General features: G+C 70.3%; 798 protein-coding genes, 2 tRNA genes, 17 pseudogenes and 2 riboswitches (2 of these 819 only partly in view). Of the genes and pseudogenes, 463 read left to right on the forward strand and 354 right to left on the reverse strand.

Features of this window, described 5'->3' with window-relative positions; translation table 11 throughout:
• On the forward strand, positions 1–1,151 hold the 3' portion of the coding sequence (locus OG588_RS39390) for a protein phosphatase 2C domain-containing protein (protein WP_405951402.1). Its footprint begins 298 nt before the window's first position; 1,151 of the gene's 1,449 nt are visible here — the last part of the coding sequence; its start codon lies beyond the left edge, outside the window; it ends in the stop codon at positions 1,149–1,151.
• A 73-nt stretch (positions 1,152–1,224) separates the two neighbouring features.
• Positions 1,225–2,967 carry a pyruvate dehydrogenase gene (locus tag OG588_RS39395; protein WP_405951403.1) on the forward strand — a complete coding sequence of 581 codons (1,743 nt, stop codon included), beginning with the start codon at positions 1,225–1,227 and terminating at the stop codon, positions 2,965–2,967.
• Here OG588_RS39395 and OG588_RS39400 read toward each other — a convergent pair.
• Positions 2,964–4,094, reverse strand: coding sequence for a helix-turn-helix domain-containing protein (locus OG588_RS39400; protein ID WP_405951404.1), 1,131 nt, complete (start codon positions 4,092–4,094; stop codon positions 2,964–2,966). The genes OG588_RS39395 and OG588_RS39400 overlap by 4 nt on opposite strands.
• A gap of 146 nt (positions 4,095–4,240) precedes the next feature.
• Here OG588_RS39400 and OG588_RS39405 point away from each other — a divergent pair, with 146 nt between their 5' ends.
• Positions 4,241–4,711, forward strand: coding sequence for a hypothetical protein (locus tag OG588_RS39405; RefSeq protein WP_405951405.1), 471 nt, complete (start codon positions 4,241–4,243; stop codon positions 4,709–4,711).
• A 488-nt stretch (positions 4,712–5,199) separates the two neighbouring features.
• Positions 5,200–5,652: an ATP-binding protein gene (locus OG588_RS39410; protein WP_405951406.1), complete on the forward strand. Its 453-nt coding sequence runs from the start codon at positions 5,200–5,202 to the stop codon at positions 5,650–5,652.
• Positions 5,653–5,760: 108 nt separating this feature from the next.
• On the opposite strand, the gene OG588_RS39415 is transcribed toward OG588_RS39410, so the two are convergent.
• Positions 5,761–6,801, reverse strand: a complete 1,041-nt coding sequence (locus tag OG588_RS39415; protein ID WP_329260319.1) for a DUF2637 domain-containing protein — start codon at positions 6,799–6,801, stop codon at positions 5,761–5,763.
• Positions 6,802–7,104: 303 nt separating this feature from the next.
• Positions 7,105–7,953 carry a (2Fe-2S)-binding protein gene (locus OG588_RS39420; protein WP_405951407.1) on the reverse strand — a complete coding sequence of 283 codons (849 nt, stop codon included), beginning with the start codon at positions 7,951–7,953 and terminating at the stop codon, positions 7,105–7,107.
• 157 nt (positions 7,954–8,110) lie between these two features.
• On the opposite strand from OG588_RS39420, the gene OG588_RS39425 reads away from it, so the two are divergent.
• A complete protein-coding gene (locus OG588_RS39425; RefSeq protein ID WP_405951408.1) occupies positions 8,111–8,920 on the forward strand; it encodes a GntR family transcriptional regulator in 810 nt (269 codons plus the stop codon).
• Between the two features lie 130 nt (positions 8,921–9,050).
• On the opposite strand, the gene OG588_RS39430 is transcribed toward OG588_RS39425, so the two are convergent.
• The 3 genes from OG588_RS39430 to OG588_RS39440 form a co-directional block, all read right to left on the reverse strand.
• Positions 9,051–9,557: a DUF2231 domain-containing protein gene (locus tag OG588_RS39430; RefSeq protein WP_405951409.1), complete on the reverse strand. Its 507-nt coding sequence runs from the start codon at positions 9,555–9,557 to the stop codon at positions 9,051–9,053.
• Between the two features lie 72 nt (positions 9,558–9,629).
• Positions 9,630–10,406 carry a hypothetical protein gene (locus OG588_RS39435; RefSeq protein ID WP_405951410.1) on the reverse strand — a complete coding sequence of 259 codons (777 nt, stop codon included), beginning with the start codon at positions 10,404–10,406 and terminating at the stop codon, positions 9,630–9,632.
• A 117-nt stretch (positions 10,407–10,523) separates the two neighbouring features.
• Positions 10,524–12,197 (reverse strand): PucR family transcriptional regulator, encoded by a 1,674-nt coding sequence (locus tag OG588_RS39440; protein ID WP_405951411.1) that lies wholly within the window; start codon positions 12,195–12,197, stop codon positions 10,524–10,526.
• 302 nt (positions 12,198–12,499) lie between these two features.
• Between OG588_RS39440 and OG588_RS39445 the strand changes: the two genes are divergently transcribed.
• The 5 genes from OG588_RS39445 (at position 12,500) to OG588_RS39465 (ending at position 19,202) form a co-directional block, all read left to right on the forward strand.
• Positions 12,500–13,390 carry an FAD binding domain-containing protein gene (locus OG588_RS39445; RefSeq protein ID WP_405951412.1) on the forward strand — a complete coding sequence of 297 codons (891 nt, stop codon included), beginning with the start codon at positions 12,500–12,502 and terminating at the stop codon, positions 13,388–13,390.
• Positions 13,390–13,983 carry a (2Fe-2S)-binding protein gene (locus OG588_RS39450; RefSeq protein ID WP_405951413.1) on the forward strand — a complete coding sequence of 198 codons (594 nt, stop codon included), beginning with the start codon at positions 13,390–13,392 and terminating at the stop codon, positions 13,981–13,983. Before OG588_RS39445 ends, OG588_RS39450 begins: the two co-directional genes overlap by 1 nt.
• Before the next feature lies 1 nt (position 13,984).
• The gene (locus tag OG588_RS39455; RefSeq protein WP_405951414.1) at positions 13,985–16,390 is read left to right on the forward strand and encodes a xanthine dehydrogenase family protein molybdopterin-binding subunit; all 2,406 of its coding nucleotides are present in this window, start codon (positions 13,985–13,987) and stop codon (positions 16,388–16,390) included.
• Positions 16,391–16,545: 155 nt separating this feature from the next.
• Positions 16,546–18,006 carry an NCS2 family permease gene (locus OG588_RS39460; protein ID WP_405951415.1) on the forward strand — a complete coding sequence of 487 codons (1,461 nt, stop codon included), beginning with the start codon at positions 16,546–16,548 and terminating at the stop codon, positions 18,004–18,006.
• A 44-nt stretch (positions 18,007–18,050) separates the two neighbouring features.
• A complete protein-coding gene (locus OG588_RS39465; RefSeq protein WP_405951416.1) occupies positions 18,051–19,202 on the forward strand; it encodes an XdhC family protein in 1,152 nt (383 codons plus the stop codon).
• 10 nt (positions 19,203–19,212) lie between these two features.
• Here OG588_RS39465 and OG588_RS39470 read toward each other — a convergent pair whose 3' ends face one another.
• Positions 19,213–21,342 (reverse strand): protein kinase domain-containing protein, encoded by a 2,130-nt coding sequence (locus OG588_RS39470; protein ID WP_405951417.1) that lies wholly within the window; start codon positions 21,340–21,342, stop codon positions 19,213–19,215.
• A 146-nt stretch (positions 21,343–21,488) separates the two neighbouring features.
• Here OG588_RS39470 and OG588_RS39475 point away from each other — a divergent pair, with 146 nt between their 5' ends.
• On the forward strand, positions 21,489–22,130 hold the full coding sequence (locus tag OG588_RS39475; RefSeq protein ID WP_405951418.1) for a LysE family translocator: 642 nt from the start codon (positions 21,489–21,491) through the stop codon (positions 22,128–22,130).
• Positions 22,131–22,165: 35 nt separating this feature from the next.
• On the opposite strand, the gene OG588_RS39480 is transcribed toward OG588_RS39475, so the two are convergent.
• A complete protein-coding gene (locus tag OG588_RS39480; protein ID WP_405951419.1) occupies positions 22,166–22,606 on the reverse strand; it encodes an SRPBCC family protein in 441 nt (146 codons plus the stop codon).
• Positions 22,607–22,808: 202 nt separating this feature from the next.
• Here OG588_RS39480 and OG588_RS39485 point away from each other — a divergent pair, with 202 nt between their 5' ends.
• A complete protein-coding gene (locus tag OG588_RS39485; protein ID WP_405953314.1) occupies positions 22,809–23,819 on the forward strand; it encodes a DUF2278 family protein in 1,011 nt (336 codons plus the stop codon).
• 115 nt (positions 23,820–23,934) lie between these two features.
• Positions 23,935–25,158: a cytochrome P450 gene (locus OG588_RS39490; protein WP_405951420.1), complete on the forward strand. Its 1,224-nt coding sequence runs from the start codon at positions 23,935–23,937 to the stop codon at positions 25,156–25,158.
• A gap of 37 nt (positions 25,159–25,195) precedes the next feature.
• Here OG588_RS39490 and OG588_RS39495 read toward each other — a convergent pair whose 3' ends face one another.
• From OG588_RS39495 to OG588_RS39535, 9 genes are all read right to left on the reverse strand, one after another.
• On the reverse strand, positions 25,196–25,930 hold the full coding sequence (locus tag OG588_RS39495; protein ID WP_405953315.1) for a polysaccharide deacetylase family protein: 735 nt from the start codon (positions 25,928–25,930) through the stop codon (positions 25,196–25,198).
• 225 nt (positions 25,931–26,155) lie between these two features.
• On the reverse strand, positions 26,156–26,734 hold the full coding sequence (locus OG588_RS39500; RefSeq protein WP_405953316.1) for a histidine phosphatase family protein: 579 nt from the start codon (positions 26,732–26,734) through the stop codon (positions 26,156–26,158).
• A 118-nt stretch (positions 26,735–26,852) separates the two neighbouring features.
• A complete protein-coding gene (gene metE / locus OG588_RS39505; RefSeq protein WP_405951421.1) occupies positions 26,853–29,171 on the reverse strand; it encodes a 5-methyltetrahydropteroyltriglutamate--homocysteine S-methyltransferase in 2,319 nt (772 codons plus the stop codon).
• 137 nt (positions 29,172–29,308) lie between these two features.
• Positions 29,309–29,532, reverse strand: a riboswitch (cobalamin riboswitch).
• A gap of 72 nt (positions 29,533–29,604) precedes the next feature.
• Complete coding sequence (meaB, locus tag OG588_RS39510) at positions 29,605–30,597, reverse strand: methylmalonyl Co-A mutase-associated GTPase MeaB (RefSeq protein ID WP_405951422.1); 993 nt, start codon at positions 30,595–30,597, stop codon at positions 29,605–29,607.
• Complete coding sequence (gene scpA / locus OG588_RS39515; RefSeq protein ID WP_405951423.1) at positions 30,594–32,783, reverse strand: methylmalonyl-CoA mutase; 2,190 nt, start codon at positions 32,781–32,783, stop codon at positions 30,594–30,596. The genes meaB and scpA overlap by 4 nt, the downstream gene beginning before the upstream one ends.
• A complete protein-coding gene (locus OG588_RS39520; RefSeq protein ID WP_405951424.1) occupies positions 32,783–34,588 on the reverse strand; it encodes a methylmalonyl-CoA mutase family protein in 1,806 nt (601 codons plus the stop codon). Before OG588_RS39520 ends, scpA begins: the two co-directional genes overlap by 1 nt.
• Before the next feature lie 115 nt (positions 34,589–34,703).
• Complete coding sequence (lysA, locus tag OG588_RS39525; protein WP_405951425.1) at positions 34,704–36,041, reverse strand: diaminopimelate decarboxylase; 1,338 nt, start codon at positions 36,039–36,041, stop codon at positions 34,704–34,706.
• A gap of 12 nt (positions 36,042–36,053) precedes the next feature.
• Positions 36,054–36,509, reverse strand: a complete 456-nt coding sequence (locus tag OG588_RS39530; RefSeq protein WP_405951426.1) for an SAV_915 family protein — start codon at positions 36,507–36,509, stop codon at positions 36,054–36,056.
• A 163-nt stretch (positions 36,510–36,672) separates the two neighbouring features.
• Entirely contained in the window at positions 36,673–37,206 is a 534-nt protein-coding gene (locus tag OG588_RS39535) for a universal stress protein (RefSeq protein WP_405951427.1), read from the reverse strand.
• A gap of 346 nt (positions 37,207–37,552) precedes the next feature.
• Between OG588_RS39535 and OG588_RS39540 the strand changes: the two genes are divergently transcribed.
• Complete coding sequence (locus OG588_RS39540; RefSeq protein WP_405951428.1) at positions 37,553–39,160, forward strand: purple acid phosphatase family protein; 1,608 nt, start codon at positions 37,553–37,555, stop codon at positions 39,158–39,160.
• A gap of 42 nt (positions 39,161–39,202) precedes the next feature.
• Here the strand turns inward: OG588_RS39540 and OG588_RS39545 are convergent, their stop codons facing one another.
• Positions 39,203–39,733 carry a hypothetical protein gene (locus tag OG588_RS39545; protein WP_365985386.1) on the reverse strand — a complete coding sequence of 177 codons (531 nt, stop codon included), beginning with the start codon at positions 39,731–39,733 and terminating at the stop codon, positions 39,203–39,205.
• A gap of 228 nt (positions 39,734–39,961) precedes the next feature.
• Between OG588_RS39545 and OG588_RS39550 the strand changes: the two genes are divergently transcribed.
• The 4 genes from OG588_RS39550 to OG588_RS39565 all read left to right on the forward strand — a co-directional run bounded on the left by OG588_RS39550 (position 39,962) and on the right by OG588_RS39565 (position 43,631).
• Positions 39,962–40,468 carry a SigE family RNA polymerase sigma factor gene (locus tag OG588_RS39550; protein ID WP_405951429.1) on the forward strand — a complete coding sequence of 169 codons (507 nt, stop codon included), beginning with the start codon at positions 39,962–39,964 and terminating at the stop codon, positions 40,466–40,468.
• Between the two features lie 9 nt (positions 40,469–40,477).
• Positions 40,478–41,032: a hypothetical protein gene (locus OG588_RS39555; RefSeq protein ID WP_405951430.1), complete on the forward strand. Its 555-nt coding sequence runs from the start codon at positions 40,478–40,480 to the stop codon at positions 41,030–41,032.
• 107 nt (positions 41,033–41,139) lie between these two features.
• Complete coding sequence (locus OG588_RS39560) at positions 41,140–42,378, forward strand: glycosyltransferase (RefSeq protein ID WP_405951431.1); 1,239 nt, start codon at positions 41,140–41,142, stop codon at positions 42,376–42,378.
• Complete coding sequence (locus OG588_RS39565) at positions 42,375–43,631, forward strand: hypothetical protein (RefSeq protein WP_405951432.1); 1,257 nt, start codon at positions 42,375–42,377, stop codon at positions 43,629–43,631. Before OG588_RS39560 ends, OG588_RS39565 begins: the two co-directional genes overlap by 4 nt.
• A 29-nt stretch (positions 43,632–43,660) precedes the next feature.
• On the opposite strand, the pseudogene OG588_RS39570 reads toward OG588_RS39565, so the two are convergent.
• Positions 43,661–44,068 (reverse strand): annotated as a pseudogene (locus OG588_RS39570) (SDR family NAD(P)-dependent oxidoreductase); the annotation flags it as partial.
• 74 nt (positions 44,069–44,142) lie between these two features.
• On the opposite strand from OG588_RS39570, the gene OG588_RS39575 reads away from it, so the two are divergent.
• Positions 44,143–44,646 (forward strand): hypothetical protein, encoded by a 504-nt coding sequence (locus OG588_RS39575; protein WP_405951433.1) that lies wholly within the window; start codon positions 44,143–44,145, stop codon positions 44,644–44,646.
• A gap of 32 nt (positions 44,647–44,678) precedes the next feature.
• Here the strand turns inward: OG588_RS39575 and OG588_RS39580 are convergent, their stop codons facing one another.
• From OG588_RS39580 to OG588_RS39605, 6 genes are all read right to left on the reverse strand, one after another.
• Positions 44,679–46,655: an SMI1/KNR4 family protein gene (locus OG588_RS39580; RefSeq protein ID WP_405951434.1), complete on the reverse strand. Its 1,977-nt coding sequence runs from the start codon at positions 46,653–46,655 to the stop codon at positions 44,679–44,681.
• Between the two features lie 137 nt (positions 46,656–46,792).
• Positions 46,793–48,778, reverse strand: coding sequence for a hypothetical protein (locus tag OG588_RS39585; protein ID WP_405951435.1), 1,986 nt, complete (start codon positions 48,776–48,778; stop codon positions 46,793–46,795).
• 176 nt (positions 48,779–48,954) lie between these two features.
• Entirely contained in the window at positions 48,955–51,249 is a 2,295-nt protein-coding gene (locus OG588_RS39590) for a glycoside hydrolase family 3 N-terminal domain-containing protein (protein ID WP_405951436.1), read from the reverse strand.
• A gap of 44 nt (positions 51,250–51,293) precedes the next feature.
• Positions 51,294–52,691 carry a glycoside hydrolase family 32 protein gene (locus tag OG588_RS39595; RefSeq protein ID WP_405951437.1) on the reverse strand — a complete coding sequence of 466 codons (1,398 nt, stop codon included), beginning with the start codon at positions 52,689–52,691 and terminating at the stop codon, positions 51,294–51,296.
• A 128-nt stretch (positions 52,692–52,819) separates the two neighbouring features.
• Positions 52,820–54,022: a family 1 glycosylhydrolase gene (locus tag OG588_RS39600; RefSeq protein WP_405951438.1), complete on the reverse strand. Its 1,203-nt coding sequence runs from the start codon at positions 54,020–54,022 to the stop codon at positions 52,820–52,822.
• A gap of 84 nt (positions 54,023–54,106) precedes the next feature.
• A complete protein-coding gene (locus OG588_RS39605; protein WP_405951439.1) occupies positions 54,107–54,574 on the reverse strand; it encodes a carbohydrate ABC transporter permease in 468 nt (155 codons plus the stop codon).
• Here OG588_RS39605 and OG588_RS39610 point away from each other — a divergent pair.
• On the forward strand, positions 54,461–55,420 hold the full coding sequence (locus OG588_RS39610; protein ID WP_405953317.1) for a xanthine dehydrogenase family protein molybdopterin-binding subunit: 960 nt from the start codon (positions 54,461–54,463) through the stop codon (positions 55,418–55,420). The genes OG588_RS39605 and OG588_RS39610 overlap by 114 nt on opposite strands.
• 5 nt (positions 55,421–55,425) lie before the next feature.
• On the opposite strand, the gene OG588_RS39615 is transcribed toward OG588_RS39610, so the two are convergent.
• On the reverse strand, positions 55,426–55,587 hold the full coding sequence (locus tag OG588_RS39615) for a hypothetical protein (RefSeq protein ID WP_405951440.1): 162 nt from the start codon (positions 55,585–55,587) through the stop codon (positions 55,426–55,428).
• A 62-nt stretch (positions 55,588–55,649) separates the two neighbouring features.
• Positions 55,650–58,568, reverse strand: a complete 2,919-nt coding sequence (locus OG588_RS39620) for a CHAT domain-containing protein (RefSeq protein WP_405951441.1) — start codon at positions 58,566–58,568, stop codon at positions 55,650–55,652.
• A gap of 164 nt (positions 58,569–58,732) precedes the next feature.
• Between OG588_RS39620 and OG588_RS39625 the strand changes: the two genes are divergently transcribed.
• Positions 58,733–59,125, forward strand: coding sequence for a hypothetical protein (locus tag OG588_RS39625; protein WP_405951442.1), 393 nt, complete (start codon positions 58,733–58,735; stop codon positions 59,123–59,125).
• Positions 59,122–60,033 carry a hypothetical protein gene (locus OG588_RS39630; protein WP_405951443.1) on the forward strand — a complete coding sequence of 304 codons (912 nt, stop codon included), beginning with the start codon at positions 59,122–59,124 and terminating at the stop codon, positions 60,031–60,033. The genes OG588_RS39625 and OG588_RS39630 overlap by 4 nt, the downstream gene beginning before the upstream one ends.
• A gap of 257 nt (positions 60,034–60,290) precedes the next feature.
• Here OG588_RS39630 and OG588_RS39635 read toward each other — a convergent pair.
• The 5 genes and pseudogenes from OG588_RS39635 to OG588_RS39655 form a co-directional block, all read right to left on the reverse strand.
• A pseudogene (locus OG588_RS39635) lies at positions 60,291–60,482 on the reverse strand (CorA family divalent cation transporter); the annotation flags it as partial.
• A 264-nt stretch (positions 60,483–60,746) separates the two neighbouring features.
• Positions 60,747–61,682 (reverse strand): NADP-dependent oxidoreductase, encoded by a 936-nt coding sequence (locus OG588_RS39640; RefSeq protein WP_405951444.1) that lies wholly within the window; start codon positions 61,680–61,682, stop codon positions 60,747–60,749.
• A gap of 24 nt (positions 61,683–61,706) precedes the next feature.
• On the reverse strand, positions 61,707–63,293 hold the full coding sequence (locus OG588_RS39645) for a Na+/H+ antiporter (RefSeq protein WP_405951445.1): 1,587 nt from the start codon (positions 63,291–63,293) through the stop codon (positions 61,707–61,709).
• A gap of 34 nt (positions 63,294–63,327) precedes the next feature.
• On the reverse strand, positions 63,328–63,699 hold the full coding sequence (locus tag OG588_RS39650) for a DUF2255 family protein (RefSeq protein ID WP_405951446.1): 372 nt from the start codon (positions 63,697–63,699) through the stop codon (positions 63,328–63,330).
• An 89-nt stretch (positions 63,700–63,788) separates the two neighbouring features.
• Positions 63,789–64,805, reverse strand: a complete 1,017-nt coding sequence (locus OG588_RS39655) for a zinc-dependent alcohol dehydrogenase family protein (protein WP_405951447.1) — start codon at positions 64,803–64,805, stop codon at positions 63,789–63,791.
• A gap of 236 nt (positions 64,806–65,041) precedes the next feature.
• Here OG588_RS39655 and OG588_RS39660 point away from each other — a divergent pair, with 236 nt between their 5' ends.
• The 12 genes from OG588_RS39660 (at position 65,042) to moaA (ending at position 77,158) form a co-directional block, all read left to right on the forward strand.
• A complete protein-coding gene (locus OG588_RS39660) occupies positions 65,042–65,899 on the forward strand; it encodes a helix-turn-helix transcriptional regulator (RefSeq protein WP_405951448.1) in 858 nt (285 codons plus the stop codon).
• A gap of 121 nt (positions 65,900–66,020) precedes the next feature.
• Entirely contained in the window at positions 66,021–66,620 is a 600-nt protein-coding gene (locus tag OG588_RS39665) for a flavodoxin domain-containing protein (RefSeq protein ID WP_405951449.1), read from the forward strand.
• A 45-nt stretch (positions 66,621–66,665) separates the two neighbouring features.
• Positions 66,666–67,055, forward strand: coding sequence for a nuclear transport factor 2 family protein (locus OG588_RS39670; protein ID WP_405951450.1), 390 nt, complete (start codon positions 66,666–66,668; stop codon positions 67,053–67,055).
• A gap of 29 nt (positions 67,056–67,084) precedes the next feature.
• Positions 67,085–67,786 carry a type 1 glutamine amidotransferase domain-containing protein gene (locus OG588_RS39675; RefSeq protein ID WP_405951451.1) on the forward strand — a complete coding sequence of 234 codons (702 nt, stop codon included), beginning with the start codon at positions 67,085–67,087 and terminating at the stop codon, positions 67,784–67,786.
• 48 nt (positions 67,787–67,834) lie between these two features.
• Positions 67,835–68,173: a MoaF-related domain-containing protein gene (locus tag OG588_RS39680; protein ID WP_385738996.1), complete on the forward strand. Its 339-nt coding sequence runs from the start codon at positions 67,835–67,837 to the stop codon at positions 68,171–68,173.
• A gap of 93 nt (positions 68,174–68,266) precedes the next feature.
• The gene (locus tag OG588_RS39685) at positions 68,267–69,136 is read left to right on the forward strand and encodes a helix-turn-helix transcriptional regulator (RefSeq protein ID WP_405951452.1); all 870 of its coding nucleotides are present in this window, start codon (positions 68,267–68,269) and stop codon (positions 69,134–69,136) included.
• Positions 69,137–69,361: 225 nt separating this feature from the next.
• Positions 69,362–70,783 carry an MFS transporter gene (locus tag OG588_RS39690; RefSeq protein WP_405951453.1) on the forward strand — a complete coding sequence of 474 codons (1,422 nt, stop codon included), beginning with the start codon at positions 69,362–69,364 and terminating at the stop codon, positions 70,781–70,783.
• A gap of 262 nt (positions 70,784–71,045) precedes the next feature.
• The gene (locus OG588_RS39695) at positions 71,046–71,684 is read left to right on the forward strand and encodes a (2Fe-2S)-binding protein (protein WP_405951454.1); all 639 of its coding nucleotides are present in this window, start codon (positions 71,046–71,048) and stop codon (positions 71,682–71,684) included.
• 10 nt (positions 71,685–71,694) lie between these two features.
• Entirely contained in the window at positions 71,695–72,675 is a 981-nt protein-coding gene (locus OG588_RS39700; RefSeq protein ID WP_405951455.1) for an FAD binding domain-containing protein, read from the forward strand.
• Positions 72,672–74,864 carry a xanthine dehydrogenase family protein molybdopterin-binding subunit gene (locus OG588_RS39705; protein WP_405951456.1) on the forward strand — a complete coding sequence of 731 codons (2,193 nt, stop codon included), beginning with the start codon at positions 72,672–72,674 and terminating at the stop codon, positions 74,862–74,864. Before OG588_RS39700 ends, OG588_RS39705 begins: the two co-directional genes overlap by 4 nt.
• Before the next feature lie 150 nt (positions 74,865–75,014).
• Positions 75,015–76,175 (forward strand): XdhC family protein, encoded by a 1,161-nt coding sequence (locus OG588_RS39710; protein WP_405951457.1) that lies wholly within the window; start codon positions 75,015–75,017, stop codon positions 76,173–76,175.
• A complete protein-coding gene (gene moaA / locus OG588_RS39715; RefSeq protein WP_405951458.1) occupies positions 76,169–77,158 on the forward strand; it encodes a GTP 3',8-cyclase MoaA in 990 nt (329 codons plus the stop codon). The genes OG588_RS39710 and moaA overlap by 7 nt, the downstream gene beginning before the upstream one ends.
• An 82-nt stretch (positions 77,159–77,240) precedes the next feature.
• Here moaA and OG588_RS39720 read toward each other — a convergent pair whose 3' ends face one another.
• Positions 77,241–77,891, reverse strand: a complete 651-nt coding sequence (locus OG588_RS39720; protein ID WP_405951459.1) for an N-acetylmuramoyl-L-alanine amidase — start codon at positions 77,889–77,891, stop codon at positions 77,241–77,243.
• Positions 77,892–78,028: 137 nt separating this feature from the next.
• Positions 78,029–78,910, reverse strand: a complete 882-nt coding sequence (locus tag OG588_RS39725; protein ID WP_405951460.1) for a helix-turn-helix domain-containing protein — start codon at positions 78,908–78,910, stop codon at positions 78,029–78,031.
• 179 nt (positions 78,911–79,089) lie between these two features.
• On the opposite strand from OG588_RS39725, the gene OG588_RS39730 reads away from it, so the two are divergent.
• The 4 genes from OG588_RS39730 to OG588_RS39745 all read left to right on the forward strand — a co-directional run bounded on the left by OG588_RS39730 (position 79,090) and on the right by OG588_RS39745 (position 81,700).
• Complete coding sequence (locus OG588_RS39730; RefSeq protein ID WP_405951461.1) at positions 79,090–79,755, forward strand: SDR family NAD(P)-dependent oxidoreductase; 666 nt, start codon at positions 79,090–79,092, stop codon at positions 79,753–79,755.
• 191 nt (positions 79,756–79,946) lie between these two features.
• Positions 79,947–80,294 (forward strand): cyclophilin-like fold protein, encoded by a 348-nt coding sequence (locus OG588_RS39735; RefSeq protein ID WP_405951462.1) that lies wholly within the window; start codon positions 79,947–79,949, stop codon positions 80,292–80,294.
• A 29-nt stretch (positions 80,295–80,323) separates the two neighbouring features.
• A complete protein-coding gene (locus OG588_RS39740; protein ID WP_405951463.1) occupies positions 80,324–81,091 on the forward strand; it encodes a glucose 1-dehydrogenase in 768 nt (255 codons plus the stop codon).
• A gap of 270 nt (positions 81,092–81,361) precedes the next feature.
• Positions 81,362–81,700: a hypothetical protein gene (locus OG588_RS39745; RefSeq protein WP_405951464.1), complete on the forward strand. Its 339-nt coding sequence runs from the start codon at positions 81,362–81,364 to the stop codon at positions 81,698–81,700.
• A 277-nt stretch (positions 81,701–81,977) separates the two neighbouring features.
• Here the strand turns inward: OG588_RS39745 and OG588_RS39750 are convergent.
• A pseudogene (locus OG588_RS39750) lies at positions 81,978–82,175 on the reverse strand (CorA family divalent cation transporter); the annotation flags it as partial.
• A 526-nt stretch (positions 82,176–82,701) separates the two neighbouring features.
• Here OG588_RS39750 and OG588_RS39755 point away from each other — a divergent pair.
• Entirely contained in the window at positions 82,702–83,274 is a 573-nt protein-coding gene (locus OG588_RS39755) for a TerD family protein (protein ID WP_405951465.1), read from the forward strand.
• Positions 83,275–83,676: 402 nt separating this feature from the next.
• Here the strand turns inward: OG588_RS39755 and OG588_RS39760 are convergent, their stop codons facing one another.
• From OG588_RS39760 to OG588_RS39770, 3 genes are all read right to left on the reverse strand, one after another.
• The gene (locus tag OG588_RS39760) at positions 83,677–84,603 is read right to left on the reverse strand and encodes an alpha/beta fold hydrolase (RefSeq protein WP_405951466.1); all 927 of its coding nucleotides are present in this window, start codon (positions 84,601–84,603) and stop codon (positions 83,677–83,679) included.
• The gene (locus tag OG588_RS39765) at positions 84,600–84,788 is read right to left on the reverse strand and encodes a hypothetical protein (RefSeq protein WP_405951467.1); all 189 of its coding nucleotides are present in this window, start codon (positions 84,786–84,788) and stop codon (positions 84,600–84,602) included. The genes OG588_RS39760 and OG588_RS39765 overlap by 4 nt, the downstream gene beginning before the upstream one ends.
• A gap of 260 nt (positions 84,789–85,048) precedes the next feature.
• The gene (locus OG588_RS39770) at positions 85,049–85,630 is read right to left on the reverse strand and encodes a hypothetical protein (RefSeq protein ID WP_405951468.1); all 582 of its coding nucleotides are present in this window, start codon (positions 85,628–85,630) and stop codon (positions 85,049–85,051) included.
• 135 nt (positions 85,631–85,765) lie between these two features.
• Between OG588_RS39770 and OG588_RS39775 the strand changes: the two are divergent.
• Positions 85,766–86,631: pseudogene (locus OG588_RS39775) on the forward strand (galactose oxidase-like domain-containing protein); the annotation flags it as partial.
• Positions 86,632–86,664: 33 nt separating this feature from the next.
• Here the strand turns inward: OG588_RS39775 and OG588_RS39780 are convergent.
• Positions 86,665–87,723, reverse strand: coding sequence for a PucR family transcriptional regulator (locus tag OG588_RS39780; RefSeq protein WP_405951469.1), 1,059 nt, complete (start codon positions 87,721–87,723; stop codon positions 86,665–86,667).
• Positions 87,724–87,961: 238 nt separating this feature from the next.
• Between OG588_RS39780 and OG588_RS39785 the strand changes: the two genes are divergently transcribed.
• From OG588_RS39785 to OG588_RS39795, 3 genes are all read left to right on the forward strand, one after another.
• Positions 87,962–88,366: a hypothetical protein gene (locus OG588_RS39785; RefSeq protein ID WP_405951470.1), complete on the forward strand. Its 405-nt coding sequence runs from the start codon at positions 87,962–87,964 to the stop codon at positions 88,364–88,366.
• Between the two features lie 129 nt (positions 88,367–88,495).
• Complete coding sequence (locus OG588_RS39790; RefSeq protein ID WP_405951471.1) at positions 88,496–88,699, forward strand: hypothetical protein; 204 nt, start codon at positions 88,496–88,498, stop codon at positions 88,697–88,699.
• A 14-nt stretch (positions 88,700–88,713) separates the two neighbouring features.
• Positions 88,714–89,178: a CBS domain-containing protein gene (locus tag OG588_RS39795; protein WP_405951472.1), complete on the forward strand. Its 465-nt coding sequence runs from the start codon at positions 88,714–88,716 to the stop codon at positions 89,176–89,178.
• Between the two features lie 9 nt (positions 89,179–89,187).
• On the opposite strand, the gene OG588_RS39800 is transcribed toward OG588_RS39795, so the two are convergent.
• Complete coding sequence (locus tag OG588_RS39800; protein ID WP_405951473.1) at positions 89,188–89,601, reverse strand: STAS domain-containing protein; 414 nt, start codon at positions 89,599–89,601, stop codon at positions 89,188–89,190.
• 296 nt (positions 89,602–89,897) lie between these two features.
• Between OG588_RS39800 and OG588_RS39805 the strand changes: the two genes are divergently transcribed.
• From OG588_RS39805 to OG588_RS39830, 6 genes and pseudogenes are all read left to right on the forward strand, one after another.
• Entirely contained in the window at positions 89,898–91,151 is a 1,254-nt protein-coding gene (locus tag OG588_RS39805) for a cation:proton antiporter (protein ID WP_405951474.1), read from the forward strand.
• On the forward strand, positions 91,148–92,446 hold the full coding sequence (locus OG588_RS39810; RefSeq protein ID WP_405951475.1) for an SLC13 family permease: 1,299 nt from the start codon (positions 91,148–91,150) through the stop codon (positions 92,444–92,446). Before OG588_RS39805 ends, OG588_RS39810 begins: the two co-directional genes overlap by 4 nt.
• Before the next feature lie 58 nt (positions 92,447–92,504).
• Positions 92,505–92,990 (forward strand): TrkA C-terminal domain-containing protein, encoded by a 486-nt coding sequence (locus tag OG588_RS39815; RefSeq protein WP_366092637.1) that lies wholly within the window; start codon positions 92,505–92,507, stop codon positions 92,988–92,990.
• Between the two features lie 5 nt (positions 92,991–92,995).
• Positions 92,996–94,231: a cation:proton antiporter gene (locus tag OG588_RS39820; protein ID WP_405951476.1), complete on the forward strand. Its 1,236-nt coding sequence runs from the start codon at positions 92,996–92,998 to the stop codon at positions 94,229–94,231.
• Between the two features lie 253 nt (positions 94,232–94,484).
• Complete coding sequence (locus tag OG588_RS39825; protein WP_405951477.1) at positions 94,485–94,748, forward strand: hypothetical protein; 264 nt, start codon at positions 94,485–94,487, stop codon at positions 94,746–94,748.
• Between the two features lie 164 nt (positions 94,749–94,912).
• Positions 94,913–95,113, forward strand: a pseudogene (locus OG588_RS39830) (transposase family protein); the annotation flags it as partial.
• Between the two features lie 632 nt (positions 95,114–95,745).
• On the opposite strand, the pseudogene OG588_RS39835 reads toward OG588_RS39830, so the two are convergent.
• Positions 95,746–95,988: pseudogene (locus OG588_RS39835) on the reverse strand (nitroreductase family deazaflavin-dependent oxidoreductase); the annotation flags it as partial.
• A gap of 124 nt (positions 95,989–96,112) precedes the next feature.
• Here OG588_RS39835 and OG588_RS39840 point away from each other — a divergent pair.
• Positions 96,113–96,649 (forward strand): MarR family winged helix-turn-helix transcriptional regulator, encoded by a 537-nt coding sequence (locus tag OG588_RS39840; protein ID WP_405951478.1) that lies wholly within the window; start codon positions 96,113–96,115, stop codon positions 96,647–96,649.
• Positions 96,650–97,249: 600 nt separating this feature from the next.
• Entirely contained in the window at positions 97,250–97,594 is a 345-nt protein-coding gene (locus OG588_RS39845) for a hypothetical protein (RefSeq protein WP_405951479.1), read from the forward strand.
• On the opposite strand, the gene OG588_RS39850 is transcribed toward OG588_RS39845, so the two are convergent.
• The 3 genes from OG588_RS39850 to OG588_RS39860 form a co-directional block, all read right to left on the reverse strand.
• Positions 97,595–98,335, reverse strand: coding sequence for a DUF4142 domain-containing protein (locus OG588_RS39850; protein ID WP_019070517.1), 741 nt, complete (start codon positions 98,333–98,335; stop codon positions 97,595–97,597).
• Positions 98,336–98,452: 117 nt separating this feature from the next.
• A complete protein-coding gene (locus OG588_RS39855; protein WP_405951480.1) occupies positions 98,453–99,226 on the reverse strand; it encodes a DUF4142 domain-containing protein in 774 nt (257 codons plus the stop codon).
• Between the two features lie 195 nt (positions 99,227–99,421).
• Complete coding sequence (locus OG588_RS39860; RefSeq protein ID WP_405953318.1) at positions 99,422–101,113, reverse strand: chloride channel protein; 1,692 nt, start codon at positions 101,111–101,113, stop codon at positions 99,422–99,424.
• A 581-nt stretch (positions 101,114–101,694) separates the two neighbouring features.
• Here OG588_RS39860 and OG588_RS39865 point away from each other — a divergent pair.
• From OG588_RS39865 to OG588_RS39880, 4 genes are all read left to right on the forward strand, one after another.
• Complete coding sequence (locus tag OG588_RS39865) at positions 101,695–102,444, forward strand: DUF4118 domain-containing protein (RefSeq protein WP_405951481.1); 750 nt, start codon at positions 101,695–101,697, stop codon at positions 102,442–102,444.
• 895 nt (positions 102,445–103,339) lie between these two features.
• Positions 103,340–103,609: a hypothetical protein gene (locus OG588_RS39870; protein ID WP_405951482.1), complete on the forward strand. Its 270-nt coding sequence runs from the start codon at positions 103,340–103,342 to the stop codon at positions 103,607–103,609.
• Between the two features lie 197 nt (positions 103,610–103,806).
• Entirely contained in the window at positions 103,807–104,103 is a 297-nt protein-coding gene (locus OG588_RS39875; protein ID WP_405951483.1) for a hypothetical protein, read from the forward strand.
• Positions 104,100–104,333: a hypothetical protein gene (locus OG588_RS39880; RefSeq protein ID WP_019070523.1), complete on the forward strand. Its 234-nt coding sequence runs from the start codon at positions 104,100–104,102 to the stop codon at positions 104,331–104,333. The genes OG588_RS39875 and OG588_RS39880 overlap by 4 nt, the downstream gene beginning before the upstream one ends.
• Positions 104,334–104,504: 171 nt before the next feature.
• Here the strand turns inward: OG588_RS39880 and OG588_RS39885 are convergent, their stop codons facing one another.
• Positions 104,505–105,923 (reverse strand): hypothetical protein, encoded by a 1,419-nt coding sequence (locus OG588_RS39885; protein WP_405951484.1) that lies wholly within the window; start codon positions 105,921–105,923, stop codon positions 104,505–104,507.
• A gap of 113 nt (positions 105,924–106,036) precedes the next feature.
• Here OG588_RS39885 and OG588_RS39890 point away from each other — a divergent pair, with 113 nt between their 5' ends.
• Entirely contained in the window at positions 106,037–107,284 is a 1,248-nt protein-coding gene (locus tag OG588_RS39890) for a molybdopterin-dependent oxidoreductase (protein WP_405951485.1), read from the forward strand.
• Positions 107,285–107,606: 322 nt separating this feature from the next.
• Here OG588_RS39890 and OG588_RS39895 read toward each other — a convergent pair whose 3' ends face one another.
• Genes OG588_RS39895 through OG588_RS39905 form a run of 3 tightly spaced genes read right to left on the reverse strand, consistent with a single transcriptional unit; the run spans position 107,607 to position 109,872 of the window.
• On the reverse strand, positions 107,607–108,443 hold the full coding sequence (locus OG588_RS39895; RefSeq protein WP_405953319.1) for a class I SAM-dependent methyltransferase: 837 nt from the start codon (positions 108,441–108,443) through the stop codon (positions 107,607–107,609).
• A 56-nt stretch (positions 108,444–108,499) separates the two neighbouring features.
• Complete coding sequence (locus OG588_RS39900) at positions 108,500–109,117, reverse strand: DUF2064 domain-containing protein (RefSeq protein WP_405951486.1); 618 nt, start codon at positions 109,115–109,117, stop codon at positions 108,500–108,502.
• Positions 109,114–109,872, reverse strand: a complete 759-nt coding sequence (locus OG588_RS39905) for a glycosyltransferase family 2 protein (protein WP_405951487.1) — start codon at positions 109,870–109,872, stop codon at positions 109,114–109,116. The genes OG588_RS39900 and OG588_RS39905 overlap by 4 nt, the downstream gene beginning before the upstream one ends.
• Positions 109,873–109,976: 104 nt before the next feature.
• Here OG588_RS39905 and OG588_RS39910 point away from each other — a divergent pair, with 104 nt between their 5' ends.
• Both OG588_RS39910 and OG588_RS39915 read left to right on the forward strand, forming a co-directional pair.
• Positions 109,977–110,732, forward strand: a complete 756-nt coding sequence (locus OG588_RS39910; protein ID WP_405951488.1) for a response regulator transcription factor — start codon at positions 109,977–109,979, stop codon at positions 110,730–110,732.
• Positions 110,733–110,734: 2 nt separating this feature from the next.
• Positions 110,735–111,847 carry a sensor histidine kinase gene (locus OG588_RS39915; protein WP_405951489.1) on the forward strand — a complete coding sequence of 371 codons (1,113 nt, stop codon included), beginning with the start codon at positions 110,735–110,737 and terminating at the stop codon, positions 111,845–111,847.
• A 63-nt stretch (positions 111,848–111,910) separates the two neighbouring features.
• Here the strand turns inward: OG588_RS39915 and OG588_RS39920 are convergent, their stop codons facing one another.
• From OG588_RS39920 to OG588_RS39930, 3 genes are all read right to left on the reverse strand, one after another.
• Positions 111,911–112,909, reverse strand: coding sequence for an NAD-dependent epimerase/dehydratase family protein (locus OG588_RS39920; protein WP_405951490.1), 999 nt, complete (start codon positions 112,907–112,909; stop codon positions 111,911–111,913).
• A gap of 144 nt (positions 112,910–113,053) precedes the next feature.
• Positions 113,054–113,383, reverse strand: coding sequence for a TfoX/Sxy family protein (locus OG588_RS39925; RefSeq protein ID WP_405951491.1), 330 nt, complete (start codon positions 113,381–113,383; stop codon positions 113,054–113,056).
• A gap of 9 nt (positions 113,384–113,392) precedes the next feature.
• Positions 113,393–113,842, reverse strand: coding sequence for an SRPBCC family protein (locus OG588_RS39930; protein WP_405951492.1), 450 nt, complete (start codon positions 113,840–113,842; stop codon positions 113,393–113,395).
• A gap of 229 nt (positions 113,843–114,071) precedes the next feature.
• Between OG588_RS39930 and OG588_RS39935 the strand changes: the two genes are divergently transcribed.
• On the forward strand, positions 114,072–114,815 hold the full coding sequence (locus tag OG588_RS39935; RefSeq protein WP_405951493.1) for a flavodoxin family protein: 744 nt from the start codon (positions 114,072–114,074) through the stop codon (positions 114,813–114,815).
• 31 nt (positions 114,816–114,846) lie between these two features.
• Here OG588_RS39935 and OG588_RS39940 read toward each other — a convergent pair whose 3' ends face one another.
• Entirely contained in the window at positions 114,847–115,311 is a 465-nt protein-coding gene (locus tag OG588_RS39940; RefSeq protein ID WP_405951494.1) for a MaoC family dehydratase, read from the reverse strand.
• 316 nt (positions 115,312–115,627) lie between these two features.
• Between OG588_RS39940 and OG588_RS39945 the strand changes: the two genes are divergently transcribed.
• Together OG588_RS39945 and OG588_RS39950 are read left to right on the forward strand one after the other, a co-directional pair.
• Positions 115,628–116,848 carry a lactonase family protein gene (locus OG588_RS39945; protein WP_405951495.1) on the forward strand — a complete coding sequence of 407 codons (1,221 nt, stop codon included), beginning with the start codon at positions 115,628–115,630 and terminating at the stop codon, positions 116,846–116,848.
• A gap of 216 nt (positions 116,849–117,064) precedes the next feature.
• Positions 117,065–117,880 (forward strand): class I SAM-dependent methyltransferase, encoded by an 816-nt coding sequence (locus tag OG588_RS39950; RefSeq protein WP_405951496.1) that lies wholly within the window; start codon positions 117,065–117,067, stop codon positions 117,878–117,880.
• A 380-nt stretch (positions 117,881–118,260) separates the two neighbouring features.
• On the opposite strand, the gene OG588_RS39955 is transcribed toward OG588_RS39950, so the two are convergent.
• The 12 genes and pseudogenes from OG588_RS39955 to OG588_RS40010 all read right to left on the reverse strand — a co-directional run bounded on the left by OG588_RS39955 (position 118,261) and on the right by OG588_RS40010 (position 124,953).
• On the reverse strand, positions 118,261–118,623 hold the full coding sequence (locus tag OG588_RS39955; protein ID WP_405953320.1) for a glutamate ligase domain-containing protein: 363 nt from the start codon (positions 118,621–118,623) through the stop codon (positions 118,261–118,263).
• A gap of 168 nt (positions 118,624–118,791) precedes the next feature.
• Positions 118,792–119,148, reverse strand: a pseudogene (locus OG588_RS39960) (hypothetical protein); the annotation flags it as partial.
• Between the two features lie 37 nt (positions 119,149–119,185).
• Positions 119,186–120,277: an ATP-grasp domain-containing protein gene (locus OG588_RS39965; RefSeq protein WP_405951497.1), complete on the reverse strand. Its 1,092-nt coding sequence runs from the start codon at positions 120,275–120,277 to the stop codon at positions 119,186–119,188.
• On the reverse strand, positions 120,274–120,783 hold the full coding sequence (locus OG588_RS39970; protein WP_405951498.1) for a hypothetical protein: 510 nt from the start codon (positions 120,781–120,783) through the stop codon (positions 120,274–120,276). Before OG588_RS39970 ends, OG588_RS39965 begins: the two co-directional genes overlap by 4 nt.
• Before the next feature lie 42 nt (positions 120,784–120,825).
• Positions 120,826–121,074 (reverse strand): hypothetical protein, encoded by a 249-nt coding sequence (locus OG588_RS39975; RefSeq protein WP_405951499.1) that lies wholly within the window; start codon positions 121,072–121,074, stop codon positions 120,826–120,828.
• A gap of 60 nt (positions 121,075–121,134) precedes the next feature.
• On the reverse strand, positions 121,135–121,278 hold the full coding sequence (locus OG588_RS39980; RefSeq protein ID WP_405951500.1) for a hypothetical protein: 144 nt from the start codon (positions 121,276–121,278) through the stop codon (positions 121,135–121,137).
• Between the two features lie 182 nt (positions 121,279–121,460).
• A complete protein-coding gene (locus OG588_RS39985) occupies positions 121,461–122,003 on the reverse strand; it encodes an NUDIX hydrolase (RefSeq protein WP_405951501.1) in 543 nt (180 codons plus the stop codon).
• Positions 122,000–122,389 (reverse strand): hypothetical protein, encoded by a 390-nt coding sequence (locus OG588_RS39990; protein ID WP_405951502.1) that lies wholly within the window; start codon positions 122,387–122,389, stop codon positions 122,000–122,002. The genes OG588_RS39985 and OG588_RS39990 overlap by 4 nt, the downstream gene beginning before the upstream one ends.
• Before the next feature lie 96 nt (positions 122,390–122,485).
• Positions 122,486–123,331 (reverse strand): helix-turn-helix domain-containing protein, encoded by an 846-nt coding sequence (locus tag OG588_RS39995; protein WP_405953321.1) that lies wholly within the window; start codon positions 123,329–123,331, stop codon positions 122,486–122,488.
• A gap of 27 nt (positions 123,332–123,358) precedes the next feature.
• Entirely contained in the window at positions 123,359–123,880 is a 522-nt protein-coding gene (locus OG588_RS40000; protein ID WP_405951503.1) for a DUF6879 family protein, read from the reverse strand.
• Positions 123,858–124,088, reverse strand: coding sequence for a hypothetical protein (locus tag OG588_RS40005; RefSeq protein ID WP_067022411.1), 231 nt, complete (start codon positions 124,086–124,088; stop codon positions 123,858–123,860). The genes OG588_RS40000 and OG588_RS40005 overlap by 23 nt, the downstream gene beginning before the upstream one ends.
• Positions 124,089–124,410: 322 nt before the next feature.
• Positions 124,411–124,953 (reverse strand): ArsR/SmtB family transcription factor, encoded by a 543-nt coding sequence (locus OG588_RS40010; RefSeq protein WP_405951504.1) that lies wholly within the window; start codon positions 124,951–124,953, stop codon positions 124,411–124,413.
• A gap of 57 nt (positions 124,954–125,010) precedes the next feature.
• Between OG588_RS40010 and OG588_RS40015 the strand changes: the two genes are divergently transcribed.
• From OG588_RS40015 to OG588_RS40030, 4 genes are all read left to right on the forward strand, one after another.
• Positions 125,011–125,916, forward strand: a complete 906-nt coding sequence (locus OG588_RS40015; RefSeq protein ID WP_405951505.1) for a S41 family peptidase — start codon at positions 125,011–125,013, stop codon at positions 125,914–125,916.
• 248 nt (positions 125,917–126,164) lie between these two features.
• The gene (locus OG588_RS40020; protein ID WP_405953322.1) at positions 126,165–126,911 is read left to right on the forward strand and encodes a DUF317 domain-containing protein; all 747 of its coding nucleotides are present in this window, start codon (positions 126,165–126,167) and stop codon (positions 126,909–126,911) included.
• Positions 126,912–126,934: 23 nt separating this feature from the next.
• Positions 126,935–127,471, forward strand: coding sequence for a hypothetical protein (locus tag OG588_RS40025; RefSeq protein WP_405951506.1), 537 nt, complete (start codon positions 126,935–126,937; stop codon positions 127,469–127,471).
• Between the two features lie 184 nt (positions 127,472–127,655).
• Positions 127,656–128,057, forward strand: coding sequence for a hypothetical protein (locus OG588_RS40030; RefSeq protein ID WP_405951507.1), 402 nt, complete (start codon positions 127,656–127,658; stop codon positions 128,055–128,057).
• A 29-nt stretch (positions 128,058–128,086) separates the two neighbouring features.
• On the opposite strand, the gene OG588_RS40035 is transcribed toward OG588_RS40030, so the two are convergent.
• Positions 128,087–129,370, reverse strand: a complete 1,284-nt coding sequence (locus tag OG588_RS40035; protein WP_405951508.1) for a hypothetical protein — start codon at positions 129,368–129,370, stop codon at positions 128,087–128,089.
• A 125-nt stretch (positions 129,371–129,495) separates the two neighbouring features.
• On the opposite strand from OG588_RS40035, the pseudogene OG588_RS40040 reads away from it, so the two are divergent.
• Positions 129,496–129,759, forward strand: a pseudogene (locus tag OG588_RS40040) (hypothetical protein); the annotation flags it as partial.
• A 59-nt stretch (positions 129,760–129,818) separates the two neighbouring features.
• Here the strand turns inward: OG588_RS40040 and OG588_RS40045 are convergent.
• The 5 genes from OG588_RS40045 to OG588_RS40065 form a co-directional block, all read right to left on the reverse strand.
• Positions 129,819–131,519, reverse strand: coding sequence for a relaxase/mobilization nuclease domain-containing protein (locus OG588_RS40045; RefSeq protein WP_405951509.1), 1,701 nt, complete (start codon positions 131,517–131,519; stop codon positions 129,819–129,821).
• Positions 131,516–131,935, reverse strand: coding sequence for a mobilization protein (locus OG588_RS40050; protein WP_405951510.1), 420 nt, complete (start codon positions 131,933–131,935; stop codon positions 131,516–131,518). The genes OG588_RS40045 and OG588_RS40050 overlap by 4 nt, the downstream gene beginning before the upstream one ends.
• Positions 131,936–132,173: 238 nt before the next feature.
• On the reverse strand, positions 132,174–133,421 hold the full coding sequence (locus OG588_RS40055) for a hypothetical protein (protein WP_405951511.1): 1,248 nt from the start codon (positions 133,419–133,421) through the stop codon (positions 132,174–132,176).
• A 92-nt stretch (positions 133,422–133,513) separates the two neighbouring features.
• Positions 133,514–134,209: an ATP-binding protein gene (locus tag OG588_RS40060; RefSeq protein ID WP_405953323.1), complete on the reverse strand. Its 696-nt coding sequence runs from the start codon at positions 134,207–134,209 to the stop codon at positions 133,514–133,516.
• The gene (locus OG588_RS40065) at positions 134,206–135,135 is read right to left on the reverse strand and encodes a hypothetical protein (protein WP_405951512.1); all 930 of its coding nucleotides are present in this window, start codon (positions 135,133–135,135) and stop codon (positions 134,206–134,208) included. Before OG588_RS40065 ends, OG588_RS40060 begins: the two co-directional genes overlap by 4 nt.
• A gap of 511 nt (positions 135,136–135,646) precedes the next feature.
• Between OG588_RS40065 and OG588_RS40070 the strand changes: the two genes are divergently transcribed.
• Together OG588_RS40070 and OG588_RS40075 are read left to right on the forward strand one after the other, a co-directional pair.
• A complete protein-coding gene (locus OG588_RS40070; protein WP_405951513.1) occupies positions 135,647–135,904 on the forward strand; it encodes a helix-turn-helix domain-containing protein in 258 nt (85 codons plus the stop codon).
• A 233-nt stretch (positions 135,905–136,137) separates the two neighbouring features.
• Entirely contained in the window at positions 136,138–136,461 is a 324-nt protein-coding gene (locus tag OG588_RS40075; protein WP_405951514.1) for a helix-turn-helix transcriptional regulator, read from the forward strand.
• 425 nt (positions 136,462–136,886) lie between these two features.
• On the opposite strand, the gene OG588_RS40080 is transcribed toward OG588_RS40075, so the two are convergent.
• Positions 136,887–137,222 (reverse strand): hypothetical protein, encoded by a 336-nt coding sequence (locus OG588_RS40080; protein ID WP_405951515.1) that lies wholly within the window; start codon positions 137,220–137,222, stop codon positions 136,887–136,889.
• A 233-nt stretch (positions 137,223–137,455) separates the two neighbouring features.
• Between OG588_RS40080 and OG588_RS40085 the strand changes: the two genes are divergently transcribed.
• Positions 137,456–137,734, forward strand: coding sequence for a tyrosine-type recombinase/integrase (locus OG588_RS40085; protein WP_405951516.1), 279 nt, complete (start codon positions 137,456–137,458; stop codon positions 137,732–137,734).
• 231 nt (positions 137,735–137,965) lie between these two features.
• Here the strand turns inward: OG588_RS40085 and OG588_RS40090 are convergent, their stop codons facing one another.
• The gene (locus OG588_RS40090) at positions 137,966–139,162 is read right to left on the reverse strand and encodes a magnesium and cobalt transport protein CorA (protein WP_405951517.1); all 1,197 of its coding nucleotides are present in this window, start codon (positions 139,160–139,162) and stop codon (positions 137,966–137,968) included.
• A gap of 173 nt (positions 139,163–139,335) precedes the next feature.
• Here OG588_RS40090 and OG588_RS40095 point away from each other — a divergent pair, with 173 nt between their 5' ends.
• The gene (locus OG588_RS40095; RefSeq protein ID WP_405951518.1) at positions 139,336–140,460 is read left to right on the forward strand and encodes a winged helix DNA-binding domain-containing protein; all 1,125 of its coding nucleotides are present in this window, start codon (positions 139,336–139,338) and stop codon (positions 140,458–140,460) included.
• 126 nt (positions 140,461–140,586) lie between these two features.
• Here the strand turns inward: OG588_RS40095 and OG588_RS40100 are convergent, their stop codons facing one another.
• The 4 genes from OG588_RS40100 to OG588_RS40115 all read right to left on the reverse strand — a co-directional run bounded on the left by OG588_RS40100 (position 140,587) and on the right by OG588_RS40115 (position 146,190).
• Positions 140,587–141,234 carry a LysE family translocator gene (locus tag OG588_RS40100; protein WP_360079992.1) on the reverse strand — a complete coding sequence of 216 codons (648 nt, stop codon included), beginning with the start codon at positions 141,232–141,234 and terminating at the stop codon, positions 140,587–140,589.
• A gap of 161 nt (positions 141,235–141,395) precedes the next feature.
• Complete coding sequence (locus tag OG588_RS40105) at positions 141,396–142,187, reverse strand: trypsin-like serine protease (protein ID WP_019061909.1); 792 nt, start codon at positions 142,185–142,187, stop codon at positions 141,396–141,398.
• A gap of 201 nt (positions 142,188–142,388) precedes the next feature.
• Positions 142,389–145,205, reverse strand: coding sequence for an ATP-binding protein (locus OG588_RS40110; protein WP_405951519.1), 2,817 nt, complete (start codon positions 145,203–145,205; stop codon positions 142,389–142,391).
• Positions 145,206–145,356: 151 nt separating this feature from the next.
• On the reverse strand, positions 145,357–146,190 hold the full coding sequence (locus tag OG588_RS40115; protein ID WP_405951520.1) for a LuxR C-terminal-related transcriptional regulator: 834 nt from the start codon (positions 146,188–146,190) through the stop codon (positions 145,357–145,359).
• Between the two features lie 124 nt (positions 146,191–146,314).
• Here OG588_RS40115 and OG588_RS40120 point away from each other — a divergent pair, with 124 nt between their 5' ends.
• Together OG588_RS40120 and OG588_RS40125 are read left to right on the forward strand one after the other, a co-directional pair.
• The gene (locus tag OG588_RS40120; RefSeq protein ID WP_405951521.1) at positions 146,315–147,985 is read left to right on the forward strand and encodes an AMP-binding protein; all 1,671 of its coding nucleotides are present in this window, start codon (positions 146,315–146,317) and stop codon (positions 147,983–147,985) included.
• Positions 147,986–148,035: 50 nt separating this feature from the next.
• Positions 148,036–149,625 (forward strand): AMP-binding protein, encoded by a 1,590-nt coding sequence (locus tag OG588_RS40125; RefSeq protein ID WP_405953324.1) that lies wholly within the window; start codon positions 148,036–148,038, stop codon positions 149,623–149,625.
• Between the two features lie 341 nt (positions 149,626–149,966).
• On the opposite strand, the gene OG588_RS40130 is transcribed toward OG588_RS40125, so the two are convergent.
• Positions 149,967–150,686 (reverse strand): hypothetical protein, encoded by a 720-nt coding sequence (locus OG588_RS40130; protein WP_405951522.1) that lies wholly within the window; start codon positions 150,684–150,686, stop codon positions 149,967–149,969.
• A 172-nt stretch (positions 150,687–150,858) separates the two neighbouring features.
• On the opposite strand from OG588_RS40130, the gene gcl reads away from it, so the two are divergent.
• Entirely contained in the window at positions 150,859–152,643 is a 1,785-nt protein-coding gene (gcl, locus tag OG588_RS40135; RefSeq protein WP_405951523.1) for a glyoxylate carboligase, read from the forward strand.
• Positions 152,644–152,816: 173 nt separating this feature from the next.
• Here gcl and OG588_RS40140 read toward each other — a convergent pair whose 3' ends face one another.
• From OG588_RS40140 to OG588_RS40155, 4 genes are all read right to left on the reverse strand, one after another.
• Positions 152,817–153,053 carry a hypothetical protein gene (locus OG588_RS40140; protein WP_405951524.1) on the reverse strand — a complete coding sequence of 79 codons (237 nt, stop codon included), beginning with the start codon at positions 153,051–153,053 and terminating at the stop codon, positions 152,817–152,819.
• A gap of 351 nt (positions 153,054–153,404) precedes the next feature.
• Entirely contained in the window at positions 153,405–154,868 is a 1,464-nt protein-coding gene (locus OG588_RS40145) for a catalase (RefSeq protein WP_405951525.1), read from the reverse strand.
• Positions 154,869–155,028: 160 nt separating this feature from the next.
• Positions 155,029–155,943, reverse strand: a complete 915-nt coding sequence (locus OG588_RS40150; protein ID WP_405951526.1) for a 2-hydroxy-3-oxopropionate reductase — start codon at positions 155,941–155,943, stop codon at positions 155,029–155,031.
• 38 nt (positions 155,944–155,981) lie between these two features.
• Positions 155,982–156,812 carry a TIM barrel protein gene (locus OG588_RS40155; protein WP_405951527.1) on the reverse strand — a complete coding sequence of 277 codons (831 nt, stop codon included), beginning with the start codon at positions 156,810–156,812 and terminating at the stop codon, positions 155,982–155,984.
• 178 nt (positions 156,813–156,990) lie between these two features.
• On the opposite strand from OG588_RS40155, the gene OG588_RS40160 reads away from it, so the two are divergent.
• The 7 genes from OG588_RS40160 (at position 156,991) to OG588_RS40190 (ending at position 162,759) form a co-directional block, all read left to right on the forward strand.
• Positions 156,991–157,242 (forward strand): thiamine-binding protein, encoded by a 252-nt coding sequence (locus OG588_RS40160; protein WP_078623106.1) that lies wholly within the window; start codon positions 156,991–156,993, stop codon positions 157,240–157,242.
• Positions 157,239–157,607, forward strand: a complete 369-nt coding sequence (locus OG588_RS40165; protein WP_019061921.1) for a helix-turn-helix domain-containing protein — start codon at positions 157,239–157,241, stop codon at positions 157,605–157,607. The genes OG588_RS40160 and OG588_RS40165 overlap by 4 nt, the downstream gene beginning before the upstream one ends.
• A 182-nt stretch (positions 157,608–157,789) precedes the next feature.
• Entirely contained in the window at positions 157,790–158,305 is a 516-nt protein-coding gene (uraD, locus tag OG588_RS40170) for a 2-oxo-4-hydroxy-4-carboxy-5-ureidoimidazoline decarboxylase (protein WP_405951528.1), read from the forward strand.
• The gene (uraH, locus tag OG588_RS40175) at positions 158,302–158,712 is read left to right on the forward strand and encodes a hydroxyisourate hydrolase (protein WP_405951529.1); all 411 of its coding nucleotides are present in this window, start codon (positions 158,302–158,304) and stop codon (positions 158,710–158,712) included. Before uraD ends, uraH begins: the two co-directional genes overlap by 4 nt.
• A 5-nt stretch (positions 158,713–158,717) precedes the next feature.
• Entirely contained in the window at positions 158,718–159,650 is a 933-nt protein-coding gene (pucL, locus tag OG588_RS40180) for a factor-independent urate hydroxylase (RefSeq protein ID WP_405951530.1), read from the forward strand.
• A 135-nt stretch (positions 159,651–159,785) separates the two neighbouring features.
• The gene (locus OG588_RS40185; protein ID WP_405951531.1) at positions 159,786–161,165 is read left to right on the forward strand and encodes an 8-oxoguanine deaminase; all 1,380 of its coding nucleotides are present in this window, start codon (positions 159,786–159,788) and stop codon (positions 161,163–161,165) included.
• A gap of 229 nt (positions 161,166–161,394) precedes the next feature.
• Positions 161,395–162,759, forward strand: coding sequence for a nucleobase:cation symporter-2 family protein (locus OG588_RS40190; protein ID WP_405951532.1), 1,365 nt, complete (start codon positions 161,395–161,397; stop codon positions 162,757–162,759).
• Here the strand turns inward: OG588_RS40190 and OG588_RS40195 are convergent.
• Positions 162,744–163,562, reverse strand: a complete 819-nt coding sequence (locus OG588_RS40195) for a chitosanase (protein WP_405951533.1) — start codon at positions 163,560–163,562, stop codon at positions 162,744–162,746. The genes OG588_RS40190 and OG588_RS40195 overlap by 16 nt on opposite strands.
• 178 nt (positions 163,563–163,740) lie before the next feature.
• Complete coding sequence (locus OG588_RS40200) at positions 163,741–164,532, reverse strand: helix-turn-helix domain-containing protein (RefSeq protein WP_405953325.1); 792 nt, start codon at positions 164,530–164,532, stop codon at positions 163,741–163,743.
• A 93-nt stretch (positions 164,533–164,625) separates the two neighbouring features.
• Between OG588_RS40200 and OG588_RS40205 the strand changes: the two genes are divergently transcribed.
• Entirely contained in the window at positions 164,626–165,489 is an 864-nt protein-coding gene (locus OG588_RS40205) for an NAD(P)H-binding protein (protein WP_405951534.1), read from the forward strand.
• Between the two features lie 13 nt (positions 165,490–165,502).
• Here the strand turns inward: OG588_RS40205 and OG588_RS40210 are convergent.
• Positions 165,503–165,658: pseudogene (locus OG588_RS40210) on the reverse strand (MFS transporter); the annotation flags it as partial.
• Positions 165,659–165,760: 102 nt separating this feature from the next.
• Here OG588_RS40210 and OG588_RS40215 point away from each other — a divergent pair.
• Positions 165,761–166,153: a winged helix-turn-helix transcriptional regulator gene (locus OG588_RS40215; protein WP_405951535.1), complete on the forward strand. Its 393-nt coding sequence runs from the start codon at positions 165,761–165,763 to the stop codon at positions 166,151–166,153.
• Between the two features lie 14 nt (positions 166,154–166,167).
• Here OG588_RS40215 and OG588_RS40220 read toward each other — a convergent pair whose 3' ends face one another.
• From OG588_RS40220 to OG588_RS40235, 4 genes are read right to left on the reverse strand one after another with little or no spacing between them, the layout of a single operon-like run.
• Positions 166,168–167,442 (reverse strand): ABC transporter permease, encoded by a 1,275-nt coding sequence (locus OG588_RS40220; protein ID WP_405951536.1) that lies wholly within the window; start codon positions 167,440–167,442, stop codon positions 166,168–166,170.
• A complete protein-coding gene (locus OG588_RS40225; RefSeq protein ID WP_405951537.1) occupies positions 167,439–168,131 on the reverse strand; it encodes an ABC transporter ATP-binding protein in 693 nt (230 codons plus the stop codon). The genes OG588_RS40220 and OG588_RS40225 overlap by 4 nt, the downstream gene beginning before the upstream one ends.
• Positions 168,128–169,285, reverse strand: a complete 1,158-nt coding sequence (locus tag OG588_RS40230) for a peptidoglycan-binding protein (protein ID WP_405951538.1) — start codon at positions 169,283–169,285, stop codon at positions 168,128–168,130. Before OG588_RS40230 ends, OG588_RS40225 begins: the two co-directional genes overlap by 4 nt.
• Positions 169,278–169,805: a hypothetical protein gene (locus OG588_RS40235; protein ID WP_405951539.1), complete on the reverse strand. Its 528-nt coding sequence runs from the start codon at positions 169,803–169,805 to the stop codon at positions 169,278–169,280. Before OG588_RS40235 ends, OG588_RS40230 begins: the two co-directional genes overlap by 8 nt.
• 198 nt (positions 169,806–170,003) lie before the next feature.
• Between OG588_RS40235 and OG588_RS40240 the strand changes: the two genes are divergently transcribed.
• Complete coding sequence (locus tag OG588_RS40240) at positions 170,004–170,660, forward strand: response regulator transcription factor (RefSeq protein ID WP_405953326.1); 657 nt, start codon at positions 170,004–170,006, stop codon at positions 170,658–170,660.
• Positions 170,657–172,069: a sensor histidine kinase gene (locus OG588_RS40245; protein WP_405951540.1), complete on the forward strand. Its 1,413-nt coding sequence runs from the start codon at positions 170,657–170,659 to the stop codon at positions 172,067–172,069. Before OG588_RS40240 ends, OG588_RS40245 begins: the two co-directional genes overlap by 4 nt.
• Here OG588_RS40245 and OG588_RS40250 read toward each other — a convergent pair.
• From OG588_RS40250 to OG588_RS40270, 5 genes are all read right to left on the reverse strand, one after another.
• Positions 172,008–172,430, reverse strand: coding sequence for an acyl-CoA thioesterase (locus OG588_RS40250; protein WP_405951541.1), 423 nt, complete (start codon positions 172,428–172,430; stop codon positions 172,008–172,010). The two genes, OG588_RS40245 and OG588_RS40250, sit on opposite strands and share 62 nt — an antisense overlap.
• Before the next feature lie 75 nt (positions 172,431–172,505).
• Positions 172,506–173,180 (reverse strand): hypothetical protein, encoded by a 675-nt coding sequence (locus tag OG588_RS40255; protein ID WP_405951542.1) that lies wholly within the window; start codon positions 173,178–173,180, stop codon positions 172,506–172,508.
• Positions 173,181–173,240: 60 nt separating this feature from the next.
• Complete coding sequence (locus tag OG588_RS40260; RefSeq protein ID WP_405951543.1) at positions 173,241–173,840, reverse strand: histidine phosphatase family protein; 600 nt, start codon at positions 173,838–173,840, stop codon at positions 173,241–173,243.
• 3 nt (positions 173,841–173,843) lie between these two features.
• Positions 173,844–174,377, reverse strand: coding sequence for an HAD domain-containing protein (locus tag OG588_RS40265; protein WP_405951544.1), 534 nt, complete (start codon positions 174,375–174,377; stop codon positions 173,844–173,846).
• Between the two features lie 48 nt (positions 174,378–174,425).
• Positions 174,426–175,634 carry a pyridoxal phosphate-dependent aminotransferase gene (locus OG588_RS40270; protein WP_019061942.1) on the reverse strand — a complete coding sequence of 403 codons (1,209 nt, stop codon included), beginning with the start codon at positions 175,632–175,634 and terminating at the stop codon, positions 174,426–174,428.
• 88 nt (positions 175,635–175,722) lie between these two features.
• Between OG588_RS40270 and OG588_RS40275 the strand changes: the two genes are divergently transcribed.
• Positions 175,723–176,352, forward strand: a complete 630-nt coding sequence (locus OG588_RS40275) for a winged helix-turn-helix transcriptional regulator (protein WP_405951545.1) — start codon at positions 175,723–175,725, stop codon at positions 176,350–176,352.
• 61 nt (positions 176,353–176,413) lie between these two features.
• Here the strand turns inward: OG588_RS40275 and OG588_RS40280 are convergent, their stop codons facing one another.
• The 3 genes from OG588_RS40280 to OG588_RS40290 are packed head-to-tail and all read right to left on the reverse strand — an operon-like array spanning position 176,414 to position 180,012.
• A complete protein-coding gene (locus OG588_RS40280; protein ID WP_405951546.1) occupies positions 176,414–177,223 on the reverse strand; it encodes a hypothetical protein in 810 nt (269 codons plus the stop codon).
• Positions 177,223–178,488, reverse strand: a complete 1,266-nt coding sequence (locus OG588_RS40285) for a VWA domain-containing protein (protein ID WP_405951547.1) — start codon at positions 178,486–178,488, stop codon at positions 177,223–177,225. The genes OG588_RS40280 and OG588_RS40285 overlap by 1 nt, the downstream gene beginning before the upstream one ends.
• Before the next feature lie 9 nt (positions 178,489–178,497).
• Positions 178,498–180,012: an IucA/IucC family protein gene (locus OG588_RS40290; protein ID WP_405951548.1), complete on the reverse strand. Its 1,515-nt coding sequence runs from the start codon at positions 180,010–180,012 to the stop codon at positions 178,498–178,500.
• Between the two features lie 166 nt (positions 180,013–180,178).
• Between OG588_RS40290 and OG588_RS40295 the strand changes: the two genes are divergently transcribed.
• Positions 180,179–181,678, forward strand: coding sequence for an IucA/IucC family protein (locus OG588_RS40295; protein WP_405951549.1), 1,500 nt, complete (start codon positions 180,179–180,181; stop codon positions 181,676–181,678).
• A gap of 178 nt (positions 181,679–181,856) precedes the next feature.
• On the opposite strand, the gene hemB is transcribed toward OG588_RS40295, so the two are convergent.
• The 5 genes from hemB to hemE are packed head-to-tail and all read right to left on the reverse strand — an operon-like array spanning position 181,857 to position 187,183.
• A complete protein-coding gene (hemB, locus tag OG588_RS40300) occupies positions 181,857–182,864 on the reverse strand; it encodes a porphobilinogen synthase (RefSeq protein ID WP_405951550.1) in 1,008 nt (335 codons plus the stop codon).
• On the reverse strand, positions 182,861–183,901 hold the full coding sequence (gene hemC, locus OG588_RS40305) for a hydroxymethylbilane synthase (protein ID WP_405951551.1): 1,041 nt from the start codon (positions 183,899–183,901) through the stop codon (positions 182,861–182,863). Before hemC ends, hemB begins: the two co-directional genes overlap by 4 nt.
• Positions 183,898–185,196 (reverse strand): glutamyl-tRNA reductase, encoded by a 1,299-nt coding sequence (locus OG588_RS40310; RefSeq protein WP_405951552.1) that lies wholly within the window; start codon positions 185,194–185,196, stop codon positions 183,898–183,900. Before OG588_RS40310 ends, hemC begins: the two co-directional genes overlap by 4 nt.
• Entirely contained in the window at positions 185,193–186,125 is a 933-nt protein-coding gene (gene hemF / locus OG588_RS40315) for an oxygen-dependent coproporphyrinogen oxidase (protein ID WP_405951553.1), read from the reverse strand. Before hemF ends, OG588_RS40310 begins: the two co-directional genes overlap by 4 nt.
• A complete protein-coding gene (gene hemE / locus OG588_RS40320; RefSeq protein ID WP_405951554.1) occupies positions 186,122–187,183 on the reverse strand; it encodes a uroporphyrinogen decarboxylase in 1,062 nt (353 codons plus the stop codon). The genes hemF and hemE overlap by 4 nt, the downstream gene beginning before the upstream one ends.
• 124 nt (positions 187,184–187,307) lie before the next feature.
• On the opposite strand from hemE, the gene hemH reads away from it, so the two are divergent.
• Genes hemH through OG588_RS40335 form a run of 3 tightly spaced genes read left to right on the forward strand, consistent with a single transcriptional unit; the run spans position 187,308 to position 190,398 of the window.
• Positions 187,308–188,417, forward strand: coding sequence for a ferrochelatase (gene hemH / locus OG588_RS40325; protein WP_405951555.1), 1,110 nt, complete (start codon positions 187,308–187,310; stop codon positions 188,415–188,417).
• Positions 188,414–189,838, forward strand: coding sequence for a protoporphyrinogen oxidase (hemG, locus tag OG588_RS40330; protein ID WP_405951556.1), 1,425 nt, complete (start codon positions 188,414–188,416; stop codon positions 189,836–189,838). The genes hemH and hemG overlap by 4 nt, the downstream gene beginning before the upstream one ends.
• Positions 189,835–190,398 (forward strand): L-2-amino-thiazoline-4-carboxylic acid hydrolase, encoded by a 564-nt coding sequence (locus OG588_RS40335; protein WP_405951557.1) that lies wholly within the window; start codon positions 189,835–189,837, stop codon positions 190,396–190,398. Before hemG ends, OG588_RS40335 begins: the two co-directional genes overlap by 4 nt.
• Here the strand turns inward: OG588_RS40335 and OG588_RS40340 are convergent.
• On the reverse strand, positions 190,371–190,973 hold the full coding sequence (locus tag OG588_RS40340; protein WP_405951558.1) for a TetR/AcrR family transcriptional regulator: 603 nt from the start codon (positions 190,971–190,973) through the stop codon (positions 190,371–190,373). The two genes, OG588_RS40335 and OG588_RS40340, sit on opposite strands and share 28 nt — an antisense overlap.
• 155 nt (positions 190,974–191,128) lie before the next feature.
• On the opposite strand from OG588_RS40340, the gene OG588_RS40345 reads away from it, so the two are divergent.
• The 4 genes from OG588_RS40345 (at position 191,129) to OG588_RS40360 (ending at position 195,885) form a co-directional block, all read left to right on the forward strand.
• Positions 191,129–193,348, forward strand: coding sequence for an MMPL family transporter (locus OG588_RS40345; RefSeq protein ID WP_405951559.1), 2,220 nt, complete (start codon positions 191,129–191,131; stop codon positions 193,346–193,348).
• Positions 193,345–194,583: an MFS transporter gene (locus tag OG588_RS40350; protein WP_405951560.1), complete on the forward strand. Its 1,239-nt coding sequence runs from the start codon at positions 193,345–193,347 to the stop codon at positions 194,581–194,583. The genes OG588_RS40345 and OG588_RS40350 overlap by 4 nt, the downstream gene beginning before the upstream one ends.
• A 101-nt stretch (positions 194,584–194,684) precedes the next feature.
• Positions 194,685–195,599 (forward strand): HipA family kinase, encoded by a 915-nt coding sequence (locus tag OG588_RS40355; protein WP_405951561.1) that lies wholly within the window; start codon positions 194,685–194,687, stop codon positions 195,597–195,599.
• A 16-nt stretch (positions 195,600–195,615) separates the two neighbouring features.
• Complete coding sequence (locus OG588_RS40360) at positions 195,616–195,885, forward strand: SelT/SelW/SelH family protein (protein WP_393030494.1); 270 nt, start codon at positions 195,616–195,618, stop codon at positions 195,883–195,885.
• Between the two features lie 7 nt (positions 195,886–195,892).
• On the opposite strand, the gene aceB is transcribed toward OG588_RS40360, so the two are convergent.
• Together aceB and OG588_RS40370 are read right to left on the reverse strand one after the other, a co-directional pair.
• Entirely contained in the window at positions 195,893–197,515 is a 1,623-nt protein-coding gene (gene aceB, locus OG588_RS40365) for a malate synthase A (RefSeq protein ID WP_405951562.1), read from the reverse strand.
• 187 nt (positions 197,516–197,702) lie between these two features.
• Entirely contained in the window at positions 197,703–198,302 is a 600-nt protein-coding gene (locus OG588_RS40370; protein ID WP_405951563.1) for an NTP transferase domain-containing protein, read from the reverse strand.
• Between the two features lie 190 nt (positions 198,303–198,492).
• On the opposite strand from OG588_RS40370, the gene OG588_RS40375 reads away from it, so the two are divergent.
• On the forward strand, positions 198,493–198,813 hold the full coding sequence (locus OG588_RS40375) for a DUF5955 family protein (RefSeq protein ID WP_366094845.1): 321 nt from the start codon (positions 198,493–198,495) through the stop codon (positions 198,811–198,813).
• A 1-nt stretch (position 198,814) separates the two neighbouring features.
• Here the strand turns inward: OG588_RS40375 and OG588_RS40380 are convergent, their stop codons facing one another.
• Together OG588_RS40380 and OG588_RS40385 are read right to left on the reverse strand one after the other, a co-directional pair.
• On the reverse strand, positions 198,815–199,513 hold the full coding sequence (locus OG588_RS40380) for a DUF6304 family protein (protein ID WP_405951564.1): 699 nt from the start codon (positions 199,511–199,513) through the stop codon (positions 198,815–198,817).
• Entirely contained in the window at positions 199,510–200,304 is a 795-nt protein-coding gene (locus OG588_RS40385) for an IclR family transcriptional regulator (protein ID WP_405951565.1), read from the reverse strand. Before OG588_RS40385 ends, OG588_RS40380 begins: the two co-directional genes overlap by 4 nt.
• 283 nt (positions 200,305–200,587) lie before the next feature.
• Between OG588_RS40385 and allB the strand changes: the two genes are divergently transcribed.
• Together allB and alc are read left to right on the forward strand one after the other, a co-directional pair.
• On the forward strand, positions 200,588–201,925 hold the full coding sequence (allB, locus tag OG588_RS40390) for an allantoinase AllB (RefSeq protein WP_405951566.1): 1,338 nt from the start codon (positions 200,588–200,590) through the stop codon (positions 201,923–201,925).
• A 46-nt stretch (positions 201,926–201,971) separates the two neighbouring features.
• Positions 201,972–203,087, forward strand: coding sequence for an allantoicase (gene alc / locus OG588_RS40395; RefSeq protein WP_405951567.1), 1,116 nt, complete (start codon positions 201,972–201,974; stop codon positions 203,085–203,087).
• A gap of 180 nt (positions 203,088–203,267) precedes the next feature.
• On the opposite strand, the gene OG588_RS40400 is transcribed toward alc, so the two are convergent.
• Positions 203,268–204,014, reverse strand: a complete 747-nt coding sequence (locus tag OG588_RS40400) for an SDR family oxidoreductase (protein WP_405951568.1) — start codon at positions 204,012–204,014, stop codon at positions 203,268–203,270.
• Positions 204,015–204,115: 101 nt separating this feature from the next.
• Here OG588_RS40400 and OG588_RS40405 point away from each other — a divergent pair, with 101 nt between their 5' ends.
• The 4 genes from OG588_RS40405 to OG588_RS40420 all read left to right on the forward strand — a co-directional run bounded on the left by OG588_RS40405 (position 204,116) and on the right by OG588_RS40420 (position 209,258).
• A complete protein-coding gene (locus OG588_RS40405) occupies positions 204,116–204,931 on the forward strand; it encodes an AIM24 family protein (protein WP_405951569.1) in 816 nt (271 codons plus the stop codon).
• Between the two features lie 136 nt (positions 204,932–205,067).
• Positions 205,068–205,700, forward strand: coding sequence for a dihydrofolate reductase family protein (locus OG588_RS40410; RefSeq protein WP_405951570.1), 633 nt, complete (start codon positions 205,068–205,070; stop codon positions 205,698–205,700).
• A gap of 91 nt (positions 205,701–205,791) precedes the next feature.
• The gene (locus OG588_RS40415; protein ID WP_405953327.1) at positions 205,792–206,697 is read left to right on the forward strand and encodes a DMT family transporter; all 906 of its coding nucleotides are present in this window, start codon (positions 205,792–205,794) and stop codon (positions 206,695–206,697) included.
• Positions 206,698–206,891: 194 nt separating this feature from the next.
• Positions 206,892–209,258, forward strand: coding sequence for a glycosyl hydrolase family 95 catalytic domain-containing protein (locus tag OG588_RS40420; RefSeq protein ID WP_405951571.1), 2,367 nt, complete (start codon positions 206,892–206,894; stop codon positions 209,256–209,258).
• A gap of 91 nt (positions 209,259–209,349) precedes the next feature.
• Here OG588_RS40420 and OG588_RS40425 read toward each other — a convergent pair whose 3' ends face one another.
• The 6 genes from OG588_RS40425 to OG588_RS40450 form a co-directional block, all read right to left on the reverse strand.
• The gene (locus OG588_RS40425; protein ID WP_405951572.1) at positions 209,350–210,348 is read right to left on the reverse strand and encodes a CHRD domain-containing protein; all 999 of its coding nucleotides are present in this window, start codon (positions 210,346–210,348) and stop codon (positions 209,350–209,352) included.
• Between the two features lie 158 nt (positions 210,349–210,506).
• Positions 210,507–211,394: an STM4011 family radical SAM protein gene (locus tag OG588_RS40430; protein WP_405951573.1), complete on the reverse strand. Its 888-nt coding sequence runs from the start codon at positions 211,392–211,394 to the stop codon at positions 210,507–210,509.
• A 9-nt stretch (positions 211,395–211,403) separates the two neighbouring features.
• Positions 211,404–212,741, reverse strand: a complete 1,338-nt coding sequence (locus OG588_RS40435; RefSeq protein ID WP_405951574.1) for an STM4012 family radical SAM protein — start codon at positions 212,739–212,741, stop codon at positions 211,404–211,406.
• The gene (locus tag OG588_RS40440; protein ID WP_405953328.1) at positions 212,738–213,553 is read right to left on the reverse strand and encodes an STM4013/SEN3800 family hydrolase; all 816 of its coding nucleotides are present in this window, start codon (positions 213,551–213,553) and stop codon (positions 212,738–212,740) included. Before OG588_RS40440 ends, OG588_RS40435 begins: the two co-directional genes overlap by 4 nt.
• Positions 213,554–213,560: 7 nt before the next feature.
• A complete protein-coding gene (locus OG588_RS40445) occupies positions 213,561–214,742 on the reverse strand; it encodes an STM4014 family protein (protein ID WP_405951575.1) in 1,182 nt (393 codons plus the stop codon).
• Positions 214,739–215,698 carry an STM4015 family protein gene (locus OG588_RS40450; RefSeq protein WP_405951576.1) on the reverse strand — a complete coding sequence of 320 codons (960 nt, stop codon included), beginning with the start codon at positions 215,696–215,698 and terminating at the stop codon, positions 214,739–214,741. The genes OG588_RS40445 and OG588_RS40450 overlap by 4 nt, the downstream gene beginning before the upstream one ends.
• A gap of 169 nt (positions 215,699–215,867) precedes the next feature.
• On the opposite strand from OG588_RS40450, the gene OG588_RS40455 reads away from it, so the two are divergent.
• Both OG588_RS40455 and OG588_RS40460 read left to right on the forward strand, forming a co-directional pair.
• The gene (locus tag OG588_RS40455) at positions 215,868–216,194 is read left to right on the forward strand and encodes a hypothetical protein (protein ID WP_266867828.1); all 327 of its coding nucleotides are present in this window, start codon (positions 215,868–215,870) and stop codon (positions 216,192–216,194) included.
• 87 nt (positions 216,195–216,281) lie between these two features.
• Entirely contained in the window at positions 216,282–217,352 is a 1,071-nt protein-coding gene (locus tag OG588_RS40460) for a DUF6745 domain-containing protein (RefSeq protein ID WP_405951577.1), read from the forward strand.
• A 173-nt stretch (positions 217,353–217,525) separates the two neighbouring features.
• Here OG588_RS40460 and OG588_RS40465 read toward each other — a convergent pair whose 3' ends face one another.
• Entirely contained in the window at positions 217,526–217,915 is a 390-nt protein-coding gene (locus OG588_RS40465) for a ribonuclease (protein ID WP_405951578.1), read from the reverse strand.
• A 260-nt stretch (positions 217,916–218,175) separates the two neighbouring features.
• Between OG588_RS40465 and OG588_RS40470 the strand changes: the two genes are divergently transcribed.
• The 4 genes from OG588_RS40470 (at position 218,176) to OG588_RS40485 (ending at position 222,289) form a co-directional block, all read left to right on the forward strand.
• A complete protein-coding gene (locus tag OG588_RS40470; RefSeq protein WP_405951579.1) occupies positions 218,176–219,432 on the forward strand; it encodes a sensor histidine kinase in 1,257 nt (418 codons plus the stop codon).
• A 400-nt stretch (positions 219,433–219,832) separates the two neighbouring features.
• Positions 219,833–220,516, forward strand: coding sequence for a response regulator (locus OG588_RS40475; protein ID WP_405951580.1), 684 nt, complete (start codon positions 219,833–219,835; stop codon positions 220,514–220,516).
• Between the two features lie 63 nt (positions 220,517–220,579).
• Positions 220,580–221,764, forward strand: coding sequence for a cytochrome P450 (locus OG588_RS40480; protein ID WP_405951581.1), 1,185 nt, complete (start codon positions 220,580–220,582; stop codon positions 221,762–221,764).
• 126 nt (positions 221,765–221,890) lie between these two features.
• Positions 221,891–222,289 carry a PaaI family thioesterase gene (locus OG588_RS40485; protein ID WP_405953329.1) on the forward strand — a complete coding sequence of 133 codons (399 nt, stop codon included), beginning with the start codon at positions 221,891–221,893 and terminating at the stop codon, positions 222,287–222,289.
• 50 nt (positions 222,290–222,339) lie between these two features.
• On the opposite strand, the gene OG588_RS40490 is transcribed toward OG588_RS40485, so the two are convergent.
• The gene (locus tag OG588_RS40490) at positions 222,340–223,356 is read right to left on the reverse strand and encodes a Gfo/Idh/MocA family oxidoreductase (protein WP_405951582.1); all 1,017 of its coding nucleotides are present in this window, start codon (positions 223,354–223,356) and stop codon (positions 222,340–222,342) included.
• 130 nt (positions 223,357–223,486) lie between these two features.
• On the opposite strand from OG588_RS40490, the gene OG588_RS40495 reads away from it, so the two are divergent.
• The 13 genes from OG588_RS40495 to OG588_RS40555 all read left to right on the forward strand — a co-directional run bounded on the left by OG588_RS40495 (position 223,487) and on the right by OG588_RS40555 (position 239,249).
• On the forward strand, positions 223,487–224,224 hold the full coding sequence (locus OG588_RS40495) for a GntR family transcriptional regulator (RefSeq protein WP_366095077.1): 738 nt from the start codon (positions 223,487–223,489) through the stop codon (positions 224,222–224,224).
• 196 nt (positions 224,225–224,420) lie between these two features.
• On the forward strand, positions 224,421–225,569 hold the full coding sequence (locus OG588_RS40500; protein ID WP_026151184.1) for an ROK family glucokinase: 1,149 nt from the start codon (positions 224,421–224,423) through the stop codon (positions 225,567–225,569).
• On the forward strand, positions 225,566–226,147 hold the full coding sequence (locus OG588_RS40505; protein WP_405951583.1) for a sugar kinase: 582 nt from the start codon (positions 225,566–225,568) through the stop codon (positions 226,145–226,147). The genes OG588_RS40500 and OG588_RS40505 overlap by 4 nt, the downstream gene beginning before the upstream one ends.
• 97 nt (positions 226,148–226,244) lie before the next feature.
• Complete coding sequence (locus tag OG588_RS40510; protein WP_405951584.1) at positions 226,245–229,079, forward strand: DEAD/DEAH box helicase; 2,835 nt, start codon at positions 226,245–226,247, stop codon at positions 229,077–229,079.
• Positions 229,080–230,173: 1,094 nt separating this feature from the next.
• The gene (locus OG588_RS40515) at positions 230,174–232,252 is read left to right on the forward strand and encodes an SWIM zinc finger family protein (RefSeq protein ID WP_405953330.1); all 2,079 of its coding nucleotides are present in this window, start codon (positions 230,174–230,176) and stop codon (positions 232,250–232,252) included.
• A 201-nt stretch (positions 232,253–232,453) separates the two neighbouring features.
• Positions 232,454–233,743 carry a 4-carboxymuconolactone decarboxylase gene (gene pcaC, locus OG588_RS40520; RefSeq protein ID WP_405953331.1) on the forward strand — a complete coding sequence of 430 codons (1,290 nt, stop codon included), beginning with the start codon at positions 232,454–232,456 and terminating at the stop codon, positions 233,741–233,743.
• Positions 233,744–233,835: 92 nt separating this feature from the next.
• Positions 233,836–234,480 (forward strand): MBL fold metallo-hydrolase, encoded by a 645-nt coding sequence (locus OG588_RS40525; RefSeq protein ID WP_405951585.1) that lies wholly within the window; start codon positions 233,836–233,838, stop codon positions 234,478–234,480.
• Positions 234,481–234,510: 30 nt separating this feature from the next.
• Complete coding sequence (locus OG588_RS40530) at positions 234,511–235,290, forward strand: exodeoxyribonuclease III (RefSeq protein WP_405951586.1); 780 nt, start codon at positions 234,511–234,513, stop codon at positions 235,288–235,290.
• A gap of 256 nt (positions 235,291–235,546) precedes the next feature.
• Positions 235,547–235,954 carry a DUF6278 family protein gene (locus OG588_RS40535; RefSeq protein ID WP_405951587.1) on the forward strand — a complete coding sequence of 136 codons (408 nt, stop codon included), beginning with the start codon at positions 235,547–235,549 and terminating at the stop codon, positions 235,952–235,954.
• Between the two features lie 112 nt (positions 235,955–236,066).
• On the forward strand, positions 236,067–236,810 hold the full coding sequence (locus OG588_RS40540; RefSeq protein WP_405951588.1) for an amino acid ABC transporter ATP-binding protein: 744 nt from the start codon (positions 236,067–236,069) through the stop codon (positions 236,808–236,810).
• Between the two features lie 17 nt (positions 236,811–236,827).
• Entirely contained in the window at positions 236,828–237,739 is a 912-nt protein-coding gene (locus tag OG588_RS40545) for a glutamate ABC transporter substrate-binding protein (protein WP_405951589.1), read from the forward strand.
• 11 nt (positions 237,740–237,750) lie between these two features.
• Positions 237,751–238,395 carry an amino acid ABC transporter permease gene (locus tag OG588_RS40550; RefSeq protein ID WP_405951590.1) on the forward strand — a complete coding sequence of 215 codons (645 nt, stop codon included), beginning with the start codon at positions 237,751–237,753 and terminating at the stop codon, positions 238,393–238,395.
• Positions 238,392–239,249: an amino acid ABC transporter permease gene (locus tag OG588_RS40555; protein WP_369190832.1), complete on the forward strand. Its 858-nt coding sequence runs from the start codon at positions 238,392–238,394 to the stop codon at positions 239,247–239,249. Before OG588_RS40550 ends, OG588_RS40555 begins: the two co-directional genes overlap by 4 nt.
• A gap of 37 nt (positions 239,250–239,286) precedes the next feature.
• Here OG588_RS40555 and OG588_RS40560 read toward each other — a convergent pair whose 3' ends face one another.
• Together OG588_RS40560 and OG588_RS40565 are read right to left on the reverse strand one after the other, a co-directional pair.
• Entirely contained in the window at positions 239,287–240,855 is a 1,569-nt protein-coding gene (locus OG588_RS40560; protein WP_405951591.1) for an alpha/beta fold hydrolase, read from the reverse strand.
• A 116-nt stretch (positions 240,856–240,971) separates the two neighbouring features.
• A complete protein-coding gene (locus tag OG588_RS40565) occupies positions 240,972–241,727 on the reverse strand; it encodes a hypothetical protein (protein WP_405951592.1) in 756 nt (251 codons plus the stop codon).
• A gap of 142 nt (positions 241,728–241,869) precedes the next feature.
• Between OG588_RS40565 and ggt the strand changes: the two genes are divergently transcribed.
• Complete coding sequence (gene ggt, locus OG588_RS40570) at positions 241,870–243,669, forward strand: gamma-glutamyltransferase (RefSeq protein WP_405951593.1); 1,800 nt, start codon at positions 241,870–241,872, stop codon at positions 243,667–243,669.
• 88 nt (positions 243,670–243,757) lie between these two features.
• On the opposite strand, the gene OG588_RS40575 is transcribed toward ggt, so the two are convergent.
• Both OG588_RS40575 and map read right to left on the reverse strand, forming a co-directional pair.
• Positions 243,758–246,280: an ATP-dependent Clp protease ATP-binding subunit gene (locus OG588_RS40575; protein ID WP_405951594.1), complete on the reverse strand. Its 2,523-nt coding sequence runs from the start codon at positions 246,278–246,280 to the stop codon at positions 243,758–243,760.
• A gap of 151 nt (positions 246,281–246,431) precedes the next feature.
• Entirely contained in the window at positions 246,432–247,202 is a 771-nt protein-coding gene (gene map / locus OG588_RS40580) for a type I methionyl aminopeptidase (RefSeq protein ID WP_405951595.1), read from the reverse strand.
• Positions 247,203–247,234: 32 nt separating this feature from the next.
• Here map and OG588_RS40585 point away from each other — a divergent pair, with 32 nt between their 5' ends.
• From OG588_RS40585 to OG588_RS40625, 9 genes are all read left to right on the forward strand, one after another.
• Positions 247,235–247,486 carry a helix-turn-helix domain-containing protein gene (locus tag OG588_RS40585; RefSeq protein ID WP_405951596.1) on the forward strand — a complete coding sequence of 84 codons (252 nt, stop codon included), beginning with the start codon at positions 247,235–247,237 and terminating at the stop codon, positions 247,484–247,486.
• A gap of 189 nt (positions 247,487–247,675) precedes the next feature.
• Entirely contained in the window at positions 247,676–249,322 is a 1,647-nt protein-coding gene (locus tag OG588_RS40590) for a hypothetical protein (RefSeq protein ID WP_405951597.1), read from the forward strand.
• A 306-nt stretch (positions 249,323–249,628) separates the two neighbouring features.
• Positions 249,629–250,471 (forward strand): nitrilase-related carbon-nitrogen hydrolase, encoded by an 843-nt coding sequence (locus OG588_RS40595; protein ID WP_033279424.1) that lies wholly within the window; start codon positions 249,629–249,631, stop codon positions 250,469–250,471.
• The gene (locus OG588_RS40600) at positions 250,468–251,754 is read left to right on the forward strand and encodes an aspartate aminotransferase family protein (RefSeq protein ID WP_405951598.1); all 1,287 of its coding nucleotides are present in this window, start codon (positions 250,468–250,470) and stop codon (positions 251,752–251,754) included. Before OG588_RS40595 ends, OG588_RS40600 begins: the two co-directional genes overlap by 4 nt.
• Before the next feature lie 28 nt (positions 251,755–251,782).
• Positions 251,783–253,363 carry a PucR family transcriptional regulator gene (locus OG588_RS40605; RefSeq protein ID WP_405951599.1) on the forward strand — a complete coding sequence of 527 codons (1,581 nt, stop codon included), beginning with the start codon at positions 251,783–251,785 and terminating at the stop codon, positions 253,361–253,363.
• 155 nt (positions 253,364–253,518) lie between these two features.
• On the forward strand, positions 253,519–254,361 hold the full coding sequence (locus OG588_RS40610; protein ID WP_019071248.1) for a nitrilase-related carbon-nitrogen hydrolase: 843 nt from the start codon (positions 253,519–253,521) through the stop codon (positions 254,359–254,361).
• Between the two features lie 124 nt (positions 254,362–254,485).
• Positions 254,486–255,889 carry a dihydropyrimidinase gene (gene hydA / locus OG588_RS40615; protein WP_405951600.1) on the forward strand — a complete coding sequence of 468 codons (1,404 nt, stop codon included), beginning with the start codon at positions 254,486–254,488 and terminating at the stop codon, positions 255,887–255,889.
• Positions 255,890–255,900: 11 nt separating this feature from the next.
• Positions 255,901–256,920 carry a TIGR03842 family LLM class F420-dependent oxidoreductase gene (locus OG588_RS40620; protein WP_266863481.1) on the forward strand — a complete coding sequence of 340 codons (1,020 nt, stop codon included), beginning with the start codon at positions 255,901–255,903 and terminating at the stop codon, positions 256,918–256,920.
• Positions 256,921–257,099: 179 nt separating this feature from the next.
• Positions 257,100–258,656 carry an NCS1 family nucleobase:cation symporter-1 gene (locus OG588_RS40625; RefSeq protein ID WP_405951601.1) on the forward strand — a complete coding sequence of 519 codons (1,557 nt, stop codon included), beginning with the start codon at positions 257,100–257,102 and terminating at the stop codon, positions 258,654–258,656.
• A 29-nt stretch (positions 258,657–258,685) separates the two neighbouring features.
• Here the strand turns inward: OG588_RS40625 and OG588_RS40630 are convergent, their stop codons facing one another.
• Positions 258,686–259,357, reverse strand: coding sequence for a hypothetical protein (locus tag OG588_RS40630; RefSeq protein ID WP_405951602.1), 672 nt, complete (start codon positions 259,355–259,357; stop codon positions 258,686–258,688).
• Between the two features lie 173 nt (positions 259,358–259,530).
• Positions 259,531–260,526 (reverse strand): carboxymuconolactone decarboxylase family protein, encoded by a 996-nt coding sequence (locus tag OG588_RS40635; RefSeq protein ID WP_405951603.1) that lies wholly within the window; start codon positions 260,524–260,526, stop codon positions 259,531–259,533.
• A gap of 165 nt (positions 260,527–260,691) precedes the next feature.
• Between OG588_RS40635 and OG588_RS40640 the strand changes: the two genes are divergently transcribed.
• Genes OG588_RS40640 through OG588_RS40650 form a run of 3 tightly spaced genes read left to right on the forward strand, consistent with a single transcriptional unit; the run spans position 260,692 to position 263,335 of the window.
• Positions 260,692–261,807 (forward strand): sensor histidine kinase, encoded by a 1,116-nt coding sequence (locus tag OG588_RS40640; RefSeq protein ID WP_405951604.1) that lies wholly within the window; start codon positions 260,692–260,694, stop codon positions 261,805–261,807.
• On the forward strand, positions 261,804–262,511 hold the full coding sequence (locus OG588_RS40645) for a response regulator transcription factor (protein ID WP_019062022.1): 708 nt from the start codon (positions 261,804–261,806) through the stop codon (positions 262,509–262,511). Before OG588_RS40640 ends, OG588_RS40645 begins: the two co-directional genes overlap by 4 nt.
• On the forward strand, positions 262,508–263,335 hold the full coding sequence (locus tag OG588_RS40650) for a class I SAM-dependent methyltransferase (RefSeq protein ID WP_405951605.1): 828 nt from the start codon (positions 262,508–262,510) through the stop codon (positions 263,333–263,335). Before OG588_RS40645 ends, OG588_RS40650 begins: the two co-directional genes overlap by 4 nt.
• Positions 263,336–263,435: 100 nt before the next feature.
• On the opposite strand, the gene OG588_RS40655 is transcribed toward OG588_RS40650, so the two are convergent.
• Together OG588_RS40655 and OG588_RS40660 are read right to left on the reverse strand one after the other, a co-directional pair.
• Positions 263,436–264,122 (reverse strand): RES family NAD+ phosphorylase, encoded by a 687-nt coding sequence (locus tag OG588_RS40655; protein ID WP_405951606.1) that lies wholly within the window; start codon positions 264,120–264,122, stop codon positions 263,436–263,438.
• A 4-nt stretch (positions 264,123–264,126) separates the two neighbouring features.
• Positions 264,127–264,795: a hypothetical protein gene (locus OG588_RS40660; RefSeq protein ID WP_405951607.1), complete on the reverse strand. Its 669-nt coding sequence runs from the start codon at positions 264,793–264,795 to the stop codon at positions 264,127–264,129.
• A 136-nt stretch (positions 264,796–264,931) separates the two neighbouring features.
• Here OG588_RS40660 and OG588_RS40665 point away from each other — a divergent pair, with 136 nt between their 5' ends.
• The 11 genes from OG588_RS40665 to OG588_RS40715 all read left to right on the forward strand — a co-directional run bounded on the left by OG588_RS40665 (position 264,932) and on the right by OG588_RS40715 (position 282,564).
• The gene (locus tag OG588_RS40665) at positions 264,932–266,173 is read left to right on the forward strand and encodes a hypothetical protein (RefSeq protein ID WP_405951608.1); all 1,242 of its coding nucleotides are present in this window, start codon (positions 264,932–264,934) and stop codon (positions 266,171–266,173) included.
• Complete coding sequence (locus OG588_RS40670; RefSeq protein WP_405951609.1) at positions 266,163–268,271, forward strand: AAA family ATPase; 2,109 nt, start codon at positions 266,163–266,165, stop codon at positions 268,269–268,271. Before OG588_RS40665 ends, OG588_RS40670 begins: the two co-directional genes overlap by 11 nt.
• Positions 268,262–268,978, forward strand: a complete 717-nt coding sequence (locus OG588_RS40675; RefSeq protein ID WP_405951610.1) for a 4Fe-4S single cluster domain-containing protein — start codon at positions 268,262–268,264, stop codon at positions 268,976–268,978. The genes OG588_RS40670 and OG588_RS40675 overlap by 10 nt, the downstream gene beginning before the upstream one ends.
• A complete protein-coding gene (locus OG588_RS40680; protein ID WP_405951611.1) occupies positions 268,966–269,661 on the forward strand; it encodes an FHA domain-containing protein in 696 nt (231 codons plus the stop codon). The genes OG588_RS40675 and OG588_RS40680 overlap by 13 nt, the downstream gene beginning before the upstream one ends.
• A gap of 104 nt (positions 269,662–269,765) precedes the next feature.
• The gene (locus OG588_RS40685; RefSeq protein ID WP_405951612.1) at positions 269,766–273,026 is read left to right on the forward strand and encodes a protein kinase domain-containing protein; all 3,261 of its coding nucleotides are present in this window, start codon (positions 269,766–269,768) and stop codon (positions 273,024–273,026) included.
• Positions 273,023–277,069: a CHAT domain-containing protein gene (locus OG588_RS40690; protein ID WP_405951613.1), complete on the forward strand. Its 4,047-nt coding sequence runs from the start codon at positions 273,023–273,025 to the stop codon at positions 277,067–277,069. The genes OG588_RS40685 and OG588_RS40690 overlap by 4 nt, the downstream gene beginning before the upstream one ends.
• Before the next feature lie 32 nt (positions 277,070–277,101).
• The gene (locus OG588_RS40695) at positions 277,102–277,659 is read left to right on the forward strand and encodes a hypothetical protein (protein WP_405951614.1); all 558 of its coding nucleotides are present in this window, start codon (positions 277,102–277,104) and stop codon (positions 277,657–277,659) included.
• 102 nt (positions 277,660–277,761) lie between these two features.
• Positions 277,762–279,564 (forward strand): gamma-glutamyltransferase family protein, encoded by a 1,803-nt coding sequence (locus OG588_RS40700; RefSeq protein ID WP_405951615.1) that lies wholly within the window; start codon positions 277,762–277,764, stop codon positions 279,562–279,564.
• A gap of 85 nt (positions 279,565–279,649) precedes the next feature.
• Entirely contained in the window at positions 279,650–280,492 is an 843-nt protein-coding gene (locus OG588_RS40705; RefSeq protein ID WP_405951616.1) for an inositol monophosphatase family protein, read from the forward strand.
• A gap of 114 nt (positions 280,493–280,606) precedes the next feature.
• Positions 280,607–282,016: a phytoene desaturase family protein gene (locus OG588_RS40710; protein ID WP_405953332.1), complete on the forward strand. Its 1,410-nt coding sequence runs from the start codon at positions 280,607–280,609 to the stop codon at positions 282,014–282,016.
• A complete protein-coding gene (locus OG588_RS40715; RefSeq protein WP_405951617.1) occupies positions 282,013–282,564 on the forward strand; it encodes an O-acetyl-ADP-ribose deacetylase in 552 nt (183 codons plus the stop codon). The genes OG588_RS40710 and OG588_RS40715 overlap by 4 nt, the downstream gene beginning before the upstream one ends.
• 36 nt (positions 282,565–282,600) lie before the next feature.
• Here OG588_RS40715 and OG588_RS40720 read toward each other — a convergent pair whose 3' ends face one another.
• The 5 genes from OG588_RS40720 to OG588_RS40740 form a co-directional block, all read right to left on the reverse strand.
• Positions 282,601–283,635, reverse strand: coding sequence for a 2Fe-2S iron-sulfur cluster-binding protein (locus OG588_RS40720; RefSeq protein WP_405951618.1), 1,035 nt, complete (start codon positions 283,633–283,635; stop codon positions 282,601–282,603).
• Positions 283,632–284,885: an aromatic ring-hydroxylating dioxygenase subunit alpha gene (locus tag OG588_RS40725; RefSeq protein WP_405951619.1), complete on the reverse strand. Its 1,254-nt coding sequence runs from the start codon at positions 284,883–284,885 to the stop codon at positions 283,632–283,634. The genes OG588_RS40720 and OG588_RS40725 overlap by 4 nt, the downstream gene beginning before the upstream one ends.
• Before the next feature lie 50 nt (positions 284,886–284,935).
• The gene (locus OG588_RS40730; RefSeq protein WP_405951620.1) at positions 284,936–286,990 is read right to left on the reverse strand and encodes an FAD-dependent oxidoreductase; all 2,055 of its coding nucleotides are present in this window, start codon (positions 286,988–286,990) and stop codon (positions 284,936–284,938) included.
• 134 nt (positions 286,991–287,124) lie between these two features.
• Entirely contained in the window at positions 287,125–287,910 is a 786-nt protein-coding gene (locus OG588_RS40735; protein WP_405951621.1) for an IclR family transcriptional regulator, read from the reverse strand.
• Between the two features lie 90 nt (positions 287,911–288,000).
• The gene (locus OG588_RS40740) at positions 288,001–289,830 is read right to left on the reverse strand and encodes a protein kinase domain-containing protein (RefSeq protein ID WP_405951622.1); all 1,830 of its coding nucleotides are present in this window, start codon (positions 289,828–289,830) and stop codon (positions 288,001–288,003) included.
• Between the two features lie 202 nt (positions 289,831–290,032).
• Here OG588_RS40740 and OG588_RS40745 point away from each other — a divergent pair, with 202 nt between their 5' ends.
• Positions 290,033–291,178 carry an FHA domain-containing protein gene (locus OG588_RS40745; protein WP_405951623.1) on the forward strand — a complete coding sequence of 382 codons (1,146 nt, stop codon included), beginning with the start codon at positions 290,033–290,035 and terminating at the stop codon, positions 291,176–291,178.
• A gap of 54 nt (positions 291,179–291,232) precedes the next feature.
• On the opposite strand, the gene OG588_RS40750 is transcribed toward OG588_RS40745, so the two are convergent.
• Positions 291,233–293,092, reverse strand: a complete 1,860-nt coding sequence (locus tag OG588_RS40750) for a M1 family aminopeptidase (RefSeq protein ID WP_405951624.1) — start codon at positions 293,090–293,092, stop codon at positions 291,233–291,235.
• Between the two features lie 292 nt (positions 293,093–293,384).
• Here OG588_RS40750 and OG588_RS40755 point away from each other — a divergent pair, with 292 nt between their 5' ends.
• The 3 genes from OG588_RS40755 (at position 293,385) to ppk2 (ending at position 295,761) form a co-directional block, all read left to right on the forward strand.
• Entirely contained in the window at positions 293,385–294,539 is a 1,155-nt protein-coding gene (locus OG588_RS40755; protein ID WP_019062952.1) for an inorganic phosphate transporter, read from the forward strand.
• A 17-nt stretch (positions 294,540–294,556) separates the two neighbouring features.
• Positions 294,557–294,790, forward strand: coding sequence for a hypothetical protein (locus tag OG588_RS40760; protein ID WP_019062951.1), 234 nt, complete (start codon positions 294,557–294,559; stop codon positions 294,788–294,790).
• Between the two features lie 80 nt (positions 294,791–294,870).
• Positions 294,871–295,761 carry a polyphosphate kinase 2 gene (gene ppk2 / locus OG588_RS40765; protein ID WP_405951625.1) on the forward strand — a complete coding sequence of 297 codons (891 nt, stop codon included), beginning with the start codon at positions 294,871–294,873 and terminating at the stop codon, positions 295,759–295,761.
• 106 nt (positions 295,762–295,867) lie between these two features.
• On the opposite strand, the gene OG588_RS40770 is transcribed toward ppk2, so the two are convergent.
• Together OG588_RS40770 and OG588_RS40775 are read right to left on the reverse strand one after the other, a co-directional pair.
• Positions 295,868–296,254: a luciferase family protein gene (locus OG588_RS40770; RefSeq protein ID WP_405951626.1), complete on the reverse strand. Its 387-nt coding sequence runs from the start codon at positions 296,252–296,254 to the stop codon at positions 295,868–295,870.
• Positions 296,255–296,366: 112 nt separating this feature from the next.
• Positions 296,367–297,665, reverse strand: coding sequence for an aminotransferase class I/II-fold pyridoxal phosphate-dependent enzyme (locus tag OG588_RS40775; protein WP_405951627.1), 1,299 nt, complete (start codon positions 297,663–297,665; stop codon positions 296,367–296,369).
• Positions 297,666–297,841: 176 nt separating this feature from the next.
• Here OG588_RS40775 and OG588_RS40780 point away from each other — a divergent pair, with 176 nt between their 5' ends.
• Both OG588_RS40780 and OG588_RS40785 read left to right on the forward strand, forming a co-directional pair.
• Positions 297,842–299,320 (forward strand): AlkA N-terminal domain-containing protein, encoded by a 1,479-nt coding sequence (locus OG588_RS40780; protein WP_405951628.1) that lies wholly within the window; start codon positions 297,842–297,844, stop codon positions 299,318–299,320.
• 16 nt (positions 299,321–299,336) lie between these two features.
• Positions 299,337–299,822: a methylated-DNA--[protein]-cysteine S-methyltransferase gene (locus tag OG588_RS40785; RefSeq protein WP_405951629.1), complete on the forward strand. Its 486-nt coding sequence runs from the start codon at positions 299,337–299,339 to the stop codon at positions 299,820–299,822.
• A 46-nt stretch (positions 299,823–299,868) separates the two neighbouring features.
• Here the strand turns inward: OG588_RS40785 and OG588_RS40790 are convergent, their stop codons facing one another.
• Together OG588_RS40790 and OG588_RS40795 are read right to left on the reverse strand one after the other, a co-directional pair.
• Positions 299,869–300,501, reverse strand: coding sequence for a response regulator (locus tag OG588_RS40790; RefSeq protein ID WP_405951630.1), 633 nt, complete (start codon positions 300,499–300,501; stop codon positions 299,869–299,871).
• Positions 300,498–301,703 carry a sensor histidine kinase gene (locus OG588_RS40795; RefSeq protein WP_405953333.1) on the reverse strand — a complete coding sequence of 402 codons (1,206 nt, stop codon included), beginning with the start codon at positions 301,701–301,703 and terminating at the stop codon, positions 300,498–300,500. The genes OG588_RS40790 and OG588_RS40795 overlap by 4 nt, the downstream gene beginning before the upstream one ends.
• A gap of 257 nt (positions 301,704–301,960) precedes the next feature.
• On the opposite strand from OG588_RS40795, the gene OG588_RS40800 reads away from it, so the two are divergent.
• The gene (locus OG588_RS40800; protein ID WP_405951631.1) at positions 301,961–302,731 is read left to right on the forward strand and encodes a class I SAM-dependent DNA methyltransferase; all 771 of its coding nucleotides are present in this window, start codon (positions 301,961–301,963) and stop codon (positions 302,729–302,731) included.
• Here the strand turns inward: OG588_RS40800 and OG588_RS40805 are convergent.
• Positions 302,721–303,446 (reverse strand): SIR2 family NAD-dependent protein deacylase, encoded by a 726-nt coding sequence (locus OG588_RS40805; RefSeq protein ID WP_405951632.1) that lies wholly within the window; start codon positions 303,444–303,446, stop codon positions 302,721–302,723. The two genes, OG588_RS40800 and OG588_RS40805, sit on opposite strands and share 11 nt — an antisense overlap.
• 187 nt (positions 303,447–303,633) lie before the next feature.
• Here OG588_RS40805 and OG588_RS40810 point away from each other — a divergent pair, with 187 nt between their 5' ends.
• Both OG588_RS40810 and OG588_RS40815 read left to right on the forward strand, forming a co-directional pair.
• Positions 303,634–304,281 (forward strand): hypothetical protein, encoded by a 648-nt coding sequence (locus OG588_RS40810; protein ID WP_405951633.1) that lies wholly within the window; start codon positions 303,634–303,636, stop codon positions 304,279–304,281.
• 62 nt (positions 304,282–304,343) lie between these two features.
• Positions 304,344–304,706: a hypothetical protein gene (locus OG588_RS40815; protein WP_405951634.1), complete on the forward strand. Its 363-nt coding sequence runs from the start codon at positions 304,344–304,346 to the stop codon at positions 304,704–304,706.
• 438 nt (positions 304,707–305,144) lie between these two features.
• On the opposite strand, the gene OG588_RS40820 is transcribed toward OG588_RS40815, so the two are convergent.
• The 3 genes from OG588_RS40820 to OG588_RS40830 all read right to left on the reverse strand — a co-directional run bounded on the left by OG588_RS40820 (position 305,145) and on the right by OG588_RS40830 (position 308,184).
• Complete coding sequence (locus OG588_RS40820) at positions 305,145–306,539, reverse strand: HEAT repeat domain-containing protein (protein WP_405951635.1); 1,395 nt, start codon at positions 306,537–306,539, stop codon at positions 305,145–305,147.
• Between the two features lie 515 nt (positions 306,540–307,054).
• Positions 307,055–307,744 (reverse strand): hypothetical protein, encoded by a 690-nt coding sequence (locus OG588_RS40825; protein WP_405953334.1) that lies wholly within the window; start codon positions 307,742–307,744, stop codon positions 307,055–307,057.
• Between the two features lie 128 nt (positions 307,745–307,872).
• On the reverse strand, positions 307,873–308,184 hold the full coding sequence (locus tag OG588_RS40830; protein ID WP_405951636.1) for a hypothetical protein: 312 nt from the start codon (positions 308,182–308,184) through the stop codon (positions 307,873–307,875).
• A 67-nt stretch (positions 308,185–308,251) separates the two neighbouring features.
• On the opposite strand from OG588_RS40830, the gene OG588_RS40835 reads away from it, so the two are divergent.
• On the forward strand, positions 308,252–308,452 hold the full coding sequence (locus OG588_RS40835) for a type II toxin-antitoxin system VapB family antitoxin (RefSeq protein ID WP_019062937.1): 201 nt from the start codon (positions 308,252–308,254) through the stop codon (positions 308,450–308,452).
• Positions 308,453–308,507: 55 nt separating this feature from the next.
• Here the strand turns inward: OG588_RS40835 and OG588_RS40840 are convergent, their stop codons facing one another.
• Positions 308,508–309,005: an NUDIX domain-containing protein gene (locus OG588_RS40840; RefSeq protein ID WP_405951637.1), complete on the reverse strand. Its 498-nt coding sequence runs from the start codon at positions 309,003–309,005 to the stop codon at positions 308,508–308,510.
• A gap of 59 nt (positions 309,006–309,064) precedes the next feature.
• Here OG588_RS40840 and OG588_RS40845 point away from each other — a divergent pair, with 59 nt between their 5' ends.
• Entirely contained in the window at positions 309,065–309,448 is a 384-nt protein-coding gene (locus OG588_RS40845; RefSeq protein ID WP_405951638.1) for a hypothetical protein, read from the forward strand.
• Here the strand turns inward: OG588_RS40845 and OG588_RS40850 are convergent.
• Entirely contained in the window at positions 309,352–309,924 is a 573-nt protein-coding gene (locus OG588_RS40850) for a TetR/AcrR family transcriptional regulator (protein WP_405951639.1), read from the reverse strand. The two genes, OG588_RS40845 and OG588_RS40850, sit on opposite strands and share 97 nt — an antisense overlap.
• A gap of 134 nt (positions 309,925–310,058) precedes the next feature.
• Here OG588_RS40850 and OG588_RS40855 point away from each other — a divergent pair, with 134 nt between their 5' ends.
• Complete coding sequence (locus OG588_RS40855; protein WP_405951640.1) at positions 310,059–311,078, forward strand: NAD-dependent epimerase/dehydratase family protein; 1,020 nt, start codon at positions 310,059–310,061, stop codon at positions 311,076–311,078.
• On the opposite strand, the gene OG588_RS40860 is transcribed toward OG588_RS40855, so the two are convergent.
• Positions 311,075–312,151 (reverse strand): ADP-ribosylglycohydrolase family protein, encoded by a 1,077-nt coding sequence (locus tag OG588_RS40860; RefSeq protein ID WP_405951641.1) that lies wholly within the window; start codon positions 312,149–312,151, stop codon positions 311,075–311,077. The genes OG588_RS40855 and OG588_RS40860 overlap by 4 nt on opposite strands.
• A 215-nt stretch (positions 312,152–312,366) precedes the next feature.
• On the opposite strand from OG588_RS40860, the gene OG588_RS40865 reads away from it, so the two are divergent.
• Complete coding sequence (locus OG588_RS40865) at positions 312,367–313,485, forward strand: glycerate kinase (protein ID WP_405953335.1); 1,119 nt, start codon at positions 312,367–312,369, stop codon at positions 313,483–313,485.
• Positions 313,486–313,569: 84 nt separating this feature from the next.
• Here the strand turns inward: OG588_RS40865 and pssA are convergent, their stop codons facing one another.
• The 9 genes from pssA to OG588_RS40910 form a co-directional block, all read right to left on the reverse strand.
• Positions 313,570–314,391 carry a CDP-diacylglycerol--serine O-phosphatidyltransferase gene (pssA, locus tag OG588_RS40870; RefSeq protein WP_019062931.1) on the reverse strand — a complete coding sequence of 274 codons (822 nt, stop codon included), beginning with the start codon at positions 314,389–314,391 and terminating at the stop codon, positions 313,570–313,572.
• Between the two features lie 22 nt (positions 314,392–314,413).
• Positions 314,414–315,070: a phosphatidylserine decarboxylase gene (locus OG588_RS40875; RefSeq protein WP_019062930.1), complete on the reverse strand. Its 657-nt coding sequence runs from the start codon at positions 315,068–315,070 to the stop codon at positions 314,414–314,416.
• Between the two features lie 169 nt (positions 315,071–315,239).
• Complete coding sequence (locus OG588_RS40880) at positions 315,240–316,445, reverse strand: acyl-CoA dehydrogenase family protein (protein ID WP_405951642.1); 1,206 nt, start codon at positions 316,443–316,445, stop codon at positions 315,240–315,242.
• A gap of 2 nt (positions 316,446–316,447) precedes the next feature.
• Positions 316,448–316,960: a MaoC family dehydratase gene (locus OG588_RS40885; protein WP_363095604.1), complete on the reverse strand. Its 513-nt coding sequence runs from the start codon at positions 316,958–316,960 to the stop codon at positions 316,448–316,450.
• A gap of 3 nt (positions 316,961–316,963) precedes the next feature.
• Complete coding sequence (locus OG588_RS40890; RefSeq protein WP_019062927.1) at positions 316,964–317,935, reverse strand: CoA ester lyase; 972 nt, start codon at positions 317,933–317,935, stop codon at positions 316,964–316,966.
• On the reverse strand, positions 317,932–320,010 hold the full coding sequence (locus tag OG588_RS40895) for a protein meaA (protein ID WP_405953336.1): 2,079 nt from the start codon (positions 320,008–320,010) through the stop codon (positions 317,932–317,934). The genes OG588_RS40890 and OG588_RS40895 overlap by 4 nt, the downstream gene beginning before the upstream one ends.
• A 94-nt stretch (positions 320,011–320,104) precedes the next feature.
• Positions 320,105–321,448, reverse strand: a complete 1,344-nt coding sequence (gene ccrA / locus OG588_RS40900) for a crotonyl-CoA carboxylase/reductase (RefSeq protein WP_405951643.1) — start codon at positions 321,446–321,448, stop codon at positions 320,105–320,107.
• 428 nt (positions 321,449–321,876) lie between these two features.
• The gene (locus OG588_RS40905) at positions 321,877–322,704 is read right to left on the reverse strand and encodes a TetR family transcriptional regulator (RefSeq protein ID WP_366094925.1); all 828 of its coding nucleotides are present in this window, start codon (positions 322,702–322,704) and stop codon (positions 321,877–321,879) included.
• A gap of 118 nt (positions 322,705–322,822) precedes the next feature.
• Positions 322,823–324,628, reverse strand: coding sequence for a 3-hydroxyacyl-CoA dehydrogenase family protein (locus tag OG588_RS40910; protein ID WP_405951644.1), 1,806 nt, complete (start codon positions 324,626–324,628; stop codon positions 322,823–322,825).
• Positions 324,629–324,968: 340 nt separating this feature from the next.
• On the opposite strand from OG588_RS40910, the gene OG588_RS40915 reads away from it, so the two are divergent.
• Entirely contained in the window at positions 324,969–325,544 is a 576-nt protein-coding gene (locus OG588_RS40915) for an adenylosuccinate lyase (RefSeq protein ID WP_405951645.1), read from the forward strand.
• A gap of 17 nt (positions 325,545–325,561) precedes the next feature.
• Here the strand turns inward: OG588_RS40915 and OG588_RS40920 are convergent, their stop codons facing one another.
• From OG588_RS40920 to OG588_RS40930, 3 genes are all read right to left on the reverse strand, one after another.
• Entirely contained in the window at positions 325,562–325,969 is a 408-nt protein-coding gene (locus tag OG588_RS40920) for a RidA family protein (RefSeq protein WP_405951646.1), read from the reverse strand.
• 98 nt (positions 325,970–326,067) lie between these two features.
• The gene (locus OG588_RS40925) at positions 326,068–327,651 is read right to left on the reverse strand and encodes an alpha/beta hydrolase (RefSeq protein ID WP_405951647.1); all 1,584 of its coding nucleotides are present in this window, start codon (positions 327,649–327,651) and stop codon (positions 326,068–326,070) included.
• A 186-nt stretch (positions 327,652–327,837) separates the two neighbouring features.
• Entirely contained in the window at positions 327,838–328,884 is a 1,047-nt protein-coding gene (locus OG588_RS40930; protein ID WP_405951648.1) for an Rv2578c family radical SAM protein, read from the reverse strand.
• A 180-nt stretch (positions 328,885–329,064) separates the two neighbouring features.
• Between OG588_RS40930 and OG588_RS40935 the strand changes: the two genes are divergently transcribed.
• The 5 genes from OG588_RS40935 to OG588_RS40955 all read left to right on the forward strand — a co-directional run bounded on the left by OG588_RS40935 (position 329,065) and on the right by OG588_RS40955 (position 336,351).
• Positions 329,065–329,508: an SRPBCC family protein gene (locus OG588_RS40935; protein ID WP_266863571.1), complete on the forward strand. Its 444-nt coding sequence runs from the start codon at positions 329,065–329,067 to the stop codon at positions 329,506–329,508.
• Positions 329,509–329,674: 166 nt separating this feature from the next.
• Positions 329,675–332,059 (forward strand): MFS transporter, encoded by a 2,385-nt coding sequence (locus OG588_RS40940; protein ID WP_405951649.1) that lies wholly within the window; start codon positions 329,675–329,677, stop codon positions 332,057–332,059.
• A gap of 148 nt (positions 332,060–332,207) precedes the next feature.
• Positions 332,208–334,697 (forward strand): SpoIIE family protein phosphatase, encoded by a 2,490-nt coding sequence (locus tag OG588_RS40945; protein WP_405951650.1) that lies wholly within the window; start codon positions 332,208–332,210, stop codon positions 334,695–334,697.
• A gap of 162 nt (positions 334,698–334,859) precedes the next feature.
• Entirely contained in the window at positions 334,860–335,585 is a 726-nt protein-coding gene (locus OG588_RS40950) for a class I SAM-dependent methyltransferase (protein ID WP_405951651.1), read from the forward strand.
• 58 nt (positions 335,586–335,643) lie between these two features.
• On the forward strand, positions 335,644–336,351 hold the full coding sequence (locus tag OG588_RS40955; protein ID WP_405951652.1) for a TetR/AcrR family transcriptional regulator: 708 nt from the start codon (positions 335,644–335,646) through the stop codon (positions 336,349–336,351).
• 36 nt (positions 336,352–336,387) lie between these two features.
• Here OG588_RS40955 and OG588_RS40960 read toward each other — a convergent pair whose 3' ends face one another.
• Positions 336,388–337,197: a thioesterase family protein gene (locus OG588_RS40960; protein WP_405951653.1), complete on the reverse strand. Its 810-nt coding sequence runs from the start codon at positions 337,195–337,197 to the stop codon at positions 336,388–336,390.
• A gap of 268 nt (positions 337,198–337,465) precedes the next feature.
• Between OG588_RS40960 and OG588_RS40965 the strand changes: the two genes are divergently transcribed.
• A complete protein-coding gene (locus tag OG588_RS40965) occupies positions 337,466–338,818 on the forward strand; it encodes a beta-1,3-glucanase family protein (protein ID WP_405951654.1) in 1,353 nt (450 codons plus the stop codon).
• Between the two features lie 73 nt (positions 338,819–338,891).
• Here the strand turns inward: OG588_RS40965 and OG588_RS40970 are convergent, their stop codons facing one another.
• Complete coding sequence (locus OG588_RS40970; protein WP_405951655.1) at positions 338,892–343,172, reverse strand: discoidin domain-containing protein; 4,281 nt, start codon at positions 343,170–343,172, stop codon at positions 338,892–338,894.
• Positions 343,173–343,766: 594 nt separating this feature from the next.
• Here OG588_RS40970 and OG588_RS40975 point away from each other — a divergent pair.
• From OG588_RS40975 to OG588_RS41015, 9 genes are all read left to right on the forward strand, one after another.
• Positions 343,767–344,960: an NAD(P)/FAD-dependent oxidoreductase gene (locus OG588_RS40975; RefSeq protein ID WP_405951656.1), complete on the forward strand. Its 1,194-nt coding sequence runs from the start codon at positions 343,767–343,769 to the stop codon at positions 344,958–344,960.
• Positions 344,957–345,874, forward strand: coding sequence for an RNA polymerase sigma-70 factor (locus tag OG588_RS40980; protein WP_405951657.1), 918 nt, complete (start codon positions 344,957–344,959; stop codon positions 345,872–345,874). Before OG588_RS40975 ends, OG588_RS40980 begins: the two co-directional genes overlap by 4 nt.
• Before the next feature lie 188 nt (positions 345,875–346,062).
• Positions 346,063–346,896: a M55 family metallopeptidase gene (locus OG588_RS40985; protein ID WP_266864030.1), complete on the forward strand. Its 834-nt coding sequence runs from the start codon at positions 346,063–346,065 to the stop codon at positions 346,894–346,896.
• Positions 346,889–348,208 (forward strand): M20/M25/M40 family metallo-hydrolase, encoded by a 1,320-nt coding sequence (locus OG588_RS40990; protein WP_405951658.1) that lies wholly within the window; start codon positions 346,889–346,891, stop codon positions 348,206–348,208. The genes OG588_RS40985 and OG588_RS40990 overlap by 8 nt, the downstream gene beginning before the upstream one ends.
• A 15-nt stretch (positions 348,209–348,223) precedes the next feature.
• The gene (locus tag OG588_RS40995) at positions 348,224–350,176 is read left to right on the forward strand and encodes a prolyl oligopeptidase family serine peptidase (protein ID WP_405951659.1); all 1,953 of its coding nucleotides are present in this window, start codon (positions 348,224–348,226) and stop codon (positions 350,174–350,176) included.
• Positions 350,173–351,102: an LD-carboxypeptidase gene (locus OG588_RS41000; RefSeq protein ID WP_405951660.1), complete on the forward strand. Its 930-nt coding sequence runs from the start codon at positions 350,173–350,175 to the stop codon at positions 351,100–351,102. Before OG588_RS40995 ends, OG588_RS41000 begins: the two co-directional genes overlap by 4 nt.
• A 138-nt stretch (positions 351,103–351,240) precedes the next feature.
• On the forward strand, positions 351,241–353,034 hold the full coding sequence (locus tag OG588_RS41005; RefSeq protein WP_405951661.1) for a CocE/NonD family hydrolase: 1,794 nt from the start codon (positions 351,241–351,243) through the stop codon (positions 353,032–353,034).
• A 43-nt stretch (positions 353,035–353,077) separates the two neighbouring features.
• Positions 353,078–353,320 (forward strand): LapA family protein, encoded by a 243-nt coding sequence (locus OG588_RS41010; protein WP_266864038.1) that lies wholly within the window; start codon positions 353,078–353,080, stop codon positions 353,318–353,320.
• Positions 353,321–353,339: 19 nt separating this feature from the next.
• The gene (locus OG588_RS41015) at positions 353,340–353,891 is read left to right on the forward strand and encodes a GNAT family N-acetyltransferase (protein WP_405951662.1); all 552 of its coding nucleotides are present in this window, start codon (positions 353,340–353,342) and stop codon (positions 353,889–353,891) included.
• Here OG588_RS41015 and OG588_RS41020 read toward each other — a convergent pair.
• Entirely contained in the window at positions 353,863–354,210 is a 348-nt protein-coding gene (locus OG588_RS41020) for a DUF6204 family protein (protein WP_405951663.1), read from the reverse strand. The genes OG588_RS41015 and OG588_RS41020 overlap by 29 nt on opposite strands.
• A gap of 155 nt (positions 354,211–354,365) precedes the next feature.
• Between OG588_RS41020 and OG588_RS41025 the strand changes: the two genes are divergently transcribed.
• On the forward strand, positions 354,366–356,327 hold the full coding sequence (locus OG588_RS41025; RefSeq protein ID WP_405951664.1) for a DUF5107 domain-containing protein: 1,962 nt from the start codon (positions 354,366–354,368) through the stop codon (positions 356,325–356,327).
• 30 nt (positions 356,328–356,357) lie between these two features.
• On the opposite strand, the gene OG588_RS41030 is transcribed toward OG588_RS41025, so the two are convergent.
• A complete protein-coding gene (locus OG588_RS41030) occupies positions 356,358–356,705 on the reverse strand; it encodes a VOC family protein (RefSeq protein WP_405951665.1) in 348 nt (115 codons plus the stop codon).
• 134 nt (positions 356,706–356,839) lie between these two features.
• Between OG588_RS41030 and OG588_RS41035 the strand changes: the two genes are divergently transcribed.
• Positions 356,840–358,687, forward strand: coding sequence for a transketolase (locus OG588_RS41035; protein ID WP_405951666.1), 1,848 nt, complete (start codon positions 356,840–356,842; stop codon positions 358,685–358,687).
• Positions 358,688–358,770: 83 nt separating this feature from the next.
• On the opposite strand, the gene OG588_RS41040 is transcribed toward OG588_RS41035, so the two are convergent.
• From OG588_RS41040 to OG588_RS41050, 3 genes are all read right to left on the reverse strand, one after another.
• On the reverse strand, positions 358,771–358,941 hold the full coding sequence (locus OG588_RS41040; protein ID WP_266864046.1) for a hydrophobic protein: 171 nt from the start codon (positions 358,939–358,941) through the stop codon (positions 358,771–358,773).
• Between the two features lie 43 nt (positions 358,942–358,984).
• Positions 358,985–359,806, reverse strand: a complete 822-nt coding sequence (locus OG588_RS41045; RefSeq protein WP_405951667.1) for a class I SAM-dependent methyltransferase — start codon at positions 359,804–359,806, stop codon at positions 358,985–358,987.
• A gap of 78 nt (positions 359,807–359,884) precedes the next feature.
• Positions 359,885–361,402 carry a bifunctional phosphatase PAP2/diacylglycerol kinase family protein gene (locus OG588_RS41050; RefSeq protein ID WP_405951668.1) on the reverse strand — a complete coding sequence of 506 codons (1,518 nt, stop codon included), beginning with the start codon at positions 361,400–361,402 and terminating at the stop codon, positions 359,885–359,887.
• Positions 361,403–361,560: 158 nt separating this feature from the next.
• Between OG588_RS41050 and OG588_RS41055 the strand changes: the two genes are divergently transcribed.
• The 6 genes from OG588_RS41055 to OG588_RS41080 all read left to right on the forward strand — a co-directional run bounded on the left by OG588_RS41055 (position 361,561) and on the right by OG588_RS41080 (position 367,467).
• Positions 361,561–362,232, forward strand: a complete 672-nt coding sequence (locus OG588_RS41055) for a histidine phosphatase family protein (RefSeq protein ID WP_405951669.1) — start codon at positions 361,561–361,563, stop codon at positions 362,230–362,232.
• 76 nt (positions 362,233–362,308) lie between these two features.
• Positions 362,309–363,928, forward strand: a complete 1,620-nt coding sequence (locus OG588_RS41060) for an ABC-F family ATP-binding cassette domain-containing protein (protein WP_019062893.1) — start codon at positions 362,309–362,311, stop codon at positions 363,926–363,928.
• Positions 363,929–364,040: 112 nt separating this feature from the next.
• Positions 364,041–364,262 (forward strand): DUF6158 family protein, encoded by a 222-nt coding sequence (locus OG588_RS41065; protein WP_019062892.1) that lies wholly within the window; start codon positions 364,041–364,043, stop codon positions 364,260–364,262.
• A 264-nt stretch (positions 364,263–364,526) separates the two neighbouring features.
• Entirely contained in the window at positions 364,527–365,114 is a 588-nt protein-coding gene (locus OG588_RS41070; RefSeq protein ID WP_405951670.1) for a hypothetical protein, read from the forward strand.
• Positions 365,115–365,167: 53 nt separating this feature from the next.
• Positions 365,168–366,415, forward strand: a complete 1,248-nt coding sequence (locus OG588_RS41075; RefSeq protein ID WP_405951671.1) for an aminotransferase class I/II-fold pyridoxal phosphate-dependent enzyme — start codon at positions 365,168–365,170, stop codon at positions 366,413–366,415.
• Positions 366,412–367,467, forward strand: coding sequence for an MBL fold metallo-hydrolase (locus tag OG588_RS41080; protein ID WP_405951672.1), 1,056 nt, complete (start codon positions 366,412–366,414; stop codon positions 367,465–367,467). The genes OG588_RS41075 and OG588_RS41080 overlap by 4 nt, the downstream gene beginning before the upstream one ends.
• A 91-nt stretch (positions 367,468–367,558) precedes the next feature.
• On the opposite strand, the gene OG588_RS41085 is transcribed toward OG588_RS41080, so the two are convergent.
• Both OG588_RS41085 and OG588_RS41090 read right to left on the reverse strand, forming a co-directional pair.
• Positions 367,559–368,179: a DedA family protein gene (locus OG588_RS41085; RefSeq protein WP_405951673.1), complete on the reverse strand. Its 621-nt coding sequence runs from the start codon at positions 368,177–368,179 to the stop codon at positions 367,559–367,561.
• Positions 368,176–368,949: an MBL fold metallo-hydrolase gene (locus OG588_RS41090; RefSeq protein WP_405951674.1), complete on the reverse strand. Its 774-nt coding sequence runs from the start codon at positions 368,947–368,949 to the stop codon at positions 368,176–368,178. The genes OG588_RS41085 and OG588_RS41090 overlap by 4 nt, the downstream gene beginning before the upstream one ends.
• Before the next feature lie 85 nt (positions 368,950–369,034).
• On the opposite strand from OG588_RS41090, the gene OG588_RS41095 reads away from it, so the two are divergent.
• From OG588_RS41095 to dnaK, 6 genes are all read left to right on the forward strand, one after another.
• Positions 369,035–369,466, forward strand: coding sequence for a hypothetical protein (locus OG588_RS41095; protein ID WP_405951675.1), 432 nt, complete (start codon positions 369,035–369,037; stop codon positions 369,464–369,466).
• A 102-nt stretch (positions 369,467–369,568) separates the two neighbouring features.
• A complete protein-coding gene (locus OG588_RS41100; RefSeq protein ID WP_405951676.1) occupies positions 369,569–371,644 on the forward strand; it encodes a phage holin family protein in 2,076 nt (691 codons plus the stop codon).
• 79 nt (positions 371,645–371,723) lie between these two features.
• The gene (locus OG588_RS41105; protein WP_405951677.1) at positions 371,724–372,785 is read left to right on the forward strand and encodes an ATP-binding protein; all 1,062 of its coding nucleotides are present in this window, start codon (positions 371,724–371,726) and stop codon (positions 372,783–372,785) included.
• A gap of 19 nt (positions 372,786–372,804) precedes the next feature.
• Positions 372,805–374,610, forward strand: a complete 1,806-nt coding sequence (locus tag OG588_RS41110; protein WP_405951678.1) for a DUF2201 family putative metallopeptidase — start codon at positions 372,805–372,807, stop codon at positions 374,608–374,610.
• A 53-nt stretch (positions 374,611–374,663) separates the two neighbouring features.
• Complete coding sequence (locus OG588_RS41115; RefSeq protein WP_393030047.1) at positions 374,664–375,089, forward strand: OsmC family peroxiredoxin; 426 nt, start codon at positions 374,664–374,666, stop codon at positions 375,087–375,089.
• A gap of 116 nt (positions 375,090–375,205) precedes the next feature.
• Positions 375,206–377,092 carry a molecular chaperone DnaK gene (gene dnaK, locus OG588_RS41120; protein WP_405951679.1) on the forward strand — a complete coding sequence of 629 codons (1,887 nt, stop codon included), beginning with the start codon at positions 375,206–375,208 and terminating at the stop codon, positions 377,090–377,092.
• A 101-nt stretch (positions 377,093–377,193) separates the two neighbouring features.
• Here the strand turns inward: dnaK and OG588_RS41125 are convergent, their stop codons facing one another.
• From OG588_RS41125 to OG588_RS41135, 3 genes are all read right to left on the reverse strand, one after another.
• On the reverse strand, positions 377,194–378,009 hold the full coding sequence (locus OG588_RS41125; protein ID WP_405951680.1) for an SAM-dependent methyltransferase: 816 nt from the start codon (positions 378,007–378,009) through the stop codon (positions 377,194–377,196).
• Between the two features lie 66 nt (positions 378,010–378,075).
• On the reverse strand, positions 378,076–378,939 hold the full coding sequence (locus OG588_RS41130; RefSeq protein WP_405951681.1) for a helix-turn-helix domain-containing protein: 864 nt from the start codon (positions 378,937–378,939) through the stop codon (positions 378,076–378,078).
• An 83-nt stretch (positions 378,940–379,022) separates the two neighbouring features.
• Entirely contained in the window at positions 379,023–379,874 is an 852-nt protein-coding gene (locus OG588_RS41135) for a helix-turn-helix domain-containing protein (RefSeq protein ID WP_405951682.1), read from the reverse strand.
• A 75-nt stretch (positions 379,875–379,949) separates the two neighbouring features.
• Here OG588_RS41135 and OG588_RS41140 point away from each other — a divergent pair, with 75 nt between their 5' ends.
• The 3 genes from OG588_RS41140 (at position 379,950) to OG588_RS41150 (ending at position 382,297) form a co-directional block, all read left to right on the forward strand.
• A complete protein-coding gene (locus OG588_RS41140; RefSeq protein ID WP_405953337.1) occupies positions 379,950–380,993 on the forward strand; it encodes an ADP-ribosylglycohydrolase family protein in 1,044 nt (347 codons plus the stop codon).
• A 184-nt stretch (positions 380,994–381,177) separates the two neighbouring features.
• The gene (locus OG588_RS41145; protein WP_405951683.1) at positions 381,178–381,483 is read left to right on the forward strand and encodes a 4a-hydroxytetrahydrobiopterin dehydratase; all 306 of its coding nucleotides are present in this window, start codon (positions 381,178–381,180) and stop codon (positions 381,481–381,483) included.
• A 64-nt stretch (positions 381,484–381,547) separates the two neighbouring features.
• Entirely contained in the window at positions 381,548–382,297 is a 750-nt protein-coding gene (locus OG588_RS41150) for a class I SAM-dependent methyltransferase (protein WP_405951684.1), read from the forward strand.
• Here the strand turns inward: OG588_RS41150 and OG588_RS41155 are convergent.
• Both OG588_RS41155 and OG588_RS41160 read right to left on the reverse strand, forming a co-directional pair.
• On the reverse strand, positions 382,275–382,742 hold the full coding sequence (locus OG588_RS41155; RefSeq protein ID WP_405951685.1) for a hypothetical protein: 468 nt from the start codon (positions 382,740–382,742) through the stop codon (positions 382,275–382,277). The genes OG588_RS41150 and OG588_RS41155 overlap by 23 nt on opposite strands.
• On the reverse strand, positions 382,739–383,218 hold the full coding sequence (locus tag OG588_RS41160) for a hypothetical protein (protein WP_405951686.1): 480 nt from the start codon (positions 383,216–383,218) through the stop codon (positions 382,739–382,741). The genes OG588_RS41155 and OG588_RS41160 overlap by 4 nt, the downstream gene beginning before the upstream one ends.
• Before the next feature lie 39 nt (positions 383,219–383,257).
• Here OG588_RS41160 and OG588_RS41165 point away from each other — a divergent pair, with 39 nt between their 5' ends.
• Positions 383,258–384,220 (forward strand): helix-turn-helix transcriptional regulator, encoded by a 963-nt coding sequence (locus tag OG588_RS41165; protein WP_405951687.1) that lies wholly within the window; start codon positions 383,258–383,260, stop codon positions 384,218–384,220.
• A 39-nt stretch (positions 384,221–384,259) separates the two neighbouring features.
• Positions 384,260–386,161, forward strand: a complete 1,902-nt coding sequence (locus tag OG588_RS41170) for a rhamnogalacturonan lyase (protein ID WP_405951688.1) — start codon at positions 384,260–384,262, stop codon at positions 386,159–386,161.
• A gap of 42 nt (positions 386,162–386,203) precedes the next feature.
• On the opposite strand, the gene OG588_RS41175 is transcribed toward OG588_RS41170, so the two are convergent.
• The 3 genes from OG588_RS41175 to OG588_RS41185 all read right to left on the reverse strand — a co-directional run bounded on the left by OG588_RS41175 (position 386,204) and on the right by OG588_RS41185 (position 392,747).
• Positions 386,204–386,824 carry a hypothetical protein gene (locus tag OG588_RS41175; protein ID WP_405951689.1) on the reverse strand — a complete coding sequence of 207 codons (621 nt, stop codon included), beginning with the start codon at positions 386,822–386,824 and terminating at the stop codon, positions 386,204–386,206.
• 135 nt (positions 386,825–386,959) lie between these two features.
• A complete protein-coding gene (locus tag OG588_RS41180) occupies positions 386,960–389,623 on the reverse strand; it encodes a cellulose binding domain-containing protein (protein WP_405951690.1) in 2,664 nt (887 codons plus the stop codon).
• Positions 389,624–389,828: 205 nt separating this feature from the next.
• On the reverse strand, positions 389,829–392,747 hold the full coding sequence (locus OG588_RS41185) for a glycoside hydrolase family 48 protein (RefSeq protein WP_405951691.1): 2,919 nt from the start codon (positions 392,745–392,747) through the stop codon (positions 389,829–389,831).
• A 277-nt stretch (positions 392,748–393,024) separates the two neighbouring features.
• Here OG588_RS41185 and OG588_RS41190 point away from each other — a divergent pair, with 277 nt between their 5' ends.
• Positions 393,025–394,506, forward strand: a complete 1,482-nt coding sequence (locus tag OG588_RS41190) for a cellulase family glycosylhydrolase (RefSeq protein WP_405951692.1) — start codon at positions 393,025–393,027, stop codon at positions 394,504–394,506.
• A gap of 66 nt (positions 394,507–394,572) precedes the next feature.
• Positions 394,573–396,285, forward strand: coding sequence for a glycoside hydrolase family 6 protein (locus tag OG588_RS41195; RefSeq protein ID WP_405951693.1), 1,713 nt, complete (start codon positions 394,573–394,575; stop codon positions 396,283–396,285).
• Positions 396,286–396,373: 88 nt separating this feature from the next.
• Here OG588_RS41195 and OG588_RS41200 read toward each other — a convergent pair whose 3' ends face one another.
• Positions 396,374–397,159, reverse strand: a complete 786-nt coding sequence (locus OG588_RS41200; RefSeq protein ID WP_405951694.1) for a phytanoyl-CoA dioxygenase family protein — start codon at positions 397,157–397,159, stop codon at positions 396,374–396,376.
• Between the two features lie 124 nt (positions 397,160–397,283).
• On the opposite strand from OG588_RS41200, the gene OG588_RS41205 reads away from it, so the two are divergent.
• Together OG588_RS41205 and OG588_RS41210 are read left to right on the forward strand one after the other, a co-directional pair.
• The gene (locus OG588_RS41205; protein ID WP_405951695.1) at positions 397,284–398,222 is read left to right on the forward strand and encodes a class I SAM-dependent methyltransferase; all 939 of its coding nucleotides are present in this window, start codon (positions 397,284–397,286) and stop codon (positions 398,220–398,222) included.
• A 101-nt stretch (positions 398,223–398,323) separates the two neighbouring features.
• Positions 398,324–399,028 carry an SDR family oxidoreductase gene (locus tag OG588_RS41210; protein WP_366094980.1) on the forward strand — a complete coding sequence of 235 codons (705 nt, stop codon included), beginning with the start codon at positions 398,324–398,326 and terminating at the stop codon, positions 399,026–399,028.
• 92 nt (positions 399,029–399,120) lie between these two features.
• Here the strand turns inward: OG588_RS41210 and OG588_RS41215 are convergent, their stop codons facing one another.
• The 3 genes from OG588_RS41215 to OG588_RS41225 form a co-directional block, all read right to left on the reverse strand.
• Positions 399,121–399,813, reverse strand: a complete 693-nt coding sequence (locus tag OG588_RS41215; RefSeq protein WP_405951696.1) for a glycoside hydrolase family 75 protein — start codon at positions 399,811–399,813, stop codon at positions 399,121–399,123.
• Between the two features lie 222 nt (positions 399,814–400,035).
• On the reverse strand, positions 400,036–400,872 hold the full coding sequence (locus tag OG588_RS41220) for an aldo/keto reductase (RefSeq protein WP_405951697.1): 837 nt from the start codon (positions 400,870–400,872) through the stop codon (positions 400,036–400,038).
• A 113-nt stretch (positions 400,873–400,985) separates the two neighbouring features.
• Positions 400,986–402,812, reverse strand: coding sequence for an AMP-dependent synthetase/ligase (locus OG588_RS41225; protein WP_405951698.1), 1,827 nt, complete (start codon positions 402,810–402,812; stop codon positions 400,986–400,988).
• A 578-nt stretch (positions 402,813–403,390) separates the two neighbouring features.
• Between OG588_RS41225 and OG588_RS41230 the strand changes: the two genes are divergently transcribed.
• On the forward strand, positions 403,391–404,545 hold the full coding sequence (locus tag OG588_RS41230) for a DUF3500 domain-containing protein (protein ID WP_405951699.1): 1,155 nt from the start codon (positions 403,391–403,393) through the stop codon (positions 404,543–404,545).
• A gap of 189 nt (positions 404,546–404,734) precedes the next feature.
• Here the strand turns inward: OG588_RS41230 and OG588_RS41235 are convergent, their stop codons facing one another.
• Entirely contained in the window at positions 404,735–405,604 is an 870-nt protein-coding gene (locus OG588_RS41235; RefSeq protein WP_405953338.1) for a LysR substrate-binding domain-containing protein, read from the reverse strand.
• A 196-nt stretch (positions 405,605–405,800) separates the two neighbouring features.
• Between OG588_RS41235 and OG588_RS41240 the strand changes: the two genes are divergently transcribed.
• A complete protein-coding gene (locus OG588_RS41240) occupies positions 405,801–406,820 on the forward strand; it encodes a bile acid:sodium symporter family protein (protein WP_405951700.1) in 1,020 nt (339 codons plus the stop codon).
• On the opposite strand, the gene OG588_RS41245 is transcribed toward OG588_RS41240, so the two are convergent.
• From OG588_RS41245 to OG588_RS41255, 3 genes are all read right to left on the reverse strand, one after another.
• Positions 406,750–407,991: a DUF4185 domain-containing protein gene (locus tag OG588_RS41245; RefSeq protein ID WP_405951701.1), complete on the reverse strand. Its 1,242-nt coding sequence runs from the start codon at positions 407,989–407,991 to the stop codon at positions 406,750–406,752. The two genes, OG588_RS41240 and OG588_RS41245, sit on opposite strands and share 71 nt — an antisense overlap.
• Positions 407,992–408,001: 10 nt before the next feature.
• Entirely contained in the window at positions 408,002–409,876 is a 1,875-nt protein-coding gene (locus OG588_RS41250; RefSeq protein ID WP_405951702.1) for an exo-alpha-sialidase, read from the reverse strand.
• A 176-nt stretch (positions 409,877–410,052) separates the two neighbouring features.
• Entirely contained in the window at positions 410,053–410,979 is a 927-nt protein-coding gene (locus tag OG588_RS41255) for a zinc-binding alcohol dehydrogenase family protein (protein WP_405951703.1), read from the reverse strand.
• A 103-nt stretch (positions 410,980–411,082) separates the two neighbouring features.
• Between OG588_RS41255 and OG588_RS41260 the strand changes: the two genes are divergently transcribed.
• Positions 411,083–411,544, forward strand: a complete 462-nt coding sequence (locus tag OG588_RS41260; protein ID WP_405951704.1) for a MarR family winged helix-turn-helix transcriptional regulator — start codon at positions 411,083–411,085, stop codon at positions 411,542–411,544.
• A gap of 19 nt (positions 411,545–411,563) precedes the next feature.
• Positions 411,564–412,112: an isochorismatase family protein gene (locus OG588_RS41265; protein WP_405951705.1), complete on the forward strand. Its 549-nt coding sequence runs from the start codon at positions 411,564–411,566 to the stop codon at positions 412,110–412,112.
• A gap of 506 nt (positions 412,113–412,618) precedes the next feature.
• Here OG588_RS41265 and fdhD read toward each other — a convergent pair.
• The 3 genes and pseudogenes from fdhD to OG588_RS41280 form a co-directional block, all read right to left on the reverse strand.
• Entirely contained in the window at positions 412,619–413,467 is an 849-nt protein-coding gene (fdhD, locus tag OG588_RS41270; RefSeq protein WP_405951706.1) for a formate dehydrogenase accessory sulfurtransferase FdhD, read from the reverse strand.
• A gap of 7 nt (positions 413,468–413,474) precedes the next feature.
• Positions 413,475–413,615: pseudogene (locus OG588_RS41275) on the reverse strand (Fe-S-binding domain-containing protein); the annotation flags it as partial.
• 17 nt (positions 413,616–413,632) lie between these two features.
• A complete protein-coding gene (locus OG588_RS41280; RefSeq protein ID WP_405951707.1) occupies positions 413,633–414,604 on the reverse strand; it encodes a 2-dehydropantoate 2-reductase in 972 nt (323 codons plus the stop codon).
• Positions 414,605–414,783: 179 nt separating this feature from the next.
• Here OG588_RS41280 and OG588_RS41285 point away from each other — a divergent pair, with 179 nt between their 5' ends.
• From OG588_RS41285 to OG588_RS41310, 6 genes are all read left to right on the forward strand, one after another.
• Positions 414,784–416,406, forward strand: coding sequence for an alpha/beta fold hydrolase (locus tag OG588_RS41285; protein ID WP_405953339.1), 1,623 nt, complete (start codon positions 414,784–414,786; stop codon positions 416,404–416,406).
• 157 nt (positions 416,407–416,563) lie between these two features.
• Positions 416,564–417,085: an ATP-binding protein gene (locus OG588_RS41290; RefSeq protein WP_405951708.1), complete on the forward strand. Its 522-nt coding sequence runs from the start codon at positions 416,564–416,566 to the stop codon at positions 417,083–417,085.
• A 144-nt stretch (positions 417,086–417,229) separates the two neighbouring features.
• Positions 417,230–418,561, forward strand: a complete 1,332-nt coding sequence (locus tag OG588_RS41295; protein WP_405951709.1) for an OFA family MFS transporter — start codon at positions 417,230–417,232, stop codon at positions 418,559–418,561.
• A complete protein-coding gene (locus OG588_RS41300) occupies positions 418,530–418,664 on the forward strand; it encodes a hypothetical protein (protein WP_405951710.1) in 135 nt (44 codons plus the stop codon). The genes OG588_RS41295 and OG588_RS41300 overlap by 32 nt, the downstream gene beginning before the upstream one ends.
• Before the next feature lie 149 nt (positions 418,665–418,813).
• A complete protein-coding gene (locus tag OG588_RS41305; RefSeq protein WP_019065010.1) occupies positions 418,814–419,752 on the forward strand; it encodes a beta-ketoacyl-ACP synthase III in 939 nt (312 codons plus the stop codon).
• 178 nt (positions 419,753–419,930) lie between these two features.
• Entirely contained in the window at positions 419,931–420,608 is a 678-nt protein-coding gene (locus OG588_RS41310; protein WP_366095001.1) for a GntR family transcriptional regulator, read from the forward strand.
• A gap of 106 nt (positions 420,609–420,714) precedes the next feature.
• On the opposite strand, the gene OG588_RS41315 is transcribed toward OG588_RS41310, so the two are convergent.
• The 5 genes from OG588_RS41315 to OG588_RS41335 form a co-directional block, all read right to left on the reverse strand.
• Positions 420,715–422,112 carry an OFA family MFS transporter gene (locus OG588_RS41315; protein ID WP_405951711.1) on the reverse strand — a complete coding sequence of 466 codons (1,398 nt, stop codon included), beginning with the start codon at positions 422,110–422,112 and terminating at the stop codon, positions 420,715–420,717.
• A gap of 1 nt (position 422,113) precedes the next feature.
• Positions 422,114–423,502, reverse strand: a complete 1,389-nt coding sequence (locus OG588_RS41320) for an OFA family MFS transporter (RefSeq protein ID WP_405951712.1) — start codon at positions 423,500–423,502, stop codon at positions 422,114–422,116.
• Between the two features lie 119 nt (positions 423,503–423,621).
• Positions 423,622–425,766, reverse strand: coding sequence for an acetate--CoA ligase family protein (locus OG588_RS41325; protein WP_405951713.1), 2,145 nt, complete (start codon positions 425,764–425,766; stop codon positions 423,622–423,624).
• Positions 425,767–425,770: 4 nt separating this feature from the next.
• Complete coding sequence (frc, locus tag OG588_RS41330; RefSeq protein WP_405951714.1) at positions 425,771–427,003, reverse strand: formyl-CoA transferase; 1,233 nt, start codon at positions 427,001–427,003, stop codon at positions 425,771–425,773.
• An 11-nt stretch (positions 427,004–427,014) separates the two neighbouring features.
• Positions 427,015–428,697, reverse strand: coding sequence for a thiamine pyrophosphate-binding protein (locus tag OG588_RS41335; protein WP_405951715.1), 1,683 nt, complete (start codon positions 428,695–428,697; stop codon positions 427,015–427,017).
• A 177-nt stretch (positions 428,698–428,874) separates the two neighbouring features.
• On the opposite strand from OG588_RS41335, the gene sucC reads away from it, so the two are divergent.
• From sucC to OG588_RS41350, 3 genes are all read left to right on the forward strand, one after another.
• Positions 428,875–430,005 (forward strand): ADP-forming succinate--CoA ligase subunit beta, encoded by a 1,131-nt coding sequence (gene sucC, locus OG588_RS41340; protein WP_405951716.1) that lies wholly within the window; start codon positions 428,875–428,877, stop codon positions 430,003–430,005.
• An 11-nt stretch (positions 430,006–430,016) separates the two neighbouring features.
• The gene (gene sucD / locus OG588_RS41345; RefSeq protein ID WP_405951717.1) at positions 430,017–430,898 is read left to right on the forward strand and encodes a succinate--CoA ligase subunit alpha; all 882 of its coding nucleotides are present in this window, start codon (positions 430,017–430,019) and stop codon (positions 430,896–430,898) included.
• A gap of 166 nt (positions 430,899–431,064) precedes the next feature.
• The gene (locus OG588_RS41350; protein ID WP_405951718.1) at positions 431,065–432,657 is read left to right on the forward strand and encodes an aldehyde dehydrogenase family protein; all 1,593 of its coding nucleotides are present in this window, start codon (positions 431,065–431,067) and stop codon (positions 432,655–432,657) included.
• 65 nt (positions 432,658–432,722) lie between these two features.
• Here the strand turns inward: OG588_RS41350 and OG588_RS41355 are convergent, their stop codons facing one another.
• On the reverse strand, positions 432,723–433,679 hold the full coding sequence (locus tag OG588_RS41355) for an LLM class flavin-dependent oxidoreductase (RefSeq protein ID WP_405953340.1): 957 nt from the start codon (positions 433,677–433,679) through the stop codon (positions 432,723–432,725).
• 81 nt (positions 433,680–433,760) lie between these two features.
• Between OG588_RS41355 and OG588_RS41360 the strand changes: the two genes are divergently transcribed.
• Entirely contained in the window at positions 433,761–434,204 is a 444-nt protein-coding gene (locus OG588_RS41360; RefSeq protein WP_405951719.1) for a MarR family winged helix-turn-helix transcriptional regulator, read from the forward strand.
• Positions 434,205–434,427: 223 nt separating this feature from the next.
• Positions 434,428–434,515, forward strand: a tRNA-Leu gene (locus tag OG588_RS41365).
• Positions 434,516–434,615: 100 nt separating this feature from the next.
• On the opposite strand, the gene OG588_RS41370 is transcribed toward OG588_RS41365, so the two are convergent.
• Entirely contained in the window at positions 434,616–435,575 is a 960-nt protein-coding gene (locus OG588_RS41370; RefSeq protein ID WP_405951720.1) for a Ppx/GppA phosphatase family protein, read from the reverse strand.
• Positions 435,576–435,855: 280 nt separating this feature from the next.
• Here OG588_RS41370 and OG588_RS41375 point away from each other — a divergent pair, with 280 nt between their 5' ends.
• Both OG588_RS41375 and OG588_RS41380 read left to right on the forward strand, forming a co-directional pair.
• Complete coding sequence (locus tag OG588_RS41375) at positions 435,856–436,218, forward strand: PRC-barrel domain-containing protein (RefSeq protein WP_405951721.1); 363 nt, start codon at positions 435,856–435,858, stop codon at positions 436,216–436,218.
• 105 nt (positions 436,219–436,323) lie between these two features.
• A complete protein-coding gene (locus OG588_RS41380; RefSeq protein ID WP_019064996.1) occupies positions 436,324–436,494 on the forward strand; it encodes a hypothetical protein in 171 nt (56 codons plus the stop codon).
• A 106-nt stretch (positions 436,495–436,600) separates the two neighbouring features.
• Here OG588_RS41380 and OG588_RS41385 read toward each other — a convergent pair whose 3' ends face one another.
• On the reverse strand, positions 436,601–438,307 hold the full coding sequence (locus OG588_RS41385) for a carbohydrate binding domain-containing protein (protein ID WP_405951722.1): 1,707 nt from the start codon (positions 438,305–438,307) through the stop codon (positions 436,601–436,603).
• Positions 438,308–439,201: 894 nt separating this feature from the next.
• Between OG588_RS41385 and OG588_RS41390 the strand changes: the two genes are divergently transcribed.
• Entirely contained in the window at positions 439,202–442,627 is a 3,426-nt protein-coding gene (locus OG588_RS41390) for a GH92 family glycosyl hydrolase (RefSeq protein WP_405951723.1), read from the forward strand.
• A gap of 32 nt (positions 442,628–442,659) precedes the next feature.
• On the opposite strand, the gene OG588_RS41395 is transcribed toward OG588_RS41390, so the two are convergent.
• The gene (locus OG588_RS41395) at positions 442,660–442,911 is read right to left on the reverse strand and encodes a Smr/MutS family protein (RefSeq protein WP_019059093.1); all 252 of its coding nucleotides are present in this window, start codon (positions 442,909–442,911) and stop codon (positions 442,660–442,662) included.
• Between the two features lie 218 nt (positions 442,912–443,129).
• Between OG588_RS41395 and OG588_RS41400 the strand changes: the two genes are divergently transcribed.
• The 6 genes from OG588_RS41400 (at position 443,130) to OG588_RS41425 (ending at position 450,145) form a co-directional block, all read left to right on the forward strand.
• Positions 443,130–444,059 (forward strand): SGNH/GDSL hydrolase family protein, encoded by a 930-nt coding sequence (locus OG588_RS41400; RefSeq protein ID WP_405951724.1) that lies wholly within the window; start codon positions 443,130–443,132, stop codon positions 444,057–444,059.
• Positions 444,060–444,184: 125 nt separating this feature from the next.
• Positions 444,185–446,611 (forward strand): penicillin acylase family protein, encoded by a 2,427-nt coding sequence (locus tag OG588_RS41405; RefSeq protein WP_405951725.1) that lies wholly within the window; start codon positions 444,185–444,187, stop codon positions 446,609–446,611.
• A 228-nt stretch (positions 446,612–446,839) separates the two neighbouring features.
• Positions 446,840–447,727: a glycoside hydrolase family 19 protein gene (locus OG588_RS41410; RefSeq protein WP_317772270.1), complete on the forward strand. Its 888-nt coding sequence runs from the start codon at positions 446,840–446,842 to the stop codon at positions 447,725–447,727.
• A 239-nt stretch (positions 447,728–447,966) separates the two neighbouring features.
• A complete protein-coding gene (locus tag OG588_RS41415) occupies positions 447,967–448,668 on the forward strand; it encodes a DUF4232 domain-containing protein (protein ID WP_405951726.1) in 702 nt (233 codons plus the stop codon).
• A 46-nt stretch (positions 448,669–448,714) separates the two neighbouring features.
• Positions 448,715–449,128 carry a hypothetical protein gene (locus OG588_RS41420; protein ID WP_405951727.1) on the forward strand — a complete coding sequence of 138 codons (414 nt, stop codon included), beginning with the start codon at positions 448,715–448,717 and terminating at the stop codon, positions 449,126–449,128.
• Positions 449,129–449,218: 90 nt separating this feature from the next.
• Positions 449,219–450,145: a trypsin-like serine peptidase gene (locus OG588_RS41425; RefSeq protein WP_405951728.1), complete on the forward strand. Its 927-nt coding sequence runs from the start codon at positions 449,219–449,221 to the stop codon at positions 450,143–450,145.
• Positions 450,146–450,415: 270 nt separating this feature from the next.
• Here OG588_RS41425 and OG588_RS41430 read toward each other — a convergent pair whose 3' ends face one another.
• Both OG588_RS41430 and OG588_RS41435 read right to left on the reverse strand, forming a co-directional pair.
• Positions 450,416–452,737: a LuxR C-terminal-related transcriptional regulator gene (locus OG588_RS41430; protein WP_405951729.1), complete on the reverse strand. Its 2,322-nt coding sequence runs from the start codon at positions 452,735–452,737 to the stop codon at positions 450,416–450,418.
• Between the two features lie 142 nt (positions 452,738–452,879).
• A complete protein-coding gene (locus OG588_RS41435; protein ID WP_405951730.1) occupies positions 452,880–454,034 on the reverse strand; it encodes a Gfo/Idh/MocA family protein in 1,155 nt (384 codons plus the stop codon).
• Positions 454,035–454,171: 137 nt separating this feature from the next.
• Here OG588_RS41435 and OG588_RS41440 point away from each other — a divergent pair, with 137 nt between their 5' ends.
• From OG588_RS41440 to OG588_RS41465, 6 genes are all read left to right on the forward strand, one after another.
• Complete coding sequence (locus OG588_RS41440) at positions 454,172–455,176, forward strand: LacI family DNA-binding transcriptional regulator (protein WP_405951731.1); 1,005 nt, start codon at positions 454,172–454,174, stop codon at positions 455,174–455,176.
• A 25-nt stretch (positions 455,177–455,201) separates the two neighbouring features.
• On the forward strand, positions 455,202–456,224 hold the full coding sequence (locus OG588_RS41445; RefSeq protein ID WP_405951732.1) for a dipeptidase: 1,023 nt from the start codon (positions 455,202–455,204) through the stop codon (positions 456,222–456,224).
• Between the two features lie 99 nt (positions 456,225–456,323).
• On the forward strand, positions 456,324–457,301 hold the full coding sequence (locus OG588_RS41450) for an RNA polymerase sigma factor (protein WP_405951733.1): 978 nt from the start codon (positions 456,324–456,326) through the stop codon (positions 457,299–457,301).
• An 85-nt stretch (positions 457,302–457,386) separates the two neighbouring features.
• Positions 457,387–458,289 (forward strand): alpha/beta fold hydrolase, encoded by a 903-nt coding sequence (locus OG588_RS41455; RefSeq protein WP_405951734.1) that lies wholly within the window; start codon positions 457,387–457,389, stop codon positions 458,287–458,289.
• Between the two features lie 88 nt (positions 458,290–458,377).
• Positions 458,378–459,067, forward strand: coding sequence for an alpha/beta fold hydrolase (locus tag OG588_RS41460; RefSeq protein WP_019059079.1), 690 nt, complete (start codon positions 458,378–458,380; stop codon positions 459,065–459,067).
• A gap of 104 nt (positions 459,068–459,171) precedes the next feature.
• Positions 459,172–460,023 carry a GNAT family N-acetyltransferase gene (locus OG588_RS41465; protein ID WP_405951735.1) on the forward strand — a complete coding sequence of 284 codons (852 nt, stop codon included), beginning with the start codon at positions 459,172–459,174 and terminating at the stop codon, positions 460,021–460,023.
• Between the two features lie 10 nt (positions 460,024–460,033).
• On the opposite strand, the gene OG588_RS41470 is transcribed toward OG588_RS41465, so the two are convergent.
• Both OG588_RS41470 and OG588_RS41475 read right to left on the reverse strand, forming a co-directional pair.
• Positions 460,034–462,832 carry an ATP-binding protein gene (locus OG588_RS41470; protein WP_405951736.1) on the reverse strand — a complete coding sequence of 933 codons (2,799 nt, stop codon included), beginning with the start codon at positions 462,830–462,832 and terminating at the stop codon, positions 460,034–460,036.
• 57 nt (positions 462,833–462,889) lie between these two features.
• Complete coding sequence (locus OG588_RS41475) at positions 462,890–464,206, reverse strand: amidohydrolase family protein (protein ID WP_405951737.1); 1,317 nt, start codon at positions 464,204–464,206, stop codon at positions 462,890–462,892.
• A gap of 160 nt (positions 464,207–464,366) precedes the next feature.
• Between OG588_RS41475 and OG588_RS41480 the strand changes: the two genes are divergently transcribed.
• Positions 464,367–465,296, forward strand: coding sequence for an AraC family transcriptional regulator (locus OG588_RS41480; RefSeq protein WP_405951738.1), 930 nt, complete (start codon positions 464,367–464,369; stop codon positions 465,294–465,296).
• On the opposite strand, the gene OG588_RS41485 is transcribed toward OG588_RS41480, so the two are convergent.
• Positions 465,293–466,297 carry a phosphotriesterase gene (locus OG588_RS41485; protein WP_405951739.1) on the reverse strand — a complete coding sequence of 335 codons (1,005 nt, stop codon included), beginning with the start codon at positions 466,295–466,297 and terminating at the stop codon, positions 465,293–465,295. The genes OG588_RS41480 and OG588_RS41485 overlap by 4 nt on opposite strands.
• Positions 466,298–466,424: 127 nt before the next feature.
• Complete coding sequence (locus OG588_RS41490; RefSeq protein WP_405951740.1) at positions 466,425–467,117, reverse strand: alpha/beta fold hydrolase; 693 nt, start codon at positions 467,115–467,117, stop codon at positions 466,425–466,427.
• Positions 467,118–467,383: 266 nt separating this feature from the next.
• Between OG588_RS41490 and OG588_RS41495 the strand changes: the two genes are divergently transcribed.
• Positions 467,384–468,397 (forward strand): glycoside hydrolase family 26 protein, encoded by a 1,014-nt coding sequence (locus tag OG588_RS41495; protein ID WP_405951741.1) that lies wholly within the window; start codon positions 467,384–467,386, stop codon positions 468,395–468,397.
• A 65-nt stretch (positions 468,398–468,462) separates the two neighbouring features.
• Here the strand turns inward: OG588_RS41495 and OG588_RS41500 are convergent, their stop codons facing one another.
• Positions 468,463–469,575 (reverse strand): arabinogalactan endo-beta-1,4-galactanase, encoded by a 1,113-nt coding sequence (locus OG588_RS41500; protein WP_405951742.1) that lies wholly within the window; start codon positions 469,573–469,575, stop codon positions 468,463–468,465.
• 304 nt (positions 469,576–469,879) lie between these two features.
• Here OG588_RS41500 and OG588_RS41505 point away from each other — a divergent pair, with 304 nt between their 5' ends.
• From OG588_RS41505 to fusA, 23 genes are all read left to right on the forward strand, one after another.
• Positions 469,880–470,815 carry an ABC transporter ATP-binding protein gene (locus OG588_RS41505; protein WP_405953341.1) on the forward strand — a complete coding sequence of 312 codons (936 nt, stop codon included), beginning with the start codon at positions 469,880–469,882 and terminating at the stop codon, positions 470,813–470,815.
• On the forward strand, positions 470,812–471,657 hold the full coding sequence (locus tag OG588_RS41510; RefSeq protein ID WP_405951743.1) for an ABC transporter permease: 846 nt from the start codon (positions 470,812–470,814) through the stop codon (positions 471,655–471,657). The genes OG588_RS41505 and OG588_RS41510 overlap by 4 nt, the downstream gene beginning before the upstream one ends.
• 127 nt (positions 471,658–471,784) lie before the next feature.
• On the forward strand, positions 471,785–473,122 hold the full coding sequence (locus OG588_RS41515) for a sensor histidine kinase (protein WP_405951744.1): 1,338 nt from the start codon (positions 471,785–471,787) through the stop codon (positions 473,120–473,122).
• Positions 473,119–473,814 (forward strand): response regulator, encoded by a 696-nt coding sequence (locus OG588_RS41520; RefSeq protein ID WP_405951745.1) that lies wholly within the window; start codon positions 473,119–473,121, stop codon positions 473,812–473,814. The genes OG588_RS41515 and OG588_RS41520 overlap by 4 nt, the downstream gene beginning before the upstream one ends.
• A gap of 151 nt (positions 473,815–473,965) precedes the next feature.
• Positions 473,966–475,129, forward strand: a complete 1,164-nt coding sequence (locus tag OG588_RS41525; RefSeq protein WP_405951746.1) for a lactonase family protein — start codon at positions 473,966–473,968, stop codon at positions 475,127–475,129.
• 255 nt (positions 475,130–475,384) lie between these two features.
• Positions 475,385–476,191 (forward strand): ABC transporter ATP-binding protein, encoded by an 807-nt coding sequence (locus OG588_RS41530; protein WP_405951747.1) that lies wholly within the window; start codon positions 475,385–475,387, stop codon positions 476,189–476,191.
• A gap of 86 nt (positions 476,192–476,277) precedes the next feature.
• The gene (locus OG588_RS41535; RefSeq protein ID WP_405951748.1) at positions 476,278–476,889 is read left to right on the forward strand and encodes an SRPBCC domain-containing protein; all 612 of its coding nucleotides are present in this window, start codon (positions 476,278–476,280) and stop codon (positions 476,887–476,889) included.
• The gene (locus OG588_RS41540) at positions 476,867–477,748 is read left to right on the forward strand and encodes an HpcH/HpaI aldolase/citrate lyase family protein (protein ID WP_405951749.1); all 882 of its coding nucleotides are present in this window, start codon (positions 476,867–476,869) and stop codon (positions 477,746–477,748) included. The genes OG588_RS41535 and OG588_RS41540 overlap by 23 nt, the downstream gene beginning before the upstream one ends.
• Positions 477,745–478,830 carry an amidohydrolase family protein gene (locus OG588_RS41545; protein ID WP_405951750.1) on the forward strand — a complete coding sequence of 362 codons (1,086 nt, stop codon included), beginning with the start codon at positions 477,745–477,747 and terminating at the stop codon, positions 478,828–478,830. The genes OG588_RS41540 and OG588_RS41545 overlap by 4 nt, the downstream gene beginning before the upstream one ends.
• Positions 478,827–480,479, forward strand: coding sequence for a thiamine pyrophosphate-binding protein (locus tag OG588_RS41550; protein WP_405951751.1), 1,653 nt, complete (start codon positions 478,827–478,829; stop codon positions 480,477–480,479). The genes OG588_RS41545 and OG588_RS41550 overlap by 4 nt, the downstream gene beginning before the upstream one ends.
• Entirely contained in the window at positions 480,476–481,381 is a 906-nt protein-coding gene (locus OG588_RS41555; RefSeq protein WP_405951752.1) for a hypothetical protein, read from the forward strand. Before OG588_RS41550 ends, OG588_RS41555 begins: the two co-directional genes overlap by 4 nt.
• A 12-nt stretch (positions 481,382–481,393) precedes the next feature.
• Positions 481,394–482,554 carry a DUF3500 domain-containing protein gene (locus tag OG588_RS41560; protein ID WP_405951753.1) on the forward strand — a complete coding sequence of 387 codons (1,161 nt, stop codon included), beginning with the start codon at positions 481,394–481,396 and terminating at the stop codon, positions 482,552–482,554.
• Positions 482,551–483,441, forward strand: a complete 891-nt coding sequence (locus OG588_RS41565) for a hypothetical protein (RefSeq protein ID WP_405951754.1) — start codon at positions 482,551–482,553, stop codon at positions 483,439–483,441. Before OG588_RS41560 ends, OG588_RS41565 begins: the two co-directional genes overlap by 4 nt.
• Before the next feature lie 30 nt (positions 483,442–483,471).
• A complete protein-coding gene (locus OG588_RS41570; RefSeq protein ID WP_405951755.1) occupies positions 483,472–484,446 on the forward strand; it encodes an ABC transporter substrate-binding protein in 975 nt (324 codons plus the stop codon).
• Positions 484,447–484,479: 33 nt separating this feature from the next.
• A complete protein-coding gene (locus tag OG588_RS41575; RefSeq protein WP_405951756.1) occupies positions 484,480–485,340 on the forward strand; it encodes an amidohydrolase family protein in 861 nt (286 codons plus the stop codon).
• 62 nt (positions 485,341–485,402) lie between these two features.
• Entirely contained in the window at positions 485,403–486,146 is a 744-nt protein-coding gene (locus tag OG588_RS41580) for a GntR family transcriptional regulator (RefSeq protein WP_405951757.1), read from the forward strand.
• A gap of 45 nt (positions 486,147–486,191) precedes the next feature.
• Positions 486,192–487,769 (forward strand): carboxylesterase/lipase family protein, encoded by a 1,578-nt coding sequence (locus tag OG588_RS41585; RefSeq protein WP_405951758.1) that lies wholly within the window; start codon positions 486,192–486,194, stop codon positions 487,767–487,769.
• Positions 487,770–487,780: 11 nt separating this feature from the next.
• Positions 487,781–488,824, forward strand: coding sequence for an ABC transporter substrate-binding protein (locus OG588_RS41590; RefSeq protein ID WP_405951759.1), 1,044 nt, complete (start codon positions 487,781–487,783; stop codon positions 488,822–488,824).
• A gap of 32 nt (positions 488,825–488,856) precedes the next feature.
• Positions 488,857–489,726 carry an ABC transporter permease gene (locus OG588_RS41595; protein ID WP_366095059.1) on the forward strand — a complete coding sequence of 290 codons (870 nt, stop codon included), beginning with the start codon at positions 488,857–488,859 and terminating at the stop codon, positions 489,724–489,726.
• Positions 489,727–489,884: 158 nt separating this feature from the next.
• On the forward strand, positions 489,885–490,262 hold the full coding sequence (locus tag OG588_RS41600; protein WP_405951760.1) for a hypothetical protein: 378 nt from the start codon (positions 489,885–489,887) through the stop codon (positions 490,260–490,262).
• A gap of 166 nt (positions 490,263–490,428) precedes the next feature.
• Positions 490,429–494,292 carry a helix-turn-helix domain-containing protein gene (locus tag OG588_RS41605; protein WP_405951761.1) on the forward strand — a complete coding sequence of 1,288 codons (3,864 nt, stop codon included), beginning with the start codon at positions 490,429–490,431 and terminating at the stop codon, positions 494,290–494,292.
• A 155-nt stretch (positions 494,293–494,447) separates the two neighbouring features.
• Positions 494,448–495,299: an NlpC/P60 family protein gene (locus tag OG588_RS41610; protein ID WP_405951762.1), complete on the forward strand. Its 852-nt coding sequence runs from the start codon at positions 494,448–494,450 to the stop codon at positions 495,297–495,299.
• A gap of 314 nt (positions 495,300–495,613) precedes the next feature.
• A complete protein-coding gene (fusA, locus tag OG588_RS41615; protein ID WP_405951763.1) occupies positions 495,614–497,671 on the forward strand; it encodes an elongation factor G in 2,058 nt (685 codons plus the stop codon).
• A 115-nt stretch (positions 497,672–497,786) separates the two neighbouring features.
• On the opposite strand, the gene OG588_RS41620 is transcribed toward fusA, so the two are convergent.
• A complete protein-coding gene (locus OG588_RS41620; RefSeq protein ID WP_405951764.1) occupies positions 497,787–499,556 on the reverse strand; it encodes a coagulation factor 5/8 type domain-containing protein in 1,770 nt (589 codons plus the stop codon).
• A 210-nt stretch (positions 499,557–499,766) separates the two neighbouring features.
• On the opposite strand from OG588_RS41620, the gene OG588_RS41625 reads away from it, so the two are divergent.
• The 6 genes from OG588_RS41625 to OG588_RS41650 all read left to right on the forward strand — a co-directional run bounded on the left by OG588_RS41625 (position 499,767) and on the right by OG588_RS41650 (position 507,285).
• Positions 499,767–501,083: an ABC transporter substrate-binding protein gene (locus OG588_RS41625; RefSeq protein ID WP_405951765.1), complete on the forward strand. Its 1,317-nt coding sequence runs from the start codon at positions 499,767–499,769 to the stop codon at positions 501,081–501,083.
• A gap of 8 nt (positions 501,084–501,091) precedes the next feature.
• On the forward strand, positions 501,092–502,087 hold the full coding sequence (locus OG588_RS41630; RefSeq protein WP_405951766.1) for a carbohydrate ABC transporter permease: 996 nt from the start codon (positions 501,092–501,094) through the stop codon (positions 502,085–502,087).
• The gene (locus OG588_RS41635) at positions 502,080–502,940 is read left to right on the forward strand and encodes a carbohydrate ABC transporter permease (protein ID WP_405951767.1); all 861 of its coding nucleotides are present in this window, start codon (positions 502,080–502,082) and stop codon (positions 502,938–502,940) included. Before OG588_RS41630 ends, OG588_RS41635 begins: the two co-directional genes overlap by 8 nt.
• Before the next feature lie 38 nt (positions 502,941–502,978).
• Entirely contained in the window at positions 502,979–504,337 is a 1,359-nt protein-coding gene (locus tag OG588_RS41640) for a GH1 family beta-glucosidase (RefSeq protein ID WP_405951768.1), read from the forward strand.
• Between the two features lie 146 nt (positions 504,338–504,483).
• Entirely contained in the window at positions 504,484–506,349 is a 1,866-nt protein-coding gene (locus tag OG588_RS41645) for a discoidin domain-containing protein (RefSeq protein WP_405953342.1), read from the forward strand.
• A 96-nt stretch (positions 506,350–506,445) separates the two neighbouring features.
• On the forward strand, positions 506,446–507,285 hold the full coding sequence (locus tag OG588_RS41650; RefSeq protein ID WP_405951769.1) for an alpha/beta fold hydrolase: 840 nt from the start codon (positions 506,446–506,448) through the stop codon (positions 507,283–507,285).
• Between the two features lie 18 nt (positions 507,286–507,303).
• Here the strand turns inward: OG588_RS41650 and OG588_RS41655 are convergent, their stop codons facing one another.
• Positions 507,304–507,696 carry an SCO5389 family protein gene (locus OG588_RS41655; protein WP_405951770.1) on the reverse strand — a complete coding sequence of 131 codons (393 nt, stop codon included), beginning with the start codon at positions 507,694–507,696 and terminating at the stop codon, positions 507,304–507,306.
• A 69-nt stretch (positions 507,697–507,765) separates the two neighbouring features.
• Positions 507,766–508,725 carry an ATP-binding protein gene (locus tag OG588_RS41660; RefSeq protein WP_405951771.1) on the reverse strand — a complete coding sequence of 320 codons (960 nt, stop codon included), beginning with the start codon at positions 508,723–508,725 and terminating at the stop codon, positions 507,766–507,768.
• A 156-nt stretch (positions 508,726–508,881) separates the two neighbouring features.
• On the opposite strand from OG588_RS41660, the gene OG588_RS41665 reads away from it, so the two are divergent.
• The 6 genes from OG588_RS41665 (at position 508,882) to OG588_RS41690 (ending at position 515,668) form a co-directional block, all read left to right on the forward strand.
• Positions 508,882–509,421 carry a GNAT family N-acetyltransferase gene (locus OG588_RS41665; RefSeq protein ID WP_405951772.1) on the forward strand — a complete coding sequence of 180 codons (540 nt, stop codon included), beginning with the start codon at positions 508,882–508,884 and terminating at the stop codon, positions 509,419–509,421.
• A gap of 77 nt (positions 509,422–509,498) precedes the next feature.
• Entirely contained in the window at positions 509,499–510,989 is a 1,491-nt protein-coding gene (locus OG588_RS41670) for an ABC transporter substrate-binding protein (RefSeq protein WP_405951773.1), read from the forward strand.
• A 3-nt stretch (positions 510,990–510,992) separates the two neighbouring features.
• Positions 510,993–512,729 (forward strand): ABC transporter permease subunit, encoded by a 1,737-nt coding sequence (locus tag OG588_RS41675; RefSeq protein WP_405951774.1) that lies wholly within the window; start codon positions 510,993–510,995, stop codon positions 512,727–512,729.
• Positions 512,726–513,970, forward strand: coding sequence for an MDR family MFS transporter (locus tag OG588_RS41680; protein ID WP_405951775.1), 1,245 nt, complete (start codon positions 512,726–512,728; stop codon positions 513,968–513,970). Before OG588_RS41675 ends, OG588_RS41680 begins: the two co-directional genes overlap by 4 nt.
• 312 nt (positions 513,971–514,282) lie before the next feature.
• Positions 514,283–514,888 carry a hypothetical protein gene (locus tag OG588_RS41685; RefSeq protein ID WP_405951776.1) on the forward strand — a complete coding sequence of 202 codons (606 nt, stop codon included), beginning with the start codon at positions 514,283–514,285 and terminating at the stop codon, positions 514,886–514,888.
• Positions 514,889–514,927: 39 nt separating this feature from the next.
• Positions 514,928–515,668, forward strand: a complete 741-nt coding sequence (locus OG588_RS41690) for a YcnI family protein (RefSeq protein ID WP_405951777.1) — start codon at positions 514,928–514,930, stop codon at positions 515,666–515,668.
• A 94-nt stretch (positions 515,669–515,762) separates the two neighbouring features.
• On the opposite strand, the gene OG588_RS41695 is transcribed toward OG588_RS41690, so the two are convergent.
• Positions 515,763–516,533 (reverse strand): CDP-alcohol phosphatidyltransferase family protein, encoded by a 771-nt coding sequence (locus tag OG588_RS41695; protein WP_398854200.1) that lies wholly within the window; start codon positions 516,531–516,533, stop codon positions 515,763–515,765.
• 105 nt (positions 516,534–516,638) lie between these two features.
• Between OG588_RS41695 and OG588_RS41700 the strand changes: the two genes are divergently transcribed.
• The 5 genes and pseudogenes from OG588_RS41700 to OG588_RS41720 form a co-directional block, all read left to right on the forward strand.
• Positions 516,639–517,619: a zinc-binding alcohol dehydrogenase gene (locus tag OG588_RS41700; RefSeq protein ID WP_405951778.1), complete on the forward strand. Its 981-nt coding sequence runs from the start codon at positions 516,639–516,641 to the stop codon at positions 517,617–517,619.
• A 151-nt stretch (positions 517,620–517,770) separates the two neighbouring features.
• On the forward strand, positions 517,771–518,169 hold the full coding sequence (locus tag OG588_RS41705; protein WP_019059043.1) for a 6-carboxytetrahydropterin synthase: 399 nt from the start codon (positions 517,771–517,773) through the stop codon (positions 518,167–518,169).
• A complete protein-coding gene (locus tag OG588_RS41710; protein WP_019059042.1) occupies positions 518,166–519,350 on the forward strand; it encodes a glycosyltransferase family 4 protein in 1,185 nt (394 codons plus the stop codon). The genes OG588_RS41705 and OG588_RS41710 overlap by 4 nt, the downstream gene beginning before the upstream one ends.
• Positions 519,347–520,456: a trans-aconitate methyltransferase gene (locus OG588_RS41715; RefSeq protein ID WP_405951779.1), complete on the forward strand. Its 1,110-nt coding sequence runs from the start codon at positions 519,347–519,349 to the stop codon at positions 520,454–520,456. Before OG588_RS41710 ends, OG588_RS41715 begins: the two co-directional genes overlap by 4 nt.
• Positions 520,457–520,467: 11 nt before the next feature.
• Positions 520,468–521,547, forward strand: a pseudogene (locus OG588_RS41720) (YbhN family protein); the annotation flags it as partial.
• A gap of 140 nt (positions 521,548–521,687) precedes the next feature.
• Here the strand turns inward: OG588_RS41720 and OG588_RS41725 are convergent.
• The gene (locus OG588_RS41725; protein WP_405951780.1) at positions 521,688–522,452 is read right to left on the reverse strand and encodes a creatininase family protein; all 765 of its coding nucleotides are present in this window, start codon (positions 522,450–522,452) and stop codon (positions 521,688–521,690) included.
• 38 nt (positions 522,453–522,490) lie between these two features.
• Between OG588_RS41725 and ribA the strand changes: the two genes are divergently transcribed.
• Genes ribA through OG588_RS41750 form a run of 5 tightly spaced genes read left to right on the forward strand, consistent with a single transcriptional unit; the run spans position 522,491 to position 527,511 of the window.
• Positions 522,491–523,153 (forward strand): GTP cyclohydrolase II, encoded by a 663-nt coding sequence (gene ribA, locus OG588_RS41730; RefSeq protein ID WP_366097868.1) that lies wholly within the window; start codon positions 522,491–522,493, stop codon positions 523,151–523,153.
• A 33-nt stretch (positions 523,154–523,186) separates the two neighbouring features.
• Entirely contained in the window at positions 523,187–524,158 is a 972-nt protein-coding gene (locus tag OG588_RS41735) for an ornithine cyclodeaminase family protein (RefSeq protein ID WP_405951781.1), read from the forward strand.
• On the forward strand, positions 524,155–525,300 hold the full coding sequence (locus tag OG588_RS41740) for an NAD(P)/FAD-dependent oxidoreductase (RefSeq protein WP_405951782.1): 1,146 nt from the start codon (positions 524,155–524,157) through the stop codon (positions 525,298–525,300). The genes OG588_RS41735 and OG588_RS41740 overlap by 4 nt, the downstream gene beginning before the upstream one ends.
• Positions 525,297–526,364 (forward strand): saccharopine dehydrogenase, encoded by a 1,068-nt coding sequence (locus tag OG588_RS41745; RefSeq protein WP_405951783.1) that lies wholly within the window; start codon positions 525,297–525,299, stop codon positions 526,362–526,364. Before OG588_RS41740 ends, OG588_RS41745 begins: the two co-directional genes overlap by 4 nt.
• Positions 526,357–527,511 carry a saccharopine dehydrogenase family protein gene (locus tag OG588_RS41750; RefSeq protein WP_405951784.1) on the forward strand — a complete coding sequence of 385 codons (1,155 nt, stop codon included), beginning with the start codon at positions 526,357–526,359 and terminating at the stop codon, positions 527,509–527,511. Before OG588_RS41745 ends, OG588_RS41750 begins: the two co-directional genes overlap by 8 nt.
• Before the next feature lie 37 nt (positions 527,512–527,548).
• On the opposite strand, the gene OG588_RS41755 is transcribed toward OG588_RS41750, so the two are convergent.
• From OG588_RS41755 to OG588_RS41765, 3 genes and pseudogenes are all read right to left on the reverse strand, one after another.
• Positions 527,549–528,778 (reverse strand): serine hydrolase domain-containing protein, encoded by a 1,230-nt coding sequence (locus OG588_RS41755; protein WP_405951785.1) that lies wholly within the window; start codon positions 528,776–528,778, stop codon positions 527,549–527,551.
• 65 nt (positions 528,779–528,843) lie between these two features.
• Positions 528,844–529,948: pseudogene (locus OG588_RS41760) on the reverse strand (MFS transporter).
• Positions 529,945–530,525 (reverse strand): annotated as a pseudogene (locus OG588_RS41765) (TetR/AcrR family transcriptional regulator). The pseudogenes OG588_RS41760 and OG588_RS41765 overlap by 4 nt, the downstream one beginning before the upstream one ends.
• Before the next feature lie 99 nt (positions 530,526–530,624).
• On the opposite strand from OG588_RS41765, the gene OG588_RS41770 reads away from it, so the two are divergent.
• The gene (locus OG588_RS41770; RefSeq protein ID WP_405951786.1) at positions 530,625–531,074 is read left to right on the forward strand and encodes a PPOX class F420-dependent oxidoreductase; all 450 of its coding nucleotides are present in this window, start codon (positions 530,625–530,627) and stop codon (positions 531,072–531,074) included.
• A 326-nt stretch (positions 531,075–531,400) separates the two neighbouring features.
• Here the strand turns inward: OG588_RS41770 and OG588_RS41775 are convergent, their stop codons facing one another.
• Together OG588_RS41775 and OG588_RS41780 are read right to left on the reverse strand one after the other, a co-directional pair.
• The gene (locus OG588_RS41775) at positions 531,401–532,741 is read right to left on the reverse strand and encodes an MFS transporter (protein ID WP_405951787.1); all 1,341 of its coding nucleotides are present in this window, start codon (positions 532,739–532,741) and stop codon (positions 531,401–531,403) included.
• Positions 532,742–532,938: 197 nt separating this feature from the next.
• Positions 532,939–533,604: a TetR/AcrR family transcriptional regulator gene (locus OG588_RS41780; protein WP_405951788.1), complete on the reverse strand. Its 666-nt coding sequence runs from the start codon at positions 533,602–533,604 to the stop codon at positions 532,939–532,941.
• Positions 533,605–533,777: 173 nt separating this feature from the next.
• Here OG588_RS41780 and OG588_RS41785 point away from each other — a divergent pair, with 173 nt between their 5' ends.
• Entirely contained in the window at positions 533,778–534,695 is a 918-nt protein-coding gene (locus OG588_RS41785; protein ID WP_405951789.1) for a shikimate dehydrogenase, read from the forward strand.
• A 74-nt stretch (positions 534,696–534,769) separates the two neighbouring features.
• On the forward strand, positions 534,770–536,578 hold the full coding sequence (locus OG588_RS41790) for a bifunctional sugar phosphate isomerase/epimerase/4-hydroxyphenylpyruvate dioxygenase family protein (RefSeq protein ID WP_405951790.1): 1,809 nt from the start codon (positions 534,770–534,772) through the stop codon (positions 536,576–536,578).
• Here OG588_RS41790 and OG588_RS41795 read toward each other — a convergent pair.
• From OG588_RS41795 to tkt, 8 genes are all read right to left on the reverse strand, one after another.
• Positions 536,565–538,028: a membrane-associated oxidoreductase gene (locus OG588_RS41795; protein WP_405951791.1), complete on the reverse strand. Its 1,464-nt coding sequence runs from the start codon at positions 538,026–538,028 to the stop codon at positions 536,565–536,567. The genes OG588_RS41790 and OG588_RS41795 overlap by 14 nt on opposite strands.
• A 100-nt stretch (positions 538,029–538,128) precedes the next feature.
• Positions 538,129–538,716: a histidine phosphatase family protein gene (locus tag OG588_RS41800; protein ID WP_405951792.1), complete on the reverse strand. Its 588-nt coding sequence runs from the start codon at positions 538,714–538,716 to the stop codon at positions 538,129–538,131.
• Positions 538,717–538,723: 7 nt separating this feature from the next.
• Complete coding sequence (gnd, locus tag OG588_RS41805; RefSeq protein WP_405951793.1) at positions 538,724–539,599, reverse strand: phosphogluconate dehydrogenase (NAD(+)-dependent, decarboxylating); 876 nt, start codon at positions 539,597–539,599, stop codon at positions 538,724–538,726.
• Position 539,600: 1 nt separating this feature from the next.
• Entirely contained in the window at positions 539,601–541,304 is a 1,704-nt protein-coding gene (gene pgi, locus OG588_RS41810; protein WP_405951794.1) for a glucose-6-phosphate isomerase, read from the reverse strand.
• The gene (gene opcA, locus OG588_RS41815; RefSeq protein ID WP_405951795.1) at positions 541,297–542,232 is read right to left on the reverse strand and encodes a glucose-6-phosphate dehydrogenase assembly protein OpcA; all 936 of its coding nucleotides are present in this window, start codon (positions 542,230–542,232) and stop codon (positions 541,297–541,299) included. The genes pgi and opcA overlap by 8 nt, the downstream gene beginning before the upstream one ends.
• Positions 542,229–543,863: a glucose-6-phosphate dehydrogenase gene (gene zwf, locus OG588_RS41820; protein ID WP_405951796.1), complete on the reverse strand. Its 1,635-nt coding sequence runs from the start codon at positions 543,861–543,863 to the stop codon at positions 542,229–542,231. The genes opcA and zwf overlap by 4 nt, the downstream gene beginning before the upstream one ends.
• On the reverse strand, positions 543,860–545,005 hold the full coding sequence (gene tal, locus OG588_RS41825) for a transaldolase (RefSeq protein WP_405951797.1): 1,146 nt from the start codon (positions 545,003–545,005) through the stop codon (positions 543,860–543,862). The genes zwf and tal overlap by 4 nt, the downstream gene beginning before the upstream one ends.
• Before the next feature lie 19 nt (positions 545,006–545,024).
• Positions 545,025–547,100 carry a transketolase gene (gene tkt, locus OG588_RS41830; RefSeq protein WP_405951798.1) on the reverse strand — a complete coding sequence of 692 codons (2,076 nt, stop codon included), beginning with the start codon at positions 547,098–547,100 and terminating at the stop codon, positions 545,025–545,027.
• Positions 547,101–547,246: 146 nt separating this feature from the next.
• Here tkt and OG588_RS41835 point away from each other — a divergent pair, with 146 nt between their 5' ends.
• Together OG588_RS41835 and OG588_RS41840 are read left to right on the forward strand one after the other, a co-directional pair.
• Positions 547,247–548,146: a helix-turn-helix domain-containing protein gene (locus OG588_RS41835; protein ID WP_405951799.1), complete on the forward strand. Its 900-nt coding sequence runs from the start codon at positions 547,247–547,249 to the stop codon at positions 548,144–548,146.
• 379 nt (positions 548,147–548,525) lie between these two features.
• Complete coding sequence (locus tag OG588_RS41840) at positions 548,526–549,323, forward strand: hypothetical protein (protein WP_405951800.1); 798 nt, start codon at positions 548,526–548,528, stop codon at positions 549,321–549,323.
• A 27-nt stretch (positions 549,324–549,350) separates the two neighbouring features.
• On the opposite strand, the gene OG588_RS41845 is transcribed toward OG588_RS41840, so the two are convergent.
• Positions 549,351–550,754, reverse strand: coding sequence for a glycoside hydrolase family 16 protein (locus OG588_RS41845; protein ID WP_405951801.1), 1,404 nt, complete (start codon positions 550,752–550,754; stop codon positions 549,351–549,353).
• Between the two features lie 285 nt (positions 550,755–551,039).
• Between OG588_RS41845 and OG588_RS41850 the strand changes: the two genes are divergently transcribed.
• Positions 551,040–551,246, forward strand: a complete 207-nt coding sequence (locus tag OG588_RS41850) for a hypothetical protein (RefSeq protein WP_366097890.1) — start codon at positions 551,040–551,042, stop codon at positions 551,244–551,246.
• Positions 551,247–551,291: 45 nt separating this feature from the next.
• Here the strand turns inward: OG588_RS41850 and OG588_RS41855 are convergent, their stop codons facing one another.
• Complete coding sequence (locus tag OG588_RS41855; protein WP_405951802.1) at positions 551,292–552,539, reverse strand: Ig-like domain-containing protein; 1,248 nt, start codon at positions 552,537–552,539, stop codon at positions 551,292–551,294.
• Between the two features lie 340 nt (positions 552,540–552,879).
• Between OG588_RS41855 and OG588_RS41860 the strand changes: the two genes are divergently transcribed.
• On the forward strand, positions 552,880–555,705 hold the full coding sequence (locus OG588_RS41860) for an FAD/NAD(P)-binding protein (protein WP_405953343.1): 2,826 nt from the start codon (positions 552,880–552,882) through the stop codon (positions 555,703–555,705).
• Positions 555,706–555,859: 154 nt separating this feature from the next.
• On the opposite strand, the gene OG588_RS41865 is transcribed toward OG588_RS41860, so the two are convergent.
• Together OG588_RS41865 and OG588_RS41870 are read right to left on the reverse strand one after the other, a co-directional pair.
• Positions 555,860–557,254: an ATP-binding protein gene (locus OG588_RS41865; protein WP_405951803.1), complete on the reverse strand. Its 1,395-nt coding sequence runs from the start codon at positions 557,252–557,254 to the stop codon at positions 555,860–555,862.
• A 320-nt stretch (positions 557,255–557,574) separates the two neighbouring features.
• Positions 557,575–558,270 (reverse strand): response regulator transcription factor, encoded by a 696-nt coding sequence (locus OG588_RS41870; RefSeq protein ID WP_393029646.1) that lies wholly within the window; start codon positions 558,268–558,270, stop codon positions 557,575–557,577.
• 359 nt (positions 558,271–558,629) lie between these two features.
• Here OG588_RS41870 and OG588_RS41875 point away from each other — a divergent pair, with 359 nt between their 5' ends.
• Both OG588_RS41875 and OG588_RS41880 read left to right on the forward strand, forming a co-directional pair.
• Positions 558,630–560,117 carry a ferric reductase-like transmembrane domain-containing protein gene (locus OG588_RS41875; RefSeq protein ID WP_405951804.1) on the forward strand — a complete coding sequence of 496 codons (1,488 nt, stop codon included), beginning with the start codon at positions 558,630–558,632 and terminating at the stop codon, positions 560,115–560,117.
• 75 nt (positions 560,118–560,192) lie between these two features.
• Positions 560,193–560,408, forward strand: coding sequence for a hypothetical protein (locus OG588_RS41880; RefSeq protein ID WP_366097894.1), 216 nt, complete (start codon positions 560,193–560,195; stop codon positions 560,406–560,408).
• An 87-nt stretch (positions 560,409–560,495) separates the two neighbouring features.
• On the opposite strand, the gene OG588_RS41885 is transcribed toward OG588_RS41880, so the two are convergent.
• On the reverse strand, positions 560,496–561,266 hold the full coding sequence (locus OG588_RS41885) for an IclR family transcriptional regulator (RefSeq protein ID WP_405953344.1): 771 nt from the start codon (positions 561,264–561,266) through the stop codon (positions 560,496–560,498).
• Positions 561,267–561,402: 136 nt separating this feature from the next.
• A complete protein-coding gene (locus OG588_RS41890; protein ID WP_266864304.1) occupies positions 561,403–561,828 on the reverse strand; it encodes a MarR family winged helix-turn-helix transcriptional regulator in 426 nt (141 codons plus the stop codon).
• 305 nt (positions 561,829–562,133) lie between these two features.
• Between OG588_RS41890 and OG588_RS41895 the strand changes: the two genes are divergently transcribed.
• From OG588_RS41895 to OG588_RS41910, 4 genes are read left to right on the forward strand one after another with little or no spacing between them, the layout of a single operon-like run.
• Positions 562,134–563,051: an SDR family NAD(P)-dependent oxidoreductase gene (locus OG588_RS41895; RefSeq protein ID WP_405951805.1), complete on the forward strand. Its 918-nt coding sequence runs from the start codon at positions 562,134–562,136 to the stop codon at positions 563,049–563,051.
• A 59-nt stretch (positions 563,052–563,110) separates the two neighbouring features.
• A complete protein-coding gene (locus tag OG588_RS41900) occupies positions 563,111–563,980 on the forward strand; it encodes an amidohydrolase family protein (RefSeq protein ID WP_393031873.1) in 870 nt (289 codons plus the stop codon).
• Positions 563,981–563,990: 10 nt separating this feature from the next.
• Positions 563,991–565,754: an acyl-CoA synthetase gene (locus OG588_RS41905; protein ID WP_405951806.1), complete on the forward strand. Its 1,764-nt coding sequence runs from the start codon at positions 563,991–563,993 to the stop codon at positions 565,752–565,754.
• A 34-nt stretch (positions 565,755–565,788) separates the two neighbouring features.
• Complete coding sequence (locus tag OG588_RS41910) at positions 565,789–566,244, forward strand: MaoC family dehydratase (protein ID WP_405951807.1); 456 nt, start codon at positions 565,789–565,791, stop codon at positions 566,242–566,244.
• 177 nt (positions 566,245–566,421) lie between these two features.
• On the opposite strand, the gene OG588_RS41915 is transcribed toward OG588_RS41910, so the two are convergent.
• From OG588_RS41915 to OG588_RS41950, 8 genes are all read right to left on the reverse strand, one after another.
• Entirely contained in the window at positions 566,422–567,264 is an 843-nt protein-coding gene (locus tag OG588_RS41915; RefSeq protein ID WP_405951808.1) for a hypothetical protein, read from the reverse strand.
• Entirely contained in the window at positions 567,264–568,937 is a 1,674-nt protein-coding gene (locus OG588_RS41920) for a PHP domain-containing protein (protein ID WP_405951809.1), read from the reverse strand. Before OG588_RS41920 ends, OG588_RS41915 begins: the two co-directional genes overlap by 1 nt.
• Before the next feature lie 87 nt (positions 568,938–569,024).
• Positions 569,025–570,893: a LamG-like jellyroll fold domain-containing protein gene (locus tag OG588_RS41925; protein ID WP_405951810.1), complete on the reverse strand. Its 1,869-nt coding sequence runs from the start codon at positions 570,891–570,893 to the stop codon at positions 569,025–569,027.
• An 88-nt stretch (positions 570,894–570,981) separates the two neighbouring features.
• The gene (locus tag OG588_RS41930; protein ID WP_405951811.1) at positions 570,982–573,903 is read right to left on the reverse strand and encodes a glycoside hydrolase family 2 TIM barrel-domain containing protein; all 2,922 of its coding nucleotides are present in this window, start codon (positions 573,901–573,903) and stop codon (positions 570,982–570,984) included.
• The gene (locus tag OG588_RS41935) at positions 573,903–574,766 is read right to left on the reverse strand and encodes a carbohydrate ABC transporter permease (protein WP_405951812.1); all 864 of its coding nucleotides are present in this window, start codon (positions 574,764–574,766) and stop codon (positions 573,903–573,905) included. Before OG588_RS41935 ends, OG588_RS41930 begins: the two co-directional genes overlap by 1 nt.
• 13 nt (positions 574,767–574,779) lie before the next feature.
• Positions 574,780–575,739 carry a carbohydrate ABC transporter permease gene (locus tag OG588_RS41940; protein WP_266864319.1) on the reverse strand — a complete coding sequence of 320 codons (960 nt, stop codon included), beginning with the start codon at positions 575,737–575,739 and terminating at the stop codon, positions 574,780–574,782.
• Positions 575,739–577,025 carry an ABC transporter substrate-binding protein gene (locus OG588_RS41945; protein WP_405951813.1) on the reverse strand — a complete coding sequence of 429 codons (1,287 nt, stop codon included), beginning with the start codon at positions 577,023–577,025 and terminating at the stop codon, positions 575,739–575,741. The genes OG588_RS41940 and OG588_RS41945 overlap by 1 nt, the downstream gene beginning before the upstream one ends.
• A 108-nt stretch (positions 577,026–577,133) precedes the next feature.
• Complete coding sequence (locus OG588_RS41950; RefSeq protein ID WP_405951814.1) at positions 577,134–578,150, reverse strand: carbohydrate kinase family protein; 1,017 nt, start codon at positions 578,148–578,150, stop codon at positions 577,134–577,136.
• Positions 578,151–578,300: 150 nt separating this feature from the next.
• Between OG588_RS41950 and OG588_RS41955 the strand changes: the two genes are divergently transcribed.
• The 3 genes from OG588_RS41955 (at position 578,301) to OG588_RS41965 (ending at position 583,593) form a co-directional block, all read left to right on the forward strand.
• Positions 578,301–579,065, forward strand: coding sequence for a DeoR/GlpR family DNA-binding transcription regulator (locus OG588_RS41955; RefSeq protein ID WP_019058991.1), 765 nt, complete (start codon positions 578,301–578,303; stop codon positions 579,063–579,065).
• Positions 579,062–580,399, forward strand: a complete 1,338-nt coding sequence (locus OG588_RS41960; RefSeq protein ID WP_019058990.1) for a 6-phospho-beta-glucosidase — start codon at positions 579,062–579,064, stop codon at positions 580,397–580,399. The genes OG588_RS41955 and OG588_RS41960 overlap by 4 nt, the downstream gene beginning before the upstream one ends.
• A gap of 134 nt (positions 580,400–580,533) precedes the next feature.
• Positions 580,534–583,593: an alpha-mannosidase gene (locus tag OG588_RS41965; protein ID WP_405951815.1), complete on the forward strand. Its 3,060-nt coding sequence runs from the start codon at positions 580,534–580,536 to the stop codon at positions 583,591–583,593.
• A 54-nt stretch (positions 583,594–583,647) separates the two neighbouring features.
• On the opposite strand, the gene OG588_RS41970 is transcribed toward OG588_RS41965, so the two are convergent.
• A complete protein-coding gene (locus tag OG588_RS41970) occupies positions 583,648–585,333 on the reverse strand; it encodes a carbohydrate binding domain-containing protein (RefSeq protein WP_405951816.1) in 1,686 nt (561 codons plus the stop codon).
• A gap of 138 nt (positions 585,334–585,471) precedes the next feature.
• The gene (locus OG588_RS41975) at positions 585,472–586,626 is read right to left on the reverse strand and encodes an ATP-grasp domain-containing protein (RefSeq protein WP_266864331.1); all 1,155 of its coding nucleotides are present in this window, start codon (positions 586,624–586,626) and stop codon (positions 585,472–585,474) included.
• Positions 586,627–586,930: 304 nt separating this feature from the next.
• On the opposite strand from OG588_RS41975, the gene OG588_RS41980 reads away from it, so the two are divergent.
• Both OG588_RS41980 and OG588_RS41985 read left to right on the forward strand, forming a co-directional pair.
• Positions 586,931–587,839, forward strand: coding sequence for a metallophosphoesterase family protein (locus OG588_RS41980; protein ID WP_405951817.1), 909 nt, complete (start codon positions 586,931–586,933; stop codon positions 587,837–587,839).
• On the forward strand, positions 587,787–588,509 hold the full coding sequence (locus OG588_RS41985) for a 4'-phosphopantetheinyl transferase (protein WP_405951818.1): 723 nt from the start codon (positions 587,787–587,789) through the stop codon (positions 588,507–588,509). Before OG588_RS41980 ends, OG588_RS41985 begins: the two co-directional genes overlap by 53 nt.
• Here OG588_RS41985 and OG588_RS41990 read toward each other — a convergent pair.
• Positions 588,475–588,702: a hypothetical protein gene (locus tag OG588_RS41990; protein ID WP_033281635.1), complete on the reverse strand. Its 228-nt coding sequence runs from the start codon at positions 588,700–588,702 to the stop codon at positions 588,475–588,477. The genes OG588_RS41985 and OG588_RS41990 overlap by 35 nt on opposite strands.
• Positions 588,703–588,920: 218 nt before the next feature.
• Between OG588_RS41990 and OG588_RS41995 the strand changes: the two genes are divergently transcribed.
• Positions 588,921–589,946 carry an alpha/beta fold hydrolase gene (locus tag OG588_RS41995; RefSeq protein WP_405951819.1) on the forward strand — a complete coding sequence of 342 codons (1,026 nt, stop codon included), beginning with the start codon at positions 588,921–588,923 and terminating at the stop codon, positions 589,944–589,946.
• Positions 589,947–589,991: 45 nt separating this feature from the next.
• On the opposite strand, the gene OG588_RS42000 is transcribed toward OG588_RS41995, so the two are convergent.
• Together OG588_RS42000 and OG588_RS42005 are read right to left on the reverse strand one after the other, a co-directional pair.
• A complete protein-coding gene (locus tag OG588_RS42000) occupies positions 589,992–590,531 on the reverse strand; it encodes a toxin-antitoxin system, toxin component (protein ID WP_405953345.1) in 540 nt (179 codons plus the stop codon).
• Between the two features lie 32 nt (positions 590,532–590,563).
• Positions 590,564–591,220 carry a helix-turn-helix domain-containing protein gene (locus OG588_RS42005; protein WP_405951820.1) on the reverse strand — a complete coding sequence of 219 codons (657 nt, stop codon included), beginning with the start codon at positions 591,218–591,220 and terminating at the stop codon, positions 590,564–590,566.
• 231 nt (positions 591,221–591,451) lie between these two features.
• On the opposite strand from OG588_RS42005, the gene OG588_RS42010 reads away from it, so the two are divergent.
• The gene (locus OG588_RS42010; RefSeq protein ID WP_405951821.1) at positions 591,452–592,114 is read left to right on the forward strand and encodes a hypothetical protein; all 663 of its coding nucleotides are present in this window, start codon (positions 591,452–591,454) and stop codon (positions 592,112–592,114) included.
• Positions 592,115–592,176: 62 nt separating this feature from the next.
• Here the strand turns inward: OG588_RS42010 and OG588_RS42015 are convergent, their stop codons facing one another.
• A complete protein-coding gene (locus tag OG588_RS42015) occupies positions 592,177–592,938 on the reverse strand; it encodes a cache domain-containing protein (RefSeq protein WP_405951822.1) in 762 nt (253 codons plus the stop codon).
• Between the two features lie 39 nt (positions 592,939–592,977).
• Positions 592,978–593,703 carry a FadR/GntR family transcriptional regulator gene (locus OG588_RS42020; RefSeq protein WP_405953346.1) on the reverse strand — a complete coding sequence of 242 codons (726 nt, stop codon included), beginning with the start codon at positions 593,701–593,703 and terminating at the stop codon, positions 592,978–592,980.
• 131 nt (positions 593,704–593,834) lie between these two features.
• Here OG588_RS42020 and OG588_RS42025 point away from each other — a divergent pair, with 131 nt between their 5' ends.
• The 4 genes from OG588_RS42025 to OG588_RS42040 all read left to right on the forward strand — a co-directional run bounded on the left by OG588_RS42025 (position 593,835) and on the right by OG588_RS42040 (position 597,922).
• Positions 593,835–594,902: an ABC transporter ATP-binding protein gene (locus OG588_RS42025; RefSeq protein ID WP_405951823.1), complete on the forward strand. Its 1,068-nt coding sequence runs from the start codon at positions 593,835–593,837 to the stop codon at positions 594,900–594,902.
• Positions 594,903–594,970: 68 nt separating this feature from the next.
• On the forward strand, positions 594,971–596,182 hold the full coding sequence (locus OG588_RS42030) for an ABC transporter substrate-binding protein (RefSeq protein ID WP_405951824.1): 1,212 nt from the start codon (positions 594,971–594,973) through the stop codon (positions 596,180–596,182).
• Positions 596,183–596,185: 3 nt separating this feature from the next.
• Positions 596,186–597,049 carry an ABC transporter permease gene (locus tag OG588_RS42035; protein ID WP_019058974.1) on the forward strand — a complete coding sequence of 288 codons (864 nt, stop codon included), beginning with the start codon at positions 596,186–596,188 and terminating at the stop codon, positions 597,047–597,049.
• Between the two features lie 57 nt (positions 597,050–597,106).
• Positions 597,107–597,922 (forward strand): ABC transporter permease, encoded by an 816-nt coding sequence (locus tag OG588_RS42040; RefSeq protein WP_318020019.1) that lies wholly within the window; start codon positions 597,107–597,109, stop codon positions 597,920–597,922.
• A gap of 86 nt (positions 597,923–598,008) precedes the next feature.
• Here the strand turns inward: OG588_RS42040 and OG588_RS42045 are convergent, their stop codons facing one another.
• Positions 598,009–599,421 (reverse strand): aminopeptidase P family protein, encoded by a 1,413-nt coding sequence (locus OG588_RS42045; protein ID WP_405951825.1) that lies wholly within the window; start codon positions 599,419–599,421, stop codon positions 598,009–598,011.
• Positions 599,422–599,560: 139 nt separating this feature from the next.
• On the opposite strand from OG588_RS42045, the gene OG588_RS42050 reads away from it, so the two are divergent.
• The 11 genes from OG588_RS42050 (at position 599,561) to OG588_RS42100 (ending at position 611,296) form a co-directional block, all read left to right on the forward strand.
• Positions 599,561–600,724 (forward strand): NAD(P)/FAD-dependent oxidoreductase, encoded by a 1,164-nt coding sequence (locus OG588_RS42050; RefSeq protein WP_405951826.1) that lies wholly within the window; start codon positions 599,561–599,563, stop codon positions 600,722–600,724.
• Complete coding sequence (locus OG588_RS42055; RefSeq protein WP_405951827.1) at positions 600,721–601,023, forward strand: (2Fe-2S)-binding protein; 303 nt, start codon at positions 600,721–600,723, stop codon at positions 601,021–601,023. Before OG588_RS42050 ends, OG588_RS42055 begins: the two co-directional genes overlap by 4 nt.
• Positions 601,016–602,509 carry an FAD-dependent oxidoreductase gene (locus OG588_RS42060; RefSeq protein WP_405951828.1) on the forward strand — a complete coding sequence of 498 codons (1,494 nt, stop codon included), beginning with the start codon at positions 601,016–601,018 and terminating at the stop codon, positions 602,507–602,509. Before OG588_RS42055 ends, OG588_RS42060 begins: the two co-directional genes overlap by 8 nt.
• Before the next feature lie 60 nt (positions 602,510–602,569).
• Positions 602,570–603,466 (forward strand): dihydrodipicolinate synthase family protein, encoded by an 897-nt coding sequence (locus OG588_RS42065; RefSeq protein ID WP_405953347.1) that lies wholly within the window; start codon positions 602,570–602,572, stop codon positions 603,464–603,466.
• A gap of 40 nt (positions 603,467–603,506) precedes the next feature.
• Positions 603,507–604,508, forward strand: coding sequence for a proline racemase family protein (locus tag OG588_RS42070; RefSeq protein ID WP_405951829.1), 1,002 nt, complete (start codon positions 603,507–603,509; stop codon positions 604,506–604,508).
• A 69-nt stretch (positions 604,509–604,577) separates the two neighbouring features.
• On the forward strand, positions 604,578–605,273 hold the full coding sequence (locus tag OG588_RS42075; RefSeq protein WP_405951830.1) for a GntR family transcriptional regulator: 696 nt from the start codon (positions 604,578–604,580) through the stop codon (positions 605,271–605,273).
• 92 nt (positions 605,274–605,365) lie between these two features.
• The gene (locus tag OG588_RS42080; protein WP_405951831.1) at positions 605,366–606,364 is read left to right on the forward strand and encodes a LacI family DNA-binding transcriptional regulator; all 999 of its coding nucleotides are present in this window, start codon (positions 605,366–605,368) and stop codon (positions 606,362–606,364) included.
• 110 nt (positions 606,365–606,474) lie between these two features.
• Positions 606,475–607,821 (forward strand): ABC transporter substrate-binding protein, encoded by a 1,347-nt coding sequence (locus OG588_RS42085; RefSeq protein ID WP_405951832.1) that lies wholly within the window; start codon positions 606,475–606,477, stop codon positions 607,819–607,821.
• A gap of 4 nt (positions 607,822–607,825) precedes the next feature.
• Complete coding sequence (locus OG588_RS42090; protein WP_405951833.1) at positions 607,826–608,782, forward strand: carbohydrate ABC transporter permease; 957 nt, start codon at positions 607,826–607,828, stop codon at positions 608,780–608,782.
• Complete coding sequence (locus OG588_RS42095) at positions 608,779–609,654, forward strand: carbohydrate ABC transporter permease (RefSeq protein ID WP_405951834.1); 876 nt, start codon at positions 608,779–608,781, stop codon at positions 609,652–609,654. The genes OG588_RS42090 and OG588_RS42095 overlap by 4 nt, the downstream gene beginning before the upstream one ends.
• 40 nt (positions 609,655–609,694) lie before the next feature.
• A complete protein-coding gene (locus OG588_RS42100) occupies positions 609,695–611,296 on the forward strand; it encodes a glycoside hydrolase family 13 protein (protein ID WP_405951835.1) in 1,602 nt (533 codons plus the stop codon).
• A 57-nt stretch (positions 611,297–611,353) separates the two neighbouring features.
• Here OG588_RS42100 and OG588_RS42105 read toward each other — a convergent pair whose 3' ends face one another.
• The 15 genes from OG588_RS42105 to OG588_RS42175 all read right to left on the reverse strand — a co-directional run bounded on the left by OG588_RS42105 (position 611,354) and on the right by OG588_RS42175 (position 624,821).
• On the reverse strand, positions 611,354–612,172 hold the full coding sequence (locus OG588_RS42105) for an ABC transporter ATP-binding protein (protein ID WP_366097926.1): 819 nt from the start codon (positions 612,170–612,172) through the stop codon (positions 611,354–611,356).
• Positions 612,173–612,192: 20 nt separating this feature from the next.
• Positions 612,193–612,972, reverse strand: coding sequence for an ABC transporter permease (locus tag OG588_RS42110; RefSeq protein ID WP_405951836.1), 780 nt, complete (start codon positions 612,970–612,972; stop codon positions 612,193–612,195).
• Positions 612,969–613,742: an ABC transporter permease gene (locus OG588_RS42115; RefSeq protein WP_405951837.1), complete on the reverse strand. Its 774-nt coding sequence runs from the start codon at positions 613,740–613,742 to the stop codon at positions 612,969–612,971. The genes OG588_RS42110 and OG588_RS42115 overlap by 4 nt, the downstream gene beginning before the upstream one ends.
• Positions 613,739–614,707, reverse strand: coding sequence for an ABC transporter substrate-binding protein (locus OG588_RS42120; RefSeq protein ID WP_405951838.1), 969 nt, complete (start codon positions 614,705–614,707; stop codon positions 613,739–613,741). The genes OG588_RS42115 and OG588_RS42120 overlap by 4 nt, the downstream gene beginning before the upstream one ends.
• 194 nt (positions 614,708–614,901) lie before the next feature.
• Positions 614,902–615,837 carry a PDR/VanB family oxidoreductase gene (locus OG588_RS42125; protein ID WP_405951839.1) on the reverse strand — a complete coding sequence of 312 codons (936 nt, stop codon included), beginning with the start codon at positions 615,835–615,837 and terminating at the stop codon, positions 614,902–614,904.
• Positions 615,834–616,013 carry a hypothetical protein gene (locus OG588_RS42130; protein WP_019058955.1) on the reverse strand — a complete coding sequence of 60 codons (180 nt, stop codon included), beginning with the start codon at positions 616,011–616,013 and terminating at the stop codon, positions 615,834–615,836. The genes OG588_RS42125 and OG588_RS42130 overlap by 4 nt, the downstream gene beginning before the upstream one ends.
• On the reverse strand, positions 616,010–617,074 hold the full coding sequence (locus OG588_RS42135; protein ID WP_405951840.1) for a Rieske 2Fe-2S domain-containing protein: 1,065 nt from the start codon (positions 617,072–617,074) through the stop codon (positions 616,010–616,012). Before OG588_RS42135 ends, OG588_RS42130 begins: the two co-directional genes overlap by 4 nt.
• Positions 617,075–617,676: 602 nt before the next feature.
• On the reverse strand, positions 617,677–618,552 hold the full coding sequence (larE, locus tag OG588_RS42140; protein ID WP_405951841.1) for an ATP-dependent sacrificial sulfur transferase LarE: 876 nt from the start codon (positions 618,550–618,552) through the stop codon (positions 617,677–617,679).
• Complete coding sequence (gene larC, locus OG588_RS42145) at positions 618,549–619,751, reverse strand: nickel pincer cofactor biosynthesis protein LarC (protein ID WP_405951842.1); 1,203 nt, start codon at positions 619,749–619,751, stop codon at positions 618,549–618,551. Before larC ends, larE begins: the two co-directional genes overlap by 4 nt.
• On the reverse strand, positions 619,748–620,524 hold the full coding sequence (larB, locus tag OG588_RS42150) for a nickel pincer cofactor biosynthesis protein LarB (protein WP_405951843.1): 777 nt from the start codon (positions 620,522–620,524) through the stop codon (positions 619,748–619,750). The genes larC and larB overlap by 4 nt, the downstream gene beginning before the upstream one ends.
• Positions 620,521–621,801: a nickel-dependent lactate racemase gene (gene larA / locus OG588_RS42155; RefSeq protein ID WP_405951844.1), complete on the reverse strand. Its 1,281-nt coding sequence runs from the start codon at positions 621,799–621,801 to the stop codon at positions 620,521–620,523. Before larA ends, larB begins: the two co-directional genes overlap by 4 nt.
• Positions 621,802–621,818: 17 nt before the next feature.
• The gene (locus tag OG588_RS42160) at positions 621,819–621,938 is read right to left on the reverse strand and encodes a hypothetical protein (protein ID WP_405951845.1); all 120 of its coding nucleotides are present in this window, start codon (positions 621,936–621,938) and stop codon (positions 621,819–621,821) included.
• Between the two features lie 211 nt (positions 621,939–622,149).
• Complete coding sequence (locus OG588_RS42165) at positions 622,150–623,139, reverse strand: aldo/keto reductase (RefSeq protein WP_405951846.1); 990 nt, start codon at positions 623,137–623,139, stop codon at positions 622,150–622,152.
• On the reverse strand, positions 623,139–623,990 hold the full coding sequence (locus OG588_RS42170) for a fumarylacetoacetate hydrolase family protein (protein ID WP_405951847.1): 852 nt from the start codon (positions 623,988–623,990) through the stop codon (positions 623,139–623,141). Before OG588_RS42170 ends, OG588_RS42165 begins: the two co-directional genes overlap by 1 nt.
• Before the next feature lie 117 nt (positions 623,991–624,107).
• Positions 624,108–624,821 carry a FadR/GntR family transcriptional regulator gene (locus OG588_RS42175; protein ID WP_405951848.1) on the reverse strand — a complete coding sequence of 238 codons (714 nt, stop codon included), beginning with the start codon at positions 624,819–624,821 and terminating at the stop codon, positions 624,108–624,110.
• Between the two features lie 307 nt (positions 624,822–625,128).
• Between OG588_RS42175 and OG588_RS42180 the strand changes: the two genes are divergently transcribed.
• The 3 genes from OG588_RS42180 (at position 625,129) to OG588_RS42190 (ending at position 627,643) form a co-directional block, all read left to right on the forward strand.
• Positions 625,129–626,436 (forward strand): L-fuconate dehydratase, encoded by a 1,308-nt coding sequence (locus OG588_RS42180; RefSeq protein WP_405951849.1) that lies wholly within the window; start codon positions 625,129–625,131, stop codon positions 626,434–626,436.
• On the forward strand, positions 626,433–627,191 hold the full coding sequence (locus tag OG588_RS42185; protein WP_405951850.1) for an SDR family NAD(P)-dependent oxidoreductase: 759 nt from the start codon (positions 626,433–626,435) through the stop codon (positions 627,189–627,191). Before OG588_RS42180 ends, OG588_RS42185 begins: the two co-directional genes overlap by 4 nt.
• A gap of 179 nt (positions 627,192–627,370) precedes the next feature.
• On the forward strand, positions 627,371–627,643 hold the full coding sequence (locus OG588_RS42190) for a hypothetical protein (protein ID WP_405951851.1): 273 nt from the start codon (positions 627,371–627,373) through the stop codon (positions 627,641–627,643).
• Here OG588_RS42190 and OG588_RS42195 read toward each other — a convergent pair.
• From OG588_RS42195 to OG588_RS42230, 8 genes are all read right to left on the reverse strand, one after another.
• Positions 627,640–629,391 (reverse strand): RICIN domain-containing protein, encoded by a 1,752-nt coding sequence (locus OG588_RS42195; RefSeq protein WP_405951852.1) that lies wholly within the window; start codon positions 629,389–629,391, stop codon positions 627,640–627,642. The two genes, OG588_RS42190 and OG588_RS42195, sit on opposite strands and share 4 nt — an antisense overlap.
• A 955-nt stretch (positions 629,392–630,346) precedes the next feature.
• The gene (locus OG588_RS42200; RefSeq protein ID WP_405951853.1) at positions 630,347–631,090 is read right to left on the reverse strand and encodes a LuxR C-terminal-related transcriptional regulator; all 744 of its coding nucleotides are present in this window, start codon (positions 631,088–631,090) and stop codon (positions 630,347–630,349) included.
• Between the two features lie 273 nt (positions 631,091–631,363).
• Positions 631,364–632,299, reverse strand: a complete 936-nt coding sequence (locus OG588_RS42205; RefSeq protein ID WP_405951854.1) for an SGNH/GDSL hydrolase family protein — start codon at positions 632,297–632,299, stop codon at positions 631,364–631,366.
• Between the two features lie 115 nt (positions 632,300–632,414).
• Positions 632,415–633,071, reverse strand: coding sequence for a response regulator (locus OG588_RS42210; RefSeq protein WP_405951855.1), 657 nt, complete (start codon positions 633,069–633,071; stop codon positions 632,415–632,417).
• On the reverse strand, positions 633,068–634,372 hold the full coding sequence (locus tag OG588_RS42215) for a sensor histidine kinase (RefSeq protein WP_405951856.1): 1,305 nt from the start codon (positions 634,370–634,372) through the stop codon (positions 633,068–633,070). The genes OG588_RS42210 and OG588_RS42215 overlap by 4 nt, the downstream gene beginning before the upstream one ends.
• Before the next feature lie 163 nt (positions 634,373–634,535).
• Positions 634,536–637,001: an MMPL family transporter gene (locus OG588_RS42220; protein ID WP_405951857.1), complete on the reverse strand. Its 2,466-nt coding sequence runs from the start codon at positions 636,999–637,001 to the stop codon at positions 634,536–634,538.
• A 180-nt stretch (positions 637,002–637,181) separates the two neighbouring features.
• Positions 637,182–638,162: an NADPH:quinone reductase gene (locus OG588_RS42225; RefSeq protein WP_405951858.1), complete on the reverse strand. Its 981-nt coding sequence runs from the start codon at positions 638,160–638,162 to the stop codon at positions 637,182–637,184.
• Positions 638,163–638,182: 20 nt separating this feature from the next.
• Entirely contained in the window at positions 638,183–638,713 is a 531-nt protein-coding gene (locus OG588_RS42230; protein ID WP_405951859.1) for a PadR family transcriptional regulator, read from the reverse strand.
• Between the two features lie 292 nt (positions 638,714–639,005).
• Between OG588_RS42230 and OG588_RS42235 the strand changes: the two genes are divergently transcribed.
• Both OG588_RS42235 and OG588_RS42240 read left to right on the forward strand, forming a co-directional pair.
• A complete protein-coding gene (locus tag OG588_RS42235) occupies positions 639,006–640,568 on the forward strand; it encodes a carboxylesterase/lipase family protein (RefSeq protein WP_405951860.1) in 1,563 nt (520 codons plus the stop codon).
• Between the two features lie 321 nt (positions 640,569–640,889).
• Positions 640,890–641,888, forward strand: coding sequence for a LacI family DNA-binding transcriptional regulator (locus tag OG588_RS42240; protein ID WP_405951861.1), 999 nt, complete (start codon positions 640,890–640,892; stop codon positions 641,886–641,888).
• Between the two features lie 78 nt (positions 641,889–641,966).
• Here OG588_RS42240 and OG588_RS42245 read toward each other — a convergent pair whose 3' ends face one another.
• The gene (locus OG588_RS42245) at positions 641,967–644,234 is read right to left on the reverse strand and encodes a glycosyl hydrolase family 95 catalytic domain-containing protein (RefSeq protein ID WP_405951862.1); all 2,268 of its coding nucleotides are present in this window, start codon (positions 644,232–644,234) and stop codon (positions 641,967–641,969) included.
• Positions 644,235–644,471: 237 nt separating this feature from the next.
• On the opposite strand from OG588_RS42245, the gene OG588_RS42250 reads away from it, so the two are divergent.
• From OG588_RS42250 to OG588_RS42275, 6 genes are all read left to right on the forward strand, one after another.
• Complete coding sequence (locus OG588_RS42250) at positions 644,472–645,506, forward strand: LacI family DNA-binding transcriptional regulator (protein ID WP_405951863.1); 1,035 nt, start codon at positions 644,472–644,474, stop codon at positions 645,504–645,506.
• Between the two features lie 269 nt (positions 645,507–645,775).
• Positions 645,776–647,059 carry an ABC transporter substrate-binding protein gene (locus tag OG588_RS42255; RefSeq protein WP_405951864.1) on the forward strand — a complete coding sequence of 428 codons (1,284 nt, stop codon included), beginning with the start codon at positions 645,776–645,778 and terminating at the stop codon, positions 647,057–647,059.
• Positions 647,060–647,073: 14 nt separating this feature from the next.
• Positions 647,074–648,006 carry a carbohydrate ABC transporter permease gene (locus OG588_RS42260; RefSeq protein ID WP_405951865.1) on the forward strand — a complete coding sequence of 311 codons (933 nt, stop codon included), beginning with the start codon at positions 647,074–647,076 and terminating at the stop codon, positions 648,004–648,006.
• Positions 648,003–648,821, forward strand: a complete 819-nt coding sequence (locus OG588_RS42265) for a carbohydrate ABC transporter permease (protein ID WP_266879871.1) — start codon at positions 648,003–648,005, stop codon at positions 648,819–648,821. The genes OG588_RS42260 and OG588_RS42265 overlap by 4 nt, the downstream gene beginning before the upstream one ends.
• 233 nt (positions 648,822–649,054) lie before the next feature.
• Positions 649,055–651,370, forward strand: coding sequence for a beta-glucosidase (locus OG588_RS42270; RefSeq protein WP_405951866.1), 2,316 nt, complete (start codon positions 649,055–649,057; stop codon positions 651,368–651,370).
• Positions 651,371–652,125: 755 nt separating this feature from the next.
• Positions 652,126–652,383 (forward strand): hypothetical protein, encoded by a 258-nt coding sequence (locus tag OG588_RS42275; protein ID WP_405951867.1) that lies wholly within the window; start codon positions 652,126–652,128, stop codon positions 652,381–652,383.
• Between the two features lie 448 nt (positions 652,384–652,831).
• On the opposite strand, the gene OG588_RS42280 is transcribed toward OG588_RS42275, so the two are convergent.
• Positions 652,832–653,020, reverse strand: a complete 189-nt coding sequence (locus tag OG588_RS42280) for a hypothetical protein (RefSeq protein WP_405951868.1) — start codon at positions 653,018–653,020, stop codon at positions 652,832–652,834.
• Between the two features lie 294 nt (positions 653,021–653,314).
• On the opposite strand from OG588_RS42280, the gene OG588_RS42285 reads away from it, so the two are divergent.
• On the forward strand, positions 653,315–654,598 hold the full coding sequence (locus OG588_RS42285) for an ABC transporter substrate-binding protein (protein WP_405951869.1): 1,284 nt from the start codon (positions 653,315–653,317) through the stop codon (positions 654,596–654,598).
• A gap of 201 nt (positions 654,599–654,799) precedes the next feature.
• Here the strand turns inward: OG588_RS42285 and OG588_RS42290 are convergent.
• Positions 654,800–655,122, reverse strand: a pseudogene (locus OG588_RS42290) (transposase); the annotation flags it as partial.
• Between the two features lie 44 nt (positions 655,123–655,166).
• A complete protein-coding gene (locus OG588_RS42295) occupies positions 655,167–656,000 on the reverse strand; it encodes a hypothetical protein (protein ID WP_405951870.1) in 834 nt (277 codons plus the stop codon).
• A 1,079-nt stretch (positions 656,001–657,079) separates the two neighbouring features.
• Here OG588_RS42295 and OG588_RS42300 point away from each other — a divergent pair.
• The 3 genes from OG588_RS42300 to OG588_RS42310 are packed head-to-tail and all read left to right on the forward strand — an operon-like array spanning position 657,080 to position 660,059.
• The gene (locus OG588_RS42300; RefSeq protein WP_405951871.1) at positions 657,080–657,313 is read left to right on the forward strand and encodes a hypothetical protein; all 234 of its coding nucleotides are present in this window, start codon (positions 657,080–657,082) and stop codon (positions 657,311–657,313) included.
• Positions 657,310–658,017 (forward strand): RNA polymerase sigma factor, encoded by a 708-nt coding sequence (locus OG588_RS42305; RefSeq protein WP_405951872.1) that lies wholly within the window; start codon positions 657,310–657,312, stop codon positions 658,015–658,017. Before OG588_RS42300 ends, OG588_RS42305 begins: the two co-directional genes overlap by 4 nt.
• Positions 658,014–660,059, forward strand: a complete 2,046-nt coding sequence (locus OG588_RS42310) for a M48 family metalloprotease (protein WP_405951873.1) — start codon at positions 658,014–658,016, stop codon at positions 660,057–660,059. The genes OG588_RS42305 and OG588_RS42310 overlap by 4 nt, the downstream gene beginning before the upstream one ends.
• Before the next feature lie 31 nt (positions 660,060–660,090).
• On the opposite strand, the gene OG588_RS42315 is transcribed toward OG588_RS42310, so the two are convergent.
• From OG588_RS42315 to OG588_RS42335, 5 genes are all read right to left on the reverse strand, one after another.
• A complete protein-coding gene (locus OG588_RS42315) occupies positions 660,091–660,537 on the reverse strand; it encodes a J domain-containing protein (protein ID WP_405951874.1) in 447 nt (148 codons plus the stop codon).
• The gene (locus OG588_RS42320; protein WP_405951875.1) at positions 660,534–661,163 is read right to left on the reverse strand and encodes a hypothetical protein; all 630 of its coding nucleotides are present in this window, start codon (positions 661,161–661,163) and stop codon (positions 660,534–660,536) included. The genes OG588_RS42315 and OG588_RS42320 overlap by 4 nt, the downstream gene beginning before the upstream one ends.
• A gap of 190 nt (positions 661,164–661,353) precedes the next feature.
• A complete protein-coding gene (locus OG588_RS42325; protein WP_405951876.1) occupies positions 661,354–662,178 on the reverse strand; it encodes an MIP/aquaporin family protein in 825 nt (274 codons plus the stop codon).
• Complete coding sequence (locus OG588_RS42330; RefSeq protein ID WP_405951877.1) at positions 662,175–662,912, reverse strand: YoaK family protein; 738 nt, start codon at positions 662,910–662,912, stop codon at positions 662,175–662,177. Before OG588_RS42330 ends, OG588_RS42325 begins: the two co-directional genes overlap by 4 nt.
• A gap of 132 nt (positions 662,913–663,044) precedes the next feature.
• Positions 663,045–664,055, reverse strand: a complete 1,011-nt coding sequence (locus tag OG588_RS42335) for a LysR family transcriptional regulator (protein WP_405951878.1) — start codon at positions 664,053–664,055, stop codon at positions 663,045–663,047.
• Between the two features lie 172 nt (positions 664,056–664,227).
• Between OG588_RS42335 and OG588_RS42340 the strand changes: the two genes are divergently transcribed.
• The 5 genes from OG588_RS42340 (at position 664,228) to OG588_RS42360 (ending at position 671,486) form a co-directional block, all read left to right on the forward strand.
• Positions 664,228–666,192, forward strand: coding sequence for an amidohydrolase (locus OG588_RS42340; RefSeq protein ID WP_405951879.1), 1,965 nt, complete (start codon positions 664,228–664,230; stop codon positions 666,190–666,192).
• A gap of 212 nt (positions 666,193–666,404) precedes the next feature.
• On the forward strand, positions 666,405–668,048 hold the full coding sequence (locus tag OG588_RS42345; protein ID WP_405951880.1) for an MFS transporter: 1,644 nt from the start codon (positions 666,405–666,407) through the stop codon (positions 668,046–668,048).
• A gap of 81 nt (positions 668,049–668,129) precedes the next feature.
• A complete protein-coding gene (locus OG588_RS42350) occupies positions 668,130–668,378 on the forward strand; it encodes an Atu4866 domain-containing protein (RefSeq protein WP_405951881.1) in 249 nt (82 codons plus the stop codon).
• 12 nt (positions 668,379–668,390) lie between these two features.
• A complete protein-coding gene (locus tag OG588_RS42355; protein ID WP_405951882.1) occupies positions 668,391–669,938 on the forward strand; it encodes a Na+/H+ antiporter in 1,548 nt (515 codons plus the stop codon).
• A gap of 156 nt (positions 669,939–670,094) precedes the next feature.
• A complete protein-coding gene (locus OG588_RS42360) occupies positions 670,095–671,486 on the forward strand; it encodes an amidohydrolase family protein (protein WP_405951883.1) in 1,392 nt (463 codons plus the stop codon).
• A 54-nt stretch (positions 671,487–671,540) separates the two neighbouring features.
• Here the strand turns inward: OG588_RS42360 and OG588_RS42365 are convergent, their stop codons facing one another.
• Entirely contained in the window at positions 671,541–672,650 is a 1,110-nt protein-coding gene (locus OG588_RS42365) for a glycosyl hydrolase family 18 protein (RefSeq protein ID WP_405951884.1), read from the reverse strand.
• Positions 672,651–672,757: 107 nt separating this feature from the next.
• On the reverse strand, positions 672,758–673,588 hold the full coding sequence (locus OG588_RS42370) for a GntR family transcriptional regulator (RefSeq protein WP_360073055.1): 831 nt from the start codon (positions 673,586–673,588) through the stop codon (positions 672,758–672,760).
• Between the two features lie 168 nt (positions 673,589–673,756).
• Here OG588_RS42370 and OG588_RS42375 point away from each other — a divergent pair, with 168 nt between their 5' ends.
• The 5 genes from OG588_RS42375 to OG588_RS42395 all read left to right on the forward strand — a co-directional run bounded on the left by OG588_RS42375 (position 673,757) and on the right by OG588_RS42395 (position 679,319).
• Positions 673,757–675,142 (forward strand): ABC transporter substrate-binding protein, encoded by a 1,386-nt coding sequence (locus OG588_RS42375; protein WP_405951885.1) that lies wholly within the window; start codon positions 673,757–673,759, stop codon positions 675,140–675,142.
• 5 nt (positions 675,143–675,147) lie between these two features.
• Positions 675,148–676,110 (forward strand): carbohydrate ABC transporter permease, encoded by a 963-nt coding sequence (locus tag OG588_RS42380; RefSeq protein WP_405953348.1) that lies wholly within the window; start codon positions 675,148–675,150, stop codon positions 676,108–676,110.
• A gap of 67 nt (positions 676,111–676,177) precedes the next feature.
• On the forward strand, positions 676,178–677,080 hold the full coding sequence (locus OG588_RS42385; RefSeq protein WP_317772793.1) for a carbohydrate ABC transporter permease: 903 nt from the start codon (positions 676,178–676,180) through the stop codon (positions 677,078–677,080).
• Positions 677,077–678,324, forward strand: coding sequence for a 6-phospho-beta-glucosidase (locus OG588_RS42390; protein ID WP_405951886.1), 1,248 nt, complete (start codon positions 677,077–677,079; stop codon positions 678,322–678,324). Before OG588_RS42385 ends, OG588_RS42390 begins: the two co-directional genes overlap by 4 nt.
• Positions 678,324–679,319: an N-acetylglucosamine kinase gene (locus OG588_RS42395; protein ID WP_405951887.1), complete on the forward strand. Its 996-nt coding sequence runs from the start codon at positions 678,324–678,326 to the stop codon at positions 679,317–679,319. Before OG588_RS42390 ends, OG588_RS42395 begins: the two co-directional genes overlap by 1 nt.
• Before the next feature lie 24 nt (positions 679,320–679,343).
• Here OG588_RS42395 and OG588_RS42400 read toward each other — a convergent pair whose 3' ends face one another.
• Both OG588_RS42400 and OG588_RS42405 read right to left on the reverse strand, forming a co-directional pair.
• Positions 679,344–679,976, reverse strand: coding sequence for a response regulator (locus tag OG588_RS42400; RefSeq protein ID WP_405953349.1), 633 nt, complete (start codon positions 679,974–679,976; stop codon positions 679,344–679,346).
• Positions 679,976–681,247, reverse strand: coding sequence for a sensor histidine kinase (locus OG588_RS42405; protein WP_405953350.1), 1,272 nt, complete (start codon positions 681,245–681,247; stop codon positions 679,976–679,978). The genes OG588_RS42400 and OG588_RS42405 overlap by 1 nt, the downstream gene beginning before the upstream one ends.
• A gap of 199 nt (positions 681,248–681,446) precedes the next feature.
• On the opposite strand from OG588_RS42405, the gene OG588_RS42410 reads away from it, so the two are divergent.
• Both OG588_RS42410 and OG588_RS42415 read left to right on the forward strand, forming a co-directional pair.
• The gene (locus OG588_RS42410) at positions 681,447–682,184 is read left to right on the forward strand and encodes an ABC transporter ATP-binding protein (RefSeq protein ID WP_405951888.1); all 738 of its coding nucleotides are present in this window, start codon (positions 681,447–681,449) and stop codon (positions 682,182–682,184) included.
• Positions 682,178–684,652, forward strand: coding sequence for an FtsX-like permease family protein (locus tag OG588_RS42415; protein ID WP_405951889.1), 2,475 nt, complete (start codon positions 682,178–682,180; stop codon positions 684,650–684,652). The genes OG588_RS42410 and OG588_RS42415 overlap by 7 nt, the downstream gene beginning before the upstream one ends.
• Before the next feature lie 64 nt (positions 684,653–684,716).
• Here OG588_RS42415 and OG588_RS42420 read toward each other — a convergent pair whose 3' ends face one another.
• Together OG588_RS42420 and OG588_RS42425 are read right to left on the reverse strand one after the other, a co-directional pair.
• Positions 684,717–685,568, reverse strand: coding sequence for an Atu4866 domain-containing protein (locus OG588_RS42420; RefSeq protein WP_405951890.1), 852 nt, complete (start codon positions 685,566–685,568; stop codon positions 684,717–684,719).
• Between the two features lie 110 nt (positions 685,569–685,678).
• Positions 685,679–687,559: a glycoside hydrolase family 76 protein gene (locus tag OG588_RS42425; protein ID WP_405951891.1), complete on the reverse strand. Its 1,881-nt coding sequence runs from the start codon at positions 687,557–687,559 to the stop codon at positions 685,679–685,681.
• 401 nt (positions 687,560–687,960) lie between these two features.
• Here OG588_RS42425 and OG588_RS42430 point away from each other — a divergent pair, with 401 nt between their 5' ends.
• Entirely contained in the window at positions 687,961–690,780 is a 2,820-nt protein-coding gene (locus tag OG588_RS42430) for an MGH1-like glycoside hydrolase domain-containing protein (RefSeq protein ID WP_405951892.1), read from the forward strand.
• Between the two features lie 55 nt (positions 690,781–690,835).
• Here OG588_RS42430 and OG588_RS42435 read toward each other — a convergent pair whose 3' ends face one another.
• The 6 genes from OG588_RS42435 to OG588_RS42460 form a co-directional block, all read right to left on the reverse strand.
• The gene (locus tag OG588_RS42435; RefSeq protein WP_405951893.1) at positions 690,836–691,171 is read right to left on the reverse strand and encodes a hypothetical protein; all 336 of its coding nucleotides are present in this window, start codon (positions 691,169–691,171) and stop codon (positions 690,836–690,838) included.
• Positions 691,172–691,235: 64 nt separating this feature from the next.
• Positions 691,236–693,164: a glycoside hydrolase family 9 protein gene (locus OG588_RS42440; RefSeq protein ID WP_405951894.1), complete on the reverse strand. Its 1,929-nt coding sequence runs from the start codon at positions 693,162–693,164 to the stop codon at positions 691,236–691,238.
• Positions 693,161–694,459, reverse strand: coding sequence for a sensor histidine kinase (locus tag OG588_RS42445; RefSeq protein WP_405951895.1), 1,299 nt, complete (start codon positions 694,457–694,459; stop codon positions 693,161–693,163). The genes OG588_RS42440 and OG588_RS42445 overlap by 4 nt, the downstream gene beginning before the upstream one ends.
• Positions 694,456–695,121, reverse strand: a complete 666-nt coding sequence (locus OG588_RS42450) for a winged helix-turn-helix domain-containing protein (RefSeq protein WP_405951896.1) — start codon at positions 695,119–695,121, stop codon at positions 694,456–694,458. Before OG588_RS42450 ends, OG588_RS42445 begins: the two co-directional genes overlap by 4 nt.
• A 76-nt stretch (positions 695,122–695,197) precedes the next feature.
• Positions 695,198–696,661 (reverse strand): cellulose binding domain-containing protein, encoded by a 1,464-nt coding sequence (locus OG588_RS42455; protein ID WP_405951897.1) that lies wholly within the window; start codon positions 696,659–696,661, stop codon positions 695,198–695,200.
• A gap of 85 nt (positions 696,662–696,746) precedes the next feature.
• Positions 696,747–698,294, reverse strand: a complete 1,548-nt coding sequence (locus OG588_RS42460; protein ID WP_405951898.1) for a beta-N-acetylhexosaminidase — start codon at positions 698,292–698,294, stop codon at positions 696,747–696,749.
• A 299-nt stretch (positions 698,295–698,593) separates the two neighbouring features.
• On the opposite strand from OG588_RS42460, the gene OG588_RS42465 reads away from it, so the two are divergent.
• Positions 698,594–699,433: a GntR family transcriptional regulator gene (locus tag OG588_RS42465; RefSeq protein ID WP_405951899.1), complete on the forward strand. Its 840-nt coding sequence runs from the start codon at positions 698,594–698,596 to the stop codon at positions 699,431–699,433.
• Here the strand turns inward: OG588_RS42465 and OG588_RS42470 are convergent.
• The 5 genes from OG588_RS42470 to OG588_RS42490 all read right to left on the reverse strand — a co-directional run bounded on the left by OG588_RS42470 (position 699,418) and on the right by OG588_RS42490 (position 703,825).
• Complete coding sequence (locus tag OG588_RS42470) at positions 699,418–700,299, reverse strand: hypothetical protein (protein ID WP_405951900.1); 882 nt, start codon at positions 700,297–700,299, stop codon at positions 699,418–699,420. The two genes, OG588_RS42465 and OG588_RS42470, sit on opposite strands and share 16 nt — an antisense overlap.
• A complete protein-coding gene (locus tag OG588_RS42475; protein ID WP_405951901.1) occupies positions 700,296–701,102 on the reverse strand; it encodes a MerR family transcriptional regulator in 807 nt (268 codons plus the stop codon). Before OG588_RS42475 ends, OG588_RS42470 begins: the two co-directional genes overlap by 4 nt.
• Positions 701,103–701,280: 178 nt before the next feature.
• Entirely contained in the window at positions 701,281–701,832 is a 552-nt protein-coding gene (locus tag OG588_RS42480; RefSeq protein ID WP_405951902.1) for a dinucleotide-binding protein, read from the reverse strand.
• 171 nt (positions 701,833–702,003) lie between these two features.
• A complete protein-coding gene (locus OG588_RS42485; RefSeq protein WP_405951903.1) occupies positions 702,004–702,786 on the reverse strand; it encodes an SDR family oxidoreductase in 783 nt (260 codons plus the stop codon).
• A 196-nt stretch (positions 702,787–702,982) separates the two neighbouring features.
• Positions 702,983–703,825, reverse strand: a complete 843-nt coding sequence (locus OG588_RS42490) for an SDR family NAD(P)-dependent oxidoreductase (RefSeq protein WP_405951904.1) — start codon at positions 703,823–703,825, stop codon at positions 702,983–702,985.
• A gap of 174 nt (positions 703,826–703,999) precedes the next feature.
• Between OG588_RS42490 and OG588_RS42495 the strand changes: the two genes are divergently transcribed.
• Positions 704,000–704,464, forward strand: coding sequence for a MarR family winged helix-turn-helix transcriptional regulator (locus tag OG588_RS42495; protein WP_405951905.1), 465 nt, complete (start codon positions 704,000–704,002; stop codon positions 704,462–704,464).
• A gap of 26 nt (positions 704,465–704,490) precedes the next feature.
• Here the strand turns inward: OG588_RS42495 and OG588_RS42500 are convergent, their stop codons facing one another.
• Positions 704,491–705,348 (reverse strand): helix-turn-helix transcriptional regulator, encoded by an 858-nt coding sequence (locus tag OG588_RS42500; RefSeq protein WP_405951906.1) that lies wholly within the window; start codon positions 705,346–705,348, stop codon positions 704,491–704,493.
• 112 nt (positions 705,349–705,460) lie between these two features.
• Here OG588_RS42500 and OG588_RS42505 point away from each other — a divergent pair, with 112 nt between their 5' ends.
• The 4 genes from OG588_RS42505 (at position 705,461) to OG588_RS42520 (ending at position 709,155) form a co-directional block, all read left to right on the forward strand.
• Positions 705,461–706,309, forward strand: a complete 849-nt coding sequence (locus OG588_RS42505; protein ID WP_405951907.1) for a helix-turn-helix transcriptional regulator — start codon at positions 705,461–705,463, stop codon at positions 706,307–706,309.
• Between the two features lie 157 nt (positions 706,310–706,466).
• Entirely contained in the window at positions 706,467–707,033 is a 567-nt protein-coding gene (locus OG588_RS42510; RefSeq protein WP_405951908.1) for a flavin reductase family protein, read from the forward strand.
• 76 nt (positions 707,034–707,109) lie between these two features.
• Complete coding sequence (locus OG588_RS42515) at positions 707,110–708,069, forward strand: NADP-dependent oxidoreductase (RefSeq protein ID WP_405951909.1); 960 nt, start codon at positions 707,110–707,112, stop codon at positions 708,067–708,069.
• A 21-nt stretch (positions 708,070–708,090) separates the two neighbouring features.
• Positions 708,091–709,155, forward strand: coding sequence for an NAD(+)/NADH kinase (locus OG588_RS42520; protein WP_398850205.1), 1,065 nt, complete (start codon positions 708,091–708,093; stop codon positions 709,153–709,155).
• A 7-nt stretch (positions 709,156–709,162) separates the two neighbouring features.
• Here OG588_RS42520 and OG588_RS42525 read toward each other — a convergent pair whose 3' ends face one another.
• Entirely contained in the window at positions 709,163–710,989 is a 1,827-nt protein-coding gene (locus tag OG588_RS42525; protein WP_405951910.1) for a sensor histidine kinase, read from the reverse strand.
• Complete coding sequence (locus OG588_RS42530) at positions 710,979–711,677, reverse strand: response regulator transcription factor (RefSeq protein ID WP_405951911.1); 699 nt, start codon at positions 711,675–711,677, stop codon at positions 710,979–710,981. The genes OG588_RS42525 and OG588_RS42530 overlap by 11 nt, the downstream gene beginning before the upstream one ends.
• A gap of 215 nt (positions 711,678–711,892) precedes the next feature.
• Here OG588_RS42530 and OG588_RS42535 point away from each other — a divergent pair, with 215 nt between their 5' ends.
• The 4 genes and pseudogenes from OG588_RS42535 (at position 711,893) to OG588_RS42550 (ending at position 716,019) form a co-directional block, all read left to right on the forward strand.
• Positions 711,893–712,054, forward strand: a complete 162-nt coding sequence (locus tag OG588_RS42535) for a hypothetical protein (protein ID WP_405951912.1) — start codon at positions 711,893–711,895, stop codon at positions 712,052–712,054.
• 6 nt (positions 712,055–712,060) lie between these two features.
• A pseudogene (locus OG588_RS42540) lies at positions 712,061–712,908 on the forward strand (ABC transporter permease); the annotation flags it as partial.
• 158 nt (positions 712,909–713,066) lie between these two features.
• Positions 713,067–715,121 (forward strand): phosphocholine-specific phospholipase C, encoded by a 2,055-nt coding sequence (locus tag OG588_RS42545; RefSeq protein WP_405951913.1) that lies wholly within the window; start codon positions 713,067–713,069, stop codon positions 715,119–715,121.
• A 52-nt stretch (positions 715,122–715,173) separates the two neighbouring features.
• Positions 715,174–716,019, forward strand: a complete 846-nt coding sequence (locus OG588_RS42550; RefSeq protein ID WP_366096356.1) for a phospholipid scramblase-related protein — start codon at positions 715,174–715,176, stop codon at positions 716,017–716,019.
• A 9-nt stretch (positions 716,020–716,028) separates the two neighbouring features.
• Here the strand turns inward: OG588_RS42550 and OG588_RS42555 are convergent, their stop codons facing one another.
• Positions 716,029–716,994 (reverse strand): hypothetical protein, encoded by a 966-nt coding sequence (locus OG588_RS42555; RefSeq protein WP_405951914.1) that lies wholly within the window; start codon positions 716,992–716,994, stop codon positions 716,029–716,031.
• Positions 716,991–717,785 (reverse strand): phosphatase PAP2 family protein, encoded by a 795-nt coding sequence (locus OG588_RS42560; RefSeq protein ID WP_405951915.1) that lies wholly within the window; start codon positions 717,783–717,785, stop codon positions 716,991–716,993. The genes OG588_RS42555 and OG588_RS42560 overlap by 4 nt, the downstream gene beginning before the upstream one ends.
• A 224-nt stretch (positions 717,786–718,009) precedes the next feature.
• Here OG588_RS42560 and OG588_RS42565 point away from each other — a divergent pair, with 224 nt between their 5' ends.
• The gene (locus tag OG588_RS42565; RefSeq protein WP_329261715.1) at positions 718,010–718,624 is read left to right on the forward strand and encodes a TetR/AcrR family transcriptional regulator; all 615 of its coding nucleotides are present in this window, start codon (positions 718,010–718,012) and stop codon (positions 718,622–718,624) included.
• Positions 718,625–718,770: 146 nt separating this feature from the next.
• Here OG588_RS42565 and OG588_RS42570 read toward each other — a convergent pair whose 3' ends face one another.
• From OG588_RS42570 to OG588_RS42580, 3 genes are all read right to left on the reverse strand, one after another.
• A complete protein-coding gene (locus tag OG588_RS42570; RefSeq protein ID WP_405951916.1) occupies positions 718,771–719,799 on the reverse strand; it encodes a DUF2510 domain-containing protein in 1,029 nt (342 codons plus the stop codon).
• A 108-nt stretch (positions 719,800–719,907) separates the two neighbouring features.
• Positions 719,908–721,062, reverse strand: coding sequence for an anhydro-N-acetylmuramic acid kinase (locus OG588_RS42575; RefSeq protein WP_405951917.1), 1,155 nt, complete (start codon positions 721,060–721,062; stop codon positions 719,908–719,910).
• Positions 720,983–722,368, reverse strand: coding sequence for an MFS transporter (locus tag OG588_RS42580; protein ID WP_405951918.1), 1,386 nt, complete (start codon positions 722,366–722,368; stop codon positions 720,983–720,985). The genes OG588_RS42575 and OG588_RS42580 overlap by 80 nt, the downstream gene beginning before the upstream one ends.
• 157 nt (positions 722,369–722,525) lie before the next feature.
• Here OG588_RS42580 and OG588_RS42585 point away from each other — a divergent pair, with 157 nt between their 5' ends.
• On the forward strand, positions 722,526–725,210 hold the full coding sequence (locus OG588_RS42585; protein WP_405951919.1) for an ATP-binding protein: 2,685 nt from the start codon (positions 722,526–722,528) through the stop codon (positions 725,208–725,210).
• Positions 725,211–725,517: 307 nt separating this feature from the next.
• Here OG588_RS42585 and pcaD read toward each other — a convergent pair whose 3' ends face one another.
• Genes pcaD through OG588_RS42620 form a run of 7 tightly spaced genes read right to left on the reverse strand, consistent with a single transcriptional unit; the run spans position 725,518 to position 732,020 of the window.
• Positions 725,518–726,636, reverse strand: a complete 1,119-nt coding sequence (gene pcaD, locus OG588_RS42590) for a 3-oxoadipate enol-lactonase (protein WP_405951920.1) — start codon at positions 726,634–726,636, stop codon at positions 725,518–725,520.
• Positions 726,633–727,994, reverse strand: coding sequence for a 3-carboxy-cis,cis-muconate cycloisomerase (gene pcaB / locus OG588_RS42595; RefSeq protein WP_405951921.1), 1,362 nt, complete (start codon positions 727,992–727,994; stop codon positions 726,633–726,635). The genes pcaD and pcaB overlap by 4 nt, the downstream gene beginning before the upstream one ends.
• Positions 727,991–728,596, reverse strand: coding sequence for a protocatechuate 3,4-dioxygenase subunit alpha (gene pcaG, locus OG588_RS42600; protein WP_405951922.1), 606 nt, complete (start codon positions 728,594–728,596; stop codon positions 727,991–727,993). Before pcaG ends, pcaB begins: the two co-directional genes overlap by 4 nt.
• Before the next feature lie 6 nt (positions 728,597–728,602).
• Complete coding sequence (pcaH, locus tag OG588_RS42605; protein WP_405951923.1) at positions 728,603–729,376, reverse strand: protocatechuate 3,4-dioxygenase subunit beta; 774 nt, start codon at positions 729,374–729,376, stop codon at positions 728,603–728,605.
• A 39-nt stretch (positions 729,377–729,415) separates the two neighbouring features.
• A complete protein-coding gene (locus OG588_RS42610) occupies positions 729,416–730,618 on the reverse strand; it encodes a thiolase family protein (RefSeq protein WP_405951924.1) in 1,203 nt (400 codons plus the stop codon).
• Positions 730,615–731,259, reverse strand: coding sequence for a CoA transferase subunit B (locus OG588_RS42615; protein ID WP_405951925.1), 645 nt, complete (start codon positions 731,257–731,259; stop codon positions 730,615–730,617). The genes OG588_RS42610 and OG588_RS42615 overlap by 4 nt, the downstream gene beginning before the upstream one ends.
• Positions 731,259–732,020: a CoA transferase subunit A gene (locus OG588_RS42620; protein WP_019058890.1), complete on the reverse strand. Its 762-nt coding sequence runs from the start codon at positions 732,018–732,020 to the stop codon at positions 731,259–731,261. Before OG588_RS42620 ends, OG588_RS42615 begins: the two co-directional genes overlap by 1 nt.
• Before the next feature lie 232 nt (positions 732,021–732,252).
• Between OG588_RS42620 and OG588_RS42625 the strand changes: the two genes are divergently transcribed.
• Positions 732,253–732,717 (forward strand): MarR family winged helix-turn-helix transcriptional regulator, encoded by a 465-nt coding sequence (locus tag OG588_RS42625; RefSeq protein WP_405951926.1) that lies wholly within the window; start codon positions 732,253–732,255, stop codon positions 732,715–732,717.
• Between the two features lie 86 nt (positions 732,718–732,803).
• On the opposite strand, the gene OG588_RS42630 is transcribed toward OG588_RS42625, so the two are convergent.
• Together OG588_RS42630 and OG588_RS42635 are read right to left on the reverse strand one after the other, a co-directional pair.
• On the reverse strand, positions 732,804–733,808 hold the full coding sequence (locus tag OG588_RS42630; RefSeq protein ID WP_405951927.1) for a DUF3048 domain-containing protein: 1,005 nt from the start codon (positions 733,806–733,808) through the stop codon (positions 732,804–732,806).
• A 127-nt stretch (positions 733,809–733,935) separates the two neighbouring features.
• Positions 733,936–735,006 carry an ATP-dependent DNA ligase gene (locus OG588_RS42635; protein WP_405951928.1) on the reverse strand — a complete coding sequence of 357 codons (1,071 nt, stop codon included), beginning with the start codon at positions 735,004–735,006 and terminating at the stop codon, positions 733,936–733,938.
• 75 nt (positions 735,007–735,081) lie between these two features.
• Between OG588_RS42635 and ligD the strand changes: the two genes are divergently transcribed.
• From ligD to OG588_RS42650, 3 genes are all read left to right on the forward strand, one after another.
• On the forward strand, positions 735,082–736,152 hold the full coding sequence (gene ligD / locus OG588_RS42640) for a non-homologous end-joining DNA ligase (RefSeq protein ID WP_405951929.1): 1,071 nt from the start codon (positions 735,082–735,084) through the stop codon (positions 736,150–736,152).
• A gap of 4 nt (positions 736,153–736,156) precedes the next feature.
• Entirely contained in the window at positions 736,157–737,086 is a 930-nt protein-coding gene (locus OG588_RS42645; RefSeq protein ID WP_405951930.1) for an ornithine cyclodeaminase family protein, read from the forward strand.
• 146 nt (positions 737,087–737,232) lie between these two features.
• Positions 737,233–738,279 (forward strand): LacI family DNA-binding transcriptional regulator, encoded by a 1,047-nt coding sequence (locus OG588_RS42650; protein ID WP_405951931.1) that lies wholly within the window; start codon positions 737,233–737,235, stop codon positions 738,277–738,279.
• Positions 738,280–738,345: 66 nt separating this feature from the next.
• Here the strand turns inward: OG588_RS42650 and OG588_RS42655 are convergent, their stop codons facing one another.
• On the reverse strand, positions 738,346–739,137 hold the full coding sequence (locus OG588_RS42655; RefSeq protein ID WP_405953351.1) for a VOC family protein: 792 nt from the start codon (positions 739,135–739,137) through the stop codon (positions 738,346–738,348).
• Between the two features lie 273 nt (positions 739,138–739,410).
• Between OG588_RS42655 and OG588_RS42660 the strand changes: the two genes are divergently transcribed.
• The gene (locus tag OG588_RS42660) at positions 739,411–739,656 is read left to right on the forward strand and encodes a WhiB family transcriptional regulator (protein WP_169389431.1); all 246 of its coding nucleotides are present in this window, start codon (positions 739,411–739,413) and stop codon (positions 739,654–739,656) included.
• A gap of 125 nt (positions 739,657–739,781) precedes the next feature.
• Here the strand turns inward: OG588_RS42660 and OG588_RS42665 are convergent, their stop codons facing one another.
• The 3 genes from OG588_RS42665 to OG588_RS42675 all read right to left on the reverse strand — a co-directional run bounded on the left by OG588_RS42665 (position 739,782) and on the right by OG588_RS42675 (position 743,536).
• A complete protein-coding gene (locus tag OG588_RS42665) occupies positions 739,782–740,756 on the reverse strand; it encodes an acyl-ACP desaturase (protein WP_405951932.1) in 975 nt (324 codons plus the stop codon).
• A gap of 226 nt (positions 740,757–740,982) precedes the next feature.
• A complete protein-coding gene (ddaH, locus tag OG588_RS42670) occupies positions 740,983–741,759 on the reverse strand; it encodes a dimethylargininase (RefSeq protein ID WP_019058879.1) in 777 nt (258 codons plus the stop codon).
• Positions 741,760–741,916: 157 nt separating this feature from the next.
• The gene (locus OG588_RS42675) at positions 741,917–743,536 is read right to left on the reverse strand and encodes an ABC-F family ATP-binding cassette domain-containing protein (protein WP_405953352.1); all 1,620 of its coding nucleotides are present in this window, start codon (positions 743,534–743,536) and stop codon (positions 741,917–741,919) included.
• Positions 743,537–743,873: 337 nt separating this feature from the next.
• On the opposite strand from OG588_RS42675, the gene OG588_RS42680 reads away from it, so the two are divergent.
• Positions 743,874–744,707: an isocitrate lyase/phosphoenolpyruvate mutase family protein gene (locus OG588_RS42680; protein ID WP_405951933.1), complete on the forward strand. Its 834-nt coding sequence runs from the start codon at positions 743,874–743,876 to the stop codon at positions 744,705–744,707.
• Between the two features lies 1 nt (position 744,708).
• On the opposite strand, the gene OG588_RS42685 is transcribed toward OG588_RS42680, so the two are convergent.
• Entirely contained in the window at positions 744,709–745,125 is a 417-nt protein-coding gene (locus OG588_RS42685; protein WP_405951934.1) for an SsgA family sporulation/cell division regulator, read from the reverse strand.
• Between the two features lie 241 nt (positions 745,126–745,366).
• Here OG588_RS42685 and OG588_RS42690 point away from each other — a divergent pair, with 241 nt between their 5' ends.
• The 3 genes from OG588_RS42690 to mmpA all read left to right on the forward strand — a co-directional run bounded on the left by OG588_RS42690 (position 745,367) and on the right by mmpA (position 747,446).
• Positions 745,367–746,461 (forward strand): WD40/YVTN/BNR-like repeat-containing protein, encoded by a 1,095-nt coding sequence (locus tag OG588_RS42690; protein ID WP_405951935.1) that lies wholly within the window; start codon positions 745,367–745,369, stop codon positions 746,459–746,461.
• A 69-nt stretch (positions 746,462–746,530) separates the two neighbouring features.
• Positions 746,531–747,220: an endonuclease V gene (locus OG588_RS42695; RefSeq protein ID WP_405951936.1), complete on the forward strand. Its 690-nt coding sequence runs from the start codon at positions 746,531–746,533 to the stop codon at positions 747,218–747,220.
• 88 nt (positions 747,221–747,308) lie between these two features.
• Complete coding sequence (gene mmpA, locus OG588_RS42700) at positions 747,309–747,446, forward strand: morphogenic membrane protein MmpA (RefSeq protein ID WP_200709604.1); 138 nt, start codon at positions 747,309–747,311, stop codon at positions 747,444–747,446.
• 229 nt (positions 747,447–747,675) lie between these two features.
• Here the strand turns inward: mmpA and OG588_RS42705 are convergent, their stop codons facing one another.
• Positions 747,676–747,882, reverse strand: a complete 207-nt coding sequence (locus OG588_RS42705) for a hypothetical protein (protein WP_405951937.1) — start codon at positions 747,880–747,882, stop codon at positions 747,676–747,678.
• A 146-nt stretch (positions 747,883–748,028) separates the two neighbouring features.
• Positions 748,029–749,207: a saccharopine dehydrogenase family protein gene (locus tag OG588_RS42710; protein ID WP_405951938.1), complete on the reverse strand. Its 1,179-nt coding sequence runs from the start codon at positions 749,205–749,207 to the stop codon at positions 748,029–748,031.
• 91 nt (positions 749,208–749,298) lie between these two features.
• On the opposite strand from OG588_RS42710, the pseudogene OG588_RS42715 reads away from it, so the two are divergent.
• The 4 genes and pseudogenes from OG588_RS42715 to OG588_RS42730 form a co-directional block, all read left to right on the forward strand.
• A pseudogene (locus tag OG588_RS42715) lies at positions 749,299–749,579 on the forward strand (MmcQ/YjbR family DNA-binding protein); the annotation flags it as partial.
• A 155-nt stretch (positions 749,580–749,734) separates the two neighbouring features.
• Positions 749,735–750,916 carry a CaiB/BaiF CoA transferase family protein gene (locus OG588_RS42720; protein ID WP_405951939.1) on the forward strand — a complete coding sequence of 394 codons (1,182 nt, stop codon included), beginning with the start codon at positions 749,735–749,737 and terminating at the stop codon, positions 750,914–750,916.
• Between the two features lie 11 nt (positions 750,917–750,927).
• Positions 750,928–752,142: an acetyl-CoA C-acetyltransferase gene (locus tag OG588_RS42725; protein ID WP_405951940.1), complete on the forward strand. Its 1,215-nt coding sequence runs from the start codon at positions 750,928–750,930 to the stop codon at positions 752,140–752,142.
• Between the two features lie 118 nt (positions 752,143–752,260).
• Positions 752,261–754,468 carry a 3-hydroxyacyl-CoA dehydrogenase NAD-binding domain-containing protein gene (locus tag OG588_RS42730; RefSeq protein WP_405951941.1) on the forward strand — a complete coding sequence of 736 codons (2,208 nt, stop codon included), beginning with the start codon at positions 752,261–752,263 and terminating at the stop codon, positions 754,466–754,468.
• A gap of 19 nt (positions 754,469–754,487) precedes the next feature.
• Here OG588_RS42730 and OG588_RS42735 read toward each other — a convergent pair whose 3' ends face one another.
• The gene (locus OG588_RS42735; protein ID WP_405951942.1) at positions 754,488–755,213 is read right to left on the reverse strand and encodes a MerR family transcriptional regulator; all 726 of its coding nucleotides are present in this window, start codon (positions 755,211–755,213) and stop codon (positions 754,488–754,490) included.
• 80 nt (positions 755,214–755,293) lie between these two features.
• Here OG588_RS42735 and OG588_RS42740 point away from each other — a divergent pair, with 80 nt between their 5' ends.
• Positions 755,294–755,773: a macro domain-containing protein gene (locus tag OG588_RS42740; RefSeq protein WP_405951943.1), complete on the forward strand. Its 480-nt coding sequence runs from the start codon at positions 755,294–755,296 to the stop codon at positions 755,771–755,773.
• A 136-nt stretch (positions 755,774–755,909) separates the two neighbouring features.
• Complete coding sequence (locus OG588_RS42745) at positions 755,910–756,842, forward strand: PfkB family carbohydrate kinase (protein WP_405951944.1); 933 nt, start codon at positions 755,910–755,912, stop codon at positions 756,840–756,842.
• Here the strand turns inward: OG588_RS42745 and OG588_RS42750 are convergent.
• Positions 756,839–757,600, reverse strand: a complete 762-nt coding sequence (locus OG588_RS42750) for a TioE family transcriptional regulator (RefSeq protein WP_405951945.1) — start codon at positions 757,598–757,600, stop codon at positions 756,839–756,841. The genes OG588_RS42745 and OG588_RS42750 overlap by 4 nt on opposite strands.
• Positions 757,601–757,658: 58 nt before the next feature.
• On the opposite strand from OG588_RS42750, the gene OG588_RS42755 reads away from it, so the two are divergent.
• Positions 757,659–758,870: an erythromycin esterase family protein gene (locus OG588_RS42755; protein WP_405951946.1), complete on the forward strand. Its 1,212-nt coding sequence runs from the start codon at positions 757,659–757,661 to the stop codon at positions 758,868–758,870.
• 12 nt (positions 758,871–758,882) lie between these two features.
• On the opposite strand, the gene OG588_RS42760 is transcribed toward OG588_RS42755, so the two are convergent.
• Positions 758,883–760,370 carry a M1 family metallopeptidase gene (locus OG588_RS42760; RefSeq protein ID WP_405951947.1) on the reverse strand — a complete coding sequence of 496 codons (1,488 nt, stop codon included), beginning with the start codon at positions 760,368–760,370 and terminating at the stop codon, positions 758,883–758,885.
• A gap of 234 nt (positions 760,371–760,604) precedes the next feature.
• Here OG588_RS42760 and OG588_RS42765 point away from each other — a divergent pair, with 234 nt between their 5' ends.
• Positions 760,605–762,551: a Xaa-Pro dipeptidyl-peptidase gene (locus OG588_RS42765; RefSeq protein WP_405951948.1), complete on the forward strand. Its 1,947-nt coding sequence runs from the start codon at positions 760,605–760,607 to the stop codon at positions 762,549–762,551.
• Positions 762,552–762,689: 138 nt separating this feature from the next.
• Here OG588_RS42765 and OG588_RS42770 read toward each other — a convergent pair whose 3' ends face one another.
• Positions 762,690–763,649, reverse strand: a complete 960-nt coding sequence (locus tag OG588_RS42770; RefSeq protein WP_405951949.1) for an FAD-dependent oxidoreductase — start codon at positions 763,647–763,649, stop codon at positions 762,690–762,692.
• Between the two features lie 66 nt (positions 763,650–763,715).
• Between OG588_RS42770 and OG588_RS42775 the strand changes: the two genes are divergently transcribed.
• Both OG588_RS42775 and OG588_RS42780 read left to right on the forward strand, forming a co-directional pair.
• A complete protein-coding gene (locus OG588_RS42775; protein WP_405951950.1) occupies positions 763,716–764,741 on the forward strand; it encodes an oxidoreductase in 1,026 nt (341 codons plus the stop codon).
• 70 nt (positions 764,742–764,811) lie between these two features.
• Positions 764,812–766,455: an ABC-F family ATP-binding cassette domain-containing protein gene (locus OG588_RS42780; RefSeq protein WP_405951951.1), complete on the forward strand. Its 1,644-nt coding sequence runs from the start codon at positions 764,812–764,814 to the stop codon at positions 766,453–766,455.
• Between the two features lie 60 nt (positions 766,456–766,515).
• Here the strand turns inward: OG588_RS42780 and OG588_RS42785 are convergent, their stop codons facing one another.
• The 4 genes from OG588_RS42785 to OG588_RS42800 form a co-directional block, all read right to left on the reverse strand.
• Positions 766,516–767,055, reverse strand: a complete 540-nt coding sequence (locus OG588_RS42785) for a DinB family protein (protein WP_405951952.1) — start codon at positions 767,053–767,055, stop codon at positions 766,516–766,518.
• Between the two features lie 135 nt (positions 767,056–767,190).
• Positions 767,191–769,584, reverse strand: coding sequence for a Tex family protein (locus tag OG588_RS42790; protein ID WP_405951953.1), 2,394 nt, complete (start codon positions 769,582–769,584; stop codon positions 767,191–767,193).
• A gap of 93 nt (positions 769,585–769,677) precedes the next feature.
• Positions 769,678–770,547 carry an SCO6745 family protein gene (locus tag OG588_RS42795; protein WP_405951954.1) on the reverse strand — a complete coding sequence of 290 codons (870 nt, stop codon included), beginning with the start codon at positions 770,545–770,547 and terminating at the stop codon, positions 769,678–769,680.
• 135 nt (positions 770,548–770,682) lie between these two features.
• Positions 770,683–771,426 carry an enoyl-CoA hydratase/isomerase family protein gene (locus OG588_RS42800; protein WP_405951955.1) on the reverse strand — a complete coding sequence of 248 codons (744 nt, stop codon included), beginning with the start codon at positions 771,424–771,426 and terminating at the stop codon, positions 770,683–770,685.
• 204 nt (positions 771,427–771,630) lie between these two features.
• Here OG588_RS42800 and OG588_RS42805 point away from each other — a divergent pair, with 204 nt between their 5' ends.
• Positions 771,631–772,152, forward strand: a complete 522-nt coding sequence (locus OG588_RS42805) for an ATP-binding protein (RefSeq protein WP_405953353.1) — start codon at positions 771,631–771,633, stop codon at positions 772,150–772,152.
• A 9-nt stretch (positions 772,153–772,161) separates the two neighbouring features.
• On the opposite strand, the gene idi is transcribed toward OG588_RS42805, so the two are convergent.
• The 3 genes from idi to galE all read right to left on the reverse strand — a co-directional run bounded on the left by idi (position 772,162) and on the right by galE (position 775,040).
• On the reverse strand, positions 772,162–772,755 hold the full coding sequence (gene idi / locus OG588_RS42810) for an isopentenyl-diphosphate Delta-isomerase (protein WP_019058845.1): 594 nt from the start codon (positions 772,753–772,755) through the stop codon (positions 772,162–772,164).
• Positions 772,756–772,994: 239 nt separating this feature from the next.
• Positions 772,995–773,933, reverse strand: coding sequence for a cation diffusion facilitator family transporter (locus OG588_RS42815; RefSeq protein WP_405951956.1), 939 nt, complete (start codon positions 773,931–773,933; stop codon positions 772,995–772,997).
• A 135-nt stretch (positions 773,934–774,068) separates the two neighbouring features.
• Positions 774,069–775,040: a UDP-glucose 4-epimerase GalE gene (gene galE / locus OG588_RS42820; protein ID WP_405951957.1), complete on the reverse strand. Its 972-nt coding sequence runs from the start codon at positions 775,038–775,040 to the stop codon at positions 774,069–774,071.
• 276 nt (positions 775,041–775,316) lie between these two features.
• On the opposite strand from galE, the gene OG588_RS42825 reads away from it, so the two are divergent.
• From OG588_RS42825 to OG588_RS42920, 20 genes are all read left to right on the forward strand, one after another.
• On the forward strand, positions 775,317–777,104 hold the full coding sequence (locus OG588_RS42825) for a DUF5941 domain-containing protein (RefSeq protein ID WP_405951958.1): 1,788 nt from the start codon (positions 775,317–775,319) through the stop codon (positions 777,102–777,104).
• A complete protein-coding gene (locus OG588_RS42830) occupies positions 777,101–777,853 on the forward strand; it encodes a sugar phosphate nucleotidyltransferase (protein ID WP_405951959.1) in 753 nt (250 codons plus the stop codon). Before OG588_RS42825 ends, OG588_RS42830 begins: the two co-directional genes overlap by 4 nt.
• A complete protein-coding gene (locus OG588_RS42835; RefSeq protein WP_405951960.1) occupies positions 777,841–778,902 on the forward strand; it encodes an iron-containing alcohol dehydrogenase family protein in 1,062 nt (353 codons plus the stop codon). Before OG588_RS42830 ends, OG588_RS42835 begins: the two co-directional genes overlap by 13 nt.
• A complete protein-coding gene (locus OG588_RS42840) occupies positions 778,880–779,659 on the forward strand; it encodes a CDP-alcohol phosphatidyltransferase family protein (RefSeq protein ID WP_266864573.1) in 780 nt (259 codons plus the stop codon). Before OG588_RS42835 ends, OG588_RS42840 begins: the two co-directional genes overlap by 23 nt.
• Positions 779,660–779,664: 5 nt before the next feature.
• Positions 779,665–780,537 carry a glycosyltransferase family 2 protein gene (locus OG588_RS42845; RefSeq protein WP_043258397.1) on the forward strand — a complete coding sequence of 291 codons (873 nt, stop codon included), beginning with the start codon at positions 779,665–779,667 and terminating at the stop codon, positions 780,535–780,537.
• Positions 780,538–780,668: 131 nt separating this feature from the next.
• The gene (locus OG588_RS42850) at positions 780,669–781,598 is read left to right on the forward strand and encodes an ABC transporter permease (protein WP_405951961.1); all 930 of its coding nucleotides are present in this window, start codon (positions 780,669–780,671) and stop codon (positions 781,596–781,598) included.
• Positions 781,591–782,382 (forward strand): ABC transporter ATP-binding protein, encoded by a 792-nt coding sequence (locus OG588_RS42855; protein WP_393029228.1) that lies wholly within the window; start codon positions 781,591–781,593, stop codon positions 782,380–782,382. The genes OG588_RS42850 and OG588_RS42855 overlap by 8 nt, the downstream gene beginning before the upstream one ends.
• Before the next feature lie 398 nt (positions 782,383–782,780).
• A complete protein-coding gene (gene hpnC / locus OG588_RS42860; protein ID WP_405951962.1) occupies positions 782,781–783,683 on the forward strand; it encodes a squalene synthase HpnC in 903 nt (300 codons plus the stop codon).
• The gene (hpnD, locus tag OG588_RS42865) at positions 783,680–784,630 is read left to right on the forward strand and encodes a presqualene diphosphate synthase HpnD (protein ID WP_405951963.1); all 951 of its coding nucleotides are present in this window, start codon (positions 783,680–783,682) and stop codon (positions 784,628–784,630) included. Before hpnC ends, hpnD begins: the two co-directional genes overlap by 4 nt.
• 35 nt (positions 784,631–784,665) lie before the next feature.
• Positions 784,666–784,770 (forward strand): DUF6380 family protein, encoded by a 105-nt coding sequence (locus OG588_RS42870; protein WP_353963782.1) that lies wholly within the window; start codon positions 784,666–784,668, stop codon positions 784,768–784,770.
• Complete coding sequence (gene hpnE / locus OG588_RS42875; protein ID WP_405951964.1) at positions 784,767–786,197, forward strand: hydroxysqualene dehydroxylase HpnE; 1,431 nt, start codon at positions 784,767–784,769, stop codon at positions 786,195–786,197. The genes OG588_RS42870 and hpnE overlap by 4 nt, the downstream gene beginning before the upstream one ends.
• A complete protein-coding gene (locus OG588_RS42880) occupies positions 786,197–787,327 on the forward strand; it encodes a polyprenyl synthetase family protein (RefSeq protein ID WP_405951965.1) in 1,131 nt (376 codons plus the stop codon). Before hpnE ends, OG588_RS42880 begins: the two co-directional genes overlap by 1 nt.
• 112 nt (positions 787,328–787,439) lie before the next feature.
• Positions 787,440–789,446: a squalene--hopene cyclase gene (gene shc, locus OG588_RS42885; RefSeq protein ID WP_405951966.1), complete on the forward strand. Its 2,007-nt coding sequence runs from the start codon at positions 787,440–787,442 to the stop codon at positions 789,444–789,446.
• Complete coding sequence (locus OG588_RS42890; protein ID WP_405951967.1) at positions 789,446–790,087, forward strand: 1-hydroxy-2-methyl-2-butenyl 4-diphosphate reductase; 642 nt, start codon at positions 789,446–789,448, stop codon at positions 790,085–790,087. The genes shc and OG588_RS42890 overlap by 1 nt, the downstream gene beginning before the upstream one ends.
• Positions 790,088–790,092: 5 nt before the next feature.
• Positions 790,093–791,115, forward strand: a complete 1,023-nt coding sequence (hpnH, locus tag OG588_RS42895) for an adenosyl-hopene transferase HpnH (protein WP_033281750.1) — start codon at positions 790,093–790,095, stop codon at positions 791,113–791,115.
• A 4-nt stretch (positions 791,116–791,119) separates the two neighbouring features.
• Positions 791,120–792,277 carry a flavodoxin-dependent (E)-4-hydroxy-3-methylbut-2-enyl-diphosphate synthase gene (ispG, locus tag OG588_RS42900; RefSeq protein WP_405951968.1) on the forward strand — a complete coding sequence of 386 codons (1,158 nt, stop codon included), beginning with the start codon at positions 791,120–791,122 and terminating at the stop codon, positions 792,275–792,277.
• Positions 792,278–792,304: 27 nt separating this feature from the next.
• Positions 792,305–794,212, forward strand: coding sequence for a 1-deoxy-D-xylulose-5-phosphate synthase (gene dxs, locus OG588_RS42905; RefSeq protein WP_405951969.1), 1,908 nt, complete (start codon positions 792,305–792,307; stop codon positions 794,210–794,212).
• Entirely contained in the window at positions 794,209–795,594 is a 1,386-nt protein-coding gene (locus OG588_RS42910) for an aspartate aminotransferase family protein (RefSeq protein ID WP_405951970.1), read from the forward strand. Before dxs ends, OG588_RS42910 begins: the two co-directional genes overlap by 4 nt.
• Positions 795,595–795,690: 96 nt before the next feature.
• Complete coding sequence (locus OG588_RS42915; RefSeq protein ID WP_405951971.1) at positions 795,691–796,341, forward strand: helix-turn-helix domain-containing protein; 651 nt, start codon at positions 795,691–795,693, stop codon at positions 796,339–796,341.
• Positions 796,338–796,463 (forward strand): DUF6126 family protein, encoded by a 126-nt coding sequence (locus tag OG588_RS42920; protein WP_043671431.1) that lies wholly within the window; start codon positions 796,338–796,340, stop codon positions 796,461–796,463. The genes OG588_RS42915 and OG588_RS42920 overlap by 4 nt, the downstream gene beginning before the upstream one ends.
• 27 nt (positions 796,464–796,490) lie before the next feature.
• On the opposite strand, the gene OG588_RS42925 is transcribed toward OG588_RS42920, so the two are convergent.
• Positions 796,491–797,288 (reverse strand): tyrosine-protein phosphatase, encoded by a 798-nt coding sequence (locus tag OG588_RS42925; RefSeq protein WP_405951972.1) that lies wholly within the window; start codon positions 797,286–797,288, stop codon positions 796,491–796,493.
• Positions 797,289–797,457: 169 nt separating this feature from the next.
• Between OG588_RS42925 and OG588_RS42930 the strand changes: the two genes are divergently transcribed.
• The 3 genes from OG588_RS42930 to OG588_RS42940 all read left to right on the forward strand — a co-directional run bounded on the left by OG588_RS42930 (position 797,458) and on the right by OG588_RS42940 (position 801,922).
• The gene (locus tag OG588_RS42930) at positions 797,458–799,530 is read left to right on the forward strand and encodes an alpha-galactosidase (protein ID WP_405953354.1); all 2,073 of its coding nucleotides are present in this window, start codon (positions 797,458–797,460) and stop codon (positions 799,528–799,530) included.
• Positions 799,531–799,832: 302 nt separating this feature from the next.
• Positions 799,833–799,995: riboswitch (cyclic di-AMP (ydaO/yuaA leader) on the forward strand.
• 4 nt (positions 799,996–799,999) lie between these two features.
• A complete protein-coding gene (locus OG588_RS42935; RefSeq protein WP_405951973.1) occupies positions 800,000–800,941 on the forward strand; it encodes a peptidoglycan DD-metalloendopeptidase family protein in 942 nt (313 codons plus the stop codon).
• 195 nt (positions 800,942–801,136) lie between these two features.
• Positions 801,137–801,922, forward strand: coding sequence for an SGNH/GDSL hydrolase family protein (locus OG588_RS42940; RefSeq protein ID WP_405953355.1), 786 nt, complete (start codon positions 801,137–801,139; stop codon positions 801,920–801,922).
• A gap of 120 nt (positions 801,923–802,042) precedes the next feature.
• Here the strand turns inward: OG588_RS42940 and OG588_RS42945 are convergent, their stop codons facing one another.
• Positions 802,043–802,657 (reverse strand): TetR/AcrR family transcriptional regulator, encoded by a 615-nt coding sequence (locus tag OG588_RS42945; RefSeq protein ID WP_405951974.1) that lies wholly within the window; start codon positions 802,655–802,657, stop codon positions 802,043–802,045.
• Positions 802,658–802,701: 44 nt separating this feature from the next.
• Entirely contained in the window at positions 802,702–803,880 is a 1,179-nt protein-coding gene (locus tag OG588_RS42950; protein WP_405951975.1) for a Glu/Leu/Phe/Val dehydrogenase dimerization domain-containing protein, read from the reverse strand.
• Positions 803,881–804,129: 249 nt separating this feature from the next.
• Here OG588_RS42950 and OG588_RS42955 point away from each other — a divergent pair, with 249 nt between their 5' ends.
• Positions 804,130–805,332 carry an MBL fold metallo-hydrolase gene (locus OG588_RS42955; RefSeq protein ID WP_405951976.1) on the forward strand — a complete coding sequence of 401 codons (1,203 nt, stop codon included), beginning with the start codon at positions 804,130–804,132 and terminating at the stop codon, positions 805,330–805,332.
• 47 nt (positions 805,333–805,379) lie between these two features.
• Here the strand turns inward: OG588_RS42955 and OG588_RS42960 are convergent, their stop codons facing one another.
• Positions 805,380–805,787, reverse strand: coding sequence for a RidA family protein (locus tag OG588_RS42960; RefSeq protein ID WP_405951977.1), 408 nt, complete (start codon positions 805,785–805,787; stop codon positions 805,380–805,382).
• A 99-nt stretch (positions 805,788–805,886) separates the two neighbouring features.
• Here OG588_RS42960 and OG588_RS42965 point away from each other — a divergent pair, with 99 nt between their 5' ends.
• From OG588_RS42965 to OG588_RS42995, 7 genes are all read left to right on the forward strand, one after another.
• Positions 805,887–806,267, forward strand: coding sequence for a helix-turn-helix domain-containing protein (locus tag OG588_RS42965; protein ID WP_019062163.1), 381 nt, complete (start codon positions 805,887–805,889; stop codon positions 806,265–806,267).
• Positions 806,268–806,716: 449 nt separating this feature from the next.
• Complete coding sequence (locus OG588_RS42970; protein ID WP_405951978.1) at positions 806,717–809,023, forward strand: ATP-binding protein; 2,307 nt, start codon at positions 806,717–806,719, stop codon at positions 809,021–809,023.
• Positions 809,024–809,100: 77 nt separating this feature from the next.
• Positions 809,101–809,547, forward strand: a complete 447-nt coding sequence (locus tag OG588_RS42975) for a roadblock/LC7 domain-containing protein (protein WP_019062161.1) — start codon at positions 809,101–809,103, stop codon at positions 809,545–809,547.
• A gap of 2 nt (positions 809,548–809,549) precedes the next feature.
• Positions 809,550–809,921 (forward strand): DUF742 domain-containing protein, encoded by a 372-nt coding sequence (locus tag OG588_RS42980; RefSeq protein ID WP_405953356.1) that lies wholly within the window; start codon positions 809,550–809,552, stop codon positions 809,919–809,921.
• On the forward strand, positions 809,899–810,516 hold the full coding sequence (locus OG588_RS42985; RefSeq protein ID WP_019062159.1) for an ATP/GTP-binding protein: 618 nt from the start codon (positions 809,899–809,901) through the stop codon (positions 810,514–810,516). Before OG588_RS42980 ends, OG588_RS42985 begins: the two co-directional genes overlap by 23 nt.
• A 60-nt stretch (positions 810,517–810,576) precedes the next feature.
• A complete protein-coding gene (locus OG588_RS42990) occupies positions 810,577–811,152 on the forward strand; it encodes a GAF domain-containing protein (RefSeq protein WP_393029168.1) in 576 nt (191 codons plus the stop codon).
• A gap of 54 nt (positions 811,153–811,206) precedes the next feature.
• Entirely contained in the window at positions 811,207–811,833 is a 627-nt protein-coding gene (locus tag OG588_RS42995) for a TetR/AcrR family transcriptional regulator (RefSeq protein ID WP_405951979.1), read from the forward strand.
• Here the strand turns inward: OG588_RS42995 and OG588_RS43000 are convergent, their stop codons facing one another.
• On the reverse strand, positions 811,834–813,057 hold the full coding sequence (locus tag OG588_RS43000; protein WP_405951980.1) for a YbfB/YjiJ family MFS transporter: 1,224 nt from the start codon (positions 813,055–813,057) through the stop codon (positions 811,834–811,836).
• 30 nt (positions 813,058–813,087) lie between these two features.
• Positions 813,088–813,381, reverse strand: a complete 294-nt coding sequence (locus OG588_RS43005; RefSeq protein WP_405951981.1) for a muconolactone Delta-isomerase family protein — start codon at positions 813,379–813,381, stop codon at positions 813,088–813,090.
• 138 nt (positions 813,382–813,519) lie between these two features.
• Here OG588_RS43005 and OG588_RS43010 point away from each other — a divergent pair, with 138 nt between their 5' ends.
• The 8 genes from OG588_RS43010 (at position 813,520) to OG588_RS43045 (ending at position 820,427) form a co-directional block, all read left to right on the forward strand.
• A complete protein-coding gene (locus OG588_RS43010; protein ID WP_405951982.1) occupies positions 813,520–814,446 on the forward strand; it encodes a LysR family transcriptional regulator in 927 nt (308 codons plus the stop codon).
• Positions 814,447–814,618: 172 nt separating this feature from the next.
• Positions 814,619–815,332, forward strand: coding sequence for an SDR family NAD(P)-dependent oxidoreductase (locus OG588_RS43015; protein WP_405951983.1), 714 nt, complete (start codon positions 814,619–814,621; stop codon positions 815,330–815,332).
• A gap of 28 nt (positions 815,333–815,360) precedes the next feature.
• A complete protein-coding gene (locus OG588_RS43020) occupies positions 815,361–815,735 on the forward strand; it encodes a YybH family protein (protein WP_405951984.1) in 375 nt (124 codons plus the stop codon).
• Positions 815,736–815,915: 180 nt separating this feature from the next.
• Positions 815,916–816,944 carry an L-threonine 3-dehydrogenase gene (tdh, locus tag OG588_RS43025; protein WP_405951985.1) on the forward strand — a complete coding sequence of 343 codons (1,029 nt, stop codon included), beginning with the start codon at positions 815,916–815,918 and terminating at the stop codon, positions 816,942–816,944.
• 76 nt (positions 816,945–817,020) lie between these two features.
• A complete protein-coding gene (locus OG588_RS43030; RefSeq protein ID WP_405951986.1) occupies positions 817,021–818,214 on the forward strand; it encodes a glycine C-acetyltransferase in 1,194 nt (397 codons plus the stop codon).
• 112 nt (positions 818,215–818,326) lie between these two features.
• Positions 818,327–819,229, forward strand: a complete 903-nt coding sequence (locus OG588_RS43035) for a LysR family transcriptional regulator (RefSeq protein ID WP_393029141.1) — start codon at positions 818,327–818,329, stop codon at positions 819,227–819,229.
• Between the two features lie 35 nt (positions 819,230–819,264).
• Complete coding sequence (locus tag OG588_RS43040; protein WP_405951987.1) at positions 819,265–819,849, forward strand: helix-turn-helix domain-containing protein; 585 nt, start codon at positions 819,265–819,267, stop codon at positions 819,847–819,849.
• Between the two features lie 11 nt (positions 819,850–819,860).
• The gene (locus OG588_RS43045) at positions 819,861–820,427 is read left to right on the forward strand and encodes a GNAT family N-acetyltransferase (protein ID WP_405951988.1); all 567 of its coding nucleotides are present in this window, start codon (positions 819,861–819,863) and stop codon (positions 820,425–820,427) included.
• 14 nt (positions 820,428–820,441) lie between these two features.
• On the opposite strand, the gene OG588_RS43050 is transcribed toward OG588_RS43045, so the two are convergent.
• Positions 820,442–820,819, reverse strand: coding sequence for a hypothetical protein (locus OG588_RS43050; RefSeq protein WP_405951989.1), 378 nt, complete (start codon positions 820,817–820,819; stop codon positions 820,442–820,444).
• Positions 820,820–820,892: 73 nt separating this feature from the next.
• Between OG588_RS43050 and OG588_RS43055 the strand changes: the two genes are divergently transcribed.
• Both OG588_RS43055 and OG588_RS43060 read left to right on the forward strand, forming a co-directional pair.
• Positions 820,893–821,258 (forward strand): MmcQ/YjbR family DNA-binding protein, encoded by a 366-nt coding sequence (locus tag OG588_RS43055; protein WP_405951990.1) that lies wholly within the window; start codon positions 820,893–820,895, stop codon positions 821,256–821,258.
• 227 nt (positions 821,259–821,485) lie between these two features.
• Positions 821,486–822,793: an MFS transporter gene (locus tag OG588_RS43060; protein ID WP_405953357.1), complete on the forward strand. Its 1,308-nt coding sequence runs from the start codon at positions 821,486–821,488 to the stop codon at positions 822,791–822,793.
• Positions 822,794–822,856: 63 nt separating this feature from the next.
• On the opposite strand, the gene OG588_RS43065 is transcribed toward OG588_RS43060, so the two are convergent.
• Together OG588_RS43065 and OG588_RS43070 are read right to left on the reverse strand one after the other, a co-directional pair.
• Positions 822,857–823,786, reverse strand: a complete 930-nt coding sequence (locus OG588_RS43065) for a transketolase family protein (RefSeq protein ID WP_405951991.1) — start codon at positions 823,784–823,786, stop codon at positions 822,857–822,859.
• A 47-nt stretch (positions 823,787–823,833) separates the two neighbouring features.
• Positions 823,834–824,544, reverse strand: coding sequence for a transketolase (locus OG588_RS43070; RefSeq protein ID WP_405951992.1), 711 nt, complete (start codon positions 824,542–824,544; stop codon positions 823,834–823,836).
• Positions 824,545–824,703: 159 nt separating this feature from the next.
• Here OG588_RS43070 and OG588_RS43075 point away from each other — a divergent pair.
• The 23 genes from OG588_RS43075 (at position 824,704) to OG588_RS43185 (ending at position 853,370) form a co-directional block, all read left to right on the forward strand.
• Positions 824,704–824,777 (forward strand) — tRNA-Pro (locus OG588_RS43075).
• A 302-nt stretch (positions 824,778–825,079) separates the two neighbouring features.
• The gene (locus tag OG588_RS43080; RefSeq protein ID WP_405951993.1) at positions 825,080–825,328 is read left to right on the forward strand and encodes a hypothetical protein; all 249 of its coding nucleotides are present in this window, start codon (positions 825,080–825,082) and stop codon (positions 825,326–825,328) included.
• Positions 825,329–825,780: 452 nt separating this feature from the next.
• Positions 825,781–827,280, forward strand: coding sequence for a sugar transferase (locus OG588_RS43085; protein ID WP_405951994.1), 1,500 nt, complete (start codon positions 825,781–825,783; stop codon positions 827,278–827,280).
• A gap of 70 nt (positions 827,281–827,350) precedes the next feature.
• A complete protein-coding gene (locus tag OG588_RS43090; RefSeq protein WP_405951995.1) occupies positions 827,351–828,667 on the forward strand; it encodes a nucleotide sugar dehydrogenase in 1,317 nt (438 codons plus the stop codon).
• Complete coding sequence (locus OG588_RS43095) at positions 828,657–829,922, forward strand: glycosyltransferase family 4 protein (protein WP_405951996.1); 1,266 nt, start codon at positions 828,657–828,659, stop codon at positions 829,920–829,922. Before OG588_RS43090 ends, OG588_RS43095 begins: the two co-directional genes overlap by 11 nt.
• Positions 829,919–831,289, forward strand: coding sequence for a Wzz/FepE/Etk N-terminal domain-containing protein (locus OG588_RS43100; protein WP_405951997.1), 1,371 nt, complete (start codon positions 829,919–829,921; stop codon positions 831,287–831,289). The genes OG588_RS43095 and OG588_RS43100 overlap by 4 nt, the downstream gene beginning before the upstream one ends.
• Positions 831,286–832,839 (forward strand): Wzz/FepE/Etk N-terminal domain-containing protein, encoded by a 1,554-nt coding sequence (locus OG588_RS43105; RefSeq protein ID WP_405951998.1) that lies wholly within the window; start codon positions 831,286–831,288, stop codon positions 832,837–832,839. Before OG588_RS43100 ends, OG588_RS43105 begins: the two co-directional genes overlap by 4 nt.
• Positions 832,840–832,841: 2 nt before the next feature.
• A complete protein-coding gene (gene asnB / locus OG588_RS43110; protein WP_405951999.1) occupies positions 832,842–834,776 on the forward strand; it encodes an asparagine synthase (glutamine-hydrolyzing) in 1,935 nt (644 codons plus the stop codon).
• 15 nt (positions 834,777–834,791) lie between these two features.
• Complete coding sequence (locus OG588_RS43115) at positions 834,792–836,981, forward strand: bi-domain-containing oxidoreductase (protein WP_405952000.1); 2,190 nt, start codon at positions 834,792–834,794, stop codon at positions 836,979–836,981.
• Positions 836,978–838,945 (forward strand): alginate lyase family protein, encoded by a 1,968-nt coding sequence (locus OG588_RS43120; protein WP_405952001.1) that lies wholly within the window; start codon positions 836,978–836,980, stop codon positions 838,943–838,945. Before OG588_RS43115 ends, OG588_RS43120 begins: the two co-directional genes overlap by 4 nt.
• Complete coding sequence (locus OG588_RS43125) at positions 838,942–840,486, forward strand: right-handed parallel beta-helix repeat-containing protein (RefSeq protein ID WP_405952002.1); 1,545 nt, start codon at positions 838,942–838,944, stop codon at positions 840,484–840,486. The genes OG588_RS43120 and OG588_RS43125 overlap by 4 nt, the downstream gene beginning before the upstream one ends.
• A gap of 1 nt (position 840,487) precedes the next feature.
• Positions 840,488–841,777 (forward strand): O-antigen ligase domain-containing protein, encoded by a 1,290-nt coding sequence (locus OG588_RS43130; protein WP_405952003.1) that lies wholly within the window; start codon positions 840,488–840,490, stop codon positions 841,775–841,777.
• Between the two features lie 2 nt (positions 841,778–841,779).
• Positions 841,780–843,021 carry a glycosyltransferase gene (locus tag OG588_RS43135; protein ID WP_405953358.1) on the forward strand — a complete coding sequence of 414 codons (1,242 nt, stop codon included), beginning with the start codon at positions 841,780–841,782 and terminating at the stop codon, positions 843,019–843,021.
• Positions 843,018–844,268, forward strand: a complete 1,251-nt coding sequence (locus OG588_RS43140) for a methyltransferase domain-containing protein (RefSeq protein WP_405952004.1) — start codon at positions 843,018–843,020, stop codon at positions 844,266–844,268. The genes OG588_RS43135 and OG588_RS43140 overlap by 4 nt, the downstream gene beginning before the upstream one ends.
• Positions 844,265–845,059 carry a sugar phosphate nucleotidyltransferase gene (locus OG588_RS43145; protein ID WP_366096253.1) on the forward strand — a complete coding sequence of 265 codons (795 nt, stop codon included), beginning with the start codon at positions 844,265–844,267 and terminating at the stop codon, positions 845,057–845,059. The genes OG588_RS43140 and OG588_RS43145 overlap by 4 nt, the downstream gene beginning before the upstream one ends.
• Entirely contained in the window at positions 845,056–845,703 is a 648-nt protein-coding gene (locus OG588_RS43150; protein ID WP_405952005.1) for a PIG-L deacetylase family protein, read from the forward strand. Before OG588_RS43145 ends, OG588_RS43150 begins: the two co-directional genes overlap by 4 nt.
• A 6-nt stretch (positions 845,704–845,709) precedes the next feature.
• Entirely contained in the window at positions 845,710–846,735 is a 1,026-nt protein-coding gene (locus OG588_RS43155; protein WP_405952006.1) for an NAD-dependent epimerase/dehydratase family protein, read from the forward strand.
• Positions 846,723–848,006, forward strand: coding sequence for a DUF4910 domain-containing protein (locus OG588_RS43160; protein WP_405952007.1), 1,284 nt, complete (start codon positions 846,723–846,725; stop codon positions 848,004–848,006). The genes OG588_RS43155 and OG588_RS43160 overlap by 13 nt, the downstream gene beginning before the upstream one ends.
• Entirely contained in the window at positions 848,003–849,310 is a 1,308-nt protein-coding gene (locus OG588_RS43165) for a hypothetical protein (protein ID WP_405952008.1), read from the forward strand. The genes OG588_RS43160 and OG588_RS43165 overlap by 4 nt, the downstream gene beginning before the upstream one ends.
• Entirely contained in the window at positions 849,307–850,254 is a 948-nt protein-coding gene (locus tag OG588_RS43170; protein WP_405952009.1) for a glycosyltransferase family 2 protein, read from the forward strand. The genes OG588_RS43165 and OG588_RS43170 overlap by 4 nt, the downstream gene beginning before the upstream one ends.
• On the forward strand, positions 850,251–851,489 hold the full coding sequence (locus OG588_RS43175) for a polysaccharide pyruvyl transferase family protein (RefSeq protein ID WP_405952010.1): 1,239 nt from the start codon (positions 850,251–850,253) through the stop codon (positions 851,487–851,489). Before OG588_RS43170 ends, OG588_RS43175 begins: the two co-directional genes overlap by 4 nt.
• Positions 851,486–852,037 (forward strand): dTDP-4-dehydrorhamnose 3,5-epimerase, encoded by a 552-nt coding sequence (gene rfbC, locus OG588_RS43180; RefSeq protein WP_405952011.1) that lies wholly within the window; start codon positions 851,486–851,488, stop codon positions 852,035–852,037. The genes OG588_RS43175 and rfbC overlap by 4 nt, the downstream gene beginning before the upstream one ends.
• A 7-nt stretch (positions 852,038–852,044) precedes the next feature.
• Entirely contained in the window at positions 852,045–853,370 is a 1,326-nt protein-coding gene (locus OG588_RS43185) for a glutamate-1-semialdehyde 2,1-aminomutase (protein WP_405952012.1), read from the forward strand.
• Between the two features lie 12 nt (positions 853,371–853,382).
• Here OG588_RS43185 and OG588_RS43190 read toward each other — a convergent pair whose 3' ends face one another.
• Positions 853,383–854,057, reverse strand: a complete 675-nt coding sequence (locus tag OG588_RS43190) for a phosphatase PAP2 family protein (RefSeq protein WP_405952013.1) — start codon at positions 854,055–854,057, stop codon at positions 853,383–853,385.
• Positions 854,058–854,670: 613 nt separating this feature from the next.
• On the opposite strand from OG588_RS43190, the gene OG588_RS43195 reads away from it, so the two are divergent.
• The 13 genes from OG588_RS43195 to OG588_RS43255 all read left to right on the forward strand — a co-directional run bounded on the left by OG588_RS43195 (position 854,671) and on the right by OG588_RS43255 (position 866,781).
• Positions 854,671–855,162, forward strand: coding sequence for a hypothetical protein (locus OG588_RS43195; RefSeq protein WP_405952014.1), 492 nt, complete (start codon positions 854,671–854,673; stop codon positions 855,160–855,162).
• Between the two features lie 139 nt (positions 855,163–855,301).
• The gene (locus OG588_RS43200) at positions 855,302–855,796 is read left to right on the forward strand and encodes a hypothetical protein (protein ID WP_405952015.1); all 495 of its coding nucleotides are present in this window, start codon (positions 855,302–855,304) and stop codon (positions 855,794–855,796) included.
• Complete coding sequence (locus tag OG588_RS43205) at positions 855,780–856,751, forward strand: bifunctional lysylphosphatidylglycerol flippase/synthetase MprF (protein WP_405952016.1); 972 nt, start codon at positions 855,780–855,782, stop codon at positions 856,749–856,751. Before OG588_RS43200 ends, OG588_RS43205 begins: the two co-directional genes overlap by 17 nt.
• Positions 856,752–856,876: 125 nt before the next feature.
• Positions 856,877–858,007, forward strand: coding sequence for an acyl-CoA dehydrogenase (locus tag OG588_RS43210; protein ID WP_405952017.1), 1,131 nt, complete (start codon positions 856,877–856,879; stop codon positions 858,005–858,007).
• 148 nt (positions 858,008–858,155) lie between these two features.
• The gene (locus tag OG588_RS43215) at positions 858,156–859,283 is read left to right on the forward strand and encodes an SDR family oxidoreductase (protein ID WP_405952018.1); all 1,128 of its coding nucleotides are present in this window, start codon (positions 858,156–858,158) and stop codon (positions 859,281–859,283) included.
• Positions 859,280–860,623, forward strand: coding sequence for an aspartate aminotransferase family protein (locus OG588_RS43220; protein WP_405952019.1), 1,344 nt, complete (start codon positions 859,280–859,282; stop codon positions 860,621–860,623). The genes OG588_RS43215 and OG588_RS43220 overlap by 4 nt, the downstream gene beginning before the upstream one ends.
• 78 nt (positions 860,624–860,701) lie before the next feature.
• Entirely contained in the window at positions 860,702–861,169 is a 468-nt protein-coding gene (locus OG588_RS43225; protein WP_405952020.1) for a type II toxin-antitoxin system RatA family toxin, read from the forward strand.
• Positions 861,162–861,731: a flavin reductase family protein gene (locus tag OG588_RS43230; RefSeq protein WP_405952021.1), complete on the forward strand. Its 570-nt coding sequence runs from the start codon at positions 861,162–861,164 to the stop codon at positions 861,729–861,731. The genes OG588_RS43225 and OG588_RS43230 overlap by 8 nt, the downstream gene beginning before the upstream one ends.
• The gene (locus OG588_RS43235) at positions 861,728–863,074 is read left to right on the forward strand and encodes an NAD(P)/FAD-dependent oxidoreductase (RefSeq protein WP_405952022.1); all 1,347 of its coding nucleotides are present in this window, start codon (positions 861,728–861,730) and stop codon (positions 863,072–863,074) included. The genes OG588_RS43230 and OG588_RS43235 overlap by 4 nt, the downstream gene beginning before the upstream one ends.
• Positions 863,075–863,154: 80 nt before the next feature.
• A complete protein-coding gene (locus OG588_RS43240) occupies positions 863,155–863,835 on the forward strand; it encodes a class I SAM-dependent methyltransferase (protein WP_405952023.1) in 681 nt (226 codons plus the stop codon).
• Positions 863,836–863,852: 17 nt separating this feature from the next.
• Positions 863,853–865,274 carry a cytochrome P450 gene (locus OG588_RS43245; protein ID WP_405952024.1) on the forward strand — a complete coding sequence of 474 codons (1,422 nt, stop codon included), beginning with the start codon at positions 863,853–863,855 and terminating at the stop codon, positions 865,272–865,274.
• Positions 865,271–866,287: a hypothetical protein gene (locus tag OG588_RS43250; protein WP_405952025.1), complete on the forward strand. Its 1,017-nt coding sequence runs from the start codon at positions 865,271–865,273 to the stop codon at positions 866,285–866,287. The genes OG588_RS43245 and OG588_RS43250 overlap by 4 nt, the downstream gene beginning before the upstream one ends.
• Complete coding sequence (locus tag OG588_RS43255; protein WP_405952026.1) at positions 866,284–866,781, forward strand: SRPBCC family protein; 498 nt, start codon at positions 866,284–866,286, stop codon at positions 866,779–866,781. The genes OG588_RS43250 and OG588_RS43255 overlap by 4 nt, the downstream gene beginning before the upstream one ends.
• 47 nt (positions 866,782–866,828) lie before the next feature.
• Here OG588_RS43255 and OG588_RS43260 read toward each other — a convergent pair whose 3' ends face one another.
• The 11 genes from OG588_RS43260 to OG588_RS43310 all read right to left on the reverse strand — a co-directional run bounded on the left by OG588_RS43260 (position 866,829) and on the right by OG588_RS43310 (position 881,305).
• The gene (locus OG588_RS43260) at positions 866,829–868,382 is read right to left on the reverse strand and encodes an AarF/ABC1/UbiB kinase family protein (RefSeq protein WP_266864702.1); all 1,554 of its coding nucleotides are present in this window, start codon (positions 868,380–868,382) and stop codon (positions 866,829–866,831) included.
• A 93-nt stretch (positions 868,383–868,475) separates the two neighbouring features.
• Positions 868,476–869,093, reverse strand: a complete 618-nt coding sequence (locus OG588_RS43265; protein ID WP_405952027.1) for a hypothetical protein — start codon at positions 869,091–869,093, stop codon at positions 868,476–868,478.
• Positions 869,094–869,156: 63 nt separating this feature from the next.
• Positions 869,157–869,660, reverse strand: a complete 504-nt coding sequence (locus tag OG588_RS43270) for an RNA polymerase sigma factor (protein ID WP_405952028.1) — start codon at positions 869,658–869,660, stop codon at positions 869,157–869,159.
• A gap of 341 nt (positions 869,661–870,001) precedes the next feature.
• On the reverse strand, positions 870,002–870,892 hold the full coding sequence (locus OG588_RS43275; protein WP_405952029.1) for an ROK family protein: 891 nt from the start codon (positions 870,890–870,892) through the stop codon (positions 870,002–870,004).
• Complete coding sequence (locus OG588_RS43280; RefSeq protein WP_405952030.1) at positions 870,889–872,586, reverse strand: class I mannose-6-phosphate isomerase; 1,698 nt, start codon at positions 872,584–872,586, stop codon at positions 870,889–870,891. Before OG588_RS43280 ends, OG588_RS43275 begins: the two co-directional genes overlap by 4 nt.
• Positions 872,587–872,617: 31 nt before the next feature.
• Positions 872,618–873,532 (reverse strand): carbohydrate ABC transporter permease, encoded by a 915-nt coding sequence (locus tag OG588_RS43285; RefSeq protein ID WP_405952031.1) that lies wholly within the window; start codon positions 873,530–873,532, stop codon positions 872,618–872,620.
• Positions 873,529–874,461 carry a carbohydrate ABC transporter permease gene (locus tag OG588_RS43290; RefSeq protein WP_405952032.1) on the reverse strand — a complete coding sequence of 311 codons (933 nt, stop codon included), beginning with the start codon at positions 874,459–874,461 and terminating at the stop codon, positions 873,529–873,531. The genes OG588_RS43285 and OG588_RS43290 overlap by 4 nt, the downstream gene beginning before the upstream one ends.
• On the reverse strand, positions 874,458–875,843 hold the full coding sequence (locus tag OG588_RS43295; RefSeq protein WP_405952033.1) for an ABC transporter substrate-binding protein: 1,386 nt from the start codon (positions 875,841–875,843) through the stop codon (positions 874,458–874,460). Before OG588_RS43295 ends, OG588_RS43290 begins: the two co-directional genes overlap by 4 nt.
• 32 nt (positions 875,844–875,875) lie before the next feature.
• The gene (locus OG588_RS43300) at positions 875,876–876,973 is read right to left on the reverse strand and encodes an enolase C-terminal domain-like protein (RefSeq protein WP_405952034.1); all 1,098 of its coding nucleotides are present in this window, start codon (positions 876,971–876,973) and stop codon (positions 875,876–875,878) included.
• A 109-nt stretch (positions 876,974–877,082) separates the two neighbouring features.
• On the reverse strand, positions 877,083–880,337 hold the full coding sequence (locus OG588_RS43305; protein ID WP_405952035.1) for a discoidin domain-containing protein: 3,255 nt from the start codon (positions 880,335–880,337) through the stop codon (positions 877,083–877,085).
• 200 nt (positions 880,338–880,537) lie between these two features.
• Positions 880,538–881,305, reverse strand: a complete 768-nt coding sequence (locus OG588_RS43310; RefSeq protein ID WP_405952036.1) for a FadR/GntR family transcriptional regulator — start codon at positions 881,303–881,305, stop codon at positions 880,538–880,540.
• A 247-nt stretch (positions 881,306–881,552) separates the two neighbouring features.
• On the opposite strand from OG588_RS43310, the gene OG588_RS43315 reads away from it, so the two are divergent.
• Positions 881,553–882,539: an aldo/keto reductase gene (locus OG588_RS43315; protein ID WP_405952037.1), complete on the forward strand. Its 987-nt coding sequence runs from the start codon at positions 881,553–881,555 to the stop codon at positions 882,537–882,539.
• A gap of 145 nt (positions 882,540–882,684) precedes the next feature.
• On the opposite strand, the gene OG588_RS43320 is transcribed toward OG588_RS43315, so the two are convergent.
• A complete protein-coding gene (locus tag OG588_RS43320) occupies positions 882,685–884,127 on the reverse strand; it encodes an aldehyde dehydrogenase (protein WP_405952038.1) in 1,443 nt (480 codons plus the stop codon).
• Positions 884,128–884,296: 169 nt separating this feature from the next.
• Here OG588_RS43320 and OG588_RS43325 point away from each other — a divergent pair, with 169 nt between their 5' ends.
• The 6 genes from OG588_RS43325 (at position 884,297) to OG588_RS43350 (ending at position 889,563) form a co-directional block, all read left to right on the forward strand.
• The gene (locus OG588_RS43325; RefSeq protein ID WP_405953359.1) at positions 884,297–884,785 is read left to right on the forward strand and encodes a TetR/AcrR family transcriptional regulator; all 489 of its coding nucleotides are present in this window, start codon (positions 884,297–884,299) and stop codon (positions 884,783–884,785) included.
• A gap of 155 nt (positions 884,786–884,940) precedes the next feature.
• Entirely contained in the window at positions 884,941–886,026 is a 1,086-nt protein-coding gene (locus OG588_RS43330) for an S-(hydroxymethyl)mycothiol dehydrogenase (protein ID WP_405952039.1), read from the forward strand.
• Positions 886,026–886,655 carry an MBL fold metallo-hydrolase gene (locus OG588_RS43335; RefSeq protein ID WP_405952040.1) on the forward strand — a complete coding sequence of 210 codons (630 nt, stop codon included), beginning with the start codon at positions 886,026–886,028 and terminating at the stop codon, positions 886,653–886,655. The genes OG588_RS43330 and OG588_RS43335 overlap by 1 nt, the downstream gene beginning before the upstream one ends.
• A 159-nt stretch (positions 886,656–886,814) precedes the next feature.
• Positions 886,815–887,177: a bifunctional 3-phenylpropionate/cinnamic acid dioxygenase ferredoxin subunit gene (locus tag OG588_RS43340; protein ID WP_019062088.1), complete on the forward strand. Its 363-nt coding sequence runs from the start codon at positions 886,815–886,817 to the stop codon at positions 887,175–887,177.
• Positions 887,174–888,343 carry an NAD(P)/FAD-dependent oxidoreductase gene (locus tag OG588_RS43345; protein WP_405952041.1) on the forward strand — a complete coding sequence of 390 codons (1,170 nt, stop codon included), beginning with the start codon at positions 887,174–887,176 and terminating at the stop codon, positions 888,341–888,343. The genes OG588_RS43340 and OG588_RS43345 overlap by 4 nt, the downstream gene beginning before the upstream one ends.
• 89 nt (positions 888,344–888,432) lie before the next feature.
• Complete coding sequence (locus tag OG588_RS43350; RefSeq protein WP_405952042.1) at positions 888,433–889,563, forward strand: aromatic ring-hydroxylating dioxygenase subunit alpha; 1,131 nt, start codon at positions 888,433–888,435, stop codon at positions 889,561–889,563.
• A 12-nt stretch (positions 889,564–889,575) separates the two neighbouring features.
• Here OG588_RS43350 and OG588_RS43355 read toward each other — a convergent pair whose 3' ends face one another.
• From OG588_RS43355 to OG588_RS43390, 8 genes are all read right to left on the reverse strand, one after another.
• Positions 889,576–890,322: an IclR family transcriptional regulator gene (locus tag OG588_RS43355; RefSeq protein WP_365986298.1), complete on the reverse strand. Its 747-nt coding sequence runs from the start codon at positions 890,320–890,322 to the stop codon at positions 889,576–889,578.
• A 173-nt stretch (positions 890,323–890,495) separates the two neighbouring features.
• On the reverse strand, positions 890,496–892,037 hold the full coding sequence (locus OG588_RS43360) for a glycoside hydrolase family 32 protein (RefSeq protein WP_405952043.1): 1,542 nt from the start codon (positions 892,035–892,037) through the stop codon (positions 890,496–890,498).
• Complete coding sequence (locus OG588_RS43365) at positions 892,034–893,086, reverse strand: ABC transporter ATP-binding protein (protein ID WP_405952044.1); 1,053 nt, start codon at positions 893,084–893,086, stop codon at positions 892,034–892,036. Before OG588_RS43365 ends, OG588_RS43360 begins: the two co-directional genes overlap by 4 nt.
• On the reverse strand, positions 893,083–894,048 hold the full coding sequence (locus OG588_RS43370; protein ID WP_405952045.1) for an ABC transporter ATP-binding protein: 966 nt from the start codon (positions 894,046–894,048) through the stop codon (positions 893,083–893,085). The genes OG588_RS43365 and OG588_RS43370 overlap by 4 nt, the downstream gene beginning before the upstream one ends.
• Before the next feature lie 3 nt (positions 894,049–894,051).
• On the reverse strand, positions 894,052–894,972 hold the full coding sequence (locus tag OG588_RS43375; protein ID WP_405952046.1) for an ABC transporter permease: 921 nt from the start codon (positions 894,970–894,972) through the stop codon (positions 894,052–894,054).
• Between the two features lie 13 nt (positions 894,973–894,985).
• On the reverse strand, positions 894,986–895,963 hold the full coding sequence (locus OG588_RS43380; protein ID WP_405952047.1) for an ABC transporter permease: 978 nt from the start codon (positions 895,961–895,963) through the stop codon (positions 894,986–894,988).
• A gap of 95 nt (positions 895,964–896,058) precedes the next feature.
• Positions 896,059–897,741, reverse strand: a complete 1,683-nt coding sequence (locus tag OG588_RS43385) for an ABC transporter substrate-binding protein (RefSeq protein WP_405952048.1) — start codon at positions 897,739–897,741, stop codon at positions 896,059–896,061.
• A 74-nt stretch (positions 897,742–897,815) separates the two neighbouring features.
• Positions 897,816–898,808: a LacI family DNA-binding transcriptional regulator gene (locus OG588_RS43390; protein ID WP_405953360.1), complete on the reverse strand. Its 993-nt coding sequence runs from the start codon at positions 898,806–898,808 to the stop codon at positions 897,816–897,818.
• Positions 898,809–899,035: 227 nt separating this feature from the next.
• Between OG588_RS43390 and OG588_RS43395 the strand changes: the two are divergent.
• Positions 899,036–899,381: pseudogene (locus OG588_RS43395) on the forward strand (PfkB family carbohydrate kinase); the annotation flags it as partial.
• A 295-nt stretch (positions 899,382–899,676) separates the two neighbouring features.
• Here the strand turns inward: OG588_RS43395 and OG588_RS43400 are convergent.
• Positions 899,677–900,348 (reverse strand): lysophospholipid acyltransferase family protein, encoded by a 672-nt coding sequence (locus OG588_RS43400; RefSeq protein ID WP_405953361.1) that lies wholly within the window; start codon positions 900,346–900,348, stop codon positions 899,677–899,679.
• Between the two features lie 288 nt (positions 900,349–900,636).
• On the opposite strand from OG588_RS43400, the gene OG588_RS43405 reads away from it, so the two are divergent.
• Positions 900,637–901,737 (forward strand): LacI family DNA-binding transcriptional regulator, encoded by a 1,101-nt coding sequence (locus OG588_RS43405; RefSeq protein ID WP_405952049.1) that lies wholly within the window; start codon positions 900,637–900,639, stop codon positions 901,735–901,737.
• A gap of 75 nt (positions 901,738–901,812) precedes the next feature.
• Here the strand turns inward: OG588_RS43405 and OG588_RS43410 are convergent, their stop codons facing one another.
• Positions 901,813–903,852, reverse strand: a complete 2,040-nt coding sequence (locus tag OG588_RS43410; RefSeq protein ID WP_405952050.1) for a WD40 repeat domain-containing protein — start codon at positions 903,850–903,852, stop codon at positions 901,813–901,815.
• Between OG588_RS43410 and OG588_RS43415 the strand changes: the two genes are divergently transcribed.
• Positions 903,832–904,089, forward strand: coding sequence for a hypothetical protein (locus tag OG588_RS43415; RefSeq protein WP_405952051.1), 258 nt, complete (start codon positions 903,832–903,834; stop codon positions 904,087–904,089). The genes OG588_RS43410 and OG588_RS43415 overlap by 21 nt on opposite strands.
• A 9-nt stretch (positions 904,090–904,098) precedes the next feature.
• On the opposite strand, the gene OG588_RS43420 is transcribed toward OG588_RS43415, so the two are convergent.
• Positions 904,099–906,132, reverse strand: a complete 2,034-nt coding sequence (locus OG588_RS43420; RefSeq protein ID WP_405952052.1) for a hypothetical protein — start codon at positions 906,130–906,132, stop codon at positions 904,099–904,101.
• 420 nt (positions 906,133–906,552) lie between these two features.
• On the opposite strand from OG588_RS43420, the gene OG588_RS43425 reads away from it, so the two are divergent.
• From OG588_RS43425 to betA, 6 genes are all read left to right on the forward strand, one after another.
• Positions 906,553–907,797: a sugar ABC transporter substrate-binding protein gene (locus OG588_RS43425; RefSeq protein ID WP_405952053.1), complete on the forward strand. Its 1,245-nt coding sequence runs from the start codon at positions 906,553–906,555 to the stop codon at positions 907,795–907,797.
• Between the two features lie 5 nt (positions 907,798–907,802).
• Positions 907,803–908,786, forward strand: coding sequence for a carbohydrate ABC transporter permease (locus OG588_RS43430; RefSeq protein WP_405952054.1), 984 nt, complete (start codon positions 907,803–907,805; stop codon positions 908,784–908,786).
• Positions 908,783–909,649, forward strand: coding sequence for a carbohydrate ABC transporter permease (locus OG588_RS43435; RefSeq protein ID WP_405952055.1), 867 nt, complete (start codon positions 908,783–908,785; stop codon positions 909,647–909,649). Before OG588_RS43430 ends, OG588_RS43435 begins: the two co-directional genes overlap by 4 nt.
• Before the next feature lie 88 nt (positions 909,650–909,737).
• Entirely contained in the window at positions 909,738–910,949 is a 1,212-nt protein-coding gene (locus OG588_RS43440) for a glycoside hydrolase family 1 protein (protein WP_405952056.1), read from the forward strand.
• 141 nt (positions 910,950–911,090) lie between these two features.
• Positions 911,091–912,512: a glucoamylase family protein gene (locus tag OG588_RS43445; protein WP_405952057.1), complete on the forward strand. Its 1,422-nt coding sequence runs from the start codon at positions 911,091–911,093 to the stop codon at positions 912,510–912,512.
• Between the two features lie 197 nt (positions 912,513–912,709).
• On the forward strand, positions 912,710–914,380 hold the full coding sequence (gene betA, locus OG588_RS43450) for a choline dehydrogenase (protein WP_405952058.1): 1,671 nt from the start codon (positions 912,710–912,712) through the stop codon (positions 914,378–914,380).
• A gap of 1,036 nt (positions 914,381–915,416) precedes the next feature.
• Here the strand turns inward: betA and purU are convergent.
• Complete coding sequence (gene purU / locus OG588_RS43455; protein WP_405952059.1) at positions 915,417–916,289, reverse strand: formyltetrahydrofolate deformylase; 873 nt, start codon at positions 916,287–916,289, stop codon at positions 915,417–915,419.
• A gap of 220 nt (positions 916,290–916,509) precedes the next feature.
• Between purU and OG588_RS43460 the strand changes: the two genes are divergently transcribed.
• The 3 genes in view from OG588_RS43460 to OG588_RS43470 are tightly spaced (at most 20 nt apart) and all read left to right on the forward strand, a layout consistent with a single transcriptional unit that may run on beyond the window.
• A complete protein-coding gene (locus OG588_RS43460) occupies positions 916,510–917,979 on the forward strand; it encodes an aldehyde dehydrogenase family protein (protein ID WP_405952060.1) in 1,470 nt (489 codons plus the stop codon).
• A gap of 20 nt (positions 917,980–917,999) precedes the next feature.
• Complete coding sequence (locus tag OG588_RS43465) at positions 918,000–919,088, forward strand: glycine betaine/L-proline ABC transporter ATP-binding protein (RefSeq protein WP_405952061.1); 1,089 nt, start codon at positions 918,000–918,002, stop codon at positions 919,086–919,088.
• Positions 919,088–920,618 carry the 5' portion of an ABC transporter permease gene (locus tag OG588_RS43470; RefSeq protein ID WP_405952062.1) on the forward strand. It continues 476 nt past the right edge of the window, so only the first 1,531 of its 2,007 coding nucleotides appear in the window; its start codon is at positions 919,088–919,090; its stop codon lies beyond the right edge, outside the window. The genes OG588_RS43465 and OG588_RS43470 overlap by 1 nt, the downstream gene beginning before the upstream one ends.

Here is a 920,618-nt window from a genome sequence, read left to right on the forward strand (position 1 = left end):
ATCCGCCGCCCCCAACCGCGCCCGCACCCCCCACCTCCGCCCCTCAACCCCTCCGCCCGGACCGCCCGTTCGACCCGCGCCCCTACCCCCAGCCTCCAGCCGTCGCCCCACCCCAACCCCTCCCGATCGCCCCGTCCCCGAACCTCCCCGCCCTCGCACCACCACCCCCGCCTCCACCCGCACCCCTCACCCTCGACTACGTAGGCTCCGGACCCCCCACCTACGACGCCGAGCCCACCGCTCTCCCCCTCGCCGACCCGGACGAGCTCGACGATCTGGTCGCGGACACCGTGTTGGACGGGGCGCGGTACGGGACGAGCACGATCAGGGCCGCTTCCGTGCGGGGGGACTCCGCGAGGTTCCGGGGGGAGCCGCGGCGGGACTCGTTGCTGACCGCGCGGTTCGGGGTCGGGGAGCAGGCGTTGGTGCTGGTGGCGATGGCGACCGGGGCCCGGGCCACGCCGGGGGCGCATCGGGCCGCCGCCGAGGCCTGTGACTGGATCGCGCGGGCCGTGGGGCGGAGTCACGCGCGGCTCTCCGAGGACATAAGGGCTGCTCGGCGCGGGGACCTGAAGTCCGGGCTGCACCGGCTCACCGACCGCAGCCTCGGCAAGCTCCGCGCCAGCGCCGCCGAACAGGGCATCGATCCGGAGGAGTACTCGGCCGGGCTGCGGTGTCTCCTCCTTCCCGCGCATCCGGAGTGCCGTACCCGCGTCTTCTTCGGGGTCGGGCCCGGCGGGCTGTTCCGGCTGCGCGACGGGGAGTGGCAGGACATCGAGCCCGCCGTCGGCGACCTGAGCGGCGAGGCCGTCGTCGGGTTCGGGTCGCAGCCCGCCGAGACGCCCCAGGGCGACCGGCTCACCATGGACCTCGGCATCCCGACGCCCCCGAGCCCGTACGAACCCGCCCCCGAACCGCCCCGCGAACCCTTCCGCTTCCGTGCCTCCGTGGCCCGCCCGGGGGACACGCTTCTCATGTGCACCGGCGGACTGGCCGAGCCCCTGCGTGGCGAGCCCGAGCTGTCCGCCCATCTGGCGGGGCGGTGGTCCGGTACCACCCCGCCCGGCCTCGCCGCGTTCCTCGCCGACACCCAAGTGCGGGTCAAGGGTTATGCCGACGACCGCACGGCCGCCGCCGTTTGGGAGGCGTGAGCGCCCGGGCTGTGAATTCATGGAACCCAGAGGGATCCGCAGGACACCGGAAACCGAAGGGCACGCGAGAACCATGGCCAAGCAGAACGTTGCCGAACAGTTCGTCGACATCCTCGTCCGCGCCGGAGTAAAGCGCCTCTACGGCGTCGTCGGCGACAGCCTCAACCCGGTCGTCGACGCGATCCGCCGCAACTCCGCGATCGACTGGATCCACGTACGGCACGAGGAGACCGCCGCCTTCGCCGCCGGCGCCGAAGCGCAGATAACCGGGAAGCTCGCGGCCTGCGCCGGCTCCTGCGGCCCCGGCAACCTGCACCTCATCAACGGCCTCTACGACGCCCACCGCTCCATGGCCCCGGTCCTCGCCCTCGCCTCGCAGATCCCGTCCAGCGAGATCGGCCTCGGCTACTTCCAGGAGACCCACCCCGACCGGCTCTTCCAGGAGTGCAGTCACTACAGCGAACTCATCTCCAACCCGAAGCAGATGCCCCGGCTGCTCCAGACCGCCATTCAGCACGCGGTCGGGCAGTCCGGTGTCAGCGTCGTCTCCCTTCCCGGCGACATCGCCTCCGAGCCCGCCCCGGACAAGGCCGCCGAGACCGCCCTCGTCACCTCCCGGCCCTCCGTCCGGCCAGGCGACGCCGAGATCGACAAGCTCGTCGAGATGATCGACGCGGCCGAGAGGGTCACCCTGTTCTGCGGCAGCGGCACCGCCGGCGCGCACGCCGAGGTCATGGAGTTCGCCGAGAAGATCAAGTCCCCGATCGGCCACGCCCTGCGGGGCAAGGAGTGGATTCAGTACGACAACCCCTTCGATGTGGGGATGAGTGGGCTGCTCGGTTACGGCGCCGCCTACGAAGCCACCCACGAGTGCGACCTGCTGATCCTCATCGGCACCGACTTCCCGTACAACGCTTTTCTCCCCGACGACGTGAAGATCGCCCAGATCGACGTACGGCCCGAACACCTCGGCCGGCGCTCGAAGTTGGACCTCGCGGTGTGGGGCGACGCGAAGGAGACGCTGCGCTGTCTCACCCCGCGGGTGAAGCCGAAGGGCGACCGGAAGTTCCTCGACCGGATGCTCAAGAAGCACGCCGATGCGCTGGAAGGGGTCGTCAAGGCGTACACGCGGAAGGTCGAGAAGCACGTCCCGATCCATCCGGAGTATGTGGCCGCCGTCGTCGACGAACTGGCCGACGAGGATGCCGTGTTCACGGTTGATACGGGCATGTGCAATGTGTGGGCCGCGCGCTACATCACGCCCAACGGCCGTCGCCGCATCATCGGTTCGTTCTCGCACGGCTCGATGGCGAACGCGCTGCCGATGGCGATCGGCGCCCAGTTCACCGACACGGAGCGGCAGGTCGTGTCGATGTCGGGCGACGGCGGATTCTCCATGCTGATGGGCGACTTCCTCACCCTCGTCCAATACGACCTGCCGGTGAAGGTCGTCCTGTTCAACAACTCCTCCCTGGGCATGGTCGAGTTGGAGATGCTGGTCGCCGGACTCCCGTCGTACGGCACCACCAACAAGAACCCCGACTTCGCCGCCGTGGCGCGCGCGTGCGGTGCCTACGGCGTGCGGGTCGAGAAGCCCAAGGACCTCGAAGGTGCCCTGAAGGCAGCCTTCAAGCACAACGGGCCTGCTCTCGTGGACGTCGTCACCGACCCCAACGCCCTGTCCATCCCGCCGAAGATCAGTGCCGAGATGGTCACCGGGTTCGCGTTGTCGGCGTCAAAGATCGTGCTGGACGGGGGAGTTGGGCGGATGCTGCAGATGGCCCGGTCCAACATCCGCAACATGCCCCGGCCCTAACCGTCGTACGGTGCCCAGCCGTTCGACGAGTACCAGAGGTGCCGCAGGCCCTTGATGCCGCTCGTGCGGAACGGCTTGCCGTGGTCGTCGATGCGGAGCGTTCCGGTGCGGCCCTGGGAGGCCCAGTCGAGTTCGAGGTACCAGCGACAGTCGCAGGTCTGGGTCTGCGCCTTGACCAGGAGCACCTCGGGGTCCTGCGCGGAGACCCGGTACGGCAGGTGCACCGCTGGGACCGGCGTCCCCAGGGTGCTCCCGGCGACCGGGCGGGCCCGAGGGCGATCGGCGTCCAGATCCACGCCGAAGTAGCGGGGGCTGACCTCGCCGCCGCAACCCTGGTCCATGGCGTACGCGGTGCCGTGGGCCGGGGCTGCCCGGCCCACGACGTGTACGCGCAGCGCCTCCAGGACCACCGCCGTGGACGTCCGGCCCTGCACCGAGATCTCGACGTTCGTCTCCCGCCCGTGCACCGCGTGCTGTTGCGCCGCCCAGGTCCCGGCGTCCTCCTGGGCCGGGGGCCGCGGAACCTGGGCGGGTGACTTGTCGACGACGTAGTCATGGCTGCAATTGAGGTCCCACACCTGGGAGTTGGCGGTCCAGGCGAGGGGAGCGGGGAGGGCGGAAGGGGTGGCCTTCGCCGTGGCGGCGGTCCTCGACCTGGCCGTGTCGTGGGTGGACACCGCCGACAGGCTGCCCCACACCGCGAGCACTGTGCACACCACGGCGGCGGTGAGCGGGAGACGCCGTCGGTACCAGGGGCTGGGCGTCGGCTCAGGGACCTCGGCCGATTCCGGTACCGGACTCTCCGCCGGTGTCACGGCAATCCGCGGCCGCTGTCGCGCCGCCACCGCCAGGATCCAGTACCGGTGCAGCTCCAGCCGTTCCTCCGGTGTCGCCCCGCACAGCGTCGCGAAGCGTTCCACGGGCGCGAAGTCGAGGGGGACCGCCTCGCCCACGCAGTAGCGGTGCAGGGTCGACGCGTTCATGTTCAGGCGGCGGGCCAGCTGGCTGTAGCTGCGGTCCGTGCGTGCCTTCAGGCGCCGTAGCAGCGCCGCGAACTCCTCGACGTCCTTGTCGTTGGCCTCGCCCGACACCCTTGCTCCCGTGCGTGTCGCGTCCCAGGACGGCATCCCAGGGACTCCCTATATCAGGAGGTCAGACGGGGTGGGACGGTTCCACCGTTGCGGGGTCCGTGTCGGTCATTGCGGTCGCGGCGGCCGGGCGCCGAAGCTCGGTCCGACCACAGCACGGCATCGACCCGAACGGGGAAACACACGTGAACAGCAAGAAGGCCACGCGCCGCACCGCCCTCGCCGCCGGCCTCGCCCTCGCCCTCGGGCTGGGTCTGGCGGCCCAGGCCTCCGCCGGCGCCCCGCGCACCGTGAGCGGTTCGCCGGACGACAACATCACCCGCATCGCCGACTTCTACGGCGCCTACGTCGACGCCGAGAGCGACCTCGACAGCGGTGGCGGCAAGCTGGCCACGGAGCTGCGGAACTACTACCTCACCCCCGCCTACCTGAAGGAGCTGAAGGCCTGGGAGGCGAAGAACCACGCGGACGGCGTCCTCCAGGCGCAGAACATCCCCATGAGCTGGAAGGTCACCGACAACGGCACCGCCGACTACACCGAGGCGACCATCACCCTCACCTGGGGTGGCGGAGACACCACCAAGCTGGTCGTCGACATGACCCGCACGACCCACAAGATCTTCCACATCGGCACGAAGGGAATCGGCGGCAAGTAGGCCTCGGACAGGCCCTCTTGAAGGGCGCCGATCGCGGTTCCTGAGCGGCTGATTCCGGCCAGTTTCGCGGAGCGTGGGCCTCGCGGGAGGTCCGGGGGGACCAATCGCCCCACGCCTTCGCGGACTACGGCCGGATCGGCAGCCGCGCATCGGCAGTCGGTTCGATCGCCGGTGGTCAGGACGTCACGGGGTGTCTGGTCCCGACGCCGGGAGCCATGGCACCCCGGAGGGGAACGCCCCGACCGCCCCACCCGCGTCGCATGCTCCGTACCGTGGCCGTTCGACCGTACGGACGGCAGCGCCCCCGAAACCTCCGCCCCGCCGGACCCGGCGCAACTGTGGCCGAACACCCGGTCGTTGACGATTCGACATGACTGCGCCGTTCCCGACGAGGGCATGGATCCCCGTGAACATGTTCGAGCAGGAGGGAACCGGAAACCGGCGTGCAGGCGGGGGTCATGAAAAGGCAAGCACGAGGGGGCGGTCCCATGGCGATCGGGGCCTCCTCGGCGAAAGCGGCGGAGGACAAGGCCGACAGCGCCATGGAACCGGCGCAGCCGCCTCAACTGAGGCGCAGACTCGGACGCGCGGACCTGCGGGCGGTGCCCGAGGCGCGCAGAGCGTTGCGTGAACTGCTACGGCACTGGGGGAGGCCGGGACGATCGGAGATAGCGGAGCTGCTCACGAGTGAACTCGTCACCAACGCGCTGATCCACACCGACCACGACGCCGTGCTCACGGCGACCGTCGGACCCGGTGGACTGCGCGTGGAGGTACGGGACTTCGTGGCGCGCAGGCCCCGACTGCGCGTACCGGACGCCGACGACGGTACGCACGGGCGGGGCCTGTTCCTGGTGCAGTCCCTCGCGGACGCCTGGGGAGTGTCGGCCCACGGGGTGGGCAAGTCCGTCTGGTTCGAGCTGGATTCGGACGCGGCATGAGCTGCGGCACGGGCCCGGCATGAGCAACGGGACGGGGGCGGAGTCCAGTTGGACTTCGCCCCCGTCCCGATGTCGCCCGGTCCCGGATCCAGGTTCTCAGCCCTCGGCTCAGCCGAACTGCTGCTCCAGGTCCTTGAGCTTGCGCTCCAGGGAGTCGAGACGCGGCAGGGCCATCGTGTCGTCCTCGGCGGTGAGGTCGACGGTTATCGGGTCAGATGCCCCGCGGACTGGCTGGAGTGAGGGACGCGTGCGAACCGGCAGTTGTTCCGGCGTCGATAGAGCAGGCTCCGCGGATGCTTGACCGGAGCCGCGCTCCAGGGCCTGCGGTTCCGGCGACCGGCCGCCGCCCCGTCCCATGAGGCCGCGCTGGCCTCGGCTTATGGCCTTGAGCTGGGCCCGCTCGATCCGCTGCTGGTCGCGGCGGCGCAGTCGGGTCTCCTCCTTCTTCGCCTTGTCCTCGCGCACCTCGTCGACCGCCTCGTCCAGGCTGCGCACGTTCTCCAGGAGCATCAGCGACCAGGCGCTGTAGGTCTCACGGGGGGCGCGCAGCCAGCGGACGATACGGATCTGCGGCAGCGGACGCGGCACCAGACCCTGCTCGCGCAGCGCGGCCCGTCGGGTCTGCTTCAGCGCGCGGTCGAAGAGGACCGCGGCCGACAGCGACATGCCGGAGAAGAACTGCGGAGCGCCCGCGTGGTCGACGCCCCTGGGCGCGTGCACCCAGTTGAACCAGGCGGCCGCGGCCGCGAACGTCCACACGAGTATGCGCGAGCCGAGGGCCGCGTCACCGTGGCTGGCCTCACGCACGGCGAGGACGGAGCAGAACATGGCCGCGCCGTCGAGGCCGAACGGGACCAGGTACTCCCAGCCGTCGGTGAGGCCGAGGTTCTCCTGGCCGAAGCCGACCAGTCCGTGGAAGGAGAGTGCCGCGGCGACCGCCGCACAGCAGAACAGGAGGACGTAGGAGGCGATGCCGTATATGGCCTCCTTGCGCCTGCGGCGCTCCTCCGTGCGCTCCCACGAGTCGTCTTTCGCGTGCTCCCCGCCGGACCGCTTGCTCCGCGCGAGCACCGCAACCGCCGCCAGCATGCCCAGGAGCAGTACGGCGCCGGGAAGCAGCCAGTTAAGCGATATGTCGGTCAGTCTCATCTGGGGTCCCTTGCATTGGGATAGGGCGTAACGCCCGCCATAGTGGCCCAATCCCAACGGCCCTCAGGCGTTTTCGGGGCAAGAGGCCGCCAAGGAGGTGCAAGGGGATGCCCAGGGCGGCTTTCTGCTCGAACTGCCGCTTGAGGGGCGGGAGTTGAGTTCGAATAAGACTACCCGTACGGGTGGTTCCACGGAAAGTTCCTGCGGCAAGTGAGGAAGTTGTGAAGCACCTGTAACCGGACGGACGCCTTGTTCGCGGCTGATCCTAGCGGGCCCCGAGTGGAGGGTGTGACTGAGGGTCCCTCAACTCACGGCCGTGGCCAGCAGCTTGGTGACCCGCTCCGTCTCACAGGTGCGCGGACAGGTCGCGCACGCGTCCTCGGCGTCCAGCGTGTAGTACATACAGCAACTGGCCCGGTCCCGGGTGGACAGCGCCTCGCCGTTCGGCCCGGTCACCTCACGGAACGCGGCCGAACCGACGTACGGCTTGGTCGCACCCGGCAGCAGTCGCTCCAACTCCCGTACGGCTCGCGGCTGTTCGCCGAAGAGATCGGCGACGTACCAGATGCCCTCCACGACCTCGTCGGTCGCCATGCCCCACAGGGCCCGGCCCCGTCGACGCATCCGCGGGCCGAAGCCGGCCAGTACCGGTTCCATGTGCTCGGCCACCGCGGTCCGCACCTCCGCCCGCAGCGCGTCCTCGTCCGGGACCACCCGGGCGCCGGGCAGCGCTGCCGCCGGGTCGCCGGGCAGGCAGGCGAAGGAGTCGGTACGGACGGCCAGCCGGCCCATGTCGAAGCCCTCGGCCGTGCGGTCGTAGGAGACGTGGGTCACCGGGAGGCGGGGGACGCGGCGGTGCAGGAACCACGGGACGGTGAACAGGAGGACGACCGGCCAGGCGTAGCGGTGCAGGCCGAAGGTGGCTATCACGTCCGGGCGGCCCCGGCGGCCGTGGTCGCGCAGGACCTGGGCGTCGTCCCGGGCCAGGAACGCCTCAAGGCCCGTGCCGCCCTCCGCGAGCACGGCGGCCGAGACCCAGCCGCCGCCGGTCGGGATCGGTTGCTCCGGGGTGAGTTCGGTGATCCCGAGCCCGGGGATGACCTCGGTGAGGCGGGCGTACGCGTCCGCTACGGCCGAAGAAGGCAAGGGCATGCCGGGACCACCGATTCGCCGTTGGTTTAAAGGTAAGGCTTACCTTACCCATCACCCCGGTAATTTGAACTAGTCCGATCTGCGCCTAAGGTGCTTGACGGACGAGTAACAAGACGCCGTAATGACCCCAAGTACCGACACGTCCGGAGGAGGACCCGTGAAGCAGGGCACGCAGGCTTCCGCCGGGACGGGTGTTCCGGACCCGCGTACGACGCGAGGGGCCTGGGTGCCGCCGCAGCAGCGCGCCGCCGACGTGGACCGGGACCGGGATCTCGGGGACGGTGCCGGTGCCGTGCGCGGTGAGCACACGCACAGCGAGACTCCGATCCCGCGGCCCCGCGCGGTCGTCCAGCGTTCCTCCGTGCGCGGTCAGATACTCGACGCGCTGCGCACCGCGCTCGTCGGCGGCGAACTGACCCCCGGCGAGGTCTACTCCGCGCCCGCGCTCGGCGATCGGTTCGGCGTCTCCGCCACCCCCGTCCGCGAGGCCATGCAGCAACTCGCCGCCGAGGGTGCCGTCGAGGTCGTACCGAACCGGGGCTTCCGGGTGATCGAGCGGGGTGCCCGCGAACTCGCCGAACTGGCCGAGATCCGCGCCCTGATCGAGGTGCCGGTGATGCTCCGGCTCGCCCGTACCGTGCCCGCCGCCCGCTGGGCCGACCTGCGCCCGCTGGCCGAGGGGACCGTCCGCGCCGCGTCCTCCGGTTGCCGGGCGACGTACGCCGAGTCCGACCGGGCCTTCCACTGCGCCCTTCTCTCCCTCTCCGGGAACGAGCAGCTCGTCCACATCGCCGAGGACCTGCACCGGCGCGCCCAGTGGCCGCTGGTCGGCGGCCCCGTCACCCGCGGACGGGCCGACCTCGCGGCGGACGCGGCCGAACACCTCGCGCTCCTGGAAGCCTTGGTCGCGGGGGAGTGGGACGTGGCGCAGTCACTGGTGCGGGAGCACTTCGCGGGAGCCTCCTGAGGGGCTGAGGCCTGTCCGGCGGATCAGTTCTCAGGAGAGCCAGGAAGGCCAGGGAAGCGACGGCACGCCGTCAGCGCCGGAGACGGGCGTGCCGCGCCCCGCGTCCGCGACCTGATCCGCCGGACAGGTTCTAGCGGTCCTCGCCGCCGGTGGCGGTCTTCGAGAAACCGTTCTGCCAGGCGGCCTTCGCGCCGGAGTCACCGATGCGGTAGACGTCGACGACTGCGCCCGCGGCCACCACGACGGACAGCACGGCGGCCGCCACCCGGATCACCGGGCCGACCGGTGCGGACCGCGGACCGGCCTCCGGCGCGGGCCTGCGGCCCACGGTCCACCACACCGCCGCGGCCAGCAGGAACACGCCGCCGGCCCACGGCAGCAGCCCGTCGCCGAGCTCGGCGTGGCGGCGCACCAGGGAGCTGCTGCCGACGTGCCGCTCCAGCCACTCCCCGGCCTGGGTCGTCAGGGGCACGCTCACCAGGGCGACGAGCGCCATGAGCGGAAGCACCAGGCCGAGCCGCCGCGCCGCCTGTGGCCACACCGCGCAGACGACCAGTGCCAGCGCGCTGAGCGGCACGAGGACGACGACGAAATGGACGAGCAGGACATGTGCGGGCAGGCCGTTGATGAGGCTCATCGGGGGCGCTCCTCCTGTGATCGGGCGCGCCAGACTCGCACAGGAAGTTCTCAGGTTCCTCTGAATCGCCGCTCAGGCCGCACCCGGCGCCGGCACCGCCAACTGCCGTGCCAGCCACGTCGGTACGCCCCCGAGCAGCCGGAACAGCCGCCGCGCCTCCTCGCGCAACCGGGATGCCTCCGGCTCGGCCTCCGCGTCCGCGAGTGAGGCGAGAGCCGGTGCCGTGCCGACGAGGTAGCCCAACTCCTCCCGGATCCGCAGGGATTCGGCGAAGCCGTGCCGGGCCTCCGCCAACTCCCCGTCCCGCAGGGCCAGTCCGGCCAGGTGGCGATGGGTGAACGACAGCAGCAGCGGGTCGGCCTGGTCGGCGGCCCCCGCGTGCGCACGCCGGTACGCGGCCCGCGCGGCCTGCGGCGACCGCGCCAGGTTCTCCGCGACCAGCCCCCGCCGGAAGTCCAGCAGCGCCCGCCCCGCACCGTCCGGCGGGATCAGGGCCGCCGCCCGCCCGAGCGCGGCCCGCGCCTCGTCGGCCCGGTCGCGCACCGAGTGCAGGGTGGCCGCGTAGGCGAGGTACCCGCGCTCACAGGCCGCCGCGCCCCGCTCGTCGTCACTGTGGGCCAGCGCCTCCGCCGTACGCAGCGCGTCGTCGGCCTCCTCCCAGCCCTGCTCGGTGTAGAGACACCGCTCCACGAGCAGCGCGGTCCGCTGGAGGGCAGGTGCCGCGGTATCGGGCCGCAGCAGCGCCGCTGCGTCGACCCAGCAGGCCCGCGAGCGCAGCCGCCACACCGCGGTCTGGAGGGGATCGTCACCAGCGGTCGTTCCGTTCCCAGACATGGCGGAATGCGCCACGTTGCCCTCCCCGAGCACACCATTGAGCTGTTGAGTGGTGGCCGCATCTCAGCACGAATCCCGGCGCCCGGCCAAGGGGGTGGGTGAAGGAATTCACAAAGTCGTGGGATCTTCGGGTCAGCTCATCCGCAGTGCCAGGAAGAAATCCAGCTTGTCCTCAAGGCGCGAGAGGTCCCGACTCGTCAACTGCTCGATCCTGCCGACCCGGTAGCGCAACGTGTTGACGTGCAGGTGCAGCCGGCTCGCACAGCGCGTCCAGGATCCGTCGCACTCCAGGAACGCCTCCAGCGTCGGAATCAGCTCCGCGCGGTGCCGCCGGTCGTAGTCCCGCAGCGGGTCGAGCAGCCGCGCGGTGAACGCCCGCCGCACGTCGTCCGGCACGAAGGGGAGGAGGAGGACGTGCGAGGCCAGCTCCTGGTGCCCCGCCGCACACACCCGCCCGGGCCTGGCGGCGGCCACCCGTCTCGCGTGCCGCGCCTCCTCCAGCGCCCCGCGCAGCCCCTCCGCCGAGTGCACGGCAGCGCTCACCCCGAGCGTGACCCGCCCATCGTCGTCGAGCCCCGCCGACAGCGGATCCCGTACGGCTTCCAGCAGCACGTCCGCGTGGATCCCGGCCTCGGAGCCGTCGTGCTCCGCCGACACCGCGGGCAGCGGTACGAGCGCGATCGCCTCGTCGCCCGAGTGGGCCACGGCGATCCGGTCGGAGGGCTCGGGGCCGGTCGCCAGCGGGTCGACCAGGATCTCCTCCAGGAGTGATTGCGCGACCGGCCCGGCCTCGATGTCCGCGCCGTCCCACTCGACCCGGGCCACGATCACCTGCCAGTGCGGCGCCGCGCCGAGCCCGGGCAGCAGCACGGGAGCGGCGACCCGTAGGCGCGCGGCGATCTCGGACGGCGCGGCACCCGTCTGGACCAGCTCCAGGACCTCCTGCGCGAGCCGTCTGCGGACCGTGCGCGCCGCGTCCCGCCGGTCCCGCTCGACGGCGATCAGTTGCGTGACGCCCTGGAGCAGGTCCAGCCGCTCGTCCGGCCAGTCCCCGGCATCCGCCTCGACCGCGAGCAGCCAGTCCGACAGCACCGTCTCGCGCACGTCCCGCGAGCCCTGCGCGGACCGCCCGCCGCCGCGGATCGGGAAGAGGGAGTACGTCGAGCCGCCCAGCGCCAGCCGGTGCGGTCCCCGGCGACCCGTGCGGGCGGCGGCCAGCTGCTCGGCGGCCAGTTTCGCGCACACGTCGACGGGCAGCGCGGGCCCCGACACCTTCGAACCCGCGATGAGCCGCCCGGTCGGCGACAACACCCACGCCCGCAGATCCAGGTCCGAGCCGAGCAGATCCAGCACCACGTCCGGGCCGCCCCCTGCGGGGCCCGAGGTCATCATCCGGCGGTGCCGGTCCACCACGGCCGCGAGATCACCGGCCCGCTCACCGGACACCTGCCGTACGACATGCTCGGTGATCGTCGCGAACGCCACCGACTCGTTGACCGCGAACAGCGGCAGCCGGTGCCGGGCGCAGGCGGCTATCAGGTCGTCCGGGACGGCGCCCAGCTCGGCCTCGCCGGCGGCCAGCGCGGCCACTCCGGCGGACACCAGGAGCCGTACGAACGGCTCGGTGTCGGAGGCGTTGCGGCGCCAGGCCAGGCCGGTCAGGACCAGCTCGCCGCCCGAGAGGTAGCGGCTGGGGTCGCGCAGGTCGGTGGTCATCACCCCGCGGACCGTGCGATCCAGCTCGTCCTCGCCGCCGAGCAGCCGCAGCCCCAGCGCATCGGTGTCCAGAAGTGCGCGCAGCCGCATCGCCGTCGCCGCCGTTCTTTGTCTAGAAAACTACGATGAACCAAGAGGTGCTGTGGGTGCGGGGCTGTTTCCCACGTTTCCACAGGGAATCGGAGGGGTTACTGATGGCCTCTGTTCATATGAATCTACAAGATGCCCGCCCTGGCCAGCCAACTCCTTCATGGTTTCCGTGACTGACCCGCTCCGCGCACGGCGCTGTGTACTGACCTCACGCTGCATTAACAGCGCATGAACGAGCCGGACCCGCCGCACACGAACTGGCTTGATCCGTACGACCCACGAGACGAAGAAGAGAGCCGGTCATGGACTTCCTTCGCCCCGCCAGCTGGGAGGAGGCGCTCGCCGCGAAGGCCGAGCACCCCACCGCAGTACCGATCGCGGGCGGCACCGATGTGATGGTCGAGATCAACTTCGACCACCGTCGGCCCGAGTACCTGCTCGACCTGAACCGTATCGGCGATCTCTACGAATGGGAGGTCGGCGCGGACAGCGTGCGGCTCGGGGCCTCGGTCCCCTACACCCGGATCATGGAGAACCTGCGCGGCGAGCTGCCGGGCCTCTCGCTCGCCTCGCACACGGTCGCCTCCCCGCAGATCCGCAACCGCGGCGGCGTCGGCGGCAACCTCGGTACCGCCTCCCCGGCCGGCGACGCCCACCCCGCGCTCCTCGCGGCCGGCGCCGAGGTCGAGGCAGAGTCGGTGCGCGGCACCCGGCTCATCCCGATCGACGACTTCTACACCGGCGTGAAGCGCAACGCGCTCGCGCCCGACGAGCTGATCAGGGCCGTCCACATCAAGAAGGCGGACGGCCCGCAGCAGTACTCCAAGGTCGGCACCCGCAACGCCATGGTCATCGCGGTCTGCGCCTTCGGCCTCGCCCTGCACCCCGCCACCCGCACGGTCCGCACCGGCATCGGTTCGGCCGCGCCGACCCCCGTCCGGGCGAAGGCCGCCGAGGAGTTCCTGAACGCGGCGCTCGACGAGGGCGGCTTCTGGGAGAGCGGGAAGATCATCACGCCGTCGGTCGCCAAGCAGTTCGCGGATCTGTGTTCCGCCGCCTGCAACCCGATCGACGACGTCCGGGGCACGGCCAGCTACCGCCGGCACGCGGTCGGCATCATGGCCCGCCGCACCCTGACCTGGACCTGGGAGTCCTACCGCGGCACCGCCGCCCCCACGGAGGGAGTCGCCTGATGCGCGTCAATTTTACGGTCAACGGCCGCCCGCAGGAAGCGGACGACGTGTGGGAGGGCGAGAGCCTCTTGTACGTCCTGCGTGAGCGGATGGGGCTGCCCGGCTCCAAGAACGCCTGCGAGCAAGGGGAGTGCGGCTCCTGCACGGTCCGCCTCGACGGCATCCCCGTCTGTTCCTGTCTCGTCGCCGCCGGTCAGGTCGAGGGCCGCGAGGTCGTCACGGTCGAGGGGCTCGCGGACTACGCCCGGCAGAGGGCATGTGGTGCGGAAAAGTGTGACACTTCTGCGAAAAGTGACACACTTTCTCAGGGTGGGTCCCCGACCTGGCACCCCAAGCCGCTCGACTCGCAGACCGGCGAGGGCACCCAACTCGCCCCGATCCAGCAGGCGTTCATCGACGCCGGCGCCGTCCAGTGCGGCTTCTGCACCCCTGGTCTCCTCGTCGCCGCCGACGAGATGCTGGAGCACAACCCGACCCCGACCGACGCGGACATCCGCGAGGCGCTCTCGGGCAACCTGTGCCGCTGCACCGGCTACGAGAAGATCATGGACGCGGTACGCCTGGCGGCCGCCCGGCAGGGAGAGGCGGTCTGACATGTCTGACATCTCCGCAAAAGGCGCCCCCGTCGGCACTCCCACCAAGGTCACCCAGGGTTCGCAGACCAAGGGCGGCATCGGCGAGTCCACGCTCCGCCCGGACGGCACCCTCAAGGTCACCGGCGAGTTCGCGTACTCCTCCGACATGTGGCACGAGGACATGCTCTGGGGCCAGATCCTGCGCTCCACGGTCGCGCACGCCGAGATCGTCTCCATCGACACCGTCGAGGCGCTGAAGACCCCCGGTGTCTACGCCGTCATGACCTACGACGACCTGCCGACCGACGTGAAGAACTACGGCCTGGAGATCCAGGACACCCCGGTCCTCGCGCACGGCAAGGTCCGGCACCACGGCGAGCCGGTCGCGATCGTCGCCGCCGACCACCCGGAGACGGCCCGCCGCGCCGCCGCGAAGATCAAGGTCGAGTACCGCGAACTCCCGGTCATCACCGACGAGTTGTCCGCCACCGCGCCGGACGCGATCCTCATCCACGAGGGCCGCGACGACCACCACATCGGCCATGTCCCGCACCCGAACATCGTGCACCGCCAGCCGATCATTCGCGGCGACGTGGCGGCGGCCCGGGAGCGTGCCGACTTCATCGTCGAGGGCGAGTACACCTTCGGCATGCAGGACCAGGCGTTCCTCGGCCCCGAGTCCGGGCTCGCGGTACCGGCCGAGGACGGCGGAGTCGACCTCTACATCGCCACCCAGTGGCTGCACTCCGACCTGCGCCAGATCGCCCCCGTGCTCGGCCTGCCCGAGGACAAGGTCCGGATGACGCTGTCCGGCGTCGGCGGCGCGTTCGGCGGTCGCGAGGACCTGTCGATGCAGATCCACGCCTGCCTGCTGGCCCTGCGCACCGGCAAGCCCGTGAAGATCGTCTACAACCGCTTCGAGTCCTTCTTCGGCCACGTCCACCGCCACCCCGCCAAGCTCCACTACGAGCACGGCGCCACGAAGGACGGCAAGCTCACCCACCTCAAGGCCAGGATCGTCCTGGACGGCGGCGCCTACGCCTCCGCCTCTCCGGCGGTCGTAGGAAACGCCTCGTCGCTCGGTGCCGGACCGTACGTCATCGACGACGTCGAGATCGAGGCCATCGCGCTCTACACCAACAACCCGCCCTGCGGCGCGATGCGCGGTTTCGGCGCGGTCCAGGCGTGCTTCGCCTACGAGGCTCAGATGGACAAGCTCGCCGACAAGGTGGGCATGGACCGGGTCGCGTTCCGTCAGCTCAACGCGATGGAGCAGGGCACGATCATGCCGACCGGGCAGCCGGTCGACTCCCCGGCGCCGGTCGCCGAACTCCTGCGCCGCGTCAAGGCGATGCCCATGCCGCCCGAGCAGCAGTGGCTCGCGGCCGGAGAGGCCGCCGACGTACGGCAGTTGCCGGGAGGCCTGTCCAACACCACGCACGGCGAAGGCGTCGTACGAGGGGTCGGTTACGCGGTCGGCATCAAGAACGTCGGCTTCTCCGAGGGCTTCGACGACTACTCAACGGCCAAGGTCCGCCTGGAAGTTGTCGGCGGCGAGCCCGTCGCCGTCGTGCACACCGCGATGGCGGAGGTCGGCCAGGGCGGAGTCACCGTCCACGCGCAGATCGCCCGCACCGAGCTGGGCGTCACCCAGGTGACGATCCACCCGGCGGACACGCAGGTGGGCTCGGCGGGTTCGACCTCCGCGTCCCGGCAGACGTACGTCACCGGTGGCGCCGTCAAGAACTCCTGCGAGCTGGTCCGCGAGAAGGTCCTGGAGATGGGCCGCCGCAAGCTCGGCACCTACCACCCGGCCTGGGCCACCGCCGAACTCCTCCTGGAGGGCGGCAAGGTGGTCACCGACGGCGGCGAGGTGCTGGCCGATCTGGTCGACGTCCTCGAAGGTGAGGCCGTAGAGATCGAGGCCGAGTGGCGCCACCGCCCCACCGAGGCCTTCGACCTCCGTACCGGACAGGGCTTCGGGCACGTCCAGTACACGTTCGCCGCGCACCGCGCCGTCGTCGAGGTCGACACCGAACTCGGCCTGGTCAAGGTCATCGAACTGGCCTGCGCGCAGGACGTCGGCAAGGCGCTCAACCCGCTGTCCGTCATCGGCCAGATCCAGGGCGGTACGACCCAGGGTCTCGGCGTGGCGGTCATGGAGGAGATCATCGTCGACCCGAAGACCGCCAAGGTCAGGAACCCGTCCTTCACGGACTACCTGATCCCCACGATCCTCGACACTCCGACCATTCCGGTCGATGTGCTCGAACTCGCCGACGAGCACGCCCCGTACGGGCTGCGCGGCATCGGCGAGGCCCCCACCCTGTCGTCGACTCCGGCCGTGCTAGCGGCTATTCGGAACGCGACCGGACTGGAACTGAACAGGACACCGGTACGCCCGGAGCACCTCACGGGCACGTGACCTTTCGGGGTCCCAACCGGTGACGCCTTGGGGGGAGTTGGTCCCCCCAGGTCCCCTTTGTTCGTCTCGGGCCGTCCCCCGGGTCGTCCATCCCAAATCCCGCGCGCCGCCGAGGCGGCCGACGGGTGCCCCTGTGAACCTTGGGAGATGGCCCCATGACCCAGCAGTCAGTGGAACCCAGGACCGCCGCCGAGGACTCGGGTGAAGGAACCCGCGTCCCGGCCGGCCGGTCCTGGCTCGACCGGTACTTCCACATATCCCGGCGGGGATCGACCGTCGCGCGTGAGGTGCGCGGCGGAGTCACCACCTTCATGGCGATGGCGTACATCCTGCTGCTCAACCCCCTGATCCTGTCCGGCAAGGACGTCGCGGGGGACACGCTCGGCCAGAAAGGGCTGATCACCGCGACCGCGTTCGCGGCGGCCTTCACCACCCTCCTGATGGGCTTCGTCGGCAAGGCGCCGCTGGCCCTCGCCGCCGGTCTCTCCGTCTCCGGCGTGCTCTCCTCGCAGGTCGCCCCACAGATGACCTGGCCGCAGGCGATGGGCATGTGCGTCATGTACGGCGTGGTCATCATGCTGCTCGTCGTCACCGGCCTGCGCGAGATGATCATGAACGCGATTCCGCTCGCGCTGAAACACGGCATCACGATGGGCATCGGCCTGTTCATCGCGCTCATCGGCTTCTACAAGTCCGGCTTCGTGCACCAGGGCAAGGCGACCCCGCTCACCCTCGGCCCGGCGGGTGAACTCGCGGGCTGGCCCGTCCTGTTGTTCGCCGGCACCCTGCTGCTGATCTTCATGCTCCAGGCGCGCAACATGCCCGGAGCCATCCTCATCGGCATCATCACCGGCACGGTCGTCGCCGCGGTCCTGAACGCCGCCGGGGTCATCGACCCCCAGCAGTGGGCCAGCGGCGCCGCCCCCGAACTGCACGGCAGCGCGGTGTCCATGCCGGACTTCTCGCTCTTCGGCCATGTGGAGTTCGGTGGTTGGGGCAAGGTCGGCGCGATGACGGTCGGCATGATCGTGTTCACGCTCGTGCTGGCTGGCTTCTTCGACGCGATGGCCACCATCATCGGCGTCGGCACCGAGGCCCAACTCGCCGACGCCAAGGGCAGGATGCCGGGTCTGTCGAAGGCGCTGTTCATCGACGGCGCCGGCGGCGCGATCGGCGGCGTGGCGGGCGGCTCCGGCCAGACCGTCTTCATCGAGTCGGCGACGGGGGTAGGGGAGGGCGCACGAACGGGCCTCGCCTCGGTGGTCACCGGCCTGTTCTTCGCCGCCTGCCTCTTCTTCACTCCCCTCACCGCGATCGTCCCGCAGGAGGTCGCGTCCGCCGCCCTGGTCGTCATCGGCTCGATGATGCTGATGAACGCCCGGCACGTGGACTGGGCCGACCGCGCCACCGCAATCCCCGTGTTCCTGACGGTGGTCGTGATGCCATTCACGTACAGCATCACCGCGGGCGTCTCCGCCGGAGTCATCTCCTACGTCGCCATCAAGGCCGCCCAGGGCAAGGCGCGGGAGATCGGCGCCTTCATGTGGGGGCTCACTGTCATCTTCCTCGTCTACTTTGCTCTCAACCCTGTCGAGAGCTGGCTGGGCGTGCACTAGTCCGCCCCAACTGCCCTTCCCCGCAACCTCGTTAGGAGACCGAGATGCTGGACATCGCCGAAGAGCTGCACCGGTGGGTCGAGCAGGGCCGTGACTTCGCCGTCGCCACCGTGGTGGCCGTCGGCGGCAGCGCGCCCCGCCAGCCCGGCGCCGCCCTCGCGGTGGACACCGACGGTACGGCGATCGGCTCGGTCTCCGGGGGCTGTGTGGAGGGCGCGGTCTACGAACTGTGCCAACAGGCGCTGGCGGACGGCGAAACCGTCCTCGAACGCTTCGGCTACAGCGACGAGGACGCCTTCGCCGTCGGCCTGACCTGCGGCGGAGTCATCGACATCCTCGTCACACCGGTACGGGTCGGCGACCCCGCCCGCCCGGTGATCACCGCCGCCCTGTCGACCGCGACGAGCGGCGGCGCGGCGGCCCTGGCCCGGATCGTCTCGGGCCCAACTCCCTTGCGGGGCCGCGCGATCGTCGTCCACCCCGACGGCTCCTACGACGGTGGCTTCGGCGCCCACCCCGAACTGGACCGTACGGTCGCCGCCGAGGCCGGTGCCTATCTGGACGCGGGCCGCACCGGCACCGTCGAGATCGGCGAGCAGGGCTCCCGCTGCGGGGCCCCGCTCACGGTCCTGGTCGAGTCCTCGGTACCGCCGCCCCGGATGATCGTGTTCGGCGCGATCGACTTCGCCTCCGCGCTGGTCCGCGTCGGCAAGTTCCTGAACTACCACGTGACGGTGTGCGACGCCCGCCCCGTCTTCGCCACCCGGACCCGCTTCCCCGACGCCGACGAGATCGTCGTCGAGTGGCCCCACAAGTACCTGGGGCGCACGGACGTCGACGCCCGCACGGTCCTGTGCGTCCTGACCCACGACGCCAAGTTCGACGTACCCCTGCTCCAGCTCGCGCTGCGCCTCCCGGTGGCGTACGTCGGCGCGATGGGCTCCCGGCGCACCCACCTCGACCGCAACGATCGGCTGCGTGAAGTCGGCGTCACGGAGATGGAGTTGGCACGGCTGAGGTCCCCGATCGGGCTCGACCTCGGCGCCCGTACGCCCGAGGAGACGGCCCTGTCGATCGCCGCGGAGATCGTCGCCAACAGGCGTGGCGGCACCGGCATCTCACTCACCGGCGCGCATACGCCGATCCACCACGACGCGACATCGCTGCCCGCCGGACGGATCGGCTCGGTGGCCTGAGCGGCGCGGTTCAGCGCTTCGCGGGCGGCCGTACCGAGAACGCCGTGTCGCCCGCCACGGCCACGATCGCGTCCTTGACGAGTACGGCGTACGGCGCGGTGTCGTCCGTCGAGTCGCCGGCGTTCGCCAGTGCGGACGTACGCCACTCGACGGCTCCGGTGCTCCGGTCCAGGGCGAGCAGACGGCCGAACTGGTTCGAGAAATAGAGCCTGTTGAACTTCGCCGACAGCACCGGCGTCGACAGGTTCTCGGTGTCCGTCCCCCGCTGCCAGAGCCGCTTGCCGTCGGCCGCGCGGACGGCGGTGACCGTGCCGTTCGGGCGGACGAGGTAGATCACGTCCTTGACCAGGGTGGCCGTGCCGCGAGTGGCGGCGGGCAGGGCGATCCGCTGGATCGCGCCGGTGCTCGGGTTCACCCGGTCGAGGGCGGTGTACAGCTGGTCCGGGCCGCTGCCGAAGACCTCCGGCGCCAGCTTCGGCACGAGGAACAGCGCCCGGCCCTCGTCGATGCCCAATGGCAGTGCCCCCGTGGGAAGTTCGGCGATCTTTCGCTGCGCGCCGGTGGCGGGGTCGAGGCGTACCAGGATGAAATCGCCCTGGGAGGGATCGTCCTCGACCGTGCAGACGGCGTAGGGGGCGCCGCCCAGCGCCGTCGGAGTGCAGGAGTTCCCGAGGTTCGACCAGATGGGGGCGCTCCACAGCCGGCGGCCCGACGCGTCGTAGGCCACGAACTTCGTCGCGTCCGTGTCCATCGCCAGGATCCCGCCGTCGAACAGGACGGGGTCGGTGTCGTCCCTGATCGGGTGGATCCACAGCCGGGCCCCGGTCTTCGCGTCCAGGGCGACCAGGCGCCGGGTGATGAAGGTGTCGTTCGAGTCGGGCTTGACGTAGGTGTAGACGCGCCCGTCCCGGACGCCGATGGGGAGCGAGGTCTCGGGGCTGCTGCCCGACCGCCAGCGGACCCGGCCCGAGGCGGCGTCCAGCGCGGTGACCGTGGCGCCCGTACCGGCGCAGTACACGGTGGTGCCGCCCGCCAGGCAGCCGGATTGGGTGTAGTCCAGGGGATCGCCGGTCTGGGCGGTGAGCAGGCTCGCCCGCCATGGCTTCCAGCCGGTGGGCAGCGCCACGGCGGCGGGGGACGCGGAGGACGTGGACGCGGCGGGTGTGCCCGAGTCCGTGCCGCCGTCCGACAGCCAGTGCAGGGTCGTGAGGCCGAGAGTGGTGACGGCGAGCGCCGTGGCGAGGGTGATGACGAGTCGCCGGGGTCGGCGTGTTCGCGGGAAGCCCGCCACCGTGGCTGACCCGGACCCGGCCATGGACCCGGACTTGGTTTCGTCCTCAGGCAGGTTCAGCAACAGGCCGTGCAGTTCGGCGAGTTGGGGACGGGACGTCGCCTCCTTGTCGAGGCAGCGTTCGGCGATGCTCCGCAGCGGCTCCGGTGCGCCGTCCAACCGTGGCTGCTCGTGCAGGACTTGATAACCCGTCAGGTACGGGCTGGCGCCGTCGAAGGGCCGGTTGCCGGTGGCCGCGTACACCAGCAGGGAACCCAGCGAGAAGACGTCGGAGGAGGCGGTGACGTCTCGGGGCGCGGCGAACTGCTCGGGAGACATGAAGGGCGGCGTGCCGATCAGCCGGCCGGTCACGGTCAGGGCCTGGTTGTCGGCGGCGCGGGAGATGCCGAAGTCGATGACGCGAGGCCCGTCCTCGGCGAGCAGGACGTTGCTCGGCTTCAAGTCCCGGTGCACGACGCCCGCTTGATGGATGTCCCGCAGCGCCTCGACCAGCCCCAACGCCAGCGTGCGCAGCGCCCGCCCGGCCAACGGGCCGTCCTTCTCGACGGCTTCGGCCAGGGTGCGGCCGGGCACGTAGAGCGTGGCCATCCAGGGGGCTTCGGCGTCCGGATCGGCGTCCACGACGGGGGCGGTGAACGCTCCGCTCACCCGGCGGACGGCCGCGATCTCCTGCCGGAAGCGGGCCCGGAACTCCTCGTCCAGCGCGTACTGCGCGTGCACGACCTTGACCGCGACCTGCCGTCCCGAGGCCGACCGCCCGAGATACACGACGCCCATCCCGCCGCTGCCGAGCCGGTCGAGCAGCGTGTAGCCGCCTATGGTCTCCGCGTCCCCGGGGCGAAGCGACATCCGCCGGTCACCTTTCCTGATTCCGTTGCCCGGAAGGGCCGTTCAGGACCATCACACTAGAGCGTTCGCGACTGCCGCCGGACATCGAGATCGGGCCGCCCGGAAATGAGTTGCGGGCCCGGGGTGCCCCGATCTTCCATGGGCCCATGGTGTCCACCGACCGACTCGTCGCCTTCGCGGCCCTGTCCTTCCTGCTGATCATCGTCCCCGGCCCCAGCGTGCTGTTCGTGATCGGACGGGCGCTGGCCCATGGCCGCCGGGCCGCGCTGACCACCGTGCTCGGCAACACGCTCGGCGCCTATCTGCTCGTCGTGGCCGTGGCACTGGGCATCGGTTCGCTGGTGGAGCGCTCGGTGCTCGTCTTCACGGCGCTGAAGCTCGCCGGCGCCGCGTACCTGGTGTACCTCGGAGTGAAGGCGTGGCGTCAACGCGGTTCGCTGCGGGCCGCGTTCGCCGGGGAGGAGGTGGCCCCGCACAGCGGGCTGCGCACCCTGTGGGAGGGGTTCGCGGTCGGGGTGGCCAACCCCAAGACGATCGTGTTCTTCGCCGCCGTACTGCCCCAGTTCGTGGACCGCGAACAGGGCCATGTCACCAGCCAGATGCTGCTGCTCGGCCTGGTCTTCAACCTCATCGCCGTGGTCTCCGACAGCGTGTGGGGCCTGATCGCCGCCACCGCGCGCGACTGGTTCGCACGCTCACCGCGCCGACTGTCCGCGGTGGGCGGCATCGGCGGCCTCACGATGATCGGCCTGGGAGTGACGGTCGCGGCGACGGGCCGGAAAGACTGACGCCGTAGGGCTCACTCCGCAAAGACGGGACTGCGCTACGACCGCCGCAGCAGCCCGTTCACCGCCCGCCCGAACATCGACCGCGCCGCCCACTCCAGCGGCCGGTCGAAGAGGCGCGGCAGGAAGCTGACCGCCAACTCCTCCTCCCACACCACGCGGCTACGGCCCCCCGGTCCCGGCCGGACCTCGATCTCCGCCCAGCCGGTGACGACCCGCCCCCGCTTCTCCAGCCGTACCAGACCCGGCTCGTCCTGCGTCGGCGGTCGCCACACGGTGACCTCCATCCGGTCGTCGAAGGCGAACGGCCCGAGACCCGAGCGGGCCACGAAGACCGTGCCCTCGCCGGTCGGTGGCGGCGTGACCACGGTGACCCTGGTCAGCGGGACCACGTCGGCATGGCGTGGCCATTCCGTCAACCGGCGCCACGCCTCCTCAAGGGGAAGCGGGGCTGTGCGTTCGAGACGGAAGTTGACCATGTGTGGATCGTAGAGAACGCTTCTTGATCGACGGTACTTTCACCGGCGGCTCACACCCTTGGCCTAGCGGTTCACAGGTACGCCGACGTACACCGGACGGCCGCCCCGAGTTTCCCCGCGTCCCGGCCGGAGCGGGCGCCTCCCCCCTACGCTTTCCCTCATGGGCGGGCATCCCGCCTGCCCGCAGGGGGAGTTGGTCGTCATGCCACTGAAGGCCTACGGCGTATTGATCACGCGTGCGGTGGACACGAGGCGCGAGGGCGCCGCCGGGACACCGCACTACCAGATCCATCTCACGGACGACTCGGGCACACATTTCCGGGCCGCCGTGAACGTCCTGTCCGCCGAGCAGCCCTCCGAGCTGCTCTACCTCGTCAGTGAGGACTTCCACCACCCGGTCACCGCCCGCCTGGAGGGCCTCCCGAGCGGCTGGAACACCCTGCTGCCCGGACCCGGCGGCCCGAACCTCGACTTCGTGCGCGGCAACCTCTTCGACCCGGCGCAGCTGCGCACGCTCCCGCCGGACGCGAGCGGCCCCGACAACGACCTCGCCGACCTCCTCGACCACTACGTACGACGCGCGGTGGACGACCCGGAGGCCCGGCTGTACGTCTTCGGCGAGCGCTTCGGCCCCGAACCGACCGTCAAGGACAAGGTGTTCGGCTTCCTGCCGGGCAACGGCGTCCACGACATCCACATGAACCAGGGCAACAGCCGCCGCTTCAGCGGTGACGACGGGGTCTGGCAGGACGGCGGCCTCCTCATCCACTTCCCGGCGCAGTCGCGCTGGGTCGGCATCTTCCTCGCCTTCCAGAGCCAGTCCTGGCACACCGACGACACCACCGGCCACACCCTGGAGGACACCGACGGTTCGCGCCCCGACCCCGGCAGCCAGCCCGTGCGGATCGTGGCGGCCCTGGTCAACCCGCGCGGCCCGGCGCCCGAACCGGAGAGCGTCACCCTCCTCAACGCCTCGCCCGATCCGCTGGACCCGAGGGGCTGGCGCGTCCGAGACCGACTGGGCCACTCCTGCGCGGTACCGCCCGGCCCCCTCGCCCCGGGCGCCACCCTGCTCGTCCCGCTCACCGACGGCGTCCAACTCGGCAACCAGGGCGGCGAGATCACCCTCCTCGACGCGAACGGCCTGAAGGTACACGGCGTCTCGTACACCGCCGACCAGGCCGCGCGGGAGGGGTGGACAGTGGTGTTCTGACCAACTGGGCCGCCCTGCACGGAAGTTCCCTACCGCACCCGCACACCCCTACGGCACGATGGGCCCGACCCGCACTGCACCGCACCGCGTCAAGCAACCGGCCGGAGGGCGTCCCGTGGACCGCGAACTGCACGCCAGGCTCGACGACTTGCAGCGCGACCCGTACCCGCACTACACCCGGGCACGGCAGACCGAAGGCCTCACCCACCTCGCCGAACTCGACGCCTGGCTCGTGGCCCGGGACGCCGACGTGCGTGAAGTCCTGCGCCGCCCGGAGGACTTCTCCTCATCGCTGGCCCTACGGCCCGACGTACTGCCGGCGCCCGCCGCGCTCGCCGTCCTCGGCGGCGGGTTCGGCGGGCGGCCCGTCGTCGTCACCGCGGACGGCGCGCAGCACCAGCAGTTGCGCGCGCCCATCGTCCGCGGCCTCTCACCGGCCCGCGTCACCGCCGTCCTGCCCTACGCCGCCGAGCGCGCCGCCGCCCTCGTCGACACGTTCGCCAAGGACGGGCACGTCGAGTTGATGTCGGCGTACGCCAGGCGGCTCCCCGGCGAGGTCGTCGGGAGGATCGTGGGCCTCGACCCCGCCGACGTGCCCGGGGTCGTCCATGGCGGCCATCGCGCCGAGGAGTTGCTCTTCCGCCCGCTGGAGGAGGACGAGCAGATCGCCGCGGCCGAGGACGTCGTCGCGATGCAGCACACCCTCGACCGGTACGTGCGGGAGCGGTACGCACAGCCTCGCGAAGACCTCGGTACGGAACTGATCGCCTCGGTGACCGAGGAGGCGGACGGCGGCGGCCCGACCCTGGAGCACCGGCACCAACTCGTCGCCCACCTCCAGAACTTGTTCATCGCCGGTCACCTCACCACCACCGCGCTCATCGGCACGACCGTGCTGCATCTTCTCCGGCATCCGGACCAGTGGGAGCTGCTGTGCGCCGAGCCCGAACGCATCCCCGCCGCGATCGAGGAGGCGGCCCGCTACGACACCGCACTGCAAGGGTTCCGCAGGGTCACCACCCGGCCGCTCGTTCTCGCCGGCACCGAACTCCCCGCCGGAGCACCGCTGTTCGTCGCCTTCGGCGCGGCCAACCGTGACGAGAGGCGCCATGCGCGCCCCGAGACCTTCGACATCACCCGCACCCCGAACCGCCACCTCGCCTTCGGCTTCGGCGTGCACAGCTGCCCCGGTTCCCAACTCGCCCGCGAACAACTCCGCCTCACCCTCCAGGAGTTGACGACCCGCCTGCCCGGTCTACGGCTGGCGGAGGACCGTCCGGTCACCATGCGGCCGACGATGATCCACCGTTCCCCGTATGCCCTGCACCTGAACTGGTGAGCCATAAAAGCCCGATGAGCCTGGAGGACCCGGTGTCTCAGGGCCGGTACACCTTCCCCGGCTCCGCCGTCCCGGGCGCGAGGAGCTGCGGCACGGTCACGAACACGTACCCGCGCTCCTTCAGCGCGTCGATGATGCCGGGGACGGCGGGCACGGTGCCCTCGTACAGGTCGTGCAGCAGGATGATGCCGTCCCGGGTGGCCTGAGCGAGGACGCGTTTGGTGATGAGGGCGGAGTCGGTCGTCGCGTAGTCCTTGGCGGTGACGCTCCACAGCACCTCCGCGAGGCCCAACTCCCGGCAGATCTTGTGCACTTCGTCGTCGGTGCGACCCTGCGGCGGGCGCATCAGTGTGGGCCGCTTGCCGGTGATCCGCTCTATCGCGTCGTCCGTGCGCTCCAGTTCGTCACGTATCTGCGCGGGGGGTATTCGGGTCAGGATCTTGTGGTCCCAGGTGTGGCTGGCCACCTCGTGCCCCTCGGCGGCCATGCGCTCGACCAGCTCCGGGTACTTCTCGATGTGCCGCTTGCCGAGCAGGAAGAAGGTCGCCGGGACCTGCTTCTCCTTCAGGATGTCGAGCAACCGCGCCGAGTTCTCGCTGGGCCCGGCGTCGAAGGTCAGCGCGATGCACTTCACCTCCCGGCAGTCGGCCGTCCCGAAACCGGCCCGCGCGGTGGCCGACACGCCCTCGGCGCGAGCGGCGGCCGGCGCGGTCGTGTCGAGCTCGGTGCACCCGCTCGACGCCAGACCCAGCACGCCAACCGCCACAAACATGCCGACGGCACGCAACCCGGCCCGGGGTCTTTCCCTCTTCTTGCACAGAGCACTCAGTGATGGCATGCCGAGACTATACACAGCGAGTATATACGGTGCGTATAGTCAGGAGTGGGACAGCGCCCCTTTAGGGGCGCGGGGCTGTATCGATTTGCGGCTCCGCCGCGTGGGCGCGACCAGCCCCCACCGACCCGCGGCCAAAGAACCGCCGATCCAGCGGAGTGCTTATCGGCCCGAGCCTCCCAGCTCCCACCCAAGCCGCAGATTCCACCGCCCGGCCCGCCCACTGAGCTCGGTCGCAGTCAACGGCGGCACATCAAGCCGCCAGAACGCAGGCCCAGGCGCACCAAGGACCGTGACCGCAACGGCCCGCACGAACTCCTGCTCAACCACCGCAAGGGTCCTCCCCTCAAACCCGGCCGCGGCCTCCAGCCACCCCGACGCCCGCTCGCAGAGCCCCCGCACCGACTCCCCACCGTGAGGCACCGCATCCGGATCCGTCAGCCAGGCCATCACCGCATCCGGCTCCCGCGCCATCACCTCGTCGAGGGTCAGGCCATGCCAGCGCCCCATGTCCAGACCCGCCAACTCGGGCTCCACCACACCCGAGAGGCCCAGCGCGGACGCCGTCTCCCGGCACCGCACGCTGGGCGAGACCAGCACCCGGTCAGCCAAGCGGAGCGACCCCGCGACGGACGAGGCGCGAGCCGTACCGCTCGGGTCGAGCGGGCTGCCGTCGTCGAACCGGGTCTCCCGCAGGGAGCGGTTCATCGCCGGCGAGATCAAGGTGATGCGGCTGGTCACTTCGTCGCTCCAAGTGCTGTGGGCTGTGCGGATCATCGTCTCAGGGCGGGGGGTGGCCGGGAGGGTGTCCTCCCGGCCACCCCCACCACCATCGGGTCAGGAACCGGCCACCATAGGGTCAGGAACCGGCCAGCTCCTCGCGGACCGTGCGGGCCGCGGCCACCAGGTTCTCCAGGGACGCGCGGGTCTCGGGCCAGCCGCGGGTCTTCAGACCGCAGTCCGGGTTGACCCACAGCCGCTCCGCCGGGATGGCCTCAAGCCCCTTGCGCAGCAAGGCCGCCGCCTCGGCCGTGCTCGGCACGCGAGGCGAGTGGATGTCGTAGACACCCGGCCCCGCCTCGCGCGGATAGCCGTGCTCGGCCAGTTCCCCCGCGACCTGCATGTGTGAACGGGCGGCCTCCAGGCTGATGACGTCCGCGTCGAGGTCGTCGATGGCCTGCACGATGTCGCCGAACTCCGCGTAGCACATGTGGGTATGGACCTGCGTCTCCGGCCGCACCCCGGCGGTGGTCAACCGGAACGCCTCCGTGGCCCAGGCGAGATACGCCTCCCGGTCCGCCGCGCGCAGCGGGAGGGTCTCGCGCAGGGCGGGCTCATCGACCTGGATGACCGAAGTCCCGGCCGCCTCAAGGTCGTTGACCTCGTCGCGCAGGGCGAGGGCGACCTGTCGTGCGGTGTCGCCGAGCGGCTGGTCGTCGCGGACGAAGGACCAGGCGAGCATGGTGACCGGTCCGGTGAGCATGCCCTTGACCGGGCGCGAGGTGAGCGATTGCGCGTACGTCGTCCAGCGGACCGTCATCGGTTCCGGGCGGGAGAGGTCCCCGGCCAGGATCGGCGGGCGGACGTAACGGGTGCCGTAGGACTGGACCCAGCCGTGCTGCGTGGCGAGGTAGCCCGTCAGTTGCTCGGCGAAGTACTGGACCATGTCGTTGCGTTCGGGCTCGCCGTGCACGAGGACGTCCAGGCCGGTCTTCTCCTGGAAGGAGATGACCTCGCCGATCTCCGCCTTGATCCGCTCCTCGTAACCGGCCGTGTCGATCCGCCGCGCCCTCAAGTCGGCCCGCGCGGTGCGCAGTTCGGCGGTCTGCGGGAACGAGCCGATCGTGGTCGTCGGTAGCGGCGGCAGCCCGAGGTGCGCGCGCTGCGCCGCCGTCCGCTCTTCGTACGGCTGGGAGCGGCGGGCGTCGGCGTCCGTGACCGCGGCGGCCCTGGCCCGTACGGCGGGGTCGCGGGTGAGCGCAGAACCCGCTCGGGAGGCCAAGTCGGCGCGGTTGGCGGCGAGTTCGGCGGCGATCGTGTCGGTGCCCTGGGCCAGGCCCTTGGCGAGGGTGACGATCTCGGCCGTCTTCTGCCGCGCGAACGCGAGCCAGCGCAGGATCTGCGGCTCGATGTCCCGCTCGGCGGCGGCGTCGAGTGGCACATGGAGCAGCGAGCAGGAGGCGGCCACGTCGACCCGGTCGGCCAGACCGAGCAACGTACCCAGCGTGGCAAGGGACTTGGTGAGGTCGTTGACCCAGACGTTACGGCCGTTCACCACGCCTGCGATCAGCCGCTTGCCGGGCAGTCCGCCCACTGCGGCGAGGTCGTCCAGGTTGGCGGCGGCGGACTCGGTGAAGTCGAGCGCGAGGCCCTCCACGGGTGCCTTGGCGAGGACCGGGAGCGCCTCGCCGAGGCGGTCGAAGTAGGAGGCGACCAGGAGCTTCGGCCGGTCGGTGAGGGCGCCGAGGTCCCGGTAGGTGCGGGTGGTGGCGTTCAGTTCGGCCGGGGTGCGGTCCTGGGCCAGGGCGGGTTCGTCCAGCTGGACCCACTCCGCGCCCGCTGCCCGTAGATCGGCGAGGACCTCGGCGTACACGGGCAGCAGCCGGTCCAGCAGGGTCAGCGGGTCGAAGTCCGCGGACACGCCGGGGGCTGGCTTGGCGAGCAGGAGGTAGGTGACCGGGCCGACGAGCACCGGGCGGGCTGTCAGGCCCAGGGCGAGGGCCTCCTTCAACTCCGCCACCTGCTTGGTGGAGTCAGTGGTGAAGACGGTGTCCGGGCCCAACTCGGGCACGAGGTAGTGGTAGTTGGTGTCGAACCACTTCGTCATCTCCAGCGGCGCCACGTCCTGCGTGCCGCGTGCCATCGCGAAGTAGCCGTCCAGTGCGTCGAGTTCGACGGCGGTGCGGTGGCGTTCGGGGATCGCGCCGACCATCACGCTGGTGTCCAGGACGTGGTCGTAGTACGAGAAGTCGCCGGTCGGAACCTCGTGGATACCGGCGTCCGTCAGTTGCTGCCAGTTCGTGCGGCGCAGTTCGGTGGCGGTGGTGCGGAGGGCGTCGGCGTCGACGCGGCCCTTCCAGTAGCCCTCGATGGCCTTCTTCAGTTCACGGGCCTTGCCCTGGCGGGGGTAGCCGTAGACGGTTGCCCGTGCTGCCGCGGCTGCGGACTTCGGTGTCACGGAAATCTCCTTCGCGAGATATCTCCCTGGATCCCGGTGTCGGGACGTGAGCGCGAAGGTTCGTAGACCGGGGGATGGTGACCGCCCGTATGTACGCCGACCCGCCCACGAGGTCACCGGGATTCCGCGCGTGAATGCTTCGCGTGCGGGCAGTTGGCAGGTCTTCGGACTTGCGGGCACGGCCTCCGTTTGACCGGAGGTCACCTACTGGCCGTCGCTTCCCAGGTCCTGTGTGGGCCCAGTGCGTATGACGGCGGTCGTTCCTGCTTACCGCTGCGGGGCAGTCCCGGAGTTTCACCGGGTTCCCTCTTGCGACGCGTCCGTCTGGGTGACGGGGCGAACCAGCTGCGCCGCCAGCCTAAAGGGTTTGGGGTGGATGCGTCGATTTTTGTCTGCGGCTCGGTGGGGGCTGGTCGCGCAGTTCCCCGCGCCCCTAGGTGGGTTGGGGTCCCCGGGACTGGAAGGCTTGCAGGATTTGCTCAGCCGCCAGTGTTGCTGTCAACTCGCCCTCTCGTACCTGGCGTTCTAGGTCCGGAGTCAGCGCACGTACCGTCGGATCTGAGTGCAGGCGGCCCAGCAGTTCGTCTCGGACCATCGTCCACGTCCAGTCCACCTGTTGCTCGCTGCGCTTCGCGGCCAGGCGGCCCGTGGAGTCCAGCAGGGAGCGGTGTTGTTCCAGGCGTTCCCAGACCGTGTCCAGGCCTGTTCCCTCGCGGGCGCTACAGCTCAGAACCGGCGGGGTCCAGGCCGCGTCGGCCGGATGCATCAGGCGTAGCGCGCCCGCCAACTCCCGTGCCGCGCTCTTCGCGTCGCGCTCATGCGGGCCGTCCGCCTTGTTGACGGCGATGACATCGGCCAGTTCCAGGACGCCCTTCTTGATGCCCTGTAGCTGGTCGCCGGTGCGGGCCAGGGTCAGCAGCAGGAAGGAGTCGACCATGTTCGCGACCGCCGTTTCCGACTGGCCTACGCCTACCGTCTCGACCAGGACGACGTCGTAGCCCGCTGCCTCCATCACCACGATCGACTCGCGGGTCGCCTTCGCCACGCCGCCGAGCGTGCCGGCGGTGGGCGAGGGGCGGACGAAGGCCGCCGGGTCCACGGCCAGGCGTTCCATGCGGGTCTTGTCGCCGAGGATGGAGCCGCCCGTGCGGGTCGACGACGGGTCTACGGCGAGGACCGCGACCCGGAAGCCTTGTGAAGTCAGCAGCGTGCCGAACGCGTCGATGAACGTCGACTTGCCGACACCCGGTACGCCGCTGATGCCGATCCGGCGGGCCTGGCCGCTGTGCGGGAGGAGCGCGGTCAGCAACTCCTGGGCCATGAAGCGGTGTTGGGGCTTGGTCGACTCGACGAGGGTGATGGCGCGGGCCACCAGGGCCCGCTTGCCGTCGAGTACGCCCTTCACATAGGTGTCGACCTCGATCACGGGGTGTGCCCGAGGTCGGCGGCCAGGCGTTCTACGAGGTCGTAGGCCGCGTCCGGGATCACCGTCCCGGGCGGGAACACGGCCGCCGCGCCCATCTCCAGGAGGGTGGGGACGTCCTGGGGTGGGATGACTCCGCCGACCACGATCATGATGTCCTCGCGGCCCTCCTCTGCGAGGGACTCCTTCAACGCCGGTACGAGGGTGAGGTGTCCGGCGGCGAGGGACGACACTCCGACGATGTGTACGTCCGCCTCTACGGCCTGGCGGGCCACTTCGCCGGGGGTCTGGAACAGCGGGCCGACGTCGACGTCGAAGCCGAGGTCCGCGAAGGCGGTGGCGATCACCTTCTGGCCGCGGTCGTGGCCGTCCTGGCCCATCTTGGCGACCAGGATGCGGGGGCGGCGGCCCTCGGACTCCTCGAAGTCGGCCACGAGAGTGCGGGTGCGTTCTACGGACGGGGAGTCGCCGGCTTCGGTGCGGTACACACCGGTGATCGTACGGATCTGGCTCGCGTGCCGCCCGTAGACCTTCTCCAGCGCGTCGGAGATCTCGCCGACCGTCGCCTTCGCGCGGGCCGCGTTCACCGCCAGCTCCAGGAGGTTTCCGGTGCCTTCGCCGGCCGCGCGGGTCAGCGCGTGCAGCGCGTCCTGGGTGGCCTGTTCGTCGCGCTCCGCGCGCAACCGCCTTAGTTTCTCGATCTGTTGGGTGCGTACGGAGGAGTTGTCGACCTTGAGTACGTCGATCTGCTCGTCGGTCTCCACGCGGTACTTGTTGACGCCGATGACCGGCTGGCGGCCGGAGTCGATGCGGGCCTGGGTGCGGGCCGCGGCCTCCTCGATGCGCAGCTTGGGGATGCCCGCGTCGATGGCCTTGGCCATGCCGCCCGCCGCCTCGACCTCCTCGATGTGCTGCCAGGCGCGGCGGGCGAGGTCGTACGTCAGCTTCTCCACGTACGCGCTGCCTCCCCACGGGTCGATCACCCGTGTGGTGCCCGATTCCTGCTGGATGAGGAGTTGGGTGTTGCGGGCGATGCGTGCCGAGAAGTCGGTGGGCAACGCGAGGGCCTCGTCCAGGGCGTTGGTGTGGAGTGATTGGGTGTGGCCCTGGGTGGCCGCCATCGCCTCCACGCACGTGCGCGTGACGTTGTTGAAGACGTCCTGCGCTGTCAGCGACCAGCCCGAGGTCTGTGAATGAGTGCGCAGGGAGAGGGACTTGGCGTTCTGCGGGTCGAACTGCTTGACCAGCTTGGCCCAGAGGAGGCGGGCCGCGCGCAGCTTCGCGATCTCCATGAAGAAGTTCATGCCGATCGCCCAGAAGAAGGAGAGCCGGGGTGCGAACGCGTCCACGTCCATCCCCGCCGCCCGGCCCGCCCGGATGTACTCGACGCCGTCCGCGAGGGTGTACGCCAGCTCCAAGTCGGCCGTCGCGCCCGCCTCTTGGATGTGGTAGCCGGAGATCGAGATGGAGTTGTAGCGGGGCATCCGCTGCGAGGTGTACGCGAAGATGTCGGAGATGATCCGCATCGACGGCTTCGGCGGATAGATGTAGGTGTTGCGGACCATGAACTCTTTGAGGATGTCGTTCTGGATGGTCCCGGCCAACTTCTCGGGCGGTACGCCCTGTTCCTCCGCCGCCACGATGTAGAGCGCCAGCACCGGAAGTACCGCGCCGTTCATCGTCATCGACACCGTCATCCTGTCCAGCGGGATGCCGTCGAAGAGCTGGCGCATGTCGTAGATCGAGTCGATCGCCACGCCCGCCATGCCGACGTCACCGGTCACGCGCGGGTGGTCGCTGTCGTAACCCCGGTGCGTGGGCAGGTCGAAGGCGACGGAGAGGCCCTTCTGGCCGGCCGCCAGGTTGCGGCGGTAGAAGGCGTTGGACTCCTCGGCCGTGGAGAAACCCGCGTACTGGCGGATCGTCCAGGGCTGGTTGACGTACATCGTCGGGTACGGGCCGCGCAGATACGGCGCGATGCCCGGGTAGGTGGCCAGGAAGTCCAGGCCTTCCAAGTCCTGCCCCGTGTACAGGGGTTTGACCGCGATGCCCTCCGGGGTCTCCCAGAGGAGGTCGTCGCCGCCCGCCGCCTTCTTGACGGCGTCACGCCACTCGTCGGGGCCGACCTCGGTGGCCGGGGCTCCCAGCTCGATCCCGGAGAAGTCGGGGATGTGCCCCATCGCTGCCATCAGGACACTCCCATGCGGTCGAGGGTGGCGGAGAGTACGGCTACGGCGTCGCAGCCCGCGAAGACGTACGCGTCGACACCGGGGTACTGCCCGGGGCGGCCCGCGAGGAACACGTGCCCGGCACCGGCCGACCTCAACTCCCCGGCAACCGACGCCGCTTGCTCCTCGTACAGCGCGTCGCTGGAGCACAGGCAGGCCTCGGTGGCCCCGCTGTCCGCGAACGCGCCCCCGGTGACGGGCTCGATGCCGCCCGCCTGGAACAGGTTCGACGCGAAGGTGAGGCGGGCGGTGTGTGCGGCGGCCGGGCCGAGCGCGGCCAGGAAGATGCGGGGCCGGGAGCCGGTCGCCGCGAGGTGGGCGTCGGAGCGGGCGCGGAGTGCTTCGTAGGCCTCGTCGCGGCGTACGCGCGGAAGCCCGCCGGAGGGTTCCACGGGAGCGGGTGAGCGCTCCGGGAGGCGCTCGGCGAGGTTCGGGAACTCGCTGACGCCTGTGATGGGTTCGCGGCGCTTGGCGAGCTTCGCGCTGCGGGTCGCCCAGGTCGTGGCGAGGTCCTCGCGGAGGCTGCCGGAGCGCAACGCGGCTGCCTGGCCGCCCTGTTGCTCGATGTGCTGGAAGAACTCCCAGCCCGCGTGGGCGAGTTCGTCCGTGAGGCGCTCCACGTACCAGGAGCCGCCCGCCGGGTCGATCACCCGGGACAGATGCGACTCCTCGACCAGGATCGTCGAGGTGTTGCGGGCGATCCGGCGCGCGAACGCGTCCGGCAGGCCCAGCGCGTGGTCGAAGGGCAGCACGGTGACGGACTCGGCTCCGCCCACCCCGGCGGCCAGCGTGGCGACCGTCGTGCGCAGCATGTTCACCCACGGGTCACGGCGGGACATCATCACCGGCGAGGTCACCGCGTGCTGCGTCTGCCCGCCCGGCGCCCCGCACACCTCGGCCACCCGCGCCCAGAGCCTGCGCGCCGCGCGCAACTTGGCGATGGTGAGGAACTGGTCGGCGGTCGCCGTGTACCTGAACTCCAGCTGCCCCACGGCCTGTTCGACGCTCAGGCCCGCCTCGGTCAGCTCGCGCAGATACGCCACACCCGTTGCCAGCGAGGCGCCCAGCTCCTGCGCCGCCGAACCGCCGGCCTCGTGATACGGCAGCGAGTCCACGGTCAGTGCGCGCAGCCCCGGGTACCCCTCGGCGCAGCGCCGGGCGAGGGCGGCGACCGGCGCGAAGGGGAAGCCCTCGTTCCCGGTGCGGGCCGCGAAGCCCAGCGGGTCGGCGCCGAGGGTGCCGCGGGCGGCTTCGGGAGCGATGCCCCGCTCCTCGTACAGCCGTAGCAACTCGGCCGCCGCGGGCTCGACTTCGCTGCCCGCTTCGAGGGCGATGGGCGCCAGGTCGAGAAAGACGCCGTCGAGGGTGGCGCCGAGCGACGCGACCGGGATGCCGCGCCCGCCCGTGACCAGCCACAGCGAGGTGACGCCGTTCTCCAGGTCGCCGAGGACCGCGGCGTTGTCGCCGGTCGTGTGCTGCTGGCGTACGTCCCAGCCGCCGAGGGTGTTGCCCTCGGCGCGGCCACCCCGTACGAAGGGGGCGAATCCGGGGAGGCCGGGCTCGGGTGCGGAGTCGTCGGCGGTGTAGAGGGGACGGGCGCGGAGTCCGTCCTCCAGCGAGGTGGACAGGGCATCTTCCGCTGCGGCGCCCGAGACTTCCTTGCCCGACTTGCGCAGTACGCCTTCGACCAGGCGTTGCCACTGCTCATGCGTCGCGTCAGGGAACTCGGCGGCCAGCGAGAGCCCGTCGTCGGGCAGGACCGTCATGCTCGGATGCTAGGGCAAATGTGCAGGTGAGCAGCAGAGGACGTGGCTGTGACCTTAACCTCTCCGCGCGGTCTAGACCAGTCGCCCGGCGCCGTCCCGCCCGCCCTGCCAGGGGCTACAGCCCGATGTCCCTGCGGTTCATGTCGGCCAGCGACTCGCGGCGTACCAGCACCCGCGCGATGCCGTCGGCCACCGCGACGACCGGCGGGCGGCCGACGAGGTTGTAGCCGGACGCCATGGACAGGTGGTACGCGCCGGCCGCCGGTACGGCGAGGAGGTCGCCGGGGCGTACGTCGCCGGGGAGCGCCACCTCGTCCGCGAGGATGTCGCCCGCCTCGCAGTGCCGGCCCACGACGGTGACCAGGCGGGGCGGCGCGGTCGCGGGGCGGCCGATCAGCCGGGGTGCGTAGCGCACGCCGTAGAGCGCGGGCCTCGGGTTGTCGCTCATGCCGCCGTCGACCGCGACGAACGTGCGGTCGCCGGTGCGCTTCACCGCCAGGACCCGGTACACGGCGACCCCGGCGGGGCCGACGATCGCCCGGCCCGGTTCGAGGGTGAGCCGGGGTACGGGCAGCCCGGCGCGGGCGCAGCCGTCCGCCAGTTCGGCGCGGACCCGGCCGGCCAGGACGGAGATGTCGAGGCGTTCCTCGCCGGGGCGGTAGGCGATGGCGTGGCCGCCCCCGATGTCCAACTGCGGGAGCGTGACGCCGTGTTGGTCGCGGATGCGGGCCAACAGCCCGACCATGCGCCGGACCGCGGCGACGTACGGCTTCGTGGTGGCGATCTGGGAGCCGATGTGGCAGTGCAGGCCCACGAGTTGGAGGTGCGGCTGGTCGAGGATGCGGGTCACGGCGTGCTGCGCGGAGCCGTCGGTGATCGACAGGCCGAACTTCTGGTCGTCGGTGCCGGTGCGGATCTTGTCGTGGGCGCCGGCCGCGATGCCGGGCACAACCCGCACCATGACTTTCTGGCGGGTGTCGGCGGGCGTGATCGCGGCCAGCCGGGCGATCTCCGAGGTGCTGTCGACGACGATCCGGCCGACCCCGAGCCGGAGCGCGGTGCGCAGGTCCTCCGGGCTCTTGGCGTTGCCGTGCAGCACGATGCGCTCCGGTGGGAAGCCGGTGGTGACGGCGAGTTCGAGTTCGCCGGCCGAGCAGACGTCGAGGCCGAGCCCTTCCTCCTGCACCCAGTGGGCCATCGCCCGGCACAGGAACGCCTTGGCCGCGTCGACGACGTCGGCCTCCGGGAAGGCCGTGCGGTACGTGCGGCAGCGGTCGCGGATCTCCTGCTCGTCAAGGACGTAGACGGGGGTGCCGAAGCGGTCGGCGGCCTCGGTGAGCGAGACTCCGCCGACGGTCAGATCGCCGGTGGGGGAGGGGCGGGTGGAGCCGGGCCAGACGGACAGGTCGTGGGTGTCGGCGACCGGGACAACGGGGGCGTCCAGGATGGACATGGGTGGGTCTCCTCAGCCGATCAGCAGGTTCAGGCAGGCGACGACGGCCGCGGCGCCGGTCACGCGCAGGGCGCCGACGTGCTGGGGGTGCCAGCGGCGCCAGGAGTTCGCGCGCTCGCGGACCGTTGCCGCCGTGCGGTCGGCCGCCGGGGCGGACAGCGACGGGTCGACGGTGAGCGCGGTGACGCCGAGCGGTGCGGCGAGGGCGCGCAGCGCGGGTTCGGAGAGCCTGATGCCGGCCTGCTCGCTGCCGAGGGTCGCGGTGAGCTTCGCCGCCGCGGTGAAGCCGACCGCCGTACGGCCGCCGAGGGGTGTGCGGAAGAAACGGGCCGTGCAGCCCGCGGGACCCGACCGGACGGGGACGTACAGAAGTCCGGCCGGGACGGGTTCGGCGGGCTCGGGGTCCTCGGGGTTCTCAGCGGCAGCGGGCTCCGCGGGGTCCTTCTCGGCGTGTTCGACTGGAGACATCGTGCGGCTCCTTGTGCGAGGCGATGTGCGTGGCCCGGTCGGTCTGACCTGGCGCTTCCTCGAAGGTATGCCCGCCGGGCGGGGGTTCGGGTGCCTCGCTGACGGATGCTTGACGGGGAGCGCGGTACCCATAACGCGCTGCTGACGGGGGTGGGGAGGCTCGTCAGGCTCCGCCTTCCGTCAGCTCCCGTGCGTCCACCGCCCGCCCCAGTGAGATACGGCGGTGCAGGGCGGCCAGTTCGCCCTCCAGGGGAGAGGGCGGCACCGTCAGCACCGGGCACACGGCGTGGGTGACGCAGTAGCGGGTGACGGACGGGAACAGGGCGCGCAGCGGTCCTCGCGGGCCGGCGCCGATGACCAGGAGGTCGTCGGGGCGGTCGGCGGTCTCCACCAGGGCACGGCCCGCCGTACCCCGGACGACCAGGCCCCGGAACGGGATCCCGGGGCCCGCGTCGCCGAAGGCCGCGTCGAGCACGGCGAGGAGTCGGTCGGCGGCGGTGCGGCGGAGGTCGGCCACCGGGGGCGCCAACATCGAGCGCCCGTGGGCGAGTTCACCACCGGGCGGCTCCCATGCGAGTACGGCCAGCAGTTCGGCGCCGGTGCTACGGGCCTCGCGCACCGCCCGGTGCAGCGCCGCCAGGCTGCCCGGTGAACCGCTCACCCCGACCACGGCGCGTGCCCGTCCCTCACTGCTCATCGTCGCTCACTCCTCGGCGTACACAGATGTCTGCGTGTCCCATCGAAGGGCCGAAGAGAGCGGACGTATCGCGGTGTTGGCGCGCGCCTGATGCCGGAGGGCCGATTCCTGACGCGCCCGTGACGCGGTGCCGGCGGTGGCCGGAATTGAACCCCCGACTCCCGCCCGGCCGCCCGCGCGTGTCAACGAAGGGGCGGTCCCTGGCAAAGCGCGGGGCAAGAATCGGCCCCGGTGCCCGCCCCTCGGGCCGCGATGACCGTCTGGCCACGCACTGTTCACTCGGGGGCCGCCGGGAAGCGCCAATGTGCGGACGTTGTCAGCTCAACTGCTCGCCAGGGAGGGCACCATGACCACACAGACCGAGACATCGGACGGGTCCGCGCAGTCGTCCGAGGGGGTCAGCCGGCGCCACGCGCTGGGTCTCCTCGGTACGGCCGGCGCCGGCGCGGCCGTCACCCCCTTGCTGGGAGCAGGCACGGCGCAGGCCGCACCGCTCGCCGCCCCGGCCCTTCACCTCACCGCGGACTCCTCGGGAGCGTCCCCGGTGCAGGGCCTGCACCTCACCTTCGGCGCGGACCCGCGCAGCCAGATGAACGTCTCGTGGATCACCGACAAACCGGTGACCAGACCCGTCGTGCGCTACGGCACGCTGGAGCACGGCTTCGGCTCCAGTGCGAAAGCCCGCACCGTCACCTACGTCGACGGCACCTCCAGCCGCACCGTCTACGTCCACCACGCCGCGCTGAACCGGCTCACCCCGGACACCGACTACCTCTACCTCGCCACCCACGAGGGGGCGACGCCCGACAGCGGCACGTTCCGCACCGCGCCGCACGGACGCAAGCCGCTCACCTTCACCAGCTTCGGCGACCAGTCCGCCCCGCAGGTGACCTGGGCGGCCAACGGCACGGTCGGCCTCGACGCGAACTCCACCCCCGCGACGAAGGACATCGTCACCGGCATCGAGCAGGTCGCCCCGCTCTTCCACCTCCTCAACGGCGACCTCTGCTACGCCAACCTGGACGTCGACCGGGTGCGCACCTGGAACAACTTCTTCACCAACAACACCCGTTCGGCCCGCTTCCGCCCCTGGATGCCGGCGGCCGGCAACCACGAGATCGAGAAGGCCAACGGCCCGATCGGACTCGGCGCCTACCAGACCTACTTCGCCCTCCCGTCCACCGAGACCGACGCCGAACTCGCGGGCCTCTACTACGCGTTCACGGCCGGCTCGGTGCGGGTCATCGTGCTGCAGAACGACGACAACTGCCTCCAGGACGGCGGCGACGTCTACATCAGCGGCTACTCCGGCGGACGCCAACTCGCCTTCCTGGAGAAGGAGTTGAAGGCGGCCCGGGCCTCGCGCGACACCGACTGGATCGTCGTCGCCATGCACCAGGTCATGGTCAGCTCCACCGACGCGAACGGCGCCGACCTCGGCCTGCGCCAGAAGTACGGACCCCTCTTCGACCGCTACGGCGTCGACCTGGTCCTGTGCGGCCACGAGCACAACTACGAGCGCTCGCTGGCGGTTCGGGGAGTCGTCAGCGGCACCGAGACGCTGACCCCCAACCCGGTCTCCACGGCCACCGACAACATCGACACCGGCCTCGGCACCGTGCACATGATCCTCGGCGGCGGCGGAGTCTCGGGCACCACGAACCAGAGCTTCTTCAAGGACGGCACCGGCAAGGTGATCACGTCCGTCTCGGCGACGCCCGGCTCCAACGGCAAGCGCACCTCCACGTACACGCAGGAGGAGGCGGTCTGGATCGGCGTCCGCGACACCGAACACCCCTACGGCTTCGCGGCGTTCACCGTCGACCCCGGCCGGCACGCCGGTGACACCACCCGCATGCACGTGACCTACTACAACGTGAACAAGCCGAACGGCGACCTGTCGGTGTTCGAGAACTTCACGCTCCACCGCAAGCGCTCGGACGGCCACCGCTGAGACCCGCTCGTCGTCCCCGGCCCCGACTGTGAGGACCGAGGGTCAGCCCGTCGCGGCGGCCTTCTCTCCGGTCGGGGTCACGGCGTGCCACGCGCCGTCCTTGCCCTGGCCGTTCGCCTGGCCGGCCGCCGTGTCGCCGATGTAGCGGTACAACGGCCAGCCGGCGAGGGTGAGTTGCGGCTCGCCGTCGCGGTGGACCGTGCCGAGGAGGCTCCGCCCCACTCCCGACGTCTGTACGGACTCCGGCACGATCACCGGTATCCACGTCTTCACGCACGTACCGGAGCACGTCCACTTGGAGGGGTTCGACTCGTCCTTGTCGTAGCGGTAGAGGGTCATCCCGTTGGTGTCGGTGACCACGGTGCCCACCCCCTCGACCGTCTTGGCCGACACGGTGAACGCCGTGGCCGTGGCTGCCGGCGTCGAGGCGACCGGCGCGGGGCTCGTGGGCGCCGACGCGGTCACCGTGCCCGCGCTGCCGGAACCGGCGCTGTCCGAGGAGTTGCACGCCCCCAGCAGCAGCGTGGAGGCGAGGCCTGCGACGAGGCTCAGGACGATGCGTCGCGGGATCAAGGAAGTGCCCTTCGTCGGGAGTCGTACGTACTGCCTGTTCGCCCTCCCCATACGGCTGTCGACCTCGCCCCTCTCAGCCGGGCATCGCACATGACGCACTCTTGACCACCCACGCCCCGGAACGGGGTGTAACCCGGATCACAGCACTGAAGTGCAGCGCGGTGGGGGGTCCACGGCCTTTCTCTCTGTGTAAGGGGCTTGCCCGAACGGGGACGGTGGACGGTACGGATGGAACAGAGTCGGGCCGAGGGGTTCGACGGCTTCGTGGCAGCGCGCTGGTCGGCGTTGTTCCATCTGGCCTGTCTGCTCGTGGGAGGCGATCGGCACCGCGCCGAGGACCTGCTCCAGGAGGCCATGGTCAAGCTCTGGTTCGCCTGGCCGAGGATCGGCGAGGAGGCACCCGAGCCGTACGTGCGCAGGATCCTGGCGCGGGCGGCGGCCCGTTCGGCGCGGCGGCGCTGGTGGGGTGAGCGCCCGGTCGAGCAACTGCCCGACCGGGCGGAGGCCGGGGACGTGTCCGCCGTAGTGGCGGAGCGCTCGCGGCTGGAGGCGGCGCTGGCCCAACTGCCGTCCGCGCAGCGGGCCGCCGTGGTCCTGCGCTACTACCAGGACCTGCCCGACAGGCAGGTCGCCGAAGTGCTGGGGTGCCCGGTCGGCACCGCCAGGTCCCATGCGTCACGGGGCGTGGCGCGGCTGCGCCGGATCCTCGGCGATGTCATCGAGCCGGTGGGATAGGGGGAGTTGATGGACCACTTCGACCACGATCAGTTCGATCGCTTCGAGCGGGAGCTCGCGCGGATGATGCGCGACTCCCAGGAGACCACCCCCTTCGAAGCCAGGCACCAGACCCGTCTCCGGTCCGGTGTACGGGCCAGACGCCGGGTCCGCACGGCGCAGAAGGCGGTCGGCTCGGTCCTGGCCGTCGCCGGAATCGGCCTCGGTTTCTTCCTGCTGCCCCACGACCAGGTGGACAACAGGCCGCAGGCCCCCCTGCCCCGACCGGCCCTGAGCCCGACGCTCCCGGGCCCCACCCCGACCCTGACACCGGACACGACCCCGAGCGGGACCACCAGCCCGACGCCCACCGGCTCCACCGGGCCGTCCAGCACTCCGACCGGGACCCCGGCCGGGAGTTCGACCACCTCGTCCCCGGACCCGAGCACGACCGACACATCGGCGCCGCCGTCCGGCACGGAGACGACCGGCGCGCCCACCGGGCGGAGCACCTTGACGAGCCCGGCCACGTCACCGCCGGCGACGGAGTCGTCCGCGACCGTGGGCACGGCGGACTCCGGATAACCAGGCCCGCCGGAACACCCCCCACCCGCAATCCCTGAACGCGGCACTGCCCGCAGGCGATACCGGCATGCCCCGTGACGGCCCACAGACTTGGACAGAACGTGACAATGACGACGAGCAGGTCGAGTCAACTACCGTTCCGCACACCGGTGTCGGCACACCACCGCGAGCCCGTCCTCGACGTGGTCGTCCCCGTGTTCAACGAGGAGAAGGACCTCGAACCGAGCGTACGGCGACTGCACGCACACCTGCTGGAGACGTTCCCGTACCCGTTCCGCATCACCGTCGCGGACAACGCGAGTACGGACGGCACCCCGCACATAGCAGCCCAACTCGTCGCCGAACTGCCCGAGTTGGAGTGGCTGCGGCTCGCCGAGAAGGGTCGGGGCCGGGCGCTGCACGCGGCCTGGTCCGGGTCACCGGCGCCCGTGCTCGCCTACGTCGACGTGGACCTGTCGACCGACCTGACCGCACTCCTCCCGCTGGTCGCCCCGCTGATCTCCGGCCACTCCGACCTCGTGATCGGCACCCGCCTGGCCCACGGCTCCCAGGTGGTGCGCGGCCCCAAGCGGGAGGCCATCTCCCGTTGCTACAACGCCCTGTTGCGCTCCACCCTCGCCGTCGGCTTCTCCGACGCGCAGTGCGGTTTCAAGGCGGTACGGCGTGATGTCGCCGAGCGGCTGCTGCCCCTGGTGAAGGACACCGGCTGGTTCTTCGACACCGAGATGCTGGTGCTCGCCGAGCGGGCCGGACTGCGGATCCACGAGATACCGGTCGACTGGGTGGACGACCCCGACAGTCGGGTCGACCTCCTGTCCACGGCCCTGGCCGACCTGCGCGGAATCGCCCGCATAGGACGGCAGTTGGCGCGCGGCACACTCCCGACGGCGGGGCTGCGCCGGGCCGCCGGCGACGCGCGTGCGGCGGGCCTGGCCGGTCAACTGCTGCGCTTCGCCGCCGTGGGAGCGGTGAGCTCCGTCGGATACGTCCTGCTGTACGTCGCGTTGCGCCCGGCGACGGGCGGACAGGCCGCCAACGCGCTGGCGTTGCTGCTCTGCGCCCTCGCCAACACGGCCGCGAACCGCCGCCTGACCTTCGGGCTGCGCGGCCGGGTCGGCGCCCTGCGCCACCAGGCCCAGGGCCTCCTGGTCTTCACGATCGGCCTCGCCCTCACCAGCGGCGCACTGGCACTCCTGCACCGCACGACACCAACTCCCGTACGCACCACGGAAGTCGGGGTCCTGGTCGCCGCCAACCTGGCCGCAACTCTCGTACGCTTCCTGCTCTTCCGGGCCTGGGTGTTCCGCACCGGTCGCCGCCACGAGACGGAGGCGACGACGGCATGAGCGACACGACGACCTTGATACGGCCCGTCTCCGCGACCACAACTCCACTTCTCCGCAAGGACGTTGGGGCAAGCCTGCGCCGGATGACCCGGTACTACGGCCCGGTGCTCGCGCTGTACGGCCTACTGAAGCTCATCGGCTTCGCCGTCTTCATGTACCTGCTGGACTCCGACGGCGGCTTCCGGACGAGGAACCCGCGCTTCGGCGGCGGCGCCCACGCCTGGGACGTACTCGCCACCTGGGACGGCTGGTGGTACCAGCAGATCGCCGCACACGGTTACGACCCCGCACTCGTCCGGGTCCCCGGCGCCACCGGACTGATCACCCTCGAAGGCAACTCGGCGGCCTTCTTCCCGCTCTACCCGGCCACGATGCGACTCGTCTCGGACGGCACGGGCCTGGGTCTGTACGGCTCCGGGATGCTGGTCTCGGTCGTCGCGTCGTTCGCCGCCGCGCTCGGCATCTACGCCGTCGCCGCCCGCTTCGGAGGCAGGCGAGCCGGGTTGGCCGCCGCCGGACTGTGGGCGGTCTGGCCCGGCTCCGGCATGGAGTGGTCGGCCTACTCGGAGTCCCTCTACGTCGCCCTCGCCGTCTGGGCCTGCCACGCCGTCATGACCGACCGCTGGCTCACCGCGGGCGTCCTCACCTTCGCCGCCGGCCTCAACCGCCCCACCGCCGTGGCGCTCATCGCCGCCCTGATCGTCGCCGCGCTCCAGGCACTCCACCGCCGCCAGGAGCACATGGCGGCTCCCTGGGTCGCCATGCTGATCGCGCCGCTCGGCCTGACCGGCTACCTCCTCTGGGTCGGCAACCGCATGGGCAACCTGGTCGGCTACTTCGCGCTCCAGAAGGGCGCCTGGGGACACACCTTCGACTACGGCAAGCAGACCGCCGACGTCTTCAGCTCCATGGCGGTCGGTCGCTTCGACTACCTGTTCGCGTTCCCCTTCGAAGACACCATCGCCGTGCTCACCGTCCTGCTGGCCGCGCTCCTGATCCCCCTCCTGATCCGCCTGCGCCCTCCGGCCGTCCTGACCGTCTACACCCTGCTCACCCTCGCCCTGGTCCTGGGCAGCCAGCAGATCTTCGGCAACGTCTCCCGCTATCTGCTCCCGTGCTTCCCCCTCTTCATCCCGCTCGCCGTCAAACTCCGCACCCTCGGTCTGCCCACGCTGTGCCTGCTGCTGGGCATCGCGGCCGTCGCGTCGGGGTCGTACGCCGGGTATGTGCTGTTCGAGGCGGGGGTGCCGTAGGCGGGAGTTCTTGGGTGGGGGCCTGAGTGTCAGTGGGCGATGACCGCGGCGGTGGTGCAGCCGCCGTCGACGTCGAGCACGATGCCGTGCACGAACGAGGAGTCGTCACCGGCCAGGTACACGGCGGCGTTCGCGATCTCCTCGGGCGTGCCCATCCGGCCCGCGGGGGTGCCCTTCATCATGATCTCGGCGGTCCGGGTCTCCCGCGCCGCCGGCGCCGGCACCACCCCCGGGGAGATCGCGTTCACGCGGACGCCCTGCGGCCCGAACTCCGCGGCCCAGGCCCGGGTCAGCGTCTCCATGGCTCCCTTGGTGGAGCTGTAGAGGGGGCTCGCGATGCCCAGACGCGCGATCCAGGAGCCGAGGTTGATGATCGCCCTGCCGCCGGCCTCCACCATCGCGGGGGCCACGGCCGCGGTCAGGAAGTACGGGGCCTTGCTTCCGGGACCTCACGGGCGGTGCGCCGATCCCCGCGGAGGCCTCGCCCGAACTGCGCGCGGACATCGTCAAGTTGCATGCCGCGTACGCCTCCCACGTCGCCGTCCACATGCTCGACGCGCCGACGCTCACCCACGGTCTGAACGACTCTCCGATCGGGATGCTCGCCCGGTTGCTGCCACGGTGGAAGAAGCGGAGCGACAAGAACAACGACTTCGACGCCGTCTTCTCCCGCGACTTCATCCTCACCCGGGCCACCGTCTTCTGGGTCACCCAGTCCATCGGCACCTCCATCCGCATGTACCGCGACACGGTCCGCCACCCCTGGACCCCGCTGCACGACCGCCGGCCCGTGGTCGAACCCCCGGCCGGCTTCACCTTCCTCCTCGGCGACGTCCACCCGCCCGGCGTCAGCACTGTCGAAGACCGCATCGCCGCCTTCGAGAACGGCCCCACCCGCGCCGTGTTCAACGCGATCAACGTCAACGCCCACCACAAGGGCGGCCACTTCGGCCACTACGAGAACCCCGAGGCCTACGTCGGCGACGTCCGCGAGACGTTCCGCGGGGTGCGCTGACCGCGCGAGACCCACAGGCGGCTCCCCGCCCGCTAGCCCTCCGCCGGGCGCGTGGGCGTCGGATGCATCCGAATCACCAGGTACCCCTCGCCGTCCTTCGGCGGCCGGGTCCAGGAACGGGTGGTGAAGGTGTGCAGCCGGCCCTTCACGAGGGCGTGACGCGGCAGGGACACACCGAACTCCTCGGACACCGCTTCCAGCAGCGGCCGTTCGGCCTCGGCCGCGTCCTCCAGACCACCGAAGAACCGGCTCGGCGTCAGCGCCTGCGGTATCTCCCCGCTCTGCTGGATCTCTCCGTCCGTGTACGTGAACGCGTACTGCTCGGCACCGTCTCGTGCCACCGAGAGGTGGAAGAACGGCTTCCCGTGCTGTGACCTCAGGCCGCTCCACACCACCACCGCGCGGGTGCCCGCGCTGGCGGACGCGGCCGGGGAGACGAGGCGCAGCCGGTTGAACGGGGCGGGATCGCCGTCGAAGGCGAAACTCCAGCCGGTGCCGGCCCGGCCGACCGTCATGAGAGCTCTGTCGTCGTAGGACGAGAACTCCCTTCGGCTGTGCGCCTTTCTGCGGCGTGCTTCCCAGAAGGTCATGGGTTCGTTCAGCACGGTGCTGTGCGCGGTCTCGTCCGTGTTCGTGTCCGTGTTCGTGTCCGCCGCGTCCGCGTCCGCGTTCCCGTCCGTGAGACGTGAGGGCAACTCCTGCGGCTCCGCGCCTTCGACCAGGACGAACCGGTAGGACGTGCGGTTGTTGCCCGGGTCCGGGTCCGCGAGCCACGCGAGGTCGCCCGGGTCGAGTCCGGCCGTCGGCCTCGGAGTCTCGCCGGCCTGCCCGCCTCGCGGAGTGGACAGCAGCTCGCGGCCACGCTCCGGAGTCAGCAGCGGCCCGAGTGCCGGGTCGGCCACCCACCCCAGCGGCGCCAGCTGGTCCGGCCCCAGCGGTTCCCACAGGGGCAGGGCAGCCATCAGTGTCCGCCACGCCCCGTCGGTGTCTCCCCACCGCGTCAACTCCCGCGCCCGCTCGACCGCTTCCCCGAACGGTCCGGCCGCCGTGTACCGGTACGTGCCGTCCCGCACCTGACCCAGCGTCGCGTAAGCCAGTGACACCAGGTCGTCGTCGGCGCCCCGCAGCTGGAACACCAGCGTGGAGTCGTCCCGGTACGAGTGCGCCGCGTGCTCGGCGACCAGCGGTGGCAACAGCTCGGGCGCGTACCGCGGGTCCGTCACCAGGCCGTCGAAGTACACCATGGAGGTCCGTCCGAGCAGTCGGCGTATCTGGTCACCCAGCCCCGCCGCTCGCGCCCTGCCGTACCCCTTGGCCTCGTCCAGGCCCTTCGCGGCCCGCTCCCAGCCGCCGCGCAGCGCCTCCAGCCGGGCCTCTTCCATCAAGGCGTCGAGCCTTCGCGTCGTGTCGTTGGCGAACACCGGCTCCCCGTCGCTCCGGTGCGCCCGCAGTCTGTGGAACTCGCGGTGCATGTCCCGCATGAACTCACGGAAGTTCGCGTGCCGTTCGGGCGGCTCGGCCCGCCAGCTCGCCCATGTGTACACGGCCCACTCACCGTCCTCGTCCACGTCCTCGGGATCCATGAGGATGTAGGTGACGTCGGACTCGACGTCGAGCTGCAGCGCGCGCCGCCAGAGGCCGGCCACCCGCCGCTCCTCGGGCGAGGAGTCCTCGTCCAGGTACTCCTCGAACTCGTCCGCGAGTCCTGAACCGTCGTTGTGCCAACGCGCGTCCCCGGTCCCCGCCAGCAGCGACACGAACCCGCCCGCGTGCCGCCACCCGTCGCTGACCTCCAGGAACTCCCGGTACGACGGGGGCATCCGGCGGCCGAGACGCTCCTCCATGGCGGCTATCCGCTCCGCGGAGGCGGGCGGGAACCCCAGCCGGCGCGTCCGCCGCGCGGCCTCGTCGTCCTCGCCCCGCCCCTCGTCGTCGGGCAGGGAATCCGCCCACTCCTCGCTCCACCTGAGGAGAAAGGTCCGCCAGTCGAATGCCGTGGAATCCGTCATGCACCCGATGCTGCCACCCACCACTGACAACGCCCCGCTGCTTCACCCCGGCCGACGGGACTCTCCTGACCGCACGTCAGGAAGGGCTGAACGGGAGGCAATCGGTACACGACCGGGTGCCTCCCGTCCTACGGCCCTCAGTGCACGACGACCGCGTGCGTCGTCGCCGAACCGTTCGTCCAGCCGGACCGCTTGGCCGTCACCTTCACGGTGATCTTGTGCCCCTTGTCCGCCTTCACCAGGACGTACGTCGACTTGGTGGCTCCACTGATGGTCTTGCCGTCGCGCTTCCAGACGTACGTGTACGAGGTGGCCGTAGGCGACCAGGTGCCGTGGGCGGCGGTGAGCCTGTGGCCGACCTTGGCCGTGCCGGTGATCGCGACCGCCTTGGTGACCTTCAGGGCGGCGCCGGCCGCGACCGTGACGGCGGTGGAGGTGGAGGGCGTGGACCCGGCGCTGTTGGTGACCGTGGCCCGGCAGGACAGCTTGTGCTTGTAGTCGGAGACGGTCAGGGCGCGGGTCCTGCCGGTGGCACCGGAGATGACCTTGCCGTCGCGCAGCCAGGACCAGGCGACCTTGGCGCCGGTGCCGGTCCAGGCCGCGTTGCAGGTCACCGTGGAGCCGGTACGGACGGTCCCGCTCAGCTTGGCCTTCGAGGTGATCGCCGGCTTGGTCAGCAGGGTCTGCCACTGGGCCGAGACCTGGGACGTGAAGTCGCCGTCGCCCACGGCCTTGCGCGACAGGACGGTGGCCCGGCCGTCGGGACCGGCGGCGACCTCGCCGTACAGCGCATCCGTGCCGGAGACGGCGGGCGCGCTGCTGAGGGCGGTCGCCTTGCTCCAGGTGCCGTCGGCGCGGAACGCCCACTCGAGGGAGAAGACGTCGCTGTTGTCGATGCTCGGCACCTGCGGCCAGACGACCTGGACGGTGCCGTCGGCGCCGATGGAGGCGTCCACGTCGAAGGGGACGAAACCGGTCGACAGAGTCTGCGGGGCGGACCAGGCGCCGGTGCTCGCGGAGCGGGTGACCGATTTGACGACCGTCTCACGGTCGGCGTTGCTCCAGCCCGCCCATACATAGGTGAGGTCGCCATTGGGCGCGATGAGCGGGTCGCTGCCGTCGCTGTAGTTGAAGGTCGACGCGACCGCGGTCTGCACGTCGCCCCAGCTCGCGGAGGCGGACGTCCGGGTGACCGAGCTCAGGTCGTATCCGTCGTCGGCGGCGTCCGCGCCGTGCCACAGCACCGTGGTGACGCCCTGGGCGTCGGACGCCACCTGGACGTCACCGGTCGTGTAGCCCACGCCGGGCAGCACGGCCGCGTCGCTCCAACTCCCGCCCGCCGTAGGACGGGTGGCGGTGAAGTCGGTGAACCGGTTGCCGGTGGCGTCCTGGTCGTAGACGTCCCACACCGCCGTGGCCGAGCCGTCGGGAGCGACGGCGAGCGCGAAGTCGTAGACGGAACCGGTGGTGACCGAGGCGAGCGGCTGGGCCGTGGACCAGGCGGTGGCGCCCGGGGCGCGGGTGGCTGTCATGACCTTGTAGTCGTTGAACGAGCCCTGGACCCATACGGCGGTGAGGGTGCCGTCGGCCGCCGAGGCGAGCCGGGGCAGGCCGAGGTAGGTGTCGTCCGGGTCCGCGGCGATGATCGGCGTCGGATCCGACCAACCGCCCTGCGCCGGGGTCCAGGTGGCGGCGACGGCGGCAAGGTCGTCGTCCACGTACTTGCCCTCCACCCAGGTCACGACGGCCTGCCCGCCGGGCGTCACGGTCAGGACCGCCGGGGAGGTGCTCTCGCGGCCGGTGGCCAGGGTGTGGGCGGCGCCCCAGGTGCTGCTCGCGGCGGTCTTGACGGCGACGTCGAAGTTCCAGTTCGTGCTGTCGGCCGCCCGGTCGCGCCACAGCGCGAAGGTGGTGCCGTCGTCGGCGGTCTTGACGTCGATCAGGGTCTGCTGCCCGTCGGCACCGGTCAGCGCGGTGGCGGCGCTCCAGGGACCGGCCACCGTCGGGTATCCGGCGGCGGTCGCGGGGCTCGCGGGGACCAGAGCGGTGACGGTGGCCACCGCGGCGGTGAGCGCCAGGGCGGTGGCTCTCGGTCTGCGTATGCGAGATGTGCTCGATGCCACGACGGCTCCTGTGCGCGATGGGGTGGTGTGATGGAACTCGACGTGGGGGGAAAAGTCCGTCGCGAGAGTACCGGGCCTCGTGGAACGGCTGACTGTTGGAATGGTCTAGAGATGATCAAGGTTTCAGTGGGGCGTCGATCGGACCGGCGAGGCGTCTGCCTGATGCGTCGGCCGTGTCAGTCCTGTACCCGGAAGCGTGCCGTCAGGTGGTGCCGGTGTCGTGAGCTGGGACCGACCCGCAGTTCGAACTCGCCCGGTTCGACGACTCGTCGGTTGTCGGCGCCGACGAGGGAACAGCGGGCGGCGGGGATCTCGATGGCGATGTCGGCGCTTTCGCCCGGGGCGATCTCGGCCTGGACGAACGCCTTCAGTTCCTGCTCGGCCCAGGTGACGCTGGTGGTCAGGTCGCTGACGTACGCCTGCACGGTCTCCAGGGCGGGACGGTCGCCGGTGTTGGTGAGGCGTACGGTCGCGTGGACCGTGCCGTCGGCCGGCACGTCCTGCTCCCGCAGGGTGAGCGCGGAGTAGGTGACGGTGGTGTAGCTGAGCCCCTCGCCGAACGCGAACAGCGGATCCTGGGTGAGGTCGGCATAGCGGGTGCCGTGCTGGCCGCGCACCTGGTTGTAGTAGACGGGCTGCTGTCCGACGTGGCGGGCGAAGGAGATCGGCAGCCGGCCGCTGGGTTCGATGAGTCCGAGGAGGAGTTCGGCGATGGCGCGGCCACCGCGCATGCCCGGGTTGAACGCCTCGATGAGCGCTGCCGCGTTGAGCGCGGAGTCGGGGAGCGTGCTGGGCTTGGACTGGACGAGGACGACGGTCATGGGCGTGCCGGTGGCGGCGATCGCGTCGAGGAGCGCGATCTGGCCGCCGTACAGGTCCAGGGTCGCGGTCGAACAGCCCTCGCCGGTGAGGGCGATGGTGTCGCCGACCACGACCACCGCGTGGTCGGCGGCCCGGGCAGTGGCCACGGCTTCCCGCAGCTGTGCCTCGTCGACCGGTGCGGAGCTGAAGACGGGCGGTTTCGGCTGACCGTCGGGCCAGTAGGGGCCGGTGGGGTCGGGGACGAGGACCTCGATGTCGGCGCCCCGGGCATGGGTGACCGTCCAGTCGGCGGGGGCGACGGCACGCACCCCGTCGAGCACGGTCTCCACCAGCTCGCGGGGATGTCCGTCCGGCATCCAGTCGACCTGGCCGGAAGCCCCGGCCCAGTCGCCCAACATGGCATGCGGGTCATGGGAGTTGGGGCCGATGACCGCGATGGTGCGGGATGGGCCCGCACTGACGGCGCGGCCGTGTCCGTCGTCGGTCAGCCCGCCCGCGAAGGGAAGGGTTCCGTCGTTGCGCAGCAGGACCAGGGAGCGGCGCGCGGTCTCCAGGTTGAGGTCGGCGTGCTCGCGGCAGCCGATGACAGCGCTCTGCCGTTCGGCGTCGGGGGCGCGGGGGTTCTCAAAGAGGCCGAGCTCAAACTTGAGGCGCAGGACCCGTCGTACGGCCTCGTCGATCTGCTTCTCGTCGGTCAGGCCGCGGGCGACCGCCGTCTGGGCCGCATCGAAGAACTCCGGGGTGGTCATGACGAGGTCGTTGCCGGCGTCGACGGCACGGACGGCTGCCTCGACGTCGTCGGCGCAGACCTTCTGCTCCCAGACCATCCGGCCGACGTTGTCCCAGTCGGTCACCAGGGTTCCGGTGAAGCCCCATTCACCCTTGAGGACGTCCTTGAGCAGCCACTTGCTGGCCGTGATCGGCACACCGTCGATGGACTGGTAGCCGAGCATGAAGGTGCGGCAGCCGGCCCGGGCCGCCCGCTCGAACGGCGGCAGGAACCAGGAGCGGAGCTTGCGCGGGGTCAGGTCGGCCTCGCTCGCGTCCCGTCCGCCCTGGGTCTCGGAGTAACCGGCGAAGTGCTTGGCGCAGGCGAGGACCGCCGTGGGGTCGCTCAGGCCGTCGCCCTGGTAGCCGGCCACCATCGCGGCCCCCAACTCGCCGATGAGGTAAGGGTCTTCGCCGAAGGTCTCGTTCACCCTGCCCCAGCGCAGGTCGCGGGTGACGCACAGCACCGGCGAGAACGTCCAGTGGATGCCGGTCGCGGAGACCTCGGTCGCGGTGGCCCGGGCGGCTCGTCGGAGCAGCGCGGGGTCCCAGGTGCAGGCCATGGCGAGCTGGGTGGGGAAGATCGTGGCGCCGGGCCAGAAGGAGTGGCCGTGGATGCAGTCGTCGGCCGTGAGCAGCGGGATGCCGAGGCGGGTCCGCCGGGCCAGGTCGATGGCCTCGTACATCCGCTCGGGCGAGGCGTGCAGGATCGACCCGGCCAGCTTGGTCGAGACGATGTCCGACAGATCGCCGCGGGCGTCGAGTTGCAGCAACTGCCCGACCTTCTCCGGCAGGGTCATCCGGGCCAGCAGGTCATCGACCCTGACGTCCAGGGACTCCTTCGGATCCAGGTAGGCCGCCGTACGAACCGAGTGCTCCAAAACGAACTCCAAGGAAAGTCGATCGTGTGGGTGAGGTGGCCTGTTCAGACCGGGGTGCCGACCGGGGCGGAGTCGCATTCCACGGTGATCGGCGACAACTCCCATGCTTCTACGGTGTAGTCGAGGTCCCCGCCGACCTGGATACGCCAGGGGGTGTCGCCCGTGGGGTAGAAGCGCAGGGTCAGGGTCCGCCCGGTGGACAGGTACAGCTCGGCCGCGGAGTGGTCGACGATCAGGCGCAGTTCAACGGAATCGGAATCGGTCGCCGGGCAGGGCAGTGCGTACGATCCGCCGCGTGCCCGTGGGTCCAGCGAGGCGTGGTCGCGGTCGACGACGAGCTGACGGTTCGTCATGTCGAGCCGGATGTCGAGGTGTTCGGTGCCGTCGGCGGATGTGGCCAGCCTCAGGAACCCGGATCCGGACGACGTCAGGCGGGCCGTCAGGTCGAAGCAGCGGCCGACCTGTCCGAGGTCGACGGGGTCGTACGAGGTGCTGCAACCGGCGGACCTGAGCTGCTGCCGGCCGCGCAGGGCGAGGAGTTCGCGGGCGGGCCGCTGGTGGATCGTGCCGTCCTCGGCGAGGGTGACTTCGCGCGGGACGGTGAGCAGCCCCGCCCAGTCCGACTCCTCCACCCAGTCGTCGTCGCGGGCCTCCCAGGTCCAACCCCACAGCAGCAGACGGCCGTTGGGAGCGGACAGCAGGGCGGGGGCGTAGAAGTCGGGTCCGTGGTCCAGGAGGACGGGCCCGCCCCGGTCGGTGAGGACCAGGGTGCCTCGGGGGCCGTTCCGCGGGCTCCAGTCGCTGATGATCAGCGCACCGCCCCTGGCGCCGAAGTCGGCGTACTGCGGACACTCCCAACCGGTGTCCGGGCCGCCGCCGACGGCGAACGGGCCCCGGTACGTCCAGCGTTCCAGGTCGTCCGACTCGTACAGGAACGCGCCGCCCCGGCCGTCGTCCAGAGCGGCGCCGACGAGCATCCGCCACCCGCCCTCCTGCCGCCACACATAGGGGTCACGCCACATCGTCGTCCCGTACGGCGGCTCGGGGATCACCAGTTCCGGTCGTTTGGCCCAACTCAGGCCTCCGTCAAGGGACTCCGCGGCGGCGATGGGTTGCCACCAGCGGTCGGCGCGGTGCGCGGAGTAGAAGGCGACGAGCCGTTCGCCGTCGCTGACGGCGTTGCCGGAGAAGCAGCCGTCGGCGTCGTGGCCGCCGGGAGTGGGGGCGAGGGCGGGTGGGAGGAGCTGCCAGTGGACCAGGTCGGGACTGCGGTAGTGGCCCCAGTGGATGTTCCCGTGGCGGGGGCTGTGCGGGTTGTGCTGGAAGAACACGTGGTAGTGGCCGTCGTGGAAGGACAGGCCGTTGGGGTCGTTGATCCAGCCCGTCGGCGGGCGCAGGTGTACGGCGGGCCGGTGGGGGTCGGTGGCGGGGGATACGGACAACGCCGTGGCCTTTCTGGACGGGGGTTCGCCGTGCGGGGCGTGCGCGTGGGGTCGGCCCCGCACGGCGAGGACGGGAGCCGGCGGGTGTCAGGGCCCCACCGGCTCCCGCGCTGAGGAGCCACCAACTGCTAGGCGCCGCGCGGCAGTTCGCGGCTGCGGCCGAGGCCGCCGAGCCAGATCGCCGAAGGCTTGGCCGCGCGCGCGAAGGTGACCGGGTCGACGGCGATCAGGCCGAAGGTCGGCCGGTAGCTGCCCCACTCGTAGTTGTCCAGGGCGCTCCAGGCCAGATAGCCCTCGACGTTGATCCCGTCCTCCATCGCGGCGGCTACCGCCTCCAACGCCCCCGCGTAGTAGTCGACGCGGCGGGTGTCGTCGGCCGTGGCGATGCCGTTCTCGGTGACGATGAGCGCCGTGCCGTCGCCGATGACCTCGGCGGTGTGGCGCAGCGCGTACCCCACGGCGCCGGGGTAGTACTCCCACCCGGTCAGCGTCCGCTCGACGTCCTCGGGGGCCCGGACGGGCCCGTTGTTCCCGATCCTGGTGCGGGTGTACGACTGGACGCCGATGAAGTCGTCGCCGCGGGCGGCCTCGATGAATACGTCCTCACGGGGCCGGCTGTAGGCGGCCGTGGCCTCCTCCGCGCCGGGCAGTGCCTGGTAGACCTGGCTGGCGACGGTCCAGCCGACCCGGATGGCGGGGTTGATGCGCCGTACGGCCGCGACCGCCCCGTGGTGTGCGGCGACGAGGGCGTGGGTGGTCTTCTCGTCGGGGGTGATGGCGCCGCCCGTCGACGGCCACGCGGGCTCGCCCGTCCGGTCGGCGGCCGCGCTGATCGCGAGCACGTTCGGTTCGTTGATGGTGCACACATGGCCGACTCCGTCGGCGATGACCGGCGCGCAGGCCTCGACATACCGGATGAACGCCTCGACGGCTCCGTCGGCGGTCCACCCGCCGAGGTCCTCGAACCAGCGCGGGACGGTGAAGTGGTGCAGGGTCACCATCGGGCGCAGACCGCGGGCGCGGGCGCCTTCGACCATGCTCCGGTAGTGCGCGAGTTCGGCCCGGGAGAAGAAGCCGCGTTCCGGTTCGATGCGGGCCCACTCGATGCCGAACCGGTAGTCGGTGAAGCCGAGTTGGGCCAGCAGGTCCATGTCCTGCGCCCAGCGGTGGTAGCTGTCGCAGGCGTCGAGGCTCGGCTCGTGGATGTTCGCCGCCGGGTCGTGCTCCCTGCGCCACCAGTCGCTGTTGACGTTGTTCCCCTCGATCTGGTGGCCGGCGGTGGAGGCACCCCAGAGGAATCCGTCGGGGAAGGGGGTCGATGTCTGCGTCATCGGCTGGTCTGTCTCTCTCGTGTGTGGGGGAGGCCGAACCTGTCGCGGGCCGGCCGGTTTCGGTGAACTCCGGGAGACGCGGGGCTACTTGATGCCGGCGCTCGCAATGCCCTGGACGAAGTACCGCTGCAGGGCGATGAACAGCGCGACCATGGGCGTGATGACCAGGACGGAACCGGCCAGCAGCAGGCCGTACTGCGTGGAGTTCTGGCCCTGCGAGTAGAGCGCCAGGGCGACCGGGAGGGTGTACTTGTCCTCGGTCTGGGCGGCGACCAGCGGCCAGAGGAAGCTGTTCCACGAGCCGAGGAACGACATGATCGCCAGCGTGGCCAGCGGTGGTCCGCACAGCGGCAGCACGATCCGGGTGAACGTCCGGACCTGCCCGGCGCCGTCGATCCTGGCCGCCTCCAGCAGTTCGTCGGGGAGGTCCAGGATGAACTGCCGCATCAGGAACACCCCGAGCGGCGAGGCCACGAACGGCAGGATCAGCGCCGGGTAGGTGTTGATCATGCCGAGCTTGGCGACCATGACGAACAGCGGCACGAAGGTCACGACGCCGCCGAAGTCTTCGCGGCCTCCGCGGACATGGGCCCCGGCACCACCACCTCGGTCATGCAGGTCGCCGCGGACGCCCTGGGACTGCCCGCCTCGGCGGTCACCTTCCGGCTGGGCGACTCCAGCTACCCCACCGCGCCCCTGCACGCGGCGGCCTGCACCATGGCGAGCGTCGGCTCGGCCGCGCACACCACCTGCAACGCGCTGAGGGCGGAGTTCATCCGCAGGGCGGTGGCGGACCCCAACTCGCCTCTCCACGGCGCGAATCCGGCGGACGTGCGAGTGCGGGACGGCCGACTGGAGCCATCCGGCGCCCGGGACAGCTACCGGGACATCCTGCGCCGCGCCGGTCTGCCCAGCCTCGACATCACCGGCAACTGGGGCCCGGGCGACGCCGATTCGAGGATCTCCTCCTACGGCTACGGAGCCGTCTTCGCCGAGGTCGCCGTCGACCCCCTGCTGGGCCTCGTCCGGGTACGGCGGATCTTCGCGGCGTACGACGTGGGGCGGGTGATCAGCCCCAAACTCGCCCACAGCCAGGCCATCGGCGGCATGGTCGGCGGCATCGGCATGGCCCTCCTCGAAGGCACCGTCACCGACCACCGCGACGGCCGCATCGTCAACGCGAGCCTCGCCGACTATCTGGTGCCGGTGAACGCGGACGTCCCCGACCTCGACGCCGCCTTCGTCAACACCGAGGATCCGCAGGCGGATCCGATCGGGGTGAAGGGACTCGGTGAGATCACCATCGTCGGGGTGGCGCCCGCCATCGGCAACGCGGTGTTCAACGCGACGGGCAAACGCCTGACGGACCTGCCGATCCGTCCCGAGGCACTGCTCTGACCCGGTCACCGCAGGCCTGACACGAGCGTCTCGCGGGCCCCCTCCCGGGAGTCGGGCGGACCGTCACCGGTGTCCGACGACGGTTGTCGTACGCCGAATTCGGGCCGGTCGAGCTGGAGTTGGCCCTCGCCGCGGGCAAGGAGGGCGGGATCGGCGGCGCCTGACACGACCGGACGTCGCGCCTGCGGACCTGGACCGAAGAGACGGGACGCATCTTCGCCAAGGGCCTTCAGTGACCGACGTGGACATACCCGGCCCACAGTGAGGGGCTGGCCGGATACCGGTCACGCAGGGCGCGTACGGCCCGGTGCAGGGCCCGGGCCGACAGCTCGGTGCGGGGTGGGGTGCTGCCGCCGTGGGTGAGGTCGGCGTAGGTCGCGCGGGTGATCTCCACCGAGGTGGTGTCGTCGACCGGCCAGAGCGTGCCGATGACGCGTCGGTATCCGGCGAGTTGGAAGGCCCCGGTGATGTGCAGCGCCTCGTCGGCGCTGTACGGGTGCGTGTGGGAGGTGCTGCACGCGGACAGGTAGGCGAGGTCCGCGTGGGGCAGCTCCATGGCGGAGAGCTGTTCCACGGTCAGCGGCCGGGTGAGGTGGTCGTGGAGCAGCAGCATGCCCGCGGCGGGGTTCTCCCAGGACGTGAGGCCATGGCAGGAGAGATGGGCGACGGGGTGGGCGGGCAGCGCGCGGACGACGTTCTCGTACGTGGCCTGCGCGCCGGACAGGACCAGGGAGTTCGGCAGCAGTTCCGCGAGCGCCGCGGCCTCTGCCGCCGCGCCCGGCAGCGAGGGGGCGTTCTCGGCGTCCGGCACCGCCACGACCAGTGTGTGCGGGGTCGTACCGGCCGCCGGGGGACTGAACCGGTCGGCCAGGGCGCGCACGGTGGTGGTGTAGGAGGAGACGGCCCGGTCCATCACCGTCGCCTTCCCGGCCCGCGCGTCGCTGTCGTGACGGCCGGCGGCATGGAGCGGGAAGTACGCCATCAGGCCGACCGGGCACCACCAGATGCGGGGCGGGGGCTGCGTGTCGGAGGACGGGGCGGTGAGGCCCAGCGCGTCGAGCACGGGTGAGGTGACGCGGTCCCACAGCCAGCGCAGGATCGCGTCCAGGTCCCGCTGGGCGTCCCGCCGGGCGAGCAGCGACGGGTCGTTCGGGGCGGCGAAGACAGCACCGGTCAGACGCAGGAGCTGGGCGACGACGTCGGCCTGGGTCAGGCCGGTCAACGGGACCGTCTGGACGGGCTGTTCGGCGTCCGCCCGCAGAATGAGCGCGTCGCAGCGGCGCTCGGAAATGTTCACGACCACTACGGGACCCTGCTCGGCGTGGCGGCGCAGCGCCTGGACGGAGGGCGCCCGCAGGAAGCCCGCCATGCCGTCGAGGTTCCGGATCCGGCCCATCAGGTCGGCCCAGTTCTCGTCGTTCCCGTCGATCCCGCCGTTCCCGTTGCGCGCACCGGAGTTGAGGGCGCTGCGCAGCCGCAGGAACTCGGCGTGGAGCTCGGGTGACCGGTGCCGCAGCAGCCTGAGGTCACGGGCCTCCAGGGTCCGGCCGTGCAGGATTCCGCGCGACAACTCCAGGAGTTCCAGGGCCCGTTCCGGTCTGCCGAGCTCCAGTGCGGCGGCAGCGGCACCGTCCGGCAGTCCCTCGATCTGCCTGAGTTCGATGATGTTGCCCCGGTAGGACAGCCAGTCCGGGGTGAGCTGCGGCAGCAGGGCAACTGCGGCCTCGTAGGCGGCGAGTGAGGCGTGCGGGTCGCCGAGGGCGGCCTCCATGGCGCCCAGGTGCTGGTAGTTCTTGATCCGTACGTTGGGCGGTCCGGCGGCGGACGCGGCCTCGGCGAAGACATGCCGTGCCTGCCGTCGCCACGCGGCCGTGTCGCCGTCGCCGTGCCGGGCCAGGTCGCGCAGGGTGACACCCAGCTGCCACAGGCGATCGCCGCGCTCCCCGTGGTCTGGCGGCGTGGCGGCCGCCACGTGCTGGAACAGCCCCAGCGCCTCGTGCAGTGCTACGGCGTCCGCGCCGCGCGCGTCCACGCTGGAGCGGTACAACAGGGTCTCCGCCAGGGTGAGTTGAGCCTGCGTGCGCCAGGGGCCGGGGTCGGGCGCGGCGGCCAGGGCCGTGCGGGCGGTCAGTTCCGCGTCCCTGAGCGCGAGCGGGTCGTCGGTCATGGTGTGCAGGGAAGCCAGCGACTGAATGAGGTCGATGAGAGTGTCGGCGTGCTCGTCGGCGGCCGACGGCGTCTCGATCGTCGCCCGCATCAGGTCGATGGCCCGACGCATCAGGTCGGGGTCCCTGCGGTCCTGTGCGAGCAGCCTGACGGCGGAGGCGAGACGTGTCCGACGCGTGTCGAACTCGGGATCGCGCCGCGGTGTGGCCGCGAGGCACTGTTCGCTCAGGTCGACCGCCTCGACCAGCAGTCGCGCGTCGGTCGTCGCGTCGTACAGCGCCCGCAGAGCGCGCACGAGATCGAACTGCGCCCCGGCACGGTCGGAGGTGCTGTCCGCCTCGGACAGCGCCTCGCGCGCGAGGCCGACGGCTTCCTGGAGCGGTTCGACCTGTGCGGTGGCGCCCGCGAGATGCCGTAGCGAAGTGATCAGGGCCGTCCGGAACATGGGGCGGAGCTCGTCGCCGGGCGGGACGGTGGCGTAGCCCTCGCGTGCCACCTGGACGGCCTCGACGGGGGCGTCCCGGTCCCCGCTCCGTTCGAAGTGCTCACCGAGCTGGACCGCCAGAAAGAACTGGTTCACCTGGCGCATGCCGTCGCCGTGCGGCGTCGCCGCCACGGCCTCGCGGAAGGCGAGCACCGACTCGGCCACGGGCTCGGGGGAGTCGGTGCCCTGCGCGAGCATGAACAGCCGCTGCCCCAGGCTGTTGAAGACCCGGCCGCGGTTGTGGTGGCCCGGCGGCACCAGCGGAACACAGCGGTGCAACAGGGCGATCGAGGCCGCGAGGTCCGCTCCCCGCGCCGTGCCGGTTCCGCGGCCGGCGCGGTCGGCGAGCAACTCCGCGGCAGCGAGCAGCACTTCGAGATCGTACGGATCCTCGGCCGCCAGTTCGTGCAGCCCGGCCAGCACGTCGGACGGGTCGGTGCCCCGCCTCTCATGCACGTCCGCCATGAAGAGCAGTCTGCGGCGCTTCCATTTGCTCATTGCTCGGTTGCTTCCTTCTGGTCCCCCGCGGCGCCCCGGCATCACACCGGCGCCACACCGCCGACCACCGTAGCGGGATGCGCCGGATCCCGGGGCCCCGTAGAGTCCCCAACTCCGGGATCATGCAAAGAACATGGCGATCGCGAAGGCAGGGGGGCCTCTCGGTGGACGAACTCGCGGAACGGCTCAGTCGCGTGTGCACACTCATGGGTGCGGGCGAGCTGGAGGAGGCGGCGCGTGCGGCGGGCGCGGCGGAACTCGTCGCGGCTGTGCTCGCGGCGCTGCGCGGCGACGAACCCATGGCACGCTCCGTGCTGGAGCGCCGGCTGGACACCCTGGACGACCGGATGGCCGCGGCCGGCTTCGGCATCGTGACCAGGGCGACGAAGGGCGTGCCGACCCTCCCGGGGAACAGCCCCGGCCATCCGGTGGTGCACCGGTGGACCTGCCCGGCCGCCCACCCCTGCGAGCTGTTGGCGAGCGCGGAGTTGTACCCGGAGGCCCCCGTGTGCGCGATGACGGGCCGTCCCTTCGTCTATGACCGGGTCCGGCAGTGACCACCTTCCTGTCCGCCCTCGCCGGCAAGGCCGCCGAGAAGTGGCTCGCCCTGCTCGTCCTGCCCGGGGTGGGCTACCTCGCCGCTGTCGCCGCCGCCGTCGTACTGGGCCACACTCACGCCCTGGACCTGGCTGAACTCCGGTCCGCCGTCGACCGGTTGGCCGCCCACCCAGGAGCCTCCAACGCCGGTGCGATCCTCCTCGTGGCTGCCGGTGTACTGGCGGCGGCCACGCTGGCCGGACTGTGCGCGAGAGCGTCGGCCGTCGTCGTGGAGCGCCTGTGGACCAGCCGGGGCGACCGATGGCCCGGGCGCCTTCTCGTACGACGCCGGGTCCGCCGCTGGCGCCAGGCCGACGCGGCGTGCGAGGCGGCCGGCACCCGCGGCGAACTGGCCAGGGCCATCGAACGGCGCGACGCCATCGCCCTCGTCCGCCCCCGGCGGCCCACCTGGATCGGCGACCGCCTCCACGCGGTCGACCAGCGGGTGTACGACGCCTACGACCTGGACCTCGGCGCCGCCTGGCCCCGGCTCTGGCTGACGGTGCCCGACGCCGTCCGAGCCGAACTCCTCTCCGCCCGCGACGCCTACGGCGCCGCCTTCGGGCTCGCCGGATGGGCCGCGCTGTACCTGCTGTTGGGCGCCTGGTGGTGGCCGGCGCTGCCCGCCGCCGCGGTCGTCGCGGCCACGGCATGGATCCGGGGCCGCGCGGCGACAGCGGTGTTCGCCGATCTCGTCGAGGCCACCGTCGACCTGCACGCCATCACCCTGGCCCAGGAACTCGGCCTGACCGGCGAACGGCCCGCCCTCACCCGGGAGATCGGCGACGCCATCACCACCACCCTGCGCAAGGACCCGCCGCCCGATCCACCCCGCGATCCACCCCGCGATCCGCCGGTCGCCGTCTGATCGCGACGCCCAGCCTCCCGACAGGCCGGCGGCCGACAGATCAGCCCGGACCGCCCGACGCCACCGAACAGGGCCACCTGGTTGGACAACAGACCGGCGTCGAAACCGCCCAGGCCGACCTCCAGACGTTCACCGACGCGGAGGGCATGGTCGATGCCCTCGGCGAAGACGGAGCCGACCGGGCCCCAGGGGATGTCATCGGCCCGGTCCAGCGCCGAGCTTTGCCCCCTCATGGCGGCGCCTGCTGCAGCGATTGCTCAGAGCCAGTCTTTCCGCTTGAAGATGACGTACAAACTGGTGCACACCACCGCCATCAGGATGATGGCGAAGGGGTATCCAAGTACCCAGTGCAACTCCGGCATCCGATCGAAGTTCATCCCGTAGATCGTCCCGACCAACGTTGGCGCGAACAAAATAGCCGCCCAAGAAGAAATCTTCTTGAAGTTGTCTACGAGGCGGCTCTGACCTGCAGCGATGCCGCTGATCAAGTCTCTGGCCTGGGACGATCCTTCTTTCTGGGTCTTTCAGGCTGGCGCTCGGTTGCGCAGTCGATTCTCCCCACGCGCTCCCCAGAGCCGCTCCTACTCCCCAGATTCTCCCCAGAGAACGGCTCTGCACACGGTTGGTTGGGCGCGCTGCGGAAGCTCCTTCGATTCGTCTGGCGGTCACAAGCAGTTACTGGACGCAGGCCGCTGCTGTCCCCGATCGGATGCTCAGAAAGCGAGCACTACTCGCCCCCGGAGGCCGCCTGCCTCCAGCAGTCGGTGCGCTTCGGGGGCTTGCCCGGCCGGCAGGGTCCGAGCGACCCGAGGGGTGAGGCTGCCCTTCTCCGTCAGTTCGCGTAGGCGGTCGAGTTTGGAGTGCTCGCGTGCGTATTGCGGAATGAAGGTGTTCCGGGTCTCGATGCCGCGTTCGGCCGGTACCTGGATGCCGCCGACCGATGATGCCATCCGGCCGTCGTCGCGTACCGCGCGGATGGCGAGGGTGGCGATGCCCGCGGTGTCGAGGAGTCCGTCGACACCGGCGGGTATCTCCTTGCGCACCAGCTGCGGGAACGCGGTACCTCGCAGCAGGACCACGTCGGCGCCGAGTTCCTTCACCAGTAGCTCGTCCTTCGGTGCCGCGTCGGCGATCACCCGCAACCCGTCCGCCTTGGCCAGCTGGACGGCGTAGCCGCCGACCGCGCCGGCCGCTCCGGTGACAGCCACGGTGGCGCCCGCGGGAAGTTCCAGGAGGTCCAGAGCCATGTGGGCCGTCAGTCCGTTCATCGGGAGCGTGGCGGCCTCGATGGCGGTCGCACCCGCAGGGGCGCGGACCACTGATTCGGCGGGCACGACCACGTGTTCGGCGTACGCTCCGTGCGTTCCGGAGACGACCACGACGGCCATGACGTGGTCGCCGACGGCGAGATCGGTGTCGACTCCCTTGCCGATCTGCTCGACCACTCCCGCCGTGTCCATCTCGGGAACGTAGGGCGGTTCGGCGTCGGAGACGAAAGCGATTCCCCGGCGCACCAACGTGTCGACGGGGTTGACCGTCGCCGCGTGCACCCGTATCCGTATCTCGCCCGGCCCGGCCTTGGGGATCGGAAGGTCCACAACCCGCAGTACCTCAGGCCCGCCGAATGCAGTCAGTCCTATGGCCTTCATGGAAAGTCCTTCGTCAGGGATGAGTCATTCGACCGCCGCGCCTCCCGACAGACGCACCTCTTCGCTGTCGAGGGCGGCCTGCAGGCGGCGCAGTACGGTGTCGTCGATCCGGCGCTCGTCGCGGAGTCTGACGACGGTGGCGCGTTTGTTGGCGATGAGGGCCAGGCGTAGTGCGAGGCAGTCCTGGTGCTGAAGCACGGCGGGGTCGTCGTGGGCGCCCGCGCTCCTGGCGCGGACGGATGCCAGGTGGGCCTCGTACTCCTGGCGCAGCCACTCGGCGATCTTCGGATTGCTCTGCAGGTCGGCGACGAGCTGAGGCATCGCCTTGATCGCCTCTTCGATGGCGGTGGTCTCGGCGAGGTCGTGTTCTTCGTCGACGGACGTGTCGGGCGGCAGCTTCGCCCACCGCACCGCCACCGGCAGCAGCAGTCCCTGCACCACCAGCGTCACGAGGATGACGCCGGAGGTGACGAAGACGATGAAGCTGCGGTCGGGGAACGGCTCGCCCGAGTCGAGGGTCTGCGGCACCGAGAGCACCATGGCGAGCGAGACCGCACCCCGGAATCCGGCCAGCCCGTTGACCACCCGGGTCCGGTGACCGACGCGAAGCATGCGTTGCTGGGGACGGCGGTCGAACGCCCGGACCAGGTAGGTGGAGGCGTAGAGGAACGCGAAGCGCACGGCGACCAACACCACGCAGATGACACCGACCGCGATCAGCGCGTCCTGGAGATCGGCGCGTCCCAGGTCGCGGACGGCGTACTGAAGTTCCACCCCCACCAGGACGAACAGTGCCCCGTTGATGATGAAGGTGGCCAGCGGCCAGAACGCCAGTGCCTGCGTGCGGTGTTCGGCCTGGATGATGCGCGGGGCGACCTGGGACATGATCAGGCCGCTGACGACCACCGCGAGGACGCCGGACGCCTCGACGAGTTCGGCCAGCAGGTATGCGGTGAAGGGTGCCAGGATCATGACCAGGTTGCCCAGCAGGGGGTCCTTCAGCCGCCGCCGCAGGTTCATGTTGACCCACGCGACCACCACCCCGACCAGGGCTCCACCGCCGTACGCGAGCAGGAACAGCCCGCCGACGTGCGGCATGCTCAGGTGTTCCTCGCCGACCGTGATGCCGACGGCGAGGCCGTAGACGACCAGGGCCGTGCCGTCGTTGATCAGGCTCTCGGCCCGCAGGATGGTGACCTGGCGGCGCGGCAGGGCGCGGGCGAGGACGCCGACCGCCGTCGCGTCCGTGGGCGCCATGGCCGCACCGAGCACCCAGGCCGGCCCCCACGGCAGCCCGAGAGCGTGCCCCGTCGCGGCGACGGCCCAGGCGGTGAGGATGACGAGTACGGTGCTCAGCTGCAGGATCCCGCGCAGGTTGGTGCGGATCTCCCGCAGGGAGGTGGTCAGGCTCTCCCAGTACAGCAGCACCGGCAGGAAGAGCAACAGCACGACTTCCGGGGGCAGTTGTGCCTCCCGTACCGCTGGGATGAATCCCAGGAGCACGCCCGTCACGAGCAGGACGACGGGTGGGGCGATGCCCAGGCGCTGTCCCGCGACGTTGCCCACCAGCACGGCCACGCCCAGGACCACGACGAGTTCGAGACCGAGCAAGGTGCTTCTCCTGGAGAGGTGACAGAGCCGCTGTTCAGCGGGGAGCGAGCTTCAGGGTCGTGTCCCGCGCGTCCACCAGGGGATCGACGTAACTCGCGCCGTAGCGGCCGTACTTGGTGCGGTAAGCGGTGTCGATGCGGTCGTTGACGCCGGGGTCGGTGACCTCGACGAGGGCGACGTCCTTGTCGACGCCGCCGGAGCGGATACGGCCCTCGCCGCTGGCCCGGGCCGCCCGGTACCAGGCGCCGGCGCTGCCGCGGAAAGAGCGGACGTAGAGGTCGCCGCCGTCGCGGACGACCCAGATCGGCACGGGTGCGCGGGGCGTTCCGTCGCTGCGCGCGGGGGCCATCTGAAGTTCCTCGGCGTGTTCGATCCGAGTCAGCTCGTCGTTCGTCCAGGCCGTCATGGGCTTGCCTCCTTCACGACCGTGCGGCGGGGTGTGCCCTCGTGGGCGTGAGCGCGGCCGGCGCAACTCACGCCCACGAGGCGATCGGGTCACGGCTTGAGGAGGGCCTTGATGGCGCGGCGCTCGTCCATCGCCTTGTAGCCCTCGGCGACCTGCTCCAGAGGCAGGGTGAGGTCGAAGACCTTGCCGGGGTTGATGCGACCGGACAGCACGCGGTCGATCAGATCGGGCAGGTAGCGGCGGACGGGAGCCGGGCCGCCACGCAAACCGACCTGGGAGAAGAACAGCTCCTGGCCGTCGACGGCCACCTCGTGCGGAACGCCGACGAAGCCGACGTTGCCACCCGGACGCGCGGAGTGCAGGGCCTGGCTCATGGACTGGGAGGTGCCGACGCACTCCAGGACGGAGTCGGCGCCGATGCCGCCGGTGAGGTCCTTGATGCGGGCGATGCCTTCCTCGCCGCGCTCGCTGACGATGTCGGTGGCGCCGAACTCCAGGGCGAGCTTCTGTCGGGACTCGTGCCGGGACATCGCGATGATCCGCTCCGCGCCCAGTTCCTTCGCGGCGATGACACCGCACAGGCCGACGGCTCCGTCACCGACCACGACGGCCGTCGAGCCGGGCTTGACCTCGGCGGCGAGGGCCGCGTACCAGCCGGTGCCCATCACGTCGGACACGGCCAGCAGGCCCGGCACCAACTCGCCGGATGGGTGCTCGTCGGTGGCGACCAGGGTGCCGTGGGCGTTGGGAATGCGTACGTACTCGGCCTGGCAGGTGCCCATGAACTCGCGGTTCAGACAGGAGGACTGCCAGCCCTTCTGGCAGTTCGCGCAGGTGTTGTCGGAGGTGGCGAAGGAGCCGACCACGAACTGGCCCGGCTTGACGTTGCCGACCTCGCTGCCGACCTCCTCGACGATGCCGACGTACTCGTGGCCCATCGGGTGCGGGTCGCCGACCGGCTCCAGGCCGCGGTAGGGCCACAGGTCCGAGCCGCAGACGCAGGTGGCGACCGTGCGGATGATCGCGTCGGTCGGCTTGAGGATCTTGGGCTCGGGGGCGTCCTCCACCCGGATGTCACCGGGGGCGTGGATCACGGTTGCGCGCATAACTTTTCTCCTGATGCGTTTCTCGGGCAGCGGTGCAACCCGGACGTGCCGGATTTGTCGACGAGAGTTAAAAGGGTGTACAGAAGCGCCGACGGCCTGTGAAAAACAATTGCCGGCCTCTGACCCTGTCACCACCCGCAAGGCCCGTACAGAGGAGAATTTCACCCCCGGAGGGATGTATCCAGGGATAAAACCTTCCTACCCAGCCGAGTGGCGGACCGCGCAGACTGGACAGTATGAACAGCAGTCCGCACCGTAAGGAGCTGGGTCAATTCCTGAAGTCCCGCCGGGCCGAGCTCAGCCCCCGTACGGTCGGTCTGCCCGAAACCGACCGGCGTCGCCGCGTGGCCGGACTGCGCCGGGACGAGGTGGCCGTGCTGGCCGCCATCAGCACCGACTATTACACCCGTCTGGAGCAGGGCCGTATGGCCCCTTCCGCGTCCGTGCTGGCCGAGCTCGTCCGGGTTCTGCATCTCAGTGACGACCAGCGAGACCATCTGTTCGAGCTGGCCGGAAGGGAAGCCGGCCGGGCACGGCGGCGGGCCCCGCAGAAGGCGCATCCCCGGCTGCGCACCGTACTGAACGAGCTCAACGTGGCCCCCGGCGTGATCCTGGGCCGGCACCTGGACATCCTGGCGTGGAATCCGATGGCCGCCGCGCTGTTCGGCACCGATTTCGCGACGATCCCCCAGCCGCAGCGCAACTACGTCCGGCAGCTCTTCACCGCCCCGGCCATGAGAACGCTGTACGCCGACTGGGAGGACTCCGCCCGCAACACCGTGGCCGTGCTGCGGCAACAGGCCGGGGCCTGCCCCGACGACCGGAGACTGGCCGACCTCGTCGGTGAGCTGTCGGTCAAGGACGACCAGTTCCGCCAGTGGTGGGGAGGCCACCCTGTGGTGCCCCGGACCGGCGGCACCAAGGTGTTCCACCACCCGGTCGCCGGTGAGCTCTCCCTCGCCTGGGACGCCCTCACCTGCATGACCGACCCCGATCAGCAGCTGATCGTCTGGAGCGCCGAACCCGACTCGCGCACGTACGAGGGCCTGCGCTTCCTTTTCTCCTGGTCGGCGACCCCCGCCACGAATTCGTAAAATCGGCAGAAGATTCCCGGCGTAAAGCCAGGGACTAATCCTTCCTACCTTCGCTGTCGAATTCCGTGCCATGCTTCCAGAGAACGATTCAACGCAATCCTTTTCGAGGAGCAATACCCCCATGTCCTCCACCTCCCGCCCCAAGGTCGCCGTCGCTTTCCATTCCGGCTACGGCCACACCGCCGTCATAGCCGAGGCCGTGGCGCGCGGTGCCGCCGAAGCCGGTGCCGAGGTGATCTCCGTCCCCGTGGACACGATCACCGACGAGCAGTGGGCGCAGCTGGACGCCGCTGACGCCATCATCTTCGGTGCCCCCACCTACATGGGCACCGCCTCCGCCGCCTTCCACACCTTCGCCGAGGCGAGCAGCAAGCGCTGGTACACGCAGACCTGGGCCGACAAGATCGCCGCCGGTTTCACCAACTCCGGTGCCAAGAACGGCGACAAGTCCTCGACCCTGGGCTACTTCTTCACCATGGCCGCCCAGCACGGCATGCACTGGGTCAGCCTCGGCGTGCAGCCGGGCTGGGCCTCCACCGAGGGCAGTGAGGACGACGTCAACCGTCTGGGCTACTTCGTCGGCGCAGGTGCTCAGACCCCGGTCGATGCCGGCCCGGAGGCAGTCCACAAGTCCGACATCGCCACCGCCGAGGGCCTCGGCGCCCGCGTCGCGCAGCAGACCGCCTTCTTCCGCGCCGGCCGCGCCGCCCTCGCCGCCTGAACCCCAGAACCTCACCCGCAGCCTGACCCGCAAAGGAGCAGCACCATGTCCGACTCCCCGAACCTCGCTCTCGTCCGCCGCCTCTACGACTCCGGCATGGCCCCGGACGTGGCCGCAGAGGTCATCGACCCCGACATCGTCTGGGACATCACCCCCGGCTTCCCCTACGGCGGCGTCTACAAGACTTGGGCGAGCGCCGGCGGCGACTTCTTCGGCCGGCTCGCGCCCCGCTTCACCTCCTTCGGCGCGGTGGCCGAGGACTTCTACGACGCCGGTGAGCACGTCTTCGTCCGCGGCCATTACCACGCCGTGTCCAAGTCCGGCGCGGAGTCGGACGCCCGCTTCATCCACCTGTGGACGGTCGGCGACGGCAAGCTCACCCACCTCGTGCAGGCCGCCGACAGCCACGTCGTCCAGCAGGCCGCGAACAACTGACCGCCCGTACTCACCCCAGGAAGCACCCCATGGCGAAGATCCTCTTTCTCATCACCGCCGCCGACCACTGGACCCTGGCCGACGGGTTCGAGCAGCCGTCCGGCTTCTGGGCCGAGGAGGCCATCGGCCCGTACGGCGTCTTCAAGGAGGCCGGCTACGAGATCGCCGCGGCCACCCCGGGCGGCGTCCCGCCGACCGCCGACGCCCTCAGCCTCACACCGGACTTCAACGGCGGCGAGGAGGGCGCCGAGCAGATGAAGACCGCCCTGCGCGAGGCCACCGAACTGGCGAACCCGATCCGCATCGAGGACGTGAACATCGACGACTACGACGCCGTGTTCGTCCCCGGCGGCTGGGGCCCGATGGAGGATCTCTCCGACGACCCCGCGGCCGGCAAGCTGCTCAGCGACTGGCTGGCTTCCGGCAAGCTCGTGACGCTGGTGTGTCACGGACCGGCCGCGCTGCTGTCCACCGTGGACGCCGACGGCAAATCCCCGTTCTCCGGCTACCGCCTGACCGGCCTGTCCAACTCCGAGGAAATCCAGAACGGCCTCGCCGACCGGGCGAAGTGGCTGCTCCAGGACCGTCTCGTCTCTGACGTCGGCGCGGACTACCACAAGGGCGAGGAGAACTTCGCCCCCCACCTCGAGGTGGACCGCACCCTCATCACCGGCCAGAACCCCGCCTCGGCCGTCCCGCTCGCCCGGGAAGTCGTCAAGACCCTCGGCTAAGGACACCCCGCACCGCCGCTCAAAGGCTCAAAGAAAGAGGCAGTACCAATGGACGACAACGTGACGCTCCCCAGCGTGGGCCAGACCTGGCTGGCGGACCTCGGCCCGGACACTCCGCTCGGCCACTTCACGGTGGAGATCACCTTCGACTCGGCGACCCAGGTCAGCTTCGAGGTGACGGGTGGCGCCATCAAGGGGCGTAAGCAGACGATGGAGTACACCACCACCCAGCTCCGCGACGGCCTGTTCGTCGTCCGCTGGACCGAGCCCGACGCCGGTGACCACGTCACTCACATCGAGGATTACACCGAGGGCACGTGCATGGCCAGCTCGGTCATCGGTGGCGAGTTCGTCCAGCTCCACGGGAAGTGGAGCCGCGTCCGCTGATCCCGCAGGGCAGCACGCTTCTCGGGGGGTGAGGACTTCCAGGGACAAATCTCTCCCCCTGACAACACCGCGTTCTGATGCCAGGGTGATGGCATGAACCGCGATCCTCACCGCCACGATCTGGGGGAATTCCTCAAGGCGCGCCGCGCCGAGCTCGACCCGGCCGCCGTCGGTCTGCCCGACGGCGGCTCGCGTCGTGTCGCGGGTCTGCGCCGTGAGGAGGTCGCCGTACTGGCGGCCATCAGTACCGACTACTACGCCCGCCTCGAACAGGGCCGTATCCAGCCGTCGCCATCCGTGCTGGACTCCCTGGCCCGGGTGCTGCACCTGGACGACGACCAGCGCGCCTACATGTACGAGCTCGCGGCCAAGGACGACTTCCGCCCACCCCGCCGACAGCCGCGCCTCAAGGCACAGCCGCAGCTGCAGCGCATGCTCGACGACATGGCGCACACCCCCGCCTTCGTGATCGGCCCGCGCACCGAGATCGTCGCCTGGAACGCCATGGGCGCCGCCATGATCACCGACTTCGGGAAGATCCCCGAGAAGCAGCGCTACTACATAAGGCTGCTCATCACCGACCCCACGATGCGCGAGCTGTACGCGGACTGGGAGGGCGTCACCCGGCTGGCCATCGCCCAGATGCGGATGCACAACACGAACAACCCCGGGGACCCGCAGCTCGCCGCCCTGGTGGGCGAGCTCTCGGTCCGGGACGAGCAGTTCCGCCAGTGGTGGGGAGCCCACAAGGTCGCCGTCAGAGACACCGGGACCAAGCACCTGCGCCACCCCGTGGTCGGGGACCTGCATCTCGACTGGAACGCCGTCACCTGGGCCGCCGACCCCGACCTGCAGATCATCGTGTGGACCGCCGAATCCGGCACACCCACCCACGACAGCCTGCGCATGCTGGCGTCCTGGGCGGCGGACCCCAGCCACTCGACCAGCGACAGCTCTGCCTGACCGCAGCTCAGGTATTCCCTTCAAAGGGGGAGCCTTTTTCTCCTACGTGCCCCGGGCCTAGGAAAAGGCTCTCCCTTCTTCGTGTACGGCACTCCTGGCACGCTCGTCACGAGGCCGACCGCGCCGCGTGTCCCCGCCCCCGGTCCGGTCCCCTTCCTACTGGTTCCTCAGCGCCGAGGCGTCCGACCCGCCTGCTCATACGCCAGGAAAGAGATCCACCTCCCCATGTCCCTGACCCAGTCCCATCCCGTGACCTTGCCCTCGGCCGCCCCGGAACCGCGCTGGACCGCACGCCTCTGGGCCGTCCTCGCCGTGCTGTGCCTGGTGCTGTTCCTCGACGGCCTCGACGTCTCCATGGTCGGCGTCGCCCTGCCCTCCATCGGTCACGACCTCGGCATGGCCACCGGCTCACTGCAGTGGATCATCAACGGCTACGTCCTCGGCTACGGCGGCCTGATGCTGCTCGGCGGCCGCACCGCCGACCTGCTCGGACGCCGCCGCGTTTTCCTGATAGCGCTGGCCGTCTTCGCCGCCGCCTCGCTGCTCGGCGGCCTCGTCGACAGCGGTTCGCTGCTGATCGCCACCCGCTTCGTCAAGGGCGTGGCCGCCGCTTTCACCGCGCCCGCCGGCCTGTCCATCCTCACCACGACGTTTCCGGAGGGCCCGCAGCGCAACCGGGCGCTGTCGGTCTTCAGCCTCTTCGGCGCCCTGGGCTACTCCTCGGGCCTGATCCTGGGCGGTCTGCTCACCGGGATCGGATGGCGCTGGACCTTCCTCATGCCGGTCCCGCTCGCCCTGCTCGCACTGGTCGTCGGCCTGATCCTGATCCCGCGCGACCGCCGCGCCGAAACCGGCGGCCAGGACCCGGCCGGAGCGGTCACCCTCACCGCGGGCATGCTGCTCGCCGTCTACGCCGTGGTCACCGCCCCTCAGACGGGCTGGACCTCCGCGGCGACGCTCGCCGCCTTCGGTATCGCCGTCCTGCTGCTGCTCGCCTTCGTCCTGATCGAGAAGCGAGTCCGGCACCCGCTGGTCCGCTTCGGCATCCTGCGCAAGGCCACCACGGTCCGGGCCAACCTCAGCATCATCGCGCTGATGGGCTCCTACCTCAGCTTCCAGTTCATGATGACCCTGTACCTGCAGGACGGGCTCGGCTGGTCGCCCCTGCGCATGGCCTTCGCGCTGCTGCCGGTCGGCCTGATCGTCGCCGTCGGCTCGCCCCTCACCGGCCGACTCGTCAACCGCTTCGGCACCGCCCCGCTGATCATCACCTCGATGACCTCGCTGACCCTCGGCTACGTCTGGTTCCTGGCCACGGCCGGCTCCTCACCCGACTACGTCACCGCCATGCTCCCGTCCCTGCTGCTCCTCGGCGGCGGCTTCGCGTTCGGCTACAGCGCCATCATGGCCCAGGCCACCGAAGGCATCGACGACTCCGAACAGGGCCTCGCCTCCGGCTTGGTGCAGACCTCCGGCCAGGTCGGCGCCGCCCTAGTCCTCGCCGTACTCAGCGCCGTGATCGCCCAAGCCGGCGACAGTGGCGGTGACTTCACCGCCTACCGACCCGGCCTGAACCTGGTCACCGGCGTCGCGGCGATCGGGCTGCTCCTGAACCTGGTCCCCGTGCTGCGCCTCCGGCGACGCTGAGCCGCCCGAGTCGGGTTTCCGCGAACAGAGGTCACGCCAGGTCCCGAAGTGCCGCGCGCTTACCGCCTACTTGCGGACAGGGAAACCAAGGGGGGATAAAAGTCTCCCTGCCATGGGTGGTGTCGGTGGTGCAAGACTTCCGGCGTGATCAGCCGCCTTGCCGAGGCGAGGGGTCACCCTGATTCCCGCGGTGACGTCGATCCCGTGCCTTGTCTCCCGCTGGTGTACACGACTGATCCGTCCGTGATGCAAAGGCGTACGTATGTCCTCTGAACTCTCTGAATCTGCTGTTCCTCCCCCCACTGGAGCCAGTGAGTCCACCTCGGGGCCCAGCCGGCGCACCTTCATCGCCACCAGCGCCGCGGTGGGCGGTGTCGTGGTGGCTGGAGGAACGCTCCTGGCCGGCTCCGAGGAAGCGGCCGCCGCCGGGGCCGCACCCTCCAGCCGTGTCTCCCTGACGGTCAACGGAACCCGCCGGACGGTGACCGTGGACAACCGGACCTCGCTGCTGGACCTGCTGCGCGAGCACCTCGGCCTGACGGGCTCGAAGAAGGGCTGCAACGCCGGCGCCTGTGGAGCGTGCACGGTGCTGGTCGACGGGCAGCGGGTCAACTCCTGCCTGACACTGGCCGTTCGGCTGGAGGACGCCGAGGTCACCACGATCGAGGGCCTGGCCGAGGGCGACGAACTGCACCCGCTGCAGCAGGCGTTCATCGACGAGGACGCCTTCCAGTGCGGGTACTGCACCCCGGGCCAGATCATGTCCGGCGTCGGCTGCATCCAGGAGGGCCACACCAACTCGCCGGAGGAGATCCGGGAGTACATGAGCGGCAACGTCTGCCGCTGTGGCTGCTACGTCAAGATCGTGCGCGCGGTCGAGCAGACCGCTGCTCGGAAGTAAGGAGCGGCCCGTGCATCCCTTCGCCTACACCCGCGTGAACAGTGTCCGGGAAGCCCTGGACGCCGGTCGACGCGGCGGCCGTTACATCGCCGGCGGCACCACCCTGGTCGACCTGATGCGCGAGACCGTCGAGACCCCCGACACAGTGGTCGACATCAGCGCCCTGCCCCTGCGTGAGATCACCGCCACCAAGGGCGGGGGCATCCGCATCGGCGCCTTGGCCCCGATGGCCGTGGTGACCGCCGACGCCAAGCTGAACTCCCTCTACCCGGTAGCCGCCCAGGCCCTGCGGGGCGCCTCGGCCCAGCTGCGGAACATGGCGACCATCGGCGGCAACATCATGCAGCGCACCCGCTGCACCTACTTCCGTGACGTGACCGCCGACTGCAACAAGCGCGAGCCCGGCTCCGGCTGTGCCGCCCTGAACGGCTACAACCGGGGCCACGCGATCCTCGGCGGCTCCGATCACTGCGTCGCCGTTCACGCCTCCGACTTCGCCGTCGCCCTCACCGCCCTGGAGGCGACGGTCCGCCTGCAGGCCCCTGACGGCAAGGAGCGCAGCCTGCCCTTCGCCGACTTCCTGCTCCGCCCCGGCAGCACCCCGCAGCGCGAACAGAACATCCGGCAGGGCGAGTTGATCACAGCGGTCGAGATCCCGGCGTATCAGCGTCCGCTCAAGTCGGCCTACCTGAAGATCCGCGACCGGCAGTCCTACTCGTTCGGGCTCGCCTCGGCGGCCGTCGCGCTGCATGTACGCGGCGGAGTGATCCGCGAGGCGAAGGTCGCCGCCGGCGGTGTGGCCACCGTGCCGTGGAAGCTGTCCGCCGTCGAGCGTGCCCTGATCGGCGAGCGCCCCTCGGACCGGCTGTGGGCCGAGGCTGCCAGTCACTCGGCCGACGGCGCCCGCCCCCTCCAGTACAACCGGTTCAAGGTCGAGCTGCTGAAGCGAACCGTCGAACGCCAGCTGCGCACCGTAGGAGAAATGGAATGAGCCCCCAGCCGCAGGCAGCCGTAGGTGCGCCGCTGTCCCGCGTGGACGGCCGGCTCAAGGTCACCGGCAAGGCGGAGTACGCCGCCGAACACGACATCAAGGGCGCCGTGCACGCCGTCATCGTCGACGCGAGCATCGGACGTGGCCGCATCAGGTCCATCGACACACGCGCCGCCGAGAAACACGCGGGCGTGCTGCGGGTGATCCACCACGGCAACGCCCCGAAACTGCCCTACCGCGACAACACCGGCTCCAACAACCCGGCCGGACGCAGACTGCGCGTCTTCCAGGACGACCAGGTGCTCTTCCACGGCCAACCGATCGCCGTGGTGGTGGCCACCACCCTGGAGGCCGCCCAGCACGGCGCCAGCCTGGTCAAGGTCCGCTACGACGCCGAAAAGCCCTCGACCGACATGACCAAAGCCAAGCCAGGCGAGCCGACGCGTTACGCGCGCGGGGACGCGGAAGCAGGGCTGCGCTCCTCCGCCGTACGGCTGGACCTGACGTACGAACTGGCCCGCAACCACCACAACCCGATGGAGCCGCACGCCACCGTCGCCCGCTGGGACGGCAACCGGCTCACGGTCTGGGACAAGACACAGTGGGTGATGGGCACGCACGACGAGATCGCCGCGGTCTTCGACCTCCCGGCGGACGCGGTGCGGGTCATCAACCCGTTCGTCGGCGGCGGCTTCGGCAGCGGACTGCGCTGCTGGCCGCACACCATCGTCGCCGCGCTGGCCGCGCGCGTGACGCGGCGCCCGGTGAAGCTGGTGCTGTCGCGCAAGCAGATGTACTTCGGCACCGGATTCCGGCCGGCCTACGAATACCGTCTGCGCCTCGGCAGCGACCGGCGCGGCCGGCTGAACGCCGCGATCCACGACATCGACCACGAGACCTCGTCGTACGAGACGTTCTTCGAGGCCGTCCTGGGCACGGGCCAGATGATGTACAGCATGCCCAACGTCCGCCAGGCGTACCGCCAGGTGCCGTTGGACGTGAACACCCCGATCTGGATGCGCGGACCCGGCTTCGCCCCCGCGTCGTTCGTGATCGAGTCGGCCATGGACGAGCTCGCGCACGGACTCGGCATCGATCCGATCGAGCTGCGCCGGCGCAACGAACCGGCCCAGGACGAGTCGACCGACGAGCCGTTCTCCACCCGGCGACTGAGCGAGTGCTACACGGTCGGCGCCCGCGAGTTCGGCTGGGACCGCCGCAACCCCGAGCCGCGCTCCACACGGGACGGGAACCTGCTGATCGGCCTGGGCATGGCCGCCGGGGCCTACGACTGCGGGCGGTTCCCCGCGCAGGCCCGGGCGCGCCTGGATGCCGACGGCACGGCGGTCGTGGAGGCGGCCACCACCGACATGGGGCCGGGCACGTACACCTCCCAGACCCAGGTCGCGGCCGACGCCCTGGGTCTGACCATGCGCACGGTCACGTTCCGGCTGGGTGACTCGGAGTATCCGTTCACCTCGCCGCACGGCGGTTCGGCGACCATGGCCAGTGTCGGCTCGGCCGTCGTCGACGCCTGCAACAAGGTGCGGCAGCAGGCGATCAAGCTGGCCGTGGAGGACCGGGAGTCGCCGCTGTACGGGGTGAACGCGGACGACGTGGTCGTGCGCAACGGCCGACTCCACGTGCAGAACAACACGGCGCGCGGTGAGACGTACAAGAGCCTGCTGGCCCGCAACGACCGCTCCCAGCTGGAGGCGAACGGTTCTTATGAGGGACCTGGCTCCGAGCGCTCCGCCTACTTCGCCTACAGCGCGACCTTCGCCGAGGTCTCGGTGGACGCCGACCTGGGGCTGGTACGGGTGCGGAAGATGCTCGGCGTGTACGACGCGGGGCGGATCATCAGCCCCAAGCTCGCCGAGAGCCAGGCATTCGGCGGGATCGTGGGCGGCATCGGCCAGGCGCTGTTGGAACACACCGTCACCGACCACCGCGACGGGCGGATCGTCAACTCCAGCCTCGCCGACTACCTCGTGCCCGTGAACGCAGACGTCCCCGAGATCAGGTCGATCTACCTGGAGGGCGAGGACAACGCCGGCAACCTGCTGGGCGTCAAGGGACTCGGCGAGGTCGTCCAGGTCGGTGTGGCGGCCGCGATCGGCAACGCGGTCTTCAACGCCACCGGCCGACGGATCCGCCAACTGCCCATCACTGCCGAGGCATTGCTCTGACGACACCGCCTCCATAGACGGGTCCGGCAGCCGAACCCCCCGTACGGCTGCCGGACCTCCGCGGGCCGCCGCCGCGCATGCCCCCCCCCGTTGACGCGGCGGCGGCCCGACCCACCTTCTGCGACAGCGACCGTCTGTTCTGGAGCCCCCATGCTGAACATCGCGGACACACTGCACCGCTGGTGCCACGAGGAACGCCCCTTCGCCCTGGCCACGGTCGTCGACGTCACCGGCAGCGCACCCCTGCCCATCGGTACGTCGGTTGCGGTGGACGAGGACGGCAACGCCATCGGCAGCATCTCCGGAGGCTGTGTCGAAGGCGCGGTGTACGAGCTGTGCCGGCAGGTGCTGCAGGACCAAGGGCCGGCCCAGCGGGCCTGGTTCGGCTACTCCGACGACGACGCCTTCGCCGTCGGGCTGACCTGTGGCGGCGAACTCGACGTACTCGTGCAACGAGTCGACCCGGGCGCCCAGCCGTATCTCGGCGCCGCGTTCGCCGAGGCGGTCGAGGGGCGGCCCGCCGCCATCGCCCAGGTCGTGGACTGCTCCCTTGCCGGTGCCACGTTGAGTGTGCTCGGCGACAGCTGGATCGCCGACCGCGCGCTCGGCGACGGGCCGACCGGCCGGGCCGTGGGAGACCGGGCCACCGCCCAACTCCGCAGCGGACGCACCGGACTTGTCTCTCTCGGCGGAGACGCCGACACCTGCCCCGAGCAGCTCACCGTCCTCGTCCACGTGGCCGCCACCCGCCCCCGCATGCTGATCTTCGGCGCCATCGACTTCGCCGCCGCCCTCGCTCAGGCCGGCCGCTTCCTCGGCTATCACGTCACCGTGTGCGACGCCCGCTCCGTCTTCGCCACCGAAGCCCGCTTCCCGCACGCCGACGAGGTGGTCGTCGACTGGCCTCACCGACACCTGGCCCAGACAGCCGTGGACGCCCGGACCGCCGTCTGCGTCCTGACCCACGACGCCAAGTTCGACATCCCGCTGCTCCAGCTCGCCCTCGACCTGCCCGTCGGCTACGTGGGCGCCATGGGCTCCCGACGCACCCACGACGCACGTCTCGGCCGCCTGCGCGAAGTCGGCGTCACCGAGGAGCAGTTGGCACGGCTCCGCTCACCGATCGGCCTCGACCTCGGCGCCCGCACCCCCGAGGAGACGGCCATCTCCATCACCGCCGAGATCATCGCCCACGCCAACCAGAGCACCGGCCTACCCCTGACCCGGGTCGGCGGCCCGATCCACCGCGTTTCCGGGGCGGTGTCGGAGACGGTGCGGCACGGGAGAGGAACGGTCTCGGGAACGTGCTGATCGACACCTACAGCCGGGTGGCCACCGACTTGAGGGTCTCGCTGACCGACCGGTGCAACCTGCGGTGCACGTACTGCATGCCCGAGGAGGGCCTGCAGTGGCTGACCAAGACCGACCTGCTCACGGATGACGAGATCGTCCGCCTGATCGACATCGCCGTCACCTCCCTCGGCATCGAGGAGGTCCGCTTCACCGGCGGCGAGCCGTTGCTGCGCCCCGGCCTGGTGGGGATCGTCGAGCGGGTGGCGGCTCTGACGCCCCGCCCACGGATGTCGCTGACGACCAACGGCATCGGCCTCAGCCGCACCGCCACCGCGCTGAAGGCGGCGGGTCTGGACCGGGTCAACGTCTCCCTCGACACTCTCCGCCCGGACGTCTTCAAGACCCTCACCCGCCGAGACCGGCACAAGGACGTCATCGAGGGCCTGTACGCCGCCCGAGAAGCGGGTCTGACCCCGGTGAAGGTCAACTCGGTCCTGATGCCGGGCCTGAACGACGACGAGGCCCCCGACCTGCTGGCCTGGGCGGTCGAGCACGACTACGAGCTGCGTTTCATCGAGCAGATGCCCCTGGACGCCCAGCATGGCTGGAAGCGCGACGGCATGATCACCGCACGGGACATCCTGACCTCCCTGCGCACCCGCTTCGAGCTGACGGAGGAGGGCTCCCACGCCCGGGGTTCGGCGCCGGCCGAGCGCTGGATCGTGGACGGCGGCCTGTACCGCGTGGGCGTGATCGCCTCGGTGACCCGCCCGTTCTGCGCGGCCTGCGACCGCACCCGGCTCACCGCGGACGGCCAGATACGGACCTGCCTGTTCGCCCGAGAGGAGACCGACCTGCGCACGGCTCTGCGCTCCGGCGCCGGCGACGAGGTGATCGCGGGCATCTGGCGCGAGGCGATGCGGGGCAAGAAGGCCGGCGCGGGGCTGGACGCCCCGTCCTTCGTCCAGCCGGACCGACCCATGTCCGCGATCGGAGGCTAGGCAATTCTCCCTCTACGGGAAACAGGAGTCCCCTCTAAAGACCTGGAGCCGCCAGGCGTTTCCCGGAGGCGCGGAGGGCGTGTTACCTGGCGGCGCGCACCAGGCGCAGGTAGCGGTCCCAGTGCGGGCCGGGGTCGGTGTGCGTGGCGCCGGGGACTTCGTTGTGGCCGACGATGCGCTCGCGGTCGATGGGGATGCCGTAGCGGGCACTGATGTCGGCCGCCAACTCGGCGGAGGCGCGGTAGGCGGCATCGGTGAACCAGCGGTCCGGTGCGTCGACGAAGCCCTCGTGCTCGATGCCGATGCTGCGCTCGTTCCACTCACGGTTGCCCGCGTGGTAGACCATATCTGCCTCTCGGACCAGCTGGGCGATGTGTCCGTCGGAGGCGCGGACCAGGTAGTGGGCCGCGGCACGGTGGCGCGAGTCCTGGAAGGCCCGGGCGGTCGCGGTGAAGTGGGACTGGGTGACGTGGATGACGATGCGGTCGATGGTGTAGTCGTCGGGCCGGTCGGCGTAGCGGTAGTTGGCGGCAGACGCGGCGATCCACTGTGCGGAGGACTGGTCGACAGTTCCCTTCCGCAGTGCCGCACGCTGCCCGGGGAGCGCATTGCCGGCGCTGACCGCCGCCCCGCCCAGGCCGACGACGAGCACCGCCCCCGCACCCAGGAGGACGGCCCGTCGGGTGGGAGTGGGACGGGCCGGTGGCGGCTGGTCGGGGTGTCTGTCGTTCACGGTGTTGCTGTCTCCGAGGTGGGGGGCGCGTCACGCTCCTGCCCGGCCTGCGGCAGACGGCCGACCGCGACGGCTTCGTTTCCTGGCAGGACACATCGCGCCGTCCGGCTGCTGCTCGACAGGCGTGGTTCCCGTGGTCAGGCGAGAGGAGGAGAGGCCGGCAGATTCTGGTCGGCGGCCCAGGAGGCGAGGATGCGCAGCCGCTCGTGGGTGGGGGAGCCGGGTGCGGCCGTCCAGACGGTGAGGTGCTGGTCGGGGTCGGTGTTGGCGGTCAGGGTGTCCCAGTCCAGGACGAGTTCGCCGACCACCGGGTGGTTGAGGGTCTTCGTGCCCACCGTGCGGGCCGCGACGCGGTGGTCACCCCACCACTGGGCGAACTGCTTGTCGCACAGGGACAGTTCACCGACCAGCTCGATGAGGCGGGAGTTCTCGGGATACTGCGCGGCTTCCATCCGCAGTTGCGCCACAGCGAGCCGCGCGGAAGTCTCCCACTCGGCGTACAGGGTGCGCATGGCCGGATCCGTGAAGATGAGCCGCGGGTAGTTGCGGTGCTTCTCCGGGATCCGGGAGAAGTCGGTGACCAGCGCGGCCGCCAGCACGTTCCAGGCCAGGATGTCTCCGCGCCGACCCTGCACGATGGCGGGGGTGGCGGTCAGATCGTCCGGGACGCGTTGCAGCTGCGGCTGGACCTTCTGTCGGCCCCGGCTGCGGGCGCGGGTGGTGGTCTTGCCGGCGAGCTGGAAGAGATATCCGCGTTCGTCGTCGTCGAGATGGAGCACCCGGGCGAGCGTGTCCAGCACGGGCGCGGACGCCTGCATACGGCCCTGTTCGAGACGCGTGTAGTAGTCGGTGCTGATGCTGGCGAGCTGGGCGACTTCTTCGCGGCGCAGCCCGGCGACCCGGCGGGGGCCGCCGTTGTCGGGCAGGCCGACAGTGCGCGGGCTCAGCTCGGCGCGGCGCTTCTTGAGGAATTCTCCCAGCTCGTTGAGGGGGACATTGCCGGTCATGCCGCTCAGCATGACACCGAACGCACCTGAGGAAGGAGGGAGAGTTTCTGCCCAGGATGTGTCCCTCCCCGGATGTCTTTCTCCGCTTTTCCCTCCTGCACTGGCGTGTGAGGCTCGCCGCAGAGCAGAGGGCCACGCTGGCAAGGTCCTCCCCAACTCTGAGCGGAGCCCCCCACCCACAAGGACTCACGATGACCACCTTCGCCCTCGTCGGCACCGGCACCGGCCTCGGGATCGCCACCGCCCACCGCTTCGGTACCGTCGGCCACACCGTGGCCCTCATCTCCCGCAGCGCCGAGAAGCTGGCCCGACTGACCGCCGAACTGGCCCGCGACGGCATCCAGGCGCGGGGCTTCACCGCCGACGTCCTCGACATCGAGTCACTGGACGCGGCCCTGTACGCGGCCGCAGCCGCCCTGGGGCCCATCGAAATCCTGCAGTACAGCCCCGTCCCTCGCGCCGACTTCATGAAGCCGGTCCTCGGCACGACTGCCGACGACCTCGACGCACCCCTCGCCTTCTCGGTCAAGGGCCCGGTCACCGCGGTGAACGCCGTCCTGCCCGGTATGCGCCAACTCGGCCGCGGCACCCTGCTGTTCGTCAACGGTGGCAGCGCCGTACACCCCCACCTGGACCGGGCCGGCACCTCGATCGCCTTCGCCGCCGAGAGCGCCTACGCCCGCATGCTCCACGATGCCCTCGGCCCGGAGAACATCCACGTCGCCCAGCTGATCATCCCCGGCGCCATCCGCCCCGACGCCGAGCACCGCAGCCCCGACGCCCTGGCTCGGCGCCTGTACGACATCCACATCCGGCGCAACGGCTTCCGCCACTACGCCGAACCCCTGCCTGACTGACTCCACAGGACGATGCGGTGACCCCGACCACCTGTTCCAGCCTTGCCCGTGCCGTCCCGACCGCCTTACTGCTCGTAGTGACCGCCTGTACCGACGAGGCGCCCCCACCCCTGTCTTCCTCGGCCTCCGCGTCACAGCGAACGCCGACGGCCACGGCACCAGCCTCACCGTCTGATGACAAGGACACCGCCATGAACATCCGGCTCACCATCGACGGCAAACAGGTCGACGCCACCCTGAACGACGGCGCCACCGCCCGCGACTTCGCCGCCCTGCTCCCGCTCACGCTGAACCTGAACGACTTCCACGAGACGGAGAAGATCGCTGATCTACCCCGTCGGCTGTCCACCTCCGGCGCCCCGGACACCGCCGAAGCCAAGCCCGGAGACCTGGCGTACTACGCGCCCTGGGACAACCTGGCCCTCTACTACCGGGGCAGCGGCTCCAGCGATGCCGGCCTGATCATCCTCGGCCGCGTGAACGGCGACGCCGAACGCCTCGACACCGCCACCCAGGTCACCATCGAAGCCGCCTCCTGACCCGGCCCACTCTCAACAGGAGAGAAAACGTGAACCCCACCTACGACTTCACCGGCCAGGTCGCCTTCGTCACCGGCGCCGGTTCCGGCATGGGCCTGGCAACCGCCCGCGCCTTCGCCGAGGCAGGGGCTGCCGTCGCCCTCACCGACGTCGACGAAGCGGCCCTGAACGCCGCTGCCAAGGAACTCATCGACTCCGGCCGTCGAGCACTCGCCCTCACCTGTGACGTCAGCGACGAGGACCAGGTGGCGGCCGCGGTCGACCGGACCGTCGAGACCTTCGGTCGCCTGGACATGGCCTACAACAACGCCGGAATTCAGATCCCGCCCAGCGACGCCGCCGACGAACCCGCCGAGAGGTTCGACCACGTCAACGCCATCAACCTCCGCGGCGTGTGGGCTTGTATGAAACACGAGCTGCGGCACATGCGCGCCCAGGGCAGCGGCGCCATCGTCAACTGCTCCTCACTCGGCGGCCTGGTCGGCCTCCCCGGCCGTGCGTCCTACCACGCCTCCAAACACGGCGTGATCGGCTTGACCACCAGCGCCGCCCTCGAATACGCCCCACGCGGCATCCGTATCAACGCCGTCTGCCCCGGCACCATCGACACCCCGATGGTCAGCGACATGATCGCCAAGGGGGAACTGGACCGCGCCGACGCCGAGGCCAACCAGCCCGTCAATCGCCTCGGTACGGCTGAGGAGATCGCCCAGGCGGTCCTATGGCTGTGCAGCCCGGGAGCCAGTTTCGTCGTAGGCGTCGCCCTCCCCGTCGACGGTGGTTACGTCGCCCGATAGCGGCGTGGGAGCAGCCCGCATCGAAAACGCCATTCGCCATCGCTCACCTTGGCCTCTTCCGAGCGCCACAGGCTCAAGGAGATGGCCGACGGTCGCACGACCCTGCATCAGGCCCGACAGCGCGCAGCCAACGTGCTGGTGGCTGTCCGTGGGTGCTCCAATGCCTGAATATCCGCGCAGACGCGGGCTGCATGTGGACACGGTGCGCACCTCCCCGAAGGCCACCATCCTGCCTCTGGAGCAGCGCCTTCCCGTGCGCCCGGCCAGCCGATGCCAGCCGCCGCGCCGCGCACCGGAACGGTCGCCGAGGAGATCGCCGTGATGCGCGAGCGGTACCAGGCCCGCTGCGAGCGCCACTTGGAGAACCTCGCCGAACGCACCTGGCAACGCGGCGAGCGCTCTCTCCAGGAGTCCGAGGCCAACATCAAGCAGGCCGCGGCCGTCCGCTGGGGGGATCCCGGCGCTGACCGGACCGCCTACGGCCGCCGACGCCGTACGGGCACTGGTGAGGGATGCCCGGCAGCGGGCGGTGTGGGAACGGACGGACCTGCTGTGGCAGGAGGCGGCCGCCACCGTGCCCGGTTCTGCAAAAATGCGCACTGTCTGTGACGTGCCGCAGAGGCGGCGACGTCGCGCGGGGTGCCGGGCAGGAAGCCATGCGGGCTAGGCGCCGAAAGCCCAAGGCGCGTGCTGCCATTCGTTTCTCCCCGGATTCTCCCGAGCGACCGCCAACGCGCAAAAGACCTGGTCAGGGGCTCGTTGGAGGCAGGGTGAGGAGATCACCTGCATCACTTCTCCCCAGGGACTCCCCACGGCCGTTTTTGGGTCGATCCGTAGGAGATGCCAGAGCAAAGCGCGAAGGAGGGCTGAGCGCGGTGTGAGGTCTCTAGAGCCAGTCTCGACGCTTGAAAATCACGTACAAACTAACGCAAACCACCCCCATCAAGCCGACCGCGAAGGGGTATCCGAAGCTCCAGCCCAACTCGGGCATGTGGTCAAAGTTCATGCCGTAGATAGTTCCTACGAGTGTAGGAGCAAAGAGAATGGCCGCCCAAGAGGAAATCTTCTTGAAGTTGTCTACCTGGGGGTGCTGACCTGCTGTGATGCTCCCGTCCTCATCTCTGACCTGCGCAGATGGGCCTTTCGGAGTCTTTCAGAATGGTGCTGCGTGACGCAGTCGATTCTCCCCAAGCGCTCCCCAGCGCCGCTCATACTCCCCAGATTCTCCCCACAGGAAGCCCCATTTCGCCGCCCCGGGAGAAGTGGGTGGGCGTCTACCCGGACAGTTTCGGTGCGTACGCCGAGTGACCGTATGGACGGGTCTGTCGGAGGTCGTCGGGCGCATGCAGTGGCTACGTTGCACCGAGACTGTCCGGGAGATCGAAAACAGGAGAAGCGATGAGTCGGTTGTGCGCCGACCACCGTTTCACCGTCCCGCTTTCGTTCTATCTCTTGGGCATCCAGGACAGAGGTGGTCTCGCGTGCCGCCATTGCTGTCGGCTCGGCCCGGAGGTCATCAAGGAAGCATCAAGTGGCTGGTCACAGGCCATACTTGACGAGTAGGGGCCGACCCGTCGTGGGATGGTTCGATGAGGGAAAGGTGGCGTCCGGTGAGCAGCGCGGGCAAGGGGCTGGGGAAGGTCGAGGTGCGACTCAAGTGGGACCCGAGTCCCCTGGGGGAACCGCCTCGGCATCTCGACATCATCGCCACGACCTACTCCGCGGACGACCTCTACGGGCGGCCGGTCTATGTCGTCCACTACGACAGCCGGTCACCCGACGGCACCATCAACATGTCCCGGCATAGCCGGACCGGGCTGGGCTTGGGCTACGTCGAGGTCATGAGTCTGGAGTTCGACAGGTTGGCCTCCGCCTACGGCCGGGTCGTGGTGGGGGTGGCCATCCATCAGGACGGCGGGCGCCGGACGTTCGGCGACATGGCCAATGCCGGTGTGCTGGTTGTCGAGGGATACAGGGAACTACTGGCAGACAACTTCGCCCGGGTCGCCGACGCGACCGCCACGACGGTCGCGGAGTTCACGAGGGACGGCTCCGGTGCCTGGGAGTTCCACGACATGATCCGTGGTTTCGACAGCGACCCGTTGGTCTTCACCATGGAAATGGGTGCCGAGGAGTGCGGACCGGACGACACTCCGGGCACGCGTCCGGCAGGGACGATGTGAGCCCGTGCGCGAGACGCGCGACCTTGTCGCTCGGCATGTGGTGGGCGCTGCTCGCCTTGGTCCTCTGGCTCCTGGGCAAGGACTCGCACAGCCCGCCTCGCCGGCCCGATGAGCGGCTTCGGCGGTCGTTCTCGTCGCTCTCGGGGAAGCCCGCGACTGGCTTCTGGGGTTCGGCTTCCGGCAGAGCGGTACATGCGTCGAGGGCCGTGGGAGTGCTCGGTGGTGGACGCCGTTCACGCGCTGTACCCCACAGCCGAACATGTCGTAGACGATGGCGTGACCTTTGGGGAAGACGACGCTGAGGCGGTACTCCCCGGCGGTGTCCGAGCACAGGTCGTTGAGGATGGCGGAAGTGGATCCCCGCTGCCTTCCGGACGAGACCGGCTGCTGAACGATCCGGTCCTAACGGGCGTGTCGACCGGGCTCGGCAATCGCCTCCGGAGGTGTGAGGAAAGTGCGGATCCTCTCGGAGATCGAGGGCCAGTCCTGGCCGAACCACACAAGGTGTCCGTCGGCCTGGCTTTCCACCAGCTCCGCGCCGGGGATCGTCGATGTGAGGGCCTGGGCATGGGTGAACGGCACCGCCGCATCCTTGCGGGAGGCGATCACCAGCGTGGGCCTGCGGACCTGCGCAGCCAGGCGGGTCAGGGTGGCCGGGGTCCGCAGTGCCTTGAGGTCGTGCACGAAGCCGCGTCCCGATCGCATGCGGGAGAAGAGACCGACGAGTCTGGCCCGGTCCTCCGGTCGCAGAGCCGCCAGCATGTCCCGGACGGGAACGATCGTGAGGTCGCGCAGCAGCAGTCGTAGGCCCGCGTCGGGTGCGCGCCGTAGCAGGGTGTGGAGGGCTGCCCAGGTCACGGCCTCCGCTCCGGCCGCGAAGACGAGGCGGGCGCCGATGCGTGTTCGACGGTCTGGCCAGGGCAGCGGTCCGACCGCGCTCTGCAGGATCAACCGTTCCACCAGCGTCGGGTGACGCGCCGTCATGGCCACCGCAGTTGGGCCGCCGGCCGAGACACCGACCGCCGCGGCGACGGCGCTGATTCCGAGATGAGCGCACAACTCGGCTGTGACATCGGCGAATCCGGTCACCGAGTCCCCGGTGGTGAGCGGCGTGCGGCCGTATCCGGGCCGCGACACCACCAGCAACGAACAGCCGCCGTCGGTGAACACCTCTTCGCCCAGGGAGAGTCCGGCGCGCAGGTGACCGCCGTAGAAGATCACGACGGTGGCCGGGCCGCGGGGTTCGTAGCGGAACTCGACCGGTCCGCGGCTCAACTGCGCTATCCCAGTGGGGAGTTCGTCACGAAGGAGGTCGGCGGTCTTCCTCATGGCAGATCCTTGATTCGGCGCAACTCCTTGCGGATCGCTTCCAGTTCTGTAGCGCCGCGGTCCAGGACGGTGCAGAGGGCGAGTCCCTCGGGGGCTCGGCGGATCGGAGGGCGGATGAGGTGGTATGCCGGGTCCAGGGTGATCAGGTCGAGTCCCTTAGGATTGCCGAGGGCGCTGAGCGTCATACGACCGACCCCCGTTGAGCGGCACGATGTAAGTGGCCGGGCGGACACGTCCCGGTGTCCCGCCTTCGGTGCGCGTTTCTCGCTGGGGACGCGTTTTCCCGCCCACCTTCGCATCCTGCCACTATTCGGAGTCGTTGGTCCCGGCAGCGGTCGGCCAGTCGCATCGCACCGCACTCTCCGGCTCCGGGGGTGCGTTTCGCCCAACGGGCTCCACCCAAGTGGCGTTGAAGAGCTGAGGAGTTGAGGGGTTCTGCGTCGCGTCATCCGGTCCTCCCACCCCGGCGGGTGTCGACGCGCATCCACTCCTCCTCCCATTCCCTCAGACGTCGCCGCTCCAGCCCGGCGCAGGCGAGCTGAGCGCCGCCGAACACGACGCCGGCCGCGCCCGCCGCGGCAAGCGCGCCCGTCCAGTCCGCCTGGAACTCCGCGTCCCCGGGTGTGAGCGGCTTCGCCACGAGCTGCCCCTGCCGGTCGGTCCAGATCGCGACTCGGGTGCCCTTCGGCGTGTTGGGACGTGCCTCTGTACGGCCGGTGTGTGATGAACCGTCTGGAGCGGTCCAGCGCACGGCGGCCCATACGTGGCTGTCGTCCACGGCCTGTGCCGACGTGCTGTCGGCTGCCTTCTGGGTCAGGACCGCCATGATCGGGCGGCGTTCCGTCCGCTGCTGGTCGAGCCCTCGTTTCACAGCGTCCGCTGTCGTCAGCCCCGCGAGGAGGCTCCCGGCCAGCGCGATCAGCCACGCCGCGAGCACGATCCAGGCTTCGACGAGGTCACTGCGGCGCCTGAGCGGACTCCGGCGCCAGCGCCAGGTCCGGAGCCTGCGGACTCGGGTTCCTGCCATGGTCGACACCCCTCGTGCGTACCGCCGCGCCTGCCCCCGTTTCCCATCCCAGTGTCCTCCCGCGGACGTCCTGGAGCACTTCACGTCTGGGGTGGGCGGTGTGCCAATGCTCCGGCGATCGCATCTGTCACCTGCTTCCAGGGCATCCGTCAGGTGTACGAGTTCAACCCGTACACCGAGAAGTTCACCAAGGTCGCCCCGATGAACGAGGCGCGCTGGTACCCGACCCTGACCCGGCTCGCCGCCGGGCGGGTGCCGACCCTGTCCGGCAGGAGTAGTTCATGGTGGTCGGTGGAGGCGGCATCGGTGAGTCCACGAAGTCGTCGCACAAGACCCGGATCACCGACCTAACGGCGATCAGCCCGCACTTCGTGGACGGGCCCGAGCTGGAGAAGGGCATCCGCTACCCGGAGCTGTTGGTCCTTCCGGACGACACCGTCCTGATCACCGGCGGTTCCCAGGACTACGGGGACCCGTCCTCGCAGAACTTCCTCCAGGCCCGCATCTACGACGCGAAGACCGGCACGATGCGCCGGGTCGCCGACCCCGAGGTGGGCCGCAACTACCCATCCGGATCGATCCTGCCGTCCGAAGGACGGGTGATCACGTTCGGCGGCGACTCGCTCTTCGCCGACAAGGTCAAGACCAGGCCGGGGGTCTTCGAGCAGCGGCTGGAGATCTACACGCCGCCCTACCTCTACCGGGATGCGCGGCCGTCACTCACGAGCGGGCCGAGCACCGTCAAGCTCGGCGCAAACGCCACCTTCACCAAGTACGCGTCGGTGATCAAGACGGCGCGGCTAATCCACCCCAGCTCCACCACCCACGTCACCGGCGTCGAACAGCGCTCCATCGCCCTCGCCCTGAAGAAGACCAAGGACGGCACGGGAATCCAGGTCACCGTTCCCGACAACCGCAACCGCGTCCCGGCCAGCTGGTACATGCTCTTCGTGGCCGACGACCAGGCCACGCCGGCCAAGGCACTGGGGGTGCGGGTGCCGCGAGAACGCCGGTGCCGCCTACGCGAATCGCCCTCAGAGCTCCTGAGCGGGCCAGTCCAGCAGACGGGCGCCGATCACCGCGGTCTGGAGCATGTAGCGGTGGGCGGGGTCGGCCGGGTCGGCGCCGGTGAGCTTGTGGATGCGCTCCAGGCGGTACGTCAGGGCGCGCACGCTCAGCGTCAGGCGGCGGGCGGCCTCGGCGGCCACGCAACCGGAATCGAAATAGGTGGTGAGAGTGTCGAGGAGCGGTTCGGCGCCGCCGCGGGCCTTGGTGAGTGGTCCGAGGGTGTCGAGGACGAGGTCGGCCATCGCCTGCCGGTCGCGGGTCAGAACCGGGTAGACGAGAAGGTCGGCGGCGCGCAGCACCGGCCCTTCGAGGCCGAGACGCTCGGCCAGGTCGAGGGCGTTCAGTGCCTCCTCGTACGACTGCACGACCCCGCCGGCGCCTGGCTGTGGACGCCCAACGGCGACGCGACAGCCGTCGGTGGCGGCGTACACCTGCTTGGCGAAGTGGGCGAGGACCTCGTCCTGGTGGCCGGGGGCGACACACAGCAGGCGGCCGTCCTTGGTGGTGAGCAGGATGCTGCGGTCGCCGAAGCGGGCCATGAGCGCGCGCTCCACCTGCCGGGGCACCTGGTCGCCCTCGTCGTAGGCGGCCGGCCCCTGGGCGACGGCGACCGCATGGGCGTGGGACAGACGCAGGCCGAAGCGCTCGGCGCGTTCAGCGAGGCGGCCCAGGTCGCTGCGGCCGTAGAGGAGGTCGTCGATGAACTCCCGCCGGGCCGCCTCCTCCTGTCTTACGGCGAGTCGCTGGGCGCGTTCGTAGCCCTCGGCGAAGGCGTCTATCGCCTGCTCTACGGCGGCGAGTGCGATGTCGGTCGAGCCGGAGGCGCGGGGCCAGGCGAGGCGCGCGGCGGCCAGGTGTGCGCTGACGAGGTCGCGCAGCCCGTGGCCGGCGTCGGCGGCCTGTTCCCCCAGGGTGCGCCGGGACTCGATCTCCTCCCGGGTGAGGCGCCGGCCGGTGGCCGAGACCCCGGTGAGGATCTCGGCGTAGCCGTCCAGGTAGTGGTCGGGAATCCTTCGGTTCGTCATGTGGCCCCCGCGATCTTGATGCATCGGTGATGGTTTCTTAGCGGCTCACCGGCATGCAGACCCTAGTGAATGCTGCCGGGAACCGGCAATGCGAGGGCAGGGCTCGGCCGTGCAGCATGGCGTGTGGGGAGCACTGCGGATGGTTCCGGTGCCGGACACCGGCAGACGGTGCCGGGCCGGAACCCGGAGGGGAGCGGTGCCCCGTCGGAGTACGAGGCGAGCGGGGGAGGGGCCGGCGATGCGGATCTTCGTGGAAGCCGCCACGGGCCTGCCCATGATCCTGTTCACCGCCGCCCTGCTGGTGGCCGTGTGCTTCTGGCTGCTTCTCGCCGTCGGACTCGTGGCCCTGGACAGTTTCGACGCGGACGCCGATCTGGACGCCTCGGGCATGGGCGGAGTGCCGGTGGCGGTCGTGATCACTCTGCTCACGGTGCTCGCGTGGGTCCTCGGCGTCGGTGCGACCGCTCTGCTGGCCGTCCTCGCGCCGCCGGGGGCGATCGGCTGGGGGCTGCGTCTGGTGGTGGCCGTCGGTGCGCCGCTCATCGCCTGGCGGCTGACCCGCCGGTGCGTGCGGCGGCTGAGCCGTCACTTCCCTGACGAACGCGGGCCGTCCCGGCCGATTGCGCACCATGACGCCGCTTGAGCCAGAGCCCACCTGCACCGGGGCCACGTCCTCGTGCCTCGCACGTCAACTCTTCTCATGTCTAAGGACGTATGCCGTGAACGCCACTGACCTGGACGCCTGGGATGCAGCGGGATGGGAGGAGCGGTGATGGCCTACTACCTCGCGCCGCTTGCCGCCGCCCTGGTGATTGTGGCGTTCGGTACGGCCGTGCTGGTTCGCGGGGACCGACGGCGGATGCGGGCTAGTCCGCAGGACGTACGTCCTGAGCCGTCGGTTGTATCGTGCTCGTACGACCAGCCTGCCGTTGCGGTGGACGACCGGACAGGCCGGCTGTCGGTGCATCGAGCGTGAGACAGGAGCCGAGCGTGCGCGCGCGTGACCTGGCGGTGGAGTACGAAACGGTCGGCCTTGACAGCGACGCTCTGGACGCCGCGCGGCTGATGGCCGAACAGCGGCTCCCCGCGCTGCTGGTGGTCGACGAACGGGGAGCGCCGAAGGCGATCCTGCCCGCCTCCCAGATGGTCAAGATCCTGGTGCCGGCCTATGTCGTCGAGGACCCGACCCTCGCGGCGGTGGTCGATGAGCGCCATGCCGACCGGCTGTGCGAGGCACTGGCGGGCCGTAAGGTGCGCGACTGCCTGTCGAAGACCACGCCACCGCCCGCCGTCGCCGCGCCCGACGACACCGCCCTGGAAGTCGCCGCTCAGATGGCCCAGGTGCGCAGCCCGCTGGTGGCCGTCGTGGAGAAGAACGGAGCGGGCGTGCGTCTGCTCGGCGTGATCACCGCTTCCCATCTGCTGGAACGGCTGCTCGCCGCCGCTTCCTGCTGACTTCCGGGGTCAGAGCTCGTCCCGGTCCGAGTCGGTACGGATGTCGATGAGGCGAGCCAGGCCCAATTGGGTGAGCGTGGTCCGGGCGCGGGCATTCGCGTGCGTCACGGTCACCAGGGTGCCGTGTGGGCGTGGCGCCCGCAGTGCCCGGAAGAACGCCGCGCCCCCGTCGTTGCTGAGGTAGGTCACTTGGCCGAGATCGACTTCGAGGACACCGGGACGGGCGTCGAGGGACTCCCGCAGGCGTTCGCCGACTTTCTTCGCGTTGCGGGAGGTGATTTCCCCCGCGAGGCGTAGAACGACGTGGTCCCCGTCGGAGATCACGCTGACGGTCGGGTGCCGCAGGGCGTTCCGTAGGCGGTGTCCGACCTCCCGTAGGCGGTGGCGCTCGTGAGGTCCGTGACCTGCGGGGGAGTGCGGCATGCGGGGCTCCGAGGGCAGAGGAGGGCCGATCGCCGACCAGACTTCCCGGCACACCTGATCGTCAGCATAGGCGTACGTTCCGTGGGCAGCCACGCGGGTGGGGGTGTCCGACAAGAAGGGCGGCACCATCCGGCGCGCCTTGCTCCTTGCCGGAAACCGGCAAGACCGTGCATCCTGCGGTGCCTGGCAACGGCCTGTTAAAGACGCGTCAAGAACCGGTAAGGTTTCCAGCGGTGTGCCGGGAAGTCTGGTCGGCGAGCAGGGGATCGCTCTCTCTTCCGATCGGGGTACTCGGCATGGTACTGGTGGCGGTGTTCGGTGTCGCGTTGCTGGTGGCGGTGCTGTTGTCGGGCCTGGCGGCCCGCACGGTGCTGTCCACGTCCTTCCTCTTCCTGGCCGGAGGCGCGCTTGTCAGCGACGGTTTTCTCGGCCTGATCCACATCACCCCCGACAGCGAGATCGTCTCCGTGACGGCGGATCTCGCCCTGTTCGCGGTGCTGTTCACCGACGGCATGCACGTTTCGCTGCCGAAGCTGCGCGCCCACTGGAGGAACCCGGCGCGAGCCCTCGGACTGGGCATGCCCCTCGCCTTCGTCTTCATGGCCCTGGTCACGCACTTCCTGGTGGGCCTGGACTGGACGACATCGTTCCTGGTGGGCGCAGTGCTGGCGCCGACCGACCCGGTGTTCGCCTCGGCGATCGTCGGGCGCGCCGAAGTCCCTGCCAAGCTGCGGCAGTTGCTGAACGTGGAGAGCGGCGTCAATGACGGACTCGCTCTCCCGGTCGTCCTCGTCCTGATCGCCGCCGCCGGTCCCACCGCGGGCAGCGCCGAGGCGTCACCCGGGAAGATCGCGGTCGAGCTGCTGCTCGGCCTGACCTTCGGTGTCGTACTGCCCCTGCTGGTAAATGTGTTGGTGCGGTTCCGGCTGCTGGGCGCGGAGGCGAAACTCCAGCCGCTGCTGCCGCTGGCGAGCGGCATCACCCTGTACGCGGCCTGCCACCTCACCCACGCCAACCCCTACCTGGCGGCGTTCTCCGCGGGCGCGGTCCTCGCCCACGTCTCACCGGAGGCGAAGGCGTCCTTCGAACCGCTCGGCGAGGCCCTCGCGGAACTGGCGAAGTTCGCGGCGCTCCTCGTGTTCGGCGCGCTCCTGACCTCGAAGCTGTTCGGTGCCCTGTCGCTCGGCGGGTACGCGGCGGTGGTCCTGGCGATCTTCCTGATCCGCCCGGCCTCGCTGCTGCTGTCCCTGCTCGGCACGGGCATCTCCCGGCGGGAGAAGCTGGTGGCGGCCTGGTTCGGCCCGAAGGGCTTCGCCTCGGTCGTCTACGGCCTGCTGGTCCTGCAGTCCGGAATCCCGCAGGCGGAGCAGGCGTTCACGCTGGTCGCGGTGTGCATCGCCTTCTCGATCGTCGCCCACAGCTCCACGGACGTGCCCATCGCCCGAGCCTTCGACGTCGAGGACCTGGCAGGCATCCCGGACGGAAGTGGCGACACGGACGCCCCCACAAGCACCTCACCACAAGCACTCTCGGCAACCGGAGGACCGTGAACGACTGGCACAGCTGGGCGGCGATCGTCGTATTCGTCGGCGCGTACGCCCTGATCATCAGCGAGAAGATCCACCGCGTCGCTGTCGCCCTGGGCGGCGCGGGCCTGATGCTGGCGATCGGGGCGACCGACGACGTCTCGGCGTTCTACTCCGAGGACTCCGGCATCGACTGGAACGTCATCTTCCTGCTCATGGGCATGATGATGATCGTCGGCGTGCTGAAGAAGACCGGCATGTTCGAGTACCTGGCCATCTGGTCCGTGAAGAAGGCCCGCGCCCAACCGTTCCGGGTGATGGCCATGCTCGTCGTCATCACGGCGGTCGCTTCCGCCCTGCTCGACAACGTGACCACGGTGCTGCTGATCGCCCCGGTGACGCTGCTGGTCTGCGAACGCCTCGCCCTGCCCGCGGCCCCGTTCCTGATCGCCGAAGTGTTCGCCTCGAACATCGGCGGCACCGCGACCCTGGTCGGCGACCCGCCCAACATCATCATCGCCAGCCGGGCCGGGATCACCTTCAACGACTTCCTGGTCCACCTCGCCCCGCTGTCCGCGGTCCTGGTGGTGGTCCTCGTCCTGTTGTGCCGGGTGATGTTCCGCAAGACCTTCGTCTACGACGAGGACCGCGCCGCCGAGATCATGGCCCTGGAGGAGCGCGAGGCCATCAAGGACCCGCGCCTGCTGGTCCAGGGCCTGATCGTCCTGGCCCTGGTGGTCGCCGGCTTCGTGCTGCACCCAGTACTGCACTACGAGCCCAGCATCGTCGCGCTCCTCGGCGCCGGGCTGCTCGTCGCCGTCTCCACGGCCGAGACGAGCGAGGTCCTGTCCGAGGTCGAGTGGCCCACGCTCGCCTTCTTCGCGGGCCTGTTCATCATGATCGGCGGACTGATCGACACCGGCGTGATCGACGAGGTCTCCAACGCGCTCGCGAACGCGATCGGCACGAACGAACTCGGCGGGTCCTTGACGATGCTGGGTGCTTCCGCGGTCCTGTCCGGGGTTGTGGACAACATCCCGTACGTCGCCACCATGGCGCCCATCACCGGCGACCTGGTCCACAACATGGGCGGCGCCGGCGACCACGTCATGTGGTGGGCCCTCGCCCTCGGCGCCGACCTCGGCGGCAACGCCACCGCCATCGGCGCCTCCGCGAACGTCGTCGTCCTCGGCATCGCCGAACGCAACCGACAACCCATCACCTTCTGGCAGTTCACCAAGTACGGCCTGATCGTCACGGCTGTCACCGTGGCCATCTCGCTCGGCTATGTGTGGCTGCGCTACTTCGCACTGGCCTGAACAGGGCTACCACCTACATCGGACAGAGATGACAGAGACAGAGGACAGGGAGACACACATGGGTACTCCACGCGTGAGCAGTACGCCGTTGCCGGGGATCGGTGTCCGGTACGACCTGACGACACGTGAGCGGCGCAGGGTGTCGGTGGTCGCGCACCGGGACGGCGAGCGCACGCTGAACGCGTACCGCACGGACGATCCGGACGCCTGCGCCCTGTCGGTACGGCTGACCTCGGGGGAGACGACGGCGCTCATCGACGCCCTGCTGCCCTCGCACCACAGCCCGAACCTGCTGTCCACCACCGAACTCGGACTGGTCGCGGAGCGCGTCCAGTTGTCGGCGCTCTCGTACTGGAACGGCCGGGTGCTGGGCGAGACCCGGATGCGCACCGAGACCGGCGTCTCGATCGTGGCCGTACTGCGCCGGGCCGAGGCCGTCCCGTCTCCCACGCCGGACTTCCGGCTGGCCGGCGGGGACACCCTGATCGTGATCGGCACGCGCGAGGGCGTCGAGTCGGCCGCGGCGATACTCGGGCGGGAGTGACCCCGATGCATTCATCCGCACGGTTCCTGATCGAGTTCGGCGCGATCATCCTGGCCCTGGGACTGCTGGGCCGGTTCGCCGCGCGCTTCCAGTTCTCCCCGATACCGCTCTATCTGCTGGCCGGGCTGGCCTTCGGCGAGGGCGGGCTGCTGCCGCTGGGCACGAGCGAGGAGTTCGTCGCCATCGGCGCCGAGATCGGCGTCATCCTGCTGCTGTTGATGCTCGGCCTGGAGTACTCGGCCAGCGATCTCGTCTCCAACCTCAAGACCCAGTACAGCGCGGGACTCGTCGACGCCGCGCTCAACGCGCTCCCGGGCGCGGCCATGGCCCTCCTCCTCGGCTGGGGACCGGTCGCCGCGGTGGTGCTGGCCGGGGTCACCTGGATCTCCTCCTCCGGTGTCATCGCCAAGGTCCTCGGCGACCTGGGCCGCCTCGGCAACCGCGAGACCCCCGTCATCCTCAGCGTCCTGGTCCTGGAAGACCTCTCCATGGCCGTCTACCTCCCGATCATCACCGCCCTGCTGGCCGGCACGGGCCTCGCGGCCGGCAGCCTCACCCTGGCCGTCGCCCTCGGCGCCGCGGCACTCGTCCTGCTCGTCGCGGTCCGCTACGGCCGCCACATCTCCCGCTTCGTCTCCAGCGACGACCCGGAGAAGCTGCTGCTGGTCGTCCTGGGTCTGACCCTGCTGGTCGCCGGCCTCGCCCAGCAGCTCCAGGTCTCCGCCGCCGTGGGCGCGTTCTTGGTCGGCATCGCTCTGTCCGGAGAGGCCGCGGAGGGCGCGCACAACCTGCTCTCCCCGCTGCGGGACCTGTTCGCCGCCGTGTTCTTCGTCTTCTTCGGGCTGCACACCGACCCGGCGAGCATCCCGCCGGTCCTGCTGCCCGCGCTGGCCCTGGCGGTCGTCACCGCCGGCACGAAGATCGCCACGGGGTACTGGGCGGCCCGGCGAGCGGGGATCTCGGCGAAGGGCCGCTGGCGGGCGGGCGGCACGCTGGTCGCCCGGGGCGAGTTCTCCATCGTCATCGCCGGACTCGCCGTCACCGCCGGCATCGAACCCTCCCTCGGCCCCCTGGCCACGGCGTACGTACTGATCCTGGTCATCGTCGGCCCGCTCACCGCCCGCTACACCGAGCCCCTGGCCACCCGCCTGACCGGACGCAGGCGCGACAAGACCGCCGTTGCGGCGGACACGGGAGGCACCAGGGAGAGCACTGCCGAGGAGCCGTACGAGGTGGGCTAGGACGCAAGGAGGCCGGCGCCCTGGCCCGGTACGAGTGCGGTCCGGATCTCACTTGGGTCCGCGCGAGAGGGTGTGGCGGAGCCGCGTCTCGGACCGGGTCGGGGACTCGCCCCGGCTGTCCCGTGCGAAGGAGCCCCGGGTGCGGTCCACCAGCATGGACGTAGAAGGCCACAAGACGGAGACCGTCGAGGTCGAGCCATCCGTTCCGCCCGCGCACTGACCTGACGGAGACGCCGGAGAAGAAGGGCACCGTATGAGCAGGCTGCTGGAAGCGGTGTGTGCGCTGACCGTGGGTGTCCTCGTTGCGCTCCTTGTATGGGGTGCTGACCCTGGCGCCGTGCGGGTGGCGTGGCGGGACGGAGAGCTGAGCGGTGTGACGGTCGTGTTCGTGGCGGCGTGTGCGCTGTGGCTGGTGCTGCGGCGTAGGCGTACCGGGCGCTGCTGGCCGGCATGGCCGCTTGTGGTGCTGCTGTGCGGTGCGGCTGTTGCGCTGGTCGTGGCGGCCATGGCCGGTTGACCGGCGCAGCAGGCAGGTGGGGCTTCCCGTTCCTGTGGACGGGGAGCCCCGCTGGCGTTCTCGGGCTCGGGCTGCTGTCAAGGATCTTGGTACGAGGGGCAAGGTGTCCCTGCGGCACGGCTGTTGGTCGCCGACCCGGTCCGATTCCGGGGCGCTGTGATGACAAGGCCGTCCGGAACCGGTCCCTGACGCGAGGTCAGAAGCTGTCCAACACGGTACTGGCGGCCGTCCGGGCACCCGTGGAGCACGGCTTCGCCCATCTCAAGAACTGGTGCGTCCTCGGCAAGGTACGCACCGACCCCGCCTGGGCGACTGCCCTGGTCCGGGCCCTGCTGGTCCTCACGAACCGCGAAGTCGCCCGATGACCGACGATCTTCACCGAAGTCACCTGCCGGCGACCAGCGCGAGCATCCCGATGCCCACGTACACCAACCCTGTGACCAGCGACTTCAGGCTGCACGGCTCCTCATTGTCGCCCCCACCCTCTGAGATGCCGCTTCCCGGTCGTTCATCGGCCGCTGCCCCTCGTCTCCTTCTGGAGGCGGCTCACTGGCTCACCGAGGGACTGTCGAGGGTTCCGCGGAAGGCGATGTCCACGCCCTGCGCGGCTGCATGGCGGGGCCGCCGACGGCCGGTGTGCCACCCAAACCCCTGACAAATGCCGGTCACTCCTGGGCGCCGGGTGCTTGTCGGCCGTCGGCTCGGCCCCCGATATGAGTCTTGCGCAGTGCAAAATCTGTTCGCCAGCGCTTCGGGAAGGTCTCGGCCCGGCCGCGTTGCCGCCACTCTCCTGAAGGTGCCTGCGTCTTACGAGACTCTGACGTGGCGGGCGCATGCTGCCGCCCCGGCCGTGTCATGCGCGACTCTGGTCTTGTTCGGCACCCGAGAGGGTGCCGCCGCGGTATGGGAAGCGGCTGCCGTGGAACAGCGCCCCGGGCCGATCCCGGGGCGCTTGGCCGTGTCCGGTCTCCCGGCACGGCGATGAGCGCACCGTGGGTCAGGCCAGTCGGGGATCGGTGTCGGCGTCCAGGCGCACGAAGGGGATGCTCCCGCCGGCCTCTCGGAAGCCAGCCTCGCTGCCGTCGCTGGGCAACCCCATGAACGTGCACAGGCGTTGGGCGGTTCGGGGGTGCCGTTGCGCGTAGCCAGCCATGATCTCGGCGCCGTCGTCCGGCGTGAGGAAGTGTGCCGTGACGGCGCTGTGGCGGTTGCCGACCTGGATGACGGTCTTCGGCTCAGCGCAGCCGCCGGGCCACTGCACGACGACGACGCGATGCTCTTGCTGCGCTACCACGGTCATGGGGAAGGAAAATCTGTTCCCATCACGTGAGTGAGCAGCGACTTCGGCACGGTAGAAAGGACACATGCCGGAGCGAGAGACCCCAGCGGGGGCCATGGATGATGTCGACGAGGTCACCCGGGCGGTGCTGACCGCATCCCGGCTGCTGGTGGCGGTCTCCGCTCGCTCGCTCGCCGCCGTCGAGGAAGGGGTGACCCTGCCCCAGTTCCGGATGCTGGTCGTGCTCTCCACCCGGGGTGCCACCAAACTGGTCGCGCTCGCCGAACTGCTCCAGGTGGCACCCTCGACCGCCATGCGCATGGTCGACCGGCTGATCGCCGCAGGTCTCGCCGACCGGCAGACCAACCCCGGCAACCGTCGCGAAACGATGTTGCAGCTCACCGAGGAGGGTCGGCGCACGGTCGAGGACGTCACCGCCCGGCGCCGTACCGAGATCGCCGCCGTCGTCGCACGGCTCCGGCCAACAGAGCGGCTGGCGCTCGTCGAAGCCCTCAACGCCTTCAATGAGGCGGGCGGAGAGCCCCCTGCACCCGCCGCGGACGACCCGGAGCCGCACCCGCTCGGCTGGGTCGTGGACGGCGCGCTGGTGCACGAGGTGTGACGGTTTGCGGATGAGCCGCTCGTTTTCGAGCGGTCGGCCCTTCTCTGTGCCCGACATTTTTTGCATAACGCAAGGAAATGGCGAGCGAGGCGCTCGGCTGCCGGATTCCGGCAACGGGTGCCGGCCGGATGTGTCCGGTCAGAGGCAGGGCGGTTGCGCCACCGCGGCGGCACCATAGGCGGTCGCTGACGGACCGGGAACGACGCAGGTGGTGCACGGGTATGCGCGGATGGCGCCGGCTCAGGACTCCTGCCGAGTCGCACCTCACGGCGCACCTGCGTACGTCGGTGTGGGGCCCCGCGGAGTTTTTCGGGGCGCCGCCCCGCCGGCTGGTCGGCGAAGGGCTCCTTGCGGGAGTCCTCGGTGCCGCTGCGATCACCGGTACGACGCTCTCCGGAGCCTGGACGGGGAGGTCCACCCTTGTCGGCGGTGAGGCGGGCCTCGTATGTGCCCTCGCCCTCGCCCTGTCCGTGGTGGGGGCCGGACGCGCGCTGCTCGGCATCGTGGCGCTGCTCGGCATGTGCCTCGCCCTCCAGGCGCCGCAGGCTGCCGCGGGCGCAGTACTGGCGGAACGCGGACGGACGGGTGCAGCCCGCGGTGGTGACGTCGATCGAGAGCAGCCGGGCCGCGGTTGGTGGACGTGGCCGTTACCTCTGCGCGGTGGCTCGCCGGGACGGTTCGCCGCTCACGGTGCGCATCTGGCGCGGGTGCGGGCAGGCGACCCGTCCAGGAGACGCACTCACCGTCGTCTACGACCCCCAGGGGCACGTGGCCCCGCGCGGAATGGAAGCAGGCGCCGGGATGGCGGGAGCGCTGCGTGACCTGGCCCCGTGGGCCGTCTCCCTCGTGGCCGCGAGCGTGATCGCCGTCGTCCGTTCCTACCGGCTCTGCGTGCCTTCCATCGCCTTGGAGTCTCCCGGGCGGGGCGTTACCTCACATCGTTGATCATCCGGCTGTGGGGCTGGGTGTGGGCGAGGTGGTGTTGACGTTCAGGTCGGGGCGGGGGGTGAGGGCGACGAGGGGTGCGCCGGCCTGCGGTGGGGGCGGGGTGACCTGGTCCTTGGGGAGTTTGGGCGGGGTGCTCTGTTGGAAGTTGACCTGGTCGAAGTTGACCACGCCGGTCTTCTCCAGCACGGTGATGTGGTCCAGGACGGTGTCGTTGGCAAGGTCGGCGAGCGCGCGGACCATGGTGTTCGTGGTGGTGGCGCGGATCTTGGCGATGGCCGGGAAGATCTGGCCGTGGGTGACGCGCATGATGTTGGCGGCGGTGGAGTCGAACTGTGTGCCCGACTGGGCCGCCGAGGTTGCCACGAACTGCTGCTGCTGAGGGCTGGCCTGGTTGGGCAGGGTGATGTTCAACTCGGGCGCGATCTTGCGGCACAGCTCGTCGAGGCCGGCGTGCCCGACGATCAGGTGCCGGCCGGCTTCCCGCATCTCCTCCGTGGAACCCTTCTTCAGCGCCAGTTCGCCCAGGGGGTACTCCCACAGTCCGGCGGAGCGGACCTTGACGACGAAGTCGCGGTCGGCCTCGGTGAGCGGGCCGTAGCGGGTGTTGGCGATGATGCGTGAGGGGTTGCCGGAGGTGTTCTGCACGCCGAGCATCGCGGGGTAGGCGAGGGCGCTGAGGGTCACGCCCAGGGCGCCGACCACGAAGACGGTTCCTGCCATGTTGCGGGAGAGGGGCATGCGGCCTCCAGGTGTGAGCGGCTCGTATGCCAGGGGGTACGGACAGGCCGGAGCATCCGATCATTGCTCTAGGTAAATTTTGCATGCTGCCGAGTGGCGTGCGTCACATGCGTGGGGTCATCCGCTGGTGGGGGAGGCGGGCGGTGAGGGTGTCGCGGCAGGGTCCGCCGGGCCGGTCGGTACTCCGGCGGTCGGCAGTCCGGGAGGCACGGTGAGGGCGACCATGGGTGCCCCCGGTTGCGGCACCGGTGGTGTGACCTGGCTGGCGGGCAGCTTCGGCGGGGTCGTCTCCTGGAAGTTGACCTGGTCGAAGTTGACCAGCCCGGTCTTCTCCATCTGGGTGATGTGGTCCAGCACCACGTCGTTGGCCTGGTCGGCCAGTGCGCGCACGAGGGTGTTCTTGGTGGTGGAACGGATCTTGGCGATGGTGTTGAAGATCGAGCCGTGGGTGATGCGCAGGGTGTTGGCGAAGTCGGTGTCGAACTGCTTGCCCGTGTCCGACTGGAACGTCGCCAGGAAGCCCTGCTGCTGTGGGGTGGGCTGGTTGGGGATGGTGATGTTCAGCTCGGGGGCGATCTTCCGGCAGGAGGCGTCGAGTGCGGCGTGCCCGATGACCAGGTGTCGGCCTGCCTCGCGCACGGCCGCGGTCGTCCCCTTCTTCATGGCCAGGTCCCCGGAGGGGCCCTCCCACAGTCCGGCGGAGCGCACGAAGACCACGAAGTTGCGGTCGGCCTCGGTGAGCGGACCCCACTGGGTGTTGGCGATCACGCGCGCCGGGTTGGTCGACACGTTCTGGACGCCGAGCATGCTCGGGTAGGCCAGGGCGGCGAGCGTGACGCTCAGGGCGCCGCCCACGAAGACGGTTCCGAGCGTGCTGCGTGAGATGGGCATCGTGCCTCCTGGGGCGGACAGCGGGTACGTCGGCAGGTACGGGCCCGCAACGGAAAGAGAACCCTTGCTCCAGGTAAAGGTTGCACTATGCCAAGCTCTTGATGGGTCCGGAGTCATGAATGCCCGACGCCGTGACCGAAAGCGATCATCGGAGTGCTGGGGCGGGCCGGGGAAACGGCAGCCGCGAGCGGTCGGCTACGCGGTGGCCGGGGCTGTCGAGTGCAGGGCGCGCAGCGCGCTCTGGTGGCTGAGCCAGCCGACCGGTTCGCCCTTCTCCCCCTCCAGGACCGGCACGCCCGTGCCGCTCGCGGACACCAGGTGGTGCAGGGCCGTGGTCAACGGCTCGTCGGCCGTGACGGAGGCCGACGGTTCGGCGAGTTCGCCGACCCGCGTGGGCGCTCCGTCCGGCTGCTCGGCCAGCGCCTCGGCGACCGCCTGAGCGGTGACCATGCCGAGGTAGCGTCCCGAGGCGTCCCGTACCGGCAGTGCGCCATGGCCGGAGAAACTCAACAGGTCGGCCGCGTCGCCGAGTTCGATGGTGGCGGGCAGGGCCGAGGGCAGCGGTTCCATGACGTCGGCGACCCGCTGCCCACCGAGCCGGGCGCCGGACGCGGGGCCCTCCAGCTCGATGCCGCGACGGCGCAGCTTGAGCGTGTAGATCGTGTCGTGGGACAGCAGCCGGCTGGTGGCGGTGGCCAGCACGATCGCCAGCATCAGCGGCAGGATGATCGAATACTCGCCCGTCAGCTCGAAGAGGATCACCACGGCAGTGATCGGAGCCCGGGCCGCGCCGGCGAACACGGCACCCATGCCGACCAGTGCGTACGCGCCGACTGCGCCGGCGGAGTGGGGCAGCAGGTGGTGGACACCGATGCCGTACGCAGAGCCGAGCATCGCCCCGATGAACAGGCTGGGGGCGAAGACCCCGCCGGAGCCGCCGATCCCGATCGTGAGGCTGGTCGCGAGCATCTTGCCCGCCAGCAACAGGAACAGGAAGCCGACTGCGTAACCGCCCTCGGTCGCCTTCTGCAGCACGGGGTAGCCGACACCGTACATCTGCGGCAGGGCCAGCAGGAGCAGGCCGAGCGCGAGGCCGCCGACGGCCGGGCGCAGCCACTCCGGGCCGCGCCAGACCCAGTCGCAGGCGTCCTCGATCAGATACAGGAACCGTGAGAAGCCCACCCCCACCACGGCGGCGCCGACGCCGAGCGCGGCGAACAGGCCGTACTGGGCGAGGTGGTCGACGTGGAAGTCGGGGAGGCTCAGGAAGGCGGCGTTGCCGAACGCGGCCCGTCCGATGACGCTCGCGGTCACGCTGGCCAGCACGGTGGCACCGAACGCCTCCGCGGTGAAGGTGCCCAGGATCAGCTCCATGGCGAAGAACACGCCGGCCAGCGGCGCGTTGAAGGTGGCCGCGATGCCGCCCGCCGCACCACATGCGACCAGCAGCTTCATCCGGCCCTCGGTCACGTTCGTCACCCGGCCCAGGGTGGAGCCGAGCGCCGAGCCGATCTGCACGATCGGCCCCTCCCGGCCCACCGAACCACCCGAGCCGATGCACAGAGCGGAGGCGAGGGTCTTGACGACGGCGACCTTGGGGCTGATCCGCCCGCCACGCTGGGCGACCGCGAGCATCACCTCGGGCACCCCGTGCCCGCGGGCCTCCTTGGCGAACCGGTTCACCAGCGGCCCGTACAGCAGACCACCTACCACCGGCGCCAGGAGTACGAAGTACGGGCCCAGCCACGGCACGTGCGGATTGCTCGCGCCGGGGGCTGCCGCGTAGTCGCCATGGCCGGAGAACAGGCGGGTGAACGTCTTGATGCACCAGCGGAAGACCACCGAGCCCGCTCCGGCTCCGGCGCCCACCACGACGGCCAGGGCCATCAGACCCCAAGGGGCGGTACGCAGCCCCGCGATCCTCGGTGTTGGCGGGAGACCCCTCGGTGCGGTGCTGGGCACGTGCTGCTCGTCCCTTGCTGCCGGAATGGCACTCATCGCTTCCCCTTCCATACCTTTGCATTATGCAAAACGAGTCAAGGGTGCACGTCACAGGGGTGAGCCGGGTGGTGCTCTGCCGGGGAACGCCGAGCGTGTAGCGCCGTCCTCTCTGTGGGCGGTCAGCCCGCGTCGGCGCGGGTGGGTCGGACCGTCGACCCGCACCGGAACTGTCGGCGGCAGCTGCGTGAGGTCGCAGCGCAGGGCGCATGGCGCGGCCTCTTCCTGGCACGCCACTCGCGTTGTCACCTCAAAATGCCCGTCGTTCAAGGGGTAGGGGCGCGTCAGGATTCCCGGTCGCCTGATTGCCTCGGGCGAGCGGCGTCAGAAGTCCGTCAAGATCGTGCGCGGCGCTGGCCGGGAGAGTGCGGCAGAGGGATTCTTGCCTCGTCGGCGCAGTGACGCGTCGCGCCCGTATGGGCGGCCTCTTCGGGCATGGGCCGCCCCTCGCTTCCGTGAGGTGGTGGATCATGCGGATCACCCTGCGCGACCGGATCGCCCTGGCAGCCGCCCTACTGGCCCCGTTCGTTGTCGCCCTCGCTCTGGCTCCGGTCCGCTCCCACATGACGTCCGCGAACCTGGCGCTGATCCTCGTGGTGGTCGTCGTCGCGGTCGCCGCGCTGGGCAGCCGGACGGCCGGGGTGGTGACCGCGCTGTCGGCGGCTGTGTGGTTCGACTTCTTCCTCACCCGTCCCTACCAGCGGTTCACCATCGCCGACAGCGACGACATCATCACCACGCTCCTGCTGCTGGCGGTGGGCGTGGCCGTCTCCCAACTGGCCGCCCACGCCCGCACCTTGAAGCTGGTCACCATCACCGACGCGGGTCATCTGGCGCGGATCCACGAGACGGCGAACATGGTCCAGGCCGGAGCCTCGCCGTATGCCGTCGTGGACCAGGTACGGCTGCAACTCGTCGAGATCCTGGGACTGCGTGGCTGCCGCTTCGAACACGGGACACTGCTGGGCAGGCACCCCTGTCTGGAACAGGACGGCATGCTGACCGTCGCCCGGGCCCACTGGGACCTGGACAAGGACGGCTGGCCCGGTGAGGAGATCGAACTGCGCGCCTCGGTCGGAGGCCGTTACATCGGCCGGTTCATGATGCAGCCGGAGCCAGGCACGCCGCCGCCACCTCTGCAGGCACGTCTCGTGGCCGTGAGCCTGGCCGACCATGTCGGCGCCGCGCTGGACACCGCAGGACCGGTGCTCGACCGCTGACCACCTGCACGCCCCGGCCGCCAGCCGGGGACAGCCGATGCGAGCCCGCTGCCAGCACCTGGTGCTTCATCCTGGATCTCTCGGGCAGCCTTCGAGCCGTGCTGCGGCGTGACGATCACGACCCGTCAGGCCGTCCGACCGGCGCGAGGCACCTGCCTCATGGTCCCCGTGGGCCCCAGCCCCGGGCTCCCTGCTCCGATACCGCAGAGCGGACGGTGGCGGGCGCGGGCTGGGCACGAAGGGCTGTCGGCGATAGTGTGCAAAGAACGCGTCAAGTGATGCGAGGTGTGCCGGGAAGTCTGGTCGGCGTGAAGGGGCCGTGTGCCCGATGTCGCCGATGTCCCGGAGGCTTTGCTGCCATGGCCACTGCGCGTTCGTGCCCGCTGTTGCTGGGCGTTGTCGTCTCCCCGCGAGCGGCTGGCCGTCGCTCGCGCCTCGCGTACGGACAGAGCCGGCGGCCTGGTGCTGCCGGTCGCCGTAGCGCCGGCTCGGGTACGGGGGGAACAGGTCCTTGCGCAGTGCGGATGAGCCGATACGCGACGTCCGCTTCGGTGTATCGGGCTTCGGGCTCGGCCTGGCTGCGATCATCGGCCGGCGGGCGGGTTGCTGGCCGCGTTCTTTCCGGTCGCCGGAGTCGAGTTCAAACGAGAACTCGTCCTCGGGGAACCGGCCTGCCCCAGGCCGCGCGGGGTGAGCACGGCAAGGCCACTGTTCTGCTCGACCCTCTGGCCTCCGCCCTCCTCTCGGCGCCGCTCCTGCGCGGACAGGCCCGCCTCTACCAGCGCGGGCACGAGGAGGAGTACACCCACGCGGAAGCTGACGGCATCCCGGATGCATACGAGCAGGTACCTCCAACCTCCGCGCGGGCGGACCGGTGTGACGGGAGGTCCGGCTGATGGCCGCCGACACCTCCCTCCTGGCACCCGCGATCTTGGCTGCCGCACTGGTGATCAGAGCAGCGCTCGGCGAGCTGCGGCGCCCGGGCAGCGCCCGCGAACAGTGGGCCTTTGTCGCCAACCGCCAGGCTGTGGTCGCCGGAACGACGGTGTTGGGTGCCGTCATCCTGCTCGGTTGGAACCAGGCCGGCCTCGCTTCTCTCGCCTGGGGCCTGCTCATCGGGGCGCTCACCGCTCATCTGGTCCACGGCGGCGGGCGTCGCCTATGACCATGACCATGACCATGACTAGGACCCTGGGCCTGCGCCGTCGGTGCGCGGTGGTCTCGGGCAGTCCCGACGCGTCGTTCGGACGAGGCGTCGCGTGGCCTGTCCCGGCCACGCCACGTCGGCTGCGGACGCCCTTGTGGCCTGCACCGTACGCCTTGCCTGACCCTGTCCCGCCCACCACAGGAGCCCTCGCACCCATGAATTGGCACTGGACCGGTCTCGTCTTCTTCTCGCTCACGTTGCTCCCGGCCGGGCTGGCCCTGGTCACTGGCCGGATACCCCGTCATCTGCGGTACTGGCTGGCTCCCATGCGTCCGCGCGGCTGGGCCCTGCTCGCTCTCTACTCCGTCGCCCCCCTCAACGCGGTCCCGCGACTGGCCGACGCTCCGTCGTTGATCATCCTGGTCGCTACGGCAGCGGCAGGTGTCGTGGCTGCGGTGGGCTGCACGTACGCAGCCCTTGCCCCACGCCGAACCAGGAACGCCACCACGTGACCGGCCGGCAAAGCCTGCGGCGCCTCGCCGTCTCGCTCGTCGTCTGGTGGATGCTGATCGCCGTCATCCTCTGGTCCCTGGGTGCGATGCTCGACCAACCCGCCTCACTCGCCCAGTGCACGGCCTCGTCCGCATTTCTCGTCGCTATCGGGGAAGTCGGCGACTGGCTGCGGCGGCGTCGGCGGGCCGACTCAGCGGCATCGCCGCACGACACCAGCCGCCCGACGTGAGGACGCCGACCACGGATCCATGACGACTACCCACCACAGGCGTTGCTGCTCGACTCCCAGGGCCCGTACGCCTGCCAGGGGCGGTCGGCTGAGTCACCGGTGACGAGGGGCGGAGTGGTGAAGCGCGCGACGACCGCCCTGCACAGCCTGCCGAGCTTGCCCGGTTCACTGTCACCAGCCCGTCAGCAGCAGGTGATTGACGAGCAGGGCCAGCACGGCCTGTGCGGCGAGCCAGGCGCGGGGCCGGGGAAGGAACGCGCAGGCGGGGAGCAGCCACATCGCGAACGGCAGCCAGATGCGTTCCGTCTCCGCCTTGCTCATGCCGGAGAGATCGGCGACGAGGAGGGCGAGCAGAGCGGCGAACACGAGCAGGGCGAGGCGGTGTTCGGGCGCGGCGGTTCGGAAACCGCCCCGGAGGTCCCGGAGTTCGGGACGTGCGGAAGCGGTGCCCGCGCGTCGCAGACCTGCCGCTGTCGCCGGTCCCACGATCAGTGCGGTGCAGGCCAGGTTCGCCCACACCCAGTAGCTGTACGGCCGGGTCCCGCCGACGCCTTCGTAGTAGCGGGTGATCAACAGGTGGTACGCGTCCCACCAGTTGAAGCCGAGAAGCGTGAACACGACTGGTACGACGGTGAGGCCGGCGACGACGTAGGGGAAAGGGGTGAGCCGTCGGTGGCAGAGCAGCAGTGCGGCGCCCGCGATGACCGCGAACAGTGTCAGCCCGTAGGAGAGATACGCGGTGAGACCGAAGAGGAGACCGGCGGCGAGGCCGGCGGAGCGTGGCCGGTGTCCCGTGACCGCGAGGGCGAGGAACGCGACCGACCAGGCGGCGACCGCCGCGAAGTAGCCGTCGGCGGAGGTGCCCATCCACACGGCGGCCGGGGCCAGGACCAGGAACGGCGCGGCGCGGCGGGCGAGTTCCTCACCGGCGAGCACGCGCACGGTGACGAGGACCGCCGCGCCCGCCGTCGCCCCGACGGTGATGCACCAGACGCCCGCCCAGGCTCCGCCGCCCAGTCCGATCCGGTCGAGGAGGACGAAGGTGACGGTGGCCGCCGGGGGATGCCCGGCGATGTGCGCGGGCCAGGGGGCGGGGGAGTGGCTGAGGATGTGGTGGGTGAAGTCGCGCAGGGTGGCGGGGATGTCGTGGAAGCGGTCGATGACCGTGAGGTATTCGTTCGTGGTCGTCAGCCGACTGGCGATGCCGCGCTGCCAGCCGTCGACCAGGGACAGGGAGAACGTCCAGGCCATGGCGGTGCCCCAGGCGGTGAACAGCAGCGTCCGCCAGGGCAGTCGGGCGGCGAGGCCGGGACCGTAGGCGACGACGGCGACCGCGACGGCGAGTGCCGCCGGTGTGCCGGGGCCGACGTGCGGTGCCCACTGGGCGAAGACGGGTGGCCAGGCGACGAAGAGCGAATGGTCACGGTGCTGGATGGCGGTGCCGACCAGGACGGCCACCAGGACGAGCAGGGCGGCGGCGAGGGCGGCGGCCAGGTCGCGGACGAGGTCGCGTCGGCGGTCGCCCGGAACGTCACGGGGACGGTCGTCGGGACGGGTACGGGGACGGTCGCGGAGAAGATCGCGGTTCACACCGACACGCTAGGCCGGGGTGTGCCCGCTGGAGCCGCCGCCGGAGTGGACGTCAGGGTTTCGTCATGGTTTGCGAACCCGTTCGGAGGGTGTCTCCGGCCTACGGTCAGGTCATGCCACGCTCTCCCTCCTCACCCGCCTTCTGGCGCAGCCCGTTGCGCGGGCCCTGGTTCACCTCCGTACTGGGTGTCGTGCTGCTCGTCGGGATCACCGTGCTGTTCGTGACGGGTCTGGTGTCGTACGCCGCCTACAACCCGGACCTGTCGCCGGTGAACGACCAGACCCCGGACAAGGGCCTGCTCGGCTTCTACCTCTTCTCCTGGCCGACGCACCCGTCCTGGCTGTACCGCCTCACGCAGGGTGTGCACGTCACCCTCGGCATCGTGCTGATCCCGGTGCTGCTGGCGAAGCTGTGGTCGGTCGTGCCGAAGCTGTTCGCTCTGCCGCCGGCCCGCTCCCTCGCCCACGCGCTGGAACGGCTCTCGCTGCTGCTCCTTGTGGGCGGTGGCCTGTTCGAGTTCACCACCGGCGCGCTCAACGTCCAGCTCGACTACGTCTTTCCCGGCTCCTTCTATCCCCTGCACTTCTACGGCGCCTGGGTTTTCTTCGCCGCCTTCGTCGCGCACGCCGTGCTGAAGACACCCCTGGCCCTGCGCAACCTGCGCCACCTCCGAGACGAAACCCTTGTCGAGACCTCTGTCGAGGAAGGGGAGTTGGTGTCCCCGAACCCCGCCGAACCCACCGTCTCGCGGCGCGGTGCCCTGGGCGTGGTGGGCGGCGGATCGCTGCTCCTGCTCGCCACGACGGCGGGTCGCAGCTTCGACGGACCGCTGCGGGAGACGGCGGTCCTCGCCCCGCATGGCGGGCCCGAACCGGGCGGTGGTCCAGGCGGGTTCCAGATCAATAAGACGGCCGCCTACGCGGGCATCAGCCCGACGGAGACCGGAGAGGAAGCGTGGCGGCTGGTCGTGACCGGGCGCGAGGGCCGCAGCGTACGGCTCGCCCGCCCCCAGCTCCTCCAACTGGCGCTCCACAGCTCGGCGTTGCCCATCGCCTGCGTGGAGGGCTGGTCGACCTCGGACCAGTGGTGGCGGGGTGTACGACTGCGGGATCTGGCCGCCCTGGTCGGACACGACGATCCCGTAGACGTGCTCGTGGAGTCGCTGCAACGCCACGGGGCGTTCCGGCGCGCGGCCCTGCGCGCCAACCAGGTCGCCGACCCGCGTTCCCTCCTCGCCCTGTTCGTCAACGGCGAAGACCTCACCCCCGACCACGGCTACCCGGCGCGCGTCATCGTCCCCGCGGCGCCCGGCGTGCTCAACACCAAATGGGTGGCCCGGATGACGTTCGGAGACCTGTGATGCGCATTCCGTTCAGGCGGCCGCCCCTCGGCAGCCCGCTGCAGATCCTTCTCCTCGCCTGCTCGTTCGCGCTCGCCGGGTATGCGGGGGTGCGGCTGCTCGCGGACGACTGGTTCGGGGTGGCGCTGTGGTTCGTGGGCGCGGCGCTGGTGCACGACCTGGTGCTGGTGCCGTTGTACGCGGGGGCGGACCGGGCCCTGGCGGGAGCACTGGGCGCCGTCGGCCGCCGGACCTGGACGGTCTATGTCCGGGTCCCGGCGATGTTCTCCGGCCTCCTGCTGCTGGTGTGGTTCCCGTTGATCAGCGGGCAGGTGGCGGACCACTACAGGTCCGCCACCGGCCTCTCCGGCGACGGGTTCCTGTCCCGCTGGCTGCTGGTCACGGCGGTGCTGTTCGGGGGCTCGGCCGCGCTGCTCGTCCTGCGGTTGCGCAGGGCGAGGAAGGAGCGGCCGCCGGCCGTCCACTGACCGTCCGTGCGCCACCCCGCCCGGCGGGCGTGGCGCAGCAGGGCCGGGGTGCCCAGGCGGGCCCACGGGAAGTCCGTGCCGGAGGCGCCACGCCCGTCGGCGACGTGCACCTGCACGCGCTCGTCGACATCGACCGGCGCGGTCTCGGCAATCAACAGCCCCTCCCAGGTGAGGAGTTGGGACATCCGGAGCAGCAGGGCGTGGGGGTTGCCACCGATGCCGACGTTGCCGTCGATGAGAAGGGCGGTGTCCCAGCGGCCCTCGCCCGGGACGGGCTCGAAGACGGACCGGCGCAGCGCCTGCCCGCCCAGCCGTACGGTGTGCGCGACGGCGGCCTCGCTGACGTCGATACCCAGCGCTCGCCGCCCCTGTGCGGCGAGCGCCGCCACCAGCCGCCCAGGCCCGCAGCCCACGTCGAGCACGGCCCCCTCGCACCGCCCCAGCACCTCCCGGTCCGCCGCGTCGGCCTCGGAGCACCAGCGCTCGACCTCCAGGGGCAGCAGCCAGCCGTCGCTGCGGCGGAGGTAGAGGGGGCCGCGGCCGGTGCGCAGCGCATCGGTGTAGGGATCGGCGGACCAGGGGCGTGTCGTGACGTCGAGCGTTGCGGAGGGCAGCCGCCCGGCGGTGGGTGCGGATCGCTCGCCGAGATCCGCCTTCGGGTGACCAACGAGGCTAGGCGGGGGGTGGTTCATGAGGGCGGTTGCCGGACTCCCCTTCGCCGTCGGCTGCTCCGTCTCGTGTCCGGCGTTCACCGGGCAACTGCCGTTTGCAGCCTGGCCAGTTCGCTGGCGAACCGCCCCTCCGGTGCCACGGCGGCGACGAGTTCGGCGTCGTACGCCGTGTCGACGTCGCGCAGACTCGGCAGGTCACGGACGCGCAGTCCCCCGGCGGTCAGCCGGCCGCGTTGCACGGCGCCGGTGGTGGGCGTCGACATCGGTACGCCGCGCAGGAGTTCGGGATCGGGGGCGGCGAGGCCCAGAGCCCAGAAGCCGCCGTCCTCGGCCGGCCCGAAGTACGCGTCGCAGTCGGCGAAGTCGACGGTGAGGAGGTCGGGTGTCACCTGCGGGGTGTCCATGCCGATGAGCAGCGCGGGCCCGTCGCAGCCGGCGAAGGCGGCGGCCAGCCGCTCGTCTAGCCCGCCGCCGCACTGCGGTACGACATCGAAGCCCGGCGGCAGCCAGGGACCGGGTGTTCCGGCGAGCACCAGCACCCGTCGCCGCGCGGGCGTCGCCAGCACCACGTGCAGGGTGTCGACGAGCGACGCCTCGGCGAGCGCGGCGGCCTCCTCGGGCGTGAACGGCGGAGTCAGCCGGGTCTTCACCCGTCCCGGCAGCGGTTCCTTGGCGATGACGAGAAGGGTGGTCACAGGGAGTTCGCTCCTTGCGGTGCGGAGAAGGAGCCGGTGGCCGACCCGCCTGCGGGCGCCGGGGGTTCGGCAAGGACACGGCGCATGTCCCGCACCGCCTGCCAGGTGCCGCGCCAGGTACCGGTGACCTTGGAGGCGCCGGTGCGCGGCAGATACGGCACGTCGTGCTCGGCGACGCGCAGACCGGCGTCCGCGGCGCGGACGACCATCTGGAGCGGGTAGCCGCTGCGACGGTCCGTCAGGCCAAGGGCGAGCAGATCCGCGCGGCGGGCGGCACGGAGCGGGCCGAGGTCGTGCAGGCGCAGTCCGGTGCGGCGGCGCAGCATCCCGGCGAGCGCGAGATTGCCCACCCGGGCGTGCGCGGGCCAGGCGCCTCGCCCCTGCGGCCGGCGCCGCCCGAGCACCAGGTCGGCCTCACCGTCCCGTACCTCGCGCACGAAGGACACCAGCAGGGACGGGTCGAGCGAGGCGTCGCAGTCGCAGAAGCACACGATGTCCGCGGTGGCGGCCAGCAGCCCGGCGTGGCAGGCGGCACCGAAACCGCGCCGCTCCTCGCGCACGACGGTGGCGCCGAGGCTCCGGGCCAGTTCCGCCGAACCGTCCGTGGATCCGTTGTCCACGACGAGCGCACGCCAGCCGGCCGGGATGCGGGCCAGGACCCAGGGCAGGGCCTCGGCCTCGTTCAGACAGGGGAGGACCACGTCGACAGGCGCCGTGTCCGGTTCCGTTGCGGGGGAGGTCGTCACGGCTTTCACCCTACGGGCGAGAATCGGGCATATCGGGCTTCGGGTCCTTACGAAACGCGGACGTCGAGACACGAAACCGGGTGGCGAGCGCGGTCGGTGGGACGCTGGACGACATGCAGCAGCCGTACGAATCCCCAGCCGCCGTACCCGTCCTGAGCAGGCCCCGGGACACGATGCGCGTCCTCGTCGTGGACGACGATCCGACCGTCGCCGAGGTCGTCTCTGGGTATCTCGACCGTGCCGGATACGTCGTGGACCGCGCCGAGGACGGGCCGGAGGCTCTCGCCCGGGCCGCCGCACACTGGCCCGATCTGGTGGTGCTCGACCTCATGCTGCCGGGTATCGACGGCCTTGAAGTGTGCCGCCGGCTACGCGGGCACGGGCCCGTGCCGGTCATCATGCTCACCGCGCGCGGCGACGAGGACGACCGGATCCTGGGCCTGGAGGTCGGCGCCGACGACTACGTCACCAAGCCGTTCAGCCCCCGTGAACTGGTCCTGCGCGTCGAGTCGGTGCTACGGCGCACTCGGCCCGCGACCGCCGCACGCACCCTGCGGTCGGCCGGACTCACCGCCGACTCAGCCGGCCGCCGCGCCACCAAGAATGGAGCCGAACTCGCCCTCACCGTCAGGGAGTTCGACCTCCTCGCCTTCTTCTTGCGCCACCCCGGGCGGGTGTTCAGCCGGGAGGACCTCATGCGGGAGGTGTGGGGGTGGGACTTCGGTGATCTGTCGACCGTCACCGTGCATGTGCGGCGGCTGCGCGCCAAGGTCGAGGACGATCCCGGGCGGCCACGGCTCATCCAGACGGTGTGGGGCGTCGGGTACCGCTTCGAGGCCACCGGCACGGTCGGCACCGGGGAGGGCTGATCATGCGCGACATGCTGCTCATAGCCCTGTTCGCCCTCCTCGGGGCCGCCGCGGCCGGAGTGCTGGGTGTGGGTGCGCTGTGGTTGCTGCGCCGGCGTTCGCTCACCACCTCCGTCGCCGTGGTCGCGGCCGTTGCGGTGACCGCGATGCTCGCCGGGACGCTGGCCGTGGCGCAGGCGATGTTCCTCTCCTCGCACGACCTGACCGTGGTCACCACCGTCGTCGCCATGGCGGCCGTGGTCTCCCTGGCCACGGCCCTGCTGCTCGGCCGCTGGGTCGTCGCCCGCAGCCGTGAACTCGCCCTCGCCGCACGTGACTTCGGCGACGACGGCGACTTCTTCGCCCCGGACCGTCCGGGCACCGCCGAACTGGCCGACCTGAGCCGGGAGTTGGCCGCGACCAGCGCAAAGCTCGCCGAATCCCGCAACCGGGAACGCGCGTTGGAGTCGTCGCGCCGTGAACTCGTCGCCTGGATCTCGCACGATCTGCGCACCCCGCTGGCCGGTCTGCGCGCGATGTCCGAGGCCCTGGAGGACGGCGTCGCCGCCGACCCCGCCCGCTACCTGCGCCAGATCCGCACCGAGGTCGAACGCCTCAACGGCATGGTCGGCGACCTCTTCGAACTCTCCCGCATCCACGCCGGGACACTCACTCTCTCCCCATCGCGGATGTCCCTGTACGACCTGATCGGCGACGCCCTCGCGGGAGCCGACCCGCTCGCGCGGGAACACGGTGTACGGCTGGTCGGCGACTGGATCGAGCCGGTTCCGGTCGAGGTGGACGGCAAGGAGATGAGCAGGGTGCTGGGGAACCTGCTGGTCAACGCGATCCGGCGGACACCGGCCGACGGCACGGTCGCCGTCGCCGCCGAGCGGTCGGCCGAGGGTGTCGTGCTGTCGGTGACGGACGGCTGCGGCGGTATCCCGGAGGAGGATCTGCCGCGGGTCTTCGACACCGGGTGGCGCGGCACGCACGCGCGGACCCCGCCGGCCGGGGCCGGTCTTGGGCTCGCCATCGTGCGCGGGATCGTCGAGGCGCACCAGGGACGGGCCGCCGTACGGAACGTGTCCGGCGGCTGCCGGTTCGAGGTGACCCTGCCCATGGCCGAGGCGTGAACGCCGGAGACGTCCTCGGCCGGCTGGTGCTCGCCGGCCGACTGTCGACCGGTCCCTGGCCGCCTACTGCTCCCCGCGCAGCTTCGACGTCGCGAACTCGCGCATCCCTTCCGCGAATTCGACCTCGGCCTTCCAGCCCAGCTCGGCCCGTAGCCGGGACGAGTCCGCCGTGATGTGGCGGACGTCGCCGAGCCGGTACTCCCCGGTCACCACGGGCTGGGGCCCGCCGTACGCGGCGGCCAGCGCCCGCGCCATCTCGCCGACCGTGTGCGGGTCCCCGCTGCCGGTGTTGTACGCGGTCAGTGCCCCCTTCCGGGGCTCGGACTCCAGCGCCGCCACATTGGCCGCCGCCACATCCCGTACGTGCACGAAGTCCCGCCGCTGGCCGCCGTCCTCGAACACCCGAGGGGCCTCACCACGGGCGAGCGCGGAGCGGAAGAAGGAGGCGACCCCGGCGTACGGGGTGTCGCGCGGCATCCGCGGGCCGTACACGTTGTGGTAGCGCAGCGCCACCGCCGAACCACCCGTCGACCGCGCCCACGCCGCCGCCAGATGCTCCTGGGCCAGCTTGGTCGTCGCGTACACGTTCCGGGGGTCGACCGGAGCGTCCTCGCCCACCAGCCCCGGCGCCAATTCCTCACCGCAGTCAGGACACCGGGGCTCGAAACGCCCCGCGTCCAGATCGGCCACGGCCCGGGGGCCCGGCCGCACCGGGCCGTGTCGCTCGCAGGCGTAGGAGCCCTCGCCGTAGACGACCATCGACCCGGCGAGCACCAGCCGGCGCACCCCCGCGTCGGCCATGGCGGTCAGCAGCACCGCCGTACCGAGGTCGTTGTGCGACACGTAGTCGGCCGCGTCGCCGAACCCCGTCCCCAGCCCCACCATCGCCGCCTGATGACACACGGCGTCCACATCCGGCAGCACGGACGCGACCGCCTGGGGACTGCGCACGTCGTGGCCGTCGCGCAGATCGAACACGACCGCCTCGTGCCCCCGCGCGGTCAGCGCCTCGACGACATGGGACCCGATGAACCCGGCACCGCCGGTGACCAGTACTCGCATACGCCCGACGCTAGGACCGCGACCCCGCCGCTCGGCAGCACCACGCCCGTCATGTCACCGGCCCGTAAGACCTGCTCATAGCCTCGGCATCGCTGCCCGATGCGGGATGGTCGGTTGCCGGGCACGAGTGCGGTCCAGTTCAACTCACTTGGGCGGCAGGCTCGCGGCGAAAGCGTGCCCCTCGTCGATCCACCGGCCGAGCGCCTCCTCCTCGGCCAGGACGGAGGAGTCGACCAGGATCCAGCCGCGCATCGGGCGGCCGGTCATGTCGAAGACGCGGGTGCCGGGCTGAGCCAGGGCCGCGTCGGTGTGCTCGGGCCCGACGCGCACCATGAGGTCGCTGCCGCTGACGCCGACGGCCATGTTCCCTCGGTACAGGAAGGCCATCCCGCCGAACATCCGTTTCTCGGCGATGTCCGGGTCCACGCCGAGCCGTGCGCGGACGCGTTCGGCCAGCCCTTCGTCGTATGCCATGGGGGTTTCTCATTTCGTGCCGGTGAGCCTGAGTTCGAGGTCGCGCAGGTCCCTCCCGATGGAAGTGCGGACCTGGCGGGCCATCAGGGGTGCGGCCATCCGGTAGAAGCCGCCCCCGCCGCCTTGGACGCGGATACGGGCCGTCGTCCCGGAGGGATGCGGGTTGAAGGTGTAGGTGACGTGCATGGGCATCGGCCCGGCCACGGACACCATGTCCAGCAGTCGTGGCGGATCGTGCGCGGCCACGCGCAGGACGTAGTCGATGCGCCGGCCCAGGAAGTACGCCGTACGGGTGACCTCGGCCCCGACACCGAAACCACCGCCGTCGGCTTCCCTCGTCAGCTCCGCGCTACGGATGCCCTGCGTCCATTCGTCATCGTGACGCCAGTCCATCGCGTACGCCGCCACCTGCTCCGGCGGAACGGGAATCACACGTTGCGCGGACACGTCGATGGCCATCGCACCGCCGCCTTGTCGTCCTGCCCGGTGCCCGTCGCGCCCGGGGCTGAGCCCAGGATCCTCGTGATGGACGGTGGGCGCACGGTGTACGACCGGGCGCCGTGCGCAAGCGTCGGGTGCCGGTGCGTCGCAGAGGGACAGGCCGGGATCCACGCGAGACGCTGTCGCCGAGCCACGGCTCGGACCGGATGGGGGACTCGCCCCGGCGGTCTCGCGTGAAGGAGCCTCCATGACCCAGCCATCGCCCGCCCCCGACCAGCTCGACGACCCGTACCGCTTCGACGACCTGCGCGCCCTGTTCGTCAACTGCACACTCAAGCCGTCGCCGCAGCAGAGCCACACCGAGGGACTGATCGACAAGAGCCGGGCGATCATGGAAGCGCACGGCGTCACCACGGACGTCGTACGCGCCGTCGACCACGACATCGCGCCGGGCGTCTACCCGGACATGACCGAACACGGCTTCGCCACCGACGCGTGGCCGGCGTTGTACGAACAGGTGATGGCCGCCGACATCCTGGTGCTGGCCGGGCCGATCTGGCTGGGCGACAACAGCTCGGTCATGAAGAAAGTCATCGAGCGGCTCTACGGCGGCTCGGGACTGCTCAACTCCGCAGGCCAGTACGCCTATTACGGGCGCGTCGGCGGCTGCCTGATCACCGGCAACGAGGACGGCGTGAAGCACTGCGCGATGAACATCCTCTACAGCCTCCAGCACCTCGGCTACACCATCCCGCCGCAGGCCGACGCGGGCTGGATCGGCCCGGCGGGCCCCGAACCCTCCTACCTCGACCCCGGTTCGGGCGGTCCGGAGAACGACTTCACCAACCGCAACACCACTTTCATGGCCTGGAACCTGATGCACATGGCGGCGATGCTCAAGCGCACCGGGGGCATCCCGGCGCACGGCAACCAGCGCTCCGAATGGGACGCCGGCTGCCGCCTCGACGCGGCCAACCCCGACTATCGCTGAGGCGTGCGCCGCAGCAGGATGTTCATCGCCGTCATGGTGAGCACGGGCTCGCCCGCTGGTTGACCACCTCGATGGCGGTGTGCACGATGCCGCGGTCAGGCTTGGTCCGGGAGACGCGGGCCTCCTGGATCGTCGTACGGATCGAGAGGCTGTCGCCGGGCTTGACCGGGCGGACCCAGCGCAGTTCGTCGATGCCGGGAGAGGCGAGGCTCGCGACCTTGCTGACGTAGTGGTCGGCGTACAGGCGCATCATGACGGCGCAGGTGTGCCAGCCGCTGGCGATCAGCCCTTTGAAGGGACCCTGTTCGGCGGCCTCAGGGTCCGTGTGGATGCTCTGCGGGTCGAACTCCCCGGCGAACCGCAGGATGTCCTGCTCGGTCATGGTGATGCTGCCGTAGACGTACACCGAACCCGGGACGTAATCCTCGAAAAAGCGGTCCTGGATCGGAGCGCCGAAGTCCGCGTCGCTCAGCGTCATGGTGGCAGTGGTCGTCATTGGCGGCACGATAGCCGCGGGCGATGGCCCGCGGGTACGGACAACTGCCGCTCGGAGGCCCGGACCCCGAACCGGGCTCCACGAAATGAAGTAGGCGAAGCGGTCCTCCTGGAGCGGTCGTGAGACATACCCGCCGGTAGCCGGCACGGTCGGTGCGTGCCGCAGGATCTCCCTGCAACTCCTTCCCACGCGCACGGAGTTGTTACGGGAAACTGACGTGACGGCCGAATCCCTACGGCTCACTCACCCCAGGGGCAACTCTGGTCCCCGTTCTCCACCGACCCCGCGGTGGCGGCGAAGGCCCGAGGAGCGGCGTATGAGCAGGCACATCAGGCGAAGGTCACCGTTGCAGATCAAGCTGACGATCGTCGGAGCGGGCATTCTCGCCGCCGCGGCGGCTGTGACGGCGGTGACCGTCGCCTCGGCGGGAGAGGTGGCGCACGGGCACGACACCGTGAAGCAGGCCGAGGCCAGGGCCGAACACGCGGTCTTCGTGCAGGGCAACGAACTCAAGGGCAACACGATCCACGTCTTCAAGCGCGCCCAGGACGGCACGCTGAGCGCGGCGGGCAGCTACGCGACCGGCGGCAAGGGCGGCGACCAGGTCGACGCGCCCACCGACTCGCTCGCCTCCCAGGGCTCACTCGTCTACGACGACCGGTCCGGGCTGCTCCTCGCGGTCAACGCGGGCAGCAACACCGTGACGTCGTTCCGGGTCGAGGGACAAAAGCTGACGGATCGTCAAGTGGTGAGCTCCGGCGGTGACTTCCCCGCCTCGATCGCGGTCTCGGGACGCGTCGCCTACGTCATGAACGCGGGCGGCGCGGGCAGCGTCGAGGGGTTCCGCCTCACGGCCAAGGGCCTGGTACCGCTGAGTGACACGCATCGTTCGCTCGGGCTGGACAACGAGAAGGTGCCGCTGTTCAGCAGTTCACCCGGCCAGGTCGCGTTCACCCCGGGCGGCCGTGAGCTGGTCGTCACCACGAAGTCCGCCAACACCCTTGAGGTCTTTCCGATGACCCGCGCGGGACGGCCCGCGCGGCATGCGAAGGTCAACGAGTCAGCCGGTGCCGTGCCGTTCGCGATCAGCTTCGACCGGGCCGGCCGGATGCTGGTGGCCGAGGCCAAGGACTCGACGGTCAGTACGTACAAGGTGCGCGCCGACGGCACCCTCAAGACCGTCCAGAAGAGCCTGCCCAACGGCCAGGACACGCTGTGCTGGCTAGAACGCGCCGGCGACTTCTTCTACGGCGGCAACACCGGCAACTCGACTGTCACCGGCTACCGCACGGACCGCCACGGCAAGTTGGCGCTCACCAACGACGTCGGCGTCGCCACCCCGCCATCCGCCAAGTCCCAGGGCGTCATCGACCTGGCGGTGACGAAGGACCAGAAGTTCCTCTACGTGCAGAACGCGACATCGGGCACCGTCGACGGCTTCCGCATCGGCCGCGACGGTTCCCTGACCAAGGTCGGCACGACCACCGGACTGCCTCCCTTCGCCGAGTCCGGCATGGAGGGCATCGCCGCGGTGTAAAGAAGCGGCCACCGCGGCCAGGGCGCCCCGGACATCACTTGTCCGGGGCGCCGGGCTTTGTCGGTGGCAACTGGGCTCATACGGGACCTTCGCAGGCGTTGACACGGACCGCGGAGGTTGGTGTCTGGAGCAAGCGGGCGGCTCCTGAAGAGGTGGCTTGCGGCCGGTCAGGTCGGTAGGGTTCCCGCCTGCCGATCAAGAAGCCGAGGGACGCTCATGACCTCAGAGGGACACGTCAACGCAGCCCGTAGCAAGGTCTTCGGTGAGGTGGCCGAGCTCTACGATGCCGCCCGCCCCGGCTACTCAGACGCGATGGTCACCGAGGTGCTGGCGTACGCGGCTCTCGGGGACCGTGCGGCTGTGGAGATCGGCGCGGGTACCGGGAAGGCCACGGTGCCGTTCGCCGTGCTGGGGATTCCGCTGGTGTGCGTCGAGCCGGATGCGCGCATGGCCGAGGTGCTGCGACGCAACACCGCCGGATATCCGAACGTCCGGGTCGAGGTCGGCGACTTCGAGCAGTGGCAACCGGGCGGGCGGCAGTACGGGTTGCTGTTCGCCGCCTCCGCCTGGAATTTCCTGGACCATGGCCGGCGCTGGGACCTGGTCCGCGCCGCGCTCGCCCCCGGCGGTGCCATCGCGCTGGGCAGGAACCCGCACGGGATCCATGACGCTGGATTGCGCGCCGAACTCGCCGGTATCGCAGACCGCCACGGGATCACCGGGTCACCGCACCGCTTCCTGGCCTGCGACCTCTCCGGCGACGAGCCCGGGAACTGGGACCAGGTCTGGCCGGACACGGAGTGCCGTCGGGATGGCCGCTTCACTGATCTGCGGTCGGTCCGGTTCTCGCAGGATCTGCGATACGACACCGACCGCTACCTCGGCTATCTCACTTCGCTGTCTGCCTACCGCATCCTGTCCGACGACCGCCGTGAGCGGGCACTCGCCGAGGTCGGGCGCCTGCTCGACGCCCACGGCGGAGGAATCGACGTACTCCAGGTCACCGACGTCTTCCTCGCCCGCGCGCTCTGAGCGACCGATGCGGCACCTACGGGGAAAGAGTCCCCTGGGGTCGTCATCTGGCGACGGCCTGCTGTTCGGCGCCAACGCGACCGTGCGCCGACCTAGTGAATACTTCAGCGCCAGCGCGGGGCCGGTTCACTGGATCCGCTCGATGGCACTTGCCCACGATCCACCCGGCGAGTTCAACAGAGCCACGGCCAAGACCAACGGTTCCCTATTCCGGTTCCCTGTACCCCGGCTTACGGTCCGACTTCTCAGCCTTCTGGGGTTCTGGCCATGTCGAACGGCCACACTGGAAGACCCAGTCCTGCACACCTCGATAGACGTCCACCACGTCCGGCACCTCTAGCCGATGGAGGTAGCGGTCGACTCTCCGGGCGGATGGCTGTTCACAGGCCGGTGACGGGCTGCCCGATGAGGGCTTGGGCGATCTGCCAGAGCTGTCCGCCGCGGGACGCCTTCACGAGGACGACGTCGCCGGGGCGGAGGATGGACGCCAGGTAGGCGGCGGCAGTGCCGTTGTCGCCGACCATGGCGATGTCCGGCACGCCCGCCGCACCCGCCGCGAGGGCGAGTTGCTTGGCGAGTGCGGCGCCGACCGTCACGATGAGATCGACGCCGTTCTCCGCTGCCATGCGCCCGACCTCGCGGTGAGCTTCCACCGCTTCGTCGCCCAGCTCCAGCATCTCTCCGAGTACGGCGATCCTCCGGCCGCCTGGGGCCTCGGTCGTGTCGCCGTCTGCCTCGGTCATCAAGACTCTCCGTTGTGAATGGAGGGGCGCGAAGGTGATCGCGCGGCCGGTATAGGAAGCGGATACGCGGCTGAGGGGGACTCGATCGTGTGTCTGACCCCAGGCCGACGGGTCTCGGAACTCGATCGTTGGGTCGGAGCCGTCCTCGTAGCCACGAAGGATGACGAGGTGCCCGCCTGCCCGGCCGTCGTCGGGGAACTGCTCGGTCACAGAGACGATAAGCGGGGCGTCGTCGAGCCGCCTCGTCAGGTCTTCGGCCGGGACCGGTTCGGCGGTCGAGGGGACCCCGAGGTCGGTGGCCAGGCTCGCGATCCCCGCGTGGAGCGCCCCATGCGGGGTCAGGACCTCGTGCTTGACCGCGAGTCTCAGCAGTTCCGTGACCGTGGGTGCCGCGCGCCCGTAGGCGAGCAGGATCATTCTCAGCGACGCCAGGCCGCACGCCCGGTTGGACCATTCCACCCTGTCCCCGAGTGCCCAGCCTCCATGCAGATCCCATTCCGTGGGGGCGATGAGCTGTCGGCACATGGGGACATCGTGGACGCGCGACACAGCAGGCGGGCTCCTACGGTGAGACGGCAGCCTCCCGAGTCAGCGTGGTGCTGGAGAACGCGGGAGTGGGCAGAGGAACATCGTATGGCGGTCGGGTCAACGCCTCGTGCAGCATCGCCACTACGACATCCGTGTGCGTGAATCCGACCAACGCGGCGCCCACCACGAAGTTGCTGTCACGGGACATGCCCGGCGCGCTGTTGACCTCCAGCACGTACGGCTCGTCGTCCTCGGCGAGGATGAAGTCGACGCGCGCCGAACCACGCAACCCGAGCCCGTCCCACAGCGTCGTGGGGCACTCGGTGACCTTGGCCAGCACCTCCGGCGCCAACTCGGCAGCCCGCACGGCCACGGCGCCCCTGGAGTCCACGTCGAGCTTGGTGTCGGCGTCGTAGAACTCCGCGTCAGTCGCCTCGGTGGCCAGCGGAGGGAACACCACGACCGCGCCTTCAGGGAGTTCGAGGAGCCCCACGGTCAGCGGTACGCCGGTCAGGTAGTCCTCGACCAATACGGCATCGCCTTCTTCGCCGGCCGCGTCCGCCAACGCCTGGGGAAGATCTGCCTGTTCGCGGACCAGGCTCATGCCCACGCTGGAGCCGCCGAAGGGCGGTCTGACCATCGCCGCCCGCCCGTTCCAGTGCATCGGCCCGCCGGACCACACCCACCACCCGGGGGTGGGGACGCCGAGGCTCAGCATCACCCGCTTGCAGAGGATCTTGTCGGCGGCGACCGCGGACGCTGCGACTCCGCTGCCGCAGTACGGCACGCGCAGGTAGTCGAGCAGGCCCTGCAGCCTCCCGTCTTCTCCGTACGGACCGTGAAGGTTGGAGAGGGCGACGTCGTAGCCGGCCAACTCCGTGATGAAGTCCGGCTCGCAGGGGTTCAACACTTTCCAGCGGGCACCGATGTCGTCGAGAGCCTCGGACAGGGCGGTCACGGAGCGCTGGTCCACGGGGCACTTCGAGTGGTACAGCCGGTCCTCCGCTGATACCGGCCCGTAGACGAGGGCGACACCGAGCCCCTCGCGGTCGCGCTGCCAGTTGCGAAGGTTCTGGGCGGCCTCGCGCACCGCGAGGTCAGAGCTGGAAGTGAGGAACTGAGTCATGCGAGGACCCCTTCAAAGGTGTGGGTGACCGGTCCGCCGACCCAGTGCGTTCGCTTCGGTCGGTCGGGATGTGGCCGGACCGTGAGTGGTTCTCCGGCGCGGTTGTGGACGGTGACGGTTCGCGGCGACACGAGGCCCCGCAGGGTGGCGATGACGACGGCCGCGACGGCTCCGCTCCCGCACGACAGGGTTTCCGCCTCGACGCCGCGCTCGTAGGTGCGGATCTTCAGCGCCTGGCGGCCGGCGGCCTGTACGAAGTTGACGTTCGTCCCCAGCGGGGCCAGGTCGGCGTGGTGGCGGATGAGGCGTCCGACGAGTACCGCGTCGATGGCATCCACGTCGTCTACGACGGCGACGACGTGTTCGGTGCCGGTGTGGGCGCTGTCGAACCAGGTCGGCTTGCCGTTGAGGACGGTCTGAACCCGTCGGGGATGGACTGCGCCGACCTCGGCCGTGACCCACACGGAGTCGTCGCTCACGATCGCCTTGTGCATCACCCCCGCCATGCGCAGACTCATCTCGCGGAAGCCGTGGTCGTGGTGTGCGGCTCAGGCAGCGCACCGCAGAGCGTTGCCGCACATCGTGGCGATCGAGCCGTCGGCGTTGAAGCAGGTGACTTCGAGGGCGACCGGGCTGATGCTGATCAGGCTGCTGATGACAAGGCCGTCCGGGCCTACGCCGGTTCGCCTGGCACAGAGGCGCTCGGCCTCCTTCGGCCAGTCCTCCTCGCTGTCCGGAGCGGGGTCGGACAACAAGACGAAGTCGTTCCCCGCTCCGTGGATCCTGCGGAAGCGCATGGCGAAGCTTCTCGCTGGCGTGAGGTGACAGTTCTCGTAATGGCTGAATGGGACTTCGGGTCAGAGGAGTTCGACAGGCCGATACGTCGTCGCCGACTCGTACATGACCCACGGGGAGTGCCCGTCGAAGATCAGAACCCGGCGCCCCGCGGTGCCGGCGGACCTCATGTCGCGGACCCGCAGGTACAACCCGTCGAGGAACACGAAATCGCCAACGTGGACATCGCTTGGTTGCCTGTGACCGGGGATGGTACCGAGGGGAGGAGGCACAGGAGTTGGTTCGGTGGTGCGGCGCTCGTACATTCAGCCTCTCCAGATGGCCAGGAGGATCGAACCGCCGAGTGCCAAGAGGCTTGCCACGTAGCAGAGTTGTTGGTTCCGAGGGCTCAAGGGGTACCGACCAGGTGGCCGTGAAGGCGGTCGCGGACTGACGGGATACCGATCTCCCCAAAGGGCATCCAGGCCGCCGCGCCGGCTCCGAGCACCATCGGGGCGATGGCGCCGGAGTGGGCCCGGAACAGGTATCGGAAGCCGATCCGGAGGCGGGGGCCGTACCTGTGTTGCCCCGCTCTGGTCACGTCGATCAGGAAGGGGCCATCGCTGTCGGGTTCCGTCCACACGTCCCGGATGCCGACCGCCTCGGCCAGCAGACGCAGGGCCGCCCCTCCGAGCGAGTCGTCCTGCTCCTCCGGCTCCGCTTCCGCCAGGGCGAAGGTGCCTTCGTGCCGCAGGGACAGGACGCGATTGTGCTCATCGACGATGACTGCGCCCGTCGTTACGAGGGGGCAGTGCCGGCTGTGGGTGCAGGTCCCGCGCTGCGCGTGGTCGCGGGCGGCGTCGTACACCGGCATCAGCGCCATCTGCTCGTCAGGGTGCGCGTAGATGTAGTGGGACAGCTCCCGGACGATCTGGTCCTCCCGGATACTCACGGGGCACCGAGTCCGTGGCGCTGTGTGTAGATCCACAGGAGCCTTCGCGTGACGTCGGCGGCATCCCGGAGGTAGATGAAGGCGCCGAACGACGGGGTCTCCGCGGTCGGACGGTTCTGCAGGTCGAGGAGCCGATATCCCTTGCGGAACAGCTCCCGTACGTCGTCGTCCTCGTCCGCCCCCAGGTCCTCACCGAGCAGGAGGTTGAGGTGCCCGACGATCTCCGGCAGGGCGGTGTCCATGTCCTTGCGTGTGGAGGTGGCCATCTGCATGGAGAGGGCTGCCTCGGTGCTTTCTGAAATCGTCTCGACGTCGACGGGGAGAACTTCGGTTCCCGCGCTGTCGGTTGCTCTCGACGCCTTGCCGCTACCTGCCACAGTGATCACCGTCTCGCCCCTTCAGTACGCGTTTCCGGCCGTGTCAGTAACGCTAAGAAGGGCGACAGGAGGGGCTCTTCGAGTGTGCCGGAACTTGCCCGGCATTCACCCCAGGGATTCGATGGCCGCCGTGATGATTTCGCGCGCCGCCGAGCCGTAGACAGCAAGCTCGGCCAGATCCGTGGACGTCTGGGCATACATGGCAAGTTCGTGCTTCTGCGTGACGGCGAGATGGGCCGAGACGAGTTCGACGTGGACCGTGTGGTCGTCGTACAGGAAGAAGCCTTCGACCGGCCAGAGGCCGGAACGGTCGGCGTCCTCAGGAATGATGCCGATGCTCACCGACGGCAGCGCCATAACGCTGAGCAGATAGCCGAGTTGGCCGGCCATCACCTCCGTCCCGCCGATGCGCTTTCGGAGTGCTCCTTCTTCCAGGAGGATCGCGAACGTGTGGTTGCCGTAGACGATCTGCTGCTTCTCCACGCGCACCTTGACGGCGGCCGGAACGTCATCAATGAGGCCGCGACGGTTGCGAATTGAGGTGAGTAGCGCGGTGATGTACGAGGCCGTCTGCACTGGGCCAGGAATGAGCCACGGGGAGTAGAAGCGGAAGCGCTGGGTGCGTTCCCACAGGGGGAGGACGGACTCCTGGGCCTGCTTCAGGCCGGTGCGCTCCAACCTGCGCCACTCGACGTACATGCCCTCGATGCCACGGGCCGTCGAGATGAGATCCTCGGCTGTGCTCTCCGCACCGCAAGCAGCAGCCCACGCACGCAGGTCGCGCTCCGAGGGCGGACGTGTGCCGCTCTCGAAGCGCGAACACTTCGACTCGTGCCAGCCGAGACTGTTGGCCAACGCGCGTTTGGTGAGCCCGGCTTCGAGCCGGATTTCGCTCAGGCGTTTACCAAGAGCCCTGCGGGCTTCCTGAACGCTCGAAGATGGCGATGTCATGTCGCTGCGACGGTGCTGTTCGAGCAATCAGGCCGACTCGGCCGGCTGGAACTCCGCGTGCCGTGTTGCCCGCGCCCACACGGCCTCGAAGGCCGACTCGCAGAGCTTCGCCACCTCCGGGTCGTCCGTGAGTTCCACCTCCATGTTCTCGCCTTCGCCGTCGAAGTGGTTGACGAGGACAAGGCTGGAGTCGAAGAGCCAGAAGTCGTTGCCCGGGAGCGCGAGGGCTGTTGCGTTTCGCCGGGAGAGCCAGCGCACGTCTTCGCCGGCGGCGATGTTGAGTCCGTCCGTCACGTCGTACTCGAAGCGGATGTACTCGCTGACAGGAGTCGAGACGACTCGGGCCCGGCGGATCTCGACGCCTCGCGAGGTGGCCTCTGTGACGATGCCGTGCCAGTCGCCCCAGCGCGCGGCCGGGTCGAGTGTGATGCCGGTTTTCCAGTCGATGAAGGCCGGGTCCGACTTCATGTAGGCGTCGCGCATCTCCAGATGGAGGGCCGTCCGCTGGCAGTCGCGGAACAGTTCCTCAAACGTCGGGGTCCTCGTCAACCTTCTTCACCTCCAGGAAGAACTGCACCATGCGCCGGGGGATCTCCACCACCGACTCATGGCCGGGGATGTCCATCTGCCCGAGGCGCTCGATGTCCTCCACCTTCAGCCCCTGCACGAGGTAGCTGTCCTTCTCCTCGTCGAGGTAGATGGTGGGGGAGCCGCCACTGGGACTCTCCGGGTCCTTACCGAGCTTACGCAGGGCCATGATGTCCTCCTCGGATGCCGGTAACGAACTCTGTGCCAGAGCTTGCCCGTGGCTGTGCCGTGGAGCTAGGAACTTGCCGAAACTTGCCAGATACGCATGGAAGTTGACCTTACGCGGCCGGGGTTGGGGCGACGAGCAGTGGGCCCGCCGCAGCCCTCAGGGATGGCCGGATCCGATTGCTGTCGGCCCTGAGTCGCCAGTTCTCCTTCGACATCGAAGATAGTCGTGTGCAGCGTGCTGATCTGGGGCGACTGGGTTGGATGCCAATGGATCCGGCTCGTCGCGAGTGGTCTACGTGTGCTGTCTCGTGAGGGTGGTACGGCTAGGCGGAACTGGTGGTGCTGGTTGGCGGAGCCTGCTGATACAGCGCCACCAACACACCGTGCAGGGGCTGGTCCTCTGCATCTTCCTCCGCCTCGTCGACCAGTTTGGCGAGTGTCTCGCCGAGTTCTCTTGCCTTCGCGGGGCTGAGCCGCAGGTGGCGCAGTGTCAGGTGGTGTTCGGTGGGAGAGAGGTCCAGCTCCTGGGCGATGGCGGCGAACATCGCGGCGGTGCCTGCCGCCTGGGGTTCGGCGACGAGCATGCGGCGGGCCGTGCGCTGGTAGTACTGCTCGGTGCCGCCGCGGACCTGGCGGGTCTCGGCGACGTGGATCAGCCCGGCTTCGCGGAGCACCTTGACGTGATGGGCCACGTTGCCCTTCTTCGCGTCGAGTTGCCCTGCGAGCTGGCTGATGGTGGCAGGCCGGTGCCCCAGGGCGAAGAGCAGCCGCTGACGCAAGGGGTGCGCGAGCGCCGCGAATTGCTCGGGCGCACTGATCTCCAGAACGTCCTCAGGAGGCGGTGAGTGGGAAGGCTGATCACGCATACCGAAAGTGTCTAATCTCGTTGACGCTTTCGCAAGGGCGGTGCTCTACTCCCTCCCATGACAACTCTGACGAAGCTTCAGCCCGCCCCCATCATCGACGAGACGGCCCGACTCCTGACCGAGCACTACGTCTTCCCTGAGATAGCCGAGCAGCTAGCCGCCCTGCTGCACCGACGCCTCACCGAAGGCGACTACGACGTCGACGACGCCGAGGCACTCGCCCGCCTGGTCACCGCGGACCTGCAGTCCGTCAACAACGACCGCCACCTGAGACTGAAGCACCACGCCAACCCCGTACCCCTCAAGCAGGGAGCGGCCAACCTCGCTGCCATCCGCCGCGACTTCGACACATCCCTGGGCGGTGCGCCCCGAGTGGAGCTGCTCAACGGCGGAGTCGCGGTGCTGGAGCTGGCGCCGATGCTGTTTCCGCTGGAGTGGGCCGCCGAGCCACTGAGCGCCGCCCTCACCCTGGCCTCCCGCGCCCAGGCACTGATCGTGGACCTCCGCGCCAACCGGGGCGGCGACCCGGACACGGTCGCCTTCGTCTGCAGCTACCTACTCGACGAGCGCACCCACCTCAACACCATGTACTGGCGCGCCGGCGACCGCACCGAACAGTCCTGGAGCCTCCCGCACGTCCCCGGCGCGCGCTTCGGCGGCAGCAAGCCGCTGTACGTGCTGTCCAGCGACAGCACCTTCTCCGCCGCGGAGGAACTGGCCTACGACCTCCAACAGCTCGGCCGCGCGGTAGTCGTCGGCGAGCGCACCCGCGGCGGCGCCCACCCGTGCGAGGGCTGGACAGTCCACCCCCACCTGGAAGCCACCGTCCCGGTCGGCCGCGCCATCAATCCCGTCTCCGGCACGAACTGGGAGGGCACCGGCGTACAACCGGACGTCCTTTGCGTCGCAGCCGACTCCCTCACCCAGGCCCACACGCTGGCCCTCGCCCGACTGGCAGGCTGACCCCGTCCAGCTCATCGACAGCACTGCGCGCAGAGCCCTTGTACACATCGGTGGCCGGCCTCGGCGACGGAGGCCCCAACGTGCTCACCCCGAAACGGCCGGGTCCGCGGTCAACCGCCTTGATCGGATGGCAGAGGACACCAGTTCGCCAGAGGCAGACAGGGAAGATCCCGAAGGGACTGGTGTCCTGCAGCAGAGCACGTCAACGTACAACACCCTGCTTGGAGAGCCGTTCTGAGCCCATGGCCATGGAGGCGCCCCTGCTCCCGCACCATCCCAACGAACCATCCCATCGAGACTCGCCAGATCCGGTCTACTGGGTCACCCCGCGCCACTTGGCCGGTGACGACGGCGTGCTCGCCGAGCGGATCGGCGACACCCTTGCCGACCTTGGCTGGCGTATGTGGCCCACTGCCCGCGACACCCTGTTGTACGTGAGCCCGGACGGGCTGCGCGGTGCGGAGTGGGTCCTCGCCGCCTATCCGTTCAAGTTGGGCGGGCTTTCTGTTGCTTGGCAATTGAGTGTCCGTCCGCATGCCGACTCCGCGATGGCGGAGTGGAACGCGTACTTCACCGAGGGCGTTCCGTACGAGGCACTGGCTGATCTCCTCGTGGCGATCGACGCCCGTGAGGCGCCCGGCGTCGCGTTCGACGGGGCCAAGGTGGTGATCGACGCGCTCAGCGCCCAAGGCTGGGTCCGCGATGTGGATCGACCTCGCACCACCGCCACGGATCCCGGACTCTCCTCCAGCGTCTCCCTGGAACCAGTGCCGCCGTTCATCCAGGACGCCGACCCACGCCCTGATCTGCTTGGTTGGCAGGCGTGGGCAGAGCCCGTTCTTGGCGTCCCGTACCTGTGGTGCGCCAGTTTCAGTGCCAGCGTCCCGCATGACCTGGTTGCCGTTTTCGCCTCCTCGCTCGCCTCGTCGGTCCCGGTGCCGCGCCGGGTGTTGCCCAAGAGCGCCGAGGGTCGGCTGACCATCCGTCGTCGCTGACGCGCCAAGTGCTGGGCGTCTGCGTGGTGCTGCTCGTCACTCATTTCCGCAAGGTGCCGGTCGTACATGTGAGGCATGGCCTCTGTGCCCCCCAGCCGATAGGAAGGAAGAAGATCTTGTTTTTTCGACGCGCTCGCGAGGACCGGGCATTTCGTGAAGCTCAACGTGCGGGCCACGCGCTGTTGTTGCAGTTGCAGACCAAGCAGTCGCCAGATTTCCCCGATCCGACTGCACCCGCTCGGGCTGCGGAGGAATCGGTGGTGGGTGACTTCCTGCCGCCGGACCTGCGGGTTCCTTCGCGTCAGGAAGTGGCCGGGCTGATGATGCGTTGGGTGCAGCCGCTCGTCGTCGACGGCGAGGTCCGTACATGCCCGGGGTGCGGCTCGTACCGGGATTGGATCGTCTTGTGCCTTCGTGACGACTCGGTGTGGTTGCGCTGCCGGGCCGGCCACGAGATCAAGGAGTTGGGTCTGGACACGGCTTGGTACAACCGCAACTCCGGTCCGGTCGACCGGTTCCACCCCACGCTCGAAGAGGGTCTGCGTCACCTCGGCCACTGAAACTCCGAAACCCCTTTGCCCCTTGTCGCTGCCGGTGCCCGGAGGACCGGCCTGGTCAACCCGTCCTTTCCGTAGGCCACTTAGGGGTTCACATGCGCTTTCACGTCACGACCGTCCTCTTCCTGAGCGCCCTCGCTGTCTTCCCGTTGCGGGCTGCTCGACCAGTGGTGCCCCTTCCAACCACGTGGCGTCCTCTGCGACCGCGCTGTCCGGGAACGCCTCGTCATCAGTGCTGTTGTCCTCAGCCGCTCTGACCAAGCGGCTCCTGAACAAGGGTGACTTGGGCGAGGGCTACACCCGCACGCCGCCGCGCCGCGCAACGCAGGACGACGTAGCCGTGATCGGCTGCCCGGCGCTGGAGAGGCTCGGCGCCGCCGCGGCGACCGGTGCCGGCCTCGACTTCTTCCGAAAGACGAGGGCGTCCTTCGTCTACGCCGGTGGTGGCGGCTCCGAGGTGTCCGAGGAGCTGTACAGCGACAGCGCCGCGAAACTGTCGAAGGGCATCGTATTGGTAGCCCCGGCCATTGGATGTCGCGGAATGGTGGTTGGTCTTCCTCGACCTGGCGCGAGCTGTTCGTGTGTATGAGTCCTGATGCGGACGTCGGATGGCCCGCGTTAGTTGGCCTCCCCCAGGTAGCTCAGGGCTCGGCGGAAGTCATCGAGGGCGGACCCGTACTCGCGGGCGGCGGTGTGGAACGTCGATCGGTCTATCAGGATCTTGGCCAGTGTTGGGGTTCCGACTGCCGGGTTGTGCTGGGTCAGCTGGCAGGCCAGGCCCACTCCGTCATCGAACAGGGGGCGCACGCGCTCCGGGAACAGATGGGTGCGGTCCTCCCAGTAGACGGCGGAGCGGACGGTGAGGACCCGGTGCAGCCGGACCAGTTCGGCCAGGTGCTGGTCCGGATCTTCGGTGGCTCGCGGAGCAAGGGTGTCGACCTCCTCACGCAGAGCGATACGGCTGTCGAAGTAGCGCTGCTTGGCATCGGCGGACCACCGCATGGGCGTCGCCCCCGAAGGCGGACGTGGTCCACCGGACGTCGGCCGCTCGCTGTCGGCGCCGGAGAAGGAAAGCAGCACCGCCCAATAGGACGCCTGGTAGCCGCTCCCGGACCTGCGCTCACCGGTGGCGGCCAACTCCGTCAGCAAGGCGAGTGCCTCTTGGCGTACGGCGGCCGCCTGCTCGCCTCGGCCGCAGGCGTCGAGCATCTGTGCGTACCCGATCAGCGAGTAGAGATGGCAGGCGATCGAGCTGCGGTCGTTCGCGGCCTCGACCGCTTGCATGCTGACGAGTGTCTCGAACGCGGCGAGTGCTTCGCCGAACCGGCCGGCGTCATGGAGCGCGGCGATCCACTCCAGGAGTGACCAGGCGAGCGCCCCCTCACCGGGCCCGTTGGGCAGGATCGCCGCGACCCACTCGGTCAGGGCATCGGCAGCTTCGGCATATCGGCCTTCCTCGGAGAGACCGGCAGCCCAGTTACTCAGCCCCGTGACCGCAGGGTTTCCGGATAGTTCGGCCTGCGCTCGGCCGATGGCGAGCATCTCGGCGCGCATGGCGAGCCCTTCGGCGCGCCGGCCCAGGGTGTACAGCTCCCTCTGGCAGGTGTCGAGTGCCTCGTACAGAAGATCCGCACGGGCAGGTTCGCCCGGATCGATGGCCCGTGCCGCGGCCACCGCCTCCTCGCGCAGCGCGAGACAGGCTGGATGCCGTTTGCCGGAGCTGGTGTCGTAGCTCAGGCGTTGCAGGGCTCTGGACAGGCGGGGCAGGTAGGCGGCGGGGCTGACCTGGGCGAGTACCCGATAGGCGTCGACTTCCTCGCGTGGAGTGCGGCGTCCCGACGCGAGCAGTATGTTCCGTGCCCGCAAGATGTCGTCCTGATCGACTTTCCCCGAGTGATTCATAGCGGAGATTCTGGGTGTCTCGGCGAGGGCCGAACAAGCCTGGTGGCCTGTGCCGTTCGTCCTACGCAAACACCCTCTGACCTGTCATGATGGGTGTGTCATCGCTTCCCCGGGGTTGGCAGACCTTCGACGCGATGGTCTCCTGCCCCACGTACCAGGTGGTGTCGGGCAGCACCGTCATCGACATGAGTACGCAGAAGACGGCCGCGCCTGATCTGGGGGACGAGCAGTGGAGTCAACTGCTCGCCTACTCCCTCGGAGGGCAACGTGCCGTCGTCAAGCAGACGGCGATCCGTATAGGCAACGTGTTGGTGATCGTCTCCGGCTCGTCGGGACTTGTGGACGCCAACCTGGAGAAGGCGGTTGCCAAGGTCCAGGCCGCCTCCTGACTGCTCGGCTTTCCGGTGCCCTCTGCCTCCTGGCAGAGGGCACCGGCGTATGTGCTGAATCACCGTGTCTGGCGGGGCCGGTTGTCCCGACTCGGGGTGGGCGACGCCGGGCGCCCCCTTCGCTTGGCCGCACTGGCGGAGTGATTGGGCATTGTGGTGGCGTCGGCGGGCAGGTCGGCCATGCGGCGAAGCCGCCACACCAGCACGTCGCTGATTGAGTCAGCGGTGCCCAACTCCCGTCGTCCGGCAGCTTCCGCCAGCAGCCTGGCCGGGTTGTGGCCGGCGGTCTCGGCGTCGGCGAGGGTGGCTGCCAGGGCGTGCCAGCCCGGCTCCACCAGGATCTGCTCGGCTAGTTCGGGCACGGCCGCCCGTAGATGGGCGGCCTGCTTCTGGCGCAGGGGCTGGGGCAGGCGCAGACCTCGCTGGTACAGCACGCTCAACGGGGCGTCGGCGGCGGCCCGGTAGGCGTTGCGGAGGTGCTCGGCGGCCTCGCGGGCTGCGGCGGCTTGCTGGGCGTGTTCCTTCTTGGCGTGCCAGTGGGCGGTGGCGGTGACGAGGAAGAACAGCATGTCGATCGCCATCGCGGTGGTGGCACCGTCCTCCCCGCGACCGAGCGCTGGCCCGCTGTAGACGAGATCGCGGGCGGCCTGGCGCAGGACACGGTCGTGCTCGTGTTCGGCTTTTACGTGGGAGCGGGTGGCTCGCTCGAATACGGCGGCGGCCTGACGCAGTTCGGTGCGGGTGTGGGCGGCAGAGGTCTTGGCGAGCGCGTCCAGGACCTCCCCGGCTGCCGAGATGTGCGCGGCCACTTGTCCGTCTTCACCGTTGTCGATGACCAGCACCGCCTGCCACGCCGCGGTGGCTGCTCGGCGGCGCGCGGCGGCCGGACTGCTTAATGCCGGGCCCGTGTTCTGCCCATGGGCGGCGTCCCCGGCCCAGCGCTTGCGGATACGGGGCAGGGACAGGTCTGGGGCGAGCGTGGAGCCCGCGTAGTACACGGGTTCCTTGTCGCCGTTGCGGTTGTCCAGGAGGGCTACTTTGTACCCGAGCAGGTCGCCGGCGGGTGCGGCGCGCTTGCGGACCAGCAGGCCGGCGGCAGCGAGCCGGTCGAAGAACTCCTCCTCGCTCGTGGCTCCTGCCACTGCCCGCCGTACGGTCTCGCGCAGTTCGTCGCGTGCCGGTTGCTGCCTGCCCTCGCGTTCGGCCTTGTGGCGTTCGGCGCTGGTGGTCCGCTTGGCGGCGGTGCCGTCACCGGGCGCGACCTGGTGCAGGCCCAACTCCCTTTCGATGAGGCGGCATTCGGCCTGGGCGCGCTTGCCGGAGCGGTGGTGGTCGGGGCGGCGGCCGTCTTCGCGGACGAGGGTGGCGATGATGTGGATGTGGTCGTCAGCGTGGCGGACGGCGGCCCAGCGGCAGCCGGCGCCGTCGCCTGGGTCGATGCCGGTGGCGGCGACCACGCGGCGGGCGATGTCGCCCCACTGCTCGTCGCTGAGGATCGGGTCGTCGGGCGCGGCGCGCACCGAGCAGTGCCAGACGTGCTCGTCGGGACGTTGGTCCGCGTCGAGGAGAGCCAGGGGCTGGTCGAGGATGTGCTGGAGGTCCTCCCTCGTCACCGAGGGGGCGCGGCCGGGGTCGGGGGCCATGCCGTCGAAGGAAGCGACCAGGTGTGGGTCGATGTGTTCCTCGTGGGTGCCTTCGCCGTAGAGGTAGTTGAGGAGCCCGAGAGTCTTGCTGCCCTGCCGGTGGATACGGGGGATCAAGCCGCCTGTTCCTCCTGTCGGTTGGTGATCCTGTCGGCCGCCCGCTGGACGGCCTGTGCGGCGCGTTGGAGATCGGCGAGCGCGGAGGCGAAGTGGGGCGCGTCGGCACCGGAGTTGAGAACCTTGGCGGCCTGGTTGACGTTGCTGCCGGCCCAGCCGAGCTGTCGGCGTACGCCGAAGAGGGCGGTGAGGATGTCCCGTTCGGTGGCGATGGCTGCTGCGGTGCGGGACTGGTCGCGGGCGGCGGCCAGGGCGGAGTGGGCGAGGAATCCGGCCACGCTCATGCCGACGTGGTTGGCGCCGGACTGGATGATGGAGAGTTCCTGTTCGTTGAGGCGGACGCTGTGAGCGGGGCGCTGCTTCCTGTCGCGCGGGCGCGACTTCCCCCTCCTGGCCTTGCCCTTGCGGCTGGCCATGCTCGGCTGCGGTCCGCCCTCGGTCGCAGCCTTCCCGTCCGGCGCCCCCGGGCGCCGGACGGACCCCGCCACCCCTGGGGCGGGGGCGGGTTCGGACGCTCCCCCTGCGGGGGAGTGTCCGAACCTCCAACTTGCTCCCGATGGGGCTGAGGTGGTCATCTCCCTTTGACTGGTGGGCAGTTCGTGGTTCGAGTCGGGCATTGAGCGATCTTCCTTGGGTGCTGTGGTGGGAGCGGTTTCAGTGGGGATGGCCAGCACGAGCGGCCTTCAGCTCAGCCTTGATGGTCCGGACGACCTCTCCGGCCTTGTCGCTGGCGACGCTGTAGCCGTCCTCGCGCACGGTGTTCTCCAGCAGGTCGCGGGAGAGACGTCCGGTCTCGCCGAGCATGCGATGGGCGTATTCCGTGAGGACGTCCCGGGTCGCGCGTGGTCTGGGACCCGAGGGGGCTGGTTTCGCCCGCGCGGTCTTGCCCGGATCACCATCCGGTGACTTCTTGCCCGGAATCGACTCCGTGCTTGTAGTGGTGCGGGCGGGTTTCGGGCTTGGGGCGGGCGGCCGGGTCGGTGGCATCATCGCCCGGGTTGCTCTCGGGCGGGCGGCTACTGAGCCGCCCATCGAACCCACGGCCGGGCCGGGCCAACGGGCGGGCAGTGGGACGGAGGCCAGAGCGAGGGCCTGTTGGCGGGTGGCGAGTTTGCGCAGCAGCAGCTCGTCCTGGCGCTCGTCGCGGTCGACATCGGCCTGTTCCAGGGCCTGATGCAGGCGCCGGCCTCGCCGCTTGGCGCGCTGCTTGGGCGTCATCGTCTCTGCTCGGAGGATGAGGGTGACGGCTTGATCGAGGGCGCGTTCGCGGATGATCCGGGCGAAGTCCGCGTCCTGGTCGGCGATCCCGAGGCGGGCCAGCAGGCGTTCGCGTGCCTGTCGGGCGAGGACGGCGGTCAGGCTGCGGGAGTCGGCGTCCGGGGTGCAGTGGCGCAGCTCGATGCCCATGGCCAGGTGCCACAGTAGGGCCGCCAGGACCGGGCCGACGAAGGCCCGCACGGTTCCGCCGACCAGCCCGGACTCGGCGTAGGCGGGCACGATCTGCACGCCGGTGATCACCCAGGTGAGGGTGCCGGGCAGACCGGGTGCCTGCTTCGGGCCGTTGAGGTTCGCCCGGGCGAGCAGGGCGGTGGAGAACAGGGCGAGTTCGGCGGCGGCGAACATCGCCGCCCGTTCGATGGTGCTGCCCATGTCGAGGTAGTCGGCGGCGAAGCGCCAGCTGGTGTCCGCGCTGTATGCGGTGCAGCCGATCGCGGCGACGGCGGCGACCCGAACCGCGGCGGTGCTACGGCGCTGTCCAGCGCTCGGCTTCCGAAAGTGCCGCCGTAGCGGCCATGCGGCGGACAGGGCGACGGCGGCCAGGACCGCGATGGCCACAGGCGCAGGGATCCAGTGCGGCGGGGCGGGTATGGCGCTGGTGAGGGCGGTGGTGCCAGGGGGCATGCAGAGGCTCTCCAGGGGCCCACGCGAGCGAGGGCATGCCTCTGGCGTGGGTGGGGTGAGGTGGGGGCGAGGAGGGAGACGCGCGGCTGTCGTCAGGTGGCGGGCGCGGTACGGCGTCGGTCGGGCTCGGTGAGAATGACGCGTTCGGTCATCTCGGCGAGGCGGGAGGCGACGCGGTCGCCGAGCGCGGTGCGCAGCTCGGGGATCGGCAGGTTCGTGGTGATGAGGGTGGGGAGCATGTGCTCGTACCGGTGGTTGATGAGCCGGTAGGTCAACTCCTCGGTCCACTCGCTGGTTTTGGCCGCGCCGAGGTCGTCCAGGAGCAGCAGTGGGCAGCGGGCCAGCGTCTGCAGCTCCCGTTCGCCGTCGTGGCCGGCCCGGGGGCGGAGCCGTGCGTGCAGGTCGGCGCTGGTGGTGGCTTCCCAGCACAGGCGGACACCTCGGGTGAGGAGGGCGCGGACGGCGCCGTATCCCTGGTGGGTCTTGCCGGTTCCGGTGGGGCCGACGATCACCAGCGACGGACCCTCGGCGATGCCTGGTCCGCCAGGTCCGGGGCGTCCTGCCCCGGCGATCCGGTCGGCCCAGGCGGTGATCTGAGGGTGGTCGGCCAGGGCGCGGCGGTAGCGGGCGGGGATGCGGGCGTCCGCAAGCTCCAGGGCGGTGACCGGCTCGGCCGGTGGTTCCTGGGCCGTGACCGCAGGGTCGATGCCGCGAGTGGCCAGGATGCCGTTGAGCCGGTCGGCGATCGGGCCGACCCGGTGGGGCTCGCGGGTGAGAGTGGCGCTCAGAGGTCACCTCCGTAGGCGGCATTGATATCGGCGGGGTTCGTCCATGCCCTGTGGGTGGCGGGCATGGGCGCGGCGTTCATGACCTCGTGGACGAGACTCGGCAGGACGCTCGGGGACAGGCCCTTGACCCGGTGGCGTTCCAGTGCGGCCCGGAGGTGGCTGGGGGCGATGCCCTCGTCGAGCAGCTTCCGCACCTGCTGGCCGAGACGCTTCAGGACGTCGTCCGGCGGGCGGTGGTTGCACGCGGCCACGTACTCGCCAAGGAGATCCTTGGCCGAGACGGTGTCGGGCGCGGGGGCGCTTGCGACCCCCGAAGGGTTACTTCCTAGATCCACGGTCCTAGGTCCTAGATCCGGACGATGAGGTGTCACCGCCGATGCAGGGAGGGGTCCCGAATCCTTCACGGAGCGCTCCGTGAAATCCGTCTGACCTGCGGTTTCGTTATCAGGGGCCGAGTGCGGTGCAGGCTCGCGCGCTTTGCGGGAGAGCTCACGGAGGGTTCCGGGAGGAGAAGGTGCGGACTCCGTGACGCTTGCCTCCGTCACCGGTGCGGCGATGATCGGCCGGGTCCGAGAAGGGCCGTTATGGCGAGGGCAATCGGGCAGACGGCTCATGCTCGGCCGGTTGATCTTCTGGTTCCGGTGCCATGTGACGACGTGCAGATACCGCTTGTCGTCCGGGCCCGTGTAACGGCAGATCAGACCGGCGTCGGCGAGCTGCGCGAGGTCCGTCTCGACATCGGAGGGAGTGTGGTCGGGGCGCAGCACCCACAGCTGCCCGGCGATGATCGCGGCGTGGTCGCGATGGCGGCCCTGGTCGTCGGCCTGGGTGAGCAGGCCGAAGAAGGCGCGCTCGGCGGTCAGCGAGACGACGGCCAGGGACTCGGAGACGAAGGCTTCGGGCTTGATGGTGCGGATTCGTGCCAAGAGGGACGGGTCCTCACTCGGTTGCAGGTGGGCAGGTGCCCACGGCTCACCGTCGATGGGCGGTACGGGCGTACGGGGTGGGGGAGTTGGCCTGTCGGCGGCACGGGGCGCGTTGATGGCCGCTCGCGCTTTCCGGGGGTGTCGTCAACATAGCCACACCCAGGTCGCGCAAGTCCAGCCCCATCCCGCGCAATCTCTTACGGCAGAAAGGCAGCCGTAAAAGCAAGCGGTAGAGGGCGGTGGAAAAACGGTAAGGCACGATCGCCGGTTGACCAAATAGTTGTGCCGGTTTCCGAGCCAGAAGCATCACATCGGGAAGCCGTTGACGTGTCGGAGACGGGCAAGCTACAACACAACACCCCATGTCGCAGCAGTCACTGAGCGGCGATCAGCGCGGCGGCTCTCGGGTCATGTCAGCGCGGGGAACCGCTCCGCATGCGGACAACGCGGGGGAACATAGACCACGATCGCCGGTTAACCAAACCGGCGAATGGACGCTACAACTGGAGCCATGCCCGCACGCTCATTGGAAATCGGCCCCGCAGGAATACGGGCGGACCGCACCATCGAAATCCTCCGCACCGAAAGCGGCTTGTCGCAACGCCAACTTGCCCGCCACGTCACCGTACTTGGCCACCCCATGTCCAACACCATGCTGTCTCGCATCGAACGCGTTCAGCGCCGGTGCGACATCGACGACCTCGTGGCTCTCGCTGAGGCACTGCACGTCGCACCCCCAGTACTCCTCGGAGACCCCACACTCGTCTGACCTGCCCCCGGAGCTGGATTCACAGTCCGGGGACCGTCGGTGAGTGCTTGCCCCGGGCCGTACGGCTCGTACTCGCTGGGGCATATAGCACGAGATCCCCGGTTACCGAAACCGGGGAACCTCCGCACCATTGATGGTGTTCGCCGACCGCGCTCGGCAGGGAGCGTCCCTTTCTAATGTCGCGCCGCCTGGCAGAGCAACCCAACCCCCCGCCACCCCCACGGAGGCCAACCATGCCTGCACGTCTGCCTTCTGCTCCGAAGCCGCGTTCTATCCAAGTTCCGGATGCCACCCCCACAACGCGCCAGGCATTCCTGAGCGTGAAAGAAGCCGCCGAATACCTCGACCTGTCCCCGCACACCCTCTATGTCTGGCGGCATCGCCGAAGCGGCCCGCCCAGTTTGCGGATGGGGCCGCGTGGTCGCGTCATTTATCGGATAGAAGCGCTCGACGCCTGGATCCGCGAACAGGAGCAGGCCGACTCGCGTTCCAATACGACCCTGAGCCCATTGGGCGCCGTACCGCAGAGACGCTCGGACTATGCCACGGGCGCCTGACCCGGTTGACTCCCACCGCACGCAACCTGCCATCCAGGGAAATATTTGGCCGGCTACATAGAAGACCGTTGGATCAAGAAGAAGAAAGACCCCGACACCGGCAAGCGGGAACGCACCGCCCGCTACGGCAAGGGCTCCCGGTACCGAGTCGCCGGCATCCCCGGTGTCCGGGACAAGTCGTTCGACGTGCTCGAAGACGCCAAGGCATGGCTGCGCAGGGCCGGCACCGACAGCGAACGCGGCGAGTTCGTCGATCCCCGCGACGGCTCCATCACGCTGGACGACCACGTAACACGCTTCTGGCAGACGGGAGTTCGCGGTGCGCCCGGCACGGTCAAACGCATCGACGAACGCGTCCGCCTCCACATCCAGCCTCAACTGGGCATCGTCGCCCTGCGGGACATCAGCCCGGCGGTACTGCGTGGCTACATCGCCACGCTGGAAAGCGAACTGTCACCGCGATACGCCCGGCAGATCCTCGGCTCGCTCTCGAACATCTTCGAGACCGCATCGACGACAAGCGTCTGGTGCGCAATCCGATGCGGGCCAAGTCCGTTCGGTGGCCCAAGGCGCCGGAGGATCAGAGGGAAGCCTGGCCCCTGGAGACCGCGCAGCGCGTACGGGACGCGATCAACGCGCGCTACCGCATCGCAGTCGTGCTCGCGCTGGGCTGCGGGCTGCGGCAGGGTGAGGTCTTCGGGTTGTCGCCGGAGGATGTCGACTTCGCTCGTGGAGTTCTGCGTGTCCGCCGGCAGGTCCAACTCCTCGGCGGGCGGCTGTACTTCACCTTGCCGAAGGGTGGCAAGACCCGCGTCGTCGACATACCTCCGTCGGTCGCCGCGGCGCTGGCTCAGTACTTCATGGAGTACCCGGCGGTCGAGTTAGAGCTGCCATGGGGCGGCCCGGAGCCCGAACGGGAGACGAAGAAGTTCCCGCTCGTCATCACCACGACGTACGGCAACGCCCTTCGCGCGAACATCTTCAACGTCGAGGTGTGGAAGCCGGCCTGGCAGCCGCCGGCGTCATCCCCATGCGGCAGAAGAAGGGCGAGCGGTGGAAGGCGTCGCGCAAGGACGGTTTCCACGTGCTCCGGCACACATACGCCTCGGTCATCCTCGAAGCGGGCGAGTCCGTCGTCACCCTGGCCCGCTGGCTCGGCCATTCGAGCCCGACGATCACCCTGGACTACTACGCCCACTTCATGCCGGAGGCCGGCGGCAAGGGGCGAGGCGCCATCGACGCCCTGATCGGCCAGCCTGCACTGGCCGCGTAGTCGTACGCTCCACGCGTTTCGGCGTTCCGCAAGGGAAGTTCGCTGCTCTCCGTGCTGGTCAGTGCTCCCCCTGCGCCTCAGAGGTGAGGCTTCCGCAGGTCAACGCCCGCGATCGCAGGAATCGGAACGCGGCTCATTCTCCCCAGATTCTCCCCAGCGACCTCGAAGGCATCGTCGGAGCCTGCGATCAGGGCCGCACTGCCGCGCAGAAGCGCCTCCTCGGGCGATTGCTCAGAGCCAGTCCTTCCGCTTGAAGATGACGTACAAACTGGTACATACAACAGCCATCAGTAGGATCGCGAACGGATACCCAAGCACCCAGTGCAACTCCGGCATCCGATCGAAGTTCATCCCATAGATCGTCCCCACCAGCGTCGGCGCGAACAAAATAGCCGCCCAAGAAGAAATCTTCTTGATCTCCTCGTTCTGCTCGAACCCCGCCTCCGCCAACGCCCTCATCTCCGCGTTCTGTTGCTGCGTGACCAGCGTCGCGTTCACCGTGAGGATGTCCGTGAGGGCCTGGCGGAAGCCGTCGACTCGTTCGCTGGTGTGGGTGACGTGGTCGGCGACGTCGCGGAGGTAACGCTGGAGTTCCTCGTCGGTGCCGTACTTCGCGAAGCCGGCCATCAGGCTGTGCAGCATGCCCACCAGGGGCCGGGTGGCGCGCTGGAACTCGACCATTTCGCGGGAGAGTTCGTAGATACGGCGGGAGACCTGTGGTTCGTTGCGGAAGACCTCCGTCTCGATCTCGTCGATGTCGATCTGGACGCCGGCGACCACGGGCGCGTAGCCGTCGACGACCGCGTCGAGGATGGCGTACAGCACCGCCTCGGGGCCGAGCTTCAGCAACTCCGGTGATTCCTCCATGCGTTGGCGGACCGCGGAGAGGTCGGGGGCCGCGCCGTGGCGGACCGTGATCACGAAGTCCGGGCCGACGAACACGTGCAGCTCGCCGAAGTCGACCTCCTCCGTCGTGTCCAAGTAGCGGGCGGCGCTCAGGACCACGAACAGCGTCTCGCCGTAGCGCTCCAGTTTCGGGCGCTGGTGGGCCTCCATCGCGTCCTCGACCGCCAGCGGGTGGAGGTCGAACTCCTCGGCCAGGGAGAGGAGTTCACTTTCGGTGGGGCGGGCGAGGCCGATCCAGGCCATGCCGGAGGGCTGTTCGCGCAGCTCGCGGAAGGTGTCGGCGAGGGTGTCCGGTGCCGAGACCCGCACGCCGTCCCGGTACAGGGCGGCCTGGACGACGCTGCCCGCGTCGGAGGGTTCCGAAGGGGGCGCGTCGGTGGTGGACACCGAGGGCTCGGGAACGGGCGTCGGGGGTGGGGCCGGGGCGCGGCGCCAGCCGGAGGTCCTACCGTTCCCGCCCTTCCCGCCGATTCTGCCGGTTCCGTTGTTCTTCGAGGTGGGGCGGGCGCGTCGCTGGGGCATCGCGGTGCCTCTCGATCGAGCCTAGGTCTATGTCTATGTCTGTATGTCTATTTCTATGTCTATGTGATCACGGGGCATGAGCAGGATATACGGGGCAAACAGCCTGGGCGTGTGAACCCGCTCCCGGATCCGGTGAGAGTTGCGGACCGAAGGTGTCCGCAATCGCCCTTAGCGTGGGGAGCGTGACCAAGGCGAAGTCCCCGACCGCTCCCGTACTCGACATCCGCGCCCTCAACCGCGCCACCCTCGACCGGCAGCTCCTCCTGCGCCGCTCGCCCCTCTCCGCCCGCGTCGGCATCGAGCATCTCCTCGGCCTCCAGGCCCAGAACGTCAAGCCGCCGTACTACGCCCTCGCCGCCCGCCTCGACGGATTCGTACCCGAGGAGCTGTCCGGGCTGATGGCCGAGCGCGAGGTCGTCCGGATCGTCACCATGCGGTCCACCATCCACACCCACACAGCCGCCGACTGTCTCAGCCTCCGCCCGCTCGTGCAGGCCGCCCGTGACCGTGAGCTGGGCAATTTCCGCAAGGGGCTCGTCGGCGTCGACCTGGACCGGCTCGCCGTGCGAGCCCGTGAGCTCGTCGAAGTCGAGCCGCGCACCATGAAGGAGTTGCGTGAGGCGCTCCTCGTCGAGTGGCCCGATGCCGACCCGCAGGCCCTCGCGATCGCCGCCCGCTGCAAGCTCCCGCTCGTCCAGGTCACCCCGCGTGGGCTGTGGGGGCGCAGTGGTCAGGTCGCGCTCACCACCGCCGAGCACTGGCTGGGGCGCCCCGCCGAACCCGCGCCCGCCCCGGACGCGACCGTCCTGCGCTATCTCGCCGCCTTCGGGCCCGCCTCCGTGAAGGACATGCAGACCTGGGCCGGTCTGACGCGGTTGCGCGAGGCCTTCGAGCGGCTACGGCCCCAACTCGTCACCTTCTACGATCCGAACGGCGTCGAACTCTTCGACCTCCCGGACGCGCCCCGCCCCGCCGCCGACACCCCGGCTCCGCCGCGCTTCCTGCCCGAGTTCGACAACCTGCTCCTCGCCCACGCCGACCGCACCCGGGTCGTACCGCCTGAGTACTGGGGCCGCGCCTGGCAGGGCAACGTCGCCCACCGCACGTTCCTCGTCGACGGGTTCCTCGCCGGGGTCTGGAAACTCGACGACGGCGACGGCCACCTCGTCGTCGAGCCCTTCGGCAAGCTGACCAAGGCTCAGCAGAGCGACGTGGTCGCCGAGGGGGCGCGGATGCTCGGCACCATGCACACGGGGACGTCGTACGACATCCGGTTCGGGACGGTCGTACAGCCGTAGAACCCAAGGACCGGGAACCCAAGGACCGGGAACCCAAGGACCGGGAACCCAAGGACCGGGAACCCAAGGACCGAGAACCCGAGAACCGGGAACCGGGAACCCAAGGGCCGTAGAACCGCAGAACGCTCAGTCCGCGCGGCCCGTCACCGCGACCGTCACGCCCAGGCCGATCATCGTGAAGCCGCCCGCGCCGCCGATCAGGGACAGGCGGCGGTCGGAGCCGGCGAACCACGTGCGGGCCGCCGAGGCGGTCAGGCCCCAGAGGGTGTCCGTGACCAGGCCGATGGAGATGGGGATCAGGCCGAGCAGGAGCATCTGGAGCGGGACCTGGCCGGCCGAGTGGTTGACGAACTGGGGGAGTACGGCGGCGAAGAACACCACGCCCTTGGGGTTGGTGACGCCGACCAGGGCGCCGTCCAGGACCGTGCGCAAGTCGCCTCGGGGCTCCGTCCTGGAATCTGTTCGCATCGCAGACGCCTTCAGGTCCTTGCGGTGGCGGAATGCCTGGACGCCCAGGTAGACGAGGTAGGCCGCGCCCGCCAGCTTCACCGTCAGGTAGATCGTGACCGACCGTTCCACCAGCGCGCCGATGCCGAACGCCACCGCCGTCACCAGCAGATACGAGCCGAAGACGTTGCCGAGGGCGGTTGCCACCGCCGTACGGCGGCCGTGCGCGAGTGCGCGGCCGATGACGAACAGGACACTCGGGCCCGGGATCACGATCACCAGCAACGACATCGCGGCGAAGGCGAGGAAACGGTCCGTGGACACCATGCGATCACTCCCATCCGGCGCTCATTGAAACAGGCGGGAGGGGGTCCGCTCTAGGGCCCGGTCGGTGGCTTGCACATGGATAGGGTGCGTTGCGGGCTGCTCGTGGAAGCCCGCAACGCACCCTGGTATTTCCCTGAGGGATGCTCAGGAGTTCTTCCGGGTTACGAGTTGACCTGTGTGGTCACCAGGCTGGAGAACTTGGTCAGCCGGGAGTAGACCCCCGGGTAACCCGCCTCGGCACAGCCCTCGCCCCAAGAAGTGATCCCTGCCAGGACGCCCCCGATGAGCAGGGGACCGCCGCTGTCGCCCTGGCAGGTGTCTACGCCGCCGGATGTGTATCCGGCGCAAACCATGTCGGTCGCGATGAAGTCCGAACCGTAGGAGCTCTTGCAGCTGGTGTCGGACACGATCGGGACGGTCGCGGTCCGCAGCTGGTTGGAGGAGCTGCCGTTCTCCGAGGTGGTGCCCCAGCCGAGGATGCGGGCCGTGGCGCCGGTCGCGTACACGGAGGTGTCCGTGGAGGCGACGTACTTCGCCGTGGTGTACGGCATCGACGTCGACAGCGTCAGGACGGCCACGTCATTACCGTTGGTGGCGTCCGTGTAGCTGGGGTTGATCCAGATCTTGCTGACCTTGCTGACGGTGCCGTTCGTACCGTTGAGGTACGTGCGGCCGCCGACCACGCGGACGCTGCTGGTGGTCTCGCCGACCATGCAGTGGGCGGCGGTGACCACCTTGGTCGCGGAGACGAGCGTGCCGCCGCAGAACTGGTTCTGCGAGGCGTCCGTGATCTGCATGACGAACGGGTACGCCGTCGTCGTGGTCGTGGAACCGCCGACGATGGGCTGGGGGGCTGCCACAGCGGTGGGGGCGCTGAGCAGTGCGGTCGCTGCGGCAGCGGCGGCTGCTGCGACGACTGCGGTGGTTCTCTTGGCGCGGTTGAGCCCGAACATGAGTCTCCTCATTGGCTTGCCGGTGGGGGTCGCGCGGGTGTGGGGGGTGCAACGGGGGTCGCGGGACCGACCCCCGTATGCCCGGGCGAGCGGCACACCCATAAGCTAGAACCCGGAACACCCAGCTCCCAATGAGGGAACCCCCTAGGGGAGTTGGGCAGGGAAAACCCTCGGTCGCCGCACAGTAAACCCGTAGGGTCCTCAGTTCGGACGGCGCCCCGCCGCCAGTCGGACGATATCCACCCGCGAGCGGATCCCCAGCTTGCGGTAGACCCGGGTCAGGGTCGCCTCGACCGTCTTGACGCTGATGAACAGCCGGGCGGCGATCTCCCGGTTGGTGGCGCCCTCCATGACGAGCGCGGCGACCTGACGCTCCATCGAGGCCAGCCCGTCGAGCCCCTCCAGGGTGGGCGCGGGTGCGGGCACGGGCGTCGGCTCCGGCGCCCTGACGACGGTGGCCTCGTCCACCTGCCGCAGCCAGGGCAGCGCCCGGCACCGCCGGAACAGCCGGGTCGCCTCGTCGTACGACGTGGGTCCGGGCTGTCCGGTTCGCAGCGACGCCAGCGCGAAGGCGGCGCGGGCCTCCTCCAGGCCGTAGCCCAGTTTGGCGAGGCGGTCCTGCACGGACGTCAGTTGCGTTACGGCCTCGTCGTGTTCGCCGCGCGCCGCCCGCACCAGCGCCTCGGCGCGGTCGAGTACGGCGAGGACGCTCTCGCGGCCGAGGCGCAGCGCCCGTTCGCGGGTCACGTCGATGACGTCCTGGGCCTCGCTGATCTCGCCGATCCGGACGAGGGCCTCGGCGAGGTCGCCGTGCCAGCGGCCACGCGCCGGGTCGGTCACCCCGAGGGCCTGCTCCAGTTCCCGTACGCGGCGCAGCGAGCGGACGGTGCCGTGCGCGTCTCCGGCGACCAACTGGGCGTATCCCAGGGCGCCGAGGGCACGGGAGAGATACATCTGGTCGCCGTCCTCCTCGGCGTGCTCGACCGCCTCCCGGGCCAGCGCGAGGGCCTCCTCGACGTCACCGCCGGAGGCCTCGGCGAGCGCGGTGAGCATCGCGGACGCCGTCTGGCCGATCCCGGAGTCGCGGGCCAGCCGCAGGCCCTCCCGGGCCAGGTCGAGGGCGCGGCCGCAGTGCCCGGAACGCAGCTCGGTCTCGGCGAAGCCGCGCAGGAAGTGCACCTCGCTCTCCACCGACCCGCGCCGCCGCACCTCGCGCAGCAGCGCGGTGATGGTCGCGCGGGCCTCGGGCAGCTGATCGCTCATCACCAGCCAGCGGAACCGGGCCGAGCCCGCGCCGTTGTGATGGCACGCCACCCTCGGATCCTGGGGCTCCTTCAGCGCGCGCTTGATGGTGAGGGGCGCGTCAGGGTGGCCCATCAGGGTCTCGGTCTGCGCCTGGAAGGAGAGCGCGAGGAGTTCGGTGCGCCGGTCGCCGGCGCGCGCGGCGAGTTCCGCCGAGCGCGCTGTCTCCGCGCGGGCCTCGGCGAAGTCGCCCTCCACGAGCAGGGCGCGCCAGGCCAGTTGGTAGCGGACCAGGGCGAGCAGCCGGGGGTCGTCGCCCGCGTCGGCGAGGGCCTGCGGGAAGACGGCGTCCACGTCCGCCATCGAGTGGCCGGCCGTGTCGATCACGATGATCCAGGCCCGCACCCGCTCGGCGGGCACCGACGTCCGGGTCAGCACCTCACGCGCGATGTCCCGGGCGAGGTCCAGCTCGCCGGCGGTGATCGCGTCCTCGGACGCCTGCAACCGCCGCTCGTCCGGGCCCGGCACGCTGTCGGCCGGGGTGTGCCGGGCGGCGAGCAGTCCGAGCGAGGCGGCGACCGAGGGCGCCCCGCGGTCGCGGGCCAGGGTGGCGGCCTCGGCGAGCCGGGCGGCGACCTCCGGGTCGGTACCGGTGGTCGCGAGGGCGAGATGCCGGGCGCGCTCGATGGGGTCGGAGGCGGCGGTCGACAGCGCGGCGTGCGCGGCCCGCCGCTCCTGCGCGGGGGCCTCCGCGTACAGCGCGGCGGAGATGAGTGGGTGCGCGAACCGTACGGCGGGGCCCTCGGGTTCCGTTGCCAGCAGGCCGAGTTCGGCGGCCTGGGCGGTTTCGGCCTCGGCGTTCTCGCGGCCGGCGGTCTGGAGCAGGGCGACGGTGGGGCGGGCGCCCGCGCTCGCGACCAGCAGCGTGCGGCGCGCCTCGGCGGGCAGCATGTCGAGCCGGCTCAGCACCAACGCGCGTAGTGACGTGGGCACGGGCAGCGGCTCGCCCGGTCTCGGCGGGGTCGGGTTCTCGGCCAGGGCACGGCCCAACTCCAGCGCGAACAACGGGTTTCCGCCACTCGTACGGTGGATCTCGCGGACCGTGGAGCGCGGCAGCCCGGTGTACCCGCGGTGGTCGAGCAGCGCCGACACCTGCGCCCGGGACAGCGGGCTGAGCCGGAACGCCAGCGTGTCCGGCGGCGACGCGCTCAGATACCGGTCGTACTCCTGGCCCTCGGTGCGCACCGCGAACACCATCTGCACCTGGGTGTCCCCGAGCCGCCGCGCGGCGAACCCGAGCAGCTCCGCGCTGGCCGGGTCCAGCCACTGGAGATCGTCGGCCACGACGAGGACGGGACCGTCGGTGGCGAGGGCGCGCAGCGCGGACAGGACGGCGAGGCGCAGGGCGAGGCCGTCGCGCTGGAGGGAGGACTCGCCGCGGCCGGTGAGCGCGGATTCCAGTGCCGTGCGCTGGGCCACGGGCAGTCGCTCGGACACCTCGTCCAGGACCAGACCAAGGAGGTCCGCGAGGGCCAGGAAGGGGAGATGGGATTCGGACTCCGTGGCCGAGCAGCGCAACACGGTGCGCGCCGTCTCGCCGTATTCCGCGGCCAACGCCCGCAGGACGGTCGACTTTCCTATTCCGGCGGGGCCGTGGAGCAGCACACTGCCGCCCTCGGCGAGCTGGTCACGGGCGGCGTTGAACATCTCCTCCCGGCCGATGACCAGGTCGGGGCGCGTTCTGGCAGGCTCCTTGAAGTCCCGTCGCACGGTCACCGCTCCCCTCGTGTGTCGTGTCCGGGCCAATATTAGGCAATCAGTCCTTGAAATTCGGATGGACGGGGTCGTGAGGGAAATAACAACTGTGCAGCATCCGGAAATTCAAAGCTCCGATGAATGAATAGCCGGTCGCCAACGGGGGCTCTCCTCACGGCAGCACCCCCGCCCGCCGCGCCGCCACCACGGCCTCCCCGCGGGTGTGCGCGCCCAGCTTCCGCATCGCCGAGCGCAGATACCCCTTGACCGTCTCCGCCCGCAGCCCGAGCCGCTCCGCCGCCACCGCGTTCGTCGCCCCCGCCGCCACACACGCCAGCACGTCCAGCTCCCGCGGCGCGAGTTCTACCTCCCCGGTGGCCGCCTCCGCCGTCAACAGCCCGCAGGCGTCCAGGAGTTCGGCCCGCAGCGCCGGGTCCGGGATGCGCGGGGCCAGTGCCCGCAGGGCCGCGTGCGCCTCCCGCACCTGCTCCCACACCGCGCTCGCCGCCGGGTCGGGGGCCGGCGCCGGACGCGCCGCGCTCAGCAGTTCCCGCACCTCCTCCCGTACCACCAGCGCCTGCTCCACGTCCCGGGCGGCCGCCATCGCCGCGCTCAGCATCCGGTCGCCCAACGGCTGGGCGGTGCGCAGCGCGCCGTAGAGGACACCGCGCACCCGGCGGCGTACGACGACCGGGACGGCGAGGATCGCGCGCAGGCCCTCGGCGGCCACCGGGGCGTCGTACTCGTGGCTGATCTGGTGGGAGGCGGAGTAGTCCAGGACCGCGCACGGGCGGGCGAGGGCGACCGCCTTGCCGCCGAGACCGTTGCCCGAGGTCACCGCGAGGGCGCGCAGCGACGGGGTCAACGTGCCGCTCAGTTCGCTGATGCGCATCTGCTGCCGACCGGTCTCCACCAGGCCGCCGAAGGCGACCGGCAGCCCGGTGCCGCGTCGCAGCCGTACCAGCGCCGCCTGAATCTCCACCATCCCCGCCGCGTCCGTCGCCACCCGCTTGCCCCTTCATTGCGGCCACCCTGCTGCACACACCCCCGTACGGGGGTAGTGAGACCTGCATCACCGATTACACGATGTCAGAGAGCCGCCCGGAATGGTCCGGTACTTAGGAGGACAGATGACGACGGCGAGTGAGTCGTTCCGTAGTGCGCGGGACTTTCTGCTGGCGCACCGTACGGACTATGCCACGGCCTACGACGGTTTCTCCTGGCCCAGGCCCGAGCACTTCAACTGGGCGCTCGACTGGTTCGACGTCATCGCGGCCGGCAACGACCGCACCGCGCTGCGCATCGTCGAGGAGGACGGCACCGAGGCCGCACTGTCCTTCGCCGAGATGTCCGCGCGCTCCAACCGCGTCGCCAACTGGCTGCGCGCCCAGGGCGTCGGCCCCGAGGACCGGATCCTCGTCATGCTCGGCAACCAGACCGAGCTGTGGGAGACGGCCCTCGCGGCGATGAAACTGCGCGCCGTGGTCATCCCCGCCACCCCGCTGCTCGGCCCCGCCGACCTGCGCGACCGCGTCGCGCGTGGCCGGGTCCGGCAGGTGATCGTGCGCTCCGAGGACGTCGACAAGTTCGACGAGGTGCCCGGGGACTACACGCGGATCACGGTCGGCGGCGCGGTCGAGGGCTGGCGGACTTACGAGGACGCGTACGCCGCGTCGGCCGAGTTCACGGCCGACGCCCCGACCCTGTCCGACGACCCGCTGATGCTCTACTTCACCTCGGGCACGACCGCCCACCCCAAGCTGGTCGAGCACACCCACACGTCGTACCCGATCGGCCACCTCGCCACCATGTACTGGATCGGTCTCCGCCCCGGCGACGTGCACCTCAACATCTCCTCGCCCGGCTGGGCCAAGCACGCCTGGTCCAACCTCTTCGCGCCCTGGAACGCGGAGGCGACGGTCTTCATCCACAACTACACGCGCTTCGACGCGGCCCGGCTGATGGCCGAGATGGACCGCGCGGGGGTGACCACCTTCTGCGCCCCGCCGACGGTGTGGCGGATGCTGATCCAGGCCGACCTGAGCCAGCTGCGCACCCCGCCCCGCGAGGCCCTGGCGGCGGGGGAGCCCTTGAATCCCGAGGTGATCGAGCAGGTGCGGCGCGCCTGGGGCGTCACGATCCGGGACGGCTTCGGGCAGACGGAGACGGCCGTGCAGGTGTCGAACAGTCCCGGCCAGCCGTTGAAGACGGGTTCGATGGGGCGACCGAGTCCGGGGTACCGGGTCGAGTTGCTGGACCCGGTGTCGGGTGCGCCGGGCGCGGCCGAGGGCGAGATCGCGCTCGACCTGTCCGACCCGCCGGTGGGCCTGATGACCGGCTATCACGGAGACCCGGACCGTACGGCGGAGGCGATGGCCGGCGGCTACTACCGCACCGGCGACATCGGCGCCCGGGACGCGGACGGCTACATCACCTACGTCGGCCGGTCCGACGACGTCTTCAAGGCCTCCGACTACAAGATCTCCCCGTTCGAGCTGGAGAGCGCCCTGCTGGAGCACGAGGCGGTGGCCGAGGCCGCCGTGGTGCCCGCGCCGGACGAGCTGCGGCTCGCCGTGCCGAAGGCGTACGTCGTGCTCGCGGCGGGCTGGGAGCCGGGACCCGACACCGCGAAGGTGCTGTTCGAGCACTCGCGGGACGTCCTCGCCCCGTACAAGCGGATCCGCCGCCTGGAGTTCGCGGAGCTGCCCAAGACCGTCTCCGGCAAGATCCGCCGGATCGAACTGCGGGAGGCGACGGCCGCGGGGTCGGCCGCCGAGTACCGCGAGGAGGACTTCCGATGAGCTCGCCGATCAACTCTCCGACGAACTCGCCGATGGACTCGTACAGCCCGATGAACTCGTACAGCCATGGAACCAGCGGGACTTCACTACTCGGTGACACCATCGGCGCCGACCTCGACCGGGCGGTGGCCGCCTGGCCCGACCGCGAGGCGCTCGTCGACGTACCGTCCGGGCGGCGCTGGACGTACGCCGAATTCGCCGCCGACATCGAGGAGTTGGCGCAGGCGCTGCTCGCGAGCGGGGTGGTGAAGGGCGACCGGGTGGGGATCTGGGCGATCAACTGCCCGGAGTGGGTGCTGGTTCAGTACGCCACCGCGCGGATCGGTGCGGTCATGGTGAACATCAACCCGGCGTACCGCACCCACGAGGTGGAGTTCGTCCTCAACCAGGCGGGGATCTCGGTCCTGTTCGCCTCGGTCAGCCACAAGGCGAGTGACTACCGGGCGATGGTCGACCAAGTGCGGGGCGGGTGCCCGGAGTTGCGTGAGGTCGTGTACATCGGTGACCCGAGCTGGGGGGAGTTGCTGGGGCGCGGTACGGGTGACGCGCCGTACGCCGAGCTGTCCTGCGACGACGCGATCAACATTCAGTACACGTCCGGCACGACGGGCTTCCCCAAGGGCGCCACGCTCTCCCACCACAACATCCTCAACAACGGTTATTTCGTGGGGGAGTCGATCGCCTACACCGAGCAGGACCGGATCTGCATCCCGGTGCCCTTCTACCACTGCTTCGGCATGGTGATGGGCAACCTGGCGGCGACCTCGCACGGCGCGTGCATGGTGATTCCGGCGGCGTCCTTCGACCCGGCGGCAACCCTGAAGGCGGTCGAGCAGGAACGGTGCACGTCGCTCTACGGCGTACCGACCATGTTCATCGCGGAGTTGAACCTCCCCGACTTCGCGTCCTACGACCTCTCCTCGCTCCGCACCGGCATCATGGCGGGCTCGCCCTGCCCGGTCGAGGTGATGAAACGGGTGGTCGCCGAGATGCACATGGCGGAGGTGTCCATCTGTTACGGCATGACGGAGACGTCCCCGGTGTCCTTGCAGACGCGCCGGGACGACGACCTGGAACACCGCACCGGCACGGTCGGCCGCGTCCTTCCGCACCTGGAGGTCAAGGTCGTCGACCCGGCGACGGGTGTCACCCAACCCCGGGGCACGGCAGGGGAGTTGTGCACGCGCGGCTACAGCGTGATGCTCGGCTACTGGAACGAGCCCGAGAAGACCGCCGAGGCGATCGACGCGGGGCGCTGGATGCACACGGGTGACCTGGCGATGATGCGCGAGGACGGCTACGTCGAGATCGTCGGCCGCATCAAGGACATGATCATCCGGGGCGGCGAGAACATCTACCCGCGCGAGATCGAGGAGTTCCTCTACACCCACCCGAAGATCGCGGACGTCCAGGTGGTGGGGGTGCCGCATGAGCGCTACGGGGAGGAGGTGCTGGCCTGTGTCATCCCGCGTGACCCGGCGGATCCGTTGACGCTGGAGGAGCTGCGGGGGTTCTGCGAGGGCAGGTTGGCGCACTACAAGATTCCGAGTCTGCTTCAGATCATGGATGCCTTTCCCATGACGGTGTCGGGGAAGGCGCGGAAGATCGAGCTGCGGGAGCGGGCTGTTCGGGGGCGGTGAGGTGGGGGTGGCTGTCGGTGGGGGTTGGTGCGGTTCGGGGCGGGGTGCAGGGGTGCTTGGGAGTGGGTGCGGAGTTGACGGGGTTTTCGGCGGCGCCTGACGAGCCCGGTGGAGTGGAGTGGGGTGTGGTGCGTGCAGCTGTGAGGCGTCGGAGGCGTTGACGTCAGCGGTTGCTGTCGCGGGCGACGCGATGGGGCCGGCGACGACCGCGAGACCCTGAGTTCCGTCTGCCTGGGCCTCGGACCGGCCTCGGACCGCCTGTGGACCCCGGCCCGCCTCTGGGCCTCGGCCCGTCCACTGTCTGCCGCCACGAACCTGGTGCGATCGCGCCGGCCGCCCAACTAACCTCCCGTCGCGTCGAGTTGATCCGCAAGTTCGTTCATCGGCTGTGGTGTGCCCGTGAGGTCGAGGACGAACAGGGGGACGCGGAGGGCGTCCGCGCGGGCTCGGGCGTCGTCGGCGTATCCGGCGAGGGAGAAGTAGACGCAGTCGGTGGACTCCGTCATGGCCGTCAGCCACAGGCACTCCACGTCGCGCAGTGAGGCCGGCCGTACGGTCGGGTCGACCTGCGCCAGGATGCCGCGGGCGGCGAGGCCGATGCCGGACGGGGGCCGTTGGTCGGCGCGGCGGATGTCCCGGTAACCGAGCCAGCGCAGATACAGCGCGGCGGCGGTGACCGCGTCGCGCGCGGTGCGGATCGTGACGGGTTGGAACGCCGGGCGGCCCCGGACATCGGTGCCGGTCTTGGCGGCCCCCGCGGCCGGTGGCGCCGGCGGCTCGGTCGGCGCTTCCTCGCCCGCGACCGGAATCCGCAACAGCGTCCCGCACGGGCAGCCCAGTTCCGGGTACGGCCACTCGTCGAGCCGGCCGCAGGCCGCACAGCGCACCGCGATCCAGTCCTCGTCCCACACCCGGTGGTTCACGACCGTCGCCACGCCATGCCGATCCAGCGGCGGGGCCACAGGGGCTCCGCACACGCAGGGATACGACGGTGCGGCGTAGACGTGCTCACGTCGGCAGGCCGGACAGCGCACCGGCACGCTCTCGGACATGCGCCCCATCGTCCTCCTGAAAACCCCTGCTTGTCCCTCTCTTGACGGCCTTGCCCCCTCCACTTACATTACTTCCAGATAGTAGAAGTTGAATTCCGCAATGTGGAAGTTAAGTAATCGAGGAGTTTCACCGCGGGGCGCGACGGTGATGCGAATCCGACAGCCGAAGCAGGAGTACTCCATGGCTCGTATGACCGCTGCCCGCGCGGCAGTCGAGATCCTCAAGCGCGAGGGCGTCAGCGACGCGTTCGGCGTCCCGGGTGCGGCGATCAACCCCTTCTACGCCGCCCTCGAAGCAGCCGGGGGTATCCACCACACCCTCGCCCGCCATGTCGAGGGCGCCTCGCATATGGCCGAGGGCTACACCCGTACCCGCCCGGGCAACATCGGCGTCTGCATCGGCACCTCGGGCCCGGCCGGCACCGACATGATCACCGGCCTCTACTCCGCGATCGGTGACTCGATCCCGATCCTGTGCGTCACGGGCCAGGCCCCGACCGCCGTGATCCACAAAGAGGACTTCCAGGCCGTCGACATCGCCTCGATCGCCGGGCCGGTGACGAAGATGGCGGTGACCGTCCTGGAGGCGGCGCAGGTCCCCGGCGTCTTCCAACAGGCGTTCCACCTGATGCGCTCAGGCCGCCCCGGCCCGGTCCTCATCGACCTGCCGATCGACGTGCAGCTCACCGAGATCGAGTTCGACCCGGAGACGTACGCGCCGCTGTCGGTCTACAAGCCGACCGCGACCCGCGCCCAGATCGAGAAGGCGATCACGCTCCTCAACGCCTCCGAACGCCCGCTGATCGTCGCCGGCGGCGGTGTCATCAACGCCGACGCGGCCGAACTCCTTGTCGAGTTCGCCGAGTTGACCGGTACCCCGGTCGTCCCGACCCTGATGGGCTGGGGCGTCCTCCCCGACGACCACGAACTGAACGCCGGCATGGTCGGCCTCCAGACCTCGCACCGCTACGGCAACGCGACCTTCCTGGAGTCCGACTTCGTCCTCGGCATCGGCAACCGCTGGGCCAACCGCCACACCGGCAAACTGGACGTCTACACCGCCGGCCGCACCTTCGTCCACGTCGACATCGAGCCCACCCAGATCGGCAAGATCTTCGCCCCCGACTACGGCATCGCGTCCGACGCGAAGGCGGCGCTGGAGCTGTTCGTGGAAGTGGCAACGGAGTTGAAGGCGGCGGGCACCCTCCCCGACCGCTCGGCATGGGCGGCCTCGGCACAGGAGCGAAAGTCAACTCTCCAACGCCGTACGCACTTCGACGACATCCCGATCAAACCGCAGCGCGTCTACGAGGAGATGAACAAGGCCTTCGGCCCGGAGACCCGATACGTCTCCACGATCGGCCTCTCCCAGATCGCCGGCGCCCAGATGCTCCACGTCTACCGCCCCCGCCACTGGATCAACTGCGGCCAGGCGGGCCCCCTCGGCTGGACGATCCCGGCCGCGCTCGGCGTCGCCAAGGCCGACCCCGACGCGTCCGTCGTCGCCCTCTCCGGCGACTACGACTTCCAGTTCATGATCGAAGAGCTGGCGGTCGGCGCACAGCACCGGATCCCGTACGTCCATGTCCTCGTGAACAACGCCTACTTGGGCCTGATCCGCCAGGCCCAGCTCGGCCTCGACATCAACTTCCAGGTCAACCTGGAATTTGAGAACATCAACTCCCCCGAGCTGGGCGTCTACGGCGTCGACCACATCAAGGTCGTAGAAGGCCTCGGCTGCAAGGCCATCCGCGTCACCGACCCCACCGAACTGGCCACAGCCTTCGAACAGGCCAAGAAGCTCGCGGCGGAGTTCCGGGTCCCGGTCGTCGTAGAGGCCATCCTGGAACGCATCACCAACATCGCGATGAGCAAGACGAACGACATCAGCGCGGTGGTCGAGTTCGAGGACATCGCAACCGAGCCAAGCCATGCACCGACGTCGATCAGACCCCTGAAGGTCTGAGACGCGGCAATCGAAATAGGGGCGGCCCATCCAGGGAGGATGGGCCGCCCTATTTTTTGTAGGCGCGAAGCGCCACAAAAAGGGGCGCGGGGAACTGCGCGACCAGCCACGAACAACCCGCACTCCGCAACCGGCAGAACCTGGCAGATCCAACCCGGCCCCAAAACCCAGGTTCACTGATCGTGGGGCTCAGACAACCCGGGCCAGTCCTCCGGCCCACCCCCCTCCCACTCGATCAGATCACTCTCCTCAACCTCGACCCGATCCAGATCGGCCAGCCGCAGAATCTCGACGACATCATCGAGGTGAGAGGCGATACCAAGGGTCTCGTCGCCGCTGGTCACCCGGCGGGAGCCGTCCAGCGCAGGCGGGTGCACCACGACGCGCGGGAATTCCGGTGGATGTGCCATACCTCCAGGCTGCTGCGCGCACAGCGGTTCCGCACCCGGAAACACCGAAGAGCGCCGGATACGGAACCATCCGTATCCGGCGCTCGTCGTGGTGGCCGTCCGACGGCGCGAGGCTGGGCGCGACAGGACGTTCGCGCCGCCGGACGGAGTCTGTGGCTTGATCAAGCCGTCGGCTGGGACCGCGACGGTCGCGACGGAACCGGGGTACCCCTTCCCTCAGGTCGAGAAGGAGGCCTCGGAACCTTCACCACCGCACTGGCTCGCACACCGCCGCGGTCCTGGCCCCGCCCGCGCGGTGCCGACGATCACCCCTCATCCGGGTCGTCCGGCACACACGGGCCGTCGGTGAGGTCAGTCCTCGCGCAGGGCGTGGACCGCCTCCTCCACACGCCGGCCGTACTCGGGGTCGGCGGCGTGGAAGTGGGCGAGGTTCCTCTCGATCACGTCGTCGCGGGAGACCTGCGCGAGGCCGCCGGCGATGTTCGCGACGAGACGGGACCGCTCCTCGGACGACATCAGGCGGTACAACTCGCCCGCCTGGAAGAAGTCGTCGTCCTTCGTGTGCTGCGGAGCCTCGTGCGTGCCCGTGTAGCCGTTGACCGACACGGGGGCCGACAGGGCGCGGCCGGTCTCGGTCGGGCCGTCGTAGGAGTTCGGCTCGTAGTTCTTCGCCGCGCGGCCTCGGGAGGTGGCGTTGGACGCCATGAAGCCGTCGCGGCCGTAGTTCTGCGCGGTCGTCGCCTTCGGGGCGTTCACCGCGAGCAGGGTGTGGTTGACGCCCAGGCGGTAGCGGTGCGCGTCCGCGTACGCGAACAGGCGGCCCTGGAGCATCTTGTCGGGGGAGGGGCCGATGCCCGGCACGAAGTTGTTCGGGGAGAACGCGGCCTGCTCGACCTCGGCGAACACGTTGTCAGGGTTGCGGTCGAGGACGAGCCGACCGACACGCTGGAGCGGGTAATCGCCGTGCGGCCACACTTTGGTGACGTCGAACGGGTTGAAGCGGTACTCCGCCGCGTCCGCCGCCGGCATGACCTGGACGTGCAGCGTCCAGGACGGGTTCACGCCCCGCTCGATGGCCTGAAGCAGGTCCGTCTGATGGGAGTTGGGGTTCCTGCCCGCGAGCTCCGCCGCCTGCTCACCGCTCAGGCTGCGCACACCCTGGTTGGTCTTGAAGTGGTACTTGACGAAGAAGGCCTCGCCCTCCGCGTTCGTCCACTGATAGGTGTGCGAGCCGTAGCCGTTCATGTGCCGGTACGACGCCGGGATGCCGCGGTCGCCCATCAGCCAGGTCACCTGGTGCGTGGCCTCGGGGCTGTGCGCCCAGAAGTCCCATACGTTGTCCGGCTCTTGACGGCCCGTGAAGGGGTCGCGCTTCTGGGAGTGGATGAAGTCCGGGAATTTTATGGGGTCCTTGATGAAGAACACCGGGGTGTTGTTCCCGACGAGGTCGTAATTGCCCTGCTCCGTATAGAACTTGACCGCGAAGCCGCGCGGGTCGCGCACCGCGTCCGCGCCGCCGAGCGAGTCGGCGACCGTGGAGAAGCGCAGGAACAACTCGGTGCGCTTGCCGACCGTGCTGAGGAAGTCGGCGTGGGTGAAGTCGGTTACGTCGTCGGTGACTTCGAAGTAGCCGTACGCGCCGGAGCCCCGCGCGTGCACCACCCGCTCCGGGATGCGCTCGCGGTTGAACCGGGCGAGTTTTTCAAGGAGGTGCTGGTCCTGGAGGAGGAGCGGGCCGCCGATCCCGGCGGAGGCGGAGTTCTGGTTGTCGGCGACCGGGGCGCCGGACTCGGTCGTGAGTACGCGCTTCGACATGGAGAGCAATCCTCGATGATTCGTTGAACTCGTTGAACTCGTTGAAGTTGAGTTCGTTGAACTGGTGGGCGTGGTTCCGGGCGGCGCCAACGCCTGGGCGCGACAGGACAGTTGTCAGCGACGGCGCCGCCCGGGGTCTGGGGGGAGAGGGGGGGGAGGGCTAGAGCTGCGCGCCCGACAGGCGTTCCACGGAACGCAGCAGTGCCGAGTGGTCGAGTCCGCCGTCGCCCTGCGCACGCAGGCTCGCGACCAGCTGGGCCACCACCGCACCCACGGGCAGCGCGGCGCCGACATTGCGGGCCGCGTCCGTGACGATGCCCATGTCCTTGTGGTGCAGGTCGATCCGGAAGCCCGGCTTGAAGTCGCGGTTCAGGAAGTTGTCCTTCTTCCGCGTCAGCACCGTGGAGCCCGCGAGCCCGCCGTTGAGGACGTCGAGGGCCGCCGCGAGGTCCACGCCCGACTTCTCCAGGAAGACCACGGCCTCGGCGCACGCCTGGATGTTCACGGCGACGATCAGCTGGTTGGCGGCCTTCACGGTCTGGCCCGAGCCGTGCGGACCGCACAGCACGATGGTCCGGCCGAGCGCGTCGAAGATCGGCTCGGCCTCCTCGAAGTCGGACTGTCCGCCGCCGACCATGATGGACAGCACGGCCTCGATCGCACCGGCCTCACCGCCGGACACGGGGGCGTCCAGGACCCGAATTCCCTTTTCTGTGGCCGCCTTTGCGAGGTCGACCGAGGTCTGCGGGGTGATCGACGACATGTCGATCAGGAGGGCGCCGGCGCGGGCGTTCTCCAGGATGCCGTCCGGGCCGTAGGCGATGGCCTCGACCTGGGGGGACGCGGGGACCATCGTGATCACCACGTCGGCGTCCCGCACGGCCTCGGCGATGGAACCGGCCGCGGTGCCGCCGGCGGCGGTCAGGCGGTCCAACTTGTCCTGTTCCAGGGTGAATCCGGTGACGTCGTAACCCGCCTTGATCAGGTTCTCGGACATGGGGGAGCCCATGATGCCGAGGCCTATCCAGGCAACCGCCGGGCGGGTCGGGTGGGAAGAGTCTGCGTGCTTGCTCATGCGGGTGCCTCTCTAACTGCGGTGCTGCGTAGGGAAGTTCAGCGGGCTGCGCGCGGGAGCCAGTCGAAGGCCTCGGCGCTCGGGCGGTCGCCGGGCTTGTACTCCAGGCCCACCCAGCCGTCGTAACCGGCCTTCCTCAACTGGTCGAGCAGGTCTTCCAGTTGGAGCGTGCCGGTGCCGGGGGCGCCGCGGCCCGGGTTGTCGGCGATCTGCACATGGCCGGTCTTCGCGGCGAACCGCTCGATCACGGAAGGGAGTTCCTCGCCGTTCATGGACAGGTGGTAGAGGTCCATGAGGAAGCGCGCGTTGCCGAGGCCGGACGCGGTGTTGACCTTGTCGACGACCCCTACGGCGGCGGGCGCGCTGACGAGCGGGTACAGCGGCGACTCGGGCTTGTTCAGCGCCTCGATCAGCAGGACCGCGCCGATCCGGTCGGCGGCGCGGGCAGCCAGGACCAGGTTCTCCAGTGCGAGCGCGTCCTGCTCGGCCGGGTCGACGCCGGCGACGCGGTTGCCGTAGAGCGCGTTGAGCGCGGTGGCGCCGAGGGAGTGGGCGAAGTCGGCGGCCACGTCGATGTTCGCGCGGAACCTCTCCGACTCCTCGCCGGGGAGCGACAGGGCGCCGCGGTCGGGGCCCGGCAGCTGTCCCGCGTAGAAGTTCAGGCCGGTGAGCTGGACGCCCGCGTCCTCCAACGCCCGCTTCAGCGCGTTGAGTTGGGACTGCTCGGGGGTGGGGGAGTCGACCCAGGGCCACCACAGCTCGACCGCGGTGAAGCCGGCCGCGGCGGCGGCCGCGGGGCGCTCCAGGAGCGGGAGCTCGGTGAAGAGGATCGACAGGTTGACGTTGAAGCGCTGGTCTTCGAATCCCATGGGGGCTGCGCTCCCTTCCGTATCGAGGGCGTCGAGAGTGCCGAGGATGATGTCGCGAGCCAGTGTCGTAATTCCGTATTATGGAAGTTTGTTTCTGCTTAATGGAAGATTGCCGTCGGGTGTCGGAGCTTGTCAAGAGGGCTCGTGGGAAAACGGCGCCGCGCGTTAGGTTGTGCGCGTGCGATTGCGAGTGGAGTTCACGACAGAGCCCTTCGACCTCGACGAGGCGCCCGCGCATGCGGTGGTCGCCAGAGAGGTCATCGAGGCGGCGGAGCTGGACTCCGTGGATGTGGGGCCGTTCGGCAACACGGCCGAGGGCGGTACCGACGCGGTGCTCACCGCCGTCGACGCGCTGCTGCGCAGGACCCTGGAAGCCGGTGCCACCCGGGTCTCGCTCCAGCTCAACGTGATCGGCGAGGGCGACCGGTGACCGGCGTCGGGGACGAGCCGTTCATCACGGCGGTGAAACCGCTGGTCGACGCCATGGGCGGCGAGATGCTCCCGCCCGGCGAGGCCGGTCCCGACGACGTCGTGCTCGCCTGGGAGGGTGCCGACGTGATCGCCGTACGCCTGCCGCAGCTCGCGGACTCGCTGGATCACATCCTGGCCGCCATGGAGCGCAAGAAGGGCAAGCCCCTCGCGGACCTGGACCGCAAGGCCAAGCAGGAGGTCGTACGGATACTGGAGGCGCGCGGCGCCTTCTCCGTGCGGCACGGAGTGGAGACCGTGGCGAGCGCGCTCGGGGTCAGCCGGTTCACCGTGTACAACTACCTGAACCGCGAGAAGGACGCCTGAGCCGAACTGTCGGTGGGGTGCCTGAGCTGGGCCTCGGGGTGTGGTCGGGTGGGCCCCCGTATGGGTGGACGGGCATCGGGGCGGGCTTTGTTACCCGGAATTTTCAACAAAGTGTTGACGCGGTGTTTCGCAGGGCGTTAGCTACTGGGCAGCCCGTTCGACACAAGGCCACGGAGGCCCCCGTGACTTCGACTTCCACGCCGCCGGGGCTCATCCGGTTCAACGTCCTGGAGGAGCACGCGGCGCTCGCCGCCCTCCTTGAGGCGTGTGCCTCCACGGCGTGGGCGCGGCGGCTGCTCGCCGCCCGTCCGTACGCCGGCCCCGAGGACCTGTACGCCGCGAGCGACTCCGCGATGGCGGAGCTGACCGCCGGCGACCTGGCCGAGGCGATGGCCGGCCACCCGCCGATCGGCCGCCCCAAGCCGGGCGACCCGACCTCCAGCCGGGAGCAGCGCGGCATGGCGGGCGCCTCCGAGGAGCTCAGGGCGGAGATGCTGGAACTGAACCTGGCCTACCAGGTGCGGTTCGGCCATGTCTTCCTCATCTGCGCCACCGGCCGGACCGGCGAGCAGATGCGGGACGCGGTCAAGGAGCGGATCGGCAACTCGCCCGAGCAGGAGCGCGAGATCGTCCGCGCCGAACTCGGCAAGATCAACCGCATCCGGCTCGGCAACCTCGTACAGGAAGAGCAGGCATGAGCACGAGCACCACCGCCTCCGTGTCCACCCACATCCTGGACACCTCCGTCGGCCGCCCCGCCGAGGGCGTCGCCGTCCAACTCGCCGCCCGGAGCGGCCCGTTGGGGGAGTGGCAGCCGCTCGGTGGCTCCGCGACCGACGCGGACGGGCGGTGCAAGGACCTCCCCGCGCTGCCGGAGGGCACCACGCACGTACGGCTCGACTTCGAAGTGGAGCCGTATTTCTTGAAGTTCGAGAACCAGCAAGCCGATGCGCAGCAGGACGCCCCCGCGAATCGGGACAGCGGTGCGAGCACCGGAGTGTTCTTCCCGGAAGTGGCGATCACCTTCGCCGTGAAGCCCGGCGAGCACTACCACGTACCGCTGCTGCTCAACCCGTTCGGCTACTCCGTATACCGAGGGAGCTAGCAGACATGCCCACGATTCTTGGACAGAACCAGTACGGCAAGGCCGAGAACCGAGTCGTCAAGATCACGCGGGACGGCGCCACTCACCACATCAAGGACCTCAACGTCTCCGTGTCGCTGAGCGGCGACATGGACGAGGTCCACTACTCCGGTTCGAACGCCAACGTGCTGCCGACCGACACCACCAAGAACACGGTGTACGCGTTCGCCAAGGAGCACGGCATCGAGTCCGCCGAGCAGTTCGGCATCCATCTCGCCCGGCACTTCGTGACCTCGCAGGAACCGATCAGGACCGCGCGCATCCGCATCGAGGAGTACTCCTGGGAGCGGATCGACACCTCCGACGCCAACTCCCAGTTCATCGGCGCCGACGAGGTCAAGCACTCCTTCGTCCGCAAGGGCCAGGAGACCCGGGTCACCCAGATCACCTACGACGGTGAGAACTGGGAGGTCATATCCGGGCTCAAGGACCTCGTCGTGATGAACTCGACCAACTCCGAGTTCTGGGGCTACGTCAAGGACAAGTACACGACCCTCCCCGAGGCCTACGACCGCATCCTCGCCACCCAGGTCTCCGCGCGCTGGCGCTTCAACTGGTCCGACGACGAGCAGAAGATGCCGAGTTGGGAGAAGTCCTACGAGCAGGTGAGGAAGCACATGCTCCAGGCCTTCGCCGAGACGTACTCGCTGTCGCTGCAGCAGACCCTCTACCAAATGGGTTCGCGGATCATCAACAACCGCAGCGAGATAGACGAGGTGCGCTTCTCCCTCCCCAACAAGCACCATTTCCTTGTGGACTTGGAGCCGTTCGGTCTGAAGAACGCCACCGAAGACGGTGCTGTGTACTTCGCCGCCGACCGGCCCTACGGCCTGATCGAGGCGACGGTCCTGCGGGACGGCTGCGAGCCGAAGATCCCGGTGGATCTCACCAACCTCTGAACAACTCCCTTTGAACCGGCGCCTGTTGGACCGGTTCACTCTGCGGCACCCGTGGCCCGCCCGTCCCGTGCGGGCCACGGTACTCAAATCCCCGGGTCCTGCCGTGCCCATTCCATACAGTGAATAGGACGAACCATGGCAGCAGTTCAGCGCATCGTCATCGAGAACTGTTCGATCGCGACGGTGGACGCCCACGACACGGAGTACGCCACCGGTCACCTGGTCGTCGCCGGCAACCGCATCGAGTCGCTCGGCGCGGGCAGCGCGCCCGAGGGACTGGAGAACGTCGTACGCCGTATCGACGCGTCGGGCCACCTCGTGACCCCCGGTCTGGTCAACACCCACCACCACTTCTACCAGTGGATCACCCGGGGTCTGGCGACCGACCACAATCTGTTCAACTGGCTCGTCGCGCTGTACCCGACCTGGGCGCGCATCGACGAACCGATGGTCCGGGCCGCCGCGCAGGGTTCCCTCGCGATGATGGCCCGCGGTGGGGTGACCACCGCGATGGATCACCACTACGTCTTCCCGAAGGGCTCCGGCGACCTCTCCGGCGCGATCATCGGGGCCGCCCGCGAGATGGGCGTCCGCTTCACGCTGGCCCGGGGCTCCATGGATCGCAGCGAGAAGGACGGCGGCCTGCCCCCGGACTTCGCCGTCGAGACCCTGGAGGGCGCCCTCGCCGCGACCGAGGCGACGGTACGGGAGCACCACGACGCCGTCTTCGACGCGATGACCCAGGTGGCCGTGGCCCCCTGCTCGCCGTTCTCCGTGTCGACCGAACTCCTCAAGCAGGGCGCTGAGTTGGCGCGTCGGCTCGGCGTGCGGCTGCACACGCACGGCTCGGAGACGGTCGAGGAGGAGCAGTTCTGCAAGGAGCTGTTCGGCATGGGCCCGACCGACTACTTCGAGTCCACCGGCTGGCTCGGTGAGGACGTGTGGATGGCGCACTGCGTCCACATGAACGACTCCGACATCGCCGCCTTCGCCCGGACGAAGACCGGTGTCGCCCACTGCCCCTCGTCCAACGCGCGCCTCGCCGCCGGTATCGCCCGCGTCCCCGACATGCTCGCCGCCGGCGTACCGGTCGGCCTCGGCGTGGACGGCACCGCGTCCAACGAGTCCGGCGAACTCCACACCGAGCTGCGCAACGCGCTCCTGATCAACCGCCTCGGCGCCCACCGCGAAGCGGCCCTCAACGCCCGCCAGGCCCTCCGTCTCGGAACCTATGGCGGTGCCCAAGTACTGGGCCGCGCAAGGGAGATCGGCTCCCTGGAGCCGGGCAAGCTGGCCGACCTGGTGCTGTGGAACCTGGACACCCTCGCCCACGCCTCGATCGCCGACCCGGTGACCGCGCTGGTCTTCGGCGCGGCGGCCCCGGTCACCGCGTCGTTCGTGAACGGTCGTCAGATCGTCGAGAACAACCGCCTGTTGCACGTCGACGAGGACACGATCGCCCGCTCCACGCGGGAAGAGGCCCAGCGCCTGGCGCGGATCGCCGCGCAGGGCTGACCACGCTCAGCATGAATCGCCGTACGGCATCGCTGAGTTGAAGATCTCCGGTTGAGGGGGACGGCCCTCGACCGGTGGCCGTGGCCGGGGCGTGCATGGATGTGTGCGCCCCGGAACGGCCTTATATGCCCTTTTTGTTGGGTTCCGTCCCTCGGTCCCGCACGACCGCGCACCACCTCCATGAAACCCACGTCAGAGCCGACGTGTTAGCTGACCCGGAGGAACCGCCGTGACCGCCCACCCCGTCGACGAAAAACTCCCCGCACTCAAAATGGCCACCACGGGCCTGCAACACGTGGCCGCCATGTACGCGGGAGTCGTCGCCCCGCCGCTGATCGTCGGCGCGGCCGTCGGTCTGACCGGCACCGAACTCACCTTCCTCACCGGCGCCTGCCTCTTCACCGCGGGCCTCGCCACCTTCCTGCAGACCATCGGCATCTGGAAGATCGGCGCCCGGCTGCCCTTCGTCAACGGCGTCACCTTCGCCGGGGTCGCCCCGATGACCGCGATCGCCGCCTCCACCAAGGACAAGTCCGACGCGCTGCCCGTCATCTTCGGCGCGGTGATCGTCGCCGGCCTCCTCGGCTTCCTCGCGGCGCCCTTCTTCAGCAAGGCGGTGCGCTTCTTCCCGCCGGTCGTCACCGGCACCGTGATCACCCTGATAGGCGTGTCCCTGCTGCCCGTTGCCTTCGGCTGGGCGCAGGGACCCGACCCCTCGGCACACGACTACGGTTCGCGGACGTACCTGGGCCTCGCCGCCGCCACGCTCGTCATCGTCCTGGTCCTCCGCCGCTTCACCCGGGGCTTCGTCAAGCAAATAGCCGTGCTGCTCGGCCTGTTGCTCGGCACGCTCCTCGCGATCCCCTTCGGGGCAACGGACTTCAGCCCCGTCGCGGACGCCGACGTCATCGGCTTCCCGAGCCCGTTCCACTTCGGCGCACCGCAGTTCCAGCTCGCCGCGATCGTCTCGATGTGCGTGGTGATGGTGGTCTCGATGACCGAATCCACCGCGGACATGCTGGCGTTGGGCGAGATCGTCGAACGCCCCGCGGACGAACGGACCATCGCCGCCGGCCTGCGCGCCGACACCCTCGGCTCGGCGATCAGCCCGCTCTTCAACGGCTTCATGTGCAGCGCCTTCGCCCAGAACATCGGCCTGGTCGCCATGACCCGTATCCGCAGCCGGTACGTCGTCGCGACCGGCGGCGGCTTCCTGGTGCTGATGGGCCTGTGCCCGATGGCCGCGTCGCTCATCGCCGTCGTACCGCGCCCGGTGCTGGGCGGAGCGGGTGTCGTCCTGTTCGGCTCGGTCGCCGCGAGCGGTGTCCAGACCCTCGTCAAGGCGGGCCTGGACCGGGACGACAACATCCTGATCGTGGCGGTCTCGCTGGCCGTCGGGATCATCCCGATCACGGCGCCGGACTTCTACCACGCGTTCCCGCAGACGGTCCGGATCGTCCTCGACTCGGGCATCTCCACGGGCTGTGTGGCCGCGGTGGCGCTGAACCTGGTCTTCCACCACCTCGGACGGGCCAGCGAAGAGACGAGGGGTACGACCGGAGTCGTACCCCTAGCCCGTCAGCCGATCTCGTAACTGTCCCCGTACACCTGCCACTTGAGCGGCGTGTCCAGGTCGAGGTTGCCCTGTTTCAGGAACACCCGCTGGGCCGTCTCGACCCGGGTCACGTCGCTGTGCGCCGCCTCCTGCTGCATCGCCCAGACGCGGGCGTCGAGGAAGGCGCCCAGATACGTCGTCTCGGCGCCGCCGTCGGTGGGCGTGGCCGCGTGCTTGCGGGCCCGGGCGCGGATGCCGCCGAAGGCGAGGGGGTCCGTGCCGGGGCCGTGCATGACCATCGCGTCGTAGTAGGCGAACTGCCCGAGCGTGCCCACGCCGTCCTTCTTGGCGCGTGCCACGGCCGGGTCGAAGTAGCCGCGGTCCCGTTCGTCGCGCTGTGCCTTGCGGAACGCGGTGGACGTCCGTGCGGCCTTCCGCCACGCCGCCGGGAAGCCCGGGGTCAGCCCCTCGTGCGAGTCGGTCCCGTCGACGGCGCGCAGCGCGGGCAGATAGGCGGCGAGGACATTGCCCGGGGCCCGCTCCGTGTACAGCTCGACGAGCGCCAGCATGTCGCTGGTGCCGGAGCAGAAGCCGATGATCCCGCCGGTGTAGCCGCGGCCGTCGCCGATGTCCTCGATGTACGCGTACTGCTCCTCCCAGTCCAGGGAGGAGTTCTCCGCGCTCGACACCAGCCGCATCGCGATGTCCTTCTTGGCGGGCGCGTCGAGCCCCGCCCCACCCGACGTCGCGGCGTTCGCGGACGGCCACTGGCTCGCGATCGCCGCCGTACCGAACGCTGCGAGCAAGGTGCGGCGGGTGGCTTTTCTTCGGAAGAACGGCACGTCATCTCCAAGGAGGGCGCGATACACAACAATTCTGAAAGGCAGCTGAGACTCGCTCGTCAACTTGGGAGATCCGTGGGGTGGCGTTGGCAGGGAACTGTGAATTCCCGAGCCACACCACGAGGTTGGGGGAGCGCGTGCCGACGCCTGAGGCACGAACTCCTCGCCGCATCCGGATTCAGCCGCCCCGGACCGCCTGGCAGGGGCTGACCGCGGGCAGCCGGCCGGTCAGGAACGAGCGGGGCGGGACACCCATCAGGGCCCGGAAGTCGGTCGTCATGTGCGACTGGTCGAAGTAGCCGGTGGCGGCGGCCAGTTCGGACCAGCCGGCGCTGCCCGCCCGGGCGGCGAGGGCGCGGACCCGGTCGATACGGGCGTAGTGCTTCGGGGAGACACCGACACCGTCGGTGAACAGGTTCCGCAACTGGCGTTCACTGACGGCCAGTTCCCGGGCCACGTCCCGTACCTGTGCGGGCGCCCGGTCCATCCGTACTGACAACTCCTCGACGGCCGCCCGCAGCAGTGCTGTCCGGGCTGGATCCGGCGGCTCTGCCAGCAGCCCCGGAAGCACCTCGGCGATGCGTGGCAGAGCCTCCTGCGGTTCCAGCCACCGCACCTCACGTGCGAACCGGCGGGCCGCGCCGCCCGGCAGGTCGTCCAGCGGCACCACCCGGCCGACCAGTCCGGCGGCCGCGACGCCCAGCAGGGGCCGGGCCGTACCCGGTGCGAGGCGCAACTCCACGCACTCGATGTGGGCCTTCCCCTCGTGGTAGGCCGCCCGCACCCGTGGTCCGACGGCAAGGACGTCACGCCGCCCGTCCCCCGTCACCCGCAGGACCACCTTGACCACCGCGTCCGGCAGTTGGACGAACGTCCCCTCGGGCGGCTCGCTGAAGGACATGGTCCGCACCTCGGCGATCCACGGGCGCAGCGCCTCGGGCGTGGTCGGGAGCGGCTCGGCGATGGTCATCGGCACCTTTCCACCGTAAGCGACCGGGGCCGCCGTCCGAGCGGGCCGGCCGTGCCGGAATTTCCAAGAGCCGAGCGCCCCGGCGGGCCCACCGTGGACCACATGATTCTGGTGACGGGTGCCACGGGCACCATCGGAAGCGACGTCGTACGACAGCTGGCCGAGCGTGGTGCGAAGGTGCGCGCGCTGACCCGTGACCCGGCGCGGGCGCGGCTGCCCGCCGGGGTGGAGGTGGTGCGCGGGGACTACGGCGAACCGGCCTCCGTGGACGCCGCGTTGGCCGGTGCGACGGCCGCGTTCCTGCTCCGTCCGCCCGGCCCGGACGAGGGACAGGACGCGGCGCTGGTCGCCGCGGCGCGGGCCGCGGGTGTGGAACGGCTGGTGAAGCTCTCCGCCATCGCCTCCGGCGATCCCGCTTCCGGGCCCTCCGGGCAGTGGCACGTGGACGGTGAGCGGGCCGTGCGGGACAGCGGGCTCGACTGGACGGTGCTGCGGCCGTCGTCGTTCGCCTCCAACACACTGACCTGGCTCCCGGCCCTCCGGGCGGGCGAGCCGGTGCCCAACATGACCGGGGACGGCGCGTCGGGCGTGATCGATCCGCGGGACATCGCCGAGGTGGCGGTGCGGGCGCTGCTCGACGCCGGGCACAAGGGGCGGACGTACACCCTCACCGGTCCCGAGGCGATCACGGTCGCCGGTCAGGCCGCCGTGCTCGCCGAGGTTCTCGGCCGCCCGGTCCCGGTCCGGAACCTGTCCCCGGACGGGACCCGCGCGTTCCTCCGTACGGCCTGGGGCATGGACGAGATCCGGGCGGACGGAGTGCTGACCGGCCTGGCGTTCGTCCGTGCCGGCGGCAACGAGGTCGTCACCGATGACGTACGCGAGGTCCTGGGCCGCCCGGCGCGGACCTACCGGGAGTGGGCTCAGGACCACCGGGAGGCGTTCGGGGAGGGTTAATCGGTGACTTGAGCTGGATCGCGGGCATGGCGACCGTGACGATGTTGCCGTCCAGGATCGTCATCAAGGTCCCCGCGCACAGCACGACGAGGGACGCCCAGCGGGAGTACGTTCGGGCCGACGGGCGCGTCCGTGATGTCTTCGACTCGGATCCGGTGAGTGCCGTCATGGCGGTCTGACCTCCGTGGATATCCATAAGGACCATAGGTGCACGACTTGTAACGGGGTACATCGTCAGGAACCATGGAGGTCGTCGTAAGGAGGCACTTCAATGTCCCAGGGGAACATCGGTGTTACCGCCCAGGTCGTGAACGCGCATGCCTGTCCGGTCCGTGAGGTTCTTGACAGGGTCTCCGGCAAATGGAGCGTGCAGATCCTGGTCGCGGCGGCCCACGGACCCATCCGCTTCACCGAGTTGGAGCGCAGCATCGAGGGCATCAGCCGCCGCATGCTGACCCTCACCCTGCGCAACCTGGAGCGCGACGGACTCGTCACCCGCACCGTGCACCCCACGGTGCCGCCGAAGGTCGAGTACGAACTCACCCCGGTGGCCCGGGAGTTGCACGAGACCCTGCTCCGGCTGACGGACTGGGCGGAGCGCAACCGTGTCTACATCGCGGAGTCCCGGGCGGCCTACGACACCGAGCGCAGTCCGGTGTCGTAGGCCGCCCGGGCACGTCACGGGGTGGCGAGCGCCTCCGTGGGTGAGAGGCGTGCCGCGCGGATCGCCGGATACAGCCCCGCCATACCGCCGATCAGCAGGGTGGCCGCGATGCCGCCCGCCAGTGCCCAGGGCGGGACGATGGCGGGCCAGCCCTGGTAGACGGAGTAGCCGACCGTGACGGCGAGCCCCAGCAGTGCTCCGCCCGCCCCGCCGAGCGCCGACAACAGCAGTGACTCCGCGAGGAATTGGGACCGGATCTGGCCACGCGTCGCGCCCAGCGAGCGGCGCAGCCCGATCTCGGCCCGGCGCTCCAGCACCGAGATCACCATCGTGTTCGCCACCCCCACACCGCCGACGAGCAGTGCCACCGCGCCCAGCCCGAGCAGCAGCCCGGTGAACGCCCGGCCGGCCGCGCGCTGTGCGGCCAGCGCGTCCGAGGGGCGCGACACCTGGACCTCGCTCGGCGCCTCGGGGTCGGCGGTCGGGCCCAGCAGCTCCCGCACCGACTCCACCTTCGCCTCCGCCGAACGCGTGTACACCGCGGTCGCGTGCCCGTCGAAGCCGAGCCGGTCCTCGGCGGCCGACCAGCCGACAAGTGCCGCGGTGTCCAACTCCGGTGCCAGCGGCGCCGGTTCGAGGACACCCACCACGGTGAACCAGGTGCCGTCGACCAGTACCTGCGCGTTCCGGTCCGCCCGGCCGATGCCGAGCCGGTCGGCGGCCGTCGCGCCGAGCACCACGGCCGGATACCTGGCCGTCGCCGTGTTCAGCCACACACCGCTCGCCAGGCGGGCGCCGATCGCGCCGCGCAGCGAGGTGCGGACCGCGTAGGCGGCGAGCCCGTTCGTCTCCACCTTCGGGACGCGGTCGGTGCGGTACACCTTCGCGCCCGCCACCTTGCCGACCGCCGACACCGACCGCACCCCGTCGATCCTGGCTACCATCTGCTCGGCCGTGGACGGGAGTTGGGCCTGTCCGCCGGTGAGCGTGCTGCCCGGCGAGACGGTCAGCAGATTGGTGCCCAGCGCCGCCAGCGTGCGGTCCAGGTCGGCCCGCGAGGACGAGGAGATCCCGACGACGGCCACCATCGCGGCGATCCCGATCGCGATGCCCAACGCCGACAGGAACGCCCGCAGCGGGCGGGTGCGCAGCCCCACCGCGCCGACTCTGACGACATCGGCGGGGCCCAGGCGGGCCGGCCGCAGTGCCTCTCGAATCGTGGCCGGAGCGTCCCGAACATCCGCTGTCCGTGCATCCGCTGTCCGCGCATCCGTTGTCCGTACGGTCATCGGACCACTCCCGTCGTGATCCGGTCCGCCGTCGAGTCGTCGACCACCCGACCGTCCCGCATGCGCACCTGCCGGGGCAGTGACTCGGCGATCTCCTGGTCGTGCGTGATGATCACGACCGTGGTTCCGGCGGTGTTGAGTTCCCGCAGCAGCGCCATCACACCCGCCCCGGACGCCGAGTCCAGCGCACCGGTCGGCTCGTCGGCGAGCAGCAGCGCGGGTTCCCCGGCCACCGCGCGGGCCACCGCGACCCGTTGCCGCTCACCGCCGGACAGTTCGTGCGGCGCGTGCCGCATCCGGTGCCCGAGACCCACCCGGTGCAAGGCGTCGGCGGCCCGTTCGCGTCGCCGGGCCGGCCGCAGCCCGGAGTAGAGCAGCCCGTCGGCCACATTGGTCAACGCCGAGGCTCCGGCGGTCAGATGGAACTGCTGGAACACGAAACCGATCCGCCGCGCCCGCAACGCCGAGAGCCGCGCGTCCGACAGGGCCCCCGCGTCGTACCCGTCGATCCGTACCCGGCCCGCGGTGGGCCGGTCCAGGGTGCCGAGCATGTGGAGCATCGTCGACTTGCCGGAGCCCGACGGGCCGACGACGGCGACGAGCTCGCCGCGCGCCACGGACAGCGAGACCCCGGCCAGGGCGGTGACCCCGCCCGGGTAGACCTTGGTGACATCGGTGAGGGCGATCACGCGGGCATCCCCACCTTCGTGCCCGCGCTGATCCCGGTACCGCTGATCTCCACCCGCCCGTTCGCGAACAGGCCCGTCCCGACCGGGACATACGCGCTGCCCGTCTCCCTGACCACCTGCACCCCGAAGCCGCCGCCCGGCAGCGCCACCAGCGCGGCGACCGGAACCGTGAGCACGTCCTTGCGCTCACCCGCCGTGAACGACACGTGCACCGACGCCAGGACGTAGGACGCGGCGGCCCGCTGCGCCTTCGTCCCGTCGAGGGCGACGAGCACCTGCACCTTCGTCGTGGGGTCCTCGTCCGGGCCGCTGCCCGGGATGATCTCCGTCGAGACGTCCGAGACCCGGCCGTCCACCACCGTCCCGTCCGGCAGCTCCACGGTCACCTTCGAGCCCTGCCGCGCCAACCGCTGGTCGGCGGTGTCGAGTTCGACGGTGACCGCCTGCGCCGTGGCGGTGTACGACAGCACCTTCCGACCGGGGCCGATGGCCGCGCCCTTCTCCGCGTCCAGCGCGTCCACGCGCACGGCGGACGACGCGAACACCACCCGGCCGAGCTCCACCACACCCGTCTCGTCCAGACCCTGGTCGTCCTGCCACTCCTTCACCGCGTCGGCCGTGGCGTCGGTGAAGGAGTCGTCGACGGTGAAGCCGCCGTAACCGAGCGCCTTGAGATTGCGCTCCAACTCCTTGACGTCCGCGCCCTCTTCGCCCGTCCGTAGCGCTCGGTAGGCGGGCACCGCGCCGTACATCAGCACCACCGGATCGTCGTCCACGCGGTACAGGGCCGCACCGCGGGTGATCCGCTCGCCGGTCTCCGGGAGGTGGGTGACCGTGCCGGGAACGCGGCCGACCGCCGACGTCGAGGTGCCGTAGCCGAGCGAACCGTCCTCCGTGCGGCTGTCCTTGAGCGTCTGCCGGGTCACCGTGGCGGTGGCCGGGGGGAGTTGGGACTTCGCCCCCGCGTCGGAGGAGCGGTCGCCGAGACCCAGCCCGGCCGCCGCCGCGCCCGCGACGGCGGCCAGGGCGGCGAGGGCGACGAGCAGTCGGCGGGTGCGGCGTGGACGGCGTACGGCACGGGTGGTGACGACGGTGCTGTCGCCGTGCTCCCCCTCGGAGGTCTCCTCCTCGTGCGCGAGGGCCGGCTCAGCCATTGCCGTCACTGTCCGTGGACCGCCGGCCGCCCGTCGGCGCGTACTTCTGGCACTTCTTGTCGGCCGCCGCGAAGTCGGGGTCGTTCGCCACGCTGCCGTCGATCCGGATGCCCTTGCCCGGCTCGGGGTCGGGGAAGTTCTCGACGCCGTTGTCCCGCATGCACTGCGCCATCTTGCGCAGTTTCGCGTCGGCCTGCGGGTCCGCGCTCGCCCCGCTCTGCCGCATCGGGTCGTACTTGCGGCAGGCCTCCATCGCCGCGTCCACCGTCGACTTGGGTGTGCCCGCGCCGACCTGGATCCGGATGCCCTGACCCGGCTCCGGGTCCTCCACGTCCACGCCGTGCTCGCGCAGACACTGGGCGAACCTCACCCCCTGGGCGTCCTTCGCGTTCGCGCTCGCCGACGGGCTCGTCGTCGAGGCGCTGTCGTCGCCCGACCCACAGCCGCCCACGGTCAGGGCCAATGCCGTCAGCAGCGCCGCGAGGGCGCCGACGTTCCGTATCCGTTGCCGTATCAGCATGGTGCCGTCTCCTCGTACGGGGGACCGTCCAGGACCGGACGTCCGGCAACGAACAGAAACCGACGGGCCGTTTCCCCGGCGTTTCCACGGCGGCGGCCGGGCTCACTAACGGCGAGGAAACACCCGCCCCGGCACGCTGTCCCCGTGCGGTGCTCCGCCCTCGCCGGTCACTCCGGCGCCCACAGGAAGGTGTCCGGGATGCGGGTCCTGGTCGTCGAGGACGAACCGATGCTGGCCGACGCGATCGCCGAGTGGCTGCGCGGCCAGGCCCACGCCGTCGACCTCGCCTACGACGGGGCGGCGGCCCTCGAACGCGTCGGCGTCGTCGACTACGACGTGATCGTCCTCGACCGCGACCTGCCACGCGTGCACGGCGACGAGGTGTGCCGGGAGGTCGTCGCCGCCGAGACCTCCGTACGCGTCCTCATGCTGACGGCCGCCGCGGAGGTCACCGACCGTGTCGAAGGCCTCGGTCTCGGCGCCGACGACTACCTGGTCAAACCCTTCGCCTTCGCCGAACTCGCCGCCCGCGTCCTGGCGTTGGGGCGCCGCTCCCGGCCGGCCGCGCCACCGGTGCTGTGCCGCGCGGGCCTCACCCTCGACCAGGCGCGCGCCGAGGTGTTCCGGGGCAGCCGCTATGTGCCGCTGTCGAAGAAGGAGTTCGCCGTCCTGGCCGAACTGCTGCGCGCGGAGGGCGCCGCGGTCTCCGCCGAGCAGCTGCTGGAGAAGGCGTGGGACGAGAACGCCGACCCGTTCACCGGCGCCGTCCGTCTCGCCGTACTCAAACTCCGCCGCAAGCTGGGCGATCCACCCCTGGTGGAGACCGTGACGGGAGTGGGGTACCGCATCCCGTGAGCCCCACCGAGCTGACGACCCGTCACTTCCGGCTGCTGCCCGGCCGGATGACCCTCAGGGCCCGCCTCACCCTCACCTACGGCGGTCTCTTCCTCGTCGGCGGGATGCTGCTGCTCGGCGTCACCTACGCCCTGCTCGACCAGCAGTTGGGGCGCACCGGCACGAAGGTCCTCTCGCACACGTCGGTGTCCGGGCAACCGTCGTACGACCACGGGGCGCCGAGAACCGAGGGAGCCGAGGGAGCCGAGGGAGCCGAGGGGTCCGGCACCCCCGCACCGTCCGCCGTCCCGAGCGGCTCGCTCCAGGAGAGTCGCACCGTCGTCGGCGGATTCGGGGAGACCCCGCCGCCCGGCGCCGACCTGGAGAAGTGGATGGACGCCCAGCGGGACCACTGGCGGGCGGAGGCGGGTACCTCACTGCTCACCCAGGGCGGGATCGCCCTCGGTGTCGTCGGCTGTGCCGCGGCCGGGTTCGGCTGGCTGGTCGCGGGCCGGGTGCTGGCCCCGCTGCACCGGGTCACCGACACCGCCCGCCGGATCGCCGGCGCCCCGGCCGCCGACCGGGGCCTGCACGAACGCATCGCGCTGCGCGGCCCCGACGACGAGGTCAAGGATCTCGCCGACACCTTCGACACGATGGTCGAACGGCTCGACCGCTCCTTCGACGGCCAGCGCCGCTTCGTGGCCAACGCCTCGCACGAACTGCGCACCCCGTTGACCCTGGGTCGGGCCCTGGTCGAGGTCGCCATGCACCGGAAGTCCGCCTCGGACGACGTGAAACAGCTCGGTGAGAATCTGCTGGAGATCAACGCCCGGCACGAGCGGCTGATCACCGGGCTTCTGCTGCTGGCCCGTTCGGAGAACGAGCTCGCCGACCGGCTGCCCGTCGACCTGGCCGACGTGGTGGCCCATGTGGTCGGCCAGACCACGGCGGAGGCGGACCGTGCCGGAGTCGCCGTCGAGGACAAGTCCGCCGAGGCCACGACACTCGGCGACGCCCTCCTCCTGGAACGGCTCGTGCACAACCTCGTCGAGAACGGCATCCGGCACAACACCGGCGAGCGCGGCTGGGTCCGGGTGACCGGCCGGGCCCATGACACCGACCGGGTGGAACTGGAGGTCACCAACTCCGGTCCACCGGTGGCGGCGTACGAACTCCCGTTCCTCTTCGAGCCGTTCCGCCGACTCGGCGCCGACCGTGTGGTCACTGCCAAGGGCGCGGGACTCGGGCTGTCCATCGTCCGGGCGATCGTGCGCGCCCACGGCGGCGAGGTCACCGCCCGACCACGGCCGGACGGCGGCCTCCGGGTGACCGTCACGCTGCCGCGGGCGCCGGAGCAGCCCTGGCTCAGAGACCGAACAGACCCGGATCCGTCGTCAACTTCCGGAAGAACTCCTGCGGTTGGGTGACCAGCCGGCGCTCCTTGAGGTCCAGCAGTCCGCCGACCGACGCTGCCTCGGCCGAGACCGTGCCGTCCGCCTTGGCTATCGTCTGGAGGACCCGGAACGTCTTGCCCTCGCCCCACTCGAAGACGCAACTCACCTCGACGTCCTCGCCCGCGCGCAGCTCGCGGAGATAGCGGATGGTCGTCTCCAGGACGACCGGCGCGACCCCCTGGGCGAGCAACTCGGCCTGGCCCACGCCCGCGGCCTGCAACAGCGCCCAGCGGGCATGCTCCGCGTACTGGAGATACACGCTCTGATTGAGGTGCCCCAGGCTGTCGGTCTCGTATCCGCGGACGGTCACCGGGACGGAAAACGGCTCGCTCACTGCGTTCCCTTCTCGCACTGATGGACGAACTGCCGCACCGATCTTGGCATGTCCGTCAGGTCCGGTCGGGTCCGCTCACGTCCGTCGCGGCGAGGCAAGCAGATAACTCGCCTCCGTACGCGGCTCCTTGTGCTCGCTCACCTGCCAGCCCGCCCGCTCCAGCGTCCCCGCACAGGCGCGCAGCGCCTCCCCGTCCGGCTCGCGCACGGCGACCGCCTCGGGCTGCGGGGTCGCGCGCACCCGGTAGCCCTCCGCGTCCTGTCCCGTGGCGGGCCGGTGCCCGGCGGCCTCCAGGGCGAGCGCGGCGGCCTGCACCAGATGCGTCCGCTCCCAGCCGCACGGCCGCTCCACGGAACCGTCCGCGTTCGTCATCCGGCGCAGCTCCAGCAACCCCTGCCAGGCGCTGTGCACTTCACGGGTGCGGGCAGCGGGGGAGATATCCGTCCTCTCCTCGCCACCGATGCGCGCGGCGAACACCCCGGAAGTCGCGGTGGAGTTGGAGGCCGTGGTGAAGTTGGAGGTCGCGGTGGCCTCGGCAGCGGCGGCGGGCTCGGCGACCTCCGGTTCGGACTCCCGTATCCGATGCCCCGTCGGCGTCAGAAAGTGGTCGTGCGGCGGTCGTGGGTGCCGGAACGCCAGCCCCCGCTTCACCAGCGCGGCGAGCTGCGCCTCCGTACCCCGCAGCCGCCCGGTGACGGGATCGGCGGCGTCGATGACACGCCGTTGCGCGGCGGTCGGCGGTCGTGTCACGGCGTGCTCCTCCCCGTCCGGCGGTCCACCGGGACCCCGTATGTGCGCTTCATTCGAAGGCTACGACGGGGGTCTGACATTCCACGCGGCGATGACCGGCCGTCCATGCTCCGTGCTCAGCCGGCCCAGCGTCCCGGTCGCGAGCTGGAACAACGCGCCCTCCGCCGGCGGCAGCCCGAGCCACCGCGCGGTGAGCACGCGTAGAAAGTGGCCGTGTGCCACCAGGACGACCACGCCCTCGGAGTTGGCGAGGGCCGCGTCCACCTTGGCCAGCACGCGGTCGGCGCGCTCGCCCACCTGCTCCGGGGTCTCCCCGGGATGGTCCGGCGGCCCGGGCGCGACCCCGTCGGTGAACAGGAACCAGTCCGCCCGGGTGCGCTGGATCTCGACGGTCGTGATGCCCTCGTAGCCGCCGTAGTCCCACTCCCGTAGATCCACATCGATCCGGACGTCCCTCAGCCCGATCAGCTCGGCGGTCTCCCGCGCCCGCTGCAAGGGGCTGACGAACGCGGCGCCGACCCGGTGCGAACGGATCAGCGGCACCAGCCCGCGCGCCTCATCCCGCCCCTTCGCGGTGAGCGGGACATCGGTCGAGCCGGTGTGCCGCCCCGACCGGGACCATTCGGTCTCTCCGTGTCGTACGAGGAAAAGATCGCCCATAGTTCACAGGCTATGGGCCCACCGCTCCAACGTCGCGAAATCGCCCTCCCGTAGACCCCTGCGCGGATCCACCTTGAGGAGGAGCGCCGGCCCGTCGTGGTGTGCCTCGACATGCCGTACGTCCAGGTCGGTGACCAGGTCGTCGACCCAGACGAAGGGGCGGCCGGCCGCCCAGGCCACGATCTGGCGGGTCTTCCAGTAGAGGCCGTCCGGGTCCCTGGCGAACAGATTGGTGAACTCGATCACCGGCAGGTCGCCGGGGAGCCCGACCGCCGGCGCGATCATCTCGTTGGCCTGGTGCATCCAGGTGGTGGCCCAGGCCGGCTCGTAGGGCAGGGCCAGTATTCGCTCGCCGTGCCCGGGGTGCAGGCGTACCCGCAGCCCGCGCCGCAGTCGCCGGGAGCCCGGCTGCTGCCGGGCCGACCAGTTCGCCGGCCACAGCCGACGGGTGACATAGCCGCGGTGGCGCAGGAACCGGGCGCCGTACGGATTGAGGGGGCCGTCGACGTCGAGGAGCAGCAGGGGGCGGTCGGTCATGCGGAGGAGCTACCCAGGGCGGAGCGCCCGTAGCTGTCTGATGGGCTGCTACTGCCGATACCCGCCCAGGAACCGCCCGATCCGGCCGATCGCCGCCTCCAGATCGTCCGCGTACGGCAGCGTGAGGATGCGGAAGTGGTCGGGGGTCGGCCAGTTGAAGCCGGTGCCCTGGACGACCTGGATCTTCTCCCGGAGCAGGAGGTCCAGGACGAATTTCTCGTCGTCGTGGATCTTGTGCACCTTGGGGTCGAGGCGGGGGAACGCGTACAGGGCGCCCTTGGGCTTCACGCAGGAGACGCCCGGGATCTCGTTCAGCTTTTCCCACACCACGTTGCGCTGCTCGTGCAGTCGCCCGCCCGGGACGGTCAGGTCGCGGATGGACTGGCGGCCGCCGAGCGCGGCCTGGATGGCGTACTGCGCGGGCGCGTTCGGGCACAGCCGCATGGAGGCCAGCATCGTCAGGCCCTCCAGGTAGTTCTTGGCGTGCTGCTTCGGGCCCGTGACCACCAGCCAGCCCGAGCGGAAGCCGGCCACCCGGTACGTCTTCGACAGGCCGCAGAAGGTGAGGACGACCAGGTCGGGGGCGAGCGCGGCGGCCGAGTGGTGCACGGCGTCGTCGTAGAGGATCTGGTCGTAGATCTCGTCGGCGAAGACCATCAGGCCGTGGCGGCGGGCGAGGTCGAGGATGCCCTCGATGATTTCCTTGGGGTAGACGGCGCCGGTGGGGTTGTTCGGGTTGATGATGACGACGGCCTTGGTGCGGTCGGTGATCTTCGCCGCCATGTCGTCCAGGTCCGGGTACCAGTCGGCCTGTTCGTCGCAGAGGTAGTGGACCGCCTTGCCGCCGGAGAGTGTTGTCACCGCCGTCCAGAGCGGGAAGTCCGGGGCGGGGATGAGGATTTCGTCGCCGTCCTCCAGGAGTGCCTGTACGGCCATGGAGACCAGTTCGGAGACGCCGTTGCCGAGGAACACATCGTCTACGTCCACCTCCAGACCCAGGGTCTGGTAGCGCTGGGCGACCGCGCGGCGGGCCGAGAGGATGCCGCGTGAGTCCGTGTAGCCGTGTGCCTGGGGGAGCATCCGGATCATGTCCTGGATGATCTCCTCGGGCGCCTCGAAGCCGAAGAGCGCGGGGTTGCCGGTGTTCAGGCGCAGGACGCTGTGGCCCGCCTCCTCCAGTGCGTTGGCGTGCTCGATCACCGGACCGCGGATCTCGTAACAGACCTCGCTGAGCTTGCTCGACTGCCGGAACTCCATTGCGCCCTCGCCCCATCGGCTTCGTGTGTTGCTTGGTTTTACCAAGTGTGAGCTTGGAAAGTCCAACAACATGTCTAGACTGCGTCGCATGTCACCTCGCCGAAGCTACGACCAGTACTGTTCCGCGGCCCGGGCGCTCGACCTCGTCGGCGACCGCTGGACCCTGCTGATCGTCCGCGAACTCCTCGCCGGCCCGCGCCGCTACACGGACCTGCACGCCGATCTGCCGGGTGTCAGCACGGACGTACTCGCCTCACGGCTGAAGGACATGGAGCGGGACGGGCTGACGACGCGGCGGCGGCTGCCGCCTCCCGGTGCCGCTTTCGTCTACGAACTCACCGGTCGGGGGCGGGAGTTGCTGCCCGTCCTGCAAGCCCTCGGCACCTGGGGCGCGCCCGAGCTGGGGGAGCGGCGGCCTACCGACGCGGTGCGCGCGCACTGGTTCGCGCTGCCGTTGCTGCGGGCGCTGGAGGGTGAGGGACTGGTCGAAGTCCGCCTGGAGGAGGGGGAGTTCCACCTGTGGGTGGGGGTGGAGGGAGACGGGTCGGTCTACGGCGAAGGGTCCGCGCCCCGGGAGCCGGATGCTCGGCTCGTGCTCGATGTCGAGACCTGTACGGCCGTCGCCCAGGGGGAGTTGAGCCTTCCCGACGCGGTGCGTGCCGGACGCGTAGAGGTGACCGGCGACGGCACACTCGCGAAGGCGCTGCGGGAGGCGTGAGTCGGGCCTTAAATGGCAGAAGGCCCGCTGTGGGCGGGCCTTCTGACGAGACGTCACGGAGTTACATGCCGGGCGGTGGAACCCGCCTCGGCCGTCCCGAACCCCGGGTCAGCGCATACCCGCCGATCCCCGCGAGCGCGGCCAGCACGCCACCCAGGCCGGTCCACACCCAGCGGTCGGACCACCAGCCGGAGGACCAGCCGCCGTCGGGCTCGATGCTGGACAGCGCCGCCGAGGTCGACGACGAACTGTCCTCGTCGGACGCCGACTTGGCCGCGATCCCCGGCGTCAGCGGCTGTGCCAGCGAACCGTCCACCGCCGCCGAACCGCCGATGTCCTTGGAGTCCACCCGCACCTCGGTGCTCACCGGGAGACCCAGGTCCGAGGACGGGAGATCCACGACCGTGAGCCGGACGTAGTACGTGCCCGGCAGCGGGTCGTTGGCCCAGGTCTCCGACCAGGCACGGACGGTGCGCAGCGTGCACGCCAGGTCCAGGGAGGTCGCGTCCTGCGCGGCGGTGCGCGTCGACGCCCCGTACTGGCAGGCCTGACGGCGCCGCAGCCCGTCGTACACGTCGAGCTGCCAGGTCTCCCCGGCGTGCGTGTCCGGGAGCTTCACCGTCGCTTTGACGGTGGGGCGTTGGCCGGCGTCCGCGGCGAACGACCAGTACAGGTAGTCGCCGGTGGAGCCGCTCGCGGTGCCCGTCTGACCCTGGTCGAGCTCCGTCGCCGTACGGAACGAGGTACCCGCCTGGGTGGGCGCCGAGCTGTCGTCGGAGGGGCTCGCGGAGGGGGAGGAGTCCGCCGCCGCGGGCGTCGCTGCCAGGCCTGCCAGCAGCAGGGCCGTGCTCAACACACGTGTGATCCGCATCAGTTGGTCCTCCAGACCGCGAGACGCCAGCGGGACAGCCAGCCCCAGAGCAGACCCGCGACGAAGCCGGTCAGCACGAGTGCGGCGAGCAGCCACCAGCCGCGGCCGAGGCCGAAGGAGGCCACGTCGCTCGCCTTGCTGGGCGCGTCCACGACGTCCACGGTGAGTTCGAGGGGCAGACCGGGGGTGGTCTTCACTCCGGAGGCCGCCGAGAAGGAGTTGGTGACCTGGAGACACACGGTCTCGGCCGGGGCGTTGTCGTCATCGCTCTCGGCCTTCGGGTAGCGCAGGCCGGTGGAGACGACGTCCGTACGGCCGTTGCCCGTGCCCTCGCCGCGCACGATCTCGCGGCCGTGCAGGGTGACCGCGCGCAGCAACACCCCGTAGTCCGGGTTGACTTCACGGTCGGCGCCCACGCTCACCGAAGCGCGCAGCTCCTGGCCGGGGTCGACGTCCACGCGGTAGAAGCGCTGCTTGCCGAACTCCTCGCGGTCCGTGTACAGACCGGACTTGAGGGTCGGGGCGCTGGTGCACTGTGCGGTGCCCTCGGTGGCGACCGGGGTCACCACCGGGTCGGCGGCGCGGTCCACCAACTGGCCGACGCGGTCGGAGAGTTCCTCCTTGTGCTGCACGGAGGTGTACGTGCCGCCGGTCGCGTCCGCGATGCAGCTGAGCTGGTCGCGGGTCTTGGCGTCCGGCACCAGACCCAGCGTGTCGATGGTCAGGCCGATGCCCTTGGCCGCGATCTCGCGGGCCACCTCGCACGGGTCCAGCGGCTGGCAGGTGTCCTCGCCGTCGCTGATCAGGACGATACGGCGGGTGCCGTCACCGCCGTCGAGGTCGTCCGCCGCCTTCAGCAGCGCGGGACCGATCGGGGTCCAGCCGGTGGGCTGGAGCGTCGCGACCGCGGTCTTGGCCTCGGTGCGGTTCAGGGTGCCCACCGGGTAGAGCTGCGCGGTGTCCTTGCAGCCCGTCTTGCGGTCGTTGCCGTGATAGTTGGCGCCCAACGTGCGGATGCCGAGCTGCACTTCCTCGGGTGTCGCGTCGAGCACCTCGTTGAACGCCTGCTTCGCCGCTGCCATCCGTGAGCCGCCGTCCATGTCCTTGGCGCTCATGGATCCGCTGACGTCCAGCACGAGTTCGACCTTGGGGGAGGCCGTGGAGTCCGTCTCGTCGGCGACCGCTCCGGCAGGGAAGGCGACCCCGGCCGTGAGGGTGGCGAGCAGGGCACAGATCCCCGCCGCCAGCCGTTGTCTTGTGATCATCGCCGGATCCTATTGATCAGATGGACCGGGCTCCAAAACGAGCGGGTTCGGCAGCCCGGTCCACTGGTCCCCGGGCAGCTCCGGCGACAGCCGCATCAGCGTCAACGCCTTGGCCGGCAGCGGCTGTTCGAGCAGCGCCAGGAGGTCGGGCGTCCGCGGCAGATCCGGTACGACCGCGGCCAGCGCCGCCCTGAGCGCCGTACCGGAACCCGCCGTACCCGCGAGTGCTCCCGCCACGAGAGACCCGAACAGCTTGCGGCGCAGGGTGACTTCGTCGTCGGTGACGATGCGTCCGCTCAGTTCGGGGATCGGAATGCCTTGCTCCGCAAGGCGCTTGGGGCTGACGCGGATGTCGGCGAGATCGCGGTAGACCAGGCGCAGCGGGGCACCCGTGCGGGACAGCACCACCAGCAGGTTCTGACCGTGCGCCTCCAGGGCCACACCGGACTCCAGCAACCGCAGACAGACGACGAGGGCGAGACGCGTGAACTCGGCCAGCCAGAGGGGCGATCGGGGCAGGTCGGTGACCGCGAGGGCGGCCACCGGCAGGACCCGCTCGCCCGCTTCCGTGTCCGCGTACGTCTGCGGCGACTCACGCAACACGGCCGCGAGATCGGGGGAGCCGGCCGTCGCCGCGCCCAGCGTGCGGGTCACGTGCAACAAGCCGTCCGAGCGCGCCGCCAGTGTCTCCCCGAACGCCGACAACGTCGCCGACAGCCCGATCGAGTAGACGGAGATGTCCCGTACCGAGGAGGTCAACCGGGCGCTCAGCGCGGTCTTGATGTGCGGTCCGGACGGCAGGGCGAGGGTGCGCAGGGACATCAGCGGATGCGCGTCACCCGGAGCGTCTCCCGTCCGCTTCAGCACATGCGCGGCCTGCCACGGGTGCACCGGGATCAACAGCCGTCCGGCGTCCCGCAGTTCGTCCGGCCACACCCCGGTCAGCAGGCACTCCTCCGCCCGCACCGGCACCGACCCGAGCGCCACCACGGGCCGGTGCTCGGGGCCGTAGGCGAGCTGCTCGGCCACCGAGAACCCGGGCCGGGAGCGGCAGTTGGGGTGGAAGGGGTGCCCGTCGACGATCCGTTGCTCCCACTCCCAGTCTTGCGTCGGCCAATCCTCCGAGTGGGCGGGCTGGTTGGCCCGGGACAGTGCCAACGAGGCGACGCTGTGCCCGAGTTCGGCCGCGAAGGCGCCCCCGTGCGGCACGGCGAGGTCGGTCATCAGGCGCGCCGGATCGTCGTGGGCGACGTCGTCGAGGTGGACGACGGTGACGTAGGCGTCGGTCGCGTACGGGTCCGCGCGCGGCCCGCGCAGCCGCCGGCCGTCGGAGAGCCGTAGGACCGGGCCGGGCGCCCTGTCGACGATCCACGGCAGCGGTTCGAAGGCCAGCGCCCGCCACAGCCGGGTGAGCACCGCCGCACGGGCGCCGGGGAGTTCGGCCGCGTACCGTTGCACGAGGTCGGGCCGTACGGCGGCGAGTTCCTCGGCGACCTCGGCCTCGGGAAGCGGGGGACGGTCCACGGTCGACTCCTCGGGTGCGGACGGGGCGTCATGGTCGGTGACGACGAGAGACGGAGCGGGGAAAGACGGAGGGGCGAGAGACGGACGGGCGAGAGACGGGGCGGCGGGACACTGTGCGACGAGAGACATACTGATCGCGATCGCAGGACACGGACTTAAGGAACGAATGGATCGCGTCGACTTCACACCCCCGGGCGACGACGTGGCGGAGCGTGCCGACGCGTACGCGGCCGCGCCCCTGCTCAACTGTCTGCTCCGGGAAGTGGCCCAGCCGCTCCCGGACCCGGGGGAGCGACACGTGTACCGGCTGCCGGGCAGCGGCCGGCTGCTGCGGGTCCGCGGCGAGCGGCGGCCCGCCGAGCCCGAGGTGTACGCGGACGGCGACTGGCGGCGCGTCGACCACACCGAACTCGTGAAACTCGTGGCCGAGGAACTGACCCGGCACACCGGGGTGTCCAACCACGAGCTGCCCGCCGAGATGACCGACAGCCGTGACGCGGTCGCCGCGCTGCTCACCGCGCGCGAGGGGGCGACGGCGCCGGACGACCCGTATCTCCGCTCCGAACAGTCCTTGATCACCGGCCATCCCTACCATCCCGCGCCCAAGGCCCGCGGCGGCGGCCCCGTCGCGGGCTGGCTGCCCTACGCCCCGGAGGCGTACGCCCGTTTCCCGCTGGTGCTGCTCGGGCTGCGCGAGGACGCGGTGGTCGAGGAGGGGGACGTCTCGGCGCTGGACGCCTTCGGGGTGGCCCCGCCCGGTTATCGGCTGCTGCCCGCGCACCCCTGGCAGCTGGACCTCGTCGGCACCGGCCTCGCGGACGCGTTCGCCGACGGCCGGTTGATCCGGCTCGGCACGACCGGGACGGAGGTGTGGCCGACGGCCGCGATCCGCACGGTCTACGGCCCTGTCGAGGACCTGTTCCTCAAGTTCAGCCTCGATGTGCGCATCACCAACGACGTACGCCGACTCTGGCGCCACGACCTGCTGAAACTCCTGCGCACCGACACGGCCGTCCGGGACGCCTTCGCCGCGACGGCCGGCCCGGCGGCCTGGCTGAGCGACCGCGGCTACCGCACCGCCGACTTCGCCTTCGAGGAACTCGCCGTCCTGGTCCGCGACGGCCTGCGCGACCGCCTCCTGCCCGGCACGACCCCGCTGCTCGCCGCGGGCCTGGTCGAGGGCTTCGCGGGCGACCCGCTCGACGGTACGGCCGACCCCGCGGCCTGGTGGGAGGCGTATCTGCGCCAGGTCGTACCGCCCGCGCTCACGGCGTTCGCCGACCACGGCGTCGTACTCGAAGCGCATCTGCAGAACACGCTGGTCGCCGTCGACGCGGACGGGATGCCCGCGCAGGCGCTGTACCGGGACGCGGAGGGCGTGAAGCTGCTGACGGACGTGGACCGGGCCGCCGGATGGGAGCGGCTGGTGTACTGCCTGGTCGTCAACAACCTTGTCGAGATCGCCGGAGTCCTCGCCGAGCGCCACCCGGAGCTGGACCCGTGGCCCTTGGTTCGCGCCGAACTCGCCCGGCACGACCTCCCCGAGGCAGCCGAACTCCTCGCCTCACCCACTCTGCCCGGCAAGACGAACCTGCTGCTGCGCTGGACCGGCGCGGACGGCGCGGACGCCCGCTATCTGCCGTTGCCGAACCCGCTGGCGAGGTGAGCGGAACCGTCCACACCGCGCCCGTCGTGGACGCCGACCCGCAGGGCTAGCCGGCCCGGCCGAGGCGCCGGCGGCCGTCCACCAAGGCCGGGGTCATCCCCCGCGACCCTCGGACCAACCCCACCAGGAGGTTCGGGAACCGCACCGGGGCGCGGGCCCGAACCTCGGTGTCGCGCCGTCAGGTCCTCCAGCGGGCCGCCTCGACCGCCCAGTAGGTGAGGATGATGTCCGCGCCGGCCCGGTGGATGGACGTGAGGGTCTCGGCGATGGCACGTTCCCGGTCGATCCAGCCGTGTGCCGCGGCGGCCTCCAGCATCGCGTACTCGCCGGAGATCTGGTACGCGGCCACCGGCACGCGCGCGTGGGCGGCGACGGTGTGCAGGACGTCCAGGCAGGTCAGCGCGGGTTTCACCATGACGATGTCCGCGCCCTCGGCCTCGTCCAGGGCGAGTTCGCGCAGCGCCTCGGTGCTGTTGCGGGCGTCCATCTGGTACGCGTTGCGGTTGCCGCCGTGCAGGTCGCACTCGACGGCGTCACGGAACGGGCCGTAGAAGGCCGAGGCGTACTTCGCGGTGTACGCCACGATCGACACCTCCTGGTGCCCGGCCCCGTCCAGGGCCCTGCGGACCGCGCCCACCTGACCGTCCATCATGCCGCTCAGGCCGACACAGTGGACGCCGGCGTCGGCATGCAGCACCGCCATGGCGGCATAGCGTTCCAGCGTGGCGTCGTTGTCCACCCGGCCGTCCGGCGTGAGGACACCGCAGTGGCCGTGGTCGGTGAACTCGTCGAGGCACACATCGCTCATCAGCACCGTCGCGTCCCCGACCTCCGCCGCGGTCTCGCGCAGCGCCCGCTGGAGGATGCCGTCCGGGGCGAGCGCCTGGTAGCCCGTGGCGTCCTTGTGCTCCGGTACGGCGAACAGCATCAGCCCGCCCACCCCGGCGGCCACCGCCTCCCGCGCCGCCTTGCGCAGCGACGGCAGGCTGTGCTGCACCACGCCGGGCATCGAGGCGATCGGGGCGGGCTCGTCGATGCCCTCCTTGACGAACAGCGGAAGCACCAACTGGCCCGGGTGCCAACGGGTTTCGGCGACGAGGTCGCGCAGCGCCGGGGTGCGGCGCAGCCGCCGGGGCCGTTCGACGAGGTGGTGCGCGCCGTCGGCCGTCCCAGGTCGTCCGTTCATCGGTCCTCGCCCCCGTAGCGCCGTACCCGATCGGTTCCGTCCGCGAGCGCGCTCTCCGGTGTCGCTCGCGCGTCGTCGGACGCGTGGTCCTTGCGCAGTACGCGGGCCAGGTCTCGGCCCGCGGCGGCGGCCTCGTGCGGATCGAGGGACGCCGTGGTGCGGCGGAAGGTGCGCCGGGTGCCGTCCAAGGACGTGATGACGGCGCACAGGTCGAGCACCGGCCGCCGGGGAGTTCCGGCGTGCAGGGCGTGGGCGCCGATCGGCGCGCTGCACCCGGCCTCCAGTTCGGCCAGCACCGCCCGTTCGGCCGCCACCGCCGCCCGGCTGGGCCGGTCGTCCAACGCGCCGAGCAGCAGGGCGAGTTCGGTGTCGTCCGCGCGGCACTCAACCGCGAGCGCGCCCTGCGCGGGCGCCGGCACCAGCCGGTCGGTGGCGAACAGTTCGGCCGCCTCGCCGAGCCGGCCCAGCCGGGACAGGCCCGCCGCGGCGAGCACCACCGCGTCCAGGTCTCCGTCGCGCACCCGGCCCAGTCGGGTGTCCACGTTGCCACGCAGCGGCAGCACCACGATCCCGGGGTGCAGCGTGGCCAACTGCCCGGCCCGGCGCGGTGAGCCCGTGCCGACCCGGGCGCCGGAGGGCAGCCGGTGCAGCGGGCGTCCGTCGAAGGTGACCAGGGCGTCACGCGGATCCTCGCGAGCGGGTACGGCGGCCACCACGAGCCCCTCCGGCACGGCGGTGGGCAGGTCCTTGTACGAGTGGACGGCGAAGTCGATCTCACCGGCGAGCAGGGCGGCCCGCACCGCCTGCACGAAGACGCCGGTGCTGCCCATCGTCGTGATGGCCGCTCGGTTGGTGTCGCCCTCGGTGGTGATGCCGACCGTGTCCACCCGGGCGCCGGTGACCCCGCTGAGGTCGTCGGCGAAGGCGGCGGACTGGGCCAGGGCAAGGGCACTGTGCCGGGTGCCCATGCGCAGCGTGCGAGCGGGGCCGTCGCGCGTCACGGTCCGGCCGAAGGTGGCCGGGGTGCCGGCTGTCATGGCGTCTCCCTTCCCGTCGTGGACTCCGGCGGCGGCTGCTGCGCCCCGCCGAACAGGTCGTGCAGGACCGCGACGTAGGCGTGTCCGCCGGGTTGCGCGGCCATCTCGCGGACCCGGACCGTGGGCCGGTGGACGATCTTCTCGGCGATGCGGCGGGCGGTCTGCTCCACCTCACCGCGCTCGTGGTCGGCCAGTTCCGGTGTCCGGCCGAGCAGCCGGGCGACCTCGGCCTGCGCGATGGTCAGCGCGTTCTCGCGCATGGCGACGATGAGCGGAGTCACCTTGGCCAGGTGCGACCCGGAGAGGAAGGCGGCCGTCTCCTCGGCGACGATGCGCTGCGCCTCCCGTACCGGCACCTGGGCCGAGGCCTCCTTCAACCGGGGCTCCAGGGCGGCCAGGTCGACCAGTCGGACGCCGGGCTGCCGGGCCACGGCGGGGTCGACACTGCGCGGCAGCGACAGGTCCACGAAGACGACCGTGTCGCCGCTCCCGTCGGCCCGGGCGGCTCTGACCAGGTCCGCGGTGACGATCGGTTCCCGCGCTCCGGTGGCCGCGACGACGAGGCCGGCGCGGGCGAGCAGCCCCGGCAGGTCGCCCAGTCCGGCGGCGCGCGCCGCGTGGCGCTCGGCGAGCCGGTGGGCGGCCTCGCGGCCGCGGTTGACGACGACGACGTCCTCCGCCCCGGCGCGGCGCAGCGCGGCCACGCTCAGCGCGCCGAGCGCACCGGCGCCGACGACCACGGCAGGGCTGCCGGAGAGGGCGCCGAGGTGGTCGGTCGCCGCGTCCAGCGCGACACCGACCAGGTCGGCGGCGGCCCGGCCGACTCCCGTGGTGCTCTCCACCCGTTTTCCGGTGCGCAGCGCCTGCTGGAACAGGTCGTGCAGCACCGGGCCGGCGGTGTTGCGGCCGACGGCACGACCGTAGGCGGCGCGCGCCTGGCCGCGGATCTGGGACTCGCCCAGCGCCATCGAGTCCAGGCCGCACACGACCCGGAAGAGGTGCCCTACGGCGTCGGGGCCGCGGTGGGTGTAGATGAGGGTGCGGACGTCGTCGGCCAGGACACCGGTGACCTCGCTCAGCGCGCGGACGACCTCGCCGACGGCGCGTTCGGGCTGCTCGGACTCCAGGTAGACCTCGACGCGGTTGCAGGTGGCCAGTACGACGGTCTCGGCCTGGGCGGGGGAGTGGGCCAGCCGGTCGAGCAGCGTGTCGGCCTCGGGTGCCGTCAGTGCGAACCGTTCGAGTACCGACGGCCCGGCGGTGTGGTGGCTCACTCCGGTGACGACGACGGTCATCGCACGGGCCCGCCCGACCTGGCGGCGAGCCAGTCCCGTGGCCGCAGGAACTCGGCGAGACGTTCCTCCTCGCTGCCCGGCTGCGGAGTGACGTCGAAGCTCCAGGACGCCAGCGGCGGCAGCGACATCAGGATGGCCTCGGTGTTGCCCCGGCTCTGCAGCCCGAACTGGGTGCCGCGATCGTGGATGAGGTTGAACTCCACGTACCGTCCGCGGCGCAGCAGTTGCCACTGCCGCTCGCGTTCGCCGTAGGCGGTGTGCGCGCGCTGCCGGACGATCGGCAGGTAGGCGGGGACCAGGGAGTTCAGGCCGCGCTCGACCAACCGGTAGGCACGGTCCCAGCCGTCGGGTCCCTCGGGGTGCAGCCGGTCGAAGAAGATGCCGCCGACGCCTCGGGTCTCCCCCCGGTGGGGCAGGTAGAAGTACTCGTCGCAGCTCTTCTTCGCCTGCGGGTAGAAGTCCGGATCGAATGTGTCGCAGCAGTCCTTGAGGGTCTGGTGGAGGTGCGAGGCGTCCTCCGCGAAACCGTATGAGGGCGTCATGTCGGCGCCGCCGCCGAACCACCAGATCTCCTGACCCTCACCGACCTCGAAGTAGCGGAAGTTCGCGTGGAAGGCGGGCACCCAGGGGTTGCGCGGGTGCAGCACGGTGGACAGGCCGGTGGCGAAGAACCCGGCGTCGGGGTCGATGTCCTGCCGGTCGCTGATCGAGGACGGCACCCGGTCCCCGTGCACCGCCGAGACGTTGACCCCGGCGCGCTCGAACACCGGGCCGCCTTCCGATATCCGGGCCCAGCCGCCCCCGCCGCCGGGCCGTTCCCAGTCCCGCACGGTGAAGCGGGACTCGCCGTCGCACTCCTCGAAGGCCTGGATGAGCGCGGCCTGGGCGTCGAGCATCAGCGCCAGTACCTGGTCGCGATGGGTCGTCATGCGGACACCTTCTTGTCCTTGTCGACTTCCTTGTCCTTGTCGGCTTCCGCGTGCCGGTCGAACGCGTGCACCGTCTCGACGAGGCGCTGTACGTGGTCGACCGGCGTGTCCGGGCGGATGCCGTGGCCGAGGTTGAAGATGTGCGCTCCGCCGAGACCCTCCCGCAGCACGGCACGGGCCCGGTCGGCGAGGGCGTCGGGTCGGGAGACGAGAACGGCCGGGTCGAGGTTGCCCTGGAGCGTCCGGCCGGGCAGCGCCCGGCGGGCCACCGACAGCGGGGTCCGCCAGTCCACCCCGACGACCTCGGCGGGCAGGCCGGCGATCTGGTCGAGCAGGTGGTGCGCGCCCACCGCGAAGTAGATGCGCGGCACCGCGAGGTCGTCGAGGGCGGCCAGCACCCGTCGGGCGTGCGGCAGGCCGAACTCGGCGTAGACGGCGGGGTCGTGGATGCCGGCCCAGCTGTCGAAGAGCTGCACGGTCTGCACACCGGCGGCGATCTGCATCCGCAGATAGTCGATGGTCACGTCGGTGAGCCGGTCGAGCAGCAGACGGGCGGCCTCCGGCTGGGCGTGCAGCCAGACCCGGAAGCCGGCGTGGCCGTCGGCGGAGCCGCCCGCGTCGACCAGGTAGGTGGCCAGGGTCAGCGGTGCTCCGGCGAAGCCGATGAGCGGCACCGGGCACTGCTCGCGTACGGCGCGTACGGCGTCGGCGACGAAGGGCGCGGTGCCCTCGGGACCCGGGACCCGCAGGCGCCGGACGTCGGCGAGGGTGCGCACCGGGTGGGCGACGACCGGACCGGGCGCGAACTCGATCTCCGCTCCCATGTCGGCCAGCGGCGTCATGATGTCGCTGAAAAGTATGGCCGCGTCGAGCGGGAACCGCCGTACGGGCAGCAGCGTGATCTCGGCCGTGACCTCGGGATTTCGGCACATCTCCCAGAAGGTGTACCGCTCTTTGAATGCATTGTATTCGGACAGGTATCGGCCGGCCTGACGCATGATCCAAATAGGCGCCCGCTGGGTGTCCTTACCCGAAGCGGCGTCGAGGAAAATACTCATCCCGAATGCTCAGCCCCCGTTATTTGAGTGTCCTCGGATTTATACCGTAGACAGTCTGTAAGGGGTCTTGTTTGAGTGTCAAGGCCGAGTCTAGGATCACTCGGGATTGGGGGTGGACCGATAAATGGAACACAAGAATCCGAGTCCTACCGGCGTCGTCCTGATGAACCTCGGAGGTCCCCGCACACTGCCCGAAGTCGGCCCGTTTCTACGGGAGCTGTTCGCCGACCGCGAGATCATCCAGCTGCCTGTGCAGTCCGCTCTGGGCCCGCTGATCGCCCGCCTGCGCACCCCGCGTCTGGAGCGGACGTACGCCCGGATCGGCGGCGGCTCCCCGCTGTACGACTGGACGGTCCGGCAGGGTGAGGGGATGGTCAAGCGGCTCGACGTGCTGAGCCCGCAGACCGCTCCGCACCGCTTCTACCTGGCCTTTCGCTATACCGAGCCGAACAGTGAGCAGGCGCTGCGGCAGATGGAGCAGGACGGCGTGCGGCGGGCCGTGGCGTTCTCGCAGTACCCGCAGTACTCCTGCTCCACCACCGGCTCCAGCCTCCATGACCTGTGGGCGTCCGCCCGGCGGCTGGAGATGGCGCAGATGTTCCGCTGGAGCGTCATCGACCGCTGGTCGACGCATCCGGCATATGTGCAGGCCATGGCCGCGAAGGTGCGCGAAGGGCTCGCGGATTTCCCGGAATCGGAGCGGGACGACGTTGTGGTGTTGTTCAGTGCTCATTCTCTTCCGCAGCGGGTGATCAACAAAGGGGATCCCTATCTGCAGGAAGTGGCGGGAACGGTCCGGGATGTCATGCGCGAGCTGGGAGAAAGCTATGAACACGCCCTGTGTTTTCAGGCGGACGTAGGACCCGTGACATGGCAGGGGCCGAATACGGAATCCGTGATTCACGCTCTCGGAAAACAAGGGCGACGCAATGTCCTGATAGTGGGAATCATTTTCACCACGGATCATCTGGACACGCTGTCGGAGATAGACATCGAATTCGCCGAGGCCGCCGAGAAGGCGGGAGTCACCAGATTCCGGCGGGCGCCCGCGCCCAATGACGACCCGCTCTTCCTGGACGGCATGGCCCAGGTGGTGGCCGACCATCTCGCCTCCGAGGCGGTCTGCGGACCGCAGTTCGCGCTGCGCTGTGCGGGCTGCGTCGACCCCGCGTGCCGGGAGATCCTCAACCCGGCCGACGAGGACCGGCGGCCCTCGCCGGACCTGTCGCGGTGAGCGGCGCGCGGGAACACGTCGTCGTCATCGGTGGCGGTGTCACCGGGCTGACCGTCGCCTTCGAACTCCTCACCGGGCGGCCGGGGACGGACGTGACGGTGTTCGAGGCGGAGTCGGCCGCCGGCGGCAAGATCGCCGGCCACCGCGCCGACGGCTACACCGTCGACCTGGGGCCCAACGGCTTCCTGGACAACGGCACCGACACCCGCGCCCTGGCCGACGCCCTCGGCCTCGGCCCCCGGCTCCGGCCGGCCGCGGACGCCGCCCAGGAACGGTACGTGCTGCGCGGCGGGCGGCTGTTGCCCCTGCCGCTCGGCGCGGGCGCCTTCGTCAGGAGCCCGCTGCTCTCGCCGGCGGCCAAGGCCCGGGTCCTGGCCGAACCGCTGATCGGCCGGGCGACCGACGAGGAGACCGTGTACGGCTTCCTGGCGCGGCGGTTCGGGCACCGGACCGCCGAACTCCTCGCGGCGCCCCTGGTCCACGGTGTCACCGCCGGCGACCCGCGGGTCACCAGCCTGGATGCGGCCTTCCCCCGCATCCGGGAACTCGAACGAGGGCGGCGCAGCCTGCTGCTCGCGGCCCTGCGGACCCGGCTGCGCCGGGCCACCGGACGTTTCGGGCCGCCGCCCCGGCTCACCAGTTTCGCCGACGGCGGGATGCGGGTGCTGGTGGACGGCCTGGAACGCCGACTGGGCGACCGGCTGCGGACCGGGCGGCGCGTGACCGGTCTGCAGCGTGATCCCGGGCGGGACGGCGGATGGCTCGTCGGCACGGCGGCCGACGGCCCGGTCCGGGCCGACCACGTCGTGGTCGCCGTACCCGCACCCGCCGCCGCGCGACTGCTGGCGCCGCTGCTGCCGCGTGCCGCGGAGACGCTGGCCGCCGTGCGGTATGCGCCGGTACGGGTGGTGTCCGTCGGCTACCGGCGCCGCGACCTGGCGACCGTACCGCGCGGATTCGGCCATCTGACGGCGTCGACGGAGCCCACCCGGATCCTCGGCGCCGTCTACGGCTCTGTCGTCTTTCCCGACAGCGCACCACCGGACGGGGTCCTGCTGAGGGCCTTCGCGGGAGGTGCCGAGGATCCGGAGTTCACCGCGCTCGCCGCCGACGAGGCCGTCGCCGCGGTGCACCGTGATGTCACCGCGCTGTTCGGCCCGGCGGCCGACCCGGTGTTCCGGCACGACCATGTCTGGCACGAGGGGATCCCGCAGTACGCGCCCGGTCACGGCGACCGCGTGCGCACGGTGCTGACCGAGGCCGCCGGGCTGCCCGGTCTGCACCTGTGCGGCAGCGCCTACCACGGCGTCGCGGTCAACGACTGCGTCCGCGACGCCCGCCGCGCCGCGGGCGAGGTGCTCGCCGCCCTCCGCGCGGCGCCCGGCCCATCCGTATCCGCAGGACAAGGAGACGCACCATGACCGACACGACCCAGGCCCCCACGGCGTCGGAAAACCCGGCCGCCGGTGACGGCGACGCCAAGCGGGAGCAGACCCGGCGGATGCTCCGCGACCGGCTGCGGCGCTACCTGGAACTGGAGGCCGAGCTCGGCCCGAAGGAGGCGACGGAGGTCCTGCTCGACGGCTACCCGGAGCGCCAGGCGGCCCGGATGGGGCCGCTGATCACGGGGTGCTCGCTCGCCGAGGGGTTCGGCAAGGCCCTGCCCCTGTTCGCGGCCATGGGCTTCCTGGAAGAGGCGGTCGACATCTCCACGGACGAGGAGGACGTGGTCATGGAGGTCTGCCGCACCTGCATGTGCCTGACCGCCGCCGAGGAACTCGGGCTCGACGAGCCGCGTCCGATCCTGTGCGAACTCGACTTCGAGGCGACCCGCCGCGCCTTCCCGCACCTGTCGATCGCAGGTCTGCGACAGCAGACCGAGGGGCACCACGCGTGCGTCTTCCGGTACGCGCGCCCGCGCACGTCCGAGGAAGCGGGCCCGGCCGGCAACGGTCAGCCGGACGGCTCCGGGCGCGGCTGACACAGCCCGGACTCGACCAGCAGCAGCAGATCGGCGGCGATGGCGTCGACCGGCGCGTCACCTCTCAGCACCTGTTGCCGGGTGGCCGACAACAGGTGCATGACGAGTTCGGCGTGCCGGTCGGGGTGCACCCGCTCGCTGATCACACCCTCGCGGCGGCCACTGTCCAGCACGTCCGACAGCAGGGCGCGCAACCGGTCCGTGTGCGCCGTCATCCGCTCCCGGATGGCGGGGCTGATGCCGAGCGCCTGCAACTGGAGGGCCGCCGAGCGCCGCTCCGGCTGGGCGAAGTACTCCAGATGGGCCCCCAGGAACGCCTCAAGGCCGGCCCGGGCACCGGTCACCCCGTCCAGGCGCTCACGCAACTGCCCGTAGAACCGGTCGACCTCGTCGCTCACCACCGACAGCAGGGCGTGCTCGACGTCCTTGAAGTAGTTGTACGCCGTGGCCCTGGACACGCCCGCGCGTTCCGCGATCTTCGACATGGTGGTGCCGGCCAGCCCCTTCTCGACCGCGATCTCCACCGCTGCCTCTCCGATGGCCACGCGCAGCCGTTCCTTGTGTACGGCCACCATCCGGCTCCATTCGGAACCGGATCGGTCGGAATTCGCTCCATGTCGGTCGGTCTCCATCACAAACCCTTTGGTCACTGTGTCCAAGCCTTGACGCCTGGCCTAGTATCTGGCACTTCTGTTGGACCACAGAGTAGACCCGGAATGCGGTGGTGCCCGTGCGGAGCGAAGCGGATACAGGGCACACGCCCGGTCGGAAGGCCGAGCAACCGCCCGCGCCCTCCCCGGGCGGCGGCAGGCCCCGCCTGTTGCTGTGGCTCGTGGTCGTCGCCTGGCTCCTGGCGGCGGGTCTGCTGAGCCCCTTCCAGAGCAAGCTGCAGAACGTCACGAGCAACGACGCCGCCGCCTTCCTGCCCGCCTCCGCGCCGTCCGCGCAGGTGTCCCGCCTCCTCGCCCAGCGCTTCCCCGACGGCGACACACTGCCGGCACTCGTGGTCCAGCGGCGGGCCGGCGGACTGACCGCGGCGGACCGCAGGTCCTTGCTCGCCCAGACCGCGCGGCTCGACGCCGTCCCCGGCACCCGGACGCCCACCGCCCCCTTCACCGCCGACGGCCGGCCGGTACCCGGGCTGGTCTCGGCGGACGGCTCGGTCGCCGTGACCGTCGTCCCGGTCACCGCGACCGGCGGTCACCAGGTCCGCGACACCGTCGACGCCGTGCGCGCCGCGCTGAGTCCACCGTCCGGCGTGCGGACTTACGTCTCCGGTCCGGCCGGGATCAGCGCGGACGCCATCGCCGTCTTCAGCGATGTGGACTTCCGGCTGCTGGCGGCGACCGCCGCCCTCGTCCTGCTGCTGCTCCTGTTCGTCTACCGGTCGCCGCTGCTCGCGGTCGTCCCCCTCGTGGTGGTGGGCTTCGCCTACGTGTTGGCCGCCGGGATCGTCTACGCGCTGGCCGCGCACGCCGGGCTGCTGATCAACAGCCAGGCCACCTCCCTGATGCTGATCCTGATGTTCGGCGCGGGCACCGACTACTGCCTGCTGATGACGGCCCGCTACCAGGAGGAACTCGCCGCGGACCCGGCCGCCTGGCCGGCCCTGCGCCGAGCCGTGCGCCGCGTGTGGCCCACGATCTTCTTCAGCGGCCTCACGGTCATGGCCTCGCTGTCCGCGCTGTTCGCCGCCCGGCTCGGCTCCACCCGGGTGCTGGGCCCGGCCGGCCTCATCGGCACCGCCTGTGTCCTGCTGTCCACCTTCACCCTCATGCCCGCGCTGCTGGTGCTCCTCGGACACCGGGCCCTGCTGCGCCGGACCGCCGCATCGTCGCGGCCCGCGACCGGTCCGGTGCGCCGCGCCTGGGAACGCACGGCAGGGGCGGTGCTGCGCCGGCCGTGGTGGGCGACGGCCGCCACCCTGCTGTTCTTCGCCGTGGGCGCGACCGGAGTGAGCCGGGCCGTGGACGACATGAGCCTGCTGCACGCCTTCCGCGAGCCGACCTCGTCCGCCGCCGGGTACCGAGTCCTCACCGACGCCTTCCCGGCCGGCACCGCGGCCCCGCTCACGGTCGTCGTGGAGCGCGCCGACGGTCCGCTGCGTACCGCCGATCTGACCGGCGTGGCCGCCCGGGTGCGTACCGTGCCCGACATCGCCTCGGCCGCCCCACAGCCGGTGCGCTCCACCGACGGACGGGCCGGCCGGCTGCAGGTCGTGCTGGACACCGACCCGTACGACGCCACCGGCCTGGACCGGGTCGCGGGCATCCGCCACGCCCTGTCCTCCGGGCTGCCGTCCGGGGTGCGGGCCGTAGTGGGCGGCGACCCTGCCGTGCAACTGGACACCAAGCAGGCCGCCGACCGCGACCTGCGCGTCCTGGTGCCGCTGATCCTGGCGATCATCATGGTGGTGCTGGTGGCGCTCCTGCGCGCCGTGGTGGCGCCGCTGTACCTCATCGCCACGGTGATCGTGTCCTTCTTCGGCGCCTTCGGGATCTCGCTCTACGTCTTCCGTGACCTGCTGGGGCAGCACGGGGTCAACCCGGTGGAGCCCACCTTCGCGTTCCTCTTCCTGGTCGCCCTCGGCGTCGACTACAACATCTTCCTCATGGCGCGGGTCCGCGAGGACGCCCGCACCCACGACACCCGCACCGCCGTGCGCACCGCCCTGCTCAGCACCGGTTCGGTGATCACCAGCGCGGGCCTCGTCCTGGCTGGCACCTTCTCGATCCTGATGATCCTGCCCCTGGTGATGCTCTTCCAGCTCGGCTTCACCGTGGCGCTGGGCGTACTGCTCGACACGGTCCTGGTGCGGGTGGTCCTCGTACCGGCGATCACGTACCTGCTGGGCGAGAAGGCATGGTGGCCCGCGCGGCGGACGGCACCGACCGCGGCGCCGGCGCCTCCCTCCCCGCTCCGACCGCGAAGGAGCCGACCCCGGCCATGACCGAATCCGAAACCGTCGTCCCGGAGCGCCCCGCCGTTCCCCGCACCGCCTGGACCCGGCTCGCCGTGTGCACGGCGATCGCAGCCCTGCTCCAGGCCGACGGCACCATCGTCACCGTGGCCCTGCCGTCCGTCGGCTCCGCGTTCGGCATCTCCGCGCACACCGCGTCCTGGCTGCTGACCGCCTACTTCGCCGTGTACGCCCTCGGGCTCTTCCCCGGCGGCCGGCTCGTGGACCGGTTGGGTCCCGGCACCGTGGCCCTGGCCGGACTGACCCTGTTCTGCGCGGGCACCCTCGTGGGCGCGCTGGCCGGCTCCTTCGAGGTGCTCGTCGTCTCCCGGGTGCTCCAGGGAGCGGGCGCGGGCCTCGCCAGCCCGGCCGCGCTGGCCGGCGCGGTGGCCGGCTTCCCCGCCGAACGGCGCGGTACCGCACTGGGCATCTGGGGAGCGGCCTCGGGCCTGTCCAACCTGGTGGGCCCGCTCCTGGGCGGGATCCTCACCGAGGCCTGGGGGTGGCGCGCCAACTGGTGGGCGCTGCTGCCGCTGGGCCTGCTGACGGCCCTCTCCGTACTGCGCTGGGTACGACCCGCGGCGGGGCCCGAGCCGCGTGAGCGCGCCGGGGAGGGGCCGGGCGCGCGCCCCTCGACAGCCGCGGTACGGGGAGCCTCCGTGGTCGCCGCCCTCACCTTCGCGACGATGATCGGCACGTTCTTCCTGATCGAGCAGTACCTCCAGGACGCCGTGGGCTACGGCGTCCTGGAGGCCGCGCTCGCCCCCATGGTGCTGGCCCTGTGCATCGGTGCGATGGGTCCGGTCGCCGGGCGGCTCACCGACCGGTTCGGCGAGCGGATGCCCGCGGTCGCCGGGTTCCTCGCCTGTGCCATGGCCTTCGCGGGGTACGCCCTGCCCGGCACACCGCTGCACGGGCCCTGGCTGCTGCCCGGCGGCCTGCTGCTCGGCTCGGGGCTCGGGCTGCTGTTCCCCTCGACGTCCCGGCTGGCGCTGAACTCCGTACCCCAGCGGCTGCACGGCCGTGCGTCGTCGTACCTGTCCTTCGGCCGCCTGGCGGGCGCGGCCTGCGGCGCGGCCCTGGCCGGACTGGCGTTCCGCGACGGAGTGACGCCGGGCCACCTCCGTACGGCGCTCACCGGCGGGCTGCTGCTGGCCGTCCTGGGCGCCGCGCTGGTCCTGCTGTGGTTCCGCCGCCCGACACCGGCCGACGCCACGCCGAACTGACGGCGATCACCCTCGGTTAATATGCTCACTTCATGCCGGAGGCCGGAACCAAGGGGCCGACCCGTGGATTGCAAGGCTGAAGAGTGGGGTGGCCCGACCAGATGCTGAGAGAGGTCACCGCGACCCGCTACATCGAGCCCCTGCGGTCCGGCGGTTCCGTCCCCGGAGTCGTCGAGGCCGACGACCTCGGTACGTACGTCGTGAAGTTCACCGGCTCCGCGCAGGGCCGCAAGGCGCTGGTCGCCGAGGTGATCGTCGGGGAGCTGGCCCGTGCCCTGGGGCTGCGCTTCCCCGAGCTGGTGCTCGTGCACTTCGACCCGGAGATCGCCGACGAGGAGCCCCACCAGGAAGTACGGGACCTGCACGGCGCGAGCGCCGGCCTGAACCTCGGGATGGACTATCTGCCGGGCGCCCAGGACTTCACCCCGGAGGTCGCCGCGCGCTGCACGGTCGACCCGCTGGAGGCCGGGAAGATCGTCTGGCTCGACGCGCTGACCGTCAACGTCGACCGCACGGTGCACAGTTCGAACCTGATGATCTGGCCCACGCTCGGCATCGCACCCCCGCGCCTGTGGCTCATCGACCACGGCGCCGCTCTCGTCTTCCACCACCGCTGGGACGCCGCCGACCCCACGAGGGCCTACGACTTCCGCCACCACGCCCTCGGCCACTACAGCCCCGAAACCCGGGCCGCCGACGCAGAGTTGGCCTCCAAGGTGACCGAGGAACTGCTGCGCCGCATCGCGGCCGAGGTGCCGGACGCCTGGCTGGCCGAAGAACCGGGCTTCGCCACACCCGACGCCGTACGGGAGGCGTACGTCGCCTACCTCCACGCGCGCGTGAAGGCGTCCGCGGCCTGGCTCCCCACCGACTTCCCCAGCCGGGAGGAACGCGCCGCCGAGGATGCCCTCCGCGCGGCGAAGACACAGCAGGGCCGCCCGAGTTGGCTCAAGCGGGTCCCCGACCTGCACGGCAAACCGGCGGCGGAACAGGATTGGTCGGTACACCTCGGATGACGGGAAGACGACTCGGATGACCCAACGAGTTCAGATCGAATACTGCACCCAGTGCCGCTGGCTGCCCCGCGCCGCCTGGCTGGCGCAGGAGCTGTTGACCACCTTCGAGACCGAGTTGACGGAACTGTCCCTGAAGCCCGGCACCGGCGGTGTCTTCGTCGTCCGCGTCAACGACGAGGTCGTGTGGGACCGCCGCGAGCAGGGCTTCCCGGAACCCACGGCCGTGAAGCAGCTCGTACGCGACCGAGTGGCCCCGGACAAGTCCCTGGGCCACTCGGACAAATGACGGTGTGTCAGCCGTTGAGCTGCTCGTACGCCGGCAGGGTCAGGAAGTCCGCGTAGTCGTCGTCCAGCGCGACCTCCAGGAGCAGGTCGTGGGCCTGCTGCCAGTGCCCCGCGGCGAAGGCGTCCGCACCGATCTCGGCGCGGATGTTCTCCAGCTCCTCGGCGGCAACCTTCCTCGCCAGCTCGGGAGTCGCCTTCTCGCCGTTCTCGAACTCGACGCCCGCGTTGATCCACTGCCAGATCTGCGAGCGCGAGATCTCGGCGGTGGCCGCGTCCTCCATCAGGTTGAAGATGGCGACCGCACCGAGCCCGCGCAGCCACGCCTCGATGTAACGGATGCCCACCTGAACGGCGTTGACGAGCCCCGGGTACGTCGGCTTGGCGTGCAGCGAGTCGACGGCGATCAGGTCGGCGGCCTTGACGTCGACGTCCTCGCGCAGCCGGTCCTTCTGGTTCGGCTTCTCGCCGAGCACCGCGTCGAAGGAGGCCATGGCGATCGGCACCAGGTCCGGGTGGGCCACCCAGGAGCCGTCGAAACCGTCCCCGGCCTCACGGTCCTTGTCCGCTTTGACCTTCTCGAACGCGACCTTGTTGACCGCCTCGTCACGACGGGACGGGATGAACGCCGCCATGCCGCCGATCGCGTGCGCCCCGCGCTTGTGGCAGGTACGCACGAGGAGTTCGGTGTACGCCCGCATGAACGGGGCCGTCATCGTCACCGCGTTGCGGTCCGGGAGGACGAACCTGGGCCCGCCGTCACGGAAGTTCTTCACGATGGAGAACAGGTAGTCCCAGCGGCCCGCGTTCAACCCCGAGGCGTGGTCGCGGAGTTCGTAGAGGATCTCCTCCATCTCGTACGCGGCGGTGATCGTCTCGATCAGCACGGTCGCGCGGACGGTGCCCTGCGGGACGCCGACGTAGTCCTGCGCGAAGACGAACACGTCGTTCCACAGCCGGGCTTCGAGGTGCGACTCGGTCTTCGGGAGGTAGAAGTACGGACCCTTGCCGAGGTCCAGCAGCCGCTGCGCGTTGTGGAAGAAGTACAGCCCGAAGTCCACGAAGGCGCCCGGGACTTGCTCGCCGTCGACCAGGAGGTGCCGCTCGTTGAGGTGCCAGCCGCGCGGCCGCATCACCACGGTCGCCAGCTCGTCCTCGGCCTTCAGGGCGTACGACTTACCGGAGTTGGGGTCGGTGAAGTCGATCGCGCGGGTGTAGGCGTCGATCAGGTTGAGCTGGCCCGTGACGACGTTCTCCCAGGTCGGCGCGGAGGCGTCCTCGAAGTCCGCGAGCCAGATCTTCGCGCCCGAGTTGAGGGCGTTGATCGTCATCTTGCGGTCGGTGGGGCCGGTGATCTCGACCCGCCGGTCGTTCAGGGCGGCGGGGGAGGGGGCCACCTTCCAGGAGTCGTCGGCGCGGATCGCGGCGGTCTCCGGGAGGAAGTCGAGGGTGGAGGTGCGGGCGATCTCCGCGCGGCGCTCGGCCCGGCGGGCGAGGAGTCCGGCCCGGCGGGGCGTGAACCGGCGGTGCAGCTCGGCCACGAAGGCGAGGGCCTCGGGAGTGAGGACCTCGTCCTGCCGGGGCAGGGGTTCGGCGTCGACGACGACCGGCGAGGACGGCGCTGGTGCGGACATGAACTGTCACTTCCTTCAGCGAGCGAGGCACCGGGTGCCAGGTGACCCGGGTGGGACGGGGAGCACCCGAGGGGCCGTCGGGCGCTTCTGAACAGTGGATACTAGTTTCCTCATCGTGGAAGTTCAATGGTTTGTTGACGTCGAGATTCTCCGGATCAAGCCAAAGTGGCGCTCAGTGCCACTCCGCTCACTCAAGGTGGACGAGATCCGCCTCAGTGTCGATGTCGTACGGCTCCGCCGCATCCCCGCACTCGACGAGCGTGACCGCGTCCGCGTGCGCCTTGAGGTACGCCCGCGCCCCCCGGTCCCCGGTCGCGCTCTCGGCGATACCGGCCCAGTGCGCGGCCCCGAACAGCACCGGATGTCCGCGTACCCCGTCGTAGGCGGCCGAGACGAGCGAGTCCTCGTCCGTGAACCCGGCCAGCACCCGCGCCACCGCCTCCGCGCCGATCCCGGGCTGGTCGACGAGCGACACGAGCGCCGCCCGCGCCCCCGTACCCGCGAGCGAGTCGAGCCCCGCCCGCAGCGAGGACCCCATCCCCTGCTCCCACTCCGGGTTCTCCACGAGCACGCACCCGGCCAGCTCCGCCCGCTCCCGTACGGCGTCGGCCTGCGCCCCCAGGACCACGTGGACGCGGGTGAGGCCGGCCGCGCGCAGGACCCCGACCGCGTGCTCCACAAGGGGCCGCCCCCGGTGTCGTAGCAGTGCCTTGGGCCGCCCGCCGAGCCGCCGGCCGCCGCCCGCGGCGAGCAGCAGCCCGGCGACCTGGTCTTCGTTTCGCGTCATACGTCCTGCATACCTGACCGGGCGGCGACCGCAGGGAATCCTCAGACTTAATTTCGGTCCGTGGAGTGGCGCACCCCGCACCGGGTGGCGTTTACTGGCCCGCGTCCCTCGGCGCCCGACCAGTGTTGCGGGGTGCGCGTGGCGGGATCACAAAGTTCTTGCGCACGAAGACGTGCGAGGGGGGAGAGCTGTGTTGCGGAGCTTGGGGCAGAGGTCATTGACCGGCAGTGACGAGGATCCGAGGGTGGCGGAACTGCGGACCGCGGTGTCCCGGTTGCGCCGCGAACTGGCCGCGCATCCGGCCGAGTTCCCCGACCGTGTCATCGCCGAGGACGAACTCGCGGCGCTGGCCGCGATGACCATCGACGGCACCCCCGAAATCCCGCGCCTGCGCCGCTCGTTGCTGCTGATCGCCGGTGCGATCGGTTCGGTGAGCGCACTCACGAGGGGGCTGACGGACGTACGCAACGCGGTGGACCTGTTCGGTCAACCCCGGGGTGGGCAGGGCTAGTTCACGACAGCGGGCGCGACGGGAAGGGTCCCCGGTAGCCCGTGTCCCCGGCCCGGTCCTCGAACTCCTCGCACAGCCAGGTCTCCTGGACGGACTCGGTGTGTTCCTGCCAGGTCTTGAAGATGCCCCGTGGGCCGTGCTTGCCGTCGACCTGACGGTAGAGGTCCTTGGCGTCACGGAAGCACGCGAGCGCGGCCATCAGTCCGTGGCCGGCGGGGTGGTAGTCGGACCAGGCGCACGAGACGCACGCCTTGAGTCGTGAGCCTGGCGGCAGGCGGCGCTGGACCTCGTTCAGCGCGTCCTCGAAGTCGTCATGGCCTTCTGCGCTGCGGTACGCGTGCCCGTCCAGGCGCAGGGTGGTCGTCAGCGTCTCCGTGTCCAGGCCCCTGCCCGGTCCGGCGGGCGCCCCGAGCCGCAACGCACAGTCCAGCACCGCCGTACGCACGCCCTGTCCCTCGACCGTGACGGACATCGGCACCTCCCACTCCAGGAGGCAGGAGCACAACGCCCCGTCGAAGAAGGTGAACGGAGCCTCCGGTGGCTCGCCGCCGAGCGCGCCGAGGTCGTCCATGCTGTCGCCCTCGAAGCGAACGCCCCGGATCGTCGTGCGGATCGACTCCCGGCCGTCCGACTCGAAGACGACGGCCTCGTTGCCGTGCCGGTCGGTGTACCGGCCCGGCCAGAACTGCGGGGCGCTCACGCGGGGTTCTGGCTGGCCAGTGCCTCCGACAGTTCGCCGGCCACCTGCTGGAGCACCGGCACGATCTTGTCGGTCGCCGACTCGGTGACCCGGCCCGCCGGGCCGGAGATCGAAATCGCCGCCGCCGTGGGGGAGTTGGGCACGGACACGGCGAGGCAGCGGACGCCGATCTCCTGCTCGTTGTCGTCGAGCGCGTAGCCGAGGCGGCGTACGTCCTCCAGTGCCGCGAGGAAACCGTCGGGCGTCGTGATCGTCTTCTCGGTGGCCGCGGGCATGCCGGTCCGGGCGAGCAGCGCGCGGACCTCGTGGTCCGGGGTGTTGGCGAGCAGGGCCTTGCCGACGCCGGTGGAGTGCGGCAGGACGCGCCGGCCGACCTCGGTGAACATGCGCATCGAGTGCTTGGACGGCACCTGCGCGACGTACACGATCTCGTCGCCGTCGAGCAGCGCCATGTTCGCCGTCTCGCCGGTCTCCTCGACCAGCCGGGCGAGGTAGGGGCGGGCCCAGGTGCCGAGCAGCCGGGACGCGGACTCGCCGAGGCGGATCAGGCGCGGGCCGAGCGCGTACCGCCGGTTCGCCTGCTGACGGACGTAACCGCAGACCACGAGCGTGCGCATCAGGCGGTGGATGGTGGGGAGCGGCAGGCCGCTGCTCGCGGAGAGCTCGCTCAGGCCGACCTCACCGCCCGCGTCGGCCATCCGCTCCAGCAGGTCGAAGGCGCGCTCCAGGGACTGGACACCGCCCGTGGTGGACTTGGTGGAGTCGGTGCTGCTCACGCTGGACGGCGGCACGGCGCGTTCCTTTCGGCACGGGCGGGAAGGGCTGAAGCCTACCCGGGGGTCGGTTGACTCCCCGCCTGTGCGTAGCTACGTTCTGCTTGCCGGAAGTTTAATTCCGCTTTGTGGAAACGTCCAGAGTGTGCGCGTGAGGCGCATCGTGGAGATGTGTGCCCTTGACGGTACGGGAGCGGGAGTGAAGACTCCTTCAACAGAACGTTGAATTCCGTTACGTGGAAGTAAATCCCGTTTCCCGGAAGTAACGGAAGTGACGACGGCGGCAGAGAGAGGGGTCCGGGTGTCCGACGCTGAACTGGTGGTGCGCTCCACACGTGTCATCACTCCCGAGGGGACACGCGCGGCGGCGGTCGTGGTCGCCGGGGGAAAGATCACGGCCGTCCTCCCGTACGACGCCCAAGTCCCGTCCGGGGCACGGTTCGAGGACTTCGGTGACGACGTCCTGCTGCCCGGCCTGGTCGACACCCATGTGCATGTGAACGACCCCGGCCGCACCCACTGGGAGGGCTTCTGGACCGCCACGCGCGCGGCGGCGGCCGGCGGCATCACCACGCTCATCGACATGCCGCTCAACTCCCTCCCGCCGACGACGACGGTCGACAACCTCCGTACGAAGCAGCAAGTCGCCGCGGAGAAGGCCCACATGGACGTCGGCTTCTGGGGCGGCGCCCTGCCCGACAACGTCAAGGACCTGCGCCCGCTGCACGACGCCGGTGTCTTCGGCTTCAAGGCGTTCCTGTCCCCGTCCGGCGTGGACGAGTTCCCGCACCTGGACCAGGACCAACTCGCCCTGTCCCTGGCCGAGATCGCCGGTTTCGACGGCCTGCTCATCGTCCACGCGGAGGATCCGCACCACCTCGAAGCGGCCCCGCAGCAGGGCGGCCCCAAGTACGCCGACTTCCTCGCCAGCCGCCCGCGCGACGCCGAGGACACGGCCATCGCGGGGTTGATCGCGCAGGCGAAGCGCCTCAACGCACGCGTGCACGTGCTGCACCTGTCCTCGTCGGACGCGCTCCCCCTCATCGCCGCCGCGAAGGCCGAGGGTGTCCGCATAACCGTCGAGACATGTCCCCACTACCTCACCCTCACGGCGGAGGAAGTCCCGGACGGCGCAAGCGAGTTCAAGTGCTGTCCGCCCATCCGGGAGTCCGCCAACCAGGACCTGCTGTGGCAGGCGCTGGCCGACGGCACGATCGACTGCGTGGTGACGGACCACTCACCCTCCACCGCCGACCTGAAGACCGACGACTTCGCCACCGCGTGGGGCGGCATCTCCGGCCTTCAGCTGAGCCTGGCGGCGGTGTGGACGGAAGCGCGCAGGCGCGGCCACGACCTGGCGGACGTGGTCCGCTGGATGTCCTCAAGTACGGCCGAACTGGCGGGACTTGACCAGAAGGGGGCCATCGAGGCGGGCCGCGACGCGGACTTCGCGGTCCTGGCCCCCGACGAGACGTTCACCGTCGACCCGGCGGCCCTCCAGCACCGCAACCGCGTCACGGCGTACGCCGGAAAGACCCTCAGCGGCGTCGTGAAGTCGACCTGGCTGCGCGGCGAACGCATCGTGCTGGACGGCGAGTTCACCGACCCGAAGGGCCAACTCCTGACTCGTACCCCCTGATTCACCCCCCGCACCCGCAGCGGCCTACGTCTGAAAGGCAGACCTTGTGACGGCGATACCCAGTTTCACCGGCGACGCGAACCCCTACGGAGGCGGTGACCCGTACGCGGACTACCGCACGGCCGACTTCCCCTTCACCCAGTACGCCAACCTCGCCGACCGGCAGTTGGGCGCCGGTGTCATCGCCGCCAACGACGAGTTCTTCGCCCAGCGCGAGAACCTCCTCGTGCCCGGGCCCGCCGAGTTCGACCCCGAGCACTTCGGCCACAAGGGCAAGATCATGGACGGCTGGGAGACCCGCCGCCGCCGCGGAGCCTCGGCGGACCACCCCTGGCCGACGGCGGAGGACCACGACTGGGCACTGGTCCGCCTCGGGGCCCCCGGCGTCATCAGGGGCATCGTGGTGGACACGGCCCACTTCCGGGGCAACTACCCGCAGGCGGTGTCGGTGGAGGGCACGTCGGTACCGGGTTCTCCGTCCCCCGAGGACCTGGTAGCCGATGACGTGAAATGGACCCCCCTGGTCCCGCGCACGCCGGTGGGCGGCCACGCGGCGAATGGTTTCTCCATCTCGACCGAACAACGCTTCACCCACCTCCGCGTCAACCAGCACCCCGACGGCGGCATCGCCCGCCTCCGGGTCTACGGCGAGGTCGTACCCGACCCCAACTGGCTGGCGGCGCTGGGCACGTTCGACGTGGTCGCCCTGGAGAACGGCGGCGCCGCCGAGGACGCGTCCAACCTCTTCTACTCGCCCGCGAGCAACACCATCCAGCCCGGCCGCTCCCGCAAGATGGACGACGGCTGGGAAACCCGCCGCCGCCGCGACCAGGGCAACGACTGGATCCGCTACCGCCTGGCGGCCCAGTCACAGATCCGCGCCGTGGAGATCGACACGGCGTATCTGAAGGGCAACAGCGCGGGCTGGGCAGCCGTGTCGGTACGGGACGGAGAAGACGGTGAGTGGGCGGAGCTCCTCCCGCGGACCCGCCTCCAGCCCGACACGAACCACCGCTTCGTCCTCCCCGCCCCGGCGATCGGGACGCACGCGCGCGTGGACATCTATCCCGACGGGGGGATCTCACGGCTGCGGCTGTTCGGGACGCTGACGGAGCAGGGGGCGGCGGCGCTGGCGGCGCGGCACCAGGAGCTGGGCGGCTGAGCCACCCCGTCAACGCTGGAGGGGCTGATTTTCAGCCCGTCCGGCGTTTGAGGACGAGGCCCTTCAGGCCGAAGCGGGGTCTGGGGGCGCAGCCCCCAGGGACGCGAGCCACATCGCACCTGCACGTACAGGGACGCGAGCCACAACGCACCCGCACGTACCCGGCCAACCGCCGGAGGCCTACGCCGAATGTCCGCCGTCCACCGCGAACTCCGCCCCCGTGACGTAGTCCGCCCCCGCCAGATACGCGACCATCGACGCCACCTCGTCCGCCGTCCCGAACCGTCCCAACGCCGTCATGGCAGCCTGGCCCGCCGCGTACGGCCCGTCCGCCGGGTTCATGTCGGTGTCCGTGGGCCCCGGGTGCACGATGTTCGCCGTGATCCCGCGTTCGCCCAGCTCACGGGCGAGCGCCTTGGTCAGCCCGATCAGCGCGGACTTGCTCGTCGCGTAGAGGGTTCCGCCAGGACCCGGCACCCGCTGCGTCATGCAGGTGCCGACCGTGATGATCCGGCCGCCGGACGCCATCCGCGCGGCAGCCGCCTGCGAGGTGAGAAAAACCCCGCGGACGTTCACCGCCAGGACCCGGTCCACGTCGGCGAGGGACAGCCCGTCCAGCGGGCCTAGCGCAGCCACCCCCACGTTGTTCACCAGTACATCGAGCCCGCCCAGCGCTTCCGCCGTACGCTCCACCGCACCCGCCGCCTCGGCGGCATCCGCGGAGTCCGCGCGCAGCGCGACCGCCCGCCGCCCCAGCGCCTCGACCCGCCCTACGATGTCCTCGGCCGCCTCCTTGCCGTCCACGTAGGTGACGGCCACGTCCGCGCCGTCCCGTGCCAGCCGCAGTGCCGTCGCCGCGCCGATGCCGCGGCTGCCGCCGGTGACCAGGGCGACCTTGCCGTTCAGGGTTTCGTAAGTCGTTGTCATGGGCTCCATCCCAGCGGTCGGCGCACCCGTGTGCTGGCGGCGAACGGACGCCGACCTCGCGCGGCCGGAACTGATTCCGCCACCTCCCGCGTTCTCCCCTCGTGACCCTTCAGCAAGAGATCGTCGGCAACGCCATGCAGATGGCGGTCGTCAACCTGAACCCCGGCCAGACTGTGTACTGCGAGGCCGGAAAGTTCCTCTTCAAGACGACGAACGTGACCATGGAGACCCGCCTCGGCGGCCCGTCGAGCGGCGGCCGGCAGCAGGGCGCGGGCGGCAGCGGCGGCATGGGCGGCATCCTGCGCCAGGCCATGGGCACCGCCATGCAGGTCGGCCAGCGCGCGCTCGCCGGCGAGTCGCTGGCGTTCCAGTACTTCACCTCCCAGGGCGGCGAGGGCACCGTCGGCTTCGCGGGCGTGCTCCCCGGGGAGATGCGCGCACTGGAACTGAACGGCACGCGCGCGTGGTTCGCGGAGAAGGACGCCTTCGTGGCCGCCGAGTCCACCGTCCAGTTCGGCATCGCCTTCCAGGGCGGCCACACCGGCATGAGCGGCGGCGAGGGCTTCGTCCTGGAGAAGTTCACCGGCCACGGCACGGTGATCATCGCCGGCGCGGGCAACTTCATCGACCTGAACCCGGCCGACTTCGGCGGCCGCATCGAGGTCGACACCGGCTGCCTCGTCGCCTTCGAGGAGGGCGTCCAGTACGGCGTCCAGCGCATCGGCGGCCTCAACCGCCAAGGCCTGATGAACGCCGTGTTCGGCGGCGAGGGCCTGTCCCTGGCCACCCTGGAGGGCAACGGCAGGGTCATCCTCCAGTCCCTCACCATCGAGAGCCTCGCCAACGCCCTGAAGAAGGCCCAGGGCGGCGACAAGCAGGGCCCGACCGGCGGCATGTTCTCGACCCACGCGGGCTGAGCTGCCGTAGCGAGGACCGAGAGTTGCCGTGGCGAAGACCGAGAGATGGCGTAGCGAGGACCGATGAGTTGCGGGGCCCCACGGGGTCTGAGCTGATGACATCATCCGCTCCCGCATCAGGAAGCAGGTACCCGACATGGGCAAGCTCGTCTCCACCCTCTTCGTCACCCTCGACGGCGTCTACCAAGCCCCCGGCGGCCCCGAAGAGGACACCCGCGGCGGCTTCGAGCACGGCGGCTGGAGTTTCGTCTACGGCGACGACGACTTCGGCCGCTTCGTGGTCGAGGTCTTCGACCGCTCCGGCGCCTACCTGCTCGGCCGCCGTACCTACGACATCTTCGCCGGGTACTGGCCGGACAAGACCGACCCCGCCGACCCGATCGCGGCCAAGCTGAACGCCCTGCCGAAGTACGTCCCCTCCGCCACCCTCACCGACCCCTCCTGGGCCGGCACCACCGTGCTCAGCGGCGACCTCGCCAAGGAGGTCAGCGACCTCAAGGAGCGCACCGAGGGCGAACTCCAGGTGCACGGCAGCGGCGCCCTCGTCCGGTCCCTCCTCGCGCTCGGCCTCGTCGACACGCTCCACCTGGTGACCTTCCCGGTCGTGCTCGGCAGCGGCCTGCGCCTGTTCCCCGAGGGCACCGCCCCCATGGCCTTCCGGCACACCGGAGGGCGCGTCACCAGCACCGGCGTCTCCATCCAGTCGTACGACCTGGCGGGCCGCCCGACCTACGGCTCGTACGCCGACGAGGACGCGGGAAACGCCTAGTCAGCGGGGATCCGCGCCGGTACGGTGATCGTTCCGTGTGGCAGCCACCGTCGTCTCCACCCCTTCGCCGGAGACCGGGAGAGCCGCCCCCATGTCCTCGATCGCCGTACCGCGCACCGCCCCGCCCCGCCGCGCCTGGTTCACCGACCTGCCCGTCCTACTGGTCGCGGTGGTCTGGGGCGCCAGCTATCTCGCCGCCAAGGACATCACCACCGCCCGCACGGTCCTCGCCGTCCTGGTCCTGCGCTTCGCCCTCGTCCTGCCCGTCCTCGCGGTCGTGGGCCACCGCGCGTTGCGCGCCCTGACGGCCGCCCAGTGGCGCGGCGCGGCCCTGCTCGGGCTGATCCTCGCCGGGATCTTCCTCCTGGAGACCTACGGCGTCGTCCACACCTCGGCGACCAACGCGGGCCTGATCATCAGCCTCACCATGATCTTCACCCCGCTCGCCGAGGCCGCCGTGACCCGCACCCGGCCACCCCGGGCCTTCCTCGGCGCGGCAGCCCTCTCCGTGCTCGGCGTGCTGCTGCTGACCCAGGGCGCGGGCTTCTCCCGCCCGTCCCTCGGCGACCTCCTCATGCTGCTCGCCGCCCTCGCCCGCACCCTGCACGTCCTCGCCATGTCCCGCACCAAGTCGGTCCAGGACGCCGACGCGCTGCCCCTGACCACCGTCCAACTCGCCACCGCCGTCGCGGTGTTCGCGATCCTGTCGACCGGCGCCGACACCACACCGTGGGCGACGGGCGCCGACTTCGGACCACGGGAGTGGGCCGGGCTGCTGTTCCTGTCCGCGTTCTGCACCCTGTTCGCCTTCTTCGTGCAGATGTGGGCCGTACGCCGGACCTCGCCCTCCCGGGTCAGCCTGCTGCTCGGCACCGAGCCTCTGTGGGCAGCCGCGGCCGGTATCGCGCTCGGCGGGGAGCGGCTCGGCGCGCTCGGGCTGGCAGGCGGTGTGCTCGTACTGGTGGGGACGGCATGGGGGCGCGGGGCCGCACGGTGACTCCCGGAAACGGAAGACTCAACGGCATCGGCCAGTCATCCGATAAATAGCCCGGAATATTCTTGAATCACCCCTTAAGTGGTCGTGATTCGGCTTAGAGGTCGGATCTTTTTGGCTGCACGCCCATTGCTTGTTCCTCGGCGTCTCATTAATTTACGAATTAATCCCGACCCTCTCGCCCGAGGAGTTCCGCCGTGCCTCCTTCCTCCCGTCGTGACTTCCTTCGCCTGACCGGTGTCGCCGGTGGCGGCCTCGCTGCCTTCGGTGGCCTGCCCCCGTTCGTGGCGCACGCCGACCCCGAGCGTCCCGCGCACGCGAACATCGTTCCGGAGAGCGAGGCCACCACCCTCTGGTACCGGGAGCCGGCCGACGAGTCGCGCGTCATCCAGGAGGCGCTTCCCGTGGGCAACGGCAGGATGGGCGCGCTGGTCGGCTGCGACCCCGCGGACGACTTCCTGTACATCACGGACGGTTCGTTCTGGACGGGCGGACGCAACGACACCCCCACCAGCGACGGACAACTTCCCTACGGCGCCGACGACTTCGGCAGTTTCGGACTGCTGGCCAAACTCCGGGTCACGTTGCCGGGCCACACCGCACAGGAGATCAGCGACTACCGGCGCAGCCTCGACCTGAGCAACGGTGTGGTGTCGGCGACCTATCGGCACCGCGGAGCCGGTTTCCGCCGGGAGATCTACGCCAGCCACCCGGACGACGTGATCGTGATCCGGCTCACCGGAGGCGGCAGCCATACCGGTGAGATCTCTCTGGAGGGCACCCACGGTGAGACCACGTCGGCCGACGGGAAACAGCTCTCGTTCGCCGCGACCCTGAAGAACGGCCTGCGATACGCGGCTTCGGTGACCGCTGTGAGCAGTTCCGGAACCATCAAGGCGGAGGACGGAAAGCTGTCCTTCTCGGGGTGCCGCGAGGTGCTGCTCGCCGTCTGCGCGGGTACCGACTACTCACCCGATGCCACCAAGGAATTCCGGGACTCGTCCGTGGTCCCCCTCACGGTGGCCCGTACGAAGACGGCCGCCGCGGCGAAGATCTCCGGCACCGCCCTGCTCGCCACCCATGTGGTCGACTACCAACGCCTCTACGACCGCTTCTCGATCGATCTCGGTAGATCCTCGGCGGTGCAGCGGTCGTTGGACTCGTGGTCGCGCATCGCCGTCAGATACACCGACGCCTCCACCCCGGACCCGGAGCTGGAGGCCGCCTACGTGCAGTACGGCCGCTACCTGACCATCACCGGGTCCAGGGACTGGCTGCCCATGAACCTCCAGGGGTTGTGGATCCACAACAACACCCCTGACTGGTACGCCGATTACCACACCGACATCAACGTGCAGATGAACTACTGGCTGGCCGATCCCGCCGGACTGGGCGACAACGCGGACGCGCTCGCCCGCTACTGCCGCTCCCAGCTGCCGGTGTGGACCGATGTGACCAGACGGCTCTTCAACAGCCCTGACAACCGTTTCCGCAACAGCTCGGGTGAAGTGGCCGGCTGGGCCGTCGCGTTCTCCACCAACATCTACGGCGGCAGCGGCTGGGCCTGGCACCCCTCGGGCAATGCCTGGCTCTGCGCCACGCTGTGGCGCCACTACGAGTACACCCAGGACCGCGAGTATCTGGAGACGATCTATCCGGTGCTGAAGGGAGCGGCCGAGTTCTGGAAGGCGCGGCTGATCACCACCACGGTGACCGATGCGGACGGTTCGTCCCACGAAGTCCTGGTGGACGACACCTCCTGGTCGCCGGAGCACGGACCGGACGGCAAGGGGAACACCTACGGGCAGGAGCTCGCGTGGGAACTCTTCCGGGAGTTCGCCGTCGCGGCCCGCGTTCTGGACCGCGACACGGACCTCGCCGCCGAGCTGGAGTCGATGCGGGCCAGGCTCTACCTCCCACGGGTCAGCCCGAAGAGCGGCTGGTTGGAGGAGTGGATGAGCCCGGACAATCTCGGTGAGACGACGCACCGTCATCTGTCACCGCTCATCGGATTCTTTCCCGGCGACCGGATCTCCGTCGACACCAGCCCGCGCGAACTGGTGGACGGCGTACGCGCACTCCTCACCGCCAGGGGAATGGACAGCTTCGGCTGGGCCTGCGCCTGGCGATCGCTGTGCTGGTCGCGGCTCAAGGACGCCGAAAAGGCCTACCAGCTCTATCTCACCGTGCTGCGCCCTTCGATGAACAACGGCAACGGGACCTCCGCGAACTGGTTCGACATGTACAGCCAGGGCAGTTACACGATCTTCCAGATCGACGCCAACCTCGGCGGCCCCACCGCCGCGCTGGAGATGATCCTCTACTCGAGGCCGGGAGTCGTCGAACTGCTTCCGGCGCTGCCGAAGGCCTGGTCGGCGAAGGGTTCCGTCACCGGGATCGGCGCCCGCGGCGGATTCACGGTCGATTTCTCCTGGCGGGACGGCAGGGCGACCACGGTGACGGTCCGGAGCGTCGGGGGGACGGAGACCGAGCTCCGCGCCGGAAAGGTGCGCAGGAAGATCTCCCTCAAGCCCGGGGCGTCCGTGAAGATCGACCTCTCCTGAGCGGCAACACACGGCGATGCGAGTCCGCGCGGGACTCGCATCGCCTGGCTGCGTACGGCTCCGTCGGTTCGGTCGGTGCCGTACGGCGGTGCTACTTGGTGGCGAGGAACAGGTAGTCGGCCGTGTAGGGGACGCGGGCGGTGGGCTGCTTGGCCGGGTCGCAGGTGCCGGCCGGGGCGACACCGCCGACGGTGTTGAGGCGTAGGACCGAGGTGGTCCTGGACAGGAGCCCCTCGCTCTTGCCGGTCTGCCGCGCGCGGAGCAGGAGTTGAGGGACGTTGCCCTTGCCGTTGTCGAACTTGTTGAGGACGGTGCCGGTCACCGAGGAACCGTCGGGTGCGATCCACTGCGGGGGACCGGCGGGGCCGTGCTGGGCGAAGCTGTGCTGGATGCCGCCCTGGAGGGTGGCGTCGACGTTGTCCTGGGTGAACGCGTAGGAGCCGTCGTCCTGCTTGGTGCAGGCGTAGATCTGGGCCCCCTTGACGACGCCGGCCAGGGACGAGTGCTGGATGGCGGCGGGCAGTGAGACGGCGCCCGGCAGCGCGACGGCCTGTCCGCGGACCGCGCCGCCCGGGAACTCGGCGGTGTGCAGGTTGAAGTAGAACTGGTCGGGATGCGCCTTGATGCTCCGCAGCAGGTCGGCGTTCTTGACCTTCACGGTGCCGAACACGAACGGCGTGCCGCCCTTCAGCTTCTCCATGAAGAACGGGATCTTCACGTCACCGTTGGTGCCCCGCGCACCCTGGTGGAGATGGGCCATGGTCGGGGTACCGATACCGGTCCACGCGAACGCGAAGGACACCTCGTCGCCCTGGATGCGCATGAGGGCCACCGCACTGCCGTCCTTGTCACCCACCGCCAACTTGCCCTTGACGGGCACCTCGTTGTCACCGGTGAGGATCGTGGTGAAGTACCGCGCCCCCGGGGCGTTCTCGGAGTAGCGGCCGATGGCACCCGCCGCCTGGGTCGCCCCTGCCGCCGGATGCGACACGGTGGCGTCGGCCGCACCGTCCACGCCGTTGCAGGCGGTCAGGAGCAGGGTGCCGGTGAGCGCCGTCGCGGCGATGGTCCCGAATCGCTTGAACTTCATGTGTCTCGTTCTCCCCGTGATGGCCGATCCGCGGCTGACCCGCGGTCGTTCTCCCTCCATCACGGGGCCCCTGTGACGATCCCTCAGCCGATGACACTCCTGAGACACGCCTGAGAAGGGACGGCATCACTGAGGACACGATCTCGACATTACGACGCTCACCGACGCGCTGTGAGCGGCAGGGCGCGTGCGGTGCCCTGCCCGGGGAGGGCGGACGGGACCCGCTCCAGGACACCGCCCGCGAAGACGTCGTACAAGGGCAGGGACTCCAGGTGGACGTAGCCGATGTGGCAGTCGCAGACGGCCAGCGGACACGCGCGCGGTCGCAGCGCCGCCCGGTAGGAACCGTCGTACAGGTTCCCCAGCTCGTCGCGGACGAAGTGGCAGCGGCGGACCGTGCCCGCGCCGTCGACCGAGATCACGGACTCGCCGGTACGGCACGGGAGTCCGGCGCTGCGGTGCGGGTGGCGGCTGTAGGGGAAGAGGGGGTCGAGCGCGGTCCAGTCACCGGCCTCCGCGTCGTCGTAGGTGTGTCCCTCGGCCGCGTTGATCCAGAGGTAGACGTGCGGGGGCAGGTCCTCGCGGAGCCGGCGGGCCGCTGCCAGATGGCCGGGCAGTCCGACCACGCCGACGCTGAAGCGCACTCCGCGATCGGCCAGTTCACGGCACTTGGCGAGGAAACGGTCGTACGGGGTCTGGCCCGGGTGGTACGTGCACCACAGGGCGAGTGTGTCCAGGTCGGCCTCGGCGAGCCAGCCCGTCCGGCAGCTCAGGTTGGTCTGGATCGCGACCCGGCGCACATGCGGCAGCCGGGACAGCTCGGTGAGGGTGCGGCGGTACCAGGAGCGGACCAGACCCTCGCCCCACGGTGTGAACAGGAGCGACAGGTCGTCCTCGCTGTCCGTCGCCCACCGCGCGAAGCGCTCCAACTCCGCCCGATCCGCGCGGAGTTGGGCGGTCGAGTCGCGGCGCTTGGCGAACGGGCAGTAGGGGCAGTCGTAGTCGCAGGACGCGAGCGGCCCCCGGTACAGGACAGTGAGATCCATGACGGTCCGTCACTTCCGTTCGTAGGCGGCCATCGCGGACCGCACCTCGGGGGAGAACAACTCCGGCCCCACGGCGTCGGAATGGGCCAGACCCTCGGGGGTGAGTACGAGCGACTCGCCCGCCGTGTCCGTCAGCCAGCCGCGCCCGGCCAGCCGGTCGAGCTCCGTCCCGAAGTCGTCGTCGGGTGAACTCCCGAAGCGGGCACGGTAGTCGGCGACGGACAGCCCCTCGGCCTGGAGGAGGGACTGCAGGAGATGACGGCGACGCGCCTCGTGTCCGTCCACGCGGTAGCCGACCTCCGCGTGCGCGAAGTCGGTCGTCGTGACGTAGTCGTCGATGATGCCGCGGATCTCGTGCATGCCGACCGCGTAGTCGAAGGAGTAGTGCAGCGCCGACGTGTACGAGCGGGCCCCGCAGCCGAGCCCGATCATGCCGTCCGTCTGGCAGGCGTAGTCGTCGGTGCCCTGGGGCGGGGCGTCGGCCCGGCGGAACATCCGCATCGACTGCTGGACATAGCCCCGCGCCAGGAGGTGGTCACGCCCCGCCCGGTACAGCCGCAGCCGCAGTTCGTCCCACTCCGGGTCGGTTCCGGCGTCCTCCTGGTGCCGGCCGAGGCCGGTCAACGGGCGGACGTAGAGCGGGTACAGGTACAGCTCCTCGGGCCGCCAGGCCAGGGCCGCGTCCAGCGAGGCGCGCCAGGTCCGCTCGGTCTGGCCGTCGATGCCGTAGATGAGGTCGATGTTGAGCACCGGGATGGTGGTGTCCCGGATCCGGCCGAGCGCGGCCTCCACGTCGGCACGGCGCTGCGGGCGTACGGCGGCCCTGGCCTCGGAGTCGACGAAGCTCTGGACGCCCAGGCTGAGGCGGGTCGCGCCGCGCTCCGCGAGGACGGCGAGCCGGTCGGCGGTGGCCGTGGCGGGCGAGGCCTCCACGGAGAGCGGGACCGCGCGCAGGTCGGCGCCCATACGCCGCTCGGCGAGGTCGCACAGGCGCTCCAGCTCGGACGCGGTGAGGAAGGTCGGGGTGCCGCCGCCGAACGCCGCGGTGGCGAAACGCACCGGCTCCGCGTCGCCGAGTGCCGCCCGGACGGCGTCCGCCTGCCGTTCCAGGGCGTCCAGATAGGCGCCGGTCAGGCCGTCCGGGGCGCCGATGCGGGTGAAGAGGTTGCAGAAGCCGCAGCGGACCTCGCAGAACGGTATGTGCACATACAGCGAGAGAGCGCTTCGGTCCTGCGCCGCCCACAACTCCCGCAGCGCGGGCCGGTCTTGGAGGCGGCGGTAGGCCGTCTTGTGTGGATACGCGTACACGTAGTGCTGGTAGGGGCTGGTCTGTTGGGCGGTGGTCATCGGGCGGCCTCGGCGGGGTCGAGGAGGAACTGGGCGTACGGCACGGTCCACACGGACTCGTGGCCCAGGCGGTGGCCGGTGTAGCCGTCGTCGCCGTAGGCGGTGCCGTGGTCGGAACACACGATGACGAAGCAGGGGCGCCGGGAACCCGCCGCGGCGAACAGCCGCCCGATGTGCCGGTCGACGTACTCCAGCGCGGCGGCGTGCGTCTCCCGGGTGTCGCCCGCCTCGCGGGTCGCGCCCGGCAGGTGGAACCAGTTGGGCTGGTGCAGTGCCGACACGTTCACGAACAGGAACAGGCGCTGTTCTGCGGGTAGTTGGCCCACCACCTGTTCCACGCGGTCGATCTGGTTCTCGAAGGAGTGCGGCGAGGTGACGCCGAACTCCTCCTCCCAGTGCGCTTCTTGGAACAGGCCGGGCAGTACGGAGCCCAGCGGACCGCGCCGGTTGAAGAAGCCCACGCCCCCGACGCAGACGGTGCGGTAGCCGGCCGCCGCGAGCCCGGATACGAGATCCGGGGTGTCGTAGACGAAGGTGCCCTCGGCGGTGGTCTCGCTGCCGGCGAAGCTCGCCGCGAACAGCCGTGGATGCGGGCCGGGTTCGGCCGGAGTGGGCAGGAACCCGGCGAAGATCGCCTGGTGCGAGGCGTAGGTGAAACTGCCCGGAGCGTGCCTCTTCTCCCAGTGTCCGCCGGGCAGATGGCGGGCGAGCTGCGGGATGCGCCCCTCGGCCGCCAACTCGACGGCCACGTCGTGCCGCAGCGTGTCGAGGGTGACCAGCAGGATGTCGTGGTCGCCGACGATCGCGTTCATGTCGGGCTCAGGCATGGGCTGTTCCTGTTCTGTACGGGTGACGCGGGCCGCTTCCGGCCGGTGCGCGCAGGACGGCCGCCACCTGCGCGCCGTAGGTGTCCAGACCCTCGGCGCCACTGCCGGGCAATCCCGTGAGCCGGGGCAGCAGGTCGCCGAAGGCGTTGACCTCGCCGACGAAGCTGCGACGCCAGTCCACGGCCGGCAGCAGGTCGACCCCGACGCACAGCGTGCGCGGGAAGCAGGACGCGGCGCGCTCGCACACGTCCAGGACGTCGGACCACCGGGCGCCCGCGGCGGTGACGGCCCGTCGGACGCCGTCGAGGTCGCCGCGGCTGCCGCCCAGATGCAGGTTGGTCAGCGGCCCGCGACTGGTGCGCACCACCGCGTGGGTGGCCCGGCCGGCCACGACGACCACCCGGAGATCCGCGGCCCGGCCCGCCTGGGAGGCCTTCGGCACCCAGCGTTCGAGATGCAGCCCGTCCGGCGCCAGCGCGTCCACGATGCGGGCGACATCCCGCTCGTCGTGATAGCGCCGCACCCGGAGGGAGTTGTGCAGCGCGCCGTCCGGACCGGTCTCGACGGATGTGGTCGCCCTGATCCGGCCGCCGCCGGCCGTCTCGACGGCGAGGACACCCGAGGCCGACGAACCGTGCGCGGGCTTGACGAACAGCCGGGGCATCCGGTGCTCGCGCATCAGCGCCCTTACGTCGTCCCAGCCGTGCACGCGCGCGCCGTGCGGACCCGACGTGGGGGAGTCCGGGACGGGCACCCCGGCCGTGTCCAGCACGGCGTGACACGCCCGCTTGTCGAACAGCGTCGCCAGGTCGTCCGGGTCGGCGAGGGGGATGCCGCCGCGCAGCGTGCGCAGCGCGGCGGTGAACCGCGCGTACCAGCGGGCCGAGCCCTCCACCCGGGTGGGGTCCGAGGCACCCCGCAGCAGCCGGTCGACCTCGGGGTTCTCGCCGGGGGAGTCGACCCGGACGAACTCGTCGGCGCCGAAGTCCGCTCCCCGTGCGCGCAGGACGTCCGCCCAGGCGACGACGCGGGGTGCGGGCAGCCCGGCCGCGCGCACGGCGTCCGCGAAGAGGGACACCCTGCGGTTCTCGGGGTTGCCGACCACCGCGAACCGGGGCCCGGTGCGGGCGGACGACGCGGCGGCGATCGGCCCGGCCGCGGTGGACGCGGTCACTCCCCGACGGCGACGTAGCGCCAGACCGTGCCGTCGTCCTCTGTGTCCTCGTCGGCGTCGTCACGGTCCAGGTCGACCTCCACACCCGCCGGCACCAACGTCTGCCGTACCCGCTCCGCGACGGCCTCGCTGAGGTAGTTGTGGTGCAGGTCCAGCTTCTTGAGGTGCGTCAGCGGCTGCCCGCTCAGCAGCGCTACGGCGCCCTCGTCGGTCAGCACGCCCATCGACAGGTCCAGCACCTCCAGGCGCTCCACCACCGGGGCGGCGGCGACCGCGGCGGCCACCGCGTCCTGCATCTCGCTGTTGCGCAGGGCCAGATGACGCAGGCGCGGCAGCCGCGCACCGGACAGGATCGGCTCCAGGTCGGCGGCCTCGCTGTCACCGCCGTAGTCCGGCGTGCCCAGCCACAGGTCGAGGTGCTCCAGGGCGGGCAGGTCACTGGCGCCGACGCCGCGCACGACCCCGACGGGCAGTCCGCCCGTCTCCGCCACCAGCCGGCGCAGCGCACCGTGCCGCAGCGCGGTGAACTCCAGCCCGGTGCCGCCACGCACACCGAACTCCTCCAGCGCCGGGTAGGCGTTGAGCAGCGGTGCGACATCGGTCTGGTTGATCCAGGAGATCTCGCACTCCTCCATCACCAGGTCGCCGACGAACACTGCGCGCAGTGCGGGGAAGGCGTCCCGGGCCTCCACCAGCGCCTCGAAGATCTCGGTGGGCGCGCTGTCGTAGGGATCTCCCCAGCCGCCGATGATCACTGCCCGGACCCGGTTCGTGTCGACGGCGGCGCGGAAGCGGGCGAACATGTCGGCCCACGCCTCGGCGGCGTCGTACACGTCGCAGTTCAGGCGCCAGGCGACCGAGTCCGGCTCGGGCAGCCGGTCGGTCGGGGCGCCCGGCCCGGGAAAGGTGAACGAGGGCAGCCCGTGCAGCGCGTCGAGGTGCTCACCGATGGTCATGCGGCCGCTCCTGAGAAGGAAGTGTGCGTGGTCTGTGGTGCCGCATTTCTACCAACCGGCACTGACAGTGCCCGTCGGCGGGGCGGGCCAGGGGGCGTTGTCAGTGGTGGCCCCTAACGTCGTGGTCATGAAGCCGGTGCGCGGCGCACCCGGCGGTGAGGGGACAGCCATGTACCGACAGGGAGACGTGCTGATCGTGCCGGTCGCGCAGGACGCGGTGCCCGCTCACGCGGCACACGCTCCGAGGGAGCGGCGCGACGGACGCGGGCGGCTCGTGCTGGCGCTGGGCGAGGTGACCGGCCACGCCCACGCGGTCGTCGGGCCGGGGGAGTTGGTGCGCGAGCCGGGCCCCTACGGGCCGTTGCTGCTCCATCTGCCCCAGGGCGGGCGGGTGGTGCACGAGGAGCACGCGGTGATCGTGCTGCCCAAGGGGTGGTTCCGGGTCGTCAGACAGCGGGAGTACGTGCCCGGGTCCGTACGGATCGTGGCCGACTGAGCGACCGGGACGCACCGGCAGCACGACAGAACTGGGCGGGGCACGGAGGAAGTGCACGTGAGCGGGACGGACACAGGGGTGGACAGGATGACGGACCTGAAGCCGGGCGGCACACCGGACTTGGCGGCGGGGAGCGAGGTGACCGGGCCCTCCGGTGACCTCGCGGAGTGGCGGGCGTGGGCCTCGGCGACGGGTCCCGCGGACCGGGCGGGCGCCGAGGAGGGCGTCCGGCGGGCCTACCGGCTGGCGGGACTCGCGGAACCGGAGCGCGTGGTGTGGGTGGGCTCGCCCCGCGCGGCGGTCGCTCTCCTCCGGGAGCAGACGGACCGGGGCCCGAGCGTCCGGGACGCGGTGCGCAGCGCGCCGTGGGCGGCGGCGCGACGGCGGCTGCACGCCGAGTTGGGGCCCGTGGGGTGGTCGGCGCACTGGGCGGCGACCGGCGGACGGCTGTGGCCGTCGACGCAGGCCCTGGTGGACCGCATCCGTACCGGCGTGATCGAGGAACTGGCCGGAAGTGACACCGGAAAGGAGGCCGCCGAGATCCGGTTGATCCTCCTGGACGCCGTGCTCGGACAGCACGACGCGCCGTGGCTCGCGGCGTTCCCCGCCGACGGCGGCCCGATCGACGCGCTGTCCGCGGTGTGCCGCGGCGCCGGCTGGTGGTGGCCGTTCGCGCGGGTCGCCGTGCTGTCGGAGCGTCCCTCGGCCCTCCACCGCGACGAGGCGGGACGACTCGACCACGGGGACGGCCCGGCGCTCGCCTACCCGGACGGCTTCGCCCTGCACGCCTGGCGCGGCATGCCGGTTCCGGCCGCCTTCCTGGCCGAACTGCCCACGCTGACCCCGGAACGCATCCGCGCCGAGGAGAACGCCGAGCTGCGCCGCGTGATGCTGGAGTACTACGGCTACGACCGGTACCTCACCGATTCGGGCGCCCGCCCCCTGCACCGGGACGAGACGGGCACCCTGTGGCGGATCGACCTGGCCGACGACGAGCCCGTGGTCATGGTGGAGGTCCTCAACTCCACCCCGGAACCCGACGGCACCCACCGCACGTACTGGCTACGGGTCCCCCCGTCGACGCGCACGGCCCGAGCGGGGGTGGCCTGGACCTTCGGCCTGGATGCCGAGGCGTACGCACCCGAGCGGCAGACCTGAGAGTCCCCCGGCGGCAGGACGTGCCTCGCCCCGCGACCCATGAACGTGGGGGGAGCCGCGGGGCGAGGGGTGAGCGATGGTGCAGCCGGTGGGGGCCGGACGCCCGGGTGGATACGGGTCGGACCTACAGCCGGGAACGTCGTTCCTTCAGGCGCCGAACCTGAACGATCGGCTCAGCAGCCGAAGTTGATCAGGTTGAAGGTGACGTAGTGGTCCGAGGTGTAGTAGTCCTCCTGGGTCTTCTTTCCGGTGACGATGCGGCGCGCTCCTCGCGTGGACGAGCCAGGAGTCTTGACCGTGTACTCGTGGTAATAGCCGGACGTCTGGCTGGGGAGGACGCCTTCCTGGTTGCGGAAGACGACGCCGTCCTGCGAGTAGGGGAAGGGGCCGTTCGTCGCGATCAGGTCGAGCGTGTCGTACGCCTGGGAAGGCAGGGCGCTGTAACAGATGCTGCCGACCGCGGCGGCGGCCGGGGTCGCGGTGGCGACGGTGCCGCCGATGAGGAGAGTGGACAGGACGGCGGCTGCCGCGCCGATGCCGGTGATCCGTGGGGGGAATCTCATGTCTTCATGATGACGCGCGTAGATAGTGGCATGTCAATGACAACAGCGGAGATTTTCCCGCCAAGTCCGATGAGTTTTCAGGGAGTTAACCTGGCGCGCGCCGTCTCCACACGGTCTGCGCACGGGCAGGGAACCTTGGCCCTGAACCGCCCGCCCGAAGGGTGCGGGGCGAGGCGTGTCCGCCGAAAGTCTCTGGTCGCGCGACTTTGGTCGCCGATCCCCCGCACGGGGTGGGTGACCGGACTCGGTGCCGCATAGATTTGTCGACCGTGACAGGTGACAGGACCGCGAAGGTACCGCAGGCGTTCGCGGGGCGCCGATGGCTGCTGCCGTCGGCCGTGGCCGACGAACTCGACCCCGACGTCGAACGGCGCGGACGGCCCCGCCGTACCGCCCGCGACTGGGTCGTCGACACCTGCTGCTTCCTGCTGGCCGTGGGCATCGGACTCGCGGCCGCGCAGACCCTCGACAGCGACTCCGCGACCCCGCACTCCCTCGCCGTCGTGGACCAGTTCTTCGGGGTCCTCGCCTGCGGCGCGGTGTGGCTGCGCCGCCGCTGGCCGGTCGGTCTCGCGGTCGCGATGATCCCCGTCGGCTTCGTGTCGAACACCGCGGGCGGCGCCGCCATGGTCGCCGTGTTCACCCTCGCCGTGCACCGCCCCTTCCGCTACGTCGCCTGGGTCGGCGGCGTCCAACTCGCCCTGGCCCCGCTGTTCTTCTGGCTGCGCCCGGACCCCGACCTGCCGTACGCCGGCGCGGTCGTGTTCACCGAGCTGCTCACCCTCACCGTCATCGGCTGGGGCATGTTCGTCCGCTCCAAGCGGCAGCTCATGCTCAGCCTGCGTGACCGTGCCCGGCGCGCCGAGACGGAGGCGGAACTGCGGGCCGAACAGGCCCAGCGGCTCGCCCGCGAGGCCATCGCCCGTGAGATGCACGACGTGCTCGCGCACCGGCTGACCCTGCTGAGCGTGCACGCGGGCGCGCTGGAGTTCCGGCCCGACGCGCCCCGCGAGGAGGTCGCGCGGGCGGCCGGTGTCATCCGCGAGAGCGCCCACGAGGCCCTCCAGGACCTGCGGGAGATCATCGGCGTCCTGCGCGCGGGCGAGCCCGACGACACGGGCCGCCCGCAGCCCACGCTCGGCGCCCTGGACGCGCTGGTCACCGAGTCCCGCGAGGCCGGCATGAAGGTCACCCTCGCCAACCGCGTCACCGACCCCGCCACCGTCCCCGCCTCGGTCGGCCGCACCGCCTACCGCATCGCCCAGGAGGCCCTCACCAACGCCCGCAAACACGCCCCCGGTACGGAGGTCACGGTGACGGTCACCGGCACCCCGGGCGAGGGCCTGGTGATCGCCGTCCGCAACCCGCCCCCGGAGGGGGAGGTGCCCCATGTCCCCGGTTCCGGCCAGGGGTTGATCGGACTGACCGAGCGGGCGACGTTGGCGGGGGGACGGTTGGAGCACGGGCCGGAGGAGGGCGGTGGGTTCCGGGTGCGGGCCTGGCTGCCGTGGGGGTGAGTTCCGTTCGGCGCCACGGGTAACTCCCTTTCTGGGCAAGGGGGATGGAGGCAGCTCAGGGAGTGCGATGCGGGAGTGCGGTGAAGGAGTGCGCGCCGCGCGGCTCTGTCCGCTCCGGTGCCGCCCACGTGGACTCCGGCCAACTCGCTGACTCCGCTGAGGTGTTGGCGCGGGACAGCAGTCGGGTCCGGGTGGCCGGGGCGCTTTCGTGGAGCACCGATCGCACCGCTGCCCGGCCGCCCCGGAGCCGCTCCCCGAGGATCAACCCGCTCGCGGTGTCGACGGCACGGCCGCCCGCCTCGGCGTGGGCGGCGAGGATGCGCGCACGTCTCCTCGGGCGCCCCGCCCGGCACCGCGGACCACGCCACCACCCGCCGCGTCGCCATGGTTACGTAACCCCATGACTGCGATCAGACTGCTCCTCGTCGACGACGACCCGCTGGTGCGGGCCGGGCTGTCCTTCATGTTGGGCGGCGCCGCCGACATCGAGATCGTCGGCGAGGCCGCCGACGGCAGCGAGGTCGAGGAACTCGTCGACCGGGTCCACCCGGACGTCGTCCTGATGGACATCCGCATGCCGTCGGTCGACGGGCTGACGGCGACGGAGCGGTTGCGCGCCCGCGGCGATGCAGGGCCGCAGATCGTCGTCCTCACCACCTTCCACGCCGACGAACAGGTGCTACGGGCCCTCCGCGCGGGCGCCGCCGGCTTCGTCCTCAAGGACACCCCGCCCGCCGAGATCCTCGACGCCGTACGCAAGGTCGCGGCCGGTGACCCCGTCCTCTCGCCGGCGGTCACCCGCCAGTTGATGGAGCACGCGGCGGGCACCGCCACCGACACCCGTCGGGCACGCGCGCGTGAGCGCGTCGCCGCCCTGGGGGACCGTGAACGCGAGGTCGCCGTGGCCGTCGGCCAGGGGCTCGCCAACGCCGAGATCGCCACCGGCCTCTTCATGAGCGTCGCCACCGTCAAGACCCACGTCTCCCGCATCCTGGCCAAGCTGGACCTCAACAACCGTGTGCAGATCGCCTTGTTGGCGTACGACGCGGGTCTGCTCGAAGAGGACGGGGAGGGCGGGCACTAGCCGGCGGCGCCGCGCGTTCTCAGTGAGCTGGGAGACCTCGGGGATCGTCCGGGAGGGGCAGGCATGACCGAAGTGGTCGATCTGGGGGAGTTCGGCGAGGAGTTCCGGCGGGACCCGTACCCGGTGTACGCCATGCTGCGGGAGCGGGGCCCGGTGCACCGCGTGCGGATGCCGGCGTCGGACCAGGGCCACGAGACCTGGCTGATCGTGGGGTACGAGGAGGCACGCTCGGCGCTCACCGACCCGCGGCTGGCCAAGGACGGCAACAGGATCGGGGTGACGTTCCTCGACGAGGAGCTGATCGGCAAGCACCTGCTGTCCACCGACCCACCGCAGCACACCCGGCTACGTGGCCTGATCAGCCGCTCGTTCACCGCACGCCGGGTCGAGGAACTGCGGCCGCGCGTCCAGCGGATCACCGACGACCTGCTCGACGCGATGCTGCCGGCCGGCCGCGCCGACCTGGTCGAGTCGTTCTCCTACCCGTTGCCGATCACCGTGATCTGCGAGCTGCTCGGTGTGCCCGAGATGGACCGCACGGAATTCCGCGAGCTGTCCATGGAGACCGTCGCGCCCACCGGCGCGGACGGCGGATACGACGCGATCGTGCGGCTCGCCCAGTATCTCCGCGACCTGATCGAGGACAAGCGCTGCGCCGGGCACAGTGGTGATCTCCTCAGTGACCTGATCCGCACCACCGCCGAGGACGGCGACCGGCTCTCCCCGCAGGAACTGCGGGGCATGGCGTTCATCCTGCTCATCGCCGGCCACGAGACGACCGTCAACCTCCTCACCAGCGGCGTCCACGCTCTGCTCACCCACCCCGACCAACTCGCCGCCCTGCGCGCCGACATGACCCTGCTCGACGGCGCGATCGAGGAGATGCTGCGCTACGAGGGACCGGTGGAGAACGCGACGTTCCGGTTCGCCGCGGAGCCCCTGGACGTCGCCGGCACCTTCATCGAGAAGGGTGAGTCGGTCAGGGTCTGCCTGAACGCCACCGACCACGACGCGGGCCGCTTTCCCACCCCGGACCGCTTCGACATCCGCCGCGACACCCGCGGCCACCTCGCCTTCGGCCACGGCATCCACTACTGCCTCGGCGCCCCCTTGGCCCGCCTCGAAGCACGCACCGCGATACGCACCCTGCTGGAGCGCGCCCCCGCCCTCACCCTGGACGGCCCGCCCGGCGACTGGCTTCCGGGCATGCTGATGCGCGGGATGCGGGCCTTGCCGGTGCGCTGGTAGAACGGCGGCACCGGGCAGTCGCCGTAGCCGTAGCCGTAGAAGTCGTAGCAGCCGCAATGTCGTGGACCCCGTAGGAGGCCCGCCCTCGTGACCGCAAGCGCCGAGTTCGCCGAATTCGACCTGACCATGGCTCGGAAGGCGCTGGAGAGTCAGCCCTTCAGCAGGTTGATCGGGGCACGGCTGAGTGCCTTCGGGGACGGTATCGCCACGCTGGAGATCGACATCAGGGAGGACCTCCAGCAGCAGAACGGGTTCGTGCACGGCGGAGTCCTCGCCTACGCCGCCGACAACGCGCTCACCTTCGCGGGCGGGACGGTGCTGGGCCCCGCGGTCCTCACCGGGGGCCTCACCATCCAGTACGTCCGCCCGGCCACCGGCCGAGTCCTGCGCGCCCACGCGGAGGTCGTGCAGGCCGGCCGCCGCCAGGCCGTCGTCCGCTGCGATGTCCTCACGGTCGCCGAGGACGGCACGGAGGCGCTCTGCGCGGTCGCCCAGGGGACGGTGCTGCCGGTCCGTACGTCCTGAGCGCCCCCTGGAAGGGACTGAGGAGGGATCACCGTCTACGACAGGACTGTTCAGCTGTAGGGGAGGGCGCCCGCGATCTCCGCCAGGCGGACCGGTCTGTGTTCGCGTCTGGACACTTCGCAGGCCTCGGCGATGCGCAGCGCCTGGAGGGCCTCGCGGCCGTCGCACGGGTTGGTGCGCTGGCCGACGACGACCTCGACGAAGGCGATCAACTCGGCCTCGTAGGCGGGCCCGAAGCGTTCCAGGAAGCCGGTCCACGGCTTCGTCGCGGCCGGTGGACCGCTCGGTTCGGTGGACGCGATCGGCGTGCGGTCGTCCAGGCCGACGACGACCTGGTCCAGCTCCCCGGCGAGCTCCATCCGGACGTCGTAGCCCGCCCCGTTCAGCCGGGCGGCCGTAGTCGTGGCCAGCGTGCCGTCGTCCAGCGTGAGGACCGCCGCGGCCGTGTCGATGTCACCGGCTTCGCGGAACATCGCGGGCCCGGCGTCCGAACCGGTCGCGTACACGTCGACGACCTCGTGCCCGGTCACCCAGCGCAGCATGTCGAAGTCGTGGATCAGGGTGTCGCGGTACAGCCCGCCGGAGATCGGCAGGTAGGCGGCCGGTGGAGGCGTCTGGTCGGAGGTCATCGCGCGGACCGTGTGCAGCCGTCCCAGCCGCCCCGAACGCACCGCTTCCCGGGCGCCCGTGTAGCCCGCGTCGAACCGGCGCTGGAAGCCCATCTGAAGGATCGTTCCCGCCGTCTCGACCTCGGCGATCGCCTGCAACGAGCCCGGCAGATCAAGGGCGATGGGCTTCTCGCAGAACACCGGGAGCCCGGAGCGCGCCGCCCTGCCGATTAATTCGGCGTGCGCCGAGGTCGCCGTGGTGATCACGACGGCGTCCACGCCCCACTTGAAGATCTCCTCCGTGCTCGGTGCCGCCGTTTCCCCCAGCCGGTTCGCCAGCTCCTGGGCCCGAACCGGGTCCACGTCCGTGAGGATCAGCGAACCGACCTCGCGATGACGGCTGAGCGTCCTGGCATGGATGGTCCCGATGCGGCCCGTACCGATGACTCCGATGCGCATGGGAACAAACTGAGGGCCGACCAGGCACGCTGTCAATGCGTATGTCCGGACAATCGAACTACATCACTTCCCGTCAACCATTCACACAGCTACGCTCGGGCCCGTGCCGAAACCAGATGTGGACCCGACCGTGCCGCTCGAGCTCAGCGTGGACCGGAGCAGCCCGGTGCCGTTGTACTTCCAGCTGTCCCAACAGCTGGAGGCCGCGATCGAACACGGCTCGCTCACCCCCGGCAGCCTGCTGGGCAACGAGATCGAACTGGCGGCCCGGCTCGGCCTGTCCCGGCCCACCGTCCGCCAGGCCATCCAGTCACTGGTCGACAAGGGCCTCCTGGTGCGCCGCCGGGGCGTCGGCACCCAGGTCGTGCACAGCCAGGTCAAACGCCCGCTGGAACTCAGCAGCCTCTTCGACGACCTGGAGGCGGCCGGACAGCGCCCCGCCACGAAGGTCCTCGTCAACAGCATCGTCCCGGCGTCCGCCGAGGTGGCGGCGGCACTCGGCGTGGCCGAGGACAGCGACGTACACCGCATCGACCGGTTGCGCCTCGCGCACGGCGAGCCGATGGCGTACCTGAGCAACCACCTGCCGCTCGGCCTCCTCAACTTGGACAGCGCACAGCTGGAGGCCACCGGCCTGTACCGGATGATGCGCACCGCCGGAATCACCCTGCACAGCGCCCGCCAGTCCATCGGCGCTCGCGGAGCCACCGCCGAGGAGGCCGAACGCCTCGCCGAGCCCGAGGGCGCCCCACTGCTCACCATGCAGCGCACCACGTTCGACGACACGGGGCGAGCGGTGGAATTCGGCAGTCATACCTACCGGCCGACGCGTTACTCGTTCGAGTTCCAGCTCCTGGTACGTCCCTGAGTACACCGGTTCGCCCACGCTGTTCGTCATAATGTCCGGACAATGCGAATGGGTTGGCGCTCAGTATCACGCCCCTTCTTTAGGGGCGCGGGGAACTGCGCGACCAGCCACGATGCACCCGCACTAGACAACGATCCGAACCCCCTTCACGCCCCCGGACAGCACCTAGAGTCACGGTGAGGCAGAATCGGGCCTGATGAGCACCTACGGCAACTTCAGCGCCCCTATAGGCTCCCGGCGTGCCCCCGCACTGAGGACGGTCGGCACCCGCGAGCGGAGGTCGCACCTCACGGCCCCCCGCGTGCCCACCGTCGGCATCGACATCGGCGGCACCAAGGTCATGGCGGGCGTCGTGGACGCCGACGGCAACATCCTGGAGAAGCTCCGCACGGAGACCCCGGACAAGTCCAAGAGCCCCAAGGTCGTCGAGGACACCATCGTCGAACTGGTCCTGGACCTCTCCGACCGGCACGACGTGCACGCGGTCGGCATCGGCGCGGCCGGCTGGGTCGACGCGGAGCGCAACCGGGTTCTGTTCGCCCCCCACCTGTCGTGGCGGAACGAGCCCCTCAGGGACCGCATCACGAGCAGGCTCTCCGTGCCGGTCCTGGTGGACAACGACGCGAACACCGCCGCGTGGGCGGAGTGGCGCTTCGGCGCCGGCCGCGGTGAGGACCACCTCGTCATGATCACGCTCGGCACCGGCATCGGCGGCGCGATCCTGGAGGACGGCCAGGTCAAGCGCGGCAAGTGGGGCGTCGCCGGCGAGTTCGGCCATATGCAGGTCGTGCCCGGCGGCCACCGCTGCGCGTGCGGCAACCGCGGCTGCTGGGAGCAGTACAGCTCGGGCAACGCCCTGGTCAGGGAGGCGCGGGAGCTGGCCGCTGCGGACTCCCCGGTGGCGTACGGGATCATCGAGCACGTCAAGGGCAACATCGGCGAGATCACCGGGCCGATGATCACCGAGCTGGCCCGCGAGGGCGACGCGATGTGCATCGAGCTGCTCCAGGACATCGGCCAGTGGCTCGGCGTCGGCATCGCCAACCTCGCCGCCGCCCTCGACCCGTCCTGCTTCGTGATCGGCGGCGGTGTCTCGGCCGCCGACGACCTGTTGATCGGCCCCGCGCGGGACGCGTTCAAGCGGCAGCTCACCGGCCGCGGTTACCGCCCCGAGGCCCGCATAGTGCGCGCTCAGCTCGGCCCCGAGGCCGGCATGGTCGGCGCCGCCGACCTCGCGCGACTGGTCGCCCGCCGCTTCCGGCGCGCCAAGCGCCGCCGGGTCGAGCGGTACGAGCGCTACGAGCGGTTCGCGGAGTTCCGGCGCGGCAGCCAGGACACGGCATGACCGCATCGCTGCCCCGCCAGGCCGTACCCCGGGACGAGGCGCCCCGACCACCCGAGGACCCCCGCCACAAGGCCCGCCGCCGAGCGATCACCCTGCTCATCATCGTGCTGCTCATCGGCGTACCGGCCGTCTATCTGGCGATCTCCGCCAACCAGAGCCGCAACAGCGGTAAGGACAAAGAGGACAAGTACTCGGCGACCGGGCTCACCGTGGGCTGGCCCTCCAAGGTGCAGCGACGCCTCTACCAGGTACCGGTCCCGCACCCGGCCGAAGAGGTCGCCTTCTACGAGACCAACAACTGGAAGACCAGCCGCCTCTACGTCCAGTTCCAGACCAGCGACGCGGGCCTGGACACCTTCCTCGCCGGCATAGACGTCGACCGGAACACGCTGAAGAAGAACGACATCACCATCAGCGCCCGCGACCAGAAGATCACCGGCTGGAAGTTCACCCGCCCCGGCCCCTGGTGGGGCGTCGTCAACAAGCAGAAGGACCCGGCCCCCACCCAGGACATCGTGGTGAACCTGTCCGACCCCAAGCTCCCCATGGTCTACGTCGTCTCCCGCACGGTTCCCTAGCGGGTGGCCCCGGCCGGTCGCCGGGGCCGATTGTCAGACCCCGCCCGTAGAGTCGAAGACAGCTGACACGACTGACGGGCGGGAGGTGACAGGACGTATGACGGACACGGTGCCGACGGAGCAGATCTCCGTACGACTGGCCGCGGTCTTCCTGCCGTCCCCCGTCGTCCCGCGCGAGGGCCGCATCGCCTTCTGGGACCCCGACGGCGAGCGCGCACTCCCTGAAGCGGAAGTGGGCGTGGAACAGACCGAGTTGACCGTCGTACGACGACAGGGCACCGCAGTCCGCCGCAGGTCCGCCCCCGCACTGACCCTGCCGATCGAAGCGGCCCTGCCGCTGCTCGTGCGCGCCCGCCGTGACCCTGCCGCCCACCCCGCCACGGCCTGCTGGGGCGCCGCCGCCCTGCACGCGCTACGGCTCGCGGCCCGCGGCCGACTGCTCCCCGGCCTCACCGCGACAGGCCACGACGCGTGGCGTGCGGGCCCCCTGGAGCCGGAGGACATCGCGCACGTCCGCGCGGTGGCGGCCGCCCTTCCGTACGAGGGCCACGCCGTCCCGCTGCCCGGCCCGGGCCCGCTGCGGCTGCCCGAGCCGGAAGCGCTGATGCGGTCCTTCCTGGACGCGGTCGCGGACACCCTGCCTCGCACCCCGGCCGCGCCGTACACCTCCGGGCTGCCCTTCGCGGCCCGCAAGCCGCAGCGCCTGCGCGACGCCCAGGACTGGGCCGCGGAGGTCGCCGCGGGCATGGACGCGGGCGTGCGGATCTCGCTCCGCCTGGACCTGTCGGCGTACGACCTGTTCGACGACGGCGGACGGGTGCGCAGCGCGGGCGCGGCGATCGTCCAGGTGCACAGCCTCGCCGACCCGACCCTCGTGGTCGACGCGGCGGCCCTGTGGGCGGGCACGGCGGACACCGCCTTCGGCCCCCGCGCACGCGTGGACGCCGCGTTGGCGGTACGGCGGGCCGCACGCGTCTGGCCCCCGCTGGACCGTCTCTCCGAGTTGGACGTGCCCGACGTACTGGCCCTGTCCGAGGAGGAGCTGGGTGACCTGCTCGGCGTGGCGGCCACCCGGCTCGCGGCGGCCGGGGTCGCCGTCCACTGGCCCCGGGACCTGGCACAGGACCTGACGGTGTCCGCCGTGGTCCGGTCGGCGCCGGGCTCCGCGACCGACGGCACCGGCTTCTTCGAGAGCGAGGAACTGCTCCAGTTCCGCTGGCAGTTGGCGCTCGGCGGCGACCCGCTCACCGAGGCCGAGATGGACATGCTGGCCGAGGCCCACCGTCCGGTCGTACGCCTGCGGGACCAGTGGGTGCTGGTCGACCCGGCTCTCGTCCGCAAGGCCCGCAAACGCGAACTCGGCCTGCTCGACCCGGTCGACGCGTTGTCCGTCGCGCTCACCGGCACGGCGGACGTCGACGGCGAGCGCGTGGAGGCCGTCCCGGTGGGCGCGTTGGCGACCCTGCGCGACCGCCTCACCGCAGGCATCCAGCCCGCGGAGCCACCCCCGGGCCTGGACGCCACCCTCCGGGACTACCAACTCCGGGGCCTGGCCTGGCTCGACCTCATGACCTCCCTGGGCCTGGGCGGCTGCCTGGCCGACGACATGGGCCTGGGCAAGACGATCACCCTCATCGCCCTCCACCTGCGCCGGGCCCACCACGCCCCCACCCTCGTGGTCTGCCCCGCCTCACTCCTGGGCAACTGGCAGCGGGAGATCACCCGCTTCGCCCCCGGAGTCCCCGTCCGCCGCTTCCACGGCACGGACCGCACCCTGGAGGACCTGACCGGCGGCTTCGTCCTCACGACGTACGGCACGATGCGCTCGGCGGCACCGACCCTCGCCCAGCAGCCGTGGGGCATGGTCGTCGCGGACGAGGCACAGCACGTCAAGAACCCGTACTCGGCGACGGCGAAGGCCCTGCGCACGATCCCGACCCCCGCGCGCGTGGCGCTGACCGGCACCCCGGTGGAGAACAACCTCTCCGAACTGTGGGCCCTGCTGGACTGGACGACCCCCGGACTCCTCGGCCCCCTGAAGTCCTTCCGCGCCCGGCACGCGCGCGCGGTGGAGAACGGCGAGGACGAGGAGGCAGTGACCCGCCTGGCCCGCTTGGTCCGCCCGTTCCTCCTGCGCCGCAAGAAGTCGGACCCGGGCATCGTCCCCGAACTGCCGCCCAAGACGGAGACGGACCACCCGGTCCCCCTCACCCGCGAACAGGCCTCGCTGTACGAGGCGGTGGTGCGGGAGTCGATGCTCGCGATCGAGACGACGGAGGGAATCGCCCGCCGGGGCCTGGTCCTGAAGCTCCTCACCTCCCTCAAACAGATCTGCGACCACCCGGCGCTGTACCTGAAGGAGGAGCACGCGGCAGCACAGGCGACCGGAGACCGCCTCGCCGCCCGCTCCGGCAAACTCGCCCTGCTGGACGAGCTGTTGGACACGCTGCTGTCCGAGGACGGTTCCGCGATCGTCTTCACGCAGTACGTCGGCATGGCCCGCCTGATCACCGCCCACCTGTCCGCCCGCGCGGTCCCGGTGGAGCTGCTCCACGGCGGCACACCGGTCCCGGAGCGGGAGCGCATGGTGGACCGCTTCCAGGCGGGCGCGACCCCGGTCCTGGTCCTCTCCCTGAAGGCGGCGGGCACCGGCCTGAACCTCACCCGCGCGGGCCACGTCGTCCACTTCGACCGCTGGTGGAACCCGGCGGTCGAGGAACAGGCCACCGACCGTGCCTACCGCATCGGCCAGACCCAGCCCGTCCAGGTCCACCGCCTCATCACCGAGGGCACGGTCGAGGACCGCATCGCCGAAATGCTCGAATCCAAGCGGGCGTTGGCGGACGCGATCCTCGGCTCCGGCGAGTCGTCGTTGACCGAGCTGTCGGACCGGGACCTGTCCGACCTGGTGTCGTTGCGGAGGCCGTCGTGACGGGGGGTACGGGACGGGGTGCGGAGGCGGGGCGCGGCGCCAAGGGGGTTCGTCGTGTTGCTGCGGCCGCCGAGGGAGCTGAGATGGCGGCGCCGGTGGAGGACGAGCAGGGGGTGGACGTGGCGTCGGCCGGTGAAGGGGCGGAGGCGTTGCGGGGGTCGGCGGGTAGCGCGGCGGGGGTGAAGCGGCGCCCGGCGGGGGAGGCGTCGCAGACCTCGGCGGCAGAAGTGACGGAGGTGGAGCGGCGCTTCGGGGGCGAGGGGCTGCGGGGCTCGGCGGATGAATCGCCGGAGGTGCAGGGGCATTTGGTGGGGGAGATGCCGCGGGGGCTGGCGGAGGACATGGCTGAAGTGCTGCGGGAGCTGGCGGTGAAGGGGGCGCGGGGCCAGGGGGCCGAAGCGTCGGTGGCAGAAGTGGCGAAGGTGGAGCGGTACTTGGGGGTCGAGGGGCTGCCGGGCTCGGCGGACGAGACACCGGAGATGCAACGACACCCTGCGGTGACGGCGTCGCAGGACCCGGCGGGCGAAACGGCGGGCGTGCGGCGACCCTCAGCGGTGGAGGCGTCGCAGAGCCCAGTGGACGAGACGCCGGAGGCGCAGCCGCACCCTGCGGTGACGGCGTCGCAGGACCCGGCGGGCGAAACGGCGGGCGTGCGGCGACCCTCAGCGGTGGAGGCGTCGCAGAGCCCAGTGGACGAGACGCCGGAGGCGCAGCCGCACCCTGCGGTGACGGCGTCGCAGGACCCGGCGGGCGAAACGGCGGGCGTGCGGCGACCCCCAGCGGTGGAGGCGTCGCAGAGCCCAGTGGACGAGACGCCGGAGGCGCAACGCCCGCCGCTGGAGGAGCGCCCCGCAGACGCCGTGCGGCGGGCGTTGCAGGCGGTGCGAAAGCGTGGGAGTCAAGGTGCTGACGCGGAAGTCGCCGGGCCCTCGGAGTCTTCTCGCGCACCGGGGTCTTCTCGCCCACCGGGCGTGGACCGCGCGGCAGGTGACAAGGCCGCGGAGCCCCAGTCCCGGCCAGGTGACGCGGCACGGGCGGCGCTCCGCCGAGCCGTCGCCGAGCGGCGCGCCGCCGGCGCTTCCGGGGAAGACGCCCTGACACCGGGAGACGGCTCGGCCAAGGACGCGGCGGCAGCGACCAGCCCGGGAGGCGGCGCCGGAGCAGGAACAGCGGACCCGGTGCGGTCCGGGGCGGCCGTTCCGGACGCCGGAGTCGGTGAAGTCGGTGACGCGGTGCGGTCCGGGGATGCAACGGGGGACGGGTCGGCCACCCTTCAGGACTCGGCGTCCGTTCAGGAACCGGCGTCCCTTCAGGACTCGGCGTCCGTTCAGGAACCGGAGACTGCCCAGGAACCGGCGACCGTCGCCGACGGCGGTTCGGCACGGCCCGCCGATGCCGCGCGTGAGGCGTTGCGGGCGGCTCGTGGTGCGGCGCGGAAGGCTCGGGACGATGTCGGGGCCGGGGGAGCGGAGTCGGTACCTCGGGCGGGGTCTCGTGCGAGTGGCGGTTCCGGGGCCGGAGGGCGAAGCGGTGTGCGTGGGCGTACCGGTGAGGTCGGGGCCCGTGACCTACGGGACTTCCTCGCGGGAGCCTTTCGGCTGCCGGCCGATGTGATGCTGCCGGCCGATGAGACAGCGCCCGCAGAGGAGACCACACCGGACAACGACCGCTCCACACCGGGGAGTTCACAGGCCAAGGCGTTCACCCCGGCGCCCCCTCGCACACCCGCCCGCACACCCGACCCCACCGAACACCCGTCACAACCGTCGGCCACCCCACCCGAGCCGGCCCCCGTCGATCCGACCTTGCTCCCCTTCCTCGCCCCTGACCTCGACACCGTCCCCGCAACCCCCCGAACCTCCACCTCCATGGCCTCCCCCTCCCGCGACAGCGACCTCCGCCGCACCTTCCCCGCCTTCTCACCCCGCCCCTCGGACAGAGACGGCGACGGCGACGGCAATGGAGAGGGCGCCCCCCATTTCGCCGAGACCTGGTGGGGCAACGCCTGGGTCACCGCGTTGGAAGAAGGTGCCCTGGATCCCAAGCGGCTGCTGCGGGGCCGGAGTTACGCGGAGAAGGGGCACGTCGACGCGATCACCGTGACGCCGGGGCTCGTGCTCGGGTACGTGCAGGGCAGCCGCGCGCGCCCGTACCGCGTGCAGGTGCGGTTGCGGACGCTGGACGACGCCGACTGGGAGCGATTCCTGGACGCCGCCGCCGACCGCCCCGGGGACATCGCCGCGCTGCTCGACAAGGAGATGCCCAAGTCCCTTGCGGAGAGCGGAGTTCCGTTGCTGCCGGGGCCCGGCGACCTCGCCCCGCAGTGCAGTTGCCCCGACTCCGGTCACCCCTGCAAGCACGCCGCCGCCCTCTGCTACCAGACCGCCCGCCTCCTCGACGCCGACCCCTTCGTCCTGCTCCTGCTCCGCGGCCGGGGCGAACGCCCGCTGCTCGACGCCCTGTCCCGCCGTAACGCCACCCGCGCGGCCCGCGCCGCCCAGGAGCAGGAACCGGCGCCCCTCCCCGGCGTAAGGGCCACGGACGTCCTTGCGGAGCAGGGGGAGCGCCGACTCCCTCCGCTCCCACCGCCGTTGCCCATGCCCGCGCACCCCGAGCAGCCTCCCGCCTACCCGGCGGCGCCCGGCGGCCCGGACCCCTTCGCGCTCGACCAGTTGGCGACCGACGCCGCCACCCGCGCGCACGCGCTGCTCAGCACCGGCCGGGACCCGGTGGGGGGCCTGACGCTGTGGCAGGACGCGGTACGGCTCGCCGCGGCCCGCCCCGGTTCGGGGCTGACCGTCACCACCCGCTCCCTCTACGCCTCCCTCGCCAAGGCCACCGGACGCGGCACGCCCGAGCTGGCCCGCGCGGTCGCCGCCTGGCGGCAGGGTGGCATCGAGGGGCTCGCGGTGCTCGAAGAGCCCTGGGACCCGCCGGCCGGCCGCTTCGACCGGGCCCGCCCGCTCCTCCTCGCCGCCGACCTCCCCGCCTTCCGCCCCTGGCACAACCACCTCACCCACCCCCACGGCCACGTCCAACTCCGCCTGGGCCGCGACGGCTTGTGGTACGCCTACGAATCGGAACCGGGCGACGAGGACTGGTGGCCCAGAGGCACCCCCGACCTCGACCCGGTCGGCGCGCTCACGGGCCTGGGCGCGCCGAGCGAACTCTGAGCCGCCGAGCACCTCGGAGTGGCCTTCGACACAGCCCCACCGGGGTCACCTGTCGCACCCGTCCACGACTCCCCGGTCCCACCCCTGTCCCGTGAAGGCGATGTGAGGGTTCCCCACTGATGTGTGGGAGCCAGGTGGGGAGACCGGGGGCCCCACAGCCGGGTCGTAAGAAACGGCGGTTACGTTGGGGCGGTGAGCGACATGAAGACCCTTCCCCTCCAGTACCGCTTCGACGGCCCCGAAGACGCGCCCGTTCTCATCCTGGGCCCGTCCCTCGGGACGACCTGGCACATGTTCGATCGCCAGGTGCCCGAGCTGGCGAAGCAGTGGCGGGTCTTCCGGTACGACCTGCCGGGCCACGGCGGCTCGCCCGCGCACCCGACCGGCTCGGTCTCCGACCTGGCCGACCGGCTGCTGGCCACGCTCGACGCCCTCGGCGTGCAGCGCTTCGGCTACGCGGGCTGCGCGCTCGGCGGCGCGGTCGGTCTCGAACTGGTCCTGCGCCACCCGGAGCGCGTGGCCTCGCTGGCGCTGATCGCCGCCTCGCCCCGCTTCGGCACGGCGGACGAGTTCCGCCAGCGCGGGGTGATCGTGCGCACCAACGGGCTCGACCCCATCGCCCGCACCTCGCCCGACCGCTGGTTCACCAGCGGGTTCGCCGCCTCGCAGCCCGCGATCACCGAGTGGGCCGTCCAGATGGTGCGTACCACCGACCCCGGCTGCTACATCGCCGCGTGCGAGGCGCTGGCCGCGTTCGACGTACGGTCCGAACTCGCCCGGATCGGCGTGCCGACCCTCGTCCTCGTCGGCTCGGACGACCAGGTCACCGGCCCGGCCGAGGCCCGCACCCTGGTCGCCGGCATCCCCGACGCCCGCCTCGCGGTCGTACCCGGCGCCTCGCACCTGGTCCCGGTCGAGCAGCCCGCCGCCGTCACCGACCTCCTCGTCCGGCACTTCTCCACCGCCTGGCAGCCCGCCTACGAGCACTCCACCGGGCAGTTCGCCATCGCGGCGACCCCGGTCAAACCGGTCCTCGCCCCGCCGCCGCAGCTCGTGCCGATCGCCGAGATCGCGCCGCCGCCCGCCGCACCGCCGCAGGGCGCGGGCCGTCCGGATCCCTACGACGCCGGGATCAAGGTCCGCCGCGAGGTGCTCGGCGACGCGCATGTCGACCGGGCGCTGGCGCAGGCCGACGAGTTCTCCGGGGACTTCCAGGAGTTCATCACCCGGTACGCGTGGGGCGAGATCTGGGACCGCCCCGGCCTCGACCGGCGTTCGCGCAGCTGTGTCACCCTCACCGCGCTGGTCGCGGGCGGACACCTGGACGAGCTGGCCTTCCACACCCGCGCGGCGCTGCGCAACGGCCTCACCCCGGTCGAGATCAAGGAGGTCCTCCTCCAGACGGCCGTGTACTGCGGAGTACCGGCGGCGAACAGCGCCTTCAAGGTGGCCCAACAGGTCATCCGCGAGGAGACGACCCCCACGGAGTGATCTCCGGACCGGCACGGAGTGATCTTCAGGCCGGTACTGAAAGCACCAGTCTCAGCTGCCCGCCCAGAGCCGGGCAGCGGCAGGATGGACCCATGACGCTCACCAAGCTCACCAAGAAGTCGCACGCCTGCATCCGTCTGGAGAAGGACGGCCGGACCCTCGTCATCGACCCGGGCGCCTTCACCGAGGAGGACGCCACGGTGGGCGCGGACGCGATCCTGGTCACCCACGAGCACGCCGACCACTTCAACGAGGACCGCCTGCGGGCCGGCCTGGAGGCCAACCCGGCCGCCGAGATCTGGACGCTGAAGTCGGTCGCGGACCAGCTCTCCGCCGCCTTCCCGGGCCGCGTGCACACGGTCGGCCACGGCGACACCTTCACGGCGGCGGGCTTCGACGTCCAGGTGCACGGCGAACTGCACGCCGTGATCCACCCGGACATCCCGCGCATCACCAACATCGGCTTCCTCGTCGACGACGGCCGCGTCTTCCACCCGGGCGACGCCCTCACCGTCCCCGACCACACCGTAGAGACGCTGCTGCTCCCGGTCATGGCCCCCTGGAGCAAGATCTCCGAGGTCATCGACTACGTCCGCGAGGTCAAGCCGCAGCGCGCCTACGACATCCACGACGCCCTGCTCACCGACCTCGCCCGCCCGATCTACGACATGCAGATCGGCGCGCTCGGCGGCGCGGAGCACCTGCGGCTGGCACCCGGCGAGGCGGCGGACCTGTGAGTGTCAGACCCGCCCGGTAGGTTGTGAGGCATGCGCATCGCGACCTGGAACGTGAACTCGATCACCGCCCGTCTGCCGAGGCTCCTGGCCTGGCTGGAGAGCAGCGGCACCGACGTGTTGTGCCTCCAGGAGGCCAAGCTGGCCGAGGCGCAGTTCCCGTTCGACGAGCTGCGCGCGGCGGGCTACGAGGCGGCGGTCAACGCGACCGGGCGGTGGAACGGGGTGGCGGTGCTCTCCCGCGTAGGCCTCGACGAGGTGGTCAAGGGCTTCCCCGGAGACCCCGGTTACGACGGCGTCCAGGAGCCCCGCGCCGTCGCGGCGACCTGCGGCCCGGTCCGCGTCTGGTCGGTGTACGTGCCGAACGGCCGCGAGGTGGACCACCCCCACTACGCGTACAAGCTCCAGTGGTTCGAGGCGCTCAAGGCGGCCGTCGCGGACGATGCGCAGGGCAGCCGGCCGTTCGCGGTGCTCGGTGACTACAACGTGGCGCCGACGGACGACGATGTCTTCGACGTCGCCGCCTTCGAGGGCCTCACCCACGTCACCCCGGCCGAGCGCGCCGCTCTGGCCGCCCTGCGCGACGCGGGCCTGTCCGACGTGGTCCCGCGCCCCCTCAAGTACGACCACCCGTACACCTACTGGGACTATCGCCAGCTCGCCTTCCCGAAGAACCGCGGCATGCGCATCGACCTGGTCTACGGCAACGAGCCGTTCGCGAAGGCCGTCACCGACTCCTACGTCGACCGCGAGGAGCGCAAGGGCAAGGGCGCCTCGGACCACGCGCCGGTGGTCGTGGACCTGGACGTCTGACCCGCCCGCCGCTCAGCGCAGGGTCGCGAACCACCGCACCACGGCGGGTGGTTCCGGCCCGCTGGGAGCCGAGGTGGCGGGAGCCGCCGTAGTCCGGAGTGCCCAGGCGCCGTCCTCGTCGCCCCTCGACTCGGCGGCCACCATCCGGCCAACCCGCCCTCGGCAGAAGGGCGTTCCCCCTCCCGCGACCGGGTACTGACACGCCACCGGCGACGCCCTGTGGTGCGTACGGCGGTGCGAATGACACGCTGGACGGATGAACATCCCTTTCCTGGGCGACCGGGGCGAGAAGCACCGTAATCACGACCCCGAGGGCATCGCCGAGCTGCTGTCCGAGTGCCAACTGCTCCGCGCCCTCGCGGCCCGGGAAGGCATCCAACTCGACGACTCCGTAAGCTCGTTGGAGGCGCTCGATCAACTGGTGCCGCGCTGGCGGGACGACGAGGAGACCCTGTCCTGGCTCGGCAACGACGCCGGTCTGTATCTGGGGACCGTGATCGTGCGCAGCGTGCCGGGCGCCGCCTGGGAGATCTGGGAGAGCGGCCAGCCCGTCGTACGGCTCGACTCCGGGCGCGAGTTCGACGTCGTGGCCTCCGGTCATGAGTGGGCGGCCAGCGGTGTGCCCGAGCTCTCGCAGGTGTACGCCGAGGTCGCCGAAGAGTAAGAGCGGTGTAAATACGGCTAATGCCCGAAAAGTGCGTGTCGTGCGTTAACTCCACTCTTGTGTCGATAGTTTGCGGCGACCACGACACAGCTGAGAGTGAGTAGGGCTGGGCATGGCCGTCGATCCGTTGATCGAACTGCGTGACGTCAACAAGTACTACGGGGAGCTGCATGTCCTCCAGGACATCAACCTCACTGTCGGCAAGGGGGAGGTGGTCGTGGTCATCGGCCCTTCGGGGTCGGGAAAGTCGACGCTGTGCCGGGCGATCAACCGGCTGGAGACCATCGAGTCCGGGACGATCGAACTCGACGGGCAGCCGCTGCCCGAGGAGGGCAAGGCCCTCGCGAAGCTCCGCGCCGAAGTCGGCATGGTCTTCCAGTCCTTCAACCTGTTCGCCCACAAGACGGTCCTCCAGAACGTCTCGCTGGCCCAGGTGAGAGTCCGTAAGCGCAAGCGCGAGGACGCCGACAAGCGGTCGCTCGAACTCCTGGACCGCGTGGGACTCGCCGCCCAGGCGCCCAAGTTCCCCGCGCAGCTCTCCGGCGGCCAGCAGCAGCGCGTGGCCATCGCCCGCGCCCTCGCCATGGAACCCAAGGCGCTCCTCTTCGACGAGCCGACCTCGGCCCTCGACCCGGAGATGATCAACGAGGTCCTCGAGGTCATGCGCCAACTCGCCCACGACGGCATGACGATGGTCGTCGTCACCCACGAGATGGGCTTCGCCCGCTCCGCCGCCAACCGCGTCGTGTTCATGGCCGACGGCCGCATCATCGAGGACCGCACCCCCGAGGAGTTCTTCACCAACCCGCGCACCGACCGGGCCAAGGACTTCCTGTCCAAGATCCTCAAGCACTGAGCGGGGGAGTGCGATTCATGTCCCGTACGACCCGTGTGTCGTTCGCCGTCGTCATGCTCGCCGTGCTGCTCGCGAGCGCCTGCGGCAAGGAGGGCAGCCCGCCCGCCAAGGGACCGGCCGCCGAGAAACTCCCCAACTACCAAGTCGCGCAAGGCTTTCAGCTCCCCGACTCCAAGACCTGGGAACGGGCCAAGAAGCGCGGCCACTTCGCCGTCGGCGCCAAGGAGGACCAGCCCTACCTCGGCGAGAAGGACCCGGCGACGGGCACCTACTCCGGCTTCGACATCGAGATCGCCAAGATGATGTCGGCCTCCCTCGGCTTCGCCCCGAAGACCATCCGCTTCAGGACGATCGCCTCCGCCAACCGCGAAACCGCCCTGCAGAACGGTCAGATCGACTACTACGTCGGCACCTACACCATCAACGACATGCGCAAGAAGCTCGTCGGTTTCGCCGGCCCCTACTACATGGCCGGCCAGTCGCTCCTCGTCCGCACCGACGAGAACGACATCCACGGCCCGCAAGACCTCGCCGGCAAGCGCGTCTGCTCGGCGGCCGGCTCCACGCCGTACCAGCGCATCAAGGACGACTATCCGAAGGCCCAACTCGTCGCCTACGACACGTACTCGGTCTGTGTCGACAACCTGCTCACCTATCAGGTCGACGCCGTCACCACCGACGACGCGATCCTCATCGGCTACGCGGCGAAGGTCCCCGACCAACTCAAGGTCGTCGGCAAGCCCTTCTCGAAGGAGCCGTACGGCATCGGAGTCCCGCACGGCGACAACGCCCTGCGGTTCGCCCTCGACGACGCGTTGGAGGCCCGTGAGAAGAACGGCGACTGGAAGAAGGCGTACGAGGCGACGCTCGGCCTGTCCGGAGTGCCCGCGCCCACCCCGCCCGCGATCGACCGCTACCCGGCGAGCTGAGGGAGGCAGACGTGAACGTACTGACAGACAACTTCTCGACCTTCGCCGACGGCTTCCTCGGCACCGTCGAACTGACCGTCTACGCCTCGGTGTTGGCGCTCGTCCTCGGTTTCCTGATGGCCTCCTTCCGGGTCGCCCCGGTCGGCTCGCTGCGGGTCTTCGGGACGGCGTGGGTGACCGTGCTGCGCAACACCCCGCTGACCCTGCTGTTCTTCGCGGTGCTGCTCGGCCTGCCGCGCTTCGGACTCGTGCTGCCCTTCAAGGTGTTCGCGGTCCTCGCGCTCGGCTGCTACACCTCGGCGTTCATCTGCGAGGCGCTGCGCGCCGGCATCAACACCGTGCCCAAGGGGCAGGGGGAGGCGGCCCGCAGCCTCGGCATGTCCTTCGGGCAGAGCCTCGGCCTGGTCGTCCTGCCGCAGGCGTTCCGCTCGGTGATCCCGCCGGTCGGCTCCACCCTCATCGCCCTCGCCAAGAACTCGGCGATCGCCGGCGCGTTCAGCGTCACCGAACTCCTCGGCACCTACCGGACGTTGAGCGAACTCGGCTACAACATCGTCTGGACGTTCGTCTGGATCGCCGTCGGCTACCTGATCATCACCCTCGCCATCAGCGCGCTGTTCAACGCGCTGGAGAGGAAGTGGGGAGTCGCCCGATGACCACCGCCAACGCCCTCTACGACGTCCCCGGCCCCAAGACCCGCAAACGGCACCGCCTTTACGGCATCGCGTCCACGGTCGTCATCCTCGCGCTGCTCGGCTGGATCCTCTATCTCCTGTTCGACACCGACCAGTTCACCTACACGAAGTGGATGCCCTTCGAGTACAAGGGAATTCAGGAACTGCTGCTGCGCGGCCTCGGCAACACGCTCAAGGCCTTCGGGCTGGCGGCCGTACTGTCACTGGCACTTGGCACCCTGCTCGCCGTGGGACGCCTCTCGGACCACCGGCCCGTGCGCTGGCTGTCCACGGTCGTCGTGGAGTTCTTTCGCGCCATGCCCGTCCTGGTGATGATCTTCTTCATCTTCGTGGCGCTCAAGGTCCAGCCGCTGCCCGCACTCGTCGCGGGCCTGACGCTCTACAACGGCTCGGTGCTCGCCGAGGTCTTCCGCTCCGGCGTCAACAGCGTCGAACGCGGCCAGCGGGAAGCCGCGTTCGCGCTCGGCATGCGCAAGGTCCACGTCATGTCGTACGTCCTCGTGCCGCAGGCCGTACGGGCTATGCTGCCCGCGATCATCAGCCAGTTGGTGGTCGCGCTGAAGGACACCTCGCTGGGCTATCTGATCACCTATGAGGAGTTTCTCCATGCCGGGAAGCTGATCGCCTCGAACCTCGACTACGATTTGCCGTTCATCCCCGTGGTGATGGTGATCTCGCCGATCTACATCGGGATGTGCATGTTGCTCTCGTGGTTCGCCGGATGGGTGTCCCGTCGGGAGCAGCGCAGTCCCAAGACCGGGGCCGTGGATGTGGCCCCGGCGGAACCAGGGACGCTGCTGCCGCGGGTGCAGTAGTCGAGAGGGCACTTGCCCGGCCGGCAGCAGCCGGAGATCACTGCTCGCGGAGCGGGATCGACACGTACGACGGGTCGTTCGCCGGCGAGGAGAAGGTCAGCTGCGCGCCGGACGGGTTGTGCTCGATGTAGAGCGGGTCGACCGTGTCGACGACCAGGGCGAGATGATGCCCTGCCGGGACGTCGTAGGCCGTGGAGAACAACTCCAGGTCCACACCGAACGGCTGGCCGGGCTGCTGCCCGTGCCAGGTGTACGGCGCGTTGCTGACCAGCTTGCCGAGGCCGAGCGGGCCCACGTCGTAGAGGTACGCGACGAGGGTGCCGCTCTCCTTGGTGTCCGTGACCGTGGTGTGCAACTTCACCGTGCCGCGCACCTGTTGGGCGCTCGCGTACTGGCCCGACTGCCATACGGCGGCCCAACGGCGCGGGAGCAGCGGGACGTACGCGACCGGGGGCACCTGGGCGACCTGGTCGAGGATGCTGGACAGGAAGACGATCCCACCGTCCGCGCCCGAGTCGACGTTGGTGTGGATGGTGGTCGTGCCCGCGAGGTCGATCTTCTTCCGGGTCGCGCCGACCGACTTCCAGTCCGGATAGCCTTCGTAGCCGCCTGCGGATCGGGACTTGAGCTCCACGGGTTGCTCGCGGTCGATGCCGTTGTCCGCGCCCTTGAGGTAGTGGTCGAGCCAGCGCTCGGTGTCCGTCCACACGTCGTTGGGCAGCCCGAGCAGTCCGGTCAGCTCGGCGGTGGCGTGGTCGCCGGGGCGGAGTTCGAGCCGCTTGGGGCCGGTCAACTTCCCGTAGAAGTCGGCGATTTGGTTGGGCGGGAAGATCGTGTCGCCCCAGGCGTTGGCGAGCATGATCGCCGCGCCGTTCTTGTTGATCTGGTCGACGTAGGTCGAAGCCGAACGCACCTTCCCCCAGTTGATCATCTCCTGTTCCTTGGACAGGTCGGAGGCGAAGAAGTCCTTGAAGACCTGGCTCGTCTCCGCGCTCGGTCGGCCGGTCACGAGACCCACGCCGTCCAGCAGGGCGGTCGCCTGGGAGTGTTCGGTACGGCCCGAGTAGATCGAGTCGATCAGGTCCGCCCAGCCGCTCAGGGAGGCAACTGCCTTGATCCGCTTGTCGTGCGCGGCAGCGAGCAGACTGATTCCGGCGCCGTACGACACGCCCGCCATGCCGATGTGCCCCGCGTCGGACGGGGTGTTGGCGAGCGCCCAGTCGATCACCTTGGACGCGTCGGCCACGTCCTTCGGGCCCGCCACCTCTATCCCGCCGCCGGACTGCCAGAAGCCGCGGACGTTGTAACTCACCACGACGTAACCGGAGTTCGCGAGCTTCTCGGCCTGGGCCAGGTACTGGACCTGAGGGAAACCCCAGGCCGTGGGCATGACGAGCAGCGGGTAGCTGTGCGAGCCGTCCGCGCCCGCGGGCGTGACGACGTTCGCCGCGAGCTTCGTACCGCCGTCGCCGGTGATGTCGACGAAGCGGACGCCGTTCGTGGCGGCCTGGGCCGCGGGTGCGAGCCCGAGGACGCCTCCGGCGATCAGGGTCGCGGAGACGGCGCCCACGGCGGTCGTACGCAGGGCCTGGCGATGGGTTCGCACGGGTCACTCCTCACACGTGTCAATGCAAAGTGACCCGACGGTAACCGGGATTCCCTACCTTGGGTAACCCACCAGTAAGTTACGTGCCAGTAAAGATTGTTGACGTGTGGGCGAACTCAGGTGGCGCGGTGTGAACTGCGTGGAGCCGGTGCAGGCAGCGGGGTCTCCGCGGCCCGAGTCACGTCCGCGACCAGCTCCACCACATCCGGGCCGTACGCCTGCGAGTTGACCACCTTCAGCAGCAGGACGAAGGTGTTGCCGCCGTGTTTGCGGGCCAACTTCTCATGGTTGCGGGCGAGATAGCGGGACGCCGCCTGGTTGGTGATCGCGCGCTGGCCGCAGAAGAGGAACACCGGCCGCGCGCCACCCAGTTGGCCGGCGGTGAGGCGGGCGAGGAGGACGTACTCGCCCTTGCCGGGCTCAAGTCGGTAGCGCTCGCTGCCTATTTGGAACGCGCCCCGGTCCGGACCCGGTTCCGGGTCGACGTTGACGCGGATGCCGGGGAGCAGGGACGCCAGGTGCGCGGCCATGCGGCGGTTGGAGGACGGGCCGCCCACGCAGAACTCGGTGCGTTCGCCGAAGCTCTGCTGGGCCGCGTCGTGCGCGACGACCTGGGCGTGCGCGTTGCAGTCCTTGATCAGGGCGGCGAGTTCGAGGAGCGCGAACACGTCGTGCCGCATCACCGAGAGTTCGGCGCCGCCCGCCTCGCGGTTCACCACGAGCAGCGACTCGGAGTTGTCGGGCAGCCCGAAGAACGCCTGCTTGCGCCGGAGTTTGCGCCGCCACAGATAGGTGCGGGCGAGCCAGCCGAGCGCGGCGCTGATGCCGGCGGCGGCCACGCCCAGAACGATGTTGCGCACGTCGTCATTCATGGGCGCGCATGTTAGCGGCCCGACGTGGCTGGTACGTACCGGTGTTCGACGTATGGCACTCGTGTGACAGTGGCGTGAGGTGGTCTGTTGAGGTCATGGCAATGTGGCTACGCTGCGCGGACGGTCCCGACTGGAGGTACGGATGCGTCGCCCTGTGGCACGGAAACTGTCGGTCCTGGCGGTCTCGGCCGCCGTCGTGTCGGTCGGGGCAGCGGCCCCACCGGCGGCAACGAGCAGCACACCGACGAAGGTTCCGGTCGCCGTCGGCTACGGCGGTGCCGTGGCGAGCGTCGACGCGGACGCCACCGCCGCCGGTATCGAGGTCCTGAAGAAGGGCGGCAACGCGGTCGACGCGGCCGTCGCCACCGCCGCCGCGCTCGGCGTCACCGAGCCCTACTCCTCCGGCATCGGCGGAGGCGGCTACTTCGTCTACTACGACGCCAAGTCCCGTACCGTGCACACCATCGACGGCCGCGAGACCGCGCCGCTGACCGCCGACTCCAACCTCTTCGTGGAGAACGGCAAGGCCCTCGCCTTCGCCGACGCCGTCAGCAGCGGCCTCAGCGTCGGCACCCCGGGCTCACCCGCCACCTGGCAGTCCGCCCTCGACCAGTGGGGCAGCAGGAAGCTCGGCACGGTGCTCAAGCCCGCCGAGCGGATCGCGAGCGACGGCTTCACGGTCGACGACACCTTCCGCAGCCAGACGGCGTCCAACGAGACCCGCTTCCGCTACTTCCCGGACACCGCCAAGCTGTTCCTGCCGGGCGGTGCGCTGCCGGTCGTCGGCTCCACCTTCAAGAACCCCGAACTCGCCGCCACGTACAAGGAGTTGGGCAAGAAGGGGATCGGTGCGATCTACCACGGCGACCTCGGCAAGGACATCCTCGCCACGGTGAACAACCCCAAGGTGGACGCCAGTTCCGGCTGGAACGCCCGCCCCGGCAAGCTGTCCACCAAGGACCTCGCGGCCTACCGCGCAAAGCTCCAGGCGCCCACGAAGACCTCGTACCGCGGACTCGGCGTCTACTCCATCGCGCCCTCCTCCTCCGGCGGCACGACCGTCGGTGAGGCGCTCAACATCCTTGAGAAGACGGACCTTTCGAAGGCGAGCGAGGTCCAGTACCTGCACCACTACATCGAGGCCAGCCGGATCGCGTTCGCGGACCGGGGGCGCTGGGTCGGCGACCCCGCCTTCGAGGACGTACCGACGAAGGAACTCCTCTCGCAGAAGTTCGCCGACTCGCGCGCCTGCCTCATCAAGGACGACGCGGTGCTCACCAGCCCGCTGGCGCCCGCCGACCCGCGCAACCCGACGGCCTGCACCGCCGCCGGGACGGCCGCGCCGACGACCTACGAGGGCGAGAACACCACGCACCTCACGGTCGCCGACAAGTGGGGCAACGTCGTCTCCTACACGCTCACCATCGAGCAGACCGGCGGCAGCGCGATGACCGTGCCCGGCCGCGGGTTCCTGCTCAACAACGAGCTGACCGACTTCTCCTTCACCCCGGCCAACCCGGCCGTCCACGACCCGAACCTGCCCGGACCGGGCAAGCGCCCGCGCTCGTCGATCTCGCCGACGATCGTCCTCGACCAGCACAACAAGCCCGTCGTGGCGCTCGGTTCACCCGGTGGCGCGACCATCATCACGACCGTGTTGCAGACCCTCACCGAGTTCCTCGACCGGGGGCTGCCGCTGGTGGACGCTATCGCCGCGCCTCGCGCCAGCCAGCGCAACGCGGCGAACACGGAGCTCGAACCCGCCCTGTACAACAGCGACTTGAAGACCCAGTTGCAGGCCATCGGGCACTCCTTCACCTTGAATCCGGAGATCGGCGCGGCGACCGGCGTGCAACGGCTGCCGGGTGGGAAGTGGCTGGCGGCGGCGGAGACGGTGCGGCGGGGTGGCGGGTCCGCGCAGGTGGTGGATCCGGCTCCGTAGTTCGCGGTCTGCGGGGGCGTGGGGGCTGGTCGCGCCCACGCGGCGGAGCCGCACATCGATACAGCCCCCGCGCCCCTGAAGGGGCGCCTCAGGCAGGGGCGCTTGACAGGTTCTGTCTGTTGAACACCAAGTGATCGCCCTCTACGCCCACCGTCACCTGGCCGCCCTCCGCGACCGTGCCGTCCAGAAGCAGTCGCGACAGCCGGTTGTCGACCTCGCGCTGGATGGTGCGGCGCAACGGGCGGGCGCCGTACTCGGGTTGATAGCCGTGGCGGGAGAGCCAGTCGACGGCCGGGTCCGTGAACGTGACCGTGATGCCCTGCGCGTGCAGGAGTCGGCGGGTGTGTTCCAGCAACAGCTCGGTGATCAGGCGGAGTTGCTCGGCGGTGAGCCGGCGGAAGACGACGATCTCGTCGATGCGGTTGAGGAACTCGGGGCGGAAGTGCTCGCGCAGCGGGCGCAGGATCTGCTCGCGCCGGGCCTCCTCGTCCGCGTCGGCGCCGCCCGGGCCGAAGCCGATACCGGCACCGCGCCGGGTGATCGCCTCGGAGCCGAGGTTGCTGGTCATCACGATCACCGTGTTGGTGAAGTCGACCGTGCGGCCCTGCGCGTCGGTCAACCGGCCGTCGTCCAGGACCTGGAGCAGGATGTTGAAGACGTCCGGGTGTGCCTTCTCGACCTCGTCGAGGAGGAGCAGCGAGTACGGGTGTCGGCGTACGGCCTCGGTGAGTTGACCGGCCTCCTCGTGGCCGACGTAGCCGGGCGGAGCGCCGACGAGACGGCTGACCGTGTGCCGTTCCTGGTACTCGCTCATGTCCAGGCGGACCATGCGGTCCTCGCTGCCGAACAGGGCCTCGGCGAGCGCGCGGGCAAGTTCCGTCTTGCCGACGCCGGTTGGGCCCAGGAACAGGAAGCTGCCGATCGGCCGGTCCGGGCTCGCCAGCCCGGCGCGGGAGCGCAGCACCGCGTCCGACACGACCCGGACCGCCTCCTCCTGGCCGACGACCCGGCGGTGCAGATGCTCCTCCAGACCGAGCAACCGGTCCTTCTCCTCCGCCGTGAGACTGCTCACCGGGATACCGGTCTGCCGTGACACGACCTCGGCGATCGCTTCGCCGGTGACCTCCAGGTGCTGGCCCTCGTCGCCCCGGTCTTCTCCACCGGCCTCGGTCAGCCGTACCTTCAAGTCGGCGATACGGTCCCGGAGTTGGGTCGCCTTCTCATAGTCCTCGTCGGCCGCCGCCTGGTCCTTGTCCCGGGAGAGCTGCTCCACCTCGCTCTCCAGGGCCCGTACGTCCGCGCCCTTCGTGCGCGCCCGGAGCCGCACCCGCGCGCCCGCCTGGTCGATCAGGTCGATCGCCTTGTCGGGCAGCCTGCGGTCGGTGAGATAGCGGTCCGAGAGCTCTACGGCGGCCACCAACGCCTCGTCGGTGTAACGGACTTGGTGGTGCGCCTCGTAGCGGTCGCGCAGTCCGCGCAGGATCTCGATCGCGTCCGGGACGGTCGGTTCGGGCACGAGGATCGGCTGGAACCTGCGGGCCAGCGCCGCGTCCTTCTCGATCCGGCGGCACTCCTCAAGGGTCGTAGCGCCCACGATGTGCAACTCGCCGCGCGCGAGGGCCGGTTTGAGGATGTTGCCGGCGTCCATGGAGCCGCTCTCGCCGCCACCGCCCGCGCCGACCACGGTGTGCAACTCGTCGATGAACACGATCAGTTCGTCCGAGTGGGCGCGGATCTCGCCGACGATGTTCGTCAGCCGCTCCTCGAAGTCGCCCCGGAAACGGGTGCCCGCGACCACGCCGGTGAGGTCGAGTGCGACGACTCGCCGCCCCACCAGTACGTCCGGTACATCGCCGTCGATGATGCGCTGCGCGAGGCCCTCCACGATCGCGGTCTTGCCCACCCCCGCGTCGCCGATCAGCACCGGGTTGTTCTTGCCGCGCCGGGACAGCACCTCGATGGTCTGCTCGATCTCCTCGTCGCGGCCGATCACCGGGTCGATTCGGCCGTGGCGGGCCAGGTCGGTGAGATCGCGGCTGTACTTGTCGAGGGTGGGGGTGGCGGTGGGGCGGGGCTGGTCCGTGCGGGGCTGTGTGCCGTCCATGGGTTCGGGCGGCAGGCCCGTGGGGGCGTAGCGGGCCGCGTTCAGGATGTGACCGGCCGCCGAGTCCGGGTTCGCGGCGAGTGCGCCCAGGACGTGTTCGGGGCCGATGTATCCGGTGCCGCCCGCCCTGGCCAGGTCGTGGGCGTCCAGGAGGGCGCGTTTGACGGCCGGGGTGAGGGCGAGCGACGTGCCCTCCGGGGGTTGGGCGGGTCCTGAGCGCTCGTCGATCTCTGCGGCTAGGGAGTCGGGGTCTGCGCCTGCCCGGGTGAGGAGGTCACGGGTTGGCTCCACGGACAGGGCGGCGCGGAGTAGGTGCTGGGTGTCCAGGTCGTGGCTGCCGTGTTCTGCGGCGTACTGGGCGGCGCCGCGAACGAGGTCTCTGGCCGGCTGGCTGAGTAGGCGGCCTATGTCCACGTCCCGTGGGCCAGGGCGGGCGGCTCCGTCGAAGAAGCGGGCCAGGAACTCGCCGAACGGGTCGTTTTCCGGGTCTGTGTAGCCGCTGGTCATCAATCCACCATGGCACGGGCCACTGCGTGGGGCATGTGCAGGTTTGGGGGGATTGCAGATGGTTTTTGTCTGCGGGTGCGTTGTGGCTGGTCGCGCCTACGCGGCGGAGCCGCAAATCGACACAGCCCCGCGCCCTTGAGGGGCGCTTCCCTTACCGGCGCTCGGTCAGCACCCTTGGACCCGCCTCCGTGATCGCCACCGTGTGTTCCACGTGGGCCGCTCTTGAGCCGTCGTTTGTCTTGAGGGTCCAGCCGTCCTTCGCCGCGTGGTAGTCGTCGCGGCCGCTCGCGATCAGCATGGGCTCGATCGCGATGACCATGCCGTGGCGGAGGGGGAGGCCGCGGCCGGGGCGGCCCTCGTTCGGGACTCCGGGGTCCTCGTGCATCTGGCGGCCGATGCCGTGGCCGCCGAAGTCCTCCATGATGCCGTAGCCGGCCGTGCGGCACACCGTGCCGATCGCGTGGGCGATGTCGCCGATGCGGTTGCCGACGACGGCCGCGTCGATGCCCGCCGCCAGCGCGCGCTCGGCGGTGTCGATCAGGCGGACGTCGGCGGGGCGCGGCTCGCCGACGATGAAGCTGATCGCCGAGTCGCCGGCCCAGCCGCCCAGCTTGGCGCCGAAGTCGATCGAGACCAGGTCGCCGTCGCGCAGCAGGTAGCCGTCCGGGATGCCGTGCACGATCGCGTCGTTCACGGAGGCGCAGATGACCGCGGGGAACGCGGTGGGCGCGAAGGCGGGGCGGTAGCCGAGGAAGGGGGAACCCGCGCCGGCCGCACGCAGCACGTCGTGCGCCACCTCGTCCAGTTCCAGCAGGGATACGCCCACGTCGGCGGCCTCCCGCACGGCCGTGAGGGCGCGGGCCACGACCTGGCCCGCCTCGTACATCGCATCGATAGACGTGTCCGTCTTGAGTTCCACCATGCCAATTACTATACCGGTATTAGAATGACGGCATGGTACGCACCCCTCTCACCCCCGAAGAGCGCGAACGCGGCGAACGGCTCGGCCGGCTGCTCCGCGAGGCCCGTGGTGGCCGGAGCATGACGGACGTGGCGGCGCACGCGGGCGTCTCGGCGGAGACCCTCCGCAAGATCGAGACGGGCCGGGCACCGACGCCGGCCTTCTTCACCGTGTCCGCCCTCGCCGAAGCGCTCGGGCTGTCCATGGACGAACTCGTGGTCAGGTGCGCGCCGTTGGCGGCCTGAACCCGAGAGTGTTTACCCCACCTTGACGGGAGACGTGCGTCGGATCCGGCGTGAACCCGGCGGGCTCATAGTCGGGAGGCGTAGGCTCCCAGACCTCTGCGCCCGGCTCGAAAAGCTTCCGTAGCCGCGTCGTAACACAAATGGTGTTTTCTACGGATCGGAGCATTCCGGTCTGGCGGGAGTTGGGGCATGGCTGTGGATCAACTCCCCGGACAGGTGCGGGAGTTCGCGAACTACCTCGACGGACTTCTGGCGCGCCTTGACCAGGGCGGCGGCTGGTGCGGGGTGTTCTGGCAGCGCGATCCCGATGGCATGCAAGCCTGTCTGAGCGGGCGTGAAGTGCCGCCCTGGGACGTGGTGGAGGCGCTGCTCCAGGACCTCGCCGCGGAGTACGGCCACGCTGTCGCGACCCAGGAGAAGGAGCGGGCCAGCGCCCTGCACGCCGCCGCGCTCGCCGCGTTCGACGCCCGTCCCGGCAGCCGTGACGCCCTCAGCGACCGGCTCGATGTGATGCTCCGTGAGCAGAAGTACGCGGCCGAAACGCAGGCGAAGCTGGGGCGGTTGCTCAACGCCGCCACCACTCAGGAAGCGGCCGACGCCCTCCGCCTCGACCTCGCCTGGGCCCACGACGACCACGAGCGCGCCACCGCCCGCTGCGCCGAACTCCGCGCCCGCATCGAGCAGTTGGACAACTACGTCCACATCCAGGGCACTCGGGGCATCCACCGCGACCGGCACGGCAACGTGTTCCGGGTCGACGACACCTTCCAGGACCAGAACACCGCCGCGTACGACCAGAACTCCGCCCCGCACCGACTGCCCCGCCAGCGCGACGCCGAGCAGATACCCGTCACCGGACCGCAGGGCGGATACGACGATGCCGGACGCGCCGCGGACCCCGACTACTGGCAGCCGGACACCACGAGCCGCGAGCACGCCGGCTACGAGGGGACGTACGGGGACGGCCAGGCCCCGGACGCGCGCCGCGGCTACGAGGAGTTCGAGCGCGCGAACCCCGACTACGGCAACCCGGAACCGGACCTCACGACGGGTGCGACCGAGACCCCCGACCGGGCCGCCGTCGACCAGGCCCCCGCCCCCAAGCAACGCAAGCGCCGCCGAGGCAGCGCCCGCTTCGCCGGCCTCGCCGAGGACGACGCCGCCGCCCCGGCACCGAGCCCCGTAGCCGCCGTACCCGAAACCCCCGCACCCGCGCCTGCCACCCGCCGTACCCCGCGCGGGGCCCGTTTCGCCGGGGCCGCGCGGCCGGTCGAGCGGGCGCAGCCGAAGCGTGAGGCGTTGGACGACGAGGCGCGGCAGGCCACCCTGGAGGCCGTGCAGCGGCTCGTGGGGCTGCGGCGCGAGGGCCGTAGCGGCGAGGCGCACGCGCTGCTCGCCGAGGCCGCCTACTGGCCCGCCGCGCGGTTCCCGCTGCTCGCGGCCGAGCTCCAGCGCGCCGGGCTCGGCGCGGACTGGGCGACGCTCCTGTGGGAGGCCGCCTCGCTGCCCGCCGACCGGCTGGTCGGCGCGGCGGACGCGTTGGTCGCGGCGGGCCGCACGGCGGACGGCGAGCAGATCCTGCGGCAGGGCGTGGCCCGCCCCGCCGAGGAGATAGGCGAGGTCGTGCTCGCGCTGGTCGCGGAGGGGCGCCGCCGGGAGATCCGCGCGCTTCTCGACGCCTACGTCCGGGTCCGCACCCCTGAGGAGGCGGCCCGCAGCGTGGCCGCCGACCCGCAGCAGCTGGTTCCGCTGCTGCTGGAGGCCGCGCAGGGCGCCTCGGACGAGTGCCACTGGGATCTGGTGCACGCCTTGCGGGTGGCGGGCTTCAGCGCGTGAGCGCTCCGCTGGGTTAGCGGTCGGGTACGCGGTTTTTGGCTGCGCGTCGGTGGGGGCTGGTCGCGCTCACGCGGCGGAGCCGCATATCGATACAGCCTCGCGCCCCTTTCGGGGCGCTGCACTGCACGGAGTCCGTCGGAGCCGTCTAGGCGGCCCAGCGGCTCACCCACCGGAGGGTGAAACGCGATCGACTCCGCGGGTTAACGGCGATGGTCTTGGCAAGGCTCCTTCGGAGGCTTACGTTCATCCCTCTACGGCCTTGTCTACGGGCGTAGAGGCTCTGGCGTCCCGTCGAAGGAGCAGCTCATGGCCAACGTCGTACGCGCCGCTCTGGTCCAGGCCACCTGGACCGGCGACACCGAGTCCATGGTGGCGAAACACGAGGAACACGCCCGCGAGGCGGCCCGCCAGGGCGCCCAGATCATCGGGTTCCAGGAGGTGTTCAACGCCCCCTACTTCTGTCAGGTCCAGGAACCCGAGCACTACAGCTGGGCCGAGCCGGTGCCCGACGGGCCGACCGTGCGTCGTATGCAACAGCTCGCGCGCGAGACCGGCATGGTGATCGTCGTCCCGGTCTTCGAGATCGAGCAGGACGGCTTCTACTACAACACCGCGGCCGTGATCGACGCCGACGGCACCTTCCTCGGCAAGTACCGCAAGCACCACATCCCGCAGGTCAAGGGCTTCTGGGAGAAGTACTACTTCAGGCCGGGCAACGCGGGCTGGCCCGTCTTCGACACCGCGGTCGGCAAGGTCGGCGTCTACATCTGCTACGACCGCCACTTCCCGGAGGGCTGGCGCCAACTCGGGCTCAACGGAGCGCAGTTGGTCTACAACCCGTCCGCCACCTCGCGCGGCCTCTCCGCCTACCTCTGGCAGCTGGAGCAGCCGGCCGCCGCGGTCGCCAACGAGTACTTCATCGCAGCGATCAACCGTGTGGGACAGGAGGAGTACGGGGACAACGACTTTTACGGGACGTCGTACTTCGTCAACCCGCGAGGCCAGTTCGTCGGCGAGGCCGCCAGCGACAAGGACGAGGAACTCGTCGTGCGCGACCTGGACTTCGGGTTGATCGAGGAAGTCCGCCAGCAGTGGGCGTTCTACCGCGACCGGCGTCCCGACGCCTACGAAGGGTTGGTGCAGCCGTGACCAAGGACCTGTTGGGACGCCACCGGGACGTGCTCCCCGACTGGCTCGCCCTGTACTACCAAGACCCGTTGGAGATCACGCACGGCGAGGGCCGGCACGTCTGGGACGCCGAGGGCAACAAGTACCTCGACTTCTTCGGCGGCATCCTCACCACCATGACCGCGCACGCGCTCCCCGAGGTCACCAAGGCGGTGAGTGAGCAGGCCGGGCGGATCAACCACTCGTCCACGCTCTACCTCAACCGGCCGATGGTCGAACTCGCCGAGCGCGTCGCCCAGTTGTCCGGCATCCCGGACGCCCGCGTCTTCTTCACCACCTCGGGCACCGAGGCCAACGACACCGCCCTGATGCTGGCCACGACCTACCGGCGCAGCAACCAGATCCTGGCCATGCGCAACAGCTACCACGGCCGCTCCTTCAGCACGGTCGGCATCACCGGCAACCGCGGCTGGTCCCCGACCTCGCTCTCCCCGCTCCAGACGCTGTACGTCCACGGAGGCGTGCGGACGCGCGGACCCTACGCCGACCTGAACGACGCCGAGTTCATCGCGGCCTGCGTCGAGGACCTGAAGGATCTGCTCGGTCACGTCCGACCGCCCGCCGCGCTGATCGCCGAACCGGTGCAGGGCGTCGGCGGGTTCACCTCCCCGCCCGACGGTCTCTACGCCGCCTTCCGCGAAGTCCTCGCCGAGCGCGGGGTGTTGTGGATCGCGGATGAGGTGCAGACCGGCTGGGGCCGTACCGGCGACCACTTCTGGGGCTGGCAGGCGCACGCGGAGAACGGGCCGCCGGACATCCTCACCTTCGCCAAGGGTATCGGCAACGGCATGTCCATCGGCGGTGTCGTCGCCCGCGCCGAGATCATGAACTGCCTGGACTCCAACAGTATTTCGACCTTCGGCGGCACTCAGATCACCATGGCGGCCGGTCTCGCCAACCTCACCTATCTGCTGGAGCACGACCTCCAGGGCAACGCCCGCCGCGTCGGCGGCCTCCTCATCGAGCGGCTGCGGGCCGTCGCCGCACAGCATCCCGGCGTACGGGAAGTTCGCGGGCGCGGGCTGATGATCGGCGTCGAGCTGGTGAAGCCGGGCACCGACGAGGCCGACCCGGATGCCGCGTCCGCCGTACTCGAAGCGGCCCGCGAGGGAGGCCTGTTGATCGGCAAGGGCGGCGGACACAACACCAGCGCCCTGCGCATCGCCCCGCCCCTGTCCCTGACCGTCGCGGAGGCCGAGGAGGGCGCCGCGATCCTCGAACGGGCTCTGAGGAGCACGCAGTAGAGCACACGCTGAACAAGGGAAGACCGTCATGACCACCACCTTGGGAACCCTCGGAACCCTGGACGCCCTGGAGCCCGCGCTGTCGGTGCGCCAGGTCCTCGCCCTGGAACGGGTCCTCGCCGGGGAACCCGAGGTGGTGGCCGGCGCGAGCCAACTCGACCGGCCCGTGCGCTGGGTGCACGTCGCCGAGGCCGCCGACGTCGGCGTGATGCTCACCGGCGGCGAGATGGTCCTCACCACCGGCGTGCTCCTCGCCGGTGACGAGGCGGCGCAGGCCGAGTACATCCAGTCCCTGCACCGCGCGGAGGCCTCGGCCGTCGTACTCGGCCTGGGACGGGCCTTTCCCGCCCCGCCGGACGTGATGCGCCGGGCGGCCGAGCGGTGCGGGTTGCCCATGGTGGTGCTCCACCGGCCCTTCCCCTTCGCGGAGTTGACGGAAGAGGTCCAATCCCGGCTCGTGCGGCGGAAGTTCGCCGCCGTGAGTCTCTCCGAGGCCGTACGGACCGCGCTCACCGGACTCATCACCGGCGGCGCCCCGCTGCAGAGCCTGCTCGACGAGGTCGCCGCGCACAGCGCCTGCCCGGTCGTCGTCACCAACCTCGCGCACCGCGTCCTCGCCACGGCGGGGGAGCGGTCCGCCGTGGACGACGTGCTGCGCGACTGGGAGCGCATCTCCCGGCAGGCCGGTGGCAGTGAGGGCGACGGCTGGATCCGCGCCGAACTGGGCGGGCGCGGTGAGCGGTGGGGCCAGATCATGCTGTGCGGCTACCGCGGCGACACCGCCACCGGACGCCTCCTCGCCGACCGCGCCGCCGAGGCCCTCGTCCTGCACCGCATGCTCGGCGGCTCCGCCCACACCTGGGAGGAACAGTCCGCCCAGAGCCTGATGACCGACCTCGCGAGCGGTGTCGTACCGGCTCGCCAACTCCTGCCCCGCGCCCGCGCGGCCGGACTCCCCGTCAACCGGCGCACCTTCGTCCCGATGGTCGTACGCGACGGCGACACGGTCCAACTCGACCGCGTGCTACGGCTGTTGGGGCTCCCCGGACTCGTCGCCGAACTGGCCGACGGTGTCACCGCCGTCCTGCTCAGCCTGCCCCGCGACCAGGACGCGGACGCCCTCGCCGCGCACTTCGCGAGCCGACTGCGCACCGAGTCGGGGGCGTTGAAGGCGGTGGTGGCCGCCGCCGGTCAGCGCACCGTCTGGGACGACGTGCCCGCCGGTCTGCGCGAGGCACAGCACGTCGCCGACGCCGTGGCCGACTCCAGCGACGCCCTCGACCTCCCCGCCGTCGTACGCCTCAAGGACGTTCATCTGCGCGGCCTGATCAGGCTGTTGCGGGACGACCCGCAGGTGCAGTCCTTCGCCGAGCGGGAGTTGGACGGGCTGCTGTGCGCGGCCGACGAGGACCTGCTCGCCGTACTGCGCACCTATCTGGCCACCGGCCGCAACAAGTCGCGCACCGCGCAGCTCCACCACGTGTCGCGGCCCGCGCTGTACCGCCGGCTGGAGGCGATAGAGGGGCGGCTCGGGGTCGACCTCGACGACTTCGAGCAGGCCGCATCGGTGCACATCGCGCTCCTCGCGCACGACGCGCAACAGGGGTGAAACATGGGACTACCTGCGAAAACGGCGGTGAAACATGCGGCCACGACAGGGTGACACCGTGGAACGCCGCGCGCCCGCAGACGTGACACCGTGCAACTCAAACCCGACTTCAGGGCTTCCTAAGCTCCTCGCACACCTAGCGACCGGAGGTCCCGATGAGCACAGTGATTCGTGCCGCTCTCTTCCAGACAGCCTGGACGGGCGACAAGGAGTCCATGATCCAGGTACACGAGCAGGCGGTCCGCGACGCGGCCGCGCAGGGTGCTCAAGTCCTGTGCTTCCAGGAGCTGTTCTACGGACCGTACTTCTGCCAGGTCCAGGACAAGGCGTTCTACGAGTACGCCGAGGCGATCCCGGACGGCCCGATCGTCAAGCGCTTCCAGGCGCTCGCCAAGGAGCACGGCATCGTCCTGGTCCTGCCGATGTACGAGGAGGAGCAGCCGGGCGTCCTCTACAACACGGCCGCCGTGATCGACGCGGACGGCTCGTACCTGGGCAAGTACCGCAAGCACCACATTCCCCAAGTCCCCGGATTCTGGGAGAAGTTCTACTTCCGTCCGGGCAACAGCGGCTGGCCCATCTTCGACACCAAGGTCGGCAAGATCGGCGTCTACATCTGCTACGACCGGCACTTCCCGGAGGGCTGGCGTGCGCTGGGCCTCGCGGGTGCGGAGATCGTCTTCAACCCGTCGGCGACCTCGCGCGGCCTCTCCGCCTACCTCTGGCAGCTGGAGCAGCCCGCTGCCGCGGCGGCCAACGAGTACTTCGTCGGCGCCATCAACCGAGTGGGCGTAGAGGAGTTGGGCGACAACGACTTCTACGGCACGACGTACTTCGTCGACCCGGAGGCCCAGTTCGTCGGCGAGGTGGCCAGCGACAAGGAGCCCGAACTCGTCGTCCGGGACCTGGACTTGGCCAAGCTGCGCGAAGTCCGAGACCGCTGGCAGTTCTACCGCGACCGCCGCCCGGATGCGTACGGCCCGCTGACCGCCCCGTAAAACACGCATGGCACCCGCGCCCCGCTTTTAGGGGCGCGGGGCAGCGTCCATTGGCGGCTTGGCCGCGGGGCGCGCCCAGCCCCCACAGACCCGCACCAGACCACAATCCAGCGGAGTCAAAACAATGAGCACCCGTACCGTAATCCGCGGCGGCCTAGTCATCACCGCGTCCGACGAACTCCACGCCGACGTCCTGATCGAAGACGGCCGCATCGCAGCCCTGGCCACCTCCGGTACGCCGACGGCCGACGGCTGGACCGCCGAGAAGGTCATCGACGCCACCGGGAAGTACGTCATCCCGGGCGGTGTGGACGCCCACACCCACATGGAGATGCCGTTCGGCGGAACGAAGGCGGCCGACACCTTCGAGACCGGCACCCGGGCCGCCGCCTGGGGCGGTACGACGACCATCGTCGACTTCGCCATCCAGAGCGTCGGCGGAGCCCTCCGCGAGGGCCTCGACGCCTGGCACGCCAAGGCCGAGGGCAACTGCGCCATCGACTACGGCTTCCACATGATCGTCTCCGACGTCAACGAGGACACCCTCAAGGAGATGGACCTGCTGGTGCAGGAGGGCGTCACCTCCTTCAAGCAGTTCATGGCCTACCCGGGCGTCTTCTACAGCGACGACGGCCAGATCCTGCGCGCCATGCAACGCGCCGCCGACAACGGCGGGTTGATCATGATGCACGCCGAGAACGGCATCGCGATCGACGTCCTCGTGGAGCAGGCGCTGGCCCGCGGCGAGCGGGACCCCCGCTACCACGGCGAGGTCCGCAAGGCCCTCCTCGAAGCCGAGGCGACCCACCGCGCGATCAAGCTCGCGCAGGTCGCGGGCGCCCCGCTCTACGTCGTGCACGTCTCCGCGATGGAGGCGGTCGCCGAGCTGGCCAAGGCGCGCGACGAGGGCCTCCCCGTCTTCGGCGAGACCTGTCCGCAGTACCTGTTCCTGTCGACGGACAACCTCGCCGAGCCCGACTTCGAGGGCGCGAAGTACGTGTGCAGCACGCCCCTTCGGCCCAAGGAGCACCAGGCCAAGCTGTGGCAGGGCCTGCGCACCAATGACCTCCAGGTCGTCTCCACCGACCACTGCCCCTTCTGCTTCGTGGGCCAGAAGGAGCTGGGGCGCGGGGACTTCTCGAAGATCCCCAACGGCATGCCGGGCGTCGAGAACCGCATGGACCTGCTCCACCAGGGCGTCGTCGACGGCCACATCAGCCGCCGCCGCTGGATCGAGATCGCCTGCGCCTCCCCGGCGCGGATGTTCGGCCTCTACCCGAAGAAGGGCACCATCGCCCCGGGCGCCGACGCCGACGTCGTCATCTACGACCCGCACGCCGAGCAGATCGTCTCCGCCGAGACGCACCACATGAACGTCGACTACTCGGCGTACGAGGGCAAGCGCCTCACCGGCCGCGTCGAGACCGTCCTCTCGCGCGGCGAACTCGTCATCACCGAGCGGGAGTACACCGGGCACGCGGGCCACGGCGTCTACACCCCGCGTGCCACCAGTCAGTACCTCAACTAGGAGCGGCGCCAATGGACTTCGGACTCGTACTCCAAACCGACCCGCCGGCCTCGCGGGTCATCAGCCTGATGAAGCGCGCCGAGCGCAACGGCTTCACCTACGGCTGGACCTTCGACTCCGCCGTGCTGTGGCAGGAGCCGTTCGTGATCTACAGTCAGATCCTGGCCAACACCACGAAGTTGACGGTCGGCCCGATGGTCACCAACCCGGGCACCCGCACCTGGGAGGTCACCGCCTCCACCTTCGCCACCCTGAACGACATGTTCGGCAACCGCACGGTCTGCGGTATCGGCCGCGGCGACTCCGCGATGCGCGTCGCGGGCCGCGCCCCGAACACGCTCGCCCGGATCAGCGAGGCCATGAAGGTCATCAGGGCGCTCGGCTCCGGCCAGGAGGCGGACCTCGGCGGCACGGTCATCAAGTTCCCCTGGGCCAAGGAGGACGCCCAACTCCCGGTCTGGATGGCCGCGTACGGCCCCAAGGCGCTGAAGATGACCGGCGAGGAGGCCGACGGCTTCATCCTCCAGCTCTCGGACCTCTACCTCACCGAGTACATGGTGAAGGCGGTCAAGGACGCGGCCGTCGCCGCCGGACGCGACCCGTCCGAGGTCAAGATCTGCGTCGCCGCCCCGGCCTACGTCACCGAGGACGACTCGCCCGAGGCGCTCGCCCACGCGCGCGACCAGTGCCGCTGGTTCGGCGGCATGGTCGGCAACCACGTCGCCGACCTCGTCTCCAAGTACGGCGCGCACTCCGCCGCCGTACCCGAGGAACTCACGGACTACATCAAGGCCCGTGAGGGGTACGACTATTCGCATCACGGTCGCTCCGACAACCCCGACACGGCCTTCGTGCCCGACGAGATCGTCGACCGGTTCTGCATCATCGGATCGGCCGAGAAGCAGATCGAAAAGCTCAGCGCCCTGCGCGAGTTGGGCGTCGACCAGTTCGCCGTCTACGACATGCACGACGCGCAGGAAGCCACGATCGACGCGTACGGGTCGAAGGTGATCCCGGCCGTCAACGGCTGACGCACACCCGTACCACCGCTCAACTCCCCGTCCCCCCACTCCAGTTCTCCCCCTCCCCACCGTCCTGGGGAGGGGGTGGCGGGGCCGGGGAAGGGCAAGCACGCACCCGCCCTTCCCCGGCCCCGCCAAGCCCCCGCACGGCCTTTCCGGATCCGCCCCTCGTTTTGATTGGCCTGCCCATGACCGACACCGCTCCCACGGCCATAGAGCCGACCGCTCAAGTCACCCTCGCCGACGGGCGGGTGGAGCTCGCCCCGGGGTCTCCGCTGCCCAGCGGTCCGTACGCCAACGACGATCTGCTGCCGGTACCCGTCGAGAAGCGCACCTGGACCACGTACAACTTCTCCGCGCTGTGGGTCGGCATGGCCCACAACACGGCTTCCTGGACCCTGGCTTCCGGGCTCATCGCCGTCGGCATGGACTGGAAGCAGGCGGTGTTCACCATCGCCCTGGCCAACCTGATCGTGCTCGTGCCCATGCTGCTCACCGGGCACGCGGGACCGAAGTACGGCATCCCCTTCCCGGTCTTCGCGCGTGCCTCGTTCGGCGTGCGCGGCGCCAACCTCCCTGCCGTAGTGCGGGCGTTGGTGGCCTGCGGTTGGTTCGGCATCCAGACCTGGATCGGCGGTGAGGCGATCTTCTTCCTCGCCGGCAAGCTGATCGGGGACAGTTGGGCCAACGCCTCACACATCGGCGGGTACGCCTGGACGATGTGGCTGTCGTTCGCGCTGTTCTGGGTGCTCCAAGTGGCCATCATCTACCGGGGCATGGAGACGATCCGCCGCTTCGAGAACTGGGCCGCGCCCTTCGTGCTCGTCGGCGCGTTCGTGATGCTGTGGTGGATGAGCGACAAGGCCGGTGGCTTCGGCCCGCTCTTCGACCAGCCGTCCAAGCTCGGTTGGGGCGGCAGCTTCTGGAAGCTGTTCTGGCCCTCGCTCATGGGCATGATCGGCTTCTGGTCCACGCTGTCCCTGAACATCCCGGACTTCACCCGCTACGGCAAGAGCCAGAAGGCCCAGACGTGGGGCCAGGCGCTCGGTCTGCCGACCACGATGACCCTGTTCGCGTTTCTGTCCGTGATGGTCACCTCCGGCTCGCAGGCCGTCTACGGCACGGCGATCTGGGACCCGGTGCAGCTCGCGGCGAAGACGGACAACGTCGTAGGCCTGCTGTACGCGTTGGTGACCGTCCTGGTGGCGACCCTGTCCGTGAACATCGCGGCCAACCTGGTCTCGCCGGCCTTCGACTTCTCCAACATCGCGCCCCGGAAGATCAGCTTCCGCACAGGCGCCCTCGTGACCAGCGTCCTCGCGGTGCTGATCTTCCCGTGGAAGCTGTACTCCGACCCGCAGGGCTACATCTTCACCTGGCTCGGTCTGGTAGGCGGTCTGCTCGGCACGGTCGCCGGCATCCTCATCGCCGACTACTGGATCCTGCGCCGCGGCAAGCTCGACCTCGCCGACCTGTACCGCAAGGGCGGCCGCTACTGGTACGACGGCGGCTGGAACTGGCGGGCCGTGGTCGCGTTCGTGGTGGGTGGCGTACTCGCCGTCGGCGGCGCCGACTTCCACCCGCTGATCGACGGCCGGCCCATCCCGGCCCTGTCCTCGCTCGCCGACTACGGCTGGGCCGTGGGCCTGGGCACGTCGATGGTGCTCTACGTAGTGCTCACGTTGCTGACCGGGAAGGAGACGGAACCGGTGACGGAAACGGCACCGGAGACCGTCGAGGCGTAGCAGCTCTGCACCTGGGGGGCGGTCGAGGCCTAGCTGGCCTTGCCGCCCTCCAGTGCGGTCACCGCCTCCTTGGCGGCCTTGATCGCGCCCTTGTTGATGACGTCCGTACTCGGCGCCTTCTTGTTCTCGAAGTCGCTGCCGTTGTACGTGATGGTCACCAGCGCGTTGCCCGCGCGGACGACGACCGTGCCCTCACGCGTCTGCTGCTTGTCCTCTGTGGTGAGGTTCACGATGGAGTAGGCCTGGTCGCCGAGCCCGGGGACGGCACCGCCGCCGCTCTTCTCCGTAGTTGTCTCGGTGTACGACTTCTGTGCCGCCGCGTCCGAATCCGTGATCTCGTACGACACGTCGAGCCAGCGGTAGTCGTACCCCTTGAGCGCGTTCCACGAGCAGGTGCGGCGCACCTTCGTGTCCGTCGATGGGATCTCCTTGCCGGCCGTCTTCGCGCCCGGGACGAGCGACTTGATCGTCGCCACCGCCACACTTCCGCACGGGGCGGGGGAGGTGGCGTACGCCTTGGCCACGGGCGCCGTCGACGGGGCCGAGGTCCCGGACGAGGCGGCGGCGTCGGGGGTCGACTTGTGGTCGGCGGTCGTCGTCGCGGCGAACGGTCCGGACGTCAGGGCCCAGCCCATCGCGGCGAGCACGACGACCGGCGACAGACGCGCGGTGAGAGCGAGCGGCAGAGGAAGAGAACGCAAGTCGCACTTCTCGTGGGGGATGGTGCGGAGCGGGTCCGCACTGCGGACGGGGACGCCAGTGTCACATGACAGCCTGTGAGGCGAAAGCATGAACTCGCTCCGTGCCTGTGCGGTGACAGTGCCTCACTGTCGATGGGCTGTGTATCCCCAAATGTCAGTCTCTTGTCCGCGTCTCACGCCCGCGCGGCACGCACCCGCATCGTCGTCTCGATCCGTTCGACGGCCGCGAACGCCCCGTACGCGATCAGCCGCACCAGGCCCGCGTCGCCGCGCCCCGGCCGTCGCCAGGCGGCGACATCCTCCTCCGTGATCCGGTACGGCGCGAGCGCGGCCAGCACCGCGAGCCGCGCCGCGGGCCGCTCCCGCCGGTTCGGGAAACCGCGCAGCACGACCGGCGGATGCGACCCGTCCCAGGCCCACAGCGTCTCCCGTACGAGCGTCCGGTCGTCGGTGTCGAGAAGGTCTGCGCCCGCGAGCGCGGCCGTGCGCAGCGCGTCGTAGGCCGGGCCCACCGGCGTTCCGGCCGCCCACTCCGGGCCGGGTCCCGGGTCGTCGAGCAGGGGAAGTGCCGCTCCCGGTACGGCAGTTCGGCGCACGGTGCGGGCGACGCTGCGGCCCGCCAGGCTCCGTACGGCTCGGAACCGCTGGGCGTTGCCCGGCAGGAGCTGTTCGGTCAGCAGGGCCGACACGACGCGGTTGATGAAGTGGAAGGCGAGGGCGGTGCCCAGGTAGGCGGGCGCCTGCTCGCGCGGGAACGGGTACGGCGTGAGGTGCGCACCCGGGACACGCGTCCGGCGGCCCCAGTCGAGTACGCGCGCGTGCTTCTCGCTCTCCGGTGTGCCGCCCCGGGCCAGGTGCTCGGCGAGGGCGTGGTCGCCGGTGGCGTGCAGCAGGACGGTGTGCGCGTCCGCGCAGAACGGGCACTTGTTGGCGAGCGAGACACCGAGCGCGGCCAGCTCCTTGCCGGTGCGGCTGCCGGCGCCCGCGATCAGCGACTCCCGCATCAACGCCCAGACGGGCGCGAGGAGTTCGGGCGCGGAGGACAGGACCACGAAGGTCGGGGGCCGTTCGATCCCGAAGTCGACGGCGATCTGCTCGAAGACCTCGGCGGTGCGGCCGGTGGCGGACTTCGGCGACGGCGGCTGAGTGTGCCGGAAGGGTGTGGGCATGGCAGCAGCGTGCGCGGCCGGGGCGGGTCGGGTCGTCGTACGGGCGAAGGCAGTTGGGGCTACGACGGGGAGGTCCGGGGCGGCGCGGACTACTGCGTGGGGAGTAGTCCAGGAGTTGTCCACAGGGCTGACGCCCGTGTCGGCGCGGCGGTCTAGTGTGCGGACATGAGCGGGTATCCGGTCGATGCGACCCCACGCAGGCGGCTCGCCGACGCGTCCCTCGCGGTCGTGATCGGCGCCCTCGTCGTGACCGTCGCCGCCTTCGACGCGGACACGACCGCCGTCGACTTCGTGCTCGCCGCCCTCGCCTCGGCGGCCCTGGCGTTCTACCAGACGGCTCCGAGGGCGGTCCTCGCCGTGGCCGCGGTGGCGGAGGCGACCTACGTCCTGCACGCCCATCCGGGGCCGGTCGCCGCTCTGCCCGTCCTCGTCGCCATGCACACGGCGGCCCGCGTGGGGCACCGCGGTTGGGCGGCAGGGGCGGGCGCGTTGTTCCTGGCGGCGTACTTCGCAACAGGGCCGACGACCCAGCAGGTGCTGGAGCGGACCGCGCTCATCGCCGGATGGTTCCTGTGCGCGGTGGTCACCGGTCTCGCCGACCGCAACTGGCAGGCGTATCTCCGCCAGACCGAACAGCGCGCCCTGGAGGCCGAACGCACCCGCGAGGAGGTCGCGTTGCGCCGCGCGGGTGAGGAACGCCTGCGCATAGCGCGGGAGTTGCACGACTCCCTCACCCACAGCATCTCGATCGTCAAGCTCCAGGCGGGCGTTGCCGTCCATCTCGCCCGCAAGCGCGGCGAGGAGGTGCCGCCCGCGCTGCTCGCCATCCAGGAGGCGGGCGGCGAGGCGATGCGCGAACTCCGGGCCACCCTGGAGATCCTGCGCACCACCGAGGAGCCCACCGGCACCCCGGCGCTGCTCGTCGAGCGGGCCTGCGCAGCCGGTCTCGCCGTCGAGCTCGCGGTGACCGGCGAGGAACGCCCTCTCGCGGCGACGGTCGACCGCGCGGTGTACCGCATCGTCCAGGAGGCCCTCACCAACGCGGCCCGGCACGCGGGACCGGCGAAGGTGAACGTCCAACTCGACTACGGGGACGAGGACTTGACGATACGGGTCGAGGACGACGGAGCGGCCGACCCCGACTGCCCGCCGAAGCCGGGCATCGGTCTCACCGGCATGCGCGAGCGCGTCGCGGCCCTCGGCGGCACCCTGCACACCGCCCCGCGCGCGGAGGGCGGCTTCTCGGTCCGGGCCGAACTGCCGCTGGGGGAGGCGGGATGATCCGGGTCGCGGTCGTCGACGACCAGGCGCTGATGCGCGCGGGCTTCCGCGCCCTCCTGGATGCCGAGGAGGGCATCGAGGTCGTCGGCGAGGCGGCCAACGGGGAACAGGGCGTGGCCCTCGTCCGCGCGCAGCTCCCCGACATCGCGCTGATCGACGTGCAGATGCCGGTGATGACGGGCATCGAGGCGACCCGCCGGATCGCGGCGGACCCCGACCTCTCCGCCGTCCGCGTCGTCATCCTCACCAACTACGGCCTGGACGAATACGTCTTCGAGGCGCTGCGCGCGGGCGCCAGCGGCTTTCTCCTCAAGGACACCGACCCGGCGGACCTGCTCCAGGCGATCGAGATCGTCGCCGGCGGCGAGGCCCTCCTCTCCCCGGCGATCACCCGCACCCTCATCGGCGAGTTCGTCTCCCGCCCTCCGGACCGCTCCACCCCCTCCGGCCTGGAGCACCTCACCCGCCGCGAACGCGAGGTCACCGCGCTGGCCGCGCGCGGTCTCACCAACGAGGAGATCGCCGCCCACATGGTCATCAGCCCGTTCACGGCGAAGACCCACATCAGCCGGGCGATGACCAAACTCGGCGCACGGGACCGGGCCCAACTCGTCGTGTTCGCCTACGAGTCGGGGCTGGTGACGGCCCGCGCGCCGGAATCCCGTTGCGAGCCGGACCCGCCGGATCGCAACCTTGGGCGATGACCGAGACGACACGCGCGCAAGACCCCACCGTCGGTGTTCGCGAGGAGATCCTCGCCTACTACGCCCAGGGCAAGGAGGACGCCCGCCTCAGACAGGGTTCCGAACGGCTGGAGTTCTGGCGCACCCAGGACGTGCTGCGGCGCCTGCTGCCGACGGCTCCCGCGAAGCTGCTGGACGTCGGCGGAGGCAGCGGAATCCACGCCGAGTGGCTCGCGCGGGACGGCTACGAGGTCCAACTCATCGACCCCGTACCGCTGCACGTGGAACAGGCGGGCCGACTGCCCGGGGTCGACGCCCGCGCCGGGGACGCCAGGGCGCTGCCCGCCCAAGACGCCTCGTACGACGTGGTGTTGCTGCTCGGGCCGCTGTACCACCTGCCCGAACGGGCCGACCGGGTACGGGCGTTGAGCGAGGCGCGGCGGGTGGTGCGGCCGGGCGGTCTGGTGGTCGCGGCGACGATCAACCGGTTCGCGGGCCTGCACGACCTGCTCAAGCACGAGCTGTACTTCACCGCCCCGCACCGCGCGCGGGTCGACCGGGAGACGGAGGAGGGACGCCACGACTACCAGGACGGCGGCCTCTTCACGACCGCCTACTTCGCCCAACCCCACGAAGCCCCCGAGGAGTTCACGGACGCGGAACTCACCGTCGAGGGCCAGTACGGCCTCGAAGGCGCCGCCTGGCTGATGGGCGGCATCGAGGACTGGCTGGACGACCCCGACCGCCGCGAAGCCGTTCTGGCGGCCACCCGCCGGATCGAGTCGGAGCCCACGCTGCTCGGCACCAGTGGACATCTGCTGACAGCGGGCCGACGCGACTCCTAGTGGGGCGAGTGGTGCGGGACCGTCGGCGACGTCCGGATCGCCGACCGGGCGCCGCGGCCCGGCCAGTTCATGAACGGCGGGGCTCCGCGGATCCGTGGAGCTACGGCCACCTCCGGGGATGTTCGACACGAATGCGCAGCGGCGCGAGCAGATCGTTCACGTAGTCGCGGCCGGCCGGGGTGTCGAGCTCCAGCGGGGGCTCGGACGACGGCTTGAGCAGGGCGGGGCCGTTCTCCCGCTCGTACAGGGCGCACACCTCGCCGGACAGCAGGCCCGAGTCCTGGCGCGAGGGCCAGCGCAGGCCCACCGCCCAGTCGGCCTGGCCGCGGATCCAGGAGCCCCAGCGGCGGGTGCGGGGATAGGCCGGCGCCTCCGCCTGCACGAGCCAGATGTCCTGGCGGACCGCCGCGAGACGGGCGTTGTCCGTCAGGTCGGCCAGCGGCAGGTCGATCGCCGCGACGACCTTCGACAGCAGCATGCCCCGCACCCGCGGCCGGGTGATGCGCCGCCGCCCGTCGGGCCGCACCCGCAGATCGCGGGCCAGGGTCTCGCACAGCGCGGTCAGCGGGGACATTCCCGCGTACAGATAGGGCAGCCGCTCGGGACTCAGCTCGTCCCTGATGTGGCAGAACCGGCCGCCACCCCAGTGCAGATCGGCCGGTACGGCCTTGAACTCGGTGGCGTTGCGGCGTTCACTGTGCACCCGCCACAGCTCGGTACCGGCCGGCAGCACATGGCGGTGCGGGGTCGCACGGACGGCCGGGGCGGGGATCATCTGGTCGGGCACGTGCTCACCACTCCGGGATCTCGGCTCGCGCGGCGGACAGCAGGGCGTCGTCCGCTCCGGTGCCCAGGAGCCTCGCGGGCGCGGCGTCCAGCCACACGTTCGAACCCAGCCACCAGTCCGCGGCGCCCCAGGGGTCCTCGTCGGCCGACAGCAGCCTGTTGATCTCGACGACGATCGGGTACGGGGTTCCGGAGGCGGGGTCCAACTGGAAGGCGGGGACGCGCTCCGTGTTCTGCTCGTCGGTGAGCAGGATGAGGTCCTGGGTCTGGTCGGGGGACAGGACACCGACGAGGACGGCGGGTTCGGCCAGGAGCCAGGCGTCCTGGGGATCGGGGCGATACGAGGAGTCGAGCGGCCCGGTGAGGCTCGCGGCCGGCGAGACCTGTGCCTGCGTGCGCAACCGCTTGAGCAGCGGCAGGAGCGCCTTCGACTGCGGTTGCGTCGACTCGGCCTGGAATCGCACCCCTTGCGGAGTCAGCGCCGCGCGCAGCGGATGTCCGGTGGGCACGAACGGTTTGACGAGCGCGCGCAGTTCGTCCGCCGCCGCCTCGGGATCGGCCTCCGCCTCGGCCAGGATCTCCCGCAGCTCCTCGCGCGCAGGCTCGTCCAACAGCCCGTCCAACTCGACCCAGTTCGCCTGGATCGCCTCGATCGCGTCCGTCAGGAACGACACTCCACCACCCCCTCTCCGCCCGGCACCGTAACAGCGCGCGAAGAACCCTGAGTCGAGATCGTCGAACCGGAGTCATATGGACCGTCAGTGATGCATCATTGCCCCCTGTCACATCTCGGCCCTGGGGGAGGGTCATTTGAGCAACTCTGCGGCATACCAGTGGACCTACGTCGACGTCGAGGCGGAACGACGGCGGGAACTGCGCGCCCAACTCGCACAGGAGATCACCCGCTCACGCAATCTGCGCGGCCAGGCCAAGTCCCTGCGCCGTGCGTACGGTACGGCCAGGGTCGATGTCCACGTCGTCAGCGTGCCGGGCTCCGCGGACTCCGCCGATCTGGCTGCCGCCCTGGACTCGGCCCAGGCGGTCAACGAGCGCGCGGAGGCCGAACTCGGCCGCGCCGCCGCCGACATATGGTCCCTGCCACCGGCCAAGGACAAGAAGCGGACGGAGAGCGACACCCGGCCGGCGCCGGAGCCCGCCGCCCGGCCGAGAGCGGACCGTACGGAGCAGGTCAGGGCCGCCTCCCTCGTGGAGGCCGAGGCGCTCCTCACCCGTGACGGGCCCTCCTGCGAGCCCGACGACCTGCCCCTCTTCGCCCGCCGCCTGGACGCCCTGCGCCGGGCCCGCAGCACCGAGGAGGCCAGGACCCTGCTGCACGACCTCGGCGTCCTCGTGCACAAGTCGACCCAGCGGCAGCGCGACGCGGTCCGCACCGCCGCACTGCGGGCCCGGCTGCTCGACCGCCTGGAGGACGCCGAACCGGCGGACCGGGAGCAGCTGGCGGAGGCCGTTCGCGAGGCGCCCGACCCCTCCCACCTGGCGGACGAGGTCGACCTGGCCGTGGCCCACGCGGACACCGCCCGCCACCGGTCCACGGTCGCCGACACCCTGATGCAGGTGCTGCGCGAACGCGACTACGCCGTGGGCGACGACTTCGCCGACCTGCTGGAGGAGGACGGCAGCGTCGTCGTGCCCTTCGGTGAGGCCGTCGGCTACGGCCTGCGGGTGGCGCTCGCCCCCGACCGGCCCGACCTCACCACCGTGCTGGTCGCCGAGGCGGAGGCCGACCCCGAGACCGACCACGAGGTCCAACGCTGGTTCTGCGACGAGCAGTTGCCCGCCATCGAGGAGGCCGTGCGCGCACACGGCGTCGACCTGGCGCGTAAGTCCACGCTGCCGCCCGGGGTGCGGCCCACGGCCGTGGTGCCCGACGGTTCCTGGCCCGACACCGGCCTCGCCCACGACCGTACGGACGAGGACGCGGACCAGTCGGAACAGGCGGAGCGGGGCGAGCGGCCGCAGCGACGCCGGAAGAAGAAGACCGGGCCCGCGCGGTCCACCACGTACGGACAGGAGGGGCAGCGTGAGCGCTGACACCACGGGGGCCTTCCGCAAGGAGGAGGCGCCGGCCGGGCCACCCGCCCTCGCCCCGGCCTGGATCCGCGAGCTGGACATGGCGCTCACCGTGTACCCGCAGATCCTCTTCACCGGCAACGTACGCGACGTCTTCCTGCTGCCCGAGGACGCCGAGGACGCCGAGGGCGGCGTCACTGCGCCCCGACCGGGCACCCGGGCCACGCCGTTCCAGCTGGAGGAGGTCATCGAGTCGGTCTGCCGCACGCGGGGCTACGGCGCGCTGGCCCGGCAGAGCATGGTCAACGACCGGGTGATCGCCTGGCGGCTCACCAACGACCCGTTCTCCCTCCCGCCCGCCCTGCGCCGCATGGCCGAGGAGGACGCCCGCGCCGACCGAGAGCGCGCCGACCGTGAACGCGCGGAACAGGACCGCACCACCGCCGGCGCGGACCAGGACGACGACGCGGACGACACCGACATCGAGGCCGGCATCGCCCGCTTCCGGGAGATCATGATCGGTACGGTCCAGCACACGGGCCCCGCGATCGGCCTGATCATCCCCTATACCGCCCGACTCGGCTCCCCGCGCGGCCCGGTGGCCGGTGAGGCGGCCCGACTGCTCGCCGCCGCCGAGGAGTTGGGCCACACCGCGCGCCCGGTCCGCGGCACCGGGGGTGTGACGCCGTACAACACGATCTTCTGGGTGGTCGAGAAGCAGGAGGACCTGCCGCTCGAATTCGCCATCGGCAGCCGGGCGTTACGGGTGATCACGGTGCCCGAGCCGCCGCACGACCAGCGTCACGCGGCCGGCCGGTTCGTGGTCGAGCGCCTCGCGAGGCGCCGCACCGGCCAGGACGGCGAACCCGAGGACGCCGTACCGGCGACGGAGGCCGAGCAGCGGCAGGCGACCGAGGCGCTCGCCCGTTCCTCGTACGGCATGGGCGTCGGCGAGATCCTTTCGGTGGGCCGGATGGCCGCCGACCGGGGGCTGCCGCTGAGCCGGCTCGACGAGGCCGCCCGGCTGTACCGGGTCGGCGTCCTCGACAACCCCTGGGCCACACAGGCCGTCCGGGAGAACATCCTCAACGGCGAGGACTATCTGAACGCGGCGGTCATCGGCCAGCCGCACGCCGTCCGGCGGACCATCGAGATCTTCATGCGCTCGGCGGCCGGACTGACCGGCGCCCAGTCGTCCAGTTCGCCCAGCCGGCCGCGCGGCACGCTCTTCCTGTCCGGGCCGACCGGCGTCGGCAAGACCGAACTCGCCAAGGGCGTCGCCAAGATGATCCTCGGCGAGGACGCCCGCCCGATCCGCTTCGACATGAGCGAGTTCGCCGAGGAGCACGCCCGGGACCGGCTGATCGGGGCCCCGCCCGGGTTCGTCGGGCACAGCGCGGGGGGTGAACTGACCAACGCGGTACGGGCGTCGCCGATGAGCGTGCTGCTCTTCGACGAGATCGACAAGGCGCACCCCCGGCTCTTCGACCTGTTCCTGCAGATCCTGGAGGACGGCAGGCTCACCGACGGACAGGGCGCCACGGTCCACTTCACCGAGTGCGTGCTGATCTTCACCTCCAACCTGGGGGTGTCCGCCGAGGTGATGCGGCCCAGGAACCGGCGCGGGGAGAAGAGCGAGAAGACGGACGCCGACCCGGAGGAGGCCCGGCGGCAGTCCAAGCTCACCCGGCACGACAAGCCCGAGGACGTGCGCGAGGCGTTGCGCGCGGCCTTCGACACCTTCTTCAACGACCACATCGGACGGCCCGAACTGCGCAACCGGTTCGGCGACAGCTTCGTGCCCATGGACTTCATCCAGCCCGAATCGGTCCCGCTGATCCTCAACAAGGCGCTCGCCTCGGTGACCGGCCGGGTCAGGGAGGTGCACGGCGCCGAGCTCACGGTGGCCGACGACCCCTGGGAGGTCCTGCGCGTCGAGGCCAGCCGCCGCCTCGACCACGGCGGGCGCGGAGTGGTGACCGCCGTGGAGTCCGCGCTGGTCAACCCGCTCTCCCGGGAGCTGTTCCACGAACCCGCCCGGCCCGGCGAGCACATCGAGATCGAGACCGTGGACGGCCGCGACGAGGCGTACACGCTGAAGGTACGACGATGGATGTGAGGGACGACGGCCGTACAGGGGTACGGCCCGTGCCGGACCCGCCGGGCCCCGTGCTGCGCGTGTCCCAGGTGCTCGGGCCCGTCACCGCGCTCGGGCCGGGCAGGCGCCTCGGGGTGTGGGTGCAGGGCTGCCCGCTCGCCTGCGCCGGCTGCATGTCACGGCAGACCTGGGACCCGCGGGGCGGTCACGACGTGGCCGTGGAGCGGCTGGTACGGCTGTGGCGGCGCGGCCTGGCCGAGGGCTACGACGGGCTGACCGTCAGCGGCGGCGAACCGCTGGAACAGCCGACCGCCCTGGCCGCGTTGCTCGACGCGGCCGACCGGATGCGCCTCGCCGAAGGCCGGGCGGACGCCGACCTGCTCGTCTACACCGGCTGGGAGGACGCCGAGATCGCCGCCTCACCCGAGGCCACGGCCGTGCTCGGCCGCGCGGACGCCGTCATCACCGGGCGGTACCGCGTGGGCGAACCGACCGCACTGGTCTGGCGCGGTTCCGCCAACCAGCGGCTGATCCCGCGCACGCCGCTCGGCCGCCGCCGGTACGGCCCCCATCTGCGCCGCACGGCCGACCGGCCCGAACTCCAGGTACGGGTGACGGACGGTGCCGTGCACATCGTCGGTGTGCCAAGACCTGGTGAACTCAGCGCTCTGGAGCGGGATTTGGCCGCACGAGGGGTGACCTTCCGGGAGAACACATGGCGACCGTGACCACCCGCTACCGCTGCCCGCTGACCCCGGACGAGTGCCCGTCGTCGCCCCGGCGCGGCTTCTGCACGGTCCACGAGTGGGAGCAGCTCGTTCCCGAACGGGTCTATGTGACGGCGGAGTCGAAGGACGCGCCGCAGGCCGGTGATCCCGGTGGCTCCGACACGCGTCGTGAGGCGGGCGCCGGTGCTTCGGGTGGATCGGGCGTGCGTTCTGAGGCGCCCGCCGACCGGCCTCGGGACCGCACCGCCCGACCGACGGCCGACTCCCGCGCGCCCCGCGACCGGACCGCCGCACCCCCCACCCGGCTGCAGTCGTCACCCGGGTCCGGCCGAGGGGCCGCCTCCGCGCCCGCCACGCCCGGCCTCGCCCTCGTGCTCGGCGGCGTCCTCGTCCCCGTACGCGCCGAAGGCCGGGGCACCACCCGGCTGGGCCGGGACGCCCCCGACTGCGCTCATGTGCCGGGTCTGGCCGGGCTCGACCAACTCTCCCGGAACCACGCCGAGTTGGCCTGGCACGCGGGTCGGCTCTACATCACCGACCTGGGCTCGGCCAACGGCACGTACGTCGACGGGCAGCTCGTCACCCGCCCCGCCCAGCTCTGGCCGGGCAACCACCGACTCCGGCTGGCCGAGGACGTGGACGTGACCGTCGTGGAACTCGACGAGTACGGCGCGCCCCGCTGACCCGCCCACCGCCACCCCACCCGCTCCGAAAACTCCCCGCAGCACCGCCACCCATACGACGCCCGCCTTCGCGCCGGGCACCCAGGACCCTTCGAGGACCCCGCATGGCCGAGAACCCGACCGAGGAACCCGCGGACGCCACCAACCCGCCGCACAAACCCCCGAGCCCACCGACCCGCAGACAGCGGCGCCCCGAGGCCACCCCGCCGAGCCCGTCGACGCGGGTCCAGCGGCAGGGTCCGGCTCCGCAGGGTCCTCCACCGAGTCCGCCGACGCGGGTGCAGCGCCCGGACCCGGCCCACCAGGGCCCGCCGGACCCCGGACCGACACCCCCGACCCCGACTCCGCAGAGCCCGCCCACCCGAGTCCAGCGCCCCGACCCCGCACCTCCGACCGGCGCACGGCCAAGCCGGTCCGCGAAGACGCCACCGGAGGCCCGGACGCGCCCCGCCCGCCCCACCGAACCGCCCACCCGCCGCGACCCCACCACCGCCCACGCCGAGTTCCCCCAGGCCCTGCGCGACCGCTACGAGCCGCACGGGATCGCCGGCGCCGGCAGCGAGGGCACGGTCTGGCACGTGCGCAGGCTCGCCGACGGCACCGACGCGGCGGTGAAGATCGCCCACCCGGGCCAGGCCATGGACCTGGACACCCTCGAACACCTCGCGACCCCCGACTTCCGCCGACACGTCCCGGGCATCCACGAGTTCGGAGACATCGCGGTGGGCGGGACGGTGTGCGGATGGGTGGCGATGGAGTACCTGCCGACCACGTTCGAGGACCACCTCGGCCGCAGGCTGCGCGACGGAAAGCCGCGCGAGGAACGGGCGCGGACCGAGCGGACCGTACGCGAACTCGCCGATCTGCTCGACTTCTGGCAGACCCGCATCGACCGCAACCCGCTGGACCTGAAGCCCGCCAACATCCTCGTCCGACAGAGCCACGGCAGCACCAGGAAGGCCGACGACGGCCCGTTCCAGCTCGTCGTCGCGGACTTCGGCGGCGTCGCCAAGTTCACCGTCAGCCAGAGCTACCGCGACTTCCAGATCACCGCGCTCTACATGGCGCCCGAGCAGATCGTGAACCAGAACCTCAAGGCCACCCCGTGGTGGACCCTCGGCCTCGTCCTGTACCAGGTGTTCACCGGGCGCCCGCTGTACGTCCTCGGCGACGACGCCCGCATCACCGACGAGGCGTGGACCCGCGCCCTGATCGTCAACCACGAGGTCGACCTGTCCGCCGTCACGGACGCCCGGCAGAACCTGCTGCTCCAGGGCCTGCTCACCAAGGACCCCGACGACCGCTGGACCGCGGCCGAGGTGCGCCGCTGGCTCGAGGGCGACACGCCGGACGTCGTCCGCCCCGTGGCACCGGACGCCGCGCCCACCAGCGCCCGCCATGCCAACAGCCCCATCACCTTCCGCGGTACCGCCCACCACGAGGCCGAGAGCCTCGCCGCGGCGATGGCCCAGCACTCCCAGGAAGCCGCGGACTGGCTCGCCGCGGACGGCGGACAACGGCTGGCGACCTGGCTGCGCACGGAACTCGAGGACACCTCGTACGACAGTGGTCAGCTGCTCGAACTCAAGCGCGGCCAGGACCGGCCGGTCCGCGCCGCGGTGGCCGCGCTCGCCTTCGTCGCCGTGTTCGCGCCGACCGCGACTCCGCAGTACCGAGGCCGGCGCGTGGACGCGGACGGCATCGCGCGGATCGCCCAGGGGCAGGGCGCGGTCGCGTTCATCGACGAACTGCTGAAGGCCAACGTGCCGACGGTCGCCGCCGGTTTCCGCTGCGGGCATGCCGAGTGCGCCGACGGGCGCTGCGAGGTGCTGCTCGCGCTGGCCGAGGAACTCCCGCGCACGATCGAGGACGTGCGCTCCCGGGCACGCGCACTGGGCCGCCGCAGCGGAAACAACGGCGGCGGCGGTGGCGGCCTCGACCAGCGCGAGACGAACGCCGCCTACGGCCTGGCCGCCGCGCTCATCGTGCACCCGGGACAACGCGGGCAGGCCCTGCTCCCGCTCGCGGGACTGCCCGGCCCACTCGCCACGTTCCTCGCGAAAGCGCCCGCGGGTGTCCTCGCCGTGCTGGCCCAACTCGGCGCGCTGCGCCACCGGTTGGGCGCACTGGTGCGCGGCCGGGCGGCGGACGCCGGATTCCTGCGGCGCTGGGCGGAACTGCACAGGACGGCGGCCGGTGGAGATGTGCGGACGGTACCCGGGCGGGCGGCCCTGGTCGCCGCGGCCGTGCTGCTCCCGAGAGCGCTGCGCGCCGACGCGATCGGTCAGGACCACACGGTCACCCTCACCGAGTGGTGGTCCACGGCCTGGCGACCGCTGGCCCGGCGGCTGGTCGCCGGAGCCGCGCTGTTCACGGCGTTCTGGCTGCTGATCTGGTCCGGAGTGATGCTCCGGTACGTGAAGGACAGCGGGATCGGCGGCGAGGCCCTCGACCCCGCGGACCGGCTCGTCACCCCGCTCGCCCACGCCGCCGACCTCGCCTCCGCGACCCAGGCCGGGCTGTGCGCGGTGGCGCTGGCCGGTGCGGTGGCCTTCGCGGCGGCTCCGGCCCGGATCTCCGGGCGGCTGCTGGTGGCGGGCGCGGCCCTGGCGGCGTACGTCGGCTACGCGCGCCCCGATCTGCCCCCGCTGGACCCGATGCACGCCCCCGACTGGCTGACCGAGCGCCTGCGTTCGCTCCTCGGGGGCTGGAAGAGCTGGAACGGAGTCACGGCCCTGGTGCTCGTCCCGCTGCTCTGCGTGGTGCTCACGATCCTGGCCCACCGGCTGCTCGGCCAGGCCCGTGCCGCCGAGGAGGAGCAGGCCCGGCTGCGGCGCGAGCGGGCCGAGCAGCGCCGAGCCCGGGCCGGGCTGCCGCGACGCCCGTACGAGAACCCGACGCGCTGGCGAACCGGCCCGCTCGGCACCCGCGACCGCGCGCTCTTCGCCGTGTCCGCCCTGCTGACGCTGCTCGCCCTGCTGTGGGCGGCGGTCGAGACCCGGGTCGCGCTCCACGGCGACCACCCGACGCTCGCCTCGTGGGGGACCGGGCAGCAGGGCGCCGCGTACCAGTCGCAGTACGTCCTGGTCTGCGCGGCGGTCTGCGCGCTGGCCTCACTGGCCCCGCCCGCGACCGCCCGCCGGGTGCTGACCTGGACGGCGATCGTGGTGATCGGGCTCGGCCTGTGGCCACCGCCCGTGGAGCCCGCCCGCGCGCTGAGCGTGCCCGTGCTGCCCGACCTGTTCACCGGGTTCGCGGAGACCTGGGGGCACGCGGCCTTCTGGGCCGCACTGTTGCTCGCGCTGCCGCTGAGCCTGTACGCGGCCGGATTCGCCGTACGCCGGACCCGGCGCGCCGCGCGATGACGGCCCTCGCCGCCACGCCGGGCCCGCCGGAGGCCGCTCCCGGCGCCGGACCGCTCGAACTCCTCGACCACGCCGAGGACTTGCTCGAACACCACGACGAGCAGGACCGGCCGGAGGAGGCGGGCGGCTCCTGGCGGCGCTGCCGTGACGTCCTGTTGCGCGCCCGCGACCTCCTGGAGGAACAGGCGGCCGAGGCCGACCCGGCAGCACTGGCCCGCGCCCGGTTCCTGCTGGGCCTCACCCTGTCGGTGGGCTACTGGCAGGCCGTGGCGGGCCACGCCGAGGCCTACGGCGTGCAGGATCCGCGCGGTCTCCGCGCCCGGGCCGCGCCCCTGCTCGCCCTGGCCCGCGCGACCCTGCCCCAGAACTCGGAGGCGTACGCGACCTCGTGTGTCCGCCTGGGGCTGCTGCTGCACGCCCGGCACGAGGACGTGCAGGCGGAGGACGGAGAAGAAGGCGACGCAGGCGAGGCCCGCCCGGACGCCGCCCGTGCCGAGGCGGACCCGCAGGTCGCCCCGACCACCCTCGCCGACGCCCGCGCCGACGATCTCGACGAATCCCTCGCCGCCTTCGGCGACGGCCTGCCGCTGCTCGACGACGACGTCCACCCCGGCCTCTTCGTCAGCTACGGCTGCGCGCTCGCGGACCGCTACGACCGCGACCGGGCCCCCGATGACCTGCGCGAGGCCTCCACCGCACTGGAGGCGGTGCTCGACGCGCTGCGGCCGTCCGGGTGGGAGCCCGCCGAGGAGGGCGGCGCCTCCTGGGCGGACGAGGCCGACGAGATCGAGACCGAGGCCCGGGTCCGGCTGGCCCGGCTGTTCCTCGACTCCTCCGACACCCCCGAACTCGCCCACCCGCACCTGGAGTTGCTCGCCGCGACCCTGCCGGAAGAGCACGGCTCACGGATCTTCGCCGCCGGGCACCTCGTCGACGTCTACCGTGAGCGCGGTGACGGCCGGGTCGGGCCCGAGGACCGCCCCGCCTACCTGGCGCGGCTGCGCGACCTGCGCCGACTGCTGGATCCCGGTGACCCGTACCAGGCTCAGGCGACCGCGATGCTCGGCGCGGCGCTCGCGGAGCGGGACGAGTCCCTCGGACCCGTGACGGCACCGACCGCGGAGAACGAGGAGGCGGTCGGGCTGCTGCGCGAGGCGCTCGACACCCTCGCCGAGGACGACGACCGGCGCGCACCGACCCACGCCGTCCTCGGTTGTCTGCTGAGCTCCCTGCGCGAGCGCCATCCCGAGCGCTACGACAACGACGAGGCCCTGCGCCATCTGGAGCGGGCCGTCGAGCTGTACCCGCCCGACGACCCGATGCGCAGCGACCTGCTCACCCAGCTCGCCCACGCGGCGATCGTCCGGGACGACCGCAGCCGCGGCGACCTCGAAGGCGTCGACCGTACGATCGCGCTGCTCAACGAGTCGATGCGGGTGCCGTCGCACACGCCGGGCTTCGGCTCGCAGGCGCACGGCGCGTACGCCGCCGCGCTCAGCCAGCGCCACGCGCTGTCCAACTCCGCCGACGACCTGGACGCGGCGATCCGCCATCTCACGACGGCGTTCCGCCAGACCGCGCTCGACGACGTGAACCGGGTGGTGTACCTGCAGAACCTGGCCGTCAACCTCTATCAGCGCTACCAGACGGGCGGTGACCTCCAGGACCTGGACACCGCGGTCCGCTACATGAAGGAGGTCAGTGCCGTCCTGGACGGCGGCGACACCGGCGCGTCCATCGACCTGTACCTGATCGAGCGGGACCGGCCCTACCTCGAACACGGCCTGGCGCAGCTCCAGTTCATGCTCGCCATGAACTCCCGCTCCGAGCCCGGAGTGGCCGCGGCCGTCGAGTCGATGCGCCGGCTGCGCGACTCTCTCGACGAGGACGACCCCGAACGCCTGCCGCTCGACGCGGACTTCGGCCTGATGCTGCTCGTGCGGTCCTTCTACGGCGGCAGCGTGCGGGACCGCATGGAGGGCCTGGTCCTCATGTCGGAGACCGCGGAGGCATTGCCCGAGGGGCACCCCGAGCGACCGCGTCTGCTGCTGCGCACGGCGGGCGCGGTGCTGATGACGTCGTTCGCGCCGTACAACAGACGAGGCGTCGAGTCGGCCGAGAAGATGCTCCAGGACGTCCTCGACGTCGTGCCGCCGGAGAGCCAGGAGGGCCTCAGGGCAAGCGCGTTGACCGCGATACTGAGCCACAACCGCTTCCTCCACGGCCGCGCACCCGCCGACGCCGACCGGGCCGTCGAGGTGGCCCGGGCCGCGCGCGAGCACCTCGCCGACCGTCCCCCGTCCCCGGTGGGCGCCCTGCTCACCTACGTCCTCGCCGACTCCCTGCGCCTGCGCGCGGCCCCCGGCGACGACGCGGAAGGGCGGAGCACGGGCATCGCCGGGCTGCGCGAGGCGGCGACCGTCGTACTGCTCCAGGCCGCCGCGGAACCGGCCCTCCAGGTGGCCCGCACCGCCACCGACCGGGCGCTGCAGATCGCCCGCTGGTGTCTGGCGGACGGCGAACTGGCCGCCGCCGTCGAGGCGTTGGAACTGAGCCGCGGGCAGGTGCTGCACGCCTCCACGACCACCGCCGACGTACCCGCGCTGCTGCGCGAGGCCGACCGCGTGGACCTCGCGGAGGAGTGGGAGGGCATCGGCGGCCGCAGGGCACCGGCCCCGACCGACCTGGCGGCGCTGCTCGACGGCCCCGGCTCACTGCTCGGCACGCTCAGCGAGGGCGCCGAACTCCCGCTCCCCGACGATCTCCGCCGGCGCACGCTCACCGCGCTGGCGCGCTCCCGCGCGGGCACGGCCCTGATGACCCCGCCCACGGTCGACGAGATCGCCGCCACCCTTCGCGGGGCCGGGGCCCACGCGCTGGTCTACCTCCTGCCGCCGGGCGGCTCCGGCGCCGGCACGGCCGTGGTCGTGACGCACGAATCCCGGGTGGACACAGTCGAGTTCGGCCTGCTGCGGCGCGACGGCCTGGACGTGCTCGCGACCTACCGGGCGGCCCACCGCCACCGCCAGGAGGCACTGGACACCTCGACCGACCCGGACGTCCACGAGGCCGCGCACACCCGCTGGCGCTCCGCACTCACCGAACTCTGCGACTGGGCGGGCCCGGTGGTGATGAACCCGCTCGCCCGCTCACCCCTGATCCGTGCGGCGGCTCCCGAACCCCACCTGGTCCTGGTCCCGTTCGGTGACCTCGGGGGCATTCCCTGGCACGCGGCCCTGCTCAGCAGCGGCCTGCGCCACGGTGGGCGCCCGGTGCGCGCGCTGGAGCGCCTGACCCTCTCGTACGCGGCCTCGGCCCGCCAGTTCCACGAGGTACTGAACCGCCCGCGCCTGCCGTTCGACGCCCACCCGGTGATCGTCGGCAATCCCGACGGCACGCTACCGGGCGCGACCACGGAGGCCCGCCAGATCCACACCGCGCTCTACCCGACGGGTCAACTCCTCGGCAAAGTACGCCGAGCGGCCGGCCCCGGCACGCCCGCCGAGGTCCTGGCCGCGCTCCCGGGCGCCGGGGGAACGGGCGCCTCGGTCCTTCATCTCGCCTGCCACGCCCGTCCGTCGGGCAACTCCCCGCTGGACGCATGCCTGTTGCTGGCCACACCGTCGGACGGCGGTGCGGGACGGCTGTCGGTCCGCGAGATCCTCCACCAGGCCCGCGGTCGCCCGACCGGCGCCCCCGGCGGCCTGGTCGTTCTCGACGCCTGCGTCAGCGACCACACCACGGGAGACTTCGATGAGGCCCTCACGCTGTCCACAGCGTTCCTCGCCGCCGGGGCGACGGGGGTCGTCGGCTCACGCTGGGAGGTCCCGGACGGACTGACGGGCCTGATGATGTATGTCTTCCACGACCGCCTCCGCACCGGCGCGACACCTGTACGGGCCCTGCGCGAAGCCCAGTTGTGGCTCCTTGACCCGGACCGGGTGCTCCCCGACGGGATGCCCGACCCGATCGCCGACATCCTGCGCGACGGGGACCCCGCGGCCCTGGAACTGTGGGCGGCCTTCGCCTGTCAGGGACACTGACATCGCAACGGACCAGACGGGGGAGGCATGCGATGGACTCGGCCGTGACGGGCCTGCTGGCGGCGGTGGTCGGCGTGGGCGGCACACTCGGCTCCGCCTGGCTGACCCAACGCCGCGGGGACACGTTGCGGCGCGAGGAGTGGGAGCGGCTCGAGCGGGCCCGCCAGGCCGAACTCGCCGCCCAGCAACGGCAGTCGGGCCGCGAGGCGCGCAGGACGGCGTACACGGAGCTCAACGCGGCCGCCCGCCACTACCTGGCGACGCTCAACGACCACGCGCATGTGCTGCGCATCGAGGGCGATGCCGCGGAGTCACTGGCCGCGCTGGAGACGGCCCGGGTGGACTACCGCCGCCGGTACGCCGAGGCCCAGATGATCGTGCCGGACGCGGTGCTGGCGGAGGTGAGAAAGGTCGACAAGGAGGTGGGCTCGGTCTACGGCAGCCTGGCCCGTGTCACCCGTGACAGGCCCCGTGACGGCGACGATCTGGACACGGTCCGCACGGTGATCGGACAGGGCTGGCGGCACCTGTCCGAGATGCGCGCGGCCATGCGAACGGACCTGGACGTGACGGGCCCGACCCACGGCTGAGGCCGGCGGCCGAGGCCCGGGCCCCAAGTCGTCAGCGCATCCGATCGGTAGTCTGCTGCCTGATCAGGGACCGGCCCACGCGCGCGAACACCGAGGTGAGAGATGCACTTCAGCACCCGCCCCACGCTCCAGGGCACCTTCGGCATGGTGTCCTCCACCCACTGGCTGGCCTCGCAGTCGGCGATGGCCGTCCTGGAGGACGGCGGCAACGCGTACGACGCCGCCGTCGCCGGGGCGTTCGTGCTGCACGTCGTGGAACCGCACCTCAACGGACCCGCCGGTGAGGTGCCCATCCTGCTGGCCCCGGCGGGCGGGGAGGTGCGGGTGCTGTGCGGACAGGGCGTGGCACCCGCGGGCGCGACGATCGACCACTACAGGGGACTCGGTCTGGATCTCGTACCCGGTACGGGACCCCTCGCGGCGGCCGTCCCCGGCGCCTTCGACGCCTGGATGCTCCTCCTCCGGGACTACGGCACGAAGTCCCTGGCCGACGTCCTGAAGTACGCCATCGGGTACGCCGAGGACGGGCACGCGTGCGTGGAGAACGTCGGGGCGACCGTCGAGGCCGTACGGGAGCTGTTCGAGACGGAGTGGACCACGTCGGCGGACGTGTACCTGCCCGGCGGGAAGGCGCCCCGGCCCGGCGAGCTGTTCCGCAACCCCGCCCTCGCCGCCACCTGGAAGCGGCTGCTCACCGAGGTCGCCGGGGCGGGGGACCGGGAGGCCCAGATCGAGGCGGCGCGTGAGGTGTGGCGGTCCGGGTTCATCGCCGAGGCCCTCGTACGACAGGCGCAGCGGCCCACCATGGACACCAGCGGCGAGCGCCACACCGGCACGCTCACGGCCGCCGACCTGGCCTCCTGGTCCGCCTCCTACGAAGCCCCCGCGACGTACGACTGGAACGGCTGGACGCTCTGCAAGGCCGGCCCCTGGAGCCAGGGCCCCGCCTTCCTCCAGCAACTGGCGCTGCTCCCGGCCGAGTTGCCCGCCTACGGGTCCGCCGACTACGTCCATCTGCTGATCGAGGGCTGCAAGCTCGCGATGGCCGACCGGGAGGCCTGGTACGGGGACGCGGGCGAGGACGCCGTACCGCTGGGGGAGTTGCTGTCGGCCGACTACAACGCCGCGCGGCGGGAGCTGATCGGCGCGAAGGCGTCGTACGAGCTGCGGCCCGGCAGCCCTGGAGGGCGTGTCCCGCGACTGTGCGGGCACGCGCGCGTGGTGGCGCCCAAGGAGTCCGGCTTCGACCCGATGGGGGCGGGGGAGCCGACCGTCGCGCGGGTGAGCGCCGACGGCGGTACGCGGGGCGACACCTGCCATCTCGACGTCGTCGACCGGTGGGGTAACATGATCGCGGCCACGCCCAGCGGCGGCTGGCTGCAGTCCAACCCGGTGGTGCCCGAGCTGGGCTTCCCGCTCGGCACCCGGCTCCAGATGGCCTGGCTGGAGCCCGGACTGCCCAACTCCCTTGCCCCGGGCCGCCGTCCGCGCACCACGCTCACCCCGTCGATCGCCCTGCGCGACGGAGTGCCGGTCCTGGCGTTCGGGACGCCCGGCGGGGATCAGCAGGACCAGTGGCAGCTGCACTTCTTCCTGGCGGTCGCCACGCGCGCGAAGGCACGCGGCGGCCTCGACCTCCAGGGCGCGATCGACGCCCCGAACTGGCACAACGACAGCTTCCCCAGCTCCTTCTACCCGCGCGGCATGCGGCCCGGGAGCGTCACCGTCGAGGCCCGCATGGACGCGGCGGTGGTGGAGGAGCTGCGCCGACGCGGCCATGACGTGACCGTCGGCGACGCCTGGTCGGAGGGGCGGTTGTGCGCGGTCGCCCGGGATCCGGAGGCCGGGATCCTGTCGGCGGCGGCGAATCCCCGGGGCATGCAGGGATACGCCGTGGGACGGTGATCCCGAGCCCGGGTGTTCATGGTGATTCCACCCGGAGTGCACCGGGCGGGTGGGGATTGTCAGTGACGCGTGCTCTCATGGAGGAATGATCGAAGACACCGAAACCATCGACGAGTTTCTCGTACAGCACACGGCCGACGTCGAAGAAGCCATCCGCAGGGCGGCGGCCACCGAGATCATGCCCCGCTTCCGGCAGCTCGCCGCGCACGAGGTCGACCAGAAGAGCGGCCCGCACGACCTGGTCACGGACGCCGACCGCGACGCCGAGCGGTATTTGACCAAGGTGCTCGGCGCCCTCCTGCCCGGCTCCGTGGTCGTCGGTGAGGAAGCGGTGCACGCCGACCCGGAGACGTACGAGGCGATACAGGGCGACGCCCCGGTCTGGATCGTCGACCCGGTCGACGGGACACGGCAGTTCGTGCGCGGTGAGACCGGCTTCTGCACCCTGGTCGCCCTGGTCCGGCACGGGGAGCTGCTCGCCTCGTGGACCTACGCGGCGGCCCGTGACCAGATGGCCACGGCCGTCAAGGGCGGCGGCGCCTTCCTCGACGGCGTACGGCTGCGCTCCGGCGCCCCGGACCCCGCCCGGGACCTGGAAGTGGCCACCTCCCACCCGGACTACACGACGGACGCCCAGAAGCGCGCCCTGCTCGGCCTGTGGGCGGACGGTGTGCACACGCGCCCGTGCGGCTCGGCCGGCCTGGAGTATCTCGCCGTCGCCCGGGGCGAGTTGGACGCAACGGCGTTCTCCTGGGAGGCCGCCTGGGACCACGCGGCGGGCCTGCTCCTCGTCGAGGAGGCGGGCGGCGCCCACCTCACGCTCACGGGAGAGCCGTTCCGCGTCACGGGCGGCAACGCGCTGCCGTTCACGGCGGCCCGGGACGCGGCGACCGCGCAGCGCGTGATGGAGCTGCTGAGGGCGTCGTAGGGTCACGGGTTGCGCTCACCTGGCGGGCTGGCCCCGGGAGTGTCAGTCCCGCGGCATATCCTGACGACAGGCCCTGGTGGCCATCGCCTGACGAAGGGGTCCGAGGTGCCGTCGATGCTGGACGCGGTCGTGGTGGGTGCGGGGCCGAACGGACTGACGGCCGCCGTGGAGCTGGCCCGGCGCGGCTTTTCCGTGGCCGTGTTCGAGGCACGGGACACGGTGGGCGGGGGCGCCCGCACCGAGGAGCTCACCCTCCCCGGCTTCCGGCACGACCCCTGCTCGGCGGCACACCCGCTCGGTATCAACTCACCCGCGTTCCGCGCCCTGCCGCTGGAGCGCTACGGCCTGGAGTGGCTGCACCCCGAGCTGCCCATGGCGCATCCCTTCACCGACGGCAGCGCGGCCGTGCTGTCGCGGTCGGTCGCCGAGACGGCCGCCTCCTTCGGGCCGCGTGACGCGGGGACGTACCGCAGGCTGGTCGAACCCTTCCTCCCCAAGTGGGACACCCTGGTCCACGACTTCATGTCCCTGCCGCGCACCGCGCTGCCACGCGACCCGATCACCCTCGCCCGCTTCGGCCTGGCCGGGCTGCCCCCGTCGACCTGGCTGACCAGCCGCTTCCGGGACGAGCGCGCCAAGACCCTGTTCGCCGGACTGGTCGGCCATGTCATGGCCCCGCTCAGCGGCTTCGCCACCGGCGCGATCGGCCTGGTCTTCGCCCTCGCGGCACACGCGCGTGGCTGGCCGGTGGCCCGCGGCGGCTCCCAGTCCATCTCGGACGCGCTGGCCGCCTACCTGAAGGACCTCGGCGGCGAGATCCACACCGACTACGAGGTCAAGCGCCTCGACGACCTCCCCCCGGCCCGCGCCTACGTCTTCGACACCTCGCCCACCGCCCTGGCGAAGATCGCGGGGTTCGGCGACTACTACGCGAACTACCGTTACGGCGCAGGCGTGTTCAAGGTCGACTACGCGCTGGACGGCCCGGTGCCCTGGACCGCCAAGGAGGCCCGTACCGCCGGCACGGTCCAGATCGGCGCCGACAGCACGGAGATCGGCACCGCGCTGCGCGCCGCGTCCCGCGAGAACCGGGCCCCCGAGCGGCCGTTCATGATCACCGTGCAGCCCAGCGTCGTCGACCCCACCCGGGCCCCGGCCGGCAAGCAGGTCTTCTGGGCCTACGGCCATGTCCCCAGCGGCTGGACCGGCGACCTCACCGACGCCCTGGAACGCCAACTGGAGCGCTTCGCCCCGGGGTTCCGCGACCGCGTCCTGGCCCGGGCGACCGCGGGCCCACCCGAACTCGCCGCCCGCAACGCCAACTACGTGGGCGGCGACATCGGCACCGGCGCGGTCTCCGGACTCCAGATCCTGCTGCGCCCCAAACTCTCCCTCTCCCCGTACGGCACCCCGCACCCGGCCGTCTTCATCTGCTCCTCGGCCACCCCGCCGGGCCCCGGTGTGCACGGCATGTCGGGACACAACGCGGCGAAGGCCGTCTGGCGACGACTGAGGCAGTCATGACCACCGTCACCATCACCCTCGTCCGGGGCGACATCACCCGGCAGAGCGCCGACGCGATCGTCAACGCGGCCAACTCCTCCCTCCTGGGCGGCGGCGGAGTCGACGGCGCGATCCACCGCCGCGGCGGCCCCGCGATCCTGGCGGACTGCCGAAAGCTCCGCGCCTCCCTCCCCCACTCTCGGCTTCGCTCGAGCGGGGGAACCCCCATCGGCAAGGGACTCCGCACGGGCCAGGCCGTCGCCACGACGGCGGGCGAACTGGACGCCCAGTGGGTGATCCACACGGTCGGCCCCGTCTACTCCCGCGAGGAGGACCGCTCGGAGCAACTCGCCTCCTGCTACCGGGAGTCCCTGCGGGTCGCGGACGAACTGGGCGCCCGTACGGTCGCGTTCCCCGCCGTGTCCGCCGGTATCTACGGCTGGCCGATGGACGACGCCGCGCGCATCGCCGTAGAGACCGTGCGGGCCGCGGAGACCTCGGTCGACGAGGTCACGTTCGTGCTGTTCGACGAAGCGGCGTTCGAGGCGTTCGGTCGGCAGGCCCGCTGACCGGCGGTCGTGGCCGATCTGCTGGTGGGACGGTCCTCACGCGTCGATCACGACATCCTCCAGCGGCTTCGAGCAGCACAGCAGGATCTTGTTCTGGTTGATCTCGCGCGGCCGGATGCCCCCGTTGTGCTGCATGTCCACGGAGCCGGAGAGCAGGGTCGTCTTGCAGGTGCCGCACATGCCCTGCGCGCACGAGGCCGGCAGGCTGAGGCCGGCTCGGGACGCGGCGGCGAGGAGCGAGGTGTCGGTGTCGCACTCGATGGTGCGTCCACTGCGGGTGAACTCGACCTTGAAACCGGTGTCCGTAGGGGTGGCGGTTGAGGCGTCGGCCGGTGTGGTCGGTGTCTCGAAGGTGAAGCTCTCCTCGTGGTAGTGGTCCATGTCGAGGCCCGCGTCCGACAGCATCCGGCGTACGGCGGCCATGTAGGGGGCGGGGCCGCAGGTGAAGACCTCCCGTTCGAGGAAGTCCGGCGCGATCTGCCGGAGCGTCTCGATCGTCAGCCGGCCGCGGTGTCCGCCCCAGGGGGCGTACGGGCGGTCCTCCTCGCAGATGTGGACGATGCGGATGTTGGGCGCGGTCGCGGCGATGAGGTCGAGTTCGTGGCGGAAGACGATGTCCGCCGGGGTGCGCGCGCTGTGCACGAACACCACGTCGGCGGGGTCCGCGAGGTCGTACAGCGTCCTGGTCATGGACATGGACGGGGTCACTCCGACGCCCCCGGACAGGAAGAGGTACTTGGGCGCCGGATGCCGGGCCGTGGAGAACTCGCCGAGTGGTCCGTGGGCCCGCACGGTGTCGCCCGGCTCGAGGTGGTCGTGCAGCCAGTTGGAGACCAGCCCGCCCGGTACGCGCTTCACCGTGATCGAGAGCAGGAAGGGGCGGGTGGGCGACGAGGAGATGGTGTAGCAGCGCTGGACCGGCCGGCCGTCGATGTCGAGGGCCAGGGTCAGGAACTGGCCCGGGTCGTGCCGGAAGAGCCGGGGTTCGGCGTACTCGAACACGAACGTGGACACGTCGTGCGTGAGCGGGTGCACCTGACGGCAGACCAGCAGCTCTTCGGTCTCGCTCATGGCTGGAACTCCAGGTGTGCCTTGAGCCGGGTCACGTACCAGTTGACGAACGCCTCGACCTGTTCCTCCGTCGGGCCGTACGGTCCCGGCAGGTAGGCCGGGCTGCTGATGCCCCGGTGGGCGCGGGCGACCAGCACCGCGTCCTGGTCGTTCGTGGCCTTCCACACCTTCGTGAGGGTGTCGAGGTCGTAGTCGATCCCCTCGACGGCGTCGGCGTGCACGAGCCAGGTGGTGCGGACGAGGGTGCGGTCCGGGCCGAGCGGGATCACGGAGAACGTGATCGCGTGGTCGGCCATGAAGTGGAACCAGGAGTTGGGCTGGATGTGCATGGACAGCCGGCCCAGACGGGCCGTGGGGAAGTCCGCCAGCAGGCGGGTGCACGCGGCCGTGCCGTCCGGGGTGTAGGACTCCCCGGCCAGGTCGAGGGGCTCGCGCTGGATGCGGAAACCGGTGGGCCGGGTGTCCAGTTCCTCGATCTCGGTGTACGGCAGGCCCAGCGAGTCGTAGGTTTTTCGGGCCTCGGCGTCGGCCAGCAGGAAGCGCTCGTAGGCGGGGCGCAGCGCGGGCGGGATGTCCTTCTCCTGGTAGCCGTAGATGGGGAAGTAGCAGGCCTGGAGCTCGGGATGGCCCACGCAGTGGTAGCACTCCCGGTTGTTCTCCATGGTCAGCTTCCAGTTGCCGTTCTCGACCAGGTCGATCTGTGTGGCGACCTTGGCCTCGGCCAGGCGGTGCGGTGCGAGGTACGGCGCGATACGGGCGGCGACCTCGTCGAAGTCCTCCGGCGGCTCCTGGGCGAGGCAGATGAAGACCAGCCCGGCCACCGTGCGCGCGTGCACGGACCGCAGCCCGAAACAGGACGGGTCGAAACCGGGCGCCTGGGACTCGGCGTACAGCAGCTTGCCGTCCACGCCGTACGTCCAACGGTGGTATCCGCAGACGATGTTGCCCACCGAACCGCGCTCCTCGTTGAGGATGCGCGCCCCGCGGTGGCGGCAGACGTTGTGGAAGGCCCGGACGTCCTCGTCGTCGTCGCGCACGACGATGATCGAGTACGACCCGAGGTCGACCGTCACATAGTCGCCGGGCTCGGGAAGCTCCGCCTCGGCGGCCACGAACAGCCAACTCCGGGCGAAGACGGCCTCGATGTCGAGGTCGAAGAACTCCTCGCCGACGTAGAACGGTGCTTCGAGGCTCTGACCGGCGGGACGGCGGGCAACGAGGTCGCCGACGTCGGAGGTCGCTTGCTTCATCTCATCTCTCCGGTACGACGGGGGAGTTGACGTGCGGACGGGGGTGGCGCTCAGACCGGCAGGCACAACCGCAGCGCGTCGTGGATCGCGGCGTGGATGTTGCGGGAGGCGACGGCGTCACCGATCCGGAAGAGCTGGTAGCGGCCCGCCTCGTTGCGGACCACGCTCTGCTGCTCCTGCGCCAGCAGGGCGCGGTGGTCGACCTCGCCGAAGTTGGTCGAATCGGGCAGGAGTTCGACGTACAGCTCGTCCGTCGGCAGGGTCCCGTGCTCCACGACCACGTGGTCCACGATCCGCTCGGTCTCGGCCTCGGTGTACTCGCTGTAGAGGGTCGCGGCCAGCCGTCCGTCCCCGGTGCGGCGCACGGAACGCAGCCGCCGGGCGAGCGTGATGGTGACACCGTGCGCGGTGAACGCCCGTAGATAGGCAGGGGAGTTCATGCTGCCGACGTCGGGGGCGAGGGCGCGCTCCGGGGTGACGTACTCGATCCGGAGGTCGGGCGACGCGGTGAGGACCTCCACGGCGTCCATGGCCGGGTAGCCGCCGTGGTCGTCGTAGACCAGGATCTCGCCGCGCGGGCGGCGCAGCGAGCCCGTCATCACGTCCCAGGTGTCGGAGACCAGGCCCTCGCCGGTGGCGAGGAAGCTGCGGTTGGGCGTGCCTCCGGCGGCGACGATCACGAGGTCGGGGTGTTCGGCGAGGATGTCGTCGGGCTCGGCGTATGCGCCCAGGCGCAGGTCGACGCCGAGGATCTTGCACTCGGCGAGGCGCCAGTCGACGATCTGGATCAGGTCGGCCCGGCGCGGGTTCGACGCGGCGAGTCTGATCTGCCCGCCGGGCTGGTCGCTCGCCTCGAACAGGACGACGTCGTGGCCGCGTTCCCCCAGAACGCGTGCCGCCTCCAGCCCGGCCGGTCCCGCTCCGACGACAACCGCCTTCCTGCGGCGGCCTGTTGTGCGGGGGACGAGGTGGGGCAGGTGGAGTTCCCGGCCGACGGACGGGTTGTGGACGCACTTGGTGTCGCCGGAGTCGTAGATCGCGTCGAGGCAGTAACTCGCCCCGACGCAGGGCCGGATGCGGTCCTCCTGGCCTGCCTTCACCTTGGCGACCAGGTGCGGGTCGGCGATCTGCGCACGGGTCATGCCGACCAGGTCGAGCAGTCCTTCGCGCAGGGCGTGCCGTGCGGTGGCGACGTCGGCGATGCGGGCCGCGTGCATCACCGGGACGGTGAGGCGGCGCTTGATCTCGCCGGTGAAGTCCAGGTACGGGCCGAGCGGGGTGCCGATGGACGGGATGGCCTTCGCCAGGGACGCGTCCCGCTCGATGGAGCCGTGGATGGTGCTGATGAAGTCGATGCCGTCGGCGGCGTACCGCTGGGCGGCGGTGAGTGCCTCGTCGAAAGTGAGGCCGCCGGGTTGTGCCTCGTCCAGCGACATCCGGATACCCACGACGAAGTCCGGGCCGACGGCTTCGCGGACAGCCCGGATCACCCGGCGCGGAAAAGCCATGCGGTTCTCCGGGCCGCCGCCCCACTCGTCCTCGCGGTGGTTGGTCACGGGGGAGAGGAAGCTGTCCAACAGGTGGCCGTACGCCTCCAGTTCGATGCCGTCGAGGCCGCCCTCCTTGCAACGGACCGCCGCGGAAGCGTAGTCGGCGACGATCCGATCCAGGTCCCAGGACTCGGCGGCCTTCGGGAACGCGCGGTGCGCGGGTTCGCGCAGCGGTGAGGCGGACACCACCGGGAGCCAGTCGCCGGTGAAGTTGCTGGTGCGGCGGCCGAGATGGGTGACCTGGCACATGACGGCGGCCCCGGCCTCGTGGACGTCGTCGGCGAGCCGGCGCAGCCACGGCACGATGTCGTCGCGGTACAGGAGCAGGTTGCCGAACGCCGGCGGGCTGTCGGGCGAGACGACCGCCGAGCCGCCGATCATCGTGAGACCGACCCCGCCCCGCGCCTTCTCCACGTGGTAGGCGCGGTAGCGGTCCTTGGGCATGCCGTCCTCGCCGAACGCCGGTTCGTGGGAAGTGCTGACCACACGGTTGCGCAGGGTGAGGTGCTTGAGCCGGAAGGGCTGGAGCAGGGGGTCCAGGATGACTGAGGGCACGGCTGCTCCTCGGAGGATGCTGTGGCGCGTCTGTTTCGCGATGCAAAACAGCATCGCCATACGAAACAAATGGTGGAGCTGGGAATCCCCGGCCGTCAAGAGCCCGCCGTGTTAACTCGCCGTGCGCGCAGCGCTCATCCGCGTTTCACGTGGCCCCGGCGCCAGGAGATCTTCGCGGCGGCCGCCAGCAGCTGTGCCGCGAGACCGGGCACGGTGTCCTCGTCGATGCGGAAGGTCGGTCCGGACAGGGTCACGGCCGCGATGACCCTGCCGTCCAGGGCGCGGACCGGGGCGGCGATGGCGGCCAGCCCGATCTCGTGCTCCTCGCTGGTGATGGCGTAGCCCCGCTCGCGGATCGTCTCCAGCGCCGCCGCGAGGGTCGCCTGGTCGACGATCGTGTGCGGGGTGTACTTCTCCGCCCCCTCGGCGAAGACCTCCGCGACCTGGTCCGGGGTCATGTGCGCCATGAAGAGCTTGCCCGCCGCGGTGGCGTGCAGCGGGGCGCGCCGGCCGACCCAGTCGATGCTCGCGATCACCGCCGCGCCGATCGCCTGGTCGATGGTGATCACATCGTGCCCGTCCTGGATCGCCACGTTCACGGTGTCGCCCACGGCCGCGGCCAGTTCCTGGCAGACCGGACGGCTCAGCAGGGACAGGTCGTTCACCTTGCTCGCCCCGGCGGCGAGTTCGACCATCGTGTACCCGATGCGGTACCGCCCGCGCTCGGTGTCCTGCTCGACCAGGCCCCGTGACTCCAGGGTCGCCAGCAGCCGGAACACGGTCGACTTGTGGATGCCCAGTTCCTCGGCGATCTCGGTCACCCCGCTGGGCCCCCGCGTGGCCAGCACCTGGAGGATCGACACCGCACGGTCGACGGACTGCACCGAGTGATCACGTGGGCGGCTTCCGCTGCTGGTCATGGCCGAAGGGTAATCGAGCGGAAGGCACCGCCCGCGAGCCCGGTGAGCCGCTGCCCGAAGCGACGGTGAGGCCGTCTTCCAGCTCGCCGGTCAGGCCGTCTTCCAGAGCGTCAGCTCGGTGAGGTAGTCGCGTGCCGTGTAGCCGGACGCGTCCTTCTGGAGGACGACGTCCGTGATCTTGAGCATGGCCAGGTTCTGCTCATCGGTGACGGTGCACAGCAGCGTGCCCTTGGTCAGTTCCTTGCCCTGGTCGATGCCGGCGAGTTGAGAGGGCAGCGCGTTCGCCGCCGCGCCCTCGGCGCACTGCTCCGGGGTGGGGCCCGCGCTCTTTCCCGTGGTCGTCACGAAGTTCAGGGTGTGGGTGGTGCCCCACTCCGCGTACTGCAGCTCGGCCCCGGTCGTCGAGCTGGACGCGTGGGTGTCGATCTGGGGTGCGTCCAGGTCGACGTTGGTGTACGAGCTGCGGCCGGTCGTGAACTGGGCGCGCAGGGTGAGCGGCTTGTCCTTGAAGACCGCGGTGTAGCCGCCGGCCGTCGAACTCGTGGAGGGCGACGCGGTGGTGCCGGTGGGCGTTGCCGAGGCTGTCTGCCCGGTGTCGCCCTTCGCGCCGGTGTCCTTGTCGTCGTCACGGGTGAAGACCCAGGCCGCCCCTGCTACGACCACCACCGCCAGCGCGGCGGCGCCGACCGCCAGCGGGGTCCGACTGCGGGCCGGTGCCGTGGCGGCGGGCGGTGCGTTGGGCGGGAACGAGGGTGCCGGGCCGGAGACAGGCTGCGGCGGGCGCGTCGGGGCGTGCTGCGTCGGCTGGTCGGACCCTGGCGTGTGAGTGGGCGTATATCCGCCGGGAGATGGGGAGTTGAGCGGCACGGCACCGTGAGACTCACCGCCGGGCGGCACCGCACCGCGAGACCCGCCGCCGGGCGGCACCGCACCGCGAGACCCACCGCCGGGCGGCACGGTCGTCGCGCCCGCCGCTCCTGCGGAGTCGCCCGAACCCGTGGACGCGTCGGACTCCGCAGAGGAACCCGCGAGATCCCCTCCACTCGCCAACGCGCCCTGCTCGCCCGCGAGTTGCTCCTGCCGGGCGATGTCCGCCGCGACGGGTGCCGGCAGCCAGCCGGTGAAGTCCCGCAATGGCCGTTCGGCCAACTCCTCGCACAGGACGGCCAGTTCGGAAGGAGAGGGCCGGGCGGCGGGATCGGCCGCCAGCGTGCGTTCCAGGACCGCGCGCAGCGGCTCGGGGTACGACGTCAGGTCCGGCGGCCGGAACTCGGTGTTGGCGATCTTCGTGGCCAGCGTGATGGCCCCGGAGTCCCCGTACGGATGGCGGCCGGTCGCGGCCACGGCGGCGATCAGACCGAGGGAGAAGACATCGGCGGCCGGGGTCTGCTCCTGGCCGTTCGCGTGCTCCGGTGACATGAACTGCGGGGTGCCGATCAGCCCGCCGCTGCGCGTGAGTTGGGTGGCGTCGGCGGCCCGCGCGATGCCGAAGTCGATGATCCAGGGCCCGTCCGAGCCGATGAGGATGTTGCTCGGCTTCAGGTCCCGGTGGATCACACCGGCCTTGTGCACGGCGTGCAGCGCCTCTGCCGCGCAGCCCGTCAGCTGGAGCACCGTGGGCAGCGGGAGCGGCCCGTGCAGGGCGAGCACCCGGTCCAGGGCGGGGCCGGGGACGTAGACGGTGGCGAGCCAGGGCTGTGGGCCGCTGGTGTCGTGGTCGACGACCGGGACGATGTGGTAGCCCTGCACCCGGCGGGCGGAGGTCGCCTCCTGCTCGAAGCGGCGGCGGAACTCCTCGTCCTGGGCGTACTCCCGGCGGATCACCTTCAGGGCGACCGGCTGGTTGCCGCGCGTGCGCGAGAGGTAGACGGAACCCATGCCGCCCTCGCCGATCCGGGCGAGCAGCCGGTAACCTGCCACGTCCCGTGGGTCGTCGGGGCCCAGCGGTCTCAAGTGGCCACCGTTTTCAGCGTTGTTCAAGATGTTCGTCCCCCCTCGCCAGGCGAGTGATCGTACCGGCGCAACCCGGTCATCCGGAAGTATCCGAGGAGATCAAGGAAAAGCGGCGAAGGTCCAGGAGAATCAAGGCAGTTGACAGGTCTTGTCGGACTCGGAGGCGTGTGTGGAACAGCATCTGGTCCCCTCGGCGGAGGGCGCCGACTACCTGGTGGAACTCTCCAACGTCGTACGCCAGACCTCCATCGGCCCCAGGGGACCGCGCTCGCTGCACCGACTGGCGCTCGTCCTGCGGGCGTTGACGGAACTCACCGGGGACCCGGACGTCTCCGTCTACCTGGTCGCCGACACCAGTCTGCTGGGCGGGCACCGGGAGTTCGGCGATCCGGCCGAGGTCCGCAGGCTGCGCCGTTGGGTCGCCGACGGGCTGGTCGAGGAGGTCGACGACGCCGACGAGCGGATCCTGGACCTGGCGCGGATGACCGGCACCCGGGTCGTCACCGGCGACCAGTACGTCGACCATCGCGTCGAACACCCGTGGATCCAGGGGAACACCTGGCAGTTCCTCGGACCGGAACCCCGCCCCGACGGCTCGGTCGCCGTCGTCCCCATGGACATGGGCGTGCGCACGGAGGCCGAGATCTCCTACCGCATGGAACTCGCCGCCCTCAAGAAGCAGGGCCTGCTCGGCCCGGCCCGTACCCCGCTGACCGAGGTCATCATGCGCAACTGGCGCTGCCCGGAACCCCGTTGCACGCTCTACGACGTCCATCGGGGCGACCGCGTCCTGCTGCCCCGGATGCGACGGGGCGTCCCCACCTGCGAGTTGCACGGCACCCCGCTGACCGACGAGGGACCGAGGCCCGCCGCGGCCCAGCTCAAGGTGGTCATCGACCGTACCTGCGTGGCCCGTTACACCCTCGACGAGGGCTCCGAGGCGCATGTCGGACGGCTGCCGGGACCGGAGGGCATCGCCCTGCACAGCTTGCTGTCGCCGGAGGTCGCCGCGCAGGTCAGCCGTCGGCACGTAGCGGTCTCCGCGCGGGGCGGGACGGTGCTGGTCCGTGACGTCAGCACGTACGGGACGCGGATGCGCAGAGCCGGTCGTAGAGGCGCGCCCGGTCCCTGGGAGACGCTGCCGCCGGGGACCGACCGGTCTTTTCGTCCCGGTGACGAGGTCGAACTCGCCCCCGGTGTCGTCCTCACCCGCAGCGGCCGGCGTTTCCCCGCCGAACTCGCGGACGCCTGGCGGACCGAGGCCGGCGGGATCGCCGTACCGCCGACCGCGGCGGCGCCCACGCGACGGGTCTGACCGCAAAGGGAGTTGGCGGTGCGATCCCCGACCGCACCGCCAACTTTCCTTCCGTCAGCCGACGATGCGGTGCGTCGTCCAGAACGACGTCAGGTCCGTGGTCGTCGCGGCCTGGGCGGCTGCCTTGAACTCGGCCGTGGTCGAGACGCCGTACCAGTGCGAAGTGGCGTAGTCCTTCAGGAGTTTGGCCATCGCGGTGTCACCGAGGGTGCGGCGCAGGTCGTGCAGGGCGCACTTGCCGTAGCCGTAGACGACGGTGGAGTAGCGGGACGAGTGGGCGTCCCAGTAGGCCATCGAGTTGGTGATGTTCTCCGCCGAGGAGGCCCAGGAGACGTTGTTCCAGCAGTTGGTGCCGGTCAGGCCCTGGGCCAGGTCGGTGGCGTAGTCGGTGAAGGCCTCGTCCAGCCACGGGCTGTTGTACTCGTCGTCGCCGACGATGCCGTAGAACCACTGGTGGCCGATCTCATGGGTGAGGGCCGTGGTGCTGACGAGGTCGAGGACGAAGCCGGGGTACTCCATGCCGCCGAACCAGAAGTTGTTGTCGATGACGGCGTCCAACTCGCCGTACGGGTAGGCACCGAAGCGTCCCGCGTGGGCGTCGACTGCGGACTTGGCGGTGGTGAGCATCGACTGGGCGTTGGCCGAACTGATGCCGGTCACCGAGTAGATGTTGATCGGGGTGCCCGCCGTCGACGTACCCGAGATCTTGGTGAACGGGCCCGCCGCCCACGCGAAGTCGCGGACCTTGGACGCGGTGGCCGTGGTGACCGTGCGGCCGCTGGTGCCGGGGGTGTCGACCGAGGCGCCGGTGGCCGGGACCAGCAGGGTGGTCGGGTGGTCCAGGGTCACCTTGAAGTCGGCGGCCAGGGAGTAGAAGGACTCGCCGTTGTTCGTGTACGGGTCCAGGTGCCAGCCCGAGCCGTCCTTGATCGCGAGGACCGGCAGCGCGTTGCCGATCATGCTGAACGCGCCGTCGTAGCCGAACCGGTCCGCGCCGCTCGGGACGGTGATCCCCAAGTCGAAGCCGATCGTGGTCGATTGACCCTGCGCGAGGGGGGTCGGGAGCGCAATCTGGAGGGCGGTGCAGGCGACCGAGAGGGCGCCCGCCGTGCCGCCGGTGACGTTGGTGACCGTGATCGGCGGCGCGGAGCAGGTGCCGTGGTAGTTGTCCCACAGCCGCAGGTACACCTCGGTGAGCGGGGTGGCCGAGGCGTTGGTGAAGGTCGTGCTCTCGTGGCCGGTCCAGACCGTGCCCGCGGTGTTGCTGCTCAGACTCACGGTGTACGCCGGGGCGGCCGGCGTGCGCGTCGAGTCGGCCGGCGGGGCCGTGTCGCCCGAGGTGTTGAGGGCGATGTCGTCCACGACGAAGCTCGTCTGGAGACTGGAGTCCTCGACGCCGGAGAAGGCGAGGCTCACGGTCTGACCCGCGAACGACGACACGTCGAACGACTTCTGGACGTACCCGGTGGCCTTGTTCAGGTTCGAGTACGTCGCCAGCGTCGTGCTGCCGATCTTCGCCGTGAGCTTGTCGTACGCGGTGGACGAGGTCGTCTCGGCGGTGTCGATGTGCAGCCAGAAGGTGAGCGTGGCGCCGGCGCAGCCCGACGGGATCGTGACGCTCTGGCTCAGGCTGTCGGTGTGCGTGCCGCCGGTGCCGTCCAGCCAGGCGAAGCTGGTGCCGCCATGGGCGGACTGCCCGGTACGGCTGGTGATGACGGTCGTCGAGGACTGGGTCCAGGACGAAGTGCCGCTCTCGAAGCCGCCGTTGGTGACCACCTGCGCCGGGGTGCAGGCGGCGGCCACGGGAGCCGCGGACGGTGCCGCGGCGGCCGGGGTGACGGGGAGCGAGAGCGCGGCCACCGCCGCGACGGCGAAGATGCCGGCGGCGAGGGCCTTGTGGGGGGTCGATCTCACACGGAACTCCTTATACGGCGGCCGGGATTCCGGCCTGCTCGGTGGCCGCCTGGCCGGACTGGGTGTTCCGGTGGGCGGCCGTGGGAACGCGCGTAGCGCTTGCGTGATCGCGGGGGAAGCTTCGCAGATTTGACCGGGCCATGCCATAAGGAGGGGGAAGTGTGTGCGTGCGGTGGACGGAGGGATGCGCGAGGAGCGGAGAGGGGCGTGTGCACATCGGCGTTGCACGGGCCATGCCTCGATTTGGCCTGCGGTTGGCCGAATGTACGCCTTCGGTTGCTTCCATCGAATGATGGACCACATCACGTTCCTCGTGGCGGTCGTCATCGTCACGGCCTTGGCCTTCGACTTCACCAACGGATTCCACGACACCGCCAACGCGATGGCGACGTCCATCGCCACCGGGGCGCTGAAGCCCAAAACGGCGGTTCTGATCAGTGGGGCCCTCAACCTCGTCGGTGCCTTCCTGTCCACGGAGGTCGCCAAGACGATCTCCGGCGGCATCGTCGACGACACCCTGGTCACCCCGGGGATGATCTTCGCGGGGCTCGTCGGGGCGATCCTCTGGAATCTCCTGACCTGGCTGCTGGGACTGCCGTCCAGTTCCTCGCACGCCCTGTTCGGCGGCCTGATCGGCGCCGTCTGGGTCGGCGCGGGCTCCAACGGCGTCCACTTCGACAAGGTCGTGGAGAAGATCCTGATCCCCGCGGTCGCCTCCCCGCTCGTGGCCGGCATCGCCGCTCTCCTCGCCACCTACCTCGCCTACAAGATCACCGCCCGGGCCCGCAAGGACTCGGTCACCAAGGGCTTCCGGCTCGGCCAGATCGCCTCGGCCTCGCTGGTCTCCCTCGCGCACGGCACGAACGACGCCCAGAAGACGATGGGCGTCATCACCCTGACCCTGATCTCGGTGGGCGCGCTCGGCCACGACGCCGGTCCGCCGGTGTGGGTCATCACCGCGGCGGGACTCGCGATCGGCCTGGGCACCTACATCGGCGGCTGGCGCATCATCCGTACGATGGGCAAGGGCCTCACCGACATCCAGTCCCCGCAGGGCTTCGCGGCCGAGGCCGCCTCCACGACCGTCATCCTCACCTCAGCCCACCTGGGCTTCGCGCTGTCCACCACGCAGGTCTGCTCCGGCGGCATCCTGGGCGCGGGCCTCGGCCGACGCCTGGCCGAGGTGCGCTGGGGCACGGCCGGCCGTATGGTCATCGCCTGGCTGGTCACGCTCCCGGCCGCCGCCGCGGTCGGCGGCCTGTCCGCGACCGTCGTCAAGCACGGCGGCAACCTCGGTACGGCCCTCATCGCGCTGATCGCCGCCGCCGTGGCCCTGTTCATCGTGATCGCCTCGCGTCGCAACCCCGTGCACGCGGACAACGTGAACGAGACCCACGAGGTCACCATCCGCAGCGAGGCGTCCTCGGACGTCCGTACGGCCGCCTGAGCCAAGGGAGTTGAGCAATGAGTGTGGACTGGAACTCGCTCGGCGAGGTCTTCGCGGTGAGTGTCGGCGTGACCGTCGGCGTGGTCGTCGTCTTCGCGCTGGGCATCCTGGGCCTCGCCCGGGTCGAGGCCGCCCGCGAAGTGGACGGCGGCACACATGCCCTCGGGCTGACGCAGGCGGGGTTGTGCTTTCTCGCGTGTGCGGCTGTCGTGGCATACGGCATCTATCTGATCGTGCCGCAGTTCCACTGAGCACGACGGATCACCACGGATCACCACCGATCACCACCGATCACCTCTGAGCCACTGAACCCCCTTGAGAGGAGGCCGGGATGACCGAACTGCTGACCGGGCTGCGGGTCGACTACACCGACGCCGACGACCCGGTGCTGGTACGGCCCGACGGCAGCACGGTGGACACCTGGCGGGAGAACTACCCGTACGAACAGCGCATGGAGCGCAAGGAGTACGACTGGCACAAGCGGCTCCAGCAGATAGAACTGCTGAAGCTGCAACGCTGGGTCAAGGAGACCGGCCGTCGTCTCGTCATCGTCTGCGAGGGACGCGACGCGGCCGGCAAGGGCGGCACGATCAAACGGTTCACCGAGCACCTGAACCCGCGCGGCGCCCGCGTGGTGGCGTTGGAGAAGCCGAGCGAGCGCGAGAGCGGTCAGTGGTACTTCCAGCGCTACGTCCAGCACCTGCCGACCGCCGGCGAGATCGTGCTGTTCGACCGGTCCTGGTACAACCGGGCGGGCGTGGAGCGCGTGATGGGGTTCTGCACGGACGACGAGTACCGCCGTTTCATGCGCCAGGCCCCGCTGTTCGAGCGGATGCTGGCGGACGACGGCATCGACCTGATCAAGTTCTGGTTCTCCGTCTCACAGGGTGAACAGCGCACCCGTTTCACGATCCGCCAGGTGGATCCCGTACGGCAGTGGAAGCTCAGCGCGATGGACCTGGAGTCCCTGGACCGCTGGGACGACTACACGGCCGCCAAGGTCGCCATGTTCCGGGAGACCGACACGGAGCACGCGCCCTGGACCGTGGTGAAGAGCAACGACAAGAAGCGGGCCCGGGTCGAGGCCATGCGCAGCGTGCTGGCCCGCTTCGACTACGCGGACAAGGACGAGGAGGTCGTCGGCAGCCCCGATCCGCGCATCGTCGGCGCGGCGGCGAACCTGCTGGAGGAGGGCGAGGACGACACGGCGGCGGTGTTCTAGGGGCAGGACCTGAGCGCCCCAAAGGGGCGCGGGGAACTGCGCGACCAGCCACGACGGCGCGGCAGCAAAAAACGACGGCACATCGCGGGTACAGCCAGCGCAGCGCCTAGTCGCCGTCGCGTGGTACGAGCGTCACCCGGTGGAAGTTGCAGCCGGTCGCGGGCGGGCTCCCGGACGGGGGCCCGCCCGCGTGTGCCTTGAGGGCGACGCTGACCAGGCTGAGCAGCAGGTCGACGTCCGTCTCGCAGTCCAGGTGGACGGTCACCCAGCGGGAGCCCGGGATGATCCGGATCGCGGTCGACTCGCTGAGGTCGTGATGGAACCGGAGGATGGCCCCGACGGTGAGATGCAGGTCCACATCGTGGTCGGAGTGGAAGTGCACGATCTCGCTGTGGGTGGACCGCAGCGCCCACCCCGTGCCACAACTGGCCGGGACCGCGCTGAGGTCGCGCCAGCCTTCCAGTTGCTGCATGGCTCGCTCGGCCAGGGTCATGTCCCCATCGTGTACTGCGCACCGCTTCGCAACCAGAGGTTGAGCGATTTGTAACCGGGGCGTGAGGTACCGCACACCTGGAGCGCGTCCGGTGTGCGGTGCGCGAACCGGGTCAACTCCCCTCGGACACAAGCTTTTCGTAGGCCTTTTCGTAGCCCACCAGCCTTACGCAGGTGGCCACCCCCTCGATGATCTCCTCGATCTCCGAGGCGTCCGGGAAGGAGGGCGCGATCCTGATCGTCCGGTCCCTCGGGTCGTCGCCGTACGGATGCGTGGCGCCCGCCGGAGTCAGGGCGAGACCGGCGTCCGCCGCGCGGCGCACCACCTCGCGGGCGCACCCGTCGGGCACGTCGAGGGTGATGAAGTAACCGCCCCGAGGAGTGGACCAGGTGGCGAGACCGGTGTCGCCGAGCCGCTCGGTGAGGATGCGCAGCACGGTGTCGAACTTGGGCCGCAGCAGCTCGCGGTGCTTGCGCATGTGATCGCGCACCCCGTCGGCATCGCGCAGGAACATCGCGTGCCGCAGCTGGTTGACCTTGTCCGGGCCGATGGAACGCTTGGCGCTGCAGCCGCGCAGCCAGGCCACGTTGGCCGGGGACGAGCCGAAGAACGCCACGCCCGCACCGGCCAGCGTGATCTTCGAGGTGGACCCGAAGACGAAGACCCGATCGGGATGCCCGCTGTCGGCACAGGCCGCGAGCATGTCGGCGATCTCCACCTCCTCGTCGGTGAGGTGGTGCACGGCATAGGCGTTGTCCCAGAAGACCCGGAAGTCGGGCGCGGCCGTCGGCATGGCGGCGAGCCGCCGTACGGTCTCGTCGCTGTAGCAGGTCCCGTCCGGGTTGCTGTACTTGGGCACGCACCAGATGCCCTTGACGGCGGGGTCCTCGGCGACCAGCCGCTCCACCACATCCATGTCGGGACCCTCGGCGGTCATCGGCACCGGGATCATCTCGATGCCGAAGCGCTCGCACAGCGCGAAGTGCCGGTCGTACCCGGGCACCGGGCACAGGAACGCGATCCGCTCCTCGTCCGCCCAGCGGCGCGCGGCTCCGGGCAGCGTGCCGAGCAGCGCGTGCACCAGGCAGTCGTGCATCAGCTCCAGGCTGGAGTTGCCCACGGCGAGCAGCTGCCCGGCCGGTACCTGGAGGAACCCGGCGAAGATCTGCCGGAGCTCCAACAGCCCGTCCGCGCCACCGTAGTTGCGGCAGTCCGTGCCGTCGGCGGAGGTGTAACGGTCACCGGGGAGCGAGAGCAGTGCGGCGGACAGGTCGAGCTGGCGGGCGGAGGGCTTGCCGCGGGTCAGGTCGAGCGACAGCTTCTTCGCGAGGAGGGCTTCGTAGTCGCTCCGGGCCGTGTCGAGGCGGGCCGGGAGGGAGTCGGCGCTGTGCGCAGGTGCGGGAGGGGTCACGGAGGTCGACGCTACAAAGCCGGAGGTCGCACCACAAACCCATAACCGACCTCGCCCCTTACACGCCCCCGTCACCCCGTCCGCGGAAGTACGGTGATCCGTGCCTGACCAGGCCACACAAGGCTGATGTCGGATTCCCGCCAGCCCCGGCCCGCCCGGTGTCGGATGCTGGACGTATGCAGAACGGGATGCACACCGACACGGAGCGTTGCGTGCGCGCGGTCCAGTCCAAGGACGCGCGTTTCGACGGCTGGTTCTTCACGGCCGTCCTGACCACCCGCATCTACTGCCGGCCCAGCTGCCCGGTCGTCCCGCCCAAGCCGGAGAACATGACGTTCTACCCGAGCGCGGCGGCCTGCCAACAGGCGGGGTTCCGGGCCTGCAAGCGCTGCCGCCCGGACACCAGCCCCGGCTCCCCGGAGTGGAACCAGCGCGCCGACCTGGTGGCCCGCGCGATGCGCCTGATCGCCGACGGGACGGTGGACCGCGAGGGCGTCCCCGGCCTCGCCGCCCGCCTCGGCTACAGCACCCGGCAGATCGAACGCCAGCTCCTCGCCGAACTCGGCGCCGGCCCCCTGGCGTTGGCCCGCGCCCAACGCGCCCAGACGGCAAGGCTGTTGATCGAGACGACCGCGCTCCCGATGGCGGAGATCGCCTTCGCCGCCGGCTTCTCCTCGATCCGCACCTTCAACGACACCGTGCGCCACGTGTTCGCCCTCTCCCCGAGCGAGCTGCGCAACAGGCGCCCGAAGACAGCCGTGTTGACCCCCGGCACCCTCACCCTCCGCCTGCCGTTCCGCGCCCCGCTCAACCCCGACAACCTCTTCGGCCACCTGGCGGCGACCGCGGTACCGGGTGTGGAGGAGTGGCGAGCCGGCGCGTACCGCCGCACCCTCCGCCTCCCCTACGGCCACGGCATCGCGTCCCTCACCCCCAAGTCCGACCACATCGCCTGCCGCCTCACCCTCAGCGACCTGCGCGACCTCCCGGTGGCGATCAGCCGCTGCCGCCGCATGCTCGACCTGGACGCCGATCCGGTCGCGGTGGACGACCAGTTGAGGACCGACCCGGTCCTGGCACCGGTGGTGGACAAGGCGCCGGGCCGCCGCGTCCCGCGCACGGTCGACGAGGCGGAGTTCGCCGTACGGGCCGTCCTCGGCCAGCAGGTCTCCACGGCGGCGGCCCGCACCCACGCGGCCCGCCTGGTCACCGCGCACGGCGAACCGGTGGACGACCCCGAGGGCGGCCTGACCCACCTCTTCCCGTCTCCCGAGGCCCTGGCGGCGGTGGACCCGGAATCACTGGCGATGCCCCGCACCCGCCGCACGACGTTCACCACACTGGTGGGCCAACTGGCGGATGGGACATTGCACTTGGGAGTCGAGAGCGACTGGTCGGAAACCCGCGCCCAACTCCTCTCCCTCCCCGGCTTCGGCCCCTGGACGGCCGACGTCATCGCGATGCGCGCCCTCGGCGACCCCGACGCCTTCCTCCCCACCGACCTCGGAATCCGCCGCGCCGCCCAGGAGTTGGGCCTCCCGTCGACCCCGGCCGCCCTCACCGCACGCGCGGCGGCCTGGCGACCGTGGCGGGCGTACGCGGTCCAGTACCTGTGGGCGACGGACAGTCACCCGATCAACTTCCTGCCTGTATAAGGGGATTGCAGCCGCCATGAAGCACCACACGGTGATCGACAGCCCGTACGGCCCGCTGACCCTCGTCGCCGACGAGGACGGCGCCCTGTGCGGCCTCTACATGGTCGACCAACGCCACCGCCCCCCGGAGGAGAACTTCGGCACCCCCGACGACACCCCCTTCGCCGAGGCGACAGCCCAACTACAGGCGTACTTCGCGGGCGAGTTGAAGGAGTTCACCCTCCAACTCCGCCTGCACGGGACCTCGTTCCAGCAAACGGTCTGGGACCAGCTCCGCCGCATCCCCTACGGCGAGACCCGCTCCTACGGCGACCTCGCCGACGCCCTCGGCAACCCTGGCGCCTCCCGCGCGGTGGGCCTCGCCAACGGCAAGAACCCCATCGGGATCATCGTCCCCTGCCACCGGGTCGTAGGCGCGAACGGCAGCCTCACGGGGTACGGCGGCGGCCTGGACCGCAAGCAGCGGCTGCTGGACTTCGAGAGCGGGGCGGCGCTTTTCTAGCACCTCCAGTGCCTGAAGTACCTCTCCCGCCAATGGTGTTGGGGTGTCATGACAGCAACCGCCGCTCCTTGGCGGCGGCCACCGCCCCGGACCGCGTCTCGACCCCCAACTTGCCGTAGATCCGCCCGAGATGGGTCTTGACCGTCGCCTCGCTGATGAAGAGGGCCCGGGCGATCTCCCGGTTGCCCAGGCCGCGGGCCAGCTGGCCGAGGATCTCGCGCTCGCGCTCGGACAGGGCGGGGTGCGGGCTGCGCATCCGCGCCATGAGCCGGTCGGCGACCGGGGCCGAGAGCGCCGTACGGCCGGATGCGGCGCTGTGGATCGCGGTGAACAGTTCCTCGGGGCGTTCGGCCTTGAGGAGGTAGCCCGTGGCGCCCGCCTCGACGGCGCGGGTGATGTCGGCGTCGGTGTCGAACATGGTGAGGACGAGGACACGCGGGCCGTCACCGGCGGTCAGTTCCCTGGTGGCCGTCACTCCGTCCATGCCGTCGCCGAGTTGGAGGTCCATCAGCACCACGTCGGGACGGACCCGGGCGGCCAGGGCGAGGGCCTCCTCGCCGCTGCCCGCCTCACCGACCACCTCGATGCCGTCGGCGCTGGACAGCAGCGCGCGCAGTCCGGCCCGTACGACGGCATGGTCGTCGCACAGCAGCAGGCGTACGGGTACGGGTGCGCTCACGGGACGAGCTCCTCACGGGAATCACGGACGGCGGGGTCGACAGGGACGCCAGGTGCGGTAGGTACGGCGACCGTTACGACCGTGCCCTCGCCGGGGGTCGACTCCACGCTCAGCGTGCCACCCGACTGCTGTGCCCGGATCCGCATCGCGGCCAGCCCGTGGCCGCGCACCCGGCCGGGTGCGGACACCGGGGGAGAACTGGCGTCGAAACCACGGCCGTTGTCGGCGACGTCGAGGGAGATCTGGTCGTCGAGGCAGGTCAGGGTCAGCGCGGCCCGGGTCGCGGCAGCGTGCTCGCGTACGTTGGCCAACGCGCCCTGGGCGATGCGCAACAGCGCTGCCGCGGTCCGTTCGGGCAGCGGCCCCGGATCGCCGTCGAGCCGGAACTCCACCGTCAGGCCCGGACCGCTCTCCCGCTCGGCGAGCGCACCCAGCGCCACGGGCAGGGAGTGCTCGACGAGGTCGGCCGGTGCCAGGTCGTGGACGAACCTGCGTGCCTCGGCGAGGCCGCGCGAGGTGATCTCGGCGGCCTTGAGGACGTGCCCGTGGGCCGCGTCGGGGTCCGTCCGCCACACCCGCTCGGCGGCCTGCAACAGCATCTGCTGACTGGACAGGCCCTGCGCGACGGTGTCGTGGATCTCCGCGGCCAGCCGCTGCCGCTCCGCCAGGACACCGGCCCGCCGTTCGGTGGCCGCGAGGTCGCGCCGGGTGCGGACCAGGTCGTCGATCAGGACGCGCTGCCGGGCCGCCTGCCGCTGCAACTGCACCAGCACGGCGGTGGCGACCGCCGCGAGGGCCGGTGGGGCGACGACCATGTTCGGGTTGAGCGTGCCGTCCGCCACCCGTATCTCGGAGGCCACGACGAGCGCGGTGAGTACGGCGGCCAACGGCACCGCGAACCGTGGGGGCAGCGCGTACAGACCGGCGAACAGCAGGGGCATCGCGCACCAGGTGGCACTCGGCGCGAGGGCCAGCAGCACGGTCCAGACGGCGGACACCGAACCCAGCCAGGCCAGATGACGCACGGTGGGCGCGGAACCCGGGCGGGGTGCCGGAGCCACGAACTGCCCGAGGACGTACAGCAGACAGAAGACGGCGTACAGCGTGAGCACCCAGCCGGTGCGCGCCCCGCCCTGGTCGCGGGTCAGGAAGCGCACGAACGACGAGCCGAGCAGCAGAAAGAACGCGGCGTGCACCACCACGGGCAACAGGCGCTCCTCCGACCCGGGGTCTCCCGCCCCCTGTTGCGCCGCGTGCCCCGTCCTCGGTCGTCCCGTGTCTCCCATCCTCCGTGTCTAACGCGATCGACGGGACGGCGCATCAACCGATCGGCTGACATCCGGATCACCCGAACCGCCCCCGGATCAGCGCCCCTTGACCGAGCCGGACACCCGGCCACCGCACCGAGGCTGGCATCAACACCCGTCACCCACCTCGGAATTCGGAAGGCGACGACCCCGTGCCCACCAAGGACCTCACCGTCAACCGCGCCGCCCTCGGCCACCGCATCGCCTACGCCCTGCGCCACCCCGACCGCGTACCCCGCCACCTGGCCCGGGCCACCCGGGACGCCTGGCTGCGGCACCGACACCCGGACCATGTCTCCTACTACCGCGCCGTGATGCGCTCCGACACCCGGGCCGACCCGGACGCGGCGGTCGGCAGCGCGAGCCGCGAACGCTGGCTGGCGCTGGGCGCGATGCAGTTCGACTATCTCCTGGGCCACGGCCTGCGCCCCGAGCACCGGATGCTGGAGATCGGCTGCGGAAACCTGCGCGGCGGCTGGCGCTTCGTCCGCCACCTCGACCCCGGTCACTACTACGGCATCGACATCTCCCCGGACATCCTGGCCGCCGCGCAGGACACGGTCGTAGAAATGGGCCTCCAGAAACGGCTCCCCACCCTCACCCCCGTACACGACCTGACCCTGCGCTTCCTGCCCGACGCGCACTTCGACGTCGTCCATGCGCACAGCGTGTTCTCGCACTCCCCGCTCCCGGTCATCGAGGAGTGCCTCGCCAACGTCGGCCGCGTGCTGGCACCGGGCGGCTGGTTCGACTTCACCTTCGACCGCACGGAGGGCGAGGAACACCACGTCCTGCGCGAGGACTTCTACTACCGCACCGAGACGTTGGTCGCGCTGGCGGCCCAACACGGCCTGAACGCCCACTTCATGGACGACTGGGAACAACTCCCGCACGGCCAGTCGAAGCTCCGGGTCACTCGCTGAGCTGATGCAGCAGCCGGGGCAGCGCCGTCCCGATCGGCTCCCGTACGACCTCGTCGGCGCGGTCGTCGTACGGAGTCGCCTCGGCGTTGACGATGACCAGCCGTGCCCCGTGATCGGCGGCGACACCGGCGAGCCCGGCGGCGGGCTGGACCTGGAGGCTGCTGCCTACGGCGATGAACACCTGGCAGGCCTTGGTGATGGCGACGGCCTCGCCGAGGACGACGGGGTCGAGCCGCTCACCGAAGAAGACGGTCGCGGACTTCAGGATCCCGCCGCACTCCAGACAGGCGGGATCGTCCTCACCGGCCTCGACGCGGGCGAGCGCGTCCTGCATCGGCCCGCGCACATGGCACTGCGTGCACCTGAACTCCCGCGCGGTGCCGTGCAGTTCGAGCACCTTGCGGGCGGGCAGGCCGGCGAGTTGGTGCAGGCCGTCGACGTTCTGCGTGAGGACCCGCACGGGTATGCCGGACTTCTCCAGTTCGACGACGGCGCGGTGCGCGGCGTTCGGCTCGGCCTGGAGGGTGCGGTTCTTGCGCCGCATCTGCCAGGACTGCCGGCGGATCTCCGGGTCGCCCATGTAGTACTCGTACGTCACGAGCTTCTCGGCCTCGGGGTCACGCCGCCAGAGGCCGTTGGGGCCGCGGTAGTCGGGGATGCCGGAGTCGGTGGAGATGCCTGCGCCACTGAGGATCGCTACGAGGGGCCTGCTCATGCGCCGAGAGTAGGACGCCCGGCTATTCGGAGCGAACGGATATCGGGGAGGCTTCTCGCCTTCCGGTCGTGCCGGCCGGCTCGGGATGACGCGGGTCGTCAAGTCGCGTTCACAGTCCGGCGAAACCGAGATGCGCGGAGTCGTGCATGATCAGGCTGCTGGGGATGGGGCAGGGCGGGAGGCAGCGTTGAGTGTCACGGGTGTGTGGGTCGTCGGCACGGTGCCTGATGCGAAGGCACGGGACCTGTCGCGCGCCGCCGTTCAGAACACATCACCGGCACCGGTCTCCGTCCGCCGTGACCTGCCCGGGGAACTGGCTTGGTGGCGGGGCAGGGCGCGGAAGTCCTTGTTCAGCGCGTCGACGACCGTTCCCGGCACGTGGGTCGCCGGCGAGGACGCCTTCCGGCTGAGCGCGTTCTTCGATGCCTGCCGTGACGACTCCGAGCACGCGGAGGCCCTGCGCGACGCGGTCATGGACCAGTTCCCGGCCGATGCCGACGAAGGCCTGTTCGCGGCCGTGGCCCGCAAGGCCGGCCCGTTCTCGGCTCTGGCCTATGCGCTCGGTCCCGACGCGGTGCTTCGGCTGCCGGGCTGGTTCGGGGACTTCCTGCTCGACGCCGAGCAGGTCCGTGCCCAGTTGCCCGCGGCTGAGGAGGCCCTTGCCCCGGCCGCAGCCCGGCGACGGGACGCGGTCGAGCGGATCCACGCGTGGATGACCGGCTTGGGTGACGATCCTGACCACGACGCCGACCAGCTTCTTGACGGCCCACTGCGCGTTCTCCGCCACGCGGCTCGCACAGGCCAGGGCGCGGCCGGCCACATCCGCTGGTACTGACGGAACGAGACTTCCGTTGCTCGGCATGGCCGCGCCGATCCCCACCAAGTAGCTTCGTTCGCGTGGAGCTTCATCTCGATCGTGCGCCCGAGGGGCTGACGAAGCGGGCTCGATATTTCGTCGTCGCCCATGGCATCAAGCTCGACGTGCCGCCGGTGAGCCGATACAGGGAACAGTGGCTCGCGCTCGGGATTCCCTCGGTGGAGATCGACCAGGTGACGGCGTATCAGGAGCGGTGGAGTGGCCTCGTCCTGCCTCCCGCTCCGCACTACGACGGTGGACCCAGGTATCTGGACACCGACGTTCCGGAAAGGCCGTCGGCTGAAGGCCGGTGGTTCGAAGCGGGCATCCAACGGACCGCGGTTCCCTACTCGTTCATGATCGGACCCGGGGGCGAGGCAGATCACCAGGGTCACCGGCGATGATGTCGATGCCCTCGAACTCGACGCGTTCGAGCCGGTGAAGGAGGTCAAGGGGCTGGCGGACACCTGGTGGCGGGGAGACGACTCGTTGGTGGCCGTGTACAGAGGAGAGGCTGAGTGCCTCTCGGCTCCCCAGTGCCGCACCGCGTTGATCTACTCCGGTCTCGACGAATGGGGGCTGCACGGAGGAGTCGTGAGCAGCGACCGGAGAAAGTTTCTCTGAGTACGGCTTGACCTGGATCAAGCCGTCGTTCCTGCGGATGATGCACGGCTGGGGCTGGGGCTGGGGCTGGGGCTGGGGCTGGGGCACGAAGGCAGGTCAGTCGGTCCTGCGTGAAGGCGGCGGAACCCGCGGGCAAGGGCCCAGGTGCGGTGCGAGCCTTCGTGGTCGACAGGCACGCGCCGCGCGAGCAGTGTTCGTATGGCTCCTGCCGTCCCACGTCAGCGAGGGATGCCCGCCTCGTCGAGGTACCGGTGCATGGCTTCCGCGGGAAGGCTCGGGTTTCCGAGAGCGTTGTAGGAGGTCACCGGGTTCTCGCAGCATTCGAGGATGCGATCGACCGGCAGCGTGGGGTGCGCGGCCGCCGTGGCACGTACACGATCGTGGGGGTCGGCAAGCATCCGGACCAGGGTGTCGACGGGCACTTCGGGGTCCAGCCCCGCCAGCCGCCGCTTCTCCGGATCCGGGTCGTCGGCGAAGCGTTGCCCGCTGCCCGCGCGCGGGAAGTTCGGGTGGCCCAGCAGGGAGCCCTTGGTGACGACCCGGCAGTCCAGGTACGTCTGCAGCACCACCTCGCCGTCGACGGTGGGCTGGCTCTCGCACAACAGGAGTCGTACGGGGTGGTCGTCGTCCTTCGAGAGCAGGTCGATGGCGTCGGCGGGCAGGTGCGGGCTGTAGGTGGCGCTACGTCGTAGCAGTGTGTTGGCCGACTTGGCGCATTGGCGCAGGACCTCGGCATCTGCGCAGAGGCGAACCCATTCGACGGGAGCGAGCCGGTCGGAGGGGCGGATGGTGACGTCGAGGGCGGTGCGTTCCGGCTCTGTCAGTTCGGGGCGTACCGATACGGCCAGCCGTACGTCGTGCGCGTCGTCGTCCGCCAACGTTCGGACGATGTCGATGGGAACGTTGAGATTGGCCGCCAGCTCCCGCCGGTCCTGCGCGTCGGCGCTTGCTGCGAGCCGTTCGGCGGTCGCCGTGCTCATGGCGCCGGAGCGGATCACTTTCCATCTGTCGAGGCTGTCGATCTCCGCGTCGAGAAGAAGGTCCGTGCAGGCCGCGTCTTCGCGGCAGGCCTTGATCATGGCCGCCTGACGGACTCTGTCGTCGGCGTCGTGGAGCAGCCGGCTTCGGGTGTCCTCGGACAGCGAGGCCCACTCGCGGCAGGCCGCCTGGCGAAGGTCAGCGTCCTGATGGTCGGCGAGCTCGGCGATCAGGTTCGGAGCCGTGTCGGGGCAGAAGGCCGCGGCGCTACGGACCTTCGGGTCCGGATCGGCGAGCAGACGCCGCTGAGCGGAAAGGGGCAGTGGCGGCGTGGGGATGCGGAACCAGTTGGGTCCCATGGCCAGACCAAGGCGGACGTGTGGATCGGGATCGTCCACGAGCCTGGCGCGTTGTTCCGCCGGTACCGAGATGTTGTCGGTGAGCAGAGCGCGCATCCTGCGGTCGGGGTGCGTGACGATGGCGTCGACCACCTCGTCCGGCAGAGCGCGCCAGGCGATCGTGGCCCATGCCGCCTTGGCTTCCTCGCACAGCAGCCTGGTCAGGACGTCGACCGGCGCAGCGGGATTTCGCGCGATCGAAGAGACGGTCTCGCGGTGATCGCAATCTCCACACATGCTGGGCCTCCCTGTTCGCCAACGGTCGTCGCGGGCCCGCAGATTGTGCGCATGTCACGTGTACGGGGTCAACGTCGATGATCATGCCCTGCCGCCGGCCCGGGGACGGGCGAGCGGCTTTCAGCCGGGGCGGCCCGAGATCCGGATCGATGCGGTGTCCGACGGTGCTGCGCCGCCGGCTGTCGAAGCGTGGTGGAGCTGCCGAGCAGCTTGCTGAAGGCCGCCCGGTTGTCGCCGCCGGGCCCAACGCCAGTCAGCTCGACGCGGACGAACTGTCGGCCGACCTGCGTCCGCGACCGGAAGAGGTGACCGTCGAATGCCGACCGTCGTTGCCGAGTGCGTCACGTGGCAGCACAGACTCGCCGGAACGGGAGCCAGACCAAGGCTCATGGCATCGCGGCCAAGTCCGACGCGGTCTGGGCGATCCGGTCTTCTCATGGGCTGCCGTCAACCGACGTCATGGCGTGAGGCCAGTCATGTCCGGGGCGCCACACCGCAGTTTCGCGCGAGCACCGCTAGACGTACACGGGTGTGGCGTCAGCTTCGTCCGGGACCGGGCTGACGGACACGGCGACGTAGCGGAACTCGCCGCCCGCTCCGTCCAGTTCGGAGTACGGTTCCCATTCGAGGGGGTACGCACCTCGCAACGTGCACGTGTTCGGCTCGTAGGCGCCCTCGGCCCACAACAGCGTGCCGGCGAGCTCACGCCCCTGATGGATCCTGAAGTCCCGATCCCGGGTCTGCTTCCGGCCGGATCCGGGCGGTGTCCACAAGGACGCGTCGTTGGTCAACATGATGGCCAGACCGTTCTGGTCCGAGCGGCGGCAGAAGCGCTCAAGCCTGGCTATGTCCCGGACGAAGTGCAGACGCGCGAGGTCTGTGGCGGCATGCCCCTTCACCGCGTATTCCTCGGCCGGAGTGCCTGCCGTGCCCGTCCATCTCCGGGTGAAGTACTTGAACTCGATCGCGGTGCGGGCCGAGGGGCCGATGCACAGGAGGTCCAGGTATTCGCTCCTGCCCAACAACCTCTGCGGTACCTCGAGCCTGGAGTGCACGTCCGGCATCAACTCCCACAGCACCCGGGCGAAACTGTGCTGAAGGTCGGCCTCGGAGTGGAAGACCGGTCTGTGCCGGCGCAGTTGCTCGATGATGTCGCCGAGTGAGATCCGCCCCGCGACAGTCGTGTCGCCGTCCACCGGTGTCATGGTCACCGTCCCATTGAAGTGGTCCCTCGACGGAACTCTCAAGACACAGTGCCGCATCCACGCACACCGGTATCCACAGCGGCAACGGATCCACGGGATGCGGTGGACGACGAGCGGATATCGCGGCGTCAACCAACCCCCACATACCGGATCCCCGCGATCACCCCCGACACCACGGCCGGCCCCACCCACCACCACCCCATGACCCGCCGCACGGACGGCAGCAGCCACACCCCCACCACCGCGCCGGCGGCACCGATGGAGAGCACGCACGCGAGCACGATGCCGGCGTACGCGTCGTCGTCCCAGGAGCCGGAGGGGCGGATGGTCAGCGCCGCCCAACAGAAGCACAGGGCGACAAGGGTGAGCAGCACCAGGGGAACGGCGAGGACCAGGCGCAGGCAGCCGCGGTCGTCGTCCACGGGGGAAGGGCTCGTCATCGGTGGGGAGTTGCTCCTCGTTTCGTCCGGATGTTCGGGGAACGGAGGCGGGTGTTATCGTCCGCGCATGGCCAAGGTGACCGTCTCGCTCGACGCAGCGCTCGTCGTGGAAGTCATGGTGCTGGCGGGCGTGGGCAACCCGCAGGACGCCGTCGAACTCGTCGTCCGCGACTACATCGAGCGCGGCCACCGCACGGAGGCCAGGGCCGAGGCTCGCGACGACGCGCTGCGCGAGGTGGACGTGAAACCCCGGGACGTCGAGGGCTGAGCCCCACTTTGGGCGGCCGCCGTCAGCCGACCCGCCGCCCGGCCCCAACTCCGCCTCAGCCGACCCGCACCCCGTTCTCCAACTCCGCCGTCCCCACGTCCTCCCCGAGTACATCCAGCGCGACCAGCACCCGTAGCCCCAGCGAACCCGGCAGATACTCCGTGATGTCCTCGCGCGGGACGAGGCGCCAGGACAGCAGTTCCTCCTCCTGGAGTTGGATCGACTTGAGTTCGTTCGCCGTGAGGACTCCGCCGTCGTACAGGTAGGCCACCAACGGCGGGTAGCTCGGCCCGTGGTAGACCCAGTCGACGGCGAGCAGGCGGCCGAGTTCGACGTCGAGGCCGATCTCCTCCAGCGTCTCGCGACGCGCGCCCTGGCGGGGTGTCTCGCCGTCGTCCGACTCGATCGTGCCGCCCGGAAGGGCCCAGCCCTCACGGTAGTTGGGCTCGACGAGCAGGACCCGGCCCTCGGTGTCACGGAAGAGCGCGGCGGCCCCGGCGAGGATGCGGGGGAGGCCCGCGAGGTACGTGGCGAAGTCTTGCGTAGTGGTCATTCAGGAAGGGTAACCAGCCCGCGCAGCCGCCTCTCCGACTCACTGCCCGGCACCGGGAAGTGACAGACCAGGCTCAACCAGGGCGCCTCCTGCACCGCGAGCCCTACGAGCGACGCCTCGCTGTCACCCGCGAGAGGGGTGGCGGCCGGCTCGTCAACGTCGGCGCCGTCCCGGCCCGCGTCCCACCGCCGTTCTTCGGCCCGATCGCCGCCTCCAGGGCCGCCCTCGCCGCTCTCACCCACTCCCTGCGCGCGGAACTCGGTGCCATGGACACCCCCGTCTTCGCCACGGCGGAGAAGGCGGGCGCCGACCTCGGCCGGGCCGGATCGCCGGAGACCCAGCGGTACTACGCCCGCAACCCGTCCACGATGAGGTCCAGAATCCGCCCGGCCCGCGCCTCCCCGTCCCGCGCCGGATCGAGCCGCCACAGCACGCTCAGCTGAAGCAGCACATCCTCCGGATCGAGCCCGGACTTGAGCGACCCGTCGGCGGCACCCGCCTTCAGGAGCAGGGCAATTGCGGCCACGAAGGGCGCGAAGTACTCGTCGTCCGCGCCGCCGTCGGTCGCCGCGTGGATGACCTCGGCGACGCCGTACTTGAGCCTCCCGTAGTGGGCGACCTCGTCAAACCAGAGGCGTAGGGCCACGAGCGGGGGATGGTCCGCGAGCAGCACGGGTGCGCGGTCGATCAGGTGCTGTATGTCGTGGCGGTACAGCTCCAGGATCAGCGCCTCCCGGGTGGGGAAGTGCCGGTACAGCGTCCCGATGCCGACGCCCGCCTCCTTGGCGATCGCGGTGAGGGACACGCCAATTGACGCGCCGCTCGATGCACCGCTCGACGCGGCTATCGCCTCGCGGGCGACGGTCAGGATGCGTTCCCGGTTGTCGAGGGCGTCGCGGCGGGTCGGTTTCGGGTTCACGGGTGCGGGCCGTCCGTCGGGTGTCGGATTGCTAAGCGGAGGGCCCTCCGGTACGTTGGTGGATGTACCGGAGGGGCCTCCGTTTCGCTCTCCATTCTGGCACACCCCCACCCGACACCGCAGGGAGCACCGCCATGCCCGAACTCGTCCTGGTCACCGGAGGCAGCGGCTACATCGCCGGCTGGTGCATCGCCGAACTGCTCCGCCGCGGCTACGACGTCCGTACGACCGTCCGCGCCCCGGGCAAGGAGAGCGCGGTCACCGACGCTGTCGCGACCGTCGTCGACCCCGCCGGACGGCTGAGCTTCGCCGTCGTCGACCTCACCGCCGACGAGGGCTGGGACGCCGCGCTCAAGGGCGTCGACTTCGTCCTGCACGTCGCCTCTCCGCTCGGCGCCGCCTCGGACGACCCCGACGAGCTCATCACTGCGGCCCGCGGCGGAGCGTTGCGCGTCCTGCGCGCGGCCACCGGGGCAGGCGTACGACGCGTGGTGATGACCTCGGCGGCGAACGCCGCGAGCCCCTCGTCGTATGCCTCGGAGGGTGTCACCGACGAGTCGCTTTGGACCGATCCAGACGACCCGACCCTCATCCCCTACCGCCGCTCGAAGACCCTCGCCGAGCGCGCCGCCTGGGACTTCATGGACGGCTACGACGGTCCGACCGAGCTGACCACCGTGCTTCCCGGCGCCGTCTTTGGACCGGTCCTCACCACTGCGAACATGGGCTCCGTCGGCATCATCGCGCGCATGGTGAGCGGGAAGATGCCCGGCGTCCCCCGCATCGGCCTCGAAGTCGTCGACGTCCGGGACCTGGTCGACGTCCACATCCGGGCGATGGAATCACCGGAGGCTGCCGGTCAACGCTTCCTCGCCACCGGGGAGTTCGTGTGGATGGAGGACATCGCCCGCACCCTGCGCGAGGGCCTCGGCGAGCACGGCCGCACCGTCTCCACGCGCCGCCTCCCGGACTTCGCGGTCCGCCTCGCCGCCCGCTTCCGGGACCCGTCGCTGCGCGCGATCACCCCCGCGCTCGGCCGCCGCAACCGCCACAGCACCGAGAAGGCCCACCGCGTCCTCGGCTGGGAACCGCGCCCGGCCCGGGAAGCCGTCCTCGACTGCGCCCGGAGCCTGATCGCGCAGGGCGCCGTCTAGACGGCGGCGGCCTCCGCCAACTGCACTGTCCGCGCCGCCAGTTCACTGATCCGCACCCCGTCGAAACCGAACACCGCACTGCGCACGGTGTCCTCCAACGGGTCCTTCCACTGTGCCGGGATCGCGTCCGCGCCGGTCAGCACCCCGGCGACCGAACCCGCCGTCGCGCCGTTCGAGTCGGTGTCCAGGCCGCCGCGCACGGTGAGCGTGATGGTGCGGGTGAAGTCGCCGTCGCCGTACAGGAGTCCGGCGGTGAGGACGGCCGCGTTCGGGATCGTGTGGATCCAGCCGAGCCCGGCGGTCTCCTCGGACAGGGTGGTGAGGGTGTCCTCCCAGGTCATCCGGGTCTCGTGCAGCGTGAGCACCCGGCGTACGGTCCGCGCGAGGCGGCAGCCCGGCGGGATCACGGTCAGCGCCGTGTCCAGCGCGTGCCGCACGGTCGGCGCGGTGAACGCCGCCGAGATGAGCGCGGCGGCCCACATGGCGCCGTAGACACCGTTCCCCGAGTGGGACAACACCGCGTCCCTGCGCGCGAGTTGGGCCGCGCGGCGCGGGGCGCCTGGACCGGTCCAACCGTAGATGTCGGCGCGGATCAGGGCGCCGATCCACTCCTGGTACGGGTTGTCGTGCGTCGCCGTCAGCGGTGGCTTGAGGCCGTTGGCGAGGTTGCGGTAGGTGGCGCGCTCGGCCGTGAACGTCTGGAGGTACGGCAGTCTCCGCAGCCACAGTTCGCCGACCTGCTCGGTGCTGAAGCCGAAGCCGTGGGTCTCCAGCAGGTCGAGGCCGAGGATGGCGTAGTCGATGTCGTCGTCACGGCAGCTGCCGTGGATCCGGCCGCGCACGCACCGCTGCCACTCGGGGCGCAGCGCGACGCCGTCGTTCTCGCCGGCGGGCTCGGGCAGGTAGTCGGTGAGCGGCAGGGCGTCGGCCCGCCGGAGATAGCGGTCGATGCGGTCGCGCGTCCACAGGTCGCCCTGCTCGACCGGCTTGCCGAGCATGTTGCCCGCGATCCGGCCCAGCCAGCCCCCGAGGATGCGGTCCGCGAGCTCTGGCTCACTGCGCACAGGGGTCATAGGACCGGTCTACCCGATTCGGGGGGTGGCCGCGCGGGGTTGGACCGGTCCGCACAGGGCACTCGTAGGCCGGTCCCAGGGTTCGGTCGGAGCATGACGGCGTGGGCGTCCGCCGGTTAAGGTCGCAGCGGCGCGACTGGCCCCGGAATACGCGGGGGCCCGTAGAGCAAGGGGATCGCAAGGTGGCGAACGCTGCACAGAGGGGCACCCACAGGGTGCTCATCGCCGCGGACAAGTTCAAGGGGTCGCTGACGGCCGTGCAGGTCGCCGAGCGGGTGACCGCCGGGCTGCGCAGGGTCGTACCCGATCTGGAGGTCGCGGCGATGCCGGTGGCCGACGGCGGCGACGGCACGGTGGACGCGGCCGTCGCGGCGGGCTTCGAGCGACGCGAGATACGGGTCGCCGGGCCCCTCGGCGACGAGGTCACCGCGGCCTTCGCGGTACGCGGCGACACGGCCGTGGTCGAGATGGCCGAGGCGAGCGGGTTGCAACGCCTGCCCAAGGGCGTCTTCGCCCCGCTCACCTCCTCGACGTACGGCTCCGGCGAACTGCTGCGGGCCGCGCTCGACGCGGGCGCCCGGACCATCGTGTTCGGCGTCGGCGGCAGCGCCACGACGGACGGCGGCGCGGGCATGCTCTCCGCACTCGGCGCCCGCTTCCTGGACGCCGAGGGCGAACCGGTGCCCCCGGGCGGCGGCGGCCTGACCGACCTCGCCTCGGCCGACCTCACCGGCCTCGACCCACGCCTCACCACCGTCGACCTGATCCTTGCCAGCGACGTCGACAACCCGCTCACCGGCCCCAAGGGCGCCCCCGCGGTCTACGGCCCCCAGAAGGGCGCGGCGCCGGACGACGTGGACGCCCTCGACGCGGCCCTCGGGCACTACGCGAAGGTCCTGGAGGAGGCGATCGGCCCCAAGGCCGCCGAGTCCGCTTCCGCACCCGGCGCGGGCGCCGCCGGCGGCATCGGCTACGGCGCGCTCCTTCTTGGCGCCCGCTTCCGCCCCGGCATCGAGGTCATGCTCGACGTCCTCGGCTTCGCCGCCGCCCTGGAGGGCGCGACCCTGGTCATCACCGGCGAGGGCTCCCTCGACGAACAGACCCTCCACGGCAAGGCCCCGGCAGGTGTCGCCGCGGCGGCCCGCGCGGAGGGCAAGGAGGTCGTCGCGGTCTGTGGCCGCCTCGCCCTGCCCCCGCAGTCCCTGGGCCATGCCGGCATCCGCCGCGCCTACCCCCTCACGGCGATCGAACCGGACGTCGTGAAGTGCATCGCGGAGGCGGGCCCGATCCTGGAACGGGTGGCGGAGAACATCGCACGGGACTTCCTGGTCTGAGGCCCAGCTCTTCCTGGTCCCAAGGAACACCGAAGGGCCCCGAGCCAAGTGGCTCGGGGCCCTTCGGTATGTCTCCTACGACCGCTACGGCAGCTGTGCCGCCCGCGCCTCACGCCGGTTGCCGCGGAAGTTGTTCACTCGGCGAGCCGTCGCGAACAGCGGGATCACCGCGCCCATGACCAGCTGGAGCGCGCAGCCCGTCTGGAGGAGCAGCTGACCGCCCGGGGCGTCGAACGCCCAGGATGCCAACAGGCCCATCGACAGGACGATCCAGGCGAGCATCGCGACCGCGAGGCGACCGCGGGGCTTCGGGTACTCGACCCGGCTCACCATCAGCCAGGCGGTGCCCAGGATCGCGAGCAGCGTTGCCACGAAGGGCAGTTCGAGCAGCACGATCGAGACCACCGTCAGCGCACCGAACGGGGAGGGCATGCCCTGGAACATGCCGTTCGGTGGCGTCACGCACGAGAAGCGGGCCAGTCTCAGCACCACCGCCAGCAGCACCACGATCGCCCCGACCGCGGCCACTCTCTGGTGCGCGTCGTCGGCGACCATGCCGTAGACGAGGACGAAGTACGCCGGCGCGAGGCCGAAGCTGATCAGGTCCGACAGGTTGTCCAGCTCCGCGCCCATGGGCGAGGAGCGCAGCTTGCGGGCGACGAGGCCGTCGAAGAGGTCGAAGACCGCCGCGCACAGCATCAGGATGACCGCGGTGGCCGCGCTGTGGCGGGCCATGCCGGTCGACTCGTCGTTGCCCGTCAGGTGCGGGATCAGGATGCCGGTGGTGGTGAAGTACACCGCCATGAAGCCGCAGGTGGCGTTGCCGAGGGTGAGGGTGTCCGCTATTGAGAGGCGGAGAGAAAGAGGCATCTCCTCCTCGTCGTCCACCTCATCGGCCTCGGGCACCCAGCCCGCCTGTGTCTCCGGATCAACCACGGTCAATGCGAGTCACCCCAGCCATGGTCTTCTGGCCGACCTCCACGTCCACCTCGACACCCTCGGGGAGGTAGATGTCGACGCGTGAACCGAAGCGGATCAGTCCGATGCGCTCGCCCTGCTCGACCTTGGTGCCCTGCGGAACGTAGGGGACGATGCGGCGGGCGACGGCGCCGGCGATCTGGATCATCTCGATGTCACCGAGCTCGGTGTCGAAGTGCCAGACGACCCGCTCGTTGTTCTCGCTCTCCTTGTTGAACGCGGGAACGAAACCACCCGGGATGTGCTCGACCGACGTCACCGTGCCGGAGAGCGGCGCGCGGTTGACGTGGACGTTCAGCGGGCTCATGAAGATGGCGACGCGGGTGCGACCGTCCTTCCACGGCATGATGCTCTGCACCACACCGTCGGCGGGCGAGATGACCCGGCCCTGGGTGATCTCGCGCTCGGGGTCGCGGAAGAACCACAGCATGCCCGCCGCGAGCGCGGTGGCGGGTACGGCCACGACCTTGGCGGCGCCGGACTTGCGCGCACGTACCAGGCTGAGGGCTGCGGTGGCGACGGTCGGCAGGAGCCACGGCGATGCTCCGCGCGCGAGGCGTACGCCTGCCAGGCTGTCGCGTGGTGCAGAGGTTTGGCTGTGGGGCATGGATGACCTTCGTAGCGGATGATGCCGCGCTGTAACGGGGGACGGCGGCTTTCCCGGGATCGTACCGGTCGCGGGCCACAACTGGGCAAGCCAGGAAGCCGAGTCGGCGGCTGAGGAGCGTTCACGGGGTGTGATCTTCTTCTCGATGAAAACACCCCGAAACGGACAATCAGCCCTGGAATCGATACTCTTCGAGCAACCTGCGCCCGATGATCATTTTCTGGATTTCGGCGGTACCTTCGCCGATCAGCAGCATCGGCGCCTCGCGGTAAAGGCGTTCGATCTCGTACTCCTTGGAGAAGCCGTACCCGCCGTGGATCCGGAAGGCGTCCTCGACGACCTCCTTGCAGTACTCGGAGGCGAGGTACTTCGCCATCCCTGCCTCAAGGTCGTTTCGTTCGCCGGAGTCCTTTTTGCGTGCCGCATTTACCATCATCGCATGGGCGGCCTCGACCTTGGTGGCCATCTCCGCCAGCTTGAACTGGATCGCCTGGTGCTGGGCGATGGGCTTCCCGAAGGTGTGACGCTGCTGCGCGTACGAGACGCCCAGTTCGAAGGCACGCTGAGCGACACCGCAGCCACGCGCCGCCACATTCACGCGGCCGACCTCGACTCCGTCCATCATTTGGTAAAAACCTCGGCCGGTCTTGCCGCCGAGCACGCGATCGGCCGGAATCCGCAGGCCGTCCATGATCAACTCGGTGGTGTCGACGCCCTTGTAGCCCATCTTGTCGATCTTCCCGGGGATCGTGAGACCGGGCTGGACCTCTCCGAAGCCGGGCTCCTTCTCGATCAGGAAGGTCGTCATCGACTTGTGGGGCGCGGTGCCCTCCGGGTGTCCTTCGTCACTTCGCACGAGTACGGCGACGAGCGACGACGTTCCGCCGTTCGTCAGCCACATCTTCTGGCCGTTCAGGACGTATTCGTCGCCGTCCTTGACCGCCTTCGACGTGATCGCCGAGACGTCGGAGCCCAACGCCGGTTCCGACATGGAGAACGCGCCCCGGATGTCGCCGGCCGCCATGCGCGGCAGGAAGTGGTCCTTCTGCTCCTGCGTGCCGTGCTGCTTGAGCATGTAGGCCACGATGAAGTGGGTGTTGATGATGCCGGACACCGACATCCACCCGCGCGCGATCTCCTCCACGCACAGGGCGTACGTCAACAGGGACTCGCCCAGGCCGCCGTACTCCTCCGGGATCATCAGGCCGAAGAGGCCCAACTCCTTGAGCCCGTCGACGATTTGCTGCGGATACTCGTCGCGGTGCTCCAGCTCGGTGGCGACCGGGAGGATCTCCTTGTCCACGAAGTCGCGGACGGTGGACAGGATTTCCCGCTGGATGTCGGTGAGACCGGCGGTCTGGGCGAGTCGCGCCATGGCTACTTCTCCTGCTGCTTCAGGTCCGGGCGGCCGGGCTGCTCGCCGCCGCGCTCCTTGATGTACGTCTCGGTCGGCACCATCACCTTGCGGCGGAACACGCAGACCAGCGTGCCGTCCTGCTTGTAGCCCTTGGTCTCGACGTACACGATCCCGCGGTCGTTCTTCGACCTGGAGGGCGTCTTGTCGAGGACTGTCGTCTCGCCGTAGATCGTGTCCCCGTGGAAGGTCGGCGCCACGTGCTTGAGCGACTCCACCTCCAGGTTGGCGATCGCCTTGCCCGACACGTCCGGCACCGACATGCCCAGCAGCAGCGAGTAGATGTAGTTCCCGACCACCACGTTCTTGCCGAAGTCCGTTGTGTTCTCGGCGTAGTTGGCGTCCATGTGGAGCGGGTGGTGGTTCATCGTCAGGAGACAGAAGAGGTGGTCGTCGTACTCCGTGACCGTCTTCCCGGGCCAGTGCTTGTAGACCGCGCCGACCTCGAACTCCTCGTAGGTGCGTCCGAATTGCATGGCTCAGGCCTCCGGGGCTTCGAACTTGGAGGTGCGCTCCATGCCGGCGGCCCGGCCCTTGCCCGAGATGACGAGCGCCATCTTGCGGCTGGCCTCGTCGATCATCTCGTCGCCGAGCATCGCGGAGCCCTTCTTGCCGCCCGCCTCGGACGTGTAGTAGTCGTACGCGTCCAGGATCAACTCGGCGTGGTCGAAGTCCTCTTGGGACGGCGAGAAGATCTCGTTGGACGCCTCGACCTGGCCGGGGTGCAGCACCCACTTGCCGTCGAAGCCGAGCGCGGCGGCCCGCTGGGCGACCGCGCGGTAGCCGTCGAGGTTGCGGATCTGGAGGTAAGGGCCGTCGATCGCCTGGAGGTTGTTCGCGCGGGCGGCCATCAGGATCTTCATCAGGATGTAGTGGTAGGCGTCCGCCGGGTACCCGGGCGGCTGCTCGCCCACGACCAACGACTTCATGTTGATCGACGCCATGAAGTCGGCCGGGCCGAAGATGATCGTCTCGACGCGCTGGGAGGCCGTCGCGATCTCGTTGACGTTGTTGAGACCCTGCGCGTTCTCGATCTGTGCCTCGATGCCGATCTTGCCGACCTCGAAGCCCATCGTCTTCTCGATCTGCGTCAGCAGCAGATCCAGGGCGACGACCTGCTGGGCCGTCTGCACCTTCGGCAGCATGATGCAGTCGAGGTTCTGCCCGGCGCCCTCGACGACCGTGACGACATCGCGGTACGTCCACTCGGTCGTCCAGTCGTTGACGCGCACCACCCGCGTCTTGCCCGTCCAGTCGCCCTCGTTGAGGAACTTGACGATGGTGTGCCGCGCCTCGGGCTTGGCGAGCGGCGCGCACGCGTCCTCCAGGTCCAGGAACACCTGGTCGGCCGGGAGGCCCTGCGCCTTCTCCAGGAAGCGCGGGTTGCTCCCGGGGACCGCGAGACAGGAGCGCCGCGGGCGAAGCCGGTTGACGGGGGCGGGCGTGGTCATGCGGGGACCTCCAAGGGGTCGAGCAGGGGGTCGAGCTTGTTCGCTTTCCGGATCTCGTCGACGATACGGCCGATGATTCCCGTGATGTCGAAGTCCTTCGGGGTGAAGACCGCGGCCACTCCCGCGGCCCTGAGCAGCTCGGCGTCGGCGTTCGGGATGATCCCGCCCGCGATCACCGGGATGTCGGCCGCGCCGGCCTCGCGCAGCCGGTCCAGCACGTCCGGCACCAACTGGGCGTGCGAGCCGGACAGGATGGACAGGCCGACCGCGTGCACGTCCTCGGCGAGGGCCGCGTCCACGATCTGCTCCGGGGTCAGCCGGATGCCCTGGTAGACCACCTCGAAGCCGGCGTCACGCGCGCGTACGGCGATCTGCTCGGCGCCGTTGGAGTGCCCGTCCAGGCCCGGCTTGCCGACCAGGAAGCGCAGCTTCCCGGCACCCATCTCGCGTGCCGTCACATCCACCTTGCGGCGCACCTCGGCCATCGCCGAGCCCTCTTCCGCAGGTACCGCGACCGGCGCCGACGAGACGCCCGTGGGCGCCCGGAACTCGCCGAACACCTCGCGCAGGGCCCCGGCCCACTCGCCGGTCGTGACACCGGCGCGGGCGCACTCCAGGGTGGCCTCCATGAGGTTGCCGGTGCCCTTGGCGGCCTCCTTCAGCCGCTCCAGCGCCTTGCACGGGCGCGGGTGGTTGAACGGCGGCTGGTAGCGCGTGTCCCGCCAGCGCTGCAGTGACTCGATGACCCGGGCCTCGACGGCAGGGTCGACCGTCTGGATCGCTGTATCAAGGTCGGCGGTGAGTGGATTGGGCTCCGTCGTGTTGAAGATGTTGACGCCGACGATCTTCTCTTGACCGGACTCAATACGGGCCCGGCGTTCGGCGTGCGAGGACACGAGCTGCGACTTCAGGTAACCCGACTCGACGGCGGCCATCGCGCCGCCCATCTCCTCGATGCGGTCCATCTCGGCGAGGGACTCCTCGACCAGGGAGGCCACCTTCGCCTCGATGACGTGCGAGCCCTCGAAGATGTCCGCGTACTCCAACAGGTCGCTCTCGTGCGCCAGTACCTGCTGGATGCGCAGCGACCATTGCTGGTCCCAGGGCCGGGGGAGGCCCAACGCCTCGTTCCAGGCCGGGAGTTGCACGGCACGCGCGCGTGCGTCCTTCGACAGCGTCACGGCCAGCATCTCCAGCACGATCCGCTGGACGTTGTTCTCCGGCTGCGCCTCGGTCAGGCCCAGGGAGTTGACCTGGACGCCGTAGCGGAAGCGGCGCTGCTTCGGGTTCTCGATGCCGTAGCGCTCGCGGGTGACCTCGTCCCAGATGCGGCCGAAGGCGCGCATCTTGCACATCTCCTCGATGAAGCGGACGCCCGCGTTCACGAAGAAGGAGATGCGGGCGACGACATCGCCCTTGCGGTCCTCGGGGATCTGGCCGGACGCGAACACCGCGTCCAGGACGGCGATCGCGGTGGACATGGCGTACGCGATCTCCTGGACGGGGGTGGCCCCGGCCTCCTGGAGGTGGTAGCTGCAGATGTTGATCGGGTTCCACTTGGGGATGTGGTTGACCGTGTAGCAGATCATGTCGGTCGTCAGCCGGAGTGAGGGAACCGGCGGGAACACGTGCGTGCCCCGCGACAGGTACTCCTTGACGATGTCGTTCTGGGTCGTCCCCTGGAGCAGGGTGATGTCGACGCCCTGCTCCTCCGCGACGACCTGATAGAGCGCCAACATCCACATGGCGGTGGCGTTGATCGTCATCGAGGTGTTCATCTGGTCCAGGGGAATGTCCTGGAACAGCCGGCGCATGTCCCCGAGGTGCGCGATCGGCACGCCGACCCGGCCGACCTCGCCGCGGGCGAGGATGTGGTCGGAGTCGTAGCCGGTCTGCGTCGGCAGGTCGAACGCGACCGACAGACCGGTCTGGCCCTTGGCGAGGTTGCGCCGGTACAGCTCGTTGGACGCCTCTGCCGTGGAGTGACCGGCGTACGTGCGCATGAGCCACGGCCGGTCCCTTTCTTTTTGCGCCTTCGGCTGAGGGTGCTCTGTGCCGGTGTCGACGTTCCTCAGCCCGCGGTCGCTGCGCTCCCTTGTCTTCGTCTCTTTCGACACCGGCGCACCCTCAGCCGCAGGCGCTGTCTGACGCTCAGTCATCTACGTGACCTCAGATGTTCCGGAAGCGGTTGATGGCGTCGATGTGCTGGGCGCGCTTCTCCTCGTCGCGCACGCCGAGGCCCTCCTCGGGGGCGAGGCACAGGACGCCGACCTTGCCCTGGTGGAGGTTGCGGTGGACGTCGTAGGCGGCCTGTCCGGTCTCCTCCAGGGAGTACACCTTGGAGAGCGTGGGGTGGATCTTGCCCTTGGCGACCAGCCGGTTGGCCTCCCAGGCCTCGCGGTAGTTGGCGAAGTGCGAGCCGATGATCTTCTTCAGGGACATCCACAGGTAGCGGTTGTCGTACTCGTGGTTGTACCCGGAGGTCGACGCGCAGGTGACGATCGTGCCGCCCTTGCGGGTGACGTAAACGCTTGCGCCGAAGGTCTCGCGGCCGGGGTGCTCGAAGACGATGTCCACGTCCTCGCCGCCGGTGAGCTCACGGATCCGCTTGCCGAAGCGCTTCCACTCGCGCGGGTCCTGGTGGTGCTCGTCGGCCCAGAACTTGTAGTCCTCGGCGGTGCGGTCGATGATCGCCTCGGCGCCCATCGCCCGGCAGATGTCCGCCTTCTGCTCGCTGGAGACGACACAGATCGGGTTGGCGCCGCCCGCGAGCGCGAACTGCGTGGCGTACGAGCCGAGTCCGCCGCTCGCGCCCCAGATCAGGACGTTGTCGCCCTGCTTCATGCCGGCGCCGTTGCGGGAGACCAACTGCCGGTAGGCGGTGGAGTTCACCAGGCCCGGGGCGGCGGCCTCCTCCCACGACAAGTGGCCCGGCTTGGGCATCAGCTGGTTGGACTTGACGAGCGCGATCTCCGCGAGCCCGCCGAAGTTCGTCTCGAAGCCCCAGATCCGCTGCTCGGGGTCGAGCATTGTGTCGTTGTGCCCGTCGCTCGACTCCAGTTCCACGCTCAGGCAGTGCGCGACGACCTCGTCACCGGGCTTCCAGGCGTTCACGCCGGGGCCGGTACGCAGGACGACGCCCGCGAGGTCGGAGCCGATGATGTGGTACGGCAGGTCGTGCCGCTTGGTCAGCTCGCTGAGCTTGCCGTAGCGCTCCAGGAAGCCGAACGTCGACAGCGGCTCGAAGATCGAGGTCCACACGGAGTTGTAGTTGACCGAGGAGGCCATCACGGCCACCAAGGCCTCGCCCGGGCCGAGTTCGGGCACCGGGACGTCGTCCAGGTGGATCGACTTGCGGGGGTCCTTGTCGCGGGTGGTGAGGCCCGCGAACATGTCCGTCTCGTCCTTGTGCACGGTGATCGCGCGGTACGACTCGGGGAGCGGCAGGGCGGCGAAATCGGCCGGAGTCGAGTCCGGCGACTGGATCGCTTCGAGGATGTCCTTCACGGTCACGGTATTGCCTCCGGCGAAGTGCGCCCTGAGGGAGGGGCGCCGATGGTTACGTCGGTGCTGCTGCTGAGGGTGGGTGCTGAGGTGCCGTCGGTTCGGCGGGTGGTGCTTCGGCAGCGCTTTGTGGCGCGGGAGGGTGCCTGTGACGCAGGCGTCCGGGCGCGCAGCCCAGTGGTGGGTTGCGGGGACAGCCGACGTACGGGAGATCTCTGTACGCCGGCCGCCCGGACACCTTCAACGTATGACACTGCGTGTCACCCCGCAAGGCACCGAGTGCCATGAATCGCTCTCAGGTGAAATCTTTACGTAACAAATGAGCGATGATCGATCGAACGGGGTCGGAAAGGTGCGTGAAAAGGGGCTCTGACATGCCAAAACGGCCACCCCGTGGGGTGGCCGTCATCACAGGGCTCGTAGGGGCCCCAGGGTCTTCAGCGGTCCCTCAGCGCCTCTTCGATGGTCCGCATGACCTCGTCCAGCGGGGCGTCGGTGCGGGCGACCGTCACCAGGACCTCGCCGTTCTGGTGCACCGCCGCGGTGGCCGGCTTGGGGGTCGCGGTGCGGCCGGCGCCGATGCCGGTGCCGAACGTCTTCCGTACGATCCCGAAGGCGTGGTCGAGCTGTGCCTCGACGTCGCCCTGGCCGCCGGCCCGCAGCCAGCGCCGGAGCACGTGGTTGTGGGCGGTGACCACGGCCGAGGCGGCGACCTCGGCGAGCAGCGGGTCGTCGTTGGCGTCGTCGTCGTGCGCGTGCTCGTCGAAGTGGCCCAGCAGATAGCGCGTGAACAGCCGCTCGTAGCGGGCCACCGACGCGATCTCGGCCTCGCGCAGGGTGGGCACCTCGCGCGTCAGCTTGTAGCGGGCGACCGAGATCTCCGGCTGGGCCGCGTACATGCGCATGACTTCCTTGATGCCCCGGCACACCGTGTCGAGCGGGTGCTCGTGCGCGGGGGCGGCGTTCAGTACCGCCTCGGCCCGGATCAACGTGTCGTCATGGTCGGGAAAGATCGCCTCTTCCTTGGAGCGGAAGTGGCGGAAGAACGTCCGGCGCGCGACCCCGGCCGCCGCCGCGATCTCGTCGACGGTGGTCGCCTCGTACCCCTTGGTCGCGAACAGCTCCATCGCGGCCGCCGCCAACTCGCGCCGCATCTTGAGGCGCTGGGCGGCGGCGCGACTGCCCGCGGCACTCTCCGGTGCGTCGGGCGTGGCAGGTGTACGAGAGGGCTTGGCGGGCTGGGGCATGACCCGAACGTACTGCATGTGCGCAGCTTGGCGCGCACGTCCGGGGTTTCCCCCGCCCGCTGTGGGCAGGGGTTCTCCGGTGGGATCGAGCAGCCCGCCCCAGTCGCCGTCGGCCGCGAACGGCTCGCCGGGATCCTCAGCGGCGGGCATATTCGCGGAAGCCGCGGCCCGTCTTGCGGCCGAGGCAGCCCGCGGCCACCAGGTGCTCCAGAAGCGGCGCCGGAGCCAGGCCCGGGTCACGGAACTCGCGGTGCAGGACCTTCTCGATCGCCAGGGACACATCGAGCCCGACGACGTCCAACAGCTCGAAGGGGCCCATCGGGTAGCCGCCGCCCAGCTTCATCGCGGCATCAATGTCGTCAAGAGACGCATAGTGCTCCTGCACCATCTTGATCGCGTTGTTGAGGTACGGGAAAAGCAGTGCATTGACGATGAAGCCGGCTCGGTCACCACAGTCGACCGCATGCTTCTTGATCTTGACGCACACCTCGTGCACTGTTGATTGGACGTCAACATCCGTCAAGACTGTACGGACGACCTCGACCAACTTCATCGCCGGTGCGGGGTTGAAGAAGTGCATGCCGATCACGTCCTGCGGACGCGAGGTCGCGCGGGCGCACGCGACGACCGGCAGTGACGAGGTCGTGGTGGCCAGCACCGCGCCCGGCTTGCAGACCTTGTCCAGCGTCGCGAACAGCTGCTGCTTGATCTCCAGGTCCTCGGCGACCGCCTCGACGGCCAGGTCGACGTCCGCGAAGGAGTCGTAGGAGCCCGCCGCGGTGATCCGGTCCAGGGTCTCGGCGGCGGCGTCGGCGGTCATCCGGCCCTTGTCGACGGAGCGCGAAAGCGACTTGCCGATACGGGACTTGGCGACCTGCGCCTTCTCCTCACTACGGGCGGCGAGCACCACGTCGTACCCGGCCTTGGCGAACACCTCGGCGATACCGGACGCCATGGTCCCGGAACCGGCGACACCGACCGAGCGCACGGTACGGCCGGGGGTGAGCCGCGCGCCCTCCGGCGGGGTCAGCGCGTCCCGCACGACGGTCGCGCTGCCCGGAGTCTCGTAGGAGTAGAAGCCGCGACCCGTCTTACGGCCGGTCAGGCCCGCCTCGCTGAGCTGTTTCAGGATCGGTGCCGGGGCGTGCAGGCGGTCGTGGGACTCCGAGTACATGGCCTCCAGGACCGTGCGCGCGGTGTCGATGCCGATGAGGTCCAGGAGCGCGAGCGGGCCCATGGGCAGTCCGCAGCCGAGCCGCATCGCCGCGTCGATGTCCTCGCGGGAGGCGTACTTCGCCTCGTACATCGCGGCCGCCTGGTTGAGGTAGCCGAACAGCAGCCCGTCCGCGACGAACCCGGGCCGGTCGCCGACCGCGACGGGCTCCTTGCCCAGCTCGATCGCGAGGTCGGTGACGGCGGCGACGGCGGTGGGCGCGGTCAGCACCGAGGAGACGACCTCGACCAGCTTCATCGCGGGCGCCGGGTTGAAGAAGTGCAGCCCCAACACCCGCTCGGGGCGCGCCGAATCGGCCGCCAGCCGGGTCACGGAGAGGGCGTTCGTGCCGGTCGCGAGGATGGTGTCGGGGCGCACGATCCCGTCCAGCGCGCGGAAGATCTGGTGCTTGATCTCGTACGACTCCGGGGCCACCTCGATGACCAGGTCGGCGTCGGCCGCGGCGCCCAGGTCGGTGGAGGTGCGGACGCGGGCGAGGGCGTCGGTGCGCTCCTGCTCGGTGAGCCGGCCGCGCCGCACGGCGTGGGCGGTCGCGGTCTCCAGGGCGGCGACGGCGTGGGCGGTCGCGGCCTCGCTGACGTCGATGCCGACGACCTCGCGGCCGGCCCGGGCGAGGACCTCGGTGATACCGGTGCCCATCGTGCCGAGACCGACCACGGCAATGGTCTTGAACGGGGACAGGGGGGCGTCGGGCAGGGGAGTTGCCATCGCGGGACTCCTGGAATGAGGGTGACGACTGGGAGCGCACCCGTACGCCGAGGGGCGCACGGAGTGCGAGAAGGAGTGCGGGTGGTGCCGGGCAACGAGCGCACACGCCCGGCGAGAAGAGAGAGTTCCGACCGGCCCTGTCCCAGGCCTGGTCGTACCGCGGTACACGAGGCACCGAACCGACTGCACTCACGGCGGCTGCGTCACCAGGCCACCGTAAGGAGATCCGCGAGTGGGTAACTCGCTCACCTGAGCTTAACCGGTGGGTAACGAGCGCGCCAGCCCCCGGAGTTTGTGATGTACGTCCCGCCCCTCTCACGACCCGCCTAGGCTCGGCTTCATGGACGAAGAGTTGCGATCACTCACGGAGCGCTTACGGCAGGAGTCGGGAGGGACGGCGCCGTACGAGCATCTGGCGGCGACCGGCGGCCTCGACGAACTGGCTGACGTGCTCACCGCCCCCGGCCATCCGCTGTGGGCCAGGGAGCTGGCCGCGTTCCGCCTCGGCCTCGCGGGCGACCGGCGTGCCTTCGAGTCCCTCGTCCTGTTCCTCAACCACCGCGACCCACCCCGCTGCGCCTCCGCCGCGTACGCCCTGGCCCGCCTCGACGACCCCCGCACCGCCCGCGCGGCAGCCGCCCTCGCGACCAACGAACTCCGCGTCGCCTACGCCCTGCACCCCGTCCGACTCCTGGCCGACCTCCGGGCCCCAGAGTCGGTCCCCGCCCTCATCACCACCCTCCAGCGCCGCCTCCGCCCGCACGACCCGTACCGCCGCGTGGCCCTCGCCTGCGTGCAGGGCCTGGGTGAACTGGCCGACCCGCGCGCCAGACCGGTGTTGAACGACGCCCTCGCGCACCCGGCGCTGGCGGAGGCGGCGGTGCATGCGCTGGGGCGGATTCCCCGGCAGCGGTGAGCAGTTCGCCCCGTCCCCTATGCGTCTTGTCCGCCCACCACCGCGAACGCCTCGATCTCCATCAGGAACTCCGGTCGCACCAGCGCGGCGACCTGCACGGCCGAGGCGGCGGGCAGTCGGTCGTCGGGTATGTGCGCCGCGCGGGCCTCGCGGATCGTCGGTATGTGGGCCATGTCCGTGACGAAGTAGGTCAGTTTGACCACGTCGTCGAAGGTGGCGTCCGCTGAGGCGAGGCAGCGGCGGAGGTTCTCGAAGACTTGGCGGGCCTGTGCCGCCGGGTCGCCCTCGCCGACGAGCTTGCCGTCCTCGTCCAGGGCGAGTTGACCCGAGATCGCGACGAAGCGGCCGGTGCCCGTCACGACGTGCGTGTAGGCCGTCGCGGGGGCGACGCCGGCAGGGGCGGGGATCCTCGTCAGTTCACTCATGCGTCCATCGTGGACCATGGGTCTGACAACAAGGATGCCCACCGCCCCCGACGGACCGACGGGGACGGTGGGCAGTACTCAGCCCTGCTCAGCTGTGCTCAGCCGCGGAAGCCCAACAAGCCGTGCAGCGTCGAGCCATGTGCCGTGCTCGTCGCCGACTTCGCCGTGGTCAGTGGCTTCGGGTCCGGCGTCTTCTGGCACACCGCGTCGATCTCGCCGCCACTGCGCGGCACCTTGCCGTTGGTCAGATACGTCGCCAGGTACTTGTCCAGGCAGGCGTTCCCGCTCAGCGTGATGCCGTGGTTACCGCCGCCCTGCTCGACCACGAAGCTGGAGTCGGCCAGGAGCTGGTGGACCGTGGCGCCGCCCTCGTACGGAGTGGCCGCGTCGTTCGTCGCCTGGAAGAGCAGCACCGGCGGCAGCTTGCCGTTGGCGATGTTGAGCGGCTGCTTCGTCCGCGTCGGCCAGAACGCGCACGGCGCGTTGTACCAGGCGTTGTTCCAGGTCATGAACGGCGCCTTGTCGTAGGCCGCCCAGTTGTCCTTGCGCCACTGGTTCCAGTCGCGCGGCCAGGACGCGTCACGGCACTGCACCGAGGTGTAGACGCTGTACCCGTTGTCCCCGGAGGCGTCGATCGCGGCGAAGTTGTCGTACGCCTCGACCAGCGGATCGGCGTTCTTGTCGTTCACGTACGCCGCGAACGCCTCGGCGAGGTAGGGCCAGTAGCCGTTGTAGTAGCCGCCGGGCATGTAGGTGTCCTCCAGCTCGGAGGCGCCCACCTTCCCACCGGCCGGCTTCTTGGCCAGTGCCTTCCGCATCGCGTACCACTTGGCCTCGATCTTGGCCGGGTCGGTGCCGAGCTTGTACGTCGAGTCGTACTTCGCGATCCACGCCATGAGCGCCTGCTGGCGGTCGTTGAAGGCGTAGTCCTGGCCGAGGTTGTCGTCGTACCAGACGCCCGTGGGATCGACGATGGAGTCGAGGACCAGGCGACGTACGCGCTCCGGGAAGAGCTTCGCGTACACCGCGCCCAGGTAGGTGCCGTAGGAGTAACCGAAGTAGTTGATCTTCTTCGCGCCGAGCGCCGCCCGGATCGAGTCCATGTCCTGCACTGCACTGATGGTGTCGATGTACGGCAGCACGCTCGCGTACTTCTTGCCACAGGCCGCCGCGAACGCCTTCACGCGCGTGAGGTTGGCTTTTTCCAGCGCCGGGGTGCTCGGCACCGAGTCGGGGCGGACCGGGTTGAAGTAGCCGGGCTTGCAGTCGAGGGCGGGGGTGCTCTTGCCGACGCCGCGCGGGTCGAAGCCGATGACGTCGTACTGGGACGCCACCGCCTTGGGCAGCGAGGACGCGACGAAGCCCGCGAGGGTCAGCCCGCTGCCGCCGGGGCCGCCGGGGTTGACCAGCAGTGGGCCCTGGTAGGTCTTCGCGGTGTGCGGGACGCGGGACAGGGCGAGCGAGATCTGCCTGCCGTGCGGGTTCGCGTGGTCCAGGGGCACCTTGACGCTCGAGCACTGGAGCGTCGGGTAATCGGTGGTGGCGCAGCTCTTCCAGCTGAGCTTCGCCGTCTGGACGGTGGTGGTCGTCGGGTGCGCGGTGCTCGCGTCGGCGGGGAGCGCGGTGACCGTCCCGGCCATGACGACGGCGGCACCGCACAGTACGGCTGCGCGTTTTCTCATACGTCCTCCCAGGACGGAGAGGCGGCGGACAGCGGGTTTCGCGGTCCGTCCTCGCCGCATAGTCCCGAAATCTCGGGGCGGAAGAACCTGTTCAGCCGATACTTGACCCTATTGGGCCGCCGGATGCGCTCGAACGCCCTCGGTTCGGTGAGAAGCGCCCCCGGATCGGCTCAGGGACGAACACCCTCAGATCAGCGAGAGCTGCGTCGGCTCGGACACCGGCTCGTCCGCGGGGTCCGGCGGCTCGGGAATCCGGCGCGGCATCCCCGCGCGCGCGGGACCGATGCCGTACTCCTGCGCCAGGTCGTGGACCTGACGGGTGATCCGGCGCTGGTACCACTTCGGGGCGTACGCGCCCTCCGCGTACAGCCGCTCGTAACGGCGCACCAGATGCGGGTGGTGCTGCCCGAGCCACGCCATGAACCACTCCCGGGCGCCGGGCCGCAGATGCAGCACCAGGGGAGTCACGGAGGAGGCCCCGGAGGCCGCTATCGCCCTTACGGTGGCGCGCAGTTGGGCCGGGTGGTCGCTCAGGAAGGGGATCACCGGGGCCATCAGGACGCCGACGTCGATGCCGTGCTCGGTCAGGGTCCGTACGGCGTCCAGGCGCCGCTCCGGCGAGGGCGTGCCGGGCTCCACCGTGCGCCACAGCGCCGGGTCGGTGAAGCCGACGGAGACGGAGATGCCGACGTCGGTGACCTCGGAGGCCTGCACCAGGAGGTCCAGGTCGCGCAGGATCAGCGTGCCCTTCGTCAGGATCGAGAAGGGGTTCGCGTGGTCGCGCAGGGCGCCGAGGATGCCCGGCATCAGCCGGTAGCGGCCCTCCGCGCGCTGGTAGCAGTCGACGTTCGTGCCCATCGCTATGTGCTCGCCCAGCCAGCGCCGGGAGCCGAGCTGGCGGCGCAGCAGGTCCGGCGCGTTCACCTTGACCACGATCTGCGAGTCGAAGCCGAGGCCGGTGTCGAGGTCCAGGTAGCTGTGCGACTTGCGGGCGAAGCAGTACACGCACGCGTGGGAGCAGCCCCGGTACGGGTTGACCGTCCACTCGAAGGGCATCCGGGAGGCCCCCGGCACCCGGTTGATGATCGAGCGGGCCCGCACCTCGTGGAAGGTGATCCCGCGGAACTCGGGTGTGTCGAAGGTACGGCTGACCACGGCGTCCGCGCCGAACAGCGCGGCGTCGGCCGCCCGGCTGTGACTGCCGGACTCGACGGTGAGGTTCTCCCAGCGCATGACGCCTCCTAAGTAGGCCTGCCCTCCGAGTGAAACACTTGTTCGAATTACTGTGCAAGTGTCATTCCCGATCGCTTCGGACGCCTTGAGGCACCCCGATTTGGGTGGCCGTGGGCGGGGGTGGTTGGCTTGCCCCGACCCCGAGAACCGATGTCCTGACTCATGTCCTGGAGGAAACCGATGGCGCAGGTCGAGGCGACTACCGAGCGGGTCGTCGCAGCCGACGCGGAGGCTGTCTTCGACGCCCTCGCCGACTACAGCGGCACGCGCGCGAAGGTGCTGCCCGAGCAGTTCAGCGAGTACGAGGTGCGCGAGGGCGGCGACGGCGAGGGCACCCTCGTCCACTGGAAGCTCCAGGCCACCAGCAAGCGCGTCCGCGACTGCCTCCTGGAGGTCAGCGAGCCCACCGACGGCGAACTGGTCGAGAAGGACCGCAACTCCACCATGGTCACCACCTGGCGGGTCACCCCGGCCGGCGAGGGCAAGTCCCGCGTCGTCGTGACCAGCACCTGGAACGGTGCCACCGGCATCGGCGGCTTCTTCGAGCGCACCTTCGCCCCCAAGGGCCTCGCCCGCATCTACGACCTGGTCCTCGACCGGCTCGCCGCCGAGGTCGAGAAGTAGGCCCCAAGGGCCAAGCCGCCAGGGCGCGTTGACGCTCTGGCCGCGTCCCTCACCGGTTCGAGTGGATCTCCGTTCGAGCCGGGCGTACGCCGTAACTCGTCGCGCTTGCTCACAGTTGTCGCCTTAAGCGGGAATTGTGCGGCAGGCGCGACGAGGGGAGCGGTACGTGGGCGGGACGACTCTGGTGCAGGACGAACAGGCCCCGGCGCCCCCGGAGACACCCGTCCCCGCACCCGTCGACAAGGCCGAACTGAGCCCGCGCCGCGTGCGGTTGGTGTTCCTCGGCCTGATGCTCGCGCTGCTGCTCGCGGCCCTCGACCAGATGATCGTCGCCACCGCGCTCCCGAAGATCGTCGGCGAACTGCACGGCCTGGACAAGATGTCCTGGGCGATCACCGCCTACCTCCTCACCTCCACGGTCGGCCTCCCGGTCTACGGCAAACTCGGCGACCTCCTCGGCCGCAAGAGCGTGTTCCAGTTCGCGATCGGTGTCTTCGTCATCGGCTCCGCGCTCTCGGGCCGCGCCCAGTCCATGGACCAACTCATCGCGTTCCGCGCGGTGCAGGGCATCGGCGCGGGCGGACTCATGATCGGCGTGCAGGCGATCATCGCGGACATCGTGCCGCCCCGGGAACGCGGCCGGTTCATGGGCCTGATCGGCGCCACCTTCGGACTCGCCTCCGTGGCAGGTCCGTTGCTCGGCGGCTACTTCACCGACCACCTCTCCTGGCGCTGGTGCTTCTACATCAACGTGCCGTTCGGCGTCGTGACGTTCGCCGTCGTCACCGTCGTACTGAAACTGCCGAAGCCCACCGTCAAGGCACGCCTCGACCTCCTCGGCGCGCTGCTGCTCGCCGCCGCCTCAACGTGCCTGGTCCTGCTGACCAGTTGGGGCGGGACCGAGTACGCCTGGGGCTCGCACGTCATCCTCGGGCTCGGCGCCGGAGCCGTGGCCGCCGCGGTCCTCTTCCTCGTCGCCGAGCGCTTCGCGCCCGAACCCCTCATCCCGCTACGGCTGTTCAAGGACGCCGTCTTCAACGTCACCGCCCTCGTGGGCCTGGTGATCGGGGTCGCGCTGTTCGGGGCCGCCAGCTATCTGCCGACCTTCCTACAGATGGTCGACGGGGCGAGCGCCACCGAGTCGGGGCTGCTGATGCTGCCCATGATGGGCGGCATCGTCGGCGCGTCGATCATCTCCGGCCAACTCATCAGCCACACCGGCCGCTACAAGATCTACCCCCTCCTCGGCAGCGCCCTCGCGACCCTGGGTATGTGGCTGCTGTCCCGCCTCGAAGTCGACACCTCCCGGCTCCAGTACAGCCTCTGGATGGCCGTCCTCGGCGCCGGCATCGGCATGGTGATGCCCGTCCTCGTCCTCGCCGTGCAGAACTCCGTACGGCCCGCCGACCTCGGCACCGCCACCAGCGCCAACAACTACTTCCGGCAGATCGGCGGCAGCGTCGGCGCCGCCATCTTCGGCACCCTGTTCGCCGACCGGCTCACCGACGCGCTGCGCGACCGCATCCCCGCGGGTGCCGGTCTGCCCGACCCCGAGTCCATCACCCCGCAGCTCGTCCACACGCTGCCCCCGGCGCTGCGCGACGGCTACATCCAGGCGTACGCCGACGCCATGCCGCGGATCTTCCTCTACCTGGTGCCGGTGCTGGCCCTCGGCCTGCTCATCGCCTTCTTCCTCAAGGAGAAACCCCTGGTGTCCCACAACGCCCCCGCCGAGACGTCCGAGGCCGCGCCCTTCAACTCGCCGATCCCGCAGGCCCGTTCGTCGCACACCGCCGGAATTCCCGTCTGCGGCACAGTGCAGCACCCCGACGGGACCGTCGTACCCCGGGCCGCGCTCACCCTCATCGACGTCTCCGGGCAGCAGATCGGGCGCGGCGCCAGCGGCGCGGACGGGCGGTACGCGCTGTCGACGCCCGGCTCCGGGTCGTACGTCCTGATCGCGGCGGCCGGTGGGCACCAGCCGCAGGCGGTGTCCGTGACCGTCGGCGAGCGGCCGGTCGAGCTGGACGTCGTCCTCGGCGGCGCCGGACGCCTCGCCGGGAGCGTGCTGACCGCGGACGGCACCCCGGTGCGGGAGGCCGCCGTGACACTCACCAACGTGCACGGCGAGGTCGTCGCCAGCACCCGCAGTGGGCGCGAAGGCACCTATGTGATCAGCGAGTTGGTGGCTGGCGAGTACACCCTCGCGGCCAGCGCGCCCGCGTTCCGCCCGGCCGCGCTCCCGGTCAGCGTCCAGGCCTCCCGCGAGACCCGCCAGGACGTCGAACTCGCCGGCGGCGCCGTGCTGCGCGGCACCGTCAGGGCGAGTGGCGGGCGGCCCGTCGAGGACGCGCGCGTGACGCTGCTGGACGCGGCGGGCAACGTCGTGGACACCCTCACCACGGGACCCGACGGAACGTTCCGGTTCATCGACCTGTCCTCCGGCGAGTACACGGTGATCGCCGCCGGGTACCCGCCCGTGGCCACCGTGCTCCAAGTTGCGGGCGGGGGACGCACCGAGCGCGATCTCCAACTCGGCCACGAGGACTGACTCCTGCCCCACAGAGCGCGCAGGCGCACGCCGGTGCGATGGAGTGGAACCAATTCCAGGAATGCCACACATCGCCACCGGCCGCCCCCGTAGCGTGGTCAGTGGCGGCACAGATCTTGCGGAGCCGTGGGGAGAGAGGGCCTGGGTCATGGACCGTGGCACCGAGCGGGAGGCAGCTCCCGGCCGCGGGGCCGGGGACGACGTGGTGACGGAGCACACCGCCGCGGGCCGCGTCCCGCTGGCCGTGATCCTGATCGACCGCGACGGCCTCGTCTCCCACTGGAGCCGCGGCGCCCGACGCCTGTTCGGCGCCACCAAGGAAGAGGCCATCGGCCAGACCGCCCTCGACCTGCTCCCCGTCTCCGGCGCCCTGCCCGACGAAGACGAGACCAGTCCCTACAGCACGGACGAACAGACCGGTCCCTACGACGCGTTCGCCACCTACGACGGACTCGGCCCCGACCTGGAGTCCTCCCTCGACGGACGGCTCTCCTATCCCGCCGCGGGCCGTGCCCGGCTCACCGTCCCCGAGCGAGACCGCGTGGACGTCCTGTGGTGGGCGTACCCCCTGGTCGGCCCCGGACAGGAACGGCTGCTGGTGCTCGCCGCCGACGCGGGCGGGCTGCGCCAGGACCTCCCCGAAGGGGACGGCGCCTTCGAGCGTATAGCGCCCGGCTTCGCGCATCACACCGACTTCCCCGGCGCCGACGAACTGGCCCGCAGGCTCCCCGAGATCCTGCCCAGCATGAGCGTCGACGAGAGCGCCCGCATCGTCGCGCAGGTCCTCGAACTGGGCTATCCCGTCCTGGAGTTCAGCCAGAACGAGCGGGTGCCGGTAACCCCCGACTGGGGCGTCGCCCGCCGCGCCGAGCGCAAGGCACGCCGCGAGCGGGCCGCCCTCGCGGTCGCCGAAGGACTCCCGGTGCCGCAGGAGATCGCGGACGAGGGCGAGGACCTCGAATACGTCGCCGTACGCGAGCGGTTGGAGTTCCTGAACGAGGTCAGCGGACGCATCGGCACCTCGCTCGACCTCGCCCAGACCATCATCGAGGTCAGCAAGGCCGTCGTCCCCAAGTTCACGGACGTCGCCGGCACCTACCTCCGCGAACAGGTCGTCGCCGGTGAGGGGTTCCCGGACGGTGTGCCGGACACGACCACCATGTGGCACCGGGTCGCCCTGGAGCACACCGACGAACCGGGCCGCTGGGACGACGTCGTACCGGTCGGCGAGGCCATGCCGTTCCCCGCGCACACCCCGTTCTTCCAGTGCATGACCACCGGCGATCCCGTCCTCGTGCCGCGCATCAGCGAGCAGATGGGGCACATGATCGCCTCGCAGTTCGAGAAGCGCGACATCCGGCCGCTGATCACCGGCCGCTCCATGCTGGTTGTCCCGCTCAAGGCACGCAATGTCGTCCTCGGCTTCATGATCCTGCTGCGCCACCCGGAGCGCGTCGAGTTCAACGACATGGACCGCGTCACCGGCGCCGAACTCGCCGCCCGCGCGGGCCTCGTGCTCGACAACGCGCGCATGTACACCTACCAGGAGAGTGTCGCCGAGACCCTCCAGGACAGCATGCTGCCGCACATCCCGGCGCGCATGGCGGGCTGCGACATCGCCACCCGCTATCTGCCGGGCACGCTGCTCGGACGGGTCGGCGGCGACTGGTTCGACGCGGTGAAACTGCCCGGCGCCCGCACCGCGCTAGTCGTCGGCGACGTCATGGGCCACGGCCTCAACTCGGCCGCGATGATGGGCCAGTTGCGCACCGCCGTGCAGACCATGGCCGCCATGGACCTCCCGCCCGCCCAACTCCTGCGCAACCTCGACGACTTGGCCCAGCGCCTCGGCGACTCGTACCTCGCGACCTGCCTGTACGTGATCTACGACCCGATCGCGAGCGAACTCCACATCGCCAACGCGGGCCACATCCCGCCGGTGATCGTGCGCGCCGACGACGGCCGCAGCGAGCTGCTCGACCTGCCCACCGGTGCGCCCATCGGCGTCGGCGGGGTGCCCTTCGAGGCGGTACGCGTGCGCGTGGAGCCCGGCGACCGGCTCGTGATGTGCACCGACGGTCTCGTCGAGGTGCGCGGCGAGGACATCGGCGTAGGACTCGCGACGCTCAGCGAGTCGGCCGCGCATCCGGCCGCGTCCATGGACGACGCGTGCGACACGATCATCCGCACCCTGAACACCCGGGGTGGCCGCAAGGACGACGTCGCACTGCTGATGGCCCGCCTGAACGGCATCGAGCCGGACGACGTCGCCGAATGGCGGCTCACCCTCGACCCGGTCGAGGCCGGCCGGGCCCGCGCGGTGGTCCGCGAACAGCTCCACGAGTGGGGCCTGGCCAAACTCGCCGACAACGCCGCCCTGTTGGCGGGCGAGCTGGTCACCAACGCCGTACGGCACTCCCACGGCCGCCGCGTCGCACTGCGCCTGGTGCGCGGCGACACGCTGCTGTGCGAGGTGGACGACGACGACCCCACCCTGCCGTCCCTGCTCGGCCCGGGCCCCGACGACGAGTTCGGCCGCGGACTGCACCTGGTCGGCGTGCTCGCCCGCGAGTGGGGCGCCAGCCGTACGACCACGGGCAAGACCGTCTGGTTCGAACTCACCCTGCCCCGCCGCTGAAGCAGGCGCGACGGTCGGGGTACAAGGGGCGCACAACGGCGTACACCGGTCGAATGAGCGGTGAAGGAATGCGCCGTGTGCTTGTGAGCAGGACCGGGGCGCGATAGACCGTACTGGCCCGTCACTTATGGCGGAACGGCCTCGCATCCTGGGGAGTTGGGCATGAGCGTGACCAGTCGGTACCGGGAGGCCTGGGAAGGTTTCTGGCGCGAGGCGCCCGATGGACAAGGAGCCGTCTTCTGGGACGCGGCGGCGGCCCAGACGGTGGGGCTCCATCTCGCCCTGTTCGAGCCGAAGTTGCGTGACCCCGGCCTCCAGATGGTGGACCTCGGCTGCGGCAACGGCACGCAGACCCGGTTCCTCGCCGACCGGTTCACCCATGTCGTCGGCGTCGACCTGTCCGCCGCCGCCCTCGACCACGCCCGGCACGCGGACCCGGCGGGGCAGGCGACGTACCGGCTGCTGGACGTCGCCGACAAGACCGAGGTCGAGACCCTGCACGCCGAACTCGGCGACGCCAACGTCTACATGAGGGGCGTACTGCACCAGGTCGAGCCCGACGACCGGCAGGCGGTGGCCGACGGGATCGCCGCGCTGGTCGGGGAGCGCGGCCACGCCTTCCTCGTCGAACTCGCCGAAGCCGCCCGCCCGATCATCGGCGAACTGGCCCAGGACCCGGCAGGCCCGCCCGCGAAACTCGCCCCGGTCCTCCGCCACGGCATCGCCCCCGGCGAGGTGTCCGACGACGAGGTGCCGGAACTCCTGCGCGCGGCCGGCCTCACCGTCCTCGCGAGCGGCGAACTGCCGCTGATCACCACCGAGTTCACGGCGGACGGCGCGCGCATCGAGCTGCCGTCGAAGTGGCAGATCGTGGGGCGTACGGTCTGAGACGGCGGGAGCGGGCGCGGGCAGGGCGCCGGACGCGGCACAGCAAGGGGGAGCGGACATGCCAGGACCGCCGGGTCATGGGCCGGGTTTCGAAGTCAGACGCGAGAAGATCATCGACACCGCGGCGGCCCTGTTCGCGCGACAGGGCTACGCGGCGACCTCGATCAACGACCTGGGCCGCGCGGTCGGACTCGCCAAGGGCGCCCTGTACTACTACATCGGCTCCAAGGAGAACCTGCTGATCGAGATCCAGTCGCGGGTCCTCGACCCGCTGCTGGCCCGTGCCAAGGAGATCGCGGACCTCGACGAGCCTCCCCTGCTGCGACTGCGGCTGCTGTCCGAGTCGTTGCTGACGATCATCTTCCGCCGACTCGACCACATCTGGGTCTACGAGCACGACTACCGCAGCCTCGGCGACCGGGAGTTGGAGCGGGTGCTGCGGCAACGCGCCGACTTCGAGCGGCTGATCACCGGCCTGCTGGCGGAGGCCGTCGAGGAGGGGACCTTCCGTACGGTCGAACTGGACCTGGCCACCCTGCAGTTCGTCAATCTGCACCACCCCACCTACCAGTGGGTGTGGCCGGAGGACCGTTGGGACGCCACGCTCCTGTCCGCCGAGTACTGCGCGACCCTGTTCCGCGGATTCGCCGCGTCCGTCGACGGACTCCCGGACGTCGAGGCGCTGGTCGCCGAGTTCAAGCGGACCCGGCCCGCACTGCGCCTCGACCCCGAAGCGGCGTGGGAAGCGGTCTCCGCGGCGAGTTGAGACGCCTCCCGCTTCAGCACGACAACGGAACCACGCTCACTGCTCCGGCGCGGGCCGCACGGTGAGCATCTGCAGCGCATGCCCCACCGGGCCGTTGACGTCGTGCAGCACGGTGCTGGTCAGACCCTGACCGGTGGGACCGAAGGTGACCGTCGTGTCCAACCCGGTCCAGTCGCCCACGGGTTGGCGGTGCAGGTGGACGGTCAGGTCGACGTTCGGATAGATCCAGGCGGTCGGCGGCTGGCGTACGGCGATGCCGTTCGCGGTGTCGACGAGCGCGAGGTAGGACGCGAGCGGGCTGCTGGGCTCACCGGCGACGAGGGTGTGCCGGGTGGAGATCCAGGCGGTCGTACGGCCCGGCCGGGGTGGCGCGAGCGGCCGTACGTCCACGGAGGCGATGTATCCGCCGGGCCACAGTGCGCTCATCTCCCAGGGGACCAACTCCTCGGCAGGCGTGAGCCGTTCGTCGGGGCCGCCCGCCACGGCGGAGGTGTCGATCGCGGCGAGGAACCAGGCCCTGGCCCGCACCACCGGCCGGTCGGCGACCAGCACCACGGCCTCGACCAGCTCGATCGTGCGGCCGGGGCGGACGACCTCCACCCGGATCTCGCACTCGTCGAGGGCGAGCCGACCCAGGATGTCGTAGCTGATCCGCGCCATCACGAGCCCGTCGCCGCCCGGCCGCTGCGCCAACTGACGCTCGATGGCGTGGACGACGAGCCCGCCGAGCGGGCTGAAATGCAGCTCGTCGGGGTCCCAGGCGCCGCCCGCGTGGGCGGTGGGCTTGTAGCGGTGTTCGTCGATGCGCTCGTAGTAGCTGTCGGGGACCGGGGTTCCGGAGTTCAACGGACTTCTCTCCCAAGGCTGTTCTCGCCGTGCGTGCGATGTTCCGGTGACCACTCTGCCACCTGCGGAAAGGTCCGTACCGGACGCGTCAAGTGATGGAGGAAAGGGGGCGGTTGGAGTGAGGTGTGCGGTCGGATCCTGAACAGAAGTCCCGCTGTGAGCGCGCGCATCGATGAACTGCCGTTCATTCGGCTTCAGTTGTTGACGGCGGGCAAGGGCGGGACTACAACCCGGGGAGAGCGCTCCCAACCCGCTGAGGAGACCCCCCATGCAGACGTCCGCCGGCACCTCCGCCAGACCTCCGACCGGAGCCGTACGCTCCCGTGCCGCTCTCGGTCTGGCCGTCGTCCTGATCGTCGCCTTCTTCGCCGCCCTGAGCCCCTCGCCCGCCCGCGCCGCCGACCAGTTGCTCTCCCAAGGACGGCCCGCCACCGCGTCCTCGACCGAGAGCGGGTCCTTCCCCGCGAGCGCGGCCGTCGACGGCAACACCGGCACCCGTTGGTCCTCCGCCTTCGCCGACCCGCAGTGGCTTCAGGTGGACCTTGGAACGGTCCAGCAGATCACCCGCGTCTCGCTCAACTGGGAGGCCGCGTACGCCACCGGCTACCAGATCCAGACCTCCACCGACGCCACCACCTGGACCACGGTCTACTCCACCACGACCGCCACCGGCGGCACCCAGAACCTCACCGTCACCGGCAGCGGCCGCTACGTCCGCCTCTACGGCACCGCCCGGGCCACCCAATGGGGCTACTCCCTCTGGGAGTTCCAGGTCTACGGCCCCGGAAGCACCACCCCGCCCGACGACTTCTGGGGCAGCACCAGCGACATCCCCGCGGCCAACAACGCCGTGGAGGTGAAGATCCTCAACCGCACCAACGGCAAGTACCCCGACAGCCAGGTGTACTGGAGCTTCAACGGGCAGACGCACTCCATCGCCGAGCAGCCCTATCTGGACATGCCCGCCAACTCCGCGGGCCGCATGTACTTCTACCTGGGCTCGCCCACCAGCTCCTACTACGACTTCATCGAGTTCACGGTCGGCGGCAACGTCTTCAACGGCAACACCACCCGCGTCGACGCCTTCGGCCTCAAGCTCGCCATGCGCCTGCACAGCAAGGACGGTTACGACACCGAGGTCGGCGAGAACCGGGCGACCTTCGCCGAGGACCGCGCGACCACCTTCCAGCGCTTCACCGACGCGGTGCCGACCCAGTTCAAGGTGCTGGCCCAGACCCAGGCGCCGTACCGGATCATCGCGCCCGGCAGCGACCCGAGCTTCCGCGCGGGTGGCGCCAACGCCAACTACTTCACGTCGTACGCCCAGTCGGTCGGCGTGAACGCGGCGACCTCCGACATCTTCGGCTGCGCCGGCTCGCTGGCCGCCGACCCCAACATGTGCGCCGCCCTCAACCGCCATGTGGCGACCCTGCCGGCGTCGCAGCAGTCCGACCCGGCGCAGTTCTACAAGGCGGCGCCCGCCAACTACTACGCCAAGTTCTGGCACGACAACGCCATCAACCAGCTTGCCTACGGCTTCCCTTACGACGATGTCGCGGGCCAGTCCTCGTTCATCTCGCACGCCGACCCGCAGTGGCTGCTGGTCGCCGTCGGCTGGTAGGCACGGACGCACAGCGAAACGGGGCCGCCCCTGTCAGGTGGGGCGGCCCCGCTTCAGCTTCCAGCGGCGGGAGTTACTGGACGTTGATCGTGAAGGTGGACGTGGTGTTGCGGATGTCCTGCGCGTTGCCGCTCATCCGCAGGTTGACGAAGGTCGCCGAACCCACGGCGGGTCCCTGACCGGGTTCGGGCAGCTCGTTGGCCCAGATGCCCCACCCGGACTTGGCGTCGAACGCGTCTCCGCTCTTCTTGGAGTTGGTGATGGAGATGTCGGTGAAGATCGTGTCCTTCACCGGGAACTGGGGCTGTCCTCCTACGTAGTTGGTCTGGAACATCACTCCGCCGTACGTGGAGTCGTCGATGTCGACGTCGTTGACCCGGATGCCCTGGAAGACCTTCGAGGCCGAGAACGCCCAGATGGCCGGGAAGACTTGGGAGCCCCAGAAGTGGCCGCCCGTTCGGTCCAGGGAGACGTTCTCGATCGTCGTTGGATCGGTCCCGAAGCCGTTCATCGGGTAGCCGAAGTCCAGCGAGGAGATCGTGATGCCGGAGTAGACCAGGGTGTCGGCGACCCGGATGTTGCGGAAGGTGTTGTTGAAGCCGCCGTAGACGGCGATACCGGCCGCACGCCAGGTGAGCGTCGACGTCAGGTTCTCGTAGAGGTTGTTCTTCTCGTCGGCGCCGCCCGCGTCGATCGCCGAGAAGAGCGCGAAGCTGTCGTCGCCCGTGGCCCGGGCGTCGTTGTTGACGACGTGGTTGTCCGTGGAGCCGTTCGTCATGTTGATGCCGTCGGCGAACGTGTCACGGATGCGGGAGTTCTTGATGGTCATGTTGTCGGTGTTGGCGCCCCAGTACATGCACACCATGTGCTCGACCCAGATGTCGTCGATGGTGATGTTGGAGACGTTGGAGAAGTCAAATACCTTGCCTGGTCCGTCGATTCGGGACGTGTAGTTGCCGAAGTAGGCGAAGCCGGTGAACGACGAACCGTTCGCGGTGGCCTCGGCCCGGATGCCGACGTCGGTGTTCTCCTGCGAGGAGGGGGCGTGGAAGCGGGTGAACCACGATCCGGCTCCTACGACCTTGACCGCCTTGCCGTAGACCTGGAGCTTGCTGGAGGTCTCGTAGTCGCCGGCGGGCAAGTAGACGCCGACGAGCTTGCCCGTGGTGTCCATACGGACCGTGTCGAGCGCGTTCTGCACGTCCTGCTGCGCGAAGCCGGCCGGGACCACGTAGGCGGCCGGGTCCGGGTTCGGGACCGCCGTCGCCTGCTCGGTGTTGATGAAGTCGATGGCGTAGGTGGAGGTGTTGGCCGCGTCCTTCTGGAGGCGGATCTTGGAACCGGCCGGAACTGTCTTGCCCAGCAGGAGATTCGCCTCGTCGTAGATGTGGCGCTGGGTACCGGCGCTCGGCGAGTTGCCGGGCGCGGTCTCGGCGCCGTACAGCCAGGCGTACTTGGAGGTGAGGTCGATGGCCTTGAGGAACTGGCCGTCGACGTAGACGTCGAGCGTGGTGGTGGTGCCGTCGGGGATGGAGAAGCGGGTGACCAGGGTGTTGGTCGACGCGCGGGTGGTCCATTCGACGTACTGGCCGGTCGAGTTGAGGGTCACCGCCTTGCGGCCGCTCGCCTCGCCCGCGATGTCACCGACGGTGCGGTTCGGTCCGACGACCTGGGCGCCGCCGCCGACCGTGCCGTCCTCGGCTTCGTACATGTCGTACGGCATGTCGGCGCCGCGGCCGACGAACAGGTTCTGCGTGGTGGTGTTGTTGGTCCGCTTGACCGGGAGTTCGTTGGTGTCGTCGGCGATGACCGTCTTGACGGTGAACTTGCCGTTGACGGCCGTCCAGGAGCCGAGGCTGACGGGTGCGGTCGTCTGGCCGGCGGCGATGGTGCCACTGTAGGAGCCGGTGAGTGTCTTGACGGTGGCGCCGTTGGCGTCCAGGAGCGTCAGTGTGACGCCGTGGGCGCCGGCGGCCGAGCCGATCGAACCCTGGTTCTTGATCGCCACGGTGAACGTGACGTTGTCGCCCGCCGAGGGGCTGGACGGGGTCCAGGCGACCGGTGCGGCGACCAGGTCGGAGCTGGAGACCGGCTTGACGACGAGGGCGTCGGGGGCGGTGAAGACGTTGTTGCCCTCGTTCTGCTCGATGACCTTGTTGGACGGGTCCACCTCGGCGCCGAGCGGGTAACTCCCCGCGTCCCGCGTGCCGATGCTCGCCGTGACCGTCGTCGACGCGCCCGCCGCGAGGGCCGGGACGTCCGCCGTGGCGGCCTTCGTGCCGCCGAGCGTGAAGTTCAGGTCGGTGGCCTTGGACGCCTTGCTGCCGCTGTTGGTGACCGTCGCCGTCAGGCTGATCGCGTCCGACTCGACCGGGGCCGCGGGCGTGTGGGTGATGCCGGTGACCTTGAGGTCCGGGTTGGCGGCCGGGGTGCCGATCACCTGGAACTCGGCGACCTGCCCGCCCGGGGCACCGGTGTTGGAGGCGAACTTGAGCTGGATGTCGGCGGCGGCGCCGGACACCGGGATGGTCACCGTGTTGCCGCTCGCCGGGTTGAAGACGTAGTCCTTCGCCGCGACGAGACTCGTGAACGCGGTCGCGTCCTGGTCCCGGCCCAGCACCTGGATGTTCTGCGTGCGCGTCGACCACGCGGCGTCGGGGTTCAGCTTGACGACGACCTGACTGAGGTCGGCGTTGGCACCCAGCTTGGTGGTGAGGGTGGCCGGGTAGGCACCGCCCCCGCCCTCCCAATACGTCGCGATCTGGCCGTCGTTGGCGTTCGCGGCGACATAGGTGAAGGTGTACGAGGAGGCCTCGATGGGCTTGCCCTGCGCGAGGTCGGACCCGGCACCGTTACCGGCCCGGGTGACGCTGTTGCTCGCCACCGACACGTTCCCGGCGGCGTCCTTCGCCTTCACGTAGTAGGTGACCGTGGCCGTCGCCGAAGGGGTGTCGGTGTACGAAGTCACGTCACCGGCAAGGGACTTGAGGAGTTGGTCGTTGGCGTAGACGTCGTAACCGGTGACCTGGACGTTGTCGCTCGACGCCTGCCAGGTCAGCTTCACGTCGCTGCCCGACTGCGTGTAGGCGAGGTTGCCCGGCGCGGTCGGGGCCTGGGTGTCGCCGGTCGAGCCCTTGCGGGTGACGCTGTTGCTGTTGGCGGAGACGTTGCCCGCCGCGTCCTTGGCCCGCACGAAGTACGTGATGTCGCTGCCGGCCGGCTGCGTGTCGGTGTACGTCAGGACGTTCCCGGCGACGCTCGACCTCAACTGCCCGTTGGCGTAGATGTCGTAGCCGGTCACGGCCGTGTCGTCGGTGGCCGCGGTCCAGTTCAGCTCGATCTGCCCGGTGGCCGGTTCGGTGTAGCTCAGGTTGCCCGGCGCGGTGGGCGCCTGCGTGTCACCGGTCGCCGGGCCATAGACCTCCAGCTCGGAGACCTGACCGGCGGGCCAGCCGGTGTTGGCCGTGATCAGCACGCGCACGTACCGCGTGGTCGTCGCGTCGAAGGCGATGGTCGTCGACTGGTCGGTGGAACTGTCGAAGGTGTACGCCTTCGACGCCGTCAGGTCGGTGAAGTTCTGGTTGTCGGTCGACCCCTGGACCTTGAGCGTCTGGCTGCGGCTCGGCCAACTGCTCGGCAGCCGCAGCGTCACCTGGTTGACCCTGACCGACGAGCCGAGGTCGACCTGGAGCCACTGCGGGAAAGCGTTGTTCGTGCTCTCCCAGTAGGTGTTCCGGTTGCCGTCACCGGCGTTGGCCGCGCCGTAGACATCGGCGTGCCCGCTCTCGCTGAAGGGCTTGCCCTGGGCGAGGTTGGGGGTCTGGGCGGTGGCCGTGAGGACCTGCATCTCGGCCAACTGGGCCGTACCGGCAACCGAGTTGGCGCTGAAGTCGGCCCGCACGTACCGGGCGAGGGTCGAAGGCACCGAGATCTTCACGGTGTTGTCGTCACCCGGGCTGAAGACGTACTGCGCCGACGACTTGAGCGTCGCGAAGCTCTTGCCGTCGTCGCTGCCCTGGAGCGCCAGCGTCTGCTTGCGGGTCTGCCAGCCCTCGGGCAGCCGCAGCACGACCTGCCGGACGCGCTCGCTCTTCCCGAGGTCGGTCTGCACCCACTGCGCAGACTTCTTCCCGGCCTGCCAGTAGGTGTCGGTGTCGCCGTCGGTGATGTTGGTGGCCTTGTGCGCGCCGCGGGTGCTGCCCGCGGTGGTCTTCGCGTCCGCGGCGACGTTGGGACCGCCGGCCGCGTGCGCGCCGACGGCGGGCAGGCCCAGCACCATCACGGCGGAGGCGAGCGCGGCGATCGCAGCGCGCCGCCTGGGGGATCTCTGCTTGTGTCGAGTCGGTCGAGTCATACGGGTCACTTCCTGCGGAGGCTCGCGCGCCGGTGGGGCGGCGAGGGCGGCTCGTTCCTGGGGCGTGGTGCAGGAGCAGAAAGGTGCGGGTGATCGGTGACGAGTGATCAGCACAGAGTGTGAGGCAGGAATTTGCGTTGTTTCATCGAAATATTGCAGAGCTGGGTGGGCGGGTCTACAGCTTGAACAGCGCAATTTTCACCAGAAGCACTCATCACTCCGGAGCGGAGGAGGCTCGGGTGCCCCTTCCGGGCCGGTGGAGCGATCAACTGGCGGGTTCCAGGGCAGGCTTGAGGGGCTCACGAGGTTCGGTCTGCGACTCGGCGGGAGTCGCAGGCTTGCGTTCCGGGACCGCAAGTGGACGCAAGATGTGCAAGTTCTTGCGCGATCCGTGCGTTGTGAGAGGCGAGTCGAGGGCGGGGCGTAGGGGGCGCGACCGCTGCGTGTGTGCGGCGGAGTGCTGATGCCGCGCACGCTCTCTGCTCTTGATGTGACGCGGGTCATATCGGCCCCGTGTCACGAACCGAAGGGCAGCTTGCGTCTGGTGGTCGTCCGTACAGCGGGAACGACCGAGACGAAAGAGACAGCAGAGCGATGAACGCGACAGCAGCGCAGCAGCACGAGGTCCTGGTCCTGGGCGCCGGCTACGCCGGGCTCTCCGCCGCGATCCAGCTCGCGGCCCGCACCAGGAAACGCGGAGACCTGCGAGTGACGCTGGTCAACCCCTACGACACCTTCACCGAGCGGCTCCGACTGCACATGACCGCCACCGGTCAGGAGACGGCCGAGATGAACATCCCGGAGCTGCTGGACGGCACCGGCGCCGGCTTCGTCCGTGGCTGGGTCACCGCCGTGGACGCCGAGACGAAGACCGTCCGGATCGACGACGACCGGATCCTGCGCTACGACACCCTGGTCTACGGCCTGGGCGGCATCGCGAACACCGTTGCCGTCCCCGGCGTGGACGACCACGCCTACACCCTCAACGGCCCGCAGGACGCCGCCCTCCTCGCCGACCGGCTGACCCGGCTCGACGGTGGGACCGTCGTGGTCGGCGGCAGCGGCCTCACCGGCGTCGAGGCCGCCGCGGAGATCGCCGAGCGGTACCCGGAGCTCCAGGTGGTGCTGCTGGGCCGGCAGGAGCCGGGCGCGAGCATGCACCCGAAGGCCAAGGCCTACTTGGACGAGGCGCTCGCCCGGCTCGGCGTGCGGGTGCGCAGCGGCGTCGAGGTGGCCAAGGTGCTGCCGGAGAGCGTCGAGTTCGCGGACGGCTCCAACATCCCGGCGGGCGCGGTGCTGTGGACCAGCGGCACCCGTGTCTCGCCGCTGGCGGCCGCCGCGGGTCTGACCGTCGACGAGCGCGGCCGGGTGGTCACCGACAGCGCGCTGCGCTCGGTCTCCCACCCGGACGTCTACGCCGTTGGCGATGCGGCGGTGATCCGCCAGGGCTACGGCGTGATGCACGGGACCTGTCAGGGGGGTATGCCCACCGGCGTGCACGCGGCCCTCTCGATCCTGCGGGTGCTGGCCGGCAAGGAGCCGAAGCCCTTCCGTTTCGGCTACTACCACACACCTGTCAGTCTGGGGCGGAACGACGCCGTCGTGCAGTTCACCCACCCCGACGACAGCCCGCGCCGGATCGTGCTGACCGGCAAGCGAGCAGCGAAGTACAAGGAGACGGTCACCGCCGCGCCGTGGCCGACCTTCGCCCGCATGAAGAAGATGCCCGCCTCGGGCGCGTTCTGGCCGCACGGCGGCCGCTACACCCGGATTCGGAGCGCCAAGTGACCCAGCCGCAGCAGGCCGGCCCCGACCAGCTCGCTTTCCAGCAGTACCGCACCCTGCTCTTCTCCGTCGCCTACCGCGTCCTCGGCTCCGCCGCCGACGCCGAGGACGCGGTCCAGGACGCGTGGCTCAAGTGGTCGGCGGCCGACCGTTCCGAGGTCGCCGACCCCAAGGCCTACCTGACCCGGATCGTCTCCAACCTGGCGATGGAGCGGCTGCGTTCGACTCGCCACCAGCGCGAGACCTACGTCGGTCCATGGCTCCCCGAGCCGATCCTCACCGGCCCGGACACAGCTGACGACGTCGCCACGACGGACTCGGTCTCCATGGCCCTGCTGGTTGTGCTGGAGACGCTGAGTCCCTTGGAGCGCGCGGTCTTCGTACTGAAGGAGGTCTTCGCCTTCAGCTACGCGGAGATCGCGGAGGCGGTGGAACGCTCGGAGGCGGCGGTCCGGCAGGCAGCACACCGTGCCCGCGAGCACGTCCAGGCCCGTCGGCCCCGTTTCACCGCGGACCGCGCCCGCCAACGCGACGTCGCCGAGCGCTTCTTCGCGGCGACGGCGGGCGGCGACATCAACACCCTCATGGAGTTGCTCTCCCCGGACGTGACCCTGTGGACCGATGGCGGCGGCAAGGTCCGCCAGGCCCTCAAGCCGGTCATCGGCCTGGAGACCGTGGCCCGTTGGTTCGCCGCGCTCGGCACCGCGACCTACCAGGGCATCGAGCCCGGGCAGATGCGGGCAGAGCTCACCTGGATCAACGGCGGCCCGGGCGTGGTCTTCCGCGGCCCGGACCGCGTGATCGCCACGCTGACCTTCGACTTCGATCCGGAAGGCCGCATCTCGACCATCCACAACGTGGCCAATCCCGACAAGCTCCGCGCAGTCGCCGACGGAACTCGACACGAACTCTCCTGAGCCGCCTGATGTCGGCGTACACCTGATCGTTGTCGAGCCCCGCGGAGTCACAGTCGAGCGGCCGGGCCCGCTGCCTCAGCACAGCCCGGCGCCAGGTGGAAGCGGCGCGACCGGACCGCTCGGTGATCCACGGCGTGCCCGCGCCGCCCCGTAGGAAGTTGCCTCACGGACGCGTAACGTGACGCTTCATGAAGATCCTCATCAGCGCCGACATGGAGGGTGCCACCGGCGTCACCTGGCCGGCCGACGTGCTGCCGGGGACACCGCAGTGGGAGCGGTGCCGCTCGCTGTTCACCTCGGACGTGAACGCGGCCGTCCTCGGTTTCTACGACGGCGGCGCCGACGAGGTGCTCGTCAACGAGGCCCACTGGACGATGCGCAACCTGCTGCTGGAGCGGCTCGACGAGCGGACCGAGATGCTCACCGGCCGCCACAAGTCCCTCTCCATGGTGGAGGGCGTGCAGCACGGCGACGTCGACGGCATCGCGTTCGTCGGCTACCACGCGGGCGCCGGCATGGAGGGCGTCCTCGCCCACACCTACCTCGCGAACTCGATCACCGGCGTGTGGCTGAACGACGTCCGCGCGAGCGAGGGTCTGCTCAACGCGCATGTCGTCGCCGAGTACGGGGTACCGGTGGTCCTTGTCACGGGTGACGACGTGGCCTGCGAGGACGCCCTCGGGTACGCGCCCGAGGCGCTGAAGGTGGCCGTCAAGGACCATGTGTCGCGGTACGCGGCCGTGTGCCGGACACCGGCCAGGACGGCCGCCGACATCCGCGCGGCGGCGAAGGAGGCGGCGAAACTGGCGGTCCGTCAGGAACCGGTCCGGGGTGGGCCGTTCACCGTCGCCCTGGAGTTCGACGCCGAACACCTCGCGATGGCAGCGACCGTCGTGCCGGGCGTCGGGCGGGTCGGCGAGCGGAAGGTCGCCTACACCAGCGACACCATGTACGAGGGGATCCGAACCTTCAAGGCGGTCACCACGATCGTCTCGGCCGCGGTGGAGGAGCAGTATGGCTGACATCGACGAGCGGGCGCTGGACGAGGTCGTGACGTTCACTTCCGACCTCATCCGCATCGACACCACCAACCGGGGCGGCGGCGACTGCCAGGAGCGGCCCGCCGCCGAGTACGCCGCCGAGCGACTGGCCGGTGCGGGGCTCGAACCCACCCTCTTGGAACGCTCCAAGGGCCGCACCAACGTCGTCGCCCGCATCGAGGGCACCGACCCCTCGGCGGACGCCCTGCTCGTGCACGGTCACCTGGACGTCGTACCGGCGCAGGCCGACGAGTGGAGCGTGCACCCCTTCTCCGGGGAGATCCGCGACGGCGTCGTCTGGGGGCGCGGCGCGGTCGACATGAAGAACATGGACGCGATGATCCTCGCCGTCGTCCGCGCCTGGGCCAGGCTGGGCGTACGGCCCCGCCGCGACCTGGTGATCGCGTTCACCGCCGACGAGGAGGCGAGCGCCGAGGACGGCTCCGGATTCCTCGCCGACCAGCACGCCGCGCTCTTCGAGGGCTGCACCGAAGGCATCAGCGAATCAGGGGCGTTCACCTTCCACGACGGCGGCGGCCGGGAGATCTACCCCATCGCGGCCGGCGAACGCGGCACCGCCTGGCTGAAGTTGACCGCACGCGGCCGCGCGGGCCACGGCTCCAAGGTCAACCACGAGAACGCCGTCACCCGTCTCGCCGCCGCGATCACCCGCATCGGCGAACACGAATGGCCGCTACGGCTCACCCCGACCGTCCGCGCCTCTCTCACCGAACTCGCCGCCCTGTACGGCATCGACCCCGACCTCGACGACCCCGACGGCATCGACGGGCTCCTCACCAAGCTCGGCCCGGCGGGCAAGCTCGTCGAGCCCACCGTCCGCAACAGCGCCAACCCGACCATGCTGAACGCCGGTTACAAGGTCAACGTGATCCCGGGCGAGGCCGTGGCCTACGTCGACGGTCGCTATCTGCCGGGCGGCGAGGACGAGTTCCGCACCACCCTGGACCGGCTCACCGGACCGGACGTCGACTGGGAGTTCCAGCATCGCGAGGTGGCCCTCCAGGCGCCGGTCGATTCCCTGACGTACGCTCAGATGCGGGCCGCCGTCGAGGAGTTCGCACCCGAGGGGCATGTGGTCCCATACTGCATGTCCGGCGGCACGGACGCCAAACAGTTCTCGCGCCTCGGCATCACCGGCTACGGCTTCGCACCACTGAAGCTCCCCGAGGGCTTCGACTACCAGGCGCTGTTCCACGGAGTCGACGAGCGTGTCCCCGTCGAGGCACTGCACTTCGGCGTCCACGTCCTCGACCGCTTCCTGCGGAACGCCTAGCAAGTGGGGGAAAGCATGCGGACGTTGGCGTACGGCTCGTGGCCCTCGCCCATCGACGCGGCGCTCGCCGCCGCGCACGACGGACACCCCGAGTGGGTCGGTTTCGTCGGCGACGAGGTCTGGTGGACCGAACCACGGCCCACCGAGGCCGGCCGCCGCACCCTGGTACGCCGCCTCGCGGACGGCACCGAGGAGCCGGTGCTGCCCGCGCCGTGGAACGTCCGCAGCCGGGTCATGGAGTACGGCGGCCTGCCCTGGGCGGGAACGGTCCAAAACGGCCAACCTCTCGTGGTCTTCGTGAACTTCACCGACCAGCGGCTCTACCGTTACAAGCCGGGGAGCGAACCGGAACCTCTGACGCCGGTCTCTCCCGTGGGCGGCGGACTCCGCTGGGCGGAACCGCAGGTGCGCCCGGACCTGGGTGAAGTGTGGTGCGTGCTGGAGGAGTTCACCGGCGAGGGCTCCGGTGATGTGCGGCGCGTCCTGGCCGCCGTACCGTTGGACCGGTCCGCCGCCGAGGACCGGCACGCCGTACGCGAACTCACCGGCGAACGGCACCGGTTCGTGTCCGGGCCGCGGGTCTCGCCCGACGGGCGGAAGGCGGCCTGGCTCGGCTGGGACCATCCTCGGATGCCGTGGGACGGCACGGAGCTGGTGCTCGCAGAGGTGGCCGACGACGGCACGTTCGGGGAGCCGCGGATCGTCGCCGGTGGGCCCGAGGAGTCGATCGCGCAGGTCGACTGGGGCTTCGACGGTTCGCTGCTGTACGCGAGCGACCGCACCGGCTGGTGGAACCTCTACCGCGACCACCAGCCGCTGTGCTCCCGCGAGGAGGAGTTCGGCGGGCCGTTGTGGAAGCTCGGCCAGCGCTGGTTCGCACCCCTGGAGAGCGGTCCGATCGCCGTCGTGCACGGCCGGGGTGCCACCCTGCTCGGTGTCCTGGACCCGGAGACCGGCGAGGTCGTCGACGCGGCCGGACCCTGGACCGAGTTCGCCTCCACCCTCGCGGTGCACGGCGAGCGGATCGTCGGCGTCGGAGCCAGCCCGCGCAGCGCCTACGAGGTCGTCGAACTCGACACCCGCACCGGCAGAGCCAGGGTCATCGGCGCCGCCCACGACGACCCCGTCGATCCCGCCCACTACCCCGAACCGCAGATCCGCACTTTCACCGGCCCCGCCGGACGCGATATCCACGCCCACATCTACCCACCCCACAACCCGAGTTGGGCCGCGCCGGGCGACCAACTGCCGCCGTACGTCATCTGGGCGCACGGCGGACCCACCAGCCGGGCGCCGCTCGTCCTCGACCTGGAGATCGCCTACTTCACCTCACGCGGCATCGGCGTCGCCGAGGTCAACTACGGCGGCTCGACCGGGCACGGCCGGGAGTACCGCAACCGGCTGCGCGAGCAGTGGGGTGTCGTGGACGTGGAGGACTGCGCCGCCGTCGCGCTGGCCCTCGCCGAAGAGGGCACCGCCGACCGCGCCCGGCTCGCGGTCCGGGGCGGCAGTGCGGGCGGCTGGACCAGCGCCGCATCCCTCGTGACGACCGACGTCTACGCCTGCGGCACCATCATCTATCCCGTCCTTGACCTGGCCAACTGGGCCTCGGGGGAGACCCACGACTTCGAGTCCCAGTACCTGGAGACCCTGGTCGGCCCGCTCGCCGACGTACCCGCCCGGTACGCCGAACGCTCACCCGTCGAGCACGCCGACCGCGTCACCGCGCCCTTCCTGCTGATGCAGGGCCTGGCCGACGTGATCTGCCCGCCCGTCCAGTGCGAACGCTTCCTGGAGCGGATGCGCGGACGCCAAGTACCGCACGCCTACCTCGCGTTCGAGGGCGAGGGCCACGGCTTCCGTCGCGCCGACACCATGATCCGCGCTCTGGAGGCCGAACTCTCCCTGTACGCCCAGGTCTTCGGAATCGAACCGCCCGGCGTCCCGACCCTGGAGCTCACCAAGTGACCGCGCTCGTCCGGCCGTTCCGACTCGCCCCCGGCGCCCGCGTCGCCGTCGTCGCGCCCAGCGGGCCGGTGGCCGAGGAACGGCTGGAGGCGGGCCTCGACATCCTGCGCGGCTGGGACCTCGACCCGGTCGTGGCACCCCATGTGCGGGACCGGCACGGCGAGTTGGGCTACCTGGCGGGCGCCGACGCCGACCGCGCGGCCGATCTGCAGAACGCCTGGTGCGACCCGTCCGTGTCCGCCGTGCTGTGCGCCCGTGGCGGCTACGGCGTGCAGCGCATCGTCGATCTCCTCGACTGGGAGGCGATGCGGGCCGCCGGTCCGAAGGTGTTCGTCGGCTTCAGCGACCCCACCGTGCTGCACCAGGCGTTCGCCGCCAGGCTGGGCCTGGTCACCCTGTACGGGCCCGCCGCGGCCGGTGCCGACTTCATCAAGAACGCCCGCGCACAGGAGCACTTGAGGGCGACCCTGTTCGACCCGGAGTCCGTGCGGAGCATCCGGGCCGTACCGACCGGCGGCGCACTGGTGCCGGGGCGGGCCCGGGGTGTCACCCTCGGTGGCTGTCTGAGCCTGCTCACCTCCGACCTCGGCACCCCGCACGCGCCCGCCGGTGCGCGCGGCGGGCTGCTGATGATCGAGGACGTCGGCGAACTGGCGTACCGCGTCGACCGGATGCTGACCCAACTCCTGCGCAGCGGCTGGCTCGACGGTGTCGCCGGGATCGCGCTCGGCTCGTGGGTCGGGTGCGGACCGTACGAGAGACTGCGCCCGGTGTTCGTCGACCGGCTCGGTGGACTCGGTGTGCCCGTGGTGGAGGAGTTCGGGTTCGGGCACGGCGAGGGGGCGCTGACGATACCCCTCGGCGTGGCGGCCGAACTCGACGCGGACGCGGGCACGTTGACGCTGGACGAGCCCGCACTGCGGTAGCCGCCCGCTTCTCGAACGGCCACCAAGTCGCTTTGTCGTCAGTCGCCTTGCCTCCCATTCGGTTGCCCTCAGTCCTTCTCTGTCTGCCCTCAGTCCTTCTTCGTCCTCAGTCGGGTTGTCCTCAGTGTGGAGGTCCCTGTGTCCCGTCGTGTGCCTGGAATCCGCGCCGCGCTGGCTCTCACGCTCACCGCCCCGCTCACCCTCACCGCACCCCTCGCCCTCGGCGGCCCCGCCACCGCCGCGGACCAATACACCGTCACCGCGCTGAAGTTCACCGTCCCCGCGGGTGGCCGGGACTGCACGGTCGACGCCGATCTGTACCGGCCCGCGGGCGTGGACCGTTCCAACCCGGCGCCCGCCGTGCTGGCGACCAACGGCTTCGGGGGCAGCAAGTCCGACGGTTCGACGGACGCCATCGGCAAGGTCTTCGCGCGGCGCGGCTATGTCGGGCTCGTCTACTCCGGGCTGGGCTTCGGAAGGTCGGGGTGTCTCATCTCGCTCGACGACCCACGCCTCGACGGGGCGGCCGCCTCGGGGCTGATCGACTTCCTGGCGGGCACGCGGGCCGCCGACGACGGGACCAGGGCCGACTTCGTGACGCTTGACGCGAAGGGCGATCCGCGCGTCGGGATGATCGGCGGATCGTACGGGGGCGCGATCCAGCTGGCGACGGCGGCCGTGGACCACCGGGTCGACGCGCTCGTCCCGCTGATCACCTGGAACGACCTGGCGTACTCCCTCGACCCCAACAACACGGTCGGCGAAGGCGGTTGGACCGTTCCAGGCGCCTTCAAGTGGCAGTGGGCCAACAGCTTCTACCTCACCGGCGAGACCCAGCCCCTGACCGTACCGAGCCTCGACCCGACCCGGATCAACTCCCTCACCTGTCTGCACTTCGTCACCAGGGCCTGCGCCATGTTCCGCACCCTGAACTCCGGGAGCTACCCGGCCAGGGCGACGGCCGACCTGCTCGCCTACATGCACAGCGTCTCGCCGGTGTCGTATCTGAACCGGGTGAAGGCACCGACGCTGCTCGTCCAGGGGCAGGCCGACAGCCTGTTCAACCTCAACGAGGCGACGGCGACGTACAAGACGCTGAAGGCGCAGGGGACGACCGCGAAGATGATCTGGCAGTCGCTGGGGCACAGCAGCGGGACGGCCGCCCCGGCCGCCGGTGAACTCGACCTGAGCCAGGGCGACTTGGAGTCGAGCTATGTCGGCAGGCGCATCGCGGCCTGGTTCGACCGCTATCTGCTCCGGCGGACGGACACGGACACCGGACCGGCGTTCGCCTACTACCGCGACTGGATCACGGACCCGGCCGACACCTACGCCACCGCGAACCAACTCCCCGCGCTCGACGAGAAGTTGTACCTCTCCGGCGACGGCAAGCTGGTGGACGACCGGGCGAAGGTGGCGCGCGGCAGCGGTAAGTACGCCAACCGGCTTGTCCCCACGAGCCATTCGGAGAGCTCGTTGGCCGGGACGATCGGCCTGCCGGACCCGGCGCCGTACGACACGGCGGGCACGTACCTGGGCTGGACCGGCGAACCCCTGACCCACGCGACGGACGTCGTCGGCGCCCCGAAGGCGACGCTCAAGGTCGTCTCCCCGCAGGCGCGGCGCGTCCAGAACTCCGGCGACGCCGCCGACAACCTGGTCCTCTTCGCCAAGCTCTACGATCTCGCCCCCGACGGCACCCAGACCCTTGTCCACCGGTTGGTCGCCCCCGTCCGCGTGCCGGACGTCACGAAGAGCTTCACGGTCACCCTGCCGGGGATCGTGCACCGGTACGCGAAGGGGCACCGGCTGCGGTTCGTGATCGCGGCGAGCGACGACGCGTACACCGGGAACCGGGGGATCAAGCCGGTGACGGTGGTCAGCTCGCCGCAGGACACCGGGGTGCTGGAGCTGCCGGTCGTCGCGGACTGAGTCTCACCGTGCGTGATGGGCGATTCGGGCTCACCCTGGAGGCATGAGCCCGAAGACCACCGAGAGTGGCGGTAGGACCGGCCAGCGGGAACGCGTGCTGACGCCCGCCCGGATCACGGTTCTGCTGCTCGCCGTCCTGGCCCTGATCTTCATCTTCGAGAACACCCGTGCCACCAAGATCCGCCTGCTGATCCCCGAGGTCACCATGCCGCTGTGGATGGCGCTGCTGGGCACGGCGATCATCGGCGCCCTGTGCGGGTGGTATTTCATGCGCCGGCGCCGCTAGGTCGAACTAGGGTGACGGGATGCCGCACACCGCATCCCGTTATCTTGCCGAAGGCCCCCGCGTGGGTATACGTCACTTCACCTACGAGGACGGTGCCGAGTTCACCGCGCGTGCCCGGGAGAGCAAGGAGCTGCACCAGCCGTGGCTGTTCCCGCCGGCCAGCGGTGACGCGTACACCGCTTACGCGCAGCGGCTGATCGAGGACCGGTCCAAAGCCGGGTTTCTCGTGTGCGAGCTGGACGGCGGGGGCATCGCCGGGTTCATCAACATCAACAACATCGTCGAGGGCGGCTTCCAGTGCGGAGCGCTGGGCTACGGCGCCTTCGCGCACGCGGCCGGGCGCGGGCTGATGCGCGAGGGGATGAACCTCGTGGTGGGACACGCCTTCGGGCCGATGCGGCTGCACCGGCTGGAGATCAACGCGCAGCCCGGCAACGCCGGGTCGATCGGCCTCGCCCGCAGCTGCGGGTTCCGCCTCGAAGGCCTCTCGCCGAACATGATCTACATCGACGGCGCGTGGCGGGACCACGAGCGCTGGGCGATCACCGCCGAGATGCGGACTTCCGGTTGACCTTCATCGTGTCCAGGTCCGTCACCGTCGACTTCAGGTCACGGAAGCCGTAGCCGAGGCCCTTGAGCGCGGTCTCGGCACGGTCCTCCGCGAGCGCCGCCGCCATCTCGTCGCCGTCCGCCGCGTCCGACACCACCACATACCGCCACGAGAAGTGCTTGAGCGGCGCCGGTTCGTAACTGAGCGAGCCCTCCTCGGTGAACCGCATGCTCAGCATCCCGTGCTCCGCCGCCTCACCCAGCAGCCGCTCCCGCACCTCGTCCGTCAGCGCGTCCCAGGTGCCCCGGACGATCACCCGGTACGTGTGCTGCTCGCCCATCAGCCGTTCCATCCTTCGGTCCAAGTCGTCGAACGGCCCGACTGTACGTCGGCGAGGGCGCGGCGCACGCGGAATTTCGTGGCGCCCGGGTGCTCCCGCCTTTGCGGAATCCTGACCGGTAGCGCCCCTGGCCACCGCACCCGTTGCCGGGTTCCATGGTGATCGTGACGACGATCCGACGTGAGGTACTGACCCTGCCCACCGCCGAGTTGGGTCCGGACAACCCGCTGCCCCCACTGCGCCCCCTGGACGAAGCGCACCGTATCGACGACCGGGACCGCGAGGACCTGCCGCGCGACATGGCCCGCCAGGTCGGCTACGAACCCCTCCGCAGCCTGCTGCCGACCCGCGTCCGGGACGGCTACGACAGAGACCGCACACCGCGCGAGATCGACGCCCTCGTGATCGAGAACGACCGGCTGCGCGCCACCGTGCTGCCCGCCCTCGGCGGCCGGATCGCCTCCCTCGTCCACAAGCCCACCGACCGTGAACTCCTGTACCGCAACCCGGTGTTGCAGCCCGCCAACTTCGCCCTCAACGGCGCCTGGTTCTCCGGTGGCATCGAGTGGAACATCGGCGCCACCGGCCACACCACCCTCTCCTGCGCACCCCTGCACGCCGCCCGCGTCCCCGCCCCCGACGGTGGCGAGATGCTCCGCCTGTGGGAGTGGGAACGGCTCCGCGACCTCCCCTTCCAGGTGGACCTCTGGCTCCCCGAAGGCTCCGACTTCCTCTACGTCGGCGTCCGCATCCGCAACCCGCACGAGCGGCCCGCGCCCACCTACTGGTGGTCCAACATCGCCGTACCGGAGGAACGCCGGGTCCTCGCACCGGCGGAGGAGGCCTGGCACTTCGGATACGAGCGGCGGCTGCGCCGGGTGCCCGTGCCCTCGTACGACGGAGTGGACCGGTCCAATCCCCTCAACAGCCCTTACGCCGCCGACTACTTCTACGAACTGCCGGACGGGTGGCGGCGCTGGATCGCCGCGCTCGACGCGGACGGATACGGGCTCGTGCAGACGTCGACCGATGTACTGCGAGGGCGAAAGCTGTTCGTGTGGGGCACGGGCAGCGGTGGCCGGCGCTGGCAGGAGTGGCTCACCGAGCCCGGTACCGGTGGCTACTGCGAGATCCAAGCAGGCCTGGCCCGCACCCAGTTGGAGCATGTACGGCTCGACCCGGAGAGCGAGGTGTCCTGGCTGGAGGCATACGGGCCGCTCGACGCCGACGCGGCGGGGGAGTGGTCCACCGTCGTGGACGGTGCCGAGGCGCGGCTCGAAACCGCCCTGCCCCGCGCGGACTTGGACGCCGCCCACACCGCTTGGAAGCCGCACGCCGACACCGAACCCGGTGAGATCCTCGCCACCGGCTCCGGGTGGGGCGCGCTTGAAGTCCTGCGTACCGACTGGAAGTTGCCCGGCACGCCCTTCGAGGAGTCCACACTCGGCGACGCCCAGGCGCCCTGGGTGGAGCTGCTGCGGAGCGGGGTCCTGCCCGAGCCGCGTCGGGTCCGGCCGCCCGGTGAGACGCTGGTCGCCTCGCACTGGCGGGACATGCTGGAGACCGCGCACGCGACCCCGCTCACCGAGTACCACCTCGGCGTCGCGCAGTGGCACGCCGGCGATAGGGCGCAGGCGGTGCGCAGCTGGGAGCGGGCCCTCGAACTCGCCCCGTCCCTCTGGCCGTTGCTGCGCTGTCTGGCCGTAGCGGATCAGGAGGCGGGGAACCACGGGCGGGCCGCGGACCGGTACAACGAGGCCTTCGCCGATCTGTGTCACGAGCGGCGGGACGCGGGGGAGCGGTGGACCGCCGCGACGGCCGCGCTCGGGCGGGAGGCCGTCGAGGCGCTGCTGCGGGTACGGCGGACGGCCGATGCCCGCGCTGTGTGGGACATGCTGCACCCCGTCACCCGGGAACGCGGCCGATTCCTGCTGCTCCAGGCCGAGTTGCTGCTCGCGGAAGGGCGGCGCGACGACGCGTGGGCGGTCTTCGCCGAGGGCTTCGAGGTCGCCGACCTGCGTGAGGGTGCCGAGTCGATCGGTCGGCTCTGGGCCCGTCTCACCGACGAACCCCTGCCGACGCGCTACGACTTCAGGATGCGGCCGGACACCCCCTGAGACGACGGAACGAGGACCGGCGGTCGCGGATCAGGCCCGCCGGTCCACGTACTCGTAGACCATCCCGTCCGGATGCAGCGCGATCAGATTGCGGCCCGCCGGTGAGGCGATGGGGCCCGCGACGATGTGGGCGCCCAGTTCGGTCAGGACCGCGTGCGTCTCGTCGACGTCCTTGACGGCGATGGTGGCGGCGATCTTGCGCAGTACCTCCAACTCCGCCGGCGGCCCGCTCATCAGCAGGAAACAGCCGACCGCGGCCACCGACACGCCACCTCGCTCGAAGCGGAGCGCGGTGCCACCCGCGAGCCGTTCGTAGAAGGGGACGGCGGTCTCCAGGTCGTCGACGCAGACACGCAGCGTGGCTCCCAGAATCTCCATACGGGCGAGCCTAGTTGGGGCGGGCGGGCCGTGGTGATCCTTTCGGGCGATCCCGGTGAGCGTTCGGCACGTGTTTGGGCGGCCTTCTCAGGGGGACGCGGAATGCCTCGCACGGCCACCCCCTAAGGAGACCCATGGACACCGGTGAACTCGTCGAACTCGGACAGCAACTGCGCGTGGACAGCGTGCGGGCCGCCGACGCGGCGGGCTCCGGACACCCGACGTCCTCCATGTCGGCCGCCGACCTGATGGCCGTCCTGCTCGCCCACCACCTCCGCTACGACTTCGACCGCCCCGCCCACCCCGGCAACGACCGCTTCGTCCTCTCCAAGGGACACGCGTCACCCCTGCTCTACGCCGCCTACAAGGCCGTAGGAGCCGTCGACGACGCCGAACTGCTCACCTTCCGCATGCTGGACAGCCGTCTCGAAGGGCATCCCACCCCGCAGCGGCTCCCGTGGGTCGAGACCGCCACCGGTTCGCTCGGCCAGGGGCTGCCGGTCGGCGTCGGCATCGCCCTGTCCGGCAAGCGGCTTGAGCGCACCGGGTACCGCGTGTGGGTGCTGTGCGGGGACAGCGAGCTGGCCGAGGGCTCGGTGTGGGAGGCCGCCGAGCACGCGGCGTACGAACACCTCGACAACCTCACTCTGATCGTCGACGTCAACCGGCTCGGGCAGCGCGGCCCTACCCGGCACGGACACGACCTCGACGCGTACGCGCGCCGGTTCCGGGCCTTCGGCTGGCACACGGTCGAGGTCGACGGGCATGACGTGGACGCCGTGGACCGTTCCTACAGCGAGGCCGCGTCCACCAGCGGTCAGCCGACCGTGATCCTCGCCCGCACCCTCAAGGGCAAGGGCGTCGCCTCCGTCCAGGACCGCGAGGGCCTGCACGGCAAGCCGCTGCCCGACGCGGACGCGGCGATCGCCGAACTCGGCGGGCCGCGCGACCTGCGCGTCCAGGTGCGGGAACCCCTGGACGCCCGCGCGCTGCACTCCGTACGCGCCGACCACCTGGAACTCCCGCGCTACGACCGGGGCGACGACGTCCCCACCCGCGACGCCTTCGGGCAGGCCCTCGCCGCGCTCGGTTCCGCGCGCGGGGACGTCGTGGCGCTCGATGGCGAGGTCGGGGACTCCACGCGCGCCGAGTTCTTCGCCAAGGAGCACCCCGAGCGCTACTTCGAGTGCTACATCGCCGAGCAACAACTGGTCGGTACGGCCGTCGGGTTGGCGGCGCGCGGCTGGGTGCCGTACGCCTCGACGTTCGCGGCGTTCTTCACGCGCGCGTACGACTTCATCCGGATGGCTGCCGTCAGCGGTGCCGGAATCAACCTGGTCGGTTCGCACGCGGGCGTGTCCATCGGGCAGGACGGGCCCTCGCAGATGGGGCTCGAAGACCTGGCGATGATGCGCGCGGTGCACGGTTCGACCGTGCTGTACCCGTGCGACGCCAACCAGACCGCCCGGCTCGTCGCCACGATGGCCGGCCTGGACGGCGTGCGCTATCTGCGGACCTCGCGGGGCGCCGGGCCGGTCGTGTACGGCCCCGACGAGGAGTTCCCGGTCGGCGGCAGCAAGGTGCTGCGGTTCTCCAGCCGGGACCGGCTGACGGTCGTGGCCGCCGGGGTGACCGTCCACGAGGCACTGGCCGCCGCCGACGCGCTCGACCGCGAGGGCATCCAGGTGCGGGTGATCGACCTCTACTCGGTCAAGCCCGTCGACCGGGAGACCCTGCGCCAGGCCGCCGAGGACACCGGCTGTCTGCTCACCGTCGAGGACCACCACCCCGAGGGCGGTATCGGGGACGCGGTCCTCGACGCCTTCCTCGACGGGCGGCCGGTGCCGCGCCTGGTCCGGCTCGCCGTACGCACGATGCCCGGCGCGGCGAGCCCGGCCGAGCAGCTGCACGCGGCCGGTATCGACGCGGAGTCGATCGCGGCGGCCGGGCGGCTGCTGGTGGAGACGGCGATCGTGCGCTGAACGTGCGCAACGCCAGGGGCCCGTGCCCGCCGGTCTCCCGGCGGGCACGGGCCCGATGTCTGTGGGGTGGGGAAGGCGGCCCGCTACCAGCGGTACCAGCGTCCCCTGCCGCCGCTCGCCGAGGTGCCGCGCACCAGGAAGCCGAGCAGCCACACGGCGAGCACGATCAGCGCCACCCACCAGAGGATCTTCAGTGCGAAGCCGGCACCGAACAGGACCAGCGCCAGCAGTAGGACGATCAGGATCGGAACCATGTGTGTAACCTCCTGACCGCCCGAGTGCCCCCGAACCGGCGGATCAGGCGTCCTTACGGGCCAGGATCTCCCCGTGCAGCACGGCGAACCAGCCGTCCTCCTGCTTCCCCCACTCCCGCCACGCCTCCGACACTGCGGTCAGCTCGTCGGCGGTCGCATGGCCGCCCTCGGTCGCGACTCCCGCGTACGAGGACGCGACGGTACGGTCCGCCCACAGGCCGCTCCACCAGGCCCGCTCGTCCGGAGTGTGGAACGTCCAGGTGCTGGAGGTGGCCGTGACGTCGGTCAGCCCCGCCCGCAGCGCCCACGATTTGAGACGCCGTCCGGCATCCGGCTCGCCCCCGTTGGCGCGGGCCACCCGGCGGTACAGGTCCAGCCAGTCGTCCAGCCCCGACACCAGCGGATACCAGGTCATCACCGCGTAGTCCGCGTCGCGGACGGCGATGAACCCGGTCGGCTTGGTCACCCGCACCATCTCCCGCAGCGCCTGCACCGGATCGCCCACGTGCTGGAGCACCTGATGGGCGTGGACCACACAGAACGTGTTGTCCGGGTAGTCCAGCGCGTGCACGTCGGCGACCGCGAAGTCCACGTTCGTCAGGCCGCGTTGGGCGGCGGTGGCCCGGGCCTGGTCCAGGATGCCCGGCTCGCGGTCGACTCCGGTGACGTGCCCGTCGGGGACCATCGCCGCCAGGTCCGCGGTGATCGTGCCCGGGCCGCAGCCGATGTCCAGGATCTTCATGTGCGGCTTCAGCGAACCGAGCAGGTAGGCCGCGGAGTTGGCGGCGGTTCGCTGGGTGTGCGAACGCAGTACGGACTCGTGGTGCCCGTGCGTGTAGACGGCGGTCTCCTGCGGCTTCGGCATGGCTCTACCTACCCCTTCGCGTCTTCTTCGGCGTAGGCAGAACGGTACGCGCGCATGTCGCATGATGAGACCTGCGTTTTACGATGTGGACTGATGGGTGATCAGGGACTCCGTCAGTGGGCGGTACACGGTCAGTGCCTCGGGCTGCTCCTCCAACGTCAACTCGCCTGCCACGTCCGTGACTTCGCCGTCGTAGGCGAGGAGCGTGCCGGGGGCCAGGCCGCTCAGGCGCAATCGGTGCACCTGGACCGAGGCATGGACGGGGGAGCGGGAGAACGGGCCCGCGAGGGCCGCCGCGAGCAGGCGCAGCGCGGGCCTGCGGCCGCCGTGCACGATCCGGATGTCGAGACGCCCGTCCGCCAGGTCGACGCGGCGGCCGGAGGCGACCCCCATGCGGTGATAGGTGCCGTTGCCGGCGAACAGCAGCCACAACGGGCGGGTACGGCCGCCGAGTTCGGCCTCCAGCGGATGCCGGTCCGCGCGCAGCACGCGCAGCGCGGCGAGCACACCGGCCGGCCAGCCGCCGATCCGGGGCGCCCAATGCTCCCGCTCGCGCACCAGCTCCGGATAGACGCCCAGGCTCAGGGTGTTGAGGAAGATGCCCCGGGTGGCACCGGACCTGAACCGGCCCACGTCCACGCGTGCGGCGTCGCCCTGCTTGATCGCCTTGCTCAGATCGCGGGGACCCTCCACGCCGAGGTCGTAGGCGAAGTGGTTGAGGGTGCCACCCGGGAGGACCGCGAGGGGCAGGCCGTGGCGCAGGGCGACCTGTGCCGCCGCGTTCACCGTGCCGTCGCCGCCGCACACCCCGAGCACCCGGGCGCGGGCCGCCGCCTTCTCCAACTCGGCCTGTATGTCAGCTGGTTGACAGGCGATGACCTCCGCGCCGGGCAGGAAGTCCGTCAGCGCGTCGGCCCGGTCGGCGCTGCCCGACGCCGAGTTCACCACCATGACCAGCCCGTCGCCGTCCTCCAGCGCCGGTACCTCGGCGCGGGCGCGGGCCGGCGGCACGATCTGCCCGCGCGTCGGCACCATCCCGCGCACCGCGAACGCCGCGCACGCGCCCAGGGCGGCGCCCGCCAGCACGTCGCTCGGGAAGTGGACGCCGGTATAGACGCGGGAGGCGGCGACCGAGAACGCGATCGGCGCCACGACCGCGCCCCAGGCGGAGGACTCCAGGGCCACGCCGGTCGCGAAGGCCGCCGCCGACGCCGCGTGACCGGACGGGAACGACGTGGTGATCGGCTGCCGCTTCAGCTGCCGGCCCAGCGGGACCGGGTCCAGGACGGGGCGGGGGCGGCGCACGGTCCGCTTGCCGATCGTGTTGATCGCGAGGGAGGCCAGGGACAGGGAGGCGATGCCCCGGGCGGCGGCCCGGCGGGCCCGCGGAGTACGGCTCGCGGCCACCGCGGCGGCCGTCGCGAACCACAGCACGCCGTGATTGGCGCTCCGGCTCAGCCGCGGCAGCACGGGCTCGCCGGCGGGCCAGTGCCGGTCGGCGGCCACCTCGAAGAGGCGCGAGTCGAGGGAGAGCAGCCATTCACGCAGGGCGTGGCGGCCGGGGAGAGGGACCGTGAGGTCGACGTCAGGGCTCATGCCGTGCCGGGTACCCTGAAGTGGCCGTTTGCTGCCCGGCGGACCGTCGGCGGACCGATTCCACCGTCTTTCCACCGTCGGCGGACCGCTTCGTTCCGACCGTCGGCGGCCCGTTCCGTCCGGACCGTGGTTGGACCGTTCCATCGGAGGACCCCCGCATGCGCCTGCTCCTCATACGCCACGGCCAGACGACGGCCAACGTGGCCTACCTCCTCGACACGGCCGTCCCCGGCGCGGAGCTGACCGACCTGGGCCGCCGCCAGGCCGCCGCCCTCCCGGAGGCCCTCGCGGACGAGGACATCGAGGCCCTCTACGCCTCCACCCTGATCCGCACCCAGCACACCGCGGCCCCGCTGGCCGCCGCCCGCGGCCTCGACATACGTGTCCGCGACGGCATCCGGGAGCTGACCGCCGGTGACCTGGAGATGCTGCCCGGCGACACGGAGCCCGGCCACGAGTACATGCGGATCGTGTTCGCGTGGGCGGCCGGTGACACGGAGCTGCGGATGCCGGGCGGCGAGAGCGGCACCGAGGCCCTGGCCCGCTACGACGGCGTGATCGCGGAGGCGGCGGACAGCGGCGCCCGCACCGTCGCCATGATCAGCCACGGTGCCGCGATCCGGATGTGGACATCCGCCCGCGCCGACAACATCGACGTGGACTTCGCCGCCGCCCGCCCCCTCGACAACACCGGCATCGTGATCCTGGACGGCTCCCCGGCCGACGGCTGGAAGGCCCTGTCCTGGGAGGGCGCCGTCGTGGAGACGGCCGCACCGGACACGGACGGCGGCCCGACCGGACAGCCGCTCGACGAGGACCAGAAGCCCTAGCGAAACCTCGGTGCGGTTTCGGCGGGCACAATAAGGGTTTGCCGGTCCGCGAGGCCGCCCCACAGAATGCGTGGTCATGGGACATCTGGAAGCCGCACACCTCGAGTACTACCTCCCCGACGGGAGGCCGCTGCTCGGCGATGTGTCCTTCCGGGTCGGCGAAGGCGCCGTGGTCGCCCTGGTCGGGCCCAACGGCGCCGGCAAGACGACCCTGCTGCGGCTGATCTCCGGCGAACTGAAACCGCACGGCGGCACGGTCACCGTGAGTGGCGGCCTGGGCGTGATGCGCCAGTTCGTGGGCTCCGTACGCGACGAGACGACCGTACGAGATCTGCTCGTGTCGGTCGCACCGCCCCGCATCCGCGAGGTCGCCGCCGAGGTCGACAAGGCCGAGCACGGCATCATGACCGTCGACGACGAGGCGGCCCAACTCGCCTACGCGCAGGCCCTGTCGGACTGGGCCGAGGTGCACGGCTACGAGTTCGAGACCCTGTGGGACATGTGCACCATGGCCGCGCTCGGAGTGCCGTACGACAAGGCGCAGTTCCGGCAGGTCAGCACGCTCTCCGGTGGTGAGCAGAAGCGGCTCGTGCTGGAGGCGCTGCTGCGCGGCAGCGAAGAGGTGCTGCTCCTGGACGAGCCGGACAACTACCTCGACGTACCCGGCAAGCGCTGGTTGGAGGAGCGGCTCAAGGAGACCCGCAAGACGGTCCTGTTCGTCTCCCACGACCGTGAACTCCTCGCCCGCGCCGCCGAGAAGATCGTCTCCGTGGAACCCTCGCCCACCGGCGCCGACGCCTGGGTGCACGGCGCCGGCTTCGCCACCTACCACGAGGCCCGGCGCGAACGCTTCGCCCGCTTCGAGGAGTTGCGCCGCCGCTGGGACGAGAAGCACGCCCAGCTCAAGAAACTCGTCCTGAACCTCCGTCAGGCAGCCTCCATCAGCCACGAGTTGGCGTCCCGCTACGCCGCGGCCCAGACCCGCCTGCGCAAGTTCGAGGAGGCGGGCCCACCCCCCGAGCCCCCGCGCGAGCAGGACATCACCATGCGCATCAAGGGCGGCCGCACGGGCGTAAGAGCCGTCACCTGCAAGGGACTTGAACTGACCGGACTGATGAAGCCCTTCGACCTGGAGGTCTTCTACGGCGAACGGGTCGCCGTCCTCGGCTCGAACGGCTCGGGCAAGTCGCACTTCCTACGGCTCCTCGCCGGCGAGGAGGTGAAGCACACGGGGGAGTGGAAGCTCGGGGCACGTGTTGTGCCCGGGCACTTCGCTCAGACCCACGCCCACCCCGAACTCCAGGGCCGCACCCTCCTCGACATCCTGTGGAAGGAACACGCGCAGGCCCAGGGCCCCGCCATGTCCCGACTGCGGCGCTACGAGCTCACCGGCCAGGCCGAGCAGAGCTTCGACCGGCTCTCCGGGGGACAGCAGGCGCGTTTCCAGATCCTGCTGCTGGAACTCCAGGGTGTGACGGCTCTCCTCCTCGACGAACCGACCGACAACCTCGACCTGGAGTCCGCGGAAGCCCTTCAGGAGGGGCTTGAGGCGTTCGACGGGACGGTGCTCTCCGTCACGCACGACCGCTGGTTCGCCCGGTCCTTCGACCGGTATCTGGTCTTCGGCAGCGACGGCAAGGTGCGCGAGACGACCGAGCCGGTGTGGGACGAGCGGCGGGTGGAGCGGGCGCGGTAGCCCTTCCGCGCGGGGCGCGGCGGTCACCTTGGTACAGAGGCCGCGGGGCCGGAATGCCGGAATGTTCGTAGAGTGGACTCAGGACCCTGAGACTCGACGAGCGGGGCACACCATGACCGGAGTCGACCCTGCGCGCCTGGACGATGCTCAGCTCATGAAGGAGCTGGAGACCATCCACCGCACGCGCCACGACACCCTGCTGTACGGCTCGAACGACGCGCTGCGCGCCCACAACGACCGGATGGCCGGGCTGGAGGGCGAGTACCTGCGCCGCCACCCGCGTCGCCTCGTGGCCCCCGGCCGTACCCGGCAGGGGGCACGCGAGCGGGACTGAACGGTGGGCGTTCGTGCCTTGAGATGGTGTGCGTTTGTCCCTTGAGGTCGGGGACATGACGCAGGGTCGGATTGCTGAGCGGTTCGCGCCCACGCGGCGGAGCCGCGAATCGATACAGCCCCGCGCCCCTGAAAACCTGCCGTCATCCTGTGTTTCACCCGCTCGGCCGGTCTCCTTAACCCCAATGGGGTCCGCCGCGCGCGGCGCTCTCCCGGTCGGGCTTCGATGGTGGTGCCGTCGTCCTCGGTCTAAGGAGACCCGCTCATGCGTCGCACCGCCCTTGCTCTGTCCGTCGTCGCCCTTGTCGGCGCCGCCGGGCCCGCTGTGGCCGCCGATCCGGGTGCCGAGGTCAGTCCGAGCACCGTGCGGGCCGGTGGGAACGTCACCGTTTCCGTCACCTGCGAGGCGATCGGGGGGACCGTGGCCGAGACCATCGACGCCACGTCCCAGGGGTTCGACGACGGGACCGTTCAGTTGCAACGCGTGCCCGGCAACGACGACCGGGCTGCCGGAGCCGCCTATCGGGGGACCGCGCGGATCTCCGACGGCGAAGGGGGCGAGCGGGACTCCGCGTGGACCGTCGACGGGACCTGTCCCGCGCCGCCCGGGGGACAGGGCAGGCCCTGGAGCGCGACCTTCAGCGTCGAGCGCGGGGGTGGGCAGCCGCCGTGTCAGGAGCCTCGGGTAGATGCCTGTGGTGGTGTGCCCGCCGCGATTCAGCGCGGGGTGCAGGCCGGGGAGGGCGGTACCTTCACCGACTCCGTTCCGGCTCTGGTCGCCGGTGGTGTACTGATCGCGGGTGCCCTCGGTGGTGCCGTGTACCGGCTGCGCAGGCGGACGCCGGGACACTGAGCGGGCGAGCGGGGCACGGCACGGCACTGCACGAGGGACTGCGCGGAGGCACCATGCGGCAGGCGGACGCGGTAGGCCAGGGGCCTGTGCGTTATGGGCCGGTGTTTCCTGATGACGGCTTGCCCGTGCTGCCGGAACTGGCCTCAGTCCTTGCCGCCGCCGCGTCCCGGACTGAGGAGCAACCCGTCGGCGGCGCCCCCGTACTGCTCGACGCCGCGAGCGGTTACTTCGACCGTCGGGGACTGCCCGCCGACCCCGCCCGCGTGGCCGCCGCCCCGGGTGCCCCCGCGCTGCTGGTCGCGCTGACCGCCGCGCTCGGCGGTGACGTACTCGTCCCCAGACCCTGCGCCGCCTGGTGGGCGCCGTACGCGCGCCTGTTGGGCCGATCCGTGTTCCATGTGGGCACCCCGGCCGAGTGCGGCGGGGTGCCCGATCCGTACGCCCTGCTGGAGACCGTGCGCCGGGTCCGGGACGAGGGCGGGGACCCACGGCTCCTCGTCCTTTCGGTGGCCGACGATCCGACCGCGACCGTGGCACCGCCCGAGGTCATGCACGAGACCGTCGAGGCCGCCGCGGCCGAGGGGCTGTACCTGGTCAGCGACGAGACCTGGCGCGACACCCTGCACACACCGCGCGGCACCATGCTGCTCAGCCCCGCCGAGATGCTGCCCGACAAGGTCACCGTCGTCACCGACCTGGCCGGCGCTCTCCTCCCGTCCGGCTGGCCGGCCGCCGTCGCCCGCTTCCCCGAAGGCCGTGCCGGGCAGGCCCTACGCGCGCGCGTGCTCGACGTCCTCACCGCACTCGGCGCCCGCGTTGCCGCACCGGTCGCCGCCGCGGCAGGCCACGCCCTCGGCGAACCCCCGCCCGTCCTCGCCCGCCGCGACACCGCCGTACACCTGCACGCGCGCGTGGCCGCCGCCGCGCACGCCGCCGTCACCGGGGCGGGCGCGTTCTCCCGGCCGCCGCAGGCGGGACGTCATCTGTACGTCGATCTCGGGCCGTTGCGCCACGCGCTCACCCCGCAGGGAGTGGGCGACGCGCAGGACCTGGAGGAGTTCCTCACCGCCCGGCTCGGCATGCCCGCGCCGGGCGGCCACCGGTTCGGCGACGACCTGGGCGCGCTGCGGGTCCGGCTGTCCACCGGGCCGCTGTTGGGCCGAACCGATGCGGAACGCGCGGAATGTCTCACGTCACCCTTGCCGTTGGAACTGCCACACGTGCAACGCGCGTTGATGTCCTTGAGGTCGATCTTCGACGATCTCCGCGACGACGCTCAGCGATGGGAGCCTCCTCGATGACGCAGCAGTCCGAGTCGACCACCGACACCAGTACGGCCATGCGCGAAGCGGCCGCCCCGACGTCCCCGTTCACCCCCTCGTCCCCGCCGCTCGCCGAACCCCGCCCCCTCGGCGAGCGGCGCGTGTGGCCCCGCACCTTCCACGACCGGCTCACCGCCCCGCTCCCCGGCCTCAACGCCTACGCCCGCTTCGCCCGCGAGGGTTCCGTGCGACCCCGCCCCGAGGGCCTCGCCGACATCCCCCAACTCCCTTTCGCCCCCGAGCCGTTGCCCCAGGTGGACGCCCTGACCGTCGCCGTCACCTGGGCGGGGCACGCCAGTTGGGTGGTCCGCATCGGCGGCCTGACCATCCTCACCGACCCGGTCTGGTCCCGCCGCATCCTCGGCACCCCGGCCCGGATCACCCCCGTGGGCGTCGCCTGGGAAGCACTCCCACCCATCGACGCCGTAGTCATCAGCCACAACCACTACGACCACCTCGACGCCCCCACCCTGCGCCGACTCCCGCGCCACACTCCGGTGTTCGCACCGGCCGGCCTCGGCACCTGGTTCAGACGCCGCAGATTCACCCACGTCACCGAGCTGGACTGGTGGGAAGCGGCCCAACTGGACGGCGTCCGCCTCGACTTCGTACCGGCCCACCACTGGTCCAAGCGCAGCCTCACCGATACCTGCCACTCCCTGTGGGGCGGCTGGGTGATGACAGCACCGGACGGCCAACGCGTCTACTTCGCAGGCGACACGGGCTACGGCCACTGGTTCTCCCGAATCGGCCACCGCTACCCGGGAATTGACCTGGCCCTACTGCCCATCGGCGCCTACGACCCGCGGTGGTGGCTCAGCGACGTCCACTGCGATCCGGAAGAGGCGGTCCAGGCCGTACAGGACTTGGGCGCGAGACGGATGGCTCCGATGCACTGGGGCACGTTCGTCCTGTCGGCGGAACCGGTCCTGGAACCGCTCACAAGGGTGCGGGCGGCCTGGGAGAAGGCGGGGTTGGCGCGCGAAGACCTGTGGGACTTGCCGGTAGGAGCCTCAAGAGTGCTGGAGTAGATGCCCCAAGAGAGGCGCGGGGCTGTGTCGATTTGCGGCTCCGCCGCGGGGCGCGACCAGCCACAACGGACCCGCACCCCGCAACGACCCCTCAACTGGCAGTCCGAACCCGCCGCCACAAACTAGGCGCGACACTGATCACCACGGTCAACACAACCGCCGCCACCACACCTTCCCAAGGCTCGGGAAACAGCGACCCGCCAAGGATGCCGATCAGCTGGTACGTCACCGCCCACGCCAGACACGCGGGCGCATTCCCCCGGGCGAACCGGCGGATCGGCCACTCCGCCATGAGGCAAGCCAACATCACCGGAATACGCCCGGCCGGCACCAACCGGGACAGCACCAACACGGCGACCCCATGGTCGGCCAACTTCGCCTGCGCCTGCGCGAGCCGCTCCTCCGGGGCCCGCGCCCGAATCGCCTCCAACCACCGCGACCCGTTCTTGGACCCCATCCCCCGCCGCCCCAGCCAGTACAACGCGACGTCCCCGAGAAACGCGGCCAGCGAAGCCGTGACGAAGACCAACGCCATCGCGAACGGCGCCGTCTGGTGAAAGGCGACCACGGCCGCCGAACTCACCAGCGCCCCCGTCGGAATCACCGGCACCAGCGCCCCGAACAGCACCAGCAGGAACAACGACGGGTAACCGATGGCCTGTTGAGCGGATTCGGGCGATGTCGTGGCCGTAGCGGCCGCGATCCAGCTCACCGGGCGACCTCCGGCCGCACGCTCTCCCCGTGCCCCAGCCGGTGCACCGCAACCGAGGGCGCGAGTTGGGCGGCGATCCGCACGAACTCGTCGCCCGGCGTGTGGAATTCGTGCGGGCGCACCGCGTCCATCCCGATCGGCCAGTACGTGCCGTAGTGCACCGGCACCGCACTGCGCGGCGAGAGCCGGACGAGGGCCTGGGCCGCGCGCCCCGCGTCCAGATGCCCCTCGCCGAGATACGGCCCCCAGCCGCCCACCGGCAGCAGCGCCACGTCGACCGGCCCGACCTCCTTGGCCATGTCGTCGAAGAGCCCGGTGTCCCCGGCGAAGTAGGTGCGCGCCTCGCCCTCGACGACGTAACCCAGCGCGGGGGAGCGGTGCGGGCCGACCGGCAGCCGGCGTCCGTCGTGCCGTGCGGGGACGGCCCGTACGACCAGGTCACCGACCATCGTCTGGTCGCCGGGGGACACCTCGTCGATCCGCAGCTGCCGTAGCCGGCGCAGTCCGGGCACCGCGCGGAGTGCGCCCCGGGGCACGAGCAGGCGCGTGCCCGGGGCCAGGGCGCCGAGCGAGGGAAGGTGCAGGTGGTCGGCGTGGAGGTGGGAGACGAGCGCCAGGTCCGCGCGATGGGCCTCGGGCGGCGGCACCGCGCCCCGACGGCGTCGTAGATGTGCGAGTCGGCGCGCGAACAGGGGGTCGGTGAGGACGCGCGTGTCCGAGTCCTCGATCGTGCAGGTGGCGTGACCCCACCAGGTGATCTCCACCGGCACCTTCTTTGCCTCCTTCGCGCGACTCCCCCGAAGCCTACGGGCAGGAGTAGGGTCGGCGGCGAAACCCGGAGGTGAGGGGGACGCCATGGGACAGGTACGCGGTGCCTCGGGTATGCGCTCGCGGCTGCGGGTCACGGCGATCGCCAGCCTGACGCCGCTGGAGGAGCTGGACGACGACCCCTTCCTGGTCGACTCCCGCAGCCAGCACGCGATGTGCGCCCGCTGGGCCGCCGACCACGGCTATGTGATCGCCCGCGAGCTTCTGGTGCGCGGGCTGCGCCCCGACCACTCCGCCCTGTGGGACGGCGTCCGCCCCGGCCTCGACCTGTTCGTCGCCCCCAGCCGCCGGGTCCTGGAGAGCGCGCTGTCCTCCGTCGACGAGTTCACCGACGAGTGTGCGCGACGCGGGGTGCGGATCGAGACGGTCGGCCGCGCGGAACCCTGCTACGACGCCCAGATGAAGGCCAGCGTGCACCGACGGCTGTCCATGCCGACGGCGGGCTACGACGGCCGCTAGTTCCGGGGCCCCGCTGCTCGCTCCGGGGTCCCCGCGTCCCGTATGACAGGCTGGGGACAGGCCCGCCAGGTCGTCGGGCCAGGGACGTGAGGTGTACGGGGCGTGGGTGGAGCGCGTTGGCGGCGGCTCGCCAGTCAGATCGGGCGCAGTGTCGCGGTGTGGGCGGTCTCCACGGTCACCATGCTGGTGCTCGCCGGGATCCTGCCGGACTTCAAGCTCCAGTCGGCAGACGGTGACAGCGCGACCCGGATCGGTGTCACGGCCGCGTTCGGCGCCGGTGCTTTCGGTCTGCTGTCGGCCCTCGTGTGGCCGCTGCTGGTGCGGCTGTTGTTGCTCGTTCCCGCGCTCGTGCTCGGTCTTCTCGTGTTCGTGCTCAACGGGTCGCTGCTGCTGATCGCCCTGCGGATCAATCCGGACGGCGGGCTGCGCGGCCAGGTCGCCCCCGAGACCGCCGTGGTCGTGGCCGCCGTGATGTCCGCCGTCGCCTCCGCGACCGGCGGTGCCCTCGCCGTGCGCGACGACGACGCCTACCGCCGCCGCCTCTACCGCCTCGCCGACCGCCGCCGAAGAGCCATGCCGCCCGGCCCGTCCAGCCCCGGTACCGTCTTCCTCCAGCTCGACGGCGTCGGCCACGACGTGCTGCTCGGCGCGGTGGCCAAGGGCCTGATGCCGACGGTCGCGAAGCTCCTCGGCGGCGACCGCCCGACCCACCGCCTCACCCCGTGGCGCACCGACTGGTCCAGCCAGACCGGCGCCAGCCAGCTCGGCATCCTGCACGGCTCCAACCACGACATTCCCGCGTTCCGCTGGTACGAGAAGGACACCGGCGAGGTGATGGTCTGCAACCGCCCGACCAGCGCCGCCGAACTCCAGCGCCGCGCCGTCGAGTTCACCGGCGACGGCGGTCTCCTCACGCTCGACGGCGCCAGCCGCGGCAACCTGTTCAGCGGCGGCGCCGACGAACAGGCCCTCGTGCTGTCCATCGCCATTCGCCGCCGGGGCCGCGAGAACCGTTCCCGCGCGGGCTACTTCGCCTACTTCTCCGACCCGGCCAACGCCGTCCGCACCGCGATGTCCTTCGTCGCCGAGGTCGGCCGCGAGATCGGCCAGTCGACCCGCTCCCGCCTCACCAAGCAGCGCCCCCGGATCAAGCGCGGCGGCCTCTACCCCCTCATCCGTGCCTTCGCGACCGTCATCGAACGGGACGTCGTCGTCGCCGCCGTCATGGGCGACATGCTGGCCGGCCGCACCGCCGTCTACGCCGACCTCGTGGCCTACGACGAGGTCGCCCACCACTCCGGACCGCGCAGCCGCGACGCCGCCAAGGTGCTCCAGCGCTTGGACCGTTCCATCGCGTTGATCGAGAACGTCGCCGAGCACGCCCCGCGCCCGTACCGCATCGTCGTCCTCTCCGACCACGGCCAGAGCCCCGGCGAGACCTTCCAGGGCCGCTACGGCCTCACCCTCGGCGACCTGGTGCGCGCGGGCTGCGGGCTGCCCGTGCCGCGCCGGGCCCGCCGCACCCACAGCGGCGCCGAGGCCCGCGCCGCCGTCCGCGCCGCGCTGCGCCGGCCGGTCGAGGAGAAGGACGAGCCGCACCGCCACCCCGGCCGCCACTCGGAGCCGGTCGTGCTGGCCTCCGGCAACCTCGGCCTGGTCTCCTTCCCGGACGTCCCGCACCGCATGACCAAGGAGGAGATCGACGCCCGGCATCCGGCACTGCTGACGACCCTCGCCAACCACCCCGGCGTCGGCTTCGTCCTCGTACGAAGCGAGGAGCACGGAGGGGTCGTACTGGGGGCGCACGGTGCCGAACTCCCGGTGGCCGAACTCGACGACAAACAGGGCCCGTTGGCGGACTTCGGACCCGGTGTCGCGGACGCCGTCCGGCGCACCCACTCCTTCCCGCACACCGCCGACATCATGGTCAACTCCTGGTACGACCCCGCCGAGGGCGAAGTCCTCGCCTTCGAGGAGCAGATCGGCTCGCACGGCGGCCTCGGCGGTGCGCAGGGCAAGCCGTTCCTGCTGTCGCCGCACGTGTTCTCCGCACCGGTCGACGACGGTGAGGACCTCGTCGGCGCCGAGCACGTCCACCAGGTTCTGCGGCGGTGGCTGCGCGAGTGCAACGGGCCCCAAGTGCCGCTGACGGACGAGCAGTCGGAGCGGGCCGCCTGAAAATCGGCTGCGCCGGGTCGGCCGTAAGCACACACTGTTGGAGTCTCCCCACCTCGAACCTCCTTCAGGAGCTGCTGCTTTGCAGGCTGCCGTCACTGTCACGCCCGCCCGTATCCCCGAACTGCTGCTCGGCCTCGCGACCGTCCGGCCCGTCTTCATCTGGGGCGCGCCCGGCATCGGAAAGTCGTCCCTGGTGCGGGAGTTCGCCGAGTCGCTGGGTCTGGAGTGCGTGAGTCTGCTCGGTACGCAGCTCGCGCCCGAGGACCTGATCGGGGTGCCGCAGATCCGGGACGGCCGGTCGGTGTTCTGTCCGCCGGAGGCGATCGCGCGGGACGAGCCGTACTGCCTGTTCCTCGATGAACTCAACGCGGCCACACCGGATGTGCAGAAGGCGTTCTACTCGCTGATCCTGGACCGCCGTATCGGGAATTACGAACTGCCCAAGGGTTCCATCGTGATCGGTGCCGGGAACCGGGCGACCGACAACGCGCTGGCCCGGCCGATCGCGTCCGCGCTGATCAACCGGCTCACCCACGTCCACCTGGAGGCGTCGCCCAAGGACTGGCTCAACTGGGCCGCCGCCAACGGGATTCACCCGTGGATCCTGGACCACCTCACCGACCGGCCCGACCACCTGTGGTCCAAGCCGCCGAAGACCGAGGAACCCTTCTCCACGCCCCGTTCCTGGCACATGCTCTCCGACGCGCTGGGCTCCTTCGGGCCCGACCTCGACGAGGACACCCTGAAAGTGATCGCGCACGGCACGCTGACGCCCGCCCACGCGGTCGCGTTCTGCGGTTACGTCAAGATCGTGCGCAGCCGCTTCGGCATCGAGGCCGTCCTCAGGGGCGACGCTCGTTGGCCGGGCCGCACGGAGGACCGCGACCTGCTCTACTACCTCGCCGAGTCCTTCCGCGGGCGCCTCATCAAGGAACTCCCGGCCAGCAAGGAGCACTTGTCGGCGAACGGCCGCCAGACCGCGTACCGCGCCAAGTCGCTGCTCGTCCAACTTGCCGAGATCTCGGTCGAAGTGGCCCAGAGCGTCATCGCCTCGGACGACGACGGCAACCCGGTCCTCCCGGCCTGGTTCCTGGTGGAGGCGGCCCGGGACATGCCCCGGCTGGTGGAGGCGCGCCGATGAGTCCCACGCGGGAGCCGCGGTGAGCCGTACTCGCAAGAAGGACCCCGAGAAGAAGAAGCCCGACCCGGCGACCGAGGCGTTCACGGCGGGGCTGAAGCTCGTGTGGGCCAACCCCGCGCTCGCCGCGATCGACTTCGAGCTGTGCCGGGACGAGGAGTGCCCGGCCGCGCCCCACGACGGACTCGTGCTGGTCAACTCCAACGGGTATCTCCACGCGCACGCCACCCGGCTCGCCGAACCCGCCGAATGGGCCTGGGCGATCGCCCACGGGCTCATCCACCTCGGCTTCGGACACGTCCCCGGCGCACACGGCGAACGCGAACAGCCCGACCGCTTCGACCTCGCCGCCCGCTGCGTCGTCGTCAACCGCTTCCTGCTCACCTTCCCCGTCGGCCGCACCCCCGAGGACCTGCCCGCCTCCTACCCCTCGGGCGACGAGGAGCAGCTCGCGGCCCGCTGGCGCCGGGGCGGCATCCCGGCCGCCTACGAACACTGCGGCACGGCCGGCGGCGCCCCCGATCAGCGGCTCGTGCCCTGGCGCGGCTGGCCAGGGAAGCCCGTGGACTGGCAGATCGCCTTCGCGAGCGCGCTCACCCGGACCATGTCCGTCGCGATGGACATGGCGGGCGGACGCCGCGACTCGATGTACGGCGGCCCGACCCGACTCCAGCCCTGGGAACGGGCGTTGAGCTGGTTCGTCTCCTCCTACCCGCTCCTCGGCGGCATCGCGGCCGGCATCAAGGTCGTCGCCGACGCCGAACTCGCCCGCGCCCACGGCATCTCCGTCGCCGCCGTCGACACCGAGGCAGCCGAGATCTACATCAACCCGCTGCGTCAATTCGACGACGAGGAATGGCGGTTCGTCCTCGCCCACGAGATGCTGCACGCCGCCCTGCGCCACGGCGACCGCTGCGGCACCCGCGACCCCTTCCTCTTCAACATCGCCGCCGACTACGTCATCAACGGCTGGCTGTGCGAGATGGACGTCGGCACGATGCCCGAAGGCCTGCTGTACGACCCGGAGTTGAAGGACCTCTCCGCCGAGGAGGTCTACGACCGGATCGCCGGCGACCTGCGCCGGATGCGCCGCCTGGCCACCCTGCGCGGGAAGGGCGTGGGCGACATCCTCGGCGGCCCGCTCGGCAGCCCGCGCGACTACGTGGACCTCGACGAGTTCTACCGGCGCGGCCTCGCCCGCGGCCTCGACCTGCACCAGCAGCACGAACGGGGCTTCCTGCCCGGCGGGTTGGTCGAGGAGATCCGCGCGCTCAGCCATCCGCCGCTGCCGTGGGACGCCCAACTCGCCCGCTGGTTCGACGAGTTCGTGCCGCGACCGGAGCCCGTACGGTCGTACGCCCGCCCCTCGCGCCGCCAGTCCTCCACCCCCGACATCCCGCGCGCGGGCCACTATTTCCCGCCGGAGGAGATCGCCCGCTGCACCTTCGGGGTCGTCCTCGACACCTCCGGCTCCATGGACCGCACCCTCCTCGGCAAGGCACTGGGCGCGATCGCCTCGTACGCCGAGGCCCGTGACGTACCGGCCGCTCGGGTCGTGTTCTGCGACGCGGCCCCGCACGACGCGGGCTATGTGCCGGTCACGGACATCGCCGGCCGGGTGCGCGTGCACGGGCGCGGCGGCACCGTCCTGCAACCCGGGATCGACCTGCTGCACCGCGCGGACGACTTCCCGCCGGGCGCGCCGATCCTCGTCATCACGGACGGCATGTGCGACACCCTGCGGGTGCGGCGCGAACACGCCTATCTGATACCGCAGAGTGCTCGCCTGCCGTTCACCGCCCGTGGGCCGGTCTTCCGGGTGCGCTGAAGCGGAATGTGATCGGATGGGTTCGAACGACATCCGCGTCGAAAGGAAACATCGTGGCAACCACGCGCACCGCACACACCGTCTGGGAAGGCGAACTCATCAAGGGCAGCGGCGAGGTCACCTTCGACTCGTCAGGCATCGGTGTGCAGCCGGTGACGTGGGCCTCGCGCGCCGAGGACGCCAACGGCAAGACCAGCCCCGAGGAACTGATCGCCGCCGCCCACTCCAGCTGCTTCTCCATGGCGCTCTCCCACGGCCTGACCGGCGCGGGCACCCCGCCCACCCGCCTGGAGACCAAGGCCGACGTCACCTTCCAGCCCGGCGAGGGCATCACCGGCATCCACCTCACCGTCCGCGGCGAGGTCCCCGGCCTGGACGCGGCCGGCTTCGCCGCCGCCGCCGAGGACGCCAAGAAGAACTGCCCGGTCAGCCAGGCCCTCACGGGTACGACGATCACGCTGACGGTGGAATCCGCCTGACCCCCGCTTTCCCTCCCGTCTCGATGCCGCGCCCGGAAAAACGGGTGCGGCATTGACATTCCCGCACTCAAGTTCTCAGCTGGAGATCGGGCAGCGCCTGGCGGAAGGGGACGGCGATGGGACGTGCGGTCGGGATCGATCTGGGGACCACGAACTCGGTGGTCGCGGTGCTGGAGGGCGGCGAGGCCACGGTGGTGGCCAACGCCGAGGGGGCGAGGACCACACCCTCGGTCGTGGCCTTCGCCAAGAACGGCGAGGTGCTCGTCGGCGAGGTCGCCAAACGGCAGGCCGTGACGAACATCGAGCGCACCGCGCGCTCGGTCAAACGGCATATGGGCGACACGAGTTGGCGCTTCCCGGACACGGGCGCCATCGACGGGACGCGGTACCGCGCCCAGGAGTTGTCGGCGCGCGTGCTGCAGAAACTCAAGCGGGACGCGGAGGCCTATCTCGGCGAGGACGTCACCGACGCCGTGATCACCGTCCCCGCCTACTTCGACGACTCCCAGCGCCAGGCCACCAAGGAGGCCGGCGAGATCGCGGGCCTCAAGGTCCTGCGCATCATCAACGAACCGACCGCCGCCGCGCTCGCCTACGGCCTGGACCGGGGCGAGGAGCAGACCGTGCTGGTCTTCGACCTCGGCGGCGGCACCTTCGACGTGTCGTTGCTGGAGATCGGCGACGGCGTCATTGAGGTCAAGGCCACCAACGGCGACACCCATCTCGGCGGCGACGACTGGGACCAACGGGTCGTCGACTTGCTGGTCAAGAAGTTCCAGGGGCAGTACGGCATCGACCTCGGCAAGGACAAGATGGCGCTCCAACGCCTGCGCGAGGGCGCCGAGAAGGCGAAGATCGAGCTGTCCTCGTCCTCCGAGACGACGATCAACCTGCCCTACATCACCGCCTCCGCCGACGGCCCGCTGCACCTCGACGAGAAGCTGACCCGCGCCGGGTTCCAGGAACTCACCGCCGACCTCTTGGACCGTTGCAAGAACCCCTTCCACCAGGCGGTCAAGGACGCGGGCATCAAGCTCTCCGCGGTCGACCACGTCATCCTCGTCGGCGGCTCGACCCGGATGCCCGCCGTCACCGACCTCGTCAAGGAACTCACCGGCAAGGACCCGCACAAGGGCGTCAACCCCGACGAGGTCGTGGCCCTCGGCGCCGCCCTCCAGGCCGGGGTCATCCGCGGCGACGTGAAGGACGTCCTGCTCCTCGACGTCACCCCGCTGTCCCTGGGCATCGAGACCAAGGGCGGCATCATGACGAAGCTCATCGAACGCAACACGACCATCCCGACCCGGCGTTCGGAGATCTTCACCACCGCCACCGACAACCAGCCCTCGGTCGGCATCCAGGTCTACCAGGGCGAGCGTGAAATCGCCGCGTACAACAAGAAGTTGGGCGTCTTCGACCTCACAGGCCTGCCGCCCGCGCCGCGCGGGGTCCCGCAGATCGAGGTCGCCTTCGACATCGACGCCAACGGAATCATGCATGTCTCGGCGAAGGACCTGGCGACCGGCCGCGAACAGAAGATGACCGTCACCGGCGGCTCCGCCCTGGCCAAGGACGACATCGACCGCATGATGCGGGAGGCCGAACAGTACGCGGACGAGGACCGCAAGCGCCGCGAGGCCGCCGAGACCCGCAACCAGGCCGAGCAACTCGTCTACCAGACCGAGAAGTTCATCCACGAGAACGAGGAACGTGTCCAGGCCGACATCAGGACCGAGGTCGAGTCGGCGGCCACGGAACTGAAGTCCCTCCTTGAACACAACGCCGACACCGCCGAGTTGCGCACCGGCGTGGAGAAACTCGCGACAGTCAGCCAGCGGATGGGCCAGGCGATGTACGCGCAGGCCGCGCAGCAGTCACCCACGGAGCAGGCGGAGCACACCGAGGAGGAACCCGACTCCGCGCGGCAGCACGATGAGGAGGAAGGTGTCGTCGACGCGGAGATCGTCGACGACGAACGGGACACGAAGGGCGGCGCCGCGTAACCTGCGCTCCCTTGCCCGCCCACGGTGTCGAACCCGGGGCGGGGCGGGGGAGCGCACCCGTTCACCGCAGCCGTACGGGTCAGAGCCCGCGGGCGTAGGGGTCAGGCCTTGCGGGCGACCCCGCCGTACAGGGGCACGATGCCCTCCGCCTGGGCCGCCACGTCCTCCGGGTCCGGGCGCCAGCCGTAGACCGAGATGACGCCCGGGCCGAGCAGCTCCAGGCCGTCGAAGAACCGGGAGAACTCGGCCAGGGAGCGGGGATAGAACGGGGTGCCGCTGCGGCGGAAGTGCTCGGCCGCCTTCGCGATGGCCTCCGGGTTGAGGTCGGGGGTGACCTGCGACATCACCAGGTAGCTGCCCGGGGCGAGTACGTCGACGTAGCGCTTGATCAGGCCGTACACGTCGTCGCTGTCGGTGGCGTCGCCCAGGTAGTGGGTGAGCGCGACCAGCGACAGCGCGACCGGCTGGGTGAAGTCCAGGGTCTCGCCGGCCAGCCGCAGGATCGTGTCCGGGTCGCGGACGTCGGCGTGCACGTACTCGGTGCTGCCCTCGGCCGAGCCGTGGAGCAGGGCCTCCGCGTGCCGCAGCACGATCGGGTCGTTGTCCGCGTACACGACCTTGGCGTCCGGGGCGACACCCTGCGCCACCTGGTGCAGGTTCGGCTCGGTGGGGATGCCGGTGCCGATGTCCAGGAACTGGCGTATCCCGGCCTCGGCGGTGGTTCGCGTCGCCCGGTGCATGAACCGGCGGTTGGCCCGCGCGCCGCGCAGCGCGGTGGCGTCGACGGCGAGGATCCGGCGGGCCAGTTCCTCGTCCACCGGGTAGTTGTCCTTGCCGCCGAGCCACCAGTCGTACACCCGCGCCGGGTGCGGCCGGCTGGTGTCGATACGGGTGGGCGCGGCTTCGGATCCGGTCATGCGGTGTCGTCTCCTCGGGAGTTCCGAACTACGGGAGTCCAGGTCTTCTTGGTGCCGGGACCGTGCTCAGAAGGTCTCGCGGTAGTCCCGCAGGATCTTCTTGGTGCGCTGTGCGGACGCGGCGTGCGCCGTCATGTGGTCGAGGACCTCCAGATGCGCGGAGACCTCCGTACGGGAGTCCAGATACAGGGCGCCGGTCAGATACTCGGTGAACACCATGTCGGGCAGCTCCGGCTCGGTGAAACGGAACAGCGAGAAGGGCGCGTACGTCCCGGGGTGCGGGCCGTTCTCGAACTCGGCGACCTGGAGCGTGACCCGGTCGCGCTCGCCGAACTCCAGGAGTTTGTCGAGCTGTTCGCGCATCACCTCGCCGTGGATGCTCACCGGACGCCGCAGCACGGTCTCGTCCATGATCACCCACAGGTGCGGCGGATTGTCCCGTTCCAACAGCCCCTGCCGCGCCATCCGCAGCGACACATGCCGCTCGATGGTCTCCGGACCGGTCTGCCCGATCGTCCCGGCGTCCATCACGGCACGGGCGTAGGCCTCGGTCTGCAACAGGCCCGGCACGAAGTGCGGTTCGTAGGAGCGGATCAGCCCGGCGGCGCCCTCCAGGCTCACGTACAGGCTGAACCACTCCGGCAGCACATCGTGGAACCGCTGCCACCAACCCGGCTGGTTCGCCTCCTCGGTGAGCGCGATGAACGCGGCCGTCTCCTCCTCGGGCACCCCGTACGTCGTCAACAGCACCTGGACGTACGGTACTTTCAGCGCGACCTCGGCCATCTCCATCCGCCGTACGGTCGCCGGGGCCACTCGCAGGACCTGCGCGGCCTCCTCGCGCTTGATGCCGGCCGCCTCACGCAACTCCTGCAGCCTTCTGCCCAGCACCACTTGGCCCACCGTGGGCGCGGGCCGTCGTTCACTCACGCCACGCCTCCCCACGCGCCGAAGTCTGGGGGCAGTGTGCCATGTTCCGGCCACCGTCTCAGCGGTTCGGAGGTGATCATTCGTCAGTCTCCCAGCGCGTGCAGGTACTTGGCGGTCGCCGGGTCGGCCGGAAGGAACGTCTCGATCGCCAGCTCCGAGACCGTCACGTCCATCGGGGTGTTGAACGTGGAGATCGAGGAGACGAAGGACAGCACCCGGCCGTCGTGCTCGATCCGCATCGGGAGCGCGAAGTACGGGACGGACGAGGAGGGTTCGTCTCCGGAGTCTCCGTCGTCTCCGGCGGCAGTCCTCTCGGGCGCCGGGTACGCGGCGACCTCCTCGTACAGCGCCCGCAGCGGCTCGGAGCGGTGCAGGGCGATCTGCCGTTCCATCTGCGCGAGCAGGTGCCCGCGCCATTCACCCAGATTGCGGATGCGTGGTGCCATCCCCCGCGGGTGGAGCGTCAACCGCATCGCGTTGAGCGGGGGTTGGAGGAGGGACTCCGGTACGCCGTCCAGGAGCATGGTGATGCCCCGGTTCGCCGCGACCACGTCGTAGCCGGCGTCGACCACCAGCGCCGGATACGGCTCGTAGCCCTGGATCAACCGCTCCAGACCCTCGCGCAACGCGTCCAACGCCGGGTCGTCCAGCGGGGTTTCCGGATAGTGCGGGGCGTAACCGGCCGCCAGGAGAAGGGAGTTGCGCTCGCGTACGGGAACATCCAGGTGCTCGGCGAGCCGTAGGACCATCTCCTCGCTCGGCCGGGACCGCCCCGTCTCGACGAAGCTGATGTGCCGCGCCGAGGAGTCGGCCCGCAACGCCAGCTCCAGCTGACTGACCCGCCGCCGCTCCCGCCAGGCCCGCAACAAGGGGCCGACGCCCTTGCCGGCCGGGGCGGCGGCAGCGATGTCGGTGCCGGTAGGGACAATGGTCATACGCACGACCGTAGTCGAAGGAGAGCGCACGTGAACGAGTCGAGGAGCCCGTCCGGGCAGGCCGCCGGGAACTCCATGGGGGCCACGGCGATGTACCGGGCCAGAGTCCGCGGCTGCCTCCTGGGCGGCGCGGTCGGCGACGCCCTCGGTTACGCGATCGAGTTCACCTCCCTCGACCGCATCCGCGCGACCCACGGACGGCACGGGGTGACGGGATACGTGCCCGGCGCCCACGGCGCCCTGGGCCTGATCAGCGACGACACCCAGATGACCCTGTTCACCGTCGAAGCGCTCATCCAGGCCCACGCGCGGGAACGGAAGAAGGGCATCGGCGGCGCCTGGTCCCAACTGCTGCGCGAGGCGTACGAGCGCTGGCTGGAGACCCAGTCCAAGCCCGCACCGGGCGACAGCGCCACGTCCGGTCTGCTCGCCGAGCCCTGGCTGTACGCCCGCCGCGCCCCCGGCAACGCCTGCCTGTCCGGGGTCGCCCAGAGCTACGCGCCCGACCCGTGGCTCCCTCTCGACGGCAAGCCCGGCCGCGTCAACCCCGACTCCAAGGGCTGCGGCACGGTGATGCGCTCGGCCCCCTTCGGCCTGGTCAACACGGCCGACGGTGCCTTCGAGATGGCCGCCCGCGGCGCCCAGATCACCCACGGCCACCCCACCGGCTACTACGCGGCGGGCGCCCTCGCCGCGATCGTCGCGCACCTGGTCGCCGGGGACTCCCTGGAAGGTTCGGTCCTGCGCGCGCTACGACTCCTGGAGCGCCACCCCGCTCACGAGGAGACCTCGGCCGCCCTCCGCGCAGCCCTCGACCTGGCCGCCGAGGGCTCGCCCACCGAGGAGAAGGTCGAGTCGCTCGGCGCGGGCTGGGTCGCGGAGGAGGCCCTCGCGATCGGCGTCTACAGCGCGCTCGCGGCGAGAGACGTGAAAGCCGCGCTGCTGCTGGCCGTGAACCACTCCGGCGACAGTGACTCCACCGGCTCCATCTGCGGCAACATCCTGGGCGCCCGCTACGGCGACCACGGCCTGCCGCACAGCTGGGTCCAGCAGGTCGAGGGCCGCGCCGCGATCGCCGCCCTCGCCGACGATCTCGCGGCCGAGTGCGTACAGGGCTGACCGCCGGGCACCCTTCCGACCAGGGGCGCGGCCACCTGCCTGCGGTACGCGGCCGGTGACACGGTGCCTGTGGCACGCTGAAGAGAACGTCACCCGAACCTCGTTCGAAGTCCCACCCGAAGCCTGATGTGAAGCCCTACCCGAAGCCCTGTCCGAAGTCCAACCCCGAGGAAGGAGCGAGGCCATGCCCGTCGCCCCGTTGTCGCAGAAGGAGATCGAGGGCCACCTCGCGGAACTGCCGGGCTGGTCGGTGGACACCGACCACCTCACCCGCGCGTACCGCCTCGCCTCCCACTTCGCGGCCACCGCGATGGTCGTCCACATCGCTCAGGTCCAGGAGGAACTCGACCACCACTCCGACCTGACCCTCGGCTACAACACCGTCACCCTCACCGTGAACACCCACAGCGTGGGCGGCGCGATCACCGAGCTGGACTTCCAACTGGCGCGCAGGGTCGAGGATTTGGCCCCGGGCCACGGCGCGGGCTGACCGGAGCCGAAGAGGAGGGACGGGCAGCGGCGGGCAGCGACGGGGAGAGGCAGGGCAGAAGCGCGTGCTCGACTACGACAAGGAAGCCGACGCGTACGACGCGACGCGTGGCGGTGAGCCCCGCGCCGCAGCGGCCGCCGAGGCGGTACTGGGCTTCGTCCCGCGGAACGCCCAAAGCCTCCTGGACGTGGCCTGCGGCACCGGCATCGTCACCCGCCGCCTGGCCGCGGCCCGCCCCGGCCTCCGGGTGACGGGCCTCGACGCCGCACCGGCCATGGTCCGCAGAGCGGCAGCGAGGGTACCGGGCTCCGTACTCCTCGCGGACAGCCGTCAACTCCCTCTCCCCGACGGGGTGTTCGACGCGGTGACCACCGTATGGCTGCTGCATCTGGTGGACGGCCCACAGGACGCCAGGGCGATCATCGCGGAGTGCGCGCGGGTCCTGCGCCCTGGCGGCGTGTACATCACCACGGTCGACAAGGCCCTCGCCCACGACGTCGGCAGCGACATCGACGCCGTCCTCGCACCCCGCCCGCGCCGCCCCGCCCAGGACGACGCTGACCAAGTCCGGGCGTACGCCGCCGAGTTCGGCCTCCGCCCGGCCGGTACGGCCCGCTTCCTGGGCCACGGTCAGGGCCGCAGCCCCCGCAGTACGGCCGCGGACCTGCGACGCGGCTGGTTCACCCAGCTGCCGCCCGGCGAACCGCTGACCGAGGGGTTCGTCGCCGAGCTCGAGTCGCTCCCGGACCAGGAACGGCCGCGCGCGGACCCCGAGTTCACGATCCTGGCCTTCAGGAAGCCTTCGGCCGGGTGAAGTCCATCGTCCAGTTGGTCACCCAGCTCGCCCCGTCGTCCACCGAGAACGCCTGCTCCCAGCGCGCGCCGCTCGCGGAGACCCCCGACCACACGAACCGCACCCGCACATCCTTCCCGTCGTGCGTGTCGTCGCCGTAGAACTCGCCCCGGCCGTCCTCGAACCGCCCGGTCACCGGCGGGAACAGCTTCCCGGTGCCGCTCGACGACCAGTTCAGGGACCACTGTTCGGTCTCCCGGTCGAAGAGCCGCAGGGTCAGCCCCTTCGACCGCAGGTACGGCATGTCGATCTCGTCGACGTTCGCGGCGCCGTCGAAGAACGGCAGGCAGCGGCTCGCGCCCGCGAACTCCTCCCAGCCGCTGCCGGGTTGGAGGAAGTCGGTGAGCCGACGGTTCGCGACCTCCAACTCGCCGTGGAGGAAGTCGAAGTCATGCGGGCTGCTCATGTGCGGTCTCCAGTGGTTCCGGCGGGCAGGGAGTCGGCCAAGTAGGCGTCGAGGTCCGGGACTTCGGGCGCGAGCAAGTGCCGTACCCAGGCGTCCCGTTCGTGCAGGATCGGCGGCAGCTCCCAGACACAGCCGATCCACGGCAGGTCGGGGATGACGAAGTGGGTCGGGTCGAGGTCCGGGCAGCCCAGCACCGGCTGGCCGGCCGACGCGCACCGGAAGTGCAGGACGTTGTCCCACACCCAGCTGTAAGCGTTCAGATAGGCACCGTCGTCACCGCCTCGATGCAGCACGACGAACGTCGCCGGGGGAGTGCCGTCCGGCTCGGGCAGTAGCTCCGGCAGGATCGCGTACGCCGCCTTCTCCACCTCGGGTGCGATCCCTGCGGGGTCGGCGGTGACGTGGTAGCGCTTGATGTGCCGCCCGGCCACCTCGATCGGCGGTGGCACGGTCAGCAGTTTCTCCGTGAAGGGCATGGCAGGACGCTACGACGACTTCACTGACATCCTGTGTCAGTGAAGTCCAGCCGACTTGTCTCGATCCTCCTGCTGCTCCAGACCCGGGGCCGGATGACCGCCGCTCAGCTCGCCGAGGCCCTGGAGGTCTCGGTCCGCACGGTCTACCGGGACGTCGAGGCACTGAGCGCGGCGGGCGTCCCGTTGTACGGCGACGCGGGCCACGCCGGCGGCTACCGCCTCCTCGACGGCTACCGCACCCGCCTGACCGGCCTCACCACGGACGAGGCCGAAGCCCTGTTCCTCGCCGGAGCGCCGGGACCGGCCGCCGAACTGGGCCTCGGCCCGGTCCTGGCCGCCGCCCAGCTGAAGGTACGCGCGGCCCTCCCGGCCGAACTGCGCGAGCACGCCGACCGGATCAGCGGCCGGTTCCACCTGGACGCGCCGGGCTGGTACGCGGAGGCCGACGAGACACCGTTCCTGCATACAGTCGCCGACGCCGTATGGAACAACCGTGTCCTGTATGCCATGTACCGCCGCTGGCGCGAGCCCACCGACGTGGAGCGCCGCCTGGAGCCGTACGGCCTCGTACTGAAGGCGGGCCGCTGGTACGTCGTCGCCGGCCCCGGACCGCGTACCTTCCGCGTCGACCAGATCCTCGAACTCACCCCCTCCGCCTCCGGCGAAGAGTTCATCCGTCCGGAGGGCTTCGACCTGGCCGCCTACTGGACGGCCCACCAACGGGACTTCCACGACCGCCTGTACCGCAGTGAGGCGGTGGTCCGGCTGGCGCCGGGGGTGACCCTCGCCCGTGCGGTTCCGGTGAACGGGCGGACGGAGCGGGACGGTTGGACCCTGATGGCGGTCCCGATCGAGTCCGTCGAGCTCGCGCACGGCGAATTCCTGCGGCTGGGCACGAACATCGAGGTCCTCGCACCGCCCGAACTGCGCGACCGCATCGCCCACACGGTGGCTCAACTGGCCGAAAGGTACGGCAACTTGCTCACAGGCAGCGGCAACTGAGGGTACGCAACCCGTCCGTCCTCCCAGGAGGTACGCCACGTGAGCCACCCGCACCCGCACGTGCACCCACATGTCCGCCCACCCCACCACCCCCGCGGACGAAGGGCCGTACTCTCCGCCCTGACCGCCGCGGCGGCCCTGGTCCTCGCCGGACTCACCACCGGCGGGACCGCGGAGGCCGCCACCGCCCGCCAGGTCGAGGCCCTCGACCGGGGCGTCGTCAGCGTCCACACGGACAGCGGCAACCTGGTCAGCTGGCGCTGGCTCGGCACCGACCCCGACGACGTCTCCTTCAACGTCTACCGCGCCGGTACGAAGGTCAACTCCGCCCTGATCACCGGCTCCACGAACTACTTCCACGCCGGCGCGCCCGCCCAGGCCGACTACACGGTCCGAGCCATCGTCGGCGGCACGGAACAGGCCGACTCGGTCCACGCGATCCAGCTCCGCACCGGCTACAAGGACGTCCCGATCACCCCGCCCGCAGGCGGCACGACCCCCGACGGAGTCGCGTACACCTACGAGGCCAACGACGCCTCCGTGGGCGACCTCGACGGCGACGGCAGGCTCGACTTCGTCCTCAAGTGGCAGCCCACGAACGCCAAGGACAACTCCCAGTCCGGCTACACCGGGAACACCATCCTCGACGGGATCACCCTCGACGGCACCCGCCTGTGGCGCATCGACCTGGGCCGCAACATCCGCTCCGGCGCGCACTACACGCAGTTCCAGGTGTACGACTACGACGGCGACGGCAAGGCCGAGGTCGCCATGAAGACGGCCGACGCCACGGTCGACGGGGCAGGCACGGTCATCGGCAACTCGGCTGCGGACTACCGCAATGCGAGCGGCTATGTGCTGTCGGGCCCCGAGTACCTGACCATGTTCAACGGCCGGACCGGCAAGGCGATGAGCACCGTCGACTACGTCCCGGCGCGCGGCACGGTCTCCTCCTGGGGCGACTCGTACGGCAACCGGGTCGACCGATTCCTCGCCGGTACCGCCTACTTGGACGGTTCCCGTCCCTCCCTGATCATGGCGCGCGGCTACTACACGCGCACGGTGATCGCAGCCTGGGACTGGCGGAACGGCGCCTTCACCCGCCGCTGGACCTTCGACACCAACTCCTCGACCAACACCGGCAAGGGCTACGACGCCCAGGGCAACCACCAGTTGGCGATCGCGGACGTCGACGGGGACGGCAAGGACGAGATCGTCTACGGCTCGATGGCCGTCGACGACAACGGCTCCGGCCTGTGGACCACGAAGAACGGCCACGGAGACGCCCTGCACGTAGGGGACTTGGACCCCTCCCGCCCGGGCCTGGAGGAGTTCAAGGTCGACGAGGACTCCTCGAAACCGTCCTCGTGGATGGCCGACGCGAAGACCGGCGCGGTCATCTGGTCCACGCCGGCCAACGGCGACAACGGCCGCGGTGTCTCCGGGGACATCTGGGCGGGCAGCGCGGGCGCCGAGTCCTGGTCGGCGTCGGAGAGCGGCGTCCGCGATCCGAAGGGCACGGTGGTGGCGAGCCGCAAGCCCTCCAGCACCAACTTCCTGTCCTGGTGGGACGGTGACCCGGTGCGCGAACTCCTCGACGCCACCCACATCGACAAGTACGGCACCGTCGCCGACACCCGCCTGCTGACCGTCTCCGGTGTCCACTCCAACAACACCACCAAGGCGACCCCGTCGCTGTCCGGTGACCTCCTCGGCGACTGGCGCGAGGAGGTCGTCTGGCCCACCACGGACAACACGGCGCTACGGATCTACTCGACCCCGTACGAGACGAGCACCAGGATCACGACCCTGCTCCACGACACCCAGTACCGCACGGCCCTGGCCTGGCAGAACACCGCATACAACCAACCGCCCCACCCGAGCTTCTACATCGGCGACGGGATGACGACGGCGCCCCGGCCGACGGTGTACACGCCGTAGAAGCCGAACACACGCCGGAGAACCTGATCGGAACCGCTCGGCTCAGCTGAACCCGCCGCTGAAGTCGGAGTTCAGCTGGGCCGAGCAGATGTTGTAACCGCCTTGCGCCTGACCGGACTTGGTCTTGCCGTCGATGGTGATGGAGCAGTGGATGTTGCCGCCGCCCTGGAGCTGCGCGGTGACCTGGTAGTACAGGGCGTCACTGTTGACACTGATGGTCTTCGACAGGGGCAGGCCCTTGCCCTGGAGGTTGGTGCCGTCACTGCCGTAGGTGATGTCGACGCCGGAGGGCGCGCTGCCCCACACCTTGATGAGGGCCTTGCCGGACGGCGCGTCGTCACTGGTCGTCGCGGCCTTCGTCGCCTTGGCCTTCACGGTCTTGGTGACGGTGACCGTGGGCCCGGGCTCGGCCTTCTCGACCTTGGCCGCCTTGGGCGCGGCGGTGACTGTCCTGGTGGCGGTGACCGTTCTGGTCGCGGCGGGCTCGGCACTCGTCTTCTCGCTGCCGCCACTGCCGTTGCCCGCGACTCCGATCAGCGCGCCCAGCGTGAAGAGGGCGATCGCGCCGGGGACGGCCACATGCTTGCGGGCCCATTTGGGACCTGGCGGTGGCGGGGCGGGGACGTACGAGGGTGGCATGGGTGGTGGCGGCTGGTACGACATGGGGTCCCCCTGGCGATTAGTTGGGGGTTGAACTTAACGCCCGATATAAGGGTGGCGTGAGGTGCGTGAAGAATAGGTAACCGATTTGTGACGTCGGAGTGGAGGGTGCGCACCCTGAAGCGCGCACCCCCCTGGTCAGGCCACCGTGCAGCTCTGATCGCCCACCTTGAACGCGCTCGGTTTCGTATTCACCCCCGACCAACTCCCCGTGAACCCGAACCCCACCGACGACCCCGCGGCCACCGTCCCGTTCCAGCTCACGTTCTTCGTCGTCACCGTCGCGCCCGACTGGCTGTAGTCGGCGTTCCACAACTGGCCGATCTGCTGCCCGTCCGCAAAGGACCAGCCAAGTGCCCAACCACTCCAGGTAGTTGAGCCGGAGTTCGTCAGTTGCACATCGGCCTGGAAGCCGCCTGTCCACTGGTTCGTGATTTTGTACGTCACCACGCAGGCGCCGGTCGGCGTCGGATCGGTACCTCCACCACCCCCGCTCCCACCGTCACCGGCGTCGGAGGAGTCGCCGTAGACGACCCCGCGGCCGTTCGTCGACACATACACCCGGCCGTACACCCGCGGGTCACCGGTGATCGCCGCGCCGGTCCAACCCCATTGATGCGCATCGTCGTTGATCCGCGTCCAGGTCACGCCCTTGTCGGTCGAGCGGAAGATGCCGCGTACGCCGCCGATCTTCGCGCTCGCATAGAGCGTCTGGTACGAGGCACCGGTCGCCGCCTTGCCGAAGCCGATGGTGTCGGCCTGGTCGACGTTCGCGAGCTTGGCGAAGGTGGCGCCCCCGTCCGTGGAGTGCCACAGCCCGTACGCCCCGTCGCCGGCCCCACCCGCCAGCCAGACGTCCCCCTTCGCACCGGGCAGCGCCTTGAAGCGTACGCTGTCACCGCCGGGCAGACCGGTCCCCGCCGACGCGGTGAAGGTCGCCCCGCCGTCCGAACTGACGTAGAAACGGCCGGACTTGAAGCCGTAGAAGGCCTTGGCATCCACCCGGTCCGACTCGACGATCGCACCCGCAGGGATACCGCTGGACGCGGCCCAGGACGAGCCGAAACCCGTCGCGTACTGCACCCCCGCACCCGCCGGGCTCCATACGAACCGACTCCCGTCGGCCGCCGCGGCGACGGTCCCGCCCCCGCTGACACCCGAAGGATCGGTCCCCGCGAACCAATTGGCGCCGTTGTCCGTCGAGAACGCGATGTGCGCTCCCGAGTCCACATTGCCCACGCGTACAACGGTGTTGGGGTTGGCCTCTGCGAAGTCGAGACTCGTGGTCGTCGTGAAGGAAGGCGAAGTGAACATCATCGAGGGGACCTTGGTCAGATCCGTGTGCCGGAACCCGCCGATGTCGCCCAGCGCGCTGAGGAGTTGGGCCCCGCCGGACGGGGGAGCGGCGAGGTCGTTCACGGCCGTCTCCTCCAGCCCCTGCACCATCGGCTTCACGGTGAACTGGCCGCCGCTGTCCCAGTTCGTCAGATTCTCCGTGCCGTAGAGCGTCGCCCCCGTCCCGTACATCATCCGGTTCGAGTCGAACGGGTCGATCTCCAGCGACTCGGTCATCCACCCGAGTTTCGGGGCCTGTTCGGGCGGCGACGGGTTCGCGCCGAAGGTCAGCCAGGGCGAGGACGACACGTCCATGGTGTAGCGGTTCGCACGGTTGGGATACGACGTGTAGTCCCACGCCTTCGTCCAGGTGCCGCCGCTGTCCGTGGAGCGGAAGATCTGCGTGTCCGGCCACCAGGAGCTGTACGCCGTCGCCATCACGGTCCCGGGATGCTGCCGGTCCACGGTCAGTCCGCTGAACCCGTAGTAGGTGTCGGCCTCCGCGACCGGGCTGATGTTGGTCCACGTACCGGTAGCGGTCGCGTACCGCCACACCTGCCCCTTGCCGCCGTCGTACGGGCCGCCCTTGTCGCTGTATGCGATGTACAGATAACCGTTGACCGCATCCAGTACACCCTTGTGCGCCAGATACCCGGTGGGCTGCCCGGCCACCCGCGACCACGTAGCCCCCGCGTCCGTCGACCGGTACACGGCGTTGGCCTGGTCGGCGACCCCGACATAGATCGTCTTGGTCGCGTTGCCGGCCGTACCCGTCGACTCGTCGAAGGTGACCCACACGATGCCCTGGTTGTCGCTGGCGTAGCCGCTCGTGTCGGTCGGATCCTGCACGTAGTTCCCGACGTTGGGGAAGTTCGCCACCTGCGACCAGGTGACCCCGGAGTCGGTGGACCGCCACAACCCCTTACCGCTCGGTGCCCCCAGATACAGCACGCTGTCCTTGTGCGGATCGACGGCCAACCGCTCACCCATACCGCGCCCCGGCATGTTCCCACCGAGCTTGAACGGCAGATCGGTCTTCTGCCAACTCCCGCCCCGGTCCGCCGACCTGAGCACGGCCCCGTTCGTTGGATCCCAACTGTTCGTATACGTACCGACAGCCGCGTACACCTTGTCCGGATCGACGGAGTCGGACGCGAGACTCACCACCCCGGTGTGCCCCCACGCGTCCCACCCGACCGAGTCCAACAAGGGCGTCCAGGTCTTCGTCGTCTCCTGCCACCGATAGGCCCCGCCGATGTCGGTACGGGCGTAGGCGAGATTCTTCTCGCTCCGGTTGAAGACGATGCCGGGCACGAACCCGCCACCGTCGATCCGGGCGTTGTGCCATGTGTAGGTGTCGGCCGCGAGCGTCCCGCCTGGGGTGTCGGTGGCGAGGGCGGACGGGCCGCCCGCAAGCAGGCCGGCCGCGAGTGCCAGAACGGCCAGGAGAGTTCGGGTTCTTCGCACAGTGGGTTCCTCTCTGAGGGAGGAGCAGAGACACGAGCGCCGGGCGACCCCCAGTGCGGGTGGGGGCCGCCCGGCCGATGGGCCGGCTCCGTGGGAGCACGGGCGGCTGGAGCGCCCCTTCAGGGGCGCGGGGAACTGCGCGACCAGCCACAACGGACCGGCACTGTTCTGAACCGTTCAACCCACGGAGCATCCGCCAGGGGCACTATTCAAGAAGCTCCGCATACGACCCCATGGCCAAGGCGACATCCGCCTGAGCCCAGAACCGGTGATACGTGAAGACCGGCGCAGCCCCACCCGCCAGATAACTCTGGATCTTCGACCACGCCGGATCGTTCTTGTAGAAGGACCGCAACGAGGCGAACGTAGAAGCGGAGTTGACCGCGTCCCCGTTCGGCATCGTCCCGCTCCACCCACTCGGCACATACACACTGTCGTCGAACCGGTTGTAGTCCGCGCGAGTCTCCGGAACGGCGACACCCAGGCTGTCCTGGTAGTTGCCCCACATCCCGTCGAGCAGCGCCTTCGCGGTCGTCTTCGCCGCCGCGGAACCGGACTTCGCGGCGTAGTACGTCAGCGTCTTGGCATACGCGGCGGCCACACCCACGTCATTGGTGTAGTCGGCCACGGTGACATGAAGTCCCGTATTGGCACCGGGACTTGACGCGTTCCACGTATCCGGCTGGCCCGACCACTGCAACGTCGAGGGAATCAGATACGTCCCGTCCGGATTGATCGTGGTCTTGGACAACGCCCAGGCCACCCACTTGTCGAGAACCGCCTTCGCGCTCGCGTTCCCCGTCTGCTGGTAGTACTCGGCGACCCGCTCCATCGACCACGCCTGGAACCCGAACCACTGGTTGGACGGCGGGTCGTGATAGACGGGCTGCTGGTCGTAGTACATGCCGTAGAACGTTGACGTCCCGGCCGGCGGACTCGCATAGCGGCCCTGCCAACTGTTCGTCGCCCCACCGGCGATGGCGCCTTCGCTCGACTGGAGCCAACGGTAGAACTCCAGCTGCCGCGACAGCGAGGTACCCCAATCCGCCGCGCCCGTCGTCGACTTGGGCTTCAGATCGGCGTACGAACTCAACGCGTAGGCAGCCAGCGGGTTTTGATACCCCCCGTGCACATGGCTGGACCCGATGCGCCAGGCCCACCCCGCACTGGTGTCGTTGGCACCGCCCCACGCGTAGTACCAGGACAACAGATAGTCCGAGGCGTCCTTGCCGGTCCCGGCCGGGCACGTGGACGGTCCGACGCAGTTGCCGATTTTCTTGAAGTACTTGTCGTACATGGCGTAGCGCAGATAGTCGCCCATCTTCGCCGCCTTGCCGACGGTCGTGGAGACGTCGGGGCCCTTGCCCTGCTCCTTCGCCCACACGTCGGCCCAGTACGCGGCCTGCACGGCCCGCGCGTCGGCGTCCGGCGCGTCGGTGTACTTCCACTGCTTGGCGTACGAGGAGTCACCGGTGTAGAGGTCCAAGTACCCGTTCGTACCGCCGTACTTGAAGGCGTCGCAGGTCGGCTGCGGCACGGTCTCCCACACGGACTCCTGCGCGCCGCGCTGGAAGGTGTTGATGTACGACGGCCCGCTCGCCGTCGGCCCCGCCTCACACCCGCCGCCCGGCGTGTCGCCGTAGCCGTAGGTGTTGTCGACGTCCTCCAGCCAGTGCATACCGTAGACATCGTCGGTACCGTATGCAGTTTTCAGTTCACCGGCGATCGGATCCGATCCCACCGGCACCGAGGGGTCGAGCTTCGCCGGATACTCGTTCGGGGTGTCCAGCTCGGGCGCGTAGGTCGCCGGCTTCGAGGCGTTGTAGAAGGAGTTCGTCGGCTGGTCGGCGTGGGTCGGGATCATGTACTTCTCCATGAGAGCCCAGGCGCCGTTGAACTTCGACCAGTCGCCCGTCACCTTGCCGTACATCGCCTGTAGCCACAGCAGATAGCTGTACGCCTCCGACGTGGTCTCGTGCCCCTGGTCCGGCGCCTCGACGATCAGGGTCTCCACCGAGTGGTAGGGGATTCCCTGGGGCGAGAAGTAGCCGTTCGCCGGGTTGGTGATCTTGCCGTAGAGGTCCAGGAAGCGAGCGTCGTACGTGTTCGCCGCCGCCAGCTCCGTCACGGTGACCGTCGCCTTGGTGAACCCCGTCGCCGTCGACTCGAAGGACGCCGAACCGGTGCCCGACGCGTCGGCCGTGAGGGTCACCGTCTGCGCGGTGTTCCAGTTCGACGGCGTAAAGGTGAGCGTCCCGCCGCCGGTGACCGACAGACCGGTGTTTCCGCTCGCGCGGGCCGTCGTGACGGTCACGTTCGACGCCGGCTGCGTCGACAGCGACACCGCGTATGTGCCCGACTTCCCCTGCTGCACGCCGAGTTGGGTCGGCGACGCCACCACCGCGGGTCCCGAAGCGACCGTGATACCGACCGGCGTCGACTCCCCGGACGCGCCCAGACTGTCGTAGGCCTTCGCCACCAGCGAGTGACTGCCCACGGTCAATCCGGAGGCCGAAAGAGAGTACGGCGAGCTCGTGTCCGTGCCGAGCAACGTCGTGTCGTCGTAGAACTCGACCTTGCTGATCGTCGCGCTGTCGGCCGCCGCCGCGGTCGCCGCGAGCGGGATCGCCGCCCCCTGCGTGTAGATCGCGCCCGCGCTCGGGCTGGTCAGCACGGCGATCGGCGGCTGGTGCGCGCCGGCACAGGTGGTGCCGTTGACCGCGAACGAGGTGGGCGCGGTGTTGGTGCCGCTGTAGCTGAACTGCGCGCCGGTCGAGACGGCCGCGCCCGCGGCGATGGTCCCGTTGTACGACGCGTTCGTCACCGAGACCGCGCTGCCGGACTGCGACCAGGTGCCGTTCCAGCCGTTGCTGAGCTTCTGGTTGCCCGCGTAGCCGTACGTGAGAGTCCAGCCGTTGATCGCGTCCGTACCCCGGTTGGTGAGGGTCAGATCCGCGGTGAAGCCGGAGCCCCAGTCGTTGGTCTTGTAGTCCACGCTGCACTGAACTGTCGCCGCCTGCGCGGGAGTTGTACCGGTCGCCAGCATCGAGACCGGAAGTGCGAGGGCCGCCACGACAGCGGTCCAGAGTCTCCGCGTAACGCGGCGTCTCCTTCTGGGGTGCATGTGCTGGTTCCTCCTTGCGGCTCGGAGAAGTGGGGGCGGAGCAGCAACAAGCCTTGAACCAGTGGGAGCGCTCCCATCGTGAGGACGGGGGTGAGAGCCGTCAAGGTGCTTACGGAGTCGAAAAGATTCGACGGACGTGGGTTGAGGGAAAGTCAGCGAAAGTCTGTGACTCCCCTGTCCTTTACCGTCACTTGGCGCTACCTTCCTGGACACCAGTGGGAGCGAATCCGTCAGTCGACGCGTCCGTGCGACGCGTCCGAGCTGCAAGGACTCGCTCATGCGACACCCCCCGCGTTCAGTACTTTTAGCCGTCGCCGGCGCGACCGCCCTCCTCGGGGCCATGGTCGTTCCGGTGGTCACGGCGTCCGGCGCCACTCCCGCGTGCACGGTGGAGTACTCGGTCACCGGCCAGTGGGACACCGGCTTCCAAGGTGCAGTGCAGATCACCAACAACATGGCACCGGTGAGCAGTTGGAGCCTGAGCTTCGACTTCGCCGGCGGCCAGAAGGTCACCCAGGGCTGGAACGCCAAGTGGTCCCAGTCCGGCGCGACGGTCACCGCGGCCAACGAGAGCTGGAACGGCTCGCTCGGCACCGGCGCGAGCGTCAGCGCCGGGTTCCTCGCCAACTTGTCGGGGAGCAACGCCGTACCGTCCGCGTTCAAGCTCAACGGGACGACCTGCAACGTCGATTCGGAGCCGACGCCACCCACGTCGCCGCCTCCGACCTCACCACCGACCAACGGCACCGCACCCGCACTGCACGTCTCCGGGAACAAGCTCGTGGACGCCGACGGCACCAACCGCCGTCTGCTCGGCGTCAATCGGTCCGGCGGCGAGTTCATGTGCGTGCAGGGCTACGGCATCTGGGACGGACCGGCGGACGACGCGGCCGTCGCGGCGATCGCCGACTGGAAGGCGAACACGGTCCGCATTCCCCTCAACGAGGAGTGCTGGCTGGGCCTTTCGAACATCAAGCCCGAGTACGCGGGCGCCAACTACATCGCCGCCGTGAAGGATCTGGTGGCGAAGGTCGAGGCGCACGGCATGACGCCGATCGTCGAACTGCACTGGACCTACGGCCAGTACACCGGCAACTCGGCGGGCTGCTCCGACGTGCACGCCACCTGCCAGAAGCCGATGCCCGACGCGCAGTACACACCGTCGTTCTGGTCCTCGGTCGCCAGCACCTTCAAGGGCGACCAGGCCGTCGCGTTCGACCTGTTCAACGAGCCCTACCCGGACCGCGCGACCTCCACGACCACCCAGGCGTGGCAGTGCTGGCGGGACGGCGGGACCTGCCCCGGCATCGGGTATGAAGTCGCCGGTATGCAGGATCTCGTCGACTCCGTACGGTCCACCGGCGCCAAGAACGTGATCATGGCCGGTGGGCTCGCGTACTCGAACGACCTGAGCCAGTGGCTGACGTACAAGCCCACCGATCCGACCGGCAATCTCGTCGCCGCGTACCACGTGTACAACTTCAACACCTGCGCGACCGAGAGCTGCTGGAACTCCACACTCGCCCCCGTCGCGGCCCAAGTACCGCTGGTGGCAGGGGAGATCGGCGAGAACACCTGCTCGCACGCCTTCGTCGACCAGGTCATGAAGTGGTTCGACGACCGCGGGCTCTCGTATCTCGGTTGGACCTGGAACACCTGGGACTGTTCCGCGGGTCCGTCCCTGATCTCCGACTACGCCGGTACGCCCACCGCGTACGGCATCGGGCTGCGTGACCATCTGCGCGCCCTCAACGGATAGGCGCCCCCAGTCAAACCCGACAGCACCCGCAACCAACTTCCTTCACAGACAAGGAAACCCGCACTCATGAGCCGTACCAGAACAGCGTTGCTCGCTGCCTTGGTGCTCGTCGCCGGGGCCTCGGGGACGGCGGTCGCCGCCGCTCCCTCGGCGGACACCGGCATCGCCGCGATCCCGTGCAGCGTCGACTACAAGGTGCAGAACCAGTGGGACACCGGCTTCACCGCCGCCGTCACGATCACCAACAACGGGGCCGCGAAGTCGAGTTGGGCCGCGAAGTGGTCGTACGCCGGTAACCAGCAGATCACCAGCGGCTGGAACGCGAAGATCAGCCAGAGCGGGACCGCCGTCACGGCGGCCAACGAGACCTACAACGGGAGCCTGGGGACCGGGAGTTCGGTCAGCTTCGGCTTCAACGCCTCCTACAGCGGCACCAACGCGCTCCCGACCACCTTCACCCTCGACGGCGTGACCTGCAACGTCGACGACGGCAGCGGTGGGGGAGGCGGTGGCGGCACCGATCCCGGCACGCGGGTCGACAACCCGTACGCGGGCGCCAAGGTGTACGTGAACCCGGAGTGGTCCGCGAAGGCCGCGGCCGAGACCGGCGGCAGCCGGATCTCCAGCCAGCCCACCGGCGTCTGGCTCGACCGCATCGCCGCGATCAACGGTGTCAGCGGCGGGATGGGCCTGCGCGCCCACCTCGACGCGGCGCTCGCCCAGAAGGGCACCGGCGAAGAGGTCGTCCAGCTGGTCGTCTACGACCTGCCCGGGCGTGACTGCGCTGCCCTCGCCTCGAACGGTGAGCTCGGCCCGACCGAAATCGGCCGCTACGAGAGCGAGTTCATCGACCCGATCGCCGCGATCCTCGCCGACAGCAAGTACGCCTCGCTGCGGATCGTCACCACGATCGAGATCGACTCGCTGCCCAACCTGGTGACCAACACCGGCAGCAAGGCCACCGCGACCCCGCAGTGCGACACGATGCTCGCCAACGGCAACTACGTGAAGGGTGTCGGATACGCGCTGAACAAGCTCGGCGCGATCCCCAACGTCTACAACTACATCGACGCCGGACACCACGGCTGGCTCGGCTGGGACGACAACTTCGTTCCCTCCGCGAACCTCTTCTACCAGGCCGCGAACGCCGAGGGCGCGACCGTGAACGACGTGGCCGGCTTCATCACCAACACGGCCAACTACAGCGCCCTGAAGGAGAACAACTTCACCATCAACGACAGCGTGAACGGTGTCTCCGTGCGCCAGTCCAAGTGGGTCGACTGGAACCGCTACGTGGACGAGCAGTCGTACGCCCAGGCGTTCCGCAACCAGTTGGTGTCGGTGGGATTCAACTCCGGTATCGGCATGCTGATCGACACGTCGCGGAACGGGTGGGGTGGCTCTGCTCGGCCCACCGGTCCGGGAGCAACCACCAGTGTGGACACGTACGTTGACGGCGGGCGCTACGACCGGCGGATCCAGGTCGGGAACTGGTGCAACCAGTCCGGTGCGGGTCTGGGTGAGCGGCCGAAGGCTGCTCCTGCCGCCGGGATCGACGCGTATGTGTGGATGAAGCCGCCGGGGGAGTCGGACGGGTCCAGCACGGCCATCGCGAACGACGAGGGCAAGGGGTTTGACCGGATGTGCGATCCGACGTACACGGGGAACGCGCGTAACGGGAACAACATGTCGGGTGCGCTGGCGAATGCGCCGTTGTCCGGGCACTGGTTCTCTGCGCAGTTCCAGCAGCTGATGGCCAACGCGTACCCGCCCCTGTAGGTGCCGTTGGTTGCGTCGAGTTTTTAGCTGCGGGCCGTGTGTGGCTGGTCGCGCAGTTCCCCGCGCCCCTTAAAAAGGGGCGTGGGGGTCAGCCCTTGTTGGAGAGGCCCTGGCGAATTGCTGACTCCACCACCGAATAGGTGCCGTTGGACCGCTCCAACTCGTACGGGACCGCCGGCATCAGAGGTGGCTGGCCCATGAAGCGGGGGCGGTTGCCGTGGTGGGGCTGGGCCGCGTGGACCAGGAAGGGGTGGCAGAGGTACACGTCACCGGGGTGACCGGTGGCGTAGGTGAGGGGGCGTCCGGCGGATGCCTCGGCCACCTTCGGGCCGAGGGTCAGTGAGGAGGCGCCCTTCTCGCCGTACGGTTCGAGGACGCGCGGGACGTCGAGGTGGGAGCCGACCCGGATGCGGGTCGGTGCGTTCTCCTCGGTGACCTCGGTGTAGAGCATCAGCATCAGCAGGGCCCGGCTGCGCGAGCGCAGGTTCGTGTACGGCCACTCGTTCTCCGCGCCCTCCGCCGTATAGCTGCCCTCGATGTGCCAGCCGGCGTCGTCCGGCTCCGTCGCGTGCGGGAAGCGGAGGGGGAAGCTGCCGACCGAGTAACGGGACTGCCACCGGCCCGCGCCCACCAGGAGGTCGAACGCCTCATGCAGGACGGGGGAGTTGACCGAGGCGGCGAACGGTCCCTGGGGCATGTCGCTCACCCACACCACGGGGTCCTTCCAGGTGCCGGGGTCCTCCGCGTCGTAGCCCGTCTCCCGCCACAGCAGCCGAGCGCAGTGCTCGGCGACCCGTGGTGGGAAGGCCCCCTCGATCTTCACGAAGCCGTCTTCGAGGAAGCGTTCCACCATCACGTCGGCCGTATCGTCCATACGGGCATGCTCGGTGACGGATGACCTGTTCCGCACCTCATTTTTTGCCGCTTCGGCAACGGAACTGGCCGTCGAACGGTGCGTCGGCGCAGGCTGGCGGCACGCGGACGAGAGGGTGACCACCATGGCGCACGAGTACGATCACGAGCACAAGCACGACCACACGCCGGGGCAGGAAAACGACCACAAGCCCGGCAAGGATCGCCACCACCACGATCACACCGACCTCGACTGGGCCGTCATGGGCCCCCTGCTGGAGACCCAGGCGGAGCTGTTCGCGCCGTTGTACGAGCGGGCGATGGCGTGGCTCGCGAAGGAGCGGACCGATCCGGGGCTGATCGTCGACGTGGGCAGTGGCCCCGGTGTGGTCGCGTGTCTGTTCGCGGAGACGTTCCCGGGCGCCCGGGTCGTCGCGGTGGACGGTTCCGAACCGCTCCTGGAGCGGGCCCGCGCCCGTGCGGACCGGCAGGGCTTCGGTGATCGTTTCAGCACGCTGACCGGTGAACTGCCCGAGGTTCTGGGGCAGTTGGAATACCCGGCCGACCTGCTGTGGGCCAGCCGCAGTCTGCACCACCTCGGTGACCAGCGGGCCGGTCTCGCCGCGTTCGCGGAGCGGCTCGCGCCCGGCGGCACCCTCGCGATCATGGAGGGCGGCCTGCCCTCCCGGTTCCTGCCCCGCGACTTCGGCATCGGCCGCCCGGGTCTGGAGGCGCGGATCGACGCGATCGAGTCCGAGTGGTTCGCGCAGATGCGTGCCGACCTCCCCGGCTCGGTCACCGAGACCGAGGACTGGCCCGCCCTCCTGGAGTCGGTCGGCCTGAAGCACACCGGCAGCCGCAGCTTCCTCCTGGACCTGCCCGCCCCGGCCCCCGACCGCGTCCGCGCCTACGTCGCGACCTGGCTGACCCGCGTCCGTGACACCTACGGCGAGGCGATGGACGCCGACGACCGGGCCGCCCTCGACCGGCTCGTCGACCCCGAGGACCCGGCGGGTGTGCATCAGCGCGACGATGTGTTCGTGCTCGCCGCGCACACCGTGCACAGGGCGGTGCGGACGAGCTGACAGGGCCCGTGATCGCGGCGGCTTGACTTCGAGCCTGCTCAAGGTGATGAACTGCCCCTCCGACTGCGCGGAGTTCACCGACCCACGGGGGGACCAGCACCATGAACGACAACTCTCACGTCGCGCTCATAACCGGCGGCGGCAGCGGTATCGGGGCCGCCGTCGCCCGGCAACTCCTCAGCGCCGGGGGCCGGGTGGCCGTCACCGGCCGCAGCGAGCAGCGGCTGTTCGACTTTTCCGCTCAACTGGGGCACCCCGAGGGCCTGTTGACGATTCCCGGCAGTGCCGCCGAGTACGACGAGGTGCAGACCGCCGTCGAGACGACACTCAAACGGTTCGGGCGGCTCGACGCGGTCGTCGCCAACGCCGGGGTCGCCACGCACGACTCGGTCGCCGAGGGTGACCCGGCCGGGTGGACCGAGATGGTGCTGACCAACGTCCTCGGTCCCGCCCTGCTGATCCGGGCGTCCGTCGACGCGCTGAAGCAGACGCACGGCCGGATTGTGCTGATCGGCAGCGTCGCCGGGTTCGTGCACACCCCCGGCAACATCTACGGCGCCACCAAGTGGGCGATGACCGGCCTCGCCGAGAACACCCGGCGCGAGGTCACGGAGTTCGGCATCGGGGTGACGCTGGTCGCCCCGGGCCGGGTGGAGACCCCGTTCTGGGACGGCAACGGCAGCCTGCCGTCCGGCCATCTCCTGACCGCCGACCAGATCGCCGACTCGATCCTGTGGGCGATCCGCCAGCCGGCCGGCGTCGACATCAACACCGTCGTCGTACGGCCGATCGGGCAGCCCAACTGACGTAGCGGACCCAACTCGCCCACGGAAAAGGCCCGTTGCCGCGAACAGTCGAGAGCTGTCGCGACAACGGGCCAACTCATGCCCTGCTGGGCTCAGTTGTTTGCCAGGAACTGCTTCGCCAGCTGGTCGCCCAGCGAGACCGCCGCGCTGTGGCTCTCGATGGGGGAGACCGTCGAGTTCTTGAACAGGATGTACGTAACGCCGGATTCGGCGCCGCCGGTCGCCGGGTCGGGGTCGATACCGAGGGCGCTGGCCGTGGCATACGAGGCCTCGCCGATGATGTTGGTGGGGCCGGTGTCGCCGACGACCGCGTACTCGACCTTGTTGTTGTAGATCACGGCGACCACGCCGCCGCCCTTGATGCCGTAGCTGGAGTACTTCCAGATGCTGCTGGAGCTGGGCACCACGATGTACGGCAGCGAATCCGCCTTCAGGGGCTGGCCGTTGGACTGGTGGAACGCCGTGTCGTCCTGGTACCAGGGGTCGGCGTTCTCGTTGCAGTTCGAGGTGCGCTGGCCGTCGCAGTCGATGTCCATGTCGGCCTTCCAGAACACGGCGCCGTTCTTGCCGCAGACCGGGATGGTGGCCGAAGTCTCGTCGTCGGTGCGGTACTTGCCGTTCGATATCTGGGAGCAGGACGTCACCTTGGAGAGCAGGTCGGCCGCGCTGACCGAGCCCTCCTGAGCCGACTTGGGGGTGGCGCCGGAGGCGCTCGCGGGGAGCACTCCGGCGGCGAGCAGGGCGGCGCCTGAGGCCGCGGCGAGGGTCAGTGTTCGCATGCGCACTGTGGGGGACCCTTCTGTTAGGAAAGTTTCCTTACCGGGTGCGCAACAAGGTGCCCCGTCATCATGCCCGCGTCAAGACCCTGGTACGAACCAAGTGGGCCGACGGCGCGGAAAGCGGCACGGAAAGCAGCACAGAAAGCGGTACGGAAAAGCGATGCGCCCCGGAGTCAGAAGGCTCCGGGGCGCTCGCACTGCCTGAGGTTCAGGCCATGTGCCTTGATTTCAGGCTGCGTTGAACGTCGACGGGTCGGGACCGAGGCGCCGGTCCTCGTTCAGCGCACTGATCGCCGCGAGGTCCTCGGTGTCCAGGCTGAAGTCGAAGACCTCGATGTTCTCCTTGATCCGCGAAGGCGTCACGGACTTGGGGATCACCACGTTGCCGAGCTGGATGTGCCAGCGCAGTACGACCTGGGCCGGGGTGCGACCGTGCTTCTGGGCGATGGCGACGATCGCCGGGACCTCCAGGAGGCCCTTGCCCGAGCCGAGCGGCGACCAGGCCTCGGTCGCGATGCCCTGCTCCGCCTGGTACTCACGCCCGGCGCGCTGCTGGAACTGCGGGTGCAGCTCGATCTGGTCGACCGCCGGGATGACCGAGGTCTGCTCGATCAGCCGGGCCAGGTGGTCGGGCTCGAAGTTCGAGACGCCGATGGCACGCACGCGGCCGTCCGCGTACAGCTTCTCGAACGCCTTGTAGCTGTCGACGTACTTGTCCCGGGCCGGGGTGGGCCAGTGGATCAGATACAGATCCAGGTACTCCAGGCCGAGCTTCTCCAGCGACACGTCGAACGCGCGCAGGGTCTCGTCGTACCCCTGGTCGGCGTTCCAGAGCTTGGTGGTGACGAAGAGGTCCTCGCGCGGGACGTCGGACGCGGCGATGGCCTTTCCGGTGCCCTCTTCGTTGCCGTAGATCGCAGCGGTGTCGATGCTGCGGTACCCGGCCTCCAGCGCCGTGGCCACCGCCCGCTCCGCCTCGTCGTCCGGCACCTGCCAGACGCCGAAGCCCAGCTGGGGCATCTCGACACCGTTGTTGAGGATGATCGGGGGGACCTTGCTGCTCACGAGCTCTCGATCCTTCAGTCGTCGGTTGGTACTCATATCGTCAACGATCACGGGCCGTGATGCATTCCTGACGGCGAGATCCGACCTCGCCCACTCCCGGAGGGTCTACCCGCTCAGGCCCGGTACAGCGCCTCGACCTCGTTCGAGTACGTGTTCTCGATGGCCTTGCGCTTCAGCTTCAGGGACGGGGTCAGCAGACCGTGCTCCTCGGTGAAGGGCTGGGCCAGTATCCGGAAGGTGCGGATCGACTCGGCCTGCGAGACCAGGGTGTTCGCGGCGACCACCGCGCGCCGCACCTCGGTCTCCAGGTCGGCGTCCCGCACCAGCTGGGCCGGGGACAGCTGAGGTTTGCCGCGCATGGTGAGCCAGTGCTCGACGGCCTCGTGGTCGAGGGTGACCAGGGCTGCGATGTAGGGGCGGTCGTTGCCGACGACGATGCACTGCGAGACCAGGGGGTGGTCCCGTACCCGCTCCTCCAGCAGTCCCGGCGCGACGCTCTTGCCGCCGGAGGTGACCAGGATCTCCTTCTTGCGCCCGGTGATGGTGAGATAGCCGTCCTCGTCGAGGGAGCCCAGGTCACCGGTGGCGAGCCAGCCGTCGTGCAGGGTCTCGTCGGTGGCCTTCTGGTTGTTGAGGTAGCCCTGGAAGACGTTGGGGCCGTTCAGCCAGATCTCGCCGTCGTCCGCGATGTGGACGGTGACCCCGGGGATGGCCTGGCCGACCGTGCCGTAGCGGGTGCGGTCGGGCGGGTTGGCGGTCGCGGCGGCCGTCGACTCGGTGAGGCCGTAGCCCTCGTAGATCTGGACGCCCGCGCCCGCGAAGAACAGCCCGAGGCGACGGTCCATGGCCGACCCGCCGGACATGGCGTTGCGGATACGGCCGCCCATGGCGGCCCGCACCTTGGAGTAGACGAGTTTGTCGAAGAGCTGGTGCTGCATGCGCAGTCCGGCGGACGGGCCCGGGCCGATGCCCCAGGCCTTCTCCTCGATCGCGTCCGCGTACCGCACGGCGATGTCGACGGCCTTCTCGAACGGCCCGGCCTTGCCCTCCTTCTCGGCCTTGCGGCGGGCCGCGTTGAAGACCTTCTCGAAGATGTACGGCACGGCGAGGATGAACGTCGGTTTGAAGGCGACCAGGTCGGGCAGCAGGACGGCCGCGTTGAGCTGCGGCTGGTGGCCGAAGCGGACCCCGCCGCGGATCGCCGCGACCTCGACCATCCGCCCGAAGACATGCGCCAGCGGCAGGAACAGCAGGGTCGCCGCCTCGTCGCCCTTCTTCGAGTGGAAGACGGACTCCCAGGTGTCGATGACCGTGTCCGCCTCGTACATGAAGTTGCCGTGCGAGATGACACAGCCCTTGGGTCTGCCCGTGGTGCCCGAAGTGTAGATGATCGTCGCGGTCGAGTCCGGGGTGACGGCCTGGCGGTGCCGGTGGACCACCTCGTCCTCGATGTGCGCGCCGGCGTCGTACAGCTCCTGCACGGCGCCCGTGTCGAGCTGCCACAGCTGGTGCAGCGCGGGGAGGCGGTCGATGACGGTGGCGATGGTCATCGCGTGGTCCTCGTGCTCGACCATCGCCGCCGAGACCTGCGCGTCGTGCAGCATCCAGAAGCACTGCTCGGCCGACGACGTCGGGTAGATCGGCACCACCTGGGCGCCGATCGTCCACAGCGCGAAGTCGAAGAGTGTCCACTCGTAGCGGGTACGGGACATGATCGCGACCCGGTCGCCGAAGCGGACGCCCTGCGCGAGCAGGCCCTTGGCGAGGGCGAGGACCTCGTCGCGGAACTCGGCGGCGGTCACGTCCCGCCACCTGTCCTGCTCGTCCTTGCGGCCGAGGGAGACATGCAGGGGGTCGTCCTGGGCACGCTGGAAGACGACGTCGGCCAGACCGCCCACCGGCGGTGCCAACGCCAACGGAGGGTTGTTGTACTCGCGCAAACCCCGCTCCCCGCTCCTGTTGGCACTCCCCTACAGCGCCGTGAAAGCTACCCCACCGGGCGGAAGGGCGGGAGGGGGTCGGGAAACGAGCGGTCCGCACGTCCGCACTGGTCAGCGACGGAAAATGCCCGCACAAGGGGAAGGGTCGGACAGAAATCCTTACGGTTCCGTAGGTTTCGGGCCCGTAATCTCCACTGAATCTGTACGACCCGCTTACCCCTGGCGTCCCGATCGCTCCACGTCACCGGTGCGACGCCATCTCCTCCCCGGCCGGTTTCCGCTCGGCGGGCGCGCCGAAGCCGCCGACGTACCGGACGCTTCCGTGCAACTCGTCCTCAACTCCCCCTGCCTCAAAGTAAGTTCAAGATAAATCATGCACAAACCCAAGCACTCGGAGATGGGAATCACAGTGTTCGGCGATCGAATGTGGCTCGTCCAAACCGAAGCCGCAGGGATTTCCCAAAAGATCTTTTCGAAATAATCTTCGGAAGTCCTTCCGGCGAGCCCTCGAAGGGAATATCGAGTTGAAGGCCAAAAACACTCATCGCCGGTCACTGGGACGCCACAGGAAGGTGGTCGTGGCCTTAGCGGCAGCGACGACCCTTCTCGGTGGCGCGCTGTACGCCAACGCCAACGCCGCGTCCGTGGAGACCGACCCGTCCACCGGCGCGTCCGCCTCCGCGTCGGCCCCCGACTCCGCGTCCCCGACCAACCCCGGATCGACCTCCTCGTCCCACCCGTCCACCTCCGCGTCCGCCCCCGAGCCCACGGGCACGGCCGGCACGGGCTCGTCCGTCGCGGACGTGGTCGACGCTGCCGACGCGTTCCTGGACACCCTGGACGACGACCAACAGGCCGACGTACTCCTCGACTTCACCCAGGCAAACGCCACCGCCTGGTCGAACGAGGCATGCGGCGCGACCTGCCGGGTCGGCATCGAGCTGAGCACCCTCAGCGACAAGCAACTCACCGCCGCCAAGGCGGTACTTGAAGCGGCCACGGGCACCGGCACCGACAGCGGTTACGACCAGATCTCCCAGATCCTGGCGGCCGACGACGTCCTCGGCGAGACCGACAGCAGCTACGGCAGCGGCAACTACTACCTCGCCTTCTTGGGCACCCCGAGCACCTCCGGCACCTGGCAACTGCACTTCGGCGGCGACCAGTTGGCCCTGAACATCACCTACAAGGACGGCGAGGTCGTGGGCTCCACCCCGTACTTCGCCGGGGTCGAACCCACCAGCTGGACCGACGACGGCACCACCTACGCACCCCTGGCCGGGATGCACGACGGAGTGGAGGCGATGCTCGAAGGCCTCAGCGACGACGAGCTGTCGGAGGCGGAGCTCTCCGACTCCACCACCGATGTGGTGCTCGGCCCGGACGAGGACGGCGACTTCCCCGACACCAAGGAGGGCCTCGCGGTCAGCGAACTGACCGACGACCAGCAGCAGTTGGTGCTCGACGCCATCACCCCGTGGGTCGAGGCCGCGGACGACACGACCGCCGCGTCCACCCTGAGCACCTACAAGTCGGAGCTCGACGACACCTACATCTCCTACTCCGGCACCACCGCGCTGGACACCGCGGGCGACTACGTCCGCATCGACGGACCCGGCGTCTGGATCGAGTTCTCCGTCAAGGACGGCGTGGTCGACACCGGCCAGCTCAACTACAGCACCGTCTACCGCGATCACGACACCGACTACGGAGGAGAGTTCTCGTTCTCCTGAACCGCCCGCCGGCGACATAATGGGCGGCGCTGCTCATTGCAGCGCCGCCCGCACCCGGGAATTACCGCGCGGTCGGCCGAGGGGGGCAAATCCCTCGGTGCTTTTTGTCGACGCCGGGGTGCAGCCCGGCTTTTTCTCGCACCCTCGCTGAATTGAATTCCGGTATCGGCCAGCTATAAAAAACCGAAACTACGAGCCGCGCCGATGCAGCCGATCCCCGCCCGCCAGAATCGCCGCCGCCAACGCATCCGCCGCCCCCTGCGCCGAGACCCGCCGCCGCCCGTGCACCAGCACGAAATCGACCTCCCCCAACTCCGGCAGCCCCGCCCGCTCCGGCACCCGCACCAACCCCGGCGGCACCAGCCCCCGCGAATGGGCCATCACCCCGAGCCCCGCCCGGGCCGCCGCGATCAGCCCGTTCAGGCTCCCGCTCGTGCACGCGATCCGCCACGCCCGCCCCTGCCGCTCCAGCGCCTCCAGCGCGAGCGCCCGCGTGATGCCCGGCGGCGGATAGACGATCAGCGGCACCGGACGATCCGCGTCCAGGCGGAGCCGTTCCGCGCCGATCCACACCAATTTGTCGTGCCAGACCAGTTCGCCCCGCGGGTCCTCGGCGCGGCGCTTCGCCAGCACCAGGTCCAGCTTCCCGGCGGTGAGCTGCTCGTGCAGCGTGCCGGACAGCTCGACCGTCAGCTCCAGGTCGACCTCGGGATGGTCGGAGCGGAAGCTTTCCAGGATCTCGGGGAGCCGGGTGAGGACGAAGTCCTCGGACGCGCCGAAGCGGAGCCGGCCGCGCAGGCGCGTACCGGTGAAGAACGCCGATGCCTGCTCCTGCACCTCCAGGATCCGGCGCGCGAAGCCGAGCATCGCCTCCCCGTCCTCCGTCAGCTCCACGGAGTGGGTGTCCCGGGTGAACAGCTGCCGCCCCGTCGCGTCCTCCAGCCGCCGCACATGTTGGCTCACCGTGGACTGGCGCAGCCCGAGCCGCCGGGCAGCCTGCGTGAAACTCAGCGTCTGGGACACCGCGAGAAAAGTACGCAGGTGAGAGAGGTCGTACATGGCATACACCATGGCATACACGGTATCCGGCTATCGCGAAACGTGATGACAGTCAGAGCGGTATGACGGATTCCCGATCAAGAGTCCGGAGAGGAGGATGGGGAGGGCACGAGTCCGCGCCGGAAGACGGACCGGACGTACAGCGAGACACGCGAGACAGTGGAGCACAGTGAAACGCCTGCGATGGCCGAGTCGGATGCCGGTCGACCCCTACATCCTGCTGCTGCTCGGGACGGTGGGCCTCGCCGCACTCCTCCCCGCCAGAGGCACGGGCGCCGACGTCGCCTCGGGCGCCTCCACGGCCGCGATCGCCTTCCTCTTCTTCCTCTACGGCGCCCGCCTGTCGACCCATGAGGCACTCGACGGACTCAAGCACTGGCGCCTGCACACCACCGTCCTGGCCTGCACCTTCGTCATCTTCCCGCTGCTCGGCCTGGCCGCCCGCGGCCTCGTCCCGGTGATCCTGACCCACCCCCTCTACCAGGGGCTGCTCTTCCTCACCCTCGTCCCGTCGACCGTCCAGTCGTCGATCGCGTTCACCTCGATCGCGCGCGGCAACGTGCCCGCCGCGATCTGCGCGGGCTCCTTCTCCTCGCTCGCCGGCATCGTCATCACCCCGCTGCTCGCGGCGGCGCTGCTCGGCAACAGCGGCGGTGGCTTCTCCGCCGACTCGCTCGTCAAGATCATGCTGCAACTCCTGGTGCCGTTCCTGGCCGGGCAGGTGCTGCGGCGCTGGATCGGAGGGTTCATCACCCGGCACAAGAAGATCCTCGGCTACGTCGACCGCGCCTCGATCCTCCTCGTCGTCTACACCGCGTTCAGCGAGGGCATGGTCCAGGGCATCTGGCACCAGGTCAGCGCGATCCGCCTCGCCGGACTGCTCGCCGTCGAGGCTGTCGTGCTCGCCGTGATGCTCGCCCTGACCTGGTACGGCGGCAAGGCGCTGCGCTTCGACCGGGAGGACCGGATCGCCATCCAGTTCGCCGGCTCGAAGAAGTCCCTCGCCTCCGGACTCCCCATGGCCAGCGTCCTGTTCGGTGCCCACGCCTCCCTCGCGGTGCTGCCGCTGATGCTCTTCCACCAGATGCAGTTGATGGTGTGCGCGGTCATCGCCAAGCGCCGCGCCCGCGACCCGCTGCCCGAGGTCACCGGGACGGCGGCGGCCCCAACCGCAGCGTCACGAACCGCGGTCGGTACAGCGACACGTTCCGGCTGAGGTTCCAGGCGGCCGAAGTGGCCGTCGCGTCCAGCCAGTTGACGTCGTAGCTGAGGACGATCCGGTCGTCGTCGCCCAACTCTGCGTGTACCTGCGGGTTGTACGCGGCGACCTGTCCCTGCGGCAGCGGCGGGCTGAAACTCCTGGTCGGCCCGTGCCACGGCCCGGTCGGCGAACAGGCCCAGTACGAGGTGACGGTGGTGAGCCCCCGGCTCCCCGCGGCCATCGTGAACAGGATGTACGTCCCACCGTCCCGCACCACCGAGAACGCGCTGCCCACGCCTGTGTGTTGGCCATCGCCGAGCACCGGCCGAGGCCCCGCCCGGGCCGTCCACGCCGAGCCGTCCCAGTACTCCCAGGCACCGGGCTCCGCGAGCCGCCCCTCCGGCACCCGGGCCACATACGCCGAGGAGGTCGGCCGGGCCGCGGCCTGGGCGTCGTTCCCGCCGAAGACGTACGTCCAGCCGCCCGCCGTGACCAGCGTCGTCCCGAACTGCACACGCCGGGACGGGTCTTGGACGAGCTGCTGGTCGAAGACCTTCACGATCGACTCCACCCGCAGGTCCGGCAGCGACAGCGTGGCGACCTCGGTCGCGGTCGGTACACCGTAGATCCACGGGTACGCTCCGGCGGTTCGCGTCCACAGCAGCACCCGTACGACCGACTCGACCGAGCCGGGGGAGCGGGGCTCGACGCGGGCCGCGACCGGCCAACGCCACTCGTTCGGGGCGGGATCGGGGAACAGCGGTGCGGGGAGCGTGAGTTGGGGATGCCCGTCGCTCATCACCACGGCCGAGTTGCGCACCAGCGGCGCGGTGGTGTCCCGCCAGGCGTACGACTCGCCGACCGGGTTGGGCGGGCGGTGCACCTGGCCGAGATAGGTGTCGGAGAACAGCCACAGCACCCGGCCGTCCGGCAGCCGCACCGAGTGGGTGCCGTCGCCGCCGGTCCAGTCGTCGGCGCGGGACTCGTCGTCGCCGTACGCGGCAAAGGAGTTGGTCAGCTTCGCGTCCGCCGACCAGGAGCGCACCGTACGAGCCGTGCACGCGCCGCCGCCCTCCCCGTGGCGGTCCTTGGGGAGGGCGGTGAGCAGCACGGCCGCGAGAACCAGGGTCAGCAGCAGGCCGACCCCGGCTCCCCTCCGCTGTCGTGCTCGTCGGTCCTCGGGCACGCCCGGGACGTTAGTGGCTGGCGCTCACATGGTCCATGGGCAGCCACAGGACGGTCCCGGCGGTGGCGGGATGCGGCGCGGCCAGTTCGTCGTCCGGCAACAGCCGGTCCCAGACGTGGACTTCGTCGATCGACCCGGTCAAGTACTGCAAGCTGTCGACGCGTTGGCCGATGTGCACCCCGAACGGCGAGTTGCGGCTGACGGAGCCCACGACGTCCGCCGTGCTCACCGCCGCACCGTCGACGGCCAGCGTCAACTGCCCACCACCGCGCCGCAGTACGGCGTGATGCCACTGGCCGTCGTTGTAGGCGCCGGCGGTGACCACGGACGTGGTGTGGACGGCCGTCGCCCCGTCCCGGGTGGTGATCAGCGCCCGGACATGGTTGCCCGCGGGCTCACCGCGCAGCCAGACCTGCGGCTGGGTGGTGCCGACCCCGCCCATCCACAGGAACGGCTGATCGCCGGTCGTGGCGGTGTACCGGAACCAGAGGGACACCGTGAAGTCCCTTGTTCCCAGGGGTAGTCGGTCGCTGTACGGCAGGCGTACCGCGTCGTCGACGCCGTCGAAGGACAGGGCGCCGCCGGACACACCGTCGGTCTCCTGGGCGCCGCCGAGCACGGCCGCTCGTCCGGCGTGCGGGGCGAGGTCGGCGGTCGTCGGGTCAGGGCCTCTACGTGGTTGCAGCCAGGCCTCGTTGAAGCGGGCGAAGCGGATCTCGTCGGTGGCGCTGACGGCGCCGCCCTCGTACAGCAGGCCCACCGTGTCGCCGTCGACGCGCGCCATGTCTGAGTAGCCCGACCAGTCCCTCGTCACGACCGTGCCCCGGTCCACGCTGTCCCAGGTGCGGCCACCGTCGTAGGAGGAGCGGATCATCATGGTCCGGCGGCGGTCGGGGTCCGCGTCGCAGGACAGCAGGATGCGGGAACGGACGCCGAGCGTCGAGCACTGGACCTGCGGGGCGTACAGGTCGGGCAGGTCGCGGAAGGGCGCGGTGAAGCTGTCGCCGCCGTCACGGCTGACCGCCTGGGTGCGGTGCCCGAGGTCGGTGCCGTCCTGTTCGCGCCCGCTCACCAGGACCGAACCGTCGGTGCGTTCGGTCAGCGTCACCTCGGACGGCTTCTGCCGCCAGGTCCCGTCGGCCGCGATCGGATACGAGTCGGTGGCGCCGATCCTCCAGTGGTCGCCGCCGTCGTCGCTCACGATCAGCGCCGCGTTGTTCGCGGTGACCCGACTCCCGTCCCAGGTCTCGGTGTTGACGCCGAACACGAGCCGGCCCTTGTGCCGGCCGCGGGTGAGCTGGATGCCGTGCACGGGGCCGGTGGCGTACCAGGAGTTCCAGGTCGGCGGCAGGATCTCGTCGCTCAGGTCACGCGGCTGCGACCAGGTCAGTCCGTCGTCGTCGCTGTACTGCAGGTGCGGGGTGCGGTCGCAGGGGACCGAGCAACTGGCGCTGTCCGTACGGCCCGTGTTGTACGTCTCGGCGAGCAGGATGCGGCCCGTCTTCCGGTCCACGATGGGTGCCGGGTTGCCGTGCGTGTCGCCGCCGCCGTGGTTGACGACCTCCAGTGGGCTCCAGGTGCGGCCCTTGTCTGTGGAGCGCTTGACGACGATGTCGATGTCGGTGGCGTCACCGCAGTTGAGGATCCGGCCCTCGGCGAACGCGAGCAGTGTGCCGTCGTTCGTCTTCACGATCGCGGGGATGCGGAAGCAGGCGTAGCCCGTGTCCTGGGGAGCTTTGAAGAGGACCTGCTGGTCGAACTCGGGGGCGGGGGCGGTGGTTTGGGCGGCGGTGGCGTGCGCGGGGCTCGGGAGCACGAGCAGCGCGGCCAGGGTGAGTGCGGCGGTGAGGGTGGATCTCAGACGTGCGCGAAGACTCGACGGCATGGTGGTGCTACCTGCCCTTCCTTCGTCTGGACATCCGGACATCCCACGTCCAACGGGCGTGTCACAGACGTTAGTTGGGGCCTCCGGTGCCTCACAAGAAGCGTGCAGCGCTCGTCATCGCGCAACTCCGTTGTGTGCGACTGATGGTGAGTGATCGTCAGGTGGGGACGGGCGCCTCAGGGGCGCAGTACGACCTTGCCGAGGTTGCTCCGCGACTCGATCACCTCGTGCGCCTTCGCCGCCTCCGCCAGCCCGAACTCCCCGTGCACGGCCGGTTTCAGCTCGCCCTCGGCGAACCGCCGCCACAGCTCCTGCCGCCACCGCTCGTACAACTCCGGCCTCCCGCGCGCGATCCGCGCCATCTGGAACCCGATCACGGACTTGGCGCCCACGAGAAGGTCGTACGCCTGGATCGTCCCGCCACCCGAGCTGTACGCCACGAGCCGCCCGCCCGGGACGAGCGCTGCGACGGCCGCGGTGAGCAACTCACCGCCCACCGCGTCGAGTACGTAGTCGACGGGATCGCCCCACTCCGGCCGGTCCAGCCGGTCGTAGGTGATCACCTCGTCGGCGCCCAGCGCGCGTACGAAGTCGCCCTTCGCCGGATCGGACACCGCGCCCACGATCCGCCCGGCACCCCGCGCCTTCGCCAACTGCACTGCCAGATGGCCGACTCCGCTCGCCGCGGCCGTGATCAGCGCGGCCTCGCCCGGTTCGGGGCGGGCCGCGTCCAGCGCGCCCAGGGCCACCAGCCCGCTGCGGACGAGCGCGACCGCGTCGACGGCGGACGCGGTGTCGGGGACGGCGGAGGCCATGGCCTCGTCGAGGACGGCGAAGTCGGCGTACCCGTGCCCGAAGCACAGCCCGGTCACCCGCTCACCGGCCCGAAAACGCGTCACACCTTCCCCTACGGCGGCTACCTCGCCCGCAATCTCGCCGCCGAGCGGGATCGGCTCGGCGGCCTCGGTGACCTTGCGGACGACCGGCAGGGTGACCCCGATCGCCTCGGCGCGGACGAGGAGTTCACCCGGGCCCGGTGCGGGGTCGGGGGCCTCCTCCAGGAACAGCGGGCCGCCGGTGGACTCGTACCGGACGCGACGCATCGCACCTCCAGGGAGCGGTGGTGGTGGGTGGAAATCGTTGGGAGTCCCTATGGTATTCACGATTTCATTGGGAAGTCCAACGACTTTTCGCTAGGCTGCCCGCATGGCCGAAGCACCCCGTCCCGCACTCCGCACTGCTCCTCTCCCCGAGATCCGCTCGCTCCCCAGCTGGCTGCTGGGCCGAGCCGCCGCCCGTGGTCGGGCCCTTGTCGCCGACGCGCTGGCCGCCGAGGGGCTGAAGATGTGGCATCACGTGGTGCTCTCCGCCGTCCGCGACCTCGAGCCCGTCGCCCAGGCCGGCCTCGGTCGTGGTGTCGGGCTCGACCCCAAGGATCTGGTCGGCGTGCTGAACGACCTCCAGTCCGCCGGCCTGGTCGTACGCGAGCCGGACGCGAAGGACCGCCGTAAGAACGCGGTGTCGCTGACGACCGAGGGCGCGCGGCTGCTGAAGCGCTGCGAGAAGGCGGCCCGCGCGGCCAACGAGGAACTCCTCGCCCCACTGTCGGCGGCCGAACGCGACCAGTTCATGGGCCTGTTGATCCGGATTTCCGGTACGGACGGCTGACGGGGGCTAACGTTCCGTCATGACCCCACCCCAGACCCACGAACCCCGGCTCGCCCTCGACCCCGAGCGCACCGCCCTGGTCCTCGTCGACCTCATGGACCGCGTCGTCGCGTTGCCGCTCGAACCGTACAAGGGTCCCGAAGTCCGCGCGGTGGCCGAGGAGTTGGCTGGTGTCTTCCGGTCCGCCGGTGCGCTCGTCGTGCTGATCCGGGTCGAACGTCCCGGCATCGCCGAGCAGCCCGCCGGCAGTGGACTCGCCGACGGGCTTTTGCGGGAAGGGGACTTGGAGATCGTGAAGGGGACGATCGGGGGCTTCCAGGGCACGGGACTTGAGGAGCGGCTGCGTGAACGGGGCGTCGACACCTTGGTGTTCGGCGGGATCGCCACCAACCTCGGTGTGGAGTCCACCGCGCGTGCCGCCGGCGACCTCGGCCACGAGCTCGTCTTCGTCGAGGACGCCATGAGCGCGCTCACCGCGGCCGAGCATCAGGCGTCGGTCAGGCTTGACTTCCCGCGACTGGGGTCGGTGGTGGCGGCGGGGGAGGTGCGGTTCGGGGCGGGTGGGTGAGGTGGGTCGCTGAGGGGGGCTTCGTGCCGGGTGGCTCCCAGGTGTGCTTCATGCCGGGCTGCTGACCTGGGCGGGCGGAGTGGTCAGACGAGGACGGTGTCGCCGTACACGACCATGCTGCCGACTGCCGACTGCCGACTGCCGACTGCCGACTGCCGACTGCCGACTGCCGACTGCCGACTGCCGACTGCCGACTGCCGACTGCGGACTGCGGACTGCCGACTGTCGGCTCGTCGGCTCGTTGGCTCGTTGGCTCGTTGGCAAGCGGGACCTCGTGCCGGCCGGCCTCGACGGCGAGACCTGGCTGCGGTACGCCGATCCCGACCTCGTCCCCGACTCCGTCCCCGTCGCCAAGCAGTGCTCCCGCCCCGACAGCACCTACGTCCTCGTGACCGACGCCGAACTCGACGAGGTTGTTCGCGGAAGGCTGAGGCGGGGCCCCTGCGGCGCAGGGGGCGCTCCCCGCCGGTCGGGGCCCCGCCGCCGTGACGCGGGGCGGGGATTTTTCAGCCCTGGGCGGCCGGGGCCCGCAGGGCGATGCGGTCCTCGCCCGCGTACACGTTCATGTTGCTGCCCCGCAGGAAACCCACCAGGGTCAGGCCCGTCTCCGCCGCCAGGTCCACGGCGAGCGACGAGGGTGCCGACACCGCCGCCAGCACCGGGATCCCCGCCATCACCGCCTTCTGCGCCAGCTCGAAGGAGGCTCGGCCCGACACCAGCAGGATCACCCGGGACAGCGGCAGGTCCCCGTTCTGCAGGGCGCGGCCGACCAGCTTGTCGACCGCGTTGTGCCGGCCCACGTCCTCCCGGATGTCCAGCAGCTCGCCCTCTTCGCTGAACAGGGCCGCCGCGTGCAGACCCCCGGTCCGGTCGAAGACCCGCTGGGCCGCGCGCAGCCGGTCGGGGAGGCTCGCGAGGAGCGCGGGCTCGACACGGACCGGGGGGGTGTCGGCGATGGGCCAGCGAGCCGTCGTACGGACCGCGTCCAGACTCGCCTTGCCGCACAGACCGCACGAGGACGTCGTATACACGTTCCGCTCCAACGTGATGTCGGGCATCACGACGTCCGGCGCGGTCCGTACGTCCACCACGTTGTACGAGTTCGAGCCGTCTACGGTCGCCCCCGCGCAGTACACGATGTTCTGCAGATCGTATGCGTTGGCCAGTACGCCTTCGCTGACCAGGAACCCGGCCGCGAGTGCGAAGTCGTCCCCGGGGGTGCGCATGGTGATCGCGAGCGGCTTGCCGTTGAGCCGGATCTCCAGGGGTTCCTCGGCGACGAGGGTGTCCGGGCGGCTGGAGACCACGCCGTCCCGGATCCGGATCACCTTGCGTCGTTCCGTGACTCGTCCCATGTCCTGATCAGCCCCGGTTCTGTACGTGCTGGTGGCCGAAACGGCCCTTGCTGCGGAGGGTGCCGTGGGCCACCGGACCGTCGGGCGGCGAGGTGACCTCCACGCCCCCATTGTCCTGCACATACGGAGGGAGGCCGAGGCGCACTCCGCGGACACCCCGTCTCCTCATGCGGCGCTCCGCAGCGCGAGCAGGTCCGAGATGGCGTGCACGGTGCGCAGGGTGGGCACCTCCACGCCGGTGATCTCCGCCAACTCGACCACCGCCGCGAGGAGTACGTCGAGTTCGAGCGGCTTGCCGCGCTCCAGGTCCTGGAGCGTCGAGGTGCGGTGGTCACCGACGCGTTCCGCGCCCGCGAGCCGCCGTTCGATGGAGACACCGACCTCGCAGCCCAGGGCCTCGGCGACGGACAGCGTCTCGGTCATCATGATCTCGATGACCTTGCGGGTGCCGCCGTGCAGACACATCTGCCGCATGGTGGCGCGGGCGAGCGCGCTGATCGGGTTGAAGGAGATGTTGCCGAGCAGCTTGAGCCAGATGTCGTTGCGCAGATCCGGCTCCACCGGGCACTTCAGCCCGCCGGCCTGCATGGCCTCGCTCAGCGCCAGACAGCGTGTCGAGATGCTGCGATCGGGCTCGCCGATGGAGAACCGGGTGCCTTCGAGATGGCGCACAACTCCCGGTCCTGCCAGCTCGGTTGCCGCGTAGACGACACAACCGACGGCCCGTTCGGGCGCGAGCACCGCACTGACCGCGCCGTCCGGGTCCACGCTCTCGACGCGCTGCCCGTCGTAGGGGCCGCCGTGCGCGTGGAAGTACCACCAGGGGATGCCGTTCTGGGCGGCGACGACCGCCGTGGTGTCGTGCAACAGGGGCTCGATCAGCGGCCCGCACGCCGCGTACGAGTTGGCCTTCAGGCCGAGCAGGACGAAGTCGACCGGGCCGATCTCTGCCGGATCGTCGGTGGCATGCGCGCGGGCGGTGAAGTCGCCGCGCGGGCTGAGTACTTGGACGCCGTGCTGCCTCATGGCCGCGAGATGCGGTCCACGGGCGACGAGATGCACATCGGCGCCCGCACGGTGCAGCGCGGCGCCGACATAGGCACCGATCGCACCGGCGCCGAGGACTGCGACTTTCACTGGAGACTCTCCGTTCGGTCGAGGGAGTACCGCGGAGGTGGATGCCGAATAGTGTCGACGAAATATTGTCTACAGTATGGAAGGTGTGCCAGCAAGGGTACGGACAGAGGCTGTGCCCGTCTATTGGGGAACGGGCCCCTTCCCGAAAGACGGAGGCCACGGCGTGAGTGAATAGGAGAATGCTCTTCGACTTCACGCACGACCATGAAGGTGAACAGCTCAGCGGTGTGTACGGAGGTGATCCTTCCGGGGCCACCGCTGTGGTGCTGCACGGCGCGGGTACCAGCAGCACGGAGCGACTGCTGCCACTGGTACGGGAGTTCGTGGCCCGCGGCTGTCGCGGGATCGCCTTCGACTTCTCCGGGCACGGCGAAAGCACGGGAAAGCTCGCCGAGTTGAGCCTGCGGCGACGGTTCGAGCAGGCCGTGGCGGTGATCGACGCGTACGCGGGGGCGGACGGGCCGCTGGTCCTGGTCGGATTCAGCATGAGCGGGCAGACGGTGGCCGATCTCGTCCGGCACTACGGGGATCGCGTCGCGGCGCTGGGGCTGTGCGCGCCCGCCGTCTACACCGCCGAGGCCTGGGACGTGCCCTTCGAGGACGGGAACGGCCGGTTCAGCGAGCTCATCCGGCAACCGGACAGCTGGCGGGAGGCCCCCGCGCTCCAGGTGCTGCGCGCGTACGAGGGCCGGGCGGTGCTCGCCGTGCCGGGCACCGACGCGGTGATCCCGCCCGCGGTGACCGAGTCCGTCCAGGACGCGCTGGCCGCACGCGCCCAGTACACCCGCTTCGAACTTCCGGAAGCGCAGCACCAGTTGGGAATGTGGTTCCGCGAACACGGCGAGGACCGGCGGGAGTTCGTGGAGGCGGTGCTGACCGCCCTCGACGACCGTGGCTGGACGGCCACGCGCACCTGGGTGGCCAAGCAGCTCGGCGACGGCCGCGCGGTCGCCGACATGCGCCCTCTGTACGGTGGTTGGAGCTCCCAGATGCGCCGGCTGTCGCTCGACGACGGCACGGACCTCGTCCAACGGACCTTCGTGAAGCCGTTCTTCCGCCACCACGGGCCCGGGCTGCTGGCCCGCGAGGCGTCCGTCCTGACGCTGCTCGCCGGGCAGGAAGGCATCCCCGCTCCCGAATTGGTCGCCGTGGACGCCACGGCCGAACACTGCGACCACCCCACCCTGTTGATGTCCGCGCTGCCCGGCCGGGTCCGCGTGGACGGCGACGACCTCGACCGGCGCCTGGACCTGTTCGCGGCCCAACTCGTCCGCGTCCACGGCGTCGTACCGGACGAAAGACCGCGCACGTACCAGGCGTGGACCTCCGCGGAGCGCGTCCGCACCCCGGACGGCGCCCTGTGGGAGCGGGCCGTGGACGTGATCCGCCGCGACCCGCCGCCGTACGAAGGCCGCTTTCTGCACCGCGACTTCCACCCCGGGAACGTGCTCTTCACCGGAGCCGGGCGGGAGGTGCGGATCACCGGTGTCGTGGACTGGGTCGAGACCTCGTGGGGCCCCGCCGATCTCGACGTGGCACACTGCTCGACCGCGCTCGCCCTGCTGCACGGACCGGAGCACGGCCTGGACTTCCGCGAACGGTACGAGGCACACGGCGGCCGCCAACTCGCCGACGACTCCGACCACTTGTACTGGCGGCTGCTCGACGCCCTGCACTACTGCCCCGACGCGGCGAAACTGGCCGGACCATGGCGCGACCTGGGCCGGGACGATCTCACGTCCGAAGTGCTGGCGGAACGGCTGGAGGCCTACGTGGACGGACTGCTGCGGCGATACGACTGACCGGCCCTGGACCACTCGCCCGACACCGACCCGCTCCTACGGCGGGCCAGTGATCACTGGGGTCCCCGCAACTCCAGGACGCGATCAACCGTCAGCCCGACGGCTCGACCGGCCTGCACCCCAACACGATTGCGGGCGAAGGCGCTAGCGTCGAGCCATGATCGTATGGCTCAACGGTACCCACGGCGCGGGCAAGACGACCACCGGTCCGCTCGTGCAGCAACTGCTCCCGGGTTCACGGGTGTTCGACGCCGAGAAGGTCGGCGAGACGCTCATGGACATCACGCCGGGGCTGCCCGCGACGGACAACTTCCAGCACTGGCCGCCGTGGCGGCCACTCGTCGTCGAGACCGCCCGCCGCGTGCTCGACTACACCGGCGGCACCCTGGTGATGCCCATGACGGTCCTGGTCCAGGAGTACTGGCGCGAGATCAGCACGGGTCTCGCCCAACACGCCATCCCCGTACGGCACTTCGTCCTCCACGCCGACCAGGACACCCTCCGCGGGCGTATCGAGGGGGACAGCGTGATGGGCCCCTCCACCTTCCGACTCGCCTACCTGGAGCCCTACGCCGAGGCGGCCCGTACCTGGCTGCACCGTGAAGCCGAGGTCGTCGACACCACGCACCTCACCCCTGCCCAGGCCGCGCAGCGCATCGCGGAGTCCGTCCAAGGCTGAGGCCGGCCCGCCACACGAGAACCGGCGCGGGAACGGGAGTTGGAACTTTGCGCCGACCGTTCGGCGCACTCTGCATACCGCTCATCGCATACGGTCGACGCGCCGCCTTCTCAACTCCCTTGCCACTCCCTACCGTCCGGGATCATGAGTCCCCCAGTCGCACCCCCGGCGTGGAGCCGCTGGCTGGTTCCGCCCGCCGCTCTCTCGGTGCACCTCTCCATCGGCCAGGCCTACGCCTGGAGCGTCTTCAAGCCGCCGCTCGAATCCTCACTCAACCTCAGCGGCACGCAGAGCGCGCTGCCTTTCCAGCTCGCCATCGTCATGCTCGGCCTGTCGGCCGCGTTCGGCGGCACCCTCGTCGAACGCAACGGGCCGCGCTGGGCGATGACCGTCGCCCTCGTCTGCTTCTCCTCCGGCTTCCTGATCTCCGCGCTGGGCGCGGAGACGAAGCAGTTCTGGCTGATCGTCCTCGGCTACGGCTTCGTCGGCGGGATCGGCCTCGGCATCGGCTACATCTCACCGGTCTCGACCCTGATCAAGTGGTTCCCGGACCGCCCCGGCATGGCCACCGGCATCGCCATCATGGGCTTCGGCGGCGGCGCGCTCATCGCCTCCCCGTGGTCGGCCCAGATGCTGAAGTCTTTCGGCTCCGACAACACCGGCATCGCCGAGTCGTTCCTTGTACTCGGTCTTTCGTATGCAGTCTTCATGACCCTCGGCGTACTGCTCGTGCGGGTACCGCGCACCGAGAAGCCGGTGGAGAACGCACCCAGCGTCCTCTCCGGCGTGCAGGTCTCCGCCAACAGCGCCGTACGCACCCCCCAGTTCTGGTGCCTGTGGGTCGTCCTGTGCATGAACGTGACGGCGGGCATCGGCATCCTGGAGAAGGCCGCTCCGATGATCACGGACTTCTTCGCGGACACCTCCACCCCCGTCACGGTGTCGGCCGCCGCCGGCTTCGTCGCGCTGCTCTCCGCGGCCAACATGGCGGGCCGTATCGGCTGGTCCTCGACCTCCGACCTGATCGGACGCAAGAACATCTACCGCGTCTACCTCGGCGTCGGCGCGGTCATGTACGCGCTCATCGCACTGTTCGGCGATTCCTCGAAACCGCTGTTCATCCTGTGCGCGCTGGTCATCCTCTCCTTCTACGGCGGCGGCTTCGCGACCGTGCCCGCCTACCTGAAGGACCTCTTCGGCACCTACCAGGTCGGCGCGATCCACGGCCGGCTGCTCACCGCCTGGTCCCTGGCCGGTGTCCTCGGCCCGCTGATCGTGAACTGGATCGCCGACCACCAGAAGGACGCCGGAAAACACGGCGCCGCCCTCTACGACACCTCCTTCGTCATCATGATCGGGCTGCTCGTCATCGGCTTCGTCGCCAACGAACTCGTCCGCCCCGTCAACGCCCGCCACCACATCCCCGCCCCGAGGGAGGCCGCCGATGTCGAACGACAGCAGTCAGAATCCGCCTGACCGACGGCCGCTCATCGCCTTCGCCTGGCTCTGGGTGGGCGCACCACTCGTGTACGGCCTGTACGAACTCGTCCTCAAGGCGAAGCAGCTGTTCACCGGCTGAATGTTCGGGCGACACCGTCAATCACAGGATGGATGACAGAAGCCGACAACCTGGACGGTAGTTTCCTGTGGCATCACCTGCCGTCGTACCCGCGAGTCACTGGCAAGACTGGTGGATCCCGCTACCCAAGGCAACGAGGGGGACCCCCCATGAACGGCACGCGGATCGCCGCCGTCGGCCACTACCAGCCCGCCAAGGTACTCACCAATGAGGACCTGGCGGGCATGGTCGACACGAGTCACGAGTGGATCACCTCCCGGGTGGGCATCAAGACCCGCCACATCGCCGGGCCAGACGAACCCGTCGACGAGCTGGCCGCGCACGCCGCCGCCAAGGCCCTCGCGGCCGCGGGCCTGACGCCCGGGGACATCGACCTGGTCCTCGTCGCCACCTCTACGGCCATCGACCGCTCCCCGAACATGGCCGCGCGCGTCGCCGCCCGCCTCGGCATCCCGTCGCCCGCGGCCATGGACATCAACGTCGTGTGCGCCGGCTTCACCCACGCCCTGGCCACCGCCGACCACACCGTGCGCGCGGGAGCGGCCACCCGGGCCCTGGTCATCGGCGCCGACAAGATGTCCGAGGTCACCGACTGGACCGACCGTACGACCTGCGTCCTCGTCGGTGACGGAGCGGGGGCCGCCGTCGTCGAGGCCTCCGACGAACCCGGCATCGGACCGGTGCTGTGGGGTTCCGTGCCCGAGATGGGGCACGCGGTACGGATCGAGGGCACGCCCCCGCGGTTCGCGCAGGAGGGCCAGAGCGTCTACCGCTGGGCCACCACCCAGCTCCCGCCGATCGCCCGCAAGGCCTGCGAGAAGGCCGGCCTGACCCCCGCCGACCTCGCCGGTGTCGTCCTCCACCAGGCGAACCTGCGCATCATCGAGCCCCTCGCCGAGAAGATCGGCGCCGTCAACGCGGTCGTCGCCCGCGATGTCGTCCAATCGGGCAACACCTCGGCCGCCAGCATCCCGCTCGCGTTCTCGAAACTCGTCGAACAGGGTGCCGTCCGCACCGGCGACCCCGTCCTGCTGTTCGGCTTCGGCGGCAATCTGTCGTACGCCGGCCAGGTCGTCCGGTGCCCATGACCTGCGCACACGCATGAATATCGCTCCGGATGTGACGAGGTCGACTCCCACACCCCCTGGCTACTGTGCGCCGTAGACTGTAGACGAAAGACAATCGATACTTGGTCGTACGGCCACTGACTACTGTCTACTGTCCGCTGTGTACAAAATGCCGGTGATTCCCAGGAGGGGGACCGCGATGTTGTCGCAAGGACTGCCGCAGGGGGCGGTGCCCAAGCTCGAACGCCCGGGCCCGCTGCGTGACCGCGTCTACGAGGCGCTGCTGGAACTCATCACCACGCGCGCCCTGCGGCCCGGCCAGCATCTCGTCGAGAGCGAACTCGCCGGGCACCTGGGGGTGTCCCGGCAGCCGGTGCGGGAGGCGTTGCAACGGCTCAACACCGAGGGCTGGGTCGATCTACGGCCCGCCCAGGGCGCGTTCGTGCACGAGCCGACGGAGGAGGAGGCCGACCAACTCCTCACCGTACGAACGCTGTTGGAGGCCGAGGCCGCCCGGCTCGCCGCCGTCAACGCGGGCAAGGCGGGCATCGCCGTCCTGGAGGAGCTGTGCGCGGAGGGTGAGCGCGCCGTCGACGCCGACGACGTGGACGCCGCCGTCGCCATGAACGCCCGCTTCCACGCGAAGATCATGGAGCTGGCCGGCAACGCCGTCCTCGCCGAACTCGCCGCGCAGGTCGACCGCCGGGTCCGCTGGTACTACACGCCGGTGGCCCGGCAGCGCGGCCTGACGTCCTGGGTCGAGCACCGCCTTCTGATCGACGCGATCGCCGCCCGCGACGAACTGCGCGCCGGCCTGCTGATGCGCGAACACACCGAGCACACCCGGCGGTCGTATCACGAGCGCGACAAGTCCTGAGCCGCACGGGCCTCCTGACGCACCGACAGACACGAAGGCGATGGCCCTCCCGTCCCGGGGAGGGCCATCAGGCGTGTCCAGGTCTGCTACCGAGTCGTCCGAACTGTCAGGCCGCTGGCTGGGGTTGTGGAACCTGGGCCAACTTCCGGTCCCCGCGCCCCGGTTGACGTAGTAGCAACGCGATCGCCGCCGCCACCATCGAGACGCCGCCCGCCAGCGCGTACGCGCCGTTGTAGCCCCAGGCCGCCACGACCATCGAGCCGAGACCGCCGCCGAAGAGGCCGCTGACGAGCTTGCCGCTGTACACCAGGCCGTAGTTGGTGGCGTTGAAGTTCTCGCCGAAGTAGTCCGGGGTCAGCGCGGCGAACATCGGGTAGAACGCGCCGCCGCCGAAACCGGAGAGGAAGGCGAAGAACAGGAACAGCCACTCACTGCGCAGATGCCCGGCCCAGATCACCCCGAACTGGGCCAGGCCCAGGACCAGAATGACGAAGACCAGGGTGAGTTTGCGGCCCCATAGGTCGGACAGCCAGCCGACGACCGCACGGCCGATGCCGTTGATGACGGCCATGATGCCCATCGAGGAGGCCGCCACCAGCGGGCCGAAGCCCACGTCCTTGGCGAAGTCGACCTGGAAGGAGATCCCGAAGATCGACACCCCCGCGGTCAGCACGATGGACAGCCACATCAGCGGCAGCATGCCGGTACGGATGGCCTCCTTGGGCGTGAACTGCCGTACAGCAGGGGGGTTCTTGGCGAGGCTCGTCGCGCTCTTGCCGCTGCCGCCGTAGGTCAGCGGGTCGATGTCGGCGGGCCACCAGTTCTTCGGCGGGTCCTTGAAGAAGAACGCGCACCCGAACACCACGACCAGGATGTAACAGCCGATCAGATCCAGGACCCGGTGGTAATTCCCAGTGTCGAAGGCGTAGTTGAAGATGAAGATGAACGGCAGCGAACCGTACGCGAAGCCGCCGTTGACGAACCCGGTGCGGGCGCCCCGCCGTTCGGGGAACCACTTGCCGACCATGTTGATGCAGGTCGCGTAGACCAGCCCGGCACCGACACCGCCGATCACGCCGAAGCCGATGATCGCCAGCCACACGTTGTCCAGGTGGGACAGTGCGAGGAAACCGAGCACGCACAGCACCGAGCCGACGTACATCGCCTTGCGGGCCGTCAGGATGCCCTTCTCGCGCATCCAGCCTGCCGGGAAGGCGATGCCGGCCTGGAAGAAGACCCAAATGCTCAGGATCCAGAAGGTGTTGCTCTGCGTCCAGCCGTGCGCGCTGGACAGGGTGTCCTCCGCGGAGCCGTACGCGTACTCGAAGACACTGATCGCCATCATGGCGATCCATGGCAGATAGATCATGATCTTGCGGGAGTGGCCGAGGATGTCGCGGTCGGTCTCGCCGACGCGGTAGACGCGGCCGTGGGCGTCGGTCACTTCACGGTAGGGACGGTTCGCGGCGCCGGATTCGTTCGTGGTGATGGGATCTGCGGTCATGTCACGCCATCTCCTCGCCGAGCGGGTGCGGATTGGGCACGATGCGCCGGGCGTCGGGCCTGCCCGGAGCCTTGAGGAAGAGCGCCAGCACCGCGGAGGCCAGGCCCACCGAACCGGCCAGGACGAACGCGCCGTGGTAGTCCCACTCACCGACGACGACCGCGCCCAGACCGGAGCCGACGAGCCCCGAGATCAGCTTCGAGCTGTAGACCATCCCGTAGTTGCTGGCGTTGTTGTTCTCACCGAAGTAGTCGGCCGTCATGGCCGCGAACAGCGGGAAGATCGCCCCGCCGCCGAAACCCGAGACCATGGAGCAGAACAGGAAGAACGGCATGCTGCCCATCTGGCCCGAGACCAGCACCCCGAACTGGGCCGTGCCGAGCACGAGGCACACGATGATCAGTGTGTGGCGGCGGCCGAAGCGGTCGGAGATCCAGCCGATGACACCGCGCCCGGTGCCGTTCACGATCGCCTTCAGGGACATCGCCGTGGCCACGATGCCGCCCGCGAAGCCCATGTCCTTGCCGAACGGCACCTGGAAGGCGATGCCGAAGATGTTGATGCCGGCCGTGCACAGCAGACAGAACCACATCATCCAGAGCACGGGGGTACGGGCGGCCTCCTTGGGTGTGTACTGCTTGATCGCCGGTGGGTTCTTCTCCAACGCCCGCCGGATCCTGGGGTCTTGGGCCGCCTTGAGCGGATCGACGTGCGCGGGCCACCAGTTCTTCGGCGGATCACGGAAGAACCAGCCCGCCGACGCCACCACCAGACACAGGCCTACGCCGACCAGGCTCAGCAGCACCTCGTAGTTGCCGAGGTCGAGCACGGAGGTGAAGAGGAACACGAACGGCACCGACCCGTAGGCGAATCCGCCGTTCACGAAGCCCGTCTTGCCGCCCTTGCGCTCCGGATACCACTTGCCGACCATGTTCACGCACGTCGCATACACAAGACCGGCGCCGATACCGCTGCACATGCCGAAGCCGAAGTAGGCGACGAGCACGTTCGGCGCGAACGCGAGCGCCAGATAGCCCAGCAGAGTGCCGAGCGCGCCGATCAACATGGCCGTACGGGCGGGGAGTCGGCCGCTCTCCCGCAACCGCCCGGCCGGGAAGGCCACGGCCGCCTGGAAGAACACCCAGACGCCCATCAGCCAGAAGATGTGTCCACTGCTCCACAGATGCGCGTCGTGGAGCGTGTCCTCCGCCGACGTGAACGCGTACTCGGCGGAGCTGATGCCCATCATGCCCACCCAGGGCAGGACGACCATCCACTTGCGTGCCCGGCCCATGATGTCGACATCGGACTCACCGATGCGGTACACGCGGCCGTGACGGTCCGTCACCTCCCTGTAGGGGGCGGACGTTTGGTAGTCCGTTCTTGCCATCGCTCAGTGCCCCTTGCGTCGAAAGTCTGGCCAGCGCCCCCTGTCCAATGCCTTTCGCGTGCGCACGGGTCCCCGGGGTCGGCCGACCGCACTGTCGGCCGACCCCGCGTCGACTCACGTCATGAACCACCGCCCAACAGCCCTGCCGCACGCGCCCATTGGTACTTCGCGCCCAGCACCGCCACCGGCTTCTCCGTCGTGTACGGGTACGCCACGACCCCGCGCTCGTACAGGTACTGGCAGGCCTCCTCGACCTCCACGTCACCCGCGAGCGAGGCCACCACCGGCTTCTCGATGCCGCGTTCCTTGAACTCGGCGACCACGCGCGCGGTGAGCTCGGCGAAGACCATCGGGGGAGTGACGATGGTGTGCCAGTAACCGAGCACCAGCGCGTGGATGCGCGGGTCCTCCAAGCCGAGTCGAATCGTCGCCTCGTACGTCGACGGCGGCTCGCCCCCGGTGATGTCGACCGGGTTGCCCGCGGCCCCGAAGGGCGGGATGAACTCCCGGAAGGACGCGTCCAGATCGGGCGGAATCTCCATCAGGGAAAGGCCGTTGTCGGTCACCGCGTCGGAGAGCAGCACACCGCTGCCGCCGGCGCCGGTGATGATAACGACGTTGTCTCCCTGGGGAGTTGGCAGTACGGGCAGACCGCGCGCGTACTCCAGCATGTCGTTGAGCCCCGGGGCGCGGATGACACCGGCCTGCTTCAGGATGTCGCCGTACACGGCGTCGTCGCCGGCCAGCGCGCCCGTGTGAGAGCCGGCGGCCTTGGCGCCCGCCGCCGTACGACCAGCCTTCAGCACTACAACTGGCTTGAGGGGTACGGTCTTTCGGGCTGCCTCGACGAAGGCGCGGCCGTCCTTGAGGTCCTCCAGGTGCATCGCGATGCACTCGGTGTGCGGGTCCTCACCGAACCAGGTCAGCAGGTCGTCCTCGTCCAGGTCCGACTTGTTGCCGAGCCCGACGATCGCCGACACCCCGGTCTTCGTGGTCCGCGCGAACCCCAGGATGGCCATCCCGATGCCACCGGACTGCGAGGTCAGCGCCACCCCGCCCTTCACGTCGTACGGCGTGCAGAACGTGGCGCACAGGTCCTGCCAGGTCGAGTAGTAGCCGTAGATGTTCGGTCCGAGAAGGCGGACGCCGTAGCGCTCGGCGATCGCCACGATCTCGTCCTGGAGCGCGACTTCGCCGGTCTCGGCGAACCCGGAGGGGATGAGGACGGCGTTGGGGATGTTCTTGCGTCCCACCTCCTCCAGTGCCGCTGCCACGAACTTGGCGGGAATGGCGAAGACGGCCACATCCACCTCACCGGGAACGTCCGTGACACTCTTGTACGCCTTGCGGCCGAGGATGTCATCGGCCTTGGGGTTCACGGGATGGATCTCCCCGGCGAAGCCGCCGTCGACGAGGTTGCGCATCACCGAATTGCCGATCTTGCCCTGCTCGTTCGAGGCACCGATCACGGCGACCGAGTTCGGCTCCATGAGGCGGCGCATGGTCGTCAGGATTTCGTCGCGTGTATACCGTCGACGGGCTACCGGTTGCGATTCGGCGAGGATGACGCGGATGTCGGCCGCGACCGCACCCTCCGGTGTCGCGATCACCGGGTTGAGGTCCACCTCGGCGATCTCCGGGAAGTCCGCGACCAGTTGGGACACCCGGCGGATCTGCTCGGCGATCGCCCACCGGTCGACGGCCGGCGCGCCGCGCACCCCGCGCAGGATCTCCGCCGCGCGGATCGAGTCCAACATCGACAACGCCTCGTCGGGGGTGACGGGCGCGAGCCGGAACGTCACGTCCTTCAACACCTCGACGAGCACCCCGCCGAGCCCGAACGCGACCACCTTCCCGAACGTCGGGTCGGTCACCGCGCCGACGATGACCTCCTGCCCCTGCGGCAGCAACTCCTGTACCTGGACGCCCTCGATGCGGGCGTCGGCGTCGTACGCCCGCGCGTTGTCGACGATCCTGTGGAACGCGGCCCGTACGTCCGCCGCGCCCTCGACCCCGACGATCACGCCACCGGCGTCGGTCTTGTGCAGAATGTCGGGCGAGACGATCTTCATCACGACGGGCCCGCCGAACCGCGCCGCGTACGCCACGGCCTCGTCGACGTCCGTCGCCAACTCCTCACCCGGTACGGCGATCCCGTACGCGTCGGCGATCACCTTGCCCTCAGGTGCGGTCAGCGCGAACCGTCCCTCGGCCCGCACGGAGTCGAGCAGGGCGCGCACCTTCAGGACCCGGTCCTCTGCCATCACGTCAGATCACCCCGTTCGACTTGAGGAGGCGCAACTCTTCCTCGCCGAGACCGAGTTCGCCGATGTAGACCTCTTCGTTGTGCTCGCCGAGCAGCGGTGAACTGGTCACGTCCACGGGGGAGTCGGAGAGCTTGAGCGGGCTGCCGACGGTGACGAACTCGCCGCGCTCGGGGTGCGGGACCGTCACGACCATCTCGTTGGCGACCAGCGACTCGTCCTCGATGATCTCCCTGGTCGACAGGATCGGCCCGCACGGGATGTTGTGAGCGTTGAGCCGCTCCAGTACCTCCCACTTGGGCAGGGTGGAGGACCACTCCTCAATCAGCTGGAACATCTTGGAGAGCTGTGGCAACCGGGCCTCGGGCGTGGCCCATTCGGGGTCCTCGGCCAGCTCGGGCCGGCCGATCAGCTCGGTGAGCGGCTTCCAACCGACGGGCTGCACGATGACGTAGACGTAGTCGTTCGGGCCGCCCGGCGCGCACTTCACCGCCCAGCCGGGCTGGCCACCGCCGGACGCGTTGCCCGAGCGGGGCACCTCGTCGCCGAAGTCCTCGTTCGGGTACTCGGCGAGCGGCCCGTGCGCCAGGCGCTGCTGGTCGCGCAGCTTCACCCGGCACAGGTTCAGCACGGCGTGCTGCATGGCGACATTGACCCGCTGGCCGCGGCCGGTGCTCTCCCGCTGGAAGAGTGCCGCCAATATACCGGCTACTGTATGCACTCCTGTGCCGGAGTCACCGATCTGAGCGCCCGTGGCCAGCGGCGGCCCGTCCTCGAAGCCGGTGGTCGACATCGACCCGCCCATCGCCTGCGCGACGACCTCGTACGCCTTGAAGTTGGTGTACGGGCCGTCCCCGAAACCCTTGATGGACGCATACACAATGCGGGGATTGATCTCCTGTATGCGATCCCAGGTGAACCCCATACGGTCGACCGCGCCCGGCCCGAAGTTCTCGACCATGACGTCGGAGCGCCGGATCAGCTCGGTGAGGATCTCCTTGCCGCGCTCGGTCTTGGTGTTGAGGGTGATGCTCCGCTTGTTGCAGTTGAGCATCGTGAAGTAGAGCGAGTCGACATCCGGGAGATCGCGCAGCTGCTTGCGCGTGATGTCACCGGTCGGCGCCTCCAGCTTGACGACGTCGGCGCCGAGCCAGGCGAGGAGTTGGGTCGCGGAGGGGCCGGACTGGACGTGCGTCATGTCGAGGACGCGGATGCCCTCAAGTGCCCTTGCGGTCATGGCCGTTCACCTCACTTGTACATCGTCTGGTTCATGGTTCCGGGGGCGTACGCGTCCGGGTCGACCCAGACGTTGATCAGCGAGGGCTTGCCCGACTCCCGGGCGCGTTGCAGCGCAGGGCCGATGTCGGCGGGGTCGCGGACCTCCTCGCCGTAACCACCCAGCATCTGGGCGAACTTGTCGTAGTGGACATCGCCGAGGGTGTTGCCGACCCGCTCGCGTTCCAGCCCGTACTTGGCGGCCTGGCCGTAACGGATCTGGTTCATCGAGGAGTTGTTGCCGACGATGCCGACGAACGGGAGGTCGTAGCGGACGAGGGTCTCGAAGTCCCAGCCGGTGAGCGAGAACGCGCCGTCGCCGAACAGCGCGACGACCTCCTTGTCGGGCCGTGCCTGCTTCGCCGCGAGGACGAACGGGACGCCGACGCCGAGGGTGCCCAGCGGGCCCGGATCCATCCAGTGGCCGGGCGACTTGGGCTGCACGACCTGTCCGGAGAAGGTGACGATGTCACCGCCGTCGCCGATGTAGATGGAGTCCTCGGTGAGGAAGTCGTTGATCTCGCTGACCAGGCGGTACGGGTGGATCGGTGAGGCGTCCGACTTCAGGCTCGGCAACCGCTTCTCGATCGCGGCCTGTTCGGCGGCCCGCAGCTCGTCGAGCCACTCCTTGCGCCTCGACGCACCGCCGTTGATGCGTCCCGAGGCGGCCTCGGTGACCGACTTCAGCACGAGCCCCGCGTCGCCGACGATGCCGAGATCGATGTCGCGGTTCTTGCCGACGGTGCGGTAGTCGAGGTCGACCTGCACGACGGTCGCGTCCGGGGAGAGCCGCTTTCCGTAGCCCATGCGGAAGTCGAAGGGCGTGCCGACGATGACGATGACGTCGGCGTTGGAGAAGGCGTACCGGCGCGAGAGCTGGAAGTGGTGCGGGTCGCCGGGCGGGAGGGTGCCGCGCCCCGCGCCGTTCATGTACGCGGGGATGTTGAGGGTGCGGACGAGGTCAATGGCCGCCTCGGTGCCGCGAGTTGTCCACACCTGGCTGCCCAACAGGATCGCCGGCTTCTCGGCGTGGACCAGCAGGTCTGCGAGCTTCTCGATCGCCTCGGGGTCGCCGGCCGACCGGGTCGAGGCGCGATAGGCGCCGGGCTGCGGCACCCGCGCCTTGCCCACCGGAACCTTCGCGTCGAGGACATCGCGCGGGATCTCCAGGAAGGAGGGGCCAGGTGCGCCGTGGTAGCACTCGCGGAACGCCATCGACACCATGTCGGCGGCGCGCGCCGTGTCCGGCACGGTCGCCGCGAACTTGGTGATCGGCGTCATCATGTCGACGTGCGGCAGGTCCTGGAGGGACCCCATCTTGTGCTGGGTCAGGGCCCCTTGACCGCCGATCAGCAGCATCGGGGACTCGGCGCGGAACGCGTTGGCGACACCGGTCACGGCGTCGGTCGTACCGGGACCGGCGGTGACCACCGCGCATCCCGGCCTGCCGGTGATCCGCGCGTAGCCGTCCGCCGCGTGGGCTGCCACCTGTTCGTGGCGTACGTCGACGACTTCTATGCCCTCGTCGACGCAGCCGTCGTAGATGTCGATGATGTGGCCGCCGCACAGGGTGTAGATGCGGTCGACCCCCTCGGCTTTCAGGGCTTTGGCGACGAGATGACCACCGGAAATCACGTCCTGGGTGTCGTCGGGCATGGCGAAGTCCTGTCCCTTCGTAGGGGGTTGGAGCGCTCTCGCGGTACATTGCATACAGTCGACGAATACTGTATGAAACTTGTTATCCCGCATCCGGTGGGTGGTGTCCAGGGGGCGTGCGGCACTTTTCGGGGGACGGGGTCGCTCCCCGGACAGACACAGCAGCGAGGAGCTCGGATGGATCTGTACGAGCACCAGGCAAGGGAACTCTTCGAGGAACACGGCATCTTGGTGCCCCGGGCCGAGGTCACCGCCTCGTCCAAGGAGGCGCGGGAGATCGCCCGCAGGCTGGGTGGGCGAGTGGTGGTGAAAGCCCAGGTGAAGACCGGTGGACGGGGTAAGGCGGGCGGGGTCAAACTCGCCGCCGACCCGGCCGCCGCCGAACTCACGGCCCGGCAGATCCTGGGCATGGACATCAAGGGCCACACGGTCGGCAAGGTGATGCTGGCTCAACCGGTCGACATCGAGAGCGAGTTCTACGTCTCCTACGTCCTCGACCGCGCGGCGGGCCGTTTCCTCGCGATCGCGTCCGTCGAGGGCGGTACGGAGATCGAGGAGGTCGCCGCCCGTCGACCGGATGCGGTCGCCCGTATACACATCGACCCGGCCGAGGGCGTCACCTCGGCCAAGGCGGGAGAGATCGCCGAGGCGGCCGGTCTGCCGCCGCAGACCGTCGACGTCCTCGTGCGGTTGTGGGAGGTGCTGGTCCGTGAGGACGCCGTTCTCGTCGAGGTGAACCCGCTCGTGCGGACGAAACAGGGGCAGATTCTCGCCCTCGACGGCAAGGTGACCCTCGACGACAACGCCCGTTTCCGGCAGGCGCGTTGGGGTGCCGAGGGCGCGGCGCACGATGATCCGCTGGAAGCGGCGGCCGCCGCGAAGGGGCTCAACTACGTCAAGCTCGACGGCGAGGTCGGCATCATCGGCAACGGAGCGGGCCTGGTCATGTCGACGCTCGACGTGGTCGCCGGCTGTGGTGCCCGCCCCGCCAACTTCCTCGACATCGGCGGCGGGGCATCGGCCCAGATCATGGCTGACGGGCTGTCCGTCATCCTCTCCGACCCGGCCGTGAAGTCGGTGTTCGTCAACGTCTTCGGCGGGATCACCGCATGCGACGCGGTGGCCGACGGCATCGTACGGGCCCTGGAATCCGTGCAGTTGACCAAGCCGCTGGTCGTCCGCCTCGACGGCAACAACGCGGCCCGGGGCTGGGCGATCCTCGACGGCCACGCGCATCCGCTGGTCCAGCAGGCCACCACCATGGACGGCGCCGCCCGCCGCGCCGCCGACCTCGCCAACGCACGCTAAGGAGCCGGGACATGGCGATCTACCTCACCAAGGAGAGCAAGGTCCTCGTCCAGGGCATGACCGGCGGCGAGGGCATGAAGCACACCCGCCGGATGCTCGCCGCCGGCACGAACATCGTCGGCGGCGTCAACCCCCGCAAGGCGGGCCGTACCGTCGACTTCGACGACCGGGCCGTGCCGGTCTTCGGGTCGGTCGCCGACGGTATGCGGTCGACGGGAGCCGATGTCAGCGTCGTGTTCGTGCCGCCCGCCTTCGCGAAGGCGGCCGTGATCGAGGCCGCCGACGCGGGCATCGGCCTCGCCGTCGTCATCACCGAGGGCATCCCGGTCCACGACTCGGTCGCCTTCACCGCCTACGCGCGCTCGAATGGCACCCGGATCATCGGCCCCAACTGCCCCGGCCTGATCACCCCCGGCCAGGCGAACGCCGGCATCATTCCCGCCGACATCACCAAGCCGGGCCGTATTGGCCTGGTCTCCAAGTCGGGCACGCTCACCTATCAACTCATGTACGAACTACGGGACATCGGCTTCTCCACCTGCGTCGGCATCGGCGGAGACCCCGTCGTCGGTACGAGTCACATCGACTGCCTCGCCGCGTTCCAGGACGACCCCGACACCGAACTGATCGTCCTCATCGGGGAGATCGGCGGCGACGCCGAGGAACGCGCCGCCGCGTACATCCGCGACCACGTCACCAAAACCGTCGTCGGTTACATCGCCGGCTTCACCGCACCCGAGGGCAAGACGATGGGCCACGCGGGCGCCATCGTGTCGGGCTCCTCCGGTACGGCGGCAGCGAAGAAGGAGGCGCTGGAGGCCGTGGGAGTGAAGGTCGGAAGTACGCCGACGGAGACGGCCCGGCTGGTGTTGGACCGGTTGAATCTCCGGTGAGCGGCGCCGGCCCTCCCGTAAGCGGTACGTGACGTCACTCATAGTTGAGGTGGCGTGACTGATGTGCTCCTTCGAGCGCAACTAGCCTCATCTGTACGACAGTTCGTACGTTGGACCGTTCCTGCCTCACCCCGCCCCGACTGTGCACCGAGAGCGGAGCAGAAGCATGGCATCAACCCTCACGCCTGGTTCCACCCCGACACCCACCCCCACGCCCACCCTTCACCCCCCGGTCCTCAAGGCGGGCACGTCCTGGAGTGACGCCTGGCGGCGTTGCCTCGCCGTCGCGCCCGAGGCGTTCCAGGACGACCGCGTCCTCAACCTCTGGAACTCCGCCTGGCAGCGGGACGGCCGGGCGCTGCCCGCCACCAGCCCCGTCGACGGCAGCCCCATCGCGGGCCCGCCCCGCCTGGACCGGTCCACCGCCCACCAGGCCGTACGCGCCTCCCTCGACCAGCACCGCGCCTGGCGCCACGTCCCGCTCGACGAACGGCGTGCCCGAGTCGCCGCGACGCTGGACGCCCTGACCGAGCACCGCGAACTCCTCGCGCTGCTGCTGGTCTGGGAGATCGGCAAGCCCTGGCGGCTCGCGCAGGCAGATGTGGACCGGTCCATCGACGGCGTTCGTTGGTATGTCGACGGCATCGAGCCGATGCTCGCCGGCCGCACCCCGCTGGACGGCCCGGTGTCCAACATCGCGAGCTGGAACTACCCGATGAGCGTGCTCGTCCACGCCATGCTCGTGCAGGCACTGGCAGGCAATGCGGTCATCGCCAAGACCCCGACCGACGGCGGCGTCGCCTGCCTCACCCTGGCCGCAGCGCTCGCCGCGCGCGAGGGAATCCCCGTCACCCTCGTCAGCGGCAGCGGGGGCGAGCTGTCGGAGGCACTGGTCCGCGCGCCCGAGATCGGCTGCGTCTCCTTCGTCGGCGGGCGCGACACCGGAGCCGCGGTGGCCACCGCCGTAGCCGACCTCGGCAAACGGCACATCCTGGAACAGGAGGGACTCAACACCTGGGGCATTTGGAACCACACGGACTGGGCCACGCTCACCGCGGTCATCCCCAAGCTCTTCGACTACGGCAAGCAGCGTTGCACGGCGTATCCGCGCTTCGTCGTCCAGCGCGAGCTGTTCGACGAGTTCCTCGCCGCCTACCTCCCGGCGGTCCGAACTCTCCGCGTCGGCCACCCTCTTGCGGTTCAGCACCCTCAAGACCCGTATCCGGAACTGGACTTCGGACCCGTGATCAACGCGGCCAAGGCCAAGGAACTCCACGACCAGGTGGCCGAGGCGATCGACCGCGGCGCCGTACCGCTGCACCGCGGCCAGCTGTCCGAGGCCAACTTCCTTCCCGGGCAGGACACTTCGGCGTACGTCCGCCCCGTCACACTCCTCAACCCGCCCCCGTCGTCCCCGCTGCACCACGCGGAGCCGTTCGGCCCGGTCGACACCATCGTCCTGGTCGACACGGAGGCGGAACTGCTGGCCGCGATGAACGCGTCCAACGGCGCGCTCGTCGCCACCCTGTCCACAGACGACCGGGCGACCTACGACCGACTGGCCCCGCAGATCCGCGCGTTCAAGGTCGGCCACGGCACACCACGCTCGCGCGGCGACCGCGACGAACTGTTCGGCGGGTTCGGCGCGTCCTGGCGCGGCGCCTTCGTCGGCGGCGAACTCCTCATCCGCGCGGTGACACACGGGCCGGTGGGGGAGCGGTTGCCGGGCAACTTCCCGGAGTACCAGCTCATGCCCTGACCGGCGGGCGCGGGGTCACGCCCTGACCGGCAGGTTCGGCCTGCGCGCTGACCATCGGTACTGGCTCACGCCGTGATCGGCGGCCGGGCGGCACTCGCGTTCACCGAGTGCCGCCCGACGATGATCTCGTGGGCCAGCCAGCGGGCCACGCCCTGCGGATAGGGGCGCGGCAGACCGAGCACGATGTGGTTCATCCCGGCGTCGACGAGACGGCCGACCGTCTCCCTCGTGGTGGCCGGATCGTCGTACGACACCAGGACCTGGACCGAGCGCGTGATCGTGCCCGGGTCGCGGCCCAGTTCGGCGCAGTGCGCGTCCAGGACGCGGGCGCGTTCGGCGACGTAGCCGACGGTGTTGTGCGGCGGTCCTGGAACGTTCCAAACGTCGGCGTGCTCGGCGACCAGTCGCAGCAACCGGGTGCCCCAGCCGCCGATGAGCAGCGGGGGACCGGGCCGCTGCACAGGCTTGGGCTCGCACCGATTGCCCCGGAGACGGTAGTAGCGGCCGTCGAAGTCGAAGACGTCCCGGGTCCACATCCCCTTCAGGATCGTGACGGTCTCCGCGAGTCGGGCGAGGCCCTCGCCGGGTGGGACGAGCGAGAGGCCGTACGCCTCGTACTCCGCGATCGCCGGATTGACGCCCTCGATGCCTCCGGCCCCCGGCGGCTGATGCGTGCCGCCGACTCCCAGCCCGAGGGTGAGACGGCCGCCCGAGATCACATCGACCGTGGACGCCATCTTGCCGAGCACGGCTGGTGGGCGGACGCGGTTGCTGGTGACGAGGAGTCCGAGCCGGAGCCGTTCCGTCTGCGCGGCGAGCGCGCTGAGCAGGGTCCAGCCCTCGTGCACCTGCCCGTCCTCCGGCCCGGCGACCGGGAGCAGGTGGTCCCACAGCCAGGCGTCCGCGATCTCCGGCACGGTGTCGGCCTCCAGCCAGACCCGCCGGATGTCCTCGTACGACACATGCATGGGGGTGGTCTTGATCCCGAACCGCACAGCGGGTGCTTCTGCCTTGTTCGTCATAGCTGTCATGGCCGTCAGGGTAGCGAATCATCAGTCATGCTGACGATCAGAATGGGGATCCAGTCGGGATACAGTCGGCGAATGGCCAACGATCAGTACCCCACCCCCCTGGAGTCCCGGCTCGGTTACCTCCTCAAGCACGCCCAGGCCAGACTGGCCAGCGCGTCGGCCGAGGCGCTGGCGCCGCACGGTGTGGACGGCCATGAGCTGGCCCTACTGGTGGTGCTCTCGGCGGGGGAGCCGTTGTCGCAGGTCGAGGCCGCCGGGCGGCTCGGGGTCGACCGCACCACGATGGTGTCGCTGATCGACGGCCTGGAGGACCACGGTCTGGTGGAGCGGCGCCGCAGTCCGCAGGACCGCCGCAAGAACATCGTCGAACTGACACCGGAGGGCCAGGACTGCCTGCGCCGGGCGGAGAAGGCCCGCCGTGCGGCGGAGCGCCGTTTCCTCGCCCCGCTGGACGAGGAGGCGGCGGCGTCACTCGTGCGGGCGCTGCGGACGCTGGTGCTCACGGAGCGGGAGTGAGTGGGAGTGAATGAGTGAATGAGTGGGGAGGGTGGCGGGGTGCGGAATCCGGGCCTGGGTCCGTAGCTGATCACTCACCCGTGGTGGCGGGTTCGCGCAGGTGGGGGGCCATCTGCGGTCGGCTCCGGCAGGGGTGGATATGCAGGTGAAAGGTGCTCCGAAAGCTTGGTATTGTTGTCCATGTCGCCGCGGGGAACACCCCCGGTCAGGCGGCAGACACCTAGTCCGGGTGGCGGAATGGCAGACGCGCTAGCTTGAGGTGCTAGTGCCCTTTAACGGGCGTGGGGGTTCAAGTCCCCCCTCGGACACCAGCAGTCGGAGCAGCAGTAACAGTAACCCCAGTTGATCTGGGGTTTTTCTGTTTTCCGGGTTGTGCGTGCAGTCGACGGCCGGGGTGCGGCGCGTCGGGGTTCAACTGGCTTGGCGGGGGCGGGAGTCCGCGGTGTGGGGTTGGGGTGCGCCGAGGTGTTCCAGGAGGAGGCCCTCCCGGGTGGACCAGGGGCAGATCTCGACGGTTTTGGCCCCGCAGGCTTTCATGAGGGCTTGAGCGATCAGGGCGCCGGCCAGGGACTGTTCGGCACGGTGGTGGGAGATGCCCGGCAGTTTGCCGCGGCGGGACGGCTTCGAACCGGCCAACAGGTCGATCGAGACGCGCAGTTGGGGCAGGGCCAACTTCCGCCTGGCACGTGGCGCCTTGCCCCGGGCCGCGGCGAGGCGGGCGAGCTGTTCGAAGGTTTTGGAGCAGGCCAACACCCGTCCGCCCGGTTCGACCCGCGGCAGGTCGGGGACGGCTTCCAGGTACTGGTGCAGGTACTTCTGGAGCTCGGCCAGGCGGCGTGCGGACGGTACGGTGCCGCCGGGCAGCCAGTCCCGGGTGATCCTGCGCGCACCCAGCGGCAGTGAGAGGACGGAGTCGGGCTGGTCTCCGGTGCCGACGGCGATCTCCACGGTCCCGCCGCCGATGTCCAGGACCAGCAGGGGGCCGGCCGTCGGGCCCGCCCACTCACGGGCGGCCACGTAGGCAAGCCGCGCCTCCTCCTCGCCGGTCAGCACGCGCAGACGGGTACCCGTGGCGCGGGCCACACTCGCGATGATCGCGTCCCGGTTGGGGGCGTCCCGTATGACGGAGGTGGCGAACGCGAAGACTTCCGGTCCGCGCGTACGCGGGTTCGCGGCGACGGCCTCGGCCACCGCCCGCTCGACGCTTCGTACGCCGGCCTTCTCCAGCCGCCCCTTGTGATCGAGGGTCTCGTGCAGCCGCAGCCGCACCTTGCGGGAGAACACCGGCTCCAGCGCCGCCCCCGGACGCCGCCGTACCACTGTCAGCAGAGCACTGTGACACCCGACGTCGAGCACACCTGCCTGCCGCACTCCATCGCCTCCCCTGGTCCCGCGCTCGTCAGGACCGGCTGCTTCTCCCCGCCTCCGACCGTACGGGCGACGGTGTGACGGGGATTCCGGCCCAAGTGCATGATCCTACCTTCACCGTTCGCACACTCCCCGTTCCGTTCCGTCCGAGCGGAGGGACACTTCCGGCCAAATGCACGACCGCACAGGGGGAAAACCGGCGCCGTGACCTGCAGGGCTCGGCTGTGGTGTCAGGGGCGATCGCGGGGGAACCCGTTCTGTACCAGCGTTCAGGAGACCGGACATGAAAACGATCCACGCGGCCGACATCCGTGAGTGGCGCAACCGCAACGTCGTCGACTCCGAGGGACACAAGATCGGCGTCCTCGAAGCGGTCTACGTGGACACCGCCACCGACGAGTCGGCCATGGCCACGGTCCGCATCGGACTGCCCACGCGTCAACGGTTGGCCTTCGTCCCCCTCGGCGACGCGATCCTCGGACCCGACTACGTCAAGGTCAGCTACGCGAAGGCGCAGGTGAAGAAGGCGCCTTCGATCGGCACGGACGACATCCTGCCGGCCGAGGGGGAGGAAGCGATCTTCCAGCACTACGGCATGGAGTACCGGCCCGGGGCAGGCGGGGAGAGGCAGCTCGCGCGCCGCTGACCTGCTGTTGTTCCGGCTGGCGTCTGAAGTCTCGCGTCCGAAGTCTCGCGTCCGAAGTCTGGCGTCCGAAGTCTGGCGTCCGAAGTCTGAAGGTGGTGTTCTGCGGTGGTTCTCTTTCTGTTGCTCGTCCTGATCGCCCTCGTGCTGGGAATCGTCGGGGTGGCCGCGAACGGCTTGAGCTACCTGCTGGTGATCGGCGTCGCAGTTCTTGTGGCGGCTCTGGCCCTCGTCGCCGTGCGCTGGTCCCGGCGCTCCGGCAGTCGGCCTGTTCGGTAGCGGCGAGGTGTTGTAACGGGTGGACCGGACAAGGCTGTTGGCGCGTTGTCCGGTCCGGTCCGGTCCGTTGTCGTGTCGCTGGTTCTCCGTGCTCGCGCCGGTGTGCTCAGGTGAGGGTGAAGTCGTCGGCGGTGACGCTGGACTGGCCGTACCAGCCGTGGACGAAGACGCTGACCGTTCCGCTGCTGCCGGTGGTGAAGGTGACCTTGAGCTGGTTCCAGGTCGTGCTGTTCGACCAGGTGCTCGCGGAGGCTCCGCCGGTGACTCCGATATAGGCGTACGGTCCCTGCACCCAGGCGCTGAGCGTGTAGCTCGTGTTGGGGGACAGGGTGACGCTCTGGTCGCATTCGCCGGTTGCGCTGGAACTCGGGGTGACCTGGAGGCTGTGGCTGCCGCTGTGGACCGGGGTGGAGACCACCGCGCTGCCGCTCGCGCAGGTCCAGGGGCTGAGGCTGCCGGTCTCGAAGCCGGCGTTGGTCAGGGAGCCCCCGCCGCCCCCTCCGCCGCCGGTGGTGGTGACCGTGAGTGTGTAGGTCGCGCTGTGACTGCCGCTCGCGGCGGTGCCGGTGACGGTGATCGGGTAGGTGCCCGCGGCCACGGATGAGCCGACCGTTGCTGTGAGCATCGAACTGCCGCCGGAGGTGACGGAGTTGGGGCTGAACGAGACGCTGACGCCGGATGGTGCGCCGGAGGCGGCGAGGCCGACGGACTCGGCGCTGCCGGAGGTGACGGCCGTAGCGACGGTCGTTGTCGCCGAACTGCCCTGGGTCACCGAGGTGGAGCCCGGTGACAGGGACAGGGAGAAGTCGGTGGTGGTGCCTCCGCCGCCGCCCGAGCTGCCCTCGTAGGGCACGAACGCGTCGGTGAACGCGAGGCTGTTCTGGCTGATCTCACTGCATGTGGGCAGCGAGTTGGCGGTGCCGCTGCATGCCTGGTCGCGGGTGATCGCCCAGAACGCGAGGCGCCCGACGCTGTTCTGCGCGGCGAAGCTCTCCACCGTCTGGGCATCGGCGAGGGTGAAGGTGGAACCGTCGTCGTTCTTGCCGATCATCGGGGTGATGCCGAGGTTGGCGTAGGTGTAACCGGAGTCGACCGACTGCATCTGCGCCAGCGTGGCCTTCGCCGCGGAGATCGCGCCCTGGCCCATCTCGGTGCCGGTGCCGGCGTAGTAGTCCATGGCCATGATGTTGACCACGTCGATCTTGATGCCCGCGTTCTTGGCGGCCTTGAGGATGTTGACGCCGTCGCCGGTCAGCCCGCTCGTCAGCACCGGCAGGGTCATGGAGAACTGGAGGTTCGGGTTGGCCGCCTTCAGGTCCTTCATCGCCTGCATCTGGCGGGCCGCCGCCGCGGTGTCCGCGATGGCGGCGCCCTCGATGTCGAAGTCGAGCTGGGTGACGCCGTAGTCGTTGATGATGGCCTGGTATCCGGCGTCGATGCTGCTCTGGGTGGAGCACGTCCACGCCAGCGGCTCGCCGCTCGCTCCGCCGGAGGAGATGATGACCGACGCGCCTTCGGACTTGGCCTTGGCGATCAAGGGGTCGGTGTAGGAGTCGTTGCCGATGGGGAGCGTGTCGCCCCAGATCTGGTTGCAGCCGACGCCGAGTACGAAGGCCGCGGTGTAGGCCTTGAGCTTGTGTCCGGTGATGGCGGTGTCGAGCAGTCCTTCCTGACTGTTCGACATGTCGACGTAGGGAGCCACGGAGTAGACGCTGCTTCCCGCGGCACTGCTCGCGGGGGCCAGGGCGACGGTGACGCTGGTGACCGAGAGCGCGAGGGCGGCGACGGACGCCGCGAATCTTGCCAGGCGCATGACAGTTCCCCTTTCGGGGGTGCCCATCGGGGGCGGGGAGGGGTGGAGTAGTGGAGTGGTGGGGGTGGGGAGTGGTGAGGCGAGGGCGGGGCGCGCTGGATATTGGTACATACCAAACAGCTCGTGGGGTTCTTCGTCAAGAGGACTAGACCAACTCGATTCGTTCGGGGTGGGTCGCGTCAACTCCGGGTGGGGGGAGGGGAGTAGGGGGTGTGCGTCCCTGGTTGGCTGCCGCGTGAGGGCGTGAGGGCGTGAGGGCGTGAGGGCGTGAGGGCGTGAGGGCGTGAGGGCGTGAGGGTGCGCCTGCTTGCCCTGGCCGGGCGACCGGCGCCGGGACTTCGCCGGTCCGTGTCGGTCGAGGCGCCGGGTGGGGGAGGTGAGTAGGGGCATGCGCCTGTCTGCTTGGCTGTCGCCAGCCGGATGAGCGGGACCTGTCGACCCATCGACCCATCGACCCATCGACCTGCCGGACCCGCCAGGCCGCGAGATCGCGCGCCAGTCTCGTCCCCAGCCGCGAAACTTGGGCCGGCCGTTGCCCTACGTCCGTGTGCGTCCGCGGCGCTTGAACCCCGGGCCGCTGCTGCCGTACGTCCCCATCTACTCGGGGCACTTGAACTCCGGTACCCGGTGTCATACGCGCTCGCGCACCCACGGCGCTCACTCCAATCCCACCCACCCCTCAACTCCACCCCAAACTCCTGCCAACCTCGTTGACACACCATCAGCACGCGCGTTCACTCGACACTCGTGCATGGCAACGTTGTCAGGCCGTGGGAGCGACCAGGAACCGTTGCCTGTCGCCGGCGTGCCGGTGTTCTCCGGTGTGCCGTCACCTGATCTGCGAAGCACGAACCGCTGCGGAGGCGACCGATGGTGAGACCCCGACGTTCAGCCGTGCCACGTGACCGCAACAGATTCCGTCAACGCCTCGCCGTGGCCTGCGTGTTGGGCCTGACCGCCCTTCCGCTCACGGCGATCGGCAGCGCCGACATGGCCCATGCCGCGAGCGCCGCGACGCCCGCCCTCGTGACGGACCCCGCGTCCCTCGTCAACCCCCTCATCGGCACCTCCGGGGCGGTGGACACCTTCCCGGGCCCCGACATGCCGGCCGGGATGGTGCAGTGGGGTCCCGACACGACACCGAACCGTCCTGACGGCGGTGGCTACGAGTACAACGACACCAAGCTCGCCGGCTTCAGCCTCACCCATGTCTCGGGACCCGGCTGTCCCGTCGCGGGCGATCTGCCGATCCTGCCGGTGACCGGCTCGCTGTCGGGTGACCTCGGGAGTACGTCCGTCGGCTTCGGCCATGCCGACGAGCAGGCCGGTATCGGGCGTTACAAGGTCACCGACGCGAACGGGGTCAAGGCCGAGCTGACCGACACCACCCGTGCCGGGCTTGGCGCCTTCACCTTCCCCACGGGTCAACAGGCCAACCTGCTCTTCAAGTTGAGCGGCGGCGCCACGCAGGTGGACGGGACCCGCGTCCAGGTGGTGAACGACAAGGAGATCAGCGGCGCGATCGACAGCGGTCACTTCTGCGGCGCGAGCAACAGGTACACGCTGCACTTCGATGTGAAGTTCGACCAGCCGTTCACCGCGAGCGGTACGTGGGTCGGTAGCACCATCAACCCCGACACGCGGTCGCTGAAGGCCGGCAAGGTCCAACTCGCCCCGCACACAACCGGGTCGGCGCCGCTGAAGGAGAAGCACTTCACCGTCCCGGCGAAGCCCGCCCCCACGATCCACGGGACCGGTCCAAAAGCCAAAGCCAAAGCCAAAGCCAAAGCCAAAGCCAAAGCCAAAGCCAAAGCCAAAGCCAAAGCCAAAGCAACAGCCACAGCCACAGCCACAGCGAAAGCCGCCCAGCCCCCCACGACCGGCGCCAACGGCATGTACCTCACCTTCGACACCACCGCGAACCCCACGGTGAGCGCGAAGGTCGGCATCTCGTACACGAGTGACGCGGGCGCCGCGAACAACCTCAGCACCGAGATCAAGAACTGGAACCTCGGAACGGTCGAGAAGGCCAACCACGACGCCTGGAACACCGTACTGAACAAGATCCAGGTGGGCGGCGGATCCATCGACCAGCAGACGCAGTTCTACACCGCGCTCTCCCACGCGCTGCTGCACCCGAATGTCTTCTCCGACGACAACGGCCAGTACATGGGCATGGACAACCAGGTCCACACACTGGCCAAGGGGCAACAGGCCCAGTACGCCAACTACTCCGGCTGGGACACCTACCGCTCCCAGACCCAGCTGATGGCGATGGTCGAACCCAAGGTCACCGCCGACGTCGTCACCTCGATGCTCAACGGGTATGACCAGACAGGCCTGTTGCCCAAGTGGGCCTCGAACAACGGCGAGAGCTACGTCATGGTCGGCGACCCGGCCGCCGGCATCATCGCCGACGCGTACGCCTTCGGCGCGACCGGCTTCGACACCGACAAGGCCCTCGCGGCCCTGCAGCACGAGGCCACCGTCCCCAACAACGATCGCCCCGGCGAGTCGGTCCGGGACGCGAAGGGCTACCTCCCGCTCGACGAGAACGACTACAACTGCTGCAACTTCTACGGCCCCGTCTCCACCCAACTCGAGTACGACTCCGCCGACTACGCCCTCGCCTCCTTCGCGAAGTCGCTGGGTAAGACGTCCGTCTACGAGAAGTTCGCCACCCGCGCCCAGGACTGGATGAACGTCTTCAACCCGCAGACCGGCTACATGCAGGCCAAGAACAAGGACGGCCAGTTCGCGGGCGGTTTCACCCCCGGCACCTCGAACGGCTTCGTGGAGGGCACCTCCGCGCAGTACACGCCGATGGTCCCGTTCAACCTGAAACAGCTCATCCAGGCCCGCGGCGGAAACCAGGCGTACTCGTCCTACCTGGACAGCCTGCTCGACGACATCACCGCACCCGGCAACACCGACGCCGACCTGAGCAACGAGCCCAGCGTCGAGATCCCCTGGGAGTACGACTACACGGGCCAGCCCTGGAAGACCCAGGCGGCCGTTCGTGAGGCGCAGCAGAAGCTGTACTTCAACGCTCCGGTCGGCTCGTTCGGCAACGACGACCTCGGCGCCATGAGCTCCTGGTACGTCTGGTCCGAGCTCGGCATGTACCCGGAGACCCCGGGCACGGACACGCTGGCGCTCGGCAGCCCGGCGTTCCCGGCGGCCAAGGTGACCTTCGGCAGCGGAAAGACGGTGCGGATCAACGCACCGCAGGCCGCGCCCGACGCGCCGTACGTGCAGTCGCTCGACGTCAACGGCAAGGCGTGGAACACCTCGTGGCTGACGTATCAGCAGTTGCAGAGTGCGGGCACCGCCGACTTCACACTCGCCACGCAGGCCAACACGGCCTGGGCGTCCGGACCTTCGGCCGCGCCGCCGTCGGACACCACGGGCGGCGGCCGGGTGCTGGCCGCGACCGGTCCCGCCAACGGCCTTGTACTCGCGCCGGGTTCGGCCGGTGACGGCACGCTCGACCTGACCAATCTCGGCAGCACGGCCGTCACGGTCGACTGGAAGGCGACGGCTCCCTCAGGAGTCACCCTGGACACGGCGTCCGGCTCGCTGACGGTGCCCGCAGCGGGCAGCGCCGAGGCGAAGGTTCACGTCACGGCGGGCACGGACGAGGGGCTGTTCCCGGTCACGTTCGCGCTCACAGATCACAACTCCGGTGCGGCGCTGGCCGGTGCGACCCTCCGGGTGGCCGTGGCCAAGGCCGGTGCGCTGTGGCCGTACAACACCAACGAGGGCATCTATCCCGACGGCGCCACCTTCTCGGGCGGCTTCGACGGCGGTGGTTGGGCCTTCTCGCAGAACGCGTTGGCGGCTGCGGGCGTCACGAGCGGCTCGCCGCTCACGGTCGACGGCATCAACTACACTTGGCCGACGGTGACTTCGGGTCAGTTGGACAACCTGGAGATGGCCGGCCAGACCATCTCGATGCCGGCCGGTACATCGGGTGCGTCGCTGGGTCTGCTCGGCACGGCGACCAACGCGCCGACCGACGGCAGCGGCGTCTCGGGCGCGGTGACCGTCACCTACACCGACGGCACCACTTCACAGGGGACGGTCGCCTTCCCGGACTGGACCCTCAACGGCGGTTCCAGTACGCCGATTCCGGGTGACACGACCGCCGCGACAACGGCCTACCGGAACACCGGGAGCGGGGGCCGGGACAGCGTGAAGACCTACGTCTTCGCCACGAAGGTCCCGTTGGACCCGTCCAAGCAGGTCGCGTCGATCACCCTGCCGGTGACGGGCTCGACGGGCACGGATCACTTGTTCTCGTACGGCTTCGGCCAGTAGCCAGTAGCCAATTACCAATAGCCGACAGCTAGTTAGCGAAGGTGGACCAGGATCCGGCCGGCGTTGGTCGGATCCTGCTCCACGCGGGCGTAGAGCTTCTTGATGTGCTTCTGCGCCAGCACTGCCAGCACTCGCTTCTTCAGTTGGCCCGTTCCCTTGCCCGGGATGATCTGGACGGTGTCCACCCCGGTGGCGGCGGCCTTGAAGAGGGTCTGCCGCAGGGCTGTGTCGATGTCGCGATCGCTGCGGAAGTAGGGGTGCAGATCCAGGGTGATCAGGGCCATCGCCTCCGGGGGGCTCGTCGTAGGGACGCAGCGTATGCGAGAGCGCTCCTGAGGCGGAGAGTCCGTGGTGCTCTCTAACCCTGGTTCTACGCGGCAGTCGTCCCGTAGCCCGAGGACCCCGCCCCGCTCCGACCCTAGGCTCGATCACATCGAGAGGGCGTCAGCTCCTCGTGGCACCGGCCGGCGCCTGTCCAAGTCCCCTAGATTGAAGAGGCGTTGTGTCCCCTTTCGGATCGAACCGTTCCCCGGGCAGGCAGTCACACACCCGCCGCGCCGCCGCCGGAGTCCTGGCCGCCTCGGCCGTCGTCCTCACGCTGGGCGCGCCGACCGCAGCCGCTCGGAGTACGCCGGCCACCTCCGGTGTCGGCCCCGCCTATGTGGCGCTCGGCGACTCCTACGCCTCCGGGGCCGGACTGGCCGGAGTGAAGGACAAGGCGTGCGACCGTACGACCGGCAACTACCCCGGTCTGATATCCAAGTTCGCCTCGATGGTGGGGCTCAAGCACACGTTCGACGACGTCACCTGCAGCGGCGCCACCACGAACAACTTCTGGAACCCGCAGGGCACCAACGCCCCCCAGGTCGACGCGCTCACGCCCCGCACGAGACTCGTCACCCTGACCCTGGGCGGCAACGACGTCGGCTTCAGCAGCGTGCTCGCCACCTGCGCCCGTGTCGCCGCGACGGACCGGGACGGTACGCCCTGCAAGCAGTACTTCACGGCGGGCGGCAAGGACGTACTGGCCGAGCGCGTCGCCACCATGGAGGGGCGCGTCCACGATGTGCTCGCCGAGATCGAGCGACGCAGCCCCGCCGCCAAGGTGATCGTCGTCGGCTACCCCGCGCTCTTCCCCGACAACGGCGTCGGCTGTGCCGAAGTACCCTTCGCCAAGGGTGACTTCGCTTATCTGCGGGACACCACGAAGCAGGCCAACGCGGCGCTGCGACGCCAGGCGAATGCCGAGGGGGTCCACGCGTCCTATGCGGACACCTACACGCCGACGGTGGGCCACGACATGTGCCAACCGCGCGAGGAACGGTGGATCGAGTCGCTGACCCCCGCCGCGAACACCGCCGCCGCGCACCCCAACGTGTCCGGTCAGTTCGCCATGGCCGTGGCAACCCTGCGGCAGATCTACAAGCCGTAGCCGGCCGACAGTTCCTCAAGACCCTCAAGGAGCCTCGAGGCGTACATCTTGAGGCTGACAAGCCGCCCGTAAATCCGCCGCACGCCCGATGACGCTCCTTCGGTCCGGCCTGCAAGGTGGCGGCCATGGCTGAACCCAGAGAACTGACGAAGCGTCATAGATGTTCCTTAGCAGGCCGGTTGGCGGCTGTCGCGGCCGTCCTGTGTCTCACCTCGGCCACTGTCGCTCTGCTGCCCGCGTCCTCGTCCGCCGTGACGGGGTCGGCGTCGGACGGCAAGACGGTGGCCGAGGGCGGTCACACGGTCCGGATCAGCCGGACCGAGTACGGCGTCCCGCACATCCTGGCCCGGGACTTCGACGGACTCGGGTATGGATACGGGTACGCGTTCGCGCAGGACAACGTGTGTGAACTCGCCGACCACGTGGTGACGTTGAGGGGCGAGCGGTCCCGGTTCTTCGGGCCCGACGGAGAGCCCGGTGAAGACGAAGTCCAAGGCTCCAACCTCGCGAGCGACACCTACTACAGCGGGCAGCTGCGTGCGGGCACCGTCCGCCAACTGCTCGCGCGAAAAGCCCCGTTGGGGCCGACGATCGAACTGCGCCGCATGGTCGAGGGATACGCAGCCGGGTACAACCGCTACCTCCGCGACACCGGCGTCGACCACCTCCCGGACCCGACCTGCAAGGGCAAGCCCTGGGTGCGGCCGATCACCGCCCTCGACGTGTGGAGCGTCGTCTACGACGTCAACAGGGTGACCGCGACAGTGCCGTTGGTCCCGGACATCGGCGACGCGAATCCTCCGACGACGACTGCCGCCGACGGCAAGGAAACGGAGGCCTCCAGCGCAGCCGCGACCCTCGCCCTCGCCACCGCCACCGCCAACGACATCGGCAGCAACGGCTGGGCCCTCGGCCGCGACGCCACCCGCACCGGCAACGCGATGGTCCTGGCCAACCCCCACCTTCCCTGGGCCGTCGGCTACTTCCGTCTCTACCAAGTGCAGTTGACGATCCCCGGCACCCTCGACGTCTCCGGCGCCGGCCTCTACGGCACCCCGCTGGTCGAGATCGGCCACAACCGCACCCTCGCCTGGACGCACACTGCGAGCGACGCCGAACACGCGTCCCTCTACGCGCTCAAGCTCGCCCCCGGCGACCCGACCAGCTACGTGCTGGACGGCAAGACCGTACCGATGGAACGCCGCACGGTCCCGGTCACCGTGCGCGGCGCCGACGGCAAACTGAAGACCGTCGAACGAACCCTGTACTCCTCGCACTTCGGGCCCGTCCTGTCCTCCGGCTGGACCGCGACGACCGCCTACGCGATCCGGGACGCCAACGCCGACAACCTGCGCTCCATGAACACCTGGCTGGCGATGGGCAAGGCGCAGAACCTCGGCCAACTCCGCGCCGCACAGGACGAGTTCCAGGGCGTCCCCTGGACCTACACCCTCGCGGCCGACACCAGCGGCGGCACGTACTTCACCGACTCCTCGGCTGTCCCGCACCTCACCGACGCCCAACTCGCCCACTGCACCCTCCCGAACGACGAGGGGCCGACCGCGCTGGACGGTTCGACGTCGGCCTGTGCCTGGGGGAGTGACCCCGACGCGCTCGTGCCCGGCGTCTACGGACCCTCCCGTCAGCCGAAGTTGAGCCGTACCGACTATGTCGCCAACTCCAACAACGGCCCCCAGTACGTCAATCCGGAGGCGCCGATCACCGGCCTCCCGGGCGTGTACGACACCGATCCCCACCTCGACGGGCGGGCCCAGCTCGGCCTCGACATGATCGCCCAACGCCGGGACGGCACCGACGGGTTGGGCGCACCGGGCTTCACCGAAAGCACCCTGCGCGACTCGATGCTCGGCAACCGCGTCCGGTCGGCCGAGACGGGCCGCGACGACATCGTCGGCATGTGCCGCGCCCACCCGAGCCTGACGGCCACGGACGGCACGCTGGTCGACGTCACGCAGGCCTGCACGACCCTCGCCCGCTGGGACACCCGCGCCGACACCACCAGCCGGGGCATCGTGCTCTGGAGCACGTTCTACAACCGTCTCCTCGACGGCGGTCCGCCCGACACCTGGCGCCGCGTCCCGTACGACCCCGCTCAACCCCTCACCACCCCAAGGGGGTTCAACGGCGAGGACCCGCGTGTCCAACGCGCCCTGGCCGACGCCGTGCAGGAGTTCGCGGCCCGTGACCTCCCGGTCGACGTCGAACTCGGCGCCGTACAGAAGTGGGACGGCATCCCGCTGCCCGGCTGCGAGGCGGGCTGCTTCGACGTCGTGGAGGCGAGCCCGGACTCGGGCACCGGCACCCCGACCGCCGGTGCCTTCGGCACCACCTTCCTGATGAGCGTCGAACTGACCCCGGACGGCCCGCGCGCCCACACCCTGCTCACCTACGGCCAGTCCGCGAACCCGGCCTCGCCCCATTTCTCGGACCAGACCCGTCTCTTCTCGCGCAAGCAGTGGGTCATGGAACGGTCCACCCCGGCGGAGATTGCCGGCGACCCGGCTCTGGAGGTGACGACTCTGCGCAGGTGAGGCAGGCCGACGCAGCGCGGGCCGGTCGTAACTCGGCGGGCCGGGTGTGGGGTTGACTGGTCTATACCCTTGACTGGTACATACCAATGCGGTTCAGTGAGTCGCGTCATCCCCCACCACGGCCGCCCCCCACGCCGTGACCGGTCCAACCGGCCCGTGCGCACAAAGGCTCCGCTTCGCCCTGCCCTTGGCGGGGTACGGCCGTGCTCCACAGAGGAGTTGAACCCTGTGTCGAGACGCCGCATCGCCGCAGTACTGACCGCACTCGTCCTCGGTAGCCTTACGCCCGTGGTCCTTCCCGCCGCCGGCGCGTCCGCCGCCTCCTGTTCGAGCTATCCGAACTGGGTGGCCGGCAAGTCGTACGTCACCGGCAACATCGTCCGCTACACCGACGGCAAGGCGTACATCGCCGAGCACGACAACCCGGGCTACGACCCGGTCATCAGCACGTGGTTCTGGGAGCCGTACGCCTGCGACGGCTCCGGTACGCCCGTCGGGAACTTCGTCGTCAGCGAGGCGCAGTTCAACCAGATGTTCCCGAGCCGGAACTCCTTCTACTCGTACAGCGGTCTCACCGCCGCCCTCAGCGCCTACCCGGGGTTCGCGAACACCGGCAGCGACACCACGAAGAAGCAGGAGGCCGCAGCCTTCCTCGCCAACGTCAGCCATGAGACGGGCGGGTTGGTGTACATCGTCGAGCAGAACACCGCCAACTACCCGACGTACTGCGACTGGAGCCAGTCGTACGGCTGCCCGGCCGGCCAGGCCGCCTACTACGGGCGCGGGCCGATACAGCTCAGCTGGAACTTCAACTACAAGGCCGCCGGGGACGCGTTGGGCATCGACCTGCTCAACAATCCGTGGCTGGTGCAGAACGACTCGGCCGTGGCCTGGAAGACCGCGCTCTGGTACTGGAACACGCAGACCGGCCCCGGCAGCATGACCCCGCACAACGCGATGGTCAACGGCGCCGGTTTCGGACAGACCATCCGCAGCATCAACGGCTCGATCGAGTGCGACGGCAAGAACCCCGCCCAGGTGCAGAGCCGTGTGGACGCCTACACGCGGTTCACCTCGATCCTCGGGACCAGCACCGGGGCCAACCTCTACTGCTGATCGTGCGGGACGGGCACCGGTTGGACCGCTCCAACGGCCGGTGCCCGTTCCACCCCCGCGTTCCAGGGGCGGTACGTTCCCGCAGGTCAACCCCTACGTGAGCGTTCCAGCTTCCCGTTTCCCCCGACTCTTCTGGCGGCTGGGACGGATCGCCGCGCAAGCTGCGGTTGTTCGCAGCGAGGCCCACCACGAAACCCGGTGGCTCGCCTTCCAGCACCGCACCCAGGGGGAACCCGATCATGTCCAACACCGTCTTCCGCCGCCGTACGGCACTCCTCACCGCGACCTTCGCCGCAGCCGCGTCGCTCGCACTGACCGCCTGTGGAACGAGCCAGGACACGGGGACCAAGAGCCCCCCGACCGTCGCCGCCGACAACGGCATCTCCTCGACCGCGACGCCCAAGACGGACGCCGGAAACACCAAGGCCGAGGCCTCCGGTACGGACGCGGCCGTGACCTCGAAGTCGGGCGGCGGCAGCACCACCGCCAAGGGGTCCAGCGGGTCCAACTCGACGTCCAGCATCGTCACCTGCACCGGCGCCAACACCAAGGTCACCGCACAGACCGTGTCGCGTCCGCTGAACCACCTGCTGCTGACCGTCAAGAACACCGGCTCCAAGACCTGCTACCTGTACGGCTATCCGGCCCTGAACTTCCAGGACGCCCAGTCCGTGCCCCCGGTCGACGAGGACACGCAGCCGCAGGCGGTCACCACGCTCAGCCCCGGACAGTCGGGCTATGCGGGCGTGCTCCTCGCCGCCGCCGACGGCAGCGGCTCCGGCGGCTACACCGCGAAGACACTCTCGGTGATCTTCCAGAACCGCGCGCTCGACTTCGTGGGCTCGGGCGTCAAGGTCGCGCTGCCCAGCAAGGGCGTGTACGTCGACAGCTCCCTGACCACCAGCTACTGGCTGACCAACCCCTCGGACGCCCTCAACTAGGCAGCCGGTGCCGCGTAGTTCCCTGCCGCACAGAAAGGACGTAGGTGTGCCCAGTACATCGAACAACGTGAACCGGCGGCCCGATCCCGAGGCGCCCGCGCACGAGCACTTCGAGGTGGTGTGGCACACCTCGTCCGACGGCGCGTTCAAGAGAGCGGGCGTGCTGGTCTGGGAGATCATCGGCATCGCGGTGGGCCTGCACTCGGCGGACGAGGTACAGCCGAGCGGAATCGAGATCCGCGCGTACGAGGGCCCGCTCGTCGTCAGGTTCGTCTACGGCGACGATCACGAACTCGCCCGCCGGCACACGGCGTTGGTGGAACGTCGGATCTGGAGCTGCACGGTGGGGGAGTTCCTGGCCTTCCTCCGCGAGGCGTCCGCCGACCCGGCGACGCAACCGGGATCCGACTCGACGACGCAATCCGGATCGCCGGATTTACCTCTCTTGGATTGCGCGTAGCCGGGCCGAGCCGGGTCGCAACAGCTACTGGAACCACTGGAACCACTGGAACCACCAGAACCACTTGAACCAGTCGAGGAGACATCCCCCATGTTCGACAGCCCCCTTCCCGGGAGCCGAGTTCTCCGCCGCCGTGCCACGGCGCTCACCGTGGCCGGTACGGCCCTCGCGCTCGCCGTCCCCGTCTCGGCCACCGCCGTCTCCGGCGCCGACCGCGCCGCTGCTGCCGCCCCCGACCCGGTGTCCTCCTTCTCGTTCACCGCCCAGGAACGCAAGGACGCCCTCGCCTACTGGACCCCGGCCCGGATCAAGGCCGTAGGGAAGTCGGTGGATCTGGGGCCGACCGGGCCGAAGACCAAGACGTGGACCGGTCCACAGCTGAAGACCGTGGGGCGGATGTTCATGGTCAACGCCGCCGGGGCCGACACGTGGTGCACGGCCACCGCGGTGAAGAGCGCCAACCGGTCCGTGGTGATGACCGCGGGGCACTGCGTCCGGCGGTCCGCCTCGCCCGTCAACACCAACATGTCGATGGTGTTCGTCCCGGCCTACAGCAAGGGCAAGCAGCCGTACGGCGCCTTCGCGGTGCGCAGTTTCCTGACGCCGCGCGCCTTCGCGGAGGAGGGGACGAACGACGTGGCCGCGATGGTCGTCGACGCCGACAAGAGCGGTCGTAAGCTCACCGACGTCGTGGGCGGGACGCCGATCGCGTTCAACCGGGCCGTCGGCGGGAAGATCTCGTCCTTCGGCTACCCCGCCACCCACCCGCAGCTCGGCGAGGAACTCCTGCGCTGTGTGGGCACGGAGAAGAAGGAGGACGGCCAGCGGATGATCCCCTGCGACATGACCGGCGGCTCCAGCGGCGGCCCGTGGCTGGCCGACTTCAAGGAGACCACCGGGCAGGGCACCCTCGTCTCGGTCAACAGTTCGCTGGACGGCTTCACGCCGACCAAGATGTACGGCGAGATCTTCGGCGCCACCGCCAAGACGATGTACGAGCGGGCCGAACGCGGCTGATCTCAGGGCCCGTTGAGGAGGGCTGCCCCCGCCGACAGGGGCAGCCCTACGCGAATACCGCCAGGGGAGGTGCGGTGCCGGATGCCTTGCCATGACAGCCGTGGGGTTGACCAACACTGCCGGCCCCGACACGTCCCATTCCCCTGGCGGTAGGACCAGCTTGGGGCGTCGGGCGGGTGTGGGGGGCCCGAACTCCGGGATATCGGTGGGGAGATCGGTGCACGTAGTCGTCGGCGGGGGCTTCGGAGGGGGTACGTAGGTACCAGGTACTTATGCCGACTTGGTGCCCTCGGGCTGTGCCGCGGCCAGGATCTCGGTACGCGAGGTGATGCCCAACTTGGCCAGGATGTGCTCGACATGGGCGTCCACCGTGCGCTTGGAGATGACGAGCCGTTCGGCGATCTCCCGGTTGGACAGGCCCTGGGTGACGAGGGCGGCGACCTCGCGTTCGCGGCGGGTGAGGGGATCGGCGGGGCGGGTGTCGGCTGTGGCGTGGCGGGCCGTGGGGATGCCGGGCGGTTCGTCCGCGTCCGTGCGTACGGCGTCCAGGAGTTCGCGGCCCGACATCCGGGCGCCCGCCTCCCGCCACCGCTCGTACGGTTCGGCGCCCAACGCCGCCCGTACCGCCCGCTGTTGGGACTCCTGTTCCTCCAGCAGCCGGGGCAGCATGCCGACCGGGTCGCCGCCCAGCCGGCGCGCGTGCTCCGCGTAACCCAGCAGCCAGCAGGCCCTGACGTACCGCTTCTGCCCGGCCGCGTGCCAGGCCAGGCCCAGCGACGCGAGCGCCGCGGCCAGCACTTCGCCGATCTCACTCGCCGCCTCCAGCCCCCGGTGCAACGCCGTCGCGCTCTCCTCGGGCCGCCCGACCAGCCACAGGATGACGCCCTGGACCGTGAGCGTGGAACCGTACAACTGGCGCTCGCCCCGGCCCTCCAGATACGCCAGGCCCGTCTCGCACCACTCCAGCGCCCGGTCCGTGAAGCCCAACGCCGCGTACAGTAGGGCCCCTTCGTAGTGGACGACGCCGATGCCCAGCGCGTCGTCGGCCGCGATCATCCGCCCACGGACCGCTTCGAGGGCCGCCGACCCCTCCTCCACGGCCCCGCCGAGCAGCGTGAGGGCGCCCAAGTAGCCCTCGCTGAACAGCTCCACGCGGCTCTCGCCGACGCGGCGCGCCACCTCGTGCGCCTGCGGGAACCGGTCCAACGCCGTCTCCAGATCGGCCGTCCAGATCCCGAACACCCCGGTCATGAACAGCCCCCAGGCCCGCTCCGCGGAGTCCTGCGGGACGAGGCCGAGCCCCTTGTCGATCCAGTACCGGCCCTCGGACAGCGTCCCCGCCGCCCGCCAGTACGCCCCTAGTCGGGTCGCCAGCCACAGCGCGTCGCTCGCCCGTCCCTCGGTGGCGCAGCCGTACTCCAGGGCGGCCCGTACGTCGGCGATCTCCGCGCGTACGGCATGGTGCAGTTGGACCTGGGCCCGGCCCATCAGACCGTTCCAAAAACGGCCGACGAGTTCGTCGTAGTGGGCGAAGTGCCGTTGTCGTACGGCCTCCGTGTCCTCTGTGCCGGCCAGGCGCGCGGTGCCGTACTCGCGGATGGTGTCCAGCAGTCGGTAGCGGCCGCCGTCCTCGCCGATGCGCTGGACGACCGACTTGTCGACGAGTCCGATCAGTGCCTCGACGACCTGCTCGCCGTCCAGTTGGACCGCTCCAGCAGAGTCGCCGCCCGCGCACACCCGCTCGGCGGCGGACAGTTCGAAGGAACCGGCGAACACCGACAGCCGTGCCCACAGCAGTTGTTCCTGGGGTGTGCACAGGTCGTAGGACCAGTCGATGGCCGCGCGCAGGGTCTGGTGACGGGTGAGTGCCGTGCGGCGGCCGCCGGTGAGGACCTCGCAGTGGCGGTCCAGGCGGGCGACGAGCTCCGCGAGGGGGACGGCCCGCAGGCGTACGGCGGCGAGTTCGAGGGCGAGGGGGATGCCGTCGAGGCGGTCGACGAGGGCGAGGGTGCTCTCCCGGTCGGCGCCGTTCAGGGCGGTTCCGCCGGTGACGGCGGCGGCGCGCTGCACGAACAGGTCGACGGCGTCGGCCCGGGTCAGCGGGGCGATCGGCAGACAGCGCTCACCGGGCACGTCGAGCGGCTGCCTGCTGGTGGCGAGGACGCTCAGTCCCGGGGCCTCGCGCAGCAGGATGTCGCAGAGCATCGCGCACGCGTCGACCAGGTGCTCGCAGGTGTCGAGGACGATCAACATCCGCCGCCCGCGCAGGTGTTCCACGATGGCGTCCAACGGGGTCATGCCGGACTGCTCGGGCAGTTCGAGGACGCCCGCGAGCGTCGGTGGCACCAACTCCGGGTCGTGCAGGGCCGACAGCTCCACCAGCCGCACCCCGTCGGCGAACCGGTCGGTGACCGCGCGAGCCGCCCGCAGGGCCGTGCGGCTCTTGCCGACCCCGCCCGGGCCGACCAGCGTGACCAGCCGGGACCGTGCCAACTCGGTGTGCAGCATCCCGAGTTCCTCGGTGCGTCCGACGAAGCTGGTCAACTCCACAGGGAGTTGACCGCCCCGCCGCTGTCCGAAGCCGTATCCCATGCCGCCCCCATACCCGTCCGTCAACCGGTCACCACAGCGTAGGCGAGTGACTCCCGAGCGTGAACGGTAGTCGAGTCCGGCGGGTGGGCGCGAGATCGCGCGGGCGCCCGGCGGCGCGCCGTTCAGGCGACGCGCGCGCCGTTCACGCCGGGCTCACCCAGGTGCCGGTCTCGACGGAACGCACCATGGCGTCCAGAACCGCAGCGCTGTGTACGGCATCCGGGAGAGTGGCGCCGTACGGCACGCCCTCGGCGACGGAGCGCAGGAAGCGGTACGCCTCGATCACCTTGAGGTCGTCGTAGCCCATGGCATTCGCCGCGCCGGGCTGGAATGCGCCGAACTCGCCGTCGCCCGGGCCGACATACACGGTGGTGACGGGCTGGTCCTGGTACGTCGTACCGCGGCTGACGGCCAGCTCGTTCAGCCGGCGGAAGTCCCAGAACACCGCGCCCTTGGTGCCGTGCACCTCGAAGCCGTAGTTGTTCTGCTCGCCGACCGAGACCCGGCTGGCCTCCAGGACACCCCGGGCGCCGGAGGCGAACCGCAGCAGGCAGTTGACGTAGTCCTCGTTCTCCACCGGGCCCAACTCGCCGCCGGTGGCCAGGGCGTGGCCCGCGGTCGCGCCGGTGGGGCGGGCCCGCTGGGGCAGGAAGATCGCGGTGTCCGCGGCGAGGGAGGTGATGTCGCCGAGGAGGTAACGGGCCAGGTCCGCGCCGTGCGAGGCCAGGTCGCCCAGGACACCGTGGCCGCCGCGCTCCAACTCGTAGCGCCAGGTCAGCGCGCCGTCCGGGTGGGCCGCGTAGTCGCTGAAAAGGCGGACGCGGATGTGGGTCACCGTGCCCAGCTCGCCCGAGGCGATCAGGTGGCGGGCGGCCTCGACGGCGGGCGCGTTGCGGTAGTTGAAGCCGACCGCGCCCTGGACGCCGGCCTTGCTGACCGCGTCGGCCACGGCGGAGGAGTCCGCCGTCGACAGACCCACCGGCTTCTCGATCCAGATGTGCTTGCCGGCCTCCGCCATCGCGACACCGATCTCGCGGTGCAGGAAGTTCGGCGCGGTGATGCTCACCGCCTGCACCCGAGGGTCGTCGACCACTTCGCGCCAGTCGCGGGTGGTGGAGGCGAAGCCGAACTGCTCGGCCGCCTGCTCCGCCCGCCCGGGCACCTCCTCGGCGACCGTCACGAGCTGCGGTCGCAGGGTCAGCTGCGGAAAGTGGTGCGGGACACGGGCGTACGCCTGGGTGTGCACCCGCCCCATCCATCCGAAACCCACGACGGCAACACCGAGCGAGGTCACCATGACTGCCCTTCTTTGGACCGGTCCATAAACTGTCCCCGCCACACTGGAACCCATTCATCCTGATGTCAATACATGCACGTCAACACCGAGTGTCCGCGCCTTTGACAGGGGGCGCGACTGCATGGAACGGTCCAGCCATGAGCGCTCCGACCATCCGTGACGTCGCCGAGCGGGCCGGTGTGTCGAAATCCCTGGTCTCCCTGGTGCTGCGCGGCTCCGAGCAGGTACGGCCGGAGAAACGGCAGGCCGTGCTGGCCGCCGTGGAGGAACTCGGCTACCGCCCGAACGCCGCCGCCCGCAGCCTCAGCGAACGCCGCACCCGCTCGATCGGCGTCCTGCTGAACGACCTGCGCAACCCCTGGTTCGTGGAACTCCTCGACGGCCTGGGCTCCCGCCTGCACGAGCAGGGCCTGCACATGATGCTGGCCGACGGCCGCCTCAACCGTCACCTCGGCGAGGACCTCACCCGCATCTTCACGGAACTCCGCGTCGACGGGCTGGTCGTGGTGGGTACCCTCCCCGGCTCCGAGGACCTCCTCGCCGCCGCGACGCACATCCCCACAGTGATCGCGGGCGCCATTGAACCGGTCCTGCCCCACGTCGACGCCGTGGCCGGCGACGACTCGTACGGCGCCATCCTGGCCACCGAACACCTGATCGACCTGGGTCACCGCCGTATCGCCCATATCGCCGGCCCGGGCGTCGCCGGCGCACTCCGCTGCACCTCCTTCGAAATGATCATGGACGACCACGGCCTGACCGACCTCGCGACGGTCGAACAGGGCGACCACACGGAGGAGGGCGGCTACCGCGCGATGGTCCGCCTGCTCACCGCCCCGGAACGCCCCACGGCCGTCTTCGCCTTCAACGACATCGCGTGCGTCGGCGCGCTCTCGGCGGCCGAGGAACTGGGCCTCCAGGTGCCCCGGGACCTGTCCCTCGTCGGCTACGACAACACGTACCTCGCGCGCCTACGACACCTCTGGCTCACCACCGTCGACAACGGCAGCCACGACATCGGGCGCCGCGCCGCGCAGCTTCTCGTCCACCGGATGAAGGATCCGGGGCGGGCGTCGGAGACGGTGTTGTCGGAACCGAGGCTGGAGGTGCGGGGGAGCACGGGCCCGCCCTCGACGTCGTAGTCCCGGCGCGGGCATGATCCATACGGTGTCGAACGAAACCGTGGAAACGAGCCGCCCGCCCCTGCTCTGGGAACAACACTGCTGCCTGGCGCTGGAGCAGAACGCCGACGTCGGCGAACTCGCCCGCTACCGCAGGCCGGGCGGCAGCTTCGTCTCGGTGAACGTGGGCTACGCGCCCCACGGAACCGACGACGTCACCGGTCTCCTCGCGAGCTGGCGGCAGCGGATCGCCGCCGACGACCGGCTGCGGCTGGTCGCGAGCGTCGACGACATCGACGCCGCCGCGCGGGCGGGGGAAGTGGCGGTCGCCTTCGACCTGGAGGACTCCGGGCCCCTGGAAGGGGAGTTGGACCGGGTACGCCTCTTCCACGACCTCGGCGTCCGCACGATGCTGCCGAGCTACAACACCCGCAACGCGGCCGGCGGCGGCTGCCTCGACGAGGTCGACGAGGGACTCACCGCCTACGGCCGGGCGCTGGTACGGGAGTTGAACGCCGTCGGCATGGTCGCGGACGGCTCGCACTGCGGCACCCGTACCGGACTCGACCTGTGCGAGGTGTCCCAACTGCCCGTCGTCTACAGCCACTCCAGCATGCGCGCGGTCTGGGACCACCCCCGCAACATCACCGACGACCAGGCCAAGGAGTGCGCCGCCACGGGCGGGGTCGTCGGTATCACCGGGGTCGGCATCTTCCTCGGCCCCAACGACGCCTCCGTCGACGCCCTCGTGCGGCACATCGACCACGCCGTCGACCTGGTCGGGCCGGAGCATGTCGGCGTGTCCACCGACTACCCGTTCGACGAAGGGGACTTCAACGCGATGCTCGAACAGAGCCCGGAGCTGTACCCCGACTGCTACACCCGCTGGGGCCCGATCGACTTCATGCCCCCGGAGGGCCTGCTGACCGTCGAGGGCGCCCTGCGTAGCCGGGGATACCCCGAGGACGCCGTCGCCGCGATCCTGGGCGGCAACTTCCGGCGCGTGGCCGCGCAGGTGTGGCCACAGGCCGCGCCCGCAACGGCCGTAGGGACCGGTCCAAGTCGTTGAACAGTCGCCGAAGCCCCGCCGGGCGCCCGGGCGATGTGACGTCACGCCACGCGCCCATTACGGTCGTACGGACGACTCGGACGTCGGAAGAGGGGCAGCGTGAGCAGCCGGAACCTGGGTGAGATCACGCGTATCGAGGACGCGGCGCTCACCCTGGCCGCGCAGGCCGGGGACGTCGCCTCCCTGGGGCTGCTGCTGGAGCGGCACCGGGCCGGGATGCGGGCCGTCGCGGTGAGTGTGCTGGGGCCGGGGCCCGACGTCGACGACGTGGTCCAGGACGCGGCGCTGACCGCGCTGCGGCGCGTGGGGGACGTGCGGGACCCGGAGGCCGTGGGGCCCTGGTTGCGGATGATCGTGCGGAACCATGCCCGTTCGCTGCTGCGGGCGTCCGTCGACTTCCGGCCGCTCGATGATCTGCATGTGCCCGTCACGGACTCCGGTCCTGAGCGGTGGCTGGAGCAGCACGCCATGCGGGACTGGATCTGGGAGGCGGTCGAGGAGCTGTCTCCCGCGTTGCGGCTGCCGCTCGTGCTGCGGCATTTCAGCGTCGGGGTCACGTCGTACGAGCAGATCGCCGAGGCGTGCGGGGTGCCCGTTGGAACGGTCCGCAGCCGGCTCAGCCAGGGGCGGGCCAAGCTCGCGCTGGCCCTCGCCGCCACGGCCGACGCCCCGCACGGCGACGCGGCCCGCCGCACCCGCGCCAGCCGTATCGAGGCGCGCGAGACGCTGGACGCCGCCGCGAGCGGACACTTCGGCAAGCTGCTCACCGAGCGCTGGTCGCCCGAGGCCGCTCTGGTCCGGGGGAACCAACCGGTGGGCGGCAGAAGCCTGTTGGTGCGCGGGATGGAGTGCGATCTGGAGGCCGGCGTACGGCAGCATCTCGCGCACGCCGTGGCCGGGCGGTCGCTCGTCGTCTGGGAGATGGACATCAGCAACCCCGATGACGCCCCCGAGCACTGCCCGCCCGCCGTGGCCTGGCTGATGAGTCTGGACGGCGCCGGGCGGGTGCACCGGCTGCGTCTCGTCCATCCGAGGCCGGTGCCGGTGCCGCACTCCCTCCAGCCCCTTATGGTGTGACCGGCATCACATCACCTGTTTCGAACTTCGGCCTTTCTCCCGCGTCCTGTCCGTGTCATCGCCGTATGCCGAACAGGGAGATCCCATGAGCACCACCCCCTCGACCGACCCGCTCGCGACCGGAGCCCACACCGTCGAGATCGACGGGGTCACGCAGAGCTACCACGTGCACGGCAGTGGACCGGTCCTCGTCGCGCACTCCGGCGGGCCGGGCATCTTCTGGGAGTACCTGCGCATGCCCGCGCTGGAGGAGCACCTCACGGTCGTCTACCCGGAGCCCATCGGCACCGGCGCCTCCGGCCGCCTGCCCGCCCACCCGCACGGCTACACCCGGGCCCGTTACAGCCGCTTCCTCACCGCGCTGATCGAGCACCTCGGCGTCCCCGAGGTGCACCTCCTCGGGCACTCGCACGGCGGTTTCGTCGCCCAGTACCACGCCCTGCACCACCCCGACCGCATCGCCGGCGTGATCCTCTACGACAGCGCTCCGGTGACCGGTCCCGAGCACGGCGCCGAGGCCATGCGCCTGGTGCAGGAGTTCGCCGCCCGAAACGCCGACAACCCGGACCTCCCCGAAGTCATTGAAGCGTTCCAAAGCATCCCCACCATCTCCGACGACGCGCAGATGACCGCCGTCGCCCGGGGGATCTTCCCCGCCTACTTCGCCGACTTCTGGGGCCGGCAGGACGAGTTCGGTCCCGCGCGGGCCGGGGTGACGGCCACGTACATCTCCGGCCTTGACGACGACCTCACCCCGGACGTCATCGACGACCGCGCCGTCCTCGGCTCGCTCACCGTGCCCACGCTCGTCCTCGTCGGCCGCCACGACGTCATCTGCGGAGTGCGCTGGGCCGAGGAACTGCACGAACTCATCCCGGGCTCGGAGCTGGTGATCTTCGAGAACAGCGGGCACTTCGGGCACCTGGAGGAACCGGAGGCCTTCGCGAAGGCGGTGACGGCCTTCGTGGAAGCCCCGGCCGGCAACTAGGTCATTTGGTCGAAGCCCCGGCGGACGGGTCCGGCCTAGTTTGGACCCGTCCAGAGGGTTTCCGACAAGACAACCAAGGAGCTACGGCATGAGTGCCGTCAAGAACATCGTTCTCGTGCATGGCGGATTCGTCGACGGTTCCGGCTGGCAGTCGGTGCACCGCCTGCTCACCCAGGACGGCTTCAACGTCAGCGTCGTGCAGAACCCGACCGTGTCCCTCGCCGACGACGTGGCGGTCACCCGGCGGGCCCTCGACGCCCTGGACGGCCCGGCGGTCCTCGTCGGCCACTCCTACGGCGGCGCCGTGATCACCGAGGCCGGACGCCACGAGGGTGTCGCCGCGCTCGTCTACATCGCGGCCTTCGCGCCGGACAAGGACGAGTCGGTCGGCACGCTGGTCGCCGACCCGGCGCCCGGCGCGCCCGTGCCGCCGATCCTGCCGCCGGTCGACGGCTTCCTCTTCTTGGACCGTGACAAGTTCGCCGCGTCCTTCGCGGGCGACCTGCCGGCCGAGGACGCCGCGTTCCTGGCCGACTCGCAGGTTCCGTGGGGCCTGGAGGCGCTCGGCGGTCCGATCACCGAGCCGGCCTGGCGGACCAAGCCCAGTTGGTACCTCGTCGCGACCGACGACCACATGATCCCGCCGCCCGTTCAGCACCAGATGGCCGAGCGCGCCGGCGCGACTGTGGCCGAGGCCGCGGGCAGCCACGCCATCTACGTCTCCCAGCCCGCCGCGGTGGCGGACCTGATCAAGAAGGCCGCGGCCCACCAGGCCTGATGCCCCATCTCTGACCACATGTCAACTCCCCGCTTCAGCCCGCCTGTTCGCAGGCGGGCTGTCCGCGTCGCTTCCCGACGAACCCGAGAGGGAAACAGAACCCCATGACGACCGCCGTCCAGCCGTCCGTCGCCGAGCAGTCCGAGGCGGAGGCCCTCTACCGATTCCAGACCGAGACTCCCGAGCCCGTCCGTACCGCGCTGGGCATGACCGCCACGAGGCTCGGCGGCGGGGTGGTGCTGTCGATGCGCGACGACATCACCCGCTTCTGGAGCAAGGCCCTCGGCTTCGGTGTCACCGCCCCCGTCACCGCCCAACTCGTCGAAGAGGTCTGCGACTTCTACCGCGCGGCGCGCACCCCGCAGGCCGTCTTCCAGATCGCGCCCGCGTTCCTGCCCGAGGACTGGCCGGAGATCTGCGCACGGGAGGGCATCGTCCAGGGCGCCTCCTGGGTGAAACTCGTCGGCACGACCGAGGAGGCCGTCGCCCGCGCCGACGCCCTGGACGTACTCCCCGACGGCATCAGCGTCACCCCGCTGGAGGCCCAACACGCCCTGGAATGGGGCACGGTGATGATGCGGGCCTTCGGAACGCCGGTCGAGCACTACGCCGAGATGGGCGCCGCGACCGTGACCCGGCCCGGCTGGCATCCCTACGGGGCGTGGCTGGACGGGGAGTTGGTCGGCACCGGCACCATGCTCGTGCGCGGCGACACGGCGCAGATGTTCGCCGGCGCCGTACTGCCCCACGCCCGGGGTCGCGGCGGGCAGACCGCGCTGCTCGCCGCCCGGGCCCGCACGGCACGGGAGTTGGGGTGCCGGGTCCTCGTCGCCGAGACCGGAGCCGAGCAGCCCGGCACCCACAACAGTTCCCTGCACAACATGCTCCGCCTCGGCTTCGAGGTGGCCTACGAACGCCCCAACTGGATCTGGCACTTGGAACCCGAAGCGAGCTGAACGGGAGACGTCACGGCATCGGGGCGGTCAGCGCGTCGCGCAGGCCGCCCCGCGAGGTGACATTCAACTTCCGGAAGACACTGCGGAGATGGGCCGCCACCGTGCGCGGGGACAGGAAGAGCCGCGTCGCGATCTGCTTGTTCGTCAGCCCGGTGGCGGCCAGTTGGGCCGCCACCCGCTCCTGCGGGGTCAGCAGCGCGTACCGGTCCCGGCCGTCGGACTCGACCGGCTCCAGCGGCTTGACGGGGATGCCGCTCGCCCGCAGCTCGCCCGCCGCCCGCGCACTCCACGGGGCCGCGCCGAGACGCTCGAACGTGCTGAGCGCCGCGTCCAGATGCACCCGGGCCGCGCCACCCGCCTTGGCGCGGCGCAGCCGCTCGCCGTAGGCCAGACAGATCCGCGCCCAGTCGAACGGCCAGCGCTCGGCACCGGGCGTCGCGATGGCCGCCTCGAACAGGTCGTGGTCGATGAAGTCCGCGGTCGCCATCGCCTCGGCGGCATCCGTCAGCATGGCCAGCCGGGGTGAGATCGACGGGATGTCGGCCCGGCGGAACGCCGCCACCTGCGCGGCCGCCTCCTCGTGATGGTCGGTGCGGGCCGCGGCCTCGGTGAAGTCCAGCAGGAGCCACAGGGCGTGCGGCATGAACCGCGGCACCGCACCGGGCGTACCGAGGGCCCGCAGGAGGCGGTGGGCGGTGTCGAAGTCCGCGTCGCCGAGCGCGGAGAGGGCGCGGATGCGCGAGGCGTAGACCCGCAGCGCGCCCAGCCCGCGCGGATTGCCCCAGGAGACGAGCCGGTCCGCGATCTCCCGCGCGGCGGCACCGTCACCGCGCGCGGCGGCCACAAGTCCCCGCTGGAAGTGGCCTGTTGACGCGGGCAGGCGGTAGTCGTACGTCTCGCACCAGCCGAGGCCTTCCTCGGTCATCGCCAGCAGGTCGTCCCACTGGCCGCCGGAGTAGGCGTCGCCGGCCAGCAGGAACTGCGCCTGGATCGCCAGGGCCATGGCCCCGCCGTCGCGGCCGTCGTCGATGACCCGGCGCAGCGCGCTGCGGCAGCCCGGGAGGCGGTCGACGTGGGAGGCGGAGAGCGAGACGCCGAAGACCCGTACGGGATCGGTCTGTCGGTGCAGGCCGCGGACGAGGTGGTCGAGCCGGTCGAGGACGGGCAGCGCGCGGTGTGCCGGATCGCCGAAGGCGCCCAGGATCACCGGCAGCAGGCGGCCCGACGTGGGTGGACGCCGTCGCTTCACGACGTCCTCGAAGGAGTGCCACAGCTCCGGCCGGCCGCCGTAGAAGCACACCAGGAGAAGGGTGTTCAGGGCCTCGCGGAAGATGTCCTCGGCACTCTCGCCGTCCCCGGGCCACTCATGGGTCTCGATGGCGCCGATGAGCAGCCGGTGCGCGGTGTCCACATCGCCCTCGCCGTTGAGGAGTCGACTGGCCGCGGCGGTGGCGGCGGCGAGGGAGTCGACGCCGGACGGGTCGGCGTGGCCGGCGTTGTCCAACAGCGCGCGGACGTTGCGCAGATCGCCGGTGATGTTGGCGCCCAGGCAGGCCGCCTCCGCCAGCCGACGAGCCTTGTCCGTTCCGGTGGCGCTCAACTCCGAGGCACGCAGCAGGGTGGTGATGGCGCCGACGGCGTCCCCCCGGCGCAGGGTGCCGTACGCCGCCTCGTGCAGCAGGGCGGCCACCTGGTCGTCGGGGCCGACGGCAGCGTCGGCGAGATGCCGGGCCCGGTGCTCGGAGCCCTCGGGGAGTTCCGCGGCGAGCGCCCGATGCGCCCACCGGCGCTCCTCGCTGGTCGACAGGTCGATCACCGCGGAACGGGTCAGCGGATGCCGGAACTCCAGCCGCCCTGTCACGCCGTCGACCTGGACGACTCCGGCGCGCTCGGCGGGGGACAGCCCGACGAGACCGTCCGGTCCGTCCGACGCCCGCTGCAGGATGTGCAGTTCGCCCGAACCGTCCAGCACGGCGAGCAGCAGCAGCTTCCGCGTCGCCGCGGGGAGCGCCGCGACCCGGGTGGAGAAGATGTCCTTGAGCCGCTCGGTCAACGGCAGTACGGCGGGCAGGGTGCCCCGCTCCGTCTGCTGCAAGTCGTCGAGCGGGACCGGGAGTTCGAGCAGGGCCAGGGGATTGCCCCGGGCCTCCGCGACCAGTCGCCGGCGGACCCTGGCCGCCATCGCGGGGAACCGGTCCGCCACCAGCTCGTTCGCCGCCGCGTCGTCCAGCGGCCGGACCTCGTACTCGGGTATCCCGATGTTGCTCAGCAAGGACTCGTCCCCGGTGCGGGACGCACCCAGCAGGGCGATCGGCCCGGTGCGCGGGGAGCGGGCGAGGGTCCCCAGGACCGTGGCGCTGGACCGGTCCACCCACGCCGCGTCGTCGACGATCAGCGCGAGCGGACCGGTCTCGGCGGCGGCCTGCACCAGCAGGGCCTGTACGGCGTTCATGATGGCGAGCAGTTCGGCCGGCTGCTCCTCGGACAGTCCGCGGACCGCCTGGAGGGTCTCCGCCTGCCGCGCGGGCAGTGCGGGAATCCACTCGGCCAGCCGTTGCAGGAGCTGGTTCAACGCCGAGAAACCGATGCTCCTCCGGTACGGGCAGCCGGAGATCCGCAGCACCCGGAAGCCCGCTTGGGACGTGCGCGCCGCCGCGGCGTCCAGCAGCGCGGACTTGCCCACCCCGGCCTCCCCGGTCAGTATCAGCGCGGCTCCCCGCGCGAGGGCGGTGTCGAAGTGCCGGTCGAGGACGGCCAGTTCGGCCGACCGTCCGATGAGGGCCGGCGAGGTGAGGGATGCCGGTGCCATGACGCCTCCCGTAGGGGTCGAGCGGGAACAGGAACGGTCCAAACGCCTGAGGTCAGGTCACGCGATGCGGGTGGCCGCCTCCGTGGCCGCGTGCTGGACGGCGACACGGTCGGCCTTGACCGTCTCGCCGTCCACGACGACGGCCTCGCCCGCGACCCAGACGTCCTGGACCGCGCGCGAACCGGCCGCCCACATGAGGTTGGCGAGCAGCCGGCCGTCCTCGACGTCGAGGCCCGCGGCGAAGTGCGGCCCGTCCACCGAGAGATGGATCATGTCCGCCCAGTTTCCCGGGCGGAGCGCACCGATGTCGGTCCGGCCCAGGGCCGCCGCTCCGGCCGAGGTCGCCATGAGGAAGGCGTCCGCGGCGGTGAGGGCCATGGCGTCGGCGGTGGCGAGACGGGAGAACATCATCGCGAGGCGGGCCTCCTCCCACAGGTCGAGGTCGTCGTTGCTCGCGGGCCCGTCGGTGCCCAGGCCGACGGAGACGGACGCGGCGCGCAGGGCATGCAAGTGGGCGATGCCGGAAGCGAGTTTGGCGTTCGAGCCCGGGCAGTGCGCGACACCGGCACCCGATTCGGCGAGCAGCCGGATGTCGTCGTCGGAGAGATGCACCGCATGGGCCGCGAGCAGCCGACCGTCCAACAGCCCGGTCTCCTGGAGCAGTTGAGGAACCGAACCGTGCAACTCGCGCTGGGTGACGTCCTCGGCGAGGGTCTCCGCGACATGGATGTGCACCAGGGCGCCGCGCTGCGCCGCCTCCTCCGCCGTGGCGCGCAGTGCCTCGGGCGGCAGGGTGTAGGCGGAGTGCGGGCCGTAGCAGAGTTCGACGCGCTCACCCGGTCCGAAGCGCAGTCCGTCCGTGTCGATCCACTTGCCGATGGCCGCGAGAGCGGTGCGCCAGTCGTCGCCGGGCCGGTCGAAGTAGGCGGGCGCGATCAGCACCCGGCTCCCGGCCTCCAGCGCCGCGTCGGCCACCTGCTCGGCGTGCGCGTACATCTCGGCGCTGGTCGTCACGCCGTAGCGGAGCATCTCGACGCAGCCCAGCAGCATGCCCGCGCGGGCGTCCCGGGGGTTCATGCGGGACTCGGCGGGCCAGATGGCGTCCTGGAGCCAGGACAGCAGCGGGAGGTCGCCGCCGAGTCCCCGCAGGAGTGTCATCGGGGAGTGCGCGTGGGTGTTGACCAGGCCGGGAGCGAGGATGCCGGACAACGAGGTGACCGGGACGCCGGTCGGCAGCGGGGGAGCGGTGGCCGCCGTACCGCAGAAGGCGATGCGGCCGTCCGCGTCGACGTCGACCACGGCGTCGCGCAGGACGGAACAGGACGGGTCGGCCGGGAGGACCACGGGGGCGAGAAAGCGATGGGACACGGACATGGGGGAGAGCTCGCTTCCGGAGGCAGTGCTGTCAACGGGAACAAGATGCGGGACCGGTCCAAAAGTTCGATCCCGACGGCGTGAACTCGATCACAGGAGTGGGGAAACGGGGCGTTCCGCTGTCATGAGCATCGCCGGTTTCGGGTGGATAGGATGAGGTGTGTCTTCCTGGAGCCAAGCGCTGACCTTCTCCTCCGCGAGTGCCTGGGACGAGGTCTTCACCGACTTCCACGGCGCGAGCCGCATCAAGGTGCCGGACCGCGGCGCCCCCTGGACCGGGCGCCTGGAGTGGCAGCGGTCGAAGACCTACGGCCTCGCGCAGTGTTCGGGCGGAGAGGAGGTGGTCCAGCGGGACAACCGGCACATCCGCGCCGATCCCCGCGGCACACACGAACTCCTCGTCCCACTCGCCGGATCGGCCTGGGTGGAGCAGGCCGGGGCGTCCGGCGAGATCGGGCCCGGCGCCATGGCGCTGTGCGACATCGACCGGCCCCTGACGTTCGCGCACGGCACCGACCTCCGCAGCATCTCCCTGATCGTGAACGGCCACAACCTCTCCGCACGCAGCCGACTCGCCGCCGGAGGACCGCAGTTGCTCCACGGCGACCGCGGACTCGGCCGGGTCGTACGGCAGTTGATCACCACCCTGCACGAAGAGCGCGAGCACCTCTCCGAGAACACCTTCGACATCGCCTGCGACCGGCTCCTCGACCTGGTGTGCCTTGCCGTGGAGGGCGGCGTCGACTCGGCGCCCACCGGTCAGCGGGCGAGTGTCGAGGCCGCGATCCGGCGCTACGTCCGCGAGCACGCCTGCGACCGTGACCTGGACGTCGTCGCCATCGCGCGAGCGCTCGGCTGGTCCGCGCGCTACGTCCAGCAGGTGCTCCAGGCCGCGGGCACCACCGCACGCGACCTGGTCCGCCGCGAACGGCTGAACGTCGCCAGAACCCGTCTGGCGAGCGCCAGTTGGAGCACGTACTCGATCGCGGAGATCGCCCACGCCAGCGGCTTCGGCAGCCACGCCTCCTTCGCCACCGCGTTCCGCGCGGAGTTCGGGACGACTCCGCGCGAAGCCAGGGGCAGCCGCTAGGAGTTGACCGGCGGGGTGAAGTACCGGCGCGGGTTGTCGACCAGCATGGTGGTGAGCTGCGCCTCGGTGACACCGGCGGTGCGCAGGGCCGGCAGCACCTGGTCGTGCAGGTGGGTGTGGTGCCAGTTCGGCGCGATCTGCTCCCGTACGCCCGGCGGGAACCAGTCGATGTGGCAGGACGCGTCGTGCGACAGGACCATCCGCTCGGCGAACCCCTCGCGAGCGAGCGCCGCCACGGTCGCCACCCGCTGGTCCTCGGGCAGCAGGGCGTCGAGACCGAAGCGGTCCATGCCGACGTACGAACCGTTGTCGATGAGCTGGTGCAGATAGTCCAGGTCGGTGCTGTCGCCGCTGTGCCCGATGACCACCGCGCCCAGATCCACGCCCTCGCTGCGCAGCACGTCCTGCGCGACAAGTCCCGTACGGGCGACGGCACTTGTGTGCACCGTGATCGGAGCACCGGTACGCAGATGGGCCTGGGCCACCGCGCGCATCACCCGCTCGACACCCGGGGTGAGTTCGTTCTCGATCGCGCACTTCAGGAACGCGGCCCTGATGCCGGTGTCCGCGATGCCCTCGGTGAGTTCGCGGACGAACAGGTCGGTCATGCCCTCGGGGCCGCCGAGCAGGGTGCCCGGGCCGTGGTAGCGGAAGAAGTCGGGGATGTCGGCGAGGGTGTAAATGCCGGTCGCCGCAACGATGTTGAGGTCGACCTGCTCGTTCACCAGGGCGACGCGAGCGACATTGCGGCCGAGTCCGATGACGGTCGGATCGACGAGTGTGGAGACACCGGTCGCGGTGAGGGCCTTCAGCCGGGAGACGGCGTCGGCGATGCGTTCCTGCTCGTCCCAGGTCTCCGGGAGGCTCTGGCGGAGTTCCTCACTGACGACGAAGACGTGCTCGTGCATCAGGACGGAACCGAGGTCGTTCACGGCTACCGGGCCGCGCACGGTCTGGACTTGGGGGACAGGACGGGCGTCTGGGGCTTGAGGGGTCGTCATGCTGATCCTTCGGTGCGTGCCCGGTGCGAACACCTGTTGAACGGGCGCTCAGGGGCGGGGAGTTGAGGTGTGGGGAGGGGAAATCGTCAGGGGTGCAGCAGATGGGGGACACAGGAGGCGACAGGCGTCAGGCGTCGGCCGCGGCCTGCCTGACGAGGTCGGCCACGGCGTCCGGCCGGGACACGTACACGGCGTGGCCGGCGTCGGCGCCGGTGACCGTGCTGCCCGCCCGCCGGGCCATGGCCCGCTGCGCGGGCGGCGGGATCATCCGGTCGTCGGTCGCCACCAGGTACCAGCTCGGCTTGTGCCGCCAGGCCGGTTCACCGATCGCGCCGCTGAGTGCGTCGAGCCCCCACGGCACCTGCGAGTCGGCCATGAACTCGGCCTCGGCCACCGGGAGATCGGCCGCGAAGGACGCGTGGAACTTGTCCCGGTCCAAAAACAGGAACCCGTCGACCGGCGGCAGGATCGGCGGTACCGGTGCGCCCGGCGCGGGGTCGGCGATCAAGGTGTTGACGGACTCGCCCTTGTCGGGCGCGAACGCCGCGATGTATACGAGCCCGGCAACCCGTTCGTGGTTACCGGCCTCGGTGATGACGGCCCCGCCGTAGGAGTGCCCGACCAGGATCGCCGGCCCGTCCAGCGCGTCCAACACCCGCTCGGTCACCGCGACATCGCCCGCGAGGGACAGGGTCGGATGCTGCACGACGCTCACCCGGAACCCGTCGTCCGTCAGCAGCCGGTACACCTCCCGCCACCCGGACCCGTCCACGAACCCGCCGTGGACGAGTACGACGTTCTTGACCAGTTCCGTATCCATGGACCCGACTCTTCCAAGGTCACACGGGTGCCGTCTTTCGCGCCGGCGCGCAGTCCTTTCGCGGGAGCGTGATCCCGGCACGGGCGGAAGGCCGCCGGGAATCCCGGGGTCGGCCGACATGGTGCCTCACGTTCGGCGGTCATGTCGCCCATAGGGCGTTACGTCATCATCTTCCGCCCCGCGCTGATACGTTGCTCGGGCGTCGGAGCACCCCCACACCCGCCGCATCCGACGCCCCCACACATCCCCCGAAGAAGGAGAGCCGAGTGGCCCCGCACGGGACGCGCCGCAGCCTGCCGGCCCTGTTCACCGTCGCCCTCGCGCTCGTGCTGCTGACCGGGCCGGCCTGCGTACCCGGTGTCGAATCCCCGCCCGCGCCCGCGAGAACCGCCCCGGCGCAGGCGTCCGGCCCGCCCACGGCCTACGGCGCCTACGTCGGCTACGGTGCCGACGCCGTGCGCCGGGTCGCGGAGTTCGGGGCCTGGCTGGGGCGGCCCGAACCCCGGGTCGGGCACGCGTATCTGCCCGGGGAGAACTGGAGCGACATCGAGGGCGCCTCCAACGACCTTGCCCCGTGGGCCGATTGGCGTCGGAAGGAGCAGGACCGGTTGCTCGTGCTCAACGTGCCGATGCTGGACCGCAACGAGGCGCACCTTCCCGACGACGTGGTCCGCGCCGAGTTGGCGGACGGGGCGGCCGGGCGCTACGACGACCACTTCCGCGCACTCGCCCGACGGCTGGTCCAACTCGGCGTTCCGGACACCGAGATCGTCCTCGGCTGGGAGATGAACGGCACCACCTACACCCACCGTTGCGCGCCCGCCCCCGCCTCCTGGAAGGGCTACTGGACGCGCATCGTCACCGCGATGCGATCCGTCCCCGGGCAGCGCTTCCGCTTCGACTTCACGCCCACCCGCGGCCGCGACGCGATCCCCTGGACCGAGTGCTACCCCGGTGACGACTACGTCGACGTCATCGGCATGGATGCGTACGACGCCCCGCGCGGTCTGTCCTTCTCCCAGCAACTGACCGAACCGTATGGGCTGTTGGCGCAGGTCGACTTCGCCCGCGCCCACCACAAACCCGTCGCCTACCCCGAGTGGGGCCTGTTCGACAACGGCGACAACCCCACCTACATGCGCGGCATGCTCACCTGGATGGCCGGCCAACACCCGCTCTACCAGACCATCAGCGACTACTGCCCGCACGGCGTGTGGCGTTGCCGTGACAACCCCAAGTCCTCGGCCGTATACCGCTCCTTGACGGACGGTCAGTCATGAGGGGGGCGGAGAACGGCACCCGCCGTTCTCCGCCCCCCTCAGGCGTCGCGCACCGAACTACCGCTCTACGGCGTCCACTTCACGTTCGGATTCACCTGGCCGGTCCAGTTGAAGATCGCCATGTTGTCCCAACCGTCCCCGCTGCCCGAGATGTTGGCCGGGTCCCAGCCGTTGCCGGTGACCGCGTACCAGGTCGGCTCCCAGTAGAAGACGCCGATCGCTCCCGCGCTCCGGGCCGTGTTCTGCACCGCAGTGAACTCCGCACCTTGGCCCGCCCACGTGAGTGGATAGCCTGAGCAGCCCGTAGTCACCGAGTTGGCGGTGCCGTCAGCGTCGGACGTCGTGAACGGGTAGGCAGTCTCCGCGATGATGACGTCCTTGCCGTAGCGCGACTTCATGTCCGAGACGACGCTGCCCATGTTGGCCAGCGTGCCGTGCCACATGCAGTAGTAACTCAGCCCGGTGATGTCCCAGTTGACGCCCTGGGCCTTGATGCCGTCGTAGAACCAGCGGGCGTTGGAGTCGCTGTCCGCGTCGGCCGTGTGGATGATCACCTGGGTGGAACTGTTGCACGCCTTGGTCGCGTTGTAGCCCGACTTCAGCAGTAGCCCGAGGTTGGTGAAGCTGTTGTTGACGACCTTGCCGTCGTCCCACAGCATGCCGACGTTGATCTCGTTGCCGATCTGCACGCTGTCCGGGGTGGTGCCCTGGGACTTGAGACTGTTGCAGACGTCGTAAGTGTAGTTGTAGACGTCGGTCTGCAGCGCGCTGATGCCGTGGCTCGACCAGGCGGCGGGCTTGTACTGCTTGCCCGGGTCGGCCCAGGTGTCCGAGTAGTGGAAGTCGATCAGCAGCTTGAGGCCCTTGGCCTTGACCTGCTTCGCGTACGCCAGCACCTTCGCCTTGTTGTTGTAGCCGCTGGCGGGGTTGTTCCAGATCCGCAGGCGGACGTAGTTGACGCCTGCGCCCTTCAGGATGTCGAGCGGGTCCTTGGCAGTCCCGCTGGAGTCGTAGTACTTGGCGCCGAGGTCGATCGCGCGCTGCGCGGACGAGACGTCGGCGCCGAGCATGGTGAGCGAGTTCGCGGCAGCGGCGTTCGTGGGGGTGAGCATCGCCGCCGGCAGGGCGACTGCGGCCAGCAACAAGGCGGCCTTCACTATGCGGCCCGGGATTTTCACGGGGTACCCGACCTCCTTGGGTCGACTGACATGCGCATGCGGATGGGTCTGAGAACGTTCACAGTAGGAGAGGTAACAGGCGCTGTAAATATGTGTGTCGGTTGTATTTCCCGCAGTTGGTGGGCGTCTCGAACGAGCAAGTGGGATGGGAACGTACACAACCGTGTGGGCACAGTGGTACCGGGGTACTACGCCCGCGCCCTCAATGACCCCCCGGTACGACGGTTTTGAACCCCCCGCCCTCCTAGCGTTGCCGGTGGGAAGGCCCAGTGGGGGCGGTGGCACGTGAGCGTGAGGGATGTCGATGATCGAGGCGCAGCAGCTGACGAAGCGGTACGGGGAGAAGACGGCGGTCGACCGGCTGGACTTCGTCGTGAAACCCGGTACGGTCACCGGGTTCCTGGGCCCGAACGGCGCCGGGAAATCCACCACGATGCGCATGATCGTCGGCCTGGACGCACCCACCAGCGGCACCGTCACGGTCAACGGCAAGCCCTACGCCGAGCACAGCGCGCCGCTCCAGGAGGTCGGCGCGCTCCTTGAGGCCAAGTCGATCCACCCGGGCCGCTCCGCGTTCGACCACCTGATGGCACAGGCCCACACGCACGGCATCCCGCGCCGCCGGGTCGACGAGGTCATCGAGATGACCGGGCTGCAGTCCGTGGCGAAGAAGCGGGCCGGGGCCTTCTCCCTCGGCATGGGCCAACGGCTGGGCATCGCAGCCGCGTTGCTCGGCGACCCGGCGACCGTCATGCTCGACGAACCCGTCAACGGCCTTGATCCCGAAGGTGTGTTGTGGATCCGCAACCTGCTGACCGGGCTCGCGGCGGACGGCCGTACCGTCTTCGTCTCCTCGCACCTGATGAGTGAAATGGCGCTGGTCGCCGACCACTTGATCGTCGTCGGACGGGGGCGGCTGCTGGCCGACACCACCGTGCAGGACCTCGTCCGCCACGCGGGCGGCGACACCGTCACCGTGGCCTCCGAACAACCGGCCAGGCTGCGCGAGGTCCTCGCCGGTCCCGGCGTGGAGATCAGCGGCGAGATCGGCTCCGAGGAGCTGCACGTCACCGGGCTGACCGCGCGGGCCATCGGCATCAGGGCGGCCGAGCATCGAATCCCGCTCTTCGAACTCAGCGCGCGCACCGTCTCGTTGGAGCAGGCGTTCATGGACCTGACCCGGGACGCCGTCGAATACCACGGCTCCACCACCGTCGAGACCCCCGGGAGGGCCGCGTGAGCACCATCACCGCGACCGACAGCGCCGCACCCGTAGCGGCGAAACCGGCCCGTCCGCCTTACAAGGTCACCGTCCGCCGCGTGCTGCGCTCCGAGTGGGCCAAGTTGTGGTCCCTGCGCTCCACCTGGATCACCCTGGGCCTCGGCCTGTTGTTCCTGATCGCGTTCGGCCTGATCTCCGCCGCGCACTACAAGTCCGAGTACGGCTCGGGCCACCTGCGGCCGGACGACGCCAACGCCACCGCGCTCGGCATCTCCCTCTTCGGCACGAACTTTGCTCAGCTCGCCCTCGGGGTGCTGGGCGTCCTGGTCACCGCCGGCGAGTACTCCACCGGCATGATCCGCTCCACTCTGGCCGCCGTACCGCGTCGCCTGCCGGTGCTGTGGTCCAAGGCCCTGGTGTTCGGTGTGGTCGCCTTCGGGGTCGCCCTCGTCGGGGTGTTCGTCGCGTTCCCGATCGCGAGCGGCATCGTCTCCGGCACGCCCGCGGCCCTCACGTTCTCCCACTCCGGAGTCGTCCGCAGCCTGCTCGGTGCCGGTCTCTACCTCGGGCTCGTCGGCGTGATCGGCACCGCGCTGGGAGCATGGCTCCGCTCGGTGGCCGGCGGTATCTCGGTGCTGGTCGCCTCGCTGATGCTGGTGCCCGGGCTGATCTCGCTGCTGCCCAGCTCGTGGCAGGACAACATCAGCCCCTATCTGCCGAGCAACGCGGGCGAGGCGATGTTCTCGCTCACCCACGACTCGACGACCCTCTCGCCCGGCGCCGGACTCCTGGTCTTCCTCGCCTGGACGGCGCTCGCGCTGGGCGGAGCCGCCTACCGGCTGCTCAAGACCGACGCCTGAGCCGATTCCCCCCGCGGCCACGGCGCGGCATCCGGCCTGTTCACGGGGCGGGTGCCGCGCCGGTGGTTCGCGCGGGGCGGCCCCACAATGGACAGGTGACCTCCATGAACCCGGACCAGTGACATCGATGAGCCTCGACGACTCTGCCCACGCGCCCTTCGGCGAGGCGGACCTCCCGTGGAGCCACCCCCTGGCGGGTGGGCTGTCCCGGTTCGGCCGACGGATCAAGCAGGGCGACCGGAGACACCCGTGGGTGCTGGACACGGCCCTGATCGCCCTGGTCGTGATGATGTTCTGCCTGCCGGACCTGGTGGACGACGACGACGGCCGACGGCGTGGCTTCGACAACAGCTTCATCCATCTGCCGTGGCCGGCGACCGTCGTCCTACAGGCGGGTCTGGTGCTGCCGCTGCTGTGGCGGCGCCGCCGGCCGACCCTGGCCTTCGCCCTGATCGCCGCGGTGTTCTTCGTCCAGGCCGGGCTGGGTGTCTGGCTGCGAGCTGACGTCGCCCTGCTCATCTCCCTCTACAGCCTGGTCCTGCACGGGCAGCTGCGGCGGCTGCCCGTCGCCTGCGCTGTGACCCTCGCCGCCCTCGGGCTGTTCGCTCTCCGGCTGCCGTCCCAAGTGCCGGTCCTGGACGCGCTGTTCGTCCTGTTCAGCACGATCACCGCGGCCGTCGCGCTCGGCCTCGTCGTCCGCATCCGGCGCGCCCAGCTCGCCGTACTGCGCGACCGTGCGGCCCGCCTGGAGATCGAACGCGACCAGCGCAGCAAACTCGCCGCGGCCACCGAACGCACCCGCGTGGCACGGGAGATGCACGACATCATCGGCCACAACCTCTCCGTCATCATCACCCTCGCCGACGGCGGCGCCTACGCCACCGACCTCGCCCCCGAGCGAGGAAAGCAGGCCCTCCTCCTCATCGGCGACACCGGCCGCCAGGCACTCGGTGAACTCCGCCGCATGCTGGGCGTGTTGCGCGTCCAAACCGCCACACCGGACGCGCCCGAACTCAGCCCCCAGCCGGGCATCGCCGACCTCGACGCCCTGTGCGCCCGCATCCGCGCGGCCGGCCCCCAGGTCGTGTACCGCACCGGCGGCGACCCGGCCGCCCTCGACCGCGGGGTCCAACTCACCGTGTACCGCATCGTGCAGGAGGCCCTGACCAACGCCCTCAAGCACGCGGGCCACGACACCCGCGTCGACCTGACGGTGAACGTCGAGGACGCAGGGGTGCACATCGACTGCCACGACACCGGCCCGGCCGCGACCATCACCGGACCCGCACCCAGCCACGACGAAGGACACGGACTCGCCGGCATGAGAGAACGCGCCGCCCTCTACAACGGCACCGTCACCGCGGGCCCCGCCCCCGGCGGGGGCTGGACGGTACGGGCCACCCTCGACCCCACCCCGCTCACCGGGACGACCGGGACGACTGGGACGACCGGGGGAGCGGTATGACGACCGTGCTCATCGTGGACGATCAGCCCCTCCAACGCCTGGGATTCCGGATGCTGTTGGAGGCCAACCCCGACACCGAGGTGGTCGGCGAGGCCGCGCACGGCGGCGAGGCGGTACGCATGGCGGCCGAACTGCGTCCCGACGTGATCCTGATGGACGTACGCATGCCGGGTATGGACGGCATCGAGGCCACCCGTCGGGTCGTCGCGGCCGGCGACCGCTCCCGCGTCCTCATCCTGACCACCTTCGACCTCGACGAGTACGCCCACGAGGCACTGCGCGCGGGAGCCAGCGGCTTCCTCCTCAAGGACGCCCACCCCGAGGAACTCCTCGCCGGCATCCGCGCGGTGGCCTCCGGCGACGCGGTCATCGCCCCCGCACTCACCCGCCGCCTGCTGGACGCCTACGCCCAGCACCTGCCGAGGAGTTCACCGGCGGGGGGACCCGCGGCGGCACCCGCGACGGACGACCCCCGCATCCGCGCCCTCACCGAACGCGAGCGCGAAATCCTCGTCGCCATGGGCCGGGGCTGGACCAACGGCGAGATCGCCGAGCGCCTCTTCCTCTCCGAGTCCACGGTGAAGACCCACGTCGGCCGCGTCCTGGCGAAGGTCGGCGCCCGCGACCGCATCCAGGCAGTGATCCTCGCCTACGACCTCGGCCTCGCCCGCCCCAACGCTCCTGACCAGTAGGCCGAGTTGTCCCCAGGGCTGTCCCCTGGGCTGTCCTTAGGCATCGTGAAACCTTAGGTTGCACTGCCCGCACGCACAGCTTCGTAGCCGAGGTGGACGCTGCGGCGCATCGGGGCAACTGTTGTTTCCCATGGTCGAGATCAAAGGGGCTGTGTCCCGCAGAACGATGTTGAGCGCGATGGCGGCGACGGCGACCGCGGCGACCGTGCCGTTGACCGTCGCGGCACCGGGTGCCGAGGCCGCACCGCAGGTGAGACCCGATCTGCTCTACGTCGGCACGTGGAACGGCGGGCAGGTCTACGGGGTCCGTTTCGACCCCGTCCAAGGAACCCTGACCTCCAACGGGCCAGTGGCCCAGGTCAGTTCGGGCTGGGTGACAGCGCACCCCGACCGTCCGATCCTCTACGTCGGCAGCCAACTGGACGGCGGAATCGTCACCGTCTTCGACATCGACCGTGTGACCGGCGCGCTGACGCAGACCGGCCAGGTGAGCACGGACGCCGGCGGAACGGCCGGTGGCGGTCTGTCGTACCTCGGCGTGGACCGCCCCTCCGACACGCTGCTTGTCGCCAACTTCGAGGCGGGCCTTGCCGTTTCCCTCCCGATCCGCCGGAACGGCGGGCTCGGCGCGCCGGTCTCGGTCGTCGCCGACACCGGATCGGGGCCCAGCCCACGGCAGTTGGGCCCGCACCCGCACGAGGTCGTCGTGGCACCGGGCCGCCGCCACGCCCTGGTCCCGGACCTCGGCGCCGACCGCGTCTTCGTCTACGGCTTCGACGGTACGACGGGTGCGCTGTCGCCCGGCGAGGGCGGACCCGGCACCTACGCCACCGACGCCGGTGCGGGCCCGAGACGGGTCGTCTTCCACCCCGACAAACGCAAGGCGTATCTGCTGACCGAGCTGACGGCGGAGCTCCAACTCCTCGACTGGGACGGCAGATCGGGGGAGTTGACGCGGCGTCAGAGTCTCGCGATCGACTCACCGGACTTCACCGGCACCAAGAGCGGCGCCGAGCTGGCCATCAGCAGCGACGGGCGCTTCGTCTACGCCTCAAGTCGCGGTGAGAACACGCTCGTTGTGTACGCGGTCGAGCGGCGGACCGGGCTGCTCTCCCTCCTCCAGCGCATCCCCTGCGGGGGACTGAAGCCGTGGAGCTTCACCGTCCACCCGGGCGGGCGCTGGCTGTTCGTCGCCAACGAGGCGAGCAGCACCTTCGACGTGTTCGCCGTAGACCTCCGCTCCGGGCTGCTGACCGGCACCGGGAACTCCCTCGTGATACCGAACCCCGACTGCGTCGCCATCTGCGCGCGCTGAGGTCCAGCTGTACCTGGAGGCCCAGCCGTACTTGGACATCCAGCCGTACCTGGAGGTCCGGCCGTGCGTGATTGTCCAACAATCATGTGCGGCAAGGATCTTGAGCCCGAAGAGCCGACATGTTCTTGCTGCACACTTCTTGCCGCCATGGGTCGCCACTGTTACGTTCGCTGCATCGCTTGTCGGACAATCCGAAGCGAGCGCAGGTTCACCCTCCCCCCAACCCCTACGTGTAGGCCGGGCAAGGAGACCAAGTTGTCGAACAATCAGCGCCCACCCCACTCTGAAGCCCTCCGCTTCGACCACGTCACCCTCCAGTTCCCGGGAAGCCGACGGCCGGCCATCGAGGACGTGTCGTTCCAGGTCGAGCGAGGCAAGTTCGTCGCCGTCATCGGACCCAGCGGCTGCGGCAAGAGCACGATCCTCAACCTGGCCGCCGGACTGCTCTCCCCGACCCTGGGCCGCGTCCACTTCGACGGCGAACCGGTCGACGCCGTCAACTCCGAGGCCGCGTACGTCACTCAGCAGGCCAACCTGCTGCCCTGGCTGAGCGTCCGGGCCAACATCGGACTCGCCTTGAAGTTCCGCAAGGTCCCCAGGGACGAGCGGGAGCAGCGGATCGCCCACTGGGTGAAGGTCGTTGGCCTCACCGGATTCGAGGACCACTACCCGCGCGAGCTCTCCGGCGGCATGCAGAAACGCTGCGCGATCGCCCGCGCCCTCATCTACAACCCGTCCATCGTGCTGATGGACGAACCTTTCGGACCGCTGGACGCGATCACCCGGCTCAAGCTCCAGCAGGACCTGCTCAACCTCTGGGAGGGGGAGCGCGGCGGCACACTCGTCTTCGTGACGCACGACCTGAACGAGGCGATCTACCTCGCCGACGAGGTCATCGTGATGTCCGACGGCCCCGGCACCATCCGCCGGGTGCTGCCCGTCCCCTTCGAACGGCCCCGCAGCATCGGCTCCCTCGTCGAGTCACGTGAGTTCTCGGAGCTCTACAACGACCTGTGGAGCCTGTTCAAGTCCCAGTTGCAGACGTCGGACGCGGGCGCGTAGACGCGTTCCCACCTGCTGATTCATCGACCCGCCTGCTGATCCATCGATCCGCCCAGTCGCCATGCTGCCCTGCGAGGTGCCCAGCGTTGATATCGATCGCTGAAGAGATCGCCGTACCGAGTCCACCGAAACGAGTCTGGGAGGTCGTGTCGAACCCCTCCGAGGTCGTCGCCTGCATCAACGGCGCCGAACTCGGCGAGGCCCACGACGACGGCTCCTTCGACGGAACCCTCGTCGTCAAGTTCGGCGCGATGAAGGTGAGTTTCGCCGCCAGAGTCGCCCTGGATCTCACCGAGTCCGACCACGAGGGCCGCCTCTCCGCCCGCGGTAGGGACGGCCAGGGCGGAACCCGCTTCAATGCCCGCGCCAAGTTCCGGGTGACCGAGGGCGAGAGGCCGGGCGACTCCCGCGTGAGCGTACTGGGCGAGGTCCAACTCAACGGCAGACTCGCCCCGTTGGTCGAGTCCGGCGCCGGGGCGATGGTCTCGCGGATGACCCGGGAGTTCTCGGTGGAGCTGATCCAGCGGTGCGCCGGAGTCGAGGTGCGAGCACCGGCACACCCCGCCGGGCTGATCGGACGCCTGCGCGCCTGGTGGACAAGGATCCTGACGCGACGTCAGAAACCTTCCCCGTCCGGGGAGTCGACGACAGCGGCGGCGACCGAGGAGGCAGGCAATGACCCCGCCCAGGCTCAATAACGTGATCGGCGCACTGGCCTCGGGACGCCACGCCTTCGTCTCCTTCGCCGCCCCCGACCCCACGTCCGCCGTCGAGTTCAGCACCACCGACTACGACGGCCTGGTCTTCGAGACCGAACACAAACCCTGGGACGTCACCGCCCTGCGGGACAGCCTCCAGTACCTCCTGAACCGCCGTCAGATCCACACCGCCGACAGCCTCGCACCCGCCGTCACCCCGCTCGTCCGCATCCCGGCCAACGGCGGCGAGAAGGCGCAGTGGCACGCCAAACAGGTCCTCGACCTGGGCGCTTACGGCGTCGTCTGGCCGCACATCACCACCGTGGACGAGGCCCGCAACGCCGTCGCGGCCTGCCGCTACCCGAGCCTGCCCGGCAGCCCCCGCCACGAGCCCGCCGGCCTGCGCGGCGACAGCCCGGGCGCGGCGGCACGCTACTGGGGCATCACCAACGCCGAGTACTACACGCGAAGCGGCGTCTGGCCGCTCGACCCGGACGGCGAGATCCTCGTCGCCCTCATGATCGAGGACCAGCGCGGCATCGAGAACCTCCCCGACATCCTCGACCAGGTCCCCGGCATCGGCCTGATCCTGATCGGCGAGGGCGACCTGAGCCAGGAGTTGGGCGTACCGCGCCAGTACGAGCATCCGCGCGTCCTGGAGTGCAAGCGCCGCGTCCTCGACGTCTGCGGGGAGCGCGGTGTCGCCGTCGGCCATCCGCATGTCACCGCCGACAACGTCAAGCAGGTCCTCGACGACGGCTACCGCTTCCTCATGTCGGCGCCCGTGCGCTCCTACCCGGGCCTCGAACTGGGCCGCGCCCTGACCGCCCGCACCCCCGGAAGGGAGGGACTCCAGTGATCATCGACAGCCACGGCCACTTCACCACCGCCCCACCGGCGCTGGGCAGTTGGCGCGAACGGCAGATCCGCGCCTTCGAGGAATCCGGCGCCCGCGTGTCACCCGACGAACTCCACATCACCGACGACGAGATCAAGAACGCGGTGGAACAAGGCCAGTTGAAGCTCCAGCTGGAGCGCGGCACCGACCTGGGACTGTTCTCCCCGGGCGCCGGGAAGATGGCCCACCACTACGGTGACGAAAGCACCAGCCTCGACTGGTCCCGGGTCAGCAACGACCTGATCGGCCGGGTGTGCGGACTCTTCCCCGGCCGGTTCGTCGGCGTGTGCCAGCTGCCCCAGTCACCGGGCGACGCGCTGCCCGCCTCGATCCGTAACTCCGTCACCGAACTGGAGCGCTGCGTCGAGGAGTTGGGCTTCGTCGGCTGCCTCCTCAACCCCGACCCCTCGGACGGCTACTGGCAGGCACCGCCCCTCACCGACCCGGTGTACTACCCGCTCTACGAGAAGCTCGTCGAACTCGACGTCCCCGCGATGGTCCATGTCGCGATGTCCAGGAACCCCGCCCTGCAAGGGACTTGTGCGCACTACCTCAACGGCGACACCGCGGTGTTCATGCAGCTGTGCATGTCCGACCTGTTCACCGACTTCCCGACCCTGAAGCTGATCCTGCCGCACGGCGGCGGCGCCGTCCCCTACCACTGGGGCCGCTACCGGGGCGTCATGCAGGACCAGGGCCGACCGCCGCTGGAGGAAGCGGTGCTGCGCAACGTCTACTTCGACACCTGCGTGTACCACCAACGCGGCATGCAACTGCTGGTCGACGTGATCCCCGCCGAGAACATCCTCTTCGCCTCGGAGATGATCGGCGCCGTCCGCAGCGTGGACCCCGAGACCGGACACCGCTTCGACGACACCAAACACCTCCTCGACTCCCTCGACACGCTGAGCGACACGGACCGCGGCGCGATCTACGGCGGCAACGCCCTGCGCGTGTTCGGACGCCTGGAGGGCGTGCTCAAGTCCGTCCCGTCGCAACCCCTTTCCGTCCCGTCCAACACCCTTAAGGAGGCCGGGAATTGAAGGCCTATGAAGCCCTCGCCGAGGCGTTCGTCAAGGAGGGCACCAGCGACGTCTTCGGCATGATGGGCGACGCCAACATGCACTGGATGAACGCACTCGACCGGCGCGGCGTCCGGCTCTACGAGGTGCGCCACGAAGGCTCCGGCCTCGGCATGGCCGACGGCTGGGCGCGAACCACCGGCCGCCCAGGGGTCGTTACGACGACCAGCGGTCCCGGCACCTCGCAGCTGGCCACCTCGATGATCGTCGCGAACCGCGCCCGTACCCCGCTGGTCGCCTTCTGCGGCGAGACCAGTTGGGGCGACCAGGGCGCCGTGCAGTATCTCGATCAGCGCCGCTTCGCCGCCGCCGTCGAGTGCGGCTTCGTCCACCTCTCCCGCCCCGACCAGGCCCAGGACGCCGTACAACGCGCCTTCTACCAGGCCCGCACCGAGTCACGGCCGGTGATGCTGAGCGCCCCGATCGACATCCAGCAGGGGGAGTTGGAGGACGCCGACGAGTACGTTCCCTCCCTCGCCCTCCTCGACAGTCCCCGGCTGCTGCCCGACCCTGCCCGGATCGCCGCGGCCTGCGACATCGTCCGGGCCAGCAAGCGCGTGGTCATCGTCGCCGGACGCGGGGCGCGCCGCGCGGGCGCCGGCGGTGAGGTGCTCGCCCTCCAGCAGCGGACCGGTGCCCTCCTCGCCACCACCCTCCAGGCGAAGAACTGGCTGTGCGACAGCACCCGTTACCACGTCGGCCTCGCCGGGCTGTTCGGCAGCAAGACGGCCACGGAGCTCCTCCAGGAAGCCGACTGCGTGATCGCGGTGGGCGCCAGCCTCAACAGCTACACCATCGAGCACGGCTACCTCTTCCCCGACGCCCGGTACATCCAGATCGACGTCTCCCCGCACATCGTTATGGGCAACGGCAGGGCCGCCGACTGCTACATCCAGGCCGACGCGGTCACCGCAGTAGGGGAGTTGAGCCGCGCCTTGGAAGAACGCTCGGTCCAGCTCGACGGCTTCCACACCGACGACGTACTGCGCCGCCTCGCCGAACCGCTCCAACCCCCGGCGTCGTACGTCGGCGAACCGGGCCGCATCGACCCGCGCCAGGCGATCCGCATCCTGGACGACGAACTCCCCGGCGAGATGGGCCTGGTGCTCGGCAGCGGGCACCAGGTCGACTTCGGCACCATGCTGTTCCAGCGCTCCCGCGAAGTCCTCTCCAACTACGGCATGTTCGGCGCCATCGGCCAGGCCCCACTCCTCGCGATCGGGCGACTCGTCGCCGAGGGCAGGCGGCCCGGGTTCGTGGTCGAGGGCGACGCCAGCTTCCTGATGCACCTCTCCGAGTTCGAGACGGCCTGCCGGTACGGCATCCCGCTGCTCGTCGTCGTCATGAACGACGAGGGACTCGGCGCCGAATACCACAAGTCCCGTTCCAAGGGCCTCGATCCGAACCTCGCCCTCATCCCGACTCCGGAGCTCGGCCCCGTCGCGGTGGCCCTCGGCGGGGGAGGCGCCACGGTCCGCACCCCGGCCGAACTGACCGCCGCCGTCGCGGAATTCGTCCGCGCACCCCGGCCCACCGTGATCGACGTCCGCATCACCCGCGAGGTGCTGAGCGTCCCCTACCGCCGCCTCATGTACGGCGAGGACGTATGAGCCGGGCACCGATGACACCGCTGACCGTCCTGCTGGGCGACTACCCGCACACCCGCCACCTGAAGGAGACCCCCGTCCTGGGCGGCGACTGCCGCTTCGTCGAGGCCTCTCCGCTGTACCCGGCGTTCGCCCGCATGGTCCGCCAACTGGACTACGACGTCTGCGAGTTGGCTCTCGCCACTTACCTCCAGGCCCGCGAGGCCGGCGTCCCGGTCACCCTGCTCCCGGTCGTGATGATCGGTGGTACCCACCACCGCTCCCTGACCCGTCTCCCGGACGGTCCGGATCTCACTCCGGGCGGGCTCATCGGCCGCCGGGTGGGCGTGCGCTCGTACAGCCAGACCACCGGCCTGTGGGTGCGCGGCATCCTGCGCGAGGAGTACGGCGTCGAAGCCTCCGACGTCACCTGGGTCACCACCGAGGAACCCCACGTCGCCCAGTACCGCGAACCGCCCTACGTGGAACGGTCCAAGGCCGGGCGGGTCGCCGACCTGTTGCGCGGAGGGGAGGTCGAGGCGGCCGTGCTCGGCCCGCGCGCGATCGGCGGGCAGGGCGAGGGCCTGGTCCCGCTGATCCCCGACGCGGAGGCGGCGGGCCTCGCCTGGATCGACCGGCACGGGACTGTTCCCGCCAACCACGTGGTCGTCGTCCGCGACGATGTCCTGCGCTCCCAGCCGGAGGCGGTACTCGCGCTGTACCGCGCCCTCAGGGATGCCATCGCCGCCACCGCGCCGGAGCGCGACGACTCACCGGCCGGCCGCGCGGTGGCCGCCGGTTGGACCGTTCCATTCGCCAACTGCCTCGAGATCGCCGGGCGTTACGCCCTGGAACAGGAACTCGTGCGCACCCCCGTGGACGTGGGCGCGATCGAGAAGGAAACAGCGTTCGTCCGAGGAAGCTGAGAGGAGGCAGCGATGACAGGACTACGACACCGGCCGAGCGCCCCCACCCGGCGCCCCGACCAGTGGACACCGGACCTCCTCGCGAAGGTCGACTGGCGCCGCCGCGCGGCGGCCGAACCCTTCCGCGGAGTGGCCGCACCGGACGGCCTGCGCCCGGATCTCTTCCCTCTCCGTGACACCGGTGTGGTCATCGGCCCGGTACGACAGGCGGCGGAGGACTATCTCGCCGCGCTCTCGCCGACGCAACTGGCCGCCGGCAGGTTCCCCATCGACGACGTGACATGGCGTCACTGGGCGAACGGAGCACGGTACTTCCTCCGCCACGGCCTGTGCCTTGAGGACCTCGACGACGAGAGACGACACCGTGCCCTGGACCTCGTCCGCGCCAGTCTCAGCGCCTACGGCTACACCCAGGTCGTCGACCTGATGCATCTCAACCTCACCATCGGCGAACTCCGCGGTGAGGAGGACCTGTTGAACGAGTGGCTGTACTGGTTCAGCGTCTACGGCGAGCCCGAGAACGGCCGCCCCTGGGGTTGGCAGCTCGACGGCCACCACGTCAACGTCAACTGCGTCTTCGTCGGCGACCAGATGGTGCTGACGCCCACCTTCCTGGGCGCCGAACCGGTGACCGCCACGTCCGGGAAGTACGCAGGCACGACCGTCTTCCGGCGTGAAGAGGCCGTAGGGCAGGAGCTGTTCACCACGCTGACGCGCCGTCAGCGGGAACGGGCGGTGATCGCGGACGAGCTGCCGCCCGACCTGTTCGTCGGAGCCTTCCGCGACAACTTCGAACTCGCCCATCAGGGCCTGCCGTTGAGCGAACTGACCTCGGGCCAGCGAGCGATCGCGGCGGAGCTCATGGGCCTCTACGTCAACCGCGCCGCCGACGGTCACGCACGGGTCCGCATGGACGAGGTCACCGCCCACCTCGCGGACACCCGCTTCGCCTGGATCGGCGAGGGCGGACCGGACGACGCCTTCTACTACCGCCTCCACAGCCCGGTGATCCTCGTCGAGTTCGAGCACCAGGCCGGGGTCATGTTCGACAACGACGTGCCCTCGCGCAAGCACATCCACACAGTGGTCCGCACCCCGAACGGCAACGACTACGGGACCGATCTGCTGCGCCGGCACCACGAGCGGTTCCATCGGAAGAGGAGCACGGGATGAAGATGGTTCTGGGCCGTGACGACCTCGCGGCCGCCGCGGAGACCGCCGTCCGCGCCACCGGGACGGACCTCGAACGAATCGACGTACGGCCCGTGCACAAGGCCTCACGCGGTTTCGTCAACGACACGGACGTGGACCTCTGCGAGCTGGCGATCGTCACGCTGCTCCAGGCCGTCGCCCACGGGAAACCCGTCGTGCTGCTCCCGGTCACCACACTCGGCCGCCACCAGCACCAAACCCTTGTCACCTGCGGCGAGTTGACCGTCGCCGACATCGAGGGACGCACCGTCGGCGTCCGGTCCTGGAGCCAGACCACCGGCGTGTGGGTGCGCGGTTTCCTGAGCGAGCAGTACGGGGCGGACCTGCGGAACGTCGACTGGGTCGTGTACGAGGACGGCCATGTCGACGGGCACGAGGACCCGGCCTGGGTGAAGCGGGCCCCCGAAGGCGCCCGGCTCCAGGCGGACTTCCTCGAAGGGTGCCTCGACTTCGGGATCATGGGCAACGAACTCCCGGCCGACGACCGTATCCGCACCGCCATCCCGTACGCGTCCGACGTGGCCCAACAGTGGGCGCTGGCCAAGGAGTTCGCCCCCGTCAACCACGTCATCGGCGTCGCCGAGGCAGCCGCCCGCGAGCACTCCGCAGCCCTCTGCGCCGCCTACGACGCGATGCGCGCCGCGATCCCGCCGACCAGCCCCGTGGACTTCAGCCCCGTCGGCTTCGAGGCGCTGCGCGGCCCGGTCGCGCAGGTCGCCCAATACGCCTTGGAGCAGGGCGTGTTGTCACGTCCCGTCACCTTCGACGAGCTGGTGGCGGGGAGTTGCGCGGCCCTCGGAGTGGAGCCCGCGCGACTCGGCGGCCAGGGCTCTGGCGCACGGCCGTAGTCGGCACACCCAACGATCGGAAGGCAGGGAATGCAGAAGCTCTCGGTAGCCCTCGGGGAGTACCCGCACGGGCAGGCGCTCCTCGACGGCGAGGTCGAGGTGGACGGGTACCGGATCGAGCCGGTCGAGGTCCGGCCGGTCATCGGCGCCTACCGGCGGATGATCCGCGACCTGGAGTTCGACGTGTGCGAACTCGCCCCCGTCTCCTACCTGATGGCCAGACAAGAGGGTGTGCCGCTCACCGCGATCCCGGTGTTCCTCAACCGCCGTTTCCACCACGGGGACGTGCAGTGCGCCGAGGACTCGGGCATCCGGGTGCCCCGCGATCTGGAAGGCCGCCGGGTCGGGGTGCGCGCGTACACGGTGACCACCGGGGTGTGGGTGCGCGGCATCCTGAGTGAGCAGTACGGCGTGGACGTCGAGAAGATCACCTGGGTGGTGGACGACGACGACCACATCGAGGGCCGTACCCCGCCGAACGTCGAACGGGTCGCGGACGGACGGTCGTTGGGCGAGCTGCTGCGCGCGGGTGACATCGACGCCGCGTTCACCGGCAACGCGGGCACCGGCCGGGCGGGCGCACCCCGGGCGGGCTGGGCGGCGGCGGACGAGGGGGTCGGCGACGGCCCGTACCCACTCTTCCCCGACGCCGAAGTCCTTGCCGTGGACTGGTACTTGCGCACCGGCGTCTACCCGCTGCACTCCCTCATCGCGCTCCGCTCCGACCTCGTCGCCCGCGACCCCGCCCTCCCCGCCAAGCTCTACACGGCCTTCGTCGACAGCAAACGGAAGCAACTCGCCGCCGACCCCAACTGGTTGACGCAGTCCCGGTTCGCCCGACAGGCACGGCAGATCGGCGGCGACCCCGTCCCCTACGGCTTCGACGCCAACGAGCCGAGCCTCGCCGCGCTCGTGCGGTTCTCCCGGGACCAGGGCCTCCTCGACCCGGACTTCCCCACCGGCCCGCACACCCTGTTCGCCGCCGGCGATCACCCCGACGCCTGACCGAAACGACATACCGCACAAGGGAGTTGGACCATGGACGTGGTCGACGCACACTGCCACATCATCTCGGAGGACCAGGCCCGGTACCCGCGGGCGCCGATCGGCGGCAAGCAGTCGGCGTGGGCCGAGTCCCGGCCGGTGACCGCCGCCGGCATGGTGACCCGCATGGACGCTGCGGGCATCGGCCAGGCTGTCCTCGTCCAGGCCACCACGGCCTACGGCTACGACAACTCCTACGTCGTCGAGAGCTCCCGGAGTCGCCCCGGACGCTTCGTCGCCGTCGGCACCTTCGATCCGTTGCGGGCACACGCCGCCGACATCCTTGCGAACGCGGTCGGCGACGGTGGTCTCGCCGGGGTGCGGCTGTTCACGAGCGGCAGCACGGTGCCGACGCAGGGGGAGTGGTTCGCCGCTCCGGAGACGTACGAATTCTGGTGCCGGGCGGGGGAGTTGGGCATCACCGTCTGTCTCCAGATGCGGCTCGGGGCGGCGACCAAGCAACTTCGGCAGGTGCTGGAGCGGTTCCCGGACGTCCGGGTCCTCCTCGACCACATCGGCTACCCGGACATCGCCGCCTCGCCCGCCCGCGCCGGTGCCGACGTCGCCGAACTCGCCCAGCACCCGGGCCTGTTCCTGAAACTCACCCATCGCAATCTGGAGCGGCTGTACGACGCCGGAGACGCGGCGGCCGACTTCCTCGAACCCGTCGTAACCGCGTACGGCGCCGACCGGATCGCGTGGGGCTCCAACTGCCCTGCCGCAGAGCAGTCGTTGCCCGAACTGCTGCGACTCGCGGAGGACGTCCTCGCCGTACTCCCGGACGACGCCCGGCAGGCGATCTTCGCCGGCACGGCACGACGGCTGTACCCCGGGCTGACCGAAGAAGGCGCCTGAACGGGACATACTCCCGGAACGGCCGACATCAGCGGCCGGCAACCCCTTCCGAGAACACACAGGTGATCAAGGTGGACATCAGCGGCTACGACGACGTCGTGGATCCGGGCCGGACGTCGCCCACCCGGCACAGCCAGGCCTACGACGGACTGCGCTCACTGCTCCTGTCGGGCAGCGTCGAGCCGGGCACCCGGCTCACCGAGGCCGACCTGACCAGGATGTTCAACGTTTCGCGCAGCACCATGCGGGCGGTCCTGGTCCGGCTCACCCAGGAGGGCTACGTCACCAGCGAGGTCAACCGCGGTGTCCGCACCCGCAGTTTCTCCGTCGAGGAGGCCGCCGACATCCTGGAGGCCCGCGAGACGCTGGAGTCCGCCCTCGCCGGGAAGGCCGCCGAACGCGCCACCGACGAGGAGATCGCTCAACTCCGCGCCACCCTCCGGGAGATGGAGGACTGCAAGGCACGCGGCGACCAGGCCGCCTACTCGCGCGGCAACCGCCTCTTCCACCAGCAGGTCAAACAGGCCGCCCACCAGCAGACCCTCGCCAAGGCCTACGACACCCTGCTCTACCCGCTCGTCATGCGCCAGTACCGCAACCTCTCGGCCCCGCACCCCCGCGCAGGTTCGCTGGAGGAGCACCAGGCGATCCTCCTCGCCATCGTCACCCGCAACCCCGAGGCGGCCGTCGCCGCGATGCGCCACCACGTGGCCTCCGCCCGCCAGGCACTCCTGCTGCGGTCCACCCACGACAGCGCCACCCACGACAGCCCCACCCACCACAGCCCCGCCCACGCCACCGACTGACCGACCACTCGCCGCACACGAGAAAGGGTCTTCATGCGCCACCCAGTGGAAACCGAAGCAGGGCTGGTGGAGGGCATACCGGGCCGCGACCGCACGCTCACCGTGTTCCGGGGCATCCCCTACGCGGCGCCCCCGGTGGGGGAGTTGCGCTGGCGCCCGCCCCAACCCCCGCCGACCTGGCCGGGTGTGCGCACGGCCGACACGTTCGGCCCGATGTGCCCGCAGGCCCCGGGCGGCGAGATCGCCGGCATCGACCTCCCGATGAGCGAGGACTGCCTGAACCTCAACATTTGGACCGGTGCAACCTCCACCGAGGAGCGCCGCCCGGTCCTGGTCTGGATCTACGGCGGCGGCTTCCGCGTCGGCACCGGCGCGAGCCCCCGCTACGACGGCGAGGCCCTCGCCCGCAAAGGCCTGGTCGTCGTCACCTTCAACTACCGCCTGGGCGCCTTCGGTTTCCTCGCCACCCCCGAACTCAGCGCCGAGTCCGGACACCACGCCTCCGGCAACTACGGCCTCCTCGACTGCGTCGCTGTCCTGCGCTGGGTCCGGGACAACATCACCAACTTCGCTGGCGACCCCGACCGCGTCACCATCGCCGGACAGTCGGCCGGCGCCGGAGCCGTCAACTTCCTGGCCATGTCCCCGCTCGCCCAGGGCCTCTTCCACCGCGCCGTCGCCCAGAGTCACGCACGCCACTCACGTGACCCCGAACTCCGCTACCTGGCAACGTCGTACCGCACCCTGCCCGATGCCGAGAGCGCGGGCGCACGGTATGCCGAGGAACGCGGCGGGCCCTCGCTCGCGCGGCTGCGGTCGCTGTCGTGGCAGAAACTCGTCGAGGGGGACGCGGCCGTCGACTCCCTTGTGGAGACCGGCAGTTCAGCGAAGCCGCCGCTGTTCCGGCCCGTCGTCGACGGCCGGGTGCTTCCCGCCGGATACGACGAGACGTACGCCAAAGGGCTTCAGAACAAGGTGAGTTACCTCGCCGGCAACAACCGCGACGAGAGCGGAGCCGTCCCCGAGAGCACCTTCGCCGCCTACCGTACGGCCGGCAAGAAGGCCTGGCGGCCGGGTATGCCGCCCGTCCACGTCACCCTCGACGACTTCACGGCCGCGGCCCACCGCAAGTTCGGTGAGATGGCCGACGAGTTCCTGCGGCTGTACCCGGCGACCGACGACGACGCGGCGGGCCGGGCCCACAGCGCGGCCGTACGCGACAACGCCCGTATTTCCACGTTCCTTTGGGGCACGGACTGGACCCGGCACGCGGACCGCCCGGTCTACACGTACTTCTGGACCCACCGTTCCCCGGCGCGCGGGCAGGACCCGCGGCGCGCCTCACACAGCTCCGAGATCGACTTCGTCCTCGACAACCTCGACCAGGACGACGCCGAGTGGACCGCCGAGGACCGGGCCGTCGCGGCGACCATGTCCGGCTACTGGGCCAACTTCGTCGCCACCGGCGACCCCAACGGGCCCGGATTGCCCAACTGGCCGCCGTACAACCCGGATTCGGCGACGGTCATGCAGGTCGGCGAGGGCTTTGGACCGGTCCCGGTCGCGGAGCCCGCCCGGCTCGACTTCTGGAAGCGCTTCTTCCGTACGCAGCAGGCATGGTGACAGGAGACCTCATGAGACTACGCACCGCGGACCCCCGTACCGCCGTCGCGCTGGCGGCGACCATGGCGCTCGGCACGGCCCTGCTGACCGCGTGCGGCGGCGACTCCTCGGCGAGCGCCGACGGACTCACCACCGTGACGGTCGGCACCGGCGGCAACATCTTCGACCTGCCCCTCAAAGTGGCCGACGCCAACGGCTACTTCCGCAAGCAGGGCCTCAAGATCAAGTACGTGACGCTGACCGCCGCGACCGGACCCTCGGCCCTCCAGGCGGGCTCCGTGCAGTTCCTCCACGACAGCCCGACCGGGTTCGTGACCGCGCTCTCCAAGGGACTCCCGGAGACCGCGCTCGCCGCTGACGGGCTCGGCAACCCGCTCGGGCTCGTCGTCAGCAAGAAGTTCGCCCAGGACCACGGCCTGACCGCCGCCACCCCGGCCGCCGATGTCGCCACGGCCCTGGCCGACTCCACCGCGGGCGCCAGCTCGGCCAACACCAAGGCCGAGGCCGGGATCTTCCTCAAGTCCCACGGCGTCGACCCCACCAAGCTCAAGTGGGTGTCGCTGCCCAGCCCGGTCGCCGACAAGGCCGCGCTCAACAACCACGAGATCGACTGGTTCGTCACCTCGGAGCCGCTGCCCCTGCAGATCGCGGACTCCGGCGACGGCATCGTCGTAGCGACGCCTCTGACCGTGCCCGAGTGGGACGCCACGCACTCCGGATACAGCCAGTTCGTGGTGGCCCAGAAGAGCTACGCGAGCGGCCACGCCGACATCGCGAAGAAGTTCGTCACGGCCGTACAGCAGGGCACCGCCTACATGCGGACCCACCTCGCCGACAAGCAGGACAAGACCGTGCTGGCCGTCGCGCAGAAGGCGCTGCCGGGCGTACCGGCCAAGGTTCTCGAAGGCAGCCTCGAACAGGTCGACTGGCCGGCCAAGTCCTCGATGGACGCCGCCACTTGGAACACCACGACGGCCTTCATCGACGCGATAGGCGCGCTCCCCGACGGAGCCAAGGTCACCACGAGCGACTGGACCAACAAGTACCTGCCATGACACGGCCGGCGCGAGAGCGGAAGGAGCAGACGATGGCGACTGCCACCGACACCCCCGAGAGCACGACCGAGGTCGCGGTCGCGACCGAACGACGTCGCAGGAACAACGACCGCTGGCGCGACACCGCCACCGTGGTGGCCCTGCGCCTAGCGGTGATCGCGCTCTGTCTGGTCCTCTGGCAGGTGATGAGCGGACCGGTCGTCCCCGAGTACGCGGTCAGCAAGCCGACCGACGTGTCGCACGCCCTGTGGAAACTGCTCGGCTCCTCCTCCGGTTGGACCGATATAAAGGTGACGTCGATCGAGGTGGCCGCCGGATTCGCCATCGGCGTGGTCCTCGGCACGGTGATGGGCCTCCTCCTGGGCTCCTTCCCGCTCGCCGGCCGGGTCCTGGAACCCCTGGTCGCCGCCGTCAACGGCATCCCCAAGATCGCCCTCGCCCCGCTCTTCCTGCTGTTCTTCGGCATCGGCCCCTGGTCGAAGATCAACATCGCCGTCACGGGCGTGTCCTTCGTCGTCTTCTACAACGTCTACCTCGGCCTGCGCCTGCGCGAGCGGGAACTCGTCGAGATCGTCCAGGTGATGGGTGGCCGCCGCCACCACGTCCTCGGCTACGTCACGATCCCCACCCTCGCCGCCCCCTTCTTCGCCGCCCTCAAGACCGGCGGCCCGCTCGCGATCCTCGGCGTCATCGGTGGCGAGTTCATCGCCTCCTCCGAAGGCGTCGGCCACGAACTGTTCACCTCGGCCATGAACCTCGACGCGGCGACCGAGTTCGCCGGCCTGATCGTCCTGGTGGTGATGACCCTCATCCTGAACGGGGTGCTGAGCTGGCTCGACAAGTACGCGCTGAAGCGACTGGGACTCGGTCCACGGAGGCCGAACGAGCGACGCGCCGGTTGACCGTCGGCCCACAACATCCCTGCTCAACGCGGGTTTCCCACGCGTCCCCCCGACGGGCAACAGGAAACCCGTCGACCCCGCGACTCCCCCGGGACAGGCTGATCCCGTCAGCACGAAGCACCGCCTGCGACGACGCAGGAGACCCACTAGGGGGAAACATGCGCACGATGTTCCGCGCCGCCGCCACGTTCGCGACCGCCGCCACCGCTCTGGTCGCGATGAGCGGAGCGGCCCAGGCCAAGCCCGCCGACGAGACGCCCTGGGACGGGTGTCCGTCCGGGGCGGTCTGCATCTACGGCGAGGGAGTGGTCCCGGCGAACAACCCGCACCCGACCAACGTGTACTACAGCTACGGCGCCCACAACCTCAGCAACCAGTTCGGCCAGCACTGGATCCTCAACAACCAGACCGGCGGCGCGTCCGCGAGCCTGTGCAACGGGTCCAACGGCACGAACTGCACCACGACGATCGCCCAGGACAACGGCCTCCGCGTCGACTTCACGCCCGTCAACTCCATCACCCTCAACAGGCCGTAGCGGAACCTTCGCCACGGGGGAACACCGCCGGGACCGGTCCAAACCGGTCCCGGCGGTTCCGTTCTCGCCACTCCGGGTGAAACGCTTGGCTCGCTGTCCGACCCCCGCAGTAACCTGGGCATCCGCCGTCCCACGATCCGGGCAGGCCAGTGCCAGGGGGGATGCCTTGGGGGATCAGCAGTACGACGACGCGGGCGTGGACCGGTCCGACCAGCCGGGAAGCACCGCACAGGCCACGTCGTCCTTTCCCGCCCAGCTGAGACGGCTGCGCCGGGAGCGCGGCCTGTCGCTGGCCGATCTCGCACGTCAGACGCACTACAGCAAGGGCTATCTCAGCAAGATCGAGACCGGCGTCAAGCGGGCGACCGTCGACGTGGCCCGCCAGTGCGACCACATCCTGCGCGCCGAGGGCGAGTTGCTCCGGCTGGTGCGCGAGGCCGCCCCGGCCGAGCGCGGCGCCGGGGCGGTCACCGACACCGGTACGCCCGCGTGTCCGTATCGCGGACTGTCGGCGTTCACCCCGCAGGACGCGGCCTGGTTCTTCGGCCGGGAGCGGGCCACGGCCGCGCTCGTCGAACGGGTCTTCCAACGCGTCGGCGGCGGACCGCTGTTGCTGGTCGCCCCGTCCGGCGCCGGCAAGTCCTCGCTCCTGAACGCCGGTCTCGTCCCGGCACTGCGCCGCCCCGGCGGCTTCCCGATGCCGGGCGCCGAGCGCTGGCCGGTGGTCGCGCTCACGCCCACCGCCCATCCGCTGGCCGAACTCCTCGAACGTACGGCGAAGGTCCTCGGCAGCGATCTCGACCTCACCGCCCAGCAGGTGACCGACCGCCCCGAGGTGTTACTGGAAGCGGTCCGCGCCCGCTCGGAGGGCGCCCCGGCCGGACCCGACGGCCGCCGCCCGCCACCGGCCCTCCCGGTGCTGCTGGTCGACCAGTTCGAGGAGTTGTTCACCCTCTGCTCCGACGAGAGCGAGCGACGCGCCTTCGTCCGGGTCCTGTGGGCGCTGTCCACCGGCCCGGACCCCGCCGTCGTCGTGCTCGGCGTCCGCGCCGACTTCACCGGACGCTGCCTCGAACTCCCCGAACTGGCACCGGTGTTCACCGACGGACTGTTCGTCCTGCTCCCCATGTCCGTGGCGGAACTGCGCGCATCCATCACCCGCCCCGCCGAACTCGCGGGCGTCACCCTCGAACCCGGCCTGGTCCCCCTCCTCCTGCGCGACGCCGGACTGCGCGACGAACCGGGCACCGTGGACCGTTCCAACGCCCCCGACGACACCCCGTCCGGCGCCCTGCCCCTCGTCTCCCACGCCCTCCTCGCCACCTGGCAGCAGCGCGAGGACACCACCCTCACCGTCGCCGGGTACGAGCGCACCGGCGGCATCCAGGGCGCCATCGCCCGCACCGCCGAGACCGTGTTCGCCCAGCTGTACCCGGCCGAGCAGAAGACCATCCGGCGCGTCCTGTCCCGGCTCGTCCACGTCTCCGACGAGGGGACCGTCGCGACCCGGCGCCGCGCCAGCCGCAGCGCCCTGATGGAACAACTCGCCGACGCCGACGCCGCGTCGGCCGCCCTCGACGTCTTCGTGCGGGCCCGGCTGATCACCGTGGACCGGGACACCGTCGAGATCACCCACGAGGCCCTGCTGCACGCCTGGCCCCGGCTGCGCGACTGGATCCACGCCGACCGCGCCGGACTCCTCATCCACCAGCAACTCGCCCACGCCGCCGCCGAATGGGAGCGCGAGGACCGCGACCCGTCCGCCCTTTACCGCGGCACCCGCCTCGACACGGTCCGTTCCTGGGCCGACGAGCTCGACGGGCGCAGTCGCCTCGGCCCCCGCGAAGAGGCCTTCCTCGAAGCCAGCCAGGCGGAGGAGAACACCCGCCAGCATCTGGCGAAACGTCAGATCCGGTTCCGGCAGGCCCTGTTCGCGACTCTCGCCGTCCTCCTCGGTCTCGCCGTGACCGCAGGCGGCCTCGCCTACCAGCAGCGCGCGAGCGCCCTCGACCAGGAGCGCATCGCCCGCTCCCAGGCCCTCGCCGTGCAGTCCACCTCCCTGGCCGGCGGCCAACCCGAGGCCTCGATGCTGCTCGCCGAGGAGGCCTACCGCACCGACCGCACCCCCGAGGCCCGCGGCGCCCTCCTCAGCACCCAGGCCCAGGCCTTCTCCGCCCGCCTCGTCGGCCACCACGGCCCGGTCAACGCGGTCGCCTTCGCACCGAACGGCCGCCTCCTCGCGACGGCCGGCGCGCACGGCACCGTACAACTGCGCCGCACCGCCGACCACCGGACGACCGCCACACTCACCCTCCCCGGCCGGGTCCGCTCGGTCGGCTTCAGCCCCGACGGGGCCACCGTCGCGGCGACGTCGAGCGATGGACCGGTCCGCATCTGGGGCACCGCCGACCACCGGCTGCGGACCCTGCTGCCCGCGAGCAGCACCGGCGCCCGCGCCCTCGCCTTCGACCCGCGCGGCCGTAGCCTCGCGGTCGCCGGCGAGAGTGGAACGGTCCAACTGTGGGACATCGGCGGCGACAACCCGACCGAGGTACGGCTCGCCGGGCACACCGGCCGGGTCAACACGCTCGCCTACGCCCCCGACGGGCGCACCCTCGCCTCGGGCGGCTCCGACCGGACCGTACGGCTGTGGGACACCGACCGGGGACGGCCGATCGCCGTGCTCAAGGGGCACAGCGACGAAGTGCTCGGGGTGGCGTTCGCACCGGACGGGCGGAGCGTGGCCTCCGGGGGCGTCGACCGGACCGTACGCCTGTGGGACGTGGCCTTGCACCGGTCCACGGCGACCCTGACCGGACACAGCGACGACGTCAACGCCGTCGCCTACACCCCTGACGGCTCCACGGTCGTCAGCGCGGGCGGCGACGGCACGACCCGGCTGTGGGACGTGCGCACTGGCCGGCCGGCCGCGATCCTCTCCGGGCACACCGACTACGTGATGTCCGTCGCCGTCAACTCCACCGGGACGACCCTCGCCACCGGCGGCTTCGACCAGTCGGTGGCGCTGTGGGACCTGCGTGGACCGGTCCTGACGGCCCGCCCGTTCACCGAGGTTTCGCAGGCCGCGTACAGCCCGGACGGGAGACTCCTCGCGACCGCCGACGCGGACCACACCGTCCGGCTGTGGGACGTGGCCCGGCGCCGGGTCGTGACGACGTTCACGGGCCACCGCGAGAGCGTGTTCTCGGTGGCGTTCGCCCCGGACGGCCGCACCCTCGCGTCGGCGGGCTCGGACGGCACGATCCGGCTCTGGGACGTCCGCTCGCACCGCGCGCTCGCGACCCTCACCGGCCATACCGGGGACGTCTTCTCCGTCGCGTTCGCACCCGACGGCCGCACCCTCGCCTCCGCCGGCGCCGACCGCACGGTCCGCGTCTGGGACGTCCACGGCCACCATCAACTCGATGTCCTCAAGGGCCACTTGGACTCCGCCAACGATGTCACGTTCAGCCCTGACGGCCGCACCCTCGCCAGCGCGGGCGACGACCTGACCGTACGCCTCTGGGACACCGCGACCCACCGCCCGCTCGCCACCCTCGCCGGCCACACCGGCGCGGTGCGGGGCGTGGCCTTCAGCCCCGACGGACGGACCCTGGCGACCAGCGGCAACGACGGCACCGTCCGCCTGTGGGACGTCCGTCACCGCCGCTTCGAGGCCTCCCTCACCGGCCACACCGGATCCGTACGCGGCATCGCCTTCTCACCGGACGGCCGCCTCCTCGCGAGCAGCGGCAGCGACCGTACGGTACGGCTCTGGGACCTGGCCGGGCGGCGCCCGTGGGCCACGCTCACCGGGCACACGAACGCGGTGTGGGGCGTCGCGTTCGCGCCCGGCGGACGGACCCTCGCGAGCAGCAGCAACGACGGGACCGTACGACTGTGGGACCTGGACCTCGGCGTCCAACTGACCCGAATCTGCCGTCTGCGGAAGGCAATTGGCCCCCAGGAGCGCAAGACGCTGATGCCGGGGCTGCCCGTGTCCTTCACTCCCGGGTGTGCGAAGCCCTGAGCGCGGAGGGCCAAGTGCCCCTGGTGGAAGGGGGTTTCCCCAGGGTTTCCCGTTGCCCTTCCGGGTGGGGTGGCGCCGGGTTCTCGACCGGCCGTACTCCGGTCGGCAGGCTGGTGCACGACCACTCACCGACCACAGAAAACGGGGGTCCCGGCATGCTCCGGCGGACCGGAATCATCGGCACACTCATCGGGCTCTTCGCCCTCCTGCTCTGGGCACCCACGGCCGTCGCCGCGCCGACGGCATCAGCGGCCGGCGGCTGCGGTGTCCTCGCACCCGGCGGTTCGGCCGCCGCGCAGAGCGCGATCGCCGCGGCCTGCGCCCAGGTCGACGCGGGCACCTGGTACACATGGGGCGGCGGCCACGGCGCGCAACCCGGCGCCACCTACGGCCAGGTCGACCCCACCGACCCGGCCAGCGAACACGACCCCGAGCGGCTCGGCTTCGACTGCTCGGGCCTGGTGCGGTACGCCTACGCGCAGGCCGCCGGCTCCGACATCCTCAACGGCGACGCGAGCCAGCAGTACTACACCACCCGCGCCGCCGCCCGCTTCACCGCCGCCCAGGGCCTCGCCCCGCTGCTCCCCGGCGACCTGCTGGCCTACGGCGACTCGGCGGACCTGCACCACATCGCGATCTACCTCGGCGCGGGCAAGATGGTCGAGGCCAAGCAGTCCGGCACGCATCTGATGGTCAGTGATGTCCGCCTGAGCCCCGACTACTTCGGGGCCGTCCGCGTCAACACCGGTGCGGTGACAGGGCATGTCTTCCGGACCTGGGGCACCGGTGTCTGGACGAAGACCACACCCTCGGTCAGCGCCACGCGCGTCTACGCCTTCCCCGGTCCGACCAGCATTCGCGTCGAGTGCCAGAAGCACGCGGAGACCGTCACCTCGGACGGCTACACCAATGACGCCTGGGCCTATCTGCCCGACTACAAGGCATGGATGACCAACATCTACATCCAGGGCCCGGCCTGGCTGGACGGCGTCCCCACCTGCACCTGACCACCCGCACCTGTGACTGCCTGCACCTGACCACCCGCACCTGATAAATCCCGTGCTCCATCACCCCGGGCTTCTCTACACTCGCCACATCCGTTGACGAGTGAGGGGAGCCCGGCCGTGCGTGACAACACCGCTGTCGTCGTTCCCCGTTCGCGGTACGAGGTGATCCTCGTGTCTTCGGCCGTCCGGTGCCCGCTGCGCGGCCGACACCGGATGCCCGTGACGTGACAGCTTCTTGACGCTCCGTCAAAACACTTCACCTGCACGGGAATTGCGCTGCCCTGCACGGAATCACTTTCGAAAGGCCATGGGCCGTGCGCACCGAACGCCCTCTCGCCACCCCGCTCTCCGCCGTCCGCAACCTGGGCATCCTCGCCCACGTCGACGCCGGCAAGACCACCGTCACCGAGCGGTTCCTCTACCTCACCGGCACCACCCACAGGCGCGGTGAGGTCCACGACGGTACGACCGTCACCGACTTCGACCCCCAGGAGCGCGACCGTGGGATCACCATCTTCGCCGCGGCCGTCACCTGCGCCTGGGACGGTCACCGGATCAACCTGATCGACACCCCGGGCCATGTCGACTTCGCCGACGAGGTGGAACGGTCCCTGCGTGTCCTCGACGGCGCCATCGCGGTGTTCGACGCCGTCGCGGGCGTGGAGCCGCAGAGCGAGTCGGTGTGGCGCCAGGCCGACCGGTACGGCGTGCCGCGTATCGCCTTCGTCAACAAGCTCGACCGCGCGGGCGCCGACCTCGACACGGCCGTCGCCTCGATCCGGGAACGGCTCCATCCGGCGCCGCTGGTGGTGCAGTTGCCGATCGGCACGGAGGACGGCTTCACCGGCGTCGTCGACCTGCTGCGGCTACGAGCCCTGGTGTGGACCGACGGCAGCGACACGGCGGAGGAAGTCCCGGTCCCGGAAGGCCTGTTGGAGGAGGCGCGGCGACGCAGGCGACTGCTGGAGGAGGCGGTGGCGGAACTGCACGCGGGTGCGCTGGAGGAGTTCTACGACGGATCGGCCCTGTCCGCCGAGACGTTGAGCTCCGCCCTGCGCGACCTCACCCGCACCGGCGACGGTGTGGTCGTGCTGTGCGGCTCGGCCTACCGCAACCGTGGCATCGAACCGCTGCTGGACGCCGTAGTGGCGTATCTGCCGTCACCGTCGGACGTGCCGGCGGTACGGGGAACGGGCGATGGCGGCGTTGAGCAGGAGCGGGCGGCGGATCCCCAACTTCCCTTCTCGGCGCTGGCGTTCAAGGTGAGTGCGACCGCCACCGGGCGGCTGACGTATCTGCGGATCTATTCGGGCATGATCGAGAAGGGAGACACGGTGTGGGATCCGGGCGCGCGGCGCACCGAGCGGATCGGGCGCATCCTGCGGGTGCAGGCCGACCGGCACGAGCGGTTGGACCGGGCGGTCGCCGGGGACATCGTCGCGGTGGTCGGACTGAAGTCCGCCCGCGCCGGTTCGACCCTGTGCGCGCCGGACGCCCCGCTCGTCCTCGAACCGCCCACGGTCGCCGACCCGGTGGTGTCCGTGGCGGTGGAGGCCCGCAGGAGCACCGATACCGATCGACTGGCATCGGCATTGGCCCGACTGGCCGAGGAGGACCCCTCGTTGGTCGTCCGGACCGACGCCGAGACCGGCCAGACGGTCCTTTCCGGCATGGGCGAACTGCACCTGGAGGTCGCGGTGGAGAAGATCCGCCAGGCCACCGGCGTGGAGGTCAACGTCGGTCGCCCCAGGGTCGCTTACCGGGAGACGGTCGTACGCGGAGTGACCGGCCGGGTCTACCGGCACGTCAAACAGGACGGAGGATCAGGCCAGTTCGCGCATGTCGTGCTCGATGTCGAGCCGCTGGACGGCCTCGGCTTCGAGTTCCGTTCGGCGGTCGTCGGCGGGCGGGTGCCGCAGGAGTACGTCCGCTCGGTGGAGGCCGGGTGCCGTAACGCCCTCACCGAGGGGCCGATCGGCGGCTTCCCGGTGACCGGGCTGCGCGTCACGCTGACCGACGGGGCGACCCATGTGAAGGACTCCTCGGAGACGGCGTTCCGCACGGCCGGCCGCCTCGGCCTGCGGGAAGCCCTGCGCGCCTGTACGACGGTCCTCCTCGAACCGGTCGTCGAGGTCACCGTCACCGTGCCCGCGGACGCGGTCGGCGGAGTGCTCGGCGACCTGGCCGCCCGGCGCGGCCGCGTCACCGGCTCGACGACCCGCACGGGTTCGGCGATCGTCACGGCGACCGTGCCGCTGGCCGAACTCTTCGGCTACGCAACGCGGTTGCGCAGCCGGACACAGGGCCGGGGCACGTTCACCGCCCGGCCGACGGGGTATGCGCCCGCGCCGGGTGCGGTGACCGTCCGATGACGGTGGCGGGTGCGGACCGAAGGGGGAGCTTCGGCCCGCACCCGCCACGTACTGGGGGACTCCGGGGGTCTCAGACGGTCCCGGGTTCTCAGGGATTCCTGGGACCTCTGGGATCTCAGGGGTACGAGACCACCGTCGACGGCACGGTCGACGTGCCCGAAGTCGGCGAGCCCGTCTCGTTGATGACGTGCTCGTACTGGCCCTGCCCGCCGAGCGAGACGACCAGCAGGTCGTGGAACTTCACGCCCGAACGGTTCGGTGCGGCGAAGCCGTTGTGCTGCACGATCGTCGGGGCGACGTTGTAGTAGCAGTAACTGCCCAGGCCCCAGCCCTCGTGCACGGTCACGCTGTCGGCGACCTTGTACGCGGCGTACCCCTTGATCGAGCCGTTCTGGATGGCCGCCTGGTTCGGGGCGTCGTACGCCTTCTCGTTCTGGAAGAAGATCGTGCGGCCCCGCTCGCCGTTCCACTGCACGTCGTACTTGTTGAAGTGCTCGACGAACAGTCCGGTGGCCAGCACGTCGGCGCCGTTGACGACGAGACCGTAGTCGGCCCGGTTGGTGTCCCAGCCGATGCCCGTGCCGTGGTCGGCGCGCCAGAGCCAGGTGTGGTCGACGATGGTGTGGCGGTTGTTGATGACCATGCTGGTGGTGGCCTTGCCCGCGCCCGCGCCGCCGATCCGGACGAACACGTCCTGCACGGTGGTCGGGTTGGCGGAGTGGTCCGTCGTCGTGCCCGACGGGCCGACTTCCAGCAGGGTGTTCGAGTTGACGGTGCCCGCGTCGATCAGGAACCCGGCCAGGCGTACGCCGTCGACGTCGGCGGTCTTCAGGGCCGTAACTCCGTTGTCCGGGACCAGAGTTGCGTAACCCAGGCCCAGTACAACGGTGTTGGCGCGGTTCACCTGGATCGGCTGGTCCAGGTGGTAGATGCCCGGGGTCAGCAGGAGGTGAAGTCCCTGCGTGAGCGCCTGGTTGAGGGTGGCCGCCGTGACGCCCGGCTTCGCGACGTAGAACTGGGAGAGGGACAGTGAGGTGCCGCGCGGTGTGCCGTTGCCCCAGGTGACCCCGCTCGCGTTGGTGCGCTTCTCCGGGAGGAAGACGCGGTACTCGGTGCCGTTGAGATAGAGGAAGGGCTTCTCGCGGGAGACCGGGGTCGTGGCCAGCGTGGTGTACACCGGGTTCGGGAAGCCCTGTGCCGGTGCGCCCTGCACGCCTGAAAACACCATGTTCCAGACGCCGTTGAGCCAGCTGCCGATCGCGCTGTCCCGGGTGTACCACTGCTGCTGCGAGTACGGCTGGACCTGGCCGTCGATCCGGCTGTCGGCGATATAGCCGCCGCTGGCCCAACCGTAGCCGTTCGGGGAGAGGTTGAGGCTGCCGCGCACATGCATACGACGGAAGGGGGCCGCCTGAGCCACGGCCCACCTGTTCGTACCGCTGACGGGGACCAGCGCGAGGTTCTCCGCCGAACGCCAGAAGTTCTGGGTGGCGTTGCCGTTGAACCAGCCGGCGTCGACCGTGATGTCACCGTTGATCGTGGTGTCGTCGGGGGAGAGGCCGAGCCCGGAGATCGAGGTGTAGAAGCCGAGTTGGGCGTTGAGCCCGCTGTACGTGCCCGGCTTGAACAGCAGTTGATAGCGGCCGGTGCCGAACTGGGCCGTCTCCTGCTGGGCGAAGATCTGGTCCAGCCTGGCCTGGATGCCGGCGGTGGACGGGTCGAAGACGATGACGTTGGGGCCGAGATCGCCGCCGCCCGGCAGGGCGGCAAGTGGCTTGTTCGCGGCGGGAGTTGTGGGGGCGGCGGAGGCGGGGGTGGGCAGTCCGGCCAGCGCGGTCACGGCTGCGGCCGCACCGAGAACGGTTCTGCGTGGAACTGAGGACATGTCGCGGCTCTCCTTGTTCATGAAATGAACGCCGGTGGGGTTGGGAGCGCTCTCTCGCGGGGGAATGCTTCAGGTCCGTGAACGCGGCCGTCAAGAGGTACGACCGAGTTCGACGAGTGGCGTCCAAACTCTTGACGCCTTTGGCTTCCGAGGTTTAACTCACGTCCTAAATTAAGTCGTGAGTGCATTCCCTGAAGGGACACCCGGAGTATGCGCAGCATCCGAGCCGCGGCCGTAGGCGCCGTCACCATGTCACTCGCCCTAGCGGCCACGGCCTGCGGAGGCGGTTCGTCCACGGGTGGGGGATCCAACGACTCGCCCAAGACGCTCACCTACTGGGCCTCCAACCAGGGCGCCAGCATCGCGATCGACAAGAAGGTCCTCCAGCCCGAGCTCGAGAAGTTCAAGAAGCAGACCGGCATCACGGTGAAGCTGGAGGTCGTGCCCTGGTCCGACCTCCTCAACCGCATCCTCACGGCGACGACTTCCGGCCAGGGCCCCGACGTCCTGAACATCGGCAACACCTGGAGCGCCTCCCTCCAGGCCACCGGCGCCTTCCTCCCGTGGAGCACGGCCAACTTCGCGAAGATCGGCGGCAAGGACCGCTTCGTCGACTCCGCGCTCGGCTCCACCGGCGCCACCGGCAAGGACCCGGCCGCCGTCCCGCTGTACTCGATGGCGTACGCGCTCTACTACAACAAGCAGATCTTCGCCGACGCGGGCATCTCCCAACCGCCCGCCACCTGGGCCGAGTTGGTCGCCGACGGCAAGAAGATCGAGGCGAAGGGCAAGCAGGCGCTCGGTGCCGAGGGCGCCAACGTCTCCGAGAACATCCACCACACCTTCGTCTTCGCCAAGCAGCACGGCGCCGAGTTCTTCACCGCCGACGGCAAGGCCGACTTCACCAACGACGGTGTCGTGGCGGCCGTCAAGCAGTACGTCGACCTGATGGCCAAGGACAAGGTCATCCCGGTCGGCAACGCCGAGTACGCGCAGAACCAGTCGGTCAGCGACTTCGCCAAGGGCAAGACCGCGATGCTGATGTGGCAGTCGGCGTCCGCCAACCTCAAGTCCCAGGGGATGAGCGAGAGTTCGTACGGCATCGCCCCGATACCCGTGCAGTCCGGCACCCCGGGCACCGGCGTACAGACCAACTCGATGGTGGCCGGCATCAACCTGGCCGTCTTCAAGAACACGAACAACTTGGACGGTTCCACCAAGTTCGTGAAATTCATGACGAGCGACACCGAGCAGAAGATCCTCAACACCGCCTACAGCTCCATCCCGCCGGTGAAGACCGCGCAGGAGGACACCGCGTTCAACACCCCCGCGAACGCCGTCCTGAAGAACACCCTCGCCACCAGCGCCGCCGCGCTGCCGCAGGTCGCCGACGAGTCGCAGTTCGAGACGGCGGTCGGCACGGCCGTCAAGAACCTGTTCGCCGACGCCGCCGCCGGCCGCGCGGTCACGACGGCGTCGGTCAAGGCGGAGCTCGAAAAGGCTCAGCAGCAGATGCCGGCGAAGTGAGTGCGACTGTGACGAGCACTGTCACCCCGGAGGCCGCCGTGCGGAAGAACCCTTCCGACCCGGCGGCCCCCGGCCCGCGCCGGCGGCGCGGCGAACGGATCCGCCGTATCGGACTGCCCTACCTGCTGCTCCTGCCCGCCCTGATCCTCGAACTCCTGGTCCACCTGGTGCCGATGGTCATCGGCATCGTCATGAGCTTCAAGGAGCTCACCCAGTTCTACATCCGGGACTGGGGCACCGCGCCCTGGACCGGTTTCGGCAACTACAAAGTCTCGGTGGACTTCAGCGCCCCCGTCGGCAAGTCGCTGCTGCACTCCTTCTTCGTCACCGTCGCGTTCACCCTGCTGTCGGTCGCCTTCTGCTGGCTGCTCGGCACGGTCACCGCGATCTACATGCAGGACAACTTCCGCGGCCGGGGATTCCTGAGAGCGCTCTTTCTGATCCCCTACGCACTGCCGGTCTACGCGGCCGTCATCACCTGGGTCTTCATGTTCCAGCACGACAACGGCCTGGTGAACCACGTCCTGCACGACCAGCTGCACATCACCAGCAAGCCGTCGTTCTGGCTGATCGGCGACAACAGCTTCTACGCGCTGCTCATCGTGCACGTGTGGAAGGGCTGGCCGTTCGCCTTCCTCATCGTCATGGCCGGCCTGCAGAACATCCCCAAGGAGCTGTACGAGGCCGCGTCCATCGACGGCGCCGGCATGTTGCAGCAGATCCGCCGCATCACCCTGCCGTCGCTGCGCCCGGTCAACCAGGTGCTGGTCCTCGTCCTGTTCCTGTGGACGTTCAACGACTTCAACACGCCGTACGTGCTGTTCGGCAGGGCGGCCCCCGAGGCCGCGGACCTCATCTCGGTGCACATCTACCAAGCCTCGTTCGTCACCTGGAACTTCGGCACCGGCTCGGCCATGTCGGTCCTGCTGCTCCTGTTCCTGCTCGTCGTCACCGGCGTGTATCTCGTCATCACCTCACGCGGACGGAGGTCGGCCGATGTCTAGTGCCGGGTCCCCGATGGCCCCGCCCCGCTCCTTCATCTGGTCGCGGCGGATCTTCCTCACCCTGCTCGCCGGCTTCGTCCTGGTGCCGGTGTACGTCATGCTCTCCAGCTCCCTGAAACCGCTCTCGGACGTCACGGGCAAGTTCCGCTGGCTGCCGAGCGGCCTGACGATCCGCCCGTACATCGACATCTGGTCGACGGTCCCGCTCGCGAAGTACTTCATGAACTCGTTGATCGTGTCCGTCGCCGCGACCCTCTGCTCGGTGGTGATCGCGGTCTTCGCCGCGTACGCCGTCAGCCGCTACGAGTTCCGCGGCAAGCGCGTCTTCACGGTCACCGTCCTGTCGACCCAGATGTTCCCGGGCATCCTCTTCCTCCTCCCGCTGTTCCTCCTCTACGTCAACATCGGCAACGCCACGGGCATCGCCCTGTTCGGCTCGCGCGGCGGCCTGATCCTGACGTATCTCACCTTCTCCCTGCCGTTCTCCATCTGGATGCTGATCGGCTACTTCGACTCCGTGCCAAGGGACTTGGACGAGGCCGCCCTGGTCGACGGCTGTGGACCGCTCGGCGCACTGCTGCGCGTCGTCGTACCGGCAGCGATCCCCGGCATCGTCGCGGTCGCCGTCTACGCCTTCATGACCGCGTGGGGAGAAGTGCTCTTCGCCTCCGTCATGACCAACGACTCGACCCGCACGCTCGCCGTCGGACTCCAGGGCTACTCCACGCTCAACGACGTGTACTGGAACCAGATCATGGCCGCCTCACTGGTCGTCAGCGTGCCCGTGGTCGCCGGCTTCCTGCTGCTGCAGCGCTATCTCGTCGCCGGGCTGACGGCGGGCGCCGTCAAGTGACCGACCCGACCAACTCCGCTGACCGTAAAGGGACTTCAGTGACCATCGACTTCGCCGCACTCCCGCACGACTTCCTGTGGGGCACGGCCACCGCGGCGTACCAGATCGAGGGAGCCGTCGCCGAGGACGGACGCGCGCCGTCGATCTGGGACACCTTCTCGCACACTCCCGGAAAGATCGCGAACGACGACAACGGCGACGTCGCCTGCGACCACTACCACCGCTGGCGCGAGGACCTCGGCCTGATGCGCCAACTCGGCGCCAACGCCTACCGGTTGTCGATCGCCTGGCCCCGCGTCATCCCCGGCGGCGACGGCCCGACCAACCCCAAGGGCCTCGCGTTCTACGACGAGTTGGTGGACGGACTCCTGGAGGCGGGCATCACCCCCTCCGTCACCCTCTACCACTGGGACCTGCCCCAGGCGCTCCAGGACCGCGGCGGCTGGCCCGAGCGAGCCACCGCCGAGCACTTCGCGGCGTACGCCTCGGTCATGGCCGAACGCCTCGGCGACCGCGTCACCCACTGGACGACCCTCAACGAGCCCTCCTGCTCGGCCTGGATCGGCCACCTCGAAGGCAAGATGGCCCCGGGTTGGACCGATCTAACGGCCGCCGTCCGCGCCTCCTACCACCTGCTGCTGGGCCACGGCCTCGCCGCCCAGGCCATCCGCGCCGCCGCCCCGAACGCCCAGGTCGGCATCGTCAACAACCTCTCCACGGTGTACCCCGCGAGCGACCGTGACGAGGACGTACAGGCGGCCCGCCGCCAGGACGGCCACGTCAACCGCTGGTGGCTCGACCCGATCCACGGCCGCGGCTTCCCGGCCGACATGGTCGAGACGTACGGCGTCGAACTCCCGGAACAGCCCGGCGACTTGGCGACCATCGCCGCCCCGCTCGACTGGCTCGGCCTGAACTACTACTTCCCGGCGACCGTCGCAGACGACCCCACCGGCCCCGCCCCCTACACCCGCGCCGTGCGCCGCCTCGGCGTCCCGCGCACCGGCATGGACTGGGAGATCGACGCGTCCGGCATCGAGACCCTGCTGCTCCGCCTCACCGAGGAGTACGACCCCCGCAGGATCTACGTCACCGAGAACGGCTCCTCGTTCCCCGACGTCGTACGCCCCGACGGCACCGTCGACGACCCGGAACGCCAGGACTACCTGGTCCAGCACCTCGCCGCCTGCGCCTCGGCGGCCCGCAAGGGCGCCCCGCTGGCCGGCTACTTCGCCTGGTCGCTGCTCGACAACTTCGAGTGGGCGTACGGCTACGAGAAGCGTTTTGGACTGGTCCACGTGGACTACGAGACCCAGGTCCGCACGATCAAGGGCTCCGGCCACCGGTACGCGGACATCATCCGCGACCACCGCAGCCGGGCCCGGCGCGCGGCCTGAGCAAGGCCGCCCCGGTGGGCGCGGGCGGGGGAGCCCGCACCCACCGGGGCACCACCATCCCCATGTGTGTCATGCGCACGACAGTCAGCTGCACATCAGCACGATCGCCCCCAGAAGGAGATCCGCCCCTCAAGGAGACCCGCATGATGCCCGCACGCACCCTGCTCACCGCGCTCACCGCACTGGCCCTGTTCTCCGCAACCCCGGCCCTCGCGGCCCCCGCCCCGCAGGCCGCGGCCGCCGCGACCTGGGACACCGACCGCGCGGCCGCCGCCTACGCCGCGAACCCGGCCGCCGTCACCGCCTCCGGCAGCGAGAACGCCGGCACCACCCCCGGCCTCGCCTTCGACGGCGACGGCGCGACCCGCTGGTCCAGCAACTTCGCCGACGACGCCTGGATCCGCCTCGACCTCGGCACGACGATCCGCATCGACCGCGTCACCCTCGACTGGGAGACCGCCTACGGCAAGAGATACGTCCTGGAGGTCTCCAAGAACGGCACCGACTGGACACCGTTCTACACGGAGCCGGCGGGAACCGGAGGCTCGGTCACCACGAGCACATACCCCCAGGAGGTGACGGGCCGATACGTCCGTCTGCGCGGCTTGGAACGTGCCACGCCCTACGGCTACTCGCTCTACTCCTTCAAGGTCTACGGCGGCGAGCCGGCTCCTGCGTCCACGACCCGCACCAACCTCGCCCTGAACCACCCCGCGTACTCCAACTACTACCAGCACAACGGCAATTCACCGGCGTACGTCACCGACGGCGGCTGGCCCGCCAACCTCAAGGACGACGCGACCCGTTGGTCCAGCGACTGGAACGCCGACCGCTGGGTCTCGGTCGACCTCGGCGCGACCTCGACGATCGACACGGCCGACTTCTACTGGGAATCGGCGTACGCCGTCGACTACTTGCTCCAGGTCTCCGACGACAAGACCACCTGGCGCACGGTCTACGAACCCTCGGCCGCCGACATCGCCGCCCGCCGCGCGAACATCCAGGCCCCGGCCGACGCGGCGGGCCGCCACGACACGGTCACCCTGCCCCAGCCGGTCACCGGCCGCTACGTCCGCATGCTCGGCAAGGAACGCCGCTCCTTCTACAACCCGGCCCCGTACACGGCCCAATTCGGCTACTCCCTCTACGAGTTCCAGGTCTGGGGCACCGGCGGCAGCGCGGCGGCGGCCTACCCCGCACTCCCCGCCGACCAGACGGGCACCTACCAGACGGCGTTCTTCGACGACTTCACGTCGGCGGCCCTGGACCGCTCCAAATGGCGGGTCGTGCGGACCGGCACGGAGATGGGCTCGGTCAACGGCGAGTCCCAGGCGTACGTCGACTCGACGGACAACGTCCGTACCCAGAACGGTGAGTTGATCCTCGCGGCGAAGTACTGCAAGGGCTGCACCCAAGCGGGCGGCGGTACTTACGACTTCACGTCCGGCCGCATCGACACCAACACCAAGTTCGACTTCACGTACGGCAAGGTCAGCGCCCGCATGAAGCTCCCGGTCGGCGATGGATTCTGGCCCGCCTTCTGGCTGCTCGGCAGCAACGTCGACGACCCGTCGGTCTCCTGGCCCGCCTCCGGCGAGACCGACATCATGGAGAACATCGGCTACCCGACCTGGACGAGCACAGCCCTCCACGGCCCCGGCTACTCCGCCGACGGCAACATCGGCGCCCGCCAGACCTACCCGAACGGCGGCACGGCCGACCAGTGGCACACGTACGCGGTCGAATGGACCCCGACCGGGATGCGTTTCTACGTCGACGACAACCTCGTCCAGGAGACCACCCGCAACAAACTCGAATCGACCCGAGGCCAATGGGTCTACGACCACAACCAGTACGTCATCCTCAACCTCGCCCTGGGCGGCGCGTACCCGGCCGGCTGGAACCAGGTCACCACGCCGTACTGGGGGCTGCCGCAGTCGAGCGTGGACAAGGTCGCGGCCGGGGGAGTGCAGGCGGAGGTGGACTGGGTGCGGGTCGAACAGAAGAAGTGACAGCTGGACCGGTCCGGAGCGCGGCGCCGGACCGGTCCGTTCCACCGCCCGACAATCCGGTTGCCGCACGCGAGGCCCCCTGACACGCTCACGCCCATGCCGACCTTCACCGCACCCGACGGAACCCGCCTCGCCTATCACGCATCGGGCGACGGCCCGCCCCTGATCTGCCTCCCCGGCGGCCCGATGCGTGACTCGGCGTACCTGGGCACCCTCGGCGGCCTGACCGCCCACCGCCGTCTGATCCGGCTGGATCTACGGGGCACGGGCGAGTCGGAGGTCCCGAGGGACCCGGCGTCGTACCGCTGCGACCGCCTGGTGGACGATGTCGAGGCGCTGCGCGAGGAGTTGGGGCTCGACCGGGTGGACCTGCTCGCCCACTCGGCCGGTGCGAACCTGGCCGCGCTGTACACGGCCCGCCACCCGGAGCGCGTGGCCCGACTGACCCTGATCACCCCCAGCGTCTACGCGGTCGGCATCCCGATCTCCGCCGAGGACCGCCTGGAGGTCGCGCGACTGCGCGGGTCCGAACCGTGGTTCGGACCCGCGTTCGCCGCCCTGGAGGAGATCACCGCCGGTCGTGCGACCCCCGACTCCTGGCCGGCCATCGCGCCCTTCGCCCACGCCCGTTGGGACGAGACGGCACGCGCCTTCGACGAGGCCGACGCCAAGGAGAAGAACGCGGAGGCCGCGACCGCCTACGCCGCCGAAGGCGCCTTCGACCCGGGCGCCACCCGCGCGGCCCTGGCCGAATTCCGGTCCCCGGTGCTCGTCCTGGCCGGGGAGTTCGACATCTCCGCTCCGCCGCGCGCGATGGCGGAGTACACGGGACTGTTCCCCAACGCGGAGTTCGAGGTGCAGTCCGGGGCCGGGCACATGCCGTGGCTGGACGACGCCGAGCGGTTCGTCGCGACCGTGTCGGCGTTCACGGCCTGACCCACTGCTCCCTGGGACTCAGCAGTCCCTGAACTCCGGTGACTGGTTCAGCACTTGGGACCGCACCGACGTGAACCGGGCGTATGTCTCCCCGTCGACTGCCCCCGGCCGGAACGCCGCCACCCGATGGCAGTTCTGGAAAGCCAGGGCCACTCCGAAGTGGCGCTCCAGGCTGCCCCGGATCGCGTCGCTGGCCAGAGCCCGCAGCAGCTGGCCGCGTTGCTGCTCGGACGGGGGCGGGGTCTGGTTGTCGGTGAAGTCGGCTGTGCCGTCGCGGAGTTCGGTGGCGAGACCGGCGATCAGGTCGTAGGCGTACGGCAGGGACGTGCGGACCGTGTCCACGAAGTCCGCCTCGCGGATGTCACCGTTCTCGGCTTCGGCGAGGAGCTTCGGGGAGACGTCGAGAGACATGAAAAGGGGTGTCCTGTCTGGTAGTTGGCGAACAGTGTGTGAGTGAGCCAGCGAGCGAGCAGGTGGTGGTCAGGGGTGTGGTGTCGGGCCCGGTACGTACTCCGGGTCCACCTGGGCCGCGAGATCCAGGCCCGTTGCCTTGTCCGCCCAGGCGTGGGCGTTGCGGAGGTGGAACTCGACGGCGTGGCGGTGCAGGGTCGGCCAGTCCCTGGGGTGGGCGTCGACCGCCTCGCGGAGGAGATTCAGGGCGTGGACGTTGTGTGACTCCAACTCGCCCTGCACCCTGCCCTGTTCGGCGGCGCGGACGGCGGGGGAGTGGACCAGGTGGGTCAGGAGGTCGTCCCCCACCTCCTCCTTGAGGAAGAGCAGGTCGTCCTCGCCGGTGACCTTGTTGCCGATCACGGCCAGGCGGATGCCGAACTCCCGTGCGTGGTCGCGGTACTGGCGATAGACGGAGACACCCTTGCGGGTGGGTTCGGCCACCAGGAACGTCAGGTCGAAGCGGGTGAACAGGCCGGAGGCGAAGGCGTCGGCGCCCGCCGTCATGTCGACCACGACGTATTCGCCGGCGGTGTCGACCAGATGGTTCAAGTACAGCTCCACCGCGCCGAGTTTGGAGTGGTAGCAGGCCACCCCGAGGTCGCTCTCCTCGAACTCGCCCGTCGCCATCAGCGGAACGTCACCCGCACGGACCACATGACGGGCGTGCACCTCGTCGTCGCCGAGCAGACGCAGGAGACGTGAACCGCGTCCCGGTGGTGTGGTCTTGATCATGGCCTCCGGGGAGGCGATGCGCGGGTTGGTGCCGCGCAGGAAGTCCTTCAGTTCGGTCAAGTGGGCGGCCAGGGGTGGGGCGGTGACCGGTTCGGTGTCGGGAGACGTGTCGGGGGACAGTGCCTCGGCCAGGTGCTGGTTGATGTCTCCGTCGATGGCGAGCACGGGGGCGCCGGAGCGGGCCAGATGGCGGGCGAAGAGGGCCGACAGCGTGGTCTTTCCGCTGCCGCCCTTGCCGACGAACGCGACGCGCACTATCGGGCCGCCGCAATCGCGGTTTTGAAAATGAATGTCATGTGGCTAGGTTTTAGGGGGTGGCCGCGAGGCTGTCAAATCGAGTGGATCAAGGGCGATCCAGGAACGGTCCAAGTGTGATCAAGGCCTAGGGGTCTTAATGCATATGATGTGCAAGTGCTTGACTACTGCATCAGGGCGGCAGGCCCGGACGATATCGACGGTGCGCGTGCCGTGATGCTCGACACCGTCTACCGCGACTTCCGCACCGGGTACGTGCCCCGCTGGCACGGCGACATCATCGACCCGGCCGCCGCCTACCTCGCCCCGGCCCGCCACACCCTCCTCGTGGCGCTCGACCCCGCCGACGGCACGGTCGTGGCGACCGGCGCCCTCGACTCCCGTGGACCGGTCCACCCGCCGAACCCGCGCGACCTCGCCGAGCGCTACCCCTCCGGCGAGACCGCGCAACTGCGCCGCGTCTACGTCCGCCCCGCGCACCGCCGGCGCGGCCTCGCCCGGCACCTCGTCGCCGAACTCCTCGCGTTCGCCGCGGCCGACGGCGGCTACCGCGCCGTATATCTGCACACCGATCCCGCCGTGCCCGGCGCCGAGGCCTTCTGGCGGTCGCTCGGCAAGGTCGTGCACGACGAGCGTGACGATCCGGACGGCGGGAACGGCGGAATCGTGCACTTCGAACTGGGCATGGAGCGATAACCGCGATGCGATTCCGACGCACAAGTGCCCGTACAAGCATCCGTACCGGTGCCCGTATACGTACGCGTATTGGACCGATGCAACGGCCCCGACTGTTTCTCGCCCTTGCCCTCGCCCCGCTGCTCACCGGCTGTTTCGCCTCCGCCGGTGGCGAGAGCGGAGAGGCCACCGGTGAGTCCGGCTCGCGGCTGCGGGTGGCCCTCGCGTTCCCGCCCGCCGAGAACCTCTCCCCGTACGGTGCCGACGCCACCATCCTCAGCCGGCTCGGTGTCACCGAGGGCCTGACCTCGCTGGACGCCAACGGCTCCGCCGCCCCCGCGCTCGCGCGGTCCTGGCAGCGGGAGAGCGACCGCAGTTGGGTGTTCACCCTGCGCGAGGCCAGGTTCCAGGACGGCACCGAGGTCACCCCGGCCAGCGTGGCCGCCGCCCTCACCCACGCCACCGAGGCGAAGCCCGCCCCGGCCGCGCTCTCCGGCGTCACTCTCACCGGCGAGTCCGCGGGCGGCGACCGTATCCGTATCCGCACCAACTCCCCTGATCCGGTACTGCCGTTGAGGCTGGCCGGTCCTGCTCTCGCCGTCCTCTCGCCGAAGGCGTACGAGGAGAAGGGCCGCGTCGACCCGGTCGGCACCGCCACCGGTCCCTTCGAACTGACGAAGGTCACCGGCTCCACGACGGCCACGCTCGACCGCTTCGACGACTACTGGGGCGGCCTCGCCCAGGCCGCCGGGATCGACGCACGGTTCATCGCGGACGGCACCGCCCGCACCAACGCCCTGCGCACCGGGCAGGTCGACCTCGCCGAGGCGATACCCGTCGCACAGGCCGCCACCCTCGACCCGGCCACCCGCCGCGAGACCGCCACCACCCGCACCACGAGCCTCCAACTCAACACCAGGACAGGCCCGTTCAAGAACCCGAAGCTCCGGGCTGCCGCCCGCGAGGCCGTCGACACCTCCGCACTCGCCAAGGGCGTCTACGAGGACCACGCCGACGCCGGCGCGGGCATCTACGGCCCCGCCGTCACGTGGGCCGCGAGCAAGCGCGAGCAACCGGCCGGGCGGACGAGGGCCGTTAAGCCCGCCGGGACGACGATGACCCTCGCGACGTACGACAACCGGCCCGAACTCCCCGAAGTCGCCCAGGTGTTGAAGCAGCAGCTGGAACAGGCCGGATTCAAGGTCGAGTTGGAGGTCCGCGAGTACTCACGGATCGAGAGCGACGCGTTGGCCGGGAAGTTCGACGCGTTCGTCGTGGCCCGCAACACCCTGGTGGACACGGGTGATCCGGTGGCCGTGCTGGCGAGCGACTACACCTGCGACGGCGGCTACAACCTCGCCCTGCTCTGCGACAAGGGCGTCGACCGGGCCGTGGCGAAGGCCGAGGGCACCGCCGATACCTTCGCACGCCAGAGCGCGGCGATGGCGGCCGAGGCCGAGATCCTTGGCACGGACGCCGTCGTGCCTCTCGTACACCAACGGGTCGTCACCGGCGTCGGCGCTTCGGTAGAGGGCGTCCTCCTTGACCCGTACGAGCGCACCCTCGTCGGCCCCGGAACCCGGCGCTGAACCATGCCGCACCGTACGACCGCGCTCCTGTGGCGTGCCTTCCTCGCGGCCGCCCTGGTGTGCGCGGTGGGCCTGCTGCCCTGGCTCACCCGCACCGACCCGGCCCTCACCGTCCTCAAGGCACGCTCGGCCGAACGCGACCCCGACCCCGAGGTCCTCGCCGCCGTCCGCACCCAACTCGACCTCGAAGACGGCCCGTTGCGACTCCTGGGCCACTGGCTCGGCGGCCTCCCGCGCGGCGACGCCGGGCACTCGTGGATCTCCGGCGCCGAGGTCATGCCCGGAGTGCTCCAAGCCCTGGGCGCGTCCCTGCTGTTGATGGGCGCGGCAGCCGTAGTGGCCGTCGCCACCGCCGGGTTGGTGTGCACGCGGACGTTGCGACGGGGCGGGCGTACGGCTGGGCGTTCCGGCGGCACCGGCTCCGCCGTGCTCGCCGCGCTGCCCGAGTTCCTCACCGCCTCCGTGCTCGCCACCGTCGTCGGGGTGCAGCTCGGGTGGTTGCCCGCGCTCGGGTGGTACGGGCCACGGTGGATGGTGTTGCCCGCGCTCGCGCTCGGGTTGCCCGCCGGGGCCGTGCTCGGGCGGTTGCTCGATGATCTGTTGCCGGGGGCGTTCGCCGAGCCGTGGGTGCGGGCCGCTGCGGCGCGGGGGCTGCCCGGGCGGCGGATCGCGCGGCAGGCCGTGCGGCGGTGTCTGCCCGGGCTGCTGCCCAACATGGGGTTGTTCGTCGTCGGGTTGACCGGCGGGGCCGTCGCCGTCGAGCAGATCTTCGACATACCCGGACTCGGGCGCACCACCCTGCAGGCCGCCCTCGCCCAGGACTTGCCCGTCCTCCAGGCCGGCACCCTCGCCCTACTTCTGCTCGCCGCCGTCGCCGCCGGACTCTGCCACCTCGCGGCCCGTCTCCTTGTCGGCCCCGCACTGCGCGCCGACGCCCTCCCCTCCCTCCACCGGCCCAGCACCTCAACTGCCCGACGAACCGAGCCCCTTGTCTACGGCGCGTTCCTCCTCGCTGTCGTCGCGCTCGGCCTGCCCCGCGACCCCCTCGCCCTCGACACCGCGCTGCGTCTCCAACACCCCACCTGGGCCCACCCGTTCGGCACCGACGCGCTCGGCCGGGATCTCCTCGCCCGGGTCGCCCACGGTGCCGTCGACACCCTGCTGCTCGCCCTCGCGATCAGTGCCGTCGCGCTCGGCACCGGCGTACTGCTCGGACTGCTGCCCCGGCTGTCCGGGCCGCTGGCCGACACGGTGAACGCCCTACCGCCCGTCCTCGCCGCGCTGTTGGTCACCGCCGTGGCCGGCAACGGAAGCACGACGCCCGCCCTCGCGGTGGCTGCCCTCGCCTGGACGCCCCTTGCCGCGCACACCTCCGCACTGCTACGCCAGGAACGCGCCACCCTGCACGTGACCGCCACCCGGGGTCTGGGCGCGGGCCGTTGGCACCTCCTGCGCCACGCACTCCTGCCCGCCGTCTTGCCGCCCGTCGCCCGGCACGCCCTGCTCCGGCTGCCCGGGGTCGCCCTCGCCCTCGCCTCACTCGGCTTCCTCGGCCTCGGCGCGCAACCGCCCTCCCCGGAATGGGGCCTGCTCCTCGCCGAGAACCAGCCCTACGCCGAACGCGCCCCCTGGGCCGTCCTCGCCCCCGCCGCCGTCCTCGCCCTGCTCGGCGCACTGGCGGTCACGGCTGCCGGGAACATGCAAGGGACCAACGCGCGAAGGGAGTTGGCCGCCCGGTGACCTCCGTGGCCCTCGCGCGCACTCCGCTCTCACCGCTGCTCCGGCTGCTGATCCTCACCCAACTCGCCTTCAACATCGGCTTCTTCGCCGTGCTGCCGTTCCTCGCCGAGCACCTGGCGGAGGCGATCGGCATGGCGGGGTGGCTGGTTGGGCTCGTGCTGGGGCTGCGGACCTTCAGTCAGCAGGGGTTTTTCGTGGTCGGCGGGGCCCTCGCCGACCGGTACGGCGTACGGCCCGTGGTGCTCGCGGGATGTGTGCTGCGGATCGCCGGATTCGGTTGGCTCGGGTATGCGGAGGAGACCTGGAGCGTCGTCGGAGCCGTACTGCTCATCGGGTTCGCCGCCGCGCTGTTCTCACCGGCCGTGGAGTCGGAGGTGGCGCGGCAGGCGGTCGAGTGGGAGGAGACGGGCGGGGGATCCCGCACCCGCGTGCTCGCGTTGTTCACCGTCGCGGGTCAAGTCGGGGCGTTTGTGGGGCCGTTGCTCGGTGCGTTGCTGCTCGCGGTGGACTTCCGGGTGACGTGTCTCCTCGGGGCCGGGGTCTTCGTACTCGTTCTCGGCGGGCACGCGTGGTTGCTGCCGCAGCACATCTCCGGGCGGAACATCCCCGGGCGGACGCAGATCACCCAGAAGAGCGGCATGCGCACCCTGGTGCACAACAAGCCTTTCCTGGCGCTGTGTTGTGCCTACGGCGCCTATCTCCTCGCCTACAACCAGCTCTATCTGGCCCTCCCCGAGGAGGTGGAGCGCGCGGCGGGCACGCAGGCGCCGCTGGCCTGGCTGTTCGCGCTGTCCTCGCTGCTCGTGGTGAGCGCGCAGTTGCCCGTGACCCGCTGGGCGGGGGAGCGGCTCGACCCGCGCCGGTCCATGGCGGCCGGGCTGCTGCTGATCGCCGTAGGGTTCACTGCCGTGGCGCTGGCAGGCCCCGCCCAACTGACCGGCACCACCGGGCTGTTGCCCGCGACCGTCCTCGTCGTCCTGCTCACCCTCGGCCAGATGCTCATCGCCCCCGTCGCCCGCGCCTGGGTCCCCGACCTCGCCGAACCCGGCCGCCTCGGCCTCTACACGGGCGCGCTCTCGTCCGTCTCCGGCCTGATCGTCCTCCTCGGCAGCGCGGCCACCGGCACCCTCCTCGACACGGGGCTGCCCGTGGCCGTGCCGTGGCTGGTGCTGGCCGTCGTACCGGTCGCGGCGATCGGGTTGTTGCCGCGCGGAAAGTGGGCCGCGCCCGGGCGGCCGTAGCCAGGGATGTCCGGGCGACCGCGTATGAATCTCCAGACCGGCGGCCGGCGCCCGGAGTTACCGGTCTTGTGGGGGATGAGTCGCCAAGGGTCGTCCGTGTCCCCGCGATTGGACCGGTCCTCCGCTTCCTGCGCCCCTGGCTCTGCGGCTCCCCGTATCCCGGTAAATCGACGCATGCCGGCACGAGTCCGCCCACCCGAACTGAACGCCCCACCCGCCCCCGCCGTACCAAGCCATGAACCAGATATGAGCTGCCCCCTAAACCGCCATCGACGGCTTCGGCGGCCGTGGCGCGTGGGAGGATCCGTCACCATGAGCGCATCCCCGGCGGTACGTAGCCTGCGCGCCGCGGTGTTCGCCGCGGTGTGTGTGCTGCTGGCTGCCGCCGGGCACGGGCTCGCCACCGGGGCTACGCCTCCGTCGTGGGCGGACGGTGTCGGATTCCTCCTTGTGTTCGTCATGGGGTGGTTGCTCGGCGGGCGGGAACGGTCCATGCCCGGCATCGGCGCCGCCATGCTCGCCACCCAGGCCGGGCTCCACCTCGGGTTCGATGTCGCGCGGCCCCGTACTGGCATGGCGATGGCCGGCATGGCGCACATGTCGGGGCACACCATGGCCCCCATGCGGCAGACGCAGGCGATGACCCCGCACGCCGTCGCCGCCCACGTCGTCGCCGCGCTCGTCGCGGCCTGGTGGCTGCGGCGCGGCGAGGCCGCCCTGTGGTCGCTGCTGCGCTGGGCCGTCGCCTTCGTGCCGGGGCTGGCCGCCTGGTGGCGGGACGCCCCCGCGCCCCAGACCTTCCGCATCGCCCGTCGCCCCGGACGCGCCGCCGCCGACGCGGCCCCTCTGCGCCAACTCCTCCTGCGGCACGCGGTCAGCCGCAGAGGGCCACCGGACCTGATCCCGTACCCGGTGTGACCACTCAACTTCCTTTTCCCGTACGGAGATCACCTCACCATGTCCGCATACCGCACCACCCTGCGCCGCGCAGGCACCGTGGCCGCGCTCGCCACCGCCGGAGTCCTGGCCGCCGCGGGGGTCGCCTCCGCGCACGTCACCGTCCACCCCGAGAGTTACGCCAAGGGTGCGACGGACGGTGTCCTCACCTTCCGCGTCCCCAACGAGGAGGACAAGGCCAGCACCACCAAGGTCCAGGTCTATCTGCCCACCGACCACCCCGTCCTCGGCGTCCTGGTCACCCCGCAGAACGGCTGGACCGCGAAGGTCACCACCAGCAAGCTCAAGACGCCGGTGAAGACCGACGACGGCACCATCACCGACGCCGTCTCCGAGATCACCTGGACCGGCGGGAAGATCGGGGCCGGACAGTACGAGGACTTCAACGTCGCCTTCGGTCAACTGCCCGACGACACCGACCAGTTGGCGTTCAAGACGCTCCAGACCTACTCGGACGGCGATGTCGTCCGCTGGATCGAGCAGACCACGGCGGGCGACGACGAGCCGGAGAACCCGGCGCCCGTCCTCAAGCTCACCGCCAAGGAGAGCGAGGACGGCGACGAGACCCCGGCCGCGTCCGCAAGCACAGCGGCCACCTCCACGAAGTCCAGCACCACCGCCTCCTCGTCGAGCAGCGACTCGACCGCCCGCGGGCTCGGTATCGCCGGGCTGATCGTGGGCGTACTCGGCCTCGCGGCGGGCGCCTTCGCGATCGTGCGCAGCCGGACCCCGCGGTCGTAGCACCCAAGTCGTAGCACCCAAGTCCTAGCACCTGAGGGGTACGCGGAAGGGGCCCGGATCACTGGTGATCCGGGCCCCTTCCGCGCAACCGTCCCTACTGCGAGACCAGTTCCAGCAGCTTCTCCTCCGCCGGAACCTCCTCGATGAGAGAGGTGCGCGAGGTGCGCCACAGCCACAGGATGTCGCGGCCGAACGACCAGACCAGCGTGCCGAGCGCGAGGGCCACCACGCCGATGTTGGCCGCGTGGGGCAGCAGGTTCGCGCCCGCGAGGAGCAGCAGGATGCCCTGGGTGGCGGCGACCGTCTTGCGGGCGGTGCTCGGCGGCAGCGGGGCGTTCAGCCACAGCCAGACGCGGGCCGCGGCGACGAAGGCGTAGCGCATGCCGCCGATCAGCAGGACCCACGGGCCCATCTGCGTCGCGACGTACACGCTGAGCACCAGGATGAGGAACGCGTCGACCTCCATGTCGAAGCGCGCTCCGAGCGCGGTGGAGGTGTTCGTGCGCCGGGCGACCTTGCCGTCGACGCCGTCCAGGATCAGGGCCACCGCCGTCAGGCCGACCAGCAGCGTGACCGGCGGCGAGCTCTCGAAGGAGTCCGCTACCAGCGCGGTCACCCCGCCGACCAGGATGGCCCGGCCGAGGGTGACCCGGTTGGCCGGCCCGAAGGAACGGGTCCGGGTCCGGTGCAGCGCCTTGGAGAGCACGGCCCAGGTGGCGATCGCGAATGCCAGGCCGGTCAGCCAGCCGGCCGGCCCCATTCCGATCGCCGTGCCGAGCAACGCCAGCAACAGGATCTGAACGCCCGCTCCCACAGCGGTCTCCTGCTGGACCAGCCTTGCTTCGTATGTGTTGTTCAGGGCCACCGCACACCCTCCGGCCGTATGACAGAGTCGATCAACGCCGCGTACTGTGCGCGGCCTGTGGTTACCCGTACGTGAACAGCTTCCCGATCGTTCAGGAGGAATCCGATGAAGCGCACCGCGAGGGCGTTTTGGATCGGTCCACCGGGTCACGGCGAGATCCGCGACGTCGTCCTGCCCGACCCCGCCGAGGACGAGGTGCTGGTCCGCTCCCTGTGGTCGGGCGTGAGCCGCGGCACCGAGACCCTGGTCTTCCGCGGGGGCGTCCCCGAGAACCAGCACGCGACCATGCGGGCCCCCTTCCAGGAGGGCGACTTCCCAGGTCCGGTCAAGTACGGCTACCTCAACGTGGGGGTCGTGGAGGAGGGCCCGGCCGCGCTGCTCGGCCGTACCGTCTTCTGCCTCTATCCGCATCAGACGCGCTACGTCGTCCCCGTGAGCGCCGTGACACCGGTGCCGGAGTCCGTGCCCGCCGGGCGGGCCGTCCTCGCCGGGACCGTGGAGACCGCCGTCAACGCGCTGTGGGACGCGGCGCCGCTGGTCGGCGACCGGATCGCGGTGGTCGGGGGAGGGATGGTCGGCTGCTCGGTGGCCGCGCTGCTGGGCCGTTTCCCGGGTGTGCGGGTGCAGTTGGTGGACGCCGATCCCACGCGCGCGAAGATCGCCGAGGCGTTGGGAGTTGGCTTCGCGCTGCCTTCGGACGCGCTCGGCGACTGCGATCTCGTCGTCCACGCCAGCGCCACCGAACAGGGCCTCACCCGCGCGCTGGAACTCCTCACCGCCGAGGGAACGGTCCTCGAACTGAGCTGGTACGGCGACCGGAAAGTGAGCCTCCCGCTCGGCGAGGCGTTTCATTCGCGCCGCCTGGTGATCCGTAGCAGCCAGGTCGGCACTGTCTCCCCGGCGCGCGCCAACCGCAGCTATGCCGACCGGCTCGCCCTCGCCCTCGACCTGCTCGCGGACCCCGCGCTGGACGCGCTGGTCACCGGGGAGAGCGACTTCGAGGAGCTGCCTCAGCTGCTGCCCAGGCTCGCCTCGGGGGAGATCCCGGCGCTGTGCCATCGGGTCCGTTACACCGACATCGGCTGAGAATCGTTCAATTCCGTACGAGCAAGAGCGTCTGACCTGAGAAAAGAGTGAGAGCGGTCTGAACAGGGGGAGGCGTGCAGCCGTACTACACGGCATCCCCCGGCAGGGATCAGCCGCGGGACCAGACGCGCCGCACCTGGAGGGTCGTCCGTTGTTCAGCATCACCGTTCGCGATCACATCATGATCGCCCACAGCTTCCACGGCGAAGTGTTCGGGCCCGCCCAGCGGTTGCACGGAGCCACGTTCCTGGTGGACGCCACCTTCCGGCGCGAGCAGCTGGACGACGACAACATCGTCGTCGACATCGGACTGGCCACCCAGGAACTGGGCGCCGTCGTGAGCGAGTTGAACTACAGAAACCTCGACAACGAGCCCGACTTCGCCGGGGTCAACACCTCGACGGAGTTCCTCGCGAAGGTCATCGCCGACCGGCTCGCCGAGCGGATCGAGAAGGGCGCGCTCGGCGAGGGCGCCCGGGGCCTGACCGGCCTCCAGGTCACCCTGCACGAGTCGCACGTCGCCTGGGCGAGTTACGAGCGTGCCCTGTGAGCGACGTGACCATCGACCGCGCCCCCTCGCTGGGATTCCTGCCCGCACAGCGCGCCGCCTCCCGGAATGCCGAGATCATCCCCATGTCCCTGCGCACCGTGCACTTCGTGATGCCGGGCGGCGTCGACGACCCGGCCGCGCCGAGCGGCGGCAACGCCTACGACCGGCGGGTCAGCCTGGACCTGCCCGGCTTCGGCTGGCAGGTGCACAAGCACGCCGTGGACGGCGAGTGGCCCCGACCCGGTGCCGCCGCCCGTGCCGAACTGGCCCGAGTGCTGCGCGAGTTGCCGGACGGTGCCGCCGTACTGATGGACGGGATCGTGGCCTGCGGCGTCCCCGAGATCGTCGTCCCGGAGGCCGACCGGCTGAGCCTGGCCGTCCTGGTCCACCTCCCGCTCGGTGACGAGACCGGCCTGGAGGCCGCCGTGGCCGCCGAGTTGGACGAGAAGGAACGTACGGTCCTGCGCGCGGTGTCGGCGGTCATCGGCACCAGCGAGTGGGCGGTCCGCCGCCTCGTCTCCCACCACGGCCTCGCCCCCGAGCGCGTCCATGTCGCCACCCCCGGCGCCGACATCGCCCCCCTCGCCTCCGGCACCGACGGCGTCTCCCACCTCGTGTGCGTCGCCACGCTGACTCCGCGCAAGGGCCAGCACCGGCTGATCGAGGCACTGGCCGCCGCGGCCGACCTGCCGTGGACCTGCGAGTGCGTAGGCGGCTTCGGCAACGACCCGGAGTACGTCGACCACCTGCGCGACCTCATCAAGCGCCACGGCCTCCAGGACCGGCTGCACCTCGCCGGCCCGCGGGCCGGTGCCGCACTCGACGCCACCTACGCCTCCGCCGACCTCATGGTCCTCATGTCGTACGCCGAGACGTACGGCATGGCCGTCACCGAGGCCCTCGCCCGCGGTATCCCCGTGCTGGCCACGGACGTCGGTGGGCTGCCCGAGGCGGTCGGCCGCGCCCCCGACGGCGGGGTGCCCGGCATCCTCGTCCCGCCGGAGGCCCCTGCCGCCCTCGCCGCCGAACTGCGCGGCTGGTTCGGCGAGGCCGACGTACGCCGGCGTCTGAAGGCGGCGGCCCGGGGCCGGCGCGCGGCCCTCGACGGCTGGGCCACCACGGCCCGCAGCCTGGCCGGCGTACTCACCCGGCTCCCCAGCGAACCCCGGAGGGCGGCATGAGGAACACGCAGTCCACACGGGCCACGGCACAGGCTGGACGGATCCCGGCGCAGCCGGGGCCCAGGGGCGTACCGCTGGGCATGCTGGTCGCCCCGGTACAGCCCGACGCGAAGGACCTGACGGCTGGACAGCCGGGGCCGGAGGACATCATGGCGGGAACGGTCCAAGCGGACGCGGGCGAGCAGACAGGGCCCGGTTCCGTGATCCCCGGCGCCGGGCCCGCGGGCCGCCCCGGCGAGCGGGCCACCGTACGGCTGCGGGACGTCGGACCCGACGACCCGCCGCGGTACGCGCCCGAGTGGCTGGAGCTGCGGGAAGGTGCCGACGCCGTGGCGCGGGCGCCCGAACTGCTCGACCCGCTGCGCATCCGGCTGGCCAACCTGCCCGGCCGTTCCGGGGTCGTCATCCACGACCTGGGCTGCGGCACCGGCTCGATGGGACGGTGGCTGGCGCCCCGCCTCGACGGCGCCCAGCACTGGATCCTGCACGACCGCGACCCCTACCTCCTGCACTTCGCCGCCGTCGCCTCGCCTCGCGCCGCCGCCGACGGCAGCCGCGTCACGGTCGAGACCCGGCGCGGCGACGTGGCCCGGCTGACCCCGGACGCGCTGGTCGGCGCCTCGCTGGTGACGGCCTCGGCACTCCTGGACGTCCTCACCCGCGAGGAGGTCGACGCCCTCGTCGCCGCCTGTGTCGGCGCCGGCTGCCCGGCGCTGCTCACCCTGTCGGTGGCGGGCAAGGTCGAACTCACCCCGGCCGACCCGATGGACGCGGAGATCGCCGACGCGTTCAACGCGCACCAGCGGCGCGACGGCCTCCTCGGCCCGGACGCCGTGACCGTCACCTGCGAGGCCTTCGCCGCGCACGGCGCCACGGTCCGCGTCCACCCGAGCGCCTGGCGGCTCGGCCCCGACGAGGCCGCGCTCACCGCCGAGTGGCTGCGCGGCTGGATCGGCGCGGCCGTCGAGGAACGCCCCGAGCTGAAGGAACGCGCCGACCAGTATCTGGAACGGCGCCTCGCGGCTTGCGCGGCAGGCGAGTTGAGCGTGCTCGTCCACCACAGCGACCTGCTGGCGCTGGCCCGGCCGACAGGGGGCACGTCATGAGCGTCGAGACGATGCGGACGGTCGCACCGCGGCCGAGCACCAGGACACGCAGGGTACGTGTGGACCGGTCCACGCCGGTCGCCGTCGCCCTGCGTACCGAGACCGCGGTAGAAGCCGTAGAAGCGGTACGCCGTCCCAAGCACACCCCGCCGCTGCACAGTTCGGCGGTGTCCGGCGACCGCATCGGGGTGATCGTCTCCGCCCCGCGCCCCACCACCGACCGCGCCTCCGGCGCCCGCCGCGTGCTGCGCGCGATCCTGAACCGGGTGAACTCCCGCGCGGTACGCACCCACTTCGGCACGGTCGCCGGCGTCACCATCCTCGGCGTCCTCCTCTGGCGCCTCGGTACCGGCGTCTTCCTGGACGGACTGCGCCGCATCGACGCACCGACGCTGTTGATCGGGCTCGCGATCGGCGTGGTCACGACGGTGTTCAGCGCCTGGCGCTGGGCCCTGGTCGCACGCGGCCTGCGCATCAAGCTGCCGCTCGGCCCGGCCGTCGCCGACTACTACCGCGCCCTGTTCCTCAACGCGGCCCTGCCCGGCGGCATCCTCGGTGATGTGCACCGCGCGGTACGCCACGGACAGAGCGCCGGCGACATGGGCCGCGCCGTACGCGCCGTGGTCCTGGAGCGCGTCGCGGGTCAGATCGCCCTGGCCGTCGTGGGCGTGACGGTCCTGCTGGGCCTGGACTCGCCGGTGATGGCCGACGCCCGCAGCCTCGCCCCGCTCGTCCTGCTCGCAGCCGTCGGAGCGCTCGCGGTCGTCGCCGCCGTACGCATGAACCGTCCGGCCACCGCCACCCGCCGCGGTCGCGCCCTGCGCACGACCCTCGACGAGGTGCGCGCCGGACTGTTCTCCCGCGCCAACTGGCCCGGCGTCACCGCCTCTTCACTCATCATCCTCGCGGGCCACCTCGCGATGTTCGTGGTCGCCGCCCGGGCCGCAGGATCCGCCGCCACCGTCGCGCAGCTGCTGCCGATCGCGGTCCTCGCGCTGGTCGCCATGGGCCTGCCGCTGAACGTCGGCGGCTGGGGCCCCCGGGAGGGCGTCACCGCCTGGGCGTTCGGCGCCGCGGGCCTCGGCGCGAGCAGCGGCCTGTCCGTCTCCGTGGTCTACGGCGTGCTCAGCTTCGTCGCCGCCCTGCCCGGCCTGCTGGTCCTGGTCGCCCGCTGGTACACCGGCCTGCGCACCGCCGGGCCCGGCACCGCCGTACCGGACCCGGAACCCGCTCAGGACTCCGCGGCCTCGGCGGTCAGCATGGAGAAATACGCGCCGAAGGAATCGGCGAGGCTCGCCAGCAGTGCCTTCCCCTTTTCCGCCGAGCCGAGGGACGGGCGTCCGATGACGCCCGACTCGGTATAGCCGGACATACCGAGCGTCAGGAGATGGCGACGGTCGTCGGCGACGAAATCGGAGGTCTCATATCCGGGACGGATCAATTCGGGATGAGCGTGCAGAAGAATGGAGGTCTCGATTTCCCCCGCGTGCATATCGGTGAGCAGCGAGGTCACCACCCCGGCCCGCTCCAGCGCCGTCTCCCAGTCCTCCGCGGCCGGGAACAGTGCCATCCGCTCACCGCGGGCAGAAGATTCCTGAACGACGTTGCCCAGTACGTAGTTTCCGCCGTGACCGTTGACCACCACCAGGGTCTCGACCCCCGAGCGGCGGAGCGAGTCCGCGATGTCCCGCACCACCGCATGAAGGGTCACGGAAGAGATGCTGACGGTCCCCGGCCAGGCCGCGTGCTCGTGCGAGCAGGCGATCGTCACCGGCGGCAGGAGATGCACCGGGTACGCCGCGGCGATCTCCCGGGCCACGGCACAGGCGACCAACGTGTCGGTCGCCAGCGGAAGATACGGGCCGTGCTGCTCGAAACTGCCGACCGGAAGGACGGCGACCTGTGTTGATACTTCTGCCCCCCTAGACCTCACGTCCTCCGTGGTGTCCGCCGGCACCAGTCCGTATGCCGCCGTCCGTGAGTCCGAACCATTCATTTTTTCACGGCCTTTCGTCTCTGCTTAGGAACCAGATCATGACAGAAAACATTGGCGTACTCGGCAAGCAGAAGTCCGCGCAGTCCAGGGGCGCGGAACGCGTCGTGAATGCTCCCTTGCCCACCGTGTACGGCAAATTCCAGGCGATCGGCTACCTGGACCACGACCGCGGTGACGAGCAAGTGGCCCTGGTCTACGGTGACATCGGCACGGACGACGTACTCACCCGACTCCACTCGGAGTGCCTGACGGGCGATGCCTTCGGTTCCCAGCACTGCGAGTGCGGCGACCAGTTGGACGCCGCGATGCGGGCCGTCGTCGCCGAGGGCCGGGGCATCGTCGTCTACTTGAGAGGGCACGAGGGCCGTGGCATAGGCCTGCTCGCCAAGTTGCGCGCGATGGCCCTGCAGGCGGAGGGACTTGACACCGTCGAGGCGAACCTCGCCCTCGGCCTGCCGGTCGACTCCCGTGACTACGGCGTCGCCGCCGAGATCCTGCACGACCTCGGGGTGGCGAGCGTCCGCCTGCTCTCCAACAACCCGCGCAAACGCGAGGCGTTGCTGGAACACGGCATCAAAGTCTCCGAAGAGGTACCGCTGTTGATCCCGCCGTGCGAGAACAACATCACCTACCTCCGCACCAAGCGGGAGCGTCTCGACCACCACCTGCCCCATCTGGACGCGGTGGCGCACTGGTCCTGATTCGGGTGAGCGCGGTCCGGACAGGAAGAGGGAATGACCGACGACGTCCTCTTCCTCTCCGGCGACCGGGTCACGGACCTGCTCGACGCCGACGCGGCCATCGCCTCGCAGCGCGCGGCCTTCACCGCGCTCGGCGACGGCACCGCCGACCTGCCCGGCAAGATCATGCACTCGAGCCGCTTCGACGACAGCGTTGTCTTCGCCTACGTCTCCCGGCTGTCGGCGGACACCGGGGCGGTGGCGAAGTTCGGCAGCGTCAACCCCGCCAACGCCCGCGCCGGACTGCCCACGATCCACGCGGTGATCAGCGCCCTGGACCGGTCCACCGGACAGCTGGTCGCGGTCATGGACGGCACAGCGGTGACGACCCTGCGCACGGCCGCGGGCAGCGCCGTCGCGGTCGACGCCCTGGCCGCCCCCGACGCCGACTGCCTCGGCGTCCTCGGCTCCGGCACCCAGGCCCTCGCCCACGTCCGCGCGATCGCCCGGGTCCGGGACCTGACATCCGTACGCCTGTGGAGCCCGAACCCCGGGCGACGCGCCCAGGCCGCGCAGTCGCTGGCAGCCCAACTGCCCTTCCCCGTCGAGGCGGTGGACACCGCGAAGGAAGCCGTGACCGACGCGTCCGTGGTCGCCACCTGCACCCTCAGCACCACCCCCGTGGTGCACGGCGCCTGGCTCGCGCCCGGCTGCACGGTCGTCAGCGTGGGCTCCTTCGAACCCACCCGCAGCGAGGTCGACCCCGAGGTCCTACGGCGATCCGCGGCCGTCGTCGTCGACGACCCGGAGACCGCCGCCGCGCACGCCGGACCGATCGTGACCGCCCTGCGTGACGGCCTGCTCACCCCCGACGACCTGATCCCGCTCGGCGCCGTACTCACCGGCCGCCGCTCCGCCCGCAACCGACCCGACGACATCGTCCACTACAACAGCGTCGGACTCGGCATCCAGGACGCGGCAGCGGCCTGGGCCGTCATCGACGCGGCCAAGAAGGAGCGCCCATGAAGCGTCAGGCTGAGGTCGTCGTCATCGGCGGCGGGGTCATCGGTACGAGCATCGCCTACCACCTGGCCCGCGCCGGGGTCCGGGACGTCGTCCTGGTGGAGCGGGACGAACTCGCCGCCGGGTCCACCTCCAAGGCGGCCGGCGGAGTACGGGCGCAGTTCTCCGACGGGCTCAACGTGCAGCTCGGCGCCCGCAGCCTGGAGGCCTTCGACCGGTTCGAGGAGGACACCGGGTACGACATCGGGTTACATCGCGTCGGCTACCTGTTCCTGCTCTCCACACCCGAGGACGTGGCGTCCTTCGAGACAGGTGTCCGACTCCAGAACTCCCTCGACGTGCCCAGCCGCATGATCGACCCGGCCGAGGCCCAGCGGCTCTCTCCGCTGATCAGCACCGAAGGCCTGCTCGCCGCCGCCTACTCGCCCGACGACGGCCACTGCACCCCCGAGGCCGTCGTCCACGGCTACGCCTCCGCCGCCCGGGCCCACGGCGCGACGATCCTGCGCCACACCGACGTCACCGGCATCGAGACGCACGGCGAGCACATCACCGCCGTGGTCACGACCCTCGGCCGCATCGACACCAACGCCGTGATCTGCGCGGCCGGCGCCTGGTCCAAAGGGATCGGCGCGATGGCGGGCGTGGACCTCCCCGTGCAACCGCTGCGCCGCCAGATCGCGGTCACGGAACCGGTGCCGGGACTGCCGCCCAACCTCCCCATGACGATCGACTTCTCCACCAGCCTCTACTTCCACGCCGAGGGTCCCGGCCTCCTCGTCGGCATGTCCGACCCCGACGAGCGCCCCGGCTTCGCCGCCGACACCCACGACCGCTGGATCCCGCGCCTCGCCGAGGCCATGCGCCGCCGCGCCCCCGACCTCCTGGAGCTGCGCCGCACCGGCGGCTGGGCGGGCCTGTACGAGAACACGCCGGACCACAACGCCCTGATCGGCGAGGCGACTTCGGTCTCCCGCTTCCTCTACGCGACCGGCTTCTCCGGCCATGGTTTCCTCCAGGGACCGGCCGTCGGCGAGGTCGTCCGTGACCTGTACCTCGGCCGCGTACCCTTCGTGGACGTCAGCCCCCTGAGCGCCGGCCGGTTCGCGGCCGACGCCCCGCGCCCGGAGGTCAACCTGGTATGACCGAGCTCCATCTGTGGCTGCGCCACGAGCCCCGCACGACCGAACGCCGCACCCCGGTCGTCCCCTCCGACGCCCGCCGCCTCGTCGAGAACGGCGTGACCCTCACGGTCGAGGAGTCCCCCCAACGGATCTTCCCCATCGAGGAGTACGAGGCGGTCGGCGCCCGGGTGGTCCCCGCGGGCTCCTGGGTGTCGGCGCCGCGGGACACGGTGATCCTCGGCCTGAAGGAACTCCCGGACGAGCCGAAGGAGTTGACCCACCGTCACATCTTCTTCGGGCACGCCTACAAGGGCCAGCCGGGGGCGAGCGATCTGCTGAGGCGGTTCGGCGCCGGGGGAGGAGCGCTGCTCGACCTCGAATACCTGGTGGACGAGAACGGCCGCCGTCTCGCCGCGTTCGGCTTCTGGGCGGGCTACCTGGGCGCGGCCCTCGCCGTGCTCCAGCACCGCGGCCGACTGGTCGCACCGCTGACGCCCACCTCGAAGGAGGAGCTGGACAAGACGCTCCAACCCGCCGCCGGGGACGAGGAGTTCAGCGCGCTGGTGATCGGCGCGCTGGGCCGTAGCGGACGCGGCGCGCGGGTCGCGTTCTCGACGGCCGGGATCGAACCGACCTGTTGGGACCTGCCCGAGACCCAGAACCTGGACCGCCCGGCTCTGTTGGCCCACGACGTGCTGGTCAACTGCGTTCTGGCGACCACCCCCGTCCCGCCCTTCCTCCGCGAGCAGGACCTCGACGACCCGACCCGCCGCCTCCGCACCGTCTCCGACGTCACCTGCGACGTGGGCTCCCCCCTCAACGTCCTTCCGGTCTACGACCGCACGACCGAATGGGACGACCCGGTAAGGCAGTTGCACGACCGTCCCCCGCTAGACCTCATCGCCATCGACAACCTGCCGTCGCTCCTGCCGAGGGAGTCCAGCACCGACTTCTCGGCGGCGCTGCTGCCCCAACTCCTGGAGTTCGAGACGGGCGGGGCGTGGGGGCGCTGCCTGGACCTGTTCCGTACGAAGTCCCGTGAACTCGGAATCGCCGTCGCGGAAGGAGAGTTGGGCCATGTCTGACGTGGTGCGCGCGAGCGGTACCGTCCACTGGATCGGCGCCGGACTGTCCACGGGCAGCGGTCTCGCCCTGCTCTGCGACACGGCCGATCGGGTACGGCTGTGGCACCGCACCGAGGAGCGCGCGGCGCGGGCTCTGGATCACCTGGGCCTGACGGGACGCGCCGAACCGCGAGCGTTCAACCTCGCCGCGCTCACGGCCGAGTTGGCGCCAGGAGACGTCGTCGTCTCCATGCTGCCCGCGCCCGAACACGCGGCGCTGCTGGCCGCCTGCGTCGGGCGGCGGGCGCACTTCGCCTGCTCCAGCTATGTCTCGGACGCCGTCCTGGAACAGGTACCGGCCGCCGAGAAGGCGGGGATCGTCGTCCTCACCGAGGCCGGTCTCGACCCCGGCATCGACCACCTCTTCGCGCACAGCCTGGTCGCCCGCGCCAGGGAGGTGATCGGCGAGGGCACGGCGGCCTCGTACAGCCTCACCTCGTACTGCGGCGGTGTCCCGGCGGTGCCCAACGACTTCCGGTACCGGTTCAGTTGGGCGCCGGCCGGGGTGCTGGGCGCGCTGCGCTCACCGGCGCGGTATCTGGAGGACGGCGAGGAGACCACCGCTGCCCGGCCCTGGGAGGTCACCCGGCCGCATGTCGTGGACGGCGAGACCTTCGAGGTCTATCCGAACCGGGACAGCGTGCCGTTCATCGAGCAGTACGGGCTGCCTGCGGCCTGGGTACCACGGACCTTCGTGCGCGGCACCCTGCGTCTCGATGGCTGGCTGCGGGCCTGGGACGCGGTGTTCCAGGAGCTGAAGGCAGGTGACGACACCCGGATCGCCGCGCTGGCAAGGGAGTTGGCGGCCACCTACCCCACCACGGAGGCCGACCACGACCGGGTCGTCCTGGCCGTGTCCCTGGACGTCCGGGGTGACACGGGCGAGACCTGGTCCGGCAGCTACCTCCTCGACCTGGTCGGTGACGAGGAGGAGAGCGCGATGGCCCGCTGTGTCTCGCGTCCGCTCTCCCTCGCCGTCCGCCACATCCTGTCCGACGACCTGCCGTCCGGCTTGAGCCGGGCGGCGGAGACGGCGCAGCGGTCACGGGAGTGGCTGAGCGAACTGGCGGGGGAGGGGCTGGAGTTCACCTTGCGGGTGGATCAGTAGCGAACCAGTGGTGGACCAGTGAGCCGGCGGTCGCGGTTCAGGCCGTGACCGCCTCGTGCACCAACTGCTTCAGCTCCGGCATGATCTTCAGCGACGACTTCGGCCGGAGCTGCGTCATGAACTGGACGGTCAGGTCCCGGCCCGGGTCGACCCAGAACGTCGTGGTCGCCACCCCGCTCCACCCGAACGTGCCGAGCCCCGTGGGGGATTGGGTGCGTTCGGGGTCGATGACCACGGAGACGCTGAGGCCGAAGCCGATGCCGTCGTTGCCGGGTTCCTGGTGGGCGGGGCTGCCGAAGGCACGCATGTCGGCGCCGCCGGGGAGGTGGTTGCTGGCCATGAGGTCGACCGTCTCCGGGGACAGCAGCCGGGTGCCGTCGAGTTCGCCCCGGCGCCGCAGGAACTCCGCGAACCGGTGTACGTCGTACGGGCTCGCCGCCAACCCGCCGCTGCCCGACAGGAACCTCGGACGGCCGCCCCGCAGCGGCAGCCCGGCGATCGGCTCGATACCGCCGCCATCGGCGTCGCCGTACAACTCGGAGAGCCGGTCGGCCTTTTCGTCCGGTACCGAGAAGCCGGCGTCCGGCATCCCCAGCGGCCGGAAGATCCGCTCGGCGAAGAACTCGTCGAGCCGCTGCCCGGAGACCACCTCGACGATCCGGCCCAGGACGTTGGAGGCGACGGAGTAGTTCCACTGCGTGCCCGGCTCGAACTGGAGCGGCAGACTCGCGTAGATGTCGATCGTCTCGGCGAGGTTCGCGCCGGGCGGCACGGACGACTCCAGGTGCGCCTCCCGGTACAGGGCGTCGACCGGGTGCGAGTGGTAGAAGGCGAAGGTCAGGCCCGAGGTGTGGGTCATCAGGTGGCGGATCAGCATCGGCTGCTCCACCGGCCGCGTCTTCACGTCGGCGCCGGACCCGCTGTCGTAGACCCGCATGTCGGCGAAGGCCGGGAGATGCCGGCCGACCGGGTCGTCCAGGGAGAGCTTGCCCTCCTCCATCAGGATCAGCGCGGCGACCGCCGTGACCGGTTTGGTCATGGAGTAGATCCGGTACAACGTGTCCGGCGTGACGGGCAGTTGGGCCGCGACATCGCGGTGCCCGTGGGCGGTGAGGTGGGCGACGCGACCGCCGCGGGCCACGGAGACCAGGAAGCCCGGCAGGCGCTCCACGTCGACGTAGTGGGCGAAGTGCTGGTCCAGGCGGTCCAGCGCCTTGTGATCCAGTCCGACCTCGTCCGGGTCGACTTCTTGTCGCAGCTGTGCCATGGCTCTCCTCCGAATTGCGTTCACGAGGTGGGGTCCCGCATACCCGGCCCCGGACACCTCGGAACTCATCGTCCCGCAGGAACACCTGCGCGGTCTCCTGTAACGGGGGGATGTGTGAGCGACGCGACTGTCCGCCCGGGCGGCGCGAGGCAGGCGAGAGCGCCGGTCAGGGCCACCGCGGCGAGGATTGAGAGGGCCAATTCCCGGCCACCGGCGGCCATCAGCGCACTTCCCGCCGCGACCCCGAGCGTCGGACCCACGTTCACCGCGGTCTGCTTGAGCCCGCCCGCCACCCCGGCCGACTCGACGGCCGCTTCCCGCACGACCACTTGGGTCGCCGCCACCATGACCGTTCCGAACCCGGCCCCGAGCAGGGCGAAACCCCCGCATACCGCGACCGCGCCGGAGGCCCGGGACAACACGAGAACAGCCAGGGCCACGACCGTCATCGCCACGCCGGCCGTACGACGCGCCCCGACCCGGCGCAGCACCACGGCGGTCGCGGGTGCCGCGAGGACCATCGCGGCGGCCAGCGGCAGCCCTCGGAGGGCGCTTTGGAACGGGCCAAGTCCCAGCGTGTCCTGAAGGAAATAGGTGACGACGAACAGCGTCCCGGAGAACGCGGCCGACGCCGCGAGCAGCATCCCGAGCGCCCCGCGGATCGCCGCCGACCCGACGACGTCCGGCGGCAGCAACGGATGCGCCGTACGACGCTCATGCCGTACGAAGGCCACACCGGCCAGCACGGACACGGCCACCCCGGACACAGCTAGCCCGGACACAGCCAGACCGGCGGCCGAACCGGGCGCGCAGCATGCCGAGCGTGGCCGGTTGCAGCAGCGCCCCGAACACCCCTTGGACGACCCGGAGTCCGATCACCCAGCCGATCCCGGGCGCCGGCCCGATCCCGGCCGAGGCGAGACCGAAGCCGAGCATGCCGAGCCCCAACACCCGCTGATGCCCGTACCGGTCCCCGATCCGCCCGGCCGACACCAACAGGCTTGCCACGGCGACGAGATACGCGGTGCTCGTCCACTGGACCTGCGCGAGCGACGCCCCCAACTCCCGCTGCAGAGTCGGCTGTACGACGGTAAGTACGGTCCCGTCCAGCGCGACGATCGCCGCCCCCGCGACACTGCTCGCCAGCACGAGCCGCCGGTGAACCGTCATCGGGTCGCCTCCGGACCCAGGTGCGCGTCGAGCGCCGACCGCAAGAGGGGTACGAAGTCGTCTGCGCCGGTGGCGAGTTGGAGGCTGCCCCAGCGCCAGAGCTGGGCGACGCCGTGCAGGTTCGCCCACAACGCGCCCGCGACGAGCCGGGCGTTCACGTCGGACGGGCCCGGCCGACCAGGTCCACCAGGACGTCGAACAGCGGCAGGCTGGTGTCCCGAGGCCCCAAGTGACCTCTCTCCAGCAGATCGTGACGGAACATCAACTCGTACATGCCGGGGTTGTCGAGCGCGAACTCCAGATAGACGCGGCCCAGGGCTGTCAACTGCGCGCGCTGGCTTGCCGTACCGTCCGCGATCGCGCTTTTCGCTCGCTCACCCACCCCGGCGAAGCCGCGCCGCGCGATCGCCGACAGCGGCTCCAGGTGGGTGGGGAAGTAACGGCGCGGAGCGCCGTGCGAGACACCGGCCCGCCGGGCGATCTCGCGCAGGGTCAACGCCTGCGCACCCTCCTGGGCCACCAGCTCCACCCCTACGTCGACCAGGCGGCCCCGTAGTCCTGCTTCCGGTTCGCTCATGCTCGTAGACACTGTCTACCCGTCGCCCGTAGACAGTGTCTACGCGTCGGTTCCTGCCTGGAGGGAATGCGTGACCTGCTTCACACGGTTGAAGGACGCATGACTCACGACGCGACGCAGGACGCACTGCTCCAACTGCTCTCCGAGGGCCACGGCGGAGTACTGGTCACCCTCAAGAGCGACGGCCGGCCCCAGCTGTCGAACGTCAGCCACGCCTACTACCCCGACGAGCGCATCATCCGGGTGTCGATCACCGACGACCGTGCGAAGACCCGCAATATGCGTCGGGATTCCCGCGCTTCCTACCACGTGACCAGCGCCGACCGCTGGGCGTACACGGTCGCCGAGGGCACGGCCGACCTCACCCCGGTCGCCGCCGACCCGCACGACGACACGGTCGAGGAACTCATCCGGCTCTACCGCGATGTCCTGGGTGAACATCCGGACTGGGACGACTATCGGGCGGCGATGGTGCGGGACCGGCGGCTGGTCCTGCGGTTGCGGGTGGAGCGGGCCTACGGCATTCCGAAGCGTGCCGACCAGGGGTGACCGATCGTCACCATCGTTCACCGGCACCGAGGTCGAGCGGCCGCGCGGTGAGCGGACCGTGATCCGGCGGCGTCAGCCGGACCCGGGCCCGCGTGCACCGGCCGCCCCTGAAATCGGCCGGGGCACGCGGAGGCCCTTACTGGCGGCGCAGAGCGACGAGTACCGTGGCTGTTCTTTTCTGCTTGTTCCGGCCGATGTTCTTGCGTGAAACGTCATCTGTCAACGGGGTGTCCGTGTCCGGGGAGAGGTCACGTCGGTCTGGACCGCTCCAAAATGGAAACCCCCGGGCAATGAAGCCCGGGGGTGCGGTACTTGGGGAGCGACGGTCAGGCCGTCACCGTCTCCGGCGTCGACGCGTCCCGGAGCGGGCGCGTACCGAGCAGTTCCGTCGGGACCGTGTGGGTCTCGCGTGCCGTGAGCGCGGCGATGACCGGCGGGACGCACAGCGCCGCCGTGAACAGGGCCACCGAGGACCAGTCCGTGCCGTCCGGACCCGCGATCTGCGCGGCGAACGTGACCGCGAACCCGGCCACGGCGAAGCCGATCTGGGTGCCGATGGCCATGCCGGACAGTCGGACCCGGGTCGAGAACATCTCGCCGTAGAAGGAGGGCCACACGCCGTTCGCGGCGCTGTAGACGACGCCGAAGGCGACGATGCCGAGGATCAGGGTGAGGGCGTAGGAGCCCGTCGAGATGGCCCAGAGGTAGAGGAACATCGTGATCGCGCTGCCGACCGCGCCGATCAGGTAGACGGGGCGTCGCCCGATGCGGTCGGACAGGGTGGCCCACAGGGGGATCGCGGCGAGGGCGACGAGGTTGGCGAACGCGCCCACCCACAGCATCGACGAGCGGGACATGCCGACGGAGTCGCTGGTCGCGTAGGCCAGCGCCCACACCGTGAAGATCGTCGAGACGGAGGCGATGAGCGCGCCCGCGATCACCCGCAGGACGTCCGCCCAGTGCTCGCGCAGCAGGACCACCAGCGGCAGTTTCACGACGCCCTCGGTCGCCGCCTGTTCGGCGAAGGCCGGGGTCTCCTGGAGGTTGCGGCGGATGAAGTACCCGGCCACCGCGACCAGCACACTCGCCCAGAAGGGAACGCGCCACCCCCACGACAGCAGCTGCTTGTCCGGGAGTTGGGCCACGGCGAGGAACACGAGTGTCGCGATGAGCTGGCCGCCCTGGGTGCCGCCCAGCGTGAAACTGGTGAAGAAGCCACGCCGGTTGGCCGGCGCGTGTTCCAGCGTCATGGAACTGGCGCTGGCCTGTTCGCCCGCCGCCGAGATGCCCTGCAGGACCCGGCACAGCACGAGCAACACCGGGGCGAGCGTGCCGACTTGGCCCCGCGTGGGCAGACAGCCGATGAGGAACGTCGACAGGCCCATCAGCAGCAGTGTGAAGATCATGATCTTCTTGCGGCCGACCCGGTCCCCGAAGTGTCCGAGGAACAGCGCGCCGACCGGCCGGGCCGCGTAGGCGACACCGAAGGTCGCGAGGGAGAGCAGGGTCGCCGTGGCCGGGTCCGAGTCGTCGAAGAAGACCTTGGGGAAGATCAGGGCTGCGGCGCTGCCATAGATGAAGAAGTCGTAGTACTCCAGGGCGCTGCCGATCCAGGCCGCGGTGGCGGCCTTTTTCGGTTGCCCGACGGCTTTGGCGGGGACGGACACGGCTTGCTCCTTCGGGGGAACTCCGGTGTGGGCGGAGTGAGCGGCGGGGGAGAGGTGCCGGATCCCTGGGGTGACGGGACGGCCGCGCCGGGTGCTGCCCGGCTAATTAACCCACTGGGTAGTTAGTAGCGGTTGGCTACGGATGTTGCGCTCACGTTTCCCGGGTGTCAAGAGGCCGTACCGAAGGATCTCGCGGCTCAGTCCGTCGCCCGCTCCGCCGTCAGATAGGCGATCACCATGTCGCCCAGCATCGTCCGGTAGTGCTCGCGCTGCGCCGGCGCCACCAGGTCGCGGCCGAACAGGGCGCCGAAGGTGTGCCGGTTGGCGACCCGGAAGAAGCAGAAGGAACTGATCATCGCGTGCAGGTCGACGGCGTCCACGTCGGCCGTGAACAGGCCCGACTTCTGTCCCGACTCCAGGATCCGGCGGATCACGTCGAGGGCGGGCGAGCCGATCTTCCCGAGCTTCTCGGAGGCGGCGATGTGCTCGGCGCCGTGGATGTTCTCGATGGACACCAGGCGGATGAAGTCCGGGTGCTGCTCGTGGTGGTCGAAGGTCAGCTCCGCGAGCCGGCGGATGGCCGCGACCGGGTCCAGATGCTCGACGTCCAGGCCTCGTTCGGCCTCGCGGATCACTCCGTAGGACCGTTCCAGGACGGCGGTGAAGAGCTGCTCCTTGCCGCCGAAGTAGTAGTAGATCATCCGCTTGGTGGTGCGGGTGCGGGCGGCGATCTCGTCCACGCGGGCGCCGTCGTAGCCGGCCCGGGCGAACTCGTGCGTGGCCACGTCGAGGATCTCGGCCTTGGTGCGGGCCGCGTCACGGATGCGCCCGTTCGGTCGTGCCGGCTCTTCGACGCTGGTCATCGGGTTCCTTGGCTTCCTTCGGGCGTGCGCGTGGTGTGCGGCCGATTGTAGAAGGAGCGACCGGTCACGGGCGGTCGGGTTCCCGGCCGAGGGGTTCCCGTGGCTCGGTGATGCTGATATAGCTAACGTACTAGTTCGTACATTAGTGAGCCGCTCAGCTCGGGAGGACCACCGTGGCCGACGTCTTCAAGGACCCGTCTCTCGTCGACCCGTCTTTCGTCCACTCGTATCTCGTCGGGCTGATCGGTTCCGGTATCGGCCCCTCCCTCAGCCCCGCCCTGCACGAACGCGAGGCCGACCGGCAGGGCTTGCGCTATCTGTACCGGCTCATCGACATCGACGTGCTCGGCGTCGGCCCGGAGGCGGTGGGCGAACTGGTGCGCGCCGCCCGCGACTTGGGTTTCGACGGGCTCAACATCACCCACCCCTGCAAGCAGCTCGTCATCGAGCACCTCGACGGGCTCGCCCCGCAGGCCGAGGCGCTGGGCGCGGTCAACACCGTCGTCTTCGAGGCGGACGGCCGCGCGATCGGCCACAACACGGACGTCACCGGCTTCGCCGCCTCCTTCGCCCGCGGACTGCCCGACGCGCCCATGGAACGGGTCGTGCAGGTGGGCGCGGGCGGCGCGGGCGCGGCCGTGGCCCACGCCACGCTCACCCTCGGCGCCGAGCGCGTCACCGTCGTCGACGCGCTGCCCGAGCGTGCCACCGCCCTCGCCGACTCCCTGAACCACCACTTCGGCCCGGGCCGCGCGGCCGGCGCCACCCCCGACCGGCTGCCCGAACTGCTCACCGACGCCGACGGCATCGTCCACGCGACCCCCACCGGGATGGCCGCCCACCCCGGACTGCCCTTCCCCGCACGCCTGTTGCACACCGCGCTGTGGGTAGCCGAAGTGGTCTACCGCCCGCTGGAGACCCAACTGCTCAGCACTGCCCGCGCGTTGGGCTGCGCCACTCTCGACGGGGGCGGCATGGCGGTCTTCCAGGCGGCGGACGCGTTCCGCCTGTTCACCGGCCGGGAACCCGACAGCGCGCGGATGCTCGCGGACATCGCCGAGCTGGCCGGTGCCGTGCCCGCACCGAAATAGAGCCGCGCCCGCCCAGAAATAGCCGCGCTCGCACCGAACTAGCCGTGCCCGCAGCGAAATTGAGAGGTACCCCGATGCGTACGTCGATCGCCACCGTCTCCCTCAGCGGCTCCCTCACCGAGAAGCTCACCGCTGCCTCCCGGGCCGGCTTCGACGGCGTCGAGATCTTCGAGAACGACCTCCTCGCCAGCCCGTTGACGCCCGAGGAGATCCGCGCCCGCTGCGCCGACCTCGGCCTGACCATCGACCTCTACCAGCCGATGCGGGACATCGAGGCGGTGCCCGAGGCCGAGTTCGCCCGCAATCTGCGCCGCGCCCGGCACAAGTTCGAGCTGATGCGCAGGCTCGGCACCGACACCGTCCTCGTCTGCTCCAGCGTCTCCCCGCTCGCCGAGGACGACGACACCCTCGCCGCCGCACAGCTGAGCCAACTGGCCGACCTCGCCCAGGAGTTCGGCGTCCGCGTCGCGTACGAGGCGCTCGCCTGGGGACGGCACGTCAGTACGTACGACCACGCCTGGCGCATCGTCGAGACGGCCGACCACCCGGCACTCGGCACCTGCCTGGACAGCTTCCACATCCTGTCGCGGAGCTCCGACCCCGAGGACCTCAAGGGGATCGCGGACATCCCCGGCGAGAAGATCTTCTACCTCCAACTCGCCGACGCCCCGCTGCTCGCGATGGACGTCCTCCAGTGGAGCCGCCACTACCGCTGCTTCCCCGGCCAGGGCGGTTTCGACGTCGCAGGACTCGTACGGCACGTCCTGCACACGGGCTACGACGGCCCGCTGTCGCTGGAGGTCTTCAACGACGTGTTCCGGCAGGCGGAAGCGGGCACCACGGCGATCGACGCCCACCGCTCGCTGCTGGTCCTTCAGGAGGCGGTCGGCGTACTGGAGCCTCCTGCCCCCGTCGTCCCCACGGGTATCGCCTTCGCCGAACTCGTCACTCCCGACGCCGAACCCGTCTCGGTACTGCTCGGCGCCCTCGGCTTCGCCCGCACGGCCCGTCACCGCACCAAACCGGTGGACCTGTGGCAGCAGGGCGAGGCCCGCATCCTGGTCAACACCGGCCCCGCCCTACGACGGGACGGTACGGCCCTCGCGGCGATCGGCCTGGAGTCACCCGACCCCGAGGGCGCCGCCCGCCGCGCCGAGGCCCTCCTCGCGCCGGTCCTGCCCCGCCGCCGTACCCCCGAGGACGCCCCGCTCGACGCAGTGGCCGCACCGGACGGCACGGAACTCTTCTTCTGCGCCCGCACCACCCCCGAACTCCCCGGATGGCGTGCCGACTTCACCGGCACCACCGCTCAACTGCCCGCGGGGACAGGCGTCCAGCGCATCGACCATCTCGCGCTCACGCAGCCCTGGCACCACTTCGACGAGGCAACTCTCTTCCACCGCAGCGTCCTTGGCCTCCAGGCGCAGGAGAGCGTCGACGTCGCCGACCCCTACGGCCTGCTCCGCAGCCGCGCCGTCACCACCCCCGACGGCAGCGTCCGTATCGCGTTGAGCGTCGGCGCGGCCCCGAGCGAGGACGGCGCCCACGCCCAGCACATCGCCCTCGCCACCGAGGACGTGGTCACGGCCGCCCGCCGCTTCCGCGAGTCCGGCGGCCAACTGCTGCGCATGCCCGCGAACTACTACGACGACCTCGCCGCCCGATTCGCCTTCACCGAGGACGAGTTGGCGACGTACCAGGACCTCGGCATCCTCTACGACCGGGACGCGGGCGGCGAGTTCCGGCACTGCTACACGCGGACCGTCGGGCGGGTCTTCTTCGAACTCGTGCAGCGCGACGGCGACTACCGCGGTTACGGCGCCCAGAACGCGCCGGTGCGGCTTGCCGCCCAGCACGCGGCGAAGGGCCTCACTGGCGGCTGACGGACCGGGTCACGCCGGTGACGACCGTCGTGGCGAGGATCCAGCCGGTGATGATCAGGGCGTAGGAGAGGTACTGGTACCAGCCCTCCGGCGCGAACGCCTCCTCCTGGCCGAAGGAGATCACCGGCAGCAGCAGATCGAGCGTGTAGAACACCGGGTTGAAGTGCGGGGCCTCGGACGGCTTGAGGGCGGGGGGCTGGTGCAGGCCGTACGCGAGGGAGCCGATCGCCAGCAGCGACAGCAGCCAGGTGCAGGCCCGCAGCGGGCGGAAGCCGTAGCCGACGGTGGTGTCCTGGGCGTAGCCCCAGATCCGGTAGTACCACCGGAGGGTGCCGCGCAGGCGGCGCTGCTTGGCCAGTTGGACGTTGCGGGCGGCGTAGTCGTCGCCGACGCGGCGATACGCGGCGGCCAACTCCTCGTAGGCGTGCGGGACATAGCCGTCGCCGTCGCGTTCCAACATGGTCAGCCGGCGCTCGGCGGGCTCGTGCGGGATGAGCGAGGTGTAGCTGAGGCTGGTGAGGAAGACCTGCGCCGGCAGGGCCTCCGGCTCCAGCAGCAGCACGTCGATCTGGGCACTGCGCAGCACGAGTCCCCCCTGCATGGGCGGGCTCTGGCGCAGCCAGAGTTCTCCCATGGTGGTGCTGCTCGCCAGCAGCACGGGACCGCCCGGGTTCGACAGGATCGCGTACGACAGGTCCAGCCGGCCCGCGATCCGGGCGCCGCGCAGGCCCACCCAGCCGTCCACCCGGGCCTCCCGGACGAGGACGTTGCCCTCCACGGCGAGGATCTCGGCGTCGACCGCGGAGCCCCCGGGATTGCAGAGGTGCGCCGTGTTGAGGTTGACCGACCCGGCGACGCTCGCCCCGCTGAGCCGTATCTGACCCTGGGTGCGCAGGCCGGTGGCCCGGAGATCGTCGCCGACGGCCGCCTGGTTGAGCTGGAGCACCGGTTCCTCGGCGTCCGGGGCGATGATCTCCGCGCTCTCCATGAACAGGCTCCCGGAGACCTTCACCCCGGCCAGCCGTACCACTCCGCGGAACCGGGACCGGGTCATCCGCAGCACGCCGTCCACGCGCATCGCGTGGGCGGTGAGACCGGGCAGGACGGACTCGCTGAGGTTGAGCTCGCGCAGCCGGGAGGCGTAGAAGCGGGGCACTCCGTCGAAGTAGCAGTTCCGCAGCCGGACGGCGTGGTCGATCGTCGCGTACTGCAGATCGAGCCTCCCGCTGATCCGGGCGCCCGCCAGACTCAGCGACGCTATCTCCCCTGCTTCCTGCGGCCCGTTGAGCAGCAGCGCCCGCAACACCTCGGCCCGGACGGTCCGTTCGGGACCCCAGTCGCCGCCGAGGGCGACGTCCTCGTCGTCCGCCGTACGGAAGTCCACGGACTCACCCAACGGGAAGGCCCGCCACACCTGTTCCTCGGCCGGTGTCAGATCGTTGATCTCCATCAGGCGGGACTCTAGCCGCGCGGAGGTCGCGCGCACAGGGGACGAATCCGGCCCGGACCGCATGTCAACGTGCGGTCCGGGCCGGGGAGTTGTGCCGTTGTTACGGTCGGGTGTTCCACTCCGCGATGACCGGGCGGTCGTGCTCGGTGGAGAGGCGGCTGACCGTGCCGGTCGCCAGTTGGAACAGGCGGCCGTCCGCCGCCGTCAGGCCCAGGCGGCGGGCCGTGAGGACGCGCAGGAAGTGGGCGTGCGCCACGAGGACCACGTCACCGTCCCCGAGCGCCGAGTCCACCCGCTTCAGGACCCGGTCGGCCCGGGCGCCGACCTTGTCCGGGGACTCGCCCGGGTGTCCGGCCGGGCCCGGCGGCACTCCGTCGGTCCACAAGTACCAGTCGGGCCGGGTGCGGTGGATGTCGACGGTGGTGACGCCCTCGTAGGCGCCGTAGTCCCACTCGTGGAGGTCGGGGTCGGGAACGGCCCCGGTGATGCCCGCGAGTTCGGCGGTGCGTATCGCGCGGCCGAGCGGGCTGGTCAGTGCGAGAGCGAAGGTCCGGTCCGAGAGGAGCGGAGCGAGGGACTTGGCCTGTTCCTCGCCGTGCTGGGTGAGGGGCAGGTCGGTCCAGCTGGTGTGCTGGCCCGACACGCTCCACTCCGTCTCGCCGTGGCGGACCAGCAGAAGATCCCCCACGGCGCGCCTACTTGGATTCGACGGCGTGGCCGCCGAACTGGTTGCGCAGCGCCGCGATCATCTTCATCTGCGGCGAGTCGTCCTGGCGCGACGCGAACCGCGCGAAGAGGGAGGCCGTGATCGCGGGCAGCGGTACCGCGTTGTCGATGGCCGCCTCGACGGTCCACCGGCCCTCGCCGGAGTCCTCCGCGAAACCGCGCAGCTTGTCCAAGTGCTCATCGCTGTCAAGGGCGTTGACCGCGAGGTCGAGCAGCCACGAGCGGATGACCGTGCCCTCCTGCCAGGAGCGGAACACCTCCCGCACGTCCGTGACGGAGTGGACCTTCTCCAGCAGCTCCCAACCCTCGGCGTACGCCTGCATCATGGCGTACTCGATGCCGTTGTGAACCATCTTCGAGAAGTGCCCGGCACCCACCTTGCCGGCGTGCACGAAGCCGAACTCGCCCTCGGGCTTGAGCGCGTCGAAGATCGGCTGCACCTTCGCGATGTTCTCGGCGTCGCCGCCGACCATCAGCGCGTAGCCGTTCTTCAGGCCCCACACACCGCCGGAGACACCCGCGTCGACGAAGCCGATGCCCTTGGCACCCAGCTCCTCGGCGTGCTTCTCGTCGTCCGTCCAGCGGGAGTTGCCGCCGTCCACGATGACATCGTCGGGCTGGAGCAGCTCGCCCAGCTCGTCGACGACCGACTGGGTCGGGGCACCGGCCGGGACCATCACCCATACCGTGCGCGGCGCTTCGAGCTTCTCGACCAGTTCGGCGAGGCTCTCGACGTCGGTCACTTCGGGGTTGCGGTCGTAGCCGATGACGGTGTGGCCGGCGCGGCGGATGCGCTCGCGCATGTTGCCGCCCATCTTGCCGAGGCCGATCAGTCCGAGCTGCATGTCAGTTCACTTCCTGAGAATCCTGGGAATTACGGAGAGTCCGGTAGGTGGCCACGAGAGCGGCGGTGGAGGAGTCGAGCCCGGGTACGTCCGCGCCTTCGGTGAGGGCGGGTTCGACGCGCTTGGCGAGGACCTTGCCCAGCTCCACGCCCCACTGGTCGAAGGAGTCGATGTTCCAGACCGCGCCCTGCACGAACACCTTGTGCTCGTAGAGCGCGATCAACTGCCCGAGCACGGACGGGGTCAGCTCACGGGCAAGGATCGTCGTCGTGGGGTGGTTGCCCTTGAACGTCTTGTGCGGCACCAGTTCCTCGGGCACGCCCTCCGCGCGTACCTCGTCCGGCGTCTTGCCGAAGGCCAACGCCTGTGTCTGGGCGAAGAAGTTGGCCATCAGCAGGTCGTGCTGCTTCTTGAGCCCGTCGCTCAGCTCGGCGACCGGGTTGACGAAGCCGATGAAGTCCGCCGGGATCAACTTCGTGCCCTGGTGGATGAGTTGGTAGTAGGCGTGCTGGCCATTGGTCCCCGGGGTGCCCCAGACCACCGGGCCGGTCTGCCACTCCACCGGATTCCCGTCCCGGTCCACGGACTTGCCGTTGGACTCCATGTCCAGCTGCTGCAAGTAGGCGGTGAACTTGGAGAGATAGTGCGAGTACGGCAGCACCGCGTGCGACTGCGCGTCGAAGAAGTTGCCGTACCAGACGCCCAACAGGCCGAGCAGCAAAGGGGCGTTGGACTCGGCGGGCGCGGTGCGGAAGTGCTCGTCGACGAGGTGGAAACCGTCGAGCATCTCGCGGAAGCGGTCCGGGCCGATGGCGATCATCAGGGAGAGACCGATGGCCGAGTCGTAGGAGTAGCGTCCGCCGACCCAGTCCCAGAACTCGAACATGTTGTCCGTGTCGATGCCGAAGTCCGACACCTTCCCGGCGTTGGTCGACAGCGCCACGAAGTGCTTCGCGACCGCCTTGTCTCCCCCACTCTCGGCTTCGCTCGAGCGGGAGGGGCCCCCATCGCCGAGACCCTCAAGGAGCCACGTCCGGGCGGACGTTGCGTTGGTGATCGTCTCGATCGTGGTGAACGTCTTCGACGCGACGATGAACAGCGTCTCCGCCGGGTCGAGGTCGTGGGTGGCCTCGTGCAGGTCGGCGCCGTCCACGTTCGACACGAACCGGACCGTCAACGAGCGGTCGGTGAACGCGCGGAGCGCCTCGTACGCCATCGCCGGACCGAGGTCGGAGCCGCCGATGCCGATGTTGACGACGTTGCGGATACGACGGCCCGTGTGTCCGGTCCACTCGCCGGAGCGGACGCGGTTCGCGAAGCCGGCCATCTTGTCGAGCACGGCGTGGACCTGGGGCACGACGTTCTCGCCGTCGACCTCGATCACCGCGTCACGCGGGGCGCGCAGCGCGGTGTGCAGGACCGCGCGGTCCTCGGTGACGTTGATCTTCTCGCCGCGGAACATCGCGTCCCGGAGACCGAACACGCCAGTGGCGGTGGCGAGTTCCTGGAGGAGGGCGAGGGTCTCGTCCGTGATCAGGTGCTTGGAGTAGTCGATGCGCAGATCGCCGACGGTGACCACGTACCGCTCCGCGCGCCCCGGGTCCGCCGCGAACAACTCACGCAGCTGCGGCCGTAGTTGATCCGCGCGGTGGTCCTCCAGAGCGGCCCACTCGGGCCGCCGCACCAGCTTGGGGGAGTCAGACATGGGAAGGGGTCTCCTTGGTGCCCTCGGCCCGCAGGGCGATGGCGTACATCTCGTCGGCGTCGAGGCGCCGCAGCTCCTCGGCGATCAGTTCGGAGGTCGTGCGGACCTTCAGCGCGAGGGTGCGGGACGGCTGCCCGGGCAGGGACAGCGTGGCCAGCGGGCCCTCGGGACGGTCGATGACGACCTCGCCGGCCCCGGTGCCCAGGCGCACGGCCGTGATGACCGGTCCGTCGGTGACCACACGGTCGATCTTCACCTTGAGGCGGGCCTCCAGCCAGCGGGCCAGCAGCTCGGCGGCCGGGTTGTCGGCCTCGCTCTCCACCGCACCCGAGGTGATCTTCGACTTGGCCTGGTCGAGGGCCGCCGCGAGCATCGAGCGCCACGGGGTCAGCCGGGTCCAGGCGAGGTCGGTGTCGCCGGGCGCGTAGGAACGGGCCCGGGCGTCCAGCGCCTCAAGCGGGTTCGTCGCCGCGTACAGGTCGGTGATCCGGCGCTGCGCGAGGGCGCCCAGCGGGTCCTTCGCCGGGACCTCGGGCGCGTCGCCCGGCCACCACACGACGACCGGCGCGTCCGGCAGCAGCAGCGGCAGCACCACGGAGTCGGCGTGGTCGGACACCTCGCCGTAGGTCCGCAGCACGACCGTCTCGCCGGTACCGGCGTCGGCGCCCACCCGGACCTCGGCGTCGAGGTGCGAATTGGTACGGTCCCGCGGGGTGCGGGCGTGCCGCTTGATGACGACCAGGGTGCGCGAGGGGTGCTCGTGCGAGGCCTCCTCGGCCGCCTTGATCGAGTCGTAGGCGTTCTCCTCGTCCGTGACGATGACCATCGTCAGGACCATGCCCACGGCAGGGGTGCCGATGTCGCGGCGACCCTGCACCAGCGCCTTGTTGATCTTGCTTGCCGTGGTGTCGCTCAGGTCGATCTTCATGGCCTGCGCCAGCTCCGTCCGTCTCGTGCGAGCATCTCGTCCGCCTCCTGGGGACCCCAACTGCCCGAGGAGTACTGCGCGGGCTTGCCGTTCTGTGCCCAGTACTCCTCGATCGGGTCGAGGATCTTCCAGGACTCTTCCACTTCCTGGTGGCGCGGGAACAGGTTGGCGTCGCCGAGCAGTACATCCAGGATGAGCCGCTCGTACGCCTCCGGGCTCGACTCCGTGAACGACTCGCCGTAGGCGAAGTCCATGGACACGTCCCGGATCTCCATCGAGGTGCCCGGCACCTTGGAGCCGAACCGGACCGTCATGCCCTCGTCGGGCTGCACGCGGATGACGATCGCGTTCTGGCCCAACTCCTCGGTGGCGCTGGAGTCGAAGGGGGAGTGCGGGGCGCGCTTGAAGACGACCGCGATCTCCGTCACCCGGCGGCCCAGGCGCTTGCCGGTGCGCAGGTAGAAGGGGATGCCTGCCCAGCGGCGGTTGTCGACCTCCAGCTTGACGGCCGCGTAGGTGTCGGTCTTCGACTGCGGGTCGATGCCGTCCTCTTCGAGGTAGCCGACGACCTTCTCGCCGCCCTGCCAGCCCTCCGCGTACTGCCCGAACACCGTGTGCTCGCCCAGCTCCTGGGGCAGCCGCACCGATTTGAGTACCTTGAGCTTCTCGGTGAGCAGCGCCTCCTCGTCGAAGGCGATCGGCTCCTCCATGGCGGTCAGCGCCATCAGCTGCAGGAGGTGGTTCTGGATGACGTCACGGGCCGAACCGATGCCGTCGTAGTAGCCGGCGCGCCCGCCGATGCCGATGTCCTCGGCCATCGTGATCTGGATGTGGTCTACGTAGGACCGGTTCCAGATCGGTTCGTACATCTGGTTGGCGAAGCGCAGCGCCAGGATGTTCTGGACGGTCTCCTTGCCGAGGTAGTGGTCGATACGGAACACCTGGTCCGGGTCGAACACCTCGTGCACGATCTTGTTCAGCTCACGCGCGCTCTTCAGGTCGCGCCCGAACGGCTTCTCGATGACCGCGCGCCGCCAAGAGCCCTCGGCCGCCGTCGCGAGCCCGTGCTTCTTCAGCTGCTGGACGACCTTCGGGAAGAATTTCGGCGGTACGGAGAGGTAGAACGCGTAGTTGCCACTCGTGCCGCGCGAGGTGTCCAACTCGTCGACTGCGGCGCGGAGTTGCTTGAACGCGGTGTCGTCGTCGAAGTCGCCCGGGATGAACCGCATACCCTCGGCGAGCTGCTGCCAGACCTCCTCGCGGAACTCGGTCCGGGAGTGCTCGCGCACCGAGTCGTGCACCACCTGCGCGAAGTCCTGGTCCTCCCAGTCCCGCCGGGCGAACCCGACGAGCGAGAAGCCCGGCGGCAGCATGCCGCGGTTGGCCAGGTCGTAGACGGCCGGCATCAGCTTCTTGCGGGACAGGTCACCGGTGACCCCGAAGATGACCAGCCCGGACGGGCCCGCGATCCGGGGCAGCCGGCGGTCGCGCTCGTCACGCAGCGGGTTGTCCCAGTCGGCGGCCGGCGCGTCGGTGAGTTCCTCGCCGGTCAGGGCCTGCACAGCCGTTTGGACCGTTCCAGTCGCTTCGGCTGCATCGGCCGGTTTCGTTTCGGGAAGCTCCTCGCTCATTCCGCGTCGCCCCCCTTGCCGCTCAGAGACTTCGCGACGGCGTCCAGCAGGTCCTGCCAGGCCACCTCGAACTTGGCGACGCCCTCGTCCTCCAACTGCTTGACGACCACGTCGTACGAGATCCCCAGTCGCTCTGCGGCGTCCAGGTCGGCGCGGGCCTGCGCGTAGCCGCCGGTCACCGTGTCGCCGTGGATGTCACCGTGGTCGGCGGTGGCGTTCAGCGTCGCCTCCGGCATGGTGTTGACCGTGCCGGGCGCGACCAGCTCGTCGACGTACAGGGTGTCCTTGTACGACGGGTCCTTGACGCCGGTCGAGGCCCACAGGGGGCGCTGCTTGTTGGCCTTCGCACCCGCGAGAACGGTCCAACGGTCCGAGGAGAAGACGTCCTCGTACGCCTCGTAGGCGAGCCGCGCGTTGGCGAGCGCCGCCCTGCCCTTGAGAGCGAGGGCTTCGTCCGTGGCGAGCGCGGTGAGGCGCTTGTCGATCTCGGAGTCGACGCGGGAGACGAAGAAGGAGGCCACGGAGTGGATGGTCGCCAGGTCGATGCCCGCGGCGCGTGCCTTCTCCAGGCCGGCCAGGTAGGCGTCCATGACCTCGCGGTAGCGCTCCAGGGAGAAGATCAGCGTGACGTTGACGCTGATGCCCTCGCCGATGACCTCGGTGATGGCCGGGAGACCGGCCTTCGTCGCCGGGATCTTGATCATCACGTTGGAACGGTCCACCAGCCACGACAGCTGCTTGGCCTCGGCGATGGTGGCCGCCGTGTGGTGGGCGAGCCGCGGGTCGACCTCGATGGAGACCCGGCCGTCCTGCCCGCCGGTCGCGTCGTACACCGGGCGCAGGATGTCGGCGGCGGCGCGGACGTCGGCGGTGGTCATCATCCGCACGGCCTCTTCGACCGTCACCTTGCGTACGGCCAGGTCGGCGAGCTGCTCCTCGTAGCCCTCGCCGGAGCCGATGGCGGCCTGGAAGATCGAGGGGTTGGTGGTGACACCGACGACGTTCTTGGTGTCGACGAGTTCGGCGAGGTTGCCGGACTCGATCCGCTTGCGCGACAGGTCGTCCAGCCAGATGGAGACGCCCTCGTCGGACAGGCGCTTGAGTGCTCCCGCGGTGGCGGTCACTTCGGTCACTGTGATCATCTTCTTTCTGGCGATCGGATCAACCGCGCGCGGCGGCGAGGGATTCCTTGGCAGCTGCGGCGACGTTCTCGGCGGTGAAACCGAACTCGGCGAACAGGGTCTTGGCATCGGCGGAGGCGCCGAAGTGTTCGAGGGAGACGATGCGTCCTGCGTCACCCACGAACCGGTACCACGTGAGACCGATCCCGGCCTCGACCGCAACGCGGGCCTTCACGGACGGCGGAAGGACGCTGTCGCGGTACTCGCGCGACTGCTCCTCGAACCACTCCACGGACGGCATCGACACCACCCGCGTACCAACGCCCTCGGCCTCCAACTGCTCGCGCGCCTCGACGGTGAGGTGGACCTCGGAACCGGTCGCGATGAGCACCACGTCCGGGGTCTCGGTGGAGGAGTCCTTGAGGACGTAACCGCCGCGCGCCGCGTCGGAGTTGGGCTCGTAGACGGGGACGCCCTGACGGGTCAGCGCGAGGCCGTGCGGGGCCGGGTTGGTGGCGTGCCGCTTGAGGATCTCGGCCCAGGCGATCGCGGTCTCGTTGGCATCGGCCGGACGGACGATGTTCAGGCCCGGGATGGCGCGCAGCGAGGCGAGGTGCTCGACCGGCTGGTGCGTGGGACCGTCCTCGCCGAGACCGATGGAGTCGTGGGTCCAGACGTACGTCACCGGCAGCTGCATCAGCGCGGAGAGGCGGACGGCGTTGCGCATGTAGTCGGAGAACACCAGGAAGGTGCCGCCGTAGACACGGGTGTTGCCGTGCAGGGCGATGCCGTTCATCTCGGCCGCCATCGAGTGCTCGCGAATACCGAAGTGGATCGTACGGCCGTACGGGTCGGCCTCCGGCAGCGGGTTGCCCTTCGGGAGGAAGGACGACGTCTTGTCGATGGTGGTGTTGTTCGAGCCCGCGAGGTCGGCGGAGCCGCCCCACAGCTCGGGCAGGACCGGTCCAAGCGCCTGGAGGACCTTGCCGGAGGCGGCGCGGGTGGCGACGGAGGAGCCCGCCTCGAACACTGGCAGGGACTGCTCCCAGCCCTCGGGGAGCTGACCGGCGACGATCCGGTCGAAGAGCTGCGCGCGCTCGGGCTGGGCGCCGCGCCACTTGTCGAGCTGCTTGTCCCACGCCGAGTGCGCCTCGGCGCCCCGGTCCAGGGCCTGGCGGGAGTGGGCGATGACGTCGCCCGCGACCTCGAAGGACTGCTCCGGGTCGAAGCCGAGGACGCGCTTCGTGGCGGCGATCTCGTCGGCGCCGAGCGCGGAGCCGTGGGAGGCCTCGGTGTTCTGGGCGTTTGGAGCGGGCCAAGCGATGATCGTGCGCATCGCGATGATCGAGGGGCGCCCGGTCTCGGCCTGCGCCGTCCTCAGCGCCGTGTACAGCGCGTGGGGGTCGATGTCGCCGTCGGCGGAGGGCTCGATGCGCTGGGTGTGCCAGCCGTAGGCCTCGTACCGCTTCAGGACGTCCTCGGAGAAGGCGGTCGCGGTGTCGCCCTCGATGGAGATGTGGTTGTCGTCGTAGACGAAGACCAGGTTGCCGAGCTGCTGGTGGCCGGCGAGGGAGGATGCCTCGGCGGAGATGCCCTCCTCCAGGTCGCCGTCGGAGACGATCGCCCAGATGGTGTGGTCGAAGGGCGACTCGCCCTCGGGGGCCTCGGGGTCGAACAGGCCGCGCTCGTAGCGGGCGGCCGTGGCCATGCCCACCGCGTTGGCGACACCCTGTCCGAGCGGTCCTGTCGTGGTCTCCACACCGGCCGTGTGCCCGTACTCGGGGTGACCAGGCGTCTTGGAACCGTGCGTCCGGAACGCCTTCAGGTCGTCCAGCTCCAGCTCGTACCCGGCGAGGTACAGCTGCGTGTACAGCGTCAGCGAGGTGTGGCCGGGGGAGAGGACGAAGCGGTCACGACCGGTCCACTCGGGATCCGCGGGGTCGTGACGCATCACCTTCTGAAAGATCGTGTACGCGGCGGGAGCCAGGGCCATCGCGGTGCCCGGGTGGCCGTTGCCGACCTTCTGTACCGCGTCAGCAGCCAGAATGCGGGCGGTGTCGACGGCTCGACGGTCGAGATCGGTCCACTCGAAGCTGTCAGGTGTGTGCGCGTTCATCTTCAAGAAGTCCTCGGTAAGAGCGGAAGAACTGCTCGGACGTCTTCAAATCTAAAAGTCTGACTTTTACGAGGGAAGGTGCCGGTGTGCCAGCCTGTGGTGAAAGTGGGACACCGGCAGCAACGCTGAGGCGGCACGAGAAGGACATGACGGACAGAACTATCCAAGACGTCGGCGGTGACGGCGACGTGATCAGAACGTTTCCCTTCCCTGTCGATCTGAGTGTCTGCGGCGTCGGTATGCAGGTCGGCCCGATGGACACCGACCACGCCTGGCACGCCGACGCACCCCTCAACCGCGTCCACCGCATCGACTTCCATGTGGTGATGCTCTTCTCCGGCGGCCCGGTCCGCCACATGATCGACTTCGCCGAGTACGAGGCGAACGCCGGCGACGTCCTGTGGATCCGCCCCGGCCAGGTCCACCGCTTCTCCCGCCTCGACGAGTACCACGGCACCGTCCTGACCATGCAGCCCGGCTTCCTCCCGCGCGCCACGGTCGAGGCGACCGGCCTCTACCGCTACGACCTCCCGCCCCTCCTGCATCCCGACGAGCCCCGCCTCGCCGCCCTGCGCGCCTCGCTCGGCCAGCTCCAACGCGAGTACGAGGACTCGACCACCCTCCCGCTGAGCCTCCACACCTCGGTCCTACGACACTCCCTGACGGCCTTCCTGCTACGGCTCGCGCATCTCGCGGCCAGCTCGGCGGAGGCGGCCCGGCAACAGGCCGACACGACGTTCACGCTCTTCCGCGACGCCGTGGAGAAGGGCTTCGCCACCAACCACAGCGTCAGCGCCTACGCCGACGCCCTCGGCTACTCCCGCCGCACTCTCGTCCGCGCGGTCCGCGCCGCCACCGGCGAGACCCCCAAGGGCTTCATCGACAAGCGCGTCGTCCTGGAGGCGAAACGGCTGTTGGCCCACACGGAGCTGCCGATCGGCCGCGTGGGGGCGGCAGTTGGGTTCCCCGACGCGGCGAACTTCTCCAAGTTCTTCCAGCAGCACACGGATGTGACGCCTGCGGGGTTCCGGGCGGAGTTGCGCTGAGAGCTGGCGGACGGGTGGCGACGGGGGAGCCGTGGACCGACGCCGCTAGCCTTGGACACCTTCGGGGGAGAGGGACGTATGAACGACGTCTGGTCCGCGCTGTTCGAGGGCGTTCGGCCCAACGAGCGTGTCACCAACGGGTGGTTGACGGGTCTGGGGCGCCCCGGTAGAGGTGTTGGTCAGCCTCTTCGACGCGGGTGGAGACACGAGCTTTCTGTACCGCGCGGACATTCCGGCCGGTGTTCTGGACGCGGCCGTGGTCCATCCGTCGAAATTCGTCTGAGGTCCGGCCGCGGAGAGCGGGAGGCTCTCGCGTGATCAGTGGGACCGGCTTCTGGCCGCCTCCGCAGGGCTGCCCCGTCACCACTTCTTGGCCGAGATGGCGGAGGAGCAGGTCGACAGCCGGCCCGGCGTGGGCTTCGGCGTGAGCCGCGCGCCGTCCCCCGACTCCCGCCCGCCTGCCACCCCGGCCGAGATCACCGCCATGGCCGACACCGTTCCCGACATCACGGCGGACTCCCACGACAGCGCCCTGTGGTGGGTCGCGGCCCTTCACGACGACGCGGCCGCAATGCGGCAACTGGCCTCGTCCGCCAAGCTCTTGATCCGTCGCAGCGTGGCCCGCGCCGCGCACCTTCCGCCCGACGTCGTGGACCTGTTGGCCCGCGACGAGGACTGCGTCGTGGGTCTCTTCCTCGCCGAGTCCTGCGACGACGCCACCGCGGATGTGCTCGTGGACGTGTGGGCCTGGTGGTCCGGCAGCTTCTCGTTCCCCGGCCGTCCCCGCAACCATCCCAACTTCCCCCGCGACGACCTGCTGCGTTTCGCCGACGACCCGCGTCCGCGCGTGCGCCTTCTCGCGCTCGACGATCCCGCGTCGGACGACGACCTCGTCGAGCGGTTCAGCCGCGATCCCGATAGCGAGGTGCGGGGGCGAGCGGCGGAAGATCCACGACTGTCCCCCGACTCCGCGGTCCGGCTGACCCAGGAAACCGCCCATGAGGTGTACGAGCCGGCCCGCCGAAACCCGGCCCTGCCCCCGGCGCACCTGGTGTCACTGCTCCTCGACGAACGCAGCGCCCGGGACGCCGCTCAGAATCCCGCCCTCCCCGTGGCCGTCATGCACCGCATGATCGCGCTGGCGGGAAAGGGAAGGGGGCCCAACGCGCACGCGTGAAGCCCCCCTTCCCGTGGTGAGTCGGTATCAGTGACCGAAGTCGAACCAGTTCACGTTCACGAAGTCCGCCGACTGGCCGCTGCTGAAGGTGAGATAGACGTCATGGGTGCCGGTGACCGAGCTGATGTTCGCCGGCACCGTTCTCCATGACTGCCAGCCCCCGGTGTTGGCCAGCGAGAAGCTGCCGATCGGAGTCGCGGTCGGGCTGTCCAGCCGTACCTGCACCAGACCGCTGACCCCGCTCGCCGCACCGCTCGCGACCCGGCCGTAGAACTGGGTGGCCGCCGTGGAGCCGAAGGTGACGCCCTTGTAGAGCGCCCAGTCGCCGTTGGCTATCGAGCCGATGTCCTGGCCGCCGCCCGTGTCCGTGGTTGTCTCGGCGATGGTGCCGGACTGGCTGTCGTACGACTCGGCCTGGATGGCGCTGTAGGCGTCCCGGCTGCCGGTCGGCGGGGTCGTGGTACCGCTCCCACTGCCCGTGGACGAGAGCACCTGGACGTAGTCCACCGTCATCGGGTGGTTGGGGTCGGTGGCGCTGGTGGGGCCGCCGCCGAACGCGTCCGGGAAGCCGCCGCCCATCGCCACGTTCAGGATGATGAAGAAGCCGTGGTTGGTGGCGTTGGCCCAGGTCGTCGCGTCGACCTGACTGGCGTTCACCGTATGGAAGTTGACGCCGTCGAGGTAGAAGCGGATCTGCTCGGGGCTGGTGGAACGGTCCCACTCCATGGCGTAGGTGTGGAAGCCGGCCTGGCAAGTCGTCCCGGTGCAGGCGGTGTTGCCGCCGATGCCGGTGGTCTCGTTGCAGGGGCCTCCCGGGCTGGTGCCGCAGTGCACGGTCGCCCAGTCGGTGTTGAGACCCTGGACGTTCTCCATCACGTCCAACTCGCCCACGCTGGGCCAGTTCTGGTAGTTGCCCCGGTACGGCGCGCCCAGCATCCAGAACGCGGGCCAGTAGCCGAGCGCGGACGAGCCGGTGACGTTGGGGAGTTGGATACGGGCCTCGACCCGCAGCTTGCCGCCGGCCGGCGGCTGGAAGTCGGTGCGGTTGGTCTCGATACGGCCCGAGGTCCAGTTGCCGGAGGCGTCGCGGCGCGGGGTGATGAGCAGGTTGCCGTTGCCGTCGAGCGCCACGTTGTTGGTGGAGGAGGTCATCGTCTCGACCTCGCCGGTGCCCCAGTTGGCGGCGCCGCCCGGGTACGAAGTCCCGGTGTCGTACTGCCAGTTGGTGGTGGAGACACCGGTGCCCGCGGAGCCGTTGAAGTCGTCCAGGAAGACCTGCGTCCAGCCCGCCGGGGGTGTGGGCGCGGACGCGTTCGCGGGCAGGGTGAAGGCCGTGGCGGTGGCGGCCGCCAGGCCGAGGGTGCTGAGGACGGCGATCAGGACGCGCCGTAAGGGACGGGGTCTGCGCTGCGTGCCGGAGGTTTCACTCATGGGTGCCCCTCGGATACGGAGTGGGATGCGGGTGCCGTGCCTGCCTGAGAGCGCTCTCACGCAGTGGGTGCGCGGTCAATGTGCTCTCAGCCACTCCGGGCGTCAAGAGGTGAAGCCGGGAAAGTCCTTTCGCCGTACGGGAGTTCAGGTGATGAATGCGGTGAAAGAGGAGGTTTCCGATCCGCCTCGCGGCAGGCGGGTCGCGAGGGGCGCCGTGGGCGGCGAGACCACGGGATTTATCATTCGTCTCCGGGAATCGGACGGTCGCGGAGGGGGTCGGCAGGCATGGTGGCAGTACGCATGGTGGCCTCGGTGCTGGCCACGTGGGGTGTGCTGATCGTGCTCCTGCTCGCGCCGGCGGCCCTGCCCGAGCCGTGGCAGTACTACATCTACTCGCCGGCGAGCGTGGGTCTGTGGATGCTGACCGTGCTCGTGGCGCCTGTGGTGGTCTGCACCGTCAAGTGGCCGTGGATCAGCTCGCGCAGCAGGTGAACACCGTCCCGCTCTGAACCAGGGTGCCTCACGAACGGGCCGGTCTCAGACCGCGCTGCCCGCCTTCCACTCCGCCCAGGACAGGTTCCAGCCGTTGAGGCCGTTGTCCGCCGCCACGGTCTTGTCGCCGGAGTTCTTCACGATGACGACGTCGCCGAGCATCGAGCTGTCGTAGAACTTGTAACCCGCCACCGAGCTGTCGTTCGCGCCCTTCGCGTCGTGCAGGCCGACGCAGCCGTGGCTGGTGTTCTGGCTGCCGAACACCGAGGTCGACGCCCAGTAGTTGCCGTGCACGAACGTGCCGGAGGTGGTCAGGCGCTGGGCGTGCGGGACATCGGATATGTCGTACTCGTCGCCGAGCCCGACCGTCGAGGATTCCATGCGGGTCTGCTTGAACCGCTCGCTGATCACCATGATCCCGGCCCAGGTGGTGTGCTGGGCGTTGCCGCCGCTGACGGGATAGGTCGCGAGGGTCTTGCCGTCCCGCTTGACGACCATCTCCTTGCTGGACAGGTCGACTGTGCTGATCTGCTCACGCCCGATGTCGAACGTGACGTCCTTGGACTGGACGCCGTAGATGCCGTCCTGACCCTCGATGTCCTTCAGCCGGAGACTCAGCGTGATCTTCGTGCCGGCCGCCCAGTACGTCTCGGGCCGGAAGTCGAGCCGGGTGTCGCTGAACCAGTGTCCGACCACCTCGACGGCCGGCTCGGCGGTGACCGTGATCGCCTTCTGGACGGCGGCCCGGTCCTTGACCGCGTGGGTGAAGTTGATCGACACGGGCATGCCGACGCCGGAGGTGGAGTTCGCCTCGGGGGTGAAGTAGCCGACGAAGGTCTCGCCGGGCGACTTGGTGGTGAAGGTCGCCGTCTTCGCCGTGGCGCCCTGCGCCTGCGCCGCGACCGTGTACTTCGTGCCCGAGTACGGGTTCTTCGTCGACGTCCATTTCGTCTTGGCGTCGTTGAAGGTCCCGGCCAGCGTGGAGCCGTCGTTGCCGGTCACCTTCACCGTGGTGAACGTGCCGTCGGCCACGGTGACCGTGACGGGGGCCGTGAAGTCGGCCTTCTTGGTGCCGTCGGCGGGCGAGACCGTGACGGTCGGCGCCTTCGCGGCCTTCACGGACGCCGTCGCCGGGGAACCGCCGGAGGAGGAGCCCTCCGCGGCGCCGGCCGAACCGCTGCAGCCGGTCAGAACGGCGGCGGCCGGTACCACTCCGAGAACGGTGAGGACCCCACGACGGGACCACCTCTCCGACTGCTTCTCGGACCGGTTGGATATGTGCGACACGCCCACAGCACGCCTTCCTCCGCATGTCGCGCACACCGCCTGGCCGTACGCGACGAGATCACCAGTGCCGTTGCATCCTGCGCCACTTCCATGGGGTGAGTCTTTGAATCCCAGGGGCTCCACCTGAGATTCCTGTGAAGAGAGCCTGAAAGAAGTCCTGAAACCACGGTTGCCGGACGCTTCCCGAGTGTGAACAGAGTATGAAGGCGCCGACCGGTGCCCTGAGTATCCGGTGAGATCCCCGTCCCGCCATGGCTTCCCCACCTACCCGGTCGGAATAGTGAGAAAGGACCTGAGGGCGGAGTTCCGTTTCGGCGGCTCCGCGCAGACCACGCCGGAGGTATTCGTGACCGAAGTCCGCAAGCGGCCCACCGTGGCGATCGTCGGAGCGGGCGCGGCAGGCACCCTGACCGCCGTCCAGCTCTGCGAGACCGCCACCCGCCGCCGGACCCCCCTCGACCTGGTGCTGGTCGACCCGGCCCCGGAAGCAGGCCGCGGCACCGCCTACGCCACCCCTGATCCACGCCACCGGCTCAACGTCCCGGCGGGCGGCATGAGTTGCTACCCCGACGACCCCGGCCACTTCACCCGCTGGCTCTGCCGCCACGGCGAACCCACCGTCAGCGGCGCCGACTTCGCCACCCGCCATCGCTACGGCGCCTACCTCGCCGACACCCTCGCCCAGGCCGTCGTCCGCTCCCACGGCACGGTCGCCGTACGGCGGTTGCGCACCCGCGCGGAGCGGTGTACCGGCGCCGCTGAAGGCCAGGCAGGCCAGGCAGGCCAGGCGGGCCAGGCGGGCCAGGCGGGCCAGGCGGGCCAGGCAGGCCAGGCGGGCCAGGCAGGTCTGGCGGGTCGGGGAGGTCTGGCGGGTCCGGGAGGCTCGGCAGGTCTGGCAGGTCTGGCAGGTCTGGCAGGTTCGGCTGGCCCGGTGGAACTCCACCTCGCCGACGGGGGACTCCTCACGGTCGACAGTGCGGTCCTGGCCACCGGCCCAGCCGCTCCTACGGCCGCCTGGGCCCCGCCCGCCCTGCGCGCCTCGCCCCGCTTCATCAACTCGCCCTGGAATCCAGGTGCGTTGGACGCCGTAGGCGAGGACACCGCCGACGTCCTCCTCGTCGGTACGGGCCTCACCGCCGTGGACCTCGCCCTCACTTTGGCCCGTTCCGAGCGCACGGTCCACGCCGTTTCCCGCAACGGACTCCTGCCGCAGCCCCACGCGTTGGGCCCGGCCGGCGCGATGGAGGCGCCGAACTGGCCCCGCGACCTGACACTGAACGCACTGCGCCGAACCGTCTACCGGCACGTCAGCCGCTCCGTCCGCACCCACGGCGACTGGCGCCCCGCACTGGACAGCCTGCGCCCGCACACCGCGAGACTCTGGCGCAGCCTCACCCCCGAAGAACGCGGGGAGTTCCTCGCGGGTGAGGGCGCCGTCTGGAACACCCACCGCCACCGCATGGCACCCACCACCGCCGAGTCGGTGACCCGGGCCCGCACCGCGCGACGCCTCCAGGTGCACGCGGGAACGATCGCCGATGTGGTGGAGTGCGGTGGGCAGTTGGCTGTCACGCTCTCCAACGGCCGTACGGTGCGTGTGGGTTGGGTGATCGACTGCACGGGACCCGGGCAGCGGCTCGAAGACCCGTTGTGGCGTGGGCTGTTCGAGACGGGAATGGCGGTGCCCGGACCACTCGGCATGGGGGTCGCCACCCGCGACGGACGCCTCCTCGACGCCCAAGGCCGTTGCGTACGACCGCTGTTCACGCTCGGCGCTCCGAGGCGCGGCGAACTCTGGGAGACCACCGCGATCCCCGAGATCCGCGTCCAGGCGGCCACGCTGGCCCAGCAGTTGCTGGCGCCACCGGCTCGCCGCGCCGCCCGCCGCAGGCCCGTCGACGGACTCGGACTCCCGCTGTCGACCCATGCCGAGGCCGCCACCGCGTACCGCAACGGACTCGACCGGGTCCTCAAGGTCCGCGCCGGAGCCGAGGACGTCTTCGCCCGCGCGGTCGCCCTGGACCCCGGATTCGCCCTGGGACACGCGGCGTTGGCGCTCCTCGGTCACGAGTGCGGGGCCGCCGTCGACGTGCCCAGGGCGCTCGCCGACGCCCAGCGCTGCGCGCGCGAACGGGCCGACGAACGCGAGCGGTCCTTCGTGGACGTGATCACCCGCCGGGTCCAATCCACCGACGGGGACCGGGCGTTGCTACGCCACCTCGACACCCACCCCGCCGACGCGCTCGCCCTCGCCGCCGCCGTCCCCACCATCGCCTTCTCCGGCGTCACCGACCTCGACGACGACTACGCGCTGCGGCTGGTCGAGCGCACGTCCCCCGCCTACGACGGGCACTGGTTCCACACCTCGCTGCTCGCGTTCCTCCGCCAGGAGCAGGGCCGACTGCACGAGGCGGGTGAACTGGCCCACCGCGCCCTGGGAGTTGAGCCCGCATCCGGCCACGCCGTGCACGCGCTGGCCCACGTCCACTACGAGTCCGGCGCCCACGAGGCGGGCCGGGACTGGTTGGACCGCTGGGTCTCCGGGCAGGGCCGAGGTGCCGTCCACCGGGCCCACTTCTCCTGGCACATCGCCCTGCACGAACTGGCGTTGGACGACCCGGCCGCCGTACGCAGGCGCTGGTTCGCCCAGTTGGCGCCGGGGCGGGTGACCGGGGTACGCGCGCTGGTCGACTCGGGGTCACTGCTGTGGCGGGCCCGGCTCAGCGGCAACTGGCAGGGGGAGCTGCCGACTTCGGACGTTCTGGACTCGGTGGCCTGCGAGGTGCTGGAGCGGCCCGCGACCGCGTTCACCGCGCTGCACGCGGCGGTGGCCCTGACCGCCGCCGGTGACCTCGCCGCCCTGCGCCGACTGCGGGACCATGCGGCGGGCGCCGATCCGGTGCAGCGCGAGGTCGTCGCCCCGCTCTGCGACGCCTTCGCCGCCCTCGTCGAACACCGCTTCCACGAAGCCGCCGTCGGCCTCGACGCGTTGCTGCCGGTCCTGCGCAAGGTGGGCGGCAGCGCGGCCCAACGCGAGGTCGTCGAGGAGACGTTGCTGTACGCGCTGGTGTCGGCGGGGCGGTGCGACGCGGCACGACGGTTGCTGGACGCGCGATTGGACCGGAAGGCGGCGCCTCGGGACCGGCGGATGCTGGCGGGGTTGCCCGGGTGAGACGAGCGGGACCGGGCGGGACCGGGCGGGACCGGGCGGGACCGGGCTGGACCGGGCTGGACCGGGCTGGATCGGTCCAAAACAGGCGGCGGTGCCGGTCGTGCGTCCCGTCGTACGGACGGACCATTTCCAGATTCTGAATCCGCTGTGGTGATCAGTCGGGAGCGGTCCGTTCGCGGGGCTCGTCCTCGGGCGTCGAGGGGAGGCTGAGGGTGGCTTCCAGGCCTCCGGTGGGGGCGGTGCCGAGGTCGAGGGCGCCGTGGTGGAGGTGGGCCTGCTGGTCGACGAGGGCGAGGCCCAGGCCGGAGCCGGGGGAGCGGGTGCGGGCGCCGCGGGTGAACCGGGACTTCATGGACTGCTGTTGGTCGGCGGGGATGCCGGGGCCGTCGTCACCGACCGTGATCCGGACCGTGTCGAAGTCCTGGGTGAGTCGGACGTCCACGGTGCCTTCGGGGCGGCCGTGCAGGGCCGCGTTGTCGAGGAGGTTGTCGACGGCCAGGCGCAGGCCGACGGGCCAACCGTCCACGGTCGCGGGGGAGTTGGCCGTCAGCCGGTAGGTCGTCGTGGGGTGCCGGCGTGCCGCGTGGGCGACGGCCTCGCCGAGAAGTTCGCTCAGGACGACCGGGGTGCGTTCGGGCAGGGCGTGGGCGTCGCCGCGGGCCAGGGTCTGCAGGCCGGTGAGGAGCGCGGTGATACGGCGGTGCTCCGCGCTCATCGCCTCCAGGGCCCGGGCCCGTTGGGGTGTGGGGAGGTCGGGGTTGCGCTGGAGGGTCTCCAGGGTGACCCCGAGGCTGGTGAGCGGGGTGCGCAGTTCGTGGCCCGCGTCGGCGGTGAAACGGCGCGTGGAGTCCATGCTGACGCGCAACTGGTCCAGCATGCTGTTCAGCGCGTGGGAGAGGTCGGCGACCTCCTGCGGGCGTGTGACGGCGGGGAGTTGGGGCCCGGCCGTGTCCGCGCTGATCGCGAGGGCGCCGGTCCGCAACCGTTCCAGCGGCTGCAGGATGATCCGGGTGAGCAGCCAGACGCCGCCGGCCGTGGCGAGTGCGGCGAGGAGGGTGACGGCGGCGACGATCGCGGTGTTGTCCGCCAGCCGCCGTTCGATCGGGTCGATGTCCTGGAGGACTTCGAGCCGCTCCCCGGTGGTGCTCAGGGAACGGGTGAGTGAGCGCCAGGTCTGCCCGTCGGTGTCGATCGTGCGGTAGCCGTCGCGGGTGGGCACCGGGAGAGGGGCGGTCGGCGTCTCACCGTGCTGGGCGATCACCTTCCCGCCGGAGACCAGCCGCACCAGACTCTGACTGCCGGCGAGCAGACCGCCGTAGTCGTCACTGTCGTCGCCGTCACCGCTCGGATGGTCACCCTGGTCGCGCAACTTGTCGGCATCCTGGTCGCCCTTCTCGACCCGGGCGGCGAGCTGGCGGTCGACATCGGTACGGTCGCGGTGGTCGATCCGAGCGACGATGACCAGCCCGGCGAGCGCGACCACGACGGTCACCAACAGGACGACCGCGGCCGTGATCCGGGATCGCAGACTGCGCGGCAGCCAGGTCATGGACCGGTCCACGGGACGACTGCGGAGGTGATCCGGGGGCGGGGGCTGTGCGGCAGGCGTGTCATGGACTGGTCCGGGGAGTGGTTGCGGGTGTGTGGCGGGGGTGGGGGTTGGGTGGCTGCCATATCAGGGGCGGGTACGCAGGGCTGGCCGCGGTTGTGATCGAGGAGCGCAGGCTGCGCGGGAGCCAGCTCATGGACCGGTCCACGGGATGACTGCCGAGGTGATCCGGGAGCGCGGGCCGCGTGGCAGCCACATCTTGGACCGGTGCACGGGACGACCGCGGCCGTGATCGGAGCGTTGGCCCCGCGGTAGCCCCCTCACGGGCCGGTGCGCAGGACGAAACCGATGCCGCGGACGGTGCGGAGCACCCGAGGGCCGCCGTCGGCCTCCAGTTTCTTGCGGAGGTAGCCGATGAACACGTCCACCACGTTCGTGTCCACATCCCACGTGTAGCCCCAGACCTGCTCCAACAGCTGGGCCCGGGACAGGACTTGACCGGGCCGGTGGGCGAGCGCGAGCAGCAGGTCGAACTCGCGGGTGGTCAGGCGGAGTTCGCGTCCCGCCCGGGAGGCCACGCGGCGCGCGGGCTCGATCGCGACATCGCCGACGACCAGGGACCGCTCGGTCGTCGACTCGTGCAGCCGCACCATCGCGTGCAGCCGCGCCGACAACTCCCCGATGGAGAACGGTTTCACGACGTAGTCGTCCGCGCCCGCCGCGAGCCCCGCGACCCGGTCGTCTACCTCGTCGCGGGCCGACAGCATGCACACCGGCAACGTCCGGCCCTGAGCACGCAGCGCGCGCACCACCTCGACCCCGGACAGGCCCGGCATCGTCACGTCCAGGACGATCACCGACGGCGGCCGGCCGGCGACCTCGTCTAGTGCCGCCTCGCCGTCCTCCGCCAGCCGGACCGTGAAGCCCTCAAGACCGAGCCCCAGATCCAGAGCCGCGCGCACGCCGGGGTCGTCGTCGACCACCAGCACCTCCGGCTTACGGCCCACCGCCGCCATGCAGCACCTCGACTTCCTCACCGGCACCCGCGGAGCGGGCACCGTCGCCCACCTGAAGGATCAGCTGCCTCAAGGATCAGCGGTGAACGACAAGGAAGTCTAAGAACCACGCGGACCGGTCCTCCCACCGAGCCGGTATCGACACAGGTCAGCGGCGCACCCGCCCCTCCCGACCGCCGAGTTTCTTAGAGCGGCCACAAAGAGCGCCGCAAGGGTGGGAGCACGCCCCGCCAACGAGTCGCACTGTCAACGGGTCGCCCCGCCAACGAGTCGCCGTACCGGCGGGGAACGCCCTGCCTACGGGGACGGCCCCGCACGCATACGGGACACCTGGCCCCCGAGACGAAGGAAGCCCGCCGATGACCCTGTCCACCGAGCTTGCCCGAGGGCACCGCAGGCCGCCGCCCGCCCCGCCCCGCAGCGGGCGGTTCACGCTCGCCGACCCGCTCGGCGCGCTCGCGATCCTCTCCGTCGTCGCGGTCGTGGCCCTGTGGGTGATGAACCAGGGCGGTTCACTCAGCCTGACCGCCTCCGACCGGGCGACCGGCTCCCTCGGCCTGCTCGCCGGACTGCTGGCCTCCGACCTGATGATCCTCCAGGTCGTCCTGCTCGCCCGGATCCCCTGGGTGGAACGGTCCTGGGGCCACGACCTGCTCACCCGCCGCCACCGCCTGATCGGCTTCGCCTCGTTCTGGCTGATGATCGTCCACGTCACCCTGTTCGCTGTGGAACGGTCCAACCGCGAACCCACGGCGATACCGGACGCACTCCTGCGCCTGTTCATCACCGACTCATGGATGCTGTTCGCCACCGTCGGGACCGCCCTGCTGATCATGGTCGTGGTCACCTCGATCCGCGCGGCCCGCCGCCGACTGCGCTACGAGTCCTGGCACCTGCTGCACCTCTACTCCTACGCCGGCATCGCGGCCACCTTCCCGCACACCTTCACCGACGGCGCCGACTTCCACGAGACCTGGACCCGCGTCTACTGGTGGTGCCTGTACGGCTTCGCGTTCGCCGCCACCCTCCTCTACCGCGTCGCCCTGCCCGCCTGGCGCTCCCTCTACCACCGCCTGCGGGTCGAGTCCGTGGTCACCGAAGCGCCCGGCACGGTCTCGATCACGCTCAAGGGCCACCGCCTGGACCGGATGCGGACGGCCTCCGGCCAGTTCTTCGTCTGGCGCTTCCTCGACGGCCCCGGCTGGTCCCGCGGCAACCCGTATACCCTCTCCGCCGCCCCCACCCCCGACCGGCTGCGCATCACCATCAAGTCCGCGGGCGACGGCAGCGAACGCGCCGCCCGCCTCACCCCCGGCACCCGCGCCCTGATCGAGGGCCCCTACGGCACCCTCACCGCCCGCCACCGCACCCGGCCCGGCATGCTCTTCATGGCCGCCGGAATCGGCATCACGCCCATGCGCGCCCTGCTCGAAGACGCCCCCTGCACCCCGGGCGAGGCCACCCTCATCTATCGCTACGGCGAGGACGAGCACGCCGTGTTCGCCGACGAACTCCGCGCCATCGCCACCGACCGGGGCGTCGAACTGATCCTCCTCCCCGGCCCGCGCCGCGCCGACACGTCGTGGCAGGCGGCAGGCCCCGCGCACCGCGCCGACACCTCCTGGCCGGTCGCGGACCCCGCCCACCCCGACAAGACCCGCCGGCAGGGGGCGCGCCCCACCCACCTCGACGACGACGCCCAGGTCCTCAAGAACCTGGTCCCCGACATCGCCGACCGTGACGTCTACGTCTGCGGCCCGCCCACCTGGATCACCGCCGTCCGCAAGGCCGCACGAGGCGCCGGCGCGCACCGCGACAGCGTCCACACCGAAGAGTTCGCCTGGTAGCAGCACCCCCGCCCGACAACAGCAGCGCCCTCACCCGACAACAGCAGCACCCCCACCCGAGAACAGGAGCCCCCCATGCGACGCATCACCCTCTGGTTCACCGCCACCCTCTCCGTGGCCGTCCTCCTCTTCGCCTTCCAGCTCAACGCCTCCGGTGCGACCGGCAAGTCCGGAGACGGCGGCGACCACATGCCGCCGCCCTCCACATCGACCTCCACCGCCTCGGCCAAACCCGGGGACGACACCGCCGGCTACGGCGACCACGTCGGAAAGCCCGGCGAGAACAAGTAGTCGGGTCACCGGCTCGCCAACTCCCGCTCGGCGTAGGCCTGTTCACGCACCCGAATTTACGCACCCGGACCCGGTCGGGCGTCCCCGTCACGCCTCCGGCCGCCACCCCAACGCCCGGGATATCCCACGCGCGGCGAGCCGCACCGCCGGGATCAACGCCGGTACCTGCGCGTCCACTTGAGGCACGACCACCGACACCGCGGCGACCACCGAACCGCCCGGCCCGTGCACCGGAGCCGCCACCGACAGCGCGTCGTCCGTGATCTGACGGGTACTCACCGCGACGCCGGTGCGCCGGACTTCGGCCAGCACGCGGCGCAGTCGTACCGGATCGGTGATCGTGTACGGCGTGAAGGACGCCAACGGACCTGCGCAGTAGGCCTCTTGGAGATCGGGGTCGCCGTGGGCCAGCAGGGTGAGGCCCACGCCCGTGGCATGCAGTGGCCAGCGGGCGCCCACCCGGATGTGTACGCCGACCGCCGAACGGCCCGAGATCCACTCGGTGTAGACGACCTCCGTGCCGTCCCGCACCGCCAACTGCACGTTCTCGTGCGTCGATTCGTACAGGTCCTCCAGGTACGGGAGGGCGAGTTGGCGCAGGGCGAGGCCGCGCGGTGCGAGCGCCGCGATCTCCCACAGCCGTAGACCGACGTGGTATGTCCCTGACGCGTCCCGCTCCAGCGCGCCCCACTCGGTGAGGGCGCCCGCGAGGCGGTGGGCGGTGGTCAGGGTGAGGCCGGCGCGGCGGCTGATGTCGGACAGGGACAGGGCCGTGTGCGCGTGGTCGAAGGCGGCGAGCACGGAGAGCAGCCGGTCGGGCGCGGACCGCGTGGCGGGCGCCGCCGACCGGGGGATCATCGAGGATCGCGTGGCGGGCGCCGGTCCGGTGGGCGTGGCCGACCGTGTCGTGGCCGCGGACTCGGTGGGCGTCGCGGAGCCGGTGCTCGTCGTGGACCGGGTGGTGGTCATGGCCGGGCCTCCGTCCGGTGTCAGGTCAGGTCAGTCCGTCCTCGGCGATCCGTTGCAGCAGCGTGTGCAGGGTCTCGCGCTCGGTCGCGTCGAGCGGGCCCAGTAGTTCGTTCGTGACGCGTAGGCCCGCCTCGTCGGTGTCGCGCAGGAAGCCGCGGCCGTCCGCCGTCAGGACCACGATGCGGCTGCGCCGGTCGTCGGGGGAAGGGCGGCGCTCGGCGAATCCCAACTTCTCCAGGTCGTCGACCAGGCCGACGATCGCGCTCGGGTCGTAGCCGAGCCGGGTGCTCAGTTCGCGCTGGAGGGCGCCCTCGGACGTGGCCAGGAAGCGGAGCAGCGCGTAGTGCCGCAGGCGCAGGCCCGACTCCTGGAGAAACGTGTTGAAGAGCTGGCCGGAACGCAGGCCCAGCCGGTACATGAGGTAGCCCGTGTCCGCGTGCAGCCCGCGCATCCACGGCTCGTGCGCGTCGATCGGGGGGTTCGCGGCGTGCGGTTGACGGGCGATGGCGGGCTCCCTGGGTCGAGGCCCCGGGCGGGGCGTGCGGTGGTTCGGAGCCAGTGTGACGCACCTGGTCCATCGGCAACAACTATTGACGTCAACAATTATTGCTCTTAGCTTCGATCTCGAAGCCGCACCGGTGCCGCTCGCAGTCTTCGCAGTCTTCGCAGTCTTCGTGGACTTCGTGGACTTCGTGGACTTCGCGGTCACGGTCCCGGTGTGTCGTACCGCAGCCTCGTCTTGTGAAGGGACCGCTCGTGCCCAGCATCGATCTGACCGGCAAGGTCGCCGTAGTCACCGGCAGCGGCCGGGGCCTCGGCCTCGCCTACGCGCACGCCCTGGCCGCCCATGGCGTGTCCGTGGTCGTCAACGACATCGACGAGGCCGTGGCCGACCAGGCCGTGAAGTCGATCACCGCGGCGGGTGGCACCGCCGTCGCGGAGGTCGTCCCGGTCGGCACGACCGAGGCCGCCGAGCGGCTGGTGAACCGTGCCGTCGAGGAGTACGGCCGGATCGACATCCTGGTCACCAACGCGGGCATCCTGCGCGACAAGGTGCTGTGGAAGATGACCGACGAGGACTTCGACGCGGTGATCACCACCCACCTCAAGGGCACCTTCACCTGCGCCCGCGCCGCCGCCGTACGGATGCGCGAACAGGGCGAGGGCGGCAGCCTGATCCTGGTCGGCTCGCCGGCCGGCCAGCGCGGCAACTTCGGCCAGACCAACTACTCGGCCGCCAAGGCGGGCATCGCCGCCTTCGCCCGTACCTGGTCGATGGAGCTCGGCCGCGCGGGCATCACCGTCAACGCGATCGTGCCGGTCGCCGCGACCGCGATGACCGAGACGATCCCCGCGTTCGCCCCGTACATCGAGGCCATGAAGAACGGCGCCCCGTTGCCCGACTTCCTCCGCAAGGGCGAGGGCTTCGGTACGCCGGAGGACTGCGCGGCCCTCGTCCCGTTCCTCGCCTCCGAGGCCGCGCGCTCCATCACCGGCCAGGCCATCGGCATCGGCGGCGACAAGGTGGCACTCTGGTCCCACCCGCAGGAGATCAGCGCGGCCTACGCCGACGGCGGCTGGACCCCCGACACCCTGGCCGACGCCTTCCCCACCTCGGTCGGCGCCGAACTCCAGTCGGTCGGCATCCCCGCACCGAAGCTGCCGGAGGCGTGATGGACATCGGTACGGAGACAGATACGGGTACGGGTACGGGTACGGGTACGGGCACCGGCATGGACATCGGTGAACTCGTCGCGATCGACGTCCACACCCACGCGGAGGTGTCCTCCAAGGGCCACTCCTCCCTGGACGACGACCTGCACGACGCCTCCTCCGCCTACTTCAAGGTCGAGGGCAAGCGGAAACCGACCCTGGAGGAGACCGCCGCGTACTACCGCGAGCGGAAGATGGCCGCGGTGATCTTCACAGTCGACGCCGAGTCCGCGACCGGCACCGAGCCCGTCCCGAACGAGGAGGTGGCCGAGGCCGCCGCCGCCAACCCGGACGTCCTCATCCCCTTCGCGTCCATCGACCCCTTCCGCGGCAAGGCGGGCGTACGGCAGGCCCGCCGCCTGGTCGAGGAGTACGGGGTCAAGGGCTTCAAGTTCCACCCCAACATCCAGGGCTTCTTCCCCAACGACCGGTCGGTGGCCTACGACCTGTACGAGGTCATCGAGGAGACGGGCACCATCGCCCTCTTCCACACGGGTCAGACGGGCATCGGTGCGGGCGTGCCGGGGGGAGGGGGGATCCGCCTGAAGTACTCCAACCCCCTGCACGTGGACGACGTCGCCGCCGACTTCCCGCACCTCAAGATCATCCTGGCGCACCCGTCCTTCCCCTGGCAGGACGAGGCCCTCGCCGTCGCCACCCACAAGCCGGGCGTCCACATCGACCTCTCCGGCTGGTCCCCGAAGTACTTCCCGCCGCAACTGGTGCAGTACGCCAACACCCTGCTCAAGGACAAGGTCCTCTTCGGCTCCGACTACCCCGTCCTCACCCCGGACCGCTGGCTCGCCGACTTCGAGAAGCTGCCGATCAAGGACGAGGTCAAGCCGAAGATCCTCAAGGAGAACGCCGCCCGCCTGCTCGGCCTGACGTAAAGGACGCCGCATGCGCAACGAGGGACTGGGCTCCTGGCCCGCACGCCGGGCCCGCAAGACCCCACACCGCACGGCTTTGGTCTACGGCGACGGTGGATTGTCGACAATCGGCAGTGAGTCGTCGACAGTCGGCAGTGAGTCGTCGACGGTCGGCGGTGAGTCGTCGACGGTCGGCGGTGGGCCGTCGGCGGGTCACAGTAGTTCGACGATGGCCGGCGGTGGATCGTCGGCGGGACCTGGCGGTTCGTCGACAGCCGCCCGCGGTTCGTTGGCGGGACCTGGTAGTTCGTCCACGGTCGCCAGTGGATCGTCGACGGGTCACGGTAGTTCGTCGACAGTCGACACCGGCTCGTCGATGGACTACGGCACATTGCATACACGAACCACCCGCCTCGCCCACGTCCTGCGCGCCCACGGCGTCCGCCGCGGTGACCGCATCGCCTACCTCGGCCCCAACCACCCCTCCTACCTGGAGACCCTGTTCGCGGCCGGTACCCTCGGCGCGGTCTTCGTCCCCCTCAACACCCGCCTCACCGCCCCCGAGATCGCCTACCAACTCGCCGACTCCGGCGCGAAGATCCTCGTCTACGGCCCGACGCACGCCGGTCTCGTCGCCGGACTGCCAGGCAACACCGACGTACGGACGTACCTCGAAGTCGGCCCGGAATACGAGGAGTTGCTCGAAGCGGCCGCCACCGAGCCGATCGACGAACCCGTCACCGCCGACGACACCTGCATCATCATGTACACCTCGGGCACGACCGGCCGCCCCAAGGGCGCCATGCTCACCCACGGCAACCTGGCCTGGAACGCGATCAACGTCCTCGTCGACACGGACCTGATCGCCGACGAACGAGCCCTGGTCTCCGCCCCGTTGTTCCACACGGCGGGCCTGAACATGCTCACCCTGCCGGTGCTGCTCAAGGGTGGTACCTGTGTCCTGGTCGAGTCCTTCGACCCGGCGGCCACCTTCGACCTCATCGAACGGCACCGGATCACCTTCATGTTCGGGGTGCCGACGATGTTCGATCAGTTGGCCAGGCACCCGCGCTGGGCCGACGCCGACCTGACCTCATTGCGCATCCTGACCTGCGGCGGCTCCCCGGTCCCGTCCCCGCTGATCGCCGCCTACCAGGAACGCGGACTGACCTTCCTCCAGGGCTACGGCATGACCGAGGCCGCGCCCGGGACCCTGTTCCTGGACGCCGAACACGCCGTGAGCAAGGCGGGTTCGGCGGGTGTGCCGCACTTCTTCAGCGACGTACGGGTCGTACGGCCCGACCTCACCCCCGCCGATGTCGGCGAGGCCGGCGAGGTCGTGGTGCGCGGGCCCCATGTCATGCCTGGCTATTGGGGGTTGCCCGAGGAGACGGCCGCGGTCTTCGCCGACGGCTGGTTCCGCAGCGGCGACGCGGCACGGACCGACGAGGACGGGTACGTGTACATCGTCGACCGTATGAAGGACATGATCATCTCCGGTGGGGAGAACATCTACCCCGCCGAGATCGAGGACCTGCTCCTCGCCCACCCCGACATCGTCGAGTGCGCTGTCATCGGGGTCGCGGACGACAAGTGGGGCGAGGTGCCGCGCGCGGTCGTCGTGCCGCGCGGAGGTGCCTCGTTGGATCCGGACGAGGTGCTCGCGTCACTGGCCGGCCGGCTCGCCAAGTACAAGATCCCCAAGTCGATGGTGGTCGCGGACGAACTCCCGCGCACCGCCTCCGGAAAGCTCCTCAAGTCCCGGGTGCGCAAGCGCTTCGGCACCAACTCTTAAGTCTCGGCACCAACTCGTAAGTAGGGAAAGCGATATGGGCATCACCGTCAACGGCCTCGACGAACTCAAGAAGCTCGCGGGCAGCGACCTCGGCGCCAGCGAGTGGATCGAGGTCACCCAGGAACGCATCGACACCTTCGCCGACGCGACCGGCGACCACCAGTGGATCCACGTCGACCCGGAGAAGGCCGCGGCGGGCCCCTTCGGCGCGCCGATCGCGCACGGCTATCTGACCCTCTCCCTCTTCATCCCGCTCTTCACCGAGCTGCTGGACGTCGAGGGCGTGTCGACGAAGGTCAACTACGGCCTGAACAAGGTGCGTTTCCCGGCGCCGGTGAAGGTCGGCTCGCGCATCCGGCTCGTCGCCAAGCTCGCCTCGGTCGAGGACGTGCCGGGCGGGGTGCAGGTCGCCGTCGACGGGACGATAGAGATCGACGGCGGACCGAAGCCCGCCGCCGTCTTGCAGAGTCTCTCGCGGTTCTACGCCTGACCGCCTGACCGGCTGCAGCTGTCGTCTGTCTTCTTGCAGCCTGTCCACGGCCTACGGTTGCTTGTCTACTGCTGCCCGTCCACTGCCGCTTGTCTATGACCGACAGCCGACAGCCGACAGCCGACAGCCGACAGCCGACAGCCGACGGTCGGCAGTCAACTGTCGACCGGCGTTTGTCTACTGCTGTTTGTACGAGTAGACGCTGGTCGACACCACGCACACGCCCGGCTGTACGACCTCCGCGCGCAACGTCCCGCTGTTGACGTCGTAGTCGATGCCCTCGGCCTCGAACGTGCCCGTGCAGATGCTGCGCGCCGGCAGTGCGAACAGGCTGGTGACCGTGCCGGTGATCGGCTGGCCGTCCAGCTTGTGGGGCAGGTCGACCTGGAGGAGCGGGCGGATCTCGGGGAACTTGGTCCCCGACGCGTCGTCCGAGACGCACACCAGCCGGGTGTCCGTCACGAAGTCGCAGCCCTGAATGTCGTTCACCGTCTTGTCCAGGGTGATCTGCCCGGCCTGCGGCAGCGCCCCGCCCGTCGCCGGAGTGGACGTGTTGAGCAGGGGAGTGGGAAAGACCTGGAGTCTGGACTGGTCGCCCCACTCGCCCGACACCATCCACTGCGTGTCCGGCGAGATCGCGTCGAACGAGTTGTTGATCTTCTCGCCCGAGTCCAGCGTGTGCACGTACGTGTAGCGCGCCCCCGACGGCGTGGTGACCGCGAACATCTTGGACGTGCCCGTGTCGGCGCCCTGATAGGCGTCGAAGACGTAGCCGTTCGCGATGTCCGGGTCGCCGATGTGGTTCCAGCCCTGGATGCGCAGATCCAGCGGGATGGACGCCAGCCCGCGGTACAGCAGCGAGCCGTCCGCCTGACTGGCGACGCCCTCACCGCCGCCGAGGCTGTCGGTGTAGGCGGTACCGGTCTCCACCCAGGTGGTGGCGGCTGCGGCCGAGGAGGTGCTCACGCCTAGCGTGAGAGCACCCAATAAGCCAGCGAGGACAGCAAGTTGACGCTTCATCAGATACCTGCCAGGTCGACGAAGATGGGGTTGGAATAGAACCATGTGTCGGCCCACGGGTCACCGTTTCCGGGCTCGTGGGGGATCGGGCCGTGCGGGTCGACCGAGGCGCCGAGGTAGCCCGCGCCGTGTCGCTTGCCGTCGCTGCCGCGCAGCCGCAGGTAGAAGGACTCGTCCCCGGCGGTCACCGGGATGCGCAGCGTGTACGTCCCCTTGCGGCCGCTCACGTCCGCCGTACGCACGACCCTCGTGTCCGGCGCCCGCCACACGTCCCGGTCGGACACCGCGCCGCGCACCGCACCCCGGATCACGTCGACGTGCGCCAACTCGGGCAGGATTCCCTGGGCGTTGGGACGCGAGGCGGTCGTCACCGTGACGTTCAGCGTGAGCCGGTCGCCCTTGCGGACCCGCAACCGGCCGCCCAGGGTGACACCCTGACCGTGGTCACAGTCACGCTTCAGGCGGACGTCGAGCCCGTCCAGCAGATGCCCGTGGTCCACCCAGACCCGGCCCGCGCGCATCCCCGCCATCACCTCGCGGTAGCCGTAGCGCGTCACGCCGACGTGCGTTCGGCTGAACTCGCCGGGCCAGAAGTCGCTACCGGGCTGCGGGGAGTCGGTCTGCACCGGGTCGGGCAGCTTCCCGGTGTTGTCGAAGTTCTGCCCGTCGGGCCAGGCGCCGTTGGCCCAAGTGTCGTAGACCGTACGGTGGTTGTCGGAGTTGGTGGTGATCGAGAACAGTCGGCCCTCGGCCAGCATCGAGTCCCACAGCCCGCCGACGGTCGCCGTCGCCCAGTCGAAGCCGCCGTACGTCACATACGCGTCCGCCGGATACCCCGACCAGGACTGCGCCGACGGCTTGTTCTCGTACTCGCCCCGGATCGACGTGGCGCCGCGCCAGCCGGGGAGGGCCGCGCCCTGGGCGCCGGGTGCGCCCTCCATGCCGATCATGATCTCGGGGGCCGCGTCCCGCCAACCGCGCATCTCGTGCGGGGAGTCGATGCCCAGGCGCAGCGGGTGGTTGGCGAGGACGAGGACGTCGTCGACGTAGCCCGAACGGCGCTGCGCGGCAAGCCACTTGATGGCCTTCACTGCGTGGGCCTCGTTGCGAGCGGTGTCCGCGTCGGCGGCGCCGCCCTTGTCGTAGCCCAACAGTTTGCCGTCGTAGGCGAGTTCGAACTGCGTGAGCAGATCCACCTCGTGCCGGCCGGGCGCGGCGAACACCGTGCAGTGCTCGGCGGCCGGGATGTACCACTCCAGGCCCTGGAAGATCAGCTGACGGGGATTCTCGGCGCGCGCCTTGAGGATCTCGGCGTGCTCCAACTTCGCGCCGTAGGAGGCGTGTCCGAAGTTGGAGTGCTCGTTGAACACCATCCAGTCGAGGCCATACTTCGCGGCGGCCTGGGCCTGCTGGGAGAACGTGTACTTGGCGTCGTGGCTGTACACGGAGTGCACGTGATGGTCGCCGACGAGATAGGCGAGGCGTGGGTCGTTGCCGCCGTAGCCCCGGCCGGCCGCCGAGGCGGAGGTGGCGAGCGGTCCCGCACCGAGGGTGAACGCGGCGCCGAACAGGCCCGCACGGCGCAGGAGTTGGCGTCGGGAGACGCCCTGTGCGTCGAGGGCGGCGGGGGAGACGGACGGATCGGCCCAGGTGGGCAGCTGCTGCTCGGTCATGATGGTTCGGAAGTCCTCTGGAGGCTGGAGGGCTGTCAGTGGTTCATGAAGTCAGTGATCCATGAACCAAAGCCAGTGATCCATGAGTCAGTGGTTCATGAAGGAGGTGACGGGCAGCGCCCGTTCGACGATCCGGACGTCACCGAGCCGGCCGTGCAGGATCTGGTCGATCTTCCCGGCGTACTCGTAACCGCCGAGCAGCCAGGGCAGGCCGACCGAGGTGAGGCCCACGGCGGTCGCCGTCGGATTGCGCACGACCGGACAGCCCTCGACGTAGAGCGTGGTGTGCTTGCCGTCGTTGACGACGGCGAGGTGCCACCAGGTCTCCAGCGGGGTCTCCTGACCCCAGTTGCTGGCGATGCCCTCCTGGTTCAACGGGCGTACCGCCCACTGCGGTTCGCGGTCGTTGGAGAGGGAGAGCGTGGCGAGGGGCTCGTCCGGGTCGTCCCCGGTCTTGCCCGCGGCGCCGCCCGTGCCGGTCCGGCTCACCAGTCCCGACCAGGCGTTGTGGTCGGGGTCCCAGTCGGCCGGCAGTCGGTAGAACGCCTCGATCGTGTAACCCCGCTTGAACGTCGCCGAGTTGAGCGGCGCACCGTCGACCGTGCGCAGATACGCGCCCTTGAGTGGCGACTTGTAGCCCGTGAACTCCAGGCTGCCGTGGCCGGGTTGGTCGGGGTGGTGGTCCGAGGACCAGTTCAGGGTGGAGCCGCCGACCGCGACGAGGGTGAGGTCGTTGCCCCGCCCGGACTGGTCGCGGACTGTTCCGCTCACGGCCGTGGCGTCGGAGTGTCCGTCGAAGCGCCAGTACGCCACCGTGCCGGGGACGAGGAGCTTCGAAGCGGGACGCGACGGGCGGGCGGCGACCGGGGCGAAGCCGGAGAAGCGGTCCGCGAAGTCGATGTCGACGGTGAACCGGTCGGCGTCGCCGCTGAGTTCGATCTCCTGGCGCTCCAACTCGTTCAGGCCCTTTGCCGCCCGGCCCAGGATCCACGGGGAGACGGTCTCGACGTCGATGACCCCGCGGTCCAGGTCGAAGCGGTAGAGGCGGATCATCGCGGCGCCGCCGAAGTAGCGGTTCTGATAGTTCGTCAGGTGTAGATGGACATCATTGCCCGCCGCGTTCTTGCGCGTCGCCCGACCGGCCGGCCAGTAGTGCCCGTTGAGCGTGAGGAAGATCTGGTCGTGGTCCTCGATCAACTGGTCCCACAACTGCTGCCCGTAGTCCGACAGTTGGTCGTCCTCGACGACCAGCTCGTGCGTCGTCAGGACCACCGGCGTGTACGGATGCTGAGCCAGAACGCTCTTGGCCCACGCGTACCCCTTCGCCGACAGCCGCCAGTCCAGCGCCAGCACCATCCACTCGCGGCCCGCGGCCTCGAAGAGGTGGTACGTGTTGTAGCCGTCGGCGGAGGCACCGCCGAACGTGCGCGCGCCCTTGAAGCGCTGCGGCCCGAACGTGTCCAGGTACGGCGAGGTGCCGCGCTGGTCGTCGGTCGACGAGTTCACGTCGTGGTTGCCGGCCAGCACGCTGTACCCGACGCCCCGCCGGTCCAGCAGCCTGAACGCCTCCCCGATCGCGGCGAATTCAGGCTTCGCGCCGTTCTGCGTCAGGTCGCCCAGGTGGGACAGGAACACGATGTTCTCGTCCTTGCCGTGCTCCAGGAGGTAGCGCAGCGAGGCCTCGATCGGCGCCTTGTCGATGCTCGGCCCGTCGAAGAGGTACTGGGTGTCCGGCATCACCGCGAGGGTGAAGCGTCGGCTGTCGGTGTCGGGGCGCCAACTCGCCTTCGCAGAAGTCGAGTTGGGGGCCGCCTCGGCGGCGGTCGGCAGTGTGACGCCGGCCGTGGCGGCGGCGCCGAGCAGCGCCGTCGCCCGCAGGAAACTGCGCCGTCCGGCACCGGCCTGGGCTGTCTCGACCTGCTCGTGGTCGTGCTCGTGCTCATGCGAAGTACACACGTGTGCTTGCTCCGTGGATAAGTGCCCGCGAAAGCGGGGGAGTTCAAGGCTGGGGATTGGGAAGCCGCGGATTCGGAAGCCGCTGATTTCAGAGAACGCGCAGGGTCCAGCTCCAGCGATGGACGCCCGGTGGGACGAGATACTCCGGTGACGTGTCGGGGCCGCACGAGGCCGTGCCCAACCCCCGGTGCGCCGCGTCGAGTTGCACCACGCAGGATGCGCGCGGCACCAACTCGTCGTGATGCCGTACGGCGGTCAGGTCCTCCGCGCGATGGCGGGTCACCGAGACCTGGCGGGGCTCGTCGAGGTCGACCGCGAGACCGGTGGCGTCCGGTGCCGACAGCGTGAACCGCCGTACCCCGTGTCGGCCACCGCTCTCCTGCGGCCGCAGATACGGGGTGAACAACTCGTCGACGGGGACCGAGTGGTGGCCCACGGGCGCGCCGGTGCTGCGGTCGGGGTACGACTCCCAGGGACCCCGGCCGAACCACTCCAGCAGATCCAGCCCCGGCACCGTCTCGAACACGGTGCCCACCCGGGCCACGTCGACGAACTCCTCGGGCAGCTCAGCCGATTCCTCGACCAGCACCCCGCCCTCCACCGGAGTGAACACCTGACAGTGCCGGACGACACCGACCGCCCCGGCGTACTCCGCGACCGTCGTCACCCGCTCGCCGTCACGCCGCACCGAAACAACCTTGCGGACCAGCGAGTCGAGCCCCCAGGCCCGCCAGCGCGCCGCTATACCGCCCAGCTCATCGTTGTCGGTGGGCGCCCGCCACAGGGACAGGGTCGGGGCGAGAGTCAACAGCGGGTGACGCAGCAGGCCTTCGCCGTCGACCTCGATCCGGCCAACGCCAACCACCTTCGGTGTCACGGGAGTTGCCGCCCGCAGCCGGACCTGGGGTGCGCACACGTTCGTGCCGCGCGGTGCCCACGGCTGGTCCTCGGCCGTCGTCACCCGCAGCGTCAGCCAGGTCTCGCCGCCGTCCTCCGGCAACTCGAACGGCAGCGGTACGGCCGTCGTCTCGCCCGGGCACAGGGCGGGCAGTTCGGCCGGAGCGGTCAGCGTACGGCCGTCCGCGAGCGCCAACTCCCAAGTCCCGGACAGCCATTCGAGGCCCCGGAAGTGCTGGTGGTTGCCGAGGACGATGCCCTCGTGCCGGAAGCTCTCGATGCGCACCGGCGCCGCGATCTCCCGGTGCTCGAACATGACCGGCTTGGGCGTGCGGTCGGGAAACACCACGCCGTCCGCGATGAACGCGCCGTCGTGGATCGACTCGCCGAAGTCACCGCCGTACGCCCAGCGTTGACCGGGCGCGGCGACACCGTTGTCATAGAGTCCGGCGCCCGCGCGGCCGGTGGGTCTTCCGTCGCTCACACGTTGCAGGATTCCGTGGTCCCAGAACTCCCAGATGAAGCCGCCCTGAAGACCCGGGGTTGACTCGATGGCGGCCCAGTGGGCCGCGAGGGTTCCGTTGCTGTTGCCCATCGCGTGCGAGTACTCGCACTGGATCAACGGCTTGGTCTGCTCACCGGACAGCGCGTGCGCGACACAGTCCTCCAGCGGCGCGTACATCGGGCACGCGATGTCGGAGGCGAGGTCCGGGTCGGCCCAGCCTCGCTTGGCAGCGCCCTCGTATTGGACCGGTCTAGTCGGGTCGTGGCGCCGGACCCAGCCGGCCGCCGCGTCGTGATTGGCGCCGTAGTCGGACTCGTTGCCCAGAGACCAGATGATGACCGAGGGGTGGTTCTTGTCGCGCAGCACCATCCTCGACACCCGGTCCACGAACGCGTTCAGATAGCGCGGGTCGTCCGCGATCTCGTGCGCGTGGTCGTGCGACTCGATGTCCGCCTCGTCGACGACATAGAAGCCCAGCTCGTCGGCGAGGTCGTAGAGCGCCGGGTCGTTCGGATAGTGCGCGGTGCGGACCGCGTTGAAACCGAACCGCTTCAGCAGCACCAGATCCGCGCGCATGTCGTCGTACGACACCGTGCGGCCGGTCAGCGGATGGAAGTCGTGCCGGTTGACGCCCCGGATGTACACGCGCTCGCCGTTGACGAGCAGGTCCCGCCCGACGATCTGCACGTCCCGGAAACCGATGCGCCGGTACGACGAGTCGGCGACCGTTCCGTCGGCGCGGTGCAGCCGGACGGTGAGGCCGTACAACTCGGGCGTCTCGGCGTTCCAGGTGCGGACCTCGGGCACGGTGGCGCGCATGCGGGCCTCGCCGAGGAAGCCGGAGACCCGGTCGTCCTCGGCGTTGAACCGGTCGAACTCCTCGTCCTGGGCGAGGAGTTGACCGTCGAGGTCACCGCTGAGGTACCACCCGGCGGGCAGTGCGCCACCCGCGTCCCGCACCTGGCAGTCGACCCGCAGCTCGCCGTCGTAGGACGCCCGCACGGTCACGTCCGCGAGATACAGCGGATCGATCGCGTACAGCAGCACGGAGCGCGTGACGCCCCCGTGCCACCACTGGTCCTGGTCCTCGATGTGCGAGGAGTCCGACCACTTCACGACGGTCAGCCGTACGGTGGCCCGCGCGCCGGGACGTACGACGTCCGAGAGGTCGAACTCGGCGGCGAGGTGGGAGTCCTTGGAGATGCCGACGGACCGCCCGTCCACGTGCACGAGCAGCACGCTCTCGGCGGCTCCGACCTGGAGCACGATCCGCCGCCCGACCCAGTCGGCCGGGACGTCGATCTCACGCTCGTACACGCCCGTCGGATTGGCTGCGGGCGACAGTGGAGGGAATTCTGCATACGGCATACGGACGTTCGTGTACTGCGGAAGGTCGTCCGTATCCTGCATGGTCCATACGCCCGGCACGTATGCGGACGACCAGGCGTCCGCGAGCGGAGCGTCCGGCGCCGCCAGCAGCTGGAAGCGCCAGTCGCCGTCGAGGGACACGGCCTCGGCGCGGCGGTCGACGGCGGACATGGGCAACCGCCCCCAGGAGGTCACCTCGGGTGACTCCCAGGGGCGGAGCGCGATGAGCGGGTCGGTCATCAGCGGATGGCTCCCTTGCCGAGGTCGCCGATGATCTGCTTGGCGCCGACCGCGAACACGATCAGCAGGGGGACGAGGGCGAGGAGCGCGCCGGTCATGACCATTCCGTAGTCGGTGGTGCCGTGGGTGCCGTTGAGCTGGGACAGGGCCACCTGGAGGGTGACGTTGTTCGGGTTGGTGAGGGCGATCAGGGGCCAGGCGTAGTCGTTCCACTGGCCCATGAAGGTGAAGATGCCGAGGAAGGCGAGGCCCGGCCGGACCACGGGGAGCGCCACGTGCCAGTACTGGCGCAGGAAGTTCGCGCCGTCGATGCGGGAGGCGTCGAGGAGTTCGTCGTGGATCGCGCTCTTCATGTACTGGCGCATCCAGAAGATGCCGAACGCGTTGGCCGCCGCCGGCACGATCAGCGCGGTCATCGAGCCGATCCAGCCGAGCTTCGCCATGATCACGAACTGCGGGATGGCCGCGAGCTGCGCCGGCACCATGAAGATGACCATCAGCAGCGCGAACAGCACGTTCTTGCCGGGGAATTGGAACTTGGCGAAGACGAACGCGGCCAGCGAGTCGAAGAACAGGACCAGGAAGGTCACCGACCCCGCCACGAGTACCGAGTTGAACATCGAGCCGAAGAAGTCGATGTTGTCGAAGAGGCTGCGCACGTTCTCCAGGAAGTGGGTGCCCGGCAGCAGCTTCGGCGGGTAGGAGAAGATCTCCGACGAGGTGTGCGTCGACATGATCACGGCCCAGTAGAACGGGAAGGCCGAGAGCAACACGCCCAGGATCAGGGAGACATGGAGGGCGACGCCGCGGCTCCGGGTGCCCCGGATCGCCTTCGGTCGCCGTGTGCCTTGGAAGAATGCCATGGTGACCGGCTCCCTAGTCTTCGCCCCGGCGCTGCACCAGGCGCCAGTTGACGATGGAGAAGATGATGACGACGAGGAAGATGCCCCAGGCCACGGCGGCGCCGTAACCGAAGTCGTTGTTGTCGAAGGTCTGTTGGAAGAAGTACAGGACCATCGTCTGGCCGGAGTGGCCCGGACCGCCCGCGAACGTCGAGTCGTTGGAGGTGTTCTGGAGCAGTACCTGTGGTTCGGAGAAGCTCTGCAGACCGGTGACCGTCGAGATGATGAGCACGAACAGCAGCACCGGCCGCATCATCGGCAGCGTGATCCGGAAGAAGGTTTGGACCGGTCCAGCGCCGTCCATCCGCGCCGCCTCGTACACCTCGCTCGGGATGGTCTGCAGACCGGCGAGGAAGATGATCGCGTTGTAGCCGGTCCACTGCCAGGTCATCAGCGTCGCGATGGCGATCTTGATGCCCCACGGGGTGTTCAGCCAGGCGATCTGATCGATACCCACCGCCTGCAACAGGGCGTTCACCAGGCCGAAGTTGGTGGAGAACACCGAGCCGAAGACGATCGCGATGGCCACCACCGAGGTGACGTTCGGGAGGAAGTAGGCGAAGCGGTACACGTTCTTGAAGCGGACCGCCGAGTTGAGCATCACGGCCGTGATCATCGCGAGGAAGATCATGGGGAACGTCGCCAGCGCCCAGATGATGAGGGTGTTGCCGATCGAGTTCCAGAAGTCGGTGTCGCTCAGCAGGTACTTGTACTGCGACAGACCCGCCCACTCCATCGAGCCGAGGCCGTCCCAGCGGTGCAGGGAGAGGTAGAACGAGAAGCCGACGGGGATCAACCCGAAGCAGAGGAACAGCAGATAGAACGGGGAGATCGCGGCGTACAGATGCCAGTACTTGCGGAAGCCGTTCTTGGGCCGCGAGGAGGCGGACGAACTGTCCACGGCGGCAGGGGGCTTGTCCAGCGCGGTGGCCATCAGTAGCTCACCCCCAGGTGGTCCGCGATGCGCCGGCACTTGCTCATGGCGTCACTCCAGGCCTTCTTGGGGTCCTTGCCGAGGACACCGACGTTCTTGATCTCGTCCTTGAGGGGCTGCCCGAGCGCGCTGTCGAACGGGCTGTTGTAGGCGACCGTGATCCTCTGCGCGGCCGGCCCGAAGACGTCCATCGTGTCCTGGCCGCCGAAGAACGGGTCCGCCACCCGCACCGTCTTGAGGTCGTACGAGGCGGGAGTGGAGGGGAACAGGCCCGCGTCCACGAACCCCTGGGCCTGGTTGGCCGCGTTCAGGATCCAGGTGATGATCTCGAAGGCTCGCTCGGGCTCCCGGCACGCCTTCGTGATCGACAGGAACGAACCGCCGTTGTTGGCCGGCCGCACCGGCATCTGGGCAACTCGCCATCGCCCCTTGGTCTTTGGTACGCCGGTCTTGATGTCGCTGGTCGCCCAGGAGGCGTTGAGCTGGCTGGGCAGCTTGCCGTCCTGTTCGGCCGAGAGCGCGTCCGGTGTGCCGCTGACCAGATCCGAGACGATCTTGCGCTGCTTGGCCTCCACCGCCAACGCCCAGGCGTTGCGCACGTGTTGCTGGTCGCCGATGAAGTGACGGTCCTTGTCGACGTACCGCTTGGAGCCCTGGTTCACCACGTTCTCGAAGATGCTGTTGACGTCGGTGATCAGTGAGGTCCCGGGAATCCGCTTCCTCAGCTGCTCGCCCGCCGCGAAGAACTTCTCCCAGGTGTTCAACTCCCGTGACACGTCGGCCGGTTCGTACGGCAGACCGGCCTTGCGGAACACGGCGAACTGGTAGAAGTGCGCCACCGGACCGCAGTCGATGGGGAAGCCGACCATGGTGCCGTCGTCGGCGATGCCCTGCTCCCACTTCCACTTCAGGTACTGGCTCTTGTACTTGTCCGCGCCGAGTGTCCTGAGGTCCACGAACTGGTCGGCGTTGGGCAGATAGGACGCCATGTCCTCGCCCTTGAGGCCGGCGATGTCGGGGATGTGGGCCTTGCCCGCCATCGTGGTGATCAGCTTGGACCGGTAGTAGCCGCCGATCTTGATCGCCTGGAGGTCGACCGTACTGTCGTAACGCGCCTTGGCGTTCTTGACGACCGTGTCGCCGAGGCCGCCGTCCCAGTACCACAGGACCATGTTCCGGCCGGTGGAACCGGTCGGTACGGCGCAGCCGGACGTCAGGCCGCCGAGCGCCGTGGCGGCCGTACCGGCCAGGCCCGCACGGAGCAGGCCTCTTCGTGAGAGCCGCACAGCTCCCACCGCCTTTCGGATCTGTTCGATCTGTTCGGGTCGTGCATACGAGGGACTCAAGTGGGGGGACTTACAAGGAACTTGCGAGGGACTTGCGAGGTGGGGGAGCTACTCCCGTGCGGGGGGAGTGACGGGCGCGTACGTGACGGGCGGGCCGGGGTCCGCCGGGATCCTGTCGACGAGGAAGCCGTATGCACGCCGCAGTTCCGGATCGCGGACTGTATGCAGCCAACGGTCGACGCCGTACCAGCCGGGTGCCGCCAGCGCGCCGCCGTGGTGCTGGACGGACAGCCCGGCCGCGAGCACCGCGAACCGCAGCCGTTCCTCCAACGGCCAGCCGCCGAGCGAGGCCGCGACGAAACTCGCGCCGAACACGTCACCGGCGCCCGTCGCGTCCAGGACGTCGACGGCCAGCGCCGGGACCTCCGCGTACTCGCCGGTCGTCTGGTCGACGGCGATCGCCCCGTCCCCGCCCCGCGTGATCACCGCGACCGGCACCAGTTCGGTGAGGATGCCGAGCGCCGCGACCGCGCTGTCGGTGCGGGTGTAGGCCATCGCCTCGGCCTCGTTCGGGAGGAAGGCGTGGCACAGGGCGAGCTGGTCGAGCAGCTCGCGGGACCACTGCTCGGTGGGGTCCCAGCCGACGTCCGCGAAGATCTGCGTGCCGTTCGCCGAGGCCTTGCCGAGCCACGCGCGCGGCTCGGCCTCCAGGTGCACCAGCGCCGTCCGCGCCTCGGGCGGGTCGCCCATCAGCACATCCTGGGAGTACGGCGGTTCCTGGCCGTGGGTGACCAGCGCCCGGTCGTCGCCGTGGGCGAGCGAGACGGTGACGGGGGTGTGCCAGCCGTTCGCGGTGCGGGACAGGGAGAGGTCGACGCCCTCCTGGCCTGCGAGAACCTCATGGCAGTACGCGCCGTAGAAGTCGTCGCCGAAGACCGTGGCCAGCGAGGTCCGCAGGCCGAAGCGGGACGCGGCGACCGCGAGGTTCGCGATGCCGCCGGGGCCGCAGCCCATGCCGCCGGTCCAGATCTCCTCGCCCGGCATCGGCGGCTGCGGCAGACCCGTGAGCACGAGGTCGTAGAAGAGCAGCCCGGTCAGCAGCACATCGGGCCGGGGGTCGTCCACGCGCGCATCCTCTCGTCGGCACGTCGTCTGGAGAGTCGTCAAAACTCTTCATTTCGGTGACCGGAATCGTGCGCTGCTCGACGAGATTGGTCAATACCCAAGCAGAACTGAGCATAGAAATGATTGAAGATGACGAGTAGTGTTCGCGACGTGCTGGCAGAACGACGACATCAACTCATCCTGCGGGCCCTGCGCTCAGGGGGTCCCGCGGCCGTGACCGATCTCTCCGAGCAGCTGGGTGTGAGCCCCGCCACTATCAGGCGTGATCTGCTCAAACTGGAGGAGGACGGACTGCTCACGCGTGTCCACGGCGGTGCCGTGGCCGACGAGGGCGACCAGCCCTTCGCCGAGGTCGCCGAGGTGCGGGTGGCCGAGAAGGACGCGATAGCCGCGCGCGCCGCGGCGATGGTCGCGGACGGCCAGTCGGTCCTCCTCGACATCGGCACCACCGCCTACCGGCTGGCCCGCCAGCTGCACGGCCGCCGGCTCACCGTGATCACCAGCAACCTCGTGGTCTACGAGGAGCTGGCCGACGACGAGGGCATCGAACTGGTGCTGCTCGGCGGCATGGTCCGGCGCGAGTACCGCTCCCTGGTGGGCTTCCTCACCGAGGACAACCTGCGCCAGCTGCACGCCGACTGGCTCTTCCTCGGCACCAGCGGAGTGCGGCCCGGCGGCCAGGTGATGGACACGACGGTCGTCGAGGTGCCGGTGAAACGGGCCATGATCAAGGCCGCCGACAAGGTCGTGCTGCTCGCCGACGCGCAGAAGTTCCCGGGGACGGGGATGGCGAAGGTGTGCGGTCCCGAGGACCTGGACGCGGTGGTGACGAACGCCCCGGTCGACCCGGTGACCCGTTCCTCCCTGGAGGAAGCGGGCGTCGAGGTCGTCGTGGCAGGAAAGGTGAAAGCGTGAAGCTGACGATTCTGGGCGGCGGCGGGTTCCGGGTGCCGCTCGTGTACGGGGCACTCCTGACCGACCGCGGCGAGGGCCGGGTCACCGAGGTGGTGCTGCACGATCTCGACGACAGTCGACTGTATGCGGTCGCCCGTGTACTGGCCGAACAGGCCGCCACCGTGCCCGACGCCCCCACCGTCACCGCCACCACGGACCTCGACGAGGCCTTGCGCGGCGCCGACTTCATCTTCTCCGCGATCCGCGTCGGCGGCCTGGAGGGACGGGCGAACGACGAGCGGGTGGCCCTCGCGCAGGGCGTCCTCGGCCAGGAGACGGTCGGCGCCGGCGGTATTGCCTATGGTCTACGAACCGTGCCCGTCGCCGTCGACATCGCGCAACGCGTGGCCCGCCTCGCCCCCGACGCCTGGGTCATCAACTTCACCAACCCGGCGGGCCTGGTCACCGAGGCCATGTCCCGCCACCTCGGCGACCGCGTCATCGGCATCTGCGACTCCCCGGTCGGCCTCGGCCGCCGTATCGCCACGGTGCTCGGCGCGAACCCGCGCGAGGCGTTCATCGACTACGTCGGCCTCAACCACCTCGGCTGGGTCCGCGGTCTGCGCGTCGCCGGCCGCGACGAACTCCCGCGCCTGCTCGCCGACCCGGACCTGCTCGGCTCCTTCGAGGAGGGCAAGCTCTTCGGCACCGACTGGCTCCAGTCGCTCGGCGCGATCCCGAACGAGTACCTGCACTACTACTACTTCAACCGCGAGACCGTCCGCGCCTACAGCGAGGTCGAGAAGACCCGCGGCGCGTTCCTGCGCGACCAACAGGCCCAGTTCTACGACGAGATGAAGCGCCCCGACACGGCCGCGCTGACCGCCTGGGACCGCACCCGCGCCGAGCGCGAGGCGACCTACATGGCGGAGAACCGCGAGACCGCCGGCGCCGGCGAACGCGACGCCGACGACCTCTCCGGCGGCTACGAGAAGGTCGCCCTCGCCCTGATGCGGGCCATCGCCCGCGACGAACGCACCACCCTGATCCTCAACGTGCGCAACCAGGGCGCGCTGTCCGTCCTCGACACGGACGCCGTCATCGAGGTGCCGTGCCTGGTCGACGCCAACGGCGCCCACCCCGTCGCGGTCGCCCCGCTGCCCGATCACGCCACCGGCCTGGTCTGCGCGGTCAAGGGCGTCGAACGCGAGGTCCTCGCGGCGGCCGAGAACGGCTCCCGTACGACCGCGGTGAAGGCCTTCGCGCTGCACCCGCTGGTCGACTCGGTGAACGTCGCGCGCCGACTGGTCGAGGGCTACACCGAGGTCCACCCGGGTCTGGCGTACCTTAAGTAGGCACTCTTCAGTAAGCGCTTTCCCCAAGTTCATGACAGCAGCCCGAGTTCGCGACCGCACCCCGAGTCCTCCGCAGCGAGTTCTCGACAGCTCCCCAAGTTCTCAGCAGCTCCCTGGTTCCCTGGAGACCTCCCATGCACGACGAACGCAGCCGGATCGAGGAGCGCGTCCAGCGCGCCCATGACCAGCGCATCAAGCCGGCGATCTACGCGGCCACCGCGCCCTTCACGGTCGAGGCCTGGCAGGCCCCCGGTGAGCCGGTCCCCTTCGAGGAGGCCGCGGCGGCGCCGTACGCGCCGTTCGCGATGGACACACCGTGGGGTCCGCCCTGGGGCACCACCTGGTTCCGGATGCGCGGGCAGGTGCCGGAGGAGTGGGCCGGGAAGCGCGTCGAGGCCGTCATCGACCTCGGCTTCACGGGCGACTGGCCCGGCAACCAGGCCGAGGCCCTGGTCCACCTCGCGGACGGGACGCCGCTGAAGGCCGTCAACCCGCTCAACCAGTACGTGGCGATCGCCAACCCGGCGACCGGCGGCGAGGTGATCGACTACCTGGTCGAGGCGGCCTCCAACCCCGACATCCTCGCCAACAACTTCTCCGAGCCGACACCCCTCGGTGATGTACTGACGGCAGGCGACCGTCCACTGTATACATTCCGCCGCGCCGACCTCGCCGTCCTCGACGAGGAGGTCTTCCACCTCGACCTCGACGTCCAGGTGCTGCGCGAACTGATGCTGGAACTGGGCGAGCACGACCCCCGCCGGCACGAGATCATGCATGCGCTCGACCGAGCCCTGGACCTCCTCGACCTGGACGACGTCGCCGGTACGGCCGCCGACGTACGGGCCGCGCTCAAGCCGGTGCTCTCCAAGCCCGCCAACGCCAGCGCGCATGTCATCTCCGGTGTCGGGCACGCGCACATCGACTCGGCGTGGCTGTGGCCGATCCGCGAGACCAAGCGCAAGACGTCCCGCACCTTCTCGAACGTGACGTCCCTGGCCGACGAGTACGAGGACTTCATCTTCGCCTGCTCGCAGGCCCAGCAGTACGAGTGGGTGCGCGACAACTACCCGCAGGTGTGGGCCCGCATCCAGGAGTCCGTCAAGCGCGGTCAGTGGGCGCCGGTCGGCGGCATGTGGGTCGAGTCCGACGGCAATCTGCCCGGCGGCGAGGCCATCGCCCGCCAACTCGTGCACGGCAAGCGGTTCTTCATCGAGCACTTCGGCGTCGAGACCAAGGGCGTGTGGCTGCCCGACTCCTTCGGCTACAACGCGGCCTACCCGCAGCTCGCCAAGCTCGCCGGCAACGAGTGGTTCCTCACCCAGAAGATCTCCTGGAACCAGACCAACAAGTTCCCCCACCACACCTTCTGGTGGGAGGGCATCGACGGCACCCGCATCTTCACCCACTTCCCGCCGGTCGACACCTACAACGCCCGCTTCAGCGGCGAGGAGATGTCCCGCGCGGTCCGCAACTACCAGGAGAAGGGCAACGCCACCCGCTCCCTGGCCCCGTTCGGCTGGGGCGACGGCGGTGGCGGTCCGACCCGCGAGATCATGGAACGGGCGCGCAGGCTCGCCGACTTGGAGGGTTCACCGAAGGTCGTCGTCGAGCACCCCGACGAGTTCTTCGCCAAGGCCCGCGCGGAGTACCCGGACGCTCCCGTCTGGGTCGGCGAGCTCTATCTCGAACTCCACCGCGCCACGTACACCTCCCAGGCCCGCACCAAGCAGGGCAACCGGCGCAGCGAACACAAGCTGCGCGAGGCCGAGTTGTGGGCGACCACCGCCGCGCTGCACGCACCGGGCTACGTGTACCCGTACGAGAAGCTCGACAAGCTGTGGAAGACCGTGCTGCTGCACCAGTTCCACGACATCCTGCCGGGCTCCTCGATCGCCTGGGTGCACCGCGAGGCCGAGGCCGAATACGCCCGTGTGGCAACGGAGTTGGAGGAGCTGACGGCAACGGCCGTGGCCGCGCTGGGCGGCGGCGGTACCCGCGTCTTCAACACCAGCCCCTTCGACCGCGCCGAGGTCATCCGCACGGCGACCGGCGTCCCGATGTACGCGACGGTCCCCGCCAACGGCACCGCCCCGCTGGCCGCCGAGTACGTCCCGCAGGCGGTGACCGTCACCGACCGCGTCCTCGACAACGGCATCGTCCGCGTCGAACTCGCCGACGACGGCACCCTCGCCTCCGTGCGCGACCTGCGCCACGGCGGCCGTGAAGTCCTCGCGGACCAGGGCAACTTGCTGCGTCTGCACACCGACCTCCCGAACTACTGGGACGCCTGGGACGTCGACAAGCACTACAAGAACCGCTTCACCGACCTCCTCGACGCCGACTCGATCACCGTCGTCGAGCAGGACCCGTTGCTCGGCGCGATCCGCGTGGAACGGTCCTTCGGCAAGGGCTCGAAGATCGTCCAGACGATCACCGTCCGCGCGGGCAGCGCCCGGATCGACTTCGAGACCGACATCGACTGGCACGAGGCCGAGAAGTTCCTCAAGGCCGGTTTCCCGGTGGACATCCGGGCGGCGCACTCCTCCGCCGAGATCCAGTTCGGCCACATCCAGCGGCCCACGCACACCAACACCAGCTGGGAGGCGGCCCGTTTCGAGGTCTCCGGCCACCGCTGGGTGCACCTCGCCGAGCCCGGCTACGGCGTCGCCGTCATCAACGACTCGACGTACGGCCACGACGTCTCCCGCACGGTCCGCGAGGACGGCGGTACGACGACCACGGTCCGCCTGAGCCTGGTGCGCGCCCCGCGCATCCCGGACCCGGGCGCCGACCAGGGCAGGCACCGCTTCGTGTACTCGCTGCTGCCCGGCGCGAGCATCGAGGACGCCGTCGCCGAGGGCTACGCCCTCAACCTCCCGCTGCGGGTGGCCGATTCGGGCGGCGCCCCGGAGCCGGTCGTCTCCGTCGACGGCGACGGCATCACCATCGAGGCGGTCAAGCTCGCCGACGACGAGTCGGGCGACGTCGTGGTCCGCCTCTACGAATCGAGCGGTGGCCGTGCCCAGGGCTTCCTGCGCACGGGCTTCCCCCTCGCCGGCGCGCGGATCACCGACCTGCTGGAGCGCCCGTTGGCGGACGAGGTCTCTGTCGACGGCGATTCGGTCGCCGTCGCCCTGCGGCCCTTCCAGATCCTGACGCTCCGTCTGGAACGTGCCGGCGCGGGCGAGTAGACACACCGAGGCGGCCGGCCCCCACGGGGGACCGGCCGCCAGGGGTGGGGGTCGTCAGCCGGTGAAACCGGCTGTGATGGATGTGAACTGCCAGGTGTTCTGGCTGATGCCGGAGCAGTTGCTCACCACTCCGCCACCGGCGCACCCGCGGTCGCGGTTGACCGACCAGAAGGCGAGCCGGGCGATGTGGTGCGAGTTCGACCAGTCACGGATCTGCGTCCAGATGGCGGGAGTTGTGGTCTCCGACTGGTCCGACAGACCGTTCATGCCCGAGATGCCGATGTGCGAGTAGGCCGTCGCGTCGTCCCACCCGAAGGTGGACTTCAGCTTGGTCTTCAGGCCCTCGGCCGCGGCGACCGTGTTGCCGTACATGTCGGCGCCGCCCCCGAAGTCGAACGGCATGATGGTGAAGACGTCGATGCCGGCGTTGAGCGACTGCGCCTGCTCGATGAGCCGGTTGCCGTAGTACGTCGGGCCGGTCGTCGAGGTGCCGAAGGTGACGATCGTGCGCAGGCCCGGGTTGTTGGCCTTGACGGTCTTCAGCGCGGTCAGGATCTTCGCCTGGACGGCCTCGTTCTCGAACTCGTCCGAGTTCTCGATGTCCATGTCGATCGCCTTGAGGCCGTAGGCGGTGATCACCTTCTGCAGGGCCCCGGCGAGGGCGCTCGCGGAGGAGCAGTTGGCGCCGAGCTTGCTGCCCGACCAGCCGCCGAACGACGGCACGATGTCACCGCCGGCCGCACGGATCTGGTTGATGGCGGTCTGGTCGACGCCACCGGTCAGCGGCCGGCTGCCGTCCCAACTCGGGTTGCAGCCACCGGAGTCGAGCACGAACGCCATCGTGAACCACTTGATGCCGGTCGCGCTCATCACCGTGCTCGGGGCCGGCGGATCGCCCCAGCCCTCGTAGAGATACGGCGCGGCCTGGGTGAAGCCGGTGCCACCGCCGGTGCCGGCACTCGTCGTGACGCTCACCGCGCCCGAGGCCGCCGAACTGTTCCCGGCCGCGTCACGCGCCTTCACGGTGAACGTGTAGGCGGTACTGGCCGCGAGCCCGGTGACCGTGCCGCTCGTACCGGAGACGCTGAGGACCTGGTTCGAACCGCTGTAGATGTCGTACGCAGTGACGCCCACGTTGTCCGTCGAGGCGCCCCACGACAGGGACACGGTCGACGAGGTCTTGGCCGTGGAGGTCAGGCCGGTCGGCGCGGTCGGGGCCTGGGTGTCGCCACCGCCGCCACCGCCCGGGCCGTCGAGGCTGATGTCGTCCGCGTAGTAGGTGCCCTGCGCGTACCAGCCGTGGACGTAGATGGTGGCGCTGGTCTGCGAGGCGGTGGTGGTGAAGGACGTCGTCAGCTGGCTGTACGCCGACGGGGACGAAGTCCACGTCGAGGAACCGCCGTTGACACCGAGGTAGACATAACTGCCGCGCACCCAGCCGCTGAGCGAGTACGTCGTGCTCGGCTGCACGGCGACCGTCTGGGAGCACTGTGCGGTGTCGCTCGAACTCACCGCGCCCGCAAGGGCTTTGGAGCCGCCGTGCGCGGGCGTGGAGACGACCGAGCCGAGGTTTCCGGAGCAGGACCAGGGGGAGAGACTGCCCGACTCGAAGCCGGGGTTGGTCAGGACGTTGGCAGCCTCCGCCGTACCGGGCAGCGCGATCGCCCCGGCCATGGCCAGGGCGGCGGTACCGAGCAGGGCGAGGAGTCGATGTCTGGAGCGTCTGAGTGTGTCGCGCACGCGATCTCCCTGAAGTAATGGGGGTGTTCGGGAGTGCAAGAGGGTGCGCAACCAAGTTGGTATGGACCAATCGCGGTGTCAAGGTGCGACGCCATGATTGGTCCATACCGGTATGAAGTTGTGGTCCAGGCCCGCCAGTCAGGCGCGCGCGGCCGCCCGGCTGCCCGACTCGGAGGTCTCCGTCGCCGTCTCCACCGCGTCCTGAGCGGGTGCGGGCGCTGCCGCCGGGAGCAGGGGCTCCGACTCCTCCGCGCGCTGGTGCGGGAGCGACACCGGACGCAGCTGCCGCGGGCCGGACACCACCGCGTAGTCCGCGCCCAGGAACGGCGGCTCCATCGTGCCCGGGTCCTCGCCGAGCGCCAACTGCACTGCCGCCCAAGGGGCGTTGACCCCGCACAGCGACAGCTGGTGCAGTCCGCCCGCGGGGCGGGTGTTGACGTCCATGAGCACCGGCTGGTCGCCGAACATGCGGAACTGGATGTTGGACAGGTAGTGCAGTCCGAAGCCCTCGGCGATCCGGCGGGCCGGCTCCAGCCACTGCTCGTGCAGGGTGAAACCGCGACGGCGGCCGTTCTTCGTGCGGCCCACGGCGAGGCGAATCAGGTTGTCGGGACCGGTCAGGCAGTCCACCGACACCTCCGGCTCCTCCAGGCGCGGCATGACCAGCCAGTCGACCTGCTCGTCGGCCTGCTCCAGCGCCTCGACGACCGTGTCGAGCGGGACGTAGGGGCTCGGGAAGCCGTTGAGGTGCATGAGTGAGAAGGGGGCGCGCGTGATCACACGGAAGCCCACCCCGCCCGCGCCGGACGCCGGCTTGAAGCACGCCTTGTGTCCGGCGGCCTCCAACTCCTCGACGGCGGCGACGAGTTCGGGCGCCGTGCGCACCCGCCACCACGGCGGTACGGGCACGCCGATCGCCTGGACGGCCTCGTACGCGATCACCTTGTCGTGGAAGACGGCGACGGCCTCGGGGGTCGGCGCCAGCAGCGCCGTGCCCACCGCCGCGAAGTCCGCGCGGTGCGCCACGATCTCCGACTGGTGCAGCCGGGGCACGAACACGTCGATGCCGCGGCGGGCGCACTGGTCGAGGGCGTACTCGACGTAGGCGGCCGGGGACAGGCCCTCGGGTTCCATGTCGGCGGTGTCGGCGGCGGCCAGTACGGGGGAGTCGGCGTCGCCGTGCGTGGCATGGATCTCGACGGCCCGGTCGCTGGGATTTCTCCGCAGCTGATCCATGAAGAACACGTTCTCCGCGTACGTGCGGTTGAGCCAGACGCGTACGCGAGAGACCATGCAGGGCCGTCCTTTCGGGTTCACGGGCACGGCGGAGCGAGGCCGTGCCCGGCCAGGGTGGTTGGAGGTACACCAAACCGCCCTCGGCGAAGGGGCGTTCGTGACGGTGGTGTTGGGGCGATCATACGGCGTTCGAAGGGTGCCGCGTGCAACGCCCATGTTACGGATTCCCCGATGGTGCCCACCCGCCGTGTGAACTCCCCTCGCGGCCCCGCTCTGACCGCCTCGTATGCCCCGGCCGTCTTGTCGCGGAACGGCGGCGTGTGATCTCGTGGACTCATTCGCGGGTACGGAGGGGGCGAGGGTGGAGTCGACGGCCGGCGGTGCCGGACAGCTGCTGGCCATCAGCGACCTGCACATCGGGTACGCCGAGAACCGCGCCCTGGTGAAGAACATGCGGCCCGTCACGGACGACGACTGGCTGATCGTGGCCGGTGACATCGCCGAGACCGTGGCCGACATCAGCTGGGTCCTCGAACTCCTCGCCGGCCGCTTCCGCAAGGTCCTGTGGGCCCCCGGAAACCACGAACTGTGGACCCACCCCAAGGACCCCGTCACCCTGCGCGGCGTCGCCCGCTACGACCATCTCGTCGCCCTGTGCCGGGAGTTGGGCGTCGTCACGCCCGAGGACCCCTACCCCGTCTGGGAGGGCCCCGGCGGCCCCGTGGTCGTAGCGCCGCTCTTCCTGCTCTACGACTACTCGTTCCTCCCGGCCGGCTGCTCGACCAAGGACGAGGGACTGACGTACGCGCACGGCACCGGCATCGTCTGCAACGACGAGTTCCTGCTGCACCCCGATCCCTACCCCAGCCGCGAGGCGTGGTGCCGGGCCCGGGTCGCCGCGACCGAACGCCGGCTCACCGAGATCCCCGACACCCTCCCCACGGTCCTGATCAACCACTACCCCCTGGACCGGCACCCCACCGAGGTCCTCTGGTACCCCGAGTTCGCCATGTGGTGCGGCACCACCCTGACCGCCGACTGGCACCGCAGATTCCGCGTGGACACCATGGTCTACGGCCATCTCCACATCCCGCGGACCACCCACCACGAGGGCGTCCGCTTCGAAGAGGTGTCCGTGGGATACCCCCGCGAGTGGCAGAAGCGCCCGGAACCCCCGGGCCGACTGCGCCGCATCCTGCCGATGGAGGTCGGAACCGGTGATCGAGGAACTGCTTCCGGACTCCGTGGTGACCGTGGAGACACACGGTGACGAAGGGCTTCAGGACGCCCCGCTGTACCCCGAGGAAGAGGCCCGCGTGGCCCGCGCGGTGCCCAAGCGCCGCCGCGAGTTCACCGCCGTCCGGGCCTGCGCCCGGCGCGCGATGGAGAAGCTCGGCGTGCCCCCGCAGCCGATCCTGCCCGGCGCCCACGGCGCACCGGCCTGGCCCGCCGGAGTCATCGGCAGCATGACCCACTGCGACGGCTACTGCGCCGCCGTACTGGCCCGCGCCGGCGACCTCGCCTCGCTCGGCATCGACGCCGAACCCCACGCACCGCTCCCGGACGGCGTCCTCACCGCCGTCTCCCTGCCCGCCGAACAGGGACGCCTGGCACGCCTGACGGCGGAGCGGCCCACCGTGCACTGGGACCGGCTCCTGTTCAGCGCCAAGGAGTCCGTCTACAAGGCGTGGTTCCCCCTCACCGGCAAGTGGCTGGACTTCTCCGAGGCGGACATCGAGATCTTCACGGACCCGGGCGAGGAAGTGCGCGGCGGTCTCCGCGCCCGCCTCCTCGTCCCCGGCCCGGTCGTCGACGGCGAGCGCCTCGACGTCTTCGAGGGCCGCTGGACCGTCGGACGCGGACTGGTCGCCACGGCCATCACGGTCCCGCATCCCCTAACTCCCCTCACCCCTCCGGGCACCAGCTCTCCAGCAGCCTGAAGAACGCCTCCTCGTTGCCCGCGAGCCCGGCGTCCGTCAACGCCTGGTCCGCCTCGGCCAGTACCGAAGGCGGGACGAGGACGGGGCGAGGGGCGCCCGGTGGGCCGTCGAAGGCTGCTCGGACCGTGTGCAGCAGCCGGAGATAGGCCTGGACGGCGGCGCGCTCGCGGTCGGTCATCACTGCGGTCTGCATAGGACGGCTCTCCCCTGGTCGGCTTCATGCGCCTCCGCACGGCGGCGGCACGACTCCAGCTTGCCGGGTGCCACTGACAATGCCGTTGTGCCGGGCGTCGGTTCGCCCGCTTAGCGGAGGCGAAACGTCCTCGAAATCCCCGGTGGTACAGCGGCCCTACGCTGGAGGGAAGGGCTTTCGGCCGACTGCGGGCGGCCAGGTGAACGGGAGGCGAGTGCGTGGAGGACGTCCCGGCACGGCGCCCGGCGCGCGCCGCACGACTGCGCTCGGTGGGCGCCGGAGAACTGGAGCTGCAGTACCGCGTCGTGCACGGATACCGCCGCGCCTTCCGCATGGCGGGCCAGGGCCCGGCGCTGGTCCTCATCCACGGCATCGGCGACTCCTCCGCCACCTGGACCGACCTCATCCCCGACCTCGCCCGCACCCACACGGTGATCGCCCCCGACCTCCTCGGCCACGGCGCCTCCGACAAACCGCGGGCCGACTACTCGGTCGCCGCCTACGCGAACGGCGTCCGCGATCTGCTCACCACGCTCGGCATCGAGTCCGCGACCCTGCTCGGCCACTCGCTGGGCGGGGGAGTGGCGATGCAGTTCGCCTACCAGTTCCCCGAGCGCACCGAACGCCTCGTCCTGGTCAGCGCGGGCGGTGTGGGCCGCGAGGTCAATCCGGTGCTACGGCTCGTCTCGCTCCCAGGATCCCATCTCGCCCTGTCCGCACTGCGGTTGCCCGGCATGCGGCTACAAGTGGGCCTCACGGTGGGGCTGTTGCGGCTCCTCGACACCGACCTCGGCCGGGACGCGCCCGAACTGCTCACCCTCGTCGACGCGTTGCCCGACGAGACCGCACGCAACGCCTTCATCCGCACCCTGCGCGCGGTCGTCGACTGGCGCGGCCAGGTGGTCACCATGCTCGACCGCTGCTACCTGACCGAGGGCATGCCGACCATGCTGCTGTGGGGCGACCGGGACAGCGTGGTGCCGGTCCGGCACGCGTACGGCGCCCACGAGGCCATGCCGGGCAGCCGGTTGGAGATCTTCGAGGGCGCGGGACACTTCCCGTTCCACAGCGACCCGGCACGGTTCCTCACCCTGGTCGAGGAGTTCACCGGCACCACCACCCCCGCCCACTGGAGCCGCGAGCACTGGCGCGACCTCCTGTGCGAGGGCCGCCCCGGCGTCACGGCCCAGGGCGAAGCGACGGAACGGGACCTACGGGAGGCGAGCGAACGCAGCGCCACGTGACCGACCGGCCGCCCGGTGAACAGGAAGGTGACTGGTCGTCACTTACTAGCTGCGCGGCCCCGGATACCCCAGCGACGCCTCGATGCGCCCCGCCAGATGGTCGTGCTGGGCGGGCCCCCTGAGGGACGAACCGGCCAGCCACGTACGGCACTTGCTGGCCAGCAGCAGGCCGAAGCTCTCGGCCTCCCGCTCGTCGGCACGCTCGAACCCGCTGCGGGCGGCCACGTTGAGGACGGTCGCGCGCAGCGCCGCCTCGTCGACGGCGTCGGTCAGGAGCCGGGTGGCCACCGCGGCGCCCTCCAGGTGCGGGCCGCAGTGGCCGGCCTTCATGTGCCACAGCTCGTGGCCCAGGATCACCAACTGGTGGTCGGGGGCGGTGCGTTCCTCGATCACGACGAGGTCCTGGTCGGCCATGTCGAGCCACAGTCCGCTGGCGGTGCCGGCCGGGAAGGCGGCCGTACGGAACTGGACCGGGCGGCCCCGGCGGCGGCTCATCGCGTCGCACAGCGCGGCATACAGGTCGTGGGGGCGTGCGGGTGCGCCGAGGCTCAGTTCCGCGACCAACTCGCCGCACAGGCGGCGCATCTGCCGTCCGATGCCCACAGTTCTCCCCCGGATCACGACTCGGGCCGCTTCACGCTCTCCAGGAGCATGTCCAGCCACTCGGCGACCTTGTCGCGGTGCTGGTCGGTGGGCAACTGCGCGGCCCGCCAGGCGATTCCGCGTACTCCGTGGTCCTGGAGCAGCCGCTCCAGCGGGTCCTCCGCGGCCGAGGCCGCCGCCCGCTCACGGTCCGCGAGCTTCTGCAACAGCTCCTGCTCGGTGCGCTGGAGAGCGCCCGCGAGGGCCTCGGAGTCCTCGGCCGTGAGGAATCCGGCGTGCACGCGGAAGAAGCGCTGGAGGGCGTCGCAGTGCTCCATGGTGGGGCGCCGGTCGCCGTTGATGAGCGCGCCCGCCTGCTGGCGGGACATGCCCGCGCCGTCGGCGATCTCCTGCTGCGTGTACTTGCGCCCATTGGGCTTGAGTCTGGTGCGGCGCAACAGGTCGAGGCGTTGCAGGAACCGGGCCTGCACATCGGGCTCGCCCGCGGGACGGCCGCTCAGCAGCGCTCTGACCACGGGCTCCGGGACGCCGCAGGCGACGGACAGCCGGCCGATGTGGACGACCTCGGCCTGGGGCACGTCGAGCCGTCCGGCGAGCGCGGTGACGCGGTCGACGACGGCGGGCAGCAGAGCGGTCGCCGTCGTGCCCGGTACCTCGAAGCCATCCGACACCGACAGATCTCCTATACGTCTACGTCTCTCACAGGCTTCTCACAAACGGGGGCCGTGAACATCCCGGAGAGTAGCGGTTGGTTCGAACTCGCATCCAGGTCTCGCCACAACTGTGGCCAATTTCAGCCGTCAACAAGCATGAAATGCCACGATAGTTGACACGACTCGCGTCGGGGCACCAGGATCAAGGCGCCGCGAGAAGGCCGCATAGGCAAGAGGGGTGACCTCCCGATGGCGTATCAGGCAGGTGGGCAGCGGTCCGCGCCGCGGCCCGTCCCCGAGAGTCCCGAGGCCCAGGCGTATCTCCTGGACTACGCCGCGCTGTTGGAGGCCGTCACTTTTCCCTCCGTCGTCATGGACCACCGCTGGGACGTGGTGTTGACCAACGGCGCGTTCAAGTCACTTTTCCGGACGGTCGGCCCGCATCCGACGGCGATGCCGGGTGACAACTTCCTTCGCTTCGTGCTCTTCCACCCCGACGCGAGCACCGTTCTCGGTGAGCACGAGTCGAGTTGGTGCCTGCCGATGCTGGCCCACTTCGCCGCCGCCGTGGAGAGCCACGGACATGACCACGGCCTGCAGGCGATCCGCCGTGACATCGCCCAGGACCCGATCATGGAGGCCGCCTACCGCCAGGGCCTGCCGCACTGGATCCGCGCGGTCGGCGAGGAGGCCGTCGAGCACGACGGCGCGGTCCGCCCGGTGCTGCACCCCGACCCGCGCTGGGGTGCCACGGTCTGCCGAGTCGTCGGCGAGACCCCCAAGACCCTTGAGAACATGGGCTATACGCGTCTGACACTGGTCCTGCGCGAGGCCCGCCGCGTTCCACCGCCCAGGGCCCACCGGGCGGGCCGCGGCGCCGGACACCTGAGGGTGGTCCCCGCGGCCGAGTGAGTGCCGGCTGCTCCGCCTGTGCCGGGGATGCCTCAACTCGGCGCACGGATAAGCGAGTTCGGTCACCGCTCCGCCATGACCAGCACCAACGGCACCCCGTCGCACGGCACCAGCCGCGCCCCCCGCGCATACCCCGCCCGGCCCGCCGCCAGCGCCTCGGCGAAGTCCGGACCCTTGCTCAGCGAACCGACCAGGTGCCGGGGATCGGTGGACGCGGCCACCCGGCCCCGCGCGTTCACCAGCCGTGCCGGGCACGGCAGTTGGTGCAGCATCGGCATCACGGCCGCCTCGAAATGCCGTAGATACACGTCCGCCGCGGCCACCCCGGCGAACCGCCCCTCCACCTCGACCGGCGCGGACAGGGTGAGGCTGTACTCGTCCGAGCAGAGATAGTCGACGTACGGTCCGGCGACCGCCCGCTCCCCGGTGTCGCGGGGCAGCGCGAACCAGTCCCAGTGCGTGTAGTCGGCGTACGCCGAGTGCTCGGGATCGAGGTCGAGCAGCAGCGGTCGTATGCCGCCGTCGGAGGTGGACTGCCACCACTCCAGCCATGCCGGTACGTCGCTCAGCAGGCCCGGCGCGGCGACGAAACCGACGCCGGACACCAACTCGTGCCGGGCGAGCCGGAGATGGAGGCCCGGGCGCAGGGCGGCGAGGTCCACGGTCGCCGGGCGGCGGCCCTGTGCGGCCACCTTGGCGAGCAGCGCCGTCGTGTCGGCGCGGGTGGCGGCCACCGCGTCGAACACGGACTCCAGAGCCGAGCGGACCCCGGCCGCGACGGACTGCTCGGGTGCCGTGGCCGGTGTTGCCGTCGCGAGGCTCATGCGTGCCCTCCAGCAGACGGGGAGCGGACGCGGTGACAGTTACAGGGCCAGCCGCTCGGCGATGAGCCGCGCCGTCGATTCCTGCACGCACCGCTCGGCCAACTCCCTGGCCGAATCGTGGGCCCCATCTTGCACGGCCGAGATTACGGAGCGGTGACGGGCTGCGGCTTCTTCACGATATTCGTCATTCCCGAGCACGAGACACAGTAGAGCGCCGACCTCGGTCTGCAACGCGACCTGTTCGCGGGTGAGTCGGGCCGACTGCGCGGCGGCGGCCAGCTCGACATGGAACCGGCCGTACACCCGGCCGCGTGCCGCCGCGCCCTCGGCGTGCGTCAACTCCTCGGCCGTACGCCGGAGTTGGACCAGGTCCTCCGGCTCGGTGCGCTGGGCGGCGAGCCGGGCCGCGGTGCCCGACAGGGCCGCCCAGTGGTCGCCGAGGTCACGCAGCTCCTCGGTGCTCCAGCCGCGCAGCCTGACCTTCAGCCGCTCCTCGCCGGGCACTTCGGGCAGTGACACGAAGCTGCCGCCGCCGCGCCCTCGGCGGGTGGTGACCAGCCCCTGCTGGCGCAGCGCCATGAGCGCCTCCCGCAGGGTCACCGTGGACACCCCGAGCTGCCCGGCGAGCTCGCTCTCGCCCGGCAGCTGCTCGCCTTCGGCGAGCAGCCCGAGTTCGATGGCGTCCCCGAGCCTGCCGACGACGGCGTCGACCCGCGCCCGGTTGTCGACCGGGGCGAAGACGGCCTTTCGGGCGCCGCCGTTCATGTGCTGCTGCTGGTTCACGGTCACCACCTTGCACGTTGACTCAAGCTTTACCCTAAGGGGGTCTTGAGATTTGAACTATGAGTTCATATGTTTCCGTGCAACGTTACAGAGCACCAGAAAGGTTCCCGCCCATGGAGGGGATTGCGATCCGGCTGCGGGATCTGCGGAAATCGTTCGGGGACACGACCGCCGTGGCCGGGGTCGACCTGGAGATCAAGGACGGCGAGTTCTTCTCGATGCTGGGCCCCTCCGGCTCCGGCAAGACGACCGTGCTCCGCATGATCGCCGGCTTCGAGAGCCCCACCGGGGGCACCGTCGAACTCGCCGGCCAGGACGTCACCGGCCTCGCCCCCTTCGAACGGGACGTCCACACCGTCTTCCAGGACTACGCCCTCTTCCCGCACATGACGGTCGAAGCGAACGTCGCCTACGGCCTCAAGGTCCGGGGGGTCCCCAAGACCGAACGGCTCGCCCGCGCCCGAACAGCCCTCGCGGAAGTACGACTTGAGGGCTACGGCACCCGCCGCCCCGCCCAACTCTCCGGCGGCCAGCGGCAACGCGTCGCCCTCGCCCGCGCCCTCGTCGGCCGCCCCCGCGTGCTGTTGCTCGACGAACCGCTCGGCGCCCTCGACCTGAAACTGCGCGAGCAGATGCAGGTCGAACTCAAGGCGCTCCAGCGGGAGGTGGGCATCACCTTCGTCTTCGTCACCCACGACCAGGAGGAGGCCCTGACGATGAGCGACCGCATCGCCGTCTTCGACCAGGGCCGCATCCAACAGGTCGGCACTCCCGCCGAGGTCTACGAGCGCCCCGCGACCCCCTTCGTCGCGTCCTTCGTCGGCACGTCCAACCTGCTGGAGGGCGAGTCGGCGGAGCGGATCGTCGGCACCCCGGGCACCTACAGCATCCGGCCCGAGAAGATCCGCGTCCTCAAGGACTCTGCCGAATCCGACGACCCGGACCAGGAGAGCCCGGACCGCGGGAGCCGGGACCACGAGAGTGCCGTCGGTACCGTCGCCGAGGTCGTCTACCTCGGGGACTCCACCCGCTTCCTCGTCGACCTCGACGCCGGCGGCCGGCTCACCGCACTCCAGCAGAACCTGGAGACCTCCGCCGAGGACGTGGCCGCCTACCGCGGCAGCCGGGTGCGACTGCAATGGCACCGGCGCCACACGGTGCACGTTCCCGACCCCCGCTGACCCTGCCTCTCTCGCTGACCCCGCCCCTCCGCTTACCCCGACCCCGCTCCTCCCACGTCCTTTCACGTATGGAGAACGTCGTGCGCCTCACCCCAACCCTCAAGGCCGTCGCCGCCGTGGCCACGCTCGTGCTGGCCGCCACCGCCTGCGGCTCCTCCGGCTCGACAGGCAGTTCGTCCGGCGGCCTCAACCCCCCTGATCTCAAAGCCCAGTCGAAGCTCGGCAAGAGCGAGGGCGAGGTCAACCTGGTCGCCTGGGCCGGCTATGTCGAGGACGGCTCCAACGACCCCAAGGTGAACTGGGTCAGCGACTTCGAGAAGCAGACCGGCTGCCAGGTCAACTCCAAGGTCGCCGCCAGCTCCGACGAGATGGTCAAGCTGATGAAGACCGGCGAGTACGACGCCGTCTCCGCCTCCGGCGACGCCTCCCTGCGCCTCATAGCCTCCGGCGACGCCGCCCCCGTCAACACCAGCCTGGTCCCCAACTACAAAGACATTTTCCCCGACTTGAAGCTCCAGGCCTGGAACTCGGTCAAGGGCAAGGCCTACGGCATCCCGCACGGCCGCGGCGCCAACCTCCTGATGTACAACACCCAGAAGGTCACCCCCGCTCCGACCTCCTGGTCCGCGGTCTTCGACGACGCGGCCAAGTACAAGGGCCACGTCACCGCGTACGACTCGCCGATCTATATCGCCGACGCGGCCCTCTATCTCAAGGCCACCAAGCCCGAGTTGAAGATCAAGGACCCCTACGCGCTCGACCAGAAGCAGTTCGACGCCGCCGTCGCCCTGCTGAAGAAGCAGAACGCGGACATCGGCGAGTACTGGAGCGACTACCTCAAGGAGATCTCCGCCTTCAAGAGCGGCGACTCCGTCGTCGGCACCACCTGGCAGGTCATCGCCAACCTCACCGCCGACGAGGGCACCAAGATCAAGGCCTTCGTACCCAAGGAGGGTTCGACCGGCTGGTCCGACACCTGGATGATCTCCGCCAAGGCCAAGCACCCCAACTGCGCCTACCAATGGCTCAATTGGATCGTCTCGCCGAAGGCCAACGCCCAGGTCGCCGAGTACTTCGGCGAGGCACCCGCCAACGCCAAGGCCTGCGCCGAGACCAGCGACAAGAACTTCTGCACCACCTACCACGCCGCCGACACCGCGTACTGGAAGAACATCGCCTTCTGGAACACGCCCATCGAGCAGTGCCTCGACGGCCGTACGGACGTGAAGTGCGTGCCGTACGCCAAGTGGGTGCAGGCCTGGACCGAGATCAAGGGCTGAGCCATGTCCTTGCTGAACCGGACCGCGGGGGCGCTGTACCGGCGCCCCCGGCTACGGCTCTCCCTGCTGCTCACCGCACCGCTGCTGTGGCTCGCCGTGCTCTATCTCGGCTCCCTGAGCGTGCTGTTCGTCTCCGCGTTCTGGACGACCGACTCCTTCACTTCCGAGGTGGTGAAGGTCTGGTCGACCGACAACTTCCACGAGCTGTTCACGGTGCCCGTGTACCGGCAGGTCATCCTGCGCAGCATCGGCGTCGCGCTCGCCGTCACGGTCCTGTGCGCCGTGATCGCGTTCCCGCTCGCCTTCTACACGGCGCGAGTTGCGAAGCCGCGCCGGCGCCCGCTGCTCGTGGTCGCCATCCTCACCCCGCTGTGGGCCAGTTACCTGGTCAAGGTGTATGCGTGGCGGCTCATCCTGTCCCAAGGCGGCCTGGCCGACTGGATGTTGAAGCCGTTCGGGCTCAGCGGACCGGGGTTCGGACTGCCGGCCACCGTGCTCACCCTGACGTACCTCTGGCTGCCGTACATGGTCCTGCCGATCCACACCGCGCTGGAGCAGCTGCCCGCCAACCTCCTTGACGCGTCGGCGGACTTGGGCGCGCGGGCCGGGCGGACCTTCCGGTCGGTGGTGCTGCCGATGGTGCTGCCGTCCGTCGCCGCCGGCTCGATCTTCACCTTCTCGCTCAGCCTCGGCGACTACATCACCGTGCAGATCGTGGGCGGCAAGACCCAGCTGATCGGCAACCTCGTCTACTCCAACATCGAACTCAACCTGCCCATGGCCGCCGCCCTCGGCACCGTCCCCGTCGTCGTCATCGTGGTGTACCTGCTCGCGATGCGCCGCACAGGTGCGCTCAGCAGTCTGTAGAAGACTTTCGGAACCCTTTCAGAACTTCTCGACCGCCTCCGAAGGGGGTGACATGTCATGCAGCTCTCCCGTTCCGCGCGTATCGCGCTGCGCGTGGCCGCCGGGTTCGGCTTCGCGGTGATCTACGTCCCGCTCCTGCTCGTCCTCGTCAACTCCCTCAACCCGGACCGCAGCGCGAGCTGGCCGCCGTCCACCCTGACCCTGCACTGGTGGTCGGTCGCCTGGCAGAACTCCGGTGCCCGCGCGGCCCTCTGGGTCTCGGTGAAGGCCGGACTGGGTGCCACCGCCATCGCCCTCGTGCTCGGCACCCTGATCGCCTTCGCGGTCGCCCGGTACCGCTTCTTCGGCCGCGACGCCATCTCCTTCGTGGTCGTCCTGCCGATCGCGCTGCCCGGCATCGTCACGGGCATCGCCCTCAACTCGGCGTTCAGTACGGTACTTGAGCCACTGGGCGTGGGCCTCGGCCTGTTCACGGTGATCGTCGGACACGCCACCTTCTGCATCGTCGTCGTGTTCAACAACGTCGTCGCCCGGCTCCGGCGCACCTCCGGGTCGTACGAGGAAGCCGCGATGGACCTGGGCGCCGACACCTTCCGCGCCTTCGTCGACGTCACCTTTCCGCTGGTGCGCTCGGCGCTCCTCGCGGGCGGACTGCTCGCGTTCGCGCTGTCCTTCGACGAGATCGTGGTGACCACGTTCACCGCCGGGCCCGGCATCGAGACCCTGCCGATCTGGATCTTCAACAACATGACCCGCCCCCAACAGGCCCCGGTCGTCAACGTGGTGGCCGCGGTGCTCGTCCTGCTCTCCGTGCTCCCGATCTACGTCGCCCAGCGCCTGTCCGCCGACACGGCCACCGCGAGCCGCGTCTGACGGCGACCGGCCCACCCGGGCGCCCCAGGTGCGAGGCCTGCCTGACGACTGGTCACCCTGCCTGCCAGGGCGACCAGTCGACACTCTCAGCCCGCGAACTCCCGCATCCACGCCTCGACTTCGTCGGCCGAACGCGGCAACCCCGCCGACAGATTCTCGTAACCGTCCGCCGTCACCAGGAGATCGTCCTCGATCCGGACACCGATGCCCCGCCACTCCTCCGGCACCGTCAGATCGTCGGGCTGGAAGTACAGGCCGGGCTCGACGGTGAGCACCATGCCGGGTTCCAGGACCCCGTCCACGTACTCCTCGTTGCGCGCCTGGGCGCAGTCGTGGACGTCGAGCCCGAGCATGTGCCCGGTGCCCGCCATGGTGAACCGCCGCTGGAGCGACAGTTCGTACGCCCGCTCGGCGGGCCCGGCGATGAAGCCCCACTCCACCAGCCGCTCGGCCAGGGACCGTTGGGCCGCCTCGTGGAAGTCCCGGTAGTGCGCACCCGGCTTCACCGCCGCCATGCCGGCCTCCTGGGCCTCGAACACCGCGTCGTAGACCGTGCGTTGGACCGGGGTGAACGTACCGTTGATCGGGAGGGTGCGGGTGACGTCGGCGGTGTAGAGGCTGTGTGTCTCGACTCCCGCGTCGAGCAGGAGGAGTTCACCGGGGCGGACCGGGCCGTCGTTCTCGGTCCAGTGCATGATCGTGGCGTGCTCACCGGCGGCGCAGATCGAGCCGTAGCCGACATGGTTGCCCTCGACGCGGGCCCGGCGGAAGAACGTGCCCTCGATCCAGCGCTCCGAGGTGGCGATCGCCTGTGACAACTCCCTTACGACATCGGTGAATCCGCGCACTGTCGAGTCGACGGCCCGGCGCATCTCGCCGATCTCCCACGCGTCCTTCACCAGCCGCAGTCCGGAGACGGCCGACTCGAACTCGTCGTCCCGCTCCTCGTCGGTGTCGAGCGCCGCGTCCAGCGCCGGGTCCACGCCCCGGACGACGCGGGTGGGTGTCCCGGAGGTCTTCGCCAGATCCTCGGCGATCGTCCGAATGTCACGGCAGGGCAGCCCGAGTACCTGTGCCGACTCGGCGAGCGAGCGGCGGCGGCCCATCCACAGCTCGGCGGTGTAACCGGTCCAGAACTCGTCGCTGTCCCTGCTGTCACGGGGGAGTTGGTAGCAGTGCGCGTCGTGGCCGCCGTCGGGGCGGGGCTCCAGGACCAGGGCACCGTCGCGTGCCTGGTCGCCGGTGAGGTGCACATAGCCGGAGTACGGGCGGAACGGGTGGTGGCTGTCGTTCGAGCGGATCAGGAGGTTCCCGGACGGCACGACGAGGCGCTCGCCCGGGAAGAGCGCGGAGAGCGCGGCCCGACGGCGTGCCGCGTGCGGCGCCTGCTCGGTCGGCTCCAGATCCGTGCGCTCGGTGTCGGCCCAGCCGGTCCGCATCAGGGCGGACAGCTCGTCGGGGATTCCTCCGTACAGACCGTTCTTTCGGCCCTTGGCCACGTCGGGCACCTCTTCCGTGTGCGGTGATTCAGGGGGTGGTGAGTCAGAGTGTGGTGATTTCGGGTGTGGTGATTCGGGGGTGTGGTGACAGTCGCGTCGGGACATACCCAGCTAGAGAGGCATGTGACATAGTACTGCTGTGAGCAAGCGACTGACCTGCGATGTCGTGATCGTCGGGGCCGGAATGGTGGGCGCGGCCTGCGCCCTCTACGCGGCCCGGGCGGGACTCGACGTCGTCATCGTGGACCGCGGCCCGGTCTCCGGCGGCACGACCGGCGCCGGCGAGGGCAACCTGCTCGTCTCCGACAAGGAGCCGGGCCCGGAACTCGACCTCGCCCTCCTCTCTGGCCGCCTCTGGGCCCAACTCGCCGAGGAACTGGGGGAGTTCGTCGAGTACGAGGCGAAGGGCGGCCTCGTCGTGGCCTCCACGCCCGACGGGCTCGCCGCGCTGGAGCGCTTCGCCGACGAGCAGCGCACCGCCGGAGTCGTCGCTGGACCGGTCCAAGACGGTGCCCTGTACGACCTCGAACCCCATCTCGCCCCCGGCCTCCCCGGCGGCGTGTACTACCCCCAGGACTGCCAGGTGATGCCCGCCCTCGCCGCGGCCCACCTCGTGCGGGCCTCGGGCGCCCGCCTGCTCACCGGCTGCACGGTGACGGACGTACTCCTCAAGGCAGATGGAACGGTCCAAGGCATCCGCACCGACCGTGGCGACGTCCTCGCCCCCACGGTCGTCAACGCCGCCGGCACCTGGGGCGGGGAACTCGCCGCCCTCGCCGGAGTCACCCTCCCCGTCCTCCCGCGCCGTGGCTTCGTCCTCGTCACCGAACCGCTGCCCCGCCTGGTCCGCCACAAGGTGTACGCCGCCGATTACGTGGCCGACGTGGCCAGCGACTCGGCCGCGCTGCAGACCTCACCGGTCGTGGAGGGCACGGCCGCTGGACCGGTCCTGATCGGCGCGAGCCGCGAACGCGTCGGGTTCGACCGGGAGTTCTCGCTGCCGGTCGTACGGGCTCTGGCGGCGGGCGCGACGCAACTCTTCCCGTTCCTGTCCGACGTCCACGCGATGCGCTCCTACCTCGGCTTCCGCCCGTACATGCCGGACCACCTGCCCGCCATCGGCCCCGATCCCCGCGTCCCCGGCCTCGTCCACGCCTGCGGACACGAGGGCGCGGGCATCGGACTCGCCACCGGCACAGGGCACTTGATCGCCCAACTGCTGAGCGACAAGACCCCGGACCTCGACCCGGCCCCCTTTCGACCCGACCGCTTCCCCGAGCTACCCGAGGAGGAGGACGCGTGAACTCCCCACTGGACCTCGCCGACGCCCACCCGGGCCCGGCCTTCACCGTCACCCTCGACGGCCGCGCGATCGAGGCCCTCCCCGGCCAGACCGTCGCCGCCGCGCTGTGGACGGCGGGTGTGACGTCCTGGCGCACCACCCGTGGCGAGGGCCGGCCGCGCGGCATCTTCTGCGGGATCGGCGTCTGCTACGACTGCCTCGTCACCGTCAACGACCGCCCGAACCAACGGGCTTGCCTGGCGCCTTTGCACCCGGGAGACGCCATCCGTACGCAGGAGGGGACGGGCCACGATGACTGACGACCGACCGCACCTCGCCGTGATCGGAGCGGGCCCGGCGGGACTCGCCGCCACCGTCGCCGCCGCGGCCCACGGCGTCCGCGTGACCCTGATCGACTCGGCGACGCAGGCGGGCGGCCAGTTCTACCGACAGCCCGCCGCCGAACTGAACGCCGGACGCCCGCAAGCCCTGCACCACCAGTGGCGGACGTGGGAGCGGCTCAGCAACTCTCTCGCGGGACACGTAGAGGCGAGCCGCGTACGGCACTTGACGGATCATCATGTGTGGCTGGTGGAAAGGCGGTTGAGGCAGGAGGCCGGTACGTCCGACCGAGGTGGCCCGCGCGACGGAGGTGGCCCGCGCGACGCCTTCACCGTGCACGCCCTCCTCGGCCCCGAACAGCAGAACCCGGTCGAGGTACGCGCCGACGCCGTCCTCCTCGCCACCGGCGGCTACGAGAAGGTCCTCCCGTTCCCCGGTTGGACCGTTCCCGGAGTCCTCACCGCGGGCGGCGCCCAGGCCATGCTCAAGGGCGCCCTCGCCGTCCCCGGACGCACCGCCGTGGTCGCGGGCACCGGCCCGCTCCTCCTCCCCGTGGCAACCGGCCTCGCTGCGGCCGGTGTCGAGGTGGCCGCGCTCGTCGAGTCCGCCGACCCCAAGGCGTTCGCGCGACGATCCCGCGCGCTCGCCACACAGCCCGGCAAAGTCGCCGAGGGCGCCCGATACGCCGCTCAACTCCTGCGCCACCGGATCAAGTTGCTCACCCGGCACACAGTCATCCAGGCGCACGGTGATGACCGACTGGAGGCGGTGACCGTAGCCGCGCTCGACACCGACGGGCGGGTCCGGCCCGGCACCGAACGCCGTATCGCCTGCGACACCCTCGCCGTCGGTCACGGCATGCTTCCGCACACCGATCTCGCGGAGACCCTCGGCTGCCGTCTCGACGGACTCGACGTCCAGGTCGACGACGAGCAGCGCACCGACGTCCCCGGCGTCTGGGCGGCCGGCGAGACCACCGGCATCGGCGGCGCGGCCCTCTCCCTCGCCGAGGGCCACATCGCGGGCCGCTCCGCCGCCGCACGCCTGAACGGCACCGAACCCGACCCGCGCACCTGGGCGCCGGCCGCCAAGTCCCGTACCAAACTGCGGGAGTTCTTCGCCGTTCTCGACGCCGTGTACGCGCCGCCCGCCCGTTGGACCGATCTCGTCACCGACGACACCGTGGTCTGCCGCTGTGAGGAGGTCACCGGGGGAGCGATCCGCGAGGCCGTGGACGGGCTCGGCGCCGGTGACGTACGGACCGTGAAGCTGCTGACGCGGGCCGGGATGGGCTGGTGCCAGGGGCGGATGTGCGGGCTGGCTGCCGCGGGGTTGGCCGGGTGCGAACTCACCCCGTCCCGGCGGCCGTTCGCTCGTCCCGTACCGCTCGGGGTGCTGGCCCGGGCCGGAGAGGCCGAGGCCGACCGGCCGGTGGCCGCACCACCTGACGTCCTGCCCGACTGACCGTACGCCTTGTCCGCCAATGACATGTCACACCCTATTGAGATGGGATCCCAACCGCACATGACCACCACCCAGAACCGCCCCTGGCGCGGCGTCCTCGTCGCCACCGCCCTCCCGCTGACCGACGAACTCGCCGTCGACTACGACAAGTTCGCCGAGCACTGCGCCTGGCTGGTCGACAACGGCTGCGACGGTGTCGTACCGAACGGCTCGCTCGGCGAGTACCAGGTGCTCACCCCCGAGGAGCGCGCCAAGGTCGTCGAGACGGCCGTCGCCGCGATCGGCGGGGCGCGCGTGATGCCCGGCGTCGCCGCCTACGGTTCCGCCGAGTCCCGCCGCTGGGCCGAGCAGGCCCGTGACGCCGGCTGCGCCTCGGTGATGCTGCTGCCGCCCAACGCCTACCGCGCCGACGAGCGTTCGGTGCTCGCGCACTACGCGGAGGTCGCGAAGGCGGGCGTGCCGATCGTGGCGTACAACAACCCCATCGACACCAAGGTCGACCTGGTGCCGGAACTGCTCGCGAAGCTGCACGGCGAGGGGTACATCCACGCGGTCAAGGAGTTCTCCGGCGATGTCCGGCGTGCGTACCAGCTCGCCGAACTCGCCCCGGAACTCGACCTGTTGATCGGCGCCGACGACGTCCTGCTGGAGCTGGCGCTCGCGGGTGCGAAGGGTTGGGTGGCGGGTTATCCGAACGCGCTGCCCGCCGCGAGCGTCGAGCTGTACCACGCGGCCGTCGGCGGCGACCTGGCCACGGCGAAGAAGCTGTACGAGCAGCTGCACCCGCTGTTGCGCTGGGACTCGAAGGTGGAGTTCGTGCAGGCCATCAAGTTGTCGATGGACATTGTCGGCCGGCGTGGCGGTCCCGTGCGCCCGCCGCGCGTTCCGCTGCTGCCCGAGCAGGAGGCCGCTGTGCGTGCCGCTACTGAGAAGGCGGTCGCGGCCGGACTCGGGTAGACAACGGCATATCGGTTCACCGGCATTCACCAGGAGCGTCATGCGCAGCAAACTCGTCCTGCACGCCGTCGACTCGCACACCGAGGGCATGCCCACCCGCGTGATCACCGGCGGCATCGGCACGATCCCCGGCGCGACCATGAACGAGCGGCGGCTGTACTTCCGCGAACACCGCGACCACATCCGGCAGTTCCTGATGAACGAGCCGCGCGGGCACTCCGCGATGAGCGGCGCGATCCTGCAACCGCCCACCCGCCCCGACTGCGACTGGGGCGTCGTCTACATCGAGGTCTCCGGCTATCTGCCGATGTGCGGGCACGGCACGATCGGCGTGGCCACCGTGCTCGTCGAGACGGGCATGGTGGAGGTCGTCGAGCCGGTCACCACGATCCGGCTCGACACCCCGGCCGGACTGGTCGTCGCCGAGGTCGCCGTCGAGAACGGCGCGGCGAAGAACGTCACCCTCAGGAACGTCCCGTCGTTCTCCGTCGGCCTCGACCGGAAGATCACCCTCGCCGACGGGCGGACGGTGACATACGACATGGCGTACGGCGGCAATTTCTACGCCATCCTGCCGCTGGACCAGTTCGAGCTGCCCTTCGACCGGTCCCGCCAGGACGACATCATCAAGGCGGGCCTGTCCCTCATGGAGGCGATCAACGACCAGGAGGAGCCCGTCCACCCCGAGGACGCCTCCATCCGCGGCTGCCATCACGTCCACCTGTACGCGCCCGGCGCCACCGCCCGGCACTCCCGGCACGCGATGGCGATCCACCCGGGCTGGTTCGACCGCTCACCCTGCGGTACCGGCACCAGCGCACGCATGGCGCAGCTCCACGCGCGCGGTGAACTCCCGCTGCACACCGAGTTCGTGAACGAGTCCTTCATCGGCACCCGGTTCACCGGACGGCTCCTGGACACCACCGAGGTCGCCGGTGTCCCCGCCGTCCTGCCCAGCTTCACCGGCCGCGCCTGGATCACCGGCACCGCCCAGTACCTGCTCGATCCCACCGACCCGTTCCCGGCCGGATTCATCCTCTAGACCGGGGATAATGGCGGGTCACGCGTGACATTGCGCTCTGTGTGACATTGCACTACTAGGAGATTTCCGATGGCCGTCCAGCGCGCCAGCGCCTCGCCCACCACCGCTCCGGAGCTGCCCACGCTGGGCGGCAAGAAGAGCAGCTATCGCGAGCGGGTCGTCGATGCCCTGCGGGCCGCGATGATCGCGGGGGAGCTGCGGCCCGGCGAGGTGTACTCCGCGCCGACGCTCGCCGCCCGCTTCGGTGTCTCGGCGACCCCGGTGCGCGAGGCCATGCTGGACCTGGTCAAGGAGGGGCTGGTCGACACCGTTCCCAACAAGGGGTTCCGGGTCACCGCCGTCTCCGAGAAGCAGCTCGACGAGTACACCCACATCCGCGCGCTGATCGAGATTCCCACGGTGGTGGGGCTGGCCGGGACCGTCGACCCCGTCTCGCTGGAGGCGCTGCGCCCGGCCGCCCGGGAGATCGTCCACGCGGCCGTGGCCGGTGACCTCATCGCGTACGTGGAGGCCGACACCCGCTTCCACCTCGGGCTGCTCGCCCTGGCCGGCAATGCCCACCTCGTCGAGGTCGTCGGTGATCTGCGGGGGCGTTCGCGTCTCTACGGGCTGACCGCGCTGGTCGAGGCCGGACGCCTGCTGGCCTCCGCGCAGGAGCATCTGGAGCTGCTGGACGCGCTGTTGGACCGTGACAAGCGGGCCGTGCGTGAGATCATGACCCGGCACCTGGGGCATGTCCGCGGTCTGTGGGCCGCTCACGACTGACCGGCACCGGAAGCCGGGTGGATCTGTGGGCGACGTGATCCGACCACCCCATAACGCAAACCACTTGCGTATCTTGCGCTATTCTTGCGCACATGACGCGACGACTTGCTGAGGTGGCGAAGAAGGTCGGGGTCAGCGAGGCCACGGTCAGCCGGGTGCTCAACGGCAAACCCGGAGTCTCCGAGCCCACCCGGCAGGCGGTGCTCTCCGCCCTGGACGTTCTCGGCTACGAGCGACCCACACAACTGCGCGGTGAACGCGCGCGGTTGGTGGGGCTGGTGCTGCCCGAGCTGCAGAATCCCATCTTCCCCGCCTTCGCCGAGGTGATCGGCGGCGCGCTCGCCCAACTCGGCCTGACCCCGGTGCTGTGCACCCAGACCAAGGGTGGCGTCTCCGAGGCCGACTACGTGACGTTGCTGCTACAACAGCAGGTCTCCGGCGTCGTGTTCGCCGGCGGGCTCTACGCGCAGGCGGACGCGCCGCACGACCACTACCGACTGCTCGCCGAGCGCAACATCCCGGTCGTCCTGGTCAACGCGGCCATCGACCATCTCGGCTTCCCCGCCGTGTCCTGCGACGACGCGGTCGCCGTCGAGCAGGCCTGGCGGCACCTCGCCTCCCTCGGCCACGAGCGCATCGGGCTCGTCCTCGGCCCCGCCGACCACATGCCGTCCGCACGGAAGTTGGCCGCCGCGCGGGCCATCGCGGCGGACCTGCCCGACGAGTTCGTCGCCCGGGCCATCTTCTCCATCGAGGGCGGCCACGCCGCGGCCTCCCGGCTGATCGACCGGGGCGTCACCGGCATCATCTGCGCCAGCGACCCCCTCGCCCTGGGTGCGGTAAGGGCCGCCCGCCGCAAGGGACTTGGCGTCCCGTCACACATTTCCGTCGTGGGTTACGACGACTCCGCCTTCATGAACTGCACCGAGCCCCCGCTGACCACCGTCCGCCAGCCCATCGAGGCCATGGGCCGGGCCGCCGTGGAGCTGCTGAACTCACAGGTCGGCGGCACCGCCGTACCGGCCGAAGAGCTGCTCTTCGAACCGGAATTGGTAGTGCGCGGTTCCACCGCGCAAGCCCCGCGCGGCTGATAGTCACCGCGCTGTCGAATAATTACAGATTCTGCGCGACATCTTGCGGACAGGTGTCGGCGGTGCTTGAGTGTGCGGCGCCCACCGCTCCTGCCCAGAGGGGTCCACCGATGAGAAGCACCGGGTTCCGCCGCACCTTCGCCGCGATCGGCGTCTGTTCTCTCGCGCTCACTGCCGCCGCCTGCGGGTCCGGTGACGACTCGGCGAGCGGCAAGACGCGCATCACGGTCAACTGCGAGCCGCCCAAGAGCGCCAAGGTCGACCGCAAGTTCTTCGATTCCGACGTCGCGGCCTTCGAGAAGAAGAACACCGACATCGACGTCGTCACCCATGACGCGTTCCCCTGCCAGGACCCGAAGACCTTCGACGCCAAGCTCGCCGGCGGCCAGATGGAGGACGTGTTCTACACGTACTTCACCGACGCCAAGCATGTCGTCGACATCAACCAGGCGGCCGATCTCACGCCGTACATCAAGGAGTTGAAGAGTTACGACACGCTGCAGAAGCAGCTGCGTGATATCTACACCGTCGACGGGAAGATCTACGGCATCCCGCGCACCGGCTACTCGATGGGCCTGATCTACAACCGCAAGCTCTTCCAGCAGGCCGGCCTCGACCCCGACAAGGCACCGACGACCTGGGCCGAGGTCCGCGCCGACGCCAAGAAGATAGCCGCGCTCGGCAACGGCACCATCGGCTACGCCGACTACAGCGCCCAGAACCAAGGGGGTTGGCACTTCACCGCCGAGATGTACTCGCAGGGCGGCGACGTCGTCAGCGCCGACGGCAAGAAGGCCACCATCGACACGCCCCAGGGGCACGCCGTCCTGCAGAACCTGCTCGACATGCGCTGGACCGACAACTCGATGGGCAGCAAGCAGCTCCTCGTCATCAACGACGTGCAGCAGCTGATGGGTTCGGGCAAGCTCGGCATGTACCTCTCCGCGCCGGACAACATCCCGATCCTGGTCAAGGAGAAGGGCGGCAACTACGACGACCTCGCCCTCGGCCCGATGCCCGGCGGTCAGGGCACGCTCATCGGCGGCGACGGCTACATGTTCAACAAGCACGACACGCCCGCCCAGATCCGCGCCGGCCTCAAGTGGCTCGACAGCATGTTCCTCACCCCGGGCAGCGGCTTCCTCGGCGACTACGCCCGCGCCAAGAAGGCCAACGCGCCCGTCGGACTGCCCGAACCGCGCCTGTTCACCGGCGCCGCCGACGCCAAGGACCAGCAGGTCAAGAAGGCCAACTCCAATGTCCCGGTGGCCAATTACCAGGCCTTCCTCGACGGCAACCAGTCGCTCCAGATGAAGATCGAGCCGCCGGACGCCCAGCAGATCTACTCCGTCCTCGATTCGGCCGTCTCCGCCGTCCTCACCAAGAAGGACGCGAACATCGACCAACTCCTCAAGGACGCCTCCGGAAAGATCGACGGCATCCTGGCCCGGGGCTGACCCGATGACCCGGACGGCCACCCGGAGTCCCGTCGAGCCGACGGCGGTACGACAGGTCCAGGCGCCGCCCCCGGCAGGGGGCCGGGGGCGGCGCCGCCTCCTCGACCAGGCCCGTGCCTACGCCTTCCTCATCGGCGGCCTGATCTGCTTCGCCCTGTTCTCCTGGTACCCGGCGATCCGCGCGGTCGTGATCGCCTTCCAGAAGTACACGCCCGGCTCCTCGCCCGAGTGGGTCGGCACCGCCAACTTCACCCAGGTCTGGCACGACCCCGAGTTCGCCGCGGCCTGGCGCAACACCCTCGTCTTCACCCTGCTGGCCCTGCTCATCGGCTTCGCGATCCCGTTCGTACTCGCCCTGGTCCTCAACGAGTTGAGGCACTGGAAGGCCTTCTTCAGGGTCGTCGTCTACCTTCCGGTGATGATCCCGCCGGTGGTCACCGCCCTGCTGTGGAAGTGGTTCTACGACCCGGGAGCGGGCCTCGCCAACGAGACGCTGCGATTCCTGCACCTGCCCACCTCGAACTGGTCCAACGGCACCGACACCGCCCTCATCTCCCTGGTGATCGTGGCCACTTGGGCCAACCTGGGCGGCACCGTCCTGATCTACCTGGCCGCGCTCCAGTCCATCCCCGGCGAGCTGTACGAGGCCGCCGAACTGGACGGCGCGAGCCTGCTGCAACGCGTCCGGTATGTGACGATCCCTCAGACCCGTTTCGTCATCCTGATGCTGATGCTCCTTCAGATCATCGCCACGATGCAGGTGTTCACCGAACCGTTCGTCATCACCGGTGGCGGACCGGAGAGCGCCACCGTCACCGTCCTCTACCTGATCTACAAATACGCCTTCCTCTACAACGACTTCGGCGGCGCCTGCGCGCTCAGCGTGATGCTCCTCGTGCTGCTCGGCGTCTTCTCGGCCCTCTATCTGCGGCTGACCCGCTCCGGAGAGGACGACCTGTGACCACCCGCACGCTGCTCTCCCCGGCGACCCTCGCCAGGCCGCGCGGAAAGGCCGTCTACTGGACGGTGTTCACCGGCGTCGTCGTGCTCTTCGCGCTCGCCTTTCTCTTCCCCGTCTACTGGATGGTCACCGGCGCGATGAAGTCGCCGGACGAGATCGCGCAGACCCCGCCCACGATCGTGCCCCACCACTGGCACCTCAACGGCTACACCGACGCCTGGGACCTGATGCAGCTCCCGGAGCACCTGTGGAACACGGTCGTCCAGGCCGCCGGCGCCTGGGCGTTCCAACTGGTCCTCTGCACGGCCGCCGCCTACGCCCTGTCCAAACTGAAGCCCGCCTTCGGCAAGTTGATCCTCGGCGGCATCCTGGCGACGCTGATGGTTCCGGCCCAGGCACTCGTCGTACCCAAGTACCTGACCGTCGCCGATCTCCCGCTGATCCACACCAGCCTGCTCAACAGCCCCCTCGGCATCTGGCTTCCGGCCGTCGCCAACGCCTTCAACCTGTACCTCCTCAAGCGGTTCTTCGACCAACTCCCGCGTGACGTCATGGAGGCCGCCGAGATCGACGGCGCCGGGAAACTCCGCACCCTGTGGTCCATCGTCCTGCCCATGTCCCGGCCCGTGCTCGGCGTCGTGTCGATCTTCGCGCTCGTCGCCGTCTGGCAGGACTTCCTGTGGCCGCTGATGGTCTTCTCCGACACCGACAAACAGCCGATCAGCGTGGCACTCGTCCAGCTGTCCCAGAACATCCAACTGACCGTGCTCATCGCCGCGATGGTGATCGCGAGCATCCCCATGGTCGCGATGTTCCTGGTCTTCCAGCGGCACATCATCGCCGGGATCAGCGCGGGCAGCACGAAGGGCTGACACCGCCCCCTTCGACGCCCCCGACAGAAAGGCCAGCACCGTGGGACAGCCCCCCCATGCCCAGAGCCAGGACGACTGGTGGCGCTCCGCCGTCATCTACCAGGTCTACGTCCGCAGTTTCGCGGACGGCGACGGCGACGGCACCGGCGACCTCGCGGGCGTTCGCTCCCGACTGCCGTATCTCGCCGAACTCGGCGTGGACGCCCTGTGGTTCAACCCCTGGTACCTGTCACCGATGAAGGACGGCGGCTACGACGTCGCCGACTACCGCGCCATCGACCCGGCCTTCGGCTCGCTCGCCGAGGCGGAGAAACTCATCGCCGAGGCACGGGAGTTGGGCATCCGCACGATCGTCGACATCGTGCCGAACCACGTCTCCGACCAGCACCCGTGGTTCCGTGCCGCCCTCGCCGGGGGCCCGGAGCGCGAGCTGTTCCACTTCCGCCCGGGACGCGGCGAGCACGGTGAACTCCCGCCCAACGACTGGCCGTCGCAGTTCGCCGGCTCCACCGAACCGGTGTGGACCCGCCTCCCCGACGGCGACTGGTACCTCCACCTGTTCACCCCCGAACAGCCCGACCTCAACTGGGCCCACCCGGCGGTGCGTCAGGAGCACGAGGACATCCTGCGCTTCTGGTTCGAGCGCGGTGTCGAGGGCGTCCGCATCGACTCGGCGGCGCTGCTCGCCAAGGACCCCGCCCTGCCCGACTTCGTCGAGGGCCGCGACCCCAACCCCTTCGTCGACCGCGACGAACTCCACGACATCTACCGCTCCTGGCGGGCCGTCGCCGACGAGTACGGCGCCGTCTTCGTCGGCGAGGTCTGGCTGCCCGACACCGAACGCTTCGCCCGCTACCTGCGCCCCGACGAACTGCACACCGCCTTCAACTTCGCCTTCCTGTCCTGCCCTTGGGACCCGGAGCGACTGCGCGCCTCGATCGACGAGACCCTCGCCGAGCACGCCCCGATAGGCGCGCCCGCCACCTGGGTCCTGTGCAACCACGACGTGACCCGCACGGTCACCCGCTACGGCCGCGCCGACACCGGCTTCGACTTCGCCACCAAGGCCTTCGGCACCCCGACCGACCTCGCCCTCGGCACCCGGCGCGCGAGAGCGGCGGCGCTGCTGTCACTGGCCCTGCCGGGGGTCGTCTACCTCTACCAGGGGGAGGAGCTGGGGCTGCCCGAGGTCGAGCTGCCCGTCGACCGCATACAGGATCCGATGTACCTCAGGTCCGGCGGCACCGACCCCGGACGCGACGGCTGCCGGGTGCCGCTGCCCTGGGTCGAGGGCGCACCGTACGCGGGCTTCGGCTCGCGCGAGGAGCCGTGGCTGCCGCAGCCGGTCGGTTGGACATCGTATGCGGTCGACCGTCAGCAGCGGACCGTCGACTCCATGCTCAACCTCTACCGCGAGGCGATCCGCCTCCGACCGGTCTTCGGCGACGGCCCCCTCACCTGGCTGCCCGCCCCGGACGGCGCCCTGACCTTCAGTCGCCCGGGCGGCGCGATGTGCGTGGTCAACCTGTCGGACGAGCCCGTCGAACTCCCCCCGCGCACCCGGCTCCTCCTCGCCAGCGGCCCCTTGGACGACCGGGGCCGCCTCCCACAGGACACGGCTGTCTGGCTGCACACCGCATAGCCGTCGGCCATCGGCCGTCACCCCGCGTCGCGAACACCGGCCGGTCCATGGCGCAGTTCAGCGAAGGGGAGGCGTGTCCGACGGCGCGAGCCGGTCCTGAACCGGGAGAGTTCCGCGCTTCGCCGCCTGGATCTGCTCGTACACATGGGTCCGCAGTTCGGCGAAGCGCGGGGCGACCCGGGTGTGCAACTGGTCGCGCTCCACGGGCAGATCGACCTTCAGCTGCTCCTGCACGACGGTCGGGGACGCGGACAGCACGACCACGCGCTCGCCCAAGTACACGGCCTCGTCGATGTCGTGGGTCACGAACAGGATCGTGATCCCGCGCTCCCGCCACAACCCCCGTACCAGGTCCTCCAGATCGGCCCGGGTCTGTGCGTCGACCGCGGCGAACGGCTCGTCCATCAGCAGGACTTCGGGCTCGTACGCCAGCGCTCGCGCGATCGCGACCCGCTGCTGCATACCGCCGGACAGCTGCCACGGATACGCCCCCGCCGCCTCCGTCAGCCCCACCGACTCCAGCGCGTCCGCGACCAGCTCACGCCGTCGGGCCTTCGACAAGTCCTTCTGCTTCAGCGGCAGTTCGACGTTCTCGCCGACCCGCATCCAGGGGAAGAGGCTGCGGCCGTACTCCTGGAACACGAACGCCATACCGGGCGGCGGACCGCTCACCTTCCGTCCGCCGAGGAGGACTTCACCCGCGGTCGGGGTGAGCAGCCCGCCCATGCACTTCAACAGGGTTGTCTTGCCGCAGCCCGACGGGCCGACGAGACAGACGAGTTCGCCGGCGTCGACGGTGAAGGTCAGGTCCCGCACCGCCTCCACCCGTCGGCCGGAACCTTCGTAGACCTTGTTCAGGCCACGTACGTCGAGCATGGACCGCCCTTTCACGATGTTCACGGGGTTCGGCGGGCGGCGGCGCGCAGGCCGTGGTACCAGCCGAGCACCCGCCGCTCGACCACCTGGAAGACGACGGAGAGCAGGAACCCCAGCATCCCGAGGACGAGGATGCCCGTCCACATGTCCGGGACGGCGAAGCTGCGTTGGAACTGGACGACGGTGTAGCCCAGTCCGTCGGTGCCCGCGAACATCTCGCTGATGACCATGAGGATGATCCCGATGGACAGCGCCTGGCGCAGCCCCGTGAAGATCTGCGGGCTGGCCGAGCGCAGCACCAGCGTGCGCAACCGGGCGGCACCGGTGATGCCGTAGGAGAGGGCCGTCTCCTTCATGACCGGGTCGACCGCGCGGACGCCCTCGACCGTGTTGAGGAGGACGGGCCAGACACAGCCGCTCGCGATGACCACGATCTTCATCGTGTCGCCGATGCCCGCGAACAGCATGATGACCGGCACCAGCACCGGCGGCGGCACCGCGCGCAGGAACTCCAGGACCGGTTCGCACACCGCGCGCACCCGCCGGTACGAGCCGATCACCGTGCCGAGCGCGACACCGACCACGGCCGCCGTGGCGTAACCGGCCGTCAGCCGCAGGATGCTGGGCACCACGTCCGTCTTGAACCGGTCGGCGGTCCACACGTCCGGGAACGTCCTGAGGATCGTCCGCAGCGGTGGCCAGAACACGTTGGTGCTGCCGTCCGACGCCAGCCACCAGACGGAGAGCAGCACAGCCGGGAGCGCGACCACGAACAGCAGCCGGATCAGAGCCCGCCTCACACCGCCACCTCCCCGCGCACCGACTGGTGCCAGGCCAGCGCCCGCCGTTCCACCGTACGCGCGCCCACGTTGATGAGCAGCCCCAGCAGACCGGTCACCACGATCAGCGCGTACATCTCCGGTACGGCCTGCGAGGTCTGCGCGACCATGATGGTCGCGCCCAACCCCGGTGCCCCGATGACCAGTTCGGCCGTGATGGTCAGGATCAGCGCGACGGCCGCCGCCAGCCGTACCCCCGTCATGACGTACGGCAGCGCGCTCGGCCACAGCACGTGCCGCACCCGGGCCCAGGTGCCCAGGCCGTACGACCGCGCCGTCTCCTCGGCGACCGGGTCGACGTCCTGGACGCCGTAGAGGACCTGGATGAGGATCTGCCAGAACGAGGCGTAGACGACGAGCAATAGCACCGACTTCAGTTCGGTGCCGTACAACAGCACCGCGAGGGGGATGAGGGCGACCGACGGGATCGGGCGGAGGAATTCGATCGTCGACGCCGTGGCCTCGCGGAGGTGGGGGACGACGGAGAGCAGGACGCCGACGACGATGCCCGCGCCGACGGCGATCGCGAGGCCCAGGGCCCAGCCGGTGAGGGTGTCGCCGAGCGCCGACCAGAAGGCGCCGTCCTCGAGTTCGTCCCAGAACGCGGACGCGATGCGGCTGGTCGGCGGGAAGTAGGCCTCCTTGACGATGCCGACGCGCGGCACGACCTCGCCGAGGGCGAGGAAGGCCGTGAGTCCGGCCGCACCGAGTGCGGTGTTCAGTCCTTTCACGGGAGCAGCGTGTTCAGGTCGGGGGTCTTCTTGAAGAGGCCGTCGGTCTCGCTCAGCTTCTCCAGCGCCTCGATCGACGAACGGTTCGGATCGGCGGGCCACTTGGGCAGGATCACCTTGGCCAGCACGCTTGCCGGGACCTTGGTGTAGGTGGCCACGATCTGACGGACCTCGTCCGGGTGCGCGTCGGCGTAGGCCAGCGACTCGGCGGTGGCCTCCTGGAACTTCTTCACCACGTCCGGGTTCTTGGCCGCGTACGCCGTCGACGTGAAGTACATGGCGACGGTGAGGTTCGGCGCGACGTCGACCAGCGGCCAGGCGATCTGCTGGGCGCCCTGGTTCAGCATGGTGGTGAGCGCGGGTTCGACGGCCATCGCGGCGTCGATCTGGCCCTTGTCGAGCGCGGCCGGCATCTGGTCGAAGGCCAGCTCGACAAATTTGACCTTGTCCGGGTCGCCGCCGGCCTTGCGGACGGATTCGCGTACGGCCGTCTCGTTGATGTTCTTCAGCGTGTTGACCGCGACCTTCTTGCCCTCCAACTCCTTCGCCGACTTGAGGGTGCTGCCCTTCTTGACGACGAGGGCGCCAAAGTCCTTGCCGGACACGCCCGTTGAGGCGACGCCGTTGGCGATGGCCTTCACGGGGACGTCGTTGGACTGGGCGAGCATCAACGAGGTCATGTTGGAGAAGCCGAACTGGAACTGGCCGCTGACCACACCCGGCACGATGGCCGCGCCGCCCTGCGCGAGGGTCATGGTCAGTTTCAGTCCGTGCTTGCTGAAGAAGCCTTCTTTCTGGCCGAGGTAGAGCGGGGCGACATCGACGATGGGGATGACCCCCACCTTGACCGTGGTGGTACCGGTGGACGAGCTGTTCTGATCCGACGCTCCGTTGCCGGACGAACCGCAGGCCGACGCGGCGACCAGCACGGTTCCGGCCGCGAGGCCGACGAGCAGACGACGCATGGCAACTCCTGTGCAGACGACGGTGTTCCGACAGGCTGTGCGTATCGCGCACAGTGGTGCTCAACTGGTGTTGAGCGGGAACGTAGGGCCCCTGCACGGCCAGGTCAATGCCTAGTGCTCACAATATTGTTGACAGTTGCCGAAGTGTGCTCTTCGCGTGTTGTGCGGCGTCGTCACGGATTCAGCCCGCGTTGTCACAGATCCAGGACGAGCCGCTTCCCCAGACAGCGTGAGACACAGATGAGCATCGTCTCGCCGGCCGCTCGTTCCTCCTCGCTCAGCACCGAGTCCCGGTGGTCCGGGGTGCCTTCGAGGACATCGGTCTCGCAGGTGCCACACGTGCCCTCGGTGCAGGAGAACAGCACCTCGACCCCGGCGGCGCGCACGGTGTCGAGCACGGACACGCCCACCGGGACGGTGACCGTCTTCCCGCTCTGCTCCAGCACTACCTCGAACTCGCTGTCGGCGCCCGCGACTTGGGCCTTCGGTTGGAACCGCTCCACGTGCAGGATGCCTCCGGGGCACCGCGCCTCGACCGCGTCGAGCAGCGGCCCGGGACCGCAGCAGTAGACAAGAGTGCCTTCGGGTACGGCATCCAGCACCGACGGCAGGTCGAGCAGTCCGACCTCGTCCTGCGGAGCTACGGTGACGCGGTCGCCGTAGCGGCCCAACTCCTCTGTGAACGCTATCGAGTTGCGGGTGCGACCGCCGTAGAGCAGGGTCCACGCCGCGCCCGCCGCCTCGGCCGCGGCCAGCATCGGGAGGATGGGGGTGATGCCGATGCCGCCCGCGACGAAGCGGTAGCGAGGGGCGGGCTCCAGCCGGAAGTGGTTGCGCGGTCCGCGCACCCGCACCTTGTCGCCCTGCCCCAACTGCCCGTGCACGTACGCCGATCCGCCCCGCCCGTCCGGCTCCCGCAGCACCGCGATCCGCCACGCCGTACGGTCGGCCGGGTCGCCGCACAGCGAGTACTGGCGCTCCAGGTCGGGGCCGAGCACGACGTCGATGTGGGCGCCCGGTTCCCAGGTGGGGAGTTGCTCGCCCAGGGGGTGGCGCAGAGTGAGGGCGAGGACGCCGTCGGCCGCGAACTCGCGTTGTTCTACGACGAGTTCGGCCTCGTAGATGGTCATGCGTCGGCTCCCTGTGCTTCGTCGACGGCGTGGCCGCTGGGGTGGGCGAGCATCCACTCCCACATCTCGATCGGGTCCTGCGACGTGTGCTCGCGGCCGCAGTGGCAGGTGCCGTGCAGGACGTCGGTGCCCGGCAGCCAGTCGATGCGGTAGACCTCGCCGGTCGGAGCGGTCACTGGACCTGCTCCACGGGCTTGGCGCCCTCCTCGACCAGCCGGGCGAGGATACGGCGGGCGGCGAGGCCGCCGGTGTCGATGTTGATGCTCAGCTCCTGGTAGCCGCCGCGCTCCGAACCCAGCGTCTTCTGAAGGAGGTTGAGCGCGTCGACGTCCTGCATGACGACGGTGTGGTTGTTGCCGCGCAGGAACTCGGTGACCTCGGCGTCGTCCGTGGCCCAGTCGCGGGAGACCGCCCAGAAGTCGTACACCTTGCCGTCCGAGGAGGGCGTGATGGCGTAGGTGATCTCGGTGTGGAACCCGTTCGGGTCGCTGCCGTCCTCCTCGGGCAGGACACCGACCGGGGCGATACGGCTGTGCAGCAGATACAGGCACGGCGCGTGGTACTCGATGTCCTGCCAGCGGGTGATCCGCCCTTGTATTCCGGTGGACTTGGCGTAGAACGGCGGGCACTCGGCGTCGCCCATGTGCCGGCTCACCCGTACGACGCCCGCGCCCTCGTCGACCTCCGTGGTGATCGGCGTCTCGGCGACCTCGGGGGAGCCGATGTAACCGCCGTGCAGATACGTCTCGTGGGAGAGGTCGAGGAGGTTGTCGACGAGGAGGCCGTAGTCGGCGTCGATCGGTTCCATGCCGCTGACGGTGACCCAGTCGGGCGAGGCGAGGTGCGGGGCGCGGGGGAGGACCTGCGGGTCGGCGAGCGCCGGGTCGCCGATCCACACCCACACCAACGCGTCCTGCTCGACCACCGGGTAGGAGGCGACGCGGGCGGTGCGGGGGATGCGTTTCTGGCCCGGCACGTACACGCAGGTCCCGGTCGTGTCGTAGGTGAAGCCGTGGTAGCCGCACACGATCCGGTCCCCGTCGAGGCGGCTCTCGGAGAGCGGGAACCGCCGGTGCACACACCGGTCGTGGAGGGCTACGGCGGTGCCGTCGTCCTCGGTGCGGTAGAAGACGAGGGGCTCGCCGAGGATCGTCCGGCCGAGCAGGTCGCGGCCGACCTCGTGGCTGTAGGCGGCGACGTACCACTGGTTCCTGGCGAAGGCGGTGGTGTGCGGCATCGTTGCGGCTCCCGTCGTTGGGTGATGGCGACATCGTCCGGAAGGGGGGCGCGGGGGCGCAATACCTCTTCCGTCTCACGGAAGGGGCTGGTGAAACTGCCTGTTCAGGGCGGGTACTCGTCTGTGGGAGTGAAGTCAGGACTGCGCTGGGTCGGCGACTTCGCCGAGCGTTTCCGTCGGTGGGTTGCGTCAACCTTGGCGCTTCCGCTTTGCGGTCGTACCTGGCCGTGTTGCCAGGCCCAGGCGGCGAGAACGGAGCCGATTCGAGACGTCTCGGTGGTCCCCGAACGCGTCGCCGTAGCCACGCCGGGCCCGGGCCCGGGGGCCAACCAGGGTCGCCCGACATGCGAGATCTGCTCGGTTCGTTCGACCTGTTCGCCGATGGCTTCGCCGGGATCCATTCCCCTGGCTGGACCTCCTGCGGTCCGAGTCTCCCGCGTACCGCGACATCATGAGCGGTTTGTGGTTCGGCAGCCGCCACCGAGACGTGCACCGGGGCGGCCAGGACGGTGGCTTCGTGGTTCCCAGGGTTCAGATGGTCTGCTCGGCCGCGGGCAGGTTCTCCGTTTTTCGAATCGCGCCGTTCATTCGAATCGCGCTGTTCACCGGGGCGCCGCGCCACGGACCGAGGTCTCGGAGTTGAGCCGTCCCGATCGGAAGGGCTCCACCTGGTGGGGCAGTTCGGCGAAGCCCGCGTTCGCCAGCGCCTCGGCGAGCCCGGGGAGCGCGGAGATCCGGTCGACGAGCGAGGCGTCCACTTCCAGGCGTGCGGTGTCACCCAGGTCGCGGACCCGGAGGTCGGTCACTGCCAGTCCGGCGTCGGCCAGGAGCGCGCGCACCGCGGTCTCGGCCCGGTCGACGCGGGCCAGGCGGTGCGGGGTGACCTCGATGCCGTAGCGGATCCGGCTGGCCAGACAGGGTGTCGCGGGTTTGTTCCAGGTCGGCAGTGACCAGTGCCTGCTCAGTAGGCGTACCTCCGCCTTGGTCAGGCCGGTGTCGAGGAGCGGGGTGTGGATGCCGCGTTCCCGGCCGGCCCTGATGCCCGGGCGGTGGGGGTCCCGGGCGTCGTCCGCGTTGGTTCCGGTGGCCACCAGCTCGTATCCGTGGTCGTGGGCGAGCACGGTGATGGTGTCCAGGACCTCGGACTTGCAGAAGTAGCAGCGGTCGGGGCCGTTGGCGCGGTAGCCGGGACGGGTCAGTTCGCTGGTGCGCGGGGTGAGATGAGTGACGTTGAGGTCTGTGGCCAGGCGGCGGGCGTGCGGGAGTTCACCGGCGGCCAGGCTCTCCGACACGGCGGTGACGGCGAGAACCCGCTCCGGGCCGACGGCACGTACGGCGGCGGCGAGCACGAGGGCGGAGTCCGCGCCGCCCGAATAGGCCACGGCGACGGCGCCGATGGAGCGCATGCGCTCCAGAAGCCGGTCGGCGAGGACGTCGGCGGGTGCGAGTGCGGCCGCTCCTTCGTCTGTGACGGTCATGGTTGTCCTCCTGCGAGAAGCTCGGTGTGCTGAGGGGCGGCGGCCCGGTCGCTCTCCGCGAGTGCGCGTGCCGCGACGGTCCGGAGGGGTATGTCCAGGGCTGCGGCCACGGAGGCGAGGTCGTCGTGTTCGGGTTTGGCGCCGTGCGGACCGTGCTTGATCCGAACCGGGTGGCCGTCCACGTGCACGGTCTCGAAGTGTCGCGGCAGTGCGGTGCGGGTGGCGTCGACGCGGCGGATGCCGAGACTGCCGGTCTCCGACAGCACGAGGTCGCGCAGCCGGCGCTCGTCCTGGCGGGTGGTCAGGACGTGCAACACGTGCGCGGGGCGGTTCTTCTTCATCACGGCGGGCGTCACCCAGGCGTCGAGAGCACCGGACTCCATCGCCCGGGTGATGGTGTGTCCGAGGATCTCGCCGGTGACGTCGTCGAGGTTGGTCTCCAGAACGACGACGTCCTCCGCCGGAGGGTCCTGACACGCAGTTACCCGGGCGGGGACTCCCAGGGTCACCGCCGTGACGTTGGCCCGGTCCGGCAGGCGGCGGGTGCCTGCCCCGTACCCGGTGCGGCCCAGGGTCATGGGTGGTGGCGGTTCGTACCGCGCCCCGAGTGCGCGCAGCAGTGCGGCGCCGGTGGGTGTCACCGTCTCGCCGGGCAGATCGCTGCCCATGACGGCCGCTCCGGTGAGCAGCGCCAGCGTGGCGGGTGCCGGGCAGGGCAGTACTCCGTGCGCCGAGGTCACCCGCCCCCTGCCCAGCGGGAGCGGTGCGCTGAAGACGTCGGTGACGCCCAGCGCGTGCAGGGCGGCCGCGACGCCGACGATGTCGACCAGGGTGTCGTGGCCGCCGAGTTCGTGGAGGTGGACGGTGGCGGGGTCGGCGCCGTGCAGGCGGCCCTCCACCTCGGCAACGGCGGTCACGGTGGCGACCGCGAGGGCGGCGACAGGTTCTGGGGTGGCCCGGGAGGCGAGGTGGATGACTTCGGCGGCCTGCCGCTCGGTGCACGGGTCGGTGACGTCCACGTGGACCCGGGTGGCGGCCAGCCCGTGGTCGGTGACGCGCTCGGCGGTCAGTTCCCAACCGGTGAGACCCGTGGCGGCGATCGAGGCCCGGATCGCGTCCAGCGGTGCTCCGGCGTCGATGAGGGCGGCCAGGAGCATGTCTCCGGCCAGCCCGGTGAACGGGTTGATCCAGACGATCACCGGCGGCCTCCCGGTGTGTTCACACAGCTCTGGGCGATGCGGTGGACCGCCATCGCGGCCGAGAAGCCGGAGTCGATGTTGACCACGGTCACCCCGGCGGCACAGGAGGCGTGCATGGCGAGCAGTGCGGTGACGCCCTCCAGGGACGCGCCGTACCCGGTGGAGACCGGCACGGCGACGACCGGTGCGCGCACCAGACCGCCCACGACACTGGCGAGGGCGCCCTCCATCCCGGCCACGACGATCACCGCGTCGGCGGCCTGGAGCCGGTCACGCACCTGGAGGATCCGGTCGAGGCCGGCCACTCCCACGTCGTGGATGGCGGTGGTGTCCAGGCCGACGGTGGCGGCCACGGCGGCGGCTTCGGCGGCGACCGGCCGGTCCGAGGTGCCGGCGGCCACCACCGTCACGCGGAAGTCCCCGGCCGGAGAAGGCCGCCAGTACAGCAGCCGGGCCTCGGCGTCGTACGTTGCCGGGCCGTGTGGCTGACCGTCGTGCGTTCCAGGGTCGTGTGGCTGCTCGTCGTACGGCCCCGGGCCTCGCGTCTCCTCGTCGTGCATGCCCGGATCCAGCCGTGCCATGACGGCCTCGGCGGTCTCCGCCTCGATCCGGGTGACGAGGACAGGACCGGTGTTGTGTTCCAGCAGCCCGGTGACGATGCCGCTGATCTGGTCGACCGTCTTTCCGGGTCCGTAGACGACCTCGGGGAGTCCCTGCCGGGCCTCGCGGGCGAGGTCCAGCCGGGCGTAGCCCAGGTCCAGTACTCCACTCATGCCCCGCTCCTGTCGACGTACGGGATGGTCTGCGGCCCTTCGGGCAGGACGCAGAGACGGGCGCCGGGACCCGCCGCGGCCAGCGCCTCGGCGACGGTGGCCGAGATGTCATGCGTCTGTCGCAGGTGGGCGGTGGCCAGTTCGGCGTCGCTCAGGAAACCGGTGTGCATGACGACCCGGCTGCCGGACTGGATACGTGCCTGGATCTGCACCTGCCACTGGTCGGGCACGGTTTCGGTGCGGGCGCTGATGTCGTCGAACAGCGCCTGCGGGGACGGAGCGGAGGCCAGCACCTCCCGGTAGGAGCCGTGCTCGGGGAAGCCGTCGCGGCACTCGGCCGCGCAGACGATCATGCCGCCGGGTTTGACCACCTGGTAGGCGGCGGACATGCCCTTGACGGCCTGGTAGAGGTTCTGGTCCAGCGGGAAGCCGGAGTTGGTGGTGACGACGACGTCGAACGGCGCCTCGACCGGCCGCATCGCCATGCGCTTCGCCGTGGCCGTGGCCGCCGCGTGCATCGGCGCCAGATCGCCTCCGAAGGCGGCCACGATGTCCTTGTCCCGATTGAGCACCACGTCCAGCGAGAAGGTGACTCCGGTCGCTTCGGCGATGGCCCGTACGTCGTCATGGACGGGGTTGCCGTGGATGTTGCCCCAGGTGGCGCGCGGGTCACCGATGCGGGCCGCGTCGTGCAGGACGAGGACCGTCTCCAGCGCGGCCAGGCCGGGGGCCACGAGTTTCGGACCGCCTGAGAAGCCGGCGAAGAAGTGCGGTTCGACGAAGCCCGTGGTGATGCGGACGTCCGCCTCGGCCCACGCACGGTTCAGCCAGACCGGGACGCCGTTGCCGTACGTCCCCATCCAGGTCAGCTGTCCGGGGTCGCGGGCGTCGTGGTTGACGATGCGTACGGCGTCCACGACCTCGTCGCCGAACATCTCGCGCAGTTCCGCCTCGTCGTTGCCCCGGTGGGTGCCGGTGGCGACGAGGATCACCACGTCCTCCGGACGGACGATCCCTTCGAGTTCGGCGAGGACGGCGGGGATCATCAGATGGCGCGGCTGGGGGCGGGTGCCGTCGCAGGCCGAGATCGCCACCGTCTGCCCCGGTCGCACCCGTTCGCGCAGCGGGGGCCCGGCGACGGGGGCGCGCAACGCCTCGCGCAGTACGGCCATTTGGTCCGCGGCGGCCTCGTGGTGAACGGGTTCGACGACGGTGGCCGTCCGCGGATCCACCTCGATGTCGAGCCCCGACTGCCCGTAGGCCAGACGTATCTTCACAGGTTTTCCTTCCGCAGTCAGTAGGCGCGGGCCGCCGTGCCGCCGAAGACCTCGGCACGTTCGGCGGCGGTCAGCCGTTCGGTCACTTCCTCGGCCGCGCGGACGACCTCCGTGTAGGAGGCGGCCGGCAGGCACACCGGCCAGTCGGATCGATGCCCGCCGCCGCGGCCTCCGGCGCGAGGTCGTCGAGGGTGAAGTCACGGCGTAGGGCCGCCATGTCCGGGGCGTTCAGCCAGTCGTGCGGGCGACGGCTCGGGCCGGAAGCGGTCCTGGGCGCTCTCGGAGCCGTCTCTGCCGCAGGCGTCGCGGGCCGGGGCCGCCAGACGTGGTGGTGTGCGTCGATCCGTGTCATGGCCGGGCCCCCGCCAGGGCGTCGAGTTCCGCCCACAGCTCCGCGGGGATCTCCGCCGTGGCGTGCGCGAGGTTCTCCGTGACCTCCAACGGGCTGCGCGCGCCGAGGACCACACCGGTGACCGCCGGGTGGCGCAGCGGGAACTGCAGCGCGGCGGCGGCCGGCGGCACTCCGTGGGCCGTGCACCGCTCGGCCAGGGACCGGGCGCGGCGCAGCACGTCGTCGGGGGCCGGGGCGTAGTCGTAGGTGGCGCCCGGGGACGGGTCGGCAAGGATGCCGCTGTTGAAGACGCCGCCGACCAAGACGCCCACCTCGCGCTCGGCGCACAGCGGCAACAGCACGTCGGCCGCGCTGCGGTCCAGCAGGGAGTAGCGGCCGGCGACGAGTACGCAGTCGAGGTCGGTCTCGGTGACGAAGCGGGTGAGCATCGCCGTCTGGTTCATGCCCGCGCCGATCGCCCGGACCGCTCCCTGGTCGCGCAGCCGGGCCAGTGCCGGGTACGCCCCCGTGACCGCCTCCTCCCAGTGGTCGTCCGGGTCGTGGATCAGGACGGTGTCGAAGGCTTCGAGACCGGACCGCTCAAGGCTCTCGGCGAGCGAACGGTAGACGCCCTCGGCGCTGTAGTCGCGCACCCGGACCAGCCCCCGTTCGCCGTGGAACGCCTCGTCCCCGAGGGCGGCGTCGCCCGGCACGAGCAGCCGTCCCACTTTTGTGGACACGGTGAACCCGTCGCGCGGGCAGCCGGTGTCGGCGAGGAAGGATCCCAGCCGCCGTTCCGCGAGCCCGGCGCCGTAGTGCGGGGCGGTGTCGAAGTAGCGGACACCGGCCGCCCAGGCGGCGTCGAGCGTGGCGGTGGCCTGCTCGTCGCCGACCGCCGAGAACAGCCCGGCCAGCGGTGCGGTGCCCAGGCCGATACGGCTGACGGTGACCCCGGAGCGGCCGAGCGGGACGCGCTCGGTGAACCAGGGCGGGCTCGCGGAGGTCATCAGGCCTGTCCGAGGACGTGCCGCTGGCGGCCGAGCCGGTCGATCTCCACCTCGACCACGTCACCGGCGACCAGGTAGGGGAAGTCGTTGGCGCCGAAGGCCACGCCCGCCGGGGTGCCGGTGCTGATCACGTCTCCGGGGTCCAGCACCATGAACTGGCTCAGGTACCAGACGATGTGGCGCACCCCGAAGATCATGTTCTTGGTGTGGCCGTCCTGGCGCAGTTCGCCGTTGACCCACAGCCGCATGGCCAGCCCCTGCGGGTCGCCGGTCTCGTCGGGGGTGACCAGCCAGGGGCCGAGCGGATTGAACGTCTCGCAGGACTTGCCCTTGTCCCACTGCCCGCCCCGCTCGTGCTGGAAGGCCCGCTCGCTGACGTCGTCGGCGATCGCGTAGCCCGCAATGACGTCGTCGGCCGCCTCCGGCGAGTCCAGATAGCGCGCGGTGCGGCCGATGACCACGGCGAGTTCGATCTCGTAGTCCGTCTTCTCACTGGTGCGCGGTACGAGCACGGTGTCGTCGGGGCCGACGACCGTGTTGGCGGCCTTCATGAAGACGACCGGCTCGGCAGGGGGCGGTGTGTCCGTCTCCGCAGCGTGATCGACGTAGTTGAGCCCGATGCACACCACCTTGCCGGGGCGTGCGACCGGCGCGCCGACCCGTTGGCCGGCGATGTCCGTGCGCGGCAGCACGTTCTCGGCGAGGGCGGCACGGACGCGTTCCACGCCGCCCTCGGCCAGGAACACACCATCGATGTCGACGGTCAGCGGACTCAGGTCTCTCGCGGTGCCGTCGGAGTCCAGGACCACGGGCCGCTCGGAGCCCGCCGGGCCCACGCGCAGAAATCTCATCGGTACTCCTCGGTGAGGTCAACATGTCCGCCCGGTGACCGGCAACTCGGTACCCGGGTGCGGGACATGAGGAATGAAAACGGACAGAGGGTGCATCGGTAGTCGGAGAGGGAGCACCTACACGGCCGAGCCGTTCCCGGGGAGCCGACCGTCCCGGTCCAGGTGCTCGCGCAGCCACCGCTCGGTGGTGCTGACGTGCATCAGCGCCGCCGCCTGGGCGAGCACGGCGTCACCGTCGGCCAGCGCCTGGTAGATCGCCTCGTGTTCGGCGAGGGTGCGGCCGGCGGCGTTGTCGTCGACCAGTCCCCGCCAGACACGGGCGCCGAGCGTCCGGCCGGAGATGCCCTCCAGGAGGGTGGTCAGCGTGGCGTTGCCGGTGGCCGCGACCACGGCCCGGTGGAAGGCTGCGTCGTGCTCGTTGAGGCGCTCCACGTCGTCGCGGGCCGCACGCATCGCGTCCAGGTGCCGTTGTACCTCGCCGAGTTCGGTGGCCGAGATCCGGGTGGCGGCCAGCGCCGTGGCGACCGGCTCGAACAGTCGGCGCACCTCGGTGAGCTCCAGCAACGTGTCGCCGCGCAGCAACTCCACCGCGGACCCGATGCTGCTCAGCAGCAGCTCCGGTTCCAGGCTGGTCACGTAGGTGCCGTCCCCGCGCCGGATCTCCAGCACCCGCGCGACGACCAGCGCCTTCACCGCTTCCCGCATCAGGTTGCGGGACAGACCCAACTCCGCGGCGAGCTGTTGCTCGGGCGGAAGTTTGGCCCCGGGGAGCAGCTCGCCCGACTGGATGAGGTCCCTGATGCGGTCGATGGCCTTGTCGGTCAGTGACATGCGTGGCTGCCCCTCGTCGTTGCGTGCGCAGCGGCACCGTAGCAATACATCCCATGACGTAGGAAGACATGGGATGGCTGAATCCGTTACCGCAACCACGAGAATTGCGTCTACTTCGCAGGTCAAAGGCGAAAGCGTCCGACTCTTTTCGTTCCGGCTATGGACACAGCGGCGAACAGAGACTAAAAATCCATCCCATGTCTGGAGCTGCTGCTGCAGAACAGACATGCCATGTACACATGACGATGGGTGGTTGCCATGACCCCGAAACGACACCTCGGCCTCCCGGCCGCGAAGGCCGGGCACCATGAGTGAACTGATCAGCGCCGTCGACGCGGTCGACGTACGGTTCCCGACCTCTCTGGAACTCGACGGCTCCGACGCGATGAATCCCGAACCCGACTACTCGGCCGCCTATGTGACGATCCGTACGAGTGGCGGCGACGAGGGCCACGGGCTCGCCTTCACCGTGGGGCGCGGCAACGACGTGGAGGTCGCCGCCGTACGCGCGCTGGCCCCGCTGGTGGTCGGCCTGTCGGTGGAAGAGGTCCTGAACGACCTCGGCGGTTTCTCCCGGCGGCTGACCGGCGACAGCCAACTGCGCTGGCTGGGCCCGGAGAAGGGGGCCATCCACATGGCCGCCGCGGCGATCGTGAACGCCGTGTGGGACCTGTACGGCCGCCGTACGGGGAAGCCGGTCTGGCGACTGCTGGCCGAACTGTCCCCGGAGCAGCTGGTCGACCTGGTCGACTTCCGCTATCTGCAGGACGCGCTGACCCGTGACGAGGCCCTGGACATCCTGCGCCGGGCCGAACCGGGCCGCGCCGAACGCGCCGCGCACCTGCTGGAGCACGGATATCCGGCGTACACGACGACACCCGGCTGGCTCGGCTACGACGACGAGAAGCTGGTGCGGCTGTCGAAGGAGGCGGTCGCCGACGGGTTCTCCCAGATCAAGTTGAAGGTCGGCGCCGACCGCGCGGACGACGAGCGCCGGATGCGGCTGGCCCGCGAGGCGGTCGGCCCGGACATCAGGATCGCCGTCGACGCCAACCAGGCATGGGGCGTCCAGCAGGCCATCGACTGGATGCGGGCGCTCGTGCCCTACGACCCGTACTGGATCGAGGAACCCACCTCGCCCGACGACATCCTCGGCCACGCCGCCATCCGCAAGGCGCTGGCGCCGGTGAAGGTGGCCACCGGTGAACACACCCACAACCAGGTGATGTTCAAGCAGTTGCTCCAGGCCGGTTCGCTCGACATCCTCCAGATGGACGCGAGCCGCACCGCGGGCGTCACCGAGAACGTCGCCATCCTGCTGCTGGCCGCCAAGTTCGGCGTCCCGGTCTGCCCGCACGCCGGCGGGGTCGGCCTGTGCGAGATGGTGCAGCACCTGGCGATGTTCGACTACGTCGCCGTCAGCGGCACCACCGAGAACCGCGTGATCGAGTACGTCGACCATCTGCACGAGCACTTCACCGATCCCGTACGGATCCGGGAAGGCCACTACCTCGCGCCGACCGCCCCCGGTATCAGCGCCGAACTGCACCCGGACTCCGTGGCGGCCCACCGCTACCCCGAAGGCCCGGTGTGGGAAGCGAAGGCCGGGACATGAGCACGAACGAGTTCGCCGGGCTGACCGCGCTGGTCACCGGTGGCGCCTCCGGCATCGGCCTGGCCACCGCTCAGTTGCTCGCCGCACGTGGGGCGCGCGTGGCCTGCCTCGATCTCAAGCCGGACGACGTGCCCGAACCCCTCATAGGCATACAGGCCGACGTGTCGGACGACACCGGCGTACGAACGGCCGTCGGGGAGGCCGCCCGCAGGCTCGGGGGCATCGACATCCTCGTCAACAACGCGGGGATCGGCGCCCAGGGCACGATCGAGGACAACACCGACGACGAGTGGCGTCGCGTCTTCGAGGTCAACGTCTTCGGCATGGTGCGGGTGACCCGTGCCGCGCTGCCGCACCTGCGGCGCTCGCACAGCGCGGCCATCGTCAACACCTGCTCCATCGCGGCCACGGCGGGGCTGCCCGACCGGGCCCTCTACTCGGCCACGAAGGGCGCCGTCCTCTCCCTCACCCGGGCGACCGCCGCCGACCTCGTGCACTCCGGAATCCGCGTCAACTGCGTCAATCCCGGTACCGCCGACACCCCCTGGGTCGGGCGCCTGCTGGACAGCGCCGCCGACCCCGAGGCCGAACGCGCCGCCCTGAACGCCCGCCAGCCCATGGGCCGTCTGGTGAGCGCGGAAGAGGTCGCCGCGGCCATCGTCTACCTGGCGAGCCCGCTCTCCGGCTCCACCACCGGCACCGATCTCGCCGTCGACGGCGGCATGCACGGACTGCGGATCCGCCCGCGCGCCTGAACACGGCAGCGTGGAGGGGGTCGTCGCGAGGTTGACCGTGCAGAAGTACTCGTTCCAGGAGAACACGCAGCACAGCAGGGCTGTTGACCACAGGCCGGACCGGACCAGTGGAAGCGCGATGCTCGCCCGGCATCTCCCGGAGGACCAGGTGCGGGTGCTGGGCGACCACGGAGACCGGGATGATGCCTGCGGCGACAGGCATCATCTTCGTGCTGATGAAGAAGAACAGCACGTCGAGCGTTCTACGGACCGGCCGTACCGACAGGGCGTGCGCAGCAGGCGAGGCCGGCAGCAGTACCAGGACCGTCGTGGCCGCCGCGACGACGATCGAGTTGCCCGCGTACGCCCAGAAAGTCTGCCTGGAACGTGTTTCACGTACACCCTGGCGGGAGCCCGGCCGTTGGCCCGGCTCCCGCGCAGTGCGCTGCCCGTTGAGGCGTGCCGGTGTCTAGGAGGACACCAGCACCAGGGACCACAGCTGAGAGGTGGCGCCGGTGTACGCCTGCTGGACGATCTGTGCGCCGTCGGTGGTGGCTGCTCCGGAAACGGTGAGGGCGAGGCCCGAATTGCGGTTCACCAGCTTGTAGTTGGAGCCGACGGCGACCACCTGCCACTGCTGGTCGTTGCCGCTGTTCTGCACCCACTGCACGGCGTTCGCGCCGCTCGACGTGCTGGCGGCCAGGATGCCGAGGGCTCGACCGCTGTTCTTGTCGAGCAGCGTGCTGTATCCGCTGCCGACATCCGTGACGTGCCACAACTGGTCGGCCGACCCGTTGTCGGTCCACTGGACCACGTTCTGCCCGTCGAGGAGGTCCGCGCCCAACACGCCGAGGGCCTTACCGCTGTTGACGTTGACGAGTTTGTAGTACGCGCCGGTGGAGTTTCCGAAGTCGATGTCCGCGTAGGAGATCGTGGTTGTCCCGCCGACGATCTCGACTCGGCCCGTGTTGGGCATGTAGGTGAGGCTGCGGCTGTAGGAGGACGCCATCGTCGTGTGCTGCTGCGTCCACGCACCGGTGCTGCTTCCGCCGGCGTTCGTCCAGACGTCCCCGCTGCCCGCGGCGTTGAAGAGGATCCGCCCGTTCGGCATGCGCATGAGCACCGGGCTCCCCCCACGGGACAAGGCGCTGGAGCCCGATGTCACCGAGAGCGAGGTGACGCCGGTGCCCGCGGTGCCGCCCACCGAGTAGAAGTGCAGTGGATCGCCGGCGATCTTGTAGCGGACGTTGTCACCGCCACCCCAGTATTCGTAGGTCATCATCCACTTGCCGTCACTGGTCTGGACGACATTGGTCATGCCGGGGCGGCCACCGCCGATCTCGCTGTAACCGGACGAATTGGTGACCGTCGTTCCGGAGACATCGACAACCGCGCTGCTCCACGACGAGCTGACGCCGTCCCATGTCCGGTGCGCAAGGATCTGTGTGGCGGGATCCGGAGTTGTGCTGTTGTTCGGATCGAGCGTCGGAACGCCCGTCGACGAGTCGTAGCCGGTGTAGTCGTTCTCGTCGGAGTAGTAGGCGACGAGCTGGTTGTTGTAAACCATCAAGTACGGTTCCCACACGGGGTCGTTCTGGTGGGTTGTGTTCTCGGTGGCCGGGTAGTTCGCGCCGTTGGACCAGCTGCCCGTCGTGATGACGTTGACGACATTCCACGTCGCGCCGGAGTCGGTGCTCGAGTAGAGCGCGATCGCCGTGTTGCTGCGGTCGCCGTCGTGCGTCGGCGTGTAGCCGGAGTTGGTTGCCTTCTGGTCGAGGTAGTTGTAGTCGTCGCCCGACACGACGGTGGCCATCAGCAGTGTGCCGGATGCGAGATTTCCGACTGCCTGGGGAAGCACATACAGATACGGGTTGGTCCAGTTACTGACGTACGAGGAGTACGCGGGATTCGACGACGCGTACGCCGGCGCCTTGACGTCTGACAGGTGTTGCCAGGTCGTGCCGTTGTCGTCGCTCTTGTACAACGGCATTGTCTGGCCGTCCGCCGAACCCGAGGCGGCCACCGTCGACTTCTCGAATGCGGCGACGAGTCGTCCGCTCGGGAGCACGGCCGTTTTCGGGTACAGGGCGCAGTTGTTGGTGGCCTTCGTGCAGGATGAGTTGCTCGGGAGCTGGTAGAGGGTGGCGGGTGTCGGTGTGGACGCCTGCGCAGGCATCGCGAAGACCCACAGCGTCGCGGCTATGGCCAGAACGAGGGTCAAAGCTCTACGCGGATGTCTTGTGCCTTTCATCTTTCCTCCCGAAAAGATAGACAAGATCGGATCTTGGAGCCCGGAGCGGGCCGGGATCCGTATGCCGGCGGCCGGTGGTTTCTCTCCGACTTGGCGGCGCCGAAGCGGAGGAGGGTTTGTCTTCCCTCGGTGATATGGGGCGTCCTGTCCACGCTGCGGCAAGGGGGTGCCATCGTTCGAGTCGTGGACTGAGCCTGCGAATCGGTGCAGTCGAGTCGAGCCCTGGGGTTTGCCTGGTTGGCGAGTGGGCGCATTCACGGCTTATGGCGTACGAGCGCGTCCACTGCTCTGCTGTATTCGCTCGTCGCGCCCGATTTCGTCGAGGACACGCGATGCGTGAAAGCTGAAGGGAGTCGAACGGTCTGTCTGCGGCAGCTGTTCGCAGAGGGAGGCAGTGTTGCGGTTGCCTCAAGCAATGACGGTGACAGGGGAATCGCTGATGTCCTGTCGCTGTCGGTACTTCGCAGATGGCGTGGACCGGATGGGTGGAGGTCCTTTCAAAAGAGGCCGGCAGCGTGCCGTTCCGGCTGCGTTGGTAACGCAGTTCGGGTGCCTTCGTGCCATCGCGAACAAGGCAACCTTTTCACCTCCTCTGAACTCCCCGGCGGGGAGCGGGGATGGGCCAATTATTCGGGCGTGGGGCATCCGTGTCACCAGCGCGTTTCGAAAGTGTTTCGCAGAGGGGCCATTCGCTGTGTATTGACGTGTCGGCGCGCCCGTCGCCATCCAGGCGGTTTCAAAGTCCCGGTGATCACGTGATGTGCAGGTCGCGACGGTGGATCGATGGGTGGTCGGCCCGGTCCGTATGCAACGAAGCTCCGGTTGATGCCGGTGACCGATCAAGCCGCCTGTATCGCCCGGGGCTTTGATGTGCCGTCAGTCCGTCAGCGATTGTCTGGTCAAGTAAGCGCGCTGCCGATTGCCCTCATCCTGACCGATCCGAGAAGTCCGTGCCGTTCGGGTGGAGCCGCTGCCTCGGCGGCCTGACCAGACCGGCCTCGTAGGCGAACACGACGGCCTGGACGCGGGCTCGGGCGCCGATCTTGGTGAGGATGCTGCTGATGTGGCTCTTGACCGTGGTCGGGGCTATCGAGAGGCGTTCGGCGATCTCCCTGCTGCTCCAGCCGGAGGCGAGAGCGGCAAGCACCTCGCATTCGCGCTCGCTGAGATGGGACAGCCTGTGTCTGCGTTCGGTGAGGTCGGACCGGCTCTGCTCACGGACTGCGTCGACGAGTGTGCGAGTGAGGTGGGGAGACAGGACGGCACCTCCGAGCGCGACGGTGCGGAGGGCCGCTGTCAGTTCGTGGGGGAGGGCGTCTTTGAGGAGGAGTCCGCCGGCACCGGCGCGCAGGGCGGCGCACGCGGACTCGTCGGCGTCGAAGGGGGTGAGGATCAGCACCCGCGGGGGGATCCTGTCCGTCCCGCCAGTGTCAGGTGCCATCGGATCCTCGTCGGGCCGGGTGATGCGATGTATCGCCTGAATGTGCTTCTCGTCCGGCCGGCCCATATCCATGAGGACGACGTCAGGTCGGAGTGTGTCGGCGAGGCGGACTGCCTGGGCGTAGGCGGTCGCCTCGCCCACGATGGTGAGGTCGGGCTGGGTTTCCAGGAACATTCGCAGGCCGAGGCGTTGCAGAGCCTGGTCGTTGACGATGAGTACGGCGGTCATGCGGGAGCTCTCCCGGCGGACCGGGCCCTGGAGGCGTTCGGCCGGCGATGGTCGGGGCGGGGACGGTGCGTGGGGGCGCGGACCCGGCCACGATCCAGGGATGTTTCGGATCGTGGCCGGGCCCTTCACTCGCACCGGGCGCCTGTCCCCACGGACGGCCGATGCGGACCGGACGCGCGCTCCGCTTGAGTACGCGCGACCGGAGTTGCGGGTGCAGGAGAGAGGCCGGGGCGGCCTGCTTGATGGCCTCACTGCTCTCCGGCTGTGGTGTCCTCAGCTCTTCACGGTGCTCAGGACTGCCGTGGCCATGCCTTGTTCGCCCCGTTCGTTGGGGTGGACCATGGCGGCGGGGCTGCTGGGCTTGAGGGGTTCGATCCAGCGGGTGGCCGCCGGGGCGCAGGCGTCGTGGCCGGCGGACGGGGTGAAGGTGTCGACGTACGTTGCGCCCGCGGCTCGCGCGCGATCGCCGAGCATGGTGTTGAGTTCCTGTTGCTTCTCGCGCAGGAACGTGACGTCGCCGGGAGCGATGGGCAGGCCGCGACCGCAGCGTGTGCCCTTGGCGGGCAGGATCGACGGGTAGCCGACGATGTAGACCCGGGCCTCGGGCGCACGGCGTTGGATCTCGGTCAGTGCGCGGGTGAGGCGGTCACCCGTGGTACGGATCTTCTGGGCCACCTTGTCGATTCCGCCGGAGGTGTACTTCTCCTCGCAGGGTGCCGTGTCGGTGATGTCCGTGACGCGCTCGGCCAGTTTGAAGAGCGTTCCGGTGCCGACGCACTTGGTGATCATCGAGCTGAAGCCGATGTCGTTGCCGCCGATGCCGATTGTGACCAGCCGCGTGTCGGTGGTCAGCGCGGAGAGCTGTGCGGGGTTGGTGCCGTTGCCGGTGGACTGGGGGGTGGTGAGGTCGGAGATGGTGGCGCCACTGCAACTCACGTCACGGAAGTCGGCAGCCTTCAGGCCGAGTTCCTTGGCGACCAGGGCCGGGTAGTTGCGGCCGGAGCGGTCACAGCCGGCCGGAGTGCTGGTCTGAGGAGGGATCTTGGGGCCCGAGGTGTACGAGTCGCCGAGTGCGACGTACGGCCCCTTGGATATCTCCCTCACGTTGGTCTTGGCGCTGCTGTCGGAGCTCTGTCCGATGCTGACGGCGGTGACCAGTACCCCGCAGGCAAGGGCCACGCCCATGCCGGTTCGTGCCAACGGTCCCATTGCTGTGTCCTGTTCTTCGTTGCGGATGCTGGGTTGCGGGGACGTGGCGGTGCACAAGGAGCGGTGTCGGTGCGGCCCTTGGGGGCGGGCGGGCGGGCGAGCGGGGCGGGGCGGTCTACGACGGGCGGACGAGGCCGGTGTCGTAGGCGAAGATGACGGCCTGCACGCGGTCGCGGGCGTCGATCTTGGTGAGGATGCGGCCGATGTGGGATTTGATCGTGGATTCGGCGAGGTGGAGACGCTCGGCGATCTCCTGGTTCGTCCAGCCGGTGGCGATGGCGGTGAGGACCTCGCGCTCGCGTTGGGTCAGGTCGGCGAGTCGGCGCTGCTGCTGCGGACTGTGCCCGGGGAGGCGGTCGCTGAAGGCGTCGATCAGTTTGCGGGTGAGGCCCGGGGAGATGACGGCGTCGCCGGCGGCCACGGCCCTGACCCCGGCGACGAGTTCGTCGGGCTGGGCGTCCTTGAGCAGGAAGCCGCTTGCTCCGGCACGCAGGGCGTCGTAGGCGTACTCGTCGAGGTCGAAGGTCGTCAGCACCAGGATGCGTGAACGGCCGCCGGACTCCACGATGCGGCGGGTGGCCTCGATGCCGTCCATGCCGGGCATCCGGACGTCCATGAGGACGACGTCGGGCCGGAGTTCGGCGGTCATGCGGACCGCTTCACCGCCGTTGGTGGCTTCACCGACGACGTTCATGTCGGACTGGGCCTCCAGGAGCATGTTGAAGCCCATGCGTTGCAGGGCCTGGTCGTCGACGATGAGGACGGTGGTCATGAGGGGTGCTTCTCCGGGGAGTTGGGCTGCGGGCTGGGGACGAGGAGGGCGCGGACGGACCAGCCGCCGTGAGCGTTGGGGCCTGCGGTGACGGTGCCCTGGTAGAGGGCGGCGCGTTCGCGCATGCCGACCAGGCCACGGCCGCCGCCCGCGCGGGGACGGTTCGCCGAGGGTGTGCGGGACGGGCCGGTGTCCTCGACGGTGACGCGCACGGCGTCCGGGTCGGCGGTGAGGGACACCTGGACCGAGGTGTCGGGGGCGGCGTACTTGACGGTGTTGGTCAGGGCCTCCTGGATGATGCGGTAGACGGAGAGCTGGATCCCGGGAGGCAGGTCGGTGAGGCTGCCGCGGGCGTCCAGGGTGACGGTGGGACCGGCCGCGCGGACGCGGTCCAGCAGCGAGTCGAGGTCGGTCAGGCCGGGCTGCGGGGCGAGCGGCATGTCGCCCGGCCGGTCGTCCTCGTCGCCGATGACCGAGAGCAGGCGGCGCAGTTCGGCCAGTGCGTCGCGGCCGCTGGTGCTGATGATGCGGAGGGTCTGGGCCCCGCGTTCCGGCTTCTTCTCGGTGAGGGCGGCGGCGCCGTCGGCGAGGCCGACGATGACGGCGAGGGTGTGGCCGAGGATGTCGTGCATCTCCCGGGAGACCCGGGCACGTTCCTGCGCTATGGCCAGGCGGGCCTGCTGGTCGCGTTCCTTCCTCAGGGCGTCGATGTAAGCACTGGCCAGTCGGCTGAGCAGACCCAGCGCGGCGAACGCCGCCATCGCGGTCATCGCCAACAGGGTCACGACCTCGGGGCGTGTGGCGTGTTGCAGCTGGCCGCCCCGCCAGAAGACGGCGGCCCACACTCCGAGCTGCACGGTGGTGATGCCGACGGCGAGAGCGAGTTGCCGGGGGGCGCTGTAGCGGCCGACGTTGAACAGGGCCACGACCCGTGCGGACTCGGCCCCGGTCAGCACCCCCAGGGGGAGGGCCACCACGGAGGCGGCGGTGGTCAGGGCGAAGACCAGCATGGGCCGGCGTTCCCGCCAAAGGAGAGGGAGGGTGAACGCGACGATGAGCGCCAGCTGCGCCGCGACGTCGCCGGTGTTGTAGGGGTTGAGGTAGGAGCTGATGCCGAGCGCGGCGCAGAAGGCCGGTACCCCCCAGTGCCGGACCTTGGGATGGGCCCGGTCGGCCCGGCGCAGCGCGGCCAGCCGGAAGATGACCGAGGCGATCACGCGCTGTTCGGAATCGCTGGTCAGGGTCTCCAGGAGCCGGCGGTTGTCCGGGCTGGGGGCCACGGGGGCGCTCGGTGGGGTCACGGGGGTCCTTCACGGGTCGGGAGGCCGCCCGCCGATCCCGGGGGGATTGGACCGGCGGGCGGGGCTGGGGAATCGGCCGGTGGGAGGTGGCCGATCCGGTCAGTGGTCGAACAGCGGTCGGCGTTGGTCGCTGCTGCGACGCGTCTCCGTCAACTCTTAGCTCTTAGCTCTTGCGGAACAGTTTGTTCCGCAGCCCCCTCGGCGGCGTTGCTTTCGGCTCGGCCGTGTCGGCCGACGGGGCGGCGTCGCCTTCGTTCGCGCGGCGCTGTCCGAGGCCGGGCAGTCCCGGGATCCTTCCACGGTGGTGCCGGGGAAGCGGCGACGTGAAGCCCGTCGTGTCCGAGGCGTCGGTGCCGGAGCCATTGGTGAGGACTGACGGGGCGGCGTGGTGGTCCGAGCCCTGGTGGCCACCCGCGGGTACGCCGGCGAATACGGGTTCGGGCGCGGTGCTCGTCTCCTCGGCGGCCAGGGCCTGGCGGAGCTTCTCACCCTCGACGTCCACGTTGGGCATGACCCGGTCCAGCCACTTGGGCAGGGCCCAGGCGCGGCGCCCGAGGAGGGTCATGACCGCGGGGACGATGGTCATACGGACCACGAAGGCATCGAAGAACACGGCGGAGCCGAGGCCGAGGCCGATGGACTTGATGAGTGCCACGTCGTCGAGGAGGAAGCCGGAGAACACCGAGATCATGATGATCGCCGCCGCGGTGACCACGCGGGCACTGTGCTTGAAGCCCTGGACGATCGCCTGCGTGGGTTCGGCGCCGTGGACGTACTCCTCCCGCATCCGGGTGACGAGGAAGACCTCGTAGTCCATGGCGAGTCCGAAGACCACGCCGATCAGCAGGATGGGCAGGACGCTCACGATGGGCGCGGTTTCCTGGATGCCGAAGAGGCCCTTCAGCCAGCCCCACTGGAAGACGGCGACCACGACACCGAGCGTGGCGCCCACGCTGAGGAGGAAGCCGAGGGCGGCCTTGAGCGGGACCAGGATCGAGCGGAAGACCAGCAGGAGCAGGACCAGCGCCAGGCCGACCACGATCGCCAGGTAGGGGATGAGGGCCTGGCCGAGCTTGCTGGAGACGTCGATGTTGACGGCGGTGGTGCCGGTCACCATCAGGTCGGCACCCGTGTCCTTGTGCAAGGTGCCGCTCTGGGCGCGGATGTCCTTGACCAGGTCCTTGGTGGCCTGGCTGCTCGGCGCACTCTTCGGGATAGCCCCGATCAGGGCCACGTCTCCGGCCTCGTTGAACGCGGCGTCGCGCACCGTGGCCACGTCGGGCAGCTTCTTGATCCGCGCCACCGCGTCCGCGGCGGCTGCCTTCGGGTCCTTGCTGTCACGGGCGTCGACCACCACGGTCAGGGGACCGTTGAAGCCGGGCCCGAAGCCCTTGCTGAGGGTGTCGTAGGCGACGCGCTGGGTGCTGTCGGGGGACTTCATGGAGTCGTCGGGCAGGGCAAGGCGCAGGGACATGGCAGGGATGGTCAGCAGGCCCAGGCCGATCACCGCGACGGCGAGGACCTTGACCGGGTTACGGGTGACGAAGCGCGCCCAGCGCACGCCCGTGGCCTCGCCCTCGCCGCGTTCTTCCAGGGCGTGCATGCGGCGGCTGAGGAGCTTGGCCTTCATGATCCGCGTCCCGGTGAAGCCCAGCATCGCGGGCAGCAGGGTCAGCGCGATGAGCACGGCGACGGCGACCGCGAAGGCGGAGGCCAGGCCCATCGAGGTGAGCATCTTGATGCCGATGACACTCAGACCCGCCAGCGCGATGATCACGGTGAGGCCGGCGAAGACGACGGCGGATCCGGCGGTGCCCAGGGCCCGCCCGGCGGCTTCTTCCGGATCATGGCCGTCGCGGATCTCGTTGCGGTAGCGGGAGACGATGAACAGGGCGTAGTCGATGGCGACTGCCAGACCCAGCATCAGAGCCAGTGTCGAGGCGGCCGAGGCCATGTCCACGAACGAGGTGGCGATGGTGATGCACATGACGGCCACGCCCACGCCGAGGATCGCGGTCAGCAGCGGGAGTCCCGCCGCGATCAGCGAGCCGAAGGTGATCACCAGAACGACCGCGGCGACCGCGAGACCGATCAGTTCGGCAGCCTTGCTGGCCGCCTTGTCCTCGACCGCGTCACCACCCATGCTGACCGTCAGCCCGGCCTTCTCACCCTCCGCTGCGACCTTGTTCAGGACCTCGTGCGCGGCGCTGCCGACGTCGGACTTGGCGACCTTGTAGGACACCTGGGTGTAGGCGATGGAGCCCGACTTGCTGACCAGACCACTGGTGAACGGGTCGGAGACGCTCGCCACCTGCGGCGATGCCTTCAACTCGGCCACCAGCGAGGTGATTTCCGCCTTGTTGGCGGTGGAGGTGAGCTTCTGGCCGGAAGGGGCCTCGAAGACGACCCGGGCGGTGGCGCCGGAGGCGGAGGCCTGCGGGAACTCCTTCTGCAGCAGGTCGATGGCCTTCTGGGACTGCGTGCCGGGCAGCGTGAAGCTGTCCGAGGTGGAGCCGGTGGAACTCATGGCGCCGATGCCTACGGCGGCCAGGACGGCGATCCACAACATCAGGAACAGGCGTCGTCGCCGGAAGGCTAGCCGTCCCAGTCGATAGAGGAAGGTGGCCACGGGGTACTCCCACCAGGAGAAGAGATCATTACGTGAGCAGGGCCTGATCGACCCTTGATCTCAAGCTAGGTGCGGGTTTCCGCGCTTCCTGCCCCCTGTGGCATCGAATCGACAGGCCCCGATTAGTACCGCAGGACTAATGCCCTTCTCCTGACAACGCGGCGACCGGCCGTGCTCCCGTCATCCGGGGACGGTGACCACCACCCTGCCCCGCCCGTCCGCGTCGACCCGTTCGTGGGCCTTGGCGATGTCCTCCAGCGGGTAGCGGTCCGCGACGCCGACGGTGAGGGCGCCGACGGCGGCGGCTGCGGTCAGATCACGCGCGGCCTGTCGCTTCGCCGCGGCGGGGAAGTCGTCACTGCCGAGGAGCCGCAGGGTGACGTTGTTGAACAGCAGGGGCCAGAAGGGGAGTTCGGTACGGTCGGCGTGGGTGCCGTAGGCGGCGATGACGGCGTCGAGCGCGGTGACCGCGTTGTCGAGGTCGGCGTTGGCCGACAGGGACACCTCGACGACGCGGTGGACGCCGCCCGGCGCGTACGAGCGGATCGCTGCCGCCGGGTCGGCCGAATCCAGGGCGACGGCGTGGGAGATTGCGGTCGCGTCGACGTGGGCGAGGTCGTCGCCACGGCGGACGGTGCCGATGACGGTGGCACCGCCCCAGCGGGCGAGCTGGGCGGCCAGGGAGCCGACGCCGCCGAGCACACCGTGGACGAGGACGATCCGGCCGTCGACCGGGCCGTCCGCGAACACGGCGCGGTGAGCGGTGATGCCGGGGATGCCCAGACTCGCGCCGAGCTCGTCGGTGAGGTGGTCGGGGAGACGTACGGCCTGCTGATCCGGTACGACGGTGTACTGGGCGGCGGTGCCGAAGGGCCGGTAGGACTGCGCGCCGTACACCCACACCCGCTCTCCCACGCGGTGGGCGTCGATGCCGTCGCCCACCGCGTCGATGACGCCGGCGGCGTCGCTGTGCGGGACGACCCTCGGATACGGCATCGAGGAGCCCAGCCAGCCGCGCCGCTTCTTGGTGTCGCCGGGATTGACGCCCGAAACGGTCACGCGGACCCGCACCTCGCCGGGGCCGGGGTGGGGGTCGGGCAGTTCACCGACGTGCAGGACATCGGCGGCGGAGCCCTGCCGCTCGTACCAGGACGCGAGCATGGATGTGCCTCCGGTGTCTTTCAGGGGTTCTCAGGCGGTTGTTCGCCCAGGACCTCGCGGAGCCAGGCGCGTTCGGCGCGGCTGGTCGCGCGGGCGGTGAGAAGCAGGCCACGCCGGTAGGGGTCGGCGACCTCCTCGGCGCGCAGGGGCCGGTCACCGTCGTAGAAGAAGCTCACCGGCTCCTCCAGGAAGGCGAGGCGTTGACGCAGTACCGCGTGCTGTTCGGCGATGGCAGGGAGGTGCGAGAGGAAGGACAGCACCGTGTAGAAGCGGGTGAAGTCGGTGATCTCGTGGTCGGCCGGTTTGCGCAGGCGCTCCAGCATGTCGGCGCGGCCGGCCCCGGTCAGGCTGAGCATGTAGCGGCCCGCACCCGCGCGCGGATCGGCCCGCCGTTCCAGCAGGCCCGCCTTCGCGAGGCGGTTGATGGCCGGGTAGAGGGTGCCGTCACTGACCGGCCGGGTATAGCCGGTCAGGTCCGAAACGCGTCGGCGCAGCTCATGACCCGGTAGGGGGCCCTCGGCCAGGAAGCCCAGTATGGCGAGTTCCAGCATGCGGCCATTTTCTCACATGTGCCATCGAATCGATATCTACATCGAATCGATGTCTTGGTCGGCTTTGGCCGTCAGGCTTCGGAAGTCGGCCTGCCTGCGACAGTCTCCACGACGGGTTGGGTTTCGCCCTTGGAGGTGGGGGGCTTCGAGGTGTGAACTCGTCGACAAATGAGTTCGCCTAGTGAAATATGGTTCACCATAATCTGGGGTGGTCGCGTGTCCCGTTCGGTAACCCGTGTGAATCCCGTGCGCGGACCGTCTGCCCGGTGGCCGGTCCTTTGAGGAGTCGTCGATGAGCAGTAGCGAGTTTCCCGAGGCCAGGACGGTGGCGGGCGCGGTTCGCGGTCGTCGCGAGGGGGGCCTGGAGGTGTTCCGGGGTATCCTGTTCGCGCAGCCGCCGGTGGGCGCGGCGCGCTTCGCGGCGCCGCGCCCCGTGGACGGCTGGGACGGTGTGCGGGAGGCGTTCGCGTTCGGTCCGCCGCCTCCGCAGGAGCAGGCGGGTCCTGCGGTCGACGCTCCCGCCGGTCCTCCGGCCGGTGACGACTGGCTGACGGTCAACGTGTGGACGCCCGAGACCGACCCGGCCGCGCGGCGGCCGGTGATGGTGTGGATCTACGGTGGCGCGTACAAGTTCGGCTCCGCCGACGACCCGGCCTATGACGGCAGTCGCCTCGCGCGTGACGGCGAGCTGGTCGTGGTCACCCTCAACTACCGAGTCGGCATCGAGGGGTTCGCCCTGATCGAGGGCGCGCCCGCGAACCGTGGTCTGCTCGACCAGGTCGCCGCCCTGGAGTGGGTGCGCGAGAACATCACCGCCTTCGGGGGCGACCCCGAGCAGGTCACCGTCTTCGGCGAGTCCGCGGGTGCCGGGTCCATCGCCGCCCTGATGGCCATGCCGCGTGCGCGGGGTCTGTTCCGACGGGCCATCACTCAGAGCGTGCCGGGTACCTTCTTCTCCTCCGCGCTGGCCGGTGACATCGCCGAGGTGCTGGCAGGTGGGTTGGGGCTGCGCCCGACGGTCGCCGATCTGTCCGGTGTGGATCCGCGCAAGCTGCCCGAGGCGGGAGCCGAACTGACCGGCCGGATGCGCGGGTACGTGGAGCGCTGGGGGCCGGTCGCTCTGACCCCGACCCCGTTCTCGCCCGTCGTCGACGGCGATGTCCTGCCCACCACGCCGTGGCAGGCCCTCGCGAGCGGCGCCGCGCGGGACGTGGAGCTGATCGCCGGGCACAACAGGGACGAATACCGCCTCTTCCTGATGCTGGGCGGGCTGCTCGGCCAGGTGGACGAGGGGCTGGCCTCGATGGCGTTGGGCCTGTTCGGACCGGGGCCGGGGAGCGAGTCGGCCTACCGCGGCGCGTTTCCGGATGCCTCGGCGGAGTATCTGTTCGAACTGGTGCAGTCGGACTGGTTGTTCCGGATGCCGTCGCTCCACCTGGCGGAGGCGCAGGTGGCCGGCGGCGGCCGGGCCCACGTGTACGAACTCACCTGGGCCGCGCCCGCCAACGGCGGTGCCCTGGGCGCCTGTCACGGGCTCGACGTCCCGTTGACGTTCGGTGTCTACGGCGGTCTCGGCGCCATGCTGACCGGTTCCGTCCCCTCGCCGGAGACCGAGGCGCTCTCCGCCCGCTTCCGCTCCGCGTGGACCGCCTTCGCCGCCACGGGTGACCCGGGCTGGCCCGCGTACGATCCCGAGCGCCGCCTCGTCCAACTCCTCGACACCGAACCGACGGTGACCGCGTACCCGGAGGAGGCCGCGCGTCGCCTCTGGGAACAACACACCTTCGCCGCGCTGCCCCTGACGACGGCGCAACCCCGCCACCTCCGCACCTCAGCTCCATGGCCGGCCGGCTGATCACTGGCCGGCCGTCCCGGCCGTCGCTCACCGTTGCCACCCTCCCGTCGCCGAGCGAGAGGGGAGTGGCCGGCGCGGTACCGGTCCGGGCCTGTACTCAGGCTCACTCGCGGGGACGTGCCACCGGCGCACCGCGTGCTGCTCCCGGACGACGGCGCGTAGAGGTCGCGCGGACAGGTGCGGTCGGGGTCATCCGACGCAGCAGCCTTGTCACCGGGCCTTTCGTCCTGTTGGCTTGCGGCGGAGTTTCGAGTGGCAGCTCAAAGGCGAGGCGTACGAGTGACAGTTCGGGGCGGTGCGCGCGGGGATGCGCAGTACGGTTTGCTGACGAGCATCGCCGGCGAGGCGGGAGTGTCGCTCAGCACCGTGTCGAAGGTCGTGCACCGGCGTGCCGATGTCGGAGCGGCGACGCGAGCCCGGGTCGAGGACCTGCTGGCACGCCACGGGTATGTCCGCCCGGGAGAACCCGATCCCGCGGCGTCGCGTCAGATCATCGCGGTGTTCCGTGACCTGTCGGGGCCGTACACACTGGAAGTCGTCCGCGGGATCGTGGACGCGGCGGACGAACTGGGCCTGGACGTGGTGACCGGGACGACCGGTCACCGTTCGATCTCCCAGTGGCTCGAGGAGTGCGTGGCACTCGACGCGGCGGGCCTGATCATCGTGATCTCCATGCTGGCCGAGGAAGACCAGCGCCGGATCGTCGAGCGGCGGCTTCCCGTGGTGCTGATCGACCCGCTGAGCGCACCGACCCACGACATTCCGAGCATCGGGGTGACGAACTGGAGCGGGGCCAGAGAAGCGGTGCAACACCTGCTGGGCCTCGGGCACACCAGGATCGGCATGGTCGCGGGCCGTTCGCACTCGCTGGCCGGGGCGGCGCGGCTGCACGGCTACCGGGCCGCCCTGGAGGAGGCGGCGATCGCGTACGACCCGGCGATCGTGCGCTCGACCGACTTCGACTTCGAAGAAGGGCTGCTCGCCAGCCTGCAGATCCTGCGCTCCGCGAATCCGCCCACCGCCGTCTTCGCGGCAAGTGACGCCCAGGCGCTCGGCGTTCTGGAAGCGGCCCGTCAACACGGACTCAGCGTTCCCGAGGACCTCGCGGTCATGTCCTTCGACGACACCCTCGTGGCGGCCATGGCCTGTCCGCCACTGAGTGCCGTGCGCCAACCGTTCGAGGAGCTGGGCGCCGAGGCCACCAGGGTGCTCGTGCAACTGGCGGAGGGCCGACCGCCCGCGTCGTCCCGGATCGAGTTGGCGACGGAGCTCGTGCTGCGCACCTCGACGTCGGTGCGCAGGCGAGTCGACACGCAGTGAGCGATTGCCGGGCGCCCACCTCGCACCGTTTCGGTTGCCCCGAGGGCGGGCGTCCCGCGGCTGCCCGCCCCTGACGCCTCAGGCGAGCGGGACGGTCACCGTGGTGGGGACGTTCGGCAGCAGATGTACGGTCTGCCGCCGGTCCGAGCCGTCCCGGCACACGAGGACGATGTCCCGCTCGACTGGGGACGTGAGCACCACCTTCGCGAGGCCCTCGGACACATCCCATGTCAGCTCGTCGACGCCGACCCCGGCGCGCGTGGCGAGGCCGCGCAGGCTGCCGGACCGCCACTCCGGGGGCCGGGCCGGCAGGAGTTCCACGATCCCGGGCCGGGAGTCGAGCAGCATCTCCACGACCACGGCCGGCAGACAGTGGGCGGCGTCCGCGTTGTAGATCTCCAGATCGGGGTTGTGCGAGGTCATCAGCGACCGGAAGACCATGTTGTGGCCCACGATCTTGAGGACGTTCTCCTTCGCCGTCCCGCTGTCCTTCAGGCGTGCGGCGACCAGGGCGCGGTGCAGGCTGCCGTGCGCGGAGAGGTTCTCGTCACCCCGTCGCAGCAGGGCTTCGCGGGCGGCAGCGGCCAGGCCGGGAGTGTCGTCCGGGGTGATGTCGTGCAGCGGCCACACCGGGTAGAGGTGGCTGATGTGCCGGTGCGCGTCGGCGGTCTCCAGTCCCGGCCACGCCCACTCGGCGAGCGCCCCCTGCCCGTCGACGCGGTAGGGCGGCAGCCGCTCCGCCAGCGCGCGCCAGCGGCCGACCGCGGACTGCTCGATGCCGAGGCGGGTGCAGACGTCGGCGGCGGTGGTGAGGGCGTGCCGGGCCGCGGCCAGGTCCATGGTGGCGTTCACCCCGGACATGCCCCGCCCGTCGCGAGGGCCGACCTCGGGGGAGTAGGAGGGGACCAGGACGACGTGTCCTTCGTCATCCTCGCGGGTGAGGAAGTCCTCGAAGAAGACGGCGGCCTCGACGAGCCAGGGGGCGAGGGTGCGGGCGAGGAAGCCGTCGTCGCCGGTCGCCTGCCAGTACTCGTACAGCGGGAACAGCAGCCAGTCCGCGCCCGCCAGCCACATGGTCCAGGGCCAGTCGTCGTCCAAGTGGAAGAGCAGCCCGTGTTCGCCGTCCGTCCGGCTGGGGGCCAGGATCCCGCGGGTGCCGTAGATCGTGCGGGCGTTGGTGCGCCAGTCGTCGATCTGACCGTCGATCAAGTCGGCGTACGGCGCGATGAGTTCGGGCATGCCGGTGAGGACCGCCCCGGCCATCTGGAGGTTGATGTTGGCGTCGGTGGTGTAGTCGCCGGACCAGGCGGCGCCCCACTCGCCGAGCCACAGGCCGGTCAGCCGGGGCGGCAGGACCCCGCTGGAGCTGAGCAGCAGGTAGCGGCCGGAGTGGAACAGCGCCTCGATCAGCGCGCCGTCCAGCGTCTTCGTGTCGGCGCGGGCGATCAGCTCGCTCACGGGGAGGCCGCGGTCGCTGTCGGGCACACCCAGGTCGAGTTCGGCGCGGCCGTAGAGTTCGCCGTGGACGGGCGCATGCCGGGAGAGCAACTCGTCGTATTCGGAGGGCAGTTCGGCCAGGACCGCGCGGAGCGCGTCGATACGGGGGAGGGGCGCCGACCGGTCCATCCGGGTCAGCAGAACGACACGCGTCGCTCCTTCGACATGGACCGTGTCCCCGTCCGCCGCGACCCGGCCGCCCGTGACGACGGCCCGGGTCACGCCGGTGAAACCCGCCGCGCCGGGACCGGGCGGATACTCGCCCACGACGGAGAGTGACGCCTCGCCGTCCCCGGTGACTTCGGCGGACGTCGTGAAAGTGACCTCGGCGGGGCGGCCGGACAGCTCTCCGGACAGCCGTAGGGCCAGGTCGAGCCGCGGACCGGTGATCTCGACGACCGCGACGGCGTCGGTGCGCGACACGAACGCACGCCGGCTCCACTCCCGTTGCCCGTCGGACCAGGTGACCCGTACCTCGCCCGTGGCGAAGTCGGTGACCCGGCGGTAGTGCTCGACAGGGCTGTCCCCGGCGGTCGTGTCCACATGAAGGATGTGCCCGGGGTGGAAGGACTGTGTCCAGGCCATCGCCCTGCCGTCGGAGAACTCGCGCTGTGCCCGCTCCCGTTCCCCGGCGAGGGCCAGGTCGCGAACCTGTTCAAGACGGTCGGCGACGGCCGGCGGCCGCATCCCGAGGGACTCGTTGGGGAGCACGTAACGGTGGTGGTTGTGGACGATCCGCTCCCGGTGGGGATGCCCGAACACCATGATTCCGTACTCGCCGTTGCCGGAGAGGAAAGCGTCCTCCCAGCGGTCGGCGGGCTGTGTGTCGTGGATGCTGTGCACCGGCATTCCCGGCCTCCCGGACGTAACGTGCCTGCGCGGCTCGAACAGGCTGCGGGGGAGCCTACAAGAGGCGGCCGATCGGGTCGCGAAAGACTTTCGCAGTCCTTGAGTTCCCGCGTTTCCGCAGGTGTGCGCGGCTTTCGGCACTCTTTCCCGGCCTGCCGTGATCGAACCGGCGTGTACGTTCGCTCAGCACGCACTCAGATCAAGCCAACGGACGGGGTCGGGGAGGTCCACACCGCTGTGACGGGCCCGACCAGCTCCCGCCGGAACGCCCAGTACGGGCTTCTCGCCTCGATAGCCGACGAGGTCGGCGTCTCGCCGGCGACCGTGTCCAAGGTCGTCCACCGGCGGCGCGACGTGTCCCAGGCGACACGCGCACGCATCGAGGCGCTGCTGGCCGAACGTGGGTTTGTCCGCACGTGGGAGGCCGAAGCCCGTCGGCGACGGCAGATCCTCGCGGTGTTCCGCGACCTGGCGGGACCGTACACCCTGGAAGTGGTCCGCGGCATCGTGGAGTCGGCGGCCGAGATCGGTGTCCACACGACCGTCGGAACGACGAGTCGGCGCTCCATCGCACAGTGGTTGGAGGAGTCTCAGAGGCTGGACGCCCTCGGGGTCGTCATCGTCATCTCCACCCTCGTCGAGCGGGACGAGCGCCGGATCCTGGAGCAGCGGATTCCGGTGGTGCTCGTCGATCCCCTGAACGCGCCGTCCGCGGACATCCCCAGCGTCGGGGTGGCGAACTGGCACGGCGCGACGACCGCTGTCCAGCACCTGATCGACCTCGGGCACCGTCGCATCGGCATGCTGGCCGGCCGGTCGCACTCGCTGGCCGGGTCCGCGCGCCTGCACGGCTACCGGGCCGCCCTGACGGAGGCCGGGATCCCTTACGACGCCATGCTCGTGCGCTCGACGGACTTCGACTACGGCGAGGCGCTGCGCGCCGCCCGCAGTGTGCTGGAGCGGGGCGAGAGACCGACCGCGCTCTTCGCCGCCAGTGACGTCCAGGCGCTCGGCGCGATGGAAGCCGCCCGGCAACTGGGCATCGCCGTACCGCGCGGGCTGTCGGTGATGTCGTTCGACGACACCCTCGTGGCCGCCATGGCCTCGCCGCCGCTGAGTGCGGTGAGGCAGCCGTTCAGGGAACTGGGCCAGGAGGCCACGCGTGTCCTGCTGAACCTCGCCGACGGCAGACCGCCCGCGACGACGCGCAGGGAACTCGCGACGGAACTGGTCGTGCGCGTGTCCACGGCGCCGCCCGAAACCGGGAAATAGGGACGAACCCGAGCCGGTTCCGCAAGCCCTCGGGCAGCGAAAGTCTTTCGGAAGTGATTTCGCTCCGATATTGCCGCGGCCGAATTGCGCCGCTTAACGTGACCGACGCCAGCTCAACCGCAGGAGCAACGGAACCGCAACACTTGCGCAACAGCGCCTGACGGTCATGGCCATCGACCCAGATCCCTCAGTGCGGGCAGGCCCGGGACGGCCTGCCGGGTGCAGCGCACCCGCGAAGGGGATCCTGCCGACTCGAAAGGTGTTCAACGATGAACAGTGTGTCCCGGAGATGGTTCCTCACCGCTACGGCGGCGACCACGCTGAGCGTCACCGTGGCCGGCTGCGGTTCGTCCGGCAGCTCCACGTCCTCGCCCACGGGCAACGTCGACTTCTGGACGCTCCAGGACCCGACCAACTCGGTCCAGAAGGCGGCGGTGGACACCTTCAACTCCGCCGGCAAGGGCAAGGTCAGCATGACCGTCATCGCCACCGACGGGTACAAGGACAAGCTGCGGACCGCGATGGGCTCGGCGAAGATGCCCGGGGTGTTCTTCAGCTGGGGCGGCGGCAGCCTGAACGACTACGTCACGGCCGGGAAGCTGGTCACGCTGGACACGGCCCTGGAGTCGCACTTCCTGCCGTCCGCCCTGGCCGCGGGCAAGGTCGGCGGCAAGCTGGTCGCCATCCCCTGCCGGGGCACCCAGCCGGTGTTCCTCTTCTACAACAAGAAGCTCTTCGCCGACGCGGGCGTTCAGCCGCCGACGACCTACGCCGAGCTGCAGAACCTGGTCAAGGTCTTCAAGGGCAAGGGGATCACTCCCTTCGCGCTCGCCGGCAACGCCAGCTCCTCGTGGACCGAGCTGATGTGGATCGAGTACCTCGTCGACCGCCTCGCGGGGCCGAAGCTGTTCGACAAGATCCAGGGCGGCGACTGGTCGCAGTGGAAGGACCCCGCCATCCTCAAGACCGCGCAGATGATCAAGGAACTGGTGGACAGCGGCGCGTTCGGCAAGAAGTTCGGGTCGGTCAACTACGGCGCCGGCGGCACCTCCACGCTGCTCAACAAGGGCAAGACGGCGATGGTGCTGATGGGCTCGTGGGAGTACGCGACCCAGCTGGCCGAGGCCCCCGACTTCGCGAAGAACGGCCTGGGATACGTGGCCTTCCCCTCTGTGGAGGGGGGCAAGGGCGATGCCGCCAACGTGGTCGGCAACCCCACGAACTACCTTTCGGTGACCACCTCCGCCGCCAAGCAGACCGCGACGGACTTCCTGCAGACCACCTACAGCGACAGCTATGTGCAGGGGCTGGTCGAGAAGGGTGAGGTGCCGGTCACCTCCAACGCCGCGCAGTACCTCACCAAGGCGGCCGACCCGGCGTACGCCAAGTTCCAGTACGACCTGGTGCAGAAGGCACCCTCCTTCACCCAGTCATGGGACCAGGCGCTCGGCCTCACCCTCGGCACGCCGCTGCTGACCGAGATCCAGAAGCTGTTCAACGGGCAGAGTTCGCCGGAGCAGTTCGTCAGCGCGGTTCTGGCGATCAAGAAGTAGGAAGGCGCGTCCACGTGGTCTCCGCAACGACTTCGCGTCCCGTGCACCAGCAACGGGTTCGTGACCGGGCCGCTCCGCCCACCCTGGAGCGGCCCGGCGTGGCCTGGGCGGTTCCCGGGCTGCTGTTCTTCCTCGTCTTCGCCGTCGCGCCGATGGTGGGCGTGCTGTACCTCTCCTTCACACACTGGGACGGCCTGAACGCACCGCAGTTCACCGGCACGGAGAACTGGTCGCGGTTCTTCGGCGACAGCCAGGTCTGGCAGTCCACCTCGGTCACGGGGGTCCTGCTGATCGGGAACATCGTGGTGCAGGCGCCGGTCAGCATCCTGCTGGGCGTCTGGGCGGCCGGTCCCCAGCGCAACCGGGCGATCCTGTCGGCGCTGTTCTTCCTGCCGCTGCTGCTGTCCACGGCGGCAACGGCCGTCATGTGGCGCCAGCTGCTGGACCCGAACTTCGGTCTGCCGTCCAAGTTCGAATGGCTCTTCGGTTCCGATCCGATGGGCACCCAGCAGGGCGCGATCGCCTGCCTGGTCCTCGTGACCACCTGGCAGTTCGTCCCCTTCCACAGCCTGCTCTACCAGGGCGCCGCCCGGGCCATCCCGCACACGCTCTACCAGGCTGCCTCGATCGACGGCGCGGGACGGGTCCGGCAGTTCGTCCACATCACCCTGCCGCAACTGCGCAACACGATGATCACGTCGACCATCTTCATGGTCGTCGGCGGCCTCACGGCCTTCGACATCGTCCTGCTGCTGACCAACGGCGGCCCCGGCACCGACACGGCGATCCTGCCGTTCTCCATGTACCAGACGGCCTTCCGGACATACGACTACGGCTACGCGAGCGCCATCGCCAGCTTCCTGCTGCTGCTCGCCACCGCCGCCTCCGTCCTCCTCACGAAGCTCAGCGGGTACGACAAGATGACGAGCACGATGGAGGGCCTGTGAGGACGCGCCCGAACTACCTCGCCGGCGCCGCCGCCCTCGTCTGGCTGCTGATCATCGGCGTTCCGCTGTACGCGCTGGTGAACACGGCGGTACAGCCCCAGACGACGTACACCGACAAGGGTCCCGTCTCGATCCCCGACACCGTGACCCTGGACAACTTCCGCACGGTTTTGGACAGCGGCTTCCTGCAGTACATCTGGAACACCGTCGTCGTCGCGGTGGCCACGGTCGCCATCGTGCTGGCGCTCGCGGTCCCGATCAGCTACGCCGTGGTGCGCGGGCGGGGCTGGCTGACCAAGGGCGTGTTCCGCCTGTTCCTGCTGGGCCTGGCGATCCCCTCGCAGGCGGTGATCATCCCGCTCTTCCTGATCATCAACAACCTCGGCTTCTACGACACCCTGTGGGGCATCATCCTGCCCACCGCGGCGTTCGCGCTGCCGGTGAGCGTGCTGGTCCTCAGCGGCGGGATGCGGGACATCTCCAACGAGCTGTACGAGGCCATGGCACTGGACGGCGCGAGCCCGGCCCGGACCCTGCTGACGCTGGTCGTCCCGATGTCGAAGTCGGCCATCGCGACCACGTGCGTCTTCACGGCCCTCCAGGCGTGGAACGGCTTCCTGTTCCCGCTGATCATGACCCAGTCGAACGACAACAAGGTGGTGACGCTGGGCCTGTACAACTTCGTCTCCGAGTACGGGTCGAACGTGCCGGCCCTGCTGGCCGCGGTGTTGATGTCCGCGGTCCCCATCCTCGTCGTCTACCTCTTCGCCCGCCGCGCCCTCGTCGCGGGTCTGATGGGAGCCGGCGGCAAGTAACGGTGCCGCGTCCCGCCGGATTCGCCGAAGCGGGACGCCACCCCGTTTCGGGGCCCGGACGCCGAAAGGCGCCGACACCTCCGTGTGACGCGGTCCGGCGTGTCTGCCTCCCCATGACCGCCGGACCGGCGTCCGGGCCCCCTCCCTTCCCGGTCGGCGGTGCTTCCTCGACGACCTCTTGGACCACTCGCGCGCTCTCGCGCACCCCCCCCCGCAACAGAACGGATGAGACCTTGACGATCAGCGACGAGCGCCCGACGACCGGGCTGTGGAACGATCCCGCCCTGCCGGCGTCCGTTCGCGCGCGGGCCCTCCTCGACACCATGACCAGGGCCGAGAAGGTCGCACAGCTCGGCAGCACCTGGCCCGGCCACGACGAGTCCGGAGACGTGGCTCCGATGCAGGACACCTTCCGCGGCGCCGAGAGCTTCGACGAAGCGATCGTCGACGGTCTCGGTCATCTGACCCGGGTGTTCGGTACGGCGCCGGTCGATCCGGAGGCGGGCCGCAAGCGCCTCGCGGAGTTCCAGGAGCGGGTGACGGCGGCGAACCGCTTCGGCATCCCGGCCATCGCGCACGAGGAGTGCCTCACCGGTTTCACCGCCTGGCAGGCCACGGTCTATCCCACGCCGCTCGCCTGGGCGGCCACCTTCAACCCCGCCCTCGTCCACCGTATGGCCGCGGCCATCGGCTCGGACATGGCTGCCGTCGGCATCCACCAGGGACTGTCACCCGTCGTGGACGTCGTACGCGACTACCGCTGGGGCCGAGTGGAGGAGACCCTCGGCGAGGACCCCTACCTCGTTTCGGAACTCGGCCTGTCCTACGTGCAGGGGCTGCAGTCGGCCGGCGTCGTCGCCACGCTGAAGCACTTCGCCGGCTACTCCGCCTCCAGGGCCGCCCGCAACCACGCCCCCGCCGCCGTCGGTCCCCGCGAACTCGCCGACCTGATCCTCGTGCCGTTCGAGAAGGCCGTGGTGAAGGGCCGGGTCGGCTCGGTCATGAACGCCTACAACGACATAGACGGCGTGCCCTGTGGCGCCAGCGAGGAACTCCTGACCCGGCTGCTGCGCGAGAGCTGGGGATTCGAGGGCACGGTGGTGTCCGACTACTGGGCGATCGCGTTCCTCGCCTCCCTGCACCACGTGGCGGCCGACATCCCGGGCGCGGCACGTGCCGCGCTCCGGGCCGGGATCGACGTCGAACTGCCCCACACCACCGCATACGGGGAGCCGCTCCTGGACGACGGCATATCGGCGGAACTCGTCGACCGCGCCGTACTGCGGGTCCTGACGCAGAAGGCCGAACTCGGCCTGCTCGATCCCGACTGGAAGCCCGGGCAGTACACCGACCCCGCGGACTTCGACTCGGCCCGAAACCGCTCCGTCGCCCGCGAGTTGGCGGAGGAGTCCGTCGTCCTGCTCGACAACTCCTCGGACCTGCTGCCGCTCGCCGGCGCGCGCTCCGTCGCCGTCATCGGTCCCACGGCCGACGACGTCCGGTGCCTGTTCGGCTGCTACTCGTTCCCCAACCACGTACTGCCCCACCACCCCGACACCCCCCTGGGCGTCGGGGCGCCCACGGTGCTCGACGCCTTCCGGCGCGAGTTCCCCGACGCCGAGATCCGCCACGAGACCGGTTGCCAGGTCATCGGGGACGACCGCAGTGGCATCGCCGCCGCGGTGGCTGCCGCCGCCGCGGCCGACGTGACGGTCCTCGTCGTCGGTGACCGCTCCGGGATGTTCGGACACGGTTCCTCCGGCGAGGGCTGCGACGTCAGCGTGCTGACACTCCCCGGAGTCCAGGACGAACTGGTGAAGGCCGTCCTCGACGCCGCGAACCAAGCCGTCCTCGTCGTCCTCTCGGGCCGTCCGTACGCCATCGGCCGGCACGCCCGGCGGGCTGGCGCCACCGTCCAGGCGTTCTTCCCCGGCGAGGAAGGGGCGGCGGCCATCGCCGGCGTCCTCTCGGGCCGGATCAACCCCTCCGGGCGCCTTCCGGTCCAGATCCCGGGCGACGAGGCGGGCCAACCGGGCACCTACCTGGCACCTCCGCTCGCCCTCAAGAGCGACGGCGTGAGCAACATCGACCCCACACCCGCGTTCCCGTTCGGGCACGGCCTGTCGTACACGACCTTCGAGATCGAGAGCGCGTCCGTCGACGAAGCCGTCGTGTCCGTCGACGCGACGATCACGTTGCGGGCCAGCGTCTCCAACACCGGTGAGCGCGCGGGCACTTGCGTGCCCCAGCTCTACCTCACCGACCCGGTCGCCTCGGTCACCCGCCCGGTCCGCCAGCTCATCGCGTTCACCCGCGTCGACCTCGCCGCCGGTGAGACCCGTGTCGTCGAGTTCGAGGTCCACACGGACATGGCCGGCTTCACCGGGAGAGACCTTCGGCGACGCGTCGAACCCGGCGACCTCACGCTCACCGTCGCCCGGTCGGCGGGCGACCGCGGCATTCCCGTCCAGGTGACCCTGCAAGGAGACGAGCGCATTGTCGACAGCACCCGCACCATGACCACGCCCGTCAGGGTGCTCCCGGGCTGACCGCCGCGACCGAGGTCTAAGGGAAGCCGGATCCGGACGCCGCGCAGAGCCGGCTCGAAGCGGAATCCGGCGCGGCGCAGGACCTCGTCGGCGAACGCGTCGACGGGGCCGGTGACTTCGACCTCGCCGCCATGTCCGCGCAGGATCCGGATCGGCTCGGTGTCGGGTGTCACCGTGACCGCCCGACGCCGGGCAGGTGACCGGCGGGCGCGTCCGCAGGTGGGTTCGGCCGTACAACGGTGCAGAGGCGGCGGGAGTCGGGCCGCTCTGGGGTGAGGAGCGGGCGGCTGCTCGGGCGAGACGGCTACGCCGTTCGTACTTCCTCTGGTTCCGGAGCGGGTGGGGCGGAGCAGGGGGGCTCAAGGGCGGCGTCGGCGTGGATGCGGTAGCCGAGACGGCGCAGGTCGTGGACGGCTTGGCGGGTGCGGCACTGTCCGTCGCGTTCCGGCTCGGTGAGCCGGTACCGGCCCGAGGCGCCGGGGAGCGGCTCGAACTGCTCGCGGGTGAGGAACGAGTCGGCCAGGTGGGGGGGGAATCCGCGGGCCGGCTTCGGCGACGTAGCCGTGCTCCGGATGGGCAGTGAAGCGGAAGTGGTCGGACAGCGAGAGGGCCTTTCTGCTGGTCAGCGGCGCACGGACGGAGAGAGCGGCGGCAGGACGGGCCGCGCGGCGGGAGCAGGAGCAGGTGCCACGTCACCCGCCGCGGTGGGACCGCCGGGTCGGCGGGGCGGGCTGTCGGGATCACACAGGGCCCAGGTGGCCCGGCCAGCCGGCGTCAGCCGCTACTGGTACGGCGGTCTGGAGGCTGGGCGCCCCGGCAACTACAGCGACGCGGTTCTTCACGCCGTGCGGCGGGTCCTCGATCTGAGGGACGAGGAATGGGAGATCGTGTACCGCGTCGCCCGCGGTCATGCCCCCGCAGCCGCCCCCGCGAGTCAACTCGGCCCGCTGCTCCCCGACGCGTTCCGTGCGCTTCGTCGAGGAGAGCCGTACCTGGGCGGTCTACCTCAATGATCGCCGTTGGGATGTCCTGGCCTACAACGCCAAACCGTGGAGTACATCCCGTGGATGCGGTACGGCCTCAACGTCATGGAATGGGCTCTCACCTGGCCTGAGGCGCGCACGCAACTCGTTGATGGGGAAGAGGAGTGGGCCATGCCCATGCTGGCCCAGCTGCGCGTGCCCGCCGCACAGTGGTGCACCGACGAACGTCTGCGGGCCGTGTCTGACGAACTCCCCTCGTGCCGCCTCATGGTTGTCCCGCCCGCCGAGGCTGTAGCGAGTAACTGGAGATCTTCAAAGGCTGGGGTTACGGCGGTTGGAAGGCGAGCTAGGTCTTGGCCATGAGGCCCTAGATGAGACCAGGTCGGTACTGCATCCGTTTCAGCCGCGTCCTCACCAACGCGGTGAGCTGGTCCAGACCGTGTTTGGTGAGGCTGGCCAGCGACCGCTTCAGGTGCGATCACACGCCCTCGACGGGGTTGAGTTCGGATGCGTACGGCGGCAGCTGGTAGACGGTCAGCCACAACCGGGCGGCGATCAGGTCCTGCATGGCGCGGCTGACGTCCGTGTTCAAGGGGCCGCGTTCGAGGTGGATGCGGTAGGTCAGGCGTGGCCGGTGTCCGGCCCTGGACAGTGCGGCCCACACCAACCGTCACGACCTGACGTAACCCGCACCGTTAAAGATCTCTAGCCTGAATTCCGCAAATCGTCAAATTGCGAAAACCTTTCGCGATCGACACGCTCCGACTGTTGCCGCAGCTAAATACCGATGTTTAGCCTGGAGTTGGCCGCATTGGCCCCGGCTGCGATGACGTGGGCGGTTCGCGAGTCCCCCGGCAAGTCGAGTCGTCGCCCTCGCCTACAGCAATACCCGGCAGGTCCTGAAGGGCCTGCCGGGTGAAGAGCGTCCCCACACGGATGCTGTCGACTCGGAAGGTGTTCAATGAACAGAGGCTCCCGAAGATGGTTCCTCACCGCCGCTGCTGCCGCGACTGGCGGTCTCTCCGTGGCTGGTTGCGGTTCGTTCGCCAGCGATGTGTCCAACGGAATTGGATCCACGGATTTCTGGACGCTACAGGATCCTACGAACTCGGTCCAACAGACGGCAGTGGATGCATTCAACTCTGCTGGCCATGGCAAGATATCGATGTCCGTGATCGCCGCAAACAAGTACAAGGAAAAGCTGCGGAGGGCCATGGGATCTTCCAAGATGCCGGGATTGTTTTTCAGTTGGGGTGGCGGCGACCTTGCCTACTACGATAAGGCCGGGCAGCTGAAAGGGCTTGATAATTTTTTGGAAATCTACTTCCTGTCTTCTGCGCTCGAAGCTGGAAAGGTCGGTGACAAGCTCATTGGACTGCCTTGCCGCGGCGCTCAGCCAGTTTTTCTCTTCTACAACAAGAAGGTCTTCGCTGATGCGGATGTGGAACCGCCGAAGACCTACGCCAATCTGACGGACTTGGTGACGATATTCAAGGGAAAGGGAGTAACGCCCATTGCGCTCGCGGGTAGTTCCAGCTTCTTGTGGACCGAGCTGATGTGGGTGGAGTACCTCGTTGAACGCCTGGCGAGGCCCTGGTTCTTCCAAGATATCCAGGGCGGCCAGTGGTGGCTGTGGAGCGACCCCGCGGTTCTCAAGGCTGCGCAGATGATTCGGGACTTGGTGGACAGCGGAGCGTTCGGAAAAAATTTCAGCTCGATCAATTATGGCGCCGGCGGCACCTCCACCATGCTGTCGAAGGGTGAGGCGGCGATGGTCCTCATGGGTTCGTGGGAATACGCTGTCCAGCAGGGCCAGGATCCGGACTTCACCAAGAACGATCTCGGTTATGTTCCCTTCCCCACGGTCGAGGGCGGAAAAGGGGACCCGAACAATATCGTCGGAAACCCCACCAATTACATCTCCGTGACCATGAGTGCACCGGAGGAAACTGCCGCAGCGTTCCTCAAGACCACCTACAGCGACAGCTACGTCGAGGGACTGATAAAGAAAGGCGAAGTGCCAGTCACGACCAACGCCGAGAAAATGTTGGCCAAATCTCCTGACCCGGCGTACGCAAGATTCCAGTATGATCTTGTTCAGAACGCAACGACCTTCACGCAGTCCTGGGATCAAGCGCTCGACCTCAGGCTGGGGACCCCGATTCTCGCCGAAGTTCAGAAGTTGTTCAGCGGGCAGAGCACACCCAAGCAGTTTGTCCGTGGAGTTCTAAATCTAAAGAAATAGGCATGCGTTTCCCCTTGGTGTTACCGTCGAACTTCTGTATTTTTCATGGTCAACGGACTGGCGGTGAACCTCTTTCATCCTGTGCTGTGGAGGTGAAATGGGCTGGTCAGGGGGGTGGTATGGCGAATTCCCTCGTCGGTGGTGCAGTGATCGCACTGAGCCTCTTTCATCCTCTGTATCCGCGGATTACCGAGCTTGAACTCACGGAGTCGTTGGGGTGAGGGAGAGTCCGGTTCCGGCGAGGCATCCGTCGATGAGGTGCGGGCGGTACTGGATCTCCCTCATCCCCTGTCGGACGGTCTGGATGAGGTGCTCGGGGGTGGTGAAGGCGGTGTTGGACAGCCAGCCTCGCCGCCGCAGCGACCAGATGCCTTCTACCGGGTTGAGATCGGGTTGAGATCGAGTGCGTAGGAGGGCAGCTGGTAGACGGTCAGCCGGTCCTGACGAACGATGAACTGCCGTATGCCGTAGGCGAGATGGACGTTCAAGTTGTCCCGGACGAGCACGATCGGATCGCCGAGCTGGGTGGCGCTGCCGAGGCCGTGGTGGGCGAAGGCGTCGTGGCTCATCAGCCGGCCGAGAACGGTGGAGTCGAGGTCGGCCGTTGTGGCCGTCTCAGGGGTGGGCCAATCCTCAAGTGCCGGTCCGGGGGGTACTGAGTGGTCCGGAAACGAGACAGCGGCACGTTGAAGTACCAGGTGGAGCCCTCGCGGCCATGACCGACTCGCAACCGGCGCAGCCAGCCTTGTGGCTTGAGGACACTTTCGTGGACGGCTCGCAATGTCGTGCGGGAGATGCCGGCTTCTTCGGCGGTCTGCCGTTCGCTGGCGTGGTGCAGGAGGCCGCCCGCGGTCTCGGCGAAGTTCAGGTGCGCCCGCAGCACCCGCAGGGCAGTGCGTCCCCGCTCCCCGCGCCAGGGCGTCGTCTCGATACGGTCGCGCAGTGCGGCGAGAACCTCGTACGCGTCGTGCCGGGAGTCCAGCGCCCGGGTGGTGCTGACCGCTTCCGAGGCGCTGGCCCACACCCGGCGGATGTAGTCCAGAGCACGCGACTGCCCGGAGCGCAGAGCGATGTGCCGGGCGTGCCTGCCGCCCTCATGATCCGGGTGCAGCAGGAGCCGCGTCAGATGGTCGACGGTGCCGCCGAGACGGGCCACGTGGCAGGCGGCGATGGCCGCGGTGATCCGGTGCCCGTGCTCGGCAGCGCCCTGGCGATCGGTGCGCAGGACCAGGCTTCGGCCGTCTGAGGCGAGCCTGCTGTAACTGCCGGTGGCGTAGCGGCCGGTGAGGTCTCCGAGGAGGACGAGATCGGCTGCCGCCGAAGGCGGGTGAGAGAGGCCCGATGGGGCGGACGGGTGGGAGTGCCGCTGCTGGGGGTTCGTGTGGTGGGTGTTGTGGGGCACGGTGGGGTCGTCTCGCAAAGACGTGGGCTCCACCCAGGCCCGCTAAAACCACGGGTGGTGACCGGGACCGACCTCCAATCGGTGCCAGTGAATGCCTCCACGATTGCCGTCCTGGGGGGGGTATTGGTATGCCTGGCCACGAGCGGAGGCTGGCGTCCCCATCGCAGCTCGACCGAGGTCGAGTCAGAGCACCGCCAGAGCCGCACACCCGTGATCCGCATCGGCCAACTCAAGCTCCTCAGAGGCTAGTTGCAGAGGTCGCTGCCTCTGACTGCCTCTGAGGCCCGGGTCGAACCGGGGTCGAATCAGAGCGATTTCCTCTGACTGCCTCCGCTCGCCACTGCGACCCGTCCTGGCAGGTCACAGCCTCATCGCCCCCACACAGGCGCAGGTCAGAAAGATGCGCTAGCTGTACCACTGGTTCCTGGCGAAGGCGGTGGTGTGCGGGGCCGCAAGAGCTCTTCCGCGTCACGGAAGGGGCGGAGCGGTCCCGGGTCCGGCTGTAGGTTTTGGAACCAGTAACGTGCCGAACAACATCATCTCGGACAGTGGAAACTGGTATTGGCCATGACCTCCTGGACTGTTCTCATGGGCGCCGGCGCGTTCGCCGCATTTTCTGCCCGCTCCTGGGTGCGGGCCGTCAGGTATTGGCGCGACCCTATGGCGCCCACGTCGGCGACGCCCTTTTCGCGACTTCTTGGTGCGAAAGCGCGCCAAAGGGTCGAATCCGGTTTCATACTCCACGCCGTGTGCTTGAGCGGCTTGACGCTCCTTTTCCTCGGGGGTGCCTGGCTGCCGACCGCGGGGAGTTCGGCCGCCGCGAACCCGTTCGCAGGGGGAATCGCGTCGACAGGGCTGATTGTTTTTCTCCTCGGGCTCCTGGCTCAGATCTCTCTCATCTTCTCGGGCAGGCCCTCGTTCGTGATCCCGAAGCACGCCAAGGGAGAGTCCGGCGAGGACCCGCCTCATCGGGACGCCACCGGGTCCAGGACCGATAATTCCCGTCCGGGGTAAACCAGTTGGGCACTGGCGGCTGTATCAGGGTGTCGCTGCTGTGATCCTGTGGAAGGGACCCTGAGATGGTTGTCGAACCTGTGGTGGTGGTCGTGGTGCCGGCCTGTACACAGTTGGTGTACGCGCTGGCGGTGCTGTGGACGCAGCCGGTGCGGGAGCGTGCGCGGGCGCACGCGCTGGCCACGGTCGTGCGGGCGGCCGGGCCCGGCGGCACGGTCGAGGTCACGCGCGCCGACGGCGAGATACTGATCGCGCGTTCGGCGGCGGTCGTCGAGCCGGCCGGGGCGGAGCGCCGGTGAGCGCCGAACAGGCCCCGGGGCCAAGGGACTTCGAGACCTTCTTCGCGTGCGCGTACGGCCGGGTCCTGGCGCAGGTGATCATGCTCTGCGGCAGCCGAGAGGACGCCGAGGACGTCACCCAGGAGGCGTTCCTGGAGGCCTACCGGGCCTGGGACCGCATCGCCGGGTACGAGCTGCCCGAGGCGTGGGTGTACCGAGCCGCGGTCCAGCGGCTGTGGAAGGCCCAGCGCAGGCGCAGAACGGGCCAGGACCGGCTGCCGGATCTGCCGGTGCCGGTCCGGGCGAGCCCCCAACAGAGTGCGGAGGCGCGCGAGGCGCTGCGGCTGCTGGCCGCCCTGCCGCCGCGGCAGCGGGTCACGATGGTGCTGTTCTGTCTGCACGGCTGGTCCCAGAACGAGATCGCCAAGACGCTGCGGATGACGCGCGGCGGCGTCGCCGCGAACGTCTCCAAGGCACGCCGGACGCTCAAGGAGGCGCTGGACATGGCCGCGGACGACACGAGCAGGCACGACCCGTTCATGTCCGGCCCGCAGCCGGCCGGTCCGGGCCGCATGGACGCGAGCCGCGTCGGCCTCGGCCGGGACCCCGTCGTCCTGGCCCTGCGCACTGCGGAGGCATGGCTGCGGGCGGCTTTCGAGGCGGACCCGGAGGGGCTCGCCCGGGCGCGGGCGGCGCTGGACCGCAGACGGGGAGAGAGCCGGTGACGACTGTCCTGGGGTGGTTGCGCGGGCTGTTCGCCGTGGGGATGCTCGCCGGGTTCTACGTCGTGGCATTCACTCTCCTCGCGGCCGACACGGCACTCGTCGGTCTCACGTTGTGGGGGATGGTCGAGTTCCCCTCACGGGCCGGCAACTGGTCCCTCGCGCTGGGCGGCAGCATCCCCGCGGCCTCCGCCCTGCTGTACGGAATAGGCACCGTGAGCCGCACGGAGGAACCCCCACCCGACGCAGTCTTCCTGCGCCGCGCCCACGCCCCCGGCCTGTGGCGGCTGGTCGAGGAACTGTCCGGGCAACTGCACACCCGGCCGCCCACCCGGATCTACCTGACGTCGCAGGCCAACGCGTCGGTGTCGGAGGACGCCCGGCTGCTCGGTTTCGCGGTCGGGGAGCGGACCATGAACCTGGGCGTGCCGTTGCTCCTCTGGCTCAAGCCCATGGAGCTGCGGGCCGTGCTCTGCCACGAACTCGGCCACTACGCGGGCCGGCACACCCGGTTCGGCGCGATCACCTACAGAGGGGCCGCGTCGCTGCGCTCCACCCTGTTCCGGCTGCGCATGACCGCACAGTCGGACCAGGGCCGGGTCGGGTACGCCTGGCTGTACCAGGCGGCGATCGGCGCCTACGCCTGGATGTATCTGCGGCTGTCGCTGGCGGTGCGTCGACGCCAGGAACTGGAGGCGGATGCCGAGGCGGCAGCCCTGGTCGGCCCCGAGGTGACCGCCCGGGCGCTGCGCGCCGTCCACGCGCTCGGCATCACCTGGGCCGGGTTCGAGAGCCGGTATCTACGGCCCGTGCAGCGGCTCGGGTTCGTGCCCGAGGACGTGTTCGAGGCGTTCGCCGCCATGATGGGCGACCCGCCGGTGCGCGAACGGATGGCCGAACTGCGCGCACACCCGGTCGAGTTGGACCGTTCCCCGCTGGACTCCCACCCACCGCTGGCCCGACGGCTGGCCCTGATCGAGGCGCGGCCCGCCACGCCCCCGAGGACCGTCGTCGAGGACGGCCCGCTGATCGCGGACACGTCACCGGTGACCCGCGTGCAGCGCAAGATGCTCGGCGAAAGCGGGCACTCGGCGACGGCACTGCCCCGGGCGGTGTGGGCCGACCTGGCCGCCGAGGCGTTCGCCATCGAACTCGCGAGCCTCCTGCTCGACGCGGCGAGCGACACCCACGCGCTCGCGCGCCCCACGCTCGCCACTGTTCTCGGCCAGCTGGAACGAGGGGAGCAGACAGCGCTGATCCGCCGTCTCACCGACGCACCCGAGCCCGAGGAACAGCTCACCGAGGCCCTGTACGCGCTGACCGGGCAGGCGCTGGCCGGCGCGGGCCGCGCGCGCTGGGTGCTCAGCTGGACCCAGGGCTACCTCCTGGACTGTCCCCGCGACCCGCGCGGGCGCCTGGACGACCTCGTCGCGGCCGCCGCACGCGACCAGGCGGCGGTGCCGGCCCTGCGCGGCGAACTCGCGCGCCTCGGCCTGAACATCGAGGCACCGGTCCCTCTGGCCCTGCGTACCGTGGCCGCACCGGCCGGCCCGACAACGGCCCGGCGGAGTACCAGGAGCGCGCCGAACCTGGTCGTCCAGGAACTCGCGCGGCAACGCACGGTCGGCAAGGTGACCATGGGGGCCATGGCCGTAGCGGGCGCGGTGTGGGGGATCGCCCTGTTCGGCTCCGACTCCTCCGAGCCCTACACGCAGTCCTACCGACTGCCGACGGCGGCAGCCTCGCAGTACACGGCGTGGCCGAGCTACCCCGATCTCGGGCCGACGCCGAGCTACACCGCGCGGTTTCCTGTGCCGATCATGACCGACCCCATCCTGCGGCCGACGCCCTCCCTCTACGTCCACATCCATTTCGTCGCACGCGGTGACACGCTCTCCGCCATCGCCTGCGAGTACGGCACGACCGTCGAGGACCTGCAGGAACGCAACGACATGGGCAAGCGAACCGAACTCACCGTGGGACAGATGCTGTTGGTACCGGCGAAGGGGAAGGGCTCCGGGATCGTGGCAGCGGACTGCCGGTGACCGAAGCGGGTCGGCGTCGGCCCGAAGCGGGTCAGCGTCGGCGTCGCCTCGGCCGCGGTTCGTCGACGGGCCGCCACCAGGCGAACCGGTCGGCCCGCCGCCACGAGGACTCCGGATCGTGCGCCGGGAAGGAAACGGCGTACACCCCCTGGTCACGGGCGGGCCCCGAGCGGCCACCCGTGCGGGGGCCGGCACCGGAGGCCCACTCGAAGGGGTCGGCTGCCGGCGGCGGTTCGGCGGAGGCTCTGGGCGCGCTGCGCGGCGGGGCCGCGCGACGGCGGTCGTACACCTTGCGCCGCACCGGGTCGGAGAGCGTCTCGTAGGCTCGGCGCGCGTCCTGGAAGGCTTCCGTGTCGCCGCCACGGTCGGGGTGGTGGGTCAGGGCCCTGCGGCGGAACGCGCGCACGATCTCGGCCCTGGTGGCATCGGCCGGGATGCCGAGCACCGCGTAGAAATCCGGTTCGTCCGCCGCGGTCACCGCGCCGCGACCTCGGCCTGCCGGCAGATCAGCCGCCACGACGCGCGGTGCGCGGGACCGGACAGACCCGAGCCGTGCCCCGACACGAAGGTCACCCACCGGCGCCCGGCCAGGTAGCACCAGACGTCCAACTCGTCTTCGTTCCCGGAGTAGAAGTGGTTCCCCCGGGCGAACGTGTCGCCGTTGACGAACGGCCGCTGCAACCGTGCCTGTGCCTCCACGGGCAGATTGCCGAGAAATCCGCGTAAGCGCTCCGGCAGCGGCAGTTCCGCGTCGTAGCCCTGCGGCTCGTCGCCGCCCGGCAACGCGGGACGACCGGAGCGCGGCCGTCTCGGCTTCTGCACGACCATCGCGTGCCGCAACGACGACGGTACGAACGGCAGGACCGTGATCGACTGCGCGGGTCCGCCCTGGTCGTTGACGGTCGGCGTGGCCACCGCGAGACCCCGTTCACCGAACACCACCGCATACGGGCGTTCGTGGTCCGTGGGATGGCAGTACGCCCACCACTCGACGATTGGACCGGTCCTGGTCACCATCCGGTCGCGGGCCGCCGTGCTCAGCTGACGCCACCAGTACTCGCGGCCGGGCCGTTCGACCAACCGGAGCGTCCCGGCATCGTGCACCGGAGCATCCACCTCCGCGGCGCGTCCCGGAACAGGAAGCGGCCCGGACCCGCGATCCACCGAACCGGCCTTCCGCCGAGGCACGGGTTGCGACGCCATAAGGGACCTCCCGGGGCGCGGACGCACCGACATCGGGCGTCCATTGTGGCCGTGCCGCCGCCACCGAGGAAGAGCGCGGCAAGAGCTTCGGCTACGGCTGGGAGGTCGGCGCCGGTTCCTTCGCGGCCGGTGCCGGTACCGGTGCGGTCGTGCGACGGCGGGAGTTGATCCCGTTGACCACGACCGTCGCCGCGAGCGCGCCGAGCGGCGGGGCGAGCAGATAGACGGGCAGGAGCGAGGGTGCCCCGGCGAACACCGCCGGGCCGAACTCCCTTGCCGGGTTGGCGATTCCGCCGGACAGGGTGCCGAACGCGATGATCTGGGCGGCGATCATCGTGCCGACCGCCCAGGGGGTGAAGGGGCCAAGTCGGCGGCTGGAGACGCTGATTCCGGCGACGGCGACGATGACGAACATCGTGGCGGTCTCGATCATGGCGACTACGGCCCAACTCCAGCCGGGAGCAGGGCGGATGACGGCGAAGTCCACGGCCGGGGAGGCGAACACCGGGCCCCAGACCAGCCGTCCGGCCGCGATGCCGAGCAGCGATCCGACCAGTTGACCGGCGATGAACGGCACGACATCGCGGCCCGGGGTACGGCCGTAGCGCCACATCGCGAGGGTGATCGCCGGGTTGATGTGGCCGCCGGTCACCTTGCCCCAGGGGGAGAGCATGACGGCGGTGACCGTGCAGCCGGAGAGCGGGGCGACCGCGAGCAGTCTGCCCTCCGGGGTGTTCCACCAGCCGCCGTTCGCCGGGTCGAGGGTGCCCAGCAGCCAGCGGACCGTGGTGGCCACGACGAACAACATGGCCGCTGTGAGGGCGAGTTCGAGGAGCGCGGAGTGAAGTGTGCGCCGCCACGGGGGAGTTGCGGACGCGCCCTTCACGGCGCCTGCCTTCATGGATGCTCTGGTCACAGTGGCTTCGTCCATGAAGCGTCCGAGCGCGTCAGTACGAACGCGGTCATCGAGGCCGCCACCAGCAGCACCGCGGCGAACAGCAGGGGCAGCGCCCGGCCGCCGTGTTCGACCGCGACCGCACCGGCCAGACCGCCGGCGAACATCGCCGCGGCCGAGAGCACGCGACGGCCCACCTTGCTGCCCTTGCCGCCCGCGAGGCGGCTGTCCGCGGCGACCCCGGTGATGGTGAGCGTCAGCACGGTCGTGGTCAGGTCGGGCACGGCCAGGGCGCGGGCGGTGGCGTTCTGCACGCCCATCGCCAGGCCGAGGAGGGCGATCAAGGAGTACTGGACAGCCGTGGTCACGTGCGAGGTGTCCGTGACCTGGGCGACCACGTACGCCGCCAGGACCAGGGTCGTCTCCAGCAGCAGCGCCAGGTGCAGGACCCGTCCTCGGTGGGCGCCGGCCCCGTGCGCGAGCCGTCCGCCGAGCAGCGCGCCGAGGGCGAACGCGGCCAGTGCGGCGAGGGAGGCGACCAGGGAGAAGCCGGCCGCGCCGGCGATCGCGAAGCCCGAGAAGACGACGTTGCCGGTCATGTTGGCGACGAAGACATGGCCCAGGACGAGATAGCTGAAGGCGTCCACGAGCCCGGTCACCACGGTCAGCGCGAGCATCAGGGGAGGGAGCGGGCCGTGCCGGTCCTCCATGTCGGGGACGACCGTGGTCCACGCGTCGCGCAGTACGGCAGACATGGCATTGCTCCCATTCGCTGGACGTCACCCGGTCTCCCGGCTTCCCCTTCCGGTTCCGGTTCCGTTTTCTCTTCCGAGCGTCGCGCCATGGGAGCGGTACGTCCAACATATGGATGCGGGTGCAGCTATCTCCTAAACCGATCGATCAGCCTTCTGAACCGATCGATCGGCTTCCTGGACCGGTCCATCGGCCCGGTCCCTGATCGCGTGCCGCTCCACCACTTCGAGGAACGCCGCCGCGGCCGGTGCCAGCCGCTTGCTGTCGTGGACCGCGCAGATGGTGTGCACGGCCGCCTCGTCCGCGATACGCAGCGCGCGGGCGCCGTACGGCAGGGCGTCCTTGGTGTCAGGGGGGTTCTTGTCCGGGGGGTTCTGGTCCGGAACGGGGTCGAGGAACACCGACGAGCGCGGTACGACCGTCACGCCGATGCCCCGGGCCGCCAGCCGGATCATGTCCTGTATCTGGCCGACCTGGAAGTGCTGGCCGGGTTCCACTCCGGCGCGGGCGAACGCGGCCTCCACCTGGCGACGGAGGCCGCTGCCCCGGGTGAACTGGATGAGCTGGTGGCTCTCCGGCAGATCGGCCAGGTCCACGGCCTCGCGGTCGGCCAGCGCGTGGTCGGCCGGCACGATCAGGACGAGAGGGTCGGCCGCCAGGACCTGGTGGTCGAGCCCGTCCGGGATCTGGCGTGGGCCCAGGCCGACGATGGCGATGTCGAGGTCACCGGCCAGCACCGCGGCGGCCATCTCCACGCTGGGCGCGTTGGTCACATGGAAGTCGATGCCCGGGTAGCGGGCGTGGTAGTCGGCCATCACCTCGACCAGGTCGACCGAGGAGGCCCGCGTCTGCACGAGGCCGAGGCGCAGCCGCCCGCGCCGCAGTCCGGACAGGGCGTCGAGCGCGGCCTTGGCGGTGTCGACGTCGGCGAGGATGCGGCGGGCCAGCGGTTCGAGGAGTTCCCCGGCGGCCGTCAACCGTACGGAACGGCTGGTGCGGCTGAACAACTGGGCGCCCACGTCCTTCTCCAGCCGGGCGATCTGCTGGCTCAGGGCGGACTGGGCGACGTAGCAACTGGCCGCGGCCTGGGTGAAGTTACGGGTCTCGGCGACGGCGAGGAAGTACTTCAGGTGCCTCAGGTCCATCCCGCGCCCGTCCTTCCATCCAGCTGCTTCGGCGATCGATGCAAGCAGAACCATGTGTTGGACCGATCCATTGTCGCAGACCTAGCGTCGGGAGTGTCGCCGGACGACCGACGCCGAGGCCTCCTCCGGCCTCCCCTCCCTCCCCTCGCCTTTCCTGCTCCAAGGAGCTTCCATGTCCAGCAGCACCATGCCTGTGGGCACCATGCCCGTGGGTGGCATACGTCCCTACGACGGAGTCCAGCACCCCGCGCAGCTCGTCGTCCGCAACGCCCGTGTCCACACCGGTGACCCCGCACGCCCCGCCGCGTCCGCCGTGGCCATCACCGACGGTGTCTTCACCGCCGTAGGAGATGACGCGACCGTCGCCCCGCACATCGGCCCCGCCACTCGCGTCGTGGACGCGCTCGGCCGGCGGGTGATCCCCGGGCTCAACGACTCCCATCTGCACGTCATCCGGGGCGGGTTGAACTATCTGCTCGAACTGCGCTGGGACGGCGTACGGTCGCTGCGGACCGCCCTGCGGATGCTGCGGGAACAGGCCGAACGCACGCCAACTGGGCAGTGGGTGCGGGTGGTTGGAGGGTGGACCGGGGAACAGTTCGCGGAGAAGCGGCTGCCGACCGTGTCCGAGTTGAACGCCGCCGCCCCCGACACCCCTGTGTTCGTCCTGCACTTGTACCAGTCGGCGATCCTCAACCGGGCCGCGCTGGAGGCCGTCGGCTTCACGCGGGACTCGCCGAATCCGCCCGGCGGCGAGATCGTCCGTGACTTCGCGGGCAACCCCACCGGTGTGCTGCTGGCCGCGCCCGCCGCCGGACTGCTCTACTCCACCCTCGCCAAGGGCCCGATCCTCGCTCCTGAGGATCAACTCGGCTCCACCCGGCACTACTTGCGCGAACTGAACCGCTTCGGCATCACCAGCGCCATCGACGCGGCAGGCGGTTTCCAGAACTTCCCCGACAACTACGCGGCCGTCACCGAGCTCGCGGAGCGCGGCGAGTTGACCGTCCGTATCGCCTACCACCTCTTCCCGCAGACCGCCGGGCAGGAACTCGACGACCTGCGCCGCTGGATCGGCATGGTCAGCCCCGGCGACGGCGACGAATGGCTGCGCTGCAACGGCGCCGGCGAGAACCTCGCCTGGTCCCCGGCCGACTTCGAGAACTTCGCCGAGCCCCGCCCCCAACTCACCGTCCGCGCAAGGGAAGACCTCGACGCGGCCGCCCGGCTGCTGCTCGACAACGGCTGGGGTTTCCGGCTCCACGCCACCTACGACGAGACGATCCGCCAGGACCTCGACGTCTTCGAGAAGATCTCCGCGGACGGCGGATTCCCGGACGGGACACGGTGGTTGTTCGACCACGCCGAGACCGTCAGCCAGAGCAGTCTGGACCGGATCAAAGCCCTCGGCGGCGCGGTCTCCGTGCAGAACCGCATGATGTTCCAGGGCAAGGCCTTCATCGACCGCTACGGCGCCGAGCGCGCCGCGACCGCGCCCCCGATCCGCGCCATGCGCGACACCGGTCTGCTGGTCGCCGCCGGTACCGACGCCACCCGCGTCTCCAGCTACAACCCCTGGTTGTCCCTGTCCTGGCTGGTCACCGGCCGCACCGTCGGCGACACCCTCCTCTACCCGGCCGAGAACCGCGTGGACCGTTCCACCGCCCTGGAGATGTACACCAGCGCGGGCGCCCAACTCACCGGCGAGGCCGACCTGAAGGGCACCATCACCGAGGGCAAGTACGGCGACCTGGCCGTGCTGTCCGCCGACTACTTCTCCGTCGCCGACGAGGACATCGACCGTATCGAGGCCCTGGTGACCGTGGCCGGCGGCAAGGTCGTGTACGCGGCGGGCGACTACGAGAACATCGCCGCCCCGCTGCCGGAGATCAGCCCCGCCTGGAGCCCGGTGGCCCGCTTCGGCGGATTCCAGGCGAGGACAGAGAGGACAGAGGCAACAGGGGTGACCGGGGCGTCAGCGGCATCGGGCACCCGGCAGGCCCGCGCCTTCGTGGACGCCGCCGCCGACTCCGAGGAGCAGCGTGCCTGGCGCGAAGGGCGCGGCGACTTCGAGCGCGTACCGCAGGTGCCGCACCAGGTCGGCGGCGCGCTCGACCCGCTCGACGGCTGCTTCTGACCGGCCGCCGGACAGGCCGTTGGACCGGTCCCGCAGCGGGTCCCACGGTCGGTCCCGCGGCCGGTCCGGTTTTACGGCGGCTTGGTGGCCCGACCCGCACCGAGCTGCCGTACCTTCTTCTCGACCGACCGACCGACCGACCGACCGACCGACCGACCGACCGACCGACCGACCGACCGACCGACCGCACACCTCGCTCCGGGAGCACCAGCATGAGCGCGAGTACGACGACGGGGAACAGCGCGCGGTCCGCCTCGGCCTGGGCGCCCTTGGGACGGCCCGTGTTCCGGGCGCTGTGGATCGCCCAGTTCGTGTCGAACATCGGCACCTGGATGCAGACGGTCGGTGCACAGTGGCTGTTGCTCGGGCACGGGGCGACCATGGTGACGCTGGTCCAGACGGCGTCGAGTCTGCCGATCGTGCTGCTGGCTCTGCCCTCGGGTGTGCTCGCGGACCGGTTCGACCGGCGCGGGCTGCTGCTGGCGGCGCAGGTCGCGATGTTCGCCGTGTCGGCGGTGCTGACCGTGCTGGCCTTCGCGGACGCGCTGTCCGCCGTACCCCTGCTGGCGCTCACCTTCCTCCTCGGCTGCGGGACCGCCCTGATGGGGCCGTCGTGGCAGGCCATCCAGCCGGAGCTGGTGGAGCGGGAGCAGTTGGGGCAGGCGTCCGCGCTGGGCGCGGTGAACATGAACCTCGCGCGTGCGGTCGGCCCGGCGCTCGGCGGTGTCGTGGTCGCGGCGGCCGGTGCGGGGTGGGTGTTCGGCTTCAACGCGGTGTCGTTCCTCGGGATCGCCGCCGTACTGGTGCTGTGGCACCGCCCGAAGACCACCGTGCCCGCCGCCGAGCGGGAACGGCTGCTGACCGCTCTGTACGCGGGCCGCCGCTACGTTTGGAACGCTCCAGGCATCCGCCGCGTCCTGCTGCGCACCGCCCTGTTCATCCCCGGCGCGGCGGCGCTCTGGTCGCTGCTCCCGCTCATCGCCGCCGACTCCCTCGGACTGGGATCGGGCGGCTACGGCCTGCTGCTCGGCGCGGTCGGGGGCGGCGCGGTGGCGGGGGCGTTCACTCTGCCGTGGCTGCGCCAACACCTGGGTATCAACGGCATCTTGGCGGCGGGTGCCGTCATGTTCGCGCTCGTCCTCCTGGTCCTCGCCACCGTGCACGTCACCTGGGTCGTGGTCCTCGCGCTGCTGCCCGCCGGAGTGGCCTGGATCGGCGTCCTGTCCACCCTCAACGCGGCGATACAGACCCGGCTCCCGGGCTGGGTCCGAGCCCGCGGCCTCGCCGTCTACCTTCTCGTCTTCCAGGGCGGCCAGGCCGTCGCCGCTCCCGTCTGGGGCGCCCTGGTGCAATGGCTCGGCCTGACCACCGCCCTCCTCATCGGCGCCGCCGCCATGCTGCTCAGCGCGCTCAGCCTCTACCGATGGCGGCTCTACGGCATGGAGGGCATCGATCCGACGCTCTCCGACCACTGGCCGACCCCGCCGTTGGTCTTCGTGCCCGGCCCCTCCGACGGCCCGGTGCTGGTCTCCGTCGTGTACCGCGTCGCGCCGGACGACAGCGCGGCGTTCATCGACGCCATGGACCGTGTCGCCCAGTCCCGCCGCCGTACCGGCGCCATCACCTGGGGCCTCTTCCAGGACGGCAACGAACCCGGCCGGTTCATCGAGAACTACCTCCTCGGCTCCTGGTCCGAACACCTCGCCCAGCACCACAACCGGCTCACCACGACCGACCGGAGCTTCGAGGATCGCGCCCGCGCGCTGCTCCTGCCCGGCACCGCCCCCGAAGTGACCCACGCCTTCGACGCCGCCATTGGACCGGTCCTGCCCACCTCGGAGTGCCGCCCTACCTGAACGAAGACTTGAAGGTGGGTGCCGGACACCCAGGAGAGGTGTGGCCTGGTTACCCCCGCGCGGGAACGCGACGGTGGAGCCATGAACACGAACGCAGCACCGCACCCCTTTGTCGGCATGTGGGTGACCGCCGACGGGCACATCCGGCAGGAACTCCTCCCGAACGGCCGCTACGACGAGGCCCGCGGGAACCGGCCAAGCGCCTACACCGGCAACTACACCGTCACCGGCGACCACATCGACTACGTCGACGACACCGGCTTCACCGCCACCGGTGACGTCCGGGACGGCGTGCTCTTCCACGAGCACCTCGTCCTGTACCGCGCGTAACCCGGCACGGCCATGGACAGCCTCGAACTGATCGTCGTCGTCGCGGCCGCCGTCCTGCTGATGGGCTGGCTGTCACGGCGCACGGACCTGAGCGAACCCCTGCTGCTGCTCGCCGTGGGGTGTCTCGTGGGGCTCACCCCGTCCTTCTCGTCGTTCGCGCTGTCCCCGGACGTCGTCCTGTTCCTCTTCCTGCCCGCGCTGCTGTACTGGGAGGCGCTGACCTCCTCGGTGCGGGAGATCCGCGACAACTTCCGCAGCATCGCCCTCCAGTCCACCGGGCTGGTCCTCGCCACCGCCGTCGCGGTCGCCGTCGTGGCCCACGCGCTGGGCTACGGCTGGCCGATCGCCTTCGTCCTCGGTGCCGTCCTCGCTCCGACGGACGCGGCTGCCGTCGCCGCGGTCGCCAAGGCCATGCCGCGCCGCATCCTGACCGTGCTGCGCACCGAGAGCCTCCTCAACGACGGGACCGCGCTGGTCCTGCTCGCCGTGACCATCGACGTCGTCACCGACGAGCACTCCTTCTCCTGGTCCGGCACGGCCCTCGCCTTCGTCGCGTCCTACGGCGGCGGCATCCTGATCGGCGCGGCGGTCGCTCTGCTCCTCATCCCGGTCAGGCGTCGGCTGCCCGAGCCGCTGCTGCACAGCGTGCTGAGTGTCGCGACCCCGTTCCTCGCCTATCTGCCGGCCGAACTCCTGCACGTGTCCGGTGTGTTGGCGGTCGTCGTCTGCGGTCTCGTGTCCGCCTGGTTCGGGCCGCGGGTCATCGGGTCCGAGGCCCGTATCCAGGCCGTCGCCTTCTGGGAGGTGGCGAGTTATCTGCTGAATGGCGCCCTGTTCGTCCTCGTCGGCATCCAACTGCCCGCCGCCATCCGGGCGTTGACGTCCGTGTCCCTGGTGCAGGCAACGGCCGCCGCCCTCGCGGTGAGTGTCGCGGTGCTCGGGACCCGGCTGCTCTGGTTCTACTCGGTGCCCTATCTGGTCAGGCTCCTGGACCGGCGCCCCCAGCAGCGGGACCGCCGGATCACCGCCCCGCAACGGCTGCCGCTGGCCTGGGCGGGGATGCGCGGCGCCATCTCGCTGGCCGCCGCGCTGACCGTGCCCGCCACGACCGCCGAGGGGCGCATCGTCGGGCAGCGGGACGCCGTCGTGTTCATCACCGCGGTCGTCATCGTCGTCACCCTCACGTTCCTCGGGCCCACTCTGCCGGCCATGGTCCGCCGGGCCCGTTTCCCGGCCGACGAGGACAAGAGCGCCGAACTCACCCTCGCCCGCTGCCGGTTGAGCAGCGCCGCACTGGACGCGATGCCGGCGCTGGCCGAGCGGTTCGGGGTCGCCGAGGAGGACACCCTGCGCATGGTCCAGGACATCGAGGACCGCACGGCCCCCGCACCCGGCTCCGCGCACCGCCGCGAGAGCGTACGGCGCCTCCAACTCGCCCTGCTCCAGGTCAAACGCGACACCCTCACCGACCTGCGCGACAGCGGCCGTATCGACGACATCGTCCTGCGGGCGGTCCAGGAAGTGCTCGACGTGGAGGAGATCCGGCTCGGGAGGCCCTGAGCCCGGGCGGCCGTCCTGGGTGCGGCGCACCTAGGGAAGCGGCGGCCTGGTTGCCGTACGGACGCGGATCGAATCTTGGACCGCACACCACCCGAACTCACCTCACTTCACCTGACCTCATCCGACGTCACCGACGTCATCCGAAAAGGGGCTCTCATGAACGCCAACGACACCACCAGCGCCGGCCTTCTCGGCCAACTCCGCCGCCAGTCCGCCGATCCGCGTCGCCGCATCCTGTTCACCGGCGCGACCATCGTCACCATGGACCCCGAACTGGGCACCCTGAAGGGCGACTTGCTCATCGAGGGCAACACCATCGCCGCGATCGGGCCGGACCTGTCCGCGGAGGGCGCGGTGGTCGTAGACGCCTCCGGCACGATCCTCGCGCCCGGTCTCGTCGACACCCACCGGCACGCCTGGGAAGCCCAGTTGCGGCGGATCATGCCCGACGTCGACGACCTCGGCGGTTATGTGATGGCCACGCTCGCGGGTTACGCCACCGTCTACCGGCCCGAGGACATGTACATCGGCACCAGACTCGCGTCGCTCACCGCGCTCGACAGCGGCATCACCACCATGCTCGACTTCTCGCACAACTCCCGTACCCGCGAACACTCCGACGCGGCGATCGAGGCTCTCCGGGACACCGGCATCCGTGGCGTCCACGCCTCCATGGGCCCGCACTTCGGGGACTGGGACCGCCAGTGGCCGGCTGACCTGAACCGTCTCAAGGACCAGTACTTCAGCAGCGACGATCAGCTCCTCACCCTGCGCCTGGCGACCCTGGCCACCGACGAGATCGCCGGACCCGCCCTCGCCTACGGCCCCGAACTCGCCCGCACCGCAGCCGACTTGGGCATCGGTGTCAGCGTCGACGCGGTCTTCGGTGCCTCCGGGTCGCAGGCCGTACTGTCCTGGGCCGAGCAGGGCATCCTCGGGCCGGACGTCACCCTGATCCACTCCACGGGGCTGAGCACCGAGGCGTGGAAGGTGATGGGGGAGTCCGGTACGACGGTCGCCCTCGCGCCCACCTCGGACGCGCAGATCGGCCTGGAGACGGCGATCCCCGCGGTGGACGAGGCCCTTGCTGTCGGCATCCGCCCCGGGCTGAGCATCGATGTCGAAGTCGCCCTCGCCAGCGACCTGTTCACCCAGATGCGGGCCCTGCTCGCGATCCAGCGGATGCGTGCCGTCAACGCCGCCTACGGCACCGGTGGCGAGCCCTCCCGCATCACCGCGCACGACGTCCTCGACTTCGCCACCCTCCAGGGCGCCCGGACCAACGGCCTCGGCGACGTCACCGGTTCCCTGACCGTCGGCAAGAAGGCGGACCTGTTGGTCGTACAGGCCGAGGACCTCAACAACATGCCCCTCAACGACCCGATCGGGACACTGGTGTTGGGCTCCGACGCACGCAACATCACCGCCGTGTTCGTCGACGGGCAGCCCCGTAAGTGGGACGGTCAGGTGCTCGACGTGAACCTTCCCGAGCTGCGCGCCGAGGTCAGCGCCTCGCGCGATCACGTGCTCAACACGCCCACCAAGTAAGGCGAGTTGACGCGGCGGACACCTAGAGGTGCCCGCCGCGTCAGTACGGGTCGGTCAGTTGGAGAACCAGGGGTTCCCGCCACCCAGCGACCACACCGAGACCTTGGTGACGCCAAGTCCCTTGAGGACCGCCAGCTTGCGGTCCATGGCGACGCTGTCGACGTAGTCGTAGAGGACGCCGCCGGAGACCCAGCGGATCTCGCCGGAGGAGGCGTCGCGGCGGCTCTCTATGGTCGCCGGGTTGGAGGAGAAGCCGGGGCTCTTCTTCATGTTGCTGAACTGGATGTTGCCCGTAACGGAGTTGAGGTCGCACGGGTCGGGCGCGCTGTAGCCGTAGGAGGGCACGCCGATGATCAGGCGGCTGGGGTCGGGGATCTTGCTCTGCGCGTACTGGGTGACCTTCTTCAGCCAGTCGTAGGGGCTGATGGGCAGGCAGCGGGCGCCGGACGCGGTGTCGAACTCCTCGTCGTAGGCCATGATCACCACGTCGTCGGCGCCGGTGGCGGCCACGGCGGCGTAGTCGTAGAACGAGGCGTCCTCGGTCATGGCCGGTGCGTCGACCTGGAGGCGCTTGCCCTTGGCGTGCAGGGCGGTGGCCAACTGCTTGAGGAACGTTTTGTAGTTGGTGAAGTCGGCGGTGCTCCAGGACCAGTAGTCCTCCAGGTCGACGTCGACGCCGCTGAGCCCGGCGTCGCTGACGAGGGAGGTGACCTTGGTGACGGCGGCCGTACGGGTGCTGCTGGTGCTGACCAGGGCGTGCACGTCGGCGGTGGTCATGCCGGAGAGCGTCGGGTACTGGTACGCCGAGTGGGCCTTGAGGTCGGCGACGTTGGCCGCGCTGTAGGTGTTGCAGCTGCCGTCGGCGGTGGTCTCCAGCTTCACCGAGCCGTTGCTCTGGACCGACCAGTACTCGGGGTTGAGGGCGCCGTTCTTCACCCTGTTGTCGGCGTACTCGCTCTTGGCGGTGCAGGTGGAGTCGCCGGTCGACCCGGGGTAGAGCCAGGTCTGGAGCTGGACGCCCGAGGTCGCGGAGGCGGAGGCGGCGGTGGTGGTGGAACCGGAGGAGGAGGCGGTGGTGTCGGCCGGGACCGAGGCCGTACAGGCGAGCAGCGTGGTGACCGTGCAGGCCACGACGCCGGTCACGGTGAGTGCGTGACGGAACATGAGCGGTCCTTTCTGGTGGGGAGGGGCGTGCCTTTCGGCTGGAGACGGCGTGCGGGATCGCCGCGTCGGCCGGATGACCGGCGCGGTGAACTGGTGGGCGCAGGTGGCTAGTTGCTCCAGTAGGGGTCGAAGACCAGGGTGTCGGCGCCGGGGACGGTGGTGGCCGCCGACCAGGAGCCGTCGACGACGCGTCCGCCGTCGGGCTGGGCCGCCAGCGACAGCCTGGTGAAGATGCGGTAGCGGTCGCCCCGGTAGACGGAGCGGGTGAACTCCACGACCCGGCCCGCCGCGTCCCTGGCCGCCCGTTCGAAGAGCAGGGCGGGCGTGTGCACGGAGACGCCGAGGAGTTCGGCCTCCCACTCGTCGACCACGGTCGGTTCGATGCTCTGCGCGGCGTCGGTCAGCAGGATCTCGTAGCGCCGGCCCAGCAGCCGGTAGAAGGAGTCGGTCTCCAGGTCGCGGGCGGTCAGTCCGGGGACCAGCGCGTGCGGCACATGCAGGGTCTCCACACACATCGGGTCGCCGTCCACCGTGCGCAGCCGGATGATCCGCAGGATCTCCTCGCTGGGCGCGATGCCCAGCCTGCGGCCGATCCGGGGGCCCGCGGCGACGGTCTTGAAGTCCAGGGTGCGGCTGGCCCAAGTACCGTCCACGCCGCCGACACCCAGGCCCGGTGCCTGCCCGGGGGCGGCCCCGCTGAGGTGCTGGGCGACCTTGGCGCGGGCGACGAACACACCGCGCCCGTGCTCCCGCACCAGCAGACCGTCACGGACGAAGTCGTCGACCACCGCGCGCAGGGTGGGGCGGGAGACCCCGAGTTCCTCGCACAGCTGCCGTTCGCCCGGGAGGGGGCGGCCGGGCCCGGTCTCCTCGACCAGGTCGAGGAGGTGGGTGCGGATGCGTTCCCGCTTCTCCCAACGGCTCTCACCGCTGACCATTCCTACCAACTTTCCTTACCAGTGGTTCAACTTGAGCTGGGGCAATGTAACGCTTTGATGGCTTTCCTCCTGCGGTTTCTCGCTACGGACTCGCTTGACACTGACCAAATGGTGCCCCAACATGTGCCCACTGGTCAATAAGTGGTAAGCGAATTCGCCGGAGGTTCCATGTCCGAGTCCCGTGGCGGACCCGTCACCCGCACCACCCGTACCCCCCGTCGCGCCGCCCGCCGTACCGTCGCCGCGTCGCTGCTCGCGGTCACGGCGCTGCTGGCCGCAGCATGCACCACCGGCGGCGCCGCGTCGAAGGCGGACACCGGCGCCGACGACACCACCCCGGTCACCATCACCTTCTGGCACGGTCTCAGCTCCCCGCACGAGATCGCCTCGGTCAACGCCGTGCTGGCCAAGTTCCACAAGAAATACCCGTACATCACCGTCAAGGCCGTCGCCGCCCAGACCGACGACAAGGTCAACCAGGCCATCCGCGGCGGCACCGCCCCCGACGTGGCGTCCTCGTTCAACGCCGCGAACGTCGGCGGCTGGTGTTCCAGTGGAGCGTTCCAAGACCTCACCCCGGACATCAAGGCCGACCACGTGGACATGAGCCAGATCCCGAAGGCCGTCCAGTCGTACACCGCCTTCGACGGCAAGCGCTGCACCATGCCGTGGCTCGCCGACACCTTCGGCCTCTACTACAACAAGAAGCTGTTCGCGAAGGCCGGGATAACGTCCCCGCCCAAGACCATGTCCGAACTGGCCGCGGACGCCAAGAAGTTGACCACCTTCAACGCGGACGGCTCGATCAAGACCGCCGGCTTCATGCCCTACCTCGGCGCCTACGAGATGCTCACCGAGCACCTCGTCCCCAGCTGGGGCGGCAAGTGGCTCACGGCTGACGGCCAGTCCAACGTCGGCGGCGACCCCGCCTTCGCCCAGGCACTGACCTGGCAGAAGAGCCTCCTCGACTGGTTCGGCGCGAAGAAGCTCGTCACTTTCAAGGCGGGCATGGGTGACGAGTTCTCCGCCCAGAACGCCTTCGAGACCGGCAAGTTGGCCATGATGATCGACGGCGAGTGGCGCAACGCGTTCATCAAGAACGACAAGGCGAACATCGAGTACGGCACCGCCGCGGTGCCCGCCGCCGACGGCAAGTCCCAGCTCTACGGCGCCGGTTACGTCGGCGGCAACGTGATCGGCATGCCGCGCGGCGCCAAACACCCGGGCGCCGCTTGGAAGTTGATCAAATTCCTCACCACCGACACCGAGGCGCTGACCTCGCTCGCCGACGCGATCGGCAACGTCCCCACCACCACGGCCGCCCTCGACTCGCCCTCGCTCGGCCTCTCCAAGGACCCCAACTTCGCGCCGTTCCTTGAGGTCTACAAGAACCCGCTCACCACCACGACTCCGGCCAGCGGCGACGGCGGCGCCTATCTCACCAACTTCGGTCACTTCGTGGAGAAGTGGCAGAGCGGCGGCGTACCCGACCTGACAGCCGGTCTGACCGCCGTCGACAAGCAGAACAACGCCGCGCTCAAGCTGGGGCAGTGAGCAGCATGGCCACCCATCAGCTCACTCAACTCCCGCTCGTCACAGCCCCATTGAAAGCGCGCCTGCGCCGCAACCGGCTGCGCGTCCTGCTCTTCCTCGCCCCCGGCCTGGTCGGCTTCGCCGTCTTCCTCATCTACCCGCTGGTGATGACGGTCTGGCTGTCCTTCACCAACTCGAACATGATCTCCCAGGCCCAGTTCGTGGGGTTGCGCAACTACCGCTACCTGTTGGACGGCGACCCGCTGATCTGGCACGCGGTCCGCAACACCGCCTGGCTGGTGGCGATCATGGTCCCGGCGCAGGTGCTCTTCGCCCTCGGTGTGGCCATGGTCACCGCCCGGCTCAAGGCCGGGGCGAGCCTGTTCCGCACCCTGTTCTATCTGCCCGCGCTGGCCCCGCCGGTCGCCGCGACCGTCGCCTTCGTCTGCATGTTCAACCCCAACTCCGGGCCGGTGAACCGGATTCTGGGCCTGCTGGGCATCCATGGCCCGCTCTGGTTCAACTCGCCGGACTGGTCCAAACCGGCCCTCACCCTGCTCGCCCTGTGGGGCAGCGGCACCATGATGGTCATCTTCCTGGCGGCACTCCTCGAAGTTCCCGCCGAACTGTACGAGGCCGCCGAACTGGACGGCGCCGGCCCCTGGCACCGCTTCCGCTATGTCACCCTGCCGACGATCTCCCCGGTCGTGCTGTTCGCGACCGTCACCGGGGTCATCGCCGGACTCCAGTACTTCACCCAGGCGATGGTCGCCTCCCAGGTCGCCAACGGCAACATCCAGCCCGCGCCCGGCTACCCGGACGGCTCCACCCTCACCTTCCCCCAACAGCTCTACATCGCCGGCTTCAACCAGTTCCACGCGGGCTACGCCTGCGCCCTTGCCGTAGTGCTCTTCGTGGTGGCGATGGCCTTCACCGTCGTCCTGCTCCGCCGCGCCTCCGGCTTCGACATCGAGGAGTCACCGCGATGACCCACCACTTCCTTCACCGAGAAGTTGCCCTTACATCGCGGGACTTGGCCACCGAGGAGTCGCCACGATGACGACGACCTACGCCCCGGCACCGGCCCGGCAGACCCGTGCCGCCTCGCCCCACCGTGCCGCGCGCGGCCGGGCCGGCCGCCGCAGGACCTTGGTCTGGATCGCCGAACACGCCATCGCCGTCGGCCTGGCCTGCGCCTTCATCGGCCCGATCGTGTTCATCTTCCTGACCTCGGTCATGACCGACGGCCAGTCCCTCACCACCAGCCTCTGGCCCCACCACTGGCAGTGGTCCAACTACCGCACGGTCTTCTCCACCGCCCCGGTCGGCACCTGGCTCCTCAACACGGTGATCTACGCCGTCGCCGCGACCGCCACCACCCTGCTGTCCAGCGTCCCGATCGCGTACGCGCTGGCCCGGTTCCGCTTCAAGGGCCGCAACACGGCGTTCCTCTGTGTCATCACCATGATGATGCTGCCGCCCCAAGTCCTCGTCATCCCCATGTACTTGATGTGGGCCAGGCTCCATCTCACCGGCACCATCTGGCCGTTGGTGCTCCCGTCCCTCTTCGGGGACGCCTTCTCGGTGTTCCTGCTGCGCCAGTTCCTGCTCACCGTCCCCGAGGACTACCTCAACGCGGCCCGCATCGACGGCTGCGGCGAACTCCGCGTCCTCACCCGGGTGGTGCTGCCGATGATGCGCCCCGCGCTCGTCGCCGTCGGCCTCTTCGCCTTCTTCAACGCCTGGAACGACTACTACGGCCCGCTCATCTACACCGGCGAGACGCCCGCCCACTGGACCCTGGCCCTGGGCCTGGCGACCTTCAAGACCTCCCACGCGGTGCAGTGGAACCTCACCATGGCGGCAACTCTCATCGCGATGGCGCCGGTGATCATCGTCTTCTTCTTCGCGCAAAAGGCCTTCATCGAGGGCGTCACACTGACAGGAGTCAAAGGTTGAAGATCACCGTTGTCGGCGGCGGATCCACGTACACCCCTGAACTCATCGACGGATTCGCCCGGTTGGGCCTCCCCGTCACCGAGATCGCCCTGGTCGACCCCGACCCGGACCGGCTCGACGTCATCGCCCCGTTCGCGCGCCGCATCCTGGCCCGCCAGGGCAACCCCGCGAAAATCACCACCACCGCCGACCCGGACGCCGGCATCGACGGCACCGACGCCGTCCTCTTCCAGCTCCGCATCGGCGGCCAGGCCGCCCGGCACGTCGACGAGACCTTCCCGCACGAGTGCGGTTGCATCGGCCAAGAGACCACCGGAGCGGGCGGGTTGGCCAAGGCGCTGCGCACCGTCCCGGTCGTCCTCGACCTCGCCGAACGGGTCGCCAAGCGCGCCCCGAACGCCTGGATCGTCGACTTCACCAACCCCGTCGGCATCGTCACCCGCGCCCTGCTGGACGCCGGACACAAGGCAGTTGGGCTCTGCAACGTCGCCATCGGCTTCCAACGCACCTTCGCCGACTGGCTCGGCGTCGACCACGAGCGCGTCGCCCTCGACCACGTCGGCCTCAACCACCTCACCTGGGAACGGGCGGTGCGGCTCGACGGCGTGGACGTCCTCCCGCGCATCTTCGACGAACACGGCCAGGCCCTCGCGGACCGGCTGCGCATGCCGCTGGACGTGGTCCGCAGGCTGGGCGTCGTCCCCTCCTACTACCTGCGTTACTACTACGCCCACGACGAGGTCCTGCGCGAGCAGCTCAGCGAACCCTCCCGCGCCCAGCAAGTGGCGGAGATGGAGGGCGACTTGCTCAAGATGTACGCCGACCCGGCCCTGACGGAGAAGCCCGCCCTGCTGGACAAGCGCGGCGGCGCCTACTACTCCGAGGCCGCCGTCCAGCTGGTGCACGCCCTCACCGCCGACACCGGAGACGTCCGCGTCGCCAACGTCCGCAACAACGGCACCCTGCCCTTCCTCCCCGACGACGCCGTCATCGAGGTCCCGTCCCGCATCGACGCCCAGGGCGCAACTCCCTTGCCCGTCACGGCCGTAGAGCCGCTCTTCGCCGGACTCATCGCGCATGTGACGGCCTACGAGGAACTCGCCCTGGAAGCAGCCCTGCACGGCGGAGTCGACCGGGTCGCGACAGCACTGCTGGCGCATCCGCTCGTCGGACAGGTCAAGGTCGCCGAGGAGTTGGCGGCGAAGCTCGTCGCCGCCAACCGCGCACACCTGTGGTGGGCCTGATGACCACAGGTCTGCTCCTGGCCGTCGACGGCGGCAACTCCAAGACGGACGTTGCCGTGTTGAGGACCGACGGCGCGATCCTGGGCCGCGCGAGGGGCGGCGGTTTCCGCCCGCAGGCGGTGGGCGTAGACGCGGCGATGGACGTACTTGCTGCGTTGCGCGCCGAGGCGATGGCGTCGGCGGGCGTTGCGGCCGACGTCGAGGTGGACGGCATCACGGCCTTCCTTGCCGGGGCCGATCTGCCGTACGAGACCAAGGCGTTGCGCGAGGCCGTCGGCGCCCGTCGCTGGGCGGTCACCCAGCGCGTCGACAACGACTCCTACGCCGTCCTGCGCGCCGGCGCCAGCCGCCCCTGGGGTGTCGGCGTGGTCTGCGGCACTGGCATCAACTGCGTCGGCGTCGCCCCCGACGGCCGCACCACCGGCTTCGCCGCGCTGGGCCGGATCTCGGGGGACTGGGGCGGCGGCATCGACGTAGGGACGTCGGCACTGTGGCACGCGGCACGGGCGGAGGACGGCCGCGGACCGCGAACAGCCCTCCTCGCGGCGGTAATTGACCACTTCGGCCTGGCGACGGTCGCCGACGTCACCGCAGCTCTGCACAAGGGCGACCTCCCCGCCATCCGCCTCAGTGAACTCTGCCCGGCGGTGTTCGCGGCCCGCGACGAGGGCGACGAGATCGCGACCGAACTGGTCGAACGCCTCGCGGCGGAGATCGCGAGAATGGCGGTCACGGTCCTGTGCCGCCTCCAACTCGCCGTCACTCCGGACCCCGAAGTCGTCCTGGGCGGAAGCGTGTTGGCGGCCGGGCACAAGGACCTGCTGGACGACGTCGAACGCAGGATCACCGAGGCAGTGCCGGGAGTTCGGGCGGTGGTGTGCACGGATCCGCCGTTGCTCGGCGCTGCCCTGGCGGCCCTGGACCTGCATGCGCAAGCGGACTCCGGGGCGGAGGATCGGTTGCGCGCCGGGTTCCGGGAGAACGGCCGTTCGTGAGCCGGTACTTGTGCGCGCGGTCGGTCAGGCCCGCAGGTAGGTGAGGACGGCCAGGACCCTGCGGTGGGTACCGGCCGTCGGGGGCAGGTCCAGCTTGGTGAGGATGTTGCCGATGTGCTTGCCGATGGCGGCCTCGGAGACCACCAGCTCCGCGGCGATCGCGCTGTTGGACCTGCCCTCGGCGATCAGGGCCAGCACCTCACGCTCGCGCGGGGTGAGTTGCTCCAGCGGATCGCGGCGGCGGCGCAGCAACTGGCGTACCACCTCGGGGTCGACCACCGTGCCGCCGTCCGCCACCTGGTGCAACGCCTCGATGAACTCCTCGACCTGGCCGACCCGGTCCTTGAGCAGATAGCCGACGCCCGACCCGTCGCCGGAGTCCAACAGCTCGGCGGCGTACGTCCGTTGCACGTACTGACTGAGGACCAGGACCGGGAGTGCGGGGCGCTTCTCGCGCAGCCGCACTGCCGCCTGCAGGCCCTCGTCCTGGAAACCGGGCGGCATGCGGACGTCCGTCACCACGATGTCGGGGGCGTGCTCCTCGACTGCGGCGATCAGTGCCCGCGCGTCCCCGACGGCCGACACCACCTCGTGGCCGTAGCGGCCGAGGAGGCCGACGATTCCCTCCCGCAGCAGCACGCTGTCCTCGGCCAGCACTACGCGGAGCGGTCCGCCGCCTCGGTCAACTCGCAAGGGAACTCCACGTGCAACAGCGTTGGTCCACCCGGCGGACTGGTCAGGGCAAGTCTGCCATCCAGGACCGACACCCGGTCCGCGAGACCGGTGAGGCCGCTGCCCGCCGAGGCGTCCGCGCCGCCGCGGCCGTCGTCGCGCACGTCGAGGAACAGACGTCCGTCGCGATGACCGCCGCTCACCCGCGCACGGGTGGCCCCACTGTGTTTCGCGACGTTGGCCAGCGCCTCGCAGACCACGAAGTACGCGGCGGGCTCGACCGCCCGCGCCGGTCGGCCCGGCAGTTCGACATCGACGTCGACGGGGACCGCACAGCGGTCGGCGGCGTCGTCGACCGCGGCTTGGAGGCCGTAGTCCGTGAGGATCCTGGGGTGGATGCCGTGGATGAGCTCGCGCAGCTCCGCGAGTGCCTTGCCCGCTTCCTCGTGGGCCGCGGTCAGCCGGTCGGCGAGCGGGCCGGGCGGAGCGTCGAGACGGGCCAGCCCGACGGCCATCGTCAGGGCCACCAGGCGCTGTTGGGCGCCGTCGTGGAGATCGCGTTCGATACGGCGCCGTTCGGCCTCGAAGGCATCGACCAACCGGACGCGGGAGCGGGCCAGTTCGACCACCCTGGCGCCCAACTCGCCCTCGGGGGAGGCGATCAGCAGCCGGGCCAGCGCGGCGCGGGCGCCCGCCGTGACGCCCAGCGCGTAGGCGCACACGCCCAGCAGGAGCAGGCCCAGTACGGCGACACCGAAAGCGGTCGGCCAGGTGGTGACCGTCCACTGCTTGAGCACCTTCGCCTCATGGCCGTCGCCGACCGTGGCCAGCAGCAGCGGGGTGGCGACCAGGGACAGCGGGACGAGCAGGGCGACCGTGACCGCCAGCGCGTCGACCGGCCACAGCAATCCGGCGAACAGCAGCGCGTACCCGAGCTCCCGCCAGGTCGCCTGTTCCCGCAGCCGGGTGGTCAGCCAGGCCCACAGCCCCGGCGCGGTCGGTACCCGGTGCCGGCCGGACACCGGTTCGCGGTCGATCAGACGCAGCCTGGACCGTTCCACCACGGCCACCGGGATCCCGCCGAGAGCGACCAGCACGAGCAGGGGCAACCCCACCAGGACGACGGCGAGCGCACCGCCCACCGCTGCCGCCGTCACGATCCCCACCAGGGCGGCGGCGCCGGTCACCGCGCCGGTGAGGAGATACGCGGCGGACCGCCAGGGCCAGGCCGACAGCAGGAAACCCGGCCGGGACATGGCCTGCCACACATTCCGAGGGTGCATGTGCATGACCGTAAGCGGCCCGGTTGGCCGGGTGCCATCGGTCCAGGGTCCGTATCGGGGGTAGGCCTGGCCCTACCTCAGGTCTCGTCCGGGCCGTAGTGCGTCACGTGGGGTTTCCGCGGTTTCGTTACGGCACCGACGAACCGAGGAGCAGGTACTGGTGGGGGAACACATGAGCAGTGGAACGGTCCAATTGTGCGCGGTGACACGGCGGTTCAGCCTGGGTGCCACGTCCGTCACCGCCCTGGACCGGGTGTCGCTCACCTTCCCGAGGGCGACGTTCACCGCCGTGATGGGGCCGTCCGGCTCCGGCAAGTCGACCCTGCTGCAGTGCGCCGCGGGGTTGGACCGGTCCACGTCGGGTTCGGTCACCCTCGGCGGGACCGAGCTGACCGACCTGAGCGAGACCGAGCTGACCCTGTTGCGCCGCGAACGCATCGGCTTCGTGTTCCAGGCGTTCAACCTGCTGCCCTCGCTCACCGCCGAACAGAACGTGGCCCTGCCGCTGCGGCTGGCCGGCCGCCGCCCCTCGAAAGCCCGGGTCCGCGAGGTGCTGGAGCAGGTCGGACTCGGCGACCGGGCCCGGCACCGGCCGACGGAGCTGTCCGGCGGCCAGCAGCAGCGCGTCGCCCTGGCCCGCGCCCTGATCACCGGCCCCGAAGTGCTCTTCGGTGACGAACCGACCGGTGCGCTCGACTCGCGGACGAGCCGTGAGGTGCTCGACCTGCTGCGGGCCATGGTGGACCGCGAGGGCCGGACGGTCGTCATGGTCACGCACGACCCGGTCGCCGCCTCCTATGCCGACCGTGCCGTCTTCCTCGTCGACGGCCGCGTCAACGGGGAGCTGACCGGAGCCGGCGCCGAGGACATCGCCGCGCGTATGACCAGGCTGGAGACCGCGCCGTGCTGAGTACCGCTCTGCGCACCCTGCGCACCCGCTGGGTCACCTTCGTCGGCAGTTTTGTCGCGCTCTCCCTCGGCGTGGCACTGATCGCCGTCATGGGCCTGGCCCTGGCGTCGTCACTGGACGCACCCGACCGCAGGCCCGAGCGGTTCGCCGCGGCACCGGTCGTCGTCAAGGGCATGGACACCTTGCGGGTGCGTACCTCGACCGGTATCCGCAGCCGGCAGCTCGCGCGGCCACGCGCCGTACCCGCCGACGTGATCGCGAAGCTGAAACACCTCGGGACCGTAGTCGTGGACCGGTCCTTCGCCGTACGGGCCCGGGGCGCCCCCGGCGATCTCGTGGGCCACCCCTGGTCCGCCGCCGCCTTCGCGCCGTACCGGCTGGACGCGGGACGCGCGCCGAGGGCCGCGGACGAGGTCGTCGTCAGCGGTGACCGGTTCCGTCCGGGCACCAGGTTGCGGACCGACGCCGGCACGGTCCGGGTCGTCGGCACAGTGCGGATCGTCGGTACCGCGACCGGGCCGGGCTTCGAGAACGCCGTCTTCTACACCGACGCGCGCGCCGCGCAGTTGGCACCGCACAGTGTCCAACTCGTCGTCGACGCAGGTGCGGTGGCCGTACGCACGGCGGTGCGCGGCAGCGCCGGCGTCCAGGTCCTGACCGGCGACGCACGCCGGTACGCCGACGCCGATCCCGACCGGGACAGTGAGGAACTCACCGCGATGAACGCCATGTTCGGCACGGCCGGCGGTGTCGCAGGATTCGTGTCGGTGTTCGTGGTGGCGTCGACCTTCGCGTTCACGGTGGCCCAACGCCGCCGCGAGTTCGGGCTGTTGCGCACCGCCGGTGCGACGCCGGGGCAGATCCGCCGCACGGTCGTCTCCGAGGCCCTCCTGATCGGTGTGCTCGCCTCGGCGGCAGGCTGCGTGCTCGGCTCCCACGGCGCGCCGAAGCTCGCCGGGTGGACGGTCGACGAGGGCCTCGCGCCCCGCTGGTTCACCATCGGCGACTCCACCTGGCCCTACCAACTGGCCTTCTGGACAGGTCTGTTCGTCGCGCTGGCCGGAGTGCTGGCCGCGTCCTGGCGGGCGGGGCGCACCGGGCCCACCGAGGCGCTGCGCGAGGCGTCCGTGGACACCCGGACGATGACACCGGGCCGTCGGCTGGTCGGCTCGGCGCTGCTGCTGACCGCCGCGGTGACGCTGCTCTTGGCCCTGGTGAACGATCCGAGCGGCCTGCTGCACCGCAAGACCTACGTGAGCCGTCCGATGCTGTTGATCACCGCGGTGGCCCTCCTCGCGCCGGTGCTGGTGCGCCCGCTGACCCGGCTGATCGCCTGGCTACCGGCCCAACTGCCCGGTACCACAGGGATGTTGGTGCGGGAGAACGCCGCCGCCGGCATCCGGCGCACCGCCGCCGTAGCGGCGCCGGTCCTGGTCACGGTCGCGCTGGCGGGATCGCTGCTGGGCGCCACCGCCACCCTCAACGAGGCGAAGGCCACCGAGGTCCGCACACGGACCGCCGCAGATTTCGTGGTCACCGCCGCGGGCGACGCGGGCTTCGACGACGCGACGCTGAGGAAGCTGCGCGCCGTGCCCGACACCAAGGTCTCCGCGACCTCGGCGAGTGCCGTGTACGTCCTGGAGGACGATACGGCGCTCATCCGGTCCGAGGCCCGCGCCGCCGACCCCCGCCTGCTCGCCGACACCACCGAACTGCCGCTCGTCGCCGGGAAGATGAGCGACCTGGACGACGACTCGATCATCGTCAACGAGGAGTGGAAACAGCACACCGTGGGCGAGCAGGTCGACGTGTGGCTCGGCGACGGCAGGCAGAAGTCCCTCCGGATCGCCGCGGTCATGACCATCGGCACCGGCGACAACGGCGTCTACGTCACCCCGCGCAACGCCCCCGATGCGCCCGTCGACCGGGCCGACGTACGCCTCGCGCACGGCGCCGATGCGACCGCCGTAGCCGCGGAACTGCGCGACGCGGTACGGGAGTCGGGCGCGACGGTGTTCACCACCGGGCAGTGGGTGCGGTCCACGTACACCGAGACCGACCGGACGACCCGGACGGGCTTCCTGCTGGTCCTGGGCATCGCCCTGCTGTACACCGGCATCTCGCTGGCCAACACCATGGTCATGGCGACCTCCGACCGGGTCCGTGAACTGGCCGTGCTGCGTCTGGCCGGGGCCACCAGGTGGCAGGTGCTGCGGCTGGTGGCCGCCGAGGCGCTGACGGTCGTCGCGGTCGGCGGTGTGCTGGGAGTGCTGGTCGCCGGGCTCAACCTGGCAGGAATGTGGGGCGCGTTGGGCCTGCTCTCGGTGTGGACACCGATCGAGATCCCCTGGGCGGCACTCGGTTGGACCGTTGCCGCCTGCGCGGTACTCGCCGTGATCTCTGCGCTCGCCCCGGCCGCCCTCGCCCTGCGCCACAGGGCGGTGGAACTGGCGGGCACACCGGAGTGACCTTCCTGAACGATCACTAAGCGCGCGGTCCGACCTGACCGACTGCTACGCCCGGGGTCCGACCTCAACGAGCACTACGCCCGGGGGACCGACCTCCACAAGCACTACGCCCGCCCCCGAGCCGCATCGCATACCCTGCGTGATGCAACTCCTCGCCCCGGAACTCTCCGAACGCCCAGAACCCGAGGTCGTCCAGGTAGTCGATGCGGTCGCCGTCGATCCAGTAGCGGCCCTCGTATGCGTGTGGGCGGCCACCTCGCGTCTCGTCATAGCGGCCGTCGGGGGTCAACTCCTGGTGCAGGAAGTCGTTCCGGTCGATCCAGACGCCGACGCGCGGGCTGCCGGTCAGGTCCTGGGCGGCCGGGATGCCCGCCTCGGGGGCGGTCGCGCGCCGGGGGGCGTCCGTGCCGGACCAGAGCACCGGCTTGCCCGCCGCCACCAGGGCGCGGACCTCCTCCGGCCGGGTCAGCAGCGTGGCCACCGCACCCTGCACATCCGGGGCGAACTCGTCCGGCACGACCAGCAGGTCGCCCGTGTTCCCGGGTGTCAACGACCCTACGTAACTGACGCGTTGACCCCGTCCGCCGACGAGCGCGACGCTGTCCACCACGGCCGGGACGACGGTCATGCCCGTGCAGTCGACGACGATGGCGTTGTCGTCGCCCGCCGCCGTGATGATGCCCGGGCCGACGCCCACCAGCAACGCGCCGACGAGGAGGACGTCGGCGCCGCGCAAGGTTCCGATCAGGGGATCCATGGTCAGGACCCGGGCGTTGGTGAACAGGACAGGGCGGCCCGCGTCGTTCGAGACGATCTCGCCGAGGGCCTCGCTGTTCCAGGCCACGGTGCCAGTGTCGGCTTCCGTGGCGGCTTCCGTGTCGGCTTCAGTGCCGGTGTCCCTGTGGGTGACGCTCATCGTCCGCTCCTCGGGTGGGTCTCCAGGTGGTGTTGCACGGCAAGCCTGGCCGCGCCCGAGGAGCGCAACCAGGCTGCCGTTGACCCAGGTGTCGGACACCCACCCTGCGCTCAGCTCCCCGCGGCTGCGGTCAGTGCGCCGAGCGCGCTGGCCTGCGTACGCCAGTCGGTCTGGTTGGGGCTGGTGCCCGCCCAGCGTTCACCGAGGGCGTTGAGGGTGGACCGGTCCAACGCCCACAGGGTGTCGGCCTGCTTCTGGATGTAGGTCCGGTAGGTGGTGGAGCCGGTCGCCTTCGCCAGGTCGGCGAAGTTCCGCATGAAGATGCCCTTGAACTGCTTCTGGTTGTCGTCGCAGGACGCCGAGCCGACGTCACAGGACTCGGTGAGCACCCCGCCGACCGTCAACCGCGAACTGCTCATCGCGGCATCCGCCAGCGTCCGCGCCGTGGTCAGCATCGAGCTGTCGCCCGTCGTCTTCCACAGTTCCGTGAAGGCGCCGATGGCCAGGCCTTGGTTGTAACTCCACACGGTGGAACCGTTGTTGGTGCAGGACGAGGAGAGACCGTCGTTCACCAGACCCGATGAGTTGATCATCCCGCTGGCCTTGTACCAGGCCGCCGACGTCTTCGCCCGCTGGAGCCAGACCGTGTCACCGGCGATGCGCTGGTGCAGCGCGGTGGTCAGCCACAGGTACTGCCCGTTCGTCACCGCGTTCTTGTAGGTCTTCTCGCGGTCCCACCACACACCGCCGCCGCAGGTACTGGTGTCCCAGTACTGCTGGACGTAATTGGCAATGGTGACAGCCTCGTTGAGATAGCGGGTGTTGCCCGTGTAGTCGTACGCGTCGATCCACGCGATCGCCCACCACCCCGAGTCGTCGATCGACCGGCTGATGAAGTCGCCCTCGATCGCGTCCGAACTCCGCGTCCCGGCCGGGAAGACACCCTTGTTCTGGTCGAAGGTGCGGGCGATGATCCAGTCGTAGTCGTGCGTGCCGGTCGTCTTCGCGAAGTCGATGACGGAGGTGAGGGTCGCCGCCGAGTTCCACCAACTGCTGGGCCACCAGCCGTTGTAGGGGTCGTACGACGTCATCAGCGCGTCCGCCGCGGCGCGCGCCCGGGTCGGCACGGGCCGGTACCACGCGGTGCAGCTGCCCTCGTTGTGGCTCGCCTCCCGGCCGCACGCGCGGATCGCGCCGCCGTAGAGGAGACCGCGCGGGTCCCGGGTCGCGTACATCGCGGTACGGGTCGTGGTGGATCCGGACGGGGTGCTCGTACGGCCGAGGGAGGATCCGTCCGGCCAGGTCGAGCCACCGTCCCAGGAACGGTCCAACCAGATCTCGTCACCGGCGCCACCGGTGTCGATGCTCGCCCAGGCCATCGCGTTCTTCTGGTCGACGTGCAGCCGAATCGTGCGGCCGTAGAGGGTCGTTGAGGGGATCGGCTGGTCGTCGCCCGCCGCCTGGCCCGCGCTCGTGCCGTCGCAGAACGCGTCGCAGACGGTCGGGTAGACCCAGTTCGTGCAGCCCACGCCGGCCGCGTCGCCGCAGGCCCGGACCAGGCCGCGCTTGTGGTTGCGCGGGTCGGTGATGTTGTACATCAGCGTCCTGGTGCCGGTCCACGTGCTCGGGATGCTCGCCTTGCCGAGCAGGCCGTCCCAGGTGGCGCCGCCGTCCCAGGAACGGTCCAACCACACCGCGTCGCCGGTCGTGCCGTTGTCGATGCTGGCCCACGCCATGTCGTCCGCATCGGACACGTGGAGTTGCACGCGCCGGCCGTTCAGCGTCTTGTCGGGTACTGGAAACGTTTCCTGCTTGGCCTGCGAAGGGTCCAGCGTGTCGCAGGCCAGGACGCACACCTGGGTGGCGGCGGACGCCGGCGTCGCGACCGGGACCAGCGCCACGAACGCGAGGGCCGCCGTCAGGAGAAAACTGAGGAGCCACGGTCTGGCAACACGTGGCCTGACAACGATGTCGTAATCATGTAGGGACACCGGAACTCGCCTCGATTTCACGATGTGGGGACGCCGGATGTGAATGGATTCAGCTCTGGATCAATGGTCCATACCTCTACCGTCCTCGACGCAGTGAACCGGCTTGGTGCGACCCTGTCAATGTCGTAAGGTGTGCTTTTTTCGCGGGAGTTGAAGGCCGCCGCGATGGGTTGACACCCGCTCTCCCGGCGCCCATCATCGGTGCGAACTTCGGCGAGTCATCTCGCACACCTGCTGCCGCTTCGTTCCCGGGCCCCCACGGTCGATCGTTTTGAATCGATTCACATGCCTGGTTGTCCAGTTGAGCAGCTGGTTCCCCACCGATCCGGGAGGTACTCATGCGCCGCCGACGGCCACCGCTGAACCGAAAGCCCAGACCGGGGCGCCTAGTCGGGCTCACCATGGTGGTGACCGCCGCGCTGGCCATGACCCCCGCACTGTCCGCCGGGGCGGCACCGGCGGCGGCAACACCCGCACCCAAGGCGGCACTTGACGCCGCGAACTACTCGCCGACCTCGCGCACCCTCAAGCCGACCGCCGTCTACCGCACCTCCGGCAGCGTCGCAAACCCGACGAACGTCCTGAACGGGCAGGCGACCCGGATCTCCGGTTCGCAGTCGGCGCTCACGCTCGACTTCGGGAAAGAGGTCGGTGGATTGGTAACGTTGTCATTCGGCAGCACCAGCTCCAGCGGCCAACGCGTCGGCCTGGCCTTCAGCGAATCGTCCCTGTACGTGGGCAACAACAGCGACCGCAGCAGCGGCCGCGACGGCGAGGACGGCGCCCTCTACGCCACACCCGCCGCCAACGGCACCTACACCGTGCCCACCGCCCAACTCCGGGGAGGATTTCGCTACTTGACGGTCTTCCTCGACAGCTCGGGCTGGGTGGACCTCAACGGCGTCAGCCTCAACTTCACCGCGGCACCGGGGAAGTCCAACCCGGCCGACTACGCCAACTACTTCACCTCCAGCGACGAGTTGCTCAACCGCATCTGGTACGCCGGGGCGTACACCGTGCAGTTGAACACCATCGCCTCCAACCAGGGCCGCGCCTGGCCGCCGCCCTCCTCGGCCTGGGACAACAGCGCCACCGTCGGCGTGGGCGACTCCGTCCTGGTCGACGGTGCGAAGCGCGACCGTACGGTGTGGCCCGGCGACATGGGCATCGCCGTCCCCACGCAGTACGCGTACTCGAACGACCTCACCTCGACCCGCAACGCGCTCACCACGATGTACAACGCGCAGTCCTCGGCGGGTGAAATCCCTTGGTCCGGGCCGCCGTTCAACCTCACCGGCTCGGACACCTACCACACGTGGACGCTGCTGGGGACGTCCACGTACTACACGTACACCGGCGACCGGTCGTGGCTGGACTCCGAATGGTCCAACTACAAGCGCGGGATGACCTTCATCACGAACAAGATCGACGGCAACAACCTCCTCAACGTCACCCGCACCCAGGACTGGGCCCGCGTCGGCCAGGGCGGCGAGAACATCTCCGCCAACGCGCTGCTGTACGGCGCCCTCAAGGGCGGCGCCTCCCTCGCCACGGTCGAGGGTGACAGCGCCCTTGCAGCGAGCTGGAACAGCAAGGCCGCCGCGATCAAGTCCGCGGCCAACTCCCTGCTGTGGGACACCTCCAAGGGCATGTACAAGGACAACCCGAGCAGCGGGCTGTATCCGCAGGACGGCAACTCCCTCGCCGTCTGGTACGGGTTGAGCGACTCCACCGCCAAGTCGAAGAGCATCATCACGGGGCTCGGCAACAACTGGGGCATCTACGGCCCGACCACCCCGGAGTGGGGCGGCAACGTCTCGCCGTTCGCCGGCGGCATGGAGCTGAACGCCCGCTTCACCGCCAACGACGACTTCACGGCCCTGGACCAGATCCGCCGCACCTGGGGCCACATGCTCGACAGCGACATCGGCACCAAGAGCACGTTCTGGGAGGGCATCCAGTCCGACGGGGGCCTGGCGTACGGCGGTTCGTTCATGAGCCTCGCGCACGGCTGGTCCACGGCACCCACCTCCACGCTGACCTTCGACGTGCTCGGCACCGCGCCCGAGTCGGCGACCGGCGCCTACCGCTTCGTCCCGCACCCCGGCGACCTGACCAGCGCACAGGGCCGCATCACCATGCCCCAGGGCGCCATCAACGCGTCCTGGTCGCGCAACCCGTCGGCCGGCACCTACTCGGCCACCCTCTCCAGCCCGTCCGGCAGCAGCGGCCGTATCGGCGTCCCGAAGCTGGGCGGCGACATCACGGTGACCGTGAACGGCGCGACCGTCTGGAGCAACGGAGCGTTCACGCCCACCTCCGGCATCACCGGCGGCAGCCAGGACGACACCTACGTCTACCTCACCGGCGTCGCCCCCGGCAGCTACACCGTCTCCGCGACCGGCCTCGGCAACCCGTCGCCGCCCACCGAGCCCGGCACCGGCGCCCTGCGCGCGGGCTACACCCGGTGTGCGGGCGAGGGTGGCACCTGCTCCTTCAGCGGCACCCGCTCGGTGGCCTACGGCGCCGGAACGTACACGTACAAGACCGTGACCAGCAGCGCCACTTGTTCCAACGACTCCTTCGGCGGCGACCCGGCGGCCAACCTCGTCAAGTCCTGCTACGTCGCCGACGTGGGCGGCCCGCCCGGATACACCGCCTGCGCGGCCGAGAACGGCACCTGCGCCGTGCCCGGTTACAACCGTGACGTCGCCTACGGCGCCAACGGCAACTTCGTCCACCAGGTCACCAACGGCTCCGTCGCCTGCACCAACGCCCACTTCGGCGATCCCATCGACGGTGTGGCCAAGTCCTGCTATCTCCCGCCCGCGGGAGCCCCGGCCGGTGGCTGGACCAAGTGCGCGGACCAGAACGGCACTTGTGCCGCGGTAGCGGGACAGCCGGTGATGTACGGCGCCTACGGAGCGTTCACCACGGCCACCGCCACCGGTACCACCGCGTGCACCGACGCCACGTTCGGTGACCCCATCTCCGGTGAGTCGAAGGCCTGTTACACCGCCACCGGCGGCCCGGTCGGCTACGCCACCAACTGCTCGGCGGAAGGCGGCACTTGTGCCTTCAGCGGACAGCAGACCGTCGCCTACGGAGCCCGGGGCCGCTTCCTCTACAAGGCCTTCAGCGGCGGCGCGAGCTGCACGACGGCGGCCTTCGGCTCCGACCCGCTGCCCAACGTGAGCAAGTCCTGCTACCTCACGTCCTGAGCGGCGCCACACCTCCGGCAGCCCCCGCCTCCCCGCGTGATCGGGGGCTGCCGGATCACTCCGGGTGGGCCACTGCCTCCTTCTGGAGGTGCACCGCGGCCAGCAGACTCAGTCGCGGTTCCGCCTGGCGCAGCGCCCGCACCGCGGCGACCGAGTCGAGGTCCCCGGTGAACCCGGTCGCCGCCAGCCGGGAGCGGACCCAACGGGCGTGCAATTGGCCTTCGTTGGCGGCGGCGGTGGACTCGACGAGAGCGATGGCACGTTCCAGGCCGGGGCGCTCCTCGGGAGCCGCCCCGGCCTCTGCCCGGCGCAGGGCCGCCGCGACCACGTCGGCGTCCCGGATGGTCAGCACGAAGGTGTTCTTCTTGCCCAGTCCCGTGATTCCAGTCATGGGGCTCAGCCTGACCGCCATGTCCCCCGCGCGCCAAGCGACTTGAGGAGGCTCAGAGGCTCGGCTACGCGTCCTCGTCCCGCGCCGTCAGCGCGAAGGCCAGCAACGCCGTCGTGGTGAAGTCCAGTGACGGCTCCACCGTCTGCCAGGCGCCCACGTCGTCCACGTACCGCGAACCCTTGCCGTCGAAGTCGGTCCAGGCGCCCGACGGCGGGGCGGCGGTGCACTTCTTCATGGTCGGGAAGCCGTTCAACTCGGCCAGTTTGTCAGCCGCGTTGGGGCCGTTGACCACCGCGCCGCGCAGGATCGCGCCCTTCCCGTCGTGGCTGCCGCTGAGGTTGGCCAACTGGTGTTCCGGGCAGTGCGGGTAGACCTCACCCGCGCCGATCATGAAGCTTGTTCCCCACGGGTTGGCGCCGAGGGCCCAGCCCCGCTGCCGGCCGGCGAACGCGTCGTAGCGGGTGTCCCCGGTGGCCCTGGCGTAGAGGCGGGCGGTGGCCACCAGTCCGAACGTGTGCGGTACCGCGTCGAAGTCGTCGTAGACCGCACCGGCACCGAAGGGGTCGTACTCGGCGTGATCGACCCCGTCCTCCAACTGGCGCCGCAGGTCCTTGTTCAGGTCCGCAGCCCCGACTCCGTTGCTGCGGGCGCCGTCCAGGGCGGTGGCCAGGTCGACGTGGGCCAACGCGCTGACGTCGGCGACGTTGAGGGTGCCCTTGACGTCGGAGTCCAGGTAGGCCTTGGCCCAGTGGGCCGCCTCGCCGGTCCAGTCGGCCTCCCGGTCGTCACCCAAGTCCCTTGCTGCCAGGGCGAGTTCGGCACCGGCGAACTCCATGTCGTCCTGCCAGGAGTCCTCGGGATAGAAGGCGCTCGGGAAGGCCGTGACGAGCGGCTGGTCGGGGTCGTGGTCCGTGTCGGCCAGGTCGTAGACGGCGGCGGCCTTCTCCAGCCACTCCCGCGCCTCGTCCGGGTCGGAGTCGGCCGTGCGCTGGGCGGCGAGGGCGAACACCGCGGCCACCCGCCCCGCCAGACTCGGCGTGATCGGCTCGCCCGGCTTGTTCGCGCGGAACACCGGCCGGTGCTTGATCGTGTAGTCCGGGTCACCGGGCGACACATCGAGCCGGTCGTCGGCCTCCGGCAGTCGCCACACGTCGTGATCCGTCCTTACGGCGTCGTTGCCCGCGCCGATGCCGACCTGGGCGTAGAGCGTCCCGCTGTCCCCGTCCCACATCTTGTCCACCCACTCCAGCCCGTGCTCGGCCTCGGCGGACAACGCGTCCATGTCCGGCAAGTCCCGCTCGGCGAGCAGGAGTTCGGCGGTGGAGTAGGAGGTGGTGCCGGTGAACTTGAGGAAGTCGCCCGCGTCGAACCAGCCACCCGAGACGTCGGTCTTGACGCCGGTCGGGGTCAGGTTCTCGTCGAGCAGTTCCTCGCCCGCCTCGTCGTAGTGCGGGTCGGCGTAGACGGTCGCGTCCTCGTCGGCGAGATGGGACGGGCCGTGGGACAGGCCGACGCCGGACACCACGTCGGCTCCGTCGCGCTGTGCTTGGAGGAAGCGGACATTGTCCCGGACCAGCGGGGTCATCAGCTCGCTCGCGTCGGCGATCCGGAAGGCGGGGGAGCGGCCGGACGCGGTGCCGGACAGGATGATGCGGTAGGTGCCGGACCGGTCCAATTCGGAGAGGTCGACGGTCCGCACGGACGGGAACTTGGCGTTCCAATGGCCGGTGGCGGCACCGAGTCGCCCCGCCGTGACCACCTTGTTCTTCGCGTCGACGACCTTGAAGCGCGCTCCGGCGAGTGCCTTCGTGGGTCCCATGACGTACGCCTGTTTCGTCTCGCCTCGCACATAGCCGACCTGGTCGACCCGGACGGCCACATGGGCGGCGGAAGGGGTGGCGGCCTCGCCGTGGACATTCAGGCCGACGAGCACGGCGGCGATGCTCACGGCGGTGGTGGTGACCAGGACGACAGGGCTGCGCAATGCGTTCATGCGTCCACGGTGCCGGGACCTTCATGAGATGAGGATGAGGACGCCCGGGACCGGTCCAAGGGGAGCCGGAGTTCGGCGAGCAGACCGCCGCCGGGAGCGTCCGTGAGGCGGGCGGTGCCGTGGTGCAGTCCCGCGACCCAGCGGACGATGGCGAGGCCCGCGCCCGTGCCTGGACCGGTCCTGGTGACACCACGCGCGAACACGCGCTCCCGGTCCGCGAGCGGTACGCCGTCCCCGTGGTCGCGGACCGTGACCAGCCCCGGCGTGACGCTGACCTCCACCGGCGAACCGGCCGGGCCGCCGTGCCGCTGGGCGTTCTCCACCAGGTTCCGCACCGCCTGCGCCAGCAGATCCGGATCACCGCGCACCACCACCGGCTCGGCCGTCACCGTGACGCTCTCGTGGTCCGGCAACTCCTCGACCGTGGTCTCCACCAACTGGTCCAGCCGCAACGGCACCAGCTCGACCCGCTGCGCCCCCGACTCCAGCCGCGCCCGGGCGAGCAGCCCGGTGACCAGCCGACTGAGCCGGTCCACGAGCCGTAGCGCCTCGTCGGACGAACCGTTCCGCTCCACCACGAGCCGCAGCGTCGCCAGCGGCGTCCGCAGCTCGTGCGCGGCCTCGGCCAGGAACTGCTCCTGCTGGCCGAGCCCACGCAGCGCGGGCCGCATGGCCCGCCCGGACAGCAGATGTCCTACGGCCGCCGCGCAGCACACCAGGGCTGTGCAGCCGAGGGCCAGCCAGCGCACCAGGAGGTCGTGGTCGTGTTCGCTGCGCGCCAGTTCCGTGCCGACCAGCACGGCCGCCCCGATCCGGTCCCCGTCCCAGACCGGAGCCGCCGCCCACCGCAACCGCCCGCCCTTGGTGGCGGGGGCGCTGACTTGGACCGTTCCCTGCTCGTCCAGGACGCTGTGCCAGACCTCGTCCAACCGGTCCGTGTCGGGCAGCGACGAACGCCCGGGTACGACGTTCCGCACGGTCGGCGTCTTCCCGGGTGCCGCCTGGAGGACCGCCAACACCTGGGCGCCCTGGGCGAGTTCGTCCTCGCGCAGCGGCTCCAGGTGCAGGACACCCGCGTCGAACCAGACCGCCCGCGACAGGCCCGCCGCGCGGTTGCCGACCTCGTGGTCGAGGCCGGAGCGGCGGGACGCGGAGTCGATACGGATGGCTACCACGGCGAGTACGACGAGACAGGCCGCGGTCGTCGAGGCGAAGAGGAGGGTCATCAGCCGGCGGGTGCGGCGGAGCCGGGCCACGGCGGGCGACGGGGCCGGTGCCTGAGTGCGGCGCTTCACGCGTCGGCGCCCAGGCGATAGCCGACTCCGCGCACCGTCGCGATCGGATCGGGCGGGCCGAGCCGTCTGCGCAGTTGGCCGATCAGGACGTCGACCACGTTGGACATCGGCTCGCTCGCCTCGTCCCAGCAGCTCTCGATCAGCTCGCTGCGGGTCACCACTTCGCCCGCGCGCAGCATCAGCAGTTCGAGCACCGCGAACTCCTTGGCCGAGAGGCTGAGCAGCACCCCGGCCCGGGTCACCCGGCGTCGCGGGAGGTCGAGTTCCAGGTCGCCCGCCCGCAGGACGGAGGGCCGCGCGGGTTGCTCCCTGCGGCACAACGCCCTTACCCGTACGACCAGTTCGGCGAAGGCGAACGGCTTCACCAGGTAGTCGTCGGCCCCGTGCTCGAAGCCCGCCACCCGGTCGCTCACCGCGTCCAGCGCCGTCAGCAGCAGGAAGGGCAGCACCGAACCCGCCCGGCGATGTGCGGCGAGCAGCGTGAGGGAATCGCCGTCCGGGACCGAGCGGTCGGCCACGACACAGTCGTAGCGATTGACCGAGAGCTTGAGATCCGCCTCGGCCAGCGTGCGCGCGAGGTCCACCGCGAACCCCGCGTCCCGCAGTTGAGCAGCGACGACGGGGCCCAGCTCGGGGTCGTCCTCCAAGACCATTACGCGCATGGGCCGGAGCTTAGGCGACGGCGGGCCGCGCGCTCGGACGCCGTACGCCGAGTGCGCGGCCCGCCGCTCTGGGTGATCAACTGCTGGGCACGGTGTCCTCGAAGGTGGTGCCCGCGCCGCGGTACGCCGCGACCTTGGCGGCGACCTGCGCCGGGGTGAGGACCTGGTCCTTGACGTGCAGGACGTAGTCGACCTGTTCGTCGTAGGACCGCGCGGTGGAACTGGTCAGGCCGCCGAAGTCGATCAGCCACTGGTTGAAGTTGATCGACATCGGCCGCTCCGGGAGGTACGCGGCGTCATGGGTGCCGAAGAGCTGGCCGTCGATGTAGTACTTGATGCTGCTGTTGTCGATGGTCAGCGCCAGGTCGTGCCAGCCGTTGTAGCTCTGCCGGCCCTCGGTGTGCTGGTTGACCGCGATCCACGGGTCGGCCTGGTAGGTCTCCCAGGACGTCGTGTAGAGGATGTCGGAGGTCTCGCCCCAGCCGCCGTTGGGGAGGTACTCGAAGTCGTACTCGGAGTAGTCGTCCGCCAGCGGGGCCGTGAGGTCGTTGATGGTGAAGAACGTCTGGACGAGGTGGTCGCCGTCCGGTCCCGACCTGGGCGCGTCGTTGAACTTGACCCGGGCCGCGTAGGTGCCGTTCTTGAACTTCCGTGTGTTGGTGACGACTTCGGTCTGCTTGGTGCTCTCGCCGGTACCGGACGTCGAAGTCTCCAGGTTCATCACGGAGTTGCCGCTGGTGCTGGCGAACGTGACGTTCTGGGGCGCCCAGGTGGCACCGGAGACTCCGGGACCGCCGGAGGTGGAGCGCACGCTCCAGCCGTGCGAGGAGATCTTCGGGTCGTTGTAGGCGCTGTAGTTGAAGTCGTCGAACAGCGCGGCGCCGGTCGCCGGGGGATCGGTCGGCGGGTCGGTGGGCGGGTTCGTCGGGTCGTTGCCGGCGGGGGCGGTGCCCCACAGGGTGGTGCCGGACAGCTGTGCCGTGACCTTGGACCAGTCGGCGTACGAGGTCTGCGCGGCGCCGAAGGAGTAGTCGTCGCTCTGGTTCAGGGTCTGCCACGTCGACTGGTAGAAGCGCAGCTGCATGTCACCGGTGTCGGCGCCGGGCGCGAGGGTGCCGGCGCCGGAGGTGAAGCCGATCTCCAGGTAACGGTCCGCCGTGGCCGTCGGGTTGGCGAGCGTGCCGAAGGTGCCCGTGACGTTGGCGCAGCCCTTGACGGCCCAGGAACACGCGAAGCGGTAACTCGCGCTCGCCGAGTCCGCCTTGAAGTAGTAGCGGAGCTTGACACCCGCCAACTGCACTGTGCTGGAGCCGGTGTTCTTCACCTTGAACCAGGGCTCGGACTGGTCGGCGGTGGCACCCGTGGCGCTGGTGCGGTACTGGACGCTGAGTCCGTCGCCCGCCGCGCTCGCGGTGGACGGCATGGCGGTGAGCGCGGCGGCGCCCATGGCCACCGCGACGGCGGCGGACGCGGCGGCGCGGAGCCTGCCCTTCGCGAACCTCGTGTCGAACGTCGTGCCGAACCTCTTGTCGAGTCTCATGTCGTGCCTCTCCAGAAAGGTGGGGTGATTCCGGAACGGGACAGATCAGGGCGGTACGGGGGACCGGTCACGTGAGGGGGTCGGGTCACGTGAGGGGGTGGTACCGGACGCCGAGCGCGTCGAGGCGGGCCGTGTGCACGGCGAGCCGGGAGTGGAAGTCCGGCCAGTCGGTTGGACCGCTCCAAGCGCGATCGGCGAGGGCGCACAAGCGGGGATAGGCGAGGTACTCGATCCGCTCGGGTGTCCTGACGAACTCGGTCCACAACTGGGCCTGGGTGCCCAACACCCGCTCGGCAGCGCTCCGTTCGGCGTCCTCGGGGACGGGATCATGGGCGTGGACGGCGCGCAGATCGACGACGCCGCCGGGCTGGGCCGGGGGCTCGCCAGGGTCCTCGGACTGGGCGTAGTCGAGGTAGGTCGCCCGGTGGTACGCGCTCACGACGGAGTGGCCGCGACGGGTCGCCGCCAGGGTGTGCGCCGCGTCCCGCCAGGTCATCACCGTGAAGTCCAGGGGCAGTTCGGCACCGGTCTCGGCCCAGCCGACCGGGCGCCGCCCGTGCCGCACGAGGAAGTCGCCGATCCGCCCGAGGAACCAGCCGTGCAGCGCGGCGGGACTCGACAGGCCCTGCGCGACCGCCCGTTCGCGCGCGGCGACACTGCGCGTCCACTCGGCGGTGGGGCATTCCTCGCCACCCACGTGGATGTACGGCGAGGGGAAGACGTCCATGACCTCGTCGAGGACCGTGCGGCAGAAGTCGAGCACCTCGTCGTGGACCCCGAGGACGGTGTCGCACAGGCCCCAACGGGTCCAGACGTCGAGGGTGCGCTCCGGGTTGTTGCCCAGCTGGGGATAGGCGGCGAGGGCGGCCCGCACATGCCCGGGCATCTCTATCTCCGGCATGACGGTCACGCCGCGAGCGGCGGCGTAGCTCACCAGGTCGGTGAGTTCGGCCCGCGTGTACGAGCCGCTGTGCGGGACACCGTCGTACAAGTCGCTTCCTGCGGGGCCCTGTTGGGACTCGGCGCGGTGGCCGCCGATCTCGGTGAGCTTCGGGTAGGCGGACACCGGCATGCGCCAGCCCTGGTCGTCCGTGAGGTGGAGATGGAACACGCCGATCTTGTGCAGGGCCAGCAGGTCGACGTACCGGCGCAGATAGGAGACGGGCTGGAAGTGCCGGGCCACGTCCAGCATCGCGCCGCGCCAGGGGTGTCGGGGGAGGTCGGTGATCTCGACGCACGGCAGTACCCACCGCGTATCGGGCTGCGGGGTCTCCGACAGAGCTTGTGGGGGCAGGAGTTGACGGACCGTCTGGATTCCGCGCAGCAGGCCGGTGAGGTGCGCGGCGCGCAGCAGTACGGCGTGCGGGGCGACGGTGAGCCCGTATCCCTCCTTGCCGAGACCGGCGAGACCGGCCAGCCCGGGGTCGAGCGTGAGGGTCAACTGCCCGTCCGGGGAAGCTCGCAGAGGCAGTCCGGTGGCCGGCGCGAGCAGGGTCCGCAGCAGGTCCGCGGCCGGTTCGGCGCCCGTGCCGATGTGCAGGGTGGTGTCGGCGCCGAGGATGAACTGCCCCGGGCGCACTGCCGACTTGGTGGGGCGGGGGACCAGGGCGAGCACGGGACGCTGTGCGGGCATGGATCGTCTCCGGAGCGGGGGCGTGTGGGGGAGGTTCACCTGGGGAGGACATGCGCGAACATCTGACCACCTGACCAGTGAAGCCCACTGGACAGCTCACCTTTCGATGTGGGGATGAAGGTGGCATAGACCAATGTGGGCGTCAACCCCCTTCGACTTAGGGGGACTTGGCGTGCGGGTCGGCCCGGATGGGAAGGATCATCGCCCGGAGGTGGTTACACTGCCCGGGTCAACAGGGTCATTGCGGGCGACCGTTGGCCAACTGGTCAACCGGGGACTCCGCGTATGAGGAGTGCGACATGAAGGCCGACGCGCCAGGCGCGGTGCTCAAACGGGAGCGGGTCCGCGACTTCATCCTCGACCTCGTCGAGTCGCACCACCCGGGGGACGCGATCCCCTCCGAGCGTGTCCTCTGCGCCCAACTGGGCGTGTCCCGACCGACCTTGCGCGCGGCGGTGGACGAACTCGTCGCCGCCGGGCTGCTGGTGCGGGAGCATGGGCGCGGCATGTTCGTGGCGCCCGAGAAGATCACCCAGGAACTCGTCTCCGGCGAACAGGCCATGACGGTGCCTCAAGCATCCGGCGCCTGGTCGAGCCGGCTGCTGGAGTTCACCACCATCCCGGCCGGCGCCCGCGTGGGCCGCAGGCTGCGCCTCTCGCCCGCGGCCGAGATCGTGTACGTGGCCCGCCTGCGTCTGGTCGACGGCGCCCCGATGGCCATCGAGCACCTGCACATCCGGGCCGACCTCGTCCCGGCCCTGTCCGCCCGCGAGTTGGAGGCAGGCGACCTGTACGAACACCTCCGGGAACAGCACGGCGTGCATGTCCAGGAGGCCGTCCAGGCGATCGAGCCGACCGTCGTCACCCGCGCCGAGGCCGAACTCCTCGACGTCCCCGAACTCTCCCCGGCCCTGCTCTTCGAACGCCTCACCTCGGACACCACCGGCCGGCCCGTCGAATACGTCCACTCGATCTACCGAGGCGACCGCTACCGCATCGTCTCCCGCCTCACCCTCGGCCCCTCGGTCACGGTCCCTTCCGCCCCCCTCGGCCACCATCCCGGCATCCCCCCGGGCGACTTCGCCCACCGGGACACGATCGCGGCGTCCACGCGGGGGGACATTCAGTCGGCGACCTGAGGTACGGGTGCGGGGGCGGGTGCGTATGCGGTTCGTGCCTGTGCGACGGCGTCGTAGAGGGACTTCGGATCGTCGGCGTGCAGCCGGATCACCCGTACGAGGCGCGGGGCGCCGAGGAGCTTCGGGGCGTCGACCGGTTCGGTCAGTTCGAGGGTGAGGGAGGTCTGGGAGCCGATGGCCAGGTTCAGCTCGCCGTCCTTCTTCTCGTGGGTGAACCGTGTCTCACGCCGGAAGGCGGCGATCAGGTCGACGGGCACTCGGATGTCGACATGGGCCGCCTGCCGGACGCGCAGGACACCCCCCGCCAGGACGTGCGGCCGGGTGACGGCGGCGGCGTGCATACCGAGGACGAACAGCACGGTGTAGACGTCGACGACCAGGAGGACGCCGTGGACGACGGGCCACCTGGCGAGCAGGAACGACAGGGCGACCGTCTCGGCCACGCACACGAACGTCAGGCCATACATCATCGCGGCCTGGTCGCGGGCGTGCGGGAAGACCCCGTCGGCTTCGCCAACCCCGTGCGGACGGCGTACGACCCACCGGACCAGGCTCGCGAGGATCCGCGCCTCGTGCGCCACGTACCGCGCCACGCGCTCGGGCACGAGCCGCGCGAACGCCTGACGCCGGGACAGCCCGAGCCGCCGCAGCCGCAGCCAGACGTAGGCCTCGGCGGCGAGGAGTGCCAGCAGAAGCAGCCTGCCGCCGAGCACAACGCCGTCGGGCACCGGAACTCCGCTGAACAGGCAGACGGCCAGGGCGAGTTGGGCGAGTATCCCGAGGGTGCGCAGCGTGCGCAGGGCCGGGCCTCGCGTGGGGGCTTCGGGCTGGGGGAGGGGCGTCCGGATCTCCGACGTCGTCGTCATGACGGGTCCTCCTGTCGGTGCGACGGAGTTTCCTCTCGGTCCTTCGCGGGCTGCCGGGGCTCCGTGAGGTGTCGGTGCTTCGCGAGTTCCATCGCTCGGCGTACCGCCGTCGACTGGGCCGGTGCCAGGTCCGCGAAGACGGCGTCGGCCAGACCGTCGTCGGGCTGGTCGGGGAATTGTGCTGCCAGGTCGTCGGGCAGCAGGGCCGCGAGCGCGGCGGCGGCATGGGCCACCCCTGGGTCGTCCGGCTCCTTGTCGGCGAGGGCGTCCAGCAGGCCGTACATCTCGCCGGCGTGCTCCGCCATTCCCCGCAGCGTCTCCATCAGCAGGACCCGGTCCGCCTCGGGGGCCACGGTGTCGAGGAGGGCCAGCATCTCCCGGTCCTTCGCGGCCATGGGGCAGTCCGGCAGCTCGCCGAGGCCCGCCAGCAGCTCGGTGAGCTGCGGCGACAGAGGAGCTTCGGCGGTCAGTCGCCCGTCGCGAGCCTCGGCCAACAGCACGGCGAGCCGTTGCCGTCGCTCCCGTACGAGCGCTTCCTGCCGTGCGAGGTCCTTGTCCAACTCCTGGAGGACTTCTACCAGTTCGCGGCCCTCGTCGTCCGCGAGGACGTCACGCACCTCGTCGAGACCGAGGCCGAGCTCGGTCAGGCGCCGGACGCGGGCGAGCAGGACGGCGTCCCGGATGCCGTACTCGCGGTAGCCGTTGCTCCGCCGTACGGGTTCGGGCAGCAGCCCGAGATGGTGGTAGTGCCGCACGGCCCGCGGGGTGACCCCGACGAGGGCGGCGATCTCGCCGATTCGCATGAGTTCAGTAGAAACCCTGACGTTGCGACAAGGTCAAGGCGACTCGGGCGACGGGCGATGCGACTGAACGGCGAGACGCACCTTCCCTGTGGGGCACGTGCGTCTCGCCGTTCGTATCGGTGGGGGTGAGTGGGACCGGTGCGCTCGGCGCCCCCAACTTCCTTTGCCTGCCCCGCACTTACAGCTCCCCGGGCCGCCCGTACCGGTAGAAGAACGGGCCGCCGATCTGCCCGGCCAGCGCGCGGGTCAGGCCCGAGCTGTCCTCCAGGAGCCGCGCGCCCGGGTCGAGGTCACCGACGTGGAGCGGGTCGAAGCCCGCGTCGGTGATGAGCTGTGCGGTGATGTCCTTCGCGGTCGGCTCGGCGGCGTAGAGGTTGCTCGGGGTTACCCGCTGGGTGCCGATCTGGTCGTAGGCGGAGGCGAAGACCGTGTTGAAGGACTTCGCGGTCGGGCCGCCGACGATCGACTTCACCTGGTGGGCGAGGGAGGGGAAGGCGGGGTCGCGCTCCGAGTAGAGGTTGGTTGCGTCGATGGTGACCTGGCCGTTCAGCCCGGTCACGCCGCTCAGTGCCTCGGCGATCTGGTTGCCGGGGACGGCCACGACCACCACATCGGCGTCCGAGGCGTCACCTCCGTCCCGGCCCAGCGTCCTGACCTTGTGCCCGGCCTTCTCCCACAGGCGGGCCAGGCCGCCGCCGACGTGTCCTCGTCCGATCACCGTGATGTTCATGTCGGTCTCCGGTCTGCCTGGGGTTCCGCGTCCTCGTTGACGTGTCAACAAAACACCACGGATGTTGTCGTGTCAACCAATGTCGCCAGGGTGGGGGAGGAGCAGCGTCCGGCTGTTCCTCCCCCACCCTGAGGGGATGGGGATGAGGGCGGGACGGTGGCGGGAGGGATCTCAGACGGCCTGCGCGGTGGGCAGGATGGTGATCTCGGTGAGGTTGACGTGGCGCGGTACGGCGGCCATGAAGGCGACGGTCTCGGCGATGTCGGCGCTCTGGAGGACGTCGATGTCGCTGATGAGGTCGGCCATCAGCTTGGACGCGTCGGCATCGGTGACGTGGTCGGGCAGCTCGGTGTCGACCATGCCGGGCTCGATGGTGGCCACGCGGACCATCTTCGGGCCGAGCTCCACACGGAGGAGCCGCGTGAGGTGGCTGATGTACGCCTTGGTGCCGGAGTAGATCGAGAACTTCGTCAGGATGCGGGTGGCCGCGATGGACGAGGTGTTGATCAGGTCGGCCGGCTTGCCCGCGGCGGCGGACTCCGTCAGATGGGGGAGGAACGCGGCGATCACGTTCATCAGCCCGCTGATGTTGAGGTCGATCTGGCGCTGCCAGTCGTCGACCTTCAACTCCTCGATACCGGAGATGAGTTGGACACCAGCGTTGTTGAACACCAGGTCGGCCTTGCCGAAGCGCTCGGCGACCTGATCGGCGGCGGCCTGGACGGCGGCGCGGTCCGTGACGTCGACGGCCAGGGCGAACGCGGTGCCGCCCGCGGCCTCGATGTTCTTGACCACGCCCTCCAGGCGCTCCTTGCGACGGGCCAACACGACCACGGTGGCGCCGAGTTCGGCCAGCCGTTCGGCGGTGACGGCACCCATGCCGCTGGAGGCGCCGGAGACGACGGCGACACGGCCGGCGAGGGGGGTACCGGTGAGCAGGGCGGAAGCAGACATCACAGAACCTCAATCACTGAGATGGGAGGGTGTTTGACGGCACGTCAGGTACGGCAGGTGCGGCGGGGATGGCAGGTGTGTCGGGTGGTGGCCCCGGCGCGGGCGCCCGAACTCGCCGGCCCCAGGCGGGCGGACTCGGCCCGAACTCGTCGGGCCCAGGCGGGCGAACTCGTCCGGCCCGGGCTCCCGTTGTGTGTCAGGCTGCGGCGTCGTCGTGCCCGGTGGCCGCGGACTTCTCGCGCCACGGGGCCAGGTCGTCCTGCACCTGCCGGTACTTGACCTCCAGCCGCTCCAGGGTGTCGTGGCCGAGGTAGAGGTGCGTGGGCAGCTTCTCGGTGCCGGTGACCTCGACGATGAGCGCCGCGCCCAGGACGGGGTCACCGAGCTGCGCGTGGTTGGCCCGGTCGATCCAGTCGAGCGTCACGTGGGCCGGGGTGTCGTCGTAGTCGGCGATATGGTTCGCGGCGACCGAGAGGGAGCTGGAGTCGAGGAAGTCGGTGCGGAAGACGCCCGGTTCGACCACCATCGACTGGATACCGAACGGCGCCATCTCGGCGGAGAGCGCCTCGCTGATGCCGGCGACCGCGAACTTCGACGCGGAGTACAGGCTGACCCCGGGCTCGCCCTCGAAGCCCGAGCGGGACCCGATGTGCACGAGCTTGCCGGAGCCCTGCTTGCGCATGACGGGCAGGACGGCGCGGGTGACGTTGATCAGGCCGAAGACATTGAGGTCGAACAGTGACCGCGCCTCCGCGTCGGTGATCTCCTCCAGGGCGCCGAGCAGCCCGCGGCCGGCGTTGTTCACCAGGACGTCGATACCGCCGAAGCGCTCCACCGCGGCCTCGACCGCCTGCGGGATGCTGTCGTTGTCCGTCACGTCCAGGGCGACCGCGAACACGTTGTCGGACTTCTTCAGGTCGTCGGGCACCCGCTCCGGATTCCGTACGGCGACCACGACATTGTTGCCGCCTGCCAGCGCGGCCCGGGCGATTTCCGCGCCGATTCCACGGGAGGCGCCGGTGACAAACCACGTAGCCATGGGGAAAACCTCTTTCGTCGCTTCCCCTTGTGGGGGATTTCTTGTTGACGAGTACGAGTCTGTTCCTCCGGAACGGAGCTATGAAGGCAGCGGTTTTCCTGGGAGTCCCACACCCAGGAACGGGCCATGACCGGCGAAGTCGGTGACATGTCAACAAGCTGCTACGGTGAAGCCATGTCCGAACCCCGATGGCTCACCCCCGACCAGGCCGACGTCTGGGCGAAGTACCGGAGAGTGCGCCGTGAGTTGCAACGGGCCCAGGACCAGCAGTTGCAGCAGGATTCGGGCCTTTCGGCCGCCGACTACGCGCTCCTCGCGCCCCTGTCCGAGGCCGCCGGCGGCGTGCTGCGCGCACGGGAGCTGGGCGCCGAGGTCGACTGGGAGCGCAGCCGGCTGTCCCATCAGATCAGCCGCATGGAGAAGCGCGGGCTCGTCACGCGGGAGCCCTGCGCGGACGACGCCCGCGGCTCGATGGTGCGGCTCACGGAAAAGGGCCGGGAAATGATCGAGGCCGCCGCACCCACCCATGTGGAAACCGTACGGCGGCTTTTCTTCGACCCGCTGAACTCGGACGAGGTACGCCTTTTCGGCGACTTCCTGAACCGGATACTGGGAGCGGTCGAGCGAGATTCCCGGTAATCCCGGTAATTCGTAACCTCGGGATATTATCGTGCGTCCTGCACCTCGGGCGCACTCAGCGAACCCAGCAGGGCCAGGCCGTCCGCCGAGGGCGAGTCCGGCTCCGCCTGCAAGATGATCAGCTGCTGTCCGGGCGCGCTGCGGATGTTGAGCGCCTCGTGCCGCAACTCCAGGTCCCCCACCACGGAATGCCGCATCCGCTTGACCTCGCAGGGCGGGACCCGGGTGTACTCACGGGCCCACAGTGAGCGGAACTCGCCGCTGCGCACGGACAGTTCGCCGACGAGTTCCAGGACGCGGGGATCCTCGGGCGTGCTCGCCGCGGTCTGCTGGAGATCGGCGACCGCACGGTCCTTGGCCCGCTCCGGGCTCCGGTAGAACGTCTTCGCCGCCGGGTCCAGGAAGAGCATGCGCAGCACGTTGTCGTGCTGGGCGAAGTCGCGGTAGAGGGCGTCGGCCAGGACGTTGGTCGCCAGCAGGTCCTGGGCGTGGCCGACGATGAAGGCCGGCGTCCTGGTCCAGCTCTCGATCAGCTGCCGCAGATGCGGGCGCACCCGCTCGACTCGGGAGGGCGACTTCGTACGACGGTCCGTGGGCCGCGCCAGCCGGAACAGTTCGAGCCGGTCCTCCTCCGTCAGGCGCAGCACGCGGGCCATGGCCTCCAACACCCTTACGGACGGGCTGAGTTCACGGCCCTGCTCAAGCCTGCTGTAGTAGCTCGGGCTGACCCCGGCGAGCGCGGCGACCTCGTCACGGCGCAGCCCGGGCACTCGTCGCCGGCCGGAGCCGGACAGCCCCACGTCGGTGGGGCGGACCCGTTCCCGGCGGGAGCGGAGGAACTGACCCAGCCCTTCCACCGGGTCGGGGCGCGCGTCGTTGTACATACCGTCGAGGCTAGGCGGAAAACACCCGGAGAAGTTCTGCCGACGGTGGGTGCGTCGCACCCAGGATCACGGCTCCCCGGCTCACCGATCGAAAAGCATCTAGTCTTGCCGCATGAGCAATGGCACCCCTTTGGGAGATTTCCTCCGGGCTCGCCGCGAGGCCCTCAAGCCCCAGGACGTCGGTCTGCCGGAGTACGGCCGACGCCGGGTGCCGGGACTGCGCAGGGAAGAGGTCGCGCTGCTCGCCGGAGTCAGCTCCGACTACTACATCAGGCTGGAGCAGGGACGCGAGAACAGCCCGTCCCCGCAGGTCCTGGAGGCCGTGGCGCAGGCGTTGAAGCTGGACGCGGAGTCCGCCGACCATCTCAACCGCCTCTGCCTGACGCCCTCGCAACGCCCGCACGACTGGGGCGAGGCCGAAGTCAGCACGCAGTTGCTGCAGTTGATGGACGGGTGGGAGCACACCCCGGCGTTCGTTCTCGGCCCGGCCCTCGACATTCTCGCGGGCAACTCCCTTGCCACGGCGCTGCACAGCGGATTCGAGACGTTCGACAACCTCGCCCGCAATGTGTTCGTCGACCCGGCGGGGCGCGAGTTCTACCAGGAATGGGACCGGGCCGCGCATTCCTGCGTCGCCGAACTCCGGGCCGCCTACGGCCACGATCCCGAATCCGCCCGTATTGCCGAGGTAGTTGAGGAACTCTCCGCGGAGAGCGAGGAGTTCGCCGGTATCTGGCGGCTGCACGACGTCAAGAGCAAGTCCCAGGAAGGCAAACACCTCAAGCACCCGGACGTCGGCGACCTGCACATCGCCTTCGCCGCCTTCACGGTCAACGGCGCCCCGCATCAGCAACTCGTCGTCTACCAAGCCGAACCGGCCAGTCCGACCGCGGCCGCCTTCGAGACGCTGAGGGTGCTGGCCGCAGAGCCGAAGAAGGCCGGCGCGAACGCGAACACGTAGGCCAAGGCGAACACAGGCACGCAAGCCGAGACTGGTCCTCCCGCACCCAGGAAAACCACGGCCTTCATACCGGCGCGCCGTCTGCCGAGACTCGAACCGACAGACAGCGCGCCGGCCCCGCCGCCGGGACGCGCTCCGTGCGGCGTCGGGAGCGGACATGATCACCGTGCAGGACCTTCAGCCCCACCCCCTGGACCAGGTGCACCGGTTGATCGAACCCGGTCCCGTCATCCTGGTCACCACCCGGCACCGGGGCGTCCCGAACGTGATGACCAACGGGTTCAACATGATGGTGCGCCACGCCCCGCCGCTGATCGCGTGCACCGTCGGCCCCTGGGACCACAGTTACGAGGCGTTCGTCGAGACCGGCGAGTGCGTCGTCTCCGTCCCGACGGCGGACATGGCGGCCACCGTCGTCGACATCGGCAACTGTTCCGGCGTGGACGTCGACAAGTTCGAGGAGTTCGACCTGACCGCCGTGGACGGCGAGAAGGTCCGGGCACCGCTCGTCGCCGAGTGCTTCGCCAACATCGAGTGCAGGGTCGCCGACACCAGCCTCGTCGCCCCCTACAGCCTGTTCCTCCTGGAGCCGGTCCGGGCTTGGACCGATCCAACGCAGCCCGCCCCGCGCATGTTCCACCACCGAGGCGACGGCACCTTCACGCTCGACGGCCCGACCGTCGATCTCCAGGACCGCATGACCAAGTGGCAGTACCTTCTGTAAGCCCGCGGAACCTTCCTTCTGCAAGCCACCGGACTTCTGTAAGCCGCCGGATCCCCTGGACACTGGAGCATCGACCATGCCCCGAGCAGTGAAGTTCTCGCGCTACGGCGGCCCGGAGGTGCTGGAGGTCGTCGAGGTGCCGCGACCGAAGGCGGGTCCCGGAGAAGTGCTCGTCCGCGTCGTCGTCGCCGGGGTCAATCCCGGCGAGGCCGGCATCCGGCAGGGCGTCTTCGCGGACATGTGGCCGGCCGTTTTTCCCGAGGGACAGGGCAACGACTTTGCCGGCTGGGTCGCCGAACTAGGCGACGGCGTAAGCGAGTTCGCCGTCGGTGACGAGGTCATCGGCTATCTGCCCCGAAGGGCGCAGGCCGACTACGTCGTCTCGCCCGCCGATGTCCTCGCCCCCAAGCCCGCCGACATCAGCTGGGAAGCCGCGGCGCCCCTGTCCGCGGTCGGGGTGACGGCATGGGCCGCCGTCGACGCCGTGGAACCGACCGCCGGGGACACCCTCGTGGTGTCCGGCGCGGCCGGCGGAGTCGGCTCCCTCGCCGTGCAGCTCGCGCGGCTGCGGGGCGCGCGCGTCATCGGCACCGCAGGACCGCACAACGCCGAGTTCCTGCGCGTGCTCGGCGTCGTCCCCGTCGAGCACGGCCCCGGCCTCGCCGACCGGCTGAAGGCCGCCGCACCCGACGGGATCGACGCGTTCGTCGACACCTTCGGCCAGGGCAACGTCGACATCGCCATCGCGCTGGGCGTGCCCGCGCACCGGATCAACACCCTGGCGGACGGCCGGGCCGTAGCCCGCTACGGCGTACGCAGCAGGGCCCAGGAGGACGTCTTCACCCCTCAACTGGTCGCCGAACTGGCCGAACTGGTCTCCAAGGGACAACTCGCCGTCCCCATCAGCCAGGTCTACCCGCTGGAACAGGTCCAGGAGGCCTACCGGCAGGTGCAGCAGCGGCACACGCGCGGGAAGATCGTGCTCAGCCTGGTCCCGCCCGACGAACGCACCGGGCCTGACGCCCCACGTACATAACCGCTCTCCACGGAGGACCCCATGCCCGTACGCCGTATCGGTCTCGTCGTCCACCAGGGACGCGAGACCGCCCGGGACGCGGCTGCCGCCGTGCACGCCTGGAGCGAGGCGCACGACGTCCGCTGCACGGAGATCGACGTGTGGGGCAAGGACCAGCACCGCCGCACCGGACGCGAGGAGGCCGAGGCGGCGGGCAACCCCGACCTCGTCGTCACCCTCGGCGGCGACGGCACCTTCCTGCGCGGCGCCCGTATCGCCGTCAAGAGCGGGGCCGACGTCCTCGGCGTCGACCTCGGCAAGGTCGGCTTCCTCACCGAGGTCCCGGCCTGCGACATCGACGAGGCCCTCGACGCCGTGCACGAGGGGCGAGCCATCGTCGAGGAGCGCATGACGCTGACCATGCGCGCCTCCCGCCCGCTGGACATCCCGGAGGAGATGGAGGCCATGCTGCGCTACGGCCGCGGTCCCGCCCTGCCGCCGCCGCAGGTCCGGCCGGAGACCACGGAGGGCGGCGGTTGGGGCTGTGCGCTGGACGTCATCGCGCTCAACGACGTCGTACTGGAGAAACTCGCCCGCGACCGACAGGTCGGCGTCGGCGTCTACCTCGCCGGACGACTGCTGGCGACGTACTCCGCCGACGCGCTCGCCGTCGCCACCCCCACCGGGTCCACGGCCTACAGCTTCGCCGCCGGTGGACCGGTCCTGTCGCCCCACATGGACGCCGTCGTCTTCACCCCGATCGCCCCGCACATGACGTTCAACCGCAGCGTGATCGCCGCCCCCGACGAACCGGTCGGCCTGCGCGTCCTGCCCCACTCCGGCCAGGCCATCGTCAGCGTCGACGGCCAACTGCGCGGCGTCCTGGATCCCGGCGACTGGATCGGCGTCTTCCGCGCCCCTCAGCGCGTCCGCCTCGTCCGCCTGCGTCCGACCGATTTCTACGGCCGACTGCGCGACCGGTTCCGGCTCACGGACGCGCCCGCCAACGCCCAGGACGGGCCCTCGGAACCGTTCTTCCGCCCGGACACCCCGGTTCCGGCGGACCTTGCGGGGATGCGGCTGCCACCGCCTGACGCCATGAGCTGAGCGGGGCTCACACGGGAAGGCGGACGGTGAAGACCGTGCCGACGCCGACCGTGCTGACCACCGTCACCGTCCCGCCGTGCGCCTCGGTCAGCCGGCGCACGATGGCGAGGCCCAGACCGCTGCCGCCGGTGCGGCGGCTGCGTGACTTCTCGGCGCGCCAGAAACGGTCGAAGACCCGGGGCAGGTCCTCGGCGGGGATACCGGTGCCGGTGTCGGCGACCTCGATCGTGACGTGGTCCGCGGTTTGTCGGGCGTACAGGGTGACGCGGCCGCCGGGCGGGGTGTGCCGTAGCGCGTTGGAGACCAGGTTGCCGACGACCTGCCGCAGCCGTACGGGGTCGCCGGACAGTTCGGGGTCGCCGTCCGTGCGGGTGGTGAGGGTGATGCCCGCGGTGTCGGCGCGGCCGAGGTGGGCGGTGGTGACGTGGTCGAGGAGGTCGCCTACGAGGAGGGGCTCGGGGTGGATGCGCAGCTGGCCCGCGTCGGCCTCCGCGAGGTCCTGGAGGTCGTCGACGATGTGCTGGAGCAGCAGCGCCTCTTCGAGCAGGGAGTCGACGAGGGACTCGTCGGAGGTGGCGACGCCGTCCTGCACGGCTTCGAGCCAGCTGCGGATGGTGCTGAGCGGGGTGCGCAGTTCGTGCGCGACATCGCTGACCATCTCCTTGCGCCGGCCCTCCACGCGCTCGCGACGCTGGGCGAGGTCGTTGAAGGCGGCGGCGAGATGGCCGATCTCGTCGTTGGTGGTGACCGGCACCCGCTGGTGCTCCTCCACGGGACGGCGGGCCGCGTCGGCCAGCGCGCGCAGCGGCCTGACAAGGCGGGTGCCGACGACGACGGTGACGGCCACGGTGACCAGGAGCACGAGCCCCGCGACACCCGCGATCCGCGCGGTGTTGGCCGAGGAGAAGCGGAAGACGGGGGCGGTCGTGGTGCCGGCCGGGGTGGTGACGAACAGCAGCGCGGCCGGAGCGACGTAGGGCGTGAGCTGGTCGCGGCGGGCGGTGTCGAGGCAGGTCCGGGCGGTCTGGCTGTCGCCCCTCGTACGGATGACGAAGTCCATGGCCAACTTCACTTCGGGCTGCTTCTGGCGCTCCAGGCAGTCGTTGACCATGGCGGTGACCCGGCTGAGCGGCCCGATCTCGGTCCGGACGGGAGCGCCGAGCTGGTCGAGGCCGCAGCCCTCGTCGACGAAGGACCCCAGGGCACTGTCGGGGAGCTTGACGGAAGGGCGACCGCTCGGCTCCTCGACGAGGGTCGCGGCACCGGTCGTGACGCGCAGACAGGAGACGATCTTGCCCGCCCACTGACGCAGGGTCTTCCGTTCGGCGGTCGTCAGCCGGTACGGGCCGACAGCCCGCGGGTCGATCCGGTCGATGTCGCCGCCGGGCAGCAGGGCGGGGTCGGTGTGCAGGGGGTCGACGACCGCGGAGGCCCGGACGGGGAGGGCGGCGGTGGTGGCGGACGACGCGGCGATGGTACGACGGCTCTGGGTGGTCAGGGTGATACGGCGGCCGGTGCGTTCGGCGAGGCGGCGCAGGGTGGGGGCTACGCCGTTCCAGTCCGGGTGGACGGCGGCGTAGCCGACCACCGTGTCGTAGATCTCGGTGTCGGAGGACAGGAGTTGGCCCTGCTCCTGCTGGATGGCGCTGCTGGTGGTGCGGGCGGCCAGCCAGGCGGTGGCGGCGACCGAGCAGACGGCGATCATCACCGAGGTGGCCAGCAGTCGGACCAACAGGCTTCTGTGCAGCGGCACTTTGGCGCGGACGCGTGCCCCGGACTTCGTACCGCCGCCTCCCGCGTGCCCCCACTCAGGCAACTCCGGTTCAGCGCGCACGAGTTCCGTCCATGAGCTTGTAGCCGACCCCGTACACGGTCTGCAGATAGGCCGGTCGGCGGGGGACGGCCTCTATCTTCTTGCGCAGGTTGAGGACATGGACGTCGATGGTCCGCTCCGTGATGTAGAGGTCGAACCCCCGTGTCAGGGCGAGGAGTTGGCGGCGGGTGAAGACCCGTTCCGGTTCGGCGGCCATCGCCGCGAGGATCTCGAACTCGCCGGGCGTGCACACCACTTGGCGTCCGTCGAGCTCGACGGTACGGCGGACCGGGTCGACGGCGAGCGCGCCGATCCGCAGCACCGGGTCGTCCGGTGCCACCGTGGCGCGCGTCCGCCGCAGCAGGGTACGGATCCGGGCCATCAACTCCCGTGGGCTGTACGGCTTGGTCATGTAGTCGTCGGCGCCCAGGTCGAGGCCGAGCAGGAGATCCTCCTCCGTGCTGCGCGCGGTCAGCATCAGCACCGGCACCTCGCACTCCCGGCGCAGCACACGGCACACGTCCAGCCCGTCGACCAGGGGCATCATGACGTCGAGGACGAGCAGATCCGGCCGCCGGCGCCGTACCTCGTCGATGGCGGCGCGCCCGTCGTGGACGACCAGACAGGAGTGGCCCTCGCGTTCCAGATAGCGGCGGATCACCTCGGCCTGTTTGACGTCGTCCTCGGCCACCAGGACATATGCGTTCACGCGGTCACCCTAAGGTCGGTGCCGTGACAGCAGACAGGACTCTGACGGTGGTCTGACAGGATCTTCATATCCCCGGGCGACGGTTCCGCCATGTCGAACCTCACTCATCGAATCCGGGCCGCCGCCCTCACCGGTCTCGGTACGGCGGCGGCGCCTGTCTTCCGAAACTTCCGCGCCAGTGACCGGAGTTGGACCCCGCGAAGAACCCGCACTACATGGACGACTTCCGCAAAGAGATCAAGTGCCTGAACGACGGCGGCCTGAAGGTCAAGGGCCTCGCCGACGGCTCGGGATGGAACTACGACGGCGTCCCCGGCCTGACCCAGGCGCAGGAAGACACGCTCCGGCGCAGGTGTGAACTGGGGGCCTACCGGTGACACGGGCCGCCGCCCCGGACAACCCCGCCGGTGACGACCCCGACGCCACCCGTACGCGGCGCGGGAGACGGCGGCTGAAGATCGGGACCGTGGCGCTGGCCGCCGACTCGGCGCCGGGGTTCCGCAACGACCAGGTCGACGCCGACGACCACGTGGGCCTCACGGTTCTCGCCGGCAGGACCACTCTGCTCCACGCCATCAACGCCAAGGTGCAGTCCGGGAGTTACCTCACCGCGAGCGCCGAGAAGTTCCCCACCGTCGTCCTCGGCTCGTTCGCCGCCACCCGCATGGGCATCGCGAAGACAGTCCCGGGCCAACCGGCCCCGCAGATCTACACCAAGGCCCGCGAGGACGGCATCGACGCCGTCCGCAACGTCCTCGCCCCGACCATCTACCCGGAACTGCCCGGCATGGTGCAGGTCAGCCGCCCGTCCGACGCCCTCGCCGCGAAACGCGCCACCGAGACGACCTTCTCCGCGCTCTTCCTCGGCCTCGCCGCGGTCGCCCTGCTGGTGGGCGGGATCGGCGTGGCCAACACCATGGTCATCTCGGTCCTGGAACGCCGTAAGGAGATCGGTCTACGGCGGGCCCTGGGCGCCAACACGGGCCAGATCCGCGGCCAGTTCCTCACCGAGTCGGTGGCCCTGTCCTGCCTCGGCGGCCTGGCCGGCACCGCCCTCGGCGTCCTGGCGACCGTCGCCTACGCCGCCTATCAGGGCTGGCCCCCGGTGATCCCGCTCCCGGCGGTGGCAGGCGGCTTCGGCGGGGCCGTCCTGATCGGCATGGCGGCCGGCGTCCACCCCTCCATCAGGGCTTCCCGCCTGACCCCGACGGAGGCCCTGGCGACAGCCTGACCGTTCATCTCCGCTCGCCCGGCCCCGCACGTACGGGCGAGTTTCACATGGGCGCCACCAGACCCTTCCCTGACGTTTGTTGCTCTTGGAACACTCGCACCGCGCGCATTTCGCCATGTTCCGGCCGGCCGCGCGTCAGGATGAGAGGTGCCTCACCCATGTCCGAAGTCAATCGGCGTCGCTTTCTCCAACTCGCGGGTGCCACCACGGCCTTCACGGCACTGTCGAACAGCATCGAGCGGGCCGCCGCACTCCCGGCGAACCACCGCTCGGGGAGCATCGAGGACGTCGAGCACATCGTCGTGCTGATGCAGGAGAACCGGTCCTTCGACCACTACTTCGGCTCGCTCAGGGGCGTCCGGGGCTTCGGCGACCCGCATCCGGTCGTGACCCGGCAGGACGGAAAACCGGTCTGGTACCAGTCGGACGGCACGAAGGACATCCTCCCGTTCCGCCCCGAGGCCGACGACCTGGGCCTGCAGTTCATCCAGGACCTCCCGCACAGCTGGAACGACGGGCACGCCGCGTTCGACGGCGGCAAGTACGACAAGTGGGTGCCGTCCAAGGGCTCCACGACGATGGCGTACCTGACCCGCGAGGACATCCCGTTCCACTACGCGCTCGCCGACTCCTTCACCATCTGCGACGCCTACCACTGCTCGTTCATCGGCTCCACCGACCCCAACCGCTACTACATGTGGACGGGTTACACCGGCAACGACGGCGTCGGCGGCGGCCCCGTCCTCGGCAACGACGAGGCCGGCTACAGCTGGACGACCTACCCCGAGCGTCTCGAAAAGGCCGGCGTCTCCTGGAAGATCTACCAGGACGTCGGCGACGGCCTCGACGCGAGCGGCGGCTGGGGCTGGATCCAGGACGCCTACCGCGGCAACTACGGCGACAACTCGCTCCTCTACTTCAAGCAGTTCCAGAACGCCCAGCCCGGCGACCCGCTCTACGACAAGGCCCGCACCGGCACCGACGCCACCAAGGGCGAGGGCTTCTTCGACCAGCTGAAGGCCGACGTCCAGGGCGGCACGCTGCCGAAGATCTCCTGGGTCGTCGCCCCCGAGGCCTTCACCGAGCACCCCAACTGGCCCGCGAACTACGGCGCTTGGTACGTCTCCCAGGTCCTGGACGCGCTGACCTCCGACCCGAAGGTCTGGGCGAAGACGGCGCTGTTCATCACCTACGACGAGAACGACGGCTTCTTCGACCACCTCCTCCCGCCGTTCGCGCCGGGTTCGGCCGCGCAGGGCAAGTCCACCGTCGACGTCGGCCCCGACCTCTTCAAGGGCAACGCCACCAACCCGGCCGGCCCCTACGGCCTCGGCCAGCGCGTGCCGATGATCGTCGTCTCGCCCTGGAGCAAGGGCGGTTACGTCTGCTCGGAGACCTTCGACCACACCTCCGTCATCCGCTTCATGGAGACCCGCTTCGGCGTCCACGAGCCCAACATCTCGCCCTGGCGGCGCGCGATCTGCGGCGACCTGACCGGCGCCTTCGACTTCTCCCACAAGGACGTCAAGAAGGTCCCGCTCCCGGACACGGACGGCTACCAGCCGCCGGACAGGAACCGTCACCCCGACTACGTGCCGACCCCGCCCGCCAACCCGGCGCTGCCCAAACAGGAACGCGGACTGCGCCCGGCCCGGCCGCTCAAGTACGCGGCCACGGTGGACGGTTCGGCCGATATGGCGGCCGGGAAGTTCACGCTGACCTTCGCCTCCGGCCTGAAGGCGGGTGCCAACTTCCTGGTCACCTCCGCCAACCGCACGGACGGGCCCTGGAGTTACACCACCGAGGCCGGCAAGTCCGTCTCGGACGCCTGGAACTCGGCGTACTCGAACGGCTCCTACGACCTGACCGTGCACGGACCGAACGGCTTCCTGCGCGTCTTCAAGGGCCCCGGCAAGGTCGCCGGACCCGAGGTCACCGCCCGCAGCTGCGGCGACGACATCGAGCTGACCTTCACCAACAAGGGCACCGGGACCGTGCAGTTGAAGGTCGCGGGCGGCTACGGCGGCCGTTCCCAGAGCTTCAAGGTGCGGGCGGGCGCCACCGTGCGGCACACCTTCGACCTGGGCGCGAGCAAGCGGTGGTACGACCTGACGGTCACCTCGGACGGCGACGCGAGCTTCCTGCGGCGATTCGCCGGACATGTCGAGAACGGCCGGCCGGGGGTCAGTGACCCCGCGATCGCGACCGCTTGAGGGGCTTTGTGAGACCGGTTGTTTTCCGGGGCACTCGCGGTAGTGTGCCCCGGTGACCACGCATTCGAACACACCTGCAGGCTGGTACCCGGATCCGCACGGAGCGCCCCAGACCCTCCGGTACTGGGACGGCGCGAAGTGGACCGAGCACACCAACGCGGACCAGCAGGGCCAGGCGGCCCAGCAGCAGCCGCAGGCCGTGCCGCAGCAGCAGGCGGGGCCGGATCCGCGGGCCCAGCGCCAGGTCAAGCAGCAGGTGCAGCAGCAGGCCGGGGTCGCCGGGGGCGGCTCCGGCGGCGGCAGCCTGTTCACCGAGCCGGTGCTCGTGGTGAACCAGAAGGCCAAGCTGATCGAGCTGACCAACGAGTACAAGGTCATGGATCAGAACGGCAATCTGATCGGCTCGGTCAGCGAGATAGGCCAGAGCACGCTGAAGAAGGCGCTGCGCTTCGTCTCCAGTCTCGACCAGTTCATGACCCACCGGCTGGAGATCCGGGACGCCTACGGGCAGCCGCAGTTGGTGCTGACCCGGCCGGCGAAGATCATGAAGTCCCGGGTGATCGTGACCCGTCCGGACGGCTCGACCGTGGGCGAGATCGTGCAGAAGAACATGATCGGGAAGATCAACTTCGCGCTGAACGTGGACGGTCAGCAGATCGGCGCGATCAAGGCGGAGAACTGGCGGGCGTGGAACTTCGCCATCGTCGACCATGCGGAGAACGAGGTCGCCCGGATCACCAAGACCTGGGAAGGCCTCGCCAAGACGATGTTCACCACCGCGGACAACTACGTCCTGCAGATCCACTACCAGCTTCCCGAGCCGCTGTTGAGCCTGGTGGTGGCGACGGCCCTGACCGTCGACACCGCCCTCAAGCAGGACGACCGCGGACTCGGCTGACCGACCCGGTCACAGCGAGGTGAGATGCCCCGGCGTGGACTTCCGGTCCGGCTGCCGGGGCAGCAACGCCGGTTCGGCCGAGGCCGATCGGGGCTCCAGCGCCAGTACGGCGGCCACGGGGTGATCGTGGTCGTCGTAGGCGAGCGGCAGCGGTACGGCGGGTGTCACCCGGGTCAGCAGGACCACACCCCACGACGCGATGCCGGCGCCCGTCAGCGCGAGGAGGATGCCGGCCGCGCCGCCCTGGAGGCGTTCGCCGAGCAGGGCGAGGCCGATCGCGGCGGCGGCCAGCGGGTTCGCCAGGGTCACCACCGCGAGCGGGGCGCCGAGGCCGCCCCGGTAGGCGGTCTGCGAGAGCAGCAGCCCGCCCGCCGCGAACACCGCGACCAGCAGGGCGACTCCGACCACCTGCATGCTCAGCACCGGACCCGAACGGTCCGTCGCCGCGACCGTCACGGTCTGCGTGAGCGCGGAGGCCACACCCGAGGCGACACCGGACGCCGAGGCATGCCGTAGACCGGGCTTCGCGCCGCGTCGGGCGAGGAGTCCGATCAGCGCGGAGGTCGCGCCCGCGACCGCCAACGCCTGGGGAACGGTGAGGACTTGGTCGGGCTGGGGGCCCGACGCCGTGACCAGGAGGGCCGACAGACCGAGCAGGGTGAGCGCGGTGCCGCGCCACTCGACCGCGCTGACCCGCCGCCCGGCCACCCGCGCGCCCATCGGGACGGCGGCGACGAGGGTGAGCGCGCCCAGCGGCTGTACGACGGTCAGCGGGCCGTACTTGAGGGCCACGACGTGCAGCAGCGCGGCCGACGCGTTCAGGACGACCGTCCACCACCATGAACCCGTGGCGAGCAGCCGCAGTATGCCCGCGTCGGAGTTGCGGGACGCGAGTCGCTCCTGGGCCACGGCCGCTGCCGCGTAGGCGACGGCCGAGAACAGGGAGAGGACGACGGCGACGAGGGTGGGGTTCATCGGCCGGCTCCGACGAGAACCGGCTCTTCTGCGGCGAGTTGGGGCTGTACGCGGCCGGCCGTCGTCGCCGTGCGCTGCGGGGGATGGATGAAGGCGAGGGCGACGCCGAGCATGGCGGTGGCCACGATCGCGTCCAGCCAGTAGTGGTTCGCGGTGCCGACGATCACCATCAGCGTGACCAGCGGATGCAGCAGCCACAGCCACCGCCAGCGTGAGCGGGTCGCGACGATCAGGCCGATCGCGACCATCAGGGCCCAGCCGAAGTGCAGCGAGGGCATCGCCGCGAACTGGTTCGAGAGGTGGTCGCTGGTCGGCGGGCCGTAGACCGAGGGGCCGTAGACCTTGGCGGTGTCGACCAGGCCCGTGGCGGCCAGCATGCGCGGGGGTGCGAGGGGGAACACGAAGGGGAGTACCAGGGCGGCCGAGGTGACCGTGGCCAGGACCCGGCGGGCCCAGACGTAGTGCGCGGGGCGCCGTAGGTACAGCCAGACCAGGAAGGCGACGGTGGCCGGGAAGTGGACGGTCGCGTAGAAGGTGTTCGCGAGGTGCACGAGGGTGTCGCTGTGCAGCAGCACCAACTGCACCGAGCCCTCGTTCGGGAGATGCAGGGTCCGTTCCAGGTCCCACACGTGGCGGGCGTTGTGCAGGGCCTCACCGGTGTGGCCCGTCGCCAGCTGGCGGCCGAACTTGTAGACGAGGAAGAGCCCTGCGACGAGCAGGAGCTCACGGACGAGCGGGGGCCGCGCTATCGCGCGGGTCCCCTTCTCTGCAGGCTCGGTTCGGGCATTCATCCCCCGGCCCCTTCGCTGACGGTGGTGCGTGTGGTGGTGCTGGCTGGGTTTGTGACCCTTCCGGCGGACCGAACTCATCGGTACGAGTTCGTTCCGATACGACAGTGTACCGATACGCGCGTGTACCGATACGGCGGAGTACCGGTACACTGGCGTATCGATAGCGAAACGAGACACACTGGAGAGCGGGCCCCGAGTCCGCGGGCAGAGCGAGGAGAAGAGCCATGACGTCGCAGGCTGAGGACGGACCGGACACGGTCGCCGCCTCGCGCCGCTCCAAGATCACGCCTGAGCGTGAGCGGGAGTTCTTCGACGCCGTGCTCGAACAGATCCGGGAATGCGGCTACGACTCCGTCAGCATGGAGGGCGTCGCCAGCAGCACCCGGTGCAGCAAGTCCACGCTCTACCGGCAGTGGGGGACCAAGCCCCAGTTCGTCGCCGCCGCGCTGCGCGCCAACCGCCGGGTGCACTTCACCGGCATCGACACGGGATCGCTCGCGGAGGACCTGAGGCAGGCCGCGCGGGCGGCGGGCGCCTGGTCGGCGAAGGACACGAAACTCGTCTCGGCGCTCGGTCACGCCGTCATCCAGGACAGCGAACTGGCCCAGGCCGTCCGCGAGGCGCTCGTCCATCCCGAGATCGCCGCGCTGGAGGACATCCTGCGCCGAGGCGTCGAACGCGGCGAGATCCCGGCCGACCATCCGGCCCTGCCGTACGTACCGGCCCAGATCTTCGGCGTCCTGCGGGCCCGTCCGGTCCTGGAGGGCTGTTACGCCGACCCCGACTACCTCGTCAGATTCGTGGAGGCCGCGGTGCTACCGGCACTCGGGCTCACCTGAGAACCAGGCCGCCGTCCGTGGGATGACTGGACGGTGACCTGCTCGCGCCGCACCGTGGGGACGGGGGCGGCGCGCACCCCCCGGCCGGGTGGGGTTCCTCTTGAGCGGAGAGGCGCCCCACCCGGCCGACCGGTGTACGGGGTGGATCAGATGGTCTGGCCGTCGCCGCCGCCCGTGGACACCTTGATGCCCGCGGTGATCTCGTCGATGACGGACTGCTTCTGGCCCACGTCGACGCCGAAGCGGACCACGACGATCTGCTTGGCGCTGGCCGGCGACGGGAACGCGAGCGACTCGACATAGCCGTCGGCGCCCTTACTGGTGACCGCCTGCCAGCGGACCAGATAGCCCTTCTGCCCGGCCACGGTCACGGCCTTGGAGGCGAGCACCTTGTGCGAGGTGATGCTGCCGTAGCTCGTGCCGCCGTAGGACTCCTTGGCGTTGGCGGCGATGTCCGCCTTGGCCACCGCCTCGGCCGTGCTGCCGGCGGTGCCGAGGAGCACGGCGGGGGCCGAGTACGCCCCGCCGTTGGTGCAGTCCTGGGAGGTGTCGCCGGGGCACTTGTAGGACGTGTTCGACGTGACCGACGCACCGCCCTGGCCGGCCTGGCCGTACCAGTCGGACGGCACGGTGAAGCTGATGCCGTCGAGCGAGTCGATCACGGTGCCGCCGGCCTTCACCTTCGGTTCCGCCGACTGGCTCGGAGCGGGCGTCGCACCGCCCGTACCACCGGAACCACCCGTGCCACCGGACCCGCCGAAGGGATCGGTCTGCCCGCCGGTACCACCCGTGCCGCCCTGCCCTTCGGGACCGCCCTGGCCGCCGACGCCGCCCTGACCGTTCGGCGCCTGCTGGTTGCCGGCCTGGGTGCCGTTCCCGCTGCCGTTGTCGGACAGCGCGTAGGCACCGACACCGATGGCCGTGAGCACCGCCACGGCCACCGCCACGGCTATGCCCGTGCGCAGATTGCGGCGGGGCACGGCCGGGGGCGCGGCGGGATACGCCGGATACGCCCCGCCGTACGGCGGCTCCGTCGGGGGACCCCATTCGGCGCCCGACCCGGCGGGCCGAGTGCGGTCCGTCCATGCCTTGCCGTCCCACCAGCGCTCGGCGGCGGGACCGTCATTCGTCTGCCCGGGATCGGGGTACCACCCGGGGGGAGTCACCTGCGTCATGCCCCTACCGTATGAGGCGTCGGTGAAAGGGGGATGAGAGGACCCGGCCCGAATCGGCCCGATCCTGGCGAGCCACCTGGTTATCAGCGGCTGTCCCACCCCGCCCGCTCACCCCAACACCAGCCGCACCGGCCCCTGTTCAGCCGCCGGAGGCAACCGCGGACCCCGCCGCCCCGGTGTCAGTGAGCCGAGAATGCTCGGATGGTGGGCGCCGGTGCTTGTCGGGGCCGTGCCCGGGAGGCCGTGTGCTGTCAGGAAGCCGAGGAGGGCGAAGGCGTATGCCTCCTTCGCGGGGGACGGGAGGCCCAGTTCGTCGGAGGTGCGGAGCGGGACGCCGGGGAGTTCGGTGGCGAGCAGGGTCATCAGGACCGGGTTGCGGGTGCCGCCGCCCGACGCGATGACCTCCGTCGCGGCCACCGAACGGACCGCGTCCGCGACCGTACGGGCCGTGAGCAGGGTGAGCGTCGCGATGACGTCCTCGGCGGGCAGCGTGCCCAGGCCGGCCAGCGCGTCCTGGAGATAGCCGAGGTGGAACAACTCCTTGCCGGTCGTCTTCGGGGCGGGGAGTGTGTAGTACGGCTCGCTCGAAAGCCGTTCCAACAGCGGCTGGTGGACCGTTCCACGCGCCGCGAGGGCGCCCTCCGCGTCGTAGGTGAGACGCCCGCCGCTGAAGCCGCGCGCCGCCGCGTCGATCAGCGCGCACGCCGGTCCGGTGTCGAAGGCCGTGCCGTCGGGGGCGGTGAGGTTGGCGATCCCGCCGAGGTTGAGCGCGACCGGTGTGCCCGGCCGGCCGCGCAGCCACAGCAGGTCGAACAGGCTGACCAGCGGCGCGCCCTGGCCCCCGGCGGCGATGTCGCGCGGCCGGAAGTCGGCGACCACGGGCAGCCCGGTCGCCTCCGCGATCCAGGCCGGCTGCCCCAGTTGCAGCGTGCCGCGCACCGCGCCGCCTTCCACCCAGTGGTAGACCGTCTGCCCGTGCGAGGCCACCAACTCGGCCCGCCCGTCGCACAGTTCGACGTTCGCCCGGACGGCCGCCGCGGCGAAGGCCTGCCCGATCAGGGTGTCAAGACGGCACACCTCGGCCAGCGTGGTGGCGGCCGGTGGCAGCGCCGTCGCGAGCGCCTCCCGCAGTTCCTCGTCGTACGGCACGCTCACCATCCCGAGCGGCTCCAGTACGACGCTGTCACCGCCGAGGTCGAGGTCGGCCGCCGCCGCGTCGATCGCGTCGTACGACGTCCCGGACATCAGCCCGATCACCCGCATCCGCATCCGTCTCCTCCCAACTCGCCGTCCCCGGCGGGGTCTTGGTCACCGCGAGCGCCAGCACGCTCACCGCGCAGGCCGCCGCCGCGTAGTACGCGGGAATGTCCACGTTCCCGGTCCGCGCGACGCTCTCGGTGATGATGAGCCCGGCACACCCAGAGAAGACGGCATTGGACAGGGCGTAGGCGAGTCCCAGACCGGTGTACCGCACGCTCGTCGGGAACATCTCCGAGAGCATCGTCGGGCCCGGTCCCGCCATCAGCCCCACCACCGCACCCGCCCCGAACACCCACGCCCCCTTCGCGGAGTTCGAAGTCCCGTCATCCTGAAGGAGGTTGAGCAACGGCACGGACAGGGCCACCACCAGCACCGCCCCCGTCAGCATCACCGGCCGCCGCCCCACCCGGTCGCTCAGCAGCCCCGCCGGAAGGATGGTGACCGCGAACCCGACATTGGCCAACACCGTGGCCAGCAGCGCCTGTTGGAAGCTCGCGTCCAGCGTGCTCTGCAGATACGACGGCAGCACCACCAGGAAGGTGTAACCGGCCGCCGCCCACCCCATCACCCGCCCGGCGCCCAGCGCGATCGCCGCACACACCTCACGCGCGGGCACCACCACCCGCCCCACCCGCTCACTCCGGAACGACGGCGTCTCCTCCAGTCGCAGCCGGAGCCACAGCGCGCCGAGCCCCATCGGCAACGTCAGCAGGAACGCCAACCGCCAGCCCCAGTCGGCCAGTTGACCCGCGTCGAGCACCGTCGCCAGCAGCGCCGCGACCCCCGCCCCGCCCAACAGCCCCAGCGCCACGGTGAACGACTGCCACGCCCCGTACAGGCCTCGCCGCCCCGGCGGCGCGAACTCCGTCAGCAGTGCCACCGCACCCCCGAACTCCCCACCCGCGGACAGTCCCTGAAGGGCCCTCAGAAACGTGAGCAGCCAGGGCGCGAGGGCGCCGACCGTCGCGTACGTCGGCAGCGCACCGATCAATGTCGTCGCGCCGGTCATCAGCGCGAGCACCAGGATCAGCACCGGCCGCCGCCCCGCCCGGTCACCGAGCCGGCCGAACAGGGCGGCGCCGACCGGCCGGAAGAAGAACGCCAGCGCGAACGAGGCGTACGTCCGCACCAGCCCCTCGGCCGCGCCGGCGCCCTCCGGGGTGAAGAACCGCGCCGCGATCACCGTCGCGAAGTAGCCGTAGACACCGAACTCGTACCACTCGATGAAATTGCCCACCGACCCGGCGACCAGGGCCCGTACCGCAGGCCTGTTCGAGACAGGTCGGGAGTGATCGGAAAACACCTTCATTTCAGCGCCTCCTGACCGTTTGTCACCTACATCGGTCCTGCTGAAAAAGCCCCGTCACCCGTTGCGGCAACAGCTCCCCGGACCGGCCTCCACTTCGGCATCCGGACGGCTACGCTCAAGGGCTGTACGTCGTTCGGGCTACTGGGGAGGTATCGGGATGACGGAGGAACGGTCTCCAGGAGCCGCCTCGGCCTCCCTGTGGGAGCGGGAGGAGGAAGTCAAGGGTGTGGCGGAGGCGATCGCCGCCCTGCGCGCCGACGAGTCCTCCTCCGGCAGCCTGCTGATGGTCCGGGGCGAGGCCGGGTTCGGCAAGACCGCGCTGCTGACCGAGACCCGCCGCATCGCCAAGGCGCACAACTGCGCGGTCTGGCACGCCCGCGGCGGCGAGACCCTCAGGTCCGTCCCCTTCAACGTCGTACGGCAGTTGCTGCAACCCGCGCTCCTCACGCTGATGCCCGAGGAGATCCGCGAGTACCTCGGCGACTGGTACGACATCGCGGGCCCCGCCCTCGGCGTCACCGAACCCGGCGAGCGGCAGCCCGACCCGCAGGGCGTGTGCGACGGTCTGGTGGCCGCGGTGCGCCGTCTCGCCAAGCGCCACTGGCCGCTGGTCCTGCTGATCGACGACGCGCACTGGGCCGACCAGGAGACCCTGCGCTGGCTCGCCGCGTTCGCCGAACGCCTCGACGACCTCTCCGTGCTGCTCGTGGTCGCCCGCAGGCCCGGCGAGGTCAGCGGCGAGAGCGCCCGCTACCTGGACGCGATCGCCGAAGCCGCGGGATCGCCGCACACCGTCCTGGAGTCCCTCACCCCGCCGGCCACCGCGGGCCTCACCCGCGCGACCCTCGGCCCGCACGCCGACGGCGCGTTCTGCCGCGAGGTGTGGGCGGTCACCGACGGCAACCCGTACGAGACCGTCGAACTCCTCGCCAAGGTGAAGGACAGCGGCCTCGCCCCCGTCGAGGAGTCGGCCTCCGAACTGCGCGAGCTCAACCGCTCCGCGCGCGGCCGCGGACTCCTCGCCCGCCTGGACGACCTGGGCTTCGAGGCCACCCGGTTCGCCTGGGCCGCTGCCATCCTCGGCACCGGCATCTCCGTGGACCTGGTCGCCAAGCTCGCCACCATGAAACGCGACGAGGCGGTCCGCTGCGCCGAGTTGCTGCGCACCGACCGCATCCTCACCGCGCCCGACCCCGCCGCGTCCCAGGCCGGCGCCGGCGAGCTGGAGTTCGTCCACCCGCTGATCGCGAGCGACGTCTACGACTCCATCCCGGGCGGGGTGCGCACAGCCATGCACGGCATCGCCGCCCAGGTCGTCACCGACTCCGGGCACGGCGCGGCCGCCGCCTCACGGCACCTCCTCAAGGTGCACCCGGAGGACGACCAGGAACTCGTCGAGCAGCTGCGCGAGGCGGCCCGCGAACACCTCTCCATCGGCGCCCCCGACGCCGCCCGCCGCTGTCTGGAGCGCGCCCTCGTGGAGCCGCCGCTCGCCGAGACCCACGCGCACGTGCTCTACGAACTGGGCTGCGCCACCCTCCTCACCGCGCCCGCCACCACCATCGGCCACCTCCAGACCGCCCTCGGCATGCCCGGCCTCGACGGCCACGCACGCGTGGACGCCGTTTTCCGGCTGTCCCAGGCGCTGACCCACAACGACCAACTGGAGGAGGCCGTCCGCACCGTCGAGGAGGAGGCCGCCCGGTACGAACCGGGCGCCGCCCGGATGCGGCTCCAGGCCGTGCAGTTCATGTGGGAGGGCATCCACGCGGGCGAGGGCACCTCCCCGGGACGCTCCGAGCGGCTCGCCGCACTCGCCGGCACCTGCACCGGCCGCGACAACTCCGAGCGGGCCCTGCTGATCCTGCGGGGCTTCGACGCCATGACCCACGGCGAGAACGCCGAGGAGGTCGTCGAGGTCTGCGACCGCGCCCTCGTCAACGGACGGCTCGCCCCCGGACTCGGCTGGACCGACACCGAGTGGGGCCTGGAGATCCTCATGATGCTGGCCAGCGCGTACGCCTACACGGACCGCCTGGACCGCGCGGAGAGCCTCTACAACGAAGCACTGAGCGCCTATGTGACCGCCGGCTGGAGCGGCGGCCACCTCTCCCTGGCACACGCCTACGTAGGCCTCGGCCACCGCAGGCGCGGCCGTCTCCGCGAGGCCGAGCTCTCGTTGCGCGAGTCCCTGCGCCTCGCCGAGCGTGTCGGCCGCGGACTGCCCCTGTACTGGTCGGCGACCTGCAACCTGGTCGACACGCTGCTCGCCCGCGGCCATGTCGAGGAGGCCTGGGCGATCGCCGAACAGTACGGCTTCAGCCCGCCGTACCCGTCCACCATCGTGCTGCCCGACCCGCGCTGTGTGCGCGGCCGGCTCCTGCTCGCCGTCGGCAACACGAAGGACGGCATCAACGAACTGGAACAGGCCGCGAAGGCGGCGACCGTACGCGGCCACCACAACCCGGTGATGGTCCCCTGGGCCGTCGACCTCGCCCGGGCCCTCGCCGTCGAGGACCCGACCCGCGCGGCCCAACTCGCCACGGACGCCCGCCGGCAGGCCGAACACTTCGGTACGGACACGGCGATCGGCGAGGCCCTTCGCTGTGCCGCGGCCCTGGAGACGGGGCAGCGTGCGGTACGGCTCGCGGCGCAGGCTGTCGCTTACCTGGAGTCCTCGCCGTGCCAGTACGAGCATGCGGCGGCGCGGGTCGAGTACGGGATCGCTGCGCGGTCGGTGGCGGAGATCAACAGGGGCCTGACGCTGGCGCGTTCGTGCGGGGCGGACGGCTTGGTGAATCAGGCGCGGGAGGTGTTGGAGACGGGGAGGGGGTTGCGTTGAGTTGTCCTTCGGCTGCGGGCCGGCGGGGGCTGGTCGCGCAGTTCCCCGCGCCCCTAAAAGCATGGGCTGGCCTGCGTTTTAAGGTTCGCGCACTTTCTCGTGCCCCTAAAGACATGGGTCGGCTGCGTTTTTGAAGAGCGCGCAGTTCCCCTCGCCCTAAGAACTTGGGTCGGTCTGCGTTTTTAAGGCTCGCGCAGTTCCTCCCGCCCTAAAAACATGGGCTGGCCTGCGTCTTAAGGGGCGCGGGGAACTGCGCGGCCAGCCACGACGCAGCCGCAGTCGACATACAACAGGCACCCCCACCCCCTTAGTCGCCGTCTTCCCCCAACACCCGCTGCGCCACAGCGAACGCCGAGTTCGCCGCAGGCACCCCGCAATACACCGCACACTGCAACAACACGGCCCCGATCTCCTCCGCCGTAAGCCCATTACGCCGAGCCGCCCGAACATGCATGGCCAACTCGTCGGAATGCCCATGCGCAACCAACGCCGTCAGCGTGACCATGCTCCGCTCGCGCCGCGACAGCGTGGGATCGGTCCAGATCTCCCCCCACGCATACCGCGAGATGAAGTCCTGGAACCGCGCGGTGAACGGCGTCTGCCGAGCCTGCGCCCGGTCCACATGGGCATCACCGAGCACTTCTCGCCGCACCTCCATTCCCCGCTTCGCCCCGCCCCCGAGATGCGCCCGCAACGCCGTCAGAACAGCCACCGGGCACTGCGCGACCGCCAGATGGGAAGCGCCCGGAATCTCGACGAGGGCCGAGCCCGTCACCGCGTCCGCGATCTCCCGCAGATGCGCGGGCGGCGTCGCCGGGTCCTCGCGCCCCGCGATCACCAGCGTCCGCGCGCTGATCTCGGGCAGCCGCTCACGCAGGTCGTACGCGGCCAGCGCGTCACAGCACGCGGCGTACGCGCCCGGGTCGACGTCACCCTGGTCGGCGACCAGCTCCGGGACGGTGAACCCGGGTGTGAACCAACGGGAGTCGGCGTTCTCCACCAGCCACCCCACGCCCTCGCTCCGTACCCGCGCGGCCCGTTCCTCCCAGGCCTTCGCCCCGTTGAAGTGTGCCGAGGAACAGATGACGGCGAGCGACGCGACCCGCTCGGGGTGATGTACGGCGAGATGCAGCCCGACCGCACCGCCCAACGACACGCCCGCGTAGGCGAATTGCTCGATCCCGAGGGAGTCGGCGAGTGCCAGCACCAGGTTCGCGAGGTCCCCGACGGTCGCCCCGGGACCGATCAGCCCGGGCGCCGAGCCACCATGCCCAGGCAGGTCCCAGCGGATCACCCGGTGCGTGACGGACAGTTCGGGCGCGACCTTGTCCCACAGCGCGTACGACGTGCCCAGCGAGGGCCCGAGCAGCAACGGGGGAGCGGAATCGGGCCCCTCGGCAAGGAAGTTGAGGAGTTTCTCGGTCAACGTCGCTCCAACGCACGGTCGGTGAGGGCTCCGGCGGAACCCGTGTAACGGGCGGGATCGGTCAGCTCGGAGAGATCGAGGTCCTTCAACTCCGGCTCTCCGGCAAGCAGTTCGGCAAGCGGACGGCCCTCCGCGTATGTCCGCCGGGCGACCTCCGTGAGCAGCTCCTTCGCCCGGGCCCGGCCCAGCAGCGGTGCCAGCTCGGCCGACAGCCGCTCGGAGACGATCAACCCATGGGTGAGATCCAGGTGTTGACGCATCACGTCCGGGTGCACCCGCAGCCCCTCGGTCAGCTCGGCGGCATCGCGCGCCGCCCCGCCGACCAGCCGCAGCAGCTCCCGCAACGGCTCCCACTCGGCGTGCCAGGCCCCGGCCGGCCGCTCGTCCTCGGCGACCAACGAGCCGTAGAGAACGGCCGCGAGCTGCGGCGCCCGGCGCGCGGCGGCGGCGATCAGCGTGGACCGTACGGGATTCGCCTTGTGCGGCATGGCCGACGAACCCCCGCCGCTGCCCTCCGAGACCTCGGCGATCTCCGTACGGCACAGGACGAGCACATCGGCGGCGACCTTGCCCAGCGCCCCCGCCGCGAAGGCCAGGCACCCGGCGAGATCGGCGATCGGCGTCCGGAGGGTGTGCCACGGCAACAGCGGTGCCGCCAGACCGAGTTCACGGGCATAGGCGTCCGGCAGCGCGAGCGCGTCCTCGGCGTCGTACGCGGTGAAGGCGGCCAACGTGCCTGCTGCGCCCCCGAGTTGGACGGGCAGCGCACTCCGTACGACCCGTACGCGATTCCGCGCGTCGAGCACCAGCGACCGCCACCCGGCGGCCTTCAGCCCGAAAGTCGTCGGTACGGCGTGCTGGGTGAGCGTCCGGCCCGGCATCGCGGTGTCCCGGTGGGCGGTGGCCAGTGCCGACAGCGCACGCTCTGTGCGGGTGAGGTCGCCGAGGACCAGATCCAACGTGCGGGACGCGACCAGCATCGTCGCCGTGTCCATGATGTCCTGGCTGGTCGCACCCCGGTGGACGTACGGGCCGTACTCCTCGCCGACCGCCTTCGTCAGGTCCGCTACGAGCGGGATCACCGGGTTCCCGCCGGTCCTGGACCGTTCCACGAGGGACCGTACTTCGAAGCGGTCCGGGTCCGCCGCGGCCGTCACCGCCGTCGCCGCCTCGGCGGGGGCGAGCCCGAGCGCGGCCTGGGCGCGGGTGAGCGCGGCCTCCGCGTCGAGCAGGGCCCGTAGATACGCGGTGTCGCTCGTCGCGGACGCGGCGGGGGAGCCGGCCCACCCGGGGGCGAGCAGGCCGGTGTCCGACGGGTCGGCTGGGGGCACCTCCCGCCCGGAGGGTGGGGGAGTCACTGGAACTCCAGGAAGACCGTTTCGCCTTCGCCCTGAAGGCGGATGTCGAAACGGTATGTGCCCTTGCCGTCGTCCTGCGCGATCAGCGTGTCGCGCCGCGCCGCGTCCAGCCCGGACAGCAGTGGGTCGGTGGCGAGCGCGGCTTCGTCGCCCGGGAGGTAGATCCGGGTGAAGAGGTGCACCAGCAGCCCGCGCGCGAAGACACACGCGGAGAGGTACGGGGCGCTCCGGCCGCGCGCACCCGGTCGCAGTGTCCGTGCGTACCAGTGGCCGTTGGCATCGGTCTGGATGCGGCCCCAGCCGGTGAACTCCACGCCGTTGCGGCCGAGATAGCCGCCGCTGGCCGGGTCGCGCCGGATCGAGCCGTCGGTCGTGGAGACGTTGCCCTCGGGGTCGGGACCCCACAACTCGACGAAGGCGTCCGGCAGCGGCTTGCCCTCGCCGTCGTACACGTACCCCTGGACGGTGATCGTGTCCGGGTGCCCGACCGGCGCGATGTCACCGCCGCCGGGGAACGGCAGCGCGTAGCCGTAGAAGGGGCCGACCGTGTGCGACGGGGTCGGCAGCACGGACTCCGGGCGGCTCGTGTCGATCTTCGTCATGGCGGGTCAGCGTCCTTCTTCGATCCAGGTGGCGTGCGGGCCGTCCAGCACGATGTCCCAGTGGTAGCCCATCGAGAACTCGGGCACCGACAGGCTGTGGTCGTACGTCGCGACGAGGCGCTGCCGGGCCGCGTCGTCCGTCACCGACTGGATGATCGGGTCGTACGGGAACAGCGGATCGCTCGGGAAGTACATCTGCGTCACGAGCCGTTGGGTGAACGCCGTGCCGAACATCGAGAAGTGGATGTGCGCCGGGCGCCAGGCGTTGACGTGGTTGCGCCAGGGGTAGGGGCCCGGCTGGACGGTGGTGAAGCGGTAGTTGCCCTCGTCGTCGGTCAACGTGCGGCCTACGCCGGTGAAGTTGGGGTCCAGCGGGGCATCGTGCTGCTCGCGCTGGTGCGCGTAGCGGCCGGCCGAGTTGGCCTGCCAGATCTCCACCAACTGACCGCGGATCGGCCGCCCGTCCCGGTCCAACAGCCGCCCGGAGACTGTGATCCGCTCACCGATCGGCTCGCCGTTGTGCTGCCGGGTCAGGTCGTTGTCGATCTCCGTGATGTCCCGCTCGCCGAACGCGGGGGCGGACAGTTCCACCAGCTCCGGGTCCTTGGAGACGTCGATGGTGACCGGCGGCTGTTTCGGGTGGCGGAGCAGCGAGGAGCGGTACGGGGCGTAGTCGCGGCGCGGGTGGTGCTCGACCGGCGCGCCGTCGGCGACCCGCTTCCCGTACGTCGCGTGCTCGGCCGCTATTTCGAGGTCGATGTCGTGCTGGGTGAGAGCCATGGGGGGTTCCTGCCGTTCGAGTTCCTGCCGTTCGGGTTCCTAGCGTTCGAGGACCAGGGCCAGGCCCTGACCCACGCCGATGCAGAGCGTGGCGACGCCAACTCCCGTGCCCTTGCGGGCGAGTTGGTGGGCGACGGTACCGGCGAGCCGGGCACCGGAGGCGCCGAGCGGGTGGCCGAGGGCGATGGCACCGCCCTGGGGGTTGAGGATCGCGGGGTCGAACTCGGGCCACTCGGCGACACATCCGAGCACCTGCGCGGCGAAGGCCTCGTTCAGTTCGAGGACTGACAGGTCGTCAAATCCCTGGCCCGCCTTGGTGAGTGCGCGATTGACCGCCTCGACGGGGGCGAGTCCGAAGTACTGCGGGTCGATCGCCGAGACACCGGTGGCGGACACCCGGGCGAGGGGCTGGCGGCCGGTCGCCCTGAGCCCTTCCTCGTCCACCAACAACAGGGCGGCGGCACCGTCGTTGAGCGGCGACGCGTTGCCCGCGGTCACCGTCCCGTTCTCCGTACGGAACGACGGCTTCAGCTTGGCCATGGCGGCGAGGGACGCGTCCGCCCGTACGGATTCGTCGGCGCCGAAGACGACCGGGTCGCCCTTGCGCTGCGGGATGGAGACGGGCGCGATCTCCGCGTCGAAGAGCCCCGCGGCCTGTGCCTCCGCCGCCTTCCGGTGACTCGCGAGCGCGAACTCGTCCTGCTGCTCACGGCCGATCTTGTGCTTGTCGGCGATCAACTCCGCGCTCTCACCGAGCGGGATGGTCCACTCCGGGTTCATGGCCGGGTTGGTCATGCGCCAGCCGAGCGTGGTCGAGTACAACTCGGTGTGCCCGGCGGGGAAGGGCCGGTCCGACTTCGGCAGCACGTACGGCGCCCGGGTCATCGACTCCACACCACCGGCTACGGCGATGGAGGCGTCCCCGACCGCGATCGCGCGGGCCGCCTGGATGACCGCTTCGAGGCCGGAGGCGCAGAGCCGGTTGACCGTGACGCCCGGCACGGAGGTGGGGAGGCCCGCGAGGAGGCCTGCCATGCGGCCGACGTTGCGGTTCTCCTCGCCGGCGCCGTTGGCGTTGCCGAAGTAGACGTCCTCGATGCGGGACGGGTCCAAGTCGGGTGTGCGGGCGAGGAGCTCACGGATGGCGTGGGCGGCGAGGTCGTCGGGTCGGACGGAGGCGAGCCCTCCGCTGTACCTGCCGATGGGGGTGCGGACGGCGTCGACGATGTAAACCGTGTTCACAGCAGGCCTTCCGTGACGGTGAGTTTCGCGTCGGTCTTGGCGACGATTTCCTCGACGCCCACACCGGGCGCGGTCTCGATCAACATGAGACCTTCGGGTGACACGTCGATCACGCCGAGATCGGTGATGACTCGGTTCACACACGCTTTGCCTGTGAGCGGCAGCGCGCACTCCGTGAGGATCTTCGGGGAGCCGTCCTTGGCCACATGCGTCATGACGACGATGACGGTACGGGCGCCGTGCACGAGGTCCATCGCCCCGCCGATCCCGGTGATCATCTTCCCGGGAATCGCCCAGTTCGCCAGGTCACCGCCCGCCGACACCTGCATCGCGCCCAGCACGGCGACGTCGATGTGCCCGCCCCGGATCATCCCGAAGGAGAGCGCCGAGTCGAAGAAGGACGCCCCCGGCAGGACCGTCACGGTCTCCTTGCCGGCGTTGATCAGATCCGGGTCGACCTGGTCCTCGGTCGGATACGGGCCGGTGCCCAGGATGCCGTTTTCCGACTCCAGGATCACTTCGACGCCCGGCGGGAGGTAGTTGGGGATCAGGGTCGGCAACCCGATGCCGAGATTGACGTACTGCCCGTCCTGAAGTTCGCGCGCCGCGCGGGCGGCCATCTCCTCCCTTGTCCAGGCCATCAGCCGCTCACCGTCACCGTTCGCTGCTCGATCCGCTTGTCGGCGGCCTGCTCGGGGGTGAGGGCCACCACCCGCTGCACGAAGATCCCGGGCAGATGCACCGCGTCCGGGTCGATCTCGCCGGGCTCGACCAGCTCCTCCACCTCGGCGATCGTCACCTTGCCCGCCATCGCCGCGAGGGGGTTGAAGTTCCGGGTGGACTTGTTGAAGACGAGGTTGCCGTGCCGGTCGCCCTTGGCGGCGCGGACCAGCGCGAAGTCGGTGCGGATACCGCGCTCCAGGACGTACTCGGTGCCGTCGAACTCCCGCACCTCCTTCGGCGGCGAGGCGAGCGTGACGCCGCCCGAGCCGTCGTAGCGCCAGGGCAGTCCGCCCTCGGCGACCTGGGTGCCGACGCCGGCGGGGGTGTAGAAGGCGGGGATGCCCGCGCCACCGGCGCGCAGGCGTTCGGCCAGCGTGCCCTGGGGGATCATCTCGACCTCCAGTTCCCCGGCGAGGTACTGGCGGGCGAACTCCTTGTTGGCGCCGATGTAGGAGCCGGTCACCCGCGCGATGCGTCCGGCGGCCAGCAGCACTGCGAGGCCGGACTCCAGCGCCCCGCAATTGTTGGAGACCACGCCCAGGCCGGTCGTCCCGCGCTCGTACAGGGCCTGGATCAGCACGTTCGGCACACCGCTCAGCCCGAAGCCGCCGACCGCTAGCGTCGCTCCGTCCGGCACATCGGCCACGGCCTCGTCGGCTGTGGCGACCACCTTGTCCATCCGTGAAGCTCCGTCCCGTTCGAGCGCCCGGTGAGCAGTTCATCGCAGTTCATCAGGGCACTGAGCATTTCGGTGAAGTTTCCTTCACGCTGTCACTGTGGGGGCTCCCCGTCAAGACCTCGGAGAAGTGCGAGGTCAGGTACGGGGACAGGCCGGTACGCAAGGCTGGACTTGGCCGTAGGGCCTCCCGGTATCGTTCAGTGCACGGACGAATTCGACTTCGGGAGGGCACATGGCCGCGGTGGACCTCACCACCCACCCCGGGCACCTCGCCCGGCGACTCCAGCAGGCGCACTATCTGCTGTGGAACACCATGGTCTCCGAGGAGATCACCTCCCCGCAGTTCGCGGTGCTCAACGCGCTCGCCGAGGAGCCGGGGCTCGACCAGCGGACGGTGGGGGAGCGGGTGGGCCTGGACCGGTCGACCATCGCGGAGGTGATCAGCCGGCTGATCAGGCGCGGGTTGCTCGACAAGGTGCGTGATCCGCAGGACGGGCGGCGATTTCTGTTGCGGCTCACCGGCGACGGCACGCGTGTCCATCGCAAGCTGGTCGTGCGGACGGCTCGGATGAACCAGGTTTTTCTGGCTCCGCTCTCCGCCGATGAGCAGGGCGTTTTCTTCGAGCTCATTCAGCGGGTCTCGGACGCGGCGGAGGGGCTCCGCAATCCTGCGGAGCCCGTCGCCGTACAGCGCTAGGGGGCCGTTTTTTGCTGCGGGCCGGTGGGGGCTGGTCGCGCAGTTCCCCGCGCCCCTAAAAGAGGGCGCGCCTTGGCCGGCCCTGTTCAGGCCTTGGCGAAGATCACCCAGACCTGGCCCTTTGCGAAGTTCATGGGCGTGCCGTCCGCGGTGGTGAACTCCGTTCCGTCCGTGGCCTTCTGCCGCTTCCAGTCGACGCTGTACGTACGGCCGTCCCGCAGGACGTCCGCCTTCCCCGAGCCGACGGTCTCCGTGTAGGGCGTGTTGTTGCCGAGGACGTCGTGGTACTTGGACTTGCGGATCTTGACGTACTGCACGACGACCGTCGCCGGGGCGACCCGCTTGCCGTTGGTCAGCACGGTGGGTGCGCCGTCCTCGCTGACCTGCCAGCGGTGCTTGCTCCCGGACCAGGTGAAGGTGAAGCGGGCCGCCGGGTAGCGCACGGTGCGGGAGGTCGTGGCCTTGCCGCCCGTAGGGGCCGCGCCGTAGTGGAAGCCGGTGGTCAGGGCCGCCGCGCCGGGGGCGGAGGGGAGCAGCTTGTTCGGGTGGAGGTAGAGGTTGTGCGGGGCCGACTTGTCGACACCCCGGTAGTAGGCACTGGCCTCCTCGTCCGGAGACGCTGATCGCAGCGGTGCCTTGGCGATCAGCGGCAGCAGCTTGTGCTGGGCCCCGGAGAAGGCGAGCGTCGGCTCGTCGAACTGGCGTAGCAGCTCCAGGTCGGAGACGCGGGCGCTGCGCACCGGTCCGACGGACTTGGGCAGCTTGGTGGCGAACACCGCCATCAGCCGGCTCAGCCCGCCCTCGACCTGCTCCGCGTACACGATGTCCGCCGAGTCCAGTCCCGTCTGCGGGCGGGCCGCGGGCACGTTGTCGATCTTCACGGCGAGCAGCGGACCGGCGGCGGGGGCGACCGTGCCGTCGGCGCTCGGGCTCTGGGCCGGGGTCTGTGTAGGGGGCCGGCTCTGTCCGCGTCCGTCGTCGGCGGGGCTGCCGTGATGTGCCGTGCAGCCCACCGCCAGGGAGGCCGTCATCGTGGCGGCCAGCAGCGCCGCTCTTCTCGCGCCGCGCCGCTTGGGCGCCCTCTGTCCCATGCCCACCGTTGCCACCAAGTCTGTGTTTTCGATTGTGCGCTTATAAGTTCATTGATGGCCATACCCGCTCGGTTGTGTTTGTGCGCGCTGAATGGGCCGATCGGCCCACCGGAAGATCCGGAAGGGGTCAGTCCGGCGGACCGAGGATCTCCGCGAGGTCGTAGCGGACCGGCTCCTCCAGCTGCGCGTACGTGCAGCTCTCGGGCGTGCGGTCGGGGCGCCAGCGGCGGAAACGCGCCGTGTGCCGGAAGCGCGCGCCGTTCTCCATGTGGTCGTACGCCACCTCCGCCACCCGCTCCGGCCTCAGCGGCACCCAGGAGAGGTCCTTCTTGCCGGACCAGCGGCTCGGGGCGCCCGGCAACCGTGCCGTCTCGTGCGCGGCCTCCTCCGCCCAGGCCGCCCACGGATGCCCGGTCGGGTCGTCCATGCGCAGCGGCGCGAGTTCCTCGATGAGCTCGGCGCGCCGCTTCATCGTGAAGGCGGCGGACACTCCCACGTGTTGCAGGGCGCCCTGCCCGTCGTAGAGACCCAGAAGGAGGGAACCCACGACGGGGCCGCTCTTGTGGAGGCGGTAACCGGCCACGACGGCGTCCGCGGTCCGCTCGTGCTTGATCTTGAACATCGCGCGCTCGTCCTGGCGGTAACGCAGGTCCAGCGGCTTCGCCACGACACCGTCGAGCCCGGCGCCCTCGTACTGCTCGAACCACCGTTGCGCTAGGTCGATGTCGGTGGTCGCGGGGGCCAGATGCACGGGTGCGGTCGCGCCGGACAGTGCCCGTTCGAGGAGCGCCCGGCGGTCGCCGAGCGGCACGTCCAACAACGACTCGTCGGCCAGGGCCAGCAGGTCGAAGGCGACGAAGGAGGCCGGTGTCCGCTCGGCCAGCGTCCGCACCCGTGACTCGGCCGGGTGGATGCGCTCGGTCAGTGCGTCGAAGTCCAGCCGCCCGTCCCGCGCGATCACGATCTCGCCGTCCAGGACGCACCGCTCCGGCACGCGCTCGGTCAGCGCCTCGACCAGCTCGGGAAAGTACCTGGTCAGCGGCTTTCCGGTACGGCTGCCCAGTTCGACCTCTCCGCCGTCGCGGAACACGATCGCCCGGAAGCCGTCCCACTTCGCCTCGTAGTGCATGCCCGGCGGAATCCTCGCCACCGACTTGGCGAGCATGGGCTTCACGGGCGGCATCACCGGCAGATCCATGCTCCCGATTCTGCTCTCGTACGTCGCTTGTCGCCCGGTATGCGATGTTCGCGAGCCGGGCCTACGGTGGCTCGCATGGGCGAAGCGGTGGAACTGGAGGCGGGCGGCCGGACCGTACGGCTGTCCAGCCCAGGCAAGATCTTCTTCCCGGAGCGCGGCTTCACGAAGCTGGACCTCGCCCGGTACTACATCGCGGTCGGCCCCGGAATCCTCCGTGCCCTGCGCGACCGACCCACCACCCTGGAGCGCTATCCGGACGGGGTCGAGGGCGAGAACTTCTTCCAGAAGCGGGCGCCCAAGAACATGCCCGACTGGATCCCGACCGCCCACATCACCTTCCCCAGCGGACGCAGCGCCGACGAGATGTGCCCCACCGAACAGGCCGCCGTGCTGTGGGCCGCCCAGTACGGCACGCTCACCTTCCACCCCTGGCCGGTACGCCGCGACGACGTCGACAGCCCCGACGAACTCCGCATCGACCTCGACCCGCAGCCCGGCACCGACTACGACGACGCGGTCCGCGCCGCCCACGAACTGCGCGCCGTACTCGACGAGTTCGGCGGCCTGCGGGGCTTCCCCAAGACCTCCGGCGGACGCGGCCTGCATGTCTTCGTACCCATCGAACCGCGCTGGACCTTCACCCAGGTCCGCCGCGCGGCCATCGCGGTCGGCCGCGAACTGGAACGCCGGATGCCCGACCAGGTGACGATCAAGTGGTGGAAGGAGGAGCGCGGCGAGCGCATCTTCGTCGACTACAACCAGACGGCTCGCGACCGCACCATCGCCTCCGCCTATTCCGTACGACCCCGCCCGCACGCCCCCGTCTCGGCCCCCCTGCGCTGGGACGAGGTCGGTACCGCGCATCCCCGCGACTTCGACCTCGCGACCATGCCGGCCCGGTTCGCCCAACTCGGCGATGTGCACGCGGACATGGACGATCACCGCTACTCCCTGGACGCCCTCCTCGAACTGGCCCGGCGCGACGAACACGACCACGGGCTGGGCGATCTGCCGTATCCGCCGGAGTACCCGAAGATGCCGGGGGAACCGAAGAGGGTGCAGCCGAGCAGGGCGAAGAAGGACTCCGCTGCCGATCCTGCTCCGGCCCCCGATCCTGCTCCCGACTCTGCCTCTGACGGATCATGAACGCATGACCCGTCTGCTGACCCGGAGCGACCTCGGCGCCTTGCTGGAACCGTCGGCCTGCATCGCCGCGTTGCGGGCCGGCTTCCTCGCGGTGGGGGCCGCGTCGGCGATCCCGGGCCAACGGGTGCGCACCGACCTGCCGTTCCCCGGTACGGCCACCGCCCTGCTGCCCGGACTGCTGCCCGGCATCGAGGCCTACACGGTGAAGGTCAACGCCAAGTTCCCTGACGCGCGGCCCGCGTTGCGGGGTGTGCTCTGTCTGCACAGCGGTGCGAACGGGGAGTTGCTCGCCCTGCTGGACTCGGCGACGGTGACCGCGTGGCGGACGGGGCTGGCGGCAGCCCTGGGCACGCATGCCCTCGCGGGGGCGGCGGAGGGTGCGGTGGTGGGGGTCGTCGGAGCGGGAGCACAGGCCGAGTTGATGGTGCGGGGGTTGGGCGCGTTGCGGTCGTACGGCGAACTCCTCGTCCACGACACGGACTTGGACCGAGCGAACGAGTTCGCCACCCGACACGGCGGCCGGGTACTGGGCTCGCCGAAGGAGATCGCCTCGGCCGCCGACATCGTCCTGCTGGCGACCTGGTCCCGCACCCCGCTGCTGTCCCTCGCGGACACCCGGGAGGGACAGCACCTCACGAGCCTGGGCGCCGACGAGCCGGGCAAGCGGGAACTCGCCGCGGACCTGCTGGACGAGGCGCTCGTCGTCGTCGACGACCGTCAACTGGTCGAGGCCGTGGGCGCGTTGACCCCGACGGACATCGACACCACGCTCGGCGACGTACTGCGCGGAGACCATCCGGGACGGACCGACGCCACCGACCGCTCCGTCTACGCCCCGGTCGGGCTGCCGTGGCAGGACCTGGCGCTGGCGTGGCTGGCGTATGAGCGGGCGGAACGGGACGGGGTGGGGCGGCGGGTGAATCTGTTGGGGTGAGAGGTGGGTGGAACTGTCGGGGGGCGGCGGTGGAGGCGATCGAGGTCGAGGAGGGGGTGCCCGGGGTCACGAGGTACTGGGAGCGCTCTCACCGTCGGGTGCGGCCGCGGCTATCCTGATCCGCATCATCGAGGAGGGGTCCAGACGTGACCGAGACAGCACCGCGTCCCACGCTGGAGGCCGTGGCCGCGCGGGCGGGGGTGTCGCGGGCCACCGTTTCCCGGGTGGTCAACGGCGGGGACGGGGTGCGGGAATCGCTCGTCGAGCGGGTCCGGCAGGCCGTGGACGAACTCGGGTACGTCCCCAATCAGGCCGCCCGGAGCCTGGTGACGAAGCGGCACGACGCCATCGCCGTGGTCATCGCCGAACCGGAGACCCGGGTCTTCGCGGACCCCTTCTTCGCCATGCAACTCCGGGGTATCAGCAAGGAGTTGACGGCTCACGACTCCCAACTCGTGCTGCTCCTCACGGAAGGCCGCGCCGATCACGCCCGCGTCGGCCGCTATCTCGCCGGCGGGCATGTGGACGGCGCGCTCGTCTTCTCCCTGCACCTCGACGACCCGCTGCCCGGACTGATCCAACGGGCGGGCGTCCCCACGGTGTTCGGCGGTCGGCCCTGCTGGAGCGAGGGAACACGCGCGTCCGGGCCGACGGTGTACGTCGACTGCGACAACCGGGGCGGCGCCCGCGAGGCCGTACGGCATCTCGTCGGGCTCGGCCGCACCCGGATCGCGCACATCACCGGCGCGCTCGACCAGACCTCCGCGGTGGACCGGCTGGACGGGTTCCGGGACGTCATGGTCGACGTCGATCCGCGGCTGATCGTCGAGAGCGACTTCACCCCGGGTGGCGGTGAGCGTGCGATGCGGGAACTCCTCGACACCTGCCCCGACGTGGACGCCGTGTTCGCGGCCAACGACCTCACCGCCTACGGCGCCATGAAGGTGCTGCGCGAGGAGGGGCTGCGGGTGCCCGAGGACGTGGCCGTGATCGGCTTCGACGACATGCTTCCGGTCGCCGAACAGACCGAGCCACCGCTCACCACGGTCCGTCAGGACATAGAGGAGATGGGTCGGCTGATGGCCCGCCTGCTGCTGCGCGGCCTCGCCCGCCGGGGCGCACGGGACGGCATCGGAGGCGCACCGTCCAGCGTGATCCTCCCGACCACACTGATCCACCGCGCCTCCGCGTGAGCCGTGCCCGGGCCTCGGCGTAGGACTGACCCGTCGACCCGTCGACCCGTCGACGCGAGGGCGCCGTCAGCCCTGCGGCGGCGCGCTCGTGATGACCGCGAAGCGGGCGCCGTGGGGGTCGGTGAGCTGGGCCATGCGGCCGACGCCCTCCATGGTGGTGGCCGGCATGGTGATCTTGCCGCCCGACTCCACCGCCTTGGCCACCGTGGCGTCCGCGTCGGCGACCTCGAAGTACGCCAGCCAGTACGCGCCCGAGGCCGCGCCGGTCGGGTCGAAGTCGAGGGGGACGACGCCGCCGAACATCGCTTCCTCACCGGCGTCGGCCGGGTTGAGGCAGGTGTAGTCGCCGCCGGGCATGGGGGCTGCGGAGGTCTCCAGACCGAGCGAGGCATGGTAGAACGCGGCTGCCGCGGCCACGTCCGGTGTGTACAGCTCGACCCAGGTCAGCGATCCGGGGTCGCCCGCGACGTCGACACCCTTGGTCCGCCCCGGCTGCCAGATGCCGAAGGCCGCGCCCGCCGGGTCCCTGAGGACCGCCATGTGTCCCTCGCCCATCACGTCCATCGGCTGGAACAGGACCGCGCCGTGCGCCTGCTCCACCGCCTTGGCCGTGGCCTCCGCGTCCGGGCTCTGGAAGTACACGGTCCAGGCGGACGAGTCGTGCTCCGGCTGCAGTGGCATGCCGCCGGCGACCGTCCTGCCGTCGAGTTGGAAGAAGCCGTAGCCGCCGGCCTCGGGTCCCGCCGACTGGAACTGCCAGCCGAAGAGGCCGCCGTAGAAGGAGATGGCGCTGTCGATGTCGGGGGAGCCGACGTCCAGCCAGTTCGGAGCGCCGTTGACGAAACGGGTGGTGAGCATCATTGCCCTCCTCATTGAAGGGTCCCGTTCTCTGCAGTGCCGAGTCTCGCACCGCCCACTGACAATCGCTGCCGGAGTGCGGGAGCGATTCAGGGATACGGCGTTGATTACCCTCGGTGACCGCTGAAGTTCTCCGTGTTTTCATCCGGTTCCGCGCGCCGCCGTGCGCCGGTCGGGGGCACGGGGCCATCATCGGGGCGGCCGGAGGCCTCGGAGCGCGGCGTTGATCCCGCGTTGATCGAACGTTTTTCGCAGGACGGCACGATCCTGCCCATGCACATCGACACGATCACCTCGCCCGACCTGGACTGGCAGCAGGAGGCGTTGTGCGCGCAGACCGGGGCGGACTTCTTCTTTCCTGAGCCCGGCAGCTCCGTCAGGGAGGCCAAGCGGATCTGCGGCATGTGCCCGATCCGCTCGGCCTGCTTGGAGTGGGCCCTCGACCACGACGAACGCTTCGGGGTGTGGGGCGGTCTGTCGGAGAAGGAACGCCTGGAGATCCGGCGCACCTCACGCTGATCGGCGATCACTGACCGGTGAGCGCTGTCGGTGACGCGATCACCGGCAGCGAAACGGGGCCGTCGGCCTGGTACGGCCGACAGCCCCGAACTCGTCGCTCGGCACGCGTACGGACGCGAGGCCCGTCAGGCGCTCGCGCGCGCCTCCATGCGGGCCTTGCGGGCCGCCAGCTTCACGTCGAACTTGGCGGCCTCGGAGTCCAGGCCGCCCATGTAGAGGCCGATCTCCTCCTGCGCCTGCTGGCCCTCGGGGCCGAGACCGTCGATCTCCATGACCTTCAGGAAGCGCAGCACGGGCTGGATGACGTCGTCGTGGTGGATACGCAGGTTGTAGACCTCGCCGATCGCCATCTGCGCGGCGAAGCGCTCGAAGCCGGGCATGCCGTGACCGGGCATCCGGAAGTTGACGAGGACGTCGCGCACGGCCTGCATGGTGAGGTCGGGGGCGAGCTCGAACGCGGCCTTCAGGAGGTTGCGGTAGAAGACCATGTGGAGGTTCTCGTCGGTCGCGATGCGGGCCAGCATGCGGTCGCAGACCGGGTCGCCCGACTGGTGGCCGGTGTTGCGGTGCGAGACGCGCGTGGCCAGCTCCTGGAAGGCGACGTACGCCACGGAGTGCAGCATCGAGTGCCGGTTGTCCGACTCGAAGCCCTCGCTCATGTGCTGCATGCGGAACGCTTCGAGCTTCTCCGGGTCGACCGCGCGGGAGGCGAGCAGGTAGTCCCGCATGACGATGCCGTGCCGGCCCTCCTCCGCCGTCCAGCGGTGCACCCAGGTACCCCAGGCGCCGTCGCGGCCGAAGAGGGAGGCGATCTCGTGGTGGTAGCTGGGGAGGTTGTCCTCCGTAAGGAGGTTCACGACGAGGGCGATGCGGCCGATCTCGGTGACCTTGGACTGCTCCTTGCCCCAGGCCTCGCCGTCCTCGAAGAAGCCGGGGAAGTTCCGGGCGTCGCTCCACGGCACGTACTCGTGCGGCATCCAGTCCTTGGTGGCCTTGAGGTGCCGGTTGAGTTCCGTCTCGACGACTTCTTCCAACGCGTACAGCAGCTTGGCGTCGGTCCAGACTGCGGGGCTGCCGAGGTGCGGGGAAGTGATCGTCACGGGGACTCCAGGGGGACGTCGTACAAAACCGAACAAACCGGCGAGCGGTGCCGGGACCTGTGCAACTTACGGAATCGTAGGCTACGAAACCGTAGGTTACGAGACCGTAGGTTAAGGGTGCTGTAAAGATCGCTGTTCAGGCCGTGTTCAGGCCGTATCGCCGGGGAATCCGCAGGAGCCCCAGGACCGCAGGTCCCGGCGCCGAACGGGCGGTTCCGTCACCCGTTCAGGCGTACAGATCCCGGAGTCGGACCGAGAGGCACGTCACACAACCTTCGAGTTTCTCGAACTCGCTGATGTCCACGACGACCGGCTCGTGGCCGAGGTCGGCGAGCAGATCGGCCGTCTTGGGCGCGCTCGCCGCCATCAGCACCTTGTCGCCGCCGAGCAGCACCACATGCGCACCGGCCTCCTCGGGCACCGACAGGAAGCGCGGGAAGAGCGAGGGCCGGTCCACCTTCGGGATGTGCCCGAGCACCGTCCCGTCGGACAACGCGGTGACCGCCGACTTCAGATGCAGCACCTTGCTCACGGGCACGGTGACCACCCGCGCCCCGAGCGGCTCGAACACGGCCCGCAGCTGCTGGATGCCGGCCGCGTTCGTCCGGCCGCCCCGGCCGACATAAATCGTGTCGTCGACCTTGAGGACGTCACCGCCCTCCAGGGTGCCCGGCTCCCAGACCCAGTTCACCGAGCAGCCGAGCCGGGCCACCGCCTCCTCGACCCCACCGGTCTCCTCGCGCCGGGACTCGGCCCCGGGGCGGGTGATCAGCGCCACGTTCTTGTAGACGACCACGGCGTCCTCGACGAACACGGAGTCGGGGCAGTCGTCGGCCGGGTCGACCTCGATCGTCTCCCAGCCGTGCACCCGCAGCGTCTGTACGTAGGCCTCCCACTGCTCGACGGCTTGCTCGACGTCGACCTTCTCCCGCTCGATGTGCGTGACCAGCCCCTCGGCCAGGAGCGGGCTGGGGCGGCGGACGAGGGCCTTCTGGCTGGGCACGAGCGGGACTCCGTATCGGCGGGATCGTTTCGGCGCTGGTGTCACGGCACCGGTTGGCCATCATGCGTCACCCGTCCGCGCCGACAAAACCCCTCACGTGAGGCTGTGGCCCTCCTGAGATGCGCGCGGAGGGCCCGGACCGGGTACCGCACGGGCGCTATGCCGGGTGTTCCACCTCCTCCGGCGTGATCGTCCGCAGCTCCCCGTCCAGCAGCAGCCAGCGCATGATGCCGATCGATTCGAGGAACGGCAGGTCGTGACTGGCCACGATCAACGCCCCTTCGTACGACTCCAGCGCCGAGGTCAGCTGGCGCACACTCGCCATGTCGAGGTTGTTCGTCGGCTCGTCCAGCATCAGCAGCTGCGGGGCGGGCTCCGCGAGCATCAGCGCGGCCAGCGCCGCCCGGAAGCGTTCGCCGCCGGACAGGGTCGCCGCCTGCTGGTCGGCGCGGGCACCCCGGAACAGGAAGCGGGCCAGCCGCGCCCGGACCCGGTTGTTGGTGGCGCCCGGCGCGAACCGCGCCACGTTCTCGGCCACGGTCAGCTCACCGTCGAGGACGTCGAGCCGCTGCGGCAGGAAACGCAGCGGGACATGCGTCGCCGCCTCGCCCGACACCGGCTCCAACTCCCCGGCGATCGTGCGGAGCAGGGTCGTCTTGCCCGCGCCGTTGCGCCCGATCAGCGCGATCCGCTCCGGACCGCGCAGATCGAGGCTGCCCACCGACGTGCCGTACGCGAGTTCCAGGTCCAGGAGGGTCAGGACCTGACGGCCCGGCGGTACGGCCGTGTACGGCAGGTCGACGCGGATCTCGTCGTCGTCCCGTACGGCCTCCACCGCCTCGTCGAGCCGTTCCTTCGCCTCGGCCAGCCGCTCCTCGTGCAGGATGCGGTGCTTGCCGGCGGATTCCTGCGCGGACCGCCTGCGCGCGCCCATGACGATCTTCGGCTCGCGCCTCTGCTCGAACATCTTCTGTCCGTACTTCTTGCGGCGGGCCAACTTGACCTGGGCGTCGGACAGTTCGCGCTTCTGTTTGCGGAAGTCGGCCTCGGCGACGCGCACCATCCTTGTCGCGGCGTCCTGTTCGGTGGTCAGGGCCTCCTCGTAGGCGGAGTAGTTGCCGCCGTACCAGGTGATCTCGCCGGAGCGCAGATCGGCGATCTGGTCGACGAGGTCGAGGAGTTCACGGTCGTGGCTGACCACGATCATCACCCCGGACCAGGACGCGACGGCCGAGTACAGCCGCTTGCGTGCGTACAGGTCGAGGTTGTTGGTCGGCTCGTCGAGGAGCAGGACGTCCGGTCGGCCGAGCAACAGCGCGGCCAGGCGCAGCAGTACGGACTCGCCGCCCGACACCTCGCCGATGGTGCGGTCCAGGTCGAGGTGTCCCAGGCCGAGTTCGCCGAGTGTGGCCAGCGCCCTTTCCTCCACGTCCCAGTCGTCGCCGAGGGTTTCGAAGTGCTCCTCGGACGCGTCGCCGGCCTCGATGGCGTGCAGGGCGGCGCGTTGAGCGGCGATGCCGAGCGTCTCGTCGACGCGCAGGGCGGTGTCGAGCGTGACGTTCTGCGGGAGGTAGCCGACCTCGCCCGCGACCCGCACGGCGCCGTCGGCCGGGGCCAGTTGACCGGCGATCAGCTTCAACAGGGTTGATTTCCCTGATCCGTTGACACCGACGAGCCCAGTCCTTCCGGGTCCGAAGGCGGCGTCCAGGTCCTCGAAGACGGAGGTCCCGTCGGACCAGGCGAAGGAGAGGGACGTACAGGTGACGGAGATATGCATGCGGGCCTCACGGGTGCTTGATGCGGTCATGGGCAGACGCGTATCGAGACACCGCGGGGCGGGAGACTGGTCCCGGGGGCAGAGAGGAAAGCCCTGTTCCGGAGGACGGCTCGGACGCCGAGGTCGTACACGGCGGACACACCTCAGGGGTGTGTGACGCGGTGTCTCAGAACCTCAGACGAGCAACGTCCTACTCCGATCGACGGCAACAGAAGCGAGAGCAACGCTACGAACCGTGCCGGAGGCCTGTCAACGCATTAAACGGCGCCCGCGACCCGCACATCCGTGTCGGATTCCTGCCAGCCAGAGCGCGCCCGCGACTGCTTGAGTGGGGCGCATGACGAACCAGAACACCCTCCGTGACCGCGCTCTGGCCTTCCGCGCGCTGCATGTGCCCGGGCGTCCGCTCGTCCTCCCGAACGCCTGGGACGCCGCGAGCGCCCGCATCGTCGAGGACGCGGGGGCGGCCGCCGTGGCCACCACCAGCGCGGGCCTCGCCTGGGCCCTCGGCGTCCCGGACGGCGACCAGCTGGACCGGGAGCGGGCCCTGGAGGCGCTCGCCCGTATCACCGCGACCGTCGCCGTACCGGTGAGCGCCGACATCGAGAGCGGCTTCGCGAAGGACGCGGCGGGCGTCGCCGACACGGTCCGCGCGGTGCTCGCCGCGGGCGCGGTGGGGGTGAATATCGAGGACGCGCTCTACGGCGGTGCGGGCGTCCTGCGGCCGGTCGCCGAGCAGGCCGAGCGGATCGCTGCCGCCCGGGAGGCCGCCGACGCGGAGGGTGTGCCGCTGTTCGTCAACGCGCGTATCGACACGTTTCTGCGGGGCGCCGGGGGAGTGGACGCGACCCTGGAGCGGGCCGCCGCGTTCCGCGCCGCGGGCGCCGACGGGATCTTCGTCCCCGGGGCCGTCGAACCGGGAACGGTCAAGGAACTCGCCGACGGGATCGACGCACCGCTCAATGTGCTGGTCGGCCCCGGTGCGCCGCCGGTCGCCGAACTGGCCGTGCTGGGGGTCGCGCGCGTGAGCGCCGGATCCAGCGTCGCACTGGCCGCGTACGCCGTGGTCCGCCGTGCCGCGCGGGAGCTGCTGGACACGGGTACCTACGGCGCGCAGACCGGAGGGCTCGGCTACGGCGAGCTCAACTCACTGCTGGGGCAAGGGCGTTAGGTCAGCAGGCGTCCCGAATCAGCTCGGCGAGGTCGTGGTCCAGGTCGAGCTGGAGGTGTTCTAGACCGGCGGGCACCAGCTCGCCGGTGGCCTGCAGGAAGCGGCGTATCTCGGACGAGTGCACGTGGACGACGGCGGTGCCCTCGGGGGCGTGGAACTCCAGGACGGTGCGGTCGAAGCCGTAGGGCCGCACCCGGACGTCGCCGTGGCCCTCGGAGCCGTGCAGGCCGGCCGCGAGGAGTTCCCGGGCGAAGGTCCAGCAGACCTCGACGCCCTCCAGGGTGGCCGGTGCCGGGAAGGTCATCCGGACGGCGAAGGGGTCCCGCCGGTCGTAGTGCAAGACGGCGGGGATGTTCGGCATCCGCGGTGCGGCGGCGACGAGGCGGGCCTCTACGGGCTGCTCGATGACGATGGACAACGCCTTGCTCCCTTGTGTGACGGCGGTGCGGACTGCGGTGACGACCGGACGGACTCCCGTACGTATTCCGGAGCGGACCCCCGAGTGGATGGGTCCGCACTGGGAGAGACGTCGGAACGGGCCCATTCGTGCACACGATTTTCGAGTGACCTCCGTCACCGCCGCCCAAATGCGCCCAAGGTGGGCGGGGGCATCTGGACGGCCCCGGGGGAGTGGGCTAGCTTCGCCCGCCATGAGGCGCATGGGGAAGAAGCGACAGGTGGGACGTACGTACCGGAGCGTGGCCGTGGCGATCGCGTGCGGGGCGGCGCTGGCCGCGCTCACCGCCGTACCGGCACAGGCGCGGGACACGGCGCACCGGGCTCCGCACTGGGAGCTCAAGGACAGCGGGGCCGCCGATGTGCGCTTCCGGGGGCTGTCGGCGGTCAGCCGGAACACCGCGTGGGTGGCCGGGACCGCGGGCACGGTGCTGCGCACCACCGACGGCGGGGCGAGCTGGCGGAACGTGTCGCCGCCCGGCGCGGCGGATCTGCAGTTCCGGGACATCGAGGCGTTCGACGCGCGCCGCGCGGTGGTCCTGGCGATCGGCGAGGGGGAGGAGTCCCGCGTCTACCGCACCGACGACGCCGGGGCGACCTGGACGGAGTCCTTCCGCAACACCGACGCGAGCGCCTTCTACGACTGCATGACCTTCTTCGACAGCCGGCACGGCCTCGCGATGAGCGACCCGGTGGACGGCAAGTTCCGCATCCTGTCGACCGGTGACGGCGGCCGTTCCTGGAAGGTGCTGCCGAACACCGGGATGCCGGCCGCGCTCGACGGCGAGGCGGGCTTCGCGGCGAGCGGCCAGTGCCTGGTGAGTTCCGGGCCTCGTGACGTCTGGCTGGCCACGGGTGGGGGTGCACGCGCGCGTGTCCTGCACTCCGCGGACCGCGGCCTCACCTGGACGGCGGCCGACACACCGATCCCGGCCGGTGACCCCGCGCGCGGGGTCTTCGCCCTCGCCTTCCGCGACCGTACGCACGGCCTCGCGGTCGGCGGCAACTACACCGCGGACCAGCCCTCACCGCTCGCGGCGGCCGTCTCCGGCGACGGGGGCCGCACCTGGCGCCCCGCCACGACCCCGCCGCCCGCCTACCGCTCCGGCGTCACCTGGGTGCCCCGCAGCCGCAGCACAGCCCTCGCGGTCGGCCCCACGGGCACGGACCTCACGACCGACGCAGGCCGCACCTGGAAGACGGTGGACACCGGCTCGTACGACACGGTCGACTGTGCGGCGGACCTGGGCTGCTGGGCGGCGGGGGAGAAGGGGCGCGTGGCCCGGCTGGAGGACTGACGGGGCCGGCGGCGGGGGACCAGTGCGGCCCCCGCCACCGCCTGGGATCCCCGTACGCTCGGCACCACCATGACGACCGTAGACATTCCCGCGGGCTGGCCCGCGACCGAGGAGCAGGCCCGCGCCGTTCAGGACGAGTTGCGGGAGCGGGTGGTGACCGACGAACCGGGGCCGCCGCCAAGGACCGGGCACGTCACGGGAGTTGACGTCGCCTACGACGACGAGCGGGACGTGGTGGTGGCAGCGGCGGTCGTGCTGGACGCGGCGGACCTGACGGTCGTCGCCGAGGCTACAGCCGTCGGCACGGTCTCGTTCCCGTACGTGCCGGGCCTGCTCGCCTTCCGTGAAATCCCTACGGTGCTGGCCGCGTTGGAGGCGCTGCCCGTCCCGCCGGGCCTGGTCGTGTGCGACGGCTACGGCCTCGCCCACCCCCGCCGCTTCGGCCTCGCCAGCCACCTCGGGGTCCTCACCGGCCTGCCCACGATCGGCGTCGCCAAGAACCCCTTCACCTTCACCTACGACGACCCGGGCACCCCGCGCGGCTCCTCGTCGCCGCTCCGCGCGGACGCCGAGGAGGTCGGCCGCGCGCTGCGCACCCGGGACGCGGTGAAGCCGGTGTTCGTCTCCGTGGGCCACCGGGTGACCCTGGACAACGCCTGTGCCCACACCCTCGCGTTGACCCCGGAGTTCCGCCTCCCGGAGACGACGCGAAAGGCGGACGCGCTGTGCCGGCGGGCGCTGCGGGAGGCGACCGCGTAAGCAGTCGGGGGCGCGTCGCGTTCTGAGTACCTGATCTGAGTACCTGTACGGATGTGACCGCCCCCGCGTGATCGGCAGGCTGTCCCGCATGACAACGCACCGTTCCCCGAAGCCCGTTGCCCACCCGAGCCAGCCGATCGAGCGGGCCGTGACGATCGCGCTCGTCCTGTCCGTGGCAGCGGGCCTCGCCTGGATCGGCGGGATGATCTACACGCTGTGGCCGTGAGGCCGGGGGCGTTCCGGTGCGGGAAACACGCGAGCCCCACCCCGCAAGTAGCGGTGTGGGGCTCGGAGTTGAGCGCCGGGCAGGCCTTGCACCTGCATTTCCCCGCAGGAAGCGGGGCGTCTTTCCTTGGACCACCGACGCGCGACCAGACCCCGGATGTTCCGGCGACCGGCTCAAGATCCATCGTAGCCCATTCCGAGGGGTACTCCGAACTCCCCGATCAGCGCGGTCAGTTCATGGCCCGGCGTTCCGCGGCGGCATGCCACCAGCCGGGCGGAGACGGGCCGACGGCCTCGGCGGTGGGCTGATCCGGGTGCAGTCCCAGACGCCGTAGCGCGTCGGCGCGGACCTGGACGTCGAACCAGCCGTGCCAGTGGCCGTCCGGCCCGATGCCGCAGGCGAGACCCCAGCGCAACTCCTCCTGGGCGAAGGGCATCCAGTCGATGCCGTGCTCGCGCAGTCAAGCGCGCGTGGCCGCCCACGGCGAGAGGCAGCCCGGCAGGTTCTCGTAGGCCGCGACGGTGATCCAGTCGGCGTTCGGCGTTCCCATGACGTCCATCGTGACATGGGGGTCCGACACCGTCAGCGGGTCGCGGCCACCCGGAACGTGATGCCCGCGCTGCGGAGCCGTTCGATGAGCGCGTCGCCCATCGCCACCGCTGTGGTCACCTGCCCTGCTGTGGGCGGGAGTTGGTCGAGGGCGAGGGAGAGGGCCGACTCGGCGAACATCTTCGCGGTCTCGTCGTAGCCGGGGTCGCCGCCCGCGACCTCCGTGAAGACCCGGCGGCCGCCGCCCTCGCCCACGAACTTCACGGAGAACCAGCTCTTCGCGCGCTTCTCCGGGCTCGGTCCGTCGCCCGGCTTGAGGCGGTCGGACAACCAGCGGCGGGCGGGCGGGAGTTGGGCGACCGTGGCCAGTGCGCCGGCCGCCGTGACGCCGCCCAGCGCCACGGGGAGGTGCCGTACGGCCGCGTAGTGGCGGTAGCGGAAGTCGGGGCCGTAGAGCTCCAGGGCCCGTGCGGATCGTTCAACGACCTGCGGGTCGATGGTCGGCAGCGGCACCGCCCAGGAGCCGACCTCCCCGGCGAACCTCGGTGCCCCCATGGGAGCACCGGCCCGGCGTCCCACCAGTCGCGGTTCGTGGCGGCGCCGTTCCCGGGCGGCGGCCAACACCTGCCTGCCGCGCCCGAGTTGGGTCAGCGCCGTGGCGAACGTGCCGCCGGAGAACATCGCGTCGACGGTCACGAAGCCGTCCACCGTCATGGGCACCCCCTCCGGCAGTTGTCGCACCGTGAAGTACGCCCCCAGGTCGTGCGGGATCGAGTCGAAGCCGGCGGAGTGCACCAGCCGCGCGCCGGTCTCCCGCGCGCGTGCGTCGTGGCGGACGTACGTCAGGTCGACGAACTCCGGCTCGCCGCTGAGGTCGAGATAGTCGGTGCCGGTGTCCGCGCAGGCGGCGACGAGGTCCTCGCCGTAGCTGACGTAGGGGCCGACCGTCGTGGCCACCACGCGCGCGTGCTCCGCGAGTTCGCGCAGGGAGGCCGGGTCGGCGACGTCGGCCCGTAGAACGCCCACCGGCGTGGCGCCGGGCAGCCGTTCCCGCAGCCGCTTCAGTTTCAGCTCGTCCCGGCCCGCGATCGCCCAGCGCAGGCCCTCGGGCGCGTGCGCGGCGAGATACTCCGCGGTGAGCACGCCGACGAAGCCCGTGGCTCCGAAGAGCACGATGTCGTAGGGACGGTCCGTCCTGTTCAGCCTGCTCATGACACTCCTGGGTCCCGCAGTCCGCGCCGCTGTCGGTGGCTGAGGCTAGCGTGAAGAGTGCGGTGCCCGACGACGAGCCCGGAGGTATCAGGTGGCCGTGCCCAGGAACGCCCTGAAGAAGTGGGCGAAAGTACGCGAGTTCGCCCTCGGGCTGCCGGGTGCCGTCGAGGAGTTCCCGCCGATGAGGCGGCCCACGCCCACGCGCTCACCGCACCCGGCGCCGAGCCCGCCGGTTACGGCCTCGGCAAGGCCGGCTGGGTGCGTGTCCCGCTCGCCGAGCAGGGTGCCCCGGCCGCCGAGCTGCTGTGCGACTGGGTGGAGGAGAGCTACCGCGCGATCGCGCCGAAGCGGCTGACAGCCGAGCTGGACGCGGACGGTCTTCGCCAGCCGGTCGTGCACGGTCGTGGCTCGTCACGGTTGACGGCGGGTAACTTGGCTAAGCGCTTGCTCGCCCAGGTCTTGTGTCAAGTGGAACGTGTTCCTAACATCACTGGTGTTACATCAGTTGTGTCACAGCTGGGGGCTGGATGACAGCGGCAACGACGCCCGGGCACGGCCCGCTCTCCGGCGTGCGCGTCGTCGAGTTGGCCGGCATCGGTCCCGGCCCCTTCGCGGCCATGCTCCTCGCCGACCTGGGCGCCGACGTCGTCCGCGTCGACCGGCCCGGCGGCGTCGCACTCGGGGTCGACCCGGAGTACGACGTGACCAACCGCAACAAGCGCTCGGTCCTCGTCGACCTGAAGGCGCCGGACGGCCCCGCGCGCGTGCTCGACCTGGTCGAACGCGCCGACATCCTGATCGAGGGCAACCGCCCCGGCGTCACCGAGCGCCTCGGCGTGGGCCCCGGGCCCTGCCACGCCCGCAACCCCCGGCTCGTCTACGGCCGGATGACCGGCTGGGGCCAGGACGGCCCCCTCGCCCAGCGCGCCGGGCACGACATCGCGTACATCGCGCTCACCGGCACCCTCGGCATGATCGGGTCCCTTGGAGAGCCCCCGCCCGTCCCCGCCAACCTGCTCGGCGACTACGCGGGCGGCTCGCTCTACCTCGTCGTCGGCGTCCTCGCGGCCCTGCACCACGCGCGCGTGACCGGCACCGGTCAGGTGATCGACGCGGCCATCGTCGACGGCACCGCCCACCTCTCCGCGATGATCCACGGCATGCTCGCCGCCGGCGGTTGGCAGGACCGGCGCGCCGCCAACCTCCTCGACGGCGGCTGCCCGTACTACGGCACCTACGAGACCGCCGACGGCAAGCACATGGCGGTGGGCGCCCTGGAGCCGCGGTTCTACGAGGAGTTCACGCGCCTGCTCGGCCTCGCGGACTTCGCCGACGCCCGCCGGGACTGGGTCCGTTGGGGCGAGTTGCGCGAGGCGGTCGCGGCCCGCTTCCGGAGCCGTACGCGAGACGAGTGGACGGACGTCTTCGCGGGCACGGACGCGTGCGTGGCGCCCGTGCTGTCGCTGCGCGAGGCCCCGCACCATCCGCACCTCGCCGCGCGCGGCACGTTCACCGAGCACTGCGGGATCACCCAGCCCGCCCCCGCACCCCGGTTCTCCGCGACGCCCACCTCGGTGCGCGGCGGACCCGCACTGCCCGGCGCGGACACGTCCGACGTGGCCCGTGACTGGGACGTCCCCCGGCTGGTCGACGACGTCGAGGACGCTGACCGGGAAACCCCTCGACGAGTCCTCGAAAACCCTCAGTGAAAGGCTTGGCAGTGAGCACCGAAGCGTATGTCTACGACGCGATCCGCACCCCGCGCGGGCGCGGCAAGGCGAACGGATCCCTGCACGGGACGAAGCCCATCGACCTGGTCGTCGGACTCATCCACGAGCTCCGCGACCGCTTCCCGGACCTGGACCCGGCCGCGATCGACGACATCGTGCTCGGCGTCGTCGGCCCGGTCGGCGACCAGGGTTCCGACATCGCCCGGATCGCCGCTGTGGCCGCCGGACTGCCGGACACGGTGGCCGGAGTGCAGGAGAACCGCTTCTGTGCCTCGGGCCTCGAAGCCGTCAACATGGCCGCCGCCAAGGTGCGTTCGGGCTGGGAGGACCTCGTCCTCGCCGGTGGCGTCGAGTCCATGTCCCGGGTGCCGATGGCCTCGGACGGCGGCGCCTGGTTCAACGACCCGATGACGAACCTCGCCGTCAACTTCGTGCCCCAGGGCATCGGCGCCGACCTGATCGCCACGATCGAGGGATTCTCGCGGCGTGACGTGGACGAGTACGCGGCGCTCTCGCAGGAGCGGGCGGCCACCGCGTGGAAGGAGGGCCGCTTCGAGCGGTCCGTGGTCCCGGTGAGAGACCGCAGCGGCCTCGTCGTCCTCGACCACGACGAGCACCTGCGGCCCGGCACCACCGCCGACTCCCTCGCCAGGCTGAGGCCGTCCTTCGCTGACATCGGCGAACTCGGCGGCTTCGACGCCGTGGCCCTGCAGAAGTACCACTGGGTGGAGAAGATCGACCACGTCCACCACGCGGGCAACTCCTCCGGCATCGTCGACGGCGCCTCCCTCGTCGCGATCGGCTCGAAGGAGGTCGGCGAGCGCTACGGCCTCACCCCGCGCGCGCGGATCGTCTCCGCCGCCGTCTCCGGCTCCGAGCCCACCATCATGCTCACCGGGCCCGCGCCCGCCACCCGCAAGGCCCTCGCCAGGGCGGGCCTGACCATCGACGACATCGACCTCGTCGAGATCAACGAGGCCTTCGCCGCGGTCGTCCTGCGCTTCGTGCGCGACATGGGCCTGTCCCTGGACAAGGTCAACGTCAACGGCGGCGCCATCGCGCTCGGCCACCCGCTCGGCGCGACCGGCGCGATCATCCTCGGCACGCTCGTCGACGAACTGGAGCGCCAGGACAAGCGCTACGGCCTCGCCACGCTGTGCGTCGGCGGCGGCATGGGCATCGCGACGATCGTCGAGCGCGTCTGAAGACCCCGGCGGCCCACCGGAGATCGCCGCTGCGACCAGCGATCTCCACGGCCACCAGTGGCCTCCGCGGCCGGCCAGAGGCTTCCGCGGCACCAGAGACTTCTACGGAGAACCCCTCATGACCGAGAGCACCACCATCCGCTGGGAACAGGACGACACCGGCGTCGTCACCCTCGTCCTCGACGACCCCGACCAGTCCGCGAACACCATGAACGCGGCCTTCCGCGACTCCCTCGCCGCGATCACCGAGCGCCTGGAGGCCGAGCGGGACTCCGTCCGCGGCATCATCGTCACGTCCGCCAAGAAGACCTTCTTCGCGGGCGGCGACCTGCGTGACCTGATCCGTGTAACCCCGGACACCGCCCAGGAGTTGCTCGACGGCGGCCTCGCCATCAAGCGCAACCTGCGCCGCATCGAGACCCTCGGCAAGCCCGTCGTCGCCGCGCTCAACGGCGCGGCCCTGGGCGGCGGTTACGAGATCGCCCTCGCCTGCCACCACCGGGTCGCCCTCGACGCGCCCGGCTCGAAGATCGGTTGCCCCGAGGTCACCCTCGGCCTGCTCCCCGGGGGCGGCGGAGTCGTGCGCACGGTACGGCTGTTGGGCATCACCGACGCGCTGCTGAAGGTGCTGCTCCAGGGCACCCAGTACAGCCCGCGCCGCGCCCAGGAGAACGGCCTCGTCCACGAAGTGGCCACCACCCCGGACGAGTTGATCGCCAAGGCCCGCGCCTTCATCGACGCCAACCCGCAGTCGCAGCAGCCCTGGGACAAGCCCGGCTACCGCATCCCGGGCGGCACCCCGGCCAACCCCAAGTTCGCGGCCAACCTGCCCGCCTTCCCCGCCAGCCTGCGCAAGCAGACGGGCGGCGCGCCCTACCCGGCCCCGCGCAACATCCTCGCCGCCGCCGTCGAGGGCGCCCAGGTCGACTTCGAGACCGCGCAGGTCATCGAGGCCCGCTACTTCGTGGAGTTGGCGGCCGGCCAGACCTCGAAGAACATGATCCAGGCGTTCTTCTTCGACCTCCAGGCCGTCAACTCCGGCGCCAACCGCCCCAAGGGCATCGCGTCCCGACCGGTCCGCAGGGTCGCCGTCCTCGGCGCCGGGATGATGGGCGCGGGCATCGCCTACGCGTGCGCCCGCGCGGGCATCGACGTCGTCCTGAAGGACGTGACTCCGGAGGCGGCGGCCAAGGGCAAGGCCTACTCCGAGAAACTCTGCGCCAAGGCCGTCTCCCGCGGCCGTACGACGCAGGAGAAGGCGGACGCGCTGCTCGCCCGCATCACCCCCACCGCCGACCCGCAGCAACTCGCCGGCTGCGACGCGGTGATCGAGGCCGTCTTCGAGGACACCTCGCTCAAGCACAAGGTGTTCCAGGAGATCCAGCACATCGTCGAGCCCGACGCGCTTCTCTGCTCCAACACCTCAACCCTTCCCATCACGGCTCTTGCCGAGGGTGTCGAGCGCCAAGTCGACTTCATCGGGCTGCACTTCTTCTCGCCGGTCGACAAGATGCCGCTCGTCGAGATCATCAAGGGCGAGCGCACCGGCGACGAGGCCCTCGCGCGCGCCTTCGACCTGGTCCGGCAGATCAAGAAGACGCCGATCGTCGTCAACGACTCGCGCGGCTTCTTCACCTCACGGGTGATCGGGCAGTTCATCAACGAGGGCGTCGCGATGGTCGGCGAGGGCATCGAGCCCGCGTCCATCGAACAGGCCGCCGCACAGGCCGGCTACCCGGCCAAGGTCCTTTCCCTGATGGACGAGTTGACGCTCACCCTCCCGCGCAAGATCCGCAACGAGTCCAAGCGGGCCGTCGAGGAAGCGGGCGGCACCTGGCCCGGGCACCCCGCCGAGGCCGTCATCGACCGCATGGTCGACGAGTTCGGCCGCACCGGGCGCAGTGGCGGCGCTGGCTTCTACGACTACGACGAGAACGGCAAGCGCGCCGGGCTGTGGCCGGGCCTGCGCGAGCACTTCACGCGCACGGGTGCCGAGAGCCCCTCCGAGACCGTGCCCTTCGAGACCGTGCCTTTCGAAGACATGCAGGAACGCATGCTGTTCTCGGAGGCCCTCGACACCGTCAAGCTCCTTGAGGAGGGCGTGCTGACGTCCGTCGCCGACGCCAACATCGGGTCCATCTTCGGGATCGGCTTCCCCGGTTGGACCGGCGGTGTCCTCCAGTACATCAACGGCTACGAGGGCGGCCTGCCCGGCTTCGTAGCACGCGCGCGTGCGCTCGCCGAGCGCTACGGGGAGCGGTTCACGCCGCCCGCGCTGCTGGTGGAGAAGGCGGACAAGGGTGAGCCGTTCAGCGACGCGCGCTGAGGCACGTGCCGCGGGTGGCTCACCTGTCCCGGTCCTCCGGTGACTCCCTGAGCCACTCGCGGAGTTCCTCCCGCAGCGACCGCTGAAAGGTCGTCAGAAGGGCCTGCACGACCAGGGGTTGCATGTGTGCGGACAGCGACTTCACGTCCTGCGCGGCCCGTTGGGAGACCTCCCCGCGGAATACCTGCGACAACTCGTGGGCCGCCGCACGGGAATGCTCGATCAGCACGTTCCGGGACGCGAGGATCGCCTCCTGCGACACCGGTACGTCGAGCAGTCGTACGCCGAGCCGCAGCAGACCGGAGTCGACGCGGTACGAGGTCCCGTCGAGCCCGACCACGTCCATCGCGACGAGCCGCTCCACGTCCTCCTCGCTCAGCGCCCGGCCCGCCCGCCGCTCCAACTCGGCGCGGTCCAGGGTCTCCACCGTGTCCGGCGCCCACGACGCCACCACCGCACGATGGATCGCGAGATCGTGCGCGCTGAGGTCCGGCGGCAGTTGGGCCAGGTAGCGCTCGATCGCGGCCAGCGTCATGCCCTGGTGCTGCAACTCCTCGATCAACGCGAGCCGCGACAGGTGCTCCTGCCCGTAGTGCCCGACCCGCCGCGCCCCGATCACCGGCGGCGGGAGCAGCCCCTTGGTGCTGTAGAACCGGACGGTGCGGACCGTGGTACCGGCCCGCGCGGCCAACTCGTCGATCGTGAGCGTCGGCTCCTCGGTGTCGGTCTCGGTGTCGGTCGTCATATGCAGCAGTATCGCTGTCTCACCAGTGCTGTGAAACCACCGCAGGCCCGTTGTCAGTGGTGCCGTCTACGGTGAATGTCATGGGGGAGATCAACTATGTCCGGGGTGACGCGACCGTTCCGTCGGTCAAGGGCGTCAAGGTGATCGCGCATGTCTGCAACGACTTGGGGGGCTGGGGAAAGGGCTTCGTACTGGCGGTGTCGCGCCGCTGGCCGGAGCCGGAGAAGGCGTACCGGTCCTGGCACCGGGACCGCGCCGTCAACGACTTCGGGCTGGGCGCGATCCAGCTCGTCCAGGTCGAGCGCCATGTGTGGGTGGCCAACATGATCGGCCAGCGCGGTATACGCACGGGCAGCAAGGGCGTGCCCGTGCGCTACGAGGCGATCGACATGGCGCTGGGCCTGCTGGCCGACCGCGCGGCCGAGCTCGGCGCGTCCGTGCACCTGCCCCGCATCGGGTGCGGCCTCGCGGGCGGCAAGTGGTCGCGCGTCGAACCGCTGATCACCGAGCGGCTGGTGCGGCGGGGGATCGCGGTGACGGTGTACGACCACGGGGACTGAGCCGCCGCCCCAACTCCTGCCGGGCTGAAAGAGTTTGCGGAGTCTTGCGCAACTCCTTGCGGTGATCGCCGCCGCCTGTTTGACTCGCTGCTCGCATCCGACATGCAGAGCCATGAGGCTTTCGACGGGGAGAGCCATGAGCCGTGACATCGACGTCCTCGTCCTCGGCGGCGCAGGCGTCGACACCATCGTCCACGTCCCCGAACTGCCGCTTCCGTACGCCGACAGCTACATGATCGACCCCGGCATCCGCACCCGCGCCGGGCAGACCGGCGACTTCGTGGCCCTCGGCCTGACCACGCTGGGCCTGCGCACCCACCACCTCGACCTGCTTGGCGCCGACCCCGAGGGCGACTTGGTCCGCGCGCTGCACCGCGACCACGGCATCCCGCTCACCGAAGTCCCGCAGCCCGCCGGCACCAAGCGCGCGGTCAACCTCGTGGGCCCCGACGGCAGGCGCCTCTCCCTCTACGACGCGACCCGCGCCCATCCCGACGACCGCCTCCCGGAACCCACGGTCCGCGCCCTCGCCGAGGCGAGCCGCCACGCCCATGTCTCCATCACCCAGCCCTGCGCCCACGCCCTGCCGCTGCTCCGCGAGTCCGGCACGACGATCTCGACGGACCTGCACAACTGGGACGGCGAGAACCCGTACCAGGAGGAGTTCGCCCTCGCGGCGGACATCGTCTTCCTGTCCACCACCGCACTGACCGGCACCCCGGAACGCACGATGCGTGCGATCGCCGAGCGGGGCCGGGCCGAGCTGGTCGTCGCCACCGCCGGGGCGGAGGGCGCGTATCTGCTGGCCGACGACGAGGTGACCCACATCCCGACCACCACACCCCGCAGACCGGTCGTCGACTCCAACGGCGCGGGCGACGCCTTCGCCGCCGCCTTCCTCTTCGGCCGGTTGAACGGGGAGTCCCCGCAGCGGTGCGCCCGGTACGGCGCGGTCGCCGGGGCGTACGCGTGCACGGTGCCGTCGACGGAGGTCGATGCGATCGGCCGGGACGAACTCCTCCTGCAGGTCGGGGAGTTGGAGGCCTCGACGGTCGCCACCCCGCACTAGACCGTGGCCGACGAGCCGGTGGCGGATACGCTCGGCCCGGCTCCGTGCGCCGGTGGACGGCCGAGGTAGGCGTCCAGTGCGGCGGCGCCGGTGAGCAGGGCGCGCCCGCGGGCCGAGAGGCGGGCCTGCCAGTCGCGCAGCGTCGATGCGAGCGGCGCGACGCCTCCGGCGGAACGGACCTGGGCGATCAGCGGGGCGATCTGTTCGAGCAGGTGACCGCCCCGTCTGAGCTGGTGGACCAGGAGGGCGTCGCGTACGTCGACCGGGCCGTAGATCCGGTAGCCCGTGCGCGGGTCGCGGCGCGGCTGGACCAGACCGGCGCGCTCCCAGGCGCGCAGGGTGGCCGGGCGGATGCCGAGCCTTCGCGCCAGCGGGCCCACGAACGTGTCGCCGCGTTCCTCCGGTACGGGCCGGAGGTCGCGGAGCGCGGCCTCGACCGCCTGGAGGGTGCGGCGGTCGTCGAGAAGCTGTACGTGACTTTCGTCGATGAGCCGAAGCGCGTCCTCGACGGCGTCACGGTTGACCGCCTGCATGACCGCTGTCGCCGTCTGGTGGCCGTGTCCCGGCACGAGCGCGAGAAACGTGTGCAGGGCTTGAGCGTGCCGGGGCGTGTAGGTGCGGTAGCCGTGTGCGGAGCGTTCGGCGACCGGAAGGATCCCGGCCGCTTCGTAGTTGCGGACCGCCTGCGTCGACAGACCGTGCCCGCGCGCCAGGTCGACCGGCCTGAGCCGACCACTGCTTTGAAGGTTTCGCTTCACTGTCCTGCCGCTGTTCACCAAAAGTTTCAACCGTTGGTTCAACGATAGCGTTGAAGGTATGACTCCTGCTGTCACAGCTGCCGTCCACGCCGTCGACCCCGCTGCCGTCATGAGCTTGCTCCCGACCAGGCCACGGCTGCTCGCCCTGGGTGAGCCCACCCACGGCGAGGACGTTCTGCTCGACGTACGGAACGAGCTCTTCCGTCACCTCGTCGAGCAGGAGGGATACCGGACGATCGCCATCGAGAGCGACTGTCTGATGGGCCTGATCGTCGACGACCACGTCACCTCGGGCACCGGCACCCTCGACGAGGTCATGGAGCGCGGCTTCAGCCATGAGTGGGGCGCCTTCGCGGCCAACCGCGAACTGGTGCGCTGGATGCGCGCGTTCAACGAGGGCCGGCCCGAGTCCGAGCAGGTGCGGTTCGCCGGGTTCGACGGCCCGCTGGAGATCACCGCCGCCGCGAGCCCGCGGCAGGCCCTCACCGCACTCCACACCTACCTCACCGCAAGGGTCGACGACGCCCTCCTTCCCTGCACCGCGGAAACCCTCGGCGAACTGCTCGGCGCCGACGACCGGTGGACCGAACCCGCCGCTATGAGGGACCCGTCCCGGTCCGTGGGGCGGGCCCCCGAAGCCCGGCAACTCCGTCTGCTCGCCGATGACTTGGTGGCCCTGCTCGACACCCGGACACCACACCTGGTCGCCACGTCCACACCGGACGAGTGGCACCGGGCGCGCCTGTACGGACGTACCGCGGTCGGGCTGCTGCGCTACCACTCCGCGATGGCCGACCCATCACCGAGCCGCATGGCGCGACTGGTCGCCCTGCGGGACTCGATGATGGCCGCCAACCTGCTCGCCGCCGCCGAACGGAGCCCGACGCTGGTGAACGCCCACAACGGCCACCTTCAGCGGAACCGGAGCACGATGCGGATGGGCGGCCTGCCGCTGGAGTGGTGGAGCGCCGGTGCGATCGTCGCCGCCCGGATGGGCGAGGAGTACGCCTTCCTGGCCACGGCCCTCGGCACGATCCGCCACCAGGGGGTGGACACCCCGCCCCCGGACACCGTCGAGGGACTGCTGTACGCGCTCCCGCAGGAGCGCTGCCTGGTCGACGCCCGCCGACTGGCCACCGCGCTCGCCGACCCGACGCCCGTCCCTCGTGTGTCCCCTTGGTACGGCTACGCCCCGCTGGACCCCGCACACCTGGCCGGCATCGACGGGATCGTGTTCGTCAAGGACACGGCTTCCGGCAAGGGCGCCTGATGTCGACAGGTCTTAGTGCACGTCGTTCGTAGCCGCGATCTTCTTCCAGGACTTCGGCCGCACCGGGGCCACACCCGCCTTCGTGATCGACGCACTCCGCGCGGCCGGAGCCGCAGGCTTCGTCGGCTGGAACAACCACGTGTCGAAGAGTGCGGAAAGCGACTTCCCCGACACCTGCTCGGCGTAGGCCCGAAAGTCCGCGACAGACGCGTTGCCGTACGCGTGCTCCTTCGGCCACCCCTTCAGAACCGCGAAGAACGCGTCGTCACCGATCTCGTTCCGCAACGCCTGGATGGCCAGCGCACCCCGGTCGTAGACCGGCAGCTCGAACTGGTCCTCCGGACCGGGGTCACCCGGCGCGATCGTCCAGAACGCGTCGTCCGCCGGATGCGAGGCGTAGACGTAGTCGGCGAGTTGCTGCGCCGTGCCCTCGCCCTCGTGCTCGGACCACAGCCACTGCGCGTACCGCGCGAAGCCCTCGTTGATCCAGATGTCCTTCCAGCCCTTCAGCGACACGTCGTCGCCGTACCACTGGTGGGCCAACTCATGCACCACGACAGAGGTGTTGGCGCCGTTCGCGAACTGCTTCTGGCTGTAGTAGACGCGGGTCTGGGTCTCCAGCGCGTACCCGGTGGTCGTGTTCGGCACGTACCCGCCGGCCGTGCTGAAGGGATACGGACCGAAGTAGCCGCTCAGCCAGTCGACGATCTCCCCGGTGCGCTCGACGCTCGCCCGCGCCGCCCCGTCGTTGTCGCCGAGATCCTTGCTGTAGGCGTTGATGACGGGGACGCCGCCGTCCGAGGTGCTGGTCGTGATGTCGAACCTGCCGAGGGCGAGCGTGGCCAGATAGGTGGCCTGCGGCTTGTTCTGGCGCCAGTTGTAGCGGGTCCAGCCGAGTTGTGAACTCGTCGACTGGAGCGTGCCGTTGGAGATGGCCTGGGTGCCGTTCGGCACGGCCACCGACACGTCGTAGGTGGCCTTGTCGCTGGGGTGGTCGTTGCTCGGGAACCACCACCACGCCGACTCGGGCTCGTCCGCCGCGACCGCCCCGTCCGGCGTGCGGTGCCACGTGTTGAAGCCGTACGCGCTCTTCGTCGACGGCACCCCGCTGTAGCGGACCACGACCGTGATCGGCGTGCCCTTCGGCAGCGGGGTCTTCGGGGTGATCTCCAGCTCGTGCTGGCCCGAGGTCGCGAACGTCGCCGCAGCGCCGTTCACCCGCACCTCGCTCACATCCAGCAGGAAGTCGAGGTTGAAGCGGGACAGATCCTGCGTGGTCTTCGCCAGGATCGTCGCCGTGCCCGCCAACTCATCGGTGGTGGGCTGGTATTGAAGCCTGAGGTCGTAGTGCGAGACGTCGTATCCGCCATTGCCGTACGCCGGGTAGTAGGGGTCGCCGATGCCCGGAGCGCCGGGAGAGTAGCTTGCCGCCGACGCCGGGATCGCCAGCATGAGCGAGGCCGCCGCGAGTGCGCCCGGCGCGATGATTCTGCGGTGCACGAGAACTCCAAGTCGTAGGGCTCCACGAGAGGTTCGGAGAGCCGTGGGGGTCCACGAAGGTCGAAGAGCCGTAGGGGTCGGTTCACGAAGTCTGTACGGAGCCTATTCACCCCCTGTGGCCCCGCGCCTGTCCACGGCACCTCCTGTCACACGATCGCCATTCGGCCGTCATGACCCCCGTTGGGCCCCGAGTGCCTCTTCCAGCACGGGAGTTGACCGATGTACCGTCCGCGCATGCCGAAACGCACGCGCTTCACGATCTGGAGATCGCTCGCGACCGCGGGGATCACCGCCCTCCTGGCCGCCTTCCTCACCCCGACAGCGGCCCAGAGCGCCCCGCAGGAGAGCCAACCGGTCTACTCCTACGCGAAGGCCATCCGCGAGGCCGTCTGGGTGGACACCGGACTCGACGGCGACGGTGACGGAAAGACCGACCGGGTCGCCGTCGACATCGTCCGGCCGAGCGAACCCGCCCGCCAGGGCCGCAAAGTCCCCGTCATCATGGACGCCAGCCCCTACTACTCCTGCTGCGGCCGCGGCAACGAGAGCCAGCTGAAGACGTACGACGCGAGCGGCAACGTTGTCCAGATGCCGCTCTTCTACGACAACTACTTCGTGCCCCGCGGCTACGCCTTCGTCGGCGTCGACCTCGCCGGCACCAACCGCTCCGACGGCTGCGTCGACGTCGGCGGCCGCTCCGACGTCCAGTCCGCGAAGGCCGTCGTCGACTGGCTCAACGGACGCGCCAAGGCGTACACGACACGCACCGGAACCGCACGCACCCAAGCGAGTTGGACCAACGGCAAGACCGGAATGATCGGCAAGAGCTGGGACGGCACCATCGCCAACGGCGTCGCCGCCACCGGCGTGCAGGGCCTGAAGACGATCGTCCCGATCAGCGCCATCTCCTCCTGGTACGACTACTACTTCGCCAAGGGCGCCCCGCTCTACGACTCCGGCCCCGACTGGCTCTCCGGCTACGTCGACAGCCCGGACGCGCAGGCCAAGTGCGCCGCCGTCCAGCAGAAGATCGTCGACGGAGCCCCGCGCACCGGCGACTGGACGCCCTTCTGGACCGAACGCGACTACGTCAAGGACGCGAGCAAGGTCAAGGCCAGCGTCTTCCTCGTGCACGGCATGCAGGACCTCAACGTCCGCACGAAGAACTTCGGCCAGTGGTGGGACGCCCTCGCCAAGAACGGCGTCGAGCGCAAGATCTGGCTCTCCCAGACCGGCCACGTCGACCCCTTCGACTACCGTCGCGCCGACTTCGTGGACACCCTGCACCGCTGGTTCGACCACGAACTCCTCGGCTACGACAACGGAATCGACCGCCAGCCGATGGCCGACGTCGAACGCCACCCCGACCAGTGGGTCACGTCCGCGACCTGGCCGCCGAGCGGCGCCGCGACGACCACGCTCCACCCGGCGCAGGGCACCGAGGCGGGCGTTGGGACGCTCGGCCTCCGCACCGGCGCGGGCACCGAGACGTTCACGGACAACCCGCAGGAGAGCGAGACGGATTGGGCAGCCGCGATCGACGAGTCGACGGCGGACAAGGCAGGTTTCGTCACCGGGCCGCTCACGAAGGACCTGCGCCTGTCGGGCTCCTCGAAGGTGACGATCACTGCGACGCCCACGACCTCAACGGCCCATCTGTCGGCCGTACTTGTGGATGTCGGACCCGACATCATCCGGGACTACGCCGACTCCGCCGAGGGCATCACCACGCTCACGAACCGCACCTGCTGGGGCGAGAGCACGGCCGGTGACAGCGCCTGCTTCCTGGCAACCCAGGCCAAGACCAAGGCAGTCGACTACAACGTCGTCAGCCGCGGCTGGGCCGACCTCGGCAACTACGCCTCCGCCACGAAGGGCGTACCGCTCACCCCGGGCAAGGCCTACACCATCACCCTCGACCTGGCGGCGACCGACCACGTCGTCCCGGCCGGACACCGCCTCGCCCTGATCGTCGCGGGCACGGACAAGGACCTCATCGATCCGCCGTCCAGCACCCCGACCCTCACTCTGAACCTGTCGCGCACCTCGGCCCAACTCCCGCTCGTCGGGGGCGCGTCGGCGTTCGCGAAGGCCACGGCGGGCGCTACGACCACCAGCGCACCGGCGGCCACGACACTCGACGGCGTGCGCGCACCGAGCAGGGGCCAGCGGATGCCGTAAGGAGTACCCCGTCCCGGCCCCTCGTCGATGCCGACGTCGGCGGACCCGACACCCTCCCGGTGAAAGTGTGACACTTTAAGGGAAAGTGTCACACTTTCACCGGGCACCCTCCCCGCTCCCGACCAACAGCGCGACCCCTCACCTCGCGCCCGCCTCCACCAGCCCCGCAGCCTCCCGCGCACACCCCCACGCCACAGTGATCCCCGCCCCGCCGTGACCGTAGTTGTGCACCAACACCCGCCCGTCCCGCAGCACTTCACGCTCCAGCCGGACCGAGGGCCGCGCGGGCCGCAAGCCCACCCGGTGTTCCAGTACGCGCGCCATGGCGATCTCCGGCCGGATCGCCGCGCAGCGGGCAATGATCGCCTCGGCCACTGCCGGATCGGGCGTCATCGACCAGGCGTCCTCCTCGGCCGTGCCGCCCAGGATCAGCCCGCCCGGCTGCGGGAAGAAGTACGTGGACGTGTCCGCCGAGTGGCCGACGGACGTCAGCCAGGTCGTGATCCCCGGGTTCTCCACGACGACCAACTGCCCGCGCACCGGCCGCACCGAGCGATCGGGCACGAGGTCCAGGGAGTCCAGCCCCGTGCAGTTGACCACGACGGCCGCCGGCACCTCCGTCAGATCCACCACGGACTGCTCCTCGACGGTCCCGCCCAGCTCCAGGAACCGCCCCCGCAGCCACGGCAGATGGGTCGGCATGTCGATCAGCGGCAACCGCGCCCACAGCCCGCCGCCCGCGTACTCCTCGGCCAGCGCCGGCCGCAGACCCGGCACCCGGGCCGCCCACGGCCCCAGCTCGTCCAGCTGCGTCTCGCCCTGTACACCCTCGACCATGCGTACGCCCGTCTCCTCGGGCCGCGCCGCCAACTCCTCGTACACCGCGAGCGATTGGAGCGCCCACTCACCGACGAGCGCCTCCGGCTCGATCCGGTACGGCCACCACAGCGCGCCCGCGACCGCCGAGGTCGTCAGCTCGACAGGCTCCCGCGTCCACACCCGCACCCGGGCACCGCGCTCCGCCAGCACCACGGCCGTCGTCAACCCGATGACGCCCCCGCCGACCACGATCACATCGCCGTTCACACCGGTCTCCATGCGCGGACGGTAGCGGAATACGCCATGCCGTGCTCACATCGCCCTCGCGCTGGGGATACTCACAGCATGTCTGCCGAATACGCGGCCTTCGGCCTGGCACCGGCGATGCGTGCCGGTGAAGTCCTCGCGGACGGCGGCTACCAGGTGCACCGCGACTTCGTCGACTTCATCGTCGACGGCCGCCCGCTGCTGTTCCAGCTCACCGACCTGGACGCCGTCTCCCCGCTCGCCTCCGACGTCCCGCCCGCGATCTTCACCGCCCAGGTCCGCAGCCTCCTCCTGGAGACGGACGCCCCACTGGAGGGCGGTCGCTACGTCATCTACGGCTGCCCCGAGTGCGAGGACCTCGCCTGTGGTGCCGTCACCGCCGTCATCCAGCGGGACGGCACCGACTTCATCTGGCGCGACTTCGCCTGGCAGACCGACGAACACGCCGACCTGGAGCGCAACGGCTACCACGGCATAGGGCCCTTCCGCTTCGCCGGAGCCGAGTACCGCGCGGCCCTCGACTCCCTCATCGACGGCACCGAGCCCCCGGTCGCCAAACGCCGGGTCCTGCTGATCGGCGCCCGCGTCGCCGTCCTGAACAAGCTCGCCGCCGCGCTGCGCGCCATCGGCATCGGCGCCGACATCACCGGCGACGCGACCCACGTCCCCGCCGACGAACTGCGTGGCTACGGCGCCGTGGCCTTCGGCCGGGCCGTCACTCAGGCCGAACGGGCCGCCGTACAGGCCGCGTTCGACCGCGCGGGCGTCGATGTCGCGTACGTCGACGGCCTCGCCCCCATCGTCCCGCTCCTCGTCGCCCAGATCGAACACGCCCTGGACCGCCGCCCCGCCGAGCAGCACCGCCTGACTCGCCTGGTCGCCGCCGACGGCGAGGCGGGCATCGAGGTCACCTCGCCGTGCCGGGTGCGCGTCACGGCGTACCGTCTCGACCGCCTCTACCGCAGCCACACGCGGGACGTCTTCGACGGCGTCCTGGAACCCGGCAGCCACCGCATCGCGCTGGACGCGAAGGCGGTCAGGGGCGAGTCCTTCGTCGTGGCCCGCACCACGGGGAGTGTGCTGGTGGAGGCGATGGCCCGCTGAAAACCGTGGCGCGAGCGGGGGAAATCCGCGGCGCGGACGGCGAAGGGGACCGATTAGGATCGACGGTCTGATGACTGCCACTCTCGTCGCCAAGAATCTCGCCGCCGGACACGGCGACCGCGCCCTGTTCACCGGGCTCGACCTCGTCGTCGCCCCCGGCGATGTGATCGGCCTTGTCGGTGCCAACGGCGCGGGCAAGTCCACCCTGCTCCGCATGCTCGCCGGCCTGCTCGCACCGGAAGGGGGCGAGTTGCGCCTCTCCCCGCCGACAGCGACCGTAGGACATCTCCCGCAGGAGCCGGAGCGGCGCCCGGGCGAGAGCGTGCGCGAGTTCCTGGCCCGCCGCACGGGAGTCGCCGAGGCGCAACGCACGATGGACGAGGCCACCCAGGCTCTGGTGGACGGCGCACCCGGCGCCGACGACGCGTACTCGTCGAGCCTGGAACGCTGGCTCGACCTCGGCGGCGCGGACCTCGACGAACGGGCCGAGGAGATCGCCGACTCCCTGGGCCTGGCGATCGACCTCGACCAGCCGATGACGTCCCTGTCCGGCGGCCAGGCGGCGAGAGCGGGCCTGGCTTCTCTGTTGCTCTCCCGCTACGACGTCTTTCTCCTCGACGAGCCCACCAACGACCTGGACCTCGACGGCCTGGAGCGCCTCGAACGCTTCGTCTCCGGCCTGCGCGCCGGCACGGTCGTCGTGTCGCACGACCGCGAGTTCCTCACCCGCACGGTCACCAAGGTCCTCGAACTCGACCTGGCCCAGAACCAGATCAACCTCTACGGCGGCGGCTACGAGGCGTACCTGGAGGAGCGGGACGTGGCACGTCGGCACGCCCGCGACGACTTCGAGGAGTACGCCGACAAGCGCTCCGCGCTCCAGGACCGTGCGCAGATGCAGCGCGGCTGGATGGACAAGGGCGTCAAGAACGCCCGCCGCAAGGCGAACAACGACAACGACAAGATCGGCCGCAAGTTCCGCAGCGAGGCGAGCGAGAAGCAGGCGGCGAAGGCGCGGCAGACGCAGCGGATGATCGAACGTCTCGATGTCGTCGACGAGCCCCGCAAGGAGTGGGAGCTGCGGATGGAGATCGCGTCCGCGCCGCGCTCCGGCTCGGTCGTCGCGACACTGCGGGACGCGGAGGTACGGCGCGGCGACTTCAGCTTCGGACCGGTGTCCCTCCAGATCGACTGGGCGGACCGGGTCGCGGTGACCGGCGCGAACGGAGCGGGCAAGTCGACGCTGCTCGGCGCGCTGCTCGGCCGTATCCCGTTGGACGCGGGACATGCGGCGCTCGGCTCGGGTGTCCTGGTGGGCGAGGTCGATCAGGCCCGGCAGTTGTTCCACGGTACGGAGTCCCTGCTCGACGCGTTCTGCGCGGCCGTGCCGGACACGGAGCCGGCCGAAGTCCGCACACTGCTGGCCAAGTTCGGGCTCAAGGCACACCACGTGATGCGTCCGGCGGGGACGCTGTCACCGGGTGAGCGCACGCGCTCTGCGCTGGCGCTGCTTCAGGGGCGCGGGGTGAATCTCCTCGTCCTGGACGAGCCTACGAACCACCTCGACCTGCCTGCCATCGAGCAACTGGAGTCGGCACTGGACGCCTACGAGGGCACGCTGCTGTTGGTGACCCATGATCGGCGGATGCTGGATGCGGTTCAGGTGACTCGGCGGTTGGAGGTGGCGGACGGGAAGGTGACGGAACAGCGGTGACGTCCGGTTGTTCGTTCACTGCGGGTTCGTCGTGGCTGGTCGCGCAGTTCCCCGCGCCCCTTAAGGGGCGCGGTTCGCACCGGAGTTGAGGCGCTCGGCCTCCTTTGCGGCCTGCTCTACCCGGTCCCGATGTTGCGCCCACCAACTCGCGTCGCCCGGAGCCATATTCGTTCCCCCGGCCCGTTGCCCCACCGTCCCGTCGATGATTTCCCGTACGACGTCGGCGTGGCCGGCGTGCCGGGATGTCTCGTACGTCATGTGGACGAGGGTGCGGTGCAGGGTCAGTTGGGCGCCGCCTTCACCGGGCATGCGGCCGACCGCGTCCAGGGGGAGTGCCTCGATCGTCGCGTCCGAGTGCGCGCAGATCCGCCGATAGTCGCCGACGATCTGCTCGCGTGTCTCGTCCGGGGTCGCCCACAGATCCGCGTTCGGCTCGGCGTCCCCCGCGATCCACAACGCCGGCCCGTCGACCGGTCGCCCGAACACCGTCCCGAAGTAGAACGCCTCGACCCCGGCAAGATGCTTGACCAGCCCCAGCAGCGCGTCACGCGAGTCCTGCAGAAAGACGCGCAGGTCGGCTTTGTAGTCCGGTGAGATCATGCCCCCAGTCTGTCGGCGAGACGATCCACGTCCACCAATTTCCGCCGCCCAGCCTCCACACCCCAGGGGCGCGGGGAACTGCGCGACCAGCCACAACGGACCCGCAGCTTCCCCACAACCTGATCGGCGAAGCCGTCAGCGCTTGCCCTTCTTACCCGGGTCCAGCAACCCCGCCTTCCGCAGAGCATCAGCCATCGCACTGTTGCCCGGCGGCGGAGCCGCCTGCCGCGATCCACCACCCTGACCGCCCTGCCGCTGCTGCTGGCGCTGCTGCGGCGGACGCCCACCGCCCTGCTGCCGACGCTCGCCACCCCCACCCTGCTGTCGCCGCTCCCCGCCGGAGGCCACCGCCTCGTCGTCGAGCCGCAACGTCAGCGAGATCCGCTTCCGGGGGATGTCCACGTCGAGGACCTTCACCTTGACGATGTCACCCGGCTTCACCACGTCCCGCGGGTCCTTGACGAACGTCTTCGACAGGGCGGAGACATGCGCCAGACCGTCCTGGTGGACCCCGATGTCGATGAACGCCCCGAACGCGGCGACGTTGGTGACGACGCCCTCCAGAACCATCCCGGGGGCGAGGTCGGAGATCTTCTCGACGCCGTCCTTGAACGTGGCCGTCTTGAACGCGGGCCGCGGGTCGCGCCCCGGCTTCTCCAGCTCCTTGAGGATGTCGGTCACCGTCGGCAGACCGAACGTCTCGTCCACGAACTCCGTCGGCTTCAACGAGCGCAGCACGGACGTGTTGCCGATCAGCGAGGCCACCTCACTGCCCGCCGTCTTCACCATCCGCCGCACCACGGGATACGCCTCGGGGTGCACGCTGGACGAGTCGAGCGGGTCGTCGCCACCCCGGATGCGCAGGAAGCCCGCGCACTGCTCGTACGCCTTCGGGCCCAGCCGCGCCACGTTCTTGAGCTGCGTACGCGATTTGAAGGGACCGTTGGCGTCGCGGTGCGACACGATGTTCTCCGCGAGGCCGGAGGTGATGCCGGAGACGCGGGAAAGCAGCGGCGCGGAGGCCGTGTTGACGTCGACACCGACGCCGTTCACACAGTCCTCGACCACCGCGTCCAGCGAACGGGACAGCTTCACCTCGGACAGGTCGTGCTGGTACTGGCCGACACCGATCGACTTGGGGTCGATCTTCACCAACTCGGCAAGGGGGTCCTGGAGTCGGCGCGCGATGGAGACGGCGCCGCGCAACGACACGTCCATGTCGGGCAGTTCGGCAGAGGCGAACGCGGACGCCGAGTACACGGACGCGCCGGCCTCGGACACCATCACCTTGGTGAGGTTCAACTCCGGGTGCTTGGTGATGAGTTCACCGGCGAGCTTGTCGGTCTCGCGGGACGCCGTGCCGTTGCCGATCGCGATCAGTTCGACCGAGTGCTGCGCGGCGAGGCGGGCCAGCTTGGCGAGGGCGTCGTCCCACTTGTTGGCCGGGACGTGCGGGTAGATCACGTCCGTGGCGACGACCTTGCCGGTCGCGTCGACGACGGCGACCTTCACACCCGTACGGAAACCGGGGTCGAGGCCCAGCGTCGAGCGGGTGCCGGCCGGTGCGGCGAGCAGCAGGTCCCGCAGGTTCGAGGCGAAGACGTTGACGGCCTCGTCCTCGGCCGCCGTACGCAGCCGCAGCCGCAGGTCGATGCCGAGGTGCACGAGAATGCGGGTGCGCCAGGCCCAGCGGACCGTGTCCTGAAGCCACTTGTCGCCGGGACGGCCCCGGTCGAGGATCTGGAAGCGGTGGGCGACCATCCCCTCGTAGGAGGAAGGCCCCTCGGTGTCCTCCTCGGGCTCCAGGACGAGGTCGAGGACGTCCTCCTTCTCGCCGCGCAGCATCGCGAGGATGCGGTGTGAGGGCAGCGCGGTGAACGGCTCCGAGAAGTCGAAGTAGTCGGCGAACTTGGCGCCCGCCTCCTCCTTGCCGTCGCGCACCTTCGCGGCGAGGCGCCCGCGCCCCCACATCCGCTCGCGCAGCTCGCCGATCAGGTCGGCGTCCTCCGAGAACCGCTCGGTGAGGATCGCCCGGGCGCCGTCGAGCGCGGCCTGCGGATCGGCGACACCCTTGTCGGCGTCGACGAACGCGGCGGCCGCGGCCAGCGGTTCCACGGACGGGTCGCCCAACAGGCCCTCCGCGAGCGGCTCCAGGCCGGCCTCGCGCGCGATCTGGGCCTTCGTCCGCCGCTTGGGCTTGTAGGGCAGATAGATGTCCTCAAGGCGCGCCTTGGTCTCGGCGGCCCGGATCTGCGCCTCCAGCTCCTCGGTGAGCTTGCCCTGCTCGCGCACCGATTCGAGGATCGCGGTCCGCCGCTCCTCCAACTCCCGCAGATAGCGCAGCCGTTCCTCGAGCGTGCGCAGCTGCGCGTCGTCGAGCATCTCGGTCGCTTCCTTGCGGTAGCGGGCGATGAAGGGCACCGTCGAACCGCCGTCGAGCAGCTCGACGGCAGCCTTCACCTGCCGCTCCCGTACGCCGAGCTCCTCGGCGATCCTGCCTTCGATGGACCCTACGAGGGGTGTCGTCACGCCCGTACCGCCTTCTCCACTGAGGTTGCGCGGCAATTGTGGCAGGTGACACCGACAACCGGGGATCAGGGCGCTGTCCTGCGGGTCCGCCGGCTACCGCTTCCCGAGCAGATTCCGCGGAAACGCCCCGGCCGCGAGCGCGAGCCGCGCGAACCCGGTCCCCAGCTCGGTCAGACGTACGACCCCTTCGGCGCCCAGGTGCTCGTACGGTGCCCGGTCCAGCCGGTCCGTCTCCGCCTCGATCTCGGCGCGCAGCGCGACGCCCGCCTCCGTCAGCTCGCCGTCCCCGTCGAGCAGCCCGCGCTCCCGCAGTCGCCCCGAAGCGGCGTCCCACTCCTCCTGGTTCCACCCGCGCGTGCCGAACACCCACTTCGGGCTCATGCCCTTGCCGGTCGCGGTGTGGGTGACCACGGCCTCCAGGCCGTCGAGCCCGGCGGACATCAGGACGGCCAGGTGACCGTCACCCCGGTGCTCGCGCAGCAGCGTGGCCGCGTGGAAGTAGGCCAGGTGCGGCTCCTCGGGGACCGGCAGATCGGCGTGGGCGGCGTACAGCGGCCGGGCGGGGCGCGCACACGCCTCGGCGGCCCGCAGCGCCAGCCGCGCCGCCTCCGCCATCTCCTCCGACTCCACCACGGCATCGTCCAACAGGCGCCGCAGGGTCGCGTCGACGGCACGCGTGCGTGCGTGCAGGACCTGCTCCGGGGAGGCGATCTCCCACACGGCGGGCACATGCCGGGCCACGAGGTCGTACTTGTAGTTGTAGAAGGTCGCCGTCACCGTGCCGGGCCCGACCGGCCCCATCGCCGCCGCCCGCACGGCGAAGTTGATGGCCTGGGAGTCCTTGACCCCGAGGGCCGTCAGTTCCCTCCCCAGGTCGGGGGAGAAGTAGAGCGTGGAGTGCAGGGAGTTGAGCGCGTTGTAGCAGCGGCGTCCGGCACGGGGATCGACGGCGGCAGTAGTCATGACGGTCACGTTACCGACTGGTTGGTACGGGCTCCAGGGGTGGGCGTCGGATGGGCGGGAAAGGCGGGGTGCCGTCATTGCGGTGATCGTGCGCAGCGAACAGCCGCTTCATCCTGAACCAGCAGAAGAAGCCCCTTACGCAGTCCAGGTGAAGTGCGGCGCCCGGCGCTCCAGGAACGCGGTGACGCCCTCCGCGGTGTCACCGCTGCCGCGCATCTGCTCGGCCCAGTAACCGCCCCTGTCCGTACGGCCGTTGGCGAACTCCTTCGCCGCGGCCTGCGTCAACTGTGAGCGGGAGACCAGGACCCGGGTGAACTCCGCGACCCGCTTGGCGAGTTCGCCCTCGGGCAGCAGTTCGTCGAGGAAACCGGTGCGCAGCGCCCGCTCCGCGTCGATCAACTCACCGGAGAACAGCAGGTACTTGGCGGCACCCGGCCCCACCAGCGACACCAATCGCCTGGTCGCGGACGCCGGATACACGATCCCGAGCTTCGCCGGAGTCACCCCGAACAGCGCGCCCTCCTCCGCGAACCGCAGATCACAGGCCGCCGCCAACTGCGCCCCGCCGCCCACACAATGACCCCGGATCGCCGCCAGCGTCGGCTTTGGGAACGCGGCCAGCGCCTCCTCCGCGCGCACCGCGAGCCCCTGCGCCTCATCCGCCGACTCCCGCAGCGTGGAGATGTCGGCCCCGGCACAGAACGTCCCGCCCTCGCCGGTCAGCACGAGCGCCCGTACGCCCGGATCGGCGGCCAGGGTGTCGAGCAGTGGCGGCAGTGCGCGCCACATCTCGGCGGTCATCGCGTTGCGCTTGCCGGGGTGGTGGACGGTGACGGTGGCGACCGCGTCGGTGACGCCGTGCAGCAGGCGGGGCTCCATGCGCCGGATGCTACGGACAAGCCGAAGTGTTCGCGAAGTCGGCACCAGGGGAACAGGGGCGATCCCACTGTCGACCGGGCCGTGCGGCAACGATCGGAAAGCGTCCGATAACTGCTGACTTCTGTTCAGTCGTCCGGGGTGGCGCGGGTCGTTGCCAACACTCGTGGTGTGGTGACAATCGAGCGCAAGGGTGGCGACCGGACGATGGAGAACCACGGGCGTGGGTCAGGCCCACGCCCAGAAGGCGGCAGGGACGATCCCCCGGATCCCCTCCCGGCCCCTGCCCCGCCGGATCCGCTGCCGTACGAGGGAGTCTGGCGGTTCACCGCCTCCGCCGTCGACGCCTCCGTCCCGCAGGCGCGACACGCCGTACGGGACCTGCTCTTCCGGCAGGGCGTGCCCCTGTCGGACGACCTGCTGCAGGGGCTGTTGCTGATCGTCTCCGAGCTGGTCACCAACGTGGTCCGGCACGCGGTGCTGCTGTCGCCGACCCTCGCCGTGGAGATCGCCGTGGGTGCCGAGTGGGTGCGGGTGTCCGTCGAGGACAACCACCCCTACCGCCCGACCGCCCTGGTGGCCGACCACGACGAGACCGGCGGCCGGGGCCTGCTCCTGGTGCGCGAGGTGACCCGGGAGGCGGGCGGCGTCTGCGATGTCGAGCACACGGCGAGCGGCGGCAAGGTGATCTGGGCCGCCCTGCCGCTCAAGCCCGCGCAGGTGCCGTAGCGGAGGAGGTCACCAGCCTGCGGACGGGCCCGTCAGCTCCCTGACCGCCGGACGGGCCGCGTCCAGCACCGTCATGAACCAGGACGAGAAGGTGTCCTTCGCGTGCCGCTCCGTCAGCTCGGCGGGGGTCACGAACGCGGTCGTGCCCACCTCCTCCGGGTCCGGCCGCAGCGGGGACTGCACCATGCCGACGAAGAGGTGGTTGTACTCCTGCTCCACCAGGCCCGAGTCCGGGTCCGGGTGGTTGTAGCGCACCGTGCCCGCCTCGGCGAGCAGCGACGGGGAGACCCCCAGCTCCTCGTACGTCCGCCGGGCCGCCGCAGCGAAGGGCGCCTCGCCGGGGTAGGGGTGACCGCAGCAGGTGTTGGACCACACACCGGGGGAGTGGTACTTGCCGAGCGCCCGCTGCTGGAGCAGCAGTCGGCCCTGCTCGTCGAAGAGGAAGACGGAGAAGGCGCGGTGCAACTGCCCCGGCGGCTGATGGGCGGCGAGCTTCTCCGCGGTACCGATCGTCACGCCGTTCTCGTCGACCAGTTCGAGCAAGATCGCTTCAGCGGTGCCGTTCGACGAGCTGTGCGTCGCGGTGGCAGGTGTGATCGGCATACCCATCCTTCACTTCGGTCTACGGGCCAAGTCTGCCGTACGAATCCGGCACTCCCGGCAGTTCATCGTGCCCGGCGCGGCGACGGCGGAACCGCCCGGGGGTGGGGTCGCGCGAGTGTGGACATGAGTGTGCGCCGGACGGTTGCGTTCCGTCCGACCTGGTCGGTTTCCCTCAGATTCCGTCGGCTTCCGTCAGCCGTCCCGGCTTCCGGCAGTCGTCGGTCCTCAGTCCTCAGTCCTCAGTGACAGAGCTTCGCCTCGTGCTCCGCGTGACCGCGGGGCTCCAGCTGGAAGGTGCAGTGCTCGACGTCGAAGTGGTCGCCGAGGCAGCCCTGGAGTTCGTGGAGCATCTTCTCGTTGCCGATGGCGTTGAGCACGTCCGTGCGGACGACCACGTGCGCGGAGAGCACCGGCATGCCCGAGGTGATCGTCCAGGCGTGCAGATCGTGGACGTCCTCGACCCCGTCCAGGCCCAGGATGTGGGCGCGCACGTCCTGCATGTCGACGTCCTTGGGGGCCGACTCCAGCAGTACCTCCAGGGTCTCGCGCAGCAGCTTCAGGGTGCGCGGCACGATCATCAGGCCGATGGCGAGCGAGGCGATCGGGTCGGCCGCCTGCCAGCCCGTGGTCAGGATCACCACGGCCGCGATGATCACCGCCAGGGAGCCCAGCGCGTCCGCGGCCACCTCCAGGAACGCGCCCCGCACGTTCAGGCTCTCCTTCTGGCCGCGCACCAGCAGCGTGAGGGAGATCATGTTCGCGACCAGGCCGATCAGACCGAACACGATGGTCAGCCCGCCCTCGGTGTCGGCCGGCGTGACGAACCGCTGGATCGCCTCGTACAGGACGTAGCCGCCGACGCCGAGCAGCAGCAGACAGTTGGCGAGCGCGGCGAGGATCTCCGCGCGGGCGTAGCCGAAGGTGCGGTTGCCGGTCGCCGGGCGGTTCGCGAAGCTGATCGCGAGCAGTGCCATGCCGAGGCCCAGCGCGTCCGTCGCCATGTGGGCCGCGTCCGCGATGAGCGCGAGGGAGTCCGCGAGCAGTCCGCCGACGACCTCGACCACCATCACGGTGATCGTGATCCCCAGCGCGACCCGCAGCCTGCCCCGGTACGCGGCCGCAGCCGTGCCGGTGACGGGAGCGCCGTGCGAGTGCCCGTGGTCGTGCCCTGCCCCCATGAAACGCCGCCCTCCTGATGACTACCCGGAACCCCAGTGAACTACGGGTGGGGGGTATCGGGCAACGCGGCACTGAACACCGTTGTCATGTGCCCTGACCTGCGCAAACAAATCGCAGGTCAGGGCAGCCTAAGTTCACCGGATGTGGTGCAGTCGCCACCCCTGCCACGCCGACTCGACCATCTCCCGCACCCCGCGCCGAGCCGTCCACCCCAGCTCCACGGCGGCCCGCTCGGCGGAGGCCACCGCGCGCGGCGCGTCCCCGGGGCGCCGTGCCTCGACCACGGCCGGCCGCCGGTCCCCGGTGACCTCGCCGATCACCGTGACCAGCTCACGGACCGAAACCCCTTGCCCGCGGCCGATGTTGACCGTCAGATCGCCGCTCGCGTTACCGTCGGACAGCCGCCGGGCCGCCGACAGGTGCGCCTCGGCGAGGTCGGCGACATGAATGTAGTCGCGGATGCAGGTGCCGTCCGGGGTCGGATAGTCGTCGCCGAAGATCCGCGGGGCCTCGTCGCGGGTGAGCCGGTCGAAGACCATGGGGACGATGTTGAAGACCCCGGTGTCGGCCAGCTCCGGCGCCGCCGCGCCTGCCACGTTGAAGTAGCGCAGGCACACGGTGTCGATGCCGTGCGCCGCGCCCGCCGCCCGGACCAGCCACTCGCCGGTGAGCTTGGTCTCGCCGTACGGGTTCACCGGCGCGCACGGGGTGTCCTCCGTGATCAGGTCGACGCCCGGATCGCCGTAGACCGCAGCCGAGGACGAGAACACGAACCGTTCGATGCCCGCGCCGGCGACCGCGTCCAGGAGGGTCGCGAGGCCGCCCACGTTCTCCCGGTAGTAGTACGTCGGCTGCGCCACGGACTCGGCGACCTGCTTGCGCGCCGCGAGGTGCACGACCCCCGTCACCCCGTGCTCGGCGAACACCCGCTTCAGCAGGTCGCCGTCGAGTGCGGAGCCGTTGACGAGCGGGACGTCCGCCGGGAGGCGCGCGGGGTTTCCCGCCGAGAGGTCGTCGAGGGCGACGACACGCTCTCCGGCGTCCGCCATCGCCCGTGCCACATGGGCCCCGATGTATCCGGCTCCGCCGGTGATCAGCCAGGTCATGGGCATTCACCCTATGTCGATGCGGAGAGGGCCTCCGCAATGTCCCGCGATGCCCGGTCTGACGGGTGCGGTTTGTCGGGCGGGCCCCGAATCCCCGATGATGATCTCGGCGGAGGCGCCTGCAGACCGTGTTGATCAGCCCATGAACGGCCGGTGAACACGGGCTTGAGAGCATCCGATAGCCTCTGCCGACATGCCGCCCGGGTGCCACCCGAAGGGCGCCACCACCATGTACATGACCGGCGCCCGAGCGCCGGACCCAGGGAGTGAGTTCGGTTGCCGACCGCCATCCTCACCGGTCAGCCGGTCCCCGGATCGTCGATCGAGACCGATCTGCGGTCGCTCGGCTTCGATGTCCGGACCGCCGCCGACACCACCGAGGCGGAGACGCTCCTCGCGGCGGTCCCCGGTGACCAGCGGGTCGCCGTCGTGGACGCCCGCTTCGTGGGCCACCCGCACGCCCTGCGCCTGGGCCTCACCGACCCCCGCTTCCCGCTCGCCGCAGTACCGGGCGCGGTCACCGCGCAGCCGGCCGGCCGCCAGGCGCTGACCCGCGCGGTCGCCCGCGAACACTCGGCCGGCGGCGGCACGACCCTCCTCGACAACCTCGCCGACCGCGTCGTCACCGCCCTGGACACCGACGGCTGCGACGTGCACCGCCCCGAGCTGGGCAGCCTCGTCGCCACCGTCCCCACCGACCCGCAGGCCCGCAACGAGGCACGGCAGGCCGTCGTCGCCGTCGACGACGAGGCCGTACGGCTGAAGTCGGCCGTGAAGTCCCGCGACGGCTTCTTCACCACCCACTTCATCAGCCCGTACTCCCGCTACATCGCGCGCTGGTGCGCCCGCCGCGGCCTCACCCCGAACCAGGTCACCACCGCCTCGCTGCTCACCGCCCTGATCGCGGCGGGCTGCGCGGCCACCGGCACCCGCGCCGGATACGTCGCGGCCGGCGTCCTGCTCCTCTGCTCCTTCGTCCTCGACTGCGTCGACGGACAGATCGCCCGCTACGCCCTCCAGTACTCCACGCTCGGCGCCTGGCTGGACGCCACCTTCGACCGCGCCAAGGAGTACGCCTACTACGCCGGCCTCGCGCTGGGCGCGGCCCGCGGCGGCGACGACGTGTGGGCGCTCGCGCTCGGCGCGATGATCCTGCAGACCTGCCGGCACGTCGTGGACTTCTCCTTCAACGAGGCCAACCACGACGCCACCGCCAACACCAGCCCCACCGCCGCCCTCTCCGACAAGCTCGACAGCGTCGGCTGGACGGTCTGGCTGCGCCGGATGATAGTGCTGCCCATCGGCGAACGATGGGCGATGATCGCCGTCCTCACGGCCGCGACGACCCCCCGCATCACCTTCTACGCCCTCCTCGTCGGCTGCGCCTTCGCGGCGACGTACACCACGGCGGGCCGGGTGCTGCGCTCGCTGACGCGGAAGGCGACGCGGACGGACCGGGCGGCGCGGGCGCTGGCGGATCTGGCGGACAGCGGGCCGCTGACCGAACTGCTGGTGCGCCCGGGGAAGACGTACGCGCGCGTGGCGGTCGTCGCTGCCGCCCTCGGTGCCGTCCTGGTGACGGGTTCGGCGCTTCTCTGGGGTGCCGGTTGGCAGAACGTCGTGTGTGCCGTCGTCTACGTCCTCTTCTCCGCGGCGGCTGTCGGCCGCCCCCTCAAGGGCACCCTCGACTGGCTGGTCCCCCCGCTCTTCCGGGCGGCGGAATACTGCACCGTCCTCATCCTCGCGGCTAAAGCGGAGGTAAACGGAGCACTTCCGGCGGCTTTCGGCCTGGTGGCCGCCGTCGCCTACCATCACTACGACACGGTGTACCGCATCCGCGGCAACGCCGGGGCGTCCCCGGCCTGGCTGGTGCGCGCCATCGGGGGGCACGAGGGGCGGACGCTGCTCGTCACCGTTCTCGCCGCCGTACTCACCGCGTCGCAGTTCACGGTCGCGCTCACGGTCCTCGCCGTGGCCGTGGCCCTGCTGGTGCTCGTCGAGAGCATCCGGTTCTGGGTGTCCGCAGGGGCGCCCGCCGTACACGATGAAGGAGAACCCGCATGATCGGCCTCGTGCTGGCGGCCGGCGCCGGACGGCGTCTGCGCCCCTACACCGACAGCCTTCCCAAGGCTCTGGTGCCGGTGGGGCCCGCGGGCATAGAGGGCGAACCGACGGTCCTGGACCTCACCCTCGGCAACTTCGCCGAGATCGGTCTGACCGAGGTCGCGATCATCGTCGGCTACCGCAAGGAAGCCGTGTACGAGCGCAAGGCGGCCCTTGAGGCGAAGTACGGCCTCAAGCTCACCCTCATCGACAACGACAAGGCCGAGGAGTGGAACAACGCCTACTCCCTGTGGTGCGGACGTGACGCCCTCAAGGACGGCGTGATCCTCGCCAACGGCGACACCGTCCACCCGGTCTCCGTCGAGCACACGCTGCTCGCGGCCCGTGGCGAGGGCAAGAAGATCATCCTCGCGCTGGACACCGTCAAGTCCCTCGCGGACGAGGAGATGAAGGTCGTCGTCGACCCCGCCAAGGGCATGACGAAGATCACCAAGCTGATGGACCCCGCCGAGGCCACCGGCGAGTACATCGGCGTCACCCTCATCGAGGGCGACGCCATGGCCGAGCTGGCCGACGCGCTCAAGACCGTGTGGGAGACCGACCCGCAGCAGTTCTACGAGCACGGCTACCAGGAACTGGTGAACCGCGGCTTCCGGATCGACGTGGCCCCGATCGGCGACGTCAAGTGGGTCGAGATCGACAACCACGAAGATCTGGCCAAGGGACGTGAGATCGCGTGCCTGTACTGACCCGGCTGATCCCCTCGCCCGTCGTCGTGGACATCCGCCCGGGTGCCCTCGACGACCTGGCCGGCGTCCTCGCCGACGAACGCATCTCGCACTCGGGCAAGCTCGCGATCGCCGTCAGCGGCGGCTCCGGTGCCCGGCTGCGCGCCCGCCTGGAGCCGAGCCTGCCCGGCGCCACCTGGTACGAGGTCGGCGGCGGCACCCTCGACGACGCGATCCAGCTGGCCGGCGACATGAAGGCCGGTCACTACGACGCGGTCGTGGGCCTCGGCGGCGGCAAGATCATCGACTGCGCCAAGTTCGCCGCGGCACGCATCGGCCTGCCCCTGGTCGCCGTACCGACGAACCTCGCGCACGACGGCCTGTGTTCGCCGGTCGCCACCCTCGACAACGACGCGGGCCGCGGCTCCTACGGCGTGCCCAACCCGATCGCGGTCGTCATCGACCTGGACGTGATCCGCGAAGCGCCGGTCCGCTTCGTGCGGGCGGGCATCGGGGACGCGATCTCCAACATCTCCGCGATCGCGGACTGGGAGCTCGCCAACCGCGTCAAGGGCGAGAAGATCGACGGTCTCGCCGCGGCCATGGCCCGGCAGGCGGGCGAGGCCGTGCTGCGGCACCCGGGTGGGGTCGGCGACAACGCCTTCCTCCAGGTGCTCGCCGAGGCACTGGTCCTCACCGGTATCGCCATGTCGATCTCCGGTGACTCCCGCCCGGCCTCCGGCGCCTGCCACGAGATCAACCACGCCTTCGACCTGCTCTTCCCCAAACGCGCGGCCGCCCACGGCGAGCAGTGCGGACTGGGCGCGGCCTTCGCGATGTACCTGCGCGGAGCCCACGAGGAATCGGCGTACATGGCCGAGGTACTGCGTCGGCACGGACTGCCCGTGCTGCCGGAGGAGATCGGCTTCACCGTGGACGAGTTCGTCCGCGCCGTGGAGTTCGCTCCGGAGACCCGCCCCGGCCGCTACACCATCCTCGAACACCTCGACCTGAAAACCGACCAGATCAAGGACATCTACGCCGACTATGTCAAGGCCATCGGTAGCTGAACTCCGTCCCGTCGTCCACCCCGCAGGGGTGAAGGACCGGCGCAGCGGTGAGCACTGGATGGGACGCCTCTACATGCGTGAGGTGTCCCTGCGGGTGGACCGCTACCTGGTGAACACCAGGGTCTCGCCCAACCAGCTCACCTATCTGATGACCGTCTTCGGCGTGCTCGCCGCCCCGGCGCTGCTGGTGCCGGGGATCACGGGCGCCGTCCTCGGCGTGGTGTGCGTCCAGATGTATCTGCTGCTGGACTGCGTCGACGGCGAGATCGCCCGCTGGCGCAAGCAGTACTCCCTTGCCGGGGTCTACCTCGACCGGGTCGGCGCCTATCTCACCGACGCCGCCGTGCTCGTCGGCTTCGGGCTGCGCGCCGCCGACCTGTTCGGCAGCGGGCGTATCGACTGGCTGTGGGCCTTCCTCGGGACGCTGGCCGCGCTCGGCGCGATCCTCATCAAGGCCGAGACCGACCTGGTCGGGGTCGCCCGCCACCAGACCGGCAAGGCACCGGTCCAGGAGTCCGCCGCCGAGATGCGGTCCTCCGGGATGGCGCTGGCCCGCCGGGCCGCCGCCGCCTTCAAGTTCCACCGGCTCATCCTCGGCATCGAGGCGTCCCTGCTGATCCTGGTCCTGGCGATCGTGGACCAGATGCGCGGCGACCTGTTCTACTCACGGCTCGGCGTCGCCGTCCTCGCCGGCATCGCGCTGCTCCAGACCCTGCTGCACCTGGTGTCGATCCTCGCGTCGAGCAGGCTGAAGTGAACGGCATGAAGGTCGGCGCGGTGATCATCACCATGGGCAACCGCCCCGATGAACTACGGGCGTTGCTCGACTCGGTCGCCAAGCAGGACGGCGACCGGGTCGAGGCGGTCGTCGTCGGCAACGGCTCGCCCGTCCCGGACGTCCCCGCGGGCGTCCGGACCGTCGAACTGCCCGAGAACCTGGGCATCCCCGGCGGCCGCAACATCGGCCTGGACGCCTTCGGCCCGGGCGGTCGCGATGTCGACATAGTGATGTTCCTCGACGACGACGGGCTCCTCGCCCAGCACGACACCGCCGAGCTGTGCCGGCAGGCCTTCGCCGCCGACCCCGAACTCGGCATCATCAGCTTCCGCATCGCCGACCCGGAGACCGGTGTCACCCAGCGCCGCCACGTCCCGCGACTGCGGGCCTCCGACCCGATGCGCTCCTCCCGGGTCACCACCTTCCTCGGCGGCGCCAACGCCGTGCGCACGAAGGTCTTCGCCGAGGTCGGCGGACTCCCGGACGAGTTCTTCTACGCCCACGAGGAGACCGACCTCGCCTGGCGGGCCCTGGACGCGGGCTGGATGATCGACTACCGGTCGGACATGGTCCTGTACCACCCGACGACCGCCCCCTCGCGGCACGCGGTCTACCACCGCATGGTCGCCCGCAACCGGGTCTGGCTGGCCCGCCGCAACCTCCCCGCGCCCCTCGTCCCGGTCTACCTCGGGGTATGGCTGCTGCTCACCCTCCTGCGCCGGCCCTCGCGCCCGGCCCTGCAAGCCTGGTTCGGCGGCTTCAAGGAGGGCTGGACCACTCCGTGCGGACCGCGCCGGCCCATGCGGTGGCGTACGGTGTGGCGCCTGACGCGACTGGGCCGTCCTCCGGTCATCTGACAGGCTCGGGACGCGCGGCCGACCCCTCGAAACGTATCCGGCGGCGGATACGTGTCAGTTCCTGTAGCACAATTCCGTAAGACGAACGCAAGACAGTCGTAAGACGAATCCGAAAATGAAGGCATCCACCCTTGAGTGAGACAACGCATGACGGCGGAGTCGCGGTGAGCCCGCGTCCGTCGCCCGACGAAGGCCTCACGGCGGCGCAGCTGTCCGCCAAGTACGGGCTGACGGTGAGCGGTGCCCGTCCCGGACTCGCCGAGTACATCCGCCAGTTGTGGGGACGCCGGCACTTCATCCTGGCCTTCTCCCAGGCGAAGCTGACGGCCCAGTACAGCCAGGCGAAGCTCGGCCAGCTCTGGCAGGTGGCCACACCGCTGTTGAACGCGGCCGTGTACTTCTTCATCTTCGGCGTCATCCTGAAGGCCAGCAAGGGCATGTCCCGGGACGTGTACATCCCGTTCCTGGTCACGGGCGTGTTCGTGTTCACCTTCACGCAGAGCTCGATCATGGCGGGCGTCCGCGCGATCTCCGGCAACCTCGGCCTGGTGCGCGCTCTGCACTTCCCGCGCGCCTCGCTGCCGATCTCCTTTGCGCTCCAGCAGCTCCAGCAGCTGCTGTTCTCGATGATCGTGCTGTTCATCATCGTCGTGGGCTTCGGCAGCTACCCCAGCCTGTCCTGGCTGCTGATCCTCCCGGTCCTGGTGCTCCAGTTCCTCTTCAACACCGGGCTCGCGCTGATCGTGGCGCGGATGGGCGCCAAGACCCCGGACCTCGCCCAGCTGATGCCGTTCATGCTGCGCACCTGGATGTACGCGTCGGGCGTCATGTTCTCCATCAGCACGATGATGGAGGGCCGCTCCGAGGTGTTCGTCCGCTTCCTGCAGGTGAACCCGGCCGCCATCTACATGGACCTGATGCGCTTCGCGCTCATCGACGGCTACGGCGCGTCGAACCTGCCGCCGCACGTGTGGGCCATCGCCGCCTTCTGGGCCGTGGTCCTGTTCGTCGGCGGCTTCGTGTACTTCTGGCAGGCGGAGGAGAGGTACGGCCGTGGCTGAGCAGAACCCTGAGCAGACCCCGAGGGACCTGGTCCCCACCGTCATCGCGGACGAGCTGCACATCGTCTACCGCGTGCACGGCGCCAAGACCGGCAAGGGGAGCGCCACCTCCGCCCTCAGCCGCATAGTCAAGCGCGGCGAGGAGCGCGGGGTGCGCAAGGTGCACGCCGTCAAGGGCGTCTCCTTCGTCGCCTACCGCGGCGAGGCCGTCGGTCTGATCGGCTCGAACGGCTCCGGCAAGTCGACCCTGCTGCGTGCCATCGCGGGCCTCCTCCCGGCCGAGAAGGGCCGGGTCTACACCAACGGCCAGCCCTCGCTGCTGGGCGTGAACGCGGCCCTGATGAACGACCTCACCGGCGAGCGCAACGTCATCCTGGGCGGCCTCGCCATGGGCATGTCCCGCGAGCAGGTCAGGGAGCGCTACCAGGAGATCGTCGACTTCTCCGGCATCAACGAGAAGGGCGACTTCATCACCCTCCCGATGCGCACCTACTCCTCCGGCATGGCGGCCCGGCTGCGCTTCTCCATCGCCGCCGCCAAGGACCACGACGTCCTGATGATCGACGAGGCGCTCGCCACCGGCGACCGCAAGTTCCAGGTCCGCTCCGAGGAGCGCATCCGCGAACTGCGCAAGTCCGCGGGCACGGTGTTTCTCGTCAGTCACAACAACAAGTCGATCCGCGACACCTGCGACCGCGTGCTGTGGCTGGAACGCGGCGAACTGCGGATGGACGGCCCGACCGACGAGGTCCTCAAGGAGTACGAGAAGTTCACGGGCAAGTAGTCCACTCGCCTACGGGCGCAAAAGCCCAGAACGCTTCCCCGGGCCCCGCCGGAACTGCTCCGGCGGGGCTCCGCGTCTGCAAAGGAAACGTCAACTCGGCCCGGCCCAAGGAATCTTGAGGCCAATCGGTGTGTTGTTGTGATGTGCAGGACACCCCGAGGAACCGCGCTGCGTTGTACAACGTAAGCTGTACCGGTGCCGAATAGCGGCAAGTGGGGCGATAATGCGCGACACCCTTCTGCGGGTAGGCCTGCGTTTAACCGTGCGGACGACTGGGCGGCGTGTCCGAAATAGTGTGTATTGGGTCGGCAGTGTAGAACGGGAGATGTGACGGCAATGGCTACGGAAACTCCCCAGCTCACCGAAGCATGCGCCGTCCCCGCCCCTGGCAGTGAGCGGTGACGGGAACCGGCTCCGCCGCCACCGGTGATCCGGAGCGCGGCACACTGGACAAGGCCGCGGGTGAGAACTTCCCCGTGGCGCCTTTCTTCCTGCCCAAGGCCTGGCGCACCGATCTCATGGCGGTGTACGGATTCGCCCGCCTCGTCGACGACATCGGAGACGGCGATCTGGCCCCCGGCGGCGCCGACGCCCGCCTCCTCGGCGTGTCACCGGAGGACGCCGAGGACCGCCTGCTCCTCCTCGACGCCTTCGAGGCCGACCTGCACCGCGTCTTCGACGGCACCCCGAGCCACCCGCTGCTGCGCCGCCTCCAGCCCACCGTCCGCCGGTGCGCGCTGACCCCCGAGCCCTTCCTCGGCCTGATCGCCGCGAACCGCCAGGACCAGCTCGTCACGCGCTACGAGACCTACGACGATCTCGTCGCCTACTGCGAACTGTCCGCGAACCCGGTCGGCCGCCTGGTCCTCGGCGTCACCGGCACCGAGACCCCCGAGCGGGTCCGGCACTCCGACGCGATCTGTACCGCACTTCAGATCGTCGAACACCTGCAGGACGTCGCCGAGGACCTCGGCCGCGACCGCATCTACCTGCCCGCCCAGGACATGAAGCGCTTTCACGCCCAGGAAGCGGATCTCGCCACGCCCTCCGCGGGCGCATCGGTGCGCGCGCTGGTTGCATACGAAGCAGAACGCGCCCGCGATCTCCTGAATGAAGGCGCCCCCTTGGTGGGTAGCGTCCACGGCAGGTTGAGGCTGCTGCTCGCGGGGTTCGTGGCGGGGGGAAGAGCGGCGATCCGAGCGATCGTCGCCGCTGAATACGACGTACTTCCCGGCCCGCCCAAACCCGGCAAGATCCAGTTGCTGCGTGAGGTGGGCGTGACTCTGCGAGGAGAGGGGTGATCCGCAGCGTGGAGTCTGCACCGCACATGTCCGCACCGGTACTCGCCGCCTACAGCTACTGCGAGGCCGTCACCGGTCAGCAGGCACGTAACTTCGCGTACGGCATCAGACTGCTGCCTACGCCCAAGCGCCGCGCCATGTCGGCGCTGTACGCGTTCTCCCGACGCGTCGACGACATCGGCGACGGCACCCTGCCGACCGAGGTCAAGTCGTCGCGTCTGGAGGACACCCGGGCGCTGCTGACCCGGGTTCGCGAAGGCAAGGTCGAGGAGGACGACACCGACCCGGTCGCGGTCGCCCTCGCCCACACGGCCGAGGCCTTCCCGGTCCCGCTCGACGGCCTGGACGAGCTGATCGACGGCGTCCTGAAGGACGTACAGGGCGAGACCTACGAGACCTGGGACGACCTGAAGGTTTACTGCCGGTGTGTCGCGGGCGCGATCGGACGGCTCTCGCTCGGCGTGTTCGGCACCGAGCCGGGGGCGCGCGGAGTCGAGCGCGCCTCGGAGTACGCCGACACGCTGGGGCTCGCGCTCCAGCTCACCAACATCCTGCGGGACGTCCGCGAGGACGCCGAGGACGGCCGTACCTATCTGCCCGCCGACGACCTCGCGAAATTCGGATGCTCGGCCGGGTTCAACGGGCCGACGCCGCCGGAGGGTTCCGACTTCGCGGGTCTCGTGCACTTCGAGGTGCGCCGGGCCCGCACTCTTTTCGCCGAGGGCTACCGGCTCCTGCCCATGCTCGACCGCCGCAGCGGCGCCTGTGTCGCCGCCATGGCCGGCATCTACCGCCGTCTGCTGGACCGCATCGAGCGCGAGCCGGAGGCCGTCCTGCGCGGCCGCGTCTCCCTGCCCGGCCGCGAGAAGGCCTACGTCGCGGTGCGCGGCCTGTCCGGCCTGGACGCCCGGCACGTCGCGCGGAGCACCCTCAGGAGGCGCACCTGATGGACGAAGTGGGCCAAGGCGATGGCACCGGAGAAATGCGGCACGCAACCCTCCGGTGCGAAGCGGCGTCCCTGACTGCAACGGTCTGCCGTGGCTGGTTGGAGCGCCGCGGCGGGCGCGCAGGGGGGAGTGCACGATGAGCGACGGGACGCGGCCCGATGGGCTGCCCGCCGAGCCGGCGACAGGACCGGCCGGACGGCATGCCGTCGTGATCGGCGGCGGGCTTGCCGGCATCACCACCGCGCTCGCGCTCGCCGACGCCGGAGTCCGCGTGACGTTGCTCGAAGGCCGCCCGCGCCTTGGCGGGCTCGCCTTCTCCTTCCAGCGCGGCGACCTCACCGTCGACAACGGCCAGCACGTGTACCTGCGGTGCTGCACCGCCTACCGCTGGTTCCTCGACCGCATCGAGGGCGCGGCGCTGGCTCCGCTGCAGGATCGTCTCGACGTGCCCGTACTCGACGCGAACCGCCCCGAGGGGCGCAGGCTCGGCAGACTGCGGCGCGACCCGCTGCCGGTGCCCCTGCATCTGGGGCGCAGCCTTGCGACGTACCCGCACCTCTCGCTCGCCGAGCGCGCCAAAGTCGGACGTGCCGCGCTCGCGCTCAAAGCGCTCGACCTCGCCGACCCAGCGCTGGACGCCCAGAACTTCGGCAGCTGGCTGACCGCGCACGGTCAGTCGGCGCGTGCCGTCGAGGCACTGTGGGACCTGGTGGGGGTCGCCACCCTCAACGCGGTCGCGGGCGACTCCTCGCTCGCTCTCGCCGCGATGGTGTTCAAGACCGGTCTGCTCTCCGACCCGGGCGCGGCCGACATCGGCTGGGCACACGTCCCGCTGGGCGAACTGCACGACCGACTCGCCCGCAAGGCGCTCGACTCCGCGGGCGTGCGCACCGAAGTCCGTACACGCGTCACCTCCATCTCTACTGACGAAAACGGGCGTTGGACCGTTCAGGTTCCCGGCGAGACCATCGAGGCCGACACCGTCGTCCTCGCCGTACCGCAGCGCGAGGCTCACGATCTGCTGCCCGACGGCGCCCTCGACGACCCTGAGCGGCTGCTGGCGATCGACTACTCGCCGATCCTCAACGTCCATGTCGTCTACGACCGCAAGGTGCTCACCCGGCCGTTCTTCGCGGCGCTGGGCAGCCCGGTGCAGTGGGTGTTCGACCGGACCGACGCGTCCGGGCTGAAGGACGGCCAGTACCTGGCGCTGTCCCAGTCCGCCGTGCACGACGAGATCGACGCGCCCGTGGCCGAGCTGCGGGAGCGCTACCTGCCCGAGCTGGAGCGGCTGCTGCCCGGTGCGCGCGGCGCCGAGGTGAGGGACTTCTTCGTGACCAGGGAGCGCACGGCGACGTTCGCTCCCGCCCCCGGCGTCGGACGGCTGCGGCCCGGCGCCCGCACCAAAGCCCCCGGCCTGTACCTGGCCGGAGCGTGGACCGCCACAGGGTGGCCCGCGACCATGGAGAGTGCGGTCCGCAGTGGGGTGAGCGCGGCGGACGCCGCACTCGCCGCCCTGGGCCGGCCCCGCCCCCGTCATCTCTTCGGTTTCGAGGAGGCGGCGTGATGCTCGATCAGCAGGCGGCAGGCGACCCCCGCACCTTCGGTACCGCGACAAGAGGAGAGACTGTGCCCACTGTGCCCCCGGCCGAGACGGCTGCCGACGCGGTGGACGTGTCCGCGCTCCTGGAGCGCGGCCGGACCCTTGCCACACCGGTACTGCGGGCGGCCGTGGACCGGCTGGCTCCCCCCATGGACACCGTCTCCGCCTACCACTTCGGCTGGATCGACGCCGAGGGCAACCCGGCGGACGGCGACGGCGGCAAGGCCGTACGCCCCGCGCTCGCCGTGCTCTCCGCCGAGGTCACCGGCGCATCGCCCGAGACCGGCATCCCCGGCGCCGTCGCCGTCGAACTGGTCCACAATTTCTCGCTGCTGCACGACGACCTGATGGACGGCGACGAGCAGCGCCGGCACCGCGACACGGTGTGGAAGGTGCACGGCCCCTCCCAGGCCATCCTCGTCGGCGACGCCCTGTTCGCGCTGGCCAACGAGGTGCTGCTGGAGCTCGGCACCGTCGAGGCCGGCCGCGCCACCCGCCGCCTCACCACCGCGACCCGCGCCCTCATCGACGGCCAGGCGCAGGACATCTCCTACGAGCACCGCGACCGCGTCAGCGTCGAGGAGTGCCTGGAGATGGAGGGCAACAAGACCGGCGCCCTGCTCGCCTGCGCCTGCTCCATCGGGGCCGTGCTCGGCGGCGCGGACGACCGCACCGCCGACGTCCTGGAGAAGTACGGCTACCACCTCGGCCTGGCCTTCCAGGCCGTCGACGACCTCCTCGGCATCTGGGGCGACCCGGAGTCCACCGGGAAGCAGACCTGGAGCGATCTGCGCCAGCGCAAGAAGTCCCTGCCCGTGGTGGCGGCGCTCGCGGCGGGCGGACCCGCCTCCGAGCGGCTCGGTGAGATCCTCGCCGCCGACGCCAAGAGCAGCGACTTCGAGAACTTCTCCGAGGCGGAGTTCGCGGCCCGCGCCGCGCTCATCGAGGAGGCAGGCGGCCGCGAGTGGACCGCCGAAGAGGCACGCCGTCAGCACACCATCGCCATTGAGGTCCTCGACGCCATCGACATGCCCGACCGGGTTCGGGCGCAGTTCACGGCGCTCGCCGACTTCGTCGTCGTACGAAAGAGATGATCACTATCGGTCGAATAGCCCTCGCGTAGTCGCCGGCCGGTGCTGCGGAGATACGAGTACCGGCCGACGGCGGACCCACAGCAGAGACATGCCACTGCACGAAGGGGAAGCCATGACAGCGACGACCGACGGAAGCACCGGGGCCATGCAGCCCCGGGTTGCCGCGGCCAGCGAAACCGACATCAACACCCCCGTGGCGGCCGGGGTGCACGACGCCGCCGCACTCGCCGTACAACGCGCCACCGACTTCCTCCTCTCGCAGCAGGACGCCCAGGGCTGGTGGAAGGGCGACCTCGAGACGAACGTCACGATGGACGCCGAGGATCTGCTGCTCCGTCAGTTCCTGGGCATCCGCGAGGAGTCGACGACCCAGGCCGCCGCACTCTTCATCCGCGGCGAACAGCGCGAGGACGGCACCTGGGCCAGCTTCTACGGCGGCCCGGGCGAACTCTCCACCACCATCGAGGCGTACGTCGCCCTCCGGCTGGCCGGTGACGCGCCGGACGCCCCGCACATGGCGAAGGCGTCCGCGTGGGTCCGCGAGCGGGGCGGGATCGCCGCGGCCCGGGTCTTCACCCGGATCTGGCTCGCGCTGTTCGGCTGGTGGAAGTGGGACGACCTGCCCGAACTCCCGCCGGAACTCCTGTACTTCCCCACCTGGGTGCCGCTCAACATCTACGACTTCGGATGCTGGGCCCGGCAGACCATCGTGCCGCTGACGGTGGTCTCCGCGAAGCGGCCGGTACGGCCCGCGCCCTTCCCGCTCGACGAACTGCACACCGACGCGGACAACCCGAACCCGGTCAAGCCCCTTGCCCGGGTGGCGAGTTGGGACGGCGCCTTCCAGCGGCTCGACAAGGCGCTGCACCTCTACCGCAAGGTCGCCCCGCGCAAGTTGCGCAAGGCCGCGATGAAGGCGGCCGGCCGCTGGATCATCGAGCGGCAGGAGAACGACGGCTGCTGGGGCGGCATCCAGCCGCCGGCCGTGTACTCGGTGATCGCCCTGCACCTGCTCGGCTACGACCTCGAACACCCCGTGATGCGCGCGGGACTTGAGTCGCTGGACCGGTTCGCGGTCTGGCGCGAGGACGGGTCCCGGATGATCGAGGCCTGCCAGTCCCCGGTGTGGGACACGTGCCTCGCCACCATCGCGCTCGCCGACGCGGGTGTACCCGCCGACCATCCCCAACTGGTCAAGGCGGCCGACTGGATGCTCGGGGAGGAGATCGTCCGCCCCGGCGACTGGGCGGTCAAGCGGCCCCAACTGCCGCCCGGCGGCTGGGCGTTCGAGTTCCACAACGACAACTACCCCGACATCGACGACACCGCCGAGGTCGTGCTCGCGCTGCGCCGGGTCAGACATCACGACCCGGAGCGCCTCGACCGGGCCGCCGGACGCGCGGTCCGCTGGAACCTCGGAATGCAGTCCAAGAACGGCGGTTGGGGCGCCTTCGACGTCGACAACACCAGCCCGTTCCCCAACCGGCTGCCGTTCTGCGACTTCGGCGAGGTCATCGACCCGCCGTCGGCGGACGTCACCGCGCACGTCGTCGAGATGCTCGCCGTCGAGGGCCTCGCCCACGACCCGCGCACCCGGCGCGGCATCGAGTGGCTGCTCGCCGAACAGGAGCCGGACGGCTCGTGGTTCGGCCGCTGGGGCGTCAACTACGTCTACGGCACAGGGTCCGTGGTGCCCGCGCTCGCCGCGGCCGGGATCCCCGGCTCGCATCCGGCGATCCGGCGGGCGGTCACCTGGCTGGAGACCGTGCAGAACGACGACGGCGGCTGGGGCGAGGACCTGCGCTCCTACAAGTACGCCAAGGAATGGAGCGGCCGGGGCGCCTCCACCGCCTCGCAGACGGCCTGGGCGCTGATGGCCCTGCTCGCGGCGGGGGAGCGTGACTCCAAGGCCGTAGAACGCGGCGTCGAGTGGCTCGCGGAGACCCAACGGGAGGACGGGTCCTGGGACGAGCCGTATTTCACCGGCACGGGCTTCCCGTGGGACTTCTCCATCAACTACAACCTCTACCGGCAGGTCTTTCCGCTCACCGCGCTCGGACGCTTCGTGCACGGAGAACCGTTCTCCCAGACCTCGTTCTCCCCGGCCAAGGGGGGCTGATGGGCCCGCAGCCGGCCGGACCGCCGCTGCTGATCGCCTGCGCGCTCGGCATCGAGCACCTCGCCCTGCGCGCGGGCGACCGCTCCGGCGCCGGCGGGCCGGTCACCTTCCTCAGGACGGGGATGGGGCCCCAGGCGGCCGAGGAGGCCGTCACGCGGCGCCTCGCCGACCCGGCGCTGGACGGGGCCGCCGTACTGGCCACGGGCTTCTGCGCCGGACTCGCCCCCGGTATGCACCCCGGTGACCTCGTGGTCGCCGAGGAGACCAGACAGGCGCGCGGAACCGTTCCGTGCGTCGGTACCGAGCTGCTCGTCAAGGAACTGGTGCGGGCCCTGCCCGGACGCACCGTCCACACCGGCCCCCTGACCGGCTCCGATCACATCGTCCGCGGTCAGGAACGGTCGGATCTGCTCGCGACCGGCGCAATCGCGGTCGACATGGAGTCGGCGGCCACGCTGCTGAGCGCCGTGCGTACGGGCGCGCGCCCGGTTGCGGCCGTACGGGTGGTCGTGGACGCTCCTGAACATGAACTCGTCCGGATCGGCACGGTGCGCGGTGGAATATCGGCTTTCCGCGTTCTTCGTTCCGTTCTTCCCGCTTTTTTCGAATGGCACCGTTCTTTGCTGCTCCCTCGGAGGTGAGCCAGATGGCCATGCCGCTGCGCCAGACAATCAAGGTCGCTACATACTTGGCTGAACAGAAGCTCCGCAAGCGGGACAAGTTCCCCCTGATCGTGGAGCTGGAACCGCTCTTCGCGTGCAACCTGAAGTGCGAGGGCTGCGGCAAGATCCAGCACCCGGCGGGCGTGCTCAAGCAGCGCATGCCGGTGGCGCAGGCCGTCGGGGCGGTGCTCGAATCCGGTGCGCCGATGGTGTCCATCGCGGGCGGCGAGCCCCTGATGCACCCTCAGATCGACGAGATCGTGCGGCAGTTGGTGGCGAAGAAGAAGTACGTCTTCCTCTGCACCAACGCGATGCTGCTGCGCAAGAAGCTCGACAAGTTCACGCCCTCGCCGTACTTCGCCTTCGCGGTGCACATCGACGGGCTGCGCGAGCGGCACGACGAGTCCGTCGCGAAGGAGGGTGTGTTCGACGAGGCGGTGGAGGCGATGAAGGAGGCCAAGAAACGCGGCTTCCGGGTCACCACCAACTCGACGTTCTTCAACACGGACACCCCGCAGACCATCATCGAGGTCCTGAACTTCCTCAACGACGACATCAAGGTCGACGAGATGATGATCTCGCCCGCCTACGCCTACGAGAAGGCACCCGACCAGGAGCACTTCCTGGGTGTCGCGCAGACCCACGAGCTGTTCAAGAAGGCCTTCGCGGGCGGCAACCGGCGCAAGTGGCGGCTCAACCACTCCCCGCTCTTCCTGGACTTCCTGGAGGGCAAGGTCGACTTCCCGTGCACGGCCTGGGCGATCCCGAACTACTCGCTCTTCGGCTGGCAGCGCCCCTGCTACCTGATGAGCGACGGGTACGTGCCAACGTACCGGGAGCTGATCGAGGACACCGACTGGGACAAGTACGGCCGCGGCAAGGACCCGCGCTGCGCCAACTGCATGGCGCACTGCGGCTACGAGCCCACCGCCGTCCTCGCCACCATGGGCTCCCTCAAGGAGTCCCTGCGGGCCATGCGCGAGACCGTCGCCGGAAACCGCGACTGACGTCATGACCGCCGTAGCCCTGGGCGTCCCCGAGATGCCGGTCCGGCCGATCGCCGAGCGACGTGTGTCGCGACGCATCCAGGTCGGATCGGTGGCGGTCGGGGGCGGGGCCCCCGTCTCGGTCCAGTCGATGACCACGACCCGTACGTCGGACATCGGCGCCACCCTGCAACAGATCGCCGAACTCACCGCGTCCGGCTGCCAGATCGTCCGCGTCGCCTGCCCCACGCAGGACGACGCGGACGCGCTGGCGACCATCGCGCGCAAGTCACAGATCCCGGTGATCGCGGACATCCACTTCCAGCCCAAGTACGTCTTCGCCGCAATTGAGGCCGGCTGCGCGGCAGTTCGCGTCAATCCCGGCAACATCAAGCAGTTCGACGACAAGGTCAAGGAGATCGCGCGGGCCGCCAAGGACCACGGCACGCCGATCCGGATCGGGGTCAACGCCGGTTCCCTGGACCGCCGTCTGCTCCAGAAGTACGGCAAGGCGACGCCCGAGGCGCTCGTCGAGTCGGCCCTGTGGGAGGCGTCGCTCTTCGAGGAGCACGGCTTCCGCGACATCAAGATCTCGGTGAAGCACAACGACCCGGTCATCATGGTCAACGCCTACCGGCAGCTGGCCGCGCAGAGCGACTATCCGCTGCACCTCGGGGTCACCGAGGCCGGGCCCGCCTTCCAGGGCACGATCAAGTCGGCGGTCGCCTTCGGGGCGCTGCTCAGCGAGGGCATCGGTGACACGATCCGGGTGTCGCTGTCCGCCCCGCCGGTCGAGGAGGTCAAGGTCGGCCTCCAGATCCTGGAGTCGCTGAACCTCAAGCCCCGGCGGCTGGAGATCGTGTCGTGCCCGTCCTGCGGGCGCGCCCAGGTGGACGTCTACAAGCTCGCCGACGAGGTCACGGCGGGCCTGGAAGGCATGGAGGTCCCGTTGCGTGTCGCGGTCATGGGCTGCGTCGTCAACGGACCCGGTGAGGCGCGGGAGGCCGACCTGGGGGTCGCCTCCGGCAACGGGAAGGGGCAGATCTTCGTCAAGGGCGAGGTCGTCAAGACCGTGCCCGAGTCGAAGATCGTGGAGACCCTCATCGAGGAGGCGATGAAGATCGCCGAACAGATGGAGCAGGACGGCGTCGCGGCGGGGGAGCCGGCCGTCACCGTGAGCTGAAACAGCACGGACCGAAGGGGGCCCGACGTGACGATCCTGGAGAGCATCCGGCAACCACGCGACCTGAAGTCGCTGTCCGAGGCGGAACTCGGCGAACTGTCCGAAGAAATAAGGGAGTTCCTGGTCCATGCGGTGGCCAGGACCGGCGGACACCTCGGGCCCAACCTGGGCGTGGTGGAACTGACCATCGCGCTCCACCGGGTCTTCGAGTCCCCAACCGACCGCATCCTCTGGGACACCGGCCACCAGAGCTACGTACACAAGATCCTGACGGGCCGTCAGGACTTCTCGAAGCTGCGCAGCAAGGGCGGCCTCTCCGGCTACCCCTCGCGCGAGGAGTCCGAGCACGACGTCATCGAGAACAGCCACGCCTCCACCGCGCTCGGCTGGGCCGACGGCCTCGCCAAGGCCCGTCAGGTGCAGGGCGAGAAGGGCCATGTCGTCGCGGTCATCGGCGACGGCGCGCTCACCGGCGGCATGGCCTGGGAGGCGCTGAACAACATCGCCGCCGCGAAGGACCGGCCGCTGATCATCGTCGTCAACGACAACGAGCGCTCCTACTCGCCCACCATCGGCGGCCTCGCCAACCACCTCGCGACCCTGCGCACGACCGACAGTTACGAGAAGGTCCTCGCCTGGGGCAAGAACGTCCTGCTGCGCACCCCGGTCATCGGCAACACCGTCTACGAGTCGCTGCACGGCGCGAAGAAGGGCTTCAAGGACGCGTTCGCCCCGCAGGGCATGTTCGAGGACCTGGGCCTCAAGTACGTCGGCCCGATCGACGGACACGACATCGGCGCCGTCGAGTCCGCGCTGCGCCGCGCGAAACGCTTCCACGGCCCGGTCCTCGTCCACTGCCTCACGGAGAAGGGCCGCGGCTACGAACCCGCCCTGGCTCACGAGGAGGACCACTTCCACACCGTCGGCGTGATGGACCCGCTCACCTGCGCACCCCTCGTCCCCTCCAACGGCCCTTCCTGGACCAGCGTGTTCGGCGACGAGATCCTGCGCATCGGGGAGGAACGGGACGACGTCGTGGCCATCACGGCCGCCATGCTGCACCCGGTCGGCCTCGGCAAGTTCGCCGCGAGGTTCCCCGACCGGGTCTGGGACGTCGGCATCGCCGAGCAGCACGCGGCCGTCTCGGCGGCGGGCCTGGCGACCGGCGGACTGCATCCCGTCGTCGCCGTCTACGCCACCTTCCTCAACCGCGCCTTCGACCAACTCCTGATGGACGTGGCGTTGCACCGCTGCGGGGTGACCTTCGTCCTGGACCGCGCCGGGGTGACCGGAGTTGACGGAGCGTCACACAACGGCATGTGGGACATGTCCATCCTCCAGGTCGTGCCGGGCCTTCGTATCGCCGCGCCGCGTGACGCCGACCAACTCCGGGCCCAGCTGCGGGAAGCGGTCGCCGTCGACGACGCACCTACCCTGGTCCGCTTCCCGAAGGAGTCGGTCGGGCCGGAGATCCCGGCGATCGACCGCGTGGGCGGCCTCGACGTCCTGCACCGCGGGGCGGAGACCCCCGAGGTACTGCTCGTCGCGGTGGGCGTGATGGCGCCGGTCTGCCTCCAGGCCGCCGAGCTCCTCGAAGCCCGGGGCATCAACTGCACGGTCGTGGACCCCCGTTGGGTCAAACCCGTCGACCCGGCACTCCCGGGCCTCGCCGCCGAACATCGGTTGGTGGCTGTCGTAGAGGACAACAGCCGTGCGTCGGGTGTCGGCGCCGCCGTGGCGCTGGCCCTGGGCGACGCCGAAGTCGACGTCCCCGTACGGCGGTTCGGCATCCCGGAGCAGTTCCTCGCGCACGCCAAACGTGGCGAGGTGCTCGCCGACATCGGCCTCACACCCGTCGAGGTCGCCGGACGGATCAGCGCAAGCCTGGCGGTCAAGGACGCGAACGCCGGCACAGCCAAGGAGAAACCCGAATGACCAAGGAGTTCGACCTCACCGCGCTGCTGGCCGAGCGCGGAGCCGAGCGCTACGAGCTGCACGCCAAGTACCTGAACCACCAGCTCCCGCGCATGCTGCACACCATCGGCTTCGACAAGGTCTACGAGCGGGGCGAGGGCGCCTACTTCTGGGACGCGGACGGCAACGACTACCTGGACATGCTCGCCGGGTTCGGGGTGATGGGCCTGGGCCGCCACCACCCCGTCGTCCGCAAGGCGGTGCACGACGTCCTCGACGCTCAGCTCGCCGACCTCACCCGTTTCGACTGCCAGCCGCTGCCCGGCCTGCTCGCCGAGCAACTCCTCACCCACAGCCCGCACTTGGACCGGGTGTTCTTCGGCAACAGCGGTACGGAGGCGGTCGAGACCGCGCTCAAGTTCGCCCGGTACGCCACCGGGAAACCGCGCGTCCTCTACTGCGACCACGCCTTCCACGGTCTGACCACCGGCTCGCTGTCGGTCAACGGCGAGGACGGCTTCCGCGACGGCTTCGCCCCGCTGCTGCCGGACACGGCCGTACCGCTCGGTGATCTCGACGCGCTGGCACGGGAGTTGAAGAAGGGCGACGTCGCCGCCCTCGTCGTCGAACCGATCCAGGGCAAGGGCGTCCACGAGGCGCCGCCCGGCTATCTGCGCGCCGCGCAGGAACTCCTGCACCAGCACAAGGCGTTGCTCATCGCCGACGAGGTGCAGACGGGTTTGGGTCGTACCGGTGACTTCTACGCCTATCAGCACGAGGAGGGCGTGGAGCCGGACCTGGTGTGTGTGGCCAAGGCGTTGTCCGGTGGTTATGTGCCGGTCGGGGCGACCCTCGGCAAGGACTGGATCTTCAAGAAGGTCTACTCGTCCATGGACCGGGTGCTGGTCCACTCGGCGAGCTTCGGGTCCAACGCGCAAGCCATGGCCGCGGGTCTCGCCGTGCTGTCGGTCATGGAGAACGAGCAGATCGTCGCCAACGCCCGTGCCACCGGGGACCAGTTGAGGACCCGGCTTGCCGCGCTGGTCGACAAGTACGAGCTGCTCGCCGATGTGCGCGGCCGAGGCCTGATGATCGGCATCGAGTTCGGCAGGCCCAAGTCGCTGAAGCTGCGCAGCCGTTGGGCCATGCTCCAGGCCGCGCGCAAGGGACTGTTCGCGCAGATGGTGGTCGTACCGCTGCTCCAGCGGCACCGGATCCTCACCCAGGTCTCCGGCGACCACCTGGAGGTCATCAAACTGATCCCGCCGCTGATCATCGGCGAGCGCGAGGTGGACCGGTTCGTGGACGCCTTCACCGCCGTGATGGACGACGCGCACAGTGGGGGCGGGCTGATGTGGGACTTCAGCAAGACGCTCGTCAAGCAGGCGGTGGCCAACCGGTAGGGGGCTGCCGGTAGAGGGTTTCTGCCGGGCGACGTGGGCTTTTGCCTCTGGGGCAATAAATTTGCCGCAGAGGCAAGTCTGCGGCTCAATGGAGGTATGAGTTCTTCCGAGACCGAGCCGGAATCGCCGACCGGGCCAGAATCACAGATGGGACCGGCCGACGACCTGCCGGCCACCGTCGCACCCCAACTCCGCGCCCTGCGTCGCCGCGCCTCCCTCACCCTGGAGGTCGCCGCCCGCTCCGCCGGACTCTCGCCCGCTCATCTCTCCCGGCTGGAGACCGGGCTGCGCCAGCCCTCGCTGCCGATGCTGCTCGCGCTGGCCCGTATCTACGGTACGACAGTCTCGGATCTGCTCGGCGAGACGGTCACCGACCGGGAAGCCGTCGTACGCGCCGCCGACATGGAACCGACCTACGCCGGCGGCTGGACGTACTGGCAGGCCGGCGCCCACGGCCGCGGGATGCAGTCGTTGCGCGTGCGCATCCCGCACGGCTCCCAGGGCGACATCGTGCGCGTGCACCCCGGCGAGGAGTGGCTGTACGTCCTCAAGGGCCGGCTACGGCTACGCCTCGGGGACACCGCGCACGTCCTCGCGCCGGGCGACAGCGCGCACTTCGACTCGCTCACCCCGCACCGGCTGGCCGCCGCCGACGAGACCGGTGTCGAGGTCCTGTTCGTCCACACCCTGCTGCAGAGCCCCACGGCCACCCTGTGCCTGGGCCCGATCACCGGAGAGACGCCATGAGCGGCAACAACATCGAGGACAAGTTCCCCCGCGCCCTGTGGGTGCGGCTCATCATCTACATCGCTGTCGGCCACCTCTTCGCGGCCTTCATCTACCTGCTGTTCTCCGTGGGCGCCAAGTAGCCCGCCGCAGCGGCCAGTTCAGTCGTTTCAGCCGAGCAGGCGCTCGCGCAGCCGCTCCCGGGTCTCCGGGGTGATCCCCAACCCCTGCTCCAGATAGGCGTCCACGCCGCCCCAGGTCTCCTCGACGGTCTCGAAGGCCGCTGTCAGATACTCGGCGCGGGCGTCGAAGAGGGGGCTGAGGAGCTCCATCACCTCGGGGGAGTAGGCCGAGGCGGAGGAGCCGCTGCGACGCACCTTGTAGCGGCGGTGCTTCGCGTTCGACTCCAGGTAGTCGGCCACGATCGCCTCGCGCTCCACGCCCACGGCGAGCAGCGTCACGGCTATCGACAGGCCCGCGCGGTCCTTGCCCGCCGCGCAGTGCATCAGCGCGGGAACGCTGTCCTCCGCGAGCGAGTGCAGCACCTGGGAGTGCTCGGCGGTGCGCTCCGTGACGATCGTGCGGTACGAGGTGATCATCCGGTGGGCGCCCTTGCCGTCGCCGAGGATCCCGCGCAGCTGGTCTGTCTCGCCGTCGCGGACCATCTTCCAGAACTCGGAGCCGTCCGCCGGGTCGGACAGCGGCAGATTCACATTGCGCACGCCGGGCAGCTCGACGTCGGGACCCTCCAGCTTCTGGTCCGACGCGTTGCGGAAGTCGAAGATCGTGTGCAGCCCGAGGGAGGTGAGGAACGCCGCGTCCTCGTCGGTCGCGTGCGCCAGATGACCGCTGCGGAACAGCACCCCGTGCCGCACCCGCCGTCCGTCCACCGTCGGCAGCCCGCCCACATCCCGGAAATTGCGCACTCCGGACAACTCCGGCTCGGTCGACGGAATCTGCTGCGTCACGAGGACTCCTCCCACTCGGCCCGACGACGCGGCTCACCGGCGGGCACGCTTCCGACGATACGACATCGATTCCACAGGCTCTGAGTTGTCCACAGGCGTTGCCTCGCAGGCCTCGGCCATTGATGATGTTGCTGCTTGAGTGGACTTGTTCGAATCTGTGAGGGACCTGATGCTGGAGATCGCCGAGAACGGCCGTACGTGGGTGCTGTCGGGCCCCACAAGCAGCTACGCCGTCCATCTCACCGAGCACGACGAGCTGCTCCACCTGCACTGGGGCCCGGTGATCGCGCTCGCCGACGCCGAGGAACTCGCCGCCCGCCCGCTGCCCGTGGGCTCCTCCTTCGAGTCCCCGCTCGACGGACGCGAGGAGTACCCCGTCGAGGGCGGCCCCCGCTTCGCACGCCCAGCCCTGTCCGTGCGCACGCCCGAGCGTCGCGGCACGGAGTGGACCTTCGAGCGGTACGACACCGAGGGCGACGAACTGCGGCTCCGGTTCCGGGACACCGGCCTCGCGATCACGTTGCACTACCGGACGCGCGGCGACGTCGTAGAGCGCTGGACGACCCTCGACAACGAGGGGGACGAGGCGCTGGAGCTGCTGCGCGCCGACTCCGCCGTGTGGACGTTGCCCGAGCGGGAGGGGTGGCGGCTGTCGCAGTTGCACGGGCGGTGGGCCGCCGAGTCGCGGCTGGTGCGTTCCGACCTCACCTACGGTGAGAAGGTCATCGGCAGCCGGCGCGGACACACCGGGCACCAGCATCTGCCCTGGGTCGCGCTCGACCTCGACGCCACCGAGGAGCGCGGCGAGGTCTACGGCTGCGCCCTCGGCTGGTCGGGGTCCTGGCGGATCGCCGTGGCCCAACTCCCGGACGCGCGCGTGCAGATCGGCGGCGGCGCCGGGTACGACGACTCCGGGCTGCTCCTCCTGGCGCCGGGGGAGTCCTTCACGACCCCCGTCTTCGCCGGACTGTGGAGCGACGCCGGCTTCGGCGGCGCCAGCCGCACCTGGCACGACTACCAGCGGACGTATGTCATCCCGGACGCGGACCAGGACCGGCCGGTGCTCTACAACTCCTGGGAGGCCACGCAGTTCGACATCTCCGAGGAGCAGCAGGGCGTGCTCGCGCGGCGCGCGGCGGCGGCCGGGGTCGAGCTGTTCGTGGTCGACGACGGCTGGTTCGGGAAGCGCACCAGCGACCGCGCCGGACTGGGCGACTGGACCCCGAACCCGGACCGCTTCCCCGGCGGCCTCAAGCCGCTCGCCGACTACGTGCACGCGCTCGGCATGCAGTTCGGTATCTGGGTCGAGCCCGAAATGGTCAATCCGGACAGCGATCTGTACCGCGCGCATCCCGACTGGGTGCAGTTCCAACCCGGACGAAAGCGGACGGAGTTCCGCAATCAGCTCGTGCTGAACCTGGCTCGCGAGGATGTCCAGGAATACCTCTGGGAGCGGCTCGACACGCTCCTCACGAGCGCCCCCATCGACTACGTGAAGTGGGACTTCAACCGCTGCTTCACGGATGCCGGCTGGCCCGGTGACGCCTATCCGCAGCGCCTCTGGGTCGACCATGTGCGCGCCCTGTACGCCCTGTTCGACCGGTTGCGGGCGGCCCACCCGGGCGTCGCCTTCGAGTCCTGCTCCGGTGGTGGCGGCCGGATCGACCTCGGCATCATGAGCCGTACGGACCAGGTGTGGACCTCGGACAACACCGACCCGCTCGACCGGCTCGCCATCCAGCACGGCTTCAGCCAGATCCACCCCGCGCGCGTGATGGCCGCCTGGGTCACCGACAGCCCGAACACTCAGCTCAACGACCGGGTCAGCAGCCTGCGTTTCCGGTTCGTGAGCGCCATGGCCGGGGTGCTCGGGGTGGGCGGCGACCTCTCGGAGTGGACCGAGGAGGAGCTCGCCGAGGCCCGCCGTTGGGTGGACCTCTACAAGGAGATCAGGCCTCTCGTGCAGCACGGCGACCTCCACCGGCTGCGCCCGCCGAGCGGCGGACTCAGTGCCGTGCAGTACGTGCGCGGCGACGAGACCGTCGTCCTCGCCCTGCTCCAGGCGCAGCACTACGGTGAGCCGCTGCCGGCGCTGCGGCTGCGCGGGCTCGACCCGACAGCTTCGTACGAATGCCTCGAAACGGGTGAAGTACACCGGGGGGCCGTGCTGTTGCACCACGGGTTGCGCACCGGGCTGCGCGGTGACCTTGATGCGACGGTTCTCCGGCTGCGTCGCATCTGAGCGCTCTGTCCTAATTGCAGCCTTCGTTCCAACTCGCTCTGGAATAAGGGGACCTGAGGGGCGTGTACGTGAGCAGCGTCATATTCGTGACCGTGGGTCGTTGGTCATGTTCACGTAATTGACGTGCTTTTGCAGGGGAATTGAGGAGTCGAGGCCCGGGGAATTCACGGAGGGTGACTGTGAATTCCCACAGGCAATCACAAGAAACGCAAATCCGTGGAACCTCCTGCTTGTCCCTTTGCGTCTTCCTCGCTTACGTTCGCCACCAATCCGGACGGACGCCCAATCCTGCCGCCGACCGGACTCCGTACTCACCCACCCGTACGCGGCAGGAGCGGGGGACCCACAGGTAAGACGCCTGTTCCGGTCTCCGGAACGGGCTTGGGGTTAAGTCGCGACCAGCGCGCGGCCGGGCATCTCCAGCTCGCACCCGACAGCTCACCTCGCAGGCGCCGGAGAGGAATTCGTCATGCCCGCGAAGGGTAAGCACCGCCGCCCGAAGGCCCAGCGCCTCACCCGCTCGATAGCCGTAGCCGGAACCGGCGGTGCCGCGCTCGCCCTTCCGCTCGTGGGGGCTGCAGGCGCTCATGCCGCCCCTTCGACTTCCGCTCCGGAAAAGGCAGTTCAGTCCGTTCCGGCGGTTGAGAAGGCGGCGACGGAGAAGGCGGCGACCGCGAAAACCGCGGGCGTCAAGACGTATTCGGTGAAGGCGGGCGACTGGCTCGCGAAGATCGCCGAGGAGCAGGATGTCACCGGCGGTTGGAAGAAGATCTACCAGGACAACCGCGAGGTCATCGGTGGGGACCCGTCGCTGATCCACCCGGGCCTGAAGCTCTCCCTCGGCAAGAAGGCCTCGACGGGCGGGACGGACACCGGCACTTCGTCCAAGTCGTCCGGTACTTCGTCTTCTTCGTCCTCGTCGTCCTCTGCTTCTTCTTCTTCTTCTTCTTCGTCGAAGAGCAGCTCGGCCGCGCAGAGCGACAACAGCACCAGTACCTCCACCGGTTACACGCTCCCTGTGACCGGCGGCACCATCGGCACCGGCTATCACGTCGCGGGCAGCATGTGGTCCAGCGGCTATCACACCGGCGTCGACTTCGTCGTCCCGACCGGTACCACCGTCAAGGCGGTCGCCGCGGGCACGGTCGTCTCGGCGGCCTACGACGGCGCCTACGGCAACGAGGTCGTCATCCGGCACGCGGACGGCGAGTACTCGCAGTACGCCCACATGTCGCAGCTGTCGGTCTCGGCCGGCCAGACGGTGACCGAGGGCCAGCAGATCGGCCTCTCCGGCGCGACCGGCAACGTGACCGGCCCGCACCTGCACTTCGAGATCCGGACCACGCCGTACTACGGCTCGGACGTGGACCCGGTCGCCTACCTGCGCTCGCACGGCGTCACCGTCGGCTGACACCGGAGCCCGGAGCCTGGCGCCGGGCAGTTCCGGGGTCAACGCCCCTGATCAGAGGGTTATTCCGACTTTGGACAACCCTTTACAAGTGGCTTATATCACCGCCCGTCAACCCCTAAATACGATCGCGTAGGTCACAGCTCAGGGTGAATTATGGTTGCCGTGGCTAACGATTCGAAGAGTGACAACAGATCAGTGATCGGGTCGTACGTGGCGGTGGGGGACAGCTTCACCGAGGGCGTCGGCGATCCTGGGCCCGACGGGGCGATGGTCGGCTGGGCCGACCGGTTCGCGGTACTGCTCGCGGACCGGCGGCCCGAGGGCGACTTCGAGTACGCCAATCTCGCGGTGCGCGGGAAGCTGCTCGACCAGATCGTGGCCGACCAGCTCACCCGGGCCAAGGAGATCGGGCCCGACCTGGTCACCCTGGCCGCGGGCGGCAACGACATCATCCGTCCGGGCACCGACCCCGACGAGGTCGCCGAGCGCTTCGAACGCGCGGTCGCCGACCTCACCGCCGCCGTCGGCACCGTCATGGTGACGACCGGCTTCGACACCCGCGGCGTGCCCGTGCTCAAGCATCTGCGCGGCAAGATCGCCACCTACAACGGACATGTGCGGGCCATCGCCGACCGCTACGGCTGTCCGGTGCTCGACCTGTGGTCCCTCAAGACGGTCCAGGACCGGCGGGCCTGGGACGGCGACCGGCTCCACCTCTCTCCCGAGGGGCACACGCGCGTGGCACTCCGCGCCGGCCAGGTCCTCGGCGTCGAGGTCCCGGCCGACCCGGACCAGCCCTGGCCCCCGCTGCCGCCGCGCGGCACGCTCGACGTCCGGCGCGACGATGTGCACTGGGCGCGCGAGTACCTGGTGCCGTGGATCGGGCGCCGACTGCGGGGCGAGTCCTCGGGGGACCACGTGGAGGCGAAGGGCGCGCTGTCTCCGGACGACATCAAGATGCGGATCGAGCGGGTGGCCTGACGGGGCGACGCGCCGATAGGGCGACGCGGTAACGGGGTGACAGGTGCGGAGCTGCCCCCTCGGAGAGGCGGCATTTTTCGGAAGGCGTCTCCTCGAAGAGGCGGCTTTTGAAGGGACGGCTCAGGGAGCGGCCAACGCCGCCCGCTCCAGGCCCAGTTCCCGTGCCAGCGCCTCGTCGACCCACTCCAGGGCCCGCGTCCGCGACACCGTGCCCCCGTAGGCGGTCATCTGTACGGCGAGCCCGTCGAGGAGGGCTGTCAGGCGCAGGGCGGTGGTGGCCGGGTCCGGGCAGTGGAACTCGCCCACGGTCACTCCCTCGGCGATGACCTCGGAGAGGGCCTGCTTCCACTGGCGGTCGAGATCGCGGGTGACGTCCAGGAGGGCGGGTTCGCGCAGTGCCGCCGCCCAGCCCTCGATCCACAGCCGCCAGCCCTTGGCCTGCCCGGTCGGCGCGTACCAGCGCAGCGCGGCCCGCAGTCGGCGCAGCGCGGTCGTACGGCGGCCGAGCAGCTTGCGCAGATGGGCGAGGTCGTCCTCGGCGGCGAACGTGAACGCGGCGGCGACCAGTTTCTCCTTGGTCGAGAAGTGATAGAGCACCAGCGCGTTGCTCACCCCGAGCGCCGAGGCCACGTCGGCGATCCTGACCGCCGCGACCCCTCGCGCCTCGATCTGTTCGACGGCGGCCCGCAGCAACTCCGCCCGCCGCTCCGCCACGCCCAACCGCACTCTCGCCACGCGGTCACCCTAAGCCGTTGCCCATAGGGGCGTTGTCCCGTAGGTCACCGGTACCAGCCGAACCGTTCCGCGATGACCGGGAGCCGCTCCGCGACGATGGCGTGCGCGGCGGCGCGCGGTGTGGTGCCGTCTGCGTCCGCGCGGGCCAGCATCCGGTCGATCAGGGCACGCATCGAACGCCGGGTGTGGGCGAACGCCTCGTCCGCGTCCGCGCCGATGTCGCCGAACAGGGTCCACCACCACCAGGCGTTCGTCCCGGAGTTCACGACCACGTCCGGCAGCACGGTGACCCCACGCGCGGAGAGCAGCTCCTCAGCCTCAGGTAGTACGGGCATGTTGGCCGCCTCGACGATCCAGCGGGCGGTGATCCCCTGCTGGTTCGTGGTGTCGATCGCGTACGACACCGCCGCCGGAACCAGCACCTCCGCCGCTACGGACAGCCAGTCCTCGCCGGGGAGTTCGCGATCGCCGGCACGCAGCGCGGAACGGTTCACGGTGCCGTACCCGTCCCGGGCCGCGAGCAGCGCGTCCACGTCGAGGCCGGCCGGGTTCGCGATCGTGCCCTTGACGTCGGCGACGGCGACGATCGTCAACCCCGCGCGCGTGAGGAACCGTGCCGTGGCCCCGCCCATGGTTCCCAGCCCCTGCACGGCGACCCGCGTCCCCGCGTACGGCACGCCCGCCCGGTCCAGCGCCGCGAGCACCGACTCGGCGACCCCGCAGCCGCCGACCAGCTCGTCGAGACCGATGCCGTCCACCTCGACCGCGAAGGCGTCCGCGAGCCGCCGCCGCGCCTCCGTCTCGTCGTTGAGCAACGGATACACGGCCTGGATCGTCGACACGAGCCCGGCTTCCACGGCGGCCCTGTCGACCAGGTCCTGGCTGAGCCCGAGGTCCTCACCCGTCGTCCAGAAGCTCTCGATGTACGGCCGCATGGCGCGCAGGTAGCGCACGAGGAGGCCGTACGACACCGGGTCGCGGGGATCGCAGTCGATGCCGCCCTTGGCGCCGCCGAGGGGGAGGTAGCGGCCCTCCGGGTCGTAGTGCAGGGCCTCTTTCATGGTCATGCCCCGGGCCAGCCCCGCCACCTCGTCGAGCGTGCAGCCCGGCCGCATCCGCAGTCCGCCGCTGGACACCCCGCGCACCAGCCGGTCGACGACGAGGAAGCCCCGGCGGCCGGTGACGTGGTCGGTCCAGGTGAGCGACATCAAGGGGGCGGTCATGGGGACTCCTCGCGGCGTCGGCCGGAAGGCCGGGTACTGAACGGCGAGTCAGTATCGGAAGCGGTGTCGCGTCCTGTCAACGGAAGATCGAGTCCCGCCCCGTGGTGTGGACCTCCACCCCGTGGTGTCAACCTCAGGGGCGGAACTTTGGTCTTTCCTTGGAATGCGGGCTCCGGGATGCCGATCCACCGGCGTTGTCAGAGGGGTCGACCATAATGGAAAGCCTGACCGACTCCACCTGGAGGAATCGTGACCGGAATCCGTACCCTGAGCTCCGGGCTCCGCGAGCTGCGGCCCGCGGCCTTCGGCGCGGACCCGAGCGGCGAGCGCCTGGCGCGCATCCGCAGATCACCCCACTTCAAGGACGGGGTCTTCCAGAACCCCGGGGGCAATACGAACCTCCGCCCGTCCGGTGGCGCGATGCGCGGGATGGGCAAGTCCTACCTCGACAAGGAGCAGCGCGCCCTCCGCGCCCCCGACGGCGTGCTGCCCGTGCATGCCACCACCCTCGCCGACCTGGCCAGGCCCGCCGCCACCGGGCTGCGGCTGACCTGGATGGGGCACTCCAGCGTGCTGGCGGAGATCGACGGCCACCGGGTCCTCTTCGACCCGGTCTGGGGCGAGCGATGCTCCCCGTTCCCGTTCGCCGGACCCAAGCGGCTGCACCCGGTGCCCCTGCCGCTGGCCGCGCTCGGCCCGGTCGACGTCGTGGTCATCTCGCACGACCACTACGACCACCTGGACATGCCCACGATCAAGGCGCTGGCCGACACGGACACCCTGTTCGCCGTGCCGCTGGGCGTCGGCGCCCACCTGGAGCACTGGGGCGTGTCCGCCGACCGGCTGCGCGAGCTGGACTGGCACGAGGAGACCAAGGTCGGCGGCCTCACCCTGACCGCCACCCCGGCCCGCCACTTCTGCGGCCGTGGCCTGCGCAACACCCAGCACACCCTCTGGGCCTCCTGGGTGGTCGCCGGTGACGAGCACCGGATCTACCACAGCGGCGACACCGGCTACTTCGAGGGCTTCAAGGACATCGGTGCCGCGCACGGCCCGTTCGACGCCACGATGATCCAGATCGGTGCGTACAGCGAGTTCTGGCCCGACATCCACATGACACCCGAGGAGGGCATGCGCGCCCACCTCGACCTCCAGGGCGGGCAGCCGCACGGGGTGCTGCTGCCCATCCACTGGGGCACCTTCAATCTGGCGCTGCACCCGTGGGCCGAGCCCGGCGAGTGGACCGCGGACGAGGGAGAAGCGGTGGGTCAGACCGTGGCCGCACCGAGGCCGGGCGAGCCGTTCGAACCGGGCGGCGACCTGACGACGGCCCCATGGTGGCGGCCCTTCGGGGGTACGTTCGCCCACCACTGGCGGACCCCGAAGCCGGTGGCGACGGAACCGGGGCCGACGCCCGCTCCCGCGGAGCTGGACCTCGCGAACGAGCGCTGACCGAGCGGGTCCCGGAGGGTGAAGCGGGCCTGCCCGGTCGGCTCCGCTCAGTCGAGGACCGCAGTGGCCTCGACCTCGACGAGATGGTCGGGTACGTCCAGGGTCGCCACGCCGATCAGTGTGCCCGGCGCCATCGGCGTGGTGCCCAGCTTCGCGGCGGCCCGGGCGACCCCCTCCAGGAACAGGGGCATCTTGTCGGGGGTCCAGTCGACGACGTAGACGGTCAGTTTCACCACGTCGGCGAAGGACGCGCCGACCGCGGCCAGCGCGGTGCCGACGTTGAGGTAGCTCCGCTCGACCTGGGCGGCGAGGTCGCCTGCACCGACCGTGACCCCCTCGGCGTCCCAGGCGACCTGCCCGGCGACGAAGACCAGCTTCGACCCCGTCGCGATCGACACCTGCCGGTACACCGGGATCTGCGGCAATCCGCTGGGGTTCATCAGAGTGACGGCCATGCTGCCCACCTCGTTCTCGGTCACTTGTGGTTACTCGGAAACCGTAGGAGAGTTGCCGCTGACCTGGAAGAACGCACTTTTCAGTGACTGAGGAACCTTATGGTGACCAAGCAGTTCAGTGACTCGCCCGAGGATGCGGACCTGCGGCGCGCGGACTCGCTGGCGCGGGAGATCTTCTCCGACGTCGCCAACAAATGGGCGTTCCTGATCATCGAGGCCCTCGGCGAAGGCACCCTGCGCTTCAGCGAACTGCGGAACGCCATCGAGGGCATCAGCCACAAGATGCTCACCCAGAACCTGCGCATGCTGGAGCGCAACGGTCTGGTCGAGCGCGACGTGCACCCCACCGTGCCGCCGCGCGTCGAATACACCCTCACCGAGTCGGGCCAGGGACTCCGAGCGACGGTCGACGCCATGTGCGGCTGGACCCATCACTACCTCGGTCACATCGAGGCGGCCCGCCGCCGCTTCGACGCCTGACGCACTCGTACGTTCCCGCCGCGAACACGCTCTGTGATGCTCCGGGGTGTGATCGAGGGCGGCCGGGACCCCAGGAAACGCCTCTGCGGTTCGCCCTTGAGTGTGGGGCGAGTGCGTATCGGCGGGCGGGGCGGCATCGAACTCCTCGGCCTCCGACGCCCGTTCGCGACCGGTTCCGATCAGGGGTGATCGATTCTTTGTCCTTCTTCGGTCTGCGGTCGAGGAGGTTATCGGTCTGTCGTACGAGGCCTCATACCAGAGCGGGACGCTCACCGGGGGACTTTGTCAACTGCCCACCGCACCTGATGCGTTGGCGACTACTGTGAGTGTCCGTCGGGCGACGCGGGGCCGGATTTTTCGGTTCTCTCGACCGGCACCGCGATGGCGTATGCCCGAATCGCGCACCCTGCGCGAACCAACCGGCCCGACGCACCAGTACGAGGACGCCGATGTCTCAACTCCGTGCACCGGCCGCACGCGCAGACCGCCGTGAGGGCGGCCGGCACGGGCGACCGGCCGCCCGCCCCGTGCCCGCACTGCCCGATACGCACATACGCCCCCAACTCCTGCGCCTCGCCGTGCTGCCGCCCGTCGCGGTCGCGCTGAGCGCCAGCGCGGCAGTCCTGTTCACCGTCCGCTCCACCGGAGCGCGGACCAGCCTCACCCTCTGGGGTGTCCTCGCCGGAGCCACGTCGGTGACGTTCGCGGGCATCCTGATCGCCGCCGTGGCCGCGGGCCGCGCCGCCGGTTCCGTCAGCGACCGCATCGACGCCCTGCGTCGCAGCAGCGCGCGCGGCGAGGCCGATCTGCGCGACCTGGTCGAGGCGCTGCGCCGCGGCGAGGGCCCGCCCCAACGCAAGCCGCGCAGCAAACCCCCCGGGAACGCCGACGACTTCGACCTGCTCGCCGCCGACCTGGCACACGCGCACGACGGCGCCGTCACCGCCGTCGTGGCCGCCTCTCAACTCTCCAGCCAGGCGGGCAGCGAACAGAAGGTCGAGGTCTTCGTCAACCTCGCCCGGCGCCTGCAGTCCCTGGTGCACCGGGAGATCTCGATCCTCGACGAGTTGGAGAACGAGATCGAGGACCCCGACCTGCTCAAGGGCCTCTTCCACGTCGACCACCTCGCCACCCGCATCCGCCGCCACGCCGAGAACCTCGCCGTCCTCGGAGGTGCCGTCTCCCGCAGACAGTGGAGCAACCCGGTCTCCATGACCGAGGTACTGCGCTCCGCCATCGCCGAGGTCGAGCAGTACTCCCGCGTCAAGCTCGTGCCGCCGATCGACGGCACCCTGCGCGGCCACGCCGTCGCCGACGTGATCCACCTGCTGGCCGAACTCGTCGAGAACGCCACGGTGTTCTCCGCCCCGCACACCCAAGTACTGCTCCGCGTCAACCTCGTGACCTCGGGCCTCGCCGTCGAGGTCGAGGACCGCGGACTCGGCATGCCGGTCGGCGAACAGAGCCGCATGAACGCCCTGTTGACCGATCCCGACCAGGTCAACGTCGCCAGCCTGCTGGCCGACGGCCGCATCGGTCTGTTCGTGGTCTCCCAACTCGCTCGCCGCCACGGCATCCACGTCCGCCTGCAGACCAACATCTACGGCGGGGTGCAGGCCGTACTCGTAGTGCCACAGGCCTTGTTGGGTACGGCGCCGGGCGCCCCCGGGGCCGTAGGGCAGCCGCAGGACACCTTGGGCGGGGGGCAGCCGCTCGCGCCGCCGCAGCAGGCTCCGCGGATCGGGGCGGCGCAGGGTGGGAGTGAGGGGGGTCAACCGGCCCTCGGTCAGGGGCAATTGGCGTCGCCCGGCACGGCGGGGCGGCACCAGCGTGGGTCGGGGGCACCGGGGCGGCATCAACGACGGGACTCCGCACCGGGGCCGAACGGCAGCGGACCGCCGTTGCCCGTGCGAGGCGCCCACGCGGAACGGGCCAACCCCTCCGAAGCGGTGCCCGGCATCCGTCCCGACGACCGGGGGACCGTGGCGGAGAACGTGACCGCAGCGCCCGTCCCGCGCGGCGGAGCGGTACGCGGCACCATGGGCAAACCGCCCCAACTGCCCCGGCGCCGCGCCCAGGAACACATCGCACCCCAACTCCGCGACGGACCGGCACCACGCCAGGACTCCGAGGATCCCGCAGGCCACGACCCGGGCCTGATGGCCGCGTTCCAACGGGGGATCGGCCTCGCGGAGGCACGGCAGCACATGGAAGCGGCGGAGCTGGTGGAGGGGACCGAGGCGGCGTCACCGCACAAGGAGGCACCCCAGATCGTGGAGCCGCCGCATATGGAGGCTTCGCATCTGGATGCTTCGCACAGGGAGTTGGAGCATCCGGAGTCGGTGCGCCCGGAGTTCGTGCCCACAGGTGAGGTCTACACCGGTGAGGTCCACACGGGCGGTCTCTACATGAACGCGCTCCACGCGGAAACATCCGCCCCGGAACCCTCCACCCCGGAACCTCTCGCCGTAGAGCAACCGCACATGTCGCCAACCCACATGGGCTCCGGCTACATGGACACCGCGCTCCACCGCTACACCACTCAGCCCGCGACACCGGATGCGGGGGCGGACGTAGGCCCAGGCACGGATGCGGGCCCACGCACCTCCACCACCCCCGGCACCCACATTGGCCCGGACCGTTTCACCCTCGCCCCCCACATGGACGCGGCCCCCATAACCGAAGCGCACGCGCATGTGCGCGGTCACGACCACGACCTCACCGCCCGGCACGACGGGAGCGCATCAGCCGGATGACCACGCACGCCCCCACCCCCACAGCCACCCCCACCAGCGCTCCCGCAGACCTTCGTACCCCAAGGAGTCGATCCACCATGGCGAGCGATGCGCCGACCGGCCAGCCGACCGGCCATGTATCCGATCTCGACTGGCTGATGAGCGGCCTCGTGCAGCGCGTGCCGCACACCACCAGCGCGGTCCTGCTCTCCTGCGACGGGCTTGTGAAGTCGGTTCACGGGCTCGACCCCGACAGCGCCGACCACATGGCCGCCCTGGCCTCCGGGCTGTACTCCCTCGGCCGGAGTGCGGGCGTCCGCTTCGGTGACGGTGGAGACGTCCGACAGGTGGTCGTCGAGCTCGACTCGACGCTGCTCTTCGTCACCACGGCCGGCTCCGGCACCTGTCTCGCCGTGCTCGCGGGCCGGGAGGCCGACGCGGCCGTGCTCGGCTACGAGATGGCGATGTTGGTCAAGAGCGTCCGCCCCTACCTCGTGACCGCGCCCCGGCAGCACGCCGTCGAATCACCTGCGATGAGGCCTTGAGCGTGGCGACGGCCGGCGACGGGCCTTGGTTGGACGACGCGGCCGGACGTCTTGTGCGCCCCTTCACGGTCAGCAACGGCCGTACCCGGCCCTCCGTCGCGCTCGACCTCCTGTCGCAGGTGATGGCCACCGGCGCTGCCCCCCTCGGCTACCTCGGCCCGGAGCACGCGCAGGCGCTCGACCTGTGCCGCGCGCCCGTGTCCGTCGCCGAGGTCGCCGCGCACCTGAAGTTGCCGGCGGTGGTCACCAAGGTGCTGCTGTCGGACCTCGTCGACTGCGGGGCGCTGACCACCAAGCCACCCGAGTTCCACCACAACCCCACTGACCGGTCTCTTCTGGAGGCAGTGCTCGATGGACTACGACGACAGCTCTGACTACGAGAGCGGCCACGATCCCTTCCCCACCGCACTGAAGATCCTGGTGGCGGGCGGTTTCGGTGTCGGCAAGACGACCTTCGTCGGCGCGGTGAGCGAGATCGCGCCGCTCAGCACGGAGGAGCTGCTCACCACGGTCAGTGCCGCGACCGACGATCTCGAAGGCATCGAGAACAAGGTCGAGACGACCGTGGCGATGGACTTCGGCCGGATCACCCTCGACCCGGAACACGTGCTCTATCTGTTCGGTACGCCCGGACAGGAGCGGTTCTGGTTCATGTGGGACGAACTGTCCGAGGGCGCGCTCGGCGCGGTCATCCTCGCCGACACCCGACGACTGGAGGAGTGCTTCGCGGCCGTCGACTTCTTCGAACAGCGCGGCCTCGGCTTCATCGTCGCGATCAACGAGTTCGACGGCTCCTACCGCTACGACCCCGAGGAGGTGCGTGCCGCCATAGACCTCGACCCCGGGATCCCGGTCGTCCGCTGCGACGCGCGGATCTCCAGTTCCGGAGTCCAGACCCTGCTGACCCTCGTCCGCCATCTCATCGCCCACGCCCCGGCACACGTGCCGAGCCATGGTGCCCACATGTGATCCCCGCACACCGCCACGGAGTTCCTCTATGTCATACGTCCACAGGGACGGAGTACGCCCATGAGCTACGACCCGCCGCGTCCGGCCGGTCGTCTGCTGCTCACGCCCGAGGACAAGGAGGCCCCTCAACGGCGGCGCCGACTGCGCGGGTTGGGCCTCGGGTCACACCCGGACCCGGCGCTCGACGCCTTCGCCGACCATCTCGCCGACCTGACCGGTGCGCCGTACGCCATGGTCAACTTCATCGACGAGAACCGGCAGTTCTTCGCCGGTCTGCACACTCCGGGCGGGGTGGGACTGCCCAGACCCGTCACGGGAGGGGAGCACGCCAAGCCCGAGGTGGGCCGGCAGTTGGCGCGTGATTATGGGTTCTGCCCCCATGTGGTGGTCAGACGTAAGGCGCTGGTGTTGGAGGACGTCTGCGACTATCCGCGGTTCGCGGGCAATCCGGTCGTCGACGAGTTCGGGATCCGTTCCTATCTGGGGGCGCCGCTCATCGACTCCACGGGGATGGTGCTGGGCACCGTGTGTGTCGTCGACACGGAACCGCGGCCCTGGGGGAAGCAGGGTCTTGAGACGATCAAGTCGACGGCGGCGGAGCTGGTGTCCCGCCTGGAGCTGCTCGGCGGCGGATAGGCGGATGGGTGGGCGAACGGACAGTCGCTAGCCGACCGGTCGTATAGTTGTCGTATGGGTAGGACCAGTGATGCCGGAGAGAAGATCCTCGCCGCCGGGCGGTCGCTCTTCGAGGCACGCGGCTACTCGGCGCTGGGGGTGGCCGAGATCTGCAAGGCGGCCGGAGTGCCGAAGGGCAGCTTCTACTACTTCTACGCGTCGAAGGAGGCCCTCGCGCTGGCCGTCGTCGACGAACACTGGGCGGACCAGCGGCGGGAGTGGACGCGCATCCTCAGCGGTGTCGGCAAAGACCGCGGTGGCGCCGGTCGAGCCCAACCGCTGGACCGGCTGCGGAAGTTGTTCGAGGAGACCGAGGCCGGACAGCATGCCGTGCAGCAGGGCTGCGGCACCGTACTGGGCTGTCTGTTCGGCAACCTCAGCCTGGAGATGAGCAATCAGACCGAGGCCGTTCGCGCGCGGCTCCAGGAGATCTTCGACGCCCAGGTCGAGATGGTCGCCGCGGTCATCGGCGAGGCGCGCGAGCGCGGGGACGTCACCGTCAACGACTCCCAGGAGGCGGCGCGTTCCGTCGTCGCGCAGTTGGAGGGCCAGGTGATGTTCGCGAAGCTCTACAACAACACCGGGCGCCTGAGCCCCCTTTGGGGCAACTGCCTCGCGCTGCTCGGGGCCCGCACGGCCTGATCAGCGTTCGGCGGCCCGTACCTCCTGGGCCGGCACGGAGTGTCGTAGCGCCACCGTTCGACGGGGGAAGCCGGCCCGCAGGACGGCGGCTGCCGTGGCCGCGGTGAGGACCACCGCGGCGGCCAGGAGCAGGGCCGGGCGGTAGCCGTGGTGCAGCAGTGGGGCCACGGCCAGGGGGCCGAGGATCTGGCCGACGGAGTAGCCGGCGGTCAACAGGGCCACCGAGCGCGGGAATTGCAACTCCGCGCCGGCCGCGAGGGCGAGCGTGCTGACGCCGATGAAGGTCGCGCCGAACAGCACCGCGCCGACCAGGGCCGCCGCCACCCCGCCGACCAGCGCGGGCAGCGCGATGCCGACCGCCTGGATCACCAGCGCCACGCACAGCAGCCCGGGCCACGACCAACGGCGCCCGAGCCGCGCCCACAGCGCGGCGGACGGTACGGCGGCCAGCCCGACGAGCACCCACGCGCCGCTCCCGATCCAGCCGGGCGAGCTCTCTCCGATCGCGGCGACCAGGAAGGTCCCGGCGACGATGTAGCCGACGCCCTCCAGGGTGTAGCTGACGAACAAGGCGCCGAACCAGGGGGCAACCGCCCTTTCGGGGGCGTCAGTTGAGGGCATGACCGGCACTTCGGGTCGTAGATTCCACGCGACGGTCGCGAGCGCCGTGGCGAGCGCGGCCGAGGACCACCACGCGACCTGCCAGTCCGCGACGGAGCGCAGCGCGAGGACCAGCAGGCCGGAGAGCGCGATACCGGCGCCGACCCCGCCGAAGGCCCAGCCGGGGAGATGCGGCGGGTGGTTCCGCAGGTGGCCGAGGGCCGAGCTGACCGAGACCACGAAGATCAGCGCGCTCGCGACGCCGGCCAGCAGGCGCAGCGCGATCCACACCTCGGTGGTGCGGGTGGCGGGCATCGCGGCGAGCGTGCCGATCAGCAGGACGAGGGCGACGCGGAAGACCGCGCGTGAGCGGACCAGGGCGGGCAGCAGGGTGCCCGCGAGGGCGCCGAGGAAGTAGCCGACGTAGTTGGCGGTGGCCAGGTGCGCGCCGGCGTCGGTGCTCAGGCCCGCCTGCGCGTGCATCAGCGGGAGGATCGGGGTGTAGACGAAGCGGCCGACCCCCATGCCGGCCGCGAGCGCCGCGGCGACCCGGGCGACATGGGGCCAGGGCGACAGGAGGGTGCCGTCCGCCCGGGGCGCGGGGACCGGGGCGCAAGAGCTCATGAAGGTGAAATCCCTTGCAGGTGGGGGGAGTTACTCCGTATATCCGGGGTCGTTCGGGTGCGGTTCCAGCGGAGTGACGGCGAAGGTCATCCACGCGTGCAGGGGCAGGGTGCCGAGCACCTTCTCCTGGAGTTGCTCCTCGTCGTCGGCGCGCCAGACGCCCACGCTGCGCAACTCGCCGACGGGGCGCCACAGCCGCGCCAGATGGCCGGTCGAGGCCAGTTCGCGGGCCCGGACGGCCTCGGCGGCGCGCCGCTCGTCGACCTCCTCCTGAGGTGTGCCTTCGGGGACGGTCGTGGTGATCTCGACCAGGAACTCTCGCATGATCTCGCTCCGTTCGGGCCCGTCCGGCCCGGCGGCAGGGCGCCGGACTTCCATGCCCCCATCGTGGCCCCGGACCGGCGCGGGCGCCACGACAGGCTTGCTCCCTGTTGAGAGGGTCGGCCTCCCAGCCCGCGTAGCATGACGGGCGTGGAGCTGCGCCAACTCAGGTATTTCGTCGCCGTCGCCGAGGAACTGAACTTCGGCCGGGCCGCCGACCGCCTCCTGATCGCCGGCCCCTCCCTCTCCCAGCAGATCAAGGCCCTCGAACGCGATCTGGGCGTACGGCTCTTCGACCGCGACCGCCGCTCGGTCTCCCTCACCCCGGCCGGCGCCGCCCTGCTCCCGCACACCCGGGCGCTGCTGGAGCGGGCCGACGACCTCCGGCGCCGGGCCGGGCGGCTCGCGGGCTCGGAGGCGGTGCGGCTCGGTTACGTCAACTGGCTTCCCACCGAGCTGACTTCGCGCACCGCCGGAGTGGCCCAGGTGCATGTCGACGCGTGGGTCGCGCCCTCGCACACGCAGGCCGCCCGGGTCGCGGACGGCAGCCTGGATCTCGCGGTGTGCTGGGTACGGGACGAGGACCTGAAAAGGCACGGCCTCCGGGCCCGGCTGCTGGGTGCGGATCGCCTATATGCGGTGAGCACAGGCACCGACGCCGGTGATGTGTGGGCCCGGGACACATCCGTCCTCCTCGACGACGACACCAATTCCTGGTCGTCCTGGAACGTGTACGCCGAGCGGCTCGCCCACGACGCCGGGGCCCGCGCGGTGCCCATCGCCGACGGCGGGATCACCGGCCCCGCGTTCTTCGACCACGTCCGCCGCAGCCGCCGCCCGATCGTCAACTCGCCCAAGGGGCAGACCACTTCACTGCCTCCCGACCTGGTGCGCCGCGAGATCGTCGGACCCACCGTCCACTGGACCTGGTCGCTGGTGTGGCGCGAGGGCGAGACGCGTACCGCGGTCCTCGCCGCCGTGGACGCGCTCTGCGAAGGCGTCGACGCCGGCGACCTCGGACTGCGCGCCCCCGACGCCTGGCTGCCCGAGGGGGATCCGCACCGCTGACGTGTACTGGGAGGCCAGGCCTCCCAGCAGCGAGGAATCCGGTCCTGGGTAAACCCTCTCTGACCTTTGCTTTCACCTCCCTGGATCACCTACTTTCTCCAAAAGGCGACCGGTCGGCTAGTAGAAACGACCGACCGGGAGCACCTCGGCAACCACTTCGGAGAAGGTCGTCATGAGCACTCAGAACCAGAAGGTCGCGATCGTGACCGGTGCCTCGCAGGGCATCGGAGCCGGCGTCGTCGAGGCCTACCGCAAGCTCGGTTACGGCGTCGTCGCCACCTCGCGCACCATCGCCCCCGCCGATGACGCGGACGTCGTGACCGTCCAGGGCGACATCGCCGACCCGGCCACCGCCGAGCGGGTCGTGGCCGCCGCGATCGAGCGCTTCGGCCGTATCGACACGCTGGTCAACAACGCGGGCGTCTTCGTTGCGAAGCCCTTCACCGACTACACGGCCGACGACTACGCGGCCGTGCTCGGCATCAACATGACCGGGTTCTTCCGGATCACCCAGCTCGCCATCGGGCACATGCTCACCCAGGGCGGCGGCCACATCGTCAACGTCACCACCAGCCTGGTCGACAACGCGGACGCCCGTGTCCCCTCCGCGCTGGCCTCGCTGACCAAGGGCGGCCTGCAGTCGGCCACCAAGTCCCTCGCCATCGAGTACGCCACCCGCGGCATCCGCGCCAACGCTGTGTCGCCCGGCACCATCAAGACCCCGATGCACCCGGAGGAGACCCACATGGGCCTCGCCGCCCTGCATCCGGTCGGGAGGATGGGCGAGGTGAGCGACATCGTCGACGCCGTGGTGTTCTTGGAGAACGCTCCCTTCGTCACCGGCGAGATCCTGCATGTCGACGGCGGTATGAGCGCCGGTCACTGAGACCGGCCACGGAGAAAGGTCGACGGAGATGAACAGCACGAACGACGACGAAGTCATCCTGCGCGGTGTCCTGGACCCCTGGAAAGCTGCTGTGGACGCCCACGAACCGGAGGGGGTGGCCCGGCTCTTCACCGAGGACGCGATCTTCCAGGGGCTGCACCCCTACAGCGTCGGACGGCGGGGCGTCGCCGAGTACTACGACTCCCAACCTCTGGGCATGACCGCCGAGTTCGAGATCCTCGAAACCCGGCGATACGCCGACGACCTCGTACTCGGCTATCTGGACACGGAGTTCACGTTCACCGACCGGCCGCCGGTCGACGTCAAGCTCGCCGTGTTGGTGAAGCGGCTGGCGGACGGCTGGTACATCGCCCACTACCAGGTGTCGCGGCTCGACGGGTGACAGGCGTGACGGTGCCAGGTGTGAAGGAAAGCTGCGGCACGGCTTAAGAAAACCTCGATGGACCGGGGCGCTCAGGTGGGGCAGATTGCTAGCAGAATCCACCCCCACCCCTGGAACGGGCTCGTCCGGCATGCCCGGATCGTGCCCGGCCCCGGGACCTCACCCTCAGGAGCCGTAGCGTTGAAGGCGCTGGTCAAGGAGAAGGCGGAGCCCGGGCTGTGGCTCGCGGACGTCCCGGAGCCCGCCGTCGGACCCGGCGACGTACTGATCAGGGTCCTGCGGACCGGGATCTGCGGCACCGACCTGCACATCCGGAACTGGGACGGGTGGGCGCGGCAGACGATCCGTACGCCGTTGGTGCTCGGCCACGAGTTCGTGGGCGAGGTCGTCGGGACGGGCCGGGACGTCGCCGACATGGCTGTCGGTGAACTGGTCAGCGGCGAGGGTCACTTGGTGTGCGGCAAGTGCCGCAACTGCCTGGCCGGGCGACGCCACCTGTGCCGCGCCACGGTCGGGCTCGGCGTCGGACGGGACGGAGCCTTCGCGGAGTACGTCGCGCTGCCCGCCGCCAACGTGTGGGTGCACCGCGTCCCCGTCGACCTCGATGTGGCCGCGATCTTCGACCCGTTCGGCAACGCCGTGCACACCGCGCTGTCGTTCCCGCTCGTCGGCGAGGACGTGTTGATCACCGGTGCGGGCCCCATCGGTTTGATGGCGGCGGCAGTTGCCCGGCACGCCGGCGCGCGGAACGTCGTAGTGACGGATGTGAGCGAGGAGCGACTCGCCCTCGCCCGCAAGATCGGCGTCAGCCTCGCACTGAACGTGACGGATGCTCAGATCGCCGACGGCCAGCGGGAGTTGGGGCTCCGTGAGGGCTTCGACGTCGGCCTGGAGATGTCGGGCCGACCGGAGGCGATGCGCGACATGATCGCCAACATGACGCACGGCGGCCGTATCGCGATGCTCGGCCTGCCCTCCGAGGAGTTCCCGGTCGACTGGTCCCGCATCGTCACCTCGATGCTCACCATCAAGGGCATCTACGGCCGTGAGATGTTCGAGACGTGGTACGCCATGTCGGTGCTGCTGGAAGGCGGTCTGGACCTCGCGCCCGTGATCACCGGCCGCTACGGACACAGCGACTTCGAGGCGGCCTTCGCGGACGCGGCGAGCGGCCGCGGCGGCAAGGTCATCCTCGACTGGACCGCGTAACTCCCTTTGGGACCGAGCAACTCCCTGTCGGACCGAGTAACTCCCCCTCGGCGAAGGAACTTTAGGAGCTTCCCCCATGTTCGACTCCGTGCGCGACGACCTCCGCACCACCCTCGACGAGATCCGCGCCGCCGGACTCCACAAGCCCGAGCGCGTGATCGGCTCCCCGCAGTCCGCGACCGTCAACGTCACCGCGGGCGGCCGCCCCGGCGAGGTGCTCAACTTCTGCGCCAACAACTACCTGGGCCTCGCCGACCACCCCGAGGTCGTCGCCGCCGCCCACGAGGCCCTCGACCGCTGGGGCTACGGCATGGCCTCCGTGCGCTTCATCTGCGGAACCCAGGAGGTCCACAAGGAACTTGAGGCCCGCCTCTCCACGTTCCTCGGCCAGGAGGACACGATCCTCTACTCCTCCTGCTTCGACGCCAACGGCGGTGTCTTCGAAACCCTGTTGGGCCCGGAGGACGCGGTCATCTCCGACGCCCTCAACCACGCCTCGATCATCGACGGCATCCGGCTCTCCAAGGCCGGCCGTTTCCGCTACGCCAACCGCGACATGGCCGATCTGGAACGGCAGTTGAAGGAGGCGGCCGGCGCCCGGCGCAAGCTGATCGTCACCGATGGCGTCTTCTCCATGGACGGTTACGTCGCCCCGCTGCGCGAGATCTGCGACCTCGCCGACCGCTACGACGCGATGGTCATGGTCGACGACTCGCACGCCGTCGGCTTCGTCGGCCCCGGCGGCCGGGGCACCCCCGAACTGCACGGCGTCATGGACCGCGTCGACATCATCACCGGCACCCTCGGCAAGGCCCTCGGCGGCGCCTCCGGCGGTTACGTCGCCGCCCGCGCCGAGATCGTCGCGCTGCTGCGCCAGCGTTCACGGCCGTACCTCTTCTCGAACACCCTGGCCCCCGTGATCGCGGCGGCCTCGCTCAAGGTGCTCGACCTGCTGGAGTCCGCGGACGACCTGCGGGTCCAACTCGCCGAGAACACCGCCCTGTTCCGTCGCCGGATGAACGAGGAGGGCTTCGACATCCTCCCCGGCGACCACGCCATCGCACCCGTGATGATCGGCGACGCGACGGTCGCCGGCCGGATGGCGGAGCTGCTGCTGGAACGGGGTGTGTACGTGATCGGCTTCTCGTACCCGGTCGTCCCGCAGGGGAAGGCCCGCATCCGGGTCCAGCTGTCCGCCGCGCACTCGACGGAGGACGTGAACCGGGCGGTGGACGCGTTTGTGGCGGCCCGCGCTGAGCTGGACGCCTGAGCGGATCGGGAGGCCCGGGAGCGGCGGGAAACCTGAGGGAAACGGGAAGCCCGGGAGCGGCTGGAGACCTGAGGGGACCGAACAGCTTGGACATATTGCGATAATCGGTCCCATGATCGAAGCGCGGCGGCTCCACATCCTCCGTGCGGTGGCCGACCACCGCACCGTGACGGCGGCAGCCGCCGCGCTGTATCTGACCCCCTCGGCGGTCTCCCAGCAGCTCGCCGCCCTGGAGCAGGAGACCGGCCACCGCCTGGTCGAGCGCGGTGCAAAGGGCGTACGGCTGACCCCGGCCGGCGAGATCCTGCTCAGCCACACCAACGTGGTCCTGGCCCAGCTGGAGCGGGCCGAGGCGGAACTCGCCGCGTACAGCTCGGGCGCGGCCGGCACGGTCACCGTCGCCGCCTTCGCGACGGGTATCGCACAGGTCGTAGCCCCCGCGCTGTCCCGTCTGTCCCTCCTCGCACCCGGCATCCGCCTCCGCGTCCAGGACGCCGAGGGCGACGCCAGCCTGCCGATGGTGCTGGACCGGCAGGTGGACGTCGCGGTCGCCGTCGAGTACCGCGGGGCACCGCCCGCCGACGACCCGCGCCTGATCCATGTGCCGCTCTACGCCGAGCCGTTCGACGCGGTCGTCCCGCTCACCCACCGCCTCGCCGGCGCCGCCGAGGTCCCCCTCGCCGAACTGGCCAAGGACCCGTGGATCGGCCCGTACCCCGGCAACCCCTGCCACGAGGTCGTCGTCCTGGCCTGCGAGAACGCCGGATTCCAGCCCCGCCTAGAACACTCCTCCGACGACTTCCGCGCCGTCGTCGCCCTCGCCTCGGCCGACGCGGGCGTGGCCCTCGTCCCCCGCTCGGCGCTGCGCGGCATGGACCTGACGGGAGTCGTCGTCCGGCCCGTCGACGGGGTGGCGCCGACCCGCCGGGTCTTCGCCGCCGTACGACGCGGCACGGAGGAGCACCCGTTGATCCGCCCGGTACTGGACGCGCTGGAAGAAGTGGCCCGGACGTAACCTCGCCGTCTCATATCCGGGATACCGTCCCGGATATGAGATCCGAGGAAGCGGCTACGGCCCTCGACCCGGTGGACATCCGACTCGGCGCCCGACTCGCCGAGCTGCGCACCCAACACGGCTGGTCCCTGGGGGAGTTGGCGGAGCGCAGCGGGGTGAGCCGTTCGACCCTGTCCCGCGCCGAACGCGCCGAGATCAGCCCCACGGCCTCCCTCCTCAACCGCCTCTGCGGTGTCTACGGCCGCACCATGTCCCAACTCCTCAGCGAGGTAGAGGCCGCACCGGCGCTGCTGATCCGCGCCGCCGAGCAACCGGTGTGGGAGGACCGTGCCTCCGGTTTCGTACGGCGATCCGTGTCGCCCCCGCACACCGGGCTGCGCGGCGAACTCGTCGAGGGACGGCTCCGGGCGGGCGCCGACCTTGCCTACGACCGCCCGCCCGTGCCCGGCCTGGAGCAGCACATCTGGGTCCTGGAGGGTGCCCTCCAGGTGACGGCCCAGGACGTCGAGCACGATCTCGACGCCGGTGACTGTCTGCGGTTGCGGGTGTGGGGGCCGACGCGGTTCCGGTGCCCGGGTCCCGAGGACGTGCGCTATGTGCTGGCGGTGGTGCTGCCGTGAAGGTGACGGGTGTGACGCGTCTGGCGCGTCTGGAGGTCGCGCAACTGCTCGCCGCCGTCGATGAGTTGGCGGACCTGTTGACCGACACCGTGGACGACGGCGCCTCGATCGGCTTCCTCGCGCCGCTCGGCCGGGCGGCGGCCGTCGACTGGTGGCGGGAGCGTGCCGACGGTGTCGCCACCGGGCAGCTCGCGGTATGGGTGGCGTCGATGGGCGAGCGGGTGGTCGGCACGGTGAGCCTGGCCTTCCCGGACAAGCCCAACAGTCGCCACCGCGCCGAACTGGTCAAGCTGATGGTCCACCGGGACGCCAGGGGAGAGGGCCTCGGGCGCCGGCTGCTGACCCTCGCCGAGGACGCGGCCGTCGCCGCCGGCATCACCCTCCTCCACCTGGACACCGAGACCGACAGCCCCGCCGAGCACCTCTACCGCTCCACCGGCTGGACCCGGGCCGGTGTGATCCCGGACTACGCGGCGAGCCCGGACGGGGAGCTGCGTCCGACGACGCTCTACTACAAGCGCGTGGGGGCGGGAACGCCGGCGGACGCGGGTGCGGGGGCGACTGTCCGAGACCGGTGAGACCAGGTGGCCGGTCAGCGCGTGGAGATCCGTACCTCATCGACCGTCGGCAGGACGGTCGGCATGTCGTCGGTGACCCAGGCGTACTCCAGGGCCGCCAAGGTGGCGCCTTCGTCGGTCCACACCAACAACTCGCCGACGTACTCGCCCGACCGATCGAGGACGTGAGCGTCGACGGGTACGAGCTCGGACGCCATCGCCGCGCGCCGTACGGGTTCGCGAACCCGCAGGTCGACGCTCACGGATCCCGGTGCCCAGACGGCCACCACCTCCGTCCGCTCCAGCTGGCTCCGCAGCGCGGGGGCGTCGGCGAAGTCGGCCGAGAGGACGCACTCCAGCACGGCTCGCTCGGAGCTGTTCAGGGGACGGGGTTCGACGGGTACGGACGACATGCACCCATCATCCATGCTCTGTGCAGGGGCTCCCACCAGGTGGTTGTCAGTGGTGGCCGCTATGTTGCGTCTCATGCCGGATGCCGAAGACGTACGCCGTATCGCCCTCTCCCTCCCGGACACGACGGAGAAGATCGCCTGGAACATGCCCACTTTTCGGGTCGCCGGGAAGATGTTCGTCACGGTGCCCGAGGAGGAGACCTCCATCGCCGTGCGCTGCCCCAAGGAGGAGCGCGACGAACTGGTTCTCGCCGAACCGGAGAAGTTCTGGATCGCCGACCACGAGGCGGGCTTCGCCTGGGTCAGGGCCCGTCTCGCCGCACTGGACAGCGAGGAAGAACTCCGCGACATCCTCGCCGACTCCTGGCGTCAGGCGGCCCCACCCCGACTCCTGGACGCCCACCCGGAGTTGGGCCTCCCGTCCGGGTCCGGCGACTGAAATTCCCTCGGGCGTTGTCAGTGGTGCGTGGCATCATCCGGAAGCGGTAGTGGGAGCCGGGGCGGAGGGGGATGACGGGGAGGGCATCGGATCCGGTGCGCAAGGGGACAGGGCGTGAGTCGACGTCGGGCGGGGCGACCGGTGGGGGCGACGGCGATGACATCGTTGCCGGAGCCGTCGCGGGAGCCGGAGCCGGAGTTGCCGCGGGAGCGGCTGTCGCCGGGGCGGTGAAGAGTGCCGGTGCGGGCGACGAACGGCCCGTCTGGTCAAGGGACTTCGCGCTGTTCTTCGTGGCACGCGCCGTCGCCCGGCTCGGCGACACCATGCTGCCGGTCGCTCTCGCCGCCGGCCTGCTGGAACACGGGTACGGCGCGGGCGCGGTCGGCCTCGCCATGGCCTCCACGGCCGCCGCCTTCGCGGGACTTGTCGTCTTCGGCGGGGTGATCGCCGACCGGTTCAGCACCCGCAAGCTGATGATCGGCGCCGACCTGGTGCGCCTCGGCACCCAGTCCCTCGCCGCCGCGCTCTTCTTCACCGGCCATGTCGTGCTCTGGCAGATCTGCGCGATCGGCTTCGTCAACGGCGTGGCGGGCGCGGTGTTCCAGCCCGGCGTGGCGAGTACGGTGCCGCGACTCGCCTCCGACATCCAGGGCGCGAACGGCGCGATACGCATCGCCGAGTCCGCCGCCCAACTCGCGGGTCCGGCCGTCGCGGGCCTGCTCGTCGGATTCACCTCGCCCGGCGGCGTGTTCGCGGCCCACGCCGCCACCTACGCGGTCAGCGCCCTGTGCCTTCTGCTGCTCCGGCTGCCCCCGCTCGCGCCGGGCAGCCGCGAGCCGGGGCACGGGTCGGGCGCCTTCAAGGCCGATCTGGTCGAGGGATGGCGGGAGTTCAGATCACGCACGTGGCTGTGGGGAGTCATCGCCGTCTGGTGCCTCTACATGATCGCCGTATCGGGCCCGACCGTTCCGCTCGTCGCGACGGAGGTGGTGCAACAGCACGGCCCGCGCGTCTACGGCCTGATCAACTCGGCCCTCGGCGCGGGCACCGTCGTGGGCGGACTCCTCGCCCTCCGGCTGCGCCCCCGCCGTATGCTGCGCGCCGGGTCGATCGCCCTCTTCGCCTTCGCCGGTTTCCCGGCGACCGTCGGCGCGGGACTCGGCGTACCGGCCATGGCGGCCGGAGCCGCCGTCGCCGGGGTGGGAATGTCCTTCTGGGGCGTGATGTGGGCGACGAGCGTCCAGACCCAGGTCCCACCGGACGTCCTCAACCGCATCCACGCGTACGACGTGGCGGGCTCCCTCGCGATGATGCCCGTCGGCCAGGCCCTGGCGGGCCCGGCGGCCGCGGGCATCGGTGCCGACCATGTGCTGCTCGTCGCGGGGGCGATGAGCTTCGTGGTGCCGACGATTCTGCTCCTGGTGCCTGCCATACGCGGGCTGATACGGGCGGACGCGGTACCGGTGGGCCCGAGTGCTCCGGTCGCCCCGAGCGACGTGGCGATACGTGAACGGGCGTGCCCGCAGGACAGTTGACGGCGAGGGCCGGTGTCGGTGCGGCCTTCGGTGACGGCGAGGGCGTTGTCGTACGGCGAGGCCTCAGCCCCGTACCGCCACCCGCCCGCCGCCGCCTCCTCCCACAAAGCCGCCGATCCGCTCGCGCAGGGTCCGCGTGTCGAGGCCGTGCGCGGTGAGGTGGTCGGCGACGGTGCCGTAGCGCCGGAGTTCGGCGCGGCCGACGCCCAGGCCGAGCACACGGTGGGGCAGGTCGGCGAGCGCGTCGTTCGCGGCCGTGGTCGAGGTGCCCGCCAGATACGGTTCGACGAGGACGACGTCCGTCCCGGCGGCCCGCGTGGCGGCGCGCAACGCGTCCGCGTCGAAGGGCCGTACGGTCGTGGCGTACAGGACGGTGACGTCGAGGCCGTCCGTCGCGGCGAGGACGGCGTCGAGCATCGGTCCGACGGCGACGACCACGCCGGAGCGGCCTTCGCGGACGATGCGGAAGCGCGCGCCGTCGACCGGGAGGGCCTCCGCGTTCGACTGGACGGACAGCCGTACATACACCTTGTCGTCGCCCGCGGCGACCGCGTGCCGCAGCAGCGTCTCGGCCTCGTCCGGGTGGCCCGGCACGTGCACGGTCCAGCCGTCGAGTGTGTCGAGGAGGGCCACGTCGCCCGGAGCCATGTGGGTGAACCCGCCGGCAGGCCAGTCGAAGGAGGCCGCGGCGCTCACCAGTACCGCGCCGACGTCCTGGTGCCCGAGGTCCAGTTTCACCTGCTCGAAGGGTCGCTCGACGAGGAAACTCGCGAAGGTGTGCACGACCGGACGCATCCCGGTCAGGGCGAGGCCCGCGCCCGCCCCGACGAGGAGCTGCTCGCGGATGCCGACGTTGATCACCCGGTCGGGATGCCGGAGTTGGGCGTCCGCGAAGCCGTCCCTGCCGATCTCGGCGAGCACGACCGCGACCCGCGGGTCCTCGTCGAGCAGCCGGGAGACGACCGGGGCGAAACGGTCACGCATGGTGTCCATGGGGTGCCTTTCTCGATGTGCTGGTGAGGAGGTGGGGGGAGGGGCGATCAGGCGGACTTCGGCTCCACCCGGGCCACGACCACCTGCGGTCGGCCGGGATGCGGTGCGGTGAAGGCGGCGTACAGCGCCGCGTGGTCACGTCCGTCGACCGTCACCGCGGACCAGCCCGCCGCCTCGAAGCGGGCCGCGATGCCGCCGGGCCGGGCGTGGCTGGCGGAGGAGTTGTCGACGACGACGGTGTGCAGGCGGTCCAGTCCGGCGGGCCCGGCGAAGGCGATGGCCTCGTGGTTGCTGCCCTCGTCCAGCTCGGCGTCCCCTACCAGGACCCAGACCCGCGGTGCGGTGCGTCCCTGGGCGCGCAGCCCCAGTGCCGTCCCGACGGCGATCGGCAGCCCGTGCCCCAGCGACCCGCTGCCGATCTCGGCGCCCGGCACCAGCACCCGGTCGGGGTGGTGTCCGAGCGGCGAGTCGTAGGAACCGAAGCCCGGGAGCCACTCCACCGGTACGAATCCCTTGGCGGCCAGCACCGCGTAGTAGGCCATCGGACCGTGCCCCTTGGACAGCAGGAACCGGTCACGCTCGGGGTCGTCCATCCGCTCCGGGCCGACCCGCAGCACCCGGTCGTAGAGGACCCACAGCACGTCCAGCGTCGAGGTCGCCGCCGGACCGTGCTTCTCGTCGCCGGTCATCCGTCCCATGAGGTGGGGCAGGTCGCTGTGCGTGTACGGGCGGCTGTGTTCCGTGGTTGTCGTCGTCATATGGACGATCGTGCAACCTCAACCAAACTTCAGGTCAAGCACTGCCGGGGGACGGGACCGGAAGTCGGCCTCGAATAAAGGCGTGCGCGATCACCGACGCGAGTGCGGTATTGTTTCCATGCGTGTTCGGCCAGGGGAAACCCCAGGTCAGACGGGCAACGGGACGTGGCGCAGCTTGGTAGCGCACTTGACTGGGGGTCAAGGGGTCGCAGGTTCAAATCCTGTCGTCCCGACTTTTGAAGTCGCAGGTCAGAGGCCGTTTTCTCAGCGATGGGAAGACGGTCTTTGTCGTGTCTGCGGGGGGCGGTTCGCGGAGCCGTTGGAAGCCGTGGCGGCGAAGGCCGGCCACCGGCCGCCGGATCCGCCGCAGTGTTCGCGGGTGGCGACCTGATCGGCCTTTGCGGCACCACCACGCGCAAACTTTGCCTTCTGAGGTGGGGTCGGACGGCTCGCAAGAAATGCGCCACGCGGGCCTGTGGGTCGGCCCGTTGGGAACCCGGTACGGCCGGGGTCGGTTTGCGGGGGCTTCGGGGGCGTGCTGGTCGGTGCGCATGATCTCGGAGCCGACGGCGACGACCCGGTCGAGGTCGTCCTCGGCGCCTGCCTGCGCGAACGGAACGGTACGGACCTGTTTCCGGGTGTCGTCGATCAGTGCCGGGACGCCTCGGGTCGCCGGCACCGTCGGCTCGGCGAGCTCCCGCCGTCGCAGGGCGCAAGGGACGTTTTGCGTCACCAGGGCACCCGCAGGCGGTCGTCGATCTATGGCCCCGCCTTCAAATATTGAGCACAAAGTCCACACAGACCTCTCTCCAGGCGGCCCCAGATGGTCTAGATTGACCCTGCTTTCGCAATGGTGGGACACCAGGCGACAAATGGTGATCCATGGGTCCGGCGATGTGGACGGCCAGTAGCCGCGTCTCTCGCGCCTGACGTGGGGGTGATCGGTACTTGGACCCGTAGGGGGGCTTGGGGCGCGGGGAACATCCGGGGTTTCGACGGGTTTCCACGTACCTCGGGGGCTTGGCAGGACCTGCGAGTGCGCTGTCGCCAGGGGGTTGACCACGTAACTCTGAGACAGCCGGGATGCCATCCGCCGGGGGCGGCGGCGTTCCGAGGGGGAACGGTGCGGTGGGGGCCTCCCGAGGGGAGGCACAGTGCGGGGGGCGGGGACCCTCCGCAGGGGGCGAAACAGTGTGAGGCGGCGACGCCGTATCACTGGGGACCTTGGGGGGTTCTGTGCGGCAGGGGGGAATAGTCGGCCCTTTTCCGTCGGCGCGTGGGCGTCTGGTGGACGGGGCGATCAGTCAGCCCGCGACCGATTGGGAGCAGCGGTACCGCCGTACCGTGATCATCAGTGACACGGTGGCCACTGCCTGTGTGGTGGGGGCGATCGGCGACTTCTTCGGGGCCCGGGACGCGGCCAACTGGCATGAGAAATGGGGGATTCTCGCCTTCGGCACCCAGCTGCTGGTGCTGGGGGCGCTTGCGGTGAGCCGGGCGTGGGCTCCGGCCGTGCTCGGCCAGGGTGCCGAGGAATTCCGTCGGCTCGGACGCTCGCTGTTCACCGCGACCGTCGTGCTGGCGCTCGGCGGGATCGCCCTGACCTCGCGCAACATCAAGCTCTGGATCTTCGTCGCGATCCCCGCGATCGCGCTCGTCACCATGACCGAGCGGTATGTGCTCCGGCTCTGGCTGCACAGACAGCGCAACGAAGGACGGTGCCTGAGACCGGTGCTCGCCGCCGGGAGCCCGGACACCGTGCGCGACCTGATCAATCGCACCCGCAAGTTTCCGCACCTCGGCTGGCGGGTGGAGGCGGTGTGCACGACGGACGGCCGGGGGATCGACGGCGAGCAAGGCGGGCTCGACGGTGACCAGTTGGACGGAGTCCCGGTCATCGGCATGCTGGAGGACGTCGCCAAGCACGTCCGCCACGACGGCTACCGCGTCGTCGCCGTCACCCCGGACCCGCACTGGTCACCGGCCCGGCTGCAGCGGCTGGCCTGGAACCTCGAAGGCAGCGACGCCGAGATGATCGTGGCCCCCGTGCTGATGGAGGTGGCCGGCCCGCGCCTGCATGTCGACGCGGTGCTCGGAATCCCGCTGCTGCGGGTCAGCATGCCGACCTTCAGCGGGGGCCGCCGGGCGATCAAAGGAGTCGTCGACCGGATAGGCGCAACGATTCTCCTGGTGCTGTTGGCACCGCTGATGCTCCTCGTCGGTCTGCTCGTGCTGATGGACAGCCGGGGCGGGGCGATCTATCGCCAGCGCAGGGTCGGCAAGGACGGCCGCGAGTTCACCATCGTCAAGTTCCGCACCATGGTCAGCGGGGCCCACGGGGCACGTGCGGACCTGGCCGACCGGAACGAGGGCGCGGGTCTGCTGTTCAAGCTCCGCCAGGATCCGCGGGTGACCCGGGTGGGAGCAGTGCTGCGCCGGTACTCGCTCGACGAGCTCCCGCAGCTTTTCAACGTGCTCACCGGATCGATGTCGCTCGTCGGACCGCGGCCTCCGCTGCCGGAGGAGTCCGCCGCGTACGGCCCGGACATCCGGCGGCGGCTGCTGGTCAAGCCCGGCCTCACCGGCCTGTGGCAGATCAGCGGACGCAGCGATCTGTCGTGGGAGGAGGCGGTCCGCCTCGACCTGCGATACGTGGAGGACTGGTCCCTCGCCCTGGACACGGTGATCTTGTGGAAGACGCTGCGTGCGGTGCTCCACGGGCAAGGGGCCTACTGATGCGCGGGGGTCGACCGACCGACGCGCGGACCGCAGGCCGCAAGGGCCTGACTGGGGGGAGAGGCGGGGCATGAGAGTCAGCGTTTTCGGGCTCGGCTACGTGGGCTGTGTGTCGGCCGCGTGCCTGGCCAGCATGGGGCACGAGGTCATCGGGGTGGACGTGAACCAGGTGAAGGTCGACCTGGTCAACGACGGCAAGGCCCCGGTGGTCGAGGAGCGGATCGGCGAGCTCATCGCCGAGGTCGTGCGGACCGGAGCGCTCCGCGCCACCGGTGATGTCCGCGAGGCGATCATGGACAGCGAGATATCACTGGTCTGCGTGGGCACGCCGTCGGAGCCCAACGGCAGCCTGTGCACCACGTACTTGGAGCGGGTCACCGAACAGATCGGCGCCGCGCTCGCCGAGCGGGGCGGGCGCCAGACCGTCGTGTTCCGTAGCACCATGCTCCCGGGCACCTGCCTGAACCTGCTGGTGCCGATCCTGGAGAAGAACGTCGGCGGCACGGCCGGGGTCGACTTCGGGGTCGCGGTCAACCCGGAGTTCCTGCGCGAGGGCACGAGCGTGCAGGACTTCTTCGACCCGCCGAAGACCGTCATCGGCGAATTCGACCCGGCGAGCGGCGACGCGGTGGCGGCGCTCTACGACGGCCTGCCCAACGAGGTGTTCCGGGTGCCGATCCCGACCGCCGAGGCCATCAAGTACGCGGACAACGCGTTCCACGGCCTCAAGATCGGCTTCGCGAACGAGCTGGGCTCGGTGTGCCAGGCACTCGGGGTGGACTCGCACCAGGTGATGGACGTCTTCCTGGCCGACCGCAAGCTGAACATCAGCCCCGCCTACCTGCGGCCCGGCTTCGCCTTCGGCGGCTCCTGCCTGCCCAAGGACCTGCGCAGTCTGGTCCACGCGGCGCAGCGGGCCGACGTCTCGGTGCCCATCCTCTCCCACGTGCTGGCCTCCAACTCCGACCATCTGCAACGCGCGGTGGACCTGGTCGAGCGCACCGGCAAGCGCCGGGTGGGCCTGTTCGGGCTGTCCTTCAAACCCGGCACCGACGACCTCAGGGAGAGCCCGCTCGTCGAGCTGGCGGAGCGACTCTTCGGCAAGGGCTACGACCTCAAGATCTACGACGCCAACGTGAGCCTCTCCCGGCTGCTCGGCGCGAACCGCGAGTACATCGAGAGCCGCCTGCCGCATCTCGCGCAACTGCTCGCCGACTCCGTCGACGAGGTGCTGGAGCACGCCGAGGTGTGCCTGGTCGGGACCAAGGATCCGGCCGTGCTGTCGGCGCTGCCCCACACGGGCGGACCGGCGATCGTCGACCTCATCCACCTTCCCGACGCCGAGACGCGCCGGAACGAACCGGGGTACATGGGCCTTGCTTGGTGACGCAATCAGCCGCGACGGGACGAACCGGCGCGCGCTGATCCTGGTGGAGAACCTTTCGGTGCCGTTCGACCGGCGGGTGTGGCAGGAGTGCACCACCCTGCGCGACGCGGGCTGGGAAGTGCACGTCATCTGCCCCCAGGGGGAGAAACGGGACACGGAACCGGAAGCGGTGATCGACGGGGTGCGGATCCACCGCTACCCGTTGCGCGCGGCCACCGGAGGGCCGGCCGGCTACCTGCGGGAGTACGGAACGGCGCTCTGGCACACGCTCCGGCTGGCCCGCAAGGTCGGCCCCGTCGACGTGGTCCACGCCTGCAACCCGCCCGACCTGCTGTTCCTGCCCGCACTGTGGATGAAGCGGCGCGGCGCCCGGTTCGTCTTCGACCAGCACGACCTGGTACCCGAGCTGTACCTCTCCCGGTTCGACCGCGGCGAGGACCTGCTCTACCGCGCCGTGTGCGCGCTGGAGCGGCGGACCTACCGGGCCGCGGACATCGTGCTCGCCACGAACGAGAGCTACAAGGACGTCGCGCTGCGCCGCGGCGGCAAGCGGCCGGAGGACGTCTTCGTGGTGCGCAGCGCGCCCGCGACCGACCGGTTCCAACCGGTGCCGCCGGAGCCGGAGTTGAAGCGCGGCAAGCCCCATCTGCTGTGCTACCTCGGCGTCATGGGCCCGCAGGACGGCGTCGACTACGCCTTGCGGGCCCTCGCGAAGCTGCGCGACGAGCTCGGCCGGACCGACTGGCACGCGGTCTTCGTCGGAGCCGGCGACGCCTTCGACGCGATGGTCGAACTGTCCCGGCAACTCGGTCTCTCCGAACAGGTGCAGTTCACCGGACGCATCCCGGACGAGGACCTGGTGCGCTACCTGTGCACCGCGGACGTGTGCCTCTCCCCCGACCCGTGCAATCCGCTCAACGACGTGTCGACCATGAACAAGGTCCTGGAGTACATGGCGATGGGCCGGCCGATCGTCTCGTTCGACCTCCGGGAGGCGCGCGTCTCCGCCGGTGACGCCGCCGTCTACGCGCCCGACGACGACGAGGCCCAGTTCGCCAAGCTCATCGCGCTGCTCCTCGACGATCCGCAGAAGCGGGCCCGGATGGGCAGGACCGGCCAGGAGCGGATCAGCGGACCGCTGTCCTGGGAGAACTCGCAAGCGTCACTGCTCGCCGCCTATGCCGCCGCCTGCCGGGACCAAGCCCCGGTGTCCGCGGATGGGCCGGTCCGTACGGGGAAGAGGCCGCACCATTGAATGACGACACGATCCGCCTGGTCACGATCGGACGGATTCTCCGTCGGCGGTGGCGGCTCCTCGCCGTCCTCGCCGTAGCGGGCGCGCTCTTCGGCTACGGCACCTCGGTGCTGCTGCTTCCGCCGCGCTACACGGCAGAGGCATCGGTGCTGCTGCCGGGCCAGTGGGAAGAGCGCGAACTGCTGACCCAGGTGGACATCGCCACCAGTTCGGCAGTGGTCGACCGCGCGGCCGCCGCGCTGCACTGGACCGACGTCAATGGCACCGAGCTGCAGAAAGACGTGAGTGCCAAGGCGGACGACGGGAACATCATCAAGGTCTCCGGTACGGCCGACACCCCGGAGCGCGCGCAGCGGCTCTCCGACCAGCTGGCCCAGCAGTTCGTCACCTTCGCCACCCGTATCGCGGGCGGCAGCACCGACGCCGCGGCGGACACGGCGACAGAGGCGCTGCGCAAGCAGGTGGCCGAGACCAACCGCCGTATCACCGATCTGGCCGACTCGGCGGATCCGGGGCAGACCGTGGAGGGCGTGCAGGCCCGCACCGAGCTGGAGGGTCTGCGCACCGGGCTGCAGGACGCCATGAAGAAGCTGGAGGAGGCCAACCCGGCGAGCGCCAAGGCCAGCATGGTCGTCATGGGGCCGGCCCCCCGGCCGACCGGAGCGGCGGCGCCGACGAGGATGCAACTGACCGTCGGCGGGGCGCTGTTGTTCCTCCTGCTCGCGGTCATCGGCCATCTCGCCGCCGCACGGGTGAGCCGTCGGCTGCGCGCCGAACCGGAGATCGCCGCGGCGCTCGGCTCGCCGTTCCTCGGCACCGTCGACGTGCCCGGCGAACGGCACGGGCACCGACCCGAGAGCCACGGCTCGCGGGCCCGGCTCCGCCGCCTTCTCGGCATCGACACCCCGTGGGACACACCGGCCCCGCAGCGGTCCGGCGACGAGGCCGAGCGGCGGCTCCGCTACCGGCGGGTGTGCGCCCGCCTCCGGGACCAACTGCCCGCCCCCCGGCGGCTGCTGGTCGTCGTACCGGAAGGCGACGAGGTCGCCCGGCTGGCCGCCGGACAGCTCGTCGCCGAGTCCTCCGGTGACCCGCGGCTGCGGGTGGTGGAGGTCTCGGTGGACCGGCCGATCGTGCCGGACCGCGACACCGAGTCCGGTGCCCTCGCCGTCATCGGCGCCGGGAGCTGGACCGCCGGGGAACTCGCCGGCATCGCCGAGGCGTGCGCGGACGGCGGCCACGAGCTCGTCGGCGTCGTCGTCGCCGGCACGGTCCGCACCCGACCGACGGAAACCGCCGACCGACTGTCCGACGACGCCACTTTGACGTTCGCGGTACACGGCCACGCGACAGGAGATCCAGCGTGACGACGAGCACGACTTCGGAGTCGTCGGCCGCCACCCCGCTCCTCGACCTCCAGGCGCTGGTGGTCGCGGTGCGCAGACGCCGCCGGCTGTGGGGCGCCATGGCGCTCCTCGGGATGCTGGCCGGCGCGGCCGTGGCGGTCCTGCTGCCGCCCGCCCCGGCCGCCGTGACCAAGGTGCTGGTCGCGCACCAGGAGGACCAGCCGAACGACACCGGAACGCTGATCCGCACCGACGCCCAGCTGCTGGCGACCACACGGATCGCCGACCAGGCCCTGCGGATCCTCAAGTCCCCGGAAAAACCCGAGGACTTCATGAAGGACTACCGGGGCACCGGACTGACCAACAACGTCCTCCAGATCGATGTGACGGGCAAAACCGACACGGAAGCGGTGGCCCGGGCCAAGGCACTGGCCGAGGCGTTCGTCGCGGACCACGCCAAGCGCATCCAGGACATCGCCAACGCAAACGCCCAGGGCCTGCTCGACCAGCGGGACCGCATGGAGACGGAGCTCGCCGACGTCAACAAGTCGATCGGCGGCCGGTCGCCCGACTCCGACCCCACGGACGCGGCGAACCTGGAGTCGCTCTTCGCCCGGCGGGCCGAACTCACCTCACAGATCTCCGACTTCGGCCAGCGCGCCGAGGAGGCCCGCGTCGGCGCGCCCCAGCTCGTCGCCGGCACCCAGATCGTGGACGCCCCGCGCGCGGTGCGGAACTCGCTGCCCAAGGCCCTCGTCACCGACGGCGTGATCGGCCTTGTCCTCGGGCTCTTCCTCGGGCTCGCGCTGGCCGCGGTCGGCGTCGTGGTCGCGGACCGCCCGGTGCTGCGCCGAGACATCGCGGCGAACCTCGGCGCCTCGGTCATCGCCGAACTGCCGCGCCGCTCCGGCAGGTTGTGGCAGCGCCGGCGAACCCGGGTGGCACGCGAACGGCTCGCCACCACGCTGGCCCGCACCTCGCGCGGCTCGGCCGAGCCGCTGTCGCTGCTGGAACTCGGCTGCGCGCGCAGCACGGCCGTGATCGCCCTCGGTCTCGCCCGGGCCCTGGGGGAGGACGGGCCGGTGACCGTCGTCGACGGTCTCCCCGGCACGCACCTCTCCGGCCGCCGCCCGAAACCGGGGGACCCCACCGTGGTCGGCGCCGAGAAGGCCGCCACCGTGCCCCCGCAGGAGCAGTGGATCGGCGTCGGCTCGGTGGCGCCCGGCACGGCGTGGACCGACCTCCAGCACCTCGGCTCCCGGACCGTGCTGGTCGTGCGTGCCGGACACGGCAGCGCCGCTTGGCTGCACACCGTGGCCCGGCAGCTCGCGGACCAGCACATCCCGGTGATCGGTGTGGTGCTGATCGACCCCGATCCGCGCGACCGGACCGACGGCACGCTGTGGGACGGGCTGGCCAACGCGCTGCGCGGCCACAGCGAGCGGCCGACCTGGCAGAACGGTGGGGGTACCGCCCACACCGCTCAGGCAGTGGGGGAGGGCCGACGGCTCACGGAACGGCAGCCGATACGGGCCGCACGGGTCCCGGACAACGACCAGGAGGTGCGGTAGACGTGTGTGGCATCGCGGGCACGTACCGGTGGCCGGACGGAAAGGCCGTCACCGACCGGCTCACCGACACCCTCGCCCACCGCGGCCCGGACGGCTCGGGCCGCTACGGCCACCCCCTGGGTGACGGCGAAGTGCAGCTCGGGCACCGTCGGTTGTCCATCATCGACCTGTCCGAGACCGGCGCCCAGCCGATGGTCTCGGACGGCCTCGCCCTGACGTACAACGGCGAGCTGTACAACGCGCCCGAACTCCGCGCCGAGTTGGAGGCCAGCGGGGTGCGCTTTCGCGGTACCTCCGACACCGAGGTGCTCCTGGAGGCCTGGCGGCGCTGGGGCACGGACTGCCTGCCCCGGCTGCGCGGCATGTTCGCGTTCGGCGTCTTCGACGAGCGGACCGGTGAACTGGTGCTCGCCCGCGACCAGTTGGGCATCAAGCCGCTGTTCCTGCTCCGGCGCGGCCAGGGCCTGATGTTCGCCTCCGAGCTCAAGGCGCTCGCCGCCGCGACCGGCAAGTCCCTGGAGGTGGACCAGGCGGCGCTGGTGGCGTCCCTCCTCTACTACTGGGTGCCGGACTCGCGCTGCGCGTTCCGCGAGGCGGAGAAGCTCCCGCCGGGGAGCTGGCTGCGCTGCCGGCCCGACGGTCGGGTGGAGCGCGGCAGCTTCTGGAACCTGAAGGACGTCGCCGCCGAGGGCCGGGACCGCGCGCTGGCCGGTGAGCGGCCGGACCTCGACGCCGTCGTCGAGGAGTCGACCCGGCGCCACCTGCTCTCCGACGTACCCGTGGCGACCTTCCTCTCCGGCGGCCTCGACTCCAGCTATCTGACCGCGCTGGCGGCCCGCCACCAGCCCGGGATCTCCGCCTACACCATCGGATTCCGCGCCGAGGACGCCAAGTTCGAGGCGATGCCGGACGACCTGCGCTACGCCCGGCAGGTCGCCGAGCAGTTCGGTGTCGACCTGCACGAGATCGAGATCGCCCCGAACGTGCTCGACCTGCTGCCGCAGATGACGTACAGCCTGGACGAGCCGATCGGCGACCCCGCCGCGATCAACACGTACCTGATCTGCATGGCCGCCCGGGAGGCCGGGGTCAAGGTGATGCTCTCGGGGATGGGCGCGGACGAGCTGTTCGCGGGGTACCGCAAGCACTACGCCAACCTGCTCGCGCTGCGCTACCAGCGCGTCCCGCGACCCCTGCGGCGCGGGGTGTCCGGGGTCGTGGACCGGCTGCCGGTCGCCTCGGCCCGGCGCGGCTACCGGTCGGTGCGGTTCGCGAAGCGGTTCCTCTCCTTCGCCGAGCTGCCCGAGGAGACCGCGTTCCGGCGCAGCTACACCATGTACGACAAACCGGAGCTGCTCGCCCTGATCGATCCGGATCTGGCCGGGACGGTCGACGACGTGCTGACCGAACACGCCGACGTCTACCAGGACAACGACCTCGACGACTTCGTCAACCGCATGTGCCTGACCGATGCCCGGATGTTCCTGCCGGGCCTCAACCTCGCCTACACGGACCGCTCGAGCATGGCAGCGTCGACCGAGGTGCGGGTGCCGTACGTGGACGTCGAGGTGGTCAAGGCGGCGTTCGCCGTGCCCGGCGATCGCAAGATCGTCGGACGGCAGGGCAAGGCCGCCCTCAAGGAAGCGGCCACCTCGATCCTGCCCCGGGAGATCGTGTACCGGCCCAAGGGCCTGTTCAGCGCCCCGCTGCGCGCCTGGATGAGCCGGGACCTGGCACCGCTGGTGCGCGAGGTGGTCAACGACGGCGTGCTCGTCAACTCCGGGCTCCTGCGCCGCGACGCGCTGGCGCGCATGGTCGCCGAGGACGCCGCCGGACAGGCGGACTACTCCAAGCATCTGTGGCACGTACTGACCCTCGAGTACTGGTATCGCGACGCGACCTCTGGCTCCGCCCAGAGCGCTCGGACGACGGCTTAGAAAACAGGAGTTCTGGTGAAGCAGGTTGTACAGAACTACAAGAGCGGCGAGCTGGCGGTGCTCGACGTTCCGGTACCGGGGTGCAAGCCGGGCGGTGTGCTGGTGCGCAGCGCCTACTCGCTGATATCCACCGGCACCGAGCTCATGAAGGTCTCCGAGGCCGGCATGTCGATGCTGGGCAAGGCCCGCTCGCGGCCGGACCAGGTGGCCAAGGTCATGCAGAGCGTGGCCACCAACGGGGTGCCCGCCACCTACCGCAAGGTGATGGGCAAGCTGGACTCCTACACGCCGCTGGGCTACTCGCTGTGCGGGGTGGTCGAGCAGGTCGGCGCCGGGATCGACGACGTGAAGGTCGGCGATCTCGTGGCCTGCGCGGGCAACGAGCACGCGTTGCACGCCGAGTTGAACTGGGTGCCGAAGAACCTCTACGCCCCGGTCCCCGAAGGCCTCGCGCCGCAGCACGCGGCCTTCGGCACCGTCGGCTCGATCGCGATGCAGGGCGTCCGCCAGGGCGAGCCGCAGCTCGGCGAGGTGGCACTGGTCATCGGCCTCGGCCTCGTCGGGCAACTCGTGGTGCAGCTCCTCATCGCCGCCGGAGTCCGCGTGGTCGGCGCCGACCCGGACCCGACGCGCTGCGAACTCGCCGAGCGCCTCGGCGCCGCGGCCTGCGGCGACCCCGCGTCCCCGGCCGTGGAAGCAGCCGTCGCCGAACTCACCGACGGCCACGGCGTGGACCAGGTGTTCCTGGCCGCTGGCGGCGGCAGCAACCAGCCCGTCGAGCTGGCCGCCCGGCTCGCACGGGACCGCGGCCGGGTCGTCGACATCGGCAAGTGCCGCCTGGACCTGCCCTGGAACGCGTACTACGAGAAGGAACTCGACGTCCGCTTCTCGCGCTCCTACGGCCCCGGGCGCTACGACCCGTCGTACGAGCTGGAGGGCCGCGACTACCCGATCGGCTACGTGCGCTGGACCGAGCGCCGCAACCTGGCGTGCTTCCTCGATCTCCTCGCCCGCGGCAGGGTCGACGTGGAGCCCCTGGTCTCCCACATCGCCGACTTCGACGACGCGGTGGAGACCTACCAGAGCCTGAAGGACGGCGACCTCAAAGCCGTGGCCGTGCTGTTCCGCTACCCCGAACAGGCGGCGGAACAAGGGGAGTCGGCGGCCCCGGAGGTGTCCGTGCCCGAGGTGCGACGCACCGGCACGACCGTCGCCCCGGCCCGGTCCGTCAAGACGCCGGTGCGGCTCGCTTTCGTAGGCGCGGGAAACTACGCGACGTCGATGCTGCTGCCGCACCTGGCCCAGCGCGAGGGCGTCGAGCTGTCGACCGTCGTCACCACGACGGCGCTGTCCGCGGCCAACGCGCAGCGGAAGTTCGGCTTCGCCCAGGCGACCACCGACCTCGACGCCGTGCTCGGCGACAAGTCCATCGACGCGGTGTTCGTGGTCACCCGGCACAGCTCGCACGCCGAACTGACCCGGCAGGCACTGCTGGCCGGCAAGACGGTGTTCGTGGAGAAGCCCCTGGCCCTCACCGAGGACGAGCTGGCCGGAGTGCTCGCGGCGGTGGAGGAGTCCGGCAACGACCGCCTCCAGGTGGGCTTCAACCGCCGGTTCGCGCCGCTGCTCCAGGAGGCCAAGGAGCGGTTCGGCGCCCGGACCGGTCCGGCGAGCCTGCGCTACCTCGTCAACGCGGGCAAGCTCCAGCACGGCAGCTGGTACCTCCAACAGGGCGCCGAGGGCTCGCGGTTCGCCGGTGAGGGCGGCCACTTCATCGACACGGCGAGCTGGCTCCTCGACGCCGACCCGGTCTCGGTGTACGCGACAGCCGCGCCCGGCAACGAGGACCTCCAGGTCGTCCTGCGCTACCCGGACGGGTCCACCGCCACCATCAGCTACGTCACCACCGGTGCACCCGGCTTCCCCAAGGAGACGCTGGACCTGGTCGCGGACGGCAAGGTGCTGCGGCTCGACGACTTCGTCAAGGCCTCGGTGTACGGGAGTAAGAAGTGGGTCAGCTCGCGGCTGCCCAAGGCCCGGGACAAGGGCCAGAACGCCGAACTGGCCGCGTTCATCAAGGCGGTTCGGACCGGCGGACCGATGCCGGTGCCGCTGGAGTCGCTGGTCGCCACCACGGCGGCCACCCTCGCCGTACAGACCGGCCTGGCCGGCTACGCGCCGGTGACGCTGGCGAGGACGCCATGAGCATGAGCGCGGGCTGGTACCTGCGGCGGCTGTCCCGGATGGGACCGCGCGAGGTCGCGGGCCGGGCGGGCGACACCGTGCGCAGACGGCGTTGGCGGTCGGCGCCGCCCGTCTGTCCGGCCGTCACCGGCGCCCGGTTCACCGCCGTCCTGCCCGCGGGCACGGTCGCCGACGTGCCGCCGGACGCCGTGAAACGGCTCGTCGCCGAGGCGGACCAACTGATGGCCGGGCACGCCGAGTTCTTCGGGGTGGTCCGCGACGACCTCATCGACCCGGACTGGTCCTACGACCCGAAGACCGGGCGCCGGGCCCCGTCGGGCTACGCCTTCGACGTGCCGTACCGCGACGAGGACGTGGCCGGGGACATCAAGCAGATCTGGGAGCCGTCGCGGCACCAGCACCTCACCGTGCTCGCCGCCGCCTACGCGGTCACCGGCGACGAGCGGTACGCCGAGCGCGTCGCCGCCCATCTGCGGTCGTGGTGGGCGGCCAACCCGCCGCTGGAAGGCGTGCATTGGATCAGCGGCATCGAGCTGGGCATCCGGCTGCTGTCCTGGGTGTGGGTCCGTCGGCTGCTCGACGGCTGGCCGGGCGCGGCCGAGCTGTTCGAGGACAACCCGGTCGCGCTGAACCAGATCTGGCACCACCAGCGCTGGCTGGCCGCCTTCCCCAGCCGGGGCTCCTCGGCGAACAACCACGTCATCGCGGAGACCGCCGGGCAGTCCGCCGCGGCCTGCGCGTTCAACTGGTTCCCCTCGTCGGCGCGTTGGCGATCGGACGCGCTGCGCTCGCTGGAGCGGGAGCTGCGTGCCAACACCTTCGACTCCGGCCTCAACCGCGAGCTGGCCACCGAGTACCACGGTCTCGTGCTGGAACTCGGCCTGGCCGCGCTGGCCGAGGCCGATGCCGCCGATGTGCCGGTGCCCGAGTCGCTCCGGCTGGTGCTGCTGCGGATGACCGACGCCCTGGCGGCCGTAGTGGACAACCGGCTGCGACCGCCCCGCCAGGGGGACGCGGACGACGGATACGGCCTGATCCTGGACGGCGAGGGCACCGACCGCTGGGGCTCGCTCCTGGCAACGGGCGACGCCGTGTTCGGCCGCCTCGACTGGTGGCCGACGGTGACCGGTACCGACGTGCGCACCCCGCTGCTGGCCGCGCTCGTCCGGCCGTACCCGAAGGACGGAACCGCCCGCCCGGCGACCAGGCCCGCCCACTTCGCCGACGCGGGGCTCACCGTGCTGCGCGGTCCTGAGGAGATCTGGTGCCGCTGCGACGGCGGTCCGCACGGCTTCCTGTCCATCGCCGCGCACGCCCACGCCGACGCGCTGTCCGTGGAGGTCCGGCACGACGGGGTCGACGTGCTCGCCGACCCGGGGACGTACTGCTACCACGGGCAGCCCGCATGGCGGCAGTACTTCCGCTCGACCCTCGGCCACAACACCCTCCAGCTGGACGGCGGTGACCAGTCCGTCTCCGGCGGCCCGTTCCTGTGGACCCGGCACGCCCGCAGCCGCGTCCTGGTCGTGGACAACTCCGGTGCGGGGGTGGCCCGTTGGGCCGCCGAGCACGACGGCTATCAGGGCTCGGTGCACCGCCGCCGGGTGGAGCTGACGGCCGAGAGCCAGGAGCTGAGGATCGTCGACGAGGTCAGCGGCCGACACAGCCCGCGCCGGGACGTGCGGTTGGCGTTCCACCTCGGCCCGGCCATCACCGCGGACCTCGTGGGACACCGGGCCGTGCTCACCTGGACCCGCGACGGCGAGGACCGCTCCGCGGTGCTCGACCTGCCCGGGCAGCTGTCCTGGCAGGCGCATCGCGGCGAGACGGACCCGCCGCTGGGCTGGTACTCCGCCGGATTCGGGCGCAAGGAACCCACCACCACGCTGATCGGCAGCGGCTTCGCCGACGGCGCGGGCGCGTTCACCACCGTGCTCGGGTTCCGCGGCCAGGGGGGCGCGTGAGGATCAACAGGCGGCCCTGGGCGCTGGCGGTGGCACCGCTGGCGCTGGCCCTGCTGACGGCGACCGGCTGCGACAGCACGTCGAGCGCCCCGGCCACGACGAAGCCGACCGCCGCGCCGTCCACATCCACGTCCGCCGCCCGGTCCGTGGCCCGGGTGTGCGCCAACCCCGCCGCCGGACCGGCGAAGGCACCGGCGGGCGCGGTGACCGTGGACCCCAAGGTGGTCGGCGACCTGGCGGCGAAGACCAAGAAGAGCCCCCCGAACACCACGTTCTGGCTCAAGCCGGGCACGCACCGACTCGAGAAGGACCGCTACGCCCAGGTCATCCCGAAGAAGGGGGACCACTACATCGGCGCGCCGGGCGCGGTGCTCGACGGCCGGAAGGTCAACCAGTACGCCTTCACCGGCAACGCCGCCGATGTCACCATCCGCTATCTGACCGTGCAGGGATTCGTCGCGCCGCAGGACGAGGGCGTGGTCAACCACGACTCGGCCGACGGATGGGTGATCGAGGACGCGACGATCCAGAAGAACTCCGGCGCCGGACTGATGGCCGGTGCCCGCCAGCAGGTCCGTGCCGACTGCCTGCGCGACAACGGCCAGTACGGCATGAACGCCTACAAGGGCAACGGCCGTATCACCGGCCTGGTGGTCGAGGGCAACGAGATCACGGGCAACAACACCGGTGACTGGGAGCGGCGCAAGGAGGGGTGCGGCTGCACCGGAGGCATCAAGTTCTGGGAGGTCGACGGCGCCGACATCAGCGGGAACTGGGTGCACGACAACCGCGGCGCCGGGTTGTGGGCGGACACCAACAACAACGACTTCCGCATCGAGAACAACGTGATCGAGGCCAACGACGGTGCCGCGCTGATCTACGAGACCAGCTACAACGCGGTCATCCGGGACAACACGATCCGGCGGAACAACTGGGTCGAGGGCCGCAAGGCGGCCGACGGCGGCGACAACTTCCCGTACGCGACCGTCTACCTGTCCGAGTCCGGCGGCGAACCAAGGGTCAAGGCCCGCACCGACAAGATCGAGATCTACCGGAACGTGCTGGAGGACAACTGGTCCGGGATCACCCTGTGGGAGAACGCCGACCGGTTCTGCAACAGCCCGGCCAACACCTCGTCCGGTGACTGCACGCTGCTGGTGAAGAAGACGAGCAGTTGCGTGCGACCGGCGATCGCCAAGGCACCCCTCTACTCCGACTGCCGGTGGAAGACCCAGCGGGTGGACATCCACGACAACCGCTTCGTGCTCGACGAGTCCGTCGTCAAGTGCACGGAGATGTGCGACCGCATGGCCGTGCTGTCCAACTACGGCACCTATCCGGACTGGTCGCCGTACAAGGGCGAGCAGGTGGCCGACGCCATCACCGAGAAGCAGCACAACCGCTGGCACGACAACGTCTACGTCGGACCGTGGAAGTTCGACGCCGAGGACCAGAGCCGGGTGCTCGACTTCGGGCAGTGGCAGGCGGCGCCGTACCAGCAGGACAAGGGCAGCACCCTCGACCTTCAGGCCGGTGGTTGAGATGGGGGAGAACCTGACGCGCGGACCGGACACGGTCGGAACGGAGCCGGGCGCCGCACCGCGCCCGGCCGGCACACCGAAGACCGTCGGCATCGTGTGGGGACTGCTGGTCCTCAACACGCTCGGCTCCGCCGGGGCGAAGACCATCGTCCCGCTGCCCCGCTCCCTCATCCAGATGGTCACGATGGGCTCGCTGGTCGCCGCGTTCGCGCTGGCGCTCGTGGTCAACCAGCGGGTGCGCATCAGGGCCAGCGCCTATGTACTGCTGCTCTCCCTGCTGCTGGTGTCCAGCGTGATCTCCAGCGCGAGCCTGGAGTCCGGGATGGGCGCGCTGTTCCGCTGCTTCCGGCTGACCCTCTTCGTCGGCACCCTGTGGCTGCTCAGCCGCTGGTGGGACGGCAGCCTCACGTTCGTCCGCTACCACATCCGGGCCTACTTCGCGGTCCTCGGCTCGGTGGCCCTCGGCCTGCTCGTCTCCCCGGGCAAGGCCCTGCCCGGCCTCTACGGCGGACGCCTCGTCGGCGCGCTGTGGCCGCTCACCCCGCCGCAGATCGGGCAGTACGCGGCGGTGATCATCGGGCTCACCGCGCTGCTCGTCATCGGCAGGCGGACCGACCGGACCAGCGCCGTGCTGGTCATCGTGCCGTCGTTGGTGCTGCTCGCGCTGACCCACACCCGGACGGCCACGCTCGGCCTGCTTCTCGGGCTGGCGCTGGCGATCGGCTCGCTCATCCTGACCAGTGCCGCGGCCCGCCGCTTCTTCACCTGGGCGGTGCTGATCTCCACGGTGGCCGCGGTCGGCTTCGCCTCCGCGCTCCAGACCTGGTTCCTGCGCGGACAGAGCCAGGAGAACTTCTCCAGTCTCACCGGCCGGGCCAAGGTCTGGAACGCCCTGCTGGCCGAGCCCCGGTCCGCCGCGCAGCAGGCGTTCGGCGTGGGCCTGGGCGACAAGTCCTTCGGCGGGCTGCCGATCGACAACAGCTGGCTGGCCGTCTACAACGAGCAGGGTCTGATCGGCGTGACCCTCGTCGCGTTGATCATCGCCGTGCTGGGCGGCGTCGCGCTGCTGCGCCCGCCGTCATTGCAGCGGGCCTGCGCGATCTTCCTGATCAGCTACTGCGCGATCGCCTCCTACACCGAGGCCGGTCTGGGCGACGCCTCGCCGTATCTGCTCCATCTGGCCCTGGCCGCCTCGCTGTTGGCGGTCCCCGCCCGGGCCGTTCCGCTCGCGCTGCCCGAAGCTCCTCGACGGCACGTCCCGCGCTGGGCCCGTAGATCGGAGGCGAAGTGAGCATGCACGTTCTCGTGGTGCACAACCGCTACAACTCGGCGCAGCCGAGCGGGGAGAACAAGGTCGTCGACCAGGAGGTGGAGCTGCTGCGCGCGGCCGGCCACCGGGTCGAGATGTTCGAGCGGCGCAGCGACGACATCGGCGCCCGCTCTCTCCTCGGCAAGGTCGCGATACCGCTCCTGGTGCCGTGGAACCCGGCCGTACGTACGGAACTCGCCGCCAAGCTGCGCGCCGAGCGGCCTGACGTGGTGCACGTCCACAACGTCTTCCCGCTCCTGTCTCCCGCCGTGCTCGCCGCCTGCGCCGACGCCGATGTGCCCGCCGTCGCCACGCTGCACAACTACACCCAGGTCTGCCCGCCCGGCACGCTCCAGCGGGACGGCCGGCCGTGCACCGAGTGCGTCGGCTCGACGCCGCTGCCCGCCGTCCGGCACGGCTGCTACCGCGACTCCCGCCTGGCGACCGTGCCGCTCGCGGTCAGCCTGTCGGTCAACCGGCGGCGCTGGTGGTCCGGCGTGGAGCGGTTCCTCTGCATCTCCGCGGCGCAGCGTGACGTCCTGGTGCGGTCCGGCATGCCGGCCGAACGGCTGGCGGTGAAGCACAACTTCGTGCCGGAGCCGGGCAGTCGCCGCACGGGTGACGGCGAGCACGTGCTGTATCTCGGCCGGCTCGCGGAGGCCAAGGGTGTGCGGCTGCTCATGACCGCGTGGGACGAGATCGCGGCGGGCGGTGGTCTGGGCGTACCGCTCGTGATCGCCGGCACCGGGCCGCTGGAGCCGGAGGTGACCGCCTGGGCCGCGGGCCGCGACGACGTGCGCTACGTCGGCCTGCTGGACACGGCGGAGTGCCGGAAGGCCATCGCGCGGTCGGTCGCCGTGGTGGCGCCCTCGACGTGGCTGGAGGCGTTCGGCCTGGTGGTCGTGGAGGCGATGGCGGCCGGGGTGCCGACCGTCGCCGCGGGCCACGGCGCCTTCGTCGAACTCGTCGAGGACGGCGTCACCGGGCTGCTGCACCGGCCGGGCGAGCCCGCCTCGCTCGCGTCCCGCATACGCCGGATCGCGGCCGACCCGGCCCGCAACCGGGAGATGGGGCAGGCGGCCCGGCGCCGCTACGAGCAGGGATTCAGCCCGGCCGTCGGCCTGGAGCGCCTGCTGGAGGAGTACCGCACCGCGATCGCGGGTCGGTCAGCACTGGCTCGCGGTGGGGACACCCACGCGAGCAGGGGGGATGGGGACAGCAGATGACACGATGCCGACTCTGCGGCTCGGAAGCGACGACGAGCGTCGTCGATCTAGGGGCGACACCACCATGTGAGAGCTTTCTCGCCGCGGACCAACTGGACCGGCCGGAGCAGACGTACCCGCTGAACCTGCGGGTCTGCACCGACTGCTGGCTCGCGCAGATCCCGCCGCTGATCACGCCGGAGGAGACGTTCAAGGAGTACGCGTACTTCTCCTCGTTCTCGACCTCCTGGGTGGAGCACGCGCGCACGTACGTCGCCGATGCCGTACAGCGCCTCGCGCTCGGTCCCGACGCCTTCGTGGTCGAGGTCGCGAGCAACGACGGGTACCTGCTGAGACATGTGGTGGACCGGGGGATCCGCTGCCTCGGCGTCGAACCGTCGGTGAACGTCGGTGCCGCGGCGCGGGAGGCGGGGGTGCCCACGCACACGGCGTTCCTGAGCCCCGACACCGGCTCGGCCGTCCGCGCCGAGCACGGCCCGGCGGACCTGGTCGTGGCCAACAACGTGTACGCGCACATCCCCGACGTCGTCGGGTTCACCCAGGGGCTGCGCGCGCTGGTCGCCGACGACGGCTGGGTCTCCATCGAGGTGCAGCACCTGCTGACCCTGATCGAGGAGAACCAGTACGACACGATCTACCACGAGCACTTCCAGTACTACACGGTCGCCTCCGCGATCCGGGCCCTCGCGAGCGGCGGACTCGCCCTCGTGGACGTCGAGTTGCTGCCCACGCACGGCGGCTCCATCCGGCTGTGGGCCCGGCCGGCCGAGGTGGCGGGGGAGCCGTCGCAGCGGGTGGCCGACGTGCTGGCCCGGGAGAAGGCCGCCGGGTTGCAGGAGCTGTCGGGGTACACCGAGTTCTCCGCCCGGGTGGCCAAGGTGCGCCGGGATCTGCTGCGGTTCCTCATCGAGGCGGCCGAGCGCGGCGAGACGGTCGTCGGCTACGGCGCCCCGGGCAAGGGCAACACCCTGCTCAACCACTGCGGCATCCGGCCCGACCTGCTCGCGTACACGGTGGACCGCAATCCGTACAAGCACGGCAGGTTCACTCCGGGCACCCGTATCCCGATCCTGCCGCCCGAGCAGATAGCCGCCGACAAACCGGACTACGTCCTCGTCCTCCCGTGGAACCTGCGGGCCGAGCTGGTCGAGCAGTTGTCGTTCGTGCACGAGTGGGGCGGCCGACTGGTCTTCCCGATCCCGGAACTGAGCATTGTCGAGGGCGTCTTGAAGGAGGTAACAGCATGAAGGTCGTCCTGTTCTGCGGCGGTTACGGGATGCGCATGCGCAACGGAACCTCCGACGACGTGCCCAAGCCGATGGCGATGGTCGGGCCGCGCCCGCTGATCTGGCATGTCATGCGCTACTACGCGCACTTCGGGCACAAGGAGTTCATCCTGTGCCTCGGCTACGGGGCGCACCACATCAAGGACTTCTTCCTCAACTACGAGGAGACGGCGTCCAACGACTTCGTCCTGCGGGGCGGGCGCACCGAGTTGCTGTCCACCGACATCGCCGACTGGACGATCACGTTCGCGCAGACCGGCATCGAGTCACCGATCGGGGAGCGGCTGCGCAGGGTGCGGCACCACCTGGACGGCGACGAGATGTTCCTCGCCAACTACGCCGACGTGCTCACCGACGCCCCGCTGCCCGAGATGATCGACCGGTTCGCCCAGCGTGACGCCGGGGCGTCGATGATGGTCGTACCGCCGCAATCCTCGTTCCACTGCGTGGAGTTGGGCGAGGACGGTCTCGTGGGCGGCATCACCGCGGTGAGCGACATGCCGCTGTGGGAGAACGGCGGCTACTTCGTGCTCCGCCAGGAGGTCTTCGACCACATACCGGAGAACGGGGACCTGGTCGCCGACGGATGTGCCCAACTGGCCAAGCGCGGACGGCTGGTGGCGCACCAGCACCGCGGTTTCTGGAAGCCGACCGACACCGTGAAGGAGCGGGCCGCGCTCGACGAGGCCTATACGCGGGGCGACCGTCCGTGGGCCGTGTGGGAGCGGGACAGCGCGGGGGTGCGTGCGTGATCAGGCTCGGAGCCGGCCGGCTCGACCGGATCGTCGTCGTGGGCGCCCACTGCGACGACATCGCCATCGGCGCCGGTGGCACCCTGCTGACGCTGTGCCAGGCCCGACCGGGCATCCGGGTCGATGCGCTGGTGCTCTCCGGCGGCGGGAGCGAGCGCGAGCAGGAGGAGCAGGCCGCGCTCGCCGCCTTCTGCCCGGGCGCCGACCTGCGACTGACCGTGCACAAGCTGCCGGACGGCCGGCTGCCCACGCACTGGGACGAGGCCAAGGCCGCGGTCGAGGAACTGCGCGGGCGGACCGACCCGGATCTGATCCTGGCCCCGCGCACCGATGACGCGCACCAGGACCACCGCGGCCTGGCCCAGCTGATACCCACCGCGTTCCGCGACCACCTCGTGCTCGGCTACGAGATCGTCAAGTGGGACGGCGATCTCGGCCGCATGGCGGCGTACCAGCCGCTGTCGCCGGAGACCGCCGAACAGAAGGTGCGGCTGCTGCAGGAGCACTACCCCTCGCAGCGACACCGGCCCTGGTACGACCGGGAGGCCTTCCTGGGCCTGGCCCGGATCCGCGGTATCGAATGCCACGAGCGATACGCCGAGGCGTTCGCCGTCACCAAACTCACGCTCAACCTGGGGGGTTGAACAACCTTGCGCGTACTACTGACCGGACACCAGGGCTATCTGGGCACCGTCATGGCCCCGATCCTCACCGCCGCCGGACACGAGGTCGTCGGCCTCGACTCCGGCCTGTTCGCCGACTCCGTCCTCGGCCCGCAGCCCGCCGACCCGCCCGGGGTAAGGGTGGACCTGCGCGACATCACCGCCGAGCACGTGGCCGGAGTCGACGCCGTGATCCACCTGGCCGCCCTCTCCAACGACCCGCTGGGATCGCTGGCGCCGGAACTCACCTACGACATCAACCACCACGCGTCCGTACGGCTGGCCCGACTGGCCCGCGACGCCGGAGTGCGGCGCTTCCTGTACGCGTCGACCTGCTCCGTCTACGGCGCCTCCGGCGGCGACGGCCTGGTGACCGAGGACGCCCCGCTGCGCCCCGTGACGCCGTACGCGGAGTCGAAGGTGCGGGTCGAGGACGACGTGCACGCGCTGGCCGACGGCGACTTCACCCCGGTGTTCATGCGCAACGCCACCGCCTTCGGTTACTCGCCCCGGCTGCGCGCCGACATCGTGCTGAACAACCTGGTCGGCCACGCGCTGCTGTCCGGCGAGGTGTTGGTGCTCTCCGACGGCACCCCCTGGCGCCCGCTGGTGCACGCCGCCGACATCGCCCGCGCCTTCACGGCCGCGCTCACCGCGCCGCGCGAGGCGGTGCACGACCGGGCGTTCAACATCGGCAGCGAGATCAACAACGTCACGGTCGCCGAGATCGCCGACCAGGTCGCCGAGGCGGTGTCCGGCGCGAAGGTGGTGATCACCGGCGAGAACGGCGCCGACCCGCGCTCGTACCGGGTGGACTTCTCCCGCTTCCGCAATGCGATCCCCGGCTTCGACTGCGAGTGGACGGTGAAGCAGGGCGCGCTCGAACTCGCCGACGCCTACCGGAAGTTCGACCTGACCCGGGAGGCTTTCGAGCAGCGCTTCACCCGCCTCGCCGTGCTGCGCGCGGCGACCGAGGCCGGCACCGTCGACGACACCCTGCGGTGGCGCCGATGACCGACACGGGCGAGGAGATGTACGGGCTGGTGGAGCGGATGTACCCGCTCTGCCGGAGCATCACCGGCGACGGTGTGCGCGCAACCCTGGACATCGTCGGCGAGTACCTCCCGCTCCAGGTGCACGAGGTGCCGACCGGGACGCAGGTCCTCGACTGGACCGTTCCACAGGAGTGGAACATCCGGGACGCGTACATCGCCGACAGCACCGGCCGGCGGGTCGTCGACTTCGCCGCCTCCAGCCTGCACGTGCTCGGCTACAGCGTGCCGGTGGCGCGGACCATGCCCCTGTCCGAGCTGCGCGCGCACCTGCACACCCTGCCGGACCACCCGAACTGGGTTCCGTACCGCACCAGTTACTACAAGCCGGAGTGGGGATTCTGCCTGGCCCAGGAGACCCTGGACGCGCTGCCGGACGGCGACTACGAGGTGCGGATCGACTCCACACTCGCCGACGGCCACCTCACCTACGCCGAGCACGTGGTCCCCGGACAGGTCGCCGACGAGGTGATCGTCTCCTGCCACACCTGCCACCCGTCGCTGGCCAACGACAACCTGGCCGGCATCGCGGTGGCGACGTTCCTGGCCCGCGCGCTGGCGGAGCAAACGCCGTACTACACCTACCGGTTCATCTATGCGCCCGGCACCATCGGGGCGATCACCTGGCTTGCGCGCAACGCGGAGCGGGTGGACCGGGTCAAGCACGGGCTGGTGCTGGCCTGCGCAGGCGACTCGGGTCAACTGACGTACAAACAAAGCCGACGCGGTGACGCGGAGATCGACCGGGTGCTGCGGCACGTGCTGGCCGCGTCCGAACGCCCGCACCAGGTCAACGAGTTCACCCCGTACGGCTACGACGAGCGGCAGTACTGCTCGCCCGGCTTCAACCTGGGCGTGGGCTCGCTCACCCGGACCCCGTACGCGGGCTACCCCGAGTACCACACCTCGGCGGACAACCTGGACTACGTCTCCCCGACGGCGATGGCGGACACCCTCGCCGTCTGCCGCGAGGCGTTCGCCGTTCTCGACCGCAACCGGCGGTACCTCAACCTCAGCCCCTACGGCGAACCACAGCTGGGCCGACGCGGGTTGTACGACGCGCTCGGTGGCCGCAGCGACACCAAGCAGGCCCAGATGGCCATGCTCTGGGTGCTCAACCTCTCCGACGGCGACCACAGTCTGCTCGACGTCGCCGAGCGGTCCGGGCTGCCCTTCGACACCGTCGCCGACGCGGCCGGCGCGCTGCACGAGGCCGGACTGATCAAGACATGACGCCGATGACCACCGACGGGGAGAGTCCTCGGACGACGGCGAGACCGGCCCGGTCCGCCAAGCGGGCCCTCGTCGGCCGGCTCTCCTGGGGACTGGCCGACCAGGCGGCCTCCAGCATCAGCAACTTCGCGGTGGGCATCTACGTCGCCCGCTCGCTGGGCGTGACCGCGTTCGGCGTGTTCAGCCTCGCCTGGGTGACCTACGGCGTGGTGCTCAACGTCTCCCGCGGCCTGGCCACCGACCCGCTCGTGGTGCGCTTCAGCGGGGTGCCGGAGCCGTCCTGGCGCGGGGCGGTGGCCCGCTCGACGGGTACCGCGCTCTGCGTCGGCACGGCCCTCGGCGTGCTGTGTCTGGCGGCCGGGCTCGGCCTCGGCGGCCGGGTCGGGCCCGCGTTCGCCGCCCTCGGTCTGATGATGCCGGGGCTGCTGCTCCAGGACGCCTGGCGGTTCTCGTTCTTCGCCGCCGGCGACGGGCGGAAGGCCTTCGTCAACGACATCGTGTGGGGCATCGCGCTCATCCCCGCCATGGTGGTGGCGGCCCATGTCGGCACCGTGGCCGCCTTCGTACTCGCCTGGGGCGCGTCCGCCACGGTGGCGGCGGGCTACGGCTGCGTCCAGTCCGGCATCCGGCCCCGGACGGCACAGGCCCGCGCATGGCTGCGCGAACAGCGTGATCTCGGCTACCGGTACCTGGTCGAGAACGTCAGCCTCAGCGGCGCGAGCCAGCTCCGGGCGTACGGCCTCGGCGCGATCGTCGGAGTGAGCGCGGTGGGCGCGGTGCGCGGTGCCGAACTCCTCCTCGGCCCCTTCCTCGCCGTACTGATGGGGCTGTCCCTGGTCACCGTCCCCGAGGCGGCACGCGTGCTGCGGCAGGCCCCGCAACGACTGGGCAGGTTCTGCCTCCTCCTCGGCGGGGGACAGGCCACCGGAGCGTTGCTCTGGGGCTCGGCGCTGCTGCTGATGCCGGGCAGGCTCGGCGAGTTGGCGCTCGGCGACGTCTGGCACTCCTCCTCGCACCTCATCGTGCAGATCACCCTCAGCGTCGCGGGCGCCGGCCTCGGCACCGGCGCGGCGGCCGGACTGCGCGCACTCGGCGCGGCCCGGCGCAGCCTGAAATGCCAGCTGTTCGCCTCCGCCTGCTACGTCGGCGGCGGGCTCGGCGGCGCGGCCCTCGGCGGCACGGCCGGCTCGGCCTGGGGCGTCGCCGCCGCGACCATCAGCGGTTCGGCCGTGTGGTGGCTGCAACTGCGCTCCGCCCTGCGCGAGCGCCACCGCGATCCCATCCCCGAAGTGAGGACCTCATGACCGACCGACCGAGGCTGAGCATCGGCCTGCCCGTGTACAACGGCGAGGAGTACCTGGCCGAGTCGTTCGACGCCCTGCTCGGCCAGACCTACGAGGACTTCGAACTGGTCGTCTCCGACAACGCCTCGACCGACGGCACCGAGGACATCTGCCGCAAGTACGCGGCGCAGGACTCCCGCATCCGCTACCTCCGGCTGCCCCGCAACATCGGGGCCACCCCGAACCACAACCATGTCTTCGCCGAGTCCCGCGGCGAACTCTTCAAGTGGGCCTCGCACGACGACCTCTACGGCCGCGACCTGCTGACGCGCTGCATAGAAGCACTGGACGAGCGGCCGGACGTCATCCTCGCCCACACCGACCAGGCGGTCATCGACGGCGACGGCCAGGTGACGGTGCCCTACGACTACACGCTCGCCACCGACTCCCCGCACGCACCGGACCGCTTCCGCAGTCTGCTGTTCGAGCCGGGCGGCGACGACTTCTACGGAGTCATCCGGGCCGACGTACTGCGCCGGGTGAAGCCGATGGACAGCTACCACCACGCGGACCGCACCTTCGTCGCTGAGATCACCCTGCACGGACGCTTCCACCAGGTCCCGGAACTGCTGTACTTCCGCCGCGACCACCCCACCCGCGCCGAACGCGCGAACCCCTCCAAGCGCGCCCGCTGCGTCAACCTGGACCCGCGCCGGGCAGGCCTGCTCCACCCGACGCCCCGACTGCTCGCCGAGTACGTCTGGGGCTTCGCCTCGTCGATCCGGCGGGCGCCGCTCTCCCCGGCCGACCGGCGCGCCTGCTACCGCCACCTGGCTTCCTGGATGACCAGCCGGGTCCGGCCGGGCGCCGGCGAGCGCGTCGAGGACCGCGCCCCGGTCGACCCGGCCCAGCTCACGGTCTCCGTCGACGCCCTCGTCGCCGGCCGCGAGGGGAGGCGCGCATGACGTCAGCGCCCGAACGGCCGGTGCGCGTCGGGGTGTTCGGCCTGCTCGGCTCCGGCAACCTCGGCAACGACGGGTCGCTCGAAGCCGTCCTCGGATACCTCCGCGCCGACCACCCGGACGCGGTCGTGGACGCCCTGTGCGGCGGACCCGAGGCCGTGACGGCCCGGTTCGGCATCCCCGCCACCCGGATGCACTGGAACCGCGCCGAGTACCGGACCGCGTCCCGCCTGGGCTCGATCGCGTCCAAGGGCCTGGGCAAGTTCGTCGACATCTTCCGCACCGCCGCCTGGGTGCGGAAGCACGACGTGGTGATCGTGCCGGGCATGGGCGTCCTGGAGGCCACCCTGCCGCTACGGCCGTGGGGCTTCCCGTACTCCCTGTTCCTGCTCTGCGCGAGCGGCCGGCTGATGCGCACCCGGATCGCGCTGGTCAGCGTCGGCGCCGCCGAGATCCGCAACCGGCCCACCCGCGCCCTGGTCCGCTGGTCGGGGCGGCTGGCCGCCTACCGGTCCTACCGGGACGCCCAATCCAGGGACGCGATGCGGGCGATGGGCGTGGACACCGCGCGCGACGAGGTCTACCCGGACCTCGCGTTCTCCCTGCCGGCACCGCCCGCGAGCACACCCTCGGACGTGCCGGGCACGGTCTGCGTCGGCGTCATGGACTTCCACGGCGGCAACGACGACCGCGCCCGGGCCGACGAGATATACCGGCGCTACCTCGACGGGACGATCCGGTTCGTCCGCACGCTGGTCGAGGAGGGGAGGCCGGTCCGGCTGCTCACCGGCGACCGGTGCGACGCCACCGTGGTCGCCGCGATCCTCGACGCGGTCGGCTCACCCCTGGTCACCGCGGCCGAACCGACCTCCCTGGACGACCTGATGAACGAGATGGTCGCCGCCGACACCGTGGTCGCGGTCCGCTACCACAACCTGATCTGCGCGCTGAAGACCGGAACGCCGGTGCTCGCCCTCAGCTACGCGGCGAAGAGCGACGCGCTCATGGACCGGATGGGCCTCGGCGCGTACTGCCACCCGGCGCGCGAGGTCGACGCCGACCGGTTGCTGGAGCAATTCCGGGCGCTGGAGAAGCGATCGGCCGAGCTGCGGGGGACCCTCGCCGAGCGGAACCTGGCCGCCGCCCGCCAACTGCGGGACCAGTTCGACTCGTTGACCGCGGCCGTGTTCCCCGCGACCGACCACACCCATGCTCACGCCCGCCAGGAGTCTCCATGAAAGCGACCGAAGTCCCGGAGATCGCCGGTGCGTTCCTCTTCGAGCCGACGCCGTACGCCGACGAACGCGGCTTCTTCTGCCGCACCTTCGACGCCGACGTGGTCCGCTCGGTGGGCCTCGACCCGGACGCCTTCGTCCAGGACAGCCTGTCCCGCTCGGTCCGGGGCGTGGTGCGCGGCCTGCACCTGCGATCCGGCGCGGGCGAGGCCAAGTTGGTGCGGTGCTCGTACGGGCGGGTCTTCGACGTCGTCGTGGACCTGCGGCCGGATTCCCCGACCTACCGCCATTGGGTTTCCTTTGAACTCACAGGAGAATCACAGCCAACTCTTTACATTCCCGCGGGATGCGCGCACGGTTTTCAGGCATTGACCGACACCGCAGACACCTCGTACCGGATCGACCGCCCGCACGATCCGACCGAGGACGTCACCATCGCCTTCGACGACCCGGAGCTCGCCATTCCCTGGCCGCTGCCGGTTGCACTGATGTCCCAACGGGACCGAGAGGCGCCGAGCCTCGCCGAGGTCCTGAAGCACAGAGAAAGATGAGGTCCTCGTGGACACCGAAGTGCTTGACCTGCCCCTGTCGCGGACAGCCAACGAGCGGCTGCACGCCATGATCCCCGGGGGCGCTCACACCTACGCCAAGGGCGACGACCAGTACCCCGAGAACCTGGCCCCGGTCATCAGCCACGGCAGCGGTGCCCACGTATGGGACGTCGACGGCAACCGCTACATCGAGTACGGCTCCGGCCTGCGGTCGGTCAGCCTCGGTCACGCCCACCCCCGCGTCCTCGAGGCCGTGCGGCGGGAACTCGACCGCGGCAGCAACTTCGTCCGGCCGTCCATCGTGGAGGTCCAGGCCGCGGAGCGCTTCCTGGCCACGGTCCCGACCGCCGAGATGGTGAAGTTCGCGAAGAACGGCTCCGACGCCACCTCCGCCGCGGTACGCCTGGCCCGCGCCGCCACCGGCCGCACGCGAGTGGCCCTCTGCTCCGACCATCCGTTCTTCTCCGTCGACGACTGGTTCATCGGCACCACACCGATGTCCGCCGGCATCCCGTCGACGACCACCGACCTCATAGCGTCCTTCCCCTACGGCGACCTGGCCGCCACGGAGGAGATGCTCACCCGGTACCCGGACGAGATCGCCTGCCTGATCCTCGAACCCGCCACCCACACCGAACCGCCGCCCGGGTACCTCGCCGGCCTGCGCGAGCTGGCCGACCGGTACGGCTGCGTACTGATCTTCGACGAGATGATCACCGGCTTCCGCTGGTCCGAGGCGGGCGCTCAGGGCCTGTACGGCGTCGTCCCCGACCTCTCCACGTTCGGCAAGGCGCTGGGCAACGGATTCGCCGTCTCCGCGCTGGCCGGGCGCCGCGACCTGATGGAGCGGGGCGGACTGCGTCACTCCGGCGACCGGGTGTTCCTGCTGTCCACCACGCACGGTGCGGAGACGCACTCCCTGGCAGCGGCGATGGCCGTGCAGACCACGTACGTCGAAGAGGGGGTCACCGCGCGGCTGCACGCCCTGGGCGAGCGGTTGGCCGCCGGTGTCCGCGAGGCCGCGGACGGCATGGGCGTCGGCGACCACCTCGTCGTCCGGGGCCGGGCCAGCAACCTGGTCTTCGCCACCCTCGACGAGAACGGGCAACCGTCGCAGCAGTACCGCACCCTGTTCCTGCGCCGGCTCCTCGCGGGCGGAGTGCTGGCCCCCTCCTTCGTCGTGAGCAACGCACTCGACGACGAGGACATCGACCGTACCGTCGACGTGGTGGCCGAGGCCTGTGCGGTGTACCGGAAGGCGCTGGACGCCGCTGACCCCACCCCCTGGCTGGCGGGGCGACCCGTGAAGCCGGTGTTCCGCCGCTTGTCGTGAGGTGACGTGACGTCAGCGGCGCTCTTGCCGACCGGAGTCGGTCATCCGGTCGGCGATCCGGTCGAGCAGCCACGCGGTCGCCGGAATCACCGCCAGCGCGGTGCACCAGCCGCCGAGGACGTCGGTCGGATAGTGCGCGCCCAGTCCGACCTGCGCCCAGCCCATGGCGGCGCCGGCGACCAGCGCCGAGCCGAGCACGAAGGATGTGCCGGCCGTCCGGCCGAGGCCGAGTCGGCGGGTCGCGAGCAGTGCCGCCATGAGGGCGAGCGCGGTGGCGAAGGCGGTGTGCCCACTCGGGTAGGACAGGTTGCCGGGGCCGTGGATGGTGCGTCCCACCAGGTGTTTGAGCAGGGTCGCCGTCCCCACGGTCGTGCCGACGCCGGCGACGACGAACACCGCTGCGCGAGGACGCCGCAGCAGCAGGCAGCCCACCGCGGCGGCCACGATCAGCGCCGCCGCTCCCACGGGCTCCCCCAGGAAGTCCAGGGCCAGGGCGACGCGCCGCCACGGCGGCCCCAGACTGTCCGCCGTCGGCTGGATGATCCACCTGTCCACCGCGCCCGGCTCGCTGTGGCCGGAGTACAGGACCCCGAGCGCGCCGACCACCAGCGCGGCGAGGACCGCGATCAGCCCGAGCCGCGGGCGCAGCGACGGGGGCAGCACCGGCGGCGTCGGCCGGCCGGTCATCCGTTCACCGCGTCCGGTCGACCTGGGGTGGTGCCCTTGTGTCCGCTGCCGCCCGCCGTGATCCAACCCGAGCCCCCGTCGTGTCCGATGCACTCTCCAGCGACCGTGACCCCATGACCGCCCCGCGGATCCCCGCTCCCGGCCCGTGCGCCTCGGCGTGAGCCGTCAGCACCCTAGCCGCAATCCGGCCGCGGCAAACCGCCGTTGGACAGTCCGACCTGATCCGGGGGTTGAGATCAGCACGATCACCGCACCTGACGGTCTGCCTCCACGGGTGCTCGTGGAAGACGACCTCGCCGTGGCGGGTCCGGATCCGCGACGCCGACGAAGGCCGCGTCGAGGGACCTGCCTACTCTTCACCGAACGGGCGCTCCTACTGAACCGCCCACCGCTGTCCGACCTCGAGCTGTGATCCCCGGGACGCGGGCGGCCGCGTACGGCGATGGCGCGTCCGCCTCCTGTCCCTGCCCCCGAAAGGCACGTTTCTTGGCCTCGATGCTCTATCCAGTGCTCGAATCCTTTCTCGACGCCGCGAGTGCGCTGGCGCGGGCGCGGGCGATCATGCGCGACCTGGCCGACCGCGTACGCTCTTCGTTCCTTCGGCACCGCCCGCATGGTTGCGGACCGGGATCCGGTCGTCTTCCCCTTCCTGGACGAACTCGTGCGCCGTGATGCCATCGCGTTCGACGCGGAGCAGCCGAAGTCCTGGCTCACGGCGGACCTACGTCTTGGCCCCGACCTGGCCGACCTCTGGCCGCTGCCCGAGGGCGTGATGCTCTCGCTGGACACGACCCTGCCCTTCGGTACCGCCGACAGCGAGCCCGAGGACGACGTCACCGAGGAGGAACTGGACCGGATGGTCTCCGTGCTCGGGCCACTGAGCCTGGACGTCAGCTGGAACTGCGGCTGGCGTGGCCTGTCCGATTCCAAGAACTGCGGCCTGCGACTCTGCCTGAACAGCGTCTGGGTGCAGCAGCACGCTGAGCTGTCTCCCGGACAGTTCGGCGTCTGGATCACCCTCGGCACCCGCGTCACCTGGACCCCCGAGGGGGAAGCCTGGCGCCGCGACTCGGGGCTCCTGCTGGGTGAGAAGCAGCAGGGGTGACCCGGACATGAGGCCACCAACCCCTCGCAGCCGACTCCGGCATCGTGGGGTTATCGTAAAAGTGATTAATTCTGTATTTGTTTTCCTGTGAGGGTTTCCTTCGCCTCCCCCGTAAACAAGGGTGAAGGGTGGAGGGCACATGGACGCGGAAAACAGATTCGAGACGAGAACCACCTTCCTGCTGCTGCGCTTGGAATGGCTGGGCGGCCTGGCCGTATGTTCCGCGCTCGGCGTGCGGAATTTTTCGGAGATCCGGTGGGCAGTGTTCATCGCGCTCTTCTTCGTCATCGACGCCATCGGCTATCTCCCCGGCGCCCTGGCATTCCGGAGAAGCCGGGACGGGCGTATCTCGCGCTGGTACTTCGTGGCGTACAACACCATGCACAGCCTGGTGACCGCAGGCGTCGTCGCCGGTCTGTGGGCGCTGCTGGTGAAGCCGGAATGGGCACTGCTCGCTCTCCCTCTGCACCTACTGGGGGACCGCGCCCTGTTCGGGAATTCACTCAAGCCGTTCGGGGTGCTTTTTGAACCGCATCCGCATCCGGCGTATGTCGATTTCGAGCGGGCGTACTCGAATTCGACCGGAGAGAATTCCGGTGAATCCCGAAGGGGTGCGGATGCCGTCCGTCTTTGAGACCCTGGTTAGGCACAGTGACAATCCGAGCTCATTCCTCGCCCTCAATCAGGGCAATGAATACTTCCGAGATCCGCGCTTCGACGGCACCTGTGTCTATCGCCGGTCGGGGCGGCACCTGCTGCAGTTCGCGGGGCCCTTCGCGGCCGAGGAGCAGCGCGCCGGTCTGCTGGACGCCTTCGCGGCGCAGGCCCGGCCGCGGCGGCTGGTGGCCGTACAACTGCAGCGGGCCGACGCGGAGTTGTACGGGGCGCACGGGTTCACGGTGAACCAGCTGGGGGCGTCGTACGCGGTCGACCTGGCTCGGTTCACCCTGCGCGGATCGGCCTTCGTACGGCTGCGGAACAAGATATCCAGGGCCCGGCGTGCCGGCCTCGAGGTGGTCGAGGCCCCCTCCGTCGCCGACGACGGGGTGCAGAGCGAGCTGGATCTGATCGACCGGGCCTGGCTCCAGGGCAAGGGCGGTGCCAAGGAGCTGCAGTTCCTGGTGGGGGAGCGGACCGGGCTGGCCCAGCGGCACCGGCGGTTGTTCGTGGGGCGGATCGGCGGGGTGGCCCTCGGGTACATCAGTTACTCACCGGTCTTCGGCAGCCGGCCGGGCTGGCTCCACGACCTCAGCCGGCGTTCCCCCGACGCCCCGCCCGGGGTGATGGAGGCGCTGAACGCGACCGCGATGGAGCGGATGTCGGCCGACGGCGCGGGCTGGCTGCACTTCGGCTTCACGCCCTTCACCGGTCTCTCCGACGAGCACGAACTGCCGTGTGCGAGCCGTACCTTCACGCGCTGCGTGCGGCTGCTCGCCCAGCACGGCGAACGGATCTATCCGGCCGCCGCGCAGCTCGAGTACAAGCGGAAATGGGCGCCCCATGTGGTGCTGCCCGAGTACATCGCCTTCCAGGGGCGCCCCGGCCCTTCGGCTGTGTGGCAGCTGCTGCGCGCCACCCGGGCGCTGTAGGGCCTGGCCGACCAGTCCCGCCATTGCTGCTGGTCCCGCCAGTCCCGCCAGTCACGCCATTGCCGTCATTCCCGTCCGCCGGACGGGGTCCAGCGCGACCGGGTCGTCCCGGAGCAGGGGAGCACATGAGGTTTCTGGAGCGCGAACGCGCCGTACTGACGAAGTTGCTGCCGGGGCTCGACGAGAGTCTGCGGGCGGTGCCGCTCATGGAGTTGGAGAGCCAGCGCAGCCCCGGTATCGGACTCTTCCGCGACAGCGGCGGTCCGGGGCTCGTGGTGCCGGTCTCCTGCAAGGGGAAGGGCGCCGGCGCCCTGGACGCCCTGCGGGTGCAGCGTGCCCTGGGCAGCAGGTCGCCGTCCCTGGCGGTGGCCACCACGATGCACCACTTCTCCATGGCCACCCTGGTCGGCCTGGTCACCGACGGCGAGGGCCTGGAGTGGATGCTCGTCGAAGGAGTGGCCTCCGGCAACCGCCTGGTGGCCTCCGGCTTCGCCGAGGGGCGGCCGGGCGCCGGCATCCTCTCCCCGTCGATGACCGCCACGGTGGGACCCGACGGGGTGCGCATCAGCGGGGTGAAGCGCCCGTGCAGCCTCGCCCGGTCCATGGATCTGCTCACCGCCAGCGTCCTGGTACCCGGTGAGCGGGGGGCCCGCGACGAGCTGGCGGTGGCGTTGGTGCCCGCCGAGAGCGAGGGCGTGAGCGTCAGCGGTTTCTGGTCCAGCTCCTTCCTTTCGGGAGCGGAGAGCGACCAGGTCACCCTCACGGACGTGCTGGTACCGCCGGAGCTGCTGCTGCGTACCTCGGCCACGGAGGGGCACCTGGACGAACTGCAGACCGCGGGCCTGGTCTGGTTCGAGCTGCTGATGGCGGGGAGCTATCTCGGGGTCGCCAGTGCGCTGGTGGAGCGGGTCCTGCGCAACGAGCGGGTGCCCGAGTCCGAGCGGGTCCGGCTGTTGGTGGAGACCGAGGGCGCGATGGCCGCCGCGGAGGGCGTCGCCCGCCGGCTCGACGAGGGCCGCCCGGACGAGTCGACGCTCGCCGACTCGCTGTACGTGCGGTACTGCGTGCAGGACGCCCTCGCCCGCATCGTCCCGCGGGCGGTGGAGCTGCTCGGCGGCCTCAACTTCATGAGCTCGGACGAGGTCGGACACCTCGCGGCCTGCGCCAACGGGCTGTCCCTGCACCCGCCCGCACGGTCCAGGATGACCGGCCCGCTGGCGGCCCACCTGGCGGACGGCCCGCTCACCGTCGCCTGATCCGGTCCCCATCCCCGTCCCCATTCTGATCCCGATCCCGATCCCGATCCCGATCCCGATCCCGGTCCCGGGGCACGACTCCTCACGTCTCCACGACCGCCTCCCACCCCACTCCAACACCCCTCCACCCGATGGGAGTTCCCGAACCATGCCGCCAGAACCCACCGGTCCATCCCACCCGTCCCACCCGTCCCGCCCTCGAAGTCAACGCCCCACCCTGCTGCTCACCGGCGCCGCCGGAGTACTCGGCCAGGCCCTGATCGACGAGCTCTGCGACGACTACGACCTGATCTGCCTGCGCCACCGGGCACCGCTGGACGACCCCCGGGTACGGGAGGTGACGGCGGATCTGAGAGCCCCCGGTCTGGGGCTCTCGCCCGCTCAGCGGCTGGACCTCGCCGCCGAGGTGGACGTGGTGGTGCACTCCGCCGCGGCCACCAACTGGCGGCTGGCCCCGGCCGACATCTGGCGCACCAACCTGGACGGCACCCGGTCGATGCTCGACCTGGCGGCCCGCGCCGACGCGCCCTTCTTCTACATGAGCACCGCGTTCGTGGCGAACCCGCTCGCGCCCGAGGAACAGGAGCGCTTTCCCGGGGCGGCGGCCTACCTCGCCTCCAAGACGGCGGCCGAGGAGGCCGTACGGTCGGCCGAGGTCCCCGGGGTCATCCTGCGTCCGTCCCTGGTCATGGGTGACTCGTCCACCGGCCGGATCGCCCGGGTGCAGGGGCTGACCCGGGCGCTGGGAGGGATCGTCAAGGGCCAGGTCCCGGTGCTTCCGGGCTCGCCCGGGACACGGATCGACATGGTGCCGCAGGACGTGGTGGCCCGCGCGGTGGGCGACCTGGTCAGGTCCGGCGTCGCCCAGGGCGAGTACTGGCTGACCGCCGGGCGCGAGGCCATCCTGCAGCGGGAGGTCGTCGACATCTGTCTGGAGTTCGCCGAGCACCACGGTGAACGCCCGCACCCGCCGCGGCTGATCCCCGTCGAAGCGGTGCACCGGCTGCTGCTGCCGCTGCTGGAGGGACCGTCCTTCCCCGCGCTGGTGCGGCGCCGGCTCCAGGACTACGCGGAGCTGCTGCTGGTCTTCCAGCGGGAGCTGCCCTTCGCATCCGACCTGGGAACACCGCACTGCGGTACGGCCCCCACACGCGCCGCGATCCGCTCGGCGCTGGCACGCAACGTGGAGTGCTGGGCCACCGGGCGAGGCGGCCTGCTCCGGTCACGGACGGCGCAGAAACCGACGGCTCAGACGCCGACGGAGCTGGCGTCATGACCGCCGTGGAGGTGGCGGCTCCCGCGCCCGTAGGGGTGGCCTCTCCGGCCGGTGCAGAGACGGTCGCTCCCGCCACCGCTCCCACCCCCGCAGCGACCACCGCCCCACCACCCCCCGACACCGCCGAGCTCTACCGCCGCCACCTCGGCACCGGCCGCGCGGTCATGGGCACCGTGCTCGGGGGCATGGCCGAGGTCCATTCCGAGGGTGCCTGGGTGCACACCGACGACGGGCGCCGCTATCTGGACTTCGGGGGCTACGGCGTCTTCATCCTGGGGCATCGGCATCCGGCCGTACTCGACGCGGTGCGTCGGCAGTTGGACGCGCATCCGTTGGCCACCCGGGTGTTCCTGGAACCCGTCGCCGCGCAGGCCGCTGCCGCGCTGGCCGCGCGGACCCCGGCGGGGCTCGACCACGTGCACTTCGTCAACTCCGGTGCCGAGGCCACCGAAGCGGGTCTGAAGCTGGCCCGTGCCCATGGGCGCAACGCGCTGGTGACCACCGTGTCCGGGTACCACGGGAAGACCCTGGGGGCGCTGAGCGTCACCGCCAACTCCCTTTACCAGCAGCCCTTCGAGCCGTTGTTGCCGGACACCGCGCAGGTCGCGTACGGGGACCTGGACGAGCTGGACACGGCACTCCGTGCGCGCCGCGACCGGGCCTGCGTGATCCTCGAACCGGTGCAGGGCGAGGGCGGGGTGCGTATCCCGCCGCCCGGGTATCTCGCCGAGGCGGCCGGGCTGTGCCGTACGTACGGCGCCTTCCTGATCGTGGACGAGGTGCAGACCGGGCTTGGCCGGCTCGGCAGTTGGTGGGGTGTGGACGCCGAGGGTGTCGTGCCCGATGTCCTTCTCGTCGGGAAGGGGCTGAGCGGCGGTGTCGTACCGGTGGCCGCGATGGTCGCCACCAAGGACGCCTACCGTCCGTTCTCCCGTGACCCCTACCTCCACACCTCCACCTTCGGCGCCTCGCCGATCGCCTGTGCCGCGGCGCTGGCGGCGGTGGAGACGATCGACCGCGAGGACATCGTGGGCCGGGCCGCCGCGCTCGGCCGGCGACTGCTCGCGGGAGTCGAGGAGGCCTGCGCCCCCTACCGGGAACGCCTGGTGCACGAGGTCCGCGGCAGGGGACTGCTGATCGGTGTCGAGTTCACCCGGGCACAGGCCGTCGGCGAGACGCTGCTGGAGCTGGTGAGCCGCGGCGTCCTGGTCAACCACTCGCTCAACTCCACGCGCGTGCTCCGGCTGACGCCCCCGGCGATCGCCGACACCGACGAGACCCAGCTCTTCCTGGACGCCCTCGCCGAAGCCCTGCGGGCCGTGCACACCCGCCTCGGCTGACCGGTCACGACACATCAGCACGACAACACCACCACCCCGTCGGTCACGACAGCACCCACGTCAGTGAGGACGAACCCCATGCGCCATGTGACAGTCCGGATGACAGCCCAGGGCATCGACCCCGAGCACGCCTACCGGAGGATCAGCGACTTCAGCCGGTACCCCCAACTCACCACTACGGTCCGCGCGGTGGAGGTGCAGCCGCCGCGACCCGACGGTTCCGTGGTCTCCGAGTGGACGGTCGCCTTCCGCAACGGACTCATGCGCTGGACGGAACGCGACACCTTCGCGCCGGCCACCCTCTCCATCGCGTTCGAACAGCTCAGCGGCGACTTCGAGACCTTTGAAGGCAGTTGGGCCTGCGCGGCACACCCGGACGGCACCACCGTCACCTTCCGGGCCGCGTTCGACCTCGGGATCCCCACGCTGGCCGAGATCCTCGACCCGGTGGCCGAGTCGACGTTACGCACCAACATCGAGAAGATCCTCCAGGGTCTGCTCGGCACGGTGTCACCGGCCGGTCTCGCGGACGCCGCGCATGGCTGACCTCGCCCTGAACCTCGCCCTGGCCCGGCCGCCGGATCCGGGCGAACAGTTGCGGGACGAGCCCGGCCCGGACACCGAGCACTGCCTGCGCCTGTACGCGAAACTCGCCTCCGGCGTCACCGTGGTCACCACCCAGGGCGGGACCGGGCCCACCGGGATGACCGTCTCCTCCCTCACCTCCCTGTCGGCCCGGCCGCCCCTCCTGCTCGCCTGTCTGCGCAACGGCTCGCACACGCTGTCGGCGATCGGCGGCCAGGGCGTCTTCGCGGTGAACCTGCTCCGGGACAACCAGCGTTCGCGAGCCGCACGCTTCGCGGATCCGGCCGTCTCACCGAGCGAGCGGTTCCGCGAGATCCCGCTCCGCCGCGTCCTGGGCGCACCCGTCTTCGGCGACGCGCTCGGCTGGTCGGTCTGCCTGGTCGAGGACATCCGCCGCTACGGCGACCACAGCGCGGTGGTGGGAAGGGTGGCCGTGGTACAGGTGGTGTCGGGTCGGCCGCTGCTCTGGCACGACCGGAGGTTCGGGTCGCTGTCCGGGGCCGGAGAAGGGGTGCCCCGGTGACCCTGTTCGCGCCGGGCACGCCCTGCTGGGAGTCCGGGGACCCGGACGGCGCCGACCCGCCGGCCACCGTGTGCGGCCGGATCGGTGCCGATGTCGCGGTGGTGGGCGCGGGACTCGTAGGACTGTCCACCGCCTATCACCTGGCGGAACGTCAACCCTCCCTGGACATCGTGGTGGTGGACGCGTGGCGGCCGGCGGCAGGTGCCAGTGGGCGGGGTACCGGGCTGCTGGGTCCGCGGGTGGGGCCGCCGGTCGACCGGGCGGTGCGGCGGCACGGTCCCGCCGTCGCCCGCCGGATGCACCGGGCCAGCGTCGAGGCCGTACGACAGGTCGTGGAGCTGTGCGACCGGCTCGGTGTGCCCTGTGCGGACGGGGAGCAGATCGTCGCGGCGCGTTCCCGTGCCGGGCTTGCGTCCCTGGCACGGCAGGCCGCCGCCTATCGCGCTCTGGACCTGGAGGTGCCCGTCCTCTGCGCCGCCGACATCCGGCGCCGGGTCGACGTGCCGTACCACGCGGGTCTGCTCCATCGGCATACGGCCACCCTCGATCCGGCCGCGCTGACGGCGGCCCTGGCGAGGGCTTGTGTGGCCAAGGGCGTACGGCTCTACGGCGGCAGCCCGCTGCGGGAGGTGCGTGGCGGGGACGGACAGCAGCCCCAACTGCTGTTCCCGCACGGCACCGTGCGGGCGCCGAAGTCGGTGCTGGCGGTGAACGCCGGGGTGGCCGGGCTCGGGCTGCCGGTGGGCACGGTGCTCGGGCTCGAGGTGCACGCGGTGGCGACCGAGCCGCTGGGTCGCGAGGCGCGGGCGCTCCTCGGGCACGGTGGGCTCGCGGTGATCGACGCGGTGCCGCTGGCCCCGTACTTCTGTCTCACCGCGGACGGACGGTTGGTGGTCGGGGGCGGTACCGCCCTGTGTCCGGACGGGACCGGGCCCCGCCGTAGGGCCGTGCTGCGGGTGTTCGCGTTCCACCGGCTGGAGCAGTGGCTGCGGGCGCTGCACCCGGCGCTGGCCGGGGTGGAGGTCACGCACCGCTGGGCGGGCGGGATCGGGGTGACGGCCGACGGCCTGCCCGTGGTGGGGCCGGTCCGGGGGCGGCCCGGTGTCTGGTACGCGGGCGGCTGCAACGGGCACGGTCTCGCGATGTCCGTGGCGCACGGCTCCTACCTCGCCGCGGCCCTGCTGGGCGAAGCGGACACGGGTGAACCGCTGCCCTGGCACCGCTCCCGGGCGCCGCGACTGCCGGTGTCGGGACCGGCCCGGCCGCTCCTGCGGGCCCGGCTGGCCTCGATGGACCGCACCGTCCGCCGCGCGGCCTGGCCCGAACTCGGCCCCCGGGGGTGAGGAGCCGTGGACCACTCGACCGATTCACCCCGACCGCCTCACCACCACACGGACGCAGGGCTGACCGGAAAGGAACACCAATGATCGGCACACTGCTGGCAAGGCCGTTGGAGCTCATGGAGGAGAACTTCCGCAGGCCGACCGGGCGAGCCGGGCGGTTCTTCGGGAACCTGATGGCGGTGCAGCACCGGAGCCTCACCGCGTGGACGATCGAGCACATGGACGTGCGCGGCCGTCAGCGGGTGCTGGACGTGGGGTGCGGCGGGGGCATGGCGGTGAAGCTGTTGTCGCGGCGGGCCGCTCAGGGATTCGTCGCCGGGGTGGACTACTCGATGGAGATGGTCGAGCAGGCCGTACGGCGCAATCTGCCGGCCGTCGCGCGCGGCCGGGTCGAGATCCGGCACGGGGACTGCTCCCAACTGCCGTACGAGGACTCGTCGTTCGACCAGGTCTGCGCGATCGAGACCTTCTACTTCTGGCCGGATCCGCTGGGCGGCCTCGCTGAGGCGTACCGGGTGCTCAAACCGGGCGGTCAGGTGGCCGTCACGCTGGAGATGAGCCGGGAGGCCGCCGACGACCCGTCACTGACGCAGCGGTTCTTCGGCCGGCGCTTCACGGAGCGCTCGCAGCGGGCGGGGCTGCACATCCTCTCCGGGGACGACCTGGTGGAACGGCTCACCAAGGCCGGGTTCCAGGACGCCCGGTTCGTGTCGGAGCCGCGCCGCTCGCTCGGCTGGGTCTGCGCGCTGGCGCGGAAGTGAGGGCGATCGCGATGGCGATGACCGACGCACGCGATGGTGTGGCGGCAGGTGCCCCTAGGGCGGCCGGGCTGCCGTTGCTGGGCAGTGTGCTGGACTTCCGGCGGGACATCCTCCAGGCCATGCACCGGGGGCGCACCGCTCACGGCGACCTGGTCCAGTACCGGCTCGGGCCGGTGACGGTGCACGGCGTGACCAGCCCGGAGCTGGCCGCCGAGGTACTGACCGACAGCGACCGGTTCGGCAAGCTCGGGCCGGACAACCCGTTGCGGCTCGTCCTCGGTGAGGGCCTGCTGACCAGCGACGACCACAAGAGCTGGCTGCGCAACCGGCGGATGATGCAGCCGATCTACACCAAGCAGGCGCTCGCGGGCATGTTCGCGACGATGGGTGTCTCGGCGGCCGAGCAGATCGCGCACATGGGGGACCGCTACCGGACGGGCGCGGTCGTGGACCTGCACACGGAGATGATGCGGGTCACCCTCGACATCGTCAGCCGATGCATGTTCAGCACCGACGTGAGCCGCACCCTGGCCGGGCTCGGACCGGACGCGGTGGACGTCGCGATCAACTACGCCTTCGACCGGCTGCAGAACCCGCTGAGCCCGCCGACGTCCTGGCCGACCCCGCGCAACCGGCGCTTCCATGAGGTCATGCGGGGACTCGACGACCTCATCTACCGGATCATCGCGGAACGCCGACGGCCCGACGCCCCCACCGGCGGCGGAGACCTGCTGGACATGCTGCTGGCCGCCCGCGACGCCGACACCGGCCAGGGGATGACCGACCGGGAGCTGCGCGACGAGGTGATCACCACCTTCGCCGCCGGCCACGAGACCACCGCGATCACCCTCACCTGGGCCTTCTACCTGCTCTCCCGGCACCGCGAGGTGCTGGAGCGGGTCCAGCGCGAGGTGGACGGCGTCCTGGGCGACGACCTCCCCACCCCCGACGACCTCGCGGCGATGCCGTACACCCTGCGGGTCTTCGAGGAGGCCCTGCGGCTCTACCCGTCGGCGCCGATCCTGCCCCGGCTGGTGCGGCGGGACACCGAACTGGGCGGCTACCGGGTGCCGGCCGGGTCACGCGTCCTGGTGAATCTCTACGACATCCACCGGCACCCGCGGCACTGGCCCGACCCCGAGCGCTTCGACCCGGACCGCTTCCTCCCGGAGGCCGGCAAGGGGCGGCACCGCTTCGCCTATCTGCCGTTCGGCGCGGGGCCGCACCTGTGCATCGGGAAGCACTTCGCGCTCATGGAGGCCCATCTGCTGCTGTGCGCCCTGGTGCGCCGCTGGGAGTTCCGCCATGTTCCCTCTCACCGGGTGGTGAACCACGCCACCATCACGCTGCGGCCGCGGTACGGAATGCTGATGACGATGCATCAGCGGACGCCCTCGGCCGCACGCACCGCCCATGTCGCCGGAGAACGGACCTCATGAACGCCGACGCCTCGCTCCTCGACCCCGAGCACATCAACCGGACCCGCTACCGGCCGGGCCAGCGGGCCGGTCACTACGAGAGCTTCTACCAGCGGGGCAACCACCCCACGGAACCCCGCGCGTTCTGGATCCGCTACACCGTGTTCAGCCCCGCGGACATGCCGGAGGCGGCCATCGGCGAGCTGTGGGCGATCTGGTTCGACGGGGTGACCGGTCGGCATGTGGTGGCCAAGGAGGAACACCCCATCGCCGACTGCCACTTCAGCACCGACTCGTTCGGCGCCCGAGTCGGCGACCGCGTGCTGGAACCCGGCAGCCTCAAGGGCGAGGCGAGGGGACCGGACGGCCGGATCGGCTGGGACCTGACGTACACCGGGGACCGGCCGCCGCTGTTCCTGCTGCCGCCGAGGATGTACACGGGCGGGTTCCCCAAGGCGAAGAGCCTGGTCGGCACACCGCTCGCCCGGTACAGCGGCAGCCTGGACGTCAACGGCGAGAGCATCGACATCGACGGCTGGACGGGCAGCCAGAACCACAACTGGGGCAGCCGGCACACCGACCACTACGCCTTCGGGCAGGTCGCCGGCTTCGACGGGGAACCCGACAGCTTCCTGGAGGTCGTCACGGCCCGCGCCAAGCTCGGCCCCGTGCACATCCCGCAGGTCACCTTCCTCGTCCTGCGCCACGACGACCGCGAGTACTCGCTGGTGTCCCTGCGTCAGGCGCTCACCGCGAAGGCGGACTTCGGCTACTTCTACTGGGACTTCGCCACGTCCGACGGCACCGTCGACATCCGCGGCCGGATGACCGCCCCCAAGGAACGGTTCGTGGGCCTCAACTACTACAACCCGCCCGGCGGGATCAAACACTGCCTCAACACGAAGATCGGCTCCTGCACGGTCGAGATCGCCAACCGGGTCACCGGCAAGCGCACCGCGCTCAAGACCGACAGCCGTGCCCTGATGGAGATCCTCACGGACGACCGTGAGCACGGCATCACCATCCGCGCATGAACGGCCGTCCGCGCGTGAGCGGCCCGGTCCCGCTCAGCGAGCGCGTCACGGTCCGGGTGCCGCCGGACACGGCGTACGCCGCCGTCAGCGACGTCACGCGCATGGGGCAGTGGAGTCCGGAGGTCCGCGGCGCCCGTGTGCTGGGCGCCCGCGGGCCCGTGCGCGTGGGCACCCGCTTCGTGGGACTCAACCGCGCCGCGTGGCTGCCCTGGGCCACTCTGTGCACCGTGGTCTCCGCCCGGCCGGGAAGCTGCTTCTCCTTCAAGGTCAGCTTTCTGGGCGTCGCCCTGTCCCAATGGACGTACCGCTTCACGGAGGTGCCCGGGGGATGCGAGGTCACGGAGGAGTGGCTCGACCTGCGGTCGGCGGTCGCCGGACGACTGCTCACCGCCGTCAGCCCGGCGGTCACCGGTGTGGTCCGGCGCCGCGAGCGCAACCGCGCGACGATGCGGGCGACACTGGCCGCCCTCCGGACAGCTCTGGAGGGCGGCTGAGGGGGGAGCCTGGAGGGCGGCTGGGGCAGGGTGCGTGGGCGGACGCGTCAGCGGGACCTACGGCGGTGGTCCAGCAGCAGTGCCATGGCTCCCAGGGCGATCAACCCCGCGTAGGAGGAGCCGCGTTCGCCTCCCAGGGCGGCCGGTGTCCTCGGGTGGTGGACCTGGAGCGCGAACCGCCGGTTGGACGCGTCGGCCAGCAGTCCGCGCAGCTGCTCGGGGCTGGTGGTGGCCGTGACCATCAGGTCCATCGCCGTACGGCCCAGCTGCTCCAGCGAGATGAACTCGCCCAGCAGGGACATCACGATGCCCCGGACCTCGCCCTTGAAGATCTCCGCCAGCGACAGCTCGGGCGCCAGGCAGCGCACCGAGCCTTCGAGGTTGGCGAAGGACTTCCCCAGCAGCGAGATCGAGGGCGCGGAGCCGATGCCCCGCTTCGTGGCCTTCTCCAGCACCGTGGTGAGCGAGACGCCGAAGTTGAGCTCGCCCAGCGAGGCGCTGGAGATCTTGGGGACCAGCGCCGCCATGTCGGCGGCGAACGCCGGCAGGTTCGCCCAGGCGGTGAGTTTCCCCATGTCGGCCCAGGCGCGGGCCAGGCCGTGTCCGTCGTTTTGCGCCAACGCCATGAGCAGCGGCAGCAGTTGGAGGCTGGTCCGCTTGTCCAGGCGTCCGACCATGCCCCAGTCGATCAGGGTCGCGGGGCCCCCGGGCAGCGCGAAGACGTTGCCCGCGTGCGGATCCGCGTGGAACGTCCGCTGCACGAAGTAACCGCGGTACATGAACCGCAGCAGGTCCTTGCCGATGTCGGTGCGCTCGCTGTCGCTGAACGACCTGGGGTCCAGATGCCGTACGGACATGCCGGGAGCCATCGACTGCACCAGCACCCGGGGTGTGGCCGAGAGGACCTCGGGGACGGCCAGGGTGCGGAAGTCGCGGGCCGCCTCCCGGCCCTCCTCCATGTTGCGGGCCTCGCCGGTGAAGTCCAGTTCGGGTTCCATGGCGTCGAAGATCGAGCCCAGCATCGCCTCGACGTCGATGACCTCGTTGAACCGCGGTGCCGCCCGGGCCACGATGCGGGACGCCCGGCGCAGCAGGGCCATGTCCGCCCTTACCGCCTCGCGGATCTCCGGGCGCTGGATCTTCACCACGGCCTCCCGGCCCCCGGGCAGGGTCACCCGGTAGACCTGGGCCAGCGAGGCCGCGCCCAGGGGCTTGGTGGTGTCGATGTCGTCGAACCTGAGCTTCCAGTCGGGGCCGAGATCCTTCTCCAGGACCGGTTCGAACAGGGAGAACGGCTGCACGTCGACCTGGTCGTGCAGGTTCTGGAACTCGGCGATCATCGAGGGCGGCACCATGTCCGGCCGGGTGGAGAGGATCTGGCCGAGCTTCACATAGAACGGGCCCAGGCTCTCCAGGGCCTTCCGTACGGCCCGGGCACGCCGTTGGGCGTCCCCGGCGGCGGATTCCTCATCCTCCGCCGGGGACCGGCCGTTCCCCTTGGATCTGCCGCGTTCCCGCGCCGTGTGACCGACCTCGTCGGCGATCAGACTGCCCAGCACCTTCACGACCAGCCGGAGCCGGTCGCCGATCAAGGTCCTCACGACGCGGGTTCCCTCCTCAGGGTTCTGCGGAAGCCGGCCCGGCGCACCGGGCACGGACCGCGGGTCAACGGCCTTGTGTCAGGACGGCGTCGGTCATCCCTTCTTGGCCGGCGGACGGACTCCGGCACTCGCCGCGACATCACTGATCGCGTCGAGGGAGCTGACCAGCGTGGAGAGCAGGTCGGTCAGCCGGGCGATCTGCTGGGGCAGGGTCGCCAGGGATTCGGCCAGCCCGCCGAGACCGCCCACGGCACCGGGCAGACCCGCTGCCGCACCGGCGAGTTGCCCGAAGGCCGCGAGCGGATTGTTGGAGGAGTTGGACTGGCCGGACAGCCCGGCGAGGGCCGCCGCCGGATGGGTCGCGCCCGCCAGTGCGGCGAGCGGGTTGACGTTCGCGAGTGCGGCCAGGGGGTTCACCGGACCGGAGCCCCGGTCGGAGGAGGCGCCCGCCAGGAGGGCGAGCGGGTTGGCGCCGGCGAGTGCGGCCGCGGGGTTCATGCCGCCGCCGAACGCCACCATCGCCTGCAGTGCCCCGAGGGGCGTCCCGGCCAGGGCCGCCATCGGATTGCCGGAGCCGAACCAGTCCGGGTAGTCGGACTTCCTGGACTTGTTCGGCGGGTCGAGGAAATCGTTGAAGGCCTTGTTGGAACTGTCGGCGATGTCGCCGAGTAAGTTCTTGATGGTGTCCTGCGTGCTCGGTTTGTCAGCCACTTTTTCGGGTGTCCTTCCCTAGGGGCATCATGGAATTCACCAGGATGCCCAACCATTTTTCGGTCATCCGCAGGATTCGCCCAGGGATTGGGTGCACATGTGCCGGAGCCTCGCTCTGCCACGTGTGAAAGCACCCTCGGCGGCCTTTACGGAGATCTGGTTGATGCGGGCGAACTCGGCGATGGAGATCCCATTGGCTCGCGCGAGCATCACCTGCCGCTCCCTGCCGCGGAGCTGGTCGGCCTGCCGGAGCAGCCAGCGACCGAATTCCCGGTCGCAGACGGCTTCCTCCAGCATCTCCGGCTCCCCGTCGGTGATGCGCAGCAGCAGCCGCTGCCAGCGCTCCCGTTCCCGGTAGCTGTCGATGCACAGCCGCATGGCGACCGTGGTCAGGAACGCCCCGAGCCGGTCGCGGTCCAGGTCGCGGTGGGTCGCCGCCCGCAGCATGGCCTCCTGGACGCAGTCCTCGGCGTCATGCAGATTGGGCAGCCGGCGGCGCACCAGACGCAGGAGGCGCTCGCGATGCTGAAGGACTTCAGTCCAGAAAGAATCGCGGCATAAGTGCATGCGTATCACCAATGATCGAACGAAAGAATGCTCCCGGCGATTGGGTTCACGCATGCCCGCGTGCGACGAAAATCCCCTCCACTCTTTCCACCCCCTCGCCCTTCCTTTTCATTCTTTGTTGGAAGCAACGGCTTTCTGCCCTGGGGGGAGGTGGTTAACCCGCCCATCACACCCTTCCTTCGTTTGAATGAGAAAATGAGGAGAGATAACATTATCTTCGCGTTGGTCGGTCGACGTGGCCGGTACGTCCGGCAACCCGGGGGGACCCTTGTCTGGATACGACGACCCGAGGGGCGTTTACACAGATGAGAGCGGGGTCTTGCAACGTGGGCCAATCGGTCCTACGTCGCCGTCGCGCGGGCCGCGCCCACCAGTGCGGCGTCCCCTGCTGAGGCGGCGGGTTTCACCGTACGAGTACGCCGCGCGCCAGCAACAAGAGGGGCGTCCGGTGTCCAACCCCCGGCCGCGAGACCAACGGACAGGGCGGGGGCGACGAGGTCCCAGGAGCGGGCCATGGAGCCCCCGACCACCAGGGCGGTCGCGTCGAAGTCCGCCATGCGTGGGGCCAGCGCGATGCCCAGTCCGGTGAAGGCGTCGTCCAGTACCCGCCGGGCCCGCTCTTCGCCCGCTCTGGCTCGCCCGGCGATGTCGCGGACATCGGCGGCGGGGTCACCGTAGCGGGAGAGGATCGCCCGGCGGGAGACGGTGGCCTCCAGTGGCCGGCCGTCGATCTCGGTGAGGTCCATCCGGCCCTCGGGCGGTATGCCGGGACCGGTGTCGTGGATGAGGCCGTCGGCGAGAAACGCGGAGCCGACGCCGGTGCCGAGCGTGATGCCCACGGCGCGGCGGTGCCCGCGGACACTGCCCGCGGACCACTCGCCGGTCAGGAAGGCGTGGGCGTCGTTGAGGAACACGACGTCGCCGGGACGCTGCCGCAGTCCATGGAGGAGTGCTCGCCGCACGTCCATCCCGTACAGGGCCTCGAACTTGCCCACGCCCCTGAAGAGGGCGATCCCCCTCGCATAGTCGAAGGGTCCGGGCACCGCCACGCCCCACCGTGCACCAACAGGCACCGACAGCCCGTCGGCGCAGTGTCGTACGGCGGCGAGGATGGCGTCGGCAGCGCCGTCCGCGTCGAGCGGCTCGCGCGTACGGCTGGAGACGCGGCCGTCGCGCGGGTCGACGAGCGCCGCGGTGACGTGCGTGCCGCCGATCTCCAGGACAGGGATCAACGGACCAGCGCCTTCACGACCCGCACCGGGCCGCCACCGGTCGCCGCTCGCAGGGTGTACCCGCCGACCGCGGCCGGCACGGTGAGCGTCTCCGCGTAGGAGAGTTCGTGGCGGTCTCCGGCCGCCGTGTGCACCGTCACGCCGTCCCCCTCCACCACGTTCAGGATGTGGAACTGTCCCTCCGTGTCGTCGGTCGCCTCGGCCCCGGCGTCGAGCACGAACCTCCTGACCTCGTAGAACATCTCGGCCAGGTCGCCGATGACCTCCTCCCGCCAACCCGTGCCCTCGCGCAGGGTGCGCGGCCTCTGCACCAGGTCACGGGCGACGGCCGCGCCGCGTCGTCCGGTCTCCAGGTTGGCGAACCCGTGCTCGTAGGGGAGGGGGCGCGGGGTGCCGTCGGTGCCGGGACGCAGCCAGTCATAGAACCTCAGGCTGTACAGATAGGGGGTGGCGCTGATCTCCAGCACGAGGTTGCCCGCGCCGCTCGCGTGCGGGGTGCCCGCCGGGATCATGAACAACTGGCCCTGTTCGGCGGGGAAGGCGAGGACGTGATCCGCGGGGTTCATCGGTACTCCGTCGGTGATGGACCGTTCCACCTCCTTGCGGAAGACGTCCACGTCGGCGTCCTCGCGCAGACCGAGGAACACCTTGGTGTCGGTGCTGCCGAGGGTGAGGTAGTACGTCTCGTGCTGGGTGTACGCCCAGCCGAAACGCTCGCGCATGTACGACTCCTTCGGGTGGCAGTGCACGGAGAGGCTGCCGCCGCCGACGGTGTCCAGGTAGTCGAAGCGGATCGGGAAGGATGTGCCGAAGCGGGCGTGCTCCTGTGCCCCCAGCACGCTCAACGGCTCCAGCACGCACAGGAGTTGGAACGGCACTTCGGCCTGCGCCTCCGGTCCGGTGCCGATGAGGATGCCGGCCTCGGGTGCGATCAGTTCGTAACCGAGCGCGGTGTTGCGTGAGTCGGGGTTGAAGCCGAGCTCGCGTTGGGCCCAATGGCCGCCCCAGGGAGTGGAGTTGAAGTACGGGCGGGTGCGGACGGGCTTGCGGGCCAGGGCGCCGTACGTGGCGCGCAGGCCCGCTCCGTCGATCCATGCCGGGTGGTCGGAGTGTTGCAGGTCGAGCCAGGCGTCGAGGCGGTGGGCGAGCGCGTCGCGGTGCCGGTCGAGCATCGGCCAGTCGATGTAGAACAGCCTTCTGAAGTCGGGCTTCTCGTCCGGCAGTCCGAGGTTGGCGCCCTGCTCACCCGCGCCGACGGCGGCTTCCGCGTAGCGCTTGGGCACATCGGCGTACCAGAGCAGGTCGTGCTCCACGAGGGCGGCGCCGGGGCCGTAGACGAGGAGCAGTCCTGCCTCTGGGGGTGCGGGTGCAGGGAGGGTCTCGAAGAGGTCGTCGAGGGGGTTGTCGGCGAGTTTGCGGAAGTAGGGGTCGTCCGCGTCCGCCGGGTGCTCGGTACGGCTCCTGACGTGTGCCGGGGGTGCGTAGTGGCTCCGTATGTCGAGCAGGGTGACCGGGGTGCCGCGGTCGGTCAGCTCGCGTTCGAGGCGGTCGGCGAGGAGGGGCCAGTCGACGGACGGGGGGCCGTCGATGGCCAACACTGCTGGACTGTCCGGGAGTTGGGAGGTCACTGCCTGCCATCCCGTGTGGAGGACGGCTTGCGGGGCGGGGGCGTAGCGCGGATCTAGCCGGTACACACGGTCTCCTCTGCGGACAGGGCGGCAGTGCTCATTCCTTGCTCGATCCGGCGAGCATCCCGGACACCAGGGTGCGCTGCGAGAAGACGAAGAGCACCAGCACCGGAAGGATGGCGACGATGATGGCGAGGGCGAGTTCGGGGATGGTGACGTTCAGTCCGGCGCCGGCGACGGGGTTGAACGACGGTGTGGAGGTGAGGAGTTGGTTCAGGCCCACCTGGACGGGGAACTGCTCGCTGTTCGGCAGGACCAGGTAGGGCAGGAAGAAGTTGTTCCAGTTGCCCACGAAGCTGAAGAACGCGACCAGTCCGACCACCGGTTTGGCGAGCGGGAGCGCGATGCGCGCGAAGAGCTGCCACTCCGTGCAGCCGTCGATGCGCGCGGCGGACAGCAGGTCCCTGGGGAGGCTGCTCCCGAAGTAGATGTAGACCAGGTACACGCCGAACGGATAGAAGGAGAAGGGGAGTATCACCGACCAGATGGTGCCGATGAGATGGAAGCGGTTGAGTTCCAGGAAGATCGGCAGCACCAGGGTGGCCTGCGGCATGATCATGGTGACCAGGGTGATCACGAGGAGTGTCTTGCGCCCCCGGAACTTCGTCAGCGCCAGCGCGTAGCCGGCCGGAACACTGACGGCCAGCGTCAGGACGAGTGAACCGCCCGAGTAGATGGCCGAGTTGAGCAGCCACCTCGTCATGGCGCCGTCCTGGAAGGCGAACAAGTGCCGCCAGGCGGTGCCTATTTGGTGGAACGAGCCGAAGGAGAGCGGGTTGTCCCGCACCACCTCGCCGGCGGTCTTCGACGGGGCCAGCAGCAGCCAGATCACCGGCAGCACGAAGAACACCAGGAGGAAGGCCAGGAGGAGTCCAACGACCAGGAAGGGAAGGCTCCTTGACGGGCGGGCGCGTCGCCTCACGGCCGTCAGGAAGGGAGTCGTCTGTGTCATTTCTCGTCCAACTTGAACAGGTTCGAGCGAGCGACCAGGAGGCCGGCGGCGAGGAGGCCCACGGCGAGGAGGACGACGGAGATGGCCGCGGCGCCGTTGAAGTCGCCCTGCTGAAAGGCGTAGACGTAGGCCAGTTGGTTGGGTGACCAGGTGGGGCTCACCCTGCCGAGGCTGGCGGTCTGGAGAAGTTGGGGCTCCACGAACAACTGGGTGCCCGTCGCGAAGGCCATGATCGCCATGTAGACGATCCACTGCCGGATCATCGGGATCTGGATGTGCCAGGCGGTGCGCCACGGGCCCGCGCCGTCCACGCGGGCCGCTTCCAGCACCTCGTCGGGGATGTTGTTCAACGCCCCGTACATCACGACCATCCAGCCGCCGGCGCCGGTCCAGAAGGCGATCAGCATGAGGATCAGCGGCAGGTTGCCGGGCGCCAGGACGGCGGCGAACGTCTTGAACCCCAGGGCCGTGAGCAGCCAGGACACCGGGCTGACGTCGGGATCCAGCATGAACAGCCAGACCAGCACGCTCGCCACTCCGGCGAGGGCGCCCGGGATGTAGTAGAGGAAGCGGAAGAGCGCCGAGGTGCCCGGACGGACACGGCTGCGCAGGACCACGGCGGTCAGCACGACCAGGACGACGAGCGTCACCAGCCACAGGACCAGATAGAGCAGCATGTGGGTGAAGGCCGGGGCGAAGCGGTAGTCCTGGATGACCTTCGTGAACTGGTTGAGCCCGGTGAACTGGCCCCGGTCGTTGGTGAGCGACAGGTAGAACGCGTACCCGGTGGGGAAGACGCCGAACGCGAGCAGCAGCAGCGCGTAGCCCGCGACGAAGAAGTAGCCCGCGCGACCGCCGCCCGTGCGCCGCGGCGTGGTGCCGCGGCGCACGGGGGAGACGGCGACGCGCTCGGTCTCCAGCAAGGTCACTGATCGACCACCTTGTAGCCCTGGCTCTTGGCCTCGTTGGCGATCTCCTGCTGCCAGGCCGGTAGCGTCTCGGTGAGGCTCTTTCCGGCGGTCAGAGCCGGGAGGACGACGCTGGACCAGGCGGTGGAGTCCGAGAACCTGGTGTTCGACCAGCCCGTCCACACCTCGTTCGCGGCCTGCTCGAACGCCCCGCTCACATCATTGGCGAAGTAGTCCTTGTTGGCCGGGTTCGCGAGCCAGGCCTTCGCGGCCTGGGCGTAGGCCGGGTAGGTGGGCGCGGTGGCCTGGTTCGCGTCGGAGGTGGTCAGCCAAGTGACCAGATCCGAGGACGACTTGAGGTTGGCACTGTGCGAGGACACCATCCACGCACCGCCGCCGACGTTGCCCGTGGCGGCCGTGCTCTCGCCCTTCCAGGTCAGCGGCGCCGCCGCGGCGATCTGCTTGGCGGGGGTCTTGAAACCGGCCTTGAAGAGGTACTGGCCGTACCAGGACGGGCCGTACGCCATCAGCACCTTGCTGCCGCTGTTCTTGGCGAAGCCCTGGCTGAAGAAGCCCTGCGTGGCGATGGCCTTGGCGCTGATCAGGTTGTCCAGCAGCTTCGCCATCCGGGTGCACTTCGGGTCTTGCAGATCAGTGCGCAGGGTGTCCGGCTTCGTCAGGCTGAACGCCGGGCACTGGCCCGACCAGAAGTACGACTCATGGGAGTTGGTGTCGCCGACCGAGCCGACGAGGTAGCCCGGGTGTTCCTTGGCGACCTTCGTGCCGAGGGCCTCGTAGTCCTCCCATGTGGTGGGGACCTGGTAACCCCACTTGTCCATAAGGGACTTGTTGTACCAGAGGACGACCTGCGCGATGTCGTTGCGCATGCAGTAGGTGTGGCCGTTGAACTGACAGGGCGTCAGGGAGCCCTTGGCGAAGCCGTCGAGGGTGCTCTGCGGGACGAGTTTCTCGTCCAGGGGCGCGGCGAACGGCTGCGCACCGGGCTTGGTGGGCTCCGACGCCCAGGTCACGTCGGTCGGATTGCCGAACACCACGTCCGGCCAGCCGCTGCCGGTCCGGTCGAACAGCTGCACCTTCGACTGCAGATACGTCGATCCGTCGGCCCCGCCGTCGTACGTGACGACCTTCATCTTCACGTCCGGGTGCGCCTTCTGGTACGCCTGCACCGACGGCAGCCGGGTCGAGTCGGCCCACACCGTGATCTGTGAACTCGCCTTCTGCGCAACCGGCTTGAACGCCGACTGCTTGGCGGAGGAAGGGGTGGTGGTGTCGGCGCTGGCGCAGCCGGCCAGGGCGGCCGCGGTGGCCAGGGACAGCGTGACGGCGGCCGCGCGGAGCAGCGAGTGACGTCGGCCGGTTCTCCGAGATCGGGAAGACTCCATCGTCTTGCCTTGCCTTTCTGTTCTCGCGCCGCTCAGCGCGGTTGCTCGACGAACGGCAGGAGTTGGCTGCCGTAGCCGAAATCGAGGGGGAGGGCTATGCCGGGCCCCGTGGGGGCGTGCACCAGGCCCTGGTCGTCCACGTGGCGTTCTCGGACGACGTTCACCGAGGTCACCAGGGACTCGTAGTAGGTGGTGTTGGAGATGGCCATGCACAGGTGGTGGTTGGGAATGTCCGAACCGTGCACCTCGGCCCGCAGCCGGTAGGCGTCGGCGAGATGCGCGGTGCGCATGGCGCCGGTGACGCCGCCCCGGAGGGTGGTGCCGGTCCGGACACCGAAGGTGGCGGCACCGGCCCGGATGAAGTCCGCCGCGTTCATGTGCGCTCCGTCGGAGGTCTCGGCCACCAGAAGCGGTACGTCGACGGTTTCGGCGAGCCGCTGATAGGCCGAGATGCTGAACTCGCGCATCGGCTCCTCGTACCAGAGGTAGTCGGCCTCGGAGAGCGCCCGCCCCAGCCGGATCGCGTCGGGCAGGTCGAAACCCGCCGAACCGTCGTACATGAGAGGGACGTTGGGACCGACGTGGTCACGCAGGGCCAGGCACAGCTCGGCGTCGCGGCGGGCGTCGCCCCAGGCGTGCAGCTTGATGCCTCGGTAGCCCAACTCCAGGCACTGGTCCGCCACGTCGAGGAACTCCGCGATGCCGGCGAACGTCGAGGTGGAGGCGTAGGCGGGGATGGCGTCCCGGTAACCGCCGAGCAGGCGCCAGACCGGTTCGCCGTGGTAGCGGCCGGCCAGGTCCCACAGGGCGATGTCGATCAACCCCAGGGTGGGGAGCGGGAGTTCGTGGATACGGTCCAGCTCCCACACCCGGTGCCACAGCCACTCCCGCTGGAACGGGTCGGCTCCGAGCAGTTCCGCACGGAAGACCCGGTCCACCAGGTCCCGCAGGGTGGAGTAGGCGCCGGGGCGGGCGAACACCGCCACGCCCTCGGCACCCTCGTCCGTCCCGATGTGCAGGACGGCGCCGTCGCCCACCGGAGCGCTTCCGCTCAGCCCGTCGCGCCAGCGGAAGGGCGGACTGGCTGCCGGAACATCGATCCGGTGCACTTCGACATGGGTGATCTTCATCCTGGCTTTCGTCTTCTGTAGGGAGAAAGGTTTCGGCTCGGCGGCGGAGCACTCGGCAGCGCAGTACGAAGCGGAGCACTCGGCAGCGCGGTACTCGGGCGCGGAGTGCTCAGAAGCCGCCGTACGCCTGGAGCGCGTAGACGCTGCCGCCGTTCCCGCCGGAACCGGTGACGGTCAGGCGCAGGAAGCGTGCGGTGACGGGGGTGTCGGCGAAGGAGTAGACGGTCGACGACGAGGTGGCGTCGGCGGTGTGGTCCTCGAACACGGACCAGGTCGTGCCGTCGGTGGAGTACTCCAGTCGGTACTTGTAACCGCCGGACAACTCGAAGGTGGTCACCACGCTGGAGACGCTGGTGTCCTTGCCCAGGTCGACCTGGATCCAGGACGGGTCGGGCAGGCCCGCGCCCTGTGCCCAGCGGGTGGAGAGACTCCCGTCCACCGCCTTCTCGGGTGCGTAGTCGTTGGAGTACGACGACGAGGCGGTGACCGGCTTGTTCAGGGCCAGGTCGTGGTCGGCCGGTGTCGTGACGACAGCCGCCTTGCTGGGGTCGGAGGCGTTGAGCGCCTCGTCGCGTGCCACGACGGTGAAGGAGTACGAGGTGTCGGCGGTGAGGCCGGAGACACGCAGGGTCGTGGCGTCGGTGACAGCGATCCGCTTGCCGTCCTGGTAGACGACGTAGCTGGTCACGCCGGTGTCGTCGGTGGCCGCGGGCCAGCTGACGTCCAGCAGACCGGGCAGCAGCGGCTTGACCGTGGGCTGTCCGGGAGCGGTCGGGGCCGTGTGGTCCGTGCCGGTTCCGGGCGTGCCGTAGACCTGGACGTCGTAGATGCTGCCGCCGTTCCAGCTGGAGCCGGTGACGGTCAGTCGTACGAAGCGGCCCGCGACCGGGGTGTCCGTGTGGGCGTAGTCGGTCGCCGCCGTGGTGTTCGTGGCGGTGCGGTCCGCGAGGGTCTTCCAGTGGACCTCGTCGGGGGAGACCTCGATGCGGTACTTGTAGCCGCTTGCCTTCTCGAAGGTCGTGATCGCGCCGTTCACGTCGTACGACGCACCGAGGTCGACCTGGATCCAGGACGGGTCGGGGAGGCCGAGGCCCTGGGCCCAGCGGGTGGAGAGGTCTCCGTCCACCGCCTTCGCCGGGGTGTTGTCCTCCGAGTACGACGACGCGGTGATCGGCTTCTTGAGGGCGAGGTCGGTGCCCGAGGGCATGGTGACGCGCAGGGTCGGGCTGGGAGCGGACTCGTTGCCGGCGGCGTCACGGGCGGTGATCTGGAAGGTGTAGGACTTCCCGGCGGTCAGGCCCGGCAGGCGCACCGAGGTCTTGCCGGTCGCGCTGATCAGCTTGCCGTCGCGGTAGACGGAGTAGCCGGTGACGGCGGTGTCGTCGGTGGACGCGGGCCAGGTGAGGTCCGCGATGGTCGGGAAGTCGGTGACCGCGCTCGGAGCACCGGGGGTGCTGGGTGCCTGGTGGTCGGGGACGGCGGGGTTCGGGTCGAGGTGGCGGTAACTCGGCTGCAGGCCCGCGTTGTTGACGATGGAAGCGGGCAGTTGGGCGCAGGAGTCCACGGTGGTGTTGCCGGTGATGGTGCTGCCCGTGCTGTTGGCCTGGGCGGAGTAGGCGGGCTGGGTGGTGTAGTTGCCCGTGGCGTCGATGTCCATGCCGTGGTTGAGGAACAGCCACTGGTAGGCGATGTCGCACAGGGCGTTGCCGGTGTTCGTCCAGTACCGGCTGCCTTCGTCGTGGTAGATCGCGCCGTAGGCGGGCGGCGGTGTGCCGTGGATGTAGTTGCCGGACACCACACCGCCGGGGTTGGAGCTCAGCGTGTAGATGGCACCGCCGTCGGCCTGCGACTTCATGATGTCGTAGATCTCGTTGTCCGTGACCTCGGTGTCCCGGCTGGTTGTCGGGGTGTCCCAGATCGGAACGCCCAGATTTCCCGGGTAGTTGGTGTCGCCGCCCTGGTCGGTGAGGCCCCAGCCCCAGCCGACGGAGATGCCGGTGTAGGGCAGGTCGTAGACCTTGTTGTGGGTGATCGTGGTGTGGTCGGTGTAGCCGGCCAGGATGCCGATGGAGCCGTTGTACTGGTCGGCGACCTTGGTGACCACGTTGTTGGCGACCCTGGTGTCCTTGGTGATGTCCCGGGGGTCGTCGGGGTGGGCGTCGATCACCTCGACCCCGCCTATCTGGATGCCGGTGGCGGCGATCTGGCGGAAGACGTTGCCCGTGATGTCGGTGCCCTGGGTGCCGGTGTTCAAGTTCAGCCCGACTGCGCCGAGTTGGGTGAAGGTGTTGTCCTCGAAGTCGATCCCGTGGCCGTAGTCGACGTTGACGGCACCCGGCGTCTTCTGCCACTTCAGGCGGGTCGCGTCGAAGTCCGGGTCGTTGCCGACCATCCGGAAACCGGCCTGGCCCTCGATGAGGCCCTCGGACGAACTGGGCGCGAGCCAGGTGGAGTTGGAGAAGGTGATGCCCTCGAAGGACACGTCGCTGACCGGGGCGGTCCTGGTGCCGTTGAGATTCACCAGGTCCTGCACCAGCGGCACGGTGACGTTCGCGGTGGACAGGTTCTGGCCGGCCTTGGGCATGTAGTAGATCTCGCCCGCGCCCTTGTCCAGGTACCACTCACCGGGGGTGTCCAGCAGCTCGCGGGCGTTCTCCAGCCAGGTCGGGTTCTGGATCTCCTGGCCCTGCTGAAGATGCGCGTTGTGCCAACAGGGCTGCTGCATCGTCATCTTGTAGTCGGCGATCGACTGCACGGGGCAGCGCATCAGCTTCCAGCCCCAGGAGTTGACGACCTCCAGGTCCGACGGACGCTTGTAGGTGTTGAGGCTGGAGTCCGTGAAGGCGTAGCCGGTGGACGTCTGGCTGAAGCCGGCGGGGTTCTTGCCGCTGCGCGCCCGGGTCTCCAACTCGCCGTCCACATACAGCTGTCGGGTGTCGAAGTCGCCCACCTTGGCCTTGTAGACCTTCCCCGCCGAGTCGGCCGGGGTCCAGCCGGTGATCTGCTTGCCCCCGCTGATCACCGGGTGCGCGCCGGGGGCGGCCTCGTAGAAGATCCGGTGTCCGTCGCGGCCGGAGTCCCGGGCGGTCAGGGCGAACGTACGGCTGAGTTGGTAGGTGCCGGACAGGAGCCGGACATGGATGTCGCCCTCGGCCTTCTGCTTGACGTCGCGCACGTAGTCCCGCGCGTGGTCGAGGGTCTTGAAGGGGTGGGCGGCGGTACCTGATCCCACGTCCCGGCCGGTCGGGGAGACATAGACATTCAGGTCCGACGACCGGGGAGCCGCCTGGGCCGGCCCGGCATTCAGCAGGGCGGCCACAACGGCCACCGAGCAGGCGGCCGTGAAACTTCTTCGCAGCGGCACGAGGGCGCCCCTGCGCGCAGACGGATGAGACACACGTATCCAATCGCCTGAGGGAGGTTGATACCTGCAAGTCCCGGTCGTCCACCGGGACTTGCAGGGCGTCGGGCGGCCCGATCGCCGTGCGGCGGCACATGCGGGGTCGGCCGGTCTACGGGGCTGCCGAGCCGCCGTGGACGGCGGTGGAGCCCCGGCACTGCCACCTATCGAGAGCGCCCCGGAGGTCCTTCGGGGGCCTCCTGAGCGTCGGTGCTGAACAGTCGGTCGCGGATCTTCCGCTCGAACTGGCTCTGCGTGGTGCCGATGTGTTCCACCATCAGCCGCTCGGCGAGATCGGCCGCCCCCGCGGCGACCGCCTCCGCTATGGCCACATGCTGGTGCGCGGCGACTTCCAGCGATCCGGGCACGTCACCGTGGAAGAGCAGCACGTCGGACTGGGACGCCAGGCGCCGCACACCGGCGACGCTCGCCCTGAGGAACACGTTGTGCGAGGCGGCCCCCACCGAGTCGTGGAAGGCCGCGTCCGCCTTGGCGAAGGTGTCCACGTCGTTCATCGTGGCCGCCGTCAGGGAACTCTCCGCGCTCTCCCGGATGGCCCGGACCTCGATCGGGGTCGCGTGGGAGGCGGCACGGCGTGCTGTCTCCGACTCGATCACCTTGCGGTAGTCCAGAAGCATCCGGACGTCTTCCATGCCGGTCGGCCGGAAGTGCGAGAGCTCGTCGTCCAGCAGCCCGCCGACCGAGGCGGCGACGAAGATACCTGCGCCGCGCCGCACTTGGAGCCGGCCGATGGCGGCCAGCACCTTCACGGCCTCCCGGGTCACGTTGCGGGATGCTCCCAGGATCTCGGCCAGGCCCTGTTCGGTGGGGAGGCGGTCGCCGGGCCGCAGGTTCTGCTGGGCGATGTACTCCAGCAGCTGCTCCGCGACCAGTTCGTACCCCGGACGGTAGGCCGGTGTTGAGTCACCCAAGGCGAACCCCTCTTGCGTCACGAATGAATCAGGTTCATTTTCCGCGGCCAATATGGCACTGCCGTGGTGAGTTGGGAAGAGGTCGGACAGATCTCGGTGTGCAGCCCTGCGAGGATGCTGACAAAGACGAATGAACTACGCATGTCTGTCGGGGTGTTGCACGAAATGGATCCCATCCTTAGGGTCCTGCCTGCTGGATGAAGCAGATCCTTCTCTGTGCGGTGAGAGCCGTGGAAGCGGGAACCTCGTGAGAGCAGACCCACTCGGCCGTACCAGCGTCCAGGTCGGCACGCTGGGATTCGGCGCCGCCCCCATCGGCAACCTCTACGGCCCGATCGACGACCGCCAGGCACAGGCCACCCTCGACGCCGCCTGGGACATAGGGGTGCGCTACTACGACACCGCCCCGCACTACGGCCTCGGCCTGTCCGAACGGCGGCTCGGCGACGCCCTCGCCCACCGCCCACGAACGGAGTTCACCCTCTCCACGAAGGTCGGCCGACTGCTGGAACCCAACCCGGCACCCACCGGATCCGATCTGCCGGCAGGAGGCTTCGCCGTACCCGACACACTGATCCGCCGCCCCGACTACTCACGGGACGGCGTCCTGCGAAGTCTCGAAGGCAGCCTGAAACGCCTGCGGTTGGACCAGGTGGACATCGTCTACGTCCATGATCCCGACGACCACTTGGACGCTGCCCTAGGCCAGGCCCTGCCCACGCTGATCGCGCTGCGCGACCAAGGTGTCATCGGTGCCGTCGGCGTCGGTGCGAACACGGTCGCCCCGCTGCTGCGTGTCGTCGCGGAGGCGGACGTCGACGCCGTGATGGTGGCCGGGCGGTGGACCCTCCTCGACCGCACCGCTCGCCCGTTGCTGGACGCGTGTGCCGAACGCGGGGTCTCGGTGGTGGCCGCCGCGCCGTTCAACTCCGGTCTGCTGAGCCGTCCTTCCCCCTCGGCTGACGCCACCTTCGACTACGGCCCCGCGTCGGATTCGGCACTGCGTCGTGCTCGGCTTCTCGCCGAGGTGTCTGGTCGGCACGGCGCCGAACTCCCGCACGCCGCCCTGCGGTTCCCGCTGCGCGACCCCGGCGTGGCCTGCGTGGTCGCGGGTTTCCGTACCCCTGAGGAGGTTGTGTCCGCCGCCAGTTGGGCGGCCACGGATCTGGCCGAGGAAGCATGGCGGGACCTCGACACGGCAGCCGCACAGGCCGCGAACGTCCCGCCCTCGTAGCAGCGGCTGAAACAGCAACGATGTCGCCGAAGCCGAAGCCGAAGCCGAAGCCGAAGCCGAAGCCGAAGCCGAAGCCGAAGCCGAAGCCGAAGCCGAAGCCGAAGCCGAAGCCGAAGCCGAAGCCGGGTCGCAGTCCGACCCCGGGTCACAGGGTGACGGTCTTGTACTCCACATACTGCGCGAGCCCAACTGCCCCGTATTCACGGCCGATTCCGCTGGCCTTGTAACCGCCGAAGGGGCCGTCGAAGGCGATGGGCGCCCCGTTCACGGTGACCGTGCCGGTGCGCAGGCGGCGGGCTACGGCGAGCGCGCGGGCCTGGTCGGCTGACCACACCCCGCCGGAGAGGCCGTACTCCGAGTCGTTGGCGATCCGTACGGCGTCGTCCTCGCCGTCGTAGGGGATGACGACGAGGACCGGTCCAAAGATCTCCTCCTGGGCGATCCGCATCGAGTTGTCCACGTCGGCGAAGACGGTCGGGGTGACGTAGTTGCCGCCTTCGAGGCCGGGCGGGACCTGGGGGCCGCCGGTGACGAGGCGGGCGCCTTCCTTGATGCCGAGCTCGATGTAGTCGCGCACGCGCTGCTGCTGGTCGGGGCGGACCATCGGGCCGATGAAGGTGTCGGGGTCGCTCGGGTCGCCGACCTTGAGCGACTCGACAAGGTTCTTCAAGGCGGAGACGATCTCGTCGTAGCGGCTGCGCGGTGCGAGGACGCGGGTCTGTGCGATGCACGCCTCGCCGTTGTTGAGCAAGGACGCGAACTTCAGTCCCTGTACGGCCTGTTGGACGTCCGCGTCGTCGAGGATGACGGCGGCCGACTTGCCGCCCAGCTCCAGGCTGACCCGCTTCAGCTGCTCACCCGCGATGGACGCGATCCTGCGGCCGGCCCCGGTCGAGCCGGTGAACGCGATCTTGTCCACGCCGGGGTGCGACACCAGGTACTCGCTGGTCTCGCGGTCGGCGGGCAGGACGCTGATCACGCCCTCCGGCAGGTTGGACCGTTCCAGGAGTTCGGCGAGGAAGCCCATGCTGAGCGAGTTCTCGGGGGACACCTTGAGGACGACCGTGTTCCCGGCCAGCAACGCTGGGATGACCTTGGCCAGGGCCGCGGAGAACGGGGAGTTCCACGGGATGACGGCGGCCACGACACCGATGGGTTCGCGGCGCAGCACGCTTCGGGTGGGGGAGTCGGGGTCGGACGGGGTCAGGGTCTCTTCCCAGCCCAGCTCCTCGGCCGCCTTGAGGTAGGCGCCCGCCTGCCGCCCGAGTCCCGGTTGTCCGGCCAGCGTGAACCAGTTGGCCGAACCGTTTTCCGCCGAGATCAGCGCCGCGATCTTCTCGGCGTCGGCCTCGCGCAGGGCGTTGAGCCTCCGGATGACGGCGATGCGTTCCGCGGGTGCGGTGCGCGGCCAGGGCCCCTCGTCGAAGGCGGCGCGGGCTGCGGCCACGGCCCGGTCGATGTCGGAGGGGCGGGCCTGCGCGGCGCGGCCGATCACCGTGCGGTCGTGCGGCGACCGGATGTCGAGCAGTTCGGGGCTGCTTGGAACGGTCCACGAACCCGCGATGAAGAGTCGGTCGTAGGTGATCATGTGCTCTCTCCCGTGGAGTCCAAGGGTGACTATTTCCATTAACTGTCACTTCAATGTAGCACTTATCCGTGACACCGCCCCAGATGTGTGGTGGTAGCGGGCTATACTTCGCTGTGTGAGAGCCGACGCGGTACGCAACCTCGAAGCCGTCCTGACGACCGGAGCGCGCATGCTCGCCGCCGATCCGGGCGCGAGCATCGCCGCCATCGCCGCCGAGGCGGGAGTCGACCGGCGCACCGTCTACCGGCGGTTCGCCTCCCGCGAGGAACTGCTGGCGGCCATCTATGAGGCCCGCGTCGAGGCCATCGAGCGGGCCGTCGAGGACGCCAGGCTGCGCGAGGCGCCCGTCGCCGTCGCGCTGCACCGGTACGTCGAGGGCATCATCGGCGTCAATCGCAAGTGGCCCGTGGAACTCACCCGGATGAAGGCCGACGAGGCGATCCGCGATCGGCGTGACGCCTTGATCCGGGAGGTTGACGCCTTCTTGGAACGTTCCACCGGCGAGGGCCTCCTGCGCGCCGACATCCCGGCGGCGTGGGCGAGTTCACTGCTGCCGCAGCTCATGCACCTGGCCTCGCAGCAACTACCCGATCTCGGCGTGGCCCAGGCGGCCGACATGGTCGTGGACACCTTTCTGCGGGGGCTCGGCGGCCGGTGATGTCAGCGGTGCCCGCCTCTCCGAATCCTTGACCCCCGTACGACCCTCCGTGATGCTGTGTTGCGGCACGCGCGAAGCGTGCCGCAATGAGCAACGATCTGAGCGATGTTTCGAGTGACGTTCCGCTCAGCTCTCTTACCAGCGGAGGAGTGGCCATGACGCATCAGGTCCGTGCTGTCGTCGCGCGGGGGAAGGGTGCCCCCGTCAGCCTGGAGACGATCGTCGTCCCTGACCCCGGCCCGGGCGAGGCGCTGGTGAAGGTCGAGGCGTGCGGGGTCTGCCACACCGATCTGCACTATCGCGAGGGCGGTATCAACGACGACTTCCCGTTCCTGCTCGGGCATGAGGCCGCAGGCGTAGTGGAGTCGGTGGGGGAGGGCGTCACCGATGTCGCCCCCGGCGACTTCGTGATCCTCAACTGGCGTGCCGTGTGCGGGAATTGCCGGGCCTGTCGGCGCGGACGGCCGCAGTACTGCTTCAACACCCACAACGCGAAGCAGAAGATGACCCTGCTCGACGGCACCGAACTCTCGCCCGCCCTCGGCATCGGTGCCTTCGCCGAGAAGACCCTGGTCGCGGCCGGCCAGTGCACCAAGGTGGACCGGGCCGCGTCGGCTGCCGCCGCCGGGCTGCTCGGCTGCGGCGTGATGGCCGGCATCGGCGCGGCCATCAATACGGGCAACGTCGGGCGTGGTGACACGGTCGCGGTCATTGGGTGCGGTGGCGTCGGTGACGCGGCGATCGCCGGGTCCCGGCTCGCGGGTGCGGCGCGGATCATCGCCGTCGACATCGACGACCGGAAACTGGAGAAGGCCCGCTCGCTGGGCGCCACGCACACCGTGAACTCCAAGGAGTCCGACGCCGTCGAGGCCATCCGTGAACTGACCGGCGGCTTCGGCGCCGATGTCGTCATCGAGGCGGTCGGCCGCCCGGAGACGTACAAGCAGGCGTTCTACGGCCGTGATCTCGCCGGGACGGTCGTCCTCGTCGGCGTTCCCACCCCCGAGATGAAGCTCGAACTCCCGCTTCTCGACGTGTTCGGGCGCGGCGGCTCGCTCAAGTCGTCCTGGTACGGCGACTGCCTGCCCTCCCGCGACTTCCCCATGCTGATCGACCTCTATCTCCAGGGGCGGCTGGATCTGGACGCCTTCGTCACGGAGACCATCGCGCTGGAGGACGTCGAGAAGGCCTTCGAGCGGATGCACGGCGGCGATGTGCTGCGTTCGGTGGTGGTGTTCTGATGGCCGCGCGTATCGAACACCTCGTCACCGCAGGGCAGTTCACGCTCGACGGGGGTACCTGGGACGTCGACAACAACGTCTGGATCATCGGAGACGACACCGAGGCCGTCGTCATCGACGCCGCCCACGACGCCGACGCCATCGCGGATGCGGTCGGCGACCGCCGACTCCTCGCCGTCATCTGCACCCACGCCCACAACGACCACATCGACGCCGCGCCCGAACTCGCCGACCGCACCGGCGCGACGATCTGGCTGCACCCCGACGACCTGCCGCTGTGGAAACAGACCCACCCGGATCGGGCGCCCGGCGGTGAGCTGGCAGACGGGCAGGTCGTGGTGGTCGCCGGGGTCGAGCTGACCGTGCTGCACGCGCCCGGCCACGCACCCGGAGCCGTCTGCCTGTACGTGCCCGCGCTGAACGCCCTCTTCAGCGGCGACACCCTCTTCGCGGGCGGGCCGGGGGCCACGGGGCGGTCGTACTCCCACTTCCCGACCATCGTCGACTCCATCCGGGACCGGCTGCTCGGTCTGCCGGGGGACACCGTCGTATACACCGGGCATGGGGATACGACGACCGTCGGCGCCGAGGCTCCGCATCTTCAGGAGTGGATCGACCGCGGGTTCTGAGCCCTGCACGGTGTTGCTGATGGCGCGCGATGTTGCGTGAAAAGCAACACTGGGTAAGGGCTTCGCCCGGCCCCTGAATACCTTGACAACGGTTTGGGGCCGCCCTCAAACTGACGTTGCGCTTACCGCAATCCGTTTCGCTATACGCACCGAGGTGTCATGATGATTCCCGCGTGCCTTCTCGTGGATCTGCCGCGAGGCGAGGCCTACCGGCTCGACATCGATCCGCCGGTTTCGGTGTTCCACACCGACGACGGCGAGGTCTTCGCCATCGACGACACGTGCACCCACCAGGACGCCTCACTCGCGGACGGCTGGCTGGAGGGCTGCGAGGTGGAATGCCCGCTGCACGCTTCGAAGTTCGACCTGCGGACGGGAGCCGTCGACGCCCCGCCGGCCAAGCGCCCGGTGCGTACGCACGAGGTGCTCGTCCAGGACGGCATGATCTACGTCGTGCCGTCCACGGACGCCCCGAACCTGCCGCCCTGCGTCGCGGCCCGGCTCGCCTCGGGCCCCGCGTGAGGACCGTGGCCGTGGTGGGCGCTTCGCTGGCCGGGCTGTCGGCGGCTCGCTCACTGCGGAAACAGGGCTACGACGGACGGCTCGTCGTCATCGGCGACGAACCCCATCGCCCGTACGACAGGCCGCCGTTGTCCAAGGAGTTCCTCGCCGGGACGCTCACCGAAGCCGATCTCCTGCTGGAGATGGACGACGAGGACCTGCACGCGGAGTGGCTGCTCGGTGTCCGTGCCGTCGGGCTCCAAGTCGACGGCGTGGAGCGGGTGTTGCTCCTCGACGACGGGCGGGAGGTGCGGGCCGACGGCGTGGTCGTCGCGACCGGCGCGGCGGCGCGGAACCTGCCCGGCACGGACGGACTGGCCGGGGTGCACACCCTGCGCACTCTGGACGACGCCCGCGCCCTGCGCGACGAACTCGCCCTGGGCGGACGGCTGGTGGTGATCGGCGGCGGCTTCATCGGCGCCGAGGTCGCCTCCACGGCGTACGCCCTCGGACTCGACGTGACGGTGATCGAGGCCGCGCCGACCCCCCTCGCGGGACCGCTCGGCGAGACCATGGGCGGCGTCGTCTCCGCCCTCCACGAGGCCCACGGCGTACGGCTGTTGTGCGGTGTCGGGGTCAAAGGGCTGAGCGGGGAGGCCCGCGTCGACGCCGTGCTGCTGGAGGACGGGCGAACTGTCCCCGCGGACATGGTCGTTGTCGGTGTCGGCGCCCGGCCGTGCGTCGAGTGGCTGGAGGGTTCGGGGGTCGAGCTCGACAACGGCGTCAAGTGCGGTGCCGACGGCCGCACCAGCCTCGCCGGCGTGGTCGCCGTAGGAGATTGTGCCAACTGGTATGACCCGCAGGCGGGTTCGCACCGGCGGGTCGAGCACTGGACCGGGGCGCGGGAGCGGCCCGATGCTGCCGTGGCCGCGCTGTTGTCGTGGGGTGCGGTGGAGGCGGGGGCGCCGCGGCCGCCGTACTTCTGGTCGGACCAGTACGGCGTGAAGATCCAGTTCGCCGGTCACGCGGCCGGTGCCGACAGTGTGACCGTCGAGGAGGGCGATCCGGGCGACCGTAGTTTCCTCGCCGTCTACCGGTGTGCCGGGCAGCCGGTCGCCGTGCTCGCGATGAACCAGCCGCGGCTGTTCATGCGGTGGCGCAAGCAGCTTGCCGCCACGGCGAGTTGACCCGTACAACACCGTCCGACCACACCGTCCGGAGTCGCTCTGCCCGGCGCGTGCATGACCGACCCACGACGTTCCCGGAGGAGCGCACTGTGACCTCGACCAGCCTGCCGGACAGCCTGATCGCCACCCTGCCCGGCTCCTCCTACACGGACCCGGACCTCTTCGCCCAGGAACAGGAACGCATCTTCGAGACGATGTGGTTCTGCGCCGTGCGCTCCTCCGAGTTGGCCAAGCCCGGCGCCTTCCGGACCGTCGACGTGGGGCGCGAGAGCATCCTGATCACCCGCGCCCGCGACAACTCGATACGCGCCTACTTCAACGTCTGCCGGCACCGTGGCGCCAAGCTGTGCACCGAGGAGACCGGCGAGGTGAAACGGGCCTTCCAATGCCCGTACCACGCCTGGACGTACGACCTGAACGGCAAGCTCGTCGCGGCGCCCAACCTCACCAAGATGCCCGACGTCGGCCGTACCGAGTTCGGCCTGGTGAGCGTGGCCGTCCGTGAATGGCTCGGCTATGTGTGGGTCAACCTGGCGGAGAATCCACCGTCGTTCGACGAGGACGTCATCAGCGAGGTCGTCACCCGGCTCGGCGACGTGGAGTTGCTGGAGCACTACGACGTCGACCACCTCTCGGTGGGCAGGCGCATCGTCTACGACGTCAAGGCCAACTGGAAGCTCATCATCGAGAACTTCATGGAGTGCTACCACTGCGCCACGATCCACCCCGAACTCACCGAGGTGCTACCGGAGTTCGCCGACGGCTACGCCGCCCAGTACTACGTCGGCCACGGCGCCGAGTTCGGCGAGGAGGTACAGGGATTCACCGTCGACGGCTCGGAGGGCCTCGACCGCATCCCCGGGGTCAGCGACGACCAGGACCGCCGCTACTACGCGATCACCATCAAGCCGCAGGTGTTCATCAACCTCGTCCCCGACCATGTGATCTTCCACCGGATGTACCCGGTAGCCGTCGACCGCACGATCGTCGAGTGCGACTGGCTCTACCTCCCGCACGTCGTCGAGAGCGGCAAGGACGTCAGCCGGTCCGTGGAACTCTTCGACCGGGTCAACCGCCAGGACTTCGAGGCGTGCGAGCGCACACAGCCCGGGATGAGCTCCCGGATGTACGCCAAGGGCGGGGTGCTGGTGCCGAGCGAGCACCACATTGGAGCGTTCCACGACTGGGTCAACGAGCGCCTGGGGATCAACCAGGCGTGAGCCAAGGGGGGTTCAGCCCAGGTAGCCCATGCGGTGACTGATCTCCTCGGCGCCCTTGACCAGGACCGGGGCGAGTTCGTGCAGACGCTCCTCGGTGAACCGGTACGCCGGTCCCGAGGCGCTCACCGCCGCGATGACCTCGCCGTCCCGGTCGCGCACCGGCGCGGCCATGGCGTGCAGGCCGACCTCCAACTCCTCCAGCGTCCAGGCGTATCCGCGCTCCCGGGCCTCGGCGAGGTTCTTCTCCAGCTTCGACTTCGAGGTGATGGTGTGCGGGGTCACCTTCTTCAGGCCGGCCTCCGCCAGCAGCGTGGCGCGCTCCTTGGCGGGCAGGTGGGCCAGCAGGGCCTTGCCGCTGGAGGTGGCGTGCAACGGGGTGAGTTCGCCGACCCAGTTGTGCGCGGTGACGGCGCCGGGGCCGCGCACCTCGTACAGGTTGATCGCGTACTGCTCCTGCATGACGGCGATGTTGACGGTCTCGCCGATCTCCTCGGCGAGACGCTCGCAGACCGGGCGGCCCTGCTGGGTGATGTCGATGCGCCCGGTGACCGCGCCGGCCAGCCGCACGATCCCGAACCCGAGCCGGTACTTGCCGCGTTCGCCCGCCTGCTCCACCAACCCGCGCGCCTCCAGGGCGCCGAGCAGCCGGAACGCGGTCGACTTGTGAACCTCGATCTCGCCGGCCACCTCGCTGACACCGGCCTCGCCACGCTGGGCCAGGATCTCCAGCACGCTGATGGCACGGTCCACGGACTGCACTCCGCCGGACTGCGAACCTGTCGTTTCAGTATCGGGACTGTAGTTGCTCACAGCGAAACCATACGCGTAGTGCGGTACAACCTGTTTACGATGCGGACTCTCATCAGGTCTTTTCGCCTGGTAGCTGCTGATTCATGCGCCAGGGGACCGGGCCGTGGCAGTGCGTGAGGCCGTCACGGCCACAGCGGCCGGGGTCCGTCGGTGCAGGCCGACGCCAGCTGCCAGGCGTCGAACCGCTCCAGGGCCACGTCGCCGTCGGCACCGATACCGACGCCCATCGCCTCGTCCGGGCGGGTGGGGTAGACGCGGGCGGTCAGGGCACGCCCGTTGGCGAAGATCTCCAGCGCGGAGTGGTCGACGAGGACGCGCAGGTCCACCCGTCCGTCCTCGCCCAACGGGAGCTCGCCGTACCGGGGTTCGAAGTCGACCGTCGGATCGAGGCTGCTCGTCTCACGGTGCAGCAGGAGAGTGCCGCCTCCGTCGTGCGTCCGGCTCACCTCCACGACCGTGCGCTCCGCGCCGTCCGGTGTCTCGCGGACCACGAGCCGGGCGGAAGATCCGGGGGCGAGACGCAGCGTGGTCTCGATGTCCAGCTGGTCCCCGCGCACGGCGCCGAGTCGGGTGTACGGCTCGGTCAGCGCGCCCGGCGCCACCTCCTCGTGCTCCCTCCGCAACGCGGTCAGCTCCGGCACCGGCGCCTGGTCCAGGCGGCCGTCCGCACCGAGCGTGACGACCCGCGGCAGGGACATCACTCCGCTCCAGCCGGCCTCCGCGGCCGCCTCGTCGGTGCGGCTCTCCTGGAGCCAGCCGAACATGATGCGGCGGCCGTGCTCGTCGCGGGTGGACTGGGGGGCGTAGAAGTAGCGGCCGCCGTAGTCGAGGCGGTGGAGGGCGGTCGGGGTGAACGTGTCGCCCTTGTAGTGGCCGGTCCAGTACAGGGGGTGGTGGGTGGTGCCCTCGTCCCAGGCGGAGAAGACCAGTATGTCGGTGCTGTCGGCCTCGTTGTCGGCCTCCTCGTCCTTGCCGAGCCTGAAGAGGTCGACGCACTCCCACATCGTGCCGGTCCAGTCGAGCTCACCCTGGTTCCGCGACGCGTCGCCGGTCAGCAGGGGGCCGACGTAGCGCCAGCTGCGCAGGTCGTCGGATTCGTACAGGAAGGCTGTTCCGCCGGCGCTCCGGATGCCCGAGCCCACCAGCTGCCGCCACACCTGGCCCTCCCGCCACACGCAGTGGTCGCGGAAGGCCGTGATGTCGATGCCCTCGGGCGGGGCGGTGATGACCGGGTTGGTGGGGTCCTTGGTCCAGTACCGCAGGTCGGCCGATCCCCTTGCCACGCACGGGAGTTCATGCTCGCCGTGCCTGCCCGAGTAGACGAGCGTGGGTACTCCGCCGTCGTCGACGAGGACGCCGGACCAGCAGCCGTCGCGGTCGGGGCCGTCGATGCCGGGGACAAGGGCGACCGGCTCATCGGCCCAGTGCACGAGGTCGGTGCTGGTGGCGTGGCCCCAGTGGATGCGGTCGTGGGCGGCGGCGAGCGGGTTGTACTGGTAGAAGAGGTGGTAGACGCCGTTCCACTGGGTCAGGCCGTTGGGGTCGTTGAGCCAGCCGCCGGGCGAGGTGAAGTGGAAGCGCGGGCGGTGGGGGTCGCGCAGGGCGCGTTCGGCCAGCCCCTCGGCGGTGTGGCTGCCGGAGGGGAGGGTGAGGTCGTGGGTCATGCGGCGGTGGTCTCCGCTTTCTCAGTGGCGTCGGGGGTGTCCGGGGCCTCGTCGTCCGGCCGGTCCGTGGCCTTGAGGACGCGGCGGGCGATGTCGGAGGCGGGTGCGCGCAGCAGGCAGCGCACCCAGTGGGGCTGGCCGTCGTCTTCGCCGACGATGTGGCGGACCGGTTCGGTGCGGCTGCACGTGCCGTCGTCGCCGTAGGGGCAGGACGTGGGGTTGAGGATCGCCTCGCGGTGCTCGGCGCGCTCGACGGGGTCGTAGCCGCCGGCCCGTTCGGGGTCGGGTACGGCGGACAGCAGCAGGCGGGTGTAGGGGTGGGCGGGGGCGTCCATCACCGCCAACGCGTCGCCGCCCTCGACGAGTTCACCGGCGAACATGACCATCGTGGTGTCCGCGAGGTAGCGGGCGGAGCCCAGGTCGTGCGTGATGTAGAGCATGGCGATGTTCCGCTCGTCGCGCAGGCGCCGCATCAGGTTGAGCACGCCGACGCGTACGGAGACGTCCAGCATCGACGTCGGTTCGTCGGCCAGGATGAGGCGCGGTTCCACCGCCAGCGCGCGGGCGATGGAGACGCGTTGACGCTGGCCGCCGGAGAGTTCGTGCGGGTAGGACTGGAGCATGTCCTCGGTCAGGCCGACCGTTTTCATCAGCTCGCGCAGCGCCTCCGGTGCGGCGGAGTGGCCGTGCAGGACGAGGGCCCGGGTGAGGAAGTGCTCGATACGGTGGACGGGGTTGAGCGAGCCGAAGGGGTCCTGGAAGACCATCTGGACCTTGCGGCGGTACGCCCGTGACACCCGGCGCCGCTCGGTGCGCAGGATGTCCTCGCCGTCGAGCAGCACCTGTCCGGCGGAGGGCTGTTCGAGGCGGGCGAGGCAGCGGGCGATGGTGGACTTGCCGCTCCCGGACTCGCCGACCAGGGCGGTGATCCGGCCGGCGGGGAGATCGAAGGAGACGTCGTTGACAGCACGGACGCGGCGTCGGGAGAAGACGGTGCCGACCTGGAAGTCCTTGGTCAGACCGCGTACGGACAGCAGGGGTTCGGTCATCGGGAGGCTCCTTCCGAGCTGCGGGCCTTGCTGCGGGCCACCCAGCGGCCGGGGGTGATCTCGCGCAGGTCGGGGATGTTCGTGGAGCAGTCCGAGCGGTCCTCGGGACAGCGGACGTGGAAGCCGCAGCTGTCGGCGGTGCGCGGGGCGTCGAAGAGGCCGGTGAGCTCCTGGCGCGGGCCGGTCAGCGGCGGGAAGGCGTTCATCAGCGCCTCGGTGTAGGGGTGCAGCGGTCCCGCGAACAGGTCCTTGGCGTCGGCGAGTTCGACGATCCGTCCGCCGTACATCACGCCCATGCGGTCCGACAGCTCGATCATCAGGGACATGTCGTGGGTGATGAAGAGGATGGAGAAGCCCAGCTCCCGCTGGAGGTCGCGGATCTGCGCCATGATCTCCTGCTGCACGACCACGTCGAGCGCGGTGGTCGGCTCGTCCATGATCAGCAGCCGTGGCTTCAGGGCCACGGCCATGGCGATGACCACGCGCTGGCGCATACCGCCGGAGAGCTGGTGCGGGTACGCCTTCAGCCGTCCCGGGTCGATGCCGACCAGCTGGAGCAGCTCGCCGGCCCGCTCCCGTGCGGCCCGCTTCCGCATCCGCTCGTGGGTGGTGAAGATGTCGACGATCTGCTCGCCGATGGTCAGGACGGGGTTGAGCGAGTTCATCGCCGACTGGAAGACCATGGCGATCTCCCGCCATCGGAAGGCGCGCAACTCCCGTGCGTCCAGGGCGAGAACGTCACGGCCCTGGAAACGGATGCTGCCCGCGGTGATCCCCGCCGGGGGCTTCAGCAGGCGCATCACCGCGTTGGCGATGGTCGACTTGCCGCAGCCGGACTCTCCGGCGAGGCCGAAGATCTCTCCGGCGCCGATGGAGAAGGAGACGTCGTCGGCGCCCACGACGGTGCGTCCGTCGCCGCGGTATTCGACGCGCAGGCCGTTCACCTCAAGTACGGGTTCCATGGCTCAGCCCCTCCTCTCACGGCGGGCACGGCGGTTGCGCAGCCTGGGGTTGGTGATCTCGTCGACCGCGTAGTTGACCAGCGCGAGCGCGAAGGCGACCAGCGCGATGCACAGTCCGGAGGGAACGAAGGCCCACCACGCGCCGGTCATCAGCGCGCCGTCATTGCTGGCCCAGTACAGGTTGGTGCCCCAGCTGACGACGCTGCTGTCGCCGAGGCCGAGGAACTCCAGGCCGGCCTGGGCGCCGATGCCGAAGATCACGCAGCCGAGCAGCGTGGTCATCACCACGGACGCCATGTTGGGCAGGATCTCGCGGAACATGATCCACAGGGGGCGTTCCCCCGTGACGACGGCCGCGGCCACGAAGTCCTTGCCGCGGATCGACTTGGCCTGCGCGCGCAGGACCCGGGCCGAGCCCGCCCAGCCGGTGACGACGAGGACCAGGATCACGGTGGAGGTCCCGGGCGGCAGGAACGCGGCCAGGATGATGAGCAGCGGCAGGCCGGGCAGCAGCAGGAAGATGTTGGTGACCAGGGTCAGCGCGTCGTCGACGACGCGGCCGAAGTACGCGGCCGCGAGTCCGACGACGATGGCGACCGCGGTCGCCACGATCCCCACGGTGAACCCGACGAAGAGGGAACTGCGCGCACCCCAGAGGGTGAGGGCGAGCACGTCCTGTCCCTTGGCGGTCGTACCGAGCCAGTGCGCGGCCGAAGGGGCCTGGCTGCCCGTGGAGTTGATGAACGATGGGTCGCCGGGTGCCAGGACGGGTGCGAACAGGGCGAGCAGCGCGAAGAGAGCGAGCAGGATCAGCCCGGTCAACGCCTTCTTGCTGTCGATGAGCTGGCGCAGCAGTCCGCGCCGGCGGGAAGGGCTCACGGGGGCCGTCGGCGCGGTGGCCGTGGCGATGTCGATGGCGGTCATGTCGGCAGCCTCCTCAGCGGACGCGGACGCGCGGGTCGAGGCGGACGTAGACGAGGTCGACGAGGAAGTTCGCGATCAGCACCGCCGCCGTGATCGTCAGGAAGATGCCCTGCATCAGCGGGTAGTCCAGCCCCTGGACGGCGATCAACAGCTGGTAGCCGATGCCCGGGTAGGCGAACACGACCTCGGTGAGCAGGGCGCCGCCGACGACGAAACCGAGGGCCATGCCGAAGTTGGTGACGGAGGGCAGCAGCGCGTTGCGGGCGGCGTAGCGGAACATGATCCGCGAGGGGCTGAGCCCCTTGGCCTCGGCCATGGTGATGTAGTCCTCGGCCGCCGTGGCGATCATGGTGTTGCGCATGCCGAGCATCCAGCCGCCGACGGAGACCAGCACGATGGTCAGCGCGGGCAGCACCAGGTGGGTGGCGACGTTGGAGAGGAACTCGCCGTTGAAGCCGGGGGTCAGTCCGACGTCGTAGGCGTGCCGCATGGGGAACCAGCCCAGGCTCACCCCGAACAGGTACAGCGCGCCCATCGCCAGCCAGAAGTACGGGAACGAGCCGACGAAGATCAGCAGGGGCGGGAAGGCGGAGTCGAGGACACCGCCGCGCCGCCAGGCGGCGACGATGCCGAGCAGGTTGCCGAGCACGGCCGCGATGACGAGCGCGACGCCACCGAGCAGCAGGGTCCAGCCGATCTGCGAGCCGATCACGTCGGAGACCGGGGTCGGGAAGCGGGAGATGGAGATGCCGAGGTCGCCGGTGAAGACGCTCTTGACGTAGGAGACGTACTGCTCCCAGAGAGGGCGGTCGTCGAGGCCGAAGAGTTTCCGCAACTGGGCTATCTGGTCGGGCTGCATGGTGCCCTGGGCCTGCGCGAACATCCGGGAGACCGGGTCGCCCGGCATGAAGCGCGGGAGAACGAAGTTCAGGGTGATGGAGGCCCAGAAGGCGAGCAGATAGAACCCCAGGTTGCGCAGGATCAGACGCACGGGTCGTGCTCCCTGTCGATGGGGGGTGAACGTGTGGCTCGGTGCGCGGGGGCGGCCGTCCGGGGAGGAGGGCGGCCGCCGGTCCGCGGGCGGCGTCAGCTCGTGACGGGCTTCAGCGAGGTGAGTACGAGGATCGTGCTGCCGTTGCGGTTGCCGAGGGTGGCGTACGGGTTCTTCGCGGTGGGCCAGCCGGTGAAGCGGGCGTCCGTGTACGCGCCCCACTCGGGGCCGGTGAACAGCGGGACGACGGGCGCGTCCTCGTTGTACAGCTCTTGAAGACCGTTCATCTGCTCGGCCTGCGTCTTCTCGTCCGTGGCGGCGGCGAAGGCGTCGATGAGCTTGTCGGCCTTCTTGTCGCCGAAGCGGTGGTAGTTCTCCGTGGCCTGCTTGCCGACCGGCTGCACCATCTTGGTCGACATCACGCCGCGGAAGTACTCGTACGGGGTCGCGCCGTTGTTGCTCCACACGACGCCGGTGTCGAAGGTGCCGGTGTTGTACGACGACTGCACCGCCGACCAGTCGGGCGTCTTCACGGTGGCGGTGATGCCGACCTTCGCCAGGTCCTGCTTGATGATGTTGGCGACCGAGATCCAGTCGGAGGAGGCGGAGCCGACGGAGATGTCGAGCGTGAAGTTCTTGCCGTTCTTCAGCTTCCGCTTGCCGCCGCTCTCCTTGTAGCCGGCCGCGTCGAGGGCCTTGGCCGCCGCGGCGCTGTCGTACTTCGTCCAGGTGCAGGAGGCGGCCAGCGACGTGTCGCGCCACGTGTCGTACGTGCGGGCCAGGCCCGTGCAGTCGGCGGGTTCGGCGTAGCCGTTCATCGCGACCTCGGTGATCTGGTCGCGGTCGACGGCCATGCTGAGCGCCTTGCGGACGGCCGGGTCGTTGAACGGCGCCGTGGTGGTGTTCAACTGCCAGTTGATCATGGCGCCGGTGGCCGGGAACCAGTAGTGGTTGTGCTTCTTGTCCTTGGCGACGAAGGACTTCTCGATGTCCGGAATGAACGACTGGGTCCAGTCCACCTCGCCGCTGGTGAAGGCGAGGTTGGCGCTGTCGTTGCCGGAGAAGGCCAGCATCTGGATGCCGGCGATCCGCTGCTTCGCGGGCTGCCAGTAGTCGGGGTTCTTGCGCAGCTCGTACGACTGGCTCTGGAACTTCTCGATCTTGGTGTACGGGCCGGTGCCGACCGGGTTCGGGTTGGTGAACTTCGCCGGGTCCTTCACCTTGGACCAGATGTGCTTCGGCAGGATGTAGTGGTTGCTGATCTCGTAGAAGGCGGTCGAGAACGCCTTGTCGAAGGAGAACTTCACCGTGTGGGCGTCGACCGCGGTGACCTTGTCCAGGTAGTCGAAGCCGCCCAGCACCTTCTTCTGGAGCTCGAAGGTGTAGACGACGTCGGCGGCGGTGAGCGCCTGGCCGTCCGACCACTTCACGCCGTCGCGCAGCGTGAAGGTGAGGGACTTGCCGTCCTTGGCCCGCTCCCACTTGGTGGCCAGCCACGGCGTGTCCTTGGCGTCCGCCATGCTGTGCACGACCAGCGGCTCGTAGACCGCCTGCAGAGTCATGGGGGCGGCCTGCGGGGAGAGCGGGTTGAAGTTGCGCGTGAACGTCGCCAGATCCTCGCGCGGGATGGTGAGCAGCTGGTTGCCGGAGGTGTCACCGGCGCCGGCGGCGCCCGAGCCACCCGTACAGGCGGACAGGACCAGGGCCGCGGCGGCGGTCGCGGTGACCGCTCTCAGGACGGCTCGGGGCCGCCGTGAAGGTATGCGGGAGGGTGCCATAATGGAGACTCTTTTCCTCTCTTCAACACACAGGGCGAAGACGGGACGGGATTACTCGGCGGACTGATTCGCAGTCAGACCGACGAGCGTTCGAGCAGCGGGCAGTCGATCGTCACCCGATGGGTGTCGAGCGGCTGCCCCGCTGCGAGAGCGGCGAGCATGTCGATGCCCTTGGTGCCCATGGCCTCGAAGGGCAGGGCGAGCGTCGTCAGCTTCGGCCGCAGATAGGCGGCGATGAGTTCCTGGTTGTCGAACCCCACCACGGCCACGTCGTGCGGGATGCGCAGCCCACGTTCCTTGATCGCGTCGTACGCGCCCATCGCCATCCGGTCGTTTCCGCAGAACAGCGCGGTCGGCCGGTCGCCGGCCGGGCGGTCAAGGAGTTCGCAGGCGGCGGTGTAGGCGCTGTCGGCGGTCGCCCAGCCGGGGACGACGAGGGAGGGGTCGGGGGTGATCCCGGCCTCGCGCAGGGCACGTTCGTATCCTTCGCGCCTGCCGATGGCGGCCGGGATCGCCGGGTCGAGGTTGATGAACCCGATGCGGGTGTGACCGGCGTCCAGGAGCCGGCGGGTCGCCTTGTATCCGCCCGACACCTCGTCGGGCAGGATGCACGGCAACTCCCCTGCCGCGTCGTAGCAGTTGACGAGCACCGTCGGCACCTCCCGGGCGGCCTCGGGGAGCGTGACGGCGCGGTGCCAGGTCGTGGCGTACAGCAGCCCCTCCACCCGGTGCTCCAGCATCTGGTCGAGCGCGGCGGCCTCCTGGGCGGGGTCGCCCTCGCTCGCGGCGATCAGCAGGAACCTCCGGTCACCCCAGGCGCGGCTCTGCGCGCCCGTGATCACCTCACCCGCGAACGGGCCGGTCACGATCTCGGTGATCAGCCCGAACCACCCGCTGCGGTTCGCGGCCAGCGCCCGCGCCCCGGCGTTGGGCCGGTAGCCGAGCTCGTCGATCGCCGCCAGGATCCGCCGACGGGTCTCCTCGGGGATGGCGGCGCCGGGCTTGTCGTTGAGGACGAAGGAGACGGTGGTCCGCGAGACACCCGCGTGGAGCGCCACATCGCTCATGGTCACGCGATGCGTCCTGTTCGTGGCCACTTCCAGTCCCCTTCGACCAGCCGGAGGCGAGACACCGTCTCCGGTTACGCGCTTTAATAACGCGCGTTACTTCCTTGTGGCAGGGAAGTTACGTCCGTCTTGAGCGGCATGTCAATACCTGCGCAGGGGCTGCATCAGGCCACCCATTCCGGTGCCCTCCCCACCCGCGCTCTTCCTGGGGGAGGCAGACAGTCACCATGGCCCGACCCCGGGCCCCCGTCCGTGTCACCGTCCTCGGGGAGCGCGTCGCCGACGCCTTCACCGACCCCGCCCGGTCCAGCTCCGACGAGCTCGCGCTACGGGCCCTGCCCGGGTGGCGGCCCAGCCAACACTGCCGTCGCCCTCGCCAGGCTCGGCACCCGCACCCGCTTCCTCGGGCGCCTCTCCACGGATGTCTTCGGCACCCTCTTCCGTGCCCGCCTCAGCGCCTCCGGCGTCGACCCGACCGGCAGCGTGACCGCCCCCGAGCCCAGCACCTTCGTCGTCGCCGACCTCGACGAGACCGGCCGGGCCACGTACACCTTCTACGCCGACGGCGCGTCGGCGGTGCTGCCGCCGTCCGAGGCCGACACCGTATCGACCCGCCTGCGCGCGGTCGCCCACTCCTGCGACTCCTGCCATTGCTGCGCGGCCGCGGCGGGCTCACCCCTGGATGCGGTCGGCCAACTCGCGCAGGAGGAGACCGTGTTGACGCGACCAAGGCCTCGGAGTCTTGGTCGACTCCGCCAAGGCCTCGGGGTCTTGGTTGACTCCGCCAAGGCCTCGGAGTCGAGTGCTGACAGCCCGCGGCCATGCCGATGCGGACGCGATGCGCACTGCCTCTGCTCACCGGGAGCCCTTATGGCTGTCGGGGCAACTCGGTTCGGCTGGACGGCAGTTGACCGACCGCCCGCTGCCAGGCCGCCTCCACGGCTGTGCGGGCGTGGGCGGTGGCCTCGGGGATGTCTCCGGTGAGCTGGACGGGGTCGCCGACGTGGACGTGGAGGTCCGGGCGGCGCAGCGGCGCGGTGATGACACCGGCGATCTGCTTGACCCGGCCACCGGAGACGATCCGGCGGGCACCGGCATGTCCGAGCGGGACAACGGGTGCGCCAGTGGTGAGCGCGAGGCGGGCCAGACCGGTGCGGAAGGCGCCGGGTTCGCGGTCCGTGGAGTCCCGGCGGCGGGGGAGTCCGCCCTCGGGGTAGATCACCACGACCCGGCCGGCGGCGAGTGCGTCGGCCGCCAGCTCCAGCGCCGCCGCCGCGCTACGGCTGCCCCGGTGCACCGGTATGTGGCCCTCGCGGGTGAGAGAACGACCGAGGAAGGGGACCTTCCACAGCCCGGCGGTGGCGAGGACGACCGGCTCGACGCCCAGCCGGTGCAGCGCGGCCAGGACGAGTCCGGGATCCGCCAGGGCGGTGTGGTTCGGCGCGACGATGCTGCCGGGCGCGATGGTGCCGGCCGCCCCGGTGGTCACCGTCAGGCGGCCGAGGAGGGGGACGACGGTACGGGCGAAGGCGCTGAGCACGTGCTGCTGACTCTCTGATCTGCCGGTGATGCGCGGAGTGCGGACGATCTGTATCGTCACGCGGCCGGGTGGCAGGGGGCATGAGTACGCGTACTCACCACACCGGCAGTCCGTCGCCCCCGACCAGGCGCCTTGCTCCTGACCTGGTGAACCCCTAGGGTGAATGCGCTTACATCAGGTGCTTGCATCACGTGCTCGCATCACCTGCTTGCACAACGTGCTCGCATCCCGTGCAGACATCACGCGCCTACGCCGCTACGCGCACCGACCACATGAGGGTTCCGTCCCATGAGTACCGTCCCCACGGTGTACGACGTGGCCAACCGGTCCGGCGTCTCCATCGCCACGGTGTCCCGCGTCTACCGCAACCCCGACTCGGTGCGGGCCCAGACCCGGGAGCGGGTTCTTGAGGCCGCCCGGGAACTCGGCTACGTACCCAGCGGCAACGCGCGAGGGCTCGCCAGCCGTTCCACCGGTGTCCTGGGCCTGTGCTTCCCCGACTACTCCGATCCGGACGCGGAGGACATCGACGCCGAGGACGACGACGCGGCGATGCTCTACTCCGACCAGATCATCCGCGGTATGGAACGCACCGCCCGTCGGCACGGATACGCGCTGTTGATCGCCGCGTCGCTGAAGGGCGGGCCGGAGAGCCTGGTGGCCAAGGTGGCGGGGCGCGTCGACGGGTTCGCCGTGATGGCGCGCACCGTGCCGACCGAGGAGCTGGAGGTGATCTCCAGGCGGCAGCCCGTGGTGATGCTCGCCGGACCGCGCGAAGGGGGCGACCAGCTCGACCACTTGGATCATGTGGAGGTCGCCAACGCCGACGGGCAGCGGGAGTTGACCCGACACCTCATCGAGGACCACGGGCTGCGGCGCCTGGCGTACATCGGCTCCGCCGAGGAGTCGCCGGACGTGGCGGCCCGCTTCCGGGGCTTCCGGGAAGCCTGCGCCGCGGCGGACGTGGCGACGGATCATGAACCGGTCCTGCGGATGCCGATGATGACGCAGGCCGACGGGGCCAGCGCGGTGGACGTCCTGGCCGACCGGAACGGCCCACTGCCCGAGGCCCTCGTCCTCGCCAACGACCAGATGGCCGTCGGCGCCCTGCACGCCTTGCAGCGCCGGGGACTTCGGGTTCCCGAGGATGTGGTGGTGACCGGCTTCGACGGGATCCCGCTCGGCCGGCTGGTGCGGCCGGCGCTGACGACGGTGCGTCAGCCCATGCTGAAACTGGGGGAGCGGGCCGCCGAGTTGCTCGTACAGCGACTCGGCGGAGGGCCCGACAGGGAGCCGGTGTCGCTGATGCTCCCGGTCACCGTCGTGCGCCGCGCCAGCTGTGGATGTGGCGAGGGTGAGAGCGAGGAGAGCGGAACTCAACTGGCGTAGATTCCCGGCGGGTTGGCGAGATCTCCTGACGGACCCTCAGGTCGCGGGCGCGATCGGCGGGCCGGGACGGGAGGTTCACCGCCTCGCCAGTGGGACTCCGAGAACTCCGTGGTCGTGTCCGACGATCACCTCGGGACCTGCGGCGGCCAAGCAGGTGATGGTCACGTCCAGGAGTATCTGCCGTACGGCACCGGTCGCCGGTTCCCACACGCGCAGGCTGTGCCCGTGTCGGGTGCCGGTGACCAGGACGGTGCGGCCGTCGTGCAGCGTGGTGGCGGCCATGACCTGAAGGCCGGCGGTGCCCGTCGCGGGCGGCAGCCCCTCGCCGACCGGCGCGCCGGTAGCGGGGTCCCAGACCATGACCGCGCCGCGATCGTCGCCGGTGGCGAGGAGGGCTCCGTCGGCCGTGGGCACAGCCGCTACGGCTGCCACCCGGTGTCCGGCATCGCTGAGCGCACGATCCTTCAACTGCACTGCCGCGCCCGGCTCCCAGGGGTCGTCGACGGCCGGATCCCACATGTGGACGCCGCCCTGGGTGTCCACGGCCGCGATCAGCGTGTGGCCGCCGGAGACCGGGACGGCGGTGACCGAACGGATCGGACGGCCGGAGGGGTTGAGGCGCCCGAGGGACTCGCCCGTGGCCGGGTCCCGCAACCGGACCGCGCCTCGGGAGGTGGCGGTGACGAGGAGAGTCCGCCCGTCTGGGAGGGGCGCGCCACACATCCCGGTCACCTCACCGAGCCAGTTGGCGGCGGGTTCGAGAACCGGCCGCCCGGTGACGGCATCCCACAGGGCGATTGTTCCGGTATCGCCTCCGCTCGCCAGAAGCACACGGCCGTCGGGAAGGGGCAGGGCCGCCATCGAGAGGACGCGATCGGGATGCCCCGGCAACGGCCCATGGACGAGTCGCCCGTCGGTCACATCCCAGAGGCGCAGCTCGCCCCTGCCGCCGGTTCCGGTTCCGGTTCCGTTTCCGGCTCCGGCTCCGGCCACGAGAGTCGCCCCACCGGGGATGGACGCCACCGTCAGTGAGTCGACGCCGCCGGACGAGCCCGGCGCGGAGTCGGAGAACACGGTGATACGGCCCCAGGGCGTGCCGTCGGCGGTGAGCAGTGCGTCTCCGTCCTGCCGGAGACGGGGCGTTGGTTCCCCTGTCGGTTCGACCGTCGCCGTCGCCGGTGTTGCCAGTGTTGCTGGTGTCGCATTCGTCGCGGAGCTGTCGGTGGGCGTCGATGACTGTGGGGGAGGACTCTGCGGGCGGGCGCCGTCCGGACCCTCCACCAGGCCGTCCGCGATCGTCCATGTCTGTTCGCAGTTCCAGCAGCGGAAGTGCCCGGTGAGCAGGGCCAGTTGGCGGGCCCACTCGTCGCCGGCCCACTGCGGGGTGCCCTTGGCCGCGACCATGCCGGCGACCAGACACAGGGCGGCCTGCCCCGGTGTCTCGGGAGGCACTCCCGCCGCCGCGACCTCACGAGCCACCCGCAGGAAGGGCTCCCATTCCTGGCCCAGCACTTCCCCCTCCAACGCGTCGGCGACCTCGCCCCAGGGGTGCTGCCCCGCACGGGCGGGGGCACGGTCCGGATCAGGCAGTTGGGGAGCCGCGAACGGTGGTCGCACCGGGTCCACGAAGAACTTGAGGATCTCGGTGTCGCTGTCGCATCCGGGGCACAGCAACGCAAGGTAACTCTCCCCGAGTTGGAGATCCCACAGCGCCGCGCCGATGTGGTGACCGGCGAAGGCGACGCAGCTCAGGGCGAGTTGGACGCTGACCTTCGCGGGAGCGCCGGCGGTGAGGAAGCTCCGTATGGCCGCCTGCTCGGCCAGCCGGAGCGCGGCGCTGAACCCCGGCTCCAGATCGGCCGGAACAGGGGGCCTGTCCTCGGCGGTCACGATGACCCCCAGGTCCACCCAGAAATCCACGGACCGTCCCGGCGGCAACTCCGCTGCGACCTCGACGAGATGGGGCAGAACCGCGTAGGCGCTGTCGTAGACGGTCCCGTCGTCCAGCAGGTCGTCGGTCATGTACGTCCAGGCCTGCCTCCACTCATCGTCGGCACCGGTAACGGCCGTTGAGGTCATGAGGTCCAGCAGCGCTTGCACCTCCTCGGCTGTCACACCGGCCAGGTCACGCCAACGAGGGCTCTGCAGAGGCAGTTTCGGAATCATGGAGCGAGTCTCGCAATCAGCACTGACAAGGAGAGGAAGGAAACAGCAAAGGCGAAGAGGAGGGAGATGAAGAGAGAGATGAAGAGGGAGATGAGAACGGCGAGGAGGAGGGAGATGAGAACGGCGAGGAGGAGGGAGATGAGGACGGCGAGGAAGAGGGTCGGAGGGCGGGGTGGTGTGCGGTAGGGCAGCCCATCACGACCTGTCGCCCAGCACCGGCTGCGGCAGCTGCTGCTCGGCGAGGTCGGCGATCGTCGCCGGCGCGCGGGGCGCGAGCCGCTCCAGCAGGGGCAGGGCAGTTGCCCAGTCGTCGAGGATGATGACCTGTCCGGCCAGTCTGCGGGCGCGGGGCGGATCGGACAGCTCCGCGAGTACGGCCAGTGCGCGGGCCCGGGTCGCGCGGTAGGCGATCGAGTGGGCGAGGACCTCGGCGCGGTCCGGATCGCCGCGCCGGGCGAGTTCCTGGACGACCGCGATCAGCGCCTCGCCTTGCGCCCAGCGGTCGGTGATGGAGTGGGCCACGGTCTCGGCGCGGTCCGGATCACCGCGTCGGGCCAACTCCCGGACCACGTCGATCAATGCCCTGGCCTGTACCCGGTGGTCGGTGATCCCGCGCGCGAGAGCCTCGGCCCGGTCCACGTCGCCGAAGCGCGCCAACTGGCCGACGATCTCCGCCTGTTGCCCCGCGCGCGCTGCGGGAGAGTCGATCCGGTCGGCGAGCACCACGGCCCGCTCGACCTCCCCGCGCCGGGCCAGCAGAAGGATCAGGGAGTGCAGCAGATCATGGCGATCAAGGCCGACGACGGTGTCGAGCAGCGCCTCCGCCCGGTCCGCCAGGGCAAGGGCCACGTCCTGGGCGGCGGTCTCGGCGACCGCGTCCAGCACGCAGGCCATGTCCGAGGCGCCGAGCGGGGAGCTGGGCGGCGGCAGGTAGGTGACAAACGTGTCCGGGTCTCCTTGCCTGGCTGTGTCCTGGTCGACGGGTTCGGCGCCGTCCAATGGAGACTGACCGGCGCAGGCGCAGGCGCAGGCGCAGGCGCAGGCGCAGGCGTCGGCGTCGGCTCCGGCTCCGGCTCCGGCCTCAGGTTCGGCTCCGGCCTCGGCTCCGGCTCCGGCTCCGGCTCCGGCCTCGGCTTCGGCCCCGGCTTCGGCCCCGGTTTCGGCTCCGGCCTTGGCGTCCGCTCCGGCCTCAGGTTCAGCCCCGGTTTCGGCCCTGGCCCCGGCTCCGGCCCTAGCTCCGGCCTCGGCTCCGGATCCGGCTCCGGCCTTGGCGTCCGCTCCGGTTCCGGCCCCGGCTCCGGTTCCGGCCCCGGCTCCGGCTCCGGCCCTGGCTCCGGCCTCGGCTCCGGATCCGGCTCCGGCCTTGGCGTCCGCTCCGGTTCCGGCCCCGGCTCCGGCCCTAGCTCCGGCCTCGGCCTCAGCTCCGGCCCCGGCCTCAGCTCCGGCCCCGGCCCCGGCTCTGGCTTCGGCCCCGGCCCCGGCGTAGACCCCGGCCCCGGCGTAGGCCCCGGCCCCGGCGTAGGCCCCGGCCCCGGCGTCAAGCGAGCGGGCCAGAAGCGCATCGACCCGGTCCAGCTCTCCCCTCAGCACCTCCCGGATCAACACCACGGCCAGCGGCCCGGGTTGGCCCCACGGGCTCGGACTGTGGGACCGCGCGAAGTCCTCGACGCGGTCGGCGAGCAAGGCTGCCCGGACCTCGTCGCCGGTGGCGTCGGCCACGTCCACGAGGAGGGCGAGCACCCCTCCCGCCCCGTCGAAACCGGCGGAACTCGCCTCCGCGTCGGCACGATCGGCGAACTTGAGCGCGTCGAGGGTGTCGCCGTTGTCCGCCGCCGCCTTCGCCAACAGAGCCCAAGCCTTACCCCAGTTGTGCGGATAGCGGATGCTCTCCGCCACGGCGACAGCCCTCTCACGCTCACCGGCCCGGGCCCACGCCGGTACGAGGGCGACCAGCGCCTGGTCCCGTAGCTGGCGTACGGGGATCGACTCGGCCAACTCCTGGGCGCCGCACAGGTCTTCGGCGCCGGCCGCGGCCTTCACCAGGGCCAGGAGTTCCTCGCTTCGCGTGGTCTCGTCATCGGTCGTGTACGCCAGTTCGGCCGCGCGGGCGAGGTGGCTCGTGCGGGCGAGCGACTCCCGGAACCACCCGGTGGAGACACGGGTGTCCGGGTCCGTTCCCAGCGACAGCCGGAGTACGGCCAGCAGGCAGGGCTCGAACCCCCTTGGCACGAAGCCGATTTCGGCATGGTTCTCAGGCGTGGGACCGCGACGCCGTTCCCGTTCCCGACTCCGGAAAAGCTCTTCCCCCCACAGGGCCAACCTCTTCGACATGCCCGCATCCCTCCCGTGAACGCCGGCTCAAGTCCCCCGGGAAGGAGCGGAGCGCCAGGAGCAACCATCGTCGCGGATCACCGGCCGCGAAGGCATCGGGGAAACCTCTGAACTATGCCCGCGCGATGGCACCTAAAGAGTCCTAAAGCGCCCTAAATACCAAATCAACCGACCCCGATCCCACGTCATCGCCCGATGTCCCAGTCGTTACGGGAGCGTGACCGAGAGCCCCTTGCCTGCCCCGGAATTCTTGCACGAGAGTGATGTATGCGCTTACAGGAAGCGCATACATCCGGAACGCTCAAGGAGGAGCAGTCCATGCGCCGTCCTGCTACCACCGCTTCGATCGCCCTCACCGTGGCCTCCGCGCTCACCCTCACCGCCTGCGGTGGTTCCGGTGGCGCGGAGGTGGCGGCCGACGCCAAGCAGACCCTGACGGTCTGGGCGATGGGCGCCGAGGGCGAGAAGCTCGCCGACGTCGCCAAGGCGTACCAGAAGACGCACCCCAACATCACCGTGAAGGTGACACCCGTCGGCTGGGACGTGGCACACCAGAAGCTGGTCGCCGCCGCTGCCGCCGACAAACTCCCCGACGTCGTCCAGATGGGCGGGACCTACCTCGGCGAGTTCGCGGACATGGGCGTCCTCGAACCGGTCGACACCAAGACGATCAAGGAGGGCGACTTCTTCCCCGCCGCCTGGGACCAGGTGTCTTACGACGGCAAGGCCTACGGCGTCCCGTGGTACGTCGACACCCGCGTCCTCTACTACCGCACCGACCTCGCGGCCAAGGCCGGCCTCAAGACCGCCCCGGCGACCATGGCCGACCTGCGGACGGCGGCCGAGGCGTACCAGAAGAAGGCCGGCACCAAGTGGGGGCTGTCCATCCAGCCGGGTGGTCTGGACACCGTCCAGAGCTTCTACCCGTTCCTGTACTCGGCGGGCGGTGAGCTGCTGACGAAGGACGACAAGCCCGTCATCGACAGCGCGGCGGCCGTCAAGGCGCTGGAGAACTACGGGAGTTACTTCCCCAAGGGGCTCAGCGCGAAGTCGGTGCGGCCCGGCTACGACGTGACCAAGGACTTCAACACCGGTTCCGTGCCCATGTTCTTCGGCGGCCCGTGGATCATGTCCCTGCTCGACGACAACTACCCGGACCTGAAGGGCAAGTGGGCGATCGCGCCCGTACCGACCGACGTGTCCTCGGTGTCGATGGCAGGCGGGTCCAGTCTCGCGATCTCGGCGGACAGCGAACACAAGGCCGCCGCCGAGCAGTTCATCGCCTCCCTCACCAACGCCCAGGGCCAGGCCGACTGGTACGAGCGCACCCGCGACCTGCCCGCCAACAAGGCGGCCTGGGAGACCGGTGAACTCGCCACCGACGCAAACCTGAAGATCTGGCGGCAGCAACTCGAAACGGCCAAGACTCCGCCGTCCGACCCGAAGCTCACCGAGATCACCTCCAAGGTCGACACCGCCATCGAGCAGGTCACACAGGGCCGTTCGTCCGCGAAGGGCGCGCTGGGCAAGGCGCAGTCCCAGATCGAAGGGCTCGTGAGGTAACAGCGATGTCCCTGGTGACCGGATCGACCGCCGACAGCGCGGCCACGGGCCCAACCAAGCTTTCCAAGAGCCCTGTTGGGCCGAAGCGAGGGGCGGGTCGCGAACGCCGACTGGGCCGGCACAACCTGCACGGCTGGCTGTTCTCGGCGCCCTTCCTCGTGCTGTTCGGCGTCTTCATGCTCCTCCCGATCGTCGCGACACTCCTGATGAGCTTCACCGACTTCGGGGCCCGCGACGTGACCCGCCCCTTCGAGGCGGAGTTCGTCGGCTTCGACAACTACACACGGCTCTTCGACGACGACGTGTTCCGTACGGCGCTCTTCAACACCGGCTACTTCGTGGTCGTCGGCGTCCCGCTGACCGTCGTGCTGGGACTGCTGATCGCCGTCCTGCTCAACAACGGCATCGACCGCGCCCGCACCTTCTTCCGCGTCGGCTTCTACGCCCCGGTCGTCACCACCATCGTCGCGGTCGCCGTGGTCTGGCGGTTCGTGCTCGACCCCTCGGACGGTCTCGTCGCCGGTCTCGCCTCCGAACTCGGCCTGACCGCACCGGACTTCCTCGGCTCCGAGACCTGGGCCATGCCCTCGCTGATCGCGATGGCGGTGTGGCGCAACCTCGGCACCGTGATGGTCCTGTTCATCGCCGGACTCCAGGCCGTCCCCACCGAGGTCCGGGAGGCCGCGCGGCTGGACGGCGCCGGCGCCTGGCAGGAACTGCGGCGCGTCACCGTGCCGTTGCTGCGGCCGACGATGCTCTACGCCAGCGTCATCACCTCCATCGGCTACCTCAACGTGTTCGAGGAACCCTTCGTGATGACCCAGGGCGGCCCCTCCAACGCCACCATGACCGTCTCCCTGGACATGTACCAGGAGGGCTTCAACTTCTTCCACATGGGCTACGCGAGCGCCATGGCGTACGTCCTGTTCGTGGTGATCATGGGCATCACGGTGCTCCAGCTCCGACTGCTGAAGGACAACACGTCATGACCGCGCCGACGGTGAACGCACCGACCCGCCGTCGCCCGGGCCGGGTCCGAGGACCCCTGCTGTACACGGTCGCGTCGCTGGGGCTGCTGGTCATGTCCGCACCGTTCCTGTGGATGGCGCTGTCGGCCTTCAAGACGAAGAAGGACCTCACCGCCAGCCCGCCGGTGTGGATCCCCAGCCACTGGACGCTCGCCAACTTCCGTGCGCTGCTGGACCAGTTGGACATGGCGCGGTACTTCATGAACTCGCTGATCGTGGCGGTGCTCGTGACCGTCTGCAATCTGCTGTTCTGCTCGATGCTCGGCTATGCGCTGGCCAAGCTCCAATTCACCGGCCGCTCCAAGGTGTTCGGCATCGTCCTCGCGGCCCTGATGGTGCCGGGCAACCTGCTCGTGCTGCCGCTGTACGTGCTGATGACCAAGCTGAACCTCATCGACAGCTATGCCGGACTGGTCCTGCCGTTCGCCGCCGGGGCCTTCGGGGTCTTCCTCATGCGGCAGTTCATGCAGTCGATCCCCGACGAACTCCTCGAAGCGGCCCGCATCGACGGCGCCGGCGAGTGGTACATCTTCTGGCGCATCGTGCTGCCCCTGGTCAAGCCCGCCCTGGCGACCCTGACGATCTTCACCTTCCTCGGTTCCTGGAACAACTTCGTCTGGCCGCTGATCGCGACCAACGACCCCGGCAAGTACACGCTCCCCGTGGCGTTGGCGACGTTCGCCAACGATCCCAACCGCACGGTCGGCGGCGGCAACGGCATGTTGATGGCCGGCTCCCTGCTCGTCGTGCTGCCGGTGCTGCTCGTCTTCGCCGTGCTGCAACGCCACTTCACCCAGGGCATCGCGACCGCCGGGCTCAAGTAGCGCGCCCCGCACGCCAGTTGGACCCATCCGATCCGCCGTCGGCCCCACACGCCCGTTGGCCCCACCCAGCAGAAGGACACGTCGAACCATGAGTCGCACTCCCACCCCGTTCCCCGACGGCTTCCTGTGGGGCGCCTCCACGGCCGCCCACCAGATCGAGGGGAACAACGTCAACAGTGACTGGTGGCGCAAGGAACACGACCCGGCCGCCGGGATCGAGGAGCCCAGCCTGGACGCCTGCGACAGCTACCACCGCTGGGATCAGGACTTGGACCTGCTCGCCCAACTCGGCTTCACCGACTACCGGTTCAGCGTCGAATGGGCTCGCATAGAACCGGTTCCCGGCACCTTCTCCCGCGCCGAGATCGCCCACTACCGCCGCATGGTCGAAGGCGCCCTCGCCCGCGGCCTGCGCCCCATGGTGACCCTGCACCACTTCACGGTGCCGCGGTGGTTCGAGGACCTCGGCGGCTGGACCGCCGACGGCGCCGCCGACCTCTTCGCCCGCTACGTCGAGCACTGCGCGCCGATCATCGCGGACGGCGTCCGCCATGTGTGCACCATCAACGAACCCAACATGATCGCCGTGATGGCGGGCGCCGCCAAGGCCGGCGACCAGGGCTTCCCGCCCGCCGGGCTGCCCACCCCGGACGAGGAGACCACCCACGCGGTGATCGCCGCCCACCTGGCCGCCGTCAAGGCGGTGCGCGCGATCGACCCCGCCATCCAGGTCGGCTGGACCATCGCCAACCAGGTCTACCAGGCGCTGCCCGGCGCCGAGGACGTCACCGCCGCCTACCGCCACCCCCGCGAGGACATCTTCATCGAGGCCGCGCGCGACGACGACTGGATCGGCGTCCAGTCCTACACCCGCACCAAGATCGGCCCCGACGGCCCGATCCCCGCGCCCCAGGACGCCGAACGCACCCTCACCCAATGGGAGTTCTACCCGGAGGCCGTCGGCCACGCCCTGCGCCACACCGTCGACGTCATCGGCCCCGACGTCCCGCTGATCGTCACCGAGAACGGCATCGCCACCGCCGACGACACCCGCCGTATCGACTACTACGCCGGTGCCCTGGACGCGGTCGCCGCCGCCCTCGACGACGGCCTGAACATCGGCGGCTACCTGGCCTGGAGCGCCCTCGACAACTACGAATGGGGCTCCTACCGGCCGACGTTCGGCCTGATCGCCGTGGACCCGGTCAGCTTCGCCCGCACCGCCAAGCCGTCCGCCGCCTGGCTCGGCGCCCTCGGCCGCACCCGCGAACTGCCGCGCGCGGCAGGCGGGAACGCGTAGCCACGCCCCAAGTCCCGGGAGCCGACGGGCCCCTGACAACCCGTCGGCTCCCGCCCCACCGCTGTCCCGCCCGGGACACGACGACGCGCACACCCCTTCCCTTGCCCGTCCCGCCCGCATTCCCCTGGGAGTTGGACCCGCATGAACCGTCGTACGTTCCTCACCACCGCCACGGCGGGAGCCGCCGCCCTCACCGCCGCGCTGCCCCTCGCCTCCGCGTCCGCGTCGACCCGTGGCCGCCCCGCCCCCGACGGCCCGCCACTGCGGACCTGGTTCGAGGCCACCTACCGCTCGATGACCGCGATGACCACCGAACTCGGCCTGACCGCCGACACGATGGACGTCTCCGGCACCGGCACCCCCGTGCCCTCGCCCCAGACCTCGCCGACCAACATCGGCTGCGGCCTGTGGTCGACCGTCGCCGCGGCAGGCCTCGGCGTGATCTCCGGGTCCGTCATGCACCGACGCCTGGCCTGTACCCTCTCAGCGGTCGAGAAACTGGAGCGCGCGCACGGCTTCTGGTTCAACTGGTATGACGCGTACGACGGTTCGGTCCTCACGAGCTGGCCCGGGACGGGCGACCCGGTGCGCCCCTTCCTCTCCACCGTCGACAACGCGTGGCTTGTCACAGGGCTGAAGATCGCCGCCGACGCCGACCCGGAACTGCGTCCGCGCATCGCCCGACTCCTCGCCGACGCCGACTGGTCGTACTACTACACCCCCTACGACCCGGCCGACCCGGTGGCCGGCCCCGGCCAACTGCGCGGCGGCTTCTGGCCGGACAAGCCCGGCAAGGGCGAACCCACCGGCCACCACTACGGCGCCCTCAACACCGAACCCCGGATGGCGAGTTACCTCGGCATAGCCGACAACTCCCTGCCGACCGAGCACTATTGGCACCTGTTCCGCACCCTGCTCCCCGGTATGGGACAGGAACAGGAACCCGAGGGCTCCTATGTCACGATCGACGGCGTACGGGTGTGGGAGGGGCACTACACCTACCGTGGCCGCAAACTCGTCCCCACCTGGGGCGGTTCGATGTTCGAGGCGCTGATGGTCCCGCTGTTCGTGCCCGAGGCCGCCTGGTCGCCGTACTCCTGGGGCACCACCCACCAGCGCTACGTACGCAGCCAGATCGAACACGGCCTGGACGAGGCGAAGTACGGCTACTGGGGCTTCTCACCCGCCAACATCCCCGAGGGCGGCTACCGCGAGTACGGCGTGGACCCGATCGGCATGCAGGAGGACGGCTACAACTCCCTCGGCGTCGTCACCCCGCACGCCTCCTTCCTCGCCCTGCCGTACGCCGCGCCCGAGGCCCTCGCCAACCTCACGGCTCTCGCACGGGACCTCGGCGCCTACGACGACCGCTACGGCTTCCGCGACTCCGTCGACACCGCGAACGGCCGCGTCAGCGACTACGTCCTCGCCCTCGACCAGGGCATGATCGCCGCCGCACTCGCCCAGCACCTGCGCCCCGGTCTGCTCCAGCACCCCTTCCGCACAGGCGGCTTCCGCTCCCGGGTCCGGCCTCTCCTCGGCAAGGAGCGCTTCAGCATCTGAGAAACGCGCGGGGATCCGATCGGGTCGGGACTGGGGTCGGAACGCGGGTCGGGACTCGGGTCGGGAAATCGGGACTCAGGCTGGGAAACAGTGCGGAAACCTGCGCCATCAGGTTGCGTGGCGCGCAACCTGGTGCGTATAGCGGTACTCGTATTAGCATGCCTCGCGTATCTACGGCGCGAGCGAGACGAGAGATCATGGCTCCCCTGCAATACGACTTCGTCATCGTCGGCGGTGGATCCGCCGGCAGCGCGCTGGCGAACCGGCTCTCCGCGGACCCGGCCAACCAGGTGCTGGTCCTGGAGGCCGGCCGGCCCGACTACCCCTGGGACGTCTTCATTCACATGCCGGCCGCGCTGACCTATCCGATCGGCAGCCGGTTCTACGACTGGAAGTACGAGTCGGAACCCGAGCCGCACATGGGCGACCGGCGCGTCTACCACGCCCGCGGCAAGGTGCTGGGCGGCTCCAGCAGCATCAACGGCATGATCTTCCAGCGCGGCAACCCCATGGACTACGAGCGCTGGGCCGCCGACGCGGGCATGGCGAGCTGGGACTACGCGCACTGTCTGCCGTACTTCAAGCGGATGGAGAACTGTCTCGCGGCCGATCCCGACGACGAGTTCCGCGGCCACGACGGTCCGCTCGTCCTCGAACGCGGGCCTGCCTCCAACCCGTTGTTCGGCGCGTTCCTCAACGCCGTTCAGGAAGCGGGGTATCCGCGCACCGACGACGTCAACGGCTATCAGCAGGAGGGGTTCGCGCCCTTCGACCGGAACGTCAGCCGGGGGCGACGGCTGTCGGCTTCGAAGGCGTATCTGAAGCCCGTGCGGAAGCGGCCCAACCTCACCGTCACCACCCGCGCGATGGTCACCCGAGTCCTCTTCGAGGGCAAGAAGGCCGTCGGCGTCGAGTACCGGCACCGCGGCAAGGTCCGCGAGGTGCGCGCCCGCGAGGTCATCCTGTGCGGCGGCGCGATCAACTCGCCCCAGCTGCTTCAGCTTTCGGGTGTCGGCAACGCGGAGGAGCTGACCGCGCTCGGCATCGATGTCGTCCACGATCTGCCGGGCGTCGGCGAGAACATGCAGGACCACTTGGAGGTGTACATCCAGTACGCCTGCAAGCAACCCGTCTCCATGCAGCCGTACATGGCGAAGTGGCGCGCCCCCTTCATCGGCCTGCAATGGCTCTTCCGCAAGGGTCCCGCCGCCACCAACCACTTCGAGGCCGGCGGCTTCGCCCGCAGCAACGAGGACGTCGACTACCCCAACCTGATGTTCCACTTCCTGCCCATCGCGGTCCGCTACGACGGCTCGTCGCCGGCCGGCGGTCACGGGTACCAGGTGCATGTCGGACCGATGTACTCCGACGCGATCGGCTCGGTGAAGATCAAGAGCAAGGATCCGCTGGAGCACCCGGCGTTGCGCTTCAACTACCTGTCCACGGAGCAGGACCGGCGTGAGTGGGTCGAATCGATCCGGGTCGCCCGCAAGCTCCTCAACCAGCCCGCGCTCGCCCCCTACAACGACGGGGAGATCTCGCCCGGGCCGTCTGTGGAGAGCGACGAGGAGATCCTCGCGTGGGTGGCCAAGGAGGGCGAGACCGCTCTGCATCCGTCCTGCACCTGCAAGATGGGCACGGATGAGATGTCCGTCGTCGACCCTGACAGCATGCGGGTGCACGGTGTGGAGGGGCTGCGGGTCGTGGACGCGTCGGTGATGCCGTACGTGACCAACGGCAACATCTACGCGCCGGTGATGATGATCGCGGAGAAGGCGGCGGACCTGATCCTGGGCAAGGAGCCGCTTGATCCTTCCTCGGCTGTGTATTACAGGCACGGGGGTGCACAGCAGAAGCAGGCGGGGTAAGCGCGGGGCGTTGAGAGGCTGAGGGCGTCGGGGGTTCTGGGGGCTGCCGCCCCCAGGCCCCCGCTTCGGCCTGAACGGCCTCGTCCTCAAACGCCGGACGGGCTGGACATGGCCGGCCTGTGTTTCGACGTGCCGGTGACGGCTGGGTGTTGTTGGCCCGTGTTTCAGGCTGCCGGGGACGGGCTGGATGGTGTCGGCCTGCGTTTCGAGTTGGCGGCGACGGCTGGATACGGCCGGCCTGCGTGTCGAGAGGCCGGAGACGGCTGAATCGCCGGGCTGCGCTCCAATGCGCCGAGGGCGGGCTGATGTGTGCCCGCGTTGGAGGGCGCCGAGGACGGGCCGGCGTATGCGTGTCCGCGTTGCAGGGTGCCGAGGACGGGCTGATGTGGGCGTACCCGCGTTCCAAGTCGTCTTGGACGGGCTGATTGGTGTGTGCGCCAGCGTTCCAAGCCGCCGCGGACCGGCTGGTGTGCGCCCGCGCTCCAAGTCGCCGGGGGACACGCTGATCCGCGCGTGCCTGTGTCGCAAGTTGCCGCCGACAGGCTGGTGTGTGCGCCAGCGTTCCAAGCCGCCGCGGACCGGCTGGTGTGTGCCCGCGGTCCAAGCCGCCGAGGGACACGCTGATCGGCGCGTGCCTGTGTCGCGAGTTGCCGCCGACAGGCTGGTGCGTGCGCCCGCGTTTCGAGTCGCCGCGGAGTGACTGATGTGTGCGCCGGCGTTCCACGTCGTCGTGGGACACACTGGTGTGTGCGCCAGCGTGGCAAGCCGCCGCAGACAGGCTCGTGGGTGCCGAGCACCCAGCTGCCGCGGACTGACTGTTGTGTGTGCGCCTGCGTTCCAATCCGCCGGTGGGCATGCTGATTGGCGCGCGTCCGCGTTCCAAGTCGCCGCCGGCAGACCGCCTTCAGCGCGCCCGCGCCCCGAGTGCCGCCGCCGGAAGCCGTATACGGCCCACACCCGTACCCGAACCCACACCCGAACCCGCGCCCGGACTCACCCGCCCCCCCCCGCGCCCGGATTCACCCCACCCCCACCCTCACCGAAACACCACCGTCCGATTCCCATACACCATCACCCTGTTCTCGCTGTGCCACTTCACCGCGTGCGCCAGCACCTGCGCCTCCACGTCCCGCCCCACCGTCACCAGCTCATCCGGGTCGAGTGAGTGGTCCACCCGGACCACGTCCTGGTCGATGATCTGGCCCTCGTCCAGTTCCGGTGTCACGTAGTGCGCCGTGGCGCCCACGAGCTTGACCCCGCGGTCGTATGCCTGCTGGTAGGGGCGGGCGCCCTTGAAGCTGGGGAGGAAGGAGTGGTGGATGTTGATGGCGTGGCCCTCCAACTGCTTGCAGAGGTCGTCGGAGAGGATCTGCATGTAGCGGGCCAGGACCACCAGGTCGATGTTCAAATCCCTTACCAGGTTCAGGAGTTGGGCCTCCGCTTCGGCCTTCGTGTCCCTGGTTACCGGGATGTGGTGGAAGGGGATGCCGTAGGTGTCCGCCAGTCCCTCGAAGTCGCGGTGGTTGGAGACGATCGCCGGGATCTCGATGTTGAGGGCGCCGGTGCGTTGGCGGAACAGCAGGTCGTTCAGGCAGTGGCCGAACTTGGACACCATGAGAAGGGTCCTGGTGGGGGTGGAGGCGTCCCGGAGGGTCCAGGAGATGCGGTACGCCTCGGCGACCGGGCCGAATCGGTAACGCAGAGTTTTCAGGTCGGCGTTTGGATCGGAAACGTCGAAGTGGACCCTCATGAAGAAGCGGGCCCCCAGCCGATCATCGAATTGCTGGCTCTCCAGGATGTTGCCGGAGTTCCGGACGAGAAAGCCGCTCACGGCATGGACCAGTCCGGCGCTGTCCGGACAGGAGAGGGTGAGGACGAATTCGCGGCCAGGGTGCGGTCGAGGGGACATGGGCGGCCTCCGTCGGTGCGTGTTGCGCAACAAGGTGAGCGATACGCAACATGGTTGGGCCGGGCGCCACTCGCGGTCAAGAGGCGGCCGGGCGATGGGCCGCATGGCGAAATCGTCATCCGCCAACCCCTTGACGTATGTCTGCACATTCGCCAGGGTGTTCCACCACAAGCAATACGGTGCACAATGCGCAACGAAATTCGCTCGAAGGGCTCCACACGTGGCAGACCTGTATGTGGACGGAGAATGGCGCGACGCGGTGGCCGGCGGTCACCGTGACATCCGCTGTCCCGCCGACGGCACGCTCACCGCGACCGTGTCCGAGGCAACGCGTCCCGACACCGAGGCCGCGATCGCCGCGGCCCGCCGCGCCTTCGACGAAGGGCCCTGGCCGCGCACCCCCGAGCGGGAGCGCGGGGCGCTGTTGCTACGGACCGCCGACCTCATCGAGCGCGATGCCAAGGAGTTCGCCCGCGCCGAGTCGTTGGACACCGGCAAGCGGCTGGTGGAGAGCGAGTACGACATCGCCGATGTCGTCTCCTGTTTCCGTTACTACGGCGGGATCGGCGGCACCGACGCCGGGCGGGTCATCGACACCGGACGCGACGATGCCGTAAGCCGGGTCGTCTACGAGCCCGTTGGCGTGTGCGGGCTGATCACGCCCTGGAACTACCCGCTGCTGCAAGCCAGTTGGAAGGTGGCTCCGGCGCTCCTCGCGGGAAACACGATCGTCCTCAAGCCGAGTGAACTCACGCCCTCCACCTCCATCCTGCTGATGAAGGCGCTGGAGGAGGCCGGACTGCCCGCCGGTGCCGCCAACCTCGTTCTCGGTGCCGGGCCCGAGGCGGGCGCGCCGCTCTCCGAGGACCCCGCCGTCGACATGGTCTCCTTCACCGGGGGACTGGAGACCGGCAAACACATCATGGCCACCGCCGCCGTGACCGTGAAGAAGGTCGCGCTGGAGCTGGGCGGCAAGAACCCCAACGTCATCTTCGCCGACGCCGACTTCGAGACGGCCGTGGACTTCGCGCTCACGGCCGTCTTCCTGCACTCGGGCCAAGTCTGCTCCGCCGGCGCCCGGTTGATCGTCGAGGACTCGCTGCACGACCGGTTCGTGGACGAAGTCGTGCGGCGTGCGCGGCAGATCAGGCTCGGCGGGCCCTTCGATCCCGAGGCCGAGACCGGGGCACTGATCTCCGCGCAGCACCTGGAGAAGGTCGAGGCGTACGTCGCGGCGGGCATCGCCGAGGGCGCCGTGCTGCGGTGCGGTGGTGAGCGGCCGTCCGAACTCGCCCTCGCCGACGGGCACTTCTACCCGCCGACCGTCCTCGACGCGTGCACGCAGGACATGCGGGTGGTGCACGAGGAGTCCTTCGGACCGGTCCTGACCGTGGAGCGGTTCACCGACGAGGACGACGCCGTACGCATCGCCAACGACACCGAGTACGGACTCGCCGGAGCCGTCTGGACCCAGGACGCGGGGAAGGCCCAGCGGGTCGCCCGGCGGCTGCGGCACGGCACGGTGTGGATCAATGACTACCACCCCTATGTGCCGCAAGCGGAATGGGGTGGCTTCGGACACTCGGGCGTGGGCCGGGAGTTGGGACCGACCGGCCTGGACGAGTACCGAGAGCCCAAGCACATCTGGCAGAACATCCAACCCCGGCCGCAGCACTGGTTCCGCGGCTGAACGCCGAAAAGAGGTCGATCGTGACCCCAGCACAGACCGAGGTGCCGCAGCGGCGCGGCACTCCCCAGGACTCGGCCCCCACCCCGGTCATATCCGTGCGCAAGCTGTGGAAGGTGTTCGGGCCGAAGGCAGAGCAAGTACCCGAATCCGAGGAACTGTGCGGGCTCACGCGCCGTGAGCTGATGGACCGCACCGGCTGCACCGCCGCCGTACGCGATGTGAACTTCGAGGTCTCGCCCGGCGAGGTCTTCGTAGTCATGGGGCTGTCCGGCTCCGGGAAGTCCACCCTGGTGCGATGTCTGACCCGGCTGATCGAACCCACCGCCGGCGAGATCGTCTTCGAGGGCGAGGACATCCGGGACGCGGACGCCAAGCGGCTGCGCGAGCTGCGGCGCCGTAAGTTCTCCATGGTCTTCCAGCACTTCGGGCTGCTGCCGCACCGCCGGGTCGTCGACAACGTGTCGTTCGGCCTGGAGATCCGCGGCATGAGCAAGGCCGAGCGCACCAAACGAGCCCTGGAAGTCGTCGAGTTGGTCGGGCTCTCCGGGTACGAGAACTCCTACCCCGACCAGCTCTCCGGCGGAATGCAGCAACGCGTCGGCCTGGCAAGGGCGTTGGCCGGTGACCCGGACGTCCTCCTCTTCGACGAACCGTTCTCCGCGCTCGACCCGCTGATCCGCCGTGACATGCAGAACGAGGTCATCCGGCTGCACCACGAGGTCGGCAAGACCATGGTGTTCATCACCCACGACCTGTCCGAGGCTCTCAAGTTGGGCGACCGCATCCTCATCATGCGCGACGGCAAGATGGTGCAGTGCGGGACGGGGGACGAGCTGGTCGGCGCCCCCGCCGACGACTACGTTCGCGAGTTCGTGAAGGATGTGCCGCGCGGCGACGTCCTCACTCTGCGCTGGATCATGCGGCCCGCCGTGGACGAAGACCCCCTGGACGGACCCGAGTTGGGCCCGGACGTCGTCGTACGCGAGGCGACGCGCGCCGTACTCGCGGCCGACAAGCCCGTCAAGGTCGTCGAGAACGGCAAGCTGCTCGGCATCGTCGGCGACGAGGAGATCCTCGCGGTCGTCGCCGGGCGGGAAGGCGACGCGTGATGACCGTCGCCGTGGAGAAACCGGAGCCCGCACAGCAAGTCGCGGACGCCGCACCGGAGTTGAAGAACCCGCGACGCAAGGTGACCCGGCCCATGATGGTGGGCGCGATCCTCGTCGTGTGGCTGGTGCTGTTCGCCGTGCTGCGCGGCAAGCAGACGCTGACACTCGCCGCGGCCGATCTCACCGGTCTGCACCGGTGGTTCAACGACCTCAACGACTCGATCGGCGCCGACCGCAACTCCAACCCGCTCTTCCTGTACTTCTTCAACGAGATCCGCCTGGTCATCGACAACCTGGTGACCTTCGTCCAGGACCTGATCTCGCAGCCGAGCGGCGACCGCCCGCTGCCGCAGATCGGCTGGCTCGGTGTCGTCGGCATCGTCGGCTTCCTCTCCTGGGCCGTGGGCAACTGGCGGGTCGCGCTCCTCGCCATGGCCGGCTTCGCCTTCTTCGGGCTGCAGGGGCTGTGGCAGGAGAGCATGGACACCCTGGCGCTGACCCTCTCCGCGGTCCTCGTGGCGCTGGTGTTCGCGATCCCGCTGGGGGTGTGGGCGGGGCTGTCCGACCGGTTCAACCGGATCATGACGCCCTTCCTGGACTTCATGCAGACGATGCCGACCTTCGTCTACCTGGCACCGCTGACCCTGTTCTTCCTCATCGGTCCGGCCTCCGCCGTCATCGCCACCGTGATCTACGCGGCCCCGCCCGCGATCCGCATCACTGCGCACGGCATCCGCTCCGTACCGGAGACCACCGTGGAAGCGGCGGATTCCATGGGGTCGACGCGCTGGCAGTCGCTGATCAAGGTGCTGCTGCCGATGGCCAAGCGGACCGTGGTCATGGGCGTCAACCAGACCATCATGGCCGCCCTCGCCATGGTCACCATCGCGGCCCTGATCGACGCGCCCGGCCTCGGCAAGACCGTCATGCAGGCGCTGCAATCCCTTGACGTCGGTACGGCCTTCAACGCGGGCCTCGCCATCGTCGTCATGGCGATCGTCCTCGACCGGGTCACGACCGCGTCCAGCACCCGTGCGGAAAAGGCCCGCAACTCCGACGGCCGCTTCCTCAAGTGGCGCCGCCCGCTGCTGGGTTCGGGCGCGGTGGGCGTCGTAGTGCTGATCTACCTGTCGCACACCTACCTCTGGGCGGCGCAGTTCCCCGGCGACGGCACCACCGGCAGTCATATCGCCAACGCGGCGGACAGCGTGACGACTTGGGTGCAGGACAACCTCTCGGGCCTCACCAACGCCTTCCGCAACGCGATCACCAACGGACTGCTCAACCCGTTCCAGTCGCTGCTCACCGACTCCCCGTGGTGGCTCGTCGGCGCGGTGCTGATCGGGATCGGCGTGGTCGTGGGCGGCTGGCGCTCCGGCGTCACAACTGCCGTCTGCGTAGGCCTTCTTGTCGGAACGGGCGTGTGGTCGGATGCCATGACGACCCTGGCCTCGACGATCGTGGCGACCGTGCTGGTGATGGTGTTCGGCATCGCCTTCGGCGTGTGGATGGGTCGCAGCATGCTGGTCG

It is taken from the genome of Streptomyces prunicolor, assembly GCF_045162825.1.
In the GTDB taxonomy this organism is placed as follows: Bacteria; Actinomycetota; Actinomycetes; order Streptomycetales; family Streptomycetaceae; genus Streptomyces; species Streptomyces prunicolor.

What these genes read in the sequence shown, in the direction of transcription:
- OG588_RS39395 (WP_405951403.1), top strand. Translation starts at nt 1,225, where the DNA reads ATGGCCAAGCAGAACGTTGCCGAACAGTTCGTCGACATCCTCGTCCGC.
- OG588_RS39400 (WP_405951404.1), bottom strand. Translation starts at nt 4,094, where the DNA reads ATGCCGTCCTGGGACGCGACACGCACGGGAGCAAGGGTGTCGGGCGAG.
- OG588_RS39410 (WP_405951406.1), top strand. Translation starts at nt 5,200, where the DNA reads ATGGCGATCGGGGCCTCCTCGGCGAAAGCGGCGGAGGACAAGGCCGAC.
- OG588_RS39415 (WP_329260319.1), bottom strand. Translation starts at nt 6,801, where the DNA reads ATGAGACTGACCGACATATCGCTTAACTGGCTGCTTCCCGGCGCCGTA.
- OG588_RS39420 (WP_405951407.1), bottom strand. Translation starts at nt 7,953, where the DNA reads ATGCCCTTGCCTTCTTCGGCCGTAGCGGACGCGTACGCCCGCCTCACC.
- OG588_RS39430 (WP_405951409.1), bottom strand. Translation starts at nt 9,557, where the DNA reads ATGAGCCTCATCAACGGCCTGCCCGCACATGTCCTGCTCGTCCATTTC.
- OG588_RS39440 (WP_405951411.1), bottom strand. Translation starts at nt 12,197, where the DNA reads ATGCGGCTGCGCGCACTTCTGGACACCGATGCGCTGGGGCTGCGGCTG.
- OG588_RS39445 (WP_405951412.1), top strand. Translation starts at nt 12,500, where the DNA reads ATGGACTTCCTTCGCCCCGCCAGCTGGGAGGAGGCGCTCGCCGCGAAG.
- OG588_RS39450 (WP_405951413.1), top strand. Translation starts at nt 13,390, where the DNA reads ATGCGCGTCAATTTTACGGTCAACGGCCGCCCGCAGGAAGCGGACGAC.
- OG588_RS39455 (WP_405951414.1), top strand. Translation starts at nt 13,985, where the DNA reads ATGTCTGACATCTCCGCAAAAGGCGCCCCCGTCGGCACTCCCACCAAG.
- OG588_RS39460 (WP_405951415.1), top strand. Translation starts at nt 16,546, where the DNA reads ATGACCCAGCAGTCAGTGGAACCCAGGACCGCCGCCGAGGACTCGGGT.
- OG588_RS39465 (WP_405951416.1), top strand. Translation starts at nt 18,051, where the DNA reads ATGCTGGACATCGCCGAAGAGCTGCACCGGTGGGTCGAGCAGGGCCGT.
- OG588_RS39470 (WP_405951417.1), bottom strand. Translation starts at nt 21,342, where the DNA reads ATGTCGCTTCGCCCCGGGGACGCGGAGACCATAGGCGGCTACACGCTG.
- OG588_RS39475 (WP_405951418.1), top strand. Translation starts at nt 21,489, where the DNA reads ATGGTGTCCACCGACCGACTCGTCGCCTTCGCGGCCCTGTCCTTCCTG.
- OG588_RS39480 (WP_405951419.1), bottom strand. Translation starts at nt 22,606, where the DNA reads ATGGTCAACTTCCGTCTCGAACGCACAGCCCCGCTTCCCCTTGAGGAG.
- OG588_RS39485 (WP_405953314.1), top strand. Translation starts at nt 22,809, where the DNA reads ATGCCACTGAAGGCCTACGGCGTATTGATCACGCGTGCGGTGGACACG.
- OG588_RS39495 (WP_405953315.1), bottom strand. Translation starts at nt 25,930, where the DNA reads ATGTTTGTGGCGGTTGGCGTGCTGGGTCTGGCGTCGAGCGGGTGCACC.
- scpA (WP_405951423.1), bottom strand. Translation starts at nt 32,783, where the DNA reads ATGGCAGCGATGGGGCACATCCCCGACTTCTCCGGGATCGAGCTGGGA.
- OG588_RS39520 (WP_405951424.1), bottom strand. Translation starts at nt 34,588, where the DNA reads ATGACGGTCCTGCCCGACGACGGGCTCTCGCTGGCCGCCGAGTTCCCT.
- lysA (WP_405951425.1), bottom strand. Translation starts at nt 36,041, where the DNA reads ATGTCCATCCTGGACGCCCCCGTTGTCCCGGTCGCCGACACCCACGAC.
- OG588_RS39530 (WP_405951426.1), bottom strand. Translation starts at nt 36,509, where the DNA reads ATGTCTCCAGTCGAACACGCCGAGAAGGACCCCGCGGAGCCCGCTGCC.
- OG588_RS39535 (WP_405951427.1), bottom strand. Translation starts at nt 37,206, where the DNA reads ATGAGCAGTGAGGGACGGGCACGCGCCGTGGTCGGGGTGAGCGGTTCA.
- OG588_RS39540 (WP_405951428.1), top strand. Translation starts at nt 37,553, where the DNA reads ATGACCACACAGACCGAGACATCGGACGGGTCCGCGCAGTCGTCCGAG.
- OG588_RS39550 (WP_405951429.1), top strand. Translation starts at nt 39,962, where the DNA reads ATGGAACAGAGTCGGGCCGAGGGGTTCGACGGCTTCGTGGCAGCGCGC.
- OG588_RS39555 (WP_405951430.1), top strand. Translation starts at nt 40,478, where the DNA reads ATGGACCACTTCGACCACGATCAGTTCGATCGCTTCGAGCGGGAGCTC.
- OG588_RS39560 (WP_405951431.1), top strand. Translation starts at nt 41,140, where the DNA reads ATGACGACGAGCAGGTCGAGTCAACTACCGTTCCGCACACCGGTGTCG.
- OG588_RS39565 (WP_405951432.1), top strand. Translation starts at nt 42,375, where the DNA reads ATGAGCGACACGACGACCTTGATACGGCCCGTCTCCGCGACCACAACT.
- OG588_RS39580 (WP_405951434.1), bottom strand. Translation starts at nt 46,655, where the DNA reads ATGACGGATTCCACGGCATTCGACTGGCGGACCTTTCTCCTCAGGTGG.
- OG588_RS39600 (WP_405951438.1), bottom strand. Translation starts at nt 54,022, where the DNA reads ATGACGCAGACATCGACCCCCTTCCCCGACGGATTCCTCTGGGGTGCC.
- OG588_RS39620 (WP_405951441.1), bottom strand. Translation starts at nt 58,568, where the DNA reads ATGAGCAAATGGAAGCGCCGCAGACTGCTCTTCATGGCGGACGTGCAT.
- OG588_RS39640 (WP_405951444.1), bottom strand. Translation starts at nt 61,682, where the DNA reads ATGAAGGCCATAGGACTGACTGCATTCGGCGGGCCTGAGGTACTGCGG.
- OG588_RS39650 (WP_405951446.1), bottom strand. Translation starts at nt 63,699, where the DNA reads ATGACGGCCTGGACGAACGACGAGCTGACTCGGATCGAACACGCCGAG.
- OG588_RS39655 (WP_405951447.1), bottom strand. Translation starts at nt 64,805, where the DNA reads ATGCGCGCAACCGTGATCCACGCCCCCGGTGACATCCGGGTGGAGGAC.
- OG588_RS39660 (WP_405951448.1), top strand. Translation starts at nt 65,042, where the DNA reads ATGAACAGCAGTCCGCACCGTAAGGAGCTGGGTCAATTCCTGAAGTCC.
- OG588_RS39665 (WP_405951449.1), top strand. Translation starts at nt 66,021, where the DNA reads ATGTCCTCCACCTCCCGCCCCAAGGTCGCCGTCGCTTTCCATTCCGGC.
- OG588_RS39670 (WP_405951450.1), top strand. Translation starts at nt 66,666, where the DNA reads ATGTCCGACTCCCCGAACCTCGCTCTCGTCCGCCGCCTCTACGACTCC.
- OG588_RS39675 (WP_405951451.1), top strand. Translation starts at nt 67,085, where the DNA reads ATGGCGAAGATCCTCTTTCTCATCACCGCCGCCGACCACTGGACCCTG.
- OG588_RS39680 (WP_385738996.1), top strand. Translation starts at nt 67,835, where the DNA reads ATGGACGACAACGTGACGCTCCCCAGCGTGGGCCAGACCTGGCTGGCG.
- OG588_RS39685 (WP_405951452.1), top strand. Translation starts at nt 68,267, where the DNA reads ATGAACCGCGATCCTCACCGCCACGATCTGGGGGAATTCCTCAAGGCG.
- OG588_RS39690 (WP_405951453.1), top strand. Translation starts at nt 69,362, where the DNA reads ATGTCCCTGACCCAGTCCCATCCCGTGACCTTGCCCTCGGCCGCCCCG.
- OG588_RS39695 (WP_405951454.1), top strand. Translation starts at nt 71,046, where the DNA reads ATGTCCTCTGAACTCTCTGAATCTGCTGTTCCTCCCCCCACTGGAGCC.
- OG588_RS39705 (WP_405951456.1), top strand. Translation starts at nt 72,672, where the DNA reads ATGAGCCCCCAGCCGCAGGCAGCCGTAGGTGCGCCGCTGTCCCGCGTG.
- OG588_RS39710 (WP_405951457.1), top strand. Translation starts at nt 75,015, where the DNA reads ATGCTGAACATCGCGGACACACTGCACCGCTGGTGCCACGAGGAACGC.
- OG588_RS39725 (WP_405951460.1), bottom strand. Translation starts at nt 78,910, where the DNA reads ATGCTGAGCGGCATGACCGGCAATGTCCCCCTCAACGAGCTGGGAGAA.
- OG588_RS39730 (WP_405951461.1), top strand. Translation starts at nt 79,090, where the DNA reads ATGACCACCTTCGCCCTCGTCGGCACCGGCACCGGCCTCGGGATCGCC.
- OG588_RS39735 (WP_405951462.1), top strand. Translation starts at nt 79,947, where the DNA reads ATGAACATCCGGCTCACCATCGACGGCAAACAGGTCGACGCCACCCTG.
- OG588_RS39745 (WP_405951464.1), top strand. Translation starts at nt 81,362, where the DNA reads ATGCCAGCCGCCGCGCCGCGCACCGGAACGGTCGCCGAGGAGATCGCC.
- OG588_RS39760 (WP_405951466.1), bottom strand. Translation starts at nt 84,603, where the DNA reads ATGAGGAAGACCGCCGACCTCCTTCGTGACGAACTCCCCACTGGGATA.
- OG588_RS39765 (WP_405951467.1), bottom strand. Translation starts at nt 84,788, where the DNA reads ATGACGCTCAGCGCCCTCGGCAATCCTAAGGGACTCGACCTGATCACC.
- OG588_RS39770 (WP_405951468.1), bottom strand. Translation starts at nt 85,630, where the DNA reads ATGGCAGGAACCCGAGTCCGCAGGCTCCGGACCTGGCGCTGGCGCCGG.
- OG588_RS39780 (WP_405951469.1), bottom strand. Translation starts at nt 87,723, where the DNA reads ATGACGAACCGAAGGATTCCCGACCACTACCTGGACGGCTACGCCGAG.
- OG588_RS39785 (WP_405951470.1), top strand. Translation starts at nt 87,962, where the DNA reads ATGCGGATCTTCGTGGAAGCCGCCACGGGCCTGCCCATGATCCTGTTC.
- OG588_RS39790 (WP_405951471.1), top strand. Translation starts at nt 88,496, where the DNA reads ATGGCCTACTACCTCGCGCCGCTTGCCGCCGCCCTGGTGATTGTGGCG.
- OG588_RS39800 (WP_405951473.1), bottom strand. Translation starts at nt 89,601, where the DNA reads ATGCCGCACTCCCCCGCAGGTCACGGACCTCACGAGCGCCACCGCCTA.
- OG588_RS39805 (WP_405951474.1), top strand. Translation starts at nt 89,898, where the DNA reads ATGGTACTGGTGGCGGTGTTCGGTGTCGCGTTGCTGGTGGCGGTGCTG.
- OG588_RS39815 (WP_366092637.1), top strand. Translation starts at nt 92,505, where the DNA reads ATGGGTACTCCACGCGTGAGCAGTACGCCGTTGCCGGGGATCGGTGTC.
- OG588_RS39820 (WP_405951476.1), top strand. Translation starts at nt 92,996, where the DNA reads ATGCATTCATCCGCACGGTTCCTGATCGAGTTCGGCGCGATCATCCTG.
- OG588_RS39825 (WP_405951477.1), top strand. Translation starts at nt 94,485, where the DNA reads ATGAGCAGGCTGCTGGAAGCGGTGTGTGCGCTGACCGTGGGTGTCCTC.
- OG588_RS39840 (WP_405951478.1), top strand. Translation starts at nt 96,113, where the DNA reads ATGCCGGAGCGAGAGACCCCAGCGGGGGCCATGGATGATGTCGACGAG.
- OG588_RS39850 (WP_019070517.1), bottom strand. Translation starts at nt 98,335, where the DNA reads ATGCCCCTCTCCCGCAACATGGCAGGAACCGTCTTCGTGGTCGGCGCC.
- OG588_RS39855 (WP_405951480.1), bottom strand. Translation starts at nt 99,226, where the DNA reads ATGCCCATCTCACGCAGCACGCTCGGAACCGTCTTCGTGGGCGGCGCC.
- OG588_RS39860 (WP_405953318.1), bottom strand. Translation starts at nt 101,113, where the DNA reads ATGGCCCTGGCCGTCGTGGTGGGCGCCGGAGCCGGAGCGGGCTCGGTG.
- OG588_RS39865 (WP_405951481.1), top strand. Translation starts at nt 101,695, where the DNA reads ATGCGGATCACCCTGCGCGACCGGATCGCCCTGGCAGCCGCCCTACTG.
- OG588_RS39870 (WP_405951482.1), top strand. Translation starts at nt 103,340, where the DNA reads ATGGCCGCCGACACCTCCCTCCTGGCACCCGCGATCTTGGCTGCCGCA.
- OG588_RS39875 (WP_405951483.1), top strand. Translation starts at nt 103,807, where the DNA reads ATGAATTGGCACTGGACCGGTCTCGTCTTCTTCTCGCTCACGTTGCTC.
- OG588_RS39890 (WP_405951485.1), top strand. Translation starts at nt 106,037, where the DNA reads ATGCCACGCTCTCCCTCCTCACCCGCCTTCTGGCGCAGCCCGTTGCGC.
- OG588_RS39895 (WP_405953319.1), bottom strand. Translation starts at nt 108,443, where the DNA reads ATGAACCACCCCCCGCCTAGCCTCGTTGGTCACCCGAAGGCGGATCTC.
- OG588_RS39910 (WP_405951488.1), top strand. Translation starts at nt 109,977, where the DNA reads ATGCAGCAGCCGTACGAATCCCCAGCCGCCGTACCCGTCCTGAGCAGG.
- OG588_RS39915 (WP_405951489.1), top strand. Translation starts at nt 110,735, where the DNA reads ATGCGCGACATGCTGCTCATAGCCCTGTTCGCCCTCCTCGGGGCCGCC.
- OG588_RS39920 (WP_405951490.1), bottom strand. Translation starts at nt 112,909, where the DNA reads ATGCGAGTACTGGTCACCGGCGGTGCCGGGTTCATCGGGTCCCATGTC.
- OG588_RS39925 (WP_405951491.1), bottom strand. Translation starts at nt 113,383, where the DNA reads ATGGCATACGACGAAGGGCTGGCCGAACGCGTCCGCGCACGGCTCGGC.
- OG588_RS39930 (WP_405951492.1), bottom strand. Translation starts at nt 113,842, where the DNA reads ATGGCCATCGACGTGTCCGCGCAACGTGTGATTCCCGTTCCGCCGGAG.
- OG588_RS39935 (WP_405951493.1), top strand. Translation starts at nt 114,072, where the DNA reads ATGACCCAGCCATCGCCCGCCCCCGACCAGCTCGACGACCCGTACCGC.
- OG588_RS39940 (WP_405951494.1), bottom strand. Translation starts at nt 115,311, where the DNA reads ATGACGACCACTGCCACCATGACGCTGAGCGACGCGGACTTCGGCGCT.
- OG588_RS39945 (WP_405951495.1), top strand. Translation starts at nt 115,628, where the DNA reads ATGAGCAGGCACATCAGGCGAAGGTCACCGTTGCAGATCAAGCTGACG.
- OG588_RS39950 (WP_405951496.1), top strand. Translation starts at nt 117,065, where the DNA reads ATGACCTCAGAGGGACACGTCAACGCAGCCCGTAGCAAGGTCTTCGGT.
- OG588_RS39955 (WP_405953320.1), bottom strand. Translation starts at nt 118,623, where the DNA reads ATGACCGAGGCAGACGGCGACACGACCGAGGCCCCAGGCGGCCGGAGG.
- OG588_RS39965 (WP_405951497.1), bottom strand. Translation starts at nt 120,277, where the DNA reads ATGACTCAGTTCCTCACTTCCAGCTCTGACCTCGCGGTGCGCGAGGCC.
- OG588_RS39970 (WP_405951498.1), bottom strand. Translation starts at nt 120,783, where the DNA reads ATGGCGGGGGTGATGCACAAGGCGATCGTGAGCGACGACTCCGTGTGG.
- OG588_RS39975 (WP_405951499.1), bottom strand. Translation starts at nt 121,074, where the DNA reads ATGCGCTTCCGCAGGATCCACGGAGCGGGGAACGACTTCGTCTTGTTG.
- OG588_RS39995 (WP_405953321.1), bottom strand. Translation starts at nt 123,331, where the DNA reads ATGACATCGCCATCTTCGAGCGTTCAGGAAGCCCGCAGGGCTCTTGGT.
- OG588_RS40005 (WP_067022411.1), bottom strand. Translation starts at nt 124,088, where the DNA reads ATGGCCCTGCGTAAGCTCGGTAAGGACCCGGAGAGTCCCAGTGGCGGC.
- OG588_RS40010 (WP_405951504.1), bottom strand. Translation starts at nt 124,953, where the DNA reads ATGCGTGATCAGCCTTCCCACTCACCGCCTCCTGAGGACGTTCTGGAG.
- OG588_RS40015 (WP_405951505.1), top strand. Translation starts at nt 125,011, where the DNA reads ATGACAACTCTGACGAAGCTTCAGCCCGCCCCCATCATCGACGAGACG.
- OG588_RS40020 (WP_405953322.1), top strand. Translation starts at nt 126,165, where the DNA reads ATGGAGGCGCCCCTGCTCCCGCACCATCCCAACGAACCATCCCATCGA.
- OG588_RS40035 (WP_405951508.1), bottom strand. Translation starts at nt 129,370, where the DNA reads ATGAATCACTCGGGGAAAGTCGATCAGGACGACATCTTGCGGGCACGG.
- OG588_RS40050 (WP_405951510.1), bottom strand. Translation starts at nt 131,935, where the DNA reads ATGGCCAGCCGCAAGGGCAAGGCCAGGAGGGGGAAGTCGCGCCCGCGC.
- OG588_RS40055 (WP_405951511.1), bottom strand. Translation starts at nt 133,421, where the DNA reads ATGCCCCCTGGCACCACCGCCCTCACCAGCGCCATACCCGCCCCGCCG.
- OG588_RS40070 (WP_405951513.1), top strand. Translation starts at nt 135,647, where the DNA reads ATGCCCGCACGCTCATTGGAAATCGGCCCCGCAGGAATACGGGCGGAC.
- OG588_RS40075 (WP_405951514.1), top strand. Translation starts at nt 136,138, where the DNA reads ATGCCTGCACGTCTGCCTTCTGCTCCGAAGCCGCGTTCTATCCAAGTT.
- OG588_RS40090 (WP_405951517.1), bottom strand. Translation starts at nt 139,162, where the DNA reads ATGCCCCAGCGACGCGCCCGCCCCACCTCGAAGAACAACGGAACCGGC.
- OG588_RS40100 (WP_360079992.1), bottom strand. Translation starts at nt 141,234, where the DNA reads ATGGTGTCCACGGACCGTTTCCTCGCCTTCGCCGCGATGTCGTTGCTG.
- OG588_RS40105 (WP_019061909.1), bottom strand. Translation starts at nt 142,187, where the DNA reads ATGTTCGGGCTCAACCGCGCCAAGAGAACCACCGCAGTCGTCGCAGCA.
- OG588_RS40120 (WP_405951521.1), top strand. Translation starts at nt 146,315, where the DNA reads ATGACGACGGCGAGTGAGTCGTTCCGTAGTGCGCGGGACTTTCTGCTG.
- OG588_RS40125 (WP_405953324.1), top strand. Translation starts at nt 148,036, where the DNA reads ATGAACTCGTACAGCCATGGAACCAGCGGGACTTCACTACTCGGTGAC.
- OG588_RS40130 (WP_405951522.1), bottom strand. Translation starts at nt 150,686, where the DNA reads ATGGGGCGCATGTCCGAGAGCGTGCCGGTGCGCTGTCCGGCCTGCCGA.
- gcl (WP_405951523.1), top strand. Translation starts at nt 150,859, where the DNA reads ATGGCTCGTATGACCGCTGCCCGCGCGGCAGTCGAGATCCTCAAGCGC.
- OG588_RS40140 (WP_405951524.1), bottom strand. Translation starts at nt 153,053, where the DNA reads ATGGCACATCCACCGGAATTCCCGCGCGTCGTGGTGCACCCGCCTGCG.
- OG588_RS40145 (WP_405951525.1), bottom strand. Translation starts at nt 154,868, where the DNA reads ATGTCGAAGCGCGTACTCACGACCGAGTCCGGCGCCCCGGTCGCCGAC.
- OG588_RS40150 (WP_405951526.1), bottom strand. Translation starts at nt 155,943, where the DNA reads ATGAGCAAGCACGCAGACTCTTCCCACCCGACCCGCCCGGCGGTTGCC.
- OG588_RS40155 (WP_405951527.1), bottom strand. Translation starts at nt 156,812, where the DNA reads ATGGGATTCGAAGACCAGCGCTTCAACGTCAACCTGTCGATCCTCTTC.
- uraH (WP_405951529.1), top strand. Translation starts at nt 158,302, where the DNA reads ATGAGCACGAGCACCACCGCCTCCGTGTCCACCCACATCCTGGACACC.
- pucL (WP_405951530.1), top strand. Translation starts at nt 158,718, where the DNA reads ATGCCCACGATTCTTGGACAGAACCAGTACGGCAAGGCCGAGAACCGA.
- OG588_RS40185 (WP_405951531.1), top strand. Translation starts at nt 159,786, where the DNA reads ATGGCAGCAGTTCAGCGCATCGTCATCGAGAACTGTTCGATCGCGACG.
- OG588_RS40200 (WP_405953325.1), bottom strand. Translation starts at nt 164,532, where the DNA reads ATGACCATCGCCGAGCCGCTCCCGACCACGCCCGAGGCGCTGCGCCCG.
- OG588_RS40215 (WP_405951535.1), top strand. Translation starts at nt 165,761, where the DNA reads ATGTCCCAGGGGAACATCGGTGTTACCGCCCAGGTCGTGAACGCGCAT.
- OG588_RS40220 (WP_405951536.1), bottom strand. Translation starts at nt 167,442, where the DNA reads ATGACCGTACGGACAACGGATGCGCGGACAGCGGATGCACGGACAGCG.
- OG588_RS40230 (WP_405951538.1), bottom strand. Translation starts at nt 169,285, where the DNA reads ATGGCTGAGCCGGCCCTCGCGCACGAGGAGGAGACCTCCGAGGGGGAG.
- OG588_RS40235 (WP_405951539.1), bottom strand. Translation starts at nt 169,805, where the DNA reads ATGCTGATACGGCAACGGATACGGAACGTCGGCGCCCTCGCGGCGCTG.
- OG588_RS40240 (WP_405953326.1), top strand. Translation starts at nt 170,004, where the DNA reads ATGCGGGTCCTGGTCGTCGAGGACGAACCGATGCTGGCCGACGCGATC.
- OG588_RS40260 (WP_405951543.1), bottom strand. Translation starts at nt 173,840, where the DNA reads ATGGGCGATCTTTTCCTCGTACGACACGGAGAGACCGAATGGTCCCGG.
- OG588_RS40265 (WP_405951544.1), bottom strand. Translation starts at nt 174,377, where the DNA reads ATGACCGACCGCCCCCTGCTGCTCCTCGACGTCGACGGCCCCCTCAAT.
- OG588_RS40270 (WP_019061942.1), bottom strand. Translation starts at nt 175,634, where the DNA reads ATGGAGTTCCGGCAGTCGAGCAAGCTCAGCGAGGTCTGTTACGAGATC.
- OG588_RS40275 (WP_405951545.1), top strand. Translation starts at nt 175,723, where the DNA reads ATGTCACCTCGCCGAAGCTACGACCAGTACTGTTCCGCGGCCCGGGCG.
- OG588_RS40280 (WP_405951546.1), bottom strand. Translation starts at nt 177,223, where the DNA reads ATGCGGATCACACGTGTGTTGAGCACGGCCCTGCTGCTGGCAGGCCTG.
- OG588_RS40285 (WP_405951547.1), bottom strand. Translation starts at nt 178,488, where the DNA reads ATGATCACAAGACAACGGCTGGCGGCGGGGATCTGTGCCCTGCTCGCC.
- OG588_RS40295 (WP_405951549.1), top strand. Translation starts at nt 180,179, where the DNA reads ATGGATCGCGTCGACTTCACACCCCCGGGCGACGACGTGGCGGAGCGT.
- hemB (WP_405951550.1), bottom strand. Translation starts at nt 182,864, where the DNA reads ATGAACGGACGACCTGGGACGGCCGACGGCGCGCACCACCTCGTCGAA.
- hemC (WP_405951551.1), bottom strand. Translation starts at nt 183,901, where the DNA reads ATGACAGCCGGCACCCCGGCCACCTTCGGCCGGACCGTGACGCGCGAC.
- OG588_RS40310 (WP_405951552.1), bottom strand. Translation starts at nt 185,196, where the DNA reads ATGACCGTCGTCGTCACCGGAGTGAGCCACCACACCGCCGGGCCGTCG.
- hemF (WP_405951553.1), bottom strand. Translation starts at nt 186,125, where the DNA reads ATGACGACCCATCGCGACCAGGTACTGGCGCTGATGCTCGACGCCCAG.
- hemE (WP_405951554.1), bottom strand. Translation starts at nt 187,183, where the DNA reads ATGAGTATTTTCCTCGACGCCGCTTCGGGTAAGGACACCCAGCGGGCG.
- hemH (WP_405951555.1), top strand. Translation starts at nt 187,308, where the DNA reads ATGGAACACAAGAATCCGAGTCCTACCGGCGTCGTCCTGATGAACCTC.
- OG588_RS40335 (WP_405951557.1), top strand. Translation starts at nt 189,835, where the DNA reads ATGACCGACACGACCCAGGCCCCCACGGCGTCGGAAAACCCGGCCGCC.
- OG588_RS40340 (WP_405951558.1), bottom strand. Translation starts at nt 190,973, where the DNA reads ATGGTGGCCGTACACAAGGAACGGCTGCGCGTGGCCATCGGAGAGGCA.
- OG588_RS40350 (WP_405951560.1), top strand. Translation starts at nt 193,345, where the DNA reads ATGACCGAATCCGAAACCGTCGTCCCGGAGCGCCCCGCCGTTCCCCGC.
- OG588_RS40355 (WP_405951561.1), top strand. Translation starts at nt 194,685, where the DNA reads ATGCTGAGAGAGGTCACCGCGACCCGCTACATCGAGCCCCTGCGGTCC.
- OG588_RS40360 (WP_393030494.1), top strand. Translation starts at nt 195,616, where the DNA reads ATGACCCAACGAGTTCAGATCGAATACTGCACCCAGTGCCGCTGGCTG.
- aceB (WP_405951562.1), bottom strand. Translation starts at nt 197,515, where the DNA reads ATGTCCGCACCAGCGCCGTCCTCGCCGGTCGTCGTCGACGCCGAACCC.
- OG588_RS40370 (WP_405951563.1), bottom strand. Translation starts at nt 198,302, where the DNA reads ATGACGCGAAACGAAGACCAGGTCGCCGGGCTGCTGCTCGCCGCGGGC.
- OG588_RS40400 (WP_405951568.1), bottom strand. Translation starts at nt 204,014, where the DNA reads ATGACAACGACTTACGAAACCCTGAACGGCAAGGTCGCCCTGGTCACC.
- OG588_RS40410 (WP_405951570.1), top strand. Translation starts at nt 205,068, where the DNA reads ATGGGCAAGCTCGTCTCCACCCTCTTCGTCACCCTCGACGGCGTCTAC.
- OG588_RS40415 (WP_405953327.1), top strand. Translation starts at nt 205,792, where the DNA reads ATGTCCTCGATCGCCGTACCGCGCACCGCCCCGCCCCGCCGCGCCTGG.
- OG588_RS40425 (WP_405951572.1), bottom strand. Translation starts at nt 210,348, where the DNA reads ATGAAGTTCAAGCGATTCGGGACCATCGCCGCGACGGCGCTCACCGGC.
- OG588_RS40430 (WP_405951573.1), bottom strand. Translation starts at nt 211,394, where the DNA reads ATGGATCTCACTGTCCTGTACCGGGGGCCGCTCGCGTCCTGCGACTAC.
- OG588_RS40435 (WP_405951574.1), bottom strand. Translation starts at nt 212,741, where the DNA reads ATGACCACCGCCCAACAGACCAGCCCCTACCAGCACTACGTGTACGCG.
- OG588_RS40440 (WP_405953328.1), bottom strand. Translation starts at nt 213,553, where the DNA reads ATGAACGCGATCGTCGGCGACCACGACATCCTGCTGGTCACCCTCGAC.
- OG588_RS40450 (WP_405951576.1), bottom strand. Translation starts at nt 215,698, where the DNA reads ATGACCATCGGTGAGCACCTCGACGCGCTGCACGGGCTGCCCTCGTTC.
- OG588_RS40455 (WP_266867828.1), top strand. Translation starts at nt 215,868, where the DNA reads ATGTACCGACAGGGAGACGTGCTGATCGTGCCGGTCGCGCAGGACGCG.
- OG588_RS40460 (WP_405951577.1), top strand. Translation starts at nt 216,282, where the DNA reads ATGACGGACCTGAAGCCGGGCGGCACACCGGACTTGGCGGCGGGGAGC.
- OG588_RS40465 (WP_405951578.1), bottom strand. Translation starts at nt 217,915, where the DNA reads ATGAGATTCCCCCCACGGATCACCGGCATCGGCGCGGCAGCCGCCGTC.
- OG588_RS40475 (WP_405951580.1), top strand. Translation starts at nt 219,833, where the DNA reads ATGACTGCGATCAGACTGCTCCTCGTCGACGACGACCCGCTGGTGCGG.
- OG588_RS40480 (WP_405951581.1), top strand. Translation starts at nt 220,580, where the DNA reads ATGACCGAAGTGGTCGATCTGGGGGAGTTCGGCGAGGAGTTCCGGCGG.
- OG588_RS40485 (WP_405953329.1), top strand. Translation starts at nt 221,891, where the DNA reads ATGGCTCGGAAGGCGCTGGAGAGTCAGCCCTTCAGCAGGTTGATCGGG.
- OG588_RS40490 (WP_405951582.1), bottom strand. Translation starts at nt 223,356, where the DNA reads ATGCGCATCGGAGTCATCGGTACGGGCCGCATCGGGACCATCCATGCC.
- OG588_RS40500 (WP_026151184.1), top strand. Translation starts at nt 224,421, where the DNA reads ATGAGCACCTACGGCAACTTCAGCGCCCCTATAGGCTCCCGGCGTGCC.
- OG588_RS40505 (WP_405951583.1), top strand. Translation starts at nt 225,566, where the DNA reads ATGACCGCATCGCTGCCCCGCCAGGCCGTACCCCGGGACGAGGCGCCC.
- OG588_RS40510 (WP_405951584.1), top strand. Translation starts at nt 226,245, where the DNA reads ATGACGGACACGGTGCCGACGGAGCAGATCTCCGTACGACTGGCCGCG.
- pcaC (WP_405953331.1), top strand. Translation starts at nt 232,454, where the DNA reads ATGAAGACCCTTCCCCTCCAGTACCGCTTCGACGGCCCCGAAGACGCG.
- OG588_RS40525 (WP_405951585.1), top strand. Translation starts at nt 233,836, where the DNA reads ATGACGCTCACCAAGCTCACCAAGAAGTCGCACGCCTGCATCCGTCTG.
- OG588_RS40530 (WP_405951586.1), top strand. Translation starts at nt 234,511, where the DNA reads ATGCGCATCGCGACCTGGAACGTGAACTCGATCACCGCCCGTCTGCCG.
- OG588_RS40535 (WP_405951587.1), top strand. Translation starts at nt 235,547, where the DNA reads ATGAACATCCCTTTCCTGGGCGACCGGGGCGAGAAGCACCGTAATCAC.
- OG588_RS40540 (WP_405951588.1), top strand. Translation starts at nt 236,067, where the DNA reads ATGGCCGTCGATCCGTTGATCGAACTGCGTGACGTCAACAAGTACTAC.
- OG588_RS40545 (WP_405951589.1), top strand. Translation starts at nt 236,828, where the DNA reads ATGTCCCGTACGACCCGTGTGTCGTTCGCCGTCGTCATGCTCGCCGTG.
- OG588_RS40555 (WP_369190832.1), top strand. Translation starts at nt 238,392, where the DNA reads ATGACCACCGCCAACGCCCTCTACGACGTCCCCGGCCCCAAGACCCGC.
- OG588_RS40565 (WP_405951592.1), bottom strand. Translation starts at nt 241,727, where the DNA reads ATGAATGACGACGTGCGCAACATCGTTCTGGGCGTGGCCGCCGCCGGC.
- ggt (WP_405951593.1), top strand. Translation starts at nt 241,870, where the DNA reads ATGCGTCGCCCTGTGGCACGGAAACTGTCGGTCCTGGCGGTCTCGGCC.
- OG588_RS40575 (WP_405951594.1), bottom strand. Translation starts at nt 246,280, where the DNA reads ATGACCAGCGGCTACACAGACCCGGAAAACGACCCGTTCGGCGAGTTC.
- map (WP_405951595.1), bottom strand. Translation starts at nt 247,202, where the DNA reads ATGGTGGAACTCAAGACGGACACGTCTATCGATGCGATGTACGAGGCG.
- OG588_RS40585 (WP_405951596.1), top strand. Translation starts at nt 247,235, where the DNA reads ATGGTACGCACCCCTCTCACCCCCGAAGAGCGCGAACGCGGCGAACGG.
- OG588_RS40590 (WP_405951597.1), top strand. Translation starts at nt 247,676, where the DNA reads ATGGCTGTGGATCAACTCCCCGGACAGGTGCGGGAGTTCGCGAACTAC.
- OG588_RS40595 (WP_033279424.1), top strand. Translation starts at nt 249,629, where the DNA reads ATGGCCAACGTCGTACGCGCCGCTCTGGTCCAGGCCACCTGGACCGGC.
- OG588_RS40605 (WP_405951599.1), top strand. Translation starts at nt 251,783, where the DNA reads ATGACCACCACCTTGGGAACCCTCGGAACCCTGGACGCCCTGGAGCCC.
- OG588_RS40610 (WP_019071248.1), top strand. Translation starts at nt 253,519, where the DNA reads ATGAGCACAGTGATTCGTGCCGCTCTCTTCCAGACAGCCTGGACGGGC.
- hydA (WP_405951600.1), top strand. Translation starts at nt 254,486, where the DNA reads ATGAGCACCCGTACCGTAATCCGCGGCGGCCTAGTCATCACCGCGTCC.
- OG588_RS40620 (WP_266863481.1), top strand. Translation starts at nt 255,901, where the DNA reads ATGGACTTCGGACTCGTACTCCAAACCGACCCGCCGGCCTCGCGGGTC.
- OG588_RS40625 (WP_405951601.1), top strand. Translation starts at nt 257,100, where the DNA reads ATGACCGACACCGCTCCCACGGCCATAGAGCCGACCGCTCAAGTCACC.
- OG588_RS40635 (WP_405951603.1), bottom strand. Translation starts at nt 260,526, where the DNA reads ATGCCCACACCCTTCCGGCACACTCAGCCGCCGTCGCCGAAGTCCGCC.
- OG588_RS40640 (WP_405951604.1), top strand. Translation starts at nt 260,692, where the DNA reads ATGAGCGGGTATCCGGTCGATGCGACCCCACGCAGGCGGCTCGCCGAC.
- OG588_RS40645 (WP_019062022.1), top strand. Translation starts at nt 261,804, where the DNA reads ATGATCCGGGTCGCGGTCGTCGACGACCAGGCGCTGATGCGCGCGGGC.
- OG588_RS40650 (WP_405951605.1), top strand. Translation starts at nt 262,508, where the DNA reads ATGACCGAGACGACACGCGCGCAAGACCCCACCGTCGGTGTTCGCGAG.
- OG588_RS40675 (WP_405951610.1), top strand. Translation starts at nt 268,262, where the DNA reads ATGGATGTGAGGGACGACGGCCGTACAGGGGTACGGCCCGTGCCGGAC.
- OG588_RS40680 (WP_405951611.1), top strand. Translation starts at nt 268,966, where the DNA reads ATGGCGACCGTGACCACCCGCTACCGCTGCCCGCTGACCCCGGACGAG.
- OG588_RS40685 (WP_405951612.1), top strand. Translation starts at nt 269,766, where the DNA reads ATGGCCGAGAACCCGACCGAGGAACCCGCGGACGCCACCAACCCGCCG.
- OG588_RS40690 (WP_405951613.1), top strand. Translation starts at nt 273,023, where the DNA reads ATGACGGCCCTCGCCGCCACGCCGGGCCCGCCGGAGGCCGCTCCCGGC.
- OG588_RS40695 (WP_405951614.1), top strand. Translation starts at nt 277,102, where the DNA reads ATGGACTCGGCCGTGACGGGCCTGCTGGCGGCGGTGGTCGGCGTGGGC.
- OG588_RS40700 (WP_405951615.1), top strand. Translation starts at nt 277,762, where the DNA reads ATGCACTTCAGCACCCGCCCCACGCTCCAGGGCACCTTCGGCATGGTG.
- OG588_RS40705 (WP_405951616.1), top strand. Translation starts at nt 279,650, where the DNA reads ATGATCGAAGACACCGAAACCATCGACGAGTTTCTCGTACAGCACACG.
- OG588_RS40710 (WP_405953332.1), top strand. Translation starts at nt 280,607, where the DNA reads ATGCTGGACGCGGTCGTGGTGGGTGCGGGGCCGAACGGACTGACGGCC.
- OG588_RS40715 (WP_405951617.1), top strand. Translation starts at nt 282,013, where the DNA reads ATGACCACCGTCACCATCACCCTCGTCCGGGGCGACATCACCCGGCAG.
- OG588_RS40720 (WP_405951618.1), bottom strand. Translation starts at nt 283,635, where the DNA reads ATGAGCGAGACCGAAGAGCTGCTGGTCTGCCGTCAGGTGCACCCGCTC.
- OG588_RS40725 (WP_405951619.1), bottom strand. Translation starts at nt 284,885, where the DNA reads ATGAAGCAAGCGACCTCCGACGTCGGCGACCTCGTTGCCCGCCGTCCC.
- OG588_RS40735 (WP_405951621.1), bottom strand. Translation starts at nt 287,910, where the DNA reads ATGACCAGCAGCGGAAGCCGCCCACGTGATCACTCGGTGCAGTCCGTC.
- OG588_RS40755 (WP_019062952.1), top strand. Translation starts at nt 293,385, where the DNA reads ATGGACCACATCACGTTCCTCGTGGCGGTCGTCATCGTCACGGCCTTG.
- OG588_RS40760 (WP_019062951.1), top strand. Translation starts at nt 294,557, where the DNA reads ATGAGTGTGGACTGGAACTCGCTCGGCGAGGTCTTCGCGGTGAGTGTC.
- ppk2 (WP_405951625.1), top strand. Translation starts at nt 294,871, where the DNA reads ATGACCGAACTGCTGACCGGGCTGCGGGTCGACTACACCGACGCCGAC.
- OG588_RS40770 (WP_405951626.1), bottom strand. Translation starts at nt 296,254, where the DNA reads ATGACCCTGGCCGAGCGAGCCATGCAGCAACTGGAAGGCTGGCGCGAC.
- OG588_RS40780 (WP_405951628.1), top strand. Translation starts at nt 297,842, where the DNA reads ATGCAGAACGGGATGCACACCGACACGGAGCGTTGCGTGCGCGCGGTC.
- OG588_RS40785 (WP_405951629.1), top strand. Translation starts at nt 299,337, where the DNA reads ATGAAGCACCACACGGTGATCGACAGCCCGTACGGCCCGCTGACCCTC.
- OG588_RS40805 (WP_405951632.1), bottom strand. Translation starts at nt 303,446, where the DNA reads ATGAGCAGGCCCCTCGTAGCGATCCTCAGTGGCGCAGGCATCTCCACC.
- OG588_RS40820 (WP_405951635.1), bottom strand. Translation starts at nt 306,539, where the DNA reads ATGTGTGGAGATTGCGATCACCGCGAGACCGTCTCTTCGATCGCGCGA.
- OG588_RS40825 (WP_405953334.1), bottom strand. Translation starts at nt 307,744, where the DNA reads ATGACACCGGTGGACGGCGACACGACTGTCGCGGGGCGGATCTCACTC.
- OG588_RS40830 (WP_405951636.1), bottom strand. Translation starts at nt 308,184, where the DNA reads ATGACGAGCCCTTCCCCCGTGGACGACGACCGCGGCTGCCTGCGCCTG.
- OG588_RS40835 (WP_019062937.1), top strand. Translation starts at nt 308,252, where the DNA reads ATGGCCAAGGTGACCGTCTCGCTCGACGCAGCGCTCGTCGTGGAAGTC.
- OG588_RS40840 (WP_405951637.1), bottom strand. Translation starts at nt 309,005, where the DNA reads ATGACCACTACGCAAGACTTCGCCACGTACCTCGCGGGCCTCCCCCGC.
- OG588_RS40855 (WP_405951640.1), top strand. Translation starts at nt 310,059, where the DNA reads ATGCCCGAACTCGTCCTGGTCACCGGAGGCAGCGGCTACATCGCCGGC.
- OG588_RS40860 (WP_405951641.1), bottom strand. Translation starts at nt 312,151, where the DNA reads ATGACCCCTGTGCGCAGTGAGCCAGAGCTCGCGGACCGCATCCTCGGG.
- OG588_RS40875 (WP_019062930.1), bottom strand. Translation starts at nt 315,070, where the DNA reads ATGCCCCACAGCCAAACCTCTGCACCACGCGACAGCCTGGCAGGCGTA.
- OG588_RS40880 (WP_405951642.1), bottom strand. Translation starts at nt 316,445, where the DNA reads ATGGCGCGACTCGCCCAGACCGCCGGTCTCACCGACATCCAGCGGGAA.
- OG588_RS40885 (WP_363095604.1), bottom strand. Translation starts at nt 316,960, where the DNA reads ATGCAATTCGGACGCACCTACGAGGAGTTCGAGGTCGGCGCGGTCTAC.
- OG588_RS40890 (WP_019062927.1), bottom strand. Translation starts at nt 317,935, where the DNA reads ATGACCACGCCCGCCCCCGTCAACCGGCTTCGCCCGCGGCGCTCCTGT.
- OG588_RS40905 (WP_366094925.1), bottom strand. Translation starts at nt 322,704, where the DNA reads ATGCAGTACGTTCGGGTCATGCCCCAGCCCGCCAAGCCCTCTCGTACA.
- OG588_RS40910 (WP_405951644.1), bottom strand. Translation starts at nt 324,628, where the DNA reads ATGGCAACTCCCCTGCCCGACGCCCCCCTGTCCCCGTTCAAGACCATT.
- OG588_RS40915 (WP_405951645.1), top strand. Translation starts at nt 324,969, where the DNA reads ATGGACGAAGAGTTGCGATCACTCACGGAGCGCTTACGGCAGGAGTCG.
- OG588_RS40920 (WP_405951646.1), bottom strand. Translation starts at nt 325,969, where the DNA reads ATGAGTGAACTGACGAGGATCCCCGCCCCTGCCGGCGTCGCCCCCGCG.
- OG588_RS40925 (WP_405951647.1), bottom strand. Translation starts at nt 327,651, where the DNA reads ATGAGAAAACGCGCAGCCGTACTGTGCGGTGCCGCCGTCGTCATGGCC.
- OG588_RS40930 (WP_405951648.1), bottom strand. Translation starts at nt 328,884, where the DNA reads ATGCGCTGGGAGAACCTCACCGTCGAGTCCGGCAGTCACAGCCGGGCG.
- OG588_RS40935 (WP_266863571.1), top strand. Translation starts at nt 329,065, where the DNA reads ATGGCGCAGGTCGAGGCGACTACCGAGCGGGTCGTCGCAGCCGACGCG.
- OG588_RS40945 (WP_405951650.1), top strand. Translation starts at nt 332,208, where the DNA reads ATGGACCGTGGCACCGAGCGGGAGGCAGCTCCCGGCCGCGGGGCCGGG.
- OG588_RS40950 (WP_405951651.1), top strand. Translation starts at nt 334,860, where the DNA reads ATGAGCGTGACCAGTCGGTACCGGGAGGCCTGGGAAGGTTTCTGGCGC.
- OG588_RS40955 (WP_405951652.1), top strand. Translation starts at nt 335,644, where the DNA reads ATGCCAGGACCGCCGGGTCATGGGCCGGGTTTCGAAGTCAGACGCGAG.
- OG588_RS40965 (WP_405951654.1), top strand. Translation starts at nt 337,466, where the DNA reads ATGCAGACGTCCGCCGGCACCTCCGCCAGACCTCCGACCGGAGCCGTA.
- OG588_RS40970 (WP_405951655.1), bottom strand. Translation starts at nt 343,172, where the DNA reads ATGACTCGACCGACTCGACACAAGCAGAGATCCCCCAGGCGGCGCGCT.
- OG588_RS40975 (WP_405951656.1), top strand. Translation starts at nt 343,767, where the DNA reads ATGAACGCGACAGCAGCGCAGCAGCACGAGGTCCTGGTCCTGGGCGCC.
- OG588_RS40985 (WP_266864030.1), top strand. Translation starts at nt 346,063, where the DNA reads ATGAAGATCCTCATCAGCGCCGACATGGAGGGTGCCACCGGCGTCACC.
- OG588_RS40990 (WP_405951658.1), top strand. Translation starts at nt 346,889, where the DNA reads ATGGCTGACATCGACGAGCGGGCGCTGGACGAGGTCGTGACGTTCACT.
- OG588_RS40995 (WP_405951659.1), top strand. Translation starts at nt 348,224, where the DNA reads ATGCGGACGTTGGCGTACGGCTCGTGGCCCTCGCCCATCGACGCGGCG.
- OG588_RS41010 (WP_266864038.1), top strand. Translation starts at nt 353,078, where the DNA reads ATGAGCCCGAAGACCACCGAGAGTGGCGGTAGGACCGGCCAGCGGGAA.
- OG588_RS41015 (WP_405951662.1), top strand. Translation starts at nt 353,340, where the DNA reads ATGCCGCACACCGCATCCCGTTATCTTGCCGAAGGCCCCCGCGTGGGT.
- OG588_RS41020 (WP_405951663.1), bottom strand. Translation starts at nt 354,210, where the DNA reads ATGGGCGAGCAGCACACGTACCGGGTGATCGTCCGGGGCACCTGGGAC.
- OG588_RS41025 (WP_405951664.1), top strand. Translation starts at nt 354,366, where the DNA reads ATGGTGATCGTGACGACGATCCGACGTGAGGTACTGACCCTGCCCACC.
- OG588_RS41030 (WP_405951665.1), bottom strand. Translation starts at nt 356,705, where the DNA reads ATGGAGATTCTGGGAGCCACGCTGCGTGTCTGCGTCGACGACCTGGAG.
- OG588_RS41035 (WP_405951666.1), top strand. Translation starts at nt 356,840, where the DNA reads ATGGACACCGGTGAACTCGTCGAACTCGGACAGCAACTGCGCGTGGAC.
- OG588_RS41040 (WP_266864046.1), bottom strand. Translation starts at nt 358,941, where the DNA reads ATGGTTCCGATCCTGATCGTCCTACTGCTGGCGCTGGTCCTGTTCGGT.
- OG588_RS41045 (WP_405951667.1), bottom strand. Translation starts at nt 359,806, where the DNA reads ATGCCGAAGCCGCAGGAGACCGCCGTCTACACGCACGGGCACCACGAG.
- OG588_RS41050 (WP_405951668.1), bottom strand. Translation starts at nt 361,402, where the DNA reads ATGAGCCCTGACGTCGACCTCACGGTCCCTCTCCCCGGCCGCCACGCC.
- OG588_RS41055 (WP_405951669.1), top strand. Translation starts at nt 361,561, where the DNA reads ATGCGCCTGCTCCTCATACGCCACGGCCAGACGACGGCCAACGTGGCC.
- OG588_RS41060 (WP_019062893.1), top strand. Translation starts at nt 362,309, where the DNA reads ATGGGACATCTGGAAGCCGCACACCTCGAGTACTACCTCCCCGACGGG.
- OG588_RS41065 (WP_019062892.1), top strand. Translation starts at nt 364,041, where the DNA reads ATGACCGGAGTCGACCCTGCGCGCCTGGACGATGCTCAGCTCATGAAG.
- OG588_RS41070 (WP_405951670.1), top strand. Translation starts at nt 364,527, where the DNA reads ATGCGTCGCACCGCCCTTGCTCTGTCCGTCGTCGCCCTTGTCGGCGCC.
- OG588_RS41075 (WP_405951671.1), top strand. Translation starts at nt 365,168, where the DNA reads ATGCGGCAGGCGGACGCGGTAGGCCAGGGGCCTGTGCGTTATGGGCCG.
- OG588_RS41080 (WP_405951672.1), top strand. Translation starts at nt 366,412, where the DNA reads ATGACGCAGCAGTCCGAGTCGACCACCGACACCAGTACGGCCATGCGC.
- OG588_RS41095 (WP_405951675.1), top strand. Translation starts at nt 369,035, where the DNA reads ATGGGACAGGTACGCGGTGCCTCGGGTATGCGCTCGCGGCTGCGGGTC.
- dnaK (WP_405951679.1), top strand. Translation starts at nt 375,206, where the DNA reads ATGGGACGTGCGGTCGGGATCGATCTGGGGACCACGAACTCGGTGGTC.
- OG588_RS41125 (WP_405951680.1), bottom strand. Translation starts at nt 378,009, where the DNA reads ATGACCGGATCCGAAGCCGCGCCCACCCGTATCGACACCAGCCGGCCG.
- OG588_RS41135 (WP_405951682.1), bottom strand. Translation starts at nt 379,874, where the DNA reads ATGACCATTGTCCCTACCGGCACCGACATCGCTGCCGCCGCCCCGGCC.
- OG588_RS41140 (WP_405953337.1), top strand. Translation starts at nt 379,950, where the DNA reads ATGGGGGCCACGGCGATGTACCGGGCCAGAGTCCGCGGCTGCCTCCTG.
- OG588_RS41145 (WP_405951683.1), top strand. Translation starts at nt 381,178, where the DNA reads ATGCCCGTCGCCCCGTTGTCGCAGAAGGAGATCGAGGGCCACCTCGCG.
- OG588_RS41155 (WP_405951685.1), bottom strand. Translation starts at nt 382,742, where the DNA reads ATGAGCAGCCCGCATGACTTCGACTTCCTCCACGGCGAGTTGGAGGTC.
- OG588_RS41160 (WP_405951686.1), bottom strand. Translation starts at nt 383,218, where the DNA reads ATGCCCTTCACGGAGAAACTGCTGACCGTGCCACCGCCGATCGAGGTG.
- OG588_RS41175 (WP_405951689.1), bottom strand. Translation starts at nt 386,824, where the DNA reads ATGTCGTACCAGCCGCCACCACCCATGCCACCCTCGTACGTCCCCGCC.
- OG588_RS41185 (WP_405951691.1), bottom strand. Translation starts at nt 392,747, where the DNA reads ATGCACCCCAGAAGGAGACGCCGCGTTACGCGGAGACTCTGGACCGCT.
- OG588_RS41190 (WP_405951692.1), top strand. Translation starts at nt 393,025, where the DNA reads ATGCGACACCCCCCGCGTTCAGTACTTTTAGCCGTCGCCGGCGCGACC.
- OG588_RS41195 (WP_405951693.1), top strand. Translation starts at nt 394,573, where the DNA reads ATGAGCCGTACCAGAACAGCGTTGCTCGCTGCCTTGGTGCTCGTCGCC.
- OG588_RS41200 (WP_405951694.1), bottom strand. Translation starts at nt 397,159, where the DNA reads ATGGACGATACGGCCGACGTGATGGTGGAACGCTTCCTCGAAGACGGC.
- OG588_RS41205 (WP_405951695.1), top strand. Translation starts at nt 397,284, where the DNA reads ATGGCGCACGAGTACGATCACGAGCACAAGCACGACCACACGCCGGGG.
- OG588_RS41210 (WP_366094980.1), top strand. Translation starts at nt 398,324, where the DNA reads ATGAACGACAACTCTCACGTCGCGCTCATAACCGGCGGCGGCAGCGGT.
- OG588_RS41235 (WP_405953338.1), bottom strand. Translation starts at nt 405,604, where the DNA reads ATGTACGACCTCTCTCACCTGCGTACTTTTCTCGCGGTGTCCCAGACG.
- OG588_RS41240 (WP_405951700.1), top strand. Translation starts at nt 405,801, where the DNA reads ATGCCGGTCGACCCCTACATCCTGCTGCTGCTCGGGACGGTGGGCCTC.
- OG588_RS41250 (WP_405951702.1), bottom strand. Translation starts at nt 409,876, where the DNA reads ATGCCGTCGAGTCTTCGCGCACGTCTGAGATCCACCCTCACCGCCGCA.
- OG588_RS41255 (WP_405951703.1), bottom strand. Translation starts at nt 410,979, where the DNA reads ATGCGTCGCGTCCGGTACGAGTCCACCGGCGGCCCGCTGTTCCTGGAG.
- OG588_RS41260 (WP_405951704.1), top strand. Translation starts at nt 411,083, where the DNA reads ATGGCCGAAGCACCCCGTCCCGCACTCCGCACTGCTCCTCTCCCCGAG.
- OG588_RS41265 (WP_405951705.1), top strand. Translation starts at nt 411,564, where the DNA reads ATGACCCCACCCCAGACCCACGAACCCCGGCTCGCCCTCGACCCCGAG.
- fdhD (WP_405951706.1), bottom strand. Translation starts at nt 413,467, where the DNA reads ATGGGACGAGTCACGGAACGACGCAAGGTGATCCGGATCCGGGACGGC.
- OG588_RS41285 (WP_405953339.1), top strand. Translation starts at nt 414,784, where the DNA reads ATGCTCTTCGACTTCACGCACGACCATGAAGGTGAACAGCTCAGCGGT.
- OG588_RS41290 (WP_405951708.1), top strand. Translation starts at nt 416,564, where the DNA reads ATGATCGTATGGCTCAACGGTACCCACGGCGCGGGCAAGACGACCACC.
- OG588_RS41295 (WP_405951709.1), top strand. Translation starts at nt 417,230, where the DNA reads ATGAGTCCCCCAGTCGCACCCCCGGCGTGGAGCCGCTGGCTGGTTCCG.
- OG588_RS41300 (WP_405951710.1), top strand. Translation starts at nt 418,530, where the DNA reads ATGTCGAACGACAGCAGTCAGAATCCGCCTGACCGACGGCCGCTCATC.
- OG588_RS41305 (WP_019065010.1), top strand. Translation starts at nt 418,814, where the DNA reads ATGAACGGCACGCGGATCGCCGCCGTCGGCCACTACCAGCCCGCCAAG.
- OG588_RS41310 (WP_366095001.1), top strand. Translation starts at nt 419,931, where the DNA reads ATGTTGTCGCAAGGACTGCCGCAGGGGGCGGTGCCCAAGCTCGAACGC.
- OG588_RS41315 (WP_405951711.1), bottom strand. Translation starts at nt 422,112, where the DNA reads ATGACCGCAGATCCCATCACCACGAACGAATCCGGCGCCGCGAACCGT.
- OG588_RS41320 (WP_405951712.1), bottom strand. Translation starts at nt 423,502, where the DNA reads ATGGCAAGAACGGACTACCAAACGTCCGCCCCCTACAGGGAGGTGACG.
- OG588_RS41325 (WP_405951713.1), bottom strand. Translation starts at nt 425,766, where the DNA reads ATGGCAGAGGACCGGGTCCTGAAGGTGCGCGCCCTGCTCGACTCCGTG.
- frc (WP_405951714.1), bottom strand. Translation starts at nt 427,003, where the DNA reads ATGACCGCAAGGGCACTTGAGGGCATCCGCGTCCTCGACATGACGCAC.
- OG588_RS41335 (WP_405951715.1), bottom strand. Translation starts at nt 428,697, where the DNA reads ATGCCCGACGACACCCAGGACGTGATTTCCGGTGGTCATCTCGTCGCC.
- sucC (WP_405951716.1), top strand. Translation starts at nt 428,875, where the DNA reads ATGGATCTGTACGAGCACCAGGCAAGGGAACTCTTCGAGGAACACGGC.
- sucD (WP_405951717.1), top strand. Translation starts at nt 430,017, where the DNA reads ATGGCGATCTACCTCACCAAGGAGAGCAAGGTCCTCGTCCAGGGCATG.
- OG588_RS41350 (WP_405951718.1), top strand. Translation starts at nt 431,065, where the DNA reads ATGGCATCAACCCTCACGCCTGGTTCCACCCCGACACCCACCCCCACG.
- OG588_RS41355 (WP_405953340.1), bottom strand. Translation starts at nt 433,679, where the DNA reads ATGACGAACAAGGCAGAAGCACCCGCTGTGCGGTTCGGGATCAAGACC.
- OG588_RS41360 (WP_405951719.1), top strand. Translation starts at nt 433,761, where the DNA reads ATGGCCAACGATCAGTACCCCACCCCCCTGGAGTCCCGGCTCGGTTAC.
- OG588_RS41375 (WP_405951721.1), top strand. Translation starts at nt 435,856, where the DNA reads ATGAAAACGATCCACGCGGCCGACATCCGTGAGTGGCGCAACCGCAAC.
- OG588_RS41385 (WP_405951722.1), bottom strand. Translation starts at nt 438,307, where the DNA reads ATGCGCCTGGCAAGATTCGCGGCGTCCGTCGCCGCCCTCGCGCTCTCG.
- OG588_RS41395 (WP_019059093.1), bottom strand. Translation starts at nt 442,911, where the DNA reads ATGGCCCTGATCACCCTGGATCTGCACCCCTACTTCCGCAGCGATCGC.
- OG588_RS41405 (WP_405951725.1), top strand. Translation starts at nt 444,185, where the DNA reads ATGGCTGAACCCAGAGAACTGACGAAGCGTCATAGATGTTCCTTAGCA.
- OG588_RS41415 (WP_405951726.1), top strand. Translation starts at nt 447,967, where the DNA reads ATGTCCAACACCGTCTTCCGCCGCCGTACGGCACTCCTCACCGCGACC.
- OG588_RS41425 (WP_405951728.1), top strand. Translation starts at nt 449,219, where the DNA reads ATGTTCGACAGCCCCCTTCCCGGGAGCCGAGTTCTCCGCCGCCGTGCC.
- OG588_RS41430 (WP_405951729.1), bottom strand. Translation starts at nt 452,737, where the DNA reads ATGGGATACGGCTTCGGACAGCGGCGGGGCGGTCAACTCCCTGTGGAG.
- OG588_RS41435 (WP_405951730.1), bottom strand. Translation starts at nt 454,034, where the DNA reads ATGGTGACCTCGCTCGGTGTTGCCGTCGTGGGTTTCGGATGGATGGGG.
- OG588_RS41440 (WP_405951731.1), top strand. Translation starts at nt 454,172, where the DNA reads ATGAGCGCTCCGACCATCCGTGACGTCGCCGAGCGGGCCGGTGTGTCG.
- OG588_RS41455 (WP_405951734.1), top strand. Translation starts at nt 457,387, where the DNA reads ATGAGCACCACCCCCTCGACCGACCCGCTCGCGACCGGAGCCCACACC.
- OG588_RS41460 (WP_019059079.1), top strand. Translation starts at nt 458,378, where the DNA reads ATGAGTGCCGTCAAGAACATCGTTCTCGTGCATGGCGGATTCGTCGAC.
- OG588_RS41465 (WP_405951735.1), top strand. Translation starts at nt 459,172, where the DNA reads ATGACGACCGCCGTCCAGCCGTCCGTCGCCGAGCAGTCCGAGGCGGAG.
- OG588_RS41470 (WP_405951736.1), bottom strand. Translation starts at nt 462,832, where the DNA reads ATGGCACCGGCATCCCTCACCTCGCCGGCCCTCATCGGACGGTCGGCC.
- OG588_RS41475 (WP_405951737.1), bottom strand. Translation starts at nt 464,206, where the DNA reads ATGTCCGTGTCCCATCGCTTTCTCGCCCCCGTGGTCCTCCCGGCCGAC.
- OG588_RS41485 (WP_405951739.1), bottom strand. Translation starts at nt 466,297, where the DNA reads ATGACGACCCCTCAAGCCCCAGACGCCCGTCCTGTCCCCCAAGTCCAG.
- OG588_RS41490 (WP_405951740.1), bottom strand. Translation starts at nt 467,117, where the DNA reads ATGGATACGGAACTGGTCAAGAACGTCGTACTCGTCCACGGCGGGTTC.
- OG588_RS41505 (WP_405953341.1), top strand. Translation starts at nt 469,880, where the DNA reads ATGATCGAGGCGCAGCAGCTGACGAAGCGGTACGGGGAGAAGACGGCG.
- OG588_RS41515 (WP_405951744.1), top strand. Translation starts at nt 471,785, where the DNA reads ATGAGCCTCGACGACTCTGCCCACGCGCCCTTCGGCGAGGCGGACCTC.
- OG588_RS41520 (WP_405951745.1), top strand. Translation starts at nt 473,119, where the DNA reads ATGACGACCGTGCTCATCGTGGACGATCAGCCCCTCCAACGCCTGGGA.
- OG588_RS41540 (WP_405951749.1), top strand. Translation starts at nt 476,867, where the DNA reads ATGACCCCGCCCAGGCTCAATAACGTGATCGGCGCACTGGCCTCGGGA.
- OG588_RS41555 (WP_405951752.1), top strand. Translation starts at nt 480,476, where the DNA reads ATGAGCCGGGCACCGATGACACCGCTGACCGTCCTGCTGGGCGACTAC.
- OG588_RS41560 (WP_405951753.1), top strand. Translation starts at nt 481,394, where the DNA reads ATGACAGGACTACGACACCGGCCGAGCGCCCCCACCCGGCGCCCCGAC.
- OG588_RS41565 (WP_405951754.1), top strand. Translation starts at nt 482,551, where the DNA reads ATGAAGATGGTTCTGGGCCGTGACGACCTCGCGGCCGCCGCGGAGACC.
- OG588_RS41570 (WP_405951755.1), top strand. Translation starts at nt 483,472, where the DNA reads ATGCAGAAGCTCTCGGTAGCCCTCGGGGAGTACCCGCACGGGCAGGCG.
- OG588_RS41575 (WP_405951756.1), top strand. Translation starts at nt 484,480, where the DNA reads ATGGACGTGGTCGACGCACACTGCCACATCATCTCGGAGGACCAGGCC.
- OG588_RS41590 (WP_405951759.1), top strand. Translation starts at nt 487,781, where the DNA reads ATGAGACTACGCACCGCGGACCCCCGTACCGCCGTCGCGCTGGCGGCG.
- OG588_RS41595 (WP_366095059.1), top strand. Translation starts at nt 488,857, where the DNA reads ATGGCGACTGCCACCGACACCCCCGAGAGCACGACCGAGGTCGCGGTC.
- OG588_RS41600 (WP_405951760.1), top strand. Translation starts at nt 489,885, where the DNA reads ATGCGCACGATGTTCCGCGCCGCCGCCACGTTCGCGACCGCCGCCACC.
- OG588_RS41610 (WP_405951762.1), top strand. Translation starts at nt 494,448, where the DNA reads ATGCTCCGGCGGACCGGAATCATCGGCACACTCATCGGGCTCTTCGCC.
- OG588_RS41620 (WP_405951764.1), bottom strand. Translation starts at nt 499,556, where the DNA reads ATGTCCTCAGTTCCACGCAGAACCGTTCTCGGTGCGGCCGCAGCCGTG.
- OG588_RS41625 (WP_405951765.1), top strand. Translation starts at nt 499,767, where the DNA reads ATGCGCAGCATCCGAGCCGCGGCCGTAGGCGCCGTCACCATGTCACTC.
- OG588_RS41635 (WP_405951767.1), top strand. Translation starts at nt 502,080, where the DNA reads ATGTCTAGTGCCGGGTCCCCGATGGCCCCGCCCCGCTCCTTCATCTGG.
- OG588_RS41645 (WP_405953342.1), top strand. Translation starts at nt 504,484, where the DNA reads ATGCCCGCACGCACCCTGCTCACCGCGCTCACCGCACTGGCCCTGTTC.
- OG588_RS41650 (WP_405951769.1), top strand. Translation starts at nt 506,446, where the DNA reads ATGCCGACCTTCACCGCACCCGACGGAACCCGCCTCGCCTATCACGCA.
- OG588_RS41655 (WP_405951770.1), bottom strand. Translation starts at nt 507,696, where the DNA reads ATGTCTCTCGACGTCTCCCCGAAGCTCCTCGCCGAAGCCGAGAACGGT.
- OG588_RS41670 (WP_405951773.1), top strand. Translation starts at nt 509,499, where the DNA reads ATGCAACGGCCCCGACTGTTTCTCGCCCTTGCCCTCGCCCCGCTGCTC.
- OG588_RS41675 (WP_405951774.1), top strand. Translation starts at nt 510,993, where the DNA reads ATGCCGCACCGTACGACCGCGCTCCTGTGGCGTGCCTTCCTCGCGGCC.
- OG588_RS41685 (WP_405951776.1), top strand. Translation starts at nt 514,283, where the DNA reads ATGAGCGCATCCCCGGCGGTACGTAGCCTGCGCGCCGCGGTGTTCGCC.
- OG588_RS41690 (WP_405951777.1), top strand. Translation starts at nt 514,928, where the DNA reads ATGTCCGCATACCGCACCACCCTGCGCCGCGCAGGCACCGTGGCCGCG.
- OG588_RS41700 (WP_405951778.1), top strand. Translation starts at nt 516,639, where the DNA reads ATGAAGCGCACCGCGAGGGCGTTTTGGATCGGTCCACCGGGTCACGGC.
- OG588_RS41715 (WP_405951779.1), top strand. Translation starts at nt 519,347, where the DNA reads ATGAGGAACACGCAGTCCACACGGGCCACGGCACAGGCTGGACGGATC.
- OG588_RS41725 (WP_405951780.1), bottom strand. Translation starts at nt 522,452, where the DNA reads ATGAATGGTTCGGACTCACGGACGGCGGCATACGGACTGGTGCCGGCG.
- ribA (WP_366097868.1), top strand. Translation starts at nt 522,491, where the DNA reads ATGACAGAAAACATTGGCGTACTCGGCAAGCAGAAGTCCGCGCAGTCC.
- OG588_RS41735 (WP_405951781.1), top strand. Translation starts at nt 523,187, where the DNA reads ATGACCGACGACGTCCTCTTCCTCTCCGGCGACCGGGTCACGGACCTG.
- OG588_RS41740 (WP_405951782.1), top strand. Translation starts at nt 524,155, where the DNA reads ATGAAGCGTCAGGCTGAGGTCGTCGTCATCGGCGGCGGGGTCATCGGT.
- OG588_RS41745 (WP_405951783.1), top strand. Translation starts at nt 525,297, where the DNA reads ATGACCGAGCTCCATCTGTGGCTGCGCCACGAGCCCCGCACGACCGAA.
- OG588_RS41750 (WP_405951784.1), top strand. Translation starts at nt 526,357, where the DNA reads ATGTCTGACGTGGTGCGCGCGAGCGGTACCGTCCACTGGATCGGCGCC.
- OG588_RS41755 (WP_405951785.1), bottom strand. Translation starts at nt 528,778, where the DNA reads ATGGCACAGCTGCGACAAGAAGTCGACCCGGACGAGGTCGGACTGGAT.
- OG588_RS41770 (WP_405951786.1), top strand. Translation starts at nt 530,625, where the DNA reads ATGACTCACGACGCGACGCAGGACGCACTGCTCCAACTGCTCTCCGAG.
- OG588_RS41780 (WP_405951788.1), bottom strand. Translation starts at nt 533,604, where the DNA reads ATGACCAGCGTCGAAGAGCCGGCACGACCGAACGGGCGCATCCGTGAC.
- OG588_RS41790 (WP_405951790.1), top strand. Translation starts at nt 534,770, where the DNA reads ATGCGTACGTCGATCGCCACCGTCTCCCTCAGCGGCTCCCTCACCGAG.
- OG588_RS41795 (WP_405951791.1), bottom strand. Translation starts at nt 538,028, where the DNA reads ATGGAGATCAACGATCTGACACCGGCCGAGGAACAGGTGTGGCGGGCC.
- gnd (WP_405951793.1), bottom strand. Translation starts at nt 539,599, where the DNA reads ATGCAGCTCGGACTGATCGGCCTCGGCAAGATGGGCGGCAACATGCGC.
- pgi (WP_405951794.1), bottom strand. Translation starts at nt 541,304, where the DNA reads ATGTCTGACTCCCCCAAGCTGGTGCGGCGGCCCGAGTGGGCCGCTCTG.
- opcA (WP_405951795.1), bottom strand. Translation starts at nt 542,232, where the DNA reads ATGAAGATCGACCTGAGCGACACCACGGCAAGCAAGATCAACAAGGCG.
- zwf (WP_405951796.1), bottom strand. Translation starts at nt 543,863, where the DNA reads ATGAGCGAGGAGCTTCCCGAAACGAAACCGGCCGATGCAGCCGAAGCG.
- tal (WP_405951797.1), bottom strand. Translation starts at nt 545,005, where the DNA reads ATGATCACAGTGACCGAAGTGACCGCCACCGCGGGAGCACTCAAGCGC.
- tkt (WP_405951798.1), bottom strand. Translation starts at nt 547,100, where the DNA reads ATGAACGCGCACACACCTGACAGCTTCGAGTGGACCGATCTCGACCGT.
- OG588_RS41835 (WP_405951799.1), top strand. Translation starts at nt 547,247, where the DNA reads ATGACGGACAGAACTATCCAAGACGTCGGCGGTGACGGCGACGTGATC.
- OG588_RS41840 (WP_405951800.1), top strand. Translation starts at nt 548,526, where the DNA reads ATGGCGGAGGAGCAGGTCGACAGCCGGCCCGGCGTGGGCTTCGGCGTG.
- OG588_RS41845 (WP_405951801.1), bottom strand. Translation starts at nt 550,754, where the DNA reads ATGAGTGAAACCTCCGGCACGCAGCGCAGACCCCGTCCCTTACGGCGC.
- OG588_RS41850 (WP_366097890.1), top strand. Translation starts at nt 551,040, where the DNA reads ATGGTGGCAGTACGCATGGTGGCCTCGGTGCTGGCCACGTGGGGTGTG.
- OG588_RS41865 (WP_405951803.1), bottom strand. Translation starts at nt 557,254, where the DNA reads ATGACCTGGCTGCCGCGCAGTCTGCGATCCCGGATCACGGCCGCGGTC.
- OG588_RS41870 (WP_393029646.1), bottom strand. Translation starts at nt 558,270, where the DNA reads ATGGCGGCGGTGGGCCGTAAGCCGGAGGTGCTGGTGGTCGACGACGAC.
- OG588_RS41875 (WP_405951804.1), top strand. Translation starts at nt 558,630, where the DNA reads ATGACCCTGTCCACCGAGCTTGCCCGAGGGCACCGCAGGCCGCCGCCC.
- OG588_RS41880 (WP_366097894.1), top strand. Translation starts at nt 560,193, where the DNA reads ATGCGACGCATCACCCTCTGGTTCACCGCCACCCTCTCCGTGGCCGTC.
- OG588_RS41885 (WP_405953344.1), bottom strand. Translation starts at nt 561,266, where the DNA reads ATGATCCCCCGGTCGGCGGCGCCCGCCACGCGGTCCGCGCCCGACCGG.
- OG588_RS41890 (WP_266864304.1), bottom strand. Translation starts at nt 561,828, where the DNA reads ATGCGCGGGCTGCACGCGGACACGGGCTACCTCATGTACCGGCTGGGC.
- OG588_RS41900 (WP_393031873.1), top strand. Translation starts at nt 563,111, where the DNA reads ATGGACATCGGTGAACTCGTCGCGATCGACGTCCACACCCACGCGGAG.
- OG588_RS41905 (WP_405951806.1), top strand. Translation starts at nt 563,991, where the DNA reads ATGCGCAACGAGGGACTGGGCTCCTGGCCCGCACGCCGGGCCCGCAAG.
- OG588_RS41910 (WP_405951807.1), top strand. Translation starts at nt 565,789, where the DNA reads ATGGGCATCACCGTCAACGGCCTCGACGAACTCAAGAAGCTCGCGGGC.
- OG588_RS41915 (WP_405951808.1), bottom strand. Translation starts at nt 567,264, where the DNA reads ATGAAGCGTCAACTTGCTGTCCTCGCTGGCTTATTGGGTGCTCTCACG.
- OG588_RS41920 (WP_405951809.1), bottom strand. Translation starts at nt 568,937, where the DNA reads ATGACCGAGCAGCAGCTGCCCACCTGGGCCGATCCGTCCGTCTCCCCC.
- OG588_RS41930 (WP_405951811.1), bottom strand. Translation starts at nt 573,903, where the DNA reads ATGACCGACCCGCTCATCGCGCTCCGCCCCTGGGAGTCACCCGAGGTG.
- OG588_RS41935 (WP_405951812.1), bottom strand. Translation starts at nt 574,766, where the DNA reads ATGGCATTCTTCCAAGGCACACGGCGACCGAAGGCGATCCGGGGCACC.
- OG588_RS41940 (WP_266864319.1), bottom strand. Translation starts at nt 575,739, where the DNA reads ATGGCCACCGCGCTGGACAAGCCCCCTGCCGCCGTGGACAGTTCGTCC.
- OG588_RS41965 (WP_405951815.1), top strand. Translation starts at nt 580,534, where the DNA reads ATGCACGACGAACGCAGCCGGATCGAGGAGCGCGTCCAGCGCGCCCAT.
- OG588_RS41975 (WP_266864331.1), bottom strand. Translation starts at nt 586,626, where the DNA reads ATGGTCTCTCGCGTACGCGTCTGGCTCAACCGCACGTACGCGGAGAAC.
- OG588_RS41990 (WP_033281635.1), bottom strand. Translation starts at nt 588,702, where the DNA reads ATGCAGACCGCAGTGATGACCGACCGCGAGCGCGCCGCCGTCCAGGCC.
- OG588_RS42000 (WP_405953345.1), bottom strand. Translation starts at nt 590,531, where the DNA reads ATGCGCCGCCTGTGCGGCGAGTTGGTCGCGGAACTGAGCCTCGGCGCA.
- OG588_RS42010 (WP_405951821.1), top strand. Translation starts at nt 591,452, where the DNA reads ATGGCGTATCAGGCAGGTGGGCAGCGGTCCGCGCCGCGGCCCGTCCCC.
- OG588_RS42015 (WP_405951822.1), bottom strand. Translation starts at nt 592,938, where the DNA reads ATGAGCCTCGCGACGGCAACACCGGCCACGGCACCCGAGCAGTCCGTC.
- OG588_RS42020 (WP_405953346.1), bottom strand. Translation starts at nt 593,703, where the DNA reads ATGAACGGCGGCGCCCGAAAGGCCGTCTTCGCCCCGGTCGACAACCGG.
- OG588_RS42025 (WP_405951823.1), top strand. Translation starts at nt 593,835, where the DNA reads ATGGAGGGGATTGCGATCCGGCTGCGGGATCTGCGGAAATCGTTCGGG.
- OG588_RS42030 (WP_405951824.1), top strand. Translation starts at nt 594,971, where the DNA reads ATGGAGAACGTCGTGCGCCTCACCCCAACCCTCAAGGCCGTCGCCGCC.
- OG588_RS42035 (WP_019058974.1), top strand. Translation starts at nt 596,186, where the DNA reads ATGTCCTTGCTGAACCGGACCGCGGGGGCGCTGTACCGGCGCCCCCGG.
- OG588_RS42040 (WP_318020019.1), top strand. Translation starts at nt 597,107, where the DNA reads ATGCAGCTCTCCCGTTCCGCGCGTATCGCGCTGCGCGTGGCCGCCGGG.
- OG588_RS42060 (WP_405951828.1), top strand. Translation starts at nt 601,016, where the DNA reads ATGACTGACGACCGACCGCACCTCGCCGTGATCGGAGCGGGCCCGGCG.
- OG588_RS42065 (WP_405953347.1), top strand. Translation starts at nt 602,570, where the DNA reads ATGACCACCACCCAGAACCGCCCCTGGCGCGGCGTCCTCGTCGCCACC.
- OG588_RS42070 (WP_405951829.1), top strand. Translation starts at nt 603,507, where the DNA reads ATGCGCAGCAAACTCGTCCTGCACGCCGTCGACTCGCACACCGAGGGC.
- OG588_RS42075 (WP_405951830.1), top strand. Translation starts at nt 604,578, where the DNA reads ATGGCCGTCCAGCGCGCCAGCGCCTCGCCCACCACCGCTCCGGAGCTG.
- OG588_RS42080 (WP_405951831.1), top strand. Translation starts at nt 605,366, where the DNA reads ATGACGCGACGACTTGCTGAGGTGGCGAAGAAGGTCGGGGTCAGCGAG.
- OG588_RS42085 (WP_405951832.1), top strand. Translation starts at nt 606,475, where the DNA reads ATGAGAAGCACCGGGTTCCGCCGCACCTTCGCCGCGATCGGCGTCTGT.
- OG588_RS42090 (WP_405951833.1), top strand. Translation starts at nt 607,826, where the DNA reads ATGACCCGGACGGCCACCCGGAGTCCCGTCGAGCCGACGGCGGTACGA.
- OG588_RS42105 (WP_366097926.1), bottom strand. Translation starts at nt 612,172, where the DNA reads ATGCTCGACGTACGTGGCCTGAACAAGGTCTACGAAGGTTCCGGCCGA.
- OG588_RS42120 (WP_405951838.1), bottom strand. Translation starts at nt 614,707, where the DNA reads ATGCGTCGTCTGCTCGTCGGCCTCGCGGCCGGAACCGTGCTGGTCGCC.
- OG588_RS42125 (WP_405951839.1), bottom strand. Translation starts at nt 615,837, where the DNA reads ATGACCATCTACGAGGCCGAACTCGTCGTAGAACAACGCGAGTTCGCG.
- OG588_RS42135 (WP_405951840.1), bottom strand. Translation starts at nt 617,074, where the DNA reads ATGCCGCACACCACCGCCTTCGCCAGGAACCAGTGGTACGTCGCCGCC.
- larE (WP_405951841.1), bottom strand. Translation starts at nt 618,552, where the DNA reads ATGACCGTCACAGACGAAGGAGCGGCCGCACTCGCACCCGCCGACGTC.
- larB (WP_405951843.1), bottom strand. Translation starts at nt 620,524, where the DNA reads ATGAGTGGAGTACTGGACCTGGGCTACGCCCGGCTGGACCTCGCCCGC.
- OG588_RS42165 (WP_405951846.1), bottom strand. Translation starts at nt 623,139, where the DNA reads ATGACCTCCGCGAGCCCGCCCTGGTTCACCGAGCGCGTCCCGCTCGGC.
- OG588_RS42170 (WP_405951847.1), bottom strand. Translation starts at nt 623,990, where the DNA reads ATGAGATTTCTGCGCGTGGGCCCGGCGGGCTCCGAGCGGCCCGTGGTC.
- OG588_RS42175 (WP_405951848.1), bottom strand. Translation starts at nt 624,821, where the DNA reads ATGTCACTGACCGACAAGGCCATCGACCGCATCAGGGACCTCATCCAG.
- OG588_RS42180 (WP_405951849.1), top strand. Translation starts at nt 625,129, where the DNA reads ATGAGTGAACTGATCAGCGCCGTCGACGCGGTCGACGTACGGTTCCCG.
- OG588_RS42185 (WP_405951850.1), top strand. Translation starts at nt 626,433, where the DNA reads ATGAGCACGAACGAGTTCGCCGGGCTGACCGCGCTGGTCACCGGTGGC.
- OG588_RS42190 (WP_405951851.1), top strand. Translation starts at nt 627,371, where the DNA reads ATGATGCCTGCGGCGACAGGCATCATCTTCGTGCTGATGAAGAAGAAC.
- OG588_RS42200 (WP_405951853.1), bottom strand. Translation starts at nt 631,090, where the DNA reads ATGACCGCCGTACTCATCGTCAACGACCAGGCTCTGCAACGCCTCGGC.
- OG588_RS42205 (WP_405951854.1), bottom strand. Translation starts at nt 632,299, where the DNA reads ATGGGACCGTTGGCACGAACCGGCATGGGCGTGGCCCTTGCCTGCGGG.
- OG588_RS42210 (WP_405951855.1), bottom strand. Translation starts at nt 633,071, where the DNA reads ATGACCACCGTCCTCATCGTCGACGACCAGGCCCTGCAACGCATGGGC.
- OG588_RS42225 (WP_405951858.1), bottom strand. Translation starts at nt 638,162, where the DNA reads ATGCTCGCGTCCTGGTACGAGCGGCAGGGCTCCGCCGCCGATGTCCTG.
- OG588_RS42230 (WP_405951859.1), bottom strand. Translation starts at nt 638,713, where the DNA reads ATGCTGGAACTCGCCATACTGGGCTTCCTGGCCGAGGGCCCCCTACCG.
- OG588_RS42235 (WP_405951860.1), top strand. Translation starts at nt 639,006, where the DNA reads ATGAGCAGTAGCGAGTTTCCCGAGGCCAGGACGGTGGCGGGCGCGGTT.
- OG588_RS42245 (WP_405951862.1), bottom strand. Translation starts at nt 644,234, where the DNA reads ATGCCGGTGCACAGCATCCACGACACACAGCCCGCCGACCGCTGGGAG.
- OG588_RS42255 (WP_405951864.1), top strand. Translation starts at nt 645,776, where the DNA reads ATGAACAGTGTGTCCCGGAGATGGTTCCTCACCGCTACGGCGGCGACC.
- OG588_RS42285 (WP_405951869.1), top strand. Translation starts at nt 653,315, where the DNA reads ATGAACAGAGGCTCCCGAAGATGGTTCCTCACCGCCGCTGCTGCCGCG.
- OG588_RS42300 (WP_405951871.1), top strand. Translation starts at nt 657,080, where the DNA reads ATGGTTGTCGAACCTGTGGTGGTGGTCGTGGTGCCGGCCTGTACACAG.
- OG588_RS42330 (WP_405951877.1), bottom strand. Translation starts at nt 662,912, where the DNA reads ATGTCTGCCGTACTGCGCGACGCGTGGACCACGGTCGTCCCCGACATG.
- OG588_RS42335 (WP_405951878.1), bottom strand. Translation starts at nt 664,055, where the DNA reads ATGGACCTGAGGCACCTGAAGTACTTCCTCGCCGTCGCCGAGACCCGT.
- OG588_RS42340 (WP_405951879.1), top strand. Translation starts at nt 664,228, where the DNA reads ATGTCCAGCAGCACCATGCCTGTGGGCACCATGCCCGTGGGTGGCATA.
- OG588_RS42345 (WP_405951880.1), top strand. Translation starts at nt 666,405, where the DNA reads ATGAGCGCGAGTACGACGACGGGGAACAGCGCGCGGTCCGCCTCGGCC.
- OG588_RS42350 (WP_405951881.1), top strand. Translation starts at nt 668,130, where the DNA reads ATGAACACGAACGCAGCACCGCACCCCTTTGTCGGCATGTGGGTGACC.
- OG588_RS42355 (WP_405951882.1), top strand. Translation starts at nt 668,391, where the DNA reads ATGGACAGCCTCGAACTGATCGTCGTCGTCGCGGCCGCCGTCCTGCTG.
- OG588_RS42360 (WP_405951883.1), top strand. Translation starts at nt 670,095, where the DNA reads ATGAACGCCAACGACACCACCAGCGCCGGCCTTCTCGGCCAACTCCGC.
- OG588_RS42365 (WP_405951884.1), bottom strand. Translation starts at nt 672,650, where the DNA reads ATGTTCCGTCACGCACTCACCGTGACCGGCGTCGTGGCCTGCACGGTC.
- OG588_RS42370 (WP_360073055.1), bottom strand. Translation starts at nt 673,588, where the DNA reads ATGGTCAGCGGTGAGAGCCGTTGGGAGAAGCGGGAACGCATCCGCACC.
- OG588_RS42375 (WP_405951885.1), top strand. Translation starts at nt 673,757, where the DNA reads ATGTCCGAGTCCCGTGGCGGACCCGTCACCCGCACCACCCGTACCCCC.
- OG588_RS42380 (WP_405953348.1), top strand. Translation starts at nt 675,148, where the DNA reads ATGGCCACCCATCAGCTCACTCAACTCCCGCTCGTCACAGCCCCATTG.
- OG588_RS42385 (WP_317772793.1), top strand. Translation starts at nt 676,178, where the DNA reads ATGACGACGACCTACGCCCCGGCACCGGCCCGGCAGACCCGTGCCGCC.
- OG588_RS42395 (WP_405951887.1), top strand. Translation starts at nt 678,324, where the DNA reads ATGACCACAGGTCTGCTCCTGGCCGTCGACGGCGGCAACTCCAAGACG.
- OG588_RS42405 (WP_405953350.1), bottom strand. Translation starts at nt 681,247, where the DNA reads ATGTCCCGGCCGGGTTTCCTGCTGTCGGCCTGGCCCTGGCGGTCCGCC.
- OG588_RS42410 (WP_405951888.1), top strand. Translation starts at nt 681,447, where the DNA reads ATGAGCAGTGGAACGGTCCAATTGTGCGCGGTGACACGGCGGTTCAGC.
- OG588_RS42420 (WP_405951890.1), bottom strand. Translation starts at nt 685,568, where the DNA reads ATGAGCGTCACCCACAGGGACACCGGCACTGAAGCCGACACGGAAGCC.
- OG588_RS42430 (WP_405951892.1), top strand. Translation starts at nt 687,961, where the DNA reads ATGGTGGTGACCGCCGCGCTGGCCATGACCCCCGCACTGTCCGCCGGG.
- OG588_RS42435 (WP_405951893.1), bottom strand. Translation starts at nt 691,171, where the DNA reads ATGACTGGAATCACGGGACTGGGCAAGAAGAACACCTTCGTGCTGACC.
- OG588_RS42440 (WP_405951894.1), bottom strand. Translation starts at nt 693,164, where the DNA reads ATGAACGCATTGCGCAGCCCTGTCGTCCTGGTCACCACCACCGCCGTG.
- OG588_RS42450 (WP_405951896.1), bottom strand. Translation starts at nt 695,121, where the DNA reads ATGCGCGTAATGGTCTTGGAGGACGACCCCGAGCTGGGCCCCGTCGTC.
- OG588_RS42455 (WP_405951897.1), bottom strand. Translation starts at nt 696,661, where the DNA reads ATGAGACTCGACAAGAGGTTCGGCACGACGTTCGACACGAGGTTCGCG.
- OG588_RS42460 (WP_405951898.1), bottom strand. Translation starts at nt 698,294, where the DNA reads ATGCCCGCACAGCGTCCCGTGCTCGCCCTGGTCCCCCGCCCCACCAAG.
- OG588_RS42465 (WP_405951899.1), top strand. Translation starts at nt 698,594, where the DNA reads ATGAAGGCCGACGCGCCAGGCGCGGTGCTCAAACGGGAGCGGGTCCGC.
- OG588_RS42470 (WP_405951900.1), bottom strand. Translation starts at nt 700,299, where the DNA reads ATGACGACGACGTCGGAGATCCGGACGCCCCTCCCCCAGCCCGAAGCC.
- OG588_RS42475 (WP_405951901.1), bottom strand. Translation starts at nt 701,102, where the DNA reads ATGCGAATCGGCGAGATCGCCGCCCTCGTCGGGGTCACCCCGCGGGCC.
- OG588_RS42480 (WP_405951902.1), bottom strand. Translation starts at nt 701,832, where the DNA reads ATGAACATCACGGTGATCGGACGAGGACACGTCGGCGGCGGCCTGGCC.
- OG588_RS42485 (WP_405951903.1), bottom strand. Translation starts at nt 702,786, where the DNA reads ATGTCTGCTTCCGCCCTGCTCACCGGTACCCCCCTCGCCGGCCGTGTC.
- OG588_RS42490 (WP_405951904.1), bottom strand. Translation starts at nt 703,825, where the DNA reads ATGGCTACGTGGTTTGTCACCGGCGCCTCCCGTGGAATCGGCGCGGAA.
- OG588_RS42495 (WP_405951905.1), top strand. Translation starts at nt 704,000, where the DNA reads ATGTCCGAACCCCGATGGCTCACCCCCGACCAGGCCGACGTCTGGGCG.
- OG588_RS42500 (WP_405951906.1), bottom strand. Translation starts at nt 705,348, where the DNA reads ATGTACAACGACGCGCGCCCCGACCCGGTGGAAGGGCTGGGTCAGTTC.
- OG588_RS42505 (WP_405951907.1), top strand. Translation starts at nt 705,461, where the DNA reads ATGAGCAATGGCACCCCTTTGGGAGATTTCCTCCGGGCTCGCCGCGAG.
- OG588_RS42510 (WP_405951908.1), top strand. Translation starts at nt 706,467, where the DNA reads ATGATCACCGTGCAGGACCTTCAGCCCCACCCCCTGGACCAGGTGCAC.
- OG588_RS42515 (WP_405951909.1), top strand. Translation starts at nt 707,110, where the DNA reads ATGCCCCGAGCAGTGAAGTTCTCGCGCTACGGCGGCCCGGAGGTGCTG.
- OG588_RS42520 (WP_398850205.1), top strand. Translation starts at nt 708,091, where the DNA reads ATGCCCGTACGCCGTATCGGTCTCGTCGTCCACCAGGGACGCGAGACC.
- OG588_RS42535 (WP_405951912.1), top strand. Translation starts at nt 711,893, where the DNA reads ATGGACGACTTCCGCAAAGAGATCAAGTGCCTGAACGACGGCGGCCTG.
- OG588_RS42545 (WP_405951913.1), top strand. Translation starts at nt 713,067, where the DNA reads ATGTCCGAAGTCAATCGGCGTCGCTTTCTCCAACTCGCGGGTGCCACC.
- OG588_RS42555 (WP_405951914.1), bottom strand. Translation starts at nt 716,994, where the DNA reads ATGAACCCCACCCTCGTCGCCGTCGTCCTCTCCCTGTTCTCGGCCGTC.
- OG588_RS42560 (WP_405951915.1), bottom strand. Translation starts at nt 717,785, where the DNA reads ATGAATGCCCGAACCGAGCCTGCAGAGAAGGGGACCCGCGCGATAGCG.
- OG588_RS42565 (WP_329261715.1), top strand. Translation starts at nt 718,010, where the DNA reads ATGACGTCGCAGGCTGAGGACGGACCGGACACGGTCGCCGCCTCGCGC.
- OG588_RS42570 (WP_405951916.1), bottom strand. Translation starts at nt 719,799, where the DNA reads ATGACGCAGGTGACTCCCCCCGGGTGGTACCCCGATCCCGGGCAGACG.
- OG588_RS42575 (WP_405951917.1), bottom strand. Translation starts at nt 721,062, where the DNA reads ATGCGGGTGATCGGGCTGATGTCCGGGACGTCGTACGACGCGATCGAC.
- OG588_RS42580 (WP_405951918.1), bottom strand. Translation starts at nt 722,368, where the DNA reads ATGAAGGTGTTTTCCGATCACTCCCGACCTGTCTCGAACAGGCCTGCG.
- OG588_RS42585 (WP_405951919.1), top strand. Translation starts at nt 722,526, where the DNA reads ATGACGGAGGAACGGTCTCCAGGAGCCGCCTCGGCCTCCCTGTGGGAG.
- pcaG (WP_405951922.1), bottom strand. Translation starts at nt 728,596, where the DNA reads ATGACGAAGATCGACACGAGCCGCCCGGAGTCCGTGCTGCCGACCCCG.
- pcaH (WP_405951923.1), bottom strand. Translation starts at nt 729,376, where the DNA reads ATGGCTCTCACCCAGCACGACATCGACCTCGAAATAGCGGCCGAGCAC.
- OG588_RS42615 (WP_405951925.1), bottom strand. Translation starts at nt 731,259, where the DNA reads ATGGCCTGGACAAGGGAGGAGATGGCCGCCCGCGCGGCGCGCGAACTT.
- OG588_RS42620 (WP_019058890.1), bottom strand. Translation starts at nt 732,020, where the DNA reads ATGGACAAGGTGGTCGCCACAGCCGACGAGGCCGTGGCCGATGTGCCG.
- OG588_RS42625 (WP_405951926.1), top strand. Translation starts at nt 732,253, where the DNA reads ATGGCCGCGGTGGACCTCACCACCCACCCCGGGCACCTCGCCCGGCGA.
- OG588_RS42630 (WP_405951927.1), bottom strand. Translation starts at nt 733,808, where the DNA reads ATGGGACAGAGGGCGCCCAAGCGGCGCGGCGCGAGAAGAGCGGCGCTG.
- OG588_RS42635 (WP_405951928.1), bottom strand. Translation starts at nt 735,006, where the DNA reads ATGGATCTGCCGGTGATGCCGCCCGTGAAGCCCATGCTCGCCAAGTCG.
- ligD (WP_405951929.1), top strand. Translation starts at nt 735,082, where the DNA reads ATGGGCGAAGCGGTGGAACTGGAGGCGGGCGGCCGGACCGTACGGCTG.
- OG588_RS42645 (WP_405951930.1), top strand. Translation starts at nt 736,157, where the DNA reads ATGACCCGTCTGCTGACCCGGAGCGACCTCGGCGCCTTGCTGGAACCG.
- OG588_RS42655 (WP_405953351.1), bottom strand. Translation starts at nt 739,137, where the DNA reads ATGCTCACCACCCGTTTCGTCAACGGCGCTCCGAACTGGCTGGACGTC.
- OG588_RS42660 (WP_169389431.1), top strand. Translation starts at nt 739,411, where the DNA reads ATGCACATCGACACGATCACCTCGCCCGACCTGGACTGGCAGCAGGAG.
- OG588_RS42675 (WP_405953352.1), bottom strand. Translation starts at nt 743,536, where the DNA reads ATGCATATCTCCGTCACCTGTACGTCCCTCTCCTTCGCCTGGTCCGAC.
- OG588_RS42680 (WP_405951933.1), top strand. Translation starts at nt 743,874, where the DNA reads ATGACGAACCAGAACACCCTCCGTGACCGCGCTCTGGCCTTCCGCGCG.
- OG588_RS42690 (WP_405951935.1), top strand. Translation starts at nt 745,367, where the DNA reads ATGGGGAAGAAGCGACAGGTGGGACGTACGTACCGGAGCGTGGCCGTG.
- OG588_RS42695 (WP_405951936.1), top strand. Translation starts at nt 746,531, where the DNA reads ATGACGACCGTAGACATTCCCGCGGGCTGGCCCGCGACCGAGGAGCAG.
- mmpA (WP_200709604.1), top strand. Translation starts at nt 747,309, where the DNA reads ATGACAACGCACCGTTCCCCGAAGCCCGTTGCCCACCCGAGCCAGCCG.
- OG588_RS42705 (WP_405951937.1), bottom strand. Translation starts at nt 747,882, where the DNA reads ATGCCCTTCGCCCAGGAGGAGTTGCGCTGGGGTCTCGCCTGCGGCATC.
- OG588_RS42710 (WP_405951938.1), bottom strand. Translation starts at nt 749,207, where the DNA reads ATGAGCAGGCTGAACAGGACGGACCGTCCCTACGACATCGTGCTCTTC.
- OG588_RS42720 (WP_405951939.1), top strand. Translation starts at nt 749,735, where the DNA reads ATGACAGCGGCAACGACGCCCGGGCACGGCCCGCTCTCCGGCGTGCGC.
- OG588_RS42730 (WP_405951941.1), top strand. Translation starts at nt 752,261, where the DNA reads ATGACCGAGAGCACCACCATCCGCTGGGAACAGGACGACACCGGCGTC.
- OG588_RS42735 (WP_405951942.1), bottom strand. Translation starts at nt 755,213, where the DNA reads ATGACGACCGACACCGAGACCGACACCGAGGAGCCGACGCTCACGATC.
- OG588_RS42740 (WP_405951943.1), top strand. Translation starts at nt 755,294, where the DNA reads ATGGGGGAGATCAACTATGTCCGGGGTGACGCGACCGTTCCGTCGGTC.
- OG588_RS42745 (WP_405951944.1), top strand. Translation starts at nt 755,910, where the DNA reads ATGAGCCGTGACATCGACGTCCTCGTCCTCGGCGGCGCAGGCGTCGAC.
- OG588_RS42755 (WP_405951946.1), top strand. Translation starts at nt 757,659, where the DNA reads ATGACTCCTGCTGTCACAGCTGCCGTCCACGCCGTCGACCCCGCTGCC.
- OG588_RS42765 (WP_405951948.1), top strand. Translation starts at nt 760,605, where the DNA reads ATGCCGAAACGCACGCGCTTCACGATCTGGAGATCGCTCGCGACCGCG.
- OG588_RS42770 (WP_405951949.1), bottom strand. Translation starts at nt 763,649, where the DNA reads ATGGAGACCGGTGTGAACGGCGATGTGATCGTGGTCGGCGGGGGCGTC.
- OG588_RS42775 (WP_405951950.1), top strand. Translation starts at nt 763,716, where the DNA reads ATGTCTGCCGAATACGCGGCCTTCGGCCTGGCACCGGCGATGCGTGCC.
- OG588_RS42780 (WP_405951951.1), top strand. Translation starts at nt 764,812, where the DNA reads ATGACTGCCACTCTCGTCGCCAAGAATCTCGCCGCCGGACACGGCGAC.
- OG588_RS42785 (WP_405951952.1), bottom strand. Translation starts at nt 767,055, where the DNA reads ATGATCTCACCGGACTACAAAGCCGACCTGCGCGTCTTTCTGCAGGAC.
- OG588_RS42795 (WP_405951954.1), bottom strand. Translation starts at nt 770,547, where the DNA reads ATGACTACTGCCGCCGTCGATCCCCGTGCCGGACGCCGCTGCTACAAC.
- OG588_RS42800 (WP_405951955.1), bottom strand. Translation starts at nt 771,426, where the DNA reads ATGGAGCCCCGCCTGCTGCACGGCGTCACCGACGCGGTCGCCACCGTC.
- OG588_RS42805 (WP_405953353.1), top strand. Translation starts at nt 771,631, where the DNA reads ATGGAGAACCACGGGCGTGGGTCAGGCCCACGCCCAGAAGGCGGCAGG.
- idi (WP_019058845.1), bottom strand. Translation starts at nt 772,755, where the DNA reads ATGCCGATCACACCTGCCACCGCGACGCACAGCTCGTCGAACGGCACC.
- OG588_RS42815 (WP_405951956.1), bottom strand. Translation starts at nt 773,933, where the DNA reads ATGGGGGCAGGGCACGACCACGGGCACTCGCACGGCGCTCCCGTCACC.
- galE (WP_405951957.1), bottom strand. Translation starts at nt 775,040, where the DNA reads ATGACCTGGCTGATCACCGGCGGAGCCGGATACATCGGGGCCCATGTG.
- OG588_RS42830 (WP_405951959.1), top strand. Translation starts at nt 777,101, where the DNA reads ATGATCGGCCTCGTGCTGGCGGCCGGCGCCGGACGGCGTCTGCGCCCC.
- OG588_RS42840 (WP_266864573.1), top strand. Translation starts at nt 778,880, where the DNA reads ATGTCAAGGCCATCGGTAGCTGAACTCCGTCCCGTCGTCCACCCCGCA.
- OG588_RS42845 (WP_043258397.1), top strand. Translation starts at nt 779,665, where the DNA reads ATGAAGGTCGGCGCGGTGATCATCACCATGGGCAACCGCCCCGATGAA.
- OG588_RS42870 (WP_353963782.1), top strand. Translation starts at nt 784,666, where the DNA reads ATGCGGCACGCAACCCTCCGGTGCGAAGCGGCGTCCCTGACTGCAACG.
- hpnE (WP_405951964.1), top strand. Translation starts at nt 784,767, where the DNA reads ATGAGCGACGGGACGCGGCCCGATGGGCTGCCCGCCGAGCCGGCGACA.
- OG588_RS42880 (WP_405951965.1), top strand. Translation starts at nt 786,197, where the DNA reads ATGCTCGATCAGCAGGCGGCAGGCGACCCCCGCACCTTCGGTACCGCG.
- shc (WP_405951966.1), top strand. Translation starts at nt 787,440, where the DNA reads ATGACAGCGACGACCGACGGAAGCACCGGGGCCATGCAGCCCCGGGTT.
- OG588_RS42890 (WP_405951967.1), top strand. Translation starts at nt 789,446, where the DNA reads ATGGGCCCGCAGCCGGCCGGACCGCCGCTGCTGATCGCCTGCGCGCTC.
- hpnH (WP_033281750.1), top strand. Translation starts at nt 790,093, where the DNA reads ATGGCCATGCCGCTGCGCCAGACAATCAAGGTCGCTACATACTTGGCT.
- ispG (WP_405951968.1), top strand. Translation starts at nt 791,120, where the DNA reads ATGACCGCCGTAGCCCTGGGCGTCCCCGAGATGCCGGTCCGGCCGATC.
- OG588_RS42910 (WP_405951970.1), top strand. Translation starts at nt 794,209, where the DNA reads ATGACCAAGGAGTTCGACCTCACCGCGCTGCTGGCCGAGCGCGGAGCC.
- OG588_RS42915 (WP_405951971.1), top strand. Translation starts at nt 795,691, where the DNA reads ATGAGTTCTTCCGAGACCGAGCCGGAATCGCCGACCGGGCCAGAATCA.
- OG588_RS42920 (WP_043671431.1), top strand. Translation starts at nt 796,338, where the DNA reads ATGAGCGGCAACAACATCGAGGACAAGTTCCCCCGCGCCCTGTGGGTG.
- OG588_RS42930 (WP_405953354.1), top strand. Translation starts at nt 797,458, where the DNA reads ATGCTGGAGATCGCCGAGAACGGCCGTACGTGGGTGCTGTCGGGCCCC.
- OG588_RS42935 (WP_405951973.1), top strand. Translation starts at nt 800,000, where the DNA reads ATGCCCGCGAAGGGTAAGCACCGCCGCCCGAAGGCCCAGCGCCTCACC.
- OG588_RS42950 (WP_405951975.1), bottom strand. Translation starts at nt 803,880, where the DNA reads ATGACCGCCCCCTTGATGTCGCTCACCTGGACCGACCACGTCACCGGC.
- OG588_RS42960 (WP_405951977.1), bottom strand. Translation starts at nt 805,787, where the DNA reads ATGGCCGTCACTCTGATGAACCCCAGCGGATTGCCGCAGATCCCGGTG.
- OG588_RS42965 (WP_019062163.1), top strand. Translation starts at nt 805,887, where the DNA reads ATGGTGACCAAGCAGTTCAGTGACTCGCCCGAGGATGCGGACCTGCGG.
- OG588_RS42970 (WP_405951978.1), top strand. Translation starts at nt 806,717, where the DNA reads ATGTCTCAACTCCGTGCACCGGCCGCACGCGCAGACCGCCGTGAGGGC.
- OG588_RS42975 (WP_019062161.1), top strand. Translation starts at nt 809,101, where the DNA reads ATGGCGAGCGATGCGCCGACCGGCCAGCCGACCGGCCATGTATCCGAT.
- OG588_RS42985 (WP_019062159.1), top strand. Translation starts at nt 809,899, where the DNA reads ATGGACTACGACGACAGCTCTGACTACGAGAGCGGCCACGATCCCTTC.
- OG588_RS42990 (WP_393029168.1), top strand. Translation starts at nt 810,577, where the DNA reads ATGAGCTACGACCCGCCGCGTCCGGCCGGTCGTCTGCTGCTCACGCCC.
- OG588_RS42995 (WP_405951979.1), top strand. Translation starts at nt 811,207, where the DNA reads ATGGGTAGGACCAGTGATGCCGGAGAGAAGATCCTCGCCGCCGGGCGG.
- OG588_RS43000 (WP_405951980.1), bottom strand. Translation starts at nt 813,057, where the DNA reads ATGAGCTCTTGCGCCCCGGTCCCCGCGCCCCGGGCGGACGGCACCCTC.
- OG588_RS43005 (WP_405951981.1), bottom strand. Translation starts at nt 813,381, where the DNA reads ATGCGAGAGTTCCTGGTCGAGATCACCACGACCGTCCCCGAAGGCACA.
- OG588_RS43010 (WP_405951982.1), top strand. Translation starts at nt 813,520, where the DNA reads ATGACGGGCGTGGAGCTGCGCCAACTCAGGTATTTCGTCGCCGTCGCC.
- OG588_RS43015 (WP_405951983.1), top strand. Translation starts at nt 814,619, where the DNA reads ATGAGCACTCAGAACCAGAAGGTCGCGATCGTGACCGGTGCCTCGCAG.
- OG588_RS43020 (WP_405951984.1), top strand. Translation starts at nt 815,361, where the DNA reads ATGAACAGCACGAACGACGACGAAGTCATCCTGCGCGGTGTCCTGGAC.
- OG588_RS43030 (WP_405951986.1), top strand. Translation starts at nt 817,021, where the DNA reads ATGTTCGACTCCGTGCGCGACGACCTCCGCACCACCCTCGACGAGATC.
- OG588_RS43035 (WP_393029141.1), top strand. Translation starts at nt 818,327, where the DNA reads ATGATCGAAGCGCGGCGGCTCCACATCCTCCGTGCGGTGGCCGACCAC.
- OG588_RS43040 (WP_405951987.1), top strand. Translation starts at nt 819,265, where the DNA reads ATGAGATCCGAGGAAGCGGCTACGGCCCTCGACCCGGTGGACATCCGA.
- OG588_RS43050 (WP_405951989.1), bottom strand. Translation starts at nt 820,819, where the DNA reads ATGTCGTCCGTACCCGTCGAACCCCGTCCCCTGAACAGCTCCGAGCGA.
- OG588_RS43055 (WP_405951990.1), top strand. Translation starts at nt 820,893, where the DNA reads ATGCCGGATGCCGAAGACGTACGCCGTATCGCCCTCTCCCTCCCGGAC.
- OG588_RS43065 (WP_405951991.1), bottom strand. Translation starts at nt 823,786, where the DNA reads ATGGACACCATGCGTGACCGTTTCGCCCCGGTCGTCTCCCGGCTGCTC.
- OG588_RS43070 (WP_405951992.1), bottom strand. Translation starts at nt 824,544, where the DNA reads ATGACGACGACAACCACGGAACACAGCCGCCCGTACACGCACAGCGAC.
- OG588_RS43090 (WP_405951995.1), top strand. Translation starts at nt 827,351, where the DNA reads ATGAGAGTCAGCGTTTTCGGGCTCGGCTACGTGGGCTGTGTGTCGGCC.
- OG588_RS43120 (WP_405952001.1), top strand. Translation starts at nt 836,978, where the DNA reads ATGAGCATGAGCGCGGGCTGGTACCTGCGGCGGCTGTCCCGGATGGGA.
- OG588_RS43130 (WP_405952003.1), top strand. Translation starts at nt 840,488, where the DNA reads ATGGGGGAGAACCTGACGCGCGGACCGGACACGGTCGGAACGGAGCCG.
- OG588_RS43135 (WP_405953358.1), top strand. Translation starts at nt 841,780, where the DNA reads ATGCACGTTCTCGTGGTGCACAACCGCTACAACTCGGCGCAGCCGAGC.
- OG588_RS43140 (WP_405952004.1), top strand. Translation starts at nt 843,018, where the DNA reads ATGACACGATGCCGACTCTGCGGCTCGGAAGCGACGACGAGCGTCGTC.
- OG588_RS43145 (WP_366096253.1), top strand. Translation starts at nt 844,265, where the DNA reads ATGAAGGTCGTCCTGTTCTGCGGCGGTTACGGGATGCGCATGCGCAAC.
- OG588_RS43165 (WP_405952008.1), top strand. Translation starts at nt 848,003, where the DNA reads ATGACGCCGATGACCACCGACGGGGAGAGTCCTCGGACGACGGCGAGA.
- OG588_RS43170 (WP_405952009.1), top strand. Translation starts at nt 849,307, where the DNA reads ATGACCGACCGACCGAGGCTGAGCATCGGCCTGCCCGTGTACAACGGC.
- OG588_RS43175 (WP_405952010.1), top strand. Translation starts at nt 850,251, where the DNA reads ATGACGTCAGCGCCCGAACGGCCGGTGCGCGTCGGGGTGTTCGGCCTG.
- rfbC (WP_405952011.1), top strand. Translation starts at nt 851,486, where the DNA reads ATGAAAGCGACCGAAGTCCCGGAGATCGCCGGTGCGTTCCTCTTCGAG.
- OG588_RS43190 (WP_405952013.1), bottom strand. Translation starts at nt 854,057, where the DNA reads ATGACCGGCCGGCCGACGCCGCCGGTGCTGCCCCCGTCGCTGCGCCCG.
- OG588_RS43195 (WP_405952014.1), top strand. Translation starts at nt 854,671, where the DNA reads ATGGTTGCGGACCGGGATCCGGTCGTCTTCCCCTTCCTGGACGAACTC.
- OG588_RS43200 (WP_405952015.1), top strand. Translation starts at nt 855,302, where the DNA reads ATGGACGCGGAAAACAGATTCGAGACGAGAACCACCTTCCTGCTGCTG.
- OG588_RS43205 (WP_405952016.1), top strand. Translation starts at nt 855,780, where the DNA reads ATGCCGTCCGTCTTTGAGACCCTGGTTAGGCACAGTGACAATCCGAGC.
- OG588_RS43210 (WP_405952017.1), top strand. Translation starts at nt 856,877, where the DNA reads ATGAGGTTTCTGGAGCGCGAACGCGCCGTACTGACGAAGTTGCTGCCG.
- OG588_RS43215 (WP_405952018.1), top strand. Translation starts at nt 858,156, where the DNA reads ATGCCGCCAGAACCCACCGGTCCATCCCACCCGTCCCACCCGTCCCGC.
- OG588_RS43220 (WP_405952019.1), top strand. Translation starts at nt 859,280, where the DNA reads ATGACCGCCGTGGAGGTGGCGGCTCCCGCGCCCGTAGGGGTGGCCTCT.
- OG588_RS43225 (WP_405952020.1), top strand. Translation starts at nt 860,702, where the DNA reads ATGCGCCATGTGACAGTCCGGATGACAGCCCAGGGCATCGACCCCGAG.
- OG588_RS43230 (WP_405952021.1), top strand. Translation starts at nt 861,162, where the DNA reads ATGGCTGACCTCGCCCTGAACCTCGCCCTGGCCCGGCCGCCGGATCCG.
- OG588_RS43240 (WP_405952023.1), top strand. Translation starts at nt 863,155, where the DNA reads ATGATCGGCACACTGCTGGCAAGGCCGTTGGAGCTCATGGAGGAGAAC.
- OG588_RS43245 (WP_405952024.1), top strand. Translation starts at nt 863,853, where the DNA reads ATGACCGACGCACGCGATGGTGTGGCGGCAGGTGCCCCTAGGGCGGCC.
- OG588_RS43250 (WP_405952025.1), top strand. Translation starts at nt 865,271, where the DNA reads ATGAACGCCGACGCCTCGCTCCTCGACCCCGAGCACATCAACCGGACC.
- OG588_RS43255 (WP_405952026.1), top strand. Translation starts at nt 866,284, where the DNA reads ATGAACGGCCGTCCGCGCGTGAGCGGCCCGGTCCCGCTCAGCGAGCGC.
- OG588_RS43270 (WP_405952028.1), bottom strand. Translation starts at nt 869,660, where the DNA reads ATGCACTTATGCCGCGATTCTTTCTGGACTGAAGTCCTTCAGCATCGC.
- OG588_RS43285 (WP_405952031.1), bottom strand. Translation starts at nt 873,532, where the DNA reads ATGACACAGACGACTCCCTTCCTGACGGCCGTGAGGCGACGCGCCCGC.
- OG588_RS43295 (WP_405952033.1), bottom strand. Translation starts at nt 875,843, where the DNA reads ATGGAGTCTTCCCGATCTCGGAGAACCGGCCGACGTCACTCGCTGCTC.
- OG588_RS43300 (WP_405952034.1), bottom strand. Translation starts at nt 876,973, where the DNA reads ATGAAGATCACCCATGTCGAAGTGCACCGGATCGATGTTCCGGCAGCC.
- OG588_RS43320 (WP_405952038.1), bottom strand. Translation starts at nt 884,127, where the DNA reads ATGATCACCTACGACCGACTCTTCATCGCGGGTTCGTGGACCGTTCCA.
- OG588_RS43325 (WP_405953359.1), top strand. Translation starts at nt 884,297, where the DNA reads ATGCTCGCCGCCGATCCGGGCGCGAGCATCGCCGCCATCGCCGCCGAG.
- OG588_RS43330 (WP_405952039.1), top strand. Translation starts at nt 884,941, where the DNA reads ATGACGCATCAGGTCCGTGCTGTCGTCGCGCGGGGGAAGGGTGCCCCC.
- OG588_RS43335 (WP_405952040.1), top strand. Translation starts at nt 886,026, where the DNA reads ATGGCCGCGCGTATCGAACACCTCGTCACCGCAGGGCAGTTCACGCTC.
- OG588_RS43340 (WP_019062088.1), top strand. Translation starts at nt 886,815, where the DNA reads ATGATGATTCCCGCGTGCCTTCTCGTGGATCTGCCGCGAGGCGAGGCC.
- OG588_RS43360 (WP_405952043.1), bottom strand. Translation starts at nt 892,037, where the DNA reads ATGACCCACGACCTCACCCTCCCCTCCGGCAGCCACACCGCCGAGGGG.
- OG588_RS43365 (WP_405952044.1), bottom strand. Translation starts at nt 893,086, where the DNA reads ATGACCGAACCCCTGCTGTCCGTACGCGGTCTGACCAAGGACTTCCAG.
- OG588_RS43370 (WP_405952045.1), bottom strand. Translation starts at nt 894,048, where the DNA reads ATGGAACCCGTACTTGAGGTGAACGGCCTGCGCGTCGAATACCGCGGC.
- OG588_RS43375 (WP_405952046.1), bottom strand. Translation starts at nt 894,972, where the DNA reads ATGACCGCCATCGACATCGCCACGGCCACCGCGCCGACGGCCCCCGTG.
- OG588_RS43385 (WP_405952048.1), bottom strand. Translation starts at nt 897,741, where the DNA reads ATGGCACCCTCCCGCATACCTTCACGGCGGCCCCGAGCCGTCCTGAGA.
- OG588_RS43390 (WP_405953360.1), bottom strand. Translation starts at nt 898,808, where the DNA reads ATGAGCGATGTGGCGCTCCACGCGGGTGTCTCGCGGACCACCGTCTCC.
- OG588_RS43405 (WP_405952049.1), top strand. Translation starts at nt 900,637, where the DNA reads ATGAGTACCGTCCCCACGGTGTACGACGTGGCCAACCGGTCCGGCGTC.
- OG588_RS43425 (WP_405952053.1), top strand. Translation starts at nt 906,553, where the DNA reads ATGCGCCGTCCTGCTACCACCGCTTCGATCGCCCTCACCGTGGCCTCC.
- OG588_RS43430 (WP_405952054.1), top strand. Translation starts at nt 907,803, where the DNA reads ATGTCCCTGGTGACCGGATCGACCGCCGACAGCGCGGCCACGGGCCCA.
- OG588_RS43435 (WP_405952055.1), top strand. Translation starts at nt 908,783, where the DNA reads ATGACCGCGCCGACGGTGAACGCACCGACCCGCCGTCGCCCGGGCCGG.
- OG588_RS43440 (WP_405952056.1), top strand. Translation starts at nt 909,738, where the DNA reads ATGAGTCGCACTCCCACCCCGTTCCCCGACGGCTTCCTGTGGGGCGCC.
- OG588_RS43445 (WP_405952057.1), top strand. Translation starts at nt 911,091, where the DNA reads ATGAACCGTCGTACGTTCCTCACCACCGCCACGGCGGGAGCCGCCGCC.
- betA (WP_405952058.1), top strand. Translation starts at nt 912,710, where the DNA reads ATGGCTCCCCTGCAATACGACTTCGTCATCGTCGGCGGTGGATCCGCC.
- purU (WP_405952059.1), bottom strand. Translation starts at nt 916,289, where the DNA reads ATGTCCCCTCGACCGCACCCTGGCCGCGAATTCGTCCTCACCCTCTCC.